Source organism: Kitasatospora sp. NBC_00240, from assembly GCF_026342405.1.
Classification (GTDB): Bacteria; Actinomycetota; Actinomycetes; order Streptomycetales; family Streptomycetaceae; genus Kitasatospora.
In genome coordinates this window covers 7,907,627-8,830,372 of sequence record NZ_JAPEMU010000001.1, presented here as the reverse complement: position 1 = coordinate 8,830,372, position 922,746 = coordinate 7,907,627, and the positions used below count along the sequence as shown (strand labels likewise).

Sequence of the window (922,746 nt, the reverse complement as noted above, 5' to 3'; positions counted from 1 at the left end):
CGGCCGTGTGGCGCACATGCGTCGACGGTGGATCTGGTGGGTCCGGTGGTTCGGGGGCCGGTGGTTCCGGACGGCCGGCCGCGGTCGGGCTCGGTGGGCGGCGCGGCGGCGGTCGTCAGGCAGGACGACCGGCGGGTCCGGCGGTCGGCGGGTCGGGCGGTCGGCCTCGGCGGTCGGTGGGTCGGTCCGGCGGTCGGCAGGTCGGGCGGTCGGCCTCGGCGGTCGGTGGGTCGGTCCGGCGGTCGGCAGGTCGGGCGGTCGGCCTCGGCGGTCGGCGGGTCGGCCTCGGCCGGCCGGCCGGCCGCAGGTCGCGTACGGGTCAGGGCCGCCGGTTGCGCAGCAGCCGGGGGACGATCAGCCCGGCCGCACCGGCCAGCACGCCGGCGATCAGGGCGCCGAGCAGCAGGAACCGGACGTTGCCGACCTCGGTCCTGGCCGTCCTGGCCACGGCCGCGGCCGGAGCGGCGGGGGCCAGCGTGACCGGGGTGTGCGCCGGGGAGGGGCTCGGGGAGTCCGGGGCCGCCGGAGCCGGTTCGGCGGGTGCGGGCATTCCGGCCCCCGACCCGGCATCGGCCGCGCCGCTGCCGGCCCCGGCGCCGGAACCCGACCCGGCCGAGCCGGCGTCCGCCAGCTGCCCGTCACCGGCGGCCGTCACGGTCGTCCGGCTGCCGGACACACTGGTCGGCCGGACGACCGGCGCGGCGGTGCCCGCCGTGGTCGGCGCGGTGCTCGTGGTGGGGCGGCCGGTCACCGTGGGCGTGGCGGTCGGCTCGGGCCTGCCCGCCCCGGCCTCGATCGCGGCGGCGGCCGCCCGGGTCTCGGCCCGCATCGACTCTGGCAGCGGCACGTAACCCTCGGCCAGCTGGCCGGCCGCGACGCCGGGCGACTGGCCGTCGCCCGTCGCGTAGCGCAGCAGCGAGGCGTAGGAGGCGCCGCTCGCCCGGTCGAGGGCGGACGGCACCGTCGCGGCGTAGGTGATGCTGGTCAGCGGGTAGCCGCCGGCGACCTTGACGGACGGCAGCACGACGGGCACGCCGCTGCTGCCGGTGACCTTGCCGGACTGCGCCATGGCGAGCATCGAGGAGTTGTCGGGCGCGACGAACTCGCCCTCGGCATTGCGCAGTCGGGCGGTGCTCAGGCCGTACCTGGCCGCCTGCGCGGTGGTGGTGAGGGCCAGCACCCCGCGCAGGCCCTGCGCCTGGGCGGCGCCCTTCTTGAGCGAGCCGGGGGTGGTCGTGGAGTCCCAGACGGACTTCGACAGGGTGTCCCCGCGGGCGGTCGAACGGGCCGCCTCCAGCATGGAGTTCGCGTACGGGTGGGAGTCGAGGTTGCACCAGGCCGGGCGGTTCGTCGGGTCGTCCGGGAAGGCCTGGCAGTAGCTGTCGGGCTTCGGGTAGTTGGACGTCGGCAGGGCGATCTCGTTGCGCAGGAAGGCCGGGTTGACCGAGTCCCCCCAGGTGGGGCTGACCTCCCCCGCGAGGAACGCCACCGCCTCGGGGTCGGAGAGCAGCCAGAGCCAGACCAGCAGCGCCGCGTCGCTGTCCCCGGTCGGCAGCAGCAGGTCCGGGATCCTGGACGGGAAGTAGAGACTCTTGAACTGCGGGTTGAGCGCCAGGAATTCGGGGTCCGAGGTGAGGTCGAGCGGGTTCTTGGCGGGGATGTCGGGATCACCGGGGTTGACGGCGTAGCGGTAGCTCTGGGTGAGCAGTTTGGCCACCAACCGGGGCGTCAGGTTCAGCTCCTGGATCCGCTGGCCGTCCTTCTGCCGGGTCTCCGGCGGGGTCAGCGAGTAGGACTGGCTCTCGACCACGAAGGAGATGGCGAGACCGGAGAGGGCCAGCGGCGCGTAGACCGGGGTCCGGCCGGGGGCCTGGCTGTCGCGGGCGAGCGGGAACCCGACGTAGACCAGCCCCGGGTCGCCCTGGACCAGCCGGCCGCGGGCCAGCGAGTCGGTGGTCCTGGTGTAGCTGAAGATCCCGCCGGCCTGCCGGCAGAGCACCGGCTGCCAGCGCCAGATCGTCTCGGCGGCCATCTCGCTGCCGGTGGTGGGCCGTTCGGTGCTGCCGATCGGGCAGGACAGGCCGACCGGCTCGAAGTGCAGCGGGACGACCAGGCGCTTGGCCCAGTTGGTGGTGCTGAGCGGGGAGGACTGGAGCTTGGCGGAGTCGCCGATCGGCGGCTGCCCGTCCACCTCGCGGTCGCCGCGCGGCACGATGACCAGCCAGCAGGCGCGACCCTCCAGGAAGGGCCCCGGCTGGTCGGGCGGGGTCTGGCCGCAGCCCAGGCCGGGGGCCTCCATACCGGTCTGGACCTCGAAGTAGAGCTGTCCGGTGCCGTCGGCGCGGGTCGGTGCGAAGGGCACCTCGTTGGTGGACTGCGAGTCGTAGTACTGGCTGGTGCCGTCGGTCTCGGCCGCCGCGCCGCCGACCGGGCGGAACGGCGCGTAGACGTTCTGGTTCTCGGTGGCGGGCCGGATCGTCTCGGCCGGATCGGTCAGTGTCCGGCCGTAGTTGAGCTGCCGGCTGGCGACGTACGCACCGCCGCGACTGTCGCCCTTGGAAGCGCCGTACTGGCACTGCTCGCGGTCGGGTCCGCCGGCCTGGTCACCCCAGCACTGCATCACCTCCAGGTAGTTCTGGCCGAAGGACATCGGGCTCGGCGAGGTGGCCCGGCCGCCCTTCCAGCTCAGGCCGATCACCTGGTCGACCAGGTGACCGGTCTGGGTGACCGTCACTTCGAGGTCGGCGAACTCGCCGGTACCGCGGACGACCACCGGCATCGGGTCGCCGGCGGCCCGCGGCGCCAGGCCCACCTGGCGGGCGGCGAACTGCGAGGAGGACGAGGTCGAGGTGAGCGGCGCCGTCGGGGCGGCCTTCGGCGCCACCCGGCCGGCCTGGCCCGCCGTCCCGGTCCGGGCGGACTGCCCGGCCGGGGCGGGGGTGTCCTCGGCGGGCGTCGCGCCCCGGCCCCCGGCCGCCGCCGGGGGGCCGATCGGGACGGGATCGATCGGGACGGGCCCGGAGGTCATCGGGTCGACCGGGATCTCCGGTGCGGCGGTGGCCGCCACGGGAGCCCGGCCGGGTGCGGCGGCGGGGGTGACGGACAGCGCCGCCCCGGCCGCGGTGGCCAGCAGCAGGGTGAGGACGCCGGTGGTCCGAAGCGCCCTGCGCAGGCCGGTGGTCCTGGTCATCCGCGCTCCTTGGCGGCCCGGGCCGAGCAGCCGGCGACGATCGGCGGCAGCACGACGACCGCGCCGAGCAGCAGGGCGGCGATCGCCATCAGCGAGTACCGCAGGCCGCTGCCCGCGTCCGCCGCGATGGCCATCGAGTCGGCGGTGACCTGCTGGCCGCCTCCTGCGGTTCCCGAGCCGCCGGCGGATCCGCCGTCGCCACCCAGGGCCGGGTCTCCCCCGCCGGCCGCGCCGCCGCTGCCGCCTCCCGACGCGGGGTCGCCGCCGCCGGCGGCCGCGCCGCCCGCAGCCGTACCGGCGCCGCCGGTGCCCGCGGCACCGCCCGAGGCGGCCGCCGCGCCGGCGCCTCCCGCGGCAGCGGTGGCGCCGGTACCCGTACCGCCGGTGCCACTGCCCCTGCCACCCGTACCGGTACCGCCCGCGCTGCCGCCGGTCGCCGCGCCCGAGGAGCCGCCGGTACCGGTCTGGGTGGGTGTCTGCGCGGCGCCGCCCGTCCCGGTGCCGCACTGGGCGCCGGAGCTCTTCCGGTCGCAGTCCTGCGGTTTGGGCGCGCCCTCGGCGTACGGGTTGCTGGTGCCGGCGCCGAAGGTCGGGTTGCTGCATCTGGCCGCGTCGAAGGCGCGGGCCTCGCTGCCGGGCACCTTGGCCAGCTGTTCGAAGGCCGACCGCACCAGCTGCCGGGTGAGCGGCGAGTAGCCGAGCTGGTCGGCCTGCTTCTGGCCCTCGCAGAGGAAGTAGTAGCCGAAGGCGGCCAGTGTCCGGCCCTTCTCGGCGGTGAAGGTGCCGACCTCGGAGGTGTGCACGGCCATGTAGCTGTAGCTGGAGAGCGGGTAGGCGTTGGGCAGGTTGTTGTCGTAGACGGCGTCGAGGTTCTGCGTGAGGTCGGCGTTGATCTGGGCCTTCTCCAGCGCCACCGAGACGTTCCGGCCGTTGGGTTCGGCGTAGTAGCCGGCCGAGTTGAGCATCTTGACCACGGGGAAGCCGCTGTTCAGGGCGTACGAGTACTCGACGTAGGTGATCGCGCCGACGTTGGAGTCGGTGGCGACGGCGTTCGCCACGGCCACCGAGGTGCCCAGGGCCTGCCAGGTGGAGCCCCCGAGCAGCGGGTAGAAGGAGGTCATCCCGCAGGGCGCCCTGCGCGGGGACTTCACGCAGTAGGCGTCCCAGATCGGCTGCTGGCGCTTGCTCAGCCAGGTGGTCAGCTGGGCGGTGGTGCCGGAGCCGTCCGAGCGGACCACCGGGCGCACCGCGACGTCGGGCATCTTCAGTCCGGGGTTGTCGGCCTGCACCGCCGGGTCGTTCCAGCGGGTGATCTGCCCGGTGAAGAGTTTCGCGATCACCTCCCCGGAGAGCCGCAGGTTGGTGACCCGCTTGCCGTTGATCTTCAGGTTGTACATGAAGGCGGTGCCGCCGGCGACGATCGGCAGGTAGGCGGACGGCCACGGCGGCGGGGCGTCGAACTGGCCGCCGTCGGTGAGCCCGTAGGGGATCTCGGAGACCGCGAAGTCGGTGGCGCCGTTCTTGAACTGGTTGCGCCCGTAGCTGGAGCCCTGAGCGTCGAAGTCGATCGTCATGCCGTACTGGCGGACGTTGCTGACCCAGGAGTCCACGGCGTTGCTGCTCCAGGTGGAGCCGGCGCCGCTGATCCGCCGGTAGTCGGCCGCCGCCGCCCGGGGCGCCGCGCCGAGCAGCAGTGAGGTGCTGAACACCGCGAGCGCGGCCAGCAGGGTGACGGTACGGGTGAGCACGGGCGCCTTTCGGGCAGTGGGGACGGCGGCCATCCGCCGCAGATCTTCGGCGGACTTCCTGGCCCGGCGGGCCTGCTGACGCTCGGTCAGGTCACCGGGGCCGCGCCCGCCGAGGGTGCGGGCGACCAGGAAGAGCAGCAGTACCAGGGCGAGCAGCAGCGCCGCCGCTCCGAAGGCCCGGGTGACCTGGAACTGGGAGGGGAACTTGACCAGGGTGAAGGCCATCAGCGGCAGGCTGGCCTGCGGGCCGTCCAGCGGGTCGAGGTTGAGGTTCTTGGTGTAGCCGGAGCAGAGCAGCACCGGCGAGGTCTCGCCGATCCCGCGCGCGGCGCCGAGGATCACGGCCGTGGCCAGGCCGGAGCGTGCGCTCGGCAGCGTCACCGTCCAGACCGTGCGCCAGCGGCTCGCGCCCAGCGCGTAGGACGCCTCCTTGAGCGAGGCCGGGACGAGGCGCAGCACCACGTCGGCGGCCCGGATCAGGATCGGCAGCATCATCACCGACAGGGCCACGCCGGCGGCGAGGCCGGAGCGGTGTTTGTGCAGGCCGAGCACCAGCGCGTAGACGAACAGCCCCGCCAGGATGGACGGCAGTGCGGTCATCGCCTCGACCAGGGTGCGGACCAGCCGGCTGAACCGGCCCGGCACCTCGCTGAGGAAGACGGCGCAGCTGACGCCGAGCGGGATGGTGATCGCCAGCGAGATGCCGATCTGGGTGAGGGTGCCGACCAGCGCGTGCAGGGCGCCGCCCTGGTCGAGCGGCTGGGTGGGGCCGGCCTCGGAGAGGTCCTCGGTGTAGAAGTTGCTGTGCCGCAGCGCGTCGAAGCCGTGCAGGAAGACGTAGCCGACGGTCCACACCAGGACGGCGAGCAGCACGGCGGCGATGCTGTGCACCACCGTGGAGGCGAGCCGGTCGCGCACCGCCAGGGCGCCCTCGTCGCGGGAGACCAGCAGCGCGTAGAGGCCGAGGAAGGCCAGCCAGGTGCAGACCACGAAGCCGATGCCGCCGCTGAACGGGGCGATCCGCTGGAACAGCAGGGCGGAGAGCGCCACCGCGGCGGCCAGGCTGCCCCAGAAGGCGTAGTGGTCGGTGGCCCGGCGCCGGCCGGGCCGGCGGCGTTGCTGCGAGATCGTGGCGGGGGGCTGCACCACGGTGGTGCGGGGTGCGGTGGTGGTCATGTGCTGGCTCCCGAGCGGCTTCGGGCGACCACGGCGGCGGCGGCGAAGTTGACCACCAGGGTCAGCAGGAAGAGCGCCAGGCCCGCGGCCATCAGGGCGGAGATGGAGAACGGGGTGGAGTCGCCGTAGCGCAGCGCGATCATCGGGGCGACGGCGCTGCCGCCGGTCTGCAGGATGTGCGGCTGGATCTCGAAGGTCATCGAGAGGATCAGGTAGACGGTGATGGTCTCGCCGAGGGCCCGGCCGAGGCCCAGCATGGTGCCGCCGATGATGCCGCCGCGGCCGAACGGGAGCACCACCGAGCGGATCATGCCCCAGCGGGTGCTGCCCAGGGCGTAGGCGCCTTCGCGCTCGCCGGCCGGGGCCTGGTCGAAGACCTCGCGCATGATCGAGCACATGATCGGCGTGATCATGAAAGCGACCACGGTGCCGGCCATCAGACTCGACGCGGTGTAGACGAGCGGCGGGGTCAGCGGGTCGTCCACGTCGACGCCGTTGACCTTGAACAGCGGGATCCAGCCGAACCAGGTGGATACCCAGCGGGCCACCCCGGTCAGCTGGTACTGCAGCAGGACGAAGCCCCAGACGCCGTAGACCACGCTGGGTACGGCGGCCATCAGGTCGACCATGCCGATCAGCGTCCGGCGCAGCTTCCGGGGTGCGTACTCGCTGATGTAGAGGGCGCTGCCGAGGGCCAGCGGCACCGCCAGGACCACCGCGATGCCGCCGATCAGCACGGTGCCGACCAGGACCGCCGCGATGCCGAACTGGCCGTGCCCGCCGTCCGGGTTCCAGCTCTCGGTGGTCAGGAAGGACAGTCCGGCGACGTGCAGCGCGCGGGCGGCCCGGACGGCGAGGTACCCGCCGACGCCGAGCATCACGAGCAGGACGAAGGCGCCGCTGCAGCGCGCCCAGAGCAGGAAGAGCTGGTCCGGCAGGCCGGGGTTGGCGGCCGGCGTACGCGGGGTGTCGGGCCGGAGCAGTGCCTGGTCGGCGCTCATCCGGCACCGCCGAGCGGGGCGCCGGGCCGGGCGGCGTCGGCGGCGGCGGCGCGGGCGCCGGCGAGGAAGCGCGCCAGGTTGTACTGGCACTCCCGCTGGCGGCGGTAGCCGCGCGCCGAGGCCGCGACGGTACGACCGTCCAGCTCCAGTTTCCACAGCCAGAGTCCGCCCCGGCCCTGCGAGCAGAGGGTGGCGCGGGCCTCGTCCAGCCGGTGCTGGTATCCCTCGATCGCGGCCTGGCAGGCGGCGGCGTCCCGGAAGGTCTCCTCGCTCTGCCCGAGGTGGCGGTTGTTGGCGCCGAGCAGCCGCCAGACCGTGCCGCCGGCCGAACGGTCGAGGCGGGACGGTCTGCTGACGATCAGGAATCTGGGATTTTTCATGCCGGTATTTCGCCCTTCCGCCGCACTACCTGGCTGAAAGAGGACGGTGTCGGCTCAGCGATACCTCTCAGGTGCAACGGGATGAACGCCGGACACGGGACAGCTGAACGAAAGGAGCGGGCGGCTTTCACCGGTTCCACACTATGTATACGATTTTGACGGTCCGTCAGTACGGTCGCCCGTCCGGGCGCGGGGCCCGGCCGCCCCCGCCGAGCTGCCGGGATGCCCGCCGGGCCCGCGGTCAGCCGGTACGGACGACCAGCTTTCCGATCCGCCGGCCGTGTTCCAGGTCCTCGTGCGCGGCCCGGATCGCGTCCAGCGGGTAGACGTGGGTGGGCCCCGGGGTGAGCTCGCCGGCCGCGATCCGGTCGAGGTGGCGCTGCAGCACCCGGGCGGGCAGGTCGGCGGCCCCGCCGGAGTAGGCGGTCAGCCGGACGCCCCGCGGCAGGTAGTCGATGGGGTAGAAGTCCGGGACCGTCCACCGGTTGGAGAGCATGCCGGTGAAGCAGACCGTGCCGTGGACGCGGGTCGCCGCCAGGGTGTCCGGCAGGGTCGGGGTGCCGACCAGCTCCAGCGCCGCGTCCACCCCGCCGGGCACGATCGCCCGGACCCGGGCGGCGACGTCACCGTCGTCCACCACCGGGTGGTCGACGCCGTGGTCGGCCAGCGCCTGCACCCGCCCGGCGCTGCGGGTGGTGGCCAGCACCGTGGCGCCCAGGTCCCTGGCCAGGGTGGCGGCCACCAGGCCGAGCGCCGAGGTGCCGCCGCGGATCAGCAGGGACTGCCCGGGTCGCAGGTCCAGCCCGACGGTCAGCGACCCGTACGCGGTCTGCAGGGTCTCCGGGACGGCGCCCAGGACCTCCCAGGGCAGCTCGGAGCGGAACGGCACGACCTGCGAGCGGGGCACCGTCGTGTACTCGGCGTAGCCGCCGTCGAAGGTCCGGCCCATGCCGCCCATCAGGGTCGCGACCTGCTGCCCGGGCCGCAGCACGCCGTCCGGGTCGGCGTCCACCGTCCCGGTCGCCTCGATGCCGGGCACCCGGGGGAAGGTCACTCCCTGGGCCAGGCCGAGCCGGGTGTGCAGCTCGGAGCGGTTCAGCCCGAACGCCTCGACCTTGATCCGGACCCAGCCGGACGGCGGCTCCGGGAGGGGCAGCCGGGTCAGCCGCAGCTGCTCCACCGGGCCCGGCGCGTCCAGCACCACCGCCCGCATCGTCCTGTCCATCGCGTTCTCCCCTGGTCGTCCGGTAGGTGCTCGGGTGGTCGGGTGGTCGGGTGGTCGGGTGACGGCACGGGCGCCGTGCGGCCGGGGCCTCGACGGCGACCGCCCCGCACCGACCGCCCCGCACCGGCCGCTCGACACGCCCCGGGAACAGCGGTGCCCGGCCCGGGCGCGCGTCCAGGTGCGCGTCCGGGTGCCTCGAGGTCCGAACACGCGCCGACCTGGGCGCGGACCTCGGCAGGTCCGTCCCGTGCCCGCCGCAACGCTACTCCGCGCGACCGCCGTGATCCGGGGATTCGCGCGCACGGGCCGGCAGGGCGGGGCGGGGCAGCGGGCCGGTGCGTACGGAAGCGGGCCGCACCCCAGCTCCCGACCGGTCCCGCGGGCGAATCCCCCGCCGGCCGGTCCGGTGGCGGCGACGGGCGCGGCGCGAGGCAATGGATGCAGAGGAACTCGCAGTCCAGGACCACGGCCGTCGCTCGCCGAGGGCCGAGGCGGGGCCAGGAGAGGACAGATGACCGCTGCACCGACCCCCCGGGAGGCCGGGGCCGACGCCTCCGCGCTGAACGCCCGGGTGTTCTGGCCGGGCCTGATCACGGTCACCCTGTTGGTCGTACTGCTCGCCGTGACCACCAGCACCGCGGGCCGGCTCTCACCCCTGCTGATCGTGCTGCCGGCGCTGGTCGCGGGGCTGGGCAGCGTCCGCCAGACGGTCATCGCCTCGGCCTGGGCGATGGTCGGCCTCTGGGCCTCGTTCGTCTACGAGCACCCCGCGCACCGCGGCGACGTCGTCGCCGCGACCATCGCCGCCCTGGCCTTCCAGGCCCTGGCCGTCGCGGCCTGCTTCTGGCGGACGTCCCGGCAGCGCGAACTGGACCGGCTGCGGTCCACCCTGGTCACCCTGCAGCGGCAGATTCTGCGCCCGCTGCCGGTGGTCACCCGGCAGGTCATGGTGGACGGCCTGTACTCCCCGGTCGAGGAGGACCGGCTGGTCGGCGGGGACATCTACGAGATCGTCAGCTCGCCCTACGGCACCAGGGTCCTGATCGGCGACGTCCAGGGCAAGGGCCTGGCCGCGATCGGCGCCGGCTTCGCCGTCCTCGGGGCGTTCCGCGAGGCGGCCTTCCGGGAACCCACCCTCACCGCCGTGGTCGACGCCCTGGAGGACGCGGTGGTCCGCCACAACGCCTTCGCCGAGGAGAACGAGGAACCGTCACGGTTCGTCACCGCGCTCGCCCTGAGCATCGACGGTGCGGCCGGTGTCCAGGTGGTCAACTGCGGCCACCTGCAGCCGTACCTGATCGACGAGGACGGCAGCCGGTCCGTCCCGATCGCGGAGACCGCCGTACCCCTCGGCCTGGCCTCCCTCGCCGACAGCCCGCGCACCGTCGGCTGGTTCGACCTCCCGCCACGGACCACCCTGCTGCTGTACACCGACGGCGTGACGGAGGCCCGTGACCCCCAGGGCCGCTTCTACCCGCTCGACCGCCGGCTCCCCCGCCTGGCCCCGCTGCCCCCGGCGGAGCTGCTCACCGCCCTGCGGACCGACATCGACCGGTTCACCGCCGGCGCCCGGCGCGACGACATCGCCGCCCTGTCACTGCGCCGCACCCCCGCCCAGTGGCGTCCCCCGGGCAGTCTCGCCGGACCGGACGAGCCGGGCGGGCACGAGCCGGACGAGCCGGACGAGCGCTAGCCGGGCGAGCACGAGCCGGACGCCGCCGGACGCACCCTGGCGTTTCCAGCGGACGGGGGCGCGGGCCCTCGCCCGGCCCCTCCCTCGGGCCACGCCTGACGCTCACTCAAGAAATTAATTCACATCTTCCACAGAACCCTCACTTCTCTCCCCGGAGAGCCAGGCCCTGACGACCTGTCCGTCGACGCCTTCCTCGCCCGGGCCGCGCGCCGAGCGACGCCCGCACCTTCCCGAATCCGCCGACGGTTGTCGACATACCGCCTCGATGGCGCGGCAGTCAATGGCCAGGACGTCCATATCCCCAGGTCACAGCTTTCTCGGACGCCGCGGTTCATGTGCGGGGAAGATGAAGATCGATAACGATTGACCGACCGAGCGGCCGCTTTTGGCCACTTCGTGCGATTTGGCATGATCACCAACACTTTACCCAAGCCTTACACTCCGCCGTACTGCCGCCAGCATGACGGCAAGTCAAGGAGTGATGATGAGTGGGTACATAGCCGGAAGAGGCGGGCGCAGGTCGCCCGCCGCGTTCCGGATACTGAGCGGGTCGGTGGCGCTGGCCGTCGCCGTCTCGCTGCTCGCCGGGTCGGAGGCCGCGTTCGCCGCCGCGCCGACCGGGGACACCGCGAAGCCGGCACCGGCGTCCGCCGCCGACATCCCGTCGGCACGCGTCGCCGCCCGGCTGTCGGGCCAGCGGGTCGAGGCACTGTCCGAGCGGACGGAAACCTCCACCACCTGGGTGAACAAGGACGGTTCGCTGACGTCCGACCTGTTCGCGGGCCCGGTGCGGTACCGCAAGGACGGCACCTGGGTCGACGTCGACCTCACCCTGCAGGCCGGCGCGGACGGTTCGGTGGCGCCCAAGGCGCACCCCCAGGGCCTTAAGCTGGCCGGCGCGGGCGGCACCCGCTCGAAGTCGCTCGCCGAGGCACAGTCCGGCAAGGGCGAGGACCGCACGCTGGTGACGCTCGGTCAGGGCGAGCAGCAGGTCGAGCTGCAGTGGAAGGGCGGCCTGCCCAAGCCCGTCCTGGACGGCACCAGGGCCACCTACCAGGACGCCGTCGCCGACGGCGCGGCCGACCTGGTCGTCGAGGCGACGCGCACCGGCTTCGAGCAGTACGTGACGCTCAAGCAGCGCCCGGCCGCGGCCGGCTTCACGTACACCATGCCGCTGAAGGCCAAGGGCCTGCTGGCGCAGCCGCAGGCCGACGGCGGAGTGCAGTTCACCGATGCCAGGTCGGGTGAGGTGCGGGCGGTGCTGCCGGCGCCGGTGATGTGGGACGCAAGCGCCGCGGAGGGTTCGAGCGAGCACCCCCACCAGGCCAAGGTGGACCTGAAGGTCGTCCAGCACGGCGCGAACATCGACCTGGTGTTCACCCCCGACGCCGCGTTCATGGCCGACCCCAGGACGCGCTACCCGCTCACCGTGGACCCGTCCACCACCGCTCTGGGCAACGTCTTCGACACCCGGGTGCAGCAGGGCGAGACGGTCGACTGGTCGGCCGACACCGAGATCTACTGGGGCAACTCGGGCACCAAGAACGCCGACGGCTCGTCCCGGCAGGCCCGCTCCTTCATCAACTGGAACACCGGCCCGATCGCCGACGCGCTGATCACCAGCGCGAACCTGTCGCTGTTCAACTTCCACTCCGGCAACAGCGACTGCCTGCCGTACACCTGGGAGGTCTGGGACACCGGCCTGGCCTCCACCGCCTCGCGGTGGACCGCCCAGCCGACCTGGAACACCAAGAAGGCCACCTCCACCGAGACCAAGGGCCGGGACGCCTGCGGCGGCGACGGGTGGATCAACGCGGACGTCACCAACCTGGTGCAGACCTGGACGTCGGCCAAGAAGACCACCTCCGGCATGGGCCTGCGGGCCCCGGACGAGACCAGCACCAAGTACTGGAAGGAGGTGAACTCCGCCAACGCGGCGAGCAACGTGCCCAAGCTGACGGTGAACTACAACTACCGGCCGCGCACGGGCACCGACCAGCAGGCCGGCTCCCCCTTCTACAAGGACACCGCCGGCATCTGGTGGGTCGACTCGACCACGCCGACGCTGCGGGACACCTTCGTCGACCCGAACAACGACAAGGTCGACGGAACCTTCCAGATCTTCGACGCCGCGACCGACACCCAGGTCGGCAACGTCCTGGTCTCGCCGTACGTCCCGTCCGGCGAGCCCGCCACGGTGACCGTGCCGGCCGGCGTCCTCGCCAACGGCAAGACGTACAAGTTCCGTACCTCTCCGTACGACGGCCTGCACTACAACACCGGCTGGTCGGCGTGGGCCTTCTTCACCGTCGACACCTCGGCCCCCTCGGCGCCGGTCTCGGTCACCTCGACCGACTACCCGGCCGGTCAGTGGGTCAAGGGCGCCGGTCAGCCCGGCGTCTTCACCCTGACCCCGCCCACCGGCGACCAGAGCGCCCTCGAGTGGTCCGTGGACGGCGCCACCTGGACCAAGGTCGCCACCGGTGGGACCACCACGCCGGTGAGCATCACCGCGAGCCCGGTGAAGGCCGGCACCAACGTCCTCCAGGTGCGGACCACCGACCGGGCGGACAACAGGTCGGAGACCCTCTCCTACACCTTCCAGGCCGGCGCCGGCGTGACCGCGCCGAACGACGGGACCCGCACCGCGGCCCGGGTGCCGCTGGCCGCCGAGGCCGACGGCAGCAAGTACGACAACGTGACGTTCTCCTGGCGGCGTTCGGACGCCGACGCCTGGGTGCCCGTCCCCGTCGGTGACGTGACCATCGGGGGCACCGCGCTGACGGCCTGGCCGGTGGCACTGACCGCGGGCAGGAGCCCGGCGCTCGCCTGGAACGCCACCTCCACCGTCAACCCGGACGGCACCGTGCAGGTGCGGGCGGACTTCACCGGCCCGAACAGCGCCGCGTTGACGTCCGAGTCGGTCCAGGTGACCGTCGACCGCAAGGCCGACGGCGCCGCCACGACGCAGGCCGGGCCCGGCACGGTCAACCTGCTCACCGGTGACCTCACCACCAGCGCGACCGACGCGTCCTTCTTCGGGATGACCGTCGCCCGCAGCCACTCCTCACGCAACCCGTACGCGGCACGCAACCAGCAGGGCCAGGCGCCGATCTTCGGCCCGGGCTGGCTGTCCGGCGTCAGTGCCGCCTCGATGACCTCCGGGTTCACCGAGATCCGCCAGTCGTCCGCGAACGCGCTGGACCTGGTGGCCGCCGACGGCTCGACCGTCGCGTTCACCGCGAAGGCGACCGGCAACGGCTGGACCCCCGAGACCGGCAGCGAGAACCTGACCCTGACGGGCGCCTTCTCGGCCGGGGACTTCACCCTCACCGACACCGAGGGCGCCGTCCTGACCTTCGGCAAGGCCGACCAGGCCGCCACCACCTGGACCGTCAACTCCAGTCTGCTGGAAGGCCTCTCGGACACCACCCTGAAGGTGCTGTCCGAGAGCGTGACGATGAACGGCAAGGCGCTGGTCCGGCCGAGGCTGGTCGTCGCCCCGACCTCCGCCGTCACCGCCGCCGCCTGCGCTCTCGACCTGAGCGTCAAGGGCTGCCGCGCGCTGCAGTTCGTCTACGCCGGCAGCACGACGGCCACCGGCACCGGAGGCAGCTCGGAGTTCGGTGACTTCACCGGCCAGGTCAGCGCGGTCAAGCTGTGGGCCACCGCCCCCGGCGCCGCGAACGCGACCGCGACCGACGTGGCGGCCTACCGCTACGACAGCACCGGCGCGCTGCGCCAGGAGTGGGACCCGCGACTGGGCACCTCGTCCACCACCCAGTACGACTATGTCGTCGGCACCGCGGCCGAGGGCGCGCTGTCCGCGGTCGTGCCCCCCGGCGCCGCCGGCGGCCACCACATGGCCTACGGGAACGTCCCGAGCAGCCCGGCCGCCGGCGAAGGCATGCTCACCAGGACGTGGACCAACACCCTCGCCCCCGGTACGACGAACACCGTGAACGGCACCGCCACCACGAGCTTCGTCTACGGCGTCCCGCTCTCGGGCGCCAAGGCGCCCGAGGACCTCTCGGCCACCGCCGGGGCCACCTGGGGCCAGACCGACCTGCCGACGGACGCCACCGCCGTCTTCCCGCCCGACCAGGTCCCCGCGTCCGACAACGGCGCGAACCTGACCCAGGGCGCGTACGGCCGCGCGGTCGTCACCTACCTCAACGCCTCGGGCAGCCAGGTGAACTCGGCGGCGCCGGGACACCGGATCACCACCCTCGAGTACGACAAGTGGGGCAACCAGGTCCGCAGCCTGACCGCGGCCAACCGTGAGCTCGCGATCGGTGCCGGCGCCGGCGACCAGGCACGGCTCGCCGACCTGGGCATCAACTCGCTGCCGTCCGGCGACCGGGCCCGGCTGCTCTCCTCCAGCACCCTCTACACCGCCGACGGCCAGCGGGAGACCGAGTCCTTCGGCCCCCTGCACCGCATCACCCTCGGCGCCGACGCGATGTCCGGAGCGACCGTCCTGGCCAAGGCCGACACGCAGGCCGTGGCCCGGACCCGCACGGTGAAGGCCTACGACGAGGGCCGTCCCACCGACGGCACCGCCAAGATCAAGGACCAGGTCACCAGCACCACGACCGGCGGCTGGCTCCGGGCCTGGCCCGACACCTTCGCCGAGACCCGTACCGACACCAACGGCTACGACTGGGCGCTCGGCCTGAGCACCCGGACGGTCAAGGACGCCGGCGGCCTCGCCCTGACCTCCACCACCGGCTACGACAGCCAGGGCCGGGTGGCGTCCACCAGCCTGCCCGCCTCGAACGGTTCGGACGCCGGCAGCACCCGGATCACCTACTACACCGCCGGCGGTACCGGCCCCTGCGCCGGCCGCCCCGAGTGGGCCGACCTGGTCTGCCGCACCGCTCCCGCCGGTGACATCACCGGCGGCGGCTCCAACCCCGCCCAGCTCACCACCAAGACCGTGCAGTACGGCCTGTTCGGCCAGGTCACCCAGACCGACGAGAGCACGGGCGGGGTCACCCGCACCACCACCGTCACCGCGGACGCGGCCGGCCGGCCCGTCACCACCACCGTCTCGGGGGGCGTCGGAGCCACGGTTCCCGCCGTCACCGTCAGCTACGACCCGACGACCGGCGCGGTGACCGGCCAGACCTCCGCCTCCGGAGGCACCATCACCAAGGCGTACGACGCGCTCGGGCGCCTGATCACCTACACCGACGCCAACGGCGGTGTCACGACCACCGAGTACGACGCCCTGAACCGGGCGACCAAGGTCGTCGACAGCGTCCCGTCCACCACCACCTACACCTACGACACCGCGGTGGAGCCCCGCGGAACGGTGACCTCGATGACGGACTCCGTCGCCGGCACCTTCACCCCCCGCTACGACGCCGACGGCACCATCGTGTCCCAGGGCCTTCCCGGCGGTTACACCATGACCACCCGTCAGGACCCGTCGGGCGCGGCCGTCAACCGCACCTACACCCGTGACAGCGACGGCCTCGTCCTGGTGTCGGACGGCATCACCGAGACCGTCCACGGCCAGCAGGCCACCCACATCGGGACGCCGGGCGTCACCGCGGCGCAGTCCTACACCTACGACCGGGCGGGCCGCCTGACCGAGGTGCAGGACACCTCGGTGGACGCCGTCTGCACCACCCGCTCCTACACCTTCGACAAGAACACCAACCGCACCGCCCTGGCCACCGCCACCGCGGCCCGCGGCCTGACCTGCTCCACCTCCGGGGCCAGTGTCCAGACCAACACCTACGACAGTGCCGACCGCCTGACGACTGCGGGCTACGTCTACGACGCGTTCGGTCGCACCACCGCCCTTCCGGGCAGCACGGTCTCCTACTTCGCGAGCGACCTCGTGCAGCAGCAGACCACCGGCGCCGGACGGCAGACCTGGACCCTCGACGCGGCCCAGCGCTTCCGCGCCTGGACCACCGAGACCAACAACGCCGGCACCTGGACCCAGACCGGGGCCAGGACCAACCACTACGCCGGCGACGTCGACAGCCCGCGCTGGATCACCGAGGACGCGGGCGGCGCGGTCACCCGCAACGTCGGCATCCCCGGCGGCGCCCTCGGCGCCACCACGGCCAAGACCGGCGGCACGGTCCTCCAGCTCGCCAACCTGCACGGCGACATCACCCTCCAGTTCCCGCTGGACACCGCCGTCGCCCCGACCGTCCTCGACTACGACGAGTACGGCAACCCGCGGGCCGGTCAGCCGAGCGCCCGCTACGGCTGGATCGGTGCCGAGCAGCGCTCGGCCGAGACCCCGGCCGCCCTCACCCTGATGGGCGTGCGGCTCTACAACCCGGGTACCGGACGCTTCCTGTCCGTCGACCCGGTGGCCGGCGGCAACGCCAACGCCTACGAGTACACCCACGGGGACCCGCTCAACCGCTACGACCTCGACGGCCGCTTCGACTGGCGCCGCCACTACGAGGAGGCAAGGGCCTGCAGTCGGCTCGGCATCTGGGGCTGCTCCCTCGCCACGACCATCTCCGGCATCGCCCTGGCAATGACCGGCAGCGGGGCGAGGAACAACGCCGTACGGCACTTCATGTGGCAGTCGGCGCTCACCTTCTTCTTCGGCTACTACAGCGCGAAGCGCATCGGTGACGCCCACGAGTACGGCGAGACCTGCCCCAGGTCCGGACGGTGCGACACCGCCGTCGACAAGCACAACAACAACATCGCCCGGAACTTCGCCAGCAGCTGGTACGGCTGGCGCTACATGGCCGTCAACTACTTCTGGTACGGCGGCCTCTGGTCGATGATGTACGGCCTGCGGAGCATGGGCCGCTACCTGTACGACCGGGGCATCCTCTGGTGACCCCGCGTCCGTGACGCCCGCGCGCCGCGCGGGTGAACCGCGGACCTGACAGGAGCACCGGCCGGCCGCGGATCCCGCGGCCGGCCGGTGCGACAATCACCCCACCTGGCACCCCAGCACCCGGAGCACCCCTTGCAGACCCGCAGGCCCCAGCTGGTCCGGACGCTGGCCGTCCTGGCGGCCCTCGTTCTCGTCGCCCTCGGAGGCCTGGCCCTCCTCGGCGGCCTCTCCGACGGCTGCGACGGCCAGAGCCACCGGCTCTCCGCCCTCCAGCAGATCGACGCCTTCCGCACCGTCCCCGACGGTTCGCGGCCCACCAGCGCTCCGGAACCCGGCGCCGAGTGCGTGGACGACTCCGGCGACGCCATGCTGTACGCGTCGCAGGACTACCCGTACACCGGCACGCCCGCGCAGGTCACCGACTTCTACCTGGCGGCCCTGCCGAAACTGGGCTGGGGCGCGCAGCCCTCCCCCCGGGCCGGTGAAACCTGCTTCACCCGGGAGACCGACGCCGGCTGGACGGTGCTGCGGATCCGGTTCGCCGACGCGAACCTCCAGGACCAGGCCTACCGGCTGTTCGCCGAGGCCGCCGTCGACGGCAGGACCACCTGCTCCGACTGAGTCCGGCCGGCGCGTGGGCGACGGGACACCGCCGCCCACGCCTGCCCCGGGCCACCGGGCCGGGCCACGGGCCGGCCACCCGCTACGGCAGCTCGTCGGTGATCATGTGCACGAAGGCCGCGAGTTCGGCCCGGGCGACCGGGTCGGGCACCGCGCCGGGCAGCGCGCGGGCGGCCAGCCGGACGTGCTCCCTGATCCGCTCCTCCAGCCAGGCGCGGCCACCGCACTCCTCGATCAGCGCGGCCACCTGCTCCAGCTCCGCCAGGGACGGGTCCGCGGTGTCGTCGTAGAAGGCCGCGAGCCGGTCGCGGGCCGGGCCCTCGCTCCGCAGGGCCACCGCGACGAAGGCCCGGGTCTTGCGCCGGCGAAGGTCGGCCAGCGGATCCTCCAGTCGGTCGCGCGAGCTGCTCCAGACCCCCTCCCAGTCGTCGAAGAACGCCATCGCCATACCGGCGTGGTAGCCGAACAGCTTCGCCGCCTCGACCTCCGCCTCCGGCGCCCCGCGCACCACCGCGCCGACCATCGCGACACCGGCCGTGGGCAGCGCGATCGTGCTCTCCAGCAGATCCAGCGCGCCCTGCAGGTCGGCCCGCGAGCTGCCCTCGGAGTCCAGGTCCCGGATCTGCCCGGAGCAGCACTCGCGGATCGCGAAGGCCGCCTGGCGGCCCAGCTCGCAGGAGGCCGGGGTGGCGTCCGCAGCCAGCAGCTCGAAGGCCAGGCAGTGCAGCGCCACCCCGACCTGGACGGCGGCGGGCACGCCGAAGACCGTCCACAGGGTCGGCCGCCCCTTGCGGATCATCTCCTGGTCACCGATGTCGTCGTGGACGGTGCCGGCCGCGGACATCAGGGTGCCCGCCACGGCGGCGCTGCGCACCGCGTCCCAGGCCTCGCCGGTGCTGCCCGCGCAGAGCAGGGCGACCAGCGCGGGCCGGCGCCGGAAGCCGACGGGCACCGAGGGCTGCCCGTCGGCGTCGATCCACCCGAAGTGGTACTCGGCCATCCGCCTGACCGGCTGGCTGAGCCCGGCCGTGGCCTCGCGCAGGGCGGGTTCCAGGTAGGCGGTCACCGCTTCGGTGATCCGCTCCGAGGTGCGTACGGTCTGCAATTGCGGCCTCCGTCGGTTTGGCGGGACTCGTTCCCGGTCCGGGGCCGGTTCCATGCCTCGACTCACCCGGTAGGGCGAGTGCTCACGGCGCGTCACCGGCCCGCGCGCGGGCAAGCCGGTATGACGGACGGGTAGGACGGGTCCTGCGGCCCGGCCCCGGGTCGGTACGGCCGGTGCCGGACACGGCCGCAGCCGTGCGGCCTGTGCCCGGGCGACCGGCGCCGGGGGGGCGGCCGCTGCCTCGGAGGTGTCATCACGGCACGTCATGTCACCTGAACACCAAGGGAGTCAGCCTTGCCCGCCCCTGCGCCCGCACCCCAGGAATCGCCCACCGGCCCGGGCGGCGCCGCTCCCCCGGCCCGCCGCCGCACCCCTCCCCCGGCAGGCCCCGGACGGCGGACGCTCCACCGCCTGCGCGCCGCCGGCCTGGCCGCCGCGCTCGCGCTGGCCGTCACCCCGGCCGCCACCGCCGTACCGCCCATCGCCGCGAGGCCCGCGGCCGCGGCCGCCGTCCCCCTCCCGGCGGCGGCCACCGGGACGATCACCGTCGACGGCGCCTCCGGCGGCCGGGTCCTCGACGGCATCGGCGCGGCCAGCGGCGGCGGCGGCAACAGCCGGCTGCTGTACGACTACCCGGAGCCGCAGCGCTCCGAGATCCTGGACCTCCTCTTCAAACCCGGTTACGGCGCGAGCCTGCAGATCCTCAAGGTCGAGGTGGGCGGGGACACCAACTCCACCGACGGCGCCGAGCCCAGTGCCGAGCACACCGCCACCGACACCGACTGGAACCGCGGCTACGAGTGGTGGCTGATGGAACAGGCCAAGGCCCGCAACCCCGACATCAGGATCTACGCCCTCGCCTGGGGCGCACCCGGCTGGATCGACTCGTTCTGGTCCACCGCGATGATCGACTACTACATCCGGTGGATCGAGCACGCCCGCAGCGACCACGGCCTGACCATCGACTTCGTCGGCGGCTGGAACGAGCACCAGGACGTCGACCGGGCCTGGTACCGGGAGTTCCACGCCGCCCTCGCCGCACACGGCCTGCCCACCCGGATCGTCGGGGCCGACGACGGCGGCGCCGACTGGACGGTGGCCGACGAGATGGCCGACGACCCCGCCTTCGCCGCGGCCGTCGACGTCATCGGCATCCACTACCCCTGCGGGTACCTGACCGCCCAGACCGACTGCCGGCCGCCGAACGGCCATGCTTTGGACAGCGGGAAGCAGATCTGGGCGAGCGAGAGCGGGTCGCACGACCATCAGGACGGTGTCGCGCTGATCCGCGGGACGAACCGCGCCTACCTCGACGCCCGGATGACCTCGTACATCAACTGGCCGCTGGTCGCCGCCGTCCACCAGAGCCTGCCTTTCTCCACCGACGGGCTCCTGCTGGCCAATCAGCCCTGGTCGGGCAACTACACCGTCGGGCGCAACCTCTGGGCCACCGCGCACACCACCCGCTTCACCCGGGCCGGCTGGCAGTACCTGGACACCGGCAGCGGGTACCTCGGCGGCGACCGGGCGGCCGGCAGCCACGTCTCGTTGAAGTCCCCCGACGGCAGCGCCTGGACGACCGTCGTCGAGACGACCACCGCCACCGCCGCCCGCAGCGCCTCGTTCCGGATCCGCGGCGGCCTGCCCGACGCCACGGTGCACGTCTGGGCCAGCAAGCTCGACTCGACCGATCCCGTGCAGTGGATGACCCGGCAGCCCGACCTGTCCCCCGTCGCCGGAGCCTTCTCCCTGACCCTGCAGCCCGGCCACGCCTACACCCTCACCAACACCGAACCAGGCCCCCTGGGCACGCCCGCCCCCGTACCGGCCAGGCACCCCCTGCCGCTGCCCTACACCGACGACTTCGAGCGCTACCCCGCCGGCCGGGAGGCCCGCTACCTGTCCGACATGCAGGGCGCCTTCGAGACCGCGCCGTGCGCCGGCGGACGCCCGGGCACCTGCCTGCGACAGGCCGCGCCCGTCCGGCCGATCGAGTGGTCCCGGGCCGACTGCGAACCGTTCGCCCTGCTCGGCGACCCCGGCTGGGGCGACTACACCGTCAGCCTGGACGCCCTCCTGCCCCCCGCCGGCGGCGTCGAACTGCTGGGCCGCGCGACCCGGCAGTCCAAGGGTGCCCCGGGACACCAGGCCGGGTACTACCTGCGGCTCTCGGACGGCGGAGCCTGGTCCGTCACCCGCAACAGCGCCACCGACGCCGAGTCGGTGACCACCCTGCTCAGCGGCACCACCACCCCTCCCGGCAGCACGGCCTGGCACACCGTCGGCCTGGGCTTCCGGGGCAGTACGATCACCGCCACCCTGGACGGCGCCGTGCTCGGCACCGTCACCGACGCCACGTACTCCGTCGGTCTGGCGGGCCTCGGCACCACCGGCTACCAGCCGGCGCAGTTCGACAACCTGGCCGTCACGGGCAGCGGGGCCGGGGACACCTCCACGCTGGTCGGGGTCGGATCGGACCGGTGCGTGGACGCCACGGCGCTCGGCAGCGCGGACGGCACCCCGCTCCAGCTGTGGACCTGCAACGGCGGCGCCAACCAGCGGGTCACCCTCGCCCCCGGAGCCGCCCTCACCCTCTACGGCAAGTGCCTGGTACCGGCCGGCCGCGGCACCGCACCCGGTACGCCGATCGTCCTCGGGCCTTGCGACGGCGGCGTCGACCAGCGGTGGGCCCTGAACGGCGACGGCACGATCGTCGGCGCCCGGTCGGGGCTCTGCCTCGGCGTGGCGGGCGCCCGCAGGGACGACGGCGCCCCGCTGGAGCTGGGCGCCTGCACCGGCGACGACAGCCGGCACTGGACCAGGGTCTGACCCCTGCGGCCGGAAGCGGGTGACGGATCGGCACCCCTAGGTTCTGTCCGGCGGATCATGTGATCGCCTCGCGTGGCCCATTGTGTTGGTCGTGGGGCGGGGCGATCTGACGAACGACGAGTGGGTGCAACTGGCACCACATCTGCCGAAGACCGGGCGTCGCGGTGGACGGTGGACTGATCACCGGATGGTGATCAACGGGATCCTGTTCCGGGTCCGCACGGGCGTCCCGTGGCGGGACCTGCCGGAGCGGTTCGGGAGCTGGAAAACCGTGTACGAGCGCCACCGCCGGTGGTCGGCGGACGGCACCTGGGAAAGGATCCTCCAGGGCGTCCAGGCCGAGGCCGACTCCCAGGGGGGCATCGACTGGAGCATGGTGAGCGTGGACTCCACCTCGTGCCGGGCCCACCAGCACGCTGCCGGTGCACCGCGCAGAACACCCCGTATGCCGAAGCGGAGATCAACGCCCCGGCAGCACCGCCCCGACGAGGGAATCGGCCGGTCCCGTGGCGGCCTGACCTCCAAGATCCACCTTGCCGGGGAAGGCGGCCGCCGTCCACTGGCCATGATGATCACGCCCGGGCAGTGGGGCGACAGCCCGCAGCTGATCCCGGTCCTAGAACGCATCAGGGTCAAGCGCCCCGGCGGCGGCCATCCGCGCACCCGCCCCGACCACCTCGGCGGCGATAAGGCGTACAGCTCCCGCCGCAATCGCTGCTACCTGCGTAGACGCCAGATTAAGCACACCATCCCGGAGCCGAAGGACCAGCGGGCCAATCGTCGGCGCCGCGGCAGCAAAGGAGGCCGACCCGTCGGCTTCGACAAGGAGATGTACAAGCGGCGGAACGAGGTCGAGCGGACGATCAACCGACTCAAGCACTCACGGGCCGTTGCGACGCGGTATGACAAGCGCGGCTACGTCTTCCACGGCACCGTCACCGTCGCGTCGATACGTCTCTGGCTCAGAGCCTGATCAGCCCGCGTCCGGAGCGTCAGCCGGCTTCGCCAGCTCGGCAGTGACCTGGCGCAGCAGCACCGTTGGTGACGGCATGACGGCGTACCAGGTGTTCGCGCTCTCCTGCGCGGCTTCGGCCGGGGCCCAGGCGGCCACCACCGGGAGTTCACAGTGGTCGCCTGTCTCCAGCGGGGGGAGCGTCCAGGACATGCCGTGGTTGTGGCCGAAGTCCACGCCCCAAGTGCTGAACGAACGGTCGTACACCTCCCCGCTCAGCGCGGCCCACCACCGGGGTACCTCGCCTTCGGCGGCCGCACAGCAGATCGCCTCCTCGTCGTTACCGCCGACGGTGAGCCGGATGTTGTCGTCCTCCACCGTGATCGCGGCCAGTGCCTGCCCGCCGTCCCAGCCCGCGTCGGCACCCTCCGGAAGCCGCGCCGGCAGCTCCGCCGAGAACCGCACCCGCTCGATCGGCGCCAGGACGTCGATCCGCCAGACCGCCGCACGGCAGTCGATCAGCGGCCCCCAGTGCCCGGGGTCGAGCTCGGGATCGTACGGGGTCAGCAGCAGCTCGACATGGGCCACAGGAAGGACCCAGCGGGCAACCGTGCGCCCCCTCGACAGTTCGAACAGCTCATCGGGCTGCAGGGGAAGGCCGGTGTTCCCGATGGTCGTGGTGAAGGTCAGCGGGCCGAATGGCGTGTCGATAGCCGGCTGATCGGCGGAACGCAGTCGGGTGCGCGGGACGGTGGGGAGCAGCACCGCCACAGCGTACTGCGGTGTGGCCTGTCAAGATCCGCCGGACAGCCCCTAGTAGTACTTCGTTAAGTCTGAAGTGGTTGGGTGCGTCCTGCCTGGCGTGCATGGGGTAACTCGCGGTGGCAGGTGGGGCATTCGCCGGTCCAGGCCCGTATGAGGTCCTGGATGGCGTCGAGGACTCGGTAGAAGGTCAGGCCGGCGTTTCGGCTTTTGGGTCGAGGCGCCGGAGGGTGAGGAAGGCGTGGGCGGCGGTGACGAGGGTGACGTGGTGGTGCCAGCCGCGCCAGGTGCGGCCCTCGAAGTGGTCCAGGCCCAGGCCGTGCTTCATCTCGCGGTAGTCGTGCTCGATCCGCCAGCGGATCTTGGCCAGGCGCACGAGCCTGCGGATCGCGGTGTCGGGTGGGAGATTGGTCAGCCAGTAGTCGGTGGGTGCGGCCTCGCCGGGCGGCCATTCGACCAGCAGGGTCTCGGCGGGCAGGACGCCGTCCCACGCGGCGCTGCCGCCGGCGTCGGCGGCGGCGAGTGTTCGGGGGATCTTGCCCGCGGGCCGCACCTGCAGGACGCGGAAGCGCGAGCGCATCGCCCCGCGGCTGCCCTGGCGCCAGGTGACCTGCCGAAACGCCCGACGTCCTTCGCGGGTCGCGAGTTCACGCAAGGAGTCGGATTCGGTGCGGTAGCGGGGCAGTGTCCTGCGGCCTGCGCCGCTGTAGGCGGGCGCCACCGGCTCCGCGTCGTGGCGGTGCGCGGTCTCGTCCCCGCGCACCGCCACGATGTGGTCCAGGTCCCTGGAACGCAGAGCGTGGCGGAAGGCGGCGGACTGGCCGTAGCCCGCGTCGGCGACCACGACCTGCGGGGCGAGCCCCCATGTGATCAGCTCCTCCAGCGTGTCGATCGCGAGCCGCCACTTCTCGACATGCCCGACCTCGGCGGGCAGGCCGGTCCGCCGCCGACGGGCGTCATCACGGTCGTCCCACTCCGGCGGCACGAACAGTCGCCACGACAACGGGCTGGAGGCCTTGTCGGTGACGGCGTGGACGCTCACCCCGACCTGGCAGAGCGAGCGTTTCCCCAGTGCGCCGCAGTACTGCCGCGAGGTCGCCACGGACTGGTCGCCGGCCTTCGGGAAGGAGGTGTCGTCGATCACCCACGCCTCGGGCGCGAGGGCGGCGGTCATCTTCCCTGCGATCTGTCGCAGCACCGGCGTGTGGTCCCACGGCGACTGGCTGACGAACTGCTGCAAGGCCTGCATGTTCCCGTCCGGCAGCCGATCCGCCATCGGCTGGATCGACTTGCGCCGCCCGTCCAGCATCAGTCCGCGAAGGTAGCAATCTCCCTGCCGGCGCTGGTCCTTACGCGCCAACGAAGCGAAGACCTCGGCCACAAAGTCACCGAGGTCACCGCGAAGCCTCTCCAACTCACCAAGATCCACAGATCGCAGCATGCCCTGCCACGACCACAAGATCAAATCAACCTAACGAAGTACTACTAGGTCCTGTCCGGCGGATCATGTGACGGTCGCCTCGCGGGAGGGTCATTGTTCGGTTTGTGGGGCGGGGCGATCTGACAAATGACGAGTGGGCGCGACTTGCGCCCCATCTGTCGAAGTCCGGAGGCCGGGGCGGGCGTTGGAGTGACCACCGAACAGTGATCAACGGGATCTTGTTCGGGATCCGCACAGGAGTCCCTTGGCGGGATCTGCCGAACCGGTTCGGGAGCTGGGAAACCGCCTATGAGCGTCACCGTCGGTGGTCGGCGGACGGCACCTGGGATCGGATCGTGCAAGCCGTCCAGGCCGATGCCGACGCCCGGGGCAAGATCGACTGGAGCATGGTGAGCGTGGACTCCACCTCGTGCCGAGCCCATCAGCACGCTGCCGGAGCTCCGCGCAGGACACCGCGAGTTCCCAAGCGGAGATCAACACCTCGGCAGCATCGCCCCGACGAAGGACTCGGCCATTCGCGGGGCGGCCTGACCTCCAAGATCCACCTTGCCGGGGAAGGCGGTCTCCGCCCTCTGTCGCTGCTGATCACTCCTGGTCAGTGGGGCGACAGCCCGCAGCTGATCCCAGTCCTCGAACGCATCCGGGTAAGGCGCCTCGGCGGTGGCCATCCACGCACTCGTCCCGACCACTTGGGCGGCGATAAGGCGTACAGCTCCCGCCGTAATCGCCGTTACCTACGCAGACGCCAGATCAAACACACCATCCCGGAACCGAAGGACCAGCGAGCCAACCGCAGGCGCCGAGGAAGCCGAGGAGGCCGGCCAGCGGGCTTTGACAAGGAGAGATACAAGCGCCGCAACGAGGTCGAGCGCATGATCAACCGGCTCAAGCACTTCCGCGCCGTGGCTACGCGCTACGACAAGCGCGCCTACGTCTTCCACGGCACTGTCACCGTGGCGTCCCTCCGCCTGTGGCTCAGCCCGTGATCGGGCGGATAAAACGGTGGCTGCCTGATTCGCTTCCCTGCCACGATCTGGGGGTGACCACGTTGTTCCTGATGGTCGGCCTGCCAGGGGCCGGAAAGACCACACGGGCTCGGCAGCTCGCCGCAGAGCACGGCGCGCTGCGTCTGACGCCCGACGACTGGATGATTCCCCTGTTCGGCGAGGCGGAGACGGACGGGAAGCGCGACGTGCTGGAGGGGCGCATGCTCTGGCTCGCCCTGGAGGCGGTCAAACTGGGCACCAACGTCGTCGTGGACTACGGCTGCTGGTCACGGGACGAACGGTCCGCGATCCGCTGGCTGGTGGAGGCCGAGGAGGCGCGCTTCCGCATGGTCTACCTGCCGGTGGACGACGAGACCCAACGCGTCCGTATCGCCCACCGCTGGGCGACCACCCCCGAGGAGACGTTGCCGATGTCCGAGGCCGACATCCTGCACGGGCGCGCGCATTTCGAGGAGCCCGACGCGGCGGAACTGGAGGGCCGCGGGGACGCCAACCCGCCGCCCGGGTGGGTCGACTGGCGGGAGTGGGCCGCCGACCGGTGGCCGTCGTTCGCGTGACTGCTGCGGCCCACGGCAGCTCAGCCGTACCGGGCGTGCCTGCACCAGCCCAAGATGATCCGCCGGACAGCCCCTAGTAGTACTTCGTTAAGTCTGAAGTGGTTGGGTGCGTCCTGCCTGGCGTGCATGGGGTAACTCGCGGTGGCAGGTGGGGCATTCGCCGGTCCAGGCCCGTATGAGGTCCTGGATGGCGTCGAGGACTCGGTAGAAGGTCAGGCCGGCGTTTCGGCTTTTGGGTCGAGGCGCCGGAGGGTGAGGAAGGCGTGGGCGGCGGTGACGAGGGTGACGTGGTGGTGCCAGCCGCGCCAGGTGCGGCCCTCGAAGTGGTCCAGGCCCAGGCCGTGCTTCATCTCGCGGTAGTCGTGCTCGATCCGCCAGCGGATCTTGGCCAGGCGCACGAGCCTGCGGATCGCGGTGTCGGGTGGGAGATTGGTCAGCCAGTAGTCGGTGGGTGCGGCCTCGCCGGGCGGCCATTCGACCAGCAGGGTCTCGGCGGGCAGGACGCCGTCCCACGCGGCGCTGCCGCCGGCGTCGGCGGCGGCGAGTGTTCGGGGGATCTTGCCCGCGGGCCGCACCTGCAGGACGCGGAAGCGCGAGCGCATCGCCCCGCGGCTGCCCTGGCGCCAGGTGACCTGCCGAAACGCCCGACGTCCTTCGCGGGTCGCGAGTTCACGCAAGGAGTCGGATTCGGTGCGGTAGCGGGGCAGTGTCCTGCGGCCTGCGCCGCTGTAGGCGGGCGCCACCGGCTCCGCGTCGTGGCGGTGCGCGGTCTCGTCCCCGCGCACCGCCACGATGTGGTCCAGGTCCCTGGAACGCAGAGCGTGGCGGAAGGCGGCGGACTGGCCGTAGCCCGCGTCGGCGACCACGACCTGCGGGGCGAGCCCCCATGTGATCAGCTCCTCCAGCGTGTCGATCGCGAGCCGCCACTTCTCGACATGCCCGACCTCGGCGGGCAGGCCGGTCCGCCGCCGACGGGCGTCATCACGGTCGTCCCACTCCGGCGGCACGAACAGTCGCCACGACAACGGGCTGGAGGCCTTGTCGGTGACGGCGTGGACGCTCACCCCGACCTGGCAGAGCGAGCGTTTCCCCAGTGCGCCGCAGTACTGCCGCGAGGTCGCCACGGACTGGTCGCCGGCCTTCGGGAAGGAGGTGTCGTCGATCACCCACGCCTCGGGCGCGAGGGCGGCGGTCATCTTCCCTGCGATCTGTCGCAGCACCGGCGTGTGGTCCCACGGCGACTGGCTGACGAACTGCTGCAAGGCCTGCATGTTCCCGTCCGGCAGCCGATCCGCCATCGGCTGGATCGACTTGCGCCGCCCGTCCAGCATCAGTCCGCGAAGGTAGCAATCTCCCTGCCGGCGCTGGTCCTTACGCGCCAACGAAGCGAAGACCTCGGCCACAAAGTCACCGAGGTCACCGCGAAGCCTCTCCAACTCACCAAGATCCACAGATCGCAGCATGCCCTGCCACGACCACAAGATCAAATCAACCTAACGAAGTACTACTAGGGCTTGGCTCGCCCCGCGATGACCGCCGTCCTGCCGTCGGCCCCGGTCTTTCCACCAGGACGGGCAGTCAGGTGGCGGCCTCGATCAGGGGGTGTCGACGAGCGCCGTCAGGTCGCTCCGGCGGCCGGACCGGTCCGACCGGCCGGCGCGTCACACCACGCCCGCCGCCCGGAGCAGCCACCGGTTGGCGCCGCCGACCAGCCCCGCCCGATCCAGGACGGCCAGGGTCTTCCCCGCCATCTCCCGTTTGGTGCTCCGCCAGTTCGGGTTGGCCCGGGCCGCCCGGCGGCCCTCGGCGGGGCTCACCCCGACGGCGGCGTAGAGGCGGGGGTTGATCAGGCTGGTGGTGGAGAAGTAGATGATCAGCCCGATCAGCAGCTGCTCCCAGCGCCGCCGGACCGGGCCGAGACGCCCCCGCTGCAACTCCTCGCGGGCGTAGCTGATGTGCCGGGACTCCTCGATCACATGGATCCGGGAGACCTGGCGGGTCAGCGGCTGCAGCGACTCGTCGGCCATCACCTCCCGCTGGAAGGCGTCCAGGATCTCCTCCACGTACATCGTGCCGCCGAAGGTCTGGCTGTGCGTCGAGACGGCCTTGAAGATCCGGCCCAGCTCGTGCGCCAGCCGAGCCGGGCGGTAGGCGGGGACACCCATCCAGGTGATCATCCGGGCGAACATCACCGAGTGCCGGCACTCGTCGCCGATCTCGGTGAGGGCGTACTGGACGTGGGCGGTGGTCGGGTCGCGGTCGAAGGCGTGGCGCAGCAGCATCTGCATCAGGATCTCCTCGAACCAGATGCCCACGGCGGCGATGCTGGCGACCTCGTGCTTGCTCAGCTCGATCCGCTGCTCCTCCGTCATGCGCTCCCACTGCGGGGTGCCGTAGAGGGAGAGGCGGCGCGGCGGGCAGTAGTAGCGGCCGGGCTCCGGTCCGGTGGCCCAGTCGATGTCCTTCACGGGGTCGAACGAGAGCTTCGCGGAGGAGGCGAGCAGGCGTTGGGCCGTCCGCTCGCGGGCGGGGGCGTGCTCGGGAGCGTCCGGCCCGTTGCTCGCCCGGCGGGTGGTGGCTGTCATGAGCGGCTCCTCGGCTCCTGGGTGCGCGACCGTCGGGTCGGGGGTGCGGCGGTGGGGCTCGGTTCAGAAGCTAGAAGCTATTAGACTCTTCGTCAATAGAGCGGGCCGCCGCATCGGAGCGGAAGGGCGCCGCGAAGGCGCCCCGACGGCGACGAACCCGGGTCGCACCGGGACCGAATCGGCGCGATTGCGCGCACACCCGGGTCAACCAGCTTTGACGGCAAGGACGTTCTCGGCTCCGACGGGCCACTCGAACGGCGGTCCGACCCGGCCGCCTGACTTCCTGCAGGGACACGGCCGGCACACGGCAGCAGCCCGCCGACCCCGGCCATGGAAGACCGGGGTCGGCGGGCGAAGGGAGCGGAGCGGGCGCGGCCGGGCGGTCAGCGTCCGCTGCCGGACAGCGGCGCCACCACCAGGGTGCCGACGGCATCGGCCAGCGTCGACCGGGCCTGTTCGGGCAGGTTCTCGTCGGTCACGAAGGTGCCGACATCCGTGAGGTCGGCGAAACTGCTCAGCGCCACCACGCCCCACTTGGTGTGGTCCGCGACCACCACCACCCGGCGGGCCGCCGCCACCAGCGCCCGGTTGGTCTCGGCCTCGCCCATGTTCGGCGTGGTGAGCCCGGACTGCTCGGACACGCCGTGGGTGCCGAGGATCAGCAGGTCCACGTGCAGGGACCGGATCGCCTGGTCGGCGAGCGGGCCGACCAGCGCGGCCGAGCGGGTCGGGCTCCCGCCGGTGAGCAGCAGCGCGGGAGCGGTGTCGCCCAGTTCGCGGGCGGCCGTCCGCAGCAGGTCCGCAACCGGGAGCGAGTTGGTCACCACCGTCAGCCGGGGGATCCCGAGCAGGCGCGACGCCACCGCGAAGGCGGTCGTCCCCGCCGAGACCGCCACCACACTGCCGGGCTCCACCAGCGTGGCGGCCGCGGCCGCCACGGCGGCCTTGGCCGCCGACTCGCGGGTGGACTTGGCCTCGAAGCCCGGCTCGTCCGTGCTCGCCCCGACGGCGACGGCCCCGCCGTGCACCTTCTCCACCGCGCCGCCGCGGGCCAGCACGTCGAGATCCCGGCGTACGGTCATGTCCGACACGCCGAACAGGTCCACCAGCTCGGCGACCTTGACGGCGCCGTCCCTGCGTACCTGCTCCAGGATGAGCGACCTGCGCTGCTGCGCCAGCAAGCCCTGATCGGCCACGGCTGTCCCACCATCCCTACGACGTCCGGCGCGCGGTCACGACGACCGTGCGGGGTGTACCGACGGCGCCCAAGGTAGCGCAGCCGGTGTCCGGACGAACAGTGATCCTGAGTGTTCTTGATCGCCGTATTGGGAGGTGCACGCAGCGTGGTGGAAAATGTTGATGCTTCCACCACTTGCCCCGCCTCAGCCGCGCCACCCCCGAACGGCCCGGCGATCCGCCACCCCGGAAGCCGGAGCCGCCCGCCGCCTGGGCGGCAGGCGGAATCCGATCTGGCAAGGCCCCGGCGTATCTGTTGGACGACTGCCGCGTAACGGCCGGGTCTCGATCCGAATTGCGCCATTCACCTGGTTGACTCCCGCACGAAACAACTGTTTTCCTGTGGTTCATCGCGTTTGATCACGTTGGGTTTTGATCGAAGCAGCAAGCGAAGCCGCTTCCGTCCCTCCTCGGACCGGACTCGGCGGCCTCCGCGCAGCCATGCCTCATCGGGTCGGCCACCACCGGCCCGTCCATGCAAGGGGATGCACATGTTCACTGCACGCAACCGCAGGCCGGCCGCAGTCATGGCGCTGGGCCTGGTCGCAGCCCTCGGCCTCGCCGCATGTTCGACGGGCCAGGAGCCGGCCGGCAGCGGCGACGTGGCGAAGGTCGACGGGAAGATCTCCATGACCTACCTGCAGAAGCAGGGGGACCAGGAGTACTTCGTCGGCGAGGCGGCCGGTGCGAAGGCGAAGGCCGCCGAGCTGGGCGTCGACCTCAAGGTCGTCAACCTCGGCACCGACGCGAACAAGACCGTCAGCGAGGCGAAGTCCGCGATCGCGCAGAAGACCAACGGCCTGATCGTGGTCGTGCCGGACCCGGCGGTCGGCCCGCAGGTCGTGCAGACCGCCAAGGACGCCAAGGTCGCGCTGCTGACCTCGGACGACCAGATCTGCACCACCGGTCCCGACCCGGCGGTCTGCACCTCCGACACGCTCGTCCCCCGGATCGGCTTCAGCGGTGAGCAGATGGGCGGCGAGGTCGGCAAGCGGGCGGCCGAGGAGTTCAAGAAGGCCGGCTGGAACCCCGCCGAGACCCGCACCATCTCCGCCTGGAAGCAGGACGTCACCGTCTGCACCGACCGGGTCAAGGCCGCGAAGAACGCCTTTTTCGCCGGAGCCGGCGCGAACGTCCAGAACATCGACGTGGCCACCGACAACACCCCCACCGGCGCCCAGGACAAGATCGCCGCGACGGTGACCGCCAATGCCGGCGTGAAGCACTGGGTGGTCTGGGGCTGCAACGACGAGAACGTCCAGGGCGGTGTCACCGCACTGGAGAACGCCGGCTTCAAGGCCGACGACGTGATCGGCGTGGGCCTCGGTGCCTACCTCGCTTGCAAGAACTGGAACTCCGGCAAGCCCTCGGGCATGCGAGCCGCGCTGTTCATCAACGGCAAGGACGTCGGCGCGCTGGCCGTCCAGACCATGTACGACAAGCTCAAGAACGGCAAGGACTTCCCGAAGGAGGCGTTCGCGCCGACCAAGATGGTCGACGCCTCCAACTGGAAGGCCTCCGGCGTCAGCTGCAGCTGACCCGGCAGGCCCCCGGACGCGCCGGCGCGGCAGTTCCCCCACCCACCGCGCCGGCGCCCCCACCCACCCGTCGCATCGGCTCACGGCGCCGATCGGCCCACCGTCTGCGAGGCCCTCGATGACCAGCTCCGGCACCGAACCGCCGACGAGCCCGCCCCTGTCCGCCGCCGGCTCCGTGATCGCCGTCATGGGGATCGTCAAGCGGTTCGGCGCGGTGCAGGCCCTCGACGGGGTCACCCTGGAGTTCCCGGCCGGGCAGGTCACCGCCCTGATGGGGGAGAACGGCGCCGGCAAGTCGACCCTGCTGAAGATCCTCACCGGTGACCACCAGCCGACCGAGGGCCACGTGGCCCTGGACGGCGCCCGCCTCGCCCTGGGCTCGCCCGCCGAGGCCCGGGCCGCCGGCATCCGGATCATCCCGCAGGAACCCGAGATCATCCCGCACGTCTCGGTCGCCGAGAACGTCTACGCCGGCGCCCTGCCCCGCAAGGCCGGCCGCCGCCTGGACCGCGCCGAACTGCGCCGCCGCGTCACCGCCGACCTCGAGCGCCTCGGCTTCGCCGGCGTCCTCGACCCCGACCTGCTCGGCTCCGAGCTGACCCCCGCCCAGCGCCAGCTGGTGGAGATCATGCGGGCCGTCACCGGCGAGGAGGCCCGGGTGATCGCCTTCGACGAACCCACCTCCTCACTCTCCGAGCACGAGGTCGACGCCCTCTTCTCCCTCATCCGGCGGCCGCGCGACCAGGGCATCGCCATCATCTACGTGTCGCACCGGATGAAGGAGATCTTCCAGCTCGCCGACCGCATCGCGGTCCTGCGCGACGGCGCCCTGGCCGGCGTCCAGGACGCCCACGCCACCACCGAGGGCGCCCTGGTGCGCCTGATGGTCGGCCGCGACCTCTCCGCCATGTTCGTCCGCCAGGACGTCGCCACCGACCGCGTCGTCCTCGACGTCCGAGGCGTCACCACCGACGCCGTCCACGGCATCGACCTGCAGATCCGCGCCGGCGAGGTGGTCGGCCTGGCCGGCCTGATCGGCGCCGGACGCTCCGAACTCGCCCTCGCACTCGCCGGCGACCTCCCCATCCACCACGGCACCGTCACCCTGGACGGCGTGAAACTGCGCTCCGGACGCCCGGGCGAGGTCATCCGCGCCGGTCTGGGCCTGGCCCCCGAGGAGCGCAAGGCGCAGGCCCTGCTGCTGCACCGCACCATCCGCGACAACACCTCCCTGGTCGTCCTGGAGCGGCTGCGCCGGCTGCGGTTCGTGCGCCGCGGCGCCGAGCGCGCCCTCGCGCAGGAGTACACCGACCGGCTGCGGGTGCGCACCCCCTCCATCGAGCACGAGGTCCGCAAGCTCTCCGGCGGCAACCAGCAGAAGGTCGTCCTCGCCCGCTGGCTCGCCCGCAAACCCAAGGTGCTGATCCTCGACGAGCCGACCCGCGGCATCGACGTCGGCGCCAAGGCGGAGATCTACCAGATCATCGCCGACCTCGCCAAGGAGGGCGTCGCGCTGCTGGTGATCTCCTCCGAACTGCCCGAGGTCCTCGGCCTGGCCGACCGCGTCGTCGTCATGCAGAACGGCCGGATCACCGGCGAACTGGGTCGCGCCGAGGCCTCCGAGGAGGCCATCCTCGCCCTCGCCATGGCCGACGACCTCGACCCCGTCACCCCCGCCGCGACCACCACCCACATCACCGCCGACATCACCGCCGACACCGCCCCCGGAGCCTCCACATGACCACAGCGACGGCCGACCGGCGCGCCACCAAGCCGGCCCGCAAGCGTTCCCCGCTCGCCGCCCTGGGCGGTCAGAACCTCAGCCTGATCGGTGCCCTGGTGCTGGTCCTGGGCCTGTTCGGCATCCTGAACGACAACTACCTCAGCGTCTCCAACATGCAGGTCATCGCCGAGGCCGGCACCATCACCGGCCTGCTCGCCGTCGTCCAGACCGCCGTCATCATCTGCGGCGGCCTCGACATCTCCGTGGGCTCCCAGGCCGGCGTCGCCTCCGTCGTCTCCGCCATGGCCTTCACCTCCGCCGGCTCCAACGCCCTCGCCGGCATCGCCGCCGCCGTCGGCGCCGGCCTGCTCGTCGGCATCCTCAACGGCGTCATCATCGTCTACGGCCGCGTCAACCCCACCATCGCCACCCTCGCCGGCCTCGCCGCCTACAAGGGCCTCGCCCAACTCATCTCCGACGGCCGCGCCCAGGGCTACGTCCTCAACAACGACGTCTTCGTCTTCCTCGGCCGCGGCAAGATCGCCGGCCTCCCCGTCATGGTGTGGATCCTCATCGTCGTCGCCCTCGCCGTCCACCTCCTCCTCAAGTACACCGACATCGGCCGCAACGTCTACGCCATCGGCGGCAACGACACCGCAGCCCGCCTCGCCGGCATCAACATCAACAAGTACCTCGTCGCCGTCTACGCCCTCATCGGCGTCGTCGCCGCCGTAGCCGGCATCCTCCTCACCGCCCGCACCGGCTCCGGCCAGCCCACCTCCGGCAGCGAAGGCCTCGAACTCAAGGCCATCACCGCAGCAGCCCTGGGCGGCGCAGCCCTCAAGGGCGGCAAGGGCGGCATCGGCGGCACCCTCCTCGCCGTCGCCCTCCTCGGCTGCCTCGAGAACGGCCTCACCGTCCAGGGCATCAACGCCTTCTGGCAGAACGTCGCCCAGGGCGCCCTCCTCGTCGCCGCCGTCGTCATCCAGCAACGCCGCAACGGCGAACGCCGCATCGGCCTCCCCGCCTGACCCCCCACCCCGCGCTTCCGTGACAGCCCGCCCCCGGCCCCGCCCGGTGGCGGGCTGCCACGTCCGGGCGGCCCGATCCTCCCTCAGGAGCACCGGGCGAGATCCGGAACCAGCTCGGGGAGCTCTCACCGGCGGCGCGGCGGGCACCTGGCGTGACCGGCGGCCTGCGGGTGGTGAAGCAACCGCGCGGGTGGTCGAGCAGCCGCGCGAGCGGCTTCGGCCGCCGGCCGGGGGCGCTGCCCGCTTCGAACGGTTCGGGGCGGCCCGCCAGCGCTGCCCGCCGGCCGGCCGGCCCGGAGGCGCCCATCCCGAGGTTCGAGTACGGGCACGCCGTCGACCTGCGGGCCTTCCGGCGGGCCTTCGTCCACGATGGGCCGTGGCGGCACCGGCGGGCTGCTGCGGTACGGCAGGGTCCGGAAATTCCCTGCGGGAATTCCGGGAAGGGGTGTCGGATCGGGGCGGAGCTGTTCGTTGTACGAGTGAGCGGCCGCCCGCGAGGGGTGCCCCGAAGCACAGGAGATGTTCCGAGATGCAGTACATGGTTTCCGTGATCTTTGAAGAAGCCGGCCTGGCCACCCCGGAGGAGGACGCCGCGATCGACGTGTTCAACGACCGGCTGGTGGCCGAGGGCCACTGGGTCTTCGCCGGCGGCCTCGGTGCGCCCGGCACGGCCACCGTGATCGACAACCGGGGTGGGGAGGCGATGTTCACCGACGGGCCGTTCGTGGAGTCGAAGGAGTTCCTCGCCGGTTTCTGGATCATCGAGGCCGCGGATCTGGACGTGGCGCTCAAGCTGGCCGCCGAGGGGTCGAAGGCCTGCAACCGGAAGGTCGAGGTGCGGCCGTTCCTGTGAGCGGGGTCGACGTACGGGAGGCGATCACCCGGGCCCACCAGGAGGAGTGGGCCCGGGTGGTCGCCTCCCTGGCCAGGCGCTTCGGTGACCTCGACATCGCCGAGGAGGCGGCGGCCGAGGCGTTCGTGACCGCCGTCGAGCACTGGCCGAGCGACGGTGTGCCGCCCAACCCCGGCGCCTGGCTGACCACCACCGCCGCCCGCAAGGCCATCGACCGGATCCGGCGCGAGAACAGGCGCGACGACAAGCAGACGGAGGCTCAGTTGTTGTCCGACGACGGCCCGCCCGAGCCGGTCGGCCCGGTCGGGGACGAGCGGCTCCGGCTGATCTTCACCTGCTGTCACCCGGCGCTGGCGATGCAGAGCCGCGTGGCGCTGACGCTGCGGATGGTCGGTGGTCTGACCGTGCCCGAGATCGCCCGGGCCTTCCTGGTGCAGGAAGCCGCCATGGGGCAGCGGATCACCCGGGCGAAGGCCAAGATCAAGGTGGCCCGCATCCCCTATCGGGTGCCGTCCGAGCAGGACCTCCCGGCACGCGTCGGCGGCGTGCTCGCGGTCCTGTACCTCGTCTTCAACGAGGGCTACCTGGCGACCGGCCCGGACTCCGATCCGGTCCGTCCGGATCTGACCGCCGAGGCCGTCCGGCTCACACGCCTGCTCCGGACCCTCGTGCCGCAGGACGGCGAGGTGGCCGGGTTGCTGGCGCTGATGCTGCTGGCCGAGGCCCGCCGTCCGGCCCGGGTGTCGCCGAGCGGTGAACTGGTCGCCCTCGGCGAGCAGGACCGCGGCTCCTGGGACGGGGCGCTGATCGCCGAGGGCCACCGGCTGGTGCGCGAGCGACTGGCCGCCGGGACGGCCCCGGGGCGTTACCAGATCCTCGCGGCGATCAATGCCGTGCACACCTCCGCCCGCGATGTCCGCGACACCGACTGGTCGCAGGTGCTCGCCCTCTACGACCAGCTCGTCCGCCTCGATCCCTCGCCGGTCGTCGCCCTCAACCGGGCCGTCGCGGTCGCCGAGATCGACGGCCCCCAGGTGGCACTCGCGGCCGTGGACCGGCTGGCGGAGGCCTTGGACGGTTATCACGCCTACCATGCGACCCGCGCCGACCTGCTGCGCCGGCTGGGCCGCAGTCAGGAGTCGCGCGCGGCCTACGACAGGGCCGTCGCCCTGGCGGGCAACACCGCCGAGACCGCCTACCTGACCCGCCGCCGCGACCAACTGGGGTAACGGCCTTCCGGTGGATGCCGGGACGTACGCGACGTGCCCTCCGGTGGATGCCGGGACGTACGCGACGTGCCCTCCGGTGGATGCCGGGACGTACGCGACGCCGGTGCGGCCGGGTAGCCTGCCGCACCGGTGCGGCAGGCTACGGCCTTGCCTCCGCCCACAGGCCCACCGGCACCGTTCCTGCTGTTCCTCTTGTTCCTGCTGTCCCTGCGTCAGGTGCCGTCGGACTTCGGCGGAGCAACGCCGGTGGGCGGCGGGACCGGCCGGCTCGCGCGCCGCCGCGGCCTCGGAGCAGACCGTCGGGCCGTGCCCGCCTCCCGTCCCCGGGGAGAGAACGGCTGCCGGTGCGGGCGTAGCGGGCGCGCGCACCGGCAGCCCGGTGGATGGCAGGATCGCCGCCCCTCAACGGCTCACTGCCGCCGTCCCGGCTCGGATCCCAGCCGCCGCCGTTGTGCGAGGTGCGGCAGCTCATGGGGGGAACCCTCGGCGTGACGGAGTCTCACGACTCCCGCGGGTGCGGTGGATTCGTCCCGGCCCCTGGCCGGGCCCGGCCAGGACGTGGCCAGTTTTGTGAGGAATCATGCCCCGCCGGGTGTTCCAGGGCAGCCCGGCGGGGCGGTCGAGGGTGCCTCCCGGCGCAGGGGTTGAACACCCTCTTCCATAGTCAGCATTTTCCAACATTTATCAACGAAAGGCAATAGTCCACGGGGTCGCCCAGTGGACCCCAAGAGCCGCGCACCGCCTACGTCGAGCCGTCGGACCGGTCTCGCAGGGGCCCCGGCAATCCATCACGACCGACCGGAACCAACGACAGGAGGGCAACGGCGAGCCCCGGGGCAACAGATTCGGACCTCGGCCGCCGCCACCCGCGCCCCCATTCCCCGGACCTACCTACCGGCCGTACTACCTACGGTGCCCGCACGCTCTGCGGGAACCGTGTCGGTTCGGTGTCCTCACCGGTGTCGGAGCCGACCTGCGCGGAGGGCGGAATGGAAGCACCCGCAGGCCCGGTCGCGACCGGGCCCAGGACCCGCCGGACGGACCGGCCGGTCGGATCCGGCGGCACGTCCCCGGGGCCGCCGGGCGTCGTGGAGCCGCCCGCCGCAGGTGATCCAAGCCGAGAGATGGAGCTGACCGATGGACTCCGAAATCCCCGCCGCCCCCTTCGCGCCGGCCCCCCGGGAGGTCGGCGCGCGGTGCTTCGACGCGGTCGCCCGCCTCCGACGTCGGAACCGTCCGCACACTGCGGATTGTCTCTGCAGTACATTCATGCCGACGGACGACACTCTCGACGGCGGGTCTGGGGATCTGGTGGCTGATCAAGGACTTCTCGCGCATCAGCGCCGCGCGCTGATCATGGAAGCGATCCGGCGCGACGGTGCTGTCCGCGTGTCGGAGCTGGTGGAGCAGCTGGGCGTCTCGGACATGACCGTCCGGCGCGACCTGGACGCGCTGGCGCGCAGCGGCGACGTGGAGAAGGTGCACGGCGGCGCCGTCGGGCTCGTCGGCCGCACCGGTGACGAGGTCGGGTTCGCGGCCAAGAGCGGCCTGGAAACGTCTGCCAAGCGGGCCATCGCGGAGGCCGCGGCCCTGCTGGTGACACCCGGCAGCGTGGTCGCGCTGGGCGGCGGCACCACGGTGCACGCGGTGGCCGCCAAGCTGGTCTCCGTACCGGGGCTGACCGTGGTGACCAACTCCCTGCCGATCGCGCAGCTGCTGGAGTCCGAGAGCGTCAAGGGCCCGACCTCGCCGTCGGTCCTGCTCACCGGTGGCGCACCGACCCCCTCGCAGGTGCTGGTCGGACCGCTCGCGGACATGGTGATCGCTTCGTTGCACGTGGACCTGCTGATCCTGGGGACGCACGGCGCCTCCGCCCGGGCCGGTCTGACCACCCCGAACCTGGCCGAGGCGCAGACCAACCGGGCCCTGATCGGGTGCGCCCGGCGGGTCGCCGTGGTCGCCGACCACACCAAGTGGGGCGTCACCGGCCTGAGCAGCTTCGCCGGGCTGCACGAGGTGGACTACTTCGTCACCGACGCCGGCCTGGCGGCGGAGGACCGCTCGGCCCTGGCGGAGGTGGTCGGCGAGCTGGTCGTCGCGGAGGCCTCCGACGCCGGGGGGACGGACGCGCTGCCCGGTTAGGCCGCGGCCTGCCCCGACCGGGCACGCCCCCAACCGGCTCGGGTCGACTCCCGACCTGCGCGGAGCGGCTCGGACCGACTCCCGACCGGCTCGGGCCGACTCCGGACCGACTCCGGACGGGCTCCGGACAGGCGAAAGCCGCCGGCGCCTGCCGACTCGCGGCGCCGGCGGCCCCGGGTCCGCGGTCGGGCCGACCCTCAGCGGCCGTCGGCGGTCCCACCGCCGGCAGGGACCACGGCCCGCGCGACTCTGCGGGGCCGGACAGCTGGTCCGCCGGGACGGTGCCTCGATCCCCGCGGCGTACGCGGGGTCGATGGGGGTCCCCCACCGGCGATGTCAGGGCAACCGGTGGGGGACGTTCGGGGCGGTCAGGACCGGCGTCCGACCTTGACCGCGCTCCCGAATCTACAACATTTTCGAACACTTTTAAACTCAATGCACCACACTGATATCTCGGCGCTCCCCACGAAACGGCCCGGTCGACCAGGTCGGAGGCGAGCCCGCGACGGTCCGGAGGGGACGCCCGCGCCGCGCCCCGAACGGACCTCCGGGACGGACCCGCCAGGACGCCGGGCAGGGACCGGCGAGCACGGCGGGAGATCCCGGCCGTCACCCCGACCGCCCCGCGTCAGGGGCGCGCGCTCCCACCCCCGTTAATCGGCCATTCTCATCCCATCCGGTGCCGCACCATTCGTGTGCGACAGAGTCGCCGCTACGTTGTCAGGACGCCAGTGACGGACGGCCCCCGCCGCCCGCCACCGCCCCACGGAGGTGTTCCGCATGCAGGTGATCCTTGATCAGGACCGTTGCTGCAGCTCGGGCCAGTGCGTCCTGACCGCGCCGGAGGTGTTCGAGCAGAGTGACGAGGACGGTCTGGTGACACTCCGCCAGGAGCACCCGGCGCCGGGCCTGCACGCCGACGTCCGGCTGGCCGCCGTGCTCTGCCCCGGCGGCGCCATCACCGCGAGCGAAGCCGCCGGGGCACCGTGACATCCGCCGCGCCCGCCGACCGCCCGGTCCGGGTGCCCGGCGCCGCGTGGCCGGCAACGGAAGGACTCATCGTGACGACCACACCCACCGCGCCCGCCGCCCTCGCCCTCCCCGCCGCCCACGGCAGCTGCCCCTTCGACCCGCCGCCCGCCTACGACCAGGCCGCCCGCCAGGGGACGGTGACCCCGGCGGAGCTGCCCGACGGCGCATTCTGCTGGCTGGTGACCGGCCACCACGAGGTCCGCACCGTCCTGTCCGACCCGCGCTTCAGCGCCGACGCCCGGCACCCCGGCTTCCCCTTCCTCACCCCCGGCCGCCGGGCGCTGGCGGTGACCAACCCGAGTTTCATCCGGATGGACGACCCCGAGCACGCCCGGCTGCGCCGCATGGTCACCAAGGACTTCCTGGTGCACCGGGTGGACGCGATGCGCCCCGGAATCCAGCGGATCGTCGACGAGACCCTCGACCGGATGACCGCCGCGGGCGCGACTGCCGACCTGGTCACCGACTTCGCGCTGCCCGTCCCCTCCCTCGTGATCTGCCTGCTGCTGGGAGTGCCGTACGAGGACCACGAGCTGTTCCAGGCGCAGAGCAGGACGCTGCTCGACAACCGTGCCACCCAGTCGGAGGTCGAGGCGGCCCAGCGCCGGCTGATCGACTACCTGACCGAGCTGGCCGCCCGCAAGAAGCGGGAACCCGCCGACGACATGCTGAGCCGGCTGGCCGCCCGCGAGGACGTCAGCCCCGCCGAGATCGCCTCCACCGGGCTGCTGCTGCTCGTCGCGGGGCACGAGACCACCGCCAACATGACCGCGCTGTCCACCGTCGCGCTGCTGCGCCGGCCGGAGCAGGCCGCCCGGCTGCGGGCCGATCCGGGGCTGGTCCGGGGCGCGGTGGAGGAGCTGCTGCGCTACCTGACCATCGTCCAGTCCGGGCTGGCGAGGGTGGCCGTCGAGGATGTGGACCTCGGCGGCACGCTGGTCCGGGCCGGCCAGGGTGTGCTCGCGATGCTCTCCACCGCCAACCGGGACGAGGAGCTGTTCGGCGCCGCCGACGAGCTGGAGGTGTCCCGCGACGCACGCCGGCACCTGGCCTTCGGCTTCGGCGTCCACCAGTGCCTCGGCCAGCCGCTGGCCCGGGCCGAACTGCAGATCGCGCTGGAGACCCTGCTGCGCCGGCTCCCGGGGCTGCGGATCACGGTGCCGGAGGAGCAGCTGGTGTTCCGCGGTCACTCGGTGGTGTACGGCGTGGACTCGCTGCCGGTGGCCTGGTGAACCCGGTTGGCCCGGATGCCGGGCCGGAGGCACCCTGGGGAGAGGCACAGACCCGGCCCGGCGACCGCCCGCAGCGACGGCCGGCCTCGGCCGGCCGAGGCGAGGGAGTTCGCGATGTCGGACATGAGCGCACGGTCACAGGCGAGCAGCGACCAGGACGAGGACGTCCGCGCGGCGGACCCGGAGGAGGGCATCACCTCGATGCAGAACATGCACGCGCAGGAGACGTCGCAGGCCGAGGGCGACACCTACGAGGAGCTGGAGGGGCGGTCCTGAGCGCCGTGGCGGGGCCGCCGCCGCGTGCCGGCGGCGGACGGACGACGGGTTCCGGGCGGCCCGCGAACGGCACCGGTCGGCGGACGCGGTGCGGTGGTGGCGTGCGCCGGACCGGGACGAAGGGCCGGGAGTTCCCGCGCGAGCGGGTCACGCGGTGCGAGGTGTGCGGGCAGACGGTACCGGGCGGGCAGGCGGTGCCGGACGGACGGACGGTGCCGGGCGGATCGGCCGGCCGGGGCGGTGAGGTTCGATGAACACCTGGGCGACCTGGACCACGCAGAGCATCATCAGCGGCCCCGGCGGCGTGGAGACGGCCGAGGTCGGCCCGATCTCCGGCGACCTCACCCTGCACACCACTTGGGTGGACGGCGAAGCCCGGCTGACGGTGCAGTACACCGGCGCGCTGGACTGGTACACGGTGGTCGGCAGCCCCGTTCCGGCGGGCGACGAGACCACCGCCCGCGCCATCCACCAGGCGATGGTGGTCGCGTGCAAGGCGGGCCACGGCGCGCACGCCCCGCAGGCCCAGGAGCAGTAGGAGAGGCAGCGACAGCGACCCGGCCGGTACGGGAGCCGGCCGGCCGCGGGCAGCAGCTGCCGGGCGGCCGGCTTCTGCTGCCCGCGGCCGGGCGCGACCCGGCCGAAATGACCGGGCCGGAGGGGGTCCGGCGCGGTGCCGGACGGCGGGTCCGGCCCTTTCCGTTCCGGGTCCGGCCCATTCCGTTCCGGGTCCGGCCCTTTCCGTTCGGGGTCCCGGTGCGACCGGCGTCCCGATGAGTTCGGGGTCCAGGTGCGACCGGCGTCCCGATGAGTTCGGGGTCCAGGTGCGACCGGCGTCCCGGTAGCGGTCAGCCGCGCTTCTTCCGGGCCACCGGCCGGCCGCCGGCGGGGCCCGGGGCGGGGGCCGCGGCCGCCCAGTAGCCGGCGTCGAGCGGCCGGCGGCCACGCAGGTCGGCCCGGACCTGCCGGGCCAGCTTGCCGGTGTCGCGGCGATTGATGTGTGCCCCGATGCCGGCCCCGATCAGCAGCGGGGCCAGCGAGGGCAGCCGGCGCAGCGAACTGCGGGTGAGCCGCTGGCGCAGCCGCCCCCGGACCTCGCTGCCGACCGCCATCGCGGCCAGCCCGGCGGGTTTCACCAGGAGTGAGGAGTCGATGCCCCGCCGGTTCGCCCAGGCGGTGACGTAGGCGGTGGCCCGCTGCGAGCCGTTGCCGGGGGCCGGTACGCCGTAGACCTCGTGCAGTTCGGCGATCAGCTTGATCTCCACGGCGGCCACGGCGAGCGTCTCGGCGGCGATCTCCACCGCCATGGCGGGCGGCACCGGCAGCATCGCGGCGGCGCCGACGCCCGCGCCGAGGGCGGCGGAGGCCTTGCAGGCCCCGGAGGTCAGCAGGTCGGCCAGCTGTTCCGGGTCGGCGACGTCCGGGTGGTGCGTGCGCAGCGTGGCCAGGTTCCGGACGGGGATGCGCGGCGCGGCCACCAGCAGGCGGTCGGCGAGGGCGCGACCGCCGAATCCCGCGCCCTTCGCCGCCACCCGGCCACCCCGGCCGAGCTGTTTGGCGACGGCGCCGACCAGCCGGGCGGCACGCTGCCGGCCGCGCTCCTGGACCAGCGCCGCCCCGACCACGCCCCCGGGGGCCGGGCCCTCCCCGGCGGGCCCGGCGGCCTCGGGCAGCCCTGCCGGTGCGGCGGATCCGTCCGGGGCGGCCTCCGCCGGGCGCCGTTCCATCCCCTCGACCAGCTCGGCCAGGTCCTCGGCCAGCCGGCCGGGCGTCGGTTCGCCGGTGTCGGCCGTACGGCCGTCCGGCTCGCCGGACCGCTTGGGCTTCCAGAAAAGTGCCATGCCCTGCGCCTACCCGAACCGGTGCGCGGGCACGCCTGGGCCGGGGCGACCAATGGGCGTGGCCACCCTTCCGGCCCGGCGAGGAGGCGCCGCGGGGAGGCCGACGGGGTGAACGGGCGGGACGGCGTAGGAGGCACCCCGGCCGGGCCGAGGTCGCGCTCTCAGTCGCTGATCTCCACCCCGCGCCAGAACGCCACCCGGTCCCGGACGTGGGCCGCCGCCGGCGTCGGGTCCGGGTAGAACCAGGCCGCGTCCGGGTTGCTGGCGCCGTCCACGTGGACGGTCCAGTAGCCGGCCGTGCCCTTCCACGGGCAGACCGTGGTGGTGTCGGAGGGCCGCAGGTGCTCCACCCGGACGGACGCGAGCGGGAAGTAGTGGTTGCCCTCGACGACCGTGGTCTCGTCACTCTCGGCAATGATCGTGCCCTGCCAGCGCGCAGTTGTCATGCGCCGATTCTGCCCGAGGGCGGCCTTGCGCGTGGCGGAACGCCGACGGGGCCGCCGCCCGCGGCGCCGGTGGCCCGTCCGGGCCGACCGCCCCGGACGGGCCGTACGTCCCCCGGGCCGGCGACGCTGCCGGCCCGGGGGACGTACGGGTGGGTTCGGGACTGCGGGCGTACGGACGGGGTCAGGACTGGGGCAGCGGCTCGGCGTGCACGGGGAGGTGCGGGGACTGGTGGCCGCCCGAGGCGAGCATCCGGACCTCCCCGGAGTCGCTGATCTCGGCCCGCACGATGCCCGACGCGTCCTCGTAGACGGGGTGGCCGCCGGGGCCGGTGGCGCTGGTCCAGGACACGATCACCACATCCTGGGGGGCCTGGGTGCCAGGCGTACCGGGGAACGTCAGCGCGTACCGCTTCTCGTCGCTCATGAACAACCTCCTCGTGCACCCGACCGGATCCGACCGAGCCGGACAGGACCTAGGCCGACTGTTCCACGCGGCCGGCCGATCCGCGCACCTCCAGTTCCCCGAGCAGGCGGGCGGTGGCCTCGGCCACCGCCTCCACGGCACGGTCGAAGGCCTCACGGTTGTGGGCGGCGGGTGCCCGGAAGCCCGACACCTTGCGAACGTACTGCAGGGCGGCGGCGACGATGTCCTCGTCGTGGACCTCGGGCGTGACAGGTGGCCTCAACGTCTTGATACTGCGACACATGTCCCCAGTCTCGCGCGTGGAAGGCCCGGCGGCCAGCGCCCCGGCCGGATCCCCCCGCGGACCGGGCTCGGCCGTTCGGACTACTGTCGCAGCGGCGGGTACGGCAGTTCGGGGCGTCCGGGCCGGGCGCACCGTTGGCGGCCCGCCGGGGGATCGTCGCCGGGCCTCCACCGGGCCCGTCGACGACCCGGAGGTGTCCGGAGCGCGCTCGCGGCCGTATTAAGATTCTGAACGAACAAACCCCTGCTCCGCACGGCCTGCCGGGCCCGGCGCAGCACCGCGGCCCCAGGCCCGCAGCCGTCCCTTCCGCCCCTGTTCCACTCCCGCCCACCCGCCCGCACACCCGGGCCGGGCAGACCTGCACCAGACCAGCTTCGTCAGTGCTGCCGGAGCCCAACAGCCCGTGACCGGGCGTCACCCGGGAGACCGTCATGCCACTGGCGCTCGTCGCGCTGGCGATCACCGCCTTCGCCATCGGCACCACCGAGTTCGCCGCCATGGGGCTGCTCCCCCAGGTCGCGGACGACCTCCAGGTCTCCATTCCGCAGGCCGGCTGGCTGATCTCCGCCTACGCGATCGGCGTGGTGATCGGCGCGCCGCTGCTGACCGCGGCGGCGGCACGGATGCCCCGCAAGGCCGTCCTGGTGGGCCTGGCGGCCCTGTTCACCGTGGGCAACCTGCTCTGCGCGATCGCCCCGAACTTCTGGCTGCTCGCCGCGGCCCGGCTGGTCACCGGCCTGCCGCACGGCGCGTTCTTCGGGGCCGGCGCGGTGGCGGCCGCCGAACTGGCCGCCCCGCACCTGCGGGCCCGGGCGGTGGCTGTGATGTTCTCCGGGCTGACCATCGCCAACGTGGTCGGCGTGCCGGCCGCCACCCTGCTCGGCCAGCAGTTGGGCTGGCGGGCCACCATGCTGGTGGTGGTCGCCATCGGCGCGGCCGGCACCCTGGCCATCGCCCGGCTGGTGCCGCAGCTGCCCGCCCCCGAGCGGGCCGGGCTGCGCCACGAACTGACGGCGTTCCGCAGCGGGCAGCTCTGGCTGGCGCTGGGCACCGTCGTGTTCGGCTGCGGCGGCTTCTTCGCCTGCTACAGCTACATCACCCCGCTGCTCACCGAGGTCTCCGGGTTCGGCACCGGTTCGGTGACCGGGGTGCTGGCCCTGTTCGGCGTCGGCATGACCGTCGGCAACATCGTCGGCGGCTACGCGGCCGACCGGGCGCTGCGACCGGGCATCTGCGCGTCCTTCGTGCTGCTGGCGCTGACCCTGGCCGCCTTCTCGGTGACGGCCCGGTCCGAATGGTCGGCGGCCCTGACCGTCGTCCTGGTCGGCCTGTTCGGCTTCGCCATCGTGCCCGGGGTGCAGACCCTGGTGCTGCAGAAGGCGCGCAACGCCCCGACCCTCGCCTCGGCCACCGTCCAGGGGGCGTTCAACCTGGCCAACGCGCAGGGGGCGTTCTTCGGCGGGCTGGCGATCGACGCCGGACTGGGCTGGACGGCGCCGCCGCTGGTGGGCGCCGGTCTGGCCGGGATCGGCGCGCTGATCGCCGTGCTCGCCTGGGCCGCCGACCGGCGCCGTCCCGTCGACCCCGCCGGGCCCGGGGCGGCCGACGGGACGGCGGCCACCGCCTCCGCGGCCGTGGCGGTGGCGGTGGCCCACTGACGGCCCTGCACCGGAGCCTCGCGCCGCCGGCCGGCTCGTCGGCACGTCCTACGGCGTCAGCTGCGCCATCCGTTCCATGGCCGACAGGGCGGCGTTGAGCTCGGGGATGTTGGCCCGCAACGCCTGGCGCTGCCGCTCGGGGCTCTCCCGCACGGCCTGCTGCCATTCGGCCTCGGTCGTGCGGAGGGCGTTCTCGACGAGCTCGATCGACGCGTTCAGCACCGCCATGTTCCCCGCGTAGTTGGGGTTCGCCTGCATGGTGTCGCGATACGTGTCTCGCTCGGTCCGATACGTCGCGACACGCTCCCGGATGTTCACCCAGGTTTCGGTGACGTCCTTCACCATGTTCTCCAAGGTGAAGGTACCCAGGCCGCGTTCGCGGTCCAGCGGGGCGTAGTCCACCCCGAAGTTGTGGACCATGTCCATGACTTCATGGAGCGTGTGATAGGCGAGCTTGAAGGTGTGGTCGTAGTCGAGCCGCCAGAAGGAGAAGATCCCCCAGCCCAGTGCCTCCTTCTCCCGCACGCTTCCGCCCGCCCACTGCGCCAGGTTCTCCATCCGGACGGTGGTCATCGAGGCGCCGGCCCAGACGGGGATCTTGTTCTTGCGGGCGAACTTGGTGCTGGCCTCGTTCTCGTCCCGGGTGGAGGGCAGTCTGGGGGCCTGACCGCGGTCCTCGGTCGAGCCGGCGCGCGCTCCCCGGAAGTCCACCGAGGTGGTACTGCGGTTGGTGCCCTGCCCGGGCTCGGGCAGCTGGTTCATACCGGCGCGGTCGTCGATCCAGGCCCGCTGACCGCCGAAGTACTCCATCAGGTCGTGCAGGGCGATGATCTTGTCGCGGAAGCTGTACGCCTGCGGGTCCTTGAGAAGCTCGAGCACGTTGTAGTTGATCGCGCTCCTGGCCATCCTGCTGTTGGTCTTCTCCAGGTCGGAGAAGTACTTCTGGTAGTGCCCCAGGTGCCCGCCGGTGACGCTGCTGATCCCGGTGCGCAGTTCCTCGGCGATCTTCGTGGGCAGGTCGGGGTCGCTCCGCCCCAGCTGGCCGGATTCCGTCATCACGTTGAGCTTGAGGCGGACCTTCGTCAGCAGGCTGTCCAGGTAGATGGAGATCTGCGGGTTGTTCTGGACCGCCTCCGCGGCCAAACGCTCGCGGTGCCGCTCGGGTTTGGCCTCGACCCAGCCGAGCAGGGCACGGGCCAGCTCGGCGTAGTTGGTGTAGGTGCGGTCCTGGCGCTTCGTCCCGAAGACCGCGTGCGGTTGCGAGGGATTGGCCTTGGGCGTGGTGTTCAGGTTGCCCGCGTCGTCGAGGATCCACTTGTCGAGCTGCTTGAGGATGGCCTGGTTGTTGGCGTTGACCCTGGTCAGCGTCTCCGCGTCGAGCGGCGCGTTGCACACCTCCGTGAAGACCCGGTGGACCACGCTCCGGTCCGTCCTGGCCGTCGCCGTCAGGTCGACGTTGGCGACGGTCAGCTGCCGCTGGACCGGCGCCGAGACGGACGGGCCCCGCGACGCCGCCGGCGCCGAAGCCGAAGCCGACGCTGGGGGCCCGCCGGTCGGTACCGGGCCGGCGAGCGCCCGGGTGGCATTGGCCTCCGCGGCGCGTTCGAAGCTGTCGGACGGGTCGCTGACGCTCAGCCCCGAGCCGTTGTCGGTGCCCGACACCGGGCCGGAGCGCTGCTGGACGACATGGGTGAGTTCATGGGCCAGGGTGTGCCGGTCGGAGCCGCCGTCGCCGATGACGACATGGCTCCCGGAGGTGAACGCGCGGGCGCCGATCTCGGCGGCGGAGCGCTGGGCGGCAACACCGGTGTGCAGGCGGACGTCCGAGAAATCGGCCCCGAGCCGGGCCTCCATCTCCTCGCGCACCGGTCCGGCGAGCGGTGTCCCGGCTGAACGCAGCACCTCGGGAACGGCGGAGCGCTGCACGGGCGCCTGATGTCCGCACCCCGCGTCGTGGGTGTGCCGCGCCTGCGCGAGCAACTGGACGACGGCCCCGTTCCCGGCCGCCCGCTGCAGGGCCAGGATCGCGGCGGCGGACCCCGGCGCCTGCGGACCCTGCCGGGTGGCCGCCGGCTGACGGGACCCGGCGGGCTGCCGGGCCGACCGGTCCGGGGCTGGCCTGTCCTCTGCACGCATGTGCCTCTCCGGTCCTTGAATCGAGCACGGGAGGAGCAGCGTGGCATGCGGGACCGGGCCCGTGACAGGGCCGTCGGGGCAGTCTTCAGGGCAGGGTCGGCAGTCCCTTCCCGGTCCGCGGGCCGGGGCGCGGGAGGCGGCGCCAGGTCGGCCGGACCCCGCCCGGGAGCCGGCGTGGCGGATCCTGACGCGGCAGGTCCCGCAGTGGCCATGTCTGGAGTGGCCGTTTCTGCAGTGTCGGGCCCCGGGCATGGCAGGCCCCCGGACATGGCGGGGCCCCGGACATGGCGGGGCCCAGGCGTGGCAGGCCCCGGTGTGGCGGGTCAACCCTGGAGCGGTTCGATCCCCCGGTGGGCCTCGGCCAGCAGCCGGTACCCCGCACCGTTGGCCTTGATACCGGCCAGTTCCTCCTCGCCGACCTCCCGCCGCACCTTGGCAGGCACGCCCGCGACCAGCGAACCGGGCGGCACCACCATGCCCTGCGGTACGACCGCGCCGGCGGCCACCAGCGAACCGGCCCCGATCCGGGCGCCGTTCAGCACCGTCGCCCCCATGCCGACCAGGACGTCGTCCTCCACCGTGCAGCCGTGCAGCACCGCGTTGTGCCCCACCGAGATCCGCTCGCCCAGCCGCAGCGGGAAGCCGGGGTCGGCGTGCAGGGTGCAGTTGTCCTGGATGTTGGTGCCGGCTCCGACCGAGATCGGGCCCGCGTCGCCGCGCAGCACCGCGCCGTACCAGATGCTGACGTCGGCGGCGACGGCCACCGAGCCGACCACCACCGCGTTGGGCGCGACGAACACCGAGGGATCCAGCTGGGGCACCAGCCCCGCGACCGCGGCGATCAGCGGCTCTGCCATGTCTCGTCCTCCTGCTCCGACCGGTGGGGCCATGATCGCACCGGTGGCTGCGGCGGCCGACGGCAGGTCACCCGGCGGCGGGCTGCCCGGGCACGGGAGCGGGACGAGCGACAGGGAGGAGGCCGGGAGGTGAGCTCGGGAGCGGGGCCCGGGCTGTCAGGCGCCGGGGCCCCGCCGTCAAGGTCAGGCCACCGGGGCCTTCACACGGAGCACCTCGACGAACGCCCGGATCCAGGCCGGGTGGTCGGGCCAGGCACGGGCCGAGACGACCACGCCGTCCACCACGGCCTCGCCGTCCACGAACTCGCCGCCGGCCGCCGTGACGTCCGGCTGGAGCGCCGGGTACGCCGCGCTGCGCCGGCCGTTCAGCACACCGGCGGCGGCCGTGATCAGCGGGCCGTGGCAGATCTGCGCGACGGGCTTGTCGGTGTCGAAGAAATGCTTGACGATCCGCTGCAGTTCGGGATTGTTGCGCAGGTACTCCGGGGCGCGGCCGCCCGGGATGACCAGGGCGACGTAGTCGGCCGGGTCCACCTCGTCGAAGGCCAGGTCGGCCGGCCAGGTGTAGCCGGGCTTCTCGGTGTAGGTGTCGAAGTCGTCCACGAAGTCGTGGACGACGAACTGCAGCCGCTTCCGGGCGGGCGCCGCGATGTCGACCTGGTACCCCTCCTCCTGCAGGCGCTGGTAGGGGTAGAACACCTCCAGCGACTCCGCCGCGTCACCGGTGACAAGCAGGATCTTCGATGCCATCGCTGAGCAAACCTCCATGATCGACCGTCGGACGTGCCGGTGCGCGGCCGGTGACGTCGCCGGCCGTGACGGAGATCAACCTTCCCTACCGGGACCGGCGCGCAACAGGGCGCACCGGATCACTCGAAGCACGCGGACCCGCGGACGCGCCGGGGGCGTCGGGCGCGCGCCCCGTAGAATCCCGCGGCATACACCGCTCCCAGGAGGGATCACCCCGATGGCACCGCAGCCCGCCTACCTCGTCCTGCCCGGGTACCAGAACTCCGGCCCCGGGCACTGGCAGAGCATCTGGGAGCGCGAGGACTCCGCCTTCCGCCGGGTGGAGCAGGAGGACTGGGACCATCCGGACCCGGACGCCTGGACCGACACCCTGCAGCGCGCCGTGACCGGCCGGCCTGGCCCGGTGGTACTGGTCGCCCACAGCCTGGGCTGCACCACCGTCGCCCGCTGGGCCGCCCGCACCCCGGCCGCCGGACGCGCCGGGGTGCTGGGGGCCCTGCTGGTGGCACCGCCCGACGTCGACCGCGCGGAAGTCCCCGAGATCAAGGGGTTCCTGCCGGTCGAGCTCCAGCCGCTGCCCTTCCCGAGCATCGTGGTCGCCGGCAGCGACGACCCCTGGTGCGCCCCGGAGCGCTCGCGCCTGTTCGCGGACAGCTGGGGCGCCCGGTACGTCGACCTCGGGCCGGTCGGGCACGTCAACGCCGGCTCGGGGCTCGGTTCCTGGCCCGAGGGCCGGGCCCTGCTCGACGCGCTGACCGCCTGACGGAGCGGCACCCCGAGAGCGGTCTCAGGACGGCCCGAAGGCGTACCCCGCGAGACCGGCCACCAAGGCGTTGGCGGCCGCCCCGGCGGCCGAGGCCGCGAAGAACTGCGCCCCCGCCGTCCGGTCCGGAAGCGGCCACAGCACCGTCGCCACCAGGAACCCCGGCATCGTCCAGAGCACCAGCGTCCCGCGCAACCCGGCCCCGGGCCGGGCACTCCCGCGCGCCGGCTCGCGGCCGGCACCGGCGGTCAGCAGCAGGTAGCCGGCGAGGTAGCCGGTGGCCGGCCCGGCGCCGGCGAGGAGAGCGAGCATGCTGTGCGCCATGCCCGTCATCCTGCCCGGCCCGGCGGCCCGGCGCCTGAGTACGGGTACTCAACATCAGTCACCCACCGGGCCGTCGGGCCCCGCGCCCGGATCGATGGCGGGCGAAGGACCGGTGCGCGCGGCGGCGGCCGATTTTCTCCCGCCGTTCGTCGGGCGGCCACCCGGCGAGCGCCCGGCCCTTCTAGTCTGCGGGCGACACCGACAACAGCGCGGACAGGGAGCATCCATGACGGACCGCCCGATCACTGGCACCGGCAGTCACGACGACGAGACCGGCGGGACGGCGAGGGGCGGCGCCACCCCGGCCGGCGCCTCGCGCCGCGGGTTCCTGCGCGCGGCCGGCGCGGTCGGGCTCGGTACCGTCGCGGTGGCCGCCGCCGGCGCCGGCGAGGCCGCCGCGGCACCCGCCGACCCGTCCGCCGACTCCTCCGGCGGTGAGGGCGGGCGCGCCGCCGGCACCACCCCGCCGGTCCGCACCGGTACCGGCCTCGACCGGCTCCCGCACCCGCTGGTGATCGGCCACCGCGGGGCCAGCGGCTACCGCCCCGAGCACACCCTCGGGTCCTACGAGCTCGCCCTGCAGCTCGGGGCCGACGTGATCGAGCAGGACCTGGTGCCCACCAAGGACGGCCAGCTCGTCGTCCGGCACGAGAACAACATCGCCGAGACCACCGACGTCGCGGACCATCCGGAGTTCGCGGCCCGCCGGACCACGAAGACCATCGACGGCCAGAGCCTGACCGGCTGGTTCACCGAGGACTTCACCCTCGCCGAGCTGCGCACCCTGCGGGCCAAGGAGCGGCTGCCGCAGCAGCGCCAGCGCAACACGCTGTACGACGGCCGGTGGCCGATCCCGACCTTCCGCGAGGTGGTCGACTTCGCCGAGAAGCGCTCGCGCACCCTCGGCCGGGACGTCTGGCTGTACGTCGAGACCAAGCACCCCAGCTACTTCCGCTCGATCGGGCTCCCGCTGGAGGAGCGGCTCGCCACCGAGCTGCGCCGCGCCGGGCTGGCCGGCCGGCGCGGCCGGGCGATCCTGCAGTCCTTCGAGCCGAGCAGCCTGCAGCGGCTGGCCGCACTGGTCGAGAACCCGCGGGTCCAGCTGCTGGGCGACGCCGCCTCCCGGCCGTACGACTTCGTGCTCGCCGGGGACACCCGCAAGGTCGCGGACCTGGTCACCCCGACCGGTCTGCAGTGGATCGCCTCCTTCGCGCACGGCATCGGCCCGACCACGCAGCTGATCGCACCGGTGGACGCCACCGGCAAGCTGCAGCCGCCGACCACGCTGGTGCCCGACGCCCACCGGGCCGGCCTGGTGCTGCACCCCTACACCGTGCGCAACGAGAACGGCTTCCTGCCCGTGGACCACCGGCGCGGCACCGACCCGGCCGCGTACGGGGACGCCCTCAGCTGGTCCAAGTACCTGTACGAGCTGGGCGTGGACGGGTTCTTCACCGACCAGAGCGACACCGCGGTGCTCGCCCGGGCCGACTTCTGGGCCTCGCACGGCGTGCACTGAGCCCCGCTCCGGAGCGGGCCCGGGCGGGCGGTCGTTCGACGACGGCCCGCCCGGGTCAGGTGTCCACAGGCCATGAGGGCCTGTGGACTCCGGTCGCGCGGGGGTGTGGTGCTGTCGCGGGGCTGAGGTCAGGCGGTCGGACTGCCGAACCAGCGGCCGGCGGCGTGCCGGAACGTCTCGGGACCGCCGTCCGAGCCACGGTCCTGGGCCCAGGCGACGACTCCGTCGGGGCGCACGAGTACGGCGCTGTACCCGAGGTCGTCGGCGGCCGGCCCGGCGGCGTGGTGGATGCGGTCCTTCCAGGCCGTGGCCGCGTCCTTCAGGCGGCGGTCGGTGGTGAAGTCGAGGACGACGCCGTGTCCTTGGTGCAGCAGGTCGGCCAGGCGGGTGCCGTCGGCGAGGTGGAAGTCCGGGCCGGTGCAGCCGACCAGGGGCAGGTCGCTGCCCAGGTCGTAGCGGTGGGCCAGTCCCGAGGTGTTGCGGAAGACGTGGGTGGCCCCGTCGCGGGTGTCGAGGAGGCCGGTGAGCAGCTTGCGCAGGGCGGGGGTGTTCGGGCCGGGCTGCATCGTGGCCACCTGCGCGCGGGACCAGTCGAGGACGGCCGCGCCGACGGGGTGGCGTTCGGCGGTATAGGTGTCGAGCAGGCCCTCGGGCGCGGTGCCGTGAACGGTGGCGGCCAGTTTCCAGCCGAGGTTCATCGCGTCGCCGAGCCCGAGATTCAGGCCCTGGCCGCCGAGCGGGGAGTGGATGTGGGCGGCGTCGCCGGCGAGCAGGACGCGGCCCTGGCGGTAGCTCGTGGCCTGCATGGCGCGGTCGGTGAAGCTGGAGGCGAGGTGGACCTCGTTCAAGGTCGCGTCGGTGCCGCTGACGCGGCGCAGCACCGACTGCAGGTGTTCGCGGGTCAGTGGCTGCGAGCGGTCGAAGGCCCCGCCGTCGAAGTCCATCATGCCCAGGTGCCCCTCGAAGGGCGTGCGCAGGTACATGCCGGTGGGCGTGTGCCGGAACCCCATGCCCAGCTGCTCGGGGTCCGCGAAGTCCACGCGGGCGACGTAGCCGGTGAACAGCGGTTCGGTGCCGACGAAGGCGAAGCCGGCCAGCCGGCGCACCGTGCTGCGTCCGCCGTCGCATCCCACGAGCCGGCGCGCCCGGTACTCGTGGCCGCCCGCCCGTACGGCGACGCCGCCCCCGTCCTGGGTCAGGGCGTCCAGCCGGGCACCGCGGACGATCCGGGCGCCGAGCCGGGCCGCGCGCCGCTCCAGGACGCTTCCGACCGCGTCGAGGCTGGTCATGATGCCCTCCATGGCCGGGCCGGGGAGCCTCAAGGAGTGGGCGCCGGGGTCGATGCGGCTCGCGTCGACGGGCAGGCCCGCGAAATGGCTCACGTCGCGCGGGGCCGTCGATCCCTGCGGATCCGCGCCGACACGGGCCGCGTCGACGCCCGAGGCGTCCAGCAGCTCGGGCAGCGTCCCGCGGCGGTGGAACGCCTCGACCGAACCGGCGTTGAGGCCCCGTAGGCCCAGCGGGAGCCGCTTCCAGGCGGTGGCGGGCTCCGGGTCCTGCTCCAGCACCACCACCGAGCAGTCGGCCAGCGCGAGTTCGGCGGCGAGGAACAGGCCCACCGGGCCGGCCCCCACGATCATCACGTCGTACATCTGGAACCTCCTCGAGCTGGAACCCCGCGCATCGTGCGGGGTTCTCCAGGGGGCCGGGGCCGCGAGCGGCGGGCCGACAACCTTCATGGAGCATCGCTCCAATATTGGAACGGTACTCCAATATGGAGCATCACTCCAACCCTGGCATGATGGAGCTATGGGCATGCAGACACAGCAGTCGCAAAGACGCAGGCAGGTGCTCTCCCGCGAGCGCATCGTCGAAGCAGCCGTCGAGCTGCTGGACTCGGCCGGGCAGGACGCCCTGACCGTCCGGGCGGTGACCGAGCGCCTCTCCACCGGGGCCGGAGCGATCTACCACCATGTCGGCAACATGGGTGAGCTGCTGACCGCTGCGACCGAGAGCGTCGTCGTCGGCGCCCTGGCCGCACGCCCCGACCCCGCCGAAGCCCCCAGGGCCGCCCGGGCAGCCGCGGAGGAGATCCGTGGTGTCGCACTGGCCCTGTACGACGCGGTCTGCGCGCACCCGTGGCTCGCGACCCAGCTCGCCGTGCAGCTCACCCGCAGCCCCTGGGGGGCGGTGACACCGCGGGTCTTCGAGAGCATCGGCCGACACGTGCGCACGCTGGGCCTACCAAGACGTGACTGGTTCGCCGCGACCTCGACGCTGGTCCACTACATCCTCGGCGCCACCGCCCAGAACGCCCAGGACCCCGGCGACGCCGGCCGAGGCACCGGCTCCGGGGCCGAGCCGGACCGTGCCGAGTTCCTCGGCTCCGCCTCCCGGGCCTGGCAGGCCCTGGACCCCGAGGAGTACCCGTTCATCCACGACATCGCCGAGCAGATGCGCGAGCACGACGACCGGGAGCAGTTCCTCACCGGCATCGACCTCGTCCTCGCCGGCATCGCCGCCACCCGCCCGGCCGCAGGCCCCGGCCACCACCCCCGGGCCGGATGACCGACCCCGCCCCCGCACCACCTGCCGGCGAAAGCGCCCCGAATCCCCCTGCCGGCCCCGTACGTACGCCCCCTCCCCACCCGGGGCGCGCAGCAGCCGCAGGCCCCCGGGCATCTCGGGCGGCAGGACCCGGGTGCGGAGGTCAGCCGACCCCGGGCGCGAGAGCCGTCGCGACCACCAACTCCTCCATGCCGTAGAGGAACCGCTCCATGTCGGAGCGCGGGAGGACGGCGCTGTCGGCGGTCATCGAGAGCTCCAGCGCGCCCTGCGCCCGGACGGCGTCCAGGGCGTAGCTGACGTTGGCGCGCGGCGCGAACTCCACCGGCCAGCTCAGGGTGGTGCGTGACCTCTCCCGGTCCAGCGGTCCGCCCGACGCGCCCTGCTCCGGCTCCGACTCCGGCGGCATCAGGTCGCGGGTGTCGTTGAAGAAGCACGACCGGTCGGCCACCACGCCGTCCCGCTCCGCGAGGTCGGCGATGTCCTGGTCCAGCAGCCGCTTGTCGTAGTAGGCGCTGCGGTAGGTGGCGATCGACGCGGCGTGGGTACGGCGCAGCACGTCGGTGAACTCCCCGCCGGCGTCCGGCAGTCGGAACAGGCCCTCGGCGGCCACCGTGCTCACGGCGTGCGCGAGGCCGGGCAGGAAGCGGTTGTTGACCACCACCTGGAGCAGGGCGTCCGGCGCCCCGGAGAGTCGCGCCGTCATCGCCGAGGCGGCCGCGAGCAGGACGGAGGAGGGGCTCACCCGGTGCTCGGCCGCGACCATCGGCACGGCTCTGGCCAGCGCCGGGGAGTTGAGCACCGCGTTGGGGAAGAGCGTCGCGGGTGTGCCCGGTGGCGGGGGCGCGGGTGGCGGGAAGAGCCGATCGGGGCCGAGGGCCAGCTTGCGCTGCCAGTGCTGCCGGGCGTTGGCGTCGCGGCGGCGGCCCCGGTCGCCCCTCTGGAAGGCGGCCTCGTCGAGCGGCTGGAGGGCCGGGAACCGTTCGCCGAGCGCCTGCGGGGTGTCGCCCAGCACGATCGCGGTGAGGTCGGTCGCCAGGCGGCGCAGGCCCCAGGCGTCGGCCGCGGTGTGGGACAGCACGAAGGACAGGTGGCGGACCAGGCCGCCGGATTCGACCAGCCCGACCCGGACCGGCCACTCCCGGGCGACGTCGAAGGGCTGCCCGGCCAGCTCGGCGAGCTGCTGCCGGCCGGCGGCGGCGACCTCCTGGCCGTCGGCGCACTCCCGGACCTGGACCGTGAGACGGCCGGCCCCGTCGACGGTCTGGCGCAGCCGCCCGTCGTCGTCCTGGCTGAGCCGGGTGTGCAGGGAGTCGTGCAGTTCGAGCAGCTGCCCGAGGGCGTCGAGCACGGGGGCCAGGGGTACGCCCGGGTCCACCGGGGCGGCCAGGGCGACGTTGTACCTGGGTGCGTCGGCGGGCCCGAGGCCCCGTACGGTGTCCCAGATCGCCTGCTGGCCCCAGGTGGCCGGGCCGGTGCCGGAGCGGCCGGACGGGAGGCCGATCTCCAGCTGTCGAGTCGAGCTCACGGTGGACGTCTCCGATTCGCTGGTCCGGTCGGGTACTTGAGGTGCTGGCGTGCGGACGGCCGTAGCGGCGGGCTCGGTGCCGGGCCTGCTTGCGGGGGCCGGTCCGGCCGCCCGGTACGGGGCCCGCGGTGCCCCCGGCGCTCCGGATCGCGGAGCCGGCGGCGGAGCGGGCGGGACGCGGAGGTGCCCGCGGTGCGCCGGGGCCGGGGCGGTGCCGTACCGCGCCGTACCGCCGTCGGCCTCGCACGAGTGTGACGTACGGTTCGCCGCACGTCGACCCTCGGCGCCGGACGGGGCCGCGGCTCCCGACGGTCCGTCAGGAGGCTTTGCGGGCAAGCTCAGTCGCCGCGGCGCTTCTTCCGTGAGCCCGCGAGCACCACGCCGCCGACGACCAGCGCCAGGACGAGCAGACCGCGGCCGGAGACCTTGTCGTCCCCACCTGTGCCGCCCGAGGCCTCAGCACTCCCGGTGGCGCCGGGAGTTGCGCTGCCGGAGGGGGCCGGGGCGGCGGACGGGGTGCCGGTCGGTCGGACGCTGTCCGGGAGTTGGGCGTCCTTCAGCGGCACCGGGGCGACCGGGCTGTCCTTGCCCTCGCTGCCGAACAGCACCGTGCGGCCGTCGGCGGTGAAGGTGACCGACTCACCCTGTCGCTGGAACGGCAGGTCGACCGGACCGAGCTTCTCGGGCGTGCCCTCCTGCCAGCGGTAGAGGTCGGCCCAGAAGTAGCCGCGCAGCACCAGCCGGGTGCCGTCCGGGGAGAAGGCGCCGTCGGTGACCCACGGGACCTCCGCCACCTTGCGGAAGGTGTTGACCGCCGTCGCCGAGAGCGTCTCGGGCCCCTGGTAGAGGTTGCCGCCCTGCTCGCGCTTGCTGGCGATGTACACCCGCCCGGTGACCGGGTGGACCATCAGCGCCTCGGCGTTGCGCGGGCCGTCCTCGTAGTGGACGCGGTAGCGGACGGCGTCGACGGTCTGGTCCCGCAGGTCCTTCGGCTCGGCGAAGGCGTAGATCCACACCTCGGGCCAGGTGCCGTTCAGGTTGTCGCCGATGTCGGCGACGTAGAGCCGGCCGTCCGGGCCGAGCGAGATCGCCTCGACGTCCCGCGGCTTCACCCCGCGCAGGGTGATCGTGGCGACGGTGCGGCCGGTGGAGTCGACTCCGTAGACGTACGGGCCGTCGTCGCTGTCGTTGTGCGTCCAGTAGACGCCCGGGTGGGCCGTGCTGGCCGCCAGGCCGCTGGACTCGGTGATCCGCGGGTCGGAGATGGTGAACTGGCGCACGCCGTCCGCGGCGAGGGCCGGCGGCGCCGTCGCGCCCAGGGCGACGACGGCGGCCGCCAGCACCGGCGCGCAGGCCCGCAGCGGCCGGCGCCACCCGAAGTCTCCCGTGTTCGATCGCACCACCGGACGATCATCGCACGGCCGGTCCGGCGGCACGGAGCTGTCCGGGAATCCGGGCCCCGGCCTCCGGTGTTCGGCCCCCTGCCGCCCCCTGAGGGCGGTCAGCCGCCGGCGGCCAGGTGGCCTTCCACGGTCGCCACCTTCGAGCGGAGCCCGTCCGTCACCCCGGCCCGGTCGTCGATCTTGATCACGGTGCTGACCCGGCCGCTGTAGGCCTTGACCGCGTCGATCGCCTCCCGGATGACCGGCATCACCTCGTCCCACTCCCCCTCGATGCTGGTGAACATCGCGTCCGTGCGGTTGGGCAGGCCGCTCGCCCGCACCACCTTGACCGCGGCGGCGACGGCCTCACCGACGTCCTCGCCGATGCCCAGCGGGGTGACCGAGAATGCTGCGATCACGCTTCTCCTCCTTCGTCAGGCCCCGCAGCCGGGGCAGCACGAAACTACCCGGACCGGACCGCCCGGCGGAGCCCCCGCACCGGGCGACCGCTTCGGCACACGCGTCCGCCCGCCCGAACGCACCGCGGGGCCCGGCCGAGCGCACCGCGGGACCGGCCGGGGCGGCGTCAGCCGCGCTTGGGCATCAGCGTCCACAGACCCTGGTAGACCGCGGTCTTCTCCGGGTGGACGCCGCAGACCAGCACGGTGAGCTGGGCCAGGATCTCCTCCAGCTCGGCGATCTGTGCCACCGGGACGATCTGCTCGGCGGCCAACTGCTCGGTGATCGTGGCGGCCAGCTTGATCTCCAGGGCCAGGTTCTTGTCCAAGCCGGAAAGCACCTTGAGGTCGGCCAGCGACTGGGCGGCCTGCGCCTTCACGGCGGGGGCGGAGGCCGGCGGCAGCGAGGCGTCCTTGGCACGGGCGGCGTCGGACTTCGACCGGGTCACCAGGTCCCTGGCCTGCACGGTCACCACTCGCCACAGGGCGACGACGTCGTCCAGCCGTGCGATCCGCAGGTCGACGGCCAGGCCCCGCCATTCCGACCGGGTGGGCACGCGGTACCCGGCGGTCTCGAACGTCTTCCTGAGCTCCTTCAGGGCGGCCCGTTCGACCGGCCGGTCGTGGCGCACGAGGAGGTCGACCAGACGCTTCCTCGCGCTGGTGAACGCGGGCGTCTCGGAGCCGGCGGGCTCTCCCAGCCCCTGGATCACGGCATCGATGACGAGTGCGGCCAACGGCACCGGCCCCTGGTCCGTCACGGCGTGCGGAATGCTCAGCTGCCCGGACGCGTGCTGATAGACCACGGTCGTGCCGTCGGCGACCGGCACCGGGACGAGGTCGGTCAGGGCCTTCTTCACCGCGGTGAGGAAGGTGTGGATCTGACCGGCGGTGGCCTTGTCGGCCCCGCTCAGGCCGAAACCGCTGTTGAACATGCCCTGGTAGCGCGGCTTGATCAGGCCCGCCCGCTCCAGCTCGCCCTCGATCTCCACCCGGGCGGCCAGGTCCTCGTCCGCCAGCCAGTCCGCCAGCTGCACGGCCCGCGCGGGCGTGTCCGCGGCATCCATCTCCGCCGTGACCCGGTAGTCGTTGCTGCGGAGCCAGGCCCGGTTGACCGTCAGGTCCGCCCAGGCCAGCGCCGGGCCGAGGGCCGACCGACCGGCGGTCCTGAGCAGTTCCCGGCGGATGGCCGGAGTGCGCCCCGGGGCCCGCAGCTGCCCGGGCCGGTCGAGCAGCCCCTCGGCGAGCAGGGCGGCGGCTTCGGCGTAGGTGTCGGCGTTGCACTCGGCCATCGCCGCCGGGAGGTACTCCAGCGCCCAGCCGGACCGGTACGCGTAGTCCTTGACCGGGAAGCTCGGCGCTTCGTGGAGGGCGTGCGACAGCTCGTGGATCAGGGTCACGATGTTCGGGGGGAGCACCCGGGGCGACGACGAGGCCAGCAGTGACGGGGCGAGTTCGATGTCGAGGAGGTCCGGCTTCATGCCCCAGGTGGTCCGGGTGTTGGCCCCCATCCCGTCCGGCATGTTCTCGTTGACCACCAGTCGGACGCCCTGCTTCACCAGCTCCAGCAGGTCGAGACCGATCTGCTGGAACCGGGCGTGGAAGAGCCCGTAGTCCGCCGGGTCGGTCGATCCGGCCAGCACACCGGTCAGGGCGAGCTCCTGCCGGGTGCAGCCCGCGGTGACGCCGTGCACCTGCTGGCTCAGCACCACCAGGACCTTCTGCTCCTCGGCGGTGGGTGGTCGGCTCAAGGTGTTCTCCTCGGGTCCCGGCCGGAGACCGCTCGACGGTCTCCGGCGGTGATGGGCGGTGGTCGGACACGGACCGCGGGAGGCGAACCGCACGACCGGCAGCGTGGCCCACCGCGATGCACAGCGGATAAACAGGCCGGTCGGAGCCGGTACGCGCCGGAGTCCCGCAGCACGCGCGGCCGCGCGCCGGCCGGCCTATCGCCGGCGCAGCGCGAGCGCCGCCAGCAGGGCCGCCCCTTCGGCGAGCACCGACTCGTCGAAGGCCGCCTCGGGCGAGTGGTTGTAGGGCGCGACGGCCGGGTCACGGCCGGGCAGGGTGGCACCGAGGAAGAAGAACGCGCCGGGCACCCGCTGCAGCACGAAGGAGAAGTCCTCCGAGCCGGCGAAGGGGTGCTCCAGCTCCACCCAGCGGTCCGCGCCGAGCAGTTCCCGGACGGTGTCGGCGACCTCGGCCACGGCCTGCGGTCCGCTGACCGTCACCGGGTAGTCCTGCCGGTACTCCACCTCCGCGGTCAGGCCGTGCGCGGCCGCCACACCCCGGACCACCGCGGGCAGGACCTCGGCGGCCTGCTCCCCGGCCGCCGGGGTGAAGCTGCGCACGGTGGCCTCGAAGCGGGCCTCGTCGGGGATCACGTTGTGGGCGTCGCCCGCGTGGAAGGAGCCGACGGTCACCACCACCGGGTCGAAGACCGAGAAGGTCCGGGTGACGGCGGTCTGCAGCGCCGTCACCATCTCGCAGGCCGCCGGCACCGGATCGAGCGCCGTGTGCGGGGAGGAGCCGTGGCCGCCGCGTCCACGTACCACCACCCGCAGCCGGTCGGACGCCGCGAGGATCGGCCCCGGCCGTCCCGCCGCCACCCCGGCCGGCAGCACGGCCGAGGTCACGTGCAGCCCGTAGGCGGCGCCCACCGGCCGGTCGGCGCCGGCGGCGGTCAGCACCCCCTCGTCCACCATGATCTTCGCGCCGCCCTCACCCTCCTCACCGGGCTGGAACATCAGCACCACGTCCCCGCCGAGCAGCTCGCGCCGCTCGGCCAGCAGCCGGGCCGCGCCGACCAGGATCGCGGTGTGCAGATCGTGGCCGCAGGCGTGCATCCGGCCGGGGATCGCGGAGGCGGGGGCGCCGGCCGGCGCCCGCTCCTGCACCGGCAGGGCGTCCATGTCGGCGCGCAGCAGGACGGTCGGGCCGTCGCCGTCGCCGCGCAGCACGGCCGTCACCGAGTCCAGCCCACTGCCGGTGGAGATCTCCAGCGGCAGCCCGGCCAGGGCGTCGAGCACCTTGCGCCGGGTGCGCGGCAGGCGCAGGCCGACCTCCGGTTCGGCGTGCAACGCGCGGCGCAGCGCGACCAGTTCGGGCTGCAGGGTTCGGGCGGCGTCCAGCAGGTCCACGGTGAGCTCCTCCTCGGGCGGTACGGACGATGGTTGATGCCATCCTCCGCCCGGCGGGCCCGCGCGGACAGGGCGCGGACGCGATCGGGCCGCGGCGGCCGGGGGTGGCTGCGATCGGGCCGGCGGCCGCACCCGCCGGTGGGCGGGTGCGGCCGCCGGCCTTCAGACCGCGGTGGGCAGCGGCGGCTCCACCTCCAGGGTCTCGGTGCTGCGGGCGCGGTGCTGCGCGGCCCAGGTGACCAGCGCCACGGTGCAGGCGTGGTCGAGGTGGCGCAGGCCGGACCAGTCCAGCTCGACGGCGCGGTCGGCCGGCAGCCGCTCCAGGGCGTCGAGCAGCCGGGGCAGCCGCAGGAAGGTGGCCTGTCCGGTCAGCCGGACCCGCAGCGGGCCGTCCTCCGGGTGGGCCGGCTCCTCGACGCCGATGTGCAGGTGCGAGGTCTGCCAGGCCGACTTGACCACGGCCAGGCCGACGCCGGCCAGCACGCCCTCGAACAGGTTGGTGGCGATGATCGCGCCCGCGGTGGCGGCCAGCACCACGGCCTCGCCGCGGTGCTCCCGCCAGAGCGCGCCGATCCGGCGGACGGGGACGAGCTTCGCCCCGGCGTGCACCAGCACGGCGGCGAGCGCCGCGACCGGGATCAGCCCGATCACGGCCGGGAGCAGCGCGGCGAAGAGCAGCAGCCAGAGACCATGCAGCGTCCGGGAGGCCTTGGTGCGGGCGCCCGCCTGGACGTTGGCGGCGCTGCGGACGATCACCGCCGTCATCGGCAGCGCCCCGAGCAGCCCGCAGAGCGCGTTGCCGATTCCCTGGGAGGTGAGTTCGCGGTCGTAGTCGGTCCGTGGGCCGTGGTGCATCCGGTCCACGGCCGCGGCGCTGAACAGCGTCTCCGCCGAGGCGATCAGGGTGAACGCCAGGACGGTGCCCGCGCCGCCGGTACCGGCCAGCGCGGTGAAGGACGAGGCGTCGGGGAGCCGGACGACCTCGAACAGGCCCTCCACCCGGATCCGGGCCACCGGCAGCGCGGCGATCGCGGTGACGGCCGAGGCCAGGCCGACGGCGGCCAGCGGGGCCGGCACCACCCGGATCCGGGCCGGCAGGTACCGCCAGAGCAGCAGCACCAGCAGGGTGGCCGCGCCGAGCAGGACCGGGCTCGCGGCGGCGCGTCCGGTGACGGCGTCGGCCAGCAGGGCGGGCAGGCCGGTGATCTTGCCGAGGCCGGTGCCCGGGGGAGGCCGCCCGGCCATCGCGTAGAGCTGTCCGAAGAGCAGGATCAGGCCGATTCCGGCCAGCATGCCGTGCACGACGGCGGCCGACATCGCCCGGAACCAGCGCCCCAGACGCAGCACGCCCATGACGAGTTGGAGCACTCCGGTGGCCAGCACCAGCGCGCCGAGCGAGTCGGGTCCGTGCTCCCGGACGGCCTCCAGCACCAGCACCGTCAGGCCGGCGGCGGGCCCGCTGACCTGCAGGCTGCTGCCCGGCAGCAGGCCGACCACCACGCCGCCGACGATGCCGGTGACCAGGCCGAGTTCGGCCGGCACGCCGGAGGCCACGGCGACGCCGACGCAGAGCGGCAGGGCCACCAGGAAGACCACCAGCGAGGCCGGCAGGTCCTCCCGCCAGGGCAGCGACCGGGCCCGGGCGACCAGGCCGGGCGGGGGTGCGGTCGTCCTCCGGGGGCGGGGCGGGCCGGTCATCGGACCGCCGCCTCGGCGCGCTGACCCGCGGGACGGCGGGACGGACGGGCGGGGGCGTCAGGGCCGGAGCAGGTCGCGGTGCGGGCGGATCGGGGGGTGCGGGCCTCGGCCGGGCCCACGGCCGGGGCGGGGGCGGGGGCGGGTCTGCGGGGCGGGCTCGTCCGGTGGGGTGCGTCGCATCGGTCGGCGCGGGTGCGCATGGGCGTCTTCCTTCCGCGCGCCCGCAGGGCGGACGCGCCGGGCAGAGGGAGCACGGCTCATGGAGGCAGTGTGAAGACCACCGGACGGGCCCTCGGTGCAACCCGGCGTCGCGGGCCGCCCGATCCGGCGTGACATCGACGCTACGCAGAGCTACAGGTGAGGCCAACCTGATCCATCACTTCCCCACGCTCTCCCCCTATTTCCTCCATTTCTCGGATCATCAGCACTCTTCGCGGGCAAACGGGAGTTCAAGTCGCGCACGAACGTACCGATCACTCCCCGCACCGGCCACGCAGCGTCGGCGCCCGGGCGGCGCGCCCGACCGGCCCCGCCGGACCAGCCCGCACCCTCCGGCTCCGACGCCACGGCGGCGGCACCGGGAGCCACCTCCGGCCCGGTGGCCCCGCCGGCCGCGGATCGTCATGGTTCGACCCGGATCGTCACGGCTCGGATCGGATCGTCACAGCACGGCACGGATCGTCACAGCACGGCACGACGGGAACCGGACACCGGGGGTCGTCGCGTCATCAGCGGCGACGAGCAGGTCATCACGGACAGCAGGGGGATCTGATGGAGCGACGGACGAACCGATCGCGTACCCGTACCACCGCAGCAGCGCTGGCGGCCGCCGCCGCGGCCGCGCTGCTGGCCGGGTGCGGTCCCACCGAGACGGGCAGTGCGGCCGGACCATCGGCCGGCGTGCCCGCGCCGCCCGCCGGCGCGAGCACGGCTCCGAGCGCCGCTCCCGCCACCCCCGCCGGCACCGGGTCCCCGAGCGCCGGCGCGACGGCGACAGCCGGCAAGCCCTCGGCCCCCGCCGCGCCGGGTGTGCTGCCGGCCTGCGCCGACGCCGACCTCAAGGCCTCGGCCGCCCGGGACGTCGAACCGAGCCCGGTCGGCTCCTACGTGGTGACGGTGGAGTTCACCAACGTCGGCGGGCACGCCTGCGGCGTGAAGGGGTTCCCCACGGTGGCGGGCGCCGGCCAGGGCTCGCCGGACAAGTCGCTGCCGCTCCAGGTGCAGCAGGTCGGTCCGGCCGTGGCGGTCCAGCTGCTGCCGGGCGCGAAGATGTTCACCACGCTCGGTCTCAAGCCGGTCCTGGGCGAGGCGGACGGCTACTGCCCGTCCGGTGCCACGCCGTTCGCCCCGCCGTCGCTGGTGCTCGGGGTGCCGGAGGCGGGCAAGTACCAGGTCGGCCGGGAGGGCGGCGGGCTCTTCGCACAGTGCGACAACAAGCTCACGGCGACCGCGTTCCTGCCGTCCGTCGGCAAGAAGTGACCCCCCTGGGGCACCAAGGCGCCGTGCCGGACGCCTCAGGGTTCAGGCCGACTGCCGTACCACCAGGTTCGGTTCGAATATCACCGAGGTGACCGGGCCGGCCGGGTTCTCGACCCGGGCCAGCAGCAGCCGGGTGAGCTCGGCGGCCATCTCCTCCACCGGCTGGTGGATGGTGGTCAGCCGGGGCCGGCTGGCAAGCGCGGCGCTGCTGTCGTCGAAGCCGATCACCGCGACGTCGTCGGGGATCCGGCGGCCCTGCTCGTGCAGGACGAACATGGCGCCCTGGGCCATCAGGTCGTTGCCGGCGAACACCCCGTCCAGGCCGGGGTTCTCGGCGAGCAGCCGCTCCATCGCGAGTTCGCCGCCGCGCTGGGTGAAGTCCCCCTCCACGCAGGGGACGTAGGGGAAGCCGTGGCGGGCCATCGCCTCCCGGAACCCGGTCAGGCGGTCCTGGGCGGCCGGCACCCCGGCCGGGCCACCGATCATCACGACCTGCCGGCAGCCGCGCGCGGCGAGGTGGTCCGCCGCCAGGCGGGCGCCGTCCCGGTTGGCGAGGTCGACGTAGCTGATCGGGATCGGACGGACCGGGCGGGCGAACAGGACGACGGGCAGACCGACTTCGACCAGCCGCGAGGGCAGCGGGTCGTCCGGGTCGGTGGAGACCAGGACCGCGCCGTCGGCGCCGCCCTGCTTGAGGTGCCCGACCACCTGGTCCCTGGCCTCGGCGGTGTCGGCCACCATCAGCAGCGGGTGCAGTCCCCGCGGGCGCAGCGCGCCCACCACGCCGCTGAGGGCGCGGCCGAAGAAGGGGTCGGTGAGGACCCGGTTCCTGGCCCGGTCCTCGTCCTCCACCTCGCCGGCGACCCCGGAGAGGACCAGGGCGATCGAGCCGGCCCGCCGGGTGACCAGCGAGCGGGCCGCGCTGTTGGGCACGTAGCCGGTGGCGGCGATGGCCTCGCGGACGGTCTCCTGGATCTCCAGGTCGACGTTGCGGATCCCGTTGATCACTCGGGAGACGGTCGACCGCGAGACCCCGGCGACCCGGGCCACGTCCTCCAGGGTCGCGGGCCGGGAAACGGCCGTTCGCAGGGCATCACTCATAGCGGCTTTTATAGCATGGCGGAAAGCGCTCCCTGCTGCCCTCGCAGGTGCGCCCGGTGCGGTGCGGACGGCCCGCCGGTGGCCGGCGGGCCGTCCTTCCTGTGTCTCCTTCTCCTACCGGGTGGCCACCGTGGTGGCTCCGGTCGCTACGGTGCCGGTCTCGTTACGGGTACGAGACCAGGTTCGACGGGACGGTGCCGGTGCCCGAGGTCGGGTTGCCGACGTTGTTCACCACGTGGTTGAACTGGCCGTTTCCGCCGAGCGAGTTCACCAGGACGTCGTGCAGCTTGACGCCCGGCTTGTTCGGCACCTCGAACCCGTGGTCCATCACGATGGTCGGGTCGACGTTGAAGTAGCAGTAGCTGCCCAGGCCCCAGCCCTCGTGGGTGTTGACCGAGTCCTCGACCTTGTAGGCGGCGTAGCCCTTGACGGCGCCGTTCTGGATGGCCGCCTGGTTGGGGGCGTCGTAGGCCTTCTCGTTCTGGAAGAAGATGGTCTTGCCGCGGTCACCGAACCACTGCACGTCGTACTTGTTGAAGTGCTCGACGAACAGGCCGGTGGCGAGCACGTCGTTGCCGCGCACCTGCATGCCGTAGTCGGAGCGGTTGCTCTCCCAGCCGACACCCGCGCCGTGGTCGGCGCGCCAGATCCAGGTGTGGTCGACGATGGTGTTGTTGCTGTTGATCAGCATGCCCGCGGTGGCCTTGCCGGCCGTGACGCCGCCGACCCGGACGAAGACGTCCTGGACGGTTGTCGGGTTGGCCGAGTGGTCCGCGCCGGGGCCGCCGTCGCCGACCTGCAGCAGGGCGGGGGAGTTGACCGTACCCGCGTCGAGCAGCAGCCCCGCGAGCTTGACGCCGTCCACGTCGGCGACCTTCAGCGCGGTGACGCCGTTGTCCGGGATGACGGTGGCCATGCCGAGGCCGAGGACCACGGTGTTCGCCCGGGTGATGTTGATCGTCTGGTCGACGTGGTAGACGCCCGGCGTGAAGAGCAGGTTGAGACCCTGCGCCAGCGCCTGGTTGATGGTCGCCGCGGTCGCGCCCGCCTTGACCACGTAGAACTGGCTCAGCGGGATGGACTCGCCCTGCGGCGCGCCGGCGCCCCAGGAGGTGCCGCGCGCGTTGGTGCGCTTGGCCGGGGTGAACACCTTGTACTCGTTGCCGTCCAGGTAGAGGAACGGCTTCTCACGCGAGGTGGGGGTGGTGTCCAGGGTGGTGTACGGCGGGTCCGGGAAGCCCTGGGCGGGGGCGCCCTGGACACCGGAGAAGGTCTGGTTCCAGACGCCGTTGCTGAAGCCGCCGATCGAACTGTCTCGGGTGTACCACTGCTGCTGCGAGTAGTTGCCCACCTGGCCGTCGATCTTGCTGTCGGCGATGTAGCCGCCGCTGGCCCAGCCGTAGCTCGCCGGGGCGAGGTTGAGGCCGCCCTCGACGTGCATCCGGCGGAACGGCGCGGCCTGCGAGACGGCCCAGCGGTCGGTGCCGCTGACCGGCTTGAGGTGCAGGTTCTCGGCCGAGCGCCAGAAGTTCTGGGTGGCGTTGCCGTTGAACCAGCCGGCGTCGACGGTGACGTCGCCGTTGATGGTGGTGTCGTCGGGGTTCAGGCCGAGACCGGCGATCGAGGTGTAGAAGCCGATCTGCGCGTTCAGGTTGCTGTACGTGCCCGGCTTGAACAGCATCGCGTACCGCTCGGAGCCGAACTGGTTGGACTCCTGCTGGCTGAAGATCTGGTCGACCGTGGCCTGGATGTTCGGCGTGGACGGGTCGAAGATCTTGACGTTGGGGCCGAGGTCGCCGCCGCCCTGGACCGGCGGGACGGTCGAGCCGCCGCCGGTGTGCACGGCGAACTCCCAGAGGGAGTAGCCGTATCCGGTGTGGCGGTGGGTGCCGTTGAAGCGGACGTAGCGGCCCGTGCCGCTGACGTTCAGCGTCTCGACACCGCCGGTGCCCGTGGTGGTGCTGTAGACGGTGTTCCAGGTGGTGCCGTCGGGAGAGAGCTGGATCTGGTAGCCGTCGCCGTACGCCGCCTCCCAGTTGAGGTCCACCGAGCAGACCTGCTGGCTGGAGCCGAGGTCGACCTGCAGCCACTGCGGGTCGGCGGCGACGCTGGCCCAGCGGGTGCCGGTGTTGCCGTCGAAGGCGGCCGAGGCGGGGGTGCCGCCGTTCTCCGTGGAGGAGGAGGTGGCCGGCTTGTTCAGCGCCGCGTTGGCGGTGGAGCAGGTCGGGCCGGTGCCGCCGCCGGGGGTGCCGTAGACCTGGAACTCCCAGAGGGAGTAGCCGTATCCGGTGTGGCGGTGGGTGCCGTTGAAGCGGACGTAGCGGCCGGTGCCGCTGACGTTCAGCGTCTCGACACCGCCGGTGCCCGTGGTGGTGGTGTAGATCGTGGTCCAGGAGGCGCCGTCGGCGGAGACCTGGATCTGGTAGCCGTCGCCGTACGCGGCCTCCCAGTTGAGGACGACCTTGTCGATCGAGGCGCTGACGCCGAGGTCGACCTGCAGCCACTGGGCGTCGGTCGCGGCGCTGGACCAGCGGGTGCCGGTGTTGCCGTCGACGGCGGCGGTGGCCGGGGTGCCACCGTTCTCCGAGGAGGAGGCGGTGACGGTCTTGCCCTGGGAGAGCAGCGTGCCGGCCGCGTTGGCGGTGCTGACCGGGACGGCCATGCAGAGGCCGGCGACCACGGCGGCGGCCGTGAGGGCGGCCGGGGCGCGCCGGAGCGGCGGCCGGACTCTGGAGCCTGCTGAGGTGAACCTCACTGGGGCATCTCCTGCTGTGGGTGGGGTGCGGGGGATGGGGACGCTGTCGCGCGGAGCCGGTGCGGGGCCGGTCTGAGCGGGACGCCCGACGGGTGCCGAGGACACCTGCGGAGAGGGCGGAAACCGCCGGAGGATCAACCGGTGCCTGCGCACCGGGACTCGGGAGAGCGCTCCCGGATGGAGTGTTGCGGTGGCGTATCCAGCGTGTCAAGACCGTGGACAGCACTTCTGGTGCGAATCAACTTGCCTGGTCATCAAGGCTTCTGACGCGGGCCGCAGCGCGGCTGAGCCGTGAAGCAGCAGGTCAGCGCCACCGCAGGGAGAGCGCTCCCCCAGCTGATGGCCGAAAGCCCGGCCACCCGTCCGGTCGACCTGACCGAACGACCTGACCGGACAGCCGGGCCGGTTGCGACGGCCGACCTGTCGGACCGCACCCCCGCCCGCGACCGACCGGGCCGGCCCGAACCGCCGTCCGCGAGGACGGCGGCACCGCGCCGGCGCCGCCCTGCGCGCGACCCGGCGACCGTGCACCGGAACCTGACCGGATCCGCGAACCGCAAGCCCCGAACCGCGAGCCGCGGCGCGCACGAACCGGGAGCCGGCCCCGATCCGCCGCGCGCAACGGGCCGCCGACCCGCCCGTACCGACCCGCCCGTACCGGCCCGAACGACCGGCGCGGGCCCGTCCGCCCGTCCTGGCGGTCGGGTCCGGACGGCCGTCCGGGGGCGCTCAGCGCAGCGCCCTGGCCTCCCGCCGCCCGGGCTCCGGCACGTCCCCGCCGGAGTCCAGGAAGCGCGCCAGCGGCAGCGTCGCGGCGCCCACCGTGACGGCGTCCGGGCCGAGTCGGCCGAGCTCGATCGAGGTCTGTTCGCACGGGAAGCGCAGGGCGTACGAGCGGGCCGCGGCCTGGATCGCGGGCAGCAGGCGGGGGCCGAGCAGCAGACCCGCCCAGCCGCCGATCACGATCCGTTCGGGGTTGAACAGGTTGATCAGGTCCGCGATGCTCGCGCCCAGGTACTCGGCGGTCTCGCAGAGCAGCGCGTCGGCCACCGGGTCGTCGGCCTCGGCGGCGGCGAGCAGGGCGGCCAGGCCGGCCTTCTCGCTGGAGTCGGAGGCCTCCCCCCAGCGCTCGACCAGCGCCTCGGCGCCGACGTAGGCCTCCAGGCAGCCGCGGGAGCCGCAGCGGCAGAGCCGCCCGCCCACGTGGACCTTGGTGTGGCCCCACTCCCCCGCGCTGCTGGTGGCGCCGCGGTAGGGGACCCCGTTGGCGATCACGCAGGCACCGACGCCCGAGCCGAACAGCGCGACCACGGCGTTGCCGGCGCCGCGGCCGGCCCCGAACCACATCTCGGCCTGGCCGAGCGTCTTGGCGCCGTTGTCGATGTGCAGCGGCAGGTCGGTGCCGGCCCGCAGGAGGCGGCCGAGCGGGACGGCGTCCCAGTCGATGGTCTGGCCGTGCACCACCGCCCCGATGCCGCCCGGGTCCCCGGGGTCGGCCGCCGGGTCGCCCTGTTCGACGATGCCCGGCACCCCGATCCCGACGCCGAGCACCCGGTCCCGGTCGGTCCCGGTGCCGTCCAGGACTTCGGCCAGGCCGTCCAGGATCAGCTGGACCACGTGGTCCACGTCGTGCCCGTGGTCCGACAGCGGATGGTCGCTGGCGGCCAGCTCGGTCAGGGCCAGGTCGAACAGGGCCACCCTGACCTGCGTCTCTCCGACGTCCACCCCGATCAGGAAGCCCCGATCGGCGGCCACCTGGAGCAGGACGCGTGGTCGTCCGCCGTCGGAGTCGACCGATCCGGCCTCCTCCACCAGGCCGTCGGCGATGAGCTCGCCGACCACGTTGCTGATCGTGCCCCCGCTCAGTCCGGTGTCCCGGCCCAGCTCGTGACGGCTGAGCCGGCCCTCGAAGTACAGGTGCCGCAGCAGCACCGATCTGTTGCCTCTTCGCAGGTCACGTACGGTCTGCTTGCTTCGCTCTACCATTCGGACTCCCTCCTGGTCTGAATCTATCGCTGCGATAAGTCTTGACGCCAGCTTTTCTCACAAGTTAAATCACGGCCTGAAGTAAGCCTCACGGCTGATCACTTCACCAAGGTCGCTCACCCATCCCCTGAGAGGGGAACTCCGCTATGCGCACGAGCCGCGTCATCGCCGCCACAGCTCTGGTAGCCGCCCTCACCGTCACAGCAACCGCCTGCGGAGGCGGCTCCGACACGGGCAGCGGCGGGGGCAACAGCAGCCCCAAGACGCTCACCTACTGGGCCAGCAACCAGGGCACCAGCATCGAGAACGACAAGCAGGTCCTCGAGCCCGAGCTCAGAAAGTTCGAGCAGCAGACCGGCATCAAGGTCAACCTGGAGGTCGTGCCCTGGTCCGACCTGCTCAACCGTATCCTCGCCGCCACCGCCTCCGGCCAGGGCCCCGACGTGCTGAACATCGGCAACACCTGGTCGGCCTCGCTCCAGGCCACCGGCGCGCTGCTGCCCTTCGACGAGGCCACCTTCGCCAAGATCGGCGGCAAGGACCGCTTCCTGCCGTCCACCATCGCCTCCGCCGGCGCGGCCGGCAAGGACCCGGCCGCCGTGCCGCTGTACTCGATGGCCTACGGCCTCTACTACAACAAGAAGATGTTCGCGGCCGCCGGCATCGACAAGGCCCCGGCCACCTGGGACGAGCTCCAGGCCGACGCCGCGAAGCTGACCAAGGACGGCAAGTACGGCCTCGCGATCGAGGGCGGCAACGTCTCGGAGAACGTCCACCACGCCTTCACCTTCGGCAAGCAGAACGGCGCGGACTTCTTCGACGCCGCCGGCAAGCCGACCTTCGACACCCCGAACGCCGTCAAGGCGATCAAGCAGTACGTCGACTTCATCGCCAAGGACAAGATCGCCGCGCCCGGCAACGCCGAGTACTCCAACAACCAGACGCTGAGCGACTTCGCCACCGGCAAGGCCGCGATGATCATGTGGCAGTCCGCGGGCGCCAACCTCAAGAGCCAGGGAATGAACCCGGAGGACTACGGCGTCGCGCCCCTCCCGATCCAGGCCGGCGCCGCCGGTGACAAGGCCGTCAAGTCGATGGTCGCGGGCATCAACCTCGCTGTCTTCAAGAACTCCAAGAACCTCGACGGCTCGCTGTCGTTCGTGAAGTTCATGACCAGCAACGAGGAGCAGAAGATCCTCAACTCCACCTACGGCAACATCCCGCCGGTGAAGGAGGCCGGCAAGGACCCGGTCTTCGCCACCCCGGACCTCACCACCCTGAACGACGTGCTGGCCAACAGCTCCGCGCCGCTTCCCCAGGTCGCCAACGAGAGCCAGTTCGAGACCCTGGTCGGCACCGCGGTGAAGAACCTGCTCGCCGCCGCCGCCGCGGGCAAGCCGGTCACCGACGACAGCGTGAAGGCCGAGCTCACCAAGGCTCAGCAGCAGATGCCGGCATCCTGACGTGAAAGAGCGACTGCGCCGACTGCGCCACCCCCGAGGGGCTCTGCCCTACCTGCTTCTGCTCCCCGCCCTCGCGCTGGAGCTGCTGATCCACCTGATCCCGATGGTGGTCGGCATCGTGATGAGCTTCAAACAGCTCACCCAGTTCTTCATCCGAGACTGGTCGGCCGCACCCTGGACCGGCCTGGGGAACTACCGCATGGCGGTGGACTTCAGTGCTCCGGTCGGCCAGTCGCTCCTCAACTCGTTCTGGACCACCTGTAGTTTCACCATCCTGTCGGTCGGCATCTCCTGGCTGCTCGGCACCGCGGCGGCGATCTACCTGCAGGACGCGTTCCGGGGACGGGGAATCCTGCGGGCCCTGTTCCTCGTCCCGTACGCCCTGCCGGTCTACGCGGCGGTGATCACCTGGTCGTTCATGTTCCAGCGGGACACCGGTCTGATCAACCACGTCCTGGTCGACCAGCTGCACCTGATGTCGGAGAAGCCGTTCTGGCTGATCGGCGACAACAGCTTCACCGCACTCGTCGTCGTCTCGGTGTGGAAGTCCTGGCCGTTCGCGTTCCTCACGCTGATGGCCGGCCTGCAGAACATCCCGAAGGAGCTGTACGAGGCCTCCGCGATGGACGGGGCCGGTGTGTGGCAGCAGATCCGCAAGATCACCCTGCCGTCGCTGCGCCCCGTCACCCAGGTGCTCGTCCTGGTGCTGTTCCTCTGGACGTTCAACGACTTCAACACGCCGTACGTGCTGTTCGGGAAGTCCGCGCCGGAGGCCGCCGACCTGATCTCCATCCACATCTACCAGTCCTCGTTCGTCACCTGGAACTTCGGTGTCGGCTCGGCGATGTCCGTGCTGCTGCTGCTCTTCCTGCTGCTGGTGACGGCCGTCTACCTCTTCCTCACCTCACGACGGAGGGACGCCGATGCCTAAGGCTCCCGTCTCACCGATGGCTCCGCCGGCCTCGTTCAAGTGGTCGCGCCGAGTGTTCCTGCTGCTGCTGTCGACCTTCGTCCTCACCCCGCTGTTCGTGATGATCAGCTCGTCGATGAAGCCGCTGCAGGACGTCCAGGGAGCGTTCTCCTGGATCCCCAGCAGCTTCACCCTGCAGCCGTACATCGACATCTGGACCACCGTCCCGCTCGGCGACTACTTCGTGAACTCGCTGATCGTCTCGGTCAGCGCCACCGCGCTCTCGGTGGCGATCGCGATCTTCGCGGCGTACGCGGTCAGCCGCTACCGCTTCCGCGGCCGCAAGCTGTTCACCGTCACGGTGCTCTCCACCCAGATGTTCCCCGGCATCCTGTTCCTGCTGCCACTGTTCCTGATCTTCGTCAACATCGGCAACAGCACCGGGATCGCGCTGCTCGGCAGCCGCGGCGGGCTGATCCTCACCTACCTCACCTTCTCGCTCCCGTTCTCCATCTGGATGCTGGTCGGGTACTTCGACTCCATCCCGCGCGACCTCGACGAGGCCGCCGCGGTGGACGGCTGCGGGCCGCTGCGCACGCTGCTGAAGATCGTCGTGCCGGCCGCCGTACCGGGCATCGTCGCCGTCTCGGTCTACGCCTTCATGACCGCCTGGGGCGAGGTGCTGTTCGCCTCCGTCATGACCAACCAGACCACCCGGACCCTCGCCGTCGGCCTCCAGGGATACGCCACCCAGAACAACGTGTACTGGAACCAGGTGATGGCCGCCTCCCTCGTGGTGAGCGTGCCCGTCGTCGCCGGCTTCCTCCTCCTGCAGCGCTACCTGGTAGCCGGCCTCACCGCCGGAGCTGTCAAGTGACCATCCCCGAAAGGCATTTCGTGAACGACCTCAGTGCTCTCCCCGGCGACTTCGTCTGGGGCGCGGCCACCGCCGCCTACCAGATCGAAGGAGCCGTGGACGAGGACGGCCGCGCCCCCTCCATCTGGGACACCTTCTCCCACACCCCGGGGAAGGTCGACAACGGTGACACCGGCGACGTGGCGTGCGACCACTACCACCGCTGGCCCGAGGACCTCGGCATAGCCGGGCAGCTCGGCCTGGACGCCTACCGGTTCTCGATCGCCTGGCCGCGGATCGTGCCGCAGGCCGACGGCCGGGTCAACCAGGCCGGCCTCGACTTCTACGACCGGCTCACCGACAGCCTGCTGGAGAAGGGGATCACGCCGTTCCCCACCCTCTACCACTGGGACCTCCCGCAGGCGCAGCAGGACCGCGGCGGGTGGCCCGTCCGCGAGACCGCCGAGCGCTTCGGTGAGTACGCGGAGGTCGTCGCCGGGGCACTGGGCGACCGGATCACCAACTGGGCGACGCTCAACGAGCCGCTCTGCTCGGCCTGGATCGGCCACCTCGACGGCAACATGGCGCCCGGCCTCAAGGACCTCACCGCCGCCGTCCGCGCCTCCTACCACCTGCACCTGGGCCACGGCCTGGCCGTGCAGGCCCTGCGGGCCGCGATCCCGAACGCGAACATCGGCATCGTGAACAACCTCAGCCCGATCCACCCCGCCACCGACAGCGAGAGCGACCGGGCGGCCGCGCTGCGCGCCGACGGCCACATCAACCGCTGGTGGCTGGACCCGGTGCTCGGCCGCGGCTACCCGCAGGACATGGTCGAGCTGTACGGGGTCGAGCTGCCCGTCCAGGACGGCGACCTGGAGCTGATCGGCGCGCCGCTGGACTGGGTGGGCCTGAACTACTACTTCCGGCAGATCGTCACCGGCGACCCCACCGGCTCCGCGCCGTTCTTCCGGCAGGTGCCCGGCCCGAACGTCGAGCACACCGCGATGGACTGGGAGGTGCACGGCCCCGGCCTGGAGCAGCTCCTGATGCGCCTGACCGACGACTACGGCGTGCAGAAGATCTACGTCACCGAGAACGGTTCGGCGTACCAGGATGTGGTCGGCGCCGACGGTTCGGTGCACGACCCGGAGCGCACCGAGTACCTGGAGCAGCACCTGGCCGCCTGCGCCAAGGCCGTCTCCAAGGGCGCGCCGCTGGCCGGCTACTTCGCCTGGTCGCTGCTGGACAACTTCGAGTGGGCCTACGGCTACGACAAGCGCTTCGGCCTCGTCCACGTCGACTACAAGACGCAGCAGCGCACGGTGAAGACCAGCGGACGCCGCTACGCCGAGCTGGCCGCCGCCCACCGCCTGCGCGGGCGCCGCGCGGCCTGATCCACCGCGGCGGCCCCGCCGCCCGCACCGCACGAGCCGGCCCCTCCCCCGTCACGGGTGGAGGGGCCGGCTCGTCGGCGTTCCCGGCCGGGCCGGGGTGGTGCCCCGGGAGGGTGCGGTGCCTGCGGTTCGCCTGCGCACGGTGTCCGGATTGCATCAAACGACGAGGCCGGCGGCCCGGAGGCACCCGTGGGCTGTAGGAAGCCCGCCTATCCGGGTGGCCGGCGAGGTGACAGCCTGGCCCTTCCGCAAACTACAACATTCTGTTGAAGCGGCCTTGACGACCGCGCGGGGCTCACCGTACGTTGTTTCCGCATACCAAAACCGTTCTTCCGTATCGTGGAACTCAGGAGATGAGCCCTCCGACCCACAACGGGCCGACGCAGGAGAAACCCGATGCCTCGAATGACAGCCGCCCGCGCGGCAGTGGAGATCCTCAAGCGCGAAGGCGTCGAGGTCGCGTTCGGCGTGCCCGGCGCGGCGATCAACCCCTTCTACGCCGCGCTCAAGGCCTCCGGCGAGATCCGGCACACGCTCGCGCGCCACGTCGAGGGCGCCTCGCACATGGCCGAGGGGTACACCCGCACCAAGGCCGGCAACATCGGTGTCTGCATCGGTACCTCGGGCCCCGCCGGCACCGACATGATCACCGGTCTGTACTCGGCCATCGCCGACTCGATCCCGATCCTCTGCATCACCGGCCAGGCCCCGGTCGCGAAGCTCCACAAGGAGGACTTCCAGGCCGTCGACATCGCCTCGATCGCCAAGCCGGTCACCAAGGCCGCGACGACCGTCCTGGAGGCCGCGCAGGTCCCCGGCGTGTTCCAGCAGGCCTTCCACCTGATGCGCTCCGGCCGTCCGGGCCCGGTCCTGATCGACCTGCCGATCGACGTCCAGCTGACCGAGATCGAGTTCGACCCCGAGACCTACGCGCCGCTGCCGGTCTACAAGCCGTTCGCGACCCGCGCGCAGATCGAGAAGGCGATCGGCTTCCTGCTGGAGTCCGAGCGCCCGCTGATCGTCGCCGGCGGCGGCGTCATCAACGCCGACGCCTCCGAGCTGCTGGTCGAGTTCGCCGAGCTCACCGGTACCCCCGTCATCCCGACCCTGATGGGCTGGGGCATCCTCGCCGACGACCACGAGCTGAACGCCGGCATGGTCGGCCTGCAGACCTCGCACCGCTACGGCAACGCCAACCTGCTGGAGTCGGACTTCGTCCTCGGCATCGGCAACCGCTGGGCCAACCGCCACACCGGCGACCTCGCCGTCTACACCAAGGACCGCAAGTTCGTCCACGTGGACATCGAGCCGACCCAGCTCGGCAAGATCTTCGCCCCCGACTTCGGCATCGCCTCCGACGCCAAGGCCGCCCTGGAGCTGTTCGTCGAGGTCGCCAAGGAGCTCAAGGCCGCCGGCAAGCTCCCCGACCGCAGCGCGTGGGCCGCCTCCACCCAGGAGCGCAAGGCCACCCTGCAGCGCCGCACGCACTTCGACAACGTGCCGATGAAGCCGCAGCGCGTCTACGAGGAGATGAACAAGGCCTTCGGTCCGGAGACCCGCTACGTCACCACGATCGGCCTGTCCCAGATCGCCGGCGCGCAGATGCTGCACGTCTACAAGCCGCGGCACTGGATCAACTGCGGCCAGGCCGGCCCGCTCGGCTGGACCATCCCGGCCGCGCTCGGCGTCGCCACCGCCGACCCGCAGACCCCGGTCGTCGCCCTCTCCGGCGACTACGACTTCCAGTTCATGCTGGAGGAGCTGGCCGTCGGCGCCCAGCACCGGATCCCCTACGTCCACGTCCTGGTCAACAACGCCTACCTGGGCCTGATCCGCCAGGCGCAGCGCGGCCTGGACATCAACTTCCAGGTCAACCTGGAGTTCGAGAACATCAACTCCCCCGAGCTGGGCGTCTACGGCGTGGACCACGTCAAGGTCGTCGAGGGCCTCGGCTGCAAGGCCATCCGGGTCACCGAGCCGGACCAGCTGCTGCCGGCCTTCGAGGAGGCCAAGAAGCTCGCCGCCGAGTTCCGTGTCCCGGTCGTCGTCGAGGCGATCCTGGAGCGGGTCACCAACATCTCGATGGGTGCCGCCGGCATCGACGCGATCAACGAGTGGGAGGAGCTGGCCACCGAGCCCGGCCACGCCCCGACCGCGATCAAGGCCCTCAAGTCCTGATCAACGTCAGCGCCGCTGCGCAGCAGCGGAGTTGACACCCCTACGGGCCCCCGACGCTGCCACCGGCGGCGCCGGGGGCCCGTTCGGGTCTGCAGGCCCGTCCCGTCCCGTGCATCACGGCGGACGGCACCACGCCGGACGAGGCCTCCGCACCGCCGGCCGCGCCTTCCGGGGCACCGACCATGAAGCGCGTCCAGGGGTCAGCCCCGCAGGGTGGCGATGGCCTTCTCGATGCGCCGCAGGCGCGTCTCGGGCTTCTTCGCGCTCTCGACGGCACGCACATGCTCGCGCTTGTGGCTGTACGCGAGCTTGTCGTACGCGGCGCGGGCGACGGGGTCGTCGTCCAGGGCGCGGGTGAAGTCCTCCGGCTCGACAACGACGCGCGGCTCGGTGTCGAGCTCCAGTTCGACCTCGACCTCGTCGCCGATCGCGACGCCCGCGGCCTGCCGGTTGGCCTTGCTGAGGCCGAGCAGGTGGCGGCCGCGCAGGAGGGCGATGCGGCTCTGCCAGGAATGCCCGTTGACGGTGATCGTCACCGGCGGCCGCGAACCCCCGCCCAGCGCTGCCACCACCTCGGGCGGAACCTCCAGGCCCCGCATGGGCTCGGGCGGCTCGACGTGGGACCAGAACTTCATGATCTTTCTCCTCTTGTTCCACCCGCTCACCGCGGATCCGGCCCGCCCGGCTCCGAGAAGGGACAGGTGCCGGACGTCCGGGCCAGGCCCGGCTGTCACATCGGCGCGCGTTCGCCGGTCGATCGGCAGGACAGGGCCGGGAGTCAGGACACCGTGGGGGCGAGCGACTCGGCGGCCTCCCAGGCGAAGCCGTCCGGGTCGGTGAAGGCGTCGGCGGTGCCGCCGACGACGATGCGGTGCGAGCCCGTGCCGTCGGCGGGGACACCGACCTCCTTGGCCAGGGCGCGGCGCTTGTACAGCGCCAGCGTGACCGGGCTGGACGGACCGGCGGCGAACTCGGCGTACTTGCCGCCGAAGCTCTTGGCCACGGTCAGACCCCGGCCGACGTAGAACTGCTTGGTGGCCTTCACGTCCTCGACGCCGAGCAGCAGGACCACCTCGTCGATCTCGCGGGTGGCGGGGCCGGTGTCCTTCTTCGCCGAGGTCGCGATCTTCCAGATCGTCCCGTCCGGGGCCTGGACGACGCCGCCGTAGCCCCACAACGACTTCGCGGCGGGCTTCAGGACGGTGGCGCCGGCGTCCACGGCGGCGCCGACGAAGCCGTCGACGTTGGCCGGCCCGGACACCGTCAGCGCCAGGGTGAAGCCGCGGAATCCGGTGGACTGCGCTTCCGACGCCCGCAGGCGCAGGTACGTGTCCACACCGAAGGCGCGGTAGAAGCGGCGGGCGGCCTCAAGGTCGGCCACCTCCAGGGTGACGGACGCGAGGGACGTGACAGCTGCGGTGAAAGTGGTGGTTGCCATGACCATCACGCTAGGGGCTGTGCGGCGGGCGGGGCTTCTCGATTCCTGACCGGTCTCGTCCTGACCGGTCTCGCGACCTGCCTCGCCACACACGCCGGCACCCCCACCACCGTGATCGCAGGCCCGGCATCGCGGGCTGCGCACAGATCGGGTCTCGCGCATCATCAGCAGGCCGTTGACCACCATCAGCGTCACGGTCAGGCCGTGGACGCTGAGCGCGGTGGCCGCCGGAGCCGTGGTGCGCACGCGGGATGGTCCGCAGGGCGGAGGGGCGAGTCACACCAGCGAGGGAGCGGGTTACGCCTGAGGGCTGATGCCGAGGGGGTGCGGGCGCCGAAGGATGGGGACCTCCGGCGGAGGGAGACGTGATGGAGCGTTGGGACCGGATCGGGCGGGCGGCGGCCTACGGGGCCGCAGCGGCCCTCGTGCCGTATCTGGTGATCAAGGTGTCGTGGGTGGTCGGTTCGTTACTGGGGCTGCTGCCGGTCGGGCGGGGATTCAGCCTGGGCGGGTGGCTGGTGCTCAACACCCTCACGATCGGAATGGCGGCGGCCGGAATCACCCTGGGGCTGGCGCTGGTGCGGCCGTGGGGAATGCGGATCCCCGGCCCCCTGGTGGGATTCCTCGCCTGGGTCGGGTCGGGATTCCTGGTGTCGATCCTGCCGTTCGTGGTCGTCAGCACGCTCATCAACTCCGAAGCAGGCAGTTCGGCCGGCTCAGGGAACTCCGGGGCTGACGCGGCGATACCCGCCTGGGAGGCGGCGCTGCTCCAGTGCAGCTTCGCGGGAACCGGGATCGCGCTCGCCGTCGCACTTCCCGCCTATCTGTGGCGACGCTGGCCCCACGCGTTGCGCCGGCCGGAGCGAACCGACCCGCACGGCTCCTCGGGGCCGGTGTGGCCCGTCGTCACCGGCGCCGTGACCGGCCTGGCCTGGCTCTACTGGGCGGCCGGTGGCTCGCTGGGTATTGCGCACCGCGACGAGCGGCCGGCCGGTTGGCATGTGCTGGTCGGGGTCAGCGCGTGCTGGGCCCTCGTCGCGTCCGGCGCCGTACTGGCTCTCGTCCGACGCCGGTCGACCAGGCTGCCGTATCCACTCCTGCTCGCGTCGGCATGGCTGGGATCGGGCTCGATGTTCGCGTGGAGCGGCTGGAGGCTACCCGCCACGGTGTACGTGGCGCTGGCGAACCCGAGCGACATCAGCTACCCGGAGAACGTCGCGGTCGCCGTGACACTGCACATCACAGCCGTGCTGACCGGGGTGGGGATCATGCGGACGCTGTTACGCGGAGAACCTGGCCGGGCGAGCGTGACCGACAGCACCCGGCAGCCCGCCGAGCGGGTGGGCCGTCTCCCGTGAACCTGTTCGGGAAGGCCCTTCGGCGGGAGCACCTCGATGCTCCCGTGGCAGGAGCGAGGACGGGACGGCCACCTCCGCCCAGAGCCATTCGTTGGTCGAACCCGCGGCGAGGGCGGGGGGCTCCCGGGCGGCTCGCTGGTCGCCGGTGGCCGTGTCGGTGTCCCGTGCCACTGTGTGGCTCATGATCAACGATCTTGACGGTGTCGACTGGTCGTCCATGGGGCACGCCTACGGCCCGGCCGACGACGTGCCGCTGTGGCTGGAGCAGATGGCCTCGCCCGACTCCGACGTGCGGGAGAAGGCGTTCAGCAGTTTCTACGGCTCGGCCCACCACCAAGGTGGCGTCTACGGGTGTACGACGGCGAGCCTGCCGTTCCTGTTCGCTCTCGCCGACGATCCCGAGACACCCGACCGTGCGTCCGTCCTCCGGCTCCTGCTGAGCATCGGCGGACGACCCCGGCCGGACGGACAGCGGCAGGACGGCGGCCGACCACGCCGGTAGGCCTTCCGTTCCCTTCCGGCCGGGAGGGCTGGGCTGTGCGCGGGTCAGCGGGCGATCGAGATCGCGAAGGGCGCGAACCCGCTGGACCGAATCACGTGGGGTACGAACAGGATCGCGGCCTCCGTGGCGCGGGCGGTCCGGATCCCTCCGAGATCGGTGATCCACTCGTCGCGCCAGCCGAGGTCGGTGAGCAGCTCGCGGACGGTCTGCTTGGCCTGCGGGTCCTCGCCGGAGAGGAAGGCGTCGGGCGCCTGGGTGAGCATGGCCGGCGCGGTCATCACCGGGAAGAGCATGGTGTTGAGCGTCTTGACGACGCGCGTTTCGGGGAGCGCCTCCTGGAGCTGCTCGGCGAGGCTCGAACCGGGGTGGAGCAGCTCGCCGGGCAGTCCGTCCGGTCCGTCGGCGGTGGCGTTGGAGACGTCGACGAGGATCTTGCCCCGCAGTTCCTCGCGCAGGGCGCCGAGCCGCTCCAGCGAGCCGGCGCCCGGGGTGGCGTTGATGACGATCCGGACCGTCCGTGCCGCGTCGGCGGCGGCGCCCGGCGCGCGGTCCGCCACGGTCACCTGATGTCCGGCCCGGGCGAGGGCGGCGGCCAGGTTGCCGCCGACGCGGCCGTTTCCGAGAACTGCGATCGTGGTCATGATGATGTGGTCCTTCCGTGGGTGCAGGTCATGGTGCGGGTGGGGGTTCAGCGCGAGAGCGTGGTGACGGCCTCGGTGTGGACGCCGGGCGCGGCGGCCAGGAAGCTCTCGCTCTGCGGGGTCCAGGGGCGGCCCTCGGCGTCGGAGATCCGTCCGCCGGCCTCGGTGACGAGCAGCGCACCGGGGAGCAGGTCCGCCCGGGCACCGGCGAACTGCCAGAAGGCCTCGATCCGGCCGGCGGCCACGTTCAGCAGGTGCAGGGTCGCGGGAACGGAGACGCGGACGACGAGCGCGTCGAAGAGCATCGCGGTGATCGAGGAGCCGCCGCGCCGTACGACCGCCTCGTCCTCGTCCGGCCGGGCCTGGCTGGTGGCCACAATGCCCAGGCCGAGGTCCGCGGTCGGGGACACGCGCAGCGGCCGACCGTCGAGGTGGGCGCCCGCGCCGCTGAGCGCGGTGCAGGTCTCGCCGGTCATGGGCAGGTGGACCACGGTGAGCACGGGCTGGTTCTCGCGCACGAGGGTGGCGGTCACCGCCCATTCCGGCAGGGCGTGCAGGTGGTTGACGTTGCCTTCGGCCGGGTCCACGACCCACCATTCGCCTGGCGGCAGCGCCCCGCCGTCGAGCTCGTCCTCCACCCAGCCGGCCTCCGGGCGCAGCTGGGTGAGGCGGGGGCGCAGGATGGCGAGGGCCGTGTCGTCGTTGGCGGCCAGCGCGCTCATCAGCTCTTCGCGGGTCCGGTGGCGGACGACGTCGCCGAAGCGCTCGCGCAGTGCCGAACCGGCCGCGCGCACGGCGATCGCCGTCCGGGCGAGCAGGTCGGCGTCGGAAGTGGCGGCGTCCCAGGCGGCGGCGGCGTCGGACATCCCGGTGGTCTGAAGCGTTTCGGACATGGTGGTGCTCCCGTTCCGAGGAGGGTGATGAGGCTGGTCGGGCCGAGCGGTTCGTTCCGTCTCGCGCTCTCATCTCGAAGGTAGACAGCCCCGTCATTAACTTCAACTGCATGCCAAGCACGGCTAGGATTACTCACATGCAATTGGATTTGAACCTGCTCGCCGCGCTCGACGCGCTGCTGGAAGAGGGCAGCGTGGCCGGGGCGGCCGCACGCCTGCACGTCACCGCCCCTGCGATGAGCCGGAGTCTGGGCCGGATCCGGCGTACGACGGGGGATCAGATCCTGGTGCGCACCGGCCGCACGATGACCCCGACGCCGTATGCGATCGCCGTCCGGGAACAGGTGCACGAGCTGCTGCACCAGGTCCAGGGGGTGCTGGCACCGAGCCGTGAACTCGATCTGGCGACGTTGGAGCGCACCTTCACCCTCCGCTGGCACGACTCCTTGGTCGTCTCGAGCGGCCCGGCCCTGCTCGCGGCGGTGCGCGGACAGGCGCCCGGCGTGCGGCTGCGCTTCGTTGCCGAATCGAGCGGTGACACCCCCGAGTTGCGGCGAGGCGAGGTGGACCTGGAGGCGAACGCCAACCGCCCGAGCGCAGGGGACATCCGCGCCGAGAACGTGGGCGAGACCCGCCTCGTCGTCGTCGTACGCCAGGGGCACCCCCTCACCCGCGCCGGGGCCGTCACCGCACAGCAGTACGCCGCCGCCGAGCACGTCACCGTCTCGCGGCGTGGAAACCTCGGCAACGCTCTCGACGACGCCCTCGGACGACTCGGCCTCACCCGCCGCGTGGTGGCGAGCGCGCCCACGGAGGCGGCCGCGCTGGAATTCGCGCGCGGCTCCGACCTCCTGATCAGCCTCCCGGAAGCCACCACGCGCTCCGCGGTCGCCGACCTCGGCCTGGCCGTCCTCCCCCTGCCGCTCGAACTGCCCTCGGCCCCGGTGTACCTGTCGTGGCATCAGCGCTACGACACCGACCACGCCCACGTCTGGCTGCGCGGACTGGCGCGGGCCGCACTGGCCACGTGCGCAGCGTCGTAGCCGGCGCCGCCCCGACCGGAGCCCGGACAGCGATCCGGCAGGCGGTCGTCTCGCGAGGGCTGCCGGATCGGCGGAGTCGTCGGCCTACCGCCTGCCGCTCGCGGTCGCCCGCGGCCCGCGGCGGCGGCGCGCGTACCCCTCCGCCGATCGGGTTCCGGGACGGGTGGCCTCACGGATGTGGCAACCGGGGCAACGGTTGGAGCACCGGTTGGGCTCCGGGAGTACGAGGGGGTGCGGGGTGCTCATGGGAGCTCGGAAGACCGGCCGGGACGACGACTTCACCACGTCCATGACCAGTGCCCGGCCACGGCTGCTACGGACGGCGCACCTGCCGGCGGGTGAGCCGTGCCGGGTCGCCGCAGGACCCGGTACGCGGCGTCAAGCACGTCCCGGTCGGCGTCGTTCGACTCCTGCTTCCCGGCGGGCAAGGGAGTACGGCGGGGACATCGCCGACTTCCAGGATGCGGCAGAAGCCGCCACCGCTGCTCGGGTCCGCCCGCTGGGGCGACCCCGGTGACGGGCGTCGCCCCGCCGGTGGGGCGACGACGGACGGAGGGCCGGGCCGGGGGACGTCAGTGGCGACCGGAGCGGTGCCGTACTGTCCCGTGAGGCCGTGGCGAGCCGTGGGTGCGGGTGCTCTCGCCTTCGGCGGTCAGGATGACTGGACCTGGTCGAAGAGGGCGAGGGCTTGGGCGGGGTCCGGGCTGACGAGGCGTTCCAGACCGGCCGTCGTGATCTTTGCCCACCTGCCGGCCCGTGCCCACATCTGTTCCTCGAAGGCGCGGACGGCCTCGTCCAGATCTCCGGGTCCGGCGGCGATGGCCTCGGCAAGTTCGGCGCCCTCCAGCATGGCGAGGTTCGCGCCCGCCCCCAACGGGGGCATCAGATGGGCGGCGTCGCCCAGCAGCGTCACCCCGGGGAGGTGGGTCCAGGTGTGGGCGACGGGCAGGACGTAAAGGGGGCGGTGGACGAAGGCGGTGCCGTGGCGGAGGAGGTCGAGGACGGGAGCTGCCCAGCCGTCGAACAGGGCCAGCAGGCTGGATCGCACGGCCTCGACATCGGCCGGGTCCAGGTTCGTGTGCCAGTCCAGCGGCGCGCGGAACTGGGCGTACACCTTGACGTGGCCACCGCTGTTGCGTTGGGCGACGAGAGCTCGGTTCACGCCGTAGACGGCCAGGGAACCGTCGCCGATCAACCGGGCGAGGTCGGGGTGGCGGGTGTCGACGTCGTCCAGGGAGGTTTCGAGCGAGGTGATGCCGGTGTAGTGCGGCGTCACCGGCGAGACGGCCGGGCGGGTCCGGGACCAGGCGCCGTCCGCGCCGACCACGAGGTCGAACGTCTCCTGCCGCCCGTCCGCGAAGTGGACCAGTACGCCGTCCCCGGTCCCCGGCACCACCCGCGTCACGCCCCGGCCCCACTGGACGTCGACAGGGCCGAGCAGCAGGTCACGGAGTTGCCCGCGGTCGATCTCGGGATTGGCCCGGTCTTCCGGACGGGGTCGCCAGTCGCGCAGGACTGTCCCGTCCACGTCCAGGATGCGCATGGCCTGCCCCTCGGGGCGGGCCAGCGCCTGGAATTCCGCCAGCAGCCCTGCCTTGTCCAGCGCGAGTTGGCCCAGCCCCTGGTGCAGGTCCAGCGTGCCGCCCGGGGGACGGGCGTCGGGGGCGGGGTCGCGTTCCAGGACGGCGACGGGGTGGCCGTGTCGGTGCAGGACACGGGCGAAGGTAAGGCCGGCGGGGCCGCTCCCGACGACGGCGATACGATGTCTCATGCCGATACACTGTATTTCCTCACTACGACGCATCGCAACAGAACGGTGAGACCATGACTGTCTGGGACCGGCCGGAGCCGCCGACCCGCCCCGTGCCGCTCGACCGGGAGCGGATCGTCGCCGCCGCCGTCGCGCTGGCCGACGAGGGCGGGCCGGAGGCGGTGTCGTTGCGCAAGGTCGCCGCCCGGCTGGACGCCGGCCCCATGCGGCTGTACGGATTCATCTCCACCAAGCAGGAGCTGTTCGACCTCATGGTGGACGAGGTCCAGGCCGAGATCCTCCCCGAGGAGCAGCCCGGTGACTGGCGGGAGGCGCTGCGCATCCTCTCCCACCGCACCAGGCAGGCCGCTCTGCGTCACGAATGGCTGGCCGATCTGCTCGGCGGCCGCCCAACCCTGGGCCCGAACGGCCTCGCCGTGACCGAGGCCAAGCTGGCCGCTCTCGACGGCCTCGCCGACGTCGACACCGTCATGCGCGCCGTGGAAACCGTCAGCGCCTACGTCACCGGCGCGATCAGACGCGAGATCGGGAACCTGCGGGCCGAGCGCGCCACGGGCCTGTCCAAACGCGACTGGCAGCGCGCCTCCGGCCCGCATGTGACGAGAATGCTGGCCACCGGCCGCTTCCCGGCGCTGACCAGGGCCGTGCACGACGGCACGGACGTGGACGCCGGGACATCCTTCGCGACCGGCCTGGACTGGGTCCTCGACGCCGTGGCCGCCAAACTCGACGGACCGCCGGCGTGACGCTCGACTCCTGTCGAACCTGAGACCGGTCTCATCCGATGGAGGCGCCTGCTTCGCCGTGCCCGGTCGCCGGGCCTTCGGTCCCGACGAACCCTGCCGGTGCGGTGAACGTCGGGTCGTTGCCGGTCAGGTCGCGGCTGGCCGCCCAGAGACGTGCCGCGGTCGTGGTGTCGGTCAGGTGGGTCCAGAGGGGTTCGATTCTGGGCGTACCGCGCAGCCCGAACGCCCGCGGGCCCAGCATCTGTCCGCCGCGCACGCTCGGGTCGAGTACGGCCCGGACGGCGGGCCGTGCGGCAGCGTCCTTGCCCTGGACGACCAGGCCGAGCGGCAGGCGGCTCAACCGCTCGCCGGTGGTCCGGAGGTGGACCGGCGGGCGCGACGGGGTGAGGGAGTCGAGTGCGCCGCCGGGGTGGACCAGCACGCTCAGTGTCGTGCTGCCGGCAGCACGAAGGCGGCGGTCGAGTTCGAGGGCGAAGAGCATCTGAGCCAGCTTGGAGCGCGCATAGGCGCGCTTGGGCCGGTAGTCCTGCGTGCTCCGGAGATCGTCGAGGTCCAGACGTTCGGACTTGGCCGCGAAGCTGCCGGTGGTGACGATCCGGCTCCCTGGGGTCGCCGTGAGCAGCGGGGCGAGGTGGTGGATCAGAGCGAAGTGCCCCAGGTGGTTGGTCGCGAACATCAGCTCGTGGCCGTCCCTGGTCTCACGGCGCGGCGGGTGGTCGAGCGCCACCCCGGCGTTGAGGACGACCGCGTCGAGGCGCTCCAGCCCGAGCGCGTCCACCGACGCCGCCGGCGAGGCGGGATCGGCCAGGTCCAGAGGCACGTACTTCACCCTGGCACCGGGCACGCGCGAGCCGATGGAGCCGATCGCGGCCTCGGCCTTCGCCCGGTCGCGACTGCCGAGAACGACCGTGGCCCCGGTGCCGGCGAGCTGCTCGGCCACGAAGTACCCGATGCCCGCGTTGCCGCCGGTGACCAGGAAGCTCTTCCCCCGGGCGCGAGGCAGACGGTGAACGTCCCATCGTGGGGTCCGGTGTACGGAGGGCATGGCGGCTCCCGGGAGCTCGGAGTGGTCTGAAGGAGAGCGCGCCCGCACGGTCACAGTCGGCCACGCCCGGTTCCCACGATCCCGGGGACCACTCACATCCCACCGACAGGTCGCTGTCCCCACCGACAACCGACCCACAACCGACCGACACCGCGCTGGCCCAGCGCGGCAACCAAGGAACGGGCGCCACCGAGGAGACCTACCTCCCGGTGTATCCCTCGGGCAGCACGCGCTCGGCCAGCTCCAGCCTCAACCCGCGGCCCGGCCGGGACAGCTCCAACCAGGTGATCGTGCCGGTGGGCCCGGACGGCCGGATCAACGTCTACAACCACGCCGGCAGCACGCACGCGATCCTCGACGTGTCCGGCTACTACGGCCCCGGCAGCCAGAGCCTGTTCACGCCCGCCGCGCCCAAGCGGCTGCTCGACACCCGCGTCACCCCCGGACCGCTCGGCCCGAACCGCACCCTCCCCCTGACGATCGGCGGCGCGAACGGCGTCCCCGCCGACGCCACGGCCGCAGCGCTGAACGTCACCGTCACCGACCCCACCGCGGACAGCTTCGTGACCGTGTACCCGGGAGGGACCGCGCGCCCGAGCACCAGCAGCGTCAACTTCCAGGCCCGGTCGACCGTCCCGAACCATGTCATCACCCCGCTCGGCGGCGACGGCACCGCCGACATCTACAACCACGTCGGCTCCACCCAGGTCATCGCCGACCTGTTCGGCTACTTCAGCAAGGGCTGACACCCGGACGGGCTCCGGACGGCCCGGCGCAGGCGGACCGCTCGGCCCAGACGACACCGCTCGGCCGGCGGCCGGGGCGCAGGCGGCAGACGGCCGGGCGGTGTGACGGCGGTGTACCTCTTGGCCGCCCGCAGGCCGCCCGCAGACCGCCCGGTGTCGTCGTCGACGGCGCCGGGCGGCATGGGCGGTGTGCGGTGCGCGGCATGGGCGGTGTCCGTTGGGCCCGGCGCCGTAGGTGCGTGACCGCCCGCCCGGCCGGGTACGGCGGGGGTGTCTACCGGGCGGCCACCTTCGGCGCGGCGGCGTGCCGGGCGCGGGCGAGCGTGGGGTAGCGAATCGTGAAGAGCAGCGGGACGGCGAACGTCGCCACGGTGAGCAGGGTGCGGGCGTCGCCCGCGTCCGGCCGGTAGTGGCGCAGCAGTGCGCCGCCGAGGCCGGAGAGGGTGAAGGCGGCGGCCCACACCGTGGTGATGACCCGGTTGATCTGAAGGAACAGCGGGCTGTTCCAGAGGTGTTCGGGTGTCTGGGTGCGGGCGATGCCGAGGGTGAAGGGGTGGCCGAGCACGAGTGAGCCCCAGGCGGTGGCCGCGAGCCAGAGCGAGGACAGCGGGGGTCCGTAGTGGGTGACGGCGGTGGAGTCGGGCGCGGCGAACGCGGCGGCGGTGTAGGCGGCGAGGAAGAGGACGGCGCTGGCCTCGATCACCTGGGCGTCCCACCCGCGGCCCGAGCGGCGCTGGATCGCGACGAGGGCGAGGGCCAGCAGGAGGCCGGTGAGCGCGGCCCAGCGGATGTCGACAGTGCCGGTGAGGACGGCGACGGCGATCCACGGGACGAAGCTGCGGATGTGGCCCATGATGGTGTCTTCCCTTGTGATCTGATCGTGCGGTTGGGTCTCGGTAGGCGTCGTGGGCGTTGTTCCTCCCGACCTTCCTGCCGATGTCCTCCCAGCCTGTCGATCGCCCGCCTGTCGGGGAACGGGAGAGGATGCAAGACTCCGTGCAGGAAGCTGCAGGGGAACGGGGGCGGCGATGAGTTTGCAGAGTCTGGGGCTGACGTACGAGCAGGAGCGTGTCTACCGCTATCTGTTGCGTACCCGGACCACTGATCCGGATACGGCCGAGGCGGAACTGGGCCTGCCCGGCCTGCGCCTGGTCCTTGAGGAGTTGCGGGCTCTGGGGGTGGTCGACGCGGGCCTGGTGCCGCTGCCGCCCGCGGCCGCCGTCGATCTGCTCGTGCGGCTCCGGGTGGAGCGCACCTCGCGTGAACTGGCCCGCCTCGACTCGGCGTTCGACGTGGTGCGGGAGCTGGCGGAGGAGGCCCGCCAGGGGCGTCCGGTCGAACTCGTCGAACGCATCCAGGACAAGGCGCAGGTGAACCACCGGATCCATACGATGCTGGGCCGCTTCGAGACGATGAACGCCAAAGTCCTGGCGCGCACGGAGGCCTCCGACGAGTCGGCCCGCCGTCGGCAGCGCCAGCTCGCCGAAGGGCTGGTCAGCCGCACACTCGTCAGCACGGCGGCCCTCGACCAGTCCGACCAACTGGCCTACGCCCGGCACTGGCACGCGCTGGGCGATGTGCACCGGGTGATGTCCGAGCCGTTCGGCCGGATGCTGATCGTCGACCGGCGGCTCGCCTTCGTGCGCCTCGATCCGGGCCGGCCGGAGTCCGACACGCTGCAGATCGCCCAACCCGGGATCGTGGCCGCCCTGGTCGATCTGTTCGAACAACTGTGGGTGCGCGCCACCGACCTGGACCGGCTCGACCTCAGCGCGACCGAGGCCGCGGTCCTGCGCACGCTGAGCGAGCACGGCAAGGACGAGAGCGCCGCCCGCGAGCTGAACATCTCCCTGCGCAAGTACCGCGCCCATGTGGCCGCCCTGATGACCCGTCTCGGCGCCGCGACCCGCTTCCAGGCGGCCCTGCGCGCCAAGGAACGCGGCTGGCTGTGACCTCACCGGGCCGGACCGCAACGGGCGCAACCGGTGCAACGGGCGCAGCGCGGAGAACCTCGACGGAAGGCACCGGCGCAAGCGCCGGGACGTCCGAACCGACCCGGGGCGCACGGACTCGGACCTGGCAATCAGTCAGAATGCGCCGGGGACGCAACATTTCCGGGGCCTGATCCCGTGTAGAAGTCGACGCGGGACACCACCGTCCCGCGGGCAACTCGGCACGGACGACGGAACAGGGGGCCGGGCACGGATGTCGCCGGAGCGCGAGAGATTGTTCGAACAGTTCGCCGCAGCCCGGTACGGAGCGCTGCGCCGTACCGGGTACCTCTTGTGCGGCGACTGGCACCTGGCCGAGGACCTGGTGCAGTCGACCCTGATCAAGGTGTACGCGCGCTGGCCACGGCTGCGCGACCCGGACACCGCCGGAGGGTACGCGCGCACCACGCTGGTGCGCACCTTCGTGGACGGGCGGCGGCGCCGCTCGGCCGGCGAGGTGGCCAGTGCCGAGCCACCGGAGACGGCCGCGGTGGGCGCCGACCCGGACCGGCGGCTGGCGCTGCTGGCAGCGCTGGCCCGGGTGTCGCCGGGCTACCGGGCGGTGCTGGTGCTGCGCTACTGGGAGGACCAGAGCGTCGAGGAGTGCGCCGCGATCCTCGGCAGGAGCAGCGGCGCGGTGCGGTCGGACGCCCACCGCGGTCTGGCGCAGCTGGGGACGATCCTCGGCGACTCGGTGCACGAGATCGCCGGGTCGTGAGCGGCCTGCGGCAGGGCGGGCGGGTGTACGGGCGGGCGGTCGGGTGTACGGGCGAGGTCGGGTATGCGGAGCGAGAGGGAGGGAGCGGGCATGACGCACGGTGGGGAGGACCCCGGCCGCCTGATGGCGGTGGAGGTGTTCCGGGCGGTGCTGGAGCAGCCGGAGCCGGAGGCGCCCGCGGTGCTGGCGGCGGTGCGGGCCGGTGGGCGGCGACTGCGGACCCGGCGGCGGCTCGCGCTGGGCGCGGCGGTGCTGGCGGCGGTACCGGTGCTGGCGATCACGGCGGCGCTGGTCGTCCCGGAGTCCGCGGCGCGGCCGTCGGGCGCCGGGGCGGACCCTTGGGACGCGATCCACGACCGGCTGCGTTCCGCCCTGGCTGCCCATCTGCCGGCGGGCTACACCGGGGTGCTGGACGGCGGCGGCCCGACCACCTTCCGGCTGGTGCGCGCCGACGGCGGGTTCACGGCGGTGGCGACGGTCATGGGCGACCCGGTGGCACCGGGCAGTCGCCTGCCCTCGCCGTGCGAGCCGCAGGGCGGCCGGCCGGTGTACGCGAGCGACTGCGTGTCACGGACCCTGCCGGACGGTTCGACCGGCTGGCTGTACCGGTCCACCTCCTACCCGGTCACCCAGCTCATCCTGGTCACCCCGCAGGGCCGGATCGCCGGACTGGGGACGATGCCGACGGCCGTCCCACCGCAAGGGGAAGGCGGCGAGCCGCAGGAGTCCAAGTCGATGACGCCCGAGCAGTTGGACGCCTTGGTCTCGGCCCCGGAGGTGCTGGCCGCGTTGGAGGCTGTCGGGACGGACGCGCCCGGGTGACGATGTCGCGGATCGTGTTCCGGGCCCCGCAGGGCCGGCCCGACGGTGGTGGTGACGATCAAGTCCGGTGCACGGGCACATGATGGTCCAGCGACCGGCGGACGACCGACGGCACCGGTCCCGGACGGGGCGTCCCCCGTCCGGGACCGGCCTCGCCGTCGGTCAGCTGTTCGTCGCCCACTGGTGGCTGCCGCCCTGGTGGACGGCGGCGTAGATTCGGTCGCGGAGCAGGTTGGCGTCGTGGTCGGTGAGGGTGCGGCCCAGGTCCCGCAGGACCACCTTGAGGAGGACGTTCTCCTGCTCCGGGCGGGCCCCGAGCCGCTTCTGCGCCTGGGGCGGGAGCTCCGCGCAAAACGTCCGGGTCAGGATCTCGACCGTCTCCACACAGTCCGCGTCCGCCCCCAGGGCGTCCCGGCTCATGGGATGTCCGTCAACCGCACTCCGGTCGAGGCCCGGGCGCCGCCGCCACAGGGCCGGCCGCGCGGAAAGGCCGTGGCGGTACCGTCGGCCGCATGACTGAACCGAGTGACTGGACGTACGTGGTGACCGACATCGAGGTGGACGGTCCGTGGGCGGGCCCGAACTCGATGCGGTCGTTCGCTTCTGTTGCCGCGACGATGGACGGGCGGACGTTCGGTGAATTCGAGGCCGTCCTCGAACCGCTTCCCGGGTCGGCACCGAACCCGCGCACCAAGGAGTGGTTCGACTCCGAGCCGGGCACGTGGGAGGCCGCGACGACGAACCCCGAACCCGTCCTGGATGTGATGAGCAGGTACGTGGAGTGGATCCGGTCACTGCCCGGCCGGCGGGCATTCGCGGCGTCACCGTTGTCCTTCGACGGAACATGGATCGACTACTACCTGCGTCGGTTCACCCCGTACGGGCTGCACCAGGGCCCTTACGAGCGGGATCGTCTCTTCCACGGGCCGGCACTGTGCCTGCGCTCGTACACGGCGGCATTGACCGGGCGGCCCGCCGCGGACCTCCCGGCGCCGAAGCTGCCCCCGCACTGGCTCGGCGACGTGGAGCACACGCACAAGGCGATCGACGACGCCCGTGGCTTCGTCAACCTGCTGCATTTCCTCGCCCGGAACACCGGAACACCGGCGATCACGTTCGATTCCTAGGCCGGGCGTACCGCGGTTGCACGTCGGACCGCGGTTGCACGCTGGTGGGCCGAGGCTCCGCCGGGCCCACTCGTGCGTCCTGGTCCGCTCGGTGTCCGCGCGGTCGGCACTGCGGGTGGCGGGCAGAACGGCTGCGGGCACGGGATCCGAGGCCGCCCGGACCGTACGCGTGTGCGCACGCGTTAAAGTCGTGCCGTCCGGACGGCCCCACCCGCGGAAGGCGGCACCCATGACCCAGGACGGCGTCAGCATCGACAGGCTCTCCCCGGAGGACCGCGCCGACTGGGAGGTGCTGTTCCGGGGGTATCTCGACTTCTACCAGCGCGAGATACCCCCGGAGATGTACGAACGGGCCTGGACGGCGTTCCTCGACGACACCGTCATGCACGCCTTCGGCGCCCGGCTCGACGGCCGACTGGTCGGCCTCACGCACTTCCTCGTGCACGCCAACACCACCGCCCCGGACGTCTGTTACCTCCAGGACCTGTTCACCGCACCGGAGGCCCGCGGCCGCGGTGTCGGCCGGGCACTGATCGCCGCCGTCACCGGCTGGGCCCGCGAACGCGGCTGCAGCCGGGTGTACTGGTCCACCCAGGAGGGGAACGCGACGGCCCGCCGGCTCTACGACCAGGTGGCGGTCAACCGGGGGTTCATCCTCTACCAGATCACCCTGTGAGCCCGGAGGCCCGGGACCCGGGCCTCCGGTGGAACGGGCCCGGGCCTCAGGGGCAGGAGTAGGTGAAGCTCGCGGCCGCGGTGTGCTGCCCGGGGGAGAGGATCTCGACCGTGGCGGTGGCCTGCATGGTGCCGTGGCCGTCGAACGTCCAGCGCAGCACCAGATCGGCCTGCCGGGTGCCCTCCGGAACGGACTGCACCAACTCGCCGGACGAGCTGCCGTCGCTGCGCACCCAGCGGTAACGGACGTTGCCGGCATGGCCGTTGGTCTGCGCGGTGGCCGTGACGACGGCGGCGCCGCCGCACGGCGGGCCGGCCGGGTCGGTGGCGACCGCGACCGAGGTGACGGCCAGCGACGGCGTGTACCAGCGCCAGGCGAGCAACGCCAGCAGGGCCAGCAGCAGCAGGACGGCCAGCAGCCCGCGCCGGCCCTTGCGCCGGACCGGCCGGCCGGGCTCGACCTCGCCGTGCCAGACGGCGGCGGCCGCCGCCGGGACGCCCGGGCCGAAGCGGCGCAACTCCCCCTCGGCGAGCGGGCGTTCGTCCTCCGGGGCGGCGACCGGCGGGGGCACCGGAGCGGGCGGGTGGTGGCCGGCCGGCGGCGGGCCGTCGAGGCGCTGGGTGGCGTCCTCCGCGGCCCCGAAGGTACCGAGCGTCCGGGTACCGCCCACCAGGGGCGGCAGCGCCATCGGCTGCGGCGGGACCGTGGGCTGCAGCGGGACGGCGGGCTGCGGCGGGACGGCGGTGGCCCAGGCGGTCGGGTCCAGGACGGTGGCCGCGTCGTCGGCGGACGCACCGGCAGCCGGCGCCGACGCCCCGGCGGGGGCCGGACCGGCAGGGGACGCCCCGGCGGGGGTTGCGCCGGACACCCGGCCCAGCTTGACGGTCCGCCCGGCGGCGTCCTCGTCGAGCCGGACGGTGAGCGCCTCGTCGGGATCGGTCGGGGGCTTTCCCGGTGTGGTCATGCTGCCCTCCTGGGCGTGTGGTTCCGGCTCAGCGGGGCGGGTTGCAGGTGTAGGCGTACAGCTCCCGGTACCTGAGGGTCCGGCTCGGGTCGGCCGTCGGGCTGGTCGAGATCTGCAGGCCCCAGATCGGGTACGTGTCGGCGGAGCCGAAGGCGTGCGGGTAGGCGACGGCCTTCAGCCCGGTCGACCCCTTCGGGATCACCACCGTCTGGGTGGCCGCCACCACGTTGGGGGCGGTGGTGCTGGCCCGGTGGGTCCAGCTGAGCGTCAGCACGACGTCGGCGGCACCGTCCGTCTGGACGGTCACCGTGCCCACCGTGTCGTAGCGGCCGCCGCAGGTCAACGAGTCCAGGCTGAGCCCGGTCACCCGGGCCTTCACCGGCGGCGGCGCCACGGTGGCGCTCGGCGTGGTGGCGCTCGGGGTCGGCGGGGCCGGGGAGGTGGCGGGGGCGGACGGCTTGCCGCTCGCGGTCGGGGCGACGGTGGGCGGCCGGGTGGTGGCCGTGACCGTACTGCCCGGGCTGGGCGAGGCCGAGGCCGAGGGCGACGGCGAGCCGGACTCCGTCGCGGAGGGCGAGGGCGAGGCCTCGCCGGTGGGGGTCGGCCCGTCCGAGGCGGTGGGCGTCCCGGACGGCGGCAGCCCCGGGCCGATCGTGGTGGTGGCCTCCGGTGACGGGACCGCCAGCACGGTGTGGGCGTCCCGCTCGCTCGCGCCGGCCACCGCCACCCCGGCGAAGGACCCGGCGACCAGCAGACCCACGCCGGCCCCGGCCAGCACCTTGGCGCGCCGGCCGAGCCTGGGCGCCGTCCGCAACCCGCTCGCGCCGGCGCCCGCCCCGGCGGGCGGGGTGCTGCTCTGCGCCAGCGAGGTGTGCGCCAGTGCCGTGCCGCCGTCGCCCGCCGCCGCGCCGCCCCAGGGCAGCAGCATCGCCAGCGCCAGCACCAGGGCGGCGAGCTCCGCGCGACCGCGCTCCTCCCAGTCCGGCCCGTAGCCGGCCACCGCGACGGCCTCCAGCTCGGTGACGAAGCTCGCGGCGCTGTCCGGGCGGGAGGTCGGGGTCTTGGCCAGGCCGGCCCGGATCAGCGGCCGCACCTCGGCGGGCGCCAGCTCGTCCGGGATCGGCGCCTCGGTGTGCTGCACCGCGAGTTCGGCGATGGTCGCGCCGTCGTACGGGCGGGCGCCGGTCAGGCACTCGAAGAAGGTGACCGTCGCCGAGTAGACGTCCGCCGCCGGGGAGGCGGGCCGGCCGGCCCACTGCTCGGGCGCCAGGTAGGCGGGGGTGCCGGAGATGTCCCGGTCGTCGCCGCTGCGCACGGCGATGCCGAAGTCCACCAACTTGGAGCTGCCGTCCGCGGCCACCAGCACGTTGCCGGGCTTGTAGTCGCGGTGCACCACACCCGCCGCGTGGGCGGCGGCCAGGCCGAGCAGCGAGCCCTTGAGCACCACCAGCGCGGCCCGCGGGGTGGTGGCGCCCTCCTCGCGCAGCAGGGTCCGCAGCGCGAGGCCGTCGACCAGCTCCATCACGATGGCGCAGCCCTGCCTGCTCTCCACGTACTCGTACAGCCGGGTGACGTACGGCGAGCGGAGGCCGCCGAGCACCTCGGCCTCGGCCCGCAGGTTGTCGCCGCCGGCCGCGCGGTTGAGGTACTTGACGGCGACGGGCGTGCCGGTGGCGTCGTGGGTGGCCAGCACCACCCGGCCGCTGGCGCCGGTGCCCAGCTCCCGGCCGTGCGTGTAGCCGGGCAGCACCCAGCCGCCGGTGCCGTCCGTCCGCCCCGCGTCCTCGGCGGTTCTGCCCGCAGCGTCGGCGTCCATCGCGTCCGCCCCCCGTTCGTTCCTGCCTCCACCTGCGCCGCACGGTGGTGCGGCCTCTGCAATCGACGCGGCACGGGCCCTGCGGGTTCCCGTTCCGGGGCACCGGTAGGTCACGGTTTGGGCGATTCGCACACCATCTCAGCCATTGCGGTCGGCAAGTACCGGGTGCGGGGCCGCCGCCGGTGGCGCAAAACGGGGCCGCCGGGGCGGAACATGCTGGTCCCGGTCGTGGTTGTGCGCCATGGCACCATCCGTACCGACGGACCCGACCGACCCGACCGAAGGACACCCTCGTGAGCCTGTACGACATCCCGCTGCGCACGCTGTCCGGCGAGGCCGCCTCGCTCGCCGACTACAAGGGCAAGGCGCTGCTGATCGTCAACGTCGCCTCCAAGTGCGGGCTGACCCCGCAGTACGCCGGCCTGGAGAGCCTGCAGGAGCAGTACGGGGCGCGGGGCTTCAGCGTCCTCGGCTTCCCCTCCAACCAGTTCGCCGGGCAGGAGCCGGGCAGCTCGGAGGAGATCCAGACCTTCTGCTCCACCACCTACGGCGTCTCCTTCCCGCTGTTCGAGAAGACGGACGTGAACGGCGACGACCGGCACCCGCTGTACGCCGAGCTGACCAAGGCCGCCGACGCCGAGGGCCAGGCCGGCGACATCAGCTGGAACTTCGAGAAGTTCCTGATCACCCCGGACGGCACGGTGGCCGCCCGGATCCGCCCGCGGACCGAGCCGCTGGCCCCGGAGGTCGTCGAGGCGATCGAGGCGATCCTCCCCGCCTGACCCCGGTACCGGCGAAGGCCCGGGGATGCCCCCGGGCCTTCGTGCGCCGTCGCGCCGCCGACGGGGCCGCCGCCGGCCGGCGGGTGCGACGTCCGGTCCGCGGCCTGCACGGCCTCGGCGACCCGGGTGACCTCGGCGACCCGACCGACCGGGACGGCGACGCCGGTGTCCCGGGTCGCCTCGGCGAGGTCTCTGAGGGCCAGCAGCCGGCGGTCCCAGGCGGCGGCGAGCCCCGCCATCCACCGCGAGGTGGCGTCGAGCGGCTGCGGGCAGAGCCGGTAGTGGACCTCCCGCCCCGAGCGGAGGGCGAGCACCAGGCCCGCACGGCCGAGGACGGCGAGGTGCTTGACGACGGCCTGCCGGCTGACCGGCAGCCCGCCGGCCAGGGTGGTCGCGGTGGCGTCGCCGGTGGCGGCCAGTCCGTCCAGGATGCGGCGGCGCATCGGGTCGGCCAGGGCGACCAGCACCCGGTCCACCGCGTCGGGGGCCGGCGTCATACCACCAGCTGCTCGGTGTGCTGCCGCAGCTCCGCGAGCTTGTGGTGCCAGCCCGCGTTGTTCTGGTCGCGCCGGGCCCGGCGGACGTCCTGCGTGGTGTCGAGGCCGGCGAAGCCGCTCTCCACCATCCGCAGCCGGGTGGCCGCGCCGTCCGGGACCAGGGTGAACTCGACGAGGGTGGAGTTGCCCTCCCCCGGCTCCTCGCCGGGAAGCCCCTGCGACCAGCGGTACGCGAGGCACCGCGGAGGCTCGACCCGCTCGATCCGGGCCGGGACCGTGCCGTGCTCCAGCCGGTCGAAGACCAGCCGGCCGCCGGCCCGCAGGTCGAGCTCGGCCGGCCCTCCGCTGCCGAACCAGGTGCCCAGGAACGCCGGGTCGGTGAGCACCGCCCAGACCCGCTCGGGCGGCGCCGCGATGACGATCTCACGCTCGATTCGGTCAGCGACCATGCTGTTCCCCTCCCCGGACTCTTTGGTCGATGGTCGCACGGCTCTCCACCGAGACGCAACCATAGGGTTGCATATTCTGGCCAGCCGGCGCGGGGCCCAGGCGCCACCCGCCCCGCCCGATCAGACCAGCAGCAGCCGGGTGCCGGGCGGCAGCCCACCCGTGCGGGCCGCCTCCCGCAGGTGCTCCAGCAGGGCGGCCCGCAGCGCACCGGCGGCCCGGCTCAGCGGCACCTCCCGGCCGTGCGCGACCGCGATGGTACGCCCGAGGCCGGCGCCGGCGAAGTGCGTCACGGTCAGCCCCGAGAGCGCGGCCACCATCCCGGGCAGCACGGCCGGCCCCAGCCCCGCCCGGACGAAGCCCAGCACGGCGTCCATCTCCCCGCCCTCGACCGCGAAGACCGGCTCGAAACCCGCCGCCCGGCAGGCCCCGACGGTGGTCTCCCGCAGGTCGTAGCCCTCGCGGAACATCACCAGCGGCCGGTCCCGCAGCTCCTCGACCCGCACCCGTGAGCGGCGGCGCGGACCGCCGCCCGCCGAGACCAGCACCAGCTCCTCGTGCAGCAGCTCGGTGACCGCGAGAGCGGGGCCGAGGGCCTCGCCGGCCGGCGGCGCGATGATCAGCGCGAGGTCCAGCTCGCCGGCGCCGAGGCTGCGCACCAAGTCCCCCGAGCCGCCCTCCCGGACCACCAGCGTGACCTCCGGGTACCGGTCCCGGAACCCGCGCAGCACGTCCGGCACCAGGCTGGTGCACAGGCTCGGCGGCGCCCCGAGCCGGACCCGGCCGCGCCGCAGCCGCACGGTCTCCTGCACGGCCAGCCGGGCGCTCTCGGTGTCGGCCAGGATGCGCCGGGCCAGCGGCAGCAGGGCGTCACCGGCGTCGGTCAGCGCGATGTTCCCCCGCGCCCGGTGGAACAGCTCGGCCCCCAACTCCCTTTCCAGCGAGCGGATCTGCTGGGAGAGCGAGGGCTGGGCGACATGCTCGACCTCGGCCGCCCGGGTGAAGTGCCGGGCGTCGGCGACGGCGACGAAGTAGCGGAGTTGCTGGAGCTGCACACCTCCCACGATAGGCCAGGACTATGGTCACGAGCCGCAACATGTCTTGGACGCACCGTCCGGCGATTCCTACCGTGGTCGGTATGGCACAGGCGACTCGGACGGGCCGTAAACCGTCCACTCTGGAGACCCTCTGGCGGTCGACCGTCGGCAAGAAGGCGGTGATGGCCGTCAGCGGACTGGTCATGCTGCTCTATCTCGTCTTCCACATGCTCGGAAACCTCAAGGTCTTCTTCGGCCCCGACGACATCAACGGGTACGCGGCCTGGCTGCGCACCCTCGGACAGCCCTTCCTCGGGCACGGCTGGTTCCTCTGGATCGCCCGCTTCGGGCTGCTCGCGGCCGTCGGCCTGCACGGCGTCGCCGCCTACCAGCTCAGCCGCCGCGACCTGGCCGCCCGGCCGACCGGGTACGCGCACCGGCGACGGCGGGCGAGCTACGCGACCCGGACGATGCGCTGGGGCGGGATCATCCTGGCCCTGTTCATCGTCTGGCACATCCTCGACCTGACCACCCTCACCGTGAACCCGCGCGCCGAGGAGGGGCACCCGTACCAGAACATCGTGGCCTCGTTCTCGCACTGGTACAGCTGCGTGATCTACATCGTGGCGATGCTGGCCGTCGGCCTGCACATCCGGCACGGCTTCTGGAGCGCCGCCCAGACCCTGGGCGCCAACAACGCCCGCCGGGACCGCGCGCTGAAGGCCACCGCCAACGGCCTGGCCCTGGTGCTGACCGCCGGCTTCCTGTCCGTACCCGTGGCCGTCATGACCGGAGTGGTGAGTTGAACACGCCCGACACCCCCAGCCGCCCCCACGCCCCCGGCGGCCCCACGGCCCCCGAGGCCGCCGGCGCCACCGCCTCGGGCACCCACTACGCGGACTACACCGTCGGCGAGCCGGTCGCCGACAGCAAGGCCCCGACCGGGCCGATCGAACAACGCTGGGACCAGCGGCGGTTCGAGGCGAAGCTGGTCAACCCGGCGAACCGGCGCAAGCACACCGTGATCGTGGTCGGCACCGGCCTGGCGGGCGGCTCCGCCGGCGCCACCCTGGCCGAACAGGGGTACCACGTGGTGCAGTTCTGCTTCCAGGACTCCCCCCGCCGAGCCCACTCGATCGCCGCGCAGGGCGGCATCAACGCCGCGAAGAACTACCGCAACGACGGGGACTCCGTCCGCCGGCTGTTCTACGACACCGTCAAGGGCGGGGACTTCCGGGCCCGCGAGTCCAACGTCCACCGACTGGCCCAGGTCTCGGTGGAGATCATCGACCAGTGCGTGGCCCAGGGCGTCCCGTTCGCCCGTGAGTACGGCGGCCTGCTGGACACCCGGTCCTTCGGCGGCGTCCAGGTCTCCCGCACCTTCTACGCCCGCGGCCAGACCGGGCAGCAGCTCCTGCTCGGCGCCTACCAGGCGCTCTCCCGCCAGATCGCGGCCGGCAACGTCGAGATGCACCCGCGCACCGAGATGCTCGACCTGCTCGTGATCGACGGCCGGGCCCGCGGCATCGTCGCCCGCGACCTGGTCACCGGCGAGATCTCCACCCACCTGGCGGACGCCGTGGTGCTCGCCAGCGGCGGCTACGGCAACGTCTTCTACCTCTCCACCAACGCCAAGAACTCCAACGCGACGGCCGTCTGGCGGGCCCACCGCCGCGGCGCCCACTTCGCCAACCCGTGCTTCACCCAGATCCACCCGACCTGCATCCCGCGCAGCGGCGACCACCAGTCGAAGCTGACCCTGATGAGCGAGTCGCTGCGCAACGACGGCCGGATCTGGGTGCCGAAGGCCGAGGGCGACACCCGCCCGCCGGCCGAGATCCCCGAGCACGAGCGGGACTACTACCTGGAGCGGATCTACCCCTCCTTCGGCAACCTGGTGCCGCGTGACATCGCCTCCCGGGCCGCCAAGAACGTCTGCGACGAGGGGCGCGGCGTCGGGCCCGGCGGCCAGGGCGTCTACCTGGACTTCGCCGACGCGATCGCCCGGCTCGGCCGCGACCAGGTCGAGGCCCGGTACGGGAACCTGTTCGAGATGTACGAACGGATCACCGCCGAGGACCCGTACCGGGTGCCGATGCGGATCTACCCCGCCATCCACTACACCATGGGCGGGCTCTGGGTCGACTACGACCTGCAGACCAGCCTGCCGGGCCTGTTCGCGATCGGCGAGGCCAACTTCTCCGACCACGGCGCCAACCGGCTCGGCGCCAGCGCCCTGATGCAGGGTCTGGCCGACGGCTACTTCGTCCTCCCGGCCACCCTCAACGACTACCTCGCCCGGCACACCGCCGAGCCCGTGCCGGCCGACCACCCCGCGATCGAGGAGGTGACGGCCGAGGTCACCGACCGGCTCCACCTGATCCTCGCGGTGAACGGCGACCGCACCCCCGACTCCTTCCACCGCGAGCTCGGCGAACTCCTCTGGGAGGAGTGCGGGATGGCCCGCGACGAAGCCGGACTGCGCCGGGCGCTGGAGCGGATCCCGCAACTGCGGGAGGAGTTCTGGCGCCGGATCAAGGTGCCGGGCACCGGCCAGGAGCTCAACCAGTCGCTGGAGAAGGCCAACCGGCTGGTCGACTACTTCGAACTCGCCGAGCTGATGTGCCTGGACGCCCTGCACCGCACCGAGTCCTGCGGCGGACACTTCCGCGAGGAGAGCCGCACCCCGGAGGGCGAGGCGGCCCGTAAGGACGAGGAGTTCTCGTACGCCGCCGCCTGGGAGTTCACCGGCACCGGCGCCCCGCCGGTGCTCCACCGCGAGCACCTCGACTTCGAGTACGTCCACCCCACCCAGCGGAGCTACGCATGAACCTCACCCTGCGGATCTGGCGCCAGGCGGGCCCCGACACCGCCGGCTCGATGACCACCTACCAGGTCAGCGGCATCAGCCCCGACATGTCCTTCCTGGAGATGCTGGACACCCTCAACGAGGAGCTGATCCTGCGCGGCGACACGCCCGTCGCCTTCGACCACGACTGCCGCGAGGGCATCTGCGGCGCCTGCGGCATGGTCATCAACGGCCGGGCGCACGGCCCGGAACGGACCACCACCTGCCAGCTGCACATGCGGCACTTCCAGGACGGCGACACCATCGACGTGGAGCCCTGGCGGGCCGCCGCCTTCCCCGTCGTCAAGGACCTGGTGGTGGACCGCTCGGCCTTCGACCGGATCATCGGCTCCGGCGGGTACATCACGGCCCCCACCGGCAGCGCCCCCGAGGCGCACGCCACGCCCGTCCCCAAGGAGGCCGCCGACGCCGCCTTCGAGCACGCCGAGTGCATCGGCTGCGGCGCCTGCGTGGCCGCCTGCCCGAACGGCTCGGCGATGCTCTTCACCTCCGCCAAGGTGGTGCACCTGAACGTGCTCCCGCAGGGCGCACCGGAGCGGAGCAGCCGGGTGCGGTCGATGGTGGAGGCGATGGACAGCGAGGGCTTCGGTGGCTGCACCAACACCGGCGAGTGCGCGACCGCCTGCCCCAAGGGCATCCCGCTGCCGAGCATCGCCGCGATGAACCGCGAGTACCTGCGCAGCCTGCGCTAGCGGGCCGGTACGGGCCGGGTCGGGCCGGGCCGGCACCAAGCGTCGGAGGGCGGACGGCGACGCGGGCCCGGCGGTGCGCCGGGTCCCGTCCCCCGGCGCCTAGGCTGAGCCCGTGAACGTCATCATCTTCGGTGCGACCGGCATGATCGGCCGGGCCGTCCTGCGCGAATGCCTGCGCGACGACTCCGTCGAACGCGTCCTGACGATCGGGCGGACGCCGCTCGGCCTGGCCCACCGCAAACTGCGGGACGTCCTCCAGCCCGACCCGTCGGACCTCACCGCACCGGACCTCGACCTGGCCGGCTACGACGCGTGCTTCTTCTGCCTGGGCGTCTCCTCGGTCGGGATGAAGGAGGACGCCTACCGCCGGATCACCTACGACCTGACGCTCAAGGTGGCCCGCGCGCTGGCCGCCGCGAACCCGTCGCTGACCTTCGTCTACGTCTCGGGCGAAGGCACCGACAGCACCGAGCGCGGCCGCTCGATGTGGGCCAGGGTCAAGGGCCGGACGGAGAACGAGCTGCTGCGGCTGCCCTTCCAGGCGTACATGGTCCGGCCGGGCATCGTGGCGCCGCAGGGCGGGGTGGTCTCCAAGACCCGGCTCTACCGGACGGTCTACGCGGTGACCGGGCCGCTGCTCCACCTGCTCCGCCGGGTGGCGCCGAACCTGGTCAACACCGGCGAGCAGGTCGGCCGGGCCATGATCGCGGTCGCCACCCCGGGCATCGATCCCGGCACCCGGATCCTGCGGCCGAGGGACATCAACCGGCTGGCGCCGGACCCGACCGGCAGCTGAGGTCTGGCCGAGCGGTCCGTGAAGGCTCGCCGGCCGTGCTGCGAGCCGTGATCTGTCTCGTTGATCGGCGACCTCCAGCCGCTATCCCCTGAACGAGCGCCCACGGGCGTGAACTCGCCGGGTACCGCCACTGCTTTCACTCGGTTGCAGGCGGCACCTGGTGGCTCTGTGCTCGTTGTGCCGGCGGACGCTTCTCCAAGACGATGGGCCTGCCACCGATCACCGTCCGTCCCGCCCAATAGGGTGCCAGGGCGTGGCGGGCGATGACCGCCCCGCGCGGTGTCACGATGGACAGGCAGGGCTCGCCGAGGCGCCAGCGCACCTCCACCTGGGCGCCGGACAGGTCGGCCGGCACAGCGTAGGCGTTGCCACGAAAGGAAACCAGGCCCTGGGAGGTGACGCTGCGGACGGCTCGGACCCGCGCAGGAAAGGGCATGGCGGGCAAGTCGAGCAGCCGGTCGGCGGCACGCACGGCCCGGCCCACCCGGCGACAGTCGCCCGTCCTCCGCGCGAGCTGGTCGAGACTGTCCTGTGCGGCCTGGAGACGGGTGTCGCGGCGCACGGTGTGCCACCAGTGCTGGGCAGAAAAGCCAGGGCTTCCGTCACCCCTGGCGTGCCGGCTGCACCGGCACGACGGCCAGCCGATCTCGGCTCTGTAGTACCTGGCTACTTCGGCAAGAGCCGGCGTCACCCGGCCGGTCTCCGGACTGCAGGCAGCCGACGTCCGGTCGAACTGCCAGACGCCGGCGGTACCGCCCAGGCGCCTCAGGACCAGGTCCATCGCTTCCACCAAGTGCGGGAACTCCTCGTTCTCCGCCAGCACCGCTCCCCAGCGGCCCGCATGTGTGAGCGATCCCACCAGCAGGTGCGCCTGACTGTCGCCGCCCCATCGGGCGGGCGGATCGGGAAACCTCAGCCAGGCGAACCGCACTTCCTCAGCTGCCGGGTACCAGGTGACCGTGCCGCCGGTGTTGCCCCGGCAGTCGGCACAGGTGGGCCGCAGTCGGTGTCTGCGCAGCGCACGGGTGAATGTCGAGTAGGCGCCCGGGTAACCCAGCTCGACGACCTCGTCGAAGAGGACGGTCGCCTGCAGGTGCACGTCATCGGCAAGGCGTTGGTGGCAGTAGGGCAGGAACCGCAGAAACTCGTCCCGCGGTGGGCGTCTGACTCCCGCTGTGCGATCCCCCCCGAGATACGACCTCACAGTTTTGCGGTCGCGGCCGAGGTGCCGGGCGATCGCCGCGATGGACCTCCCCTGACAGCGCAATGCTTGCGCCTCCAGATATTCCTCCCTGGTGAGCACCCAAACCTCCTATTAGCCGGTTCCCGTCCCGCGCAGAGTCCGAATGAAGCTTTCCAGCGCGGCGGGAAACATAGCACGACGACCTGAAAGATCACGAGGAGGAATCGTTTCTTTCCGGCCCCACAGGTTGGGGAATTTCACAGAGCACCTGACCGGATCATGCACCCGAACCGCGCGCCGGACGATCTGTCCGACGCACTGCAGGTAATAGGCCAAAAAAGAGGGGGTGGCGCGCGCCACCCAGGGAATTTCAGTGAGCGCCCCGACCCCGAAGGCAGCCGGGTTGCCGAGCGTGCGAGGTCCGCCACGCCAGGAACGAACTCGGAAATCACCGGGGAGTGGCACGCGCCCCCTGGGGAACTTCGTCGAGCACGACATATCTTCAATATAAAAGGACGCCCATACGTCCTACATCCGAGCCCGGAGAGATGTCGTTGGTGAAGCATGACTTCGATGAAGCAATCACCACCGCAGCCTTCGTCCAGACCCGATCCGCTCGGCGATCTCGGAACGTGGCTCTTCGTCCCTGACAGCAGGAATGCCCAGGGCGAGGTGCGGCCCGGTTACCTGTCGCGCGACGACGAGCGGGTCGTCCTGGCCTACTGCTCCGGCATCCTGGGCGACCTGTTGCGGACGATCCGTCAGCTCGAGGACGACGCCGCCGCCCGATGGGATGCCCTCCCCGTTGCGGTCGGAGCGTGAGCGCCACGATGCGCGTCCCCGTGACCGAGGCCTACCTGCGGGCTGCGGAATCCGACTCCTTCGACCCGACGGGCGCGTACTTCCCGTCGTACGGAGCCGATCCGTACAACTCTGCGGGGAGTAATCCGCACGGAGCGCCGTACGGGCAGCACCGGTGGGACGACGTGGGTCCGATGTCCGGCGGGTCCCGGACGCCGAATGCCGAAGCATACGCGGCGTGGGAGGTCGGAGAGGTCTTTGTCCCGCACGCCCGCGCTCCCGTGATCGGCACTGATGCTCCACCGAGCCGCAGCTCTCGGCGACGCCCTGGCCCACCGAAGCTGTCGTGGTCACAGGCCCTCGGCTCGCTGCTCGGGCTACTGACCGCCGTGGCGGTCACCGCCGTGTGCCTGGTGGGGTGGACGCTCTCCTACGATCCCCTGCGGAATCTGGCGTTCGCCCGGGGACCGCAGGGGCTGGCAGAGCTGTGGCCGGTCATCGTCTACGGTCCTTGGTTGGTGGGCTGCCTGTCGGTGCTGCGTGCCGCCCTCGACGGGCGTCGGGTGGCGCACTCCTGGGCCGTGGTGGTCATGTTCTCCATCGTTGCGACGGCGCTGTGCGTGGCCGACGTCTCCCGGGCGCTCCCCGACATGGTGGTCGCCGGCCTGCCCCCGATCACCGGCGCGATCTCGCTGCACCAATTGGTGCGCCAGCTCGGCTGCGTTCGGGGCGCACGGCGGCCGGCTTCCCGCTCCACCTCGCACAAGGCGACCCGCTGAGTGGACGTCGTCGCGCTGGCCGGCCGAGCACCGGCGGGCAAGGGTCTCACACACGGTTCACAAGATCCTGGCGGCGGTCGACGAGGACCGGCGCTTCGAGACGATCCTGGCCCCGCCGCTGTTCGAGCGCACGGGCTCCAGCCGGTGAACGCCGGATTCGGCAAAGCGGGTGCCGGGCCGGCACGGCGAGACTCCGGTGACGGTGCAGGAGAAGATCGAGGCGATCCACGACCTGGTCGCCGACGTCCCCGGAGATCGGCCCCGGGCCACTGCCCCAGCCCTGCACCGCGCTGCACCGCGCAGCCCTGCCTTGCCCTGCCCCTTTGCCCGAAAGGACACCTCCCGCTGCCCGGACGGGCCGTCGCTGCCCGCCGGCCGCAACCGACTGCCGATGATCACGTGTCCTCCGCACCGACATCATCGTTCAGGGCTCGCCGGAGCCCTGCAGTCCTCTCCGGGAGGAGAACTCATGCACGTCCGCCGAGTTCCGTTCGCCGTCGCCGCCGTGCTCACCGCCGGGCTCGCCCTCACCGCGTGCGACAGCGGGAACCAGGGGCCGGCCGCGGCTCCCCCCGCCGCCGGGGCCCCGGCCGGCGGCGCGGCCGCACCCTCGGCGTCCGCCACGTCCGCCGGCGCCGCCGCGGGCAAGCCGGCGGGTGACGCGTCGACGGCCCCGCGGACGTCCGGGTCCGCGGCGCCGGCCGGCACCCGGTGCACCGTCGCCGACCTGGAGCTGAGCGTGCTCGGCCCGGACCTGCTCGCCGACGACAAGCAGCCCGCCTACGCGTCGCTGCACGTGGTGAACGTCTCGACCCGGACCTGCACGCTGACCGGGTTCCCCGGGATCCAGGTCGCCGACGACGCCGGGCGGACCGCCACGCCGCTGACCGCCGACCGCGACACCGGCTTCCCGGCGACCGCGGTGACGCTCAAGCCGAAGCAGATCGCCAACGCCAACCTGCAGTTCAGCAACGTCAACCCCGAGGGCTCGCCGTCCGGGCGCCGGGTCTGCGGGGTGACCGCCGGCAAGGTCCAGGTGATCCTGCCGGACGAGACCCAGGCCAAGCAGGTCAAGGTGACCGGCGGCGTCGACAGCAACACCCTGAACATCTGCGGGAAGCTCTCGGTGCAGCCCTTCCAGGGAGTCCCCGGCGCCAACGGCTAGACCGCCCGGCCGTCGAGTCGCCCGGTCCGCGCCCGGCCCCGCACCGGCGCGGGGCCGTTCCGGTGGTTGCCGACCGCGGGCGGCATGTCCGGGGCGGCCCGGCGCCGGGCCCGTGGTGCGCTGGTGACGTTCACCGCCCCACCGACGTCATCCACCGACGTCATCCACCGACGGCCCCCCGCCGGCGTCCCCCACCGACGCCCCCGCACCGGCCGCACCGCGCCGCGGGAGTCGGCGGGTGAGGGGCGGGCCCGCGACGAGATGAGGAGAGAGCCCGATGAGTGAGGTCGCACTGCTCGCCAGGATCGAAGCCAGGCCCGAGTACGCCGACGCCGTGGCGACGATGCTGCGGGACGCCCTGGAGTTGGCCCGGCAGGAGAGCGGGACGGTCACCTGGTTCGCGTTCCGCGAGAGCGACACCACGTTCGGGATCTTCGACACCTTCGCCGACGACCGGGGCCGCGACGCCCACCTGCGGGGCCGGATCGCCGAGGCGCTGATGTCCGTCGCGGCCACCCACCTGGCCTCGCCCCCGGACATCCGGAAGGTCGACGTGCTGGCGAGCAAGCTCCCCTGACGCGGCGCCGAGGCGCGGGCGGCACACCTGCCGCTCCGACGGGCCCGGCGGGCGTGAGCGCCGCCGGGCCCGTCCGCGTACCCCGTCCCGGAGCCCGCCCACGCGGGCGGCACGACCACCCGGAGCACCCTGCTCCGGACCGTCCCCGACCGCCGCTTGGGTGATCCACCCGTCCACGTTCTATTGTTGCCGCGCGGTCGAACCGCGGCCGGGCGGCCGGACGCGGCGCAGGCGGCCGTGGACCGAAGGGGTGGACGTGGCGGGGCGGCGGAACAACGGAGTGCTGGCGGTCTGGGCGGAGGCGCAGCGGCAGCAGCAGCGCCGTGAGGAGGCCCAGTGGCGGGCGCAGGCCGCCGAGCAGCGCCGGCAGGAACGTGAGGCGCGGGAGTCGCAGCGGTCGGCGGCGCGTGGGGAGCGGGAGGCGCTGCGTGCGTACCAGCAGTCCCGGGAGGCCGAGGCGACCCGACAGACGGCCGAACTGGACTCCCGGGTGGCGGAGTTGCGCGAGGTGCTGCGGACCGGGCTGGCGCAGCCGGCGTTCCGTCCGGCGGCCCTGCTGACGCCGGGCCAGGTGCCGCCGTTCGAGCCGGGCCGGCTGGGGGTGCCGGTGCCGATGCCCGACCAGGCGCAGTACCAGGTGCAGCCGCCGGACGCCGTGCAGTCCCGTGACCCGGCGATCCGCCGGCAGTACGAGGAGTACCTCGCCCAGGCCCGCGCCCGCTTCGAACAGGACTGGTACGCGGCCCAGGCCGCCGAGGCCGACCGGCAGCGCCGGCTCGGCGAGTACCACGGGCAGTATCTGGCGTGGGTCGCCGACCACCGCCGCCAGGACGAGGAACGCGGCTCCCGCACCCGGGAGTTGCTGGAGCGGCTGCGCGGCGGGGAGGCGGAGGCCGTACAGGAGTACTTCACCGCGGTGCTGTACGCCTCGGCGCGCTGGCCGGAGGGGTTCCCGCACAATCTGGTCGCGGCCTGGGAGGCCTCCAGCCGCGAGCTGGTGGTGAACTGGGAGCTGCCGGGCACCGACGTGGTGCCGGGCGCCGCCCGGGTGCGGTACGTGAAGTCGGACGACCGGGAGGCCGAGGTGGCCCGGCCCGCCACCGAACGCAAGGCGCTGTACCGGGAGGTGCTGGCGCAGAGCGGACTGAGGGTGGTCACCGAGCTGTTCCGGGCGGACGCCGACGGGCTGCTCGGCTCGGTGGTGCTGAACGGCTTCGTCCGCGGCATCGACCCGGCGACCGGGCGGGAGGCGGAGCGGTTCCTGCTGACGGTGACGGTGTCACGGGCCGAGTTCTCGGCGCTCTCGCTGGACCGGGTCGCGGCCGTGGAATGCCTGCTGGGCCTGGGCGGCAGGCTCTCGGCCCGGCCGGAACGGCTGGACGAGGTGAAGCCGGACCGGCTCCCGCAGACCGTCGGCGGCAGCCTCGCCGGGCAGGGCGGGGAGGACGAGCCGGACCTCTTCGAGATGGACCCGATCGAGTTCGAGGAACTGATCGCGGAGCTGTTCCGGGCCCGCGGGTACCGGGTGATGACCACCGCCCGCAGCGGCGACGCCGGGGTCGACGTGGTCGCCGAGGACCTCGACCCGGTGACCGGCGGCCGGATCGTCATCCAGGCCAAGCGCTACCGCTCGACGGTCTCGCCCACCGCCGTACGGGACTTGGACAGCACCGTCCGCCACCACGGCGCGATCAAGGGCATCCTGGTCACCACGGCCGGCTTCGGGCCCGGCTCGTACGACTACATCCGCAACAAGCCGCTCAGCCTGGTCACCGGCCCGGAACTGGTGGAATTGCTCGCCGAGCAGGGGTTGCGCGGCCGGCTCGGCCCGGCGCCGCAGGGCCGGCCGGGCACCGGCCCGGCAGCCGCCGCGGCAGCGGCACCGGGTGCGGCGGAATCGGGCGGCTCCTCGGCGGAGCCGGGCGGCGCCGTCCGGCTGGAGATCAGCTGGCAGAGCCGGACGGTCGGCGGGGACCCGGTCGAACTGGACGTGTCGGCGTTCCTCTGCGCCTCCGGCCGGGTGCTCAGCGACGAGCACTTCGTCTTCTTCAACAACCCGCAGGACCCGGACGGCGCGGTGCGCCTGCACCCCACGCACTCGGTGGCGGGCCAGCCGGCCCGGGGCGCGGCCCTCAGCATCGACCTGGCCCGGCTCGCACCGGGTGTGGAGCAGGTGGTGATCGCCGTCTCGACCGAGGAGGAGACGCCGCCCGCGCTCCCGCTCGGCTACGTCCACGGGCTGGCGGTGCAGGCGGCCCTGGGGTCCGCGGCCGACGGCCCGGAGCGCTGGGCGGGCGGCACCGCGGGGATCGCCGACACCGCGATGACGGTGGGTGCGATCCGCCGCACCGCCGCCGGCGGCTGGCATTTCGAGGCCGCGCCGGACCCGGTTCCGGGCGGGCTCGCCGGCCTGGCGGCCCGCTGGGGCGTCTCCGTCGAGTGACGCCTTAGCGGCGGCGGTCCGGCTCCGCCAGGGCGGAGCCGGACCGCGCGGATCGCGGGCAACGGGCAACGGGGAGCGGGCAACGGAGGACAGCGGGCAGCGGGCAGCGGGCAGCGGCCGGGGCCTACGGGATCCGCCACTCCTGGGCCTTGTTGCCAGGGGTGCAGGTGGCCATCGTGAGCTGGTTCCCCGCGCCGTTGTCGGTCAGGCACTTGGAGCCCATGTAGTCCTTGAGCAGGACGGCGCCGCTCGTGGTGGCCGGGTCCACCTTCCAGTTGGCCAGGAAGCTGAACCCGTCGGAGAGCGCCGCCTTCCCGTCCGTGGTCTGCACGAACTCGGGGGCGTTCATGTTGCACGGGTTGAAGTGGTGCCAGCTGCTCGGCACGGAGTGCACCCAGCCGTAGGCGGTGTATCCGCCCATCACCGCGGCGGTGCCGGCGGCCGGTCCGTCCTTGGCCAGGCCGATCTTGAGGCCGTCGCCCACGTTGACGATGGCACCCCAGTCGGTGCCGCCGCAGCCCTGCGGCACGGCGGGGGCCGGCGCCGCGCTGCTGGGAGCCGGCGCGGGCCGGGTGGCGGGGGCGGGCGGCGCCGACGGGCCGGGCGCGGTCGCGGCCGTCCCGCCGTGCGAGGGCGTGCCCTGGCCGCTCGTACCGCCGGCCGCTGCCGCACCGCCCGCCGCGCCGCCGCCGCCGGCCGCACCGCCGGCGGCGTTCGGCGGCTGACCGCCCGGCAGCGCGCCGGTACCCGCTGCGCCGGCCCCGGCGGTGGTCGGGGCGGCGGTGTCCGGTGCGGTGGCCTCCGTGGGTGCCGGTCCGGGCGTCCCGGTGGCGGGCGCCGTGCCCCCTCCCGCCGGACCGGCCGCGGCCGCGGACACCGGGACGGGCTGCTGCGGGCCCGGCGTGGTCGCGTCGGCCCGGTACGAGGGGCGGTCGATGAGCAGGACGGTACCCGTACCGGCGGTGATGATCACCGGGACGATGAAGGGCACCAGCAGCCGGCGCCGCGAACGGCGCGCGGTCGGCTCGGTGGCGGCGCGCGGCCCCGCCTCACCCGGAGGCGCCGCACCCGGCGCGGGCTTGCCCGGAGCCGCCTGGGCCGGTGCATCCCGGACCGGCACATCCCGGGCCGGCCCGGGCTCGTCGGACGCTTCGGCCGCGGGCCCGTCCTTCGCCACCGGCACGTCGTCGACCACCGCAAGTACGGGCCCGGCCGCGGGCGCGGGCACGGCCGGCACCCGGGCCGTCGGTGCCGCGGCCGCCGCACCGTCGGCCACCGCGGCGCGGGCCGCGGCCGCCATCGCCGCGGCGTCCGCGAAGCGGTCCGCCGGGCGCTTCGCCAACGCCGTCGCCACCAGCTCCCGCACCGCCGGCGGGAACTCGGCGGGGAGCTCCGGGGCCGGGTCCCGGATGTGCTTCAGCGCGACCTCCAGCACGCTCTCCCCCAGGAACGGCGGCTCGCCGGTGAGCAGTTCGTAGCAGACCACGCCGATCGAGTACAGGTCCGAGGCCGGCGTGGTCGCCGCGCCCTCCGCCTGCTCCGGCGCCATGTACAACGCCGTCCCCAGCACGGTGTGCGAGGCGGTGATCCGGCTGCTCGCCAGGGCCCGCGCGATACCGAAATCCGTCACCGTCAGCCGGTCGTCCCCCCGCAGCATCAGATTCGAGGGCTTGAGATCCCGGTGCACGATGCCCTGCCGGTGGGCGGCCTCCAGCGCGTCCAGCGCCGAGGCGAGGAGCCCCAGCACCCGCTCCGCCTCCATCGGCCCGGCCTCGGTGAGCACCTCGTTCAGCGGCCGGCCCTCGACCAGCTCCATCACGATGAAGGCCGCCCGCTCGCCGGACTCCCCGGCGCTCTCGCCGTAGTCGTGGACGTCCACGATCCCCGGGTGCCGCAACGCCGCCAGCAGCTGGGCCTCGCGCTTGAAGCGGGCCGCGAACGTCCCCTCCTCGAACAGCGCCTGATGGAGCACCTTCACCGCGACCTGGCGTCCGAGCACCTCGTCCTCGGCCCGCCACACCGAGCCCATGCCCCCGCCGCCGATCCGCTCGACCAGCCGGTAGCGCCCCCCGAGCACGGTCCCCCCACCGCTCATGCCGTTCTCTCCCTCTCGTCCCCGGCCCGTTCCCGGGCCTCCCCCGACCCTCGCCGGGCCCGCCCCGCCAGGACCGCCCTGGGAGCCCACCGCTGCGGCGGCGCCGTCGCGCACGCACGGGACACGGTATCGGGCACCGGGTGACCGTGGACGGGCAAGGTGTCAGTTACGGCGCTGCTCGGACCACTTCGCCGTCGAGGAGCGACCGTCCGCCGAGGGGGGCGTCGGTCGGGGGCGGACCGTACGACCGCCCGGGCATCGGGCCCAAGGCGCGCGTGGGCCCCGGGGTGCGGCCGCCGTCACGAGGACGGGCGGTCGCGCACCCCGGGGCCCATGGACCACACCGGGAGCCCCTCGGAGGGGCCGGGCGCGGCCCCCGGTCAGGCGTGCGGGCTCAGGCGCAGCCGCTGAGCAGCGAGGTGAGGGCGGTCTTCTCGGCGCTGTCGACCGTCAGGCCGTAGTAGTACTTCACCTGGACCCAGGCCCGGGAGTAGACGCAGCGGTAGGAGGTCTGCGGCAGCCAGTGCGCCGGGTCCTGGTCGCCCTTGCTGCGGTTGGAGGAGGCGGAGACGGCGATCAGCTGGGGGCGGGTCAGGTCGTTGGCGAGGGCCTGGCGCTGGGCGGTGGTCCAGGCCCAGGCGCCCGAGCGCCAGGCCTCGGCCAGCGGGATCAGGTGGTCGATGTCGAAGCTGGACGCGCTGGTGGTGGTCACGTTGTCGTAGGCGGAGGTCCAGTTGCCGCTGACGGAGGCACAGGCGGAGTCGGTGACCACGTTGCTGCCGTCCCGCTTGAGGACGGTCTCACGGGTATTGCAGGTGCCGGAGATGGTGATCCAGTGCGGGAACAGCGCCCGGTCGTAGGTGTCGGCGTGGGCCTCGGCGGCGACGGTGAGCGAGGCCAGGTAGCTGCGGGCGGTGGCACCGGAGACCGGGGTGGGGAGGGCGGCCTGGGCGCTGCCCGCGCCGACCAGCAGGGTGGTGACGGCGAGCAGCAGGGCGCCGACGGCGGCGGTCAGGGCACGGCGGAACGAGCGTATCTCGGGCATGCTGATCTCCCAGGGGTGAGGGCAGGCGGAAGCGCCCGGGGCGGCTTCCGCCCGGGTGGACAACCAGCTTGGCGCCCAGGGGGTTTACGCGGGTAGACCTGGGAGGTTAATTTTTGACAGCTGGTCAACAAAGAGCCCCCGTCGGGCCCGCCCCGGACGGGCGCGTGCGAGGATTCCGGCACGGGGAGAGGGCGGTGCGGGGAGAGGGCGGTGCGGCGATGGAGACCAGCAGGATCGACGGCGAGGACGAGGCCGGTCACCGGCACTCGATGCGGGTGACGACCGGGCCGGCGCAGGTCCGCCACCTGGTCTGCGACACCTGCGGGCACCGGCGCCGGGTCCGGGCCTTCGCCCACGACAGTGCCCGGGAGCATCTGGCGGCGGAGCACGGCGCGGGCGGCTTCCGTACGGAGTACAACGGGCTGGGGTGGCTGCTGGGCCTGGTCGCCTTCGTGGTGTTCCTGATCGTGCTGGCGGGCTACCGGCGGTGAACGCGGCGCGCCCCGCGCGGCGTTGGCCGGGCGGGGCGCGAGGATGGTACGGACGGTGGCCGGGTCAGGCGGCCGACCCGGCCTTGCCGGAGCCCTCCGCCGCCGGGGCGGGGGTGGGGGCGAGGGCGGGAGCGCCGGACTTGGCGGAGAGGCGGCTGAACACCCCGAGGAAGATCGCCAGGGTCGGGACGAGGTAGGCGGCCCAGACGGCGAGCTGCAGGACCGTCGGGTCGGGCTGGAAGTTGAACACGCCCTTGAGCAGCGTGCCGTACCAGCTGTCCTTGGGGATGGTGCTGGAGATGTCGAAGGCCTGGCTGTGCAGACCGGGGATCCAGCCGGCCTCCTGCAGGTCGTGCACCCCGTAGGCGAGCACGCCGGCCGCGACGACCACCAGCATGGCGCCCGTCCAGGTGAAGAACTTGGCCAGGTTGATCTTCAGTGCGCCGCGGTAGAACAGCCAGCCGAGCACCACCGAGGTGAGCAGGCCGAGGGCCGCGCCGATCAGCGGGTTCCAGCCGTCGTTGGTGGCCTGGACGGCCGACCAGATGAACAGCGCGGTCTCCAGCCCCTCCCGGCCGACGGCCAGGAAGGCGGTGGTGACCAGGGCGAAGGTGCCCATCGCGATCGCCGCGTCCAGCTTGCCGTGCAGCTCCGTCTTGAGGTGCCGGGCGGTGCGGCGCATCCAGAACACCATCCAGGTGACCAGGCCGACGGCGATCACCGAGAGGCTTCCACCGAGCGCCTCCTGGGCCTCGAAGGTGAGCTGGGTGGAGCCGAACTGCAGGAGCGCCCCGAACGCCATGCTGAGCCCGACGGCGGCGCCGACACCGGTCCAGACGGGGGCCAGCTTGTCCTTGCGGCCGGTCTTGACCAGGTAGGCGATCAGGATGCAGACGACCAGGCTGGCTTCGAGGCCTTCGCGCAGGCCGATCAGGTAGTTGCCGAACACGCGGGGCTCCTGTGGGGTGGGGAGATGGTACGGGTGGGTGATGTCGGACGGGTGGGGTCGGGCGGGTGGTGTCGGACGGGTGGGCCTCAGCCGAAGAGGGCCTGGCCCCACCACTCACCGGGCTTGCGGACGCCCGCCGGGCAGGCGAAATGGGCGGAACCCACATGCTGGATGTACTCGTTCAACGCGTCACTGCCCGCCAACCGCTGCTGCAACGGCACGAACGCCTTACGGGTGTCCCGCTGGTAGGCCAGGAAGAACAACCCCGCCTCCAACCGACCCAGACCGTCCGTACCGTCCGTGAACGAGAACCCCCGACGCAGGATCATCAACCCGTCGTTGCTGTCCGGATGCGCCAACCGCACATGCGAATCCTCCGGCATCGCCTTCAGATCCGGCGCGTCCCGCTCCTTCAGCTTCCCGAACGGCGCACCCTCACCCTTGCTCCGACCGAAGATGTCCTCCTGCTCCTTCAACGGAGTACGGTCCCACGTCTCGATGTGCATCCGGATCCGCCGCGCCACCAGGTACGACCCACCGGTCATCCACTCCGGCCCCTCACCCGGCCCCGCCCACACATGATCCGCCAACGCCGCCGCGTCCGTCCCCGCGATGTTGTGCGTCCCGTCCTTGAACCCCATCAGGTTCCGCGGCGTCTGCGCCTCCGGCGTCGTCGACGACGTCTTCCCGAACCCCAACTGCGACCAACGGACGTTCACCACACCCATCCCGATCCGGGCCAGGTTACGGATCGCGTGCACCGCCACCTGCGGATCGTCCGCACACGCCTGCACACACAGATCACCACCACTGCGCGCCGGGTCCAGGTTGTCGTGCGGGAACTTCGGCAGGTCGATCAACGCCTCCGGACGCCGGGCCTTCAGACCGAACCGGTCCACCCCGTCCTTCTCGAACAACGACGGACCGAACCCGATCGTCAACGTCAACCGCGACGCCGGCAGACCCAACGCCTCACCCGTGTCGTCCGGCGGCGCCTGCGGCAGACCACTCGCCGCACCCGACCCCACCTCACGACCACCCGTCATCGCCGCCGCGGCCTTCGTCCACTCCTTCAACACCCGCACCAACGACTCACGGGTCGCGGTCGCCGACACGTCGAACGCCGCAAAATGCAACCGGTCCTGCACCGGCGTCGCGATACCCGACTGATGCTCACCGTAGAAAGGGACCTCCGCACCCACGACCGGAGCCGACGCCGGAGCACCCTTCCCGTCCATCGTGGCCGCCGCCACCGAACCCACACCCGCCGCACCGATCGCCACCCCGGCACCGGCCCAACCGATCACCGCACGACGACTGAGCGGGGCAGCCTTGACCCCTTCGCCCTGTGCTGCTCCGGCGGGCTGATGCCCGCTCGACTGCTGTCCGGTCGACTGCTCCGACGGCTGCGCGCTCTCGGCGTCCATGACGGGCGGCCCTTCTCTGTGCTGACTCACGGATGCCGTGGCGGCCGCTGGGGCCGCCACGGCGGTGTGGTGGAGGGTGGGGGAACGGGCCTGCCGGAGGTCCGGCCGGCCGGGAGGTCCGGGACTACTTGACGACGACGGCGGCGGCGAGCTTGGAGAGCGGCTCGGCCAGCGCGTTGACGGCGTCCGAGAAGGCCTTGCGCTCGGTCTCGGTGACCTTGTCGTACGAGGTGTAGGTGGCGTCGGCCTGCTTGTACTTCGCCAGCAGGGTCTGCAGCGCGGCGAACTCGCCGTCCAGGGTCTTGGAGAGCTCGGCGTCCTTCTCGGCGGCGACGGGCTTCAACAGCTCGTAGGCGTACTTGGCGCCCTCGACGTTGGCGGCGAAGTCGGACAGGTCGGTGTGGCTGTAGCGGTCCTCCTCGCCCGTCACCTTCCCCGTGGCGACCTCGTCAAGCAGCTCCTTGGCGCCGTTCGCCATGCTGGTCGCGGTGATCTCGGCGGTGGCGACCTTGGTCTGCCAGTCCTTCAGGTCCGCCACCAGCTGGTCGGCGAGCTTCTTGTCGGCGTCGGTGATCGCACCGTCGGCCCAGAGCGACTTCTCCAGCTTGTGCCAGCCGGTCCACTCCTGGCCGGCCTCCAGGCCGTCCTCACGGGTGTCGGTCTTCGGGTCGATGTCGCCGAAGCTCTCGGCCACCGGCTCGGTACGCTCCCAGCCCACCCGCGAGGCCGCGAACAGCGACTTGGCCTTCGCCAGGTCGCCCGCCTTGACGGCATCGGCGAACTGCTGCACCACCGGGATCGTCGCGTCGGCCTGCTCCTGGGCGTACTTGCGGTAGGAGTCGACGGCGGTGGTCAGCCGGGGGTCGGTCGCGCCGGCCGCGGTGGAGGCGTCACCGGTGACGGTGATCTTCTGGCGGATGCCGTCGCCGACCATGCCCGGCTTGCAGGCGACCTCGTACTCGCCGGCCTTGATCTCCGCGGCGATGGTCGCCTTGGTGCCGGGGCCGATGTTCTCGCGCTCGGTGACGATCTTGTCGCCCGCGGCGTAGACGTAGACCTCGGTGGACTTCGAGCCCTTGTTCTGGACCTCGATGCTGACGTGTCCGGCCGGGAACGACGTCCGCGACACCTCGCACGCGCTGTCCGAGGCGGTCACCTGCACGGCGTCGGCGGACGACTTGTCGTCCTTCATCTGCGAGCAACCGGTCAGCACGGCCGCCGCGACGGCGAGGGTGAGCAGCGAGGCTGCGGTCGAACGACGGGCGGACATGAGTGCTCCACGGGAAGACAGGCGTAAGAGGGCAGGGCGAGGCCGAGGAAGCGGAACCGGTGGCACCGGGGCCCCCTCGACTTAGCTGAGGCATACCTTAGGGAACATCGATTTGTCCGTCTACACCAGCCCCCATCTCTCCGACATGCGGACACGCCGGTGAGACGAGCACCGCTGTGCAGGACTCGTGGCGGCAAGGGCCGTCCGGGCCCCACCGCCGGCCCCGCCCGGGCCGCCGCCGCGCTCCACGACCCTCAGCCGACCCGGCGGGCCGCCGCGCGGGCCGTCCACCGGCCGTCGTGGCGGGTGATCCTGATGGGGTGCGCGAAGCAGGCGCTGATCAGCTCCGTGGTGATGACGTCGTCGACCTTGCCGGCGGCGACACACTCGCCGTCCCGCAGCAGCAGGGCGTGCGTGGTGCTCTCCGGCAGCTCCTCCAGGTGGTGGGTCACCAGCACACTGGCCAGTTCGGGGTGCTGCTGGCGCAGCAGGTCGAGGCTGTCGAGGAGTTGCTCCCGGGCCGTCAGGTCCAGCCCGGTGGCGGGCTCGTCGAGCAGCAGCAGGCGCGGGCTGGGCATCAGCGCCCGGGCGATCAGAGTCCGGCCGCGCTCGCCCTGGGAGAGGGTCGGCCAGGTGGCCCCGGCCATCGCGGCGACGCCGAGGGTGTCCATCACCTGGTCGGCCCGGGCCTGCTCGGCGGGGGTCGGCAGCTTCTGCAGGTCCGGCTCGATGCTGTTGCCCAGGCCGGTGAGGACGACCTCCCGAACGGTCAGCGGCGAGCGCAGCGGGTGCCGCGGGTTGACGTGCCCGAGGTAGGCGCGCAGGTCCCGGATGTCCACCCGGCCGAGCCGCCGGCCCAGCACGTCGACCTCGCCCCGGGTGGGGTGCGACACGGCGCCGAGCAGGGCGAGCAGGGTGCTCTTGCCCGCGCCGTTGGCGCCGAGCAGCGCCCAGTGCTCGCCGGGTTCGACGGTCAGCGAGATCCCGCGCAGCAGATGGCGCCCGTCGCGCACCACGTCCACCTCCCGGGTGCGCAGCAGCGGGCCGTCGGACAGCGGGGATGCGGACAGGCTCATCGGGATGCACTCCTGGGCGGGCGGACTTCCGGGACACCGGACGACGGCAGGCCCGCCGGAGCGGCATGGTGACGGTACGTCAGAGCTGTCGCGCGCGGGCGGGCCAGGGTGTGGCGGCCACGCGCGGCTCGGGGCCGGTCGTCCGCGTGCAGACTAGCAAGCCCGCCCGGCCGCGGGGCGGTGGGCCCGCAGCCGGCGGGGGGCGGGCGGGCGGAGGAGCCGCCCGATCCCGGGGGTGCGCCCCGGCGGCCGCGGCCGTCGGCCGAGGCGTTCGCCTGGTGCGGGGCCTTGGCGGCGGGCAGTATCAGGGCAGTCGCGAGGCGGGGCGCGCGGCGCGGGACACGGAGGGGGATCGAACGTGGGCACTGATGGGATCGACGGCGACGGAACACGCGGGACCGGAGCGGGCGAGGCCGGAGCGGGCGGGACGGGCCTCGCGGCATCGGAGGAGGGGAGCGGCCGAGGGACGACCGCGGGACCGGGCGTCGATCCGGGCGTGGGACTTGGCGAGGGCTCGGCCGGGGCCACCGGCGTTCATCACCTCTTCGAGGCGCACGCCCGACGGGCGCCCGACGCGGTGGCCGTCCGCTGCGGCGACCAGTGGCTGACATACGGCGAGTTGGACGCCCGGGCGAACCGGCTCTCCCACCACCTGAGGGCGTCCGGGCTCGCGCCGGGCGGGCTCGCCGCCGTGTCGACGGGACGCGGCCCGGACATCCTGGTGGCGATTCTCGCGGTGCTCAAGGCCGGCGCCGCGTACCTGCCGCTGGAGCCGAGCAGCCCGGACCCGCTGCTGCGGCGGATCCTCACCGAGGCCGCCCCCGCGGTGCTGGTGACGCACGAGAGCCACCGGGTGCGGCTGGCCGACGCCACGGCGGGGGCCGTGGTCTGCCTGGACTCGGCCGCGGGCGCGATCGACACCTGCCCCGCCGAGCCGCTCCCGCCCGTCGCCGGCGCGGGCCTGGCCTGTGTGGTCTTCACCTCCGGCTCGACCGGGGAGTCCAAGGGCGCGATGATCGAGCACCGCTCGCTGATCGCCGCCTGCCGGGCCTGGCAGCAGGTCTACGGGCTCTCCCCCGCCGACCGGATCCTGCAGAGCGCCACCCTGGAGTTCGACGTCTTCACCGGCGACTGGGTACGCGCCCTCTGCTCCGGTGCCACGCTGGTGATGGCCCGGCGCAACTTCACCCTGGACCGCACCGCGGGCATCGCCGAGCTGGCCGCACTGGCGCTCGCCGAGGGCGTCACCGTCCTGGAGCTCAACCTCCACAACGCCCGGCGCCTGCACGCCCACCTGGGCTCGACCCCCGGGAGTCCCGGCCTGCCGGGCGTGCGGCTGCTGACGGTCGGCGCCGACAAGTGGTACCTCGACGAGCAGTTGGCGCTGCAGGCGCTGCTCGGCCCGGAGGTCCGGCTGCTCAACGTGTACGGCACGGCGGAGGCGTGCGTGGACAGCGCGTACTTCGACGCCCGCGGCCTCGACCCGGCCGGCCCGGACGCCGGTGACCTTCACACCCGCGGCACGGACGACGCCGGCGGCGCCCCGCGCCGCCGGTCACTGATCGGCGTACCGTTCCCCGGCACCCGGCTGTACGTGCTCGGGCCGGACGGCAGGCCGCTGCCGCCCGGGCACGGACCGGTGCCCGGCGAGATCGCCGTCGGCGGGCCCGGGGTCGGCCCCGGCTACCTGGGCCGGCCGGGCCCGACCGCCGAGCGCTTCCGCACCGTCGACTTCGACCCGGACGGCCGGATCCACCTCACCGGCGACCTCGGCCGGCTGCGCCCGGACGGCCTGCTCGAATTCGTCGGCCGCGCCGACGGTTTCGCGGACCCGGCCCGCGCCGCGGCGGCAGCCGAGGCCGAAGCGGTCCTCGGCGGTCACCCGGGGGTCGCGCAGTGCGTGGTGGCCGAGGTCGAAACCGCCCCCGGGCGACGGGCCCTGGTGGCGTACGTGGTCGCGTCCGACGAAGGCGCCGACAGCTGGACACTGTCCGCGTACCTGCGCGAGCGGCTGCCCGTCGCCCAGCTGCCGGCGGCGGTCGTGCTGCTGCCGTCCCTGCCCCGGACCCGGGCCGGCAAGCCCGACCGGCGGGCGCTGCCGCTGCCGGCGCCCGCCGACCACGCCGCCGGCCCGCTGCTACCGGGCCCCCGGTCGGTGAAGGGCGGCCGGTCGGCGAAGGGCGCCGGCGGCAAGGCCGGCGGGCGCCCGGGCAGCGGCGAGCTGCCCTCCCCGGGCGGGCAATGGCTGGCCGGGTCCTGCCTGGCGCTGGCCGTCGGCCTCATCGCGACCCTGGCGACCTTCGTCCTGTTCCCCGGTTCGACCGATGTGAGCGGCATCCCGTCCCCCTGGTCGGGCCTGCTCCGGCTGCTCCACTTCTTCGAGTGCCTGTCGTTCGGTGCGGGTGTGGTCGTCCTGCTCGGCGGCCGGCCTGCGGTCCGCCGGCTGGGCCGGCCACGGGCGCTCACGACGGCGGCCCACCTCTCCCTGGTCTGGCTGCTCGCCTCCTGGTGGCCGCAGGACAACCTCTACCGGACGAGCCGGGCGACCGACTGGCCCCGGCAGGTCGCCCTGGTCTACACCTTCAACGTGACGCTGATGCTCGCGGCGCTGGTCCTGGTCCGATTCGTCACCTGGCGCGCTTGGCCGGCGCGCCACCCGAAGGGCTGAGAGCGGCCGGCCGTCCCGCCGGGGCTCGCGCCGGCTACCGGGCCAGGGCATCACGGCCGGCCGCTCGCGCCGGCTACCGGGCCAGGGCGTCGAAGAGGCCGCCGAGGGCCTGGTCGGCGGCCCGGACGAGGGACTCCGCCGCGTCCAGCGAGTCGGTGTCCCGGGCGGCGAGCGCGAGCCCGACCGAGGGCAGCTCCTGGTAGCTCGCGGTCGGCACCAGCGGCAGCAGGGCCACCCCGAGCCGCCCGCAGCGCGCCCGCAGCCCTTCGACGTGGTCGAAGAGCGTCTGCTGGGAGAGCCTGGCGCCGAGCGGCAGCCCGTCCAGGGTCCGCACCAGGTGGCCCGGACCGCGGACGTCGTCCAGCCGCGCCTTCAGGACGAAGGCGACCGCCGGGCCGGTCAGCCGCAGGTTGATCTCGGTCGGGGCCAGCTGCAGGGCGCGGTCGGTGACGAAGTCGACGTCGAACCAGCCCCGGTAGCCCTCGGCCGCGAGCGCGCGGCCCACCTCCAGCCCGAACGCCTCGGCCGCCCGGGCCGGGCCGGCGGGCACCAGACCCGGGCCGACGGTCACGCCCTGGTAGTGCGTCCCGTCGACGGCCATCACCCCGACACCGACCGGGTGGACGGCGCCGTCCGGGCCGATCACAGCGTCGAAGGTGAGGTCGCGCAGTCGGCCGGCGCCGTCGATGTACTCCTCCAGCAGCAGGCCACCACCCGGGGCGAGCACCTCCTCGGCGATGAGCCCGCGCAGCAGCGCGCTGGCCCCGCCGGCCTCGGCCACCTGGCGCGGTGTCACCACGGTGGTGCCGTAACCGCCCACGCCGTGCGGCGACTTCAGCACGGTGGTCGCGCCGCGTGCGGCCCGGGCGGCGATCCGGCGGGCCGCCCGGCGCGGGCCGTCCGGGTGCTCCTGTCGTGGGACGAGGATCCCGGGGTGGGCGGGCGCGATCGCCGTGAACAGCTGGTGCGAGGCCGCCTTGGACTCGTAGCGCCGGGTGACCGCCAGCGCCGCCGCCCCGCCGGGGGCAGCCGGACCGGCGGGGCCTGGGCCCGGGGTGGCGGGGCCCGGGGTGGCGGGGCCGGCTACGGGGTCGAACAGGTCGAGCAAACCGGCCGTCAGGCCCCAGGGCAGCAGCGGATGCCCGGCGGCGGCGATCCGGGCCAGCAGCGCGGGCCGCGCCCGGAGCGCGTCGGCCATGCCGAGGCCGGTGTCGGCGCTGGTGGCCAGCCCGCTGTGGAGCTCGACCCGCCCCCACGCCAACTCCGCCGCCAGCAGGTCGATCCAGGCGCCCTCGACGTGGTGCGGCAGCAGGATCACCGCGGGTTCGGGGCTGTAACCGACCGCCATCGACGCGTAGTGGTGGCCCTGGCTCCGGCGTCGCTCGACCTGGCCGGCGTCCAGGCCGGGCGGGAGGAACTGCGCGTTGAAGTCCGCCACGTTGCCGATGTGCACGGCCGGACGGCCGCCCGCCCAGGCGTCCCGCCAACCGTCCCGCTGCTCCCCCATCCCCCGAGCCTAGAGCCCCGCACCTCGGTCCGGCAGGCGGACCGGCGGAATCAGCGACGGGCAGGCGACCGGGACGGGGTCAGTGGACGGTGTACTCCACCGCGACGGACACCACGGTGAGACCGCCGAAGACCCAGGCCAGCACGGGGTGCCCGGTGGCGGCCAGCGCGAGCGGGGCGGTACCGAGCACCAGCAGCTTGAGCGCGATCGTGGCGGCGGTCGGCAGCGGGAACGTCGGCCCGCCGGCCGCCAGGAACAGCCCCCAGACGGTGGCGGCGAGCGCCGGCGCACCGACCGCGAGCAGGATCTTCACGGGGAGGTTGCCACCCGTCCGGATCCCCCAGTAGCAGAGCGCGGCCAGCAGTCCCATCTCCAGGGCGAAGGCCACCCCCGAGTTGACGACGGTGACCGGCGTCCAGGTCCGTCCACCGACTGGTCCGGGGCTGGCTGTCCGCACGTCCGGTCCGCCTTCCCGAGGGCTCGTCGGGCGGCGGCCCGCCGCCCCAGGCGGGAGTCTGACAGCCGCGGGCCGCCGCCGCAACCGACTTGTCGGCTCAGGGCGTTGCCCTCGGACGGCGGCTCCGGACGGCGGGCCGGGCCGGGCGGATCAGGCCTCACCGGGGCGCCAGGCGGGCCACTCCCAGGGGCGGTCCTCCCAGTGCACCCGGGCCGGGTCGTGCGGGTCGAGGTCGGGGAAGAGCTGGTGCAGACGGGGCTCGAACTCCTCGGGCGCGAGCGGCTCCCAGCCGGCGCCCTCGAAGTGGACCAGCCGGTAGCGGCTGTCGGTCCGGAATCCGGCGATCTCGACCAGCGGTTTCAGGGGGGTGTCGGTGCTCATGGGTCAAGGATGTGGCGGACAGCGGGGCTCCGCACGCGGCCCGCACCCGTTCGGACTCCGCCGGCGTCCCGACCCGCCTCGGGCCCGCCGTCCGCCGCCCCGCCGACACCGGCGCCCGGTCCGTCGTCGACCGGTCATGTCCGGCACGTCCCGCGCTCGTTGAACAGCGCGACGGGCCGCGCGGGCCCGCACGGGAGGACGAACGCGATGGACGACCGGCGGTACGACGGGCAACCCGGCCGGCAGTACGCCCCGGAGTACGGGCGGGGGCAGGACCAGCTGCCCGAGCAGCGCCGGGAGGAACCGCCGGGGTGGCCGGCCGCGGCGGAGCCGGCCCGGGTCCGGCGCCGGTGGCTGGTGGCGCTGCCCACCTCCGGGGTGCTGGCGGTGATGGCAGCCGTCCTGGTGATGTGCGCCCCGGGCGCGCAGGGCGGCGGTGACGGGCCCGCCCGGCTGTCGGGGCCCTCCACCGGCCCGACCGGGTCGAGCCCCGCACCGCTGCCGCCACCGCCCTGGGGCGCGCTGCCGACCCCGGCGCCCGCGCCGGCCCCGGCTCCCGTCGCCGAGCCGGCGGCGGCCCCGACCCCCCAGGACGGCGCCGCTCAGGAGGGCGCGGCCACCGAGCCCGAGGCCGAACCGCCCGCGGCGGACTCCCCCGCCGAGGGCGCCGAAAGCGCTGACAGGTCGGCCGGCGCGGGCGGCACGGGGCCGCACCGCCCGGCCCGGCCCAAGGCCTCCCGGGCACCCGCCCCGCAGCCGGCTCCGGCGCCCGGGCCGGCGCCGCCCGCCGCCCAGTCGCTCTGCGCGAAGGCCGAGCAGCTCGGGCAGTGGCCGCCCGGTTCGCAGCAGGCCGCGATGTGCCGGGGCCTGTACGGCGGTTGACGGACCACCCGACGTACGGCGGCCGGTACACCGACGGCCCGAGGCGCTGCGCCCAGGATTCGGGGCCGGGGCCCGGCGCTCGGGGCCCAGCGCTCGAGGCCCAGCAGCCTGCGGCCCGCCGCCGCCCAGCTCGACCCGGCCCGGCCCGGCCGCCGTACCGTCAGTTCGGCAGCAGACCGCCCAGTCCCCGCTCCAGCCGGGGCGACAGGACCGACGCCAGGGTGTTGGTGATGTGCCCGCTGTCCCGGTAGAGCAGTACGCCCTGGAGGACGGCCGGGCAGTCGGGGCCGGTGCCCGGGCAGAGCACCGGACCGACGTCCAGCACCCGGATGCCGTACCGCGCCGCGAGGCCGCCCGCCAGCAGCGGGTCGGGCTCGAAGGCCGAGCCGCGCGGGAAGAAGCAGGCGTCCGAACGCCCGTCGGAGGCGGCCAGGCAGGTCGGGATCCACGGCGCGCGAGGTGCTCCGACCCCGGTCGGAGCACCACCGCGCGAGGTGCTCCGACCCCGGTCGGAGCACCACTCAGAATCGCTTCACCACCGGGCTGAAGCCCGGCGCACTGCGATTGGATCCGGTAGCAGCAGGTCGTGCGAGTCCCGGGTGTAGCGGCGCTGGCGCTGCCCGTCGCCGAGGGACAGCGTCCAGGTCGCGGCGTTCAGCACGAGCAGCAGCAGGAAGGGCCAGAGCAAGGGGTGGCGCAGGGCGAAGAGGCCGAGCGTCACGGTGGCGCCGGCGTAGGAGAGGGTCGCGAGCAGCGGGACCCAGCGGCGCTGCGGGCCGAAATACCAGTAGAGCTCCTGGTCGTCGGGCGGGGCGGGCAGGCGGACGGCCCCGGGCTGCCGGGTGGGCTCCCGACGGCGGCCGGTCTCGACGCCGGCGCCGGGTGCTCGGCGCTCCGGCGCGCGGTCCTCGGGTACATGGTCCTCGGGTGCGTGTTCCTCGGGTGCGTGTCGCCCGGGTCGGTGGTCCTTCGCGCGGCCGGGATCGGTCGCGGGCATGGCGGTGCCATGGAGTACGGGCATGCGGACGTGCCCCCCTGGGCTTGAACGGAACTGTGCCGTAGGGCCCCACCCTCTCACATTGGCCTAGACCATTCATGAACAAGGCATGAACCGCACCCCCTTGCCCGCCAGCGGGTTTGACGCTGTGTCACCACCTGACCGCTCACCCGGTGCACGTTCGCGCAGACATCCACGGCCACCGGACCAGCCGGCCGCCGCCCGCACAAGGGCCCGACGAACAGACCGGCGGACGGACGGCGGACGGACGGCGGAGGGGCCGGGTGCGGATCGTCCCGCAGCCCTCCCCGGAGCGGCGCAGGGCTCCCGACCGGAAGCCCGCGCGGTCTGGGCTCCCGATCAGGGGATCCGATCCGGAGGCTCCGGTTCAGAGAGTCTTGGTCAGCGTCTCGAACCGTAGATCCGGCCGCCGCGGGATGCCGAAGCGCTCGTCGCCGTACGGGAACGGCGAGTAGATCCCGGTCCGGCTGAAGCCGCGGCGCTCGTACCAGGCGATCAGCTCGGCGCGCTGCTCGATCACCGTCATCTCCAGCGCGGCGACCCCCCAGTCCTCGCGGGCGATCCGCTCGGCCTCGGCGAGCACCGCCCGGCCGATCCCACCGCCCTGCAGGCCCGGCCGGACCGAGAACATGCCGAAGTAGGCGCGGTCGCCTCGGTGTTCGAGCTGGCAGCAGGCCAGGACCTGGCCCGCCCGCTCGGTCACCAGCAGCACGCTGTCCGGCTTGCCGATCACCGCGGCGACGCCGTCCGCGTCGGTCCGCCGGCCGTCCAGCAGGTCGGCCTCGGTGGTCCAGCCGGCCCGGCTGGCGTCGCCGCGGTAGGCCGACTCGACCAGCTCGACCAGCACCGGCACATCGGCCGGGACGGCCGGGCGGAACACGGTTCGGTCGTCGGACTGCTCGGGTGCCACGGTGCACCGTCCTTTCGTCGTGCGCGAAGACCAGCTCGGGCACCGGCCTCCCGGCATCGTGCCACAGGCCCTGACGAGGCCGGACGGGCAGTCGGTCAGTGGCCGGACCGGCGGCCGGCCGGAGCCCGGACGGGCAGTCGGCCGAGGACAGGACGGGCAGCCGGACGGGCCCCGACCCGGGCTCCGACGCGGCCCCGGCGGGTACTGCGCCGGGCGGGGGGAACCTGGCCGCCGTTCAGGTGTGTTCACGGGTACCGCCCGCCGGGGGCGGGTACCCCTCCAGCTCCTTCCGAGCGGGCGCGCGAATCCCGCGCGCCCCGGCACCGAGGAGTGTTCATGCCCCGTACGTCCCGCGCCGCCCGCGCAGTCGCAGCCCGCCCGCCCGGCACCCGGCCGGCCCGCTCGCGGCGCTTACCGCGGGTGGCCGCGGCCGCCCTCGCGGCCGGCGCGCTGCTGGGCGGCGCGACCGCCCCGGCCCAGGCGCAGCCCAGCCGGCCACTGCCGATCATCCTGCACCCCGACCTGGACCACGCCGGCTCGACGGTGGCCGCCCACGAGGGGAGGTCGAACAGTCCGGTGGCCCGTCCGCGGGCCGTCCAGACGCAGGGGATGGACGTCTCCAGCTACCAGGGCGACGTGAACTGGAACGCGGCGGTGTCCAACGGCGCCCAGTTCGCGTACCTGAAGGCCACCGAGGGCACCACCTACCTCAATCCGTACTTCTACGCACAGAGCGGCGGCTCCTTCCTGGCCGGCGTGGTCCGCGGGGCGTACCACTTCGCGCTGCCGAACCTCTCCGGCGCGGCCGCGCAGGCGAACTTCTTCGTCGACCACGGGGGCGGCTGGACGCCCGACGGCCTGACCCTGCCGCCGGCGCTGGACATCGAGTACAACCCGTACGGTGCCGACTGCTACGGCCTCAGCCAGAGCGCGATGGTGGACTGGATCCGGGAGTTCAGCGACACCGTCCACGACCGGACGAGCCGCTACCCGCTGATCTACACGACCACCGCCTGGTGGAGCAGCTGCACCGGCAACAACGCCGGCTTCGGCGCCACCAACCCGCTCTGGGTCGCCCGGTACGCGAGCAGTGTCGGCACGCTGCCGGCCGGCTGGGGCTTCCAGACCATCTGGCAGTACGCCGATTCGGGCTCCCTCCCGGGCGACCAGGACTGGTTCAACGGCCCGTACGACCGCGTGCAGGCGCTCGCCAACGGCTGAAGCCGGTAGCGGAGCGACGGTGGTCGCCCGGCGGGCGGCGACGGCCACGGCGACGACGACGGCCGGTCCCCGGACCGACCGGACCGGCCCTGAGCAGGCCCGCGATCGAGCGGGCGCCCTACGCCCGTAGACCGCCCGCCGCCTCGGTGGACGGCGCGGCAGGCGGAACTCGAGGGAAGCTCCGGCGAACTCTCGGCAGACCTCTCACCACCGTGGCGGGTACATGGCTACTCTCGTAGCGGCAACCGCGCGGACACCGTGCGGTCCGTACACGACCATGCCCAGGACCAGAGGAGTGTTCATGCACAGCACTTCCCGCTCCGCCCGCACCGTCAGCACCGGCACCGCACCGCTCCCCACCGCCCCCGCACCGACCGCACCCACCGGTCCGGCCGACCGCGCGGCAGGCGCCGGCGCCCGTACCCGGCGCCTGCCGCGGCTGGCCGCCGCAGCGCTCGCCGCCGGCGCCCTGCTGGCCGGCGGGGCCGCCCCGGCGCAGGCGGCGCGGCCCGCGCCCGTCCTGCACCCCGACCAGGACTTCGCCGGCTCGACCGTCGCCGCCCACGAGGGGAGAGCCGGCCTGCCCGACGCACAGTCACTGGTCGCCCAGACCAAGGGCATGGACGTCTCCAGCTACCAGGGCAACGTCGCCTGGAGCACGGCGGCGGCGAACGGCGCCCGGTTCGCCTACGTGAAGGCCACCGAGGGCACCACCTACACCAACCCGTACTTCACCCAGCAGTACAACGGCTCCTACAACGCCGGCCTGATCCGCGGCGCGTACCACTTCGCGCTGCCCAACGTCTCCGGCGGAGCCGCCCAGGCGAACTGGTTCGTCGGGCACGGCGGCGGCTGGTCGGGCGACGGGAAGACGCTGCCGCCGGCGCTGGACATCGAGTACAACCCGTACGGCGCGACCTGCTACGGGCTCAGCCAGAGCGCGATGGTGAACTGGATCCGGGACTTCAGCAACACCGTCCGCAGCCGGACGGGCCGCTACCCCACGATCTACACCACCACCAACTGGTGGAGCACCTGCACCGGCAACAACGCCGGCTTCGGCGCCACCAACCCGCTCTGGGTCGCCCGGTACGCGAGCAGTGTCGGCACCCTGCCGGCCGGCTGGAGCTACCAGACGATCTGGCAGTACGCCGACTCCGGCACCGTGCCCGGCGACCAGAACTGGTTCAACGGGGCGTACGACCGGCTGCAGGCGCTCGCCAGGGGCTGAGCCCCGACCGTGACGGAGGGGCGGCCCGGCGCGATCCACCCGCCGGGCCGCCCCTCCCTTGCGCGGACGACGCCTCGCGGACGACGCCTCGGGGGGCCGGTCAGAGCCGGGCGCCCAGCATCCGCAGCACCAGCTCGCCGTAGCGGCGGCCCAGCTCCTGCGGGGACTCGCTGCTGCGCTCGGTGTACCAGCGCGCGACGTCGATGCCGAGCGAGGTGACCGCCCGGGCGGCGGTCTTCACCTCGGCCACCTCGAAGAGGCCGGCCACCCGGCCGGCCTCGATGATCCCGCTGACCTCACGCTCGATGTCCAGGCGCAGGCCGGCGACCACCGCGTAGTCCTCGGCGGGCAGGGCGTGCAGTTCGTAGTTGACCACCCGGCCCACCGTGCGGCCCCGGGCGTGCCAGCTGGTGAAGTCCTCGACGAGCCGGCGCATCCGCTCCACCGGTCCGCCGTCGGCCCCGGCCGCGGCCCGGACCAGCTCCAGGGTGGCGGCGTGGCCGGCCCGGCTGATCTCGGCGAGCAGCGCCGCCTTGGACGGGTAGTGGATGTAGAGCGCGGCGGGGCTCATCCCGGCCGCGGTGGCGATGTCGCGGGTGGTGGTGGCGTGGTACCCGCGCTCGGCGAACGCCTCGACGGCCGCGGCCAGCAGGCGGTACGCGGCCTCGGGGCGGGGCCCGGCTCCGCCGGGGAGCGTGGTCCAGAGGTCGGCGATCGGCGTGCTGGTCATGGCGCCATCCTCCCAGAACTGCGCTGCGGGCCCACGGCCCGGCCCGGAGCCACCGGGGCTGTTGACAGGGTCTCGCACCGACAGCATGCTAAGCAAGCGCTTAGTCACTTCTGTTCCACACCGCTCACCCCCTGCGGACGCCGCACTCCCCCCGGCCCGCCGGACGCGAAAGGACCCTCAGTGGTGCACTCCTTCAAGGGCCAGGTGGCCGTCGTCACCGGAGCCAGCCGTGGGATCGGCCTCGGCATCGCACGCGAGCTGGTCGCCCGCGGCGCCAAGGTCTGCGTCACGGCCCGGGGCGCCGACGCGCTGGCCGAGGCCGTCCAGGACCTCGGCGGACCGGAGGTCGCCATCGGCGTCGCCGGCAAGGCCGACGACCCCGCGCACCAGGAGGAGGCCGTCAGCCGCACCATGGCGGCGTTCGGACGGCTCGACCACCTGGTCAACAACACCGGCATCAACCCGGCCTACGGCCCGGTGCTCGGCACCGACGAAGCCCTCGCCGCGAAGATCCTCGCGGTCAACGTGCTCGCCCCGCTGGCCTGGACCCGCCGGGCCCACGCCGCCTGGATGGGCGAGCACGGCGGCTCGGTGGTCAACGTCGCCTCGATCGCCGGCATCCGCTCCTCCGCGGGCATCGGCATGTACGGCGTCAGCAAGGCCGCCCTGATCCGCCTCACCATGGAGCTGGCCGCCGATCTCGGCCCGCGGATCCGGGTCAACGCCGTCGCCCCGGCCGTGGTCAAGACGAAGTTCGCCGAGGCCCTGTACGAGGGCCGCGAGGAGGAGGCCGCGGCCGCCTACCCGCTCGGCCGGCTCGGGCTGCCGGAGGACGTCGCCGGCGCCGTCGCCTTCCTGCTCTCCACCGACGCCGCCTGGATCACCGGGCAGACCGTGGTCGTCGACGGCGGCGTGACCCTCGGCGGCGGACTGTGAGCCCGGGCACCCCGGAGCGGCCCGCCGGGCAGAATCCCACCAGGCAGAATCTCACCGGGCAGAGCCTCGACGGCCGGGACCTCACCGGGCAGGGCGTGGTGGTGACCGGCGCCGGCCGGGGCATCGGCGCCGCCCTCGCCCGGGCCTTCGCCGCGGCGGGCGCCGAGGTGGTGGTCAACGACCTCGACCCGAAGGCCGCCGAGGCCGTGGCCGAGGAGTGCGGGGGCGTCGCCGTGCCGGGCGACGCCGCGGGCGGACAGGGCCTGGCCGCACTGGTCCGACAGGCCCGCGAGGCGCTCGGCGAGATCGACGTCTGGTGCGCCAACGCCGGGGTCGCCCCCACCGGCGGCGCCGACGCACCGGCCGCCGCCTGGGCCCTGGCCTGGGAGGTCAACGTGCTCGCCCACGTCCGGGCGGCCGACCTGCTGCTCCCCCGCTGGCTGGAGCGCGGCTCCGGCCGCTTCGTCGCCACCGTCTCGGCCGCCGGGCTGCTCACCAGCCTCGGCTCCGCGCCGTACGCCGTCTCCAAGCACGGCGCGCTGGCCTTCGCCGAGTGGCTCGCCGCCACCTACCGCCACCGCGGCCTGCGGGTGCACGCGGTCTGCCCGCAGGGCGTGCGGACCGACATGCTGACCTCCGCCGGCGCGATGGGCGAGATCCTGCTGGCCCCCACCGCCATCGAGGCCGAGGAGGTCGCCGGCGCGGTACTCGCCGGCCTGCGCGAGGAGCGCTTCCTGATCCTCCCGCACCCCGAGGTCGCCGAGTACTACGCCCACCGGGCCACCGAGCCGGACCGCTGGCTCGGCGGGATGAACAAGCTGCAGCGCGCACTGGAGAAGGGTGGGGCCGCATGAGGGCCTGGCAGGTCGACGAACTGGGCGAGCCGAGCGCGGTGATGCGCCTGCGTGACCTGGCCGGCCGGCCCGAGCCCGGCCCGGGTCAGGTACGGGTGCGCGTCCGCGCGGCGGCGGTGAACTTCCCCGACGCCCTGATGGTGCGCGGCCACTACCAGGTGCGCCCGCCGCTGCCGTTCACCCCCGGCGTCGAGCTCTGCGGCGTGGTCGAGGCCCTGGGCGAGGGCGTGAGCGACCTGGCCCCGGGCGACCGGGTGATCGGCAACCCCGTGCTGCCCGGCGGCGCCTTCGCCGAGTACGCCCTGCTGGAGGCCGCCGCGGTGTTCGGCGCCCCGGACGCCCTGGACGACGCCGAGGCGGCCGCCCTGCACATCGGCTACCAGACGGCGTGGTTCGCCCTGCACCGCCGGGCCGCGCTGCGCCCCGGCGAGACCCTGCTGGTGCACGCGGCCGCCGGCGGGGTGGGCAGCGCGGCCGTCCAGCTCGGCAAGGCGGCCGGCGCCCGGGTGATCGGGGTGGTCGGCGGCGCCGACAAGGCGGCGGTGGCCCGGGAGCTCGGCGCCGATCTGGTGGTCGACCGGCGGGCCGAGAACTTCGTCGCGGTGGTCAAGGAGGCCACCGGCGGTCTCGGCGCCGACGTCGTGTTCGACCCGGTGGGCGGCGACGCCTACACCGGCTCCACCAAGTGCGTCGCCTTCGAGGGCCGGATCGTGGTGGTCGGCTTCGCCGCCGGGCAGATCCCCGCCCCCGCCCTCAACCACGCGCTGGTGAAGAACTACTCGATCCTCGGACTCCACTGGGGCCTCTACAACACCCGCGACCCGAGGGCCGTCCGGGCCGCCCACGAGGAGCTCACCAAGCTCGCCGAGCAGGGCGTGGTCCGCCCTCTGGTGAGCGCCCGGCTCCCGCTGGCCAAGGCCGCGGCGGGCGTCCAGCTGGTCGCCGACGGGCGCAGCACCGGCCGGGTCGTCGTCCTCGGGGAATGAGTCGTCGTACTCGCGGACCGGGTCGTCGTACTCGCGGACCGGGTCGTCGTGCTCGCGGACCGGGTCGTCGTTGCTCGGTGACCGACCGGGCAGGCCCGGACGGGCGCCGCGGTGCGCGGGGCCCCGGCCCGGGCACGCCTCGGGGGCCGGCGGTGGTGACCGCCGGCCCCCGTAGGGTGGAACCACCGCCGCGTCAGGCGCGGCCGGCGGCCTTCTGGGTACGCCGGGAGAGCGAGTCGACCACGACCGCGGCGAGCAGCACCGCACCGGTGATCATGAACTGGATGGCGTTGCTCACGCCCATGATGTTCATGCCGGACTGGATCGAGCCGATCACCAGCGCACCGAGCAGTGCGGACCAGGTGCTGCCGCGTCCGCCGAAGAGGCTGGTCCCGCCGATGACGGCGGCCGCGATGCAGTTCATCAGCAGGTTGCCGCCGCCGGAGGTCTGGCTGGCCGACTGGATCTGGGCCGCCAGGAAGAGGCCGCCCACCGCCGCCATGGTGGAACAGATCATGAAGACCGAGATCCGGATCCACGAGACGTTGATACCGGCCCGGCGGGCGCCTTCGATGTTGCCGCCGAGGGCGAAGATCTGCCGGCCGTAGGTGGTGCGGCGGAGCACGAAGTCCAGCACCACGATGAAGATCAGGAAGATCAGCAGCGCCAGCGGCAGGCCCTTGTACTGGTTGAGCGTGTAGGCCACCACGAAGGCGATGACGGCCAGCACCACGGTGCGCAGCGCGATGTCGGCCGGTGGGCGGTAGGGCACCCCGGCCGCCTTCCGCCGTCGGGCGTCGAGCAGGTTGGCCGTCAGGAAGAGCAGCACGCTTGCCGCCGCGAGCAGGTAGGCCGCGATGGTCTGGCTGTAGATCGTGGTGTAGAGCCGGGAGACGATGTCCTTGCCGGAGAGGTTGACCGTGCCGGAGGAGCCCAGGATCTGGAGCATCAGACCGTTCCAGGCGAGGTTACCGGCGAGGGTGACGACGAAGGCGGGGACGCCGACCTTGGCGAAGAACAGGCCCTGGATCAGGCCGACGATCGCGCCGCCGGCGATGGCCGAGATCAGGGCCACCCACTCGTTGACGCCGTGGGTGACGTTCATGACCGCGAAGATGGCCGCGCACAGTCCGCTGACCGAGCCGACCGAGAGGTCGATCTCGCCGAGCAGCAGCACGAAGACGACGCCGATGGCGATCATCCCGGTGCCGACGATCTGCTGGGAGAGGTTGGAGAGGTTCTGGGCGGAGAGGAAGGTGCTGTTCAGGCTGCCGAACACGGCCCAGATGATGATCAGGGCCAGCACCACGGGGAGCGAGCCGAGTTCGCCGCTGCTCAGCCGGCGTTTGAACTCGCCCAGGTAGCCCGCCACGCCTCCTTCCCGCACGATCAGGCGCGGGTCGACCACCGGGGTGGCGTCGGCCGCCACCGGGACGGGTGCGTTGACACCGCCCTTGGGCATGCTGTCCTCGGGCAGCGGCGTGCGGTGGAACTCGCCGTCGCCCGGCTGCGGATTGTTGTCGCTCACAGTTGACCCTCCGAGCCACGCGCCTGACGGCGGGTCACGGCGTTGTCCGTGGCGCCGGTGATGGCGGAGATGATCTCTTCCTTGTTGGTGTAGCGCCGGTCGAAGAACCCGTTGTTGCGCCCGAGGCGCAGCACCGCGATCCGGTCGGCGACGGCCATCACGTCGGCCATGTTGTGGCTGATCAGGATGACGCCCAGGCCCCGGTCGCGCAGTCGCTCGACCAGGTCCAGGACCTGGGCGGTCTGCTCGACGCCGAGGGCCGCGGTGGGTTCGTCGAGGATGACGACCTTGGGGTCGCCGACCAGGGCGCGGGCGATGGCCACGGTCTGGCGCTGGCCGCCGGAGAGCGAGGCGATCGGGATCCGGACGCTGGGGATGCGGATCGACAGGGTGCTGAGCAGTTCGCGGGAGCGCTTCTCCATGCCGACCTCGTCGAGGATGGTGAAGTGCCGCATCTCGCGGCCCAGGAAGAGGTTGCCGACCACGTCGAGGTTGTCGCAGAGCGCGAGGTCCTGGTAGACGGTGGCGATCCCGAGGGTCTGGGCGTCCTGCGGCCGGTGGATGGACACCGTCCGGCCCTCCCACTCGATCACTCCGTCGTCCGGCTGGTTGACCCCGGCGATCGTCTTGACCAGCGTGGACTTGCCGGCGCCGTTGTCGCCCACCAGGGCGACCACCTCGCCCGGGCGCACCTCCAGCTCGACGTCGGTGAGCGCCTGAACGGCGCCGAACCGTTTGGAGACCCCGCGCAGCGCGAGTACGGGCTCAGCTGCCACAGCTATCAACTCCCTTGTTCACGCAGTCCGTCGAACACGACCGGACTGGCCCGGCCACGGTGGGCCGGGCTCCGGTCAGGACAGACCCGCATCCGCGCAGGCGGCGGCGTAGTCCGGCGTGCAGATCTGCGCGACGGTGTAGAGGCCGTCCTTCACCACGGTGTCCTTGATGTTGGCCTTGACCAGCACGATCGGGGTGATCAGGACGGACGGCACCTTGTGCCCGCTGCCGCTGGTGGAGGTCGCCGTCGCCGAGGCGGTCGGCACACCCTTGCCCTGGGCCAGGGCCACCGCCATGGCCGCGGCCGCTTCGGCCTCCGGCTTGTAGGGCTTGTAGATCGACATCGTCTGGGTGTTGACGAGGATCCGCTGCACCGCGTCCAGCTGGGCGTCCTGCCCGGTCAGCGGCACGGAGAGGTTCGCGGCCTTGAGGGCGGTGGCGATACCGGCCGCCATCCCGTCGTTGGCGGAGTAGACGCCGACCACGTTCTGGGCGCCGAGCGCGGTGATCGCGGCGGCGGCCTCCTGGTTGGCGTTGTTCGGGTCCCAGTTCGGGGTGTCGTACTCCTTGCCGATGGTGAGCTTGCCGTCCATCGCGCTGTGCGCGCCGGCCTTGAACTCGGCCGCGTTCGGGTCGGTCGGCGAGCCGTTGATCATGATGATCTTGCCGGCGGAGGCCTTGTCGCCGACCGCCGTCACCAGCGCCTCGCCCTGCAGCACGCCGACCTTGAAGTTGTCGAAGGAGACGTAGCCGTCGATCGGGCCCTGGGCCAGCCGGTCGTAGGCGACCACCTTCACACCCGCGTCGTGCGCCTTCTGCACCGAGGACTGGATCGACTTGGCGTCCACCGCGTCCAGGATCAGGACCTGGTTGCCCTTGGTGAGCGCGGTGTCCACCTGGGTCTGCTGCGTCGTGGCGTCCTGGTTGGCGTTGTAGTAGTCGATCTGCGCGTCCGGCGCGATGGCCTTGATCGCCTGTTCGATCAGGGGCTTGTCGAACTGTTCGTAGCGCGTCGTCTTGGTCTCGGGCAGGAGGAGGCCGATCTTGATCGGCCCGGAGGCGCTGCCCGAGCCGCCACCCGAGGATCCGGTGGACTGCTTCGCGCTCCCGCACGAGGCGAGGGTGAACGCGACGGTGACGGCCGCGGCGGCGGCGACGATGCGGGAAGGACCTGGCTTCACTGGAACGCCTCTCAGAGTGGAGAACACCCCCCGGGATCCGAGTCTCCGACCACCCGCTCCCCGCTGCTATCCAGGACGGCCGAATGTGCTCATCCGGCAGGGCCGGACGGGTGACGGGACCCCGCCGCGGCACCGGCAACGCCCGTTCGGACCGCGACCTCTGGCACCCGCCGGGCGGCGGGAGGAAGATGTGAGACGCCTGCCCACCGGGGCGTCGCGCCCGCCGCCGTCCGCGGCCGGAGCCCGGCGCGGACGCGGCCCGGCACCTCTCCCGGCCGCGGTCCCGCAGGCCGCCAACCAGAACCTGACGAGGAAGAGGGTGGGGCCCAGTGTCCACTCCCCCCGGTCGGCCCACTCCGCCCGCGGCGCCGCTGGTCACCGGCTCCGGAGCCGGCGAGAAGGGGCTCAAGAACGGCGCGCTCGGCCTGGTCTCCTCGGTGGCGATCGGCCTCGCCTCCACCGCCCCCGCGTACAGCCTGGCCGCCACGCTCGGCATCATCGTGGCCGGCGTCGGCCTGCAGGCACCGATCATCACCATCCTCGGCTTCGTCCCGATGCTGCTGATCGCCTACGCCTACAAGGAGCTCAACGCCTCCGACCCGGACTGCGGCACCACCTTCACCTGGGCCGCGCGCGCCTTCGGCCCGCGCACCGGGTGGCTCGGCGGCTGGGGCATCGTCGTCGCGGACATCATCGTGATGGCCAACCTGGCCCAGATCGCGGGCGTCTACGGCTTCCGGCTGTTCGGGCTGGACTCGCTGGCCGAGAACACCACCTGGACCACGATCGCCGGGGTCGTCTGGATCATCGTGATGACGTGGATCTGCTACATCGGCATCGAGATCTCCGCGGCCCTGCAGCGCTGGCTGCTGACCATCGAGATCATCATGCTGGTGCTGCTGTCGGTGACCGCCCTGGTGAAGGTCTACGGATCGAGCCCGCCGGAGACCGCGATCCAGATCTCGGCCTCCTGGTTCAACCCCTTCGAGGTCGCCTCCGCCAGTGCCCTCACCTCCGGCATCCTCGCCGCGGTCTTCATCTACTGGGGCTGGGACACCGCCGTGTCGGTCAACGAGGAGACGGCCGACAGCGCCCGCACCCCGGGCCGGGCCGCGGTGATCTCCACCGTGCTGCTGCTGGGCATCTACGCCCTGGTCGCCACCGCCTCACAGGCCTTCGCCGGCGTCGGCACCGAGGGCATCGGCCTGGGCAACCCGGACAACTCCGAGGACGTGCTCTCCAGCCTCGGTGGCGCGATCTTCGGCGAGACCGGCTTCGGCGGGTTCCTCACCAAGCTGCTGATCTTCATGGTGCTGACCTCCTCGGCGGCCTCCACCCAGACCACCATCCTGCCGACCGCCCGGACCACCTTCTCGATGGCCGCGCACAAGGCCATCCCGACCCAGTTCGCCCGGGTGCACGCCCGCCACCAGACCCCGACCTGGTCGACGGTCGGCATGGGCATCGCCTCGATCGCCTTCTACGTGCTGCTGACCTCGATCAGCGACAACGTGCTTGCCGACTCGATCGCCTCGGTGGGCCTCGGCATCGCCTTCTACTACGGGCTCACCGGGTTCGCCTGCGTCTGGTACTACCGCCGGGTGCTGACCCGCAGCGCCAAGGACTTCATCTTCAAGGGTGTGCTGCCGCTGCTCGGCGGACTGATGCTGCTGTACTTCTTCTGCTACGCGGCCTTCGACGTCTACGCGCAGCCGGACTACGGCAGCACCACCGTCGACCTGCCACTGTTCGGCGAGACCGGCGGGGTGACGGTGATCGGCATCGGGGCGCTGCTGCTCGGCGTCGTACTGATGCTCATCCAGTGGGCCGTGCAGGGCTCCTGGTTCCGGCACCCCGACGTACCGGTGAGCGCCGCCGACCCGGAGACGGCGCCGGAGTCCTGAGCCGGATCCCCGGGCCGGCCGCCGCGAGGCCGCCCCGGGGATCGCCTGATTCTTCGTCACATTCGTTGATCGGCCTGCCGTGCAGATCGCCCTTGCAAACGGCCGCCCAGGGGTGATGATGAGGAAATGACAGCTCAGTACAGGGCAGTGGCGTGGGCGGGTGCGACCCTCGGAGCACTGGCGGCCGTCGGGCTGGCGGTCTACGTGATGGTGGGGGACCTGGGGACGGCGGACCGGGTGGCGTCCGTACTCGGAGCCGTGGTGGGGCTGGCCGCGCTGGCCGCCTCGCTCTACTCGCTGCGGGCGCCGGCCACGCCCCCGGCCCTCGCCGCCGGCGCCGTCACCGTCCGGATCCGGCGCTCCGTCAGCGCCGTCAGCGCCGGCCGGAGCAGCAGGGGCAGCAGGGGCCGCCCGGTGCGGGCGGATGACGAGGAGCCGTCCGCCCCGGCCGGCCGCACGCCATGACGGGGCGCCCCCGCTCGGGGGCGCCGGCCGGAGACCGACCCTGCGGCCCCGGGGCGCCGGCCCGGGTCCGGAGAGCGTTCGGTCCGACGGTCAGGGTACGTATCGCATCTCGGGGAAGCCGGCCGAGGGGCCGTCCAGCAGGTGGTCGTCCCGGCCCCGCAGCCAGCGGTCGAAGAACGAGGCCAGGTAGGCCCGGGTCGCGGCGACCGCGCGCTCGGGGCGGACCGTCCCGATGTCGTCGGTGACGGTGGCGGCCGGGGCGGCGTCCTGCCGGGCCAGCTGGGGCAGCAGCGACTCGGCGTCGGTGTAGGAGCCGTGCCGGGAGCCGGTCAGGGTCACATCGGCGTGCCAGCCCCGGGTGTGCTGCCAGAAGGCCTCCCAGGAGGGCTGCTGCTGGTGGCCGCCGGAGTCCGGGGCGTCCGTGCCCATCAGCAGGAAGGGCGCGTCCAGACCGTCCTGGGCGGCGGTGCCGAAGGGGCTGCCGGTGCTGTCGGGCAGCGGGAACTCCATCGTGCCGTCCAGGTTGGCGCCGGCCTTGATCCGCGGGTCGTCGTGGACGGCCTGGGCCGCGGTGAAGCCCCCGGCGGAGTGGCCGACCATACCGACCCGGTCCAGATCGAGGACGCCCGACAGGCCGGCCGGCAGGGCGCCGCCGCCCCAGCCGCCGGGGCCCTCGACGGCGCGGTCGCCCGTCCGCAGGGCGGTGAGGCGGTCCAGCACCAGGCGGACGTCGTCCACCCGGGATCGCATCGCCTTGCGCAGCACGGCGTCGATCGCCGCCGGGTCCTGCAGGCCGGCCAGGTCGGGGAAGACCGACTCCGCGAGGCGGCCGCCCGGGAACTCCACCTCGGAGGCCTCGTAGGTGTGGTCGACGGTGACCACGACGTAGCCGCGTGAGGCCAGGTCCTCCACCAGGCCGGTGTTCCAGGTGCGCGGGTCGCCCAGGCCGGCGGAGTACAGCAGCACCGGACGCGGGCCGCCGGCGCGCAGGGCCGGCACGCCCTGCCGGGCGTGCGTACGGGTCGCCGACCAGTCCGTCCGGCCGGGCGGCAGGCCGTAGTTGAAGGAGCCGGCGCCGCGTGGGGTGCCGAAATGGGCGGCGGCGAGCGGCGCCATCTGCGGGGCCCGCAGGGCCGGCGCCCCGGTGGCCGGGTACCAGAAGCTGATCATCAGCTCCCGCGTCCGCTCCGGGCGCCAGGGGTCGGGCCGGCCGGGGTCGGCCAGCCGGAGCGAGGCGGTGCCCACCGGAAACGGCCCGGTGGGGGCCGGGAGCACCGCGGTGGCCAGGCCGACGCCGGCCGGTGCGGCGGCGGCCGCCGGGCCGGCCACTGCTCCCAGCAGGGTGGCCGCCGCGGCCAGCGTCAGGGCCACGGCCAGGCCGCGCCGGCGGCCCGTCAGGTACGGCCCTGCGGTCGACGGCGACACGGCGAGCGGCGGCGCCGCGTTCCGCGGTGCGGCGGTCGGTGGTGCGGCGGTCGGTGGTGCGGCGGTCGGTGGTGCGGCGTGCATCGGTCCCGGCTCCTCCCGTCGGCCCGCCTCCGTGCGGCGGGCCACGACGCCGACGGTACGGTCGGGCCGGTCCCCCGCACGTCATACCCCGGAGCCAACTCCGTCTCTCATACCGGCGTATGACGACTGGTAGGCCGATCGGCCGCCGCGGCAGGACGAAGCCCGGTCCGGCCCCGGGTGGTGGGAGCGGGACCGGGCGACGGCCGGACCGGTCAGACGTGCGGGAGCCGCGGCAGCCGGCCGTGGCCCGGAGCCGGCAGCTCGGCCAGGGTGGCCAGCGAGGCCCGGTGCCGACCGGGTGTGCCGAGGGCCAGTTGGTCCGCCTTGGCGCGCTTCAGGTAGAGGTGGACGGGGTGCTCCCAGGTCATCCCGATCCCACCGTGCAGCTGCACGGCCTCCTCCGCCGCGCGGACGGCGACCGCGCCGCAGTGCGAGGCGGCGACCGCCACCAGGACGGCCGCGTCGGCGCTGCCGGTGGACAGCGCGTCGGCCGCGGCCCGGGCGGCGGCGCGGGCGCCCGCGATGTCCAGCCAGAGGTCGGCCAGCCGGTGCTTGAGCGCCTGGAACGAGCCGACCACCCGCCCGAACTGGCGGCGCTCCCGCAGGTACGCCACCGTGGTGGCCAGACACCACTCGGCGAGCCCGAGCTGCTCGGAGGCCAGCAGCCCGGCGCCGGTCAGCAGGGCCTCCCACAGCACGGCCTCAGCCTGGTCCGGCCCCACCAGCAGCCGGCCCGGGGCGCCGTCCAGCCGGACGTCGGCGAGCGGACGGGTGAGATCGAGGGAGCCGCGCGCGGTGACCGTGACGTCGGCCGCGTCCACCGCGTACAGACCCGGCCCGGCCGGGCCGTCGGCGGGGACGATCAGCAGGCCGGCGACCGGAACGTCGGCGACCGAGCCGACCGCACCGGTCAAGGCGCCCGCCGCGTCGGCCCGTACGCCGAGCGGGAAGGGCGCGTCGGGCGCGGTGGACAGCGGTACGGCGAGCGCGGCCGTCCGGCCCCCGGCGCACAGTGCGGGCCACTCGCCGGCCGCCCTGTCACCGGCCGCGAGCAGCACGGTGGTGGCGAGCACGGCGCTGCCGAGGAACGGCACCGGCGCGCAGGCCCGGCCGAGCTCCTCCAGCACCACGGCGGTCTCGCGCAGCGAGGCCCCGGCGCCGCCGAGCGCCTCGGGCACCTGGAGCGCCACCACGCCGAGTTCCTGCGCCAGCGTGCGCCACAGCCCGGTGTCCTGCGGTTCGGGCCCCTCGCAGCGCGCGAGGACCGCCTGCGGCGGGCAGCGGTCGGCGAGCACCGCGCGGACGGCGGAGCGCAGGTCCTCCTCCACCTCCGAGTACAGCAGGTCGAGTTCGGTCATCGGGCCGACTCCTTCCACGGCACGTCCTTGTCCGAGCGGGCCTCGGCGGGCAGGCCGAGGACGCGCTCGGCGATGATGTTGCGCAGGATCTCGGAGCTGCCGCCCTCGATCGAGTTGCCCTTGGCGCGCAGGTAGCGGTAGCCGGCGTCCCGGCCGGTGAAGTCGACCAGTTCGGGCCTGGACATCGTCCAGTCGCCGTAGCCGAGCCCCTGCTCGGCGAGCAACTCGACCTCCAGTCCGGTCAGTTCCTGCGCCAGCCGGGCGAAGGCCAGCTTCGCGGCGGCTCCCTCGGGGCCCGGCTGGCCGACCGCGAGCTGCTGGCGCAGCCGCTCGCCCGTCAGCCGGAGCACCTCGGCGTCGGTCCAGCCCTGGAGCAGTCGCTGGTGCAGCTCGTGGGTGCGCAACTCGGGGTGCCGGCGCCAGGTTTCGGCGAGGATGCCGATCAGGCCGCCCTCGCGCGGGGTGCGCTGGCCGCCGATCGCGACCCGCTCGTTGTTGAGGGTGGTCTGGGCGATCTGCCAGCCCTCGCCGACGGCGCCGAGCCGGTGCGCGTCGGGGATCCGCACGCCGGTCAGGAAGACCTCGTTGAACTCGGCCTCGCCGGTGAGCTGGCGCAGCGGGCGGACGTCCACGCCGGGGTCGGTCATGTCGCAGACGAAGTAGCTGATGCCCTGGTGCTTGGGCACGTCCGGGTCGGTCCGGGCGAGCAGGATGGCCCAGCGGGCGAGGTGGGCGCTGGAGGTCCACACCTTCTGGCCGTCCACCGTCCAGCCGGCGTCGGGGCCGTCGCCGTCGCGGACGGCACGGGTGGCCAGCGCGGCCAGGTCGGAGCCGGCGCCGGGCTCGCTGAAGAGCTGGCACCAGACCTCCTCACCGGTCCACAGCGGGCGCAGGAAGCGGCGCTTCTGCTCCTCGGTGCCGTAGCGCAGGATGGTGGGCGCGGCCATGCCGAGGCCGATGCCGATCCGGCGGGGGTCGTTGTCGGGAGCGCCGGCGGCGGCGAGTTCGGCGTCGACCACGGCCTGCAGGGCGCGCGGCGCGCCGAGGCCGCCGAGGCCGGGCGGGAAGTGCACCCAGGCCAGGCCGGCGTCGAAGCGGGCCCGCAGGAACTCCAGCGGGTCGGTGGCGGCCGGGTCGTGGGCGGCCAGCAACTCGGCGGTAAGGGTGATGAGTTCGTCGGCGGTGGTCATCGCCCGGCCTCCCGGTACCGCTTGAGCTCCCGGCGGGCCAGCGAGCGCTTGTGCACCTCGTCCGGGCCGTCGGCCAGCCGCAGGGTGCGGTTGCCGGCCCAGAGCTGGGCGAGCGGGGTGTCCTGGCTGACGCCGGCCGCGCCGTACGCCTGGACGGCCTTGTCCAGGATCCACTCCACGGTGAGCGGGGTGGCGATCTTGATGGCCTGGATCTCGGTGTGGGCGCCCCGGTTGCCGACGGTGTCCATCAGCCAGGCCGTCTTCAGCACCAGCAGCCGGGCCTGCTCGATCCGCACCCGGGACTCGGCGATCCAGTCCTGCACGACGCCCTGTTCGGCCAGCGGGCGGCCGAAGGCGACCCGCTCCAGGGTGCGGCGGCACATCAGCTCCAGGGCACGCTCGGCGATCCCGATCGCCCGCATGCAGTGGTGGATCCGGCCGGGGCCGAGCCTGGCCTGGGCGATGGCGAAGCCGGAACCCTCCTCGCCGATCAGGTTGCCGGCCGGGACCCGGACGTCCTCGAAGGTGATCTCGGCGTGCCCGCCGTGGTCGGCGTCGTCGTAGCCGAAGACCCGCATGCCGCGCCGGACGGTCACGCCGGGGGTGTCGCGCGGCACCAGGATCATGCTCTGCTGCCGGTGCGGCTCGGCGGACGGGTCGGTCTTGCCCATCACGATGAAGATCTTGCAGGCCGGGTTCATCGCCCCGGTGATGTACCACTTGCGGCCGTTGACCACGTACTCGTCGCCGTCGCGTTCGATCCGGGTGGCGATGTTGGAGGCGTCGGAGGAGGCCACCTCGGGCTCGGTCATCGCGAAGGCGGAGCGGATCTCGGCGTTCAGCAGCGGCTCCAGCCACTGCTTGCGCTGGTCGGCGTCGGCGAACTGGGCCAGCAACTCCATGTTTCCGGTGTCGGGCGCGGCGCAGTTGAGCGCGGCGGGCGCCAGGTGCGGGCTGCGGCCGGTGATCTCGGCGAGCGGCGCGTACTGCAGGTTGGTCAGGCCGGCTCCGCCCTCCCCCGGGAGGAAGAGATTCCACAGGCCCAGCCGGCGGGCCTGGGCCTGCAGTTCGGCGACCACCGGCGGGATGTCCCAGTGATCCCGTGCCGGGTCGGCGAGTTGCTCCTCCAGCACGGCTTCGGCCGGGTGGACGTACTCGTCCATGAAGGCGAGCAGCCGCTCGCGCAGCTCCAGGGTGCGGGCGTCGTACGAGAAGTCCATGTCAGTGCTCCTTGAGGGCCGCGAGGCCGTGGTCGACCAGGATCGGGCCCATCTCGCCGGCGCGTTCGAAGCCGGCGCCGAGGGTCTTGCCCTGCTGGTAGCGGTAGTGGATGCCCTCGGCGACCACGGCGAGCTTGAACGAGGCGAAGGCGACGTACCAGCCGAGTGTGGAGACGTCCCGCCCGGAGAGTTCGGCGTAGCGGGCGACCAGTTCGGGGGCGGCCGGGTAGCCGGGCGCGGTGGCGGCGGCCGGGATGATCCCGCCGCCCGCGCCGGCGAGTTCGGTGTACATCACGAGCAGGCCGAGGTCGGTGAGCGGGTCGCCGAGGGTGGACATCTCCCAGTCCAGTACGGCCGTGATCCGGTCCTCACCGTCCACCAGGACGTTGTCCAGCCGGTAGTCGCCGTGCACCAGGGTGGGCGCCGGGGAGTCGGGGAGCCGCTCGGTGAGCAGCGCGTGCAACTCGTCGACGCCGGGCAGCTCACGGCTCCGCGAGGCGGCCAACTGGGTGCTCCAGCGACGCAGTTGACGGGCGAGATAGCCCTCGGGGCGGCCGAAGTCGGCCAGGCCCACGGCGGCCGGGTCGATGGCGTGCAGCCGGACCAGGGTCTCGGCCAGGCCGAGGCCGAGCGCCCGGACCCGCTCCGGGCCGAGCGCGGTGATCGCGGCGGCGTCCCGGTGGGCGACACCGGGCACGTACGACATCAGGTACCAGGTGGAGCCGATCACCTCGGTGTCCTCGACCAGCAGGTGGGTGTCCGGCACGGGTACCGGCGTGGCCCGCAGGGCAGTCATCACCCGGTACTCGCGGCCCATGTCGTGCGCGGTGGCGAGGACGTGGCCGAGCGGCGGCCGGCGCAGCACCCAGCTGGACGCGCCGTCGGAGAGGACGTACGTCAGGTTGGAGCGGCCGCCCTCGATCAACTCGGCCCGCAGCGGGCCCCGGACCAGGCCCGGCAGCTCGCGGTCCAGGTGGACGCGCAGCCGCGCCAGGTCCAGACCGGGCGGGTCGGCGGGGGTGTCGGACATCGGCTCGCTCCCAAGCGTTTCGGTGGTCCGCCCGGCGGAGGCCCCACCGGGTGACTAAGCGCTTGCTTAGCATTCAGCCGAGGGGGGTGCCCTGTCAACGCCCCCTCCCCGATCGGTGCACCCGATTGCCGGGCGCCACGGGTTGTGCGGCGGGAGTACGCGGGCGACCTCCGGGCCGGCGGGCGGCGCGGATGCGTGCAGGACCGCGACCCGGGCCCCCTGTGCTCTCCGCATGCGAAGTCGTACGGAGACCGTGGCCGTCGGGGCAACCGGCGTCGCCGACCACCTCGTGCTCACCGCCGCCCCCGACGTCCTCACCGCCGCCCCCGACGTGTTCGCCGCCGAGGCCCGGAGCTTTCCCGCCGCCCTCCAGGCCGCCCTGAGTGGCACCGGTCCACCGCCGCTGAGCCTCCCCCGCCCGTTGCCGCGGGCCGGTGACGAGGATGGCGCGGACGCATCACAACTCGGCCTCACTGCAAGTCCGTTGACTGGTGCGGCCGGACGGGAGCGGCGATGCTCGGTGCACCACCGGATTCCGGCGGGCCAGCGAGGGGGGCGTCATGGGGGAACGCACCGGACCGGCCGGGCGGGGGTCTCGGCGTACGTTACGGCGTACGTCCCGGCGCGCGGCCGGTCCGTTCTTCGCGCTGCTGCGACTGCTCGGCGCGGCGGCCGTGTTCGGCCTGCTGCTCGGTGGTGCGGGCACCGTGATGCTGTTCGCCTTCACCGACTGGTTCGACCCGATCGGCCGGTACTACCACGAGTACCGCTTCTGGGGCGGCCGGCGCTGAGGGGCGCGGCACACCCCGCGGGCGGGCGTGCTGCGGGCGGCGTGCGGCGCGGGACGTTGTGCGCACGCCGTCCCGCGCCGGCCGTCGGGGCCGGGCCTCAGGTCAGCCGACGTCCACCGGCCCGCCGGTCTGCAGCGACTGCTCGGCGCCGGCCAGGATCTCCACCACCCGCAGCCCGAAGGCGGCGTCGCAGGGGTGCGGCGTGCCGGTGCGGGCCGAGTCGAGCAGCGCGTCCACCGCGCGGTGCAGCGCCCGGACCGGGCCCTCGCCGCGCTCCGGCAGATGCGCGACGCCGGCGCTGCCGCGCAGCTCCATGCACGTTCCGCCGGCCTCCACCGGTGCGGTCAGGCTCAGCGCGAGGGTGCTGGACGCGCCGCCCTCGTGCCGCAGCACCAGGTGGACGGTGTCCCGCGGGCCGGCGGCCGCCGTCACCCGGGTCGCGTCGCCGAGCACCGGCAGCAGGACGGACAGGGCGTGCGGGCCGACGTCCCAGAGCGCGCCCTTCTCCTCGCGCCAGGGCGAGGCCGCGTACGGGCTGCTGCTGCCGGGCGCGAAGACCGAGCCGAGCCAGTCGGAGCGGCCGGTGAACCAGCCGCCGACCGCCGCCTGCTTCTCCAGCCAGGGGCCCTGCTCGCCGCCGAAGCGGACGGTGAAGAAGACCACCGAGGCCACCTCGTGCCGGGCGACGGCGGCCGCGAGCCGGCGGGCGTCCGGTACGGTCAGCGCGACCGGCTTGTCCAGCAGCAGGTGGCAGCCCGCCTCGGCCGCACGGACCGCGAGGTCCGGCTGGACGCCGGGCGGCAGCGCGATGGAGACCGCGTCCACGTCGGCGAGCAGCGCGTCCACGTCGGGGTAGGCGCGTACGCCGTGGGCCTCGGCGAGGGCCTCGGCCGCCTCCGGCCGCCGCCCCCACACGCCCACGAACTCGATTCCGGGGTGCTCAGCGAGCACGGGAGCGTGTACCCGCTCCGCCCAAGGGCCGGTGCCCAGCAGTCCGATCCGCACGTTCTCGCTCCTCAGGTGGTTCAGCCCTGTACGCGGGCCAGCGTGAATCCGTCGTAGCCCTTCGCCCCGACCGTCTGGACGGAGGTCGCCGACACCCGGGGCTCGGCGGCGATCAGGTCGTGCAGCCGCCGGGTGCCGATGGTGCTGGGGTCGGCGCTGTCCGCGTCGGCGACGGCCCCGCCGCGCACCACGTTGTCGACGATGATCAGCGAGCCGGGCCGGGTCAGCTTGAGCGCCCGGGCGAAGTACTCCGGGTTGCTCGGCTTGTCCGCGTCGATGAAGACCAGGTCGAAGGGCTCCACGCCGTCCGCCTCCAGCGCCGCGAGGGAGTCCGCGGCCGGGCCCAGCCTGACCTCGGCGACCTTGCCGAGGCCGGCCCGCTCCAGGTTGGTGCGGGCCACCTCGGCGTGCTTGGGTTCGATCTCCAGGGTGATCAGGGTGCCGTCGGCGGGGAGCGCGCGGGCCAGCCAGATCGCGCTGTAGCCGCCGAGCGTGCCGACCTCCAGGATCCGGCGGGCGCCCTGGGTGAGCGCGAGCAGGTGCAGCAGCTTGCCCTGGTTCGGCGCCACCGCGATGTGCGGCAGCCCGGCCTCGGTGGCGGCGGCCGTCGCGGCCTCCAGCACCGGATCGTGGCCGATCAGGGTCTCGGCGAAGTAGTCGTCGACCGCGTCCCACTGCTGCTGGCTCACAAGGCCCTCCACATGCTGCGTCGTCACCGCCGGGATTCCCGCCCGATGCTATCGTGCCGCGCCTGCCGGACCGTCAGTCCGTCGCGGGCGCCACGGCCGTCGCGGTGGCCGCCGCGGCACCGGGAGCAGGAGCTCCCGGCACCTTGGCCTCCGACACCACGGCCTCCGACACCACGGCCTCCGACGGCGCCGCCGCCGGCTCGGCCGAGGCGGCGGGCACGGCGTTCGCGGGCACGGCGCCGGGCTTCGGTGCCGCGTCCAGCAGGCCCTGCGCCTCGTCCTCCGCCCTGCTCTTCGCGGCCCGGCGCTTCAGCAACCAGGCGGAGAAGGCCCCGCCGAGCGCGGCAAGCACCAGGCCCACCCAGGAGAAGCCCTTCAGCCACTGCTCGACGACCTTGCCGACGTGGTAGACCAGCAGCGTCGTGCCGCCGGCCCAGACCACGCCGCCGAGCACGTTGGCGATCAGGAACTTCCAGTACGGCATCCGCAGCGCGCCGGCGAGCGGCCCCGCGAAGATCCGCAGCAGGGCGATGAAGCGGCCGAAGAAGACCGCCCACATGCCCCACTTCTGGAAGGACCGCTCCGCGCTCGCCAGGTGGTCCGGCCCGAAGTGCCGTGGGAACCTCCGCCCGAGCTTCTCGAACAGCGGCTTGCCGCCCCGGCGCCCGATCGAGTAGCCGATCGAGTCCCCGATGATGGCGCCGAGGATCGCGCAGATCGCGATCCACCACGGGCTGACCACACCGCGCGAGGAGAGCAGGGCCGCCGAGACCAGCGCGATCTCGCCGGGCAGCGGGATGCCCAGGCTCTCCAGGCCGATGATCAGCGCGATCAGGGCGTACACCCAGCCCGGTGGGACGCTCTCGATCCAGGCGTCGATGTGCAAGGCCGGTTACCTCCGTGGCAGGACGAGACGGTGGTCTCGCCGTTTCAGGATTGCGCGGGTTCGGGGCGCGGGTCCGGGGTGCGGCGGCCGGCGCCCCGAAAGGGCAGCCTAATCCCCCGGAGCCCCACACCCTAAGAGAGCCCGCTGCTGAGGACGCCCCGGCCGGCTTTCCGGTTCCTTGATCCGCTCTTGGGGCTTCCTTGGGAAAACCCGCGCGCGGGCCGGTGGGCGGGCCGGCCGGCCGCCGTACGACGGGGCTGCCCCGAGCGGGACCGGGCCCGCCCCGCAGGGCTCCCCCGGCAGGTGCCGGCGGACGAGCGGGTACGCACGGCAGTCGCGCGGCGCCGCCGACGGGAACGATCCGGACGCCCGGGCCCGGCGGCCCCGAAGGCCCGCACGGGGCGCGGGCCCCGCGCCATGGGTCGGCGCCGGTCGGTCAGCGGTGCTTGCCGGCGAGGAGCTCGTCCAGCGGGACCACGGCGCCGTCGGTCGCCGCGGTACGCCGCCACAGCTGGACACCGTCGGACGGGCGCACCTGGGAGGTGTTCTCCCAGCCGGTGATGATCAGCTCGGCGAGCTGCAGGGCCTTGACCCGGTTGCGGCCCAGAGTGCCGCTGGCGGGATCGGGCAGGGGCTGGCCCTGGCCGTCGTCGGCGTGGAGGTACCAGCGCTCGTAGGGGCTGTAGCGGCCCTGGTCGTCCGGCGGGCTGAGGTGCTTCGACAGGTGCCAGGTGCGGCCCTCGTGGACGGTGGTGGCGTACCCGGCGGTGTGGCCGGTCCAGGTGAGGCGGGACTTCCAGGGCACTGCGGGGTCTCCTTCGGGGGTGCCGTCCGCACTTCGGGCCGGGACGGCGCGGGGCGGACGCTCGGTGAGCGGCGGGACGGCAGCCGGTGTTGCCGGACGGCCGGCCCGCACGCTCAGCCTACGGCCGGCCGCTCGGGCAGGTCCGCGTCGGCCGGGCCCGGCGGGAGGTGGGCCGGGCCGTCAGCGCCCCAGCGCGGCACGGACCGTCAGTCCGTGGTGGCGGCGCAGTCGCCGCATCTCCCACCAGGACAGGGCCGTGACGGTGACGGGGGCGCCGAGGACGAAGGCCGCCCGGGCGCCCGGCGGGACCTGGGGGTAGGCGCCCGTGACGACGTCCAGGAGCGCCATCTCCCACACCAGGACGCCGGCGAGGATCGGCGGCACCACCTCATGGATGTCCGCGGTGCGGAAGACATGCACGAGCGACAGGCCGATGCCGTACAGCGCGAAGCAGACCGACCACAGGCAGAGCACCCCGAGGGCGATCGTTCCCGGCAGCCCGACGGCGTCCCGGAGCCCCGCCGTCTCCGGCGCCATCGCGAGCGCGGCGGTGCCCATGGACGCCATCATGGCCACCACCGCGCCGAGTGACCGCAGGGCCCGTCGCAGGTAGCGGCGCCGCAGCCCGCCCCGCGCCGCCGCCACGAAGGCGCCGACCACCACGGGGAAGGTGCAGACCAGCACCAGGACACTGGTCCAGCTCTGGTCGAGGCGGTCGTCCGCCACGGCCTTGACGTCGTCGGCGCTGACCACCGCGTTGTAGGTGACCGTCAGGCCCACCCAGGCGACGAGCCCCAGCACGGTCCGCCACAGCTGGAGCTTGCGGACCGCCGGATCGTCCACCACGCCTGGGCGCGAAGGCCGGAAGGCCCGCTGCGCGGCGTACAAGGGATTGCGGACGCCGCGCAGGATCTTCCGGCCCCGCGACGGCTCGACGGGTGGCGGCGGACCCGGCAGGTAGGGCTGGGCGTACGGGTACCCCTGCGGAGGAACCGGCCGCGGGAAGGGATACCCCGCCGGCGGACCGTACGGGGAACCCTGCGGCGGCACCGGGGAGCCCAGGCCCGGGGAGCCCGGACCCGGCCACCCAGCCGGCGGCCGACCGCCCGCACCACCCGCCGGCTCCCCGTACCCGCCCCCGCCGTACCCGCTCACGCCACGCACCCCCGCCGTCCTGTCCTGCCGATCTCACGCATCGTAGCGGGCGCGATCACCGGGGCGGGCCGACGACGAACGCGGCCGGAGCACGGTGCGGGTCAGGACGGCGGCCGGACGGCGACCCGGCGCAGCACCCCGAGAGAGGCCGGGGCAAAGTGGCGGGGAGAAGCGGCGGTCTGCCTGCGGAGGACGCCCACCCTGGGGAGGTGGGGTCCCTGGTCGTCACCGGTCAGACGGCTTCGAGTGTCCATTCCTGGCTGGTCGCGCCGGCAGCGGCCAGCTGCACGACCTGGGCCCCGTCGGCACCGGAGGACCCGGCCACGTCGAGGTACAGGCCGCTGGAGACGTTGGCCAGCTTGTAGTACCCGGCGGTCGCGCTGGGGACGAGCTTCCACCACTGGTTGGGGGCCTTGGTGTCCGTCCACTGGTCCAGGGCCTGGCCGGGGGTGGTGGAGGCGCCCGGGTTGTCGAGAATCTTGCCGCTGTTGACGTTGGACAGGCGGAAGGAGCCGTCGTAGCCGGGGACCAGCTGCCACTTCTGGTTGGCGCCTGCGGTCCAGTACCACTGGATGACGGGGGCACCGTCGGACTGCGAGGTTCCCGAGACGTCCAGGACCTTGCCGCTGTTGCGGTTGATCAGGCGGTAGGTCCCGGCCAGCGTCTTCAGGGTGATCGTGGTCCGGGTGCCCGCCGTCAGGGCCACGTTCCTGGCGTGCCCGCCGAGCGGGGAGGGGGTGACGGTCGCCGCGGTGGAGACCGAGGTGATGCCGCGGCGGCAGACCAGCGAGATGTTCTGGGTGATGTCCGAGGTGAGGATGACGGTGGCGGTGCGGGCGGCGGTGTCCCAGGTGAGGCTTTCGACGCGCACGCGGCCCCGGCCCTGCACACCCTTGATGGTGCCCTTGGCGAGTTGGTCGGGCAGCGCCGGCAGGAGTTCCACGACACCCGGCCGGGTGTAGAGGAGGGCTTCGGCGAGGACGGCCGGCAGGGTGTTGGCGGCGTCGCAGTTGTAGATCTCCAGGTTGGGGTTGTGGGAGGTCATCAGCGAGCGCCACACCATGTTGCTGCCGAGGATCTTCCTGACGTTGTCGTAGACCCCGGCGCCGTCCTTCAGCCGGGCCCTCGCGAGTGCCCGGTGCAGGCTGCCGTGCGCCGAGTAGTTCTCGTCGCCGCGCAGGTCCAGGGCCCGGCCGGCGGCGCGGACCAGGTCCGGCCGGTCCTCGGGGTTGATCTCGTGCAGGGGCCAGGCGCCGTACATGTGGTGGGCGTGGCGGTGGTTGTAGCGGTCGGTGAGGCCGGGCCAGGACCACTCCGCGAGTGCGCCGTCGCCGTTCACGGTGTAGTCGGGCAGCTGGGCGAGCAGCGCGGTCCAGCGCGCCACCCCCTGCCCGGCGCCCTGTTCGGTGTTCAGGGTGTCGGCGGCGTCGATCGCGGCCTGCAGGGCGTGCCGGCCGGCCATGATCTCGCCGGTCGCGTTGGTGGAGAGCATCCGGCCGGTGCTGGAGGGCGAGTTCTCCATCGAGAAGGACGGTACGAAGACCTTCTTCCCCGCGGCGTCGGTGCGGGTGAGGAAGTCCTCGTAGAACAGGGCGAGTTCCATCAGGGCCGGGCCGAGCTTGTCCCGCAGGAAGGCGGCGTCGCCGGTGACCTGGTAGTACTCCAGCAGCGGGAACAGCAGCCAGTCGGCGCCGCCGGTCCAGCACTGGCCGGGGAAGTCGCTGTCGTTGAAGTGCAGCATGTGGCCGTGCTCGCCGTCGGTGCGGGTCGGGGCGAGGAAGCCGCGGGTGCCGTAGATCTTGGCGGCGTTGTCGCGCCAGTCGGCGAGCTGGCCGAGGATCAGGTCGAAGTAGCCCTGCATGGCGGTGCCGTGGCTGAGGATGTTGCCGCCGGCGACCTGGAAGTTGACGTTGGCGTCGGTGGTGAAGTCGTCGGCCCAGGCCCCGCCCCAGCTGCCGGTCCAGATCCCCGTCAGGCGCGGCGGGAGCACCCCGCTGGAGCTGACGAACAGGTACCGTCCGGAGTCGTACATCCGCTCCAGCAGCGCGAGGTCGACGACCGATCTGTTGCCGTTCTGGCGTGCCGTCAGCTCGCTGGTGGACAGCCGGCGGTCAGCGGCGGAGACGTTGAGGTCGAGGCTGGAGCCGTCGAACATCGCCTGGTGCAGCGGCTTGTGCCGGCCGAGCAGGGTGGCGTAGTCCGCGCCCAGGGCGCCCAGGGCGCTCTGCAGCGGCTTGGCGTCCCAGCCGCCGGCGGTGTCGTAGCGGGCGAGCTTGGTCAGCAGCACCACTTTGGCGGCCTTGGCGACGACCAGGGTGGAGCCGTTGACGGTGACGGTGGCCTTGGTACCGGTGGCGACGAGCCGGGTGACGCCCTCGTAGCCGTAGGCACCGAGCCCCGCGGGGTAGGTGCCGCGCAGGTTGAGGAAGCCTTCCCGGCCGCTCGCGGTGGCGGTGGTGGTGTAGGAGACGCTGCTCGGCACACCGTCGAGGGCGGTGTTCACGCTGAGCACGGTGTCGACGGTCCGGCCGGTGGCGGGGAGCAGCTCGTGGACGATGACCTTGTCGGCGCGGGAGGTGAAGGCCCGCCGCTTCCAGGTGCCGGCGGCGTCGGTCCAGGTGTGGGTGACCTCCCCGGTACGGAAGTCGGTGATCCGGGCGTAGTTGTCGGCGGTGGTGACGCCCGGGGTGCTCAGCTGCAGTTCGTACCCGGGGTGGAAGGTCTGGGTCCACCGCAGGTCCCAACCGGAGGCGAAGGTGGCCGTCGCCCCGGCGTAGTCGCCGGCGAGGGCCATGCTCTGCACCTGGGACAGTTGGGTGGAGATCCTCGGGGGATCCACGTCGCGGGTGCCGTTCGGCAGCACGAAGCGGTGGTGGTTGACGATCACCTTCTCCAGCGTCGGTGACCCGTGGAGCACCGCGCCGTACTCGCCGTTGCCGGTGAGGAAGCCGTCGGTCCACGCGGACGCGGGGGTGGTGTCGTAGATGCCGCGCGCGGGCAGGGTGACCTGCGGCGGCACGGCGGCCGCGGCCCGGGACGGTACGAGGCAACCGTTCAACACGACAGCACCAGCGGTCAGGGCGGCCCCGCCGAGAAAGTTTCTGCGGCCCAGGGGCAGGTCGGGCAGGGTCATGGCGTTGGCTCCGTTCGCCGGAAGTAAGGGGCAGCTGTCCCAGGCGCGAGGGACGAATGGGCCGTGGACGTGACCCCGGCGTCCCGGCCGGGCGAGCCCACTACTGGCGCATCGTCATTCCCGAAGGTGCATGTTTGCGCTGCCATCGCGGCACAGTGGAGCATTCGCATCAAGTCGTGTCAATATCTGTGGACAAAAGTGCGTATTTGTTTGATGGCTGACTGAATCAGACCGGGGACCCGCTTCGCCACGCCGCACCTCGCCGACGCCCGGTACGCCCCGGTGGGCCCCGGTGGGCCCCAGGCCGGAACCATGAGCAGCAGACACGCCCCCACCACAGGGAGGACACGAACAGATCCGTCCACGAACATGCCACTCGGAGCGCGACCAGGCTCCGGCTCCCCGACCTCGACGCCGCCACGAGCGGCACGCGGTACCCCACGGGCAGCGAGACCGTGGCACCCGGACCACACGGTGCGACCTCGCGGGAGCGAAGGCTCCACCGGACGTCGGCGGAAACGCCCGACGCGTCGGGCACAACTGACCATCCCTCACAGACGGCGGAGTACCACGCGCCGACCGGCACCGCCGCCGGCCGCCTCTCCTGCGGGGGAGGGCCGCCCGGCGGTCCCCCACCCCTCGCGGGGCGTACTACGGTCGAGCTCGTTCGCGGGTCTGGACAGGGCAGCAACCGTCGGCCAGTCTTCACCACCATGACCCTCCCGCTCTCCCAGCACTCCCCCGGCGCCGCGCGCACCGCACTCTTCGAGGCGGTCACCGCGGTCGGCGACGAGGCCGTCGCCCTGCTCGCCGGCTGCCACGGCGATGCCCGGATACCCGGCGCGGAATGGACGGTCACCGAGGCCGCCGCCCACTTGGCGATGGTCAACGAGTTGATGGCCGCACTGGCCGCCGGCGAAGACCGGCCGTACGGGGACGGCACCCCGGGCTCGCTGGCTGCGGCGAACGCCGCGTCGCTGGCGGAGCGGTCGGAGCGGGACCTGGTCGTGCTGGCCGAGGAGATCGCGCGGCAGGCACGGGCGTTCACCGCGGCAGCCGGCCCGCGTGCAGGCACCGAGCCGGTGTCGACCCCGCTGGGCCCGATGGGCCTGGACATCCTCGGCTCCTACCTGCTGACCCACATGCTGGGCCACCTGTATGACGTCGCCGTCGCTCTCGGGCGGCCCCACCCGATCGACCGGCACCGCGTCGAGCTGGCGATGCCGTTCGTACGGACGGCCATGCCGTGGGTGGTGAACGCGCACGCCGCGGCCGGCCACAGCGCCTGCTACCGGCTGCGGGTGCGCGGCCTGGACGGGTTCGCGGTGACCTTCACGGACGGCGCCGCCGTGGTGAGCCAGGAGCCGCCGCGCCGCCCGGACTGCACGATCCTCACCGGGCCGGAGGCGTTCCTCCTGATCGCCCTGGGCCGCTACCGCGCCACCGACGCCCTCCTGCGCGGCAACGTGCTCGCCTGGGGCCGCCGACCGTGGCTGGCCCTGGGCTTCCCCCAACTGTTCAAGGCCCCCTGAGCGCGGGCCACCCGAAGGTGCTCACGCCGGGCGGCAACGGCGCCACCGCTGCCGGAACGACGGTCCGTTCGCCTCGAAGGCCCGGTGCGGCCACCCGTCGCCGGAAGTGAGCGCTGTTCCCGGGAACGGGTGTCGCTCTGCCGCACCGTCGCGGGCGTCGGTGGTTCGGCATGAACCCGGCCGGTCGACGGTCGGCGGAGGCAGCCCGAGCCCCCAGCAGCCCGCGCCCGCCGATCGGCCGGACGCCCCGCAACATGGCCACCGGTCGTCCTCGTCCTCCTCGCCGACCGGGTCCGGAAGAGCGGCTGTCACCCTCACCTCGGCTCAGACGGAGAGGATTTCGCGACGGACGGACATGGCGCGCTGCCCGCGCCGGTCGGCGAGGAGGACGAGAGCGACACCGAAAACCGCCCAGGCGGTCAGTACGAGGGCGGGCAGGCCGGCGCCGGCGCCGCCGAAGAACCCGTTGGCGCGCAGGAGGCTTCCGGAAGCGCCCGGCGGAAGGAGCTGCCCGAATGCGGCCCAGCCCTCGGGGAGCCAGTGGGGGCCTGTCGTCAGGCCCGAGAGCGGGTTGCCCAGAAGCATCATGAGCGCGCTCCCGGCGGCGAAGCCGATGATGCCGATGAAAGCCTGGAGGCCGATCAGGGTGCTGGAGAGTGCGGCCATGCCAAGGATCAGTCCGAGTGCGGTGAGCCAGTAGTCGCCGTTGATCGAGTGGGTGGCGAACCGGAGAACGGCGGCTACGGCGGCGCCCGCGACGACGGAGAACAGGAGACCCCCGGACAGGCGGGTCCGCAGTCCGCGGTGCCCCGGGAAGAGGCTGCTGAGGATGAGGGCGGGGAAGATCCCGCCGAAGATCAGAGGCAGGAGCACGGCGGTCAGCCCGCCACCGCGGGGGTCGTCCTCGGTGAAGGGGACCAAGTCCTGGACGGATGCCCGGGTCCCGTGCTGCGCGGCGACCTTGCTGCCCAGGGTGGTGAGGGCGCCGGTGGCCGAGGGACCGCCGGCGGTGGCGGTGTAGACGTCGACTCCGTGAGCGGTGACCGAGAGGCCCCCCGCGACGTCGCGCTCCTCGATCGCCGACCGGAGTGCGGCAGGGTCGCTGTAGAGGCGGACGTCCCAGGCCTTGCTGTCGGTACTCCTCCGCAGATCCTCGACAACCTGCTGGGACCCGGTGACGCCTACGGGCACACGGTGCGGACCGCCGTGGATGGAGGGGAGGGCGAAAGCACACAGCATCGTGGCGACCAGGGCCGCCAGGCCGAGAACGACCAGGGGCAGCTTGCGGCGGCCCGCATCGGGCTGCGAGGGGTTCATGGACATGGCTCTCCTTCGATGCCTCCTGCCGCACGCGGACAGGGCTTTGCTGGGCGGGCCTGGAGCGGAGCGCTGCCGGCGGGCGGCTCCGGGCGGTCGAGCTCCGTATTGTGGAACCTGATTACAGAGTACATTAAGTCAGGTTCCAGGCTTCACGATGGCGTCGCCCCGTCCCGGCCCCGGGATTCCGGAGGCAACCGCCAGCACCGGCCCTGGAACAGGGAGCCAGCCGTGCGGGCAGAGGGAGAAAGTCAGCCGTGCGGACACTCCGATCGGGCAAGGGTCGGGGGGAGCGACGTCCGAACTCGCGGCGCTTTCGGCTTTGCGCCCCTGTACCCCTGTACCCCTGCATGCGACGCACGCCTGGCAGGTGACAGGCCCGTACGAGTCGAGCCGGGCAGCGGGGCCTCGTCGCCGTTCGAGGTCATCACGACAATTCGAGGTCATCGCCCAAGGCGAGGGGTTCTCCGGCCGGCACAACCGGCGCCCCCGTCGAGGTGCTTCGTCGACGCGAGGGTTCGGCGAAGGCGCGCGCTCGGCACGGCCGGGCCGGACCCACCGACATCCTCAGCACCGGCCGCAGCGGTCGGACGCCGGGTCCGCACCGGCAGATCTCAGGGCAACCGGGCTTCGCGCCCCTCCGGCATCAGTTCCGGACCGGCGTCGGACCCGGACGGAACGGCGTCGCGGTCCGCCAGCGCCGCGTGCGGGACAGGCCGACACGCGTCGGAGCGGCGGACGGGCTCTACCCCCGTGGTGGCACCGCCCGCGCGGCCGCGCCGCAGGCCCCCGGCCGGATGTCTCCGACCTAACCCTTTGACGGCTGCAGACCGCTCTCGTCGGGCGGAGGCAGGGCGACGGCTCGGAGGAAAGCCTGAGTGAAGGTCTCGATGGCTTCGTCCTCCGTGGGCAGGCCGGCCGCGGCGAACCGGCCGGTGACCGGGCGCAGCAGGAAATGCAGGAAGATCGGGCTGGTCATCTGCTGGGTGAGCAGGAGCAGGGGCAGGTCACGGATGCGGCCTGCGGCCGCTTCTCCGGCGAGCCACTCCCCGAGGCCGGCCAGGAGGCGGGGAGTGAGGTTCTGGAAGACGAACTGGACGTTCTCGTCGCCGGGGCGGGCGAACACCTCGGCCAGCAGGGCGGGCAGGACACGCGGCTCGCGCTCCAGGGCGTCGACCAGGAGCCGGTAGACGCGCCGGACCGTGTCCTCCAGGTCCCCGTGCGGCGCGGCCAGGAACCGCTCGACGTCGACCAGCGGGGTGAAGCGCTCGAAGACCGCACGCAGGAGTTCGTCGCGCCCGCCGAAGGCGGCGTAGAGGCTGGGCACGGAGCACCCGGCCGCGGCCGCCACGCGCTCGAACGTCACTGTTCCCAGCCCCTGCTTGCTGATCAGCGCGCCCGTGGCCTCGATCGCGCGTTCCTTGACCGGCTTCCGCCCTCCCGGTTCGACGCCGGCGGCGCGCAGCGCCTCGTCCAGGGTTTGCCGAGTGCCGCCCAGCCGGCGCAGCAGGGTGCTGCGGGAGATCCCGGCCTCCTGGGCGATGTCGCGCAGAGTCACGTCGGCCACGGAAACCCGGCGTGCGTCCGCGGCCCGCAACGTGGCCTCGATGATCGCCTGGGGAACGTGGTGGCCTGACGACTCCTTGGTACCTGACATGATTGTCAATTTACTCTGTGTTGGGGTCTCAGTCCATATGGCCAGGCGCCCGCGGTACCACCACCGGACCCCTTCGCCGGGCCCGGCCACCGCCGTGGTCTCCGACCTGGCACCTCGGGTAGCACCTCCGGCGATGAACCGGCGACGAGCGGGCGACGAGCGGGGGCAGGGCCGGCGGCGATGAACGGGCGCCGGCCGGGCCCGACAGCCGACTTCGGGGCGCGCATCATCTAGACTGAAACTCGACTACAGAGTAAATTAACAAGCATGTCACGCACCGGAGAGACACCCGGGGACCCTTACCCCCAGGAGGTCGCGGAGCCCGGCTCGCGGGTCGCAGGCGCACGCGAGGCCTCCGAGGCCGGCTCGGCCGTGCGACACATCGCTCGACGGCCGGAAGCCCCCGCGATCTTCTGCTGCGCCGGCTGGGCGGCACCCGACGTGTCCTGGCCGAGGCGCTGCGCGCCGCCACGAGGCCACGCCTGCCGGGGCCTCGATATCGCGCAGGAACACCCGATCAAGGATCTGAGAAAGAGAGCGTAGATATGTCTGCGTCCAGGGACGGCGGAAAAGCGGTCGACAGTGGGCCTGCCGTCGGCATCGTGCAGGAGGAGCGGCGGTTCGCCCCGCCCGCGGAGCTCGCCGCCGCGGCCAACGTCACGGCGGCCGCCTACGCGCAGGCCTCCGAGGACCGGCTGGCGTTCTGGGCGGAGCAGGCGCGCCGTCTCGACTGGGCCACCGAGCCCACCGAGACCCTCGACTGGTCGAACCCGCCGTTCGCCAGGTGGTTCGCCGACGGCACCCTCAACGTCGCCCACAACTGCGTGGACCGGCACGTGGACGCCGGCCACGGCGACCGCGTCGCCATCCACTTCGAGGGCGAGCCCGGCGACAGCCGCGCCATCACCTACGCCCAGCTCAAGGACGAGGTCTCCCGCGCCGCCAACGCCCTGATCGAGCTCGGCGTCGCCAAGGGCGACCGCGTCGCCGTCTACCTGCCGATGATCCCCGAGGCCGTCGTCGCGATGCTCGCCTGCGCCCGCATCGGCGCCACCCACTCCGTGGTCTTCGGCGGCTTCTCCGCCGACGCCGTCGCCTCCCGCATCCAGGACGCCGACGCCAAGCTCGTCATCACCGCCGACGGCGGCCACCGCCGCGGCAAGCCCACCGCCCTCAAGCCCGCCATCGACGAGGCCCTGGCGAAGTGCCCGCAGGTCGAGCACGTCCTGGTGGTGCGCCGCACCGGCCAGGACACCGCCTTCACCGAGGGCCGCGACGTGTGGTGGCACGACATCGTCGAGCGCCAGCCGGCCGAGCACACCGCGCAGCCGCACGACGCCGAGCACCCGCTGTTCATCCTCTACACCTCCGGCACCACCGGGAAGCCCAAGGGCATCCTGCACACCACCGGCGGCTACCTCACCCAGGCCGCCTGGACCCACCACGCCGTCTTCGACCTCAAGCCCGAGTCGGACGTCTACTGGTGCACCGCCGACATCGGCTGGGTCACCGGCCACTCCTACATCGTCTACGGGCCGCTCGCCAACGGCGCCACCCAGGTCATCTACGAGGGCACCCCCGACACCCCGCACCAGGGCCGCTTCTGGGAGATCGTCCAGAAGTACGGCGTCACCATCCTCTACACCGCGCCCACCGCGATCCGCACCTTCATGAAGTGGGGCGACGACATCCCCGCCAAGTTCGACCTCTCCACCCTGCGGGTGCTGGGATCGGTCGGGGAGCCGATCAACCCCGAGGCGTGGGTCTGGTACCGCGAGCACATCGGCGCCGGCAAGGCCCCCGTCGTCGACACCTGGTGGCAGACCGAGACCGGCGCCATGATGATCAGCCCGCTGCCGGGCGTCACCACCACCAAACCCGGCTCCGCCCAGCGCGCGCTGCCCGGCATCGCCGCCACCGTCGTCGACGACGAGGCCCGTGAGGTCCCCGACGGCGCCGGCGGCTACCTCGTCCTCACCGAACCCTGGCCGTCCATGCTCCGCACCATCTGGGGCGACGACCAGCGCTACATCGACACCTACTGGTCCCGCTTCGGCCCCGGCGCATCTGCGGCCGACGCCGCGTGGCGCTACTTCGCCGGCGACGGCGCCAAGAAGGACGAGGACGGCGACATCTGGCTGCTCGGCCGCGTCGACGACGTCATGCTCGTCTCCGGCCACAACATCTCCACCACCGAGGTCGAATCCGCGCTCGTCGGCCACCCCGCCGTCGCCGAGTCCGCCGTCGTCGGCGCCACCGACGCCACCACCGGCCAGGCCATCGTCGCGTTCGTCATCCTGCGCGCAACCGCCACCGACAGCCCCGAACTCGTCGAGGAACTGCGCGCCCACGTCGGCCGCACCCTCGGCCCCATCGCCAAACCCAAGCAGGTCAAGGTCGTCGGCGAACTCCCCAAGACCCGCTCCGGCAAGATCATGCGCCGCCTGCTGCGCGACATCGCCGAAGGCCGCGAGGTCGGCGACACCACCACCCTCGCCGACAGCAACGTCATGAACCTCATCCAGTCCCAACTCCCCACCAAGGGCATCGGGAGCTGATCCCCGGTACCGGATCTGCCGAGGCGTCCCCCGGGCGGTGTCGCGTCCCGTCCCGCCCCGGGGGCGTGTCCGACCAGGTCCGTTCGACCCGAAAGCGATCAGGACCGGGAGCGGCTACGAGCTGCAGGCGGCAGCGAGAGCTCTGCGGATGCGGACCGGCTCGTACGTGGGGGATGCGATCGAGAGGACGACGAGGGCGGTGCGGCCGAGGTGGGCCGCCAGGGTGCGCGAGGCAGCACTCGCGTCGCGGGACTTCACCGCCTCGGCGATCGTGCGGTGCTGCTCGCTCGTACCCGCCTGCCATTCGAGGGGGTTCCACGACACGAAGGCCATCCGGTAGCGGGTGGCGTGGTCCGACAGCAGGGCGAGTTCCCGTTCGATGCGCGGGCCGGACGGGTGGACCAGTGCGCGGTGGAATTCCTCGTGCGGGCACTCCCACTGCTCGACGTCCCCGGTGCTGGCCTTGTCGTCCATCTCCTGCAACAACTGGTCGAGTCGTCGGAGGTGCTCCTCGCTCATGCGCGGGACGGCGATCCCGATCGCCAGCGATTCAAGGCTGATACGCATGGCGTAGAGCTCGTCGAGGTCCTCGTCGCTGAATGCCGCCACCCGGGCACGGTGCTGGGACTCCTGCTGGATGAAGCCCTCACGCTGGAGGATTCTGAGCGCCTCCCGCAGAGGACCGCGGCTCACGCCCAGCTGCCGGGCGAGTTCGACCTGCGACAGCGGGTCGCCGGCGCGCAGCTCGCCGTGCATGATGGCGCGTCGCAGCGCATGGTGGGCCCTGCTCACCTCGTCGGGGTGGGCGGGCGTGTTCGCCACCTCGGCTACCCGTGCTGTCATCGCATGCCGGCCTTTCGCGTTTCCCTACGGCGTCCGGGCGGTCACCTGGACCCGCCCGGACGAGCTGCAAGTACCACCGTATCCGACGGCGACCATCAGTCTGCCGACACTTTCGCGGGTGGCTCAGCCCCGTCGGATGCTGCACCCTCGCTCCGATCGCGCATTCCCGGCGCATGGGAGGGGCAGGACTCCGACGGGGCGGCGAAAAATGTTGACACTTCTAGGACTCCCGCGGGCGAGAACCCGCGAACCGACCGCGTCCTCCTCCGCCCCGGCCGACGAAGGCCCAGCGGCCCTCGACAGGCGGCTCGCCGGTCCCGTCGAACGGTCGCCGGCGGAGCTAGGAGACCTGTTCCGACCGACGGTGGTTGCCCACCACGGTGTTGCGCACTATGCCCAGCCGTTCCACCTCGACCTCGACCACGTCCCCGGGCTGCAGCAGCCGAGGGGGCGTGCGCGCATAGCCGACTCCCGCCGGCGTACCGGTCGCGAGGAGATCGCCGGGGCGCAGTGACAGGGTGTGCGAGATGAAGGACAGCGTCTCGCCGACCGGGTAGATCATCTGATCGGTCGAGGCGTCCTGCATGGTCTCGCCGTTGACGCGGGTCTGCAGCCGCAGGCCCTGCTTCAGGTCGCCGACCTCCGCCACGGGAACCATCGGTCCGATCGGCCCGGACCGGTCCCCGTTCTTGCCCAGGATCCACTGGGAAGTCAGCTTCTGCGCCCTGCGGGCGGTCAGATCGTTGAACGCGGAGTACCCGACCACCGACGCCAGCGCCTCCTCCGGAGTGGCGTCGACGAGCGGGGCGCCGACCCAGGCGACGACCTCGCCCTCCCAGTCCAGTCCGTCCTCGTTGGAGGGCACGGGGACCTCGGTCCCGTCCACGCTCAGGGACTGGGGCCAGCGGGCGAACAGGGTGGGGTACGGCGGCAGCTCCTGGTCGCGGAAACTGCCTTCGGCGGCGTGGTCCGAATAGTTGAGCCCGATGCAGAACACGCGCGCGCCGGGGAGTACGGGAGGAACCCGCTCGACCGAGGCGACAGCGAGGGTCGGGCCGGCGGGCTGCCGGGAGAGATGCCCCGCCGGGTCGGCCCAGAAGTCCGCGAGCGAACCGAGGACCGTGACTTCGTCGCCCTGTTCGGACAGGGCCGCGACCTCCACGGCGGAGTCGGTTTGCGATCGCCTGACGCCCACGATTCTCACTGATTTCCCTTTCCGGTCTCCGGGACTCGGCCCAGGACCCCTCTGACGTTGCTGGCTGGTGCGCCGCGAGCGGCGGCGCCGCTGTTCAAACGGCGTGGTCCGCGTGCGGGCCGGTGTGGTCATGGTCGAGGTGATGCTGGATCAGCAGGTCGGCGCCGAAGTCGTTCGAGGGGTCGCGCCAGACGCTGTGCACGTGGTTGGCGTTGTCCTCGGCATTGTCGAACTCGACGAGGGTGACCGGACCCTGGATCCGGAAGTAGTGCGGCTGTTCGATGCTGGTGCCGCCGGCCCAGGCGAAGCGCAGCTCCTCGACCCCGCCGGCGGCCGCGATCCGGTCCATCTCGAAGCCGACCTGACCCGGACGGGAACGCTCGACGAACCTGGCGAGCAGGTCGTCGAAGTGCGCGCGCTGGACGGCCGAGAGGTCACCGGCGCGGATACCACGGGGATGGGCCCGGAAGTAGGCCAGGGCCTTGCGGTCCTCGTCGGTGATCATCGCGTCCCGGCGACCGACACCGTGCAGGGCCGGGTACTCGACCTCGCCGATGGTCGCGACGGTGCGGGTGACGAAGTCCGCCGGCGGCTTGGAGTGGATGATCGCCTGCCGCTGCTGGGGGCCGGTGAGGCTGTCGAGCAGGGCGAAGGCGGTGTCCTCCTCCTCGCCCAGGATCCGGAAGGGCCCGAAGCGGGCGGGTTCGGCGCCGAGCAGGAAGGGGGTGGCACTGAGCAGGTCGCCGTCGACGACGGTGACGTTGATCGACAGGTGGTGGCCGACCAGGCGCCAGCCCCAGGTCGTGTCCGGCTGCGGCTGGCCGAAGAAGGTGAGGAAGTAACCGCGGGCGTCGCGGAAGGCGGCCGCGGTGTGCCCGAACACGGGCAGGTTGAGCTCGCGGAGCACATGCTCGTTGGCCATCACCTGAATGACCCGGGCGTAGGCCGGGATCGACATCGACTCGGCGATCAGCCGGTGCGCCAGCACCTCCTGACGACGGTCCAGGTCCCAGAGCGGGAGGCCGTGCCGGCCGGACTCCGGCAGGAAGTTCCAGTGCGTCCGGCCGGGATCGGTGCGGGGCAGCAGCACCCGCGCGCGCTGATCGGCGCTCAGGGCGTCGAACAGCACCATCGCCGCGAACGTGACCAGCGTCGCGTCGAACGAACCTCCCTCGCGCGGCCGGTGCGCCTCCGGAAGGTCCCCCTCGGGATGCGGCGTTGTCGTCATGACGAACCTCCTTGGTTTCCTCGTGGACGGACCCGGTCCTGTGCGGCCGGCTGGAACGCCTGGCGCAGGAGCGAGACGAAACGGGGGATGTCGGTGTGCTCGCCGGCCGCGAACACGTAGAAATCCGGCCGGGCGAGGAACGCGTCGCACCCGTGCTCGGTGAACCAGCGCTCGTAGGCATTGTCGAGATCCTGGACGGGGCCTTCGCCCGACACGTCGGCGAGCACGCCGCCGATCTCCCGGAACCACCTCAGGTCGGCGTCGCCCAGGAGCCGGGCCGGGTCCCCGGCACGGCTGATCAACTGCCAGCCACCGCCGACGAGATCGTCGAACAGGCCCACCCGGTCGCCGGCGCGGACCCGGCCCTGCGGCGCCAGCCGCCCGTCGGCGCCCCTGCTCGCGAGCGTCAGCGACGGCTCGCCCAGGCGGGGGTGCGGGGGCTCCTGGGCAGCGGCGTCGGGACCGCCGGCCCGTCTCATCGCCGCGTCCCGGGCGGCGGCCCGGTCCACGTCGAGTTCGCAGATGACCCGTCCGGCGGCCACCGCCTCGTCGATGATCTCCCGGACGTGTCCGGTGCGTTCCGGCCCGTACGTGTCGAGCACCGCCGACGGCGCCAGCCCGCGGTGGACCATGCCCATCCGCCAGCTGAGCGCCCGGGCGTCCCGCAGGCCCGCGCAGAGACCCTGCCCGAGGAACGGGGGCATCAGGTGGGCGGCGTCACCCGCGAGGAAGACGTTCCCCTCGCGCCAGCTGTGCGCCCACCGTCCGCGGAAGGTGTAGACGGCGTGCCGCTCCAGCCGGGCCGTCTCCGGCGTCACGCCCCAGGGCGCCATCAGCCGCCAGGCCGTGCTGTCCAGTCCCAGTTCCTCGACGGTGGTGTCCGCGCGGCGCATGAACTCGAACCGCCGCCGGCCCGGACCGCTGTTGACCGCGGTGGCCGGCTGCGCCGGGTCGCAGTACTGGGTGACGAAGGCGCTCCAGTCCTCCTCGACCAGCGGCTGGTAGTCCACCACCAGCCAGTCGGCCTGGAACCCCGAATCCCCGACGTCGATGCCGAGCAGGGTGCGGACCGGGCTGTTGGCCCCGTCCGCGCCGACGAGCCACCGGGAACGGACCTGCACGACGCTGCCCGGCTGCCCGGTGGGGGCGACGCTGACGGTCACTCCCCCGTCGTCCTGCACCAGGTGCTGGAAGGTCCGTCCGCGGTGGACCGTGACACCCGGCGTCGAGACCGCCAGGTCCTCGAGGGCGGTCTCCAGGTCGGGCTGGTAGAAGCCGTTGGTGTTCGCCCACCCCGACTCGGCGGGCCTGTTCCAGTCGATGGCCCGCAGAAGTTCGCCCTCGCCGTTGCGGAACTCGTACCCGCCACGTTCGCCCTGGGACGGTTCGAACAGGCCGGCATGGTCGTCCATGAGTCCTGCGGCCTGCAGGATGCGCAGCGCCTCGTGGTCGATGGTGCACGCCCGCGGCAACGGATACCGCTGCGGCTGGCGCTCCACGACGGACACCCGCAGGCCGGCCTGCCCGAGGAGGACGGCGGTCAGCAGGCCGACCGGGCCGCCGCCGACGATCACGCAGTCGACGACGGGCGACAGGGCTGCGGCATCGGGATCGGGTCGCGTCGTCATGCGGCCGACTCCCCCGCATCCGGGCTGCCCGCGAAGGAAGCCGGTCGGTCGCAGGCCGGTGCGGAGCCGGGGAGTACGGGGGCAGGGGTCACGGTCGTCTGCTCCGGTCGGATCGGGACGGATCGCGGGCGGTCGGCGTTTCCTGGCAGGACCACGCACTTGGCGTGCGGCGAGCCCGCCTGCTCCCGCCACATCGTCGGAAGTTCTTCGAGCGGGAAGGTGCGGACCTCGACCTGGAGCTCGTCGCGGGCGAGGGCGCTCCACAGCCACGTCAGTGCCGGCTGCTTGTCCCGCAACGGGGTGTGCAGGCCGGCGAATCCGGACAGGGTGAGCTGCTTGCCCCGCAGCAGACCGGCCGGCACCTGCGCGGTCGCACCGGCCGGGTTGCCGATGTTGACCACCCGCGCCCGTGGCGCGCACACCTGCAGAGCCGCCTCCAGCGGCAGCCCGTACACGCCGTCGAGGACGACGTCCACCGGCCCGCTCGCCGCCAGCAGGCGAGCCGCCAGCTCTTCGACGCTCTCACCGGTACGCAGCTCGACGACGGCGTCCGCGCCGAGCGGCAGGAGGTGGTCCAGCGCCGCACGGTCGCGGGCGACCCCGACCACGTGGCCCGCTCCGCTGCGGCGCGCCACCTGGATCGCCAGCTTTCCGACCGCGCCGGTGGCTCCCAGTACGAGCACCGTCTCCCCCGGCCGCAGGGCGGCGTTCTCGATCAGTGGCATGAACGCCGCCGTGCCGGAGTTGCCGACCGCCGCGGTCAGCACCGGGTCGAGTCCGTCGGGCAGCGGCAGCAGGTCCTCGTCGGCGACCAGCACCTGGGTGGCGAAGGTACCCGGGGTGGCCGGCGAGGCGTGGCACTCGGCGTAGACCCAGGAGCCGATGGGGTAGCGATCCGAGTCGAGCACCACGCCCACGCATTCGCTGCCCGGGACGTAGGGGGCCTCGTGCCGGGCCGAGTGGAACGTCCCCGAGGCGATGACCAGGTCGAGCGGGTTCAGGGGGGCCGCCACCACGGCCACGAGCGTGCTGCCGGGCGTCCGCGACGGCAGCACGACCGTGCCCAGGCGCGGTTCGGCGCCGGGGGCGTCGACGATCGCCGCCGGGATCCCCTCCTGCGGGTCGGGCCGCACCGGCCCGTGGCCCGATCCGGCGAGGCGGTCCCCTGCCGGCTCATGGGTCCCGGACCTCAGGGTGATGCTGCCGTCGCTGGTCCCGCTCCGGTCGAGCGCCTGCAGGAAGCGGGCGATGTTCGCCGGACCCGGACCCGTGCCGGCCGGCCGGCCGGGATCCCCGTGCACCCCCCCGACGATGTCCGCGACGGTGAGCCGCTCGGCTCCCGGTGCCGTGCCGACCGGCACGGCACCCACCGAGAACGTGACGACTTCGTCGTCCCGGTACTCGAAGCGTCCCTCCCCGTCGGTGAATCCCGAGCAGGTGGGGGTTTGGTACCGCAGACCGACAACGGGTCCGACGAGTCTTCCTTCTCGCAGCATGGATCTCCACTTTCAAGGCCGGGGGAACGACGTCGTCGACCGGCCTGTGTGACGGCTGTGAGCGGCCGCGGCCGCCCTGGAGGGCGGCACGTCGGCTGCTCAGATGGTGGCCAGACTCCGGAAACGGCTGGCGTGGTAGACCAGCGGGGAGGTGTCCGGGGACGCGCTGAGCCCGAGGATCCGCAACAGGACGATGTCGTGGTCCCCGAACGGGACCTCCTCGTGGATCGTGCAGTCGAGCCACAGGGTGGCTCCGTCCAGGAAGACGCTGCCGTTGCCGGAGGAGTACCAGTCCGTCCCCGCGAAGCGGTTGCCCGTCCTGCTGGCCAGCCGTGCGCAGATGTCGTCCTGCCCCTCGGCCAGGACGCTCAGTCCCAGTCGGGGCTGCTCCCGGAGCTTCGGCCAGGTGGTGGAGGTGTGCTGGATGCACACCGACACCAGCGGCGGGTCCATGGAGACGGACGTGAACGAGCTTGCGGCCAGGCCCAGGGGCTCACCGCCACGCCGCGCGCACAGGGCGGTGACCCCGGAGGGGAAGCACCCGAAGGCCCGCCGCAGCTGGTCCGCGGCCGTCACCGGCTCGATACCTCTCATCGAAACTCCTTCCCCGGCCGGCGCCCAGCGCTCGCTTCCGGTTGGCGCGGGCGTGGTCGCCCGGGTGTCATCGGTTGTCATGCCGCCCGGCGTCGGACCACTGGACCCGACCCTCGGACCTCTCGCGGTCTCAGGACCGGGCCGGGGTTTCGCTCAGCCAGTCGCGGATGGCGTCGGCGTGGGCGCCGAGGACGGGGGGCGCGACGTGGTCGACGCGGGTCGTCTCGGTCTCCGCGCCCGTGGAGTCGACACTGAAGGTCCGCAGGGCCGAGCCGGGCAGGGTGATCTTCCCCAGGCTCTGGTGCTCGACATCGACGAGGAGCTGCTGCGAGCGCGTCTGCTCCCACTCGTAGACCTCGTCGAGGGTGCGGACCCGGCCGGCGGGGATGCCGATCTCGGCGAGGCGCCGCAGGAGCGCTTCCGGCTCGTACCCGGCGAACACCAATTCGAGGATCTCGGTGAGCTCGGCCCGGTTCGCCGTGCGGTCGGCGTTCGTCGCGAAGCGCGGGTCGTCGTCGGCGAGGTCGAAGGCGGCGCAGAGGCGGTGCCACATGGCGTCGTTCCCGCAGGCGATCTGCACGCTCCCGCCCGAGCAGCGGAACAGGCCGTACGGGGCGATGGTCGGGTGCTGGTTGCCCTGCGCACGGCCGACCTCGCCCGCCACCGTCCAGCGGGTTCCCTGGAACGCGTGCGCCGCGACGACGGCGGAGAGCAGCGACGTGCGCACGACCTGTCCCAGGCCGGTACGGTCGCGCTCCCGCAGTGCCGCCAGCACGCCGAACGCGCCGTTGATGCCGGCGAGCAGGTCGCCGATGGGAACGCCGACGCGCTGGGGGTCGGTGGGATCCGGTCCGGTGAGGGACATCAGTCCGGCCTCACCCTGGGCGATCTGGTCGTACCCGGCGCGGTGGGACTCGGGGCCGTCGTGCCCGAATCCGCTGATCGACAGCGTCACCAGGCGCGGGTTGAGCTCCATCAGCCGCGCGTTGCCGAATCCGAGCCGCCGCAGCGCGCCCGGCTTGAAGTTCTCCAGCAGGACGTCCGCCCGCTCGATGAGCCGGGCCAGCACCTGTGCGTCCTCGTCCCGTTTCAGGTCGAGGGCGATCGATTCCTTGTTGCGGTTGCAGGAAAGGAAGTACGTCGACTCGGGCGCGTTGTCACCGATGCGGACGAAGGGAGGGCCCCAGGACCGGGTGTCGTCCCCGGCGGGGCTCTCGACCTTGATCACGCGGGCTCCGAGGTCACCGAGCATCATCGCGGCCTGCGGTCCGGCGAGGGCGCGGGTGAGGTCGACGACGAGCAGCCCGTCGAGCGGCCCGCTCATGACCGGGCCTCCGGCGCGTTCGCCTGCGGGCCGTCCGGGTTCGGGCGGATCACCAGCATGCTCGCGGGCAGGTTGGTGCGGTTCTCGACGCCGCGGAGCGTCCCGGTCGTGAGCCGAGCCCCGTCGAGGGCGTTCAGGACGTGGGTCGCGCCGTCGGCGTCGAGAAGGGTCAGGCTGCCCGTCAGCACCAGGTAGAGCGTCTCCACCGGGACGGGTGACATGTCGGCCCGGCCGCCGGGCAGGTAGTGCGAGAGGGCCACCGTCACGGCACCGTCGTAGCGCTCGCCGCCGAAGAGGTGGACGGGTCCGACGCCGCTGTGGCCGACGGGCTCGAAGCGTTGGGCCTGGATGAGTTGGGTGATGTCGATCGGCACGGCGTGGTACTCGATTCTGGCGGGCGGCGGGTCAGGTGCTCGCGGCGGTGGTGGCGGTGGCCCGGTCGGCGACAGGGCGCGGGGCGGGCGGGCAGCAGGCGCATGGGCAGCGGCTGCCCGCTCCTCTCCAGGGCGGTGAGGACGCGGCGGACGATGACGGTGTCGGCCACGCCCTCACCGGGGGTGTAGGTGCGGCCCCTGTCGGGCACCTGCCCCGGGCCGCCTTCGACGGGCTGTCACTGACCCGGCCGAAGAGGGTGGCGGCTGGGACACCACGATACGAGTCACAGCAAAGATGTCAACATTTTGGCGCAGGCTCGCTGAGGCCTGACATCGGGACGACTTCGGCGGACCCGACCGACCGCGAAGCCTCGGAGCACTCCCGGGCCGTCCGCACTGGCGCCGAAGAGCAGGAAATATGCGGTGGCCTCGCCGATGCCGGCGGCGATCCCCCGACCGTGGCCCCGGCGGGCGCCGATCGGGCCCACCCTCCGGCACCGGCGGCCCAGGGAGACCGAATCCCCGGCGGGTCAGCCAGCAAAGTGTTGACATCTTTGCGGTAGCTCCTGTTGAGTAGCCTGACCGCAACACCCCCTGCGGAGCCCGTCACGCCCCCTCCACCCCCGGGCGTGACGGGCCGGGACGCCGTGCGGTGCACACGCTTCGGACTGCGTGGTGGCCGGCCGCGAGGCGGTACGGATTCCGTCCGCTTCCGGCGCCGCCGAACGCACCGCCCACGGCCCGGTCGCCCGCAGATCGACCGGGCCCGGGCGACGGTGCGCAACGCGCCTCCTCGGCCGTACCGGCCGCCCTGCCACCCCAACACGTCGTCCAGCGCCTCTGTGAGGACCTCCATGACAGTCCCGCCCCACGACGGGCCAACTCTCGCCGCCGAGTTCCCCGACAGCACACGTGAGCAGTGGCGGCTCCTCGTGGAGGGCGTCCTGCACAGGTCCGGCAAAGAGCTCTCCGGATTCGCGGCGGAGGACGCCCTCACCACCGGGCTTCAGGACGGGCTTCGCGCCCGCCCGCTGTACACCGCCGACGACACGGCGGCCGATCCCGGGCTGCCGGGCTTCCCGCCGTTCGTGCGCGGGGGCCGGGCCGAGGGATCGGTCCTGTCCGGCTGGGACGTGCGCCAGTGGCACGCCGACCCGGACCCACGCCGGACCAACGAGGCCGTGCTCGCCGACCTGGAGAACGGTGTCACGTCGCTGTGGCTGGCGGTCGACGAAGGCGGAGTGCCCGTCGACGCGCTGGCCGAGGCGCTGAAGGGGGTCCACCTGGACCTCGCCGCAGTGGTGCTCGACGCCGGCGCCGGGGCCCGGACCGCCGCCGAGCGGCTGTTCGCCGTCCTCGCGGAGCGCGGAGTGCCCGCCGAAGTCGCCACCGGCTCCCTGGGTGCCGACCCGCTGGGCCTGCTGGCCCGTACCGGCGTGGACAGCACCACCGACGCGCTGCTCGACGACGCCGCAACACTTTCGGTCCGTAGCGCCGGGCAGTACCCGGGTCTGCGTGCCCTGACGGTGGACGCGCTGCCGTACCACGATGCGGGTGCCTCGGCGGCGCAGGAGCTCGGCTGCTCGCTGGCCACCGGCGTCGCCTACCTGCGGGGGCTGACCGCGGCCGGGCTGACGGTGGACCAGGCCTGCGGGCAGCTGGAGTTCCGTTACGCGGCCACCGCGGACCAGTTCCTCACCATCGCCAAGTTCCGCGCCGCGCGCCGGCTCTGGGCGCGGGTGGCCCAGGTGGCCGGTGCCGCGCCCCAGGCCGCCGCGCAGCGCCAGCACGCGGTCACCTCGAGCGTGATGATGACCGAGCGCGACCCGTGGGTGAACATGCTCCGCACCACGGTGGCCTGCCTGGCGGCGGGTGTGGGCGGGGCGGACGCCGTGACGGTGCTGCCGTTCGACAGCGCGCTGGGCCTGCCGGACGCCTTCGCCCGCCGGATCGCCCGCAACACGCAGTCGATCCTGCTGGAGGAGTCGCACCTGGCTCGGGTGATCGACCCGGCCGGCGGCTCCTGGTACGTGGAGCGCCTGACAGAGGAGCTGGCGGCCGCCGCCTGGGCCTGGTTCCAGGAGATCGAGCGGGCCGGCGGGCAGCGCGCAGCGCTCGTCTCGGGGCTGGTGGGCGAGCGGGTCGCCGCGACCTGGGCCGGGCGTTCCGCGGACCTCGCGCACCGCCGCGAACCCGTCACCGGCGTCAGCGAGTTCCCGAATCTCGGCGAGCAGCTGCCGATCCGCGAGCCGTTGCCGGTGCGACCCGGTGGCGGCCTGCCGCTGGTGCGGAGCGGTCAGGCGTTCGAGGCGCTGCGCGACCGGTCGGACGCGGTCCTGGCCGCGGCCGGTGCACGCCCCCGGTTGTTCCTGGCGGCGATCGGGCCGGCGGCCGTGCACACCGGCCGGTCCTCCTTCGCCGCCAACCTGTTCCAGGCCGGCGGCCTGGCCACCGTGACCGGCGAGGGCACCGAGGCGGCCGCGCTGGCCGAGGCCTTCACCGCCGGCGGAGCGAGCGTGGCCTGCCTGTGCTCCGGCGACAAGCTGTACGCCGAGCACGCCGAGGCCGTCGCCGCGGCACTGAAGGCGGCCGGCGCGCGGCGGGTGCTGCTGGCCGGCAAGCCGGGCGAGCACCGCGAGGCGTACCAAAAGGCCGGGGTGGACGGATACGTCTTCGCGGGCTGCGACGCGGTCGCCGTCCTCACCTCGGTCCTCGACGAGATCGGAGCGGCACGGTGATCCCCGACTTCACCGAGATCGGCCTGGACGACGAGGCCGGCACCCCGGGCAGCACCGGCGGGCAGTGGCGGGAGGCCTGGCAGCAGGCCACCGGCAAGGACGTCGACGACCTGCTCTGGGAGACCCCGGAGGGCATCGGCGTGAAGCCGCTGTACACCGGCGAGGACCTGGCGGGCCTGGACTTCCTGGCCACCTACCCGGGCATCGCGCCGTACCTGCGCGGACCGTACCCCACCATGTACGTCAACCAGCCCTGGACGGTGCGCCAGTACGCCGGCTTCTCCACCGCCGAGGAGTCCAACGCGTTCTACCGCCGCAACCTGGCGGCCGGCCAGAAGGGCCTGTCGGTCGCCTTCGACCTGCCGACCCACCGCGGCTACGACAGCGACCACCCCCGGGTGACCGGCGACGTCGGCATGGCCGGTGTGGCGATCGACTCGATCTACGACATGCGCCAGCTCTTCGACGGCATCCCGCTGGACCGGATGTCGGTGTCGATGACCATGAACGGCGCGGTGCTGCCGATCCTGGCGCTCTACATCGTGGCGGCCGAGGAGCAGGGGGTGGCGCCCGAGAAGCTCGCCGGCACCATCCAGAACGACATCCTCAAAGAGTTCATGGTCCGCAACACCTACATCTACCCGCCGCAGCCCTCCATGCGGATCATCTCCGACATCTTCGCGTACACCTCGCAGAAGATGCCCCGCTACAACTCCATCTCCATCTCCGGCTACCACATCCAGGAGGCCGGGGCCACGGCCGACCTGGAGCTGGCCTACACGCTGGCCGACGGCGTGGAGTACCTGCGCGCGGGCCTTGCGGCCGGCATGGACGTGGACGCCTTCGCGCCCCGACTGTCGTTCTTCTGGGCGATCGGCATGAACTTCTTCATGGAGGTCGCCAAGCTCCGCGCGGCCCGCCTGCTCTGGGCCAAGCTGGTGCAGCAGTTCGAGCCGAAGAACCCCAAGTCGCTGTCGCTGCGCACCCACTCGCAGACCTCCGGCTGGTCGCTGACCGCCCAGGACGTCTTCAACAACGTGACGCGCACCTGCGTGGAGGCGATGGCCGCCACCCAGGGCCACACCCAGTCGCTGCACACCAACGCCCTCGACGAGGCGCTGGCCCTGCCGACCGACTTCTCGGCCCGGATCGCCCGCAACACCCAGCTGCTGCTGCAGCAGGAGTCCGGCACCTGCCGGGTGATCGACCCCTGGGGCGGCTCCGCCTACGTGGAGAAGCTCACCGACGATCTGGCCCGCCGTGCCTGGGAGCACATCCAGGAGGTCGAGGCGGCCGGCGGCATGGCCAAGGCCATCGACGCCGGCATCCCCAAACTGCGCGTCGAGGAGGCCGCGGCCCGCACCCAGGCCCGGATCGACTCCGGCCGCCAGCCCGTCATCGGCGTCAACAAGTACCGGGTCGCCACCGACGAGCAGATCGACGTGCTCAAGGTCGACAACTCCTCCGTGCGCACCCAGCAGATCGACAAGCTCCGCCGGCTGCGCGCCGAACGCGACGAGGCGGCCTGCCAGGCCGCGCTGCGCGCGCTCACCGCCTCCGCCGAGGCCGGCCCGCAGAGCGGCGGCGGCCTGGAGGGCAACCTGCTGGCCCTGGCGGTGGAAGCGGCCCGGGCCAAGGCCACCGTCGGCGAGATCTCCGACGCCCTGGAGGCGGTCTACGGCCGCCACTCCGGCCAGATCCGTACCATCTCCGGTGTGTACCGAGACGAAGCAGGCCCCTCCACCGCCCTCGAGCGCACCCGCGCCCTGGTCGAGGCCTTCGAGCAGGCCGAGGGCCGCCGCCCGCGCATCCTGGTCGCCAAGATGGGCCAGGACGGCCACGACCGCGGCCAGAAGGTCATCGCCACCGCCTTCGCCGACCTCGGCTTCGTGGTCGACGTCGGCCCGCTCTTCCAGACCCCGGAGGAGGTCGCCCGGCAGGCCGTCGAGGCCGACGTCCACATCGTCGGCGTCTCCTCACTGGCCGCCGGCCACCTCACCCTGGTGCCCGCGCTGCGCACCGCGCTGGCCGAGGCCGGCCGCGACGACATCACCATCGTGGTCGGCGGGGTCATCCCCCCGCAGGACTTCGACGCCCTGCACGAGGCCGGCGCCGCCGCCGTCTTCCCGCCGGGCACGGTGATCCCGGACGCCGCCCACGACCTGCTGAAGTCGCTGGCCGCCGAGCTCGGCCACGAGCTGTAGGCCGCTGACGCCGATGGCCCGGACGATCGACCTCGACCAGTACATCCAGGGGGTGCGGGACGGCTCGCGCGCGTACATCGCGCGGGCCATCACCCTGGTGGAGTCCACCCGCCCCGACCACCGCGTCCTCGCCCAGCGCCTGCTGGTCGAGCTGCTCCCGCACAGCGGCAACGCGGTGCGGGTCGGTATCACCGGCGTCCCGGGCGTCGGCAAGTCCACCTTCATCGAGGCCCTGGGCACCATGCTCACCGGCCTCGGCCACCGGGTCGCGGTGCTCGCCGTCGACCCCTCGTCCAGCCGGACGGGCGGCTCCATCCTGGGTGACAAGACCCGGATGGAGAAGCTCGCGGTCGACCCGAACGCGTTCGTGCGTCCCTCGCCGACCTCGGGCACCCTCGGCGGGGTGGCCCGGGCGACCCGCGAGAGCATGGTCGTGATGGAGGCCGCCGGCTACGACGTCGTCCTGGTGGAGACCGTCGGCGTCGGCCAGTCGGAGACCACCGTCGCCGGCATGGTCGACACCTTCCTGCTGCTCACCCTGGCCCGCACCGGCGACCAGCTCCAGGGCATCAAGAAGGGCGTCCTGGAGCTCGCCGACATCGTCGCCGTCAACAAGGCCGACGGCCCGCACGAGCTGGACGCCAAGGCGGCCGCCCGCGAGCTGGCCGGCGCACTGCGGCTGCTCCAGGCCCCGGACGCGGCCTGGACCCCGCCGGTCCTCACCTGCAGCGGCCTGGGCGGCGCCGGACTGGACCAGCTCTGGGAGCGGCTCCAGCAGCACCGGCAGATCCTGGACGCGACCGGGGCGCTGGAGGCCAAGCGACGCGACCAGCAGATCGACTGGACCTGGGCCATGGTCCACGACGAACTCCTGGGCCGGCTGCACAACCACCCGACCGTGCGCGCACTGGCACCCGCCCTGGAACGGCAGGTCAGGAAGGGCGAGTTGGCGGCGGCGCTGGCAGCCGAGCGGATCCTGAGCGCGTTCGGCAGGAGCACCGACTGAGGCGTCGGGCCGCGCGGGCGTCCGTTCGGGCCCGCTCCCGGTGCACCAGCGGTCGTGACCGCCCCCGGAAGCTGTCCTGGCCGCTGCCGGCAGCGTTGGGGACCGTCGGTGATCGGTCGAGTGGTCGTGATCGGTCCACTCCCTGGACTGGAACTCAAGTACAGATTACATTGATAAAGGTGTCGCGCTTCGGGTTGCAGGGCTCCCCACCCCCTTCGGGCCCGCACGCCTACCGAGCCGACCGCCCGTAGGAAGCAGTCCGAGTCGCCCCCGGAGCCGAGCCGGCGCAGCGTACGGCGTGCGGGCCCTCCCGATCGTGGACACCCCCTCCGAGCCCCCGGGCTTCGACCCCCATCCGCTCTGTCCCTCGCCGGCCGTCAGGCAGTGAATGCGGGCCGCCCAGTGATGGGACCGCGCCGGCGGGCACGGACAGAACCGGCCCCGCCCCACCCACAGATAGAGGAAACGGCAATGATCCAGGAAGAGAAGTCGTTCGAGCCGTCGCACTACCAGGCGGGCCCCGTGCACGGACTCATGAACGAGTTCGAGCCCGGCACCCGGACCCTGCCGGCGGGCTCCCGGATCGATCCCCGATTCCGGACCCTGCCGACCGACATCGTGCTCGACAAGGACGTCGCCGTCACCCTGCGCGACGGTGTCACCATTCGCGTCGACGTGTTCCGCCCCGCCGGCACCGAGAAGGTGCCCGTCATCGTCGCCTGGAGCCCGTACGGCAAGAACCACGGCACCGCCCCGAGCGTCCTCGGCCTGTTCACCATGCTCGGCATCGACAACGGGACTCTGTCGGGCCTGCAGAAGTTCGAGGGCCCCGATCCGGCGTACTGGTGCGCGCAGGGCTACGCCGTCTGCAACCCCGACCCCCGCGGCATCGCCAACTCCGAGGGCGACAGCGTCATGTTCGGACGCCAGGAGGGCCAGGACTGCCATGACCTGATCGAGTGGCTGGCGGTTCAGGACTGGTGCACCGGCAAGGTCGCGATGAGCGGGACCTCCTACCTCGCGATCGCCCAGTGGTTCACCGCCGCCGAGCAGCCGCCGCACCTCGCGGCCATCAACCCCTGGGAGGGCCTGAGCGACGTCTACCGCGATCTCGTGCTGCGCGGCGGCATGCCCGACATCGGCTTCGCCGAACGACTCCAGAAGCAGAGCTACGAGGGCAACAACCTCCGCGAGGACATCCTCACCGAGGCGGAACGCCACCCGCTGGTCGACGAACTGTGGGAGGACAAGGTCCCGCGGTTCGAGCGCGTCACCGTCCCGGCCTATGTCGTCGCCAGCTACTCCAACACGCTGCACACGGCGGGCACGTTCCGCGGCTGGCGGCGGATCGCCTCCGAGGACAAGTGGCTGCGCATCCACAACACGCAGGAGTGGCCCGACTACTACGACGAGGAGCACGTCGAGGACCTGCGCCGCTTCTTCGACCACTATCTGAAGGGCGAGGACAACGGCTGGGAGCAGACGCCCCGCGTCCGTTACAGCCTGCTCGACCTCGAAGGCGGCGACCGCGTCGACCTGGCCGCGGACTCCTTCCCGCCGGCGGACGTCACCCGCACGAAGTACTACCTCGATGCCCGCTCGCGCACCCTGACCACCGCGCAGCCCGCCGAGGGGGCGCAGGCGGCCTACAGAGCGGAGTCGAAGTCCGCGCTGGCCTCCTTCGTGGTCGGCTTCGCCGAGGAGACGACGATGGTCGGCTACCCCATGGCCCGACTGTGGGTCGAGGCGGACGGCGCCGACGACATGGACCTGTTCGTCCTGGTCCAGAAGCTGGACCGGCACGGCACGCCCCTCCAGCAGTTCACCGTGCCCGGTCGCAGCGCGATGCTGCACGACCTCACCGAGCACGGCGCCTCGGTCCTGCGCTACAAGGGCTCGAACGGGCGCCTGCGGGTGTCCGCCCGGCACCTGGACAAGGCCTTGGCGACCGAGGACGTGCCCGCCCACAGCTTCGACCGGATCGAGAAGCTGAGCCCCGGCGAGGTCGTCGACGTCGAGATCGACCTCCTGCCGATCGGGCTGGTGTTCCATCCCGGCGAGCAGCTCCGGCTGGTCGTCAGCGCGCAGAACGCGCTGGGCGGGCTGATGCCGATGACGCGCGACTACATCCCCCGCAACAGTGGACAGCACATCATCCACACCGGCGGCGACCGCGCCTCCTACCTGCAGCTCCCCGTCAAGAACGCCTAGCCGATACACCTGGCCGCTCCCACCGGCCCGGTCGCACCGGGTACCGGCCGACCGGCGTTCCGACGGCTCCTCGGGCCCCCCGGGGCGGCGGCCGGCCCGAAGCCGTCCCAGCCCCACGACCTCCGGCCCGAGCGACCGGGCCGGGGCGTGCCCGCCAGGGACAAACTGCCACTATCCAGTCAGAACATCCATAATGAAGATTGCCACGGGTTCCGCCCAGGCCGTGAGCAGCACAGGCGGTGATCAACACGATGAGTGCCTCCACCGGCGACAGCGTCGTCCTCGCCGATGTCGCGGCTGCCCTGGTCGATGCACGTGGCGTGGTGGTGTGGTGGTCCCCGGAAGCGGCGGACCTGCTGGGCCGGCCGGCCACCGAGGTCTGCGGCCGGTCGCTCCTGCGGCTCGTCGCCGACCGGCGCGTACCGACCGGCGACGACTCGACCGGCGGAGACCGTACGAGTGCGGGCACGGCACGGCTGGTCGACGGTTCGGGCGGCACGGTCACGGTGGCGTACCGGGTCCTGCCCGTAGGGCCGCCCACCCGCTACCTGATCCTGGCGGTCGCCGCCGACCGGGCCGCCGACGCGCAGCAGGGGGCGGCCGTGCTGCGCGCCCTGCTGGGCCAGGAGCGAATCGGTTTCGTGCTGCGCGACGCGAGCCTGGCCGTCGTGCGCAGCAATCTCGGCTCCCTCTCCTTCGAGGGCATGTCGTTCCTGGCCGGCAGTCGACTGGGCGACGTGATGCGGGCGCAGGACGCGACCGAGGTCGAGGCCACCCTCCAGGAACTGCTGGAGACCGGTGAGCCGGTGGTCGCCCGCGAGCAGCGGGCCCGCCCGGCCGGCGGACCGGGCGCGGAGTGGGCCCTCTCGGTGTCGGCCGTACGGACCGAGGACGTCCGGGGCAGGCCTGCAGGGGTCGCCGTGCTGTTCACCAATGCCACGGCGCAGTTCGAGGCGGCCCGCCGGCTGGAACTGCGCCATCGGGCCTCCACCGCGATCGGCCGTTCCCTGGACGTGGGACGGAGCGCCCAGGAGATCGCCGACGTGCTCGTCCCCGCCTTCGGCGACCTGGCGTGGGTCGACCTCGCGGAAGCCGTCCTGGTCGGTGACGAGCCGGCCCGCATCCTCGGCGCGGGCGACCTGCACCTTCGCCGGATCGCCGTCCGCCCGGCGCACGGGGAGTGGCCTGCCGCACTCTTCCAGGTGGGAGCGGCCATCCCGGCGTTCCCGGACAGCCCGCTGATCCGCCGGTTCCAGCAGGGACGGGCGATCGTCGTCGACCGGGCCACCCTGGAAAGCAGCCTCGGCGATCCGGCCTTCATCCGCGCAGCGGCCCCCGAGCAGGGCCACTCGCTGCTTCTCGCCCCGCTCTACGCCCGGGGCCTGGTGCTCGGCGCCGCCGCGGTGTGGCGCACCGAGCACCCCGAGCCGTTCGACCGGCGGGACACCGACCTGCTGTCCGAGATCGCCGCGCACGCCGCACTCGCCATCGACAACGCCCGCCGCTACACCCGCGAGCACCGGGCCGCCACCGCCCTCCAGCAGCGCCTGCTCCCGCGCGCCACCACCCGCACCAGCACCCTGGAGACCGCCGGCCACTACCTGCCGGCGGCGGGCGGCGCAGGGATCGGCGGCGACTGGTTCGACGTGATCGCCCTGCCCTCGCTGCGCACGGCCCTGGTCGTCGGCGACGTCACCGGTCACGGACTGCACGCCACCGCCACCATGGGCCGGTTGCGCACCGCCGTCCAGACCCTCGCGGACCTGGAACTCTCCCCGGACGAACTGCTCACCCAGCTCGACGGCCTGGTGGCGCGCCTGACCGCCGAGGCCGACCCCGCGCACCGCGACACCGTCGGCGCGACCTGCCTGGTGATGATCTACGACCCGGTGGCGGGCCGGTGCACCCTGGCCTCCGCGGGGCACCCGCCACCGCTCCTCCTCGCCCCGCACGGCACAGCCGAGCCGGTGCCGATGCGTCCCGGCCCCCCGCTGGGCATCGGCGGCCTGCCCTTCGAGCCCAGCACCGTCGAACTCCGCCCCGACAGCCTCATCGCCCTCTACACCGACGGCCTGACCCAGCGCTACGACGGCGACGTCGACCGCATCGCCGACCGGCTGACCGGTCTCGGCGGCGCCGGTCGCACCCTGAACTCGGTGGGCGGGTCCCTCGTCGCCCAGGGCGCGCACCTGCCGGCCCGTGACGACACCGTCCTGCTGCTCGCGCGCACCCATGCCCTGCCTGCCGACGCGGTCGCACACTGGGAGTTCCCGGCCGACCCGGCGGCCGTCGCGGACGCCCGGCTCGCCGTCGCCGGGAAACTCGCCGAGTGGAAGCTGGACGAGCTGGGCTTCGCCACCGAACTGATCGTCAGCGAGCTCGTCACCAACGCCATCCGCTACGCCGGCGGGCCGGTCGGACTTCGACTCATCCACGACACCACGCTCATCTGCGAAGTGAGCGACCCCAGCAACACCCAGCCCCGGCTGCGCCGTGCCCTCACCACCGACGAGGGCGGCCGCGGTCTGTTCCTGGTGGCCCAGCTCTCCACCCGCTGGGGCAGCCGGTACGGGCTCAGCGGCAAGACCATCTGGGCCGAACAGACGCTCCAGCCCTGAGATCGATCCGGCCCGGAAGCCGTTCGGACGGCGACACCTCGTTGCCGTCACCGCCGCGTCGCCGTCACCGCGAAGTCGCCGTCACCGCCGCGTCGCCGTCGCCACCACAGAGTTGCCGTCACCGCCGCGTCGCCGCCGCCACCACAGAGTTGCCGTCACCACCGCGTCGCCGTCGCCACAGAGCTCCGGGGCGGCCCACGCAAAACGCCCGGCCGGGAGACCCCGGCCGAGCGCCTGCGTGACCTCGCCGCGGCGTGATCGACATGACCACGCGCCGGCTCGCGCCCGGTCCGGCGCCTCGGCCCTGATCAACTCTCCTGCCGTGTCCGCCGGGCTCGGAGCGGATCCGCGCCTACTTCGCCTGGATCGCCTTCAGGAACGCGATCTTCCCGTCCTCGGCGTGCCGTCGCAGCACGTTCGTCTCCATGTCGGGGTGGTGCTCGGCGTTCGGCTCGGGGACCAGCGGGTTGCCGGTCCAGGCCATCAGCCGGCAGACACGGTGCTTGATGCGCCAGCCCTGCTCGGTCCGGACGAGCTCGTCGTCGTACCAGCCCGTCCCCTCCCAGGACGGGCCGCCCTCGGCGGACTCGCGCACGAGCAGCCAGTTGCCGTAGCTGAACGCGTAGGCCTTGTCGCCGTCGACGTGCACCACGTGGCCCATCATCGTGTGCTGGTGCCTGTCGAGACTGTCGTGGAACTCGGCGAAAGAGCGCTTGAATTCGGCGAGACCCTTCCAGGCGGCCCCGGCCGGGCCGAATTCCGCCGTCACGTCCTCGGCGAAAACCCGGTCGAACAGGTCCCACTGGTGCGCGTCCAGCGCCAGACCGTAAAGATTCAGGGCCTCGATAATCGCTGCCTTGTCGTGCTCGACCATGCCGGCTCTCCTTGTTCCTGAAGCTGCCAACGGGCGGGAATACCCGATCGCAGCCTTGTCTGTCTTCGTTTACCACGCCGAATTCGCATCGGAGAATTGGCTCGATGCCGGCGGCGGAAGTGTCGCGCGGGAAGCGCGGCCGAGCGCCGCGCCGGCCTGTCGAGGAGGCACGCTCCCCGACTCCGGGCCGGTAGCTGCGGCGGCACGTCGCGGCTCGCATGCGGCCCCGGTCAGGGGCCGGCCAGCGGCGACGGCACTGCCTTCGCTCGGTCCTGCAGGGCGGCGCCCGGCTCGGCTCCCACCATGACCAGCGACGGCACGGGGCCGACGGAGGTGGCGGACATGGGCACCATCATCAGGAGCTACCGAAAGACTGTCAACACTCTTCGCCGTGCTCGCCGCCCCGGCGCCGCCACGGAGGGCCTGCGACAGCCGCCTGCCGCACTCCCGAGCCGGGGGACTCCTGGCGCCCCCACCACGCAGAATGATCGCCTACCTCGGGCACCCAGGGCCGGCCGCCGGGCAGGCCGGCCTCGGATGCCCCGGGTTCACGGCGAGTCGATCCCAGCGAAACGCGGCAGAAATGTTGACACTTTGCGGTACGCCCTCTTAGCGTACCCATCACGGCATTCGTTTCCGCCGGGCCGGCGGGCTGCCGCTCGCGGCACGGCCACCCGAGAGCGCGCACGCCGAACGGTGCTGCGCGGACCCGGGCCGCACAGCCGCCGTCCGACCCGCGCCCCTCGCCCGGGATCCGTGCGGCAGGTACGTCGACGCCACGTTCGGCGGAATCACCTGCGAGCTGCGCCGGCCGCCGACGAAAGCCGCTGCGAGCATTCGACTCGCCGTCCAGCCAGAATCGAATACCACGACCGTGCGGACATTGTTCACCGGCCCGGCGGTGGCTCCGGACTTCCGGCCGTCGGCTCGGTCGCCCGAGTCGCGTCGGCGACGACGTCCGGTCGGCGACGTCCGGTCGGCGACAGTACCGCCGAGGAGTTCCCGGCCCGGACCGGAGCAACCCTCGATCTGCACGAACACCCTTACAGGAGACAACGACGATGGCTTCGACCCACGACACGTCCGACAGGCTGACAACGATTCTCGAAAAGGTGCGCGCACTCGGGCCCACCCTGCGGGAGCGCGCGGCGGACGCGGAACGCGCGGGCCGCCATTCGGACGAGACCATCGCCGACCTGCACGCCACCGGCGTCTTCGACATCGGCAGCCCCGCCGAGTTCGGCGGCTACGAGCTGACCGTCCGGGAGCAGCTGGACGTCATCGCCGAGGTGTCCAAGTGGGACGGCTCCTGCGGGTGGAGCGTCTGGGCGGGAGCCTCGACGAACTGGATTCCCGCCGGTTCGGGCGCTCGCGTGGTCGAGGAGGTCTACGGCCCCGCATGGGTCGGGCCGCGGGTCGCCGGTTCGAGCCACTTCCCGGCCTCCCGAGGGCGCGCGAAGCGGGTCGAGGGGGGCTGGGTCGTCTCGGGTGGACCCTGGACCTTCGGGAGCGACGCGCTCTGGGCGCCGTTCACGAACCTCGGCTGCCTCGCCGACGACGGCGAGGGCCCCTACCTGGTGGCCCTGCAGGTTCCGCGGGACGAACTCCGGTTCCTCGACGACTGGCAGGTCGCCGGCATGTGCGCCACCGGCAGCGTCTCCATCACCCTCGCCGGCGACGAGCTCTTCGTCCCGGAGCACCGCGGCGTCGACTTCCGCCACATCGTCGACGGGAGCCTCGACAACGGCCTCAAGGGCGATCTCTGGAAGGTGCCCTCGCTCGGCTGGGCGTTCAGCACCATGGCGGGGATGTCGATCGGCCTCGCCCAGGGCGCCCTGGAGCGGTTCCTGGAGCGCTCCGCCGGCCGGCCCGTCCGCGGCACCACCTACAAGAACCAGCTGGAGGCTCCCCTCACCCACCTGCTGCTCGCCGAGGTCCACTCGAAGATCCAGTCGGCCACACTGATGACCCGGGCCAACGCCGAGGAGACCGATCGCCTCGGTGCGCTCGCCGCCGCCGGCACCCCGGCCGATCCGGCGTACATGCAGATGTTCAGCGGCCGGGTCCTCGTCGAGACGGCCTACGCGGCCAAGTGGTGCGCGGAGGCGATCGAGTTGCTCCAGCGCAACTCCGGCTCGACCGCGATCATGCAGAGCGAACCCATCCAGCGGGCCTGGCGTGACGCGCGCGTCATCACCTTGCACGGCGCCCTCAACCTCGAGGCCCTCTCCGAGAACTACGGGCGGCTGATGGCCGGGGCCCAGCCGCACAAGGTCGCGGGGATCACCACCCTGGACCGCTTCGCGCCGGCCGCACCGGACAAGACCGTCTGAGGTCCTCCGGCGCCCCCGGAACGCGGCTGCCCCCTGGGGCCGGGGCGCCGGCGTCCGGCCCCGTCGGCAGTTCAGGAGTGAGCGGCGGGGCTGCGGTCGGGAGTGCGGAGGTAGGCGGTCGCCATGTCGCTGAGTTCGTCCGCGTACCGGCGCAGGGCCACCTCGCCGACGGGGCGGTCGGGGTGGACGGAGGTGTGGAAGCAGGCGCCGAGGACGGCACGGGCCACCGTGTCCAGTGCCGCCTGCGGGTCGGATCGCCGGATCTCGCCCGCACAGGGGGTCGCCGCTTCGACCAGGTAGCGCTGGATCTCGGTGATGGTGCGGGCACCGCGGTCCGGCGCATCGGTTCCCCGTGCCCGCAGCAGCTCGGGAAAGAGACTGCTGCTGTCGGCGAAGGACTGCAGCAGTGCCTGCGCGTAGGCGTCCAGGACGCCGGAGAGCGAGGGCTCGGCCTGGCGCAGCCGCTCGGCCACGTACTGCTCGCGGCGTTCCAGCATCCGCTCCGTCAGGGCGGCGACCAATTGGTCCTTGCCTTCGAAGCGGCGGTAGATCGAGCCGACGGACACGCCGGCGCGGGCCGCGACGCCGGTGATCGTCATCTCCTCCAGGCCGGCCGAGGAGACGATTTCCTCGGCCGCCTGGAGGACGCGAGCCAGGGTCTCGGCGCTGCGGGCCTGCCGGGGTTCCCGGTAGTGCGCCCGATGGTTCGGCTCAGCAGTCATGTTCCGCATGGTAACGGTGGCGGCCCCCGCGGATGCCCTTGACAAGCAATGCACGGGCCCGCCTACTATCGATAATGTAAATTCGCGTTCGCATTTTAGGGAGAGCCGGGATGACCGTGAACGAGACCGCACTGCCCGTGACCGTGGCGTTGGTGTCCGGACCTTCCGGCACCGGCAGCATCGACGACTTCGAACTCTTCTACGCCCGCCGGGCCGTGGCCCGATTCAGGGAGCGACTGGGACGTCAGGGCCTGCTCGACCTCCTGGCCGCGGACATCGAGGAAGGCAACGCCGCCCTGCGGGAGAGCGCCCGCACCTCCGACGGCAGCTTCACCGGACGGACGACGGTGCTCGCCACGCAGGGCCTCACCTCGGGCGAATTCCTGGGCTGGATGGGCAAGGCCTTCAGCGACGAGAGCGTTCTCCTCGCGGCGCACCCGGAGCACTACTCGATCACCGACCAGGAGGACGGATCGGTCCACGTGGTGGAGAACATCGGCCCCCACATCGCCTCCTTCTACCTGGGCAGCTGGGGCGCCGAGGCGATGACCTGGGCCGAGGACGCGGCGGAACGCCTCCCCGAGGCGGAGTTCCCGCACAAGCAGGCCACGAACCTCTTCCTCGCGGACGGCACGATCATCGGGCGGGTGCTGATCCAGTTCGGTGACACCGCGGACGGCTTCACCTCCAGCCTGTCGGTCTACATGCCCACCTCCTGCCCGGACGACGTCCTGGAGCACCACCTCCGGCACTTCGCCATCGAGTTCAGGAACTGGATCACCGCAGCGGCGGCGGCCCGCGCCTGAGAAGCTCCGGGCCCGGACCCGGACCCTCACCGTCGGTCGATGCCCCCTGTTCGACCTGCTCGCCGGCGCGATGGTGGCCCGGATCCGACCCGGCAGCGACCGGGCCGGATCCGGGCCACCGCCATGAACTGCCGCGCCCGCGCCTGCGAGCCCGACCTCGCGGCCACCGGAGCGCGGCCCCTACGACCGCCGCAGGAGCGAAGCCGTACGAACCGGATCACAGCCGGATCGATCGTCCAGGAGCTGTCCGGTCGATCATGTGCGGAGCCAGCCGACGAGGGCAGCCGCGGTGACGGTGCCGAGGTGCCGCTCCCACGTCCCGTCGGCCGACCACAGCCGGTGGCGTTCGCAGACCGTCTTCCCCGGCCCGAACCGCTCGGGCAGGTCACGCCGGTGCACGCCGGTCCGTACCCGGTGAAGGATCCCGTCGATCACCTGCCGGTGGTCCCGGCACCGGCCACCGCCTGTTGCTGACCGGCAGGAACGGCCGCAGCCGTTCCCACTCCGCCTCCGTCAGATCACCCCGCCCCATGACCGGACCAACGACTAAGACCGGTGATAGTCACATGACCGACCGGACAGCCCCGAGGTGCCTTGAGGCTGCGTCGGTACTCTTTGCGGGTGTCGTTGACTCAGTTCGTCTACTTTGCAGTCTCCAGCGTGGGCACCACTGCCGACGAGATCACCCAGCTGCTTGGCGTAGAACCGGACGAGGTCACGGTGCGGGGGAGTCTGACCACCTCACCTCATCCCGTTCTGTCACTGCTGGAAGGTTGTCTGCTGCGAGCCCGGCCTGCCAGACGATGAGCAGATCGACCAGGTCCTCGGCCGGCTCCGGCCCTGCATGGAGGCGCTCACCAATCTGACAACCCGTCTCGCAGCCGAGGAGGGCCCCGGGGGTGCGATTCTGCAGGTCCACCGCTACTTCAACCGGCATGATGCGCAGCCCTCCGGCTCGCCGGACGACACGAACCTCTTCGGCTGGCACCTGGACCGCGCAGTGATGGACTTCCTCGCCGCAACCGGCGCAGATCTGGATGTCGGCGAATACGACATGACGCCCAGCAACGACTGACACCGCCCGCTTCAAAGCGGTGCCACTGCAGACCGGAAGCGGGGCCGCTCCGGGCCGGAACACAAGGGCCCGTCGCACAAGCCGGGGCCAGGTCCGACCGGAAAAGTGAGGCCGTACCAAAGGTTCAGGTACGGATTTCGTGAAGTCGATCGTGCCTCTGTGCGCGAGGTGATACTCCGTCACTTCTAGGTGGATGCTGGTCGCGTGTGAGGAACACGTTGATCGGCTTTCACGAATGCCTGCCCGATGAAGGCTGACCTCTGCCTTCTCGGGTCTGACGGTCCAGGAACTCGACCAGCCGTGTTTCCGAACGTAGAAGCCCCTCCCGTTGTTCAGGGGGAAGGGGGGTGGATGAAGGCGGTACTGGTACGACTGGACCGGCGTTCCGCAGGCAGCGCAGATCCGATGCTCACCACCGGGCACGGACCAGCCGCTCCCGACCTTGCGCCAGTGCTGCCGTCCGGCTGTTGCTCTTCAAGTCGTCATTCAGCGCATTCTCTCTCACCGCGAGTCCCGGCACAGCCGTCGGAGCAACTGTCGGACGAGCAATGCTCAGGACTTGTGGATCGGTTTCGGAAGGGCACGCGGAGGGCGTACCTTCCCGAATGATCCTTTGATGGCCTCCGAGTAGGCCCGCGTTGCAGCGCGGGTCGGGAAGGCACGCCCATGCTCAGCGTAGTCACCGACGACGGCTCCACCCAGTTCGGCTCCCTGATCGACGAGATCGTGCGCGAGGGCGCCCGCCTCATGCTCGCCGCCGCCCTGGAAACAGAAGGCAACCAGTACATGGCCGAGTTGGCGGCCGAGACCGACGAGGTCGGCCGGCGTCCGGTGGTCCGCAACGGCCACCATCGGCCCCGCACCGTGGTCACCGCGGCCGGCCCGGTCGAGGTGAAGGCCCCGCGGGTGAACGACCGACGTGTCGACGAGGCCACTGGTGAACGGCAGCGGTTCTCCTCGAAGATCCTGCCGCCGTGGTGCCGCAAGTCGCCGAAGGTCTCCGAGGTGCTGCCGCTGCTCTACCTGCACGGACTGTCGTCCGGGGACTTCTTCGTGCCCGCGCTGGAGCAGTTCCTCGGCGGCACCGCCGGGCTGTCGGTCGCGGCCGTGACCCGGCTGACCAGGCCGTGGCAGGGCGACCACGCCGCCTTCCAGGACCGCGACCTGTCGGATCGCGACTTCGTCTACGTGTGGGCCGACGGCGTGCACCCGAAGGTCCGGCTCGGCCAGGCCCACTCGTGTGTCCTGGTCCTGCTCGGAGTCCGGTTGGACGGCTCCAAAGAGCTGACCGCGATCGCCGAAGGGCTACGGGAGTCCACCGAGTCGTGGGCCGACCTGCTGCGCGACTGCCGCCGACTCGGCATGCGCGACCCCGAACTCGTGGTCGGCGACGGCGCGATGGGCCTGTGGAAGGCCCTGGCCGAGGTGTTCCCGGCCGCCCGGCATCAAAGGTGCTGGGTTCACAAAGCCCGCAACGTCACCAACGCCTTGCCGAAGTCCGCCCAGCCGGGCGCGACCAAGGCGATGCAGGAGATCTACAACGCGGAGGACCGGACTCACGCCGAGCAGGCGATCGAGGCGTTCGCCAAGACCTACGGTACGAAGTGGCCCAAGGCCGTCACGAAGATCACCGACGACGCCGAGGAACTGCTGGCGTTCTACGACTTCCCGGCCGAGCACTGGATCCACCTGCGGACCACCAACCCGATCGAGTCGACGTTCTCCACGGTCAAGCTCCGCACCAAGGTCACCCGCGGCGCCGGCAGCCCGGCCGCGGCCCTCGCGATGGTCTTCAAGCTTGTCGAGTCCGCCCAGGCCCGCTGGCGCGCGATCACCGGCGCCCATCTGGTCCCCTTGGTCCGCGCCGGCGCCCGGTTCGAGAGCGGCGTCCTGGTCGAGCGGCAGGAGCTGGCCGCATGAACCTTCAGGATGTCCCGCAGGACGAGCCGGCCGAGCACCTCCGCTTCCGGGCCTACCTCAGCGCGCTGGAGCAGGTCACCGACTCCGACGAGTCCGACCTGGTCAGCGAGGTCCTCACCGATTCGGACCAGGCGATGGCCCAGTCAGCCGTCATCCGCCATTTCGACCGCCGAGCCGCCGACCTCCACCCCGAACCCGCCTACGAACCATGGGCCGCCTCGATGGCCCGGGCCACGGTCCGCCATCCGTTCCTGACCCGGCGCCTGCAGGAATTGTCCCTCTTCCGCGCCATCACGCTCAGGCAGCCCTGGCGCCCGGACGCCTTGCTTGAGTCATCCGACTGGCTCCAGCGCAAGGCCGCCTCCATGTCGAGCACCGAGGCCACTGAGCTTCTCGCTGAGCGTGGCCGCACCAAACGGATCCGCAACACCGCCAAGGCCAGCCTCAAACCCTGATCGGCAGGCCAACTCACCCACAACTCTTGACTATTCGTCCTGTCGGACCGGCCGCAGACGGTGCCGGCCTCTCGAGCGACTTATCGAAATTCGTGCCTGATCCGTACCAAACCGTTAACGCCACGGACAGCTACTCCGCGACGAACGGTGCATATCCAACCTGCATCTCGCGCACCTGAAGGTCGGAGAAGAGCAGGGTCAGGTTGTGCGCGTTGGTCTCCATGCGTACCTCATGGAAGTCGATCCCGAGGCTCTCGGACCAGCGCCGGGCCGCCTCCGACTCAGGGAGAAGCGTGGCTCCTGGGTACAGGCAGTGCCACTTCACACCCCAGACGTATCCGTCGAGGTCGACGCCCGTTTCGTAGTCGATGAGCCGGTCGTCCAGAGAGATCCGCCAGGTCTCCGCCGGCACTGACGTCTCACACCGCGCCTCAACGCAGTGCCTGAAGAGGTACCGCAGGTAGGACGGCATGATGTTGGTGCGGGGATCAGCCGTTGCATGGACGATGACCTCGTAGTCACGCATGTAGTTGGCGTATCCGTGGTGCACGACAGCGTGATCGAAGGTCTCGTCCAGCCTCTGTTCAAGTACGGCGTTGTCCATGCCGCCCTTTTGCCTCACTCCGCGAGACCTTCGAAAACCAGATTCACGGATGTCACACGGCGTTGCCCGGAGCGACCGAACAGCTCCTAGGCGGATTCGCGCCGGACGAGCCGGGTGGGCAGGATCAGCGGGCTGGGGGCCCCGCCCGCGATGAGCGCGAGGAGCATCCGTGTCATCTCCCGGCCGAGGGCCTGGATGGGCTGGTGGATCGTCGTGAGCGGCGGGTCGGACACCTCGGCGACCGGCAGGTCGTCGAATCCGACGACCGCGATGCCGCCCGGTACCGCGCGGCCTACGCGGCGGAGCGCCCGCAGCGCGCCCGCCGCCATGTTGTCGTTGGCGGCGAAGACGGCGTCCGTGTCGGGGTGCCGGGCCAGCAGTGAGTCCATGGCGGTGATCCCGCCGAGCTCGGTGAAGTCGCCGGGTTCCTCGCCGTGGGGGGTGAGCCCGGCCAGGGTGAGGGCCTCGCGGTAGCCGCGGTGGCGGGCGCGGCTGACGTCGGTGTCCAGCGGGCCGGTGATCATCGCGATGCGGGTGCGGCCGAGTGAGATCAGGTGCTCGGTCGCGGCCCGGGCGCCGCCGACGTTGTCGACGTCAACGAAGGACGGCACCTCCTGCCCCAGGGGCCGGCCGCCGAAGACGGCGGGGATGTCCGCGTCGAGGGCGAGGCGGGTGAGGGGGTCATCCTCGCGCAGCGCCATCAGCATGACGCCGTCGACGGCGCGGGTGCGAAGCAGGTGCTGTACGCGCAACTGGCCGCGGGTGGAGGTGGCCAGACAGAGCATCAGGTTGAGGTCGGTCTCCTCCAGGACGGTGGTGGCGCCTGCGACGACCTGGCCGAAGAACGGGTCGGCGAAGACCGCGGGGTCGTCCCCGGAGACGATGAGTGCCACCGCTCCCGCCTGCTGGGTCGCCAGGGCCCGGGCGGTGGGGTTGGGTACGTAGCCCAGTTCCCTGATCGCGCGTTGGACGGCCTCGCGTTTGTCGCGACTGACGTGGGGTGCGTTGTTGATCACCCTGGACGCGGCGGTGCGGGAGACGCCCGCGCGCTCGGCCACCTCGTCCAGGGTCGGCCGTCGGCGCGTCGATTCGTCTGTCACGGCTCTTCTCCCCGATCTCGGTACCTCTGGAGGGTAGCTCCCCGGACGGGTTCGATCGATCACCGACCGGAAGCGCTTCCGGTATGGAACCGTACACAGCTTCGGCACCCACGTGAAGGCACGTTGCGGAAGTACTCTTGACACAGTTCCGAGAAGGGATCCACGATGGTCCCGCAGCGACGGGTGGCTGCGACGCAGACTGGAAGCGCTTCCACAATGGCGCTTCCAGTCACCGTCGTACGGACCCCGGCAACGCTTCGGCAGTCAGCCCCCTGGGGCTGAAACCCGACCGCGACGCCGCGCCCGCCCCGCCGTCGTGCACCTCGCTCCGCGCCGCACCGCCGTCCCCATCCGGCCGTCCGGCGCCCCCACCCGAGAAGAGGTTCCACCATGCGCAGATACTCCCGCCGGACCGCAGCGGTCCTGCTCGCCCTCCCGCTGGCGCTCGCGGCCCCCACCGCCGCCCACGCGGACCCGGTGTCCAGCACCAACGGCTTCTACGTCGACCCCAACTCCAGCGCCGCCACGTGGGCGGCCGCCAACCCGGCCGACGGGCGCGCCGCCGCGATCAAGGCCTCCATCGCCGCCGTCCCGATGGCGCGCTGGTTCGGCAACTGGAGCGGCACCATCGGCACCGCCACCGGTGCCTACGTCGGCGCGGCCCAGGCCTCGGGCAAGCTGCCCGTCCTGGTCGCCTACAACATCCCTGACCGCGACATCTGCGGCGGCCAGTCCGCCGGCGGCGCGGGATCCGCCGCCGCCTACGACACCTGGATCGCGGCCTTCGCGAGCGGCATCGGCAGCCGCCCCGCCGTCGTCGTCCTGGAACCCGACGCGCTCGGCGACCAGAGCTGCATGACGTCCGCCCAGATCTCCAGCCGCAACGCCCTGCTCAACAACGCCATCACCCAGTTCAACACCAAGGCCCCCAACACCTGGGTGTACCTCGACGCCGGAAACCCCGGCTGGATCAGCTCGTCCACGATGGCCCAGCATCTGAACGCCGCAGGCCTCAGCCGCACCCACGGCTTCTCGCTGAACGTCTCCAACTTCTACACCACCGCCCAGAACACCGCCTACGCCGACTCGGTCAACTCGACCCTCAAGTCCTCCTACGGCTACACCAAGCCCTTCGCCGTCGACACCAGCCGCAACGGCAACGGCTCGAACGGCGCCTGGTGCAACCCCGCCGGCCGGAAGACCGGCACTCCGACCCAGCTCGGCGGCGGCGCCGAGATGCTGCTGTGGATCAAGACTCCGGGCGAGTCCGACGGCAACTGCGGCGTCGGAGCGGGCTCGGCAGCCGGCCAGTTCCTCCCCGAGGTCGCCTACAAGATGATCTACGGCTACTGAGCCCGCCCGGGGCCCCAGCCGCCCGCCCCGCCCCGCCCGTCCCCCTCCCACCCGGCCCGGCGCGCCGACCCGAAGTCTGGCGCGCCGGGCCACCCGCCACCACCTCCCGAAGCCCGAGGAACCCGATGACACGCCGCCTTCCCAGAACCGTGCTTCCCGCCGCCGCCGTCGCGCTGGTACTCGGCCTCGCCGCCCCCGCGACGGCCGCACCCGCACCGACCGCGACCGCCGTCGGCCACACCCTGCCCGCCGGCACCCGGTTCTACATCGACCCCGCCAGCGACGCCGCCCGCCAGGCCCTGACCGACCTGAAGGGCCACGACCTGGCCGGCGCCGCCACGATGGCCAAGCTGGCGAGCTGGCCGGAGGCCACCTGGTTCACCGGCGGAACCCCCGCCGAGGTGCGGAACCGGGTGGAGAAGCTGATGCGGGACGCCGGACGCGCCGGGACCGTACCGGTGCTCGTGGCCTACAACATCCCGCTGCGCGACTGCTCGCTGTACTCGGCCGGCGGCGCGCAGTCCGACGCCGAGTACCAGGCCTGGATCAAGGCCTTCGCCGGGGGCATCGGCAAGGGCAGAGCCGTCGTCGTGCTGGAACCGGACGGGCTCGCCAACCTGCCCTCCGACTGCGGCCCGGACTCCGATCCCACCGGCGCCCTCACCGCCGGTCGCCTCGCCGACCTCAACGCGGCCGTCGACGCCCTGGAGACGCAGCCGGGCACCTCCGTCTACCTGGACGCGGGCAACAGCCACTGGAGGAGCGTCGGCACCATCGCCCAGCGCCTGCTGCAGGCCGGAGTGGCCCGCACCCAGGGGCTGTCGCTCAACGTCTCCAACAACCTGACCACCGAACAGAACACCCGCTACGGCACCTGGGTCTCCAACTGTCTCTGGTTCGCGACCAAGGGCCCGGCCTGGGCGGAGGGACACGCCGACTGGTGCGCGGACCAGTACTACTCCCCCGTCGCGCCGAACGACGGGCAGCCCGGCAACGCGGTAGACCCGGACGATGTCAACACCTGGCACTGGACCGACCTGTGGTTCCAGCAGAACGTCGGGACCGCGCCCGCCGAACAGCTCACCCACTTCGTCGTCGACACCGGCCGCAACGGCCGCGGCGCGTGGACCCCGCCCAAGGACAAGTACACCGGCGACCCGCAGACCTGGTGCAACGCACCCGGCCGCGGCATCGGCGCCCGGCCCACGGCCGACACCGGCGTCCCCCTGGTGGACGCCTACCTCTGGATCAAGACCGTCGGCCAGTCCGACGGCCAGTGCAACCGCAGTATCCCCGGCGGCACCGTCGATCCCGAGTACGGCATCGTGGACCCGGCCGCCGGTGAGTGGTGGCCCGCTCAGGCACGGGCCCTCGTGCAGAACGCCGCACCGGCCCTCACCTTCAACCTCAACCTGCGCTGAAACCTGCGCTGAGTCCGGCCGGGGGCCGGCGCGGCACCAGCGGTCGCGCCGGCCCCCGATCCGCGGCAGGCGCGACCGTGCCCGCCCGGTGGTTCTCCTCGCATCGTCCCGGCGAACCTCCTGTCGTCCCTGCCAACGTCCCGACGGGACGACGGCCGGCCGCCCGGTGCACCGCCCTCAACCCGTGAAGGCGGCGAACTCCGTCCGGGTGAACTCCTCGAACGTCGTCGGCCGTCGGCCGAGCAGCCAGGTCAGGACATTGGGGTTACCGATGAAGTCGTGACTGCTGTAGCGGCTGGTGATCGCCCGCAGGAGCCGGGCCTGGTAGGGGAACTCGGCCGGACTGTCGGTTCCGAGGGCGGCTCGGAGGAACACCTCCGAGTCGATCTGCTCGGCGACGACATCGCGGCCCGTCACCTCGGCCACGACCTTCGCGAGGTCGTGGGCGGTGTAGCGCCCGGGCGCCACCAGCTCGTACGTGGCGCCCGCATGGCGCTCACTGTCGAGGAGGACGCCGGCGACCACTTCGGCCACGTCGCCCACGTCCACCATCGACTGGCGGCGGTCGAGTGCCCAGGACAGCAGGAAGACGCCCTTCTCGAAGGCGGGGACGAGCCGGTGGCGCAGCATGTAGTTGGCGGGCTGGAGGATGGTGAACTCCAGCCCCGAGGAGAGGAGATGCTCCTCCAGGTCGCGCTTGATCCCGTGTTGCACGAGGTCCGTGATGATCGCGTGGAGCGCCGAGCTGAAGACGAAGTGACGCACGCCGGCCGCCCGGGCGGCGTCGATGGCGGCGAAGCCCATGTCGCGTTCCCGGGGGTGCAGGGCCGGCCCGACGTAGTGGACCTTCTCGACGCCGTCCATGGCCCGGACCAGGACGTCCGGGTCGCTGAGGTCCCCGACCACGATGTCCGTGACGCCGGCCGCGCGGAGAGTCCGAGCCGATTCGTCGGAGCGGACACAGGCGCGAAGAGCGACTCCGGCCGCCAGCAGGCGTGGGATCAGCAGCTTGCCCTGGTTGCCGTTCGCCGCTGTAACGAGTATCACTGTCGTCTCCTTCGTGCGGTGTGCTGTGCTTGTGCCCGCCCCGGCCGGGGCCGGGACGGGACGTCGATCAGGCCGCCCGGGGCGCCGTGGCCCGGGGCGGCCGCGTGGTCATGACGGCCTCAGCGGCCGCGACGACCGGTGTGCGGATGCAGCCGACGCGCTCGATCTCGACCGTCACCTCGTCCCCGGCGTGGAGGAACCGCGGTGGCCGACGGGCGTACCCGACACCCTGGGGAGTGCCGGTGACGATGAGATCTCCCGGGTACAGCGTCATCGCCCTGCTGAGGTAGGAGACGATCTCGCCGACGCTGAAGATCATGTCCGCAGTGCTGCCGTCCTGCACGACCGCGCCGTTGACCCGGGTGACGATGCGCAGGCCGGCCCCGGGGTCGCCCACCTCGTCCGCGGTGACGATTCCGCTCATCGGCCCGCTCCGGTCGGCGTTCTTGCCGACCGTCCACTGGGTGGTGCGGTGCTGGGCGTTGCGGGCGGTGAGATCGTTGAACACGGCGTAGCCGAAGACGGCGTCCAGCGCGTCGTCGGCCGACACGTCCTTCGTCTCCCGGCCGATGACCGCGGCGAGTTCACCCTCCCAGTCCAGGCCCTGCTCGCCGGCGGGGACCGGCGCGGGCGTTTCCGAGACGGTGAGTGACCTGGTCCAGCGGCCGAAGACGGCGGGGTGGGTCGGCCGCTGGAACGTCCCTTCGGCCACGTGGTCGGCGTAGTTCAGCCCGACGCACAGGACGCGCGCGGTGGGCGGCACGGACGGCACCAGCGTGAGCCGGGTGATGTCCAGGGCCGTCCCGGTCGGGCGCAGGACGGCCTGTGCGGGGTCGGCCCAGAACTGCTCCGCGCCGCCGAGCGGCACCAGCCCGGACTCACCGTCGAGCCGACCGATCGCACTGCCTGCCGCCGTGCGGTAGCCAACAAGTCTCATCGCAACGCCTTCCAGCTTCGCTGTTCCCTCGTCCACGGGCGCCGGCGGGGGCTGGTCCGGGTGCCGGCCGCGCGGGGAACGGGCCGAGGTCCGGGCGCCGAGCGATCCCGGAGGAAATGAGCCTAACCATTAGGCTTTGATGACCCAGCATGCGATCCCCGGGCGGTTCCGTCAAGGCGTCGGCCGACGGGATTGCGCTGGTCCGCCGCAGTCGCCCGACCGATCAGGGGGCAGGCCGTCGGAAGTATCCGTTAGGCTCCATCCATGGTCCTTCCCGCACCCCGCTCCCGCGCCGAGGAGGTCGTGGCCTACGTCGAGGACTCGATCGAGAAGCGTGGGCTGCGCCCCGGCGACCACATCGGCACCCGGGCCGACCTGCGTGAGCAGACCGGCGTCGCGAGGGCCACCGTCAACGAGGCGATCAGGCTGCTCCAGGAGCGCCGACGGATCGTGGTCCGACCCGGCCCCGGCGGCGGAATCTTCGTCGCGGCGACCGATCCCGTGGTCCGACTGGGGCGCACGCTTCTCACCGTGCACGGCGAGCCGTCGGCGGTCGCCGGGGCCATCGAGGTCCGCGAGCAGCTCGAACCGCTGGTCGCCGCCCATGCCGCCCAGTACCGCTCGGCCAAGGACGCGCGTGAGCTCAAGTCGCTGATCACCGCGATGAGGAAGAGCCTCGACGACGTGACGCGGTTCGTCTCGCTCAACTGGGACCTGCATCTTCGCATCGCGGCCATCTCGCCGAACACCGTGCTGAGAGGCACCTACGTCGGCCTCTACGAGTTCGTCAACCAGGTGTCGCTGGTGAACTCCCAGTCCCCTGACGGCGACTACCTGGCGCAGCGACTGAAGGTCCACAGCGACCTGGTGGACGCCATCGTCGCGGGCGATGTCACCGCCGCCCGGCACGCCGCCGAGGCGCACCGCCACTCGGGCTGAGCCCGGCAAGCGCAACCCTTCGTAGTCCCTGAAGCCCGGCCCCGAACGGAACCTCGGCGGCCGGGCCAGCGGCATGTCCCGCCGGGCCGAGCCGAGCCCGGACCGATCCGAGCCGAGCCCGGTGGGGGCCGAGCCGTGCCCGGTCGGACCTCCGGACCCCGCGGCGCCGGCCCGGCGGTCGCGTCCCACCTGCGTGTCGACACGGCCGGGCCGGCCGAGGCGCCTGCCTATCAGGCCCAACCATTAGGTTTATAACCGTCCTGAAACGCGGACGTCACGGCCCCGCAAAAGCCTTGACACACCCGGCGCCCCATTGCAGGGTTACGGCCTATTGGTTCGGCTCAATTATCTCGGGAAGACGCCGCGCGGAGCTCGCGGAGGCAGCGCCCGGACGAGCCTGTTCGCCACGTCGAACCCTCCCTCGCGTACCAATCAGGAGCGTAGAAGATGCTCGCAAAGTTCAGTGACGCCAGAACCAGCAGCGCCACCCGCGGACGGCGCTCGAACCGCCGCACCGCCTGGCGGGTGACCGCGGCGTGCATCTCGGCGGTCACCGTCGTATCGGTCGCGGCCTGCAGCTCCTCGGCCGGCTCGGCCACCCCGTCGGGCCCGGCCGCGGCACCGGGGCAGGCGGCGAACGTCGACGCGGCGAAGGCGGCGATCCAGGGCTACACCGTCCCGCCGACCGCCTTTCCGGTGTCCGACCAGCTGGCGCAACAGCTGCCGGCCGGCAAGAAGTTCGTCTATCTGCAGTGCTCGACACCCATCTGCGCCCTGGTGGGCACGTTCGTGCAGCAGGCGGTCAAGGGGCTCGGCGGAACGCTGACGGTCGTGAACGCCGGTGCGACGGCACAGACCGCGCAGGCCGCCGCGTCGAGCGTCGGCTCGATGAATCCGGACGCCGTGCTCCTCGGCGCCATCGACCCGGCCCTGTTCGGCGGTGGCCTGAAGAAGCTCAGCGACGCCGGCACCAAGGTGGTCTCCCTGCAGATCGCCAAGGACGTCAAGCCGTACGGAATCACCTTCAACTACCTCGGTGAGGACCTGAGTCGGCGCAACGGCAAGCTCCTCGCCGACTGGGTGATCGCCAAGAAGGGCGCGGAGACCGAAACGGTGCTCTACACCCTGCCCGCCCTCGACATCTCGACCCCGGTGCAGAAGGCCTTCCAGGACGAGATGAAGGCCAACTGCCCGTCCTGCAAGGTGCGTGTCGTCCCCATCGACGTGAGCACCATCGGCACGACGGCGCCGCGCACCGTGGTGACCGACCTGCAGGCCCACCCCGACACGAAGGCCGCGGTGTTCGTGAGCCTCTCGGCGGCCGGCGGCCTGCCCGCGGCGCTGAAGGCCGCCGGCCTGTCCGTCACGACCGTCGGCTTCGGCCCCACCGCCGGCAACCTGCAGGACATCAAGGACGGCGCGCTGACCGCCGCACTGAACATCGACTTCCCGGTCTCCACCTGGACGGCCGTCGACGCGGCGGCGCGTCTGATCGAGGGTGGCCGGCCGACGGCGAGCGAGGAGGCCGGCGAGGTGCCCGAGCAGTTCCTGGAGCAGCAGGACATCACCTTCGACCCCACCCGTGGCTGGTCGGCGTTCCCCGACTTCGCCCAGCGGTTCGCCACCCTGTGGCGGGCGTCCTGATGACGGACACCGCGGCGCCACTGCTCCGGATCGAGGGCATGTCGAAGACGTTCCCGGGTCTGAAGGCCCTGGACGGCGTGTCGTTGGAGGTCCGTCCGGGGGAAGTCGTCGCGGTGCTCGGACACAACGGCTCGGGCAAGTCGACCCTGGTCAAGGTTCTGGCCGGTGTCCACCAGGCCGATCCCGGGACGGTCATCGAGGTCCGTGACGCCGAGGGCGCGCTGATGGAGGGAGCGGCCGCCCGCGAGGGCCTGCACTTCATCCACCAGGATCTCGGTCTGGCCGACATCCTGACGACGGTGGAGAACCTCGGGCTGGGCAGGTCCGAGCGCGGACGGGCGTTCGCCCCCGTCCGCGGGGCCGCCGAGCGGCGGCACGCCCAGCAGCTCATCGCCCGGTTCGGCGCCACCCTGGACGTGACGGTCCCGGTCGGGAAGCTGTCACCGGCGCAGCGGGCGATCGTCGCGATCGCCCGGGCGATGGACGGCTGGAGCCGTCCGGACAACGTGCTGGTGCTCGACGAGCCCACGGCGGCGCTGCACGGCGACGAGGTGAAGGTGCTGTTCGAGGCGATCCGGCGGGTCGCCTCGTCCGGGGCCGGGGTCGTCTTCATCTCCCACCGGCTCGACGAGGTACTCGAACTCGCCGACCGGGTGGTGGTGCTGCGAGACGGGCGCGTCGTCGCCGAGCAGGCCACCGGTGAACTCGACCACGACACGATGGTGACGCTCATCGCCGGTCGCGAGATCGACGGGACGGCTGTGACGCACCGGGGCGGGACCGGTGAGCCGGTGCTGAGCGTGACCGGCCTCGGCGGCGGGGAGATCAGCGACTTCTCGCTGACCCTGCGGGCCGGCGAGATCGTCGGGATCAGCGGCATCCTGGGTTCGGGGCGGGAGCAGCTCGCGCCGATGCTGTTCGGTGCCCGACACCGGTCCGGCGGCCGGGTGGAGGTGGACGGACGGGAGCTGGTCCCCGACGACACGGGCGCGGCGATCGGCAGCGGGATGGCGTACGTACCCGCCGATCGCCGCCGTAGCGGCGTGGTCATGGACATGAGTGTCCGGGAGAACCTGACGCTGCCGCTGCTGCGTCCGCTGCGACGGTCCTTCTGGCGTCTGGACAGGCGGGCCGAGCGCGCGCAGACCCGCTCCTGGATGCACACCGTCGGGCTTCGCCCGCCCAATCCCGAGCAACCGCTGAAGCTGTTCAGCGGCGGCAACCAGCAGAAGATCGTGCTGGCCAAGTGGCTGCGCGTCCGCCCTCGCGTGCTCCTGCTCGACGAACCCACCCAGGGCGTCGACGTGGGCGCGATAGCGGCCCTCCACGAGTTGGTCCTGAACGCGCGGCGCGACGGGACCGGCGTCCTGGTCTGCTCCTCGGACACGAAGGAACTGGTGTCCCTGTGCGACCGCGTGCTGGTGCTCAAGGACGGCCGGGTGGTGAGCGAGGTTCCGCGTGAGTCCCTGACCGAGGAACGCCTGGTCCGCGACGAGTTGGGCCTCCAGACGGCCGGAAGCAACAGCGGCACGAGCGGAGCGGAGTGAGGATGATGCAGACAACCAAGAGGGATCCGGACCCCACGCGGAGCACGGCGACCGCGACAACGTCCGAGGCGGTTCCAGCGGTGCCCGCCCCGGACGCGTTGTCCCAGCTGCCGAAGGTGCCGGAGCTGCCCTGGTCGGTGCGGGTCCGGCGGGCGGTGGCGTTCCGCAACATCTCCGCGCTGTACCTGCTCGCGTTCATGGTCCTGGTGTTCGCCCTGTGGGTCCCCGACACCTTCCTCACCTCCGGCACCTGGCGCTCCCTGCTCTCCGACCAGGCCGTCACCTGCCTGGTCGCCGTCGGCCTGGTCGTCCCCACCGCGGCCGGCGTCATCGACCTCGCCATCGGCGCCCAGGTCGGACTCGGAGCCATCCTCGCCGCCCGCCTGCTGGTGGGCAACGTACCCGCCCCACTCGCCATCCTGCTGTCACTGGTGGCCGGCGCGGCCGTCGGCCTGTTCTCCTGGCTGATGATCACCCGCGCCCGGATCCCCTCCTTCATCGCCACCCTCGCCGTCAGCTCACTGCTGGCCGCGGCCATCGCCTGGATCTCCAGCAGCCAGCAGATCGTCAACCTCCCCACCGGCTTCGCCGAACTCGGCACCGGCCAACTCCTCGGCATCACCTACCCCGTCTACATCATGCTCGCCGTCGCCGGACTCCTCTGGTACGTCCTCGAACGCACACCGGCCGGCCGCCGCGTCTACGCCACCGGCGGCAACGTCGATGCCATGGGCGGCAACAGCGAGGCCGCCGCGCTGGCCGGTGTCCGGATCTCCCGGATCGTCCTGTCCGCGCTGATGACCTCCGGCGCGGTGGCCGGGCTCGCCGGCGTCCTGCTGACCTCCCAGCTGTCCACCGGAGACCCCACCGTCGGACCGGGCTACCTGCTCCCCGTCATCGCCGCCGTCTTCCTCGGCTCCACCCAGTTCCGCGGCGGCCGCTTCAACATCTGGGGCACCGTCGTCGCCGCCTACACCCTCGCCGTCGGCGTCAAAGGCCTGCAACTCGCCGGCCTGCCCATCTGGATCCCCGACCTCTTCAACGGCACCGCCCTCCTCGCCGCCGTCGGCCTCGCCGCCTGGCGACGCCCGCAGGTGAGCCGCCGGGAGGCCGTCCTCCGGCTGATCCGCAACAACACGACCACCGCCTGGGCCGGCAGGCGGGCCCGACGGAGCGAGCTGCTCGCCCGGGCCGCCACGGCGGACGCCGCCATGTCCTCGGAGCACGCGGCTGACGGCGCCGCCCCGGACGCGGTGTCCGAGCTGCCGGAGCTGCCCTGGTCGGTGCGGGTCCGGCGGGCGGTGGCGTTCCGCAACATCTCCGCGCTGTACCTGCTCGCGTTCATGGTCCTGGTGTTCGCCCTGTGGGTCCCCGACACCTTCCTCACCTCCGGCACCTGGCGCTCCCTGCTCTCCGACCAGGCCGTCACCTGCCTGGTCGCCGTCGGCCTGGTCGTCCCCACCGCGGCCGGCGTCATCGACCTCGCCATCGGCGCCCAGGTCGGACTCGGAGCCATCCTCGCCGCCCGCCTGCTGGTGGGCAACGTACCCGCCCCACTCGCCATCCTGCTGTCACTGGTGGCCGGCGCGGCCGTCGGCCTGTTCTCCTGGCTGATGATCACCCGCGCCCGGATCCCCTCCTTCATCGCCACCCTCGCCGTCAGCTCACTGCTGGCCGCGGCCATCGCCTGGATCTCCAGCAGCCAGCAGATCGTCAACATCCCCACCGGCTTCGCCGAACTCGGCACCGGCCAACTCCTCGGCATCACCTACCCCGTCTACATCATGCTCGCCGTCGCCGGACTCCTCTGGTACGTCCTCGAACGCACACCGGCCGGCCGCCGCGTCTACGCCACCGGCGGGAATCCGCAAGCCGCCGCGCTGGTCGGGGTGCGCCCCGCCCGGGTCATCCTCTTCGCGCTGATGACCTCCGGCGTGGTCGCCGGGCTCGCCGGGCTGCTGCTGACCTCCCAGCTGTCCACCGGAGACCCCACCGTCGGACCGGGCTACCTGCTCCCCGTCATCGCCGCCGTCTTCCTCGGCTCCACCCAGTTCCGCGGCGGCCGCTTCAACATCTGGGGCACCGTCGTCGCCGCCTACACCCTCGCCGTCGGCGTCAAAGGCCTGCAACTCGCCGGCCTGCCCATCTGGATCCCCGACCTCTTCAACGGCACCGCCCTCCTCGCCGCCGTCGGCCTCGCCGCCTGGCGACGGGCCCCCGCCACCCGCAGGATCGGACTGGGTCGCTTCCGGCGTCCGCAGCCCGGCAGCCGGTAGAAGCCCGTGGCGGGCGTCCCGGCTCCCACCGGGCGTCCGCGACGGCACAAGCAACTGAAGGAGCTTTCATGGTCAAGGCCGTCGATTCCGCGCTGTTCCGCGAAACGCTGGGGCACTACCCGACCGGGGTGGCCGTGGTCACGGCGGTGGCCGAGGACGGACGCCCCGCCGGCATGGTCGTCGGAACGTTCTCCTCGGTCTCCCTGGATCCACCGATGGTCGCGTTCTTCCCGGCCGTCGGTTCCAGGAGCTTCGAGCACCTCCGGACCGCCCCGGCGTTCTGCGTGAACGTCCTGGCGGCCGATCAGGAGTCGCTGTGCCGCCGGATGGCGACCGGCGGGGCGGAGAAGTTCGACGGCGTGCGCTGGCGGCCCGGGCCGCTCGGTTCGCCCGTTCTCGAGGGCGCCGTGTCCTGGATCGAGTGCACCTACCAGGACATCCGGGAGGCCGGCGACCACTTCATCGTCCTCGGGCTCGTCCACGAGCTGGCCGTCCAGCGGTCGACGCTCCCGTTGCTGTTCTTCCAGGGCGGCTACGGGCGGTTCTCCCCCGGGTCCTTCATCGCCGGACCGGACCCCGATCTGATCCAGGCGGCGCAGCTGGCCGAGACGATCCGCTCCCAGGTCGAGGACCTCAGCGCCGAGTTCGCGGTCAACTGCGGTGTCCTGGTCAAGATCCGCGGGGACGCCGTGCAGGTGCTCGCCGCGAACCGGGGGTCCGTCGCCGAGCCGTTCCCGCTCGGCCACCGGCAGCCGATCATCCCGCCGCTCGGAGCGGCCTTCCTGGTGGACTCGCCGGCGGCGGAGGTCGACGAGTGGCTGGGACGCGCCCCGGACGACGGCCTCGACCGCCGTGATCTGCACCGTGCCCGGCTCGACAAGGTACGCGAGTGCGGGTACTCCCTGCTCGCCGCCGAGCCGCGACTGCTCCGGCACCAGCAGGCGGCACTGTCCGCGTTCGAGCTCTCCGACCGCCTGCCCCGACACGAGCGCGCGGTCCAGCAGGCCACCTCCGAGCTGGCCGAACTGTTCTGCCCCGACCTCCTGCCGGGCGAGGTGTACGACCTCGCGTCGATCGTCGCTCCCGTCCCCACCGGCCCGGATCTGCCCCCGATGGCGATCCGGATGACCGCTCTGCCCGCCTCCGCACCGGCGGAGCGGATCGAGTCCTGGGTCGACAGGCTCAAGCAGGTCGCGGCCGCCGCCGGGGCGTCGCTGACCGCCCCCCGCGGCTGACCGGCCGGAGCGCCGAGCCTGACGCCCCCGCCGCACCATCGCGACCCGTCACCACCGCCGACCGTGCGGCCCTCCGCGGATCCGCCCCGACGGCGCCGACGGCCCGTTGCCGGGGCCCACGCCGCACGCGGGCGGCCAGGCAGTTCCCCCACACCTCACCCCACCTGGGAGACCACATGAGCCCGTTCGACCTCTCGCCCCCCGGGGCGAGACCTCCGGCGGCCGGCGACGCCGTGCCCCTGCAGCGGCTGCGGCGGGCCGCGACGCGTTCACGACGGCGCTTCCTCGGGTGGAACATCGGCTGTTTCGCGGTGGTCCTGCTGCTGCCCCACGAGATGGGCAGCAGCGTCGCGGCCGGCATCGGCGGCGGACTGACCGTCAGCATCCTGCTGTTCCTGACCCAGGCCGTACTGCTGCTGGTCACCGCCCACCGGTTCGACCGCGACGTCCGCACACACTGCGACCCGCTCACCGAGCCCCCGCACCGCACCGACGGAGCAGGCCGGTGACCCGACTCGCCGACGGGGGCGTGACGACAGCACCCTTCCTGGCATTCCTGCTCACCGTGTTCGCCACCCTGTTCCTCTGCCTGATCTCCGGTTCGGACGGCGAGGACCTCACCGAGTTCTACACCGCGCGCAGCTACCTGACCCCGCTGCGCAACGCGCTCGCGCTCTGCGGCGACTACGTCTCGGTCCTCATCCTGCTGCCCGCCACCGGGTCCGTGGCGCTCGCCGGATTCGACGGCATGACCCTCACCGTGGGCTCGGCCGCCGCCATGGGCGTCCTGCTGCTGCTCGCCCAACCACTGCGCAACATAGGCCACTTCACACTCGGCGACACCTTCCGCGCCCGGTTCTCCAGCCGGGCCGCCCGCATCGCCGGCGCCGTCGCCACCCTGTGCTACTGCCTTCCCCTGGCGATGGTGCAACTGTCCGCCGCCGGCCGGGCCACGGCCGTCATGGTCGGACTGCCCCGCATCGGCGCCGGTCAGTCCTGCACCGTGCTGATCGGCCTGATGATGGTCTGCGCCGCGGCCGTGGGCGGCATGCGCGGCATCAGCATGCTGCAGGCCGTCAAGACCGTCCTGCTCCTCGTCGCCCTGGCCGTGCTCGTCCTCGCCCTGCTGGCCCATCTGGGCTGGAACCCCGGCACGCTGCTGGAGGAGGCGGCCCGTGGCAGCGGACGGCCGGACGACTACTTCGGAGCGGGCCTGCTGCAGGGAACCGGCCTCACCGGCCGGACCGAACAGCTGTCCCTCCTCATGACAGTGATCCTCGGCGCGGCCGTCGCCCCCCACATGCTGATGCGCCTCAACTCCGCCCGCAGCGGCCCCGCCGCCCGGCACTCCGCCACCCGTGCCCTGACCATGGTCGCCGTCCTGCACGTCATGGCCGTCGTGCTCGGCCTCGGAGTCGCCGCGGTGGTCGGCGCTCGCGCCGTGGTCGCGTCCGACGCCAGCGGCGGCAACGCCCTGCTGCTCCTGGCCGACCGGCTGGACTCCGACGGTCTGCTCCAGGCCGCGGTCGTCTCGGCGGTCTTCCTCACCAGCCTCTCCGTGGTCGCCGCGCTCCTGCTGACAGCGGCGTCCTCGCTGGTCCACGACCTGCTCGCGCACACCGGCCGGGACAGCCGGATGACGGCGGTCGCCGAGATCAGGGCGGTGCGCTGGACGACCGTGGCCGTCGGCTGCGCCACGCTGGCCCTCGCGACCGTCTGCTACACCTGGCCCGTGCAGTTCCTCGCCCATGTGTGCGCCGCGATCGGCGGGTCGGCGATCCTTCCCACCCTGGTGTACCAACTGTTCTGGAAGGGCTACACCCGTACCGGCCTCCTGTGGACCGTCTACGGCGGGCTCGGCTGCTGCCTGCTGCTGCAGTTCTTCGGACCCGCCGTCTCCGGCAACCCCGCCGCGCTCTTCCCGGACAGCGACTTCGCCTGGTTCCCGCTCCACACCACCGGCCTGGTCTCCATCCCGGTCGGGTTCCTCCTCGGCTGGGCCGGCAGCAGGATCGGCGCACGCCGGACCGGCGCCCAAGTCCCCTACCCGGAGCTGGAAGCACGGTCCTTGACCGGCTCGCCCGCCTGACCCGGACGCCGGGATCCCGCACCGGCCGGCTGATCCGCTCCAGCCGGCGGACAACTCCCCCGATCTCCGTCGGAACCGGGCCCGCACCGGCCGCCCCCAGGACGCGACGGTCCTGCCCGGCACGTCCGACGGAACGGTGAGCGACCGCTGTGGGGCGGTCGCCTCACCCACTGCTGCCGGTGGGGTCCGTCAGGACAGGACGCCACCGGCAGCCTTGTCCCGGCAGGGAGGGCCCGATCGACGGCAGCACACCTCCTGGGCCGCGGCCCGCAGGGCGGACGCGCAGGGTTCGCGTTCGCCATGGTGCGCAACGGAAAGGACCAGCGCGTTGAACCAGTGTCCGACCTCATCGAGCATGTCGGAGCCGCAGACATGACCGTCCGACGCGATCCGGACGGGTTCGCCCGGATCAGGCGTGCCCGGACGGCCGCCGGGGGCGTCGTGGCCGTCCCCGACGACGAACCCGGCTTCGAAGCCAGGGCCGCCCGGCGGTCCGCGGAGAAGGACGCCGTCGCCGAGGTGGCGGCCTCCCTCGTGGTGCCCGGCACCGTGGTCGCCCTCTCGGCCGGCACCACGACCTACGCGGTGGCCAGGCGCCTGCTGGACGTCCCCGACCTGACCGTGGTCACCAACTCGCTCCCGATCGCCGCCCTTCTGCGAGCCACCGCCGAGGAGCGGGGCCCGCGCACTCCGTCGCTGTTGCTGACCGGCGGCTCGTCCACCCGCTCGGCGGCGCTGGTCGGCCCGATCGCGGACCAGGCCGTCCGCGGTCTCCACGTCGATCTGCTGATCCTCGGCGCCCACGGTGTCTCCAACAGAGCGGGTCTGACCACGCCCGACCTCGCGGAGGCGCAGACCAACCGTGCCCTCATCGCCTCCGCCCGACGTGTCGCGGTCGTCGCCGACCACAGCAAGTGGGGGGTCGTCGGACTCGGCGGTTTCGCCCGGCTCGACGAGATCGGCCTGCTCATCACGGACGACCGGCTCGATCCCCAGGTCCAGAACCTCCTCCGGGCGGCCGTCGGCGAGCTGATCGTGGCCGGTGCCCGTGACTCCTAGAGCCTGTCTGACGAATGCTTTCCGCAGGCCACATCGGGTGTGGGCTTGGCGTCGGCCCCCGCATGGGCAGATCTTACTGACAGCTCTGTCGGGAACTAAGGCCCAGGATGCTGACATCGGTGTCGGCAAATCCTGTCGGTGCCCAGTCCTGCCTTGGAACAGGTGGGTTTCGGATGTACACGGTGATGAACCGGACAGCGGTCTCCGCGGCCGGTGCGGCGGCGTTCGAGGAGCGGTTCACGGGGAGCATGCGCGCGACGCTGCCCGGCGTGCCGGGTCTGCTGGGGGCTCGGTTGCTGCGCCCCTAGGAGGAGGGCGGGGTGTACGTGGCGGTGATGGACTTCGCGGACGCGGAGGCGTTCGGGGCCTCGACGCGCTCGGAGTCCTTCCGGGCCGCGCACGCCCACGGGCCGTCCGACGGCGGTGAGCCCGCCGACGGGGCGGGCGGCGGCGTGGAGATGTTCGAGACCGTCGCCTCCGTCGGCGTCTGAGGCGGAAGGGTCTCCTGTCGTGTTTCTCGCTCTTCGTGATCTGCGTTTCGCCCGCGGGCGCTTCGCCCTGATCGGCGCCGTCGTCGGGATGATCGCCGTCCTCGGGGTGATCCTTTCCGGACTGGCCAGCGGCCTCGCCGATTCCGGCATCTCGGGCCTGCGCGCCCTGCCCGTGACCCACCTCGCCTTCGACAGCTCGGCCACCGGCGAGCTGTTCTCCCGCTCCACCGTCAACACCGACACCGCCGCGAGGTGGGCCGAGCAGCCCGGTGTTCGCAAGGCCGAGCCGCTGGACCAGCAGCTGGTGCACGCCCAGCTCGCCGGCGCCGGCGGCAAGCAGCTCGACCTCGCCGGCCTCGGCGTGCAGCCCGGCGGCTTCCTCGCCCCCGCGCCACTGTCCGGCGCCCCGCTGGCCGACGGCACCCCGAACGGCGTCCTGGTCAGCGAGGAGGTCATCAAGGAGGGCGTCACGGTCGGCGACCGCCTCACTGCCGGACAGACCGGAACCGAACTGACCGTGGTCGGCACGATCGGCCACGCCTCCTTCGGCCACGTCGGCGTCGTCTACGCGCCCCTGCCGCTGTGGCAGCAGCTCCACTACGGCCTGCCCGGCCCGCTCCCCGACGCCGTCGCCCACCAGGCCACCGCCGTCGCCCTGCAACTCGCCCCCAGTACCGACACCGCCACCGCCGACCGGATCCTGGGCACCCAGAGCGTCGACAAGGCCGGCACCTACGGCGCCTCGCCCGGCTACACCGCCGAGTCCAGCACCATGACCCTCATCCCCGGCTTCCTCTACGCCATCTCCGCTCTCGTCGTCGGCTCCTTCTTCACCGTGTGGACCATCCAGCGCCGCCACGAGATCGCCCTGCTGAAGGCGATCGGTGCCTCCACCCGCTACATCCTGCGCGACGCCCTCACCCAGGCCGCCGCCGTCCTGCTCGCCGCCACCGCCGCCGGAACCGCCGCCGGCCTGGCCCTGGGCGGAGCGATGAACGGATCCGCCCCCTTCTCCCTCCAGACCGACCAGGTCACCCTCGCCGCCGCCCTGCTGATCGTCCTGGGACTCGCCGGCGCCGCGGTGGCCATCCGCCGCATCACCAAGGTCCAGGCCCTCGGCGCACTCGAAGCCAACCGATGACCAACCCCACCCCCACCACCCACGACGCCCCCGGTAGCGGTCGGCGAGCTTGTCGAACCTGGCGGCGACCGCACGGAACCGCTTGAGGCGGGCGAAGCACCTCTCCACCACATTGCGGGCCCGGTGGACCTCCTTGCCGAATGCGGGCGGACGGCCGCCGGCAGCCCCACGTCGACGCCGGTCGGCCACCTGGTCACGACGCTCGGGGATCGTGGCCGCGATGCTCCGATGGCGCGGCAGCCGGCGGATCGCCGGCTCGAATGCGCCTTGTCACCCAGCACCGCTGCGGCGTCGTTCGGGGACGGCCCGCCGCGGCGCGCGGAATCCGATCCCGTCGAGGACCCGGGAGTCGAATGGTCCGAGGCCCACCGGGCCGGAAGGCGTCACAGGCGCCCCCGGGCCCGCATGACAGTGCGGCGGCAGCAGGTGGTGGACCTGCGCCGGGCAACGGCGCCGTCCGCGCGGCCGCTGCCGCCTTGGTGCGGGTGGCCATGACCCGCCCCCGGGCCCGAGCCCCGTGCGATGCCGCCGGAGCCGCCGGTCGTACGCCGGGCCGCAGCCGCGACGCCGCGCGGTCCTGGCCCTCGGCCTCCGCCTGCGGGACCACCCCACCGCTCGATCAGCACGGACCTCCCAGCGCCCCGAGCCGTTCAGTATGATGTACGGAATACAGGTCACTGAACTCGCGGATGGCGTCTCCGCGGAACGGAAGGGGTGGCGGGCATGACCGTGCCCAGCACTGCCGCAGCGGGCGGCTCCCAGGTGAAGTCCGCCCTGCGGACGGTCCAGCTGCTGGAGTACTTCGCCGGCAGCCCCGGCATGCACAGCCTGGCCGAGGTGCAGGAGGCCCTGAGCTATCCCAAGAGCAGTCTCCACATGCTGCTGCGCACCCTCGTGGGCCTCGGCTGGGTGGAGACCGACGCCACCGGCACCCGGTACTGCATCGGGGTACGGGCGCTGCTGGTGGGAGCCTCGTACATCGACGGCGACGCGGTCGTCGCGGTGTCCCGCCCGATCCTGGACCGGCTGGCCGACGACACCACCGAGACCATCCACCTCGCCCGGCTCGACGGCACCGACGTGGTCTACCTGGCCACCCGCCAGTCCCAGCACAGCCTGCGGCCCTTCACCCGGGTCGGCCGACGGCTGCCCGCGCACTCCACCTCGCTGGGCAAGGCGCTGCTGGCCACCCACAGCGACGACCAGGTGCGCGCCATGCTGCCGGAGCGGCTGGAGGCCGTCACCGAGTTCACCATCACCGACCGGGAGAAGCTGATCGAGGAACTGGGCCGGATCCGCGAGCGCGGCTACGCCACGGACCGCGAGGAGAACACCGCGGGCCTGCGCTGCTTCGGCATCGCCATTCCCTACCGCACTCCGGCGCGGGACGCCGTGAGCTGTTCCGTCCCGGTCGCGAGGCTCACCCCCGGGCGCGAACAGCTGATGCGCGACGCCCTCTTCGACGCCCGCGACCGGCTCGCGATGGCCACCCGGCACCTGTAGGTCCGACGACGCGGCGCGGCGCCCACCGGCGCCGCGCCGCGTCCTGCCCTGTTCCCGCCCCGGCCGGCCCCGGGGCGACCCCGCTCGGGGCTCGCGCGCGCCGCACGGACCCACGCGAATCCCGGCAACCGTCCGAAGGCCGGGGCACGGCAACGACCGTGCCCCGGCCACTTGGTATCTGCGGCCTGGGCACGGTCGGACGGACGGTCGACCACCGTCGGACGCCGGGGTCAGCGCTGCGCCAGGGACCACTTCTGGGCCGAGCTGCCGTTGCACGTCCACAGCTGGAGCGGAGTGCCGTTCTCGGTCCTCCCGCCCGTCACGTCCAGGCAGAGGCCCGAATTCTGGGCGACGACGGTGCCGTCGCTCTTGATCGTCCACTGCTGGGCCGAGCTGCCGTTGCACTCCCACAGCTCGACCTTGGCGCCCGGACTGGTGGACCCCCCGTACACGTCGAGGCACTCGGTGGCGCCCATGGTGCGCAGTTCACCCGAGGAGGTCGGCGAGAACAGCTGGTTGATGCCGCCGTTGCAGTCCCAGATCTGCTCCTTGGTGCCCGGGAAGTAGACGTTGCCGCCGGCGGTGTCGACGCACTTGCCGGACTGGGCGCTCACCAGCTGGCCGGTGCCGCCCGTCCCGGAGGTGGGGACGGCGGAGATGAGCGCGACGCCGCCGGCTGCCACGCTGGTGGTGTAGGTGCTGACGGTGCCGAGCGGCTTGTCGTTGTTGATCATGTCGGTGATCTTCGCCGTGCCCGAGAGCCCGAGCCGGGCCAGCGGAAGGCTGAAGGTGTGGCTGGCCGAGGTGTCGGTGTTGAACACACCGATGTACCAGGTGCCGTTCTTCTCACGCTTGGCGAAGACCTGCTCGTTGCCGTCCTTGACGAACCGGGAGGCGGGGATGCCGTCCTGGTCGATCGCGATGAGCCTCTTGTTGGCCAGCAGCGCCTTGTCACCCGCGTCGAGGTGGGTCAGGTCGGCGCCCAGCATGTACTGCGAGCTGGCCAGCGCCCACAGCGCCATGTTGGTCTGCCGCTGCGGAGGGGTGATGCCGTCGTCGTCGCCGTTGCCGACGCCGAAGGAGTCGAGGTCGTTCCAGCCGCCCTTCCCGGCGTAGGGCTGGTACTTCGCGGCGTCGTCGAACCGCTTGGAGACGTTGGCCCAGCTGGTGAGCGGGAAGCTGTAGCCCTTCGGGCTGGCGCCGATGTCACCGTCGATGCGCCAGGAGTTGGCCAGCGAGGACCAGGTGGGGCCTTCGGTGGCGGACAGGCTGGCGGACAGGTTGAGCGCGATCGGGCGGCCGGTCTGCTTCACCGCCTTCGACCAGGCCGTCACGTCCGCGGTCTTGGCCGCGCCCACGCCGTCGAGCTTCAGGTAGTCCACCCCCCACGAGGCGAACTGGTCGGCCCAGGAGTCGATGAACTCCTGCGAGCCGGGCTTGCTGAAGTCGATGGTGCGCATGCCCTTGCAGTTGAAGTTGCTCGCACCGCTGGTGGTGGCGATCTCGTCCGCCGTGTGCGAGCTACCGATGATCTTCGTCTTCTTCGCGACCGCCTGGGCGGAGATGCCCGGGGTCACGTAGAGGCCGAACTTCAGCCCCTTGCTGTGCACGTAGTCCGCCAGGACCTGCATGCCGTCGGTGGAGCCGTTGTTCGGGAACAGCGAGGTGTCCGTCACCCAGCGGCCGTTGGCGTCGACGTCCGGGCCCTGGCTGCCCGGGCACTTGTACCAGAAGTCGTCCATGTTGGCGTAGACGTAGCCGAGGTCCTTCAGCCCGCTCGACACCAGGGCGTCCACCTGGGCCTTGAACTTGGCCGCCGACGGGTCCCGCTGCAGGAACCCCCACCCGCTCCAGCCCATCAGCGGGGCGTTCACGGCGATGCCGTTGTCCGAGGCCGAGGCCGTCTGCACCATCGCCTGCGGGCCCGCCAGCCCCACGCCGACGGCGGCCGCCAGCGCCACCGCAACCCGTCGAAGTCTCATCTTTCCTCCACCTTGTGCGAACGCGTCGGTTGTCGACGGCGTACGGGTCACTTGAGAGTCCACAGCTGGTTGTCGCCGCCGTTGCAGGTCCACAGCTCCAGGCCGGCGCCGTTGGGGTTGGTGGCGCCGGTGACGTCCAGGCAGAGGCCCGACTGGACGCCGGTGATGGTGCCGTTGCTGTTCTTGTTCCACTGCTGGTTGGTCCCGCCGTTGCAGTCGTAGATCTCGACGTGCGTGCCGGGGGCGGTCTGCTTGTCGTGCGCGTCGAAGCACTTGCCTTCGAGGCTCAGGGTCTTGCTGGAGGTGTTGTAGGTGACGTTCTGGTTCGGGCTGCCGTTGCTGCCGCAGTTCCAGACCTCCAGCTGCACCCCGTTGTAGGTGGTGCCCTGCGGGGAGTCGGCGCAGCGGCCGGAGCGCTTGCTGACCAGCTGGGTGCCGATGGTTCCGTGTCCGGCGGCCGGGGTGACGCGCAGCACGCGGGAGCCGTGGCTGGGGACCGAGCCGGTGAACTTCCCGTTGGAGGTGCCGAGGTCGGTGTGGCTCCACAGGTCGCGGACGGTGGCGTTCCCGGTGAAGCCCAGGTCCGACCAGTTCGCGGTGACGTTCGCGGTGGAGCCGCCGAGGTTGAACAGGCCTACGGTGTAGGAGCCGTCGGAGTTGTAGGCCCACCAGGTCTGCTGCTGCGCGCCCTGGACCACGGGGTGGGCCGGACGGCCCGCCCGGTCGACGGCGAGGATCTCGTCGTTGGTGAGCAGGGCCAGGTCACCGGCGTCCATGTGGGTCAGGTCGGTGCCGATGAGCAGCGGCGCGGCCGAGACGGCCCACAGGCTGAGCTGGGTGCGGCGTTCGTCGACGGTCAGGCCGGTGCTCGTCCCGTTGCCGACCTCGATGGAGTCGGGGTCGCCGTAGCCGCCGGAGGAGTCGTACTGCACCCAGGCCGGCAGGGTGTTGAACCGCTGGGAGACGGCGTTCCAGTTCGTCAGGGTGCTGCAGTAGCACTCGATGTCACCACCGACCCGCCAGCCGTTGGAGTACTGCTTCCAGAACGGGCCCTGGTTGATGTCGAGGGAGTTGGACAGCTCGAAGTGGATGAGGCGCCCGGACTGGTCCAGGGCCTGCGACCAGTGCTGGACGTCGTCCTTGTCGGAGGTGTGGACGCCGTCCATCTTCAGGTAGTCCGCGCCGTAGGAGGCCAGCAGCTTCGCCCACGAGTTGAGGAAGGCCTGCGCGGCGGCGGGGTTCTTGGCGTAGTCGATGAAGTACATCGAGCCGTCGCGGAAGTTGTAGTTCGTCTCGTAGTGCGTGGTGTCGGAGACGATGTCGCGGGCGTGGAAGGACGTCCCCTCGATCGGGGTGTTCCGGTTGTACGCCGCCACCGGGATACCCGGGGTGAGGTACATGCCGAACTTCTCGCCCTTGCCGTGCACGTAGTCCCCGACGGCCTTCATCCCGTGCGGGAACCGGGCGCTGTCGATCACCCAGCGGCCGTAGGCGTCGACGTCCGTGCCCGGGTCGAGGTAGTAGAAGTCGTCGATGTTGACGTAGTTGTAGCCGTGGTCGAGCAGGCCGGTGGAGGCCAGCGCGGCGGCCTGCGCCTGGATGTTCGCCTCCGTCGGATCCTTCCGGATGAAACTCCAACTGCTCCAGCCCGACAGGGGCTTCAGGCCTGCGCCGTTGGCCGACGCGGCCGCGGGCGGAGCGGCGGACACCGCCGTTCCGTACAGGAAGGAGGCCAGCAGCGCGGCCACCGCGAACAGGCTCCACCAGTTGCGGCGCTGGGCTCCGGCCGCACGGGGAGCTCTGTGCGGTATCGATGACGTCATGGATGGTCCTTCGGTCGTGCTGTCGTGAGTGGGGGTCAGTTGGAGCTGCGGGCGACCAGCTGGGTGGGGTTGACGAAGCGCAGGGCGACCAGGAGGAGGACGGCCATGGAGGCGGTGTAGATGACGGCCATGGCGTCGATCGACTGCGGCGTGCGGATGCCGGCGGAGAAGGCGGCCGAGAACAGCGACACGATCAGCGTCTGGCTGTCGGGGCCGGAGGTGAGGAAGGTCAGTTCGAACATGCCGAAGGTGCGGACCAGCACGAGGATGCCCGCGGCGAGCATTCCCGGCAGGAGCAGCGGGCCCAGCACCTGGAGGAGGACGGACCGGGTCGACGCGCCGCACATCCGGGCCGCGGCTTCGAGGCGGGAGTCGATCTGCTCGATGAAGGGCGTCATGGTGAAGACCACGAACGGGATGGAGGGCACCAGGTTGGCCAGGACGACGCCGGTGAGGGAGCCGGCCAGGTGGAACTTGTACAGCACGGTGGCCAGCGGGATGCCGTAGGCGATCGGCGGTACCAGGATCGGCAGGACGAACAGGGTGGTCAGCAGGCGCTTGCCGGGGAAGTCACGTCGGGCCAGGGCGTACGAGGCGGGTACGGCCAGGAGCAGCGACAGGGCCACAACGAGGAAGGAGACCTCGACGGTCACCCACATCACCTGGCCGAGGCCGAACTCCTTCCAGGCCCGGCTGTACCAGGTACCGGTGTAGCCGTCCGGCGCCCAGCCCGCGAACCAGGTCCTGCCGAAGGAGTTCAGGACGACGGCGCCGATGACGCCGAGGAGGTTGAGGAAGAAGAAGGCGAGGGCGGCCCAGACCAGCCAGTTTCCCGGACGCAGGGCCAGGGAGCGGCGCCGGCCCGCCCGGTGGTGGGTGCCGGAGCCGCCCGGCGGGTCCGTGGCGGGGGTTGTGGCCGTGGGCGTGGTGGTGCTCATCCCTTGCCTCCTGTCGAACCGCGGTAGAGGAGGCTGCGCAGGCCCATGGCGGCGCCGATGACGGCGAGCATGAGGGCGGTCATGACCATGGCGATGGCGCAGCCCTGGGAGTAGTCGAAGTGCTCCAGGGCGACTTCGTAGGCCGCGATGGAGATGACGTGGGTCTTGCCGTCGGGGTCGCCGACCATCATCGCGGAGGGGAAGACGGCGAAGGCCAGCACGAAGGTCAGGCAGAACGTCGTCAGCAGCCCGGGGAGCAGCAGGGGAAAGGTGATGTGGCGGAAGCGTTGCCGACGGTCGGCGCCGAGGGTGGCCGCGGCCTTCTCCAGGGCGGGGTGGATCCCGGAGAGGTAGGAGTGGGTGAGCAGGAAGGCGAAGGGGAAGCCGCTGATGATGAGCGAGAGCAGCACACCCCAGTAGTTGTAGGTGAGTTGTACGGGTTTGTCGGCCAGGCCCAGGGCCTGCAGGGTCTGGTTGAACCAGCCGACCGGGCCGAAGAACTCCACGATGCCCTCGGCGGTCAGGACCGTACCCAGGGTGATCGGGACCACGAGCAGGCCCAGCAGGAGGCGCTTGCCGCGGAAGTCCCGCCGCATGCCGTAGGAGACGGGCACGGCCGCGCCGACGTTGATCAGTGCGGCGGGCAGCGCGAGTTTGAAGGTGATGCCGATGGAGCCGACCGAGAAGGAGTCGCTGAAGAAGGCGCGGTAGGAGCCGAGGAAGCCGCCGGTCTCCGGCTGGAAGGAGATCTGCAGTCCGTAGAGGAACGGGTAGCAGAACAGCGCGACCACGGCGAGCAGCCCGGGCAGCAGCAGGAGCAGGGTGCGGTCGACACCGCGTTCGGCCAGGCGGTGGCGCAGCGCCGCGCGTTGCCTCGCGGGGTCGGGCGCGGCTCCCGACGGTGACAGGGTCATGGTCATGCGGCCGCTCCCAGTGGGTCCTGGGGGAAGACCAGGGCGCGTTCGGCGGGGATGGTCAGCGACAGGGTGTCGTGCGGGCGCACGGAGGCGGCGGTGGTGAAGTGGATGCGGTCGCCCTCACGGGTGAGGGCTTCCACGTGGAACTGCCGCCCGTGGTACTCGACGATCTCGGCGACGGCCTCGACGTCGGTGCGGCCGCCGTCCTCGGCGAGGTGGATGTCCTCCGGACGGATCGCGACGACGACCTTCTCGCCGGCGGCCAGCGGGCGGTCGGCGACCGGTGTGCCCTGCAGCGCCAGTCCCCGCCCGCGGGCCAGCGCGCCGCCGCCGTCGGCGGAGGCCACCTCCAGGCGCAGCAGGTTGCGGTAGCCCATGAACGCCGCCACGTGCGGGTTGGCGGGGTGCTCGTACAGGTCGGCGGGGGTGCCGATCTGGCTGACCCGCCCCTCGTGCAGGACGACCAGGCGGTCGGCCAGCGACAGCGCCTCCTCCTGGTCGTGGGTCACGTACAGGGTCGTCAGGCCGAACTGCTGGTGGATGCGGCGGATCTCGGTGCGCATCTCCAGCCGCAGCGCCGCGTCCAGGTTCGACAACGGCTCGTCCATCAGCACCAGCGGCGGTTCCAGGACGATGGCGCGGGCGATCGCGACCCGCTGCTGCTGGCCGCCCGACAGCTGCCCCGGATGCTTGCCGGCCTGCTCGCTGAGCCTGACCAGCCGCAGCACCTCGTTCACCCGGCGTTCGGTCTCCGCCTTGCCGACCTTGCGCATCTTCAGCCCGAACGCGACATTGGCGCGCACGGTGAGGTGCGGGAAGAGGGCGTAGTTCTGGAAGACCATCCCGAAGTCGCGCTTCTCCGGCGGCAGCGTGTCGATCCGCCGCCCGTCCAGGGTGATCTGACCGCCGGTCAGGGGCAGCAGGCCCGCCAGGCAGTTCAGCGCCGTCGTCTTGCCGCACCCGGAAGGGCCGAGCAGGGCGACGAACTCGCCACCGTGCAGCGTCAGGTCCAGCGGATGCAGCGCGGTGTGCGCGCCGTAGGCGCGGGTGACACCCTGCAGCCGCAGCTCCCGCACCTGCGATCCGGGACGATCGGTGCCCGCCGGCCGGCGCTCGGACGGCGGACCGGGGGCCGGTCCTGACTTCGGGTCGGATGCGATGGGAGTCATCGAGGGCACCCCGCTCATTTCGTGGAGCCGATCTGGCGGTCCCACAGGTCGAAGGCCGTGACCTGGGTCGTGGCCGGCAGTGAGTTCTTGATCGGATACTGCGTGATCCACCCGTCGAAGGCCGGCTCGCCGAACTGCTCGACGACCTTCTGCGAAGCGGCCGGAGCCTTGCTCAACGGCACGTCCTTCACCGCCGGACCGGGGTAGAAGTAGCCCTCGTCGTAGGCGAAGGCCTGCTGCTCCGGGGTGAGCATCCACGCCAGCAGCCGCAGCACCGCGGTCAGCACGTCGGGCTCGACGCCCTTGGGGATCACCCCGAACTGGGCGTCGCTGACCCAGGTGAACGAGGAGAACTTCGCGACCTTCATCCCCGGCGGAACCGTGCCCAGCGCCCGCGGGTTGACGTACCAGCCCGTCGTCGTGGCGACCATCTGCACCGTGCCGGCCGCGAGGTTCTTCATCGTCGCGGTCGTCCCCGCCGGGTACGAGTCGACGTACTTGTTCAACTCGGTCAGATAGGCCCAGGTCTTCGACCACCCGTTGGCCGGGTCCGTGGGGTCGGAGTCTCCCAGCAGGTACGGCAGGCCCATCAGAAAGGTCCGCCCCGGACCGGAGTTGGCCGGCCGGGCGTACTGGAACTTCCCCGGATTCGCCTTCGCCCAGTCCAGCAACGCGTCCACCGTGGCCGGAGGCGCCTGGACCTTCGCCGGGTCGTACTCCAGCAACGGCCCGGACGGGTACCAGACCAGCTCGATCCCCTGGTCCTGCGCCAACGAGGCCATCGCCGCCGCGGCCGGCTGGTAGTTGGCCATCAGGCCCGGGAAGAACGTGTCGTAGTACGGCTTCAGCTCGTACCACAGCCCGTTCTGGATCCCCGCCGCCAGGCCGTCGGTGCCCGTGAGCACCAGGTGGACCTGCACGTTGCCGGCCTGCTGCTGAGCCTGGACCTTCGCGGCCAGCTGGGGCGCGGTGCCGGTGCTGTAGGTCACCCGCGAGACGATCTCGGGATGGGCGTCCTTGAACGCCTCGATCATCGGCTTGGTGAGCGCCAGGTTCCCCGCCACGTCCAGCACGTTCAGGGTGACCGGCTTGGCGGGTGCGCTGGGGAGCGAGGTGGGCGCGGCCGAGGTGCCGCCGCGCTTGGGGCTGCTCGGCGCGGAGCAGGCCGCCAGGACGGGCACCGCGGCGGCGCCCGCGGCGAGCGTGGACAGCACCCGGCGGCGCGAGGGGGCGGGGATGCTCGATCTGCTTCCGGGGAATTCGGGCATGACGGATGACGTCCTTCGCTGTGTGGTGGTGTCCCGTCGGGCGGGTCGCCCGCCCGACGGGACAGGGGTCGTGCGGAACTGCCGGGTCTGTCGCGGTCGGTCCGCTACCGGTGCGGACCGGTCAGGGCAGGTCCCACTTCTGGGCGTTGGTGGTGTTGCGGCTGCCGGCTCCGGGTGCTCCCGACCCGGGAGCACCCGGAGCCGGCTGCCGAGGCGGGCGACGCGGAGGACTGCCCCGCGATGCCCACCACGACGAGGGCGCCTCCCGTCGCGGTGCTCGACCAACGCTTCCCGGGCATCGAGGCCTCTCCGTTCGACACACTGGTGGCGAGGTCGCCCGCGACTCGGACGACGGACCCCGCCGGGATGCCGTCCCGGCAGGCGCGCCGGGGAGACGACGGCGTGATGGCCGGCCACCGCGGCGAGGGCGGTGGCGCACCTGTCTGACGACGAGGCGCAGGGAAGCGCGATGGTGAGTCCGGCCTATGGGTGCTCCTGGTCTCGTTGCGGCACGGCGGCGTCCGGTGCCGCTCCTGCGGCGTCCCGCGCGGGATGACGCGCTGGTGATGCGTCATGCCCCGGCCACGGCGGGGCGACCGCCACCCCGCGCGGAGGGGCGGAAGGCCGGGAAGCCGTGGTGCGGGTCGCGGGACTGCCGACGATCGCCGTCGTCGCCGCGTCCTGGTGATGCCGGCCCACGCCCGGGACGTGCCCTTCGCCCGGCGAGGGACTGCGCCAAAGTGTGCTGTCTTGTTTCTTCAAGGGTCAAGACTCAAGACATAGAAACATTTTCCGACATTCGAGCCCCGACAAGAAGCCGCAGGCCGGAGCGATTGACCCCGCGGAGTCAATCCGCGCAGCCTTCGCCATATTCGCATACGTGAACGACCTGAGAGTCCGGTCATGTCCACGGAATTTCGGATCGCCTCCCCTCTGCAGCAGGGTTGACCCTGACAGTCGCACCCGCCTAGCCTCCTCCCCAGGCAGAGTTCACATAACAGATCAGTGTCCACATACGTGACCGATGATGACGCCCGGCCGACTTGCGCGGCTCGGGCCCCATCCCGTCCGGGACCGCAGCCCCTCACCCCGGGAAGGAACGCCATGCACGAACTCCCCAGCCGCCGGCAGGTGCTCGGCACCCTGGCGGGCGGCGCGCTCGCCACGTTCGCCCTCGGCGGCGGCCCGGCCGCCGCCGCCCCGGCCGCCGCACAGACCTACACCCCGCCCGCGACGCGTACCCGACTCAGCCTCAACTCCGGGTGGCGCTTCCACAAGGGTGACGTCACCGGGGCTCAGGCACCCGCCTTCGACGACAGCGCGTGGAACGCTCTCAGCGTCCCGCACACGTGGAACGCCCAGGACGGGGCGGACGGCGGTGGCAACTACTACCGGGGCGTCGGCTGGTACCGCAGGCGCGTCACCGTGCCCGACGGCCTGGCGGGCCGGATGCTCTTCCTGCAGTTCGCCGGGGCGAACCAGGTGGCCGACGTCTGGATCGACGGCACCCACCTGGGCCAGCACCAAGGCGGCTACTCCCGGTTCCGGTTCGGCGCCACCGCGAACCTCAGGCCGGGCACGGAGAGCGTGCTGGCGGTCAAGGTGACCAACGCCGACAACCCCGACATCGCGCCGCTGAGCGCCGACTACACCTTCCAGGGAGGCCTCTACCGCAACGTCAGCCTCCACGCGGTCGACAAGCTCGCGGTGCGGATGCTCGACTACGCCGGCCCCGGCGTCTACCTCCGCCAGCGGAGCGTCACCGCCGCCTCGGCGACGGTCGACGTGCGGGCGGCCGTCTTCAACAACAACACCAGCAGCCGCTCCCTGGTGGTGCGCGCCGTCATCACCGACGCGAGTGGCACGATCGTGGCGGACCGCAGCAGCGTCCCGCAGACGATCGGGGCCAACGCCGGCGCGGACGTGACACAGACGCTCACCGTCGCCAACCCCCGCCGGTGGGACGGCCCGGCCGATCCGTACCAGTACAGCGCCACCGTCGAGATCCGGGACGCCGCCGCGGGGCGGGTCACGGACGTGGTCACCGAGCCGCTGGGCCTGCGCAGCTTCGGCTTCGACTCCACCGGCGCGTTCTCGCTCAACGGCAAGCGCCTGGGCCTGCACGGCGTCAACCTGCACCAGGACCGCGCCGGCGTCGGCTGGGCCGAGAGCGACACCGACCACGCACAGGACTTCGCCCTCATCCGCGAAGTCGGTGCCAACGCCGTACGGATGGCGCACTACCAGCACGACCAGAAGGACTACGACCTCGCCGACGCCGCCGGCCTGGTGGTGTGGGCCGAGGTACCGCTGGTCAACGGCGTCACCAACTCGGCGGCCTTCACCGCGAGCACCCAGAGCCAGCTGCGCGAGCTGATCCGGCAGAACTACAACCACCCGTCGATCGTCTTCTGGGGCATCGGCAACGAGCAGCGCTCCGACGACACGGCCACCAACAACCTGCTGGCGAGCCTCGCCGCACTGGTCAGGAGCGAGGACCCGGACCGCATCAGCGCCTACGCCAACAACCTCGGCAACGACGCCAAGGTCGCGGGCCACGCCGACACCACCGCGTACAACAAGTACTTCGGCTGGTACGGCGGTTCGTACAACGACCTGGGCGGCTGGGCCGACAACCTGCACAACGCCGAGCCGAAGCGCACCTTCGCCCTCTCCGAGTACGGCGCCGGCGCGAACACCACCCAGCACGCCCTCAACCCGTCCGGCTACTCGGGCGGTTTCCACCCCGAGGAGTACCAGGCGCTCCTCCACGAGGCCTCCTGGAAGCAACTGGCCGCCAGGCCCTTCGTCTGGGGCAGCTTCGTGTGGAACATGTTCGACTTCGCCTCCGACGGACGCAACGAGGGCGGGCAGCCCGGGATCAACGACAAGGGGCTGGTCACCCGCGACCGTTCGACCCGCAAGGACGCCTTCTTCTGGTACCGGGCCAACTGGTCCCCCGAGCCGACCCTCTACATCACCGGTCGCCGCTGGACGGCACGGACCGAAGCCTCCACCGAGGTGAAGGTCTACTCCAACGCCACCGAGGTCACCGCCGTACTCAACGGCACGTCGCTCGGCAGCCGGAGCAGCACGGACCGAATCTTCAAGTGGACCGGCGTGAAGCTCCGCCAGGGGACCAACACCCTCACCGTCACGGCCTCCATCGCCGGTGCCACCCACACCGACACCGTGATCTGGACCCTCGCCGGTTCCTGACGGGCCGGCCGCTCCGTGGACGGAGCCGGGTCCCGGACCGCCCCGCCGGCGCGCCCTCCCCCCACGCCCTGAACGCCCCACTCGGCGGGGCTCCCCCTCCCCGGAGCCCCGCCCCGTCGAATGCACCACCTCACTTCGCGTACCTCCCAGAGGCCCCCACGCCCCCACCCGGAATGAGGCAAGACATGAGACTCCACACAACGAAACGCACCGCGGTAAGGGCCCCCTCGCGCCCGCCCCGTACCGCGGACGGCAGCCCGTCCGAACCCGGCGCCCAGGGTCGCGAAGCGCGGCGTCGACGCCGGCCCGCCGTACTCGGCACGGCCGTGACCGCCGCCGCCCTCGGCCTGTCCACGGTGGTCGGCGCGGCCGGCAGCGCGTCGGCGGCCACCCCCGCCGCGAACGGCGCCGCGGCGCTGATGAAGTCCTACAACGCCGGCACCGGGCAGATCGGCACCGGCTGGTGGAACTCCGCGGTGGCGCTGAGCACGATCGAGACCTATCAGCAGAACACCGGCGACGCCCAGTACTCGTACGCGATCTCCGGGGCCTTCGAGAAGCACAAGGCGTCGAACTTCGTGAACGAGTACCTGGACGACACCGGCTGGTGGGGACTGGTCTGGGTGCAGGCCTACGACCTCACCGGCAACCCCGCCTACCTGCAGATGGCCAGGACCGACGCCGAGTACATCCACGGCTACTGGGATTCGACGTGCGGCGGCGGCGTCTGGTGGAGCACGGCCAAGGGATACAAGAACGCCATCCCCAACGAGCTCTTCCTCCAGTTGACGGCCGCCCTGCACAACCGCGTCCCGGGTGACACCACCTACCTGAACTGGGCCAAGCAGGAGTGGAACTGGTTCAAGGGCACCGGGATGATCAACAGCTCGCACCTGGTCAACGACGGGCTCACCAGCTCCTGCAAGAACAACGGCCAGCAGACCTGGTCCTACAACCAGGGCGTCGTACTCGCCGGCCTGGCCGAGCTGTCCAAGGCCACCGGGGACGCCGGCCTGCTCACCACCGCCCGGCAGATCGCCGACGCCGCGGTCTCCCACCTCTCCAAGAACGGCATCCTCACCGAGCCGTGCGAGCCGGGCTGCAACCAGGACGCCGTCTCGTTCAAGGGCATCTTCGTCCGCGGGCTCCGCCAGCTGGCCACCGCCGCCCGCACCACCGCCTACGACTCGTGGCTCAACACCCAGGCGAGCTCGATCACGGCCCACGACACCAACAGCGGCGGATTCGGCGTCTCCTGGGCCGGACCGATCAGGGACGTCTCCTCCAGCACCACGGCCAGCGCCGAGGACGCACTCGTCGCGGCCCTGCCGGGCACCCCCGCCAACCCCACGGGCCCGGTGAGGTCGGGCCTGGCCGGCAAGTGCCTCGACGACGACAAGGAATCCACCACCCCCGGGGCCAAGGCCCAGATCTGGGACTGCAACGGCGGACCGGCCCAGCAATGGACCGTCGACGGTCAGACGCTGCGCGCCAAGGGCCTGTGCCTCGACATCACCGGCAACGGCACCGCGGGCGGCACCCCGGTGGAGTTGTGGACCTGCAACGGCGCCGCCAACCAGAAGTGGCAGTCCGTGGGCGGCGCCCTGGTCAACCCCGCCACCGGCAAGTGCCTCGACGACCCGCACTCCAGCACCACCAACGGCACCCAGCTCCAGATCTGGGCCTGCAACGGCGCGACCAACCAGAAGTGGACGCTGCCGCAGTCGAACTGACCGGCAGCCGCACTGACCCGTAGTCGCCGCCGCGGACAGGGCCCGCGGCGGCGACCGCTCCCGAACGAAGCACATCGCTCGTGATCGCACACCTCGACCGGTCGACGACGACCGCGGAAACGGCAGGACTCATGCTGAAGGACGCCCCCGGGCTGAACGCACTGCTCCGCCGCACCGTGGCGGTACTGCTGCTGCTCGCCGCGGCCGCCCTCGGGCCGCTGCCCGCCGCCCACGCCGCGGGCGTGAGCACGTTCACCCCCGGCACGGCCTGGAAGGACCAGAACGGCAACCCGCTCCAGATGCACGGCCTGGGGATCGTCAAGTCGGGTGACACCTGGTACGCGTTCGGCGAGGACAAGACCGGTGAGAACTCCTCGGACACCTCGTTCCGCTCGATCCCCTGCTACTCCTCGACCGATCTGCGCACGTGGACGTACCGCAGCAGCGCGCTGTCCCGGCAGCCGAGCGGCGACCTGGGCCCGGGCCGGATCGTGGAGCGGCCCAAGGTGATCTACAACGCCTCGACCCGCACCTACGTGATGTACCTGCACATCGACAGCCCCTCCTACTCCGAGGCCAAGGTCGGTGTGGCCACCAGTGCCACCCCCTGCGGCCCGTACACCTACCGGGGCAGCTCCCGGCCGCTGGGCTTCCAGAGCAAGGACCTGGGCCTCTACCAGGAGCCCGACGGCGCCGCCTACCTGCTCTCCCGGGACCCGCAGCACGGCCTGCGCATCGACCGGCTGTCCGCCGACTACCTCTCGGCGGCCTCCACCGTCGCCCTCCTGCCCGACTACGAGTCCCCGGCGATGATGAAGTCCGGCGGCCGCTACTACCTCCTCGGCTCCCGCCTGACCGGCTGGAACCTCAACGACAACGTGTACGCCAGCGCCACCTCGCTGAGCGGGCCGTGGACGGCACTCACCAACTTCGCACCCGTCGGCACCTCGACGTACAACACCCAGACCGCGAACATCATCCCGGTCAGCGGCTCCTCGGGCACCACGTACGTCTACGCCGGCGACCGCTGGAACCCCTCGAACCTGGGCGACTCCCGGCTCGTCTGGCTGCCGATCACCTTCTCGGGAACGACGCTGAACCTCGGATGGTTCTCGTCCTGGTCGCTGGACGTCTCCGCGGGCACCTGGACCGCCGACGCCTCCGTGCCCAGCACGGCCGGCCACGTCCTCACCAGCGCCGGCGACTCGCAGGTCGTCGACGTCGACAAGGCGTCCACGAGCGACGGCGCCGCCGTCATCCAGTGGCCGGCCACCGGCGGCGCCAACCAGACCTGGAACCTGCGCCGCTCCTACGGCAACGTCTTCAGCCTCGTCAGCGCCAAGAGCGGCAAGTGCCTGGACGTGTCGGGCGCCTCCACCAGCGCCGGCGGGAAGCTCGTCCAGTGGCCGTGCTCCGGCGCGGCCGACCAGCTGTGGGCCTTCGACGCGGTCGGCGACTACGCCTCGGCGTCGAACACCTCCTACATCCTCAAGAACCTCAACAGCGGCTTGGTCATCGACGTACCGAAGAACTCCACCACCGCGGGCACCGCCCTGGACCAGTGGACCGGCAACGGCGGCTCGAACCAGGTCTGGCGCGTCTCCTGAACGGAGCCGAGCACCGTCGGCACTGCTCAACCCCCGCACGGCTCAACCCCCGCACGGCCCACCCCCGTGCTGCTCATCCCCCGCCCCCGCTCGCGGCGCGCCGCAGGTGAACGAACACCGGCCGGCCCCGGCGGCCACACGCATGGGAGACACCATGGAACACGATCGGATCAAGCGCAGGACCCTGCTCTCGGCGGCCGTCGGCGCTCTGGCCGTAGGCGCGGTCAGTACCCTGCCGGCCCGCGCGGCGACCGCCGCACAGGAGAAGCTCGGCGACTACGCCGGCCACACCACCGACAGCCGGAGCGTGACCGTCACCAGCACCTCCGGCCAGCAACTGCGGATCACCGCGTACGGGGACCAGATCCTACGGGTGCACGCGACCCGCGCCGGTGAGGCCTTCTTCGCCGACACCCGCTACGAGATGGTGGTGCCGGCGAACCACACCTCCATGGGCGGCACCCTGACCGTCACCACCACGTCGGACACCGTCGAGGCGCACACCGCCGCAGCGGACGGGCTGCGCGTCGTCCTGCACAAGAAGCCCCTGCGGCTGGAGTTCTACCACCGGTCCACCGGCGCCCTGCTGGCGAAGGAGGACGCCGCGCACGGCGTCTCCTGGAGCGGCACGAACTCCACCATCGCCACCCAGGCGTTCGCCGCCCCGCCCGCCGACGAGCGCTTCCTCAAGGCCGGGCACGGCATACTCGGCCGCGCGCCCAAGATCGACCGCACCGGCGACACGGTCTCCCACAACTACGCCGACGGGGCCGCCGCCAACGACAACCCGAACGACCAGGCGCCGGCGATCGTGCCGTTCTACCTGTCCAACAAGGGCTACGCGGTGTTCTTCAACACCACGTTCGACACCACCTTCAGCTTCGGCGGCAGCAACGGGTACGGCTTCTTCGCCGACGGGCACGACGCCGGGGGCGCGAAGCCCCAGGTGGACTACTTCCTCATCAACGGCCCCCGGTTCGCGCAGCTCCTCGACCGCTACACCCAGCTCACCGGCCGACCGCGGCTGCCCCAGCGGTCCATCTTCGGACTCCAGCTCTCCGACAAGAGCTTCGCCGACGTGAGCGACCAGAACTGGTGGCGCACCAAGATCACCGATCACCGCGCGGCCGGCTTCCCCTTCGACCACCAGGTCAACGACAACCGCTGGCGCAACGGCTCGGGCGGCTGGTCCGGCTCGTGGTTCGAGTTCAGCCCCGACCGCTGGCCCGACCCCGCCGGCTACGCGGCGTGGGCCGCCGCCAACGGCGTGACCGTGACCCTGGACTACAACCGCAACAACACCAACGAGATGGCGGGGTGGAAGGGCGGCCCGCCTCCCGGCTACAGCCTCGCGGCGTCCGACCTCACGAACGTGAAGGAGAACAACGCCGTCCCCGACTGGACCAACCCCGCCACCCGGACGTGGGTGTGGAAGGTCTTCTGGGACAAGGCCCTCAACCCGAGCCTGAAGTACCCGTGCGACGGTCTGTGGATCGACGAGACGGACGACCTCGGCGGGATCCTGTACACGGCGAAGATGGCCGACGGCCGCACCTGGGCCGAGAACCGCAACTCCTACTTCCTGAGCCTGCAGAAGGGGGTCGGACAGGAAGGCTGGGATCCCGACGCCGGCGGCCACATCGGATCCGCCAAGCGCCCGTGGACCTGGAGCCGCGGTGCCACCGCGGGCCAGCAGCGCTACGGGCACTACTGGACGGGTGACATCAGCTCGACCTACGCCGAGATGCAGAACCAGATCCGCGGCATGCAGACGGCCGGTCTGGGCGGCTTCCCCTTCGCCAACATCGACGGCGGCGGCTTCGGCGACGGCAACGCCTCCTCCGACGCCTTCTACCGCAACTGGCCGGTCGCCTGGTCCAGCCTCGCCCCGATCTGGCGACCGCACACCTCCGCCTCGGTCAAGGCGAAGGGCAGGACGGCCTCGCGCTGGCCGCTCGACCAGAGCGCGCAGGCGCAGGCGGACTTCGCGCGCTACGGACAGCTGCGGTACACCCTCATGCCGTACATCTACACGCTGGCCCACCAGGCCGCCGCCACCGGCCTGCCCATGGCGAGGGCCATGGTGATCGACTACCAGGACCGGCCCCAGGCCTACACCCACGACCTGCAGTACATGTGGGGTCCCTCGCTCCTCGTCGCCCCGCTCCTCTCCGACGGCGGCGGCGTCCAGCAGGTCTGGCTGCCGGCCGGAACCACCTGGTACAACTTCTGGGCGGACATCAAGCACGCCGGGTCCGACAGCGGCGACTTCGCCTACACCACCCGTACCGGCGAGACCCCCCTGTTCGTCAAGGCGGGGGCGATCCTGCCCAAGTACCCGTACGCGCAGAGCACCGCCTACCTCGCCGAGCGCCAGCTCGAAATGGACGTCTGGGCGGGGGCCGACGGCGCCTTCGATCTCGTCGAGGACGACGGGGTGACCGAGGCGTACCGGAAGGGCGCCCAGAACACGAGCGTCACCCGACTCACCTACACCGACACCGCGACCCGCGTCGTCGTCGCGCATCCGCGGGGAACGTACCAGGGCGCGCCCGGCAGCCGCCGTTACCTCGTCCGCTTCCACGGTCTGGCCAAGCCGGTGGGAATGCGGGTCAACGGGGGCGCCACCCTGCCCGCCTTCACCAGCGAGGCCGCGGTTCTCGTCAACGGGAGCGGAGCGGGCTGCGTGTGGGACGCGCAGACGAAGGTCCTGACCGTCGTCACGGCGGAGATCCCGGTGAGCGCGAACGGCGGCACCGCCGCCACCGTCGAGCCCAGTGGTGCCTCCTTCCCCGCCGTCGGCGGCGGCACGGTCCACCAGGCCGAGAGCGCACGCTTCGACAGCACCTTCATCCTCGACACCCTCCACCCCGGCTACACCGGCACCGGCTACGCCGACTTCAACGGCACGTCCGCAGGAGCCACCATCGCGTGGACGGTCAGCGTGGCGTCGGCCGGGAAGAGGCAACTCCTCATCCGCTACGCCAACGGAGGCGACACCGACCGTCCCGTGACCATCGACGTCAACGGCACGAAGGGATCCACCCTCGCCCTGGCGCCCACGGGCAGCTGGGACACCTGGGCGACGGCCTCCTGCACCGAAACCCTCCCGCAAGGCTCCGTCACCGTCCGCGCGACCCTCACCAAGGCGACGGGGGCGAACTTCGACAGCTTGACCGTGCTGTAGCCGGATCCACGCGGGCCGCCGGTGCGCACCCGCGCCCCGGCCGGGCGTCCCGGGTCCCGTCACCCGGGGCGCGGGACACAGCCGGTGGAGCAGTGCGCCCGGAACGTCCCACGGGGTGGCCGAAGGCTGCCGTCCTTCGGTGTGAAGGGCGCGGCCTTCGGCCATGACCGTCACTGTCACCAGGCAGGCTCGCGGTGGCCGTCGTGCTCGGGGCCGTCGAGCTGTTCGGCATGCCCCGACGGGCCCGCGGGCCGGCCTCGGCGCCCGTGCGCGCGGCAGCCGCCGGGGCGTTCAACACGCCAGTCATTGCCGGGTTTCGGGTCCGCCGGGTCTGACACCCCGGACACGTGTGGCAGTTGGTCACGAGGCGATATCGGTCCTCCCATTCCCTTGACGCCACTGCGCGACAGGGATGTTATGTGTTGCATAGCGTTTGAACGTGTCAGTTTTTGGTGGGCCGGGATGCCGCTGTCGGCGGAAATCCCCGGAAGTCCCGCCCTTCCCACCGCGGTCAGCCATGTTTCCCGCTGCCGCTGCCTTCCCCCGCACCCCAGCGCCGACACCGGCGCACGCTCAAGGAGCTGTCCCATGTTCCGCACCATCACCAGCCGTGCCGTCGCCGCGACCGGCCTGCTGCTCGCCCTGGGTCTGACCACCGCCTGCTCCACCGGTCAGGAGACGAAGTCCGGTTCGGACGCGTCGGTTGCGCCGGTCTCCGGCAAGATCTCGATCACCTACCTGCAGAAGCAGGGCGACCAGGAGTACTTCGTCGGCGAGGCGGCCGGTGCGAAGGCGAAGGCCGCGGAGCTGGGGGTGGACCTGAAGGTCGTGAACCTCGGCAACGACGCGAACAAGACGATCAGCGAGGTGCAGTCGGCGGTCGCGCAGAAGTCCAACGGCGTGATCATCGTGGTGCCGGACCCGGCCGTCGGCCCGCAGGTCGTGCAGACCGCCAAGGACGCCAAGGTCGCGCTGCTGACCTCCGACGACCAGATCTGTGCGACCGGCCCGGACCCGTCCTCCTGTGCGAAGGAGAGCCTGGTGCCGCGGATCGGCTTCAGCGGTGCCCAGATGGGCGGCGAGGTCGGCAAGCGCGCGGCCGAGGAGTACAAGAAGGCCGGCTGGTCGGCCGCCGACACCCGGATCGTCTCGGCCTGGAAGCAGGACGTGACGGTCTGCGGGGACCGCGTGAAGGCCGCGAAGGACGCCTTCAACGGGGCCGTCCCGGGTGTGCAGAACATCGACGTGGCGACGGACAACACGCCGACCGGTGCGCAGGACAAGATCGCCGCGACGGTGACCGCCAACCAGGGTGTGAAGCACTGGGTGGTGTGGGGCTGCAACGACGAGAACGTCCAGGGCGGTGTGACGGCCCTGCAGAACGCGGGCGTCTCGGCGGACAACGTGATCGGTGTCGGCCTCGGTGCCTACCTGGCGTGCAAGAACTGGAGCGGTGACAAGCCCTCGGGCATGAAGGCCGCGCTGTTCATCAACGGCAAGGACGTCGGCGCGCTGGCCGTCCAGACCATGTACGACAAGCTCAAGAACAGCAAGGACTTCCCGGCCGAGGCCTTCGCGCCCACCACCATGGTCGACGCCACCACCTGGAAGAGCGCCGGAGTCACCTGCAGCTGACCCCGGTCAGGCAAGTGCCCCTGGTGGGCCGGCCGACCGGCGCCGCCCCGGACCCGCTCAGGCGGGTCCGGGGCGGCGCCACAGTGCCCAGGTCACCGGCCCCGCGACGAGTCCCAGGCCCTCCCGCACCACTCGAAGGTAATCACCGTGAGCAGAGCCCACGACACGAACCCCCCGTCCCGGCCGCCCGGCAGCGGGCCCTCCGGCAGCGCCGCCGTGCAGAACGTCACCAAGAGTTTCGGGGCGGTGCAGGCCCTGCGTGGCGTGTCCCTGGAGTTCCCGGCCGGGCAGGTCACCGCCCTGATGGGCGAGAACGGCGCCGGCAAGTCGACCCTGCTGAAGATCCTCACCGGTGACCACCAGCCGACCGAGGGCCACGTCGCCCTGGACGGCGCCCGCCTCGCCCTCGCCTCCCCGGCCGAGGCCCGGGCCGCCGGGATCCGGATCATCCCGCAGGAACCCGAGATCATCCCGCACGTCTCGGTCGCCGAGAACGTCTACGCGGGCGCGCTGCCCCGCAAGGCCGGCCGCCGCCTGGACCGCGCCGAACTGCGCCGCCGCGTCACCGCCGACCTGGAGCGCCTGGGCTTCGCCGGCGTCCTCGACCCGGACCTGCTCGGCTCCGAGCTGACCCCCGCCCAGCGCCAGCTGGTGGAGATCATGCGGGCCGTCACCGGCGAGGCGGCCCGGGTGATCGCCTTCGACGAACCCACCTCCTCACTCTCCGAGCACGAGGTCGACGCCCTCTTCTCCCTCATCCGCCGGCTGCGCGACCAGGGCATCGCCATCATCTACGTCTCCCACCGGATGAAGGAGATCTTCCAGCTCGCCGACCGCATCGCGGTGCTGCGCGACGGCGCCCTGGCCGGCGTCCAGGACGCCCACGCCACCACCGAGGGCGCCCTGGTGCGCCTGATGGTCGGCCGCGACCTCTCCGCGATGTTCGTCCGCCAGGACGTCGCCACCGACCGCGTCGTCCTCGACGTCCGAGGCGTCACCACCGACGCCGTCCACGGCATCGACCTGCAGATCCGCGCCGGCGAGGTCGTCGGCCTGGCCGGCCTGATCGGCGCCGGACGCTCCGAACTCGCCCTCGCACTGGCCGGCGACCTGCCGATCCACCACGGCACCGTCACCCTGGACGGCGTGAAACTGCGCTCCGGACGCCCGGGCGAGGTCATCCGCGCCGGTCTGGGCCTGGCCCCCGAGGAGCGCAAGGCCCAGGCCCTGCTGCTGCACCGCACCATCCGCGACAACACCTCCCTGGTCGTCCTGGAGCGGCTGCGCCGGCTGCGGTTCGTGCGCCGCGGCGCCGAGCGCGCCCTCGCGCAGGAGTACACCGACCGGCTGCGGGTGCGCACCCCCTCCATCGAGCACGAGGTCCGCAAGCTCTCCGGCGGCAACCAGCAGAAGGTCGTCCTCGCCCGCTGGCTGGCCCGCAAGCCCAAGGTGCTGATCCTCGACGAGCCGACCCGCGGCATCGACGTCGGCGCCAAGGCGGAGATCTACCAGATCATCGCCGACCTCGCCAAGGAGGGCGTCGCCCTGCTGGTGATCTCCTCCGAACTGCCCGAGGTCCTCGGCCTGGCCGACCGCGTCGTCGTGATGCAGAACGGCCGGATCACCGGCGAACTGGGCCGCGCCGAGGCCTCCGAGGAGGCCATCCTCGCCCTCGCCATGGCCGACGACCTCGCCGCCACCACCCCTGGAGCCAACCCGTGACCACGACCACCACCCCGTCCGGCGCCGAGGCCGGCGGACAGCGCCGGGCCAAGACCGTCACCAGGCCGCGCATCCTGACATCCCTGGGCGGTCAGAACCTCAGCCTGATCGGTGCCCTGGTGCTGGTCCTGGGCCTGTTCGGCGTGCTGAACGACAACTACCTCAGCGTCTCCAACATGCAGGTCATCGCCGAGGCCGCCACCATCACCGGCCTGCTCGCCGTCGTCCAGACCGCCGTCATCATCTGCGGCGGCCTCGACATCTCCGTGGGCTCCCAGGCCGGCGTCGCCTCCGTCGTCTCCGCCATGGCCTTCACCTCCGCCGGCTCCAACGCCCTCGCCGGCATCGCCGCCGCCGTCGGGGTGGGCCTGCTCGTCGGCATCCTCAACGGCGTGATCATCGTCTACGGCCGCGTCAACCCCACCATCGCCACCCTCGCCGGCCTCGCCGCCTACAAGGGCCTCGCCCAGCTCATCTCCGACGGCCGGGCCCAGGGCTACGTCCTCAACAACGACGTCTTCGTCTTCCTCGGCCGCGGCAAGATCGCCGGCCTCCCGGTCATGGTGTGGATCCTCATCGTGGTCGCCCTCGCCGTCCACCTGCTCCTCAAGTACACCGACATCGGCCGCAACGTCTACGCCATCGGCGGCAACGACACCGCAGCCCGCCTCGCCGGCATCAACATCAACAAGTACCTCGTCGCCGTCTACGCCCTCATCGGCGTCGTCGCCGCCGTAGCCGGCATCCTCCTCACCGCCCGCACCGGCTCCGGCCAGCCCACCTCCGGCAGCGAAGGCCTCGAACTCAAGGCCATCACCGCAGCGGCGCTGGGCGGCGCAGCCCTCAAGGGCGGCAAGGGCGGCATCGGCGGCACCCTCCTCGCCGTCGCCCTCCTCGGCTGCCTCGAGAACGGCCTCACCGTCCAGGGCATCAACGCCTTCTGGCAGAACGTCGCCCAGGGCGCCCTCCTCGTCGTCGCCGTCGTCATCCAGCAGCGCCGCAACGGCGAACGCCGCATCGGCCTCCCCGCCTGACCCCGGACCACCTCACGCCCGGCCGTGACAGCCCGCCCCCGGCCCCGCCCGGTGGCGGGCTGCCACGTCCAGGCAGCCTTCGCCGGGCCGGGGAGTTCCGGGTCAGGTGGGCCGGCCAGGCGTCCGGGCCGGACCGCCGTTCGGCCGCCGCCGGTTCAGCAACCACCACGCGGTCACCAGTTCCTCGGTATGCCGCAGGTCCAGCCCGGTGAGCAGCTGGAAGCGTTTCACCCGGTAGCGCACGGTGTTCGGGTGCACGGCGAGGCGTTGTGACGTCTCCCGGACGTCCTGGTCGCAGTCCAGGTAGACCCGTACGGTGTCCTCGATCTCGCGGCTCGAGCGTCCGCCCTCGTCGAGGGCCGTCAGGTGACGCGCGGAGAGTCGCGCAGCGGTTCGGGCGGCGGAGAGGACCAACGGACGCGGCCCGAGGTCCGGCAGCCGCACCAGTCCGGTCATCGTGAACCGTTCGGCGGTGTCAAGTGCCACTACCGCCTCGTCGAAGCCCCGGTGAAGCAGGTCGAGCGGCAGGAGCGGGCCGGCCGCGACCAGGTGGTGGACGATGTCCTCGGGAGCCTTGGGAACGATGACGCCCAGGCAGGATCCGATCTGGGCCAGCGGGAGACGGTCGGCCGGGACACGGACGGCGGCGGCGATGACGCGACGGACCGCCTCGGCGTCGGTGACGGATGCCGCCCGCGCGGCCAGGGCGACGTACGGGAGTTGGAGGTCGAGCCCGAAGAGCGGGGCGTCCCGGTGGATCCGCTCGGCGGTGAATGCCCCGCCGAGCACGCCGGCGGCGAAGGCGGAGCGGCGCTCGGCGTCGAAGTGCGCCCGCTCCAGGGCCAGGTCGTGCTGGAGCCTGGCGAAGACCGAGGACGCCTCGTTGGCGAACTCCCAGGTGCTGTCGTGCACCGCGAGCAGGAGTCCGGAGGGCAGGCCCACCTCTGCCGAGACCTCGTCGATCAGGGTGAGCATCTCGCGTGAGCCCAGCTGGTATCCGACCGCGAGGGCGTCGAGCGGCACTCCGCGGGCGACGCGTTCGAGGGCGTACGCGCGGAGCACGTCGCGCAGCGCGCCGTCGGGAACCCGGAGGGCGGAGAGCTCACCGACGAGGATGTCCATGAAGCGGTGGGCCGACGCCTGGATCTCGTCGTCGGACAGGGCCGCGTAGCCGGGCACGTCCGACCGGACGAGGGCCAGGACGCGAGCGGCGAAGACCCCGCTCAACGCGCGCAGTCGCTCCACCGCCGCCAGCACCGTGGCGCGGGTCGGGCCGTCGAGTGCGGCGAGGTCGGGCATCCGTCGCCGGACGGGCCAGGCAGGCGGGATCGCGTACTCCATGTGCTCAGCCTCGCTCTACCTTCAGGTTTGTTTGCTGGAACAAGCTTGGCGCTGCGATTTTATAAGAGGAGCCGTATTCATGGTGCCAGAGCGACGCCACACTGTGGCAGAGCCCTTCGCACCTTGTTCCAGTATCCAATTCGAGTGCTCTCACCGGTAGGAGGGACTCCTCGTTGCACGCCCGCTCACCCACTCCCGGGCACTGCTCGGACCCGACGACCCGCGGGTCCGAATCCTCGACTCCACCGTCGTCCGTGTCACCCCCACCGCGGCCGTTCGACCGGGCCGGCTCGCGGTCGCCGGCCGGGGCATCCGCCACCGAGCTCCGCCGACTCTCCGGCCGGCCCCGCGACCCGTACCGGGCCCCCGTCGATCCGCCGTCGGCAGCACACCCGACCGCACCGAAGTAGCACGCCCCGGTCGCCGGTTGCCAGCGGGGCGCAGTCGCCCCCTCGACGGGCGATGCCGTGCACCGGACCGGGCCCGCCTCCCGGCACGGGTGGACCCCGTGCCCCACTTCCCTGCCTTGTGACGAGGAGTTCACCATGCTTTGGCTCGACTGGACCACCCTCGGCGGCTATTTCCTTGTGATGCTGCTCATCGGGCTCTGGTCGCACCGGCGCGTCAGCAGCGTCAGCGACTACTTCACCGGCGGCGGGCGCATGCCCTGGTGGCTCTCCGGGATCTCCCACCACATGTCCGGCTACAGCGCGGCCGTGTTCGTCGCGTACGCCGCCGTCGGATACAACTACGGCATCACGATCTACATCTGGGCCTTCCTTCCGCTGGCCCTGGCCACCGGGGTCGGCGCCTTTCTCTTCGCCCCGCGCTGGAACCGCCTCCGCCTGCGCTACGCCGTCGCCTCACCCCTGGAGTTCCTGGCCAAGCGCTACAACGTCGCGACCCAACAGGCGCTGGCCTGGAGCGGCGCCCTGCTCAAGATCTTCGACGTCGCGGCGAAGTGGGCGTCCGTGGCCATCCTCCTGAACGTCTTCACGGGCCTCCCGATGAACGTGGGAATCCTGACCACCGGTCTGGTCACCCTGCTGTACTGCACGGTCGGCGGCCTGTGGGCCGACGCACTCACCGACTTCGGCCAGTTCGTCATCCAGGGCGTCGCCGCCCTCGCGATGGTGGTCGCGGTCGTCGGCCGCCTCGGCGGCCTGTCCGCACTCGGCACCCTGTGGGGCAGACTGCCCGCCACGCACACCCACCCGCTGGTGGGCCCGTACACCACCGCCTTCCTCGGCACCTACATCATCGTGAAGTTCTTCGAGTACAACGGCGGCATGTGGAACCTCGCCCAGCGCTACATGGCCACCGAGTCGCCGCGAGCCGCCCGCCGCTCCGCCGCGCTCTCGGCGGTCCTCTACCTCGTCTGGCCGGCCGTCCTGCTCTTCCCCTCCGTCGTGGCCCCGCTGGTGATGCCCCACGTGGCCAACCCCCAGCAGGTCTACGCCCTCATGTCCGAGTCGCTCCTGCCCACCGGACTCGTCGGCCTCAGCCTGGCCGGCATGTTCTCGCACACCATGGCCATGGCCTCGTCCGACGCGAACGCCGTCTCCGCCGTCGTCACCCGCGACATCCTGCCCGCCCTCTCACGGCGTGCCAGGACGATGGACGTCCGGGCGGGCCTGTTCACCGCCCGTGCCGCCACGGTGGTCTTCATCACCCTGAGCATGCTCGTCGCGATCGAGGCCGGCCACTTCGGCGGCGTGCTGGGGATCATCGTCGGCCTGGTGGCGGCGGTCATGGGACCGATCTCCATCCCGATGCTGCTCGGCATGCTCCCCGCCTTCCGCCGCTGCGGTCCCCGGGCCGCACTCGCCTCCTGGTCCCTCGGTCTCGCCGCCTACGTCTTCGTCAAGTACGTGCACGGCAGCACCGACCAGACGTCCGTCATCGCCACTCCGCTGCTGACCTCGCTGGTGGTCTTCGTCCTGGTCGGGCTCCTCTCGCCGGAGCCCCAGCGCTCCGCCGACGACCTGGTCGCCGCGATCTCCGGGGACGCCGTAGCCGAACGCCCGGCCCAGGGCCGGCCCGTGACCGCGTCCGCGTAGCGTCACGATGCCGCCCGCCCGACGGCGGCCTGCGGCAGGGATCAGACCTCCGGCCGGGGCCCCGCGCCGCGATCCGCGGGAAGGCCCGCGGCGGCAAGGATGGCGGCCATCAGCCGGAGCCCTTCGTCACCGACCAGACCGAGGTGGTAGAGGTGAAGCTCCTCCATACCCGCCGCACGGTACCGGGCCACGCGGTCCGCCACGCCGTCCGCTCCCCAGGTGCTGTCGGCCTGGAGGTACCCGCCGACGGCGGTACCCGGGCCGGCCAGCGCACGCAGGCCGCGCAGGGCCGTCTCCCCCGCCGGCCCCGGATCCCAGCAGGACGCCACGAGGACGTCCACCGGTGGCAGGGGGACGGAGCCCACGGCGGCGAAGGCTCCGGTCGCCCACGGGTCGGGAGCCGCGTGCAGCACGAGGCGAACGCCGGGGTCGGCGGCGCGCGCCCGCTCGGCGGCCGCGGTACCCAGCCGGCCGACCGTCGTTCCCCGGACCGCTCGGAGCGCGTGGGCCACCTCGAGGCCCAGCACGTCCTCCACGCTGTCGGCCGGTCCGGGGCGCCCGACGGCGCTCCGCACCCGGGCGGCGACGTGCGCGGGATCGAGACCGGCGCCGGTGTACCGGCGCCCGCACGCGTCGCAGAAGCACAGCGACAGCAGTTGCTGGTCCGTGGTGCTCCACCCGGCGAGACCGGCCTTGTCGTGGTGGCTGCCGTGGACGGCCCCGAGCGGGCCGCAGGCCTCCAGGACCAGGCCGTCGGGACGGCCGTTCTCCACGACTTCGCCCACCAGGGTGACGCAGTAGTCGGTGACCTCGTCCCACGAGGGGCACAGGGCGTAGGAGTAGTGCTCTCCGTAGGCGTTGCGGACGGTCAGATCGGGGTGCGACCGGCCGAGGTGGCTGTTGTGGGTGAGAACCGTCCAGGCGTAGACGTCGAGGCCGACCCCGTGCAGGGCGCGGCAGGCGTCACCGAAGGGGTCGGCCGAGGGGAGCCACCCCGCCGGGGCGGGGCGCAGCCGGCGTCCGCGCCAGACGTCCTCCCGTACGGGCACGTACGAGGCGGCGTGGGGTACTTCGGTGAGGCGCCGGGCCGGGTGGAGGGGGCTCGCCGAGCGCACGGAGTGGTAGGCGGCGGCGACGGCGACGGCGTCGAGCCCCAGGGCGCGGGCCCGGTGGGCCGCGGCCGGGTCGCCGTGGAAGTCCCAGGGGTAGGCGTAGCCCACCGCCCGGGTCGAGGGGGCGGTCGGGCGGGAGGGTCCGGCGTGAGCGGTCACCAGCGGGGAATCCTCTTGGTCCAGCCGGGGACCACGCGCTGCATGTACCCGGTGTCGTCACGGTTGCGGATTCCGCAGCGGAGGTACTGCTCGTGCAGGCGCGCGAGGGCGTCCCGGTCGAGTTCGACGCCCAGGCCCGGTCCTTGCGGGGGCCGCACCGCGCCGTTCTCGAAGGCGAGCGCGCCGGGCTCGATGACGTCCTCGGTCTTCCACGGCCAGTGGGTGTCGCAGGCGTAGGTGAGATTCGGTGTCACGGCCGCCAGGTGGACCATGGCGGCGAGGCTGATGCCCAGATGGGAGTTGGAGTGCATGGAGAGTCCCATGCCGAAGGTGTCGCAGATGCCGGCCAGCAGCTTCGAGCGGTGCAGCCCGCCCCAGTAGTGGTGGTCGGAGAGGACGATGCGGACGGAGCCCTGCTCGACGGCGGGGGCCAGGTGTTCGAAGCCGACGACGCACATGTTGGTCGCCAGGGGCATGGGCACTTCGCGGGCCACCCGGGCCATGTCCCCGAGGCCGGGTGTGGGGTCCTCCAGGTACTCCAGCACCCCGTCGAGTTCGCGCCCGACCCTGATCGCGGTCTCGGCGCTCCAGGCGGCGTTCGGGTCCAGGCGCAGCGGGAGGGCCGGGAAGGCCTCGCGCAGGGCCCTGATCGCCTCGATCTCCTGGTCCGGGGGGAAGACGCCGCCCTTGAGCTTGATCGCCGTGAAGCCGTAGGTGTCGACCATGCGGCGGGCCTGGGCGACGATGCCGTCGGGGGTCAGCGCCTCGTCCCAGAGGTCGTCCTCGGCTCCGGGATGTCCGCGCCACTTGTGGAAGAGGTAGGCGCTGAACGGGACGCGGTCACGCACGGCGCCGCCGAGCAGGTCGGAGACCGGGCGGCCGGCGGCCTTGCCCTGGATGTCCAGGCAGGCGACCTCGAAGGGTGAGAAGACCCGGTCGACCGTGCCGCTGGAGGTGATCATGCCGGTGAGTCCGTGCCCGTCGGCGCCGGTCTCCCCGTTCAGGAGGTCGACGAGGCGCCGGTTCATGGCGCCCAGGGCGTAGACGTCCATCCCGGTGAGGGCCTCCGCGGCCTGTCGCAGTCGGCGTAGGTGGCCCTCGTCGGCGTACGTCTCCCCGAGGCCGGTGATGCCCTGGTCGGTGGAGATCTCGACGACGGCGCGCAGGGCGTACGGCTCGTGCACGCCGACGGCGTTGAGCAGCGCGGGATCGCGGAAGGCGACGGGGGTGATCGTGACGTCGGTGATCAGGATCGCGTCGCTCATCGGGCGGCCTTCCCGGCGCAGATGGCGAGCCCGTTGTCGGTGAGGCGCTGGAGGGCCTCCAGGTGCTCCGGGGACGGGTCGACGAGGGGTGCCCGGACTCCTCCCACGTCGAGGCCGCGCCGGCGGACGCCTGCCTTGACGAGGGAGACGGCGTACCCGGGGACGCGATCGCGCAGCGCGACGAGGGGATGGAAGAACTCCTGCTGCAGGCGCTCGGCGAACGCCCGGTCGCCCTTGGTGACGGCCTGGTGGAAGGCCATGGAGATCTCGGGGGCGAAGCAGAACACGGCGGAGGAGTACAGCTCGACACCGATGCCCCGGTAGGCGGGCACGGTCGCCTCGGCGGTGGGGAGCCCGTTGAAGAAGAGGAAGGGCTTGCCGGTTCCTTCGAGCGCGGAGCGGATTCCCAGGACGATGCGGGAGAGCAGTTCGAGGTCGCCGAAGCCGTCCTTCAGTCCGACGACCTGAGGCAGCCGGGCCACCGCGACGGCGGACTCGACGTCGAAGCGCGCGGCTCCACGGTGGTAGACGATCAGAGGCAGCTCGGTGGCCGACGCGACGGCCTCGGTGTAGGCGACGAGGCCGGCCGGGGGCGCCTGGACCAGGTAGGGCGGCAGCAGGAGCAGGCCGTCGGCGCCCGCGACCAGTGCGGCCCGTGCGAACTGCTGCGCCATCGGCAGGGGCCCACCGGTGCCGGCGAAGACCGGGACCCGTCCGTTCGTCACCTCGACCGCGATGTGCACCAGTTGGACGTACTCGTCGAGGGAGAGTGCGTGGAACTCACCCGTTCCGCAGGCCACGAAGACGCCACCGGCTCCGTCGTCGAGGCCGGTCCGCACGTGCTCGGCGAACACCTCCGGGTTGATGGTGCCGGCCGGTGTGAACGGCGTCACCGGAAAGAACTGCAGACCTTCGAGCATCGTGGATGCCACTCCTCGGCGTCCATATATATGGACAATATTCACGGTTGAAAACAGCTGCCATCAATGTAAAACTCGCTTCGAAGTCAGGTCAAGCCCCACAGGAAGGCAACGCGGTATGCCGGAACGCATCGTGCTCACCGGGGCCGCGGGAGGCATGGGCCGTCTCATGCGACCCCGGCTCGCCCGCCCCGGCCGGTCCCTGCGACTGGTCGACATCGCGCCGCTCGCGCCCCCCGACCCCGACGAGGACGTGGACACCGTCCAGGCATCGGTGGCCGACCTCCCCGCCATGGAGAGAGCGTGCGAAGGCGCGGACGCCCTGATCCACCTCGGCGGGCTCAGCACCGAAGGACCGTGGGAACAGATCCTGGAGACCAACATCCACGGCACCTACGTTGTCCTCGAAGCAGCCCGACGATCCGGCGTACCCCGGGTGATCCTGGCAAGCAGCAGCCACGCCGTCGGCTTCCATCCCCGCCAGGCCTCCGAGGTGCCCGACTACCTCTTCCCCAGGCCCGACACCTTCTACGGGGTGAGCAAGGCCGCCGGGGAGGCCCTCGGCAGCCTCTACCACGACCGGTACGGGCTGGACGTGATCTGCCTGCGCATCGGCGCCTGCCGGGAGAAGCCCTCCCTCCCGCGCCAGCTGGCCACCTGGCTCTCGCCCGACGACGGCGCGCGTCTGCTGGAGGCCGCACTCACCGCACCCGCGCCGGGATTCCGCGTCGCATGGGGAGTGTCCGCCAACACCAGGCGCTGGTTCTCCCTCGCCGAGGCCCACGAGCTCGGCTACCGGCCGCGGGACGACGCCGAGCAGTACGCCGCCGGCCTCGACGGTGAACCCGCCGACGGACTCGACAACGTCTACCTGGGCGGCACGTTCTGCTCGCCCGAACTCGATGCGGAGATCACACCGTGACCACCACGATCCAGGGATACGACCCCCGTACCGGCAGCCCGACCGGCCCGGCGTTCCCCACCACGACACCGGAAGCACTGGAACAGGCGGTCCACGCGGCAAGGGACGCGTTCCCGGTGTGGTCCGGCCTGCCGGCACGGCGCCGGGCCGACGTACTCGACGCCGTGGCCGACGCCCTCGACGCGGCCGCCACCGACCTGGTGGACGTCGCGGACGCCGAGACGGCGCTGGGCAGGCCCCGGCTGACCGGCGAAGTGGCCCGGACCACCGGCCAGCTCAGGATGTTCGCACGAGTGCTGCGCCAGGGTGACCACGTCGGGGCGATCCTCACACCCGCGGACGCCTCGACCGGACGGGGCGACATCCGCCGGATGCTGCTGCCCGTCGGCCCGGTCGCCGTGTTCAGCGCCAGCAACTTCCCCTTCGCCTTCTCGGTGGCCGGGGGTGACACCGCATCGGCGCTGGCCGCCGGATGCCCCGTCCTGGTCAAGGCCCACGAAGGTCACCCCGCCACCTCGGCCGCCGTCGCGGCCGTCATCTCCGGCGAGCTGTCCCGGGCCGGGCTTCCGGCCGGCGTCTTCTCCCTCGTCCAGGGCTTCGACGCCGGCCCCGCCCTCGTACGCCACCCGTCCGTCCGTGCCGTGGGATTCACCGGCTCACTGCGCGGCGGGCGGGCACTGTTCGACCTCGCGGCCGGCCGCGAGGACCCGATCCCGTTCTACGGGGAACTCGGCAGCATCAACCCGGTCGTGGTGCTCCCGGCAGCCGCCCGGGACCGCACCGCCGAGATCGCCGGCGGCTACGCCGCCTCGTTGACCCAGGGAACCGGCCAGTTCTGCACCAATCCCGGGCTGCTGTTCCTGCCCGAGGACAGCGACCTGGCCACCGCGATCGCCGACGCCGTCGGGCGGACCAGCGGCGGCCCCGTGCTGACGGGGCGGATCCGGGACTCCTACCGACACCGGGTGGCCGAGCTGGACGCGACGCCAGGGCTCGTCCCGCTCGCCTCGGGCGCAGCGGCCCAGGGCGAGTGGGCGGTGACCCCCAGGATCTGGCAGCTACCGCTGGCCTCCTTCGCCGAACGCCTGGAGGACCTGCGCGAGGAGTGCTTCGGGCCGGCCGGGCTGGTCGTCACCTACCGTGAGGTGCGTGACCTCCTCCCCGTCCTGGAAGCCCTGGGCGGCACCCTCACCGGCAGCATCCACGCCTCCCCCGGTGAGCACGCCGAGGTGGCCCTGCTCGCCACCGTCCTGCGCCGCACGGCCGGTCGCCTCGTCCACAACGGCTGGCCCACCGGGGTCGCGGTGTGCGCGGCGATGCACCACGGAGGCCCCTGGCCCGCCACCACCTCGGCCCGGCACACCTCCGTCGGCGCCACCGCCGTCGACCGATGGCTCACACCCGTCGCCTACGAGAACTGGCCGGCGGAGCTGCTCCCGCCCGAGCTCCAGGACGGGAATCCCCTCGGAATCCCCCGCCTGACGGGGTTCTGAGACCGACCGGCCCCGGGCGGGCAGCGCCTCCCCGCGACCCTCTTGACCGGGGGTCACGGGGTCGCAGGCTCACATCTGTCGTCCCGCAGTGAGTCGGAAGGCCGTCGGCCGGGTCGACGCCCGGGCCGACGGCCTTCCGCATGAGGGGAAGGACCGCGAGGGTGTGCGGTGGCGGGCACGCCGGCTCAGCGCGGATCGGGCACCGCGTTCAGACCCGGCGAGGCGAGGAAGTCGAAGTCGCAGCCCTCGTCGGCCTGGGTGACGTGCCGGCCGTAGAGCGCGCCGTAGCCGCGGGTGGACACCGGCTCCGGCGGGCGCCAGGCCTGCCGACGGCTCTCCAACTCGGCCGGTTCGACGTTCAGTTGCAGAAGCCGACGCCCGACGTCCAGGGTGATCAGGTCGCCGGTGCGGACCAGCGCCAGCGGGCCGCCCGCGTGCGACTCGGGGGCGATGTGCAGGACGCAGGTGCCGTAGCTGGTACCGCTCATCCTGGCGTCCGAGATCCGCACCAGGTCGGTGACGCCCTGCTCCAACAGGTAGGCGGGCACCGGGAGCATCCCGTACTCGGGCATGCCAGGTCCGCCGAGGGGGCCGGCGCCGCGCAGCACCAGCACGGTGTCCCTGGTGACGGCGAAGGCGGGATCGTCGATGCCCTTGCTCAACTCGGCGTAGGAGTCGAAGACCACGGCCGGACCGGTGTGGCTCAGCAGTTCCGGGGTGGCGGCCAGGTGCTTGATCACCGCGCCGCCGGGGGCGAGGTTGCCGTGCAGGACGGCGAGGCCGCCCTCCTCGTGGAGGGGCTTGTCGTGCGTACGGATGGCCGGCCCGTGGATCTCGGCGTCCGCGAAGTAGCCGGCGAAGGGGTGACCGGCGACCGTGATCCGGCCCGGATGCAGTGCTCCCGGGACTTCGTTCAACTGCCTCAGCAGGGCGGGGAGTCCGCCCGCGTAGTAGAAGTCCTCCATCAGGTACCGGCCCACCGGACGGACGTCCGCGAGTACCGGGACCCGGCGGCCGATGGCGTCGAAGTCCTTCAGGGAGAAGGGGACGCCGAGCCGTCCGGCCATGGCTGTCAGGTGGATGAGGGCGTTGGTGGAGCCGCCCAGTGCGAGCACGGTGGCGGCGGCGTCCTCGAACGCCTCCCGGGTCATCACCACGGCCGGGGTGATGTCCTCCTCGACGAGACCGACGATCCGCCGCCCTGCCGCCGCCGCCATCCGGTGATGGGCCGAGTCCACCGCGGGAATGGCGGAGGAGCCGGGCAGCGCCATGCCCAGGGCCTCGGCGGCAGCGGTCATCGTGGAGGCGGTGCCCATGGTCATGCAGTGGCCGGGCGAACGCGCCAGGCCGCACTCGACCTGCGACATCTCGCACTCGCCGATCCGTCCGGCCCGGTACTCGTCCCAGTAGGCCCACAGATCGGTGCCGCTCCCCAGGGTCTTCCCCCGGTGGTGGCCGCGCAGCATGGGTCCGGACGGGACGACCAGGGCCGGCAGTCCGGCACTCGCGGCGCCCATGAGCAGCGCGGGTACGGTCTTGTCGCACCCGCCCATCAGCACCGCGCCGTCCACGGGGTAGGACCGCAGCAGTTCCTCCGTCTCCATGGACAGCAGGTTCCGGTACAGCATGGGCGTGGGCTTCTGGAAGGTCTCCGAGAGGGTCGCGACGGGGAACTCCAGCGGGAACCCGCCGGCCTGCCAGACGCCCCGCTTGACCTGCTCGGCCCGTTCCCGCAGGTGCATGTGACAGGGGTTGATGTCGGACCAGGTGTTGAGGATCGCGACGACCGGCTTGCCCAGGTGCTCCTCGGGAAGGTAGCCGAGCTGCCGCATCCGTGAGCGGTGGCTGAAGGTCCGCAGGCCACCGCCGGTGGCGTCGTCGGCGCTGCCGAACCAGGCCGCACTGCGCAGCGGCCTCCCCGGCCCGCTCCCGTCCTCGACCCCCGGGGCCCGGTGCGCCTTCACAGCCAGCCCTCCGTCCGCCACCGGGTGATCAGTTCGCCGATGTCGTCGCGGACCGCCTTCGGCAGGGTCCGCGACGGCGGCCGCACCGCCCGTCGGCTCAGGCCGAGCTGCTCCAACGCCTCCTTGACCACGCTGACGTTGTCGGCGGACGCGTCGGCGGCGCGCAACTCCTCGAAGAGCCGCGCCGACTCCCACACCAGCATCGCCTTCGGGTAGTCGCCGCCACGCAGGGCTTCCAGCAGGGCGAGCGACAACCGTGGGACCACGTTGACCAGGCCCGAGGTGAAGCCGGTCGCGCCGGTCGCCCAGTAGCCGGGGGCGTGCAGCTCGGCCAGGCCGGCTATCCAGGTGAACCGCTCCAGGCCCGCGTCCCGTGCCACGGAGGCGAAGCGCACCGGATCGGGGACGGCGTACTTCACGCCGACCACGTTCGCGCAGTGGTCGGCGAGTGTCCGGATCTGCTCGCCGCTCACGCGCTCGTCGCGGACGTAGAGGACGACGCCGAGTTCGGGCACGGAATCCGCGATCGCCCGGTGGTAGTCGATCCAGCCCGCCGCGGAGCGGTAGGGGTGGACGGGCTGGTGCACCATGATCGAGCCCGCTCCCGCCTCGCGGGCGTGCCGGGCGGCGGCGATCGCTCCCGCCGTGTCCAGGCCGACGCCCGCCATCACCTCCGCCCGGCCCGCGACCGCCGCGACGGTCGACTCCACGGCCAGCCGGGCCTCCGCCCGGCCGAGTGCGTAGAACTCGCCCGTGTTGCCGTTGGGGGTGACCACCCGCACCCCGTGCTCGACCAGCCGGCGGACCAGCGCCGTGTGGTTGTCCCGGTCCACGTCGCCGTCGGCGGTGAAGGGGGTCACCGGGATCGCGATCACGGTGGCGAGGCGGGTGCGAAGGTCGTCCAAAGGTGAGGCCTCCAGTGTCATGTCGGTCCTAACTCGGTTAGTTCTCAGGGAAGTTGCGCGCAATGAAGGCGCCGATGTGGTCGCGGAGCAGGTCGCCCACCAGCTCGGGGTTCCCGCTCCGCGCGGCCTCCAGGATCGCCCGGTGCTCCTGGGCCTCCGTCTCCCAGGACGGCCGCACCGCCCAGGCGGCGCTGGACACCAGGGCCGTCTGGTCACGCAGTTCGTCCAGCGAACCGACCAGCAGCGGGTTCCCGCAGCCCGCGTACAGGGCCCGGTGGAAGTCCCGGTTGGCCAGTGAGCGTTCGGCGGCGTCGACGGCACGGTCCGCGTGGTCGAGAGCGGCCTCCGCCTCGGCCCAGGACGGGCGGACGACCGCCGCGGTGCGGGCCGCGGCGACCGGCTCCAGCAGCAGCCGCATGTCGTACACACTGCGCGCCATGGCCTCGTCCACCTCGCGCACCGTGGCTCCCCGGTAGGGGCTCATGGTGACCAGGCCCGTCCCGGCCAGCGTCTTCAACGCCTCGCGCACCGGCGTCTTGGACACGCCCAGTCGTGCGGCGAGTTCGGTCTCCACCAGCGGCTGCCCGGGTTTCAACTCCCCGATCAGGATGGAGTGTTTGATCGCGTCGAGGACCGCTTCGGTGCGTGAGGGGAGCGAGCCGGGACGGAAACCGCCGGAGTGGGTGAGTGCATTGGACACAGGACGGGCCCCCGAAAAGATCTCATATATGATGTGCAAGACGCTAGGGCCTCGCCGGAGGCCGGTCAAGAGCGTCCGTCAGTTCCCGAAGTGGAAGTACAGGGTGCGGGTGTACGTCCCCGACGCCGTGTTCGGCTGGCCCGCGGGTCCCACGGAGGCGGCCGGGTGGAACTTGTTCCCGATCGCGGGGATGCCGTCGAGGAACGAGAGGTCCCCACCGGGGAACGGCGCGGCGGCGTTCCCCGAGTCGGCCGGCTGCGCCGGGGTGAACAGCCTCAGGAAGACGTTTTCCTGGGCGGACACCATGGGACCCGGCGGCCGGAGCCGGCCCGTCGGCCAGCGAGACCAAGGTTCCGTTCCTGGTCACCCTGCTCAGCCGCCCGGTGGCCCGGGCGATGCTCACGGTGGTGGTGCCCGCGGTCATGGTGACCGTGTCGTCGGTCCGGGTCGCGGTCACCGACGGGGCACCCGGGACGGGGACGACGATCCGGCGCACGTGGTCGGCGGCCTTCTTGACGGTCCAGACCCAGGTGACGATCTCCACCCCGGACGCGTCGGTCACCGTCAGCCGCACAGCGTCGGAGTCGGCCCAGTTCCCCGGCAGCCCGAGGGTGAGCACACCGGTGGCGCCCGGGGCGATGCTCGGACTGGCACACGTGCCCCGCGCGGTCACCGTGTGGCCGGTGCCGCCCGGCGTGGCGTAGGTGATCAGCTGCCAGCCGAACCTGGCTGTCGAGGTGTTGGTGAAGGCGTAGCGGTTGGTCAGGCGCACCGTTCCGTCGAAGCCCGCGGGGAAGGTGTTCTCGTAGTAGGAGCGGCTGGTCAGCTGGATCGGCGACCAGATGTCCTTGATCGCGTAGTAGCTTCCCTCCTTCTCCCGGAACGGGCCGACGATGCCGTCCGGCCCCCGGTTGCCGTGCGTGTCGATCGCGCCGCCGCCGTCGTCGCGGCGGATGCTCTCGTCGATGAGCGACCAGATGAATCCGCCGGCCGAGCGCGGTGCGGTCGCCATCAGCTGCCAGTAGTCGTCGAGTCCGGCGCCGGCCCCGCCGTCGTAGAGGCCGTGCAGGAACTCGGTGGGCATGTAGACCGTCGAGCCCGCCAGCTTGGACTGGACCTGGGAGTAGGTCGGACCGTGGTTGGTGTCGATCCCGCCGAAGCTCGACCAGGGGTGGAGCACCGCCCGCTTCTGCGGGTCCCAGGAGCCGAAGAGACTGTCGAGGGCGGTGTTCCAGCCGCCTTCGTTGCCGTTGTCCCAGAAGAGGATCGACGGGTGGTTGACGTCCCGGGTGACCATCGCCTGGACCAGCGGGCTGCCGGCCGCGGTGCTGTAGCTGTGCTGCCAGCCGCCGAGTTCGTCCAGGACGTACAGTCCCAGCTCGTCGCAGAGGTCGAGGAAGTAGGTGTCCGGCGGGTAGTGCGACGTCCGGACGGCGTTGACGTTCATCGACTTCATCAGCTCGATGTCCTCGCGCGCCAGGCGGGGGCTGGAGGCACGGCCCAGGGTCGGGTGCAGGGTGTGACGGTTCACGCCCTTCAGGAGCACCCTGACACCGTTGACGTAGACGCCGTCCCCCGCCCGTACCTCCACCGTCCGGAAGCCGAACCGCTCGGTGAGCCCGTGGACCTGGGCGCCCGAGGAGTCGGTCAGCACCACCTCCGCCTGGTGGAGGTTCGGCGTCTCGGTGGTCCACTGCTTCGGGCCGGGGACCTTCGTCGAGACGGTGACACGGGTGGCGCCCGACGCGACCGCGGTCGAGACGCTGCCGCCGACGTTCGTACCGTCGGCCGTCCTGATCCGGACGGACACCCGGCCGCTGCCCACGTTCCCGGCCAGGTGGACGTCGGCGGCGAACGTCCCGTCGGCCTCGGCCCGCACCGCGATCCGGTCGACCCGCGCGGTGGGAAAGGCCTGGAGGTACACCGGCCGGAAGATGCCGCCGAAGTTCCAGTAGTCGCCCTGGCGCTCGGCCTGGTTCACCGTGGTCTCGGAGGAGTCCTTGTCCACGGTGACCTCGAGCAGGTTGGTCCTGCCCGGCAGCAGCGGGGACGTGACGTCGTACCGGAAGCGGTAGAAGGCGCCCTGGTGCCTGGGGCCGGCGGACCTGCCGTTCAGCAGGACCGTGGTGTCGGTCATCGCACCCTCGAAGACCAGGAAGACCTGCCGCCCCGCCCACGAGGCGGGCGGCGTGAAGCTGTGCCGGTACTTCCCGCTCTCACCCGGGGTGAGCGTGCCGCCGTAGTTGTACGTGCCTAGCCGGAGAACTCCCAGTTCGACGGCGTCGGGACGGTGCCCCAGACCCCGCTCCTGCGCCCGGCCGTGCACAGGAACTCCCACGGGACGGTGCTGTCGACGTCCTGGCCGGTCAGGTACATCGTCTGCGTCGCGGCTCCGTCGGCGATGCTCGCCGACGCCGGGAGGGCGGCCCGCGTCGCCGCGACGGCGGACAGCCCCATGGCCGCGCCGAGAGTCAGGAACCTGCGTCGTCGCACATCCATCGGAATCCTCCAGGGACAGGGGCACGGGGGGTGTGACGGGTCACCGGCCGCGAGGTGCGGGCCCGGCGGCGGCGTCAGCAGGTCCGGGTGGAGCCGGTGGCGTTGACGCGCAGGGCGCCGCCGGTGGTGTTGACACCGTTGGTCACGCAGTAGCCGCTGACGCTCTGGAAGCCGACGTCGTAGGCGCTGCCGGTGCCGCGCTGTGCGGTGAACCGGTCGAGGGCGACGGCACTGTCGCCGTCTGCGACGACGGCGGGACGGTTGTCGTTGGCGGCGAACCTCACCGAGGAGTTGCTGAAGCGGATGTTGTCGGCGTTGTGGAGGTACCAGCCGTACGAGGGCCGGGTGCCGACGCTGGTGGGGTTGTAGCTGACCGGGTCGTTGCCGGGCACGGCCGTGGAGATCGCCGCTCCGCCGCCGGGCACCGTGATGTCGACGTTCGTGAAGGTCACCCCGCTGATGCGGTTGCCGCCGGACTCGCCCCACAGGGTGGGGGTGACGCTCGGGCTGTTCCCGGTCGCGGTGACGTTGTCATAGGTGATGTTGCTGATGTGTCCGACGCCGGGGTTGTTTCCGCAGCGCTTCCTGGTGCCGATCTTCTGGAAGATCGGTGAGTGGACGCCTGTCATGGTGATGTCGCGGTAGTGGACGTCGGAGATGTTCGCCCCGTCCATCGAGACCATGCCCAGACCGGACTTGTTCGCACCGGTGATCCTGATGCCCGTGAACTGGTAGTCGGTGAAGTCACCGCAGGTCTCCGAGCCGAACATCAGTGCGTTGCAGCACCGGGCGGACAGCGTGGAGTTGCTCACGGTGACGTGGCCGTTGGGCAGTTTGGCGCCGAGCGCGTAGTCGCTCTTGAAGACCAGGGCGTCGTCGTTGGCGGATATGTCGGCGTTGGTGACCTTGACGTTGGTGGTGGAGATGATGTTCCAGCCGTCGCGGTCGCTCGCCGTGTCGATGGTGAGGTGGTCGGAGACGACCTGGTCGCAGTTGTTGATCAGCGCGGCGAAGTGGCCACCGCGGCGCAGGGTGACGCCGCTGAGGGTCAGGTTCTTGCAGCGCGTCAACGAGATGATCTTGTCGGCCTGTCCTGCGACGGGGTCGTTGCTCGCGGTCAGGTAGCCCATGCCGTCGATGGTCCCGGAGCCGGTGAAGCCGATGTTGGCGACGTTGTCACCGTAGAACATCGCGTCGTGGAAGTGGCTGTGCCCGTAGTCCTGGTAGGCGTCGTACGGGTTCGGTTCGGCGGCGTCGTAGGTGTTGGCTGTCGACCCCATGACGGTGGAGCCGGCGTCCAGTTGGATCGTCACGTTGCTCTTGAGGTGGACGGTGTTCTTCGACTTGTAGTTGCCGGCCGGGAACTCCACGATGCCGCCGCCGGCGGCGTTGGCGGCGTTGACGGCCTGCTGGATCGCGGGGCTGTCGTTGACGTGGCCGTCGCCCACGGCGCCGTAGGCCCTGACGTTGAAGACGGCTGCGGCTGCGGTCGCGGCGCGCGGTGCCGCACTGCCGGCGTACGCGGTGGTCGACCCGAACAGGCCGATCACCAACGCCACGACGGCACCCACCAGGATGCTGGTCCGGTTCATGTCTCTCCGATTCTTCGATGCCGCGTCAGCGGTCGTGACGCCGCTCGTGCGTGAGGAGGGAGGCGCCCGGCCCGAGGGCGTCGCCGAGGACCCCCTCGGGCCGGGTGCCGGTGTCAGCCGAGAGCGACGTGGAAGAGCTTCTCGTTGCTGTTGTTCGGGATGCTGTCCTTGTCGCCGGTGTTGGAGGTGGTCAGCCACAGGCCGCCGTCGGGGGCGGGTTCGACCGTGCGCAGCCGGCCGTAGGTGCCGTTGAAGTAGACCTGCACATCGGTCAGTTCATTGCCGTTGATGACTTCGCGGTACATGCGGGTGCCGCGCTCGCAGGCCACGTAGAGGACGTCGCGGACGACGGCGATGCCGGAGCAGGAGCCGTCGGCGGTGGTGTAGGTGTGCTTCGGGGCGATGTACCCGGCGGTGCCGCAGGTGCCGCTGGTGCCCTCGCAGGCGGGCCAGCCGTAGTTGCCGCCCTTGGTGATCAGGTTCGTCTCGTCCATCACCGAGTTGCCGAACTCCTGCTCCCACAAACGCCCCTGGGAGTCGAAGGCGAGCCCCTGCGGGTTGCGGTGCCCGTAGCTCCAGACATAGGTGCCGAACGGGTTGTCCGAGGGAACGGTGCCGTCGGGGTTCAGGCGCAGGATCTTGCCGTTGAGGCTGCTCCTGTTCTGCGCGTTGTCGCCGTTCTGCGCGTCGCCGGTGCTCGCGTAGAGCTTGCCGTCAGGGCCGAACCGCAGCCGTCCCCCGTCGTGGAACTTGTTGCGCAGGATGCCGGACAGCAGGACCTGCTCGCTGCCGAGGGTGAGCTTGTCGTTCTCCAGCTTGATCCGCACGATCCGGTTGTCGGTCGGCGAGGTGTGCATGATGTACAGCCAGTGGTCCGTGGCGAAGCTGGGCGCGATCGCCAGCCCGGTCAGGCCGCCCTCCCCGTCGGTGTTGTCGACGTTCGGCACGGTGCCCACGGTCGTCTTCGCGCCGGTGGCCGGGTTGAGGTGGACGATGTCGTGGGCGTCGCGGCGGTTGTAGAGGACCGTCCCGTCGGGCAGGGTCACCAGGCCCCAGGGGATGTCGGTGTCGGTGCCGATCTGCGTGACGGTGCACACCGGGCTGCCGCACGCGGCGCCGGTCCTCAGAGTTGCGGTGTTGCTGTGCGCGGAGGTGTTGGCCTGGGCGTCGCGGGCCACCACGTAGTAGGAGTAGTTCGTGTTCGCAGTCAGTCCGCTGTCGATGAAGGTCGTGGCCGGCGGGGTCGTCCCGCTGCCGGTGACCGTGCCGGCCTTGGTGCTGCCGCGGTAGATGTCGTAGTACTTGACGCCGATGTTGTCGGTGGACGCGGACCACTTCAGGGTGACCGTGGTGCCGGAGACCGTCCCGGTGAGCGACCCGGGCGCGGTCGGCGCCTGGGTGTCGGCCTGGCACTGCGGCGCGGTGATCGGCACCGTCGAGCTGGCCTGCGAGACGTTGCCGGCCGCGTCGCGGGCGTTGACGTACAGCCCCCAGGTGACGCCGGGGACCACCGTCAGGCTGGTGGACAGGGTCGACCCGCTGACCGACTTCATCAACTGGCCGTCGTGGTAGACGTCGTAGAACGCCACTGCGGTGTTGTCGGTCGACGCGTTCCAGGCGAACGTCACCGAGTCGCACAGCAGGTTGCTGAACCTCGGGTTGCCCGGCACCGTCGGCGGCTGGGTGTCACCGGCGGTGGTCCGCCACTTCTGGTTGCTCTGGCCGTTGCACGTCCACATCTGCACCAGGGTGCTGTTCGCGGTGTTCGCGCCGACCACGTCCAGGCACAGCCCCGACTGCACGCCGGTGACGGTGCCGTCGCCGTTGATCCTCCACTTCTGGTTGGTGGCGCCGTTGCAGGACCAGATCTGCACCACGGCACCGGCGGTGGTGGAGTTGTGGGCCACGTCCAGACACTTCGGGCTGTCGTAGACCCGCAGCTCACCGGCCGAGGTGAAGGTCCACGCCTGGTTGGCCTTCGAGGAGTCGCAGTCGTAGATGTTGATCCCGGTGCCGTCGGTCGTCTTGTTGCCGACCACGTCCAGGCAGCGGCCCGCCGCGGCGGAGACCACCGGGGAGCCGGTCGCCGCGGACGCGACGGGCGCACTGGTCGTCACAGTGGCCACCAGCGCCGCGACCATGGCCGGCGCGGCGACCACGGACCGCGGCCATCGGCGATGGCGCCGCCTGTGCGGGGCTGTACCGAACACGGAGATCTCCTTGCGGATCGATGAGGAACACGAGCGGATTCACCGGCTCCGTGCGGTGCCCGGGGCAGGCAGGGTGTACGTGGGGCCGTTCGACGAGCTGCGGCCCACCGCGCCCGCGCTGTGGGAGCCGGGCCGGGGACTTCGGCGTCAGCCGGGCTGGAGTGCCGTCCAGCGCTGGTTGGCACCGCCGTTGCAGTCCCACAGCACCAGTCGCGTGCCGTTGGTGGTCGAGGCGGCAGGGTCGTCGAGGCAGCGCCCGGACACCGGGTTGCGGTACCCCCCGTTGTGCGCCTGCCAGACCTGGTTGGCGCCGCCGTTGCAGTCCCAGATCTCGACCGGGGTGCCGTTGGCGGTGCCGTTGGCGCTCGCGTCCAGGCACTTGCCCGTCGACCGCAGGGTGCCGTCGCCGTAGGCGTTCCACCACTGCGCCTGGGTGCCGTTGCAGGACCAGATCTGCACGGCGGTGCCGTTGGCGGTGCTGCCGGCGTTGACATCCATGCACTTGCCGGCGATGCCGGACTGCACCTGGCCGCCGAGGGCGACGGGCGCCTTGACCCAGCCGGCGGCGTCGGCGGCCTGGATGCCGGAGTTGAAGGCGGTGGCCATCTTCTGGAAGCCGTTGTCGTTCGGGTGCAGGGAATCCGACAGGTCGGCGGCGGTCAGGGCTCCCATGTCGACGAGACGGACGTGCTTGCCGGCGGACTGCTTCGCCTGGACGATGCCGGGCAGCTTCTGGTTGAAGGCGGGCCGGTTCGCCTCCTCGGTCCCGCTGGTGGAGACGATCACGGAGCCGACCAGGACAGTGGCGTCCGGGGCGCCCCGGGTGATCTGGTCGATCAGGGCACTGAGGCGGTCGGTGGCCGTGGGCACCTGGTAGTTCTGGCCCAGGTCGTTGGTGCCGATCTCCAGCAGCACCACGTTGGGCCGGTAGCGGGCCACGGTGGCGTCGGTGATGGCGGCGATCTGGTCTATCCGCCAGCCCGAGTGGCCCTCGTTGTCCGGATCGGCCGTCGATCCGTTGCGGCCGGATCCCACGAAGTCCAGCGTGTGGCCCTCCGCGGTCAGCTGGTTGGCGAGAAAGCCCCGGTAGCTGTTGCCGCTGGGGCTTCCGACGCCCCAGGTGATGGAGTCCCCCAGGGGCAGCACCCGTAGCGCCGCGGGTGCGGCGGCAGCGGGCCGGGCGTCCGCGGCCGTGGCGGTCGTGGCCGGCAGCACGGCGGCGAGGCCGGAGGCGACGGTCAGCGCGGCGAGCAGGCCTGCGGTGGATCGCTTGGTCATGGTTCCTCCTCGAATTCGGCGGAGCGCAGGTTCGGTGAGGCCGTACCCGGCGCGGCTCGGGGAGCCGCGGTGGGCACGGTCGGCGGGGTCCGGCCGCCCGGGCGTGCGACGGCCGGGCACCGCCGCTTCTGGCGCACGGGCTCACGGGCCCATGGGCCCATGGGCGTCCGGGCGGGCGATCAGGGGACGTCCGCCCGGACGCCGCGGTCGGTCAGGAGGCGACGGGCACGTTCCACCTCTGGTTGGCGCCGCCGTTGCAGTCCCAGATGTTCAGCTTGGTGCCGTTGGCCGTGTTGGAGGCGGGGATGTCGAGGCAGCGGCCGGAGGCGGGGTTGACCAGGGTGCCGTTGCTGAGGTTCCACTGCTGGTTGCCCTGCCCGTTGCAGGTCCACAGATCAACCGCCGAGCCGTTGGCGGTGGCCGCTCCGACGACGTCCAGGCAGAGGCCGTTGACGGTGACGGCGCTGTTGCCGACGGTCCATTGCTGGGCGGGGGTGCCGTTGCAGTCCCAGATGTCGACGACGGCGCCGGCGGTGGTGGAGCCGGTGTAGTCGTCCAGGCACTTCGCGGCGTTCAGGGCACTGGTGACCGGCCCGGTCACGGTACCGCCCGCGCTGCCCGAACCCGGGGTGATCGAGAGGTTGTCGAACTGGTCGGTGCGGTAGCCCTGGATGCCGAGGCCGGCCTGTCCGGACTGGAAGGAGCTGTCGCTGACCGTGCCGATCTGCTTGCCGTCGACCTTGGCCGTGATCTGCGAGCCCTGGAAGGCGAGGGAGAGGTTGTGCCAGGTACCGGTGCCCAGCGCGGTGGTGGTGCCGGTGGCCAGGGTGTGGTTGGAGCCGTCGGTGTACATCTTCTCGATCCACCACTGCCCGGTGTCCCGGATCCGGAGGTAGTAGGCGTTCATGTGCGACTGCGGGCGCTTCTGGGTGTTGGCGCGGCCGAGCAGTTCGGTGGTGCCCGCGCCGCGCAGCAGGACGTCGGCGCTGACGGTGTAGTTGGACCAGGTCGTGTCGCCGATCAGTGCGTAGGAGTCTGAGTCGTCCTGCCACTCGATCGGCTTGACGGGCGCCATCTGCTGGACGCACTTGCCGGTGCGGCCGGTGCAGGGCTGGACCTCGAAGGAGCCCTGCATGTCGGACAGGTACGTGGCCTCGGTGCCGTTGCCGTAGCCGTCGAAGTTGTCGGTGTAGGGCAGTGCGAGCGGGTGCGCGGCCGGCGCGGTCGCCGTGCCCTTGCCCTGGCCGGTCGTCGTGCTGACCGTGTAGACGTACCCGGGCTGCATGGTCAGCGAGTAGGAACCGTTGCTCGGGGTGATGTCCTGCGTGTGGACGAAGGACGTCGCCGGGCTCGGCGAGTTCACCTTCGTGGCCCACACGTGCACGGTGCCGGTCGACAGGCCGCCCTGGACATGGAAGTTGGCGGTCTGCGTCCCGGTGGAGGTGGTGGTCTCCAGGATGGTGGAGTAGTCCGAGCCGGTGTTCGACTTCAGGGTCACATAGGTGCCGTTGGACTCCGTGCCGCCGAGGTAGCCCGAGGCCGAGTCGATGAACTTCCAGCCGGGCCGGGTGAACTGGGTGACCTGCGCGGTGGCCCAGGTGCTGGCGCCGATGGTGTAGTTGCCCGACCAGGGGGAAGGGGCGGTGGCCAGACCCACGGTGTTGTAGGGAAGATTCGGGTAGATCGCCGCGATCAGCGGCCAGTTGAAGTAGCTGGTCATCCTGGCGTCGGTGTAGCCGCGGGTGATGGCGCGGATCAGCGCCGGGGTCCCGCTGTCCATGTCGTTCGAGCCGCCCTCGCTGGCCCACAGGGGCTTGCCGCTGTTGCGGGCGGTGGTGGTGGTGGAGCAGGTCTTGGCGATGTCGTCGTTGCCGTACCCGCAGGGGTAGTGCGAGCCGATGATCGCGACCGCATCGTTGAAGGCCTTGTTCTTGGCCATGTCGTCGGCCACGTCCCAGCCGCTGTCGGCGGCGACCAGCTTCACACCGGAGTACCCGGCGCTGTCGAGCGCCGAACGCAGCTGGACGTACCAGTTGGCGTCGTGGCCGCGCTCGTTCCAGCCGCCGAGGTAGCTGATGGTCAGGCCGTGCTGCTTGGCGCAGCCGAGCCACGAGATCAGGTAGTTGACGGTGTCGGTGGACCAGAAGCCGCCGTTGATCCAACCGGGCGCGGTCCACGCCAGCCCGTAGAGGCCGATGGCGGGGTTGCGGGCCTTGGCCTGCTCGGCCAGCCAGAACTCGTAGCCGGCGTTGCAGTTGATCACCCCGCGGCTGTGCTCGATCGACGGCTCCGACCCGTCGGTGGAGTTGGCGTCACCGCCGATCTCCACCTTCAGCAGCTGCAGGTTCGCGCCGTACCCGGGCTTGAACAGGTAGTCCAGGATCTGCGCCTGCTGGGCCGCCGGGTAGTCCCTCAGCAGCCGGGAGTTGCCGCCGCCGCCGCTGATCGCGCCGATGCCGTCGAACGTCCGGCCGCCCTGGGCGCCGTCCACAGTGATCGTGGTCGTGGCCGCCTGGGACGGAGTGGCTCCGACCGCGAGCATCGCGGCAAGCAGCCCTAACACCCACAGCGGGAGAAGTTTTCGGGTGTGGTTCACGGAAGGACCTTTCCGTTGGATTCGTTGCACGGCACGCGGTGGTTTCCTGCTTGGGTGGGCGTGCGGTGCTTCGGTGGCAGGACGGTGGCGGGGCCGCGAGGGGATCGGCCGGCGGCGTCGAGCAGGTCCGGTGTGTTCGGCCGGACTCCTGGACCCGCGGGGACGCTCCCTGCCCATGGACAGCGGGTCTGCTCGATCACGGCGGCTTCGCACCCGCTCCGGCCCGGTCGGGCAGGCGGGCGGGTTGGCAGGCAGGCGGTCGGGCAGGCGGGCAGGCGGGCAGGCGGGCAGGCGGAAATGGAACCCCCTAACTGCCGATCAGTACGGTGGGCCCGGGTCGTCGGAGCGCTGATGATCCATACTCGTCCGTGCCGGTCCCCTGCGCGCGGGTGACGCGCACCGGGGACCGGCACATGCCCCGTTCGGCCGGAACCCCGGAGGTGGCCGGCCACCGAATCTAGCTGCGGGACCACTTCTGGTTGGGCAGACCGTTGCAGGTCCACAGCTGTATCGGCGTGCTGTTCGCGGTGCCGCGGGCCTTGGCGTCGAGGCACTTGCCCGAGCCGGCGCCGACGATGCTGCCGTCGGCCTTGAGTGTCCACTTCTGCGCGGGCGTGTTGTTGCAGTCGTAGATCTGGACCGCCGTGCCGTCGGCGGTGCCGCCGGCGGCGACGTCCAGGCACTTGGTGCCGTACACCTTCAGTTCCTGGTTGGCGGTCAGGGTCCAGCTCTGGTTGGCGCCGTTGTTGCAGTCCCAGAGCGCGACCGCGGTGGAGTTGGCCTGGCTCGCGCCGGGCACGTCGATGCAGCGGCCGGACTCGGCACCCTTGATCGGGCCGGTCTGGGTGGCCGGAGTGTTGGTGATCGTCACCGAGCCGTTCAGGCGCAGGTCACGCGAGGAGGAGCCGACGCTGATCGCCTGCGCTCCGGGCGCGGTGGTCCAGGAGCCGTTCCAGAACTGGAAGCTGCGCGCGTCGAGGGTGAGGTTCACCCGCTGGGTCGCTCCGGGGTTGAGGGTGACCCGCTGGAAGCCGCGCAGGTTGTGCGGCGGCTCGCCGCTGCTGGAGGGCTGCCCGACGTAGACCTGGGCGATCTCGGAGCCGGCCTTCGAGCCGGTGTTGGTCACGTCGAACGACACGGCGACGTTGCCGCCGCTGTCGGGGGTTCCGACCGTCAGATTGCCGTACCCGAAAGTGGTGTACGACAGGCCGAAGCCGAACGGATAGGCCGGGGCGATGTTCTGCTTGTCGTACCAGCGGTACCCGACATTGATCCCCTCGGAGTACTGCACCGTGTTGTTCTGGCCGGGGAACTGCGCCGCGGTGTTCGCCGGCACGTCGGCCAGCGACTTCGGGAACGTCACCGGCAGCTTGCCGGAGAAGTTCGAGTCGCCGAACAGCAGTGATGCCAGGGCGTTCCCGTACTCCTGGCCCGGGTACCAGGCCTCGACGATGCCACGCACCGAGTTCGCCCACGGCATGGCCACCGCCGATCCACTGTTCACCACGACCACGGTGTTCGGGTTCACCGCGGCGACGTCGGAGATCAGCTTGTTCTGGTCGGCGGGCAGGTTGATGTCACCGAGATCGCTGCCCTCCGACTCGAACTTGTTCGCGAAGACCACCGCCACGTCGGCACTACGGGCCGCCGTGATCGCCTGGTCGTGCAGGTTCTGGCCGGGCTGCAGCCAGCCGAGGGTGAGGTTGGACGCACCACCGGCCTGGTAGTAGTCCACCTGGATGCTCACCGGCTGGCCCGCGGTCAGCGAGATGGTGCCGGTCCTGGTGGTCGAGGCCTGCGGCTGCCACTGATCGATGATCTTCTGGCCGTTCACGAAGAGCCGGCTGCCGTCGTCGCTGGTCAGCGAGAAGGTGTAGGTGCCGGTGGTCGGCGGGGTCACCTTGCCGCTCCAGCGCCCGGACCAGCTGCCCCCGGAGGTGCCCTGGACCGGGGCGCCGCCGTTCCAGGTGGAGTCCACCGTGGGTTCGACCCGGGACGCCACCGCCGGCGCGGCGAGGGTCTGGTTGTTGAAGTAGTCGGCCGTGAGACCGTGCCCCGAACCGGAGGAGGGGGTGAGCAGGCTGGTGTCGATCGGCGGCAGCGCGCCGTCGGAGCGGGCGCCGCCCTGGGCGTAGGTGACGTTGACGCCGCTGCCGCCACGGGCCTTGAGCCCCTGGTACGGGGTGACGATGCCGGAGGCCGTCACGCCGGCGCTGCCGCCGCCCTGGGTCATCGCGCCGGCCCCGCCGCCGCTGCCGAGGACGGCCACGTTGTGCGTGCTACCGGTGAACGGCAGGACGTTGTTCGCGTTCTTCAGCAGCACGCTGCCCTGGATCGCGACCTGCTTCGCGGTGTTGAGGTGGTCGGCGGTGGTGACGACGGCGTTGATGTCGCCGTTCTGGGTCTTGTCGAACAGGCCCTGCCGGAACATCGAGGTGAGGATGCGCCGGGTGTGGTCGTTCAGGGTGGCCTGCGAAACCTGGCCGTTGTTGACGGCGGTGGTGAGTGCGCTGCCGTAGTACTGGCTGTCCGGCATCTCCATGTCCAGGCCGTTGTTGGCCGAGGCGACGGTGGAGTGGGTGGCGCCCCAGTCGGCGGTGATGAAGCCGGTGAAGCCCATGTCGCCCTTGAGGATGCCGTTCTGCATCGGGCCGTTCTCGCAGGCATGCGGACCGTTGATCAGGTTGTACGAGCACATCACCGAGTCGACGCCGCCCTTGACGGCCGCCTCGAACGCGGGGGTGTAGATCTCCCGGGTCGCCCGGTCGGACACGACGACATTGTCCTCGATACCGAAGCGGTTGGTCTCCTGGTTGTACGCCGCATAGTGCTTGACCTGCGCCATCGGGCCCTGGCTCTGAATGCCCTGGATGTCCGCGACGCCGATCCGGCCGGCCAGGTAGGGGTCCTCGCCGAAGGACTCGAAGGCACGGCCCCACCGCGGATCCCGCACGATGTTCACCGTCGGGCCGAGCTCGACGTTGACGCCCTTGCCCCACTGCTCGGCGCCGAGTACCTCGCCGTACTTGTGCATGAGGCTGGGGTCCCAGGTCGCCGCCCCGGACACCGGAGAGGCCAGCTGGGTGACGCCGCTCAGGCCGTCACCCACTCCGACCGGCCCGTCCTGCAGGTGCAACGGCGGGATCCCGAGGCGGCTGTTGCCGTCGACGCAGCCGACGTAGCCACAGGACTTCCCTCCGTGCAGCATGGTCAGCTTCTCGGCCTGGGTCATCGCGGCCAGCAGGCTGTCGGCCCGCTGGGCCGGCGTCAGGCTGGTGTTCATCCAGGGATTCTGGGCGGCTTCGGCGACCGGACTCTGTGCCGGGAGGGAGAGGACGGCGAGCCCGACTGCGGCCATCACCGCCATCCACCTGGGGACGTGACGCTTGCTCGGCATTGAACGACTCCATGGGGGAGGGGGATCCTTCCCGTTGGCATGGACGGCCACGGGACGGTCTCTGACGTCTCCGCCGGCTGACGGAGGGACGGCCTCCCCCGGGGCGGGGGAGGCGGTCCTGGACGGCAGGTGCTTTCGCGCGGGGAGAGGAGGAGCGGAACAGCCCCTGACGCCGATACAGGTTCACATATCTGAACATTCGTCGACTATGTGAACACTGGCTGGGGTTGAGGCTAGGGTGGAGTCGCCTTCGGGGTCAACCCTCATGTAAGAGTGACGACTTCGCCCTGTCTGCGCATTCGGGACCCAAAACGTGTTCACATAGGAGAACGCGATGAAGTGGCGATCACCTGTCCCCGGCAGCGCGGATGTCGTCCTCACCGGCCGGGGACGATGAGCACCACGGCGAGGACGCCGCGTCGAAGGCCTCCCGGACAGCAGGGCGCATGCCGAACCGCCTCAGGTGATCCGGCGTGCCCGGTGCCACGGCACGGGAGCGTGCAGTGTGGCCCCGGGGGTCGCGCCCCGTCCGGTGACCGGCGGCCCGGGACTCCGGGCCCGGGCCAGGACTCAGGGGGACTGTTCGGTGAGCATGCCCCAGCCGGGGGCGTAGTTGCCGTGCAGGATGAGCGACGCGGCGCCGACCGCGCCCACGGCGTCGCCGATCACGCTCTTCTCGACGGCGACGGTACGGGTGGCGTTCGCCATCCTGTTGACCGCCGTGTCGACCTCTTCGCACATGATGGACTCGATGCCGCGCAGGGCCCCGCCGCCCAGCACCACGCGGCTCACGTCCAGCAGCGAGACCGCGCCCCGGACGGCCTGGCCCACCAGTCGCGCGGCCTTGCGGATCGCGTCGCCGGCGGCAGGATCGTCCCGGCGGACGGCCTGGCGCAGCGCCTTCCAGTCCTCGTGCAGCGCCTCGGGGGCACCGGTCACGCCGATGCGTGTCGCGGCGGCCCGGCCGTGCCGCTCCAGGAGGTCGGCGATGACGGCGGCCGGCGTGACGTAGGGCCCCAGGCAGTTGGTGCCACCGCAGTGGCAGACCAGCGGACCGGGCTCGACGGCCATGTGGCCGAACTCGCCCGCGTTGCCGGAATCCCCGTGCAGGACGGTGTTGTCGAGGACGATGCCGGCGCCGACACCGGTGCCCAGGTAGATGAAGAGGAAGCTGCCGGTGCGGGCCCTGCCGCCGATCCAGCGTTCGCCGATGGCGGCCGCCGTGGCGTCGTTGTCCATGGCCACCGGCATGCCGGTGGCCACGCCGAACATCTGCAGCAGCGGTACCCGGCCCCAGCCGGAGAAGTTCGGCGGGGAGACGACGGCGCCGGCCGGGCCGTCGATCGGGCCGGGGGTGGCGATGCCGGTGCCGAGCAGCCGGGCGGGGTCGACCCCGGATCCGCCGGCGAGCCGTCGCGCCGCGCCCGCCACCCGCGCCACCACGTCCGCCGGGTCGCTGGGGCTGGTCAGGCGCAGCCTCCTGCTCGCGACCACCTCACCGACGAGGTTCACCAGCACGACCACGGCGACGTCCGGGTCCAGCTGCACACCCAGTGCGTAGGCGCCGTCCGCGCGCGGCGACAGCAGGGTCCGCGGCTTGCCGCCGCCGGAGGGGGCCTGCCCGGACTCGGCGACCAGTCCGGCGTCCAGCAACCGCCTGACCACGTTCGAGACGGTCTGGCTGGTCAGCCCGGTGAGCGGGGCGAGTTCGACCCGGCTCACCGGGCCCGCGGTGCGGATCGCGTCCAGGACGACAGCCTGGTTGTAGCCCCCGACCCGGGGAAGATTCGTTCCGCCCTGCGTCACCGCTGCTCTTTTCCTCTGCCCCTGCGCACAGGCCTGATGCGCACCGGTCGCAGCGGAAGTCTACAGGCCCGGAGCGTTGACTTAGTCCATCCATTGGATTTAGTTTCGGCCCCGACAGTAGCGTCCCCACCCCTGGAGGTTCAGCGTGCGGAAAGCACTTCTCGGTGCCATCGGCGTCGCAGTCGCCCTGGTGTCCACCGCGTCGGGCTGCGGCTCCGGGTCGAAGTCCGGCTCGGACTCCGGCCAGGGCGGCTCCGAGAAGACGATCAAGGTCGTCTACCAGCAGCAGCTGAACAACAGCAACAAGGTGCAGGCCAACTACCTGGACCCCATGGTCACCGCGTTCGAGAAGGCGAATCCGGGCACCACGGTCAAGCTCATCCCGGTCACGGCCGCCGAGAACGACTACTACACCAAGATCCAGTTGATGATGCGCTCCCCCGCGACCGCGCCCGACCTGGTCTACGAGGACACCGCGATCATCAACTCGGACGTGGCTGCCGGTTACCTCAGACCGCTGGACGGCTACCTCGGCTCATGGCCCGACTGGAGCCAGTACGCCGATCCGGCCAAGGCCGCGATGAAGTACGCCGCCGACGGCAAGACCTACGGGGTTCCCGACAACACCGACACCCGTGGCATCTGGTACAACAAGGAGATCTTCACCCGGGCCGGCCTGCCCGTGCCCTGGCAGCCGAAGACCTGGGACGACGTGCTCGCCGCGGCCAGGACGATCAAGGCCAAGGCCCCCGGGGTGACCCCGCTCAACCTCTACACCGGCATCGCCGGCGGTGAGCAGTCTTCCATGCAGGGCTTCGAGATGCTCCTGTACGGAACACCCGCCGCCAACAGCGCGCTGTACGACGCCGGGCAGCAGAAGTGGGTCGTCGGCAGCCAGAGCTTCAAGGACGCGCTCGACTTCGTGCACACCGTCTACAGCCAGGGCCTCGCCCCCTCCGCGCAGCAGGCACTGGGCACCGACTTCGCCTCCGCGGTGGCCACCCAGCTCATCCCGCAGGGCAAGCTCGCCATGGACATCGACGGCTCCTGGATGCCCAACAACTGGATCAGGACCGGCCCCCAGCCGTGGCCGGAGTGGGAGTCGACCATGGGCATGGCGGCGATGCCGACGCAGAACGGCCAGGCCCCCGGCAAGGTCAGCATGTCCGGTGGCTGGGCCTGGTCGATCCCGGCCAAGGCCAAGAATCCGGATCTGGCCTGGAAGTTCCTCCAGTCGCTGGAGACCGAGTCCGCCTCCGCCGCGTGGAACAGCGTGAACGCCACCATCGCCGTCCGCAAGGACGTGGCCGCCGACCCCTCCTACCTCAAGGCGCTGCCGACCAACGAGTTCTTCAGCGCGCTGGTCGCCTCCACCTACTACCGTCCGGGCCTCCCCGCCTACACCCAGGTGTCCAGCGCCATCCAGAAGGCCATGGAGGCGGTGACCACCGGTCAGAGTTCCGTCGCCCAGGCCGCCGGCGCCTACGACGACGGGGTCTCGTCGGCCGTCGGCGCGGACAAGACCGTGCACAGCACCCCGTGAGCAGCGTCCCTGCCGCGCCCTCGCGCGCCCCGCTGCGGGGCCTGCTGCGGGGCCTGCCGCTGCTGCCCTCGCTGGTGCTGCTGCTGGTGTTCCTGGCCGGTCCGATCGGGTACTGCGTCTACTACGCCTTCACCGACCTGCAGCTCACCGGGGCCTCCGGTACGAACTTCGTCGGCCTGCGGAACTTCACCCGCGCGTTCGACGATCCGGACTTCCTCAACGCGGTCGAACTGACCCTGGTGTTCGTCGTCGGTTCGGCCGTGATCGGCCAGAACAGCCTGGGGCTGGCCCTGGCCGCGCTGATGGAGAAGGCGTCCAAGCCGGTCCGGTCGATCACCGGCGCCGTCGTCGTCGCGGCCTGGGTCCTGCCCGAAGTGGTGGCCGGCTACCTCATGTACGCCTTCTTCTACCAGCAGGGATCACTCAACGCGATCCTCCGGCTGCTGCACCTGCCGCAGCAGAACTGGCTGTACACCCTGCCGATCCTGGCGGTCTGCATCGCCAACGTCTGGCGGGGCACGGCGTTCTCGATGCTGGTGTTCTCCGCGGCCCTGAGCGAGGTGCCGAAGGAGTTGGTCGAGGCGGCGGAGATGGACGGGGCGGGGCCCTGGCAGCGGCTGTGGCGGGTGACCCTGCCGGTCATCCGGCGTGCGGTGCTGACCAATCTGATGCTGGTCACCCTGCAGACGCTGTCCGTGTTCGGCCTGATCTACACCATGACCCGGGGCGGTCCCGGCAACAGCTCGCAGACGCTGCCGGTCTTCATGTACCAGCAGGCCTTCCAGAACAGCCTGATCGGCTACGGAACGGCCGTGGCACTGGTGCTGCTCGCCGTGGGCGGCGTGTTCTCCGCCGTCTACATCCGCATGCTGAAGGTGGAGGAGGACTGAATGGCCGTCTCCGACAGCCCCCCGCGCACGGACGGGCCCCGGCCCCGGCTCCGGACCCCGCCGGTCGCGCCCCGGCCGCGCGGGCACCGCGGCCGGGGCCGCGGCAGCGCCGGCCGCGCGTCCGTCGACGTCGTGCTGCTGGTCTTCTCGCTGCTCTACCTGGTCCCGCTGCTGTGGATGGTGCTGGCCTCCGTCAGCTCGCGCTCCGGGTTCGAGCTGACGGCGCCGTCCCCGACCACGGCCAACTTCCGTGCCGTCCTCGACGCCGAGACCACCTACCGGCCCATGCTGAACGGGCTGCTGCTGTGCGGCGGGGGCACTCTGGTGTGCGTGCTGTGCTCGGTGCTTGCCGCCTATCCGCTCTCCCGGATGCGGTCCCGACTGCGACGGCCCTTCCTCTACACCGTCCTGTTCAGCACCGGGCTGCCGATCACAGCGGTGATGATCCCGGTCTACAGCATGTTCGTACAGGTCGACCTGATCGACTCGATGCTCGCGACCACGCTCTTCCTGGGCGCCGCGGCGCTGCCGTTCGGGATCTGGCTGATGAAGAGCTTCATGGACGGTGTGCCGATCGTGCTGGAGGAGGCCGCGAGGATCGACGGGGCCACCAGCATGCAGGTGCTGTGGCGGATCGTCCTGCCGTTGATGCGGCCCGGCGTCGTCGTGGTGACGGTGTTCACCTTCATCGGGATGTGGGGCAACTTCTTCGTGCCCTTCGTCCTGCTGCTGTCGCCGGAGAAGCTGCCCGCCTCCGTCAGCGTGTTCACCTTTCTCAGTGCCCACAACCAGACCCAGTACGGGCAGCTCTCGGCCTTCTCGATCATCTACTCCGTCCCGGTGCTGATGCTCTACCTGCTGCTCGCCCGCCGGCTCGGCGGCGGCTTCGCCCTCGGCGGCGCCGTCAAGGGCTGAACCTCTCCCCGGCCCGCCGTACGTCCCCGCACCCCCGCACCACCCGCTCCCCCGCACCCCCGCACCCCCGCTCCACCCGTCCCTCCCAGGAGGCCATCCGTGCACAACGATCCCGCCGTGACCGAGGCAAGGCTCGCCCGGGTGCTGGACCAGCGCATCCGGCCCGCGGTGCACGCGCGTTCGGTCCCGCTCAGCATCGGGATCTGGGAGGTCCCCGGCGAGCCGGTCCCGGTCCCGGTCGCGCTCCGCGCCCGGTACCGCCCGGCCGGGGCCGGCGACCGCTGGGGGCCCGCCTGGACCACCTGCTGGTTCCGGATCAGCGGCACGGTCCCCGAGGAATGGGACGGGCTCACCGTGGAGGCGGTGGTGGACCTGGGCTTCGGCGCCACGGAGCCCGGGTTCTCCGCCGAGGGGCTGGCCTACCGCCCGGACGGCACCGCCGTGAAGGCCCTCAACCCGCGCAACACCCACCTGCCGGTCGGCGCGCCGGCGCGCGGCGGTGCCGGGTTCGAGTACTTCGTCGAGGCCGCCGCCAACCCGGTGGTCATGCACACCGGTCCGGACGGCCTCTCCTTCCGTCCCACGAGGCTGGGCGACCGTGCCCCCTGGCTCCGCGACGCCGACGCACCGCCCGCCGAGCCGCTGTACCGGCTGCACCGGGCGGACCTGGCGGTGTTCGACCGCACCGTGTTCGAGCTGGTCCAGGATCTGGACGTGCTCGGCCAGTTGATGCACGAGTTGCCGTCCGGGTCCACCCGCCGCTGGCAGCTGCTGCAGGACGTCGAACGCGCCCTCGACGCGGTGGACCTGCAGGACGTCAGCGGCACGGCCGCCGCCGCGCGCGCGGCGCTGGCCCCCGCCCTGGCCGCACCCGCGAGCGCCAGGGCCCACCGGATCTCCGCGATCGGCCACGCCCACATCGACTCGGCGTGGCTCTGGCCGCTGCGCGAGAGCGTCCGCAAGGTCGCCCGGACGGTCTCCAACGTCACCCGGTTGATGGACGACCACCCGGGCTTCAAGTTCGCCATGTCCCAGGCGCAGCAACTGGCCTGGCTCAAGCAGCACCGCCCGGAGGTCTACGCCCGGGTCGGGGAGAAGGTGGCGACGGGGCAGTTCCTGCCCACCGGCAGCCTGTGGGTGGAGCCGGACACCAACATCACCGGCGGGGAGTCGCTGGCGCGCCAGTTCGTCCACGGCAAGCGCTTCTACCTCGAGGAGTTCGGTGTGGAGACGGAGGACATGTGGCTGCCGGACACCTTCGGCTACAACGCCGCACTCCCCCAGGTGATGAAACTCGCCGGGGTGCGCTGGTTCCTGACCCAGAAGATCTCCTGGAACACCACCAACAAGTTCCCGCACCACACCTTCTGGTGGGAGGGCATCGACGGCACCCGGATCTTCAGCCACTTCCCGCCGGTCGACACCTACAACAGCGAACTCTCCGGCGCCGAGGTCGCCCACAGCGAGCGCAACTTCCAGGACAAGGCCCGCACCAACCGCTCGATGGTCCCGTTCGGGTACGGTGACGGCGGCGGCGGCCCCACCCGGGAGATGCTGGCCCGCGCCGCCCGGCTGGCCGACCTGGAGGGGTCGGCGAAGGTCGTCGTCGAGTCGCCCGGAGAGTTCTTCGCGGGAGCAGTCGCCGACTACCCGGATGCGCCCGTGTGGGTCGGTGAGCTGTATCTGGAGTTCCATCGCGGCACGCTGACCAGTCAGTTGGCGACCAAGCAGGGCAACCGGCGCAGCGAGCACCTGCTCCGCGAGGCCGAGCTGTGGGCGGCCACCGCCGCCGTGAACCACGGGGTGCCGTACCCCTACGAGGCGCTGGACCGGTTGTGGAAGACCGTGCTGCTGCACCAGTTCCACGACATCCTGCCCGGCACCTCCATCGCCTGGGTGCACCGCGAGGCGCAGGAGACCTACCTGGCGGTGATCGGCGAACTGGAGCAGCTCGTCGGCGACGCCCAGCGCGCCCTGGCCGGACCCCCCGCCCCGGACGGGCCGGCGGTCGTCTTCAACGCCGCCCCGCACGCCCGCGACGGCGTCCCGGCCATGGGCGCCGCGCCCCGGGCGCACCGGCCGGCGGCGACCACCCCGACCCGTGCGGGCGACGACCTCGTCCTGGAGAACGGGCTGGTGCGCATCGTGGTCGACGGCCGCGGGCTGGTCACCTCGGCCTACGACCTGGTCGCCGACCGGGAGGCGCTCGCTCCGGGACGTCCCGGCAACATGCTGCAACTGCACCAGGACTTCCCCAACCAGTGGGACGCCTGGGACATCGACGCCTTCTACCGCAACACCGTGCGGGACCTCACCGAAGCCGAGTCGGTCCGTGCGACCGACAGCGCCATCCACATCGTGCGGACCTTCGGGTCCTCCCGGATCGAGCAGACGCTGAGCCTGGACCGGGGAAGCCGACGGCTCGACATCGACACGGTGATCGACTGGCACGAACGGGAGAAGCTGCTCAAGGCGGCCTTCCCGCTGGACGTACGGGCCGCCCACTCGACCGCGGAGATCCCCTTCGGACACGTGGAACGGCCCACCCACACCAACACCAGCTGGGACGCGGCCAAGTTCGAGGTCTGCGCGCACCGCTTCCTGCACGTCGGCGAGCGCGACTGGGGGGCGGCGCTGGTCAACGACTCCACCTACGGGCATGAGGTCACCCGTGACACCCGCCCGGACGGCGGAACCACCACCACCGTGCGGCTCTCGCTGCTACGCGCGGCCCGCTTCCCCGATCCCGACGCGGATCAGGGCCGGCACCGACTGCGCTACGGGCTGCTGGTCGGGGTCGGGGTCCCCGAGGCGATCGTGGAGGGCTACCGGCTCAACCTCCCCGAACGGCCCGTGCCCGGCACCGCCACCGTCGCGCCACTGGTGTCCGTCGACCACGCCGCCGTCGTGGTGTCGGCCGTCAAACTCGCCGACGACCGCTCCGACGACATCATCGTCCGCCTCTACGAAGCCCACGGCGGAAGGGCCCGGGCAACGCTGACACCGGGCTTCGCACTGGTGGGCGTCGTGGCCACCGATCTGCTGGAGCGCCCCCTGGTCCACGACAGCGGCCACACGGTGGAGGGGTCACAGATCCGCCTGTCGCTGCGGCCGTTCCAGATCCTGACGCTCCGCCTCACCCCGGGCCCCGCCACGCGGTCATGATGTGCCGGGCGCAGCGGCGGTGCGGGTGGGAGCGGCCCGCGCCGACCGGCCCGCTGCCGTTGCCGGCCCCACCGGCTGACCACTGTTCAGCGCAGGCGTGGACCTGAGCTCGTCCCGGACCGACGGGGCCGGGCCTGGCCACGGGGCGCTTGCGGCCGGGGCGCTTCCGGCCAGGGCGGAGACGACCAGGACCGGTCGCCACCGCAGGGTTGCGTACTCCACGCCAGCAGTCCTGCCGCTGTCCGGCCACCTCGTCCGTCGGGCGATGAGCGACCGGGCACGTGACCCGTTTGTTCGCGGAGACCGACGATCTCCGTCGAGGATCGGCCACCGCGGCCGCGGCATCCAGACACGGCGGCCCGGCCCGGCAACGCCCGGCAGGCCGGCGCGAGGCCGCTAAGGGCCGGCTCCCTCAACCATCGGCGGCCGCCCACGTCCCGTCCCCTGCGTGCGTGCCATGCCGCCGCCCCCTCCGGCGTACGCCGCCACGATGCGGCGGCCCCCTCATCCTTCGCCACTCGGCCATGCCGCTCGGCGGCCCGACGAATCGCGCCGCCGGACCGGCAGCCCACAGCCTGCCGCCTCCACAGTCGGCTACTCGTACAGGAGTACTTGTGATGTTCCACCACCGTGCCGGGCACCTCGCCGCCCCCACCCGCCTTCTCCTCGCGGCCGGGCTGCTCACCGGGTGTTCCGTCGGCCAGGGGTCGGCCGACTCCGGTGGCCGGGTGCCTCCCGCCTCCGCGCAGATCTCGATCACCTACCTGCAGAAGCAGGGCGACCAGGAGTACTTCGTCGACGAGGCGGCCGGCGCCAAGGCCGAGGCCGCCGCACTCGGGATCGGTCTGACCGTGGTGGACGTGGGCAGTGACGCCACGAAGGCACTCGGTGCGCTGCACTCCGCGATCGCCGACAGGACGGCGGGGGTGATAGTCGTCGCACCCGATCCGGCGATCGGTCCTGAGTTCGCCATGACCGCCCGGAAGGCCGGGGTGGCGCTTCTCGCCTCCGACGACCAGATCTGCACCGACCTTCCGGACCCGAGTGTCTGCTCGCGTCAGAACCTGGTACCCAGGGTGGGTTTCAGCGGGGAGCAGATGGGCGCCCAGGTCGGTACGCGCGCGGGCGAGGAGTACCGGAAGGCGGGCTGGACACCCGGCGACACCCGGATCGTGTACGCCTGGCAGCAGGACGTGAACGTCTGCCGGGAGCGCATCAACGCAGCGAGCCGCGCCTTCGAGCAAGTAGCCGACAGGGTCCGTTCCTTCGACGTCGGTACGGACAACACCCTGCGGGGCGCTCAGCTCAAGGTCGCGTCGCGAATCGTGGTGGACGGCGTCGGCGTCAAACACTGGGTGGTCTGGGGGTGCAACGACGAGAACGTCCGCGGTGCCATGACCGCCCTCCAGAATGCCGGTCTGAGCTCCGACAACGTCATAGGCGTCGGCCTGGGCGGCTACCTCGCCTGCAAGGACTGGAGCGGCAGCAAGCCCGCCGGGATGAGGGATGCCCTCTTCATCAACGGCAGAGACGTTGGCGCCCTGGCCGTCCGGACGATGTACGACAAGCTCAAGAACGGCAGGCCGTTCCCTGTCGAGGCCCTCGCGACCACCACCATGCTCGACGCCAACACCTGGCGGAGCTCCGGCGCCCCCTGCAGGTGACCTGCCCCCGGGACGCCTGGTCCGACACCGGGGGCCGGGCCGGCATGGTGCTCGACGCCGTCGAGGCGGCCGGCCACGCGGACGGAGGGCGACCTCTCGCTGACCGGGCGCACGGCAGCGGCACCCGGGCGCGGTCGGGTTCGGCTCAGGGTTCGGGACGGGAGAAGGGACCGTGCCGGCGGCGCCGGAAACGCGAGGGGCAGGCGCGCCCCGACGTGAAGTCGAGGTACGCCTGCCCCTGCCCAGAACGGATCGCCGCGTGTCCTGCACGGCACGGCACGGCACGGCCGTCGCGCTCGCGCCGACCGACCGGCCGCCGGACGAGTCAGCAGGCTCTCCGTCCACCGGAGTTCTCGTCGTTCCCGTGGGGTGCCGGCGAAGTGCCCGGCGCCGGTGGACACCACCGCTTGGCCGTCCAGCGGCTCAGGCCGCCCGGTCGCGCCGCGCCTCCGCGTGCCAGCGTCCTCCCGATGACCTGGTGAGAGCGACGGGGCAGCCGAAGCAGTCGCTGACGCTCCGGCTGGTCAGGACCTCGTCGACCGGGCCGGAGTACAGGACACGGCCCGCACGGAGCAGTGCTGCGTGCGTCGTACCGGAGGGCAGTTCCTCCAGGTGGTGCGTGACGATCACCGACGCCAGTTCGGGACGGGCACGCTGAAGTATGTCGATGCTCTCCACGAGTTGTTCCCGGCCGGGGAGGTCCAGGCCGGTAGCGGGCTCGTCGAGGAGGAGCAGGCCAGGGTCCGGCATCAGGGCCCGGGCGATGAGGACCCGTCCGCGCTCGCCCTGGGAGAGCACCGGCCAGAGTGTGTCCGCCCGCTCCGACAGACCGAGCATGGCGATGAGCTTGTCGGCCGTGGCCCCCTGTGCGGGGGTGGGAGTCCAGCGGGGGCTGCTTTCGATGGTGCCGGTGAGGCCGGTGAGCACGACCTCGGAAACCGTGAGCGCGGACCGCAGGGGATGCCGCGGGTTGACGTGCCCGATCAGGCCGCGGAGCTTCTGCAGGTCGACGCGGCCCAGCGTGTGTCCCAGAACCTGGACCGTTCCCCGGGTCGGATGGCTCACGGCACCGAGCAGACTGAACAGCGTGGTCTTCCCGGCCCCGTTGGGTCCGAGAAGCGCCCAGTGCTCGCCGGGGTGGACCGTCAGTGACACTCCGTCCAGCAGAAGCCTTCCGTCACGCACGACGTCCACCTGGTGGGCCTGGAGCGCAGGAGTGTGGGGGGCCATGGTTCCTCACCTGGTCGGTCAGTACCCACCTGAGAGCGGCGGGCGCCACCAACCCTTCACGATCCGCGGTCGCCGCTGCAAGGGGCGGAGCGAAGCACCGTTCCAACCGACGTGTGAACATTGTCACCGGGAGCTGAGCCTCGTCGGCGCCGGCGTACAATGCGTCGGCCGGCCCCGGATGCTGGGCCGGCCACGCCCCCGCTACCCGGTCGGACGTCGCACGTCACCGCAGTGGCGGCAGCGCCCGCGGGCCGCTCCCCGGGGCGGGGACTCCGGTCCGATCTGGTCCCGGGGCGCCTCACGGGCTGATCGACAATGCGTGAACGTGGGAACCATCCACGCTTGTCCTCCCACCCCGGTCGTTTACCAGCCTGAGTGATCGCGCCTGGCCGACGGCGATGTCCAAGACGCTTCCCAGCAGGCCCACTTGTCCAGTGACCCGGCGTCCGCACGGACCAGGAGTCGGTCCGTGCGGACAGCCGGTTCAATCAGGAACGATGGTCACGACTCGGTTCGTCAGGCCACCTGCACGCCGGATCCGAGGGTCCACTTCTGGTTGGCGCCCCCGTTGCAGTTCCACAACTCGAGGCCGGCGCCGTTGGGGTTGGTGGCCCCGGTGACGTCGAGGCAGAGCCCGGACGGAACGCCGGTGATCGTGCCGTTGGAGTTGACGTTCCACTGCTGGTTGGTGCCGCCGTTGCAGTCGTAGATCTCCACGTGCGTACCGGCGGTGGTGGCGCCGCCGTGGGCGTCGAAGCACTTCCCCAGCACCTTCAGCGTCTTGGCCGAGGAGCTGTAGGTGATCTTCTGGTTGCCGCCGCCGTTGCAGTCCCACACGTCCAGCTGAGTGCCGTTCACCAGGGTGCTGCCCGGGTCGTCGGCGCAGCGGCCGGAGAGGCCACTGGTCAGGGAGCCGCCGACCGGGGTCGAGGTACCGGACGGAGTGATCTTGAACAGCGCGGACTCGTGCGGGGCCAGGCTCCGGCTGACGGAGTTGGTGAGCGTCTCGTTCGACTTGCCCCACAGGTTGCGCACCGTGGCGGAACCGCTGAAGCCGAGGTCGGAGAAGTTGGCCGTCACCGTCGCGTTACCGGCCCGGTCGGAACGGTTGAACAGCGCCACCGTGTAGCTGCCGTCCGGGTTCTTCTGCTTCGTGGCCCACACCTGCAGATCGTTGTTGTTCGAGATCTGGCTGGCCACCACGGAGTCGGTCTGGTTGACGGCGGTCACCTCGGCGTTCTTCAGCATGTTGAGGTCGCCCGCGTCCAGGTTGGTCAGGTCGCTCCCCAGCATCATCACCGACCGCGTGATCGCCCACAGGGTGATCACACTCTGCCGCTCGTTCACGGTCAGACCGTTGTGGTCACCGTTGCCGACCTCGATGGAGTCCGGGTCGTTCCAGCCACCCGGACCGGCGTACTGCCCCCACTGAGCCAGGTTCGCCCAACGCGGCCCGACGTTGCTCCAGTTGGTGAGGGTCGAGCAGTAACACTCGATGTCACCCCCGGTCCGCCAGCTGTTGGCGTTCTGCTGCCAGGTCTTGATGTTGTTGATGTCCAGGGTGTTCGACAGGCCGTAGTGGATGGTGCGGCCGGTCTGGTTCAGCGCCTTCGACCAGGCGATGACGTCGTCCTGGTCGCTGGTGTGCACGCCGTCGATCTTGATGTAGTCGACCCCGTAGGAGGCGAACAGGTTCGCCCACGAATTCACGAACGCCTGTGCCGCGGTGGGGTTCTTCTTGTAGTCGATGAAGTACATGACATTGCCCCACCCCCCGTAGTTCGACTCGAAGGTCGTCGTGCTGGAGACGATGTCCCGTGCGTGGTACGAGGTGCCCTCGATCGGGGTGTTCTGGTCGTACGCCGCCTTCGGAATGCCCGGCGTCACATACATGCCGAACTTCTCACCCAGGTTGTGGATGAAGTCGCCCAGGTTCTTCATGCCGCTGGGGAACTTGGCGTTGTCGACGACCCAGCGACCGTCCTGATCGACCGTGGTGCCGGGGTTCTTGATGTAGTAGTCGTCCAGGTTGATGTACTTGTAACCCGCCGCCAGCAGGCCCGAGTCGTGCATCGCCTGAGCCTGGGCCCTGAGCTTGGCCTCGCTCGGGTTGTATCGGAGAGAGCTCCAGCTGCTCCAGCCCATCGGCGGCGTCCGCGACGCTCCGTTGTCCTGGGCCTGCGCGGGCGTCGAGCCAGCCAGGGTGGATATGACCAGCGACGACGCCAGGGCAATCGTCGCGACGAGCGCGCGCTTGTACATGACTCTCCTTCGAGTCGATTCACGTCACGTCAGATGTTTCAGACTGTGCTGCATTGAGCCCTATTGTTCGATCAGGTGTCAATACATCCACACAAGTGGACTCGATCGGACAGATTCATTCAGTGACGGCGTGACAAAGCGGCTGTCCGCTGGAACAAAAACACCGCCACAGCAATCACTTGAGCGGCAATGACGACCCACCGATCAACGAACTGCGGTGGGCTCGGGCCGCCTGGTGTTGGTGCTGGCGGCGCCAGGCGGACCGGTGCAGGACGCGGTCGCGGTCGCGGTCGCGGTCGCGTCGCGGGCGGGACAGGGCGGTGATCCGGAGCAACCGCAGGACCTCGCGGACATCGGGCGGGATGAGCCGGTGGCCCGAGGGTGCCGCGGTGGTGGTGCGGGCGCGCGTGACGGCGAGGACGGTGGTGGCGAGCTGGAAGTCCTCCTCCACACGCCACCTGCGGCACACCCCATCCACGAGAGCGCGAGGGCGTCGTTGGATGGCGGAGTGACAGGGATGGAAGGAGAGTTCACGGGTGTAGCGGTGACGGCGGGCCAGGTGCGGGTCCAGCCAGCGGTGCAACTCGCTCGGCGCGAGTTACCGGCAGGCCGCGTAACGGAAGCTCGCGCGCATCAGCGATGGAGCAGTCGGCGTCCCGGCAAGGGGCATCGGGCCTCTCCTGTCCGTCGGGGAGAGGCAAAGCGTCCCCACCGACGGGGAATTGGCCGGACCGTGATTCTGTGCCTGTCGGCAATTTCGCCGCTGTGGGCTCCCTACGACTGCCCGGGTCGCCCGACGAACTCCAAGGCGGTGACCGAAGGGCGACGGGTGGCCAGCGGCGGCACCCTCAGCGCGAGCGGCAGAAGGGCACCCAGCAGGCCACGCCCACCGACCGGCCACACGTCCCGCACCGCCATCACCGCCGAACTCGCGCTACGGAGCTTGTCCCGCTCACCCGCGTCCATCGCCCATGGCATCGAAGGCGCCTGGTAACCGTGGTGGGTACGCACCTTCCCGCTCAGCGTAAGGCGCCTGAACCAACGAGGAACAGCGTCCAGCACAAGGGTTCCGCCGGGGAACGCCTCGGCGCAACCGGCGATCAGGGAACGCACCTGGGCTGGCTGAAGATACATCAACAGGCCCTGCGCAGTGACCAATACCCCACTGCTGCGGTCCACCTCGTCAGCCCATGCCAGCCCGGTGGCGTCCGCGGCAAGATAGCGCTGCCGTGGCCCGGGCGGCAGCAACTTCTCGCGCAGCGCCAACGACTCGGGCAAGTCAACGGTGAGCCACGAGGCGCGACCGTTGTCGACCCGCCAGAACTGGGTCTCCAGGCCCTCGCCGAGGCAGACCACCGTCCCGCGCGGATGCCGGGTGAGGAAGTCCGCCACCTCCCGGTCGAAGCAGGCCACCCGCAGCGCCTGGAGCTGCGCCTGAACCGCGCTGCTGCCGAAGCGCTCGGCGAAGGGGTAGTCGATCCGGTCGACCAGCTCGACGGCCTTCGGGTCCGGCAGCACGGTGTCGGGGCGGGCCGCCTCGACGGCGCGGTGGTAGAGCGTCCACAGGGCGGTTTCGGGCACCGCCGCGAGGTCGGGGGCGACGGACGCGGTGGCAGCGTCCGCGGGGGCCGCGCCGCCGGTCACCCCGTTCTCCGGTCCGCCGTCGTTCGGGGCGCCCCCCGGCCCGCGGTCGGACGGTACGCGGTCGGACGATGCCGGTCGGCGGGCGGTCATGGTCGCGCTCCTCGGGACGTGGTGACTGGACCTGCCGATTCTGGCACCGGCGGCGCGTGCGGCCCGACCCCGGCTCGCCGGGCGCGCCGGAACGATGATCGGTTCAGGTGGAGCGTACGGGCCGCCGTCCCGGCGGACCGGACGGACGGGCGGACGGACGGACGGGCGGACGGTCCAGGTAGGAGCACCCCCGGGCCTGTCGGCCCGTCCGCCGACGCCCGTCGCCGGCCCGTCGCCGGCCCGCAGCCGCTCAGCCGACGCTGAACGCCCCGGCGGGCGGCGCCGGGGAGGCTTCGGCGTGCTCGTCCAGGACGGGACGGGCCCGGCCGACCAAGGTGGTCAGCTCGTCCTCGTCGCACAGGCGGGCCGGGAAGGGGTCGGCGGCGAGCAGCCGGCTCAGGGCTCGCACCGGCAGCGGCCGGTCCGAGCCGATCAGCAGGATGTTGCCGTAGCGGCGCCCGCGCAGCACCGAGGGCTCGGCGACCAGGCAGGTGTGCGGGAAGACCGCCCGCAGGGTCGCGGCCTGGGCCCGGGCGAAGGCCAGCGGCGGTCCGTCGGCGAGGTTGGCGGCGTAGCAGCCACCGGGCCGCAGCACGGCGGCCGCGTGGCGGAGGAACTCCACCGAGGTCAGGTGGGCGGGGGTGCGCGAGCCGTGGAAGACGTCCGCGACCACCAGGTCGGCCGAGCCGGCCGGCTCGGCGGCCAGGGCCGCGCGGGCGTCCGCGACCGTGGTGGTGATGTCGACGCCCGGGCCCTGCCAGGGCAGCCGCTCCTCGATCAGGGCGAGCAGCGGGCCGTCGATCTCGGCCACCCGCTGGCGGGAGCCGGGCCGGGTCGCGGCGAGGTAGCGCGGCACGGTGAGCGCGCCCCCGCCGAGGTGCAGCACGTCCAGCGGCTCCCCGGCGGGGGCGAGCGCGTCCGCCAGGTGGCCGAGCCGGCGGGTGTACTCGAACTCGAGGTGGGTCGGGTCGCCGAGGTCGACGTAGGACTGCGGGGTGTCGTCGAGGGTGAGCAGCCAGCCGCCGTCCTGGTCGATGTCCGGCATCAGCTTGGCGACCCCCAGGTCGACCTGGCGCTGCACGGGCACGGGGTCGGCCGGCTCGTCCAAGGGCGCGCCCGGCAGCTGGTCCGACGGCGGGCCGGGGGTGGCGTCGGTCGAGCCGGACCGACCGGAGGCGCCGCTCACGATGCCGCCCGCCGCTGCCGGGTGCCGGGTCGGACCTGGTCGGCCGGAACCCTGATCCCGCCGGCCGCACCCTGCTGACCTGGGGTTTTCCGGCGCCCCGACGGGAGGGACGAGCGGGAGGCGACCGGAAGGGCCCGCCCGGTGGCGACATTTCTGAGCATTCCCGCAGCATAGGCGCCCGGCGCGGAGTCGCTGCCACCAGAAAGGCTACCGGCCGGTATCGTCGGTGCTCCCTGAAGCATTGGTACCTGTGACGGCAGGTCGGATCAGAGATCGGGTGGGTCAGACGTGGAGTTCCGCGAAGACATCCTGGGTGCACCGTACGAGGCGGCCGAGCTGCCGCTGCGCGCCGACGAGGAGGGCGCCGTCCACGCGACCCTGGTGAGGCGGCTGGTCCCGGGCTCCCGGCAGGCCGTCCTCTACCTCCACGGCTACACCGACTACTTCTTCCAGACCAACCTCGCCGAGCACTTCACCGCGGCCGGCTTCTCCTTCTACGCCCTGGACCTGCGCAAGTACGGGCGCTCGCTGCGACCGCACCAGTCGCCCAACTTCGTCCGCGACCTGGCCGCCTACGACGAGGAGATCGACGAGGCCGTCCGGGTCATCCGCGATCTGGACGGCCACACCCGGCTGCTCGTCAACGGCCACTCCACCGGGGGTCTGGTGGCCGCGCTCTGGGCCTCCCGGCGGGCCGGCCGCGGCCTGGTGGACGGGCTCTTCCTGAACAGCCCGTTCCTCTCCATGCCCGCCGCCCCGGCGGTCCGCGCGATCGGGGCACCGGCCATCGACGTCCTCGGCCGGCTGGCGGCCACCCGCAAGCTGCCCGCGCCGCTCAACCCGCACTACGTCCACAGCCTGCACCGGGACCACCGGGGCAGCTGGGACTTCGACCTCACCCTGAAGCCCGCCGCGGGCTTCCCGCTCTTCGCCGGCTGGCTCGCCGCCATCCAGCGCGGGCAGCGCGAGGTCCGGCGGGGGCTGCGGATCGACGTCCCGGTCCTGCTGATGGCTTCCACCGCGTCCACCGTCACCACCAAGTGGGACCCGGCCCTGCTGCGGACCGACGCCATCCTGCGGGCCGACGACATCGCCGCCCTCGCCCCCCGCCTCGGCCGCCACGTCACCACCGTCCGGATCGACGGCGGCATGCACGATCTGGTCCTCTCGGGCGACCAGGCGCGTGCCCAGGTCTTCGCAGAGCTGGACCGCTGGTCCGAGGCGTACTTCCCGGCGCCGGTCGCCTGAGCCCGGGGCCGGTCACCGGCGCCGCGGAGGCGTACTTCCCGGCACCGGTCACCGGCGCCGCGGAGGCGTACTTCCCGGCACCGGTCACCGGCGCCGCGGAGGCGTCCGTCGGGGTCCGTCGTCCGGCCGGTCCGACCCTGGGCCCGGACGGAGGCGGGCCGACGGGACAGAAGGAGGTCCGACGGGATGAGCGACCGGCGGGCCCGGGTGACTGGCCGCACCGTTCGCCGTACGGGCCGCCGGCGGCGGACCATGGGCGGGTGGAACCGTGGCCGAGTCCCGACGAGGCCGGGGCGGCCGCCGCCCCGGCCGTGCTCGAGCTCGCACCGACGCCCCGGACGGCGCTGGCCTGGATTCCTCCGCCGGAGCTCTGGCCGGCGGTCCAGGACATCCGCTGGGAGCACGACCCGCAGGTCCGCCGGTGGCCGCCGCACGTCAACCTGCTCTTCGGTTTCGTCCCCGAGTCGGACTTCCGGCGGGCGGCCCCGCTGCTGGCCGAGGTGGCCGCCCGAACGCCGCCCTTCACCGTGCGACTGCAGGGGGTGCACAGCTTCCGGCACCGCCGGTACGCCACGGTCTGGCTCGATCCGGCCGCGGCCGATCGACGGCCTTGGGCCGCGCTGCACGAGGCGCTGGCGGAGCGGTTCCCGCAGTGCGCCGGCCGCCGCCCCGGGTTCACCCCGCACCTGTCGCTCGGCCGCACGGGAGATCCACGGGGGCTCGCCGCCGAGTGCGAGGCGCGACTCGGCGGCCGTCCGGCGCGGGTCGGCGAGCTGACCCTGCTCGCGCGACGGGAGGCGGGGCCGATGCTGGCGCGCGCCACGGTCACGCTGGGGACGGGAGAGTTCCGGCCGGCGGCGAGGCCGGGCGGAGGGGTACGGTCCGACCCCTGACAGGGGGCGCGTCGGCGACGGTCGAGAGCTCCGGGCCCGCGGGCGTACGGACCGACCGCCGCCCAGGCGGATCGTCCCCCGCCCGTTCCTGTCCTTCCCTTCCTGCCCTTCCGTTCCTGGCCGGCCGAACCTTCCGGCCGACCGGCAGGAAGTCCGGCGGGCCGGGCGTTGTTGAGGATGAGAGTGCACCGGCAGCCGGTCGCCGGCCGGTACCCGCGTGCATGCCCACCGGACGAGGGCGGGAGGCGGGCGCAGCACTCCGGTACGGGGTCCCGGGCGTGGCGTGATGCGCCCCGGCCGAGGCGGGCCACGCGCCGGTGGCCGCCGTGTCTGGCCAGGAGGGCCGAGCCGTGTCCGGAACACTCCCCGAGCCCGGACGCTCCCCCGCGGAACGGGCCGGTCTCGACGCCTACTCCCGGGCCGTCACCGCGGTGGCCGCCGAGCTGACGCCGCGGGTGGCGGCGCTGCAGGTGCTCCGGCGAAGCCGGGGCGGTTGGTTCGCGTCCGGGACCGGGTCCGCCGTGGTGTTCACCGAGGACGGCTTCCTGCTCACCAACGCCCACGTGGTCGGGCACGCCGACGCCGGGACCTTGGACTTCGCGGACGGCACGACCGCGCCCTTCCACACCATCGGCACCGATCCGCTGTCGGACCTGGCCGTGCTCCGGGCCGACGCGGCGACCCCGCCGCCGGTGCGGCTCGGCGAGGCCGGCGCCCTGCTGGTCGGCCAGCTGGTGGTCGCGGTGGGGAACCCGCTCGGGCTGGCGGGCACGGTCACCGCGGGCGTGGTCAGCGCCCTGGGCCGGTCGCTGCCGGCCCGTACCGGCACCGCCACCCGGGTGATCGACGACGTGATCCAGACCGACGCGGCCCTGAACCCGGGCAACTCCGGCGGGGCGCTCGCCACCGCCGACGGCCAGGTGGTCGGGATCACCACGGCGGTGGCCGGGAACGGCCTCGGCCTGGCCGTCCCGATCAACGTCACCAGCCGTCTGATCATCAGCACCCTGCTCAGCGACGGGCGCATCCGCCGCGCGTACCTCGGGCTGGCGGGCGTGCCCGCGCCGCTGCCGCCGGCGCTCCGCGCCCGGACCGGCCGGCGCGACGGGATGCGCGTCGTCGAGGTCGTCCCGGGGGCGCCCGCGGCCCGGGCCGGGCTACGGGCCGGCGATCTGCTGCTCACCGCCGAGGGGGAACCCGTCGCGAACGCCCAGGCCCTGCAGCGGCTGATGCTGGCCGACGCGATCGGCCGGCCGATGGCGCTCACCGCTCTGCGCGGCGACGCCCTGGTGGACGTGATCGCCACCCTCGCCGAACTGCCGGCCGACGACTGACGGGCCGGGAACGCCGGGACCATGCGTGGCCCCGGGCCGACCCGGCGGCACCGGCGGCGGATGTCCGAGGACCCGCGTGGGCGGGCAGGGTGCGACCCCCGGGGGTGGCGCGGGGGCTCGGCCTGCGAGCGCCGAAGCCCAGGTCAGGGGCGTGGGAGGACGCTGGTCGGGGCGTGGCGGGGGCACCTGGCGGGGTACGGCGCAGGCCGGCCGGACCCAGGAACGGCAAGGCTAATCCTCTGTCCCCGCACTTTTCTGACCGGCTATGCGTACCCCCTCCCCGCCGGGAGGTCCGTCATCTGTCCGGTCCTGCCAGGAGGACCGACCCGGGCCCGGGATCGGCACCTAGGCTCACTTGCCATGCCCACCACAACTTTCAGGCGCTTCGGCCTGTCCGCGATCCTGTCCCTCGTCCTCGCCCTGGCGTTCATGGCCTCCCCGGCGCACGCGGCCTCCCCCGCCCTGTCGGTCAGCGCGAGTTCGACGACGGTCACGCCCGGCGGCTCGGTGTCGCTCTCCCTGACGTTCACCAACGTCCACGACACCCCGGTGCAGTTCATCTACCAGTCCGTCCTGCCGACCTGGCAGACCACCCAGGCCCCCGGCCTGAAGTTCACGCTCAGCGGCAACACCGTCGACTACTCCGCGCCGATCGCCCCCGGGGCGAGCACCACCGTGACGATCTCCTACCAGGTGGCCGCCGACTCCTCCTGCGGCGGACGGATCGACCTCTACACGTACCTCTACTACGAGTACCAGGCCGGCAGCCTGACCGAGTCCACCATCCAGGACCTGCCCGGCAGCGACGTCCTCTGCGTCTGACACGGCTCCGTCCGGGGCGGGCCGCTCCCACCCCTTGGCAACGTCCGAAGACTGATCCGTCCGACAAGTGACTGCCCACAAGCCGCACCGGCCCCGCACCCCCTGGGCCGGTGCGGCCGTACGTCCGCAGGGCAGCAGCGGGTGGCGGCGGGCCCGGGGGCCGGGGCCGGGGCTCCGGCAGGCAGCCGGTGAGCAACCGGCCGGGGCGGGCGGAGCCCCGGCAAAGCAGGGCCCAGGCAGCAGGACAGCCGTGCGGTCGGGTGGCCTGGACGGCCCTGGTGGCGGCCGGGCGCAGCGGCTCGGGATCACGGGCAGCCACCCGGCTTCCTTGTCCCACGGCGAACCTGACGAGTCTTGCCGACTTTCGACCGTGGCCATGGTGACTCTCTAGAAGGATCGGAAGATTCCCGCCGGATCGATCCGGGCCGCCTCGGCGACGTCCGCGAAGTCCAGGTTGGCGATCAACAGGTTCGCGTGGATGTCGTGAATGCCGGCGGGGACGACGCGGACCGATCCGCCGTAGGCCTCGAACTCCTCGTCGCTCACGCACGCGTCCCTGGTCAGGACCGCCACGGCCAGCAGTGCGTACTCCTGGTGCCGCATGGTGATGTGGTCGGCGAGGAAGACGACGCTCAGCTCCTCGTCCGCGGACACGGCGGCGATCACGTCATCGGCCGCAGCGCCGGCCCAGACCGGGTCGTCGACGAGATGGACGACGGGTTCGTAGTCACCGTCGCCCCACGGCTGCGACGATGCCGTGCACACGGCTCGCCAGGCCGCCTCGTCGCTGAAGTCGGTTCTGATGATCAGCGCGGCAGCGTCATTGCGGTCGGTGACAGCGGGCAGCACCTCGGGCTCCGATCTCCAGGGGTTCGGCCTGCGTACAGGGTGTCAGGCCCTACCGAGTACAGGGTGCCAGGCCCTACCGACAACGGCCGATTCCGACGTGACGGACCAAGCTGTCGAGACCGGACACCCGCAACGCGTCCTCGACAGGCGATCTTGACTGATCGACACATGATCTCGACTGCCCGAACCAGCGTCCGTCGGTCCGGTTGCCGGCCGATCAGGCTCCGCCTACGGCCCGGGGACCGGACCTCCTGACCCAACAGCACCTGCCCACCTGCCCACCTGGGCACCGGGGCACCCGCCTCGAAGGAACCCGCCTTGCGGCGCCGCGGCCGCTTACGAGCCTGTCCGTGTCACTCGACGGCGTTCGCCCGCGCTCCGTACGTCCGCCAGTGCCTTTGCGTGGTCGACCCGCGGTGGCACGAACCGGCCGGGCACCGCCAGGGCCGGACAGCGCCAAAGACGTGGCAGGGCAGGGCAGGGCACCGCATCTTGAGAGGACATGACCGGTCGTGGTCAAGATCCGCCGGGTTACGGGTCCGTCCCGGCGGCAGACGACCGTGAACGGCGACGCCGCAGTGGCGGCAACCGCCGTCCAGCCTGGTCAAGGCAGTACCCGGGCCACGGTGCACCGGTGATGGCGCGCGTCGAGCCCAGCCGTGTGTAACAGGAAGGTGCCGGAAGGTGATCGAGTGCAACGGTTCGCCAGGACCTACGAGTCCTGGTGAGCAGAACCGCCTGCGCGTACCGCCCCGCTCCGAACACCCGGCACCACCGACCGACACCGAGGAAGAACCATGCGCGTCCACCAACTCACCTTCGCCGCTCTGGCCGTCGCCGCCGGTCTCGCACTCACGGCCTGTCAGAACGACGACGGCGGCGAGGCGCAGGGCAGGCCTTCGTCCGCGGCCACGGCGACCTCCGCCGCCACCGCGCCGGCCGCGCCGCCGACATCCGCCGCGTCCACCCCGGGCCGTAGTTCGGGCCCGGGCAGTTCGGGTCAGGGCACCGCTACCGGCTCGGGCGGGTCGGCCACGCCCGCCGGGAGCGGGTCCAGCGGGAGCGGCAAGTCCGGCAAGTGCCGAACCGACGAGCTGGAGATCACGGCCGTGGAACGCACCATCGACGGCGACCTCGACGGCACCGTCGTGGTGGAGCTGAAGAACCGCGGCGGCCGGGACTGCGAGATCTCCGGGTACCCGGGCGCGGACCTGAAGACCACCTCGGGACAGCTGTCCGCCAAGCGGACGGGCGAGCCCGTCGTCACCGGCATCCTCAAGAACGGCAAGTCGACGTTCTTCGGCATCAGCTACCCCCTCAACAAGTCGAACGGCTCCGGCATCCGCATCACCGGGCTGATCGTGACCCCGCCGGACGAGACCAAGCCGGTCACCCTCAACTGGCCGGGCGCCACCACGCTCCCCGTCACCGACGGCACCGGCTCCCCCGTGAAGGTCGGCCCGATCGGAAGCGCCGGCCAGGGCGGCTGACCCCACGCCCGGAAGGGCGTCGGCCGCGGCCGCCGCCCGGGACGACCGACCTGTGGCGCGGATCGCCTCGTGTGCGGCGGGGTCTATCGGAGTGCGGTGTTCCGGGCTTTCGCCGGAGCTGAGCGGGCGCGGTCAGCCGACCGGGGACCGGGCCAGGCCCTCCCTGGTGCGGCGCAGCAGTTCGAGCACCCGTCGCTCGCCGCCGCCGTCCAGGCCCATCAGCCGGTTGAGGTGCATGTGGACGTACGAACGGCACAGCTCGGTGTGGCTCCGCCGGAGCCTGCCCTCCTGCCGCAGGGTACCGAGCTGGTCGGCGGCGGGTGCGAGGGCGGCCCGGCGCTCCGCCAGCAGGAGCCGCAGGACGGCGGTGTCGGGGCAGCCGGGCCGGCCGATCGTCTCCCGGAGCCGGTGCCCGCGTTCCCGGTACTCGTCGCCACCGTCGCGGGAGTTCTCTCCCGCGCCGCGGCAGAATGCCAGCCGTTCGGCCGGCGCCAGGCCCAGCGAGTCGAGCAGGTCGTCGACGCTGCTGACCGCCAGGTCGGTGCGGTCCAGGGTGAGTTCGCGGTCCTCGCCGGCCTGCAGCAGTCGTGCGACCGAGGAGCTGTCGGTACCGAAGAGGGCTTCCGCCGCGCGCATCCCGTCGCTGCCGCCGTAGCGCTCGACCTCCCGCTCGTAGGTGTCGAAGCCGAACCTGGTGCCGAGCCCGGTCGCCACCAGGTCGCCCGCCCAGCGGCAGGCCTGGTCCATCAACGGGCCGAGCAGGACGGACCGCTCGCCGTGGAAGCGGATCCGCAGGTGGCACTCGGGGTCGGTGTAGCGGATGAAGAACCAGGTGTCGGCGAGCCCCGCAGCGGTGACGAACTCCCCGAAGGTCCGCAGCGGCCCGGCGATCAGCTCGTCCTGCTGCCAGGGGCTGCCGTAGAGCTTCAGGTAGAGCCAGTCGCTGCCGGGGGGCCTGAGCCGGGTCTCGGCCCGCACCGCGGCCACGCCGTCGACCCCCGCCGCCTGTGCCACGACCACGCCGTCGACGGCCACCGCCCGCGCCGCACCGTTCGGTGACGCCGCGGCCGCGCCCTCCGCCCGGGGCCGGTCCGCCGGCGTGCCCCCGTCCGGCCGGGTCGGCCGGTCGAGGACCAGCGGGACCACGAGCTCGCAGATGTGGCCACCGCCCGGGCCCGGCAGCCAGGCGTCCGCCGGGCCCGGGAGCGCCTCCTGGAACAGGGCCGACCGCGCGTCGGGCAGGCCCTTCAGCTCCTCCCGCACCACGTGCACCTGGTCGGGGTCGGACAGGTCGAGCAGGAGCCGGTTGTCACCGGAGCTCAGGTACACCTGGCGGGGCACCGCCCACCGCTCCCGCCACGCCGCCAGGGCGTGCGCGAAGGCGTCGGCGGAAGCACCGGCCGGCAGGTCGGTGGCGTCCACGCGCCACTGCGCGAGCGCCAGCACGATCCGGCCGTACTGGACGCGGGGACGGAACGAGAGGCCGTCGGCCGGCCCCCAGGAGAACGGGGTGAACTGGCAGCATCCGTCGGCGGCCACGTCCAGCAGGAAGCGCATCGGAGCGGGCGCGCCCATCGGGTTGAGCATGTGCCCCTGCACGGCGACGACGCGCGCGTCACCGGCCGGCCACTCGACGCTCAGGCGCCCGGCGTGCAGTCCGACCACCAGCTCGTCCAGCGGCACGACCCGCCGGGGTGGCACGCCGGGGGCGGTGCCGAGCACGATCTCGTGGGCGCGGACCGCCGGCCGGACGGCGACGTTGGCCGCGCGGGGCCGCTCCGGCAGGTACACCAGCTCGGCCAGCAGGGTGTCCGGGCTGGCCGCCTGCTCCAGCCGGGTGATCTCGTCGAGGCCCGCGCGGGCGGTCGGGCCGAGCAGGTCGACGAAGCGGCCCAGGTGGCGGCCGGCGGCGGGCGCCCCGAGGTTGGGCCCGACCACCAGCCGGAACTCGCCGGCGTCCACGGCGGCGGGCGAGGCGGCCGGGAGGAACAGCGCGAGATCCAGCGACGGCGGACAGGCCGCCGGGTCGAGCCGGGGCACGGTGAGCTGCTCGACCTGCCGGTCGGTCAGGTCGACCACCTGGCGGCACTCCCGGTTGGCCGCGAGGGCGAGGTCGAGCAGCAACCGGGCGCGCCGTTGGTCGGCCGGCACGGGCGCGCGGTGCGCCAGGGTGTCGGACGGGGGCCCGAGCCCGAGGTCCGGGTCGATCAGCTCCAGCAGCGGCACCCGGCGCTCCAGCCCGTACCTGCTGAGGAACGAGCGCCGGTAGCTCTCCAGCCGGGGCAGGCCGGCCGGGTAGGGGCTGAGCCGGAGCAGCAGCTCCGCGGCGCGGGCGGCCTCGGTGGCGACCCGCGGGTGGAGGCCCTGGCCGCCCAGGGTGAGCGCCAGGTCGGTCTGCAGGACGGGGGTGGCGGGCGCGGCCGGGTGGAGCGCGGTGGCGTGTCCGACCAGCTCCGGCCAGCCGTCGACCCGTGCGCCGGGCGGCAGGCCGTCCCACCGGGCGAGGCCTCGGGAGAGTTCGTCCAGGTCGGTGGCGACGTCCCGCCCGCCGGGGACGGCGGCCAGCCGGCGCACCACATGGCCGGCCGGGTCACCGCCGGTCAGCGGCGGCCGCAGGTCGGACTGCAGGAAGCCCTGGGCCCGCAACCGCTCGACCAGCGCGGCCGCCTTGTCGGGTGTCGCGCCGGCCAGCCCGGCGAGGCCGGCCGCCAGTTCCGCCGGCGGCGTCGGCCGGCGCGCCTGCGCCAGCACCTGGCGGACCGCCGCGGTCAGCCGGATCGAGACGGCCTCCGCTCCGCCACCGGGCCGATCCCCCGTCCCGCTCTCGGGGAGCAACGCATGCCCGCCGCGCAGGACGACGGCGGCGTTGGTGGTCAGCCGCAGGCCCGCGCGGACCTCCGGGTCCTCCTCCAGCCGGCGGACCAGGCCGAGCAGCCAGGCCATGTCGGGCCGGGTACGGGTGCGCGGTGGTCCGGGGGCGAGCGCCAGATCGGTGCGGTCGGCCCAGTGGGCCAGGCCGACCCCGGCGAAGACGCCGAAGGGTGTGGGGCGGGTGCACATCCGGATCAGGTAGCGGGCCAGCTTGCCCCGTACCCGGCGCGCCGCCGGATCCTCGGGGCGGGTACGGGCGAGGGCCGCGGCCAGATCGTGGCTGGCCACCGTGACGGCGAGCCTGACCAGCGGGTCTGCGGGCGTGAGCGTGCCGCCGTCCGCGGCCTTGCCGGCCTCGGCCAGCGCGTTCGCGGGCAGCAGCGGGGCGCGTACCATCGCCCACCCCAGCGGCCGGTAGAGCGGCTGTTCGGCGCGGTGTCCGTGGTCGTGGGCCGTCATGAGAGCAGGAAGAGCCGGTCCCAGCCGGGCTCGGTGTCGGTCGCGGCGGCCAGCAGCACCATGGCGATTCCGGCGGCGCCGTCCAGCAGGCCGGGCCGGTCCACCCGGTTGTCGCCCGGCTCCACCGCGGCGTAGCCGAGCGGGCGGGCCGGATCGAAGTGGCCGAGCAGCTCGTCGACCAGGTGCTCCGCGCCGGCGGTGAACTGCGGCAGGCGGGTGTCGTGGGCGAACCGCAGCACCGTCTGGAGCAGCCCGGCGATCCCGTGGCAGAAGGTCGGCGAGTAGAGCTGGCGGGCGGGGACGGGCCTTCGCAGCACGGCGGTGGCGGCCTCGACGGCCAGCGCGCGCAGCTTCTCGTCGTCCAGTGCCACGCCGGCATGCCACAGGGCGCGGGCCGTGCCCGGGCTGCCGTAGCACCAGGAGCTGCGGGCCGCGGTGGGTGGGGGCGCGGGTGGCCGCCCGTCCGGCGCCGGCAGCGGAAGGGCCGACGGCCAGTTGACGCCCCACCGATCGTCGGTGCGGTGCGCCGTGAGCCAGTCCGCCAGGTAGCGGACGGCCGCCACCTGGCCGGGCACCCGGTGGCCGGCCCGCAGGGCCAGTGCGAGGACCGACAGCGGGCCCGGGATGCCGTGCGCCAGGCCGCAGTTGAGGTTCCCGTACGGGTAGGTGGCGCGCGCCGAGGGGTCGCCGAGCAGCTCCGGCGGGGTGGCCCAGCGGGCGGTCAGGCCGTCCGGCACGGCCAGCCGGACGAGCGCGCCGAGCAGGGCGGAGAGCGCGGCACCGGCCGGCGGGGCGGGCGTGCCGTGCCCGTCGCCCGGCAGCAGGGTGGCTACCAGCCCGCTCGCCCCGGAGACCAGGTCGAAGTCGCTCACCGGTCGGCCGGGGCGGTCGGCGGCGAGCCGGGCGGCCACCGCCCATGCACGCGGGGCCAGTTCGTTGTCGAGGGCGGCGAGCGCGCGCCGGTAGCGGGTGCCGCCGCGACTGAGCGCCGAGACGGCGAACGCGGTGCCGGCCAGTCCGCTGTACAGGCCGGGGTTGAGCTGCTCGGCGCGCTGCCCGACGCCCTCCAGCCCGGTGGTCAGGAAGCCGTGGCCGACCCCGTCCCAGCCCTGGTCCGGAAGCCACCGGTCGAGGTACCCGCAGAGCAGGGCGATGCCCGCGTCGCCCCCGGCGAGCCCGCACGGGAGCCAGCCGATCGCTTCCGGGTACCGCGTCTGCCGGGCGGAGAGGGCGAGTGCCCGGCAGATGATCCTGCGGTCCACGGAGCGCTCGGCGACGTCGGTGGCTACGGCCAGCGCGGTGTCCCGGCGGCTTCCGTCGAGCACGCTGCTCCACGGCCGGGGCACCGGGCCGGGCACTGGTCCCGGATCGGGCGCTGTTCCCGGCCCCGGCTGCGTTCCCGGCTCCGACGACTGCGTTCCCCGGTCCGGCGCCGCGGGGGCCCCGGGGGCCGGGGTGGGGGCCAGGGTGGGGGCCAGGGTGGCGCCCCGGCCTGGCGCCGGGCCGGTGCTGTGGTCTGCGCTCACGCGGCCTCCTTCGGCCAACCGCGCCGACGACGGACGGCAGCGGGGCGCCGGCCGTTCCGGTGCGGGACGGGGACGAGGACGAGGACGAGGGCGGGGACAAGGACGGCGGATCTGTTCAGAATCAGCAGATCCCGCAGGTCTCGCACGCGGTCTCGATCTCGCTCGGGCCGCAGGGCGACTCGCCGGGCAGCGACAGCGGGCAGCACCCGGTGCAGCCGGTGCGCTCGCAGGTGCCGCAGGTCTGACAGGTCCCGCCGCACGAGGGCGGCGAGCAGGTCGCCTCGCAGGTGAACGGGCAGGTGTCCGCACAGGTGACACAGGTGCCGTCGCAGGAGGCGCAGGTGGGCAGCTCCCAGGTCAACAGGCCGCACTCGGCGTTGACCGTCTCGACGGCGGCGAGTGCCCGGAACGGCCGGGCCGCCCGAGGCGCCCGGGGTACCCGAGGTGCCCGGGGTACCTGCGGCCGGGCCCGTGGGACACGGCGGATGTCGAGGTCGAACTCGTCCGGTGTCCGGACCGAACCGGTGTGGGTGTAGGCGATGTCGGCTCCCTTCCGGAGCGTGACCTCGGTGGCTTCGGCGCCGACGAACGGCGGCTGGTCCGGCGGGATCCGGACACTGTCGATGGCGTCCTCGGAATTGAACTCGACGAAGTAGTCGAGTCCCTTGGTGAGGTAGAGCCGTCGGTGGCCTTCGCGCTCGCTGTCGCCGAGAAAGCCCTTGAGTGTGAGCCCGCGCTCGGGCGCGCGGCCCGGCTCCGGGCGGAAACGGTCGACATGCGGATCCTGGGGGCCACGGATGTCCCTCGCCCGGCCCGACTCGTCGGGCGGCGGGTTGCCGGCTCTGCTGTCGTCTCTGCTGTCGTCTCTGCTGTCGTCTCTGCGATCAGTCATTTCAGAACTCCCTCGCTGGAGGGGAGGGGTTCTTCCATGGTTTCATCGGCCCCGCAACCGGGCAACCCCCGACCGCTCCTGACTCGGCGTGACCGACGACGTGGCGTGACCGGTGACCTGGCGTGACCGAGGATGGGACGTGACCGGCAACAGGGCGTCCGCGGGCCCGGACGGTGCTCACCCCGCACCCGATCGGGCGAGGTGAGCACCGAGGGCCGGCCCGTCAGGTACGTCGCTCAGTGGTCCGCGGATCCGCCGCGCACCACGCAGGAGCGGCTGCTCTCCCAACCCCAGCCGTCACCGTCCGGGTCGGAGGAGCCACTCACGCAGTACGGGTAACCGTTCGGGGCGGTGGTCGCCGACGGCGACGGGGTGGTGTCCGCCTTGCCGCCGCGTACGACGCAGGAACGGCTGCTCTCCCAACCCCAGCCGTCACCGTCCGGGTCGGAGGAGCCACTCACGCAGTACGGGTAACCGTTGGGAGCGGTGGTCGCCGACGGCGAGGGCGACGCGCCGGGCGAACTCGTGGCGTTGCCGAAGACGGTGGCCGTCCTCGAGGTGCTGGAGATGCCGTTGCTGCCGTTGAAGAAGCGGTTGCCCCAGCTGGTCAGCGAGTTCTTGTCGAACCCGTTGACCAGGTCGAGGTACTCGACACCGCTGCCGTTGCCGCTCCAGGACCAGCCGAGGTAGCCCACGGCGAGGGACTTCGCGGTGGACATGATCGCGTCCTCGTCGGGGTTGCCGTCGCTGTGCAGGTCACCGAACTCGCCGACGACGATGGGGAGGTGGTTGCCGACGAAGAAGTTCAGGTAGTCCTGCACCTCGGCGGCGGTGTCGTAGACCCCGTACATGTGGATCGAGAAGATGGTGTTGTGGTCGGGGTCCGACGCGAGGACCGAGGCGGCGTTGTTCCGCATCGTGCCGGACCAGTCCTGGCCCCAGTTCGGGGCGTCCGCCATCAGCGCGTGGTTGAATCCGGCGTTGCGGAGCTTGCTGATCGCCCCCTTGGTGGCGTCGGTCCAGGCACTGTAGTTGCTGTTGCCGAACGGCTCGTTGCCGAGGTTGATGACGACGTAGTTCTCCTGGCCCGCCAGCGCGCTCCTGTTGTCGATCCAGAACTGCGCGGCCCGGTCGAGGGTCGTCGCGGCGCCGTCCTCGCCATAGCCGGTCGTGTCGTGCACCTCCAGCACGCAGATGAGCTTGCTCGCCTTGCACCGGCTGATCAGGGACGAGACCTCGGAGGTCGTCGTCCGGGTCCACCGGTCGCCGTTGCTGAGCACGATGCGAACCGTGTTGGCGCCCTTGGCCGCGATGTCGGCGATCGAACCGGTCCGGCTCGGGTACCAGGCGTGCGCATGGTTGACCCCGCGCATGACGAACTCGTTGCCGTTGGCCTCGTACACGCGCCCGTTGCTGACGTGGATGCCGGAGGCGACGGCCTCGGCACTGCCGGCGGTGAACCCGAACACGGAGACCAGCAGGCCGAGGACGGCGGCGACTGCCGCGCCGACGGCCGTGAGCACCCTGCTGCTCGGCGGCTTTTCCATGATTCTCCTCAGGAGGGGGAAGTGGGGGATGCGACCGGTCCGCCCGGCCGCCCGCGGGGTGCCTCGCCTCTGCGACGAGGGGCGACGGCACCGGCGGGCAAGGGGCCTGACGAGTCGGCGGTCGACGTGCCGGCCGTAGGGCGGGCGGTGGGACGGCAGCCGGGTCGGCCGTGGGGCCGGCGGTGGAACGGCAGCCGTGCCGTCCTCCCGCCCATGGGTGGTGGCGAGGGGTGGGCCGGGCAACGTCGTCGTGCGGCGCTCCGGGGCGGCGGATGCCCGTCCGCCCCGGAGCTGAGCGCGATCCTGACATGCCGTCACGGTCCGGTCAATGCCTTTGGTTAACCGATTAATCAGCCCTGGGGGTGGGACGCGCGCCGGAGATGCCCCCTGACCACGACGCCGACCGGCGGGCCCGACGACCACAGGGGCGCGGCCGGCCTGCGGACCGGCGACGGCCGACCGCGCCCGTTCCCCCACCCGTCACGGCGGCGACGACCCGCCAAAACACCATGCCTGCACAGGTGGGTCCCATCATCGCCCGGCCGGACACCAGGCTCGGAGCTGCGCGTCGGCGGGCCCCGCCGCTGCGGGCGGAGGGGCCGACAGGAACCGTTCACCCCGAACGCTCGGGGCGACTCCGGCGGCGAACCGGCCCGGCCATGACGGCGCGACCCATGCGTTTGGTTAACCGATTAGTTAATGGGCGACGGGCACCCCGCCGGATCAAAGGCCGCGGGCCGGTTCATGCCGGTTCGACGCAGAACAGGGCGGCGCGGGCGGCGGCGGCATCGAAGGGGCCCGCCCCGGTGACCCGGATCCGGACCTGCTCGCCCGCCAGCAGCGTCACCAGGCCGCGGTCCGCCACGGCGGCCGGGGTGATGCGGTCGGCCTGCAGCAGGAGGTCGCGCAGCAGGGTGTGGGCGGTCACCACGACGTCCACGGCGTCCTGATCCTCGGCGACCGGCTCCACGCTCACCTCGAACTCGGGCCGCTGGTAGGCGAACACCCGGTCGACGACGGGGAAGTGCAGGGCGCGCAGCCCGTCCGTGTCGGCGACCAGGAACTCCTTGGCGGAGCCCTCGACCGGCCGCAGGGCCTGCGGTACGGCCAGCCGCACCACCGACCGGGCCTCGACGGTGACCGGCACGTCGGACTCGGCCGTGACGGCGCCGTCGGCGGAGACCCTGCGCAGGGTGACGACGGTCCGCCAGGGCCGCGCGGCCTGGTTGACCAGGGCCACCTCGGGCGCCGCACCATCGGCTCCCGGCTGCAGGGTCAGCAGGCGGTCGGCGTAGACCCGGCGCAGCTCGTGGTAGAGCGGCTTGAGGCGGCCGTCGCCGTCGATCGCGGCCCAGGAGGACACCGGCCAGCAGTCGTTGAGCTGCCAGACCACGGTGCCGGCGCAGCGCGGCCAGTGCGAGCGCCAGTGCTCGATGCCGGTGGCGACGGCGCGGGCCTGGACGACCTGGGTGAGGTAGTGCCAGCGGTCGAAGTCCGCGGGCGGGGCGAAGTGGCGCTCGACGCCGCGGTTCAGCTTGCCGTTGCCGTCCTCGGCCTTCTGGTGGTGCAGCATGCCGGGCGAGTCGGCGGCGAATTCCTCGCCGGGCAGGGCGCGCAGCAGGGTGGCGTGGGCGGGCGGTGCCTGCCAGCCGAACTCGGAGACGAAGCGGGGCACGTTGGCGCGGTACTCGGTGTAGTCCTGGCGGTTCCAGACCTCCCAGGAGTGGTAGGTGCCGTGGTCGGGGTCGTTGGGGTGGTGGTCCCAGGAGCCGGACCACGGGCTGCCGGCCGAGTAGGCGCGGGTGGGGTCGAGTTCGGCGACGATGCGCGGCAGGACGCCGAGGTAGTAGCCCTCCCCCCAGGAGTCGCCGGCCAGTTCGGGCTCCCAGCCCCAGTCGCGGAAGCCCCAGAGGTTCTCGTTGTTGCCGTTCCAGAGCACCAGGCTGGGGTGCGGCATCAGGCGGACGACGTTCTCGCGGGCCTCGGCCTCCACCTCGCCGCGCAGCGGCTGCTCCTCGGGGTAGGCGGCGCAGGCGAAGAGGAAGTCCTGCCAGACCAGCAGGCCGAGTTCGTCGCAGGTGTCGTAGAAGGCCTCGTTCTCGTAGATGCCACCGCCCCAGATCCGGATCAGGTCGATGTTGGCCTCGGCGGCCTGGCTGAGGCGGGTGCGGTAGCGCTCGGGGGTGACCCGGGTGATCAGGGTGTCGTCGGGGATCCAGTTGACGCCGCGGACGAAGAGGCGTTCGCCGTTGACGACCAGGGTGAAGCCGGTGCCGTGCTCGTCGGTGGAGCGGTCGAGTTCGACGGTGCGGAAGCCGATCCGGCGGTGCCAGGTGTCGAGGGGGCCGGTGGCGTCGGCGAGGGTGATGTCGAGGTCGTGCAGGGGCTGGTCACCGTGGCCGCGGGGCCACCACAGGGCCGGGTCGGGGACGTCGAGGGTCAGCACGGCCCGGTCGCCGTCCAGGACGGTCTCGGCCTGGGCACCGGCGACGGTGGCCCGGGCGCTGAGGGTGCGTCCGGCGGCGGCGCCGGTGCGCTCGACGGTCAGGTGGATCTCGACCCGGCCGGTGCCGTCCTGGACGGTGACCAGGGGGCGGACCTGGGCGAGCCGGGCGGTGGACCAGTGTTCCAGGCGGGCGGGGCGCCAGATGCCGGCGGTGGGCAGGGTCGGGCCCCAGTCCCAGCCGAAGCTGCTGGCCATCTTGCGGATGTACTGGAACGGCTCCGGGTAGACGTTGGGGCGCTCGCCGGTGATCGCGCGGACCTCGGCGGCCTCCTGGTAGGCGTTGGTGAAGTGGACGGCGAGTTCGCCGTCGAGCCCGGTGACGTCGAAGCGGTAGCTGCGGTGCATGTTGCGGGTGCGGCCCAGTTCGGTGGCGCCCAGGGTGATGCGGGCGGCGGTGTCCAGTCCGTCGAAGACCAGGTCGGTGCGCTCGTGCGCGCTCGTGCTGGCGAGGCGGGTGCTGTAGGTCCAGTCCCGGTGGCCGACCCAGGCGACGTCGTTCTCGTGGGTGCCGAGGTACGGGTCCGGGATGAGGCCGGCGGCCAGCAGGTCGGTGTGGACGCCGCCCGGGACGCGGGCGGGGAGCAGGGCCCCTTCGTGGTGCAGGTGCCAGCCCTGGTCCAGCTGGGTGACGTCCTTCATGGTGCGGCTCCATTCGCGTTGATCGGTCCCGTCGGGGTGTGGGCGGGTGCAACGCTAACCCGCCCGCCGGGGTCTGTCCATAAACCGGTTTTTCTCCGGGGATGAGCAACGGACAGCACGCAAGAGGGCTCCGTACGGGCAGATTTCTCCGATTTGGGCAACGCAGAGTAACAATCTTGCCTGCAGTAAACCTGGATGCTTTACCGGTTAGGCTCCTGCCTGGCATAGTTCCGGCAACCCCCGCGCGCACGCCGGGACGGACCTGGAAGGAGCCGACATCAGTGGACAGACGGTCCCTTGTCGCAGCGATCGCCGTCGTGGCCCTGGCCGCGACCGGCTGCGGCTCGACGAAGAAGCCGGTGGACTTCGCCTACCCGCCGTCCGACCCGGACGCCGTGGCCGGTGACATCACCGTCCTGACGCAGCGCACCGACCTGGTCGCGAGCGGCGTGCTGGACGGCTACGCGGCCGAGTTCGAGCGCCTCCACCCCAGGGCCAGGGTCCACTTCGAGGGCATCACCGACTACGAGGGCGAGGTGAAGCGCCGGCTGGGCACCAAGAACTACGGGGACGTCCTGATGATCCCGGCCGCCCTCCCCCAGTACGACTACCCGGCGTACTTCGCACCGCTGGGTCCGGGCGCGGCCGTGGCCTCCCGGTACCGGTTCACCGACCGGGCCACCGTCGGCGGCAAGGCCTACGGGATAGCCGAATCGGGCTCCGCCAACGGCTTCGTCTACAACAGGGCGGTCTGGGCCGCGGCCGGGATCACCGACTGGCCCGCCACCCCCGCGCAGTTCCTGGCGGACCTCCAGCGGATCAAGGACCGCTCCGGTTCGATCCCCTACTACACCAACTTCAAGGACGCCTGGCCGCTGACCGGCTGGTCGAACAACATCGGCTCGGTCGGCTGCGACCCGCAGGCCACCACCAGGCTGAGCGTCACCGACAAGCCGTGGGCGGCGGGCGGCGACCTGAACGTCATCGACACCCTGCTCTACGACATCGTCGAGCGCGGGCTGGCCGAGCGGGACCCTGCGGGCACCGACTGGGAGCGTTCCAAGGCCCTCCTCGCCAAGGGGGACATCGCCACCATGCAGCTCGGCTCCTGGGCCGTCAGCCAGTTGCAGGAGGCCGCCCGCAAGGCCGGCACCGACCCGGCCGCGATCGGGTTCCTGCCGTTCCCCGTGCAGAAGGACGGCGTCTTCTGCTCGGTCGTGGTCTCCGGCTACCAGCAGGCGATCAGCGTGCGCTCCGGGAACAAGGCGACGGCCCGGGCCTGGATCGACTGGTTCACCGACAGGTCGGGGGCCGCCGCCCGGGAGGGCGCGGTCCCCAGCCTCGCCGCGGCGCCGCTGCCCTCGCTCCTCGAGCCGCTCGCGGACAAGGGCGTCAGGTTCATCGACCGCTCCGAGGCCGACACCGCCCAGGTCGACGCCATCGACGACGTGGCCGGCATCGGCCTCGACCGGCCCGACTACCGCAAGAAGCTGATCGACCTGGCCCGCGGGGCGCAGCCGGGCGGTCCGGCCGAGTTCTTCGCCGACCTCGACCGGCGCTGGGGCGAGGCCGCGCTGCGCGCCAAGTCCTGACCGCTCCCCTTCCCCGGGTCCGGTCGCGTGTGCGACATCCCGTGAGTTCCCTGGATGCCCGGAGAACGTCCAGCCTGCTGGCCAGGGGGTTCCGGTGCCCCATCGGTCCAGGTGTCCCAGTGAAGGAACTTCAGGATTCATGAAGTAGTCTCGGCTTCCACGATGGTTCCACTTTCCTCGTGAAGCTGAGGAGGCTCGGGTTGGCGCTGGCCGCTGTACGGGATCTGCGCGAGCTCCGGGCGCCGGCCTCGGCTGAGGATTTGGAAGCCTTCGAGACCGACGTGCTCGCGGGGTTCGTGCTGGCGCGGGCATCGGCGGGGCTGACGGACGGCACCATCCGGGGCGACGTCGGTCACCTGGACCAGATGCGGACGTGGTTCGGCCGTCCGCTGTGGGACATGGAACCAACCGACGCGGACGCTTACTTCGGGCGGGTGCTTCGGGGCTCGCCCAGCGGCACCCGCCTGGCCCGCTCGCAGGCGCTGAGCACGTATTTCATGTTCCTGGAGCTGCGGCACAAGGTTGAGATCCACCAGCTGACCGGCCGCGTGGTCGAGTGCCCGATCGACGAGATGAACCGGCCACGCGGCGCGAAGGACGCCCGGCTGCGGATTCCGCCGAGCGAGCCGGAGATGGTGCATCTCTTCGCCGGCTGGGGCAGTGACCTGGCGACCTGTCGCAAGTTCGGTCCCACTGCCAGGAACTACACCGCTTCCAAGCTGATGTCGCAGGTCGGGCTGCGGGTGAGCGAGGCGTGCAAGCTCGACTTGGACGACATCAAGTGGGACCTCGGCCGGTTCGGCAAGCTCCACGTCCGCTACGGCAAGGGCGCCCGGGGCTCGGGGCCGCGTGAGCGGATGGTGCCGCTGATCAATGGTGCCGACCGGACCCTTCGGTGGTTCATCGAGGACGTCTGGGGCCAGTTCGACGACGACCACACTCGCCCCGGCGCCCCACTGTTTCCCAGCGAGCGCAAGAACGCCGACGGCTCCTCGCGCCGGGTCGGCGACGACGCACTGCGGAAGGGCCTGGGCGACGCCGCGAAGCTCCATCTTCCGCTCTGGGGTGAGAAGTTGACGCCGCACGTCCTGCGGCACTTCTGCGCGTCGGAGCTCTACAACGGCGGCTTGGACCTGGTTGCAATTCAGGAGGTTTTGGGACATTCCTGGATCGCCACGACGATGCGTTACATACACGTCCAGCAGACCCGGGTAGAGGACGCCTGGGTCGCCGGACAGCAGCGGGCCGCCAAGCGACTGGAAGGACTCCTGGGATGAAGTGGAACCTGCGGCTGACCGCCGCCAACAAGGGCATCTGGAAGGCGTCCGAGCTGCAACGGAGCCTGGCCGAGCACGGCCTGGTGATCTCCGCCGGGAAGATGTCGGGCCTGTGGTCGGGCCAGCCGATCTCGCTGAAGCTGGAGGACCTGGACATCATCTGCGTCGTTCTGGGCTGCGAGATCGGCGACCTGCTGACTCCCGAGCCGGAGAAGGTTGTCCGCCCCGGGCAGCAGGAGAGCCTGCGCGCGGTGGCCGGGGGGACCGTCTCGTCGGCGGCCGTGGTGCCCAAGCGGCGCGACGGCCGTTCGCTGCCGCCGGCATGAGCCGGTATCCCCAGGGCTACCGCAAGCCCACGGACTCCTGTGACGGCTGTCTGGCCTGGGGCGACTTCAGCGGACGTCTCTGCCCTGCCTGTTACATGTTCGGACGCAGTCACGAGTCGGCTCCCTGCGCCGGCTGCCGTCGCGTCCTGGCACTGAAATGGGACCACTGCCGTCTGTGCTGGTGCCAGGCCCGGACCAACGCCAAGGCCGCCACCGGCATGCCGACCGTCAGCCGCGAGGTGATGACCCCCTGGCTGCAAAGTGTCCGCCACCACCAGCTCTTCTTCATGGGAGTGCACTACCGGCGAGGATCGGCGCTCACCGCTCTCCACCACACCAGAGCGCGGGAAGCATCATGCAAGCCGACGCCACCTTCTGCCTGGCGGCCGCGTCCACGCTGGCAGCAACTCACTCTGTTCGAGCAGACCCCGCGGGACTTCGCCCGCCTCGACCCCGCCGACGCCGACCTCGCCAACCCCTGGCTGGCCTGGGCGAAGCACCTCGCCCACCAACTCGCCGAGGCCCGGGGCTGGGGACGCAACATACGCTTCGCCGTCAACCGCGCCCTGGCCCTCGTGCTCACCGGCTATGCCGACGGCGACGTCATCAGGCACAGCGAGATCTTCGCACCGCTCCGCGCACTGGACCTGGGGGTCGGGCACGTCGTGACGGTCCTGCAGGAGATGGGGATCTTTCTGGACGACAGTGAGCCGTCCTTCGAACGCTGGCTCGCCGATCGCCTGGACGGCCTGGCATCCGGGATCCGTGCGGAGGCCGAGCGGTGGACCCGCACTCTGCGCGACGGCAGCCCCCGGAGCCTCCCTCGCCGGGAGGGAACCGTCTGGACCTACCTCAACCGGGTTCGCCCCGTGCTGCTGGACTGGTCCGAACACTACGACCATCTCCGGGAAGTGACCCGCGACGACGTGCTCGCCCACGTCAAAACACTGCACGGCCGCCACCGCCATGACCAGCTCGTCGCCCTGCGGTCGCTGTTCGCCTGGGCCAAGCGATCCGGGCTGGTCTTCCGCAATCCGACCAGCCGCATCAAGGTCGGCCGCTACGAATCCGGACTCCTCCAGCCCCTCGCCGCCGAACAGGTCGACCGCGCCGTCGCCGCGGCCACCACCCCAGCCACCCGGCTCATACTCGCCCTCGCCGCCGTCCACGCCGCTCGCGTGGCCCAGATCGCCACCCTCAAGCTCGACGACGCCGACCCCGGCAACCGCCGCCTGGTCATCGCCGGCCGCGTCCGCCCACTGGACGACCTCACCCTCACGCTGTTGCGGGACTGGCTCGACTATCGCAGGCAGCGATGGCCCAACACGGCCAACCTCCACCTGCTGATCAACCAGCAGACCGCGACGGGCATCAGCCGTGCCAGCAACCACTGGATCAGCGCGGCCATGCGCGGACAGGACGCGACCCTGGAGAGACTGCGCGTCGACCGACAGCTCGAAGAAGCACTCGTCCAGGGTCCCGACCCGCTCCACCTCGCCGAGGTCTTCGGGCTCCACGAGACGACCGCCATGCGTTACGCGGACTCCGCCCGGGCACTTCTGGAACAGGCCGCCGAGAAGTCCCAACCGTGAAACCCGTTCGACCGGACCGCAGCATCAAGCGATCATGGCGGTGTGACTTCGATCGACGCAGCAGCCGATGCCCTGCGGCGCCCCGACGGGATGGACAGGACCTGGTTGATGACGGGAAGCGAAGCGGCGGGGAGTGAACTGCTCGCCGATGACGAGATCAAGCTCCTCCGGCGGGCACTCCTCGAATGGGGCGGGCCTGCCCACTGCAGCGATCACCTTGCCGTGGGCATGGGGTTCGCCGACCAGCACGACCTACTCGACCAGTGCCGAAGACTTCGGAGCGCGCTCGCCGACGACGTCCCGCTAACCCGGGGCGACTGGGCCCGCGTCCTACTGGCCACCGAGATCGTCTTCGCCAGCGACCTCATGGGGTCCGGGATCGACTGGTCCGTCACCACGGGCCTGAGCGACGAGGCGACCATCCGGACCCTCCGGTCAATCCAGCGGAAGCTGGGCAAGACAATCAGGGCCTACTACGGCAAAACGCCGACTGAATGACGCACCGGCTCCGAGCGCCTTGAAACTCGCCGCCTCGACCTGAACTCCGGCCTGCGCGAGTACGGGCACAGCCTGTGTCGACACCGACCGTATCCAGGAGAAGGGGGCCACCGTGGCAGACATCAGAGTCACCTACGACAAGACCGTCAACGCAGCGTACGTATACCTCACCGATCCGCAGGTCCAACCAAGGTCGGCGCGTACATATCCTTGCGACCCCGTGGACATCGACGGCATGATCAACCTCGACTTCGACGAGCAGGGGCACCTCATCGGTATCGAGGTACTGGCAGCCAGCTCCAAGCTGCCTGAGTACATCCTCAAGTCAGCAGAACGCCTGGATGCCGTCGAGTAGCTCGACGCTGACGTCGCGTCCGAGGCCCGCCGCCTGGCACGACAGTCTCGGGGTTCATCTGAACCCACGGACGCTCCAGCCTGAAGCACATCCCCCGACCCGTGGGTTCGCGCTGAAATACCCTCAGTATTGCTGAACTCACGGGGCTTACCGGCCTCGGGGAACATCGGTACCGGGGTCGGCGCCCAGATCGATCATGGTCGACCAGCACACCGACCGGTGGCTCCGCCGGGTTCGAGGAAAGATCGCCGGGCGGGTGCCGGGGCTGGCTGCGGTCCGCACGCCGCTGACACCGTGCCGGGCATCCTCCGCCGACCGCGGCTGCCGCTCACGCGGGCGGCCGGTCGGCTCCGGCCAGCAGCTCCGCCACGTCGGTGACCCGCACCAGCGGCCGGTACAGGTCCATCAGCTCCAGGGCCTTGGCGTGCGAGGCGTCGTCCGCTCCGGCGCAGGCGTCGGCGGCCACCAGGACCTCGACGCCCGCGTCGGCCGCGGCCAGCGCCGTGGACAACACACAGCAGTCGGTGCTGACCCCGGCGAGCACCAACCGGTCCCCCGGGCCCACCCGCTCGGCGAGCCGCGGCCCCCACTTGCCGAAGGTCGGCGCGTCCAGCACGTCCCGGGCCACGTCGGCGAACTCGTCCGTCAGCCGCCACAGGGGCGCGTCCGGCGGGCGCAGTGCGAACGGCCACCGGGCGTAGTAGGCCCGCCAGGCCCCGGTGGGCTCGGCCGGGGCCAGGAAACGGGTGAAGGTGATCCGGTCGGTGAAAGCCGGCAGCAGCCGCCGTACGCCCGCCGCCGCCTCGGCGTAGCGGGGGGCCGCCCAGGGGCTCGCCGGGTCGGCGAAGACCTGCTGCATGTCGATGACGGCCAGGTGGGCGGGCGCGCCGGTCACGCGGGCACTTCCTCCGCGTCCGGCGTCTCCTGTCCGCGCACGCGGTGCCGGCCCAGGACGAGCGTGCCGAGGAAGCCGAGGGCCAGGGCGGCGAGGACGCCGAGGTTGGCGTAGGCCCAGGAGCCGTCCTTGCCGCCGAGGCCGAAGGGGCCGAGCAGATAGCCCTGCCAGCTCAGCCAGTCGGCGGAGGCGTTGGTGACCAGTCCCCAGCCGAGGGCGGTGGTCGCGAGGGTGAGCAGCAGCGGCAGGACGGGGACGTCGCCGTAGCGGCCGCGGGGCCGGTAGAGGTCGGCCTCGTCGTAGTCGCGGCGGCGCAGGAGGAGATCGGCGAGGACGATGCCGCACCAGCCGGCCACGGGCACGCCGAGGGTGGTCAGGAAACCCATGAAGGGGCCGAGGAAGTCGTCGGCGATGAACACGATGTACACGGATCCGGCGATCATCAGCACGCCGTCGACGAGCGCGGCGAGCGGGCGCGGGATGCGCAGCCCCGCGGAGAGCAGGGCGAGGCCCGAGGAGTAGATGTCGAGGACCGCGCCGCCGACCAGACCGAGGACGGCGACCACGGCGAACGGCACCAGGAACCAGGTCGGCAGGATCGTCGTGAGGGCGCCGATCGGATCGGCGGCGACCGCCTCGGAGAGCTGTTTGGAGGAGCCGGCGAGCAGCAGGCCGAAGACCGTCAGCACCAGGGGGGCGACGCTGGCGCCGAAGGTGGTCCAGCCGATCACGCCGGTGCCGGAGGAGGAGCGCGGCAGGTAACGGGAGTAGTCGGCGGCCGCGTTGACCCAGCCGAGGCCGAAGCCGGTCATCATGAACACCAGCGCGCCGATGAACTCCTGGGTGGAGCCGTCGGGGATCGCGGTGACCGCCTCGAGGTGGACGTGGCCGGCGACGAGGGCGACGTAGACAAGCGTCAGCACGCCGGTGGCCACGGTGATGAGGGTCTGCAGGCGCATGATCAGGTCGAAGCCCATCACCCCGCCGACGACGGTGAGCGCACCGACCAGGACCAGGGCGACGACCTTGGTGCCGGTGCCACCGCCCCAGCCGAGCCGGTCGAACACGGTGGCCGTGGCGAGCGAGGCGAGCGCGACGAGGGCGGTCTCCCAGCCGACGGTGAGCATCCAGGAGATCGCCGAGGGCAGCCGGTTGCCGCGCACGCCGTAGGCGGCGCGGCTGAGGACCATCGTCGGCGCCGAGCCGCGCTTGCCGGCGACGGCGACGAAGCCGCAGAGCAGGAACGAGAAGACGATGCCGATCACGGAGGCGATCAGGGCCTGCCGGAAGGATATGCCGAAGCCCAGGGCGAACGCTCCGTAACTCAGCCCGAACACCGAGACGTTCGCCCCGAACCAGGGCCATAACAGGGTGCGCGGGCTGCCCTTGCGCTCGCTCTCGGCGATGACGTCGAGGCCGTGGGTCTCCACCCGGAACGGGCGGTCCTTCGGCGTGGAGCCGGTGCCGGTGCCGGCTGACACCGGGGGACTGTCGTGCGGGTCCGTCATCGTCATGGTCGTCCGCCTGTCGTGTCGGGGGTGGATACCTGGGCGCTCATGGTTACCCAGGGCACCCGGGCCCACTCCTACCCCACCCGTTCCCCGGTGATGCCCTGTGAGGAAGGCACGGCCCACGACGGTCCGCGGCGCCCGGCGGCGCCGCGGACCGCGGGGATCGCGCCGGTCAGTAGGTGGTGCAGGTCCGGCCGTTCAGGGTGAAGGCCTGGGGTGCGCCGTTGGTCCCTGCCACGGAGGTCGCGCTGAAGCCGAAGTTGACGGTGGCTCCGGGGGCGATGGTGGTGTTGTAGCCGGAGGGGTTGGTAGCGGTGACCTGCTTCCCGTTCTGGGTGGGGCGGGCGTTCCACATCTGGGTGACGCTCTGGTTGCCGGGGAAGGCGAAGACCAGTTGCCAGCCGTCGACGGTGGTGCCGCCGGTGTTCCTGACGGTGACGTCGCCGTTGAAGGTGCTGCCCCAGTCCGAGAGCACGTAGTGGACGGCGCAGGCACCGGTGGCGGTCGCGGTTGCGGTGGCCGTCGGGGAGGCCGTCGCGGTCGCGGTCGGGGAGGCGGTGACCGTCGGGGACGCGGTGACCGTCGGGGACGCGGTCGGGGAGGCGGTCGCGGTCGGGGAGGCAGTCGGGACGACCACCCCGCTCTTGGCCCTCATCCGGTCGGAGTGGGCGCGGAACACCGAGAGTTCGGGCGCGCCGGCCTGGACGCCGAACTTGCCGTCGACGTTGTGGTCCTCGTACCACCAGAAGGCGCTGCCGTCGCCGCCGGCGGCCTCGAAGTCGGCGTAGAGGGCCGACCACCAGGCGGAGCGGTCGACGTTGTGGATGTTGAACTCGCCCATGAAGAAGGGCTTTCCGACCACGTTGTGGGAGTCGCTGATCCAGGCGCGGACCAGGGCCTTGGTCTGGTCGAGCGTGAGGTGCGCCCAGTCCTCGGTCGGGTACGGGTGGGCGGAGGTGTAGTCGAGGTACGGGGACTGCTGCACATGGACGAAGGGGTTGCCCTCGTCGCCGCCGAAGCCGTAGCCGGTGCCGTGGCCCTCCAGCCCCGCGCCGAGCAGGTGGTTGGAGTCGATGCCCTTGACGAACGCGCCCATCTCGTCGACCCAGGCCCGCAGGGTGGTGCCGTCGACGTTCTCCGCGGCGCTCTGGTTCTCGTAGCGGGGCTCGTTCATGAGGTCCCAGGCGAAGATGGTCGGGTCGTCCTTGTACTTGACGCCGGTGTAGGTGTTGGTGCGGTTCAGCGCATAGCCCACATAGTTCTGGTAGGACGTGAAGCAGCCGGCGCAGCGGGTCTTGTCGAAGAACGCCGCGCGTCCGGGCTGGCCGCCGGACAGGCCCTCCCACTGGAGGCGGCTGTCGATGCCGCCGTACGCCTCCCAGTAGTTCTCGAAGACCGGCACGAGCTTCAGGCCGTGGACCTTGGCCGAGGCGATGATGTAGTCGAACTCGGCGAACTCGCGCTCGTTGTAGACGCCCTTGGTCTTCTCGAAACCGTGCCAGTCGTCGTGGCTGAACATCCACAGCCGGACGACGTCGACCTTGTCCGCCGCCAGGTTGGCGAAGTGGGCGTCGATGCGGGCCTTGTCCATGTACTCGGCATCCGTCGTGCCGGACCCGGGACCGTAGTTGAACATGTCGTAGGTGTTGGCGCCCGCGAAGTAGTACTCCTTGCCGTCGAGGCAGAAGTGGATGCCGCAGCGGGTGGCGAAGGCGCCGGCGCTGCCGGCGGCGACGGCCGGCGTCCTGCCGACGGCGAGGCCGCTCACGGCGAGTACGGCGGCGAGGAGGATCGCCAGGGGCCAGTATCTGCTGGTGGCGGGCTGGTTCTTGTGATGCACGCGCGTCCCTTTCGTCCCGAAGTGGGGGTGGGTGGTGGGTGACCCTTGACCGGCGGCCGTGGTTCTCGTCCCGTGCGGGAGGCGTGGCGCGCTGTCAGGGGTGGTGCGGGCCCCTGGCCGTGAGGGCGCGGCAGGCCGGCGCCGCGATGCGGCGGCGGCCGGGTGTGGGGCCACGGTGCGGACGGATGTCGTTGGGGCGTCCGTCCGCACCGCGTCGGTGGGCCCGGGCTGTGCCCGGCGGTGCCGGGCTGTGCCGGGCGGTCTGTGCTGGTCCGCGGGGGCCGGCGGGCAGCGACGGACGGGTCTCGTCGTCGAGGTACGGAGCCAACGGTGCGGAGCCGGCGGTGCGGGGCCGGCGGGTGGAGCCCGGTGCGGGGCGGGTGCGGGGCCGGCGGGCGGATCGGCCGGCCGTCGTCGCGCGGCAAGGAGGCCTCGGCCGGCCGGTGTGCCCCGGGGTTGACCGTCGGTGCAATTAACCGCTTAACGAGAAGAACGGTATTTGCGGCACATTAGCTCTGTCAACGCTTGGTTAACCGGTTCTTCTCTGGCCGGCACCTCGGTCGTAACAGGGCGGCCGGACAAGCCGCAGGTCGGCGTAGTAGCTTGAGGGGGCAACGTGTGCCTAACCGGTTCGGAAGGTTTTGTGGATCAGGTGTCCCAGCAGAAGAGTCCCGCCGCGCGGCGGCCCACGATCGCCGACATCGCCAAGATCGTCGGGGTGTCGAAGGTGTCCGTCTCCAACGCCCTGAACGGGCAGCCCGGCGTCTCGGAGGCGACCCGGGCCAAGGTGGTGGCCGCCGCCGAGGAGCTCGGCTTCGTCCGCAACAGCGCGGCTCGGGCGCTCAGCGGGGCCAAGGCGGCGGCGGTCGGCCTGGCACTGTGTCGGCCGGCCCGGATGCTGGGGACCGAGCCCTTCTTCATGGAACTCATCGGCGGGATCGAGAAGGTGCTCTCGGACGCCTCCTACTCGCTGGCGCTGCAGGTGGTGCCGGACCACGACCGGGGCCTGGAGGCCTACCGGCGCTGGTGGGGCGAGCGGCACATCGACGGCGCGATCCTGGTGGACCTGCGCGAGGACGACGCCCGGGTGCCCGCGCTGGAGGAGATGGGACTGCCGACCGTGGTCATCGGCCACCCCTCGGGCGCCGGCGCCCTGACCCCGGTGTGGTCGGACGACGCGGCGGCGGTCCGCGAGACGATGGAATACCTGGCGGCGCTGGGCCACCGGCGGGTCGCCCGGGTGGCGGGCCTGACCGGCCTGGTGCACACCTCGCTGCGCGACCGCGCCTTCGCCGAGGCCTGCGCCGACCTGGGCCTGCGGGCGCAGCCCGTCGTGCACACCGACTACACCGGCGAGGAGGGCGCGCGGGCGACCAGGCGGCTGCTGCTCTCGGCCGAGCGTCCGACCGCCGTCCTGTACGACAACGACATCATGGCGGTCGCCGGGCTGTCCGTGGCCCAGGAGATGGGCCTTCAGGTGCCGCGCGACCTCTCGATCGTGGCCTGGGACGACTCCCCGCTCGCCCAGGTGGTGCGGCCGCCGCTGACCGCCCTGTCCCGTGACATCCACGCCTACGGCGCCCACGCGGCCCGTACGCTGCTGGCCCTGGTCACCGACCGCCGGGCGGAGGGCTACGAGGACCTCGCACCGCGGCTGACCCCGCGGGGCAGCACCGCGCCGCCCGCGGCCTGAGGCCGCCCGGCGGGCTCAACAGCCGGCGGGCTCAAGGGGCCGGCGGGCTCAGGACGTGGGGGCGGGCCCGGTGGTGCCGCGCGGCACCAGCACCGGGATTCCGGCAGTCCGTGACGACGCGTGCCCGGTGTCCAGCAGCTCCAGCAGGCAGCGGGCCACCTGCTCGCCGGTGGCGAACGGGTCGTGGCTGAGGGCCGACAGCGCCGGGCGGGTGATCCGGCACAGGTCGGAGTCGTCCCAGGCGACCAGGGACACGTCCGCCGGCACCCGCAGGCCCATCTCGGCGGCCACCGCGATGCCGGCCACCGCCATCACGTCGTTGTCGTAGAGCACCGCGGTGGGCCGGTCGGCCGGGGCCAGCAGGCTCCGGGTGGCCGCCGCGCCGCCGTGCGCGGACAGATCCGTGCGGACGCTGCGGGCGCCCTCCAGGCGCAGCTCGGCGGCGGTTTCCTCGAACGCCCGGGCCCGCTGGAGGGTGCGGCCGAGCGTCTCGGGGCCGGAGACGTGGGCGATCCGGCGGTGGCCCAGCATCCCCAGGTAGCGCACCGCCTCGGCGGTCGCGGCCGCGTCGTCGCTCCACACGGCGGGGAACGGCCCGGCGAGCGTGGGGTGGGCCAGCGCCACGGCCGGCATGCCCAGTCGGCTCAGCGCGGCGACCCGGGGATCGTCGGCGGACACGGCGATCAGCACCGTGCCGTTCACCCGGCCGGACTGCCACCACTGCCGGTACAACGCGATCTCGGCGTCCAGGTCGGCGGCGATGTGCAGCAGCAGGGAGCAGGGCCGGTCCGCCAGGACGCTCTCGATGCCGCCGATCAGTGCCATGTGGACGGAGTCCAGACCCACCCCCACGGCGTCCCGGACGATCGCCATGCCGACGGTGTGCACCCGCGGGCCGCCGGCCAGGGCGCGGGCCGCGAGGCTGGGCGACCAGCCGAGCTCGCGGGCGGCCTCGGTGATGCGGCGGCGGGTGGCCTCCGACACTCCCGGCCGGTCGTTCAGGGCGAGCGAGACGGCGCCCGCCGAGACACCGGCGCGGGCGGCGACATCACGGATCGTCACCCGGCGTTCCATCGTGGTTCCTCTCCGTCCTGCTGCGGGCCGCGCTGCCTCGGGGCGTGGCGCGGGTCCATCCTGTCAGGTCGTCGGGGTGTCGCCTGTCGGGTGGGTCAGCGCAGGGCCGGCGGTGGGGTCTCGGCGGAGCCGCGGGTGATCAGGCGGGTCGGCAGGACGATCCGGCGCGGCGGGGTGCGGTCGCCCGCCAGGCGTTCGAACAGGGTGCGGGCGGCGGCGGTGCCGAGGGCGGCCGGGTCCTGGGCGACGACGGTGAGGGCGGGGGTGAGCAGGTCGGCGAGTTCGAGGTCGTCGAAGCCGAGCAGGGCCGGCCGGGCGCCGGGGCGGGGCAGGTGGTGCAGGGCGGCGACGGTGACGCGGTTGTTCGCGGTGAACAGCGCGGTGACGGGCTCGGGGCCGCCGGTCAGGCGGGTGACGGCCGCCGCGACCCGGGCCCGGTCGGTGGGGCCCGTGGCGATCCAGCGTTCGTCCACCGGGAGGCCGGCGGCGGCCATCGCCTCGCGGTAGCCGCGCAGCCGCTCTGCGCCGGTGTGGATCCGCGGCAGGTCGCCGACGAAGCCGATCCTGCGGTGGCCGTGCCGGATCAGGTGGCGTACGCCCTCGCGGGCCCCGCCGGCGTTGTCGCTGAGGATCGCGTCGGCGGCGATCCCGTCGGCGGGACGGTCGAGGAAGACCACGGGGGTGCCGGAGGCGGTCTCCGGGAGCAGGTAGGAGTGGTCCTCGCCCGCCGGAACGACAACCAGGCCGTCGACCCGGCGGGCGCAGAAGGCCAGCGCCAGTTCGCGCTCGCGCAGCGGGTCCCCGCCGCTGGAGCCGATGAACACCAGGCAGCCCTGGGCGGCGGCCACCTCCTCCACCGCTCGTGACAGGGCGGAGGAGAACGGGTCGGCGATGTCCTCCAGCAGCAGGGCGACGCTCGCCGTGCGGCCGGTGCGCAGCAGACGGGCACTGTCGTTGCGGCGGAACCCGAGCTCGGCGATCGCGGCGTTCACCCGGACGGTCATCGCCGCGCTGACACCGCTCTCACCGTTGACCACCCGGGAGACGGTCTTCAGGCCCACACCGGCCGCCGCCGCGACGTCGTTCATGGTCGGCCGACTGCCGTGTCTGCTCGTCATGGCAGGGAGCATACGGGGCCGACCGCGGGGTACGGCCGGCCTTGGCGCCGAGGCCGCCGGTCGCCGAGGTCGCCGAGGTCGCGGCGGCCCGGCGCCGGGCCACGGTCACTCATGCGAGGGGGGCGAGGGGCGACAGCACGGCGCAGGAGCAGCCGCCGGGCGGCCGGCTCCCGGCGGCCACCCGGCGGTCCACTCGCGGCAGTCGCCCGCGGCGGTCAGCCCGCGGCGGTCATCGCCTTGGCGTGCGCGCTGAACAGCTGGGCGGCGGCGCGGGAGGGGTTGGCGGGGTCGTTGTTCCACATGATCCGGTGACCGTCGTAGTCGGGATAGAACGAGCCGTCGTCGACCCGCGAGGTGAGCAGCCAGAACTGGTCGCCGGCCCCGCCGCCGGTGCGCACGGCGTCCGTCCAGGCCGCGTAGGCCTGGTCGCGGGCGGCACTGTCCGGGATGTCGCGGCCGGCGTCGATCTGCAGGCCGAACTCCTCCACCACGACGGGCTTGCCGAGGGCCCGGCCGTCCCTGAGGTGGTCGTTGATCCACGTGGTGCCCCAGGTGGTGGCGTCGGTGCCGGGCTTGGCGCCGCTGGTCTCGCCCCAGTTCTGCGGGTAGACGTGGACGGTGGCGTAGTCGACCGAGGGCAGCGCGACGAGCTTCTTCCAGGGCGTGCCCTCGTAGTCGGAGTACGGGTAGTCGCCGTGGCCGGCCTCGCCGTAGAAGCCCTCGTCGCCGACGGCCAGCAGTTGGCGGGGGGCCAGCGCCTTGACGTAGGCGCTCATCTCGGTGGCCCAGGCCAGCAGCGTGGCGCCGCTCTTGTCGCTGCGGCAGCGCGGCTCGTTGGCGAGCTCGAACGCCATCACGGTCGGGTCCTCGCAGTAGCGCAGGCCGGTGTAGGGGTTGCGGCGGCGGACGAGGAACTTCGCGTAGGCCTTGAAGCAGTCCTTGACGGCCTTGTCGGTGTAGAAGCGGTCGTGGTTGACGCCCTCGCCGTAGGAGTCGTCGGGCAGGCCGAGGAACCAGTTGACGTACTGCTGCATCCCGCCGTAGTCGGACCAGTTGTTGACCAGCGGCAGGACCAGGCGCAGGCCCAGCTCGCCGGCCTTGTGGACGGCGTAGTCCAGGGAGTCGAAGGCCGCCTCGTCGTAGCTGTACGGCTTGGGCTGCAGGGGGCGGGCGGAGTGCTCGGTGCCGTCGGCGAAGGCCCAGGCGCGCACGACGGTGAGGCCCATCGCGGCGGCGTCGTCGAGGACGCTGTCGATCATGTAGTGGGACTGCTGATGGAGGTAGTAACAGTTGGTGCCGCCGAAGCGGAAGGTCTCGCCGCCCAGCCGCAGGGTGCCGCGGCGGGCAGTGACGAAGTCGCGGGCGAGGCGCCGGCCGGGCTCGGCCGCGGCGGCGGGCGTGGCGGTCAGGGCGGCGGTGGCCGTGAGCCCGGTGGCGACGGACGCGACGGCGGTGGCCGCGCCGAGCAGTCCGCGGCGTGAAAGCCGGGGGCCGGTGGCGCCGGGGAGCGGTGCGTTCACGGGGGACCTCCTGGGGTCGGGTGGGATGTGGCGGGTGCGGTGCTCGCGGTGGTGCTCTCGCGGTGCTGCTGCCGGCGGGGCCGGCCGGGGCGTGGTCGATGGGCACCGGCCGGTGGCCGTCGGTCAGTCCTCGGTGGCGGGCGTGGGCACGGTGGCGCGGAACAGGGTCGCGGTGCCCCGCAGTACGGCCGGGGCCCCGGTGCCGGGGACGAACACGCTGTCGCCCCGTCCCAGCGCCACCGGCCCGCCCGGGTGCTGGGTGAGTTCGGCGGCGCCGTCGAGGCAGAGGAGGATCTGCGGGGCCCGACCGTCGACGGTGGCGCTGCCGAGCACGTCCAGCCGGGAGAGCGCGAACTCGGCCGCCGGCGCCGGGTAGTGCAGCTCGCCGTCGGCGCCGGCGGTGGCTCGGACGAACGCCGGTGCGGACGGCCGGAAGTCGACGATCTCGGTGAGGGCCTCGACGTCGACGTGCTTGGGGGTCAGCCCGCAGCGCAGCACGTTGTCGGAGTTGGCCATGATCTCCACGCCGGTGCCGCGCAGGTAGGCGTGCGGGACCCGGGCGTCGAGGAAGAGGGCCTGGCCGGGGCGCAGCGTCACATGGTTGAGCAGCAGGGCGGCGACCAGTCCCGGGTCGCCCGGGTAGTCGCGGGCGACGGCGGCGAACGCCGCGTAGGTCGGTGCGTCGGGGCCGTCCTGCCGGGCGGTGTGCGCCAGGGCCGGGGCGAGTTCGACGGCGGCCCGCACGCCCCGGTCGCGGTCGCTGCCCAGCGCCTCGGTGAGGACGGTGCGCAGGGCGGTCACCGGGTCGGTGGTGCGCAGCACGTCCAGCCAGGGGGTCAGCGCAGGGGCGTCCAGCGGGGCGAGCAACGCGGTGGTGGCGGCCGGCTCGCGAAAGCCGCAGAGGGCTTCGAAGTCGTCGAGGGCGCAGATCAGTTCGGGCTTGTGGTGCGGGTCCTTGTAGATCCGGTGCGGGGCGTCCGGCAGGATGCCGGCCGCCTGCTCGGCGGCGTAACCGGCCCGGGCCTGCTCGTTGCTCGGGTGGACCTGGACGGAGAGGGCGTGCCCGGCGGCGAGAATCTTGAGCAGGAAGGGCAGCCGGCCGCCGAACCGACGTCCGACGCCTTCGCCGAGTTCCCGGCCGGGGTCGCGGGCGATGACCTCCGTCAGCGGTTCGGGGCCGTCGCCGCGGTCCAGCGTCGAGGGGGCGCCGGGGTGGGCGCCCATCCACAGTTCGGCCTCGGGCCGCCCGGTCGGGGTGCGTCCGGTGAGTTCCGCGATCGCCGTGGTGGATCCCCAGGCGTAGGGGCGGATCTCGTTGCTGAGCAGGCCCGCGGTCGGCTGGGGCTCGGTCATGTGCTGCTCCGGTGGGAAGGGGCCGGCGAGGGTGGACCGGTCCGTCCCCGTGGCTCCTTACCCTCGGAAGGAGTCGGGGACGGACCGGGGTCGGGGGCGCGGTCAGCGGCCGGGGGGCGCGCTGCTGCCGCGGGGGACGAGCACCGGTGTGGGGGCAGGGCCCGAGGGGACGCTGGTGCGGTTGACGACGTCGAAGAGGGTGCGGGTCACCTGGACGCCGAACCCGTGCACGTCGTGGCTCATGGCGGAGAGCGTCGGGTGGGTGAGCCGGCACAGCTGCGAGTCGTCCCAGGCGATCAGGCTGAGGTCCCTGGGCACCCGGAGGCCGAGTTCCGCCGCGACGGCGATGCCGGCGACGGCCATGATGTCGTTGTCGTAGATGATCGCGGTGGGGCGTTGCCCCGGGGCGGCCAGCAGCACCCGGGTGGCGCGGGCGCCGGCGTGCCCGGAGAAGTCGGTCGGCAGGGTCCGGGCCGGCTCCAGGTCGAGCTCCCTGGTGATCCGCTCCAGGGCTCGGGTGCGGATGGCGGTGTGTCCGAGGGCCGGGTCGCCGCCGACCCGGGCGATCCGCCGGTGGCCGAGGACTGCGAGGTAGCGCACGGCCTCCTCGATCGCGGCCGCGTCGTCCGTCCACACCGCGTCGACGGCCTGGCCGGCCAGGCCGGGGTGACCGGCGGCCACGGTGGGCATGCCGATCCGGGCGAGCGCGGGGATCCGGGGGTCGTCCTCGGTGAGGTCGACCAGGATGGATCCGCTGACCCGGCGGGTGCGCCACCAGTCGCTCTGGACGGCGATCTCCTGGTCGCGGTCGCGCACCAGGCGCAGCAGCAGTGAAGCGGAGCGTTCCTGGAGCACGGCCTCGATGCCGGAGATGAACTCCATGTAGAAGGGTTCGAGGCCCAGTTGGCGGGCGGGGCGGGCGATGACCAGGCCGACGGTCTCGATCCGGCCGGCGGAGCCGGCGAGCCGGCGGGCGGCCTGGCTGGGTGTCCAGCCGAGTTCGGCGGCGGCGGCACGGATCCGCTCGCGGGTGGGGCGGGCGAGACCGGGACGTTCGTTGAAGGCCATCGAGACCGCCCCGGCGGACACCCCGGCCCGGGCCGCGACGTCCCGGATGGTGACGCGCGGGCTCATCCGTCCTCCTCGCCCGGTCCGGGGTACGGCACCGCGGCGCGGGTGCGGTGCCGTACCGGGGCGTGGGTCACTTGGTGGAGCCGGCGGCGAAGCCGCTGTAGATGAAGCGCTGCAGGGTGAGGAAGACCAGGAAGGTCGGCAGGATCACCAGGACGGTGCCGGCGGAGATGGTCTCCCAGTGGGCGCCGAAGGGGCCCTTGAAGCGGAACAGGGCGGTGGAGACGGTGCCGAGTTCGGCGTCGGGCATGTAGAGGAAGGGGATGTAGAAGTCGTTGTAGACGGTGATCCCCTTGATGATGACGACGGTGGCGATCGCCGGCTTGAGCATCGGGAGGATGATCCGCCGGTAGATGGTGAAGCTGTTGGCGCCGTCGAGCCGGGCGGCCTCGTCGAGGGAGACCGGGATGGACCGGATGAACTGCAGGAAGACGTAGATCGAGACGATGTCGGTGCCGAGGTACAGCAGGATCGCCGCCCAGCGGGTGTTGAACGCGCCGAGGTCGTCGACGATCTGGAAGGTGGCGACCTGGGTGGTGACGCCGGGGACCAGGGTGGCGACCAGGAACAGGCCCATGACGAGCTTCTTGAGGCGGAACTCGAAGCGGTCGATGGCATAGGCGGTCATCGAGCCGATCAGGACGGTGCCGGCGGTGGAGATCACCAGGATGATCGTCGTGTTGATCAGGGCCTGGACCAGCCGGCCTTCCTGGAAGGCCGTCAGGTAGTTCCCGAAGTTGAACCAGTTGCCCGGCGGTGTGAGCGGCCCGGTGGTGGAGGCCTCCTTGTCGGTCTTCAGCGAGGTGAGGAGGACCACGAGCAGGGGCACGAGGACGATCGCGCTGGCGACGATCAGCGAGAGGTACTTGGCGGTGCCGCCGACGGTGAAGCGGGCCCGGCGGGGCCTGCGGTCGGCGCCGTGGCGGGTGGCGAGGGCGGTGTCAGGAGTGGTCACGACAGTTCCACCCTCTCCTCCGGCACCAGGCGGCGCTGGATCCAGGTGACGAGCAGGATGAGGGCCAGCAGCACGACGGCGCTCGCGGAGGCCAGGCCGACCTTGTCGAACTTGAAGGCGAGGTTGACGGTCTGGATGACGAAGGTCTGGCTGCCGTTGGCGCCGCCGGTCATGATGTACGGGATCTCGAAGACGGCCAGCGAGCCGGAGATCGCGAGGATCACGCTGAGGCTGATGATCGGCTTGATGCTGGGGGCGATGATGTGCCGGAACTGCTGCCAGCGGTTGGCCCCGTCCAGCGAGGCCGCCTCGTAGAGGTGCCCCGGGATGGACTGGATGGCGCCGAGGAACAGCACCATGTTCAGGCCCGTGTAGCGCCAGACCGAGACGCCGGCCAGTGACTTGTTGACCAGGTCGGGGTCGCCGAGCCACATCAGTCTGCCGTGGTACCCGACCGTGCCGAGCAGTGAGTCGAGGGTGCCGCCGGGCTGGAAGAAGTACAGGAAGACGAAGCCGATCGCGACCCCGTTCATCAGGTACGGGAAGAAGAGGATCCCCTTGAAGAGGTTGCGGAACCTGGTGTTGAAGCTCAGTACCGTGGCGAAGTAGAGGGCCGCCGCGATCTGCACGAAGGACGCCAGCAGGTAGACGCCGCTGACCAGGAAGACCTTGAACAGTTCGGGTCTGGTGAACAGTTCCAGGTAGTTGTCGGCGCCGACGTTTTCACTGGTGGGGCTGATGCCGTCCCAGTCGGTGGCGCTGTAGCCGAACATGTCGATGATCGGCAGGTAGGTGAAGGCCACCAGCAGGGTGAGCGGGACCAGCAGGTAGAGCCAGGGGGTGAACCACCAGTGCCTGCGGGTGGTCCGCCGGTGGAGGGCCGGCTTCGTCGGTGCAGCCGGGGCGGCCGGGGCCGTGGCGGGCCCCTGCTTCCTGTCCTTCTGCAGTGCAGTCATCATCGTTCCTTCGTTGGATCAAGCGCCCGAAGAGCGGCGCGGCGGGGGCCCGCGGGGTGGGGATGTGACGGGCGGCCGCCGCGCCGCTGGTCCGGGGTGCGTCAGCCCGTGACGGTCTTCTGGGAGGCGGCCCACTTCTTGTTGAGGTCCGCGAAGTAGCTGTTCATGTCGCCCTGCGCCGCGCCACGGGCGGTGTCGACGAGCTTCTGCCGGTAGTCCGGGCTGCCCAGGCCGATCTCCGAGCCCTTGTCGATCTTGCTGATGACGGCGGCGTTCTGCTGGTTCTGGCCGAGCAGCAGTGTGACGCCCTGCGCCTCGAAGGGCTTCAGCGAGGCCGGCAGGGGGCTGCCCTTGACCGAGGAGACGGCCTGTTCGGCCTGCGCGCTGCCGGACTTGTTCAGGTACCAGTCGATCCAGGCACGCGCGGCCTCCTTGTTCTTGGAGTGCACGTTGACCGCGTACTTGTAGTCGGGCTGGATGATGGTGCAGAGCTTGCCGGCGGTCGCCTGCGGGAACGGCATGAAGCCGATGTCGTCGGGGTTCTGGCCCGCGGCGGTGGCGGCGGCCTGCATCTGCGGGACGGCCCAGGAGCCGAGCAGCATGGCGCCGATCCTGCCGGTGCCCAGCAGCGTCTTGGACTTCTCCCAGTTGGTGGTGGTCGGGTCGTCCTCGCTGAGCTTCTCGTGGACGGTGGTGTACAGCAGACCGTCGATGGCGTTGAGGTCCTGGCCGGCCGCCCACGGCTCCGCGGTGGTGGAGAGCTTGTCCTTGCCACCCTGGTCGCAGCTCGGGCCGCCGATGTTGTCGGTCCACTTCTGCAGCGGCCAGGCGTCCTTGTAGTTCGTGTAGTACGGCGTCGCCTGACCCTTGGCCTTGATGGCCTTCAGGTCGTCGATGAACTCCTGGGTGGTCTTCGGCCACTGGGTGACGCCGGCCTGCTGCCAGACGGCCTTGTTGTAGACGAGACCGGTGGCGGTGCCGTAGTTGGCGATGCCGTAGACCTTGTCCTTGACGGTGGTGTAGTCCGTCCAGTTGTAGGTCTTGGAGAGCTCGGCCGAGTCGCCCAGGGGCGAGAAGAAGGTCGGGTACTGGTTGATCGACACGTTGTCCGGGATGAGCAGCACGTCACCGTAGTTCTCGGTGTTCATGCGGATCTTGACTTCACCCTCGTAGTCGGTGAGGCCCTCGAACTTGACGTTGACGTTGGGGTAGGTCCGGCTGAACTCGTCGGCGTACTTCTTGAGCGAGCCGTCCTTGATCTGGTCGGTGCGGTTGGTCAGCACCGTGATGTCGCCGGAGACCTTGGCCGGATCCGCTGCGGCCGACGCGGCCGAGGACGATGTCCCGCCACTGCCTCCGCTACAGGCCGTGAGCACAACCATGGTCGCAGCCGCGACGGCCACCCATCCTCTGCGCATCTTCGTTCTTCCTTCGCGCTGATCGTCATTGACATCGGGAAGCGGCGCCCAGGTCGAGGGTTTGAGCTCCCGGGGCCGTTGGACGCTTAACGTAGACGTCACATCCCGGCCATGTCCATAGACCGGTCAATAACGTTATTCAGCGGTTCTGTTAAGGATCAAGGGCAACTTGACTAAAACTTTACCTAACTTGTGTCGATTCAATCTCGCCGCCGGAACGCTGCCGGGAACCGCTGGACAACGTTGTCCATCGGGGGCGAGAATCAGCGAACCCGGACGGGCGGACCCATGCCCGGACGCGGGATCCCACCCAGCCCCGATCGCGGAGACGTCACAATGAGTTACGAACTGGCCGGGGCCGTCGACCGCCGGCACACCCTCGCGCACCCCCTGCTGGCGGCCCTCGACATCGGCGGCACGAAGATCGCCGGGGCCCTGGCCGACCGGGACGGCACCCTGCTGCACCAGGTCCGACTGCCCACCCCCGCCCGCGGCTCCGCCCGCGAAGTACTCGGAGCCGTGACCCGGGTGCTGGACCTCCTCGCCCGGCACCCGACGTGGCCCTCCGTACGCGCCGTCGGCATCGGCAGCGCCGGCCCCGTGGACATCCAGGCCGGCACCGTCAGCCCCGTCAACATCCCCGCCTGGCGCGCCTTCCCGATCCGCACCGAGGTCGCCACCCACCCCGCCGTCCACGGCCTTCCCGTCGCCCTCGGCGGCGACGCCGTCGCGATGACCGCCGCCGAACACTGGCGCGGAGCAGCCCGAAACCACCGCAACGCCCTCTGCCTGGTCGTCTCCACCGGCGTCGGCGCCGGCCTGATCATCGACGGCACCCTGCGCACCGGCCCCACCGGCAACGCCGGCCACCTCGGCCACATCAGCGTCGACCTCGACGGCCGCCCCTGCCCCTGCGGCTCACGCGGCTGCCTCGAAGGACTCGCCAGCGGCACCGCCATCACCCGCACCGCCCTCGAAGCCGGCTGGCGCCCCACCGGCGACGACACCTCCGCCACCGCCGTCGCCACCGCCGCCCGCACCGGCGACCCCGCCGCCCGACACGCCTACGACCGCGCCGCCCGAGCCCTCGCCGCCGGCATCGCCGCCACCGCCACCCTCGTCGAGATCGACACCGCCGTCATCGGCGGCGGCGTCGCCCAGGCCGGCGACATCCTCTTCCACCCCCTACGACGACACCTCACCACCTACGCCGCACTCCCCTACACCACCCACCTCACCGTCACCCCCGCACAACTCGGCACCGACGCCGGCCTGATCGGCGCCGCCGCCCTCGCACTCCCCCTGCTCCTCTCCCCCACCGTGACCGCCCGCGGCTGACCGTACGCCGGCGGCGGGGCAGCGGCCGCCGCGCGACCGCCCCGCCGGCCGGGAGACACCTCCGCAACGGCATCGCCGACATGACGACGATGACCGACGGGGACGGGGACGGGAACGCTTGCACGTCGTCGCCCGGAACCCGTGGGTCGTGCCACGGCACCCAGGTGCGCGGTTACGCGGTTACGCGGCTACGCGGCTACGGGCGGCCCAGCTCGGCCGGAGCGATGGGACTCGCCCCTTGCGTTCAGCCCCAGACCACGTCGGGCGTCGCAGTACCGGGAGGAGCTCGCCCTCCAGCAGATCAGGGGGATCCAACCGGCCCATCCACTCGCCTCGTCCGCCCGTCCGCCCGCCCGTCCGCCCGTCCGCCCGGGAACTCGTCCACTCCGCCGGGGTCGTGGCCGCGATGCGCCACCTACGCGAACAGAACCCGGACCGCACCGACGCCCCTGATCGGACCCGTACCCCGGCCACGTGACAGCGCCCGGCGGAGAGATCGCGCCCGACGCCCGTTCAGGTTCACCTTCGCGTCGGCACCAGTGCGTTGAGGATGTGATCCTTGGCGAAGCTCTTGTCCCACGGTGTGTCCAGGACCACGCTGCCACCGAGTCGCTCGACATCGGCCTTCACCACGTCGGAACACCCCATGGGAGCACTGCTCCGGAATTCAAATCTCCACGGCATCCAGCCCGACACCGTGGAATCCGTGACGTGGCCGGAGACATTCGGCGGCGCCGCCGGGAAAGCGGGGCACGGCGCGAAAGCATAGGTTTTGATTTTGCGCGAAGGGAAGTATCCGTCTTTGGTCCGTCCCCCGCCCTCGACGTACAATTCGCCCCCTGTGGTGATGTAGAACATGGGGGTGACTCCCGGACCTCGGTTGATGATCCAGCCCCCGGGATGGAGGATGAACACGTCCACATAGCCCGGCCCCGTACGCGACTTGTCGCGCCCCCGCCCCACCAGTTCCTTTCCCAGCTGCGACGGGATCCCGTTCTGCGGAGCCAGCGTGGCAAAGTCCCGGCAGTAGGCGAGAAAATCGTTCCACACGCGTGCAGCGGTCCGAAACGCCGCCTCGGCCTGCTGATTGATTTCGGATTCTGAGGATCGGGCAGCCGCCTGTGCCTTGTTCAGATCATCCCTGAGTCCCATGGCCGAATGTTACTCGGCCGTCCGCGCGAGCAGAAGGCTCCGCGTGCCGCAGCGGCGAATCTTGCTGATGTGATCGGTTTTGGCCGCAGTGGGCTCTCTTCGGGGCTCGCGAGCGGATCGGGTGGGAGCGGCCGACGACGGCAGCCGCCCGCACCGCTACGGAGATCCGGCCGAACCGCGTGGCGTCGGCGTCGAGCAGGGGCCCGATCTCGGCCAGCGGCACGCCGGCGGCGGCCAACGTCCGTACCTGCACCAGCTGCAGCAACTCGACTGATCCGTACCGCCGATAGCCGGAGCTGTCCCGTTCCGGCTCCGCGACCACACCGAGCTCGTGGTAGTGCCGCACGGTCTTCACCGTGACGCCGACGAACGCCGCCGCCTGCCCGATCGTCACTCCGTTGCTCATCGGCCCAGCTTGCCGCAGAACACCTCTTCGACGAAACGCTGTTGGGCGGCCTGGGATGCCGGCGCCATCGACAGGTCAGCGTCGTCCACCCAGGTCAGTCCGGCGGCCAGGGGCCTGGTGCCGTCGGGAGCGCTGCACATCAGCGCCGCCGAGCCCATGGTGGCGCCGTTGTGGTGGAGGACGGTGCCGCCCGCCGTCTCCTGCGCGAACACGCCCAGGCCGTGGCCGACGGTCGCCTCCGGGGTGCGCATCTCGGCCAGCAGCCCGGCCGGCAGGAGTTTGCTCTTGGTGCTGCTGCCGATGCGGAAGTGACCGTTCGTCAGCGGCCTGGCGCTCCGACCGAGCCGGCTGGCACCGGCGCTGCCGACCCAGTCGCCCCGCTCGTCGTTCACCCGGAGCTGGACCCCGACGAAGCCGGCTTCGACCGACTCCTCGATCGCCTTCTGCAGCTCCGGACGATCCTGCCCCTGGCCGGAAGGGTTGGTGGACATGGTGCTGCCCCTTCCGGGGCCGTGAGGGGCGCGTCGTAAAAAAGTGTTTCCAATCAGAAACGCTCTGGGAAGGCAACATGCTTCCAGGTCGAAACAAACAATCAAACCGGCACCGACAGCGACCCCGACGCCGTCCGCCGCTCCCGCCGATATGCCCCGGGCGGGGCGCCGAAGTGCCGCTTGAAGGCCTTCGCGAACGCGAATTCCGAGGTGTAGCCACTGTTCCCGGCCACGGTGCCCAGCGAGTCGACCGTCTCACGCAGCATCCGCGCCGCGACGGCCATCCGCCACGTCGTCAGGTAGCTGAGCGGCGGCTCGCCGACCACCGTGGTGAACCGCCGGGCGAACGCGGCGCGCGACAGCCCAGCCCGGCTCCCCAGCGATTCGACGGTCCATGGATGCGCCGGGTCGTCGTGGATCGCTTTCAGCGCCGGGGCGATCAACGGGTCGTTCAGTGCCGAGGCCCAGCCCTGCGTCTGCTCCGTGGGCAACTCGGCGTACCAGGACCGCAGGACATAGAGAAGCAGCAGATCGACGAGGGCCGTGACCACCGAGTCCGACCCCGGCCGAGGCTGGTGGATCTCGGCGCAGAGCTGGTCGACCGCCGAGCGCAGCGCCGGATGGCGACCGGGGCTGGCCGGGAGGTGGATGACCTCCGGGAGGTCGCCGAGCAGCGGATGCGGCCGGTCGATGTCGAGGTGGTAGGCCCCGCATACCAGCACACTGCGAGCGCCGTCGCCCTCGACGGTGAAACGCCCGATCGGCGAGGACGTGTCGACGCGGTCGGGTTCGAAGGCGACCGACTCGCTGGTCACCGAGTCACAGATGGCGTGACCGGTGCCGCGCCGCAGGAACACGACGTCGCCGGGGCCCAGGGCTGTCGGATCGCCGCCGACCGGCAGGAGAACGCAGTGCCCTTCGACGACGACGTGAAATCCGGCTCCCGAGATGGTCCGGAAGCGCACACCCCACGGCGCCCGCGCCTCGGTACGGACAACGGACGGGCGCCCGGTGCGCAGGGCCGCGAGCGTGTCGCTGAGTATGTCCATACGCTCACCATAGTGTGCTGCTATCGAGACGATCGGACAAAGAATCGAGACTTCAGGCCATTCATTGTCTCGGTCGTGGCACCTAGCGTCCTCGCTATGAACAACACAGCAGACACCCAGCGTGTCGTCGTCATAGGTGGCACCTCCGGCATCGGATTCGCCGTTGCGCAGGCCGCAGCGGCTCAGGGATCGAACGTGGTCGTCGCCTCCAGCAGCCAGGGCCGCGTCGACCGGGCGGTGATGGAGCTCGGTGGCCCGGCCGAAGGCAGCGTGCTGGACGTCGCCGACGAAGCCGCGCTCGCCGGCTTCTTCGACCGGATCGGCGCGTTCGACCACCTGGTCTTCACGGCGGGCGAGCCCCTGGTGCTGAAGCCGCTCGCCGACCTGACCGCCGAGGAGTCCCGAGCGTTCTTCGAGCGCCGCTTCTGGGGTGCCCTGCTCGCCGCGAAGTACGCGACGCCGAAGCTCCGCCCCGGTGGCTCGATCACCTTCACCTCCGGCATCTTCGCCACCCGGCCCGTCCCCGGAGTCCCGCTCGGCGCAAGCATCACAGCAGCCGTCGAGGGTCTGACGCGAGCCCTCGCCCTGGAACTCGCCCCACTGCGGGTCAACGCGGTCCGCCTCGGCGCGATCCGCACCGAGCTCTGGGAGAGCACCGTGCCCGAGCCTGAGGCCTTCCTCCAGGCGCAAGGCAGCGGCCTTCCCGTCCAGCGCGTCGGCAGCCCCGAGGAGGCCGCGGCGGCCTACCTCCACCTCCTGGGCAACGGCTACGCGACCGGCACGGTGCTCACCCTCGACGGCGGAGCCGCACTGGCCTGACATCGGCCGCTGTCGGACCGACAAGCCCGGTCCGACAGCCTCGGGCGCCACCCGGCAGGTGCTGCCCGAGAATTGGAGCCGCCGGACAGGGCGGCGATCGGCGTGGAAGCGGACAAGGTGGAGCTGTACCCCCGCCTGCCCCGACCGGTCAGATCTGCGCGTGCTCGAACACGAGTTCGCGCTCTGTCTCCCACGTCCACCCCGGCCGGTCCTGACGGCGGAACGGTGACTCCTCGGCGAGCGTGAAGAACTGCGACGACGGCCTGCCCGTCGTCTTGTTCACGACGATGGCGGCATGGCATCACAGTCGGCCCGACGACGACACGGTTTCCCGGTTTTCGCCCGTTCCCGAAGCGACAGCGGCGACACCGGCCCGAAGCGGCGGGCGGCCCGTCGCCCGGTGGGCGGACGGTGCACCGCCGGAGGTCGTACGGGCCACCGACGACCGGACGGGGGCCGCGGGCGGGACCGGCCTCGGTGGCCTGCTCTGCTCCGGATGCCACCGTGCGGGTGCGGCGGGCCGGTCCGCCGGTCACGGTAGGGGGATGGACATCGTCGTCGTGCTGGAGTTGGACGTGCCGAGCAACGTGCGGGTGCTGGGTCCCGATCGCACACCCGCGGACCCGCAGCACGCGGTACGCCGCGCGCATGCCGTCCTCGTGGGTGGCGCGGGGACCTGTGACCCCGCCACCCTGTGCGGGCTGGACAGCGGCGAGATGACCCTCGCCCCGCACCGGCCCACCGATCCGGACCAACCGTGGTGGCCGCCGCACTGGCACGCGTGCAGCTTCTGCCAGGCCGCCCGGCAGAACACCGCGCCCACCGCCGGGCCGACCGACGCGGAGCTGCCCGAAGCGGCCACCGCGTCGAGCTGAGAACCCCGACCCGGACGCCCCCGAGCAGCTTCACGGCACCGCTCCCGTCCGCACGATCGGACGAATCCGGGCCGGCCGTACCGCGCGGAGCCCCGACGACGGACGCGCGGCCGGCCACCGGCGCACGTCCGATCGGGCGACCTCGCTCCTCCTGCTCCGAGACGGCGACGCCCGGCATCGGCCGTTCTGCCGGTCTCGGTGGCCCGGGCTCGGTTCGGCCGGTCACCGTTGGACATCGGGCTTCGAACAGTGTGCGCGGCCACGGGGCGGTGGCCGAGGCACCGCACGAAACTGGGAGGGGGCGGAGCAATGAGTGTGCCCGCTTCCAGGTCTGACCTTCTGATCGAGCCGACCAACCATCGGGAGTACGGCATGGGCCTCATCCACATCGAGCTGTTCACGACCCTCGACCTCGTCGCGCAGGCGCCCGGCGGGCCGGACGAGGACCCGACGGGGTTCCCCTTCGGGGGTTGGCAGGTGCCGATGCTGGACGATTTCGTCGGGGCGCAGATCGGCGCAGCGTACGAGGGCACCGATGCCCTCCTGCTCGGGCGGCGGACGTACGACATCTTCGCTGCCTACTGGCCGCGCCAGACGGACGGCGAGATCGCCACGTTGTTCAACAGCATTCCGAAGTACGTGGCCTCCCGTGGCAAGCCTGACCTGTCGTGGGCCGGGTCCACACAGCTCGGCCCGGATCTGGCCGGCGCGGTGCGCGAGATCCGCGAGCGGCACGAGCATGTGAAAGTCGTCGGGAGTCTGAATCTGGTGCAGACGCTGCTGCGGGAGAGGCTCTTCGACCGCCTCAGCCTCCTGGTGCACCCGATCGTGCTCGGCGTCGGGAAGAAGGTGTTCGACGGTGGCGCGGTGCCTTCGAACCTCACCCTCCTGGAGTCGCCGGTGGCCAGCCCCAAGGGGGCCGTGTACCTGCGGTACGGGCTGGCGGAGGGCACGCCCGGGACCGGGGACATGGCCGCACGCGATCGGGGTGTCGGACGCGCCGACTGAAGTCGCCCCCGAGCGAGGTGCCGGCGGGGGCGATCAGGCTGCGGGCGTGCCGGAGGTGGCGAGGGCGGTTCGCCCGTAACCTCCGCCGGCCGCCGACAGTCGCGCCGGTGACTACTCGTCACCGACGGGAAGTGGGCCATGAACGAGGTGGCGCCCACTTCGTGCGCTGCGCTATGAAGATCCCTCAGGAGAGCCGCGATCCGTGGCCCGCACAGACGGGGGACGTCCTATGAAGCCCATCGACAGAAGTCACCGCACCATGGTTCTGGCCGGCCTGACCGCGGTCGGCGCGCTCACCCTGGCCGCCTGCAGCGACGGCGGACCCGCACCGAAAACCGCGGCGCCCGCACCCGTCACCACCCCGTCGACCACACCGCCCGGCACACCGACCGGCGCACCCACCGCCACTGCGAGCAGCACGCCCACCTTCACGCCCCCCTCGATCACGGCGGCCGCGCCGACGAGTCCCTCGGCCGCCCCGGCTCCGGCGGTCCCCGCCCCTGCCCCGGGCACCAAGGTCAAGATCGGCGACGCCGTCCGGTTCCCGTTCTCCTACGGGGGCTCCGAGGGCGCCATCGCGCTCACGGTCACCTCGATCGAGAAGGCCGACCCGGCCGACCTCTCCTCGCTGAAGCTCGACGACAACACCAAGGGCCTGGTGCCGTACTACATCCATTACCAGGTCACCAACATCGGCGACACCGACCTCTCGTTCACCAACCTCAGCCATATCTCGGGCCTGCTCGCGAACGGCACCCAGGCACCGGACCTGATGGTCTTCGGCACGTTCGCCAAGTGCTCGGACGGCTCGATGCCCAGCGAATTCACCAACGGCAAGTCCGCCGACTTCTGCATACCGGTGATGTCCCCCACGAACTCCAGGGTCACGGCCGTCGAGTACTGGGCCGACCCGTACACCGTCCACAACGGCGTCATCTGGAAGTGATCCACGACGAGCTCGTCACCGAAGGCGGGCGCCCGGGCGCAGACGTCAGGGCGATGCTTCGGCGGCGGGGCCGGCCAGGCGGCGGGGCACGACTTCGGTGCTCTGCCGTCCTCGGCCGGCGGCATCGGGAGCGTGGTCGGTGACGTCCCGGCGGTGGCGCTCCGGGCGCGGCGCTCCCCGCCGGCCGGCGAGCACGCGACGCGCGCGAGGAGCTGGCCGCCGGGGGCTACGGCTCAGGGGAAGCGCCGCTGCCCCGGGCCCGGACGCCCGCGCCCAGTCGCCACGCCTCGATGTCCCGGTAGCGGATCGGCCCGGGGCCACGGCCGATGTTGCTGCCGACCAGATGGAGATGCTCGGTGCGCCACGGTCGGCCCACGAAGCCGGCGAGAGCGGCCGCGGCCTGCGGCACACTGATGGGATCATCGCGACGGGCCCGCGCCAGCGTCAGATGAGGGCGCAGCGGACGGTCCCTGAACGCGATCCCGCAGGACCTGACCAGCTCCCGGACGTCGGCGGCCAGCCCATGAAGCCCCTCCAGGTCGCCGTCGATCCCGCTCCACAGCAGTCGCTCGTCGAAGTGACCGCCCCCACGCAGGCCAAGCCGGAGGGTGGGCTGCGACGCGGCCCGGACGGCCAGTACGGACCGCAGCAACGGTACTGCCGTGGAGGGAAGTTCACCGAGGAAGGCCAGGGTGATGTGCCAGTCCTCGATCCGGTTCCACCGCAGCTGCGGGTACCTGGCGTACGCGAGCTGCAGGACATGGGCCAGCTCGTCCTTGGCATCGTCGGGCGGAGCCAACGCCACGAAGACGCGCAGCGTCGAGGGCTCGGAGGGAACGTCCACCAGGGATTTCTAGCACCCCGGCGCTCCCGGCCGACAGGAGACCCCCGCCCACGGCACGGCCGCCCCCGACAGACCGGCTCACCCGGGCAGCGACCGGAGGGCGACCCGGTCCTCCGGGCCGCACGCAGCACCGTCGGCGGGCAGCGGGCAGCGGGCAGCGGGCAGGACGGCGGACGGACAGCGCCGGACCGGCGGAGACGGTGGCCGAGGGCGGCGGCGCCCCGATGGGGACACCTCCCGTACGGTAGCCACCCCCGAGGCGGCGCACCGGCAGCCCTCCGCGGGTCAGCCGGCGGTGCGGGCCATGTCGTCCCTGGTCTCCAGGTAGGTACTGAGTTCCGCCCAGGTGGAAACCGTCCGACCGTTGGGGGACGGGGTCAGGGGCGCGACGGGGTGTTCGCCGACCAGGACCAGTCCGGCGTGTTCCCGTTCGACGCGGCCGTCGTCCGTGATCACCACCTCGGTCCTCTTCCACCGCGGGTGGTAGCGCCGCTCGGGGATCTCGGCCAGGTCGGCCGGGTCGGGCAGGCCGGGTCCGGGGTGGTCCAGGAACCGGATCACCGGGCCGGTCGAACAGCCCACATCCCCAAGACCGACGACCCGGAGCAGGTACGGCTGGCCGCTCCGTGCCCGGTACACGTAGACCTGACCCAGGGCCGCCAGCGCGGGCGGCCTGCGGCGGGCGCGAATCGGACGTGGTCCGGGCTGCGGGCCCTCCAGGCGCACCTGGAGTCGTCGCAGGACGGCGGCCCGCCGGCGGACTTCCCCGGGGCCGGCTTCCTGCCAGCGGTCCAGGTCACCGCCCGAGCGCAGCAGAGCCAGGGCTTCCTCCCGCGCGGACGCGGTCAGCCGCCCGAGCCGGGATTGGGTGTCCGCCAGGGCCAGCAGGACCACGGCCCGCTCGTCCGGGTCCGAGAGTTCCTCGGCGAAGGCGCTCAGGACCCGCGCCTCGGCCTCCTCCCCGTCCGCCCCTGATCGCAGGGCATCGCGGTAGGCGTCGCGGACGTCGCACGCCGTGTCGTCCGCGTACAGCCCGGTCCCGTTCGTTCCCACGCTCGCCCGCCCTCCTGCCGCTCCGCAGCCATGTCCGGTGCCCGCGCTCGGGCCCGTGCACCGGCGTTCACCTGCAACGGAGTCTCGCACCTCGCAACGCGCAATCCCACCACGCGACCGGAACCGGCCCCCGTAGGCTGCCCGCGTGAACATGGACGATCTTGTGGATACGGACGATCTTTGGCAGCGGGTGCAGGCCGGAGAGGGCATTCCCCCGCACACGGTGGGTGCTCTTCTCGAACTCGGCGAGATGGACCTGGTGCTGCAGGTGGCACGCGAGCAGGGCGACTGGTTCTGCGCGCAGGCAGCGGCTCACGAACTGTGCGAGGCCGGGGAGTTCGAGTGGGCCTGGACCGTCCTCTTGCCGTTCGCCGAGGCAGGGCTGCCGGACGCTCTTCGTACAGCGGCCGACATCCTGCTCCGGTGGAGGCGGACGGACGAAGAACTGACACCGCTTCATCCGGGTGAGATGGCCCAGGAACTGGACCGGGCCGGCCGTACTCTCGCCCAGCTCCTGGTGCAGGCCGGCTGGGCCCAGGACACGATCGACTCGCTCCTCCCCGACGACAACGACCAGGCCCACCCGTCATGGCGGGGCGGCGCCGGCGTCCCGGCCGTGACGGACGAGGGCGGCAAGGACTTCCACGCGGGCACGGAGGAGGACGTGCGGTTCGTGATGGCCCGTATGCCGGCCGAGGTCAAGGACGGTTTCCGCTACGACGCCGTGCCCTGGAGGCATTTCGACGGCGCCCCCGAGCCCGGTACGGATGTGCCCGGCCTGTTGGAGACCATGCGCTCGGGCGAGCCCGAAGCCGCCGACCGGGCCCTGGGGACGCTGTGGCACAACGTGTGCCACCAGGGCTGCCCCACCGCGCTCGGCGCCCTGACCGTCCCCTTCCTCGCCCGCATCGCCGCCCGCCCCGGCTGCCACCGCCGCGCAGACGTGCTGCACCTGATGGCGGCGCTCGCCCGACGATCGCACTTCGGCGACAGCTCCCGTACCGGGCTGCTGCGCGCGGCCGCCTCCGACACGGTGATCGTCATAGAGGCGTCCGGCTACCTGGCGAACTGGGCGGTGCAGGCGGCCCGCGAGGCACTGGCAGCCGACGTCGACCTGCTGCTGCCTCTGCTCGACGACCCCGACCCCGAGGTCCGCCGAGCCGTCACCCAGGCCCTGGCCGCCGTCCCGGGCGGCGGGACCGGCCACCTGTCCGCCACCCTGCACGCCCGCCTCGCGACCGAGCACGACCCGGCGGCACGCGCCTGCCTGGTCCTCGCGATCGGCCAACTCGCCTGGGAACACCGCGACCTCGCCACCATCGATCTGATGCTGACCTGGTGGCAGGACCCCGCCCGGCCCGCAGAGATCCGCATCAGCGCGGCCCTGGCCTGGCTGTGCCTGGTCGACGACCCCGTCCCCGACGACCTGAACACCCTCTTCGACGAAGCCGTCACCGACGACCTCGTCACCCTCCTCGACTCCATCGCGTGGCTGTACGACGCCGACGGACTTCGCCGCTGCATCGAGGTGATGAGCAACCCCGACGACTGCCCCTGGCCGGCCTCAGCCCCCTGACCGTAGCCCCCTGGCGCAGCCCGCCTGACCACCCCGACAGCACGCCCCCCAGCCCGTCACCGGGCCGAACCGGCGACGGGACGGCCTGGACCGACCCCACGGCCCACGGCCCGACCGAGCTGGCCGAGCGCGGGCGGGCCGCGGGCGGGCGGGGGCGGGCCGGCGGGCTACTTCACGGCCACGTACTGGGTCAGAACCGCCTGCACCTCGTAGATGTCGACGCCCTTGGTGAAGGTCTTCTGGATCGGCAACGGATTGCCGGACACCCAGATCTTCAGCTCGGCGTCGAGGTCGAAGCTGCCGGCCGTCTCGACCGCGAAGTGCGTGATGCTCTTGTAGGGGATCGAGTGGTACTCGGTCTTCTTGCCGGTTATGCCCTGCTTGTCGATCAGGATCAGCCGGCGGTCGGTGAACATGAACGTGTCGCGGATCAGCTGGTACGCCGCGTGCACCTGCTCGCCGTTTCCGAACAGCTTGGCGAACTCCTGCTGAGCCGCCGCCGGGTCCACCTTGTGCGCGTTGCCGAACAGTGCCACGTCTCGTCCTCCCGTCGTGCTCCCGCCCCGAACGGCCGGGAAGCAAGAACCGAAAGTCTGTCACGGGCCCTGTCCTGCCCGTGGCCCGATGAAGGATCACGACGCACCCGGCCCCTGCTCACGACCGCCGACCGCCGACCGCCGACCGCGCAACGCTCACGGGACGGGACGGGACCGGGCCGGCGGCCAGCCGGCAGCGGGACAGCAACCCCCACCACCAGGGCCGGCCGGCCGACCCTCGCCCACAGGCGCTCAGCCGCCCGGCCGGCTGCCCCCGGCCGCGGCGACCACGAACCACTGGGCCGGCAGGGCGACCCGGGTGCCGTCCGGGTGGCGCTGACTCATCGCGAGGCCGGTCTCGCCCTGGTCGAGGATCGCCAACCCGGCGCCGCCCAGCAGCGCGGGCAACTCCCCCGGGGCGACCTCGGCCGGGCGCAGTCGGTGCTTGCGGACCTGGCGGAGCCGCTCCGGCGGGCCGTCGGGCCCGTCGGCGACCTGTTGGAGCACCGCCTTGGCGGCGGCGGTCGGCTCGACCACGAAGCCGCGGCCGCGCCGGCCGAGCACCAGGGCGACGGCGGCCGCGACCGGCGCCCGGTCGGCCGGGTCGCTCTGGTGGAGAACCGCCCGCATGTAAACGTTGGCCTCGCCGAGCCGGTCGCCGAGGCGCCGCACTCCCACCAGGTCGGCGAGGTCGAGCTGTTCGAACTCGGCCACCGCGTCGCGGTCCGCCCGACGGGCGTGCGCCACGGCCGAGGCGGACAGGTCGACGCCCACCGCCCGCGGGAAGTGGCCGGCCAGGTAGCGGGTCTGGGTGCCGTTGCCGCAGCCGAGGTCGACGACCGGCAGCGTGCGGTCTACGTGGGGCGCGAACAGTTCGGTGTGCGGGGCCGCCGTCAGCGTTGCGTCCGCGTCCCAGAACGGCTCGCCGGGCTCGCCCTTGCTCTCGGCCCAGTAGCCCTCCCACGCGCGGGCATAGCGCTCCGAAGCACTCATCAGCAGGTATCTCCCATTGGTCCGTGGCGGCGAATACCATCCCCCCTACCGGCGCCCGCACCGACGGAAACCGCGTAACCGGATCCTTCACACGGCGTTCGACCCCGTGCCCCTGAACCACCGGATCGGTGAGCCCCGGGCGGACCGGCGTTGACGATCGGCCCGGACTGCGGGACGGCCGGGCAGGAAGCCTTCGCCGAGGCCCGGTGGCGATCCGATGACACTCCGGTGACGCTCTGCGAAGCGCAGCGGCGGCGAGGTCCGCAGCGGCGGGGCGAGGGAACACCGGCAGCCCCGGTGGCGGCCGGTGCGAGCCGTCGGGGACCCGAGGCCGCCGCGTGCCGCTCGGTGGTCACGTCCGCGGCCCTGCCATCACGTACGTGACGCGGCAGCAGGGCCGTCCCGGTGTCCGGCTCCCGGTCAGGCCGTGGCGGGACGCTCGGGCTGCGCCTCGGTCGGTACCGGCCCCGCCGGCGCGATCGGTGCGGTCGCCGCGGTCACAGCGGTCACAGCCGTCACCGTGGTCGCCACGGGCCGCCTGCGGAGCACCCGGGCGAGGACGCGCGGCGCGAAGAGGCGCTGCGGGGGCGACTTGAGATTGGCCACCCACAGGAAGGCCCGCCCGACCTCGGTGTCCTCGGCGGCCGCCCGGTGCAACCGGGACACGTACCGGTTGAGGAGCTTCACCCGAAGGGTGCGCCGGCCCTTCACGAACGGGAAGCGCAGGTCGGCGCCGACCGACATGTCCCACGGGACGTCGGCCGCCTCGGTCGCCTGCTGCAGGAACCGCCGGACGGCCTGGTCGCCGCTCCCCTGCGCGAGGCAGTCCCGCAGCGCGATCGCCTCGCAGGCGGCGACCGTCATGCCCTGCCCGTAGGTCGGGTTGAACTGGCAGATCGCGTCGCCGAACACCAGGTAGCCCTGCGGCAGGCGCTCCAGCCGGTCGTAGCGCCGCCGGATCGACACGGGGATGCGCATCAGCCGGGGCTCGGTCAGCGGCTCCAACCGCGACAGCAGCCGATGCAGGTCGGGTACCGGCAGCCGCTCCGCGAAGCGGTGGTAGCCCTCCGGGTCGAGCGGAGGATTGTCACCGTTCATCCCGAACAGGGTCACCAGCCAGCGGTCCCCCTCGCCGCTGAGCGCCACGCCGCCGCGCGGCGCGTCGGCCGAGGCACCCACCACGTAGGCGTCCGCGTCCTCCGCGCCCGGCCGGCGCCGGTACTCACGCGAGACGTACACCAGCTCGGAGTCGACCCGCTCCTCCTGCGGCGGCTCGTAACCCAGTGCCCCGAGCCAGGTCGCACCGCGGTTGCCCCGCCCGGTCGAGTCCACGAAGAGGTCGGCGGGCACCGTCTCCGGCTCGGAGTTGACCCGCAGCAGCCGCACCCCGGTGATGCGGGTGCCGCCGTCGGCCGCGACGGGTTCCAGCACCTCGCAGCGATCGTGGATCTCCACCCCCGGCAGCGCCGCCACCCGTGAGCGCAGGTACCGCTCCAGCGCGGGCCGGCTGACCAGCAGGCAGGGCAGCCCGGAGGGCGCCCGGAGCAGCTCGTGCCCGTCGTTGAACCACCGCACGTCCGCCTGTGCGTCGCAGACCAGCGCGCCCCCGGCCACCAGGTCCTCGCCGAGGCCCGGGAACAGCTCCTCCAGCACGTCGAAGCCCCGGGACAGCATGCCGTGCGAGTGGTGGCTCTGCGGGACTCCCCGGCGCGGGGCGCCGCCCTGCGGCAGCGCGTCCCGCTCCAGCACCGTGACCCGCCCGTACGTCTCCGACAGTGCCCGGGCCGCCAACAGCCCGCCGATCCCCGCTCCCGCGACGACCGCATGACCGTCTCTTCGACCCTCACCCTTCATCGGTGCCCTCCTCGCCGCCCCTGCCGGCCTGTCCGCCGGCAGGGCGAGCATGACCGACGCGACTCAACGACCGATTGTCATCCGATTGACGCGCGGCGGCCGTCACGCCGAAGCGGCCTGAAGCGCCCCCGGCCCGAACTGCCGGACAGGCCCGGACGAACGGGCGACGGGGCTGACGACTCATCGAATGGCGCACGATCACCCGGGAATGGTTCGATCACGACTGGATCCTCGCCGAGGATGGGAGCGAGGCGGAGCGGGTGTCCGAGGAGCGCCCAGGTGGCCGGTTCGACGTCCGTCCGCACCAGTTGGTTCGACTCCTTGGCCGGCCGGCCCGGAGGCACGTACCCAGGAGTCCGGAGGCACGTACCCAGGAGTGAGGAGAGCGCCTGTGGCAGGTTTCGCATGCCCGCACGCCAGGAGGTGGGCTGCTCGGTTCATCGTGGCGGCACCCGGGGCCGCACTGGCCGTGCTGCTGCCGTTCGCCGCGCCGGGCGGTGCCGTCACGCACTCCGGCCCGCCACCCTTCCCGGTGGCGCAGGCCTTGGACGGGGAGGGACCGCTGGCCTCCACCGCGGAGGTCACCGGCCTGTGCGGCAAGGCCTCCGACTGCAGCTTCCGGATGTACGACCTGGTCCCGCGCGAGTTCGTGAGCGGCGTGCTGTCGGTGGGCAACGCCGCCATCAACTGCACCGGCAGCGAACTGGAGATCGACCGTACCGTCACCTTCGTGACCAGCAGTACGGACAACATCGGCGGCGAGATCTCCGGCAGGGCGGCGATCGAGGGCGGGGTGGACACCACGGTGACCGTCTCCGGCTCGGCCAACGTGACGCCGGGCATCGTGAACAGTGTCACCCAGTACGGTCCGAACAAGGACAAGGGCCCGTCCACCAAGGACGACACGAAGAACACGGCCGAGGTCACCGGGACGGTGGCGGGCTCGAACGCGCTGCACCTGGGGGCCAAGGCGAGCTTCGAGTCGGCGTTCCAGGCCTCCTTCTCCCGTCAGGGGCAGGCCGTGACCACCGAATCGACCAGGGTGGTGTTCAAGGTGAGCGCCGGCGACGAGATCCAGTTCGGGATGGTGAACGCCATGTCCCGCGCGGCCGGCGAGCTGAAGGTGAACAGCACCGGCAAGCTGATCAAGAACATCACCGTCGACAGCCCGTCCAGCGTCACAGTCAGCTCGATCGTCGCCCAGACCTTCGCCGTCCCCGACAAATGCCTGTCGATTCGGCCGCCGGGGCGTGCGGGCGGCGGTGGCGTGCATGCAGGTGGCGGCGGCCTGATCGAGCTCACCCCCGGGCAGGCCGAGAGCGCCCGGCGGCTGCCGGACGCCGTGTACGTCCGCGGGACCGAGGGCACCTGGAGGCCGCGATGACCAGCAGGACCAGCAGGACCAGCAGGACCAGCAGGACCAGCAGCAAGGCCTTCCCCCGACCGCTGCCGGCTCTCGGAGCCGCCCTGACCGGTCTGGCGCTGTGTGCCGGGCCGGTGGGACCGGCCTTCGCCGCCGAGGGCGGTACCGCACCCGCGGCCCCGGCGCCGGTTGCGGGGCAGACGGTACAGGCTCCGGGCGGTGACACGCCGTCCGACGAGGCGGCGGGGATCGCGCACCGGTGCGGGCAGGAGTACGACTGCTCGTTCCGGATCCTCCCCGGCATCTCGCGCGAACTCACCTCCGCGGTGCTATGACGTTCTTGATCAGCTTGCCGATGCCGTCCACCCGCAGCTCGCCCACGGTGCGGACCGCTGCCTGTCGATTCGGCCGCCCGGCCGCTCGCTCGGCGACGGGCTGATCGAGGCGGCGCCGCGTACCGACGGGACGCGGCCGGTCGCCCGGTACCGGCAGGGCACGGACGGCGGGTGGGCGCCGATGGACTGAGGCGCCGCTGGACCGAGGCGGCCCGTATGCGTGAGTCGGCCGCGGCGGCCAGGTGTGTCGGCCAGAGGCCCAGCAGATCTAGGGGCCCAGCAGGACCGACCGGCTCTCCCGGCCGGCGGGCGAGCCGTCCAGGGTGATCAGCCGCCGGTCCGTGCCGGCGCCGTTGTCCGGGGTGCCCGCGGTCGGCCGGGCGGCGCCGCAGCGCTGCAACTCCGCCTCGGTGAGCGGGCCGGTCCGCTGGTAGAAGCGGTCCGGGAGCGAGGACGAGGGGACGTCGAAGACGGCGTCCAGCCGGTACTTGTTGCGGGCGTTGGTGAAGCTGCCGACCACCCGCTCGCGGGCCGGCTGCACCTCGATCCAGCTCATCTCGCCGGGCTGGATGGTGGGGTTGAGCGACTTGGTGGTGGTCCGTGACCAGGTGAGCGGGTTGCTGGTGCTCACGGCCGCGGAGTTGCCCCCCGCCATGCTGAAACCGGCGGCCACCTGGGAGGCGAGATTGGGGCGGCTCTGCGAGATGTCGGAGCGGCTGGGGACCAGCGGGGCGCCCTTGAGCGCGTAGTACTGGGTCAGGTTGTCGTACGGGGGCTCCGTCGTCTCCATCGGGTGGTCGTCGACCACCGCGTTGCGGGTGCAGTTGATGTAGACCTCGCCGACGATCCTGGTCCGGCCGTAGTACCGGTAGGAGTACCGGTCGTCCACGGTGAACACGCAGTTCCCGGCGCTGCCCTCGCAGTCGTCCACCGCGACGCCGGGCTCCAGCGGATCGTTGCCCCGGTAGGCCTTCGGGCCGGGGAGCTGCTCCTTGCGGATCTTCTGGTCGACCGGCGCCGGCGTCTGCTTGGCCGCGACGTTGGTGATCAGCGGGCCGCAGGAGAGCGAGTCACGCTTCTCCGCCGAGTCGAAGGACACCATCGGGTTGTCCTCCGGCGCGGTGAACTCGAAGACCCGGCCGGTGGCCCAGTTGGCGGTGCCGACGGGCCCCGGATGGCCAGGACCTTGAGGGAAGACATGCACCCTCCGTCCCGACCGGCCCAAGGTCTGCGGGCCTGCGTCGTCCTGCTCGTCGTCGCCGTCCCCCTGCTGGGCGCGGCCTCCGTACGACCGGCCGTCGCCGGGCGGGGCGGCAGCGCTGCCGCCCCGCCCGGCGACTCCCGCCTACGGCCCGTCCCCCTACCGCCCCACGGTGACCTGAACACCGGCGGCGTGCGCACAGCCTCGCCCTGCTCGCCGACCAGACGGTCGTCGCCTGGGGGCACAACAACTACGGCCAGCTCGGCAACGGCACCATGGTGGGGAACCGTCGTCGTGGCGGCTGCGTCCGAGGTGGCATGAGTGTTCCTGTGGGCGCAAGGGCCGCGCGGGCGCCGGGGGTGCGAGGGCCGGCCCTCGCGCGTGGGGCCGCCGGCGTCGGGGCCGTGGTGTTGGGGCTGGCCGGTGGTTACGGGACCGCCTTCCTGGTGGCGGCGGCGCGCAGTTACTGCGATGCGGCCTGGGAGCCGCAGCACCGGTTCGTGTTCTCGTTCGTCGAGTGGCCCGGCCTGGAACTGCTCTGCCTCGTCGCGGCGGTGGCGGTATGGGCGGGCTCGAGGCGGCTGACGGCCGGCCTGGCCATCGGCTGGCGGGGAGTCGTACCGGTGAGCCTGGTGCTGCTGACCCTCGCCGTGCTGGCGATCGGGTGCTTCGCAGTGCTGGGCACACCGAGCGGGTACCCCGGTGATTCAGGGCTCTGCCCGGCCAGCAACATTCCACCGTGGTGGCCGTCCGGGCTGCCCGCCTGAGCGGACGACGTCCGACGGCCGGGGTACCGGCGGGCAGGTCGCACGACAAGCGCGGCGCGGGGTACAGGGTGCGGGACGGCGCGAGCGCGCTCAGGAGCGGGGGCGTGGCAGCAGGGAGCAGCAGCCCGGCGGCCCGTCCCCCGGGGTTCGACCGCCTCCGCCGTCGGCCGTAGCGCACCCCCGGGCCCGGGCCGCCGTCAACTCCTTCGAGACGTCCGTCGGCGAGGCCCACGCGAGACTGCAGCAGTCGTGGCACACCGTCAGCAGGGTTCCGCCGGCGAGGGGACCGACCGGGTCGTCACCGCGATACCGTCCTGGCAAGAACAGCCAAGGGGGCAGGATGACAGGTCAGATCGCGTTCGATTGGCAGCTCAGCGGTAGCGGCTGGGCAACATGCCGAATCGCTGACGCGGCCGCCGAAGCGAAGTACGTGGTCAGTTACTGCACCGATGCCTTGGCCGACCTGCTCTACGGGCTGGGAGGCATGTACCGTCCGGACCCGGTCGAACGGGTCTCCTTCGACCTTGAACCCGTCGAAATCAGGTGGGTGCTTCGTCGCGTCGGCGCAGGCGTTGACGTCTCGATCTACAGGTTCCCCGACATGTCCGCGAGCTTCGACGCTCCCGACGCCGACGGCACCGTTTCGTGGCGATCAACCCAGCCTCGCAGCAGGCTGGTGCACGCCGTGATCGGAGCCGCCCGGAAGGTGTTGCACGAGTACGGCGAAGCAGGCTACGAGGCCCGGTGGGTTCGGTTCCCGTTCCCAGTCGGTGCCCTCCAGGACCTTCGGCGACTGCACTTGTCGAACGACGAGTGCGACCAGCCGCACGAGTCGCTCGTGCCGTAGCTCGTGGGCGGGAAGACGAAGGCCGTCTCGTACGAGCTGGCCGACGGTCCAGTTCACCGTGCCACCGCCAGCAGCGCGGCTGCCACCCCCAAAGCGAACCGGTGCAGGGCCTGGCCGGCGGCGTACATCCCGTTCGGACCCCCCGAGTTCAACTGAGCGAAAGCAGGCGAGCCGGTGGGTTCCTGCGGTGTCTGCGGGTTCGGATGTTCGGTCGTGCGGACGTCCGGTACTCCTGCGGCAGCTCGGCGCCGATCTGCGCCTCCAGTTCTGCCAGGTCCGCAGGGGACAGGACCGGGTCGAGGCGGAAATCATGACCGTTCGATCCGCACACAGCGGGACACGGTCCCGACCGGACCGGTGCAGACGCCACTGCCTCCACCCGCTCCCGTACGCCCACCCACAACTGATCATCCATGTCGCGGAGCGTAGACCGCCCCTCGGACAGGCGAACCGGGGCCCGGGGTAATCGCGCGGTCCGACTTCGCTGTCACGAAAGACCGCCGGGCCACCCGAAGTGCCAATCGGTCCGACTTCGGTGTCACTGGTCACCCGGTCCCTGGCCCGCCTCAACGGACTTTGATGTCCCGTCTCGGGTGATCTGGTCCAAATCTCAGATGATCCGGGCAGATTCGCCAGGGCGTTTCCGGTGATCTGGCCCGCCGGGACTGCTCGCAGATTTTGGTTGCCGAGAGGTGCAGGGCGACTGACCGTCAGGCCTCTACGGCGACGAGTTCCGACCCACGCCGGACTGCGACCAGACCCACCAGGAGCACCACTTCGTCGAGGAACTGACCTTCGCCGACGCGGACTCGATCATGGCCATGCTGCATGAACTGTGCCCGCCCCCGGTCAACGGCTACCTGCCGGTGTGGGTGCGCAACCTCGCGTACCGGTTGGTGCTCCTGCAGCGACCGGACGAGCCGGAGCTGATGCGGGAGGCCGCCCTGAGCCTTGGACTGTTCGGCCCGGAGTGGGACCACATCGCGGCAGACCTGAGCCGGCGCGCCGACGCGCTGGAAGCAGGCTGAGCAGGTCACGGTCTGAGCCGGAGGCGGATCGGGGTGCGCCCCGGTCCACCCCGTGGCGGACCGGCCCTCCCCCGCCACGCGCCGCCGACCCTCCGTCGGCAGGTGCCGGGGGTTCTCGGGCAAGGGCTTGGCGGCGACCCGGCGCGCCGACGGCGGCGGAACCGGGGACCGGTGCTGCGAGGATTCCGGCTCCGGGTCCGGCCGTGATTCCGTCGGTGATCTCCGGATCTCCACCGGGACGGCCGTTGCGTCTACCGTGGGTCGAAAGGCGGCCGAGGCGGACGTGGAGGCAGCGATGAGGGTCGTGTTCGTGCACGGGGCGTGTGTGCGGGACGGGTCGTGGTGGTGGCACCGCACCGCCGCGCTGTTGCGGGAGCGAGGGGTGACGAGCGTGGCGCCGGAGCTGCCCAGCTGCGGCGAGGCGGGCCTGCCCGCAGGCGCCGACGGTCCGGGGCTGTCCGAGGACGTGGCGGCGGTGCGGCAGACACTGCTGGCGGACGACGAGCCCACCGTTGTGGTCGCCCACAGCTACGGCGGCATCGTCACCGCGGAAGCCGCCGCGGGCGTCGGGTCGGTGCGCCATCTGCTGCTGGTCTCCAGTTACCTGCCCGAGGTCGGGCAGAGCCTGTCGGAGTTCGGGGACGGTGGCCCGGCCCCGTTCCTCGACGTCGACCCCGCCGCCGGCACCTTCGGGGTTCGCCCCGACCTGCTCGTGGACACTTTCCTGCAGGACTGCGACCCCGAGGTCCGGACGCAGGCGGCGGACCGCCTCGCCCGCCAGAGCCTGCGGGTGACCGGGCAGCCGGTCGGGGCGGCCGCATGGCAGCGGGTGCCCTCGACGTACCTCGTCTGCGCCCAGGACCTGGGCACCCCGCCGCGTCTCCAGAGGGAGTTCGCCCGCCGGGCCGGCAGCGTCGTCGAACTCGACGCCGGCCACCACCCGTTCCTGTCCCGGCCCGCCGCCGTCCGGGACCTGCTGCTGAGCCTGTGACGGCGGCGGCAGGACCCGGCACCAAGGTGCGAGCGGGCTCCGACGGCCTCGGGGCGGTCGCACCGGGGCCGGCCAGGACGAACACGCCGGCGTACCCGGTCAGTGACCGGTCTCTGCCTGGCGGGCGCGCCGTGCGTTCTCGCGGTGCTCGGTCGGCGTGGTGCCGTAGGCGTCACGGAAGGAGCGGGTGAAGGCGGTGGCGCTGGCGAATCCCCAGCGTGCCGCGATCGCCTGGACGGGCTCACGCGACGCGGGGCGGGCCAGGTCGGCGTGGCACCGTTCGAGTCGTCGTCTGCGGATGAAGCCCGCGACGCTCTCGGGCCGGCCCTGGAAGAGTGCGTAGAGGGTGCGCAGCGAGATGTGGTGCCGGGAGGCGATCGCCTGGGGTGTGAGGTCCGGGTCCCCGAGGTTGTGCTCGATGAAGCCGTGGACCCGGTGCAGCATCGTCTGTGCGCAGGCCTCTGCCGGCCTCTCCTCCGGGTCTCCGAGCTGCTGGGCCAGGCATGCGGTGACCAGGTCGAGCGTGACGGCCCCCATGCGGGACAGCTCCTCGTCCCCGCAGTGCTGCCTCTGATCGAGGAGCGTGCCGAGAAAGCCGGCGAGGATCGCCCCGGTTCCGTGCCGCGCCGGGATGCGCTGCGCGAGGAGGCGGTCCACCCTGTTCGGGCGCAGCGGCAGGGCGGACCGGGGTATCTGCAGGGTCAGCGTGCGGACCGGCCCGGCGACGCGGAGACAGGCCGTCTCGGACGGGCGTGAGGTGTTCGACAGCACGATGTCTCCGGTGACCAGTGCGTCGCGGCCGAGCTGGTTGACCCAGAGGGTGCCCGCTGAGACGAAGTTCAGCTGGTAGCTCTCGGGATCGCCCTGCCTGATGTGTGCCGCGGAGCGTCGCGCCGACATCGGCGAGAAGGCGAACGCCGACATCCGCACGGTACCCAGGTCCAGGTCCGTCATGGTGGCGTGGAAGTCGGCCGCACGGTCGGTGCTCAAGGAGAAGGGCATCACGTCGCTGGACACCGTCGCGCAGAACCAGTCGAACCTGTCCGCCGGCGACACGGCAGCAGCAGACGCACTCGACCATCCCACGAAGTCCTCCACATACTCACGGCGCGACGGCGGGGCGGACCTTCGTCGGCGGTACCGCGCCGGCGCCGGCGGGAGGACCAGCCCTGAACAGTCCATGATCCACTAGCCATAGGTCGCAGTACAAGGTGACCTGGGCCCCAGCGGGAATTGGCGCCGCGTCATACCGCCCTGGCCGTCCCCTGACGAGTCATCGGCGGGACGGGGGCGGGCGCCGATCTGCAGGCGCACCAGCCACCCTGATTGCACGACAAGTCGAGAATCCCTGCACACCACGCACACCCCCGCACGGCGCGTCGATCTAGATTCAGTGGGCGCCGAAGACGCCGTCCAGGTGTCAGCGCTGTCCACCCCGGCCGCAGGGGCCCGCGGGTGCACAGCGTTTCCTGGACGACAACTCCGGTGCATGTTTCCGATCAAGTAATCATCTTCGGGGGGACTCGTATCATGCGCACTCGCGGCATACGCGCTGCGGCCACGGCCGCCATGCTGCTCGGCTTCACTCTTCCGGCGGCCTCGTCGGCCCACGCCCAGCCCCCCGGCATGCCGATGCTGAACGTCCAGCCGTCCGGGACGAACAAGTGTGCAACGCCGCAGGGGAACAGCACCGCCAACGGCACCCGCATCACCCTGTGGACGTGCACCGGAAGCGATCTCCAGAACTGGATCTGGCGCGGCGACAGGATCGTCCACGAGACCAGCGGAAAGTGCCTGACCCCGGAGGGTGACCGCATCTACTCCAACGGCGCGGTACTGACCCTGTGGCCGTGCACCGGTGCCGAGAGCCAGGACTTCGACCAGTCGGTGTCGGACTTCTTCCGGGAGATCAAGACCTCGCACTCGAACAAATGCCTGACCAACTACGGCGGAAACCTCGGCAACGGCACCTGGGTGACCCTCTGGACCTGCGCAGGCGGAGAGCCCGCCGAACAGAACTGGCACCTGGAGCTGTAACGCCCGCGGCCACCGTCCGACCGACGGCCGCGGCCACCACGGAGCTGTTCCTTCGAACGGCCCGACGTCCGACCGCGGCGGCTGCCCGGGCACCTTCGGGTCTGGTCACCGCGCCCTGCCGGACCTGGCCGGCGGGGGCGCGGTGGGCGCCCCCGCCGGCCGAACCCGACATCCCACGAAATGAGAATCGCCGCATGCGCGTGTTGTTGATGGCCTACGGGTCACGCGGAGACGTCGAACCGCTGGTGGCGGTCGCGGCGCAGCTGCGGGACCTCGGAGCGGACGTACGGATGTGCACGCCTCCGGACTTCGCGGAGCTGTTCGACTCCGTCGGCCTCCCGCTGGTGCCGATCGGCGAGCCGGTGCGCCCGTTCGTGAAGGGGGTGCTCACCGGGAGGACGAAGGCTCCCGCTGAGGGGCTGCCCGCACGCGCGGCCGCGCTGACCGCCACGACCTACGAGGCGGTCGTCACGGCCGCCGAGGGATGCGACGTCATCCTGGCGACCGGTTTGCTCCCGGCCGCGGCCGGCGCGCGGACGGCCGCCGAGCGCCTGGGCATCCCCTATGTGTTCGTCGCCTACTTCCCCGCCTACCTGCCCTCGCCGCACCACCCGCCGTTCGAACGGCCGGGCCGGCCGTTCCCACCCGGTGCGACCGACAACCGAACGCTGTGGGACCTGGACACCGAGACCATGAACGTGCTGTTCGGGACCGGTCTCAACACCCACCGGGCGTCCGTCGGCCTGCCGCCGGTGGCCCACTTCCGCGACCACGTCCTCACCGACCGCCCCTGGCTGGCCACCGACCCCGTGCTCAGCCCGTGGCAGGAGCCGGCCGACCTCGACGTGGTGCAGACCGGCGCGTGGTTCCGGACGGACGACCGCCCGCTGCCGGCCGACGTCGAGGCGTTCCTGCGCGCCGGCGAACCGCCGGTGTACGTGGGGTTCGGCAGCATTCCCATGCGCGACGCCGACGACGTGGCCCGGGCGGCCGTCGAGGCGGTCCGGGCGCAGGGCCGCCGTGTGCTGCTCTCCCGCGGCTGGGCCGACCTGGCCGTGGCCGACGACCAGGACGACTGCCTCACCGTCGGGGAGGTCGACCACCACGCCCTGTTCCCGCGGGTCGCCGCCGTCGTCCACCACGGCGGCGCCGGCACCACGACCACGGCCGCCCGCGCCGGTACGCCCCAGGTGGTCGTACCCCAGCTGGCCGACCAGCCGTACTGGGCAGGCCGCGTGGCCGACCTCGGCATCGGCGCGGCACACGACGGCCCGAACCCGACGTTCGCGTCGCTGTCGGACGCGCTCGCCGTCGCCCTGGCTCCCGGGACCCGAACCCGGGCGGCCGCTGTGGCCGCCACGATCCGCACCGACGGTGCGACGCTGGCCGCGAAGCTGCTGATCGACCGGGCCGGCTGAGCAGAGTGCTCGGCCAGGAGGCCCGCCACCCGGTGGCGGGCCTCGGGCTTTGGGCCCGGACGGCCTCCGGGCCGGGGCCGACTCGACCGCTCACCGGCCGGCTGAAGCACTCCGCCACCCGGCCGCTCGTACCGCTGCCCGCTCGGGCGGGACTCAGCCCCTGGTTCTTGCCGCCCTCTCCTGGGCGCATCCGGGTCAGAGTTTGAACATCCCGGTGCAGGGCGGGGTGATGCGTTCCTGCCGTGATCCGAAGTCGACGAGTACCGCGATGTGGCTGTCACCTTCGACGCCGATGGCCCGGCCGAGGCCGTACGTGTCGTGGGTGACCCGGTCGCCGACGGCGAAGTGCTTGCGCGGTGCCGCCACTCGGGCCTTGAAGGGGCTGGTGGGTAGCGGGAGGGGAACTGCTGCAAATTTCGTCATTTCCTCCGGTATGCGCCGGGAAGCGGGGGCGCCGGTCCTTCCGGGGCATTTGATTTCGGTGGGACCGGAATGTCGCGTTCGCCGCCCGGCGTGCCGCCGGGCGGCGCCGGTGGGCCTGGTGCGTCGCCTTCGCCGGGGCCGTCCGCGGCGCGGGCGGGCGCTCCGCCTGCGGAAATTGCCCGCCTTGGGGGCCACCGGTGCCCCGGCGGCCATCTGAGCACCCAACTCGCTTTGCTCTCCAGTGGGTTGATGGCCTATCGGGCCGGGGTCGGCGGGCAGCGGCGGGAAGGCTCCGGCTGGCGGGGGTGAAAATTCCACCGCGGCGGGCCGTGGCCTGCTAGAGTTGTCCTAGTTGCAGTAGTGGTTCCCATGAACTTTGTGTGCGCCTGCTGATGTGTCGCAGGCGCATTTTTTGTTTCCCGGTTTTTCCCCGGATGGGTGCTCATCGCGGCGACTCGGAGCCCGCACTGTGCGGGCTCCGGACAGCCCCTTGAAGGAGATTTTTTTATGGCTAATGGCACTGTGAAGTGGTTCAACGCGGAAAAGGGCTTCGGCTTCATCGAGCAGGAGGGTGGCGGTCCTGACGTGTTCGCCCACTACTCGAACATCAACGCCAACGGCTTCCGTGAGCTGCTCGAGGGCCAGAAGGTCGAGTTCGACGTCACGCAGGGCCAGAAGGGCCCGCAGGCCGAGAACATTCGTCCGCTGTAGTTTTTCCGCCAGGGCACCCGCCTGGCAGCGAGGGCCCGCACCGCGTACATGCCCGGTGCGGGCCCCCTCGGCGTCGTGCCCCCGGCGCCTCCCTGGGCCGCTCAGGCCCACCGGTTCCGCCACCGGCGACCATCCCCACGTGAGACGCACGGCGTCTCGTCCGGATCGGCGCCCTGCCGTGACAGCTCACGGTTCGAGGTTCTTCGCTCCCGCCCTCCGCGGTGAGCGCCGACCGTAGGTGACGTGCCGCACGGTTCCACCGTCCACGCTCCGCCCGTCGTACTTCCGGCCCGTTGACTTGCGGTCTCCGCCGGCGCCTCGCGCCGCGGAGCCTTCCTCGTGGCGTGCCGACCCGAGGAAGGTCTCCCGCATGAACCGTTCCAGTCGCCCCTCGTACCGCAGCGCCGGCTCCCGCTCGGCCGACAGCTCCCGCTCCTCCGCCGGTTCCCGCTCCGGTTCCCGCTCCGGCGGCAGCTCCTTCTACGGCGACCGGCCGGCCGGCGGCCGGTACTCCGGCGGCCGCGGTGGCCGTCAGGGATCGGCCCCGCAGGGGGAGTTCGCGATGCCGGTGAGCACCACCCCGGCACTGCCGGCCGTCGAGTCCTTCGACGAGCTGGACATGCCGAAGGCCCTGCTCTCGACGCTGACCCGCCAGGGCGTCACCGCGCCGTTCCCGATCCAGGCCGCGACCCTGCCGAACTCGCTGGCCGGCCGTGACGTCCTCGGACGCGGCCGGACCGGCTCCGGCAAGACCATCGCCTTCGGCCTCGCCGTGCTGGCCCGCACCGCCGGGCGCAAGGCCGAACCGCGCCGCCCGCTGGCGCTGGTGCTGGTCCCCACCCGCGAACTGGCGCAGCAGGTCACCGAGGCCCTCACCCCCTACGCCCACGCGGTCCGCCTGCGGATGGCGACGGTGGTGGGCGGGATGTCGATCGGCCGCCAGGCCCAGGCGCTGAACCGCGGGGCGGAGGTCGTGGTCGCCACCCCCGGCCGGCTCAAGGACCTGATCCAGCGCGGCGACTGCCAGCTGGACGGGGTCGGCGTCACGGTGCTGGACGAGGCCGACCAGATGGCCGACATGGGCTTCCTGCCGCAGGTCACCGAGCTGCTGGAGCAGGTCGAGCAGGACGGGCAGACGATGCTCTTCTCCGCCACCCTGGACCGCAACGTCGACCGCCTGGTGCGGCGCTTCCTCAAGGACCCGGTCACGCACTCGGTGGACCCGTCCGCGGGAGCGGTCAGCACCATGGAGCACCACGTGCTGCACGTGCAGAACTTCGACAAGAACGCCACGATCGCCCACATCGCGTCCCGGGACGGCGGGGTGATCATGTTCATCGACACCAAGCACGGCGCGGACCGCCTGGTGGAGGACCTGCTCGCGAACGGGGTGAAGGCCGCGGCCCTGCACGGTGGCAAGTCCCAGCCGCAGCGCACCCGGACCCTGGAGCAGTTCCGCACCGGCCAGGTCACCGCGCTGATCGCGACCAACGTCGCCGCCCGGGGCATCCACGTCGACGGGCTCGACCTGGTCGTCAACCTGGACCCGCCGAACGACCACAAGGACTACCTCCACCGGGGCGGGCGCACCGCCCGGGCCGGCGAGTCCGGCACCGTCGTCACCCTGGTGCTGCCCAACCAGCGCCGCGAGATGGCCCGCATGATGACCACGGCAGCCATCACCCCCGTCACCACCCGGGTCACCGCCGGCGACGAGGAGCTCGCCCGCATCACCGGCGCCCGGGTGCCCACCGGCATCCCCACCGTGATCGCCGACCCCCTCGTCGAGCGGCCCCGCCGCAGCCCGTCCACCGGCCGCGGCCGCCGCGGCCGCCCCGCCGGCGCCACAGGCGAGACCCGGGCCACCGGCAGCCGGGGCAGCCAGGACTCCTCTGCCGGCCGCCGCCGCGCACCCAGGCGTGTGACCGCCTCGGCGTAGCACCGGCCGGGCGCGGAATCCCTGGATGCGGGCCGGGCCCGCATCGGACCGCCGGGCCACCGGACCGCCAGGTCACCGGCACCGGCTTTCCGCAGCCGCCGGGTGCGGAATCCGTCGGCAGCGCCGCGGGCCCGCTCCCACCCCTCGGTGGCGTCCGAAGACCGATCCCGTCCGAGAAGTGCCCGCCCGGAAACCGCACCGGCCCTGTACCCACGGGGCCGGTGCGGCCGTACGTCCGCCCGGCAGCGGCGGACGGCCCTCGGCACCCGTTCGCGGCCCCGCCGGGGACCCGACCTCCGGGATTCTCGCCTGCACACCGTCAAAATCGCTCCCACCGACGATCACGATGCGTCAGGATGACCGGATGGCAGATGAGATGATCACACCCAGCCGGATCGCGGACGAGCACGTCGCCCGGGTCGCCGCCCACGACCCGACGGTCGCCGCCTGGCTCGGCCTGCACCCCGAGGACCAGCGGCAGCCGGACCTCTCCCCCGAGGGCTACCAGGCGGCCGACGCGCTCAACCGGCGTGCCCTCGCCGAACTCGACGCGGCCGAGGCGACCCGCACCGGCGGCCCGGACCGGTGGGACCCGGACGAGGAGGTCTGCGCACGGCTGCTGCGCGAACGCCTCACCGCCGCCCTGGCCGTCCAGGAGGCCGGGGACAACTTCCGCCAGCTGCGCAACGTCGCCGCGCCCGTCCACCAGGTCCGCGAGATCTTCACCCTGATGCCGACCGCCACCGAGCAGGACTGGGCCACCGTGGCCGGCCGGCTGCGCAACCTGCCCGGTGCCCTGGACGGCTACCGCCGCACGCTCGCCGAGGGCATCTCGCGCGGACTGCTCTCCGCGCCCCGCCAGGCGGCCGTGGTCGTCGACCAGCTCACCGCCTGGACCGGCGAGACCGACGGCGGGGCCGGCTGGTTCGCCGGGTTCGCGGCCGGCGGCCCGGAGCCCCTGCGCCCCGAACTCGACGGAGCCGCGTTGTCGGCCACCGCCGCCGTCGCCGAGTTCCGCGACTGGCTGCGCGACACCTACCTGCCCGCGGCCGCCGGCACCCCGGACGCCGTCGGCAGCGAGCGCTACCTGCGGGCCGTACGCTTCGGCACCGGCGCCGACCTCGACGTGGCGGAGGCCTACGACTGGGCCTGGGAGGAGTTCCACCGGCTGCGGGTCGAGATGGCGGCCGAGGCCGAGCGGGTGCTGCCGGGCGCCGGCGCGCTGGCCACCATGCGGCACCTGGAGGAGCACGGGCACGCGATCAAGGGCGAGGACGGCATCCGCGACTGGCTCCAGCAGCTCATGGACGGCGCGATCGACGCCCTCGACGGCACCCACTTCGACATCCAGGGCCCGGTCCGCAAGGTGGAGTCCCGCATCGCACCGCCCGGCAGCTCCGCCGCCGCCTACTACTCCGCCCCCAGCCTGGACTTCAGCCGCCCCGGCCGCACCTATCTGCCGACCCTGGGCCGGGACACCTTCCCCACCTGGCAGCTGGTCAGCACCTGGTACCACGAGGGCGTACCCGGCCACCACCTGCAGCTCGCCCAGTGGAACCACGTCGCCGACCGGCTCTCCACCTACCAGGTCACCCTCGGCAAGGTCAGCGCCAACCTGGAGGGCTGGGCGCTGTACTCCGAGCGCCTGATGGACGACCTCGGCTTCTTCGCCGAACCCGCCCACCGGCTGGGCTTCCTGGACGAGCAGATGCTGCGCACCATCCGGGTGATCATCGACATCGGCATGCACCTGCGCCTGCCCGTCCCGGCCGGCTCGGGGTTCCACCCCGGCGAGACCTGGACCCCGGAACTGGCGACGGAGTTCATGGCCACGTACAACGGCAGCCCGGAACCGGCCCGGATCAGCGAGATCAACCGCTACCTCGGCTGGCCCGGCCAGGCGATCGGCTACAAGCTCGGCGAACGCGCCTGGCTGCGGGGCCGGGAGGCGGCCCGGGCCCGGCACGGCGCCGCCTTCGACCTCAAGGCCTGGCACATGAAGGCGCTCTCCCAGGGCTCGCTCGGCCTGGACGACCTGGAGGGCAACCTGGCCGCGCTGTAGCCGACTTCTCGGCCCTCAGAGACGGTACGCCGGGCCCCTCTACGCCGGCTCGGGGCCGGCCGCGCGCAGCGGTCGGCCCGGGGCGGCCAGGTCCTGGCGGGCGGCTCGTCGCCTCCCTCTCAGGACGAGCCGCACCTGGCCAGGAAGGAGCGGACGGCATCGGCGAACCCGGCCGGCGCGTCGTGGTGCACGACGTGCCCGGTGGGCAGCTCGACCAGCTCGACCAGCTCGGCCCGGCCGGCCACCATGGCACGGGCGTGGTCGGCGGCCAGTTCGTCGCTCCGCCTTCCACGTACGAGCAGGGTCGGGCACCGCACCCCCGTCCAGTCGTCCCAGTGGTCACCGTTGAGCGCCTGCTGGGACCGCACGGTGTCCTCGATGCCGAACGAGTAGCCCCAGCCGTCCCCGGTTCGCCGTACGGAACACTCCAGATAGGGCCCGGCCGCGCCGAGCGCCGCGATCAGCGCTCCGCGGGACGACGCGCCACGGGGAAGCCGCTCGGTGAACGACCAGTCGCAGTCCACGACCGCGCCGATGTCCTCCACGATCAGGGCGGTGACCCGGCCCGGCTGCCTCGCCGCGTACTGGTAGGCGTTCACGCCGCCCAGGGAGTGGCCGAGGACCGCCACCGGGCCGAGGCCCAGATGGCGCTGGAACGCCGCGATGTCGGCCACGTAGTCGTCCCGTTCATAACTCGGCGCCCGGTCGGACTCACCGTGCCCGCGCTGGTCGAGCGCGATCACCCGCCAGCGTGGCGCCAGTGCCCCGGCCAGCGGCTCGAACGCCGAGGCTTCGTTGTAGTGCCCGTGGAGGGCCAGCAGCGGGACGCCCGGACCACCGAAGTCCAGATACGACAGCCGCCGCCCGCCCACCCTGAAGTACTCACGCATGCCGTCATGCTAGGCAACGCCACCGACACCGAGGGACGGCTGCCGCACGGTCCCCTGCCCGCCGCCGGCCGCCCGGCCCGGTGCCGCCACCCGACCCGTCGGCCCGGGCCGGGCAGCTCGGGTTCACGGTCGACCGCTACGGTGTCCCCGCCGTCGTCGTCTCCCCCTGGGTGGCCGAGGGCCAGGTGTTCAACGAGGAACACTGCGACACCTCAGTGATCGCGACCCTGGCTGATCGCGACCCGGCGCGAACAGTGGGACCCGGACGCCCCGTTCACCGCGCGCGACGCCGCCGCCCGGACCATCTCGCACGCCTTCACCCTCACGACCCCGCGAGACCCCCGGCACCTGGCCCACCCCGGCCCCGCGTCCGGTGCCCCGGTACGTCGAGGACGCCCTGCCGCCGGGCCGAACCCTCTCCGCCCTGGGCAGGGCGGGCCTTCGAAGGAATCCGCGGCTTCGCGGAGCATCACCGCATCCGGATCCAGGGACTTCCGGACGATCCCGGGGCCGAAGTCCCCCCGGAGCAGGCCCTGCAGATCATGCGTGACTTCCTCGCCAGCCAGCTTCCCCCTCCCGGTACCGCCCGCCCAGGCAGCGGACATCCCGCGCACCGGACGCGGGCGGGCACATCGGCTCCGGTAGCGCCGCGGGCCGTCCCGTTCGCGGCCGGGCGAGAGCGACGGCGTCGGTGGGCCGTTCACGATCGGGCGGGGCGAAGCGGCGGACCGATGGGTACGGGGCAGCCTTCGGCGCGCGGGTCCGCCGCCGGTCGGACCTGGCTGACAGTCGGTCAACCCTCCGGTGGTGCCGGTGTGTGGATCGCGTGAATTCCGTGCTGGGGAAGCAAGTTCCTGGTGGGACGGGAGTGGTGGGATGCGCCTGGCTTTACTAGGTTGTTGTCAAACCTTAATTTCCGGAAATTCACTCGATCGAGTGAGTCCGCAGGAAGAAGGAGTGGGTCTTTGACCTCCCACCGCCGTCCGAAGCAGCCGAGCCGCGCGCGGGTGACCGTGCTCACCGCTGCCGCGGTGACCACAGTCGCCCTCTCCGCCCAGATGAGCGCGCACGCCGCGCCCACCACGCCCTCCAAGAAGGAGGAGGTGAAGGCGCAGGTCGACCAGCTCAACGCGGAACAGGAGCAGGCCGCCGAACGCTACAACGGCGCCAAGGAGCGGGCCGACCAGCTGCGTAAACAGGCCGACCAACTCCAGGACCAGGTGGCCCGGGGCCAGGAGCAGATGACCCACCTTCAGATCGGCCTGGCCGAGGTGGCCGGCGAGCAGTACCGCACCGGCGGGATCGATCCCTCCGTCCAGCTGATGCTCACCTCCGACCCCTCCGGCTACCTCCAGCAGGCGACCAGCGTCCAGCAGGCCACCTCCAGCCAGGCGGAGGCACTGAAGGGTCTTCAGGACCAGCAGCGCCGGCTCGACCAGCAGAAGACCGAGGCCGCCGCCGTCCTCTCCTCGCTGGACGAGACCACCAAGGAGCTCAACCAGGCCAAGGCGGACGTCAACAAGAAGCTCCAGGAGGCGAACGCGCTGCTGAACTCGCTCAGCGCCGCCGACCGCGCCTCGATCACCCAGGGGGACGGCCGCGCCTCGCGCGACGCCGTCCGGGTGGACCTCGGCTCGCTGCCGCAGGCCGGCGGCTACGCCGGTGTCGCGGTCGCCAAGGCGATGAGCAAGCAGGGCGCGCCGTACCACTGGAGCTCCGTCGGCCCCGACATGTTCGACTGCTCGGGCCTGATGGTGTGGGCCTACCGCCAGGCCAACGTCTCCCTGCCGCGCACCTCCCAGGAGCAGGGCAACGTCGGCACCCGGGTGCCCTCGCTGGCCGAGGCGCAGCCCGGCGACCTGGTGATCTACGGCAGCGACCGGCACCACGTCGGGATGTACATCGGCAACGGGATGGTGGTGCACGCGCCGCACAGCGGTGACGTGGTCAAGGTGATGAAGGCGGACGCCATGCCGATCAACACGATCCGCCGGGTCTGACGCGACGCGCGAGCGGGGCTGCCGCAGCGGGCCGAACGGGGGCATCGGGGTGACGAGAGCAACGAAGGCCACGGGGCGACGGGGGTCGCCCGGTGTCCGGCGCCGGACGCCGAGCGGCGGATTCCGGACATGGAACGGCGACTTGAGGAATCTTTGAGGTTCACAGGACTGCCGCCGGGACCTGACGGTGCGACAGAATTGTCGGTGCCAGGTCAACCGATCACCCGGCGCAGCCCAGCACGGCCGCACCAGGCACCGGGGTCTTCGACCGGCGGGCCGGACCGACGTCCGCCCGCCGGTGCCGGACGCCCACGGGCCGGGCGGCGCACCTGTCCCGCGCCGTCGAGGCGTGTGCGGGTGCGCCGGGTCGGGGACCGCGACCGGGTGACGGACGACCGGACTGCCCGACGGCGCCGGAGTGGGGCCGGCGCCGGGTCCGAACGATCCCCGTACCGGCCGCCGGCCGGACGCCGACCGAGGAGTCCCCGTGTCCTTCGATCCCCGTACCGTGCTCGAACCCGCCAGGCCCCACACGCTGGCACTGTTCCGGATCGTCACCGCCCTGCTGTTCTCGTGCCACGGCGCCGCCTCGCTCTTCGGGGTGCTGGGCGGCACGCGCGGCGGCGGCACCGTCCCGGTCGGGCAGTGGCCCGGATGGTGGGCCGCGCTCATCCAGCTGGCGGGCGGTGTGCTGGTGCTGCTTGGGCTCGGCACCCGGCCGGCCGCCCTGCTGTGCTCGGGTTCGATGGCCTACGCCTACTTCTCGGTGCACCAGGAGAAGGCGCTGTGGCCGATCCAGAACGGCGGTGAACTCGCCGTGCTGTTCTGCTGGGCCTTCCTGGCCCTCGCGGTCACCGGGCCCGGCAGTCTCGCCCTCGACGGGCTGCTGCGCCGCCCGTCGGCCGGCCGGCCGGGGCTGACCCCGGCCAGGACCCGCGCCTAGCTCCGGCCCGGCGATCCCGGGTGCCTCCCGGCCGGGTTCGGGTCGAACGTGCTCGACCCGAACCTGGCCGGGAAGGATCGTGTGTATGCCATCTGCAATCCGACAATCGGACCGGCTGCGGCGAGTGTCGCAGCGCGCGACAGCATCGGGCGCTGTTCTACTGGCTGCATGACCCACATCACGTTCCTTCTCGTGATGGTGATCATCACAGCCCTGGCGTTCGATTTCACCAACGGTTTCCACGACACCGCGAACGCCATGGCCACGTCGATCGCCACCGGCGCGCTGCCCCCGAGGGTGGCCGTGCTGGTGAGCGCCGTCCTCAACGTGGTCGGCGCCTTCCTGTCCACGGCGGTGGCCAAAACGATCTCCGGCGGCATCGTGAACGACGGACTCATCACCCTGGGCATGATCTTCGCGGGGCTGGTCGGCGCGATCCTCTGGAACCTGCTCACCTGGTTGCTCGGACTCCCGTCGAGCTCGTCGCACGCGCTGATCGGCGGGTTGATCGGCGCGGCCTGGGTCGGTGCGGGGCTGAAAGCCGTGAACTTCACCGAGGTGCTCGAAAAGATCATCATCCCGGCGTTCGCCGCACCGGTGGTCGCCGGGATCGCCGCACTGCTGGCCACCCGGCTGGCCTACCGGCTCAGCGGGCGGGCCGGCGAGGCGTCGGTGGACCGGGGCTTCCGGTTCGGGCAGATCGGGTCGGCCTCACTGGTCTCGCTCGCCCACGGCACCAACGACGCGCAGAAGACGATGGGCGTGATCACCCTCAGCCTGATCTCCGCGGGCGCGCTGGCCTCCGGTTCGGGGCCGCCGACCTGGGTGGTCCTCACCGCGGGCCTGGCCATCGGCCTGGGGACCTACCTCGGTGGCTGGCGCATCATCCGGACACTGGGCCGGGGATTGACCGACATCCGCTCGCCGCAGGGCTTCGCCGCCGAGACGGCCTCCGCCACGGTCATCCTCAGCTCCGCCCACCTCGGGTTCGCGCTCTCCACCACGCAGGTCTGCAGCGGCAGCATCATCGGCGCCGGGCTCGGCCGCCGCCGGTCGCAGGTCCGCTGGAACACGGCCGGCCGGATGGCCGTCGCCTGGCTGATCACCCTGCCGGCGGCGGGCCTGATCGGCGGAGCAGCCTCCGCCGTCGTGGTGCACGGCGGAACGATCGGGACGGTGGCGGTGGCGGTGGCCGCCGTGGTCGCGGCGACGGTGATCTACCTGCTGTCCCGGCGCAGCCCGGTCACCGCCGACAACGTCAACGACGCCCGTACCGTGACGGTCAACCCGCAGCCCGCCCCCGCGGGCAACTGAGAGGGAGGAGGCCGCCGTGGCACTGGACTGGAGCGCCCTGGGCGAGGTCACCGCCGTCAGCATCGGCACCACCGTCGCGGTGGCCGTGGTGTTCACCCTGGGGGTGCGGGCGATGCTGAGCCACCAGGCGGCCAGGAGCACCGGCCGGACTTCGGTCGCCGCCCTGGCGGGGGCCTCGTTGTGCTTCCTGGCCTGCGGCGCCGCCGTGCTCTACGGGCTGTATCTGATCATTCCGCAGTTCCACGACTGAGGGCAGCGCGGAGCTGCCCGGACGCGATGCCGTCGACGCCGGGACGTCCCGGCGGGCGAGCCGGCTGCCGAGGAGGATCGCCGGCGCCCGTACCCCGCGCCGCCTCACACCCCCGCCGCGTCCAGAGCGACGCCCAGGCCGTAGGTGACCGCCATCGCCAGCCCGCCGCCGAGCACGTTGCGCAGGACGGCCCGCCGGGGCGGCGCCCCTCCCAGGCGGGCGCTCAGCAGGCCGGTGACCAGCAGCGCGCAGAGCACCGTGGCGGCCGTGCCCGGCGCCCGCACGGCGGCCGGCAGCAGCAGGACGGCGAGCAGGGGGCAGAGCGCCCCGACGGTGAAGGAGACGAAGCTGGCCCAGGCGGCCTGCCAGGCGCTGGTCAGCTCCTCGGGGTCGATCTTCAGTTCGACCTCGGCGTGGGCGGCCAGCGGGTCCTGTTCGGTGAGCCGGACGGCGACCTCGCGGGCCAGCCCGGCCGGCAGGCCCTTGGCCTCGTAGAAGCCGGCGAGTTCGGCGAGTTCGGCCGCCGGGTCCTCGGCGAGCTCGCGCTGCTCCTGGCGCAGCGCGGCCCGTTCGGAGTCGCGCTGGCTGCTGACCGACACGTACTCGCCGACCGCCATCGAGAGCGAGCCGGCCAGCATCCCGGCCAGGCCGGCGGTGAGCAGCGCGCTCTCGGAGGTGGTGGCTCCGGCCACGCCCATCACCAGGCCGGCGGTGGAGACCACCCCGTCGTTGGCGCCGAGGACGGCGGCCCGCAGCCAGTTCAACCGGGGGCCGAGCGCTCCGCCATGGGACTCGGCGTGCCCGCCGTCCTCCTCCGGTCCACCGCCGCTACCGCTGCCGCCACCCGGTGGGCCCGCTTTCCCGGTCTCCGGCACGCTGCCCGCCTCCGTCCGTCCCGCCCCGACGGGCCCGCGGGCCCTGGTCCCGGTCATCCTCCCGGCCCGGCCGGGCGTCCGGGCCCAGCGACACACGGCAGGCCGGCGCGGCACCCGGCGGGCCGGGGCCGATCGCCGGCGGCCAGCCGCCCGAACCGGGGGTCAGACGCCGACGGCCAGGTCGGTGCCCACCGCCAGGTCCGCGCCGGTGGCCGCGCGGACCTCCTCCAGGGTGGTGCCCGGGGCGAGCTCGACCAGCCGCAGGCCGTCCGGGGTGACGTCGACGACGGCGAGGTCGGTGACGATGCGGTCGACCACCCGGCGGCCGGTGGCGGGCAGCGTGAGCTCCCGGACGATCTTGGGTGAGCCGTCGCGGGCGGTGTGCTCCATCACCACGATCAGGCGGCGGGCGCCGTGCACCAGGTCCATCGCGCCGCCCATACCCTTGACCATCTTGCCGGGGATCATCCAGTTGGCCAGGTCGCCCAGGGCGGAGACCTCCATCGCGCCGAGCACCGAGACGTCGATCCGCCCGGCCCGGATCATGCCGAAGGAGAACGCCGAGTCGAAGTACGAGGCGCCGTCGGCGGTGGTGACGGTCTCCTTGCCGGCGTTGATCAGGTCCGGGTGCTCCTCGCCGTCGTACGGGTAGGGGCCCACGCCGAGGATGCCGTTCTCGGAGTGCAGGACGACGTGCACCCCCGGCGGGACGTGGTTGGGGATCAGGGTCGGCAGGCCGATCCCCAGGTTGACGTACTGGCCGTCCCGCAGTTCCCGGGCGGCGCGAGCGGCGAGCTGGTCGCGGTCGAGCGGCATGGTCAGTTCTCCTCGGCTGCGCCGCGGGCGGCGGATCGGACGGTACGGCGTTCGACGCGCTTCTCGGCGGGGCCGGCGGGGACCACCCGGTCGACGTACACACCGGGCAGGTGGACGGCGTCCGGGGGCAGTTCGCCCGGCTCGACGATCCGCTCGGCCTCCACCAGGGTGATCCGGCCGGCCATCGCGCAGAGCGGGTTGAAGTTGCGGGCGGCGGCGTGGAAGACGCAGTTGCCGTGGCGGTCCGCGACAGCCGCGCGCACCAGGGCGAAGTCGGCGGTGACGGCCTCCTCCAGCAGGTACCGGCGGCCGCCGAACTCCCGTACCTCCTTGGGCGGTGAGGCCAGCGCCACCGAGCCGTCGGCCGCGTAGCGCCAGGGCAGGCCGCCCTCCTCGACCTGGGTGCCGACGCCGGCCGGGGTGAAGAAGGCCGGGATGCCCGAGCCGCCCGCGCGCAGCCGCTCGGCGAGCGTGCCCTGCGGGGTGAGCTCCACCTCCAGTTCGCCGCTCAGGTACTGGCGGGCGAACTCCTTGTTCTCCCCCACGTAGGAGGAGGTCATCCGGGCGATCCGGCCGGCCCGGAGCAGCAGGCCCAGACCCCAGTCGTCGACGCCGCAGTTGTTGGAGACCACCCGCAGCCCGGTCGGGCCGGCTTCGGCCAGCGCGTCGATCAGCGTCGAGGGGATGCCGCAGAGGCCGAAGCCTCCGACGGCCAGCGTCGCCCCGTCGGGGATGTCCGCCACCGCGCGCGCCGAGGTCACCACCTTGTCCATGTTCCTGCCTTCCGTCCGGGGAGCCGTGCCTTCGCTGCCTCCCCCGGCGGCGGGAATCCGTGCAGGCCGGGGCGGTGAGGCCCTTTTCACTGTTCCGGCACCGCCCGCGGCTCGGCCATGTGCGCCCACCACACGGCGCCCGGCCCAGGTGTTGCTGCCGCCCACATGTCCGGGCCCGGCCGCCGCTCCTAAGGTCTCACCAACCACCCACCATGACCCCGCCGCCACCCGGAGCGTGACCCTCGGGGAGCGTCCGCACGGACGCTCCCGCACCCCGGGCGGCGGCGGACGGCAACAGACTCCCCGGGAGCCGACCACCATGCGCATGCGCACCGCACACGTCGTCAGCAGCAGACCCCTGCAGGCGCTTTCCCTGCTGACCGCCGGCGCCGTCCTCACCGGGTGCGCCGCCGCCGGCACGGCCGGCTCCGACAAGGCCGCCGCCGGGGACTCCTCGCCCGTCAAGGTCGGCCTGGTGTACTCGCGCAGCGGTCCGCTGGCCGCCTACGGCAAGCAGTACCTGGACGGCTTCACCGCCGGCCTGGCCTACGCCACCAAGGGCACCAACAAGGTCGCCGGCCACCCGATCGAGGTGACCGAGCAGGACGACGCCGGCGATCCGGCGAAGGCCGTGGCCGCCGCCAAGGACCTGGCGGGCAAGGGCTACAAGATCCTGGCCGGCAGCACCGACTCCGGGGTGGCCCTGCAGGTGGCCCCGCTGGCCGCGCAGAACCACCTGCTGTTCATCAGCGGCGCGGCCGCCACCGACGCCCTGACCGGCATCAACAAGTACACCTTCCGCTCCGGGCGGCAGTCCTACCAGGACATCCTCGCGGCCGGGACGCTGCTGCTCGGCGCCAAGGACAAGAAGGTCACCGTCCTCTCGCAGAACTCGGCGTTCGGCCAGGCCAACGTCGCCGCCGTGAAGTCCGCCCTGGAGGGCCAGGGCGCCGTGGTGACCTCGGTGCTGGCGCCGCCCAGCGCCACCGACCTGACGCCGTTCGCGCAGCAGGTCAAGGCCGGCTCCCCCGACCTCGTCTACGTGGCCTGGGCCGGCGCCAGCGCCCCGGCCCTGTGGACGGCGCTGGACCAGCAGGGCGTGCTGGACGCCGGCAAGGTGGTGACCGGACTGGCCGGAACCGCCTCGTACCCGATCTTCGGGCCGGCCGCCGCGAAGATCTCCTTCCTGGCGCACTACTTCCCCGGCGCGGCCGGCGGCAACGAGGTCGAGAAGGCGATGCTGGACGGGGTCGCCAAGGCCGGCGGGACGCCGGACCTGTTCAACCCGGACGGCTTCACCGCCGCCCAGCTGATCGTGCACGCCGTCGAGGCCGGCAGCGCCACCGACACCGCCGCCATGGTCAAGGCCCTGGAGGACTGGCGGTTCGCCGGCCCCAAGGGCGACGAGCAGGTCCGCGCGGAGGACCACGCGCTGCTCCAGCCGATGTTCACCGCCCGGCTGAACGGCCAGGGAGCCGACGCCAAGCCGGAGTTGCTGCACACCCTGCCCATGTCGGCGGCCGCGCCGACGGTCAAGTCGATCGCGGGCTGACCGATGGGATCCCCGAACACCGCACCACGGGGTGGCCCCGGGGGCGCCGGGAGCGGGCGGGCGGCCGCCCTCCCGTCCCCGGTGCTCCGGCTGCGCGGCCTCGGCTGGGGCGTCGGCGGCGCCACCATCGTCGAGGACGTCTCCTTCGACGTCCAGGAGGGCGAGTTCCTCGCCTTCATCGGCCCCAACGGCGCCGGCAAGACCTCCCTCTTCAACCTGATCAGCGGCCTCAACCCGGCCACCGCCGGCAGCATCGAACTGGACGGCGCCGACATCACCGGGCAGGCCGCGCACGCCCGGGCCCGACTCGGCCTCGGCCGGACCTTCCAGACCTCCAGCCTGTGGCCGGCCATGACGGTCGCCGACCACGTCCGGCTGGCCGCGCAGGCCGCCGGCGGCGGCTCGTACCGGATCTGGCGCCGGGCCGGCGCGTACACCCGGCAGGTCGGCAGCGCCCTGGAGCGCACCGGTCTCGGGCACCGCGCCGAGACCCCGGCCCGGGACCTCTCGCACGGCGAGAAACGCAAACTCGAACTGGCCGTCCTGCTGGTCGGCGAGCCCCGCCTGATGCTGCTGGACGAGCCGATGGCCGGGGTGAGCGCCGAGGAGGTCCCGGCGCTGACCGAGCTGATCCGCTCGCTGCACCGCGAACAGGGCCGCACCGTACTCATGGTCGAACACCACATGGACGTCCTGCTGGGCCTGGCCGACCGGCTCGCCGTGATGCACCACGGCACCCTGCTCGCCCTGGACACCCCGCAGGCCGTGATGGCCGACGCGACCGTGCAGCAGGCCTACCTCGGGGAGGAACTGTGAACGGCGAAGCCCTGCTGCGGGTCAGGGACCTACGGGTCGTCATCGGCGGCCGGCACATCCTGCACGGCGTCGACCTGGACGTCCGGGCGCACGGCGTGACCGCCCTGCTCGGCCGCAACGGCGCCGGCAAGACGACCACCGTGCGCGGCATCCTCGGCCTGGTCCCGCGGACCGGCAGCGTACTGTTCGACGGCACCGAGACCGTCCGGCTGGCCACCCACGCCCTGGTCCGGCGCGGGATCGGCTACGCCCCCGAGGACCGGGGCGTGTTCGCCGGGCTCAGCGTCGCCGAGAACCTGCGGCTGGCGGAGCGGCCGGGCGCAGGCGAGCCCGCCTACGCTCTGGTGCACGAGCTGTTCCCGGAGCTGCGGCAGCGCGCCAGGCAGCTCGCCGGGACGCTGTCCGGCGGCCAGCAGCAGATGGTCGCGATCTCCCGCACCCTTCTCAACGGCAACCGCCTGATCATCGCCGACGAGCCGACCAAGGGCCTGGCCCCGAAGGTCGTCACCGAGGTCGCGCAGGTGCTGGAGCGGGCGGCCTCGGCCGTACCCGTGCTGCTGGTCGAGCAGAACCTCGCCATGGTGCGCCGGCTCGCTGAACACTGCGTCGTCCTGGCGGACGGCCGCACCGCGCACCACGGCCCCGCCGACGAGCTGCTCACCGACGCCGAGGCCACCCGCCGGCTGCTCGGCGTCGGACGCCACCAGGGCGCCGCCGACCAGGCCTCCGCCGGCCGGCCGCCGGCCGCCCGCCACCACACCGACAGGGAACACTGATGTCCACCGTCGTCCTGCTCACCCTCACCGGGCTGGGACTGGGAGCGCTGTACTTCCTGGTCGCCTCCGGCCTGTCGCTGATCTTCGGCCTGATGGACGTCCTGAACTTCGCGCACGGCGCCCTGCTGAGCGTCGGCGCGTACGGCACCTGGTGGGCCGCCTCCGGGCACCTGCCGGGCGCCGGCCCCGGCGGCCTCGGCTTCGTACTGGCGGTCGCCTTCGGGACCGCGGCCGGCACCCTCGCCGCCGTCCTGCTCGAACTCGCCGTCATCCGCCCGCTGTACGAACGCCCGCGCGAGCAGGTGCTCGCCACCGTCGGGGTCGGCCTCGCCGTGCCCGCGCTGCTCTCCGCGATCTGGGGGGCCGACGCCCGCCCCTTCCCCGGTCCGGCCGCGCTCACCGGCACCTTCGGCCTGCTCGGCGCCCAGGTGCCGGTCAACCGGCTGGTGCTGATCGCCGCCGCCCTCGCCGTGCTGGCCGTGCTCAAGCTCTTCCTCGGGCGCACCCGGCACGGGCTCGTGGTCCGGGCCGGCGTCGAGGACCGCGCCATGGTCACCGCGCTCGGCATCGACGTCCGCAAGGCCTTCACCCTGGTCTTCGCCATCGGCGGCGCGGCCGCCGCCCTCGGCGGGGCGCTCGGCGGCCTCTACTTCGGCTCCGTCGACCCCGGCCAGGGCACCTCGCTGCTCATCTTCGCCTTCGTGGTCGTGGTGATGGGCGGCATGGGCTCGGTCGGCGGCGCCGCCCTCGCCTCCGTCGCCGTCGGGCTCGTCCAGCAGTTCGCCAACTACTACACCACCGCCGGGCTCGGCGACCTCGCCGTCGTCGTCCTGCTCGCCGCCCTGCTGCTCGTCCGGCCGAGCGGACTCACCGGGAGACTCGCATGACCACCGCCACGCCCGAGCAGACCCAGGCGGGCGCCCCGCCCGCCGCACCGCCGGCCGACCGGCTGCGCCGGCTGGCCCGCTGGTGGCCCGCCGCCCTGCTGCTCGCCCTGCTCACCGCGCCCTGGAGCTCGCTGCCGCTGCCCGGCCTGCTGGACGGCCCGCTCGGTAGCCCGGGCAGCCTCCAACTGATCGCCCTGTGCCTGCTGTTCGGCGCCCTCGCCACCGGCTACGACCTGCTGCTCGGCCGCACCGGACTGCTCTCCTTCGGCCACGCCCTGTACTTCGCCACCGGCACCTACGCGACCAACACCGTGATGCTGCAGGCCGGCCTGCCGTTCCTGCCGTCCGCACTGCTCGGGCTGCTGGCCGGGGTGGCGATGGCGGCGCTGCTGGGCTCGGTCAGCCTGCGGATGAACGGCATCGGATTCTCCATGGTGACGCTGGCGTTCGCCCAGGCCGGCTCGATCCTGGTCGAGCGCGACCCCGGCGGCTTCACCGGCGGTGAGGAGGGCCGGGCCGCCCCGGCCGACCAACTCCCGAGCGCGCTGGTGGGGATCGAGCACACCGCCAATCTGTACTGGATCGCCCTGGCCTACCTGGTGCTGACCCTGGCCGTGGTGCACCGAGCCGTCAACTCCCCCACCGGGCGGGTCTGGGAGGGCATCCGGGAGAACGAACGCCGGGTCGAGGTGCTGGGCCTGCGCCCGTACGGCTTCAAGCTGGTGGCCTTCGTGCTGGCCGGCACCCTGGCCGCGCTCGGCGGCATCGTCTACCTGCTGCTCACCGGCGGCGCCACCCCGCAGACCACCACCTCCGACTTCACCCTCTCGCTGCTGGTGATGGTCGTCCTCGGCGGCTCCGGGACACGCTGGGGGCCGCTGGTCGGCGGCGTCCTCTACACCTGGGCCGACCACCGCCTGGGCGACCTGGCCGGCTCCGGCGCGGTGGCCGGCCTGCCCGCCGTCCTGCGCGTGCCGCTCTCGCAACCGCTGTTCCTGCTCGGCACACTGTTCGTGCTGGTGGTCTACCTGCTGCCGGGCGGCGTGGTGCGCCTGCCCGGCCGGCTGCGGGCCGCCCGGGAACGTTCCCGCCGACTGCCCCGGTGACCCGAGGTGGGGCGGCCGGCCGACCTGAGGAGAACACCTTGACCTACCAGACGCCCGCTGGCGACGCGACGGGCACGCCGGAGGAACTGACGGTGCCCGTCGCCGGCGGCCGGCTGGCCGTGCTGCGCTGGCCGGCCGCCGCCCCCGACGCCCCGGTGGTGCTCGCGGTGCACGGCATCACCGCGAACGCGCTGTCCTGGGGAAGGGTCGCCGCACTGCTGGCCGGCCGGGTCGCCCTCGTCGCTCCCGACCTGCGCGGCCGGGCCGCCAGCGCCACCCTGCCCGGCCCGTACGGGATCCCCGCGCACGCCGAGGACGTCGCGGCCCTCGCCGAGGCGCTGGACCTGCGCGACTCCGTCCTCACCGGCCACTCGATGGGGGCCTTCGTGGCCGCCCTGACCGCCGTCCGGCACCCGGCGCGCTTCGCCTCGGTGCTGCTGGTGGACGGCGGCGTGGGGTTCCCCGCCCCGACCGGGCTCACCCCGGACGAACTGATCACCGCCGTCATCGGGCCGGCCATGCGGCGGCTGTCCATGACCTTCCCCGACCGGGACGCCTACCGGGCGTTCTGGCAGGCCCACCCGGCATTCGCCGGGAGCTGGTCGCCCTCGGTGGAGGCCTACGTCCTGCGGGACCTGGTGGGCGAGGAGCCCGAGCTGCGCTCCTCCTGCCTGATCGACGCCGTCCGGGTGGACGGGGTCGGCCTGTTCGCCCCGGAGGTGCTCGCCGCCGTGCATCGGATTCCGCTCCCGGCGCGCCTGTTGTGGGCCGAGCGGGGTCTGCTGGACGAGCCGCAGGGCCTGTACGACGAGCAGCGCCTGAAGGCCGCCGGGCTCGACCGCGAGCGGGTGCCGGCCGAGTTGGTGCCCGGCACCAACCACTACACCCTGCTGATCGGGGAGGACGGCGCCGAGGTGGTGGCCCGGCACCTGTTGACGGCCGCGGGCCTGCCGGCGGACCGGCTCGGGTAGCGGCGCCGACCCGCTCCGCCCACCTCACACCTCCCCCTTCCACCTCGCGCTGCCGGCTCCAACTGCCCACCGCCTGCCCACCGCCTGCCCGCTGCCTGCCCGCTACCGGGCGGGCGGTGGGCGGCGTTGCCGTGCGCCCGCGCGCCCCGAAGGGACACCGGACAGCGGGGCACCGCCGGCAGGGGCGCGCCAAGAACACCAGCAGGACGGGCGCGGCCGGCCGCTCGGGCAATGGCGCCGCCTGCCATCCGCGAACGGCCGGTGTGTGCGGCTGCCACGTATCGGCCCCGTCCCGCCGGGCCGTACCGTCCGGCATCAGCAACCGAGTGGGCGGCCCCCACCGCCGAGGTCCCCGCGGACCGCGGCGGACGCCGCCTCCCCCACCCCACTCAAGGAGTACCCGTGCGTCCCTCCGTCCTGCGCAGACTCCTGCGCCGCGTCACCTTCGGCGCGGTGCTGGGCCTCGTCGCCACCGGGCTGGTCACCACCGCGTCCACCGGCCCGGCCGCGGCCGCCGGCACCCTCCAGCAGGTCAGCAACTTCGGTACCAATCCCGGGAATCTGGCGATGTACGCGTACACGCCGACCGGCCTGCCCGCCGGCGCACCGCTGGTGGTCGCCCTGCACGGTTGCACGCAGAACGCCAACGACTACTTCACGCACTCGGGTTGGCAGAAGTACGCCGACCTGTGGGGCTTCGCGGTGGTCTTCCCGCAGACCAACTCGGCGAACAACAGCTCCTCCTGCTTCAGCTGGTTCGACGCCACGAAGAACACCCGGGGCAAGGGCGAGGCCGCCTCGGTGGTGCAGATGGTGAACACCGCCACCGCGCAGTACGGTTCGGACACCCACCGGGTGTTCGTGACCGGGCTGTCGGCCGGTGGCGGGATGACCGCCGACCTGCTCGCGGCGTACCCGGACGTGTTCGCCGGCGGCGCCGTCGACTCCGGCCTGCCGGCCCAGTGCGCCACCACGCTGACCGCCGCCTCCGGCTGCCAGCAGAACAACCAGAACCTCACCCCGGCCCAGTGGGGCGACAAGGTCCGGAGCGCCAACCCCGGTTACACCGGCCCGTGGCCGCGGGTCGCGATCTGGCAGGGCACCTCCGACTACACCGTCTACCCCGTGAACGCCACCGAGCTGCGCGACCAGTGGACCAACGTCTGGGGCATCGGGCAGAGCGCCTCCAGCACCCAGTCCCTGCCCGGCAGCACCACGCTGTCCGTCTACAACGACACCGCCGGCAAGCCGGCCGTCGAGCTGTACTCGGTGGCCGGGATGGGCCACGGCCTGCCGATCGCCCCCGGCTCCGGCACCGACCAGTGCGGCAGCACCGGCGCGTACTTCCTCACCACCATCTGCTCCAGCTACTGGACGGCCAAGTTCTGGGGCCTGGACGGTGCCCCCACCGGCGGCGGCACCGGTTCGCTGCCCGCGCCGGCCGGCCTGGGCGTCACCGGCAGCACCGACAGCACCGTCTCGCTGTCCTGGACGGCCGTGTCCGGCGCCGCCTCCTACACCGTCTACCGCGACGGCGCCGCGGCCGGCAGCGCCGGCTCGGCCTCCTTCACCGACAGCGGGCTGACCGCCGCCACCTCCTACGGCTACACGGTCGCCGCGGTCGACTCCGCCGGGAACGCCGGGGCCCGCTCCGCCGCCGTGACGGCCACCACCACCGGCTCCCGGCCCCAGTGCTTCACCGCCAGCAACTACGCCCATGTGGCGGCCGGGCGGGCACACCAGAGCGGCGGCATCGCGTACGCCAACGGCTCCAACCAGAACCTGGGCCTGTGGAACACCTTCGTCACCCACACCCTGGCGCAGACCGCTCCCGGCTGGTTCGTCCTCGCCGACGCGGGCTGCCCGGCCTGATCATCCGGGCAGCCACGACGCCGGTCGGTCCGGCCCCGGTCGTTCGGGGCCGGACCGACCGGCGTCAGGCGCTCCGGTGCCGGCGGGGCGGGGTCAGCGCACCGTGGCGAGGGCCCCGGCGTTGGCGCTCAGGCCGTTGACCCAGAGCGAGTTGACGCGGTTGCGCTCGGTGGTGTTCGGGTACGCGTTGGTGCAGGAGGTGCCGGGGCCGCCGCCGGACATCAGCTCGCTGCACGGGCCCGAGTAGTGGTCCGGCAGGCCGAGCACGTGGCCGGTCTCGTGCGCCGTCACGCGGACGGAGTTGTACTGCTGGTTCTGCCGGTAGTCCAGGAAGATGTAGCCCCGGCCGTGACCGTCGGTGCTGGCGTAGGAGCCGCGCGAGTCGTTGCCCTCGTAGTACCGGAAGTCGGCGTTGGTGCCGGAGCGGAGCTGGACGTTGCGCACCGAGCCGTTCCAGATCTGCGCGCTGCTGGCTATCTGGTTGCGGAACGTCGGCGCGCTGCTGGCGTCGTAGGTCACGGTGACGGTCTGCAGGAAGGGCGCCGCCGCCTGCTTGGCGAGTGCGGACTTCATCACGGCCTCGTAGAAGGCCTGGTTGCCGGCCTCCTCCTCGGCCGTCCCGGCGTAGGAGGACGCGGTGTAGTGCTGGCGGGGAGCACTGTCGGCGGACGCGGCGGACGCGGGCACGGCGGCCAGGCCGGTGCCCAGGGCGAGGCCGATGGTCAGCGACAGGGAGATCATGGAGCGCTTCACGTGGGGGACTCCGTTCGCGTGCTGCACGGCTCTGGGGGTGATCGGTGACCGTGGAGCGGCGGGTGAACTTCTGATGCGCAGAGCTTCGTTCAGCAGAACGGGTGAGCGGATGATGCCAACCGGCGATAGCTCCGGCCCATGGTGCCGAGACCGGGAATCCGGTATTCGACAATTTGACATGTCCTTGTCGTTCGTTTGCCATCCCGATATGCTCCCCCGGTGGAGCTCGACGTGAGACACCTCCGGGTGCTGTGCGCGATCGCGGACACCGGCAGCGTGCGGAAGGCCGCCCAGCAGCTCGGCATGACCCAGCCCTCCCTCACCACCCAGTTGCACAGGATCGAACGCACCATCGGCGGGCCGCTGTTCACCCGCGAGCAGACCGGCAGTCAGCCCACCGCCCTCGGCCACTCGGTGCTCTCCCGGGCCCGCCCGATCATCACCGACCTGGCCGCCCTGGTCACCGCCGCCCGCCAGGAGTCCTCGAGCACCGCGAAGCGGCAGCTGCGGATCGGCAGCGTCGGGAGCCGGGCCGTCGCCGCCTGGCTGCGCCGGGTCCACGACCGGCTACCGGAGACCGACACCACCATCCACATCGACATCTCCGCCATCGCCCTGCTGCGGATGGTCGCCGCCGACCAGCTGGACATCGCCTTCGTGCACGAGAGCGAAGGGTTCCCGCTGCCGGTTCCCGCCGGCGCCGAGCATCGCGTCGTGGTGGCCCGCGAACCGCAGTTCGTCGCCCTCTCGGTCCGCCACCCGGCCGCCGCCCAGCCGGTGGTGCGGCTCGCCGACCTGGCCCACGACACCTGGATGGTGGACCCGACCGCCGACCACGAGTACGCCGCGCTGCGCCGCGTCTTCAGCGAGGCCGGACTCGACCCGCGCGTCCTGCAGATCCGCGACAACACCACAGCAGCGGAACTGGTCGCCTCCGGCGAGGCCGTCCGCCCCTGCCAGCCGACCTCGATCCCAGGCCCGGGCACCGTCGTCCGGCCCGTCCACGGCGACCCCCTCGCCGTCCGCCTGCTGCTCGCCTGGAGACCCCGGGCCCTCAGCGGCGCCGCGCTCGACGCCCTCCACACCGACCTCCGCGCCGCCTACACCGACCTGGCCCGGGTGAACCCCGCCTACCTCACCTGGCTGCTCCAGCACAACCGCTCCCTGCTGAACCTGCTCGGCCCACCCCTCCAGCTCCCGATGGCGCAGCAGCCCGGCGGCTGACCGGGCCCTCGCAGGCCGTCGCGGCCTTCCGGAGCTCCACGGCCGACCGGCAGCCCCGTCCCCGATCTGGGATATTGTCTCCATCATGAGAACCAGCGAGAGTGGCCAAGCACCCGGGGAGCACGACGCCGACCTGCTGGAGGCCCGCCTGGCCGCCCGGATGGCCACCCTGCGGACCGAACAGGGCTGGTCGCTGGACGAACTGGCCCGGCAGACCGGCATCAGCCGCTCGACCCTCTCCCGACTGGAGCGGGCCGAGATCAGCCCGACCGCCGCACTGCTCGGGAAACTCTGCTCGGCCTACCGGCGGACCATGTCCCAGCTGCTGGCCGAGGTCGAGTCCGAGCCACCGCAACTGGTACCCGCCGACCGGCAGACGGTATGGCGGGACGAGGCCTCCGGCTTCACCCGGCGGTCGGTCTCCCCGCCGCACCCGGGCCTGCGCGGCGAGGTCGTCGAGGGCGTCCTCGAGCCCGACGCGGACATCTCCTACGACGGGCCGCCGGTGCCCGGCCTCGAACAGCACATCTGGGTGCTGGACGGCGAGTTGGAGGTCACCGCAGGCGACCGGGCACATCCGCTGCGGGCCGGCGACTGCCTGCGCCTGCGCCTCTGGGGTCGCTCACGGTTCCGTAACCCCGGTACCGGGCCGGTCCGTTACGCGGTCCTGGTGGTGCTGCCGTGAGCGGGCGGCCCGGTACGCCCGGGCCCGCGCCGACCCCACCCGCCGCCGGACCGCACCCGGCGGCCGGCCGCACCTCGGGCGGGACCCCGGCGCCCACCATCACCCGCCTGTCCGCCGACGGCTTCCCGGCCGCCGTACCCGGACTGGCCGGCCTGCTGATCGACGCCGTGGCCGGCGGCGCCTCGCTCGGCTTCCTCGCCCCGCTCGACCGCGACGCCGCCGCACGGTGGTGGCAGGCCCAGCTCCCCTCGGTCGCGGACGGCAGCCGTACGGTCTGGGTCGGCCACGGCCCGGACGGCGTCAGCGGCACCGTCAGCCTCACCCTGGAGCAGAAGGCCAACGGCCGGCACCGGGGCGAGATCGTCAAGCTGATGGTCCACCGCGACGCCCGCGGCCGGGGACTGGCCCGGGCACTGCTCACCGTCGCCGAGGAGGCCGCCGTCCGGGCCGGGGCCACCCTGCTGCTCCTGGACACCGAGACCGGCAGCGCGGCCGACCATCTCTACCGGACCGCCGGCTGGACCAGGTACGGCATCGTCCCGGACTACGCGGCCGACCCGGACGGCACCCTCCAGGACTGCAGCTTCTACTACAAGCGGCTGGGCTGACACCGCACTCCGGAGCCCCCCCCCCCCCGGACGGGACAGGCATCCCGGCTTTTTTGACCTTCCGTCAGATCAGCGACCGGCGCAAGGGGTTGGCCCGCCGTGCCGTCGATGGTTGGGTGAGGGCATGGACGGCTTCACGATCGACGCGGACCTGGTGCGCTCCCTCGTCCGCGAGCAGCACCCGGACCTGGCCGGACTCGACCTGCGCGAGGTGGCAGGCGGGTGGGACAACCACATGTGGCGCCTCGGGGACGAGTTGGCCGTGCGGATGCCGCGGACGGCGCGCGCGGCGTCCCTGCTGCGCAACGAGCTCCGCTGGATGCCCGTACTGGCCCCGCGCCTTCCGCTGCCGGTGCCGACAACCGTCCGGATCGGTGCACCGTCCGCACGCTTCCCGCAGCCGTGGACGATCACTGCCTGGGTCCCAGGCGAACCGGCCGACCGCGCCGAGGTGACCCGCGGCCGGCACGCCGCCCACCGGCTGGCCGCCTTCCTCAGGGCACTCCACCGACCCGCCCCCGCCGCGGCGCCGGCCAGCCCCAACCGCGGGATCCCGCTCCGTACCCTCACCGCCCAGTTCGACCGCCGGTTCGAGGCACTCAACGGCATCGCAGGCCTTGACGGGGGCGAAGTCCGCGACATCTGGCAGGAGGCTGTCTCGGCCCCCGACTGGCCGGGCCCGCGGATGTGGCTGCACGGCGACCTGCACCCGGCGAACGTCGTCACCGCGGACGGCACGCTCGCGGGCGTGCTCGACTTCGGCGACCTCTGCGCCGGTGATCCGGCGACGGATCTCGCGGCGGCGTGGCTGTTGCTGCCCTCGGGGGCGGACCGTGACTTCCTCGACGCGTACGGGTGCGCGGGCAGGGACGGGCACGAGAACACGGACGGGGTCGGGGAAGCGGACGTGGACGTGGACGGGGAAGCGGACGAAGCGATGGTCCGGCGCGCTCGGGGGTGGGCGATCCTGTTGGGCCTGAGCCTCATCGGCGTCGGCCGGGCAGGGGTCCTGGGCCTCCCCGGCGGCAAGGTGACCTGGGGCCCGGCGGGCCGCTCGGCGCTCGCCCGGGTGCTGGAGTCGCGCCAGGGCCGGGCCCGGCCCCTGCCGGCTTCCGCCCCTCCCGCGTGAACCGGACGAGCTGGACGGGTCGGACACGCTGGACGAGCTGGACGGGTCGGACGAGCTGGACGAACCGTGCGCGGCTTCCTGACCAGGGGGCCGCTCCCGTCCGCGCCGATCGCCGCCAACTCCCGCTTCCTGGCGCCCCATCGGGTCGCATCCGAAGGGAATCCCGGTAGGACAACAGGACTTCCCATCCAGGGTGATCATCTGACATCTTGCGTCCATCACATCATGTACATGGCTCATTCGGTGCCACCGCACCACGAGCCGCATGGCTTCCGGAGGACGCATTGATTCCCCACATAGCCGGCCGACTGCGGCGCTCCGCCGTGGCCGTCGCCGCCCTCGGCGCGACGGTCACCCTGGTCGCCCCCACCGGGATCGCCTACGCCACCCCGATGTCCGACTCCCCGGCCCCGGCCGCGTCGTCGGCCCCCGCGGCCCGCGCGGCCGCCCCCGCTGCGACCGCCGCGTCGACCTCCTCGGCCTGGGCCGCCGGCACCCGCGCCTACCTGGTCATCACCGCACCGGGCGCCACCTCCTCCGCACAGGCGGCGGTGACGGCGAACGGCGGTACCGTCTTCGCGAGTTACGACGCGATCGGGGTGATCGTGGCCCACTCGGCGGCCGCCGGCTTCCCCGCCGCGATGCGCGCCGTCAGCGGGGTCCAGCAGGTCGGCGCCACCCGGACCTCCGACGTACCGGCCGACGCGTACAACCCCGCGCTGCCGGCGACCCCGGCGCAGACCGCCACCACGCTGACCGAGACCACCCGCTGGGACATGGCCCAGATCAAGGCCGACCAGGCCTGGACCGTGACCACCGGCTCGCCCAACGTCAAGGTCGGCGTCCTCGACACCGGCGTCGACGACCTCCACCAGGACCTCGCACCGAACTTCGACGCCGCCGACTCGGTGTCCTGCGCCTACGGCAAGGCCGACACCCGGACCGGTGCCTGGCGTGACGTCGACACCCACGGCACCCACGTGGCCGGCACCATCGCCGCCGCCAGGAACGGCAAGGGCGTCGTCGGCGTCGCCCCCGGCGTGAAGATCGCCTCCGTCCGGATCGCCGAGCCGACCAGCACCCTGTTCTTCGCGGAGAACACCGTCTGCGGCTTCGTCTGGGCCGGCGACCACGGCTTCAAGGTCACCAACAACAGCTACTACACGGACCCGTGGCAGTTCAACTGCCCCGACAACATCGACCAGGCCGCCATCATCGAGGGCGTCCGGCGCGCCCAGGCGTACGCGGAGGGCAAGGGCTCGCTGCAGGTCGCGGCCGCCGGGAACTCCGACTACGACCTGGCGCACAAGACCACCGACACCGCCAGTCCCAACGACTCCACCCCCGCCACCCGGACCATCACCAACGCCTGCCTCGACATCCCCACCGAGCTCCCCGGCGTGGTGACCGTCGCGGCCATGGGCAGCGGCAACGTCAAGGCCTCGTACTCCAACTTCGGCACCGGCGTCATCGACGTGGCCGCCCCCGGCGGCGACGGCTCCTCGGGCGTCTACTCCACGCTCCCGGGCGGCAAGTACGGGAGCAAGAACGGCACCTCGATGGCCTCCCCGCACGTGACGGGCGTCGCCGCGCTGCTGGCGAGTGCCGACCCCGCAGCCACCCCGGCCGACCTGCGGGCCAAGCTGGCCTCGCAGGCCACCGACACGGCCTGCCCCTCGGACAGCCGCTGCACCGGCACCGCCGCCGTCAACTCCTTCTTCGGCGAGGGCCAGGTCGACGCGCTGAAGGCGGTCGGCGCCACCCCGCCGGCCGGCAAGTACTTCGAGAACCTCACCGACGTGACCGTCCCCGACAACGCGACGGTGGACAGCCCGATCAGCGTCACCGGCGTGAGCGGCAACGCCCCGGCCACCCTCAAGGTCGGCGTGGACATCAAGCACACCTACCGCGGTGACCTGGTGGTCTCCCTGGTCGCCCCCAGCGGCACGGTCTACCTCCTGGAGGACATCGCCGACGGCGACAGCGCCGACAACGTCATCAAGACGTACACCGTGAACGCCTCCGCCGAGGCCGCCAACGGCACCTGGAAGCTGCGCGTGCGCGACATCGCCAGCCAGGACACCGGCAAGATCGACGCCTGGAACCTCACCTTCTAGCACGCCGGCGGGACGGCCCCGGGGCAGGCCGCAACGGCCACACCCCCGGGCCGTCCCCACCGCCCCGCACCGACGGCCGACGGCCGACGGGCCGCGATTCACTCCTCGGACGGCCAGCGCCCCTCGATGTGCAGCCGGACCAGCGCGGCGTGCGAGAGCGGGGTCGCGACATCGGCGACATCGCCGTTGGTGGTGTGGTCGAGCAGCACCACCTCCGGCTTCGCCCGGATCCGCTCCACCAGGTCCGCCACCCGGTTCTCCAGCACCCACCGGTAGGACGGCAGGTAGATCCGCCACCGGGCCTCCTCGTACCCGAGCAGCCGCGTACCGTCCAGACCCGCGCGGTGGCCCCGGACGGGCCCGTACCGGCGCACCGTCCGCTTCAGGCCCTTCATCGAGGTGATCGCCAGCTTCGACCGGTCCGTGTCGTGCCCCTCGAACACTTTGAGGGCCTGCCAGATCCCCTCCACTGACTGCCCGGTCACACCCTCGGTCCACGGCACCGGAATACCGCCGTGCGGATGGAACGGGCTCAGCCGCACCCACGGGTCACCGGCCCGCGAGGTCACGTCGATGACCTCCGCGCCGGGGAAGTCCGCCGCGAGCGAGGCCGCCCCACGGCGGCGACCGGCCACATGAATCGTCATCGGGTGCCCTTCTGCGTCGACGGTTAACGCCTCAGCATCGCGGACGCCACTGACACAGCGGGCCGGCGCGTCCGGCAAGCCACCGGCGCGCGCGTATCGTCCTCGCTCCGGCCACGTCGGTAAAGGATCCCGCCTTGTGTTCATGACAACACGCCAAAGGTCTGGACCGCGCCCACCCACCCGGCATACGTTCCCCACCAGGGCGGGCGACGTGCTCCACCAAATCCGCTGCCGCACAGCATCTTTGAGCTGCGACGCCGACCCGCGCCCCGGCATGCCGTCGAAACGAACCGGAGGAAACGTGCGAGTCACCCGGAACCTCAGGATCACGGTGGGCGCCCCGCTCGCCACCGCCGCACTGATCGCCCTGGGCGCGGGAACGGCGAGCGCCGCGATACCGATCAACAAGCCGATGACCGGCAAGGCGACCTACTACACCGACAGCGGCTACGGCGCCTGCGGCACGCAGATCAACGCCTCCAGCCAGCTGCTGGTGGCCGTCTCGCACACCTGGTGGACCACCGCCAACCCCAACAACGACCCGCTCTGCCAGGGGATCTCCGTCAAGGTGAGCTACGGCGGCAGGACCCTCACGGTGCCCGTCAGGGACAAATGTCCGTCCTGCGACTCCACCCACATCGACCTCAGCCAGCCCGCCTTCGCCAGGTTCGCCCCGCTCGGCCAGGGCGTGATCAACGGAATCACCTGGCAGTTCGTCAAGACCGGTTCGGCCGGGCAGGCGGTGCCGATCTCGGATCCCGTGTCCGGGTCGACCGTCGGACACTGACGGACGGACCCGCGGGCCCACCGCACTCGCCACAGCCAACCGCGGCCGAGACCTGGCCACCGGGCGGGTTCAGCCGGCGTCCACAGGCCGGGTGACGCCGTGCTCGATGGCCAGGTTCTCGGCCAACGCGTCGAGACCGGCGGGGAAGCCGACCGGACCGGTGAGGTCGAAGAGCACCCCGTAGGCGCTCTCCACCGCGTCCAGCAGCCGAAGTTGGGCCAGTGAACCGACACCCAGCAGGACGAACGGGGTGCCTGCGGCGGCCAGCAGCTCGGCGGCGGACAGCTCACCGTCGCAGGCCTCCGAGGTGAGCGCGGCAAGCGCGGCGCGAAGCTCGGCCGGGACGGTCACGGCGGTGCGGTTGTCGGTCATGTTTGCTCCTTGACGGCCTCGGCGGTGCCGGCCACGGTCGGGAAGTCGAAAACGCAGGGCGGGTGGGGCCAGGGGCGGGTTCCCCGGCCCGCAAGCCCGGGTCCCGGGCCGCCTGACCGGCCGCCCGCAGGGCCGGCCGCCGGTCAGGCGGGTGCGGCCAGCAGGTCGCGCAGCGCCCGCTTGAGCGGCTTTCCGCCCTCGTTGCGCGGCAGTTCGCCGAAAGTGGCGATCCGGGTCGGGATCTCGTGCGCGGCCAGCCGGCCGGCGAGGAAGGCGCGCAGTTCGGCGGCGTCGAAGGGCACGTCGGCGGCCGGGACGACGGCCGCGGCGACGCTCATCCCCAGCACCGGGTGCGGGAGGCCGACCACGGCCACCTCCGCGACGGCCGGATGCTCCAGGGCGGCGGCCTCCACCTGGAGCGTGGAGACCTTGTGGGCACCGGACTTGATGACGTCGGACTCGCGGTCGACGAGGTGCAGGTAGCCGTCCTGGTCCAGGAAGCCGATGTCGCCCATCCGCACCCAGCCGGTGCGGAAGACCTCGGTGCCGGCCTCGGCGTCGCGGTAGTAGTGCCGCTGGGCGCCGGGCGAGCGCAGATGGACGTCGCCGCTCTCGCCGGCCGGCAGCGGGCGACCGTCGGGGCCCGCCACCATCACGGCGCCCTGGGCCGGGCGGCCGAGCGCGGTCGGGCGGGCCGGGTCGTAGATCATCGCCGTCTGGGCCGGCGCCGCCTCGGTGGAGGTGTAGTAGTTGACCACGGTGGCCCGGGGGAAGGCCTCGGTGAGCCCGGTGGCGACCTTGGGCGGCAGTGCGGCGGCGGTGGAGCCGAGCAGCCGGACGCAGGAGAGGTCGAAACGGGTCTGCACCTTGGCGTGCAGCAGCTCGGCGGCCATCGCGGGGACCACGAACACGCTGCCGACGGCCCGCTGTTCGATCAGCCGGGCGAACCGGCCGGGGGTGAAGTGGGTGGCGACCAAGGCGCCGGCGTGCGCGTCGAGGGCGTTGACCAGCATGGTCTGCCCGGCGTTGGTGCCGACCGCGAAGGAGTGCAGGAACTGCTCGGAGTGGGCCAGCGGCCGGTGCCGGGCGGTGGGCCGGGTGCCGTACGTGAGGTTGCCGTGGGTGGCGGCGACGCCCTTGGGCCGTCCGGTGGTTCCGGAGGTGTAGAGCACCTGGGCCAGGTCGGCGGCGGTGACCTCGGGCAGCTCCGTCGGGTCGGCGGGGGCCTCGGCCTCCAGCTCTTCGAGGTGGCAGGTCCACCAGGGCCCGTCGGGCCGGGCGGTCTCCGGCGCGGCGATCAGGCCGGTCGCCCCGCAGTGGTCGAGCAGGTGGCGGACGGCCTCGGCCGGCTGGCGCTCGGAGATGGGTACCGCGACCGCGCCGGCCTTGGTCACCGCGCAGTAGCCGAGCGCGAATTCGGGCCAGCTGCGGAGTCCGAAGAGCAGCCCGACCCGGTCACCGGGGCGGATCCCGCGCCCGATCAGGGCCTGGGCGGCGGCGGTCGAGCGCTCGTGCCAGCCGGCGAAGGTCAGTGACCGGCCGTCGTCGGTGGCGATCGCCACCCGGTCGGGCTGGGTCTGCGATCTGGCCTCCAGCAACCCGTGCATCGTCCCCGCGGACGTCCGCGCCAAGGCGCTCCCGGGGTCGCCGGATCTGGTTCTGTGCATGGAACTTGCCACTCTCCCCGTTGTTCTTCCCGGTCGGCCCCGGCGCCTCGACAAGGAGCACTGGTCCAGACCTGCAGAGAGATTGGCATAGACCATCTGGGGGGTCAAGGATCCGCGGGCCGGAACTGCCCGCGAGCTACTGCGGATTCGCCGGCCCGGCGACGCCGAGCGCCGCCAGCGGCACATCACCGTCGTAGGCCGCGACCAACAGGCGCTCCGCCTCCCGCAGGAACCGCGCCAGATCGGGCAGCGGGAGGTAGCCGGTGTCCGCGGTCAGCCGGATCGACAACGCGCCCGGCGCGTCAGCGAAATGCAGGCAGAACCGGCAGCTCAACTGCTCCAGCGGGGACAGCTCCAGCAGCCGCGTCCGCTCCAGCAGCTCCCCCGGGTGAACGCCCGTGGGCACCCCGTCCGCACCCACCCCCTGGCCCGCGCCGCGCAGGTCGTTGACACAGCAGTACGGGTGCACCGGCTCGCCCCGCCGCGCGCTCTCGGCGGCCACCACCCGGTCCCGGTCGCGCTCGTCGTAGGAGCCGAACCGGTAACCCGCCATCGCCGCCCGCCCGGTGACGCGGACCGCCTCCTCGAAGCCCGTCACACCTTCGAGCGGGAGCACCACCAGCGCCTCCAGCGACATGGTGGAGACGATCTCCCTGGTCGGAGGCGCGACCCGGTTGCCGGCGATCGCCAGCATCGCGCAGGTGTCGTGCCCGGTCCGGTCGCGCAGCACCGCGCCGGCCGCGGCCAGCAGCACGGTCGAGGTACTGACGGCCAGCCGCGCGGCCACCGCCGGGACCGCCACCGCGAGCGCGGGCGAGAGCAACTCCATCCGCTGGTAACGTGGTTCGGCGGGCACGTGGTGCCCCTCGGTGAACATCGAGACCGGGATCCGGCGGTACGAGCGCTCCCAGTGGGCGGCCGCCGCCTCGGCGAACTTCCGCCCCTCTGGCGACTCCTGATACAGCGCCAGCTCGGACGGGCGCGGGGCCGGCGGCAGGCCCGCGGTCCGGCCGGCCAGCGCGGCCCGTACGTCGCGCAGCAGGAACCCGGTGCCCTCGTAGTCGGCCGCCAGGTGGCAGAACGCCAGCACGAGTTCGGCGGGCACCCCGCCCTTGGTGAGCACCGCGATCCGGACCGGCCACTCCCGCTCGTAGTCGAAGCCCCGGGCCGCGTACCGCTCGGCCACCCGGGCGCCCGCCTCCCGGTCGCCGGCCGCGACCTCCAGCACCTCGACCTCCAACACCCCGGCGGCACTGGTGGACTGGCGCGGTTCCCCGTCGGTCGCGACCAGTCTGGTCCGCAGCGACTCGTGCCGCTCCAGCACGAAGCGGATCGCCGCCAGCACCTGCGGCAGGTCGTACCGGCGGGGCAGCAGCATGGTCCGGCAGAAGTTGAAGTACCAGTCCCCCGGCCTGGTCCGGTCGATCGCGGACCAGGTGGCCCGCTGGCCCCAGGTCAGCGGCGCCGTGCCGGACGACTGCCCGCCGAACTCCACCTTCTCCAGGCGGACCTGCTGCCCGATCGCGCGTTCCGTCATGCCCCTGTGCTCCTCTTGTGTGCGAGTGTCCGTCCCGCCGGTGCCACGCGGCTGCGGGCCGGCCCGTGCCCACGCGGGCGGCGGTGGCCCTGCGCCGCGGGCACCGGCCCCTCAGGTCCTGGTCCCGTCCAGGGCGGCGCCGACCACCACCGCCGGACGGGCCGCGCCGGCCGCCGGGGCCACCCGCACTCCCCCGACCGGAAGGACGCCACGGGTGCGCAGGACGCCGTCCGCGCCGAGTCCGACCAGACGGCCCGCCTGCCCGGCCAGCAGCACGCTGCCGCCGGCCGGCCCGAGCCGCTGCCACCCCTCGGCCGCGCCGGGCCGCCGGTGCAGCAGGACGTCGTCGTCCGCCACCGCGTAGAGCCGGCCGTTGGCGGCGGTGAGGGCGAGCAGCCCGGACGGCGGGGCGAGGCAGGTCCAGTCGCGCGCCGCGGCACCCGCCGGCAGTCCCTGCGGCGCGGACCAGAGTGCGCCCCGGCCGTCCAGCGCGTACAGCAGGCCGTCGCAGGCGGCGAGCGCCCTGGTGCCGGCCGGGCAGCGGCCGGCCGGTGTCCAGTCGGCGGCCTCGGGGCGGGCCGGGCGCAGCAGCAGCCGGCCGGTGTCGTCGGCCGCGTACAGGGTGAGCGGTCCGCCGGTGACGGCCTCGCGGGGGGCGGCCAGCGCGACGATGCCGGGGGCCGGCCCGAGCGGGCGCAGCGGCAGGTTCTGCGGTCCTGCCCGGCGCACCCCGAGGGTGCCGTCGGCCTGCACGGCGAAGAGCCAGGACCCGGCGCCGGCAAGCGCGGCGGCGCCGGTGGCCACACCGATCGCGGTCCACCGGCCCGCCCGGGCCGGGGCGGCGAGCCGGGTGAGCACATTGCGGGTGATCCGGTCGACCACCGGATCGTCCAGCGCCGCGCCCCAGTTGACCGTACCGGCGTTGAAGACCGTGCCGGCGCCGGAGTCGAAGACGCCCATCACGGCCCAGCCGCCCTGTCCGTGGGCCTCCCAGTGCCGCAGGTCGGCGGTGGCCAGCACGGTGAAGGAGGCGGGGGTGCCGTCCCGGCCGGTGGCGGCCGGGACGCCGTCGGTGAATTCGAGTTCGGCGGCGTCGGTCTCGTAGCCGAGGCCGCCGAGGGCGAAGGTGTCCCCGTCGGCCAGCCCGGTGCCCTCGAAGACCCAGTGTCCGGCGAACGCCGCGGTGTACGCCTCGCGGTACATCTGCGGCATGCCGGGGCCCCAACAGCCGGCCCCCTGGCGGAAGCTGAGTCCGGTCAGGCTGTTCTCCGGGCGGTTGACCGGGTGGCTGGACCATTCGACGGTGGCCCGCTCCGGCGCAACGGCCGCCATCGGGTCGGCGACGGCGTCCCGGTAGCAGACCATGGTGCGGCCGCCGTCCTCCAGCCGCATCTGCCACCAGGCGGTGTTCGCGCCGAAGACGGCCAGGTTGCCGCCGGCGGTGACGAAGCCCTCGACCCGGTCGCGCATCTCCCAGGTCCAGTACTCGTCGTGCCCGTTGACCACCAGCAACTGGTAGGGCAGGAGGGCCTGCGGGTCGAGGTGGAGGTCGAGGTTGGAGCAGTACTCGACGTCGGGGCCGTACGCGCGGAGCCAGCGCATCAGTCCGGCCTCCCAGCGCTCGGGGGGCGGGCCGCCGCCGGGCCGGTCGAAGGCGACCCGGGCGGCGCGGTCCGGGTCCTCCGTCCAGTAGAGCCCCTCGCCGGGGACACCGGCGCGGTTGTACGCCTGCCAGGTGGCGAAGGGGACGGACAGCAGGATCCGCGAGCGCGCCCCCGGTTCGGCCGGGCGGACCACGAACCAGACCTCGCTCCGCTCCCCGGCACCCGGCGTGAAAACCGCCCGGTAGAGCGAGCTGCGCCAGTGCGGCGGGACGGCCAGCTCCCAGGGCCCGGCGCTCACCTCGGCGCGGTGCACCGGGCGGCCGTCGACCGCGTCCTCGACGCTGACCAGGCCCGGGCCCTGCCCGGTGACCGTGAATCGCAGAGTCCCGCCCTGCCTGCAGGAGGTCGCCGCCGCATGAGCCACCAGGGCCACGTCAAGCCATCCTTCCCCGTGCTGCGGGCTGTGCTGACGGAACGTCAGACTTGGTCGGTGCCGGCTCCGGATCACCCGCAGAGGTCCGGACCTGGTGGGAGATTGGCATAGACCAGTGGGCGCGTCAAGGCGCTTCCCGGCCTGCGGAACGCCCACCTCGAGGCCCCGCGGCGCCCTGTGCAAGGCTGTGAGCAGTGGATTCGGGGCAGGGAGCAGCGGTGCGCGGTGCAAGACGGGCAGGTGTGACGGGAGTGCGGACCGCGTCGCACGACGGGGTCGGCGGACCGGCCGAGGCGGCCGACCCGCCGTACCCGCGCGGGCTGCTGGACCTGCGCGGACACCCGGGCGCGACGCCCGTCCTGCGCTACCCGCCGGACGCCGTGGTGGTGATCTCGGGCCTGCCCGGCAGCGGCAAGAGCACCCTGCTGCGGCGCTGGTCGGCCTCGGCGCCGGTGATCGACCCGCGGGACGTCCACCTGGCCTGCGAATCCGTGATGCCCGCCCGGCTCCCCTACGCGGTCTACCGCCCGTGGGCCCGGCTGGTGCACTTCCGGTGGCTGCGTGCGGCGCTGCGCCGGGGCGGCCCGCTCCTGGTGCACGACTGCGGCAGCCGCCCGTGGCTGCGCCGCTGGCTGGCCGCCGGCGCGGCCCGGCGCGGCCGCGAGCTGCACCTGGTCCTGCTGGACCTGAGCCCCGCCGACGCCCTGGCGGGGCAGCGGGAGCGCGGACGCTGGGCCTCCCGCCGGGTGTTCGCGCGCCACTGCCGGGGCCTGGAACGACTCCTGCGGGACGTGGCGCCCCCGGTCCCGGGCGATCCCGAGGGGGGCGATGCCACGGCGGCCGCGGACCCGGCCGCCGTCGGGCGCACGCCCGCCCGGGGCCCGGTGCCGGCCGCCTTGGTGGAAACCGCCTCGGTGCTTCTGCTCGACCGGACCTCCCGGGAGCACGCCACGGCGGCCTTCGGCCCGGCGGACGTCGGTGCGGGCCAGGACGCGGCGCCGAGCCCGGAGCCGCCGGACGCGCGATCACCGGACACCGACCGCCCGTAACGGCTGCCGGACGCCGGCGGCGACCCGTCGCGGTCGACGGCCGGACCGGGCCCGTCCGGCCGCCCCCGGCCTTCACGGGTACCGGGCAGGCCCCGGCCTTCACGGGGACCGGGCAGGCCCCGGCCCGCGGCGGCCGGTATCGGCGTCCTCCGGCTCAGGTCGCCCCGGAGCACACGAACGGCCGGCATCCCGTCCCCACGGTCTGCCGGCCGTCTCGCGCGACGGAAGGGCCTGTCACCTGAACCGGTGACCGCACCCGCGCGCGCGATGCCGTCCGACCGGGTCCCTCCACGGGTCCACTCCCGACCGGGCGTCCGCCCCCGCGCGGCACGTCCGGGCCGCCCGCTCCGGGAGAGGCCGCCCGTCCGCTGTCCGCGCGGAACGCTCTATCGCTAGAGCCATTTGCATGGTACGCCCCTCCTGTCCCAGGAGACAGCCTCGGCACCAGGGAGTCCGCACCCGTCCGGCGGCGGCGCCCACGGATGGGCCGAGCCGGATCGTCGCACTTCAGACGTAAAATCCGAGCATGAGCACCCGTGACGTTCCCGCCGAACTCACCCGGCTGGTCTGGACGCTCCACCGCGTCCTGAACCAGGCGGGGCGGCCGCCCACCGGCGAAGAGGTCCGTCCCCCCGCCCAGGTGGAACTGCTGCAGCTGGTCCTGGACGAGCCCGGCATCAGCGTCCGCGACGCGGCCGAGGCACTGCACATGCAGCCGCACAACGTCAGCACGCTGGTGACCCTGCTGGTACGGGACGGGCTCCTCGACCGTACGCCGCACCCGGAGGACCGCCGGACGGCGCAGCTCCGGCCGACCCGCGCGTTGCTCGACACCGGCCGGCAGATCGACTCCAACCTGCACCTCGGCGTCGCCACCGCCCTGGCCGCCCTGCCGGCGGACTCCCTGGAACGGATCTCGGCCGCCCTGCCGGACCTCTGGATGCTCGCCGAACACCTGACGCCGCCCCGCCCCTGAGGCCCGGTGAGCCCCGGACGCCCCGGGACCCGGCAGCCCCAGCCGCCGTGTGCCGGGCGCGCTTCACCGAGGGCCGTCGGCGACGCGCGGTGTCACAGGTCCCAGTAGCTGGACCTGACCGAGTGCCGGCCCGCCGCCGGGGCCGGCTGCCGGAGGTGGCCGTAGACCTGGTCCGGGGAGACCTGGAAGGTGAGGACCCGTCCGGCGCCCGTCACGGCGGCCAACTGGACCCGGGTGCCGGCGATGACCGCGCCGGGCAGGGCGCCCACCACCGCCGCGCGGACGGTGAAACCCTCGTCCAGCGCGATCACGTACGGGGTCAGGCGGTGCTGTCCGCGCTGGGCGGCCGGCAGCAGTCGCTGCACGGTGCCGGCGCCGGAGCCGCGCTCGCGCAGCAGGTCGGCCGATCCGCAGACCGGGCAGAGCAGGCAGGTGGGCGCCGTCGCGGCGCGGCACCAGCGGCACCGCAGGTGGATCAACTCGGCCCCGGGGAAGGCCGGTTCGGCCACGGGCAGGTCGGCCAGGGCGGTGCCCGCACCGGTGGCCGGGGCGGTGGGGGTGGCAACGGCGAGTTCCATGGTGACTCCTTGAGGGGTGAGGAGAACAGGAAGACGGGCTCGGTGGGGTGGCCTGGAGCTGCGCCGGGGCTGCCCGCCACGGGCCCGCTCCCGGGTGCCATGTCGCCGGAGTGCCCGGCACGGTGCCGGACCTCTCCGGGTACTGCGGTTCTTGCCGTCCCTACGGCTTCCGGAGTTGCGACGGGGACGGACGGGTCAGCCTGCGGCGCATCCGAGGCGGCCACGACCGTCGCACCGGCCCGCCACCCCCGTGTCCCGCATGCCGCGGCCGGCGTCCCGGTCCGGTGTCCTCGGTCCCATGCCGTACCTCCCAGTACCGACGGACGGCGCGACGGGACGTCACCGCCTACCGGGCCACTCGGCCGCCGCTCGCGCCGAGCCGACGGCCGAGGGGCCCGCTCCTCCGGACGATATGGCACTCGGTGTCGACCTGTAAAGGCACTCAGTGCCCTTTGCCAGGGAACGCAGTGCCATCCCCCCTTCGCCGCGGCCGGGCCGGCACCGGAAAAGCGCAGGCCGCAGCGGGGCACCGGGCGCAACGGGCGCCGGACGCCAGGCCACCGCGCCGCACGACCGCTGGCCGCGGAACGACCGACGGCAGCACGGCGGGCGACGCACCGACGGACGACGGGCCGGCGGGACCGGGGAACGAACGGGTCGCCGGGACCGGGGAACGAACGGGCCGGCGGGACCGGGACGGGACGGCGGACGCCCGCGGCCGGCCGGTCAGGCGTCGAGGGCGGCCTCGACGCCGCGCACCACCCGCCACATCGGCGTGCCCCGCCTGGCGACCACCACCACGACCTCGTCGTCCTGCGACTCCGGCGCGGACGGCGCCTGCGAGCCGCTCCAGGTCTCGGCCACGAAGCTCAGCGCCTGGCCGACCGCCTCGGTCACATCGCCCTCGCCGCCGGAGCGCAGCCAGGTGCGAAGGGTGTGGTTGTGCGCCGCCACGACGGCCGCGGCGATCACGTCGGCCCGCAGGGCGCCGTCGGCGCGGGCCGCGTACCGGGCCCTCAGATGGGCGGCCAGCGCCCGCTCGTAGCGCCAGACCACCGACAGCTCGTGCGCGCGGAGATTGGGGACCTTCTTGGTGAGGAGGTAGCGCTGGACCGAGAAGGCCGGGTTCACCGCGTACGCGCGGAGCACCAGCCGGGCGGCGTCGCAGACCTGTTCGACCGGATCGCCGGCGTCGTCGGCGCCCTGCAGGAAGGCGGTCATCTCGGCGAGGCAGCCGTCGTGGTCCGGAAAGACCACGTCCTCCTTGGAGGGGAAGTGCCGGAAGAAGGACCGGCGCCCGACCCCGGCCTCGGCCACGATGTCGTCGATCGTGGTCTGCTCGAAACCGCGCTCCATGAACAGCCGGAACGCCGCCGTCACCAGCGCGTCCCGCATGGTCGGCTTCTCGACGGCCGCCGCCTGGTCCTGCTTGCGCACCTCGCTCATGCAGGGACGGTAGCACCGAGTACCCTCAGGAGCTGGGCCGAGCGACACTCAGTGTGCATAATTTGGGGTACTGAGTGCCATTGCGAGGGAGCTTTCCATGAACCAGGACTTCGATCTGTTCCGGACCACCGAGGAGCACGACATGCTCCGGGAGGCGGTGCGCTCGCTGGCCGAGGCGAAGATCGCTCCGTTCGCGGCCGAGGTGGACGAGCAGGGCCGGTTCCCGCACGAGGCGTTGGAGGCGCTGCAGGGCAGTGACCTGCACGCGGTGCACGTGCCGGAGGAGTTCGGGGGTGCGGGGGCGGACGCGCTGGCGACGGTGATCGTGATCGAGGAGGTCGCGCGGGTCTGCGCGTCGTCCTCGCTGATCCCGGCGGTGAACAAGCTGGGTTCGCTGCCGGTGCAGCTGTCCGGCTCCGAGGAGCTGAAGGCGAAGTACCTGGGGGCGCTGGCGCGCGGCGAGGGCATGTTCTCGTACTGCCTGTCGGAGCCGGACGCGGGTTCGGACGCGGCGGGGATGAAGACCCGCGCGGTGCGCGACGGCGACTTCTGGGTGCTGAACGGCGTCAAGCGGTGGATCACCAACGCCGGTGTGTCGGAGTTCTACACGGTGATGGCGGTCACCGACCCCGAGAAGCGCTCCAAGGGCATCTCGGCGTTCGTGGTGGAGAAGGGCGACGTGGGCGTGACCTTCGGCGCCCCGGAGAAGAAGCTCGGCATCAAGGGCTCCCCGACCCGCGAGGTCTACCTCGACAACGTCCGGATCCCCGCGGACCGGATGATCGGCGAGGAGGGCACCGGCTTCGCCACCGCGATGAAGACCCTCGACCACACCCGGGTCACCATCGCCGCGCAGGCGATCGGCATCGCCCAGGGCGCCCTCGACCACGCCGCCGGCTACGTCAAGGAGCGCAAGCAGTTCGGCAAGCCGATCGGCGACTTCCAGGGCGTGCAGTTCATGCTCGCCGACATGGCGATGAAGCTGGAGGCCGCCCGCCAGCTCACCTACGCCGCCGCCGCCCGCTCCCAGCGCGTCTCGCACGGCGGCGCCCACGAGGACCTCACCTTCTTCGGCGCCGCCGCCAAGTGCTTCGCCTCCGACGCCGCGATGGAGATCACCACCGACGCCGTCCAGCTCCTCGGCGGCTACGGCTACACCCGCGACTACCCGCTGGAGCGGATGATGCGCGACGCCAAGATCACCCAGATCTACGAGGGCACCAACCAGATCCAGCGCATCGTGATGGCCCGCAACCTCCCGTAACCCCCCGCACGGCCACCGCACCGCAACGCCCGAGGGCGCCCCCACCAGGAGGCGCCCTCAGCCGTTCACCGGGCCGGGCCGAGCGGTCGGGAGTTGGACGTGCCGAACGGCCCCATCCGCGCGATGCTGGTGATCACGCCGCCCACCGGCGGTGCCGTCACGGGCCAAGGACCGGAGGACATCGTGTTCCAACTGCTCTGGATTCTCCTGATCGGGTTCATCCTCGGCGTGCTGGCCAAGCTGTTGCTGCGCGGCCCACAGTCCATCCCGTGGTGGTTGACCATGATCCTCGGCGCCCTCGGGGCCCTGCTCGGCAACGCGGTGGCCGGCTGGATCGGCGTGGCGCACACCTCCGGCATCGACTGGATCCGGCACGCGCTGCAGGTCGGCTTCGCCGTCCTGCTGGTGGCGCTGGTCGCCCCGGCCTACGGCAATCGCAGAGCCGGGCGCTGACGGGGCAGCGAACCCCGGCCTCCCGGTGAGCACCCGCGAGCCCCTTGAGCCGCAGACCACGCGGTCCCCACCGGAACGAGCGGCCCGTCGCGCCCGCAGGCGCGGCGGGCCGCACGCCTCCGCCCCTCCTCCCGACGGCCACGGCTACGGCAGCGCCGGGCTGCAGCGCCGTTCGACGATCTCCCAGACCTCCTCGACGTCCTCGGCGGCCAGAGCCTCGCGGGCCGCCTGGGCGCAGGCCTCGGCGTCGAGCCGGCGGACCCGGGCCCTGACCTCGTCCAGGACGGCCGGCGCGGCGGACAGCACGTCGCAGCCGAGACCGATCAGCAGCGGCATCACCAGGGGGTGCGCGGCGGCGTCCCCGCAGACCGACACCTGCCGGCGGTGCCGGTGGGCGGCCTCGACCACCTGCCCGATCGCGCCCAGCACCTCCGGGTGCGCGGTGTGGGCGGGCCCGGCGGCGGGGTCGAGACGGTCGAGTCCCAGGATCTGGCCGGTCAGGTCGTTGCTGCCGATGGAGAGGAAGGCCGCCTCCCGGGCCAGCTCGTCGGCGCGCTCGACGGCCTCGGGGAGTTCGATCATGGCGCCGAGCGGCGGCACGGGGACGCCGAGGGCCTCGGCGGCCGCCCGCAGAAGCTCCCGGCAGGCCAGCAGTTCCTCGGGAGCGGCCACCATCGGGATCATGATCCGCAGATCGGTGCCGGCGCCGGTGGTGAGGAGCGCGCGGAACTGGGCCGTGAAGGCGTCCGGCCGCGCCAGCATCAGCGGCAGGCCACGTCCGATCCGGCCGTCCGGGCCGGCCCCCGCCAGGAAGGGCGGGACCTTGTCGTCGGCGAAGTCGAGGGTCCGGACGGTGACCGGACGGCCGGCGAGCTCGCGCAGCACGGGCGCCAGCGCGGCCGCGTGCTGCTCCTCGCCGGGCCAGCGACGGGCCTCCAGGAAGGGCAGTTCGGTGCGCAGCAGGCCGACCCCGTCGGCGCCGGCCCGCAGCGCCGCCTCGCTGTCCGCGGCGGTGGCGACGTTGGCGCGCAGGATCACGCTGTGCCGGTCGCGGGTCTCGCAGGGCAGGTGCCGTTCGGCGGCCAGCGCGGCCCGACGGGTGCGGTCCTGGTCCATCGCGGCCAGGGCGCCGGCGCGCTCGGCGGGGGCGGGACGGACGGTGAGGCCGGCCCGGGCGCCGTCGACGATCGCCTCGGCCCCGTCGGGCAGGTCGAGTACGGCCGGGTCCAGGCCGAGCAGCAGCGGGATGCCGAGCGAGCGGGCGACGATCGCGGCGTGCGAGTTGGGCCCGCCGGTCACGGAGGCGGCGGCGACCACCTCGGCGCCGGGTTCCAGCAGGTCGGCCGCGCCGACTTCATGGGCGATCAGAACGAGCGGGCCCGCGGGAAGGGCGAGGCCGGCGCCACCGAGCCAGGCCAGCGCGCGGCGGCCGACCTGGCGGACGTCGGCGGCCCGCTCGGCGAGCGTGGGGTCCGGCAGGGCGCCGATGGCCCGGGCGTACTCCTCGACGGCGGCCTGGACGGCTTCGGCGGCCGACGCGCCCCGGGCGGCCCGGCGGGTGGCGGCCGCGCGCAGGTCGGGGTCCTGGGCGAGGTAGCCGCCGACCTCCATGATGTCGGCCTGCTCGATCCGGCCGCCGGCCCGCAGCGAGGCGGAGAGCCGCGCCAGGTGCTCGGCGACCGCGTCGAAGGCGGCCTCGACGTCGCGGACCACATCGTCCACGAGCGCCGCGCCCGCTCCTGCGGGCACCGTCCCGCTCTCGGCGTCGGGCCCGAAGAGGTGCGGGCCGCCCGGGTCGGCCCGCACCGCGGCCTTCCGCGGCGGTGGGAGGGCCGGCGGACGGTCCGGACGGTGCAGGGTGCCGAGCGCGACGCCGGCCGAGGCGGCCCGGCCGGTGAAGGAGCGCCGGCTCATCGGGCGGCCGCCGCCGTGGCGAGGGCGCCGAAGACCAGCGCGGTGGAGGTGGCGCCCGGGTCCTGGTGGCCGATGCTGCGCGGGCCGAGGTAGGAGGCGCGGCCCTTGCGGGCCTGCAGCGGGACGGTGGCGCGGGCGCCGTCCGCCGCCGCGCGGGCCGCCTGCGCCGCGGCGGCGGCGAGGTCGCCGCCCGCGCGGAGCTCCGCCTCGAAGGCGTCGAGGGCGGGCAGGAAGGCGTCGACCATGGTCTTGTCGCCGGGGGCGGCCGCGCCGAGCTCCCGCACCGCGTCGAGCCCGACCCGGAGCGCGGCGAGCAGTTCGGCGGCGTCCGGGTCGGTGGCGGGCAGGGCCTTGCCGGTGGCCCGGAACGCGGTGCCGTACAGCGGGCCGGACGCGCCGCCGACGCTGGAGATCAGCGTGGTGCCGACCTTGACCAGCAACTGGCCCACTGAATCCGGCCGGTAGGAGACCTGGGTGGCGAGGACGGCGTTGAAACCGCGGTGCATGTTCGCGCCGTGGTCGGCGTCGCCGATGGCGGAGTCCAGCTGGGTGAGCCGGTCCTGGTGCTCGTCCATGGCGACGGCGACGGCCTGCACCCAGTGCCTCGCGAGGGCGATGTCCATCGGGGTTCTCCTTCATGCTGTTCGGGCTCGGGCGGGGCGGCGCGGGGAGCGGTACGGGGCCGGGCGCTACGGCGGTGCATCGGCCCGGTGGGACGCGGTACGGGCGGCCGGACGGCACGCACGCCGGTCCGTACCAGGCCGGCGCCGCGGCGTCCGGGGCACGGATGGCCCCGGCCGTGCACGGGCGGCGGTGCCCGTCCGGGTGCGGCGGGGACGGGTGGGTGCGTCCGGCCGGGGGTGGGGGTCACCGGCCGGACGCACCCGGTCTCAGCCGCCCCAGCGCAGGGCGGGGGTGTCCACGGGCGCGTCCCAGAGCGCGAGCAGCTGCTCGTCGGCCCGGCAGACGGTGATCGAGGCGCCGGCCATGTCCAGGCTGGTCACGTAGTTCCCGACCAGGCTGCGGGCGACGGTGACGCCCTGGGCGGCGAGCTGCGTGCTGACCTCGTGGAACAGGACGTACAGCTCGATCAGCGGGGTGCCGCCGAGGCCGTTCACCAGCACCAGGGCCTGGTCGGTGCCGGTGAGCACGGGCTCGGCGAGGATCGCGGCCAGGGCCTCCGCGACGATCTCGCGGGCCGTGCCCAGCTTCTCCCGGCGCCGGCCGGGCTCGCCGTGGATGCCGACGCCGACCTCCATCTCGTCCTCGGGGAGGTCGAAGCCGGGCTTGCCGGCCGCCGGGGTGGTGCAGGCGGTCAGCGCGACGGCGAAGGAGCGGGACAGCTCGTTGACCCGGCGGCCGACGGCGGCCACCTCGGCGAGGCCGGCACCCTGCTCGGCCAGCGCGCCGGCGATCTTCTCGACGAAGACGGTGGCGCCGGTGCCGCGCCGGCCCGCCGTCCAGGTGGAGTCCGTCACCGCCACGTCGTCGTCGACCAGGACGGTCTGCACCTCGATGCCCTCGTCGGCGGCGAGTTCGGCCGCCATCCGGAAGTTGAGCACGTCGCCGGTGTAGTTCTTGACGATCAGGACCACACCCGCGCCCTGGTCGACCGCGGTCGCGGCCGCCAGCACCTGGTCGGGCACCGGGGAGGTGAAGATCTCGCCGGGACAGGCCGCGTCGAGCATCCCGGTGCCGACGAAGCCGCCGTGCAGCGGTTCGTGGCCGGAGCCACCACCGGAGACGAGTGCCACCTTTCCGGCCCGGACGGCGCCGGCCCGCCGGACGACCCGCGCCGCGACGTCGACGTCGAGCCGCGGATGGGCGGCGGCCATTCCCGCGAGCGCGTCGTCGAGCACGGACTCGGGGGTGTTGAGGAACTTCTTCACGACAGCACTCCTTCGACGTCGGCGGCCGCCCTGGCCGGCTCGGGCGCCCGCGACGCCTCGGCGGGGCGGCGGTTCAGGACGTGGTACGCGAGGGCGGCCAGCACACCGCCGGCCAGCTCGGCGGCCAGGTAGACCGGGAGTTGGCCCCAGTGCACCCTCCCGCCGGCGAGCTCGGCGACCAGCATCGGGCCGAATGCACGGGCCGGGTTGATGGCCGCCCCGGTGGCCGGCGCCACCGGGAGGATGATCGCGAAGACCGCGAAGCCGATCGCGATCCCCGCGAAGCCGCCCGGAGCCCGCGCGTCGATCGCGCCGAACACCACGAACACCAGCAGGAAGGTGCCGATCGCCTCGGCGGCGAAGGCCTGCCCGACGCCCACCTGCGGCCCGTAGGCGGCCACCCCGAGGCCGAGGTCCACCGCCCGGTGGCCGAGCACCGCGATGACGGCGTAGCCGCCGACCACGGCTCCGGCGAGCTGGGCCACCAGATAGCCGGGGACCTCCCGCCACGGCATCCGGCCGGTGACGGCGAGCGCCAGGGTGACCGCCGGGTTGATCTGACAGCCCGAGATGTGCCCGATCGCGTACACCAGGGCCACCACCGCCAGGGCGAACGCCAGGGCGATCATGCCCAGTTGGGCCATGGTGAACGGTGCGTCAGCACCGAGGATCAGCGTCGCGGGCACCGAGCCGACTCCGACGAAGACCAGGGTCGCCGTGCCGAGCAGCTCGGCGAACAGCTTCTGGGGAAGGGAGTTCTCTGTCATGGGTACGCCTGCGGCCCGCTCGGGACACAGGGCGGTCACCTCCTCCGCGTGCGCGGATCAGAAGGGGTCGGGCCCTGGCCGGGGTGGAGAAGTACTCAGGAAACCCGTTCGTCATACCTGAAACGTGTTCGGAACTTAAGCCCGCGTTTCACGGAGTGTCAAGAGCCCTGTCCACACTCTGTCAGCCACTGCTGCACGCACGGTGGCCGACCTCCGTGGGCCCACCGCACCCGGCGCCGGGGATGCCGACGAGGCCGCCGCCCGGGAGGGGGCTGCGACCTCGGACGATCCCCGGCCGGGCGAGCGGTCGGCGCCGCTCAGGCTCCGGCCTGCCAGGGGGTGCCGCGGCCGGCACCGAGTTCCCGCGACAGGTTCCTGGCCACCTCGCGGACGGCCACCGCGTGCTTCTGGCGCACCGCGTCGTCCGCGAGCAGCCGCTCGACCGGGCCGACCACGCCGATCGCGCCGACCGCCTCGCCCGAGCGGTCGAAGACGGCCGAGGCGATGCCGGCGTCGCCGAGCGCGGCCTCCTGGTCCTCGGTCGCGTAGCCGATCCCGCGCACCTCCTCCAACTGCGCGGCCAGCGCGGCCGGGTCGGTCAGGGTCCGGCCGGTCAGCCGGATCAGTTCGCCCGCCAGCAGGGCGGCCCGCTGCGCCGAGGGCTGGAAGGAGACGACCGCCTTGCCGAGCGCGCAGGTGTGCCAGGGGATGCTGGCCCCGACCTCCAGGATCTGCACCGCACCCTCGGGTCGGAACGCGTGGTGCACCACCAGGACGTGGTCACCGGCGAGCACCGCCACCCAGACGGCCTCGCCCGTCCCGGTCGCCAGCGCGTCGGCCCAGGTCACCGAGCGGGTGCGGAGCTCCTGGGTGTCCAGGTAGGAGTTGCCGAGCTGGAGCAGGCCGGGACCCAGCAGGTATTTGCCGGTCTCCCGGTCCTGGCGCACCAGCCCCTCGGCCTCCAGGGTGCGCAGCAGGGCGTGCACGGTCGGCTTGGCGATGCCGATCCGCTCGGCCAGTTCGGTCACGCCCAGCCGGGGGCCGGCGGTGGACAACTCCCGAAGGACACGGACCGCCCGGTGGACCGACTGAACCATGAGGGTTTACCTGCTTTCGGTATTGCAGAACACTGTTCCAAAATCTAGCATCTGGCCCATGAGTCAAACTGTCGGCATCGTACTCGTGTCCCACAGCCCCGGACTGGCCGGCGGACTGCGCGATCTCCTGGCGCAGATCGGCTCCGACAGCGTCCCCGTGATCGCCGCCGGCGGCACCGCCGACGGCGGGATCGGCACCAGTTACGACCTCGTCCTCGAAGCCCTCGACCAGGCGGACCGGGGAGCCGGCGTGGTCCTCCTGCCGGACCTCGGCAGTTCGGTGCTGACGGCCCGTGCCGTTCTGGCGGACCATCCGCGCCCCGGAGTCGTCCTGGTCGACGCCCCCTTCGTCGAGGGTGCGGTCGCCGCCGCCGTCACCGCCTCGGTCGGAGCCGATGTGCACGCCGTCGCCGGCGCAGCCGAGGAGGCCCGTGATGTCCGGAAGTTCTGAACCCGCGCCCGCCGCAGCATCGGCCCCCATCGGCGTCGGCTCCCCCACCGACCCCGCCGACCCCGCCGACCCCGCCGACCCCGCGCGCCCCGCCACCGCTGCGGAACTCCCCCGCCCCGCCCGGGATCCGGCCGACCGGCCGGCGACCGCCGAGGCGACCGTCCGACTCCCCGCGAACCTGCACGCCCGCCCGGCCGGCGCACTGGCCAGGGCGGCCGCCGGGTTCCGCAGCACCATCCGGGTCGAGCACGCGGGCCGGTCGGCCAGCCCGACCGGCATCCTGGCGGTGCTGGGACTGGGCGCCACCCGGGGCGCCGACGTCACCGTACGGGCGGAGGGCGTGGACGCGGCCGCCGCCGTCGCGACCCTGGCACGCGTCCTCGCCGAGGCCGAGTAGCCGCACCGCGGCCGGCGGAGCGACGACCGAGCGACCGAGCGACCCGACAACCGACGATCCGGCCGAGGACCGACCGCACCCCGGACCGACCGCCCCCAGGGGCCGGCTCGGTCAGCGGCCGGCCGCACCGCTCCGCAGCCTCGGGGTGTTCGGCGCGACCGCGTAGGCGGGGCGGGTGGCCTGCTCACCGGCCCAGCGGGCCAGCGCGGTCACGTCGATCCCGTACGGGGCCGTCCGCGCGAAGGGCGCCAGTGCCTCGGCGGCCCGGGCCAGCAGCGCGCCGGAGCCGGCCGAGTTGCCGCGCGCGGCGTGGGTCAGGCCGACGGCGAACTGCGCCAGCCCGCGCCAGAGTTGCCGTTCGGAGGCCGGCGCGGCCTTCCACATGTCCTCCAGCACCTCGTGCGCATGGAAGGGCCGCCCGGCGTCCAGCAGTCGCTGGGCCTCGGCCAGCGCCTCCTCCGGCGAGCGCTGCACCCCCTCCTCCTGCCGGGTCACACCGGCCGCGCCGTACGGCAGCGGCCGCCCGAGGCCGTCCCGCGGCCGCGCGTTGCGGGCCCGGCCCGCCGCGTCCCGATCGCGGTCGGTCCGCTGCCCCAGGTCCCCGCCCTCGCCCACCGATTCGCTCATGCCCCGATTGTCCAACGAAGCGCCCACTACGGGGAGCAAAACGGCGAACACCGACAGCGAACATCGGCCCCTCCCGTCACCGCCCGGGTCGGGACGGAGATCGCCCGAACGGTGCGAGTGGGGCAATTCGCACGATACTGGGGCCATGGCTGAGAAAACCCTGCCTCCGCACGAACCCTCGAAGGTCACGGTCAAGGGCCGGGCGGTACGGCTGCGCACGATCGGGATCGGCATCCTCATCGTTCTCGCGATCTGGTTCATCGCCGCCAACACCGGCTCGGTCTCGATCCGGCTGTGGGTACCCACCGTCACCCTGCCGCTGTGGGTGGTACTGACGGTGACCCTGCTGGTCGGGATGGTCATCGGCTGGGTCGCCGCCCGCCGCCGGGCGAAACGCTGACGGGGCGGCCGGCGGCGGGTGGGCCTAGAATCCGAGTATGGGAGAGCGCGCAGGCGCGCCCACCGCGCCGCCACTGGTCCTCGCCACCGACACCGACTCGCAGCTGATCGCCCCGAGCCGGTCGTACCACGTCGGACGGGACCCCACCAGCGAGATCGTCCTGGACGATCCCCGGGTGTCCTGGCACCACGCCGTGCTGCGGGCGGACGACGGGCACTGGCTGCTGGAGGACGTCGGCAGCACCAACGGCACCTTCGCCGAGGGCCACCAGGTCCGGCAGTGGGGCGTGGAGCCGGGCAGCACGGTGCGGTTCGGCAATGCCACCGACGGGCCCTCGGCCAGCTTCAGCAGTCTGCCCGAGCCGACCGTCTACGAGCGGCCGTCCCTGGTGGCGCCGGAGGCGTCGGGAGTCTTCCGGCAGCCGACCCGGGTCCGTCCGCTGCCCACCCGCACCATCCGGATCGGCCGCGCCGACGACAACGACCTGGTGGTGGACGACCTGCTGGTCTCCCGGCACCACGCCGAGCTGAGCGCGCTGCCGGACGGCCGGTACGAGATCGCCGACCTGGCCAGCCACAACGGGACCTTCCTCAACGGCAGTCCGGTGACGGTGGCCACCGTCGGCCCGGCCGACATCATCGGCATCGGGCACTCGGCCTTCTGCCTGCAGGGCGGCGAACTCGTCGAGTACGCCGACACCGGCCTGGTCTCGCTGAACGTGCAGGGGCTGACGGTGCGGGTCGGCAAGGACCAGCGGGTCCTGCTGGACAACGTCAGCTTCCCGGTGGGCGAGAAGACCCTGGTGGCCGTCGCCGGTCCGAGCGGAGCGGGCAAGTCGACCCTGCTCAACGCCCTCACCGGCCTGCGGCCCGCCGACGACGGGAGTGTCCTCTACGACGGCCGCGACCTCTACCGGGACTACGCGGAACTGCGCCAGCGGATCGGACTCGTCCCGCAGGACGACATCCTGCACACCCAACTCTCGGTGCGCCGCGCCCTGCGCTACGCCGCCGAATTACGCTTCCCCGGCGACACCGCCAAGGCCGAGCGCGAGGCCCGGGTCACCGAGGTGATCCACGAACTCGGCCTGGACAAGCGGGCCGACCAGGTGATCTCGAGTCTCTCCGGCGGGCAGCGCAAGCGGGTCAGCGTCGCCCTGGAGCTGCTCACCAAGCCGTCGCTGCTCTTCCTCGACGAGCCGACCTCCGGCCTGGACCCGGGGATGGACCGCTCGGTGATGCAGATGCTGCGCGGGCTGGCGGACGACGGCCGGACGGTCGTCGTGGTCACCCACAGCGTGCTGAGCCTGGACGTCTGCGACCGCCTGCTGGTGCTCGCCCCGGGCGGGCGCACCGCCTACTACGGACCGCCCGAGGACGCGCTGGCCTTCTTCGGCTTCGACGAGTGGCCGCAGGCCTTCGAGGCCTTCGAGAGCGACGACGACCGGGCCTGGGCGAGCCGGTTCCGGGAGTCCTCCCGGTACGGCGAGTTCATCGCCTCGGCCGTCGAGCGGCCGGCCCCGCAGGCCGCGGCCGCGCAGGCCTACGCCCCGCCGCCCAAGCCGCAGAGCTGGGGCTCCCAGCTCAGCACCCTGGTGCGCCGGTACTTCTCGGTGCTGGCGGCGGACCGGATGTTCCTCATCATCATGGTCGCGCTGCCCTTCATCGTGGGTGCGATGTGCCGGGCGATGGCCGGCTCCCGGCTGACCTCGGAGAACGCCCTCAACTGCCTGCTGACGCTGTGCATCGGCGGAGTGCTGACCGGATCGGCCAACGCCGTCCGTGAAGTCATCAAGGAGACGGCGATCTACCGGCGAGAACGGGTGGTGGGCCTCTCCAGGTCCGCCTACCTGACCTCCAAGGTGGTGGTGCTCGGAGTGATCACCGTGATCCAGGCGACCGTCCTCACCATGGTCGGACTGGTCGGGGTGGACCTGAAGGTCGCCGTGAGCAGCGGCGTGTACTTCGACCCCTTGATCGAGATCACCCTGGCCGTCGCGCTGCTCTCGTTCACCGCGATGATGCTCGGCCTGCTCATCTCCGCCCTGGTCAGCCGGGAGGAGGCCACCATGCCGATGCTGGTGCTGCTGTCGGTGATCCAGATCGTCTTCAGCGGTGCCATGCTCAAACTGCACGGCGTGCCCGGCCTGGAGCAGTTCGGCTGGCTGGTCCCGTCCCGCTGGGGCCTCGGCGCGATGGCCGCCACCATCGACCTGCACCAGATCCTGCCGACCAACCTCACCGCCGACCCGCTGTTCCGCCATGCCTCCTCGGTGTGGCTGACCTGCATGGGGATGCTGGTGGTGCTCTCGCTGGCGCTCGCCGTCGCGATCTCCCTGCTGCTGCGCCGGCACGAGCCCGCCATCATGCGGAAGTAGCGGCGCCCCCGCCGGCCCCGTTCGGCGGCAGGCCCGCCGGGCCGATGCCGAGTGGCGGACGGGCCTCCCGATGGATAGGACCGGTGTATGAACGAGTTCGTGTTCCGTCCCACCCATGTGGCCCCGCAGGACGGAATGCCGACCTGGACGGCGCCGGACCCCACCCACCCCTCGGCCCGGCTCGACCCGCTGCTGCCCGTCCAGCTGCTGGACCGGGAAGGCGACTGGAGCCGGATCGTCTGCTCCAACGGCTGGTCGGCCTGGGTGGACGGCCGGCTGCTGATCACCCTGCCCGCCGAGCCCGGCACCGCCGCCGGGCCGCTCAGCCGCGCGGCGGACCCCCGGCCGATGCTGGCCGAGGCCGAGCGGGCGCTGGGCCTGCACCGGGGGCTGCTGGACGACCTCGCCGAGGGACGGATCGACTTGGAGACCTTCGGCAACCGGGCCCGGGGGCTGCGGGTCGGCGTGCTGGTCGACGGGGAGTCGCTCTGGCTGTACGACCAGGTGCACGACCGCTGGTGCTACTGCGACGGCCTCCAGCTGCAGACCTACGCGGCCGGCCGCCCGGCCGCCCCCGCGGCGCCGGCCACGCCGCCGCCCGACGCGGCCGCCCCGAGCACTCCGCCGCCCCCGGGCGGGCCCGCGCGTCCAAGCAGCCCGCCGCCCGCCCATCCGCCCGCGCCCGGCGGCGGCCGCCCGGCCGGGTACGAACCCACCCGGACGGGTGACCGGTGAACGCCGGACCGGGGCCGCAGCCCGAGCAGCCGACCGAGCGGGTGCCCGAGAAGACCACCGACCCCTCGCCCAGCCTGCCGTCGGGCATGGTGGGCCGCCGGATCGCCGGGTACGAACTGGAGCGGGAGAGCGGCCGAGGCGGCATGGCCGTGGTCTACCGCGCCAAGGACCTGCGGCTGGGCCGGACGGTCGCGGTCAAGCTGCTGGCCCCGGAACTGGCCCGCAACGAGGTGTTCCGGCAGCGCTTCATCCACGAGTCGCAGGTCGCCGCCGCGATCGACCACCCGAACATCATCCCCGTCTTCGAGGCCGGCGAGGCGGACGGGATCCTCTACATCGCCATGCGCTACGTCCCGGGGCGGGATCTGCGCACCCTGCTCAACCGGGACGGGCCGCTGCCGGCCGACCAGACCGTCCGGATGGCGGCCCAGGTGGCGTCGGCGCTGGACGCCGCGCACGAGCACGAGCTGGTCCACCGGGACGTCAAGCCGGGCAACATCCTGGTCGCGGCGGGGACGGACAGCGAGCACCCGGAGCACCTCTACCTGGCGGACTTCGGGCTCACCAAGAAGTCGCTCTCGTTGAGCGGGCTGACCACCGTCGGGCAGATCGTGGGCACCCTCGACTACGCGGCGCCGGAGCAGATCTCCGGGCGGCCGGTGGACGGCCGCTGCGACCTCTACAGCCTCGGCTGCGTGGTGTTCGAGATGCTGGCGGGCGCCCCACCGTTCCGACGCGAGGACGACGTCGCGCTGCTCTGGGCCCATCTCAACGAGCCGCCGCCCCCGATCACCCCGTTCCGGCCCGACCTGCCGCCGGCGGTGGACGCGGTGCTGGCGGGGGCGCTCGCCAAGACGCCCGAGGAGCGGTACGACACCTGTCTGGGCTTCGTCGCGGAGCTGCGGGCCGCCACCACGGGGGGGCCCGCGGACGGCGGCCGCTGGCAGTCGGCCGGCCCGGCGACCGAGGTGGTCCCGGCCCTGGCGGCCGCCCGGCCCGGCGGGATGCCGCCGGAGCCGACCGCCCCGCCCTCGCCGCCCGCCTGGGCGCTGCCCGTCTTCGCCCCCCGCTCGCCCGGCCCCGGGTACGGCGGGCCGGGCCGCTGACCGACCCGCGGGACCCTGCGGGCGCTACCGGAATCTGCGGGATTCTGCGGGATTCTGCGGACCGAACGGCACCGGCCCGGACGGCACCGCTGCGGACGGCGGTGCTCCGGGCCGGTGCCGCCGGTGCGATCAGCCCCGGCCGTCCGGTTCGGCGACCTCGCCGCGGCGGCGGAGGTGGCCCGCCAGCAGACCCCCCAGCGCGCCGGCCAGCAGCCCCCACCCGGCCCCCAGCAGGACCGCCCACCACAGCTCGGGCTGCAGCGACAGCGAGCCGCTGCCGAGGCTCTGCGCGGTGCTGCCGCCCAGCACCGAGCCCAGCAGCCCGCCGAGCCCGCCCTCGTCCGGGTTCACCCCCAGGACGGCCAGGCCGTAAGCGGCGGAGACCCGGGACAGCACCCCGATCAGCAGCATGGTGACCGCCAGCGCCAGGCCCATCCGCACGGCGTGCTGCCAGATCCTTACGCCCTTCGGCGACCGGTGGGCCATCAGGAAGCCGGCCGCCAGCAGCAGGACCCCGGCCAGCACCGGGAGCCACCAGATCCGGCCGTCGTGGTCGGCCAGGGTGCCCAGGCTGACGGTGACCTCCCGGCCGTCCGGCGTCCGCAGCACGTCCGCCAGCACCGGCGGCATCGGCAGGCCGATCGCGCCGGTCAGGTGCCCGTGCCAGTGCACGCCCAGGCCCAGGCCGAAGGCCGGCCAGGCCAGGTTGGGCACCGCCAGCAGCACCACGGCGAGGGTCTCGCGCGCGTTCCCGTGGACCAGCGCGGTGACCACGCCGACGACCACCCCGATCACGGCGTACACCAGCAGCACCATCAGCATCGCGAACGCCGCCGGGCGGACGGCCTGCTGGTACGGCAGCGCCGCGCGCGGCAGCGGCGCCCGGCGCGAAACCGCGAACGCCGCCGCCAGCACCACCAGCAGCCACAGCAGCCCGAAGCCGAGGGTGCGCGGGACGTCCGCGTGGAACCCGACCTCGGGGGTCAGTCCGAGGGCCCCTCCGATCGTCTGGACCAGGTCGCCGCCGATCTCCACCACGAAGGTGTGCCGGGCGACCGAGACGATCACCGCGAGCGCCGCCAGCCAGAGCACCACCACCCGGGCCACCCGCCCGAGCAGTTCGCCGCCCGCGGCCACCGCACGGAACCGCAGCTGGCGCAGGAACACCTCGACCATCACCAGGGCGCCGGCCAGCCCCACCGAGAGCGGCATCACCGTGATGCCGGCGTTCACCTCGGCGAAGAAGCCCGCGCCGCCGTCGATCCGCACGCTGCCGCCGACCGCCAGGGCCAGCGTCGCGGCGAGCACGGAGGGGAAGGAACCCCCCGGGAGCGAGTCAGCCCGGCCGAGCAGCAGGCCGACGGCGGCCAGTGCGGCCATCACCACCAGCCCGGAGAGCACCACCGCGAGCGCGTCCAGCCAGCCGCGCAGCAGGCCCGGCGAGCCGGGCCGGCGGGGCGCGGCCGCCTCGCCGGACGGCCCGTCCGGACTGTGCGGGGGCTGCTGCTGCATACGTGCTCCTGATGTCCGGGAGTGTCGGTGTCCTGTGCCGCGGGGCCGGTGGGAACCGCGCCGCCGTCCGCCCGTGGCTCCAGGGTCGCCCAGGTCCGGCGGGCCCGCCCACCGCCTTGGGCCGAACGCACCCGGTGGCCCGCCGCCGCGGCCCCGCGTGCCCCGTTCGGCCGCCCCGGCTTGCGCCGCCGGCCGGCATCGGCCCCGGGTCGGCACAACTCGCCGTCAACTCCTCCTGCTGTTGCGGGCGGTGAAGATCCGGGGCAGAAAGGACGGGACATCAGCCTGTCGGCAGCGGTCCCCCCGGCTGCCGCCGGAATGGAGACCCGATGAGTTCCCCACCGCAATCCGGCCCCCCGTCCGGTCCACCCTCAGGACCGCTCTCCGGGTCCTCGTCGGGCGCAGGTTCGGGCCCCGGCTCCGGCTCCGGTCCCGGTTCGGGCCCGGGCTCCGGCCCGCCGCCGTCGCCGCCGAGCGGTCCGTCCGGGCAGCCCCCGTCACCGTGGTGGCGGAACTGGCGCCGGGTCGCGCCGATCGTGGGGACGGCGGTACTGGCCCTGGTCGCGGGCCTGCTGATCGTCACTCATCAGAGCGGCGGCAGCAGCAACACCGCCATCAAGGAGGTCGCCCTGCAGACCCCGGTGGACTCGGGTGACGCCCCGTTCACCGAGTCGGTGGCGACCGAGACCGGTCCGGCGGAGTCCGCGCCCGCCTCCGCCGCGTCCAAGGCGTCGTCCGGCGCCACGGGCATCCACAGCGTCCAGGGGACGGCCACCGGCCTGTACGGCGGCGAGATGAAGAAGCCGGCCTGCGACGTCGAACGGCTGATCACCCAGACGGCCTCCGGCGACAAGGGCAAGGCCTGGGCCTCCGCCGAGGGCATCGAGCAGTCGGCGATCCCCGCCTACCTGCGCTCGCTCACCTCGGTCGTGCTGCGGGCCGACACCCGGGTCACCAACCACAACTACCAGAACGGCAGCGCGATCGGTTACCAGGCCGTCCTGCAGGCCGGCACCGCCGTACTGGTCGACTCCCAGGGCGTCCCCCGGGTCCGCTGCGCCTGCGGCAACCCGCTGACCCCGCCGGTGCTGGCCTCGGGCGGGGTCACGTACACCGGCAAGGGGTGGTCGAGCTTCCAGCCGTCGTCGCTGGTCGTGGTGACGCCCGCGCCGGCCCCGGTCACCCAGATCGTGCTGGTCAACGTCACCACCGGCACCTGGTTCGCCCGCGAGACGGGCCACGCGACCACGGCCGACAAGCCCGTGCCCGCCCCGAAGGAGCCGCTGGCCCCGGGCGTCCCCGGGACCTCGCCGACGGCGAGTTCCTCGGCCTCCTCCTCCGCGTCGACCTCCTCCTCGGCCTCCTCGCACCCGCCCACCGGGACGCCGTCCACGGGAACGCCGTCCGCCGGCTCGTCCTCGGCCTCCTCGTCGGCCTCCTCGCACCCGGCCACCGGGACCCCGTCCACGGGGTCGCCGGCCACCGGCTCCACCTCGTCGGCGACGAAATCCTCGCCGCCGGTGACCCTCTCGCCGTCGGCCTCGGAGGCGTCGACCGCCACCACGACGGCCACGGCGGCGGCGACGGCCACCGCGGCGAACTCGGCCACGTCCACCGGTTCCGCCGGCGCGACCTCGACCTCGACCTCGGAGCTGGATTCGGCCGAGCCGCCGGACCCGGCCTCCCCACCGCCGGCCCTGCTGCCCGCCTCCGCGGACGCCTGACCGGGCCCGCCCCCGCCGCTCGCCGCCCCGCTCCCCGGGGCGGCGAGCGGTGGTTCGCCGGCCCAGCAGGTGCCAAGCTGGAGGAAACGGACGAACCGCTCTGAAAGGGATGGATTCCCATGGCCGAGCATCCGCACGTCGCACTGGTCCGCAGGGGGTACGAGGCATTCTCCCGCGGGGACATGCAGGCACTGTCCGAGATCATCGCCAAGGACGCCACGCACCACGTCCCCGGCACCCACACCCTGTCCGGCGACTACAAGGGCCTGGACGCCGTCCTCGGCTACTACCAGCAACTCGGCGTCCAGAGCACGGGCACCTTCCGGGTCGAACTGCAGCGCCTGTTCGTGGACGGCCGGGGACACGTGATGTCGGTGCACCGGGCGACCGCCACCCGCGGCCGGCACAGCCTCGACGCGATGGGCGGGATCATGTTCCGGATCGTCGGCGAGAAGGTCACCGATCTGGACGAGTGCGTGGAGGACCTGGACGTCGTGGACGAGTTCTGGGCCTAGAGCACGTCTTCAAAGGTTGATCCAGAGCAGGGTTGAGGCGAGAGTGACGGCGGCCTGGTAGGACTCGCGGGTCTGGTCGTAGCGGGTTGCTATGCCGCGGTACTGCTTGAGCCGGTTGAAGCAGCGTTCGACTGTGTTCCGGTGGGTGTACTTCTCCCTGTCGAAACCGGGCGGCCGTCCGCCGTGTCGTCCCCTTCGGCGGCGGCCGGCTGCCTGGTCAGCGCGTTCCGGGATGGTGTGGGCGATGCCGCGCCGACGGAGGTAGGTACGGATGGCGCGGGAGCTGTAGCCCTTGTCGCCCAGGACGTGGTCGGGGCGGGTGCGCGGGCGGCCCGCCCCGAGGCGGGGCACGCGGATGTCGGCCATGACCTGTTCGAAGCGCGTGCAGTCGTTGACGTTCCCGCCGGTGACCACCAGGCCCAGTGGGCGTCCCCGCCCGTCGCAGGCGAGGTGGAGCTTCGTGGTCAGTCCGCCCCGGGATCGACCGAGGGCGTGATCATCCGCTTTGTCCCAGTCGGGAGCCCCCTTTGCGGCCGCCGGCCGCGTGCTGGTGGGCACGGGCGATCGTGGAGTCGACCGACACCAGCCAGTCGATGTCTCCGGCCGCGTCCTTCTCCGCCTGGATCGAGCGCAGCATCCGGGTGAAGGTCCCGTCCAAGGCCCACCTGCGGAAACGCGTGTACAGGCTCTGCCACGAGCCGTACCGCTCCGGCACGTCCCGCCACGCCGAGCCGGTCCGCAGCTTCCACACGATCCCGTTCAGCACCATCCGGTCGTCCGCCCGAGGCCGTCCCGTCCCCGCTCGCGGCAGGAGACGGGACAGCACCTCCCACTCCACGTCCGACAGCTCATGACGACGAATCACGACCAACATGATCGCTCATCAGCCCATCGCCTTTGAAGACGCGCTCTAGGCGTCACGGCTCTGAAACCAGGCGGGCACCGTCACCGGTGCGGACCCCGAGCCGCCGGCGGGCGCAGCGGCCGGCCCGGCCCCGGCCCGCGCACCCGTGCCCGCACCCGCACCCGCACCGAGGCCCCGCAGCAGCACGCACCGGCGGGCATGGACGACGCTCCATGATCTTTCGTCTCGCGCAGTTGCCGCCGGCGTTTCAGGACACTCGGCGAACAGTCAGTCATCTCGCCGTCCGGGGAAGCCTTGCCGCGTAGCGTTCCTCGAACCGGCGGACCTGCTCGCCGGACAGGACCGGATTCATTCCCGCCCCGGTACGCTGCGGCCATGGTCCGGCTCCGACCAGCGCCGCGAATCGGGTGCCCCACTTCCCCACCTCGCCCGCTCCCCACCCTGTCGTCGTCCGGCCGCGAGCACAGATCAGCCTTGATCCACGAGGCACCGCACAACCGGCAACCGGGACCCCCGTTCGACGCAGCGTGGCGTGTTGTCGCACGAGCTGAGCTCATCACCATGGACCACGCAAGGGCGGCCTGATCATTTCCCCAGGCGGCCGCGGACATCCGCACCTGCCACGCGTGCCCACCCCAAGCCGGGGCGATCCGGTCAGCGGCGACGGACAAGCCGGCGCCGCGGCATGCGGCCGGGCCCGGACGGGCGGCAGACGGACCGTCGGCCCGGGACGATCCCGACGGCGGACGACGGCCGGGACGGGAACGGGCCGGGCCTCGCGAGTCGCAGGCACCGCGGCCGCGAGGAGGACCAGGCCGACGCGGACGGACGGGGACGGCCGGCCGGCGCCGCCGACCGCGACGGCTGCCCGGCTGGTCGACCACGGGCTCCGCCCTTGACCCGGGCCAACCGCGCACGGAGACTTGAGATACAACGTATGTGTGCGCCGTAGGTGTACCTCGCCGATCCGTCGAGAGCCCGTGGGCTGCGGATCGGGACACGATCGCGTACCCCAAGCGAACCCCCGCCCCGCGGTGGCCGCCCCCGACAGGCGGCGCCGACGGGGTCGACATCCGACCCGGGCCGGTGCGGCCGGTCCTGCCCGCGCGCTCACGCCGGGCGTGGGCACCGTGCGCACCCGGGTCCAGGAAGGGAGGCGCCGAGATGCGTTTCCATCATCGAAGCCCGGTCCGACCGCGCTTCTGGCTCGAGATCGCCCTGGGGAGCTTTTCCGGGCTGCTGTTCCTGGTCACGCTGGTCTGGCCGGACTGGATCGAGCTGCTGCTCGGTCTCGACCCGGACGCCGGCAGCGGCGCGGCCGAATGGCTGATCGTCGCGGTCACGGCCACGGCCACCGTCGTCTGCGCGCTCGGCGCGCGGACCGAGTGGCGCAGAACCCATCCGTCCGCCGTCCGCGCCGCGCGTTGAAGGCCGATGCATGGAGGGAGGACCACCATGCCTGATGTCACATCTGCCGGAACACCCGAGGACGTCATCGGCCTCGTCCGGCAGACCCCGCTGAGTTTCCTCGGCCGGGTCGTCCGGCTGGGCGGCACGCCGCTGTCCGGGGTGGGCGCCGACGAGCGGACGGCGGTCGTGCAGGTCGACGACGTGCTGCACGCGCCCGACGCCTTCCGCCGCCTCGCCGGCAGCGAGGTCACCGTCCAACTGTCGTCCGACCTGGACCCGCCGGCGGTCGGCGACACGGCCGTGTTCTTCACCAAGGGGGCGGTGTACGGCGAGGGCCTCGCCGTCGACGAGGTCGGGCGGCTGCCCGCCGACGCCGTCCGGACCCACCTCACGCACGCGGCCACCACCGCCGACGCGATGCCCTTCACCGCCGTCCAACGCGGTATCAGGGAGGAGGACTTGGCCGCCCACGCCGCCGAGGCGGACGCGGTGGTCGTGGGCGACGTCGTGGGCCTGGAGAAGGTGCCGGGCGCCGAGGGCCCGCTCTCCGAGCACGCCCCCGACTGGTGGCGCGCCCGGCTGGAGGTGAGGCACGTCGAGTCCGGCGACCGCTCCCTGGACCGGATCGACGTCCTCTACCCCAACAGTCGGGACATCCACTGGTACCGGGTCCCCAAGCCGAAGGCCGGTCAGGAGGGGCTCTGGTTCCTGCACGCCACGCAGGCCCCCGAGGGGGTCCTGCGCGAGGCGGCGCCGTTCCAGTTGCTCCATCCCGACGACTACCAGCCCGCGCAGATGCTCGCGGTGCTGCGGGAACGGAGGTGAGCCGGATGCCCACTCTGAAGATCGTCGACATCACTCCGAGGTCGCTGAGCGGCGACACCGGCCAGAAGGGAGAACCCAACCTCGCGGTCAACCCCGAGAACCCCGACGAGATCGTCGCGACCGCCTTCACCCCCGACCCCATGGACGGCCCGTTCGCCCCGATCTACGTCTCGACGGACGGCGGCGACACCTGGGTGCTGAGGAGCGTCGTCCCCGGCGCCGTCCGCGGCACCGGTACCGCCGACATCACGGTCGGCTTCGCGCCCAAGGGCGGCACCCTCTACGCGGGCATCCTCAACGCCAAGGAAAGCAGGCTGCTGCACACCACTCGGATGCAGATCCTGCGGACGCCGAGTGCCCTTTCGACGGCCCCGATGCAGGTCCTCGTCCAGCGCGACGAGGAGGACCAGCCCTGGGTCGTCACCGGGGCAGCCTCACCGAACGGCAACGGGCACGACCGGGTCTACGTCGGCAGCAACGACTTCGGTACAGGCACCGGACGCACCGCCACCGTGGACGTCTCGGACGACGCCCGGACGGCCCCGGCGCCGTCCGGTTTCGCCGCGACCCCGATCGAGCGGCGTGGGACCTCCAACCAGGACGGGCCGCCCGTGCGGGTCGCCGCGCATCCCGACGGCACCGTGTACGCGGCGTTCGCCAGCTGGCAGCGCCGGACCGGGGCCGGGGGATCCGACGTCACCTTCGACGTCGTGGTGACCCGCGACGACAGCGGGGGTGTGGGACCCGCTCCGTTCGCGGACCTCACCGACTCGGACGGGCTCGCCGGCCGGAAGGTGGCGACCCGCTGCTTCGTGGTGTTCGACTCCCGGATGGGCCAGCAGCGACTCGGCGGCGACCTGTCGATCGCGGTCGACCCCACTGACTCGGGCAGCGTCTGGGTCGCCTGGTGCGACCGGGTCGGCGGGCCGGCCGGGGTGGACAACACCCTGCACCTGCGGCACTCGGCCGACCGGGGCCGGACGTGGTCCGACGCCCGCACAGCGCCCGTCAACCCCCCGCTCTCCAGGTCCATGAACCCCGCGTTGGCGGTGAACTCGGACGGCCTCGTGGGGTTGCTCCACCAGGAGTTCGTCCAGGACCAGTGGCGGACGGTACTGGAGTTGACGACCGACGGCTGGACGACGGCACCGGAACGACAGGTGCTGCACCAGGCCGCGCTGAGCGTGCCCGCGAACCCGAACGACACGCCGTTCCTCGGCGACTACATCCGGATGCTCACGGTCGGCCGGGACTTCTACGGCGTGTTCGCCGGCGACAACCTGCCGGACAACGCCAACTTCCCGGTCGGGGTGACCTACCTGCGCAGGGCCAACTTCGTCACCCACCAGCTGTTCGACCTGGACGGTGTCCACCGGGTGCCGCCCTCGATCGACCCGTTCTTCTTCCACCGGGCCGCGTAGGTCCGCACCACGCAGGTCCACGTATGCGGTTGGGGCGCCCGCCGTTCGACGGGCGCCCCGACCGCACTCCGGGCCGACGCGGTTCGGGCCGCGGTGCCCGGAGTTCAGATCGCCGCCAGGCAGAACTGCACGAGCCCGGCGTCGACGTCGAGGATGATCCGCTCCATCTCCGCCCACGGCGGCTGGAACTGCTCGCCCCACTCGATGGTGAAGGCGAGGATCTTCCCCTTGTCCGGGTCGACGAGGTGGCGCGAGAACGCGTAGTCGTCACTCGTCCCACTGGTCGGGTACAGGTGGAACGCGGACATCGGCTTGTAGGTGCGGCCGCGCACACCGTGCAGCCCCTGGCAGAACCGCGCGGCGAGCAGGAGGGCGGTGTCGGCGTCGCCCTTTTCGAGGAACTCCGCGTAGTCGAGGTCGTCGGCCGCGCCGCGCGCGCCGTCGAAGGCGGGGTTGCGGAAGTTCATGTCCGGTTCGACGGACTGGTTCTCGTCGTCGCCCCAGACGTACAGCATGTCCTGGGCGTGGCTGTGCACGTCGACGTACCACCGGGTGCGCGGAAGCGCGTCGAACAGCCAGGCGACGTTGCGGGTCTCCGGTTCGGAGAAGGGCCGGGGGCCCTGGTAGACCTCGTCCAGCGGATCGGTCGAGACCCGGGGGCCGGCGGTCGGTGCGAAGGCGGTGGTGAAGTCGAAGAGGAAATCGAAGTTGCGGTTGATGTCGACGCCGATCCGGGCCGGGTCGCCGCCGGAGGCGGCCGGGTCGCGGTTCTTGCGCCACATCGGTTCGAGGGCCTGACTGTAGCGCCGGCCGTCGGGGTTGACGAGCGGGAAGACCACGAGGTCCAGGCCGTTCAGGAGACGCCGCACCTGGTCGGCGGTGAAGGCGGTGCCGCCGTAGGCGAGACCGCTGTGCCCCTGGTAGGCCTCCAGCAGGTCGGCGGCGAGGTGGACGAGGATCTCGCAGCTACCCCACTCACGGGCGTGCAGGCCTCCGGTCAGCACGCAGCTGTCCTTGGGGGCCACGGACTCCGCGCCGATGAGCAGGGCGTGACTGCGCCGGCCCTCGACGGAGGGTTCGGGCAGCGCGATGAGCCGGGTGAGCGAGGGGAACGCGGTGGCGAGGCTGACCACGGCGGACTCGACCTCGGTGACGTTCAGATACGACATGGCGGGTCAGTCCTTCACCTTTTCGGCCAGTCCGCGGGGACAGGCGTCGTCGGGGGCGAACCGGTCCCCCACGCCGACCTCGGCCTGGGCGCGGCGCCCGGCCTCGGAAGCGTTCTCGATCTCCTCCAGGTGCACGCCCTCGCGTTCGAGTGCCGAGACCTGGTCGGAAGGGACGTAGGCGTCGATGCTGACGCGGCCGTCCTCGCCCTGGGAGGGACGGCCGCCCACGTCGGGACGGGCGTCGCGCAGCAGGGCACGCAGGGTTTCCGCGTCCTCGGCGATGACGCGGACATGGAGGATGTCGTAACGGGTAGTGGACATGGCGACCTCTTTCGGGCGCCGTCGGGCCTGGTATCAGCTTCCGACGGCGCGAAGCCGATGTATGTGTACGCCCGATGTGTACCTCGTATTCTCAGCCTGCGCTTCCGCCGTAGAAGGAGTCAAGAGGCGCCTCGGGAAGTCCGTTCAGCAGACTGTCCAGGCCGGCCAGCAGCTCCCGCTCGTCGTCGTAGTCGGCGAACCGGGGGACGAGCGCGCGCAGCCGGGGGTAGTCGGCGGCGGGCAGCCGGTGCAGGCCCAGGCGCAGCATCGGATCCGGCTCCTCGGGATTGTCGACCACCTGCCTCTTGTCGACGAGGAGGCTGCCGAGACTCCAGGCGACGAAGGCGCGGTAGACCCTGAGCGCGGCGGTGTCGTCGAATCCGGCGCGGCCCAGGACGGCGAGGATGTGCTCGGTGAGTTCCAGCACCGACCCGGGCCGGCGGGCCACCGGCACGGCGAGCGGCCGGGTGGCCACCAGTGGCAGGATCTCGGGGTGCACGTGGGCCACCACGGCGAAGGCGCGCGCGATCCGCCGCAGCTCGGCGCGCCAGGCCGGGAGGGCGGCGCCGGGGCCGGGGCCGGCGTGGGCCGTACTGCTCCGGGCGGTGTCGGCCGCGGTGCGGAGCCGGTCGTTGACCTCGGCGAAGAACGACTCCACCAGGCCGTCGAGCAGTGCCTCCTTGCCGGGGGTGTACCGGTAGATCGCCATCGACTCGACGCCCAGGTCGGCTGCCAGGCGGCGCATGGTCAGTGCCGCCAGCCCTTCGCGGTCGACCAGGGTGACAGCGGCGGCGAGCACCAGCGGGCGGCTCAGACGCCGCCGCTTCTCGGATCCGTCCTGCTCAGCCATGTCCGCACTCCTTGCACGCCGGCCATGCGGTTGGAACGAGACAGGACCAAGGATACAAGGTAAATATCAGACATATAGCCCTGTGTAACCCCCGCCCCGGAGCCGCCCGCCGGGGCCCGGGGCGCCACCCTGCACCGGAGGCCGTCCGCCGGAACAAGACGCGGAGCGCGGATGCCCGGCAGGGCCGCGAAGCACAGCCGGCAGCGGGCAGGCGACCGGACGGGCCGGCGGGGGCGGCCGGCTTCACGGCGGCCGCCCCTGTCGTTCAGTGGTCGTTGTTCACGACGTGCGTGACCTCGCCGACCGGGCCCGAACCGGACTTGGTCAGGTACATCCGGAACCTGATGTTCACCTCGGGCAGGTTGTGGAAGGCGATGCCGTCGCCGGCGTTGGCAGTCTGCACGTCACCGGCGCCCGCCGCCTTCAGCGTGTACAGGAGCTGACCGGTGCCGTCCATGTAGACGTCGAGGACGACGCTGTAGCCGTCGGCGTCGTAATCGGTCAGGTAGACGTAGTCGCCGTGCTCGGCGAAGCACAGGCGTCCGCCCTGGTCGACCGAGCCTATCGAGTCCGACTCGTCGGTGTACCAGACGTGGTCGCAGTCGACGGCCTGTGCGGGGGAGGCCACGACGAGGGTTCCGGCGGTGACGGCGAGCGCCACCGCGCCGGCGGCGAGCAGCTTCTTCATGCGCATGAAGGAGAACCTTTCGAGCGGAGGGGATCCGGATCGTCCGGTGGGCCGGAGACATGAGGATGGACGGCCCGGCCGGTCGACATGTTCTTGCCAGACGCGGTGATCGCTCGTCAAGTTGGCTGCGGACGGCCGGTTGCCGATGAGGGACCCGTGGCGGACCCAGCCTCCAGCGAGACCTTCCACCTCACGGGCCAGCACCAGCCCGGTCCGGCACGCCGCGAGAGTGCTCTCGGAAGCCGTGAGTCCCGCCTCTACGTCGGCGATCCGGCGAGCGCGGTCGACGCCCTGGTGCGCTCCTGCTGGATCCCGCCGCTTCGCACATGTGCTGGCCGGTCGAGCCGCCGACCGGGAGAATCAACTGCTGTGGACATGGGGATCTCTGGTTTCGAACCGTCCTTCCTGGTCGGGATCGAGGCGGCCCGGCAGGCTCACGCATCACGTCTGGCGACGCTCGTCGGTAGGCGGCTGACGGGGTTTGCCCTGGTGCGCTTCGTCGAGAACGGAGACTGGTTCGCCGACTGTCCGGTGCTGCTGGACTTCGACGGCCTCCAGGTGGAGGTCTGTCACTCGAAGCTCGACGAACTCTCGATCGGCTGGAACACGATCGACACCGCAGCGACCATTACCGGGTGGGAGTCGTTCGAGCTCACACCCCAGTGGTCTCACAGCGATGAGCACCTGGAGCCGTTCGTCGGCCAGGAACTGCGCGAGGTCGCGCTGCTCGAGTGGCGGCCGGCAGAGCATGACCTGGCAGCCGGAACGGTGGCGGTGGAGTTCGCCTTCATCGAGGGCTGTCTGCGGATCGTCAACGGCCTCGACGAGAACCGCATCGAGATCGGTGCGGCCCAGCCGGACTACATCCGACACCGGCTGGGCCGCTGATCGCCACTACTCGGTCGGCTTCCGGTTGATCTCAGTGACAGGCAGCAGGGTGGCCTGCGCCGGGATGCCGATCCGCCGGGGAGTCGGCCCAGCCGGCGTTGGGAAGTCGGAGAGCCGCTTCAGTAGCTGGTCGGGGGCAGTCAGCCCTGACCCGTCGGGCGGAAGAGGACGAAGCCTGATCCGGACCGGGCGCCGCGGCCGGGCGGCGGGCCCAGGGGCGGCCGCCGGGGGCGGCCGGGGTACTGGTGCGCGGCCGCCCCCGGCGGGAGGGTGTCCTCCCGCCGGGGGCGGCGTGGTGCGGGGTGGTGCCGGGCCGGGCCCTCCCGGGCGGCGTGGGCCGCCGGGCGTTACGCGGGCTGCTCGGCGGTGTGCAGGGCGCTCACCTCCGCGGCGGTGAGGGCCTTGTCGTACGCGTGGACCTGGTCGATGGAGCCGTTCCAGAAGTCCACGTTGCCGCCGTTCCACTTGGCGCGGCCGAGGCTGAGCGGGCCGGTGGAGACGTCGGCGGACGTGGCGGGGACGGTGGCGGCGAGGGTGCCGTCGACGTACAGGGAGATGGTGCCGGCCGCCACGTCGTGGACGCCGACCAGGTGGTACCAGTGGCCGAGCTGCGGGGTGATCGGCAGCCGGGCCCGGACGCCGCCGGGGACGCTGAAGGCGAAGGCGCCCTGGCCGTACTGCAGGTAGAACGGGTTCTCGGTGCGGCGGCCGTCCTGGCTGGCCACGGTGGCGTAGTTGCCGGGCAGGGCGTCCAGGGTCGCCCAGGCGGAGACCGAGTAGCTGCCGGTGGTGTCGAGGACGGGCCCGGCGGTCTGTGCGTACTGCGCCTGGCCGTCGAACTTCAGGGCGCTGCCGCTGATGCCGGGGGTCCAGGTGGCGCCGGCGGTCAGGGTCAGCGGGGCCTTGTTGGGACCCTGGTCGGCGGCGGTGGTGCCGGTGCCCTCGTCGAGCGACCAGGAGCCGCCGCCCTTGAGCTCGGAGCGGGCGCCGGCCGCGGCGCCGGCGGCGATGACCTTGAGGTTGATCGCGCGGACCTGGGCCGGGTCGACCTTGATCTGGCGGCGGTCGTACGTCCAGAGGCCGTTCAGCTCGTTCTCCAGGTCGGTGACCTGGGTGTAGACGGAGCCGGAGAGTTCGGCGCCGGCGGCGGCGAGGTAGAACGTCTCGGTGTTCTCGACGTACTTCCGGGTGAGGGCGGCCTTGTCGGTCACGCCGCTGTAGATGACGGTCGGGGCGCCGGGCCACATGTGGCCGGGGGCGCGGAGGGTGAAGCCGCCGTGCTCGCCGTCCATGGCGGCGCGCTTGCTGTCCGGGAACGCCGGGTCGTTGTTGCCGTAGTCGTGGTGGTCGATGATGTCGCCCTTGCCGGAGTCACCCTTGGAGGCGCAGCAGTTGACGCCGCTGTGGGCGTTGACGATGCGGGAGGGGTCGGCGGCCTTGACGGCGTCGGTGAGCTTGCCGGTCTCCTCGCGGTTCCACTCGCCCCAGCCCTCGTTGAAGACGATCCAGCCGATGAGGGAGGGCGAGTTGTGGAGGAGCTTCATCTCCGCCATGCCTTCGGCGACGAACTCCTGCTGCCCGGCGGTGGTGCTGAAGTCGCCGGAGACGAAGTCCTGCCAGACGAGCAGGCCCAGCTTGTCGGCCTGGTAGTACCAGCGGGGCGACTCGACCTTGATGTGCTTGCGGACGGCGTTGAAGCCGAGGTCCTTCTGTGCCTTGAGGTCGAAGGTGATCGCCGCGTCGGTGGGTGCGGTGTAGAGGCCGTCCGGCCAGAAGCCCTGGTCGAGTTCGGCGAGTGAGAAGATCGGCTTCCCGTTGAGGACGATCTTCTGGTAGCCGCCGACGTCCTGGATGGCGATCTTCCGCATGCCGAAGTAGCTCTTCACCGTGTCGGTCTGCTTGCCGTTGGTCAGGGTGACCTTGAGGTCGTAGAGGTACGGGTCGTCGGGTGTCCACAGGTGCTGGTTGTTCACCGGCAGGTGGAGCAGGGTGTTGGCGGGGCCGCTGATGGAGCCGACGATGTTGCCCGCGGTGTCCTTGGCGACGGCCTTGACGAGGGTGCCGGCCGGGGCTCCGGGGGAGTTGACGGTGACGGCGAGGGTGCCGGTGTCGATGTCGGGGGTGGTGGTGATGCTGTCGACGGAGGTGGCCGCGACGGGCTCCATCCAGACGGTCTGCCAGATGCCGGACGACTGGGTGTAGACGATGCCACCGGGGTTGGCGGACTGCTTGCCGAGGGGCTGGTTGGCGCCGGCGGTGTCGGTGACCGCGACGACGATCTCCTGCGGGCCGGTGCCCTTGAGGGCGTCGGTGATGTCGGCGGAGAAGCCGGTGTAGCCGCCGGTGTGCTCGGCGACCTCGGTGCCGTTGACCCAGACGGTGGCCTGGTTGTCGACGGCGCCGAAGTTCAGCTTGAGGCGCTGGTCGGAGCCGATCTTCCAGCCCTTGGGGACGGTGACGGTGCGGCGGTAGAACATGTGGTCCTCGTGCCGCTCCAGGCCGGAGAGCATCGACTCGACCGGATACGGCACGATGATCTTCTCGCCGAGGTCCTTGCCGAAGACGGGCTGCTCGCCCGCGGCGGCGCCGGCGAACTCCCAGGGGCCGTTGAGGTTCAGCCAGTCGTCGCGCACCTGCTGCGGGCGGGGGTACTCGGGCAGCGGGTGGTTCTTGTCGACCTTGTCGGTCCACGGGGTTGTGAGGCGGTGCTCGGAGGCGTTGGCGGCGGTGCGTGCGATCTCCGGCACGGCCGTGCCGGCGGAGGTCAGGCCGCCCTTGCCGTCGTAGCGGATCCGGACCTGCTGGCCCTTCTGGATCGGCTCGGAGAGCTTGACGATGACCGACTTCTTGTCGTCGGAGGCGGTGGTGACCGCCTTGACGGGCATCGGTGTGGTGTCGGACTCGACCGTCAGGTGGCCGGCGACGCCCGCCACGCCTGCGACCTTGCCGTCGAAGGTGGCCTGCACCTTGAGGCCGTCCTTGGCGACGGACAGGGCGACGGGGTAGACGCTGAACCCGGCGGGCGGGGTGAAGGCGCTCTCGGGCACCAGCTGCTTGGGCATCGCCGGGCTGGACCAGCGCAGGTACATGTTGGCGCCGCCGACGTCCTGGAACATCTCCAGGCGGAAGTCGTGCCGCTCGCCGGCCTTGAGGTGCAGGACGGCGCTGGTCTGCTCGCGGTCCCAGTCGGGCACCCAGTGGTCGATGACGGGCGCGCCGTCGACGAAGAGCCGGAAGCCGTTGTCGCCGATGGCGTAGAACGTGTAGTCGCCGTCGGCGGGGGCCTCGATCTGGCCGGTCCAGCGGGCGGTGGTGTTCTCCTGGCGGCCGGTCGTCTCCTGGAAGGTCGACGCCAGGCCGGGGAGGTTGATCTGCGGGTCGAGGGCGATGCCGCCGAGCTCGGCGAAGTCACGGGCGCCGGGGGCCGACATCCGGTAGTACTCGCCCTTCAGGCCGTGCGCCTGGGTGGCGGGGTCGGCGGCGGCGAAGGTCGCGGTGCTGTCGGAGGGTTCGGCGGCCGAGGCGGCGGGGACCAGACCGACCAGGGGCAGCGAGAGGGTCGCTGCCAGCAGCAGCGCCCACGTCCTGCCTCGGTGTCGGGTGGCTGACTGTCGTGTCATGCGGTGGCTCCTCACACGGGGGGATGGAGGGTGGCGGGGCACCCCTCGGGCGGCGGTCCGCCCGTCCGGGGGACGTAGGGGTGCGGCCCGGGCCGCGTCGGGGTGTCCGCGGCGGGCTCGGTGCCCGCCGCGCGGCCGCGGCGCCGTGGTGCCGGCGGGGGATGTGCCGGGCGGGCGCCGCGGGGCGGCGCGGCGGGTGACGGCGGCTCGGCCACGGTGGAGGCTGGGCCGGCGGCTCTCTTCCAACGTTGGAAACGTTGCTGCCAACGGCATAAGAGCACGCGTCAGGAGTCGTGTCCAGAGGTCCGGCGCAGTTCGCCCGAAACCGGCACCGCCCCGCCGACGCCCCCTCAACCCCCGTCCCACGGTGCTGGACCAGCGCCTACCCGGCGCCCGGACGGCCCGCGACGGCGGCCTTTCCGCCGGCCTCGGCGAAGCCGCTCAGGTCACGGTGAGGAAATGTTCCAGAAACCGGGAGAGCGATCCCTTGGCGTGCCCGCTTCCGATGTGTATAACGTTGTAAACGCCAGCGACCCAGCCCCCGGGGAATCGCTCGGCGGCGCTCGGAACCACCCGAACCATCGCACTGCCCGCTGGCATCAGCACAGGTCGACCACGTGTCACCCGACGTACCGCAGCCGCCCGGAGCCGCCGGCCGGCGCCGGAGACGACTCCGGACCTTCAGGACCGAACCCCCCGACGGCCCCCACCGCCGCCCTCAAGGAGTGTCGTGAGCATGTCCGTTCGCAGATCCCGTACCCTCACCGCCGCCTGCCTGCTCACCGCGGCGGTCACCCTCGCCGCCTCCGGCTGCGCCAAGCAGGAGGGATCCCCCACCTCCGCCTCCGGCAACTCCACCGCCGGCGCCCAGGTCGTCGCCTCCCCGAGCGCCGCCGCGGGCGACGCGGCCGGCGGCTGCGACCTCAAGACCTACGGCGCGGCCAAACTCGACCTCAAGGACGCCGTGGTCGGCTTCTCCCAGTCGGAGAAGGAGGCCAACCCGTTCCGGATCGCCGAGACCCAGTCGATCAAGGACGAGGCCGCCAAGCTGGGCGTGAAGAAGCTCCTCACCACCAACGCCCAGTCCCAGCTCCCCAAGCAGATCAGCGACATCCAGGACATGCTCAACCAGGGCGCCCAACTCCTCATCGTCGCGCCGCTCAACTCCGACGGCCTGGAGCCCGCCCTGCAGGCCGCCGCCGCCAAGCACGTCCCCGTCATCACCATCGACCGCAAACTCAACGCCACCCCCTGCAAGGACTACCTCACCTTCATCGGCTCCAACTTCGTCGACCAGGGCAAGCGCGCCGCCGACGCCCTCGTCAAGGCCACCGGCGGCACCGGCAAGGTCGCCATCCTGCTGGGCACCTCCGGCAACGGCGTCACCACCGACCGCACCAAGGGCTTCGTCGACCAGATCGCCGCCACCGCCCCCGGCCTCGAGATCGTCGCCCAACAGACCGGCGAATTCGCCCGCGACAAGGGCCAGCAGGTCACCGAACAACTCCTCCAGTCCCACCCGGACATCACGGCCGTCTACGCCGAGAACGACGAAATGGGCCTCGGCGCCGTCACCGCCGTCAAGGGCGCCGGCAAGAAGCCCGGCACCGACATCAAGATCGTCTCCGTCGACGGCACCCGCAACGCCGTCCAGGCCCTCGCCACCGGCGAATACAACGGCGTCGTCGAATCCAACCCCCGCTTCGGCCCCCTCGCCTTCGCCACCGCCCAGAAGTTCTTCGACGGCACCGCCATCCCCGCCAACGTCATCATCACCGACCGCGCCTACGACCCCGACAACGCCAAGACCTCCCTCGACGGCGCCTACTGACACGAACCCACCCCACGACCGACCCCCCGACGGTCGACGAGCAGCCGGGCCGTGCGCATCCGCACGGCGGGCACGGCCCGGCCCCTCATCCCCCGCACCCCCCGCCCAGCCCTGGAAGGCCATCACCATGGCACCACCCCCAGCCGTCCCGGCGAAGCCCGCACCGGCGGCCACCGAAGCGCCGACCGTCCTGGAGGCGATCGGCGTCAGCAAGCGCTTCCCCGGTGTGGTGGCGCTCGACGACGTCTCCTTCACCCTGCGCGCGGGCGAGATCCACGCCCTCGTCGGGGAGAACGGCGCCGGCAAGTCCACCCTGATCAAGGTCCTCACCGGTGTGCACCGCCCCGACGGCGGCGAACTGCGCCTGGGCGGCGAACCGGTGTCCTTCGGCCGCCCTTCCGAGGCCCAGCAGGCCGGGGTGGCCACCATCTACCAGGAGGTCAACCTCGTCCCGCTGATGAGCGTGGCGCGCAACATCTTCCTGGGCCGCGAGCCCAAGACCCGCTTCGGCCTGATCGACTTCCCCCGGATGCACCGGGAGGCCGCCGAGCTGCTCGCCGGCCTCGGCGTCACCGCCGACGTCCGGCGCCCGCTGAACACCCTCGGGGTGGGCACCCAGCAGATGGTCGCGCTGGCCCGGGCCGTCTCGGTCCAGGCCCGGGTGGTGGTGATGGACGAACCCACCTCCTCCCTGGAGCCGCGCGAGGTCGAGACGCTCTTCCGGGTGATCGGCGAACTGCACGGACGCGGGATCGCCGTCGTCTACGTCAGCCACCGGATGGACGAGCTGTACCGGATCTGCGAGCGCGTCACCGTGCTGCGCGACGGGAAGCTGGTGCACACCGGCCCGCTGGCCGAACTGAACCGGATGCAGCTGGTCGCGATGATGCTGGGCCGCGAACTCACCGAGGTCCGCCAGAGCGGCGTCACCGCCTTCGGCGAGGGGCACCACTCCCGGCGCGAGCCCGTCCTGACCGCCACCGGCCTGACCCGCGGCCACGAACTCCACGACATCGACCTGGCGTTGCGCCCCGGCGAGGTGCTGGGCCTCGGCGGCCTGCTCGGCTCCGGGCGCAGCGAGACCGCCAAGGCACTGGCCGGCGCGCTCGCCCTGGACGGCGGGGAGATCCGGGTCGCCGGGCAGCCGCTGCGCCGCCACAGCCCCGCGGCGGCGATCCGGGCGGGCATCAGCCTGCTGCCGGAGGACCGCAAGGCCGAGGGCATCGTGCCCGGCCTGTCGGTGCGCGAGAACATCGTGCTCGCGGCGATGCCCCGGCTCTCCCGGTTCGGCGTCGTCTCGCGCGCCAAGCAGGACAAGATCGTCGAGATCTTCATGAAGCGGCTGCGGATCAAGGCCTCCAGCCCCGAGCAGAAGGTCGGCGAACTGTCCGGCGGCAACCAGCAGAAGGTGCTGCTGGCCCGCTGGCTCTGCCTGGAGCCCAAGGTCCTGCTGCTGGACGAGCCGACCCGCGGCATCGACGTCGGCGCGAAGGCCGAGGTCCAGGCCCTAGTCGACGAACTCGCCCGGGAGGGCCTGGCCGTGCTGCTGATCTCCTCCGACATCGAGGAGCTGATCGAGGGTGCCGACCGCCTCCTGGTGCTGCGCGGCGGCGCGGTCGCCGGCGAACTGACCGGGGAGCAGGTGACGGAGGACGACCTGCTGGCCGTGCTCGCCGCCCACTCCCCCGACGCCCCGGCCCCGGCCGGCGCCCCCCACTCCCCCTCCCGTGACGGCCACGACGCCCCCGACGGCCAGGACGGCCCCCGATGACCCACGCCCCCCTCGCCCTCCCCCGGAAGGCCGCCGCCCGGCCGGACGTCACGAGGCTGCTCCAGCGGTACGGCGTCTACCTCGCCGTCGCGCTGCTCCTGGTGTTCAACGCGCTCTTCACCGAGCACTTCCTGACCGTGGCCAACCTGCGCACCCAACTCGTGCAGGTCGCCCCGGTGGTCATCGTCGCACTCGGCATGGCCCTGGTGATCGGCACCGAGGGCGTCGACCTCTCGGTCGGCTCCACGATGGCACTGGCCAGTTCGCTGCTGCCGCTCTACCTGGGCTACGGCCTGGTGCCGGCGCTGCTGGTGGCCCTGCTCGCCGGGGTGGTGGTCGGCGCGGTCAACGGCTCACTGGTCGCCCTGGTCGGCCTGCAGCCGATCGTCGCCACCCTCGCCCTGTTCGTCGGCGGCCGGGGCCTGGCCCTGGTGATCGCCGACGGACAGCTCAAGCAGATCCAGAACACCGACCTGCTGGGGCTGGGCACCGACAGCCTGCTGGGCGTCCCGCTGGTCGTCCTGATCGCCGGGGTACTGGCGCTGGCCGTCGCGTTCCTCGTCCAGCGCACCACCTTCGGACGCCAGTTGGTGGCCGTCGGCGGCAACCGGGCGGCCGCCGCGCTCGCCGGACTGCCGGTGCGGCGGGTGCTGATCGGCGTCTACGTGCTCTGCGGAATGCTGGCCGCGCTGGCCGGCGTGCTGGCCACCGCCCGGCTCACCGCCAGTGACCCCTCCGCGCTGGGCAACCTGATGGAACTCTCCGCGATCACCGCCGTGGTGGTCGGCGGCACCCCGCTGACCGGCGGCTCGATCCGGGTGCTCGGCACGGTGACCGGCGCCCTGCTGATGCAGCTGCTGCACGCCACCCTGGTCAGCCACAACCTGCACGACTCCACCGCCCAACTCGCCCAGGCCGCCATCATCCTCGTCGCCGTCTACATCGCCCGGGAGCGTCGATCCCGATGAACCTCCTCCCCACCGCCACCGCCACCGCCGTGCCCGTCCGCTCCCGCCCGGGTGCCGCCGGCCCCGGCCGTGCCCTCGAACTGCTGCGCCGCCAGGGCGTGCTGGCCGTCCTGCTGCTGGTCGTCCTCATCTCCTCGTTCGTCTTCCCGGCCTTCGCCAGCGTGGACAACGCCCGCAGCATCACCGTCCAGGTGTCGTTCCTGTCGATCGTCGCCCTCGGGATGACCATGGTGATCATCACCGGCGGCATCGACCTGTCCGTCGGCTCGGTCTTCGCCCTCGGCGGCGTGCTCGCCGCCTGGGCCTCCCAGTGGGGCGCCGCGCCCGCGCTGCTGGTGCCGATCGTCGTCTGCGGCGCGATCGGCCTGGTGAACGGCCTGCTGGTGGCCCGCGCCGGGATGGCACCCTTCATCGTCACGCTCGCCTCGCTGCTGGCCGCCCGCGGCCTGCTGCTGGCGCTGACCCACGAGGGCGCCACCACCTACCTGGTGCCGCGCGGCTCGTTCTTCGCCGAGCTCGGCCAGGGCACCGTCGGCGGCTTCGGGTACCCCGTCCTGATCGCGCTGGCCCTGTTCGCCCTCGGCGGGCTGGTCCTGCAGCGGACCTCGCTCGGCCAGAGCATGTTCGCCGTCGGCGGCAGCAGCGACGCCGCCACCCTGATGGGCCTGCCGGTCGCCCGCACCAAGGTGCTGGTCTACGTGCTCAGCGGCCTGCTCGCCGGCCTGGCCGGCGCCCTCAACGCCGCCCGGCTCTCCTCCGGCGTGACGATCATCGGCGTCGGGATGGAACTGGACGCCATCTCCGCCGTCGTGATCGGCGGCACCCTGCTCGTCGGCGGCGCCGGATCCGTCTCCGGGACCCTGTGGGGCGTCCTGCTGCTGGCCGTCATCCAGAACCTGATCAACCAGATCGGCTCGCTCAACTCCTCCTACCAGTCCGTGGTCAGCGGCGGGTTCCTGATCCTGGTCGTGGTCACCCAGCGCTACCTCTCCAAGGTCCGCCGGACCTGACCCGCCCGGCCCCGGCCCCGGCCCCGAACACGCCCGGCCCCGGCCCCGGATGTCACCCGCGGCCGGGCCGGCGGGCCAGACTGGGGCCGGGCACCGCCGTGCCGAAACGGCCGGCCGAAGGAAGGAAATCCGTGGGCGCCAGCCTCAAAGACGTCGCGCAGCGCGCAGGCGTGTCGGTCAAGACCGTCTCGAACGTGGTGAACAACTACCCGCACGTCACACCCGCGATGCGAGAACGCGTCCAGCAGGCCATCGACGAGCTCGGCTACCGACCGAACCTGATCGCCCGCCACCTGCGCAAGGGACGCACCGGCATCATCGCGCTGGCCGTGCCCGAGCTCGGCAACCCGTACTTCGCCGAACTCGCCGGCGCCGTGATCGACGCCGCCGCCCGCCACGACTACACCGTGCTGCTGGACCACACCGGCGGCCGCCGCGAGAACGAGATCCTGGTCTCCCAGGGGTTCCGCGCCCACGTCATCGACGGCCTGATCCTCAGCCCCATCGAACTGGAGGACGACGACCTGCTCGGCCGCTCCGAGGACGCCCCACTGGTACTGCTCGGCGAGCGCGAGTACCAGGCCCCCTACGACCAGATCGCCATCGACAACGTGGCCGCCGCCAGATCCGCGGTCCGCCACCTGACCGGCCTCGGGCACCGCCGGATCGCCTTCCTCGGCGCCCGCAGGGAGAGCGCCCGCCGCCCCGCGCACCTGCGGCTGCGCGGCTGGCGCGAGGAACTCACCGCCGCCGGCCTGCCCTGCGACGACTCCCTGGTCGCCGCCACCGACGGCTACGGCCGGGTGGACGGCGCCGCCGCCATGAACGCCGTCCTCGACCGCGGCGAGCGACCCGACGCCGTGTTCGCCTACAACGACCTGGTCGCCCTCGGCGCCATGCGGGTACTGACCGAACGCCGACTGCGAGTCCCGCAGGACATCTCGGTGGTCGGCTTCGACGACATCGAGGAAGGCCGCTTCTCGCCCGTCGCCCTCACCACCGTCTCCCCCGACAAACAGGCCATCGCCAGACTCGCCGTGCAGCGGGTCGTCGCCAGACTGGCCGACACCCCCGGACTGGAACCCGAACACATCCAGCCCGGCTACACCCTCACGGTCCGGGAGTCGACCGCCCGGCGCACCTGATCCCCCACCGCAGCCGACCACCCACCGCCGCACGGCGTGGCGCCCCTCCCCGAGGACTGACGATGCCCCAGCCCGTACCCCACCGCGAACCGTTCGGCCACACCCCCGACGGACGTCCCGTGGACCTGTGGAGACTGGAGTCCGCCTCCGGCGTGAGCGCCGAGATCCTCACCTACGGCGGCGTCCTGCACCGCCTGTCGGTACCGGACACGGCCGGGCGCAGCCGCTCGGTCGTACTGTCCCTGCCGGACGTACCCGCGTACGCCGAGCACAGCCCGTACTTCGGCGCCCTGGTCGGCCGCTACGCCAACCGGATCGCGGGCGGGCGGTTCAGCCTCGACGGCCACCCCTACCTGGTCCCGGCCAACGACCACGGCCACGCGCTGCACGGCGGGCCGGACGGCTTCCACGGCCGGCTCTGGCGGGCCCAACCGGCCGGTGACCGGGCGGAGGTGGAGTTCTCGCTGCTCAGCCCGGACGGCGACATGGGGTTCCCCGGCGCGCTGTCAGTGCGCGCCCGGTACGCGCTGGACGAGGCCGGCACCCTGTCGGTGACCTTCGAGGCCGCCTGCGACCGCCCGACGGTGGTGAACCTGACCAACCACGCCTACTTCAACCTGGGCGGCGCCGGCTCCGGCGACGTGCGCGGCCAGCTGCTCGAGGTGGACGCCGACCGGTTCCTGCCGGTCGCGCCGGACGCGATCCCGTTCGGCCCGCTCCAGGCGGTGGCCGGCACGCCGTTCGACCTGACCCGGGCCCGGCCGATCGGCGACGCCCTCGCGGTCGAGGACCAGCAGCTGATGAACGCCGGCGGCTTCGACCACTGCTGGGTGCTGCGGCCGGCGGCCGAGCCCGGCGCCCTGCGCCCGGCGGCCCGGCTGAGCGACCCGGTCGGCGGGCGGGCCCTGGAGGTGTGGACGACCGAGCCGGGACTGCAGGTCTACACCGCCAACCAGCTGGACGGCACGCTGGCGGACGCCGACGGCCACCACCACCCGCGACACGGCGCCGTCTGCCTGGAGACCCAGCACCTGCCCGACTCGCCCAACCGCCCGGAGTACCCGAGCACCGTCCTGCGCCCGGGCGAACGCTTCACCAGCCGCACCGAATTCCGCTTCCCCCACCTGCCGGCCGGCCCGGCCTGAGCCGGCCGGCGGGCCGACCATCGCCACCGGTCCCACGACGCGCAGGCCCGCCCCGGCTGCCATGATCGCGCCAAGAGCCGGGCCCCGGCCGTCGACGGCTCGTGGAGCGGGAGCCTCGCCGGGCGCGCAGGGCAGCTCGGCCTCGTCGCGACACGGCAGATCGACACGGCAGATCGACGCGGCAGATCGACACCGTCACGAGACCCACCGGCGCCGGCCCCACACAGTGGCACCGGCGGGGACCTCGCGCGGGGCTCCGAGGGCCTCCGAGAACCACCGAGGGCCGCCCGGAACCTCCCTGTCCGCCCCCTGCACCGGCCCCACCTGCGGAATCCTGAGCAGGTAGCCGCCGGGCCCGCGGCCGCGAGCGGTGGCGTGCACGCCGAGGTCGGCCGTCCAGGCCATCACCGCCGACGAGTTTGGGCGGAGCGCCGCCGCCGGCCTGCGGAAGACTCCGCCGACGCCTGGCCACCGCAGCTCCAGGAAGCCCCCGCACCCCCCGGCGGCTGACCGGCGGCTGAGCGGCCGAGGCGAGGCCGGTGCGCACCGGGGCCGCACCGACGCCCCCCGGGGGGTGCCCCGGCCCGCCACTTCCACACTCTTCAAGTACCCCAAAGGCCCTGAATAGCTTCAGTAACGGACATATGCCGCCTTCAGGTCTATTTCCCGGAGAAGCCTGGACTCCGGTGCCACCGAAGGGTAGAAAGTCCCAACCCCCATCGGTCGGTGCACTGACTAATCTCCACGGGGGACCCGAGCGGCGCAGATCCGCAGCCGCAGACCGGGCGCATCCGCCCCGGTACGCCCACCCACCACCGCCCCTCCCGCCGTCCCCCGCGCGTCGCACGATCCCCACCCCTGCCCCGCGACGCCGGCATCCGCGCCCTGCCGCTGCCACTGCCACTGCCACTGCCACTGCCACTGCCATCGTCGGCACCGGCACCGGCACCGGCATCACAGCGGCCCGGCCGGCCCGTCGGGACAGCTCGTGCTGCCCGAACCGTGACTCCCGGTTCTCGCCCGGCCCGCGCGCCCGGCACACATGCCCCGGCACACGTCACCCGGGCACGGCCTCGCACCGTAGCCGTAGCCGTCCCCCGTCCCCCCCTCCCCCGTCCCCCCTGAGTACCGGAGCCCGCCATGCCGAAGCACGCCCGTCCCCGCCGGATCCCGACCACTCTCCTGTCCGGGCGGTGGATGACCACCGCGGCGCTGGCCGGTGCGGCCGTCGCGGTCGCCGCCGCAAACGCCACCCCCAGCCATGGCAGCGACCCGAGCCCGGTCACAGCGACCTCCCCTCAGGCCACCCAGCTCGAACCCACCACATGGAGCACTCCCACCTCCGCCCACCACGCCGCCGTGGCCGGTCACAGCAGCTCCGCGCCCCGCGCGCAGCGCACGGCCCTACCCACCCAACGCACCTCCGCGATCCCGGTGCAGCGCACCTCCGCGATCCCCGCGCAGCGCACCTCCGCGATCCCCGCGCAGCGCGCGGCCCTCCCCCCGCAACGCGGTACCGACACCGGTACGGCCCGTGCTGCAGCCGCTACCTCGCCCGCCGCGCACCCTTCCGCCACGCCGTCCCGCACAGCCGGGACGTGGGCGGCCGGCCACCCGGCCACCGCCGCGTCCGGTACCCCCGCCCCCGCTACGGCGCCGGCAGCCGTGACGTCGGCACCCACCGCCGCCGCGTCCGCTCACGCCACCTCCGACAGCGGCGCGGCCACCCACTCCTGGACCGGGGAATCCGGCTCGACCCACACCTGGACCGGGGCATCCGGCTCGACCCACACCTGGACCGGGGCATCCGGCGGCGGCACCTGGCAGGCCACCGGCCAGTACGCGAACGCGGGCGGCAGCACCCGGCCCGCCGCGCAGGCCACCCCGGCGCCGGGCCAGGCGTCGCCCGCCCAGGCAGTGACCACCCAGGCGCCGACCACCCAGGCCACCGGCGACCTGGACACCTGGATCAAGGACGCCCTGGTCGTCATGGCCGACAACCACATCCCGGGCAGCTACGACGGGATCTACCGCAACATCATGCGGGAGTCGTCCGGCAATCCGCAGGCCATCAACCTCACCGACTCCAACGCCGCGGCCGGCCACCCGTCGAAGGGGCTGCTCCAGGTGATCGACCCCACCTTCCAGGCGTACCACGTACCGGGCACCTCCATGGACATCTACGACCCGGTGGCCAACATCACCGCCGCCTGCAACTACGCCGCCGACTTCTACGGCTCCATCGACAACGTCGACGGCCCCTACTGACGGCGGGAACCGCGCGCTGCTCCGGGCGGGGGGCCGGAGCGGGCGGGCAGCCGGTGCCGCCCCGGCGAAGGCGGCTCCGGCCGCCCGCGTCGGCCGCGGGCAGGCAAGCACCGCGGCGTCGAGGCACGGCCCGCCCGGGGACGGGCGGGTTCAGAACGCGGAGCGGATGAGCCCGCCGTCCACGCGGATCGTCGCTCCGCTGACGTACTGGGCGTAGGTGCTGCACAGGTACGCCACCGCGGCCGCGATCTCGTCGGGCTCGCCGAACCGTGGCCGGTCGGGTCGCGGCCGGCCGTCCGGAGCAGGCGGCCCACGCCGGCCCGATGACCGGCGACTTCACGATGGAAACGAGCTCAATACCTGTCAGGGTTCGTGTGGGACGCCCGGCCGGGCCGGTCGCCCGGCTCGGACGGCGCGTAGGCGAGCAGGCGGGCGTGATGCCGTGCGTGGGCGGCAGCCAGTTCCTCGGCGATGTCGGGGTGGGCGTGCGGGGGATGCTCGGGATGGCCCCGGTAGGTGTCGTAGCCGAGGGAGCCGGAATCCGGTTGCAGCTCCCGCAGTACGAGCAACCTGCGGATCTCCTCCAGCTCCGGCCCGTCCTGGCACGCCCAGAGCGCGTCCTCCCGCAGCAGCCGATCGAGTTCCACCCGCAGGCGGCAGTCCCCGCAGGCGGACGCATGCCTCTGCGGGGCCCCGAGCAGCTCGGTCAGCGCCTGGCGTAGCGGCTCCGGGGTGCGGCCCGGCTGCTGCCACGAGCCGCGAAGTACGCCGTCCGCGTCGGACCAGGAGATGAGGAGCGGCTTCTGTTGCTCGAGCGTCTCCGGGCCGTCGGCGTGGATGTGGACGAGTTGCACGCGGAACAGCATCATCTCGTCGCCCTTGGCTCCGATCCTCGGATGGTCCGCCGGGTCGAGCGCCCACTCCAGGTAGTACTCGCGGGACGCGGCCTCGGCGGGCAGGTCCACCAGGTGGTCGGACCGGCGCGGGTCCTCCCCCGGCAGGGCCGCCGCCTCGGACGCCGGACCCAACGGCGAGCCGGCGGCGTCGAGGTCGCGCCGGCGGAAATCGACCAGGCGGGGCAGGAAGCGGCGCAGCCGCAGCACCGTGCGACTCTGCCGGTCCGCGGGGTTCGGCCGGACCCGCACGACGGCCCGGCCGCGTACGGTGCCCGCCAGTTGGAAGCGGTCGAATTCGACGTGGAGTGCTTCGGTCCTGTCGGCCGGTTGCACAGGCGCTCCTTCGGTCCGGTTATGGGCGGGGACGTCCCTGCGCGGCCGCTGGTTCCCGGCTCGGGTCCGGTTCGGCCGGACCGGTACGCGCGGGGGCGTCACACTGAGGATGACAAACTCTTCCGGGGCGACAGAAGGCTATGGCTGTACACCGACGAGGACGCGGCCCTAGCGCAGTTCGCCGCCCGCAACGACGGGCGGCCTCCGATCGTGACGCTCCAGGAGGCCGTCCCTCTGCTCGGCACCACCGACGACGCGCTCCGCGAAGCACTGTCCCGGGCCGACGACGTGGTCCGGCGCACCGCAGGTGTCACCGGCCGAACCCACTGGTACGTCCTGGAGCACCTGGCCGAGTGGGTTGCCGCGCGGCCTTGAGACGACCCGTCACCGGCCGGGGTGCGGTCGAGCGGGTGCTTCCCGGCCGGCAGGCTCACACGAGCAGACGGCTCGCCACAGGTGTGCGGTCCAGTTCCCGATCATTCCGTGAGAGAAAGGCACTCGGCGAGCAGATCGACGATGTCGCGCCAGGCTCGCCGCGCGTGCCGCGGGTGGTGGCCGACGCCGGGGACCACGGGGTGGTCGACCGGCGGTGGTCGAGGGCGTCACCGATGGCCGGGCAGAGCTGGAGGGCGGCCTTCGCCGGCGTCGGATCAGGCAGAGGCGGTCGTTGTGGACCAGGACCGCGAACATCCCGCCCGGCCGGAACTCCCCTTCCGGGTACGCCTTCTGGGCCGGCGCCTCCATGACCGGTACGCTGCCGTGGACGGCCCGTGCCGTCGTCGACGCGGGGGGCGCACATGTCGAGCACCGTTTTCCTGATCCTCGCCCTCGGCCCGCTCGTCCTCGTCCTGGCGGTGATCGCCGTGCAGCGGGCGAACGCGGTCGACGACGCCTACACCGGGGAGGTCACCGCCCGGTGGGTGAGCAGCTCGACCGGCACCTACGGCACGACGACCCGCTGCATGATGCGGATCCGCACCGACGAGGGACAGGAGCTCGCCGTGGCGGTGGACGGCCGGACGTACAACGCGCTCGGCGTCGGCGACCGGGTGGTCAAGACGCCTGGTGCGCGCTGGCCGGTGCGGTCGGGGTGAGTCCTCCGGCGGCTCCGCCCGGCCTGACACGGCCGCGCCGGCTGCTCGCGGGGGCGGCCGACGCCCGCCCGGGGGGTCTGTCAAGGCCGAAGTTCCGGCTCCGGTCGGGTGCGAGCCGACCGGTTCGCATCCTCCGCAGCGCGGGCGCGGTGTCGGTGAGCGGCCGGAGGCCTGGGCGTCCGCGGTACCGGTGGTGGCGGGTGGCGCCGGCGCGCCTGATCAGCGCGGCGTGGTTTCCTCCCCCGCGGTCTCCGCGAGGAGTGCACCTCCCCCGTGTGGCCGGCATGCGCAACCGCTTCAGCGCCGCGCTCAACGCCCTGGCGTCCGGCAGCAGTCGTGCGCGAGTGTGGGACCGCTACGCCCACGACACCCAGGGGGTCATGTGACCGACATGGAGCTGCGACATCATCCACGGCTCACCGAGCCGGTCCGCCGGACCCTCGTCGACGTGTACTCCGACGTCCGGGCGCCGCTGCTCCACCTGCCCAACTACGCGGTCACCGCCTTCGCGGAACGCCTCGACCGGCACGGCTCGGAACCCGGCTTCGAGGCCGTCATCGGCTACGACGCGGGCCTGCCCGTCGGCTACGCCTACGGCAACACGATCGAGTCCGGCGACCCGTGGTGGGCCCGCATGAGCAGACCGATGCCCGGCGAGATCACCGCTCACCCCACGCTGGCACTGAAGGAGATCGGGGTGCGTTCCCGCTGGCGCGGCACCGGTGCGGCCCGCCGCATCCACGACGAACTCCTGGCCGGGCGCAGCGAGGAGCAGGTGGCGCTCATGGTCAACCCGGCGGCCGGCGACGGAAAGGTCGTAGCGCTCTACCGGGCGTGGGGCTACGAGCCGGTCAACGAGGTGCCGCCGACTTCGGAGGCACCCCCGTTGATCGCGATGGTCCGGCCGATTCCCAGGTAGGGCCCCGTCGCGGTGCCGGGTCGTCGGCTCCTCAGGCGGTCGCTTTGAGGATGTCGTCGAGCCAGTCGTAGATGCGGGCCTGGGTCAGGCGCATGGCGCCGGGGTGGCAGTGGGCGCCGGCACCCTCCTCGGCGGTGAACACCATCAGGGTCCTGGGGCAGGTGAGGTGGTCGTAGAGCTGTTCGGGCTGGCCCTTGAAGAACATGTCCTCCTCGGCGTCGCACACCAGGGTGGGGCACTGGATCCGTTCGGCGATGCCGCCGGCGAGGGTGTAGTCGAGGTAGGAGGCGTTGAAGGCGCGGGGGGTGTCGACACCCATGACGTACATGCCGTGGTTGATCGCCCAGCGGGCGATCGGATCCTTGGCCATGATCTGCTCGAGGGCGGCGTCGAGTTCGGGAGCGGACTGTGCGCGCAGGAGCCGCTCGGCCTCCTCGCGGGTGCCGGGGATGTTGCGGACGGAGGTCTCGCCGAGGTCGTAGAGGCCGTCGACGGCGACCAGCGCGGCCAGGCGGTGCTCGAACGCGGCGGCCCTGGGGGCGAGGATCCCGCCCATGCTGATTCCGAGGAGCGCGATGCGGCTGTTGTCGACGTCCGGGAGGGTCTCGGCGAAGTCCACGACCGGGGTGACGACGTTCTCCCAGTCGGGACGGAACACCAGGCCCTCGTGGTGACGCGGACCGGGCATGCCGGGGCCGTCGAAGACCAGCACGGTGTAGCCGCGCTCGACGCCGGCCATCGCCCCGAAGAAGTGCAGTTCCTCCGCGGTGCCGTCGAAGCCGTTGTGCATGATCAGCGTCGGCCGCGGGGTGCCGGAGTCGTCGACGCGGTACAGGTAGCCCGGCAGGGTGGTGCCCTCGTACGGGATCTCGACCGGCTCGATGATCGGGGTGAACAGCGCGGCCGCCGCTCGGAAGCACGCCACGCTGCGGTCGTAGGCGTGGTCGTGCCGCGGGTCGCAGGGGTGGCCGTGCAGGAAGAACTCCGCCGACCGGTAGTAGTTCGAGGCCCGCAGGAAGCCGTCCCGGGCACTCACCCGGTGACCGGCCGCCAGCGCCTTCTCGGCCTGGCCGGACACCTGGTCGGCGGTGGCCGTCCACTCGGTGTACCAGCTGGCGTAGTCGCCCTCGGTGATGCGCTCACCGGTGGCGACGACCTCGCCGAAGTCGGCCCCGCCGTAGGCGATGTGGCTCATCGAGCGCAGGGTCTCGTACCAGAACTGGATGTTGTTCGGGAACAGCAGCTGCTTCATCGGACACGCTCTCCTCGGATGCATTAAGCACTGATCTGTGCTTACGACGAGAACCGTAGCCCCTCCGAGGCACCCAAAGCAAACATCTGTGCTTACGATGGGGAAGTGACTTCGAAACAACCGACCGCACGCATCCGCAAGAGCCCCGAACAGGTCCGCGAGGCCGTCCACCAGGCCGTCATCGACCTGCTCTCCGACCCGGGCGGCGAAGACCTCAACATCCCCGCGATCGCGCAACGCGCCGGCGTCAACCACACCAGCGTCTACCGGCGCTGGGGCAGCCTCGACACGCTCCTGGCCGACATGGTCACCACCCGGCTCGAACGCGACTCACCGCTGAACGACACCGGCACCCTGCGCGGCGACCTCCTCGCCTGGGCGGAAACCAGCGTCGCCAGCATCCGCACCCCCCAAGGACGCGCCCTCGTACGCGCCGTCATCCTCTCCATGCCCAACAGCGCCCAGGCCCAGGACGAGCGAGCCCAGCACTTCCGACGCCGGATGCACTCCATCGAACAGATCCGCCAGCGGGCCACCGCCCGCGGCGAGACCCCACCACCCCTGGAACAGATCCTCGACCAACTCATCGCACCGTTCTACCTGCGGGCGATCTTCGGCATCGACCCACCGGCCACCGGCTACCCCGAACTCCTCGTCGACCGACTGCTCGCCAGCAGGGACGCCGGCCCCGGCGTCGACCGACGCACCGCGGCACGGACGCAGCCGTAGTCGCCGCACCGGCCGGGCATGCGGCATGCGGCAGTACCGGTGCGGCAGGACTGGTGACCGACGAGGCTCCCTCGGCTGGCCGCTCGAGACGTAGGACATCTCGCTCGACCGCCCGGGAGCCTCGTTCGTTCCGCCCGCACGCCGACCCGCCCGGCCATCACCCGATCGGAGCCCGGCCTGAAAGCGCTCCTCACCGTGTTGGCGGGTTGATCCCGGTCCTTCGTACGATCGGGAGACCCAGGGGCCTGGGTGTGGCTGAAAGCTCTCATGCCGTACGTGTGGCTTTGACTGATTGGCCGCCCAGATCACCGCCCGTTTCTGCCCCACGTCGAAGACGTTCTGCGACCGGAAGAGAAGCGAGGGCAAGAGCCTCACGCAGGCGATCCTCGCTTTGGCCCGCCGCCGTCTCGACGTCCTACGGGCTCTCATCCGCGACCACCGCACCCTCACCACCGAGCCGCCCCAACCCGATCTCACCTCGGCACAGCGGTCTTGTGACTGTGCGCTTCATGTGGGCTCTTGGCCGCACCTGGTCGTTCCCAGGCCGGGCGGTCGGGATCAGAGGGCCCAGGGCAGTCGGAGGGCCTCGATTTCCGTGTCGTTCAGGAGGGCCTCAACGAGCGGGGCAGGGCCCGCCACTTTGGTGGCCCAGAGGTCGTAGTCCGTGCAGAGGACCCAGGACCGGTCCTGGGCCCAGAGGTTGGACGGGGTCCAGCCGTCCTCCTCCGGGTGGTCGTACAACGCCTTGGCATCCGCGAGCGTGCCGGCCCGGACGTGCAGGTTGTCGAAGTCCTCGGCCTTCTGCAACAGCGGGTTGTAGTAGGCCAGGCAGCGGGTCTCGGCACCCTGCGGGCTGTGCTCGGTGAGGATGTCGACCAGGCGGTTCCAGTCGGTCCGGTCCAGGCTGCCCTCGGACGGCCCGTCGATGCCGACAGGCCAGCCGCTCGGCTCCCGGAGCGAAGGGAAGGAGCGGTAGCAGGGCAGCCGCCCCTCGGGCGCCACGGGATCACCGGTCCGCCGCGAGAGCTCCGCCCAGCGCAGCCGGCGCCAACGGGGGCCGCGGGGCTCACCCGGCGTCCCCCCGAACACGTCCGCGGGATCGAGGCCCGGGATGATCTCGGGCCCGCCGCCATTCAGCACTGCTCGTTGATACGCGACATAGGACATGTCGGTGGGCCCGAGTTCGTGTTCGTACATGGAGTGGAGCACCCAGGCGGCGTCGGGCAGTGCCGGCGGCATGAAGCCGGTGATCCCGTCATCGTCGGCCAGGTCCCGCAGCCAATCAGTCTCCCCAGCCGCGGTCAGCGGCCACCGAGCGGTCGCCAGAGCAGCGTCTATCTCGTTCATCCGTTCAGGATCCCACCCGCCCCAACGGCGAGCGCCGGAATCACTTCCCGGCCTCCACCACGTACCCGGCGCCCTTGACGGATCAGTGACATCCGCATAGGCCGCCCGACCTGACCGAATGCGGGTCCGCCATTCTCCCCGAGCGGGCCGGATCTGTTCGGCCTACGCTCGGAGATATGACGACAAACACCGCGAACATCACCTACTACACCGTCCGGTCCGGTGACACCCTGACGTCCATCGGGGTCATTTTCGGCACGACGGTCGAGCAGCTCGTCGAGTGGAACAATCTTCCTGATCCCGACCTCATCAGGGTCGGCCAGCGACTGATCGTCACGCGGGCGAGTTCTTCCCACGATTCCTACTACATTGTCAGGTCGGGTGACACGCTCACATCCATTGCGGATATGTTCGGCACGACGATCGATCAGCTGGTCCGGTGGAACGGGATTCCTGATCCCGACCTCATCAAGGTCGACCAGCGGCTCATCGTCGCCAAATCGGTGCCCATGGCCGCCTGAATGGGAGGAGCGACTGGCGATTGCGATCCAACCGCCATTCGCTCCTTGGAGATTCGTTCCCGTGATGGGCAGCGGGCGGCGAAGAGACTCAGCAGGCGAAGCCCGTCGAGTTGGCCCAGAACGTCAGGAACGACCAGGTCTGAGAGCCGATGAGGCCATCGACGGTGATTTTGGCGCACTGCTGGAACCGTCTCGTCGCGGCGTCGGTCACGGGACCGAATTCACCATCCACAACAAGCCCTTCTCCGGTCAGCGAGAAATTGAGGAAGCACTGCGCCTGTTTGACCGCATCCCCCGACGAGCCTTGCTTGAGTGTCGGCCGGGCATTGGTGTAGTTGCAGCGCTGGGTCACCGAGCTGTCTGTCATCGTCACAATTCCTTTACGTTCGCACCCGAACGGGTGAGCTGGCCTGGCGGGACGCTCCCATGGAATCACAGGTCCCCATACCCCGCAGTCCGGCGAAGGCGTCAAAGGCGACCCCTTATGACACCCCGCAAGGCGGAGAAATCGACCACGCGTGGACCAATCCCGGCCAGCAGCCACTCCGGTGAGGGATGATGAGAGTCAATCCTTTGCACACAAACGGAGTATCATGACTGAACGCGAGGAATCCGAGCCCCCTGCGGAGTCCGCGGCACCCGGGTCACCCCCGGAGCCCGATGCGTCGTCGACGGGCTCCCGGGTCGCCAGGTTCTTCGGTGCGGACCGCCGAACGTCTGCGTGGCGCGAGCGCACTCTCGTGCGGGCGCGCTACCTGGCCGTGCAGCTGGACCGTGAACGGCTCCGCCAGCCGGAGGACCCTGTTCGCAAGGCCCTCATCGCGGGGATGGCCACGCTCCTGGCAGAGGCTCAGGCAGGAGCACGCGAGCGGTGTCTCGCCTCTCCCGGGTCCGGGGCGTCCCTGGAGCGGGCGTCCGCGAATCTTCGGGCTGCGGAGTTGATCCTGCTGGAGCTCGTCGCCGACGAGGAGCTGGGCAGCTGGGTCGCCGAGGTGCAGGAGTGCGCTGAATCCAGCCTCCGGAAAGCCGATCCGCACCGCATCGCTCTGGCCGCCGCGATCAAGAAGCAGAATGGGCAGGGGGGTGCGATCCCTGATCGCCGGCTGCTCATCGGAACACTCAGTTCTGCCTACACCGAGCTGGGCAAGGAGTACACCCGGGTCCGCAGTCTGCGGAACATCCTCATCGCGGCCACAGTGGTGGTGTTCCTCGGCGCGGCCGGGCTCGCCCTCTTCGGCTGGTTCGCGCCGCAGACGCTGAGTCTCTGCTTCGAGCCGAAGGACACCACCACCACGATCGTCTGCCCTTCGATTCAGCGCGATGCCACAGAGACGGTGACCGTGGAGACGTTGGCCAACCGGAAGGACGCCCTGCTGGTCGAGGTGGCGGGGGCGGCCGGGGCCACCCTGACGGTCGTCGCCTCGCTGCCTCGCATCCAGGGCACCAGCACCCCCTACATGCTTCCGCTGGCGGCGGCACTGCTGAAGGTGCCCACCGGAGCTCTCTCCGCCTTTCTCGGTGTGCTGCTCATTCGCGGCGAGTTCATCCCGGGGCTCAGCAACCTGGACAGCAGCGGTCAGGTCCTGGCGTGGGGCGTGGTTTTCGGCGCCTCCCAGCATCTGGTGACCCGCTTCGTCGACACGCGTGCCCAGGAGACGCTCACGAACACGGGAAAGCCGACGGCCGGCACAAGCGCCGACAAGAAGGAGTGAGGACGCACCGCCGCCCTCGACGCCGGCGGCCGCCGCCGCACAAGGCCCCTGGCGGGCCGGGGCGTCGGCGGGCGCCGGTCACCGGGGCGGAGAGGCCGCACGGCCCGTACCTGGCGGGGCGGGGCCTCACGCGGCCGGCCCTCGCCCGTGCGGGGAGGGCCGCTGCCGTCGCGGATGCGGCCGCACTTCCCGGCGGGTGCCCCTGCGTGCCGACGGGACCGGCCCTCCACGGACTGTGACGCCGTCTCAGGCAGGACCGCCGGCCGGCCGACCGCGATCCCGACAACGGAGCGGCAGCACGGCCGGGACGGGCAGGCGGCGAGCAGCGGGCGGCGGGCGGCCCTGGGAACGAAGGCGCGACCGGCGGCGGGCCGCAGGGCGGCACCCAGCAGCCGCGGGCCCGGCCCCGACGGCGCGCAGGCCGTGGCGGCCGGACGTGGCGGGGAACCCAGGCCCTCGACGGCATCCGAATCCCCCACGCCGGCATTGTCCCGGCCTCCCTGGTCCTCCGGCTCCGCGAACCGGCCAGGTGATCATTTGTTCAGACGGGCTCTGCGGTGCCGGTCGGATCCCCCGGTTCCCGGCCCGGGGTCACTCCCGCCGGCGGCGGCCGATCGGCGGCGCGCGCCCGGTCGTAGCCCGGGTCCACGGTGCCGAACAGCCGGTCCCAGACGGTGGTGTAGAAGCCCAGGTTGACGCCCGGGTCGGCGTGGTGGCCCGCGTGGAACATCGGCAGCGCCACCCAGTGGAACAGCCGTCGACGCCGGACGGAGGCCGGGAACGGCTCCACCCCGAGGTGGCCGAGCAGCCCGAACACCAGGTTGACCGCCACGTACCCGCCGACCGCCACGATCGACATGCCCCAAAGACAGAGCACCACCAGCCAGGCCCCGCCGAAGCCGAGCACCTCCAGCGGGTGCAGCACGAAGAGCGTCGAGGGCCGCGGGTCCGGGTAGCGGTGGTGCATCTCGTGCGCCAGCTGGTACAGCCGACGGCGGTGGGCCATCCAGTGGCCGGCGTACATCAACGCGTCCATCAGCAGGGTGAAGAGCAGCAGTTCGACCAGCGCACGCAGCCCGGTGTCCGCCGTCAACCGGATCCAGCCGGCCCGCCAGAGCAGCCAACCGGCCACCCCCACAAGAGCGTTGAGCACCACGGCGGTGGCCACCAACGTCCGTTCGGCCCGGCCGACCGGGCCCGGCTCCGGCGTCACCCGGCGCTGCCCGAACCGCCGCACCAGCAGCCCGCCCACCAGCACCGACACCACCAGCATTCCGACGTTCACCGCCAGGGCCCCGGCGACCACCTCGGCCACCCCTCGCCGGGCGCCCCACTCCAGCACCGCGTCCATGTCCACCCCCGGATCGACCCGACCTTCCGGGTGAAGCTTCCCGCATCGGGCCCCGGGCACCCGGAGGCGGCCGGCGTCGGCGAGCTCCTCCACGCCGTCACAGGCAACGACGACAGCGTGTACTGGCGGTCCTTCGACAGGACCACGTAAGCGGGGTCGCCACGTCCCCGACCCACAAATCCCGGGTGGGGCCGTCCCTGGCGTCGGGGTACAAGGGCCGGCTGTGACTGACAGTGGTCAGCACCGACGGCGTCCCGTGGGTGAACGCCCACGACAGCCCGCGGTGGCGCCCGACGTACAGGAACAACATCGACCGGGTGGTGAGGCAGCCGGTGGCCATGTGCGCCTTCAACGACCACCTGTGGCGGATCTCCGGATCCAGGGGCAGCGAGGTACACCTCGGCACCGCCGGCGGCGGGGCCTCCTGGACGCACCACGGCACCGTCCCCGGCACGCTCGTCCCGAACGCCTGCGCCGCATGTACCCCTGGGGCGCCGGTCCCTCCTCCTGTGCCTGAGCGCGCGCCCCGCCTGCTCTGCCTCACTCCGGCCCCGCCGCGACGGTGGTAGACAGTGTCTACCACCACCTGGTAGACACTGTCCATGCCAGAACCCCAGAACCCGCCGGCGCTGCGCGAGCGGCTGATCGACGCCGGTGTCGAACTCGTCCTCACCGGGGGCGCCGCGGCCGTCGGCCTGCGCGAGACCGCCCGCCGCGCCGGGGTCTCGCACGGCGCCCCGCGCCGCTACTTCCCCACCCACGAGGACCTGCTCGCCGCGATCGCCCGTCGCGGCTTCGCCGAGCTGGCTACCCGCTTCGCCGTCGCCACCGAGGGCGTCGACACGCCGCACGGACGGCTCCGCGCGCTCGGCCGGACGTACGTCGGCTACGCGCTGACGCACCGCGGCATGTTCGAGCTGATGTTCCGTCACGAACTGCTCGACAGCGAACGTCATCCCTCGGACCGGACTCCGCTGCGCGAGTCCACCCTGCCGCTGTTCGGCGCCATCGTCGCGCTCCTCGCCGACGCGGGCCACCAGGAGCCCGAGGTCACCGCCGCCGCGCTCTGGGCCAACCTGCACGGGCTCGCCCAGCTCACCGCCTGGGGCAGCCTGCAGCTCGTCCTCGGGTCCGCCGGAGGAGCGACGGAGGCCGCCGGTGAGGAGCGGGACGAGACCCGCCACGACGCCGGAGGCACAGGCACGGGTGCCGGTACCGGTGACGGGATCGACGGGCGGACCGACCGCCTGATCACCGCCGTACTGGACGCCCACCTGGGGGCCACCCCGTGACCGGAACCGTCCGCCGCCGATTCGCCCTGCTGGCCTCCTCGGCCGGAGCGATGCTGGTCGCCCTCGACGGCACCGTGCTGATGATCGCCCAGCCGGCCCTACGCCAGGACCTGTCCGCCACCACCGCCGAGATCCAGTGGACCAGCACCGGCTACCTGCTCGCCGTCGCCTCCCTCCTGGTCGTGGCCGGTCGGCTCGGTGACCGCCACGGCCACGCCCGACTGCTGCTGCTCGGCACCCTCGGCTTCGCCGTGACCTCCGCCGGCATCGTCCTGGCCCCCGGAGTCGACTGGGTGATCGCGCTGCGGATCCTCCAGGGCGTGTTCGGCGCCCTGCTCCAGCCCGCCACCCTCGCCCTGCTGCGCCGGACCTGGCCGGCGGACCGGATCGCCTCCGCGGTAGCCGTCAGGACCAGCGGGATCGGGCTCGCGGCCGCGGCCGGGCCGCTGCTCGGCGGTGTCCTGGTCGACCACCTCGGCTGGCGGGCGGTGTTCGTCCTCAACATCCCGATCGCCCTGGTGGTGGCGGCCGCCGTCCTCGCCCTGCGGATGCCCCGCCGCCGCTCCCACCCCCGCCCCTGCCGCCGTTCCCGCCCCCGCGGCCGATCGCCGCGGCGCGGGGCCGGGCGCCGCCGTCCGACCGGCGTTGGCCGGGGCGGCACTGGTCGCCGGAACGCTCGCCCTGCTGGTGCACACCCTCGCCGGGGTGCCCGGCCACGGCTGGGACGACCCGCGGACCCTGCTCGGGGCGGCCGCCACCGTCGTGCTCGGCGCCCTGCTGGTCGCGCACGAGCGCCGCAGCACCGAGCCGATCGTGCCGGTCCCGGTGCTCCGCTCCCGCCCGGTCACCGCCTCGATGACGATCCTGCTCTGCGCCTCCGCCGGCCTGTTCGGCGGGCTCTTCACCGCCACCTTCCAGCTCCAGGACGTGGCCGGCCTCGGCCCGCTGGAGAGCGCGCTGAGGGTCCTGCCGCTGACCGTGCTGATGGTGCTCGGCTCGCCCCTCGCGGCGGTCGCCGTACGGCGCCACGGACCGAGAGCCACCGCGCTGACCGGGACCGCCCTGCTCGTCCTCGGCACGGCCGGCCTGTCCCGACTCGGCCCGCAGACCGGTTGGGCCGTCACCGGGCTGCTCTTCACCGTGCTCGGCGCGGGATTCGCAACGGTGATGGTCACCGGCACCGTGGTCGGCGAGGCCCCGGTCGGGTACGCCGGGGTGATCGGCGGCCTCAAGCAGACCGCCGTCAACATCGGCCCCACCCTCGGCATCGCGGTCGCGGCCGGGCTCACCACCGCGGGCGGTCCTCCGCCACCGGGCCCCACTCTGCTCGCCCTGTCCGCCCTGACCGCCCTGGCGCTGGTCCCGGCAGCCCTGCTGCCGGCCGGGCCCACCGGACCGGAACAGGGCGCCCGACCGGCTCCCGCCTGACCCCGTCGCCCGCCAGGTGTGGTTGCCGCGTAATCACACCGGATCGAGGCGCAGCTGCGCAGGCCGGGAAGGTGAAGCCGGTGGCAGCCAGGGCCTTCGGGGGGCGGGGAAACAGCACTCCCCGTGGGGAAACAGCACTCCCGTCATGTGCAGGCGCACCCCGGCGTGCCGCCACTGCCGGCAGGCAAGGACGGCGAACCCGACGGCGCTGCTCGACGGCGCTGCTCGACGGCGATGACGTCGGACACCAGGTCACCGAGCGGACGGCGGCGCGCGGTGCGCGCAGAGCAGAGCCGTCGGTTGACGGACGGGAAGGACGCGCGGGAGGCCGTCCTGGCACAGAGCCGGCAGCGTGTGAGGCCGTCGGCCGGACCGCCGGGCCAGGGAGACTGAGCACCCACCCGCGCCTGACCTGGCTTTCACAGCGGGACGGGCGTCAGGACGTGGGCTCGGCGAGGAGTGCCAGCACCTTGGGCCAACCAGCCGACTGCGCGGCCGCGTTGCCCGCGCGGGTGCCACCCAGGTCGTCCAGCCGACCGCTGGTCGGATTGACGGTCCGGGTGCCGGCCGGGAGGTAGGGGAAGGTGCCCACGCCGTGCCCGGCGTTCGGGTAGATCAGTTCCTCGTGCGGGCGGCTGTCGTTCGCGGCGGCGAGTTCCTGGTTGATCTGCCGCGTCCACATCGGGGAGGGCCACAGCAGGTCGTCGGCACCGGCAAGGGCAAGGACGGGGCCGCTGACCTGGCCGAGCGGAATCGTCTCCTGCGCGATGGGTCGGCTGTCCTTGGTCCACGCGTTGCCTCCACCGGGAAGACCGGGGTTGACCTGCGCAGAGGGTGAGTAGACGACCGCTCCGTGAATCAGGGCCGGGTAGTTCTCGCCGAGGAGCAGGGCAGCCTCGCTGCCGCGCGAGTAGCCCATGGCGACCACGTGCGCGGGGTCGGTGCCCGGCTGGGCTGCCAGCAGGCGGGCTGCGGTGGCGAAGTACTCCAGGGGGATGTCGTGCAAGGTCGCGGGCAGCCCCGGGAGCGCGAAGTAGCCCAGGGCGAGGGCGGGGTAGCCGTGTGAGGCCAGGAGCGCCGCCGTGTACTTCTGGCTGTTCCCGCCCTCGGATCCGCCGAACACCAGGACCGCCGGGTGCCCCGGGGCACCCGCCGGAGGGAGGAACAGCTCGCCGATGACCTGGTCCATGGCGAGGGTGAGTGTCCTGGTGCTGACCCCGTCGGCGACGAATTGGCGCGAGAGGGTGCGTGTGGCGAGTCGGCGCCCGTGCGCCGTGACGGTGATCCGTACATCGTAGGAGTGCTTCAGCTCGGGGTAGATCGGCACGAATGCGCTCTGGTCGGGATTGCCCGTGGGCGGGTCCATCGACCAGAAGAGGCCCATCCCGTCGGCCCCCCGGTAGGTACCGGAGAGCGGGACGGCCGAGTCGAGGGCGACAGCACCATCGGCGTCCGCGCGGAACAGGGCGTGCCCCTGCCACTCCTTCCCCGCGTAGTCGGTTGCCGCGGAGGCGACGGTGACCTCGTCGTCCGCCGCCAGCCCGGTGACGCGCAGGTGCACCGGCTGATCCGCCAGCGAGCTCGCGGCATCAACCTCGACCGCGGCACCAGTGCCAACCGTGGGGCTCGAAGCCCCGGAGCACCCCGACGACCCCAGCCCGAGCACCGCCACCACTGCCACAGCGGCGACCCAGCCCCGCCCACCGACCACCAGTTCCCCCCGGCCCGTCAAAGTGACCAACTTCGCCGGACGATTGCCCGCCTGTCAAGCCGCCGATCCCCATCCGTCCACGGGTCTTGACGATCTCTCGCCTTCCGGGCCTGATCAGCCCCTACGCGTGGACACCCCCGGCCTTGTTCCTCCGCACGTGCCGCGAGGTACTCGGCCCGGTCACGTCGGGCGTGGGCGACCCGGCGCAGGACGGTGTGACGGCGCATCCCGGTCGCGTCGGCGAGGATGGGGCCGGGGAGGATCGCGCCGGGGAGCAGCAGCGAGGGCGGCCGACACCGCAGTCGGGGCAGGTGAGGGCCAGGCCTTCAACCCGCTCCTTCCCGCCGGACCGGGCCGCGTCGACGAAGGCGTCGCCGGGGGCCGACGATCAGCTCCGGCAGGCCCGGGTCCTCGTCGGGTGGTCGGTCGTCGAGGTCGGCCACCGACAGCCCGGCCTCCGGTTCCGGGAGCAGCTGTGGCCAGGTGGGCCCGACCGGCCGGCCGCGCTCCTCCCACGCGTCGCTCTCGTCAGGCCGCCGGGCGCCGGCGGCGTCGGAAGTGACAGCTCGACCTCCGCCGGGGCCCCGGCCGCGACCTGGGCCGCGAAGATCAGCGAGTGGTACGGCCGGCCCGGAGGGATCGGGACGGGTGGCACCCCACCGTCGTCGGCCTTCGAAATTCAGGTATCCAGTAAGTAACTGATCGTCATGTCAGCCTGCTGAAAAGCATTTTGGGATGGGAGGTCACCCCTTGTGGACGTTCACGACGGGGTAGGCCCGCCCGGGCCTCCCCGCTCCAGCGACGGAGGAGCCGTTCGGTGTGCACCGGCACTGCGAAGGCGGCCGTGGCCCGCCGGGCCGTCCGATACCTGCACCGGGGCGACACCGGCGGCCTGGGGCCCGATGCCGACGGCGACGTGGTCCGGATGCTGCTGAGCGGGTCCGTCGCGCCGGGTGTGACCGGGGAGCCGGAGGAGCAGTGGCTGGCACTCAGGTTGTACCTGTGCCGCTGCACGGCGCCTGCCCTGCCCGCCGGCCCGAACGGGACCGATCTGCGGGAGAGTTCGCGCAGCGTGCGCAACGGCGGGGGCGGCCGCGGGCTGCTCGACGGCGGGGCCGCCCACGACCGCACTATGCCGGGCTGCGCGGCGGTAGCCGCTGTGTGATCCGGTTGAACAAGTCCGTCAGTGGCTCGCCGACGTCCTGACCGAACTCGGTCAGTCCATAGGTGACCTGGGGCGGCGTCGTCGGCTCCACCTCCCGCCGGACCAAGCCGTCCTTGACCAACGCGCGCAGGGTCTGAGCGAGCATCTTCTCGCTGACGCCTTGGATGCTGTCGCGCAGCTCGTAGAACCGAAGGTCGTTGCTCCGCAAGGAAATCAGTACCCAGATACCCCACCTGCTGGTCAGGTGGTCGACCACGTCACGAGCGGGGCAGTCGGTGTGAAACACCTCATACCGACGGCTCGCCTCAGCCTGCCTCAGCTGCGCACCTTCCCTCATGTCCGGAGCTTACCTCTGGGTATGTTCTTACGAAAAGTAAGCCCTGCTCCTAGCGTCAATTGCCTTAGCGCACAACGGACCAGGAGCTGAACATGATCGTAGTGACCGGGGCCACCGGGAATGTGGGCCGACCTTTGACGCAGGCCCTGGCCGAGGCGGGCGAGCAGGTGACGGCGGTGTCGCGACATGCGGTGGCGCTGCCGGACGGAGTCCGGCATGTGGCGGCCGACCTGGCCGAGCCGGCAAGCCTCGCACCCGCGTTGGACGGGGCGAAGGCGCTGTTCCTCCTGCTGTCCGGCGACCTGCACGCCCCCGAAGCCAGGCCGGCCGACATCATCGGCCTGGCCGCGGCCAGCGGGGTCCGCCGGGTCGTCCTGCTGTCTTCGCAGGGTGTGGCGACCAGGCCGCTCGGCCCGTCGCGGGTCGCGATGCGCACGGTGGAGGACGCGTTGCGGCGGTCCGGCCTGGATCAGGTCGTCCTGCGACCGGGCGGTTTCGCCTCCAACGCCTTGGCCTGGGCGGAGTCCGTCCGCACGCAAGGAACGGTCGCCTCGCCGTTCGGCGATGTGGGGGTGCCGGTCGTCGACCCGGCGGACATCGCCGAGGTCGCGGCGGCCTGCCTGCTGGACGACCGGCACATCGGCGAGGTGTACGAGCTGACCGGGCCGGAGGTGATCACGCCGCGTCAGCAGGCGGAGGCGATCGCCGCCGCGCTCGGCTCGCCCGTACGGTTCCACGAGCTCACCCGCGACGAGGCCAGGGCCACGATGATCCGGTTCGTGCCGAAGGAACTCGCCGACGACACCCTCGACATCATCTCCGCCCCGAACCCGGCCGAGCTGCGGATCAGCCCGGACGTGGAACGAGTCCTCGGCCGCGCACCGCGCTCCTTCAACGGATGGGTCGCCCGCAACATCACCGCCTTCCGCTGAGGCACGACCCAACCGAAGCACCCGGCAGCCTGGTTGGCTGACCGCGGGCGGGCTCGTGGGTGGTGCCGCGCGCGTACGACGCCAGAAAGGATGAGCACCGACCGCCAGTGACACCTATCGCGCCGAGACGGTGGCGGCCACCGCGCCTCGCCGCGCAGATTCACCCAGCTCGCCAGGTGTCTCCGGTGACAACTGCCGTGCTTCGGCACACCTGCAGCGAACGACCTGCTCACGAGGGGGGCGACCCACGAAATCAGGTGGGCACGCCGCCAGTTTCGGCCCGATCACCCGCCGCCGGCAGCATTCGGACATCGGCCGCCGGCTCGACGCGGAAGCGTCCCGGTGGTCGGCTCCGCCGACGGCATGGGCCGCCGGGCGAGGCCGGCCCGGTGGTCGGTCCGGAGCCGCTGGTGTTCGGCGGCCCGCTCCCCGGGCCGGCACCGGCTTGTTTCCCCTGACGGGACGTTGTTCCCCCTCGGACACAACCCCTTGGCGACCATGCTGGAGACGGACGGTTCGGTTCTTGAGCAGTCGCCCGCCGAGCCCGGACCGCCGACCTCCTCCCCCCAGAACGTGGCGGTGCCCCGATCACTAAGGGTGATCGGGGCACCGCCGCATTGCCGTCCGGGTAGTTGCTCCGTCGCGCTACTCGAAGGAGAGGGTGCCCTGGCCGGGCTGGCTGAGGTAGTTCTGCCAACCGGAGGAGAGCGGGAGGTTGGCACCGAAACTGGTCCCGGACCCGAGGTGGGTGGCGACGGTGCCGTCGGTCCCCTGGATGACGAGGTCCGCCTTGCCGTCACCATTGATGTCCGGGAACGTCAACCGCCCCTGGCCGGGCTGGCTGAGGTAGTTCTGCCAACCGGAGGAGAGGGGCAGGTTGGCACCGAAACTGGTCCCGGACCCGAGGTGGGTGGCGACGGTGCCGTCGGTCCCCTGGATGACGAGGTCCGCCTTGCCGTCACCATTGATGTCCGGGAACGTCAACCGCCCCTGGCCCGGCTGGCTGAGGTAGTTCTGCCAACCGGAGGAGAGGGGCAGGTTGGCACCGAAACTGGTCCCGGACCCGAGGTGGGTGGCGACGGTGCCGTCGGTCCCCTGGATGACGAGGTCCGCCTTGCCGTCACCATTGATGTCCGGGAACGTCAACCGCCCCTGGCCCGGCTGGCCGAGGTAGTTCTGCCAACCGGAGGAGAGCGGAACGTTGGCACCGAAACTGGTCCCGGAGCCGTTGTTGAAGCGGACGCCGATGGTGCCGTCGGCGCCCTGGACCAGCAGATCCTTGGTGCCGTCGCCGTTGATGTCGGCGTAGTACAGGCGGCCCTGGCCGGCGCCGCCGAGGTAGTTCTGCCAACCCGCGCTGACCGTCGTGCTGGCACCGAAGCTCGTCCCCGACCCCGGACGGAGCCCGATCGTCCCGTCCGTGCTCAGCACCATCAGATCGGCCTTGCCGTCACCAGTGACGTCCGCACGGGTGTTTGTGTCCTGGATGTTGTCGTAGCGGCGGGGGCTGAAGGTGCCGTGGCCGCTGTAGTAGGGGTAGGGGATGCTGTGGTGGACGGCGCCGCTGCTGCCGGACTCCTCCAGCGCGTCGTACGTGGAGTGGTCGGAGCTGGTCCATCCGTTGAAGATGACCACGTGGCCGCTGGCGCCCGAGTCGGGGTTGAGGAGGACGTCACCCGGCTTGAGGGACTCCTTGGCTATGGAGGATGTGTAGTTCAGCAGAGTGCCGGTGGTCTCGCCCCAGTTGTTCCCGCTCGAGGAGTCCAGATGCCAGGCCATCGAGACGAAGCCGGAGCAGTCGGTGCGGTACTTGCCGTTGGCGTCGGTGCGGTAGCTGGTCATGCTGTACGGCACGCCTGCGTCGACCCATGACTGGGCCCGGGCGATGACCTCCGCCCTGCTGATGCTGCCCCCTGCCGAGGAGTCCGCGGTCAGTGCGGCGAAGGCGTCGGCCGCCCGGGGAGCTGCGGCAAGCTGCGCCGCCGAGGCGGTCGTCGGGTTGGGCACGGTCGGGGTGAAGTGGGTCAGGAAGCCCGGGTTCGCCGCAGTGGACGGGGCTGCGGTGGACGGCGCCGGGGTGTTGGCGACGGCCTGCCCCAGCGTCGTGGCGGTGACCGCGCCGACGACTGCGGCGGACAAGGCAATACGGATGATCATGTTCATGACATTCTCCTGGCGGGATGGAAGTACAGGGGTTCTCCGGGTTCGGAGAACCAGAGGCTGAGCTGCGAAGAGGACAAGCGGGGATCGCTGTCGCACCGGCGCAACGATCTGGGCGGCGCCGGCTCATGGAGATCGGAGAGGGCGGCGAAGCGGACGCCTGCCTTCGTGGAGCGACATCGGGCCGAGGTTCGGTTCGGCTCGCGGCTCCCGCTTCAGGGCCCCCGGCGGGCGCGCGTCCAGCTTGACGGCGTGTCGGAAGTCAGTGGTGGGCCTTGCGCCTGAGCGGAGGCCCGGCAGCCGGGGCCGGGGCCGGGGCCGGGGTTCAGCTTCGCTACGAGGCGATGCTGTGCCGTGCTGTGCCGTGCCGTGCCGTGCCGTGCTGTGCTGTGCTGTGCGAGACCGTGCGATGCGCCGATGTTCCAGCGCGCGGCCCGCGCGCCCTGAAAATGAGGGGCGGTCAGGCGCCCTCACCTTCGACCAGACAGGTGGGGGATGCCGAGCCCGGCCGGTGTGCCTGCGGGCAGTACGCCCGTGAAGCCGCATGGCGGGCCTCGGCCCGCCGCCCCGGCCGGTCTTCCTGAACCGACGGGCAGGGTTCCGGCCGATGGCATGGGCACCGAGAGGCAACGGGGCCCTGCGAAGGCGATGACCGCCGAGGCCGCAAGGAAGACGGCCGAGCCGGTTGCCATGACCGGCGCGTCGAAGCCGACTCCCGTCCGCCACTGCCGGGTGATCACCACAACCGCCGTCGGCAGACCGGCGAGCATCCGCGCTGCCACTGGGCGGACGGGGCCACCGCGAAGACGTTCCATGGAGGGAAGGTGCATACGTACGACATCGAAGACCCCCGGGATTGCTGACGTTCCGTTTCTGACATGTCGAATCTAGAATCTCCAGCATCGACATGTCAAGAGTGGAAGGTAAGGTGGCGGCATGAGCCTTCGCCACGCCCTCCTCGGACTCCTATCGGAGCGCCCCGCCAGCGGCTACGACCTGCTGAAGCGCTTCGAGACCTCTTTGGCCAACTTCTGGCCTGCCACGCAGAGCCAGATGTACACAGAACTGTCCAAGCTCGCCGATAACGGGCTGATCAGCGTCTCGGCCCAGGGCCCGCGCGGCCGCAAGGAGTACACCCTCACCGACGAAGGCCTGGCAGAACTGCGCCACTGGCTGACGGAGACCAAGCCCCAACGCAACACCCGTAACGACACGGTGCTGCGGGTCTTCTTCCTCAACGTGCTCACGCCCGAACAGGCGCGGAGCTACCTCACCGAGCTCGTGGAGCTGTCGGAGCGGGAGCACGAGGCCTTGCGTCGACTGGCCGACTCCATCGACTGGGGCGACGACCCGTTGTCGGTGAACGGCAAGATCGCCCTCGAGTACGGCCTCCGCTTCAACGCGATGCGCCGCGAATGGGCCGCGTGGGCAACGGACCAAATCCGCTGGACGAACGGCGGCCCGGCCGGCCACCGCCAGCAACTGTCCGCGATCCACGAGCAGTTGAAGGCGATCGGCCACCCCGCCCGTCCCGAAACCGAAGCATCTCCCGTCCGGCTCACGGAGCCCCCCGCTCCAACGGGAAAACCCCACCATCGGACCGCCGGCAGCGCCGGGGACGGGCACGGCGGCCGGCGGGACCGGGGCCAGGCCGGAATGGCCGACGGGGCCGACGGCGCCGGGCGGCCGGACCGGCCGGGGCCGCAGGCCGGAGGGCGCGGGCCGGAGGGCGCAGGCCGAAGCGACGGCGCAGGGCGACGGCGCAGCTGCGGGGGTGCACGCCCGCAGCTGCGCCGTCTGCAGAATCTGCGCCGCTACGGGGCCGACACCGCGGTCCGGCGCCGGAGTCTCACGCCAGCCGGCCGAGGCCCACCTCGAACAGCCGGTCGGCGCCGATCCCGAGCTCGGGTGCCAGCGCGTGGTCCTCCATCCGCCCGGCCGCGGCGTGGAACCGGCCGGCCAGTGCCAACAGGGTCGTTGCCCGCAGCCCCTCGTTCTTGAGCGGCACGCGCGACGGCGGCCAGGGCGCCGGAAGCCTGGGCGGCGTTCCGCAGAAGTCGTCGACGACCCGCGCGATCTCGGCGCGGTGGGCCTCCCGTGCGGACCGGGCGGCCCCGTCGCCGGAGGCGTCGGCGATCCGCTGCTGGACGTACACACGCTCGATCGCGGTGTCCGCTGCCCGCATCACCGTGACGGCCTCCAACCAGTGCTGGCAGGACTCCGGATCCGGCTCGATCCACTCCGGCGGCGGGACCTCGCCGGGGAGGAAGGAGCTGCAGGCCGCCCACTGCATGACGGAGTCCAACAGCGTGACGAACTGCGTCTTGGGGATCTCGATCCGGTCGTTCATCGGTGCCTCCTGGCTTCGAAGGGCTCGGCCACCGTCACGCTCTCACGCCCATCCCGCGCACTTTGCTCCGCTGCTCGGGCGTTGGCCTGCCCGGACAGCGCTCGCGGGATCCGGCCCGCCGGTGCCCAAGGGTGGGCAAGACTGACAATTGGTCAGTATACGAGCTTCCAAGGGCCGGATCCCGATCAACACGACGACGATCTGCTCCTCACCCTCCTCGGCAGCCACCACCGACGGTCCGGCCCGGTCCGGACGCGGGGGCGAGGCCGGACAGCCGGACAACACAGGCACACGGCCTGGACGGGCGGCCGGGCCGGGTGCCCGGGCCGAACCGGCAGCAGAACGGACGACAGCCCGGACGACGACCGGCCCGGCCACCCGACGGCGGCGACACCGGGACGGCGCAGGCCTGGCCCCCGGCCGCCGGAACGCGGCGCGGGGACCGACGGGTCGGCGCAGCGCGGGCCAGGGATGGGCGAAGAGCGGCGCGGGCCAGGACAGCGGCGGCAGCACAGCGGGGCTGGGCGAGCCGTGGAAGGCAGAACCGCGCCCCGCGGAAGGCGCCGGTCACAACCGTGACCGGCGCCTTCCGCTGTCCCGGACGGACGGAGGACGGAGGTTTCGCGTCGGCCGGCGGTGGTCAGGCACCGCAGCCTGCGGCCGGTGCCCAGGACCCAGCTGGGCTCGGCGTGGCCCTGCCCGGTACGTGTTTCAGCCGCACAGGGCCCTGTCCACGGCGTCCTTCACGTGCTGTGCGGCCGCCTCGTCCCTCGGGATGCTGGTGACCGCGACGTTGGCGGCGCGGCCGTCGTCGGTGGCACCGCCCCGGGTCTCGTAGCCCGCGATGTCGCCGCCGTGGCCCCAGTGGACGCCGCCGCACGACAGCGGCCTGCTCGTGAGCCCCAGCCCGTAGCGGAGGCCTGAGGTCCCGGCGGGGACGGTCGTGCGCATCTCGGCGAGCTGGTCCGCCGGGAGGAGGCGACCGGCGAGGAGCGCGGTGAAGAAGCGGTTGAGGTCGGAGTTGGTGGAGATCAACTGGCCTGCCGCCCAGCCTGCGGAGGGGTCCATCTCCGTGAAGTCGCGCAGCGGTCCGTCCGCCGGGTTGCGGTGGTAGCCCTGGGGGTGCGGCTCTCGGACGGTCATCTCGCCGGGGGCGGGGAAGTAGGTGTGGCGCAGCCCGATGCGCTTGATGATGCGCCGGTCCATCTCCTCGGCAAGGGGGCGGCCGGTGACCTTCTGGACGATCAGGCCGGCGAGGACGTAGTTGGTGTTGCTGTACCCCCACGTCGTGCCCGGAGCCGCGTCGGCCTTGTGGCGGAGGGCGATGTCGAGCAGCTCGCGGGGCTCGAAGTACCGGTTCCTGATCTCGTCGTCGTCGACGTGGATGCCGTATTCGGGGAGTCCGCTGGTGTGCTGGAGGAGCTGACGGACGGTGATGCGGCGCCCGTCGATCCCCTCTCCGCGGACGAGGCCGGGCAGGTAGGTGTCGACGGTGGCGTCGAGGCCGATCTTCCCTTCGCCGGCCAGTTGCAGGACCACGACCGCCGTGAACGCCTTGGTGTTGCTGCCGATCCGTACCTGGCCGTCCCCGGGCACCTTCGAGCCGGTGGTCAGGTCGCCGACTCCTGCGGTGTAGGTGCGGGTGCGGCCGTCGCGGTCCTGGAAGCTCGCCAGGGCGGCGGGCATCCCGTCGTCGCGCACCAGCGTGTTCAGGGCCTGTTGGACAGCGTCCGGCCTGGCGGCGGCGGCGGGATCGAAGGCGGAGGTGGCGGGCGGGGCGAGGGCGCCCAGCGTCATGACGCCGATGGCCACCGCGGCCGCGATCGGCACGGCCCGTCGCCGTCCACCGCCCTGCCGGCGGGTCGAGGAACGAAAGCACTGCCGGGTCTGAGCACGCATGAGTCAACTCCTGGGGCATCGTTCGGTCGGGGCACGATCCTGGTTTCCAGGGCACTGTGACCGCATCGCGGGAAGGCGGGAGAAATCGCTCCCCCGATCGGGGGAGGCTGCCGGTGGGCTGCCCGGCGATACTGGCGACCATGATCAGGGGAATTCGGCCGCTACTGCGCGGCTCCACGTATTCGGGTGTGCTGTTCGCCTACTGCGGCGCGCTGGCAAGCCTTCCACTGCTGCCTTTCGCCCTGCTGCCGGCGCTGTCGTGGCGATCCGCTCCCGAGGGCGTGCAGATCGTCCTGGTTCTGCTGGTCTGGGCGGTGCTGGTCGGCGTGGTCGGACTGGCGCGCCCCGTACGGCGGGCGCTGGTCGTGTCCGCCCGCCGGCTGCTGCGGGTGCCGCTGCCGAATCCGGTGGCCGGTCGCCGGGCCTCCGGTTCACCCGGCCTCGACCGCTGGCGGACCCCGCTCTGGCTGGTACTGCACGTGGCCGTCGGGTGGACGGGGGCACTGGCGAGCGGGGTGCTGTTCATCATGGGCCTCTCCCTGCCGGGCAATTGGCTCGGCGGCGAGGCACGGGCGAGTCTGTTCGGCACGTCGGTCCGGGTGTCGGGCGGGTGGAGCTGGGTGGTGGCGGCCGGCTGCGTCCTGCTGGCGGTGGCCGTCTGCGTGCTGATGACGAAGGCCCTGCGGTGGTCGGCGCCGCGGCTGTTGGGGCCGTCGGCGGCAGAACGGCTCGCGCTGGCTGCCGAGCGGGAACTGCTGCTGGCCGAACGCAACAGGATTGCCCATGAGTTGCACGACTCGATCGGGCACACGCTGACGGCGGCCACCATCCAGGCGGCAGTGGCGGGCGAGGTGCTCTCCGCCGACCCGGCGGCGGCGCGGGCCGCCATGCGCAGCATCGAGGAGTCGACGCGGGCCGCGCTGGAGGACCTGGACTACGTGCTCGGAGTGCTGCGCGAGGAGCAGTCGGGGACGGCGCCGACCCGGGCCCTGACCGATCTCCCCGAGCTGCTGGACCGGCTGCGGCACGCGGGGGCGGTGGTGGAACCGGAGCTGTCGGGCGAGCTGGCGCAGGTGCAGGGGACGCTCTCCCGGGCGGCGTACCGGATCCTCCAGGAGGGGCTGACGAACGCGCTGCGCCACGGGGCGGGCGGTCCGATCGAGGTCCGGGTGGCGGCCGGGCCGGACGGGCTGGATCTCACGGTGGTCAACCGGATCGGGGCGCGGTCGGCCCCGGGCCCGGGGGCCTTCCCGACCTCGGGTCACGGTCTGCCCGGGCTGGCCGAGCGCGTCCGGCTGCTGCACGGTGAGTTCCTGGCCGGCCCCGACGGGACGCAGCAGTGGCGGCTGGCCGTCCGGCTGCCGGTACGGGTGTCGGCGTGAGTGGATCCGACGCGGGCGAAGGCACGGCCCTGCCCGCCGTCACGAGCAGCCCCGCCGTCACCAGTCCCACCGTCACCAGTCCCACCGTCACCCTCCTGATCGCGGACGACGACGAGGTGACCCGCAGCGGCCTGCGCCTGCTGCTCGCCGCACAGCCGGGGATCGCGGTGGTCGGCGAGGCCGCCGACGGCGTCGAGGCGGTCGAACGGGCGCTGAGCCTGCAGCCGGACGTGGTCCTGATGGACGTCAGGATGCCGCGTCGCAACGGGATCGAGGCCACGCGGCAGCTGCTGGCCGAAGCGGCCGACCCGCCGAAGGTCGTGGTGATCACCACTTTCGAGAACGACGGGTACGTCACCGCCGCGCTCAGCGCGGGCGCCAGCGGCTTCGTCCTCAAGCGCCTGCCGGTCCGCCGGATCGCCGAGGCGGTCCGGGTGGTGGCGGCGGGCGAGGCCGTCCTCTTTCCGGCCGCACTGGGCCGCATGGTCGCCGCCCGCCCGCTGGGCTCCGCCGAGGCCCTGCCGCGGGCCGCCCTGACCGGCCGGGAGGAGGAGGTGCTGCGCCTGATGGCCACCGGCCTCTCCAATCCGGAGATCGCGGAGTCCCTCACGGTGAGCCTGGAGACGGTCAAGACCCACGTCGGAAGCGTGCTGACCAAGCTCGGCGCGCAGAACCGGACCCATGCGGTGGTGATCGCGTACGAGTCGGGCCTGGTGGTCCCGGGCTTCGCCGGCTGACCGTGGCGCACCGAACCCGACGGAGGCAGCCATGGCGCGATCCCAGATGCGTCCTGGTTGCAGTCCTGGTGACTCCTCCCCGGCGTAAACGCCGGGGCTTCTCGTTAAGCCGGTTGGGCTTCGCGGCGGACCAGCCCGGCCCGTAGAACGTTGATGGCTCCCACTGTGTCGGCGTGGGCCTTGTGCCCGCAGGCGACGCAGTGGAAAGTCTCCTGGTTGGGCCGGTTCTCCGCCGCGACGTGCCCGCACGGGGGGCACGTCCGGGAGGTGTTGCGGGGGTTCACGGCGATCACTTCTCGTCCGGCGCTCTCAGCCTTGGCGTGCAGGATCGTCAGGAACACCCCCCATCCGGCATCGGCAATGCCGCGGTTGAGTCCGGTCTTGGCCGCCGCGCCGTTGGGCAGGAATGCCCCTGCCCTCTCGGGGTCGGGCTTTGGCGCGACGGTCTTGACCATGTTGCGGATCGTCAGGTTCTCGTGCGCGATGAAGTCGTGCTCACGGACCAGGGTGACGGCGGTCTTGTGGGCGTGGTCGAGCCGTTGGCGGCGGACCTTGCCGTGCAGCCTGGCGACCTTCTCAACAGCGCGTTGGTGGTTGCTGGTGCGCTTGTCCCGGCGGACGCGCGGGAACTTGGCGAGGGCCTGCTGTGCGGCTTCGAGCTTCGCCGCGTCGGTTCGACCGTGGCGGGGGTTGGGGACGAACCCGCCGGTCGAGTCGGCGAGGAAGTTCGCTATCCCGAGGTCGATGCCGACAGCGGAGCCGGTCGCGGGAAGCGGCTCCGGCTGGTCCTGCTCCGCGGTCAGCACAACGAACCACTTCCGGCCCTCGCGCTTGACGCTGACTGTCTTGACCCTACCGGCCACGGCCCGGTGCTGATGCACCTTGACGTGCCCGACACCTTGCAAGCGCACGCGGGTCACCGGGTCGTGCGGCGTGGAATCCCAGCGGCAGCCGTCCCCGTCCTTCGGGAACTCCACCGTGTCGAACCAGTTCACGCCCCGGAAGCGCGGATAGCCGGGCGTGTCACCGGACTTGGCCCGCCGGAAGAACGCCGCGAACGCCTTGTCGAGACGACGAAGCGTGGCCTGCTGCGAGCTGAACGACCAGCGGCCCTGGCGCTCAGGGTCGAACGCCCGGATCTCCTTGAGCTGCGCGGACTGCATCCCGTACTTGATGCTCGTCCTCGACACGTGCCGGTAGGCGTCCCGGCGTTCCTGCAACGCACCGTTGTAGAGCGAGCAGTGATCCCGCAGCATCTCGGACAGCGCCTGTGTCTGGCCCACGGTGGGCCGCATGAGGAACTTGTATGCACGGATCATCCGGCCCACCCCCTTCCTTGGTCAGCTCGAAGAGCATACTATAATTGGCCCATGTCACCACGCTGGGAACCAAACCCCGACATTCGCCGGGGAAACCACGTCATCTACAACCTGCACGCCCACTTGGTGTTCGTCACCAAATACCGCCGAGAGATCTTCGATGACGCCATGCTGACGCGCTGCGAGGAGATCATGCGGGACGTGTGCGAGAGCTTCGGCGCGGAGCTGCGCGAGTTCAACGGCGAGGGCGATCATGTGCACCTGCTCGTGCACTACCCGCCAAAGGTCGCCCTGTCGAAGCTGGTCAACAGCCTCAAGGGCGTCAGCTCCCGCTACCTGCGGGCTGAATACACCGGACGCATCAACCGCATCGGGATGGGGTCGGTGTTCTGGGCGCCCTCGTACTTCGCCGGTTCATGCGGCGGCGCGCCGCTCAGCATCGTCAAGGACTACATCGAGAACCAGAAGCGGCCCACCTGACCGTCAACCCGGAGCCGCAGAGAACTCCGCCGCTTCGCGACTCCGGGCCAAGGATCGCATTCCCGCCCGGCCTAAAGGCCGGGATTCCCTGCGAAGATCAGGGGATGGAGGTGGAGGCCGGCCGCGCGGGACGAGGACCAGGACGACCAGGACGCCCGGCGGGCGGGCGGCGGTGGCGGAGAGCCGGCGCGACGGCAGTACAGCTGGACGACCGTTGACCAGCCCGGAGTGTGGTGTTGGGCGGTGCTCGGTCGGGATGTCCACTGGTCGCCGCTTGTTGATTGGTGGACGTCTTCGCCTGTGCCGAGGGCCGCGGGGATCCGGTTGCGAGTCGACGGCACCGAGACCCAAGAAGGCGGGGTGGGGTGGCACTGCTGAACCACCAGCGAGTCGCGGGGTTGCTGTGGGCGGGGGCCTACCGGCACAAGGCCGCGTCCACGGCGGCTTCGACCTTCTGCATGGCCGCCCCGTCGTTCGGCTGGACGGTCACCGCGATGTCGACGGCCCGGCCGTCCTCGGTGACTCCGCCGCGGGTCTCGTAGCCCGGGAAGCTGCCGCCGTGGCCCCAGTGGACACCGCCGCACGAGAGCGGGGTGCTCACCAGGCCCAGTCCGTACCGGGTTCCGGCCGGGAAGGTGCCGCCGGTGGTGGGGACGGTGGTGCGCATCGCGTCCAGCTGGGCCTTCTTGAGCAGCCCGCCCTTCAACAGGGCGGTGTAGAAGGTGTTGAGGTCGGAGTTGGTGGAGACCAGCTGGCCTGCTGCCCACGCCCAGGAGGGGTCGGTCCCGGTGACGTCGGTCAGCGGCGCTCCCGGCGTCAGCGGCGCGGCCGGCGACTCCTGGATGTAGCCGTGCGGGTGGGGCCCGCGGATGGTCGCGTCGCCGGGTGCCGGGAAGTAGGTGTGGCGCAGCCCGAGGCGCTTGATCACCCGCTGGTCGATCTCGGCGGCGATGGAACGGCCGGTGACTTCCTCCACGATCAGGCCGGCCAGCACGTAGTTGGTGTTGCTGTACCCCCACTTTCCGGGCCGGAAGTCCTCCTTGTGCTGGAGAGCCAGGTCGACGAGTTCGAGTGGCTGGTAGGTACGGACGTCGTCGCCGAGGTACTTCGAGTAGTTGGGCAGCCCGCTGGTCTGCTGCAGGAGCTGGCCGACTGTGACAGCACCCGCGTCGGTCCCGTCGCTGAAGGCGAGGCTGTGCAGGTGCTCGCCGATCGTGTCGTCGAGGGCGAGCCGGTGCTCGCCGACCAGCTGCAGCACGACCACCGCGGTGAAGGCCTTGGTGTTGCTGCCGATGCGCACCTGGCCGTCGTCGGGCATCTTCGAGCCGGTGGCCAGGTCACCGACTCCGGCGGTGTAGGTCCGGGTGTGTCCGTACCGGTCCCGTTCGGCGGCCAGCGCACCGGGTACGCCGGCCGAGCCCACGAGTTCGTCGAGGCGCTGCTGCAGGACGTCCGGCCGGGTGTGCGTCGCCGGGGTGGCGGCGGCCGGCGAGGTGAGCGCGCCGGTGAGGGCGCTGCTGGCCAGTGCGAGGGCCACGGCGACGGCCGTGGTCCGGCGGCGCGGCGGGCGGGGGCGGTGCTGGGCGGACGAGTTCACGGAGCGTCTCCTGTCGCTGGACCGGTGCGTGATGGGGCCGGGCCCCGGGGTGCCGGGTTCTGGCGCTCCCGCCGGGCCGGTCCGATGACGATGATCGCTACCGCGCGTTCGGCCGCGCATCCCGGAGAACGGGGAGATTGCCCTCCCCCGATCGGGGGAGGTGGCCGCTGACCTGCCAAGGAACCGCGACCGGACGACGGCCGTCCCTGCAGGACCCGGACGGGAGGTAGCCTCCGAGGGGCGGCGGCCGGGCGCCCTGCAACAGGACCTCGGCCTCCTGCGGTGGGGCGAGCATGCCGTCGTCGGAGTTCACCCCCGGGAGTGATTGGTCGTGTCCGTCCGACTGGACGGCGCCCACTTGCCCTAGCGTTCGTTGACGAACCGTCCCCTCGGGGCGGGACCACGCCATCGCCATCGCTGGAGGCAGGCCAGATGTCAGACGAAATCGTCCGCGCAGCCATCCACCCCGCCATCGGGTTCGCCCGGGTCGGCAACTCCCCCGAGGAGTACTACCTCGCACCCGAGGTTCCCGACCCGCTCCCGCAGGAACCCGGCTACTACAAGGACGCCGCGGGCGCGATCAAACGCGAGGCGGCGCGGTTCCGGATCTACGGCTACAACGCGCAGGGTGAGGCCGTCGCCGAACTCACCGCCGACAACGCCGAGATCCGCTGGACGGCGCACCTGGCGAACCAGAAGGCCGCCTGGTACCAGTTCCAGCTCGCCCTGGACATCCCGGACGCCGCGTTCGCCAAGCCGTCCGCGCTGCGCAACGCGGACATCACCGGGGACCGCCGCAAGGACCTGGTCATCGACGGGGGCCCGATCGAGATCACCGGACGCCGCACGGCCGGCCCGGACTACCAGTTCCGCAACGGCACCTTCATGAGCAAGGAGGTCTACCTCGGCGAGCTGCGCACCGACGAGGACGGCCGCCTGCTGGTCCTCGGCGGCTTCGGCGCGTCCGCCTCCTGGGACGGCCGGCCGGTCAACACCTTCGCCAACAACGACGGTTGGCACGACGACACCGGCGACGGCCCGGTCACCGCGACCGTCACCGTCGGCGGCCGCGAGATCCCCGTCGACCCGGCCTGGGTGGCGGTCGCCCCGCCGAACTACGCGCCGGCGCTCAAGGGCATCCGCACCCTCTTCGACCTGCTGTTCGACGTGTTCGTCAGCAACGGCTCGCTGCCCTTCCCCGAGCGGGTCTCCTTCACCCGGGACATCGCCCCGCTGCTGCGCCGCTTCGACGAACACCAGTGGGTGAACCAGGGTTTCGCCGCCCACTTCGGCCACCGCGGCGCGGGCCACTCCTTCACCCCGGAGCTGCTCGCCCGGCTCAGCGACGCCGGCCGGGCCCACCGCCCGCTGCGGCAGGTGGTCTTCGACGCGCTGCGGGACTTCGCCACCGACGGCACCTCGCCGGTCCCCTGGCCGTGGCTGTACGGCGACGGCATGACCGTGCCGCCGCGGACCGAGCTCCAGCACATGGCCCTCTCCCCCACCCAGTACAAGATGTTCCAGCTCTGGGCGCAGGGCGAGTTCGAGGACGACTGGGACGCCCTGGGCTCCGTACCGCCGCCGCGCGAGCTCGACGAGCTGCCGCTCGGCGAGCGGCCCGGCGCGCTGGACCGCGCGGCACTGGACTTCTGTCTCGCCGACGCCTTCCATCCGGGCTGCGAGGTCACCTGGCCGATCCGGCACGCCACGATGTACATGGCGCCGTTCCGGATCCGCCACCGCCCCTCCGACCAGCCGGAGCCCTGCTACGGCACGGTGCTCTCCCCGGAGGAGGCACTGGCGGTGAACGGGCCGCTGTTCGCCCAGCCCCCGGGCGCCCTCACCCGGTGGATGGCCGTGCCCTGGCAGGCCGACACCGCCAGCTGCCGATCCGGCTACGAGCTGGCCCTCAACCCCCGGCACGACCCCTACCTGCCGACCTTCTGGCCCGCCCGGGTGCCCAACCACGTACTCACCGACGACGACTACCGGATCGTCGTGGACCAGGGCCGGCCGTCCTCCGAGCGTGAGGAGGCCTTCGAGCGGCGGGCGGTGTGGCTGCGCGGCCTGCGGGGGCAGAACCAGGAGCAGCTCAACCAGATGATCGACGACTGGTTCCGGCTCGGGATCGTCGAGGTCCGCGAGGGCGCGCCGGGCTTCCCCGAGCGGATCCAGGTCGAGTCCACGCCGTCCATCGACCTGACAGGCGTGCCGCACACCCAGAACCTGGTCACCCTGCACGTCCCGCAGGCCGCCGACCCGGCGCTGGCCACGGCCGCCATCGAGCAGGCGATCGCGGTCAGCGGCTACACCGCCGAAGAGGTCACGGCCGGCTACATCGACAAGGTCGCGCGCCACCGCGACGACGCCTGATGGCGGCCCGCCGAAGCGGCGGGGACGGCCACTACGACGTGGTGGTCGCGGGCGGCGGCCCGGCCGGGGCCACCGCCGCGCTCACCCTGGCCCGGGCCGGGCGGCGCGTCCTGCTCGCCGACGCCGGCAACGGGCCGGCCAAGGTCGGCGAGGCCCTGCCCTCGGTCGCCCGGGTGCTCCTGCGCGACCTCGGCGCCGGTGACCTCCCGCTCGCCACCGGGCACCTGCCCTGCTACGCCAACCTGTCCTCCTGGGGCTCGCCCGCCCTGCACGGCACGGACTTCATCCGTGACCCGAACGGGCCGGGCTGGCACCTGGACCGCGGGCGCTTCGACCACCGGCTGCGCGAGGCGGCCGCGGCGGCCGGCGCCGAGGCCGCCACCTGTACGACGGTCCGCCCGGCCGAGCACCACCGGGACGGCGGTTGGCTGGTCGCCCTGCGCGGGACGGCGGCGGAGCGCACCGTCCGCTGCGACTGGTTGGTGGACGCCACCGGCCGCCGCCGGGCGCTCGTCCGCGCCCTCCGAACCCCCGGAGCCCGGGTCGGTCGCGGGTCGGTCGCGGCCGGTCCGGCGAAAAGACACCCGGACGACCGGCTGTTCGCCACCTGCCTGGAACTCGACCCCGACCCGCGCGGCCGCCCCGGCGAGAGCTCCTCGCTGGTGGAGGCCGCCGAGGACGGCTGGTGGTACACCACGCTGCTGCCGGGCGGACGACGCCTGCTCGCGTACTTCACCGACACCGACCTCGCGCCCTGCGAACTACGCACCCGGGACGGCTTCCTGCGGCTGCTGGACACCACCGGACACATCGCGGCCCGCGCCGGCGCCCATCCGCCGCCCGGTCCGGGCCGCCCCCGCCGGGCGCCCGCCCACTCGGCCCACCTCGACCGGCCCAGCGGCCCGGGCTGGACCGCCGTCGGGGACGCCGTCGCGGCCTTCGACCCGGTCTCCTCGCAGGGCATCCTCACCGCTCTGCACACCGGTGGGACCGGGGCGGCGGCCGTCCACGCCCACCTCGGCGGCGACCCCGGCGCCCTCGACGCCTACCACGCCGAGGTGACCGCGGTGCTCGCCGCATACCGACGCAACCACCACATGGTGTACGCCGCCGAGGGCCGCTGGAGCGAGCGGCCGTTCTGGCGACGGCGCCACCTCCTACCCCCACCCCCGCAGAACCCCTCACGAAAGGATCCGGCATGACGACACGTCACGACCACGACCACGAGGACCCCTCGGTCCACTCCTTCATCCTGGCCGGCAAGGACACCGTTTTCGGGCACCACCTGGCCATGTTCGGGATGGCCGAGCACCGCTACCAGGTGCTCGTGGAGTACGACCTGCCCACCGACATCGTCGACATCTACCTCAAGGACCAGGCCGACCGCCCCGCGAGCTGGCACGCGGTGCGCAACACCGAGAACATGGTGCTGCCGCCGATCGGCGACGGCTCGGTGACCGAGTACCCGGCCCGGCTGGACCGGGTCACCCAGACCGGCAACGGCGAGGACCGCATCTGGGAACCCATCTCGGGCGGCTTCACCGCGCGGATCCGGCGGGTCCTGAACTTCCGCCGCTTCAGCGACGAGCCGTTCCCGACGCACCTCACCTACCTGCTGTTCGGGAAGGGCGAGGAGGCCCACCTGACCCACCGCCTGGTCCAGCGCCCGCACTTCGAGCAGATCATCACCCTGCAGCGGGTGCCGGACGGGGTGACCCAGACCGACCTGGCGAGCGCCCTGGAGCTGAGCATCCCCGCCGTCCCCGACGCCGGCCACGACGGCCTGCCCTGGACCACCCGCCCGCTGCCCGCCCACAGCTACGACGCGCTGCTGCGCCGCACCACGGGCGCACCGGCACCCGTCACCCTCGACCTGGGCGACGAACGCTGGTGGAACATCACCACCCTGAACGCCTGAGACGTCGGGCAACTGGTCAACCGCACGGCGTGCGGCCCCGGCAGCACGGCACCCGTGGGGCGGCCGCCCGGTGCGGCGGGCGGCGCGGTACGGCGGGCGGGGCGGCCGCGCTACTCGCCGATGTCCTCGTGCCAGAGCTCGGGGCGGTCCGCGACGAAGCCGCGCATCAGGGCGGCGCACTCCTCGTCGTCCAGCACCGTCACCCGCACGCCGTGCTCGGCCAGCCAGTCGTGCCCGCCGTGGAAGGTCCTGGCTTCCCCGACCACGATCCGGCCGATGCCGAACTGGCGGACCAGGCCGCTGCAGTACCAGCAGGGCGAGAGCGTGGTCACCATGGTCGTCCGGCCGTAGCCGCGGAGCCGACCGGCCGCGCGGAAGGCCGCCGTCTCGGCGTGCACGGACGGGTCGCCGTCCTGGACGCGGCGGTTGCGGCCCCGGCCCAGCAGCACCCCGTCCGGGCCGAAGAGGGCCGCGCCGACCGGGATCCCGCCCTCGGCGAGGCCGCGGCGGGCCTCCTCCAGCGCCACCGCCAGCATCGCCCGCTCATCGGTCGTCATCCCGCCACTGTCCCGGGGCCGCGCGGCCGGCGCAAGCCGCCGGGCGGCCCCGGGTTCAGCGATCAGGGTTCAGCGATCAGGGTTCAGCGATCAGGGTTCAGGGGGCGACCGGCAGCGGGGGCAGCGGGCCCTGCCAGAGCCAGGCGTCGAGCAGGGCGTCGAGCCGGCGGTCGGTGTAGCGACCGGCGTGCGCGACCAGGTCGGCGGTGCTGACCACGCCGTGCCGGTGTATCGCGGTCCAGTCCTTGACCATCCGGAAGAACGCCTCGTGGCCCAATTCGCAGCGCAGCGCGTGCACGGTGAGCCCGCCGCGCTCGTAGAGCCGGTCGTCGAACATCAGCTTCTTGCCGGGGTCGGCCAGCCGGAGGTCCTGCGGCAGGGCGGCCAGCTTGCCGTGCGCGGTGGCCGCGTGCTGAGCGGCCGTGCGGCCGCCGGAGCGCTCGGCCCAGAGCCACTCGGCGTACTTGGCGAAGCCCTCGTTCAGCCAGATGTGCCGCCAGTCGGCGATCGTCACGCTGTTGCCGAACCACTGGTGGGCCAGCTCGTGGGCGACCAGCCGCTCGGAGCCCCGGATGCCGTCCAGGTGGTTGGCCCCGAAGGTGGACACCCCCTGCGCCTCGAACGGGACGTCCAGCTCCTCGTCCGCGACGACCACCGCGTACTCGCCGAACGGGTACGGCCCGAAGAGCTCCTCGAAGAGGTGCATCATCTGGGGCTGGCGGCCGAAGTCGTGGGTGAACCGCGGCATCAGCGGGGTGGGCAGGTAAGCGGTCTGCGGCACCCGGCGCAGCGGCTCGACCCCGGCGGCCGGGTCGGTGACCCGCAGCGTCTCGTACTGGCCGATCGAGACCGTCACCAGGTAGCTGGAGGTGGGCGCCGCCTGCTCGTAGACCCAGGTGGTGCTGGAGGCACGGGTGGTGCGGGTGAGCAGCCGGCCGCCGACGATCACCGTGTAGGGCGACGGCGTGGTGATCGAGATCTGGTACGAGGCCTTGTCCGCCGGCCGGTCGTTGCACGGGTACCAGGACGGCGCGCCGACGGGCTGGCTGGCGACCAGCGCGCCGTCGGTCAGCTCCTCCCAGCCGAGGCCGCCCCACTGGCTGCGGACCGGCTTCGGGTTGCCGGTGTAGTGCACCTCGACCGTGAAGGCGGCGCCGGCCGCGAGGGCCTTGGCCGGCCGGATCCGCAGCTTGCCGGCCCGGTGGGTGTAGTGCGCGGCCCGCCCGTCCACCAGGATCCGGCCGATCCGGAACTCGGCCAGGTCGAGCGCGAACTCGCGCAGCGGCTCGGCGCCCGCGACGGCGCTGAGCCGCGCGGTGCCGCCGAGCCGGTTGGGGCCGGGCCGGTAGTCCAGTGCCAGTTCGTAGCGGTGGACCCGGTACCGGGCGTCGCCGCGTCCCGGGAAGTAGGTGTCCACGCCGGGGGCGGGCAGCTGCTTGGGACTCACCGGTTCGTACACTCCCTGCGATCTCTGACCTGCGCTGTGCGGCGTGCGGTGTACCGCGTACGGTGTTCTGCGTTTGCGGGTGGGGCGGGTGGGGCGGGTGGGGCGGGTGGGGCGGGTGGAGCGTGTGTGCTGTGCGGGGCGGGTGTGCTCCGGGTTGCGGGCGTGCTGTGTGGGCGGTCGTGCTGTCTGCGGCGGGTGCGGTCGGGCGGCGCCCGTCCCGGCGCGGCGGGCGTGCCGGGGCCGGTGCCGCCGTACGGCCCTGCGGTACCCGAGGGACCGCTACGCCTGCCAGGCCTCGATGGGGTTGCCCAGCCACCGGGAGTCCGGCGGGACGGACTCGGCACGCATCACCAGCGAGGCCGGCCCCAAGGTGCTCCGGGCCCCGACGGTACTGCCCGGCAGGACGATCCCGCCAGGGCCGAGCGTGGCACCCTCACGAAGGATCACAGTATCCATCCGCATGATCCGGTCGTGAAAGAGGTGGGTCTGGACGACGCAGCCGCGGTTGATGGTGACCCCGTCGCCCAGGGTGACCAGGTCCGCCTCCGGGAGCCAGTAGCTCTCGCACCACACGCCCCGGCCGACCTTGGCCCCCAGGCCCCGGAGCCACAGGTTGAGCACCGGCGTGCCCGGCACCGCGCCGATCAGCCACGGCACCGCCAGCACCTCGACGAAGGTGTCGGCCAGCTCGTTGCGCCAGACGAAACCGCTCCAGAGCGGGTGCTCGACCGCGCGGAACCGGCCGACCAGCAGCCACTTCGCGGCGATCGACACCAGGCAGGCCACCGTGCCGGCGGCGATCAGCAGCACGCCGGAGAGCAGCGCTGCCAGCAGCGGGGAGCCCGCCGCGGCCAGCCACGCCAGCCCGGCCAGGGTCAGCACGCCCAGCGCGGCGGAGGCCAGCACCGGCACCAGCCGGCAGACCTCGACCAGCCCACGGGCCCAGAGCAGCCGGGCCGGCGGGTCGTAGGTGAGGATCTGGTCACCGGCTGCGGCGGAGCGCGGCAGCCGCATCGGCGGCATGCCGAGGTAGGAGCTGCCCTTCTTGGCCTTCTTCGGGGTGGCGGACAGCACGCCGACCAGGCCCCGGTCCGGGACGGCCCGCCCGGGCGCGGTCATCCCGGAGTTGCCGAGGAAGGCCCGCTCGCCGATCTCGGCCTCGCCGAGCCGCAGCCAGCCGCCGCCCAGCTCGTACGGCGCGATCAGGGTGTCGTCGGCCAGGAACGCTCCGTCACCGACGGTGGTCAGGCTGGGCAGCGCCAGCACCGTCGACACCTCTGCCCCGCTGCCGACCTTCATGCCGAGCGCCCGCAGCCACAGCGGCGTGACCAGGCCCGCGTACAGCGGGAAGAGCGTCTCCCGGGCGAGGTCCATCAGCTGGCTGACCGTCCAGGCCTGCCAGCCGATCCGGCCGTGCAGCGGGTGGTGGCCGGGGCGCAGTCCCACGCTCAGCAGCCGGACGGCGGCCACCAGCAGCACCGCGTACGTCAGGCCGAAGGCCAGGGTGGCGGGCAGCACCGCGACCAGCGCGCCGCGCAGGGCGTCCGCCAGGCTGTCGCCGGGCCGGACGAACCCGCTGACGACGGCGAGGGCCGCCAGCGAGGAGAGCACCGGCAGCAGACTGAGACCGAGGCCGCTGGCGCCGTAGGCGGCCGCCCAGCGGGCCCGGCGGCGCGGGCGCTGCTTGGGCCAGCTCCGGTCGGCCTTGCCGAGCTTCTTGGCGGGGGCGCCGCCCCAGCGCTGCCCGGTCGGCACCTGGCCGGTGACGCCCGAGCCGGGCGCGACCTCGGCCCGCTTACCGACCCGGGAGCCGGGGAAGAGCGTGCTGCGGGTGCCGACCACGGCGCCGGAGCCGACCCGGACGGTGCCGACCTCCAGGCGGTCGCCGTCCAGCCAGTAGCCGGAGAGGTCGACCTCGGCCTCGACGGCGCAGCCCCGGCCGAGCCGGAGCATGCCGGTGACCGGCGGCAGCGAGTGCAGGTCGGTCTCGGGGGCGATCCGGGCGCCCAGCGCCCGGCCGTAGCGGACCAGCCAGGCGCCGGAGAGCGAGGTCGCCCCGCTCAGCTCGGCGAGCCGCTCGGCGGTCCACAGCCGCAGGTGCGTGCTGCCCCCGCGCGGGTAGCTGCCGGGCCGCAGGCCGCGTAGCAGCAGCCGGGCGCCGCCGGCCGACACGGCCAGCTTGCCCGGCGGGCTGAACAGCAGCACCGCGCCGGCGCCGACCACCCACCAGGAGGCGGTGGGCGCCCACGGGTAGCCGCCGAACCAGGCCAGCACGTTTCCCAGCGCCAGCAGGGCGGTCGTCCAGCGCAGTCCGACCAGGGTGAACAGCGGCAGCATCAGCAGCAGCTGGAGGATCTTGGCGCGGGCCGGCACGGGGGCGATGGTGCGGGTGGCGCCGTCGCCCTGCGCGGAGCGCTCCAGGTGGCGGGCCAGCTTGCGCAGCACGGGCTGCTGGTAGATGTCGAGGACGGCGGCCGAGGGGTAGCGGGCCCGCAGCAGGGTGGTGAGCTGCGCGGCGGCGAGGCTGGAGCCGCCGATCGCGAAGAAGTCGTCCTGGGCGCCGGTGACCTGCACGCCGAGGATCTCGCTCCACTGCTCGGCCAGCCAGGCCTCGGTGCCGTAGAGCCGCTCGGCGGGCCCGCCGGTCTCCAGGCCGGGCAGCGGCCAGGGCAGCGCCGCCCGGTCCACCTTGCCGGAGGTGCGGGTGGGCAGCGAGTCGACCGGGGCGAGCAGCGGCACCAGGGCGGCGGGCAGCTCGGCACGCAGCCGCTCGACGGCCGCCGCGTGGTCCCAGCCCTCCTGGGTGACCAGGTAGCCGACCAGCAGCTGGTTGCCACCCCGGGCGGTCCGGACGGCCGCGGCGGCGCCGGCGACGCCCGGCAGGGCCTGCAGGGCCGCGTCCACCTCGCCCAGCTCGATCCGGCGCCCGCCGAGCTTGATCTGCTCGTCGGCGCGGCCGAGGAAGAGCAGGCCCTCGGGCTCGGCCTGGACGAGGTCGCCGCTGCGGTAGGCGCGCTCCCAGTCGAGCGACTTGAGCGGGGCGTACTTCTCGGCGTCCTTCTCGGCGTCGAGGTAGCGGGCCAGGCCGACCCCGCCGATCACCAGCTGGCCGGTGGCGCCCATCGGGACGGGGTTGCCGGCCTCGTCGACGACGGCCAGCTCCCAGCCGTCCAGCGGCAGGCCGATCCTGACCGGGCCGTCGCCGGTCATCAGGGACGCGCAGGCGACCACGGTGGCCTCGGTCGGGCCGTAGGTGTTCCACACCTCGCGGCCCTCGGTGACCAGCCGCTGCACCAGCTCGGGCGGGCAGGCCTCGCCGCCGAAGATCAGCAGTCGGACCTCGATCAGCGCATCGGCCGGCCAGAGCGCGGCGAGGGTCGGCACCGTGGACACCACGGTGATCTCCTGCTCGGCGAGCCACGGGCCCAGGTCGGCGCCGCTGCGCACCTGGGAGCGCGGCACGGGGACCAGGCAGGCGCCGTGCCGCCAGGCCAGCCACATCTCCTCGCAGGAGGCGTCGAAGGCGACGGAGAGCCCCGCCATCACCCGGTCGCCGGGCCCGATCGGCTCGTCCTGGAGGAAGAGCGCGGCCTCGGCGTCGACGAATGCGGCGGCGTTGCGGTGGGTGACGGCGACGCCCTTGGGCTTGCCGGTGGAGCCGGAGGTGAAGATGATCCAGGCGTCGTCGCCCGGTCCCGGACGGCCGGGCGCGGCGGCCGGGGCGCCCTCCGTGGCGGGGGCGCCGGTACCGGACGGGGTGCCGGTGCCGGTCGGGGTGATGCTGCCGGTCGGGGTGATGCTGCGGCCGGCGCCGAGGACGGCGCTGACGGCGGCCTCGCCGAACACCAGGGCCGCGCGCTCGTCCGGGTCCTCGGCGTCCACCGGGACGTAGGCGGCGCCGGCGGCGAGGACGGCGAGGATGCAGACGTACAGGTCGTTCGTACCCGAGGGGACGCGCACCCCGACCCGGTCGCCGACGGCCACGCCCGCGGCGACCAGCCGCTTGCGCATGGTCTCGACCTCGGCGGCCAGCGCCCGGTAGCTGAGCGCGGTGCGGCCGTCGTCGAGGGCGGGCTCGTTCGGGTGGCTCCGCACCGTGTCGTCCAGCAGGTCCACCAGGGTCCGCGGCGCGGGGGCGGGGCGTCCGGGAAAGAGCGCGAGCCCGCCGGAAGCCGCTTCGGCCCCGGTGGCATCCACCGGCGCCGCGAGGTCCTGAGGTGCCGGGCCGGCCGCCACGGGCTCCAGCGGCGCGAGCTCCAGCGGCGCCAGATCGAGCCGGGCGACGGTGAGCGGCTTCAGGCCCGGCGTGGCCCCGGCGGGCGCGTCGAGGCCCGCAGCGGTCGGGTCGGGCGCGGTCGGCCCCGGCGTGCTCAGGCTCTGCGGTGTGAGACTGTGCGTCATGAAAGCGGTTCGCTCCTCGTCCCTCGTGCCGGCCGACGGACCGGTGCCAGGCCTTCGAGGACTGCGAAAACGAGTCCGGCCGGGCGCTCCGCTCCAGGTCGGAGCAGGGCAACCCGATCGATACTAGCCCGGCCGCGATCGGCACGACCGGCTGGCGATGCAGTCAACTGGCGCACAATCAATCGGATCTGACGATCCATCAGCCCATGTATGCCCTGCCGCACATGTGATATGACTGTGCGTCAGTTGTTTTGACGGTCCGTCAGGCGATTTTCGACGCCGTGACCCATGCCACACCCGAATGCGGCATTCGGGCCACTCGCCCGGACGAACCGAGCCATTCCGACCCTACTCCTGCCCGGCACGACACCCCGGCCGCCACTCTGGGTCGACCCCTGATCACTCCCTTCACCGCCTGGGGGCGGGTTCCCGTCCGCCTCGGGGCCCGCGGGCAGGCGCCCCGGTGCCCCGCCGACCCCGGGGCCGGCGCGATTACGCCGAGTGGCCCAGTCGGCGCTGCGGGTGTCCGCGGCGCGTTCCTACCGTGGTCCATGGGCCGCCCAGGACTCCCCCGCACCCTCCCGCCCCGCACCGCCGTCGCCTTGGGCGCCGGGGTGCTCGCCGTACTACCCGTCGCGACCGCCCGGGCCGAGGTGCAACCGCCGCGCCAGCCCCCGCCGGGCATGTCCGTGGTCGGCGGGGCCCGGCTCGGGCAGCCCGGCGTGCAGGTCGACCCGGCGGGCGCCACCGCCCTGCCCGAGCTGTCGGCACTCGCCTGGATGATCAGCGACATCGACACCGGGGACGTCCTGGCGGCGAAGAACGCGCACTGGCCGCTGCCGCCCGCCAGCACGCTCAAGACCCTGTTCGCCGCCGCCGAGCTGCCCCGCCAGGCGCCGGACACCGTGCACAAGGTGACCGCCGCCGAACTGACCGGCCTCGGGGCCGGCAGCAGCCTGGTCGGCATCCAGGCCGGGCAGTCCTACAAGGTGTCCGACCTGTGGCTGGGGGTGCTGCTGCGCTCGGGCAACGACGCCGTCCGTACCCTCGCCATGATGAACGGCGGGGTGCCGGCGGCGGTCACTGCCATGCAGACCCTGGCCGACACGCTGGGCGCGCAGGACACCCGGGTGGTCTCCCCCGACGGCTACGACGCCCCCGGGCAGGTGTCCTCGGCCTACGACCTGACGCTGATCCTGCGCTCCGCGCTGGCCAATCCGGACTTCACCCGCTACGCCGCCACCAAGGTCGCCCAGTTCCCCGGCGGGCGGGACGCCAAGGGCGCGCCCGTCCCGTCCTTCCAGATCCAGAACGGCAACCGGCTGCTCGCGGGAACCGACGGCGTCACCCGCTACCCGGGCCTGATCGCCGGCAAGAGCGGCTACACCGCGCAGGCCGGGAACACCCTGGTCACGGCGGCCGCCCGGGACGGCCACACGCTGGTCGCGACCGTCCTCAACCCGCAGAGCGGCAAGTCCAACGCCGTCTACGACGAGACCGGGAAACTGCTCGACTGGGGGTTCGCGGCCCGGGCCCGGGCCGCGCCGGTCGGCTCCCTCGTCCACGCCCCGACGACGACACCGGGCCATGACGACCCCGACCCCGACCCCGTGCAACAGGCCCCGGAGCACCCCGCCCTGGCCGGCGCGCGGCTGGCCGCCCGGTGGGGCGCCCTGCTGGCGCTGCCGCTGGCCGGGCTCGTCGTACTGACGCTCCGGCAGTGGCGGCGGCAGCAGGCGCGGCGGCGGCGGCGGGCCCGGGTCGCGGCCTTCCTGCGGCGGGACTGAGGCGGGGGCTCCGGCCGGCCGGCGGGAGCCCCCTGGCGGCGGCGCCCCGCCGGCATCAGCCGACCTGGGCGCCGTACACGCGGTCGACCTTCATCGTCATCAGCACCCGGCGGTCGGCGACCATCGCCGCCCGGTACTCGTCCCAGTCCGGGTGCTCACCGGCGGCGGTGCGGTAGTAGCGCACCAGCGCCTCGACCTCCGGGCCGTCCGGATCCGTCCCCGGCCCGGTGAGCGTCACCTCGCCCTCGGCGGTCGCCCAGGAGAGCCCGCCGGGGCTGGTGACCTCCAGCGCGGCCCGCGGGTCCCGCCTGAGGTTCGCCGTCTTGGCCCGGCCCTCGGTCATCGAAACGTAGAGGACCTCGGCCTCGCGGTCGTAGAACGGCATGACCGGGGACAACTGGGGGCGGCCGTCCGACTTGATGGTGGCGAGGACTCCGAGCCGGCTTTCCCCGAGCAGCGTGCGCGGGTCGAACGAGGTGGCAGTCATGTCACAGGACAAGTCTCCCCGGCCCGCCGCCTATTCCCGGCGCGAGCCGCTGTTCCCGTTGCCCGGTTGCCCGGTCGCGCGGCCTCGCAACCGGGCAACCGGGCAACCGCGCAGACGGGTCGCCGTCAGAACTGCAGGGCCCAGCTGTCGAGGTAGCCGGAGAAGTACTCCGAACCGCCGGTCACCCGCAGCCGCCACACGCCGTCGGCCGTCCGCCCGGAGGCGTCGACGCCGAAGACGGTGTGGACGCCCTCGTCCCAACCACTGGTGAATTCGACGCCCTTGAGCCGGTAGGCCGTGCCGTCGGGGGCGAGCAGGTCGAGCACCAGGTCGTCCGGATACTGGTGGGGCAGGTCGACCGCGATGTCGAGGTCGGCCGGGCCGCGGCCCGGGACACCCGTCACGGTGATCCGCGACTCGATCGGGGCCTCCTCGATCGGGACGTCCACGGCGTTGGTGAAACGCGGGCCGGGTGGGCGGTTCGGGATGCTCCCGGTGTACAGCAGCCGGTCGGGCGTGCCCTCGACCAGGTCACGCAGGGACCCCACGGTGGCGGACGAGGTCAGCGCGGCGGCGACCTGGGCCGGCGTGGCCGTGCGGTGGTCCGCCAGGTAGAGGGCGGCGGCGCCCGCGGCGTGCGGGGAGGCCATCGAGGTCCCCGACATGGTGGTCGAGTCCTCGTCGTGGACGATCCCGGCCGAGGTGATGTCCGTGCCCGGGGCGTAGAGATCCACCAGCGGGCCGTAGTTGGAGAACCGGGAGGCCCGGTCGTCGCTCGCGGTCGCCCCGACGGTGATGGCCGTCGGCACCCGGGCGGGCGAGTGCTGCGAGGCGTCGACCCCGTCGTTGCCCGCCGCGACGGTGTAGGTCAGGCCCGAGGCGATGGAATTGCGGACGGCGGTGTCCAGGACATCGTCCGGATCCCCGCCGAGACTCAGGTTGACCACGGCGGGCTTGACGGCGTGGGCGGTCACCCAGTCGATCCCCGCGACGACCCCCTCCACCGTGCCCGAGCCCCAGTCGTCGAGGACCCGCACCGCCACCACCGAGGCCTTCTTGGCCACGCCGTAGGTCGCACCGGCCACGGTGGCGGCCACGTGGGTGCCGTGCCCGTGGCCGTCGTCGGCCTCGGCGTCCCCGTCCACCGCGTCGAAGCCGTACGAGGCCCGGCCGCCGAAATCCTCGTGGGTGATCCGGACCCCGGTGTCGACGATGTACGCGGTGACGCCCTGCCCGGCGGTGGCCGGGTAGTCGAAGCGGTCGGTCATCGGCGGGCGCTTCTGGTCGATCCGGTCCAACCCCCAGGAGGGCGGCGCCGGCTGGCTCGCGTCGAGGGAGACCTTGCGGTTCTGGACCACCTCGGCGACCGCAGGATCCGCCGCCAGCCGTCGCGCCTGGCGTTCGGTGAGCCCGGCGGAGAATCCGTGCAGCGCCGAGTCGAAGGTCCGCCGGACGGTACCGCCGTAGTGCGCGGTGAGCGCGGTGCCCTGCCCCGCCACCGACTTGGCGGCCTGCGGGTCGAGCAGCACCAGGTAACTGCCGGGCACCGTGCCGGGCACCCCCGCGCCCCGCACCACACCCTCCGGAGCGCCGGCCGCGGCCGGCACTGCGCCGCCCGCGCCGAGCGCCAACGCCGCTGCCACCGCTGCCAGTCCCCGGTACACATGCCGGCCTGCCATCATCGGCCCCCCTCGGTCCGTATGCGAATCCGCCCACTGCCCCATCGGGATTCATTGCTGATTTTCCGTCAAGTGCACATATCAGACGCAAGATTGACGCATCATCAGGCCTCCGGCAAGAGGACGGCGAGCCGATCACCCCGGACCGGGACGGGCGGATGTCGACGCCGAGGGCCGGCGGGACGGACGGTCGACAACGGCCCGTCCGGCGAGTCGCACGGCCGCAGGCCCCCGGCGCGCCGGCCTCTGCCGCAACGCCCAGCCGTATACGAAGCGGCTTTTATGACTACCGCTCATTCGGTTCTCCGGACGATCGGACGGCTCCCGACTCGCATCGACCCCCGGACGGGACGCATGAGAACCATCGCCGTTCGACGGTTATTGAAAATGACAACGCTTTTGGATTAGGTTCTCCCAGGCGCCGCCGCACCGGGCGCCCCCACCGAGAGGGAACACATGGCACATCTACTGGTGATCGAGAGCTGGGTCGGCTCCATGAGCCGGCTCCTGCCGAGGGCCGTCGCCGAGGGCGGGCACCGCTTCAGCTTCCTCACCCGCGACCTGGCCCACTACCTCCGCCACCCACCCGGCGCAGGCCCGCACCCGCTGCTCGCGGCCGAGAACATCCTCACCGCCGAGACCAACGACCCGCAGGCACTGCTCCCCCGCGTCGAACAGCTGCACGGCGTCCTCCGGTTCGACGCCGTGGTCTCCTCCTGCGACTACTACCTCCCCGCGGTGGCCGCCGTCGCCACCCGACTCGGCCTGCCCGGCCCGCACCCGGACGCCGTCCTGGCGGCCTGCCGCAAGGACCTCACCCGCGACCGGCTGACCGCGGCCGGCGTGCCCGGCGCCCGCCACGCGCTCTGCCGGCACTGGCCCGCCACGGCCGCCGCCGCCCGGGAGATCGGCTACCCGCTGGTGCTCAAACCGGTCGACCTCTGCGCCGGCATGTACGTCCGCGAGATCGCGGACGAGGCGCAACTCGCCGACGCGTACCGGGCACTCGCGGCGTTCCCCGTCAACGCACGCGGTCAGCTGCGCGAACCAGCCGTCCTGCTGGAGGAGTTGCTCACCGGGCCCGAGGTCAGCGTCGAGACCGTCACCTCCGGCGGACGCACGCACGTGGTCGGTGTGACCGGGAAGACCGTCGCCGGCGCCCCCGCCTTCATCGAGACCGGGCACCACTTCCCGGCCGACCTCACCCCGGCCGTCGCCGGCGCCGCGGCCGACACCGCCGTCGCGGCCGTCCGAGCCCTCGGACTCGACCAGGTGGTCGCGCACACCGAACTCAAGCTGACCCCGGACGGCCCGCGCGTCATCGAGGTCAACCCGCGCCCGGCCGGCAACCGGATCACCGAGCTGATCCGACGGGTCACCGGGGTCGACCTGGCCGCCGCGTGCGTGGACGTCGCGCTCGGCCGCGAACCCGAGCTGACCGCCCGCCCGACCGGGGTCACCGGCGCCGCCGTCGCCTTCCTGCTGCCGGACCGCGAAGGCGAGCTCAGCCACGTCGAGGGCGCGGAGCACGTCCGGCAGGACCCGTCCGTACTGGAGCTGGAACTCGCCGACCCCGGCCGGGCGGTGCGCCGGGCCACCAGCAACAACGAGTACCTCGGCCATGTGATGACCACCGGCGCCGACGGCGGCCGTGCCGGCCGGCGGGCCGCCCAGCTGGTCGACCGGCTCACGGTCGGCTACCGGGCCCGGGCGGAGGTCCCGGCATGAGCCACCTGGACACCCTGGTCGGCCAGGCGCTCGCCGGCGGCTTCGGCCTCGACCCGGCGCGGCAGCGCGTCGCCGTGGCCTTCACCACCACCCAGGCCGTCCGGCACCGGAGCCGGGCCGGCGGCTACCGCAACGAGGTGCTCGGCCTGCGGCTCGGGCCGGCGGTCGGCTCCTGCGCCGTGGAGCCCGGCACCCTCACCGCGTCGACGCTGGACGACTGCGCGGGCGCCGGCCTCGGCGAGTTGCTCGCCCACCCGCTGCCCGCGGTCCGGGTGGCGGCCCTGGACGCGCTGCTGATGGTGGCCCGGCCGCACTCCCCCGGCAACGGCGCGCGGCCGTACCCGCTGCCGGCCGGGGACTCGCTCGCCAAGTCCCGGGCCCGGGCGCGGGCCGTGGTGGAACTGCTGCCGCTGCGGCGGGTGCGGACCGTCCTGGTGGTCGGCGTGGTCAACTCCCTGCTGGAGCAGCTGCGGGAGCACGGCGTCGGCTACCTGCCCTGCGACCTCAAGGGCGGCACCACCGAGTGGGGCGAGCCCGTGCACACCGACGCCGTCGAACAACTCGGCGCCTGCGACGCGCTGCTGGTCTCCGGGATGACCCTCGGCAACGGCAGCTTCGACACCTTCCTCGACCATGCCCGGCGGACCGGCAAACCGCTGGTGATGTTCGCCCAGAGCGGCAGCGCGGTGCTCCCGCGGTTCCTCGGCCACGGCGTGAGCGCGGTGTGCGCCGAGCCGTACCCCTTCTTCTGGCTCGACGGCGGGCCCGGCGTCGTACACCGCTACGGCGGTCCCGGCCGCGGGCACCGAGCCGACGGCAGGCCGGGCGCCGACCGACGCACCGGCGGCGGGCGGTGAGCGCGCCCACGGCCACCGCCGACCTGGCGTACCCGGCCAATCCTGACCTGCTGCCCCTGCTCGGACGCACACCGATGGCCCGCATCCGCACCGCGCTGCCGTTCCCGCAGCCCGGCTTCTGGGCGAAGCTGGAGTACCTCGGCGCGGGCGGGATGAAGGCCCGCTCGGCCGTGGCCATGCTGCGCGGCGCCCACGTACGCGGCGAACTGCGGCCCGGCGCGACGGTCGTGGAGTCCACCTCGGGCACCCTGGGGATCGGCCTCGCCTTCGCCGGACAGGCCCTCGGGCACCCGGTGGTCCTCGTCGGGGACGCAGAACTCGAGCCCTCGATGCGGCAGTTGCTGCGCTCGTACGGCGCCGCGCTGGAGATCGTCGAACGGCCGGCCCGACAGGGCGGCTGGCAGGCGGCCCGGCTCGCCCGGCTGCGCCAGGTGCTCCGGCGCCACCCCCACGCCTACTGGCCGGACCAGTACAACAACCCCGACAACGCGGCGGGCTACCACTCCATGGCGCAGGAGATCATCGGCCGGATCGACCACCTGGACACCCTGGTCTGCAGCGTCGGCACCGGCGGACACAGCGCCGGCCTGATCGGCCCGCTGCGCCGACGCTGGCCCGGCCTGCGGGTGATCGGCGTCGACGCGGTCGGCTCGGCCATCTTCGGCCAGCCTGCCAGGGCCCGCCTGATGCGCGGACTCGGCAGCAGCATCCACCCCCGCAACGTCGCCCATCGGTCCTTCGACGAGGTGCACTGGGTCGGCCCGGCCGAGGCCGCGGACGCCTGCCGCCGGCTCGCCGCGGACTCCTTCGTCAGCGGCGGCTGGAGCACCGGCGCGGTGGCCCTGGTCGCCGCCTGGGCGGCGCGCGTCGACCCGGGCGCGGCCGTGGCCACCGTCTTCCCCGACGGACCGCACCGCTACCTGGGGACCATCTACGACGACGCCTACTGCCGTACCCACCGCCTCGGCCCCGAGCACGCGGCCGTCCACCCGGTGGAGATCCCGCACCCCGGCGCCGCCGAGGTGGCCGGCTGGGCCCGCTGCCGGACGGTCATCGACCCCCTGGGGGCGCGGCGATGAGGATGGAGACCCGTACCGTACGCCTGCGGCTGGCCGAGCCGCTGCGGATCTCCCGGTCCGTGACGGCCGCCCGGGACGCCGTCGTGGTCACCCTCCGGCAGGACGGGCTGAGCGGCGCGGGCGAGGTGGTCAGCAGCCACTACCTCGGCCTGCCGACCGAGCTGATCCATCGTCAACTCGCATCGGCACGGCCGCTGATCGAAGCCATGGCCGCACCCGAAGCCGCCGTCGAGCAGCTGGGGAACGGCACCGCACTCCTCGCCGGACTCGCCCCCGGCGTGACCGCCGCGCTGGAGGCCGCGCTGCTCGACCTGGCCGGCAGGCGGGCCGGGCGGCCGGCCTACCGGCTGCTCGGCGCGGCCGCCGCCCCGGCCGCCGCCACCGCGCGGACGATCGGCATCACCGCACCGGCCCGGGCCGCCGCCCTGGCCATCCGGCTGGCCGCCGCCGGGTTCACCGTGCTCAAGGTCAAGGCGGGCGCCGCCGACCCGGCCGAGGATCTCGCCAGGGTCGGGGCCGTCCGGGCCGCCGCGCCGTCGGCCCGGCTGCTGCTCGACCCCAACGGTGCCTGGAGCGTTGCCCGGGCCCGGGAGTTGCTGCCACGGTTCGCCGCCCTCGGGGTGTCGGCCGTCGAGCAGCCGATCGCCCCCGGCGATCACGACGCACTGGCGGCCCTGGCCGCGGACTCCCCGCTCCCGGTGATCGCGGACGAGGACGCCGTCAGCCGCCGGGACGCCGTCCGGCTGGCCGGCCGGGTGCACGGCGTCAACGTCAAACTCGCCAAGTGCGGCGGGGTGTTCGCCGCACTGCGGATCTGCGAGGCCCTGCGCGGCAGCGGTACCGAGGTCATGCTCGGCTGCCTGACCGCCAGTTCGCTCGGCATCGCTCCCGCCGTCCACCTCGTCGACCGGGCCCGCTGGGTCGACCTCGACGGCCACCTGCTGCTGGCCCACGACCCCTGGCAGGGCATCGGCGGCGCCGACGGGACCGTCCGGGCCTCCGACCGCGCCGGGCTGGGCGTGCGGCCCACCACACGGGCCCGCGCGTGAGGACGTCCGCACGCTCCCCGGCGTGCACACGGCGGACCGGGGAGGCCCGGCATTCGTCGGCGGTCCGGTGACGGTGCGGCGCCAATTCGGGAGCCGGGCGCGATTGGCTCTTGCGTTGTCGGTCCCAGGGCGAAGAATGGTGCGATGTTGACGTTGCGCCCCGGAGTCGGTGTGGCCCTGCCGAACGCGGCCGGGTTGTTGAGGTTCGGGATGTCCCCCGCCGAGGTCCACGGCCTGTTGACGGCGGGCGGCGAGGTGAGGCGCAGCCGCCCCTGCATACGACTGGCGCTGACGCAGTACGCGGAACTGCGGCACGCGCACGACGCCTGGCTGAGCGGCCTGCTGTTCGAGCCCGACTGGAACCTCAGCGCGGTCGTCGACGGTGTCGTGCTGACCGTCGGCGGCGGCGGCCCCGGCGCCCCGGAGGGCCTGGCCCGGATCGACATCCGGGCGGACGACCCGTCGGCCGGGCCCGAGCCCGGCGTGGTCGCCTGGGACGACATCGACCTGTTCGGCTACCCCGCCGACGAGATAGAGAGCGTCCTGCCCGACCCGGCCGCCGTGCCCGGCACCGCCCCCGTCGATGTGATGGTGGAGCCGCTGGGCCTGCGGCTGTGGCGCGGCGGCCCCTCCGAGTCCGCCGACTGGCGCGGGGTGACCCTGCTCGGCCCCGGCGCCGGCGGCTGGAGAACCTGCTGCCCGGGCGCGCTCGTCTGCGCCCGGGAGGGCGACGCCCTGGTGGGCATCGTCCGCTGACCCGATGCCGCCGGGCGGGCCCACCGTCGCCTGAAGGCCTGGCAGCGGCCCGGCGGCCACTGGCATGCTGGCCGGGTGGAGAAACCCGAGATCTGGCTGAGCTTTGCCCCTGAACTGCACCTCTTCGTCGCCGCGGGACGGCGGGCCGGCCGATCGGCGGTACGGACGGACGGGGTCTCCACGCTCGGGCACGTGGTCGAGTCGCTGGGGGTCCCGCTCACCGAGGCGGGCGCCCTGCTGGTCGGCGGGCGACCGGTGCCCGTCTCGTACGTCCCCCTGGACGGCGAGGAGGTCTCCGTCCTGGCCGTCCCCAGGCCGCAACCGCTCCCGGGCCCGGCCCGGTTCCTGCTCGACGTCCACCTCGGCACGCTGGCCCGGCGGCTGCGGCTGCTGGGCGTCGACGCCGCGTACGAGAGCGTCGACATCGGCGACCCGGCGCTGGCCACCCGCTCGGCCGCCGAGCAGCGGGTGATGCTCTCCCGGGACCGCGGGCTGCTGCGCCGCCGCGAACTCTGGGCCGGCGCGTACGTGTACAGCCACCGCCCGCCCGAGCAACTGCGGGACGTGCTCTCCCGCTTCGCGCCGCCGCTGGCCCCCTGGACCAGGTGCACGGCCTGCAACGGAACCCTCCGCGAGGCCGCGAAGGAGTCCGTGCACGAGCAGTTGCGGGACGGCACCGAGCGCGCCTACGACGCGTTCGCGCAGTGCACCGACTGCGGTCAGGTCTACTGGCGCGGCGCCCACCACGCCAGCCTGAACGCGATCGTCGAGGAGTCGGTGCGCGAGTTCGGCGGCCCGGGCCAGGCCGCGGTGCTCCCCCAGGTTCCGGCGAAGCGCCCCGGGGGGCTCGGGCGCTGACCCGGCCTCGGTGGTGCGGGCCCGGCCTGCCCTGTACGGACCGCCGGAACGCCTCCTGCCCGGCCTGACCGCTCTCGCCCGACTCGGCGCGACGGGGACGGCTGCGCGGAGCGCGTCCGCCCGGTACCTGCTGGACCCACGGCCCCGGCGGCGGGGTGCATCGGGCGCGCCTGCCTGGCGTCGCAGACGGGTCACCTCGCCCTGCGCGGCGCCCTCGCCGCGGCGATCGTCGTCACGGTCGCCGCGACCGGCGCGGGATGTCGACGCGGCGACGGGCACCCGGCTGGTGGCCACCGCGATCGGGCGGACCTGCTCCGGGCCGTCGAGCCACCCGACCGGTTCGAGCGGTCCGGGCGGCCGCAGGAGGCCTGAACCGCTTGCTCACCGGCGGAACGGCCGCGGCCCCGCCCTCGAGATGCCGACTGTTCCGGTGCCTGGAACGGTGTCATGGCGGGGAGTCAGGGCTTCTGCTGCTGCCGGAAGGTGCTCGGGGGGACGCCGATCTGGCGGGTGAAGGCCCTGGTGAAGTACGCGGGGTCCGCGTAGCCGACCTCGCGGGCCACGCCGGCGATCGAGCGGTCGGTGAAGGCGAGGAGCCCCTTCGCCCGGTTGAGGCGGTGCCTGGTGAGGTAGTCGGTGGGCGTCGAGCCGGTGAGGCGGCGCACCTGCGTGGCCAGCGTGTCGCGGGAGACCGACAGCTCCCGGGCGACCGCGCCGATGCTCACCGGGCCGGCCGCGTCGCGGGCGAGGATGGCCAGCGCCCGCCGACCGATGTCGAGCGACGGGGGCAGTGCGGGCGGCGGCGCCGCCCGCGGGGTGCCGACCGCGGCGATCAGCACCTGCATCGTGGCCGCCGCGGCGACGTGGGAGCTCAACGATTCGGGTCGTGAGCCGAGTTCCAGCAGGGTGTCGAGCGCCGCACGGGTGCCCCCGGGGTCGGCCGGCTCGACCAGGGCCGGGCCCGCGGCCAGGTAGCCGAGGTCCTCGTAGCGGCCGGCGGCAGGCCCTTCGAACAGCACCCAGTACTCCGACCAGGTGCCCGGCGTCGGGCCGTAGGTATGCGGCACTCCTGGGGGCAGCCAGAAGAACGACCCCGCCGACACCGCGTACCGGCCGGGTGTCCCCCGCAGGGCGAGCGAGCCGGTGCCCTCGGTGACCAGCACACCCGCGTAGCCGGGCAGCGCACGATCGACGCGGGTGGTGTGCTGACCGAGGATCCGGCCCACCCCTGTGACCGCGACCCCCAGGGCATGGACCTCCGCCGGGGGCGTCAGGTAGTGCGCGGTCGACTGCATGGCGGCTCTCCCGGTCGACAGGAATCCAAGTGAAGCCGGAATCCGTGCATGGCCTGCACATCGTCACCGGCAGGACCATGTACGGCATGGAAGATAATCGATCGCCCGTCCTGACGGGAGTCCTGAGGTCCAACGGGTACGAGCTCGACCGGAGCACCCGACGCCTCGGCCGCCTGCTGCCCGTCCCGGACGCGGAGCGCAAAGACCTCGGCGCGCTGCGGGCTCGCTTCGACCGGGACGGCTACCTGTTCCTGCCCGGCTTCCTCGACCGGGAGAGCGTCCTCGACTTCCGTCGCCACTACTTCGCCACGCTGGCCCCCAGCGGCCTGTCCCTGCCGGGCACCGACCCCGGCGAGGGCGTCGCGGCCCCCCGAGAGGCCTTGGACCCGGCCCGGTTGCGCACCCTCCTCTTCAAGGAACTGGTGCCGGGGCAGCGCTACGAGGCACTGTGCCGTGACCCGAGGCTGGTGGCGTTCTACCGGTGGTTCCTCGGCACCCCTGACCTGCACCTGCACCGCCGGAAGATCATCCGGCACGTCGGCCCCGGCGAGTCCGGGATCGGCACTGCGACCCAGGCCCACTACGACCTGGTCTACCTGCGGGAGGGCAGCAGCAACGTGGTCTCCTGCTGGATTCCGCTGGGCGACGTCCCGGTCGACCGAGGCCCGCTGATCTACCTGGAGGGAAGCCACCGCAAGGTCCTGGCGCAGGAGGCGGCCGGCACCCTGAAGCGCCCGGCCGCGTCGATCACCGCCGACCTGCCGGCCCTGGCGGAGGAGTACGACTCCCGCTGGCTCGTGACCGACTTCTCGGCCGGGGACCTGATGGTCCACAGCGCCCACATCGTTCACGCGTCCCTGGACAACGAGGATCCCGCAGGGCGATTCCGCCTCTCCACCGACATCCGCTACCAGGCGGCCGGCGAGCCGATCGACCGGCGCTGGCAGAACCACTGGCACGACGAGGACGGACTGTGACCGCCCCCGGAAGCGCACTGACCGTGCACTGCAGCCTTCTCTCCACCGAGTTGGCCACGCCGCTCGACGTGGGCCTGCGCCGGATCGCCGAAGCGGGATTCGACGGCGTCCAGACCGAACCACCCCGGGCGGCGGACCTTGCCCGCTTCACCGGACTCGTCGGCGAGGCGGCCCTGGCGGTCTCCGGCTGCTGCGGCATCACCGAGACCCAAGCTGCGGAACCACTGTTCGAGCGGGCCGCCGCGGTCGGGATGATCAGCCTCAACGCGCAGGTCGACGGCTACTGGCGTGACGACGACTGGCAGGACGCCCGGATCCGCGAACTGCTGGACCTCAGCGAGCAGTACCGGGTCCCGTTCTTCCTGGAGACCCATCGGCACCGCCTCACCCAGGACGTCCGCCGCACCCTGGCCCTGGTGGGCCGGCACCCGACGCTCGCGCTGTGCGGCGACTTCAGCCACTACACCGTGATGTCGGAGCTCCGTGCCCCGTGGCCGGACGAATGGCGCGAGGCACTGCGTTCCCTGGCCGTGCGCTGCGGCGAGATCCAGGCGCGCCTCAACGACGGGCAACGCGTCCAGGACCCCGTCGAACTGGTGCCTCCCGCCCAGCAGGACGAGTTCTTCGACCTGTGGCGGACCGCACGCACGCAGTGGCACGGGCCGCGTTTCCTCGCCACCACCGAGCTGCTGCCGCGCTCCTTCGGATACGACACCACAGACCTTCGTGGCAGGCCGGTCGGTGACATCTGGCAGGACAGCCGGCAGCTCCTCGCGGAGCTCCGTCGCCGACTCGCCGGTGCGTGACCCGCCCGTCCGCCGTCCCTCCCTCCGTCCGTCCGTCCGTCCGTCCATCCAACGATGGCCGCGACAAGGGAGTGCGCGCACCGAGGGCTCGCCCTCGGGGCACCGGCCGTGGACGTCGCCGGACCGGGCCAGGGTGAACAGGCCGCCCGCCCCGAGTACTAGATGATCCGCACGGTGAGCCCGAGTCGAGCCGGCCGGCCCGGGCTGCTGACCAGCGGTCGGTTGATCCTGGCGGTCTCCAGGCAGGCGAAGCTGCGGTGACCTCCGTCGGCCAGGTCGCTGCATCCAGCCTTGCCCGGGTTCCACAGCACCACGTCGCTCTGCCCGTGGTGGCGGACCTCGATCCTGCGCCCGCGGCCCGGGTCGTTGATCAGGCTGACGTCATCGGCCTGCGTGTAGACCCGATCCAGGGGAGTCGTGAAGGTCAGGGACCCCTCCTGCCGGCCCTCCGCCCCGAGCAGGTCGTCGGTGTAGGTCTTCCCGAGGCCGGCCACGGTGACGGTGTCGATGTCACCGACCTGGAAGTAGCTGTGCAGAGCCGCGGTGCTCTCGTGGTCGCCGTCGACTTCCAGGTCGATCGCGCACTCCAGGCCGAGCCGGACGGTGACGCGTGCCGTGAACGCGTGCGGCCAGTACCGCCTGGTTTGCGCGCTCTCCCGCAGGGTCATGGTCAGCGTCACCCCCGCACCGTCCTCGCCGGAGTCGGTGAGCTCCCAGGGCAGGAGCCGGGCGAAGCCGTGGGAGGGCTCTGCCGCCGGGCCGAACCACGGCCAGCAGATCGGCACACCACCGCGGATGGCCCGGCCCTGCTCGAACCGTGCCTGTTCGCTCAGCCAGATCGCCGGTCCGGCCCCGGCAGGCTGCCAGGCGAGCACCTGCGCACCCTGCAGACTCACAGCGGCCCGCACCTGCGGATGGTCGATCACCAGGACCGGCAGCTCGTTCAGCCGGCGCTCACCGACCGACGCGCTGATCTTCCGGACGACCGGCAGTCCGAAGAGGCGTTCACTCATGCCCGAGATCCTTTCATGAACGATCCGGCAGGACCGGGCCGCGGCCTGCTCGCCCGCGAGCCGCGCCCGGCACCCGCATCGGTGAGCCCCGCCGGTGACGAAGTGGCCCGCCCGGTCGCGAAGTGGCCCGTTCAGTCGACGGTGGCGACATCCTTCAAGAAGGTGAGCTTGGAGAGGTATCCGCGGGACGCCTTCACCCCCCACTGGTCGAGGAGTCGCTGCGCCTCGTCCGCCAGCCGGTTCAGCTCGGGCTCGATGGTCTCCGCCCCGGCGCCGTAGCAGGCGCGGGTCTTGTGGTACTCGATCTCCAGCTGGCGCAGGACCCGCCCGTTCGCGCGGACCTCGTCCGTCTCCAGACCGAAGAAGTGACCGGTGGCGGCCGACTCGACGTTGACGTCGAACCTCGTCCGGACGAGGTGCGGCAGACGGCGGAGCCGCACGCCGGGCAGGGCCGACCTGATGTAGTCGGCGAACCGGTCCGAGTCGAGTCGGATCCCCTCGTCGAACTTCTCGATGCGGCGGAGGGCGTCCTCGTCGAAGAACTTGTACTTCACCACGAACGTGCCGTCCGGGTCCTTCATGAAGGCCACATAGCCGTTGCGGCCGTCCGCGTCGTGGACCTCGAAGGTGTCCTGCTCGTAGGTCCAGCGCTGCAGTTCGTTGCCGAGGTCGGGGACGAAACGGGCCAGTTGCCGATGCTGCACGGCTTCAGCGAGACCACTGGCGATCTCCCACGGCGAGGTCTCCGTCAGGAGGGTGAGCTTCAGCTCGATCTCCACCTCGCTCTCGAACCGGGTGGTCTGGGCCACCTCGTCCGTGAATCTGTGCAGCAGCACGGGCTGCTCCGCGCAGGCCACCCGGACGGCCTCGACCGGTGAGGCGCCGGCCGCGATCTCCCCCGCCCAGATGCGGGAGAACAGCAGCCCGGACTCCCGGATCCTGGAACAGCTGTACACATGGGTGCGGGTCGCCGCACCGGACACCTGCTCGGTCACCAGGAAGGCGGGCACCAGCCTCGGCCGGGCGTCGGTCCCGTCCCCGCCGGCGGAGTCGAACCTCCGGGCGTCCGCACGCACGTCGAAGGGCAGATGGGTCCAGACGGGCTCGGCGGGCCCGCACGGGAGGCTCTCGACCACCTCGCCGGACCGGCTCAGCACCTGCACACGATCCGCGGTGATCTCGCGGTACCGGAGCCACTCCGTGGTGCCGGCCGAACCCGTGAACGGTGCGAGGCGGACGGCGAGGAGCGAGGATGATGACGGCGAACCGACTCCGGGAAAGGCCGCGCCTGTCTCGTCGAGCAACAGCCAGCTGGTCGAGCGGGTCATGATGGGTTCCTCTCCACAGGAATGCGAGCGGGTTGTGCCCTGGCCGTCCGGTAGGTGTGGCCCGCCCAGACGGCGAGCGAGAGCGCCGAGAGAAGCAGCCCCGGCAGCCAGAAGAGAAAGCCGTCGAACCGCGTCGCCCAGGCGTAGATGAGACCGGACAGCGGGATCGCCCCGGTGATGAACATGCGGATCGCAGCGTTGACCCGGCCCGCGATGTCGACCGGGATGGTGCCCTGACGGTAGGTGATGGACGCGACATTGCCGGCCCCCAGACACAACGCCACCGCGGCGTAGCCGACCACCGTGGCCGCCAGGGCCGGTAGGGCCAGCACCCCCAGGAAGACCAGCAGCGCTCCTTGGAACAGCAGGATTCGCCGTTGCACCGGCCACTGCGGCAGGACGTACGGGGACAGTCGGCTCCCCAAGGCCCCGAGCAGCAGCCCGGCCGCGAGGACGAGTGAGATCAGCCGGGCGTCGAGCCGCCTCTCGCCGAACACCGTGACCAGCACGGTCTCCAGTTCTCCCACGGCGAGGTTGGACACCGAGAGCGTCACGACCAGCCAGAGGATGTCGGGCTTCGCCACCCAGCGCAGTCCCATCAGCAGGTCCTGGCGGATGCCGGTCCGGACTCCGGTCGACGGGATACGCGGCAGGAACAGCGCCACCAGGCCGGCCGCGGCATAGAGACCCGCGATGATCCAGGACGCGAACTCGGGCCCGCGAACAGTGATCGCGAAGCCGCCGAGGAGAAGTCCCACCACCTTCGACAGTTCGATGGCCGAGGACAGCTTCGCCACGGCGACGGCCTGCTTGTCCGCCTCGACCAGTTTGGGGATCAGCACGAACTGGCCGGTGATCGTGACCGCCACCGCTCCGAAACCGGAGAGGAGGAGCAGCACTCCCAGCGCCACCCGGTCGGTGAGCAGCAGTGCCACCAGGACCATGCAGAGAGCCTGGACCACCTGCGCCCAGGCGAAGACCGTCCTCTTGTCGAAGCGGTCGATGACGGAGCCGAGCAGCGGGGAGGCGATGAACGGCAGTGCCCGCAGGGCGAAGGCTGCCAGCGCGATGGCCGGCGAGTCGGTCTCGGACAGCACCGCGAGCGGGACGACGACGCCCAGCTGCCAGTCCGCGATCTTGGACAGGACCGACGCGGCGATGACGATCCGGAGCGACCGGGTGGCTCCGTGCTCGGCCACCGCCCCGGGTGAGCGGTCGTCCTGGTCGGCCGCGGGGCTCATGATTCTTCTCCTTCGGTCACGTCCATGGCCTCAAGTCCGTCGCCGAGGAAGAACTGGAGGGCCTCCCGACTGTCGGGATCCCCGTAGCTGCCGAGGGCGGGGTGTGCTTCGACGTCGTCGTAGTCGGCCAGGCGCCTGCGAATGGTGTCCCGGGCGCGGGGGGTGCCCCGTGCCTGCCGGTCGAAGGACTCCCGGGCCTGGGCGACGACGGTGAAGCGGGATCCCACGTTCCGGCTGCGGCGGGCCTTGTGGCGGGGGGAGCTGAAGTTGAGGAACAGGCCGACCCCGTCGAGCCACAGCTCCCAGTCGTGGTCGCGCGGATCGGGGAACGTGTGGTCCGGGTGGTCGAGGACGTTCTGCCGCATGACCGCGCGCACGATGCTCCGGGCCAGAGCGAGGTCGTCGTCGAGCGAGGGTTCGCCGGGCTGGTCGACGAAGACGACGCCGATCGCGTCCGGCGTGTGCCGGATGATCCCGGTCAGTTCGAGCAGGGCCGCTGTCGTGGCGGTCCCGGCCTCGCCGTCGGAGCGGGGGACGCGGCCGAAGAACAGCTCCGCGGTGTTGAACGGCAGTGTGGAGAAGACGCACGGGAACTCATGGGTGTTCACAATTCCGCTGAACTCGCCCACCAGTTTGAGAAGTTGACTTCCTCCTGGGTCGACGACGCGATGCAGCTCATCGATTCGGTACAGCATGGTCACCTTCCGGCGCATTCGGCCGCGGGGCTCCGCCGGCCCGGACCGCGTCGACCACCAGGGCGAACCGGCGGTCGAGTTCCTCCTCGGTGTCGGCGGTCAGAACGGCCAGATGGGCGTAGTCCGCGGAGTGTCGCACCCGCCCTGGGCTCCGCCGGGGCGAGAAATGGTAGGAGCTCAGGCCCGGCACACACTCCTGGAGCCCCTCGGCAGGCCGGTCCTCGCCGGTGGCGCAGTGGTAGATCCCGATCAGTCCGGTGGCCCGGGACGGCGGGGCGATCACCGCGGGCAGGCTCGGTGCGGTCCCCGACTGGATCTCGACGGCGGCCCGTACGATGTCGATGCCGTACGCGCTGAGGAGCAGGTCCCTGATGCCGCCGCCGCCCGGCCGGGCGGCGGCCTCGCAGAAGACCAACTCACCGCCGGGCCGGCGGAAGAACTCGACGTGGGTGACCGCGGAGCCCGGGGCCAGGACGGCGAGCACCTGTGCGTTCTCGGCACGGAGGGCCTCGTGCACCGCTCCCCCGGTCAGGACCACGCTGCCGCAGACGCCGCCCGGCCGGAATTCGCCGGGGGCCGAGAGGTAGCGGGACACCGCGGTGAAGACGATCCGTCCGTCCACGACGACCGAGTCGCAGTGGTACATGGCGCCGGTGACGAACTCCTCAGCCTCGACCTGCTCCCCGCGCGCCTCCAGCTCCCGTGCCGCGGCGTTCGCCGCGGCGAGGTCGTCGGCGATCCGTACCTGCTCAGAGCCGAGGCCCCAACGGCTCTTGACGACTGTTCGCCCTTTCCAGGGCACGGCGGTGAGCTCCTCGCCGGGCCCGAGCGCCCGGTACTGCGGCAGCCCGGAGTACCCGGCTCCGCGGAGGGCGTCCTTCATCACGATCTTGTCCCGGAAGCGGAGTGTGGTGGCGACGTCGGTTCCGGCGAGCCCGTGGCTTTCCCGTAGGACGGCGGCCAGGAGCAGGTCCTTCTCGTGGAGGGCGACGACCTGTCGGATCCGGTGGGTCTCGACCAGCCAGCGGGCCGCGGCTTCCAGGCGGTCGGCGAAGTAGCTGTCCACCACGGTCAGGTGGGGGAACGCCGTGGCGTCGTAGCCGGCCAGCCCACCTCCGAAGGTACGGGTGAGCAGGAAGCGGTTCTCGGGCGCGGTCGGCAGGTGGCTCCCGCGGTGTCCTGTCGCCCAGGTGAGGTCGTGGCGGTTGATGATCAGGGTTCTCACGAGGCGGCGTCCTCCGTCGTGACGATGGAATCGGGCCGAAGGTCCGCAGCGGCTTGCTGACAGGCCTCCGGCGACGGGCCGGTGACGGTGGCCATGCCCACCCGGTCCCCGGAGCTCCGGAGTTCTCCCACCAGGTCGCCGACCGCCACGTCGACCTCCCAGGCCACCACGTCCGCACCGGGGAGTGCCGCCGGCCGGTCCGCGATCGCGGCGACACGGCCGGGGGACGCGGTGAAGAAGACGTTGGCAGCGGCTGCCACCGCCCCCGCGCCGGGTGCCGGGCGCTGCCCCAGCGGCCACCCGATGCTGACGCGCCGCCAGTCGACGCCTGTGGTGAGGGCCACCAGGTCGGCGATCCCGTCGCCGCCCGGCCTGTTGTGGGTCTCGATGACCTTGATCGAGCCCTCGTGGAGCTTGAGTTCGGTGTGGGCGGGACCGTCCCGCAGGCCGAGTGCGTCGAGGAGCTCGCGGGTCGCCTGTTCGATCCGTGCCCGCGCGGAGGCGTCCAGCGCCGCCGGAGGCATCAGGTGCGCGGTCTCGACGAAGCCTGCGCCGGTGCCCTTCTCCGCGACGGCGACGATCTCGTGCACGCCGTCGGCGGAGAACGACTCGACACTGAACTCGGCCCCCGGAGCGAAGGCCTCGAACAGGTAGTGGCCCTGTGCGGCGAGCGCCTGCGCCTGCGCCGGTGCACGCAGCAGCAGGATTCCGCTGCTCGCGGTGCCGGACACCGGCTTGGCGATGACTCCGTACGGCGACCGGAAGAGCTCCTCCAGAGTGTCCCCGTCCCCGGGAGCGGCGAACGGCACGTTGAGATGGGGCGCGCGTTGCGCGAGAAGACGCCGCATACCGGCCTTGTCACGCATCGCCCTCACCACGGCGAGCGGAACCGCGGGGGTTCCCAGCACTTCGGCCATCACTGCGGCCGGTTCCAGGCCGTGCTCGGTGACGGACACCACCGCGGCCGGCCGCCGAGGCTTCAGGACTCGTTCGGCGAACGAACGTGCGACCGGTTCGTCCTGGTAGTCGAAGCTGAAGAGTTCGTCGACATCATCCCGGAGAACCTCCGGTCTCAACGACCCCGGCTGCTGGACGAACACGATCTCAGAACTCAGTGACTGCGCGACGCGCGCGATGTTTTTGGACGCGCCGACAACGACAAGACTCACGGATCCCCGCCCCCCGAATGGCTGCTCATGTGAGTTATCAAGCCCCGGCCACTATCACCACGCGGGCCGAGCGGTGTCAATCCGTATTCGTCCGATCCGTTTACCGCAACGACCGCCGGGCGCTATGTCGGATTTCTCCGCCATGCCGTGTTCGCACCGGCTTGCGAGACCGGTCCACCACTGTCCGACTTCGACCCGGGTTCATATTCCGGACACATTAAATTAAGTAACTTCGGCAATGACCCCTCTGACCTGTGAGTTGTTCGGACCGACACCCCCGATGCCCCCTGCCGGCGGGTGCCGCACGGTCGATATCCGTTGATCAGTGTTCGCCCGGTTGCTACGGTACGGTCATGTGCCATCGGCTGGGGGGACCCGCCGAGGGCACCGGGTCGGGCGGTCTTGACGCACCTGGGCTTCCGTCAGGGGCTGCCGGGCAGCGACTCGGGGGAATCCAACGGGGGATGGTCATGGCTGGCGAAGTCATCGGCATGTTGCGTGCCGATTTATCCTCGGGGAAGTTTTCGGAACTTCGTACCCGGTACAATGACGGGACAGTTCTTGAGGTCTTCTCCGGCATTCGGCGAAAGACTTTCGAGGGAGGAAGGACAGCTGGGGACAACTGGCCCGGAATCGTTCTGGGGCCGGGCCGTGAGACACACTTCTGCGTGACCGCGGAATCCGGCGGATACGTCGTTGACGTGCAGCGCACGGTTTCCCCGACGGGCCGGGCGGTACGGCAGATCCACACGCTGCACCTGGACGACGGCCGGATCGTCCGCCATGTCGTCCACCCGGCCCGCCCCAGGGAGCCGGCGGACCTGCCGGCCGGTTCGGTCCGGTCCTTGCTTGCCGGTCCGATCAGCGAGTTCCACCACGACGGACTGTCCGGCGCGTCACTGTTCCGGGCCTGGCTGCCCACCGGGGAACCGGTCGTGGTGAAGCACGTCCGGCCCGGACAGGACTGGATGGCACGGGCGACCCACGACCCCGGCCGCGAGGCACTGCTGTTCGAGGACGGAGTCCTCGGCACCCTTCCGCCACCCCTGTCCAGCCCGGTGATCGCCACCGAACGGGTGGCGGACGGCTGGCTCCTGGTCATGCGGGACGTCGGCGAGCAACGCAACCGGCTCCGGTCCACCGCTCCGGTACCGGCCGGCGAAGCGACACTCGCCGCCGTCCACGGCCTGCACGCGAAGTTCACCGGTATCCGGGCCGGGGACTGGCTGTGTTCCACGGAGGACCGGCTGCGGCTCTTCTCGCCGCTGCGGCCCTTCCTGGAACTCGGGTACTCCGACACCCTCCCGAAGACCCTCACCCGGACGTGGGAGACCTTCACGGAGCTCACCGACCCGTCGTTGTCGGCCGCCGTCCTGGAACTCGTCCTCGACCCGAACGGCCTCCTGCGGGCACTCGACCAGGCGGCGCCGGGCACCCTCCTGCACGGCGACTACCGGCCGGCCAACCTCGGCCTGGGCGAGAACGAGGTGTTCGCGCTCGACTGGGGCCTGGCCTGCCACGGCCCGGCCGTGCTCGATTTCGTCTGGTACCTGTCGAACGCGGCCTGGGGCGGCGACGACGACCGGAACCGACTGGGAGCCGTGTGGGAGCGGCTCACCGGTGACAGTCCCACCGGCCGGGCCATGGACCTCGCGGTCGTCTTCCACGCCGTCATGGGCGAGGTCGCCTTCCTGGTGGCGGAGAACCACCACCAGCCCCCCGGATTCCCCAGGCCGTCGGACGAGACCGCGGCTTGGTGGCTGCGCCGGCTCCACGACGCCTTCGAGCGGGTGGGCGACCTCAGCCGGCCGAACTGAACGGACAGACGAACCTCGTCTGCGATTCGAAGGACGGTTCCCGTGAAGATTCAGCGCGGTGTCTACCTGATCATGGTCAGGGACCGGAAGGTCCTGGCCCTGCGGCGGCTGGAGGACGAGGATCCGCTCTTCAAGGGCGTCCTCGACTACCCGGGCGGACGTATGCACGCGGGAGAGGAGCCCGTCGAGGCGGCCCGACGCGAAGGCCTGGAGGAGACCGGCCTGCACGTGGAGCGGGTGGAGTTCCTCCGCGAATGGGAGCACCTCTGGGACAACGGCTCCTCCTTCCACGTCACCACGTTCATCGGCTGGAGCCCGGCCGGCGACGTGAAGTTGAGCGACGAGCACTCGGAACACCACTGGCTCACCCCCTCGGAGGTCCTCGGCCAGGAGATCGCCGAGCACCAGCGGGAGTCGGAGATCTTCCGCTCCTGGCTCGACGGCTTCGAGGAGGACACCCGGCTCGTCGAGCGCCGGATCGCCGCCGGCGACGCCGGCTGAGCGACACCAGTACCGAACCACCCATCAGCCAGCGCACGGAAAGTGGGAGATCGCATGCTTGCGGCAGTCTTCAACGGAGTCGGCGACATCCGCGTGGAACGGGTCGCGGACCCCCGGATCGAGTCCCCGACCGATGCGGTCGTCCGGATCAGCGCGGCCGGAGTCTGCGGATCGGACCTGTGGTACTACCGCGGGAGCGACCCGATCGACCCGGGCGCACGCCTCGGACACGAATTCGTCGGGGTCGTCGAGGAGATCGGCACCGAGGTCACCGGCCTGCGCCCCGGCGACCGCGTGGTCGCACCCTTCAGCTACTCCGACGGCACCTGCCCCACCTGCCGCAACGGCCTGCCGACCTCCTGTTCCCTGGGCGGGTTCTGGGGCGGCGATGCCAGCCCCGGCGGCGCCCAGGCCGAGGCGATCCGGGTGCCGTTCGCCGACGCCAACCTGGTACGGCTGCCGGACACGGGCGGCTCGGCCACGGACCTGGTCCCCTACCTCGCGCTGGCCGACGTCCTCCCGACGGCCCTGCACGCGGTCACCGCCGGCGAGGTGGGCCCCGGTTCCAGCGTGACGATCGTGGGCGACGGCCCGGTGGCCCTGGCCACCGTCGTCTGCGCCCTGCGGCAGGGCGCGGAGCAGGTCCTCGTCCTCGGCCACCACCCTCAACGCCTGGCGCTGGCAGAGAAGTTCGGCGCCACCTCGACGGCGTTGTCCCCGGACGACGCAGAGGCCGTCACCGAACTGGTCCGCCGGGAGCTGGGCGACCGCTCGTCCACGGCCGTCGACTGCGTCGGCACCCAGTCGTCGGTCGATTCGGCGCTCGCGGCCGTCCGCGACGGCGGAGTGTTCGGCTACGTCGGCCTTCCGATCACCGGGGCCCGGGTGACGCTGTTGGACGTGTTCGACCGGAACGTCTCCATCCGCGGCGGCGTCGCACCCGCCCGCAGGTACATCCCGGAGCTGCTCCACGACGTGATCGAGGGCCGGATCGACCCGTCGCCGCTGTTCGAGCGGCTGCTGCCCCTGAGCGAGGTCCAGGCCGCCTACGCCGCGATGGACCAGCGCCTGGCGGTCAAGGCGGCCGTCCTCCCGTAGCCCGCGCCGTCAGGCCCCACCTCCGTTCGCCACGCCGCGCCCGGACGCCCGACGCACGGCGCCAGTCACAACAGACCAGGAGTGCAAGTGAGCACGACCCCTGTGGTTCTCGGCATCAACAACGTCTACCACGAGTCCTCGGCGGTCATCGTCCGTGGCTCCGAGGTGCTCGCCTTCGCCGAGGAGGAACGGCTCAACCGGACGAAGCACGCCAAGCCCGCCGACATCGAGAGCGTGGACGAGATCCCCGCCGCGGCGATCCGCGAAGTGCTCGCACGCTCCGGGATCACCGTCGACGAGATCGACCACGTCGCGGGGTCCTTCGACCCCGGGCTGCGCCGGCCCCCCGCCGACGAGCCGACCACCGCCGCCTCGTGGGGGCACCCCGACGGTGAGAAGCTGCTGATGGAGAAGCTGGCTGCCATCCCGGCCGCCGTCTCCGAGCTGCTGGGCAAGGACATCCGCGACCGTTGGACCTGGGTGGCGCACGAGACGGCCCACGCCGCGAGCGCCTACTTCGCCTCGCCCTTCGAGGACGCCGCCATCCTCAGCATCGACGGCATCGGCGAGCACTCCACCGCCCTGCTGGCCCACGGGCAGGGCCGCTCGGTCACGGCGGTGGACACCATCTCCTACCCGGACTCCCTCGGCTTCGTCTGGGAGAAGTTCGCCAAGTTCACCGGCCTCGACGACTACTCCGCGCCCAAGCTGATGGCGCTCGCCGCCTTCGCGCCGCCGCACAAGTACCGCGAGGCCTTCGCCAAGCTGGTCTCCGTCGGACCGGAGGGCTTCACCGTCGACGCCGACGCCTTCCGGTTCCGGGTCGAGGACTACGGCCCGCTGGAGGACCTGTTCGGCCCGCGGCGCCAGGGCGGGCCCGGTACGCCGTTCGACCACCGCTTCGCCGAAGTCGCGGCCTCCCTGCAGGAGATGACCGAGCAGACGCTGTTCGCGCTCGCCGAACGGCTGAAGCGCGAGACCGGCTCGGCGAACCTCTGCCTTGCCGGAGGTGTCGCACTGAACTGCGTCGGCATGGGCAAACTCCTCAACGAGGGACCGTTCGACGGCGTGTTCGTCCAGCCGCTGGCACACGACGGCGGCACCGCCCTGGGCGCGGCCCTGTGGGTGGCGAACCAGCACGGCGACTTCGACTCGCGGTTCGTCATGACGAACCCGTACTTCGGGTCCGAGGTCAGCACCGAGGCCGAGATCGAGGCCGCCATCGCCGCGGCTCCGGTGGTGGCGACCAAGCTGGACTCCGCGCCGGCCAAGGCGGCCGAACTGGTCGCGCAGGGCCTGGTCATCGGCTGGTTCCAGGGCGCGGCCGAGGTCGGGCCGCGTGCCCTGGGCAACCGCTCGATCGTCGGCGACCCGCGGACGGCGGGCATCAAGGACCTGATCAACGTCCGGGTCAAGCACCGCGAGTACTTCCGGCCCTTCGCCCCCGCCGTACTGGAGGAGGAGGCGGCCGAGTGGTTCGACTTCAAGCGGGAGTCGCTCTCGACCCGCTTCATGTCCTTCGCGGTTCCGGTCCGCGAGGACAAGCGGTCCCACGTGCCCGCCGTCGTCCACGTCGACGGCACCGCCCGGATGCAGACCGTCTCGGCGGACGTCAACCCGCGCTACCACCAGCTGATCAGCGAGTTCCACGCGCTCACCGGCGTTCCCGTCGTGGTCAACACCTCGTTCAACACCTACGACGAGCCGATCGTCCACACCCCGGCCGACGCGATCCGCACATTCCTCAGGACCGGCATGGACGCGCTGGTGCTGCACGACTACCTGATCGAACGCAAGCCGGAGTAGCGCCCTGCACCTGGTCCGGGCGGGCAGTTGCACCGACCCGTCCGCCCGGACCGGGCACCGGCCATGTCCACACACGCCGCGGGCCCGACCGGGTGCCGACCGGCAGTCGCGGGTGACCAGCCCGCAGACGGGGGAAGAACCGTGTCCAACCCAGCGAACGGGGCCGGCCTGGCGCCGCCGCCTCCCGACATCTACGTCGAGGTCATGACCCTCGCCAGGCGCCTCGGTGCCGTCAATCTGGCTCAGGGCTTCCCCGAGGACGACACCGCGGATCTCGTCGCGGCCATGGCACCGGCGGTCCGTACCGGCGACACCCAGTACGAGGCCCTGTCCGGACTGCCGCTGCTGCGCACCGAGTTGGCCCTTCGGGCCGAACGGTGCGGGCTCCGGTACGACCCGGAGGACGAGGTCACCGTGACACTCGGCTGCACCGAGGCGGTCGCCGCCGCGTTGCTGGCCGTCGTTCCGCCCGGCTCCGAGATCGTCACGATGGAGCCGTTCTACGACAACTACCCCGGCCTGGCCAAGATGGTGGGGGCCACCCTGGTCCCCGTCCCGCTCGCGGGACTGGACGGCGCCGGCAGCCTGGGGCTCGACGTGGCGGCGCTGCGGGCCGCGATCACCCCCCGCACCCGCGTGATCCTCCTCAATACGCCCAACAACCCCGCCGGGCACATGATCACCGCAGCCGAGGCGGACGAGATCGCCCGCCTCGCCGTCGCGCACGACCTGGTCGTCGTCACCGACGAGGTCTACGAGGAGCACACCTACGACCGGCCGCACATCCGGCTGGCCGGGTACCCGGGGATGCGCGAACGGACCATCGTCTGTTCCTCGGCATCGAAACTGCTGTCGGTGGGCGGCTGGCGGATCGGCTGGGTGTACGCGCCGCGCGAACTCACCGCGCTCGTCCAGCACCACCACCGCCACCTCACCTTCACCGCGCCGACACCGCTGCAGGCGGGTGTCGCCGCCGGACTGCGCTGGGCGGACGAAACCGGCTACCACGACCGCCTGCGGGCGGAGTACCGCCGACGCCGCGACATCCTGGTCTCGGGCCTGACCTCGCTCGGCCTCACGCCCCGGATTCCCCCGGGCGGGTTCTTCGTCACCGCTGACGTGGCCCCGTGGACCGCCGGCGCCTCCATCGAGGACCTCGCCCGGAGCCTGGTCTCGGACACCGGTGTCGCCGCATTGCCGATGGGTGACTTCTTCCGCGACCCGGGCGCCGCCGGCAGCACCCTGAGGTTCGCCTTCTGCAAGCCCGCGCCCGTGCTGGAGGAGGCCGTCCGGCGCCTCGGTGCCCGCTTCGGAAGCGCCCGGCCGGCCCCCCGCACGACCTGAACGCCGAATCGGACCGACCGGAAGGAGCAGCCATGGCCGACACCGGCCTCTACATCGCGATGCTCGGCATCGACGGCACCGGCAAGACCACGATGACGAAGATGCTGGCCCGGGAACTCGCCGCGCACGGACACGACGTCAAGCAGCTCAGCTGGCGCAAGGAGCTCGACCAGGCCCCGCGGCCCAACACCCGCGAATCGCTCAGGCAGTTGTGGGTCGAATCCCTGCGCCTCGTCCACCTCGGCGTCGACGGACCGGCGGCCCCCGCGTCCTACGACGAGTTCCACGCCGAGGGCTGGGAGAAGAGCTACGGCAGCGCCACCCACACCACCAACGTGCCGGCCGGACCGCTGGCGGCCGCGTGGCTGGAGTGGGTCGGTCAGATCCTGCTCCGGCACGAGATCGTCGAGCCGCACCGTGCCCGCGGCACCCACGTGATCGACGAGAGCTTCAGCCTCAAGATGGCGTTCAAGGAGCTCCTCATCGCCGAACGCCTCAGCACCGGCGCCGCCTTCAGCGCCGAGGTCGGGCGGGCCAGGGAGCTGCTGGTCGAGCTCTTCCGCTCGTGCGACCCCGATGTCGGCGTCCTCGTCACCGGTCCGATCGAGCAGGCGTACCGGTGGCGCATGAACCAGGAAGGCTCCCTGGGCAGCCTGGAGGACATGGGCGCCGCCACGGGTGACCGCGGGCTGGAGGGCTTCCGCGAGCTCCAGTCCGCCTGCGACACCTTCTTCCGCGAGTGCGCCGAGAAGTGGGGCTGGATCGTCCTGGAAATGGAGGACACCGGCGCCGAGGCGAACTTCGCCAAGCTGCGCTCCCAGCTCCTGGAGCACCCCGCGGCCGGCCGCCTGCTGAAGCCCGCATGACCCTCCCGCCGCCGCAGCCCGGTGGACCGCCATCACCACAACCGAAGGAGAGCACCATGAGCCCGAGCCCGGTCAGCGCACACAACGAATGGGACCCGCTGGAGGAGGTCGTCGTCGGATCGGCCGTCGGTGCCCGGATCCCCCGGGCGGAGCGCTCGATCCTCACCCTGGACTACCACGACGGATTCACCGCCGAGACACTCCCCTCCGGCCCTTACCCGGCGGACGTCGTCGAGAAGACGGAGGAGGAGCTGCAGGCGCTGTGCGACGCGCTCACCGGCCTCGGTGTCACCGTCCGCCGGCCGGCGGCCGCCGACCCGCAGGCGGTGCTGCGGACCGGGCTGTGGGAGACGGACGGCTACCTCGACCACGCACCGCGCGACGTAGCCCTCGTCGTCGGCGACCTGCTGATCGACGCGCCGATGGTCGTGCGCGGCCGCGCCCTGAAGCAGGCCCTGTACAAGGACCTGTTCACCGAGTACTTCAACCGCGGCGCCCGCTGGATCTCCGCCCCCCGGCCCAAGCTGCCCGACGAGACCTACCGCCCCGAGCTGCCGGAAGGCCGGCGGCTGGCCGACCTCGAACCGCTCTTCGATGCGGCCAACGTCATCCGGCTCGGCACCGACCTGCTGTACCAGGTGTCCGACGGCGGCAACGAGCTGGGCGCCCGGTGGCTCCAGGAGGCCGTCGGCTCCCGGTACACCGTCCACCCGTGCCGCAACCTCTACACCTCCCTCCACATCGACACCACGATCGTTCCCCTGCGCCCCGGACTGGTGCTGCTGCACCCCGAGCGGGTGAACGAGGAGAACCTGCCGCCGATCCTCTCGTCCTGGGACAAGATCTGGTGCCCCGAACTCAACGACATCGGCCACGCCGGCTCGTTCCCGGTCAACTCGCCGTGGATCGGCATGAACATCCTCAGCGTGCGCCCGGACCTGGTCGTCGCCGACCACCGCCAGCCGGAGCTGATCAAGCTCCTGGAGGCGAAGGGCATCGACGTGCTGCCCCTTTCCCTCAGCCACGCGCGGACCTTCGGCGGCGGCTTCCATTGCGCCACCCTGGACGTCCGCCGCACCGGAACTCTGGAAACCTACCGGTGAGAGGCAGCCGCATTCTCCTCGACGTGCTCCACGACGAGGGTGTCCGGCACGTGTTCGGCAACCCGGGGACCACGGAACTCCCGCTGATCGCCGAGCTGTCGCGCTCCGCGGGACCGGCCTACGTGCTGGGCCTGCAGGAGAGCGTCGTCGTCGCGATGGCCGACGGGTACGCGCAGGCGAGCGGTCGCCCCGCGATGGTGAACCTGCACGCCATGGCGGGCCTCGGCAACGCCATCGGCAACCTGACCAACGCCCGGGTCCAAGGGACGCCGCTCGTCGTCACGGCGGGCCAGGCCGACCAGCGCCACCTCGTCGCCGACCCCCTGCTGGCCGGCGACCTCACCGGGCTTGCCGCCCCGGTCAGCAAATGGACCCACGAGGTACGGCGGACCGAAGACCTGGGCGTGGTCATGCGCCGGGCCTTCCGGGACGCCGCATCGGCCCCGACCGGGCCCGTCTTCGTCTCACTGCCCGTCGACGTCCTGGAGACGGAGATCCCCGACCCGGACGCGACCGCGGTCCGCACCGTCTCCGAACTCGACCGCGCCCCGCACGGGGCACCCGTCACGCGGCTCGCCGACCTGCTCCTGGAGACCGACCCCGCACGGCTGGCGATCGTCGCGTCGGACGACGTCGCGACCGAGCACGCCGTGGAGGAACTCGTCGCCGTCGCCGAGGCCCTGGGCGTGCGGGTGTACGGCTCGTCACTGCACGCCAACACCGTTTTCCCGACCGGGCACCCGCTGTGGGCCGGAGCGTTCGGTCTGAGCGCCGACGAGATCCGGGCCACCCTCACCGGGTACGACCGCGTCCTGGTCCTCGGCGGTCGCGCCTTCATGGCGTACAACTACAGCCCCGGGCCGCTCGTCCCTCCGGAGGTGGAGATCCTCCAGATCGCGCTGGACCCCCACGAGCTCGGCCGGACCGCACCTGTGCGGCTCGGGCTCGCCGGACACCTGCGCACCACCCTGCAGGACCTGCAGCAGGTCCTCGCGAAGCGCGGCGATCCGGCCCGTGCCCGCGAGGCGACGACCGAACTGGGCAAGGCCCACCGGGCCGCCCGCGACGCCGCCGAGGCCCACGCCCTGAGCACCTACTCCCAGGTGCCGACAGCGCCGGCGGCAGCCGTCCACGCCGTGCTGCGCGCGCTGCCGCCGGACATCATCGTCGTCGACGAGTCGATGACCTGCGACGACCACGTCCGCGCGTTCCACCGGGCCGATCGCCCCGGGCGCTACTACACCGCCCGGGGCAGCGGTCTCGGATGGGGCATGCCGGCCGCTCTGGGAGTCTCCCTGGCACGCGGGAACCACCCGGTGCTCTGCCTCGTGGGCGACGGATCCGCGATGTACAGTCCCCAGGCGCTGTGGACCGCTGCCCGGGAACAACTCCCGGTCCTGTTCGTCGTGGTGAACAACAACCAGTACCTGATGCTGAAGAACAGCCTGCGCCACCGCTTTCCGCAGCACCCCGACGGCGGCTTCGTCGGCATGGACATCGACCGCCCCGCGATCGACTTCGTCGCCCTGGCCCGGTCGATGGGCGTCCACGCCGAACGGGTCGAGCGGGCCACCGACATCGCCGAGGCGGCACGGGCCGCCTGGGACTCCCGCGGCCCCCGCCTACTGGAACTGCCCATCGCGGCCCCGTGAACCCATGACGAACCGCCTGCGGCCACCGTGTCCAGGCCACCGTCCCCACCCATGGGCTGTCCGGTCGACGGCCACCGGCCGGACAGCCCACACTCAGGAACGGACCCCATGAGCAGCGGAACGACAAGACCGGACGCCGGTGCCCGGCCGGCACGGAGCGAACCTCCACGATCCCGGGGCAACCGGGTGGAGGAACGCGGAATCGAATCCGTACCCGAGGCGGAGCGGCGCGGCCGACCTCGCGACCTGTTCCTGGTCTGGTTCTCCTCGAACATGTCCTACCTGCCCATCCTCCTCGGCGGGTCCCTCATGGTGCTCGGCCTGAACGTGTGGCAGGCCGTCGCCGTCCTCCTCGCGGGCAACACGTTCTGGGCACTGGTCGGCCTGCTCGCGGTGAGCGGTCCGAGTACGGGCAGTCCCGGCGCGGTCATCATGCGGGTGCTCTTCGGGGTACGCGGCAACCGGCTGATCGGCTGCGGGCTCGGGTGGCTGACCGCCGTCGGTTTCGAGGCGATCAATCTCTCGGTCACCGTCCTGGCCGGACAGGCCCTGCTCGCCGAGACGGGTGTCGACGGCTCCCCCGCCGCCAGAGGGGTGATCCTGGTCCTGGTCGCGGTCGTCACCTTCACCATCAGCGTGTACGGCTACGACGCCATCCTCCGCATGAGCCGGGCCATCACCCTGCTGCTCACGCTGAGCCTGCTCGTGGCCGGAGCCCTCGTCGCGGCCCACGCCCGTCCCGCGGCGGACGGCAGCGCGGGGGCCGCTCTCGGACCGCTCGCCGCCGCTCTGGTCGGACTCACCGTCGTCGCCTCCGGACCGCTGTCCTGGCTCTGCGGGGCGGACTACTCCCGCTACCTCCCACGGACGGCACCGGGACGCGCGGTCGCGGGCTGGACCGCCGCGGGCGGCTGGCTGGCGTCGGTGTTCCTGGGCCTCGTCGGGGTCCTCGCGGGAACCGTGGTCGACATGGCCGATCCCCTGACCTCGATGACAGCTCTGATGCCCACCTGGTTCCACCCGGTCTTCCTGGTCGCCGTCATCGTCGGCACACTCGCCAACAACGTCCTCACGTCCTACTCGTCGGGGCTACTGCTCCAGGGGGCCGGCGTCCGCATCAGGCGGGCCAGGGCCGTCCTGCTCGACGGAGTGCTCGGCGGGGGAATCGCCCTCTACGCGCTGGTCGCCGCGAACTTCCTGACCGCGCTCAACAACCTCCTCGCCCTGTCGGTCGCCTACATGGGCCCGATCATCGCCGTCTACGCCACCGACCTGTTGCTGCGCCGCAACCGCTACGACGCGGCCGAGCTCGCCGACACCCGCCCCGGCGCACTGCCCTCGACCGGCGTCGGCGTCGCCGGAACCGGTGCCTTCCTCACGGGAACAGCCGCCGCGCTGCTCTGCGTCAACACCACCCTGTGGACCGGCCCCGTCAGCACCTGGCTCGGCGGCGCCGACCTCGCCGCGATCGCCGGCCCGCTGGTGGCGGCCCTCGTGTACACCGCTCTGACCCGGGCCGGGCACACCCGCCCCGACCGCCCGCGCCGTTCCATCGACGCGTCCGGCGCGCCCCACGACTGCGCTGCAGCCGACGCAGCCGGAACACGCCTCGTCCCGGTGGTCGACCTGAAGCTGTCAGCCGGAGGTCTGGTGGTGATACGCCCGGCCCGCCGGGAGCCGACCGATCCCCCCGGCTGAGCTCGGAACCCGCGGAAACCGCAGGCGGCGGCCGGCCCGGTGACGACCGGGGCCCGGCCGCCACGCCGATCCCGAGGGCGGCGTTCAGGCGGTCGACCGCCACCACACTGCCGTCAGACGCAGTGCACTTCCGCGCCCTGGGCGACGAGTTGCTCGATGACCTCGTCCGGGGCTTCCTTGTCGGTGATCAGCACCGCGAACTCGTGGACGGCGCAGACCTGGGCGAAGGCGCGTCGGCCGATCTTCGACGCGTCGGCGACGATGATCACCTTGTCGGCCCGCTCCGCCATGGCCCGGTTGGCGCTCGCCTCGCCCTCGTCGTGGGTGGCGGCGCCGTTCTTCGGATCCACCGCGTTGACGCCCAGGATCGCGTAGTCCAGCGAGATCCCCTGCAGCACCATGGTCGCCAGCGGGCCGGTCAGCTCGTAGGAGTTGGGGCGGGCCACCCCGCCGGTGACCACCGTCTTCACGTACGGGCGGACAGCCAGCTCGTTGGCGATGTTGATCGCGTTGGTGACGACGGTCAGGGCGATCCCGTTGTTGTGCTCGGCGAGGTCGGCGCGGGTCGCGAGTTCTCGGGCGACCTCGGAGGTCGTGGTCCCGCCGTTGAGGCCGACCACCGCTCCGGGCGGGATCAGCGCGGCCGCGGCCTTGGCGATCCGGAGTTTCTCGTCGGCACGGCGCGCGGTCTTGTAGCGCAGCGGCAGATCGTAGGCGACACCGCTCAGCACCGCGCCGCCGCGCGTCCGGACCAGCAACTGCTGGCTCGCGAGTTCGTCCATGTCACGACGCACGGTCGCCGCGGAGACGTTCAGCAGCTCGACGGCCTCGCCGACTTCGATCCGCCCCCGGTCGCCCAGGATCTCCAGCAGACGCGTCCACCTCTCGTGCGTCCCCATGACCTCTCCTTACTTCTCGTACCGGCAGGTGAAGCGTATCGCGGGCATCGTGACGAAATGGCCAGCACCATTGCAGTTTTTTGAGCGAAGAAGCTATACATAGCTCAGTTTCGAGCACGATGAGAGCCGAGATCACGCTCCAGGAGGACCTCTTGCCCCACGTCGCCGAGGAGACCGCCCACCGGCCGGACCCCCTGTGCCCGCCGGACCGCGCGCCCGAGGGCCAGGGGGCCGACCAGGTGGGCGAAGGCCCGGTGGTGATCGCCCTGGAGGTGGGCGGCGCGCAGATCGAGGCGGTCGCGATGGCAGCCGACGGATCGCTGCTGCACAGCGGGCGCCGGCCGACCCGGGCGGACCGCGGCCCCGACGCGGTACTGGAGACCGTCCTCGACTACGCCGGCGAGCTGTCCCGCCGCTACGCGCCGTCCGCGGCCGGCATCGCGGTGCCCGGCCTGGTCGGGGAGGCGGCCGGGACCTCCGTCTTCGCCGCGCACCTGGGCTGGCGCCACATACCCGTCCGCCGCTGGCTGGCCGAGGAGTTGGAGATCCCGGTCGCCTTCGGTCACGACGTCCGGGCCGGCGGCCTGGCCGAGGCCCGGCTCGGCGCGGGCCGGGCCTGCCGATCCTTCCTGTTCGTCCCGGTCGGCCACGGCATCGCGGCCTCGATGGTGCTGGACGGACGGACGACGACCGGCGGTGGCGACTTCGCGGGCGAACTGGGCCACCTGGTGATCCGCCCCGGCGGCGATCCCTGCCCCTGTGGAGGGGCCGGCTGCCTGGAGACCGTCGCGTCGACTGCCGCCATCGCCCGCCGTTACCGGCTCGCCACCGGCGAGGAGGACGTGACGGCCGAGGCGGTGCAGCGCAGGGCGAAGGCCGGCGACCCGACCGCGGCCGGCATCTGGCGCGAGGCGGTCGAGGCACTCGCCGACGGTCTGAGCTCCGCGATCAGCCTCGTCGCTCCGGAACGGATCGTCGTCGCAGGCGCCCTGGCCCGGGCCGGGAGGTCCTACTTCGACCCGCTCCAGGCCGAGTTGTCCAAGCGACTGGCCTTCCAGAAGGCCCCGCGCGTCGTCCCCTCCCGCCTCGGCCGGCAGGCCGGCGTGCTGGGCGCCGCGCTGCTGGCCCAACAGCTCCACCTGACCCGGCAGGCGGCGGCGCGGCAACGCCTCGGGCAGCGGACGCCGGTTTCCGCGGGCCCGCTGCGACTCGCCGCCGGGGGGAGACCGAAGACCCATCCGTTCTGACCGGGCGGGCCCGAGGAATCGACCGCGGGCCTCGCGGACCGACCGGGCGCCTGACGGCATCGCGGCCGGTGGAGCCCGCGGCCACGCCCCGGCCGCCGATGCCGCCGGCGGCCCGGGCCCGGGCCCGCGCCCTTCGTCGGGACGGCAGCTCCCGGGCGCCGACCGGCCGTCCCGGCATCAGGATCGGGCCGGCACCCCCCGACGGCGACCACGGCCGGGGTCCGGACATCGTCCGCCGTCCTACGCCTCGGTCCCGGCCCGCCAAGGACCGTCGGGTCGCGAAGTACCGGCCGACCTGAACGTCACGACTCCGGGCGCCGACACTCCGGCATGACCGATCGAGCGCTGGCCGCCCGAGCGCTGGCCGATCGAGTACAGGCCGATCGAGCGCTGGCCGCCCGAGTGCAGGCCGCCCGAGGCGGCCGACGACCGCCGGTCACGGTTCGCGCTTCAGGCGTCCGCAACTCTTGACTTCCCCTCATCAAGCTGCCACGGTTTGCGCAATTCTGCTTTGGCGATAGCCAAATCAATCACTTTCAATCACCACATGCTCCACGTCGCCTCCCCCTACCTCCCCCCGCACACCACCCCACTGCGCCCCCGCGCCACCCCACCCTCCTGCTTGGAGCCCCCATGAGACTGCACCGCCGGCTGATCGGACTCGCGTCCGCCGCCGCCCTGGCCACCACCGGACTCGCCGTGGCCACCGCACCCGCCGCCAACGCCGACACTGTGGCCGCGAACACCGACACCGCGATCGGCGCCAAGCCGATGATGGGCTTCAACAACTGGGCCCGCTTCACCTGCTCCGCCCAGGCCCGCCTCGACGGCACCCGCACCGGCTACTCGTTCCAGCAGTTCATGCAGGACCAGGCCAAGGCCATGAAGGACACCGGCCTCGTCGCCGCCGGCTACACCAACCTCACCGTCGACGACTGCTGGATGCAGCGCACCAGCGCCGGCTACCTGCACGGCGCCGCCAACTGGGGCAGCAGCAGCCAGCCCGGCTACGACTTCGAACTCAACGACTACGCCGACTACGTGCACAGCCAGGGCATGGAGGCCGGCCTCTACAGCACCTCCGGCGTCAACACCTGCCAGGGCGTACCGGGCGGTGTCATGGGCCACGAACAGGTAGACGCCAACTCGCTGGCCTACTGGGGCATCGACTCCCTCAAGGTCGACAACTGCGGCACCAGCATCAGCAACCGCCAGCAGATCTTCACCACCATGGCCAACGCCCTGAAGACCGCCACCGCCAACACCGGCCGCAAGGTCCTCTTCAACGAGTCCGCGCCGGCCGGCTACGGCCCGACCACCGCGGAGAAGTACAACTCGATGGACTGGGTCCGCACCCTCGGCCAGATGTGGCGGGTCAGCCCCGACATCGCCGTCTGGCACGGCGACGGCGCCTCCGCCTGGAACTGGCCGCACGGCGGCGACTACTACGAGGGCGGCGTCTACCAGAACCTCAACGACGCCGTGGCCCTGGCCCGTTACAACGGCCCCGGCAACCACAACGACGCCGACATGCTGCTCATCGGCGACAACAACCAGCTCACCCTGGCCGAGCAGCGCAGCCAGTTCGCCCTCTGGTCGGCGATGGGCTCCCCGCTCATGATCAGCTCCGACGTCCGCAAGATGGCCGCCGACCCGACCACCTACGCGCCGCAGCTCACCATCCTCAAGAACAGCGACATCATCGCCGTCGACCAGGACTCCCTCGGCGCCGGCGGCTACCTCGCCTCCCGCGACAACGCCTCGGCCACCGCCGGCATCGATGTCGTCGTCAAGCCGCTCGCGGGCGGTCGCCGCGCCGTCGCCGTCCTCAACAAGAACGCCACCGCGACCAGTTACACCATCGACCTGGCCCGGGTCGGCTTCGGCAACACCGGCTGCACCCGCACCGCCCGTGACCTGTGGAGCCACACCGACCAGTCGGTGACCGCCGCCATCACCACCACCGTCGCCGCCCACGACACGGCCATGTACACCATCGATCCCGGCAGCTGCGGCGGTGCGCTCCCGGTCGGCCAGATCCAGGCGCCGCAGAGCGCCTTCCAGGCCTCCGCCCTGTGCCTGGACGCCTACAGCGGCGCCGTCCTCGGGCACAAGGTCGCCCTCTACGGCTGCACCGGCAACAGCAACCAGCAGTGGCAGCGTCAGAGCAACGGCCTGATCTCCTCGCTGCAGAACACCTCGCTGTGCATCTCCGGCGCATCCACCGGCCTGACCCTCGCCACCTGCAACACCGGTGACAGCAAGCAGAAGTGGACCTACAACCGCTCCGGGCAGCTCCGCCAGGACAGCGGCGTCTGCGTCGACATCAACGGCTCCGACTTCAGCAACGCCAACTCCACGATCAACACCTACGCCTGCGGGACGCACCAGCCCAACCAGACCTGGAGCGCCCCCTTCGACGCCCCGCCCTCCTCGTAGCGCCGACGCACCGACAAGCCGCGCTCCGGGCCCTTGGCCGCCCCCCTCGGCGGGGGCCCGGAGCGCACTGCCACCCCCGCTGCGGCAGAGCAGTACCTCCCTCGTCCCAAGGAGTCCCCCATGAAGCGTCGAAACCTGCTCCGAGCAGGCGCCCTGGGTACCGGATTCGCCATGCTCCCGCTGAACCTGCGCAACGCGCTGGCCCTCGAAACGCCCGCGGGCGGACTCGGCGCGATCGAGCACGTGGTCATCTTCATGCAGGAGAACCGGTCGTTCGACCACTACTACGGCACCCTGCGCGGGGTGCGCGGGTACAACGACCCGACCGCCATCACCCTGCCGGGCGGCTCGCCGGTCTTCAAGCAGCCGAACGGCTCGGGCTACGTCCTGCCGTACCGGATCGGTGACCAGTTCCTCGCCGGCACCGCCCACGACTGGAGCAGCGGGCACGCGGCCTGGAACAAGGGGCGCTACGACCAGTGGGTCCCGCAGAAGAGCGTCCGGACGATGGCCCACTTCGACCGTGCCGCGCTGCCGTTCTACCACGCGCTCGCCGACGCCTTCACCATCTGCGACGCCTACCACTGTTCGGAGCTCGGCCCCACCAACCCCAACCGCATCTACCTGTGGTCCGGCAAGCTGGGGTACGAACCGGGCAGCACCACCGTGCGGGCCGTGGGCAACGCCGCCTGGCAGAATCCCGGCCACACCGGGTACACCTGGACCACCTACGCGGAACGCCTGGAGAGCGCCGGCCGCAGCTGGAAGACCTACCAGGAGTGGGACAACTACGGCGACAACAGCCTCGACTTCTTCGCCTCGTTCCTGGCCGTGGGCAAGAAGGCCCTGGCCTACGCGAAGGACGACAGCGGCAACCCGTTCCCGAAGCTGGAGTACTTCTACTACGCGCTCCAGGCGGCCTCCGGCGCCCGGCAGACCCAGTTGCTCGCCCAGCTCGACCAGGGCCTGGGCACCCTCACCGCCGCCGAACGCAGCCTGTACGACCGGGGGCTGGCCCGGGTGCGACCCGGCCAGCTGGCCCCGGCCTTCCGTGCCGACGTCGCCGCCGGGCGGCTGCCGGCGGTCTCCTGGATCGTCGCCCCCGAGGCCCAGTGCGAGCACCCCGACTACGGTCCCAACACCGGGGCCGACCTGGTGAAGCAGGTCCTCGACGCCCTCGCCTCCAACACCGAGGTGTGGAACAAGACCGTCTTCCTGCTGAACTACGACGAGAACGACGGCTTCTTCGACCACATCCCGCCGCCGACGCCGCCGGTGACCTCCGCCGACGGCCTCTCCACCACCGCGGTCGACGACGACCTCTACGGGAGCGAGGCGATCGGCCTGGGCCAGCGGGTGCCGCTGCTGGTCGTCTCCCCCTGGAGCCGCGGTGGCAAGGTCTGCTCCCAGGTCTTCGACCACACCTCCGTCCTGCAGCTCCTGGAGAAGTGGACCGGCGTGGCCGAGCCGAACATCTCCCCCTGGCGCCGCGCGGTCTGCGGAGACCTGACCGCCACGCTGGACACCACGGCCGCCACCCCCTCCTACCCGTCGCTGCCCGCTCCCGTGCTCACCAGCGGCCCGTCCGGTACCAACCCCGCCCCGCCCGGCAACCAGGTGATGCCGGTGCAGGAGGCCGGCACCCGCACCGCCCGCCCCCTGCCCTACGACCTCGCCGTCTCCGCCCGGGCCACCGCCGCCGCGCTGAGCATCACCTTCGCCAGCAACGGCGGGGCCGGCGCCCACTTCTACGTCTACGCCAACGCTTTCCGCACCGACGGCCCCTGGCGCTACACCGTCGGCCCGGGAAAGACCGTCACCGACACCTGGACGGCGGGAACACCCACCGGTGCCTACGACCTGAGCGCCGTCGGCCCCAACGGCTTCGTCCGCCGCTTCGCCGGCAACCGGGTCACCGCCACCACGGCCGGGAACGCCAACCCCGAGGTCACCCTGCGCCACGACCCTGCCGACAACCTGGTGTGGCTGCGGATGACGAACAGCGGCAGCGCCGCCTGCACGGTCACCGTCCGCGGCAACAACCGGGGCGGCGGCCCCTGGACGTATCCGCTCGCCGCCGGCGCCACCACCGAGGACTACTTCTCCACCGGCGGCGGCCTGAACGGCTGGTACGACCTGACCGCCACGGCCGACACCCGCGACGGCTTCCTGCGGCGCTTCGCCGGGCACCTGGAGAACGGCGCGGAGAGCACCAGCGACCCCGTGATGGGCTCCGGCCCGCTGGCCGCCACCGTCAAGTACTTCGACAGCCAGGAGATCACCGGCGAGAACGGCGCCGCCGTCAACGCCGTCGACGGCAACCCCGCCACCCTCTGGCACACCAGGTGGTCGCCGACGGCCGACGCGCTCCCGCACGAGATCCAGCTCGACCTCGGCGCCGACCGCACCGTCACCGGCCTGTCCTACCTCCCGCGCCAGGACGGCGGGGTGAACGGCCGCATCGGCCGGTACGAGCTCTACCTCAGCACCGACGGCACCAGCTGGGGAACGGCCCTGACCACCGGAACCCTCGCCGACACCGCCGATCCCAAGGCCATCCGCTGCTCGCCCACCACCGCCCGCTACCTGCGCCTGCGCGTCCTGACCGAGGCCGGCAACCGTGGCCCCTGGGTCTCCGCCGCCGAACTCGGCCCGCTCGGCTGGTAGTCCCTCCGGCGACCGTCACGACCCGGCGACGTCCGGCAGCCCCGGCGGCTGCCGGACGTTCCCGTGTGCGGCTCACACCGCGGGCCCTCACCCAGCTGGCGGGCCCACCGTGGGCGGTCCCACCCGTGGGCCCACCCGCCGGCGGGCGTTCCCACCGGTCGGCTGCCGGCCCTCGCCGACGGCGCCGGCGCCGGAACCGGGTGCACCAGCACTGTCCATTGATGCTCAAAGATGCTTGAATACATGCACCAAGCATCAGCTTCAATCAAATGATCATCATGGAGGCAGTCGTGACGTACGTGGAGACCGAGATCGCCAGCCAGCCCGAGTGCTGGCGCCGCGCGGCCGACCTGGCCGCCACCCACCAGGACGTGCTCCCCCGGGCCGGCGAACGGGTCGCGATCATCGGCTGCGGGACGTCCCTCTACATGGGCCAGGCCTACGCGACGCTGCGGGAGGCAGGCGGGCAGGGCGTGACCGACGCGTTCGCCGCCTCGGAGTTCCTGGGGGTGCGCGCCTACGACCGGGTGATCGCGCTGACCAGGTCGGGCACCACCACCGAGGTGCTGGAGCTGGTCGAGTCGCTGCGCGGGAAGGTCCGGACGGTCGCCGTCACGGCCGACCCGAACACCCCCGTGATGTCGCTCGCCGACGACGCCGTCGTGCTGGACTTCGCCGACGAGCAGTCCGTCGTCCAGACCCGGTTCGCCACCACCGCGCTGACCCTGCTGCGGGCGCAGCTGGGCCTGCACAGCGAGGCGGTGGAGGAGGACGGTCGCCGCGCCCTGGCGGAGCCGCTGCCGGCCGGCCTGGTCGAGTCCACCCAGTTCACCTTCCTCGGGCGCGGCTGGACGGTCGGCCTGGCGGTCGAGGCCGGCCTGAAGATGCGCGAGGCCGCCCTGGCCTGGACCGAGGCGTACCCGGCGATGGAGTACCGGCACGGTCCGATCAGCATCGCGTCGCCCACCACCGCGACCTGGATGATCGGCGAGGCGCCGGCCGGCCTGGCGCAGCAGGTGGAGGCGACCGGCGCCCGCTGGGTGGAGGGCCGGCTCGACCCGCTGGCCGAGCTGGTCCGCGTCCACCGGCTGGCCGTGGCGGTCGCCGCGGCGAAGGGCCTCGACCCGGACCGGCCGCGCAACCTCACCCGCTCCGTGATCCTCGCCGACGCATGACCCGGCCCGCACGGGCCGTCGCCCACCGGGCCGGCCTCACAGCCGTCGAGCGCCGCTCCGCCACCGGCCGGCGGCTCCCCACCCGTACCGGCGGCCGCAGTGCCGGGGCGCCGGGGCGGGACGTGGGCGAGTACGCGGACACCGCCGGGCACGCGGTGGAAGGAAGACCTCAGCCGTGATCGTCACCGTCACCCCCAACCCGGCACTGGACATCACCTACACCGTGGCGGCGCTGCGGCCGCACGCCAGTCACCGGGTGGACACCGTCCACGAGCAGGCCGGCGGCAAGGGCGTCAACGTGGCCAGGGTCCTGCACACCCTGGGCCGTCGGACGGCGGCCGTCCTGCCGCTCGGCGGGGCCTCGGGCGCGGCGGTCAGGGCCGACCTCGACCGGGCCGGCCTGAGCAGCCTGACCATCCCGCTGGCCGGCGGGGTGACCCGGCGGACGGTCGCCGTCGTCGACCGGGACGACGCGACGATGCTGGGCGAACCCGGCCCGGAGCTGTCCGGCAAGGAGTGGAGCGCCCTGGTCGCCGGGGTGGAGAGCCTGCTGCCGACCACCCAGGCGCTGGTGCTGTCCGGCAGCCTGCCCCGCGGTGTCCGGCCGGACGCCTACGGCGAACTCGTCCGCCTCGCCCGCGCACACGGTGTCCCGGTCGTCCTGGACGCCGCCGGTCCGGCGCTCACCGAGGCCCTCGAGGCCGGACCGACCGTGATCAAGCCGAACGCCGCCGAGCTCAGGGAAGCCACCGGAATCGACGACCCCGCCCTCGCCGCCGAGGAGTTGGCGAAGGCCGGCGCCCGGACGGTGGTCGCCTCGCTGGGACCGGACGGGCTGCTGGCCGTGACGCCCGTCGGCTGCTGGCGGGCCCGCCTGTCACCCCCGGCCGACATCCGCGGGAATCCCACGGGGGCCGGCGACGCCGCCGTCGCCGCGCTGGCCATGGGCCTCGCCGACCGCACCCCGCTGCCGCAGGCGCTGAGCCACGCGGTCGCACTGTCGGCCGCCACCGTCCGCGCGCCCTACGCCGGGATGTTCGACCGCCGCTCCTACGAGCGCTGTCTCACCCAGGTCCGGATCGTCCCCGCCTGACCTGCCGTACGCCCCAGGAAGGAATCACCATGCCGCTCAGCACCACCGGCGAACTCGTCGCCGAGGCCGCCTCCTCGGCCGGCGCCGTCGCCGCCTTCAACGTCATCACCCTCGAACACATCGAAGCCGTCATCGCCGCCGCCGAGGCCGCCGGTGAGCCGGTCGTCCTCCAGCTGAGCGAGAACGCCGTGCAGTTCCACGGCGGACGCATGCACCCGACAGCCGCGGCCGCCGTGAGCGCCGCGCACCGAAGCGACGTCCCCGTAGCCCTGCACCTCGACCACGTCAAGAACGAAGCCCTGCTCCAGGACGCCGCCGACTGCGGATTCAGCTCCGTGATGTTCGACGCGGCGCACCTGCCCTACCAGGAGAACGTCGCCGCCACGCGCAAGGCCGTGCGGTGGGCCCACGCCAACGGACTCTGGCTGGAGGCCGAGCTCGGCGAGGTCGGCGGCAAGGACGGCACCGGCCCCCTGGACGCCCATGCCCCGGGAGCCCGCACGGACCCGGACGAGGCCCGGCGGTTCGTCGAGGAGACCGGCGTGGACGCGCTCGCCGTGGCGATCGGCAGCTCGCACGCGATGACCTCGCGCGACGCGCGGATCGACAACGACCTGCTGCACCGGCTGCGCCTCGCGCTGGAGGTCCCCCTCGTCCTGCACGGCTCGTCCGGCCTCTCGGACCAGGAGATCCAACGGGCGGTCCAGGGCGGTATCAACAAGGTCAACATCGGTACCGCACTGAGCATCGCGATGACCACGGCCGTACGAGCCACCCTCGCGGCCGACCCGAGCGCCGTGGACCCGCGCGGCTACCTGGCCGCCGGCCGCCGGGCCGTCACCGGCACCGTCACCGCGCTCCTGGCCACCGTCACCACGGCGGCATCGGCCTCGCTCCCCGTCCGCAGCGCCTGACGCACAGCCGGGCTCCGTGCGGTGGCGTCATCAGCCGGACGGCCCGGTCGCGGTGCACCCGCCCCGCCCCGCCGCCCACACGCCCACACGCACGCACGCCGCGAAACGGCCGGCCGTCGGGGCGCCGTGACCCGCCACGGCCACCGTCGTCCCGGAGCTCCCGCGCCCGCACGGCCGGCGCCGAACCGGGCCCCGTCCGACCCTGCGGCCGGCTCAGCAGTCGGTGATCGATTCTGATTCATTCATCGATCCTTCAAGCAAATGTGCGCAGCGAAATCGGCCCGTCACGGCGCGTGCGGCACTCCGCGCCCAGGATCGGTGGCGAGTGTCGCGTTGACAACAGTCTCGCAACGACGGCTGGACCAGATCGAATGCCTGATGAACACTGAGACATCGGCAAGCGCCAAAAGATGATTGAAAGCTGCTAGATTTGCGCACATTCGCGCAGCACTTGCTGCGAAGTCTCCGCCGGCCGAGCAGGTCGACGGCGGCCCTCCCCACAGCCCGGACGCGCCGTTCCGTGGCCCAGAACAACGTCCGGCACCCGGTACCCCCGGGGCCCGAGGAGGTCATCCCCGTGAAGAACCGCATCCTCACCCTGGTGACGGCTTGTACGATCGGCGCCCTCGCGCTCACCGCCTGCGGCAGCAACGGCGGCGGCACGTCCGCGGACGGCACGGTCACCCTCAAGCTCGTCGCGGCCGACTACGGCGACAAGGCGAGCAACAGCTCCAAGACCTACTGGGACGACGTCGCCCAGCGGTTCCAGGCGGCCAACCCCAAGATCAGGATCGATGTCCAGGTCGTCAACTGGAACGACATCGACAAGCAGGTCAAGACGATGATCCAGAGCGGCAACCAGCCGGACATCCTGCAGACCGGCGGCTACGCCGACAAGGTCGCCGACGACCTCCTCTACAAGGTCGACGACGTGCTCTCCGTCGCCACCCAGGCCAACCTCATCTCCACCTTCGCCACCGCCGGCCAGGTCGACGGCGTCCAGTACGGCATACCCTTCGTCTCCTCCGCCCGGGCCTTCTTCTACAACAAGACCCTCTTCGCCCAGGCCGGCATCACGGACGCCCCCAAGAGCTGGGACGACGTCAAGAAGGACGCCGAACTGCTGAAGGCCAAGGTCCCCGGCACAACCCCCTACGCCCTGCCGCTCGGCCCCGAGGAGGCCCAGGGCGAGAGCGCGATGTGGGAGCTGGGCAACGCCGGCGGCATCACCGACACCACCGGCGGCTACCACCTCGACAGCCCGGCCAACGTCGAGACCTTCAAGTGGCTCAAGGCGAACCTCGTCGACCCCGGCCTCACCTACGCCAACCCGGCCAGCACCGACCGCAAGACCGCGTTCGCCGACTTCGCCGCCGGCAAGGCCGCGATGCTCAACGGCCACCCCTCGCTGATCCAGATGGCCAAGGACGGCAAGGTCGACTACGGCGTCGCCGCCATCCCGGGCAAGGACGGCGCACTCAAGTCCACCCTCGGCGTGGCCGACTGGACCATGGCCTTCAAGAAGAACGGCCACAAGGAGCAGATCAAGCAGTTCCTCGACTTCGCGTACACCAAGGAGAACACGCTGAAGTTCGACGAGCTCTACAACCTGATGCCGGTCACCCAGGACACCCTCAAGGAGATGACCACCAGCGGGAAGCACAAGGACCTGGAGCCGTTCTTCGCGCTGCTCCCGCAGGCCTCCTTCTACCCGCTCGGCAAGACCAGTTGGGACAACGTCTCCGCCGAGATCAAGAAGAGCATCGGCACCGCCGTCAAGGACGACCCGGCCAAGGTGCTCGGCGACCTGCAGAACAAGGCCAAGGCCGCGGCCGCCGACAAGTAGCCGCCCGGCCGGCCCCCGACCGCGGGGCGGCGGAGCGCCCTGACATCTCTCCGCCGCCCCGCACCAGCACCATCCCGCTCCGTGCGGCACCACCGCCGTACACGTACGGAAGGCACCACCGGTGTCCCTCACTCTCTCCCGCTCCAAGGCCGAGCGGCCGGACCGGAGCCCGAAGGCCGTGCGCCGCCCGGGCTTCGAACGGCTCGGTCCGCTGCCCTGGATAGGCCCGGCCGTCCTGCTGATCCTCGCCGTCGTGGTGTGGCCCGTCTACGAGATGATCCACACCTCGTTCCAGCGGATCAGCCCCAGCGGCTTCGTCCGCGGCTCGGCCGGCCTGGACAAGTACCGCAAACTCTTCGGCGAGGCCGACCTCGGCCACGTCCTGACCGTCACGGTGATCTGGACCGTCGTCGTGGTCGCCGTCACCATGATCACCTCGCTGGCCCTGGCCCAGCTCTTCAACCAGGAGTTCCCCGGACGGCGCCTCACCCGCTGGGCCCTGATCGCCCCCTGGGCCGCGTCCGTGCTGATGACCGCCATCGGCTTCAAGTGGATGCTCAACCAGACCGCCGGCGTCCTCAACACCGCCATGGTCGACCTCGGGATCATCGACAGCCCCCGCGACTGGCTGGGCGACCCGTCCACCGCCTGGCCGTGGATGATGTTCGTCGCGATCTTCGTCTCGCTGCCGTTCACCACCTACACCCTGCTCGCCGGCCTGCAGACCGTACCCGCCGAGCTCTACGAGGCCGCCGAGGTCGACGGCGCGGGCACCTGGCGCACCTACCGGCTGATCACCCTGCCGCTGCTGCGCCCCGCCTTCCTGGTCGGCGTGGTGATCAACCTGATCAACGTCTTCAACTCCTTCCCCGTCATCTGGGGCATGACGCGAGGCGGCCCGAGCAGCGACACCGCCACCACCACCGTCTTCATGTACCAGCTGAAGGACACCGACATCGGCGAGAGCGCGGCCATGTCGGTGGTCAACTTCGCGCTGGTCGTCATCATGGTGCTGCTCTTCCTCAAGGTCAGCCGCTGGAACGAGGAGGACAACCGATGAGCCCGCAGACCCTCGACCGGCCCCGCACCCCCCAGGGCCGCCCCCGCACCGCCGAACCGACCGTCACCCCCCGGCCCCGCCGCCGGTTCCGCCCGCGCACCCTGGTCATCGCGGCGGTGGCCTGGCTGCTGGCCGCCGTCTTCCTGCTGCCGTACACCCAGATGGTGGTCACCGCCCTGCGCCCGGCCGACGAGCTGCGCGACGGAACCTACCTGCCCAAGCACTTCGCCTGGTCGAACTTCGTCGACGTCTGGCGCGATTCCACCCTGGGCGGCAACCTGCGGGTCACCCTCCTGGTCGCCGGCGGGTCGACGCTGCTGGTCCTGCTGGTCGCCCTGCCGGCCGCCTACTACACGGCCCGGATCAGCTTCCGCGGACGCAAGCTGTTCCTGCTGCTCGTCCTGGTCACCCAGATGTTCCAGCCGACCTCCCTGCTGGTCGGCCTGTACCGCGAGTTCTACCAGCTGAACATGCTCAACTCGGTCTGGACGCTGATGATCTGCAACGCCGCGTTCAACCTGGCGTTCGCGATCTGGATCCTCACGGCCTACATCTCCTCCATCCCGGTCGCGCTGGAGGAGGCGGCGATGATCGACGGGCTGAGCCGGTTCCAGGCTCTGATCCGCGTCACCCTGCCGCTCGCCCTGCCCGGCGTGGTCACCGCCGTGATCTTCACCTTCATCGCGGCCTGGAACGAGTTCGTGATGGGCCTGACCCTGTCGACCGTCCCGGAGAGCCAGCCGCTCACCGTCGGCATCAACGGCTTCATCGGCAACTACACCGTCCAGTGGAACTACCTCTTCGCCGGGTCCGTCGTCGCGATCGTCCCGGTCGTGGTGCTCTTCGCCTTCATCGAGCGCCAGGTCGTCTCCGGCCTCACCGCCGGATCGGTCAAGTAGCCCGGCGGCCGGGTAACCACCGGCCACGTCCGGGCGGCTGCCGGCTGCCGGGCCTTGTGGCCCTCGGCCGGCAGTCGCCGTCCCCCACCGACCAGAAAGCCGCCCATGTCCGACACATCACCGGTTCGAACGACCGTCGAACACGCCCGCCGGCCGAACCGGGCCGCACTCCCCGCCACCGCGGGGCCGACCCCGCCCGGGAAACCGGCCCGCGCGCACCGACTCGGCCGCGCCACCGCCCTGGAGGGACTGGATGGCTGACCGCCCGCTGCTCGGCGAGTGCGTGATCGCCTTGGACGTCGGCGGCACCGGCATGAAGGGGGCCCTGCTCGACCGCGGGTCGGCCCTCCTGGTCACCGAGCGGTGGCCGACCCCCCGCGCGCACGGACCGGAAGCCGTCGTCGACGCGATCGTGTCGGCCCTGCGCTCCCTCGCGCTCCGGGCCGCGGAGCACGGCCTCGCCGTCCGCCGCGCCGGTGTGGTCGTTCCCGGCATCGTCGACACCGAGCGCTCCCTCGCGGTCTACTCCGCCAACATCGGCTGGCGGGACCTGCCCCTCGCCTCGGTCATCGAGGAGCGCACCGGCCTGCCGGTCACGCTCGGCCACGACGTGCGGGCCGGCGCGCTGGCCGAAGTCCGGCTGGGCGCCGCCCGCGGCGCCCAGGACGCGCTGTTCGTCGCGATCGGCACCGGCATCTCGGCCGCCCTCGTCAGCGACGGCCGGCTGCTGGCGGCCGGCGGCTACGCGGGCGAACTCGGCCACCTCGTCGTCGAGCCGGACGGCCGGCTCTGCCCGTGCGGAAACGCCGGCTGCCTGGAGACCGTGGCGTCCGCGGCGGGGATCGCCATGGCCTACACCGCGCTGTCCGGGCACACCGTCGCCGGCGCCGACGAGGTCGCCGCGCGGCTGACCGAGGGCGACGAGGCCGCCCGGGCCGTCTGGGCGCGCGCCGTCGAGGGTCTCGCCACCGCGCTGACCGCCGCCGTCACCCTGCTCGCCCCCGAGGTCGTCGTCCTCGGCGGAGGCCTCGCGGAGTCCGGCGACCTGCTGCTCGGCCCGCTGCGGGCCCGGCTCGACGAAAAACTGACCTTCCACCGGCGACCCCACCTGGTCGCCGCCGCGTTGGGCGACCGCGCGGGCTGCCTCGGAGCCGGACTGCACGCCTGGGACGCGGCGGACGTGATGAGAGCCGTCCCCTGCGCCCCCGCCGAACGCACCACCCACCGGTGACCGGCGGCATCGTGCCCCGCCCGACACCGCCGGCCCCCCACCGGAGGAATCCTGTGCCGACCGAACCACACCCCGACGCGGCCAACCCCCCGCTGCACCCGGCCGGACCGCGGCCGGACCGCAACCTCGCCCTGGAACTGGTCCGGATCACCGAGGCGGCCGCACTGGCCGCCGGCCGGTTCGTCGGGCGCGGTGACAAGAACGGCGCCGACGGCGCGGCGGTCGCGGCGATGCGCTCGCTGTTCGCCACCGTCGCCGTGCGGGGCGTCGTCGTCATCGGCGAGGGCGAGAAGGACCAGGCCCCGATGCTGTTCAACGGCGAGCACGTCGGCGACGGCAGCGGCCCGCCCTGCGACGTCGCGGTCGACCCGATCGACGGCACCACACTCACCGCCAAGGGCATGGACAACGCGATCGCCGTCCTGGCGGTCGCCGACCGGGGCACCATGTTCGACCCCGGCGCCGTCTTCTACATGGACAAACTCGTCACCGGCCCACAGGCCGCCGAGGTGGTCGACATCACCGCACCGGCCGCCGTGAACATCCGGGCGGTGGCCAGGGCCAAGGGCGTCCCGGTCGGCGACATCACCGTCGTCGTGGTCGACCGCCCCCGGCACGCCGGCCTCGTGAAGGACATCCGCGAGGCCGGCGCCCGCATCAAGCTCATCGCCGACGGGGACGTGGCAGGCGCCGTCATGGCCGCCCGGGCGGACAGCGGCGTCGACCTGCTGCTGGGGATCGGCGGCACCCCGGAGGGCGTCATCGCCGCCTGCGCCGTCCGCTGCACGGGCGGCGTGATCCAGGGCCGCCTCCGGCCCAAGGACGCCGCCGAGCGCCACCGGGCCCGGGAGGCCGGGCACGACCTCACCCGGGTACTCACCACGACCGACCTCGTACGGGGCGACAACGTGTTCTTCGCCGCCACCGGCATCACCAACGGCGACCTCCTCCCCGGGGTCCGCTACCGCAGCGAGAGCGCGACCACCAGCTCCCTGGTCATGCGCTCCCGGACGGGCACGATCCGCCGGATCGACGCCGAGCACAGCCTGCCGCGCTGAGCCGTGCCGGGGCCGGTCCTCGCCGTCCCCTTCGCGGCGCCCGCGTCCGGGCCAGGAGCGACGGGCCCGGGGTCGCGCTCGCCGCCCTTGCCCCGTGGAACTCCCCTGTCATGGCCGAGCGGGCCGTGCCCCCGCCGACCCGGCCGACCGAACCGGAGGCCGCCGTGATCGCGGCAGCCGTCGGACGGCAGGATGGCTCCCGTTCCCGGCAGATCACCGACGACTGCCCGCCGGTGACCGACGACCTCCGAACGGAGACGACATGAGTGCCGCACCGCTCCCTCTGCTGCTGCCGGACGGCCGCCCCGCCGCCCACGCCTGGACCCTGGACCCGGCCCTGCGGCACCTCAACCACGGATCCTTCGGCGCCGTCCCGCAGGCGGCGCAGCAGGAGCAGCAGCGGCTGCGGGCCGAGATGGACCGGGCGCCGGTGGTGTGGTTCCCGGGCCTGCCGCGGCGGGTCGCGGCCGCCCGGGCGGAGATCGCCGAGTTCCTGCGGGTCGAGGTGCGTGACCTGGCCCTCGTACCCAACGCCAGCGGCGGGGCCAGTGTCGTCTACGGCAACCTCCCGGCCCGGCCCGGCGGCGAGGTGCTCGTCACCGACCACGGCTACGGCGCCGTCACCATGGGCGCCCAGCGGCTGGCCCGCCGCTGGGGAGGCAGCGTCCGGACCGCGCGGGTGCCGCTCCACGCCACCGCCGAGGCAGCCTGTGCGGCGGTACTCGACGCCGTCACCGACCGGACGGCGCTGATCGTCCTCGACCACATCACCTCGGCGACCGCCCGCTGGATGCCCGTGGCGCAGGTCGGCGCGGCGGCCCGGGCGGCGGGCATCCCGCTGCTGATCGACGGGGCGCACGTGCCGGGCCTGGCCGAGGACCCGCTGGCCGGGCTGGAGTTCGACGCCTGGGTCGGCAACCTGCACAAGTTCGGCTGCGCCCCGCGCGGTGCCTCGGCGCTGGTGGTCCGCAGCGAACTCCGCGAGCAGCTCCACCCGTTGATCGACTCCTGGGGGGCCGAGGAGCCCTTCCCCGAGCGGTTCGACACCCAGGGCACCATCGATGCCACCAGCTACCTGGCGGCGCCGACCGCCCTGGCCTTCGTCGAGCGGACCTGGGGCTGGAAGACGGTCCGCGGCTACCTGCACGAGCTGGCCGACTACGCCGAGCGGATCATCGGCGAGGCCTTCACCGAGCTGACCGGCGAGAGCGCCGCCGCCGACGTCGGCATGCCGGTGAACGCCCTGCGGTTGGTCCGGCTCCCCGCCGGCCTGGCCACCAACCGCGCCGACGCCGACGCCCTGCGCGACCGGGTCGCGGCCGAGCTGGGCGTCGAGGTGGCGTTCACCAGCTTCGACGGCATCGGCTACTTCCGGCTCTCGACCCACGTCTACAACACGCCCGCCGACTTCGAGGACTTCGCCGAACGCTGCGTACCGGTCCTCGGCGACTGGGCGCGCGACGCCGCACAGCGGTGATGACGGCAACCGGAAGGCGCTGAACAGACATCGCGCCCGTAGCGTGCACGGGTGCCACCCGCGCTGGGTGGCACCCGTGCACGCTGAAGGGTTCGGGAACGTCGGCCCTGCGCTCGGCGTTCGCTGCATCCCGTCGGCGTCCGGCTACACCGGTGCGGGCATGTACCCGAGCGCCGCCGCGTGCGAGAGCGCGGGCAAGGCCTACGTGACGTCGGGTCAGGCCGTCACCTATGACACCGCCCCGAACACGGCCCGGCTCTCCGTCCGGTTCTGCTGATCCTCCACCGATCTGATCACGTAGGGGTGCAGGGTCGGCACCCGGGGCGTGCCGGCCCTGCACCATGCGTCGACAAGGTCTTGCCCGCTCCAGGAAGGCCGCACATCAGCACCACCGTGCCCAATTGCTCCGTCACGGAGCCGGACTTGCCCGGGCGGCAGCGTCCTTCGGCGGCTGGAAGCAGGTCCGTCGGAGTGGAACGGGCGCAGCGGTGCGACGAGTCCGGTGAAGCGTCACCGGGTGGGTGGTCCGCGTCACCCGGCCCTGGCCCCGTGCGACGGATGGGCGCCGGCGGGGCCGCCCCCGGGAGGGGCTTTGACGTACAGTCCGTGGTGGAATCGGCCGGGCCGCCCCGATCGCACCCGCGGGCGAGCGGGTCGGACGGGTGCCGGCGCCCGGTCCTGGGTGGGGTGTCGGCAGGGGACGGGCAGGCCATGGAGGCGTTGGACGCGGCGGATCCCCGTCGGATCGGTCAGTACCGGCTGCTCCGGCGGCTGGGCGCCGGCGGTATGGGGCAGGTCTATCTCGGCCGCACCGCGGGTGGTCGGACGGTCGCGGTGAAGACGGTGCACCGGGAGTACGCGGCGGACCACGAGTTCCGGGTGCGGTTCCGCCAGGAGGTCAGCGCGGCGCGGCGGGTGGGCGGGCGCTGGACGGCTCCGGTGCTGGACGCCGACACCGAGGGTGAGCGGCCCTGGGTCGCCACGGCCTATGTCGCAGGGCCTTCGCTCGCGGCCGCCGTACGGGAGTTCGGCCCGCTGCCCGGCCCGGCCGTCCGGGTGCTGGCGCTGGGACTCGCCGAGGCGCTGGCGGCCGTGCACGCCCTCGGGCTGGTGCACCGGGACGTCAAGCCGTCCAACGTCCTGCTGGCGCTGGACGGTCCGCGCCTGATCGACTTCGGCATCACCCGGTCCCTCGACGCGGCCACCGCGCTCACGCGGTCGGGATTCGTGATCGGCTCCCCCGGCTACCTCTCCCCCGAGCAGGCCCAGGGCCTGCCCTCCAGACCGGCCGGGGACGTGTTCTCGCTCGGGGCCGTCCTCGCCTACGCGGCCACCGGCATCGCCCCGTTCGGCTCGGACACCGGCGCGCCGGTGCTCCTCTACCGGGTGGTGCACGAGGAACCCGACCTCGGGCGACTGCTGCCGCAGGATCCGGAGTTCCGGGAGCTGCTGACCGCCTGCCTGGCCAAGGATCCGGAGCGTCGACCGGCACCGGAGCGGCTGCTGGAGGTGCTGGCCCCGGCGGGCGGGCCCGGAGCCGGACCGGCCCCGCACCGGCTCGGCGGGGACTGGCTGCCCCCGGCGGTCGCCGGCTCGCTCGCGCGCCTGGCCGTCGAGCTGCTGGACCTGGACTCCGAAGCGGAACCCGCCACGGGCGGCCCGGGCGAGGTGCACCCGGACGGCGCGGCCGACCCGTCCGCCGCCGGGGGCACCGGGCCCCTGCCGACCGCCCCGGGCGCCTCCTGGCCCGGCACCCCCGGGGCACCGGGCGCAGCGGGCACACCGAGCGGCCGTTTCGGGCCGGCGGAGCCGTGGGTCTCGCCCCCACCACCCCCCACGGCGGCCCCGGGCCCTTGGCCCGGACGGCCCGGCGCGGGCACCGCGGCCGGCGTCAACCCGCCGGCCGCGCCCAGGACTGCGGCCGCGCGACTGCGGCGCACCCTGCTCGTCGCCGTGCTGCCGGTGGTGGTCGTCGTGGGCCTGGCCGGCTGGCTCGCCAACGGATGGGGCTCCGACACGGGCGGCGGGAGCGGCGTGCCCCCGGCCGCCACCGGCCCTGCCGCGGGCAGCCCGCCCGGATCGGGGTCGAGCAGCGGGTCGGGCGCCGCCTCTCCCGGGCGGAGCACGCCTGCCGCCACCCCGTCCGCGACCGGGTCCGGGGCGGACCCGACGGGGCAGCCGCCGGCCGGCCTGGTCCCGGCCGAGTACCTGGGCACCTGGTCCGGTGTGCTCACCTCCCCGGCGGCGACGCTCCGGGCCGACTTCCGGATCACCATCAGCCAGGGCGGGAAGGACGACCCGGTGGGCAGCATCCACAACAACACGGGCGCCGGGACGCCCTACTGCGACAGCAACGCCCTGCTGATCTCGGTCGGGGCCGACCGCCTGGTGCTGAGGACCGCACCGACCTCCGGCCTCAGCGGCTGCGTGGCGAACCCGGCGCGGCAGATCTACACCCGCAACAGCGAAGGCGGCCTGCACCTGGAGGTCGACGGTTTCAGCGGCGACCTGGCCGCGCAGCACTGAGACCCGCCGCCGGCCCGGCCGTGCTGCGACCGGTTGCCGGACGGCTCGCCCCTCGCCGGGCGGGCCGCCCACGGCCGGCGCGAGGGTGGGCAGCCCCTTGCGGTCCGGCTGTCGCCCCCCCGGCCCATGGCCCGACGACCGGACCGCCCGGGGCCGGTGCGCGGGCTGCGGGCTGCGGGCTGCGGGCTGCAGGACGACGGCCCGTGGCGCCGCCGTTGCTGCGGGGCGCGGCCAGCCTGATGTGCGCGCGTTGGTGGCGATCACCGGGACGCCGTCGGGGCGCGCGGCGTCGAGGTCGGCCGGGGTGTGCTCGTCGCCGCCGGTCAGCGGGGCGCCGTCCGCCGCCCGCTACCGCCGCAGCAGCGCGCCGCGGACGAACGCGGCCTGGCCGATGTGCTGGAGGTCGTCCGACAGCACGCTGACCAGCCGTACGCCCAGGGTCACCGGCGGCGTCCACCGCTCGTCCACCACCCGGTCGAGGGCGGCGCCGGCGAGCGTGCCGACGAAGGCCAGGGTCCGCTCGTGCACGGCGTCGTGGTAGCCGGTGAGCAGCCCGCCCGACGCCACCCGGAGCCGCGCCACCTCGCGGGCGGTGTGGCCGTACCCGGTGGCCCGGGGCGGGAAGGGCAGCGCGAAGCGGTCGGCCCAGCCTTGCGCGGTCCAGACCTGCTCGGTGCCGGCGACGTCGGCGATGTGGTCGTCCTGGATCCGGGTCAGGTGCCAGACCAGCCAGGCGATCGAGTTCGCGCCCTCGTCGAGGCGGACGGCGAGGTCGTCGGCGTCGAGCCCCTCGACCACGTCGTGGACGGCCGTACGGATCCGGCCGAAGGCGTCGGCCAGCAGACCGGCACAGTTCATCAAGGGCTCCTCCCGGCGTGCCCGGCGCGCTCCACGACCGGTGGCCGCCTCGATTGTGCCCCGTCCGGGGCCGTCCGGGGCCGGCGACAGGCCGGGGCCGCGGCCGACCCGCCGTCGAGCGGGTGACGGGCGAGCGGTAACGGGCGAGCGGTGACGGGCGAGCGGTGACGGGCGAGGGGCGACAGGCGAGGGGCGAGTGGTGCCGGGCGAGTGGTGCCGGGCGACAGGGTGACAGGTGACCGGCCCGCGGCGGACGCATCAGGGCATCCGGCCCGCTCCGGGCGCCGGCGCGCTACCGTGCCCGTCATGACCTCCGATCCACCGGCGGCCCCCGGCCCGCCGCCGGACCTCCCCGCCACCCGCGACCGCCACGGCCTGACCGTCTACCCGTACCGGGACCCCCGGCCGCACCCGGCGCTGGGGAATTCGCGGATCAGCTTCGTGTCGGCCGAGCTCTGGCGGGCCCTCGCGGACCTCGCCATCGCCCCGGCCGCGGCCGAGGCGACCGTGCTGGCCCTGCTGCGCACGATCGCCTCGGACGCCACCGACGCGGCGCTCGCCCCGGGCAACGAGCGGGCGCCGCGGCACGACCTGTACGTGAGCGCCCCCGCGTACATCGGGGCGCGGCGGCGGATGGTGTGGTTCCAGCGCGACGGCGCCGGCGGTCCGGTCACCGCGTACTTCCCGCCGGACGACACACTGCCTGCCGGGCCGGCGCCACGGCTCTGAGCTGCCCGGACGCCGGACGGCAGTGCTCGCGGGCGGCCCGCGCGAGTGGCGGGCCCGGGCCCGGCGGGGGCAGGCTGAAGGTGATGCGGTCGTGCATCGCCCCGACGCCGGGAGAGACCATGGGCGACACCGAGGTGCTGGTGGTAGGAGCGGGCCCGGTCGGCCTGACCGCCGCGGCTGAACTGCGACGACGCGGTGTCGACTGCCGGATCGTCGACAAACTCGCCGAACCGCAGCCCTATGCCAAGGCCGTCGGCATCCAGCCCCGGACACTGGAGATCTGGGACGCGATGGGCCTGGCCCGCGAGGCCCTGGACGCTGCCCTCCCGATGCTCGGCCAGCTGACCGTCGTCGACGGGAAGCCCGGCCCGCGGATCGACCTGGACCTGCCGGCGGACATCCCGTACGGCTTCGCTGCGATCCCGCAGTACACGACCGAACGGCTGCTGACCGCCCACCTCGCGGGGTACGGCACCGCCGTCGAGCGCGGGACGGAGCTGATCGACCTCGGCCAGGACGGCGACGGCGTCCGGGCCGTGCTCAGGACGCCGGAGGGCCGCGAGGACGTCCAGGCCCGCTACCTGATCGGATGCGACGGCGCGCACAGTCCGGTCCGCCGGGCGATGGGGATCCGCTTCGACGGCGACGCCTTCCCGGAGCAGTACATGCTCGGGGACGTCGAGGTGGACTGGGACCTGCCGGCCGGCTTCGGTCTGCGCGTCGTCCACCACGACGCCGAGGGCCGCATCGACGACGTGCTGGTCTGCATCCCGCTCCCCGGCCGCAAGCGCTACCGGATGTCCATGCTGGTACCGGCCGAGCTGGAGGCCGTGGCGGCGGTCGGCGGCACCAACGGGGAGGTCGCGCACGGGCTGGAGTCCGGCCGCACCCCGCAGCTGCGACACATCCAGACCGTCCTGGACCGGCTCTCCCCCACCCCGACCACCGCCTCCGAGCTGCGCTGGTCGTCCGTCTTCCGGATCAGCCACCGCCTGGTCGACCGCTATCGCGAGGGCCGGGTCTTCCTCGCCGGGGACGCCGCCCACATCCACCCGCCCACCGGCGCGCAGGGGATGAACACCGGCGTGCAGGACGCCTACAACCTGGCCTGGAAGCTGGCCCTGGTCGTCAGCGGGGCGGCCGAGGACGGCCTGCTCGACACCTACCAGGCGGAACGGCACCCGATCGGCGAGGAGGTCGTCGGCCGTACCGTGCGGCACGCCCGGGCCGGCGTCGAGTCCGATACCGACGACTTCACCACCACCCTGCTGCGCGAGGCCCAGCTGCTGGTGAACTACCGGGGCAGCTCGCTGGTCGACGGCACCGCCGCCGAGGGGGAGGCCGGCCCCGCCCCCGGCGACCGGGCACCCGACTGCGGCGGGCTCCTGCGCGACCTCGCCCGGTACCCGCTGCGCCTGTTCGACCTGCTCCGCGGGCCGCACCACACGCTGCTCCTGCACGCCGGACCGGACACCCCGACGGAGCTGCTGCACCGCTGCGCCGAAGCGGCGACGGCGGCCGCGCACGGCCTGCTGGACGTCTACGTCGTACTCGCGCCGGACGCCCGGCCGGACGGCGTCCGGCTGCCCTGCGTCCAGGACAGCGACGGCGCCTTCGCCGCCGTGTACGCGGCCCGCCCCGGCGAAGCCGTCACCATCCGGCCAGACGGCTACCTCGGCGCCCGCTGCCACCCCGCCGACCCGGACGAACTGGTGGCCCAGCTGCGCCGGACCTTCGCCCCGGCCTGACCCTGGGGCGGCGTGCAGCGGGCACGGGCACCGGCGGGGGGCGCGTCGGGCGGCGGGGGCGCGGGCCCGAGCGGCCGCTCCGCCGCCAGCGCGAGGAGGAGCTCCTCACCGCCCGGCGGCGCGACCAGCTGGACGGAGGCCGGCAGCCCACCGGACGCCGGACCGGGAGCCTGGCTCGGCACGGGCAGGACGAGCGCGGGCCAGCGGGCGAGGTTCCAGGGGTGGCTGAACGGCGCGTAGCGGATGTTGGAGAGTACGTTGGCGGCCCAGCCGCGGGTGTGCCAGCTCACGGCCGGCGGGGGCACCCGGGCCAGCGCGGGCGTGACCAGGACGTCGTGGTGGACGAAGAACCGTTCCATCCGGTCCTGCCAACGGGTGCGTTGGGCGGGGCGGACCAGGCCGGCCCGGGTGACGGCGCGTCCGAGTGCGACATGGCGGCGGGTCCGAGGGGCGAGCAGCGCCGGGTCGAGGCCGCGGGCGTCCGCCGCCGTGCCGGCGAGCCAGCGGGCGACCGAGGCGGCCCCCAGCCAGAACGGATAGGGCGCCTCCGCGGCGGTCACCCGGTGCCCGGCGGCGGCGAGGTGCCGGCCGGTGTCCCGGACCGCGGCGGTGCGGTCCGCGGCCACCCCGATGCCCCGGGTGGGGCAGCGGACGGACAGCGCCACCCGGAGCGGCGAGCCGTCACCAGGGGCCGCGGCCGCCGGGCCGTCCGCGGGGGCCGCGCCGGACCCGGCCGCGGCGCCGCCGAGCACGGCGAGCAGCAGGCGGGCGTCGGCGACGCAGGTGGCGATCGGGCCGTTCTCGGCCATTCGTGACCATCCGTCGACGCCCAGGCCCGCGGGCACGACGCCGTGGCCGGGTTTGAGCCCGAGGACGCCGCAGTTGGCGGCCGGGATGCGGATCGAGCCCATGCCGTCGTTGCCGACCACGATCGGGACCATGGCCGCGGCCACCGCGGCGGCGCTGCCGCCGGAGGAGCCGCCGGCGCTGCGGGCGAGGTCCCAGGGGCTCCGGGTGGTGCCGAAGACGCTGTCGGTGGTGCCGAACACGCAGAGTTCGGGCACCGAGGTCAGGCCGACGACCACGGCGCCGGCCGCGCGTAGCCGCCGGACCGTCTCATGGTCGTCGGCGGCCGGGGCGTCGGAGGTCGCGGCCGATCCGTTGCGGGTCGCCTCGCCCGCCACCGCCAGGTTGTCCTTGACCGCGACGGGCACTCCGGCGAGCGGGAGCGCGGCGAGGTCCGGGTGCCCGGCGAGGGCGTCCGCGTCCCGGAGCGCGCGCTCGCCGAGCACCTTCCGGAAGGCCCCGATCTGCGGGTCGATCCGCTCGATCAGGGCCAGATGCTCGGCCACCACCTCGCGCGGCGTCACCCGCCGGCCCCGGACGGCCTCGGCGATCTCCATGGCCGTCCGGCCGGTCCAGCCTGTCATCGTGCGCCCCTTCGCCGGTGCCGTAGCCGGGGGGCTCCGCCGCGTGGGCAGCCGTCCCCGGTCGGACTCAGGGCGTCAACCTAGCCATCGGCGTCGGGCCGGACAAGGGTGCCGGGCCGGGCAGCGCACCGCCCGGCCCGGGCGCCCTTGTCCGGGCCGGCACCTCCGACGTCCGGGCCGAGGCCGAGACCGAGGACCGAGGACCGAGACCGAGGACCGAGACCGACCGGCAGCGCCTCAATCCGAGGCGGCCCGCCGCTGCGCGGGCACGGACCGGTCCCGCTGGAGGTCGAGGAGCTCCCTGAACAGGCCGGGGGCGGCGGAGAGTTCGTCCCAGCCGCCCTGCTGGATGATCCGGCCCTCCCGCATCACCACGATCCGGTCCGCCACCACCACGTTGCTCAGGTTGTGGGTGACCAGCAGCACCGCCCGGTCCCTCGCCAGCTCGCGCAGGTTCTTGAAGATCCGGTGCTCCGCCCGCGGGTCGAGGGCGGAGGTGGGTTCGTCCAGGATCAGCAGCCCGGGGCTCCGGGTGGAGCGGAAGAAGGACCGGGCGACCGCGAAGCGCTGCCACTGCCCGGCGGACAGCTCCTGGCCGCCCCACCACTGACGGGCGAGCAGGGTGTCGAGCCCGTTGCGGAGCGACCCCAGCACCTCGTCCGCGCCGCAGAGCGCCGCGGCCTCCCGGACGGCCGCGTCACCGCGCTCGGAGGGCCGGCCCAGCTCGATGTTCTCCCGGGCCGTCATCGGCCAGCGGGCGAAGTCCTGCGGGACACGGGCGGTCCAGCGCCAGGCGGCTTGCGCGTCGAGGCTCCCGGTCGGCACGCCGTCCCACTCGACGACGCCCTCGGTGGGCAGGTAGAGCGCCGAGACGAGCTTCAGCAAGGTGGACTTGCCGGACCCGTTCTCCCCGATCAGGGCCACGATCTCGCCGCGGCGGACGGTCAGGCTGATGTCGGCCAGCGCCGGCCGCTCCGCGTCCTGGTACGAGTAGCCGACCCCGCGCAGCTCCACCACCCCCGGCGGCCCGGGCCGGATGTCACCGCGTTCGATCCGGTGGCCGCCGGCCTCGTCCAGGAAGGCGAACAGGTCGTCCAGGTACAGCCCGAGGCGGTAGAGCCGGGCGCCGTGCGAGACCATGCCCTGCAAGCCGTTGGAGGCCGTTCGCAGGGCGAAGACCGCGGTGCCGGCCGAGGCCACGGTGATCATCCCGCCGGACAGCAGGGCCAGCAGGACGGCCCAGAGCAGGGCGGTGGCGAACCCGGCGGTGGCGGAACCGAGCAGGGTGACCCGGGCGGACTTCCAGGAGGCCTGGTCGGTGGTCCGGTCGATCCGGTGGCCGGCCCGGCGGTACTTGTCGAGCAGGTGGGCGGCCACGGTGTCCGAACGCACCTGGTCCGCGGTGTTCTTGTCGACCAGGAACCAGCGGAGCAGCCCGAGCACCCGGCGGTCCTCGACGGTGTCCAGCATCGCCAGGTAGTAGATCCGCGCGCACCGTACGGCCGCCACGCCCTGCGGCAGCGAGGCCAGCAGCAGGAAGGGCAGCAGCAGCGGGTGCAGGGTGGCGAGCACCCCGGCGGCGGCCGCGAGCGAGACCGTGGACGCGATGATGTTCTGCGCGTCGCCGAGCAGGTCCCGGGCGGTCTCGGCGCCCCGGTCCGCCGCGTCCCAGCGGTCGTTGTACCCCGGGTTGTCGTACGCGGCGAGCTCGGCGGCGGTCGCCACGGTCAGCAGTTCCAGCTCCGCCTCCCGTCCGATCCGCGGCGAGAGCCGTTCGGACAGGCCCGCGACGACCGCGCCCAGCAGCGCCCGGACGGCGCTGGAGACGGCGAGCAGGGCCACCGACGGGCCGGCCTGGTGCAGCCGCCCGGTGACCGGACCGGCCGCGATCAGGGCCCCGATGGCCCCGGTGGTGGCGTAGAGGGCGACGGCCCCCAGCACCCCGGAGAGTCCCTGGCAGACCAGCAGCAGGGCGGTGGACCTCCGGTCGACCCGCCAGGCGAGGCCCAGGGTACGGCGGACCAGCCGCGGCAGGCGGCGGAGCATCACACGGGCGGACAGCGTCCGGCCCGCGGCCTCCCGGGCGTCCCCGGGCGGCACGAACCTGAGTTCCTCCCCCGCGTGCCCGACCTCGGCCGCACGGCCGGGGGCGGTGCCCCCGACGCCCGCGTCGGGCGGGCCGCCGGGCTCGCCGTCCGCACCCGGCCGGTCGTCGCCGGGCCGGTCGTCGTCCGTCGGCTGCTGTTGTGGCTGGTGCTGCTGCTGGGGCTGGTGCACGTTCTGCTCGGACACGGGGACTCCTCGGGGTCGGCGGAAGGGTCCGCGGCGGCACGGCCGACGGGGCGGCCACGGCTGCGGCGGAGCCGGGGTTCGATGCGGAGGCGGGACGGCGCGCGGGCAGCCCGGACAGCCGGCGCACCAGGCGTGGTCGGGCCGCGTCCGGAGCCGGTTCAGGGCGTAACGGGGTGCCGGAGGTGCCGGTCGGCACTCTGCTCGCAGAGGTGGGACGGTCGGTGCGGCACGATCCTGTCAGCGGGCCGGCGGACCGCTCGGCGTGTCCCGGTAGGCCTCACTCGATCCAGGTAAATCCGTGTCGGCGTCGGCGCGTTGGTAGCAGCTGATCTTCCGGACGGTCAGCTCGCCCGGGCCCGCCCCACGGGCCGGCCCCCGTCGGATGATCCGACGGGGGCCGTGGTCGCAGGTCCCTGGCTCAGGCCAGGGGGGATTCATTCCGCCGGACGCCGGCTCCGGAGCAGCAGGACGGCCGCGGCCGCCGCCACGGCGCCGGCGGAGAGCACCCCGGCGCTGGACCGCCACGACATCACGGACCAGCGGGAACGCGCGGAGAGCAACGAGCCCGTACTCGCCCAGGAGCCCACCGAGAGCACCGAGAGGGCGGAGCCGACGGACCCGATCGACAACACCGACCCGACCGAGCCGATGGACAGCACCGAGCCCACCGACCCGACGGACAGCAGCGAATCCTTCGACCAGAGGGACAGCGCCGAGCCCTCGGGGAGCGGCCGGACCTGTTCCGTCGATGATCTGCGCACGCGGGGATCTCCTTGCTCAGGGGGACAGTTGGACATCAGGGGCGGCCCCGCCGGGATCGGCGGGCCCACCCCGGGCGGTAGGACGATCGTAGGCCGCTCCGTCTCCGCCGCAGGATCACCGGGCCGCGCGCCGGGGCCCACCGGCGGCTCGCCCGGCTGTCGGTTCGCCGGTCGAGGGCGTCGCGGTCGAGGGCGTCGCGGTTGCGGGCGTCGCGGTTGCGGGCGTCACGATCGAAGGCGTCGCGGTCGACGGGAGTTCCCGCTGGTCCCGACGTCCTGTCATACGTCGTTCATGCTCCGGCCGCCGGACTTCGGATGAATGAAGGCGCCCAGTTGTACAGCCAACTGCGCACCACCCTCCCGACCCGTCCGACCCGGTACACCCGCCCCGCGCCCGGCGCCCCCGCCCGACGCCGGCCCGGCCAGGTCGGCGTCAACCAGCCGTGCTCGCCCGACGCGGCGACCTCACAACGACGGCACGGTGGGCTACCCCTACACCGTGTACCCGAACATCGTCCTCCCGTTCGCCGGCACCCCGTTCACCGTCACGCCCGGAGCGTCCCGCACCTGCACCTGGGACGCCGCGAGGACGAACGGACGCTACGACTTCACCGTGCACGGCCCGGACGGCTTCGTCCGCCGCTTCGCCGGCACGGTGATCCGGGACGGCCAGGAGGGCCACAACGACGTCGGCGTGCCCATCGTGACCGCCGATCCCAGCAACTCCGCCCGTCTGACACTGCAGTTGGCCAACGACGGGATGACGGACATCTGCTTCACCGCCGCGCCGAACGACTTCGACGGCTCGGCGCAGACCGTCTGGGTCAAGCCCGGCAAGCAGAGCAGGCTGGTCCGGCCACCGGACCGCCAGGGCCACTACGACGTCACCGTGACGGCCGGCACCGGCACCCGGTTCACCCAGCGCTACGCGGGCCGGGTGCACTGACCCGCGCCGAGCGGGCCTGCGGGCCCCGGCGTCTCGCCAGGGCCCCGCAGGTGCGCTCGGGGGCCGCGCTCCCCGGAGCCTTCCCGGCCCGGGCACCCAACGCGCCGACCGGCGGCTGCGGCGGGCGCTACGCGTTCGGCACGATGTCGTGGGCGACCGCGAAGCGGGTGAGGTCGGCCCGACGCCGGGAGCCGATCTTGTCCCGCAGCCGGTCCAGGTGCGAGTGCACGGTGTGCTCGCTGATCCCCAGCCGCTCCGCGATCCCGTGGTCCGTCTCGCCGTTCGCGACCAGCTCCAGGATCTGCCGCTCACGGTCGGTGACGCGGCACTCCGGCTCCGCCCAGCGGCGCACCGCGAGGGCGGCCGACACGTACCCGCAGCCCGAGGCGACCAGCCTGATCGCGGCCAGCAGCTCCAGCTCGCCGGCCTGCCTGCTCAGGCAGCCACGGGCACCGGCCTCCATCGGCGGCACGATGTCGTGCTGCGACGGGGAGCAGAGCACCAGCACCTCGGCGCCCCGGCCGGCCAGCCGGTACACCGCCGCGGACAGGTCGGCGGGCCGTAACTGCACGTCGACGAGGACCACGTCGCCGCCCTGCAGCCTGCGCTCCACCTCCTCGACCGACCCCGCGGCCACCACCAGGGCCAGGTCGGTGGCGGACTCGATCACCTGGGCCAGCCCGCGCCGGAACAGCGGGCAGTCACCGACTACGGCGACCCGTCTCACCTCGGCACTCATGGCTGGCCCTCGGTAGCGTGACCGCCCGGCCCTCCGCACGCCGTACCGGCACGGGGCCCCGGACCTTCGCACCTCCCAGTCTTCGCCCTTCACGGCCCTGCGGCCCGTCGGGGCCCGTCCCGACCGGCAAACACTTCGCAAAGAACAGGCAAAGGGGCAGCTGTGCCCCGCGGCCTGTGGGTGTTTCTACCCTTGGGCCGTCCCGCGTCCCGGACCAGACTGGGGCCGAGCCCTCCGCGCTCGCCGAATCTCCGGGAGGGGTTCTGCCATGAGTGCCGTCTTCGGTGAGATCCTCACCTTCACCCGGCAGTACGGCGGTGATGTGGCCCTGGCCAGCATCGGCGACGACGGGTGGTGCGTATGACACCTTCCGGCCGTCGCGCCGTGCTCCACTACCGCGCGGGCGGCAATACCAAGAACCTGCTGCTCAAGCCGGACTCCCGGTCGCCGTCGGCACTCGCGCCGCCGACCGGCGACGGCGCCACCGGCAGCTGGAAGCTCAAGATCACCGACTCGGCCAAGCCCGGCGCAGGCACCCTGCGCCACCGGGAACCGCGGGTGCGGACGCCCACCTGAGCGCCCGGGCGGGGCCCGCTCGCGGCCCGACGGCCGCCCGCGCGGGCGACTCCCCTCCGGAGGCGCGCAGCGCGGGCCGCCGCCCGCACGGGCCGCCGACCTCACGAAGGGAAGATCGCCATGCCCGGCGCCAACGCCTCACCCCCGACCTACGCCGCCCCCGCCTACACCGCCGAGCGGGAGCAACTCATCACCTCGCTACGCCAGTTCGTCCGCACCCGCGGACCGGACTACCTCCAGGACCCGAACATCTCCTCGATCGGCGTGGGCTACCGGACGACCAGCACCCCGGGGACCCAGGAGATCGCGCTGCAGTTCACCGTGGACAAGAAGGTGGGGCCCGACGAACTCGAAGCACTGGGGACCACCGCCGTACCCGAGTCCGTGACCGTGGACGGTGTCGAGGTGCCGACCCAGGTCCTCGAGCGCACCTTCGCCCCCGACTTCCGGGTGGTCGCCGAGAGCGAGAGCCCCGTCCGCAAACAGCGCCTCGACCCGGTCGTCCCGGGCGCCAGCGTCGGCAACACCCACCGGGCGACCGGCACCATCGGCCTCGTGGTGTTCGACCGCGCCGACGGTACCCCCTACGTCCTGAGCAACTGGCATGTGCTGCACGGAGCGGAGGGCGCCCTGGGCGACACCACCGTGCAGCCGGGCACCCGCGACGACAACCGCGTCACCCAGAACCGCCTCGGCCCCCTGGTCCGCTCCCACCTGGGCACGGCCGGCGACTGCGCGGTGGCCGCCGTCAAGGACCGCCGCTTCGACCCCACCATCCTCGAACTCGGCGTCGCACCGACCGCGTTGGGCGACCCGCAGCTCGGCGACAGAGTGGTCAAGAGCGGCCGGACGACCGGCGTGACCCACGGCGTCGTCCGCCGGGTGGACACCATCGCCAAGATCCACTACGACGGCGTCGGCGAACAGCTGATCGGCTGCTTCGAGATCGCCCTCGACCCCGCACACCTCCCGGACGACGGCGAGGTGAGCAGCAGCGGCGACTCCGGCGCGGCCTGGATGTTCACCGGCCCCGACGGCAACGCGACCGGCGTCGTCGCGGGACTGCACTTCAGCGGGGAGACCGCGGGCAACCCCGACGAGCACGCGTTGGCCTGCCTACCGAGCTCGGTCTTCGAGAAGCTCGGAATCAGCCTGGACCGGCCCAGCGCCGAAGCCCTGGAGGCGGCGGTCGGCGGCTACAACCCCGACTTCCTCGGGGCCCAGCTGCGGATCGAAACGCCGGAACTCCACGAGAAGATCAAGCACGACGCCTTCCGGCTCGACGGCTCCGAGGTGATCCCCTACACGCACTACTCGCTCGCCCAGAGCGAGTCCCGGCGGTTCGCCCTCTGGGTCGCCTGGAACGTCGACGGCGGCTCCCTCAAGAACCTCACCCGCAGCGGCATCGACTTCCGCACCGACCCCCGGCTGCCCGGCGACGTCCAGGTGGGCAACGAGCTGTACCGGAACAACCGGCTCGACCGGGGCCACATCGCGCGCCGGGCCGACCTGCTCTGGGGCAGCCCCGACGAGGCCCAGCGGGCCAATGTGGACTCGTTCTTCTACACCAACATCACACCCCAGATGGACGACTTCAACCAGAGCTCCCAGAACGGGCTGTGGGGACGCCTGGAGGACGCCCTGTTCGCCGAGGTCGACGTCGACGACCTGCGGATCAGCGTGTTCGGCGGACCGGTCTACCAGGACGACGACCGGGTCTACCGGGGCATCCGGATCCCCCGGGAGTTCTGGAAGGTGATCGCCTTCGCGGACCAGGGCGCGCTCAGGGCCAAGGCGTTCCTGCTGACCCAGAACCTCGACCAGCTGGAGGCGCTGGACCTGGACGAGTTCCGGGTCTTCCAGATCAACCTGGGCGAGCTGGAGGAGCGGACCCACCTGCGGTTCCCGGTCGCCCTGCGCAAGGCCGACACCCTTGCCGCACCCGAGGCCCTGGCGGACCGGCGGCCGCTCGACACGCCCGCCGACATCCAGTGGCGCTGACTCTCTGACGCTATGTCATGTTCGCCGCTCCCGGCCGCAGGTGCTTGTCCTGCGACCGGGCCCCTTCCGCGGCGTCGCCCCTACTGGTTGCGCCGTGCGAGCGAAAGACCGATCACCCCGACGATCGCCACCGGCCCCGCCACCAGGCCCAGCAGCGGAACCTTGCCGATCAGCCCGATCGCGACCCCGACGGCCCCGATCAGGACAAGTGCCCGCCAGACACCGAGATTTGCCGGCTGTTGCTGCGCCATTTTCCCTACCCCCCAAGCGAATTGTGCGTTGGCATCGCCCCACTCTGTTCGAGCTCAAGACTGGCAGCAGGGCAGCGGGAGAACAAGGGCACGACGGGCGGGCTCCCAGTCGCACGCCACGTCCTTCCGGGTCGCGCTGCTCGGCGACACCGACCGACACCGACCGACACCTGAGCGGGCGGCCCGAACGACCGGGGCGAACGAAAAGCGGAGCGGAGGCGTAAGCACCCGGAGTTCACACCGATGTCCGCCTTGCGAAGGAGGCGCCTCCTCGTGCGGGCATTCGAGTGTCGATCGCAAACCACCGGATCCGGTGAACACCTGACGCCGGGTCTCTGCCTGCGGGCGGACCGCCGGTCCGTCTCCGGAGGGATGCCAGGCCGAAAGGACCCGCCTAGCGTGATCGGCATGTCAAGGATGCCCCTGCGGCGGACCGCCGCGACGATCATGCTGCTGCTCGCCCATGCCGTTCCCCGGATCACCGTCGCCATGATGGCCTTCGCCCACCCCACCGAACCGGCCACCCCGCCGGGCGTACCGCCCGATCCGCACCTCGGCCTGCCGGGCGCCCCACCGGGCGGCGGGCAGGGCAGCGCCCAGGGCGCCGGACCACCCTCCGCGCGGGCCTCGCCACCGACCCGCCCCGTCGTGCCGGCCCGCTCCGGCCGGCCGGCCGTCGGGGCCACCCCGGGGCCCGCGCCACGGCCGTCACCAGGGCTTACGTCGTCGACACCTGGTCGACCGACAGGCGCGTTGCCGGCCCGGCCGAAGCACCCAGGTCCACCGCCGCCGGACCACCGCTGGCCGCGCCTGCGACCGGTGTGCCCGCGGGAAGAGAAGGAGTGAGGGCGTAGGTCGCCCCGAGGGTGCCCACGCCGGCGGCGCGGTCCCACAACGGCACGACCAGCACCATGGTCGAGACCGGCAGACAGTCATTCACCTGAGCCCGACCCGTCCGTCGCGCGGCCGGCGGCAGTGCGCCGATCCGCCTCCAGGGAGCGCTCCAGGCCTGACAGCAGAGTGCGGAAGTTGGCGGCGTCGCGGTCCGACAGGAGGTCTGCCGGCGGGGTCTCGGTCGATGGCTGGCTCATGGCCGGGCGTCTCGATTCTGCGGGGCGGGTCGGACGGCCCGGCCCGCAAGGCGGGCCGGCGCTCCCGAAGCGAGAGCTGACGCGACGTTAGACCGCTGCGATCAACACCCACTAAACAACCGCAGGCCCCTCCCGTCACCCGCCTCGCTGCTCCCCGACCCGAAATCCCGGACCGGGAACCCCGAGAGCCGGAGCACAGAACCAGAAGGCCCGGCCCAGCGGGCGGACCCGCCATCGCCCGTCGACCCCGACACCGCACCCCGGACCCGCCTCCGGGCTCACCACTCCTCGCTCCCCTCCCTCACCTCACAGCCGACGGTCAGGCCATGCCTGCCGCACGAAGGACGGAGGCCCGCCCCAGCACCTTGTCGACGGTGATCTCGATGACGACCCGGTCGGGGTTCACCCGCGGCTGGCGGTAGCGCTCGGCATAGCGGCGGACGGCCTCGGCGACGGCCTCCGGATCCTCGCGCACCACCGCGACGCCCTCCAGCGTGGACCAGCGCGCCCAGTCCACCTGGCAGAGCGCCACCCGCATCCCGTCCGGGCCGGCTTCCTGAACGTTCCGGGCCTTGCGGCTGGCCCGATTGGTGATCACCCGGGCCAGCCCGGCCTCCGGGTCGTAGGTGACACCGACCGGCACCACATGCGGTGTGCCGTCGGGACGCGTGGTGGTCAGGGTGGAGAGGAGGCGCTCACGCCAGAACGCCAGGAAGACATCGTCGGGGTTGCTCAGGTCATGAACCATGCTGGGGATCGTACGACCCCGGCGTCCGGCCCTGCACCACCCACCCGGCGGACCGGCATCGGCGCCGCCGGCGGGCGGCCCACCCCGTCCCGAGCGGCCCGGCGGCCCAGGAACGGCCAGGGCCGGCGGCGACCGGCGGCGGGGTGCCGAGGCCCCTCGGCACCGTCGGAGTGCGCCTGCTCGACAAGGAGGCTGTGCGGAGCTTCGACCACGCATGACGCACAGTCAGATGTCGTATGGTGCAGCGCCATGACAGACACCGCAGGCTGGCACGAGATCGAGCGCCGCAAGGTCTTCAGCAAGTACGGACGCGGCATCGACCGGGTGACCTTCGAACTCCCCGACGCCACCAGGAACGACTTCTACCTCAAGAACGAGCGATCCTCCGCCGCCGTTCTCGCCCTCACCCCCGACCGGCAGGTGATCCTCGCCCGCCAGTTCCGCCCCGGGCCGGCCGCCTTCCTGGACGAACTGCCCGGCGGTTTCGTGGATCCCGGCGACGACCCTGCCGACACCGCCGCCGCCGAACTCCTGCAGGAGACCGGCCACCGGGGCACCGTCCAGGCCGTCACCACCTGCTGGGACGACGCCTACTCCAACGTCCGGCGCCACGTTTTCGCCGCCACCGACTGCGTCAAGGTCGCCGACCCGACCCCCGAGCGCACCGAGTTCATCGAGATCGTCCTGCTGCCCCTCGACACCTTCCGGTCCACCGTACTGCGCAGGGGCCGGATGACCGACGTGGAGGCGGCGTACCTCGCACTGGACCACCTCGGTCTGCTCTGACCTCGGAACCGGCTCGATCGGCCAGCCCGTCAATTGCGGTACACCGCAGGGCGGGTGGGCGCCGGCGAACGTCGCGGCCGCCATGCACTCCGGCGGCCCACGCACCAACCGGGCCGGGGGCGTCGGGTGACGGCGCCCCGGCCTGGTCCGGCCGCAACCGGACCAGGCCGGGAGTTCCTTGATCGATTCTGCCTAGAATGCTTCCACCGGATGTTCGGAAGAAATGTTCGTACGGCATGTCGGCCGCCGCACCGTCGGGGCGGCAGGCACGGACAGGGCCGTACGCAGGGCTGGGAGAGACCTCATGACCGCAGGCCGTACCGCTCTTGTCCTCGTCGACCTCCAGCACTGGATCACCGGGATGCCCTGGGCACCGCGTGACGGCGCCGCGGTGCTCGAAGCCGCGGCCCGGCTGCGGGCGGCCCTCACCGGAGCGGGTGCGGACGCCTCGCCGCAGGGGCCGCTCTACGTGGCCGTCCGCCATCTGCACGCCGACGGCAGCGACGGCGGGGCGGACGCACCCGCCAACGCGCTCCACCCGGAGGCCGCTCCCGGCCCCGACGACCTGCTGGTCACCAAGCACGGGCTCGACGCGTTCGAAGGCACCGGACTGCGGGAGGGCCTCGACCGCCTCGGCGTCACCGACCTGGTCCTGGCCGGACTCTCCACCGCCCACGGGGTCGCCGCCACCGCGCGGTCCGCAGTGGCGGCGGGCTACCGGGTCACCGTCGTCTCCGACGCCACCGCCAGCGTCTCGCACACGGAGCACGACCAAACGCTGGCAGCGCTGGAAACCCTCGGCGCGCGGATCGGCACGGTCGAGAGCGAAACCGCCGGACGCTGACGACCGCCGCGCCCGGCGCCGGTGTGCTCCCGGCCGGGCCGGGAGCACACCGGACACCTCGGCCGGGCGGCGGCTTGCACGGGTCGCTTGATGACGTCGAGTTCCCGGAGGTTGTTCTCGGTGGCCATCACGGCCAGCACCTGCTGTAGCCGCGCATGCTGAGACCGGACTTCAACAGGGTGTGGGCCAGTGTCCGCTGGTGACCGTCGAGCTTGCTCAGTGGCATGCCGGTGCGGTCGGGCTTGGGGATGAAGTCCCAGTCGAGGCGCCGGGGATCGCTCATCCGGGGGATGTGCATCCGGGCCCGCGCCTCCGGGGTGAGCGAGTCCAGGAGCGCCCATGCCGAGAACAGCATCCTCTTGATGGCGCCGGGTGCTTCGTAGTGCGTGGAAGGGTGCTGCGGCATGGGTCCTCCTGCGTCAGGCGGCCGGGTCCGATGGTGGGTACGAGGTGGCTGCCCCCGGCAGCACGGCGAGGAGGTCGCAGTGGATCCTCGCCGCACCGTCGAGTCGTGCGGCGACGGCCTGCCGGGCGGGCCGGCACGCGGGGTCCGGGAACATGGCCAGCCACTCGCGGTTGAGCGCTTCCCGGTCGCGGGGATCGGCCAGGTGGAAGGTCATCTTCAGGATGTCGTCGGTGCCGGCGCCCACTGCCGCCATCAGGGCGCGCACGTGGGTGAACACGTTGGCGCACTGCCGGCGCGGTGGGAAGGACGAACGCGTCCGTCACCCACTGGAGTTCGACGGTGGAGGCGTTGAGGCCCGCTGGATCACCGGCAGCGCGGTCGAGACGCCGACGACCGGCCGGTAGGCGGCGAACACGCCGCCGGACATGCCCCCGGGCCGATCCGGCCCCGGTCAGGTCGTCGCTCCTGTCGTGAACGGCATCGGTGCAGGTGGGGCCGCCCTGCGTCGACCGGGCGGCCCGGTCGGGCGTCTTCGTCGGCGAGCGGGCTCCGAGCGCCGTCCGCTCCCGCGGCGGCCGTTGCCCTCGGCGACCGCCGGCGAAGGCCCGGCCCGGGCCGCCGGTTCGTCCGTCCCGGCACAGGCCCGGGTGCGCCCGGGGGGCTGTGCGGCGAGTGTTACGTTGCGAGCCTCAGTACACGACATGAGGAGTACCAGCCCATGGCAGAGCGTCCGGCCCGTAGGCCCCGGAAGCCGCACACCGCACACGTCGTCCGCACCGAGCGGCTGACGCCCCACATGCAGCGCGTGGTGCTCGGAGGGGACGGTCTCGCCGAATTCACCGCGGGCACCTCCACCGACCACTACGTGAAGATCCTGTTCGGCGCCGAGGGCGTGTCCTACCCCGAGCCCTTCGACCTGGAGCGGATCCGCGAGGAGTTCCCCCGCGAGCAGTGGCCCGTGACACGGACGTACACCGTGCGCGCCTGGAACCCCGAACTGCGTGAGCTCACCCTCGACTTCGTCGTCCACGGCGACGAGGGCCTGGCCGGGCCGTGGGCGGCGCGCGCCCGGCCGGGCGAGACCGTCCGCTTCATGGGCCCCGGCGGCGGCTACGCGCCCGACACCACCGCCGACTGGCACCTGCTGGCCGGCGACGAGAGCGCACTGCCGGCCATCGCGGCCGCCCTGGAGGCCCTGCCCGCCGACACCCTCGTCCGCGCCTTCGTCGAGGTCACCGGCCCCGAGGAGGAGCAGAAGTTCGGCTCCGCCGCCGAGGTCGTCTGGCTGCACCGCGGGGACCGGCCCGTCGGCGAGCTGCTCGTCGAGACCGTCCGCGCGCTGGAGATCCCCGAGGGTCGGGTGCACGCCTTCGTCCACGGCGAGGCCGGCTTCGTCAAGGACTTGCGCGCGTTCCTGCGGGTGGACCTCGGGGTCCCCCGCGAGGACCTCTCCGTCTCCGGCTACTGGCGGCTCGGCCACAACGAGGACGGCTGGCAGTCCTCCAAGCGCGAGTGGAACGCCCAGGTCGAGGCGGAGCAGGAGACCCCCGCCCCCTGACCCCCGACGTCCCGGCCCGCGTGCCGCACGCGCACCCGTCCCCCGTTCCGCAGTCGGGCGGGGCGACCACACACAGCGGCAACGCGACCGGGACCAGGCCGTTCGCCCGCACCCAGGCACTCTTGGGGTCAGCAGCTTCGGCCCGGCTTCCCGCTTCGGAGTGCCTCCCTGGTCAGTGGGCCGTAGCGGAGGTGGTCGCGCTCGTCGCCCCGGATGCCGGCCTCCTGCCGGAAGGCTTGCAGGAGGGTAGCGGCGGCGGCGAACCGACCCGGGGTGAAGGACGCGTGGGCCGGACCGCAGGCCGTCCTGGCCAGCAGTTGGAAATGCATCACCGTGACGTCCAGACCCTCGTCCCCGAGCTGAAGCACCCGGATGCCGGGGAACGTGGCGCTGGGCGAGGCGCTCGGGGGCCGCGGTGCCGGTGGAATTGCGGTGACCCTCGGGCTGGTGGTGGGGCTCGGCGGCGCCGGCGGCCGGGTGGGAACGGGGGGTGCGGGCGTCACAGGCTTGGGTGGCGTGGCCGTTGGTGTCGGCGACACCGTGACTCCCGGCCGCTCCGGGGGTGCCGCCGGTGGGACGGACGGCCCGGTGGGCTGCTGTTCGGGGATGGTCGACGGCACCGGGGCCGGGGCCCTGCCGGTCGGCGCCGGCTGCGGGGCCAGCGCCAGGCCGACGGCCAGGGCGAGCGCCCCGGCGCTCGCGGTTCCGCCGGCGGCCCGGCGGTGCGAGCGCCCGACGGGTCGCCGGTGGTGCTGAGGCCGAGTCCGGCGCCCCGGTTCGGGGACGAGTACGGTGACGGCGGCGAGGGTGCAAGGGTGCGCGCCGTGGGTCGCGTCCGCCGGGAAGGCAGCCCGGTCGGCACCGGCAGGCGAACCGGGCACCTCTCCGAGCCCTTCCGTGGCTGGGGCCCCGCTCCTGTCGAGGCCGCCCACCTCGGGGATATGCGCTCCCGCAGGGCGCCGGCGCTCCAGCTGCGCATGAGCCGTAGGTCGTTCTCGGCCTGGGAACAGACGTCGCAGCCGTTCAGATGCGTCGTCACCTCGGGCGAGGCCGCAGTGCAGTTCTGCACCGCGTCGGCCATCCCGGCGACCAGGTGGCGGCACCTTCGGTCCGGCGCACCGAAGGCGTAGGCCCGCGCGTAGGCGTCGGCCAGGTGCCGCCGGGTCCGTTCCGTGGGGAGCGGGCACTCGACGACCACCGCGCCGACCTCGCCGGCGCCTGGTGCGAGGGCCGACCAGATTTCGGCCGCCGGACCCTTCGGCAGCCCGCGCAGGGCGCGGAGCGGCAAGCAGTCCCGCTCGGCGGCGAGCAGCGCGGAACGGTAGCTCTGGTGCGGCTCGCGTCGCCGGTCCAGCCAGATCAGGAAGCGCGCCGACAGAGTGTCGAACCCCTGTTTGTCGGCCCGATCGGCCGCGACGCGTCGCAGGGTGCCGAGCAGGCCGTCCGTCCAGAGGCGGTTGTGGTCCTCGGGTGCCGAGCAGGCAGTCCGTCCAGAGGCGGTTGTGGTCCTCCCCGTTCCGGAAGAGGTCGAGAGCCCGGTTGGAGGCCTCGATCACCAGATCCTCGGCGTCGTGGCGATGTCGGCACAACGCCCGCGCGTAGGTGAGGGCCGTTCCGCCGTGTCGGCGCATCAGTCCTCCGCAGCCACCTGCCGGGCGGGCGCCACGGGGATGAACCGACCGAGCTCGGAGTCGGTGAGGGTGAGCATGTCCGGTGACAAGGCATCCTCGGTGGAGTCGGGCGTCGACGTCGGTCGAGCCTCACCGGTGTCGGGCGGGCGGATCGGCCCGGGTGGGCAGCGTGGAGCCGGTCAGGTCGGACGGCCCCACGGCGCGGGATCGGGGCGCGGGGTGCGTCATTGGTCCCGCGACACGCGGCTGAAGAACGGCCACCATGACCGGTGGGGCCGTCGAGGGCCGGGGGTGTCGGTGGTGGTCGTCGGGGATCCCTCCTGCGGGCTCGGGCTCCCCTCGGGTGTCGGGCAGCCGTGCCCCGAAGTCGGAACCGCGGTCTGTGAGGGACCACCGTCGGCGGGGGTGCCGCTCCCGAGCACCGGCGTGGAGGGCGGCGCGTCCGACGCGGAGAGGCGGGCGGAGTGCCTTCCGGGACCGGGGCACGGCAGCGGGTGGGGAGCGCCGTCCCGCCGTCCGGTCGCGTGGCCGACCACGGCGTCGAGACAGCGGCAGGCTCCGCCGGCGGCTCGCAGGAAGTGCGCGGTGACGTACGCGTCGAACTGCCGGGCCCCGGCCATGGCCTGGCCCTGACCGGTCTCACCCGGCGGGCATACGGGCACCTCACCCCCGCCCGGTGCGAGCATCCGCTCCAGCACGACGGAGCGGCACGGGCGCGAGACGGACAGCAGGGCGTACACCAGCCCGTCGGTCGACTCCGCGCCGCCCCCGGGCGCATGGTGCGACCGGTACTCCGTCGAGCGAACCACCGCGATCATCAGGAAGGACCACGGGAGACCCGGCTCCTTCTCCGTGCGCGGGGAACTCAGCATCCTCGCCATCACGTCCCGGCGCCCGTCGTCCCCGGCCGGTCTGTCGTCCCCGGCCCGCGTGCCGGGGGCGGTACGCAGCGCGAAGGCCAGTGCGGCCGCCCGGTACAGGTCCAGGACCCGTCTCTCCCGCCAGGACGTCTCCGGACGGCCGTCGACCGCACGGCGCTCCTGACCGGCGCCGACCGTTCGGGCCTCTGACATGGAATCGCCTCTCTCTCGGGACAGCCGCTCGCGCGGCGGGATCACCATCAGGGGGCCGGACTCGTGCGGCTGGCGGAGTCCGCAGCGCGGCCCGGCGAACACGGCGGGGGCCCGGCGGCATCGGCTCGGCGGACGCCGTCGAACACGATCAGCGGTCCCGACGTGGGGCTGCGCGCGTACCCCGCGAAGGCCACCGCCGCGCCGAACGCGCCGGCCGGCACGATCGGCGGCCATGACCGCGACAGCCGGCGCACGCTGCGGGCCACGGCCGGCTCCGCGCCGTCACGACGTGGTGGGACAGGGGGCATCGGCCGGCCTTTCCAGGAAATCTTCCCGACGGAGCGCGCACCGGCGGAACCCCGCCGAACTCGGGCCACGGGCGGTCAAGGGCCCGGAGTACGAGCCCTCATCGAGGAAGAGGGCAAATCGGCCTTGGCATCCCGCGCCGATGTGCAACCGTTATGAACGGCATCGCGAACGATCCGGAGGGCGGCGGCAGCGCGCACGGCTCTCCTGACGCGCGCCCACCTCGCCGGACGCCGCCTCCGGTCCTGACCACCGAACGTCCGCGAGGCGCTGCACCACCCACTGCCATTCGTCTCTGACGGCGCGCCGGGCGAGCTCGTCGCCCTCGGCGGGGCCGCCCGGACACCGACGTCGCCGAGCGCGGAACCTTGCGGCCCCGGCCGATCCGACTGTTACCCGCTGCCTTCGAACTCGCCCCGGCCCAGCTGGACTTCGGCGAGTGGACACGCCGCCGCCCTCGCCCGGGCGGGAGCCGGCGCGAGGGCGGTGTCCGTTCGCCGACATGGCGCCGGACGGAACAGGGGCGTCAGCTGCAGGTGGCGCCCACCGCCTGCCAGGTGGTGGCGTCGACCATGGTGGTGGGGACGAAGGCCTCGGGCGGAAACTCCCTGCTGTTCTTGAGCTTGTCGTACATGGCCTGCACCGCGAAGGCGCCGACATCACGGCCGTTGATGAACAGCGCGGCCTTCATGCCGGAGGGCTTGCCGCCGCTCCAGTCCTTGCAGGCCAGGTAGGCGCCGAGACCGACGCCGATCACGTTGTCCGGGGAGATGCCGGCGTTCTGCATGGCGGTGACGCCGCCCTGGACGTTCTCGTCGTTGCACCCCCAGACCACCCAGTGCCTGACGCCCTGGTTGGCGGTGACCGTCGCGGCGATCTTGTCCTGAGCCCCGGTCGGCGTGTTGTCGGTGGCGACGTCGATGCTCTTCACGTCCGCCCCGCCGCCCGCGGCGAACGCCTCCTTCGCGGCCTTGACCCGGTCGCCGCACACGGTCACGTCCTGCTTCCAGGCCGAGACGATCCGGGTGTCGGCGGCCGACCAGCCGGCCTTCCGGTACTCCTCCAGCGCCCGCTTGCCGACCTCGCCGCCCATCTGGGCACCGCTGAAGCCGATCCGCGGCACCAGGTTCTCCTTCGCACACGCGGCGGGGTCCGGGCCGGTCGCACAGATCTGGTCGTCCGAGGTCAGCAGCGCGACGTTGGCACTCTTGGCGATCTGCACCACCTGCGGACCGACGGCGGGGTCGGGCACGACGATGATGACGCCGTTGGACTTCTGCGCGACCGCCGACTGCACCTCGCCGACGGTCTTGTTCGCGTCGTTGCCGAGGTTCACGACCTTCAGGTCGATGCCCAGGACCTGTGCCCGCGCTTCGGCGCCGGCCGCCTCGCCGACGAAGTACTCCTGGTCGCCCTGCTTCTGCAGGTAGGTGATCGAGATCCTGCCGTTCAGCGGCGCCGCCGGGGCGGGGGTCGCCGTCATCGGCTCCCGCCCGGTGGAACAGGCGGTGGTCAGGCCGAGGGCGAGCAGCAGGCCCCCGGCGGCGGCACGGCTGGTGGTACGGGACATGAACGGCTCCTTCGGGCATGCGTCCGGGCGGCGCATGCGGGAGTGCGGGAGGAAGGACGGCCCTCGGGGTGGCGAAGGCCGAACGGGAAGGGCCGATGGCGGGCTGTCCGGCGGTCGCGTCCGCCGAACAGCTGCCGGAGCCGGTGGGCGCACGGGGCCTTCACCGCTTTCACCGGGAACAGGAACGGGCTCAACTCCTTCGTCCCTGCGTCGATACCGGGCACCGCCCCGACGCGGCGGGCACCGGCGCCGCCCCCGCCCCGGACGGGGCGCGTCCGGAGCGGGGGCGGGCCGTGGCCTGTGGCAGGGCGGTCAGTCGACGGACCAGCGCTGCAGGGTGGAGCCGGTGTCCGGCTGCTGGGTCACCTTGGCACCGTTGGTGGCCGAGGCGGCGGTGAGCAGCAGGCCGCTGCCGGCGGCGGCGATGGTGTACCGGTCGTTGTCGGCGGGGGTGATCCTCCAGCGCTGACCGGTCTGGTTGTCGCACGTCCGCTGGACGACGGCGGCGCCGGCTCCGCCGGTCGCCTCGGCGCACTTGCCGGAGGACTTGTTGAGCATGGTGTAGGTGCCGTCGCCCTGGGGGGTGAAGGTCCAGGTCTGGTTGGCGCCGCGGTTCGGCGACCACAGCACCGGTTCGGTGCCGTCGGAGGTCGAGCCGCCCGGGTTGTCCAGCGCCTTGCCCCCGGTCTCGACGCTGTGCGCGCCCTCCACGGTCTTCACGACGCCGGGCCAGGGAATGCCCGGGGCGGCGTAGTAGCCGATGCCGGCGGCGGTCCAGCGAGGTCCTTGCTGCGCCAGGCGCTGGCGGAAGCTGTTCCAGTCACGGGCGGACTGGGGGCTCCAGCCGACCTCCGCGAGGGCGGGCAGACGCGGGAAGCTCATGTAGTCGGCGTAGTCCTGGGGTTCGGGCCAGCGGGTGGTCGGGGTCGGCAGCGCGTTGCTGCCCTCGTAGGCACGGTCGGCCCAGAGGGCGGCCTCGACGCCGGCGATCTTCTTGGCGGGGACGACGGCGCCGGTGCCGTCCGGCTTGGCGGTGCTGGTCGCCGGGTCCCACTCGTAGGACCTCTGCACCGGCACGTATCCGGACCAGCTCAGGCCGTACGGGGTGGAGACGTCGTACTTCATGTCCAGGTAGGCGTGGTCGGACGGGGACATGACGAACTTGGCGCCCTGGGCGACTCCGTTGCGCACCTCGCGGATGCTGCGGGTCTCCTCGGCGGTGCCGATGCTCTCCCGGTCGTCGTCCTCACCCCAGTACTGCAGGATGCTGTCGGCGGGGATGGCGGACTGGCCGAGTTGGTGCCAGCCCATCACGGTCTTGTTCCGCCCGGTGGCCGCCGAGGTGGCCGCCTTGACGTAGGCGGCGTACTGCTCCGGGGTCGCCTGCGGGGTCTCGTCGCCGCCGAGGTGGATGTAGGGGCCGGGGGTGAGCTTGGCCACCTCCTTGATGACGGCCGCCAGGAAGCGCCTCGTGTTCCCGATGTGGGTCCCGTCCTCCAGACAGTAGAGGCTGATGCCGACGTCGAAGCCCGAGTAGGGCGCCTTCGCCTTGTCGTCGCAGTTCAGGCCCGGCACCGACGCCAGGGCGGCCTCGGTGTGGCCGGGGCCGTCGATCTCGGGCACCACGGTCATGAAGCGGGACGAGGCGTAGGAGACGATCTCCTTGTAGTCCGCCGCCGAGTAGTACCAGTCGCTGCCGCCGGTGAAGCCACTCTGGGTGCTGGCGCCCACCTTGGTCAGGTCCGGGACGGCGTCGATGGCGAGGCGCCACCCCTGGTCGTCGGTCAGGTGCAGATGCAAAGTGTTGATCTTGTATGCGGCCGCCTCGTCGATGTAGCGCTTGACCTGGGCGACGGGGTAGAAGCGGCGGGCGACGTCCAGCATCACGCCGCGGTACTCGTAGCGGGGCGAGTCGGAGATCTTGGCGGGCGGGACGGTCCACGCACGGGTCTGCTCGCTGCGGGACTCGACTGCGGCGGGCAGCAGTTGACGGAGCGTCTGCACACCGCGGAAGAGGCCCTCGGCCCCGTGGGCCCGGACCACGACGCCGTGTTCGTCGGAGGTGAGGGTGTAGCCCTCGGCACCCAGGCTCTTGGGGCCGTCGGGATCCAGCACCACCGCGTTCTTCGGCACCCGGGTGTCCTTGACGACCGCGAGGTCGTAGCCCGTGGCGGGCGCGAGCAGCTTGGCGAGGTAGGTGCCGACCCCCACCGCCGCCGAGTCCCGGGAGAGGACCGCGATACGGGTCTGCGCGGTGAGGGTGAACCCCGCGCCCGCCACCGCCTGCTGCGAGACCGGCTGCGGCACCAGGGCGTAGGGGGCCGGGGCGGGGGCGGGCGGCGCGGCGGCGGCCTGGGAGAGCGTGGCCGTGAGCGGGAGGGCGGCGACGGCTGTGGCAAGTGCGACGAGGCGTCTGCCTCGTCGGTGCGACGAGCGCATGTTGACTCCTTCGGACAGGAAGGGCACGGGACCGGACACCAGGTGGACGGTCGGGAGGGCGCGCGATTCGCGCCGGCACGGGACGGTGGCTCGGGGGTGGGCCCGGCACCTGGTGTCGGACCTCTGAGGGCTCACCCCCGGCACCGCGCCGGAGAGCCTCGCCGCCGATCACGTGCCGCCCTGCCGGCCGCCCGGTAGGGCAGTGGGGCATGTGGCACGTGATGCGAAAGGGGCGATGCTCATGCTCATAGATGCTCTAATCACGCACTTTGCGAGCAACTTCAACCACGACGGTGTCAGGGGGGCTCAGGGGTGTCAAGGCCTACGCAGCCGTAGCTTCTCCGTTCGTGGGCGGCTTTACGGCAGCGCCGCCGAAGCCCCTTCGGGGCGCGGCAAGGCCCGTTGTCGACCGTCGACCGGCGCCCCGCCGCCGTCGTCACGACAGGCCCTCCGGCCGGAGCCACGACAGGCCGGCTCGCGAAGAACCGGCCGCCACCGGGCCGGTCCACCCGGAATCCGCTCTCCCACACCCTCGGCCGCGGCCTTCTCCAGCACCGCCGGCACCTCAGGTTCAACCCTCCCGGGCCGCGCCGTACGCCCGGGCGACGGTGGAGTCCATGCCGACCAGGGACAGGCTCACCCGGTCGCACCGCACGGCCGCGGAGCCCATCGCGTCCCTCGTCGGGCGACGGCCGCGACCGGGAGGACCTGCTCCGGGTCGCCAAGGAGGACCTCGGCGAGACTGCCGTCGACGCTTCGTAGCCGGCCGGCGCCGGGCCCCTCGCAACCCCGACGCCGGGCCCACCGACAACAAGGCCTCCCACCCGGACCTCTCGGTGGATGCCGCCGCCCTCCCCGAACCCGTACAGGCGTACAGGCCTGCACACCGGAGGCGCCACCCGCCCCCGTGCCCCGGTCCGCGGCGCCGCGACCACCTGGAGGACATCACCTCACCAGCGAGCCGGATGCCCGGCTCCGCACCCGCCGACCCTGTCGCCGAAGGGGCAACCACCGACGGCAGGGCCGCGCGCCCGCACGCTGCGCCCCGGTACCCGCCACCTGGCATCGGTGCGGGTCAGCAGCTTCGGCCCAACTGTCTGCTCTGGAGTGCCTCCCTGGTCAGTGGGCCGTAGAGGAGGTGGTCGCGCTCGTCGCCCCGGATGCCGGCCTCCTGCTGGAAGGCCTGCAGGAGGGCAGCGGTGGCGGCGTCGAACCGGCCCCGGACGAAGGGCGCGCGGGTCGGACCGCAGCCCCTCCTCGCGAGCAGCTGGTGCTGCATCATCGCGACGTCCGGGCCCTCGTCCCCACGCTGGAGCACCCGGATGCCGGGAAACGTGGCGCTGGGCGACGCGCCCGGGGACTGCGGCAGCGGTGGAGCGGTGATGCCCGGTTCGGCGGTGGGGCTCGGAGCCGGCGGCGTTGCGGGCGCCGAGGGACCGGGGGTCGCAGGCCTGGGCGGCACAGGCCGGGGCGCCGTGGCGGTGGGCGTCACGGAGGGCGTCAGGGTGGCGGGGGTGGGCGCGTCCGACGCTCCCGGCGGCTGTGGGGGTACCGCCGGTGGGGCGGACGGGCCGGTGGGGTTGAGTTCGGGGGTGGTCGACGGCACCGGGGCATGGGCCGCGCCGGTCGGCGCCGGCTGCGGGGCCAGCGCCAGGCCGACGGCCAGGGCGAGCGCCCCGGCGCTCGCGGCGCCGGCGGCGGCCCGGCGGTGTGAGCGTAGAACGGGCCGCCGCCGGGCGGCGTGCCGCCGCCGGCCGGGCTGAGGCTGTGCCAAGCGCCCGGGTACCGGTGGGGCGGCGAAGGTGGGAGGGTGCGCGCCGTGGGCCCCGCCCGCCGGGTACGGGGCATGGTCGGCGGCGGCCGGCGAGCCGGTCACGTCCGCGGTCCGGGGCTCGCCCCCGTCCAGGCCGTCCACCTCCGGGAACCGGATGAACATGCGCTCCTGAAGGGCGTCGATGTCCCAGCTGTGCACCAGCCGCAGGTCGTTCTCGGCCTGGGAGCAGGCGTCGCAGCCGTTCAGATGCGTCGTCATCTCGGGTGAGGCCGTGGTGGAGTTCTGCACCGCGTGAGCCATCCGGGCGACCAGGTGGCGGCACCTTCGCTCCGGCGCGCTGATGGCGTAGGCCCGCGCGTAGGCGTCGGCCAGGTGCCGCCGGGTCCGCTCCGAGGGCAACGGGCGCTCGACGACCACCGTCCCGACATCGCCGGCGCTCGGTGCGAGGGCCGACCAGATTTCGACTGCCGGACTCTGCGGGAGCCCGCGAAGGGCACGGAGCGGCAAGCAGTCCCGCTCGGCGGCGAGCAGCGCGGAACGGTAACTCCGGTGCGGCTCCCGCCGCAGGTCCAGCCAGGCCAGGAATCCCGCCGACAGAGCGTCGAATCCATGCTCGTCGGCCCGTTCGGCGGCGACACACCTCAGGGTGCCGAGCAGGCCGTCCGTCCAGTGGTGGCTGTGGTCCTCCCCGGTCTGGACGACGTCCAGGGCCCGGTTGAAGACCTCGATCACCAGATCCTCGGCGTCGTGCCGGTGTCGGCACAACGCCCGCGCGTAGGCGAGGGCCGTCCCGCCGTGTCGGCGCATCAGTTGCTCCGCGGCCACCTGCCGGGCGGCCGCCGCAGGGAGGAACTGGCTGAGCTCGGCATCGGTCAGGGTAAGCGTGTCCGTCAACAAGGGCTCCTCGGTGGAGTCGGATTTCGGCGTCGGTCGGGCCTCGGCGGCGTCGGGCGGGCCGAGCGAGGCCGGGCGGGCCGAGTGGGGCCGGGCGGGCCGAGTGGGGCCGGGCGGGCCGAGTGGGGCCGGGCGGGCCGAGCGAGGCCGGGCGAGCCGAGTGGGGCCGGGCGGCTGCAGGAAGCCGGTCGGGCCGGACGGAACCCCCGCGCGGGATCGGGACAAGGCGTCCGCCCGTGGTCCCGCGCCGTGCGGCTGCCGCGGGCCGCCGTACTCGACGGGTCGCGGCAGCGTCGGACATGGTCCCCCCTGGGGTTTGACCGCGTGGCGGGGGCGGCCCGGCAAGCCGGGCGACGTCCACCACCACACCGGCCGACATCGGATGGGTCAGGTGAAACGGGTCGGCAGGTCGTGCGAACGAAGAGGAGCCGAAGACACCGGAGTTCGCCGACATGCCACGCGGAAATAGAGATCGCTGGCCCGGGCCGAACCCGCCCCGTTGCGCGCCTGTGACGCCGCCGCGACCGTCCCGATACGCGCGCACCTCGCCCTGCGAGCCGGCCCCGGGCCCGGTCAGCCGCGCCTTCGGTGAGCCGTCATTCGCGCGGACCGGCGTGACGAAAGACGTCCGCGGGCGGCAGCGCCGACCGGGCGGTGTCGAGGAGCACGGCCAGCTCGAACTCCCGTGCGATGAAAGGGCACCACGGCCCCACCCGCCAACGCTCGCTGCGCGCCACCGACTACTGGAGCTACGAGCTCCGCTCCCCCCGGGAGCGGCACCTGTGGGCACGCCGGTCGGCCTTCGCCGGCGGCTGCGACCTCAGCGCTGTTTGACGGGCACAGGCCTCCGGCTCCGGGGACGGGGTCCCGTGCCGGAGGCCTGTGCCCGTCTCATGCCCCTCTGTTGCCGTCGGCTACGACTTGCAGACCGGGGGCTTGTCGCCACTGTTGATGCTGTAGACGGTGGACAGCCCGCCGGGATCATGGGCGACGGGCAGGGCGACGGTGTCGTCGGCCTTCCACGGGAGGTCGCCGGCCGAGAAGGTCCAGGTTCCGGTGACCTTTCGGGCGACCTTGCTGAGCGTGATCCAGCCGTACTGGCCCGGCTGGACCGGGTACGTCCCCTGGTTGTTCACGCTTGTGGAGCCCGACCGCACGGATGACGGCGTCGAGTCGGGCCAGGCGGAGTCCAGCCCGGGGGTGCGGCCGCCGCGTACCTGCATCGCAGTGCAGTGCCCGTACCCGCCGAGGGCCAGGTACGCGAGGTCGTCCACGGTCGCGGCCAGGCCGTCGACCGCCAGCTTGAGCTGCGGAGCAACAGTCATGACTGTGGGCCTACTTGACGCCCTCGGCAGCCGAACGGGACCACCCCGGCGGCGGCCCGGTGCCGGGCACCGGGCCGCCGTCGGGAGCCGCGGCGGCCGGCGGGGATCAGTGGCCGCGCGCGATCCAGTCGGCCAGGCTCGGCGCCTCCGCGCCGACGGAGGTGGAGTCGCCGTGGCCGGTGCGGACCACCGTCTCGGGCGGCAGCGTGAGCAGGCGGTCCCGGATCGAGTCGATGATGGTGGGGAAGTGCGAGAACGAGCGGCCGGTGGCGCCCGGTCCGCCGTGGAACAGCGTGTCGCCGGTGAAGACCGTGCCCAGGTCCGGCGCGTAGAGGCAGACCGCGCCCGGCGCGTGGCCGGGGGTGTGCAGGACGGTCAGGGTGGTCCCGGCCACCTCGATCGCCTGACCGTCGGCGAGTTCGCCGTCGGGGAGCCGCTCGGGGTGGGTGAGCTTCCACAGCGGCAGGTCGTCGGGGTGCAGCAGGACCGGCGCGCCCGTGCGGGCCGCCAGGGCCGGGGCCGCGTCGATGTGGTCGTTGTGGGCGTGGGTGCTGACGATCGCGACCAGTCGGCGGTCGCCGAGTGCGCCGGCGATGGCCTCGGCGTCGTGGGCCGCGTCGATCACCACCGCCTCGGTGTCGTTGCCGACGATCCAGACGTTGTTGTCCACCTCCCAACTGCCGCCGTCCAGTTCGAAGGTGCCGGAGGTAACCAGGTGCTCGATGCGCGCGGCGGTCACAGGATCACCACCGAACGGAGCACGTCGCCGTGCTGCATGCGCTCGAAGGCCTGCTCCACCGCGTCGAGTTCGATGGTCTCGGTGACAAAGGCGCCGAGGTCCAGGCGCCCCTGCAGGTGGAGGTCGATCAGCATCGGGAAGTCCCGCGTGGGCAGGCAGTCCCCGTACCAGGAGGACTTCAGCGCGCCGCCGCGTCCGAACACGTCCAGCAGCGGCAGTTCCAGCGTCATCTCCGGCGTGGGGACGCCCACCAGGACGACGGTGCCGGCCAGGTCGCGGGCGTAGAAGGCCTGCTTGTAGGTCTCCGGGCGGCCGACCGCCTCGACCACCACGTCGGCGCCGTTGCCGTCGGTCAGCTCGCGGATCGCCTCCACCGGGTCGGTGGTGCGGGAGTTCACGGTGTGGGTGGCGCCGAGCCGGCGGGCCGTCTCCAGCTTGCGGTCGTCGATGTCCACCGCGATGATCTTCGCCGCGCCGGCCAGCCGCGCGCCCATCACCGCCGCGCCACCGACGCCGCCGCAGCCGATCACGGCGACCGAGTCCCCGCGGCCCACGGCGCCGGTGTTGATCGCCGCGCCCAGGCCCGCCATCACCCCGCAGCCCAGCAGTCCGGCCACGGCCGGCGAGGCAGCCGGGTCGACCTTGGTGCACTGGCCGGCCGCGACCAGGGTCTTCTCCGCGAAGGCGCCGATGCCCAGCGCGGGCGACAGCTCGGTGCCGTCCAGCAGGGTCATCTTCTGCTTGGCGTTGTGGGTGGCGAAGCAGTACTGCGGCCGCCCGCGCCGACAGGACCGGCACTGCCCGCACACCGCACGCCAGTTGAGGACCACGAAGTCACCCGGTGCGACCTCGGTGACACCTTCGCCCACCGACTCCACCAGGCCGGCGGCCTCATGGCCGAGCAGGAAGGGAAACTCGTCGTTGATGCCGCCCTCGCGGTAGTGCAGGTCGGTGTGGCAAACCCCGCACGCCTGCACCTTGACCACCGCCTCGCCCGGCCCCGGGTCGGGCACAACGATCGTCGTCACCTCCACGGGCGCACCCTTGGCACGCGCGATGACTGCCTTCACCTGCTGGGACATCCGGTTCCCACCTCCGTCGGCCGGCGCGGTTCTGCGCCGGGACTGCGAATCCGCTTGCCCACGAAGCGTAGCCCCGGCCGGCGGCCGCCTCGCCGAGCGCGGCCGGTCCCTCCCCGCGGCGGGCCGACGGATCCGGGCCGCCGCGGGCCCCGCCCGCCCGCGCGGTCGGTCAAGTCGGCGGGAACCACCGGTCGATGGCCGGATCTACCGCTGTCCGGGGGCATCCGGCACACATACCGTCGTACGCAGCGGCCGCCCCGTGCACCCCATCGCCCTACCCGTACCCCGGACCCCCCGAAACCCCCGCCCGACGACGGGCCGCGCCCGTTCCCCGGCCGCCCCCGGCGCGACTCGCCGGCCCTTCGGACACCAGCGCACCAAGCACGCGCCGGCCCGCCGGCACCCACGCGTACGCCTGCCGGCGCCCGCGAGCACACCCGCCGGCCCATCGGCACCACGAGCACACCCGCCGGCCCCCGAGCCACACCCAGCGGAGCCGGCAGACCGCAGCCGACCTCGCCGACTTCGCAGACCGCCACCCGCGGTCGACCGCCAGGAGGATGGATGTCCGTCGAACAGCGCCCGGCCGAGTCCGCACCGCCGCTCGTCCCGCTGCACTGCCTGCGCCACGCCGAGCCCGGCCCGCCGCGCCTGGCCGCCCTGCCCACCGGCACCCCGGTCTGGCTGGTCAGCCGGCACGCCGACGTCCGCCAGGTGCTCACCGACCCCCGCCTGAACCGGGCCTCGCTGTACGCACCCGACGCACCGTCGGTGTCGGTGGTCCCCAACATCCTGGACGACCCGGACGGCCTGCTGAACCTCGACGGCGCCGAGCACCAGCGCCTGCGCCGCACCGTCCAGCGGGCCTTCACCCCGCGGGCCATCGCCCGGTGGCGTCCCTGGGTCGCCTCGGTGGTCGACGGCCTGCTCGACGACCTGATCGACCAGGGCTCCCCCGCCGACATCGTCGCCGAGTACACCAGGCCGCTCCCGGTGGCCGTGATCAGCCGTCTGATGGGCCTGGACGGGCTGGACCTGAAGCGACTCGGCCACTGGAGCGACCACGCACTGTCCGCCACCGCCCACCCGGCCGAGGCGATCGCGGCCGCCATGGGGGAGTTCGCCCGGTTCGCCGCCGAGCTGATCGCCGAGCGGCGCGCCGCGCCCGGCGAGGACCTGGTGAGCGGCCTGCTCGCCGCCGCGCGGGAGGGCGGCGGCGTCGACGAGCAGCAGTTGGTCTCGCTGGTGGTGGGGTTGGTGGTGGCCGGCCACGAGACCACCATGACGACGCTCGGCAACGCCATGGTGTACCTGCTCGGTGACGGCCGGGCCGCCTGGCAGCGGCTCGCCGCCGACGAGGAGAGCGCGGGCGCCGCCACCGAGCAGCTGCTGCGCGCGATCCCGCTCGGCGACACCGAGGCGCTGCCGGGGCTGCTGCGCCGGGCCACCGAGGAGGTGGAGATCGGTGGCGTGACCATTCCGGCCGGTGCCGTGGTGGCGGCCGACTCCGCCACGGCCAACCACGACCCGGCGGTCTTTCCGCGCACCTTGGCCGAGGACCTGTTCGCGCCGCTCGGCTCCCCGAGCCTGACCTTCGGCGCCGGCCCGCACCACTGTCTGGGTGCCTGGCTGGCCCGGATGGAGGTGGAGCTCGCCCTGCACCGGCTGGCCCGCCGGCTCCCGGGCCTGCGGCTGGCCGGGCCGCAGGACGCCATCGCCTGGCGCGAGGGCCTGCTGACCCGCAGTCCGCTGGCCCTCGAGGTGTCCTGGTGACGGGCGGCCCGGAGGGGACGGACGACCCGGGCGGGACAGGCGGGGCGGGTGGAACGGACGGGACGGACGACCCGGGCGGGACAGGCGGGGCGGGTGGAACGGACGCGATGTTTCAGGCAGGAGGTCCGGTGGCGGCGGGCGCGAGCGGGAAGCCCGGCGATGTGGTGGTGCGGATCGATCCGGACCGCTGCGTCGGTGCCGGCCTCTGCGCGGCCACCGCGCCGGACGATCTCGCCCTCGGGGAGGACGGCCGGGCCCGGACGCGCCGCCCGGTCACCGTCCCCGGGGAGGAGCTGACCGAGGCCGCCGAGATGTGCCCGGTGGAGGCGATCACCGTCCTGTCCGCACGGGACGGGCGGCGGATCGCCCCTGCGCTCTGAGGCCACCGCCGGAACGGACGGAGGAACAGCGCCGCGCCCGGTACCGCCGCGCCGGGCCCCGCCGTGATCGGCGGGGCCCGGCGCGGCGGTACCGGGCGGGAACCGGCGCGGTCGTTGGCGGGCGCCGTCGGGGCAGCCGGCGCCGGGTCAGGCGCGGGCGACCGCGAGGTCCTTGATGTCCTCGAAGCTGAGGCCCAGCTTGTTGTACGTCCGGACCTGCTGCTCGGTCAGCCCACCGCCCTGGGTCAGCTCCTTCACCTGGGCGTCGGTGAGCGGCTCGGCCGTGCGGCCCAGGCCGCCGCCGAGGCCGCCCCGGCCGCCGCCGGACATCTCGCCGAAGAGGCTGTCGAGGTCGGCCCTGGTGATCTCGGTGGCACCCGCGGGTGCCTGGACCGCGGGGACGTCCTTACCGAACGCGATCTTGATCGGCAGACTGGTGCCGGGGGCGATCTTGTCGTCCAGCTGGGCGAGGTCGAAGGTGACCGCGGACAGCGACCCGCCGTCGAGGTAGACGTCCATGGCCAGCTTGCGGTCGGGCAGGTCGCTGGGGACGGCGGTCGGCAGCTTGCCCAGGTTCGGGATGTCCTTGGCCAGCGGCTGGAAGGTCTTCAGCAGGTCCTCGGCGAGCTTGCGGGACGGGACGCTGACCGTGACGCGGTCCTTGCCGTCCTGCTTGCCCTTGTCCTCGAAGGAGACGTCGCGGCTGAAGACGTCCTTCAGGGAGTTGAGGAGGTTCTCCTGCGTCCCGGGGTCCAGGGTGGGCGGTGCGGACGGCTTGGCGCCGGCCGCACCCTGGCCGCCGCGCAGCGACTTGCTGAAGTCCTGCAGCGTCCCGGCGTCGAGCGAGACCCACTTGCCGGCCAGCGCGCCGCGCACCGACGCGGGCAGGTCCGCCGTCATCTCCCGGGCCTGGGACGGGTCCTCGCCGACCAGGGTGGCGAAGCCGGCGAGGTCGGCCTGCGCGAAGGTCTTGCCGCCGACCTGGCGCAGCTCCAGCAGCGACTTGCCGCCCTTGCCGGTGAGCGCGTACGAGAACGAGAGCGCCTTGTCGGCCAGCAGCGTGCCCCGCGTCGGACGGCTTGCCGTCGGTTCCCTTCGGCGACTGCAGGTCCTTGAGCGGCTTGTCGGCGCTGAACGAGACGGCCAGGCTCACGGTGGACAGTGCGGCGGCGCTGTCGGCGCCGATCTTGTCGCCGGTGGCGGCGCCGAAGGCCTCGATCTGCGCCGCGGTGGCGTCCACCGAGAGCTTGGCCGAGAAGGCCTTGCTGTCGCCCAGCTTCCCGAAGGCGTCGGAGACCTTCTGCGCCGCGGACAGCTGCTGGACGGTTCCGCAGGCGGCGAGCCCGGCGGCGATGACGGTGCTGCAGGTGGCGGCGACCAGGGTGGTGCGGACGGTCCTGCGTATCACGGTGTTGATGAAGAACTCCTGCTGGTGCGTCGTCAAGATCAAGGAAGCGACTGGTCCGCTGCCTGCGTTCGGCATGACACAGGCAAGCACAGGAGCCCTGGCCCGGGCATCCGAATTCCGGCGGCCTCCCCCGGGGCGACCACAAACTACCGCACCCGACCGACAGCCCCGGCACCCGCCGCCGGGCCGCCCCGCCCGGCCCGGCCCCCTGGGGGCACCGGTCTTGCACCGTGCCCGTTCTGTGACGCGACCGGCACGGCCTGCGGTCCGCACGACGCTACTGTCGGGCAGGTGATCGTATGGCTCAACGGCACCCATGGCGCAGGCAAGACGACGACGAGTCCGCTCGTGCAGCGGTTGATTCCGGATTCACGGGTGTTCGACGCCGAGAAGGTCGGCGAGACACTCATGGACATCACGCCGGGGCTGCCCGAGACGGACAACTTCCAGCACTGGCCGCCGTGGCGGCAGCTCGTGGTCGAGACCGCCCGCCGCGTACTCGACTACACCGGCGGCGCCCTGGTGGTGCCCATGACGGTCCTGGTCGAACAGTACTGGCGGGAGATCAGCACCGGTCTCGCCCACCATGCCATTCCGGTACGTCACTTCCTCCTCCACGCCGACCAGGACACCCTCCGCGGCCGCATCGAGGGGGACGTTCTCATGGGCCCGTCCCCGTTCCGGCTCAAGTACCTCGATCCCTACGCCGAGGCAGCCCGCACTTGGCTGCTCGGGGAGGCCGAGGTCATCGACACCACGCACCTCACGCCGGCCGAGGCCGCCCTGCAGATCGCGGAGGCCGTCAGGAGTTGAGGTCCGCCCGCCCGGGGAGACGGGCGGCAGACGACGAGGAACGACCTCCCCGGGCCGAAGAGCGCGATCGGTCCGGACGGGGAACCCCGGTCCGTCTATCCGGTTTCCTCCGTGTTGAGGCGCCGGAGCAGGTCGAGCAGGGTCGCCCGGTCCGCTGCGGGCAGGGCGGAGAAGCAGGTGGCGAGAACCTCGTCGGCGATCTTGTCGGCGGCCGCCAGGGTCCGCTCACCGGCAGGGGTGAGGTGGTGTTCGATGCGCCGGCCGTGTCCCGGGCGCCGTTCGACCACGCCCTGGGCCGTCAGGCGGCCGACGAGCGCTCCGAAGGCCTGCTCGCTCTGGAACGTCGCGGCAGCCAATTCGCGGGCCGACGCCCCGGGTGCGCGGCCGATCGCCCGCAGGGCGTCCCATTGGGCCAGTGTGGTGCCGACGGTCGAGAGCGCACTGTCGAGCGCCCGGTGCTGCCGGTACTGCGCCTGCTTGACCGCTCTGCCGAGTTCTTGCAGCTCACCATTCATGGATCCAGTCTACGACTTAACTAAGCTAGCTTATATAAGGATCTTTAGTTACTCTGAGGGCATGCTTCCGGACCACACCTCAGCCGTGTACCCCGACCTGCCCCTCACCCTGTCCGAAGCCGGAACCGGCCGGCCGGTCCTGATCCTGCACGGCGGCGGGGGCCCGGCCACGGTCGCCGGCCTCGCCGGGCACATCTCCCGCACCGCCCACGCCATCACGCCCGTGCACCCCGGCTGGGACGGCACCCACCGCCCCGAATGGCTGACCGGCATCGACGACCTCGCCCTCACCTACCTGCACCACCTGCACGACCGGGCCTTGGACGACGTCCTCGTGGTCGGTTCCTCGCTCGGCGGCTGGATCGCCGCCGAGATGGCCGTACGCGACACCGCGGGAATCATCACCGGCCTCGTCCTGATCGACGCCGTCGGCGTGAACATCGAAGCGGAACCGATCACCGACTTCTTCGCCCTCGACGCGCGCGGCGCGGCGGAGCACTCCTGGCACGACCCGGACCGCTACTTCGTCGACCCCGCCGGCGTCCCCTCCGACGAACTCGCCCGCCGGCAGGCCAACATGGCCACCGTGCACACCCTCGCGGGCGACCCCTACATGCACGACCCCAAGCTCCTGCGCCGACTCGGACGTGTGCAGGTGCCGGCCCTCCTGCTCTGGGGGGAGAGCGACCGCATCGTCACCCCCGCCTACGGCGCGGCGTACGCCGATGCCTTCGCCGACGGCGCTCTCAAGGTCATCCCCAAGGCGGGCCACCTTCCGCAGATCGAACAGCCGGACGCCACCACCGCCCTGATCGACGCCCACCTGCACCGGACGAGCACCCCTCGCATCAGCGCCCGGTGACGTCGGCCCGCAGTCCCGCCCCCGGCGACCAGCCGACCCGGGGACTGCGCCGGGCCCGCGGCGGGCCGGGCCCCTCCGCGGCTACCCGCCTGCCACCCATGCTCGTCGAACTCGCGGCGGCACGCCGGACGAAAGGAGATGGACGTCCCGGAGGGCGGCATGATCACCACCGGCGTGCCCCCACCCCGGGCCCGGCTCGGGCCCGCCCGCTTCCGGCCGGCGTGGCCGGTACTTCGACCTGATCGTTCATCAAGCCGCTGGCGTTGGCGGACGGCGGACCGGCTCAGCCGGCCCGCAGCAGCGCCTCCACCGACCCCCGGAAGGCCTGCGCGAACGCCTCGCGGGTGTCCGCGTCGACGAGGTCCAGCGAGAGGTACGGGTTGAGGTCCTCCAGCTCCACCAGGAGCAGCCCGCCGTCCTCGGTCCGGCAGGCGTCGACGCGCTGGATGCCGAACGGCAGGGTGTTCCAGTCGATGAACCGGGCGGCGAAGGCGAGGTCCTCCGCGGTGGCCTGCCAGGGCTCCAGCTCCCAGCGGCGCTCCGGGTCCGGGGCGTACAGGGCGTACTGGAACTCACGGTCCACGTAGTAGAACGACACCTCGTGGCGCAGCGGTATGTACGGCTGGACGAGGCAGTCGGCCAGGGGCTCGGCGGCGAGCCCGGCGGCGTCCACCACACGCAGGCCGAGCGAGTCGGCGCCGAGGCGGGGCTTGACCACGTACCGGTCGGCCGCCGGGAGGGCGGCCAGGGCGGCGGCGGCGCCGAGGTCGCCGTCGGCGGTGGGGATCACCGGGTGGCCGGCGGTGCTGAGGTCCAGCAGGTACTGCTTGCCGGCCATGTCGCCCCGGCCGGTCAGCGGGTTGTAGACCCGGACGCCCGCGGCGAGCGCGGCCCGCCGGAAGGCCTCGTACTCCTGCTGGTAGTGCAGCACCGGGCCGCTGTTGCGGATCACCACCGCGTCGAAGCGCCCCATCAGGGCGCGGGCGTCCAGCGGGTGGCAGAGCGCGAGGTCGAAGTACTCGCGCAGGCGGGCGGTGAGGCGGATGTCCTCGTCCCCGTAGCTGCGGCCGTTGGCCGGGTAGGCGGGGTCGGAGACGTACAGCAGGGACGGCCGGGCGGACGGCATGGGTGGTGCCTCTCGATCGCGGTGGTGCGGGTTCCGGGGCTCAGCCGCAGGCCAGGGCCGCGCGGATCTCGGACGCCGGATCGCCCTCATGGTAGGGGCGCTCGGTGGTCTCGATGTTGTCCAGGAACTCCTGGTAGCGGACCGCGTACAGCAGGTGCGCGAGGGGCTCGGCCAGAGCGAGGGCGCGGACCGGGTCCGAGCCGGGGGCGTGCACGGCCCAGGCTCGCGCCCAGACGTCGGCCACCTGCTCCCAGCGCTCCGCGGAGACGAAGTCGCGCGGGCGCAGCCCGTCCAGGGCCGGGTGGCCGTAGCAGCTGTCGGCGAAGTCGAGGACGACGGTGTGCCGCCCGTCGGAGCGCCAGTTGCCGGGGTGGAAGTCGCCGTGCACGAGGGTGTCGGGCAGGCCGCAGGACTCCAGGTCGGCGATCAGGGCAGGCAGCCGTTCGAGCAGGCGCAGGGCGGCGGCGAGCTCCTCCGGCGTCAGGTCCTGGGCGGCCTCGCCGTCCAGCACCCGGCGCAGCCGGGCGGGGAGGTGTCCGAGGGTGCGGTCGGGCAGGCCGGCCGCGGCGAGGGCGTCGCTCCCCGCGAGGGCGGCCTGGGCGGCGACCAGGCGCGGCAGGACGTCGGCGACGGTCTCGGCCGAGGGACCCCAGCAGTCCTCGCCGGGTACTTCGGCGAGCAGTAGGCGGCGGCGGTCCCGGTCGGCGGCGATCACTTCGGGGACGAGGTCGGGGTCGACGGCGTGCAGCAGCTCGACGACGCTCGCCTCGCAGGCGTTGAAGGCCGGGGTGGTGGTCTTGAGCCAGGCCGCGCCGCCGGCGGTGGGCAGCCGGTGGAGGCCGGAGAGGTTCCAGGTGCGGATCTGCTCGGCCGGCCCCACGGGCGGCCGGCCGGCGGCGCGCAGGGCCTGGTCGGCCCAGGCGAGGCCGGCGCGCAGGCCCTCGGCGGTGGCCCAGTCGGCCCGGCCGGCGGCGGGGCCGAGCAGCGCGACGTCGTCCTCGTCGGCCGCCCCGGGGAGGCCGCGGACCGGACGCTCCAGTGCCTCCGCGTGGTACGTGACGTGCCCGCCCCGGCCGCCCTCGCCGCCGGTGACGCCGACCAGGCGCAGCACGGCGACGGGTGCGCCGAGCTGCTCCTCCAGCCGGGCGACGGTGCTGCCGACCATCGGCCAGCGGACGCCGTCGACCTCGAACGGGCCGAGCCGCCCCAGCTGGTCCCCGAGGTGGGTGAGGTGGACGGTGACCGTTCGACCGTTCGTTCGCTCCATCCGGGCAGGCTGCCGTACGGCATGACCGGGCGCCACCGAATATTCGGCGGGGCCGGTCCGGCCGGAACGGCTGTGCGACATCCCGCGAGTTCTTGCTCTCCTCGGCGAGGCGGTTCGGCGCCTCCAGCACGGGAGGGTCTCCGCGCGGGGGTTCGGGTGACGGCTCACCGATCCGGATCGGCGCCGCCGCGGCCTCGTCGGGCCCGGCAGGCTACGGGGGGCGCTGCGTCCACGGGCGGCCCGCCCCCGGTCGGCGGGCGCCGGCACCTCTGACGTGTGACAGCGAAGCCGGACGGCATGCCACTGAAGTTGGAGCGACGATCGGCCGTTCCAATCAAGATGGATCACTGCACGGTTCGAGACAGCGGAGTCGGACTGGTGCTGTGGCCTGACCAGGGTGACGTGACCATTTGGCTCAGCCGATCCATGAGGTAGCGCTGTCGGTGGTGCCGGGCACATGCCGCCGTCGGCAGACTGCCTCTCCATCTCGCCGCAGCGAGGATCGACGATCTCGTCGAACTCGACGCGCCACTTCAGGTCCAGGCAGAGGCTGCCGAGGCGGACGAGTAGCTCCGCCAGGGTCACGTAGTGCTTTCCGTGCCAGGCAGGAAACGTGATCCCCTTCATCCCCGCCTCTGCTTCAGCCATATCCGGTGACAAGCGGTTCCCTTCATTCAGCAGCAAAGACCAAGGGTTGTCCCGTAACTGGCCTTTGGCAGCACGGGAGTGGCTGGCCGGGTTCGCATCCCAGATTCCCGGAGGCGCTGACCTCGGTTCACCCCTGCGACCGCACGACACGACAGCGGGGAAGCAGCCCTCCTCCCGATGACGTGCGGACTTCCCGACCTGGGGAGACGAGCAGGTCCCCTGTTATTGTGCGTCGATGTCAACGATCAAACAGTTCCAAGTGACCTTCGACTGCGCGGAGCCCGTGCGCCTCGCCGCCTTCTGGTGCGAGGTGCTGGGGTACGTCATGCCGGCGGTCCCGGAGGGCTTTGCCACGTGGGAGGAGTGCCACCGCTCGCTGCCGCCCGAGGATGAGATCTACTTCGCGTGCACTGATCCCTCGGGCGTGGCTCCGCGCCTGCTCTTCCAGCGAGTTCCCGAAGGCAAGGTCGTCAAGAACCGGGTGCATCTCGATGTGCGGGCCGGCGTCGGGCTCGTGGGTGACGAGCGCCTGGCCACACTCGAGGCCGAATGCGCACGGCTGACGGCGCTCGGCGCAAAACACGTGCTGACGCAGCGCGCTGATGGCGTCAACGAGTCGTGCATCACGATGCAGGACATCGAGGGCAACGAGTTCTGCCTCGCCTGATTTCTCCTCCGAGACTGCGAGGTGGGGAGTCGTCCCTCGGGGACCACTCTGGACCCGCATGCGGCGGGAGTCATCCCGTGAGAGCGAGGTTGTGCAGGCGGGCAACGCCGTGCATCGCGTGGCGCACACCGTCGCCTCTCAGGCGGCAGTCGCGCAGGATCTTCCAGGTCTGCATCCGGGCGAAGGCGTGCTCGACGCGGGCGCGAACCCGTTGGCCGGTTCCGGGGTAGCCGCCGTCGGCGGTCGTGGTTGTCCGGCCGACGGCGGCCTTGGCCCCGGATTCCTCCCATGCCCTGCAGTCGTTGCGGTTGCCGGGCAGGGGCCGGCCGACCACCACAACCAGGCGAGTGTCGGCGTCGAGTCACAACACTCGTCCAACTTCGCTGTCCCGATCCACGCAGCGATCCATCTTGGACGGCACAAGCGGCCATTGGTCCAACTTCAGTGGCATGCCGTCCACCTTCACTGTCACGGGTGTGCGCCACGAGGCGCTATGCAATCGAGTGGAGGTGAAAGGCCTTCTCCGCCGGATCGTCGCAGCGGTCTGGTGAAGCTGGGGGCAGCCTGATCCGGGGAACGCCGGGGAGGGCGGCAAGCAGCCCCGACAACGGCGGGACGTGCCGGGACTACCGGACGGTGCGGGTCCGTCTAGCGAGGTCAGAAGGTGTAGCGAGAGCGAACCAGTGGTTGAAGCTCCGTAAGCAGTGAGCCGGCTCAAACCTGGTGGATACGGGCCGGTGTGCAGTGCGTGACGCGGGCGCCTTCGGGCGGGCAGGTCAACTCCGAAGCCGGATTTCCTGTTCCGGTGGGGAGGCCACGTTGAAAGCCTGCGGCGTAGACGTGGCGATGCTGCCGGAGTAGAGCTGGGCACCTCCCTGACCGATCGATTGTGTGGTGAACGTGGGAACCACCTGCGGTCGCCCGAACCGCCGGACAGCCAGTGCGGCGGTGGGCAGGTCCGTTGCCGACTGATGGCCGTGGGTGGGGCGGAGGCCCCGTAGTAGTCGCGGGAGTAACGACCCGTCAAGGAGGCCGGGAAAGCCGGTCGCAGGGCCAAGGGGGCCAGCAAGTCAGTGGCTGAAGTTACTGGAAGGTCAGGAGGTCATCGCCGGTGAACACCGACGATCTGGAGTCCGCCCTGTTCGGGGCAGAGCTGCGGGTACTGAATATCCAGACCAAGCTGCACCGTTGGGCTCGTGGTGATCCTCATCGCAGGTTCGACGACCTTTTCAATCTCGTCGCCGATCCCGGCTTCCTTCTGGTGGCCTGGGACCGGGTGCGGGGAAACAAGGGTGCACGTACTGCCGGGGTGGACGGACGCACGGCGTCGTCCATCGCGCTGAGGGTCGGAGTCGAGGAGTTCCTCGGCATGCTGCGGTCGCAGATCAAGGACCGCAGTTTCCGTCCCCTGCCGGTGCGGGAGCGGATGATCCCCAAGGCGGGCGGCAAGCTGCGTCGCCTGGGGATCGCGACGATCACCGACCGGGTGGTGCAGGCATCCTTGAAGCTGGTGCTGGAGCCGATCTTCGAGGCGGATTTCCTCCCGTGTTCCTACGGGTTCCGCCCGAACCGCCGGACCCATGACGCGGTGGCCGAGGTGCGTCTGCTCACGTCCAAGAAGTACGAGTGGATCGTGGAAGGCGATATCAAGGCCTGCTTCGACGAGATCTCGCACACGGCCCTGATGGACCGGGTGCGGGCACGAGTCGGGGACAAGCGCGTCCTGGCTCTGGTGAAGGCGTTCCTCAAGGCGGGCATCCTCGGTGAGGACGGCCTGTTGCGGGACAACGACACCGGCACCCCGCAGGGTTCGATCCTCTCGCCGTTGCTCAGCAACGTGGCTCTCTCGGTCCTGGACGAGTTCATCGCCCAGGCTCCCGGAGGGCCCGGAACTGAACTCAACGAGCGCCGGAGGCGTCGACGCCGCAGTCTGCCCAACTTCCGGCTGGTCCGGTACGCGGACGACTGGTGCCTGATGGTTCACGGCACCCAGGCAGACGCCGAAACGCTGCGCGAACAGATCGCAGCGGTCCTCTCCACGATGGGCCTGCGCCTGTCGCAGGAGAAGACCCTGCTCACCCACATCGAGCAGGGCCTGGACTTCCTCGGCTGGCGCATCCAGCGCCACCGAAAACCAGGCACCGATCGGTACTACGTCTACACCTACCCCGCCAAGAAGGCCCTGCGGGCCATCATGGCCAAGGTCAAGACGCTGTGCCGCGAGGTCGGTACGAACCAGCCGCTCGACGCCCTGTTGCTCCGGCTCAACCCGGCGCTGCGGGGCTGGTGCGCCTACTTCAGGCCCGGAGTGTCCTTCGCGACCTTCTCCTACCTGCGCCACTACCTGTGGCACACGGTCTGGCGATGGGCGCGGCGGAAACACCCCAAGACGGCCCTGAGGAAGATCTACCGCCACTACTTCGGCCGTGGATCTTGGTGGGCCAGCGAGAACAGGGAGCTGTTCAACCCCATCTCGGTAGGCACCACGCGCTACCGCTATCGGGGAGCAGCCATCCCCACTCCCTGGCCGATCGCGGGATGAGAACCACCACCACGAGGCCCTTTCGGGGCTTGTGGAGAGCCGGGTGCGATGCCAAGTCGCATGCCCGGTTCGGGAAGCGGCTCCGGGGAAACGGGCCGGTCGAAAGACCGGAACCGCGCCCCGGGCCGACTTCACCAACCTCCACCTCCGTCCGGAGCTTGGGCACGAGCGCGAAGCGCGCGGTGTGGTGCGCGGTGCGGCGCGCGGTGCGGTGCTTCGATGCGCCCTTCCCGCCGGAGCCTCGACCTTCGGGAAATCCACTCGTCGCCGTGGCCGACCGTCGGACGAATCGTCTGTGGAGGGAGAGAACCTGACGAGGTGGGATATCTATTCCGTTGCGCGAAGCAGCATTTGATGGCCTGTTTCAGAGGCCGTTAGGGTCGGATTCATGGAGTGGAGTTTTCGGACAGCCGAAGAGTTGGCGGCCGCAATGCGTGCCGGTGAAGTGACCTCGGTGGAACTGACCGAGGAGGCGATAGCCCGTATCGAGCGGGACGACAAGGTGGTCAACGCGATCTGTGTGCCGGACTTCGACCGCGCGCTGGCTGCCGCGCGCGACGCCGACCGGGCGCGTGCCCGCGGCGAGGACCGTGCGCTGCTGGGCATTCCGGTGACGGTCAAGGAGTCCTACAACATCGCGGGGCTGCCCACGACCTGGGGCATGCCGCAACACCGGGACTACGTGCCGACCGAGGACGCGGTACAGGTGTCGCGGCTCAAGTCCGCCGGCGCGGTGGTGCTAGGCAAGACCAATGTGCCGTTGGGGCTGCAGGACATCCAGAGCTTCAACGAGGTCTACGGCACCACCAACAACCCGTGGGACCACGGCCGCACGTCGGGCGGATCCTCCGGCGGCTCGGCGGCGGCCCTGGCGTGCGGATTCGGCGCGCTGTCCATCGGCTCCGACCTCGCCGGTTCCTTGCGCACGCCCGCGCATTTCTGCGGTGTCTATGCGCACAAGTCGACCCTCGGGCTGGCGGCAACCCGCGGTATGGTCCCGCCGTCCGCGCCGGCGTGGCCGGTCGACCTCGACCCCGCCGTCGTGGGTCCGATGGCGCGCGGCGCCCGCGACCTCACGCTCCTGCTCGACGTCATGGCCGGACCGGATCCGTTGACCCTCGGCGTGGCGCACCACTTGCGGTTGCCGCCCGCGCGGCACGAACGGCTCCGCGACTTCCGGGTCCTGATCATCGACGAGCATCCGCTCATTGCGACCGGGTCGGCGGTGCGGGCGGGTGTGAACCGGGTCGCCGACGCGCTTGTCGACGGCGGCGCCCTCGTCGAACGGCACAGTCCGCTGCTGCCCGATCTGGCCGAGGCCGGCACGCTCTACAGCCAGTTGCTGGTTTCGGGCGCCGTCGCACATTTCCCCGTCGAATCGTACGATCAGCTGCGGATCCGCGCCGCCGGACTCAGCGCGGACGACCGGAGTCTCGACGCGGCACGGCTGCGCGCCATGGTGTTCAGCCACCGCGACTGGCTCCGGACGAACGACCGCCGCGAACTGCACCGCCACGGCTGGCGGCAACTGTTCGCCGAGTTCGATGCCGTGGTGTGCCCGATCACGCCCACTGCCGCGTTCCCGCACGACCACGACCCCAATCCGCTGGAACGCCGGATCGACATCGAGGGCGTCGAGTACCCGTACTTCGACCAGCTCGTCTGGGCCGGCCTGGCCACCTTGCCCGGCCTGCCCGCCACCGCCGTGCCGGCGGGCCGGTCCCCCGAGGGCCTGCCGGTGGGGGTTCAAATCATCGGCCCGATGTTCGAGGACCGCACCCCGCTGCGGCTGGCCGAACTGCTCGAGCAGAGGGTCGGCGGCTTCCAGGCGCCGAAGTAGGGCCTGCCCCCGGGCGTCCGTCGAGGACGGGGTGCGGAGGACGAGCGAGGGGGCTGGGGTCCTGACACTCGCGGCCCGGCACTCGTGACCGGCCGTGCCGACCGTCCGGCCACCCCGACAACCGGATCGGCCCATGCCCGGGTCGACGAACCAGCCCCTGGCCGAGCCGCTGCCCGGTCATGACCGATCTCAGTGCCGACCACGGTTCCGTTGGTCCCCGCGGCCGGCCACGCTCGGGGCTCCGGACGTGGCCGGCCGCGGCCCGGGCCGTCGGTCAGGCCGGGATCACGACCGCTGTGCCGGCGACCCGGACCCGGTCGTCCCCCTCCAGCAGCACCACCCGCAGGATGCCCGGCCTCCCGAGGTCCTCCCCCTGATGGAGGGTCAGCTGCGCCGGGGCCGTGACGGCGCCGATCTCGCGCAGGTAGGCGCCGAGGGCGGCGGCGGCCGCACCGGTGGCCGGGTCCTCGACCACGCCGCCGACCGGGAACGGGTCGCGGACGTGGAAGGTGTCGGCGTCCTCCCGCCAGACCAGTTGCAGCGTGACCAGGTCGCGGGCCGTCATCCAGGCGGCGAGCCCGTCGAAGTCGTAGGCGAGGTCGGCGAGCCGGGCCCGGCTCGCGGCGGCCAGCACCAGGTGCCGGGCACCGGCGTAGGCGAAGCGCGGCGGCAGTTCGGGGTCGAGGTCGGCGGCGGCCCAGCCGAGCAGCGCCAGCGCCTGCTCGGCGTCCGCCGCGGTGACCGGCTCGGTGTGCGGCGCGACGCTGGTCAGGGTGGCCCGCAGCAGGCCGGCGCCGTCCTGGTCGACCTCGACCGGGACTTCGCCGGCGCCGGTGTGGAAGGTGAAGCGCCCCGGCCCGGTGCGTTCGGCCACCGCGACGGCGGCCGCGACGGTGGCGTGGCCGCAGAACGGGACCTCCATCAGGGGGCTGAAGTACCGCGCCACGTGGTGGCCGGGGGCCTCGCCCGGGGTGAGGAAGGCGGTTTCGGAGTAGCCGAGGCGGGCCGCGATCTCCAGCATCGCTCCGGCGTCCAGGCCGGTGGCGTCCAGGACGACCCCGGCGGGGTTGCCGCCGGCCGGGTCGGCGGCGAAGGCCGCGTAGCGCAGGATCTCGGGGGTACGGGGTGCGGCGTCACTGATCATGCCGGTCGAACGCGGGACGCTCCTGCGGTGTTCCCGCGCCGGGGCGCGGCGGCTCGTACTGCCGCGCCCGCGGCCCCGGGTGCGCCGGGCGGGGCGGCGGATGCGCGATGCTGTGCTCTCGGCGGCGCGATGACGCGGTGGTGGTGTGCGGAACGAGGACGGTGTCCGGTGGCAGGCGGCAGGGAGATCTCGACGGCGGCGCAGGCGGCGGGCGACGACAGGGTGCTGGCGTTCGGGCATCTGCTGGGCGCGGCCGGGCGGCTGGAGCACATCCTGGGCCGGGCGATCGAGGAGCAGTGCGGGGTCGGCCACTCGGTGTTCGAGGTGCTCCTGGTGCTCGGTCGGGCCGGTGCGCCCGGGCTGCCGATGCGGGAGATCGGCCGTGAGCGGGTGCTGACCACCGGCGGGGTGACCCGGTTGGTGGACCGGATGGAGGCGGCCGGACTGGTGCGTCGTACCCAGCACCCGGAGGACCGGCGGGTGCAGCTGGTGACGCTGACCGGGCTGGGCGAGGAGACCTGTGTCCGGGCCGCCCGGGTGCACGCCGAGAACGTCCAGCGCCTGTTCCTCGACCGGTTGCCGGCCGACCGCCGGGAGCGGTTCGTGAGTGATCTGCGGATGCTCAGCCTGAGCGCCGGGGCGGCGCTGCCCCGACTGCGCTGACCGCCGGGGCCGCCGGGCCGGGCCGCCGACCGCGCCGCACCGTCCGGGCGGGTGCCCGGCCCGCTCCGCGGGGCTGCCCTGTTCGGCGCAGCCATGGGTGCGGGCGGGCGGCGGACGGCGGAAGCTGGCGGCAGAGTGCGCGACGGCGGCAATGCCTGATCAGTCAGTTACCGTCTGATCAGGTGAAGTGCCCCCGGCGTGCGGGCGCAACTTCCCCGGAGGTCCCCACCCATGCGGCTCATCACCGGCCACGACGCCGACCTCGGCCGGCCCCCCGGCCCCCCGGTCGGGGGACTCCCCCATGCGCTGTCCCCCGGCGGGCCCTCCAGCGGTGCCCGCAAGGTCCCGGCCCCCGGACCCGCCCGCGCCGACCGGCCGGACACCCACCCCGTCGCCGCCGTCCGGGCCGGCTGAGCCTCCCCGCCACCCGAGGAAGGACCCCTCATGAGCACCCTCGACTTCCAGGTCGTCGACAGCCCCGACAGCTCGCTCAACAAGACCGCCGTCCTGGTGACCGGGCCCTACGAAGCCATGCTGGTCGACGCCGGTTTCACCCGCTCCGACGGCCGCCGGCTGGTGGAGGCGGTCCGCGCCACCGGCAAACGGCTGACCACCGTCTTCGTCAGCCACGGCGACCCGGACTTCTACTTCGGTGCCGAGGAGATCCAGGACGCCTTCCCCGACGCCCGGTTCCTCGCCCCCCACCTGGTGGTCGAGCACATCACGGAGACCTACCCGGGCAAGCTCCAGGCCTGGGCGCACCTGGGCGACGAACTCCCCTCCCGACTGGTCCTGCCCGAGATCCTCACGACCGACGAGATCGACTTCGCCGGCCACCGCTTCGACCTGCGCGGCGCGGACTTCCACCTGCCGGACCGGCACTACCTCTGGCAGCACGAACACCGCGCGATGCTCGGCGGCGTACTGCTCTTCCAGGGCCTGCACGTCTGGACGGCCGACACCCCGACCGCCGAGCAGCGCGCCGCCTGGATCGACCTGCTGGACGGCATGGAGGCGCTCAAGCCGGAGTTCGTGGTGGCGGGCCACCGCACGGCGGGCGCGCCCACCGACACCACCGCCATCCGCTACACCCGTGACTACCTGCGCACCTTCGAGACCGAGGTGGGCAAGTCCCCCGACGCCGCCGCCGCCCGGGCCGAGCTGGAGCGCCTCTACCCGGACGCGGGCATGCCCATGGCCGTCGACCTCGGCACCAAGGTCGCCAAGGGCGAGATGACGTGGGGCTGACCGTGACCGGTACACCGCAGCCGTCCGCCGCCCCCGCCGACGTGGTGCGCCGCCAGTACCTCGCCTCCGCCCGCGGCGACCTGGCCGCCCTGCGGGCCACCCTGGCCGACGACGTCGAGTGGACGGAGATGGCCGGGTTCCCACTCGCCGGGACGTACCGGACGCCCGCCGGCGTCACCGCCGCCGTGATGGAGCGGCTGGCCGCCGACTGGGAGGACTGGACCGCCCACGACGACAGCTACGTGGTGGACGGCGAGAACGTGGTGGTGCTGGCCCGGTACACCGCCCGCCACCGGACCACCGGCAAGCCGCTGGCCGTCCGGGTGGCGCACCACTTCGTCGTCCGCGGCGGGCTCATCGTGCGCTTCGAGCAGTTCGTCGACACCGCCCTGGTCCGCGACGCGGCGACCGGCTCCGCGCTCGCCCCGAAGCGCTGAGCCGGCCCGGCCGCGGTCTCCGGCCGGCCCGCCCCGGGCACGCCGTCACCCGAACAGGGGAGCCGGTCGCGCCGCGCGCCCTATGGTCTCGACTCGCCCCCGACTCCCGGGCAGGCTGTCCGGGACACGGCGCCGGCGAACCGACGAGGAGCTGACCATGAGCACAGGCACGGACCAGGCAATCGTGATCGTGGGGGCGAGCCTCGCCGGGGCGAAGGCCGCCGAGGCGCTGCGCGAGGCGGGGCACGACGGGCCGGTCGTGCTGCTCGGCGAGGAGCACGAGCGCCCGTACGAGCGGCCGCCGCTGTCCAAGGGGTACCTGCTCGGCAGCACCGAGCGGGAGAAGATCTACGTCCACCCGCCGCAGTGGTACGCCGACCACGACGTCACCCTGCGGCTCGGCACCGCCGTCACCGCCCTCGACCCCGCATCGCACACCGTGACCCTGGCCGACGACGGCCGGATCGGCTACCGCAAGCTGCTGCTCACCACCGGATCCTCCCCGCGCCGGCTGCCCGTCCCCGGCGCCGACCTGCCCGGCGTGCACTACCTGCGCCGGGTAGAGGACAGCGAGCGGCTGAAGGAGGCACTGCGCCCCGGCGCCAGGATCGTGGTGATCGGCGCCGGCTGGATCGGCCTGGAGACGGCGGCCGCGGCCCGCGCGGCCGGCTCCGAGGTGACCGTGCTGGAGAGCGCCGAGCTGCCGCTGCTGCGGGTGCTCGGCCGGGAGGTCGCCGAGGTCTTCGCCGGCCTGCACCGGGCCCACGGGGTGGACCTGCGCTTCGGCGTCCAGGTCGAGGCCCTGACCGGCGGCCCCGGGGCGGTGACGGGGGTGCGCCTCGGCGACGGCAGCACGGTGGCGGCCGACGCCGTGGTCGTCGGGATCGGCATCACCCCCAACACCGGGCTCGCCGAGGCCGCCGGCCTGGAGATCGACAACGGCGTGCGGACGGACCGGTGGCTGCGCACCTCCGACCCGGACGTGCACGCCGCCGGGGACGTCGCCAACGCCTTCCACCCGCTGTTCGGCAAGCACATCAGGGTCGAGCACTGGGCCAACGCGCTCAACCAGCCGCAGACCGCCGCCCGCGCGATGCTCGGTCAGGACGCCGTGTACGACCGGGTGCCGTACTTCTTCTCCGACCAGTACGACCTCGGGATGGAGTACACCGGGTACGTCGAACCCGGCGGCTACGACCGGGTGGTGTTCCGGGGCGACGTGCCGGGCCGGGAGTTCATCGCCTTCTGGCTCTCCGGCGGCAGGGTGCTGGCCGGCATGAACGTCAACGTCTGGGACGTCACCGACCCGATCCGGGAGCTGGTCCGCTCCGGCCGGCCGGTCGACCCGGACGCCCTGGCCGACCCCGCCCGGCCGCTGACGGAGCTCTGACCGCCCGGCCGGGCAACCCCCGGACAGCCCGGGAACACTCGGCGGTGCGTGGCGCCGGCGGCGGCGAAGGTCGGCAGCGTCTCGAAGCCGACCATGCCCACGCAGGAGGTGTTGCCGGCCTTCACCGCGCTGAGCATCTTGGTGTAGCCGCCCTTGGAGCCGGGCGAGATCTTGCCGTACGTCACCTGGACGCCCGGGTGGGAGGCGTTGAACAACTCCACCGACTTCTCGGCGACCTCGCCACCATCGGCGTCAAGAACTACGGCGGGCCGGAGCTCCGGGACCCGGCGGGGGCGACCACGTACACCTACCGTGCGGTCGAGTTCACCACCGGCCCCGCCGCCTCCCGCGCCACCGTGTACTGCTTCAAGGTGTCCGGCACCGCACCCGCCTACTGCGACGACCTGGCGGTCGTACGGCTGTGAGCCATCCGGCGGCGGGACGCGGTGGGGTCGCGGCCCGGGCTGGGCCGTCGGGTACGGCGGTCACCCGGGCCGCGCGGGGGTCAGTGGGCGCGGCGGCGGGAGCGACGCCTGGTCAGGAGGACGGTGACGGTCGCCCCGGCGACGACCAGGACCCCGCCGATCACAGCGGGCCCGGTGGTGGCGGCGCCGGTGGCGGCAAGGGAGCCGTCCCCGGCCTTGCCTGTGGACGCGGCGGGTTCGGGGGCGACGGTGGATCCGATGACCGCGTGGTCATCAGCCTCCGGGGTGCTCGGGACGGCGGCGTCCACCGGCGGATTCGTGCTCCGGGCGGGGGCGGCCCCCGTCGGAACCGGGATCGGGGTCGTGGTGGCCGTCCCGGGGCCGGAGCCGAGCAGGACCTTGACCTCGGCGCCGGCCGCGGTGGCCTGGGAGACGTCGACGGACACCTTGGCGGAGGTGTCGGAGATCGGGGTTCCGGCGACGAACGAGCCGACGACCGCCTTGCTGTCGTGTCCGACGTTGCTGATCAGGACGGCCTGGTTGTAGCGGCCCTGGGGAATCCGGTAGACGTTGACGCCCTGGGCGACGTCGAGGTCCGGGGTGGCGGAGTCGGGGGTGCGGTACTCGATGACGATGCGGTCGCCGCCGGCGCCCAGTGGCAGGTCGATCGCGCGCACGCCCGAGGTCCCGACGGCGTGCAGCGGAGTGAGGTGGACGCTGCCGGTGGCCGTGGGTGTGGTCACCTGCTGGGTGGTCAGCCACTTCAGGGAGAGCAGCTCGGGCGCGGTCAGGCCCTTCTTCTCCCCGCCCCCGCCCATGGGGGTGCGATTGCTGTAGCCGTCGTCGGTGCAGGCGGTGAAGCTGCCGGCCGTGCACGTCTGGCGCTTCTGGTGGGCGAACCCGAGGTTGTGACCGAACTCGTGGACGATGGCGGCCTTGTCTGCGACGGCGCCCTCGTGGAACCAGCTCACCGGCCCGGGCACGCTGGCCAGGCCCCACCAGTCGCCGCAGTACTTCGTGTTCATGACGATCGAGACGTGGTCGTAGGCCAGGTCGGGAATCGTCTTGCGAGCGAGTTCGGCGATCTTTCCGGTCTCGCAGGCGGCGGAGTCGTCCATGTCGAGGGTGAAGGGTCCGAACACCCCGTCGCCCTTGGCGGGTACGACACTCATCCGGCCACCCGAGTTCTCCTTGTAGTAGGTGGCGAGGGAGTCGGCCGGGCCGAAGAAGTTGCGCACCGCCTGGTCGTGCGCCCGCTGGGGGTCGGCCAGAGCGAGGTTGCGGAAGTTGACGAGGACGACGGCGTGCCGGTCGACCTGGGACGGGGCCGGCTCGGCCGCCGTGGCAGGGGTGAGAACGGTGGTCGCGGAGAGTGTCAGGGCTCCGGCCACGGCAAGCAGCGGGGCTGCCCCGCGGGAGGTCCTGCGCGGCGGACGCGCGGGACCGGCCGAGGGGGCCGCTGTGGCATGCGTGGTGGACGGGACGGGTGTCATGGGGAGTTCTCCTTGCCGGCTCGGACCGGCGTCGCAAGCGAGGGCCGGCCCCTTTCGAGGTACGGGCGGATCCGTCGTCGCCTCACCTCATGACGGCCCGAGGGGCCCGACCGCGGTCGCAGCGGCTCGGTACCCGCGGGCCATCCGACCTGGCCCACCCGTCGGGCGTGAGCCGTCCGTGCAGACGCATGAGGAGATTTGACGGCATTTCCGCCACTTTGTGTCATGGACCGCGCTGTCCGGCTAGGCTCCCGCCGTAGCCGCAGGTGAGCGGTTCCACCTCCTGAAGTCCCCTCGCCCCCGATGGTCCCGGTGCGTGATCGATTCGTTATGAACGGTCCCGCCCCTGCCGGGATCCGGGACCACACGACGGCCCACGCACCGAGACAGGGCACAGCCATGACGACCTCCGCCCCGACCGCGACCGGCGACAGCCGGTCGGACAGCCGACTCACGGCGCTCATACGGGACGATCCGCACGCCACCGGCACCGCCAGAACAGCTGCCATCGAGACCCTCTACGAGCGGCATCACAGCGGGACGCTGCGGTATGCGCGCACCTTCACCCGCGACGCCCACACCGCGCAGGACCTGGCAGCGGAGGCCTTCGTCAACACCGTTCGCGCCGTCGACGCCGGCAAGGGCCCGGCCGATTCGTGGCGCCCGTACCTGCTGGGCGCGGTCCAGAACGCGGCGTTCGCCTGGGGACGCACGGAGCGGCGGATCCACCTGCAGGACGCCGATGCACTGGAGCAGTGGCACCGGTCCTCGCCCGACCACCCCGGCACGGGCACCGACGGTGATCCGGCGGGCATCGTCCTGCGGCACGAGGAGCACAGCCTTGTGGCCCACAGCTTCCGCTCCCTCCCGGACCGATGGCAGTCCGTCCTATGGCTGCGCCTGGTCGACGAGGTGCCGGCCGGCCAGGTCGCCACCGCCCTCGGGATCGCGCCCTCCGGCGTGTCCTCACTCCTGGACCGCGCCCTGGAGGGACTTCGCAAGGCCTACCTGCAGGCCCACGTGCAGCGGCGGGAGGACAGCGAATGCGTCCACTACGGAGGCCAACTGGGAGAGACCGCACGCAGATCCTCCCGGCCCCACGGGGCACTCCGCCGTCACCTGGCCGAATGCACCCACTGCCGTAGCGCCCTCACGCAACTCCGGGGCATCAACTCCCGCCTGGGCGCGATGCTGCCGATCGTGCTCGCCCCTCCCGGCGCCTCCCACCTGTTCGCGGACACCGCCCACGTGGTGCTGCCGGCCAAGGCCCTCAAAGCCACTGCCCTCACCGGCAAATGGGCTGCGGCAACGGTCGGTGGTGTCGGCGTACTGACCGCCGCCGCCCTGGTCGTCGCCGTTCTGCCCGGCCAGGGTGGACCGGCGGGGGACCAGCAGCCGCCGGTCGGAGGGCCGTCCGCCCCGAGCCGGGACAGCACCCCCGAGCCAGTCGTCAGCACGGTCGTTCCCGTGCTCCCCTCCGTCACCCCCTCGCCCTCGCCCTCCACCGCGCGGGCGTCGCGGAGCAGCGCGCCCCCGCCCGCCTCCGTGGACCAGTCGATCGTCGATCCCGACTTCGAGGCGGCCGGCGCGTCCCCGTGGCGACTCACCGCCGGGGCCTCCGTCGTCCCCACCCATCCGCACGCCGGTCAGCACGCGGTGCGGCTGACCTCGCCGGCGTCACGTGTGGAACAGACGGTCGACGTGGTGCCGGGGAGTACGTACAAGCTCTCCGGACATGCGGCGGTGGCGGCCGGTGGCGACAGCGTCGCCCTGGGTGCGCGGAGGGACGGCAGTCCCGACGCACGGGTCGTCCTCAAATCCGTCGACCTGTACGCATGGGGAGTGGTGTCGTTCACCACCGACGCGCGCACGACCCGCCTGACCGTCTACTGCGCGCCGCTGGAGATCAGCGGCCCCGCCTACTGCGACGACTTCGCCCTGAAACGGGTGGGCGAGGGCTGAGTGCCGGGAAGGCTCCGGTGCCGCACAGCGACCAGTGGGTGCCGTCGCGGTGACGGTGCTCGACGCCGGCAGTGCCGGACGCGCGGTCAAGCGGCCGACTACGTGGTCCTCCACCTACCCATCCCGTACGACCGGAGCCTTCCGTTATCCCGCCGTGACCTCTCCGGTGGCCGTTCGATCTTCGTCCGCAGGCCTCATGGAGGGAGAGCAAGGGGGACGGAACAGACATCCCGACCGGGACGTCGGTAGAGGAGACCTTCCCATGGACGCCATCGCCACCAGCCCCACCGGAGCACTCGACGCCCCGGCGGGGGGCATGACGGGCTCCACCACCGTCCCCCTCCTCCCGGAGCCCGGCGTCGAGGCAGGGCCCGTACGGAGCGAAGCCGTCTGGGTGCTCCCCCACCACCCCGCGTCGGCAGGCGACGCCCGACGCATCACCCGCGCCGCCCTGGACGCCTGGGGCGTCGACGAGGACACCACCGACCAGGCCCTGCTCGTCGTCTCCGAACTCGTCACCAACGCCGTCGAACACGCCCGCCCCCCGATCGCCCTCCACCTCGACCGCCCCACCCCCGGCGACGCCCTGCACATCGAGGTCGACGACGGCGGCCCCGCCACCCGGGACGGCGCCTGGACGGCCAGCTGCGCGCCCGACGAACACGGCCGCGGCAACGACATCGTCGCCCGGCTGGCCACCGCACACGGCCGCCGGCCCGGCGATCACGGCATAACCTACTGGGCCGATCTGTGAGCCGCCGGAACGCCACCGCGGTCCGCAACCGTCTGCGGCGACCGGCCTGGCGTCTGTGCAACCTCTCCGGCCCGGTCGTCCCCCGGTGGTCCCGGCCACCCCGCCCCTCGCCGGTACGCCGGCGGCTGCCGTCGGGTCCGTCATACATGTGCGGTCGGCGCCCGTTCCGCCGCCGATCCGCACGGCCGGGCCCGGCAGTCCGGGGACTGCCGGGCCCGGCCCGGAGGCCGCCCGGTCAGAGGCCGGCCAGGAAGTCGATCAGCGCCTCGGAGACCTCCTTGGGCCGCTCCTGCTGGGTCCAGTGGCCGCAGCCGGGCAGCAGGCGGACCTCACGCAGTCCGGGTACGTGGCCGGACAGCGTGGACAGGCTCTCCCGGGCCTGGGGGTTGGCGACCACCAGGTCCTTGTCACCCACGATCAGCAGCGCCGGCGGCTGGATCCTCGCGTCGTGCCAGGGCGCGGTCAGCTCCCAGTTGCGGTCCAGGTTGCGGTACCAGTGCAGCGGCCGGCGGAACCCGTTCTCCTTGAACTCGGCCGCCAGGAAGGCGATGTCGGCCTCGGTGAGCCAGTCGGGCAGCTCCTCGGGATCCCGGAAGACGTCCAGGAACCCGCCGCCCTCCGGCACCATCAGCAGACCGTGCGGGCCGATCTCCGGCGCCCCGGCGAGCAGCCGCCGGAAGGTGGTGTCCAGGTCCCGGCCCAGCTCCGCCTCGGGCGCCCCCTGCTGCTGGAAGTACATCATGTAGTAGGAGAGGTGGGCGGGGTCGCCCAGTTGGCCGCGCAGCGTCTGCGACAGCCCGGCCCGCCCGCGCGGGTACGGCGGCACGGAGAGCCCGACCACCCCGCGGACCAGGTCCGGACGGAACAGCGCGGTGTGCCAGGCCACCGGCGCGCCCCAGTCGTGCCCGACCACCACCGCGCCGTCCGCGCCCAGCGCCCCGATCAGGCCGGCGACGTCACCGGTCAGGTGCAGGATGCTGTACTGGTCCACCTCGTCGGGGCCGCCGGTCCGCCCGTAGCCCCGCTGGTCCGGCGCCACCGCGTGGTAGCCGGCCTCGGCCAGCGCCACCAGCTGCTGGCGCCAGGAGTACCAGCTCTCCGGGAAGCCGTGCAGCAGCAGGACCAGCGGCCCGGTGCCCGCCTCGGCGACATGCATCCGCAGCCCGCTCGACGACTCGACGAAGCGGTGCGAAATCTCGGTCATTGACGCTCCCTCACCCGGTCGGTCCGGGACCGCCACCCCTGCCCGGCGGTCTCCGGCCCCCAGTGTCGGGGGCGGCGACGGTACTCGGTCAAGGGGGCACCGGCGGCAACGGGCCACCCGACGCGCCCAGACGCGCCCCGACCCGACGCGCCCCGCCCTCCCGTCCTCGCACGGTCAGGAGCTGATCACCTCCAGGAAGGGCTGGTGGGCCGTGCTCTCCCGGCTGTCGAGGTTGACGGCCAGCCCCACCGTGCCGAGCGGCTGCCACACCGCGAGGGTCAGCTCGCCGCCGGCCGCCGCGGCCGCCGCGGCAGTGACGTCCAGGCCGACCCAGTCCGCCGTGTCGCAGATCGCGCCCGTACCGAGCCCGGCGCCCGGCGAGGGCGAGCGGTTCCAGGTCACCGCGGTCTCCGTCCAGGCCTCGCCGCCGGTGGCGAAGGCCTGCAGCGAGGTCCGGGTGCCGCCGGAGTCGGCCACCACCCCGTGCACCCACAGCACCGCCCGGCGGACCGTCCCCGGGACGGCCGAGGTGTCGAAACCGAGCAGCGCCCGCCGCCCGAAGCCGCTCCCGACGGTGTTGGTGTTCTTCACCGTGAGCGTGGCCGCCGTACCGTAGTTGGTGTCGCCGTAGCTGCCGTCCCGCAGGTAGCTGTCCCGGGTCGGGGCCAGGGCCGAGGCGACGGCGCCGGCGGGCGTGCCGCTCCTGCGCAGCGTGACGGTGCGGCCGGCGCCCTGCGCCCCGCCGACCTCCACCAGCAGCTTCACCGCGCCGTCCACCGACAGCACGGTGACGCCCGGGCCGGCCTGGGCGTCCAGGTAGCCGGAGCGGGCGACGGTGACGGTGACGGTCGCCGACACCCGTGAAGGGTCGCAGACCGTGATCGCCAGCTCGCCGCCGGATTCCCGCAGCAGCACCGAGGCGGGCGCCGACACGGTGATCGGCCCGGCCGTCCCGGCCGCGAAGAAGTTGGCCGCCGTGACGCCGGAGGCGCTGTCCGAAACCGCCTGCGCCGTAGCGGTGTTCGCGATCACGGTGACCGTGGGCGAAGCGGCCCGGGCGGCGGCGGCCGCGGCGTCCGCGCCTGGCATCAGCAGGTACGCGTAGGCCGCGCCGGCCGGGTCCGTCCCGTGGTCGAACCAGACCGTCAGATAGCGCCGGGTCAGCGCCTGGGTACTCCCGTTGACGTTGATGTCGTGCCAACTGCCGGTCCGCTCCTGGCGGGCGGCGTTCACCGTCGCACCGCCCGGGAAGACGTACCCGCCGAAGCCGGCGATCGCCAGCGACCGGACCCCGGTCAGCCGCCCGGACCAGCCGAGGGTGTCCGGCTGCCGCACCCCGTCCACCGTGAGGGCGTGCGTACCGGCGGCGCCCAGGTTGCGGTTGTCGACGACGGTCTCCACCGGCACGCCGTCCGCGCAACTGATGCCCGCGCCCAGGCAGACCACCGAATCGTCCAGCAGGAACCAGGACTTGCGGCCGCTCAGGCTGGAGGACAGCCCGCGGACGTCCTGGCCGACCGCCGCGTAGCTGCCGTCGGTGGCGCCGCCCGCCCAGACCGCGGCCGGCCGCGCGGCGCCCCACGCACCGCCGGCGGCGTCGGCCAGCGGCTTGCCGGAGACGGTGGTGCCGGGCAGGCGGTACGGGTCCACCGTCGGCCAGAAGGCGTCGGAGTACTGGCCGTTGCCGTAGTCGGCGCCCCACCAGGCCAGCAGTCCGCTGTTGGTGTGCCAGCCGCGCAGGTTCTCGCCGTTGCCGGTCTCGTAGAAGGTCGTACGGGCCGAGCAGAGGCTCAGCGAAGCCGCCCAGCCGGCCCGCCGCACCACCGCGCGGTCCATCGCGAACACCCCGGCGCCGGCCGGCTCGCCGCTCGCCGTCACCGCGCTGTCGGCCAGCAGCCTCTGCGCCCGGGCGAGTTCGGGCAGGTCGACGGCCGCGTTCGTCAGGTAGGGGCGGTAGTGGTCACGAGCGATCCAGCCCTTCACGGCGGCCCGCCAGCCGGCGGACTGCGCGGCCGGAGCGGCACCCGAGTCGGCGAGCCGCAGGATGTGGCCGATGATCGCGTGCCCGCGCCCGTGGTCGTCCTGCTGGAGCTGAAGCAGGTCGGCGCTCTGCAGGCCCCGGCTGGGCGCGCGGCCCGAGACCGAGTCCATCACCAGGCCGTTGTAGAGGAACGGCGCGTAGGCGGCGGTGACCGAGTCGAGGACGGTCTGCCGCTGGGGATCGGTGACCTGCCACGCGGACCCGGCCAGCAGGGCGAACAGCTTGCTCAGCCCGCCGAGCATCACCTCGCCGTACGAGCCGGTGTACGGGACCCAGGTGTGCTGCACGAACGAGCCGTCGGCGTACAGCCCGTCACCGCTGCGCACGTACGGGAAGACCGGGGAGAGGGCGCCGGCGGCGGTGGCCACCTTGGCGGAGCTCTTGCCGAGCACCCCGCGCAGGGCGAGCACCCGGCACAGGTCGACCCGGTTGGCGCCGGTGCTGGTGCCGGTGTAGGAGGCGACCCTCGCGTCCGGCACCTGCCGGTCGACGGAGGCCAGCTGCCCGCTCAACCCGGCGGCGGTGAGCGCCTCGTACGCCAGCACGCAGGTGTCCAGCAGCGCCTTGGGCGCGCCGATCTGCCAGTCCCACCAGTTGCCGTAGGCGGTGGTGGTCGGGCTGTAGGCGCCTGCCTGGAGGTGGGCGAGGCCGGCGGCGATCGCCGTACCGAGGGCCGGGTCCGCGGTGAACCCGGTGCCGGGCTGCGCCCAGGCCAGCGCCATCGTGCGCAGCCGGAGGTAGCTGCCGGTGATGTTGGCGGAGGCGCTGCCGAGCGGCAGGTCCGGCCAGAGCGATCCGGTGCTGGGCGCCATGGTGGCGTACTGCGCCCCGGCCCGGGCCCCGAGGCCGCGCAGGGCGGTGGCGAACGGCTCGGCGGCCGGGTCGAAGCCGGTGCCGGTCAGCAGGTCGCGCCAGCGCAGCCGGAGCACGTCGTAGGCGTCGGCGGCGGCCCGGGCGGGTTGGGCGCAGAGCAGCAGCGAGCCGGCGACGGCCGTTCCGGCGGCGATCCGGAGCACCCCTCGGCGGGACAGGCCGGCCCGGCCGGGCCACGGGGTTTCCGTGGGGGGAGTGAGGGCGTGCGGGTCGGCGCTCATGGGGGCTCCTTGCCGGGGCATCCGGACAGCGGGGGCCGCGGGGCGCTGTTCGGGGGGCGCGCGCCGCGGCGCCCGGCAGGAGTTGCTCCGGTCCGGGCGAGGCCGACGGTAAGCGCTTTCCAAATGGGCGTCAACGGTTTGCGCAGACCCGATGGACCACCGCGGCACCAGGAAAGGGACCGGGGCGACCGCGGCGAAGGAGGTGAGGGCGGACGACGGAACGAATCAGCTACCCGGGCGCGCGGCCGACGGAGAACGGCCGAAGACGTCCGGCGGGCCCTCGCTCCGCCGGACGTCCCGTCGGTCACTGTTCAGGCGTGCTTGGCCGGCCCGCGGCGCCGGTCCGCCCCCGACTTCGACGCATGACCCTGCGCCCGATGGCGGGCGGCCGACGCGTTCAGACTGCCCCAGGCGAGTATCACGGCCAGCAGCAGCGGGGCGAGCATCAGGATCAGGATTCCCATGGGGTGCTTCCTCCTACGCTCGGCGGATCTTGGAACGACCTCCTACCCGCTCACGCCGGAGCGAATCCGGCCGGCCGCCGGGGCCCGCACCCACCGCACCGGCGGACGGCGGCGGCACGCGAACGGCAGTGGACGAAGGGTCAGTCGTCGGCGAGCAGGCCGGCGCGCAGGCCCCCGAGGATCCGGATCAGGATCCGTGAGACGTGCATCTGGGACAGCCCGAGCCGCTCGCCGATCTGCGCCTGGGTCAGCTCCGCCCCGAACCGCAACGCGAGCACGGTCCGGTCGCGCTCCGGCAGCGCGGCCACCAGCGGCTTGAGGGACTCGAGGTCCACCGTGGCCTCGAAGCCCTTCTCCTCCACCGCGAACCGGTCCGCCAGCGTGCCGCCGCCGTCGGCCCCGTCGACCGGCGCGTCCAGCGACCGCGGGCAGTGGGCGTTGGACGCCTTCTGCCCCTCCACGACCTCCCGCTCCGGCAGGTCCAGGTACGCGGCGAGTTCGGCCACGGTCGGCGGACGGTCGGAGCGCTGCTCCAGCACGTCGCCGGCCTTGGCCAGGGCCAGCCTGAGTTCCTGCAGCCGGCGGGGGACGTGCACCATCCACCCGGTGTCGCGGAAGAACCGTTTGAGCTCCCCGCGGATCGTCGGCAGCGCGAAGGTCGGGAACTCCAACCCGGCCGCGAGGTCGAAGCCGTCGATCGCCTTGATCAGGCCCACCGTCCCGGCCTGGACGATGTCCTCCATCGGTTCGCCGCGCCCGCGGTAGCGCGCGGCCGCGAACCGGACCAGGGTCAGGTTCAGCTCGACCAGCGTCCCGCGCACGTACGAGTACTCGCGGGTGCCCCGCTCCAAGCGGCCAAGCCGGACGAAGAGCTCCTTGGACAGGGCCCGCGCGTCGGCCGGTCCGACCGCCCCGAGGTCCTCACCCGGCAGGACCGCCCCGAACGACGGCTCCGGCCGGGCCCGACCGCCGGTGGACCGGCCGGAGGGCGGCACCGCGGGGCCGCCGCCGGGAAGTGGATCCACGTCTCGCAGAGCCGGCATGAGGTGTCCTTCCGCTGGTCGGGCCTGACGTTGTTCTCCCGACCCTTCGTACCCACGCGCACGCGCCGGGCGCAAACCCGATGCCCGGTATGTCCAGTTTTCATAGCTCTTCGCCATGACATGCCCCACATCTCCGCGAGCCCCGCCGAGGCCCCCGGGCACCGATCTCCCGTCCGGACACCCCGCGGAACCGCGACGCCGCCCGGGGCGTGGACCAGGCCCCGGGCGGCGAGCCGTGCGGTGCGGGGGGGTCAGCTGACGCTGACCGCGCTCCAGGCCGCGGCGACCGCGTTGTACTCGGCGCTGCCCGCGCCGTACAGGTCCTTGGCGGCGCTCAGCGAAGCGACCCGCGCGCCCTTGTAGTTGGTGGTGGACGTCATGTAGACGGTCAGCGCGCGGTACCAGATCTTGGCGACCTTGTCGTTGCCGATGCCGGTCACCGTGGAGCCGTTGCAGGTCGGGCTGTTGTAGGCGACGCCCTTGACCGTCTTGGCGCCACTGCCCTCACTCGCCAGGTAGAACCAGTGGTTGCCCACGCCGGAGGAGTTGTGCACGTCGAGCTGGGCGACCTTCTTGCTCCAGCAGTCCGCGGAGGAGCCGTCCAGCGAGGGCTTGTCCATCCGGCGCAGCCACGGCGGCGTGGACTGGTCGCTGAACAGGTAGTCCGGGGTGTCGACGGCGTTGTTGGCGTACCACTCGACCATGGTGCCGAAGATGTCGCTGGTGGCCTCGTTGAGTCCGCCGGACTCGCCGCTGTAACGGAGGTTGGCGGTCGCGCTGGTGACGCCGTGGGTCATCTCGTGGCCCATGGTGTCGAGGTCGACCTGCTCGGGGTCGGTGACCCCGTCGCCGTCGCCGGTCATCATGCAGAAGCAGGCGTCGGACCACTGGGCGTTGTCCCACTTGGTGCCGACGTGCACGAAGACGGTGGCGCCCTTGCCGTCGTTCTTGATGCCGCTCCGGCCGAAGGTGTTCTTGTAGTAGTCGTAGGTCCAGGCCGTGTTCGCGTGGGCGTCCACGGCGGCGGTGGCCCGGTCGGTGGAGAACTTCTCGCCGTCGCCCCAGATGTTGTCCGTGTCGGTGAACAGCACGCCGGAGGTGGCGGTGACGGACCCGGAGGAGGCGTTGCGGGCGTCCCGGGTGCTGTGCCCGCGGACGGCGTCGACCAGGGCGTAGCCGCCGGTCTGGGCCTTGGTCTCGATGCTGACCGTGCCGGTGTACTCGGACTTCCCGGTGCCGGTGGCCTCCTGGTCGGCGTCGTACGCCTCGATCTGGTCGCCGGTGGTGGCGTCGGTGACGACGATCCGGCCGGCGGGCTGGCCGTGCTCGCCGACGCCCGCGACGGTGGTCCGCCAGGCGAGTCGGGGCGTGCCGTCGGCGGCCCAGACGACCAGTTCGGGGCTGCTGGTGGCGGCCGAGATTCCCGGCGCCTGGCCCAGCGCGCGACCGGCGGTGGCCTCGGCGCGAACGGCGGGGACGGTGGACTTCACGGCGGCGTCGTGGGCGGCCGCCCGGGAGGAGTCCTTGAGCCGGCCCTTGGCGTCCTGGTGGACCACCAGGTCACCGCCGACGACGGGCAGCCCGCGGTAGGTGCGGTCGAAACGGACGTGCTGGCTGCCGTCCTGGTCGATGATGACGTCCTTGACCTGGAGGTCCTGGTCCGTCCCGAAGCCGAACACCGAGGCGTTGTGGGTGACATTGGCCTTGGCGTGGGCGATCGCCGTGTCGCGGGTGGTGACGGCGGCGGCCGATCCGGTCTGGACGGTCGCGGCGAGAAGTGCCGCGGTGGCGGCGACCGCTATCGCTGCGGGCAGGGTGCGACGGCGGCGCGCGGAGATGGGGCTCACGCTGACTCCTGTGGGGGTAGCTGCAGGGATTGAGCTGCCCAGAGTTTGACGATGAGCAGACAATTTGCGCTATGCATCGGAGCGAAGCTTGACCAATTCGTAGCCAAAAACGATCAGATTCGGTCATGACCCAGGCCCCCGAACAGGCCTGACGGGCCGCCTCCCCCTCCCCCGGGCCCCCGCCTGCCCCGAGAGCCACCTCGCCCCCGGAGCACACCGGGGCGACGGGGCGCGGCCTGCCGCCCCCGTACGCGAATCCGCTCGGACGTTGGCGCCCGCCGTGTCCGGCCCGAATGCCGAGCCCGAGCCACTGCCCGCACCGGTCGCGGAGCGTGCGCTTCACCCAGGGTCGGGCCCGACCCCTGGAGCCCCGGGCTGCCTGCGCTCCGGAGCGGCGATCACCGGATCCTTGACGCCCGGGGCGCGGCGGTGAAAGTCGGCATCCCCGTGTCCACGCCGGTGCCGTTCTGCACTGATGGTGCGTCATTTACGGTTTTTCAGTGCAATATTCACCACAGCCGGCGGACAGCCGGCCGGCTCCGGGATGCTCCAGGTCGTCCTGGAGGTAGAGCGCGCCGGCCGGACCACGGGGGCGGACGACGGCGGCGAACCAGGCCCGCTGCTCGGGCTGCAGCTGCGGCTGCCAGCCGGCGGGGGTGCGCCAGGCGGCCTGGTCGTGCTCGGCACTGAGGGCGGCCGCTGTACCCGCGGGCAGGACGCCGGTGTCGAAGCAGAAGTCGATCACCGGCGGCCCGCCGCCGGTGGCACCGCGGTGGTCGCCGGCGAGCAGGCGCAGCTCCCGGGCCGGGACGAGTCCGGCTCCTCGGCCAGCTCGCGCAGGGCGGTCTTGTACGGGCGCTCGCCCGGGTCGGCGAGGCCTCCCGGCGGCTGCCACCAGGTGGGATGGCGCGGATACGGGTGGGCCTGGTGCAGCATCAGGACCCGGCCCCGCGGGTCGGCCAGCAGCAGGCTCGCGGAGACCACGTGCTGGGGCAGCCCGGCGGTGAACTCGGCGACGGGCAGGGCATGGTGCTGCCGCTCGGGCGCCGGCGGCCTACCGGTGGCCGTCTCAGCCCTGTTCCGGCCGCAGGTCGCGGGCCGCCAGGCGGCGCAGATGCTCGTCGAAGAGCCGCTGCGGGTCGCCGCCCATCCGGGCCAGCAGCACCATGCCGGTGGTGATCACGTCGCAGGCCTCGGCGCGGACGTCGTCCCAGGAGTGCGAGTAGCCCTTACGGGGGTTCTCGCCCAGGGCGCCGATGGCGGCCTCGGCGACTTCCCCGACCTCCTCCTGCAGTTTGACGATCTGGACCAGCCAACGCTGTTCGCCCTGCAGATGCGATCGCGAATCAAGTTTTCCGGCAAGCGAGTTGATGATGTCCCAGGTGTCGTCCATCCGATCGATGATGGCCCTGTTCGAAGCCTGTCCTCAACCCGGGCGGTTCCGGGAGCGCCCGGGCCGAAGCACCTGTTTTCGATCACCCGGGGCGCCGTCCGGCGGGGCGCCGCTCAGCGGAAGCGCCGCACGTGGCGACGCTGCCACGGGGTCTCCACGGCGTGCGGGGAGTAGTGCTCGCGGACGTAGCCGACCGCCTCGCCGGGCGGTACGCCGTCCAGCACGGCGAGGCAGGCCAGGGCGGTTCCGGTGCGGCCGCGGCCGCCCGCGCAGGCGACCTCGACCCGCTCGTCCGGGGCGCGCTCCCAGAGTTCGCACAGTGCGGCGCGGGCCGCCTCCCGGTCGGCGGGCAGCCGGAAGTCCGGCCAGCGCACCCAGCGGGCCTCCCAGGCGACCGGGGGCGGCGGGTGGCCCAGCAGGTACAGCGCGAACTCGGGTTCCGGCCCCGGCGGGAGCGGCCGGCTCAGCCCCCGCCCACGGACCAGCCGGCCGGAGGGCAGCCGCAGTACGCCGGCTGTCGTAGCGTCCCAGGTCGTGTGCATCCCGCGAGCCTAGCCTTCGACAGGCCGGCCATGGCCGTTCGGGCGGGGCCGCACGGCCGCACCGGCGAAGGCTGCGGGGGCGGCCGTCGTCTGCGGGTCGGGCCCTCCACTGCGCCCTGGTCCCGGGGACGCCGGCTCCCGGCGAGTCGTCATGACCATGTTGACCGGCCGGTAGCACGTCCCTAAGCTCGTCGGCGTCCACGGACCGGCGCCGCCGGCCCCGGCTCCGCGCGAAGGGCCCGGCGATCAGCACCTCCACCCCCGACCGTGCGTCCGTCGGACGCCGCAGGTTCCTCACCTACCTGCTGGCAGCGCCCACCCTGACCGTCGCCGCCCGGCTCGCGGCGCCGCCCGCGACCGCCGTCGCCGCGACCGTCCCGGCGACGGCTCCCGCCCCCGAACCCGCCCCCGGGGCCCTGCCAAGCCTGCCGGGCGTGCCTGACGTCGTCGATCTCGGCGACGCGCTGATCCTGGCCGGCCTGCCCACCGCCCACCTGCTGGTGCTGGAGGTGACCGCCGCCGGCCGGGTGGTGCTGCACCTGCCCCGGGCCGAGGTGGGCCAGGGCCTGACCACCGCCGTCGCGATGCTGGTCGCCGAAGAGCTGGACGCCCGGCTGGACGACGTCGACGTGCCGCTCTCCGACGCCCGGCCGGACCTGCTGTTCAACCAGCTGACGGGCGGCTCCAACTCGGTCCGCTCGCTGTACGACCCGGTCCGCGCGGCGGCGGCCGCCGCCCGGGCCAGGCTGGTCACCGCCGCAGCCGTGCGGTGGGGGCTGCCCGCCGGGTCGCTGCGCACCGAGGACAGCGCCGTGCTCGCCCCCGACGGGCGCCGCGCCGGGTTCGGCTCGCTGGCGGCGGCCGCCGCCGCGGTGACCGTCCCGGCGGTGCCGAGCACGCCCAAGCCCGCCGAGCTGCAGCGACTGGTCGGCACGCCCACCGGGCGGATCGACGCCCGCGACATCGTCACCGGCCGCGCCCGGTACGCCGGTGACCTGGCCGTCCCGGGCGCGGTACCGACCGTGGTGGCGCGGCCGCCGACGATCAACGGCGGTGTGCAGTCCTTCGACGCCTCGGCCGCCCGCGGCCTGCCCGGGGTGCTGGACGTGCTGCCGCTGCCCGGCGGCGGCGGGGTGGCGGTGCTGGCCGAGACCTTCGACCAGGCGCTCAAGGCCCGGGACGCGCTCCAGGTGTCCTGGCGGCCGGGCCCGCTGGCCGGCCTCTCCGACGCGGGCATCCGCAGCCGGCTTCGGGCCGCCAACCTGCCCTTCCTCGTACCGCCGCTGCTCACCCTGCACGTGGACGCGGAGTTCGACTTCGCCTTCGTCAGCCACGCCCCGATGGAGGTGCTGACCGCCGTCGCCGACGTCCGCCCGGACCGCGCCGAGCTGTGGTTCTCCTCGCAGTCGCCGATCGTCGCGCAGCAGAGCGTCGCCGCCGCGATCGGGCTGCCGCAGGACGCGGTCACCGTGCACGTCGTGCGCGGCGGCGGCTCCTTCGGACGGCGGCTGTTCTTCGACGCCGCGCTGGAGGCGGCGCAGATCTCCAAGGCCGCCGGGCGGCCCGTCAAGCTGATGTGGACCCGCAACGACGACATGCGGCACGGCCGGATGCGCCCGGCCGGCCACCACCGGATCCGCGCCACCCACGCACTGGGCCAGGTGCTGACCTACGAGCACCGGGTGGCGACGGTGCGGACGGACTTCCGGCACGGCCTCGGCGAGGCCCTGACCGCCGCCGGGTTCGGCGTCCAGGCGGGCGGGCTGAGCCTGAGCCAGGGCTTCTTCCTGCTCACCGAGAAGAACCCGTACCAGCTCGGGGTGACCACCCAGCTGCTCGCCGAGGTGCCGCTGGATGTGCCCACCGGCAGCTGGCGCTCGGTGTACTCGGGGACGGTCCGGGTGGCGGACGAGATCATGATGGACGAGCTCGCCCGGGCCTTCGGGCAGGACCCGGTCGCCTTCCGCCGCGCCCGGCTGGGCGGTGCGAACGCCCGGGCGGTGCTGGACACCGTCGCCGCCGAAGGCCGCTGGGGCCGGCCGATGCCGGCCGGGCACGCCCAGGGTGTGGGGTTCCACGAGGAGCACCGCTCCTGCGCCGCCTACCTGGTCGAGATCGACGCCACCGACCCGGCGCAGCCGCGGGTCACCAAGGCGGTGATCGCCGCCGACGTCGGCCGGGCGGTCAATCCGCGCGGGCTGGAGGCCCAGCTGACCGGCGCGCTGATCGACGGCATCTCGGTGATCCTGCAGGCGGGCAACCACATCGACCACGGCGCGGTGCGCGAGGGCAGCTACGCGGACTTCCGGTACGCCCGGCAGCGGCACAGCCCGCCGTCCGTCGAGGTGCACCTGATGCCGCCCACCGGGCCGCCCGGCGGCGCGGGCGAACTCGGCGTGCCGGCCGCCTCCGCCGCCGTCGCCAACGCGTACGCCCGGGCCACCGGCCGCAGCCCGCGTTCCTTCCCGATCAGCTTCTGAAGGGCCCGAACCGATGCCCAGTCACACCTTCGTCCTCAACGGGCGGCCGGTCAGCGTGGACGCCCCGGACGACATGCCGCTGCTCTGGGTGCTGCGCGACAAGCTCGGGGTCACCGGCCCCAAGTACGGCTGCGGGGTGGGTGTCTGCCGGGCCTGCACCAGCCACCTGGACGGTGCGGAGTTCCAGCCCTGCACGGTGGCGGTGAAGGACTGCGCCGGGCGGCAGGTGACGACGATCGAGGGCCTCGCGGACGGCGAGGTGCTGCACCCCGTCCAGGAGGCCTGGCTGGAGTGCGACGTCGCACAGTGCGGGTTCTGCCAGCCGGGCCAGATCATGACCGCCGTGGCGCTGCTGCGCCGCAACCCCGCGCCGACCGACGCGGACATCGACGAGATCCAGAACATCTGCCGCTGCGGCACGTACCCGCGGATCCGGGAGGCGATCAAGCGGGCCGCGGCGGCCGGCTGAGCCCGGTCGCGCGGGCGGGTCGACCGGGATCCCGGCGGACGTCGGTCAGTCGTCCGCCGGAGGTCGGCCGAACCACGCGGCCAGCCGGTCGTACACCGGGGCGTCCGGTCCGGCCGGGACTTCGGGGCCGAAGGCTCGCCCCTCGCTCTCCGCGCCCCGGAACTTCGGTTGCAGGGCGCCCCGGCCCCAGTCGAGGGCGGCCCGGCCGACGGTCTCGTCCAGGTCGGTGGGCTGCCCGGTCGCGGTGGCGAGATCCCAGCTGTGGACGGCGAGTTCGGCGGTCTGCTGGTCCACCGGGAACCGGGCCGGCAGCTCGCCCATGCCCGGGACGTCGAGGACACCGGAGAGGTCGCCGGCCCGGCGCCAGGCGGCGAGCAGTTCCTCGGCGCCGGACTCGAAGGCCTGCGCCCAGCCTTGGGTGACGCGCTCCGTGGGCGCCTTCCAGTCCGGGGTGCCGCCGTTCGCCCGGACGGTGAACTGCCGCAGGTCGTCGAGCAGATGGCTGACCAGGTCGGTCACGTCCCAGGACCGGCACGGGGTCGGCAGCGCGCCCTGGTCGGGCCCGGTCGCGGCGACGACCGCGCCAGCCTGGAGGAGCGCGCGGGCGAGCAGCTCCACCGGATCGGTGGTGCCGGTGTCGGCGTCGGTGTCGGACATGGTGATCTCCCGGGACGGATCGGATACCGGCCCGGTCGATGCTGCCACCCCGCCGCCCGCCGGTCGGGGAGCGACAGGCCCGGCCGGCGATCCGCACCGGGCCGGCGTACGGCGGCCCGGTACGTCAGCGCCGCCCGGCCGCTCGGGGCCTCGGCGCCGTGGGCCCCGCAAGCCCGGAGAGCCCGGCAGCGGAGGCCGCGGGCCGGGCCGGGCGGGCGGCGGGTCACCGAGCGGCGCGACGGCGGGCGCGCAGTGCCACGACCCCGGCCGTACCCACCACCAGGGCGGCGATCGTGGCGAGGGCACGGCCGACCGTGGAACCCTCCGCCGGGGACTCCGCCGCGGTGGTCACCGTCGCCAGGGAGGAGGCGGACGTGGTCGGCACGGCGGACGCCGGCACGGTGGGGCCGGGCCGGACCGGAGTGGCGGCCCCGGCGGCAGGCGAGGTCGGGGCCGGCGTCGCGGCCGGGGACGGGTCCTGGATCACGTCCACCGTCAGTTCCGCCTCGCCCCGGCCGAGGGCGGGGAAGGCGGACTCCACGGTCACCTTCCACCGGCCGACCGGCAGCGGCTCACGGGTCCTGAAGGACGCCGGGCTCCCCTGCACCGGCACCAGCCGCCAGGGGCCCACCGAGCGGCCGTCGTCGGACACCGCGCTGAGCGTGGCGGCGACCTCCTCGTCCACCGGGTCGCCGTCGTTCTCCCAGGTGGCGACCGCCCTGGGGTGCCCGTCGGGCGCACCCGCGATCCGGAAGCGGATGGTGTCGCCGTGGGCGTTCGCCGTCCCGGCCGGGCCGAGGGCGGCGAGGGCGGCCAGCAGGAATACCGCCAGCAGGCCGGCGGGGCGCTTGGGGGTCAACACGGTGACTCCTCGTCAGGGTTCAAGGGGTGGCAGGGCCCGCCGGGGGTCGGACCCTGCCGGATCGGAGAACGGCCGTACGGGGGGAGAGGCTCCCCCCGTACGGCCGGCGACCGCGTCGGCCAGGCAGGCCTGGGACGGGTCCGGGACGGTCCCGGGTCGGGACCGTGTCTGGCCTAGGAGGCCTGCTGGACGGTCCAGTTCTGGTAGCCCTGGGTGTCCGGCTGCTGCAGTTCGAGCAGGCGGCCGCCGTAGTACCAGCGGCTGCTGACGCCGAGGGCGAGCGGGCCACCGTCCGCGGTCAGGGTCCAGCCGCTGCCGGCCGCGGTCAGCTTCCATCGCTGGGAGGTGGCCGCGGTGTTGCAGGGCTGCTGCATCACGTACTGGCCGGCCACCAGCCGGCCGCCGACCTGCAGGCACTTGCCGGAGACCGCGGACTTGATCCGCAGGAACCCGTCACCGGCGTCGTCGAAGAGCCAGCGCTGGTTGGCGTACCCGGTGCGCTGGTAACCGATCAGCACGGCACCGTCGTTGGTGGAGCTCCCCCACATGTCGGCCGACTGGCCGGTGAGGCTGTTCAGCAGCAGGTACGACTTGCCCGGCACGGTCGGACCGGTGCTGCCGCCGCCGGCCGCCGGGGTGCGGAAGGCCGCCGGACGGCCGGGCTTGGTGGTGGCGCCGCGCTGGTCACGGACGGCGACGGCGAACGAGTACGCGGTGTCGGGGCGCAGCTGCACGACCCGGACGACGGTGGAGCGGACGGTGGCCAGCGCCTTGCCGTTCAGCTGGATCTCGTAGCCGGCGGCGGAGGCGACGGCCGGCCAGCTCAGGACGGCCGAGTTCTGGGTGATCTGGCTCGCGGTCATGTCCGGGCCGCCGGTCGGCGCGGGCGTGGTGGGGCTGGGCGAGGCGGTCGGCGCCGGCTTGGTCGGCGAGGCGCTCGGGCTCGGCTTCGCGCTGGTGCTCGGGCTGGGCGAGGCACTGGTTGACGGGCCGGTGGTCGGGGTGGGCGAGGGGCTGGTAGTGGGGTCGGGCTTGGTGCCGCCGCCCGCTATCAGGAACTGGTTGTTGGCGATGTTCCAGTGCGTGGTCAGGTAACTACCGGGCTGGGGAGCGGTGTTGTAGTAGTCGTCGTGGTTGCAGTCGAGCCGCTCGTCGTGGCCGCGGTCGGGGCAGATGGTCTGCATCTTCGGGTAGTACGGCGCGTCCGAGTAGCACATGATGTCCCACTCGTCGACGCAGTGGCCGGCCTTGCTGGTGTGCGGGGCGCTGTTGTTCACCGCGCCGAGGTTGTGGCCGAGTTCGTGCGCGGCGGTCGAACCGCCCCAGCAGCCGGAGTCCGTCCGGCCGTACGAGGGACCGAAGTTGCTGCGGTTGTCCTGGCCCGGGCGCTCGTCGCCGTTGAAGGTGCCGATGCCGCAGTAGACCTGAGCGTCCGCGAAGATCATGTACTTGCGGTCGCGGCGGTTGTAGCCCTGGGACGCCAGGGCGTCGTTGGCGGAGCCGAACTCGTGCAGCGCGCCCGCCGAGATCTCGACGTTCAGCACCGACACGGTGCAGTCGGCGGCGGTCACGTACCGGACGTGGCGCACGCCGCCGGTCTCACCGGCGCTCGCGTTGTAGATCGCGTCGGTGTCCGCGGCCCACTTCTTGAAGGAGGGCAGGTACTGGGCGAAGCGGTCCTGGCCGGGGGCGTGCAGGTACAGCACCTGCACCCGGTTGCCGCTGGTGCCGTCGCCGTCGCAGACGACCGCGGCGTCGCCGGCGGCGGCGGTGCCCGCCGGGGCACCGGCGACGGCGCCCGGCTCGGCCGCGGCGGCCGCGGCTGCGGCTGCGGGCTGCCCGGTCGGGGCGGCGCCGAGGACGGCGCCGGTCTGTGCGTCGATCACCGGGGGCTGACCGGCCAGCAGGTCCGAGGCGGACGGCGGCTTGGCGTCACCCTCCCCCGGCACCGCGGGCGCCGGGGTGGTCGCGGCCACCGCGGGCTCGGTGTTCTTGTGGACGTCCACGCCGGCGGGCGGGGCGTCGGGCCCGTGGGTGCAGAGCGCCGCGTCGGAGACCCGGTAGACGCCGACGCAGGGGTCCTCCTTGGGCGCCGGGGTGAGACCCGTGTAGACCAGGCCGTGGGCCGGGTCGTCCTTGGGTATCTCCTTGATCGGCGTGGGCGGCTCCTTGTGCTCCGGCTTCGCCGCCGGCGAGGCGGTGCCGCCGGCGGCCTCGCCCACGACGCCGTCCTGCGCGGGCTGCTCGGCCGAGGCTACTGCCGAACGCTGGCCGTCCGTCACGGTGTTGACGCCGATCACGCTGGCCGCCACGGCGGCGGCCAGCGCCGCCGCCGTGACCAGCATGGTGCGGGGACTGCGTTTCGGAAGGGCGCGCTTTCGTGCCATCTCGATCGTCCTGTCTGCTTGTGCGGGGTCGTCCCAGGGCATGCCTGAGGAGGGATTCGCCAGGAAGGGGCCCGGCGTGGGGAAACGGCCGTGGGGGCCGGAGGTCGAGGGTGCGGTCGGGGGTCGGTCGTTCAGGTGGTCGGTCGTTCAGGTGGTCGGTCGTTCAGGTGGTCAAGGGGGGTTCAGGGATCCGGTGGGGAGCGGGCCCGCGGGTCAGCGGGCCGTCCCGAAGTCCTGCGTCCACCACGGCCCGCCGGGGCCGAAGTGGGCGCCTACGCCGATGTCCTTGAACGCGCAGTTCAGGATGTGCGCCCGGTGGTCGGGGGTGTTCATCAACTCCCCCACCACCACGGTCGCGTCGTCCCGGCCGAAGCCGATGTTCTCGGCGTACGTGGTCCAGTGGTAGCCGGCGGCGACGATCCGCTGGGGTGCGGTGACGCCGTCGGGGTCGGTGTGGCCGAAGTATCCGCGCGCCGCCATGTCGTCCGAGTGCTGCTGTGCGGCCTGGCTCAGCCGCGGGTCCACCCGGAGCGGGGCGCAACCCTGCTTGGTCCGCTCGCTGTTGAGCAGGTCGACGAGCTGCCGCTCGAACGGGTCGAGTGCCACCACCGGGACCACCGAGGGCACCGCCACCGGCACGGGCGGCGGCACGGTGGCCGGCGCGCGCACCGGCTTGGGGCTCGGCTTGGGGCTCGGCGGCGCGGACGGGGACGCGGCAGCGGGCGGCTCCGGGGCCGTCACCGTCACCGACGGCTCGGGCAACGGCGGTGCGGGGGAAGGTGGTTCGGACACGGTCGGCAGGGCGGCGGGCTCGGCGGTCGGGGCGACGACCGCGCGGACGTCGGCCGGCCTGGGGCCCTCCGGCACCACGTACGCGAGGCAGGCGACGGCGGCCACCGCCGCGATGCTGCCGAGCACGGCGGGCGCGCCGGGCCCCTGCCGGAACGGGCGGCGGGCGAGCTGCTGCAGCGTCGTCCCACCAGGGCTCGGCGCCGGGGCGGGCGCGGGTGCAGGGGCGGGCACAGGAACCGGAGCCGGAGGTGCCGCCGGCGTGGCGGCGGCACCGGCACCGGCGCCGGACCCGGCCGACCCGAAGGCCGTCGGCAGCAGGCCGCCCAGATGCTCGGGCACCGGGACGAACGCCAGGCCGGCCAGCAGCCCCTCGGCGGGCACCAGACCGTTGCGGTGACCGCCGCAGGGCACGCAGTCCCGGGCATGACGGGCTATCCGCTTGCGCCAGAGCGAGCCCGGGGCGCCGTCCCAGGCCCCGGTGAGCGAGTCCAGCTCCTCGCAGGGCGGCAGCGCCGAGAGCGCCCGGACCACGACCCGGGCCACCTCCAGCTGGGTCTTCATCCGCTGCACCCGCACCGTCACATGCTGCTGGGACTGGCCCAGCGCGACGGCCACGTCCGCCCGGGTCAGCTCGCCGGCGGCCTCCAGCCACCAGAGGGCCAGCAGTTCACGGTCGGTCTGGTCCAGCCAGCGGGTCGCCTCGGTCACCTCCCGGCGCTGGCCCGACAGGCCCAGCCGGACGATGGTCAGGCCCACGAAGTCGGCGCCCGGGTCGGCCACTTCCTGGGCCTCGTGCAGTCCGTCGCAGAGCGCCTCCGAGCTGTGCGCCCGCTGGCGGCGGCGGACCTCGTTCATCGCGATGGCCACCAGCCAGGAGCGGAAGCAGCTCGCGTCGCGCAGGCTGCCCAGCCCGTCCACGACCCGCAGCATGGTCTCCTGCACGACGTCGTCGACATCCGCATGGCCGCTGAGGGCCCGGCCGACGATGTTGTAGACCAGCGGCAGGTACTCCGCGATCAGTTCGCCCTGCGCCCGCTCGTCCCCGGCCTGCGCTGCCGCGACCGTGGCGGCCCCGTTTGCACTGTTCACCTGCGTCCGCTCTCCCCGTGGCCCTGCCCGAAAATGCCCTGACACCTAGGAGACCTGCGGCGCTCACCCGAATAACAGAAATCCGGAACGAGTTCTTGGGAAGTTCGAATCGGGCCCTCGGGCGGTACCCGAAGCGGCCCGGGGAGTGGGCGGACGAGCCCGGACGGCGGCCGGTGGGCGGGCCCCGGCGGACCTGACGCCGACGAGCCTGACCACCGGCCGCCGGAACGCGAACAGCCGCCCCCTCCGAGGAGGGGGCGGCTGCCGGTGGTGCGGGGTGGGATCAGACGATGATGGTCTGGCCCGGGTAGATCAGGTCGGCGTTGGCGCCGATGACCTGGATGTTCTTGGCGTGCAGGCTGGTCACCGAGGTGCCGAACTTGGCGGCGATCCCGCCCAGGGTGTCACCGCTCTTGACGGTGTAGCTGCCCTTGGCGGAGTTGTGCTGGCCGGCCTGCTTCCACGACTTCACGGCGTCGGTGGAGGTCGACCCGGTGCTCTCGGACTTCGGCGCCTGGGCGGCGGCCGCGTCCGAGGAGGTGGCCGGCTTGGTGTCCTTCTTGGCCGGGGCGGCGGGCGCCTCGGCGGCGGGCTTGGCAGCCGGGGCCGAGGTGTCCACGGCGGCGGCCGCGCCACCGGCGGTCAGGCCGGCCTTGACGGAGCAGACCGGCCAGGCGCCGGGGCCCTGCGAGGCGAGCACCTTCTCGGCGATGGCGATCTGCTGCGCCTTGGTGGCCTGGTTGGCCTGCGGCGCGAACGCGGTACCGCCGAAGGCGGCCCAGGTGGAGGAGGTGAACTGCAGGCCGCCGTAGAAGCCGTTGCCGGAGTTGATGCTCCAGTTGCCGGTGCTCTCGCACTGGGCGACCTTGTCCCAGGTGGACACGGAAGCAGCGGAAGCCGAGTTGGCCGTGACGAGGCCTGCCACCGGAAGGGTCACAACGGCCCCGCCGATCAGGGCCATCCGCACGCGGTTGCGCTTGGTGGCGGTCTTGGTGGCAGCGGTGGTCTCGTTACGGAAGCTCATGTAATTCCTCTCGCGTGTCCCGGGCAGGCATGCGGAACCAGACCCCGGAAGGGCCTGTCCCGATCGCCTTGCTCGATGAGCGGCCGGACACGCGGAAGAGCGTGCCGCGCCGCCCCGGCAACCCTCCGCACGCCTGCGACCTGTTCGAGTTGGTCGCTCCGGCGGGCACGTCCCGCACCGGGTGATCCGGTGGGCCGTGCGACGGGGGTTAACCCGGGTGGTGCTCGTTGCACCGACGAGAACGAACCTACGGTTCCGGGAGGTTTGGTTCAACCATTGACGGGTTCTCGCAGGTCAGTCCACTGTTACCGGCGGTATTGATCAAGGAATCGCGCCTTGAATGCCCCTTTTTATCCGTATTTGCATGATCAAAACGGACATTTCGGTGCCCGCGCTCACACCCGAGGGCCTGTGAGCCCGCCCACACGGACGACGCGGAGCGAGCCCCGGCAGACGTTCCGTGACATCCCGACCACCGCCGCACCCCACACCACCCGCCCCCGGGTGGCGCCCGCCACACCGCGCCGTCCGTCCGACGGTCCCTCAACCCCCGGAAACCACACGACCACCCGGCGCACCCCGCCCGACGGCCCCGCGCCCGGCCCGACCCAGGCACCCGCCGACCGTCTCAGGCCGGCAGCGCCAGCCGCACCGCGTAGTACGCCACCAGCCCGTACCCGGCCCCGTAGGTGACCGTCCGCGCCACCGGGCCGGTGAGCCGGGCCCCGGCCAGCGCCCCCACCACGGCGAGCACCTGCTGCCAGGCCAGCGAGGTCACGAACACCCCGCCCGCGAACGCCGCGCCCGCCAGGGCGCCGGTCACCGGCCCGCCGCCACCACCTCCGCCACCACCTCCGCCCGGGCCGCCCGCCGAGACCAGCGCGACGAAGTAGAGCGCCGTCGCCGGATTGACCAGCGTCAGCAGCAGGAAGCGGACGAAGGCCGGGGCCGCGCCACCCGCACCGACCGCCGCTCCCCCGGCTCCCCCGACACTCCCGGCTCGCTCGGACGCCCCTTCAGCCACCCCTTCGGCCACCCCGGCGGCCGGCGCGGCCGGCTGCGCGCGCGGGCGCCGCAGCGAGAGCAGCCCACGGACCGCGATCGCGCCCAGCAACGTGGCCGACAGGGCCCTGGTCCACACCTCCCATCCGGCGAGGAGCACGGCGACCCGGGAGCCGACGGTCACCGCCAGCGCCGCGTACAGCAGGTCGGCCGACGCGACCGCGGCTGCCGCGGCGGCGGCCGCGCGCCACCCCCGGCGCCCCTCCTCCAGCAGCAGGACGCCCACCGCGCCGAGCGGCAGGGCCACCCCCAGACCCGCCGCGCCGCCCGCCAACAGGGCCCGTGCCAGGGGTGCGTCCACCAGGACGAAGTAGTCGGTCATCGGGCCACCGTCACAGACCCGCGGGTGCTTCCCCGGCCGCATACGCCCCACGACCGCGATAATCGCGGTATGGACGAACTGGACAGCGACATTCTCGGCCTGCTGCGGGCGGACGCGCGGATCTCCTACCGCGACCTGGGGGCCCGGGTCGGCCTGAGCTCCAACGCCGCGGCGGACCGGGTGCGGCGGCTGATCCGGACGGGCGTGATCCGCGGCTTCACCACCCTGGTCGACCCGGCCGCCGACAGCCGCCCCGGCCTGACCGTCTTCATCGACGTGACCCTGCGGCCGGAGACCGACAGCGACACCTTCGAGACGACGGTGCTGCGGTTGCCCGGCGTCACCGAGGCGGTGCACGTCACCGGCGCGCACGACTACCTGCTCCGGGCCCGGGCCGCCGACGCGGCCGCGCTCGACCACCTGCTGCGGCGGCTCAAGCACGAGGCGGGGGTGGCCCACTCCAGTACCCGGCTGGCCCTGCGGATCGCCTCCCGCTGAGCCACCCCGTCCACCGCCGCCGTCCACCACCGCCGTCCAGCGGCGTCCGACGGCGAGGCCGTACGTCGGTCCGCGTCCCCGCGCCGGTCCGGCACCGGTCCGGGCCCGGGTCCGGCGCGGCGGCCGGGCGAGTCCTCAGCCGGCGGCGTCCAGCCCCGCGTCCCTGGCCAGCAGCGCCGCCTGGACCCGGTTGTCGCAGCCCAGCTTGGCGAGGATCCGGCTGACGTACGTCTTCACGGTCGCCTCGCTCATGTGGATCCGAGCGCCCGCGTCCGCGTTGGAGAGGCCCTCGCCCAGCAGCGCCAGCACCTCGCGTTCGCGCGGGGTGAGCGCCTCCAGCCGCCGGCGGGCGGCCTCGGCCCGCGCCGCCGCGGGGCCGGCCGGGCCCGCGGCCAGGCTGTCCACGATGAACCGGGTGGCCACCGGCGAGAGGAAGGCGTTGCCGCCGGCCGCCGCCCGGACGGCCTGGATCAGCTCGGCCGGCGCGGTGTCCTTGAGCAGGAACCCGGCACCGCCGGCCGCCACCGCCCGCAGCACGTTGTCACGCTCGCCGAAGGTGGTCAGGACCAGCGCCCGGGCGCCCGGCGCGGCCCGCGGCAGCTCGGCGAGCGCGGTGAGGCCGTCCATCACGGGCATCTGGATGTCCAGCAGCACCACGTCGACGCCGTGGGCGCGGGCGAGTTCCAGCGCCTCGCGCCCGTCGGCCGCCTCGGCGACCACGTCGATGTCGTCGGCCGAGGAGAGGATCATCCTGATCCCGGCGCGGATGAGTGGCTCGTCGTCGGCGACGAGGACTCGGATCACTGCTGGTCCTCCTGGACGGGCAGGGGTCGGCGCCGCGGCTCTCGCTCCGCCCGGGCCGGCCGCGTGGCACGCGGCACGGTCATACCTTCGCACGGTAGTGCTGCTTGTCGATCAACGTGCCGTCCTTGAAGCAGAACCGGGCCACGTACTCGTCGTCGAAGCCGTCCTTCCCCGGTTCGTCCGAGATGTACCAGGAGCAGGACGCCCCGGCCGGCGGGGTCGGCCCCGTCCCCTGGTAGCCCTGGGTCAGCACGCGGCTGCCGACCGGGAGCCTGGCCCGGACGTCCGCCTCGGCACTGCCGACCGCGATCGACTCGTACGTCTTCTTGCTCACGGTCGCGTCGTCCAGGGCCTGCACGAAGGCCAGCATGCCCCAGACCAGCAGGCCCACCACGGCCAGCACGACCGCGGCGGCGCCGGCCGCGCAGCCGACCGCGGGGTTGCGCGGTCCCGGCCGGCCGAGCCGGGCGGCCCGACCCACCCCCCGACCCGTTGCCCGGGCCGGTACCGCCGGCGCCGCCCCGGCGGGCAGGGCGCCCGGCAGGGTGTCGGCCGCGCCCTCGGCCGGCGCGGCCACCCCGTCGTGGTCGTAGGGCAGGACGGCGGCCAACCGCCAGCCACCCCCGGCGGACGGCCCGGCGTGCACCATCCCGCCGACCAGCCGGGCCCGCTCGCGCAGCCCGGTGAGGCCCTGGCCGCCGCTGACCACCTGGCCGGCCGCCGGCGGCTCGGGCGCCGGCCCGTTGGCGACCTCGACCACCAGCGCGTCCGGTTCGTAGCGCAGCGCGACGCTGAGCGGCGCGCCGGGCGCGTGCTTGTGCGCGTTGGTCAGCGCCTCCTGGACGATCCGGTACGCGGCGTGCTCGGTGGCCGCCGTGAGCGGGCGGCCCTCCCCGGTGCGGCTCAGCACCACCGCGGCGCCGGCCGCCCGGGAGCCCTCGGCCAGCCGCTCGATCCCGTCCAGCCCGCCGCCGGAGCCACCGCCCGCCCGCCCGGCGCCGGGCGGCGCGGACTCCTCGTGCAGCACGCCCACCACCACCCGGAGCTCGCGCATCGCGGCGACCGCGGCCTGCCGCAGCACGCCGACCGCCGCGCGCTGGGGGTCGGTCAGCGAGCGGTCCACCTCCAGCGCGCCGGAGTGCACGGAGATCAGTGCGAGCTGGTGCCCGAGGCTGTCGTGCATGTCCTGGGCGATCCGGTGCCGCTCCCGCAGCCGGGCCTGGTGGGCGATCATGACCCGCTCGCGCTCCAGCTGGTCGTTGCGCTCCTGCAGCGCGACGACCAGCGCGCGGCGCTGGGCGTGGTAGCGGCCGGCCAGCGCGGGCAGCGCGGCGAACAGCAGGAAGCCGCCCAACGCGAACCCGGCGACCCCCTCGGCCGGGACGACGTCGTCCCCGTGCAGAACGGCGGTGGCCGTCATCAACGTGAAGGAGGCCGCCATCACTCCCAGCGTGGGCAGCGCCCGGGTGACCCGGTAACCGGCCGACCAGGCGGCGCAGACCAGCAGCGGGCTGAAGCTGTCGATCGCCCCGGCCCCGGCCGCCGTCACCAGCAGGACGGGAACCGGCAGCCCGCGCCGCATCAGGAACAGCAGAGCCACCGCGGCCACGTACAGCGTCAGCTTCAGCGGCCCACGGTGCGCGACCGCGACGATCAGCGCCGCCAGCCCGGAGAGGACCAGGAGGCCGACGACCTCCCGGACCAGCGCCCACGCACCCCACGGCCCCGGGAAGACCCGGCGGACGGCCCGGCCGGCGACCTGCCCGACCGCCGCCGCCCGCCCCGTGCCTGTACCGGTCCCCTTCCCGGCCGTACCGGGGGTACCGGCCGTACCCGCGCCGGTCGCCGTCGTACGGTCCGCTGTTCCTGGTGTCGCTGCCACCCGGCGAGGCTAACCGGACCGGACGGCGGCCGACCGCCACCCTTGGTCGTCGGGTGCCGCGACGAAAGTCGCGCCCCCGCGCGCCGGGGCGGACCGCGACGGCGGGGCCGCGGACGCCCGCGTGGTCAGTCGGGGGTGTAGGCGGCCAGCAGCAGCGCCACGTCGTCGGCGCGGTGGGTGGAGCGCCGGGCGTCGAGCAGCAGGCGGTCGGCGAGTTCGTCGAGGGTGGCCGCCTCGGCGTGGGCGAGCGTGGTGCGCAACCGGTCGACGCCCTCGTCGATGGCGCTCCCGGGCTCCTCCACCAGGCCGTCGGTGTAGAGGGCGAGGATCGAGCCGGGCGCGAGGTCCAGTTCGGTGACCGGGAACTCGGCCTGGTTGTCGATGCCGAGCAGCGGGCCGCCGGGCAGGTGCAGCGCCTCGGTCTGGCCGTCGGGGTGCCGCAGCAGCGGGGGCAGGTGTCCGGCCCGGGCGGCGCAGGCGTGGCCGGTTTCGGGCTCCAGGTAGATCAGGCAGCAGCTGGCGAGCAGCCCGGGGTCGAGGTCGACCATCAGCCGGTTGGTGCGCCGGAGCACCTCGCCCGGCGGGTCGCCGCCGCTGGCGAAGGCCCGCACGGCGCTGCGGAGCTGGCCCATGGTGGCCGCGGCGCCGACGTTGTGCCCCTCGACGTCGCCGATCACCAGGCAGGCGCCGCAGCTGGTGCTGATCGCGTCGTACCAGTCGCCGCCGATCTCCATGCCCTGGGTGCCGGGCAGGTACCGGGCGACGATCCGGACCGCCTCGATCCGGGGCAGCCGGTGCGGGAGCAGGGCCTGCTGCAGCCCCCGGGCGAGGGCGAACTCGGCGTCGTAGAGCCGGGCGCGTTCCAGGGCCTGGGCGATGAAGCCGCCCAGCGCCGTGAGCAGGCCGCGCTCCTCGCTGCTGAACGACTTGGGTTCGTCGAAGCCGAGGATGCAGCTGCCGACCGGGTGGCCGGAGGCGATCAGCGGGAGGAAGGCCCAGGAGCGCATCTCGTCGAGCGGGATGCCGGGGTAGGCGGCGGAGAGCTGGTGGACGGACTCGAAGAAGATCGGGGTCCCGGTGCTGAGCGCGTCGACACCGGGCAGTCGGGTGCCCATCGGGGTGCCCTCGAAGGGGTCGAGGAAGCCGTCCGGGTAGCCGGTCTGCGAGACCAGGTGGAGCCGTTTCTCGCGCGCCGTGTAGATCGCGAGCTGCTGGCCGCCGAAGGCGGGCAGGATCTGCTCACCGACCGCCTGGCAGACCTCCTTGACGCTGACCGCCTCGGTGAGTGCGCTGGCCAGCTGCAGCAGGTGGTAGGTGGAGCCGATGCCGGGCCGGGTCAGGGTGGGCGTCTCGACGGGCGGCACGGCGACGCCGGGGGGTGCCTCGGCGGCGACCACCCGCCCGGTGACGCCGTGCGCGTCGGGGTAGAGCGAGAAGGCGAGCCAGGTGTCGGGCGGGCGCAGCGCGAGGAAGGCGGTGGGCTGCTGGGAGAGCATCGCGGCCCGGTAGCGGTCCTCGTACACCGGGTCGGCGAGCCAGGGCAGCACGTCCCAGGGGTGGTGGCCGACCAGGTCCTCGCGGCGGGCGGCCAGCAGCAGTTCGCAGCTGCGGTTGACGTAGCCGGTCACCCCGTCGGGGTCGAGGGAGAAGACGCCGTCGCGCAGCCGTTCGACGGCGGCCGCGGCGGCGGTGCCGGTCCGGCTGTCGAGGACGGCGCCGACCAGGTGGGTGCGGCCGGTGGGGCCGGTGTCCGGTACCCTTCCCCAGAGTTCGACGGGGTGGGCGTGGCCCTCGTGGTCGACCACCCGGATCCGGGCGGCCAGCACCCGGCGGTGGTCGAGCGCGGCGCGGGCGGCGGCACGCAGCTCGGGCAGGTCGGCGGGGGCGATCCGGTCGGTGAAGGTGACCGCGCGGCCGTCGTACTCGGCCGGGGGGACGCCGAACAGTTCGCACATCTCCTCGTCGGCGTTGAGCCTACCGGTGGCGAGGTTCCAGTCGAAGAGCCCGACCCGGGTGACGGCGATGGCGGGGGTCGGCAGCTCGATCACGGCCGTGTCCCCGGCGGCCTCCACCGGGTGGCCGCCGCTCTCCAGCCCGGCCAGCGCCCCGCCCAGGCGGTTGGCGATGGTCCGCAGATGGCGCGGGGCGCGGTCCGGCACACCGTGCTGCGAGGCCGGCCAGAACGCGGTCAGGACGCCGAAGGCGTGGCCGTCGGAGGCGATCGGCACGCACGCGGAGGAGAAGTCGTAGGGCATCCCGACGGCAAGCTGGGGGAAGCGCCGCATGGTGTCCTCGGTGTCGGCCAGGGTGACCGTGCGGCCGGTGCGGTAGCTGACGGCGGCGGGCAGCGGGCCGGCCACGGCGATCCGGCGCATCGGGCTGAGCAGCGACAGGGGTACGCCGGCGACGGTGGTGAGGACCAGCGAGCGGCGGTCCCGCGAGTGCAGGTAGACCACGCCCCCGTACGCCTGGGTGCTGCTGAGCGCCTTGCGGACGGCGGCCGCGAGCAGGACGTCGACCTCGTGCCCGGCGGCCGCGGGAACGTGCGCCCGCCGGCGGTGCGCGTCGCCGCGCTCCGCCCTGGTACCGCGGGTCTCGCGCGGGCCGTGCTGGTCCGCCGGTACACCTTGGCGCATCTCTTCTTGCTACGCCGGGGGCCGGGGCCTGTCAAGGCGGGCGCTGGCGGGCCGCGGGCCCCGCCCGGAGGTGCCCGGCCACTCGGACCACCCGGGTTGCGGGGTACGGGCGCTGCGCCAGCATGGCCCTAACCGCCCCGCACCCGGCCGCGACCGCCGGCGCCCCCTCCCGAGATCGGTGGTCCCGATGAGGTTCACGCCCTGGTGGTCCCGTGTGATGTCGTTCCTCGTCGACTACTTCCTGGTGAGCATCCCGTCCGGCGTGGCGAGCCTGGTGGACCCCCGCAGCACCGCCCTGGAGGCCGGGCTCGGCGTGGTCACCTTCGCCCTCCTCGTGTACAACCGCTGGTATCTCGGCGGCCGCGGGCAGAGCTGGGGCAAGAAGCTGCTCGACACCCACCTGCACAAGGAGGCCACCGGCCGGCCGATCGGCACCTGGAAGTCCTTCGTCCGGGACGTCTGCCACCTCCTCGACGCGCTGCCCTGCTTCCTGGGCTTCCTCTGGCCGCTGTGGGACAGCCGGCGGCAGACTTTCGCCGACAAGCTCGTGAAGACCGTGGTGGCCCCGGCCGAGACCCCGCTGCCCGAGCCGCTGGCCCCGAACTGGCAGGCGCCCGGCCGTCCGGAGGGCGCCGCGTGACCGCCGGCCGGACCACCGTGGTCAACCTCAAGGGCCACCGGGACGACCCGGACTACGCGGACGTCGTCTACGTCGGCCGCGCGATGCACCGCGGCGGCTGGCACCTCGCGGGCTCGCCGTTCTCCTCCCCGTTCCGCCCGGGCCGGGACGGCACCCGGGCGGAGGTGGTCGCCCGGTACCGGGCCTGGCTGCTGGAGCAACCGGAGCTGCTGGCCAAGGTGCCGGAGCTGCGTGGGCACCGGCTCGGCTGCTGGTGCGTGCCGGAGCTGTGCCACGCCCAGGTGCTCGCCGAGCTGGCCGACGCGGGGCCCTGACGGTACACGCGGGACGCGCGACGCGCGGCGGTGCCTGACGGCCCGTCCGTCGGCCCGGCGCAGGGCCAGGGTCGAGCCGGGGGCGGGCCCGGCGGCCCGGCCGCGCGGACCGGCAGGGCAGGATGACGGTGTGCAGGTACGCCCCATCTCGCCCGAGCGGCTGGCCGAGCTCCTCGCCGACCGCATCACCGACCTCGCCGCCGCCCTGCCCGAAGGCGGCCGGCTGCGCGTCGCCGTCGACGGCGCGCCCGCCGCCCGGCCGGGCGCGCTCGCGGACGCCCTGGCCGAGCCGCTGCGGCTGCGCGGCCGCCCCACCCTGCGGGTGTCCGCCGCCGACTTCCTGCGGCCTGCCTCGATCCGGCTGGAGTACGGCAAGCAGGACCCGGACGCCTACCACGACCTGCGGCTCGACGAGGGCACCCTGCTGCGCGAGCTGCTCGACCCGCTGGAGCCCGGCGGCAGCGGCCGGGTGCTGCCGACGTTCTGGGACGCGGCCGCCGACCGCGCCACCCGGGCCGGCTACACCCCGCTGCCGCCCGGCGGGGTGCTGCTGCTCGACGGCGAACTGCTGCTCGGCCGCTGGCTCCCGTTCGACCTGACCGTCCACCTGGCGCTCACCCCGGCCGCGCTGGCCCGCCGGACGCCGCCCGAGGAGCACTGGACGCTGCCCGCCTTCGCCCGCTACGAGGCCGAGACCGGACCCGCGGACGCCGCCGACCTCACCGTGCGGGTGGACGACCCCCGCCACCCCGCGCTGGTCGAGCGGCCGTGATCGGGCGCGGCGCGCCGGGCGGGGCCGGGCCGCGCTGGCAGTACGGGCACCAGTAGGCGACCCGGTCCTGCGGCGGGGTGCCCACCCGGGCGGTCAGCACGGCGGTGCCGCAGCGCGGGCAGGGGCGGCCGGCCCGGCCGTACACCCAGTGCTGGTGGCCCGGCCGGGTGTCACCGGTGGTCACATGGCCCGGGCGCAGCTTGTTCGCCTCCAGCAGCTGCCGGGCCCGGTCCACCAGGCGCTCGGGTGCGGGGAGTTCGCCGACCGGCGTCCAGGGGGTGCGGCCGGCCAGGAAGCAGAGTTCGGCCGCGTAGACGTTGCCGATGCCCGCCAGGTTGCGCTGGTCCAGCAGCGCCTCGGCGAGCGGCCGGCCCGGCACGGCGCGGAGCCGGCGGACGGCCTCGGCCGGGTCCCAGCCGGGGCCGAGCAGGTCGGGGCCCAGATGGCCGACGACCCGCTGCTCGTCGGCGGTGCGCAGCAGCTCGACGACGGGCAGGCGGTAGCCGACGGCGGTGGCGTGCGCGGTGCCGAGGACGGCTCTGATCTGCCAGGCGGGGCCGCCGGACCAGCGTTCGCCGGGCCGGTGGACCGCCCACCGGCCGTCCATCCGCAGATGGGTGTGCAGGGTGAGGCCGCCCTCCAGCCGGGTGAGCAGGTGCTTGCCGCGCGGGGTCACGTCCAGGACGGTGCGGCCGGTGAGGTCGGCGGTGGCGTGCGCGGGCACCCGCAGGTCGGCGACGGTCAGGACCGCACCGGCCAGCGCCGTGTGCAGGTCAGCCGCTGTGCGGTAGACGGAGTCCCCTTCTGGCATGGCTCCATCCTGGCGTCTCGGCGGGCGGCTGTCAGGCCCGGACCGCACGGGACGGGACGGGGCCGGCAGGGGCGCCGGGTTGAGGCGCCGGGTCGGAGGTCAGGACCGGGGCAGGGTCAGGGGTCAGGCGCCGGGTGCCTGCTCCTGGCCTTCGCGGAGCACCACGACCGGGCAGGGCGCGTGCTCGGTGAGGTGGCGGCTGACCGAGCCGAGCAGGGCCCCGGAGAACCCGCCGAGACCACGGCTGCCGACCACCAGCAGGGCCGCGCCGGCCGCACGGTCGAGCAGGGCCCGGGCGGCGTTGCCGGGGATCACCAGTTGGGTGATCTTGACCGACGGTTCGGCGCCGGCGGCCTCGGTGACGGCCTCGGTGAGCGTCCGGGTGGCCAGCGCCTCCGGGTCGAAGCCGTCGGCGACAGGCACCGAGCCCACCCAGCCGTAGAAGGCCGGGTACTCCCAGGCCGAAAGCGCCTCGACCGTGCCGCCGGTGATCCTGGCCTGCTCGACCGCCCAGCGCAGCGCGCTGCGCGACGCCGCCGAACCGTCCACGCCGACCACGATCCTGCCGCCGGTGCCGTTGCCCATGCCGTCCTCCTCGCTCGCCTTCGGATACTCCCCTATATATAGATCAACCTGACATTCCTCCGATTACCGCCACACGGTACGGGCCGCCCGCCCCGCGGAACCGCCCCGAGCGTCCGGCCTCCGCGGCCCCGGCCCCGGCCCCGGCCCACCCTTACGGACCGCTGACGGACGGCCACGGAATCCCCCGGGGACCGCCCGACCGCTCTAGCGTCGGCGCCATGGATGTTCTGCTCACCGGCGGTGCCGGTTTCATCGGGTCGGCCGTCGCCGCCCGGCTGCTCCGCGACGGGCACACCGTCCGGGTGCTGGACGCGCTGCTGCCAGCCGTCCATCCCGGCGGCGCCGAGGCGGTCCGGCTCCCCGAGGGCGTGGAGTTCCAGCACGGCGACGTCCGGGACGCGGCGGCCGTGGCCCGCGCCCTGGACGGCGTGGACGCGGTCTGCCACCAGGCCGCGATGGTCGGGCTGGGCCTGGACTTCGACGACGCGCCCGACTACGCGGGCTGCAACGACCTCGGCACGGCCGTGCTGCTCGCCGGGATGAACCGCGCCGGCGTCGGCGACCTGGTGCTCGCCGGCTCGATGGTGGTCTACGGCGAGGGCCGTTACCACTGCGCCGAACACGGCGAGGTCGCCCCCGGGCCACGGGTCGCCTCCGAGCTGGACGCCGGCCGGTTCGAACCCCCGTGCCCGATCTGCGGAGCCGCCTTGGCCCCCGGCCTGACCGGCGAGGACGCCCCCGCCGACCCGCGCAACGTGTACGCGGCGACCAAACTCGCCCAGGAGCACCTCGCCTCGGCCTGGGCCCGGGCCCGCGGCGGCCGGGTGCTGGCCCTGCGCTACCACAACGTCTACGGGCCGGGGATGCCGCGCGACACCCCGTACGCCGGCGTCGCCTCGCTGTTCCGCTCGGCGCTGGCCCGGGGCGAGGCCCCGCAGGTGTTCGAGGACGGCGGCCAGCGCCGGGACTTCGTCCACGTCGGGGATGTCGCGGCGGCCAACTCGGCCGCACTCGAAGCCCTGGCCGACCGCCCGGCCGGCAGCGCCCGGGCGTACAACGTGGGCAGCGGCGAGGTCCGCACCGTCGGCGAGATGGCCACCGCGCTGGCCCGGGCCTTCGGCGGACCGGATCCCGTGGTCACCGGCCGCTACCGTCTCGGCGACGTCCGGCACGTCACCGCCGACTCGTCCCGGCTGCGGACCGAGCTGGCCTGGCGGCCGCGGGTGTCCTTCACGGACGGGATGGCGGAGTTCGCCAAGGCACCGCTGCGGGGTGACGATTGATCCGGCCGGATGGCAGTCTGGGGCGATGCCGAAGAAGCGTTCGCGTGCCGCGGGTCCCGCCGTGGCGGACCAGCCCGTACCCGAGCGCGAGGGCGAGAGCGAGGGCGAGCAGTGGACCAACATGGAACTCCACTCCCCCGTGCGGTACAAGGGGTTCACCGACGCCGAGGGCGTCCGGTGGGCCCTCGCCCGGGGGCCGCTCGACCCGCGGCGGGCCAAGCGGCTGGCCGTCACCGCCGACCTGATGTGGATGGGCTGCGACGTCGGGCACGACTGGGACCGGTACACCTACGTGCCCGAGTACGTCCCGACCGCCGAACGGCCCGCCAGGTGGCTGGAGATCAGGAAGCGGCTCAACGTGCGGGACTGGGACCCGCTGCACGGCCGGGCCTTCCTGGCCTACGAGTTCGTCTCCAACGGCCGGGTCCTGCTCTACATCGACGTGTACTGCTGAACCTGGTGCTCCAACCGCACAGGCTCGCCGGGTGCAGCGGCGCCCCGGGCCGAAGCTGTCGAACTGGCGCTGTCCTACCGCTCCTCGGGGGCGTTCCTCCTCGCCCAACTGCGGAAGAGGGTGAGTGCCACGGTGAGGTTGCCCGATCCGCATGCGGCGTGGAAGGCCAGATCAGCGGTCCGGGCCATGACCCAGTCGTCCTTGCCCCGCTTGATGTCCTGGCGGGGAAATTCGCGCCCTTCGAGGTCGGTCTCCTCCAGGTCCACGCGGACCGACCAACCGGGCTTGTCGAGCGTGTCGATCGTCACGCCCCACTCGTGCTCCCAGTCCTCGTCGCACTGCACGGACTACCACCCCTGCAGCCAGTCCATGACATGCTCGGCTTCGTTCATGGCACCAGATGCTGAGCTAGCCGCCGATCACGCACCGGGCGTACTCCGGGCGGCACAGGGATCGCCCCGTCCGGCCTCTCACCGGCTGCTGCACAATGGCCCCGGACACCCGCCGGGGTGCGGCCAGGACGAGGAAGGCCAGTGACGTGGTGCTGTGGCGCGGGATCGACTTCACCGTGGACGGGCACGAGCCGAACGGAGCCGAGGAGTACTACCGGATCGGCCTGCACTGCTGGAACGGCGCGCAGCACCGTGAGGCGGCCGCCTTCTTCCTGGGAGCGGCGGCGGCCGACGGGCACGGCGCCGCCGTCGAGCTCCTCGGGCACGTCGAGTACACGCAGGGACGGTACGCGAGCGCGCTGCCGTGGCTGCGGCAGAGCACGGGTTCGCCACGGGCGGCCTACTACCTCGCTTCGCTGTACCACCAGGGCTGCGCACAGGCGGGTCTCGGGCAGTCGTTCGACGAAGCCGCCCGCTGGTACCGCGCCGCGGCCGAACTGGGCGAGCCCGAAGCGATGCTCGCCCTGGGCGACCTGTACCTGGAGGGGTTGCTGCCACTGACCCACGCCCCCGTGGCGCACGCCTTGCAGTATTTCCTGGCGGCCGCCGCCCGCGACCACCCGTACGCCCAGTACCGCGCCGCCGAGCTCTACCGCACCTACCACCAGGACACCGGTCGGGCCGCCGCGCTGTACCGGTCCTGCGTGGACAACCCGCTGACCGGACGCCACGCGCTGGGGTCGTTGATGCTCCTGCAGAGTCAGGCGCACCTGCGGGAGATGTCGGCGACCGACACGGCCCGGCTGCTGCAGCAGCGGCGCGAGGCCGTCAACCCCGAGCAGCGCCGCGGCGACTTCTACTGAGGCCAGGGACATGTCCGCCGAGCGGGGGCGGCTGCGGCGGCCCGTCGGCGCGCTCTCCGGCCCGTCAGCCGCACGCGAGGACCCACAGGAAGACGGCGACCGTGCGGAGCAGGTCTTGCGTCTCCTCGGTCTGGGTGCGCAGCGCTCCGGGCACATGCGACGCCTCCCAGGAGTCCGGGTCCACCGGCGGGTGCGGCTCGGCCGCCCAGAGGTGCCCGAGCTCCTCGGTGCTGGTCCGCAGCGCCGTGCAGGCACCGGCCGTGCTGTCGAGGACGTGGGCCAGCGGGCCCGGGCCTGCGTGCCCGTCGCGCGGCAGCGCGTCGGCGGCGGCGGACAGCACGGCTGCGAGGTCGACCAGGCGCGATGCCTGCGTCAGCCAGCTCGACGTCCGGCCCCCTGCGGCGGCGGGTTCGTCGGCCGGGAGCCGGTCCAGGCCCGTCCGTCGGCCGGCGGACCTTTCCTGGGCGGTGGGCAGCCAAGTCCCGCGCTCCCGTTGGTCGTCCGCCTGTCGCATGGCCGCCCTCGCCCGGGCGAGGGCCGCCGGCCAGTCGCCCTGTTCCCAGTCGGGTGTCGCCCGCAGTTCCCGGACGCGGTGGCCGAGCGTAGGCCGTGCAGCGGCGGGGCGGGAAGGCACAGGCTCGGCCGCGACGTGGATCTGCAGGACGTGCCTGATCCTGGCCACCGACTCGGCGCTCCCGAAGCCGATCCACCCGTTGCGGGCGCCGTCGGGCAGGGGGCCGGCCGCCAGGGGTTCGGCCCCCGGGGCGCAGTGCCGCAGGGTGTCGGCGAGTGGGACTTCGTCGATCAGGACCCCGGCGTCGAAGGCGGCCCGCCACAGCACCAGGCCCACGGTGTGCGGGCCGTCTCCCCACGGCCACTTGGCCCGCGGACCGGGATCCGCGGCAACCCGCCGAGGTGCCAGGGCGCCCGGGCCGAGGCTCTGTTCCTGGCACCAGGCGACCAGCACGCCCGCCTGCCGGCAGGCCCGCTCCCAGGCCCCGCAGCCGTAGGCGGCCCGGTGCCCCGCCTCCCAGCCGTCCAGGTCCCGGTCCACGTCTCGGTCCCGGTCCCGGTCCACGTCCACCATGTCCACGTCCACGTCCACGTCCACGGGAGGAACCGTAACGCGGCACCGGTCGCCGGTCCGTAGCTGAGCAGGCCTCGGAGAACCGGCCGGCCCGGTCCCGGCCCCCGACGGGCGTGCGACTATCACCGCATGACTCGTGATCTCCGCATCTGCTTCGTCGGGGACTCCCTGGTGGCCGGGGTCGGCGATCCCGGCTGCCTCGGCTGGCCCGGCCGGCTGGCCGCCCGGGCCTTCGCCGACGGCCTGCCGTCCACCCACTACAACCTCGGGGTCCGTCGCGAGACCTCCGCGGACATCATCGGCCGCTGGGAGGACGAGTGCGCCCGGCGGCTGCGGCACGGCACCGACCTGCGGGTCGTCTTCTGCTTCGGCGTCAACGACGCCGCCCACGAGGGTGATCGCCCCCGCGTCGCGCCCGAGCAGTCGGCAGCGAACCTGGCGGCGATGCTCGACCGGGCCGCGGCCCGGGGCTGGACCGCCCTGGTGGTCTCCCCGCCGCCGGTCTCCGATCCGGCGCACAGTGCCCGTACCGCGCTGCTCGACGAGGACTTCGCCCGCGTCTGCCGGGCGGCCGGCGTCCCGTACGTCTCGGTGCACCGGGCGCTGAGCGGGAACGCCGTGTGGATGCGCGAGGTCGCCCTCGGGGACGGGGCGCACCCGGGCGCCGCAGGGTACGAGGAGTACGCTGCCCTCCTCGCCCCGCACTGGCAGGCCTGGTTGGCCACTTCGGGATGAGGGGCGGGGTATCGGGCGGGGCCGGGCGGCCGGGCCTGACGGTCCGTAGAGGGCCAGGGTGAAGAACTCCCGCTCCGCTGCTGCATCCGGGTGTCCGCGGCGGAAGTGGCCCGGGGCAAGGGAGTTGCGCCGCGAGGATCGCTGTGGGCAGTGCGCCGCCGATGTGCCGGGAGGGCGGGGAGGTCCTCCGTCCGTTCCGGACGGGAGAGGGAAAGAAGGCGAACCCACTCCTTTCCACTCTCAATCTATAGCGCATGGGGGGCCTTGCGGCAAGGCCCCCCATGTACCGCAGAATCGTCCGCCTGGGCCCGGGACCAGGCCGGATTCCCGGGAACAGGAGAGTCACCACCGACGGTGAGTGCCGTCGTGGCTCCGCCCCGACTGCCCGACCCCACTGAGAAATCCTGATCCGATGGAGTTCGTCTTGGTCTTTTCGTCATCGTCCTCGTCCGCGTCCCCCGCAGCGGCCGCCCCCGGCACCGGGCCCGGGGCGCACCCGGGCGAGGCCGGCACCGAGCCCTCCGGCGCCTGGCGGAGCGCGGAGCTGCGGGCGGAGAACGCGTACGTCGGTGCGCTGTACGACCGCCTTGAGGCCCAGCGCGCGCTCGCGGCCGCCCGGCTGCGCGAGACCCACCTCCAGGACCAGGGCGGGACGTACCAGTCCCGGATGGAACGCGACACGCTGGAGCTCCACCACACCCGCCGACTGTCGGAGCTGCACGCCGCCGAGTACGGGCTCTGCTTCGGCCGGATCGAGAACGCCGACGGCGAGCGGCAGTACATCGGCCGGATCGCGCTGGCGGACGAGGAGCACGAGCCGCTGCTCACCGACTGGCGGGCGCCCGCCGCGGAGCCGTTCTACCGGGCGACGCCCGCAGCGCCCGGCCAGGTGGCGGCGCGGCGGCACCTGCGGAGCAAGGGCCGGACGGTCGTCGACTTCGACGACGACGCCTTCGGCGTGAGCGCCCTGGAGGGCCGGGCGGGCTCCGAGCTCAGCGGGGAGGGCGCCCTGCTCGCCTCCCTGACGGCGGCCCGGACGGGCCGGATGGGCGACATCGTCGCCACCATCCAGGCCGAGCAGGACCGGGTGATCCGCTCCGAGCTGGGCGGCGTGCTGGTCGTCCAGGGCGGCCCGGGCACCGGCAAGACCGTGGTCGCCCTGCACCGTGCGGCGTACCTGCTGTACACCCACCGGGACCGGCTGGCCAAGCGCGGCGTGCTGGTCATCGGGCCGAACACCACCTTCCTGCGCTACATCGACCAGGTGCTCCCCGCACTCGGCGAGAGCGAGGTCGTGCTCAGCAGCATCGGCGTGCTCCACCCGGGCGTGACCGCGACCGGACCGGACACGCCCGAGGCGGCCGCCGTGAAGGGCGACGCCCGGATGGTGGGGGTGCTCACCGCCGCGCTGGAGGGCCTGCGGCAGCTGCCCGAGGAGTCGTGGACCATCACGGTGGGCCGCAGGTCGTCCCGCCAGGAGGAGCTCGAGGTGGGCCGGGCCCTGTGCGAGCGGGCGCACGCGGCCGCGCACCGGAGCGGCGAACCGCACAACCTGGCCCGGCCCGACCTGGTCGAGCGGCTCACCTCGGAGCTGGCCCTGCGGATCGCCCGGGAGCGCGGCGGGGACCTGGACCTGGACGCCGTGGCCGACCTCGCGGACGCGCTCGTCGACGAGCCCGACATCCAGGCCCTGGCCGACCGGCTGTGGCCGCTGCTCACCCCGGAACAGCTGCTCACCGCCCTGTACGGCTCCGCGGAGCTGCTGGCGGCGGCGATGCCGGACTTCACCGGGGCCGAACGCGCCGCGCTGCTGCGCGAGCAGGCGGGCCCGGAGCGGCCGGGCCCCGATCAGCCGGTCCCGGCGCAGCCGGCCCAGGAACAGGCGGACGGCCGGTGGACCGTCGCCGACGTCCCGCTGCTCGACGAGGCCGCCGAACTGCTCGGCCCGCTGCCGGGCAACACCACCACCGACCGGGCCGAAGCCGTCGCCAGGGCCCGGGAGCTGGAGTTCGCCAAGCTCGTCCTGGAGGACTTCGGCGCGGGGCTGGTCGAGATCGACGCGGAGATGCTGGCCGGCCAGTACCGCGGTGAGCAGTCGCTGCGTCCCCTCGCCGAGCGCGCGGCCGAGGACCGCACCTGGGCCTACGGGCACGTGATCGTGGACGAGGCGCAGGAGCTGTCCCCGATGGACTGGCGGATGCTGGCCCGCCGCTGCCCCGGCCGTTCCATGACGATCGTGGGCGACCTGGCGCAGACCGGCGCGCCGGCCGGGCCGAGCTCCTGGGGCGAGGCCCTGGACGAGTACACGGCGGGCCGCTGGCGCACGGTGGAACTCTCCGTCAACTACCGGACCCCGGCCGAGATCATGCGGGTCACCGAGGGCGTGCTGCGGGCGCTCGACCCGGCGCTCCGCGCCCCCAGCGCGGTGCGCAGCGGCGGGATCCCGCCGTGGAGCCTGCGGATCGCCGGGGACGACCGGGGGCCGGGGCTGCGCGCCGCCGTGGAGAAGGAGATCGCGGCGCTCGACGGCGGCCGGACGGCGATCATTCATGCCCCGACCTGGTCGGCCGCCCGGGTCGGCGAGCTGGCCGCACTGGACGGCGTCGCCGCCTTCGACGACCGGGCGGCGCTGGACTCGCCCGTCGTGCTGCTGACCGCCGCCCAGGCCAAGGGGCTGGAGTTCGACACCGTGCTGGTGCTGGAACCGGCGGAGATCCTGGCGGCGCACAATCGCGGCGTGAACGACCTCTACGTCGCCCTCACCCGTGCGACGAAGAGCCTCGGGGTGGTCCACAGCGGGGACCTGCCGGAGATGCTGGCGGGGCTGGAGCCGCGCTGACCACGGGGCGGGTACGGGCGCGGACCCGCCCGGGGCGCCCCCCGCCCGGCCCGGGTCGGTGCCGCCGAAAGTGGATGGCCCGGCGCGGCGGCCGGTGGGTGGCGTCGCTGTCCGTGATCCCGAGCCTGCGTACCCGACGCCTGCAGCTGGACCCGTACTTCACCGAGGACGAGGAGGGGTTCGTCGCGCTCTTCCTGGACGCGCGGGTGTCGCGGTGGACGGGTGACGGCCCGTGTCCGGAGGAGGAGATCCGGGCCCTGTTCGGGCGGATCTTCCGGCTCCGCGCCCACCCCCAGGGCTGAGCCGACGCCCCGGGCCGGGGGCGCGGCGGCCGGCCGGGCTCAGCGCAGGGCGGCGGCCGCCGGCAGCGCGATCTCGAAGCAGCAGCCGCCGGTGACGTTGTGCACGCTCGCCCGGCCGGCGTGCGCCTCGACGATCCCGCGGACGATGGCCAGGCCGAGCCCGGCCCCGCTGTCCCCGTGCCGGGCGTCGCTGTGCGCGGCGTCGGCCCCCACCTCGGCGGGCACCCGCGGGGTGCGGGCGGTGACGCCGCGCCAACCGGTCTCGAAGACCCGTGGCAGGTCGGGCTCGGGGATGCCGCCGCAGCCGTCGGTCACCGAGAGCACCACCTCGTCCCGCTCCTGGCGGGCCGCCACGGCCACCACGCCGTCGGCCGGGGTCGAGCGGATCGCATTGACCAGCAGGTTGCCGAGCACCCGGGTGATCTCCCGGCCGTCCACCTCGACCGGCGCCGGCTCCACGCTGCCGCCCAGCAGCCGCACCCCGCGCTGGCGGGCCAGCGGATAGGCGCCCGCGATGGCGTCCCCGACCAGGTCGTACACCGAGACCCGGGAGAGCGAGAGGGTCAGCGCGCCGGCCTGGATCCGGGACAGCTCGAAGAGGTCGTCCACCATGCCGGTGAGCCGGTCGACCTCGGTGCGGATCTGGGCGTGGTAGCGGCGCGGGTCCTCGGCGACGCCGTCCTCCAGGGCCTCCGCCATGGCGCGCAGCCCGGCCAGCGGGGTGCGCAGGTCGTGCGAGATCCAGGCGATCAGCTCGCGCCGGGAGGACTCCAGGGTCTGCTCCCGGCGGCGGGACTCCGCCAGCCGGGCGCTGGTGGCGGACAGCTCGGCGCTGAGTGCGGCCAGCTCGGAGCCGAGCGGCCCGTCCGGCGCCGCGAACCCGTCGTCGCTGCCGACCGTCCGGGCGGCGAGGGCCAGCGCCCGGCTGCCCGCCACCACCTGGCGGCCGAGCAGCGCGGCGGTGGCGAGCGAGACCACGGCGGCCATGCAGAGCACCGTGATGACCACCCCCAGGTCGTGGTGCGAGAGGAACATCGCCTGCGCGACGGCCAGTGTCCCGGTGGTCATCGCGAGGACGGTGACCACGGCGACGCTGAACAGCGAGAGCGCGACCGACCGGCGGCGCAGCAGCCGGACGGCGGGCCAGCCGAGCAGGCCGGAGGCGCCCGCGCCGACGGCGGCGAAGGCGGCGATGAGCAGCAGGTCCTTCACAGGGCGGGGCCTTTCCCGGTGGGGTCGAAGCGGTAGCCGACGCCCCAGACGGTGGTGATCAGGGCGGGCGCGGCCGGGTCGTCCTCGACCTTTTCGCGCAGTCGCCTGACGTGCACGGTGACGGTGGACAGGTCGCCGAACTCCCAGCCCCAGACGCGCTGCATGAGCTCCTCCCGGCCGAAGGCGGCCCCCGGGTTTCGGAGCAGGAAGGCCAGCAGGTCGAACTCGCGCAGGGTGAGGGCCAGCTCGCGGCCGGCCCGGAAGGCGCGGCGGGCCGCCGGGTCGAGGGTGAGGTCGCCGGCGGTGAGCCGGGCGGGCTGGGCCGGCTGGCCGGCGACGGGGCCGGTGCTCGCCGAGCGGCGCAGCACGGACTGCACCCGCAGGACGAGTTCGCGCGGGCTGAAGGGCTTGGTGACGTAGTCGTCCGCGCCGAGTTCCAGCCCGAGGATGCGGTCGGACTCCTCGCCCTTGGCGGTGAGCATCACCACCGGCAGCCGGTCACCGCCCTCGCTGGCGCGCAGCCGGCGGCAGACCTCCAGTCCGTCCAGGCCGGGCAGCATGAGGTCGAGGACGACCAGGTCGGGGCGGGTGGCGGCGGCGCGGGTCAGTGCCTCGCGGCCGTCGGCGGCGCGGTCGACCCGGTAGCCGGCCCGCTGCAGGTAGCCGGTGACCACCTCGGCGACGGTGGGGTCGTCGTCGACGACGAGGATGCGGCCGGCCGGGGCCGGCCCGCCGGGCTCCGCCGGGGACGGCTCGCCCTGGACGGCGCCGGGCCGGGGGTCTTCGGCGTGGGGCGGTTCGGCCCGGAGCGGGCCGGCCGGGGGAGGTACGGCCCGGGGAGGCTGGGGAGTGGTCACAGCTCCGAGGATAGGAAGCCGGGAGGGTCCTGCGCGCCGGCCGAGGCGGCCCGTACGACTTCTGTAAGGTGGCGGTGCGGCTTTTGTCATGATTGTGCTGGGTAGCGTGAGCCGGGTGACTACCACTCCCCCTCCCCCGCCCGTCGACGTGGTGCTGCCCTGTCTGGACGAGGCCGGGGCCCTGCCGTGGGTCCTCGCGCGGATCCCGGACGGCTGGCGCGCGATCGTCGTGGACAACGGTTCGACGGACGGGTCGGCCGAGCTGGCCCGGTCGCTCGGTGCCCTGGTGGTCCACGAGCCGCGGCGCGGTTTCGGCGCCGCCTGCCACGCCGGGCTGCTCGCCGCCAGCGCCGGGACGGTCTGCTTCATGGACTGCGACGGCTCCCTCGATCCGGCCCAGCTGCACCGGGTGGTGGCCCCGCTGGCCGACGGATCGGCCGATCTGGTGCTCGGCCGGCGGCGGCCGACCACCGCGGGGGCCTGGCCGCTGCACGCCCGGCTGGCCAACCGGGTGCTCGCCCGCCGGCTGCGCGCGCACACCGGCGCGCCGCTGCACGACCTGGGCCCGATGCGGGCCGCCCACCGGGAGCGGCTGCTCGCCCTGGGTCTGGGCGACCGCCGGTCGGGCTACCCGCTGGAGATGGTGCTGGCCGCCGCGTCCGCCGGGATGCGGATCGCCGAGCGGGACGTCGCCTACCGTCCGCGGGCCGGCCGCTCCAAGGTGACCGGCACCCTGCGCGGCACCCGGCAGGCCGTCCAGGACATGCGGGCCGTGCTGGCGGCGCCGGCGCCGACCCTGCTGGTGATCGCGAAGGCTCCCGTCCCGGGCCGGGTGAAGACCAGGCTGACGCCGCCGTGCACCCCCGAGCAGGCCGCCTCGCTCGCCGAGGCCGCGCTGAGCGACACCCTGCGGGCACTCGGCTCGGTGCCGGCCGGGCGGCGACTGCTGGTGCTGGACGGCGAGCCCGGCCGGTGGCTGCCGCCCGGCTGGGAGGTGGCGCCGCAGGTGCCGGGCGGACTGGACGTCCGACTGGCCGCCGCCTTCGCGCTGGCCCCGGCGGGCGCACCGGCGCTGCTGGTCGGGATGGACACCCCGCAGCTGAGCGCCGCCGCGCTGGCAGCGCAGCTGTCGCCGGCCGCCCGGGCGGGGGCCGACGCCTGGTTCGGCCCGGCCTGGGACGGCGGCTTCTGGGCGCTCGGGCTGGCCCGGCCCACCCCCGGGCTGGCCCGGCGGCTGCTGGTCGGGGTGCCGATGTCGACCCCGCAGACCGGTGAGGTGCTGCTGGAGCGGCTGGCGCAGGCCGGTCTGACCGTCCGCCGGCTGCCGGTGCTGACCGATGTGGACACCGCCCGGGACGCCGCCGAGGTGGCGACCCTGGCGCCCGGCAGCGCGTTCGCGGCCCGCTGGCGCTCCGTCGAGGCGGTCACCGGGGCGGTCGAGGCCACCGGCGCGACCGAGGCGACCGGATGACGCCCGGCACCGCCGCTCCGGCGGCGCCCCGCCCCTGGATCGACGACCCGTTCAGCGAGGCGATCCGCACCGGGTGCGGCCCGCTCTGGCTCCGTACCGCGGACGGTCGCCGGCACCGCCTGGACGTGGAGCGCTGGTGCGCGCCGCCGGACGCGGCCGACCGCTCCCTGCTGGAGCGCTGCGCGGCGCTCGGGCGGCCGGCGCTGGACGTCGGCTGCGGCCCCGGGCGGCTGGTGGCCGAGCTGCTGGCCCTCGGCCTGCCCGCGCTCGGGGTCGACCTGACCGTCGCCGCGGTGGCCCGCACCCGGCGGCTCGGCGGCCCGGCGCTCTGCCGCTCGGTGTTCGAGCGGCTGCCGGCCGAGGGCCGCTGGGGTTCGGCGCTGCTGGCGGACGGCAACCTCGGCATCGGCGGCGATCCGGCGGCGCTGCTCGGCCGGATCGCCCAGTTGCTGCGGCCGGGCGGCCGGCTGTTCGTGGAGGTCGAACCGCGGGAGGTGGACGAGCGGCTGACCGTCCGGATCGAGAACGCGGCCGGTCACCGGGGCCCGCCGTTCCGCTGGGCCCGGCTCGGCGCCGCGGCGACGGCGGGCTGCGCGGTCGGCGTCGGCCTGGTGGAGACGGAGCGCTGGACCGTCCTCGGCCGCCACTTCCTCGCGCTGACCCGGCTGCCGGGCGCGCCCGCGCGGGCCGCGCGGCCGTGACGCGTGATCCGGGGCCCGCGGTGGACGCGGCCGCCGGGGGCGCGCCCGCGAGCCTGGTACTGACGGGTGCGCGGACGCGCCGCCCACGCACCCGTCAGGGTCGTCAGGCCCGGTAGGCGGCCCAGGAATTGGTCATCCGGGTGACCTGACCCGCGGTGAACTGGGTCATGCAGGAGTCGTAGGTGTAGTCCATGAAGTTCTTGATCGGGTCGAGGCCGGTGGCGGTGCAGGTGTCCCGGCCGGTCGGGCACTGGTAGGCGGCGCTCTTCTCGGCGGGGGTGTCGGAGACGTAGTCGCCGTTGCCGCCGCAGCCGCCCTGGAAGGTGTGGTAGAGGCCGAGCCAGTGGCCGACCTCGTGGGTGGCGGTGTCGCCCTCGTTGTAGTTGGCGGACGAGCCGCCGGGCAGCGAGGTGTCGAGGATGACGACGCCGTCGTCCTTCGGGTTCGAGTTGTACGAGCTGGGGAACGTCGCCCAGCCGAGCAGGCTCTGGCCCAGGCTGGCGGTGTACAGGTTGAGGGCGCCCGCACCGCCCTTGCGCAGGGCGGTCTTCATCGCCTTCTCCGCCGAGGAGCCGGGCGCGATGCCGTTGTACCAGGCGGCCTTGTCGGTGTAGTCGGTGCCGGCCAGCGTGAAGGTGAACGGGGTCGCGGTGTTGCCCGAGCCCTGGCCGCCGTAGGCGGCGTTGAGGACGGACAGCTGCTTGCTGATGTCCGAGGCGGTCAGTTTGCCGGTCGTGCCGGAGTGGATGACGTGCACGTACACCGGGATGGAGGTGGCCGCGATCGCCGGCGAGAGCAGGGCGCTGCCCTGGGCGGACTTGCTCAGCTGCTTGACCTTGGCGTTCAGGTCGGCGTCCATCGCGCCGGCCTGGGCGTCGGTGACGGCGTTGGGCTCGTGCGCCTGACTGCCGGCGGCGCGGCGGGCCGCGGAGTCCTGGCCGTCCTCCCCGACGCACTGGCCGGCGGCCGTGGGGGCCGAGGCGGCGGTCACCGACGCGGGGGCGGCGAACTGGGTGAGGGCCAGGGTGGCGACGAGGGCGGCGGCGCTGAGGAGTCTGCGGGGGACACGCGTGTGGACGTGGGCAGAACGACGCATCTGCTCTCCTGTGGAGAAGTGGGGGGATGGCGGTGGGGAGCCGCCGAGCCGAGGCTACGCAGGAAGGGCGTGTACGCGTCAGGTGGTAACCGGTCGTGCAATTCCTGACGACAAATCGGGCAAACTCCGGAAGTTCACCCGATCAGAGCTGGTCGGAACGGAGAATTTACCGCCCGTCACCATCGCTACCCTGTCCGAAAGTTGATTGGCCATCCCTTCCCCGCCGCAGCCGTACGCATGCCCACTGCCACCCGTACGCCTGTCACCACCCCCAAGTGCGCCCCCGGCCGGCTACGCCGCCACGAAGGCGATCTCCCCCAGCCGGCGGGCCGCCGCCCGGTCCAGCACCACCACCGAGGCGCACTCCGCCGGCGGCGCGCCGGCCCCCGCCAGGCGGCTGCGCAGCCGGGCCGCCGCCCGGCAGTGCCGGGCGAAGGCGTACGCCGACACGGTCTGGCCCCGGGCCAGCTGACCCTCCCTCGCCTCCGCGCTGCTCGCCTCCAGAAGCACCAGGTGCAGCCGCCGCCCCTGCCGGGCGGCCGCCCGCGCCAGCCAGTACCGCACCCACGGCACCGCCCCGCAGTCGTGCACCGCCAGCGGGCCGCCCGCCAGCAGCGCCCGCCGCAGCCGCCGGTAGTGCGACAACCGGACGAACGGCCGGTAGAGCGCGTACGGCAGCCAGTGCGGCAGCCGGGCCGCGTACTCCTCGCGCACCTGCTGGGAGTCGATCACCCGGGCCCGGACGGACCGCCGCAGCAGCGTGCTCTTCCCACTGCCCGGCAGCCCGGACACCACCAGCAGATCCTGCGACGGATAGTGGAGCGCGGCGGCACCCCGGCCGCCCCTCAGGTCGTGCAGCGCGCGCGGGCGCAGCGCCGGGGGGCGCGGCGCCCGTCTCGGCGGTCGCACGCGGACCGGCTGCGCGGACAGCTCGGCCTCGATCGATTCGGACACCAGTACTCCCTCCGGAGCCCGGTGCCTGTCACCCCCCGGGCCTGCTCCGACTTCTCAAAGAGACAGTAAAGAGTAGTGGTCAGGGCCGGTCCCACTGAACCCTTTTCACCGAGAGGGACGGTTTCGGACGGGTGGCCGGTTCCCGACCGTCCGGCGCGGGCCGCCGCCCGGGACCCTGTCACCGGCCCGGCCCGAACACCCGGGCCCGCCCCTTGCCGCGCCCGTTCGTCACCGAAGCACCCGTCGAAGCACCCGGCGAAGCACCTGTCGAAGCGGCCCCCGGGACAGCCCCTGAGGCACCGGCCGGGGTACCGGCCCCGGGCCGTCCTGCCCGCCGGCCGACCGCGCCCGCCAGCACCACGGCCAGCGCCACCGCGTACGCCCAGCGCTGGGCCCCGCCGCCGAGCAGATAGACCACCTGGCCGGCCGCCGGCACCGCCAGCCACTCCCACCGGCCGTCCAGTCCCACCAGCGCGACCACCAGCAGCCCGTACCAGGGGTAGCCCGGCGTGACGGCCAGCAGCGCGCCCCCGGTCACCAGCAGCGCGCCGCGCCAGGGCCGCTCCGGGTCGCCCCGGCGCAGCACGTGGAGCACCAGGGCGAGCAGCACCAGCGCCGCGCCGTACGGGGCGAGGCGGTCCGGGAGCAGCAGCCGGACCAGCGCGAACCGGTCGATCCGGTCCTGGTCGTAGCCCTCCTCCCGCAAGTACCCGGGCAGGTAGCCGAGCACCCCGGCGCCGGAGGCGACCACGTACGGCAGGTAGCCGAGGACGAAGACGCCCAGCGCGGAGAGCGGCAGCACCAGGTCCCGGGGGCGCGGGCGGCGGGCCAGCAGGCCGGACATCGCGCCGGGCAGGGCCAGTGCGGGCAGCAGTTTGGTGGCGGTGGCCGCGCCGAGCAGCGCGCCGCCGGCGCCGGCCCGCCCCCGGCCGGCCAGGACCAGCCCGGCGACCATCAGCAGCGCGCCGAGCACGTCCACGTGGGCGTCGTTCACCGCCCAGACCGCGACCCCCGGGCACCAGCCCCAGAGCGCGGCCCGCCACAGCGCGCGCCCCGGTGCTCCCGGCCGCCGGCGCAGCGCCGCCAGCAGCACCCCGGTGGTGACCACCGCCAGCAGCGCGCCGCCGGCCTGCGCCGCCCGTACGCCCCACCCCCCGGCCACCCGGTGCAGGCCGGCGAACCAGAGCTCGGCGACCGGCGGGTAGATCGTACGGACGTTCGGGCGGTTCAACCGGCTGCAGAACCCGCCGGCCGCGCGCCGCTCGTCCCAGCCGTCGCAGCCGTCGCCGACCGGGAAGAGGCCCGGCGCCCGGGCCCGCAGCCCGGCCAGGGCCGGATCGTCCGGGGCGTAGGCGTAGGGCGAGAGGCCGGCCTGCTGGACCTGACCGTCCCACACGTACCGGTACGCGTCGTCGCTGGTCCTGGGCGGGGCGAGCAGTCCGACGGCGGCGACCAGCACGCTGCCGGCGAGCACCAGCCGTCCGGCCTGCCGCACCGGCACCCGCCGCAGCAGCGCCACGGCCAGCGCGAACAGCAGCGCGTCCACCGCGTACCAGGCGTACAGCGGGCGGCGGGCGCCGAGCGTCCCGCCGCCGGTCACGGTCAGCGCCGAGGACGCGACCAGCGCGGCGAGGGCGAGGCAGCACGCCAGGGTGGCGGCGCGGCGGTGGACGGGCGGGGATCCGGGCATGCCGTCAGCCTGTCACCGCGCGGGCCCCTCCCGGCGGACCGGCGGGCGGCCGTACGACTTCCGTAAGCAGGTCGAAGCGCCTCCGCGGGCCCTGGAGCGGTTCTGATGGCGGGGTGGACGATGACACCGCCGCGCCGCGCCGCCGGCCCTACGACCTCCCGCTGCCGACCCCGCCGGAGGTGCTCCGCCGCGGCCCGCTGCGCGAGGGCACCTTCAGCTCCGCCCTGCACGAACCGCGCACCGCCGTGGTGATCGGCCGCTGGCTCGGCGCCGCCCTGCTCACCTGCTTCCTCACCGGGCTGCTCAGCCATCTGCTCCAGGAGCCGCCGACCTGGCTGCGCGACCACCTTCCCAGCCGGCCGGTGAACGGGTACCGGGTCACCCAGGGGCTGCACGTGATCAGCGGCATCGCGGCGATCCCGCTGCTCGGCGCCAAGCTGTGGACGGTCTACCCGCGGCTCTTCGAGTGGCCGCCCGCGCGCAGCGTGGCGCACGCCCTGGAGCGGCTCGGCATCGCCGTCCTGGTCGGCTCGATGCTGCTGGAGCTGTTCACCGGGCTGCTGAACACCCTGCAGTGGTACCCCTGGCCGTTCCCGTTCCGGCAGACGCACTTCTGGCTCGGCTGGCTCGCCGTCGGCGGCCTGCTGCTGCACATCGCGGTCAAGGCGCCCCTGATCGCCCAGCACTGGCGGCGTGTCAGGCCCGCTCTCGCGCAGCGCCGGGCCTTTCTGGGCGCGGTGACCGCCTCGGTCGCCGCCGTCACCCTCACCACCGCCGGGCAGACCGTCCCCTGGCTGCGCGGCCTCACCCTGCTGGCCCCGCGCCGCCCCGACATCGGCCCGCAGGGGCTGCCCGTCAACCGCACCGCCGCCCAGGCCGGCACCGGCACGGCCCCCGCAGACTGGCGCCTCACGGTCGACGGCCCGCGACCGTACGAGCTGACCATGGGCCAGCTGCTCGCCATGCCCCAGTACGAGGCCGAGCTGCCGATCGCCTGCGTCGAGGGCTGGAGCGCGTCCGCGCGCTGGGGCGGGGTACGCGTCGCGGACCTGCTCGCGCGGGCCGGGGCGCCGGCCTCCGCCCGGCTGCGGGTGACCTCGCTGGAGGCCGACGGGCCGTACCGGGTGACGGACATGCCCGCCGCCCACGCCCGCGACCCGCTCACCCTGCTCGCGCTGCGGGTCAACGGCGAGACGCTGATGCCCGACCACGGCTACCCCGCGCGGATCATCGCGCCGAACCGACCCGGTGTGCTGCAGACCAAGTGGGTCACCCGGATGGAGGCCCTCCGATGACCAGGTTCCTGAGGCTCGGCACGGCGCTGGCCGGCATCGCCCTGATGGGGTACGGGCTGTACGGGCTGCTGAACGACCACTACATCACCGGCCCGTCGGACGTCCTGGTGTGGGCCGTCGGCGGGCTGGTCCTGCACGACGGACTCTGGGTCCCGGCGGTCTGCCTGGCCGGTGCCCGGTTCGCCCGGGGCCGCGTCCTGCGGGCCTGGCTGATCGTCGCCGCCGCGCTCAGCGCCGTCGGACTGCCCGCCGTCCTGCGGGCGGGCACCGACAACGGCAACCCCACCCTGCTGCCCCTCCCGTACCTGCGCAACTACCTGCTCGTACTGGCGGCCACCGCCGCCGTCGCCCTGCTCGGGGTGGCCGCGGCGGCGGTCCGGCGGCGCGGACGGCGCGCCGGACCGGGGTGACGGGGCGGGGTGACGGGGCGGTTCGCGGGCTCGGTGGCGGGCCGGGTGACCGGGGCCGTCACCCGGGGCGCGCAGGAGCGGGGGCGGGCGAAGGATCCGGCCGATGAAATACCCGGTGGGGTATCCTGGAGCAGACCCGCCAGCAATCCCCGGAAAGGGGAACCCCCATGTGCCGACGCGCCACGTGCCGCACCTGCAAGAAGATCACCTACGCCGGCTGCGGCATGCACGTCGACCAGGTCCTGACCGGGGTGCCCGCGGCCGACCGCTGCGGCTGCGAGCGGAACGGGAAGGCCGGCGGATTCAGCCTCCGCAAGCTGTTCGGCCGCGGCTGAACCGCCGGCGGCCGAACCTGCCCCACAAGGGGCCGCCGGAGAGGACCGATGTCGCAACCCCTGCGCTCGCAGCCCATAGCTGACGGGACGTCAAGACCGTGGTCGGCGATCTCCTGGAGTGCGGCGGGGCCGCACTCCAGCGGCGGAGCGCGTCGACGCCCGGGCCCTCCCCGAGGGCCGCGGCGGGATCGGAGTCAGCGGTGCACGATGACGTGGTACGGGAGTCCGCGAGGGCGGGCCGGGTGGTGCTCCGGGTCGAGCTGCACCGGCCCGGCGCGCAGGACCGCCCCCACGGGAGCTCCGAGCACTAGCTCCGCCACCTCCGCCCGGCGTACGGGATTCGGGAGGGGCGGTTGCCCGGGCCGCTGCCGCACTGACACCGGTCCGGGCGGGGCGGCCCGTCCGAAGCCGCGGCCCGGTCCGAAGCGGGGCCCGGTCCAGGGCCGGCCGGGCGCTGCCCGCCCCTCGGGCCCACCTGCCCCTCGGCACCGCCCGCCGGCCGGCGCTGCGGCCACCCGCCGGCCGGGGCCGCGCGCCACCGGGGAAAGCCACGTTTCACTGCCCGCCGGCCACGGCCGGCGGCGCTACGCTCGGGCCGTGGGAGAGCCCGAGCAGCGCGCCGAAGGCGCAGGACCGTTCACCACCCGTCTCACCTGGCGCCTCCCGGCGGGGGAAACGGTGGTCTGGGAGTCGCGGCTCGCGCGAAGGCGTGGCGCCCTGTCCGTCCGTGCCCCGGGCGGCGCCGCCGCCAGCCCCACGACGGCCGACGCGGACGCGCTCGGCCGCCTCCGGAGACTGAACGCCATCGCCTCCGTCGCGTTCGTCATCGGCGGGGCACTGTTCGCCCTCGGCGCCGCCGTCTCCCAGTTCGGCTCCGGTGATCCGACCGTGAGCGCCTCGGTCTACTTCGCCGGGGGCCTGTTCTTCAACACCGGGGGCTACGCCTCCCTGCTGCAGGTGCTGAACGCGCCCCGCCACTCGGTGGCCGACGGATCGCTGGTCACCCAGCGCTGGCGGTGGTGGGCGTACGAGCCGATGCGGGTGGACTGGCTGAGCGCCGTCACGCTGTTCGTCGGCACGCTCGTGTTCGCCGTCAACCTGCTGGACTCCTTCCGCCAGGGGCTCACCGCCCAGCAGGCCAACCGGTCGATCTGGACGCCCGACGTGATCGGCTGCGTGCTGTTCCTGGTGTCGGGGCATCTCGGGTTCGTCGAGATCTGCCACCGGTCCTGGCCCTGCTTCCGCTCGCGCAACCTGGGCTGGTGGGTCGTCGCGGTGAACCAGTTCGGGTCGGTGCTCTTCATGGTCTCGGCGGTGGCCGCCTTCACCCGGCCCGCCACCGGGAGCCTGGTCGACCCGGGCATCGCCAACTGGACGACCTTCGTCGGCGCGCTGAGCTTCTCGGTCGGCGGCGTGCTCCAGGCCTTCGAGCGACCGTAGGCACCCGGCCCCGGGCACACGGGGGTTCGTCCATGAGTGTTCGCGGCTCGGGCCTGCCGTCCGGCCCGGTGCCCCGGCGGCGGTCGGGCGTCCGCGCCCTGGCGGTCTTCACCTCGTCCTCGTGACCGGCGAGCACATTGCCCCCGTCGAAGCCGCGGGTGGCGCGCGGAAGCAAGCGTGGCCACGCGGCGGCGAGCGGGAGTGACGCAGGTCACAGCACAGCGGTCCGGCCGGCTGTCACATCCCGCCCCGCGGGGCCGTCATTGCTGTGGAACCACCGACACGGCAAGGAGATCGCCATGGAAGCCCGTCTCAACCTCTACGGCAACACCGGCGCGGCCAAGTTCGCGAAGTACATCAACTCGGCGGGCAAGGTCGTCTCGGACTCGACCCTGCCGGCCGCGACCCAGGAGCTGGTGAAGATCCGCGCCAGCCAGATCAACGGCTGCGGCTTCTGCACCGACATGCACACCAAGGACGCGGCCCACGCCGGGGAGACCCAGGTGCGCCTCAACCTGGTCGCGGCCTGGCGCGAGGCCCGGGTCTTCACCGACGCCGAGCGGGCCGCCCTGGAACTGACCGAGCAGGGCACCCGGATCGCCGACGCCGCCGGCGGCGTCACCGACGAGGCCTGGGCCGAGGCCGCCAAGTACCACGACGAGGACCAGCTCGCCGCCCTGGTGTCCCTGATCGCCCTGATCAACGCCTACAACCGGATGAACGTGATCATCCAGCAGCCCGCCGGCGACTACCAGCCGGGCCAGTTCGGCTGATCGCGCCCACCGGCGGAGCGCGACAGCAGCGCCCGCCGGGGCGTGACGCGCGGGGCGTCCGACGGGCCGTGGCCCGTCGGACGCCCCGCTCCGCTCCCGGCGGCAGGTGACACCGCGCACACCAGACTCCGGACCGCCCATCGTCTCGGCGTCCACGCATCCCGGCCCGCCCTGCACGGTGATCGTGTCGAGCCGGGGCCGCGTGCCGCCCCGGCTCGCCGCCGCGGGCCGACTGCGGCGCGTACCGAAGTGATCGGCCCGCGTGCCGGCGCCGGGGAAGACCCGGGAACGTCCGCCCGCAACCGAAATGATCTCTGTTGCGTCCTGTCCTCGTGGCATGGCAGGGTCACGCGTCGGCACGGACGGGACCGCAGGCCCGTGCCGTCCGTTCCACCTGTTTCAGCGATCAAGGAGACTTCATGAGCACGGCTGACCCCGGCTTCGTCACCGGTCGGGTCCTCGCGCAGCCCCCCGCGTCCGCCGAACCGACGGCGTCGATGCGGCTGCTGAGCGCCGGCCCGACCCCGAGCCCCTCGCCGGGACCGGCCCCCTCGCTCGCGACCACCCGCCTGGACAACCCTGACGAGCTGTCGGCCTCCGCCGGGATCGCGCAGCAGACCGCCACGGACCTGAACGACGCGGGCAGCAAGGCCGGTCCGTCCCGCCAGGGGTTGACCGACTACGCGGCGACGACCGCGAGCCAGCTGCGCGGCTTCGGCTTCGGCGGAGCGCTCACCGGCGCCACGGACCGCTGGCAGCAGCAGGTGGGCAAGCTCCACGACGCCCTGACCGACGTGGCCCGGAAGTTGGAAGACACCCGGCGCAACTACACCCACACCGAGGCCGCCAACGCCGGCCGGTTCAACCGCCCGAACTGAGCGAGACAGGAGCGGACGACCTGATGGTCTCCTTCCAGGAACTGCACGAAGCGAACTTCTCCGGCATCGTCGACACCGCCGAGGCGTGGTCGGGGCTGGCCAAGGCCCTCGAAGGTCTGGACACCCGGGTGGGCAACGAGCTGACCAACACCCCGCAGCGGGCCGGTTGGGAGGGCGCGTCCGCCGACGACGCCAAGAACACCCTCAACCGCGTCGACCAGGACTTCACCCTGGCCGCCGCCGTGGCGCGCAGCGTCGCGGCGATCGTCGCCGACGCCGCCGACGACCTCAAGGCCGCCCGCCGCACCCTCGACCAGACGCTCGACGACGCGGCCGCGCAGAAGCTGACGGTCGCCGCCAACGGTGACATCAGCTGGCCGCCCATGCAGGGCGTGCCGCACAACGACCCGGACTCCCAGCAGGTCTCCGAGGACTACCGCAAGGAGATGAAGGGCAAGGCCGACGCCGTGTCCGACCGGATCAACCGGGCCGTCGACCAGGCCACCGCCGCCGACCAGCGGGCCGCCGCCGCCCTGCAGACCGATGTCGGCAGCAGCACCACCTCCTTCAACTCCGCGCCCTACGGCGGCGGCGACGCGGCCGACGCCAAGCGCGCCGCCGATCTGATGAGCAAGGGCGGCAGCCTGTCCGACGACGAGCTCAAGCGCCTGCAGAACCTGATGGCCGCCAACGCCGGCTCCAAGGACTTCTCCACCACGCTGCTCAACAGCCTCAACGCGGGAGGCAAGAACGGCCCCGAGGCGCTGCTGGAGTACTCCAAGATCTACGGCGACCTGGGGCGCGGCGACCACAACGGCAAGCAGTACCAGGATGTCTACGGCAATCTCTCCCAGGTGCTCGCCACCGCCACCAAGGACGGCGGCATGGGCAAGGACTGGCAGGACGGCCTGCTCAAGGCCGCCCGCGAGGGCAGCCACGGCTCCTCCAGCCCGTACAACACCAGCTACGACGTGCTGACCGACCTGATGGGCGCCAAGGGGGACTTCGACAAGGAGTTCCTGAACAAGGTCGGGACCGACCTGATCGACTACGAGCGCGGCAGCAAGGCCAAGGGCGAGGACCTCTGGGGGCCCGGCTACACCGCCGTCACCGGCAACCAGGGCGACCCGATGGGCGGCCTGATGCAGGCCATGAGCCGCAACCCCGAGGCCGCCAAGGGGTTCTTCGACCCGGAGGGGAACAAGAACCTCGACTACCTGCTCAAGGACCGCGACTGGCCCAACAAGGGGTACGAGGAGAAGCAGCTCGACTCGATCGCCCGGGGCACCTCGCGCGGCACCTTCGGCGACGCCCTGGAGGCGGCCACCACCGGACGCGACCCGCACGGCAACCAGCCGCCCGTGCACCCCCACGACCCGGCGATGGCCCGGATCATGTCCAACACGGTCGCCACCCTGGGCGGCGAGCGGGCCGGTGACGAGAACAAGCTGCCGGCGGGCCTGCGCCACCCGCTGGGCAACATGATCGCCGACTACGCCCCGGACACCCACGAGATCCTCGGCAAGGAGATGGGCGGCGAGTCCGAGACCAGCAAACTGACCGTCACCCGCGACCAGCTGCTGCGCACGATCCGGGGCGTCTCGGAGGACCCGGAGGCATACAAAACGATCCACTACGCCGAGACCCGGGAGATCGCCCGCCGGATGGACACCTACGGTCCTGAGGCGATGCAGCCGGACGGCACCGGGCGTCCGAACCCCAAGTTCGCGGGCTTCGTGCAGGAGTCCGGCCAGGCCCTCGGCTCCCTCGACGGGGTGCGCTCGGACGTCATCACCGACCACCGCGACGACCAGATCTTCCGCAACAACTGGAACTCGAAGATCAATTACCACATCCTCGGAACCCCCGCGAACATCATCTTCGGCCCCGCCGGCGACCTGGCCCAGCGGCTCGTCGACGTCGGCACCGCCGACTACGCGAACAAGCTCAACGACGAGGCCTCCAGCGTGGCGACCGGCAAGCTCAGTGACACCTTCTCGGCCGGCGACCAGGAACTCGGCGCGATGATCCGTCAGAAGGCCGCCCAGAGCGGGCTCTCCCAGGACCAGATCAAGGCCACCGGCGGCGTCCCGCAGAGCCTCATGGACGAGGCGACCACCAACTACAGCACCGCGATCGACCGGACGTACCGGTCCGCTCTCGGCCGAAGCTAGCGGGCGGCAGTGAACCCTCGACACGACGAAGCGCCCGCACCGCGGACGGCGGGCCCGCCGGCGGGACTCGACCGGTCCCTCACCGCGCGTGGCTTCACCACCCGGCGGCTGCGCCTGCGCGCCGCGGCGGTCGTCCTGCTGCTCGCGACCGCCGGCACCGGCGCCGTCCTTCAGCAGCGGACGAACGTCCTCGGGCCGGGAACGGTCTGCGGCGGCGCCGTCGGCGCGGACGCCGTCCAGGCCGCGCTCGGCCCCGGCCGGGTCAGCCAGACCCGTTTCGACGAGAAGGCCGCCACCGTCTACAACGCCCCCGCCTGGTGTTCGGTGACGGTCGGTCAGGGTCTGTTCGGCGGTACGCGATCGGCCACCTTGCGGGTCCTGCTCGACCCGACGCACCCCGCCGCCGAGGCGGCCCCGGACGCCCGGCTGTTCGCCACGGCCGGCACCGCCCCCACCCCCGGCGGTGGGGGCGGGGGCGTCACGGCCTCGACCGGCTGGGCGCTGCTGCCGGCCGGCTGCACGCCCGGGCTTCGCGTCCATGTGGAGGTCACGGGCGACAAGCCGTCCGGTGACCGGGCGAACGGTCTGGCCCGGCTGGCCACCGAGGCGGCCGGCGGTGTCGCCGCGAAGAACGGCTGCTCGAACGGGCCGACGCCGACGCCGGGAGCACTGTCGGCGCAGGGCGTGCCCCGTCCGGTCGACTTCGGGGCCGTCTGCGGGCTGCCCGCGCTGGCCCCCGCCCGCTCGACGGCGACGGACGGCACCTACCGGGAGCAGGCGACCACCGCTTTCGGCCCGCTCTGGGCCTGCGAGATCCGGGACGGGACCACGAAGGACCGGGTGGCCGCCTTCACCCTCACCACCGAGCCGCAGCTCCTCGGTCGCGCGGACGACCAGCCGGAACCGCACGAGGGCACCGGCGCCTTCGGCCGGGCTCACCCGGCCGAAGGCAGCGACGACGCCATGACGGCCACCTGTCACGGCAAGCCGGTCCGTTTCCAGCTCGAACAGCGGAAACTGCCGACCGCGCAGGGGCTGCTGTTCCCCGACCGGGACGGACTGTGGCGTCAGTTCCTGACCGCCGGCGGCACGGCGATCGGCTGCGAACCGATCCTGCCGTAGCGCGGTCCCGGTCCCCCGCCCGGAGGCCGGCCTGTTCGCTCAGGCCGGCCTCCGGGCCCGCGCGGCACCGGCGACGGCCGCCCGCCGGCCCCGCGCCCGGATCGCCTTCGCCCCGGACGGCGGCCGGTCAGTCCGAGGTCGGACGGCGACCGGACAGCGGGATGCCCAGGTCGGACGGCGGCCGGATCGCGGGATGCCGCGGTCGGACGGCGACCGGTCAGGACGAGTTCTGGTGCCAGGCGCTCTGGAAACTCCGTCGGGCCCGGTGCAGGCGCGATCGGACCGTGCCGACCGGCAGGCCGAGGGCGGCGGCCACCTCCTGTTCGTTCAGACCGTAGACGGCCCGCAGGGTGAGGATCTGGCGGTGGTGGTCGGGCAGCCGCTCCATCACGTCGGAGATGTGCACGGCGTCCAGCGGGTCGGCGTCCTCGGCGAGGTTGGGCAGCAGGTCGCTGGGGGCCTGACTCAGCCGCTTCTTGGTCCGGATCGCCTCCCGCACGGTCACGGCGCGGACCCAGCCGTAGAAGGCGGTCGGATCGCGCAGGCCCCGGACGCCGCGGAAGATCGCCAGCATCGCGTCCTGCGCGGCGTCCGCGCTGTGCTCCCGGGCGATGGGCAGGCAGAGCTGCCGGACGAAGGCGGCGATGTGCCGCAGGAGGTCGTTCGCCGCCCGGTGGTCACCGGCCTGGGCCCGCACCAGCAGTGCCGCGACGTGGAGTTCGCGCAGGTCCGGTGACCTCCTGGGCGGGTGGACGCGCGGGCGGGGGGCGGCGGAGCAGGTGGGCGTCGTCATGGTCGGCACGCTCCTCACCCCACCGCGGCCGCGCCGTGGGCGCGGTCGGCGAAGGCGAGCAGGACGGTCTCGGTGTCCGCTTCGAGGGAGCTCATCTGCTCGTGACTGAAGCACTCGGTGCTGTAGGGGAGTTCGATGGCGAGGCGGCCGCCGAAGGAGGTCACGCAGGCCATCAGCGGTCCCCGCCCGGCGCGCGGGTAGTACTCCTCGCGGACCGGGACGAGGCGCAGGTCGGTGAGCTCCAGACCGGGCGGCGAGGTCGGGCCCGGCTGACTGCCGAGGTTGGTCACGATGAGGCTGGAGGCCAGCAGCGCCGGGTTGCCGACGACCTCGGGGAGGATGTGGGTCTCCGGCACGAAGTCGCCCCGCCCGACGGCCTCCCGCAGATGGGCGACGACCTGCCGGCCCAGCTCCAGCGGGTCGTCGTCGCCGCCCACGTCGAGCACGTCGAGGAAGCCGGTGACGGCCGGAATCATCACCTCCCGGTCGATCGGCGGCGTCACCCGGCTCCGGAGGTCCACGGGCGACAGGCAGCCGAGGGCCAGCGGGGCCGGGCCGACCGCCAGCCGGCGGCGGAGCACGCTGAGCAGCGCGCCGCTGACCAGGCCGTGCACCGACAGTCCGGCCGCTTTCGAGAACCGCACGAGTTGCGCCGTCCGCTCCTGGTCGAGCAGGACCCGCCGGACCTGCACCCGTTGCCCGTCCTCGGCCGCGACCCCGGCCGCGGCTGCGGCCCCCGCTGCCGCCGCGGCCTCGTAGGGCAGGAACGCGATCGGCCCCCGCTTCGACTGCTCGACGCGGCGCCGGAGGTGTTCCGCGATCTCCGCCGGGGCGCAGGGCGGGAGCAGGTCGGTGGCCGCGGGCGGCCAGTCGATCGGCCCCTGCGGCTTCTCCGGCGGCGGGAAGGCGCCGTCGGCGAGGTCGGCGTACGTCCGCCAGAGGGCGTCGAACAGCGCGATGGCGCTGTGGCCGTCGGTGATGGTGTGGTCCACGCTCAGCACGAAGGTGTGCTCGGTGGTACCCCGGAGAAGCACGGCGCGGACGAGCGGGCCGTCCGCGGACAGCGGGGTGTTCATCTCCTCGGCGAAGGCGGTCGGCCCGTCCGGACGTACCGCCAGCACCGGTGACTCGCCGGCCAGCGGGACGAGCGCGAGGGCACCGTCGACCTGGCCGACCCGGCTTCGCAACGACGGGTGTCCGGCGATCTTGGCGTCGAAGGCCGCCGCCAGCACCTTCTCGTCGACGTCTCCGAGCACCCGACAGGTCAGCACGGCCCGGCTCCGGGACGCGCTGACGTACAGGGTCTCCGCCGGGGACAACTTGCGGTGCATACTCCACAGGCCTTTCATCGTCTGCGTTCGCCCGGGCGCCGTGCCGAAGCGCCGGGGCTCACTTCACGGGTGGTGTGCGGGTGCGGTGCCGGTACGGGTGCGGTGCCGGTACGGGTGCGGTGCCGGTACGAGTGCGGTGCCGGTACGGGTGCGGTGCCGGTACGAGTGGTGAACGGGGCGGGCCGACGGCATCCGGCCGGGAGCCCGGAGTCGGCCGGGCACGCTCGGCCCCGGTGGCGCGTTCGGCCACCGGGATGCGGTCAGGTCGGGTCGGTCGGGATTGCGGTCGCTGCCGTGGAAATACGGCGCCTGCGGTCGGACAGGGTCGTACGCCGCCGATTCCGCCCCCGTGCCGGAAGGCGGTTCGGCGACGTGGACACGGGAATTCGTACATCGCGCCAAGGTGGACCGAGGATGACTCTCACCGGATCGCTCAGGTTCACTCCAAATGAACGTGCGGTGACTCGCCGGACGGCGTGACGGCCTCGGCAGTGCGGGTTTCCACCGGTTTCCCCCCGAGTGGCTGGTGCACCTGAAGTGACGCGCGCCGACATGCCTCCCCGATCTGGATGAGGTGAGCATGCCGCGCCAGTCAAGCGGAGTCCCGGCACCTTTTCAAGGGGGCCGCAAGCGACCCCGGCATATCCCGGCGCACCGAAGCCGGCCGAAGGTCCACCTGTTTTCCCAGGCCGGAGTGGGTATGACAGGGGTCGTTCACTGACGGTTCGTCACCGGCGAGATTTCCCGGAGGCGGATCGGCGCACGCCGTGGCACCCGACTGCAGGCGCCCTCCCGTGACCCGCCGGCGCGGACCGGCGCACTCCGGCAAGTTTCCCGATTCCCTTGAAAAGCTCCGGCCACAAAGGTTGAATGTGCCTCCGGGGGCTCCGTCGGTCGCCCCCATGCCCGCCATGCGGTGCCGCGCAACGGCGTTCTCAGCGCACATCTTTCATCGCACTCATGATCGCTCCAGCCATCTTCGGGCACGATCAGGACTGCGCATTCCGCGGATCCGCGGCAATTCCGCGTCCGGATTCGACGAATTCGGAGACCTCCGGATCCGGCGCAGCAACCCCCGGCGACCCGACCGGCGCAGTGTCGCGCCCACCGCGCCGGGGTCCGCCCGAAGACCCGCCCCGAACCTCCCCGCGGCAGCCGCCGTGCAGCCCGGCCGGCTGCCACGACGCCCGTGCCGCGGCCCGCTCCTTCGCCGCCCCGCCGCCACGGCCGGCCCGCTCCCGGCCCGACCCCGGCCCGCCCTCGACCTAGGACGATGCATCGTGTTTCAGGACCGACATGGATCCGCCTCCTCCACGCCGACCGCGCGCACCACCCCCGAGACCTGGGAGCTGACCGGCGCCCAGCGGGGCATCTGGTACGGCCAACTGCTGGACCCGGCGAACCGGGTCTACAACACCGGCGAGTACGCGGAGATCCACGGCCCGGTCGACAGCGCGCTCTTCGAGGAGGCCCTGCGCCGCTCCACGGCGGAGGCGCAGACCTTCGGCCTGCGCTTCACCGACACCCCGGACGGCCCGCGCGCCACCGCGGCGCCCCCGGCCGACCCGGCCCTGCGCCTGGTCGACGTCGCCTCCGAGCCCGATCCTCGAGCGGCGGCCGAGGCGTGGATGCGGGCCGACCTGCTGACCCCCGTCGACCTGATCGAGGGACCGCTCTTCGCCAACGCGCTCGTCCGGGCGGCCGACGACCACTGGTTCTGGTATCTGAGGGCGCATCACATCCTTCTCGACGGCTACGCCTTCACCCTCGTCCTGCGGCGGGTGGCCGAGGTCTACACCGCTCTCGCCGACGGCCGGGAGCCGCCGCCGCACCCGTTCCCGCCGGCCCGGCTGCCGATCGAGGAGGAGCGCGCCTACCGGGGCTCGGCCCGCTTCGAGCGCGATCGCGCCCACTGGGCGGCACGGTTCGCCGACCGGCCCGCCGTGGCCGGTCTCGCGGCGGGCGGCGCAGCGCCCTCGGCGCCGTTCCTGCGGCGCAGGACCGACCTCGACGGACCCGCCGCCGGGCGGTTGTCGGCCGCCGCCGCCCGGCTGGGCGTCGGCCGCACCGAACTGTTCCTCACGGCGGCCGCCGCCTACGTCCACCGGGCGACGGGCACCCCGGACGTGGTGCTCGGCGTGACCACCATGAGCCGCTCCGGCTCGGCGGCCCTGCGGACGCCCGCCACCATGTCCAACATCCTGCCGCTGCGCCTGGCGGTGGCACCCGGCGACACCCTCGCCGACCTCGGCCGCACGGTGGCGGCCGAGCTGCGCGACGTCCGCCGGCACCAGCAGTACCGCGGCGAGGACCTCCGGCGCGACCTCGGGCTGCTCGGCAGCGGGCGCCCGCTGTACGGGCCGGTGCTCAACCTCGTGCCGTTCACCCACGACCTCCGGTTCGGCGCGAGCCCCGCCACCGCCGGGCACCTGACCGGCGGTGTGGTCGAGGACCTGACGATCACCGTCCGGCCGCACCCCGCCGGCTCGGGGCTGCGGATCGACGTCGACGCGAATCCGGCGCTGTACGGCGAAGCCGCGCTGACCGACCACCAGGAGCGGTTCCTGCTGCTGCTGGACCGGCTCGCCGAGGCCCCGCCCGGGCTCGCCGTCTCCCGGGCGGACCTCTTGAAGCCCGGCGAGCGGCCCGAGCCCCACCGCACACCCGGCGCGGCGCCGGCCGCCGACGCCACCCTCCCCGCCCGCTTCCGGGCCCAGGCCGCCCGGACCCCCGACGCGGTCGCCGTCCGCGACGAGCACACCGACCTGACGTTCCGGCAGCTCGACGACCGGGCCGACCGGCTCGCCCGGCTCCTCACCGAGCGCGGCGCCGGCCCCGGCACGCTGGTGGCACTGGCGCTGCCGCGCTCCGCGGAGCTCGTCGTCGCCCTCCTCGCCGTCCTCAAGTCCGGTGCCGGCTATCTGCCGCTGGACCCCGGCTACCCGGCCGAGCGGCTGCGCGCCGTCTGCGCCGACGCGGCGCCCGCCCTGCTCGTGACGGACGCCCGGACGGCGCCCGCCCTGCCGGCCTTCGGGGCCCCCGCGCTCGTCCTCGACGACCCCGCCACCGCGCTGGCCCTTACCGCACCGGCCCTCGCCGCGGACGCCACCACCGCCGCCCCCGCGGTGCCCGCCCCGGGCGACCTCGCCTACGTCATCCACACCTCGGGCTCCACCGGCCGCCCCAAGGGCGTCGAGATCACCCACGCCAACGTGGTCCGCCTCTTCGAGACCTCGGCCGCCCACTTCGGCTTCGGCCCGGACGACGTCTGGACGCTGTTCCACTCGTACGCCTTCGACTTCTCGGTCTGGGAGATCTGGGGCGCCCTGCTGCACGGCGGCAGGCTCGTGGTGGTGCCGCACGCCACCACCCGCTCGCCCGCCGACTTCCTGGAGCTGCTGCGCCGCGAACGCGTCACCGTGCTCAACCAGACCCCCTCCGCCTTCCAGCAGCTGATCCTGGCCGACCGGGAGGCCCCGGCCGACGCCGCCCCGCTCGCCCTCCGCCAGGTGATCTTCGGCGGGGAGGCGCTGGAGCCCGCGCGGCTGCGCCCGTGGGTCGAACGCCACGGGGACGAGACCCCGGCGCTGGTCAACATGTACGGCATCACCGAGACCACGGTGCACGTCACCCACCACCGGGTGACCCGCGCGCTCGTGGCGGAGCCCGGTGGGCGCAGCGTCATCGGCACCCCGCTGCCGGACCTGCGGGTCCACCTGCTCGACCAGTACCTCCAGCCCGTCCCGCCCGGATGGACCGGCGAGATGTACGTGGCCGGGCCCGGCCTCGCCCGCGGCTACCTCGACCGGCCCGAGCTCACCGCCGACCGCTTCCCGCTCGACCCGTTCGGGGCGCCCGGGGAGCGGATGTACCGCACCGGCGACCTGGCCCGCCGCGCGAACGACGGCACCCTCGAGTACCTGGGCCGCGCCGACCAGCAGGTGAAGATCCGCGGCTTCCGGATCGAACCCGGCGAGGTCGAGTCCGCCCTGCTGGAGCATCCCGGCGTCGCCCAGGCCGCCGTGGTCGCCCGCGAGGCGCCCGGCGGCGGCGACCGGATCCTGGTCGGCTACGTCGTCCCGGAGCCCGGACCGGCGCCGGAGCCGGCCGGGCTGCGGGCCCACGTCGCGGGCCTGCTGCCCGAGTACATGGTGCCCGGCGCGTGCGTACTGCTCCCGGCGCTGCCGCTGACCGCGAACGGCAAGCTGGACACCCGGGAACTCCCCGCCCCGGACTTCGGCGCGGCCGGCAGCGGCGGCAGCGCCGGGGCCACCGCCGCCGAGGCACTGGTGTGCCGCCTGTACGAGGAGGTGCTGGGGCTTCCCGCGGGCACCGTCGGCACCGGCGACAGCTTCTTCGACCTGGGCGGGCATTCGCTGCTGGCCGGCCGCCTGGTCGCCCGGCTGCGCGCCGCGACCGGCGCCGCGGTGGCCGTCTCCACGGTCTTCGCCGATCCCACCCCCGCCGGGCTGGCCGCCGGGCTCGCCGACCCGGCCGGCGGCCCGGCCGGCCGCCCCGCCCTCGTCCCGGGGCGGCGCCCGGACCTGATCCCGCTCTCGTCCGCGCAGCGGAGCATGTGGTTCCTGAACCGGCTGGACCCCTCGGCCGCCACCTACAACATCCCCCTGGTCGTCCGGCTCGACGACGCGATCGACCAGGACGCGCTGCGGGCGGCCCTCGCCGACCTGGCCGACCGGCACGAGAGCCTGCGCACCGTGCTGACCGGGAGCGACGGCTCGCCCCGGCAGGAGATCCGGCCGGCCGGCACCGTGCGTCCGGCCCTGCGGGTCGTCGACTGCCCGCCGGAGGAGATCGACCCGTACGTGGCGCGGGCCGGGCGGCACCGCTTCGACCTGACGACCGACACGCCGCTGCGGGCCGGGCTCTACGGGCCCGGTACGGGCGGGCAGGTGCTCGTCCTGGTGCTGCACCACAGCGCCGCCGACGGCTGGTCGCTGCGCCCGCTGGCGGACGATCTGTCGCTCGCCTACGCCGCCCGGGCCGAGGGCCGCGCACCGCGCTGGGAGCCGCTCGCCGTCCAGTACGCCGACTACGCGCTCTGGCAGCGCGCCCTGCTCGACGGCCGGGCCGACCCGGACACGCCGATCGGCCGCGCCGCGGGGTTCTGGCACACCGCGCTGGCCGGGCTGCCGCCGGAGCTGCCGCTGCCGACCGACCGGCCGCGCCCGGCGGTGCCCGGCCGGCGGGGCGGCGGGCTGTCGGTGGCCGTCGACGCCGAGCTGCACCGCGCCCTGCTGCGGCTGGGCGAGGAGAGCGGCGCGAGTCTCTTCATGGTGCTGCAGGCCGCGCTGGCCGCCCTGCTCACCGGGTGGGGCGCCGGCACGGACATCCCCGTCGGCACCCCGGTGGCCGGGCGCTCCGACGAGGCGTTGGACGACCTGATCGGGCTGCTCACCAACACCCTGGTGCTGCGCACCGACACCTCGGGCGACCCTGAGTTCCGTGAACTCCTGTCCCGGGTAAGGGCGTTCGACCTGAACGCGTACGACCACCAGGAGTTGCCGTTCGAGCTGCTGGTGGAGGAGCTCAACCCGGTGCGCTCCCCCGCCCGGCATCCGCTGTTCCAGGTGATGCTGGCCCTGCAGAACAACCGCCCGGCGGTCCTGCGGCTCGGCGCCCAGGAGGCACGGTTGACGCCCACCCCGACCGGGACGGCGAAGTTCGACCTCTTCGTGGACGTGCTGGAGTACCGGGGCGAGGACGGCTCCCCCGGCGGGCTGCACTGCCACGTCGAGTACGCCGCCGACCTCTTCGACGCGGCGACGGTCCGGGAGCTGGCGGACCATCTGCACGCGCTGCTGGCGGCCGTCGCCGCCGACCCGTCCGCCCGGATCTCCGCGCTGCCCGCGCCCGCCGCACGGCCGGCCGCCGCCGGGGCTCCCACGACCGGGCAGCTGTTCGACCCGGCGCCGGTGGAGCGGGCCGTGCTCGCCCTCGGCGGCATCCGGGACTGCCTGGCGCTGCCCCCGGACGGGCGGGAGCCCGGCCGGCCGACCGTGCTGGCCGTGCCCACCAGGGCGGGCGCGGTCGAACAGGCGGCCAGGGCCCTGCACCGGGCCGCGCCGGACCCGGCCCGGGCGCCGCGCCTGGTCGCGGTCACCGACCTGCCTCGGACGGCGGACGGCGCACTCGACCCCGTCGCGCTGGACGCCCTGCCCAGGATCGACGCGGACCTCGCGGCGCGGTGGCAGTCCGCCCTGGCCGCCCTGCCCGGGGTCGCCGGTGCGACGGCGGACCTGGAGGAGCCGGTCGAGCCGCTCGGCCGCCGCCGGACGGCCACCACGCGACGCCCGACCTCCAGCGGGCAGGACAGCACCAGGCAGGACGGCACCGGGCACGACGGCACCGGGCAGGACGGCACCGGGCACGACGCCGGCGGGCACGACGGGCCGCCGCCCGGCGACGCCCCCGCCCCCTCGCTCAGCGAGGGTCCGCCGCTGCCCGAGCCGACCGTCGGGACATGGGCCGAAGCGCTGCGCCGGGCCGCGACCGGCGGCCCGCACGCCGAGGTGGTGCACGTCCGCGCCGACGGCGGCAGCGTGCGCCGCGACTACGCGAGCCTCGCCGAGGAGGCCTCCCGGGTGCTGGGCGGGCTGCGCGAACGCGGCCTGCGGGCCGGCGACCGGGTGATCCTCCAGTGCGACGACACCGAGGACTTCCTGGCGGCCCTGTGGGGCTGCGTCCTCGGCGGCTTCGTGACCGTCCCGCTGACCGTCCCGGCCACCTACCGCACCGCCTCCGCCGCGGTGGCCAAGCTGGAGGGCATCTGGCGGATGCTCGACCGGCCGTGGATCGTCGCCTCCGCCGGGAATGAGCCCGGGCTGCGCGAGCTCTCCGGACGGCCGGGTGAGCCCGCCATGCGGCTGGTCACCGTGGACGCGCTGCGGCAGGGGCCGGCCGACACCGGCTGGCACCCGGCCCGGCCGGACGACGACTTCCTGCTGCTGCTGACCTCCGGCAGCACGGGCCTGCCCAAGGCCGTCCGGCTGAGCCAGCGCAACGTGCTCGCCCGGACGGCGGCGGCCGCCGCGATGAACGGGCTCACCGAGGACGACGTCTCGCTGAACTGGATCCCGCTGGACCACGTCACCGGCGTGGTGATGTTCCACCTGCGGGACGTCTACCTCGGCTGCCGGCAGGTGCACGCACCGACCTCGTGGATCCTGGAGGACCCGCTGCGCTGGATGGACCTGGCGGACCGTCACCGGGTCAGCGTCACCTGGGCGCCCAACTTCGCCTTCGGGCTGCTCGGCGAGCACGCGCACCGGGCGGCCGACCGCCGCTGGGACCTCTCGCCGATGCGCCTGGTGATGAACGCGGGCGAAGTGGTGGTGGCCGCCACCGCGCGGCGGTTCCTCGATGTCCTCGCGCCGTTCGGGATGCCGTCGACGGTGATGCATCCCGGCTGGGGGATGTCGGAGACCTGCTCGGTGGTGACCGACGCCCCGCTGGCGCGCGAACCCGTGCCCGGGGAGGGCGGGTTCGTCAGCTGCGGGCTGCCCTACCCGGGGTTCGCCATGCGGGTGGTGGACGAGCGGGACGCGGTGGTGCCGGAGGGCACCGTCGGCCGGTTCCAGGTCCGCGGCGCGTCGGTGACCTCGGGCTACCACGACAACCCGGAGGCCAACGCCGAGTCCTTCACCGCCGACGGCTGGTTCGAGACCGGGGACCTGGCCCTGCTGCGCGCCCGGGAGCTGTACATCACCGGCCGCGCCAAGGACGTCATCATCGTCAACGGCGTCAACCACTACAGCCACGAGATCGAGGCCTGCGTCGAGGAACTGCCCTTCGTGGTGCGGAGTTTCACCGCGGCCTGCGCGGTCCGCGGCGACCGCGCGGCGGGGACGGACGAACTCGCGCTCTTCGTCCACCTGGAGCCCGGCCAGGACGTCGCACAGGCGCTGCGGGCGATCCGCGGCAAGGTCACCCGGGAGATCGGCGTCAGCCCGGCGTACCTGCTGCCGGTGCCGCAGGACGCCGTCCCCAAGACCGAGATCGGCAAGATCCAGCGGACCCGGCTGCGCGGGCGCTTCGAGGCCGGGGAGTTCGACGAGGCGGTCCGCGAGTCGGAGATCCTGCTCGGCACGGCCGCCGGGGTGCCGGACTGGTTCCTGCGCCCGGTCTGGCAGCGCGCCGAACCACGCCGGCGTCCCCGGCCGGCCGACCGGCACACCCTGCTGCTGGCCGGGACCGACCCGCTGTCCACCGCCACCGCCGACGCGCTGGCCGCGGCGTTGCGCCGGGAGGGCGGACGGGCCACCGTGGCCACCGCCGCCGACGCCTTCGAGCGGCTCGACGCGGCCGGCTACCGCCTGCGCCCGGACGCGCCGGAGGACCACCGGCGGCTGCTGGCCGCGCTCGCCGAAGACGACCGCCCGCTGGACGGCGTCGTCCACCTGGGCGCCCTGACCACCCGGCCGGCGGACCCGGACTCCGTCGAGGGGCTGCTGGCCGCCCAGCGCGAGGGCGCCGACAGCCTGCTCTGCCTGGCCCGGGCCCTGGCCGGCACGCACCCCCCGGAGCACGGCACGACGCTGCACCTGGTGACCGTGCAGAGCCAGGCCGTGCTGCCGCAGGACCGCCCCGGCTACGCCCACGCCGCCGCCGGCGGGCTGCTCAGGAGCCTGCCGGAGGAACTGCCGTGGCTGAGCGCCGCCGGCTTCGACGTGCCGGCCGACACCCCCGAGCGGATCGCCGCGCTGGTCCTCGCCGAGGTGTCGGTGCCGGTGACCGACGCCGAGGTGGCCCACCGGGCGGGGCAGCGCTGGGTCCGACGGCTGGCGCCCCTGCCCGATCCCCTGCCCGAGCAGCCCGCCGACCAGCGCACCGACCCGCGCACCGACCCGCTCGACAACCCGCGCACCGACCCGCGCACCGACCCGCGCACCGACCCGCTCGGCGAACCGCAGGTCGGCCCCGGGCCGGCCGCACCCGACGGGTTCCTGCTGGTCAGCGGCGGCCTCGGCGATGTCGGCAGCCGGATCGCCGCGCACCTGCTCCGCACCCCGGGCACCCGGCTGCTGATGGTCGGCCGGACCGACCTGCCGCCCGAGCAGTCCTGGGACGCCGTCCGCGCCGCCGGCGGACCCGGCGCCCGCCGGATCGAGGCCTACCGGGAGCTCCGCGCGCTGGGCGAGGTGCGGTACGCGTCCGCGGACATCACCGATCCCGCCCAGGTGCGGGCGGCGGTGGAGAAGGCCGCCGCAGCCTGGTCCGTCCCGCTGACGGGCGTCCTGCACCTGGCGGGCGGGTTCGACCAGGGCGCCGCCGCCGACTACGACCTGCCGCGCTGGCGCGCCGCGCTGGCCGCCAAGGTCACCGGCGGCTGGGTGCTGCACCGGCTGGCGACCGAGTACGCGGCCTCCTCGTTCCTGTCCTTCTCCTCCGTCAACGGCTTCTTCGGCGGCTCCATGAACGGCGCCTACGCCGCCGCCAACGCCTTCCTCGACGCCCTGGCGGTCCATCAGCGCGGCGCCGGACTGGATGCCCGGAGCCTGGCCTGGAGCATGTGGGACGAACTCGGCATGAGTCGCGGCTACGCCCTCAAGGCACTGACCGAGGCCCGCGGCTACCGGGTGCTGGACGAGGCCGACGCCCTGCGCTCCTTCGACCTGGCCCGCTCGGTGGACGCGCCGCACCTGCTGGTGGGCGTCGACCGGGGCGCGGCCTGGATACGCGGCCACGTCCTGGACCGGGCGCGCCCGGTGCACCGGGTGGCGGGCCGGGTGGCCCTGCGGGAGGGCGCCGACCTCACCGCCGTCCACCGGGGCGCCACCGACGCCGCCCGCCTCGCCGGCGCCGACGGCCACTGGGTGCTGCGGGCCGCCGGCTCCGCGCCGGCCGGCACCGCCCCGTCGCGGGAGGCGACCGGCGGGGCGGGCGCCGGGAGGCTCCGCGAGCTGGAGGACGCGCTGTCCGCCGTCTGGCGCCGGGTGCTGGGCCGGGACGAGGTGGGGGTCGAGGAGAACTTCTTCGACCTCGGGGGCAACTCGCTCCTGCTGGTCCGGGCCCAGACGACGGTCAACCAGGAGCTGGGCCGCGACCTGAGCGTGCTCGACCTGTTCGACCACCCGACGGTCGCGGCGCTGGCCCGCCACCTGGCGGGTGCCGACCCCGACGGCCGCACCGACGGCCGCACCGGCGCCCCGGCGGACCCGGCCGGGGCACCGGCACCGGCACCGGCACCGGCACCGGGCAGCGCCCTGGAGCGGGCCCGGCAGCAGGCCCAGCGCCGACAGAGCGCACGCAACCGCACCACCCGAGCGAGGACGAGGACCGAGAACGATGGATGAGACCGACGCGAGCCCCGCCGGACCGGACGACGCGATCGCGGTCGTCGCCATGGCGGCGCGCTTCCCGGGCGCCGACACCGTGGAGGAGTTCTGGGAGAACCTGGCGGCCGGGCGGGACTCGGTCCGCCCGATCACCGACGAGGAGTTCCTGGCCGCCGGGGGCGACCCGGCGGACCTGACCGACCCCCAGCTGGTGCGGATGGCCTCGGTGGTCGAGGGCATCGACCGGTTCGACGCGGCCTTCTTCGGCTGGAGCCCGGCCGACGCCGCACTGGTCGACCCCCAGCAACGGCTCCTGCTGGAGTGCGCCTACCACGCACTGGAGCAGGCCGGGCTCGCGTCCGGCGCCGACGAGCGGATCGTCGGCGTCTACGCGGGCGCCGGCGACAGCCGGTACTACCCGGCGCACATCCACCCGCGGTTCGCCGGCCGTCCCGGCTCGGTGTCGCTGGTGCACGCCGCCACCGCCAACTCGCTGGGCACGCTGGCGACCAGGATCTCCTACGAGCTCGGCCTGACCGGCCCGAGCCTGTCCCTGCAGACGGCGTGCTCGACCGGGCTGGTCGCCGTCCACATGGGCTGCCAGGCCCTGCTGGACCATACCTGCGACATCGCGCTGGCGGGGGCCGCCTCGCTGAACCCGTCCGCGATGCTCGGCTACCACCACCTCCCGGACGGCCCGTTCTCCCCCGACGGCCGCTGCCGGCCGTTCGACGCGGACGCCGCCGGCACCTCCTCCGGCGACGGCGTCGGCGTCGTCGTCCTCAAGCGGCTCGCCGACGCGCTGGCGGACGGCGACCGGATCAGGGCCGTGGTCAGGGGCTCGGCGATCAACAACGACGGCCGCCGGAAGGTGGGATTCACCGCGCCCAGCACCGAGGGCCAGCTGGAGGCGATCCTGGCGGCGCAGGTCGCGGCCGACGTGACCGCCGACTCCATCGGCTACCTGGAGGCGCACGGCACGGCGACCCGGATGGGCGACCCGATCGAGGTGGCCGCACTGACCCGGGCGTTCCGGGAGAGCACCGACCGGCGGCAGTTCTGCGCCCTCGGCTCGGTGAAGAGCAACATCGGCCACCTCGGGGTCGCCGCGGGGATGGCCGGCTTCGTCAAGGCCGTCCTGGCACTGGAGCACCGGCAGATCCCGCCGACCCTGCACTTCGCCACGCCCAACCCGCTGATCGACTTCGCGGCGGGCCCGTTCCGGGTCCCGACCGGCCTGGAGGAGTGGCCGGCCGGCGCGCAGCCGCGCCGGGCCGCCGTCAGCGCCTTCGGGGTCGGCGGCACCAACGCGCACGTCGTCCTGGAGGAGGCCCCCGCCCGGCCCGCGCCCCTACCGGCCCCGGTCGCGTCCGGCACCGGGCCGGCCTGGCAGGTCCTGCCGCTGTCCGCGCGGACCCCGGGCGCGCTCCACGGCCAGCGCGAGGGCCTCGCCGCACACCTGGCCGCCCACCCCGGCACCCGACTCGCCGACGTGGCCCGCACCCTGCGCACCGACCGGCCGGCCATGGCGTACCGGACGGCGGTGGCCGCCGGCAGCACCGAGGACGCGGCGGCCCTGCTGCGCCGTCCGCCCGCCGACCTGCCCGCGGTGCAGCCCGGCCGCGCCCCGGCGGTGGCCTTCCTGCTGCCCGGCGGCGGCACCCAGTACGTCGGCATGGGCGCTCAGCTGTACCGGGACTTCCCCGACTACCGCGACGCGGTCGACACCTGCGCCCGCATCCTGCGCCCCGTCCTCGGCCGCGACCTGCGCACGGCGCTCTACGAGCGCACCGACCCGGGCAGTGCGGACGCCTTCCTGTCGCTGGTCGTCACCGAGTACGCGACGGCCACCCTGATGATCGGACGCGGGGTGCGGCCGGACGCGTTCATCGGGCACTCGCTCGGTGAGTACACCGCCGCCTGCCTGGCCGGGGTGATGTCCCTGGAGGAGATGCTGCCCCTGGTGGCCGAGCGGATCCGGCTGATCGCCTCGGCCGGCGGGGCGACGGTGAGCGTCGACCTCGGCGAGGCCGAACTGCGCGGCCACCTCGGGCCGGAGGTGTCACTGGCCGCCGTCAACGGCCCCGCGGCGTGCACCGCCGCGGGCCGGGAGGAGGCGGTGGCGGCGCTGGAGGCCCGGCTGGCCGCCGCCGGTGTGCCGCACCGCCGCCTGCGGATGCCGGCCGCCGCCCACTCGCACGTGCTCGACCCGGTGCTCCCCGGCTTCGCCGCAGCGCTGCGCGGCGTGACGCTGCGCCCGCCCCGGACCGCGTACGTCACCAACGTCACCGGCGACTGGGTGACGGACGCGCAGGCGCTCTCGCCGCAGCACTGGCTCGACCACACCCGGCACACCGTCCGGTTCGCCGACGGCGTGGCCCGGCTCTGGGAGCGGGGCGCGCCCCTGCTGGTGGAGATCGGCCCCGGCGAGGTGCTGTCCAACCTGGCGCGGGCCGCCCTGGCCGGGGTGTCGCCGACCACCGTGCCGACCATGCGCCACGCCCGCGCCGAACGCCCCGACGGCCAGGTGCTGGCCGAGGCACTGGGCCGGCTGTGGACCGCCGGGGTGCCCGTCGACCTGGCCCCCGCCGAGCCGACCCCGGGTGACCGCCCGCCCGGTCGCCGGATCCAGCTGCCCGGCTACGCCTTCGACCGGCGCCGGCACTGGATCGACGCGCCCGCGGCCACCCCGCCGCCTGCCGCCGACCACCGGTCCGGCCCCGACGCCGACACGGACGCGACGGGCTCCGGCCGACCCGCGCCGGCGCCCGGGCTCGCCGCCCGCCCGCACCTGGCGACCCCGTACACCGGCCCGCGCACCGACCGCGAACGGGCGGTGGTCGGGCAGTGGCAGGAGGCGCTGGGGATCGACCCGATCGGCGTCCACGACAACTTCTTCGACCTGGGGGGCGACTCGCTGCGCGCCGTGGTGCTGTCCGCCGCGCTCCGCCGCGCCGACCTGCTGGACCTCCCACCCGCCGCCGTGCTGGCCACCCCCACCGTCGCGGGCCTGCTGGAGCGGGCGGACCGCGGCGGGACCGGCCCGGACGCCTTCGCCCCGCTGCTCACCCTGCGCGCCGGCGACGACCGGCGGCCGCTGTTCTGCGTCCACCCCGGCGGCGGTGTCGGCTGGCGGTACTCCGGGCTGCCGGCCCTCCTCGACCCGCGCCAACCGGTGTACGGCATCCAGGCGTTCGGCCTGGACCAGGCCCGCCCGGTGTCCGCCGACGCCAAGGAGATGGTCGAGTCCTACCTCGCCGTGCTGCGCGAGGTGCAGCCGCAGGGCCCGTACCGGCTGCTCGGCTGGTCCTTCGGCGGCCTGGTCGCGCACGCGATGGCCACCGCGCTGCAGCGCCGGGGCGAGGAGGTCGAGCTGCTGGCGATGCTGGACGCGCCGCCGGCCGACCCGCGCACGCCGAGCCCGGCGGCGATGGAGCACCAGGTGGCGTCCCTGCTGACCCGCATCGCCGGCCTCGACCTCGAGGACGGCGGGCCGGCCCCGGCGGTCTCCCAGGTGCTCGACCGGCTCGAACGCCACGAGCGGGACGGCTCCCCGGCCCCGGTGACCGCGGCCCAGGCCGCCACGATCGCGCGGGTGATGCGGAACAGTCTCACCATCGCCCCGGGGTTCGCCCCCGAGGTGTTCCGGGGCGACGTGCTGTTCTTCAGCGCCGACGACACCGGCGACCCGGCGGACCGGGCGCTCGCCCCGGCCAAGGCGGACGGCTGGCAGCCGTTCGTCGACGGCGTGCTGCGGGACCACCCGGTGCCCGGCGGCCACTACGAGATGACCGAACCCGGGCCGCTGGCGGTCGTCGCCGCCGTGGTGGCCGCGGCCCTGGCGGCGTTGGACGGCTGACCCGCCGTCCCCCCGACCCGGTGAACCCCCGGCCCGGCCCGGCCCGACCCGGCCCGACCCTGCCTGTCCCTGCCCGCACCTCCCCGTCCGTACCCCGCACCCGTCCGTACCCCGCACCCGTCCGTACCCCGTACCGTCAGGAGCACCAGATGACCAAGGACCTCTACGAACTCGGCGACGCCCCGCCCCTGGGCGAGGCCCCCGGCCGGATGTACGCCTCGGTGATCCGGCCGGAACGCTACGGCCGGCCGGCCGACGCCTTCCGGACCGAGGTCGTCGACGTGCCGAAGGTGGGCCCCGGGCAGGTGCTGCTGAAGGTGATGGCAGCGGGCGTCAACTACAACAACGTCTGGGCCGCCCTCGGCGAGCCGCTGGACGTGGTCGCCGCCCGCCGGCGCCAGGGGGCCGAGGAGGACTTCCACATCGGCGGGTCGGACGCCTCCGGCATCGTCTGGGCCGTCGGCGAGGGTGTCACCCAGCTCGCCCTGGGCGACGAGGTGGTGATCCTGGCCAACCAGTGGAACGAGGGCGCGGCGGACATCCGGCTGGGCGCCGACCCGACCACCTCCACCTCCCAGAAGGTCTTCGGCTACGAGGAGAACTACGGCTCCTTCGCCCAGTTCACCGTCGTGGAGGAGTACCAGTGCTTCCCCAAGCCGAAGCGGCTCTCGTGGGAGGCGGCCGCCTGCTACATGGCGACGGCCGCCACCGCCTACCGCCAGCTGTTCGGCTGGGAGCCGCACACCGTCCGGCCCGGTGACCCCGTCCTGGTGTGGGGCGGCGCGGGCGGCGTCGGCTGCATCGCGATCCAGCTCGTCCGCTGGGCGGGCGGCATCCCGGTCGCCGTGGTCTCCAGCGACGAACGGGGCAAGTACTGCATGGAACTCGGCGCCGAGGGCTACATCAACCGGCGGGACTTCGACCACTGGGGCCGGCTGCCCGCCACCTCGGACGAGGAGGCGATGGCCCGGTGGACCAAGGGCGTCCGGGCGTTCGGACGGCGTTTCTGGGAGGTCCTCGGCGAGCGCCGGGCCCCGCGGATCGTCCTGGAGCACTCCGGTGAGGACACCGTCCCCACCTCGATGTACCTGTGCGACAACGCCGGCATGGTGGTGCTCTGCGGCGGCACCACCGGCTACAACGGCGACGTGGACCTGCGCTTCCTGTGGATGCGGCAGAAGCGCCTGCAGGGCTCCCACACCGCCAACTCCCGCCAGGCCCACGAGGTCACCCGGCTGATCGCCCAGGGCGTCGTCGACCCCTGCCTGTCGATGACCCTCGGCTTCGAGGAGATCGGTCGGGCCCACCAGTTGCTCCACGACAACAAGCACCCGGCCGGCAACATGGCCGTCCTGGTGGGCGCCCGCGCCGGGGCCGCCGGCTGAGAGTGTCGCGGGGCGCCCGGCCGGGCGCCCCGCGACGCGTTCACGCCCCCGCCCAGCTGAACACGCCCCGCCGCCCCACCGGATGCACCGCCACCTCCAACAGCGGGCCCGGCAGCCGCCGCGGGCGGCCGTGGAACCCGCCCGGCACCGGGACGACCGCGATGCCCAGCAGGTTGGTGGGAGCCTCGGGCGCCGGGAGCAGCACCGAGAACGCCTTGAACAGCGCCTCCTTGGCCGAGAAGGCCGTCAGCAGCCGGTGCCCGGCCGCCGCCGGGTCGGCCGGCTCCTCCGTCCACTCCTGCTCGTCCGGGGTCAGCACGAAGTGCGCGGCGCCCGCCGGCAGCAGGCGCAGCTCCAGGTCGCAGCCCACGGCGGGGACGCGGTCGGCCCGGGCCGCGAGGGCGACCGCAAGCCCGACGCTGTGGCTGATCGAACCGGCGCTGCCGGCCGGGAACAGGGGCCGCCGGCCCGCCGCCGGGATCTCCGCCGCCGCGAGCCCGGCCGCGACCAGGGCCCGGCGTGCCGCACGGCGCCCGGCGAGGAACTCCCGCCGCCGGTGCGGCGCCAGCGCGGCGGCCAGCCGGCCCTCCGCCGGCCCGCCCGGGAGCGGCGCCGGGTCGCCGGCCGCGGCGAGCCCGAGCCGCAGCCCGCGCGACGCGAGGGCCGGACGCAGGGCGAGCAGGTCCTGCTCGGCCCGCGTCCGGTCCGCCGCGCTCAGGTCCGCTCGCGTAGCTGCCTCTTGAGCGTCTTGCCGGCCGGGTTGCGCGGCACCTGGTCGATGAACTCGATGCGCCGCGGGCGCTTGTACGGGGCGAGCTGTCCGGCCAGGTGGGCCAGCAGGTCGGCGGCCCGGACCTCGTCCTCGGCGACCACGAAGGCGAGCGGCACCTCGCCGTAGTCCGCGTCCGGTACGCCCACCACCGCCGCGTCACGCACGCCCGGGTGCGTACGCAGCGCCCGTTCGACCTCGGTCGGGTACACGTTCTGACCGGCCCGGATGATCAGGTCCTTGCAGCGGTCGACGAGGTGGATCCGCCCTTCGCCGTCGATGAACCCGAGGTCCCCGGTGCGGATCCAGCCGTCCACGGTGACCTCCGCGGCGGTGGCCGCGTCGTTGTCCCAGTACCCGTGCATGACGCCGGGGCCGCGCACACAGACCTCACCGATCGCGCCGGGCTGCGCCTGCCCGTCGCTCGGGTCCAGCACGCGCACCGACATGCCGGGGATCACCCGGCCGGCCGGGATCAGCTCGGGCCCGCTCTCCGGCGCCGGGTGCTCCTCCGGGCCGAGGGTGACGAACGGGCCGCCGACCTCGGTCATCCCGTAGACCTGCCGGAACCCGCACTTGAGCCGCTCGGCGGCCTCCTGGTAGATGTCGACGGGCATCGGGGCGGCGCCGTACAGCACCTCGCGCAGGGTCGACAGGTCGGTGCCGTCCAGTGCCTTGGACCGGAGCATGAAGCGGAGCATCTGCGGCACCAGCCAGACGTGGGTGGCCCGGTTGGCCTCGATCGCGGCCAGCGCCGTCTGCGGCTTGAAGCCGGGGATCAGCACCACCGTGGCGCCCGCCGCCAGGTAAGTCAGCGAGACGACCATGCTGCCGTGGTAGAGCGGGCAGCAGTTGACCAGCGTCAGGTGGTCGGCGGGCCGGGCCACGGCCAGCCAGCCGAGCGCGATGGCGCGGAACGAGCGCTGGTCGACGGTGACGCCCTTGGCCTGGCCGGTGGTCGCCGAGGTGTGCAGGATCGCCACGGGCGCGTCGTCGGGGACCTCCGGCAGGGCCCGGTCGTCCCCGGCGCCCAGCTCCGCGAACTCCTCGCTCTCCATCTCGATCCGCAGCGGGACCGGCAGGTCGCGGTGGCGGGCGAGCAGGGCCGCCTCGCCGATCAGGGCGACCGGGGCGGTCCGCTCGACGATCCCGGCCACCTCGGCGGGCGTCAGGCCGTGGTTGAGCGGCACGAAGAGCGCGCCGATCCGGGCCAGTGCGAAGTAGGCCTCCAGCACCTCGATCCGGTCGACGGCGAGCACCGCGACCCGGTCACCGGGCTCGATGCCGAGGCCGGCCAGCCCGCGGGCGAGCTGCGCCGTACGGTCGTCGAAGGCGCGCCAGGTCACCGAGCGGCGCTCGTCCACCAGGGCGGTACGGTCCGGGAAGCACTGGCGGTTGCGTTCGACGAGTTGGGTCAGCCACATCACGCACCACCGGGGTTCGGGTGGGCGGCGGCCCGGTCGGCCACGAAGCGCTCGTAGTCCGCGAGGGTGACGAGCCCGTCCACGTCCTCGGCGGTGACCTCGGTGCCGGTGCGCTGCTCGATGAGCAGGACCAGGCGCACCAGGTCGCCGGAGTCGATGCCGCTGGCGCTGAGATCGGTGTCGTCGCCGATGCCGTCGGTGAACTCCGGCATCCCGGTCAACTCGACGAGCATCTCCCTGATCGTGCTCATTGCTGATCCTCTCGCTGTGTCGGCGCGACGGGCCCACGCCGCGGGCCCGGGGCCGCCGTACCGGGTGTCGTCCTGCCTGTCGTGAATACAGAGGAGCCGAAAGCGCCCCGCACTCCCTGCCCGGGGTGAGTTCCTCGTCACACGACCGACCCGGGCACCGAGGGATTGCGCGCCCCCACCGGGGACTCCTATCTCTCTGAAGGCGCTGCCCGCCCGGCAGCGGACGACGGAGGAGTGATCGAGGTGCGCGCAGAGCACGTGTCCGCCCCCGCGGCGGATCCGCCCGACGACGGGGGCCCGGCCGGACGCTTCGAGGCGCTGCTGGCCGCCGGCGAGCGGATCGAGCCCCGGGACGAAGTCCCGGACGGCTACCGGCGGATGCTCGTCCGGCAGATCGCCCAGCACGCCCACTCCGAGATCATCGGCATGCAGCCGGAGGCGGCCTGGCTCACCCGGGCCCCCACGCTGGCGCGCAAGGCGGCGCTGCTGGCCAAGGTCCAGGACGAGGCGGGGCACGGCCTCTACCTCTACTCCGCCGCCGAGACCCTGGGGGTGTCCCGCGCGGAGATGCTGGACGCCCTGCACAGCGGGACCCAGCGCTACTCGGCCACCTTCAACCACCCCGCGCTGACCTGGGCCGACACCGGTGCGATCGCCTGGCTGACGGACGGCGCGGCGGTGGTCAACCAGGTACCGCTCTGCCACACCTCCTACGGGCCCTACGCGCGCGCCATGCGGCGGGTCTGCCAGGAGGAGGCGTTCCACGTCCGGCAGGGCTACGACGTGCTGTGGTCCATGTGCCGGGGGACGCCGGAGCAGCGCGAGACGGCGCAGGACGCGGTGAACCGCTGGTGGCTGCCGGCCGTGGCCCTGATGTTCGGCCCGCCGGACACGGTGGCGGGCGGCGCGGACGAGCGGACCGCGGCGATCGGCGGCGCGCTGACCCGCCGCTCGATCGCCTGGGGCGTGAAGCAGCACACCAACGACGAGCTGCGCCAGCGGTTCGTGGACAACTGCGTGCCGCAGGCCGCCCGGCTCGGCGTGACCCTGCCCGATCCGGCGATCCGGTGGAACGAGGAGCGCGGGCACCACGACTTCAGCCCGATCGACTGGCAGCAGTTCCGGGACGTGCTCGCGGACGGTTCGCACTGCGCCCGCCGCCGGCTGGCGCACCGGGTCGCGGCGCACCAGAACGGCGCCTGGGTGCGCGAGGCCGTCGACGCGTTCGCGGCCCGCCCGGACGAGGAGAGGCGGGCGGCATGACGCAGCGGACCGCCGGGGCGCAGACCCCGTGGGAGGTGTTCGTCCGGCCGAGCCGGGGGCTGTCCCACCAGCACGTCGGTTCGGTGCACGGCGCGGACGCGGACATGGCCCTGGCCAACGCCCGCGACCTGTACGTCCGGCGCGGACAGCCGGTCTCGATCTGGGTGGTGCGCTCGGACGCGGTGCGGGCGTCCTCCCCGAGCGAGAAGGACCCGATGTTCAGCAACGCGGCCGACCGGCCCTACCGCTACCCGGAGCACTACATACCCCTGAACGAGCGGGGCGGCCATGACGGTTGACGAACCGGACCGGACGGAGCGGGACCTCGCGGAGTTCGTGCTGCGGCTCGGCGACGACGCCCTCGTCCTCAGCCAGCGGCTCTGCGCCTGGGTGACCAACGCGCCCACCGTCGAGGAGGACCTGGCACTGTCCAACATCGCGCTGGACCTGCTGGGTCACGCCCGGGTCCTGCTCGGCCACGCCGGGGCGCTGGACGGCAGCGGCCGCAGCGAGGACGACCTCGCCTACGGCCGCACCGAACGCGCGTTCCGCAACTGCCTGCTGGTGGAACTCCCGAACGGTGACTTCGCGGTGACCGTGGCCCGGCAACTGGCCTACACCCACTACGCCCGGCTGCTGTACGGCGCGCTGGAGAAGTCGACCGACCCGGTGCTCGCCGCCTTCGCCGTACGGGCGGCCCAGGAGGTGGAGTACCACCGGATGCACGCCGCGCAGTGGACGGTTCGGCTGGGACGCGGCACCGCCGAGAGCCGTCGCCGGATGCAGGCCGGGCTCGACCTGGTCTGGCCGTACGCGGCCGAGCTGTTCGAGAACGACGAGCTGGCGCACCGGCTCGACGGCACGGGCGGCGCCGTCGACCCGGCCCGGCTGCGGGCCGCCTGGGACGAGGAGACGGCCGGTGTGCTGGCGGACGCGCGGCTGACGGCCGGGCCGGTGTCCTGGCGGGCGACGGGCGGGCGGGCCGGCCTGCACACCGAGGAGTTCGGGCCGCTGCTGGCCGAGTTGCAGTCCGTCCACCGCCAGTACCCGGGAGGGACCTGGTGAGCGCCGCGGACCGGCTGCCCGCCGAGCAGGTCCGGGTACGGGTGGGGGACGTGCCCGATCCGGAGCTGCCGGTGGTCACCCTGGCCGACCTGGGGGTGATCCGGTCGGTCGGCTTCGCGGCGGACGGCCGGATGGAGGTCGTCGTCACGCCGACCTTCCTGGGCTGCCCGGCGATGCCCGTGATCGAGGCCGGGATCCGGGAGGCGCTGACGGCGTGCGGCCACCCCGACGGGCGGGTGCGCCAGGTCCTCGCGCCCGCGTGGACCACCGACCGGATCACCCCCGAGGGGCGCCGCAAGCTCGCGGAGCACGGCATCGCACCGCCCGGCGCGGTCGACGGACCGGTGGAGGTCCGGCTCGGCCTCGGCGCCCGCTGCCCGCACTGCGGATCCACGGCGACCCGGCCGCAGAGCACCTTCGGAGCGACCCGGTGCCAGGCGATCGTGCTGTGCACCGCCTGCCGGGAGACCTTCGCCCACCTGAAAGCGATGTGACGGTACGCCATGGCAACTGTTGTGAGGGCCGGCTCGGACGGGAGCTCCGGCACCGCCCGCCGGGCGACCGGCTGGCACCGGCTGCGGGTGGCGCGGCTGGAGTCGCCGACCGAGGACACCGCCGCGATCACGCTCGACGTCCCGCCGGCACTGGCGGTGGCCTTCGCCCATCGGGCCGGTCAGCATGTGACCGTCCGGCACCTGCGGGACGGCGTGGAGCTGCGCCGCAGCTACTCCGTCTGTCCGGCCCCGCGCGAGCCGGGACGGCTGCGCCTGGTGGTCAAGCGACTCGGCCCGGGGGGCTTCGCCGAGTTCGCGACGACCCGATTGTCCGTCGGCGACGAGCTGGAACTCGCGCCACCCGTCGGCGAGTTCGGACTCTCCGGGCAGCGCGGGGCGCACCATGTGATGATCGCGGGCGGCAGCGGCATCACGCCCCTGCTGAGCATGGCGGGCACGGCCCTGAGCGAGGACCCGGAATGCCGGGTCTCGCTGGTGCACGCCGTCCGGGACGCCCGCTCCGCGCTGCTGGCCGACGACCTGGCCGATCTGAAGGACGCCCACCTGAGCCGGTTCTTCGCCGTGCACGTGCTCTCCCGGGAGGTCCGGGAGGCCGAGTTGCTCTCCGGCCGGATCGACGCCGCCCGGCTGGCCGGACTGCTCGTCCTGCTGGACGCCGAGCCGGACGCCCGACGGCACTTCTACGTGTGCGGCCCCCTGGGGCTGGTCGAAACGGTGCGCGACACCCTGGCGCGGCTGGGCGCCGGCCGGGACCGGATCCGCTTCGAGCTCTTCTCGGTCGGTGCGGACGGCACCGGGCCGGCCACCCGGGCTCCTGCCTCCGGCGCCCTGGTGGCCGGCGCCCGGGTCACCGCCCGGCTGGCCGGCCGGACCACGGAGACCGCCATGGCGGCCGGGGACGGCTCGGTCCTGGACGCCGTCCTGCGGGCCCGCCCCGAGACCCCGTACTCCTGCCGCGACGGCCTGTGCGGCACCTGCCGCGCCAGGGTGGTCTCGGGGGACGTCCGGATGGACCGCCAGTACGCCCTGGGAGAGAGCGAGTTGGCGTCCGGATACGTCCTGGCCTGCCGGGCCCGGCCGAACTCGGACCGGGTCGAGCTGGATTTCGACGCCTGACATCGGTGCTCCTCCCCCGGCCCGCGGGCCCGGTTCCCGAAGTCACCGCCACGGCCCCTGCCTCTGCCTCTGCCTCTGCCTCAACACCAGCACCAGCACCAGCACCAGCACCGAACGACAGCCGCGGCCCGTCCGCGGACCACCGACACGAAGGAGATCTGGTCCATGAGCGGACTCACCGGCAGGACGGCACTGGTGACCGGCGGCAGCCGGGGCATCGGCCGCAGCATCGCGCAACGCCTCGCGGCGGACGGCGCCCTGGTCGCCGTCCACTACGGCAGCAACGAGCCGGCCGCCAAGGAGACGGTGGCGGGAATCGAGGCCGCCGGCGGCCGGGCCTTCGCCGTCGGCGCGGAACTGGGCGTGCCGGGAGACGCGGCCGCGCTCTGGGCGGCGTTCGACGAGGGGCTGGAGCGGCACGGCGGCGCCGGGCCCGGCCTGGACATCCTGGTCAACAACGCCGGCATCACCCTGCCCCGGCAGATCGCCGACGTCACCGAGGAGGACTACGACCGGGTGTTCGCCGTCAACGTGCGGGCGCCGTTCTTCCTGATCCAACAGGGCCTGGAGCGCCTCCGGGACGGCGGCCGGATCATCAACGTCTCGTCCGGCGCCACCCGGATCGCCTTCCCCCGGACGATCGCCTACTCGATGACCAAGGGCGCGCTCGACACCCTGACCCTGACCCTGGCGCAGGCCTTGGGCGCCCGCGGGATCACGGTGAACACGGTGGCACCCGGCATCGTCGACACCGAGATCAACCCGACCCTGCGGGACCCGCGGATCCGCGCCGAGCTGGCGTCCTTCTCGGTCTTCGACCGGATCGGCGAGCCTTCGGACATCGCGGACGTCGTGGCCTTCGTCGCGGGCGACGGCGCCCGCTGGATCACCGGGCAGTACCTGGACGCCACCGGCGGCGCCCACCTGGGCGTCTGACCCCTACCGAGGAGACCCATGTCCCAGCACGATCGCGCCGTCGCCGACCCGCAGGACGACGCCGGCCCCACGGACGACGGCCCCACGGACGACGGCCCCACCACGGAGTTCGAGGGCGCCACCCCCTACGACGACTACGTCCACGCCTCGGTACTGACCTCCCTCCAGCAGCCGCTCACCAACGACCCCGGCGAGATGGCCTTCCTGGTCACCACGCAGGTGATGGAGCTCTGGTTCACCCTGATCGTCCACGAGTGGGACGCCGCCCGGGACGCCCTGCTGAAGGACGACTTCGACCGGGCCATGGACGCCCTGCGGCGCAGCCTCGACGCCCACCAGGCACTCAACGACTCCTGGCGGCCGATCGCGGCGCTGACCCCGGGCCAGTTCAACGGGTTCCGGGCGGCGTTCGGCAACGCCTCCGGCTTCCAGTCGGCGATGTACCGGCGGATGGAGTTCCTGCTCGGCGACAAGTCCCGCTCCATGGTGCGGCCGCACCGGGGGCATCCCCGCGTGCACGCCGAGCTGGAGGAGTCGCTGACCCGGCCCTCGCTCTACGACGTGGTGCTCGGCTACCTGCACCGCCGCGGCCTGCCCGTCCCCGAGCAGGTGCTGCACCGCGACGTGACCGTGGCCTACGAGGCGGACACCGCGGTGGAGGAGACCTGGCGGCAGATCTACGCCGGCTCGCCGTACGACCCCCTGGTCGCGCTCGGCGAGGCGCTCACCGACGTGGCGGAGGCCGTCCTGCGCTGGCGCAGCGACCATCTGCTGGTCACCCGGCGGGCGATGGGGTCCAAGACGGGCAGCGGCGGCTCCCCCGGCGTGGCGTGGCTGGAGAAGCGCGCCGTCCGCTCGGTGTTCCCGGAGATCTGGACGGCCCGCAGCCATGTCTGAGACAGCACGGACGATCTCCGACTTCGCGGCCGCCGAGGAGCGGCGGGTGCTCGGCCTCAAGCCGGTGGCCGCACCCGTCCACCGCCGGTACGGCCCGCACCCCAACCAGGTGTACGACCTGTGGCCGGCCGAGGACCCGGACGCACCGCTGGTGGTGCTGCTGCACGGCGGCTACTGGCGCTACGACCGGATGCACCTCACCCCGTTCGCCGCCCACCTGGCGGGGCACGGCTTCACCGTGGCGCTGCCCGGATTCCGCCGGATGGGTGGCGCCGGCGGCTACCCGGCCACCTTCGACGACATCGCCCTCGCCCTGGCGACCGTCCCGCAGGGCCGGCCCTACGTGTTGGCCGGGCACTGCTCCGGCGGCCACCTCGCCCTGTGGGCCGGCGCGCGCGGGCTGCTGCCCGCCGACTCGCCGTGGCACACCACGGACCTGCCGGACGCGATCCTCGCGCTCGCCCCGGTCGCCGACCTGGCCGGTGCGGCCCGGGCCGGTCTGAGCGACGACGCGGCGCTCCAACTGCTCGGCGGCACCGACCTGATGGCCGCCCGGCTGCCCCTGGTGGACCCGCTGACGATGCTCCGCGACCGCGGCACCACCGGGGTGCCGACCGTGCTGCTGCACGGCGCCGCGGACGAGGAGCTGCCGGCGGCCCAGTTCACCGACTACGCTGCCGTACACCCGGACGCCGAACTGGTCACCCTCCCCGGCACCGGCCACTACGTGCTCATAGAGCCCGGCTCGCCGGCCTCCCGGTCGGTGATCGACATCCTGATGCGGCTGTCCTCCCCGGCCGCCGCCCGTCCGGGGAGGAGCACCCGGTGAGCACCGCCGCCCTTCGCCGCGAGGACCTGGCGCCGCAGGCCCGGGCGCTCGACGCCGCCGACCCGCTCGCCGACCTGCGCGGGCGCTTCCTGCTGCCGGACGGCATCGTCTACCTCGACGGCAACTCGCTCGGCGCCCTCCCGGCCGCGGTGCCCGCCGCGGTGGCCGACGCCGTCCACCGGCAGTGGGGCACCGACCTCATCCGGTCCTGGAACGACAACGCCTGGTGGCAGGCGCCGCTGCGGGTGGGCGACGCGATCGGGCGGCTGATCGGCGCGGCCCCCGGGCAGACCGTCGCCGGGGACTCGACCAGCGTCCACCTGTTCAACGCCCTCACCGCCGCCACCCGGCTGCGGCCGGACCGGACCCTGCTGGTGACCGATCCCGTGCACTTCCCCACCGACCAGTACATCGCCGACTCCGTGGCCCGCCTGACCGGCCTCACCGTCCACCGGATCCCGGTCGGCGAGCTGCCGGGATTCCTCGCCGCCCACGGCGACCGGGTGGCGGTCGCCGGCTACTCCCCCGTGGACTACCGCACCGGCGAACTCCACGACATGGCGGCCGCGACCGACGCCGTCCGGCGGGCCGGCGCACTGATGCTCTGGGACCTGTGCCACGCGGCCGGCGCGCTGCCGCTCCAACTGGACCGTACGGGAGTCGACCTGGCCGTCGGCTGCGGCTACAAGTTCCTCTCCGGCGGCCCCGGGGCCCCGGCCTTCCTGTACGTCGCGCAGCGCCATCAGGCGGCCTTCGACCATCCGCTGACCGGCTGGAACGGCCACGCCGACCCGTTCGCGGCCGACAGCGGCTACGCCCCCGCCGCAGGTGTCGGCCGGGCCCGGATCGGCACCCCGCCGATCCTCTCGCTGCTCGCCCTGGAGGCGGCACTCACCGCCTTCGAGGGCGTGGATCTGGAGCTGGTACGGGCCAAGAGCCTCTCCCTGACCGGGTTTCTGCTCGACTGCGCCGACGTCGAGCTGGCCGGCCTCGGCTTCACCGCCGTCACCCCGCGTGAACCGTCCCGGCGCGGCAGCCAGGCGGTCCTGCGGCACCCCGACGCCTACCCGATGGTGCAGGCCCTCGCCGCCCGCGGGGTGATCGCCGACATGCGCGCGCCGGACCTGCTCCGGTTCGGCGTCAACGCGCTGTACACCTCGCACCGGGACGTGCAGCAGGCGATGCGGCAGCTCCACGAGGTGGTCCTCGCCGGGGAGCACCGGCAGGAGCGCTTCCGTCTCCGCAAGCCGGTCACCTGACCGGCCGGGCCCGGCGTCACCGGCTGCCGGCCGGGCGGGCCGGTGACCCCGGGCGCTCCCGTCCGCGCCCGTCCGCGCCCGTCCGCTCCCGGGCCGTACCGGTCCGCTCAGGACCGGCCTGGCAGGGTGCCGCCGCGCCGGCGGCCCCCTGCCTTCGCGGCGCTCGGCCGTGGCTCAGTTCCCGGGCGTCAGCGCCGGGCTGTTGTGATAGGCGGCGATCAGCCAGCGGCCGTCCCGCCTTTCGAGGACCCAGGTCGCGTTCACCTTGCGCTGGTCCGGAACCTCGACCTCGCCGGCGAACAGGATGCCGGACTCGCTCACGACGATCGCGCCGTCCTCGCCGAGGAAGCGGATGCTGAGCTGCTTGTTCCAGGTCGAGCTGCCCTTGAGCGGTCCCTCGAAGCCCAGGGCCATGGACCGGCGGATCACGTCACGGCTGTCGCGGAGCGAGCCGGTCATGATCGCGGTCGCGTCCGCGGTGTAGTCGGCGACCATGGCGTCGGCGTCGCCCGCCTTCCACGCCCGGTAGGAATCGACCAGTACGGCCGTGATCGCGGCCTCGTCCTGCGTACGGCGGTCCGACATCGGATTCTCCCTTGTGACCGGTCCGCCCGGGGTGTTCCGGCGAACTCGCCCATACATACCGGCGGCGGGGCCGGAACTCATCGGCCGTCGGCCAGGAGATTTCGCGACGGCCCGGGCCCGGCGGCAGCGGGGTGACAGCCGGGCGGCTCCGGGGTGACAGCGTCCGGCGGTCCGGGCCCGGCGGCCTTCCCGGGCGTACTCCTCGCACTGAGCCCGCCGGGTCTCTCACCCTGCAGCGGGAGGGCGTCGTTCGGGCGGACGACGCCCTGCCACGGCTGCCGCTGCCACGCTCGGATCATGACCGACGGGATGCGGACGACGAGGATGTTTCGGCTCAACGGGCAGCAGCGGCGAACGCGTCGGGTGAGATGCGCGACGATCTGCTGGGCGGTGGCGTACAGCGCCTTCGGCGTGGCCTGCGCACTGAGCGGGACCCCGCTGGTGGGGCACGGGAGTGTTGCCGGACCCTCCGTGACCGGTTGGACCGTCGCAGCGCTCGGCGGGCTGGCGGCACTGGCCACCGGGGCGGTCGTCCGGTACCGGATGCGGCCGGCGTTGCGGGCCGTGCTCCAGGTCCTCTGCGGACTGGCGGCGATCGCGGCGTTCAGCCTGCTGATGGACGTGGTCACGCTGATGTTCGTTGAGGGGGTGGACAGTTGGCCGGCCGCCGCCAACCACGCGTCGGCAGCGACCGGGGTCGTCCTGCTCGCGGCCACCGCGTGGTCCGACCGCCGCACGTCGGCCACCGTCGCCGCCCGGGAGCCCTCGGCGGCCTCCCGACCGGTGCACATCGCCGCCTGCGCGGGGACGGCGGCGTTCGTGCCGTACGCGGTGATGAAGGTGATCTGGGCGACCGGGGGCACCTTCGCCGGAGTCACCGGGCCGGAGGGAATCGAGATGTCCAGGCGCAACGGCGCCTCGGGGATGTGGCTCACCCTGGAGTCCTGGGGTGTGGACGGCACGACGCTGCTTGCCGCACTCGGGGTCTTCCTGCTCTGGGGGCTGGTCCGCCCCTGGGGCACGGTCTTCCCCCGCTGGACACCGGTCCTGCGCGGCCGACGCGTCCCGCGCTGGCTCCCGCTGACCCCGGCGCTCATCGGCGCCGCCACCCTCGCCCCGTACGGCGTGATCGGCGCCGGATACACGGCGCTCGCCACCGCCGGGGTGGTCACGATGCGCAGCGACGACTTCCACTCCACCCACGACCTCCTGCTCGCGGCCTGGATCGGCATGACCGCCTTCGCCGGGTACGGGATCGCCCTGATCGTCGCGGCCCGCTCGTACTGGCTTCGCACCCGACGGAACCTGCCGGGTGCGTCCCGACCGTGAGCCCGGCGACGCGGTCGCCGGCCGGTCCCGACGGAGCAGCGGCCACCCGTCCGGGTGAATCGGCTCCCTGTCCTGCGGTGCCCCGCCCTGCCGTTCCTGGCGGGCTCCGGGCCGCTGCGCCGCCCCCTCGGCCTGCCACGGGGAACGGCTTTTCGGTCACTCGGAGTGCAAGGATCTCCAGCAGCTGTGCCTGCCTCTCACCCGATGAGGGCGGCATCCCCAGGGAAGGAACCCGACTGTGTCAGCTGTGCTCTCCGAAGAGCTGAGGAAGATCATCGACGACACCCCGGTCTTCGCCGCCGTGGCCACGATCCAGCCCGACGGCAGCCCGCAGGTCTCCGTCACCTGGCTCGCCCGTGACGGCAACGACCTGCTCCTCTCCACCACCGTCGGCCGCCGCAAGGAGACGAACCTGCGCCGCGACCCGCGCATCACCGTGCTGATCAACCCGCACAACGCCCCCTACAGCTACGCCGAGATCCGCGGCTCGGCCGCGCTCAGCACCGAGGGCGGCCAGGAGCTGATCAACCAGCTCTCCCGCAAGTACTCCGGCAAGGAGTACGCCGACTTCAACCCCGCATCGGCCCACGACAGCGAACGCGTCGTCGTCCGCGTCACCCCGCGCAAGGTCGTCGGCTCGCTCTGAGCACCCACCGGAGACCCACCGGAGCGAGCACCCGGCTGCCCCCGGCCCCGGGGTCCGCCGCGCCCGGCGCCCGAACGCGAGCCCGGCCGGGAGCACACCGGACACCTCGGCCGGGCGCCGGCCGCACGGCTCCCACCTGCCGGTGTCCGGTTCGACCGGTGGGCAACTTGCCGAGGCCCTGGTGCGCGGGACGGCGGCCGGGCAGGCTAGTTTGCTCGAATGAGTCTCCTTGATGATGTGGCCGAGCGCGACGGCTGGCGGTGCTGGGTGTGCGACGAGCCCGTCGACCCCGACAAGTCGGTGAACGACCAGCGGGGGCCCAGCGTCGACAGCCGGACCGCCGACCGGAAGGCCAAGGTCACCGAGCGGCTCGCGCACCGCGGGTGCAACAGCCGCAAGGGCGCGGTCAAGGTGGTCATCGCCTGGCCGGACCGCCTGTACGTGGTCGAACCCGCGCCGCTGATCACCGTGGCCGGGAGGCTGGAGCGCAAGGGCGGTCGCGAGATGGTGGGCCGTTGCCCGACCAGGAAGGACGCCCAGGAGGCGGCGGACTGGCTGGTGGACCGGTTCTCCCGCCTGGTGCCGGGGCTGCCGGTGACCGCCGACGTCGAGGCGGGCGGCGGCCAGTTCCTCGTCGTCCTGGCCACCGGCCGCCGCTGACCGGAAGTCACCGGCGCGCACGCGCGGCGAACCGAACCGTCGGCCCGCCGCGATCAGCGAAGACCGCCACCGGCCCGGAGCGGACGCGCACCGGGCCGGTGGGCGGCCGGCCGCCTGCCGGCCACCCGTCACGACCGGCAGGACCGGCAGGACGGCAAGGCCGAACCCCTGCCGTCCTGCCGTCACCCGACCGGCCCGCACCCACGTCCGGGCCGGGGACATGACCGGTGGTTCTCACTCGCAGGCGGTGTCGATCTTTCCCTGCTCGTCGACGTCGATCGGGAATCGGCGGCCGTCGCTGAGCGTCACGCTCCACCCGTGGCGGAGGGTCGCCGAGGAGGGATCGTCCGCGAACCAGAACCCGGGGGCGTCGGTGAAACAGGTGCCGGCGGTGGCGCCCCCTCGGGTTCGCAACGCCGCGCTCAGGAACCGCTCGGCGAGCTGCGGCCGCGCCGAGGCGTCACCGGACCGGGTGGCCGTCACCAGGCCGCCGTAGAAGCCGTTGACGCTCGGATCGTCCCCCCGGCCCGACGTGGTGTCGGCCCTGCAGCTCACCGAGCGCACCGCGCCCGCACCGTCGAATTCGAGCGAGGCGACCTTGCCGAGCGGCCGGGCTCCCTGGTACAGCCGGACTTCGCCGGCCGCCAGGACGCCGTCGACCGTGATTCCACAGGTCACCCCGCGCGCGTCGGTACCCCAGATCCGCCGGTACGTGTCGGCGTCGACGAACAGCGCCGCCACCGTGTCGAGGTCCACGCCGCCACGGGTCGCCGGATCCTGATAGCGCAGGGCGGCGAGGTAGAGCGCGCGCGTCGTCGCCGAGGGATCGGCAGCCGGGGCCGAAGCGGCAGGAGGCCGGGGCGAGGGGGTGCCCGACGGGGAGGACGCCTGCGGCGACGTCGGAGCGGCGGGCACCCGCACCGTGGGCGATCCGCGGTCGTGCCCCAGCTGAGGGACCAGCCCGGCACTCATCACCACCACGGCCAGCGCCGCGGCCGCACCGGCCGCGAGCCGGCGACGGCGCCGCCGCACCGCCGCGACCAGCGTGTCCACCTCGTACGTACGGGGAGGGAACTGCTCCGCGCGGTCGAGCATGGCCGCGGTCAGTTCGCCCTCCAGGTCGAAGTCCTTCATACCGCCCCTCCCGAAGGTGTGTGATGGGTGTTCCGGTCGACGACCGACCGGAGCTTCGCCAGTCCACGGCTGGCCTGGGATCGCACCGTGCTGGCAGAGGTGTTCATCAGGCCGGCGATCTCCACGTCGCTGAGCTCCTCGAAGTACCGCAGCACCAGGACGGTCCGCATGCTGGTCGGCAGGGTCTGGAGCGTGCGCATCAGCTCGTCCCGCACGTCGACGCCCTGGTACGGATCGACCCGTCCGCCACCGGCGTCGTCCGGGAGCGGCGCCTCCGGGTGACTGCGCTGCCTGCGCCAGCGGTCGTTGGCGAGATTCACCAGGATCCTGCGCGCGTACGCCTCGGGCACGTCCGCGGAGCGGACCCGTCGCCAGTTCCGGTAGACCCGCTCCAGCGTGGACTGCACGAGATCGTCGGCCGTGTGGCGCTCCCCGGTGAGCAGCAGCGCCGTCCTGAACAGCGCCGCCGACCGCGCCCGGACGAACGACGTGTAGTCCTCGATGTCACTGCCGCGCATGGGCGACCCTCCGCGCGTGGTTCCTCAGCATGACTGCCCCCGTCCTGGAGCCGCTCCGGCTCCTTCCACCGACCTGACGTGGGGTGCCCCGGCGCTGCTGCACGCGGAGGGCACCCGTGATCCAACCGTTACCCTCGGCCTCCCAGCCGTCCGGCCGGAACCGGTGGCGCACGGTGCACGCTGCCCGCCCGGTGGCCCCGGACCGGGGCGGGGCCCGTTTCGAACGCGGCGCGCCGGTCGGACGAAGCCGGGGCTGCGCGATTTGACGAAGCGTCGACCGGTTCGGTCGAGCAGGTCCGCACGGCAAGGCACCCGGGCGCAGCGGGCGGGCCCGGGCGGACCTGCGGGGGTTCGGACGTACGCGTCGTACCACAGCTACCGACCGCTCGCCCGTCCGGGTGGTATGTCCGGGACAGGCGCCGATGAGGGCGACCGGTGGGGCGATCGCCCGCGAGCATACGGCCATGATCACGCTACGTCGTACCACCGTCGCCGCGGTCGCCGCCTGTGCCGCGCTGCTCGTACCCCTGCTCCCGGCCGCCGCCCAGGCGGCGCCGCTGCCCACCGGCACGGCCCTGCGCGGCTCCGCCGAGCACCGGGTGGACGCCTTCCTGGACACCGTCCGGGACGACCCGCAGGCGCTGCGGAACTTCCTGCACGACCTGCCCAAGGGCGGCGACCTGCACAACCACCTCTCCGGCGCGGTCACCACCGAGCTCCTGATCCAGCTCGCCACCGAGGACGGGCTCTGCATCGACACCGCGACCCTCACCGCGCAGGTGGCGCCCTGCTCGGCGACCGCCCGTCCGGCCGGCGACGCGATCTCCGACCAGGCGTTCCGTCAGGAAGTGATCCGGGCCTGGTCGATGCAGGACTTCGTCCCCGGCGCCGAGTCCGGCCACGACCACTTCTTCGCCACCTTCGGGAAGTTCGGCGAGGCCAGCTGGCGCCACCCCGGCCGGATGCTCGCCGAGGTCACCGACAGCATGGCCGCCCAGCAGCAGAGCTACCTGGAGACCATGCTGACCCCGGCCTCGTCGAGCGGTGCGGCGCTCGCCGCGAAGGTCGGCTTCGACCCCGACCTCGCCGCGATGCGCGAGAAGCTGCTCGCCGACGACGGCATGGCGCAGGTCGTGGCCGACGCCCGGGGCGAGGCCGACCGCCTGTTCGCCGAGTACCAGGCCACCGCGAACTGCGGGAGCGACCGACCGGCCGCGGGCTGCGCCGTTACCGTCCGGCTCATCTCGCAGGCCTCGCGCGCCTCGACGCCGGCCCGGGTGTTCACCCAGCTGATGCTCGGCATGGAACTGGCCAGCCAGGACGACCGGTTCGTCGCGGTCAACCTCGTCCAGCCCGAGGACTACCCGGCCTCGCTGGAGAACTACGACCTGCAGATGCAGATGCTCGACTTCCTCCACCCGCTCTACCCCAAGGCCCACATCACCCTGCACGCCGGCGAGTTGGTACCCGGGCTGGTCAAGCCCGAGGACCTGCGCTTCCACATCCGACAGGCGGTGCTGACCGGCCACGCCGAGCGGATCGGCCACGGCGTGGACGTGGTGCACGAGGACGACTCCGCCGACCTGCTGAGCACCCTGGCCGAGCGGCACACCCTGATCGAGGTGCCGCTGACCAGCAACGAGCAGATCCTCCAGGTCTCCGGCCCGGACCACCCGTTCCCGCTGTACCGGCGGCACGGGGTGCCGACGGCCCTGGCCACCGACGACCCCGGGGTCTCGCGCGGCGACATCACCGAGGAGTACCAGAAGGCCACCACCCGCTACGACCTCGACTACCGGGACCTGAAGGACCTGGCCCGGAACTCGCTGGAGTACGGCTTCCTGTCCGGGCGCAGCCTCTGGCGGGACCGCGACCACTTCGCGCCGGTGCCGGAGTGCGCGTCCGACGAGCTCGGCAGCGCCCACCCGAGCGCGGGCTGCGAGGCCCTGCTGGCGTCCAGCCCGAAGGCCGAGCAGGAGTGGCAGCAGGAGTGCGGCTTCCGGGACTTCGAGGCGGCCGTGCTGCAGCGCGAAGGCTGACCGCAGGGCCCGACGGGGCCGCTGCCGGGGCCCGTCCGACGGGCCCCGGCAGCGGCCTTGACGGTGCGGGGACGCCCCGGCACTCGGGACGGAAGGGAACGGGCCGGACCGGACGGGACCCCTCGAGGCAGGCGGCCGGGGTTCGATCTGGTGCCCCCGACGGGACTGGCTCAGTCGGCGGTCCCGCCCGCCGAGAGGCGGTGGACGCAGATGTCCCGCAGGAGCCGCAGCAGCGGCCGGAGCTTGCGGTCGGCGCGGCGGACGGCCTCCTCCAGGGCCGGCAGGTCCGCCAGGGTGACCGCCGCCGCCGGCCGGTCGAGCCAGGCCAGCGGGTGCCGCAGGTCGTAGTGCACGGTGCGCAGCCCCTCCTCGGCCTCGGGCTGCGGGTGCCAGCCGCCGTGTACGACGAACCGGCCGTCCGTCGAGGGCTTCCAGGTCATGGTCGGCGCCTGGAAACCGGAGGTCGCCGGCGGCTCCGGCACCGGCCGCAGCGTCTGCGAGTCGAAGAAGTGCGGCCGGGCGAACGCCCAGCCGCCCACCACCCTCCAGGCTGGCACCGCGAACAGGTACTCCAGGATCGGCGTGGCCACCTCGCCGGCAGGCACCAGCTCCCCGCCGCGCAGCTCCCACCGGCGCAGCCCGCCGTTCGCGCCGGCGGTGAACAGCCGGTCGGGGCCGAGGAAGACGGGATCCAGCGCGTCGTCCGCCTCGACGGTGGCGATGACCCGCGCCTCGGGCAGTTCCGCGACCACGATCCGGTAGCCGTCGGCCAGGGCGATCCTGGTACCCGTGGGGTCGACGGCCAGGCGGTCGCAGCGCCGCAGCCCGGTGTCGGCCATGGGGATCGACTCGAGGACGTCCAACCCGGTGCCGACCAGGACGGCACGCATCAGGCCCAGGCCCACGACGAACCCGCCGGCGGTTGCCAGCACCCGGGCATTGCGCAGGGCGTCCCCCCAGGCGACCCGCTGTTCGCGGCCGCGCCCGAGCACGACGAGTTCCAGGTCGGGGGGATGCGGCAGGCCGCGCAGGGCGACGGCGTGGCGCGGGCCCAGGCAGGCCACCGACATCCACTCGTTCCGGTCTCCGCGGTGGAGCCGCCGCAGGCGGCCGCTGGTGAGGTCGAGGGCGCTGATCCCCCAGGCACCGTCCGACTGGGTGCCGCGCAAGGTGAGCGCGGGGCGGCCGTGCGCGAAGGAGATGCCCTCCCCGTCCCCGTAGTAGGTCGGCAGTGCGGTGCGCGGCGCGCCGACGGCGTCGGGGGACGGGACGACGGGCGGCTCCGCCGCCGCGAGGCGCTCCGCCAGTGACCGTACGGCGGCGTCCTGCGGGGGCAGGTGGTGGAGGAGCGCGCGGGCGAGCCGGACGCCGTGCGCCGGCGGGACGGACAGGACGAGCGCCCACAGGGCGGCGGGGTCTTCGGCCGCGGTGAGGCGCCGCGCCTCGCGGTCGATGTCCTCGGCCGTCCCCCAGGGGATCCGGGGGGCCTGGCGGCGCCGCTCCTTCTCCTCCTCGACGGTGGCGATCCGGGCCGCCCACCGCTCCGACTCCTCGGCGGTCCGCGCGGCCTCCTCGAGCAGACCCGCGGTGTGCTGCTGGGAGCGGATCAGGGCCAGGGCACTGACCAGGCCAGGGCCGTAGGCCGGGAGGTCCTCGTCCGCGAGCTGCCGCCAGCGAGGGAGGACGGCCTCGCGCTCGGACAGCCCTTCCCGGTCGAACGCCGCGGCTGCCCCGAGCACTTCGAGGGCCTCGGCCAGCCCGTCCCGGTACGTCTGCGGGTCGCTCTCCGCCAGGTACGCGAAGAGGGTGACGCCGGCGCGGATGCCCGCCATCGACAGCGCCCGGTGGTCCGGCGGGTCCGCGTCCTCGGCGGGTTCGTCCGCGACGGGTTCGTCCGCGACGGCCGAGGCCGGGTCGGCGAGACGGGACCGGACGAACATGCTCTCCTCCAGCGCGGCGGCGGCCTCGTCGGGCCGGCCGGCGGTGGCCAGGGTGCTGGACAGCACCCGGAGCCCGTCCGCCAGTTGGAGATCGATCACGGCCGGATTCGTGGCCACCAGGCGACGGTCGATGCCCACCGCCTCCGTGGCGAGGTCCACCGCCCGCTGTCGCCAGCCGGGGGTGACGGGCGGCCGGTCGGTGCTGTCCGGCATCGCCCTGGCGAATGACTCGAGCATCCGGTGATAACTGGCGACCTGCCCGGCCAGCACGGTCAGGGCGTACGCGAGGCCTGCCTCGTGGCGGGACGGGTCGTCGGCCGCGAGGCGGCGGTACAGGACGACAGCCTGCTCGAGGGCCACCAGCGAGCCCCTGCCCCGGAGGTAGTTGATCGGCAGCCGCGAGGCGAGATTGACCAGGCAGGGCGCCAGGTGGATGTCCTCGGTCGGGTCGGTCCTGGACAGCTGCCAGAAGATCTCCAGCGCCCGGTGCACGGTCTCCAGGGCCTCCACCGTGCGGCCGGCCGAGTGCAGCCGGCCGGCGAGATTGACCAGCAGCGCGCCACCGGCCGACACCGGGGCGTCGGCGTCCAGCCAGCCGACCCGCCGGGCGATGTCGACGGCTTCGAGGGAGAGGGCGAGCGACTCCTGCTGCCGGCCGTAGCGCCCCAGGCGGTTGCCGAGGTTGGAGAGCACATTGGCGAACTTCACCTGGAAGGTCTGCGGGTCGGCCTCCGCCAGCGGCCGGTAGAGTCCGGCCGCCTCCTGCAGGGCGGCGAGGTTCTCGCGGTAGCGGCCGGCGCCGACCAGCGCCACCGCGAGGCCGGCATGGATCGCGGCCCGGGTCGCCGGGTCGTCCGTCCGGGCCAGCCGCAGTTCTGCCAGCGCGCAGGCCAGGTCCGCCACTCCGGGGGCCAGGTCGGTGATTTCGTAACCGGGCAGCCGTGACTCCACGGCCTCCAGCAGGTCGAGCGGGGCGCCGGGCAGCGCGGCCAGGGCGCTCAGGGCGGAGCTTCCCGCCTCGACGGCGAGTTCGGGCCGCTCGCGCAGCAGCGGGAAGAGGTGCTCGGCCCCGACGTGCGGCCAGCGCCCGGCGGCCGCGGCCAGCAGGTTGACGGCACGCCGGACCCAGCCGGGGTGCGGCAGCCCCTCGACGAGCGCACGGAGGGTGGCCGGCGCCCACGGCCCGGCCGGGTAGTCGGCGAGGTGGCCGGGGAGGGTGAGGGCGCCGAAGTCCTCGGCGAGGCGGTCCGGGTAGAGCGGTTCGAGGACGGTGGCGCGGGCGGGATCGGCGGGCGGGTAGCAGCTCGCGTGGTCGGCGAGCACCCGGTCGGCGGGCAGGGCGAGATCGAGGCACCCGATCGCCCGCGCACCGTCCGGGGGCGGCTGGGGGCCGGTGAGCGTGGCCGTGAACACCACCCGGTTCATCACCTCGGGCGGGGTGACCCAAGGCGGCCCGGGTGACTCCCGGCCGGCGAGCCGGTGGGTGCCGTCGCCGTGCCGACGGGCCCAGTGGAGGTGCTCGCGGTCCAGCAGGTAGAGGGTCAGCCCGGCCATGTCGGTCGGTGTCCGCCGCCCTGTCGACCGGGCGTCGACGGACACCAGGGCCGCCATGTGGACGGCCAGGGTCAGCCCGAACTCGGGTCCGTCCAGCCAGGGCGGCGGCGCCGTCCCCTCCGGCGCCACCCCGTACTGTGCGGCGAAGCCGTCCCGGGCGGCGAGGAACATCCGGCCGCGCAGGCCCTCGGGGTCGTCCTCCTCGCCGAGCGCGGCGAGCGCCTGGGACGAGGTCCCCGCCCGGTGGTTCGCCAGCGTCGCGCGGACCGCCGGCCAGGGCCCGGTGTCGCGGGCGATCATCAGGACCCGCGCCGGGACCGTCGGCCTGTGCAGCAGCGCGTTGCTGAGCAGCCAGGTCAGGTGCGACAGCGGCCACCGGTCGGCGTACTCGACGAGCAGCAGCAGGCCGGCGGCGCCGTCCAGGCGCAGATCCTGACTGCCCGGCGGCGGCAGGACGGAGCCCGGGCCCTCGACGGCGGTGACGATCTTCCAGCCCTCGGCGGCCATCTCCCGGGCCAGCTGGGCGGCCAGCCGGGTCTTGCCCTGCCCCCCGGGCGCGTGCAGCCACCGGACGGCCAGCCGGGGGCCGTCCGCGCACCAGGAGCGCAACCCGGCGAGCTCGCCGGCCCGCCCGGTGAAACCGACCACCTCCCAGCGGGCGTTGAGCATCCGGCTCGGCAGTTCCCGCAGCCAGCCGCCGTCCGCGGGCTCCTCGGGGCGCCAGTTCTGCAGCAGGTAGACGGGCGTGCCGTCGCCCAGGACGTGGATGTCCGCGCCGACGGCGCCGTAGGCGAACCCGGCTTCCGCGACCACCCGTTGATCCATCCGCCGCGGCGGCTCGTCCGGCGTGCCGGGGTCGCCCGGCGCCATCACGACGACCCCTCGGCCGCCTCCTCGCTGCGGTCGGGTGCCGGCGGTCGGGGCGGGTCGGCCTGCCCCGACTCGTGGACCACCACGTTGCCGCCGAGCGATCCGTAGGCCCGGCCGTGGTCCCGGGCGGTCACGTTCTGGGTCCAGTTCTGCTCGGCCCGGGGAAGGGCGGCGACGGTACGGGTCACGAACGCCTGCAGCTCGGCGGCGAGTTCGGGGCGCTCCGTCAGCAGCGACTCCAACTCGATCTGCCAGGCCGGCGCCAGGGCGCCGCGCACCCGGTCCGGGTCCTGGGCCCGCACGACCAGATCGGCGTCGTGCTCCAGCCGGATCGCGACGGCGTCGTGCCGGCTCTCCCCGTCCCGCCCGAAGAGCCTGGCCGCGCCCGTCCTGACGGACTGCCACGCATCGGTGGCCATCGCCCCGACCAGCGCCGTACCCCCCGCACCGGCCAGTGCCACCATCGACTCGGCGAGCATTGCGTCCTCCTCGGATCCATCGCCCGACTGGGGCTCCTGACATGGTGCCATCATTGCCGCCGAGCGGGAATCGAACGGCCGTGGTCCGACCGGCGCGGGGCCTTCCGCGAGGTGATCAGGAGGGCCGCGATCATTGCCCCGACGTATCGTCGGAAAGCTCGTACGACCGCCGGCAGCCCCGTCCCGGGAGGCGCCTCGGGCCGCCTGGCGAACGCGACGTCCGATTGCCGCCGGTGCGCTCCCGCTCGGGTCGACACCATGGAGCGGTGACCGCAGAGAAGACGACGGACCCCGGCCCGATCACGACAGCCGCGGCGCAGCCGCGGCCGAGCCCGCCCGAGCCGGAACCCGAGCCCCTGCCCGAGCCCGACCCCGGTGGTGCCTTCGCCGTGCTGCAGAGGTTCTACGCAGCCGAGGCCGCGTACATCGCGGCCGGCGGCCGGGGGCACGCCCGCTTCGACGAACTCGCCAGGTGTCTCGACCCCGAGGTGGTGATGCACCAGGCACCGGGGCTGCCCTACGGGGGCACCTGGCGCGGGCCGGACGGCATCGAGGAGTTCATGGCCGCGATGAGCGCGGCGTGGGAGTCGTTGGAGTTCCTGGAACAGCGGTTCGTGGTCGGTGCGGACGCCGTCGTGGTGCTGAACCGGGGCCGCCTGCGCGCCCGGGCCACCGGGCGCGTCCTGGAGACCTCGGTCATGCAGCTGATCACCGTCCGGGACGGGCTCATCACCGAGATGCACCCGTTCTACTGGGACACCCTGGCCGTCGCCGAGGCGCTGCGACCGTGACGGGAGCGGGCATCGGAAGGCCGTCGGCCGCCGGTGCGTGGATCGTCACGGCTGCGGAGCGGGCCGGTGGGTCGGGGCCGCGCCGCAGCCGTGCAGGGTCGACCGGTGGGCGAAGCCCGAGCAACGACTCGGCGGTGCCCCTGCGGACCGACGCCCGGCGGGAGGTCGACTCTCGCCGAGGTCGGTCCGTGCTTCGTTCTCACCGGTCGCGTTCGGTGCCGATGTGGGCGAGCACGGCGGCCGCGCCGTCCTCCGACGCGATGTGGCGGGCGAGTTCGGCCGCGCGACGGCGGTGGGTCGGCTCACTCACACAGGCCGTGATCGCGGCAGCAAGGTTCTCGGCGCCGAGGTCCTGGAAGGGCAGCGGCCGGGGGGCGACCCCGAGCCGGTGCAGCCGGGCCGCCCAGAACGGCTGGTCGGCCATGACGGGCACCGGTACGGCGGGCACCCCGGCCCGCAGGGCGGCTCCGGTGGTACCGGCCCCGGCGTGGTGCACGACGGCGGCCGTACGGGGGAAGAGCCAGTCGTGCGGGACGTCGCCGATCGCCAGCAGGTCGTCGCCCCCACCGCCCAGCTCGGCCCACCCCGCCTGCACCACCGCGCGCACACCCGCCCGCTTCACCGCCGCGGCCACCAGCTCGCTGAGTCGCTCCCCCTCGCCCGGTGCCATGCTGCCGAAGCCGATGAACACCGGTGGCGGGCCGGCCTGGAGGAAGTCGACCAGCTCGGCCGGGGGTTGCCAGCCGTCCGGCCGGGGCGGCCACCAGTAGCCCGTCACCTCGACCTGGGACGGCCAGTCCGCCGGTCGCGGCACCACCAGCGGGCTGAAGCCGGCGAAGACCGGCCCGCCGCCCCCTGCCGGCTCCGCCGGTGCGTCCGCCGGCAGCCCAAGGCGGGCCCGCAGCCGGGCCACGGCACCGGCGAAGAGGTTGTCCCGGCGCCGCACCGTCTCCCGACCCGCCGCCAGGTTGCCCGCCGGTCCCAGACCTTCGGCGTCGAGCGCGCCGGGCAACGGGAACTCCCTGGTGGGGAAGGCGGGTACGAGGTGGGTCTCGATGACGGGGACGCCGAAAGCGTCGCCGGCCGCCCGGCTGAGCGGCGCCGGGGCGAAGGCGGTGAGCACCAGGTCGGTCCCGGCCGCCACGGCGGTCGCCACACCGTCGGCGAGCCCGTCCGCGTACGCCGCCGTCAGCGCCCGGACCTCCGCCCGCGACGCCGCCCGGGCCCAGGCCCGGATCAGCTCCTGCGGGTCGCCCGGCATCGGCCGATGGCCGAGGCCGCACCCCGCGACAAGCGTGGCGAACGACGGATGAGCAGCCACGGCGACTTCGTGCCCGGCGTCCAGCAGGCGCCGCCCAAGCCCGGTGAACGGCGCTACGTCACCCCGTGAACCGGCGGTGATGATGAGGATCCGCATACGGTGATTCTCCCCGACGGACGCCGCGCCGGGCGCCGCCCGCGGCCGCGGAGCCCGCGCGGCCGCGGGCACCGTCCGTCGGCGAGGTCTGCCCGCCCTGGTCCCGCGAGCGAACCAGTGACACGACCAGGCCGTCCCGACCGTGACCGTGGCTTTCTGCGTTGTGCTCCTCGAAGATGTCGGCGACCTGCTCCAGGTCGCCGTCGATGAGACGGAGGGAGTGGGAGGGGTCGGATTCGCTGCCTTCATCCAGCTGGAACGGGGCCAGGACTGATCCGTCGCTCACGCGGCGATGGTGTTGATGGCGGCGTCCCGACGCCTGGTCCAGGTGGTTGGTCCGGCTGAGCGGGGGGCGCGTGCTGCTGGCGGGCATGATGCAGACTCTGAGCTGCCCTCTCGCGATGCCCTTGGCCCTCCCGGGGCGGGAGGGCCAAGGGCTGTTGCTTCAAGGCCTGCCGGCGTTAGGAGGTCGGCTTGTTGCAGTGGAACTGCCGACTGATCTGCTCCGCCGTCATGGGCCCCTTGTCGGTCCAGTACTGGTCGGGCTCCAGGGCCGCTGCCGTGACCTTGTCCATGTCGGCGACATCGCCCGAAGCCTCGCCGTCAGTGTGGCGATAACGGACTGAAAGCAGACGTGGGATGCCGGCCGCAGGATTGAAGACCTGGCGGTCCTCGAAGCCCTCCGGCGCCCAGCCACGGGTGTCATGGATGATGAGGTTGCCGTTGCCCGCCTGGATGGCGGTGGGGTGGGCCGCGGTGAACAGTTCCACACGTTCCCCACTGGCGTCAGCGGCCCGGATGCTTTCCAATCGGTCGTCCGGGCACATCGGTAGGAACACCTCGACCTGCCCCTCCACCACCCGGAATCCGAAGACGAACCCGTCCGGGTCCGACATGACGCACCCCGAGAGGCCCATCAGGCATGCCAGCACGCTGACCGTTGCGTTGATGCCCTTCACCCACACTGCGTGTAGCCGCCCTTCTGCCAACCTGCCTGCTGCTCGTACCTGTTCGTGCATGGGTTGACTCCGGCGGAGAAGTACCTGAACGGGAAGAGGGGACCATACCGCAGCCACTGCAGAGTGTGGATGTGCTCGTGCTCAAGCCGATCCGGTTCGACGTGGCGCGGGTTGTTGTCCGTGAAGTAGGTCGATCCGAGCGTGGTTCCGCCGCGGGAGTGCAGGCCCCAGCCGCCCTTGCAGACCATGATGGACGGGGCCGACGAGCAGCTGTAGCCCAGGAACGGCGCCGCCGTGCGTGTCGCGTAGTTCACCCCGAGCACGGTGAGGCGGTTGGTTACCAGCCTGGTGAACTGGTAGGCCTGCTTCCCCGTCGAGAGCGTCTTGCGTCCGGCGAGTTTGGCGACAGCCGTCCACGAGATGGTCGGCGTCGGCCGGATCAGCCTGCCCAACCAGCTGCTCCTGCCGTCCAGGTCGTACCGGTTGATCGGGTCAGCGTAGTTGTACTCGTAGGCGTTGGCGCTCCCCCCGGTGACCGGGTCGACGGAGAGGAAGCGTCCCGTGCTCGTGCTGTAGAGCCGCACGCCCATGAGGACGATGCCGTCCTGGGCTTCGGCGGAGCGCTGCTGGGCGCCGAGCCAGCCGTAGCGGCTGGTGGTCCGGCCCTGGGCGGGGTTGCCGAATTCGTCGTAGTCGGCGAGGACGGGGGTGGTGAGGGCGGTGTCGGTGGTGAGGACGACGCTGCCGAAGAGGTTGGTGAGTTGGAGTGTGATGCCTCCGGTGTTGGTGCTGGTGGCGGTGAGGTTGCCGTCGGGGCCCGAGGTGTTGCGGGTCCAGGTGCCGGTGGTGGTGTCCTCGACGGTCCAGCGTGGGTTGTCGCCGGTGTCGCCGTAGTGGTTGAGCTTGGCGGTGGCCGGTGCCCAGGAGTTGTCGGGCCGCCTGGTCGCGGTGGTGCAGGCGGCGAGGCGGCCGGCCGGGTCGAGTGTCCAGGTCCGGCGGGTGGTGGCGGTCTCCTGGGAGGCGACCAGGTCGTTGACGCGGTAGGTGACGGTGGCTGCGGTCGCGGTCGTCAGGGTGCGGCCGAACGCGTCGTAGGTGTAGCCGGGGTCGGTGATCCGGTCGGCACTGTCGTAGGTGTGGGTCTCGGTGGTGGCCCCGGCCGTGCTGCAGGCGCCGTCGGCGGCCGCCGGGGACTGGGCCCTGGCGGTGCGGTTGTAGTGGGTGTCGTAGGTGTAGGTGCGGGTGGTGCAGCCGCCGGTGACGGACGTCTGTTCGGCCTTGACGAGGCGGCCGAGGCGGTCGTAGCCGTAGGCCTTGGTGCCGTTGGTGGTGCTGTCCTTGACCAGTTGGCCCTGGGTGGACAGGTCGTTGCTCTGGGACCAGAGGACCGCGTTGTCGGAGGTGCGGGTGTAGGAGCGGGCGACCGGCTTGCCGGAGGCGTTCAGGGTGTCCTTGCGGACGATGCCGCCGGGGTAGGTCTGCTCGGTGAGCTGTCCGTCGGGGCTGTACCTGGCGGTGAACTCGCCCGTGGTGCTGTCCTTGACGGAGGTGACCATGCCGCGGGGTTCCTGGGCGCGGTCGTAGGTGTAGACGGTGTTGCCGGTGGGGTCGGTGACCTTGGTCGGCTTGCCGTAGCGGTCGTACTCGGTGCTGGTGGTGGCGCCGTCCGCGTCGGTGTAGGAGATGACCCGGCCGAGGATGTCCTTCACCGTGGTGACGGACCTGCCCGCGGCGGTGGTCTTCACCGCGGCGCCGGTGGCGGGGTCGTACTCGGTGTCGGCCTTCGGCACGGCCTGGCCCTCGGTGCCGGTGGTCGCGGTGGAGGTGGTCCGTCCGATCGCGTCGTAGGTGGTGACCGTCGTTCGGCTCTTGCCCGCGTTGGTCTCGGTGACCTCCTCGGCCTTGCCGGTGCGGGAGTAGCGGGTGACCTGCTTGACGGGCAGGGTGGTCGGCATCCGGGTGCTGTCCGCGCCGGTCACCGCCGCGCCCGGGCCGGTGGTGCAGGGCTGGCCGGCCCATTCGGGGCGGTCCGCGCAGGCGGCCGCCGGGTTGCTGCCGGCCGTGTAGTAGGCCGTGGTGACGGTGCTGGCGTCTGCGGCGGCGGACCCGGGTACCCGGGTCTCCTCGGTGCGGCCGGAGGCGTCGTAGCGGGTGCTGGTGGTGAGGTTGGCACCGGCCGCGTCGGTGGTGACCGAGGTCGCCTTCTTCAGCGTCCACCCGGGGGTGCCGCCGATCGGGGCGCCGTAGCCGTTCTTGGTGACGCGCTGTTCGACGTCGGCGGCGTAGCCGTCGATGCGGGCGCCGTCGGTGGCGGTGGTGACCAGGTGGTAGGCCTGCCCGTCGGGCTTGTTCTGGTCGTAGGTGTTGGTGTTGTGGTCGCGGACGGTGACCTTGGTGCCGGCCGCGATGGGGGCGTTCAGGGTGCTCTTGGTGAGCGTGACGGTGTCGATGCCGGCGTGGTATCGCTCGCCGGTGGAGGCGGGGTTGGTGCCGGTGAAGGTCAGGGTGAGCTGGTGGTCACCGCGGGTCAGGTACTTGGTGGTGCCGGCGGTGTAGGGCTGCACGCTGACGCCGGTGCCGTAGCCGTCGATCGGCCCGCCCACCGGGGTGGGGTCGCTGTCGATGGTCCACTGGAAGATGCCGTGGTCGGAGGCCTTGGTCAGCAGGCCGCCGAGCTGGTAGGTGCCCTCCTCGGGGACCGAGATGCGCACCGTGTCGCTGTCGCCGACCTTGGTGCCGCGGATGCCGAGCTGGCCGGCGCCGGACCAGGTGACGGAGCAGCAGCCGTTGGTGTCGGTGCGCACGGTGGCGGTGGTGCCGAGCTGGACGAGGTTCTCCGCCTCGTAGAGCTGGCTGGCCGGGGTGCTCTGTCCCGCGATGTTCTCGGTGAGCAGGGCGCTGTAGCGCGGACCCAGGGTCTCGACGACGTCCAGACCGTCCGGGGTGTAGGTGGTACGCGAGTCCAGCAGTTGCGCGCGGGAGGCGGAGTCCGCCGGCAGGTTCAGCTCCGCGGCGAAGCGCGCCGCGTCGGGGTGGGTGCCCAGCGCGATGGTGCGGTTGGTGGCCTGCAGGGTGCGTACGGCGTGGCCGTAGCGGTCGTACTCGGTGGTGTCGATGTCACCGCCTGCGGTGACGGAGGGGGTGGCGGTGTTGACCTCGTTGCCGGAGGCGTTGAGGTAGTGGACGGTGGCGCTTTTGTAGCCGTCCTTGCCGGGTGTGGTGGCACCGGCGGTGTTGGTGCCGGGTTCGTCCTCGGGGCCGAAGACGGCGGTCGCGTCGGTGGGTGAGTCGGTCTGTGCCCAGGTGCGGGTGTCCGCGCCGGACATGGCGTAGGGGCCGCCGGCGCCGGTGGTCAGCGGGACGTCGTAGACGACCTTGGTGCCGATCTCGCCGTTGACCTGGTTCTTACTGCCCGGGGTGAGGGTTGCGCGGCGGACCTTCAGGAGCCGGCCCGGGTCGAGGTCGGAGCCGGCCGGACCGAAGTCGAAGTCCCAGGGGAGTTCGCCCGCGGCCGTGATCCGGGTGACCCGGCCCGCACTGTCGTAGGTGTAGGAGGTCTTCAGCGGGGTGGCCAGGCGCGGGTCCCAGACCTGTGCGAGGCGCCCGGTGCTGTCGTAGGTGTAGTGGGTGACCTCGACGGCCGACTGCTGGGAGGTGTCGGGGTTCCAGGACCAGACCTTGACGGAGCGGATCCGGTCGGTGAAGTCACCGGGCACACTCGCGGTTGCGGTGGTGGCGGTGGCGTAGTCGTAGTCCATCACCTCGCAGCCGCGCGGCAGCGGGTCGAGGGTGCAGTGGTTGGTGTCGTCCACGCCCGGCTCGACGGGGGCGATGACGCGCTTGGGCAGCGCGCGGCCGTCGGTGGTGTCGTAGACGTAGCGGGTCTGCGAGGCGGCCTCGGGGCCGGTCTCGGTGGTCACCTGATAGATGTCGGAGCCGGACGGGGCGGTGAAGACGGTGGACGATCCGTCCAGGTCCGTCAGGGTGTAGGTGCCGGCGCCGGTCGCCTTCAGCGACAGGCTCTCCGCGCCGGGTTCGGGCCAGAGCGTGCCGTCCAGGGCCTTGGCGAAGGTCAGGACGGAGTCGTCGTTGCCCTTGATCTCGGCCAGGTCGGACTGCGGGAACGACAGGGAGCGGTAGTCGGAGCCCGTCCCGGCGTCCGGGCCGCCGGCCCACTGCGGGCCGAACGGGGCGACGATCTCCTTCACCGACAGGTCGTCGAAGTAGACCTCCTTGCCGGAGCCGCCCGCGAAGCCGTTGTAGAGGCGGAACCACGCCTCCGTCGCATCCGCGGGAACCGCCATGTCCACCGACAGCTGCTGCCAGCCGTCCGTGAAACCGGCCTTCGCCGAGCTGACGAACGTGTAACCGGCGGCGGGGGTGCGCTGGAAGCCCAGCAGGCGCAGGCCACGCCCGGCGTCGGTCGGGTTCAGGCCGGTCGCGCCGGGAACGTAGATCCAGCCGGTGAGACGGTAGGTGCGGCCGGGCTTCATGTTCTGGCCCAGCGTGTACTCCGGGCCGAGCGCCGCGTAGCTGTCGTTGCCGGTGGGGACGACGAGCAGGGAGTCGGTGGAGGTGTCGTGACCGCGGGCGGTCGAGCGGGCCAGCGTCGCCTGGCCCGCCGCGATGCCGGTCAGGTCGGTGGTGATCTGGTGCTGGTTGGCGGTCAGGCGCTCGGCCTGCGGCTGCCAGCCGCGTCCGGTGCCGCGGGAGGAGGAGGTGCGGGCCACCGACATGCCGAACTCGTCGGCGTCGGTGACGTCGGTGGAGTAGTCACCGGTGAGCAGGTTCACCGAGCCGGGGCCGACGGTGGTGCCGGCGGCGCCGTCGGCGTTGCGGTCCACCGTCATGGTGTTCCAGCCGGTGGCGTAACCGGTGCCGGAGCCGTCCTCGGGGAACAGCAGGGCGCGGACCTGGACGATGCCGCCGACGGTGCCGAGGGTGTCGACGACCGTCCAGTTCGCCCAACCGCCGAGGTCGGCCAGGCGCGGCTTGGCGTCGGTGACGGGGGTGTTGTCGGCCTTGGTGAGGTTGGCGACGGGGACGTCGTACTCGGTTGCGCCCGGGCCGCGGCGGTACTGGTACTTGATGCGCTTGAAGTCGCTCTGGGCGTCGACGGAGAGCTTGACGCGCTTGGCGACCTGGGAGCCGTCCACGGGCGAGCTGATGCCGCCGCGGCCGACCTGGAAGGCGTAGGTGGTGGGGTCGGAGAGGTTGCCGGCCCGGTCCTTGGTCTGCACCTTGAGGACGCGGTGGCCGTCGGTGGGCGGTGTCCACGAGACCGTGGCGGCGCCCGTGCCCGCGGCCTCGGCCTGGGAGCCGCCGTCCACGGAGTAGACGTAGCCCACCACGTCGGGGCTGTTCTGCGGGGTGGTGAAGGTGAAGGTGCCCGCCTGTCCGGCGGCGCCGTGCCACGCGGTGTCGGACGGGTAGTCGCCCGAGGTGACGAACGGCGCCCCCGGCTTCACCGTGTCCACGCGCACCGTCAGGTCCGGTGACCACGCGGAGTGCAGGTAGTTGTCGTAGATGCGGGAGCGGAAGGCGTACTGGCGTTCCTCGTCCAGGCGTGGCACGCCGAAGTCCGTCGGGGTGACGGCGACGACGGTGCCGTTGGGCACCTGGCGGTTGAACGCTCCGACGCGGCCCTCGGCTGTCCACAGTTCGAAGTCCACCCACACCTGGCCGCCCGGATCGGCGTCGTAGGCGTAGGAGGTGAAGGTCGGATTCGCCGCGGAGGACCACTGCACGCCGCCGGGCACCGAGGGTGTCATGGCGGTCTGCGGGGCGGCCGGCGGGGTGTTGTAGGTGACCGACAGGTACGGCGGGGCGTCGCCCTCGGAGGAGAAGAACCGCTTCCAGCCGTTATTGCTCGTCTCGTTGTCGGCCTTCAGGCCGAGCGCGTTGACGTCCTTGCCGCTGGCGGCCCACTCCGCGACCAGGCCGGTGATGTCGGCCGACACCCAGCCGCTGCCGTCCCCGTTGGTGCACTGCTGGGGGTCGCCGGAGTCGACGTCGCGGGTCTGGGTGCTCCAGGCCCGCTCCCGGCCCCAGTAGGGCTGGGAGTCCCAACGCGTGATGGTCTGGGCGTAGTCCGTGTCCCAGACCTCCCACTCGGCGGCGGTGCACGAGTAGGAGTGGAAGTTGTACAGGTTGAGGCTCGCCCCGAGGATCTGCTTGCCCGCGTACGGACCGGACGGGAAGTGCAGGAACGAGCGGGCCGTCGTGGCGCCGCCGTCGTAGGTGCCCAGCTTCAGATCCGGGGACGACGACTGGTCGCTGGTGACGCCCTTCTGAACGAAGGTGTCGAAGGCGACGCCGAGGTCCACCGACGGGTCGACGGTCACCGGGAACTGCGTAGCCGCATCCGCGAGGAACGCGGCGTCAGGGGTGAACACCAGCTCGGTGTCCGTACCCTGGCCGCGCAGCTCCATCGCCACCGGCGCCCGGTGCAGGTACTCCCCCGAACCCTCGTCCAGCCTGGCGTCCCACATCACCGGCGCCGGGATCTTCACCGCCGGCTTGCCCGCGGAATCCAGCAGCTGGATCGAGCCGTCCGCCTGCGCGGCGACGCTCAGGCCGGTGGTGTCCAACGGCAGCGTCAGCGTCCCCGCCTGGGACACCGCCGAGCGGTCCCTGACGACCAGGAACTGCTCGAAGCCGGTCCGGGTCGCCTGCAGCACCAGGTCCACGCCCGGACGGGCGTCGACGTAGGTGGCCCTGCTGCCCTCCAGCCGCGGCTGGGGCAACTTGCCCAGCCAGCCGAACTTCACCTCCTGCCCACCGGAGCCGACCTTCACCAGCTCACGCTCCGCCGGAACCAGAGCCGTAGACTCGGCGGCGGGCGCCGCGGCCCGGGCGGCGCCGCGCGACGCACGCGCGGCCTCCGCGGGGGCGGACCCCGTCGCCGTCGGCGCGGCCGCGGGGCTCGTGGCGGCCGTCGGCGCGGTGGACGCGGGTGCGGTGGACGTCGGCGTCTTGGAGGCGGGCGCCGTGGCCGGGACACCGCTCGGTGTCGTACCCGGTCCGGTTGTCGACGTACCGGCACTCGCAGTGGGTACGGGCGACACCGGGCTCGGGCTCGGGCTCGGAGTCGCCGGTGCGGTCGCGGTTCCGGGCAGCTTGTCGCCGACCGTCACCCCGGCGTCCCCGCCGCCGAAGACCAGGCCCTCGGGGTGCGCCTTCGGCGCGACCTTCCCGTCCGGGGTCTGCACCAGCGTGGTGTCCACCGGGACCCACGCCTCGCCGACCTTCATCCGGACCGGGCCCGTGGCCTGGATCTGCGTCAGCGTCCCGTCCGGGTTCGCCCACAGGGTGACGGTGGGCGTGCGGGCGCCGGTCACCTCGACCCTGTGCCCCTGCAACCGCGCCGACAACAGCGCGGACGCCTCGTCAGGAGCTTCGGTGGAAGCGGCTGTTACCTGTGGTGCCGGTGCGGCGGTGGCGGTGGGCGCGGTGAGCGCATCCACGACCACGCCGGTCTGTACCAGCAGCACGAGGGCCGCGAGCGACGATATTCGTCGCATCCGGCGCATGGAAAAGGCCCCGCCCGCGAATGCGGGAGAGGCCGACGACCGTCGAGACATCGAACTTCTCTCAAGAGTGGCCGGCCGGACATGGCCACGAAGAACACATAGCCTTCTGCCGCCGCTGAAAGCCATTCGGTCCTGCGTGACCATGTCCGGCATGAGACAGAGGCGGCGTACCGCCTCGTTTGACTCTCATGGAGGATGTCAGCGCGCCGCCCGGCCGTGTTGGCACTGCGTCCACAGTTCCTAGGCTTTGCGTCTACCGACTCACCAGCGCGGCCAGCTCCCGGTGCCGGTGCTCGCTGGGCGAAAGCCCGTACGCGGCCCGGAAGGCGCGGCTGAAGTCGCAGGCCCGGGGGATGCCCCAGCGGACGGCGACGGTGTGGATCGGCATCCCGCGCAGGGTGGGGTCGGCCAGGTCGCGGCGTGCCTTCTCCAGCCGCTGGCCACGGATCCAGGCGGCGAGCGTCTCACCCCGGGACTGCTGGGTGAAGACGCGGTGGAGGTAGCTGACCGAGATGTGGTGCGCGGTGGCGATCAGGGACGGCGTCAGCTCGGGGTCGTGCAGGTTCTGCCGGACGAACGCCCGGACGCGCTCCACCATGGCCCGTTGGCGGGATTCGTCCGGCAGCGCGGCTTCGGCATCCAGTTCCCGGGCCAGCCAGGAGGCCACCAGGTCGACCACGACCGCTCCCAGACGGGGTGCCTCGGCGGGCCCCAGGGCTTCGGCCTGCCGGCCCAGGCCGACCAGGAACTCGGAGAGCAGCGCCCCCGTGCCCTCCCGCCCCGAGAACCCCCGGCCGAACAGGGCCCGCACCTGGTCCCGCGGCAGCGGCAGCGACGACCGGGGGAAGTCGACGCCGAGGGCTTCGACCCGCTGGCCCTCCCAGCTGGTGGCCGCGGCGTCGAAGGCCCTCAGGTCGAACGGATCCGAGCTGTCGATGACGTGCAGGTCCCCCGCCGCGAGACGCTCCTCCCGGCCGGAGTCGCGGACCAGCCCCATGTCGCCGCCGAGCAGCAGCGTCAGGTGGTACACCTCCGGATCCGAGCGCCGCACCATGCCGGCGGTCCGCCGGAACAGCGCGGGCGGGAACGACGATCTGAGGAGGGTCACCGGCCCGAGCTCCAGGCGCCGCATCTCCGCCGTGAAATCGTCGGCGTGGGCACTGGTGGCCACGCTGTCCCGCGACCGCACGACCAGTTCCCGCCAGCTGTCGAAGCGTTCCTCCACGGGCAGGTCCCCGCTCCGGAACACACTCCCCGGCCTCGCCACCACTCTCCACATCCCCCTTCAGGTCCGCTCCTTGCCGGCCGGCAAGGCCGCACGCCCCGGCCTCACCAAGTTCTGTGCACATCAACCGGACGTCAAACCCCGGCCCATGACGGGCCTTTCCACCAGGTCCGGTCGTTCAGGCGGCGGGCCCCGGCCGCGCGCGGGCCCGCCCCGCGGGCTTCAAGCGTCGCCCAGGCGCCGGTAGATGTCCTGCACTGCCGCCACGGCGTCGTCCGCAGCCCTGCCGGTGTCGCCGTGCGGGTCAGGGACGATCGAGAGTGCGACCCAGTCGGCGCCGTGGCAGCCCTGGGCCCTGGCCATCAGCACCGTCCCGTCCCTGATTTCGAGTTCACGGAAGCCGCCGGGGCCGAGGGCGGGCATGTCCTCGAAGGTGAAGGCCGGGCCCAGGGACGGGGTCTCGGCGGAGTCCCGGTCGTGCCGCTCCCTGGCGACCAGGGCGCAGCGGTCCTGCGGCGACCTGGTGGTGTTCGGCCCCGGAAGTTCGCGGGTGAGGGAGACACCGATGCCGGCGCCCAGGCCGTCGACGCTGCTGACCTGGCATCCGCCGGCGGTCAGCTCCGGGCCGGTGCCGCCCTGTCCGGTACTCAGGAGCCGGTACTCGGGACGCAGGAACGGGTGGTTCCGCGGATTTTCCAGTGTGTAGCCGGGCGCGTACCGGGTGAGGAAGTCGGGCCCGAGGAGGGTGCAGAGGTCGGCACCGTCCACCGGGACGATGGCGTCGGCCGGCAACGGGCGCCTGCCGGCGGTGGCGGACGGGCCGGATCCGTCGGGCGCGCCGGTCGTGATCGAGCAGCCGGAGCCGGTGAGGACGGCCGCGCCGAGCAGCGCGGCCAGGGACGCCCGGCGTATGTGGTGGTGTGCGATGAGGTGTTCCCTGAGTTTCCCGTTGTCCCACTGCGTGTCATGGCTGGTGCCACCCGGTCTCCATGATCCCCTGGCTTCGGTTCCGGTGTCGAGTTCAGGCCGGCGCAGGACCCTTCCCGGCCATGCCCGGACGCCGTCCCAGGGAGCACGACGGGAGAACCGGCCCGGCCCCCGGCTTGCAAGACTGGGGCGCGTGCGGGCCGCTCCGGCAGTCCGACGTCGCGGACGCACCGACCGCGACGGCAAGAACGCAACGTCACGGAAGAGACCCGGTCGTCCACCGCTGCGCCCGTACGGATGGGGAGCGCCGTGGACCACTCGAAGATCGTGCACCTGGTGAACGGGGGTTCGTCTTCGCCACCCCGACCGGTGCCTACAAGGTGAAGGCGATCACCGCGCACCCCGAGGTGTCCTTCACCGTCGACACCACCGACTTCACCCCGCTGATCCTGATGGTCCGTGGCAGGGCCTCGGTCGGGGGACGGGGTGCCGTGGCGCCCGTCGCGTGCCCTTCAGGATTCCTCGTCGCCCCGGTCTTCGGGCTGCTGCTCGTCGAGGACCCCGACGAAGGCGGAGGCCACCAGCGCGACAGCGCGATCGCCGTCGTGGGCCAGTCCGCGCAGGACCTCCCGTGCGGCGGGCCCCGACAGCTCGACCAGTGCCTGGGTCAGGCGTAGCCGTGTCGCGGAGTCCGCGGTGGGCGTGGCGAGTTCGTCGACCAGTGCGGTCAGGATCCGGTCCGCGCACCCCGGGTCCCGGGACAGCGTTCCCAGGGCCTCGGCCGCGTCGACGTCGCTGGAGCCCCCGACCACCATCCCGACGAGGGTCGGGACGGCCGCGGTCACACCACGCCGGCCCAACGCGAGGGCGGCGTGCCGGCGGACCGTCGGGTCCTCGTCCCCCAGGGCGTCCGCAAGCACCGCGGTCGCCCCAGGGGCCTCGGACATGGAGGCGATCGCCAGCACCGCGCGCCGCCGGATGTCGACGTCCTCCGAGCGCACGCCGGTGACCAGCATCGCCACGCCGTCGCCGCCCGAACGGGCGAGCGCCCAGCGCAGGGCGCCCGCGACATGGGGGTCGGACTCGGCCAGGACCGCCCCGGCCAGCAGCTCGGCGGGGACCGACACGCCTTCCGGCCGGGCCAGCACGGCCTGCTGCCGGCGCGCGGCGCTGGTCGAGTTCAGCCCCTGCATGAGTTCGACGATGCGCAGGACGCCCTGCCAGCCTTCGGGCGCCGACGCGTCGATGGCGCGGAGCCGCTCCAGCAGCTCCTGTTCCCGGGCCAGGCGGTCCTCGGTCAACCGGACGAGGTCGCCGACCAGGGCGGACGGCGTGAAGGCCGGATCCTCCAGCGCGCGCCCGACCTGCTTGAGCGAGAGCCCGAGCGACCGCAGGCTCTCCACGTGGAAGATCCTGCGGACGTCCTCGGCGGAGTACTCGCGGTAGCCGCCGACGGTGCGACCGGTCGGTCGCACCAGCCCGAGGGCGTCGTAGTGCCGGAGCATCCGGGTGCTCACCCCCGAGCAGCGGGCCACATCGCCGATCAGCAATCCGCGGCCTCCACAGCCTCGGCGGGCTCCGTCGACCCGGTCGTCGCGGCGGCGGCAGCCTGCGTGGTGCCGGCGGCCTCCGAAGCCTCGGTGTCTCCCGACGCGGCCGCGGCGGCGGCAGTGGCGGCGAGCGCGGCGGCCGGTTCCGGGCCCAGCGTGGCCATCCGCTTCGCCTCGTGGACGGCCGCGTCGAATCCGGTTTCCGGGTCCCTCAGGAGCAGCGCGGTGGCAGCGGCGTGGGTGGCCACCGCCGGGTCGGGGTCGGTCGCGGCCTTCTCCAGGGCGGGCTCGATCACGTAGCCGAGGTCGACGAAGGCCCGGCTCAGGCTCAGCTGCACCGTGCGGTCGCCGCGGCCGAGTTGGGTGACCAGGGCGTCGCCCAGTTCCGCCCGCTCGTCCTCCGGCACCAGGACGACCGCGACGCGCCACGCGGTCCGGGCGACCTCGTCGTCCGGGTCCTGCAGCATGTCCCGGGTGATCCAGGCCCACGCACTCCGGTCGCCGATCTTCGAGAGGGTGTGCAGCGCCTGGCTACGGGCCTGGGTGTGCTCGGAGGCCAGTTCCCGGCGGATCCGGGGCAGGGTGAGCTCCGACGGGAGGCGGGTCAGCGCCCAGGACAGCATGTCCCGTACGAAGAAGTCCGTCTCGACCGCGCACCGCCGGACGAGCGGCTCCAGGAAGTCGGGGTCGGCGGTCGAGCCGACCGCCAGGGCCGCCTGAAGCCGGACCGAGGAGTCCTCGGCGCCCAGGGCGCCGGCCACCCGGGTGTTCTGCGGGGTTCCGTCTGTCGTGTTGATGGGGACCACCTCCTGCGCCCAGTGGACACCTTCTCACAGTGTCAAGGTCAAGCCGGACCGACCGGGCCCGGCCCGGGACGTCGGGCGGTACCGCGGCGGGCCGCGCGAGGGCGGGCGCGGTCGCGGGGTGATCTCCACTCATGGGGCGGTGCATGACGTTCCGTCATGCCGGGCCGGGCGGCGCGGCCGGGGGATCCGGGGGTTGACTCCGCTCGACGGCGGACGGAAGACTCCGTGACGGGTCCGTCCCTGACCGGAGGAGAGCGCGGAACCGTCGTGATCGAGGAACTGATACCCCCGCCCGCGGCCACGGCGCACGCGTTCACCGACCACCGGGCCGCCGTCGCCGCGCTGTACCCGCAGGAGGCCGCTGCCGTCGCCCAGGCCGTGGCGAAGCGCCGGCGGGAGTACGCCACCGTCCGGATGTGCGCCCGGCGGGCCCTGAACGGGCTGGGCGTACCGGCGGCGCCGCTGGTGGCGGGCCGGCGCGGCGCGCCGCGGTGGCCGGCGGGCGTCGTCGGCAGCATGACCCACTGCGCCGGCTACCGGGCCGCCGCCGTGGGCCGCTCCGCGGACTTCCTGGGGCTGGGCATCGACGCCGAGCCCAACGAACCGCTGCCGGACGACCTGCTGGAGTTCGTCTCGCTGCCCGGCGAGCGGGCCCGGCTCCGCGACCTGGCGGACGCCGCGCCCGAGGTCCGCTGGGACCGGCTGCTGTTCAGCGCCAAGGAGGCGGTCTTCAAGACCTGGTACCCGCTGACTGAGCGCGAACTCGACTTCACGGAAGCCGAGCTGGACTTCGCACCGGACACCGGAAGCTTCTCCGCGCGGCTGCTCGTCCCGGGGGTGGACGCCGGCGGCCGGCACCTGGACGGGTTCACCGGCCGCTGGCTCTGCCGCGAGGGCCTGGTGGTCACCGCGATCGCCCTGGAGCAGGTCGCCGGGCACTGACGCCTCCGGGCCGCTGCCCGTCGGCAGCGGCCCGGAGGGTCGATCGGGAGGACGGACCGGGTCAGCTCGCGTCCGCGCCCACCACGACCGCCGGCCGGGCGGCCGGGTCGGTGGGCAGGGTCCGCGGGTAGCGCCGGCCGTTGAGCATCTTGCCGATCCAGGTGGAGCGCACCAGGTAGTGGTAGCTCAGGAAGAGGATCGGCAGCGCGACGGCCAGGATGAACGGGTACTTGAGCGCCCAGTGCACCGGCCAGTGCCGCACCACGACCTGGAGGGCCATCACCAGGGGCATGTGGACGATGTAGATCCAGTACGACGCGTCCGCGATGTAGCGCCGGAGCGGGCTGAAGCCCGCGAAGAAGTGCAGCGCGGCGCCGACGAGCCCGAGCGTCCAGAGCCAGCCCGCCAGCCCGTAGCCCAGCGCGCAGAGCGCCTTGGTCCCGCCGGTCAGCGGCTCCAGTGCGAGCTGCCCGTCGATCGTGACCAGCGAGGACTGCGGGTCGAAGCCGCCGAGGGCGGCGGTGGCGACGGTCACCACGACCGCCGCGGCGACGTAGCCGACCCAGCGGCGGCGCCACGACTGGAGGGTGCCGGGGTTCTTCTGCAGGTACCAGCCGAACGAGAACGCGACCGCGTAGCCGACGGTGGTCGGCAGCTGCGGCACCAGGTCCGTGTTGGGCGTGGGGAGGCCCTCCCAGAGGTGCCACTGGTCGAAGAACCAGAGGCACACCGCGACCGGCAGCGCCAGAACGACCGGCTCCAGGCCGAGGGCGCAGACCCGGCCGACCGCCCGCTCCAGCGCACCGCCGCCCTGGGACCCGGCGGCCCCGCCCTTGCGGAACAGGCCGAGCAGCTTGTGCCCGACGAGCACCGCCACGTAGAGCCAGTACAGCACCCAGAGGAACCAGAGGTGCGCCAGCGGGACGGGCACGATCGCGCGGGCCGGCACCAGGCTGTCCACCGGGCCCTTGATACCGAGCACCACGGCGATCAGGATCACGTTCATCGGCAGCACCAGCAGGGTGCCGAAGAGCAGCGGCAGCAGGATGCGCTTGCTGCGCTCCTTGAAGAAGCCGCGCGCCTTCAGCCGCCGGTACTGCATCCGGCCGAAGAAGCCGGCCAGCAGGAAGAAGACCGGCATCCGGAAGAGGTGGATGACGAAGTAGGCGAAGGCCAGCGGCGAACTCGGGGAGTTGTCGACGATCGGCCAGCCGGTGTAGCTGAACCCGGGGATGAAGGCGAGCGTCGCGTGCAGCAGCACGCCGAGCAGCAGCGCGAAGCCGCGGAGCGCGTCCAGGCCGTGATACCGCTCGGCGGGCGCTCCGGCAGGAGCCGCGGCCTGCGCGGGAATGGCCACTGACGGGCTACCACTCTGTTGTTTCATGATTTCCTCGCGGAAGAATCGGTCGCGTCGGACGGGGGGAAGTGCGGTGCATTTCGAACCGGCCCGGCGTTACTTCTCCGGTGCGGCCGACGCGGCCTTCTCCTCCAGGTGCCGGCCGCCGGATCCGGTGCTCCGCCCGAGGTCCTTGAAGTTCTTCGTCGCGATGTTGAGGCAGAACGACGGCGAGATGCGGAAGAGCCACCAGAACAGCTTCCAGAATCCGGGGACGATGATGATGCCCTGGTTCTTGGCGACGGCGTCGAGCGCCTTCTTCGCGAACTCCTCGGGGGAGATCGGCTTCTTCTCCTCCCACATCTCCTTGGACTGCTCGCCGGTCACGCCCTCGACCTCGCGGCCGTAGGTGCCGCCCTCGATGAACGGGGTCCGGATGACGCCCGGGCAGAGCACGCTGACCCGCACACCGAGCTGCGCGGCCTCGGCCCGCAGGTTGTGCGAGAGGCCGACGACGGCGTGCTTGGTCGTCACGTAGGACGTGGTGCCGGGGCTCGGGACCAGGCCCGCCATGGAGGCGGTGTTCACGATGTGGCCGAAGCCCTGGTCGATCATCACGTTGTACGCGGCCTGGACGCCGTTGACGGTGCCGCCGAGATTGACGTCGATGACGCGGCGCCAGTCCTCGATCCGGTAGTGGCGGGCTCCCGCGCCCATGCCGTGACTGATACCGGCGTTGTTGAACAGGTAGTCCAGGCGCCCGGTCCGCGCGACCGTGTCCTTGACCAGCCGGGCGAACTCGGTGTGGTCGGTCACGTCCAGCCGGGCCGCGGTGGCCTTCCCGCCGGCGGCCCTGATCCGGGCGGCCGCCTCCTCGGCCTGCTCCAGCTGGAGGTCCGCGAGGACCACCTCGCAGCCGCGGGCCGCGAGGTCCTCGGCCAGGGCGCGGCCGATGCCCGACGCGCCGCCCGTGATGATCGCGGTCGCGTCCTTGTAGATTCTGATGGCGCTGCTCTGTGGTGCCATGACCGGGTTTCCCTCCAGGACTCCGATGATCGGCCTCGATTCCGAGACCGGTCAGCCTCGTATCGAGGCCGTCTGCTCCTGAAAATCGCTCATCGATTTCAGGTTGTTTCCGAAACGGTTGATGGTGCTGGTCTGCACAGAGCCGCTGCCCGGCGGAAGGAGGTACTTCACAAAGGTCGCGAGCGTGGCGCTGGGTCCGAGGTCGATGAAGGTCGCATCGGTCTCGGCGGTCATCTTTCCGACGGTTCGCGAGAACTCCACCGGATTTCTCATGGCGGCCCAGATCCCGTCGGCCGTCACCGCGTCGACCAGGCCCGCGGCCGTGGCGGAGACGATCGGGATCTGCGGCGGCGCGAAGTCCAGCCCGCCGAGGAGGCCGCGGACCTCCGCCTCGACGGGGTCGATCAGCTCGGTGTGCACGCCCCAGTTCACGGGCAGCCGTTCGCAGAGCACGCCCTCGTGCCGGAGGGCGGCCTGGAGTGCGTCGATCCGCGCGGCGTGCCCGCTGACCACGAAGTTGCCGTCGAAGTTGCGGCCCGTCACCCAGCAGCCGGCGAACAGGCTCTGGTGGGTCAGCAGGAGTTCGGGCGGGCCGACGATCGCCAGCATGCCGGCGCGCGGCGTCCGCTCGGCGAGCAGGCGCGCGAAGTCGACCGCGAAGGAGATGCCGAGCTCCAGCGGGAAGACCTCGGCGACCACGGCCGCGGTGATCTCCCCCAGGCTGTAGCCCAGCAGGGCGTCCGGACGGTACCCCAGCTCCTGGACGACGCGGGTGAGGCTGTACTCGACGCACAGCAGCGCGGCGTTGGAGTCCGCGAGCGAGTCGAACGGGTCGCTCTTCTGCCGGCCCGGGTCGAAGACGGTGTCCAGCAGCGACTTGCCGAGGATGGGCGAGGCGATCTCGTCGCAGTGGTCCAGCCAGAGCCGGTAGCGCGGATGCCGCTCGTACAGTTCGGCGGTCATGTGGAAGTACTGGGAGCCCTGGCCCGAGTACATGAACACGGTGGGTCTGGTCATCTCCGGTGCTTCCGAGGAGTGTCGGACGTGGGCGGGGGTACGGCTGTCGGCGGGGCCGCGGCGGTCAGCATTTCTGCAGGCAGATCGCCGAACTGATGCCGCCGAAGCCCATGCTGAGGCTGACGGCCGTCTCGAACGACCAGGCCTCCGCCTCCTCGCGCACCCAGTGGAAGGCCGGGTCCACCGGGTCGGCCAGGTTGCGGGTGGGGTGCAGCTTCTGCTCGCGCATCTGCAGGAGCGTGGCGACCACCTCGACGGCGCCGGCCGCGCTGAGCCCGTGCCCGGTGATCGACTTGGTGGCGTTGATCCGCGCCCCGGTCAGGCCGCACTCGCGCAGCGCCCGCAGCTCTGTGTCGTCGCCGGTCGGCGATCCGGTGCCGTGCGGGTTGACGTAGTCGATCGCCGAGGCCGGCAGGCCGGCCTCCGCCAACGCCGCCCGGACGACGCCGACTTCGCCGTCGAACGAGGGGTTGGGGTTGCGGTTGCCGTCCATCGCGGTGGCACCGCCGCGGTACCGCGCGTACGGCGCGGGGTGCCGGCGGGCGCCCTCCCGCTCGATCACGACCGCGCCGCAGGCCTCACCGAAGACGAAGCCGTCCCGGCCCCGGTCGAACGGGCGGCAGGCGGCGGCCGGGTCGTCGGCCCAGCGGGTCGAGCCCATCGCTCCCATCGCCCGGAACGCCAGGCACTCCCAGTACGACAGGTCCATCAGCGCACCCATCGCGATGCAGACGTCGACCTGGCCCGACTGCACCGCCCGCACCGCCTGGAGCACCGCGAGCAGACCACTGGCCGAGGCCCCGCCCAGCGTCTGGGCGAAGCCCCGGATCGGGAAGGCCTCGGTGCAGAACCCGCACAGGTCGGTGTCCATGAAGGCCATGCCGTAGGTGGGGCGCAGGAACTCGGGACGGTCCGCGTGCCGGGCGTGCAGCTGCGTCAGTTCCCTCTGCTGGACGTTGGAGCCGCCGACGACCAGGCCGATGCGGCGCGGGTCGGCGTCGTCCAGGCCGGCCTCGCGCCAGGCCTCGTCGAGGGTGGCCAGGGCCGCCCGTGAGGAGAGCGAGGCCGTCCGCAGCACCCGCGCCGGGATGGCCGCGGGCATGGTCAGGTCGGCGATCTCGGCGCCCAGGAAGCCCGGTTCGGCGGCGTCCCGGCCGGCCCCGGCAGGCGGCACCTGCCGGCCGGGACGTCCCATCGTGGCGAAGGCGTGGCGGCCGCCGAGGAGTGCGGCGACAAAGTCGTCCTTGCCCTGGCCCACCGCACTGGTGACGCCGAGGCCGGTGACGACGATATCGCGCGTGTCAGGAGTTCGACTTGGCATGGATGAGCTCCGCCAGATCACCGATGTTCTTGGCGTTCGCCAGCTCGTGCAGCGGGATGCTGACCGCCAGCGACTCGAGCGTCATCATGAGGATCTCGGCCCGGTCGATGGAGTTGGCCCCGAGGTCCCGCAGCGAGTCCGCCGGGTCGAAGGTGTGGTCCTCCAGCTCCGGGACGACCTCGCGGGTGTGCTCGACGATCAGGTTGAAGACGTCCTGGCTCGACATGGTGCTCGGCTCTCCTAGTACTGGGAGGTGATGAGGTCGCGGACCTCGGGCTGGTGGAAGGTCTTGTCGTGCATGGCCACCTCGCGCTCGATGTAGCGCGGGAGCTCCTCGCGCAGTTCGGCCACCAGGTGGTCCTTCAGGGTGATCAGCGAGAGCCTGGGCTTCTCGGCCAGGGTCTCGGCCAGTTCGACGGCGTAGGGCAGCACTTCGGCGCGCGGCAGGACGGGGAAGGGGATCCCCCGCTCCTTCAGGTCGCGGCCGTAGTAGGTCTTCGCGGAGAGCAGCATCTCCTCGCCGAGGCTGAAGCCGAGCTTCTTGGGGAGGATGAGTGTCGCCCCCATGCCCGGCGTGAAGCCGTAGCGCATGAAGTTGGTGGTGTAGATGCTCTCCTGACTGAGGATCACGAAGTCGGAGAAGAGCCCCATCGCGAAGCCGCCGCCGATGCCGTGGCCCTGCATCGCGGAGATGACGGGGACGGGGCAGTCCAGTGCCAGGCCGTAGATGTCGGAGTCGGTGAAGCTGATCTGCCGGTCCTGGATCTGCAGCAGGCTCTCCTTGCGGCCGCCGCTGGCGAAGTAGGTGCCGTAGCCCGTGAGGATGACCACCTTGCACCGCTCGTCTGCCTTGACCCGCTCGAAGGCGTCGCTCAGGCCGACCAGGAGCTGGTCGGAGAAGGTGTTCTTGTGCTCCTTGTCCTGCATGGTGATCCGGACCACGGAGGGCCCGAGCTGGGTGTAGTCGACGGCCGCGTCCGACATGTCTACTCCCCTTCCCAGGGAAACTTCCCTGTGTTCACGTAGCGCGCGATCTTCTGCAGGTTCTCCTGGTCGGAGAACACCTCCCGGTTGGCCTCGACGGCCTTCTCCCGGGAGGGGAGCAGGATGTCGTCGAGGTTGCGCAGGTACTTCTTGTAGCGGGTGACACCGGACTTGGGCAGGTAGCGCAGCCGCAGGATGTGCTTGCGCAGCAGGTTGCCGCTGTTCTCCTCGCTGGCGTCCACCAGTTGCCAGTCCACCGCCTGCCGGGCGGTGAACGGCTGGGTGGTCAGCGTGATGTAGTTGGCCTTCGCCGGGCCGACCTTCCTGATCAGGAAGGGCAGGACGCAGGCCGGCATCAGCCCGAACAGCAGCTCCGAGAGGCTGAACACCGACTTGTCCTCGCACACCACGATGTCGCAGGCGGCCACGAAGCCCAGGCCGCCGGCGTTCACCTTGCCGCGGACGTGCGCGATCGAGACGAACGAGCCGAGGGCCAGCGAGAGCCAGAGGTCGTAGAGGGCCTCGGCGTGCGACTTTTCGTGGCCGCCGCTCTCCTGGGAGCCCAGCTCCCGGAAGTCGGCGCCCCAGCAGAACACCTCGGGCAGGCCCTCCAGGACGAGGACCTTGGCATGCTCCTCGCAGTGCCGCACCACGCTGGTGCACTCCTCGACCAGCCGCCGGTTGATCGCGTTGTCGGCGTCGGGGCGGTTGAGCTGGAGGAAGCAGATCTCGTCCTGGAACCTGACCTTGACGGTCTCGTAGGCCGCCGTGTTCAGGAGAGCCACTCGTACTCCCGGTGGAACTCGTTGATCTGCTTGAGGAAGAGGAGTTCCTTGCCGAGCGTGCCCCGGGCCTCGGGCACGATGCCGGTGTCGAGGACGGCGTTGCGGGTCCCGAACTTCACGGCGTGGTTGGTCCGGAGCAGCATGTCGTACTCGGGCATGCTCAGCTCGTACCGCTTGTCCAGGTGCTTCTCGATCTCGAAGCGGCGGACATGGTCCTGGCTCTCCTGGCGGACGACGCCGCTGAAGAACTCCGAGCAGCAGCCGGAGCCGTAGGAGAAGACGCCGACGCGCTGGGGGCTGGAGAGGTCGGCGTTGTCGATGGTGCTGGCGAGCGAGAGCATCGTGGTCGCGCCCATGACGTTGCCGACCCGCTGGCAGTACGTCAGGCCCGGGTGCATCCGGCGCCGGAAGTCCTCCTCGATCGCCGCCGGGCGTGCCTTGACGAACTTGCGCATCAGGTTGCGGTGCGCGCCCTTGATCATCCCGCCGAAGGGGGTGTGGAACGCCAGGTAGCCGAAACTGTCCACGAAGTCGACGTCGCCGACCCGCCGCTGGTACTCCAGGAAGGCGTTCTCGCAGCAGTCCAGGTAGGTGAGGAGCGACAGTTCCGCGTTGCCCGCCTCGCTGTCGGCGAGCGGACGGCAGGTGTCCATCACCTCGTGGCCGTAGTAGCCGCTGGCGCCGACGTCGATCTGGAAGACGTCGGGGATGTCGCTGATGAGCATCGCCACGGCGCCGGCGCCGCCGCTCGGCTCGGCGAAGGACCAGTCCTCGGACAGCGCGTCGCCGCCCTCGGCCACCATGAACCGGGTGATGTCGGTGGCGATGACCAGGGCCTTCGCGCCCGGGGAGGTCTGCGAGAGAATGAAGTTGGCCGCCATCTGGAGGGCGGCCACGCCCGAGTAGCAGGCGTTCTTGATCTCGAAGAGGCGACAGTTGCGGTTCAGTCCGAGCAGGCTGTGGAAGTAGGTGCTCATCGACTTGCCGAAGTCGAAGGCCGACTCGGTCGCGGTGATGACCAGCTCGATGCGGTCCCGCTCCTCGGGGGACATCGCGTCGATGATGGGCTTGGCGGCGTTGACCCCGAACGTCACCGGGTCCTCGTACGGCAGCGCGACGGTCTTCTCCTTCATGAGGAGGTTGTCGAACCTGGCTGTGTCGAGGCCGCGGTGGATCGCCAGCTTCTCCACGTTGACCTGGCAGGTGCCGGCGAAGACGTTCATCGCTTCGATTCCGACGGTCGTCATCTGTTCTCTCCCTGGGGCGTGCTGGTCTGCTCGGGCCGGTGTTCGCCGGTCTAGTGGACGGGCTCGATCTCGGTGAGGTCGAAGTAGCCCCGGTAGCCGTCCATGTAGACGGCGGGCCGGTGACCGAAGAGGACGGTCGCCTCGGTGGCGGTACGGAGGTCCCCGTAGTCGCCGGTGGTGGACTTCACGAGGGTCCCGACCGGGTGCACCGCGTTCCACTGCCGGACCAGGTCCGCCGCCGGGCGCGGCTTCACGGCGGCGGGGAGCGGCTTCACGGGGGCGGGCGCCGAATGCCGGGCCGGGTTCGGGATCTCGCGGCGGATCTTCCGCACCAGCTTGGTGAGGACGTCGCCGTGACCGATCTCCTCGATCTCCATTCCCTCGTGGCCGAGGAGGTGTTCCACGGTGTCGGTCCAGCGCACCGAACTGACGATCTGCCGCGCCAGGTTGTCCTTGACGGACTCGTTCTCGTACGGCCTTCCGGTGACGTTGGAGATCACCGGAATCCGGAGCTCGGAGAAGGGGATCCCGGCGATGAATGCGGCGAATTCGGCCCGGGCCGGCTCCATGTAGCGGGAGTGGAAGGCACCGCTGGTGTTCAGGGCGACGAAGAGGTGATTGCCGCTCTGGAAGTGCGCCTGGGCGGCCTTGATGTCCTCGGCCAGGCCCGAAATCACTATCTGGGACGGCGTGTTGTAGTTCGCCAGGTCGACGGAGGTGAGGCCGTTCTGCTCCAGGACGGTTCTGATCTCCTTGTCCGTGGCGTTCAGCACGGCCGCCATGGCACCGCCGGTGGCCTGGGCCATCAGCTCGCCGCGCTTCTGCACCAGCCGTAGGCCGGTCTCGAAGTCGAAGCATTCGGCGGCCAGCAGCGCGTTGAACTCGCCGAGGCTGTGACCGGCCACGAAGTCCGGCAGCTGGCCGGTCTCCCGGAGCTTGCGGTAGTAGGAGAGGGCGTTGACCACGTAGAGCGCGGGCTGGGTGTACTCGGTCTGCTTGAGCAGGCCTTCGGGGTCCTCCAGGCAGAGGGCCTTGACCGAGTAGCCCAGGATCGAGTCGGCGGCCCTGGTGAGGTCCTCGAACTCGTCGAACAGCGCACCGCCCATTCCCTTCCGCTGCGATCCCTGGCCGGGGAAGACGTACGTCCGCATGGAGAACCCTTTCTCGTCTTTCGGTGTGTTGGCGATGCTTGCTCGACCGCTCGACCGGTCGTGCTGCGATGAATGTGGTGCCGCCGGGGCACCGGGCGCGCCGGCCCTTACCGGCCCGTCCCGAAAATCCCCGCGGGTTCCCGTGGTTCTCGCCGGCCGGCACGTCGTCTCGCCCCGCTCGACCGCGAACCTCCGGCCGGCAGTTGACGAGACATCAGCCTTTGGGCCCCCCCTTGATCACCGGCCATGACAGATAATCAGATCATAGTGCCTGACTGCACGGAGTGACCAGTGTGACAATCCCCATCGACTGTCGCCCAGGCGCCGCTCCGGCCGTCAGACCAGGGCCTGCAGGCGCTCCGCGAGAATCCCGGCCGCCTCCCGCATGAGCCCGGCCGCCATCCGGTCCACCCGCCGGTTGCGCCAACTCTCCTGCGGCGTCCCCTTCACCCACTGGTTGAAGGAGCCGAGCGCCGGGCCGGTGTGCACCTGCAGGTTCGCCGGATCACGATCCGGGTCGGTGAAGGAGAGCCGGCTGGTGTAGCCGTAGTACCAGCGGAAGATCAGCGCCATCTTCCGCTTCGGGCTCCGCTCGGCCCGCCCGATCTCCGCCACCCGGCCGGTCCGCTCCAGGTGCTCCCTGGTCTCCCGCCAGACCTCGTCCACGCTCCGCTTGAAGTACGTGTCCTGGATCTGCCGCCGGGTGCCCTCCGGAATCGCGTCCCAGGAGTCGTAGGTCCTGTACAGCGAGAAGAGCTTGTTGGCCCGGGCCGGAAAGAGCACCCCCTTCCTCAACACCTGGACCAGCGCGCCGATCTCGAACATGTCACCGGCCGGGCAGTAGCCGGTGTCCTGGACGTCGATGTCCTGCAACCGGTCCTTCACGGCGTCGGTGATCCCGGCCTCCACCGTGCACTGGTTGATCGACCCGGTCATCACGAAGTCCGCGCCCATCGTGAAGGCCGCGGCGACCGCCTGCGGGGTGCCGATCCCGCCCGCCGCCCCGAGCCGGATCGCCTCGGTGTAGCCGTGTTCCCGCGTCAGGTCACGGCGCAGGCCCTGCATCGACGGCAGCAGCACGGTGGGCACGCCACGGTCGGTGTGGCCGCCCGAGTCCGCCTCGATGCAGAGGTCCTGGGCCACCGGGACGCCCCGGGCCAGCTCGGCCTGCTCGGCGGTGACCCGGCCCGCCGCCAGCAGCTGCGCCACCGTCTCCGCGGGCGCGGGCCGCATGAACTCCCTTGCCACCTCGGGCCGGGAGACCTTCGCCAGGATCCGGTGGCCGCGCACGACGCTGCCGTCGGACGCCCGGCGCAGCCCGCGCAGGTGGTACAGCACCAGCGCCGGCGTCACCTTGACGAAGGCCGAGGCCTCCACGAAGCGCACGTCCTCGCCGAGCAGCAGCTCGACGTTGGCCGTCTCCCGCGCCGGGTCCTGGAGGTTGCAGAGCAGGTTGACACCGAACGGCCGGCCGGGCGGCAGGTCCCGGCGGATCCGGGCGATGTCGCCCCGCACCCGGTCCGGGCTCAGGCCCGCCGCGCCGAGGAACCCCATGAAGCCGCCGCGGCCCATGGCGATCACCAGCTCCTTCGAGGCGATGCCCCGGTACATCGACCCCGACAGATACGCGTAGTCGACGCCGAAGTCCCTGCGGAAGGACTCGCTCCCGAGCCTTCGTGCCATCGTGTCCATGCAGCCCCCTGCTCGACGGCCGGGCCGGGCCGCCCCCTTCCGGGGGACGGCCGACCCGCCCACTGTTCCTACCGACACCACGTCCCGCCCGGCCCCTCGGGAGTTCCGAGGGGCCCGCGGGTCACTTCCTGCCGCGCGCCGCCCGCCGGCGCCGGCCGACCCAGCTCTTCGCGGCCGAGATCCGCTTCTCCTCCCGGTCGCCGGAGTAGAACAGCTCGCAGAAGGAGCGGACGGCCGCGAGCGACTTCGGGTCGCTGAGGACCGCGAAGTGGTTCGAGGAGTCCACGTCGGTCTGGTGGAAGTTCGGCAGCTGGCGCTGCCACTCCTCCCAGTAGTTCACCTGGTCCAGCGCCGTGCCGTCCTCCTGGGTGGAGAACACGGCCGCCAGCTCCCCGTAGAAGAGACCGCTCCGGTTGCGGAAGTAGAAGCAGGTGACGGACTCCGGCCGGGCGAGCGGCCGGATGTCGTACTCCAGGACTCCGTAGGCCTCCTGGACCTTGACGTTCTGCTCCACGAGTGCGCGCAGCGCCTGCGCGGAACCGCCCAGGCCGCGCTGCTGCGCGACCGCGATCAGCCCGTCCAGCAGCTGGTCGTCGTCCTGGCTCCAGTCCACCTCGGCGGCGGTGATGAACGCCTCCGCGAGCCGCTCCGGCGACAGCCTGACGGCCGCGAACAACAGCGCGTTGACCTGCTGGAGCACCATGTCCGAACGTGACATGGTCATCTCCTTGATCCGGTCGCCGTACATCGCGTCGACCATCACGATGCTCTCCACCGTCTCGCCCTGCTCCTGCAGTTGACGGGTGACCTCGTAGGCCAGCAGGCCGCCGAGCGAGTAGCCGCCCAGATCGTACGGCCCCTCGGGCTGGACCGTGCGGATGATGTGCGCGTAGTGGGCGGCCATCGCCGTGATGCCGCTCAGCGGGTCGGCGTCGGACATCCAGCCGCGGGCCTGGATGCCGTGGAAGGGCCGCCCGAAGCTGTCGGCGATCGCCCCGTACACCTCCAGACCGCCGAGCCCGCCGTGGAACCAGAAGACCGGCCGGCCCTCGGTGCGGGCGTTGAGGCGGATCACCTCCGGGAAGCGCGCCTCGGCCGGCGCGGCCGCGGTGCGCGGCGGGGTGGCGGAGCCGAAGCGGCGCACCAGGTCGCGCGTGGACCGGCCGTCCAGGGCCTGGAGGTCGGCCGCCGGGTCGACCTCCGTCTGGAGGGCCTTGACCAGCTGCATCGCCAGGATCGAGCTGAACCCGAGGTCCTGGAGCGGCGCGTCGGGGTCGAGCGCGTCCGCGGGCACGCCCAGCAGGTCGGCGACGAGGGCCGTGATCCGCTCCCCGGCGCCCGTCCCCGCCGGGGCGGCCACGCCGGTCGCGGACAGGGGCGCCCGGGCCGACGGGGCCGGCGCCGGGGCCACCGGGGCGGGCGGCCGACCGGGGGTCACCCAGTGCCGCTTCCGGTCGAACGGGTAGGTCGGCAGCGTCCGCAGCATCCGCGGCGCCCGGCCCTCGCGCGGGACGGCCTCCCACGGCACGCTCCCGCCCCGGGCCCAGAACAGGGCCACGTTCTCGGGGCGGTTCTCCGCGAGCAGCTCGCGGACCACCGCGTCCCCGACCCGCCCGCTCAGCAGGGCGCCGAGGTCCGAGTCGTCGCGCCGGGCGTCGCCCGTGAACAGCGGCACCGGGGCCTGCCCGGCGGCGCCGCCGAGGTAGTGGCCGAGGCCTTCGACGAGCTCCGGGACGCTCCCGGCCACCAGCGCCAGCCGGGCGTCCATCGCCTCGCGCCCGCTCTGCAGGGTGTGGGCGAGGTCCGCGAGGGAGAGCTCCGGCTGCGCGCCGACGAACTCCAGCAGGCGCCCGGCGACGGCCTTCAGCCGGTCCTCGTTGCGGGCGGAGAGGACGACCACCTGAGGTGCCCGGTCCTCCTGGTACCCGTCGGCGTCGTCCTGGTACCCGCCGGCGACGATCTGCTCGGGCACGTACTCCTCGACGACCAGGTGGGCGTTGGACCCGCCGGCGCCGAAGGCGCTGATGGTCGCGCGTCGCGGGTACTCGCGCTCCTGCCCGTCGAGGTCCACCACCGGCCGGTGCCAGGGCTGCACCGCCGGCGGGAGGAAGAACGCCGTCCCGGCCGGCTCCACCCCGGGGTTGAGCCGGCCCTCCCCGACGAACGGGAGCAGCTTGCGGTGCTTCAGCTGCAGCGCGACCTTGCTGAGCTGGGCGATCCCCGAGGCCGCCTCGGCGTTGCCGAAGGTGGACTTGACCGTGCCCAGGGCGCAGAACCCCTCGTCCCGGGTGTGCCTGCCGAACACCTTGCGCAGCGCCGCGAACTCGATGGCGTCACCGAGCTGGGAGCCGTTCGCGGACGCCTCCACGTGGCCGACGGTGCGCGGGTGGATGCCCGCCCGCTCCAGGTTCTCCTCGATCAGCTCCGCCTGGCGGTCGGGGCTGGGCACCATCGGGCCGTTGGTGCGGCCCTTGTGGTTGGTGGCGCTGGACCGGATGACGGCGAGGATCTCGTCCCCGTCGGCGACCGCCCGGGAGAGCGGCTTGAGCAGGACGGCGCCGACGCCCTCGGCGGGCAGGAAGCCGTCCCCGTCGAGGAAGGCCCGGCTGTCCGGGCCGCTGCCGGTCAGGCCGGTCAGACTCAGCCCGAGGAACTTCTTCGGGTGCAGGGTGAGGTTGACGCCGCCGGCGATCATCAGCTCGCAGGTGCCCCGGCGGAGTTCCTCGCAGGCCATGTGGATGGCGACCAGCGAGGAGGAGCAGGTGGTGTCGACCGCGAGGCTCGGCCCCTGGAGGTCGAAGAAGTGCGACACCCGGTTGGCGACGGCGCTGTAGGACATCACCGAGGTGATGGACTCGTGGACGATGTCGGACGACAGCAGTTGGTACTGCTGGTACATCGCGCCGACGTAGACCCCCACCCGGCTCCCGTACGCGGTGCGCAGGCGGTCCCGGGTGTAGCCCGTGCCTTCCAGGAGGTTCCAGACGCACTCCAGGAAGAGCCGCGTCTGCGGGTCCATGATCGCCGCCTCGCGGGGCGAGACGTGGAAGAACAGCGGGTCGAAGTCGGCGACGCCGTCGATGAAGCCGCCCCACTTGGTGGCGGTCCGGTCGGGCCGGCTCTGCTCCGGGTCGTAGTAGAGGCTGTGGTCCCAGCGGTCCTCGGGGACTTCGGTGACGCAGTCGCGGCCCGCGAGCAGGTTCTCCCAGAGCTCGTCGAGGTCCTTCGCACCGGGGTAGCGGCCGGCGAGGCCGACCACCGCGATCGCGTCCTCCGGCGGCTCGGGCCGCCGCTGCGACGCGACCTGCGCCGGCGCCACCGGCGCCACGGGCGCCAGGGGCGCCACGGCGAGGAGGGGTGCCGCAGCCAGGACGGGCGCGGCTGACAGGACGGGCGCAGCGGGCTCCGGCGCCGGGGCCCGGAGGCCCAGTACCGACTCCAGTGCGCCCGCGTGGGCGCCCAGGAAGTAGCCGCTCAGGTCGTCGATGCTCCGGTACTCGAAGAAGAGCGTCTTCGAGAGCGAGCCGAAGTCGGCCTCCAGCCGGTTGGTGACGGTGAGTGCCAGCACCGAGTCGATGCCGAAGCGCTCGAACGGGGCCCCCGGGTCGATCCGGTGCGCCGGCACCTGGATCACCTCGGCCAGGGTGTTCCTGAGGTACGTGACCAGTGCGGGGCGGACGGCCTTCCGGTCCGCGCCCACGGCACCCGCCGCCCGCGCGGGCAGGGCCTGCCCGGACGGGGACCCGGCCGGGAGGGCGGGGGCCGGACGGACGGACGCCGGCTCGGGCCGCGGCGCCCGGTGCAGCACGGTCTCCCGGATCTTCCCGGCGTCGCCGGCGACCACCAGGACCTGGGTCCGCGGCGCGTCGAGCGCCGCGTACAGCGCCGCCAGGCCCACCGCCGTCGGCATCGGCACCATGCCGAGCCGCTCGCGCATCACCGTCTCGGTGGCGCTGTCCACGCGCATCCCGCCGTCGGCCCAGAGCGGCCAGTCGACGCAGACGGAGGCGCCGAAGCGCTCCCCGCGGGCCACCAGCTCGCGGCGGTGGTGCGTGTAGGCGTCCTGGAAGGCGTTGGCGGCCGCGTAGTCGGCCTGCCCGGCGTTGCCGAACACCCCGGCCGCGCCGGCGCAGACGGCCAGGAAGTCCAGCGGGACGTCCTTGCTGGCCTCATCCAGGTTGACCAGGCCCGCGACCTTCGGCGCGAGGACCTCGCGGCACTCCTCGGCGGTCTTGCGCCCGATCAGACCGTCCCGCAGGACGCCGGCGCTGTGGATGATGCCGTGCAGGGCGCCGTGCTCCCGCAGGATGCCGTCGACCAGCGCCCGCACCTCGGCCGGACGGGCGACGTCCACCCGCTCGTGACGGACGTCGACCCCCTGGGCGCGCCACCCGTCCAGCAGGGCTTCCTGCGCGGGGCGCAGCGGCGAGCGACCGGCCAGCACGAGGGTGAGGTCGGGTACGCCGGTGGCCATGTCCTGGGCGAACAGGGTTCCGACGCCGCCGAGCCCGCCGGTGACGAGGTAGACCCCGCCGGCCCGCCAGGGCACCCGCACCTCGGGCCGGTCGTCGCCCTCCACCCAGGTCAGCGCCTCGGTGCGGCCGTCGCGAAAGCGCAGGCAGGCCTCACCGGCGTGCCGGCGCCCGGCGGCGACCCGGGCGGCCAGCTGCCCGGCGGGCTCGGCCGGGTCGACCAGGACGGCCTGGGCCAGCAGCCGCGGGTCCTCCGCCTGGGCCGACTTCAGCAGGCCGAGCAGGCCCCGAACGGTCGCCAGGTCCTCCCGGTCCGGGACGACGAGCTGCACCAGCACCTGCTCCTGCGCCCGGTCCCGCAGGAGGGCCCGGACATGGGCGAGGGCCTGCTCGGTGTGGTCGGTGAACCGCTCGGCGATGCCGGTCGCGGTGGAGGTCAGGGGCAGCACCCGCACCGCCGGGTCCTGCGCGGACAGCGCGTCGGCGAGGGCGGGCAGGTCGGGCAGCAGCACGACGTGCCGGGCCGGCTCGACGGCCGCGCCGCCCGGCGCGGCCTCCTGCCAGGCGGGCACGAAGGTGACCGAGGACACCTCCGCGGCCGCCGACGCGGGCGTCTCGGCGGCCGCGCCGACCTCGCCGTCCAGGACGCGGTAGGACATGCCCCTGATCCGGGCGCGCACCCCGCCCTGCTCGTCGCAGAGGTCGATGTCGAGCTTGAAGACCTTGCCGCCCCGCTCGACGCCCGCGCTGTAGCGGATCCAGGCCCACATGGCGTCGGTGCAGGAGCCGAGGACCTCCAGCTCGTCCAGGGCGAACGGCAGCGAGGGCTTCATGCCGGAGACGTCGAGGGTGCCGGCGTCGCCGGCGGCCAGGCCCATGCCGAGCGAGGCCTGCAGCGTCGCGTCGAGGAGGGCGGGGTGCAGCACGTAGTCGTCGCGGGTGTCGCGCACCGAGGTCGGCAGGGTGAGCCGCACCAGGACCTGGTCGCGGCCGATGTGCAGCCGCTCGATGCCCCGGTGCGCGTCGCCGTAGCGGAAGCCGATGGCCTCGTAGGCCGGGTAGAGCCGGCTCGCCTCGACCACCGTCCGGTCGCAGGCGGCCCGGATGCCCGGGAGGTCGAGCACGGCGGGGGCGATCTCCTTGCGGACGACCTGCCCCTGACTGTGCACCACCGGGGCGCCGCCGGCGGTGCCGGAGATCTCGTAGTCGGCCTCGTCGTGGCTCCTGGGCACCAGTGCGGTGGTGAGGGTGACGCGGTCGGCGCCGGCGGTCACCGGGCGCGCCCAGACGACGTTGCGCAGGGCGAGGCCGGGGCCGGCCTGGACCGTCCCGCCGAGGGTGAGCGCGGCGGCGGCGCGGGCCATCTCCAGGCAGGCGACCCCGGGGAGGACCTTCTGGCCCTTCACCACGTGGTCCCGCAGGAAGAACTCCTCGCCGGTGAACTCCGAAAGGTAGCGCCGGGAGCGGAAGTCCGAGACGTCCGCGTGCAGCAGCGGGTGCCTGTCGGCGTGCGCCGCGGTGGACGCGCCGGCCGCGGCCGGGAGCGCCGGGCCCTGCGCGGGCGCCTGCGGCACCCAGTACCGGTCGCGGGCGAACGGGTAGGTCGGCAGCGGGACGCGGGAGTACTGCCCGTCGGCGAACAGCGCGGCGTAGTCCAGGCCGTAGCCCTGGACGTAGAGGTCCGCGACGGTGGCGAGCAGTTCGGCCAGGGAGTCGGGGTCGGTGCCCGCGGCGGCCTGCCGGATGCACTGGTTGCCGAAGTTGCGCAGCGCGGCGCGCTCCTGGTGCCCCTGGGCGGGGACCTCGCCGGCGCAGACCCGGGGGCTCTGCCCCTTGGCCGCCCACAGCCGCAGGCTCTGCACCAGCTCGTCCCGGTCGCGCACGACGCAGGCCAGCCGGTGCGGCAGGTGCTTGCGGCCGACGAGCAGGGTGAAGCCGATGTCGCCGGGGTCGAGCCCGGGCTGCCGCTCGCAGTGCGCGAGCAGCCGTTCGGCCTGCTCCGCCAGCTGCTCGGCGGTGCCCGCGGAGAGGGTGACGAGGTGGGCGGAGGGCCCGCCGGTGCGGTGGGCCCGGTACGGGGCCTCCTCGATCACCAGGTGGGCGTTGGTCCCGCTGACGCCGAAGGAGCTGACGGCGGCGCGGCGGGTCCCGTCGCCCCCGGCCTCCCAGGGGCGGTCCTCGGTGTTCACGTAGAACGGGCTGTCGGTGAAGTCGATGTGCGCGTTGCCGCGCTCGAAGTTGATCGACGGCGGGATGCGCCGGTGCCGGAGCGAGAGCAGCACCTTGATGACGCCGGCGACACCGGCGGCGGTGATGGTGTGGCCCAGGTTGGACTTGATCGAGCCGAGCGCGCAGTAGTCCCGCTGCTGGGTGTACCGGCGGAAGGCCCGCTTGAGCGCGTGGTACTCGATCGGGTCACCGAGCTTGGTGCCGGTGCCGTGGGCCTCCATCAGCTGGATGTGCTCGGGGTTGATCCCGAACGCGTCGTAGACGGACGTCTCCAGCCGCTCCTGGGACTTGGCGCTCGGCGCGGTGATCCCGTTCGACGCGCCGTCCTGGTTGATCCCGGAGCCGCTGATGACGCCGTGGATGTGGTCGCCGTCGGCGAGCGCGTCGGAGAGCCGCTTGAGGACCACCACGGCGGCGCCCTCGCCGGGGACGAAGCCGTCGGCCCGCTCGTCGAAGGTGTGGCAGCGGCCGCTCGGGGAGAGCATGCCGGCCTGGCCCGCGATCACCCAGAACTTGGGCGTGGTCTGGATGGCGACACCGCCGGCGACGGCCATCTCGGTCTCACCGCCCCACAGGCCCTGGCAGGCGAGGTGGATCGCCACCAGCGAGCTGGAGCAGGCCGTGTCGACGGAGATCGCCGGGCCCTGGAGGTCGAGGTGGTAGGAGATCCGCGCCGGCATCGCGGACAGGGCGTTGCCCCACATGGACTGGGGCGGCGCCTCGCCGCCGAAGAGCTGCGCGTAGCCGCTCTCCTGACAACCGACGTACACGCCGACCTGGCGGCCCTGGGTGCCGGAGCCGGCGTACCCGGCGTCCTCCAGGGCCTTCCACGACTCCTCCAGGAACACCCGCTGCTGGGGGTCCATGTAGGTCGCCTCGATGCCCGAGATGTTGAAGAACGTCGGGTCGAAACGGTCGATGTCGTCGATGAAACTGCCGCGGTCGCAGCCCTGGGCGCCCTCGGGGTGGTAGCCCGACATGTCCCAGCGCGAGATCTTCTCGGTCAGGTCGTGGCCCTGGGACAGGTGCTCCCAGAGCTGCTCGACGCCGGGCGAGCCGCCGAACCGTCCGCTCATGCCGACGATGGCGATCGGCTCCTTGCGCAGGACGCCCGCCGGCTCGTGCGGCGCCCGGGGCGCGGCCTGCGGGGCCTGCGGCGCGGCGGCCCGGTGCGGGGCCGCCTGCGCCACGGGCGGGGCGGGTTCGGCGGCCTGGGCCGACAGCCCGGCCGGCAGCGAGGCGGTGGCCTCCGCCCGGTGGGCGCCGGCGATGTACCGGGCCAGCCGGTTCACCGACCCGTGGTCGAACAGGTCGGTGGTGGCCAGGTCGGTACCGATCCTCCGGTTGATCTCCTGGATCAGCTGGACACCGATGATCGAGTCGATGCCGTAGTCCATGAAGGCGTCGTCCGCGGCGATCTGCGTCCGGTCGACCTTCAGGGAGAGCTTCAGCTGATCGAAGATGACGTCCTTGACGTGCTGTTCCAGCACCTCGTCCGTGACCGCCGGCGTCCGCGCCCCGGCCCGCGCGGGACGGTGCCCCGGGGCCTCGGGCCGGGCCGGCGGCTCCTGCGCGCCGGCGGCCTGTGCGGGGGCGGTGCCCCCGGCGGCAGGGGCGTCCGCGAGCTCCTGCCGGATCATCCCGTCACTGTCGGCCGCGATCACCTGGTGGCCCAGGTCGTGCAGCCGCTGCGCGGGGAACGACACCGCGCCGAAGCCCTCCTCGTCGAGCACCTCCTCCCAGGACTCGGGCGACAGTCCCGGGCAGCCCGGGATGCGCAGCTCGGTGTCCTCGTACAGCCACCAGCCCTCGAGCAGGCCGAAGGTCAGGTGGGTGAAGAGCGACTGCGAGGAGAGCTCGTTGGCGAGCAGGACGCCGTTCTCCTTCAGCGCCCCCTTCGCGTTGCGCAGCGTCCGGCGGATGTCCTTGGTGGCGTGCAGCACGTTGGTGGCGAGCACGATGTCGTACGAGCCCGGCTCCACGTCCTGGCCGGCGAGCGGCTCCTCGACGTTGAAGATCCGGTAGTCCAGGTACGGGTGGGCGGGCCCGTACTCCTTCTCCGCGTACATCAGGAAGGACTTGGACAGGTCGGTGTAGCAGTACGTCTCGACGTGGGCGGCGAGCGGTTCGAGCTTCTCGAAGACCTTCACGCTGCCGCCGCCGGTGCCCGCGCCGATCTCCAGGATGCGGATCCGCGCCGACGGGTCGCCGCGCAGGATCTCCTGCGCGATGCCGGCCACGGCGTCGGCCATGACGCCGTTGAAGGTGTCGGTGACGGGGTTGTTCTTGTAGATCCCCTCGACCAGCTCCATCGAGGAGTTGGGGAACATCACGTCGGTGGCGAGCACCTCGCCGGTCAGGATCCGCGGCAGGGCGCGCAGCATGGCGTCGAGCAGCAGGACCTGCGCGCGCAGGTCGGCGTTGCGCGACCACTGCGCGCTGCGCTCCTCCCACTCCGCCCAGACGTCGCGGCTGCTCACCGCGTGCACCGGGCGGGGGTGCGCGGCCGCGCCGTGCAGGTAGCCGCGGTTCAGCAGCTGGCGGACGGACTCGTCCAGCCAGCGCCGCAGTTCCTCGCCGAGCGGCAGCCGGGGGGCGGTGTCCGAGAACAGGCCCACGCTCTGCAGCTGGCCGAGCAGCAGCCGGCTCAGCAGGTCGTCGTCGACCAGGGCGTCCGCGTCGCGGTCGGTGCCGTCGACGGCCGGGGCCGCCGTGGCCTCGGCGATCTCCCGGCAGAGGCGGGCCAGGGGAACCCGAGTGCCCCTGCGGGCGGTGGTGATGGCTTCGCGCCGGATGATGTGCTGCATGTTACGAGTTACCCCCCTGAGCCTTGACCAGGCCGAGCTGGTCGAACGTGCCGGAAAGAAGGACGTCGAGGGCCGCCATGCCGTCTGCGGGCTCGATCGAGGCCGCGCCGGCCCTGCTCATCCGCTCCTGGTACTTCTGCGAGGCGACGATGCCGACGCTGCCCCAGTAGCCCCAGTTCATGGTCTTCACAGGGGCGGAGAGGGCGGAGCCGAGGCGGTGGGCGTAGGCGTCCTCGAACACGGAGCCGGCCACGTAGTTGCACTGCCCGGGCGCCTTGAGGAACGAGTTCATCGAGGAGAAGAACAGGACGAAGTCCAACGGCTCCGTCCGGAAGACCTGGACCAGGCGGACGCTGACGTCGACCTTGGCGGTGACGGCGACCCGGAAGCGCGCCTCGTCCATCCGCTCCAGGCTCTGGTCGAGCAGCACGATCGCCGAATGGATCACGCCGTGGATCACCGGGTGGCTCTGCTTGATGCGCTCGTAGGCGCCCTGCAGTGACTCCCGGTCGGTGGCGTCGGCCTGCACGTAGCGGGGCTCGGGGCCGAGCCGGCCCAGGCGCTCCAGCTTCTCGCGGATCGCCGCGTCCTCGGCCCGGCGGCCGATCCAGACGACCTGCGCGCCGTAGGTGCGGACCATGTGCTCGGTCCACGCCTCGCCGATGCCGCCGGCGCCGCCGATCACCACGTACGTGCCGCCCTGCCGGTACACCGGGTGGTCGCCGGGCGCGGGCGCGTCGCCCTGGGCCGTCTCCTGGATCGGGAGGAGCGCCTGCTGGTACCAGCGCCTGCGGCGGTACGCCCAGACGCTGCCGCGCTCCTCGCAGGGCAGCCCGAACAGCTCCGCGAGCGGCCAGTCGTAGCCCTTGTCGAGGTCGGCCAGGCGGACGTTCCAGCCCGGGTACTCCTTGGCGACCGAGCCCAGCAGGCCGTGCAGGCCCGCGTGGGTCGGGTCCACGGTGTCGCTGCGCCGCACCGGCAGGCTCTGCTCGGTGACGACGGTCAGGTCGAGGGTGCGGCGGCCGTAACCGAGGCTCAGCAGCGCCTTCAGGGTGCGGAAGCAGGCGTACAGGCCTCCCTCCTGGGCCTCGACCAGCGCGTCGTCGGTGACGGCGGGCGGCGCCGTCGGCTGGGGGGCCAACCAGACCAGGTGCGCGAGCGGGTCGCCGGCCGCGTCGAGGCGGGCGGCGATCGTCTCCACGGAGTCCGCGGGGCCGACGGGCAGGCGCTCGGCGGCCGGGTGGACGGTACGGATCAGCTCCCAGTGCTCCGCCGTGCCGCCGGCCACCAGGACGCGGCCGGCCGGGGCCGCGAGGGCCAGCGGGGCGGGCTTCGGGACGACGTCCCAGACCGGCTTCAGCAAGATGTTCGCGGTGGCCGCCGGGGCGGCGGGCGCCGCGGCCGGCACAGGTGCCGGCACGGGTGCGGGCGCCGCGGCCGGCAGGGCGACGGCGGGTACCTCGGACGCGGGTGCGGCGGGCCCGTCGGCGGCACCCTCGGCGGGCGTGAACCAGTAGCTCCCTCGGGCGAACGGGTAGGTGGGCAGCGGGATGCGGCGGGGCAGCCCGTCCACGTACAGCCGCGCCCAGTCGACGGCCGTCCCGGTCACCCAGAGCCCGGCCAACCGCTCGCCCTCGGCCCCCTCCGGCGCACCGTCCGGGGCGGGCCGGGGCGCATGCGCGGCGCCCCTCCCCCGGGCCTTCCGGGCCTGGCCGGTGAGGACACCGTCCGCCCGGCCGTCCTCGGCGAACCGGGTCAGCTTCTGCGCCAGCTCCCCGAGGGTGGTGGCGGTCAGCGCCAGCCGCCACGTCATGGCCTCGCGGCCCAGCTGGAGCGAGTACGCGAGGTCCTTCGGGTCCAGCGACGGGTGCGACCGGACGTGGTCGCCGAGGCGGGCGGCGGCGGTCCTGAGCTGCTCCTCGCTCCTCGCCGACAGGACGAACACCCGGGCGGCGTGCGACGGCTCCGGCGCGGCGCCCTCGGCGGCCTCGTCGTACTCCTCCAGGACGAGGTGGGCGTTGGTGCCGCTGAAGCCGAACGAGCTCACGGCCGCGCGCCGGGCGGCGCCCGCCTCCGTCTTCCACGGCGTCAGTTCGGTGTTGACGTGGAACGGCGAGCCCTCGAAGTCGAAGTGCTCGTTGTGGCGCTCGAAGTTCAGCGTCGGCACCAGGTGCTTCTGCTGCATGCAGAGCACCGCCTTCTGGATCGAGGCGATGCCCGCGGCCGCGGAGGTGTGCCCGAGGTTGCTCTTCACCGAACCGATCGCGCAGTAGCCGACCTTGTCGGTGTGCTCGCGGTAGACGGTGGCCAGCGCCTCCAGCTCGATCGGGTCGCCCAGCTTGGTGCCGGTGCCGTGCATCTCGACGTAGCCGATGCCGGCCGGGTCGATGCCGTGGCGACCGTAGACGTCCCGCTCCAGCTCCATCTGGCTGACCACGCTGGGCGCGGTGATGCCGTTGGTCCGGCCGTCCTGGTTGATGCCCGAGCCGAGGATGACGCCGTGGACGTGGTCCCGGTCGCGCACCGCGTCGTCGAGCCGCTTCAGGACGAGCGCGCCCACGCCCTCACCCGGCACGAAGCCGTCGGCGCCGTTGTCGAAGGTCTTGCACCGGCCGTCCGGCGAGAGCATCCCCGCGCCGCACATGCTGATGTACGCCTCGGGGCTCAGGTAGAGGGTGACACCGCCGACCAGGGCCATGTCGATCTCGCCGCTCTTGAGTGCCTGGGACGCCAGGTGGGTCGCGACGAGCGAGGAGGAGCAGGCGGTGTCCAGGGCGATGGCCGGGCCCTTGAGGTTCAGGAAGTAGGCGATCCGGCCGGCCGTGATGGCGTTGCTGTTGCTGGTGGCCGAGCTCGCGTCGGCGCCCTCCTTCTGCATGAGCATGCTGTACTCGTTGCTCATGATCCCCAGGTAGACGCCGCACTTCTCGCCGCTCAGCGCCCGCGGGTCGTACCCCGCGTCCTCGAAGGCGTGGTAGGCCTCCTGGAGGAAGAGCCGCTGCTGCGGGTCCATCGCCTCGGCCTCGGTCGGCGGGATGTTGAAGAACAGCGGGTCGAAGACGTCGATGTCGTCGAGGACACCCATCGACCGGCAGTAGACCTTGCCCTTCCGGCTCGGCCGCGGGTCGTAGTACGCGTCCACGTCCCAGCGGGACTTGGGGATCTCCCGGACGCAGTCGCGCCCGTTCGCCAGGTTGTCCCAGTACTCGGCCAGGTTCTCCGAGCGCGGGTAGCGGCCGGCCATCCCGACGATCGCGATCGCGTCACCGCGGCGCGGCCCGGTGACGCTCGCCCCGGCCGGGGCGGGGGCGGGTGCGGGCGCCTCGACGGCCACGACCGGCCGGGCGGGGACGGGCGCGGGGGCGGGGGCGGCGACCGGCGCGGGCTGCGGCTCGGGGGTGGGCGGGAGCACGGGTGCGGCCACCGGGGCCGGTGCCGCGGCGACGGGGGCGGCGGCGGTCGGGGCCGTGGCCGCGGGGGCGGTCAGCCCGCGAAAGGGACGCCCCTGAGGGGCGCCTCCCTTCTCCAGCTCCCGGAGGATGCAGGCCGTCAACTCCAGGACGGTCGGGTGGTCGTAGAGCCTGGTGGCCGGCAGGTCCAGCCCGTACTGCTTGTTGATCGCCTTGATCCACTCCACCCCGATGATGGAGTCCAGCCCGAAGTCGGTGAAGCTCCGGTCGAGGTCGAGCTCCTCCTCCGACACGTAGAGGGCGGCGGCCAGGCTGCTCAGCAGGTCCGCCTGGACGTCCTCCTCCGCGAGCACCGGCTGCGGCTCCTCGGCCGGCACCACGGGTGTGGCGACGGCGGGTGTGGCGACGACAGGTGTGGCCGGGGCGGCGACGGGCGCGGCGGGCACGGGCGCCGGGGCGGCGACGGGCAGGGGCGCCGGTGCGGCGGCCGGGGCGGACGCCGCGGTGTGCAGCAGGTTCTTCAGGTAGGCCGCCAACTGGCGGACGGTGGGCGTGTCGTAGAGCCTGGTGGCGGCCAGCTCAAGGCCGTACTGCTTGTTGATCGCCTTGATCCACTCGACCCCGACGATGGAGTCCAACCCGAGGTCGGTGAAGTTGGTGTCGGTGTCGACGTCCTCCTCCGCCATGTACAGGGCCTGGGCGAGGCTCACCGCCAGCTCGTCGACCAGCGTCTCCTCGTCCGGTCCCGCGAACGTCGGGGCCGGGGCGGGCGCCTGGACCGCCGCCGGGGCAGCCACCGGCGCGGGTGCCGGCGCCGGGGCCGGGGTGGCCACCGGCGTCAGGGCCACCGCCGGGGCGGGCCGGCGCACGGGCGCCGGGGCGCCGGGGGCCGCGGACCCGCCGCCGAGCGGGGCGAGGCCGATCCCCCGAGGCTTGGCGACGGCACGCGCGCCGTCCGACGGCGCGGGCAGGGCAGCGGCCCGCGCCGGTGCGACCGGCTTCAGGGCGGCGGGCTTCACGACGGCCGGTTTCGCCGGCGCGACCGGCTTCAGGGCGGCGGGCCTTGGCGGCGCGGCCACCGCGGCAGGGGCGACGGCAGCGGCGGCGGTGACAGCGGCCGGAACGGCCGGCGTGGCCGTCGCCGCCCAGAACCGCTTGCGGGCGAAGGGGTAGGTCGGGAGCGAGACCCGGGCCGGCAGCGGGGCCGGGTAGAAGCTCCGCCAGTCCAGGCCGAGCCCGCTGACCCAGAGTTCGAGCAGCTTGCCGAACTTCCGCTTCCGCACCCACGCCTCGATGGTGTGCGCCATGTCCTCGTCCTCGGCGAGGAACGACACGGCGTCCTTGGCGCGCTTCACCCGGCCCCGGTACACCTCGCCGACGGCCTGCCGGCCGTCCAGGTGGTCGCGCAGCCGGGCGAGCAGCTCCTCGGCGGAGCCGGCCAGGAACGCCAGCCGCTCGTCCAGGTGCTCGCGCCCGGTCTGCAGGGTGAAGGCGATCCCGGGCACGTCGGCGTCGCCGATCCGCTCCTCCAGCGCCCAGTCGAGCAGCCGCTGCGCCTGCTCGCGCAGCTGCTCCTCGGTGCGCGCGGTGAGCACGACGACGGACGCCAGCGGCTGTCCGGCCGGGTCGGCCGCCACCGGGCGCGCGGCCGGGACGTACTCCTCGACGACGACGTGCGCGTTGGACCCGCCCGCGCCGAAGGAGGAGATGCCGGCGATCCGCGGGTACTCGCGGGGGCCGTCGGCGGTGTCGATCACCGGCCGCGCCCAGTCCGCCAGCTCCCGCTGCACCCGGAAGGGCGTCTCCTCGAAGTCGATGTGCGGGTTGAGCACCTCGGAGTGCAGCGAAGGGGCGAGCTTGCCGTGCTTCAGCTGCAGCAGCACCTTGGTCAGCGCCGAGATGCCGGCCGCGCTCTCGGCGTGCCCGATGTTGCTCTTGACCGAGCCGATCGCGCAGAACTGCCGGTCGTCCGTGTGCCGGGCGAACGCCTTGGTGAGGCCGGCGATCTCGATCGGGTCGCCGAGCGAGGTGCCGGTGCCGTGCGCCTCGACGTAGCTGACGGTGCGCGCGTCGACGCCCGCCTTGTCCAGGGCGTGCGCGATCACGCCGCTCTGGGCGTTCGGGTTGGGCACCGTGTAGCCGTTGGTCCGGCCGCCGTGGTTGATCGCGGTGGCCTTGATGACGCCGTGGATCCGGTCGCCGTCGGCGATCGCCCGGTCCAGCGGCTTCAGCAGCACGGCGCCGACGCCCTCGCCGGGCACGTAGCCGTCGCCGCCCTCGCCGAAGCTCTCGCACCGGCCCTTGCTGGACGCGAAGCCGGTCTGCCCCAGCAGCAGGTACTTGTTGGGGTGGAGCGACAGGTTGACGCCGCCGGCGACGGCGACCTCGCAGTCGCCGAGCTGCAGACTCTGACAGGCCAGGTGGAGCGCCGTCAGGGACGAGGAGCACATGGTCTTGAGCGTGATGCTCGGGCCCTGCCAGTTGCAGAAGTAGGAGACGCGGTTGGCGATGTTCGCCGCGTTGCCCGGGATCGGCTGGCCGTCGGCCTGCCCCGGCCCGGACGCGCCGTACAGCTGGTACTCGTCGTACATCGCGCCGACGAACACGCCGACGTTGCCCTCGACGCCGTTCGAGCGGTGTCGCAGAAGGTCCTGCCGGGTGTACCCGGCGTCCTCCAGCGTCTCGTACACAGCCTCCAGGAAGAGGCGCTCCTGCGGATCGGTGAACTCGGCCTCGCGGGGCGACATGTTGAAGAACAGCGGGTCGAACCGGTCGATGTCGTCCAGGAACCCGCCCCACTTGTGCGGGGTCGCGCCGGGCCGGGCGGGGTCCTGGACGGAGTGGGCGCGGTGGTCCCAGCGGTCCGCGGGCACCTCGGTGACGCTGTCCCGGCCCTCGGCCAGGTTGCGCCAGAACTCGCGCAGGTTGCGGGCCTGCGGGTAGCGGCCGCCGATGCCGATGACGGCGATGTCGGCACTGCGCGGTGCGGCCGCCGGACGGGGCTCGGACCCGCCGGCGGGCGCCGGGGTCGTCGTGGCTGCCAGAACCGCCGGGACCGGCGGGACCTCGACCGGGACCGGCGGGACCTCGACCGGGACGGCGGGCGCCGCGGCCGGCGCCGGCACGACGGCCGGCGCCGCGGGGGTGACTCCCAGCAGCTCCGCCAGCCGCGGCCGGTGCGCGTCGACCAGGTAGCCGGTGAGCTGCCCGATGTCGCGGTACTCGAAGAAGAGTGTCTTCGGCAGGCGCCCGAAGACCGCCTCCAGCTTGGCGGTCAGGTTCATCGCCATCACCGAGTCGATGCCGTACCGCTCCAGCGGGACGTCGGTCTCGATGCGGTGCGCGGGCACCTTGAGGGCCCCCGCCAGCAGCGAACTGACGTACCCGACGGCCTTGTCCTCCAGGCCGTCGTCCTGCCGCTCCGGAGCCGCGCCCGAAGTGTCGGTGCTCACTGGTCCTGTGTCCTCACCGGCCTGCTGCATCGTCAGCGCCTGCCTGATTCGGGCCACGTCGCCTGCGGCGACGAGCACTTGGTGGTGGTTCGTCTGAAGGCTGCGGGAGAGGGCCTCGACCCCGGCCGCGCGCTCCAGCAGGGAGATCCCGAAGCGGTCGCGGAGCAGCTCCTCCGTGGCCGCGTCCGGGCGCATGCCGCCGTCCGCCCAGAGCGGCCAGTCGACGGAGAGCGTGCGGCCGCGCCGCAGTCCGGCCGCGACCAGGCTCTGCCGGTACTCGGCGAAGCCGTCCATGAAGGCGTTGGCCGCCGCGTAGTCGGCCTGGCCCGCGTTGCCGGTGACGGCGGCGCCGGAGGAGAACGCGACGAAGAAGTCGAGGTCCGCGTCCCGGGTCGCCTCGTCCAGGTTGACCAGGCCGCCGACCTTCGGCGCCAGGACGGCGCGGAACTCGTCGGCGGACTTCTTCAGGATGAAGTTGTCCTCGATCACCCCGGCGCTGTGGACGACACCGTGGAGGTGCCCGGCCGTGCGCACGATCCGGTCCACCAGGGCCGTGACGGCGTCCCGGTCGGCGACGTCGAGCCGGGCGTAGGAGACGTCGGCGCCGGACGCCCGCAGCCGCTCCACGGCCTGCCGCGTCCGCGCGCTCTCCGGGGAGCGGCCGGCGAGGACGAGCTTGGCGTCCTTCACCTGGCCGGCGATCTCCTCGGCGAAGATCCGCCCGAGGCCGCCGAGACCGCCGGTGACCAGGTAGACCCCGCCGGCCCGCCAGGGCGGCCCGGGGCGGGCCGCGGCCGGCTCCTCAGCCCAGGTCAGCACCTCGCGCCGGCCGTCCCGGTGGCGGACGGCGGCAGGCCCGGCGCCGGTGCCGTCGCCGGTGCCGTCGCCGGTGCCGTCGGTGGTGCCGGCCGGGCTGCGGCGCTCGGCCGCGAGCAGCGTACGCAGGGCGTCCGCCCCGGTGGCGGCGTCCGCGAGAATCACCTGGCCGGTGATCCGCGGGTTCTCCAGCCGGGCCGTCCGCAGCAGCGCGCCGAGGCCGGAGAGGGCGGCCGACTCCGGCCGGTCCGCCAGCAGGATCTGCACGAGCACCTCGGACCGCGTGCCGTCCGCCAGCACCGCCTTCGTCCGCTCGAACACCTGGAGCGCGTAGTCGGTGTAACGGCCGTCCAGGCCGGCCGCCCCGGAGGTGAGCACCTCCAGCTCGCACCCGCGGTCCGCGGCGACGGCGTCCGCGAGGGCGCCCGGCTCGGCGAAGACCACGGTGCGCCGCGCATCGGCGGGCCCCGGCGCGGGCAGCGCGCGTTCGCGCCACTGCGGGAAGGCCAGGATGCCGCCGGCCGCGGGCCCGGCCGGCAGGGCCCGGACGGCGAAGCCGGTCAGGCGCACCAGCACCTCGCCCGCGTCGTCGCACAGGTCGAGGTCGAAGCGGCGGACGGAACTCTCCTGCGGGGCCGCCGCGCTCGGGCGGATCCGGACCCAGAGAGCGGGCGTGAGGGCACCGAACACCTCGACCCGGTCGACGGCGAACGGCAGCAGGGTCTGCTGCCCGGCGGCCGGGTCCGCGGTCAGCATCCCCAGGCAGGCCTGGAGCGCCGCATCCGTCAGCCCGGGGTGCAGCCGGGTGGAGTCCCAGTCCGGCTGCGCGGCCGTGGGGAGCACCAGGCGCGCCAGCACCTGGCCCTCGCCGACCAGCAGGTGGTCGATGCCGCGGAACGACGCGCCGTACTCGATCCCGGCCGCCGCGAACGCCGCGTAGACCTGGTCGGCGTCCAGCCGGCGGGCACCGCGGTCGGCCCGCAGCGGCGCCAGGTCGACCCGGCCGGGCCGCCCGCCGCCGGGCACGACCGTGCCGGTGCTGTGCAGGACCTGGGCCGGGGGCCCGGCCGCCTCCTCGTCGGTGGCGAAGATCTCGAACCGGACGCCCTGCGACTCCTCGGGCCGCAGGGCGACATGGAGGTCGCGCGGGCGGTCGCCCACCCGGAAGGGGCGGGCCCAGACCACGTCGGCGAGGGCCGAGCCGGCCGACGGCGTCCGGCCGCCGGCCGCCGCCGCCAGCGCCATCTCCAGGTGGGCCACGCCCGGCAGGAGCCGCTCGCCGCGGACCAGGTGGTCGGCGAGGAACGCCTCCTCCCCGGTGAAGGTCGAGGTGTAGCGCTGCCGCCCGAACTGGGAGGTGTCGCGGTGCACCAGCGGGTGCGGCGCCGCCAGGGCGGGTGCCCCGGGGCCGGTCTGGGCACCCGGCTGGGCACCAGGCTGGACACCCGGCTGGGCACCGGGCTGCGCCTCCACCCAGTACCGCTCCTTGGCGAAGGGGTAGGTGGGCAGCGGGATCCGGAACGGCCGGCCGGGCGCGTACAGCAGCGGCCAGTCGACGGCGCAGCCGCCGGCCCAGGCCTGCGCGACGGCCGCGTGATCGCCGGCCGCGATCCGGGCACGGACGAGCGCCTTGCGGTCCTCGTCCTCCTCGTCCCAGGTCAGCGGCTCCGGCGCCCGGCCCCGGAACAGGGCGGTGTCGCCGCCCTGCCCCAGGTGGGTCCGCAGGCCCCGCGCCACGGCGTCGGTGGAGTCGGCCACGAAGGCCAGCCGGTGGTCCATCGCCTCCCGGCCGACCTGGAGCGAGAACGCCAGGTCGGTCAGGTCGAGGCCGGGCTCGTCCGCCAGGAAGGCGAGCAGGTTCCCGGCCGCGCTGTCCAGCTGCGCCTCGGTCTTGGCCGACAGGGTGACGACGACGGCCGCCGAAGCGGTCCGCACTCTGCTGTCACGCATTGGGGTACTCCTCCAGCACGACGTGGGCGTTCGTTCCGCTGAATCCGAACGAGCTCACGGCAGCGCGCCTCGGCGCCCGGCCGTCCTGGGGCTCCCAGGGTTCGAGGCGGGTGTTGACACGGAAAGGGGATCGGGCGAAGTCGAAGTGCTCGTTGGGCGTCTCGAAGTGGAGTGACGGCACCAGCCGGCCGTGCCGCATGCTCAGCAGCGCCTTGTGCACCCCGGCGACCCCGGCGGCCGCCGAGGTGTGCCCGATGTTGCTCTTCACCGAGCCGATGGCGCAGGCGTTGGTGGCCACCCCGCGCTCGCGGTAGACGGTGCCCAGCGCGTCCAGCTCGATCGGGTCGCCGAGCTTGGTGCCCGTGCCGTGCATCTCGACGTAGCCGATCGACGCGGCGTCGATGCCGTTCCGGTCGTAGACCGAACGGACAAGCTCCATCTGGCTGTTGGCGCTGGGTGCGGTGATGCCGTTGGTCTTGCCGTCCTGGTTGGTGCCCGAGGCCGCGACGACGCCGTAGACGTGGTCGTGGTCGGCCTCGGCGTCGCCCAGGCGCTTCAGCACCAGGGCGCCGACCCCCTCGCCGGGTACGAAGCCGTCGGCGCCGTTGTCGAAGGACCGGCACTGCCCGTGCGGCGAGAGCATGCCCGCCTCGGACATCCCGACGTAGGTGTCCGGGAGCAGGTAGAGCGAGACGCCGCCGACCAGCGCGATGTCGATCTCGTGGCTCGCCAGCGCCTGCTGGGCGAGGTGCAGCGCCACCAACGAGGACGAGCAGGCGGTGTCGATCGCGATCGCCGGGCCCTTGAGGTTGAGGAAGTAGGCGATGCGCGAGGCGGCGATGGCGTTGCTGCTGCTGGTCGCGGCGTTGGTCTCCGCGCCGTTGCGGAACACCAGGAAGCTGTACTCGTTGCCGCTGATGCCCAGGAAGACACCGCACTTCTTGCGGCTCAGGGACTGCGGGTCGTAGCCCGCGTCCTCGAACGCCCGGTAGGCCTCCTGGAGGAACAGCCGTTGCTGCGGGTCCAGCCCCTCCGCCTCCAGCGGCGAGATGTTGAAGAACAGCGGGTCGAAGCAGTCCGCGTCCTCCAGGTACCCCAGCCACTTGCAGCTGGTCCGGCCCTTCCGGCCCGGGCGCGGGTCGTAGTACTGCGCGACGTCCCAGCGCGACGCGGGCACCTCGCGCACGGAGTTGCGACCGTTGCTGAGGTTGTCCCAGTACTGGCGGAGGTTCTCCGCCCCGGGGTACCGGCCGGACATGCCGATCACGGCGGCCCGGTCCCCGCGGCGGACGGCGCCCGGTGCGGGCTCGGGCCCGGCGGGGGCCGGTGCGGGGAGGTCAGCCGGGACGGCAGCGACGGGGGCGACCGGCGTGACCGGGCGGACGGGTGCGACCGGGGTGACGGGTGCGACCGGGGCAGCTGGCACGGACGCCACGGGAGCCGTGGGAGCCGCGGGAGCCACCGGAACGACAACGGCCACCGGAACGGCGGCCACGGGCGCGACCGGAGCGGGCGCCGGAGCCGGCCCGACCTCGGCGGCGGGCTCGGCCGGGGCCGGGATCTGCGCCTCCAGGTGGCCGGCCAGCTCGCGCAGCGTCGCGTAGTCGTACAGCCGCGTCGCCGTCAGCGACGTGCCGTACATCCGGTTGATCGTCTTCACCCACTCGACGCCGATGATGGAGTCCATGCCGAGCTCCACGAAGTTGCGGCCGGCGTCGATCTCGCCGGACTCCAGGAACAGGGCCTCGGCGAGGCTGCTCCTCAGCTCGTCGACCAGGACGGACCTCGGGCGCGCCGGCCGAACCGCCACCGGCGTGGGTGCCGGGACGGGCTCGGGCACCGGCACGGGCTGCGGCTCGGGCTCGGCCACCGGCACGGGCTGCGGCTCGGGTGCCGAGGCCGCCGCCTCGCTCTGCAGGAAGTCCGCGAACTCCCGTACCGTCGGGTAGTCGTAGAGCCGCGCGGCCGTCAGCGCGGTGCCGTACTTCTTGTTGAGGGTCTTGATCCACTCGACCCCGACGATGGAGTCCAGGCCCAGCTCGATGAAGTTGCGGTTGAGGTCGATGTCGCTCTCCGGCAGGTACAGCGCCTCCGCGAGACCGGCCCGCAGTTCCTGCCGCAGGACGCTGGTGGACCGCACCGGCCCGGCGGGGGGCTGCCCCGCAGGCACCGGGCTCGCGGGCGCCGGGCTCGCGACCGCCGCGGGCTTCGCCGCAGGCGCCGGGTTCACGACCACCGGGTTCACGACCGAGGCGGGCTGCGCGGCCCGGCCGCCCAGCTCACCCAGCCGGACGTTCCGCGGCTTCGCCACCGGCGAGAGGGACGCGGTCACCCCCGCCCCCGGGCTCCGCAGCACGATCTTCGCCCGCCCGACCGCCCCCGGGACCTCCGGGACCACCGGGGCCGGAGCGACCGGAGCGACCGGCGTGCGGGGTGCCACCGGCGGGACCGGGGCGAGCGCAGGCCCCGGGGCCGGGGCCGCCGGCTGCGCCGCGGCGGGCCGCTGCCGCGCGGCCCAGTACCGCTTGCGCGAGAACGGGTAGCCGGGCAGCGCCGTCAGACTCGGCCGACCGTCCGCGAAGAGCTTCTGCCAGTCCGGTGTGGCGCCCTGGCAGTAGAGCGCGGCGAGGGCGGCGAGCACGTCCCGGTACTTGGCCGCCGGAACGCCCGGCACCGCGAGTTCGGCGAGCAGCGCCTGCGCCTGGATGTCGAGCAGCGAGCGGTCCGCACGGTCGCGCGGCACCTCGCCGCGGTGCACCGTCGGCTTCTCCTCGCCGCGCGCCGCCGCGTCCAGCGCGGCGAGGGCGCCGGCCGCGTCGCCGACGACGAGGGCGCAGCGGTGGGCGAAGTGCTGCCGGCCCTCCAGCAGGGTGTAGGCGGCGTCACCGAGGCGGGCCGCGTCGAAGTCCCCCGCCCGCAGGGCCTCCCGCAGCTCGCGGATCCGCTCGTCCAGCGCCTCGGAGGTCTTGGCGGACAGGACGAGCAGCCGGGCCGGGGCCTCGGCGGCCGTCGCGGTGCGCGCGTCCGCCCGGTAGCTCTCCACCACCATGTGGACGTTGGTCCCGCTCATGCCGAACGAGCTCACCGCGCCGAGCCGGGTGCCCTCCGGGCCGGCCGGCCAGGCCTTGGCCGCCTTGTTGACGTAGAAGGGGCTGTCCTTCCAGGCGATGTAGTCGCTGTCCTGCTCGCAGTGGAGGCTGGCGGGGATGACGCCGTGCCGCAGCGACTGGACGAGGGCGATCAGGCTGACCACGCCGGAGGCGGCCAGGGTGTGGCCGACGTTGGGCTTGGTCGAGGTCAGCGCGCAGGTGCCGGCCAGGCCGGTGTGCTCCTTGAAGACCTCGTTGAGGGCGTTGACCTCGACCGGGTCGCCGAGCCGGGTGCCGGTGCCGTGGGCGACGATGTGCCCGATGCGCCCGGCGTCGATCCGGTGCCGGCGGTGGACGCTGCGGTAGAGGTTCGCCTGTGCGGCGCCGTTCGGGGCGGTGATGCCGTTGGTCCGGCCGTCGTAGTTCATGCCGCTGCCACGGATGACGGCCACGATGTTGTCGCCGTCGGCCTCGGCCTGGGAGAGGCGCTTCAGGACGACGACCGCGACGGCCTCACCGAGCACCATGCCGTCCGCCCGGCTGTCGAAGGCGTGGCAGACGCCGCTCTCGGAGAGCATGCCGGCCTTGCTCGTCTCGGCGAACACCCGGGAGGTGGTCGCCAGGTTGACCCCGGCCACCACCGCGGCGTCGCACTCGCCGCTGCGCAGGCTCGCGCACGCCTGGTGGGCGGCGACCAGCCCCGAGGAGCAGGCGGTGTTGATGGCGAGGACGGGGCCGGAGAAGTCGAGCAGGTAGGCCAGCCGGGAGGCCATGATGGCCTCGTGCTGGGCCGTGATGCTGCCCTCGCCCTGGGTCAGGTGCAGGTAGTCGCCCTGCTCCGCGCCGACGAACATGCCGATCTGCCCGTCCCGGAGCCGGCGGTCGCCGTAGCCGGCGTCCTCCAGGGCGCGCCAGGCCTCCTGGAGCAGCAGCCGCTGGCGCGGGTCCATGGTCTGCGCCTCGCGCGGCGAGATCTCGAAGAAGCCGGGGTCGAACTCGGCGATGCCGGGGACGAATCCGACCCTGACCCGGTCGGGGTCCTGGGCCTGCGGGTCGCTCCAGTCGGCGCGGCGGTCCTCGGGAACGGGCGACAGCACGTCCCGGCCCTGTTCCAGGATGCTCCAGAACTCGTCCACCGAGCGGGCGGCGGGGAAGCGGCCGCTCATACCGATGACGGCGATCGCCTCCGGTCCGTCCTGGGCGCTGTGCGCCGGGGCCGGTGCGGGCCGGTCGGCGGGCTCGGCCGCGGCGGCCCCCACGTCCGTGGTGGTCGCGGCGGCCCCCACACCGGCGGTGGTCGCGGCGGGGTCCGCCGCCGCGGCGGCCGGGCGCCGGGACTGCGCCGAGTAGCGGGCGCGCAGGGCATCCTGCTGCTCCGTCACCAGGTGCCCCACGAGCCGCTGCGGGGTGGGGTGCGAGAAGAAGACCGAGGGCAGCACGTCGAAGCCGAAGTGCCGGCTCATCGCCCCGGCGAGCTTCGCCAGGTTGACGGAGTCGAATCCGAGGTGCGAAAGGTTCTCGTCGGCGTGAATCTGCTCGCGGGGTACCCGGAGCGTCTCACCGATCATCGTTTCCAGGTCCGACAGGACAAGGGCGTCGAGGTCCACGTGCTCCGATCCCGGGACAAGCGCGGTGTGCGCGGCGTTCATGGCAGGTGCGGCCTGGGCCGCGGGTGCAGCAGGTGCGGCGGGCGCCCGGTCCACCCCGAGCAACCGCCGGACGCGGTCGGGGTCCCCGGCCAGGACGAGGTGCTGGGTCCGGCCCTGCCCGAGCAGCCGTTCGAAGAGCGCGATGCCCTCCTCCCGGTCGAGCAGGCGCAGCCCGCTGGAGGCGAGGTACAGCTCGGCGCCCTGGGCGTCGGCGAAGCCCATGCCGCCCTCGCGCCACAGCGGCCAGTTGACGGCGACGGTCGCCCCGGAGAGCGCCCCCTGCCGTACCAGCTCGTCGCGGTGCCGGGCGTAGGCCGTCTGGAAGCGGTTGCCGACGGCGTAGTCGCAGCTGCCGAAGTCGCCGAGGACGGCCGAGGTGGACGAGAAGTAGCAGACGAAGTCGAGGGGTTCACCGGCGAGGACGTCGTCCAGAGCGAGGGTGCCGTCCACCTTGGGGGCGAGCCGGCCCAGGAACTCGCCGGCGTCGTTGGTGAGCAGGCTGCCCTGCCCGGCGACGCCGGCCGCGTGGACGACGCCGTCGATCGCCCCGAAGCGTTCGTGCGCCGCGCTCACGACGGCGCTCATGGCCTCCCGGTCGGCGGCGTCGGCCCGGCCGTACAGGACCTCGCCGCCGAGCGCCTCGATCCGGGCGATCAGCTGTTCCCGGCCGGCGTCGAGGGGCGAGCGGCCGGTCAGCACCAGGCGCGCGGAGCGGGTCCGGGCGAGGTGCTCGGCGAGGAGCAGGCCCAGGCCGCCGAGGCCCCCGGTGATCAGGTAGGTGCCGCGCTGCTCGAGCAGGTCCCGGCCGGCGCCGGGCGTGCTCGGCCGGACCCGGCCGACGTGGCGGACGCCGCCGCGGTACAGCACGCTGGTGGGCTCGGCGGTGGCCAGCTCGTCCCGGAGGCGGGCGAACCAGGCCCCGGGGGCCGTCCGGGCGCCGCTGTCCCGGCCGTCGCCGTCCCGGAGGTCCTCCAGGACGGCGGCGAACTCCACCCCGGGCAGGACCCGGCCGAGCGAGCTCCCGAAACCGAGCCACGACTCCAGGTACGCCTGCTCCGTGCCGTCGTGGAACTCCCCGGCCTGCAGGATCCGCCGCACCGTCGGCTTCGACGCCGCGACGGCCTGGAGGAGGCGGACGGTGGTGGTCCAGGCGGCCGGTCCGGCGCCGTCCTCGAGGGTCCACAGGTTGAGCACGGCGGCCGGCGGGCCGTAGCGCGCCCGGATCTCCTCGAAGGCGCGGACGCAGTCGCCCGCCTCCCGGGGGTCGACCTCGTAGGACTGCTCCGAGATCTTCCGGAACCCCTCGCCGCGGGCCACGAACACCAGCGTGGCCGCCGGGTCGAGGCGGTGCGCGGCGCGGGTGAGCTCGTCCTGGTCGCTCCGGTCGGTGCAGAGGCAGACGAGGGTCCGCGGCCCGGCGGGCGGCGGGGTGGGCAGCGCCTCGGGCTCCCAGGACTCCGCGAAGACCAGCACGTCGTCGGCCGGCACCTCGGGGGCCGCGCCGTCGGAGGCCTGGGCGGCGCCCGACCGCGCGGTGTCCGCCCGGGCCGTCCGTGCCCCGCCCGCCGACACCGCCGCGACGGTGCGCGAGGTGTCGATCCAGTGGCGGTCCCGGCCGAACGGGTAGGCGGGCAGCGCGATGCGCGCCGGCGCCTGCCCGTCGTACAGGCCGGCCCAGTCGACGGTGACGCCCCCGGCCCACAGTTCCAGCAGCTTGGCGAGGTGCCGGCCGGCGAGGGCCTCGTCCAGCCGCTCCTCGGCGGCGAGCCGCGCCAGGGCCTCGGAGTCCCCGCCGGCCCGGCCGCGGACCAGGCCCTCGGCCTCCGCGCCGGCGGCGAACGCCTTCAGCCGCGCGACCAGGGCCGGCATCGAGTCCACCACCAGGCCGAGCCGCTCCCGCATCGCCTCGCGCCCCACCTGGAGCGTCCGGGCGAGCGAGGGCAGGTCGGCGTCGGAGAGGCCCTTCGCCTCGATCCAGTCCGTCAGCCCGCGCACCTTCTCGGCCAGGCGGTCGGTGCTCCGGGCCGAGAGCAGCACCAGGACGGGCGCCCCGGGCGCGGCCACCGGCGCCGGCTGCGCCCGGTACTCCTCGACGACCAGGTGGGCGTTGGAGCCGCCGGCCCCGAAGGAGGAGATGCCCGCGATCCGGGGGAGCTCGCGCTCGGTCCCGTCGACCGTCACGACCGGCCGCCGCCAGTCGGCCAGGGTCTGCTGGACGGTGAAGGGCGTGTCGTCGAAGTCGATGTGCGGGTTGAGCTCGGCGGAGTGCAGCGAGGGGGCGAGCTTGCCGTGCCGCATCTGCAGCAGGACCTTGGTCAGGCCGGAGATGCCCGCCGCGCTCTCGCAGTGCCCGATGTTGCTCTTGACCGATCCGATCGCGCAGAACCGCTCGTCCGGGGTGTGCTGCCGGAACGCCTTGGTGAGGCCGGAGATCTCGATCGGGTCCCCGAGGGCGGTGCCGGTGCCGTGCGCCTCGATGTAGCTGACGGTGCGCGGGGCGACCCCGGCCTGCCGCCAGGCGTCGGTGATCGAGCGGGCCTGCGCCACCGGGCTGGGGACGGCGTAGCCGTTGGTGCGCCCGCCGTGGTTGACGGCGACGCCCCGGATCACGCCGTGTATTCGGTCGCCGTCCGCGACGGCCTTGGCCAGGGGCTTCAGCAGGACGGCGCCCACGCCCTCGCCCGGGACGTAGCCGTCGCCGCCCTTGCCGAAGCTCTCGCACCGGCCCTTGCTGGAGACGAACTTCCCCTGGCCGAGCATCAGGTACTTGTTGGGGTGCACCGACAGGTTCACGCCGCCGGCGAGCGCCAGCTCGCAGACGCCCGCCCGGATGCTCTGACAGGCGAGCTGGATGGCACTGAGCGAGGAGGAGCACATCGTGTCCACGCTCATGCTCGGGCCGCGGAAGTCGAAGTAGTAGGAGACCCGGTTGGCCACCGCCGAGGGGTTGCCGGAGACGGCCACCGGGCGGCCGAGGGCCTGCTCCTGGGCACCGTAGAGCTGGTACTCCTCGTACATCACGCCGACGTAGACGCCGATGTCGGGCACCTCGCCGCCGTCCGACGGCGTGTTGAGGCCGGCGGGGGTGTAGCCGGCGTCCTCCACGGTCTCGTAGGCGCACTGCAGGAAGAGCCGCTCCTGCGGGTCCATCAGCTCGGCCTCGGGGGGCGAGATGCGGAAGAACAGCGGGTCGAACTCGGCGACGCCGTCGACGAACCCGCCCCACTTGCTGTACGTCCTGCCCGGGGCGTCCTTGTCCGGGTCGAAGTAGGCGCTGTGGTCCCAGCGGTCGGCCGGGATCTCGGTGACGCTGTCCTTGCCGGCGGCCAGGTTGGCCCAGAACTCGTCCAGCGTACGGGCCTGCGGGTAGCGCCCGGCCAGGCCGATGATCGCGATGTCGAGCCCCCGCGACCCCTGCGGCCCCTGCGGCCCGGCGGGCTTCACCGGCTGCACCGGCTCGGCCGGACGGGCCGGCCCGTCCGCGCCGACCGGTGCCGGCGTCCCGAACCGGGTCGCCCACCGGCTGGACGCCAGCGGCTTGCGCGGCACCGCGCCGCCCGCGGCCCTGCCGGGCACGCCCGGGCGCGGCCGGGCGGACGGGCCCGGTACCGGCACGGGTGTCCCGCCGGCCGGGGTGTCGGCCGCCGTCCCGGCGGTGCCGAGGTGGCTCAGCAACGCCGGCCGGTGGGTGGCGAGGAGGTGCTGCGCCAGCCCGTGGAGGTCGCGGAACTCGAAGAACAGGGTCTTCGGCAGCGACCCGAGGACGGCTTCGAGCTCGGCCGTCATGGTCATCGCCATGACCGAGTCGATGCCGAAGCTCTCGAACGCCCGGTGGGCGTCGACCCGGCCGACCGGCACCTTGGTGACCTGCGCGAGCAGGTCCTTGAGGTACGCGGTCGCCTTCGCTTCGAGCGCGTCGTTGTCGTTGTGCGTCACGGATTCGTCCCGACGGCAGAGGTGACAGGGATGGTCTGGTGCGAGGCGGACGGGGCAGGGCTCTCAGGTGATCCGGACGGGGCAGGGTGCCCAGGTGATCCGGACGGACCGGCCGCGGTGACCATCACCTGACTGTGCGGGGAGTTGAGGATCCGGTGGAACGCCGCGACCCCCTCGGCCGTCCCCAGCGGGACGACGCCGTGGCGCGAGCGCAGCAGGGCCTCGGTCTCCGCCGTGACGCGCATGCCGCCCTCGGCCCAGAGCGGCCAGTTGACGGACTGGCTGCGGCCGGTGCGCACGCCGCGGGCGACGAGGTCCTGGCGGTACCCGGCGTACGCGTCGAGGAAGGCGTTGGCCGCCGCGTAGTCGACCTGCCCGACGTTCCCGGTGGCACCGGAGGTGGACGAGAAGGTGACGAAGAAGTCGAGCGGCAGGTCGCCGGTGGCGGCGTCGAGGTTCACCACGCCCGCCACCTTGGGTGCCAGCACCGCACGGAACTCCCCTTCCTGCTTGCGCAGGATGAAGTTGTCGTGCGTCACGCCGGCGCTGTGGACGACGCCGTCGATCCGGCCGCACCGCTCCAGCGTCCGCGCGACCAGCGCGTCGACGTCGGCGCGGCTCGCCGTGTCGGCCTGCTCGTAGTACGCGGCGCGGGCGCCGAGGGCCACCAGTTCGTCCAAGGCCCGGCGCTTGTCCGGGTCGGACGGGGAACGGCCGGTCAGGACCAGGGTGGCGTGCCCGCTCTGCGCGGCGATCTCCCGGGCGAGCACGAGGCCGAGCGCCCCGGCGCCGCCGGTGACCAGGTACACCCCGTCCTCCTTCCAGGGGAGCGCGGTGGGCGGCGCCGTGCTGTCCTCGGCCCAGACCTGCACCTCGCGCCGTCCGTCCCGGTAGCGCACGAGGACGTCCTCCGGGTGGGCGCGGTTCTCCAGGACCCGGCCGACGGCTGTCGCCGGGGTGTCGGCGGGGTCGAGCAGGAGCAGTTGTCCGCTGACGTTCGGGTTCTCCAGCGCGGCCGTGCGGAGCATCGCGACCAGGCCGGTGAGCGGCAGCGTGTCCGGGCCGCCGGCGAGCACCAGCTGGAGGTGGGCCTTGCCGGCCGTCCCGCGCACCTCGGACTTCAGCCGCTCCAGCAGCTGCACCCCGTAGCCGGCGTACCGGCCGTCGAGGGTGTCGTCCTGGTCGGTCAGGACGACGATCTCGCTGTCGTCGCTGCCGCGGAGCAGGTCCGCGGCCCCGGTCGGGCCGGCCAGCAGGACGGTGCGCCGGGCGCCGTCCACGGTGGAGGGTCCGGCCGACGCCGGCCTCGCCTGCCACCTGGGGTAGGAGAGTGCCGCTACGCCGGCGGGCCCCACGGGGTTGTCCGGTTCATGATGCAACGTCACTTGATGAGACGTTACATGATCACCCGTCGACTCCGGCATGGAAATCGGATCATGAGTTTTCGTCAGATCCAGGACCCTGAACGAGAGCCCCCCGATCCGCACCCGGACGCGACCGTGCTGGTCGGCGAGGTCCACGTCGAGCTTGCGGGTCGACGTGTCGCCGTCCCGGTGGTCCGCGCTCGGACGCACCCACGCCCACATCGCGTCCGTGCAGGCGTCCAGGACGAGGACGTCGTCCACCGCGAACGGCACGGCGAGCCCGGAGCCCTTCCCCGCCGCCCCCTCGGCGCCCGGCCGGCCGAGCACGCCGACGCAGGCCTGGAGGGCCGCGTCGAGCAGGCCCGGGTGCAAGGTGAAGTCGTCCACCGTGCCCCGGACCTCGTCCGGCAGCGCCAGCTCGGCCAGCGCCTCCTCGGGCCCGGTCCAGATGTGCCGGACGCCCCGGTGCGTGGGCCCGTACGCGATGCCGGCCGCCCGGTAGAGCTCGTAGCACTGGTCGGCGGTGAGCCCGGGGAGGTCGCAGGCGTCCCGCAGGGCGCCCAGGTCGAGCACGGTCTCCTCGACACCCTCCAGGAAGTAGACCGCCCCCTCGCTGTGCACCACGGGCTCGTCGCCGTCCGACGCACTGTAGGCGCGGAAGCGGATGTCGCCGTCGGCCTCCGGGTGGAGGCCGACGTGCAGTTCCTGCGGCCGGTCACCGACCCGCAACGGCTGCGCCAGCACGATGTTCCGCAGGCCCACCGGCGCGGACGGCTCGACGGCCGTACGGCAGGTCAGGCAGGCGGCGGCGACGGCCATCTCCAGGAACGCCGCGCCGGGCATCGTCCGGAAGCCCTGCACGACGTGGTCGCGCAGGAAGGACTCCTGGCCGGTGAAGACCGAGCTGAACCGCTGCTCCGCGAAGTCCGAGGTGTTGGCCTGCACCAGCGGGTGCAGCATGCCGGGCCCCTGCGGGGACCGCGACGCCAGCGCCACGACCGGCTCGGCGTCGAACGGGAAGCAGCGCTCACGGGCGAAGGGGTAGGTCGGCAGCGCGATCCGTCGGGGACTGCCGGCGCCGTGCAGCAGCCGCCAGTCCAACGGCACGCCGTTGGCCCACAGTTCGAGCAGCTTCTCGTACTTCCCCTTGTCGGCCCAGGCCGCGATCATCGCGTCGAGGTCGGCGTCGGGGGCGAACAGCGTCAGCACGGTGCTGTCGCGGGTCACCGTACTGCGGACGACCTCCTCGCCGCTCCCGCCGCCGTCGAGGAAGCCCTGCAGCTTCGCCGTCAGGTCGGGCACCGACCCGGCGAGGACGCCGAGCCGCTCCTCCATCGCCTCGCGGCCCACCTGCAAGGTGAACGCGACGTCGGCGAGGGCGGTCCCGGCGTGCTCCGGGCGCTCCAGCCAGTCCAGCAGGTTGCGGACCTGGGCCCGGAGCTGCTCCGCCGTCCTGGCCGAGAGCGGCACGACGGCGGGTGCGTCGGCCGGTGTCCCTGAGGGCAGGGACTCCTCAGGCAGGTGTTCGGCGGGCAGGTACTCCGCGATGACGATGTGGGCGTTGGAGCCCCCGGCGCCGAAGGAGGAGACGCCCGCGATCCGTGGCGCCGCCGCGCCCGTGCCGTCGGCCGGCCCGGGGCTCGGCCAGTCGGCCAGCTCCCGCTGCACGACGAACGGCGTCTGCGCGAAGTCGATGTGCGGGTTGAGCGTCCCCGCGTGCAGCGAGGGCGCGAGCTTGCGGTGCTGGAGCTGGAGCAGGACCTTGGTGATGCCGGCGATGCCGGCCGCGCTCTCGGCGTGCCCGATGTTGCTCTTCACCGAGCCGATCGCGCAGAACTGCCGCTCGTCGGTGTGCTCGCCGAACGCCTTCGCCAGCCCCGCGATCTCGATCGGGTCGCCCAGGGCCGTCCCCGTGCCGTGCGCCTCGATGTAGCCGACGGCGCGCGCGTCCACGCCCGCCGTCGCCAGCGCCCGGCCCACCACGTCGGTCTGGGCCTGCGGGTTCGGCACCGAGTACCCGTTGGTCTTGCCGCCATGGTTGACGGCCGTGCCCTTGATGACGCCGTAGATCCGGTCACCGTCCGCGACGGCCTTCGCCAGCGGCTTGAGCAGGACCGCGCCCACGCCCTCGCCCGGTACGTAGCCGTCGCCGCCCTCGCCGAAGCTCTCGCACCGGCCGTTGGTCGACGCGAACCTGCCCTGGCTGAGCAGCAGGTACTTGTTCGGGTGCAGCGAGAGGTTCACCCCGCCGGCGACCGCCACCTCGCAGTCGCCCCACTTCAGGCTCTGGCAGGCCAGGTGGACGGCCGACAGCGACGACGAGCACATGGTGTCGACGGTCATGCTCGGGCCCTGGAGGTTGAAGTAGTACGAGACCCGGTTCGCGACGGACGCCGGGTTGCCGGCCACCGCCAGCGGGTTGCCGCCGAGCTGTGCCTGGGCGCCGAGGAGCTGGTACTCCTCGTACATGACGCCGACGAAGACGCCCACCCGGCCGCCGAGCACGTTGCCGGTGCGGCGCTTGGCGGTGTCCCGGGTGTAGCCGGCGTCCTCCAGGGTGTCGTGGACGCACTGGAGGAAGAGCCGCTCCTGCGGGTCCATGATCTCCGCCTCGCGGGGGGAGATGTTGAAGAACATCGGGTCGAAGTCGTAGGCGCCGTCGAGGAAACCGCCCCACTTGCTGTACGTCGTGCCGGGCGTGTTCGGGTCGGGGTCGAAGACGGCGCCGACGTCCCAGCGCGAGGCGGGCACCTCGGTGACGCTGTCCCGGCCGGCGGCGAGGTTCTGCCAGAACTCGCGGACGTCGGCGGCCTGCGGGTAGCGCCCGGCCAGGCCGATGATCGCGACGTCGCCGCTGCCCGCGGCGGTGTCCCGGGCCGGGGCGGCCTCGGGCCGGGCTCCGGCGAGGGGGCGCCAGGCGCGCTCGCGGGCCGGAGCCGTCCGCTCCGGGGCCACCGGCCCGGCGGGGCCGGCCGACTGCGGGCGGGTGCCCGCCGCGGGGAGCAGTTCGCGCATCCGCTCCGGGTGGGTCTCCAGGAAATGCCGGGTCAGCGCCGCGATGGTCCGGTGCTCGAAGAACAGCGTCTTCGGCAGCGATCCGAAGACCGTCTCCAGCGTCCGCGTCAGGTCCATCGTCATGACGGAGTCGACGCCGTAGTCCTCCAGCGGCGCCTCGGCGTCGATCCTGGCTGCGGGCAGCTCGATCACCGACGCCAGGAGCTTCCTGAAGTACGCCTCGGCCTTCCGGGCGGTGCCCTCGTCCGGATCGGTCCCGTCCGGAGCCGCCACCGCTGCGGGCGCGGCGCTCACCACGGCGGCGGGGACAACGGCGGCGGTGGCGACGACCCGGTCGGCGAGCAGGTCCGCGAGCAGGGTCTCCCGCAGTCGCGGCCGGTCGCCCTCCAGCACCAGCACCTGGCTGTGGCCGGAGGCCAGCGCCTGGTGGAGGGCACGGACGCCGGTCCCGGTCCGCAGCGGGACGAGGCCGAAGCGCTCGCCCAACGACCGCTCGGTGCCCTCGTCGACGTGCATGCCTCCGTCGGCCCAGAGGGGCCAGCCGAGCGACACCGTCCGGCCCCGCCGCTCCCCCGCCGCCACCAGGGCGTTGCGGTGCAGCGCGTAGGCGTCCATGAAGGCGTTGGCGGCCGCGTAGTCGCACTGGCCGACGTTGCCGAGGGCGCCGGCGACGGAGGAGAAGGCGACCAGGAAGTCGAGGTCGTCCTCCCGGGTGGCCTCGTCCAGGTGGACCAGCCCGGCGACCTTCGGTGCCAGCACCCGGGCGAAGTCGCCCGCGTCCTTGCGCAGGATGAAGGCGTCCTTGATGAACCCGGCGCTGTGCAGGATGCCGTCGATCCGGCCGTGCGCCGCGCGGACCCTGGCGACGAGCGCCTCGACGTCGTCCCGCACGGCCGCGTCGGCCTGCTCGTAGACCGCCCGGGCGCCGAGCCCGGTCAGCTCCGCCAGGAGTGCGTCCTTCTGCGCGTCGCGCGGCGCCCGGCCGGCGAGGACGATCCGGGGCTCGCGCACCCCGGCGGCGATGTCCCGGGCGAAGACGGCGCCCAGCCCGCCGGCGCCACCCGTGATCAGGTAGACGCCGCCGTCCTTCCAGGCCGCCCCGACCGTCGGGCCGGCCGGCTCCTCCTCGCGCCACCGCAGGACCTCACGCGCGCCGCCGAGGTGGCGGACGGCGGTGTCGGCCGGCGCGGCACGGTCGGCGACGACGTACGCCGCCACCTGCTGCGGGCCGTCCTGCGGGTCGACCAGGACGAGCTGGCCCAGCACCTTCGGGTTCTCCAGCCGGGCCGTCTTCAGGACGGCGGCCAGCCCCGCCCACAGCGACGGCTCGCCGGCCGCCGGGGCGACCAGCTGGACGGGGACGCTCTGCTGCTTGCGCTCGCCCAGCACCTCCTGCACGGCGGCGAGGACGGTCAGCGCGTCCTCGGTGTAGCGGGCGCCCACGCCCGGCGCTGCGGAGTCCAGGCGCACCACGCGGGCCGTGCCCTGCGCCTCCAGCGCCGCCGCGACCTCGGGCAGCCCGGCGACCAGCACCAGGCCCGCCCCGCCCGCCCCGGGCGCGCCGGTACGGTCCACGCGCTCCGCGGGGACCCAGCACGGCGCGGCCAGCAACTCGCCGACGGCGGCGGTCCCGACGGGAGCCGGCGGCTCACCGGAGGCCGGCGCCGTGTAGGCGCGCAGGGAGACGCCCCTGAGCCGGACACGTACCCGGCCCTCCTCGTCGCAGAGGTCGATGTCGAGGCGGCGGACGGCGTCGCCCGGCCGGCCGCCGCCCTCGCGTACCCAGGCCCACATGGTGGAACTGCAGGGGCCGGCGATCTCCACCTCGTCGACCGCGAAGGGCAGCAGCAGCGGGCCGCCCTCGTCGGTCAGGGGCAGCAGGCCCGCGCACGCCTGGAGGGCCGAGTCCAGCAGGGCCGGGTGCAGGCCGTAGCTGTCCAAGGTCCCGCTCACCGCGGCCGGCAGCACGAGCCGGGCCAGCACCTGGCCCTCGCCGGTCCAGAGACGGTCGAGGCCGCGGTGGCCGGGGCCGTAGTCGATACCCCGGGCGCGGAACGCCTCGTAGGCCCGCTCCGCGTCCGACTCGGCTCCCCGACAGGCGGCTTGCAGCTTCGTCAGGTCGAGGACGGTGGCCTCGGCCGGGCCGTCCTCCGGCGCCACCCGGACGATCCCCTCACTGTGGATCACCGGTTGGGCCGCCGGGCCGTCCTCGTCGCCGGGGCCGAAGATCTCGAAGCCGACCTCGTCCGGGCCCTTGGGCAGCAGCCGGACCTGGACGGTCCTGGCCCGGCCCGCCACCGTGACAGGCCGCGCCCAGACGACGTTGCGGATCCGCAGGGCGCCGTGCGGCTCGTCCAGCGAGGCCGCCACGGCGGCGCGCGCCAGCTCCAGGCAGGCCGCGCCGGACAGCACCCGCTCGCCCTGGACCTGGTGGTCCTTCAGGAAGAACTCCTCGCCCGTGAAGACCGAGGTGAAGCGCTGCTCGTTGAGGCTGGAGGTGTTGGCGTGCAGCAGCGGGTGCAGCCGCCCCGCGCCGGTGGCCGGCTGCCGGCCGGCCCCGGCGGCCGGGGAGAGCCAGTAGCGCTCGCCCTGGAACGGGTAGGTCGGCATCGACACCCGGCGGGGTGCGGCGCCGTCCCGCAGCTTCTCCCAGTCGAGCACCAGGCCGGTGACCCAGAGCTCCAGCAGCTTGCCGTACGCGCCCTCGGCGGCCCAGGCGTCCAGGGCCGGCGCGAGGCCCTCGTCGGCGGTGAAGACGGCCAGTACCCCCTGCCGGCGCTCGACCCGCCCGCGGTACAGCTCGGCGACACCGGCCGCGCCGGCCAGGAACTCCCTGAGCCGGTCGCCGAGTTCGCCGGTCGTGCCGACCACCAGGCCGAGCCGCTCCTCGTACGCCTCCCGGCCGATCTGGAGGGTGTGCGCGAGGTCGGCGAGCGCGACACCCGCGCCCTCCCCCTCGGTCGTCCAGTGCAGCAGTTGCTCGGCCTGGTCCCGCAGGCCCTTCTCCGTCCGCGCGGAGAGCACGACGACGGCGGGCCGGTCGGCGGCGGGCCCGGCCCCGGCGGCCGGCACCGGGACGTACTCCTCGACGATGACGTGCGCGTTGGAGCCGCCCGCGCCGAAGGAGGAGATACCGGCGATCCGCGGCGTCTCGGCGCCGTCCGCGCCGACCGGGCGCTGCCAGGTCGACAGCTCGCGCTGCACGTAGAACGGGCTGTTCGCGAAGTCGATGTGCGGGTTGAGCACCTCGGAGTGCAGCGAAGGGGCGAGCTTGCCGTGCTTCAGCTGCAGCAGCACCTTGGTCAGCGCCGAGATGCCGGCCGCGCTCTCGGCGTGCCCGATGTTGCTCTTGACCGAGCCGATCGCGCAGAACTGCCGGTCGTCCGAGTACTCCCGGAACGCCTTGGTCAGGCCCGCCACCTCGATCGGGTCGCCCAGCGAGGTGCCGGTGCCGTGCGCCTCGACGTAGCTCACCGAGCGCGCGTCGACACCCGCCTCGCGCAGCGCGTGGCCGATGACGTTGTGCTGAGCGCGGGGGTTGGGGACGGAGTAGCCGTTGGTCCGGCCGCCGTGGTTGAGGGCCGTCCCCCGGATCACGCCATGGACGGTGTCGCCGTCCTCGACCGCCCTGGCGAGCGGCTTCAGCAGCACGGCGCCGACGCCCTCGCCGGGCACGTAGCCGTCGCCGCCCTCGCCGAAGCTCTCGCAGAGCCCCTTGCTGGACGCGTACTTGCCGGCCCCGAGCATCAGGTACTTGTTGGGGTGGAGCGACAGGTTGACGCCGCCCGCGACGGCGAGCTCGCACCCGCCGGTCTGCAGGCTCTGACAGGCCAGGTGCAGGGCGGTCAGCGAGGACGAGCACATGGTGTCGACGGCCAGGCTGGGGCCGTGCAGGTCGAAGACGTAGGAGATCCGGTTCGCGATGGACGAGGCGCTGCCGGAAAGCGTGACGTTGCGTCCCCTGGCCTGCTCCTGGGCGCCGTAGAGCTGGTACTCCTCGTACATCACGCCGACGAACACGCCGACGTTGCCGGCGAGTCCGCGCTCGCCGTAGCGGCTCAGCGCCTCGCGGGTGTAGCCGGCGTCCTCCAGCGTCTCGTGCACGCACTCCAGGAACAGCCGCTCCTGCGGGTCCATGAACGCGGCCTCGCGCGGCGAGATGTTGAAGAACAGCGGGTCGAAGTGGTCCGCCCGGTCCAGGAATCCGCCCCACTTGGTGTAGGTGCGGCCCGGCGCGTTCCGGTCCGGGTCGAAGTAGGCACTGTGGTCCCAGCGGTCGGCCGGGACCTCGGTGACGCAGTCCCTGCCCTCGGCCAGGTTGCGCCAGAACTCCCGGATGTTGCGGGCCTGCGGGTAGCGCCCGGCCAGGCCGACCACGGCGATCTCCAGGCCTCCGGCAGCCGGTTCGGTACGGGCGGCGGCGCGCCGTACGGTCCGCCCGCGGCGCGGGGCGGCGGGCCGGGCCGGGGCGGCGGGCTCCGAGGCGGCGGGGGCGACGGGCTCCGGGCCGGCCGGCCGGGCCGGGGCGGCGGGCTCCGGGTCGTCCGCGCCCAGGAGGGCGGCCAGCCGCTCCCCGTGGGCCTCCAGGAAGTACTCGGTGAGCGCGTGGATGCTCTGGTACTCGAAGAACAGGGTCTTGGGCAGCGAACCGAAGACCTGCTCCAGCTTGTTGGTCAGGTTCATCGTCATGATGGAGTCGATGCCGTAGTGCTCCAGGGCATCGTTCACGTCGATCCGGTCGGCCGGCAGGCGCAGCTGGGAGGCCAGCAGGCCGACCAGGTAGCGGCCGGCCCGCTCGGCCGGTGTGGCGGCGCCGGGCCGGGAGGGCGCCACCTGCCGGGCCGGGACGGTCCCGGTGCGTTCCACCGGGGCCGATGCCGGGGCCGGTGCCGGGGCCGGTGCCGCGTCCGCGTCGTAGGCCCGGGAGGTGAAGCCCCGGAGCCGGCAGCGGACGGCGCCGGCGTCGTCCAGGAGGTCGATGTCCAGCTTGCGGACCCCGAGGCCCGGCCGGTCGTCCGCGCTGTACCGGACCCAGGCCCACAGCTCCGGGCCGAGCGCCCCGAACACCTCCAACTCGTCCAAGGCGAACGGGAGATGGAGCGTCGTGCCGTCGGCCTGGCCGAACAGGCCGACGGAGGCCTGGAAGGCGGCGTCCAGCAGGCCCGGGTGCAGCACGAACGCGTCGAGCGTCCCCCGCGCCCCGGCGGGCAGCACCAGCCGCGCCAGCGCCTGGCCGTCGCCGATCGCGATGCTCTCGATGCTGCGGTGCGCCGGCCCGTAGTCGAGGCCCATCGCCGCGTACGTCCGGTAGCACTCCTCGGCGTCCAGTCGCGCGGCGGTGCAGGCGGCCAGCAGCGCCGCCACGTCCACCGGCCCGGCCGGTGCGCCGGCGGCGGGGACGGCCACGCCCTGGCTGTGCACGACGGGCTCGGCCGCACCGTCACCGGCGGACGCGTCGCCGTCCGGCAGGCTGGAGATCTCGAAGGCGACCGCCCCGCCCTCCTCGGCGTACAGCGTCGCCCGCACGTGCGCGGGCCGCCCGTCCACCGTGATGGGGCGGGCCCAGACCACGTTGCGCAGCGTCACGCCCTGCGGCCGGGCGTCGAGCGAGGCCTCCAGGGCCGCCCGTGCCATCTCCAGGTAGGCGGCGCCGGGCAGGACCTTCCGGCCCTGGACGACGTGGTCCGTCAGGAAGAACTCCTCGCCCGTGAACACCGAGCCGAACCGCTGGGCGTCCAGGCTGGAGGTGTTGGTGTGGACGAGCGGGTGCAGCCGGACGGCGCCGGGGACGGCGGCGCCGGGGGTCGTCAGGTCGCCCACCCAGTACCGCTCGCGGGCGAAGGGGTAGCCCGGCAGCGGGATCATCCGGGGGTGGCGCCCGCGGTGGAGCCGGCTCCAGTCGACGGCCAGGCCCTTGGCCCAGAGGTCGAGCAGCTTGTCGAACTTGCCCTTCTCGATCCACGCGTCGACGGTCGCCGCCATGTCCGGGTCGGTGGTGAGCACGGCCAGGGTGTCCCGGTGCTCCTTGACGCTGCCCAGGTGGAGGTCCTCGACCTCGTCGCCGGCGACGAACGCGGAGAGCTTGGCTGCGAGTTCGGCGGCGGAGGTGACCGGCACCGCGAGCCGCGTCTCCATCGCCTCGCGGCCGGACTGCAGGGTGTGGGCGAGGGCGTCGATGTCCGGGCCGGCCTCGTCCTGGCGGGCGAGCCAGTCCAGCAGGTCCTGGGCCCGCTCGCGCAGCCGCTCGCCGTCCTTGGCCGAGAGCACGATCAGCCGCGGCGTGCTCCCGGCGTCGGAGGAGGCGGCCTCGGGACCGCCGGCCTCGGAGTGGGCAGCCTCGGAGCGGGCGGGCTCGGGGCGGCGGTACTCCTCCACGACGACGTGCGCGTTGGAGCCGCCCGCGCCGAAGGAGGAGACGCCGGCGATCCGGGGCAGCTCCGCCGTCCCGTCGGAGCCGCCGGGGCGCTGCCAGTCGGCCAGCTCCTGCTGCAGGCGGAACGGCGTCCGGGCGAAGTCGATGTTGGGGTTGAGCTCCTGCGCGTGCAGGCTGGGCGCGAGCTGCCCGTGCCGCATCTGAAGGACGATCTTCAGCAGTCCGGCGATGCCGGCCGCCGCCTCCAGATGGCCGATGTTGCTCTTGGCCGAACCGACGGCGCAGTACTGCAGCGCGTCGGTGTCCTTCCCGAACGCCTGGGTGAGACCGTCGAGTTCGATCGGGTCGCCGAGTTCCGTCCCGGTGCCGTGCGCCTCCACGAAGCTGACCTGCCCGGCCGGGACCCCGGCGCGGTCCAGCGCCTCGCGCACCACCTCGGCCTGCGCGGCCGGATTGGGCACGGTGTAGCCGTTGGTCCGGCCGCCGTGGTTGATGCTGCTGCCGCGCAGCACCGCGTGGATGACGTCGCCGTCCCGCTCGGCGTCCGAGAGCCGCTTCAGCAGCACCACGGCCGCGCCCTCGCCGGGCACGAAGCCGTTGCCGCCGGCGCCGAAGCTCCGGCACTTCCCGTCGTGCGACAGCATCCGCTTGCCGGACATCAGGGTGTAGTTCGACGGGTGCAGGTAGAGGTTGACCCCGCCGGCGAACGCCAGGTCGCACTCGCCGCGCCGCAGGTGCTCCATCGCCTCGTGGACGGCGCTCAACGAGGACGAGCACATGGTGTCGACCGGCAGGCTCGGACCGCGGAGGTCGAGCAGGTACGACACCCGGTTGGCGACCGAGGCGAACGAGGTCAGCGGGTGCAGGTTCTCGTTCTGCTCCCGGAGCGCGGGCCCGTACAGGTCGAAGCCGGTCTTGGACACGCCGGCGAAGACACCGACCCGCCCGCCGTGCGCGTCGGCCAGGCGCCGGCGGGTGTAGCCGGCGTCCTCCAGCGCGTTCCAGGACTCCTGGAGGAACAGGCGTTCCTGCGGGTCCATGTTCATGGCTTCCTGCGGCGAGATACCGAAGAAGAGCGGGTCGAAGTCGGCGAAGCCGTCGAGGAAGCCGCCCCACTTGCTGTAGCTGCGGCCCAGCGCGACCGCCTCGTCGCGGTCCGGGTGGTAGAAGCCCTCCAGCTCCCAGCGGTCCGCGGGGATCTCGGTGACGCAGTCCCGCCCGGCGGCGAGGTTCTGCCAGTACTCGTCCAGGGTCCGTGCCTGCGGGAAGCGGCCGCTCATACCGACGACGGCGATGGCGTCGGCGGCGATCGAGCCGGCGGCGATCGAGCCGGCGGCGATCGAGCCGGCGGCGATCGAGCCGGCGGCGATCGAGCCGGCGGCGATCGAGCCGGCGGCGATCGAAGCGGTGGCGGCCGGGGTCTCGGCCGCGACGGCGGGGGCGCGGGTCGCGGCGGGCTGTGCGGCAACGGCGTCCGGGGCTGCCACGACGGCGGGCTTCTCAGCGACCGGGGCGACCGGGGCGGCGAGCCCGGTCCAGGTGAGGCACGTCCCCCGGTGGTCCCGCAGGAAGTAGCCCGCCAGGGCGTCCAGGGAGTTGAACTCGTAGAGGACCGTCTTCGGGAGGCCCGCGAAGGTCTCGGCGAACTTCCGGTTGAGCCGGGTGACCACGATGGAGTCGACCCCGAAACTCTCCAGCGGGGCCTCGGCGTCGATCTTCGCCGCCGGGAGGCCGATGACGCCGCCGAGCACCCGGCGGAGCTGCTGCACGACCCTGTCGCGCAGCAGCCCCTCGTCGACGGCCACCGCCGCCGGAGCGGAGGAGGACGGAGCGGCAGCGGGCCGAGCGGCCGACGGAGCGGCGGGCGTCACGGCCGGGGCGGGTTCCGACGACGGCTGCCCGAGCAGCGCCCGGCGGATGCGCACCCCGTCGCCCTCGACGGCCATCACCTGATGGTGCGCCAGGGCGAGGCTCTCGTGCAGCACACGCACGCCGGACCGGGTGCGCAGCGGGTGCATGCCCACCTGCTCCAGCAGCGCCCGCTCGGTCTCGGCGTCCGGGGCCATGCCGCCCTCGGCCCAGAGCGGCCAGTTGAGCGAGACGGTACGGCCCGAGCGCCGGCCCTCGGCGACCAGGCCGGTGCGGTGGAGGGCGAAGGCGTCCAGGAAGGCGTTGGCGGCCGCGTAGTCGGCCTGGCCGACGTTGCCGGTGACCGCCGCCGCGGAGGAGAACAGGGCGAAGAAGTCGAGCGGGTCGCCCTGGCTGGCGGCGTCGAGGTTGACCGTCCCGGCCACCTTGGGGGCCAGCACGGCGCGCAGGTCGTCCTCGCTCTTGCGCAGGACGAAGCCGTCCCGCAGGACGCCGGCGCTGTGGATGATGCCGTTGATCGCGCCGTGCTCCTGCCGCACCCCGGCCAGGAACGCCTGCACGCCCGCGGCGTCGGCGGCGTCGAGCGGGGTGTAGTGCACCTGCGCCTGCGGGCGCCGCAGCGACTCCAGCAGCCGCTGCCGGCCCGCGTCGAGCGGGGAGCGGCCGGTGAGGTGGACGGTGGCGCTGCGGACGGAGCGCAGCACGTCCCGGGCGAAGATCAGTCCGAGGCCGCCGAGGCCGCCGGTGATGACGTAGCTGCCGCCCTCCTTCCAGGGCAGCGCGGGCTGCTCCGGGGCCGGCAGTTCCTGCCAGGCCAGCACGGAGCGGCCCCCGTCGTGCAGCCGCACCGAGCGCTCGGCCGGGCGGTCCCGGCTCGCCAGGACCCGGGCGGCGGTGGCCGCGGCCGGCGCGGACGCGTCGACCAGGACGAGCTGGGGCACCAGCCGGGGGTTCTCCAGGGCCGCACTTCTCAGCAGGCCGAGCAGGCCGGCGCCGAGGGCGTCCTCGCCGTTCCCCGGACAGACGAGCTGCACGAGCGTCCGGGGCAGGGACGGGAGGGCGAGGAGCCGGCGGAGGGCGTCCAGCACCTGGGCCGCCAGGTCCGTGTAGCGCTCGGCGGTCCCGGTGGCGGAGCTCTCCAGGAGGCGCACCACGACCGTGGTGTCGGACTCCTGGAGGGCCGTCGCCAGTTCACGGGGGCCGGCGAGCAGCACGAGGTGGCCGGGCTCCCGTCCGGTCGCCGGGGTTCCGTCGGCCGGCTGCCAGACCGGGTGGAGTCGGACCAGTTCCGGGCCGTCCTCCACCGGGACGTCCTCCACCGGGCCGTCCTCCACCGGGACGTCCTGCTTCGGGACGTCCTGCTTCGGACCGGTGCCAGCCGGGGCGGCCTGCTCCTGGCGGCGGCGCAGGAACTCCTTGACGTACTCCTTGGAGACGCGCTCGGCCTTGAGGTCCAGCAGCAGCTGTTCGAGTTGCGTATCCATGGTCAGCGACCCCCGTTGTCCGTGGTGCGGCCGGCGTCGTCGAACGACCGGCGGATGTGCTCTGCGGCGGCTTCCAGTCCGAGGGAGTCGCTCAGGTAGCTGTCGATGACGTCGTCGAGCAGCGCGTCCGGCAGCCCGGCCGCCGCTGCGTCCGTCCCGCCCCCGGGACCGGCGGCACCGGGGCCGTCGAACTCGTGGCCGTCGACGCCAGGGCCGTTGACGTCAGAGCAGTCGACCGGATTCTCCGCGATCCAGTACCGCTCGCGGGCGAAGGGGTACGTGGGCAGCGGGACGACCCGGGCCGTGCGCCCCGGGTGGAGGCTGCCCCAGTCGAATTCGAAGCCGTTCACCCAGAGGTCCAGCACCTTGGCGTACTTCCCCTTGGCGATCCAGGCTTCGAGGATCGCGCCCATGTCCTCGTCGGCGGTGAGCGCGGACAGTGCCCGGTCCTGGCGCTTCACCCGGCCGCGGTGCAGCCCCTCGGTCCGCTCCGGGCGGTCCAGGAAGCCCTGCAACCGCTCCCGCAGCTCGCCGAGGGAGCCGACGACCGTGCCCAGCCGCTCGGGCATGGCCTCGCGGCCGGTCTGCAGCGTGTGGGCGACATCGGTGACGGACACCCCGCGCCGTTCCCCGGCCGGCAGCCAGCGCAGCAGTGCGGCGGCCTGCTCCCGCAGCCGCTCCTCGTCCTTGGCGGAGAGGACGACGAGGGCGGGGCCCCCGGCCGGCGCGCCCTCGGCGGCCGGCTCGTTCCGGACGTACTCCTCGATCACCACATGGGCGTTGGCGCCACCCGCCCCGAAGGACGAGACGCCGGCCCGGCGTGGCACCTCGGCGGTGACGCCGTCCAGGGTGACGACCGGACGCTTCCACTCCGCCTGCTCCCGCTGGAGCACGAACGGCGTCGCGTCGAAGTCGATGTGCGGATTGAGCGCCTCGGCGTGCAGGCTCGGGGCCAGCTCGCCGTGCTGGAGCTGGAGCACCACCTTCAGCACGCCCGCGATGCCGGCCGCGGCCTCGGCGTGGCCGATGTTGCTCTTGGCCGAGCCGATCGCGCAGTACTGGACGTCCCGAGTGTCGCCGGAGAACGCCCTGGTCAGGCCGTTGATCTCGATCGGGTCGCCCAGCGCGGTGCCGGTGCCGTGGGCCTCGACGTAGCTGATCGTGCGCGCGTCGACGCCGGCCCGGTCGAGCGCCTGGCGCACGACCTTGCCCTGCGCCACCGGGTTCGGCACGGTGTAGCCGTTGGTGGTCCCGCCGTGGTTGATGCTGGTGCCCCGGATGACGGCGTGGATGTGGTCGCCGTCCCGCTCCGCGTCCTCCAGCCGTTTGAGCACGATCGCGCCGACGCCCTCGCCGGGGACGAAGCCGTTGCCGCCGAGCCCGAAGCTGCGGCACTTCTCCTCGTCCGCCAGCATCTGGAGGTTGCACAGGTTGAGGTAGCTCGACGGGTGCAGGTAGAGGTTCACCCCGCCGGTCACGGCCAGCCGGCAGTCACCGCGGAGCAGGTGCTCGCACGCCTCGTGGAGCGCGGTCAGGGACGAGGAGCAGAGCGTGTCGACCGGCATGCTCGGGCCGTTGAGGTTCAGCTTGAACGAGACGCGGTTGGCCGCCGACCCGAAGGAGGTGTACGGGTACGTGGTGTCGCCGCGGCGCCACCGCTCGGGCCCGTAGAGGTTGTGCCCGGCGCGCGTGATGCCCACGAAGACACCGACCTCGCCGTCGAACTCCTCCTCGATGCGGGCCCGCGTGTAGCCCGCGTCCTCGAAGGCCTTCCAGGTCTCCTGGAGGAACAGCCGCTCCTGCGGGTCGATCTCCAGCGCCTCGTTGGGCGTCATCTCGAAGAACAGCGGGTCGAAGTCGGCGAAGCCGTCGAGGAAGCCGCCCCACTTGCTGTAGCTCTTGCCCTCCGCGGCGGCCTTCTCCTTGTCGGGCTCGAAGAACCCGTCGAGCGGCCAGCGGTCGGCGGGGATCTCGGTGACGGAGTTCCGCCCGGACCGCAGGTTCTCCCAGTACGCGTCCAGCGTCTCGGCCTGCGGGAAGCGGGCGCTCATCCCGACGATCGCGATGTCACCGGTACGGGCCGGCGCGGCGGCGGGGCGTACCGGTGCGGCCGTCACCACCGGGGCAGGCGTCGTCACCGGGACGACCGGGGCGGCCTGCACGGGCGCGGCGACCGGGGCGACCACGGCGACCGGGGCGGGCGCAGCGGCCTGCACGGGCACGGCGACCGGGGTGGCGGCCGGCGCGAGGCCGACCGCCCGCTCCAGGGCCTCGTCCTGACGCTCGGCGAAGTGCTCGGTGAGCCCCTCGACGGTGCGGTACTCGAAGAAGAGCGTGCTGCTCACCTCCCCCAGGTCCTTCTTGAGGTTGTTGAGGAGCTGGAGGATGAGAATCGAGTCGATGCCGTAGGCCGACAGCGCCTCCCGGACGTCGATGGACTCCGCCGGGATCAGCAGGGTCCGCGCGATCAGCTCCCTGAGGTAGGTGCGCATAGCGTCCCTGAACGCCGCCGGGTCCACCCGCACGGGCTGCGGAGCGGTGACCTCCGGCGCCTGCGGAGCGGTGGCCTGCGAAACGGTGATCTGCGGAGCGGTGGCCTCAGGTGCGGTGACCTGCGGTGCGGTGGCCGCCACCGGCCGCGGCGCCGCGGACCGCGCCCCGGCCGGGGCCGGCGGCTCGTTGCCGTCGGCCTGGCGGATCACGCCGTCGCTGAAGGCCACGACGACCTGCTGGCCGAGCGGGTGCGCGTCCCGCGCGGGGAACTCGACGGCCGCGAAGCCCTCCCACTCCAGGACGGACTGCCACATCCGCGGCTCCAGCCCCGGACCGCCGGCGTCCCGCAGCTCCGGGTCGTCGTACAGCCACCAGCCGTCCAGGAGGGCGAAGGTCAGCATGCCGAACACGGTGTAGCCGTCGATCTCGTTCACCACGACGGCGCCGCCGGGCCGCAGCAGGGCCTTGCTGTTGCGCAGCGAGACCCGGATGTCCTTGGTCGCGTGGAGCACGTTGGTCGCGATGACGAGGTCGTACCCGCCCTCCTCGAACCCCTGCCCCGCCACCGGGCGTCCGGCGTCGTACAGCTGGGAGCGCAGGAACGGGTTCTCGGCGCCCCACTGCTGCTCGCCGTGGATGAGGAAGGCCCGGGAGAGGTCGGTGTAGCAGTACTCGCCGATGTGCTCGGCGTACGGGCGCAGCCGGCGCATGACCGTGGCGGTGGTGCCGCCGGTGCCGGCGCCGACCTCCAGGATGCGGAACTTCGCGCCCGGGTTCTCCGCCAGCCGGCGCTCGACCAGGGCGACGGTGCAGTCGCCGACGACGTCGTTGAAGTAGTCGGCGATCATGTTCCGCTTGTAGATGCCCTCCACCAGGTCCAGGGAGGAGCCGGGGAAGATGACGTCGACCGCGGAGGTCGCCCCGGTGAGGATGCCGGTCAGGGCGCGGAGGGTCTTGTCGACCAGGTCGACCGAGGCCCGCAGCTCCGGGTCGGCCAGCCACGCCCGCTTGTTGCGCTCCCACTCGGCCGCGGTGGCGGCCGGGTCGAGCGGGCTCACCGCTGCGGCGCGGTAGCCGGTGCGGGTGTCGGAGCCGGTGCCGGTCCTGACGAGGTGGCCGTGCTGCACGAAGAGCTCGAGGGTCTCCTGGAGCCAGCGGTCGTACTTGCCGATGATCCCGGTGGCCTGCTGGAAGGAGGCGGCGTCGAAGTCCCCGCCGGCGAACCAGCCGCGGCCGTGCAGCTCGCACCAGAGCAGCTTGGCGAGCAGCGCGTCCAGCTCCCGGAGCTTGTCCTTCGCCTGCGTCTCGACGGTCTGCAACGCGGCCTGGCGCGAAGGGAGTTCGGGAGTGATCGGGCCGGCCGGCGCGGCCGCCGGGCTCAACACCCGGACGGACTCGTGGTCCGCGTAGGCCTCGAACCGCTCCGGCTTGCGGGTGTTGACGTAGACCAGCTGCCCGAGCGGGGCGGCCAGCAGCCGCTCGACCGCGTCCATCGCGAGCGCCGGGTCGATGTCGCCCAGGCCCTCCTGCTGGTAGATCCGCTCCCGGACGTGCTGCGGGACGTCGAGGCCGCTGCCGACGGCACCCCAGTAGCCCCAGTTGACCACCTTGACCGCGTAGCCGCGCTCGGCCGACAGGCGCTCGGCGAGGGCGTCCTCGAAGGCGTTGCCGGCCACGTAACTGCAGTAGCCCATCGTCTGGTTGATCGAGGCGATCGAGGAGAAGTAGAGCAGGAAGTCGAGCCCCTCGGCATCGAACACCTCGGCCATCCGCACGCTCGCGTCGACCTTGGCGCTCAGGCCCTGGCGGAACTGCTCCTCGCTGGTGTTGGGCAGGCTCTGGTCCACCAGGCCGAAGACCGACTGGACCACGCCGTGGACGATGCCGAACCGCTCCTTGACCTTCGCGTACGCCGCCCGCAGGGACTCCGGGTCGGCCGCGTCCGCGGGGACGTACCAGGGCGCGGGGCCCAGGGCGGCCAGCCGGTCGATCTTCCGCTGGACGGCGTCGTCCTGCTCCCGGCGGCCGATCCAGACCACCTGGGCGCCGAAACGCCGGACGACGTCCTCGCTCCACAGCTCGCCGATACCGCCGGCTCCGCCGAGGACGACGTAGACGCCGCCCTCCTTGTACGGGGTCCGGGCCGGCGCGGGCAGCTCCGCGGTGGCCAGGCTGCGGCGGAACCACTGCCCGCCCCGCAGGGCCCGTACCGTCCGCGCCGGAGCGCCGAGCAGGTCGGCGATCGGGGCCGGCCCGGCCGCGCCGACGTCGAAGGACTTCACGGCCCAGTCGGGCAGTTCCTTCGCCATCACGCCGGCCAGTCCGAGCACGGCCGCGTCGGCGGGGTGCACCGTCTCGCCCGGGAGCACGGACTGGGTCTGCCGGGTCACCACGGTCCAGCTGAGCTCCTCGCTGCCGTAGCCCAGCGCGAAAAGGGCCTTGGTCAGGCGGAAGAAGGTGACCACGCCGGCGTCGGTGCGCCGGAGCAGCTCGGTGGCACCGGCGCCGTCGCGGGCCGCCGGGACACCGTCCTCGGCGGGCGAGATCCAGACCAGGTGCCGGACGGTGCCGACGCGGCGCAGCGCAGCGGTGAGCGCCTCGACGCTCCGGGTGTCGGCGGCGGTGAGGAAGTGCGGCGCGGCGCAGCGGGCGGCGACGGCCGCGTGCTCGGCGGCGTCTCCCCCGACGACCACCACGTTGCCGTCCAGGGCAGGGCCGGCGGCCTGCGCCGACGTCTGCCCGGGGGCGGGCTCACGGACCCAGAGCGGCACCAGTGACAGGTGGTCGGGGTCCTGCGGCCCGGCGGGGCGCCCGGCGATGGCGGCCGGGGCCGCGGCGGTCAGGGCCGGGGCGGCGGCGGCCGGGCGCTGCGACCGGTCCTCCTCGGGCAGCCAGTAGCGCTGCCGCAGGAAGGGGTAGGTGGGCAGCGGCACGCGCAGGTACCCGCCGGCGGCGAAGAGCCGCGCGTACTCCAGCTCGTAGCCCTGGAGGTACAGGTCGCGCACGGCCTCCAGCTGCTCCGTCCGGGCCGTCCCGGCGGCGCCCTCGGCGCAGCCACGGATGCAGCTGTTGCCGAACTGCTCCAGGGAGGTCTGCGGGCGCGGCGCGTGCTCCGCCAGGTCGGCGACGCGCACGTGCTCCTCGCGGCCGTCCGCGAGCCACTCGCGCAGCCGCGCGGCCAGTTCGACGCTGTCGCGGGCGACACAGGCCAGGCGGACCGGGCAGTGCCGGCGGCCCAGCAGCAGGGTCAGCGCGACATCGCCCAGTTCGACGCCCGGGTTGCCGTCCAGGTGGTCCAGCAACTGGGATGCCTGGGTGTGTAGTTGGTCACGGGAGAGGGCGGAGAGCACCACCAGGTGGCCGGTGACGGCCGGTGCGGCGCGGCGGGGCGCGGGGGCCTCCTCGATCACCAGGTGGGCGTTGGTGCCGCTGAAGCCGAACGAACTGAGGGCGGCCAGCCGCGGGCGGCCCGCCTCGGCCGGCCAGTCGCGGTGGACGGTGTTCACGTAGAACGGGCTGCCGCGGAAGGCGATGTGGGCGTTGCCCTGCTCGAAGTGCAGGGAGCGCGGCAGCTCGCGGTGGCGCATGGCGAGCAGGATCTTGGCGAGGCCGGCGACGCCGGAGGCCGGTGCCGCGTGCCCGATGTTGGTCTTCACCGAGCCGATCGCGCAGTACTCCGCCCTGTCGGTGTAGTGGCGGAAGGCCCGGCTCAGCGCCTGGAACTCGATCGGGTCGCCGAGCTTGGTACCGGTGCCGTGGGCCTCGACCAGCTGGATGTCGGCCGGGTCGATCCCGAAGGTGTCGTAGACCGTACGCTCCAGCCGTTCCTGCGACTTGGCGCTCGGCGCGGTGATGCCGTTGGACGTGCCGTCCTGGTTCAGGCCCGAGGCGCGCACCACACCGTGGATGTGGTCGCCGTCGGCGAGGGCGTCGCTCAGCCGCTTGAGCACCACCATGCCGACGCCCTCGCCCGGGACGAAGCCGTCCGCCCGCTCGTCGAAGGTGTGGCACTGCCCGGTGTCGGAGAGCATGCCCGCCTTGTGCGCGGCCAGGTAGTAGTCGGGGGCGCACTGCACCGAGACCCCGCCGGCCAGCGCCAGCTCCACCTCGCCGGCGCGCAGCGCCTGGCACGCGAGGTGGACGGCGACCAGCGAGCCGGAGCAGGCCGTGTCGACGGCGATGGCGGGGCCCTGGAGGTCGAGGTAGTAGGAGATCCGGGCCGGGATGATCGCCTCGGCGTTGCCCCACATGGCCTGGGCCGGGGCGTCCTCGGCGGGCGCGGTCAGGTAGTCGCTGATCTGGGTGCCGATGTAGACGCCGCAGGCCCGGCCGTGGACCGCCTCACCGGCGTAGCCGGCGTCCTCCAGCGCCTTCCAGGACTCCTCCAGCGTCAGGCGCTGCTGCGGATCCATGTAGGTGGCCTCGAGGCCGGATATCTGGAAGAACATCGGGTCGAAGAGGTCGATGTCGTCCATGAGCGAGGCGTACCGGGGGTGGCCGGCGCCCGGCGACACGTACGTCGAGAGGTCCCAGCGGTCGATCTCGCCGACCAGGCCGCGACCGGCGGCGAGGTGCTGCCAGAGCTGGTGGACGTCCTTCGCGGTGCCGAACCTCCCGCTCAGGCCGATGATCGCGATCGGCTCGGTGGACGGGTCCGCGGCGGGGACGGCCGGCGCGGTGGCTTCCGGTGCGGCGGCGGCCGGGGCGGGAGCTTCGCGAGCGGGGATCACGGTGGTCACCACGACCGGTGCGGGGGCGACGACCGCGGGGAGGACCACGGGGACGGCCGTAGCCGGGACGGCGGGCGCGGGCCCCACGGTGAGGGCGGCGGCCAGCTCGTCGCGGTGGTGCTCCACCACGTACCGGGCCAGCGCCCGCACCGAGCTGTGGTCGAACAGGTCGGTGGCCGCCAGCGTGATGCCGAGGGCGGCGTTCAGATCCTGTGTCAGTCCGACGCCGAGGATGGAGTCGACGCCGTAGTCGGCGAACGCGTCCTCCTCGGAGATCTCGCGGCGGTCCAGGCCGAGGGACTGCTCGATCTGCGTGACGATCGCCGCCCGGACGCGCGCCTCGGCGGCCGCGCCGTCGAGGACGCCGGCCGGGGCCGTGACGTCGGCGGGGGCAGCGGCAGGGGCAGGGGCCGCGACCGTGAGGTCGGCCGGGGCCGCGACCGGGGCCAGCAGCGCGCGCGCCTGCTCCGGGAAGGCGTCGGCCACGTACGCCGCCAGCGCGCGCACCGAGCTGTGGTCGAACAGGTCCGTGGTGACCAGCACACCGCCCAGGACTTCGTTGAGGTCCTGGATCAGCTGCACCCCGAGGATGGAGTCCACGCCGTAGTCGGCGAACGCGTCCTCGTCGTGGATCTCGCTCGCGGACAGCCCCAGCGAGGTCCGGATCCGGGTGACGATCGTGCGCTGCACCTGCGCCCGCACCTCGCCCTCGCTCGCGAGCGGCACGCCGGCGACGGCAGTGACCGCAGTGGCGGTAGTGACGGAAGCGACGGAAGCGACGGCTGCGGCGGCGGCGGGCGCGGTGGCGACCGCGGCCTGCGCGGCCGCTGCGGCGCCGGCCCGGGCCACGACGATCTGGTGCCCCGCCTCGTGCACCGCGGCGGCCGGGAAGGCGACGGGCCCGAAGCCCTCCTCCGCCAGCACCGTCCGCCAGCTCTCGGGCGCCAGGCCCGGGCAGCCCTCGATCCGCAGGTCGGCGTCCCGGTAGAGCCACCAGCCGTCGAGCAGGCCGAAGGTCAGGTGCAGGAACAGCGTGCGCGCGGCCATCTCGTTGAGCAGGAGCTCGCCCTCGGCGCCCAGCAGCGCCTTGGCGTGCCGGACGGCCGCCCGCACGTCGCGGGTGGCGTGCAGGACGTTGGTGGCGAGCACGATGTCGTAGCCGCCCTCGGTCATGCCCTGGGCGGCGGGGGCGCGCTCCACGTCGAAGAGGTCGAACCGCACGTACGGGTGCTCGGCGCCGAACTCCTTCTGCCCCTTGAGCAGGAAGTACTTCGACAGGTCGGTGTAGCGGTACTCGGCGATGCCGTCGCGGTACGGGGCGAGCCGGCGCAGCACCTTCTCGCTGGTGCCGCCGGTGCCGGAGCCGATCTCGAAGATCCGCACCCGGCGGGCCGGGTCCCGGTCGAGCAGGTCCGCGACCCGGGCCGCGACCTGGTCCGCCATGATCTCGTTGAGGGCGTCGGCGCTGTCGCAGTGCCGGTAGACGCCCTCGACCAGGGCCATCGAGGAGGCGGGGAAGATGACGTCGGTCGCCGGCCGGCGGCCGGTGAGGACCTCCGGGAACGCGCGGATCGCCGGATCCAGCAGGTCGAGGTAGGCGCCGGCGCCGGTGCTCCCCTGGCGCAGCGCGTCCCAGCGGCGCCACACGGCGTCACCGTCGGCCGGGGCCTTCGCGGTCGGCGTGTAGGTCCCGGCGCCGTGCTCGCGGTACTCCAGGTAGCCGTGGCCGGCCAGGATGCGCAGGCTCTCGTCGAGCCAGCGGTCGTAGCCGCCACCGGGCTTCAGGGCGGCCCGGAGCTCGGCGACGGAGCCGCCCGCGGCCTTCAGCCCGATCGCCCGCAGCTGGGTGAACAGGAGCTCGCAGAGCAGGTCGTCGTCGAAGCCCCGGGCGCTGCCGGAGTCGGCGAGGACGCGCCGCAGCTGGCGCTCGTCGGCGGCCCGCGGCCGACCTGCGGCGCCGGAGACACCGGCGGCGGAAGCATCGGGGACACCGGCCGCCGGCTGCCCGGCGCGCCTCAGGGTCGTGGTCTTCTCGACGGCGAGCTGGTCGAACGGGCCGGAGAGCAGCGCGTCCAGCGCCGCCATGCCCTCGGCGGGCTCGATGGAGCCGATGCCGTCCAGCTCCATCCGCCGCTGGTAGGCGTCCGCGGCGACGACGCCGACGCTGCCCCAGTAGCCCCAGTTCATCACCTTCACGGTGGCCGGCCAGGTCTGTCCGAGGAGCCGGGCGAAGGCGTCCTTGAAGACGCAGCCGCAGACGTAGTTGCTCTGCCCGGCGGAGCGCTGGAAGGAGTTGAGCGAGGAGAAGAACAGCACGAAGTCCAGCGGCTCGCCGGCGAAGACCTGGGCCATCCGGACGCTGACGTCCACCTTGGCCCGGACGGCGGCCCGGAAGCGCTCCTCGGTCATCCGCGCCACGCTCCGGTCGAGCAGGGCGATGGCGGAGTGCACGACACCGTGGATCTGCGGGAAGCGCGCCTTGACCTGCGCGACGGCGGCCGCCAGCGAGTCCCGGTCGGTGGCGTCGGCCTGGAGGTACCAGGGCGCGGGCCCCAGCAGGGCCAGCTCGGCGATCCGGGCCCGGATCGCCTCGTCCTCGGGGCGGCGGCCGATCCAGACCACCTGCGCCTGGTAGGTGCGCACGACGTGCTCGGTCCAGGCCGCCCCGAGGCCGCCCGCGCCGCCGACGACCACGTAGACGCCGCCGTGCTTGTACGCCGTGGTGTCCTCGCGGACGGCCTCGTCGGCCGGCACGGGCACCAGGGTCTGCCGGTACCAGGCGCCGCCGCGGTGCGCCCAGGTGGCGGCCACCGGCTCGGTCGGGAGGTCGAGTGCCTCCCGCAGGACGGCGTCGCGCAGCTCCTCGACGTCGGCGAGACGCACCCGCCAGCGCGGGTTCTCCTTCGCCAGCGAGCCCAGCAGGCCGTGGACGCCGGCGTGGGTCGGGTCGACCTGGTCGGCGTCGCCGACGAACTGGCTGCGGACCGTCACGGCGGTCCACTCCAGCGCCCGCTTCTCGTAGCCGAGCGCGAGCAGCGCCTTGGCCAGCCGGAAGCCGGCGTACGCGCCCTCCTCCTGCCGCTCCACCAGGGCGTCGCTCTCCGGCCCCACCGGCGCGGCGCCGCCCGCGACCCAGACCACGTGGTCGTAGGCCGCGCCGCCGCGCGCCAGCCGGGCCTGGAGGCCTTCGACGGTGTCGCCCGCCCGCAGCAGCAGGACTTCGACGCCCTCCTGCCCGGCGAGGACCGAGCCCAGGGCCTCGGGCTGGTCGCCGACGAGCAGGATCCGCCCGCCCGGGCCGCGCTGCACGGCCGGCGGGAACGGCTGCTGCGCCTGCTCCCAGACCGGCTTCAGCACGGTCAGCCGCCCGGCGGCGGCCGTCACGGCGGACGGCGCCGGGGCGGGCGGCGTCGCGGCGTCGCGCCGCACCGGGCGGGTACTGAACGCCCTGATCCGCACGCTCACGTTGCCCTGCGCGTCGCACAGGTCGATGTCGAGCTTGTCGCCGCCCTGCGCGGTCGCCCGCTCGCTGCGCCGAAGCCACGCCCACATGGTCGGCGCGCCGGGCCCGAGGATCTCCAACTCCTCCAGCGCGTACGGCAGGTGGGCGCCGTCGGTGGCGTCCAGCAGGCCGATGGAGGCCTGCAGTGCGGCGTCGAGCAGGCTGGGGTGCAGCACGAAGCGGTCGAGTCCGTGCTCCGCCGCAGCCGGCAGCGCCAGCTCGGCGAGCACCTGCCCGTCTCCGGCGAACATCCGCACCAGGCCCTGGAAGGCCGGCCCGTACGCGATCCCCTTGCGCCGGTACGAGGCGTAGGCCTCGGCGGCGGCGATCTCGAAGGAGCCGCACTCGGCCCGCAGTCGGGCCAGGTCCAGCGGGGCCGGCCGCGGGGTGTCGGTGACCACGACGCGGCCCTGGCTGTGCACGGCCGGCTGCGCGCCGACGACCGGGGCGAGGATCCGGTAGCGCACGCCGGTGCTGTCCGGTTCCAGCTCGACCCGGACGTCCGACGGGGTGTCACCGACCTTGACCGGCCGCATCCAGACGACGTCCCGGATCGAGACGGTGCCCGCCGGCCCGCCCCGCTCCGCCCGGTCGGCGGCGTGGGCGGCCCGGGCCAGCTCCAGGTGGGCCACCCCGGGGAGGATCTTCTCCCCGCCGACCACGTGGTCGCGCAGGAAGAACTCCCGGCCGGTGAGGGTCGTACCGGCCGGCCGGCCGGGCTCGGCGGCGCGCTGCAGCAGCGGGTGGCCGGCCGCGCCGGCCGCCGGCCGTGCGACGCCCTGCCACAGCTGCTTCCTGGCGAAGGGGTAGCCGGGCAGCGAGACCGGGGCCGGGCGCCGGCCGCCGAACAGCCGCAGCCAGTCGAGGTCGTTCCCCTGGCAGTAGGCCTTGGCGGCGGCGCGCAGCGCGTCGGTGTGGAGCGCGGCGTCGTGGTGCAGCCGGGCCGCGTGCTCCAGCAGCCGGTTGCCGGCCTCGCGGACCTCCTCCTTGGCCGCGAAGCCCTTCGGCACCCGCGCGGTGAAGACGTCGGGCGCCTGTCCGTCCCGGGCCCACTGCCGCAGCAGGCGGGCGGCCTCGGCGGCGTCGCGGGCCACCACGGCGCAGCGGTGCTGGAAGTGCGGCCGGCCGTCGAGCAGGGTCGCGGCGCTCTCGCGCAGGCCCTGCGGGCGGGTGGCGTCCTCCAGGAAGTCGATCAGGTCGGCGACGCGCTGGCGCAGCGACTCCTCGGACTTGGCCGACAGGGCCAGCAGGTGGGCGGGCGCCGTCGCGGCCTCGTCCTCGTGTCGCACCGGATAACTCTCCACAACCATGTGTGCGTTGGTCCCGCTCATCCCGAACGAGCTGACGGCCGCGAGGCGCTTTCGTCCGGCGCGCTCGGGCCACGCCCGGTTCGCCTTGTTGACGAAGAACGGACTGTTCTTCCAGGTGATGTACTCGCTCTCCTGCTCGCAGTGCAGGCTCGCCGGGATCGTCTCGTGGCGCATGGCCTGGACGAGCGCGATGAGGCTGACGAGGCCGGAGGCGGCGAGGGTGTGCCCGACGTTCGACTTGACGGACGTCAGGGCGCAGTACTGCTGCTTGTCGGTGAGGCCCTTGAAGGCGTCGTTGAGCGCGTTGATCTCGACCGGGTCCCCGAGCCGGGTGCCGGTGCCGTGCGCGACCACGTACTCGATGTCCGCCGGGTCCACCCCGTACTGCCGGTGGACGGAGCGCAGCAGCTCGGTCTGGGCGTCGCCGTTGGGGGCGGTGATGCCGTTGGAACGGCCGTCGTAGTTGATGCCGCTGGCGCGGATGACGGCGTGGATCCGGTCCCCGTCGGCGACGGCGGCGGAGAGCTTCTTCAGGACGACGACGGCGACGGCCTCGCTGAGCACCATCCCGTTGGCGCGCTTGTCGAACGCGTAGCAGACGCCGTCCTCGGAGAGCATGCCGGCCTGCTGGGTGCCGTCCAGCAGCTGCGGGGTGGTGATCAGGCTGACGCCGGCGGCCAGGGCGGTCTCGCACTCGCCGTTGCGGATGCTCGCGCACGCCTGGTGGGCGGCGACGAGCCCGGAGGAGCAGGCCGTGTTGAGGGCCATCACCGGGCCGGTGAGGTCCAGGAAGTAGGAGAGCCGGGCGGCGAGGATGCCGTCGTGGTTGGCGGTGATGCTGCCGGCGCCGCGGGCGAGGTCACCGTAGTCGCCCTGCTCGACGCCCACGAACATGCCGACCTTGCGGGTTTCCGCGGGCTTCCAGCCCGCGTCCTCCAGCGCCCGCCACGACTCCTGGAGGAGCAGCCGCTGGCGCGGGTCGAGGCTCTGCGCCTCCTTGGGGGAGATCTCGAAGAACAGCGGGTCGAACTCGTCCGGGGCGGACAGCTGGCCGACCCGGAACGCGCCGAACCGGCTGTCCTCGGGCTCGCCCCAGAGCGCGAGCCGGTCGCGGCCGATCGGGGTCACGGTGTCGCGGCCCTCGGCGAGGACGGACCACAGCTGGTCGACGTCGTCCGCCCCGGGGAAGCGCCCGCTCATGCCGATGACGGCGATGGCGTCGTCGTCCGCGCCCTGTCCGGCCGGGGACGGGGCCGGGGCCGCGGGCTCCGGCCGGGTGCCGGCCGCGGCGGCCTCGGCGACGGCAACGGCTTCGGCGGCCCGGGCGGGTTCGACGGCCGGGGTGGGTCGGGCGACCGGGGTGGGCTCGGGCGCGGCCCGGTCCACCGCCTCCCGGAACCAGTCCGGCTCCGCCACCTCGGCGGCGGGCGAGGCGGCGGGCGAGGCGGCGGGCTCGGCGGCGTCAGAAGCGCCGCCGCCGTAGAACGCGCCGAGGACGTCCCGGTGCTCGGCCGCGAACCAGCCCCTGAGCTTGCGCAGCGTGGAGTGGCTGTAGAAGAGCGAGGGCGACACCTCGACGCCGTAGTGGGCGCCGAGCCGGGCGGCCAGCTCGGCCAGGCTGACCGAGTCGAAGCCGTAGTCGGCGAGGTTGTCGTCCTCGTAGATCTTCTCGAGGGCGATGTTGACGGCCCCGCTGACGATCTCCCGCAGGTCCCGGTCCAGGCCCTCGTCGAGGCTCACCGCCGAAGCGACCGGCGGCGCCGGGGCGGTTGCCGGCTGCGACTGTGGCTGCGTCAGGCCGAGGAAGCGGACCACCCGGCTCGGCCTCCCGACCAGGATCATGTGCTGGGAGGCTTCCTGGGCGAGCAGCTGCTCGAACAGCGCGATGCCGTCCTGCGTCTCCAGGAAGTCCTGGCCGCTCGACCGCAGGAGCATCGTGGTGGTGTCCTGGTCGAAGCCCATCCCTCCCTCGCGCCACAGCGGCCAGTTGACGACGACCGTCCGGCCGGAGAGCTGCCCGGCCTTCACCCGCGCGTCGCGGTGGGCGGCGTAGGCCATCTGGAACCGGTTGCCGACCGCGTAGTCGCAGGTGCCGAAGTCGCCGATGACGGCCGAGGTGGAGGAGAAGTAGCAGACGAAGTCGAGCTTCTCGCCCGCCAGCGCCTCGTCCAGGGCCAGCGTGCCCCGGATCTTGGGCTCCAGAATCTGCTCGAAGGCGCTGAGCTCCTTCTGCAGGACACTGCCCTCGCCCTGGACACCGGCCGCGTGGACGACGCCGTCCAGCGGCCCGAAACGCTCACGGGCCCGCTCCACGACGCGCTTCATGTCCTGCGCGTCGGCGACGTCCGCCTGCACGTACTCGGCCCGGGCGCCGGCGGCGGTCAGGACGTCGAGCTTCTCCTGCCGCGCCGGGTCCTGCGGGGAGCGCCCGGTCAGGACCAGGTCGGCCCCGTAGTTCTCGGCGAGGTGCCGGGCCACGATCATGCCGAGGCCGCCGGCTCCGCCGGTGATCAGGTAGGTGCCGCCGCGCCGCAGGGCGCCGGGGCGCTCGGCGAGGGCCGCCGGCCGGACCCGGCTGACGAAGCGTCCGCCGGCGCGGTGGAGCACGCTGACGGCCTTGTCGGTGCGCAGCTCGGCGAGCAGCCGCTCGGTCCACGCGGCCGCGGTGGCGGGCCGCTGCGGGTCGGCGGCGTCCTGGAGCACGACCACCACGGACAGCTGCGGCAGGACGAGGCCCAGCGAGCGCTCGAAGCCGATGTTCGCCTCCAGCAGCGCACGCCCGACGCCGTCGCGGTACTCCCCGGCGAGCACGAGACGCCGTGCGGGGAGCTTGGCCGCGGCCACCGCCTGAATGGTCAGGACGACGTCGCCGAAGTCAGCCGGCTCCGAACCAGGCTCCAGTGCACGGAGGTTGACGATCGCGTCGATGCCGGGCCGGTTCGCCGCGAGGTCGCGGAACGCCTCCCGGTAGTCCTGCGGCTCGCCGCGCCGGACTTCATAGCTGTCCGGGGTCACCTTGCGGTAGGCGTCGCCGAAGCCGACGAAGGCCACCGGCAGGGCGGGGTCGAGCGCCCGGACGGACCGGGCGATCTCGGCCTGGCGCTCCGCGCCGGTGCAGAGGAAGACGATCCCGCCGAGCGGCCGGGCCGCCCCGTCCAGGGCCTGCGGCTCCCAGCCCTCCACGAAGGCGAGCGACCGGGTCGGCTCCGCGGGCACGGCGACCGTCACGGTCCCGGCCGGCGCACCGGCCGAAGCGGCGACGACCGCTGCGGCAACCGGCGTTGCGGCGGCCGGTACGACGGCCGGCGACTGCACCGGGGCCCGGCCGAGGGACAGCGGCCTGGGCGCCTCCAGCCAGTGCCGCTCCTGCGCGAACGGGTACGTCGGCAGCGGGACGCGGCCCACCTCGGCGCCTCGGGCCAGGGCGTCCCAGTCGAGGCCCAGGCCCTTGACCCAGAGCTCGGCCAGCTTCTCGCCCCGGCCGCGCGCCAGCCAGCGGGCCACCACCTCCTGCATCTCCTCGTCGGCCTCCAGGAGGGCGACGGTGTCCCTGTGTTGGCGCACACCGGCGTGGAAGACGTCCTCGACGCCCTGCCCGCCGTCCAGGAAGGCCCGGAGCTTCTCGCGCAGCACGTCGTGGCTGTCGACCACCAGGGCGAGCCGTTCCTCCATCGCCTCCCGGCCGACCTGGAGGGTGTACGCGATGTCCGGCAGGGCGGCGTCGCGGCCCTGCTCCGACAGCCAGGCGAGCAGCGCCTGCGCCTTCTCCCGCAGGCGGTCGCCGTCCTTCGCCGACAGCACGACGATCTGCGGCTGCGCGGTGCGGCCGGTGCTCGGGCGAGGCTCCTGCGCCGGGATGTACTCCTCGATGATCACGTGCGCGATGGCGCCGTGCGCGCCGAAGGAGGAGACCCCGGCGATCCGGGGCAGCTCCTGCGTCACGCCGTCGACCGTCCGGGTGGGGCGGGCCCAGGGCTCCAGCTCCTGCTGGACGTAGAACGGCGTGTTCGCGAAGTCGATGTAGGGGTTCAGCTTCTCGGAGTGCAGCGACGGCGCGAGCATCCCGTGCCGCATCTGCAGCAGCACCTTGGTGACGGCGACGACGCCGGCCGCGCCCTCCAGGTGGCCGATGTTCGACTTGACCGACCCGATCGGGCAGTACTGCTTCTTCGCGGTGTGCTTGCGGAAGGCCCGGGTCAGACCGGTGATCTCGATCGGGTCGCCGAGCGAGGTCCCCGTCCCGTGGCCCTCGATGTAGCTGATGTCCTCCGCCGAGAGGCCGGCGTCGGCCAGCGCGGCGGTGACCATCTCCGCCTGGGCCAGCGGGTTGGGCACGGTCATCCCGTTGGTCTTGCCGCCGTGGACGGTGGCGACGCCGCGGATCACGCCGTGGATGTGGTCACCGTCGGCGACGGCCTGGTCGAGCGGCTTGAGCAGGACGCAGCCGACGCCCTCGCCGGGAACGTAGCCGGTGCCGCCGTCGCCGAAGGAGCGGCAGCGCCCGTCCGCGGCGAAGAAGTTCATCTGGCTCAGCGACACGTACTTGTTGGGGTGCAGCGAGAGGTTGGCCCCGCCGGCGAACGCCAGCGTGGCAGTGCCGTTGCGGATGCTCTCGACCGCCATCGCGATCGCGTAGAGCGAGGACGAGCAGGCGGTGTCGACGGTCAGGCTCTGCCCGTGCAGGTTGAAGAAGTACGAGACGGCGTTGGAGGCCGCGGCGCGGTCGGAGAGCACCACCTCCTGGCCGCTGAGCAGCTGGTACTCGTTCCACATCATGCCCAGGTACACGCCGACCTTGCGGGCCTTGTCGGCGCTCAGGGTCTTGCGGGTGTACCCGGCGTCCTCCATCGCCTCCCAGGCGGACTGGAGGAAGAGGCGGCTCTGCGGGTCGGTCAGCGCGGCCTGGTTCGGGGACATGTTGAAGAACAGGGCGTCGAAGTTCTCGGCGCCTTCGATGAATCCGCCCCACTTGCTGCTGCTCTTGCCGGGCGTCTTCTCGGCGGCGTAGTGCTCGTCCTTGTCCCAGCGGTGCGCCGGGATCTCCTCGATGCAGTCGTCGCCGCGCTCCAGGACCTTCCAGAACTCGTCGAGGTTCCAGGCCTTCGGGTAGCGGCCGCTGATGCCGATGACGGCCACGTCACGCGACCGTCCGGTGGTCTGCGGACGCTCCTGCACGGCCGGCACGGCAGTGGCCGCAGGGGCGACGGTGGCGGTGGCGGTGGCCGGGACGGTGGCAGCGGGCCGGGGCGGGACCGACTGCGGGGGGGCGGCCGGGGCCGGGGCGGCGGGCTGCCCCAGGTCCAGCAGCTCACGCAGCCGCTCGGCCTGATTCTCCGCGAAATACCCCGCCAACTCGTCGATCGTCCGGTACTCGAAGAACAACGTCCCCGGAATCGACTCGAAATCCTTCCCCAGAAGCCGCATCAACTCCATGATCTGAATCGACTCGATACCGTACTCACCCAACTCCGCAGCAGCATCGATCCGCCCCTTCGGAATCCGGAACACCTGCGACAAACGGTCCTTCAAATACTCGACCGTCCGCCCCACCAACTCCTCCGAACCACCCACCACCGGCACCGACCCCACCGGGACAACCACCCCGACCGGGGCCGGAGGAACCGCCTCCCCCAGGCCCAGCAGCTCACGCAACCGCTCCGCCTGATTCTCCGCGAAATACCCCGCCAACTCGTCGATCGTCCGGTACTCGAAGAACAACGTCCCCGGAATCGACTCGAAATCCTTCCCCAGAAGCCGCATCAACTCCATGATCTGAATCGACTCGATACCGTACTCACCCAACTCCGCAGCAGCATCGATCCGCCCCTTCGGAATCCGGAACACCTGCGACAAACGGTCCTTCAAATACTCGACCGTCCGCCCCACCAACTCCTCCGAACCACCCACCACCGGCACCGACCCCACCGGGACGGTCACCCGGGCCCGGACCGACGGGCGGGCCGTCGCGGCGGGCACGGCCGCCCGCACCGCCGGGGCCTTACGGGCCGCCTCGGCCCGGTCGGCGCCGGCCACCCGCAGCACCTTCTCGATCTTCGCCCGCTCGCCCTTGGTCACCACCACCTGGGTCTCGCCGGAGACCAGGATCTTCAGCAGCGCCCGGATGCCCTCGGCGGTCCTGAGGCCGCGCATGCCCGAGTAGTCGTAGTACAGCGTTTTGGCCGTGCCGTCCTGCTCGATGTCGCCGAGCATCCCGCCCTCGTCCCAGTAGGGCCAGTTGACCGAGACGCTCCGGCCGTGGCGCAGGCCCTCGGCCCGCTGCGCCTCCCGCTGGTGGGCGTAGGCGTCGAGGAAGCGGTTGGCGGCGGCGTAACTGCCCTGCCCGAAGTCACCGACGTAGGCGGCGATGGACGAGACGAGGACGAAGAAGTCCAGCGGGTCCTGCTGCGTCAGCTCGTCCAGGTGGACGGTGCCGTGCAGCTTGGGCGCCAGGACGGCGTCGAACTCGGCCTGTTCGGCCTCCATGACGCCCGCGCTGCCGACCAGACCGGCGCTGTGGAAGACACCGTCCAGCGTGCCGAAGCGCTCGCGGGCCGCGGCGAGCGCCCGGCCCAGGTCGGCGCGGTCGGCGACGTCGCAGGCGAGGTAGAGCACCTCGGCCCCGGCCGCCTCCAGCGCGGCGAGCTTCGCGCTCCGCTCCGCGTCGGGCTGCCGGCGGCCGAGCAGGACGAGCCTGGCCCGGCACTGCTGGGCGAGGTAGCCGGCGAGGTGCAGCCCCAGCGCCCCGGCGCCGCCGCTGATCAGGTAGACGCCGCCCTCCTTCAGCGGCAGCGCGGGGGCGGCGGGCTGCCCGCCGCCGTTCCACGGCCGCAGGACCCGCTCGGAGCGGGTGCCCCCGGTGTACCGGATCTCGTGCCCGCCACGGGCGGTCGGGCCCTCGGCCAGGCGCATCTCCCGCAGCACGCCGGCGGCGACCGCCTCGGCGCCGGCCTCCGCGTCGAGCTGCAGGGTGTTCATCCGGAACAGGTGGTTGACGGGCGTCATGGCGCGTGCGAACCCGGCGAGCGCCTCGGCCGCCGCCGCACGGGCCGGCTCCTGCCCGCCCGGCAGCACCGCCAGGTACCGGACCTCGTGCTCGACGCCGACCCGGTGGACGGCCCGGAACAGGTGGCGCAGGCTCTCCAGCCCGAGGGTGATCCCGGACCGGCCGGGCGTCAGCGCCCAGAGGTCGGCGATCCGGTGCGGCAGCTGGCCCCGCTCGTCGAGGGTGCGCAGCAGCCGGTCGAAGTCGGCGCCGTTGCCGCGGTCGACGGTGAAGACACCCGGGGACGGCTCCGCGAAGGCCGGACCTGCCGTCACCCGGACCACCCGGCCGAGGTGGCCGGCGGCGAGCCGCGCCGGGCGCGCCTCGTCGTCGTCCAGGACGAGCAGCACGCCCTTCGCGCCGTCGGCCGTGTCCGGCTCCTGCCCGGCGCTCTGCTCGGCGGCCTCGGTCCAGCGCGGGACGTAGAGGTGCAGTTCCTCGTCCTTCTTGGCCGCGAACTCCTTGAAGACGAGGCCGGTGGCCCGTACGCACTCCGCGCCGCTCTCGTCGCAGATCGCGAGGTTGACGCTGACCGCGCCGTCGCGGGCGATCCGGTGGATCGTGGCGTGGCAGTAGGAGACGCTCGGGATGGGGGCGAAGACCACGAGCTCTTCGAGGCTGAACGGGATTCTCAGCACGCCGTCCTGCTCGCCGATCCCGCGCAGGGTGTTGAGCGCGGCGTCGAACAGCGAGGGGTGCATGGTGAACTCGGGGAACTCGTCCGCCAGGCCGTCGCCGAGCACGATCCGGGCCAGGGCCTCGGTCTCGCCGCAGTGCAGCGTCTCGATGGCCTGGAAGGTCTCGCCGTAGCCGAAGCCCAGTTCGCGGAAGCTCGCGAAGATCTCCGCGTTCTCCTGGCGGCCGGTGCAGCGCCCCAGAATGGCGGGGATGTCGATGCTGCCCCGCACCCGCGAGGGCTGCTCGGCGGCGTAGTTCACGCGGCCCTGCGAGAAGACGGTCCGCCGCCCGTCGCTCTCGCTGTGGATGAGGTACTCCAGCGAGTCCTGCTTGAGCGGGCTCAGCTCGATGCTGACCGTCCGGGAGTCGCCCTCCAGGACGATCGGCTGGCCCCAGATGATGTCCTGGAGCGTCACGGCCTCGGAGCCGCTGGAGAGCCGGGCGGCCGTGTAGGCCATCTCCATGTGGGCGACGCCCGGGAGCAGGATCTTGCCGTCCACCACGTGGTCCCGCAGGAAGAACTCGTCCTTCGACAGCTGCTTGCCGAACCGCTGTACATGGAGCGTGGATTCGTTGCCGTCCAGCAGCGGGTGCAGGCGCGGGCGGGCGCCCCGACCGGCCGCCAGCAGGGCGGAACGCGAGACGTTCGGCTTCGCCTCGGCCCAGTAGGTCTCGCGTGCGAAGGGGTAACCGGGCAGTGAGACGCGCAGCGGCGGCCGGTCGCCGAACAGCTGCTCCCAGTCGAGCTCGTAGCCCTGGCTGTAGAGGTCGGCCAGGGCGCGGACGGCGTCCTGGTAGCGTCCCGGGTCCCCGGCCGAGACCGCGGCGCGGGCGATCAGCTCGTTGCCGTACTCGGTGAGGGCGACCTGGGGCCGGAAGTCGCGGCCGGCCACCCCGCGGAACAGCTGGGGGGCCTTCTTGCCGTCGAGGAGCAGCTGGAGCAGCTGCTCGGCCTCGGCCCGGGTGGCGGCGACCAGCGCGCAGCGGTGCGCGAAGTGGTGCCGGCCGCCGAGCAGGGTGGCGCTGATCCGGTCGAGGCCGGTCCCCTCGGCCCCGCCGCCGCGCAGGTGGGCGAGCAGCTCCGCGGCGCGGGTCCGCAGTGCCTCCTCGGTCTTGGCGGAGAGCACGAGCAGGTGGGAGGGCCGGTCACCGGAGCCGGGGCCGGCCGGCTCGGCGCCGTAACTCTCCACCACGACGTGGGCGTTGGTGCCGCTGATGCCGAAGGAGCTGACCGCGCCCAGTCGCTTGCGGCCCGGCTCGTCCTTCCAGGGCCGCGCCTCCCGGTTGACGTAGAAGGGGCTGTCCGCCCAGTAGATGTAGTCGCTCTCCTGCTCGCAGTGCAGGCTGGCGGGCAGCGTCTCGTGCCGCAGCGACTGCACCAGGCCGATCAGGCTGACCACGCCGGAGGCGGCCAGGGTGTGCCCGACGTTGGTCTTGGCCGAGGTCAGGGCGCAGTACTGCTTCTTGTCGGTGTAGCGGCCGAAGACCCCGGCCAGCGCGTTGACCTCGATGGGGTCGCCGAGCCGGGTGCCGGTGCCGTGCGCCACCACGTGGTCGATGCCGGCCGGATCGATGCCGAACCGCTCGTAGACGCTGCCCAGCAGGGCGGCCTGCGCGGGCTCGCTGGGCGCGGTGATGCCGTTGGTCCGGCCGTCGTAGTTGACGCCGCTGGCCCGGATCACCGCGTGGATCCGGTCGCCGTCGGCGACCGCCTTCGACAGGGGCTTCAGCACGACGACGGCGACGGCCTCGGCCATCACCAGGCCGTTGGCCCGCTTGTCGAAGGCGTAGCAGACGCCGTCCTCAGACAGCATGCCGGCCTGGGTGGCGTGCTCGAAGAACTTGGAGGTCGAGAGGAGGTTGACGCCGGCCGCGACCGCGGTGTCGCACTCACCGCTGCGCAGGCTCAGGCAGGCCTGGTGCACCGCCGCCAGGCCGGCCGAGCAGGCGGTGTTGATGCTGAGGACCGGGCCCGAGAAGTTCAGGAAGTAGCCGAGGCGGGCGGCCAGGATGCCGTCGTGGCCGGAGGTGAGAGTCTCCTCGTCCCCGGTGAGTCGCTGGTAGTCGCCCTGTTCGGCGCCGACGAACATGCCCATGGTGTTGTCGCGGAGCTGCTTGGCCCCGTACCCGGCGTCCTCCAGGGCCCGCCAGGACTCCTGCAGCAGCAGACGCTGCCGCGGGTCCATGGTCTCGGCCTCCTTGGGGGAGATCTCGAAGAACAGCGGGTCGAACTCGGCCGCGCCGGGCAGCCATCCGGCCCGGACGCCGGTCACGTCGAGCGGGCTGCGCCAGCTCTCCAGCCGGTCCGCGGGTATCCGCCCGATCGCCTCCCGGCCCTCGGCGAGGAGGTCCCAGAACTCGTCGACCGTCCTGGCCTGCGGGAACCGCCCGCTCATCCCGATGACGGCGACGGCGTCGTCGGCGGCCGCGCCGGCGGCCGAGGGGGCGGGGGCGGTTGCGGCCCGCGCCGCCGGCGGCCCGGCGAGGACGGGACCGGTGTCCTCGGCGACCCCGTAGGTGCGCCGCACCGCGTCGCGGTGGTCCCGGACCAGGTGGTCCCGGACCATCTCCAGCGTGAACCAGGTGTAGAAGAGCTCGGGCGTGACGTCGATCCCGAAGTGCTCGCTCAGCCGCAGGGCCAGCTGCGTGTTGCCGACCGAGTCGAACCCGACGTCGGTCAGCCGGTCCTTCGGGTGGATCTCGTCCGCCGCGAGCTTCAGGACCTGGCCGGCGATCGCCCGGAGATCCGCCTCGACACTCTCTTCGACGCCCAAACCTGCCCACTCCCCGCGGCGGGCGTTTCCGCCCGCGTCCGATGCTGGTGCCTCGTGCCCGACTGCTCGCGGCCCGGCCGCTTCGTTCCCTGCTGCTTCGTGCTCGACCGCTTCGTGTTCGACCGCTTCGTTCCCTGCTGCTTCGTTCCCTGCTGCCTCGTTCTCGGCTGCTTCGTTCTCGGCTGCCCGGTGCCCGGCGACGTGCTGCCCGGCTGCTGCCCGCCCCGCCGGCGCGGGCGCGCCGCCGGCGTCCGGGGTGATCCAGAAGCGCCGCCGGTCGAACGCGTAGGCCGGCAGGCGGAGCCTGCGTGCCCCGGCGCTCCGGAACAGCTCCTCCCAGGGGCCGTCGGCCCCCTCCGCGAAGGCCTCGGCCAGCGCCAGGAGCTGTTCCGTGTACTCGTCCGCGGGAAGATCCGCGCCGAGGTGGAAGGTGTCCGCGGCCTCCTGGACCGGCTGCACCGCGGTCCGTTCCGCGTCGTCCGGGGCCGGCCGCTCGGCGGAGCTCGGGTCGTGGAAGCAGTTGCGGGCCCGGCCGGACTCCAGCAGGCGCCTGAGCTTCACCCGGAGTTCGTCGGCGCTCCGGACCACCAGGGCCGTCCGACGGTCGAGGTGCTCACGCCCGAGGAGCAGCGTGGCGCTGAGGTCCGTCAGGTCGACGCCGGGCCACTCCTGGTCGAGCCAGTCGGCCAGGTCGCGGATCCGCCGGTCCAGCGCCGTGGTGGTCCGGGCCGAGAGGCAGATCACGTAGCCGGGGCGGGGCTGCGGGGTGACCGCGGGGCGCGGCGGCGCCTCCTCCAGCACGACGTGCGCATTGGTGCCGCCGAAGCCGAAGGAGCTCACCCCGGAGCGGAGCGGGAGGGGCTCACCCGCCGCCGAGAGCTGCGGCTTCCAGGGGCGCAGCGATTCGACGATGTGGAACGGCGTGCCCTCCAGCTCGATGCGCGGGTTCAGGGCGCGGAAGTTGTGCAGTCCCGGCAGCTGCCGGTGGCCCATCGCCAGCAGGACCTTGATGAATCCGGCGATCCCCGCGGCGGCTTCCAGGTGGCCGATGTTCGGCTTCACCGAGCCCAGGCCGCAGTGGCCCGGCCCGCCGCCGGCCGCGTCCGCGCCGGGCTTGTCGTCCGCGCCGTTCTCCGTGGCGCCGCGCGCCGCCCGGAAGCCCTTCAGCAGGCCCTGGATCTCGACCGGGTCGCCGGTCGGTGTGCCCGTCCCGTGCGCCTCGACGTAGCCGATGCTGTCCGGGGAGATCCCCGCCCGGCGGATCGCGTCCGCGATGACCTGTGCCTGCGCCTCGTCGTTGGGGTAGGTCAGGGTGCGGGTGCGCCCGCTGTGGTTGGCGGCGCTGCCCTTGACGACGCCGTGGATCGTGTCGCCGTCGCGGACGGCGTCGGCGAGCGGCTTGAGCAGGACCAGGCCCGCGCCCTCCCCGCGGACGTAGCCGTCGGCCCGCTCGTCGAAGGTCTTGCAGGAACCGGTGGGGGAGAGCATCCCGGTCTTGGAGAAGGAGACGTTCCGGCCCGGCGTCAGCACCAGGTTGATCCCGCCGGCGAGCGCGACACCGCACTCGCCCTGGTTCAGCGACCGGACGGCCAGGTGCAGGGCGTGCAGCGAGGCGGACGACGCCGTGTCGACGGCCACGCTCGGGCCGCGGAAGTCGAAGAAGTGGGAGATGCGGTTCGCGATGACCGCACCCGCGGTTCCCGTGGAGTGGTGCGCCGCGACCTCGCGCAGCTCCCTTTCCTGGAGCTCCTTGTAGTCCAGATTATAGGAGCCGAGGAAGACGCCGACGTCGGTGCCCGACAGCGCGTCGGGCCGGACGGCGGCGTCCTCGATGCACGTCCAGGCGAGCTCCAGCATGATTCGCTGCTGCGGGTCCATGCTCTCCGCCTCCAGCGGGGAGAGATGGAAGAACGCCGCGTCGAAGGCATCCACATCGGTGAGGAAGCCACCCCATTTGCTGATGCCCGTACGCACCGCCCCGGCGCCCGGTCTGCCGGCCGGCGAAGCGTATTTTCTCCAGTCCCAACGGCTTCGGGGGACTTCCTCGATGTGCGAGCGACCGTGTTTCAGGTTGTCCCAGAACTCGCGATAGCTCTCCGCCCCGGGAAACCGGCACGCTATGCCGATGACGGCAACGTCGTTCTTCTGCATGGGAAGACCCCTCTTGACATCCCGGTGGCCCGGCCGTGACGGACTGCCGCCGTGGCTGTGCCACGGCAGCGGGCGCGTCTCGGCATCGAGAATCAATTGCACATGTCGGAGCCGGAACGCCGGACAGGGATCAACAGGCACACCGGACCGGCGTCATTGCCGGATCCCGCCGACCGGTGCCAGGACCTCGCCCGACCTCGCCCTTTCGGCGCAGCGCAATCCGCCCCGTCCTTGGATGACGATCAGCCGAATTGCGTGTCGGTTCGTGCCTTGATGCGCTCCCAGCCGCCGCGGTCCTCTTTCGCGCAGGCCCTGACCTGCGCTTGTCGAATGCCCGCACTGGTGGCATTCCGTCCGCCGGCGGCCCGGGACAGCTCGGCACGGGCAGGGGTATTCCATGATGTCCTGCGGGTCAAGGCCCTGAGGTGACCGCTTCCGGCCATGCAGGGACCTCCCCCCTTGTCGACACCCATGGACATGCCCTTCGCGGAACCAGAATCCTGCAAGATCTAACCGATCGTCAAGTAAACGCTTGGCGAGGCATGCTGACGAGGAGTGGACAGGAGGCAACAAAATCGGTCAGTCAGGCCACTCTGCCCACCCTCAACTTGCCTTCCATGCAAGCGATGTGCACCGACCAGCGGTCGCAAGATCGCCCACCCGGCCGGCCCGGAAAAATCCCGCCACCGATCGGTTTCGGTCCGATCGGAGCGCTGATTTCGGGCGATCGTGACGCAGTATCAGCCAGATGTCCCAACAACGCTCGGTCGTGGAAGCGAACTTGATCAACCGTCCGCCATCATGTCTCCTGGTTCAGTAGTGTGCTGAACCGAAGATGTGTTCGCCCAGCGATGCGGATCGCCGGCCTGCGGACTCGGACGGTTCCCTCACCCTTGGAGTGGTTCGAGATGACGGTTGTGCATGAGGCGCCGGTCGGTGACGAGATCCCCGAGATCCCTGCCGACGCCCGCGGGCGGGTCGCCGAGCTGCACGAACTGCGCGAGAAGGTGCGCAGCGGCCCGAGTGAGCAGGCGACCGAGGCGCAGCATGCGAAGGGGAAGTTGACCGCTCGGGAGCGGATCGATCTGCTGCTGGACGAGGGTTCGTTCCGTGAGGTGGAGCCGTTGCGTCGGCACCGGGCGACGGGTTTCGGTCTGGAGGCGAGGAAGCCGCACACCGATGGTGTGGTCGTCGGTTGGGGCACGGTGCACGGGCGGACCGTGTTCACGTACGCGCACGACTTCCGGATCTTCGGCGGCGCGCTGGGTGAGGCCCATGCGCAGAAGATCCACAAGATCATGGACATGGCCATCGCGGCGGGTGCCCCGCTGATCTCGTTGAACGACGGCGCCGGTGCCCGGATCCAGGAGGGTGTCACGGCGCTGGCCGGGTACGGCGGCATCTTCCAGCGCAACACCCGGGCCTCCGGCGTCATCCCGCAGATCTCGGTGATGCTCGGCCCGTGCGCCGGTGGCGCCGCCTACTCCCCCGCGCTGACCGACTTCGTCTTCATGGTCCGCGAGACCTCGCAGATGTTCATCACCGGTCCGGACGTGGTGCAGGCCGTGACCGGCGAGAAGATCAGCCAGAACGGCCTCGGCGGCGCCGACGTCCACTCCGCGGTCTCCGGTGTGTCGCACTTCGCCTACGACGACGAGCAGAGCTGCATCGAGGAGGTCCGCTACCTCCTGTCGCTGCTGCCGCAGAACAACCGTGAGATGCCGCCGGCCAGCGTCAACGACGACCCGGTGGACCGGCGCAACGACTCGCTGCTGGACCTCGTGCCCGCCGACGGCAACCGCCCCTACGACATGCGCAAGGTGATCGAGGAGATCGTCGACCACGGCGAGTTCCTGGAGATCCACGAGCGCTGGGCCACCAACGTGCTGTGCGTGCTGGCCCGGATCGACGGCCATGTGACCGGCATCATCGCCAACCAGCCGCAGTCGCTGGCCGGCGTGCTGGACATCAACGCCTCCGAGAAGGCCGCCCGCTTCGTCCAGATGTGCGACGCCTTCAACATCCCGCTGGTGACCATGCTGGACGTGCCGGGCTTCCTGCCCGGCGTCGACCAGGAGCACGACGGCATCATCCGGCACGGCGCCAAGCTGCTCTACGCGTACTGCAACGCCACCGTGCCGCGGATCCAGCTGATCCTGCGCAAGGCCTACGGCGGCGCGTACATCGTGATGGACTCCCGCTCGATCGGCGCGGACCTGTCCTTCGCCTGGCCCACCAACGAGATCGCCGTGATGGGCGCCGAGGGCGCCGCAGGCGTCATCTTCCGCCGCGACATCAACGGCGCCGACGACCCCGAGGCGATGCGCGCGCAGAAGATCAAGGAGTACAGGAGCGAGCTGATGCACCCGTACTACGCGGCCGAGCGCGGCCTCGTCGACGACGTCATCGACCCGGCCGAGACCCGCGCCGTGCTCGCCTCCTCCCTGGCCATGCTCCGCACCAAGCACGCCGACCTGCCCAGCCGCAAGCACGGCAACCCGCCGATGTGACAGTGCCGTTCCGCGCCCCTCGGTTCGGCGTCACCCCCACACACCACGCATCCGCCCTGGAGAAACCGGATCATGGCCGTTCCCGCCGAACCTCTTGTCCGCATCGTCCGCGGCGCGCTCTCCGACGAGGAACTCGCCGCTCTGGCGGCCGTGCTGATGGCCCGCGCCGCGGCAGCCCGGCAGGCCGCCGCGGCCGAGCAGGCCGAGCCGATCGCCACCTGGCAGCGCCGGGAGCGCCGCCCGCCGTACTTCTCCCCGGTCAGCTGGCAGCAGGCCGCCTGACGGACGACCACCGGCCGGCCACGGCTTCCGGCCCGCGGCACGGACGGGCCGGCGGCGACGGCGCCGGCGCCGGCCAGGAACAACGGGGTGAACGCGAACCCCTCCCCCGTCCCGGTGTCGGTGGTGCCGAGCCGTACCAGGCCGAGCGGGTCGGGAGCGACCTGGTGGGGGCGATCGCCACCACCCCCACCAGGTCGCTCCCGACCCGCTCGGGAGCGTGGTGGGCGGCGAACAACGCGGCCTGCCCGCCCTGCGAGTGCCCGACGATCGCGAACTTCTCGGCGATCGCCCCCCCGGGGCACCGGCGGGCAGGCCCACTGCGAACGGGGCCGGGTCCGACCGCGCCGGGGACGTTCCGGTACGGGTGTCAGCACGGCCGGTCGTGGGTGAGGGCTTCGGCGGTGCTCTTCAGGTCACGCAGCCAGGCTTCGAGGCCCTGTCGGAGGATTTCGGTCGCCGTCGGAACGTCGGCATCGACCTGGGGGCCGGTGTGGGTCTCTTCGGTGGTCACCCGGACGCCGTCCTCGACCTCGGTGAAGTTCCACACGTGGACGCCGTCGATGTGCAGGCCTTCACCGATCGCCGGGCCGGTCCAGCGGATGCAGGACTCGCGCCGGAGCTGCTCGACGGTCGAGGTGATCTCCAGGCCGGTGGCGGGAGTCGCGGGGTTGGGCGGCACCGGGGTCGTCCACCGGAACACCGAGCCGTTGCGGAACGGGCCGCCGTCGAGGCGTTCCGCGGTCTTGACCGGTGCCTGCCAGGTCGGCCAGTGCTCCACGTCGGCCTGCAGGTGCCAGACGGTGCGCAGCGGGGCGTGGACCACGATCTCGGCCCGGTGGCGGACGCGGGCGTCGGGGTCGACTCCCTGCCCCCGGCAGGTCAGGGAGTCGCCGGGGCGGTCGTCGTGGGGTGCGGTGGCGGCGGCGGGCGCGATCGCCGCGCAGAGGAGGCCGGCGGCGAGCGGGACGGCGAGCAGGGTGGCGCGACTGCTGGGCATGGAGGCCTCCCGGATAGCTAGATGATTGCGCGTTCGTTAGAAGTTGTAACTCGAACCCGGGCGGAAGGTCAACAGTCTTCGTGATAGGTTCTAACTAACCAATGAGCATGTAGCTGTGACTGGAGAAGGGCAGGCTGTGGTGACCACGGACGCAACCACCCCGCGCGAGCGCTACCGGATCCAGGTACGCGCCGAGATCGTGCAACAGGCCTGGAAGCAGATCGCCACGGCCGGGGCGTCCGCGCTCTCCCTCAACGCGATCGCCAAGCAGATGGGCCTGAGCGGACCCGCGCTCTACCGCTACTTCGCCAGCCGCGACGACCTGATCACCGAACTCGTCCGGGAGGCGTACCGAAGCCTCGCCGACACCCTCCGCGCGGCTGCCGCCACGGGCGCCGACCTGGCCGGGCTGGCACACGCCCTGCGCGACTGGGCCCTGGCGGATCCCCAGCGGTACTTCCTCATCTACGGCACCCCCGTCCCCAACTACCACGCGCCCGAGGACACCACCGCCGTCTCCTCCGAGATCATGACCATCCTGGTCGACGCCTGCACGGCGCTCGCCCCGGCCGACTCCCGGACCTCGGCCGACTCCCCGGCCTCGTTCGGCAGGCACCTGGCGGACCACCGGGACTGGGCCGGCGGCCACCCGGCCACCCCTGCCGCCCTCCACCGGTTTCTCACCTTCTGGACCCGCCTGCACGGCGTACTGTCCCTCGAACTCGCCGGCCACTTCACCGGCATGGGGTTCGACCCCGCCCTGCTCTTCGCCGCGGAACTGGACGGCCTGCTGACGCTGCCGGAGTGAGCCCGACCCGGTGGCCGGCGGGAGGCGTCCCCCTGCTGTTCCGCAGGCCGGCTGCATCGTCAGGTCAGGCCAGGCCCCGCCCACCGGAGGGCTAGGGCCTGCCCTAGTTGGTCGGGGTGACCGTGATCATGACGGTGGCGTGCGCGGGGACGGTGAAGTGGAAGTAGGAGCCGGTGTAGACGGTGACCTGCTTGGTCCAGAGGTCCTTGACGGTGTAGTTGTCGGCGCCCCGCAGGCCGATCTCGGTGGTGTTGGTGGACATGGCCCGGTCGGTGTCGCCCTCGTTGGTGAGGGTGACGGCGCGGCTGCCGTCGGCCAGCGGCTTGGTCAGCACCGTGGCGAAGCGCTCGTCCAGGCGGTCGCGCACCCTGTTGTTCGGCAGCGGGGGCAGCAGGTCCACCCGGGAGACGACGGTGCCCTGCTTGCCCAGGGGGTCCTGGTCGACGGCGATGACGTCCTTGTTCAGCAGGACGTCGAAGGTGGTCCTGCCGCGCTCGACGCCGGCCGCCTTCTCCTGGAGCTGGGCGGGCAGGTCGGTGCTGATGATCAGCGGGGCCGCCATCTCGGCCCAGAGGCTGAACTGGCTGCGCTCCTCGACCGGGTTCAGACCGGGCCGGGCCGGGTCGTTGTCGGACATGTGGTAGTTGCCCGTGAGCAGCATGTCCGGGTCGTTCCAGGCGCCGGGCTTCGCGTAGGCGGAGAGCTTGCTGTTCTCGTGGAAGTTGGCCGTCATCGAGCCGTACTTGCGGCCGATGTCGCCGGTGGTGCGCCACAGGTTGCCCATCGTGGGCGCCCAGGTCGGGGCGCTGGGTACGGGGTCGCAGATCGAGTACACGATCTGCCGCCCGTAGCGCTGGCCGGCCGCTTTCAGCGCGTCGCCCATGGCCTGGTAACGCGCCTTGTTCTCGGGGTCGTTCGCCGCGGGCGGGGTGGAGTTGCAGGCGTCGTACTTGAGGTAGTCGACCCCCCAGGAGTACCAGGTGTCGGCGTCGACCGCCTCGTGGCCCTGGCCGCCCGGGAAGCCCTTGGTGCCCGGGCCCACACCGGCGCAGGTGGCCGTGCCCGCGCTGGAGTAGACGCCGAACTTCAGCCCCTTGGCGTGGGCGTAGTCGGCCAGCGACTTGATGCCGCTCGGAAAGCGCACCGGGTCGGCCTGCAGCCGGCCGTCGGCGCCACGCTGCTGGGCGGCCCAGCAGTCGTCCAGGTTGACGTACGCGTAACCGGCGGCTTTGAGGCCGCTGGTGACCATGGCGTCGATGTTCGCCTTGACCGTCTTCTCGTTCATCGTGCCCGAACAGCGCAGGTAGGTCCAGGGGTTCCAGCCCATCGGCGGCGTGGCGGCCAGCGGGACGGTGGCGGCGCTCGCGGTCGCCGCCGTGAGCTGGGTGGTGACGGCGGTTCCGCCGCCCGCCAGCAGCATGAGCACGGCGGTCGCCGCGAGCGGTCTGCGGCCGGGGCGGGTCTCTCGGTGGGACATGAGCGCTCCTTGCGTGGGTGGGGGCCGGACGTGCCGGCCCGGCGCATGGTCGGGAACCGGGCGCACCAGGGCACAGGCCGGGAGTGAAGGCGTGGCGCCAGGCCTGACCGGACCAGGCCGGGGAAGCCGGGCGGTGGGTGGACGCCAGGCGCGAAGGTGTGCGGAGTCAGCGAAACAGAAGGAGACGCAATCCAACAGGTTCCGACTCGCAGTGACATGGAAGACCCTGGCGCGCGTGGCGTCAAGGCACCGGACGCACAGATGTTCTTGACGCTCCGTCAGAGTCGTTCCCTCGTAATCGCTCGGACGGCCTCCGACAGGGGAGCCCGCCGGACGGTCTTGACCAGGCAGGACGGGTCGCCTCCGCCCGGAGCGGGCCGGTCGCGGCCGGGAGGGCAGGCCGACGGAACGACAGGCCGACTCGGCAGGTGACGATCCGGGCGGCGATGTCCGATTGTGTTCCATTGCGGTCACGGGACGGCAACAGGGCGGGATGGGGGGACCTCTGCCGCCTCTCTAACGGGTGATCACCTGATCGACCGTCACCGGCCGGCAGGGTCCCGACGTCACCCGTGTGTCCGGGGCCGTCCGCACCGTCCGCCCAGCGCCTTTCGGAGGCACCGTGCCCGACATCGCTCGCAGAACCGTCCTGATCGCCACCGCCGGAGCGGCCGCCCTCCAGGCAGTGGCCGCCTGTGCACCTCCCCGCTCCGGATCGGTCGACGTGGAGGGAAATCCGCTGGACGGCCCGGCCGCCGCCGGCGGCAACGGTCCGAGCGCAAGCGGCGGACCGACCGAGGGCGCGGGCCGGAGCACGCCGATCGGGGACGGCTCCACCGCCGACACCGGCGCCCAGCCGAACCAGCCGAAGCCCGCGAAGATGGTTCCCGGCCAGCCGCCGCCGCAGTTCGTGATCTTCTCCTGGGACGGCGCGGGCGCCACCAGCGACCAGCAGTTCACCCGGTTCCTCAACCTGGCGGCGGAGCTCGAGGTCACGATGACCTTCTTCCTGTCCGGCATCTACACCCTGCCGAAGGAGAAGTCCGCACTCTACCGGCCGCCCGGACACGCCGTCGGCGCCTCCGACATCCCCTACCTCTCCGCCGACGGCGTCCGGAACACCGTCAAGCTGATCAGCCAGGCCTGGCTGGCCGGCCACGAGATCGGCACCCACTTCAACGGGCACTTCTGCTCGACCCGATCGGACGGCAACGGCGTCAACAAGTGGACCTCCGAGGACTGGGAGAGCGAGATCGAGCAGGCGGTCTCCTTCGTCACCCAGTGGCGGACCAACACCGGCTTCACCGACGTCGACCCACTGCCCTTCGACTACCGCAAGGAGCTGATCGGCGGCCGCACCCCCTGCCTGGAGGGGCAGAAGGCACTGCTCCCGACCGCCGCCAAGCTCGGCTGGAAGTACGACGCCAGCTCGCCCGGCGGCCTGCAGATCTGGCCGCAGAAGGTCCAGGACGGCAAGATCTGGGACTTCCCGCTGCAGGGCATGCCGTTCCCCGGGCACACCTTCCAGGTGCTGTCGATGGACTACAACATCCTCGCCAACCAGTCCGCCGCCAGCACCAAGGGCGACCCGGCCAAGTACCCCGAGTGGCGCACCCAGGCCCGGGACTCGTACCTCGCCGCCTTCGACCGCGCCTACAGCACCAACCGGGCGCCCCTGTTCATCGGCAACCACTTCGAGCAGTGGAACGGCGGCATCTACATGGATGCCGTCGAGGAGACGATGCGGACCATCGCGAGCAAGCCGGACGTCCGGCTCGTCTCCTTCCGGCAGTTCGTGGAGTGGCTGGAGGTCCAGGACCAGTCCACCCTGCGCAAGCTGCGCACGCTCACCGTCGGCCAGGCCCCGGCCGGCGGCTGGGCGTCCTTCCTCGGCCCGGCCGGCTGAGCCCGCGGAGACACGGGTCCCGGCGGAGGAGGCACCGTGACCGCCACCGGGACCTGCCACGGCCGAGGAGTGCGAACGACCGGATCGGTTCAAGACCCGCCGTCCAGAGGCCTACTGACGCGACCTCAGGAAGCAATCGCCCGAGCAAACTCTTGACTGCCAGGTACTTTGCATTGCAAAGTTGATCGGGGGCCATCATCGGCACCTGTTCTTCCGCGCCTGACGGTGCGTCAACCAGGGGGTACGTCATGGGAACACCCGTCGTGAGCGGTACGGAGGGGTCGGGGGCGCAGATCGGACCCGCCCAGCTGCTGGCCGGGACCGAAAAGCTGCGGGCCAGGGTCCGTACGCAGCTCGACGGCTCGTGGTCGGCGCTCGTGGGGTTCGGTCTGCTGACCCTGGCGGCCGCCCCGATCGCGCGTCACGCGTTCAACTTCGGCGCGAGCGGACGCAGCGTCGAGTCCTACCCGGCCTTCGCGTACGCCGAACTGACCGGGCTCTGTGTCGTCCACGGCCCCGGCGACCCCTGCCGGTCGGACGAGTTCGACGGGTCCGTCCTGAACTTCGCGGCCTGGGGAGTCTGGTTCGCCGTCCTCCCGCTGGCCTGGGTCGCCTGCGCCCGCTGGTACCGGAGCCGCGGCGAGAGCCGCGGGATCGTTCCCCGCCTCGGCGCCTGGACGCGGATCACCGCCGCCGCGACGGCGCTGGTCCTCGCCGCGCTCTTCGCACTCCTGTGGTTCAGGGAACAGCCTTGGGAGATCATGCTGTTGGAGAACAGGTACGCATCACCGTGGTACCTGGTGGGCGTCGGGCTCGTCGCGCTGGGCCTGCTCGAACGCAGCTGGATCACGGTCGGTGCCGGCCTCGTCCACACGGTCCTCCTCTCCACTTTTCTGGGAGCGTCCTGGGGCAGCAGCTGGCTTCCCTGGGTGCACCCGGAGCGTGCCGGCTGGGCCGACGGCCCACAGCTGAAGGCGCTGCTGCTGGCGGCCGTCCTGCTCCTCGCGGGGCTGGCGCAGCGGACGGTGGCCCGGCGCAGGGCCGCCGGGGTGACCGGTGACGCGACCGCCGGGTCGAGTACGGTCGCTGCATGAGCGTTGAGGGAGCCTCCCGGGAGCGGAGCGACGGGGAAGAGCTGCACCCGACCCACACCCTGGACGACACCGTTCACCAGCGGGTGCGACTCGGCATCCTGGCCATCGCGCGCGAGGCCGGCCAGGTGGAGTTCGGCTTCCTGAAGAGCCAGCTCGGGGTCACCGACGGGAACCTGTCCCGGCACGTCAAGGTGCTGGAGGACTCCGGCCTGATCACCGTGCTCAAGGGGTACGCCGGACGTCGCCCCCGGACCTGGATCGCGCTGACCGGCGGGGGCGCCCGCGCACTGGAGAACGAGCTGCGGGCGCTGCGTCTCCTGGTCCGCCGCCTGGACGCGGGCGGTTCGGAGGACGCGGGCGAGGGCGCAGGCGAGGGTGACGGCGGCTACGCCGGGCCGGCGATCCCTGCTCCGCCCCCCACCGGGTGAGGCCCCTCGGCCCGCACCCCGTGGACGCCCCCGGCGGCCCGGGGACATCCGGCCGGCGCGCGTCGAAGCGGTGCCCGGCTCAGCGGGAGGACGCGATCCGTACGCGGCGCCTCCCGTGCTCGGAGAGGAACGAGGCCAGCGCCTGCCCCTGCTCGGTGACCGCGTCGCGGTCGGCTCGGGTGAAGGGGCGCAGCGGGGTGACGTGCACGGTGTCCGCCTCGGCGGTCCAGGTCGCGGCGACCCGGCCGTCGAGGAGGACGACCCGTGTCCCGGCGACGGACAGGCCGCGGTGGGCGTCGTCGATGATCCGGGTGCGGTCGTGGTAGCCGAGGACGGCGTTGTCGAACGCGGGCAGGAACCGCACGGGGGCGGGTGTGTCGGGGTCGGGGCGCGGTGCGTCGGGGAGGTCGAGCAGCTCCCGGCCCCGCTCGTCCCGGAAGGTGACGAGCTCCCCGCGCAGTGCGGCGACCGCGGCCGGGAGTCCCGCGAGGCCGCACCAGGCGCGCAGGTCGGCGGAGGCGGCGGGGCCGTAGGCGGCGAGGTAGCGCCGTACGAGTGCCTGGCCCACGGGGTCGGCGGGGTCGGCGGAGGGTGGGTCGATCTCACGCCCGAGCCACGAGGAGAGCATGGCGTAGCGGACACCCGCCTTCGTCCGCCACAGTCCACGCGGTGGCAGTTGCGCCGTCGGCAGGAGGGCGGCGACCAGCATTTCGCCCAGTGGTCTCGGCCCCGGCTGCGGCCAGCGCTCCGCGACTGCCCGCGCGAGTTCACCCATCGAGCGGGGTTCCCCGTCGGCCATCACCGCGCGGCCCGCTGCCGCGAGTTCGTCGAGGTCCGTCCCGGCGAGTTCGCGGCGGTAGGTGCCGAGCACCCGTTGGCGCAGCATGGCGTCGTGGCGGGCGCGCCAGGCCAGGACGTCGTCGGCGCCGAGAAGGTGGACGGTGCGGCGCATGAGGTGGGTGCGCACCACGGCCCGCCCGGTCAGCAAGGCCGAGAGGGTCGCCGGGTCGAAGGCCCGCAGCCGGGACCAGAGCCCGACGAACGGCTCCTGCGGTTCCTGCGCCTGCAGACCGCCGAGGTGCGTGACGGCGTCGAGGACCGGCAGGTCGGCGCGGTCGAGCAGCAGTTGGCGGGCGAGGGTGGCGCGGCCCAGCGCCCGGGTGCCGAGAACGGTCATCGGCGCACCGCGGTGTACTCGTCGGCCGATCGGCGCGGCGCGGTGCGGGTGAGCACGGGGTGGGTGCGGGCCGGGTGGGTGAGCACGGGGTGGGTACGGGCCGGTGGGGATTCAGGCCACGGGGGGCCACCTGGATTCCCGCCCGGCATGCGCGTGGTCATCGTCCTCACTGCTCCGTCCTCGCCTTCACATCGTGTATCGGTGGGGTGCGGGGCCCGCGTGCGTAGCGGGGCCCGCCGGTGGCGGGTCGCCCGGCCCGCCACCGGCGCCGGCGTCGCCCGGGCGGCGGCTGCCCACCGCCCGGGCCCGGACGGTCAGGAGCCGTCGGACTCGCCGGCGTACTGGCTGACGTCGTCCACGACCCAGGTGACGCCGAACCGGTCCTTCAGCATTCCGTAGCAGGGCGCCCACGGCGCGGGCGCCAGCGGCTGTACGACCGTCGCGCCGTCGGCGAGCCCCTCCCAGTACCCGGTGACCTCCTCGACGGTTTCGCCGCGGAGCGAGACGAAGAACGCGCTCTCGCCCTGGTTCCACGGCAGGCGCGAGGGCACGTCGTAGCCATCACGGCGAAACCGCTGTCGGCGGCCACCTGGCCCCACATCACCTGGCCCGCCTCGGAAGGGTCCTGGACGTTCCCGGCGTCCTTGTAGGTGACCACGATCTCGTGCCCGCCGAACACGGACCGGTAGAACGCGAGCGCCGCGCGGGCGTCGCCCCGGAAATTCAGGTGGGTCACGGCTTTGACGGACACATGGGCTCCCAGCCTCTCGATTCGTCCTGCCGGGCGGTGTCCTGCGCAGCCGCTCCGACCGCGGGGCCGTGACGGTGGGGCCCACTGCCCGCACCGCCGAGGACGATCACGGGGATCGGATCGGCCTGCCCGCCCTGCTCGGTGACCACACTCGCAGGGGAAGCGGCCAGCTTCTGTCCGCTTCCCCGGCCATCATGGAAGCCATGCAGAAGACCTCGGCGCGACTGCTCTCGCTGCTCTCGCTGCTCCAGGCCCGCCGCGAGTGGCCGGGGCAGGCGCTGGCCGAGCGGCTGGACGTCAGTGCGCGGACCGTACGCCGCGATGTCGACCGCCTGCGCGAACTCGGCTACCCCGTCGTGGCGGTCAAGGGCCCCGACGGCGGGTACCGGCTGGGCGCCGGCGCCGAACTGCCCCCACTGCTGTTCGACGACGAGCAGGCCGTCGCCCTCGCCGTCGCCCTCCGAAGTGCCGTCGCCACCGGCGCCGCCGCGGGCGTCGAGGAAGCTGCGGCCCGCGCCCTGAACACCGTCCGGCAGGTGATGCCGGCCCGGCTGCGCGGAAGGATCGACGCCCTCCAGGTCACCCCCGTCGAGGGCGGGCGTGGCGTGGCGGGGCGGGCGGGGCGGGTGCCGGGCCACCGGCCGCCGGCGCTTCAGGCGGCCCGGCGGTAGACGGGCAGGGGCTCGGTGGCGCGGGCCCGCAGGCGGCTCTCGATCGCCCCGGCGGCGTTCATGAGCGGCAACCGGAGCAGGGTGTCGCGCACGCACCGGCCGCCCTCGGACCTGGGCACCATGAGGCGCACGTTCGGGCCGATCCGCTGCCTGCGCCCGACCAGCGGCCGGTGCGCGGCCTGGTAGCGGGCGAAGGCGGCCCGGTGGTCGCCGCCCGCCGCGGCCAGCTCCCCGGCCAGCCGGTACGCCCCGACCAGGGCCAGTTCGGCGCCGGCGCCCGAGGCCGGGGAGGCGCACCAGGCCGCGTCGCCGACCAGCCCGACGCGGCGGTCGGACCAGGCGTCCATGTGCACCTGGCCCAGGGCGTCGAAGTAGAAGTCGGGGTCGGCCAGGGCCCCTTCCAGCAGGCCCCGGGCGGGCTGCCACGGCTGGTCGGCGAACGCCTCGGTGACCAGTCTCCTGTGCTCGGCGACATCGCGGTGATCGTGGGTCAGCCGCTCGGAGCGGAAGATGAAGTAGGCCTTGGCCTGGGTGTGGTTGCCGGACCGGTAGATCCCGGTCATCCGGCCCGGAGTGTTGAACATCGTCACCCAGCGGTCCTCACCCAGGCCGCCGTCGGCGTTGGCGAAGGCGAAGTAGTGGTCCATGTGCCGGACGAACCGCTTCTCGGGGCCGAAGGCGAGCCGCCGCAGGTCGGAGTGCATGCCGTCGGCGCCGATCACCAGGTCGAAGCGGCGGGCGGGGGCGTGCTCGAAGGTGACCGTCACGCCGTGGTCGTCCTGCTGCAGGGCCTGGATCGCGTCGCCGAACAGGATCTCCACGTCCCCGGCCGCCTCGCGCAGCAGCGCGACCAGGTCGCCCCGCATGACCTCGACGGAAGCGGTGTCGCGGGTGCTGATCCGGGCCACGGCACGGTCGGCGGCATCGACGAACTTGATGCCGTTCACGTCGGTGGCCAGCACGCGGACGCGGTCCATGAGGCCCATCCGCTCGGCCACGGTGACCGCGTCCTCGCGCAGGTCCACCCCGTTGCCGCCGGCGCGCAGCTCGGGGGCGCGCTCGACGACGGTGGGCCGCAAGCCGTACCGGGCCAGCCAATGGGCCAGGGTGAGTCCGGCGATGCCGGCTCCGGAGATCAGGATCCGCTCGTTCATGGAGGCTCCTCCCGCTAGACTCAAGTGAAATACACGTTCCAGATAATTATGTGGAAGGAGCATTTCAGTTGTCAACGCCCTCCGACCGGCCGGGCCCCCCGCCCGCACCGAAACGCCGCGCCGACGCCGTGCGCAACCGGGACCTCGCCCTGGCCGCCGCCACGGCGCTCCTGGCGGAACCGGGTGCGTCCCTGACCGTCGAGGCCATCGCCCAGCGCGCCGGGCTGGGCGCCGCCACCGTCGTCCGCGCCTTCGGCGGCAAGGACGCCCTGCTGGACGCCGCCGTCGCCCAGCTGCTCGAACCCGTCGTCCGACGCGCCCGCGACCTGCTCGCCGCGACCACGCCCTACCAGGCCCTGCGCACCTTCCTGCGCGAGCTGATCGCCTTCCAGAGCGCCCACCACGCCATCAACGACCAGCTCACCGGTCTCGACCTACCCGCCACCACCGCACTGCGCGCCGACCTGGTCGGCGCCGTCGAGGCCATGACCGACGGCGCACGCCGCGACGGCCGGGTCCGCGCCGACCTCGACCCCGCGGTCACCACCGCCCTCATCGGCGCCACCGCCCTGGCCGTCGCCCGCGCCGAGCCGTCCTCGCCCGGCATCGTCGACGCCTACCTCACCGTCCTGCTGGACGGTCTCGACCCACGGCCCTCCGGCTGACGCAGCCGCGGACGGCCGGCCTGCTCGCGGCCCCCGTACGCCACGCGCCGACGGCGTCCGGCGGATAATGACCGGGTCCGCAGGCCGGCCGTGCCGGCGGCACCGATCGACGGAGAGGCAGAGAACGGATGACCCTGGAGGAAGGCCGACGCGTCAGGCTGGCCGAGGACCTCGGGATCGGTGAGGCATTCGCCGGGGAGCCCGGGGCCGTCGTCGGTTTCCTCTCACTGGGAGCCGGGATCGAGGGCACCGTCGAGCGGGTGGACGGGGAACTCCCGCAGAGCGAGGACGTGCGCGAGTACCAGCGGCTCAGGGCGTTGTTCGAGGACTACGCGCACACCATGCCGGTGGCGAGCCGGCAGCGGCTGGAGGCGCAGCTCGCCGGGCTGGAGCCGGAATGGACCGCGTACCGGGAGCGCGGGGCCCGGGTGACGGTCCGGGTCCGGCTGGACAACGGCTTCGTCCTCGACGGGGCGCACCAGGACATCCTGACCGAGCTGTGAGGGGTCCTGGGCTGTGAGGGATCCTGGACGGCGTGCTCCCCGCGGCCGACCTCGTCACCGTCCGAGAACGGCCGACCCCACGCCTGGCGGGGCCGCGGCGGCCGGCCGCGCGTGTATCGCGGGCGTATCGAAAATCGCATACGCCACCGCAACGGCCCGCCGTCTCCAATAGGGGCATGAACCACAAGGCATCCCTGTCGGCGCCGCCCCGCCGCACACGCCGGATCGTGCTCCTGGGCCTGGCGGTCCTCGGCCTGGCGGGCGCCGCGTTCGTGGTGCGGCGGCCGCTCATGATGTCCGCTCCGAGGTGCGCGGCCGGGCAGTGGCACGGCTGCTTCGACACGTTCAACGGCGTGGTGCTGATGACGCTGGTCGCGCTGCCGCTGGCCGCGCTGGTGGCGTGGGCCCTGGCGCGCCGTCGGCGTGCCGCCGGGGTCGCTTCGGCGTGGCGGACGTCCCTGGCCGAGGTGGGCATGGTCCACGGGACGGTGCCGTTCCTCTGGCTGACCATGATGCCGGGCGGCCAGGCAGGTGCCGACGCGCCCGTCCGGGTGAGCCTGGTCCCGCTGCGGGACCTGGTCACGATGGGGCCGCTCGGGATCGTCGGCAACCTGCTGGTCCTCGCCGCGCTGGGGTTCTTCGCCCCGATGCGGTTCACGGCCCTGGCGTCCGTGCCCCGGATCCTGGCGCTCGGGGCGGGCTGCTCGGTCCTGGTCGAAACCGCGCAGTACGTCCTGCGGCTGGACCGGGTGTCCTCCGTGGACGACGTCCTGGTCAACGCCGCCGGCGCCGTGCTGGCCGCGCTGGCGTCGCGCCGCTGGTGGCGCACCACGGCGGAAACACCCGCGGACCGGCCTCGCCCCGTGCCGGCACCCGCACCCGCACCCGCACCCACACCCACATCGGCATCGGCATCGGCATCGGAAGGCTGAGTCGCCTGCCCGGTGTGTCCGCAGGTCCGTGCACACGTCGGCGGCGGACGGTGCTGCTTAGGCTTCGGGCATGCGCGTACTGATCGTGGAGGACGAGCCCTACCTGGCCGAAGCCGTGCGGGACGGTCTGCGGCTGGAGGCGATCGCCGCCGACATCGCCGCCGACGGCCACTCCGCCCTGGAACTGCTCAGCGTCAACTCCTACGACCTCGCGGTCCTCGACCGCGACATCCCCGGGCCCTCCGGCGACGAGGTGGCCCGGCGCATCGTCGCCTCCGGCAGCGGCATCCCGATCCTCATGCTCACCGCCGCCGACCGGATCGACGACAAGGCTTCCGGTTTCGAGCTCGGCGCCGACGACTACCTCACCAAACCGTTCGACCTGCGGGAGCTCGTCCTGCGGCTGCGGGCGCTCGACCGCAGACGCGGGTACGCCCGGCCCCCGGTCCGCGAGATCGCGGGGCTGCGGCTCGACCCCTTCCGCCGGGAGGTCTTCCGCGACGGACGCTACGTCGCCCTCACCCGCAAACAGTTCGCCGTGCTGGACGTCCTGGTCGCCGCCGAGGGCGGGCTCGTCAGCGCCGAAGAGCTGCTGGCACGGGCCTGGGACGAGAACGCCGACCCCCTCACCAACGCCGTGCGCATCACCGTCTCCGCCCTGCGCAAACGGCTCGGCGAGCCATGGGTCATCGCCACGGTGCCCGGCGTCGGCTACCGGATCGACACGCACCCGGGCGCCGGACACGAGGGAGGCGGCCGTGACTAGGGCGCCCGGGTTGAGCGTTCGCTTCAAGCTCACCCTCAGCTACGCCGGATTCCTGATGGTGGCCGGCGTCCTGCTGCTCGCGGCGGTGTGGCTGTTCCTCCTGCGGTACGTCCCCGATCGCGCGCTCATCGTCCCCGGCTCCACCGGCGCCCCCCTGCGTGGTGTCTTTCCCGTCCGGTCGAACCTCCTGCACGTGTTCGCCCCCAGGGCAGCCGCGGTCCTGGCGTTCCTGCTGGTGCTCGGCCTCGTGGGAGGGTGGATCCTCGCCGGCCGGATGCTCTCACCACTCGCACGGATCACGGAGGCGGCACGGATGGCCGAGAACGGGTCACTCTCCCACCGGATCCGTATGCGGGGCCGCCGGGACGAATTCCGGGAACTCTCGGACGCGTTCGACCTGATGCTCGAACAACTGGAGTCCCACGTCGCCGAGCAGCAGCGGTTCGCCGCGAACGCCTCCCACGAACTGCGCACCCCGCTGGCGATCTCGCGGACGCTCCTGGACGTCGCCCGCAAGGACCCCACCCGGGACGGGGACGAACTCATCGAACGCCTCCGGGCCGTCAACACGCGGGCGATCGACCTCACCGAAGCCCTCCTGCTGCTCAGCCGGGGCGACCGCGGTCACTTCACCCGCGCGAGCGTCGACCTCTCCCTCGTCGCCGAGGAAGCCGCCGAGACGCTGCTTCCCCTCGCCGAACAGCGCCGGATCACCCTCGAGGTCACCGGCGGGACGGCCTGGACCAGCGGCTCCGCGGAGCTCCTGCTGAGGATGGTGACGAATCTCGTCCAGAACGCCGTCGTCCACAACCTCCCCGCCGGCGGCGCCGTGACCGTCCACACCGAGGCGCACGGGGAAACGAGCGTGCTGCGGGTCGAGAACACCGGACGTCGGCTCCCCGCGGACCTGGTACCCACCCTCACCGAACCCTTCCGACGGGGAACGGAACGCGTACGCACCGAGGAGCACGCCGGCCTCGGCCTCGGCCTGGCCATCGTGCACAGCATCGTCCGCGCCCACGACGGGACCCTCGACCTCGTCGCCCGCCCCGCCGGCGGCCTCCTCGTCACCGTCCGGCTGCCCGGCACGCCGGCCCCGTCGTCCCCGGGCGGGGCGCGCTGAGCCGGCTGTCCGGCCGTGGTCGACAAGTGCTCCCGCTGCGGCGCGGGTCAGTGCGGCCCCGGTCGGCGCGGCGACGGTCCCTGGTCGTCGAGGCCGGGCGGCAGGCCGAACGCCGCGAAGACCTGCGGATCCTGGAACACCGAGTTCCGGCTGATGCCCTCGGCGGTGACGGTGAAGACCTGGAGCGTGTGCAGCCGGTACCCGCCACCGATGCCCGTGTAGGCGGCGAAACCGGGCTGGCCGTTGGCCGTGACCGCCCGCAGGAGCCAGTCCGTACCGAGTCTCCCGAAGACCCACTCCATGAACAGGCCGTAGTTGGCGCGGCCGCTGAACCAGTTGAGCATCGGCGGCATCTCCATGACCACGTCCTCGGTGAGCAGCCGCTTCAGACCCTCGACGTCGGCGTGCTCGAAAGCCTTCATGTAGCGATCGACCCAGGCCCGCTGCTCGGCCGCGGACGGCTCGCCGAGACCTTCCTGCCGGACCCCGGCCGCCTTCACCCTGGCCCGTGCCCGCTGCAGGGAGCTGTTCACCGACACGGCGGTGGTACCGAGGATCTCGGCCGCCTCGGACGCGGAGAAGCCGAGCACGTCACGCAGGATCAGCGCACCGCGCTGACGCGCCGACAGGTGCTGAAGGGCGGCGGCGAACGCCAGGCGCAGGCTGCTCCGGTCGATCGCGAGCCCGGCCGGATCGCCCGCCTCCAGCAGCGAGTCCGGCAGGGGCTGGAGCCAGGCGGCGTGCTCGCCCTGGACGAACGGCGCGAGCGGATCGGACGCAGCGACCAGCCCCGACGGAAGCGGTCGGCGGCCGCGGGCCTCCAGGGCGGTCAGGCAGACGTTCGTCGCGATCCGGTAGAGCCAGGTGCGCATGGAGCTGCGAGCGGCGTCGTACCGCTCCCGCGCCCGCCACGCCCTCAGGTACGTCTCCTGGACCAGGTCCTCGGCGTCGTGGACCGAGCCGAGCATCCGGTAGCAGTACGCCAGCAGCTCCGTCCGGAACGGTTCGACCAGGCGATCGAAGCCTTCTTCTGCCGCCGTCACGCCGTGCCCCTTCTCCGCTCCTGCCCGGGCCACCCTATCCGGGGCCGGTGACACCCGAGGCGGATTGCCGACGGGGCGAACACCTCGCACCGTTGGACCTCGACGGGATACTGGGGCCGGCGGCGGGCGTGGGCGGGCCCGAGCACCGGCGGGCGGGTGCGAGCAGGCCCGAGCGCGGACGGGCGGGCAGGTGTGCGCGGACGTGGCCCGGCGCCGATGACGGACGGGGCGGGTGCGGGCGGGCGAGGCCGCGAAAAACCGGGTGAGGGCCGGGCGGCCCGCTCGTAGACTGGGTGCCATGAGCCGACGACATTGATCCTCCGCCGGATCCCCCGCCGAGGATCCGGGGGGAAGTGGCTGCCGAGGGCCGCCGGGTGCGACGTGCGACCGCCGCCCGCCCGTCCCCCTCCGCAGAGGAACGTCCATGCCCTTCCCCGCCGTCCGCCTGTCCCCACGGGCCGCCCGGCCCGCCCGGCCCGTCCGCGAGGTACGCCGCCTTGAGCGCGCCCTGCTGTGCTACGCCGGGTTCGAGGACTTCGTCCTGCTGTACCCCGTCTACGCGCTGCTCTTCGCCGACCACGGCCTGAGCACCGCCGAGATCTCCGTCCTGTTCGGCATCTGGTCGCTCACCGGCGTGCTCCTCGAAGTACCGTCCGGGGTCTGGGCCGACGTGGTCTCCCGGCGGCTGCTGCTGGTGGCCGGTCCGCTGCTGTCGGCGGCCGGCTTCGGCCTCTGGGTCGCCTTCCCGTCCTTCCCGGTGTTCGCCGCGGGCTTCGTCCTCTGGGGCGCGGGTAGCGCGCTGCGCTCCGGCGCGCTGGAGGCGCTGGTCTACGAGGAGCTGGCGAGCCACGGCGCCTGCTCCCGCTACCCCCGCCTGATGGGCCGGGCCCGCGCGGTCGGCACGGCCTGCACGGCCACCGCCGGCGCGCTCGCCGCTCCGGTCTTCACGCTGGCCGGCTACTCCGGCCTGGGCGCGGCCAGCGTCGCCGCCTGCCTGCTCTGCGCCTTCGCCGCCACCCGGCTCCCCGAGCACCGGCAGGCCGCGGCCGACCCCGCCCCGGCCGACCGTCCGCCGGCCTGCCCCGCCCCGGCGGACAGCACCCCGGCCTGCCCCGCCCCGGCGGACAACGCCCCGGCCTGCCCCGCCCCGGCGGACAACGCCCCGGCCGACGAAGCCGCCGACCTCGCCGGATCCGCCCGCGGCTACCTGGGCACCCTCCGGGACGGCCTCGCCGAGGCGCACGGGAGCCCCGCCGTACGGAACGCCCTGCTGCTGGCCGTGGCGGTCACCACGGTCTGGGGCTCACTGGACGAGTACGTACCGCTGCTGGCCGCCGAGGCCGGTGCCACGACCGCGGAGGTACCGCTGCTCACCCTCCTGGTATGGGCCGGCGTGACGGCCGGCGGCCTGCTGGCCGGGACGGCCGGACGGCTCTCCGGGCGCTCGCTGGGCGCCGCGGTGGCCCTGGCGTCCGGGGCGCTCGCGGCGGGCGCGCTGTGGGGGATCCCCGGCGGATTCGTGCTGCTGGGGCTGGCCTTCGCGGTCTTCCAGGCCGCCGACGTGGTCACCGACGCCCGGCTGCAGGACGCGGTCACCGGCCCGAGTCGCGCCACCGTGACGTCGTTGGGCGGCCTCGGCACCGGCCTGACCACCCTGCTGGTGTACGCCGCCTACGGCGCGGCCTCCGGCCGCACCTCGCACGCCACGCTGTTCGCCCTGTCGGCCGTCCCCTACCTGGTGATCGCGGCGGCGATGGCCCGGCGGCGCGGCCCGGCCGTGTTCGCAGGCACCCGGCCGGGTGTCGGCGGCCCCACCGCGTCCGATCCCGAACCGGACCTGCCCGCACGGGACTCCGGGCCGGTGACGACCGCCGACGCCTGAGCCTGCCGCCGGCCACCGGGGCGTGTTGCCCAAGGCAGGCGGCCGTCCGTTCCCGGAGGCCCCGGGGGCGGACGGCCGCTTCGCGGAGCACCCGGGAGGCCGGGGCCCCGGCCTCGGACGGGCCCGGCTTCTCCGGCTTTGCCACCGCTTGACGCCAACTCATGTGTTTCAACTAATATCGGTGGTCAGGGCATTGATGTCCTGGTCGGTCGAGCTGGATTCCTTGCCGACACCAAGAGTTCATGTCCTGGCGACGTAGCGGTCACGGAGTACTCCGGATCCGGCGTTAATCTCCGACCGATCACCCGTGATCCGGCCGCAGCGCCGGTCACATGCCCCTGACCGAAAGGCCCGCGGAGCCGATGGCACCCCGACTCTCCGTCGTCGTCCCGATCTACAACGTCGAGCGCTACCTGGAGGAGTGCCTCGACTCGATCGCGGCCCAGACCTTCGACGCGTTCGAGTGCGTGATGGTCGACGACGGCTCGACCGACGGCAGCGCGGTCATCGCCAAGGCGTACGCCGACGCGGACCCCCGGTTCCGGCTGGTCCAGCAGAAGAACAAGGGCCTCGGCGCGGCTCGCAACACCGGTCTGCGGCACCTCGGCGGGAGCACCGAGTACCTGGCCTTCATGGACAGTGACGACACGCTGCCGCCCGGCGCCTACGCGTTGATGGTCGGCACCCTGGACGAGACCGGGTCGGACTTCGCCGCCGGCAACGCCCTGCGCTTCCGGACCGCCGAGCACTACCAGTCCCACGCGCACCGCAAGCCGTTCCGCGAGACCCGGCTGAAGAGCCATGTCACCGAGATCCCGTCGCTGGTCACCGACCGCACCGCCTGGAACAAGGTCTACCGGCGCAGCTTCTTCGACACCGCCGGCATCCTCTACCCCGAGGGCATTCTCTACGAGGACGCCCCGGTCAGCGTGCCGCACCACTTCCTGGCCGGCAGCGTGGACGTGCTCTCCGAGCCGATCTACCACTGGCGGGTGCGCGACGCGGGCGACATGTCCATCACGCAGATGAAGACCGACCCCAAGGGCCTGATCGACCGCGTCCGATCGATCGAGCTGGTCCGTGAGTGGCTGCTCGCCCAGCCGGAGCCCAAGTTCCGTGAGTACCTGCGCTCGTACGACCGGAACACCCTGGTCGAGGAGCTCCCGATGTTCTTCTGGTCGGTGCCGGACGGCGACCGGGGGTACCGCGAGGCCTACCAGCAGCACGTCAGCCGGCTGCTGCGGACGATCGGCGTCGAGCAGATCAACGCGCTGGGTGCCCCGCTGCGGGTCAAGTACCGCCTGACGCTGGCGAACCGGATGAGCGAGTTCGTCACCCTGCAGCGCATGCACCGGCTGTACCGGCGCCGCGCGCAGCTGCTGCGGGTGGGCCGCACACCCGCCCCGAGCGCCTGAGCCCGCTCCCGACCCGGCCCGACCGCTTCACCGGACGCCCGGCGCGGTCGGCCCGTCGGTGGTGAGCGTGTAGTACCAGCCAGGACGCCAGGCGGGCGGAACGACCGCCAGATCCTCCGGCCGCGCCCCGGCGAGCAGGCAGTCCAGGGCCCACCGGTTCGCCGAGTGGGCGATCACCAGGACGCGGGCGCCGTCCCTCCCGGCGGCCAGGTCCCGCAGGAAGTCGGCGGTGGCGATGAGCACTTGGCGGTAGCTCTGCCCGCCGCCGGGGAACGGCTCGTCCAGGTGCCGGGCCCGCCGCGCGGCGACCCGGGCGGCCGGGCCGCCGTCCAGTTCGCCGTAGTGGCACTCGCGCAGCCGGACGTCCTGGTGGACGGGCGGCCGGCCGTCGGGAAAGGCGAGGCGGGCGGTCTCGACCGCCCGACGCAGGTCGGAGACGAACACCGCCGCGAAGCCGCCGTCGCGCCGTCGCTCGCCCAGCTCCACCGCCTGGCGGCGGCCCATCGGCGAGAGCCGGCCCGGTAGCCAGCCGGTGGCGATGCCCGCCTCGTTGTCGGTGGTGGTCGCGTGGGTCTCGTAGACGATCTCCACCGCCATCGGGACTCCCCCTCAAGGTCGGCGGGCGGCGGCGTGCCGCCCCGGGCTGCTACTCAACGGCGCGGCCGGGGTCAGGGCGAGGGAATGCCCGGCAGGCCCGTGCCGAGCCCGTCCAGGGCGTGCGAGCAGACGCAGTCACGGGTGACCGGCAGCCCCTCCAGGGCCTTGAACAGGACGGTGCGCAGCCGGTCGACGTTGCGGGCGAAGACGGCCAGCACCTCGCCGTGGGTGACTCCCTCGCCGCTCCCCACACCCGCGTCCAGGTCGGTCACCAGGGCCAAGGACGTGTAGCAGAGGCCGAGTTCGCGGGCGAGGACGGCCTCCGGGTGCCCGGTCATGCCGACCACCGACCAGCCGTTGGCGGTGAACCAGCGGGATTCGGCGCGGGTGGAGAAGCGCGGGCCCTCGATCACCACCAGGGTGCCGCTGTCCACGGGCTCCCAGGCGACGTCCCGGGCGGCGGCGAGAGCGGTGCGACGGCCGTCCGGGCAGTACGGGTCGGCCATCGACACGTGCACGACCTCGGGGACGGTGCCGTCGGGCAGCGGCCGGCCGTCGTAGTAGGTCTGCACCCGCCCGGAGGTGCGGTCCACGAACTGGTCGGGGACGAGCAGCGTGCCAGGCCCGTACTCGGGGCGCAGCCCGCCGACCGCGCAGGGGGCGAGCATCTGCCGTACGCCGAGTGACTGCAGGGCCCACAGGTTGGCGCGGTAGTTGATGCGGTGCGGCGGCAGCCGGTGGCCGCGGCCGTGGCGGGGCAGGAAGGCGACCCGCCGGCCGGCCGCCTCGCCGACGAACAGCGAGTCGCTGGGCGGCCCGTACGGGGTGTCGACGGCGATCTCGGTCACGTCGTCGAGCAGGGCGTACAGGCCGGAGCCGCCGATCACGCCGAGTTCCGCGCGCGCGGGGCCGGTGGTTCCTGGCATGGCGTCAGCCTTTCGGTCACGTCCGGGTGGCGGGGCCCGGCCGGGCTCCCGGGGGCGGTGGGCGCCCGTCGTCCACCCTAGGGCGGGGCGGGCCGGCACCGCGCCGGTCGCGGTCTTACGAATCGCGGACGGACGGGACCGGCGAGGCCGACGGAACGGCCGGGGCCGGGGCAGGCGGGACGGCGCGGGCAGCGCGGGCGACGCAGGCGGGACGGCCGAGACGAGCGGAGCGGGCGACGCAGGCGGGACGGCCGAGACCGGCAGGGTCGGCGGGACGGCGGGACAGACGGAACGGCCGGGGCAGGCGGGGCCCCCGCGCCGCCCCGGCCTGCCCGCCACCGGGCCGGTCAGTCGAGCTGCGGCGCGACCTTGTCGGCGATCAGCGCGAGGTGGTCCAGGTCCTGGAGGTCGAGGATCTGCAGGTAGCAGCGCTGGGATCCGGCCGCCGCGTAGCGGCCGATGCTCTCCACCACCTCGTCCGGCGTGCCGGCCAGGCCGTGCGCCTTCAGCTCAGCGACGTCGCGACCGATCGCGGCGGCCCGCCGGGCCACCTCGGCGTCGTCCTTGCCGACGCAGGCCACCAGGAGGTTGGAGTACACCAGGTCGTCGCCGCGGCGCCCGGCCTGCTCCACGGCGGTGCGGACCCGGCCGAACTGCTCCCGGCTCTCGCCGGTCGAGACGAAGGGCAGGTTGAACTCGTCGGCGTACCGGGCGGCCAGCGCGGGCGTACGGTGCAGGCCCTTGCCGCCGATCAGGACGGGGATCCGGTCCTGGACGGGCTTGGGCAGCGCCGGGGAGTCCGACAGCTGGTAGTACGTGCCCGCGAAGTCGAAGGTGTCGCCGAGCTTGGTCTCCCAGAGCCCGGTGACGATGGCGAGCTGCTCCTCCAGCCGCCCGAACCGCTCCTTCGGGAAGGGGATGCCGTACGCGGCGTGCTCCTCGGCGTACCAGCCGGCCCCGAGGCCGAGCTCGACCCGGCCGTTGCTCATCGCGTCCACCTGGGCGACCTGGAGGGCCAGCACGCCGGGCAGCCGGAAGGTCGCCGCCGTCATCAGGGTGCCGAGCCGGATGGTGCTGGTCTCGCGGGCGAGCCCGGCCAGCGTGATCCAGGCGTCGGTGGGGCCGGGCAGGCCGTCCACGTCGCCCATCTTGAGGTAGTGGTCGGAGCGGAAGAAGGCGCTGAAGACGCCCAGCTCCTCGGTCGTCCGGGCGATGCGCAGCAGCGTGTCGTAGGAGGCGCCCTGCTGGGGTTCGGTGAAGATGCGGAGATCCATGGCACCCATTCTTGTACAGATCGTAGCGATGGCGAAGCGGACCCGGCCGATCCGGACGAATTCTCGCGCCCCCGTCGCGGCCCCCGTGGCGACCCGCGCCCGGCCTGTGACCGGCCTGTGACCGGCCCGGGCCCCCACCCGCACCCCGGCCCGCCCCGGCCGGGCGTACGCCCCCGGCGGGTGGCCAAGGTCTCACCTTCCGATCGCCGGGGCCCGCCGTGCCGGGCCCTCCGCTCGCCTACCCTCGACGGGTGATCGCCTTTCCCGACGAAGCAGCCGGCTGCCCCCTCACCGGCATCGTGGCTTCCTACACCCCGCGCCTGGCCGCGTTCGCCGCCGAGCCGGGCTTCGTCGCGGCCGTCGACCAGCACGCCGCCGAGATCCGCGAACGCCTGTTCGCCCAAGGCCCGGAGCTGGTGCTCCGACCGCTGCGGCGCGCGGAACTCACCGACTACGCGCTCGGCTTCCTCGACGCCCTGGCCGAGGTCGGCTGGGACCAGCCGGTCGGGTACGACTACGCGGTCGACCGGCTGACGGCGATCTGCTGGCTGGTGCACCAGAACGGGCTGCTCGACGCCTGAGGCGGGCGCGCACGGACCGGCGCACGCCCCGTACCCTCCCCCGGTCGGCCGATCGGCCGGAAACCGGCTGCCGCGACCGGGCCGACGCGTACAGTGGCGGTTCACGAAGCGATCGACGGCGGGAACGGTCAGGGTGAACACGCAGGTGTGCAAGGGCGGGGTGGCGGGCCACCAGGCATTGGTGTGGCGGGTCCTGCCGGAGCAGCCGTCGGCGGCGGTCCTGGTACTGCACGGCGGACAGGAGCACAGCCTCGCCAAGCCCGGCCCGCTGAACCTGCCGGGCCTGCGGATGCAGGGCTTCATCCGGGCGATCAAGCGTGAGACGGCCGCGGCGGACGTCGCGATCGGCGTGGTGCGCTACCGGCACCGGGGCTGGAACGGCGCGCAGGCGGACGCCGCCCGGGACACCGCGGCCGCCCTCAACGACCTCGCCGAGGAACTCGGCCATGTGCCGACCGTGCTGGTCGGGCACTCGATGGGCGGCCGGGCGGCGCTCCGTTCGGCCGGCCACCCCAATGTCACCGGCGTCGTGGCGCTGGCCCCCTGGTGCCCGCAGGACGATCCTTGCGCGCAGCTCGAGGGCCGGGACGTGGTGCTGCTGCACGGCGACCGCGACCGGGTCACCAAGCCCGGCGACACCCGGCTGCTGGCCGCCCGGGCCCGGGCCGCGGGCGCCCAGGTCTGCGGCTACACGGTGACCGGCAGCGGCCACACCCTGCTGAAGCGCGCCGGCGACTGGCACCGGGCCACCGCCCGGCTCACCGCGGGCCTGCTCGGTCTGCGCGACCTGCCCGCCGAGGCGGCCGCCGCTCTGGCCCTGAACGGCGCGGCGCCCGGCGGGCTCGACCTTCCGCTGCTGCCGCTCCCCCGTACCGAGCAGGGAACCCGCCCCCGCCCGCCGGTCCGCACGGAGAGCTGACCCGCGCAGGCCGAGCGGCGGACACCGGACGCCGCGGTCGGACACGTAGGAAGACGCCCCGGGCCGGCCGATGAGACATCGGCCGGCCCGGGGCGTCGGACGGTCAGACCAGGTCGAACCGGTCGAGGTTCATGACCTTGTCCCACGCGGCGACGAAGTCCTTGACGAACTTCTCCTTCGCGTCGTCGCTCGCGTAGACCTCCGCGACGGCGCGCAGCTCCGAGTTCGACCCGAAGACCAGGTCGGCGCGGCTGCCGGTCCACCTGACCTCGCCGGTCGCGGCGTCGCGGCCCTCGAAGGTGTTCTCGTCCCCGGACGCCGCCGTCCACGTGGTGCCCAGGTCGAGCAGGTTGACGAAGAAGTCGTTGGTCAGCGAGCCGGGGGCGGTGGTGAGGACACCGAGCGGCGACTGCTGGTGGTTGGCGCCCAGCACGCGCAGCCCGCCGACCAGGACGGTCAGCTCGGGGGCGCTCAGGTTGAGCAGGTTCGCCCGGTCGATCAGCAGGTACTCGGCCGGCAGCCGGTTGCCCTTGCCGTGGTAGTTGCGGAACCCGTCGGCGGCCGGCTCCAGAGCGGCGAACGACTCCACGTCGGTCTGCTCCTGCGACGCGTCGACGCGGCCCGGCGTGAAGGGTACGACGACGTCGAAGCCGGCGTCCTTGGCGGCCTTCTCGACCGCGGCCGCCCCGGCGATCACGATCAGGTCGGCGAGCGAGACCTGGGTGCCGTCGGTGCGGGCGGCGTTGAAGGACTCCTGGATGCTCTCCAGGCGGCTCAGCACCGTCGCCAGCTGGTCCGGGTCGTTGGCGTCCCACCCGATCTGCGGCTGGAGGCGGATGCGCGCGCCGTTGGCGCCGCCGCGCTTGTCGCTGCCGCGGAAGGAGGAGGCCGAGGCCCAGGCGGTGGAGACCAGCTGGGACACCGACAGGCCCGAGGCGAGGACCTGCTCCTTGAGCGCGGCGACGGCGGCGGCACCGATCAGCCCGTGGGTGACCGCGGGGAGCGGGTCCTGCCACAGCAGCGTCTCGGACGGGACCTCCGGGCCGAGGTAGCGCACGACCGGGCCCATGTCGCGGTGGGTCAGCTTGAACCAGGCGCGGGCGAAGGCGTCCGCGAACGCGGCCGGGTCCTCGTGGAAGCGACGCGAGATCCGCTCGTAGGCCGGGTCGATCCGGAGCGAGAGGTCGGTCGTCAGCATCGTCGGGGCGTGGCTCTTGGTCGCGTCGTGGGCGTCGGGCACGGTGCCGGCACCGGCGCCGTCCTTCGGCCGCCACTGGTTGGCGCCGGCGGGGCTCTGGAAGAGCTCCCACTCGTAGCCGAACAGGATGTCGAAGAAGGTGTTGTCCCAGGTGATCGGGGTGTTGGTCCAGATGCCCTCAAGGCCGCTGGTGATGGTGTCGCCGCCCTTGCCGGTGCCGAAGGAGTTCTTCCACCCCAGGCCCTGCTGCTCGATCGACGCGGCCTCGGGGTCGGCGCCGACGCTCTCCGCCGGGCCCGCGCCGTGGGTCTTGCCGAAGGTGTGGCCGCCCGCGATCAGCGCGACGGTCTCCTCGTCGTTCATCGCCATCCGGCGGAAGGTCTCCCGGATGTCGCGGGCCGCGGCGAGCGGGTCCGGGGTGCCGTTGGGGCCCTCGGGGTTGACGTAGATGAGGCCCATCTGGACGGCGCCGAGGGGGCTCTCCAGCTCCCGGTCACCGGTGTAGCGCTCGTCGCCGAGCCAGGTGGTCTCGGGGCCCCAGTAGACGTCCTCGTCGGGCTCCCAGACGTCCGCGCGGCCGCCGCCGAAGCCGAAGGTGTCGAAGCCCATCGTCTCCAGGGCGACGTTGCCGGCCAGGATCATCAGGTCGGCCCAGGAGAGGGTCCGGCCGTACTTCTTCTTGACCGGCCAGAGCAGGCGGCGGGCCTTGTCCAGGTTGCCGTTGTCCGGCCAGCTGTTGAGGGGGGCGAAGCGCTGCTGTCCGGCTCCGGCGCCGCCGCGGCCGTCGCTGATCCGGTAGGTGCCGGCACTGTGCCAGGCCATCCGGATCATGAACGGGCCGTAGTGGCCGAAGTCGGCCGGCCACCAGTCCTGCGAGGTGGTCAGCACCTCGGCGATGTCCTGCTTCACGGCGGGGAGGTCGAGGCTCTTGAATGCCTCGGCGTAGTCGAACTCCTCACCGAGCGGGTTGGCCACCGCGGGGTTCTTCGCAAGGATCTTCAGGTTGAGCCGCTCCGGCCACCACTGACGGTTGCCACCGCCCTGGGTCGGGTGCGGGGCTCGGCCGTGCGCGACCGGGCAGCCACCTCCCGTCTCCGTCTTGGCGTCTACGACGATCGCGTCATGGTTCTCGGACATGGGAATTCCTCCGGAGCTGGCAAATGACGGTGCAGGGGAACTGAACGGCGGTGCTGGGGAACCGAACGGCGGTGCTGGGGACCGTGAGCGAGGGAAGAACCGGGGTCCGCGCCCCGGTGGCCGCCCCCGCCGTGCCGCTCGGGCCGGGCCTGGGCGCCGGCCGGTGCGGTACGGGGATCGAGCTGGTGGTGGTGAGCGGGCGGGTGCCGCGTCCGGGGCGGCGGCGGACGGGACCGGCGCAACCGCGCGGCCCGGGGCCGATCGTCCTGGGAGCGCGCCGGCCGGGACCGGGAGTCCCCGGGCAGGGGTGGTCACCCTCCCGGGTCGCGTCGGGCCGGCCGGCGCGGGCACCGGCCCTGCGCAGGCCCGGACCGCGTGGCTTCCCGGCGGTGGCCGTCACACCCTGCCTCCTGCCGTAACCGGGGTCGTTCCACCCTCTTGGCTGTCACCAGAACCGATCCTACGATGGACAGGTTCTAAGTCAAGAAGAACATCAGCCTCCTGCCGGATCCGTACCGAAAGCCCACTGATAAAATCCAGCCATCCCATGACCCCGAATAGGCGGACCAATATGAGCGACCTGCTGGAGCGACTGCGAGGACGCGGCTGGCGGATGACTTCCCAGCGGCGGGTCGTTGCGGAGGTCCTCGACGGTGACCACGTGCACTTCACCGCCGACGAGGTGCACACCCGCGCGGCGCAGCGGCTGCCCGAGATCTCCCGGGCGACCGTCTACAACACCCTCGGCGAACTCGTCGCACTCGGCGAGGTCATAGAGGTCGCCACCGACGGCCGGGCGAAGCGCTACGACCCCAACGCGCACCACCCGCACCAGCACCTGGTGTGCTCCGGCTGCGGCACCGTCCGCGACGTCCACCCGGCCCGCGACCCGCTGGCGGACCTCCCGGCGGAGGAGCGGTTCGGCTTCACGGTCTCCCGGGCCGAGGTCACCTACCGGGGGCTCTGCCCGTCCTGCGTCTGACGCACCGACGAGGGTGCCGCCCGACGAGGTGCCGCCCGGCGAAGGTGCGCCCGGTGAAGGTGCCGCCCGGTGAAGGCGCCGCCCGACAACGGGCGGGCCGCCGGCCGGCCCGACGGCTTCCGGACGAAGCCGGCACGACCGTGTCCCGCAGGGTGGCGAAACCCCTGCGGGACACGGTCGTGCCGTCGGCCGCGATCAGCCGACGGCGGCCCCCCGGACGAAGCCGGCGAAGCGGTCGGCGAACTCGGCGCTGACGTAGAGCTTCCCGTCGTTCTGGACGAACAGGTGGAGGTACTTCTCCAGCCAGTCCGTGAAGATCTTGCCCTTCCGGTGGGCCTCGAAGGCCTGGCGGTCGGTCCAGGCGCCGAGGAAGATCACCTCGTTCGGGGTGGGCGGCGGCAGGGAGCCCGTCACGTCGGCGGTGTGCAGGCAGTACATGAGGGTGTCGGGTTCGCCGTCCCGCACCTGCTGCACCAGGTCCGTGAGCGCGGCCACGGCCTCCTGCTCCCGGCCGGGGACGTACCACCACTTCGTCACGATGGAGATCACCGGCCCCGCCCTCCCCCGCCCTCGGCGCGCTGGACGAGTTTGTCCCGGTCCCCGCCGGGCGCCACGTAGGAGAAGCGGGGGCAGAGCGTGTGCCCGGGCTTCGCCGGGTTCGGGGTGCGCATCAGGGCGACGGCGGCGTTCCTCAGCGCGTACATGGCGTGGACGGCCAGGCGCAGCGTGGGCCGGTCCGGCTCGGTGTGGCCGTCGAGCGGGTCGACGACCTCGGTCGGCTCGCCCGCGAAGGCGCGGTAGATGTCGTCGACGAGCCGCGAGTACGCCAGGTCGAAGGCGTCCATGGCGAAGTCCTCGGGGCCGCCGGCCCAGTCGCCGTTGCGCGGGGTGAACAGGGCCGGCCGGACGGCGGAGTAGTCGACCAGCAGCATGGATCCCTCGGGGGTCTCGTCGGCCAGCTGGTGGGTGCGGAAGCGGCGGCCGGTCTGCAGTTCGCGAAAGCGCGCGTAGTGGGAGTACATCTGCCAGCCGGAGCCGAGCCGGTCCTCGTCGGTGACGGTCTTGGCCGGCCGGTGCAGGTACTCCTCGGGGAGCCCCTCGCCCTGGTCGACGATCTTCAGAACGGCCGCTCGCGCGGAGGCGCGGTCCGCGACCTCGATGACGTGGCCGGCGCCGCCGTAGTAGTCGCTGTCGGGGATCTGCCGGACGGGCCGGAAGACGGCGTCCGGGCAGATCGCGGGATCCCCCAGGGCCGTGTCGACGGCGTCGTAGAACTCGCCGATGGTACGGAAGCCGCCCGGGCTGGCGGGGATGCCGGCCAGGGTGGCGGCGCCGTGCAGGGGGTGCTCGATCCGGACGAAGCTGTCCACGGCGGCCGGCGTGAGCGGGAGCAGTTCGAGGGTGCCGATGCCGGAGATCAGCGGGCTGTCCAGGGGGAAGGCGGGGATCGGGCTGAGATGGGCGCGGCCCTGGAACTCGACCGGCTCGGGGCTCGGCACCTCCCCGATGGCGTTGAGGACGTTGGCCGCGAGGGTCATGTGGAGCATCTCCTCCATGACCACGCTGCGGATGGTCTGCGCCGCGTCGGTGTTGGCACCGTCCTCGATGGAGTAGAGGGCGGTCAGGTAGACCGGGACGGTGCTGAGCTCCAGGCCGACGGCCAGCTGGAGGGCGGCCCTCAGGTCCTTGAGGGTGGAGATCCTGGTCGGCTCGGTCATGCGTCCGTCCCCTTCAGCTGCTCGGCGATCCGGTCGCCGGTCCGGATGGCCAGCGCGGTCATGGTGAGCGTCGGGTTGGAGGTGCCCAGGGTGGGCATGCTGCCGCAGCCGACGATGTAGAGGTTCGGCAGGTCGTGGCTGCGCTGGTGGCTGTCGACCACCGAAGTGGCCGGGTCCTCGCCCATCCGGTGGGTGCCGACGACGTGTCCCGCGCCCCGCACCCAGTACGTCACGCCCTCGTACGTCACCGCCGACGGGTCGTTCGGGTCGTAGTGGGTGTAGTCGCCGGGCCGGTACTCCGGGCGGCGGACCTTGTCGGCGATGCCGAGCTGGGCGAACAGCTGCCGGCTCGCCTCCGCCGCCCAGGGCAGTGAGGCGCGCATGTACGGCGAGAGGTCGTAGTGGATGACGGGTCGGTGGTTGCCGAGCGAATCCTTCCAGCGGTCGTCGATGGTGACCCGGTTGGTCGGCTCGGGATCCTGCTCCAGCTCCCAGGCGATCCGGAACTGGCGGGGCAGGATCTCGCCGAGCCGCTTGCGCAGCTCCTTGCCGTAGAGCTTGACCTGCCCGCTCTCCCCGCCGCCGACCAGATCCTGGACGGTGTCGTAGGGGGCGTTCTCCGGGAAGTTCCAGCCCCAGTTGCCGATCTCGACGCGGAAGGCGGTGCGCTCCGAACGGAAGGAGCCGTCCCGGAAGGCGGGGATGCCGGAGGTGGAGCCGGGGCCGCGGAAGGCACCGACGCTGTCCTCGAACATGCCCCAGGTGAGCAGCAGCGGATGGTCCATCAGGTTGCGGCCGACCTGGTCGCTGTTGTTGGCGGCGCCGGAGGCGAGCAGCAGGGTGGCGTTCTCGACGGCGTTGGCCGCCAGGACGTAGCGGTCCGCGGTGACCGTCGTCTCCACGGGCGCGCTGCCGTCGTCGAAGTACGTCGTGAAGGTGAGCCCGGTGACCGTCCCGGTCCTCCCCGGCTGCTGGGTGTGGCGGACCCGGGAGACCACGCACTGGCTGCGGACGGCGAACCTGGCCTTCCGGGGAGCGCCCTCCTCCGGCTCCCGGTCGGGGTACTTGACGATCAGTTCGTACAGCGTCTTCAGGGCGTTGTACTTGGCCTGGACGGGGCAGATCGGGATGCAGCTGGAGTTGCCCTCGCAGCGCTGGCCGTGGTCGGCGTTGCCGACCGCGCCGACCACCTGGTAGCCCTTGGCTGGCTGGGAGTTGCGCCCGACCGGGGTGTTGCTGATCTTGATCGGGAAGGCGTGCTCGACGCCGTTCCGGTCGGTCAGCCCGACCACGAGGCCGGCGGACTTCTTGGCGAGGTACCGGTCGAGGTAGCTGCTGGGGATCCGCTCCATCGGGAAGTGGTAGACCCCGTCGGGGAACCGGTTCCGGTCGGCGCTGCGGAAGTACGCCTCCGGGTCGCCGCCGATGCCGGGGTAGACCTGGTCCTCGACGTTCGCGGAGACGCCGATGATGTCCCATTCGGCCCGCTCGTAGTAGGGCTTGAGGTCCTCGTAGCCGAGCGGCCAGTCCCTGCCGCGGCCGTACTCCGTCTTCATCCGGAAGTCGTTGGGGAGCATCCGCAGGCAGGTGCCGAGCCAGTGCAGCGTGGTGCCGCCCAGCGAGCGGGTGTAGTCGCTGCCGAACGGGAGCGGGCCCATCTGGACGAAGTACCCGTTGTCGCTGGGCACCCTGGTCGTCCCGTCCGGGCCCATGACCGGGCGGCCGATGTCCAGCACGTCCGGCTGCGGCGCAGAACCGCTGGCGGGGTAGGGCGCGTTGGGGACTTTGGCCACCGTCCCCTGGTACGCCTCCACATAGCTGTCGTACTTGTCGGCGCTCATCGCGGTGGCCCGGCCGGCCTCCAGGACGAGGATCCGCGGGTGCCGGGGCGGTACCTGGGCGGCGGCCTGCTCGATGACGGTCTTGGCGACGGTGGCCGCGGAGATGCCGCCGCCGACGATGACGATGTCGTAGTCGTTGGTGCTCATGGCGCTTCCTCGGGCTCAGCGGACGGGCAGGTACGGCGGCTCGGCCCAGGAGCCGAAGCCGGGCTGTTTGGCGCCCATGGGGTGGGCCCCGGCGGCGGTCCAGACCAGGCCTTCGCGGTAGGCCTGGGGGGAGACGACGTGCTCGACGTCGTCGGCGGTCGATCCGTTGACGTCGCGGTAGCCGCCGGACAGCGGGTACCAGCTGCCGAGGTACCAGAGTTTGATCAGGTTGACGACGACCGGTGCGTAGCGCCGGTTCTCGATGACCCGCGTCCTCAGTGCGTCGCCGTCGGGGTCCTCGCGGTCGGCGGCGAGCGCCTCGGCGGCGGCCTGGAACAGGTGTCCGGCCTCGCGTTCGCCGATGATCTGCAGCAGCGTGGTGTAGTACGTCTCGATCAGGCCGGTGCCGGCCAGCTCGGCCCGGTCGAAGCCGGTCAGGGCCACCGAGAAGTCGGTGAAGATCTGTTGCGGGCTGGGGGTGGGGGTGCCGTTGGTCATGGGTCGCTCCCGGGACTGCGATCAGAGGAGGGTGCGGTTGAGGGGGCTCAGGTCCAGCGGGCGGCGGAGGTCCGGCTCGAAGGGCGAGTCGACCGCCTGCTGGAAGCGGAAGAACCCGGTGGGGTCGGCGGCCGCCTTGACGGCCTTCAGCCGGGCCAGGTTGTCGCCGTAGTAGGCGACCGCCCAGTCCTTCTGCAACGGGTCGATGTAGTTGACGTAGGCGCCGTGGAAGTCGGCGCTGAGCGCCTCGCCGAAGTCGAAGGCCCATTCCACGTTGGAGCGGATGCCGGCCGGGTCGTCCCAGATGGCCTTGAGCTCGAAGACGTAGCGCTTGTCGCGGTGCGGGTAGGGCCCGTGGTTGTCGCCGTCCGGGTGGCCGACCTTGCCGCCGCCGTGCGTCCACACGACGAAGCTGTCGGGCGAGGGGGCGCGTCCCATGGCGTCCTGGACGGCCTCGATCATGTCGCCGCGCCAGCCGTCGTCGCCGATCACGCCGGAGCGGATGTAGGCCTGGCGGTCGCCGACCAGGGTGGATCGGCCGATGGTGGCCTCCAGGGTCGGCAGCGGCATCGAGTAGAGGCTCACGTCGAAGGGCTTCAGCCTCAGCATGGGCTGCAGCAGGTCGACGCCGTCGGCGTACTCCCCGTTGAAGACCGGGGTGATCCGGAAGGTGGGGATCTTCCGGGTCGGCTCGGCCGGGTCCGGGTCGCGGCCGACGTAGCCGTAGGCGGCCATCGCCTCGGGGACGCCCCCGGCCCAGGCGTCGTAGGCGGCGATCACCTCCTCGGCGCGCTCCAGCGGATAGGACAGCCCGCCGCCCAGCACGGTCGCGGCGGCGGGTGTGTGCAGTTGGAGGGTCATCTCGACGGCGACGCCGAAGTTGCCGCCACCGCCGCCTCGGCAGGCCCAGAAGAGGTCCCGGTCGGCCTCGTCGGGCGCGTCGGCGGTCAGGGTGCGCAGGCGGCCGGCGGCGTCGACGAGCTTGATCGCGGTGACGCTGTCGCTGCCCAGTCCGTACGAGCGGGAGACGAAGCTGTAGCCGCCGCCCTGGAGGAATCCGGGCAGCCCGACCGTGAGGCAGCCGCCGCCGACCGGGATCAGCGGGGTGGCCTCGCGGGAGACGTACCCGTACACGTCGGCCCAGGTGGCACCCATCTGAACGCTCAGCCGCCTGCTGTCCCGGTCCAGCGCGACGGCCTTCATCAGCCCGAGGTCCAGCACGACGCCGCCCCGGTTGAGGCAGTACCCGGCGGCGCTGTGGCCGCCGCCGCGTACGGTCATCGGCAGTTCGAGCTCCCGGGCGAACGCGATGGTCCGGGCGACGTCGGCGACCGAGTTGGCGCGCACCACGTAGGCCGGGGGCGTCCGGGTACGGCCGTTGTCGATCTCGATCACGCCGGCGTAGTCGGGGCTTCCCGGCTCGCAGACGTATCCGCTGAGGCTCCGGGCGAGGGCGTCGACGGCCCGGTGGTGGTGGCTCACGCGCCGGCCGCCTTCCCGGCCGGCGGCTCGACCACGCCGCCGAACCGCTGCAGGGCGCTCAGGCTCGGCACGAAGAAGTACTCGCCGCCGCGCATGGTCACCCACTGGCCGACCCGCTTCGGGAAGAAGGGGTCGGTGGCCGCCGGCGGACTCTGCGAGAAGTCCAGCTGGTTGTGCGAGCCGTACGCCTTGGGCCAGGGCTGCTCGACCGCGTCGCCCCGCGGGTCCGCGAAGGGCAGCCGGCCGATCACCGCGTCCAGGCCGGTACCGGGGGTGAGGAAGTCCTCGAAGTTCGCCCAGAGCGCCTGGATGAACTCGAACTGGTCCGGGATGCTGCTCTGCGCGCACAGGAACAGCAGCCCCACCCTGTCCTCGGGCCCGGGATCCAGGGTCACCGGGCCGAAGCTGATGCCCCGGCGGGCGATCCGCTGGGTCCGTTCCTGGGTGAGCGGCGTCGCGAACTGGCGCTGCTTGTCGCCGCGCGGGTTGACCTTGCGGACGTGGGACGCGAAGGGACAGCGCACCGCGTCGACGTCGCCGTCGTAGGTGAAGTTGTTCGGCAGCGAGGCCAGCCCCGGCACCTGCTGGTCCACCACCGGGGTCCCGTCCTGGAACCGGCCGACCATGTAGGCCCCGGCCAGGGCGATGTCGGCGGCCGTGGGCTCCTGCGCCTTGGGGTCGGCCTGCTGGGCGATCTCCAGCGCCAGGGCCTTCTCGTCGTCGCGGAAGCCCGGTACGTCCTGCTCCAGCTTGCGGTACACGAAGTACGAGCCGTAGCCGTCCACCCCGCCCGCCGGGTCCTTGACCAGCACCTGGTCCAGCGGGGCACTCGGGTCGTACCTGTCGATGCCGCCGTTGACCGTCCTCGCCTGCTCGATGTCCCGGGCGAAGAAGAGCGGCTGGCTCACCCCGTCCGCGAACCCGAAGTGCTCGTGCACCACCCCGGTCGGGCTCGGGCTGCCGTGGGCGTCGAAGCGCATGGCGGTGCCGGTCTCCTCGAACACCGTGGCGCCGATCGCCGTGAGCCGCTGCCTCAGCTCCGCCACGAGGGGGTCGATCCGCTTGACCGGATCGTCGTCGGCGACCACGACGAGGGCGTGCAGGGTGCCCTGGAAGGCGGGCTCCCAGGCGGTCACCGGCGGGTCGTTGAGGATCGCCGCCCGGTCCTTGGCCCCGAGGGCGAAGGACGGGTCGTCCGGCGTGAGGTCCGCGCCGAGCCGCAGATCCCGGTACGCCGCGGCCGAGACCATCACGCCGACGAAGACCGTGCTGGCGGACAGGACCATGGCCGTCCGGTCGGCCGCCGTGATCGCGCCGTTGCGGCTGATGGTCCGCAGCGTCTCCCGGTAGCTGTTCGCCTCCTCGTACTGCGTCAGGGCCGAGGTGACGTGCCCGGGTCGGACCAGCGAGGCCAGCCATTGCCTGGCCTGGTGCCGGTCGTCGGGGCTCCCGGTGGCGAAGGTGATGAAGAGGTGGCGGCTGTGGTCGCGGCCGTGGCTCTTGAGGATGTTGCCCTGCAGGTCGCCCAGGGCGGCCCGGACGGCCTCCTGGGTGTTGCGGGTCGGCGGGACGGTCGGCTGGTCGGGATCGATCGCGGTCTGCTTCAGGTCGATTGCCATGCCCCCACCATGGAGCCGAGCGTCCACGAACGAAGCATGGCGACACGCGTCCGGACGACCCCGGGAGGAGGCGGGAGAAGGGGTTCGACGTGCGTCTTTGTTCGGATACGGACGGATTGGAAGACCTGACGGAACACCATCCGTCCGGCCCAGTCGGGACGCCGAGGCAGGGGCACCTCGGGGATGCGGGCGCAGCCCCGCGCCACCGCCCCGCGGAGAGCGACGCCGACGAGGAGTCCGCGAGAAGCCCGCGAGCAGCGGGCCCTTAGGATCACGCTCTCCCAGGGGCGGGCCGCGCATCGGCGCCCGCCGGGCCACCGTCCGACCCGGCCGATCGGACCACATTTGGATGATCTTGCAGGTCAGGGCCGCGACCTGAGGTCCCGCACGGATCCGGGGCGGCCCACCGCCGGACGGGCCCGCCCGCACCGCGCGGACATGCGGGGCGACATGATGCCTTGACAGGTCCGGGGAGAGCCACCGAAACTGCGGGAGAGCGCTCTCTCAGGGAGCCACCGCAGCCTCGGCCACCCCGCGACGACCGGTCGGCACACACGTGCCGCGCTCACCCACCGCCGACCCGCCGTACGGCGGGTGCCCGTCGACGCCCACTCCGCCGCGCGACCGGCACCGGCACCCGCACGCCCCCACCCCCTGTGCGGGGCCCGCGGCACGCGCCCCCACCCGAGCCGCGGGTCCTGCGTCACCTCCGCCGTCAGGAGTCCTCGTGCGTCGTCAGAAACCGCGATCCGCCCTCGCAGGGCCACTCGCCGCCCTGCTGGTGGCCGGTGCCCTCGCCACCTTCGGCGGCCCGGTGGCGCGGGCCGCCGACCAGCCGTGGACCAACGCGGCCCAGACTCCCGAGCAGCGGGCCGACGAACTGCTCACCGCGATGACCCAGGCCGAGAAACTCACGATGCTGCACGGCGGCCCGTCCTGCGGCTACGCGGGCTGCATCCCGGCCAACACCCGGCTCGGCATCCCCGCACTGCACTTCCAGGACGGCCCGGTGGGCGCCGGCGACGGCCTGACCGGCGTGACGCAGCTGGCGGCCCCGGTGGCCGGTGCGGCCAGCTGGGATCCGGCGCTGATGCGCGAGTACGGGCAGGTGCTCGGCGGCGAGCAGTGGGGCAAGGGCACCAACGTCGTGCTCGCGCCGACGGTCAACATCGTCCGCGACCCGCGCTGGGGCCGGGCCTTCGAGTCCTTCGGCGAAGACCCGTACCTGGCCGGGCAGATCGGCGCGGCCGACATCGCGGGCATCCAGAGCCAGGGCCCGATGGCGCAGGTGAAGCACTTCGCGGTCTACAACCAGGAGACCAACCGCAACAGCATCGCCGACAACGCCGTGATCTCCGACCGGGCGGAGCGCGAGATCTACCTGCCGGCGTTCGAGGCCGCGGTCAAGCAGGGCGTCGACTCCGCGATGTGCTCGTACTCGGCCGTCAACGGCGCCTTCGCCTGCGAGAACGGCCCGCTCCAGAACGGCGTCCTCAAGGGCGACCTCGGCTTCAAGGGCTTCGTCACCGCGGACTGGGGAGCCACCCACTCCACCGTCGCCTCCGCCGACAACGGCCTCGACGTGGAGATGCCGGGCAGCGACTACTACGGCACCGCACTGACCAACGCGGTCAACTCCGGCCAGGTGTCGCAGGCGACGATCGACGACCACACCCGGCGGGTGCTGGTGTCGATGTTCCGCCGCGGGCTCTTCGACCGCGCCCAGAGCGGCAACCGGGACGCCGTCGTCACCTCCGCCGCGAACGCCGCCGTCTCGCAGAAGGTCGCGCAGGAGGGCAGCGTCCTGCTGAAGAACAGCGCCTCGGTGCTGCCGGTGGCTCCGTCGGTCCGCTCGATCGCGGTGATCGGCGACGACGCCGGGGCCGGTGTGATGACCCAGGGCGGGGGCAGCGCCAACGTCAACGCCCCGCACGTCGTGACGCCCTTCCAGGGCATCAAGTCCCGGGCGGGCGCGGGTACGACGGTCACCTTCGCGCAGGGCGTGCCGTCCGCGGACGGCTCCCTGCCGCCGGTGCCGACCTCCGCGCTCAAGCCGTCCACGGGCACCGGCACCGGCCTTTACGGCGAGTACCACAACAGCACCGACCTGTCGGGCGCCGTGGTGGCGAGCCGGGTCGACGCGGCCGTCGACACCGCGTGGGGCGGGCAGTCACCCGCCGACGGGGTCAACGCCACCAACTGGTCGGTCAAGTGGACCGGCACGCTGACCCCGCCGACCACCGGCAGCTACCAGTTCTCGCTCAACAGCGACGACGGCAGCCGCCTGATCGTGGGCGGCCAGCAGGTCATCAACAACTGGTACAACCAGGGCCCGACGACCCGCACCGGCAGCATCACGCTGACCGCCGGGCAGCCCGTCAGCATCGAGGTGGACTACTACCAGGCCGGCGGGGGCAGCAGCGCCTCCCTCGGCTGGCAGGTCCCCGGTCAGAGCGCCCACGACCAGGCCGTGACGGCCGCCCGCGCCTCCGAGCTCGCCCTGGTCTTCGTCAGCGACTTCCAGTCCGAGGGCTCCGACCTGCGCGACATCGACCTGTCGGCGGAGCAGAACCGGCTCGTCGCCGACGTCGCCGCCGCCAACCCGCGCACCGTCGTGGTCGTCAACAGCGGCTCCGCGGTCACCATGCCGTGGGCCGGCGCGGTGCAGGGCATCGTCGCCAACTGGTACCCGGGGCAGGAGGCCGGCAGCGCGATCGCCTCGCTGCTCTACGGCGACGTCAACTTCTCCGGCAAGCTGCCCGTCACCTTCCCCAAGTCGCTCGCGGACGTGCCCGCCTCGACCACCGCGCAGTGGCCCGGGCAGAACGGCAGCGTGCAGTACTCGGAGGGCGTGAACGTCGGGTACCGCTGGTACGACGCGAAGAACAAGGAGCCGCTCTACCCCTTCGGGTACGGCCTCTCGTACACCACCTTCGGCTACTCCGGCCTCACCGTCTCCGCCCCCGACGCCGCCGGCAACGTCGCCGTCGGGTTCGACGTCAGCAACACCGGCACCCGGGCCGGCGCCGAGGTCGCCCAGGTCTACGTCGGCCAGCCGGCCACCGCCGGTGAACCGCCGAAGAACCTGCGGGGCTTCCAGAAGGTCGCCCTCGACCCCGGGCAGACCAAGCACGTCGCGCTCACCCTCGACGCCCGCAGCTTCCAGTACTGGGCAGGCTCCTGGACGACGGCCGCCGGCGCCCACACCGTCTCGGTCGGCTCCTCCTCCCGGGACATCCGCCTGACCGGCCGGACCACCGTCACCACCGGTGGCGGAACGGGCGGCGGGCTGACCCAGCTGCCGCGGACGGGCTGGTCGGCGTCGGCGTCCTCGACGGGCGGCGCTGACGTCCCGGCCAACATGCTGGACGGGAACGCGGGTTCGCGCTGGTCCTCGGGCGCACCGATGGCTCCGGGGCAGTCCGTGACGGTGGACACCGGTGCGGTGCGGTCGCTGGCCCGGATCACCATGGACTCCGGTGGCAGCGCCAACGACTACGCCCGGGGCTACCAGGTCCTCCTGTCCACGGACGGCGTCTCGTGGGGATCGGCCGTGGCGTCCGGCAACGGCACCGGCGCCGTGGTGACGGTCGACTTCCCCGCACAGAACGCCCGCTACGTGAAGGTCGTGCAGACCGGCACCGCCACCTCCTGGTGGTCGATCACCGAGTTCAACGCGTACACCAACGGCGGTGGTTCGGGTGGCGGCGGGTCGACGGTGCTGCCGCGGACGGGCTGGTCGGCGTCGGCGTCCTCGACGGGCGGCGCTGACGTCCCGGCCAACATGCTGGACGGGAACGCGGGTTCGCGCTGGTCCTCGGGCGCACCGATGGCTCCGGGGCAGTCCGTGACGGTGGACACCGGTGCGGTGCGGTCGCTGGCCCGGATCACCATGGACTCCGGTGGCAGCGCCAACGACTACGCCCGGGGCTACCAGGTCCTCCTGTCCACGGACGGCGTCTCGTGGGGATCGGCCGTGGCGTCCGGCAACGGCACCGGCGCCGTGGTGACGGTCGACTTCCCCGCACAGAACGCCCGCTACGTGAAGGTCGTGCAGACCGGCACCGCCGCCTCCTGGTGGTCGATCACCGAGTTCACCGCCTACGGGTGACACGCACCGGGGCCGCCGCAGCGCCTGCGGCGGCCCCGGGTCGCGCCGGCCGTCGGCCGCCGCGACGGTGCCGTGCCCGCGCGGTGGACCGACAGCCCGACCCGGGCTCCCCGCCGATCCGGCCTCGCGGGCAGCGCGCCTACGCGAGTGCCGGGGCGATCGGTTCTACTGTGCGCCGTATGGGAGAACCCCCGAACCCGACCCGCCTGGAACGCGTCCTCGGTGTCCAGCTCGCCGAGGACGCGGTGCGGCAGTGGCCGCAGAGCGGCGAACTCGTCCGCGGCCGGGCGCGCATCGCCGAGGTGGAGTCGCACTTCGTCGGCCTACGGCTCGCGGTGGGGAGCCGGCACACCTGCGGCGACACCGTCGTCGTCGAGTGGAGCACCGACTACGGCGACGGCCGGGTGTACCGGAACGTCTCGATCGCCGAGCTGAACGACGGGCAGGCGGTCCGGGTGACCGACTACTGGGGCGAGCCGTTCACCCCGCCCGCCTGGCGGCAGCCACTGACCGAGCGCCTGGAGATGCCCCCGGGCGGCAGGTGGCCGGCCGCCGGCGCCCTCGCGCAGGACTGAGCCGGCACCTTCCCTTCGGCAGGTCCGGCCGTCACCGGGCCCCGGCTCCCCGGACCCCCGGCCCCCTGATGCGCTCCCCGGCGGTCCGGCCGTCACCGGGCCGCTCCCCGGCATCGACCGAGCCGGTGCCCCGGGCCGCCGTCCCGAACCGCCGACGAGGCCGTCCCGGCCGCCCGGCGAGGGCACGACGCAGCGGCACGAAGACCGACGATCGGCCGTCACAGGCCCGCTGCGTCCGTACGAGTGAATCTGCCCCTGCGGGACGTTTGCCACTGTCTATGATCTTTTTCTGTGACGGACACTCAGAGCACAAGAGCATTACGTGACAAGGCCGACGTGGTCATCCTCGGCGCCGGGCCCGCCGGACTGGTGCTCGGGAACCTGCTGCAGACGAACGGGGTCGACTGCGTCGTCCTGGAGCGCGCCACCCGCGCACAGGTCCAGTCCCGCTCGCGGGCCGGCTTCCTCGCCGCGAACACCGTACGGATCCTGGAGCGGCACGGCCTGGCCGGAGGCCTCCACCGGCGCGGCCGGCAGCACTCGACCTGCGAGTTCCGCACCGAGGACGGCCGCTTCCGCCTCGACTACGGCAGCCTCGGCCGGGGGGAGCCACACACCGTCTACCCGCAGCACGAACTGGTGACGGACCTGCTGACGCGATACCTGGACACCGGCGGCCGCGTGCGTTTCGGCACCGAGGCGCTCACCGTCCGGGACGCGGACGGCGCCCGCCCGACCGTCACCGTGCGGGAGGCCGACGGCAGCACCGGCAGCTGGCAGGGCAGGTACGTCGCCGGCTGCGACGGCCGGCACGGCGCCGCCCGGCGCTCGCTCCCGCCCGGCGCGGTCCGCCGCCATCACCTCGACCACGGCGTCTCCTGGCTCGGCCTGCTCGCCCAGGCGCCGCCGAGCCTGGACGCGGTGGGTTACGCCGTGCACCCCCGCGGCTTCGCCGGGCACATGGCACGCACGCCCGAGATCACGCGCTACTACCTGCAGTGCGAGCGCGGCACCTCACCCGACGCATGGTCCGAGGACCGGATCTGGGACGAGCTGTCGCTGCGGATGCGGGCCGCGGACTACGGCCCGCTGCGCCGCGGCCCGGTCCTCGAACGTGCCGTGGTGAACCTCGAGTCCGACGTGCTCGAACCCCTGCGGCACGGCTCGCTCTTCCTCGCGGGCGACGCCGCGAGCCTGCTCAGCCCGTCCGCGGCCAAGGGCGCGAACCTCGCGGTGCTGGAGGCCGAGATCCTCGCGCTCGCCCTGATCGACGACCTCGGCCACGGCAACCCCGACGGGCTCGCACGCTACTCGGCGCAGTGCCTGGAGCACATCTGGCGCGCGCAGGAGTTCTCCCGGTGGATGGTCCGGCTGCTGCACCGCGCCCCCGGCCCGGACGGCGGGTCGACGTTCGAGGACTCCCTGCGCCGCTCCCGCCTCGCGTCGCTGAGCACCTCGCGCAGCTCCCAGGACTGGTTCGCCGAACACTACGTCGGCGTCTGAGATCCGCTTTCGTCCGCGCACCGGAACGCGCCCGCGGGCCGGTCTCCAATCGAGTACCGGCCTTCGGGCGAGTACGACCTTCACCGACACCCGAATCGAGAACGCTTCGCCATGCCCACTTCCTTCACGACCGACACCGACCGCCTGGTCGAGACGGTCGACTTCGTCCGCCGGCAGGACACCGCCGCCCTGCTGCCGCTGCTCCTGCCCGGCCTGGACGCCCTGGAACTGCGGGCCCTGGTGGACCGCTGCCGGTTCTCGCACGCCGCGCTCCTGGTCTTCCCGCCGGCCCCCGAAGCGCTGCACACCGTCCTGGCCGACTGCGGGCTGTCCGCCGACGTGCCCCCGCAGCCCAGCGTGGTCGTCCGGGACCGGCTCGCCGCCCGGCACCGGCGCGACGCGGCCGACCTCGACGTGCGGATCCTCCGCCCGCCCGTGGCCGGCCATGACGGGACGCGCCGGACCGTCGAGCTGTTCACCCTGCCCGTGCCGCCGGGCTCCGATCTCACCGGGATCGCCGAGCAGGAACGCGTCCGGGAGCACGAGGCGCACCTCGCCTTCGAGATCGAGCGCCCGGATCCACTGGTCCTGCGCGGCATGTGCGCGATCTTCGCGCGGCACGGCGCGACGGCCGACGGCGGCGGGTACAACCCGCACGAGGACGGCACGGTGTTCTACTTCACCGCGCCCACCGACACCAAGGCCGGCTACCGGCGGGTGGAGCTCTACGCGCCCGGCGACCACCGCGACGTCCTCGCCGCCCACCTGGACGAGCACCGGGCACGGAACTCCGCCGAAACGCTCCTGCGCCTGATGACCGGAGCGTGGACCACCCAGGCCCTGGCCGTCTTCGCCGAGCTGCGGGTGCCCGACGCCATGTGCACCGGGTCGGGATCCGACGCCGGGACGCTGGCGCGGGCGGTCGGCGCCGATCCGGCGAGCATGGCGACGCTGCTGCGCTACCTCGGCATGCTGGGCCTGGTGGCGACCGAGGGGGACGGCTTCCGGCTCACCGAGCTCGGCGCGCTGCTCCGCGCGGACGCCCCGGACTCCATGCGACCGCTGGCCCTGATGTACGGCGGCCCGTTCTACCGGTCCTTCGGCGCACTCGGTCACACCCTACGGACCGGAGAGGCCGCCTTCGACCACCTCTTCGGCGAGAACCACTTCGAGCACTTCGCCCGGGACCCGGAACTCGCCGAACTCTTCGACCTCTCGATGGCCGCCGGTTCACGCATGTTCGCCCCGCTCACCGAGCACCCCGTCGTCACGGCCGCCAGCAACGCGCCCGGCCGCCGGACCGTCGTCGACATCGCGGGCGGGAACGGGGCCCTGCTCGGCCGCATCCTCACCGCCCACCCACGCCTGGACGGTGTCCTGCTCGAACGCCCGCACGTCCTCGAAGCGGCGCGCCGCACCATGGAGGCCGCCGGCCTCGGCGGGCGCTGCGTCCACCGGGCGGGCGACTTCGCGGACGTACCACCGGACGGTGACGTCTACATCCTCTCCCGCATCCTGCACGACTGGGACGACGAGCGGTGCCGCGAGATCCTGCGCCACTGCGCCCGCGCCATGCCCGCCGACGCCGACCTGCTGATCGTCGAACGCCTGCTGCCCGCCGACGACTCGGCCTCGCTGGCCACGGCCTGGGACCTGCACATGCGGTGCAACGTCGGAGGCCGTGAACGGCGCGCCGACCACTACGCCCGGCTCCTCGCCGACGCGGGGCTCGTCCTCGTCGGCCACGCGCCGCTGCCGCTGGACGGCAGCGTGCTGCACGCCCGTCCGGCTGCCGCGCCGCACCCCGTCGGCCGGTAGCGGAGGTCCGAACCCTCCCCCGCCTCGCGTCCCCGTCCGCTCCCTGGCCTCCCCGGCCCGGGAGCGGGCGCCAGCGCCACCGGCCGTCCGGCGGACCCCCGCGCCGGCACCCCACCCGACTAGCCTGGCCGGATGGAGAACACGGAGCAGCTCGACGGGGTCGAGGTCCTGCCCTTCGCCGACGAGCAGGCATTCACCGGCTGGCTGAGCGTCCATCACACCCGCTACGAGGGAGTCTGGTTGAAGCTGGCCAGGAAAGCCTCCGGGATCCCGTCACTGACCAGCGACCAGGCGGTCGACGTGGGCCTGTGCTACGGCTGGATCTCCGGTCAGCGGCGTGGCCTCGACGAGCGGTACTACCTGCAGAAGTACGTCCCCCGGCGGCCGGGCAGCCTCTGGTCGCAGGTCAACGTCGAGAAGGTGGCGGTCCTCACCGCCGAGGGCCGGATGCGCGAACCGGGCTTCGCCGAAGTCCGCCGCGCGCAGGCCGACGGGCGCTGGGCACGCGCCTACCGGTCCCAGCGCAACGCCACCGTCCCCGAGGACCTCGCCGCCGCGCTGGCGGCCGACCCGGCGGCCGACCGCGCCTTCCAGGCCCTCGACCGCACCGGCCGCTACCTCACCGCCCTCCCCCTCCTCCAGACCCCCACACCCCAGGTCCGGCAGACCCGCCTGGAGCGAACGGTGCGACGCCTCGCCGAGGAAGGACGCAGCGGTGGGGAGGACACGACGGTCGACGCGACGACGTAGGGGACGACACAGGGTCGGCGGCGCAAGGTCGGCGGCACAGGGTCGGCGGCACGGCCCGGATGTCGGAGTGCCAGCTGTACAACTCGGGCAGTCTCCGGTCGAGTTCGGCCGGCGCCCGACCAACCGCCCGGTGAGTCGGTCCGGCCGAGGCCTCTGACCTGGGCGGGGACCACCCGTCCGCCGCCTTCGTTCACGCAGTGAGGCTAATCACTGCCTCACGGTATCGGTCCGGGGCCCCGGGTAGGTGTACGTTCCTGCGCCAGCGGGCCAATCTGTCCCCCGCTGTCGCAGATACCCGGTCAGCAGCGCCTCCGACGAGAGAGACACCAGACATGTCTGCACAGGTCCCGACCCACCACCCACCCCAGCGCATCGGCGTGGTCGCCGAGTCGACACCCGGGGAGACCCGCGTCGCCGCGACGCCCGCGACGGTGCGGCAGCTGCTCGACCTCGGCTACCAGGTCGTCGTCGAGTCGCAGGCCGGCACCGCCTCCGGGTTCACCGACGCGGCCTACACCGAGGCCGGCGCGAGCATCGGCGACGCCTGGGCCGCCGAGGTGGTCCTCAAGGTCAACGCGCCGTCGGACGACGAGACGGCCCGGTTGCGCGCCGACACCACCCTCGTCGGCCTGCTCTCGCCGGCGCAGCGCCCCGAGCTGGTGGGCGCACTGTCCTCGCGCGGCGTCACGGCGCTGGCGCTGGACGCCGTCCCGCGGATCTCGCGGGCGCAGTCGATGGACGTGCTCAGCTCGATGGCGAACATCGCGGGGTACCGGGCGGTGATCGAGGCGGCCCACGTGTTCGGGCGCTTCTTCACCGGCCAGGTCACCGCCGCGGGCAAGGTGCCGCCCGCCAAGGTCCTCGTGGCGGGCGTCGGCGTGGCCGGACTCGCCGCCATCGGCGCGGCGTCCAGTCTGGGCGCGATCGTCCGCGCCACCGATCCGCGGCCCGAGGTCGCGGACCAGGTCCGCTCGCTGGGCGGCGAGTACCTGCCCGTCGACGTCGCCCAGGAGGCCGGCACCGACGGCTACGCCAAGGCGACCTCCGCCGACTACGACCGCGCCGCCGCCGCGCTCTACCACGAGCAGGCCAAGGACGTGGACATCATCGTCACGACCGCGCTGATCCCCGGCCGCCCCGCCCCTCGGCTGGTCACGGCCGAGGACGTGGCGGCGATGAAGCCGGGCAGTGTCATCGTCGACATGGCCGCCGCGCAGGGCGGCAACGTCGAGGGCACCGTGGCCGGCCGGGCGGTGGTCACCGGCAACGGTGTCACCATCATCGGCTACACCGACCTGGCCGGACGGCTGGCCACCCAGGCGTCGCAGTTGTTCGCCACCAACCTGGTGAACCTGCTGAAGCTGCTGACGCCCGGCAAGGACGGCCGGCTGGTCATCGACTTCGACGACGTGGTCCAGCGGGCCGTGACGGTGGTCCGGGCGGGCGAGGTCACCTGGCCGCCACCCCCGGTGGCCGTGTCGGCCGCGCCCGACACCGCGCCCGCGGCCCCTGCCGTGCCGGCGGAGCCGAAACAGTCCCGGCTCACCCCGGCGGTACGGTTCGGCCTGCTCGGCCTGGGGATGCTGGCGGTCTTCCTGCTGATCGCCTTCGCGCCGGCCCAACTGGCGGAGAACTTCACGGTGTTCGCGCTGGCGGTGGTGATCGGCTACTACGTCATCGGCAAGGTCCACCACGCGCTGCACACCCCGCTGATGTCGGTGACCAACGCGATCTCCGGGATCGTGGTGATCGGCGCCCTGGTGCAGATCGGCCACGAGAGCTGGATCGTGACCGCGCTGTCGTCGGTGGCGGTGCTGCTGACGAGCGTGAACATCTTCGGCGGCTTCGCCGTCACCCGCCGCATGCTGAACATGTTCTCGACCGCCCCCGAAAGGCGCTGAGCCCGATGACTTCCACCACGGCCTCGCACGCCGCGGACCTGGTCGCCGCCCTGCTGTTCATCCTCAGCCTGGCCGGGCTGTCGCAGCACCGGACCTCGCGTGCCGGCGTCGTCTACGGCATCGCCGGCATGGCCCTCGCGCTGGTCGCCACCGTCGTCCTGGCGGCGCAGAGCATCACCGCCGGCGCGGTCGCCCTGATCGTCCTCGCGATGGTGATCGGCGGTGCGGCGGGCCTCTGGCGGGCGCAGCGCGTCGAGATGACGCAGATGCCCGAACTCATCGCCGTCCTGCACAGCTTCGTCGGCCTCGCCGCCGTCCTGGTCGGCTGGAGCGCCTACCTGGAGGTCGAGGCCCACGGCTCGGCCCAGACGCTGGTCGCCGGCGACCTGCTGGGCATCCACCACGCCGAGGTCTTCATCGGCATCTTCATCGGCGGGGTCACCTTCACCGGCTCCGTCGTGGCCTTCCTGAAGCTGTCCGCCCGGATCGCCTCGCGCCCGCTGACGCTGCCCGGCAAGAACATCCTCAACCTGGGGGCGCTGGCCGCGTTCGCGGGACTGACGGTCTGGTTCACCGTGCGCCCGAACCTGGGCCTGATGATCGCGGTGACCCTCGTGGCACTGACGCTCGGCTGGCATCTGGTCGCCTCGATCGGCGGCGGCGACATGCCCGTCGTGGTGTCGATGCTGAACAGCTACTCGGGTTGGGCCGCCGCCGCCGCGGGCTTCCTGCTCGACAACAACCTGCTGATCGTCACCGGGGCTCTGGTCGGATCCTCCGGCGCCTACCTGTCGTACATCATGTGCCGGGCGATGAACCGCTCCTTCCTCTCGGTCATCGCCGGCGGCTTCGGCGTCGAGGCCCCGTCCGGCGGGGACGAGGAGCAGGGGGAGCACCGCGAGATCCGCGCCGAGGAGACCGCCGAGCTGCTCGCCCGGGCCCGGACCGTGATCATCACGCCCGGTTACGGGATGGCGGTGGCCCAGGCCCAGCACCCGGTGGCGGAGCTGACCCGCCGGCTGCGCGAGCGCGGCGTCGAGGTCCGCTTCGGCGTGCATCCGGTGGCCGGGCGCCTGCCGGGGCACATGAACGTGCTGCTGGCGGAGGCGAAGGTGCCGTACGACATCGTCCTGGAGATGGACGAGATCAACGACGACTTCGCCGACACCTCCGTCGTCCTCGTCATCGGCGCCAACGACACCGTCAACCCGGCCGCCCTCGACGACCCGTCGAGCCCCATCGCCGGCATGCCGGTGCTACGGGTGTGGGAGGCGGAGCAGGTGATCGTCTTCAAACGCTCGATGGCGTCCGGCTACGCGGGAGTCCAGAACCCGCTGTTCTTCCGCGAGAACAGCGGCATGCTCTTCGGTGACGCCAAGCAGAGCGTGGACGCGATCCTCCAGGCCCTCCCCGGCCAGGCCCAGGAGGCTCTCGCCGCCCGTCAGCCGACGGCGGCCGGCTAGGCCTTGCACCACCTTGCACCGCCTTGCACCGCCTTGCACCGCCCCTGAGCGGACCGCCCGGGCCCGACGGCCCGGGCGGTCCGCCCGCTCGGCCTCGGACCCCTGGCGAACCCCTCCGCCCGTCGGTCCGGCGGACCTGGCCGGCGCCGAAGCCGCACGGCATCACCCGGGGCCCGCGCCTGGTCGAAGGCCCACTCACAACTGCCAGCTCTGACCGGTCCGGTTCCCGCAGGTGTTGAGCACCAGCTTGACGTAGTCGGCCGGAGGGCCGGCCGTGTCCAGGCACAGGCCGCTCGGCAGGTTGGTGATCCGGGACGTGACGGCGTCGTACGCCCATTGCTGGCCGGTGAAGTTCCCGCACGGTCTGAGCACCACGTCGAGGCCGGCCACCGGCGGCCCCGCGGTGTCGAGGCAGAGCCCGCTGGGCGGGTTGACGAGGGAGTGCCCGGACTCGCGGTAGCTCCAGATCTGGCCGCTGAAGTATCCGCAGTCGCTGATCCGCAGGGTGACGTCGGCGTGCTGCGGGCCTTCGGTGTCCACGCACAGCCCGCTGGCGGAGTGGGTGACCGGGCCCGGCGCGGACACCGACGGTGCGGCGGGGCTCTTCACCGGAAGGGCCGGCAACGGGGCCGGGCTGCGCGGCGCGGCGGCCGACGGCAGGTCACGGCTGCTCGCGGGAGAAGTCGGCAGGTCACGGCTGCCCGCGGGAGAAGTCGGCAGCGGCGCGGGGCTCTGCGGCCCGGACGGGGCCGCGCCCTGCGCCCGGTCGGCGTGGTGAGCCAGTGCGGTCCGGATGCCGATCGCGCCGCCGGCCGCGAGCGACACGGCGCACAGCGCGATCACGGCCCGCAGGGCCATGCGGCGGGGCGGGCGCGGCGCCGACCACGCGCCCGGCGGGAGGAGAGGGGGGACCTGCCCCAGGGGCGTGGTGCGAGCGGCCGACGGGTCAGCAGCGACGACCGTCATCGAGAGTGTGCCCACCTGGTCGGACAGCTCGCCTTCGCGCTCGGCGATCATGCGGGTGACGGCGGACGGGATCCACCGGCCGGCCGTCGCGGCGGGCCCGGCCAGCAGGTGCAGGACATCGGCCAGGGCGGGCCGTCGGGCCGGGTCCTTGGCCAGGCAGGTACCGACCAGTTCGGCGAGCGGCGCCGGAAGCCCGGTCAGGTCGGGGTCGGCGTGCACGATCCGGTACACGATCGATTCGATCGACCCCGCGCCGAAGGGGCCGCGTCCGGTCGCGGCGAACATCAGTACCGCTCCCAGGGCGAACACGTCGCCGGGCGGCCCGACGTCCAGACCTTTCGCCTGCTCGGGGGACATGAATCCGGGAGTTCCGACGATGGTGGTCGAGATGTGCGTCCCGTCCAGGCCCCGGGAGATGCCGAAGTCGATCACACGGGGGCCGTCGGCGGCGAGGAGGATGTTGCCGGGCTTGAGGTCACGGTGCACCAGGCCCGCGCCGTGGATCGCGGTCAGCGCCTCCGCCAGACCGGCCCCCAGGGCGCCGACGGCACCGGCCGGCAACGGCCCGTGCGCGTCGACCGCCTGCTGCAACGACGGACCGGGCACGTAGGCGGTGACCAGCCAGGGCGGATCGGCACCGGGATCCGCGTCGACCACCTGGGCGGTGTAGAAGCCACCGACCCGTCGCGCGGCGGCGACCTCGTGGGCGAACCGGCGGCGGAACTGCGCGTCGCCGGCGATCTCAGGGTGGACCACCTTCACCGCGACCACCCGCCCGCCGGGCGACCGGCCCACGAACACCTGGCCCATCCCGCCGCGACCGAGGCGCCCCAGCAGGTGGTACGGGCCCACCTGTCGCGGATCGCCGACCTTGAGAGGTTCCATGCGCAAGGGTCCTGCCGAATCACGAGACGCCGATGGCTGCCCGGGTGATTCTTCCAGCTGCCGCCCGCCTGCGACGGCGGGTCGACGAAGCTGACGAACTCTCAAGCTCGTTGTGGCGAAAGCGATGCTGGCGACGCCGAACCGCGCCCCGGTGCGGTCCCGGGCGGAGCCGGCCGTCCTCCCGCACCGGCTCGCGAGGCCCCCGGGGCGCGGAGCGGTCCGGCTCCGCGCCGGGGCCGCCGCTACCTGAACAGGCGGTCACCAGCGGTGGCCAGGCGATGGGTGGCGCTGTGGCGGCTCACCCAGTCCCGGACGAGGCCCACGGCGTTGGCGCACTGCCAGCCGCGGTCGTACTCGCGTACTCCGGTGAAGGCGCCGTATCCCGCGATGATGCCGTCCACCCCCGCGTCGCCCAGCAGCTTGTCGACGTACCAGGGATCGTTGTAGGTCGTAGTCCAGGACAGCGTGGCCGCGAGCTGTCCGGCGGCGCGGTCCCCGGCGCCCTTCCTCAGTTCCGCGCAGGTGTTCCAGGTGGCCTCGGTGCAGTTCCCGAAGCCCTTGGTGATGTCGCTGTCGCCGTAGTCCATCGCCCGGCGCCCGGCCGGGAACCCGGCACCGGAGCGGTCGAAGGCGCCGCGGACCTGGTCGCGGGTGCCGGTCGTGGTGATGCCCTCCAGCGGGCCGAGCCTGCCCTCCAGGCTCTGCCAGCCCCGGCCGCCGACGTCCGGGGTGCTGCCGCCGTGGTACTCGTAGAAGCCGTAGAGGACCTGGATGCCGGCGGCCGTCAGCCGCTGCGCCTTGTCGCGCAGTCCGGCGACGCTGCACCCGCGGTTCGGCTGCTCCCCGCAGTAGTTCGGGTCCTTGATGTCCAGCCAGACCAGTGCGAGCCGGCGCCCCGCGGCGGCCCTGGCGACGATACGGTCGATCATGCTGTCGAAGCTGGGGCCCAGCCGGTTGTCACCGGCCGACGAACAGTCGTGGTACGCCCGCCATTCGTTCGGGTTCCACCAGGCGCACACGTCGATCTCGATGCCGTTGGCGCCGTGGTCGAGCGCGGCGTCCACGCCGTCCAGGGTGTCGACCCGGTGCGCGATCGCGTAGATCGGGTGACGCTGGTCGGCGGCCGCCGCCGGGGTGGCGCCCGCCAGGGTCACCCCGATCATCCCGCACAGCACGGCGATCAGCGCCGGCAGCGACCGCCGGCGCTGATCGCCGTGCCCGAGGTGAGTGGACAAGGGCGTACTCCTTCATGTCGGTTGCCGGCCCGGAGCCGGCGCGCCGACCGTGCAGGGCGCCGGCACGCCACCTCGGTCGTGGCAGCCCCGCCGAGGGCCTCGCCCGGCCCGGTGGGCCCGGGCCGATCGGTCGCACCCACTCTGCCCCGGGCCCACCGGGCCGGGCGAGGCGCCAGGTCGGATCCCGGCCAACCCGCTCGGCGTCCGGCCGGACGCTCACAGGCCGTTCATGCGGGGGCATCGAGCGACCGGACGGCGCCTCCGCCGCCTGCCGCCGTACGGCAAAGTCGACGTGAACATGACCAAGAATTGCCCCACCGACCCTCGCCCTGCCGGCCTCGCCCTGCCGGACGGACGGCCCCACCGACCCTCGCCCTGCCAGCCCTCGCCCTACCGGACGGACGGCCCCGGCAGCCCGCGGGCAGGCCGGCCTCGGGGTGGGCCTGCTGCTGGAGCGTCAGGAAGTTGCTCGGCGCGTACCAGAGCACGGCCGCCCCCGCCCGCCCCCCACGGGGCCACGGCTCACTCGAACTGCCCTACCGCACCGACATGTTCCACCAGCTTCCGCCAGCCCTTCGTCCTCGGTGCCGCCGCCCGGTCCGCCCGCCGGCCGCGTCGTCGGCACGGCCGGCCGGGCCGCGCCCCGGCCGCACTCAGCCGGAGTACACCCGCCCCTGCGCGTGCTCGGCCCAGTCCACGATCTGGATCGCCGCCCCGGCGGCCTCCTTGCCCAGGCAACGGGTGTGGTGGCGGCGCGCGATGCCGTCCAGGTCGAGGTGGCGGCCGAAGGCGGGGTGCCCGGCCAGCCGGCCGGCGTAGGACCACACCCGGGAATGCCCGGCGATGTCCTGCACGGCGGCGGCGTCCAGGTGCCAGCGGTGCACCGTGTCCAGACGGACCAGGGTCACCCAGAGCTCCACGTCCGCCAAGGTCAGGTCCTCGCCCAGCAGGTACGGCAGGTGGTCCAGACGGCGTTCGATCGCGGCCAGCCCGTCGAGCAGGACCCCCAGCGCCCCGGCGCGTTCGACCGGGGTGGCGTCGGAGCGACCCGCGAGCTGGGCCGGGGTGTTGATTGTCCGCTCGCACAACTGCCGGACCGCCGCGACGGCCGCCTCGGCACCGCGCGGGCGGAGGTCCGGGCCGGGGAACCGCCCGGCCAGGTCGGTGAGGATCTCGGCCGGGTCGGTACTGACGATCCGTCCGCTCCAGTCGTCGCTGAGCACCGGCGCCGCGGCCGGTCCGGGGTGCTGGTGCGAGGTCGCCTCGTACAGCGGTCGCAGGGCCAGGTACCCGTCGTCGCCGTCGTCCGGCAGCGCGGGCAGCAGGGTCACCGGCAGGGTGTCGTCGAGGCCGAGCAGGCTGTGGGTGACGGCGATCTGCAGACAGTGCGGACAGGCGAGGGTGAGGTGCAGCCGGTAGCGGTGCGGTACGGGGTAGTAGCCGCTGCGGGCGTCGTGGCCGATGCGGCCGCGGAGGGAGGCTGCGGCGAACGGGGACGAGGCGGACATGGGTCTCCCAGGAGTCGGCGGCACGCGGACACGCGTACGGCGAAGAGGGTGGGGGGAGAGAAGGTCGCAGCTCGGGACGTGCGACTGCCCGCTGCGGGGTCAGCGGAGAACGGCTGCCGGGCTGTGGGGGGCGGACGCCCCTGCCATGCTGCTGCAGACCCGTTGCAGGTCGATGTGGCGACGGCACGTCAGCATCGGGAGCGACCGGACGGCGTGAGCCACGCCATCGATGACCGGCTCCGCGTGCCTCACGGTTCTCCCGCCTGTTCTCGACGATTCCTGCTTGGGAGTCTCGACCCGCGTCCGCGCCGCGTCAAGGGTCTCGGTAAGGGAGACCGGACCGTCCCGCATGGTGGGACGCACCTCGCGGGCCCGTGGTCGGGTGGGCCCCGCATCGTCCGGCGGACGCCGGACGCGGGTGGTCGGCAGAGCGTCGGAGGGGCATCGGAGGGGCATCGAAGGGGCAGAACCCCGTTGCCACAGAACCGGATTCGCGGGCCGAGCCGACGCCCGCTCAGGAGCGGCCGGTGCCCGGCCCCCGGAACACGTCAGGAGCGCCCCGGACTCTGCCGGGGCGCTCCTGCCCGTGGTGACAACGGCTGTGACAACGGCTCAGAGCGCCGGCTGCCATCCGAGTGCGGGCCCGAGACCGGTGGCGATGTCGGTCAGGATCTGCACATAGTCCTCGTGGTCGAAGGAGAACGGCAGCGCGAAGACGACTTCGTCGACCTCCCTGAACCCGGCGTGGGCGTACAGCTGTTCGGCGATCTCGGCGGACGTCCCGACCAGGTCCCGCGCGAACATCGTCCGGGCCGGCCCCTGCGGGGCGGCGGTACGCGCGGTCCGGCTCCGCACGTACTCCTGGTACTTGGCCCGCTGTCGCGCCGACGCGCCGTCGGTGGGGATGACCACCAGCCCCTGGGAGACCCGGGCGCGCGTGCCCTCGGGGTGGCGGGCCCGGAAGGCGGCGATCTGCGAGCGCTGGGTCTCGGCGAAGTCCTCCGACTCCTCCGCCTGCAGCACGTTGCTGGTCAGCAGGCTCAGTCCCTGCTCACCCGCCCACCGGGCCGAGCGCAGGCTCCCGCCGCCGTACCAGATCCGGTCCGCCAGGCCGGGGGCGACCGGCTGGACCCGGTCGGAGTACACCTCGATGCCCTCGACCCCGCTGAAGTCGGTGGCCGGCTTGCCCCGGACGAAGTCCAGCAGGCGCCGTACCCGCTCGTAGCTGAAGTCCTCGGCCTCGGCGGTGTCGGGGTACAGCGCGGAGGCGATCCGGTCGTACTGTCCGGGGCGCCCGACGCTGATGCCCGGATTGAGCCTGCCGCCGGACAGCAGGTCGACGGTCGCCAGGTCCTCGGCCAGCCGCAGCGGGTTCTCCCACCCCAGCGGGATGACCGCGGTGCCCAGGTGGATACGGCTGGTGCGCTGGGTGGCCGCCGCCAGCACCGCGACGGGCGAGGAGATCCCGTACTGCAGGTGCCGGTGACGCACCCAGGCACTGTCGAATCCCAGCTGCTCGCCGAGTTCGATGATCCGGAGCGTCGACTCGTGCCCCTGGCCGGGGTCGGCCGGGTCGAACAGCCCGATGGTCAGGAATCCCAGTCTCCGAAGGGGCTGCGCATGTGCCGGCACCGGTTCCTCCGTCCTCGACAGGCCCGCCGTCGAGCGGCGCGGTTCGACGTGCTCGGTCCGGATTCCGATCACCGGACGCCCCCACACTCACACACCGATCAGCGGCACTCAAGCGCTTCACGGAAACGCAATCCGGGGCAACACTCCCGCCACGTCCCGGCACCGGATGCGGCCGCCGCCCCGCTCCACCGGGTCTCCTCGGCGGCCCGGTGGGCCTGCGCCGCCCCGCGCTGCGCAGGCAACACCTGCCCGGCCGTCCCGTCCCGGGCGGGGCCCGTCAGTCGCGTAGTGCGGCGCTCTCGGCCTCGGCGGACAGCCCCAGGACCGGGCGGTCGGGACGCTGCGGCGAGACTCCCCCCAACTCCTTCAGCCACGCCCAGGTGTCGGCGACGGTCTCGGCGACCGGCCGGCAGCGCAGCCCGTCCGCGAACGCCTTGGACGTCTCGGCGCCGTACAGGAACTCGTGCAGCTCGCCCGGGGGTGCCCAGATCGGCAGCTCCGTCCACGGAGCGATTCCGGCGGCGGCGATCCGCTCGGGATCTGTCCAGCGCAGCTCGGCGTCCGACCCGGTCGCGGCCACACACGATTCCAGCAGCTCACCCATGGTGGCGTGACCGGGCCTGCTCACCAGGTTGTACGGGCCGGACAGCCCGCGCACCGCGGCGTCCAGCGCCCAGATCGCGAGGTCACGCGTGTCGACGTACTGGAGGGGCAGGTCGCGCGGACCGGGAGCGAGTACGGGGCCGCCACGGGCGATCCGGTCCAGCCACCAGGTGAGCCGGCCCACGTCCTCGCCCGGGCCGAGGATCAGGCCGGCGCGCAGCAGCAGCGAACGGTCGTCGCCGAAGGCGCCGGTGACGGCGAGCTCCCCGCCGCGCTTGGCCTGCGGATAGGGGACGTCACCGTCGTCGGGCGAGCCGTCCAGCAGGACGCCGTTCTCGGCGGCACCGTGGTCGACCGGGTCGGCGTACACGGAGCCGCTGGAGACGTACACGTAGCGGCCGGCGCGCTTCGCGAGCGCGTCCGCCGCGTCCCGTACGGCCGAGGGCCGCGCGGACCAGGTGTCCACCACCAGGTCCCACTCGCCGGTACCGAGCGCGGCCAGTCCGTCGGGGGCGGTCCGGTCGCCCTGGAGGACGGTGGCCCCGGCCGGCGGCCGGCGGTTGCCACGATGAAGAAGGGTCACGTCCCAGTCGCGGGACAGGGCCTCGTTGACTATGGCGCGTCCGACGAAACCGGATCCACCGAGCATGAGAAGTCGCATGCCGACCACTCTCCGCAGCGATGGGCCGGTTGGTCCACCCCCATCCGCCATCAGCGGAATCGCCGTCAGCTGAATCCGGACGGCGAGCGATTTCTGCTGCGGGGACAGCGCAACTGACGGCCCGTCGGACGTCGACGGTGCGGGCCCCGGCGAGCCGCTCCTGATCTCGGACAAGGCTTCCCCTGCCATGGGGTACGTGGGCGGCGGGTCGGGCTGCACCGACTGCCCGGCCCTCGACCACCCGGCCCTCGACGAGCCGCCCACCGCGACGGCGCGACGAGGGGCCGGGCCCCTCCTGGACGGGTCCACGTCGCGCCGCCGGTTCTCGACGGAGCTCCGGGCCGCTACCGGCGCCGGACCCGTGGTCGGCCGGTCGAGCCGACCACGGGTCCGGCCGTCGCCCCTGCGGCGGCCGGCCTCCCGCACGGGCACCTGCTCCGGCCGTGTCCGCGATCAGGAGGTCGGCGCCGGCTGTTCCGGGGCGAGGGAGTTCCCGGCGGGGATGCGTCCGCAGTCGGAGGGGGCGGTGCGGCCCGCGAACCGGTCGCCCAGCCAGCCGATGGCGGCGGGCGCCCAGACGACGGGGACACCCACGTGGCTGAGCAGGTCGAACTGCTGGAACCTGATCCGGCCGTTGCCGGTCGCGCAGTACTGCCGGGCAAGGGCCCGGACGTCCCCGGCGACCATGACCCCGTCGCCGGTCCCGACCCCGGCGGGATTGCCGAAGGTTCCCTCCAGCACGCCGCCGTTGCCCTGCGCGATGTGACCGGGGACGGTCGGGGTGGGGGCCGAGCCGAGGTTGATCCTGTTCACCGCCGCGAGGAAGGCCGGCACCGAGTTCGGATCGGCGTACTGCGGCTTCGCCATCTTCTTCCAGGTCAGCCCGGGGAAGTGGCCCAGGGCGTCGACGATCGACCCGTGCTCCAGCTGCTCGTACACGGCCAGGCCGTAGTCGCTCAGGTAGGGCTTGAGGTCGATGCCGAAGGAGCGCGATACCCCGATGACCGCCATCGGGATGACGCCGCTCCACACCAGGGAGCCGTCGACGTACTTGAGGTTGTGGGCCGGGTCCACGAGCAGGCCGCCCTCGGTGAAGCCGACCAGCTTGCGGTTGACGTCCGGCGCGTAGCCCGGTGCGAGCGCGGCCGCCCAGTCGGTCGCGATGGCGCCGCCGGAGTAGCCCATGAGGCCGAAGGCGGTGTCGGCGTTCATGCCGGTGGCCGCGGATCTGGTCGCGGCGCGGACCGAGTCCAGGGTGTTGGTCGCGTACTCCGGGCCGGCCGCGAAGTCGGCGCTCTGCCCCTCGGTGTCCGGGATGACGAGGTTGTAGCCCTGCGACAGGAGCGGCACTAGGAAGAGCGCCTCGACGTTCGGGAGCAGCCCGCCGAGGGTGAGGTCGCCGGCGACGGCTCGGGACGGGCTGTCCTGCGGGTCGAGGGAGTCGTAGAACGACTGGTACGAGACCGCCTTGCTGCCGTCGCCCGTCAGGCTTCGCACCACGGTGGTGACGTTGGCGGACGGGCGGCCCTGGGCGTCGGTGGTGCGGTAGAGCAGTTGGATCGCCTTCACCGGGGTGGGCAGGCCCAGCAGGTGGTACTGCAGGGTCCGGGTCTTCAGTACGGTGCCCGGGGCGAACGAGGCCAGCGGCGCGCTGCCGTCGTAGGTGTAGAACGGGTCGCTCACCGCGGCGGCCGGCGGTGCGGCTGCCGCGGCCGGGCTTGCGAAGGCGGCCGTCGGCGTTGCGGCCAAGGCGGCGGTGACGGCGACGGCAAGCAGCCGAGACGTGGTCTTGCGCATGACTCCCCCGGTTCGTGGGACGGATCCCGGGATCTTCGGGATCTTGGGCTTCTGGTGAGGTACAGGCTGCCGCGGGCGGCGCTGCCGGACGGACGGAGGGCCGTACGTGCGGAGGCGCCGCAGGGTGGCGCGGCGGGCCACGGTCGCGCCCGTCGGACTCGTCCCCTTCCGAGGTCTGACGGGCGGTCGGACACCCGGTCCCTGGACGGGCACGGCACGGCGCTCGTGCGGCGCCGGCCGGATCACCGGGTGTTCAGGGTGTCGCCGAGCGCGTCCGGGCGAAGGGCGGCGCCGGTGTGCGCCCGCAGGACGCGGCCGCGCCGTCCGGCCGGACGACGCCGGTCAGCGCACGGGTACGGCGGCGGCGGGTGGGGGCGCGGCGGCCTTTCGCGCGGGCAAGGCGGTCCTCCGGTACGTGTGGGGGGCTGGCGTGTGAGGCTGTGCGGGTCCGGTGGACGGCGCGGTCGGGGTCCGCGCAGCACTGGTGGTCCACCGGCGGACGTGTTACCAACTGGTAAGTAACTTCCCGGAAACCATCATGACGGCGGTACGGCGCCGTGTCCCCGGGCCGTACAACAGAGATTCGCGAGGTGGATTGTGACCGCATCCAAGGCGGCGGAACGCGACTCCGCACCGCAGCTCGACGGCATACCCGTCCACGAACGGCTCAGGGCCGCCGCGGCGGCCCTGGCACCCGCGGTGATGGCCCGGCTCGTCGAGCAGCTCCCCGCCTACGGCGCGCTCCCCTCCGAACAGCTTCGCGGCGAGATCACCCGGGCGGTGGACCGCGGCATCCGGGCCTTCAGCGCGGTGCTGCGCACCGGTGAGCTGCCCGGCGCGGACGAACTGGCGAGAATCAGCGAATCGTCGGCCCGGCGCGCGGACGAAGGCGTCCCGCTGGAAGCCGTCGTCGGGGCCTACCACTTCGGGGCGCAGGAGTGCGCGGCCCAGGTCCTCTCGGCCGCCGGACCGGGCGACCTGCCGGACGTACTCCTGGTCCAGCAGCAACTGCTCGGCTACCTGAGGCTGGTGAGCTGCGCGGTCGCGGCCGGGTACGTCCAGGAACGGCAGGCGGCGCTGGGGGACGAGCAGGTCGCCCGGCAGTCACTGCTGTCCAGGCTGCTGGAGGGCGGCGACCCGCGGACCGCGGCCGACCGCGCCGGCCTCCCGCTGCCGCCCTGCTACCTGGTCCTGGGCCTCAGCATGGGACCGCACCCCGACGAGCTGCTGCCCGGCGTGAACCACGCCGTCGCCGCCCGCCGCAAACTCCGGCGGCTGCGCAACGAACTGCAGCGCCGGACCGCGGGCGTCCCGCTGACCGTGCTGTCCGGGAACGGCGGACTGGTACTGATCCCCTCCGACACGCCACCGGCCGACTTCGGCGGCACGGACCGGGACCGGCTCTCCCTGCTGGTCGAACACCTCACCCGGACGTGCGGCGCCGACCTGCTGGTGGCCGCGGCCGCCGCCGCACCGGGCGACGTCGCGGCCGCCGCCCGACTGGTCGGCGAGGTACGGGAGGTGGCCCGGGCATCCGGCCGCGGACCCGGGCTGTACCTGCTCGACGACGTCCTGCTGGAGTACCAGCTGAGCCGCCCGAGCCCGGCCAGGGTCGGACTCGCCGCACTGCTCACCCCGCTGGCCCACCGCCCCGAACTGCTCGACACCCTGCGCACCTTCCTCGCCTGCGGCCTCGACCGCCGCCAGGCGGCCGCCCGGCTCCAGGTCCACCCCAACACCGTCGACTACCGCCTGCGCAGAGCCACCGAACTCACCGGCCTGGACGCCGCCCGGGGCGCCGACCAGCTGACCCTGCGCGCCGCCCTGGCCGCCCGTGACACCGCCCGGCACGACGGCCCCGACCTCGACTGACACCGCCCAGGTGAACACTCCGGCAGCCGAGCGGCCCGTTGCGCGAGGCCCTGGCCTCCGGCCCCCGGTAGGTCGAGAGCGGCGATCAGGTCGTCCAGGTCCTTGCCGTGCCGAATGATCCGCCCCCCGCCCCCCCGGGGGGCAGGTCGGTCGGACTGCTCGTGCCGGCGCCGGTCGACGGAGTTCACCCGGTGTCCCGCCGCCATGGCAAGCCGTGCCGGCGGTGGCCGACCCCGCACTCCGCATACGGGACGGCCCGGGCCGCGGAGGTCGCCCACGGCCCGGACCGGCGGGCTCGACGGGTGGGGGCGTGGGTCCGATCAGGCGAGCGAGGCCGCGAAGTCGGTGATCAGCCGGGCGACCGCCTCGGGCTGGTCGATGTGGGTCGGATGGCCGCCGCCGGAGACCACCACCGCGCGGGCGAGGGGGCTCAACGCAGCGGTGGCGGCTGCGTGTTCGGCGGGCCAGAACTGGCTCTCGGCGCCGGCGACGATCAGCGCGGGGACGTCGATGCCGGCCACCACGTCACGCCAGTCCTGGCAGGCATGGTCGAACAGCAGCGGGTAGCTGTCCGGGGAGATGTCGCGGGTCAGGCCCCGGCCACCCGCCCGGCGGACCAGCGCGTCGGTCGCCACCGGATCGGGCCAGGCACGGCCGCGGCCGGTGAAGATCGCCGCCGGGTCGAGTAGGAACGTCCCGAGGTTCTCGGCCGTCAAACCGTAGTAACCAAGCTTCCAGTCGGCAGAGTTGACCATCTTCGGAGTCTGGTCGACGGTGACGATCCCGGCCAGCCGGTCGCAGCCGAACAGGCTCGCGTACGCCCAGATCGTGCTCGCGCCCATCGACTGACCGACCACGAGAGCGTCCCGCAGGTCGAGCTGTTCGAGCAGCTCGCGCAGGTCCTTGCCGTGCCGGGACATCCGGTGGCCGTACGGGGGCCGACCGGACCGGCCGTGCCAGCGGCGGTCCAGCGAGATCACCCGGTGGCTCGCGGCGCGCAGCGCGGCCCACTGCAGTGCCCAGCTGTCGGCCGGGGCACCGTAGCCGGCGATCAGGACCACCGGGCGGCCCTCGCCCCCCGTGTCGTAGTAGTGCAGCGTGGTCTTGTCGCCGGTGACGATGCTGGGCATGACGGACCTCCATGGTCGGATCTCACTGCGGACGGCCACCGCCGTACGGCGGCGACCACGGAACGCGTGGTGCACGGCGAGCGCGATGCCACGGGCGATGAGCGTGTCGGTACGGCGGGCGGTGATCATCATGCCGACCGAGGACGGGCTGGGCACGGCCGGAACCAGGACGATCACGCTCGCCAGGGCGGTACGCAGCACGTATGAGAATCGATGGCGCCGGGGAAGACCGCGCCGACCAGCGCCGCGAGCACCACCGGCGCCCGCCCCGGTCGGTGGTGACCATCGGCCCACAGACCGTCGCGGACGGCCGACCGGACGGACGAGCGGGCTCAGCCGGTCCGCCCGGCAGGGGCGGACCCGACGCCGTTCCGGGTCGCGCCGTTTCTACGCAGACCGGGTCGGCGTGCTCCCGCCGAGCTGTTCCGGGTCTCGTCCATGGCGTCGTGTCTCCTCACCTCTGTGGCGGAACCTGTCTCCACCCTCCCGTCGGCACGGTGGCCCGGCGATGAGGATCGGCACAGCGTCGGACGGACAAAAACTGTGGCTTCGGACAATGCCGCCGAAGCTCCGGACCCGGCCGGGCAGGACGACCGCGAGCGCATCCTCGCCGCTTTGCCGTTCGAGGAGTTGGCGGATCGGGCCGCGGCCGCCGTGGTGCGCGAGATCGCCGGCTACCGGGAACGCGACCCGGAACAGGTCAGGGCGGACCTGCTCGACGTGCCGGGCCCGTGTTCGCCATGTCGATCTGCCCGCCGGTATCGGCGGGCCCAGGCCACCGGCCCGGCTCCGCGGACCGCCGCGCAGGCCGAGCAGGCCGAGCAGGCCGATGAACTGGCCGTCGCCACCGGCTTCTACCCCGCCCGCACCGGTGACGCCCTCAGTCTCCGGCCGGGCCGTACGCCACCCGGCGGCCAGCGCAAACGGCGGCCACTGAGCCCCGGCGCGCCGCCATGCACGGCCGCCACGGGCCGAGTTGCCTACAGCCGCGCCCGCGGACCGTGATGACGCGCAATCAGCTCGCGATACCACGCGTGCGACGCTTTCGGCGTGCGCCGCTGGGTCTCGAAGTCGACGTGGACGAGACCGAAGCGCTGATGGTACCCCTCAGGCTGTCGAACACCCTGTCATCATATTCTCCTGCTCGTCCTGCGAGGGTTCGGTCCCGTGACCGGCCCTGGCCGGCAGGAACTTCGCAGCAACGACCAGGGCGGTAAACAGGGCCCTGGAACCAAACAGGGCCCGTGGAACCGCCGCCGGGCCGCCACCTTCGCGTGGCGGCGACCCGGGCCTTCGACGCACGACCACCTCACGCCCACGGCAGCGCGGCGCGGTTCCTCCAGTAGAGCTCGGCGGGCTCGGCGAGCGCCGCCAGGCGGACGAGCTCGCCTGGCACGAGGTCGAGCCGTGCAGCGGCGAGGTTCGAAGCCAACTGTGCCGGGGTAGCCGCGCCGGAGAGCACGATGTCCGCCCAGGGCTGGGCCACGACCGCGGCCAACGCGATGGCGTCACAGGACTCGCCGGTCCTGGCGGCGAGAGCGCGCAGTACCGTCGTGTCGGGGCCGGTGGCGTTGCGGTCAGCGAGGCGGCCGTTGGCCATGCCCTCCTTCACCACCACCAGCATGCCGGCCGCACGGGCCTCGGCCAGCGCCGGTCCGGCGGACGGCTCCAGCAGGTTCCAGGTCGACTGGACGGCTTCGAACAGCGGACGGCCCGCCACCTCCACATCCAACGCCGCCCGGACGGTCTCGCCCTGCGCCGGGCCGCTGGTGGACAGGCCCACTCGGACGCCCTCTGCGGCCAGCTCGGCCAGCCGCGCGTGCAGCGAGCGGTCGGTCAAGACCGGGCTGTCCGGTGTGACGGAGTGCACCAGATAGACGTCCAGCCGCGGACCCAGCAAGGCTCGGCTCTCCCGGATCTGCCGGTCGAACACCGCCGTCGAGTGCTCCTTGACCTCGTGCACGGGCACGCCCGAGGCCTGCCAGTCGGCGGTGTAGGTGTAACCCCACTTGCTCCCCACCACCACATCGGCCGCCGCCTCAGGCCGGGCGGCCAGCCAGCCGCCGACGAACTCCTCGGCCCGGCCGTACGACCGAGCCGTGTCGAAGTACCGAACCCCAGCGGCATGGGCGGCGTCGAGCAGCGCGTGCGTGCGTGCTCGCAGCGCCTCGACGCTCCGCTCGGACGGCAGGTCGAGGTCACGACCGAGCGTGATGTAGCCGGGCCGGCCGACTGCGGCGGTGCCGAGGCCGAAGCGTGCGAGCGACGGTCCGACGGCAGGGGCGGAGGCGGCTGCGGTCGCCATGGCGGAGCTCCGTTCGATCGTTCTGGCCGACGGGGCAGCGCACCCCGTCCGTGTCCGACCCTATCCGCCGCCCTCGCCACCAGCGACGACCTGATCGCCGCCCCCATGGAGTCACCCGCCACCCGGCTCTCACCGCCCAAAGCCCGCCCGATCCGGCGACGCGCTCCGGTTCACCCCCTGTCGCGCTGGACCCTCTCGCCCCGAGCGGCGGCCCCGAGGCGAGGGACCCCCTTCAGCAGGTGCCGTCGTCGCGCCAGACGGCCCAGGAGCGCGGGTCGTTCGGCACGGCGCCGGTGGAGTAGTACCGGCTGCAAAGATGGGCGTCGTGGTCCGCTTCCGGGCGCCTGCCGGGGCACGTGAACGTGCTGCTGGCCGAGGCGAAGGTGCCGTAGGACATCGTCCTGGAGATCGTCCTGGAGATGGACGAGATCAACGACGACTTCACCGTGACCTCCGTCGTCCTGGTCATCGGCGCCGACGACACCGTCGACCCGGCCGCCACCGACAATCCGTCCGGCCCCATCGCCGGGATGCCGGTCCTGCAGGTCCGGGAGGCGGAGCACGTGATCGTCTTCAAGCGCTCGATGGCGTCCGGCTACGCGGGGGTGCAGAACCCGCTGTTCCTCCGCGAGAACAGCAGCATGCTCTCCGGGGACGCCAAACAGAGCGTGGACGCGATCCTCCAGGCCCTCCCCGGCCGGGCCCAGGACACCCCCGCCGTCCACTGGCCGACCGCGGCCGGCCAGCGCCCGCACCCGGCCCTGAGCGGACCGCCTGAGCACGACGCCCGGGCGGTCCGTTCGGCGTTCACGGCCGTCCGGCCGGCACTGTCGCGACGGATTCCGAGTTTTCCGAGAACTTTCCATTTGACCAGGTCAGATGGCATTCAGGGCAGCCGTTGGGCTCTCGTTACGCGATGGGAGAGGGGGATTCGCTGCGGATTTCGTGCACACTGGGATTCGGGACGCCGACGTCCCACCCCTCCGGCGGAACCGGATCCGGGCGACTGACCCGGCTGGCTCCGCCCGGCAACCGCCCGAGGCACGGTGTGTTCGGTGCCGGTCCGGGAGGAGTCCCCCGTCGCCTGCCGGCGCGGGCCAGGCCCAGGACACCCCCGCCGTCCGCCAGCCGACCGCGGGAAGCCGGATCGGCGCCACCCGGTGCAACCCACCGCACGCCGATCTCCCTCCACATCACGACACGATCGACCCACGTGATACTGCTCTACCGAGGAACATCACCCATGACTCACGGAGCCCACCCGAATACTCCCGCACCTCGTGCGAACATCGATCAGGCCCGCGACTGCGCAGACTGCCGCAGTTGGGGAACCGTGATCACTCCGGACGGCCGCCACGAACTGTGCCCGGCCTGCCAGCTGCCCGACACCGAGTATTCGTCGATCGCCGGGCCCTGACCCGCAGTCAGGGCGATCAACGACTTCGCGACCACCGAGTTCCAGCTGGTGCTGCTCCGCCGGACGGCCGACTTCCACCCGGATCCGGTGGGGCAGGCCGTACGCCGGCTGGGAGCGACCCGCTCCGACCTGTGGGAGGCGAACAAGCGCTGGCGGGCGCTGATCCGTTCGAGCCGCCTCCCGTACGGCGCCCGCCGCTACGCGGCGGCCCTCGGTCCGCCCGAGGCGGTCATCCCCCGCCGCCTCGGCGACCTCGACTGCACGGCCAAGCACCGGGCACTCCCGCTCTGGCCCGGTCTGCGCTTCGACATCCTGCTCGGACCGGCCGGCGGACCGGCCGCGCCGCTGAACGAATGGCTGGTCCGCGCGCCCGGGTTACCGGCGCCGACGCCGCGGGTGCTCGCGGACCTGACCCCGTGGAGCTGCGTCGTCGCGGACGTCGCAGCGGCCTTCCCGCCGGCCATGCCACATGAAGGCAGTGCGCCGACCCGACGGGAACTCGATTTCACCGCTCCCGACGCGACCGGGCGGCCGCGCCCGTGCACCGCGGAGTTCAGCTGGGGCCTCCTCCGGGAAGTCCGCCTCGAGGACCTGGGCGAAGCCGTTCCGTGGAGCAGGTGAGCCGTCTCCCGGCCCCGGCCTGCACGGCAGGCGCACTCCCGACGTCGCGCGCCCGGCGGGACCTGTCCGACGAGCCCTGGCATGGAACGAGATGGTGACCTCGACCGGAGTGAAGTGTCCGGTGAACGAGCAGAGCATGATCGAGACGGCCTCGGAGACCACGTCCACCGTCACGCCGTGGTACGGCGTCCGGCACGGCCTGTGGGCGTGCCGATCTGGTTGCGTTCGAGTGGCGAGCGCGACGTCACGAAGGCCGGGCGGCGGCCGACGCCGAGTCACTGTCGAGCGTGCCAGGACCAGTTCGGCCAGTCCCTCGGCGAATGTTCCCTCCGCCGCGTCGACGAGCCGCGTGCCGTCGTCGGTCAGGGCCGGCAGTGAGGACCGGCGGTTCGGCCGGGTTCGGCTGCCGGATGGCCCATCCCTGCTTCCCCAAGCGGTCGACGCCCTTGCCGGTCGCTCCGATGCCGATGGCGAACTCGGCTGCGAGGTAAAGGGATACTGCTCATCCAGGCACCGGCCCCCAGCTCTCGTGCTGGCCCCGACGCGCCGCAATCATGTCCCGGTACCAGGCGTACGACGCCTTCGGAGTCCGCCGCTGCGTCGCGCGGTCGACGTGGACGAGGCCGAAGCGCTGATGGAACCCCTCGGCCCGTCGGACGGACTGTCATGGTGACGAGGCCGCAGCTGCAGGACGTCACTTTTATTGGATTCGACGGTTCGACCACGGAGTCGAGAAGACCGACCGACCCGGCTACTTCGTGTACAGCTTCCGGTGGATCGCCGCGTTCGGCGGCCGATGGCGTGAAATCGACCGGCCCCCTTGTCAAGGCGTACCGCCTCCGTAGCATGACCGAATATCCGACTCGATCGCGTAAGGAGAATCCCGCTGAAGCTGTACTTCAGCATGCTCGGAGCGCTCAGGGCGCGGCGCGGCGATCGGGAGCTGCGGCTGAACCGGGCCCGGGACCGCGCGGTGCTCGCCGTCCTGCTCGCGAACGCCGGGCGGCCGGTGTCCGTGGCGGAGATCATCGACGGCGCCTGGGGCGAGGAGGTGGACGAGGCGCCGGACCGGGCCAGGGGACTGCCGGCCACCATGTACCGGCTGCGCAACGCCCTTGCCGTCGAGGGCGGTTCCGTCGAGGGCGGCGACGTCCTGCGGCACGTCGGCAAGGCGTATCGGCTGGAGGCGGACCCGGCCGGCATCGACCGCACGGTGTTCCTCGCCGAGCTCGCCGCCGCCACCGCCGCCCGTCGTAACCGGCAGCCCGAGCGGGCCCACGCCCTGCTCACGGCGGCGCTCGGCCGCTGGTCCGCGCCGGTGGCCCTGGACGGCGTGCCGGGCCCGTTCGCCGAGCACGACCGCCGGATGCTGGCCGGGCGCCGCGAGGAGGCCCGGCTGGCCCGGCTCGAACTCGACGTCGAACTCGGGCGGCCGCTCACGGCGGAACCCGCCCCGGAGCAGGCCACCGTCGTCCCCCACGCGCTCGTGCTGGCCCGGGCCGGCCACACCGAGCAGGCCCTCGCCCTGCTCGCCGGCTCCGCCCCCGGCGGCGAGGCGGCGGCTCTGGCGGCACGCCTCGGAGGCCGGGCCACGAACCTGGCGGGCTGGACGCCCTGGGCCTACCGGACCACTCCCCGGCCGGTTCGCCGGCCGTTCCAACTACCGCCCGACATTGCCGACTTCACCGGCCGAGCGGCCTTGCTGGCGGAGCTCGACGCCGCCCTGGCCGCGCCGGGACCACGGTGGGTCACCGTCACCGGGCCGCCCGGCTACGGCAAGAGCGCGCTCGCCGTCCACGCCGCGCACCTGCTCGCCCCCGGCCATCCCGACGGCCAGCTCCACGCCGACCTGGGCGGGAAGGCCCCCGGCGCGGATCCGGCCGCCGTGCTGGCCGCCTTCGTGCGGGCCCTGGGCGTCGAGAAGCACGCCGTCCCGCCGGGCCTCGGCGACCTGCGCGCGCTCTACCTCCGGCTGCTCGCCGGACGGCGTGTCCTGGTGCTGCTCGACGGCGCCGTCGATGCCGAGCAGGTCCGCCCGCTCCTGCCGGCCGAGCCCGGCAGCGCGGCGCTCGTCACCGCCGGCCGACCGCTGCCCGGAGGACACACCGTCACCGTCGGCCGGATGACGCCCGACGAAGGGATGGAGCTGCTGTCCCGTACCCTCGGCACCGGGCGCCTCGCCCGGGAGCCGGACGCGGCGCGGGCCCTGGTCGCCGCGTGCGACCATCAGCCCCGCGCCCTGCGGCTGGCCGCCAGCCGCTTGGTGGGCCGTCCCGCCTGGCCGGTTTCCGCCCTCCTTGCGCACGCACGTACATAACATCCGTCTGCGAATAAACGCCGGCGTTCATCCCCCGTCAAGCGGCCCGGCACAAAATCCCGTCAGCGGCCGCGATCGCCATCCGATCGGGCAAGCCGCCCGGAATCGCCGCGATGGGAAGAGGACGAACTGATGAGTGGGACCGTCATTTGTATCAACCGCGCACCGGCCTGCACCGCCGCCGAGCACGGCGAGGCGCGCCTGATCAGGCAGGGCGACGGTCACCTGCCCGCCCGCCACGCTCCGGATGACCACCGGTCCGCCCGGTACGCGACCCGGGCGGCAGGCGCGGCCGGCCGCGGCACCAGGGCGGTCGGGCGCGCCGCCGGCCGGCTCCACGCCGGGATCGCCGGCCCGGGCTCGACCGAGAGCCCCCATGTCGTCCGGCCGGCGCCGGAGAACCGCTGAGCCCCGCGCGCTCCGCCCCAGCCCCCAGCGCCCGGCGCCCAGCCCCAGCCCCTGCGCCCGGCGCCGTCACCGCCCCCAGCCCGCTGCGAATCCCCCACGCGACACCGCCATCCACCGGCCCCGGCGCGCCGTCCCCCCGGGGCCCGACGAGCCGCCGGGAGAGCCGTCATCGCCACCGAGCCCGTACCCGCCACCGAACGCACACCCGCCAGCACACCGGAGCTGCGCTTCCACCTGCTCGGCCCGCTCACCGCCCGGGTCGGCGACCACCACCTCGACCTGGGCCGCAGCCAGCAGCAGGCCTTTCTCGCCATGCTGCTCGCCCACCCGGGCCGGCCGCTGACCGCCGCCCGCCTCGCCGAGGGCGTCTTCGACGAGGACAACCCGCCGAGCCGACCCAGGTCCGTCCTGGCCACTCACGCCTACCGGCTGCGTCGCGCGCTGCGCGACCACCGCGCCGAACACCTCCTGGTCACCGTCGACGGCGGCTACCGCCTCGACGTCCCCGCCGAGTCGCTGGACTCCGTCGTCTTCGACCGCCTCGTCGCGCAGGCGGAGGACCCCGCCGCCGACCGGCCTCGGGCCCGCGACCTGTTGACCTCGGCGCTGGCCCTGCACGAGGGCGAGCCGCTGGCCGGACTGCCCGGTGCCCATGCCGTCGAGCTGCGCCGCCACCTGGCCGAACGCCGGGTGGCGGCACTGGAGGCGAAGCTCGCCCTCGACGTCGATCTGGGGGACAACCCGTCCTGCCTGGTCGAACTCGACCAGGCCGTGTTCGCCCACCCGTTCCGCGAGCGGTTCCGCGCCCTGCTGATGCTGGAGTACCACCTGGCGGACCGCCCGGCCGAGGCGCTGGCCGTGTACGCCGATGCCCGGCGCGACTACCGCGCCGAGGGGCTGGACTGCCCGGAGCTCGACACGCTGCACACGCGGATTCGGCGCGCCGACCCCGCCCTCGGCACGGCGACCCGCCCCGTGGGCCGGTCGGCCGCTGCTCACGGCCGGCCGGTTCCGGACCGGGGGGCGGACCCCGGCGGCACGCCGGTGCCGGAGCAACTTCCCACTCCCCTGGCTGACTTCACCGGCCGGCAGAGCGCCGTCGCAGAGCTGGCCACCGTGCTCACCCGGCCCCACCCGGGCGCCGTGGTCATCTCGGCGATCAACGGAATCGGCGGTTCCGGAAAGACCGGTCTGGCCGTGCACGTCGCCCACGCCCTGCGCGCGTGGTTTCCCGACGGCCGACTGCACCTGGACCTGCGCGGCACCCGGGCCGACCCGCTCGACCCGGTCGAGGCACTCGGCCTGCTGCTGGCCTCCCTCGGCGTCGCGGACCGGGAGATCCCGGCGGACCCGGCCGAGCGCGCCGCGCTCTACCGCACCACCGTGGCCGGCCGCCGCCTGCTGGTGCTGCTCGACGACGCGGCCTCCGCCGAGCAGATCGCCCCGCTGCTGCCCGGCGCCCGGACCTGCGCCGTCCTGGTCACCAGCCGCGTCTGGCTGACCGGCCTCCCGGGCGCCCACCACCTCCACCTCGACGCGATGCGGCCGGCCGAGGCGCTGGACCTGCTCGCCATCGCCGCCGGCCGCGCCCGGACCGAGGCCGAGCCCGAGGCCGCCACCGCGATCGTCACGGCCTGCGGCCTGCTGCCGTTGGCCGTACGGGTGGCCGGCTCCCGGCTGGCCGCCGACCCTGCGCAGTCCCTGGCCGGCCTGGCCCGCGCCCTGGCCGACGAGCAGACCCGACTCGCCGAACTCGCCTACCACCATGCGGCGGTGGAGCCCGTCCTGGCCCTGTCCTACGCCCGGCTCGACGGCGAACAGGCTCGTGCCCTGCGACTGCTCGCCCTCCCGGACACGGCCGTGCTCGGCCTGGGGCCGGCCGCGGCACTGCTCGACCGCGCCCCGGAGCGCACCCGCGAGCTCCTGGAGACCCTGGCCGACCTGAACCTGCTGAACTCGCCGGCCGCCGACCGGTACCGGCTGCACGGCCTGCTGCGGGTCTTCGCCCGTCGGCGCGGCGCCGGCGAGGAGACCCCGGCCGAGGTCTCGGCCGCGTACGCCCGGCTGCTCGCCTTCTGCCTCGCCACCGCCCGCAACGCCGAGGCGACCGCGCACCGCGTCGAGCACGCCCGCCGCAGCCTGATCACGGCGGAGACCGCCGCGCCCGGCAGGACCTTCGACACGGTGGAGGACGCCACCGCCTGGCTGCGCGACCAGACCGAACTCCACCGGACCGTGATCCGCCGGGCCTGCCAGGACCCGGCCCTGCCGCTCGCCCAGGCCGCCGACCTGACGGACAAGATGGGCTCGATCCTGTTCGGGCGCGACTACGTGACCACGGTCGGCGACCTGGCGGCCCGGGTCGCCGAAGCGGCGCCGGCCCGCGGCGAACGGGACGCCGAGGCGCTCGCCCGCTCGGTCCGCGGCAGCATGCTCTGGCACGCCGGCTCCTACGCGGCGGCGGGCGAGGAGCTCCGCCGCTGCCTGCCCCTGTGCGTGGGGGCGGCGCTGCGCCGGCTGCGCGCCAACGTCCTCCAGCTGCTGGGGGCGAACGCGCGGGCGCTGAGCGACTTCGAGGCGGCGATCGGTCCGCTCGAAGGGGCGTCGTCGCTGTTCCACCAGCTCGACGACGAGACCGCCGAGGGCCTCGCACTCGGTGAGCTCGGCTACAACCACGCCAGGTGCGGCCACCTCACCCGGGCCCGCGCGGCCGGCGAGCGGTGTGCCGAGCTGACCGGTGGTGAGGTGTCCATCTCCTCGTCCGTCGGAAGCTACTACCTGGCCCGGATCCTCCACCTCTGCGGCGACCTCGCGCGGGCCCTGGAACGGGCGGAGAGCGCCCTGGCCCGGTTCCGTTCCTTCGGCATGCCCGCCTTCCAGGCCGCGACCGGCGGCCTGATCGCCCGGATCCACCTCACGGCCGGGCGGCCGACGGCCGCCGTCCGGGCCGCCGAGGAGGCACTTCCGCAGGCCCGCTGCGTCGGCGGAATGCTGGAAGGCACCGTGCTGCGCACTCTCGGCCAGGCCCTCGCCGACCTGGGCCACCGCAGCCGGGCCGGGGCCTGCCTCGGACAGGCGCACGAGCACTTCCGGCGGCTGGGCCTCGACGCCGACGCGGCCGAGACCGAGCGGCTGCTCGGCGTGCTCATCGAATGTCCATCGCCGTGACCGAGCCTTATGTCGTGGCCCGGTCAACCGGACCGGGCCAGCAGGGATGGGAATACACATGTCCGTCAACGGAATCCGCCGGGCCGTCCTCGGCCTGGCCACCACCGCGCTCGCCGGCGGGATCGCACTGACCGGCGCCGGGGCGGCTTCGGCATCGAGCGGCGGCGGCTGCGGCGGCCCGGGCTGGAAGCAGACCTGCATCAGCGCCGGCGGCGGCCAGGTGTCGGCGCAGGTGACCACCAACTTCGCCAGCAACAACTGTACCGAGCAGATCATCATCTGGGACTACACCACCGGCGGCCAGGCGCTCTCCACCTCGTTCCCCTGCCGCTCCGGTCAGTACTCCTACACCTACACCCTCAACAACCCGACCCCGGGCCACGACTACAAGGCCGAGGCCCGCTTCTACTGGCAGCCCGGCAGCGGCTACGACTACCAGCTCAGCCCCGACCTCTGGTACTGAGCCACCGGCCGTGAGGTGACACGGCCCGCTACCCCCGTGGGCCCTGAGCCCGCGCCGCGTCCCGCTCCCGACACCCACGGGGGCGGGACGCCCTCGCACCCGGTCCCGCCTCGACGACCTACCCCGCTCGCCGCGCCCGGTGGGCCGCGATCAGGTCCCGGTACCAGCCGTACGACGCCTTCGGCGTCCGCTTCTGCGTCTCGAAGTCGACGTGGACGAGGCCGAAGCGCTGACTGAACCCCTCGGCCCACTCGAAGTTGTCCAGCAGGGACCAGGTGTAGTAGCCGCGGACGTCGACGCCTTCGGCGACGGCGGCGGCGAGGGCGTCGAGGTGGCCGGCGAGGTAGGCGATCCGGTCCGGGTCGGAGACCGTTCCGTCGGCGGCGGGTTCGTCGGCGACGGAGCAGCCGTTCTCGGTGATGGTGATGGGCGGGAGGGCAGTGCCGTAGCGGTCGCGGAGGCCGGTGAGGAGTTCGCGCAGGCCGTCGGGGACGACGGGCCAGCCGAAGGCGGTGCGGGGGACGCCCTCGATCGGGGCCTCGGCGAAGGGGAGGCCGGGGTCGGTGGGGGCGGCGATACGGGTGGGGTTGTAGTAGTTGACGCCGAGGCCGTCGAGGCCCGGGCCGGCGATGAGCTTGAGGTCGCCGTCCTGGACGCTGCCGCCGAGGTCGGGGCCGACGCCGTAGGCGGAGAGGTCGGGGTAGCGGCCGAGCAGGATCGGGTCGGTGAACAGGCGGTTGTGCAGGGCGTCGTAGGCGGTGGCCGCCGCCAGGTCCGCGGGGTCGTCGGTCGCCGGCCGCACCGGTGTGAGGTTGTTGGCGATCATCACCTCCAGGCCGCGCTCGCGCAGGACGGCGGCGGCCAGGCCGTGCCCGAGCAGCTGGTGGTGGGCGGCCGGGAGGGCGTCGAGCATCAGGGCGCGGCCGGGGGCGTGGATGCCCATCGCGTAGCCGTAGACCATGTGCACGAAGGGCTCGTTGAGGGTGATCCAGGCCGGGACGCGGTCGCCCAGCCGGTCGGCGACCAGGGCCGTGTACTCGGCGAAGCGGTACGCGGTGTCGCGGTTCAGCCAGCCTCCGCCGTCTTCCAGAGCCTGCGGGAGGTCCCAGTGGAAAAGGGTGGGCACCGGGGTGATCCCGGCGGCGAGCAGGGCGTCCACCAGCCGGTCGTAGAAGTCGAGGCCGGCCGGGTTGGCGGGGCCGGCGCCGGTGGGCCGGATGCGGGGCCAGGCGATCGAGAAGCGGTAGCCGTCCAGCCCGAGGCCCTGCATCAGGGCGACGTCCTCGGCGTGGCGGTGGTAGTGGTCGCATGCCACGGCGCCCGTGTGGCCGTCGCGGACGGCGCCGGGGCGGGCGGCGAAGACGTCCCAGACGGACGGGCCGCGGCCGTCCTCGTCCACCGCCCCTTCGATCTGGTAGGCCGCTGTGGACACGCCCCAGCGGAATCCCGACGGCAGTTCAAGTCGATGCTGCATGCCAACCTCCCACAGAAACGCGAGGAGGGCTCATGTTACTGGCGCAGCGCCGAAGCGCCAGAGGGAATCGACCACTGGCGGCCGCAGGACCGTCGGATCGAGCCGGGTCACCAGCTCGTCCAGGGAGGTGCGGAGTTCGTCCGGGACGAGGGCGAGCCCGGCGAAGTGCTGGACGGCGGTGCGCAGCCGCTCGTGGTGGCGGGGCGCGAAGATCATGCCCCTCGGAGCGCACCGGACGGGCGCAGCGGTGGGACAGTGGAGCGGTGAAGTCTCCGCCTGGTGGGTTGGGCCATGGTGGCCAGGCGTGCGTCGGCGTTCTGTCCTGCCGCGATCTCGTACTCGCCGCGCTCGCCGGCGAACAGGGGCCACAGTCGGCCGCGGGTGGCGTGGCTGCCGGGTTGGAGCCGAAGTTTCAGTCGCCGCCGTTGGCCTGGCCGCCGGACTCCTCAGGGCCCCCGCGGTTCTCGTCGACGAGGACCGGATCGGTGCCGCGGGTGCGGCTGGCGGCGGCACAGCCCTTACAGCTGACGGCGGCGCTGCGCCGACCCCGTTCACTCCAGCGTGGCTGCCTTGCGCAGCAGCACCGACCGTTCGCGGGTGTTGCGGCACAGGCGGGCGGCGAGTTCGAGCTCGGCCCGGGCCTCGCGGGTCCGGCCGAGCCGGCGCAGCAGTTCGCCGCGCACGCTGGGGAGCAGGTGCGATCCCGCCAGGCGGTCGGTGGCGACCAGTTCGTCGACGATGGCGAGCCCTTGTCGAGGTCCGGTCGCCATCGCGACGGCAACCGCCCGGTTGAGCTCGACGACCGCGGAGGGGGCCACCTGGCCCAGCGCTTCGTAGAGCAGCACGATGCGCTCCCAGTCGGTCTCCGCCACCGAGGGCGCCGTCGCGTGGCAGGCGCCGATCGCGGCCTGCAGCCCGTACGGTCCAAGGCCCCGTCCGACGGCGGCGGCCCGGCCGATGGCGGCCAGGCCCCGGCGGATCGCCGAGCGGTCCCACCGGCGCCGGTCCTGGTCCTCCAGCAGCACCGGCTCGCCGTCGGGGCCGGTGCGGGCGGGAAAGCGCGCGGCCGTCAGCTCGCACAGCGCCAGCAGCCCGGACACCTCCGGTTCGTCGGGGAGCAGGGCCGCCAGCGTCCGGGTGAGCCGGATCGCCTCGTAGGCGAGGTCGGGGCGCAGCAGGTTGTCGCCTGCGGTCGCCGTCGAGCCCTCGGTGAAGATCACGTAGAGCACGCTCAGCACCCCGCCGACGCGCCTGCGGCGCTCCTCGGCCGGCGGCAGCTCGAAGGGGACGCCCGCCGCGGCGATCGTCTTCTTAGCTCGGGTGATCCGGGCCTGGACGGTCGGCACCGGGACCAGGAAGGCGCGGGCGATCTCCTCGCTGGCCAGTCCGGCGACCGCGCGCAGCGTCAGCGCCACTCGCGCCTCGGGCGAGAGCACGGGGTGGCAGGCGATGAACATCAGTGCGAGGACGTCGTCGTCCAGCTTGTCGGGGTCCCACAGCAGGTCGTCGGCCCGCTCCGGCGGGGCCTGCGCGCCCGAACTGGCCTCTCCCTCGGCGAGTTGACCGGAGAGCACGGCGTACCGCTCGTCGAGGGCCGATCGGCGCCGGAAGCTGTCGATCGCCCGCCGCCGCGCGGTGGCGAGCAGCCAGCCGACCGGGTTCGTCGGCGCGCCCTCGCGCGACCAGCTGACGAGCGCCTCGGCCAGCGCCTCCTGGGCGATGTCCTCGGCGAGCGCGAAGTCCCCGGTGTAGCGGGTCAGCGCCGCGACGATCCGGGCGGACTCGATCCGCCATACGGCCTCCACGGCCCGCCGAGCCGTCTGCCGGCTCGGCGGGCCTTCGGCGTCCGGACCGGTCATCAGAGCTGGCCGGTCCGCTCGCGCCACACGCGCTCCTTGGCGATCCACTCGTTGTCCTGCGGGAACTCGTCGATGCCGGGTACCCGGCGGATCTCGCACTTCGAGCCGGCGATCGCCGGGAGGCGCTTGGCCCACTCGACCGCCTCCTCCTTCGAGGCCACGTCGATCAGGTAGAAGCCGCCGAACAGCTCCTTCGTCTCACCGTAGGGACCGTCGGTGACCACCGGCGTCTCGCCGCCGAAGTCGACCACCACACCCTGGCCCGGGTCGTCCAGGCCCTCGGCGGCGACCAGCACGCCGGCCCGGATCAGCTCCTCGTTGAAGCGGCCCACGGTCTCGAGCATCTCCTCGAAGGGCGTCTCCATCATCTTCGCCATGGACTCGTCCGTGCCACGCATGATCAGCATGTACTTCGCCATCGTCGTCCTCCTCCGTACGGGTCGTCCCTCGACCCTCTCACCCCTAGGTCGAACGGCGCGGCCGCGGATCGACACGACACCACGGCGAGTTTCCTCAGAATCCGCATCGCCCCCCGGAGGACCGCGAGGGGCGACCGCTCAGCCCGTACGACCTCGCGGAGAGAATCCCCTGACCTGCGGCGTCGGCGCCCGCCGGCGGAGGGCCGCAAGCACGCCTGCCGGCACGCCCCGGGGGGGAGCTGGGGCGTGCCGGCAGGAACGGTGCCGCGAGTGGCGGTGACGGGAGAGGCGGTGACGGTAGAGGCGGTGACGGTAGAGGCGGTGCCGGGAGGCCCGGCGACCGCCCCCGTCGTGCGTCAGGAGATCGCGACGCCGTTCGAGTACTTCTTCATGAAGTAGGTGCCGAACCCGTTCTGCACCGGGTCACCGCTGTTGTTGGCGCAGTGCAGGATGCCTCCGCCGCCGGTGCCGTTGAGGCAGACGGTCATCAGGTCGGTGAGGACGACCCCGGGGGTGTCGGGGACCTCGTAGGCCCGGTCGGTGTAGATGTCGGCCTGCAGGTTGAAGAAGCAGTAGCTGCCCAGCCCCCAGGCCTGGTGGTCGCGGACGGAGTCGGCGACCTTGTACGCGGCGTAGCCCCGGGTGCCGCCGTGGCCCCACGCGGACTGGGTGGGGACGTCGTAGGGGTGCTCGTTCTGGAAGAAGTAGGTGCGGCCTTGTTCGCCCTTCCAGTGCACCTCGTACTTCTGGAAGTGCTCGACGAACAGGCCGTACACGGTGACCCGGTCGCCGTTGACGAGGAAGCCGGTGCCGGCGGGGTTGACCGCCCAGCCGACGCTGCCGTCGAGACCGTGGTCGGCGCGCCAGATCCAGACATGGTCGACGATCACGTCGTTGCTGTCGATCCGGATGCCGACCTCGGTGCCGCCGGGCACGAATCCGCCGACGCGGACGAAGACGTCGAAGAGCGCGGTGGGGCGGGCGGCGTGGTTCTTCCGGCTGTGGCCGTCCCCGACGCTGAGCAGGACGCGTGAGCCTGCGGAGGCGGTCTCCAGGAGCACGCCGGCGACGGTGACGTCATCGACGTCGTCGACCTCCACGAGCGAGTTTCCGTCGACGGCCTGGAGGGTGGCCAGGCCCAGGCCGAGCACGACGGTTCCGGGCCGGGACACCCGCAGCGGGTCGGAGAGCCGGTAGACGCCCGGGGTGAGCAGCAGGTGCTGTCCCTGGGAGAGGGCGTGGTTGAGGGTCTTGGCGGAGTCGCCGGGCTTGGCCACGTGGAAGCGGGACAGCGGGATGCTGTGCCCGGCGGCCTTGCCGGAGGCCCAGGTGGTCCCGGTGGAGTTGCGGCGCAGGGCGGGGACGAAGACCTGGTAGGAACCGTGGGCGTCCACGGTGAGGAAGGGCTTCTCCCGTATGACGGGGGTGCGGTCGACCGTCGTCATCGGAGGGGCAGGGAAGCTCTGGGCGGGGGCGCCCTGGGTGCCGACGAAGACCATGTTCCAGTTGGATCCGGTCCAGCTGCCGAAGGTGTCGTTGCGGGACAGCCACTGCTGCTGCGAACCCGACTCGACCTGCCCGTCCACCAGGCTGTCGGCGAGGAACCCGCCGCTGGACCAGCGGTTGCCGGGCGGGCTGGGCCACAGCGTCATGTCGCCCTTGACGTGGGTGCGGCGCATCGGGGCCGCCTGGGAGACCGCCCAGCGCTCCAGGCCGTCCGGCGGGACGATGCAGAGGTTCTCGGCGGCCCGCCAGAAGTTCTGGGTGCCGTTGCCCTCGAACCACTGTGCGTCGGACGTGACGTGACCGTTGATCACGACGTCGTCGGGGCTCTCGCCGAGGCCGAGCACGTGCGTGTAGAAGCCGACGTTGACGTCGACGTTGTAGGTGCCCGGCTTGAACGCCAGGACGTGCCGCTCGCTGCCGAACTGGTTGGACTCCTGGATCTTGAACACGGCGTCGACCTGGGCCTGGATCGCCGCGTCGCCCATGGAGGGGTCGAAGACCAGGAAGTTGGCGCCCAGCCCGGCGGGTTTGCGGGATTCCGGTGCGGCATGGGCCGCGCCGCTCGAAAGGGCGCCGACCACGGGCAGTGCGGCGGCGACCGCTGCGCCGCGGAGCACAGTCCGGCGGGGCGGGGTGACAGACATGACTCTCCCAGGCGTGGTGGATGGACGGGGAGGACTCCGAGGCAGGTTTCCCACGGCTTGAGAGCGCTCTCCCGCGCTGGGAAGTGAATCACCGGGACCGTACGGCGTCAATGACTCCGGATCACCTGTGACGGAGGGGCGCCGGATCCGCCCTGCCGAGCCACCCGCGCAACCAGGCCTCGCTCTGACGGCCCGTCGGCCACAGTGATGACGTTGTCGCAGGTGGAAGGGGCGCCGCCGCAGGCAGGCGAGGCGTAGGGGCCGGGCGGGCTCCGGACGGGTCCGGACGAGGTCCGGACGACGGAGCGCGGCACGCGGCGGACGTCCGGGCTCCGGCGACGGACAGACCGGACGGCCCGGACACCTCGACCCCGGCCGGGCGCGGATCCGGCCGCTGCCCGGGAGCGCTCTCCCCCTCGGTTCGACGTAGTTGTACGACCCACCGAGGAGGCCGGTCCCGGTCGGTGCGAAGTGCTGCACCACGTAGTCGATCCGCCGACCACCCGTCGACCCGGTCCCCGAGCCCGCCGACCGGGCCCGTTCACCTTTCGCGGCACCGTCGAGGGCCACAACGGGTCCGCCATTTGTCGAGGGCCACAACGGGTCCGCCATTTCACAGAGGGCGTTGGCGGATGGCGGATCGCCGCGCGTCAAGGATCAGCGTGGGCCACGCAGCCGGACCGGCCCAAGGCGCGCACCGGCCGTTCTGCTGCCGCTCGCCCTGCCGACGACCGCGATTCGGCAGGCGCTGTCGCGTGCCCCCGCCGGCGGGCGGTTGCCTGTGTCAGCGGGAGTCGGCGGTCCCGAAGGGCGGGTACGGCGGCGGTGGGGGTGACGCTGCCTCCTGACGGCCCGCGATGGCCGCGGCGAGCGCCAGCAGGGCCTCGACCTGGGCGACTTGTGCGCGCAGTTCGCCGGTGGCGTTCATTCCGGTGAGCTTGATCAGCGCCAGGACGTCCCTCGCGGCTTGGGCGTGCACTTCGTAGGTGGCCATACCGGACTCCGACGGGTTGGTCGTGGTAACCGAGCTGGATCGACCGTAAGCCCGAACCTTGGTGCTGGCATCTCGCAGCAGCCGCTGCGGGAGGGCGACCGGGATCGCTGCGCGCGCTCGCCCGGCTCGACCTGCCGGAGGGTGACGCCCCACCCGGATGCCCTTGGTGCAGTCGGCGGCCACGCCCCCCGGTCGTCGCCACGTGGGTCTGCTGCGGGTACGGCACCCGGCGGCTCGGCATCGACCCGCGCTGCGCGGTGGACGATCACGGAACGACGCACCGGCGCCGGCTGGCACATCCGCCCGACGGACGGAACGCCGCCGCCGGGGCGCGCCGGAATCCGGTTGACTGCTCCCATGGCGGAACGATAGATGTTGTATATACAACTTGTCCGTTCGGGGGGATGTCGGTGAGTCCGGAAGCAGTACCGGTGGTGGTCCTGGCCGCAGCTCTGCTGCACGCCGTGTGGAATGCCCTCGCCCACGGAATGACGGACAAGCTGGCGGGCTTCGCCCTGATGAACACGGTCTTCCTCGCGGTCGGCGCGGCGGCGGCCTGCCTGGCACCGCCGCCCGACCGCTCCGCCTGGCCCTGCCTCGCCGCCTCCGCGGCCCTCCAGGTCTGCTACCAGCTGCAGCTCCTGCGGGCCTACCGGCTCGGCGACTTCGGGCAGATGTACCCGCTCGCCCGCGGCACCTCACCGATGGTCGTGGCCCTGCTCGCGGCGACCGTCCTGGGACACCCGCTGCACGGCACCAGACTCCTGGGCATCCTGGTGATCTCGCTCGGGCTGGCCGGCCTCGCCTTCGCCGGCGGGCTCCCCGGCCGCGCACAGCTGCCCGCGCTGGGCGCGGCGCTCACCACCGGCGTGCTGATCGCCGGGTACACCGTGATCGACGGCATCGGGGTCCGGCGGGCCGGCGCCGCGGACGGCTACATCGCGTGGATGTTCCTCTGCCAGGGCGCGGCCATGCTCACGGTGGCCGCGCTGCTGCGCGGCCGCGCCCTGCCCGGCCAGCTCCGGCAGGGCCGGTGGACCGGGCTGACCGGCGGGCTCATCTCACTGACGGCGTACGGCCTGGTCGTCTGGGCACAGACCGCGGGCGACCTGGCCACCATCGCGGCCCTGCGCGAGACCAGCATCGTGCTCGCCGCTCTCATCGGCGTCCTGTTCCTGCGCGAACGCCTCGGCCACGTCCGACTGGCCGCCAGCGCCACCGTACTCACCGGCATCGCCGTCCTGGAACTCGCCCACAGCTGACCCGACGGCCTGCCGCCGCCCCGACCCGACCGTGCCGCACCGTGCCATGCCCGGACTGCACCGTGCCGCGCCGTGCCCGACCCGGCCTTGCTGCGCCGTGTCATGCCATGCCATGCCATGCCGCGAGGCGACGCCGGCCCGGACGGCCGGGGCCACCGTCACCGCACCCACCCGGCGGCCCCGCCCGGGCACCTCGACCGCCCGCAGCGGTCACGGCGTTCGGCACGTGGCCGCTGCGGGAAATCGGAGCCTCAGTGGTCCGGATGATCAGGCGTTGCGGGTGCTCCGCAGCCAGTCCCGGTAGTGGGTGGGGGCCGGGCGGGCGTGCGGGCCGGCGGTCAGGACGTCTCCGTGGACGGCGGCGAACAGGCCGGCCCGGTCGTCGGTGACGACGGGGCGCGCGTCACCCCGGGCGGCCAGGGTGATGCGGCCGAGCTCGTCCAGGGTGAACCGGTCAGGGCCTGCCACCTCGAGGATGCCGTCGAGCGGGGATCCGGTGGCCACGTCGGCGAGGGCGTCGACCACGTCCGCACTGGCGACGGGTTGGACGGGAGTGGCCGGCAGCCGGACGGCGGTGTCGTCCGAGGTCCAGGACATGGTGGGCTCCATGAATTCGAAGAACTGTGTGGCGCGGACGATCGAGTACGGGGTGGGACCGCCCCGCAGCAGCTCCTCCTGAAGCACCTTGGCGCGGTAGTAGTCCAGCTCGGGCACCTGGTCGACCCCGACGATCGACAGGACGACCTGGTGGCGCACCCCGGCCTGCCCGCCCGCGTCGAGCAGATTGCCGACGGTGGTGCGGAAGAAGTCGAGGGACTGGTCGTCGAAGGTCGGGGAGTTGGTCACGTTGACGACCGTGTGGGCGCCCGCGAGGGCCTTGTCGAGGCCGGCGCCGGTGAGCAGGTCGACGCCGGACGACAGGGATGCCGCGGTCACGTCGTGACCCCGCGCCTTGAGCTCGGTGGCGAGCTGGGAGCCGATCAGGCCGGTGCCGATGACGGTGATCTTCATGGTGTGCCTTCTTCCGTGGGCAGGGCTTCCCCGCGCCGGTCACAAACTCGGACACGGGATGTCCGAGACAATACTCGGATAGTATATGTCCGAGTCACCTGGGAGGCGGCATGAAACTGTCCGGCGGCGTCGAATGGGCCCTGCACTGCTGCGTGGTCCTGACGGCGGCCAGCGAGCCGGTGCCGGCGGCCCGACTGGCCGAACTGCACGACGTCTCGCCCAGCTACATGGCCAAGCAGCTGCAGGCGCTCTCGCGAGCCGGTCTGGTGCGCTCGACCCAGGGCAAGACCGGCGGCTACGTGATCACCCGGGACGCGGGCGAGATCACGCTCCTGGACGTGGTGCAGGCCGTCGACGGGGCGAGCCCAGCGTTCGTGTGCACCGAGATACGCCAGCGCGGCCCGTTCGCGACACCGCCGGAACAGTGCACCAAGCCGTGCCCCGTCGCCCGGGCGATGGGAACCGCCGACGCCGCCTGGCGGGCCGCACTGGCCGGGATCACGATCGCCGACCTCGTCGCCTCGGTGGAGAACGACAGCGGACCGCAGGCACTCCCGGGGATCGGCAGCTGGCTGACCGCCGGCACCGGCCCGAACTGACCGGCCACCCCGCGCGCAGCCGCGCCCCCTCGGGACGTACGGGTTCGGCCGGCGCGGGGAGGCATGGGATCGGCGCCGCCCCGGGGAGGCATGGGTTCGGCCGCCCCGGGGAGGCATGGATTCGGCCGGTCCGAAGGGGACGGCCGTCATGTCCGACGACCGCACGAGCAGGGGAAAGCACATGGAATTGCGTCCGGGTCGACGCGGGATTCTTGCCGGGGTCGCCGCGACAGCCCTCGCCGGTGTTCTCCCGAGCGGGGGGACGGCGTCCGCGCAGGGCTCGGCCGCCGCAGGGATCGCAGGGCAGCTGCATGCTCTTGAGCAGGCGCATTCCGCGCGGCTGGGGGTCTTCGCGTACGACACGGTCACCGGCCGGACCGTGCTGCACCGCGCGGACGAACTGTTCCCGATGTGCTCGACGTTCAAGACGATCGCCGTGGCCGCCGTCCTGCGGGACCTCGACCGGGACGGCGAGTTCCTCGCCAGGCGCATCCGGTACACGGGGAAGGACGTCACGGATTCGGGCTACGCGCCGATCACCGGCCTGCCCGAGAACCTGGCCGACGGTATGACCGTCGCCGACCTGTGCGCGGCCGCCGTCGACCACAGCGACAACACCGCGGCGAACCTCCTGCTGCGCGAACTCGGCGGCCCCCGCGCGGTCACCCGCTTCTGCCGTTCCGTCGGGGACGGCGTCACCCGGCTGGACCGCTGGGAGCCCGAGCTGAACTCGGCGGAGCCCGGGCGGGTGACCGACACCTCGACCCCCCGCGCGATCGGCCGGACCTACGCCCGGCTCACGCTCGGAGACGCTCTCCGCCCCCACGACCGCGAGCGGCTGACCGGCTGGCTGCTGGCCAACACCACCGGCGACCACCGCCTCCGGGCGGGACTGCCCGCGGACTGGACCGTCGCGGACAAGACCGGCACCGGCGCCTACGGCACCACCAACGACGTGGCCATCACCTGGCCGCCCGGCCGCGGACCGATCGTGCTGGCCGCCCTGTCCACCAAGCACGACTCCGCCGCGCCCGCGGACGAACCGCTGATCGCCGACACCGCTGCGCTGCTGGCAGCAGCACTGACCTGACGGGACGTGACTCCGCCCCTGACCCCGACCCCGACCCGACCCGACCCCGACCGCCGACCCCGACCACCGACAGAGCCGGACCGGGCTCAGGCCGGCGGACGGCCGAGCCGGGCCGGTCGGGGAGAGCGGGGCGAGCCGACGGCGGCGGGGCGGCAACCTTTCGCGAGACAGAGCGGATGGCGGGCGCCTACTGGGACCTGTACGTCGGAGAGATCGGCTGGAACGTGTACTCCTTCGTCCGGGTCGGCAACACCTCCTCGGCCGACCTCGACCTCCAGGACTTCCTGCGGGCGCTGGCCCGCCGCGGACGCGTGGCGGAAACCGACCACCTCAGCGGCGTCGAGGCCGGCACCGAGGTCTTCACGGGCAAGGTGCGGCTGGACACGTCCTCGTATGCGGTGAGGGTCGGCCGAACCCCACCGACCCGGCCGCCCCCGGCCGTCCACACCTGTACCGGCTCACCCGTGAGCGCGAGGGTCCAGATGCTGGTGGAGGAACGCGAGCTGCGCCTCGACGGCCTGCTCGTGCGACTCCAGGAACGGGGCGTAGTGGCGGCCGGGCAGGTGCACCACCTCGGACCGCGGCGCGTTCCGGGCCCACCGGACGGCAGGGCCGGGGAGAGCGCTCTCGTCCTGGTCGCAGACGACCACCAGCAGCGGGCACCGTATCCGGGCGGCGTGGCGGCCGGGCCGGTACCCGCCGATCTGCAGGGCGATCCGGGCGGCGACCGTCCGCTCCCAGTTCGTGTGGCGGCCGTCGGGGTCGAGGGCCCGGTCGCCGTCCATCGCGTCGGACGTGGTGAGCGAGGCGACGGCGCCGCGCGGTCCGGCGGTGGGGACCAGCAGCGGCGGACGCCCGGCGAGGCCCCCGAGGGTGTCCGCCACGCCCCGGCCGAGGAGCCGCAGCAGCGCGAGCGGCGTCATGGCGCGCAGTGCGTGCGGGGCGACGGCGGGGCCGTCGACCAGTGGGGTCTGGGCGATCGCGCAGGCCAGCCGCGGGTGGTCGGCGGCGACACGGAAGACGTGGCCGCCGGCGAGCGAGAACCCCCAGACCGCGATCCGGTCCGGGTCGACGTCGGGCAGACCGGCCGCGTACTCGATCGCGGCGTGCCAGTCGGCGACCTGCTCGTCCAGGCGGACGATCTGGCGCGGCGTGCCCCCGCTCTCCCCGAACCTTCGGTGGTCGAAGGCGAGGACGGCGAGGCCGGCGTCGTTGAACCGTGCGGCGAACTGGTCCGTGGCCGGTTCCTTGGTCACCGAGGTTCCGCCGGCCATGATCACGCAGCCGCCGTCGGACCCCGGGTAGTGCCAGGCGGCGCAGGTGGTGCGGCCGCTGGCGAAGCGTACTTCTTCTCGTCGGTCGAACGCGGGCACTTGGGCCTCCGTGGTAGGTCTGTCGTTCTCGGGGCGCTGGGAGAACCGCGGGCCTGCGGTGTCGTCGCACCGCAGGCCCCTTGCGCAGGAGGGCCGTTGGCAGTCCTGGCGGTGCCGGCGATCAGCTGGTCAGGCCGGGGAACCAGATACGCGGGTCGAGGATCATCGGTACTCCTTCCATGGCTCGGGTTCGCCGACGGACGTCGGGGACGGGGCGGGGCGGATGACATCCATGCTGGCTCCGGGTTCCCGGGACGGGCCCCGCAGCCCGCCGCGATGAGCGAAACTTGTCCTCATGGCACGCGCATCGGCGGATTCCGTACTGAGCCTCACGGATCAGCGGCTGGTGGCCGCGTTGCAGTGGGACGGCCGCCTCACGGCGGAGCGGGCGGCCCAGGTGCTGGGGCTCAGCCCCGCCACCGTGCGGCGCCGCCTGCAGGTGCTCGGCGCCGACGGCACCGTGCGCGTGGTGATCTCACCCGTGGCGCGACCGCGCAACGGCGGCTCGGCCGGGGCACTGTTCCTGCGCATCCGAGTCCTGCGCGGAAAGCTCGACACGATCGTGGCCGCGCTCGCGGCGCGCGAGGACGTCCCGTTCATCGACGTCACCACCTCGGGTGACGAGATCTTCGCGGTCGCCCGTACCGAGCCGGGCTCCCGCGACCCGTTGGTCTTCCGGCAGTTGCCCTCCACCCAGGCGGTGACGTCGCTGGAGAGCGCCACGATCCTGCATGTCTTCCGGCTCACCTCCGAGTGGCGCCACCAGGTGCTGACCGCGGCCGAACGCGCGGCGCTGATCCCGGCCGCACCCGCCCCCGAGGGGCCGGCCGACGGTGCCGCGGGCCCTTACGGCGTCGACGCCGACGCCCTGGAACAGTCCCTGATCGACGCCCTCACCCTCGACGCCCGACTGAGCGCCGCGGCCCTGGCCGCGCGCACCGGCCACCCGGAGAGCACGGTGCGCCGACGTCTCGCCCAACTCGCCTCCCAGGGACGCCTGATCACCCAGGTCCTGGTCGAGCCACGCCGACTCGGGCTGCCCATCGAGGCCAAACTCCTGCTGCACGTGGCCCCCGACCATCTGGCCACCGCCGGGCAGGCACTGGCCGACCACCCCTCGGTGCACGGGGCGTTCGCGACGTCGGGTCCCTCCAACCTGCACGCGGCCGGGTACTTCCCGGACCTGACGGCCCTTTACGGCTTCCTCTCCCATGACCTGGTGGGCCTGGGCATCTCCCACGTGGAGACGGCCATCGTGAGCCGAGCCGCCAAACGCACGCCCGCACCGGTCCGGCCGGCCCCGGCGAGGTGACGGCACCGCGGGGCGGCGGGCCACGGTCCGGCCGGGGGCTCTTCTCCTGCTCCGGGCACCCGCCGCGGCGGCCGGGGCGGGGCGGGCGGCCACACCGGGCCGGCACGGCCGGCAGGGCCAGCCCCCATGTCGGAAAGGTGAGTTGAGCACAGAGGCCACCCGCGCCTTTCTCGCGCTTCCCCTTGGCGGCCCCGGCGGCGGCTGGTACCGTCCTGGAATTGAGAGCGCTCTCACCGGGCGTCGCCCGCGCGCCCACCGGCACCCCCCACCCCGCACCGCTGAGCGCCATCCCCCCACTCCCCCACCCATCGTTGCCCCGGACCGCGGAGCCGCCGCGGCGCTCCCCCACCGGACCGTCTCCACCCCCACCGGTGCGGGTCCCCGCCAGGGCCGGCGCAGCGATGCCCGCCACTAAGGAGAAGGCCGTGCCTTCTTTCACCGCGACCTCGGCCAGGACCGGACCGCCTCCCGTCCGCCACCACCGGCGACCGCCGGGAGGCCCCCCGACGCCGTAGGCGTCCCACCGACCGGGGCTGCCGCCGCGCCCTCCCGGCCTCGACCGGGCGGATCCGGCGCGCCCGGAGTTCGGCACCTGCCGGAGGCGCCCTCCCTCCGCGCACCTGCCGCCATCTCGCGACCGCACCCATGGCGCAGCGCTCGCCCGTGTGTCCCGGACGCCGACCGGCCCCCGCCAAGGGGCCGGCCGGTGCCGTCCCGTGCCGTCGCACCCACCGCACCGCGATGAAGAGGGAAGGACCACCACCCCATGACGCACCGCAGAACGCTCCCGCGCTCCCCGCGCCCACGGCAGGGCGCCCGCGGCGTCCCGCTGCTGCTCGCCGTCCTGGCGCTCCTGCTCGGCGGGCTCGGCCTGGCCCCGGCGGCCGGCACGGCCGCCGCCGCGTCCCCCGACTACACCCAGAGCGTCGGCGCCACCAGCGCGACCCAGGCGAAGATCTCGTTCACCCCGGCCACGGCGGCGCTCTACGTCGACGTCCACTACCTGGTCAACGCGGCCAACCAGCAGAACGTCCGGATGGTCAACGGCGCCGGCACCTGGACGCACACCGTCAGCGGCCTCGCCACCGGCAACGTCCTGGACTACTGGTTCACCTACGAGAAGAGCGGCCCGCAGTACGACACCCCGCACTTCACCTACACGCAGGGCGGCAGCACCGGCGGCCAGGTGGCGCAGCCGACCTTCAGCCCGGCCGGCGGGCAGTACGCCACGGCCCAGACGGTGACGATCTCGGACGCCACCGCCGGCGCGACCATCCGCTACACCCGCGACGGCTCCACGCCGAACGGCAGCTCCCCGGTGTACAGCGGGCCGATCAGCGTCACCGCCAGCGGCACCGTCAAGGCCTTCGCCCAGGCGTCGGGCCTCACCGACTCCTCGGTGGCCACGGCGACTTACACCATCGGCGGCACCCAGACCAGCTGCCCGGTGCAGTCGGACACGCCCGACTTCGGGCCCAACGTGCACATCTACGACCCCAGCATGCCGGCCGCCACCGTCCAGGCGCAGCTGGACGCCCACTTCAACCAGATGAAGGACACCCTGTCGGCGCAGTTCAGCTCCAACCGGGTGGCCGACCTGTTCAAGCCGGGCACGTACAACGTCAACGACAACGTCGGCTTCTACACCTCGGTGGCGGGCCTGGGCCAGGAGCCCGGCCAGGTGACCATCAACGGCAACATCACGGTCGACGCCTTCAACGCCTCGGACGCGGGCAACGCCACCCAGAACTTCTGGCGCAGCGCCGAGAACCTCACCATCAACCCCGGCGGCGGCACCAACCGCTGGGCGGTGGCTCAGGCCGCCCCGTTCCGCCGGATCGACGTGCACGGCAACCTCGCTCTCTACCCGGCCAGTTACGGCTGGGCGAGCGGCGGGTACGTCGCCGACAGCCGGGTCACCGGCCAGATGGCGTCGATCTCCCAGCAGCAGTGGTACACCCGGGACAGCGGCCTCGGCAGCTGGGACGGCGGCGTGTGGAACATGGTCTTCTCCGGCGTCCAGGGCGCCCCGGCCAACACCTTCCCCACCCCGCCCGAGACGGTGCTCGCCACCACCCCGGTCTCCCGCGACGTCCCGTACCTGTACGTCGACAGCTCCAACCGCTACCGCGTCTTCCTGCCGAGCCTGCGCACCAACGCGTCCGGCCCGAGCTGGGCCGGCGGCAGCACCCCGGGCAGTTCCCTGCCGATGAGCCAGTTCTACGTCGTCAAGGCCGGTGACACCGCCGCCACCATCAACAACGCCCTCGCCCAGGGCTGCAACCTGTTCGTCACCCCGGGTGTCTACCACCTCAACCAGACGCTCAACGTCAACCGCGCCAACACGGTGGTCCTCGGCATCGGCTACCCGACCTTCGTCCCCGACAACGGCGTCGACGCCATGCAGGTCGCCGACGTGGACGGGGTCCGGATCAAGGGTCTGCTCCTCGACGCCGGCACCACCAACTCCCAGGCGCTGCTGACCGTCGGCCCGTCCGGCTCCGGCGCGAGCCACGCCGCCAACCCGACCACCGTCCAGGACGTGTTCTTCCGGATCGGCGGCCAGCTCGCCGGCAAGGCCACCAACAGCCTGGTCGTCAACAGCGGCAACACCATCATCGACCACATCTGGGCCTGGCGCGCCGACCACGGCAACGCCGGGACCATCGGCTGGACCACCAACACCGCCGACACCGGCCTGATCGTCAACGGCGACAACGTGCTCGCCACCGGCCTGTTCGTCGAGCACTACCAGAAGTACGAAGTCATCTGGAACGGCCAGGGCGGGCGCACCATCTTCTTCCAGAACGAGAACCCGTACGACGTGCCGAACCAGGCGGCCTGGAAGAGTTCCGCCTCGGTCAACGGCTACGCCGCCTACAAGGTCGGCACCAACGTCACCAGCCACGAGGCCTGGGGGCTCGGCAGTTACTGCTACTTCAACGTCAATCCCTCGGTGGCCAACTACCACGCCTTCGAGGTGCCCGACAACAGCGGCGTCCGCTTCCACTCGCTGCTCACGGTGTCCCTGAACTACCAGGGCACCATCACCCACATCATCAACAACACGGGGGCGGTGACGCCCACCGGCACGAGCCCGGTCAACCTGGTCTCGTACCCGTGACCGGACCGGACCTGATGTGACCTGGCCTGATGTGACCTGACCGACCCGGTCCGGACCCACCCGGTCCGACCTGGTCCGGTCCGACCGGTGGGGGAACCGGCCGTGCCGCCGGAACGGATCGCGTTCCGGCGGCACGGCTTCGATCCCGGCGGGCGGGTCAGCCCGCCAGGACCCCACTGCCCTCGCCGTTGAACGAACCGACCGTGTTGTCGCCACCGACGTTGAAGATGTCGTCCCCGGCCAGCTGGTTGCCGTCCCCGAGGACGATCGCCCAAGGGGCGGTCGTGGCATCGAAGTTGACGTCGGCGACGGCTACGCCCGGCAGGCCGGCCAGGCCTGCCGCGGCGGCCAGGACCAGCAGCAGCTTGGAGGTGCGGTTCATGGTGTTCCCTTCCTCGACGGTGTCACCGTGACAGTAGGGTTCGACGCCGCCGCCCTCGGGGACATACCGCCGAGCGGGTGTGTCGGGCGACCAGTCCCGCCGGACCGGCGAACGCTCCCCCACCGCGCCGGGGAACCGCGCGGCGGCGGCGAGCGACGCCCGAACGGCCGAGGCCCCGGCGGCGGGCGGCGCGAGGACGGCCGACACCGCAGCGGCGGCGAGCGGCGCGAGGACGACAAGCCGCTGGTCGTCGACAGGTTCTGCGACTCGGGCAACGTCAGCCACCACCGGGACGCCGGCTCGGCATCACCGTGCAGGCTGCCGGCTCGGCATCGCCGTGCAGGCCGCCGAGCTCGACCTCGACGTCCACCGGGCCACCCGGCCGGAGTTCCACCGGCACCAGCCGGCTCGTGTCGGTGATTAGCCCAGGAACACCGGATGCGGCACAGTGGGGGCCCATGAAGGCGCAGGCTGAGCAGCGGAACGAGGCCGGACCGGCGGACGGGGCCCGTCGGCGCCCGGTCCAGCAGCGCAGCCAGCAGCGGTACGAGCGCCTGGTGGACGCCTGCGCCGCCCTGCTGGACGAGGCCGGCGCCGGGGCCCTGACCACCAAGGCGGTCGCCCTGCGCGCCGGGGTGCCGATCGGCACCCTCTACCAGTTCTTCTCCGGCAAGGAGAGCCTGCTGGGCGCCCTCGCGGCCCGGAACCTCGAGCGCTACCTCGACCGCCTGGCCCGGCGGCTGGAAAGCTCGGCGCCCCAGGGCGTGCCGGGCTTCGTCGACCTCGCGGTGGAGGAGTTCGTCGCGATGCGGCGGGCGGTGCCCGGCTTCGGACAGGTCGACTTCGGCCTGGTCGACCGGACCCCGCCCGGCGTCCGTGACGGGGAGCACCTGCTCGACCGCACCCTGGACAACAACACCGCCGTCGCCCTGCGCCTGCAGGCCCTCGGCGGCACCCTGCTCGGCGCCGCCGCCGACGCGTCCGACCGGCCGGACGCCGGACGCTCCGGCGGCACACTCGCCCTGCGGGTCGCCCTGGAGGCCGCCGACGCCGTCCTCAAGCTGGCCTTCCGCACCGACCCCGACGGCGACCCGGTGCTGATCGCCGAGTGCAAGCGCCTGCTCAGCCGCTATCTCGCCGAGGATCCGCCCGGCCCGCCCCGGCCGGCCGCCGACACGCCCGGCTGAACCGTTGCGGCCCCACCCGCACGGCAGCACAGTGGAAGCAGGACAGCTGCCCGGAGCACGGCAGCCGGCCTGTCGGCACCACGACAGCCGTCACTAGCTAAGGAGCAGATCGTGCATGCAGCGGTAGGTGACCAGCTCCATATCCACAGCAGGTCCGTGGGCATGGCGGACCGCACGGGCGAGATCACCGAAGTACACGGCGTGAACGGCGAGCCGCCGTACCTGGTGCGCTTCGACGACGGCCACGAAGGGCTGGTCTACCCGGGCCCCGACAGCATCGTCGAGCACAGCAAGAAGAACAGCTGACGCGTACCGTCCGTCCCGTGGCCGCCCGGCGCGGGGCGGGCCTCTGACGTGTCCGCCACCCCGCTGCCCGGCCCGCTGGCCGGGCTGGCCCCGATCCTGGACGACTACGGCTACCTGGCGGTGGCCGTCCTGGTACTGCTCGACAACTGCGGCATCCCCGTGCCGGGCCAGACCATCCTGGTGCTGGCCGCCGTGTACGCGGGCACCGGACACCTCAGCCTCGCCGCCGTGATCATCATCGCGACGGCCGCCGCCGTCCTCGGCAACACCCTCGGCTACCTGATCGGCCGAACCGGCGGCCGCGCCTTCGTGCACCGCTGGGGCCGCTACGTCATGCTCACCCCGGCCCGGATGGAGCGCGCGGACGGCTTCTTCGAGCGGCACGGCGGCAAGGTCGTCATGGTGGCCCGCTTCGTCGACGGGCTGCGTCAGACCAGCGGCATCATCGCCGGCACCATCGGGATGGACCTGCGGCGCTTCACGGTCTTCAACATCCTGGGCGCGGCGCTCTGGGTCGGCGTCTGGTCCCTCGCCGGCTACCTGGCCGGCGCCAACATCGGCACGGTGTACGAGCAGGTGGTCCGCTACCAGCTGTGGCTGCTGTTCGGGCTGGGCGCGGCGCTCCTCGCCGCCCTCGTCCACCAGTTGCTGCGCCACCGGCGCAGGGCGCGGCACTGAACGGGGCGCCGCCGCCCACCGGCGGCCCCCACGCCCGGCCCACGCCCCGACCGGTCAGGCCCAGCCCACGCCCCGCACCGGTCACGTGCTGCGCCGCACCGTCCGCGGTGCGGCGCCCCGCGGCTCAGCCGAAGGTCAGCCGCAGCACCTCGAACGAGGAGGCGTACCGGACGCCCAGCCGGCTGCCGGAGGCCCGGGCGAAGCCCTCCAGGAATTCGGCGGCGTTGGCCATGTCGCCGCCGAGCCCGGCCAGGTAGGCCCGGTGGGCCTCCAGCGAGGCGACGCCCGCCGCGAAGGAGTCGGTGGTGTCCACGGCGTGCCGGGCGTCGGGCGAGCCGGCCGCCCAGAGCTCCTTGACGCCGCCCCACGGCTGGTGGCCCTCGTCCAGGAGGTCGGGGAACACCCAGCGGTTGGCGGCGTCGCGCACCGCGTCCAGGGTGGACCGGCCGGTGGCGATGTGGTCCGCCTGGTTGGGCATGACACCGCCGTAGGTCTCCCGGAAGTTGGTGGTGATGACGATGTCCGGGCGGTGCCGCCGGACGGCTCGGGCGATGTCGCGGCGCAGCGTCAGGCCGTACTCCAGGACGCCGTCGGCGTGTCCGAGGAACTCCACCACGTCGACGCCGACCAGAGCGGCCGAGGCCACCTGCTCGGCCTCCCGGACGGGGCGGCACTCCTCGGGGCTCATCGAGTCGATGCCGGCCTCGCCGCTGGTGACCATCACGTAGACGACGCGCTTGCCCTGGGAGGTCCAGCGGGCGACGGCGGCGGCGGCGCCGTACTCCATGTCGTCGGGGTGCGCGACGACCGCGAGGGCGGTCTGCCAGTCCTCGCGGAGCGGCTCGAACGGTTCTGGCTGCTGGTCGTTCATCGGCACGGCTCCTCTGTCGGATCCCCCTGCGGGACCGCTCGGTCCGATCTTCTCCCGGGGCCCCGCCCTGGTCACCCGGGATTCCGGGCCAGGCGCGGCCGGGCCCGCCGGTCGCCGTACCGGCCCGGGCAGGCCCCCAGCTCAGGCTATGCCGGGTTCAGCCGGCCGACCGGAGGGAGTAGTTGAAGTCGGTACTGCCGAAGTGGCCCATCAGCCGGAGCCAGAACGGCATCAGCATCTCCATGCCCCGGGCGCCCTTGATGTCGCCGAGGTCCAGCACCGAGCCGACCGGCCAGCCGAACTGCTCCAGCAGGGCCACGACCTCGGCCTTGGCGTCCGGGTCGTCGCCCGCGACGAAGGCGTTGTGCTCGCCGGGGACGCGCCCCGGCTCGACCATCACCGGGGCGCTCATCGTGTTCAGCGCCTTGACCACCCGGGCCTGCGGGAACTCACGCTGGATCCGCTCGCCGACACTGTCCGTGCTCACCGGGTCGAGCCCGACCTCGCCCTCGGGCGAGAAGACCAGCGGGTTGGAGACATCGATCAGGATCTTGCCGGCCAGCGCGTCGGCGCCGGCCGCCTGAAGGGCCTTGAGGGAGACCGTCCCCGCGGTGGCGTTGACGATCAGCTCGCCGAAGGCGGCGGCGTCGGCGAAGGTGCCGCCGTGGCCGCGCGGCCCGGCCTGCTCGGCCCAGGTGGTGGCGGCCGTGTTGTCCTTGGTCCGCGAGCCGATCGTCACCTCGTGCCCGAGCGAGACCAGCTTGCCCGCCAGGGTGCGCCCGACCGTGCCCGTACCGATGATCCCGATCCTCATCGTGTTTCTCCTGTCCGTAGGTCGCCCCCTGCCAGCAGGGTGACGATACGTCAGGGCCGGCTGTCGGGGCGGCAGGACCGGCGGGGCGGCCGCGAGTCCCGACGGGGAGCCGGACAGGCGGCGGGGCGGACGGGCGGAGCGGCGGGAGCGGGAGCGGGAGCGGGAGCGCCGGACCGACGAAGGCCGGCCGCGGCCCCCGGACGGCTCCGGGGCCCGCGGCCGGCCCGACGGCCCGGCGCCCGACGGCTACTCCACCGTGACGCTCTTGGCCAGGTTGCGCGGCTTGTCGACGTCCCGCCCCAGGGCGACCGCCGCGTGGTACGCGAACAGCTGCAGCGGGATGTTCAGGAGCAGCGGGTCCAGCTCCGGCTCGCTCTTGGGGACGAGCACGCAGTGGTCGGCCAGCTTGGTCTCCGGCGTGCGGTGGGCCACGGCCAGCACCCGGCCCGAGCGGGCCTTGATCTCGCCGAGCGTGGTGAGGTTCTTGTCCAGCAGCTCGTCGTCGGGGACGAGGGCGACGGTCGGCAGCTCCGGGTTGATCAGCGCGAGCGGGCCGTGCTTGAGCTCACTGGCGGGGTACGCCTCGGCGTGGACGTAGCTGATCTCCTTGAGCTTCTGCGCGCCCTCCCGGGCGACCGGGAAGCCGCGGACCCGGCCGATGAACATCATCCCCTCGCACTGGGCGTACTCGGCGGCCAGCTCGGCGATCTGCTTGTCGTTCTCCAGGATCTCCCGGATCTGGCCCGGCAGCGCCTTGAGGCCGGCCACGATCCGGCGGCCGTCGGCGGGCGAGAGGTCGTGGATGCGCCCGAAGTGCAGGGCGAGCAGGGCGAAGGCGACCACGGTGGAGGTGAAGGCCTTGGTGGAGGCGACCGAGATCTCCGGCCCGGCGTGCAGGTAGATGCCGCCGTCGCACTCCCGCGCGATGGCACTGCCCACGGTGTTGACGACGCCGAGCACCCGGCCGCCCTTGCGCTTGATCTCCTGGACGGCCGCCAGCGTGTCGTAGGTCTCGCCGGACTGGCTGACCGCGACGTACAGGGTGTCGGCCTCGATCACCGGGTTGCGGTAGCGGAACTCGGAGGCCGGCTCGCTGTGCGCGGGGATCCGGGACAGCTCCTCGATCAGCTGGGCGCCCATCTCGCCGGCGTAGTAGGCGGACCCGCAGCCGAGGATCTTCACCCGGCGGATCTCGCGCAGCTCGCGGGCGTCCAGGTTGAGCCCGCCCAGGTGCGCGGTGGCGAAACGCTCGTCGAGCCGGCCGCTGAGGGTGCGCTCGACCGAGCCGGGCTGCTCGTGGATCTCCTTGAGCAGGAAGTGCTCGTAGCCGGCCGTGTCGTAGGAGTCGATCTCCCAGTCGACGGTGGACGGCTGACGGTGCGTGGTGCGGGCGTCCTCGGTGAAGGTACGGAACCCGTCGGCGCGCACGGTGGCGAGCTCACCGTCCTCCAGGTGGACGACCTGGCGGGTGTAGCGGACCAGGGCGGAGACGTCCGAGGCGACGAACATCTCCTTCTCGCCGATGCCCAGCACGATCGGGCTGCCGTTGCGGGCGACCACGATCCGGTCGGGCTGCTCGGCGTCCAGGACGGCGATGCCGTAGGTGCCGACGACCTTGCCGAGGGCGGCGCGGACGGCGTCCTCCAGGTCGATGCCCTCGGTGGCGTGCGCGGCGATCAGGTGGGCCAGCACCTCGGTGTCGGTCTCGGACAGGAACACGGCGCCGTCGGCGGCCAGCTTGGCGCGCAGCTCGTCGGCGTTCTCGATGATCCCGTTGTGGACGACGGCGATGCGCTCGGCGTTGTCCAGGTGCGGGTGCGCGTTGGCGTCACTGGGGACGCCGTGGGTGGCCCAGCGGGTGTGGCCGATGCCGGTGGTGCCCTTGAAGCGGGCCGGTACGGCGGCCGCGAGGTCGGCGACCCGGCCCTTGACCTTGCGGGTCTTCAGGCCGCCGGAGCGGCCGCTCACGGCGACGCCGGCCGAGTCGTAGCCGCGGTACTCCAGCCGCTGCAGGCCCTCCAGGAGGAAGGGGGTCGCGTCCTTGGGTCCGATGTAGGCAACGATTCCGCACATGGGTCGCCGGCTCCTTCAGTGTGATTGCGTGGCGGGAGGTCTGCGCGAGGGCAGACGGGTCGGGCGGGCCCGGCTCAGCCGTAGACGATCCGGCGCAGCTGGCGGGCCGACAGCTGTGGGGCTGCGACCCGGCGCGCGGGCAGTTCGTCGGCCAGTCGGGCGAAGATCTTCTCGTTGGTGAGTCCGCGTGCCTGGAGTTCGCCGTGGCGGCGGCGGACGTACTCCTCGGTGCTCTCCGAGAAGTACGCCAGCACTTCCGCGACGACCCGCGCGGCCTCCCGCGGCCCCAGGGGGCTGATGCGGGTGAGGTGGGCGAGCAGGTCCTCGTGAGGGTGTGGCGAGCTGGGCACGAGTGAGGAGCCTAGGCGGCCTCCGCGCCGGGATCAAAGATCCTGCCCGAATTCGGGCAGATCTTCAGACATTCAGCTCAGAGACCAGGCCCGGGGCCGCTGCCCAGGCCCGCCGGGGCCGCCACGGAAGCCCGCCGCGACCGCAGGCCGGGCTCGCGCGGCCCAACCGGACCGCCGGCCGCCCGGCCCGCGCGACGCCGGGATGCGGCCGTTCGGAGCAGTGCCCGCCGACCGGCCGCCCCGGTCGGCGCAAGGGGTCGCAGGCCGTGCGGTGACCGGGCCGGAGCCGCGTCGTTGACCCGGTGCGATGTGCGGTAGCGTCGCCGACATCTCCCGAATGATGGTCAGAAACCACGATCAGCGGCCTGGTGCCCTCAGGATGGAGAGCGAAAGCCGTCCGTCTCGATCCACCGGGGGATCTTCGTCATGCAACCGCGGGTCTTCGCGATTCTCACCGCCTTCCTGCTGGGGGTGCTGGGCCTGGGGTCGGTGGCCGTCACCGACTGGACGCCCGCCCCGGCCACCGCCGCGACCGGCGCCCCCGGGGCGCCCGCGCCCGGCAGCGCCGCGCCGCCCGCCGGCACCCCGGCCGCCGCGGCCACCCCGACCGGGGACCCGGCGGTGTGGACCCGCAGCACGCTGCGCAACAAGGTGATGGCGGAGATGGAGCAGAGCGACCCCGGTGTCGCCCTGGCGGACCTCGACAAGATCACCAAGGAGAAGCCGTACACGGTGCGGTTCTGCCACCCGATCGCGCACGAGCTGGGCCACGCGGCGGTCAAGCGCTACAACGAGGACTTCCAGAAGGTCATCTCCTTCCCGCACGAGACCTGCGCGGCCGGCTACCTGCACGGCGCGGTCGAGGAGATGCTGAACGCCTCCAAGCAGCCCGAGGTGGACCTGCTCAAGCTGTGCGCGCCGGCCAACAAGGGCGCCTGCATCCACGGCGTCGGCCACGGCACCATGTTCGTCGCCAAGCAGGACGTCGCCGCGGCCCGCGCACTGTGCAACAAGTTCCCCGGCGACACCAACAAGATCCGCTGCTCCGAGGGCCTCTTCATGCAGCTCTTCGGACCGGACGAGGAGGACGAGAAGGCCAAGGCGAACCTGCCCGCCGACAAGATCGCCGCCGATCCGCTCTACCCCTGCCCCGAGCAGCCGGCGCTCTTCCAGTCCGCGTGCTTCTTCTACGCGCCGACCTTCTACCTCTCCTCGCACGACTACGCCAACCACCCCGAGGCCTTCGCCGACGCCCTCAAGTGGTGCCTCAACGGCAAGGCCAGCGGCGGGGTGACGGACTGCAGCCGCGGAGTCGGCTCGCGCACCATGAAGTACAACCTGGACCGCGAGGACTGGGCCGCCCAGCAGTGCGCGACGGCCACCGACGCCTCCCAGCGCAAGGCCTGCGCGGAGGGCCTGGTCAGCTACTACACGGTGAACTACACCGACGGCGGCGCCGCCGGCCGGCTCTGCGCCAAGATCACCAACAAGGAGATCCAGGGCTACTGCCGCTCCGCCGCCGGGCTCTCCGCCACGCTGGACTGACCGCCCCGCCCGTCCCGAGGGGCCCGGCCACCCGTACCGAGGGGCCCGTGCCGTCCGCACGCCGGGCGGCGCGGGCCCCTCGGCGTACGCACCGTAGGATCTGCTCATCCAGGTGCGCCGAGGACGCCGCGCCGTCAGGCCCCCACCTGCTGGAGCCGCACCATGAGCCCCGCCTCCCCCGCCGTGCCGGACTCGTCCCCCACCCGTCCGGACGACTTCCGCGCCGCCGCGCACACCGCGGCCGACCTGGTCGCCGACTACCTCGACGGGCTGCCCGGCCGCCCGGTCTGGCAGCCGATGGACCCCGCCGACCGGACGTCGCTGCTGGCGGCCCCGCTGCCGAAGGACGGCCGCCCCCTCGCCGAGCTGCTCGACTTCGTCGGCACCCGGGTGATGCCCGCGCCGATGGGCAACGGCAACCCGCGCTTCTTCGGCTGGGTGAACTCCGCCCCCGCACCCGCCGGCGTGCTCGCCACCCTGGCCGCCTCCGCGATGAACCCCAGCTCGGCCGGCGGCGATCACGCGGACGTCCACCTGGAGCGGGCCGTGGTGCGCTGGATCGCCGAACTGGTCGGGTTCCCGCACCCGGCCGGCGGCGGCCTGCTGACCTCCGGCACCTCGATGGCGACCATCGTCTGCCTGGCCGCCGCCCGCAACCGCGCCGCCCGCCGGGCCGGCCGGGACGTCCGCGAGGACGGCCTGGCCGGCATGCCCCCGCTGGTCGCGTACGCCACCGGGGAGACCCACTCCTGCGTCCGCAAGGCCGCCGAACTGCTGGGCCTCGGCAGCAAGCACCTGCGGACCGTCCCCAGCGGCCCCGAGGGACAGCTCGACACCGACGCCCTGCGCGCCGCCGTGGCCCGCGACCGCGCCGACGGGCTGCTGCCCTTCCTGGTGGTCGCCTCCGCCGGGACGGTCGGCACCGGCGCCGTGGACGCCTTCGACCCGATCGCCGACCTCTGCGCCGAGCAGGAGCTCTGGCTGCACGTGGACGGCGCGTACGGCGCCTTCGGCGTGCTCGACCCCGCCATCGCGCACCGCTACGCCGGCCTGGACCGCGCCGACTCGCTGGCCCTGGACCCGCACAAGTGGCTGGGCGTGCCGGTGGACTGCGGGTGCGCGCTGGTCCGCGACACCGACGAGCTGCGCGGCACCTTCAGCCTCGTCCCCTCCTACCTGCGCGACGAGGCGGCCGGCGAACTCGGCTGGTTCTCGGAGTACGGCATGGAGCAGACCCGGCCGTTCCGCTCGCTGAAGGTCTGGGCGACCATCGCGCACCGCGGCCGGCAGGGCATCTCGGACGACGTGGCCCGCTGCACCGCGCTGGCCCGCCGGCTCGGCGAGCTGGTCGAGGCCGACCCCGAGCTGGAGCTGCTCGCGCCCGTGCAGACCTCGATCGTGGCCTTCCGGCACCGCGCCGCGGGCCTGGACGAGGCCGCGGTGAACGCCGTCAACCGGGAGCTGCCGGTGGCGGTGCAGCTGCGCGGGCGGGTCTTCGTCACCGGGGCGCTGCTGGAGGGCCGCGAGATGCTGCGGGCCTGTCTGCTGAACGCGGCCACCACCGAGGCCGATCTCGAACTGCTGCTCGCCGAAGTCCGGGCCGCCGCGACCGGGCTGACGGAGCGTACGGCGGGGCGCTGAATCCGGGCGGCGCCGGGGGAATGCGCGTACGAATGGTTCGACGAGACATTAACCCACAGGTCACGGGGGATTCGTGATCGTGAAACACCGGCGCGGCAGCATCATGGCATGGACCACCTGACGAACGGCCGCTCCCTCACCCCGACGACCTCCCGCGCGCAGCGTCGCGGCGCCCGAATCCATCGCTGGCGCCGCGACACCGTCGAGCTCGCGGCGATCTTCCTCTCGGTCACCGCCGCCGACCTGGTGGCCAAGATCGTCGTGCACGGCCCGGACGGACCGCTGGTGCTCGCCGCCTCGGCGAGCGCCCTGCTCGCCACGGCGCTGTTCCACACCTGGTGGGCCCACCGCCACCTGCACGGACCTCCGTCGCCGGACACCCCCGCGCCGCCCGGCCCCGAGGCGTCCGGGGGGAGCGGCCCGATGGACGACTTCGAGCCGACCACGCTCTGGCGGGTGCGCACCACGGTCGAGGACTCCCCCGGCAGCCTGGCCCGGGTGTGCACGGCCCTCGCCGACCAGCGGGTCAACATCATCTCCATGCAGTCCCACCCGCTGCCCGCCGGGACGGTCGACGAGTTCTTCGTCCGCGCCCCGCTCTCCCTCACCCGCGCCGAGCTGACCCGGACGGTCGCCTCGGCCGGCGGCCACGACATCTGGACCGACCCGGCCGACGCGCACGACCTGGTCGACGTCCCCACCCATGTACTGGCCCTGGCGACCCGCACCGCGCTGGACGCCGCCGAGCTGCCGGTCGCCCTGCGGCAGCTGTTCGGCCGGTGCACCATCCGGCAGTTCCCCGGCGCCGGCAAGCGCGCCACCGCCGGGGTCGACGGGCACGTGATGCGCCTGCCCGCCCCCTCGGGGGACCTGATCGAGCTGACCCGCCCGCACCTGCCCTTCACCCCGACCGAGTTCGCCCGGGCCCAGGCCCTGGTGGAGCTGGACACCCTGCTCGGGCCCCGGGTGCCCCGGGTCAAGGCCCACCTCACCCTGCCCGCCGGGGCCGACCTGACCGTGCGCCGGGCCGACGCCGGCGACAAGGAAGCCGCGCTGGCCATGCACGGGCGCTGCTCCCCGGACACCCTGCGCAAGCGCTACCACGGGCCGGTGCGGGACGCCGAGCGCTACCTGGACCACCTGCTCGACGCCCGGCACGGCCAGACCCTCGCCGTGGAGGCCGCCGACGGCCGGATCGTCGCGCTCGGCCACCTGATGTGGGACGACGACAGTGCCGAGGTCGCCGTCCTGGTCGAGGACGGCTGGCAGCGCCGCGGGCTCGGGCTCGACCTGCTGCGCCGGATGTCCGCGCTGGCCCTGGAGGCCGGTGTCGACACCGTCTACGCGATCACCCAGGCCTCCAACACCGGGCTGATCGCCACCATGCGCAAGCTGGCCGCCCCGCTCGACTACCAGGTCGAGGAGGGCACCCTGGTGATCACCGCCCACCTGGCCGAGGCCACCGCCGAGCTCCCCGTGCCCTGGCCCGGCCGCCCCGGCCGCTGACACCTGGCCGGCCCGGCCCCGAGCGGTCCCGACCCGACCCCCGATCCAACCCCGACCCGGCACCGGTCCGCCCCCACCCGACCCCCGGCCCCGACCCCGCGGCACCGGTCGCACCCGGACGATCCGCCCGCCGCCCCGCACCCGCCCAGGGAGCGGGGCGGCGGCGGCGCATCGGGCCGGGCCGACCGCCGCCGTACGGTGACGCAGATCACCGGCGGGCGGTCCGGCCTCCCCGGCACCCACGGAGCCCGCCGGGGAACCGGGCGCCCGGCATCCACCGTCCTGCGATAGGACAAGAACTCCGCGTGCCGTCCGTGCACGGCTCGTCCGGGAGGCCGCTCCGCGGGCCCCGCCGAGGGCCCGTCAGAGCTCCGTCCCGGCAATCCCGGCAGGCAGCGCGGGGTGCGGGACTCGGTGCCGGGGCGCGGAGTCGGTAGGCTGGCCCCGTCCCCGCCGCCCGACGGTCCGTTATCCGGCCCCCGGGTGGTGCCGCAGCAAGGAGGAACCACTGAGCATGGCAGGCACCGAAACGGAGGCCACAGGCGCGCGCGACGGCTCGCTGCCCGCCCGCGCCAAGATCGCCGTCACCGCCGGCCGAGTGGCCGCCGCCGTCTCGCGCAAGGCCGGCCGCGGCAGCGGTTCGGTGATCGGCGGCAAGATCGCCCTCAGGCTCGACCCCGATCTGCTCGCCACTCTCGCCGACCACCTCGACGTCATCCTGGTCAGCGCGACCAACGGCAAGACCACCACCACCCGCCTGATCGCCGAGGCACTGCGGGCCGCCGGCCCGGTGGTGTCCAACGCGCTCGGCGCCAACATGCCCGCCGGCATCACCTCCGCGCTGGCGGGCGGCTCGGACGCCAGGTTCGGCGTGATCGAGGTCGACGAGAAGTACCTGGCCGGCGTCGCCCGCGACACCCGCCCGAAGGCGATCGCGCTGCTCAACCTCTCCCGCGACCAGCTCGACCGCGCGGCCGAGACCCGGATGATGGCCGAGAAGTGGCGCGAGGGCCTCAAGGACTCCGAGGCCGTGATCATCGCCAACGCGGACGACCCGCTGGTGACCTGGGCCGCGTCCTCCTGCAAGAAGGTGGTCTGGGTGGCCGCCGGACAGGCCTGGAAGGAGGACGCCTGGTCCTGCCCCGCCTGCGGCGGCGTGATGCAGCGCCCCGGGGACGACTGGTTCTGCCAGGACTGCGGCTTCCGCCGGCCCAACCCGCACTGGGCGCTGCAGGGCACCCACGTGGTGGACCCGCAGCGCGGCGCCTGGCCGATCCAGCTGCAGCTGCCCGGCCGGGCCAACCTGGCCAACGCCACCAGCTCGGCCGCCGTGGCCGCCGTCTTCGGTGTGGCCCCGCAGGTCGCGCTGGAGCGGATGCAGGCGGTGACGGCGGTGGCCGGCCGCTACGACGTGGTCCAGTACCAGGGCCGTGACATCCGGCTGCTGCTGGCGAAGAACCCGGCCGGCTGGCTGGAGACCTTCTCGCTGATCGACGGTCCGCCCACGCCGGTGATCCTCTCGGTCAACGCGATGGACGCGGACGGCACCGACACCTCGTGGCTGTGGGACGTGGACTACGAGCGGCTCTCCGGGCACCCGGTGTTCGTGATGGGCCAGCGCAAGCTGGACCTCGCGGTGCGGCTGGAGGTGGCCGGGCTGCAGTTCCACGTGGTGGACTCGCTGGAGCAGGCCGTCCGGATGGCACCCCCCGGGCGGATCGAGGCGATCGCCAACTACACCGCTTTCCAGCAGCTCAGGAAGGTCGTGGCGGGCTGATGACGACTCCAGGAACGCCCAACGGAAGGTCTTCGAGGATGAGTGAGAGCAGCCTGCGGCTGGTCTGGGTCTACCCGGACCTCCTCAGCACCTACGGCGACCGGGGCAACGCCCTGGTCGTGGAGCGCCGGGCCCGCCAGCGCGGCCTGAACGTGACCCGGATCGACGTCCGGTCCGACCAGTCGGTGCCCACCAGTGGTGACATCTATCTCATCGGCGGCGGCGAGGACCGCCCGCAGCGCCTCGCCGCCGAGCGGCTGCGCCAGGACACCGGGCTGGTCCGGGCCTCCGAGAACGGCGCGATCATCTTCTCGGTCTGCGCCGGGTACCAGATCCTCGGCCACGAGTTCATCAACGACCTCGGCGAGCGCGAGCCGGGCCTCGGTCTGCTCGACGTCTGGAGCACCCGCGGTGAGGGCGCCCGCAACGTCGGCGACGTGCTCGCCGACGTGGACCCGCGGCTCGGCCTGCCCCAGCTGACCGGTTTCGAGAACCACCAGGGCATCACCCACCTCGGCCAGGGCGTCTCACCGCTCGCGACGGTGACCGTCGGCGGCGGCAACGGGACCGGCGACGGCACCGAGGGCGCTTGGCGGGACACCGTCTTCGGCACCTACCTGCACGGCCCGGTGATGGCCCGCAACCCCGCGGTGGCGGACATGCTGATCAAGCTGGCGCTGGACGTGAACGCCCTGCCGCCGGCCGACACCACCTGGTACGACGCGCTGCGCGCGGAGCGGATCGCCGCCTCCCGCCAGCCCGCCTGAGGCCCTCGGCGCGGACCGGGTGCCCGCATCGCGGGCACCCGGTCCACAGATAATCGAATACGTACGACAATAGGAACGCTGGCCGCACACCCTCCTCGGCAGCCGGCTGCATTCCACGGCAGCGCCGACGGCGCCGCTGCCGTGTCGGTTCCTGTCCGGCCGGACACAGGGGCCCGCTATATGCTCGACCTCATGGTCGGATCCGAGCAGAAATGTTCGATCCGATCAGCGCTTCACCCCACGGTCATCTCCACGCCACCCCGGCGCGGGAGCGGGCCGCTACGGTGTCGGCGTGGTCCCAGCCTGGTGGTCCGGCCGTTCCTCGGTTCTGCTCGGGAGTTGCAAAGCAATGCGTATTGGTGTGCTGACCAGCGGCGGTGACTGCCCCGGCCTGAACGCTGTGATCCGCTCAGTGGTCCACCGGGGGGTGGTCGACCACGGCGACGAGATCATCGGTTTCCAGGACGGCTGGCGCGGACTTCTGGAGGGCGTCCACCGCCCCCTGACGCTCGACTCGGTGAGCGGCATCCTCGCCCAGGGCGGGACGATCCTCGGCTCCTCGCGGGTCCAGCCCAGCCACCTGCGCGACGGCGTGGAGCGCGCCAAGAAGTACTGCGAGGACCTCGGGATCGACGCGGTCATCCCGATCGGCGGCGAGGGCACCCTCAAGGCCGCCAAGCTGATGAGCGACGGCGGGCTGCCGGTGGTCGGCGTGCCGAAGACCATCGACAACGACATCGCCTGCACCGACGTCACCTTCGGCTTCGACACGGCCGTCTCGGTCGCCACCGACGCCCTCGACCGGCTGAAGACCACCGCCGAGTCGCACCAGCGCGTCATGGTGGTCGAGCTCATGGGCCGGCACACCGGCTGGATCGCCCTGCACGCGGGCATGGCCGCCGGCGCCCACGCCATCGTGGTGCCCGAGCGCCCCTTCCACATCGACCGGCTGACCGAGGTCGTCCGCGAGCGCTTCGACCGCAACAAGAAGTTCGCGATCGTGGTCTGCGCCGAGGGCGCCAAGCCCGAGCCCGGCACCATGCACTGGGAGGAGGGCGTCAAGGACATCTACGGTCACGAGCGCTTCACCGGTGTCGCCAACCAGCTCTCCCGCGAGCTTGAGCACCGCCTCGGCAAGGAGGCCAAGCCGGTCATCCTCGGCCACACCCAGCGCGGCGGCACCCCCACCGCCTACGACCGGGTGCTCGCCACCCGCTTCGGCTGGCACGCCGTCGAGGCCGTCCACAAGGGCGCCTTCGGCCACATCACCGCCCTCCAGGGCACCGCGATCAACCTGGTGCCGCTGGCCGAGGCGGTCGCCGAGCTGAAGACCGTCCCGGCCGAGCGCTACCTGGAGGCCGAGACCGTCATCTGACGGCAGGCACGTCCACGTCCACACGGCTGCGGCCCCGGGTGCTCACCCGGGGCCGCAGCCGTTCCCCGGGCGCGCGCCCCGGGAGTCCGGCCTCAGAAGCCGGTGTCGTACGTGTAGTGGCGGGTGTGGTCGAGCATGTCCGCGGGGGTGGTGTCGTTCCACGGCTTCATGGTCTCGCCGAGGTCGACCACGTTCGCGGTGCCGGCCGCGGGCAGGTACCCCTGCCCGGGGTGGCGGCGCTGCCACTCGGCCCACAGCTTGTCGATGAAGCAGTGGTGCAGCCAGAACACCGGGTCGTTGGGCGACATGCCGGTGGTCATGTGACCGCCCACCCACACGTGCACCCGGTTGTGCAGGTTGACCCCGCGCCAGCCCTCCAGATTGTTGCGGAAGCCCTCCGAGGAGCTGTTCCAGGGCGCGGCGTCGTAGGTCTGGATCGCCAGCACGGACTCCGCCTCCGCCCGGGTCGGCAGCGCGGCGACCGCGCTGCCCAGTGCACGCCGCAGGTAGGTCCGGCTGTCCGGGCGCACGTTCAGCGTCCACCCGCCGGCGCCGAAGGCGAACGGGCCGGTGGTCACCTGGCCGTCGCTGCTGCGGCCGTTGCCGCCCAGGAACGCGGCGTCCCAGATCGAGGCGGTGGCGGTGCGGTCGGCCGTCCAGTCCCAGTAGGGCAGGGTGACGTTCGGGTCCACGCTCTGCAGGGCCTGCTCGAACTGCAGCAGGAACCTGCGGTGCCAGGGCAGGAAGGACGGCGACCGGTGGCCGACCCGCTCCCCGTTGTCGGTGTCGCTGATGATGAACGCGTTGTGCGTGCTGACGAAGGCGTCGTAGCGCCCGGCCCGCTTGAGCGCGAGCACGGCGCCCACGAAGTCCCGCTTCTCCTTGGCCGTCAGGCTCGCCTGGTTCTTACGGACTGCCATGAGTCCCCCTCGGTACGAATCGATACGTTGACATGCGGAGCTGCGGACGTCAGGCGAGCGGGACGAGCGTGGCGCCCTGGAGCTCCTGCACGGCGGCGCGGGCGAGCGAGCGCGGCGTGGGGTACGTCTGATAGTGGTTGACGACGCTGATCCAGGTGCCGTCGGCGTTGCGCATCATGTGCAGCTCCTCGCCGTCCACCAGCACGGTGTAGCCGGCGGTGTGGTGGTGACCGCCGCCCTGCACCGGCCGGCCCTGGATCCGGCGGCCCTTGAAGACCTCGTCGAACTCGTCGGACGCCTCCGGGCCGGCGGCGGTGGCCTGCCCCCCGGCAGGTCCGGTGACGCCGAGCACCACCGTGCCGGCCGCCGCCGTCAGGGCGACGGCCGCGCCCTGCAGCATGCGTCGTCGTGTCAGTTCCGAGGCATGGGTGACCTGGGACATGGATGGACCCCCTCCTACGCGCTCCCAGGGGTGGCGGGACACGCGCGGTGAAACGTGCTTGATCGATGGGCCGACGGAGTGTCAGATCCCGTCGGCGGCAGCCAGGCTGACGGGCCGCTCCCGGCGGAGTTCATGATCACTCCGCCTGTCCACATCCTCACAGGCCGTCCAGGGGCCGGGGAACGGCCGATCGGCGGGGTACCCGGGGTTGCCCTGATTTCCGGACAATCGGCACCGGAGGGCCGAATGCCGACCTGGGGGAAAATCTTCGGACTTTCCGGCATATCGGCCGATCGATGTGAGGATCTTGCACCGAAACGATCACCTGGTGAAGATCTTCCGGCCGGGCCGCGAAGCAGTGACGGCCCTCACCCGCCACGGATGGCGCGATGCCGCGGCCCGGGCCCGCGCGCCGCACGGCGACCCGTCCACCGCGGGCCGTTAGCGTGGCCGGTGGCACCAGACCACGACCGGAAGGTACCGACCCCATGGAGATCCTCGCCTACGGCGTGCAGGCCGACGAGCGGCCGCTGCTGGCCGCAGCCTTCGAGGGCCGCCACGCCCTGCGCAGCCTGGACGTGTTCCTCAACCACGACACCGCCCCGCTCGCCGTCGGCCACCCGGTGGTCAGCAGCAGCGTCAACGACGTCCTGGACGCCGAGACCCTCGCGGTCCTCGCCGCCGGCGGCACCAAGCTGATCGCCCAGCGCTCCACCGGCTTCAACAACATCGACCTGGACGCCGCTGCCGAGCTGGGCCTCACGGTGGCCCGGGTCTCCTACTACAGCCCTTTCGCCGTTGCTGAACACGCGTGGACCCTCGCGCTGGCCGTCAACCGCCGGCTGGTCCGGGCCGCCGGCCGCTCCCGCGAGTTCGACTTCCGCCTCGACGGGCTGATGGGGCGCGACATCCACGGCATGACCGTCGGCGTGGTCGGCACCGGCAAGATCGGCGAATGCTTCACCCGGATCGCGCACGGCTTCGGCACCCAGCTGCTGGGCTGGGACATCGCACCCAACCCGCACTGCCTGGACCTCGGCATGGAGTACGTCGAGCGTGAGGAACTGCTCGCCCGCAGCGACCTGATCAGCCTGCACGTGCCGCTGCTCCCCGCCACCCACCACCTGATCGACGCCGACGCCCTCGCCGTCATGAAGGACGACGCCATCCTGGTCAACTCCAGCCGGGGCGGCCTGGTCGACACCGCCGCCCTGGTCGAGACCCTGCGCTCCGGCCGGCTCTCCGGGGTCGGCCTGGACGTCTACGAGGAGGAGACCGGCGTCTTCTTCTTCGACCGCTCGGTGGAGGGGATCGACGACGACGTGCTGGCCCGGCTGATGACCTTCCCCCAGGTGCTGGTCACCTCGCACCAGGCGTACTTCACCCGGACGGCGGTCGGCCAGATCATCGAGGCCACCCGGCAGAACGTCGAGGACTTCGCCGCGGGACGCGCCGGCGAGAACACCCTGGTGCCGGCGCCCGGGAAGGCCTGAGACCGGCGGGAGCGCAGAGCCGACCGTCCACGGCCGCGAAGTCCCGTCGCACACGCGAGGTCTCCGCAATCACGACGGTGCCGGCCAGGCACCCCGACGTCCTCGCAGCCCAGCGCCGCGAACCCGCCCGCATCCGCAGCGAGAAGGGCATCCGCCGGGGCGGACACCCCCTCGCTGCCGCAGCCTGACCAAGTGAGGGATCCCGCCGTGCCCGGATGTGGAGATCAGACAGCGGCCAGCCTCTTCGCCATGACCCGCTCCCGGCCGACGCCATCGGGCAGAAGATCGCCGGGCTCACCCGTGTCCGTGAAACCGCGCCGCTCATAGAGCGCGGTTGCCTTGCGGTTGTCCGGCATGACGGACAACCGCAGCGTCGTGGCACCGCGCTCCACCGCCCACCGCTCGACCGCCTGGATCAGGCAGTCACCCACACCCTTGCCCCGAGCCGTGGGGTTGACCCACATCGAGATCAACTCCACCTTCTCCGCTCCCTCGCCGGGCACTCCGCTGGCCATGCCCACCGGAAGGCCGTCGAGGAGCGCGACGAGATCGTGCGCGCCGGGAACGGACAGGCGGGCACGCCAGCGTTCCTCCCGGTCGCCGGATCCCTGCCACTGGGCCAGTGTCGATCCGAACGCGTAGGGCGCCTCAGCAAGCGCAGCCAGTCGCAACTCCCGCCAAAGGGGCCAGTCGTCCGATTCCAAGGTGCGTAGTTCAAGCATGATCCAGACCCTGCCCGCCCGCCGGGGCGGGCAGCAAGTCGATTACCACCATGCAAACGAGGTCGTTCAGCCCTGCGCCCAACCGAAACCGGGGAGCAACGGTGACTCGCGCACCCGCAGACCACGAGACCCCGGTGAACCTGTCCGGCCACGGCACCAGCGGATTATTCGTCAGCCGACCCGCCGAGGTGCCCAGTTGGCATCGAGCGGCATCGCGTCGAGGCTCTCGTTGTGCACCCGAGTCGGTATGCAGACGTTGTGCGGTCCGGGCGGACAGAGAGGGCCCGCGTAGGTGCTCCGGTTAGGGGCCGTAGTCCCGACCGCGGAGACAGCCGAATCAACTCCATCTCACCGGGCTTGAGTTCACGTCGCGCCACGCCGGCGTTCGGTCGGCCCGGAGGCCACACCGACGCCGAACCGACTGCATTGATCACGCTCCGGACTGGGCCTGGTGGAGTCAAGGCCGTCACTGGGCGGCGAGCGGACGCCAAGAGCTTCGCGCTGAAACCGCTGACTCAATACCCACGCGCGAATGTGTGACTTTGCCTGGATTCGCGAGGTTCACGGCTGACAAGTCCGTGCCATGGCAAGGACTTGCCTTCGTCAGGCATTCACGTCGGCGTTACCGGCCGATAGACCCATGGCATGTTCTCCCCTTCACTATCTTCCGCCTTCCGCCGCAGGCGCCGGCAACTGATCTCGGCCGCCACCGCGGTGCCGCTGCTGGCGTCGGGACTCGCGGTTCTGCCAACGCCCGCACACGCCGCTCCGAGCAGGCCCGCCGTTCCCGCCAAGCCATCGGCGACCCACAAGGTCACCCTGGTCACCGGCGACGTCGTCACCGTCACCGCGATGGCCGACGGCAAGCAGACCGCCCAGGTCGACCGGCCGGACAGCGCCGTCGGCGGCGTAAAGATCCAGGAGGTCAAGGGTGACCTGTTCGTCATCCCGGACGAGGCGGCGCCGCTGCTGGGAGCGGACAAGCTGGACCGGCGGCTGTTCAACGTCAGCGACCTGATCGAGATGGGCTACGACGACGCGAAGTCGGCCGCGGTACCGCTGATCGCGACGTACACCCAGCCGACGTCCCGCTCGGCCGTCGAGCCTGCGGCCCCCCGCGGCAGCAAGCTGACCCGCGACCTCAAGGGCATCCGCGGTGCCGCGCTCAGCACCGAGAAGCGCGAGGCCCGCGCCTTCTGGAACACCGTCGCGCCGCAGGGCAGCGCGACGTTGGGCGCGGGTGTGGCGAAGCTGTGGCTCGACGGGCGGGTGAAGGCCAGCCTGAAGGAGAGCGTGCCGCTGATCGGCGCGCCCGAGGCCTGGGCGGCCGGGTACACCGGCAAGGGTGTCAAGGTCGCGCTGCTCGACACCGGCATCGACGTCAACCACCCCGACTTCGCCGGCCGGATCGACGGCACGGTCAGCTTCGTGCCGGGTGAGGCCTTCTCCGACCTCAACGGGCACGGCACGCATGTGGCGAGCACGATCGTCGGCTCGGGCGCGGCCTCCGGCGGCGACTACAAGGGCGTCGCCCCCGGCGCCGACCTGATCGTCGGCAAGGTGCTCGGCGGCGCGGAGGGCTACGGCCAGGACTCCTGGGTCATGGCCGGTATGCAGTGGGCCGCCGAGTCCGGTGCGGACGTCGTCAACATGAGCCTCGGCGACTCCTACCCGACGGACGGCAGCGACCCGATGTCGCAGACGGTCGACGCGCTGTCCGCGCAGTACGGCACGCTGTTCGTCATCGCCGCCGGTAACGCGGGTCCGGAGAGCATCTCCTCTCCGGGCGCGGCCGCCTCGGCGCTGACCGTGGCCGCCACGGACAAGCAGGACCGGCTCGCGTCCTTCTCCAGCACCGGCCCGCTGGCCTACTCCGGCGGCATGAAGCCGGACATCGCGGCGCCCGGCGTGGACATCACCGCGGCCCGCTCACAGGAGATGACCGACGGCGGCCAGGGCCTCTACCGCACCATCAGCGGCACCTCGATGGCCACCCCGCACGTGGTCGGCGCGGCAGCGATCCTGGCCCAGCAGCACCCGGACTGGACCGGCGCGCAGCTCAAGGAACACCTGATGAGCACCGCGAAGGGTCTGGACGGCGGGTACTCGCCGTACGACGTCGGCACCGGCCGTCTCGACGTGGCCGCCGCGGTGCGCACCACGGTCCGCGGGACCGGATCCCTCTTCTTCGGCAACTACACGTGGCCGCACGAGCCGAGCGACGTCGCCGTCACGAAGGACCTGACCTTCACCAACTCCGGTTCCGCCGACGTCACGCTGACCCTGACCCTGACCAACGACGACGGCTCGTTCACGCTGGGAGCCACCACCGTGACCGTCCCGGCGGGCGGCGCCACCGCCGTCCCGGTGACCGGTGACCCGCGAACCACCTCGGCAGGCCGGCACGTCGGCTACGTCATAGCCGCCGACGCGGCCACGGGGAAGCCGGTGACCCGCACCTCCGTGGCGCTCGTCAAGGAGGAGGAGCGCTACGACCTGAACATCAAGCTGGTCGGCCGCGACGGCAAGCCCGCCGCCGGGCAGGTAGCGATCAACCTGGCCGGCGACCTCTGGCCGTGGTCGGTCTACGTCGACGGCTCGACCACCATGCGCATGGCACCGGGCCGGTACACCGTCGCGGCGTACCTCGACGTGGCCGGCGAGCAGGCGGACCGCTCGGGTCTGGCCGTGCTGGTCGACCCGGAGACCGTGCTCAAGGAAGGCTCCGCCGACGTGGTGCTCGACGCGAGCAAGGCGCGCTTGCTGCAGACCGAGGCGCCGCAGCGCACCGAGGACCGCCAGCGCAAGGTCGACTTCAACGTCCACTACAAGGGCCTCGACCCGTTCATGGACTATCGCAGCGCATACGTGCTGCCGGCGTCGTACGACGACGTCTACGTCGCGCCGACGGAGCCGATGACACAGGGCGAGTTCATGCTGATCACCCGCTGGCGCAAGGGTGAGCCGCTACTCGGTCTGAGCACGCCGGGAGACCGGCTCCGCTTCGAGACGCTGGTGCAGGCAGGCAGCGCCCTGGGCACCGCCACGGACACGCTGAAGGCCGTCTACGCGGGCAGCGGCGCGGCTGCCGATTACGAGAAGGTCAAGGCAAAGGGCAAGGTCGTCGTCATCGAGCGCAGCGACGCGGTCCCGCCGCAGGAGCGCACCGAGGCCGCGGTCGCGGCCGGTGCGAAGGCGCTGATCGTGGTCAACGACGGGGTGGGCGCCCTGATGGAGTACGTCGGCGAGTCGACCATCCCGGTCGCCACCGTGCACCGCGACGCGGGCAAGAGCCTCATCGCCATGGCCAGGGCCGGCCACCTCATGCTGACCGCGAAGCAGACCGAGTACACGTCCTTCGTCTACGACCTGACCCGGGACTACCCCGGCCAGGTGCCGGACCGGGCCCTGGTCTACAAGCCGGCCGAGGGTGACCTCGCCCGGATCGATGCCCGCTACTACTCGGCCACGGACGGCGGGTCGGCGGAAGGCTACCGGTCCGACTTCACCCTCAGCCCGTCGTTCAACTTCCCCGATCGTGAGTGGCATCCGGGCACCCGCACCGAATGGGTGACCCCGGGCCAGGTATGGAGGGAGTTCCACGCGCAGGGCGTCGACGGGAACTCGCCGTGGGTGATGGTGTCGGGCGACAACACGTACGCCAAGGGCAGCGCCACCCGTCTGGCCTGGTTCGCTCCGGCGATCAGGCCCGGCCAGGGCGAGGCCTTCGGCGTGTACAACTCCCGCTGGCAGAACTACATGACCTGGAACGTGCAGGCATGGGCCTCCGCCAGCGACAACATGCGGCTGGGCGGATTCCTGCAATGGGGTGAGACGCCGACCCACCTGCAGGTCTTCCAGGGCGACACGCTGATCCACGACAACCCGAACAGCACGGACATGCAGTGGGTCGAGGTCCCTGCGGGCAACCTGCCCTACCGGGCCGTCCTCGACGCGGAACGGCCCGGTGAAGCCTTCCGGTTGTCGACGCGCACCCACACCGAGTGGACGTTCATGTCCGACACCGTCGACTCGGACGACTTCAAGCCGTTCTCGGTCCTGAACCTGGACTACAAGCTGGAGTCGGACCTGCACGGCGACGTCAAGGCCAACGCGACCCAGCAGATCGCACTCAAGCCGGTGTCAATGGACCTCGGCACCGTGCCGGGCACCGTCACCACGGTGAAGCTGGACGTCTCGTACGACGACGGCGCCACCTGGCAGAAGGTGACCCTGGCCAAGGGCGCCGACGGCTACTGGACGGGTTCGTTCAGGACGGCCAAGAAGCCCGGCGGCTTCATCTCGGTCCGCGCGAGCGCCGAGACGAACAGCGGTTTCAGCGTCAAGAACGAGATCATCCGGGCGTACGGCCTGCGATGACCCACACTGTCGAGCCCCGGGGAGGCAACTCCCCGGGGCTCTTCCCCTCCCGCCTGCCCCCAGTAGGGACTGTTCAGGGCCTGCCACCATGGCGCATACTCTTCCCGCTGCAAGCAGAAGAGAGTCGGTCGCCGATGCTGGATGTTCTGGGCCTCGAAGCCGATGACGAGCGCGTCTACCGAGCGCTGCTCGGACGGCCGCACTCCACCGCGACGTCACTGTCGGATCTGCTCGTTCTCTCACCGGCCGACGTGGACCAGGCACTGTCCCGCCTGGTCGGATGGGGACTGGTGACCAGGTCGACGGATGAACGGTTCACCGCCGCGCCGCCGGCGATGGCGCTCGGCGCCCTCATCGGCCAGCGCCGAGACGGACTGCGCATGGCCGAGCATGCCCTGGTGACCTTCGCCGAGGAACACCGGGCGGCGATGACCGGGAACAGCATCAGCGATCTGATCGAGGTGGTCACGGGCGTCGACGCCATCCGCCATCGCTTCCTCCAGGTGCAGCAGGCAGCCCGCACGCAGGTCCGCAGCTTCATCACCGCACCCTTCGTCGCCCTGCCGCCCGACGAGAACACGGCCGAGCCCGTGGCCATCGGCCGCGGCGTGCAGTTCCGGGCGGTACTGGACCGGGCCGTGCTCGCGGAGCCGGGCATCATCGACGATGCGATCGATTCACTGCGCAACGGCGTGCAGTTGCGAGTTGCCGACCAGCTGCCGATGAAGCTCGTACTGGCCGACGCCGACCTCGGCCTGGTCCCGTTCGCGGTCACACCGGACGGCGAGCCGGGCGCCGTGCTGTTGCACCGCAGCGGCCTGTTGGACGCGTTGGACGCGCTGTTCGAGACGGTATGGCACACCGCCCACCCGCTGGAGCTGTCGGTCACCGGCGGAGAGGCCGAAACCACCGTCGAACTCGGTGCGCAAGGCCCGACCGACCTGGACCGAAAGATCCTCGCGCTCCTGCTGGCCGGCCTGACCGACCCGACGGCCGCGACACAGCTCGGTCTTTCACCGCGCACGCTGCACCGACGCCTGCGCCACCTCATGGACATAGCCGGAGTTCGGACCCGGATGCAGCTCGGCGGTTACGCCGTCCGACACGGGTGGGTGCATCCACACTACTTCGACACCGGCACCGTGCGGCAGCCGGCCGACCACGCACAACTGTAGGACGGCGCGGCCACCCTGCCGAAGCGACAGCACAGGCTCCGGCAGGAAGCCTCGCACGGGAAACGATCCTGCCCCCTGGGAAGAGGTCTTCAGTGACCTTCGCCGCTCCGCACCGCCCTGACCCCGGCGCAGCTGCGTGAGGCGCTCGCCGACGACGGGAACCCGCGTCCCCGCGACCGTCCGGTAGCCCTTGTCGCCCGGACCAGCGGCCCGGCCCGCGCGTAGTCCCGACCGCTGCGCGCGGCCGGGCCGCTAGGACGGGTCGGCGGGGTCGTCCGGCCGCAGGAGACCGGCGACCGACAGGGCGCCCCAGCCGACCGAGAGCACGACGGCCATCGCCCGGTGCCGGCGCCGGGGCAGGGCGGTGGCGAGCAGCGCCGCGTCACCGAAGTCGGAGGCGATCCGGATCAGCGTCGCGGTGCGCAGGCTGTGGTCGTCCGGGGCCAGCAGCATCGCGAGGCCGCAGGCTGCGTCCCGGAACGCGAGCGGCCGGACGCAGGCGGCCACCGCCGGCGGCACCTCGCCGTCCGGGCCGGTCAGCCCGGACGGCCTCGCCAGCAGGGCGGGCCGGCGGGTCACGGCGAGGCCGTAGAGGGCGGTGGCGGCGCCGGTCAGTCGCAGCAGCGGACGGTTCATGGGGCCTCCCTGGCTCGGGCTGGTCGGCCGCGGACCGGCCGCCGTCTGTTCGGAGCGGCTCCCCGGCGTGGATGGGGCCGTCGGCCCCGGTGGGCGCCGGCCGCCCCGACCGAGCCTCGCACCCCACTGCCCGGGGCCGCATCCGGACGGCCGCGCCCGCGTCCGGGGTGGCGGGCGCGTCCAAGATGGCGGGCGCGTCCAAGATGGCGGGCGCGTCCAAGATGGCGGGCGCGTCCAAGATGGCGGGCGCGTCCGGGGTGGCGGGCCCGGCAGCAGCCGGGCGGCACGCCCGATGTCCGGCGGCGGGCCCGACTGTCGGACCCCGACCGTACGATCGGCGCCATGAGAGCCTCAGGAACGTTCAGCGTGAAGAGCTTCGTCCCGACCGAGCTGGTGCCCTCCCCCGCCGTGCCCACCGGCGTGCCGGTGGGGGTCGCGACGATGGAGAAGCAGTTCGAGGGCGAGGTCGACGGCCGTTCGGCGACGCTGTTCACCGCCGCCTTCGACCAGACGACCGGGGTCGGCACCTACCTGGCCATGGAGTCCTTCGAGGGCTCGCTGAACGGCCGGCACGGCGCCTTCAACTTCGCCCACTCGGCCACCACCGGCGGCACCGACCGCAACAACGAGTTCTTCGTCCTGGTGCCCTCCAGCGGTACCGGGGAGCTGGCCGGGATCACCGGCGGCGGCGGGCTCACGGTCGAGGCGGACGGCACCCACCGGATCTGGTTCGACTACGAGATCGGCTGAGCCGGCCGCGGGCGGTCCGCAGGGCGTGCGGCCCGGTCGTCCACCGGCCGTCCACCGGCCGCCTGCCCGGTCCGTCCACCCGGTCCGCCCGTCGCCCGGCACGCCGTGCCGGGGGCGGGTGCGGGCCGGGTGTAAGCCACGCCTAGGCTGTATGCCGAAGCAAAACGGACGAACCGGACCCGTGCGGGCCGCGTCGAAGGAAAGCAGGACCCGCCGATGGGCGACGACGGAATGGCAGGGATGCACCACGGGGGCATGGGGGTGCTGGACCCCTTCTCCCTCTCCTCGGCGCTCACCTGGTCCCCCGACTGGGTGTTCCTGATCGCCGCGCTGACCGGCGTCGCCCTGTACGCCGCGGGTGTGGTCCGGCTGCTTCGGCGCGGCGACCGCTGGCCGGTCGGCCGGAGCGTCGGCTGGCTGGCCGGGGTCGGCGGGGTCGTCCTGGTGACCTGCACCGGCCTGAACGACTACGGCATGGTGCTGTTCAGCGCCCACATGATCCAGCACATGGTGCTCTCCATGCTGGTCCCGATCCTGCTGCTGCTCGGCGCCCCGATCACGCTCGCCCTGCGCGCTCTGCGCCCGGCCGGCAAGGGCCGCCCGCGCGGCCCGCGCGAGCTGCTGGTCGCACTGCTGCACAGCCGGTACGTCAAGGTGATCTCGCACCCGGCGTTCACCATCCCGCTGTTCATCGCCAGCCTCTACGGCCTCTACTTCACCTCGCTGTTCGACTTCCTGATGCAGTACCGCCTCGGGCACATCGGGATGATGGTGCACTTCCTGGCGGCCGGCCTGCTCTTCTTCTGGCCGATCATGGGCGTGGACCCGGGGCCGCACCGGCCGGGCCATGTCCTGCGGATCATCGAGCTGTTCATGGGCATGCCGTTCCACGCCTTCTTCGGCGTGGCGGTGATGATGGCGGGCCACCCGCTGGTGACCACCTTCACCACGGCGGGCGCCCCGGCCGGCACCGACCTGCTGGAGGACCAGAAGCTCGCCGGCGGGATCACCTGGGCGTTCGGCGAGATCCCGACCGCGATCGTGCTGATCGCGCTGGTCTTCCAGTGGATGAAGTCCGAGGAGCGCCAGGCACGCCGGCGCGACCGGGCCGAGGAGCGCAACGGCGACGCCGAGCTGAACGCCTACAACGACTATCTCGCCTCGCTGGACCGCCGCGGCCGCGGGCCCGCGGCCGGCAGCACCCAGGCGACCTCCCCGGCGACCTCACCGGCCGGGCCGGTGGCCCCGGCGCCGGTCACCGAGTAACCGCGACCCGTGATTCGCGCGAGAGCCCCCGCCGCCCGGCGGGGGCTCTCGCGCGTCCGGGCACCCGAATATTCGCTGGGCCGGGCGGCGCCGGATGTGTAGCGTCCGGGGGATGAGCTGGCTACCCGAAGATTTCGTCCATCCCGTCCACGTCGAGGTCCTCGCCGGGTTCCACCTGCGTCCGATCAAGGAGTCGGACGTCGACCTCGACCTCCCGGCCGTGATGGGCTCGCGCGAGCGGCTCTGGTCGCTGTACGGCGAGGCCTGGGGGTGGCCGCCCGTCGGCATGACCCACGAGCAGGACCGCGTGGACCTGGCCCGGCACGAGCGGGAGATCGAGGCCCACCAGTCCTTCAACTACGCGCTGTTCGACACTGCCGAGTCCGCCCTGCTGGGCTGCGTCTACATCGACCCGCCGGAGAAGCCCGGTGCCGACGCCGAGATCTGCTGGTGGGTGGTGGACGAGCTGGCCGGAGGCGAGGTCGAGGCGGCCCTGGACGCGCTGGTGCCGGCCTGGATCTCGGCCGACTGGCCGCTGAAGAGTCCCCGGTACATCGGCCGCGACATCACCTGGGCGGACTGGATCGCCCTGCCCGCACTCGGCTGAACCGGCCGAACGCCGGCGCCGAACGGACGGGCAGGACGGGCGGGGCCGGACGGACGGGCAGGACGGGCGGGGCTCGGGCGGGGCCGGACGGACGGAGCGGCCGGGCAGGTCCGGCCCGGTGGCCGGGTCCGCGCAGACGCCGACCCGGCGCCGCCCCCGGCACTACGCTCCCGACCATGAGTGCATCCCCCTGGCCCGTCCTCGACCAGGCCCATCAGGCTCTGCGCACCGCCGTCGCGGGAGTCCCCTCCGACGGCTGGCAGCGGCCGACGCCCGCCGGGCGTTGGACGGTCGCGCAAGTCCTGCAGCACGTCGCCGCCGACCAACTGGCGTACGCCGCCAGGCTCACCGGCGGCCCCGGGCCGGACCACGACCCGTTCGACCTGTCCGGCATCATCGAGGGGAGCCCGGCCGAGTTGCTCGAGGCGGCGCTGGCCGCCTCGGCCGCGGCCTTCGCCGCCGTCGACCCCGCCGATGACCAGGTCCCCGTCCCGCTCCCGCCGTACACCCTGCCCGCAGCCCGCGCGGTGGCGGCGGCGGCGCTGGACGCCGCGGTACACGCCTGGGACATCGCCGTCGCGACCGGCCGGCCCTCCCCCTTGACGCCCGCGCTGGCGAAGGCCCTGCGCCCGGTCACCGACGACGTGGTCGAGCCGCTCCGTGGCTACGTCTACGCCTCGCCGATCGAACCGGCCGCCGGCGCGGACGAGGCCGACGCGCTGCTCAACCACCTCGGCCGCCGGGCCGACTGGAGCGGCTGAGCCGAGCCCGACCCGCCCGGTGACGGCGGCCCGGGCGGCCCCGCCGTCCGGCCCCCTGCCGGCCGGCCCGACCGCCACCGCGCCCGGGGCCTGCGCCCGCCCCCGACCGACCTCGCCCACGACCCCGACCCCGACCCCGCCTGACCGCGTCGGCGCCGCACCATCACCGGGCTGCCCGCCTCCGGCCACCTGTGCCCGCGTCGGCGCCCCGGATGTGTTCACCCCTGCGCGGGTACGACCGTTCACCAGTCCGTCGACGGTGACCGCCACCGCTCACCCGGCCGGGTGAACCCGCAGGTCGACGCGTGCCCCTGATCAACTCGCTCCAGTTGGCGTTGGGTCCGACGTATGCGAATTCCGATTCAGGAGCATTGATGCCCGACCCGCGTGACAATTCGACCGCTTCCGCACGGACCAACCCCTCAGGGCTCTTCCGTCGTACCTTCCTCGGGTCCGCCGCCGCGGCGGCCGCCGTCGCCGGCGGCGTCGCCCTCACCGGCAGCCCCGCCGTCGGCGCACCGCGCACGGCGCCCAAGGGCCGCGGCATCGACCCGGAGCTGAGCCGCGACCTCGCCCGCAAGATGCTGCTGGTCGGGGAGAACGGCGAGGACCTCACCCTGCAGTACCTGCGGATCCTCATCGACGGCCAACTCCCCGCGCGCGCCCGGCAGAAGAAGATCCTGATCGTCGGCGCCGGGGTGGCCGGGCTGGCCGCCGCGACGCTGCTCAAGCAGGCCGGGCACGAGGTGGTGATCATCGAGGCCAACGCCAGCCGGGTCGGCGGCCGGGTCAAGACCTTCCGGACCTTCCAGGACAAGGCGCTGTACGCGGAGGCCGGTGCGATGCGGCTGCCGGACTTCCACCCCCTGGTCCGCGCCTTGGCCGACAAGCTCGGGCTCAAGCGCCGGCTGTTCTACAACGCCGACGTCGCGCCCGGCGCCGAGCCCACCGGCTCGGTGCCGCCGGTGGTGTACCGCTCCTTCACCGGGGAGACCTGGTCGAACCGCCCGGACGACTTCAGCTTCAAGGCGCCGAAGCTGGACGGCAAGCGCCTGATCCGGGTCAACGGGACGACCACCAGCCGGAACGCCTACGCCGACGCACCGGACAAGCTGCACAAGACCTTCGGTGTGAACTCGGGCGGCCGGACCATGTCGGACGCCGTCACCGAGGCGCTGAAGCCTGTGACGGTGTCCCCCGACGCCGACATCAACGACCAGATCGACGCCTGGGCCACGATCTTCCAGAAGTACGACGACCACTCCACCCACCGGTACCTGGTCGAGGAGGCGGGCTGGGACCTGGCGCAGATCCAGGCGGCCGGCACCCTGGAGAACCTCACCTCCCGGCTGCACTACTCGCTCATCCCGACCCTCATCGACCACGCGGCGATCAAGCCCACCAACCGCTACTGGGAGCTGGAGGGCGGCACCGACCAGCTGACCGAGGCGATGGCCGCGCCGCTGCGCAACGACATCCGGATGGGCCGGCGGATGACCCGGCTCGTCCAGACCGACACCGGGGTGCGGATCGACACCACCGCCGAGAGCGGCGACGAGGAGTCCTTCGACGGGGCGCCGATCGCACCCACCGAGTCCTTCGAGGGCGACTACGCGATCGTCACCGTCCCGTTCAGCGCGCTGCGCTTCTGCTCGGTCGAGCCGCTGATGTCGTACCCGAAGCGCCGGGCTGTCAACGAGCTGCACTACGACTCGGCGACCAAGGTGCTGCTGGAGTTCAAGACCCGATTCTGGGAGCAGGGGCCGAACGGCTTCACCGGTGGCGGCTGCGTCTCCGACAGCGCGAGCCGGTTCACCTACTTCCCGTCGCACTCCCCCGAGGGGTCGGCGGGCGGTGTGGTGCTGGCCTCCTACAGCTGGTCGGACGACGCGATGCGCTGGGACTCGCTCACCCCGGGCGAGCGGTACGCCTTCGCGCTCGACGACATGGAGCGGATGTTCGGCCCGGTCGTCCGCAGCGAGTTCACCGGGGTCGGCGCCACCCAGTCCTGGGCGCGGGCCCGCTACGCCCTCGGCGAGGCGGTCATCTTCACGCCCGGCCAGCTGCACGAACTGCACCCCGCCAGCCGCACGGTGGAGGGTCGGGTGCACTTCGCGGGTGAGCACACCAGCCTGAAGCCGGCCTGGATCGAGGGCGCGCTGGAGTCCGCCGTCCGGACCTTCCTGGAGGTCCACCCGCGCTGACCCGCGCCACCCTCCCGGGCCGGGCCGCCGGGCCGCCGCCCCCGCCGGGGCGGCGGCCCGCTTCGGCACCCACCGCTCCCGAGCGCCCGCGTTTCCTCCCGGGAGGGAGCGGGACCCGCGGGAGGCGCCCGGCCGGCCCGGCCGGAAGAGTCTCTCCGGTGCCGGGCAGGGCGCCCGGGGCCAGCGGGAGGCTCACTCATGACGGTCTCTCAGAACCTTTTCTCCGCAGGCCGGACGGGCCTGCGACCGGCCACCGGGGTCCTGGCGGGAGCACTGCCGGCCGCCACCGCGCCGACGGCCGCCGCGGCGACGGTGGCGACCGCGGCGGAGCCGGCCCCCGGGGCAGCTCCGGGGGCCGCCGGGCTCAGGCCGCCGGTGTGATCCGGCCGAGCCGGCGCACCAGTTGCTCCACGGTGTCGGTGTGCGGCCATGGGAAGTTCGGCAGACCCGCCCGCAGGGTGACCTGGCCGTGCAGGGCCGTCCAGAGCGCGACGGCGTCACCGAAGGGGTCGTCGCCGGCCGAACGTCCGGCACGGGCGCAGGCCTCCAGGCCTTCGACCAGAGTCTGGAACGCGAGCAGTCCGTGCGAGGCGCCGGGGCTCGCGGCGTCCGCACCAACCGCACCTTCCGCGGCGGGAGCACCGACGGCGGCGAAGCCGTCCGGGTCGCAGGGGGACTCCTTCTGCTTGGCCCGCGGGGAGTCGAACAGGAGGCGGTAGCGGGCGGGTTCACGGGTGCCGAACTCGACGTAGGCGGCGCAGCCGGCGAGCAGAGCCTCGACCGGGTCCTGGTACCCGCCGGAGGCGCCCAGGACGCTCTCGCGCAGCTGGGTGAGCGATTCGACGACGACGGCGTCGACGATGGCGTCCCGGTCGGCGAAGTGGGCGTAGATCGAGGGGGCCGCGATGCCGACCTCGCGGGCCACCGAGCGCAGGGTGACGGCCTGGTCCGAGCCGCTGCGGACGATGAGCGTGGTCGCCGCCCGGACGATCTCCTCGCGGAGCCGTGGGCCTTCGCCGCGCCGGTTGCGGTGCCGCGTCGGAGCCTGTTCGCCCTGGTCGGCGACGGGGGCGGGAGCCGCGGGCTGCTTGGACATGGCCGCAACTTTACACCTGTTAGGCGAATGGACTAGCTTTCCCTCTGCAAGCTTACGTTCGTAAGGTTACAGGGGTGAGGAAAGCATGGGCTCTGCCGGCACCACCGACCCGGACCAGGGCCACCCGCGACGCTGGGCCGCCTTGGCGGCCCTCTGTACGTCACTCGTGGTGGTCACCATCGACAACACGGTGCTCAACACCGCACTGCCCGCGCTCGCCACCGGGCTCCCGGCCTCCACGGCCGACCTCCAGTGGATCAACAACGCCTACACCCTGGTCTTCGCGGCGATGCTGATCACCGCCGGCAGCCTCGGCGCGCGGATGGGCCAACGCCTGGCCCTGACCGGCGGACTGACGGTCTTCGCGCTGGGGTCAGCGGTCGCCGCGATGGCCGACTCGCCCGGCCAACTGATCGGACTGCGTGCGGTGATGGGCCTGGGAGCGGCCTTCGTCATGCCGGCCACGCTGTCCACCATCGTGACGCTGTTCGGCGCCCGGGAGCGGCCCAAGGCGATCGCCCTCTGGTCCGCGACGGCGGGGCTGGGCATCGTGATCGGCCCGATCGCCGGCGGCCTGCTGCTGGAGCACTTCTCCTGGAGCAGCGTCTTCTGGATCAACGTGCCGCTGGTCGCGATCGCGCTGGGCGCCGTCCTGATCCTGCTCCCCCCGATGCCCGGCCGGCCGGGGGGCCGGCTGGACATCCCCGGCCTGCTGCTCTCGGCGAGCGGGCTGGCCGCCCTGGTCGACGTGATCGTCCAGGGCCCGGAACGCGGCTGGCTCTCCGCCTGGTCGCTGGCCGAGGCCGGGGCGGCCGTCCTCCTGCTGGCCGCCTTCGCCGGCTGGGAGCTGCGCACCGCCGAGCCGATGGTCGACGTCAGGGTCTTCGCGATCCGGACCTTCAGCCTGGCCGGGGTGCTCCTCGCGGTCACCTTCTTCGCCCTGTTCGGACTGCTCTTCGTCTTCACCCAGTACCTGCAACTGGTGCACGGATACAGTCCGTTGAAGGCGGGTCTCGGCGCGGTGCCGTTCGCCCTGGCGATGGCTGCCACCGCGGCGACCAGCGCCCGCACCGCCGCCCGGCTGGGCACCCGCCACACCATCGCCGGCGGGCTCGCCCTGATGTCGCTCGGCCTCGCCGGGGTGTCCCTGGTGAGCACCGGCACGCCGTACCTGGTGATCTCCGTGGCGATGGCCGTGGTGGGCGCCGGGATGGGCCTGATCATGGCTCCGGCCAGCGCCGCGACGGTCAACTCGCTGCCTCGGCAGAAGGCGCCGACGGCCGGTTCGATCAACAGCGTGGTACGCGAACTCGGCGGCGTGCTGGGCATCGCGGTGGTCGGCACGGTCGTCTCGGCCTCCTACCGGGACCACCTGGAGGCCGCCCTGCCGGGCGCGCCGGCGCCCGCCACGGACGACCTGACCTCCGCGCACATCGTCGCGGCCCACCTGCCCGCGCAGGCGGGCGGCCGGTTGCTGGCCGCCGCCGACCAGGCGTTCACCACCGCGATGCACAGCGGCACCTGGATCTGCGCCGCGATCACCCTGGTCGGGGCCGCCACCGCCCTGCTCGGGTTCGCCCGGCAGGACCGCCCGGACCGCCCGGACCAGCCGGACCTGTCCGCCGAGGAGCAGCAAGCGACGGAGCAGTCGGCGACGGAGCAGCCGGCAGCCGTCGGGGCGGCCAAGGCCCCGGCCGGCGCCCGGGGGTGAACCGCCCGCGGCCCGGTCACCGGACCGTTAGGGGCACCGGACGAGCAGGGGCACCCGGGCGGCAGTGGCATCCGGACCGGCAGGGCATCGGCGCGGTCAGCCGATGCCCTGCCGGTCCGGCACCCGGGCGAAGGCCCGGTTCTCCGGATCGACCACGTGTTCGTCGACGGCCCGCTCCAACAGGCTTCGATGGGAAAGCAGTTGAGGCCGTCGATCGGCCGGGGTGATCCGCAGCAGATCGTCCAGTGCGGCCGTCAGCCGGCGCGTCACCTGGGGCTGGCCGGCCCCGCAGATCCGGATCTCGGTGAACGCGAGGTCCACCACACACTCCCAGTCGGGCACCGGCGCGACCAGCCGGACCACCCCGTACCGGTCGCGGAACTGCAGGTCGCCGAAGCTCTCCCTCACGAGCATGCCGAGCAGTTGGTGGATCCGGTCGATGGCCTGGACGGCTGTGGTCGGGTCGTTGACGGCCGGCGACAGCGCCCGGATCGCGATGTCCACCAACTGCCGGAACCCGAAGGCGAGATCCTGGTGCATCGTCCGCTCGACGCCGACGTTCAGCGCCGAGGCGATCCGCCAGGGGCGGGGTGGTGAGCCGCCGGACACCCGGACGATCGGAGTGCCGGGCGTGATGAAGTCCCCGATCCTCGGCACCATGTGGAACACCAGGTCGTGCCGGCGCGCGAGGCGGACCAGCCGGCGGATGTTGATGTCGCGCAGCGCGCCCGAGCGGCCCTCGTGCAGCAGCGTCAGCGAGTTCACGGCCTCGGCCGGCGGCTGCCCGTCCGGTGGCACCAGCCGGTACTGCCCGATGACGGCCACCGACTCGGTCGCCACCCGGTCGATCACGTGCGGCACCCTCAGCAACCGCATCGTCGACTGCACGTACAGCACGAACATCGCCAGGCTGAGGACGACCAGCACCATCGCCATCAGCCCGGAGAATACCGGCACCGAGGCGACCTCGGCCGGATCGGTCTCGTCGTCGTAGCTCAGCTGGACCAGCAGCGAGTACAGGAAGGTGGCCAGGCAGACCGAGAAGGTCGCCTTGGTCAGCCGGCTGCGGACGTACAGCCGCAGCACCCGCGGACTGAACTGGCTGGCGGCCATCTGGAGCGCGACCAGCGAGATCGAGAAGACCACGCCGATGAACGTGAGCATCGCCGAACTGACGCTGGAGACGACGCTCTTGGAGGCGGTGTTGAACCGCATCAGCTCGCTCGCGGAGCCGGTCTCGGCAATGGCGGCGGTGACGACCGCCTCGTCCGCCCAGGCGGTCAGCCCGGCCAGCAGGGCGGCGCCGATGCAGGTCAGCAGCGGGGCGAACCAGAAGGACTCGCGCAGGTGGTCGCGCAGCGGCGACAGCGGCCGGTAGCGGGGCCCGGCCCGGCGCAGCCGGAGCCGACCGGACCGGCGCCCGCCCGGTCGGGAATTGCCCGGTCGGGGGTCGGCCTTGCGGGGGTCGGCCTTGCGGGGGTCGGCCTTGCGGGGGTCGGCCGGACCCGGACTGCCCGGGGCCGGGACGCCGGGGTTGCGGTCGGCGGGTCTCCGGGCGCTCGGGTCGCCGTCGCCCCGGGCACCGTCACCCGGGTCACGCTCGCTGGGCTGGCGGTCGCTCATCGGCCCAGGCTAGGAGCCCGGACGGCGTTCGCCCGGCGCGGCACGCGGGCATCACGCAGGCGGGACGTCCTTCGTCCGGGACGGCACTCACCGAGCGCCGCGCCCACCCGGGACGGCACTCACCCGGAACGGCGTCCACCCAGGGCCGCGCTCGCCCAGGGCCGCGCCGAGTCATCAGGCAGGCCCGGCGCGAGGGCCGAACGCCCGCTACCGGCATACCGGCCACGGCGGCACCGGACGGCGGCCGTCCCTGCCCCCGGGACAATGGGGACCGGCGGCAGGCAGCCGCCGATCACCACCCGTCGGGCCGCAGGTGCTCGCGCGGGGAGCGAGGAGTGGGCATGGCCAGGGAATTCGAGATCCGGCGCGAGGTCCTGCTGCCGGCGACGCCGGAGCAGGTCTTCGAGGCGGTCACGACCGGCACCGGCGGCTGGCTGTTCCCCGTGGCGGAGGAGGCCGGTGCGGTCCCGGGGCCGCAGGCTCCCGGGGTGACGGCCTGGGAGCCGCCGGTCCGCTTCGCGGTCCGTACCGAGGGCGAGGCCGGCCGGTTCGACGCCCGGGAGTACCTGATCGAGCCGCGCGGCGAGGGCAGCTCCCGGCTGCGGTACACCCTCGGCGGTGTCTTCGCCGAGGACTACGACGCCCAGTACGAGAGCTGCGACAAGCACACCGACTTCCACCTGCACACCCTCGGGCAGTACCTGCGTCACTTCGTTGGGCGCCCGGCCGCGTTCGTCGACGTCCAGGGGCCGCCGGCCTCGGCCGGCGCCGACGGGTTCGAGCTGCTGCTGGACGAGCTGCACCTCGACCAGGAGGTCCGGGTCGGCGATCGACTGAGCCTGGACCTGCCGGAGATCGGCGAGCTGGACGCCGAGGTGGACTACCGCACCCCGCAGTTCCTGGGACTGCGGGCCCGCGACGGGCTCTACCGCTTCTTCGGCCGCAACGCCTTCGGCCTCCCGGTCGGCGTGACCCTGCACCTGTTCGGCGAGGACGCCGACCGGGCGAAGGCCGGGCAGGCCTGGCAGTCCTGGCTGGACGGCCTGTACGCCGGGTAGTCCCCGCACCCGGGCCGTCCACCCGGACGGCCGAGCGCCCGGCGGACGGACCCGCGCCGCCACCGGGCGGCGCCCGCCCACTCGCCCTCGCGACCACCCACCTACCCGTCCACCCGTCCACCCGTCCACCCGCCGGCCCACCGGCCCGCCGGCCCACCTACCCGGCTACCCGGCTACCCGGCTACCCGCCCAGTGCCCGGCGCAGCGTCAGCGCGTCCGGGGCCACGGCCGTGAGCAGCGTCGCGTCCTCCCCCGGGAGCGCGAGCAGTGCGGTGCCGTCCGTCGGGGCGGGCGCCGGTGCAGGCGCGCTCCCGGGTCCGATCAGCAGCAGCTGCCCGGCCGTCCGGTGCCCGGCGAGGACGGCGGGGCCGTCCCAGCCGGGGGCGCCGGGGCCGAGGTCGGTCTGCTGGTCGAGCAGCAGCCGGCCGGCCCGGCGGACGGTCAGCCGGGAGGTGAGCCGGCCGGGCGGCCGGCCGCGGGCCCAGTCGTGGTGCCGGCCGAGGACCTGCTCCTCGCGCAGGCGCAGCCGGGCGCCGGCCGCCAGGGTGATCCGGGTGTGCAGGACGAGGTGGCTCCCGGTGGCGGCGACGACCTGTTCGGGCAGCCAGTCCAGCCGGGCCCCCTCCCCCACCGTAAGGTCGACCTGGTAGAGCGCGGGGCCCGGCCCCGGCAAGCTGATGGTGGCCGCCGCGCTGGTGACCCGCAGGGCGGCGCCGGCCCGGACGTCCACCGTGACCGCGAGCCGGTCCCCGCCGAGCGGGGCGGCCATCGAGCCGACCAGCACCACGTGTGCGGCCGGGCCGGTACCCCGGGTGCGGCGCGGGGCGAGCGGGCCGGCGCCGGCCAGCACGGGCAGGTCGGTGCCGCCGCGCCCGTCCGGCGCGGCGGTGATCCGGGCGCGCGCGGTGAGGGCGCCGGCGGCGGACGGGGCGGTGACTGCCGGCGCGGTGGCGGGCACGGCGGTGACGGTCACCTGGGGGCGGCCCACTCGGCCAGCCGGTCCCGCACCCACCGGGCGACCGGCGCGACCCCGTCGGGGGAGGTCAGCGCGCAGAAGACGGTGGGCAGTTCGCCGCGTTGGGCCTTGGCGTCCCGGGCCATCACCCCGAGGTCGGCGCCGACCAGCGGCGCGAGGTCGGTCTTGTTGACCACCAGCAGGTCGGAGGTGGAGACGCCGGGCCCGCCCTTGCGGGGGATCTTGTCGCCGCCGGAGACGTCGATCACGAAGATCTGGTGGTCGACCAGGCCCCGGCTGAAGGTGGCGGTGAGGTTGTCGCCGCCGGATTCGACCAGCACCAGGTCGAGCGGGCCGAGGGCCTCCTCCAGTTCCTCGACGGCCTCCAGGTTGGCGGAGATGTCGTCCCGGATGGCGGTGTGCGGGCAGCAGCCGGTCTCGACCGCGCTGATCCGCTCGGGCGGCAGGACGGCGTTGCGGAGCAGGAACTCGGCGTCCTCGGTGGTGTAGATGTCGTTGGTGACGACGGCCAGCGAGAACTCCTCGCGCAGGGCCCGGCAGAGCGCGGCGACGGTGGCGGTCTTGCCGGAGCCGACCGGGCCGCCGAGGCCGATCCGCAGCGCGCGCCGGGTGCCCGGGCGCGGGGCGGTGCCCGGGCGCGGGGCGGTGCCCGGGCGCGGGGCGGTGGCGGGGCCGCGCGGCGGGTGGACGACGCCGGCGCCGTCCGGCTCGGTGAAGGTGTGCCGGGTGGGGGCGTCGACGTGGTCGACGTGGTCACGATGCAAAGAGCCGGACCTTCCAGGAGTGGTGCTGCTCGGCGTAGAGGTCGAGCAGGGGGGCTGAGGCGGCGGGCAGCCGGTCGACGTCGTGGTGGCTCGCGGCTTCGAGGGCCGCCTCGGCGACGGCGTCGAGCTGCGGGCCGAGCCGGGCGAGGGCGGCGGCGACCTCGTACGGGTCGAGGCCGAGCAGCCGGACGCAGGCGGTGGCGGGGCCGTTGACGCTTTCGTAGGCGGCGACGGCCGCCGCGTCGGCGGGGGTGAGGCCGGCGGCGCGGGCGGCGACGCCGAGGACGACGGGCTGGTGGGCGCCGCGCGGGTGCGCGGCGGCCAGCCGGTCGAGGTCGGGGTGCGGCCAGGCGGCCCGGGCGGCCCGCAGGAGTTGGCGGCCCAGGCGCCGACTGGTGGCCCGCAGGGCGGGTGCCGGGGTGCGGGCGTCGGCGGCCTCGTCGAGTTCGGCGTGGCCCTGCCCGCCGGCGGCCGCCGCGGCCAGGCCGGCCGCGGTGAGGCCGCTGGTGTGCAGGCGGCCGGTGAGGAAGGCCGCCATGCTGGCGCTGTCGTGGATCCGGCCGGCCTTGACCGCGGCCTCGGCCCCGCCGGAGTGCGCGTGGCCGCCGGCCGGGAAGCGGCCGTCCGACAGCAGCAGCAGCGCTGCGAGGCTCATCGGAGGGGGCCCTTCAGAACAGGAAGTACCGCTGGGCCAGCGGCAGTTCGGTGGCGGGTGCGGGGGTGATGACCTCGCCGTCCACGGTGACCGTGAAGGTGTCGGGGTCGACTCTGACCTCCGGACGGGCGGTGTTGTTGACCATGTGGTCCTTGGTGACCCCGCGGGTGTTCCGGATCGCGGTGAACTCCTTGCCGAGCCCCAGGCGTTCGGGGAGTCCGTCGTCGAGGGCGGCCTGTGCGGTGAAGTTGACGGAGTTGAGCGCCGGGGCCCGGCCCTTGGCGCCGAACATCGGCCTGGGCAGCACCGGCTGGGGGGTGGGGATGGAGGCGTTGGCATCGCCCATCTGGGCCCAGGCGATCTGTCCGCCCTTCACCACCAGGTCGGGTTTGACCCCGAAGAAGGCGGGTGTCCAGAGCACCAGGTCGGCGAGCTTGCCGGGCTCGACCGAGCCGATCAGGTGGTCCAGCCCTTGGGCGACCGCCGGGTTGACGGTGTACTTGGCGACGTAGCGCCGGGCCCGCAGGTTGTCGGCCCGCCCGTCGCCGGGCAGGGCACCACGACGGGCCTTCATCACGTGGGCGGTCTGCCAGGTGCGCATCACCACCTCGCCGATCCGGCCCATCGCCTGCGAGTCGGAGCTGATGATGGAGATCGCGCCGAGGTCGTGCAGCACGTCCTCGGCGGCGATGGTGGAGGGGCGGATCCGGGACTCGGCGAAAGCCAGGTCCTCGGGGACGTGCGGGTTGAGGTGGTGGCAGACCATCAGCATGTCGAGGTGCTCGTCGACGGTGTTGACGGTGTGCGGCCGGGTCGGGTTGGTGGAGCTGGGCAGGACGTTGAGCTCGGAGACCACGGTGATGATGTCGGGCGCGTGGCCGCCGCCGGCGCCTTCGGTGTGGTAGGCGTGGATGCCCCGGCCGGCGATCGCGGCGAGGGTGTCGGCGACGAACCCGGCCTCGTTCAAGGTGTCGGTGTGGATGGCGAGTTGGGCGCCGCTCTGCTCGCAGACCCGCAGGCAGGCGTCGATCGCGGCGGGGGTGGCGCCCCAGTCCTCGTGGATCTTGAATCCGAGAGCGCCGGCGCGCAGCTGGTCGTGCATGGAGACGGTGTTGACGGTGTTGCCCTTGCCGAGCAGCCCGATGTTGAGCGGCAGGTCGTCCATCGAGGCGAACATCCGGGCCAGGTGCCAGCCGCCGGGGGTGATGGTGGTCGCCTTGGTGCCCTCGGCCGGGCCGGTGCCCCCACCGATCAGCGTGGTGATGCCCGAGGAGAGTGCCTCGTCGGCGAGTTGGGGGCAGATGAAGTGGACGTGGGCGTCGATGGCGCCGGCCGTCAGGATCCGGCCGTTGCCGGAGATCACCTCGGTCTCCGGGCCGATCACCAGCTCGGGGTGGACGCCGTCCATGGTCTCCGGGTTGCCGGCCTTGCCGAGCGCCGTGATCCGGCCGTCCCGGATGCCGATGTCGGCCTTGACGACGCCCCAGTGGTCGAGCACCACGGCGCCGGTGATCACGGTGTCGGGGGCGCCTTCGGCCCGGCTGGTGCGGGCCTGGCCCATCGACTCGCGGATCACCTTGCCACCGCCGAAGACCGCTTCGTCGCCCCCGCAGCTGCGGTCCTCCTCGACCTCGATCAGCAGGTTGGTGTCGCCGAGCCGGATCCGGTCGCCGGTGGTGGGCCCGTAGAGGTCGGCGTAGCGGGCCCGGCCGACGTGCAACGCGTACGGCTCAGGCATCGAGGGGCCCTCCGGTCTCGCCGCGCAGTCCGGCGACCTCGCGCCGTCCGCCGAGGGGGACGAGTTCGATCTCGACCGGGATGCCCGGCTCGAAGCGGACGGCGGTGCCGGCCGGGATGTTCAGCCGCCGGCCGTACGCGGCCCGGCGGTCGAACTCCAACCCGGGGTTGGCCTCGGCGAAGTGGTAGTGCGAGCCGACCTGGACGGGCCGGTCGGCGGTGTTCACGGCGATCAGCCGGGTCACGGGCAGGCCGGCGTTGAGGCCGATGTCGCCCTCGCCGTACAGCACTTCACCGGGGATCGGGGCGGGGCCGGCCGTCACCGGATCGGCCCGTGGACGGTGACCAGCTTGGTGCCGTCGGGGAAGGTCGCCTCGACCTGGACGTCCGGGATCATCTCCGGGATGCCGTCCATCACGTCGGCCCGGGCCAGCACCTGCCGGCCGGACTCCATCAGCTCGGCGACGGTCCGGCCGTCCCGGGCCCCCTCCAGCACGTGCGAGGTGATCAGTGCGACCGCCTCGGGGTGGTTGAGCCGCAGGCCGCGGGCGCGCCGGGAGCGGGCCACGTCGGCGGCGACATGGATGAGCAGGCGCTCCTGCTCGTGCGGGGTGAGTCTCATCTGCGCGCACCTCGGGGGGAGTTCAGAGGGCGCGGACACAGCTCTGTGCCGCGGTGGCCTCGGGCGCGCGGGCAGGGTTGCGGAGGGTGGGTGGGGTGCGCGGGCAGCGGTGCCCGGCGCGACCGCCCTCCGGCCCGCACGCGGGAGGTTGATCTGTGTCGGACACCGTAGCGGACGAACGGCCCCCGGGTCAGGGGGCTGGCCGTACACGTCTGGCATCGGTATACGGGCGGCGCAATTTCTATAACCCGTCCGGACATCCACAATGCCATGCCTCCAAATGAAAGCTCAATTCCCGCTCAAATCGTGGAACTACTGGCGAGTCACGTAATGAGCCCTCTTGCCGACAGCCACCTACCTGGGGAAATGTCCCTCCTGAAAGGTAAATATTCAGTAATGAAATCTGTGCATAGTCCTATGAATACACCTAGGGTGTGGCCACTCTCCGACTTCCCACCCAACAGAGAGACGACGCATGGCATCCCTCGATCAGCTCTCCCCGCCGAGTACCGGCACCCCCACCCCCACCGGGTCCTCCCTCCGCCGCGAGGTGGGCCTGATCGGCCTCCTGTGGGCCTCGGTCGGCTCGATCATCGGCTCCGGCTGGCTGTTCGGCGCCAAGAACGCGGTGGTGGTCGCCGGCCCGGCGGCGCTCATCTCCTGGGGCATCGGGGCGGTCGCGATCGTGCTCCTCGCCCTGGTGCACGCCGAGCTCGGTGGCCTCTTCCCGGTGGCGGGCGGCACCGCGCGTTACCCGCACTACGCCTTCGGCGGCCTGGCGGGCATGTCGTTCGGCTGGTTCTCCTGGCTGCAGGCGGCCACCGTGGCGCCGATCGAGGTCGAGGCCATGATCGGCTACGCCGGCCACTGGGAATTCGCCAAGAGCTTCCTGAACGAGAACGGCACCCTCACCACCAGCGGTTTCATCGTCGCGGTGCTGCTGATGGGCGTCTTCGTCGCGGTCAACTTCCTCGGTGTGCGAGTGCTGGCCCACACCAACAGCGTCGCCACCTGGCTGAAGATCTTCGTACCGCTGCTGACGATCTTCGTGCTCGCCGTCACCAACTTCCACGGCAGCAACTTCACCTCGCACGGCTTCGCCCCGTTCGGCATGAAGGGCGTGCTCGGCGCGATCAGCTCCAGCGGCATCATCTTCGCGCTGCTCGGCTTCGAGCAGGCCATCCAGATCTCCGGCGAGAGCCGCAACCCCAAGCGGGACATCCCGCGGGCCGTGCTCGGCTCGGTCGCCATCGGCACCCTGATCTACGTCCTGCTGCAGGTCGTCTTCATCGGGTCGCTGCCGGTCAGCTCCTTCGCCGCCGGCTGGGACAAGCTGGACTTCCCCGGCATCGAGGGGCCGTTCGCCGGACTCGCCACCGTGGTCGGCCTCGGCTGGCTCGCCTGGGTCCTCTACTTCGACGCCATCGTCTCCCCCGGCGGCACCGGCCTGATCTACACCACCTCCACCTCGCGGATCTCCTACGGCCTGAGCAAGAACGGCTACGCGCCGCAGGCCTTCGAGCGCCTCGACAAGCGCGGCGTGCCGTGGTTCGGCCTGATCCTGTCGTTCGTCACCGGCGTGGTCTGCTTCCTGCCGTTCCCCAGCTGGCAGGAGCTGGTCGGCTTCATCACCTCCGCCAGCGTGCTGATGTACGCCGGCGCCCCGCTCGCCTTCGGCGCGCTGCGCCGCCGGCTGCCCGCCCGTGAGCGCTCCTACCGGCTGCCCGCCGGCGGCGTGATCTCCCCGCTCGCCTTCGTGGTGGCCAGCCTGATCATCTACTGGGCCGGCTGGCACACCCTGTCGCGGCTCGGCATCGCGATCGTGCTCGGCTATGCGCTGCTCGGCAGCTACGCCGCGTACGCGATCCGCAAGGGCCTGCCGAACGCGCCGCGCCTGGACTGGCGGGCCGCGCAGTGGCTGCCGGTCTACCTGGTCGGCCTGGGCCTGATCTCCTGGCAGGGCGGCTTCGGCGACGGCCGGGGCAACCTGCCGATGTGGTGGGACATGGCCGTGGTCAGCGCCTTCGCCCTCGCCGTCTACTTCTGGGCGATCCGGGTGGCGCTGCCTGCCGAGGAGATCGAGCGGAACGTCGAGGACATCGAGGTGGTCGACGCGGGCGGGCACTGACGCACCGTCGTACCAGCGGTCGGGCCTGCCGGATCACTCCGGTGGGCCCGCGCCGCTCGCGGGCCCCGGCGGGCCGGCGCGAGCGGGTTCAGACGGCGGCCGAACGGCGCCGGGCCGCCCGCCGCTTCAGGGCGCGGCGGTCGTCCTCGCCGGTGCCGCCCCAGACGCCGGCCTCCTGGCCGGTCTCCAGGGCCCAGGCCAGGCAGCGCTCCCTGACCGGGCAGCGGTGGCAGACGGCCTTCGCCTCCTCGGCCTGGCGCAGCGCCGGGCCGGTGTTGCCGAGCGGGAAGAACAGCTCGGGGTCCAGATCGCGGCAGCGCGCGCGGTCTCGCCAGTCCATCGGATTGCTCCCTTCCGGAGGTGGATGCCTTCGGGCCGGTGGGCCTCGCGGGGCCGGCCCCGCGGGGCGTTGCGTACCCGGCCCTCCCCTCCCGCCTTGCCGCCCCCGGCCGGACCATGCCTGATCGGGCCCGGAGTTTGCGGGCCGATTGCCCGGGCCGCCCACGCGGGGCGCACCGGACGGGCCGAACCGGACGTCCGCGGGGGCCGGCCCCGCTCGGGACAGCGGGGCCGGCCGGGTCGTGCCGAGGGCAGGTCAGCCCACGTTGGCGCAGGCGTTGCCGAAGGCCGGGTTCAGGATGCTGACGACGCCGATGCTGTTGCCGCACAGGTTGACCGGGACGTGCACCGGCACCTGGATGAGGTTCCCGGACAGCACGCCGGGCGAGCCGGCGGCGACGCCCTGCGCACCGGCGCTGGCACCGGCCACGCCGGCCCCGGCGAGCACGAGGGCGCCCGCGGCGGCGGTCAGGGCGAGAGTCCTACGAAGAGCGGTCATGAGCTTCTCCTGATACTGGTGCTGGTACTGGGTGGATACGGATCGAAGCGTCCCGGGCCGCAACGCCGCGGCCCGCCGACACCAGTTCTTCGGCCGCCGGGAGGCCCTGGACTGCTCTACGGGGGCCTGGTTCACCCGATGCAGTGAACGCCTGGGCCGGACGGCCGATCACCGAAGGCCGATCACCGACGGGCGATCACCGACGGGCGCCGGCGGGGGCCACCGGCGCGGGCGGGGCGCCCGGCCCGGTTTCGGCGCGGGCGACGTGGGCAGGCGACCGCTCGTGCGACCCCGCCGACCGCTCGTACGGCCCCGCCTGCGCCCACCTGGTCCGTGGCCGGCGGTGCCGCCGTCGCCGTGGCCGTACCACCGCACGGCCCCGCCGGATCGGCGGCGCCGACGCACCGAAAGGATGCCCGTGACCCGTCCCAAGATCCTCGTCGTCGGTGGCGGATTCGCCGGAGTGGAGTGCCTGCACCGGCTGGAGCGGGCACTGCGGCCCGCCGAGGCCGAGCTGACCCTCGTCACCCCGACGGACTATCAGCTCTACCTGCCGCTGCTGCCGCACGTCGCCGCCGGAGTGCTGACACCCCAGTCGGTGGCGGTGTCGCTGCGCCGCCGGCTGCGCCGCACCAGGATCGTGCCGGGCGGTGCGACCGGCGTGGACACGGCGGCCCGCAGCGTCGAGGTCCGGACCTCGACCGGCGCCGTCACCCGACTGCCGTACGACTACCTGGTGCTCGCCGCCGGCAGCACCACCCGGACCTTCGACATCCCGGGCCTGGCCGAACACGCGCTCGGCATGAAGACCCTGGCCCAGGCCGCCTACCTGCGCGACCACGTGATCTCCCAGCTCGACCTGGCGGCCGTCGCCACCGACGAGGCGGAGCGCGCCGCCCGGATGCGCTTCGTGGTGGTCGGCGGCGGCTACGCGGGGGTGGAGACCGCCGCCTGCCTGCAGCGGCTCACCGCGGCGGCCACCGCCCGGTTCCCCCGGCTCGATCCGGCGCTGCTGGAGTGGCACCTGGTCGACGTCGCCCCGAAGCTGCTGCCGGAGCTCGGCGACCGGCTCGGCGCCAAGGCGATGGAGACGCTGCGCCGGCGCGGTGTCCGGTTCTCCCTCACCACCTCGGTCCGGGCGGTGTCCCCGGAGTCGGTGACGCTGACGGACGGCCGGGTGCTGCCGACCCGGACCCTGGTCTGGACGGCCGGGGTGGCGGCCAGCCCGCTGGTGGGCACCCTGGACGGGCCGACCGTACGCGGCCGGCTGCGGACCACGGCCGAGCTGACCGTCCCCGGCTCCCCCGGGGTCTTCGCGGTCGGCGACGCCGCCGCGGTGCCGGACCTCGCGGTCGGCGGCGACGCGATCACCCCACCGACCGCCCAGCACTCGCAGCGCCAGGGCAAGGCGGTGGCCCGGAACCTGGTCGCCACCCTGCGCGGCACCCCGCTGCGGCCCTACCGCCACCGCGATCTGGGGCTGGTCGTCGACCTCGGCGGCACCGACGCCGTCTCCAAACCGCTCGGCGTGGAGCTCTCCGGGGTGCCCGCCCAGCTGGTGGCCCGCGGCTACCACGTGATGGCGCTGCCCACCGTCACCGCCCGCGCCCGGGTGCTGACCAACTGGGCGCTGAACGCCACCACCGGGGACGACTTCGTCCGGACGGGGTTCCAGGAGGGCCGTCCGGCGACGCTGCAGGACTTCGAGCGCATCGGCGCGCGGCCGCCCGGCCCGGACGCCGACGGGCCCGGGCGCCACCCCGCCTGACCTGAACGTCGTTCGAATCCCCGATGGCCCGCACACCTGAGGTGTGCGGGCCATCGGGGATTCGAACGGACAGCGGCCGGGGATCCGGACGGACGGACAGGGTTCGCGGGAGCCCTACCGGGGGTCGTCCTCCTCGGGGGTCTCCACCAAGCGCGCCTGCTCGGCCGCGTCGGCCTCGGGAACGTCCGGGGCCAGACCTCCGGCCAGGTCGTCGTCGCCGTGCGGCAGGAGCTCACGCGCCTGCTCGGCCGCGTCGGCCGTGGGCACCTCGGGGTCGATCTCGCGGAGCAGGTGGTAGTCCCCGATCTCCTCCCGGTCCGCCGGGTCGGTCGTCATACCGGGCTCCTCCCTGACGTCGTATCGAGCGGTACCGACCCGCCGTGCGCGGGCGGCGGCCGTACGGGTCAGCCGCGCCGGCGGCGCAGCACCACCACCGCGGCCAGGCCGCCCGCGGCGAGGCCGGCGACCAGCAGGTACGGCACCCGGGCCGGGGCAGTAGCCCCGTCGTGCTCCGGGAGCAGTACCGCGGCGGCCTCCGGATGGTACGGGCGGGAGCCGCGCAGCCGTCCGGCGGCCCCGCCGAGCTTCGCCAGTGCGGCCGTTCGGGCCCGGCCCGCCGAGCCGGTGACCCGGCTCCACCGGCCCGCCGGCTCGTCCGTCCCGTCCTGCTGGTCCACACTCTCGTGGTTGTCGTGCTGGTCCACGCCGTCGTGGCTGTCGTGCTGGTCCACGCCGTCGTGGCTGTCGTGCTCGACCACGCCGTCGTGGCTGTCGTGAAGGGCCGCCGGGTGCGGCCCGTCCGGCCCGGCGGGCAGGCCGAGCGCGCTCCGGGCCGCCTCGGCGTCGCCGAGCAGCAGTTCCGGGTCGTCCGGTACGGGCGTGCCGACGGCGAGGTGCGAGTCGGCGGCGCTCGGCGGGTCGGCGAGTGGTTCGGTGCTGCGCTCGTGGCTCTCTCGGGATTTCAAGGGGCACCAGCCTTCCGGGTGTTCGGAGGTGACGGTGCCTGTCGCCTTGCCGCTCAGCGCGAGGGCAAACCCGCCCGGGCGGGAATGCCCCGGCGGGGCCGCTCAGCGCTCCTCCTCGCTGTGGTCCCCGCCCCAGAGGGTGTGGAAGGTCCCGACCCGGTCGGTCCGCCGGTAGGTGTGCGCCCCGAAGTAGTCACGCTGCCCCTGCACCAGCGAGGCGGGCAGCCGCTCCGCGCGCAGGCTGTCGTAGTAGGCCAGCGCGGTGGCGAAGCCGGGTGCTGGTACGCCCAGTTGGGCCGCCGTGGTGACCACCCGGCGCCAGCTGGACTGGGCGCCGGCCAGTGCCTGGCGGAAGTACTCGTCGGTCAGCAGGGTCGGCAGCCGGCCGTCGGATCCGTAGGCGGCGGTGATCCGGTCCAGGAAGCGGGCCCGGATGATGCAGCCGCCGCGCCAGATGGCGGCGGTCGCGCCGAGATCGATGTCCCACGCGTACTCGGCGCTGCCGGCCTGGATCTGGTTGAAGCCCTGCGCGTAGGCGACCATCTTCGAGGCGTACAGGGCCTGTTCGACGTCCTCGGCGAAGCGGTCGGAGGCCGCGCTGTCCAGCCAGGTCTCGGTCGGCCCGGGCAGGTCGCGGGCCGCGGCGCGCAGCTCGGCGCTGCCGGACAGCGAGCGGGCGAAGACCGCCTCGGCGATGCCGCTGACCGGGATGCCGAGTTCGAGGGCGGTCTGCACCGTCCAGCGACCGGTGCCCTTCTGCTCGGCCTGGTCGAGGACGACGTCGACGAAGGGTCTGCCGGTCGCCGCGTCGGTGTGGGCGAGGACCTTGGCGGTGATGTCGATCAGGTAGGACTCCAGCCGGCCGCCGTTCCAGCCGCGGAAGATCTCGGCGATCTCGCCGGGCTGCCGGCCGGCGCCGTGCCGCAGCAGGTCGTAGGCCTCGGCGATCAGCTGCATGTCGGCGTACTCGATGCCGTTGTGCACCATCTTGACGAAGTGGCCGGCCCCGTCGGGGCCGATGTGGGTGCAGCAGGGCGTGCCGTCCACCTTGGCGGCGATGTCCTCCAGCAGCGGTCCGAGCACCCGGTAGGACTCCGCGGTGCCGCCCGGCATGATGCTGGGGCCTTCGAGGGCGCCCTGCTCGCCGCCGGAGATGCCGCTGCCGACGAAGTGCAGCCCGTGGACGCGCAGGGCCTGCTCGCGGCGGCGGGTGTCCAGGAAGTGCGCGTTGCCGCCGTCCACCAGCACGTCGCCGGCGTCCAGCAGGGGCACCAGTTCGTCGATGACGGCGTCGGTGGGGCCGCCGGCCTTGACCATGATCACGATGCGCCGCGGGCGCTCCAGCGAGGTGACGAACTCCTGCGCCGTCCGGGCGGGCAGGAATTCACCCTCGTGGCCGAACTCCTCGACCAGCGCGGTGGTCCGGGCCCCGGTGCGGTTGTGCACGGCGACCCGGTAGCCGTGCCGGGCGAAGTTCCGGGCCAGGTTGCGGCCCATGACGGCCAGTCCGGTGACGCCGACCTGAGCCTGGGACTGCACTGCCATGACGGGTACTCCAAGCGGTCCGGGGAGGGGCGGGCGATCGGCCGGCCGGGACAGGACGTACGGGAACGGCCTACCAGGTCCGACTCTGCCCGGGAAGCCGCCGCCGCGCACCCGGACGGGCGGACGGACCCGCACCCGGACGGGCGGCGGCCCGGGGCCCGGCGGGTGCGGATCGGCACCCGCCGGGCCCCGGGGGCCGGTCAGCCCAGCCCGAGCACCGTCCGCAGGGCCTCGGCGACGGCGGTCTCCTGGTCGGCCGGGGCGGAGGCCGAGCGCCAGGCCACGAACCCGTCGGGGCGGATCAGCACGGCGCCGTCCGGGCCGACCCCGTGCAGCTCGGCCCAGTCGGTGCCGGGCTCGGGCGCCAGGTCGTCCTCGGCGCCGGTGCCGATCCGGTAGGCGTCCAGCGGCACCGCCAGCCGGTCGGCGGCCCGCCGGGCGGCCTCGTGCCAGGACCCGCCCTGCGCCCCGGTGAGCAGCACCATCGCCTGCTCGTAGAGGTCCAGCGAGGAGAGCCGGACGCCGGCCCGGAGCAGCCACAGGTGCGGCGCCCGGCTGCCCGGCTCGCCGGTCGGGCGGAAGCTCTCCGGCACCACCGGCTGGTCCGGGTCGCCGCCGGCCACCGCGCCGTCGGGGTAGCGGTAGCCGAGCGCCACCGCGAGCACGCCGGCCTGCCGGCCGGTGCCGGGCACCGCGTCGTACCCGGGGTGGCGGTGCTCGGCCGAGCGGGCGGAGGCCCGCTCGCCGGTGACCTGGGCGACCGGGCGGCGCTCCGTGGTGTAGGTGTCCAGCAGGCCGGGCCCGGCCCAGCCGCCGAGCACGGCCGCCAGCTTCCAGGCCAGGTTGTGGGCGTCCTGGATACCGGTGTTGGAGCCGAACGCGCCGGTCGGGGACATCTCGTGGGCCGAGTCCCCGGCGAGGAACACCCGTCCGGCGGAGTACCGGTCGGCGACCCGTTCGGCCGCGTGCCAGGGCGCCTTCCCGGTGATCTCGACCTCCAGGCCGGGAACACCGGTCGCGGTCCGGATGTGCGCCACGCAGCGCTCGTCGGTGAACGCCTCCAGCGGCTCACCGTGCTCGGGGTGCCACGGCGCATGGAAGACCCACTGCTCGTGGTTGTCCACCGGCAGCAGCGCACCGGGGCCCTGAGGGTTGGTCAGGTAGCAGGCGATGAAGTGCCGGTCGCCCACCGCCTCGGCGAGCCGCTTCGCGCGGAAGGTGATGCTGACGTTGTGGAACAGCTCGCCCTTGCCGGACTGGCCGATCCCCAGCCGCTCGCGTACCGGGCTGCGCGGCCCGTCGGCGGCGATCAGGTACTCGGCCCGGACGGTCCGCTCCTCCCCGGTCTCCCGGCTGCGCAGCAGCGCGCTCACCCCGTCGGCGTCCTGCTCGAAGGAGACCAGCTCGGTGCTGAAGCGCAGGTCGCCGCCCAGCTCGCGGGCCTGGCGCAGCAGGACGGGCTCCAGGTCGTTCTGGCTGCACAGGCACCAGGAGGAGGGGCTGAACCTGGCGAGCGCGCCGCCGGGGTCGATCTCCCGGAAGAGCCACTCCTGCTCGGTGCCGGTGAGGGTGTCGGCCTGCAGGATGCCGTGGTTCTCGGCCAGCACGGAGGCCGCCTCGCGGATGCCGGCCTCGGCGCCGGCGACCCGCAGCAGTTCCATCGTCCGGACGTTGTTGCCGCGTCCACGCGGGTGATGCGAGGTGCCCGAGTGCTTCTCGACCAGGAGGTGTCTGACACCCAGTCGGCCCAGGAAGAGCGAGGCCGACAGCCCCACCAGTGACCCGCCCACGATCAGGACCGGCACCCGGTCGTCCACCTTTGGATTCATCAATTGCTCCAGCCTGTACGGGAGATGAGCGGCCGGCGAGAGTTCGCCGACGGCCGTCGGCAGGGCCCCGGACGCGGGTGCCCCGCTCTACCGTCCCCCGCCGACGACGGGTTGTCCGCGCTCGTCGCTCGGATGGACCGCATATCTCGCGCCGCCCGTGGCCGCGCCCCACGATCGAGATCAGGCCTGGACCCCTGACCTCGGCGGCAACCCCTACCGAGGGGGACCGCCGAGGGGGAGACCGTCCCTCCCGCCGGACCGGGCCCCGCCGCCCGGACCTCCCCGGCCCGTCGCCCCCTCCCCGCACCGGCCGAGCCGATCGGCCGCCCGCCGCAGCCGCGGCCCCGACGCAGAAAGTGGATCATGACGACTCTGTCCGAACCGCAGGTGCAGCAGCACGCCGAGCTCGACGAATCCCGGCTCCGGGTGGTGCTGATGCTGGAGATCCAGGACGGCGCCCAGCAGCGCTTCCTGGACGTGTACGAGAAGCTCCGCCACAAGGTCGCCTCGGTGCCCGGGCACGTCAGCGACCAGCTCTGCCAGTCGATCGACGACCCGCGCCAGTGGCTGATCACCAGCGAGTGGAACGACCCCGACTCGTTCCTGGCCTGGGTGGACAGCCCGGCGCACCGCGAGATGGTCAAGCCGATGCACGGCTGCGTCAGCGACCGGTTCCGCTCGCTGCGCTACAACATCCTGCGCGAGACCTCGGCGAAGGGGGCCACCGGCACCCGCAAGCCCGAGGAGGTGCGGGCCGGCTCGCCCCGCGCGGCCGGCGGCCCCGGCATGCCGCAGGTCACGCCCGGGCCGGACGGTGTCACCCGGCACGCGCTGACCTTCACGGTCAAGCCCGGCAGCGAGCGCAAGGTGGCGCAGATCCTGGCCGGCTACACCTCCCCGCAGGCCGTAGTGGACGACACCACCCGGCTCCGCCGCACCTCGCTGTTCATGCACGGCAACCGGGTGGTGCGGGCCGTCGAGGTGGTCGGCGACCTCGGCGCTGCGCTGCGCCACGTGGCGATGCAGCCGGAGATCCGTGCCGTCGAGGAGGCCATCAACCCGTACCTGGAGGAGGACCGCGAGCTGGGCAACCCGGAGGCCGCCCGCGCCTTCTTCGCCCGCGCCGCACTGCCGGCCGTCCACCACACCGCCCCGGCCGCGCCGGTGCGCGGCGAGGTGGAGCGCCAGGCCGTGGTGTACCCGGTCAAGAAGGGCAACGGCCCGGCCGTCGCCAAGCTGCTGGCGGAGCAGGACGGCCTCGCGGCGGCCGACCCGGGCAACCCGGTGATCGGCAGCACGGTCTTCCAGCGCGAGGACATCGTCGTCCGCGTGGTCGACCTGCGGGCCGACGCCGGCGCGCAGCCGGCCGCGGCGCTCGGGGTCGGCGGCGAGCGCGAGGCGACCGTGCTCGGCAGCCTGCTCGACCTCGGCGCGGAGGGTGACCTGCGCAGCGCCGCCGGTGTGGCCCGGTTCCTCGCCGCCTGCGACATGGGCCTGGTGACGGACCGCCGCTCGCAGGACGCCTGACCCCCCTTCCGGGGCCCCCACCGTAGAACCCACTTGGAGGAACTGCCATGACCACGCATTACCCACGTATCGTGCACGTCGACGATGCCGCGCCCAACCGCCGGCGGGGCGGGGACATCCGCGCCATGCTCACCCCGACCGTCTCGGGTGCCACCAGCGGGTTCATGGGCCTGGCGATCATCCAGCCGGGGGACCGGATCGGTGAGCACTACCACCCGTACTCCGAGGAGTTCGTATACGTCGTTTCAGGTGACCTGGAGGTCGACCTGGACGGCGTGACGCACCCGCTCAAGCCCGACCAGGGCCTGATGATCCCGATCAACATGCGCCACCGGTTCCGCAACGTCGGCGACACCGAGGCCCGGATGGTCTTCCACTGCGGTCCGCTGGCCCCGCGTCCCGAACTCGGCCACGTCGACACCGAGGAAACCCTGGAGGCCGGCCCGCCGGAACACGCCAAGGTGGCCTCATGACCCGGCGGGTGGCGATCACCGGTATCGGCGTGGTCGCCCCCGGCGGCGTCGGCGTACCGGCCTTCTGGGACCTCCTCACCTCCGGGCGCACGGCCACCAGGGGCATCACCCTCTTCAACCCGGAGGGCTTCCGCTCCCGGATCGCCGCCGAGTGCGACTTCGACCCCGCCGAGCACGGGCTGGGGCCGGAGCAGGTCGAACGCGCCGACCGGTACGTACAGTTCGCGCTGGTCGCGACCGCCGAGGCGGTCCGCGACTCGGGCCTCGACCTGCAGGCCGAGGACCCGTGGCGGGTCGGCGTCTCGCTCGGCACCGCGGTCGGCGGCACCACCCGGCTGGAGCACGACTACGCCCTGGTGAGCGCCTCCGGCGCCCGCTGGGACGTGGACCACCAGAAGGCCGAACGGCACCTGCACCGGGCCTTCGCCCCGAGCACGCTGGCCTCCGCGGTGGCCGAGCAGACCGGCGCGATGGGGCCCGTGCAGACGGTCTCCACCGGCTGCACCTCCGGCCTGGACGCGATCGGCTACGCCTTCCACGCGGTCGAGGACGGGCGCGCCGACATCTGCATCGCCGGCGCCTCGGACTCGCCCATCTCGCCGATCACCGTCGCCTGCTTCGACGCCATCAAGGCCACCTCGGAGCGCAACGACGACCCGGCGCACGCCTCCCGCCCCTTCGACGCCCACCGGGACGGCTTCGTGCTCGGCGAGGGCGGCGCCGTCCTGGTGCTGGAGGAGCTGGAGCACGCCCGCCGGCGCGGCGCCCGGATCTACGGCGAGCTCGGCGGGTTCGCGACCTTCGGCAACGCGTACCACATGACCGGGCTCACCCAGGAGGGCCTGGAGATGTCGCACGCGATCGACGAGGCCCTCGCCCACGCCCGGGTCGAGCGCACCGACGTCGACTACGTCAACGCGCACGGCTCGGGCACCAAGCAGAACGACCGGCACGAGACGGCGGCGGTGAAGCGCTCGCTCGGCGAGCACGCCTACCGCACGCCGATGAGCTCGATCAAGTCGATGGTCGGCCACTCGCTCGGCGCGATCGGGGCGATCGAGGTCGTCGCCTGCACCCTCGCGCTGGCCCACGGCGTGGTGCCGCCGACAGCCAACTACGAGACGCCGGACCCGGAGTGCGACCTCGACTACGTGCCGCGCACCGCGCGCGAGCTGCCGCTGCGCAACATCCTGTCGGTCGGCAGCGGGTTCGGCGGGTTCCAGTCCGCCGTAGTGCTGAGCAGGACGGGGTGAGAATATGACGGCACGTCAGCAGGAGCGCCGGGCGGTGATCACCGGCCTCGGTGTGGTGGCCCCCAGCGGCGTCGGCGCCGACGCCTTCTGGAAGGCCACCCGGCAGGGTGCCAGCGTCGTGGACCGGATCTCCCGCGAGGGCTGCGGGCACCTCCCGCTCCGGGTCGCCGGCGAGGTCCGCGACTTCGACGCGAACATCGCGATCGACGGCCGCTTCCTCGTCCAGACCGACCGCTTCACCCACTACGCGATGGCCGCGGCCGACCTCGCGGTGGCCGACGCCGGGTTCACCCCCGACGAGAACTCGCCGTTCGGCGTGGGCGTGGTCACCGCGGCCGGCTCCGGCGGCGGTGAGTTCGGACAGCGCGAACTGCAGCAACTCTGGGGCGAGGGGCCGAGGTTCGTCGGCCCCTACCAGTCGATCGCCTGGTTCTACGCAGCCAGCACCGGCCAGATCTCGATCCGCGGCGGGTTCCGCGGGCCCTGCGGCGTCGTCGCCAGCGACGAGGCCGGCGGGCTGGACGCGCTCGCGCACGCCGCCCGAGCCGTGCGGCGCGGCACGGACGCGGTGGTGGTCGGCGCCGCCGAGGCACCGCTCGCCCCCTACTCGATGGTCTGCCAGCTCGGCTACCCCGAGCTCAGCCTCGGCGAGGACCCGACGCGGGCCTATCTGCCGTTCTCGCCCGAGGCCTGCGGCTTCGTCCCCGCCGAGGGCGGGGCGATGCTGATGGTCGAGGACGAGTCCGCGGCCCTGCGCCGCGGGGCCAAGGTCCGGGCCGTGCTGGCCGGCCACGGCGCCACCTTCACCGGCGCCTCCCGCTGGGAGGAGTCCCGCGAGGGGCTGGTGCGGGCCATCCGCACCGCCCTCGACGAGGCGCGCTGCTCGCCCGAGGAGGTCGACGTGGTCTTCGCCGACGCCCTCGGCGTCCCGGCGGCCGACCGCGCCGAGGCCCTCGCCCTGGCCGACGCGCTCGGCACCTACGCCGAACGCGTGCCCGTCACGGCCCCCAAGGCCGGCATCGGCCGCGCCTACTGCGGCGCGCCGCCGCTGGACGTGGCGGCCGCCGTACTGGCCATGGAGGACGGCATCCTGCCGCCCACCCCCAACGTCACCGAGGTCTGCCACGACCTCGCCCTGGTGACCGGCCACGCCCGGCCGGCCGAGTTGCGGACCGCGCTCGTGCTGAGCCGCGGGCTGATGGGCTCGAACGCCGCCCTGGTGCTGCGCCGCGGCGACGGCGAGCGGCGCTGAACCGGCCGCCCGACCGGCCGGCCCCGCAGCAGTCCGGCGGCGCCGGCCCGGCACCAACTGCCATACACCGATTGTGAGCAGGAGAACCGACTCATGAGCAATGCCCTCACCCACACCGAACTCGCCTCACTGATCAAGAACCGGGCCGGCATCACCGTCGACCCCCAGGACATGGAGATGCGCCCCGAAGCGACTTTCGAGGAATTCGGCATCGACTCCCTCGGCCTGCTCGGCATCGTCGGTGAGCTGGAGAACCGCCACGCCACCCGGATCACCGCCGGGGCCGAGATGTCCCGCACCCCCGCCGAGTTCATCGACGTCGTCAACTCCTCCCTCGCCGCGAAGGCTGGTGCCTGAGATGCCCGGACACACGGACAACGAGATCGTCATCGCCGCCCCCGTCGACCTGGTCTGGGAGATCACCAACGACCTGGAGAACTGGCCGCAGCTGTTCAGCGAGTACGCCTCGGTCGAGGTGCTGAACCGTGAGGGCGAGAGCACGACCTTCCGCCTCACCATGCACCCCGACGAGAACGGCCAGATCTGGAGCTGGGTCTCCGAGCGCACCACCGACCGGCCCTCGCTCGCCGTGAAGGCCCGCCGGATCGAGCCCGGGCCGTTCGAGTTCATGGACATCCGCTGGGAGTACGCCGAGGACCCGGGCGGCACCCGGATGCGCTGGATCCAGGACTTCGCGATGAAGCCGACCGCGCCGGTCGACGACAACGGGATGACCAACCACATCAACCGCAACTCGCGCATCCAGATGCAGCTGATCCGCGAGAAGGTCGAGAAGCAGGCGGCCGACCTGTGAACCAGACCTACCGCACCCTGATCGTGGCCCGGATGAAGCCCGACGGCGCCGACGGCATCGCCGACGTCTTCGCCCGGTCCGACGCCGGCGAGCTGCCCGATCTGATCGGGGTCACCGGTCGCAGCCTGTTCCAGTTCGGCGACGTGTACATCCACCTGGTGGAGGCGGACCGGCCGCCCGGCCCGGCGGTCGCCCAGTACACCAAGCACCCGGCCTTCCGGGACGTCAGCGAGAAGCTGCTGCCGTACGTCCAGGCGTACGACCCGCAGACCTGGCGCGGGCCCCAGGACGCGATGGCGCGCGAGTTCTACCGCTGGGAGCGCGGCTCGGCGAACTGAGCCCCGCGGGGCCCCGCGCCCCGCGGCGCACGCCCCTTACCGCCGCCGCACGAACCGCCGAGGGCGCCGACCGGTCTCACCCGAGACCCGGTCGGCGCCCTCGGCATGTCCGGGTCCGGGCCGCGAGGACGGCGGCCCGGACCCGCGGGCACAGCCTGTCGGGCCGGCCGGGCACAACGGTTCGGGCCGGCCGGCCGCCGTCCACCGGACGGGCCGCGGCATTGGTCCGATCAGCTGACACTTATTCAGACCGTATGGCGTGGCAGCCGGGTGAAGAATCCCGATAGTCCACCCGAAGGGCCCACGCCGTAACCGTGTCGTGACATTCAGCGCTGGCAGCGGGCCCGGATCTGACTGACCGTAAAAGCGACGCCCCGTGCGATCCCCTTGCCCGACGACCTGTCGGCTGTCGCACCTCGCGCCGGAAGGACCACCCCCATGCGTTCTGCACGCACCCTGCTGACCGGAGCGGCCATCGCCGCCACCCTCACCCTGGGCGGCCCGGTCGCCGCCGCCTTCGCCGCCGACTCTCCCGACGCGGGCACGACGCTGACCTGGGAGGAGAAGCAGGCCAAGGCAGCGAGCCCGGAGGGCCAGAAGACCTGGGAGGAGAAGCAGGCCACGGGCAAGCCCGAGGCCGCCGCCGAGGAGGAGAAGGCTCCGCACGGCGGCGTGCACACCGGCGGCGGCGGCATGGCCGTCTCCGGCAACGGCGTGGCCTCCGGCGCGGTCCTGCTGCTCGGCGGCCTCGGCATCGGCGCGTACGCGCTGCGCCGCCGCAAGCCCACCGGTGCGGCGATCTGACCCGTAGCACCGCCTGTACGTCTCCCTGCCGTGGCCGCCGCTCAGCGTCGGCCACGGCAGGGCGTACGAGGGGCCCCGGCCCCGGCCGGGCGCGGGCACGGCCCACAGGTCCGCGCGGGGCGCCAGGAGTGCCCGCCGTCCCCGGACCGCCCGCCGCATGGCCACCTCGATGCTCCGAGGACCCCAGCGCGGTCCAGGCCCGGTCCAGGACTGCGGGGCGCTTCGGACGATCGAACTGCTCAGACTGCTCGACCTGCTCGGAATGCGAGGTCCCCCGATGAGTGATCAGGCCGCGGGAAAGAGCGGCGTTCCCACCCTGCTGCGCGTGGGCATGGCGGCCGCCGCCGTGGGCGCGCTGCTCATCTACAACTCGGTGGACGCGTCGCCCGTCCAGGCCCCGGCGCCGCCCGCGCCCCCGGCCGTCACCGCCGTGGCCGCGCCGCCGGCGCCCGCGCAGCCCGCCGCCCCCGTGGAGGAGGCCAAGCCCTCCCCCGCCATGGCGCGTTCGGCACCCACCAAGCTGAAGATCCCTCAGATCGCTGTGAACGCGCCGTTCACCGAACTGACCCTGGACGCCTCCGGCATGCTCAACGCGCCGGCCCCGGACAACAAGAACCTGGTCGGCTGGTACAGCGGCGGCCCCACCCCCGGCGAGCGCGGCAGCGCGGTCGTGGCGGGCCACGTGGACACCAGGACCGGCCCGGCGGTCTTCCTGCTGCTGCGGATGCTGCTGCCCGGCAACAAGGTCGAGGTGACCCGCGCGGACGGCACCGTGGCGGTCTTCTCGGTCGACTCCGTCCAGACCTTCCCCAAGGACGCCTTCCCCGACGCCAAGGTCTACGGCAACACCGGCAACGCCGAACTGCGCCTGATCACCTGCGGCGGCACCTACGACAAGAAGCGCAAGGACTACCTGGACAACGTGGTGGTCTTCGCGCACCTGGAGTCCTCGCACAAGGCCTGACCGGGCCCGCGGCCGCACCGGGTTCGACCGACGCAGCGGCCCCGGGGACGTACGAGAGAGCCGGCACCCACGGGGTGCCGGCTCTCTCGTACGTCCGGGGGGATCAGGCCGGGACGACGCTCTCGAAGGCGTGCAGGTACGGGTTGACCGGGTGGACCTCGCCCACCGCCAGGCCGGCCGCCGACATCAGGGTGACCATGCTCTGCTTGGAGTGCTTGGCGCCGCCGACGTTGAGCAGCAGCAGCAGGTCCATCGCCGTGGTGAACCGCATCGAGGGGCTGTCGTCGACCAGGTTCTCCACCACCACGACCCGGGCGCCGGGGGCGGCCGCCGCGACCACGTTCGCCAGCGTGCGGCGGGTGCTCTCGTCGTCCCATTCCAGGATGTTCTTGATGATGTAGAGGTCGGCCTTGACCGGGATGTCCTCCCGGCAGTCCCCGGGCACCAGCCGGGCCCGGGAGGCCAGCGCGCCGCCGTCGCGCAGCCGGGGATCGGCGTTGGCGACCACCTTGGGGAGGTCCATCAGGGTGCCGTGCAGGCCGGGGTGCTTCTCCAGCAGGCTGGCCAGCACGTGGCCCTGGCCGCCGCCGATGTCGACCACGGAGTTGACGCCGGTGAGGTCCAGGTACTCGGCGAAGTCGGCGGCGGACTGGCGGCTGGAGGTGGTCATGGCCTTGTCGAAGACCTTGGCCGACTCGCGCCCGTCGGTGTGCAGGTAGTCGAAGAACTCCTTGCCGAACACCTCCGGGAAGACGTTCTTGCCCGAGCGGACCGCCTCGTCCAGCCGCGGCCAGGCCTCCCAGGTCCACGGCTCGGTGCACCACAGCGAGATGTAGCGCAGGCTGTTCGGCGCGTCCTCGCGCAGCAGCCGGGACATCTCGGTGTGGACGAAGCGGTCCCCGTCCGTCTCGGCGAAGATGCCGTAGCAGGAGAGCGCGCGCAGCAGCCGGCGCAGCGGCTTGGGCTCGGTGTCGAGGGCCGACGCGAGGTCGTCCACGGCGGTCGGCTGCTCGCCCAGCGCGTCGGCGACGCCCAGGCGGGCGGCCGCCCGAACGGCGGCGGCGCAGGCTGCGCCGAAGACGAGTTCGCGCAGGCGCATGGCGGCCTGCGGGTCGGTGGTGGGTGCGGTGGTCATGGGGCCGTCCTTCTGATGGTCGGAGGGGAGCAGCGGCGTCGGGCAGGGGGCCGGGGGCGGATCAGCAGTGGCCGGCCGGTTCGGAGACCCCGCAGTGGTTGCGGGTGAAGACGTTGGCCGTGCCGGTGTCCCGGTCGGCGAGGTCGGCGGGGCTGTTGCCGTCCACGTGGTTGTCGCTGACCGTGATCCGGGCGTTGGGGACGCCGACGACGCTGTGGAACAGCACGATGCCGCCGGACATCGACGAGGCGCCGACGTTGTCCCGGACGGTGTTGCCCGTCACCAGGGTGTCCTCGGCGCCGGTGAGCAGGATGCCGGTGCCCTGGATCGCGTCCAGGCGGGGGTTGGGCGGGCAGTACTTGTTGTTCCCGGTGACGGTGTTGCGGCTGATGGTCAGCGCGCCGGCCCGGGGGACGCCTTCGTCGCCGACGATGAACACCCCGCCGCAGTTCCCGTTGACGATGTTGCGGTCGATGCTGAGGCTGCGGGCGCGCCGGATGGTGACGCCGATCCGGTTGCCGCTCAGCCGGTTGCGGCTGATCACGGCGCCCTCGGTGTCGATGGCGCCGCCCTCGTTGTCCACGGTGTTGGCCAGGAAGATGCCGGACTGGCCGTTGTCCATCGACTCGTTGGCGGTGAAGGTGCCCCGGACGGACTTCTCCTGGCTGATGCCCTGCTGCCCGTTGCCCAGCGCGCGGACGCCCCGGACGGTCATCCCGTCGGTCTCGCTGGCGTTGAGGCCGTTCTTGCGGAACCCGGAGACGGTGAGCAGTTCGACCCGTACGCCGGTCAGCCGGGCGCCCTCGGCGCCCTCGACGCAGATGCCGTGGCCGGCCGTGGCGCAGGCGCCGGTGTCGGCCGGGTCCGGCGTGATCACGGTGTTCGGGCCCGCCCCGCGGAGGGTCAGGCCGGAGGTGGTGACCCGCACACTCCCCTGGTAGGTGCCGGGCAGCAGCTGGACGGTGTCGCCGGGGGCGGCCGCGTCCACCGCCTGCTGGATCGACTCGCCCGGCTGGACGAGGTGGAGGTCGGAGGCGTGCGCCGGGGGTGCGGCGCCCAGGGTGATCAGGGCCGTGGCGGTGGCGGTGGCCGCCGCGAGCTGGGGGACCCGTCGCGTGGGCATGATTCGGAACCTGCTTTCCTTGCACGGTCTCTGAGGCGCGGTGCGGTGGGTGACAGCCGGTCGGACCGACGTCCGCGGGCGCTGCTCCGCCGGGGCGCGCGGGCGGCATGCGTGTCCGCCGGTTCGACGCTATGGGCGATGGTGCGGGCCCGCCACCGGGTGCGTCCGGCGGACTGACGGAGCGTCGGCCGGTTGTCGTAACGGAACGTCAGACGCACCGGCCGGGGTGCGGCGGCGGGGCGGCCGGGCCGGCTGCGCCCGGCGGCCGCGCCCGGTGGCGGCCCGGCCCGCGGGGGCGTCGTCGCGGGGCCTGGTGCCCGCCGCCCGGCGGCCGCGTGGAGTCGGTCGTGGCGCGGTCGGCCCCGCCCCGGCAAGGGCCGGCCGGCCCGCGGCTGGCCGGGGCCGGGGCCGGTGACCGGCGGCGCCGACCCGCGTGACAGGCTCTCGGCATGAACGCCGCACCACTGTCGCCCGCAGCCCGCAACCCGATCGGGGCCCACGTACCGGTCGCCGCGAAGGGCCTGGCCGGGACGGGACTGGCGTTCGCCCGGCGGGTGGGCGCCGAGGCGGTGCAGGTGTTCGTGGCGAACCCGCGCGGGTGGGCCACTCCCCCGGGTAACCCGGTGCAGGACGAGGCCTTCCGGACGGCCTGCGCCGAGGAGGGCATCGCCGCGTACGTGCACGCGCCCTACCTGATCAACTTCGGCTCGGACACCGCCGCGACCCGGGAGCACTCGGCCGAGTCGCTGCGGCACTCGCTGCTGCGCGGGCACGCGATCGGGGCGCTCGGCGTCGTCCTGCACACCGGCTCGGCGGTCGGCACCGCGGCGGACGGCGGCTCGCGGCGGGCCGAGGCGATGGCCCAGGTCCGCACGGACCTGCTGCCGCTGCTCGACGAGCTGGACGGGCTCGGCGAGGACCCGCCCTGGCTGCTGCTGGAGCCGACGGCCGGCCAGGGGCGCTCGCTCTGCTCCCGGATGGAGGACCTGGCGGAGTACCTGGACGCGCTGGACGGGCACCCGCGGGTCGGCGTCTGCCTGGACACCTGCCACGCCTTCGCCGCCGGGCACGACCTGGCCGCCGAGGGCGGGGTCGGCGCGACGCTGGACGCGCTGGTCGCCGCGGCCGGGCCGGGCCGGCTGCGGCTGATCCACGCCAACGACTCCGAGGACGAGGTCGGCGCCCGCAAGGACCGGCACGCCAACATCGGGGCCGGCCGGATCGGCGCGGCGCCGTTCCGGCAGCTCTTCGAGCACCCCGCGACCCTGGGCGTCCCGCTGGTGATCGAGACGCCGGACCGCAAGCACGGCGGCGACGGCACCGGGCACGCGGCGGACATCGCCCGGCTGAAGGAGCTGCGGGCGGCGGCCGCCGCCGGCTGACCCGGGCCCACGGGCCGACGGCTCCGGGCGGACGGGCCGACGGCTCCGGGGGACGGGCCGACGGCTCCGGGCGGGCGGGCCGACGGCTCCGGGCCGCCCCGCACGGCCCGAGCTGCCGCCCCCGACGCTCGGTGGCAGGGTGGTACGAGGGATTTTTTGCCCGCACCAGCCGCACCCGCGAGGGGGCACCGATGAGTCCGACCCGCAGACTGGCCGCGCTGCCCTGTGGACGACGCAGCAAATGGGTCGTCCTGGTGCTCTGGATCGTCCTGATCGCCGCCGCCGGTCCACTCGCCGGAAAGCTGATGAGCGCCGAGGACAACGAGGCGTCCAGCTGGCTGCCGGGCAACGCCGAGTCGACCCAGGTCCTGGTGGAGCAGCGGGCCTTCCAGCCGGTGGACACCGCCCAGGCGGTGGTGGTCTACGAGCGGACCAGCGGCATCACCGAGGCCGACCAGGCCAAGGCCGCCCAGGACGCCCAGGCCTTCGCCACCGCGCCGCACGTGCTCGGCGCCGTGACGGGGCCGCAGCTGTCCAAGGACGGGCAGGCGATGCAGACCGTGGTGCCCGTGGACATCGGCACCAACGGCTGGAACGACCTCAAACCGGCCGTCGACAGCATGCGGGCCACCGCGGCCGCCGGCAGCAACGGGATGGCCACCCACGTCACCGGCCCGGCCGGCATCGGGGCCGACCAGGCGGAGGCCTTCGCCGGGATCGACGGCACCCTGCTGTACGCCACCGTGTCCGTGGTGATCATCCTGCTGCTGCTGACCTACCGCAGTCCGGTGCTGTGGCTGTTGCCGCTGCTCTCGGCCGGCGTGTCGCTGATCGCCTCGCAGGCCCTGATCTACCTGCTCGCCGAGCACGCCGGGCTGACCGTCAACGCGCAGAGCGCGGGCATCCTGATCGTCCTGGTCCTCGGTGCGGGAACGGACTACGCACTGCTGATCACCGCCCGTTACCGGGAGGAACTGCGGCGTCACGAGGACCGGCACGAGGCGATGGCGTTCGCCCTGCACCGGGCCGGTCCGGCGATCCTGGCCAGCTCGGCCACCGTGATCGCCTCCATGCTGTGCCTGCTGGTCGCGGAGATGAACTCCACCCGGGGGCTCGGCCCGGTCTGCGCGATCGGCGTGGCGGTCGCGCTGCTGGCGATGCTGACGCTGCTGCCCGCGCTGCTGGTGATCTGCGGCCGGTGGGTGTTCTGGCCGGTCCGCCCGGCCTACGGCACGGCGGAGCCGACGAAGACGGGCAACTGGGCGCATGTCGGCGGCTGGATCGGGCAGCGGCCGCGCAAGGTCTGGGTGGGCACGGCGCTGGCGCTGGCGGCCTGCTGCGTCGGGCTGGTGTCGCTCAACGCCAACGGCCTGAGCACCGCGGGGACGTTCACCGGTACGCCCGACTCGGTGGTCGGCCAGGAGGTGCTCGTCGAGCACTTCCCCGGCGGCACCGGCGCGCCGCTCACCGTGATCAGCGCGGCCGGTCCGGCCGGCACCGTCCAGGCGGCGGCCGCGGCCACCCCGGGCGTCGCCTCGACCACGCCACCGGTGACGCACGGGGACGTGGCGGTGTTCCAGGCCACCCTGACCGACCCGCCGGACAGCCAGGCCGCCGAGGACACCGTGGACCGGGTCCGGGACGCCGTCCACGCGGTGCCGGGCGCCGACGCCAAGGTGGGCGGCAGCACCGCGGTGATCCTGGACGCCGGACGGGCCGCCACCGCCGACAACCGGACGATCATCCCGCTGGTGCTCGGCGTGGTGCTGGTGATCCTCGCCCTGCTGCTCCGGGCGGTGACCGCGCCACTGGTGCTGATCGCCACGGTGGTGCTGAGCTACGCGGCGGCGATGGGGATCAGTGCGTTCTTCTTCGCGCACGTCTTCCACTTCGAGGGCCAGGACAACGCGTTCCCGCTGTTCGTGTTCGTCTTCCTGGTGGCGCTCGGCATCGACTACAACATCTTCCTGATGACCCGGGTCCGGGAGGAGGCCGTCCATCGCGGCACCCGGGCGGGGGCGGTCGCCGGGCTGGCCGCGACCGGGGGCGTGATCACCTCGGCCGGCCTGATCCTGGCGAGCACCTTCGCCGTCCTGGGCACCCTGCCGGTGGTGGGGTTCGCCGAGATCGGCTTCGCGGTGGCGCTCGGCGTGCTGCTGGACACTCTCGTGGTGCGGTCGGTGCTGGTCACGGCACTCACCATGGACATCGACCGGCACATGTGGTGGCCGAGCCCGCTGGCCCGTCCACGCCAGGAACTGGCGGACCATCAGCGATCGAAGGTCCTCTGAACCCGGCCGCCGCGCGCTTCTTCCGATCAGGTTGGCCAGACAAGTTTCGGACGAGTTCACACAACGATCGTCCGATGTCTTGCCGGGCGTGACCCGCGGGGCGAAGACTGCCCGACAGCCCGCCGCTTGACGGGTTCAGGACACTTCTTCGCGGAGCACTGATGCCGTTCCCCACCCTCCGTCGTACCCCGCGCCTCGCCGCCGCCTGCGCGGTCGCCGCCGCCCTGATCGCCCCGCTGAGCGCCGCCCCGGCGCAGGCGGCGGCGCCCGCGCCGGTCCCCGCGCTCAACGTGCTGACGTACAACGTCTTCCTGATGAGCAAGAACCTGTACCCGAACTGGGGCCAGGACCACCGGGCGCAGGCCATCGCCTCGGCCGACTTCTTCCAGGGCCACGACGTGGTGGTGCTCCAGGAGGCCTTCGACAACGCCGCCTCCGACGCGCTGACCGCCCAGGCCTCGACGGCCTACCCGTACCACACGCCCGTGGTCGGCCGCTCGACCTCCGGCTGGGACGCCACCTCCGGCAGCTACAGCTCCACCACGCCCGAGGACGGCGGGGTCACCCTGCTCAGCAAGTGGCCGATCCTGCACAAGGAGCAGTACGTCTTCAAGGACGCGTGCGGCTCGGACTGGTGGTCGAACAAGGGCTTCGTCTACGCCGTGCTGAACGTCAACGGCCTGCGCACCCACGTGATCGGCACCCACCTGCAGTCCACCGACACCGGCTGCTCGGCCGGCCAGCCGGCCACCGTCCGGGCGGCGCAGCTGCGTGCGATGCGCTCCTTCGTCGACGGCAAGAACATCCCGGCGGCCGAGCCGGTGCTGATCGCCGGCGACCTCAACATCGACTCGCACGGCACCGAGTACCCCTCGCTGCTGACCAACGCCAACCTGGCGCCCGCCGACAGCCGCACCGGCTGGGCCAACTCCTTCGACACCGTCGACAACTCGATCGCGGCCTACCGCTACCCCGGCGAGCCGAAGGAAGACCTCGACTACGTCCTCTACCGCGCCGACCACGCCCGGCCGGCCGGCTGGCACAACGAAGTCCTGCACACGCACAGCTCGCCCTGGACGGTCAGCAGCTGGGGCACCAGCTACACCTACACCGACCTCTCCGACCACTACCCGCTCAGCGCCGGCTGACCGGCCGGGGCACCTCTCGGCGGGCGGCGCCCGCCGCACCGGCGACCGCAGCCGTCCGGGCACCCGTCCGACCGAACCCGGGATGCGGCGCACCGGAGCCCGGCCTAGGTTTCGCTGGGGGGCTACCGACGAGAGGTGAACACTCCCATGGCAGGAAAGTTCGAGGTCTACACCGACGAGAGCGGCATGCACCGGTTCCGGCTCAAGGCGAGCAACGGATCGGTCGTCGTGACGGGTGAGGCGTACGAGACGCGGGACGACTGCATGAAGAGCATCGAGTCGATCCGCAAGCTCGCGCCGTACGCGGAGCTCAAGGAAGGCGCCGCCAGCTCGGCCTGACCCCGCGCCCACCCGGGCCGGCCACCGTACGCGGTGGCCGGCCCGGGTGTTTCACGTTCGCCGACATGCGTTCGTCTGTTCGACATATCCCTTTGGCCGCCCGCACGCCGGGCGCGGAGAGAACGATGGCATGCGTGTCGCCATCGTCACCGAATCCTTCCCGCCCGAGGTCAACGGCGTTGCCCACAGCGTGCTGCGGACGGCCGAACACCTTGTCCGGCGCGGCCACCAACCCCTGGTCATCACTCCGGCCCCGGCCCGTGGCGCGCACTGCCCGCCACACTCCTTCGGCCCGGACGCCACCCCCATCCCCGTCGTCCGGATCCCCTCCCTCCCGCTGCCCGGATACCCGCAGGTGCGGATCGCGCTGCCCAGCCGGCAGCTCGCCGCCGCGATCTCCGGGCACCGGCCCGACCTCGTCCACCTGGCCGGCCCCTTCGTGCTCGGGGCGCGCGGCATGGAGGTGGCCACCTCGCTCGGACTGCCGGCCGTCGCCGTCTACCAGACCGACCTCGCCGGGTACGCGCACGCCTACCGGGCCGGCCGCGGGCTCGGCGAGGCGGCCGCCTGGCACCGGATCAGGACGATCCACCGGGCCGCCACCCGCACCCTGGCGCCGTCCACCCCCGCCGCCCAGGACCTCACCGCGCACGGCGTGCCCCGGGTGCAGCTCTGGCCGCGCGGCGTCGACTCGGTGCGCTTCCACCCCCGGCACCGGGACGAGACCCTGCACCGGGCACTGGCCCCCGGCGGGGAGGTGCTCGTCGGGTACGTCGGGCGGCTCGCGCCCGAGAAGCGGGTGGACCTGCTGGCCGGCGCATCCGCGCTGCCGGGCGTGCGGGTGGTGGTGATCGGCGACGGCCCGTCCGGCCCGGCGCTGCGCGCCGCCATGCCGGGTGCGGTGTTCCTGGGCCGCAAGACCGGCGCCGAGCTGGCCCGTTGCTTCGCCAGCCTCGACCTGTTCGTGCACACCGGCCCGCTGGAGACCTTCTGCCAGACCATCCAGGAGGCGATGGCCAGCGGCCTCCCGGTGGTCGGCCCGGCCGCCGGCGGTCCGCTGGACCTGGTCGGGCACCACCGCACCGGGCTGCTGGTCCCGCCCCGGGACGGCCGGGCCGTCACGGCCGCGGTGGCCGCGCTGGCCGCCGACCCGGAGCTGCGCGCCGCGTACGGGCGGGCCGGGCGGGCCGACGTGACGGCGCGCACCTGGGAGTCGGTCGGGGACCTGCTGCTCCGGCACTACGAGGAGGTGCTCGCCGAGCACCGCGGCGCGAGCGGGAGCACGGGCGGCGGCCTGGGCACGGGCTTGGACACGGGCCTGGGCGTGGGCACGGTCGACGTCGGATCCGCGCCCGTCCCGGCCGCCGGGTTGCCGGACCGGCCGTCCGCGGTGGTGGGCGAGGACGCGGCCGCCCCGGTGCCCGTGGTCGTCGAGGGGCAGCCGGCATGAACGCCCCGCTGCGGATCGTCCGGCTGGCCAACTTCGTCACGCCGGTCTCCGGCGGCCTGCGCACCGCACTGCGCCACCTCGGCGCCGGCTACCTGGCCGCCGGCCACGAGCCGGTGCTGATCGTGCCCGGCCCCCGGCGGCGGGAGGAACACACCGGGCAGGGCCTGGTGATCACCCTGCCCGGCCCGGTCCTCCCCGGCAGCGGCGGGTACCGGGTGCTGACCGACCGACGGGCCGTCACCCGGGCCCTGGAGTCACTGGCGCCCGACCGGCTGGAGGTGTCGGACCGCACCACGCTGCGCTGGACCGGCGCCTGGGCGCGGCGCGCCGGGATCCGCTCGGCGATGGTCTCGCACGAGAGCGCGACCGGTCTGCTGGGGACGTGGGGCCTCCCGGCGCCGGTCGCGCGGACCCTCGCCGACCGGCTCAACTCCCGTACGGTGCGGGGCTACGACACGGTGATCTGCACCACCGACTGGGCGGCGGGCGAGTTCCGCCGGATCGGCGCCGCCCGGGTGGTCCGGGCGCCGCTGGGGGTGGACCTGGCCCGGCTCCGCCCGGACCGCTTCACCCTGTCGCGGGAGCAGACCAGGGCCCGGTACGCCGGGCGCGGACAGGTTCTGCTGGTGCTCTGCTCCCGGCTGTCGGCGGAGAAGCGGCCGGAGCGCGCCCTGGACGCGCTGGCGGAGCTGCGGCGGCGCGGCACGCCCGCCGTGCTGACGGTGGCCGGCACCGGACCGCTGCTGCCGCGGCTGGCCGCACGCGCCCGCAAGCAGCGGCTGCCGGTGCGCTTCCTCGGGCACCTCGACGGGCGGGAGGCCGTCGCGGAGCTGCTGGCCTGTGCCGATGTGGTGCTCGCCCCCGGCCCGGTGGAGACCTTCGGGCTGGCCGCGCTGGAGGCCCTCGCCTGCGGGACCCCGGTCGCGGTGAGCCGGCACTCGGCGCTGCCCTCGATCGTCGGCCCGGCGGGCACCTTCGCCGACGACACCGGCACGGCTTTCGCGGACGCCGTCCGGGAGTTGCTCGACCGGCCGGAGCAGGAACGGCGGGCCGTCGCCCGGGCCGTGGCCGAGGAGTACGGCTGGCCGGCCGCCGTCGCCGGGTTCCTGGCCGCGCACGGCACCGGCACGGTCGGGGCGGCGCCCGCCGGCGGGACGGCGGTCGGGGTCCCGGGGGGAACGCGATGAACCCCGGCGGGGCGGCCGCCGTGCGGGAGCCGGAGCCGCGGGGGCCGGGCCTGACGGTGGTACCGCCGGGGCCCGTCCCGGCCGCGGCGCCGCAGACCGCGCCGCTGCGGTTCGCCGCCCTCGGGGACTCCCTCACCGAGGGCGTCGGCGACCCGGTCCCGGGCGGCTGGCGGGGCTGGGCCGCCCTGCTGGCGGGCGCGCTCAGCGAGGACGCGGCCGGCGTCGACTTCCACAACCTGGCCCGCAGCGGCGCGCTCAGCCACGACCTGACGGCGGCGCAGCTGCCCGCCGCGCTGGCGCTGCGCCCGCGGCTGGCCGCCGTCGTGGTCGGCGGGAACGACACCCTGCGGAGCGGTTTCGACATCCGGCACACCGCCCGGGAGCTGGACACCGCGCTGGGCGCCCTGGCCGGGGAGGGTACGCAGCTGCTGACCGCCTGCCTGCCCGATCCGGGGCTGCTGCTGCGACTGCCGGGGCCGCTGGCCCGCCCGCTGGCTCGGCGGATGCGGGCGGTGAACACCGTGGTGCACGCGCTGTCGCTACGCCACCGGACCGTTCACCTGCACCTCACCGAGCTGCCCTGGACGGCCGACCGCGACCTGCTCAGCGTGGACCGCCTGCACCCGAGCGCGACCGGCCACCACCTGATCGCGCGCGGCTTCCACGCCCGGCTCGCCGAGGCCGGCCACCGGCTCGGTCCGGCGCCGGCCGCCGCGCCCGCCGCAGCCGGGCCGGGCCGGGCGGCGGACCTCTGGTGGATGGCCACCCGGGGCACCAGCTGGGTCGCCGAGCGCAGCACCGATCTGCTTCCCGGACTGGTCGCCCTGGCCGTCACCGAGGCACGGGGGCGGCTGCGGGGCGCGACGGCGAGGCTGGACGAGCAGATGGCCGGGGCGGCCTCGGCGGCGCTGGCGGGACTGCCGTAGCGGGCGGGTGGAGGGTCCGTCCAGGGGCGGCGGGCGGTTCGCGGGCCTGCGGGCCGGTCCCGGCGGACGGTGTGGGTGCGGCGGTGAACCGGCCCGGCCCGCGCCGGTCGGACCCGGGTGTTCGGAGGTTGGCCGGTCTGCGCCCGCCGGGCGGGGCGTACGGGCGCGGCTGGTCCACACTGGGGTCATGCAGAACTTGATCGCGAACGTCCTGGCCGGCCACCGGGTGGAATCGGTCAAGGGCGGGTTCCAGCTGGACATCGCGCTCGACGGGCCGGTCACCGTGCGGGTGGAGAACGAGTTCCGCCTCGCCGGTCCCTCGGAGGTCGAGCACTTCTACCCGGATCTCACCTTCGAGCCCTCCGAGGCGCTGCTGGAGCTGGTCGGGCGGACGGTCGGCACGGCACGGGTGACCATGGCGGGCGGCCTGGAGCTGGCCTTCGACTCCGGCCACACGCTGTCCGTCCCGCCGGATGCCCGCCGGGCGCCGTGGAACGTGTTCACGCCGCACGGTGCGGTCTGCACCGCGTTGGAGGGCGGCGAGGTGGTGTGGGCTCAGGCCGGTCCGACGCCCTGACGGCGCGGTCCGCGTGCGCGGAGCGCCCCCACCCCGGTTCGACGGCCCGGGCGGGCTGACGGCCGGTCGGGGACGAGTCACCGACCCGGGTGCCCTGTTCGGCCGACGGCCGGTCGGGTGACGGCGGGATTGGCCGGGCCGCGGCCTGGGGGATCAGTGGATCCATGCGGCATTCTTCACATTATCGGTCCGGTCAGAGCTTGGGATCCTCGTCCCGTACGGCTGTCCTGCTCTGCCTGTCGACGGTCATAGCCGGGTGCACCGGCCAGATCACTCCCCCGCGTGCGGCTGCCCCGCGCTCCCCCGCCGGGCCGCAGTCGCCCGGCGGCACCGCCGACCGGGTCGCCATGCCGCCCGCCGCACCCGTCGTCCTGCCCGGTGCCGCGCGCAGCCAGGAACACAACAGCGCCGACGCGGCGGCCCTGCGCGAGGCGACCGCCCGGCAGGCCTTGGCGACCGCCCGCGCCTGGGGGCTCGACGCCCCGCCGATCCCCGCGCCGGAACCGCCCGCCGACGCCCCGGAACTGCGGGCCGTCCAGGGCGTGACCCTCCGCCCCGGGCTGCCGCCGGTGGTGGCCCGGGTCCCGACGGGCGAGAAGGTCGTCTTCCTGACCGTGGACGACGGCGCCGAGAAGGACCCGGAGTTCGCCCGGATGACCCGCGAACTCGAGGTCCCCTTCACCGCCTTCGTCAGCGGGTACCTGGCCCGCCCGGACTACGGCTACTTCCGCGGCCTGGCCGAGCAGGGCGACAGCATCCAGAACCACACGATCAACCACCGGGACCTGCGGAAACTGACGTACGACCAGCAGCGCCAGGAGATCTGCGGGCAGCAGGACGAGACCGAGCGCGAGATCGGCGTCCGCCCCCGGCTCTTCCGGCCGCCGTACGGCGAGTACAACGAGGACACCCTGAAGGCCGCGGCCTCCTGCGGCATCGAGGCCGCCGCGCTGTGGAACGAGGAGGCGTTCGCCGACCACATGGAGTGGCGCTACGCCGACCAGCGGCTGCATCCGGGCGACATCATCCTGACCCACTTCCGCGGCCCCACCCTCTGGAAGGGCACCATGCCCGACATGCTCCGCCAGGTGCTCAACACGGTGACCGCCCAGGGCTACGCGCTGGGCCGGCTGGAGGACTACCTCTGAAACCGCCCCGGCCGGCCATCCTCCGCGGGAGCCCGGGCTTCAGGCCGCCGGGCAGCGGTTGCCGCGCGGCAGCCCGTACCGGCCGGCCACCCGGTAGGTGCCCGGGCCCGGCGCGTACAGCATGGTCCACTCGCCGGCCTCGGCCAGGCATCCGCGGCCGCCGCCCGCCGGGCCCACCACGCCCAGCCAGGGCGACCAGGGGACGCGCAGCAGCACCGGGCCGGCGCCGGCCACGTCCACCGTGAGAGCGGCGGGCCCGGCCTTCCGCACCGTCGCGGGCGGATCGGCCAGCGGCGGGCTGCCGGCGACCCGGAACAGCCGCCACCGGGCGTCCTGCCAGACCGGGCTGAGCCAGGGGTGCCCGGCCGCCACGATCCGGGCCTCGTCGACGGCCGCGTCGTCCGGCGGGTCGACGGGCAGCACCACGTAGCCGACGCCCCAGTGCCGGAGCCAGTCGCGGTAGGCGTCCGCGGTCAGGGTGCCGGTGTAGAAGAGCGGGTTGCGGGAGACGTCGGCCTGCCGGTTCCAGCCCCGGGCGAGGTTGACGTACGGCGCGAACCCCGAGGCCTCCAGGTGGGTGCGGAGCGGCACCACCTCCACCCTGCCCCGGTCGGCGCCGATCCGGCGCAGTTCGGCGATCAGCGGCGCCGTGTCCCGGGCCGTCGCCGACACCGGCACCGAGGTGACGAGGTCGCCGGCGGGCTTGCCGAGCTGCCAGCCCGCCACCGCAAGGAAGGCGGCGCCCGCCGCGAGGCCCCGGCGGGGCGCACCGGCCGGACCGACCGGACCCGCCGGACCGGGGCGTTGACGAGGGCCACGCCGGCCGCGTACACCGGCACGCCGCCCGCCCGTGCGCCCCGCACCGGCCGGGCCGGGGCGCCCCGCGGTGCACCCGAGGGCGGCGGCCAGCAGCACCGTCCCCCCGAAGAGCAGCGTCAACCGCTCCACGTTGCTGCCGACCGGCGAGGGCACCGCCCAGGTGAGGGCCACTCCGGCCGCGTACACCGGCGCGCCCGCCCGGACGGTCCGCCAGTGCGGCGGGGCGCACAGCCGCACCGCCGCCGCCGAGGCGACCAGCACCACCGCGACGTACCAGTCGAAGGGCTGCTCGCCCTCGAAGGGGAAGAGCAACGCGCTCACCACGAGCACCGTGGCCGGGCCGGCGGCGAGCAGGCAGGCGTCCCGGCCGCGGCCGGTGAGGAGCAGCGCGGTGGCGACCACCCCGAGGAACAGGCCCGCCAGCGGGCTTCCTATCGTGGCGGCCGCCGCCAGCGCGAGCACGGACCCCGCCCGGACCCGGCGCGCGGCCGGCCCGGCGCCCGGCGCCGTCGCGGCGCCGAGGTCGGCGGCCGGGAAGAGCGGCACCAGGGCCGCCAGTCCGAAGGCCACGCCGATCGCGAAGGTGACCCGGCCCGACGCGACGTTGCACCAGAGCGCCACCGCCGTCCAGAGCGCGGGGAGCAGCGGCCGGGCGACCCGCGCGTGGATCAGCAGCCGGGCGGTGATCGCCGCCGCCGCCGTGCCGGCGACCACGCCCGCCGTGCGGACGCCGAGCCAGCCCATCAGGTACGGCGAGATCATGCTGTACGAGGCGGTGTGCATCCCGCCGTACCAGGACAGGTTGTACGCGGCGGCCGGGTGCTGCCGGGCGAAGTCCGTCCAGGCGTACTGGGCCGCCAGGTCACCGGCGTCGTGCGCCAGGAAGAGCGCCCAGATCCCGTGCAGGAGGAGGGCGAGCGCGGTGGCCGCGGTCACCGGGTGGCGCCACGCCCGCACGAGGGGGAGGGGCCGGGAACGCCCGAGGACGGCGGGACGGACCGGGCCCGTGACGCTCATCGGGGTCCTTTCCGTGCTGACCGGGACCACCAGGGATAGCAGACCGCGGGCCCCGCGCCGCCGGGGCGCACCGGCCGGCGGCGGGCCGGGCGCCGGATGCCCCCGGATGCGCGCGGGCCGCCCGCCCGCAGCGGGACGCGCGAGCTGCGGGCCCGCCGGCGGCGTGCCAGGCTGGACGGGCCGGGGGTCACTCGCCTGAAGGTGACGCGATGAGCGTCAAGCCGGTCCCGGACGGATATCCGCGCGTCTCGCCCTACCTCTACGTGGACGGGGCGGCCGCCGCCGTCGACTTCTACCGCACCGTTCTCGGTGCGACCGAGCGGATGCGGCTGCCCGGGCCCGACGGCAAACTGGGCCACTGCGAACTGCAGCTCGGCGACTCGGTGCTGATGCTCGCGGACGAGTTCCCGGAGATGGGCGCCCTCGGGCCGCGGACGGTGGGCGGCAGCCCGGTCACCCTCAGCGTGTACGTCGACGACGTGGACGCCGTGCACGCCCGGGCACTGGCCGCCGGGGCGACCGCGCTCGGCCCCGTCCAGGACCGCTTCCACGGTGACCGGGTGGGCGGCTTCGAGGACCCGTTCGGCCACCGCTGGAGCGTGGCCACCCACATCGAGGACGTGGGGCCGCAGGAGATGGCCCGCCGCGCCGCCGAGGCGATGGGCGGCTCCTGACCGTCCCCGCGGGGTCCACCGCAGCGTGTGCTCAGGAGCGTCTGCTCAGCGTGTCTGCTCAGCGGTGTCTGCTCAACGGCGTGCCGTCGGCGGCTCCCCCGCCGGCCGCTCCCCTGCCCGGTGCTCCCCGGCCCGGTGCTCCCCGGCCCGGTGCTCCTCGCCCTGCTGCTCCCCCGCCCGGTGCTCCCCGGCCGGCAGGCGCAGTTCGGCCACCGCCCCGCCGTCCGGATGGTTGCTCAGCAGCAGTTCGACGCCGATCGCCTCGGCATGGCCCTGGGCGATGGTGAGGCCCAGACCGTGGCCGTTGCCGCGCTCCCGCGCCCCGGTACGGAAGCGCTGCGGGCCGTCCCGCAGCACGTCGTCGGGGTAGCCCGGGCCGTGGTCGCGGATCCTGAGGGTCGTCCCCTCCACCCGGACGTCGACCGGCGGGAGGCCGTGCCGATGGGCGTTGGCCAGCAGATTGGAGACGATCCGGTCGAGCCGGCGGGGGTCGGTGGTGACCAAGGCCCCGGTGCCGATCCGCAGCCGCACCGCGGGGCCCGCCGAGGTGATCCCGGTGAGCAGCGGCCCCAGCGGCAGGACGGACAGGTCGGCCGGTTCCGCCCGGGCGTCCAGCCGGGAGACCTCCAGCAGATCCTCCGTCAGACCGCACAGGAAGCGGACCCGGTCCCGGACCAGTTCGGTGGGACGGCCCGGGGGCAGCAGTTCGGCCGCGGTCAGCAACCCGGTCAGCGGGGTGCGCAGCTCGTGCGCCACGTCGGCGGTGAAGCGCTGCTCCCCGGCCAGTCGGCTGCGCAGCACCGCCGACATCGAGTCGACGGCGGCTGCCAGGTCGGCGACCTCGTCACGCGGGCCGCCGAGCGGGCCGATCCGGGCCGCCAGGTCGCCCCGGGCGATGGTCCGGGCGGTCCGGGCCGCAGTGCGCAGCCGGCTGCTGATCCGGTCCGCGGCGAACACGCCGGCGAGCACCGTGACGGCGACCGCCAGGGCGGCGGAGAGCAGGATCGTCCGGTCCAGTTCGGCGACGGCGCGCTCGTCCTCCCGGTAGTCGACGCGGACGGAGAACACCTTCCCGCCGCTGCCGGCGGCCGCCCACATGGCGGTGCCGTGCGGCCCCGGCCCGAACATCGAGCCCTCGTGGCCCTGCGCGGCCAGCCGGCGCAGTTCCTCCGGGAGGCCGGGGGCGGCGGGGACGGCCGGGGACGGGGCGGCGGAAGCGGCGGTCGGGGCCGGGGCGGGGGCCTCCTCGACGGCGGCGGTCGGCCCCAGCACCACTCCGGTCCCGGAGTAGGCGGTGAGCAGCGAGTCCAGGGCCGCCTCGGCGGACCTCCGGGCCTGCTCGGTGTGCTGGCGGACGGAGGCCTGATGGACCAGCAGCCCGAGGGTGAGCGCGACCAGGAACGACACCACGGCGACGGTGACGGCGATCTGCCGGCGGAGGTTCACCGCAGGCGCCGCAGCTTGTAGCCGAAACCGCGGATGGTTTCGATCCGCTCGGCGCCGATCTTGGCGCGCAGGCGCTGGACGTGGACGTCCACCACCCGGGTGTCGGCGCCCCAGGAGTAGTCCCAGACCCGTTCGAGCAGGGTCTGGCGCTCCAGCACCACGCCGGGGGCGGCGGTGAACTCCAGCAGCAGCCGGAGTTCGGTCGGGGTGAGCGGCACCTGGCGCCCGCCCACCCGCACCTCCATCGCGTCGGTGTCGACCTCCAGGCCGTCGATCTCCCGCAGCGAGCGGGCCGGCCCGGGCTGCGGACCGGGCCCGGGGGTGGGGTGGTGCGCCGGGGCCGGGTGGTGGGCCGGGCCGGGCGGCGCCAGCGGCTGGGAGCCCAGGCCGGTGCGGCGCAGCACGGTGCGGATCCGGGCGACCAGGACGGCCGTCTCGAAGGGCTTCACGATGTAGTCGTCGGCGCCCGCCTCCAGGCCCGAGATGACGTCGATCGGCTCGGTGCGGGCGGACATCATCAGGATCGGCAGCAGGCTCTCCTCGCGGATCCGCCGGCAGAGGCCGACGCCGTCGAGCAGCGGCAGCATGACGTCGAGCAGCAGCAGGTCCGGCGGCTGGGCGCGGAAGCGCTCCAGGCCCTCCAGGCCGTCGCCGGCCGTGTCGACGGGGAACCCGTAGCGTTCCAGCGCCATCCGGGTCGCCTCGCGGATCACCTCGTCGTCCTCGACCAGCAGGATCCGCGGCGCGGTGGGCGCGGCGGCGGTCATCGGCGCCCGGCCGGTCATGAGCGCCTCATCGGGGACGCTGTCGGGACCTGCGGTGCGGGGCTGGGCGAGGCCGTGGGCCGGGCGCCGGCGGCGACCGACGGCCGGGCGGGGGCCGGGCCGGAGTCCCCGCCGCCGGAACCGCCGCCCGGGGCGGGCGGGACCGCCGGCTGCGCACTGCGGCCGGGTTCCCTGAGTTCGGGGGCGGGTGCGGTGGGCAGGCAGAAGGGGACGTCGGCGGCCGGGCCGGTCGCCCGGATCTGCCGGTTGTCGAAGGCCAGCCGGACGCCGTTCCAGCGGTACGTGCTGTTGGTCTCGGTGACCTCGTTGGTCGGCTCGTGCACCAGGAGGTCCGGACCCACGGTGTCCGCGCTGAACCCGGTCAGCACCTGGAGGGCGAGCACCGGCAGGACCTGACGCTCGTGCAGGGTGTAGACGTGCAGGTAAGCCCGCTGCGCGCCGGTGACCACGGCGGTGAGCAGCTCCTCGCGGCCGTCGCCGGTGAGGTCCCGGTACTGGGCCGGCCGGACGGCGCAGCCCGCGCAGCCGGTCAGCGCGGTCCGCTCCTCGGACTGGACGGACGGGTCCTTGTCCAGCAGCACGCGGACGTCCACGGTGCGGATGCTCCCGCCGTCCGCGACGACGCCGGGCACCGGTGCGGGGGACGGCTGGCCGGTGGGGGACGTGGAGGGGAGCGGCGAGACGTCGGCGGCCGGCCAGAGCTGCTGGGGGCTCGGCCGGACGGTGACCGGACGGGTCTTCCCCGCGTCGTGGAGCTGTCCGGCCGAGCTGCAGCCGGCCGAGGCCGCGACGGCCAGGGCCGCGAGGAGTACGCCCGCCCCCGGTGCCACGCGGCCGAGCCATGTCCTCACAGTCCTCACGCGGGGTGCCTTTCGGGTCGGGGGCGGCGGTCGGGGCGCCGGTCGGATGGTCCATCTGCATTACGCGCGACGGCGTGCGCCGGTTGCACCCGGGCGGGCGCACAAGCCCGGCGGCCCGGTTTCGGCAGCACCCCTGAGCAGCGCCTTTCGGGGGCGGCCGCCGGACGGGCCGCCCCTGGGGGCCGACCGGGCCGGGGAGTGACGGGCCGACCGGCCGGGGCCGGTCAGCCCGTGGGAGCGGTCGTGCCGACGTAGTCCGCCAGCACGATGATGTTGTCGGAGTAGTGGCCGTCGGCCCCGACCCGGCCGCCGCAGGTGATCAACCGCAGCTGCGGGCCGGCGGTGTCGCCGTAGACCGTCGCGGTCGGGAACCCGCTCTTGGGGAACTGCTGCAGTTCGCGCACCTTGAAGGTGACGGTGCCGCCGCTCCGGCCGCGGACGTCGATCCGGTCGCCCGGCCGCAGTTGCGGCAGGCGGTGGAAGACCGCCGGCCCCTTGCGGGTGTCGTAGTGGCCGAGGATGACGGCCGGCCCGGTCTGGCCGGGGACCGGCCCCTCGCGGTACCAGTCGACCTGTCCCGGCCGGTCGGCCGGCGGCACCTCGACGGTGCCGTCGGGGTTGAGGCCGCCGCTCTCCACCGGGGCGTCCACACCGATCCGGGGGATCAGCAGTCGGGTGGGCGGGGACGGCGCCCCGGCGGCCGGGGCGGCGGGCCCGGGGTCTCCCCCGGGTGTGCCCGCCGGGACGGGCGCGCCGGCCGGCGCGCCCGTGGTCGGCCCGGCCGCGGGTGCCGGACCGGTGGCGCCGGCCGCCTCGGGGGCCCGGCCGGCGAACTCGATCCGCACCGGGTCGTGCCTCGGCGCCGGGACGAGGACCAGTGCGGCGAGCACCAGGGACAGGCTGCCGGCCGCCGCGGCCGGCGCCCACGAGGGGCGCCGGCCACGACGGCTGCGGTCAGCCCTGTGCGCCGGCACGACGGCGGGCGACGGCGAAGCCGATGCCCGCCACGCCCGCGACGGCCAGGCCGGAGCCGGCCACCACGGTGACGGTCGAGCGGCCGGTCTCGGCCTCACCGGTCTGGGCACCGCCCTTGGGGACGGTGGCGACCTGCGGCGCGCCGGCGCCGCGGTCCCCGGTGGGCGGGGCGGGGGTGGGAGACGCGGTGGGGACCGCGCCGCCGGTCACCCGAGGGGACACCGAGGGGACGGCTGTCGGGGTCGCGCCCGAGCCGGAGCCGGAGCCGGCCGGAGCGGGCGCGGGGACGGACACCGACGGCGTCGGGGTGCCGTCGGCGAAGGCCGCGGTGGTGGGGCCGGCCAGGGCGACGGCTGCTCCGGCGCAGACCAGGGCAAGCCGGACCGCGCGGCGGGACAGGCCGGCGGGACGGCCGGGGATGCGGCCGGTCAGGTGTCCTGACATGGGAAAACCTCCAGGTTTGGCCGCTCCCGACCCTGCTGGCCGGGGGCTGACACCGCACACGCTAGGAAGCCCTCCGCACGGACCTCCGCCGGATCTGTAACAGCCTCCGGGCGGATGTGTAACAGCCGACCACACCCTTTCTCGTCTCCTTGACGATAAACGACCGCACCGATTATCGTCATGGAGACGAGAAAGGGGGCCTCCGATGGCCGACATCACCAGGCGGTTCGGGCTGCGCCACCTCCGCGCGGCACCGACCTCGCACATTCGCCACCTGCGCAGCGGCACCCTCGCCCACGACGGCACCGGCCTCGCCTTCTGGTTCCGGCCGCTCACCGCCGCACTCTCCGAAGTCCCGGTCGACGACCGCGAACTGGGCATGCTCTTCCACGCCCGCACCGCCGACTACCAGGACCTCACCGTGCAGGCCACGGTCACCTACCGGATCACCGACCCGGCGCTGGCCGCCACCCGGATCGACTTCGGCATCGACGCCGGCACCGGCACCTGGCGCAGCGCGCCGCTGGACCAGCTCGGCAACCTGCTCACCGAGACCGCCCAGCAGCACGCGCTCGACCTGATCGCCCGCACCCCGCTCGCCGAAGCTCTGGCCGACGGCGTCGGCGCCGTCCGCCGGCGCGTCACCGAGGGCCTCGCCGACGAACCCCGGCTGACCGAGACCGGACTCGCCGTGATCGCCGTCCGGGTCATCGCCCTGCGGCCCGAGGCCGAGATGGAGCGCGCCCTGCGCACCCCCGCCCGTGAGCTGGTCCAGCAGGAGGCCGACCGGGCCACCTACGAGCGGCGCGCGGTCGCCGTCGAGCGGGAGCGGGCCATCTCCGAGAACGAGCTCGCCAGCCGGATCGAACTCGCCCGCCGGGAGAAGGAGCTGGTCGAGCAACAGGGCGCCAACGCGCACCGCGAGGCCGAGCAGGCCGCCGCGGCCGACGGCGTACGGGCCGAGGCGGAGGCCGCCCGCCGGACCAGACTCGCCGAGGCGGAGGCAGCGGCCGCCAGGGTCCTCGCCGGCGCGCAGGCGGATGCCCAGCGAGCCCTCGGCGAGGCGAAGGCCGCCGCCGAGCAGGCCTGGCTGGCGGCCCACCAGCAGGCCGGCCCCGACGTCCTGCACGCCTTGGCGCTGATGCGGCTCGCCGAGCACCTGCCGAGCATCGGCAGCCTCACCCTGACCCCGGACGTCCTCACCGGCCTGCTGGCCAGGCTCGGCCTGCCCCCGGCCGGGGACGGTACGCCGGCCGGCGGCGGCACTACGGGCGGCACCAGCGGCGCGGGCGGCGCCCGATGACGCTCGCCCCGCGCGTGGTGATCGTGCACCGCCGCTCCGAGTACGAGGAGTTGCTCGCCCGGCACGGCTCGGCCGGGCAGGCCGCGTTCTTCCTCTCCACCCGCGGCCGCTCGCTCGACGACACCGAGCGGCCGCACCGGCGCACACTCGCCGCGCTCGCCGAGGTCGCCGCCGCCGTCCCGCTGGACTGGCGCCGCACCCGGGTCGAACGCGCCGACCTGGACCGCTTCCTGTTCGCCCCGGACGACATCGTGGTGGTGGTCGGGCAGGACGGCCTGGTGGCCAACGCCGCGAAGTACCTCGGCGGCCAGCCCGTCATCGGCATCGACACCGACCCCGGCCGCAACCCCGGTGTGCTGGTGCGCCATCAGGCCGGGGACGCCGCGCGGCTGCTGCGCGCCGCCACCGGACCAGGGGCGGACGCCCGGCTGGAGGGGCGCACCATGGTCGAGGCGGTCGCCGACGACACCCAGCGGCTGCTCGCCCTGAACGAGATCTACCTCGGCCGGAGCACCCACCAGACGGCCCGCTACCGGATCTCGGCGCCACCCGCCACCGACCCGGGGACGGGCACGCACGGGGATGTCGGCGCGAACCCCGGCGCCGAGACCCAGGCGTCCTCCGGGGTGCTGATCGGCACCGGCACCGGCGCCACCGGCTGGTGCCGGTCCGCCTGGCTGGAACGGCGCAGCAGCCTCCCGCTCCCGGGCCCCACCGCACCGGCGCTCGCCTGGTTCGTCCGGGAGGCCTGGCCGTCGCCCACCACCGGCACCCGGCTCGGGCAGGGGCTGCTGACCGGTGCCGAACACCTCTCGCTGACCGTCGAGTCCGACCGGCTGGTCGCCTTCGGCGACGGCGTGGAGTCGGACGCGCTCCAGCTGAGCTGGGGCCAGACCGTCCGGGTGGGTGTCGCGGCCGAACAGCTGCGCCTGCTGACCTGACGGCCCGCGGCCCCCGCAGGCCGCGATCGACGGGCCACGGGGGGCGGGGGCGGGGGCCCACGGGGGCGGGGGCGGGGGCGGGGCCCGCCAGGACGTTCCGGCCGGAGCGGCTCAGAAGCCCTGGACGGCCTCGTCCTCGTTGTCGTAGACGTTGAACACCGAGATCAGCTGCGTGATGTAGAGGATGTCCTGAACCTTGGGGGGAAGGTTGAGCAGCGCGAGCTTGGCGCCCCGATGGTTCGTCGTGGTGTAGCAGCTGACCAGCTCGCCCACCCCCGAGGAGTCGATCGCGGTCACGTCGGCGAGATTGAGCAGGATCTTGGTGGCGCCGCTCTCGAGCGCCTCGCGGACGGCGCTCCGCAGGGCCACGTCGCCCACCCCGATGGTGATCCTGCCCTTGAAATCGAGGACGGTGACGTCACCGGACTTGCGGGTCGAGATCTGCATCAGCGGTTCTCCTTCCGAGGTCCCGCCATCGCTTCCGTGGGTGGCGAGGATGGATTTGCGCAGCGTGACCCGGGTTCCGCCGTCGGGCGGGAAGGCGAAGTCGACGCCGTCCATGAGGTGGTGCATCAGGAACACGCCCCGGCCGCCGGGCAGCAGGAGCCGCTCGGGCGTACGGGGGTCGGGACAGGCGCCGGGATCGAAGCCGGGGCCGTCGTCCGTCACCGTCACCACCACGTGTCCGTCCGCCACCTCGGCCTCAAGCAGCACCGATCCGAGCCCGCCGGACCGCCGGCCGTGCCGGACGGCGTTGGACACCGCCTCCAGGACGGCCGTGATGACCTGGTGGTGGGCGTCGGGGGCGAGCGGCAGGGTGGACAGCAGGCCGCCGATCTCCTCCTCCACCCGGCCGAGGTCGGGGTCGTCACGACTGATCGTCAGTTGCATGGGCCGGCCCCGTCGGGCACCCGCGGCGGGCGGCGGCTCGCCGGCGCCCCGCGATCGGCGCGACCGGGCCGGGCGGCGCCGGGACGGACGGTCGCGGCGGGCGCGCTGGTGACGGGCATGTCGGGACCCTCCCGTGAGAGGTGAGCCGGCGTGAGGGAGGTGAGCCGGATCGGGCGGACGCGACACATCGTGCCCGACCGATCGCCGGATCGGGGCGGCACCACCACGTGCTCCACCCGAAGGAGCGAACCCGTCCCCCGGCCGGTTTGGCCGCGCCGGGCCGGGCGCGCCCGGGTGGTGACGGGGGCTTTCAGCGGGCGGGACACGCGGCGCCGGAGCGCGCCGGACGGTGCCCCGGGGGCGCTCCGGACGCGTCCGGGGGCGCACTCAGGGACGTCCCGCCGGACGTCAGCGCGTCCGCCGGGCCTCGGCCCGGGCCGCACGGCGGGCCGCCGTGCGGGGGAACGCCGGAGGGCGGGCCGCGAAGGCCCGCCCCCGGTGCTGCGGCACCCGCCCCCTTCACGGGCACGGTGGAGGCCGGTGCGTGCGCGGCCGCCCTCCCCGGACGGCTCGTCGCACACGCCCTGGGAATCGCGGCAGGGCCGGCGGGCGGGCAGGAGCCCGAACCGTGGTCCCGGCCGCGCGCCAGGACCGCTCCCCGCCGTGCCACCGCCCGCCCCCACCGGGGCGGCGCGGCCGCTCGCCCGTCCCCGGTCAGACCTCCAGATCGGCCTCGATCTTGGTGAGCTGGTGGCGGGCCATCGCCAGGTTGGCGCGGCCGCGGTCCAGCGCCAGGTAGAGGAAGAGGCCCTTGCCGGTCCGCCCGCCGAGCGGCCGGATCAGGTGGTACTGGGTGGACAGCGTGATGAGGATGTCCTCGATGCCGTCCTTGAGGCCCAGCATGTCCATCGTGCGCATCTTGGCCCGCACCACGTCGGTGTTGCCGGCCGCGGCCACGTTGAGGTCGAGCCCGCCCGCGCCGTCCAGGATGCCCAGGGCCATGCCGCTGTTGTAGTCGACCAGTGCGGCCCCGATGGCCCCCTCGATCGTGGTCATGGCCGCCTTGAGGGTGCCGTCTACGTCAGTCATGTCGTTCTCCGATTCGTGGTGTCAGTGCTCTTGCGTCTTGCGGTACGGGGGAAGTTCGGGGATGGGAGGCTCGGGCGGGTCGTCGTCACCCCACCTCCTTCGGGCCGAGGGAGTCCTCCAGGAGGACGCCGACGCGCTCCGCGGACCGGCGCGCCTCCAGGTGCAGGCGCCCCACGTTGACGTCCGGGTGGGCCAGCACGGTGAGCACGCAGGCGGAACCCGCCGCGTACGTGGCCACGTAGCCGTGCTCGCCGCGGACCAGCGACTCCCGGAAGTCGCCCTGCCCCGTGGTGTCGGCCAGGCGCTGGGCCAGGCCCAGCGCCGCCGCGGTGAGGGCGGCCAGACCGGTCGGCTCGGTCCCGTGCGTGTCATGGGCGATCAGCAGACCGTCCACGCTGGCCACCAGGCCGCCCGCCAGATGCGGCACCCGGTGTCTCAGGGCACGGAGTTCGGCCAACAGGTCCGTCTCCAAGGCGATCAGTTGTCTCCTTCCGGCGCGCTGCTTGAGCGCTCGCCTCATGGACACGGGTGGCGGGTGACGGGCGGAGCGGGGGTCACAGTCGGGCCTCCAGGGCGGTTCGGACCCGGTGCAGCAGGGCGATGTCCGGGTCGTTGACGGACAGCGGCTGGGCCGCTGCGTGCGTGGGTCGGCGGGACGGCCGGGGCTCGGACCGGCGGTGGGCGGCGGCCGTGCCGCCCGGGACGGCCGCCAGGGCCGCCCCCGGGACCCGGCGCTCCAGGCCGGCCAGGGTGAGCTCCACCGTGTCGGTGTCCAGCGGGGAGACCGGCCGCGGGTCGGCCGGGGCGGGCCGGGCCGAGGCGTAACCCTCCGCCCCGTTCGGACCCGCCCCCGGACCGGCCACCAGGCTGGCCACCCGGCCGGGCGCCGGGGCGGCCCCGAACGGGGTCGCCACCAGGCCGGCCGCGGCGAGCCGCCGGATGTCGACCGTGGTGCTGAAGGCCGAGCGGCCCAGCAGCCGGGCGAGGTCCCCCGGGGTGCGCCGGCCGTCGGCGTGCGACAGCAGCTCCCGCTGGCGCCGGTTCGGCGCCGGCACCCGGGTGTGCGGACCGCTGGCGCGGTGCCCGGCCGGCACCGGCACCACCGGTGAGCTGTCGAGCTGCGGCCAGGGCCAGATCCGCTCCAGCACGTCCCGCCGCCGCACGCTCTCGCGGCGCAGAGTACGGGCACTCACCCGGCGCACCGGCCCGAGCCAGTGGCGGGCACCGGGCTCGAACCAGGTCATCGTGGAACGGGCGCAGAGCACGAAGAACGCCGCGTCGTACAGCGCTCCCAGGTGGCAGATCTCCAGCTCGCCGCGGGTCAGCCGGCCCTGTTCGAGCAGGGCCCGGCCGACCCGGCAGTCGGGGCCGGAGGTGCGGACGGTCTCCTGCCAGACCTCGGCCGGGACTCTCCCGCAGGCCGCCAGGAGGCCGGCCAGGCCCGGGGTCCGGTCGCTCTCGACGTGGACCACCCAGCCCTCGGAGAGGTGGACGGTGCCGGCCTCCCCGTGCAGGGCGCCGGTGGCCTGGCTCTCGGCCAGCCGCTCGACCGTCTCGCCGGGCGGCTGCCAGTAGCGCATCGGCGGCCTGCTCATGCCGGCCTCCGGCGGCCGAGGGGGTGGCGCAGTGCGGTGCGACGAGCGGAGCCGCGGTGGACGGCGACGGGGCGGGCGGTCGTGGGGTGGGCGGCCCGGACCGGGGCGTGTGGCCGAAAGGTGTCGGATTCGGCCCGGCGGGGGGAGCCCGGAGCGACGCCGGACGATCCGGTGTCCGGCCGTCCGGCCGGCTCTTCGACGGGGGTCATGCGAGGACCAGCTCCTCGGCGAGCGCCTGCAGGCGGTAGCGGGCGCCGGCCAGATTGCCGTCGGCGCGGTCCAGCCAGAGGTGCAGGGCCAGTCTGCTGTCGAACACCGTGCTCACGAAGCAGAACAGGTGATAGCTTCGGCCACCTGTGACGATGATGTCCTGAAGGGGGATCCTGACGTCGTTCTCGTCGGCGAATGTCGGACTGTCAGCAGCCGCGCGCAGCAGGTCAGTTGCCTCCGCCGCCACCGCCTCGTGGTCCCCGTTCGGACTGTCCCCCACGGCGCCGAGGGCCAGCCCGCTGCTCCAGTCGATCAGGCTCGCGCCGCGCGCTCCCGCTATCTCCATCGCCTGGGACAGGCATTCGTCGATACCCGGCACACGGGCTCCTTCTGAGGGTTTTTCGGCAGCAGGTCGCCGCTGAGCAGGCGCAACCTGGACCGCCATGTCGAGTCGCTGTTCCGACACGGAAGGCTACTCAGGGTTTCCGTATGACGAACATTCCATTGGCATATTCGATTGTGGGACGAATCTTTTCGGCCAGTCTGGCGCGAGCCCGCACCCCCGCCAGGATTCGGAACCGGCAGGTAGGCCTACCCTAGGTAGACGCACCGTCACCTTCCGTCCCAGGTGAGGACCTTGGCCGATTCCGCCACCCGCATGGAGGTTTTGGCGAGTCCGCATCGGTCGAATGGGGTAGGAGAGACCTTCGCCCGGACGTGGGTTCGACCGTCGACCAGGCACCGGAGCATCGGCGGCACACCCGTCGGCAGGCACCGGGCGGACCCGTGGCAGGCTTCGCACCAGCGCTCGGAAGCGACGCGGGCGCGGGCGCGCGGACGGACGCCGGCACCTGAACGGAAGCCGGCGCCGGATCACCGACGGACCCCGGCCCGCCCCCGGTCAGTGCGGGGCCGAACCCAGGACCCAGGCGGCGCCGGAGAGCGTGACCATCGAGAGCAGGGTCGAGTACAGCACCGAGTCGCGGGCCAGGACGGTGCTCAACTCGTACTGGCGGGCGTAGATGAACACGTTCTGGGCCGTCGGCAGCGCGGAGCAGACCACCACCGCCAGGAGTTGGTGCGCGGGCAGCCCGAGCACCAGGCTGCCCACCGCGAAGGCCACCAGCGGCTGCACCAGCGTCTTGATCAGCACGGACGCACCGACCTCGGCCGGCAGTCCGGCCCCGACGGCGGCCGGGCGGCCGTGCAACGACATGCCGAGGACGACCAGGGCGGTCGGCACGCCCGCACCGCCGAGCAGTTCGCAGGAGTGGGCCAGGGTCTGCGGCAGGTGCCAGCCGGCGGCCGAGACCGCACTCCCGAGCCCCGAGGCCAGGATCACCGGGTTCCGCAGCGGGAGCAGCAGCATCCGGCGGGCCCGGTCGGCGCCGGGCCGGGCCGCCGACCGGGTGCCACCCGCAGCCGCGTAACCGTCCGCCCGTCCGGCCCGCTCCGCACCGGCGCCGCCCGCCTCCAGGGTGGTCAGGATGACCGGCGTGACCAGCAGGACCTGGAAGAGCAGCACCGGCGCGATGAAGGTCGCGTCACCGAGCACCTGGACCGCGACCGGGATGCCCAGGTTGGCGGAGTTGACGTAGCCGGAGGCCATCGCGCTGATCGCCTGGTCGGCCGGCCGGCGGCCGAAGACCCAGCGGCTGACCGCGACGCCGAGGAGTGAGGCCAGCACCGTACCGGCCGCGAAAGCGAGCATCGAGGCGTTGGCGAAGGAGCCGAGCGGAGTCCGCGCCAGCATGCCGAACAGCGCGGCGGGCATGGCCACATGGAAGACGAAGCGGCCGAGGACGTCCTCGGCGTGCTCCCCCAGCAGTCCGGTCCGGGCCAGCAGGTAGCCGACGGCGGTGAGCACCCAGATCGGGACGAAGGCGGAGAGCAGCGGGTACAGGGAGGGCATCGGTCCTCAGACGGTCGGGGAGCCGGCCGGGCACCGGGCGCCCGGCACCTCGCGGCCCGCACCCGCCGTCCGCCACGCCCGCACCGCCGCGTCCGCCACCCTGCCGACCGGGCGGTTCACCGCCGCAGCATCGCAGACGTCCGCATTCCGGTCCATCCTGTTTCACCTCCGGCCCGCGGATCACCCCGGGCCGGACGGTGGCGCCCGGGCCGGACGGTGGCGCCCGGGACGGTCAGAGGACGAGCGGCCGGTGGGTGGCGCTGATCGGGGCGGGCAGCGCGGTCGAGCCGACGAGGTAGCGGTCGACGGCCGCGGCCGCCGAGCGGCCCTCGGCGATCGCCCAGACGATCAGCGACTGGCCCCGGCCCGCGTCACCGGCGACGAAGACGCCGTCCCGGCCGGTGGCGAAGTCGGCGTCGCGGGCGAAGGTGCCCTGGGGGGCGAGATCCAGGCCGAGCTGGCCGATCAGCGGACTGTCCCGCTCCGGACCGGCGAACCCCAGTGCGAGCAGCACCAGTTGAGCCGGAACGGCCTGTTCGGCCGCCGCCCCCGGCGGGCCGCCCGACGGCCCGGACGAGGCCAGGAAGGTGACACCGCGGACCCGGCCGTCCGGGTCACCGTCGAAGCGCACCGTACGGGCCGCGTACGTCCGGATGTCCGGGCCGGCCGACCCCCCGGCACCATCGGCGGCCGCGTCCGTGGCCGCACCGGGGCCGAACCCGCGCTCGCCGCCCCCCTCCCCGCACCGATCGCCGGACGTCTCGCCGGACCGACCGCCGTCCGACCGCCCCGGCGGGAAACCGTGCTGCTTCCCGTAGAGGTGGCCGGCCTCCTCGTGCGAGGCGGTCAGCCGGTGGACCTTCGGGTGGATCGGCCAGGGCTGCTCCGGGGAGCGGGTGTCCGGCGGCTGCGGGTGGATGTCCAACTGGGTGACCCGCCGGGCGTGCTGGCGCAGGGCCGTGCCCAGACAGTCGGCCGCGGTGTCGCCGCCGCCGATGATGACCACATCCTTGCCCTCGGCGCTGACGGTCGGGGCGTCGAGGTCGCCCACGCAGACCCGGTTGGCGATCGGGAGGTACTCCATCGCCTGGTGGATCCCCGCCAGTTCGCGCCCTGGCAGGGCCAGTTCGCGCCAGGCGGTGGCGCCGACGGCGAGCAGCAGGGCGTCGTGGCGGGCCCGGAGGTCGGCGGCGTCGACGGCGGTGCCCACGGCGGTGCCGGTGACGAACCGGGTGCCCTCGGCCCGCATCTGGGCGATCCGGCGGTCGAGGTAGCGCTTGGCCATCCGGAAGTCGGGGATCCCGTAGCGGAGCAGGCCGCCGACCCGGTCGGCCCGCTCGAAGACGGTCACCGCGTGCCCGGCCCGGGTGAGTTGCTGAGCACCGGCGAGGCCGGCCGGGCCCGATCCGACCACCGCGACGGTGCGGCCGGTCGCCCTCGGCACCGGCTCCGGACGGACCTCCCCCCGGGACCACGCCCGGTCGGCGATCGCGACCTCCACCTCCTTGATGGTGACCGGGTCCGCGTTGATGGCCAGGACGCAGGAGCTCTCGCAGGGCGCCGGGCAGAGCCGGCCGGTGAACTCGGGGAAGTTGTTGGTGGCGTGCAGCCGTTCGGCGGCCGCCTCCCAGTCCTGGTGGAAGACCAGGTCGTTCCATTCGGGTATGAGGTTCCCGAGCGGGCAGGCGTTGTGGCAGAACGGGAGTCCGCAGTCCATGCAGCGTCCGGCCTGCAGGGAGACGACGGGCAGCAGCGGGTGCCCCGCGTAGACCTCTCCCCAGTCCTGGGCCCGCTCGGAGACCGGGCGTCGGCTGCGGGTCTGACGCCCGGTGGTGAGAAAGCCCTTCGGGTCGGGCATCGCAGACCTCCTCGCAGGGGTCGCGCCGGACATCGCCACCGTACGCCCGGTATGCCCGGTTTATCCGAACCTGGAACCCCTTGGGAACATCCGACCCCGGCATCCCCGGAGCCCCCTTCCGCCATGGTCGGCATCGGTGGATACATACGGTAGTCGGTTCATCACTTCGCGTGTGACGCAGCACACAGTCATGACATGTACACGTTGTGCAATACTCGCCGGAGCACATCCAGTGCCTTCATTTACAAGGGAGTTGATGAAATGCGCGCTCGGATCGCAGCTCTGACGGCCATTTCGGCAGGACTGACCCTGGCCATGGCCGGCCCTTCGTGGGCCACCCCGACCCCGTCGGCCGGCACGGCGGCGGGCACCTCGACCTCGGCCGCCGCCTCCGCGGCCCCCGGCATCACGTGTCCGGCCCAGGTGAACCGGCCCTGCGCCTGGCAGGAGCGGGGTGAGCGCGGCGTCCTCGGCAGCGCCCAGGTCACCGCCGAGCACCCGGGGCAGCTGACCCTGGTCCGCGTCGACGTCAAGATCCAGCGGGCCTGGGGCAGCCCGTGGGAGACGGTGGCCTCCTCGACCCTGCTGCAGTACGGGTCCGTGCGGGTCAGCACCCCGCCGGTCAGCGCCCTCGGCCCGATCGTCGTCTGCGCGACCGGCGGCCCGGCGCTGCAGCCCGCCTTGCAGTCGACCACCTGTACCACCCCGCACTGACCTGGCGGCGAAGCCGCCCGAGCCGTGGACGGATG

The 922,746-nt window shown here is 73.1% G+C and carries 701 protein-coding genes and 21 pseudogenes; 367 read left to right on the top strand and 355 right to left on the bottom strand.

The window, feature by feature from the left end; all coding sequences use genetic code 11:
* Positions 1-319: 319 nt before the first annotated feature.
* The 5 genes from OG689_RS37535 to OG689_RS37515 all read right to left on the bottom strand — a co-directional run bounded on the left by OG689_RS37535 (position 320) and on the right by OG689_RS37515 (position 8,720).
* Positions 320-3,190 carry a hypothetical protein gene (locus OG689_RS37535; RefSeq protein ID WP_266325942.1) on the bottom strand — a complete coding sequence of 957 codons (2,871 nt, stop codon included), beginning with the start codon at positions 3,188-3,190 and terminating at the stop codon, positions 320-322.
* Positions 3,187-6,114 carry a phosphate ABC transporter permease PstA gene (gene pstA, locus OG689_RS37530; protein WP_266325940.1) on the bottom strand — a complete coding sequence of 976 codons (2,928 nt, stop codon included), beginning with the start codon at positions 6,112-6,114 and terminating at the stop codon, positions 3,187-3,189. The genes OG689_RS37535 and pstA overlap by 4 nt, the downstream gene beginning before the upstream one ends.
* On the bottom strand, positions 6,111-7,115 hold the full coding sequence (pstC, locus tag OG689_RS37525; protein ID WP_266325938.1) for a phosphate ABC transporter permease subunit PstC: 1,005 nt from the start codon (positions 7,113-7,115) through the stop codon (positions 6,111-6,113). Before pstC ends, pstA begins: the two co-directional genes overlap by 4 nt.
* A complete protein-coding gene (locus tag OG689_RS37520; RefSeq protein WP_266325936.1) occupies positions 7,112-7,495 on the bottom strand; it encodes a hypothetical protein in 384 nt (127 codons plus the stop codon). The genes pstC and OG689_RS37520 overlap by 4 nt, the downstream gene beginning before the upstream one ends.
* Before the next feature lie 241 nt (positions 7,496-7,736).
* Complete coding sequence (locus OG689_RS37515) at positions 7,737-8,720, bottom strand: zinc-binding dehydrogenase (RefSeq protein ID WP_266325934.1); 984 nt, start codon at positions 8,718-8,720, stop codon at positions 7,737-7,739.
* A gap of 511 nt (positions 8,721-9,231) precedes the next feature.
* On the opposite strand from OG689_RS37515, the gene OG689_RS37510 reads away from it, so the two are divergent.
* The 3 genes from OG689_RS37510 to OG689_RS37500 all read left to right on the top strand — a co-directional run bounded on the left by OG689_RS37510 (position 9,232) and on the right by OG689_RS37500 (position 17,860).
* The gene (locus OG689_RS37510) at positions 9,232-10,413 is read left to right on the top strand and encodes a PP2C family protein-serine/threonine phosphatase (protein ID WP_266325932.1); all 1,182 of its coding nucleotides are present in this window, start codon (positions 9,232-9,234) and stop codon (positions 10,411-10,413) included.
* A gap of 484 nt (positions 10,414-10,897) precedes the next feature.
* The gene (locus tag OG689_RS37505; protein WP_266325930.1) at positions 10,898-17,239 is read left to right on the top strand and encodes a DNRLRE domain-containing protein; all 6,342 of its coding nucleotides are present in this window, start codon (positions 10,898-10,900) and stop codon (positions 17,237-17,239) included.
* Positions 17,240-17,371: 132 nt separating this feature from the next.
* Positions 17,372-17,860, top strand: a complete 489-nt coding sequence (locus OG689_RS37500; RefSeq protein WP_266325928.1) for a hypothetical protein — start codon at positions 17,372-17,374, stop codon at positions 17,858-17,860.
* Positions 17,861-17,942: 82 nt separating this feature from the next.
* Here OG689_RS37500 and OG689_RS37495 read toward each other — a convergent pair whose 3' ends face one another.
* Entirely contained in the window at positions 17,943-18,965 is a 1,023-nt protein-coding gene (locus OG689_RS37495) for a polyprenyl synthetase family protein (RefSeq protein ID WP_266325926.1), read from the bottom strand.
* Between the two features lie 294 nt (positions 18,966-19,259).
* Between OG689_RS37495 and OG689_RS37490 the strand changes: the two genes are divergently transcribed.
* Together OG689_RS37490 and OG689_RS37485 are read left to right on the top strand one after the other, a co-directional pair.
* Positions 19,260-21,794, top strand: coding sequence for a ricin-type beta-trefoil lectin domain protein (locus tag OG689_RS37490; protein WP_266325924.1), 2,535 nt, complete (start codon positions 19,260-19,262; stop codon positions 21,792-21,794).
* A gap of 91 nt (positions 21,795-21,885) precedes the next feature.
* Entirely contained in the window at positions 21,886-22,767 is an 882-nt protein-coding gene (locus OG689_RS37485) for an IS5 family transposase (RefSeq protein ID WP_266325922.1), read from the top strand.
* On the opposite strand, the gene OG689_RS37480 is transcribed toward OG689_RS37485, so the two are convergent.
* Complete coding sequence (locus OG689_RS37480; protein ID WP_266325920.1) at positions 22,768-23,511, bottom strand: hypothetical protein; 744 nt, start codon at positions 23,509-23,511, stop codon at positions 22,768-22,770. It abuts the gene before it with no gap.
* Positions 23,512-23,698: 187 nt separating this feature from the next.
* Complete coding sequence (locus OG689_RS37475) at positions 23,699-24,949, bottom strand: IS701 family transposase (protein WP_266325914.1); 1,251 nt, start codon at positions 24,947-24,949, stop codon at positions 23,699-23,701.
* Between the two features lie 104 nt (positions 24,950-25,053).
* On the opposite strand from OG689_RS37475, the gene OG689_RS37470 reads away from it, so the two are divergent.
* A complete protein-coding gene (locus OG689_RS37470) occupies positions 25,054-25,935 on the top strand; it encodes an IS5 family transposase (RefSeq protein ID WP_266325918.1) in 882 nt (293 codons plus the stop codon).
* Between the two features lie 53 nt (positions 25,936-25,988).
* Positions 25,989-26,513, top strand: coding sequence for an ATP-binding protein (locus tag OG689_RS37465; protein ID WP_266325916.1), 525 nt, complete (start codon positions 25,989-25,991; stop codon positions 26,511-26,513).
* 212 nt (positions 26,514-26,725) lie between these two features.
* Here the strand turns inward: OG689_RS37465 and OG689_RS37460 are convergent, their stop codons facing one another.
* The 3 genes from OG689_RS37460 to OG689_RS37450 all read right to left on the bottom strand — a co-directional run bounded on the left by OG689_RS37460 (position 26,726) and on the right by OG689_RS37450 (position 30,294).
* A complete protein-coding gene (locus OG689_RS37460) occupies positions 26,726-27,976 on the bottom strand; it encodes an IS701 family transposase (RefSeq protein ID WP_266325914.1) in 1,251 nt (416 codons plus the stop codon).
* 198 nt (positions 27,977-28,174) lie between these two features.
* A complete protein-coding gene (locus tag OG689_RS37455) occupies positions 28,175-29,098 on the bottom strand; it encodes a diiron oxygenase (protein WP_266325912.1) in 924 nt (307 codons plus the stop codon).
* A gap of 383 nt (positions 29,099-29,481) precedes the next feature.
* Positions 29,482-30,294 carry a DeoR/GlpR family DNA-binding transcription regulator gene (locus OG689_RS37450; protein WP_266325910.1) on the bottom strand — a complete coding sequence of 271 codons (813 nt, stop codon included), beginning with the start codon at positions 30,292-30,294 and terminating at the stop codon, positions 29,482-29,484.
* A 531-nt stretch (positions 30,295-30,825) separates the two neighbouring features.
* Here OG689_RS37450 and OG689_RS37445 point away from each other — a divergent pair.
* The 10 genes from OG689_RS37445 to OG689_RS37400 all read left to right on the top strand — a co-directional run bounded on the left by OG689_RS37445 (position 30,826) and on the right by OG689_RS37400 (position 41,928).
* Complete coding sequence (locus tag OG689_RS37445; protein WP_266325908.1) at positions 30,826-31,872, top strand: substrate-binding domain-containing protein; 1,047 nt, start codon at positions 30,826-30,828, stop codon at positions 31,870-31,872.
* Positions 31,873-31,990: 118 nt separating this feature from the next.
* The gene (locus OG689_RS37440; RefSeq protein ID WP_266325906.1) at positions 31,991-33,613 is read left to right on the top strand and encodes a sugar ABC transporter ATP-binding protein; all 1,623 of its coding nucleotides are present in this window, start codon (positions 31,991-31,993) and stop codon (positions 33,611-33,613) included.
* A complete protein-coding gene (locus OG689_RS37435) occupies positions 33,610-34,626 on the top strand; it encodes an ABC transporter permease (protein ID WP_266325904.1) in 1,017 nt (338 codons plus the stop codon). Before OG689_RS37440 ends, OG689_RS37435 begins: the two co-directional genes overlap by 4 nt.
* Positions 34,627-35,155: 529 nt before the next feature.
* Positions 35,156-35,479 (top strand): YciI family protein, encoded by a 324-nt coding sequence (locus OG689_RS37430; protein WP_266325902.1) that lies wholly within the window; start codon positions 35,156-35,158, stop codon positions 35,477-35,479.
* Positions 35,476-36,708 carry a DUF6596 domain-containing protein gene (locus tag OG689_RS37425; protein WP_266325900.1) on the top strand — a complete coding sequence of 411 codons (1,233 nt, stop codon included), beginning with the start codon at positions 35,476-35,478 and terminating at the stop codon, positions 36,706-36,708. Before OG689_RS37430 ends, OG689_RS37425 begins: the two co-directional genes overlap by 4 nt.
* Positions 36,709-38,016: 1,308 nt before the next feature.
* Positions 38,017-38,850 (top strand): DeoR/GlpR family DNA-binding transcription regulator, encoded by an 834-nt coding sequence (locus OG689_RS37420; protein ID WP_266327721.1) that lies wholly within the window; start codon positions 38,017-38,019, stop codon positions 38,848-38,850.
* Between the two features lie 780 nt (positions 38,851-39,630).
* A complete protein-coding gene (locus OG689_RS37415; protein ID WP_266325898.1) occupies positions 39,631-39,840 on the top strand; it encodes a ferredoxin in 210 nt (69 codons plus the stop codon).
* 71 nt (positions 39,841-39,911) lie between these two features.
* On the top strand, positions 39,912-41,114 hold the full coding sequence (locus tag OG689_RS37410; RefSeq protein ID WP_266325896.1) for a cytochrome P450: 1,203 nt from the start codon (positions 39,912-39,914) through the stop codon (positions 41,112-41,114).
* A 123-nt stretch (positions 41,115-41,237) separates the two neighbouring features.
* Positions 41,238-41,390 carry a hypothetical protein gene (locus OG689_RS37405; RefSeq protein ID WP_266325894.1) on the top strand — a complete coding sequence of 51 codons (153 nt, stop codon included), beginning with the start codon at positions 41,238-41,240 and terminating at the stop codon, positions 41,388-41,390.
* Between the two features lie 250 nt (positions 41,391-41,640).
* Positions 41,641-41,928 carry a hypothetical protein gene (locus OG689_RS37400; protein ID WP_266325892.1) on the top strand — a complete coding sequence of 96 codons (288 nt, stop codon included), beginning with the start codon at positions 41,641-41,643 and terminating at the stop codon, positions 41,926-41,928.
* A gap of 310 nt (positions 41,929-42,238) precedes the next feature.
* Here the strand turns inward: OG689_RS37400 and OG689_RS37395 are convergent, their stop codons facing one another.
* The 4 genes from OG689_RS37395 to OG689_RS37380 form a co-directional block, all read right to left on the bottom strand.
* A complete protein-coding gene (locus OG689_RS37395; protein ID WP_266325890.1) occupies positions 42,239-43,231 on the bottom strand; it encodes a hypothetical protein in 993 nt (330 codons plus the stop codon).
* A 161-nt stretch (positions 43,232-43,392) separates the two neighbouring features.
* Positions 43,393-43,677 carry a DUF427 domain-containing protein gene (locus OG689_RS37390; protein ID WP_266325888.1) on the bottom strand — a complete coding sequence of 95 codons (285 nt, stop codon included), beginning with the start codon at positions 43,675-43,677 and terminating at the stop codon, positions 43,393-43,395.
* A 181-nt stretch (positions 43,678-43,858) separates the two neighbouring features.
* Positions 43,859-44,101 (bottom strand): DUF6296 family protein, encoded by a 243-nt coding sequence (locus tag OG689_RS37385; protein ID WP_266325886.1) that lies wholly within the window; start codon positions 44,099-44,101, stop codon positions 43,859-43,861.
* Between the two features lie 49 nt (positions 44,102-44,150).
* Positions 44,151-44,384 (bottom strand): DUF2277 domain-containing protein, encoded by a 234-nt coding sequence (locus tag OG689_RS37380; protein WP_073923665.1) that lies wholly within the window; start codon positions 44,382-44,384, stop codon positions 44,151-44,153.
* A gap of 431 nt (positions 44,385-44,815) precedes the next feature.
* On the opposite strand from OG689_RS37380, the gene OG689_RS37375 reads away from it, so the two are divergent.
* Positions 44,816-46,042 carry an MFS transporter gene (locus OG689_RS37375; protein ID WP_266325883.1) on the top strand — a complete coding sequence of 409 codons (1,227 nt, stop codon included), beginning with the start codon at positions 44,816-44,818 and terminating at the stop codon, positions 46,040-46,042.
* A 1,575-nt stretch (positions 46,043-47,617) separates the two neighbouring features.
* Here the strand turns inward: OG689_RS37375 and OG689_RS37370 are convergent.
* From OG689_RS37370 to OG689_RS37360, 3 genes and pseudogenes are all read right to left on the bottom strand, one after another.
* Positions 47,618-48,178: pseudogene (locus OG689_RS37370) on the bottom strand (DUF4157 domain-containing protein); the annotation flags it as partial.
* A 323-nt stretch (positions 48,179-48,501) separates the two neighbouring features.
* Positions 48,502-49,035: a gamma carbonic anhydrase family protein gene (locus tag OG689_RS37365; RefSeq protein WP_266325881.1), complete on the bottom strand. Its 534-nt coding sequence runs from the start codon at positions 49,033-49,035 to the stop codon at positions 48,502-48,504.
* A gap of 183 nt (positions 49,036-49,218) precedes the next feature.
* Positions 49,219-49,785, bottom strand: coding sequence for a DJ-1/PfpI family protein (locus OG689_RS37360; RefSeq protein ID WP_266325879.1), 567 nt, complete (start codon positions 49,783-49,785; stop codon positions 49,219-49,221).
* A 217-nt stretch (positions 49,786-50,002) separates the two neighbouring features.
* Here OG689_RS37360 and OG689_RS37355 point away from each other — a divergent pair, with 217 nt between their 5' ends.
* Positions 50,003-50,548: an alpha/beta hydrolase gene (locus OG689_RS37355; protein WP_266325877.1), complete on the top strand. Its 546-nt coding sequence runs from the start codon at positions 50,003-50,005 to the stop codon at positions 50,546-50,548.
* Between the two features lie 24 nt (positions 50,549-50,572).
* Here the strand turns inward: OG689_RS37355 and OG689_RS37350 are convergent, their stop codons facing one another.
* The gene (locus OG689_RS37350) at positions 50,573-50,872 is read right to left on the bottom strand and encodes a hypothetical protein (protein ID WP_266325875.1); all 300 of its coding nucleotides are present in this window, start codon (positions 50,870-50,872) and stop codon (positions 50,573-50,575) included.
* A 226-nt stretch (positions 50,873-51,098) separates the two neighbouring features.
* On the opposite strand from OG689_RS37350, the gene OG689_RS37345 reads away from it, so the two are divergent.
* Positions 51,099-52,391 carry a glycerophosphodiester phosphodiesterase gene (locus tag OG689_RS37345; protein WP_266325873.1) on the top strand — a complete coding sequence of 431 codons (1,293 nt, stop codon included), beginning with the start codon at positions 51,099-51,101 and terminating at the stop codon, positions 52,389-52,391.
* A gap of 128 nt (positions 52,392-52,519) precedes the next feature.
* On the opposite strand, the gene OG689_RS37340 is transcribed toward OG689_RS37345, so the two are convergent.
* Positions 52,520-54,043, bottom strand: coding sequence for an FAD-dependent monooxygenase (locus OG689_RS37340; RefSeq protein WP_266325871.1), 1,524 nt, complete (start codon positions 54,041-54,043; stop codon positions 52,520-52,522).
* Positions 54,044-54,200: 157 nt separating this feature from the next.
* On the opposite strand from OG689_RS37340, the gene OG689_RS37335 reads away from it, so the two are divergent.
* On the top strand, positions 54,201-54,959 hold the full coding sequence (locus OG689_RS37335; protein WP_266325869.1) for a TetR/AcrR family transcriptional regulator: 759 nt from the start codon (positions 54,201-54,203) through the stop codon (positions 54,957-54,959).
* A gap of 142 nt (positions 54,960-55,101) precedes the next feature.
* Here the strand turns inward: OG689_RS37335 and OG689_RS37330 are convergent, their stop codons facing one another.
* The 6 genes from OG689_RS37330 to OG689_RS37305 all read right to left on the bottom strand — a co-directional run bounded on the left by OG689_RS37330 (position 55,102) and on the right by OG689_RS37305 (position 63,162).
* The gene (locus OG689_RS37330; RefSeq protein WP_266325867.1) at positions 55,102-56,484 is read right to left on the bottom strand and encodes a condensation domain-containing protein; all 1,383 of its coding nucleotides are present in this window, start codon (positions 56,482-56,484) and stop codon (positions 55,102-55,104) included.
* Positions 56,485-56,822: 338 nt separating this feature from the next.
* The gene (locus tag OG689_RS37325; RefSeq protein ID WP_266327719.1) at positions 56,823-57,803 is read right to left on the bottom strand and encodes a hypothetical protein; all 981 of its coding nucleotides are present in this window, start codon (positions 57,801-57,803) and stop codon (positions 56,823-56,825) included.
* 182 nt (positions 57,804-57,985) lie between these two features.
* Positions 57,986-58,285, bottom strand: coding sequence for an MTH1187 family thiamine-binding protein (locus OG689_RS37320; RefSeq protein ID WP_266325865.1), 300 nt, complete (start codon positions 58,283-58,285; stop codon positions 57,986-57,988).
* A 167-nt stretch (positions 58,286-58,452) separates the two neighbouring features.
* Positions 58,453-60,075, bottom strand: a complete 1,623-nt coding sequence (locus tag OG689_RS37315; protein ID WP_266325863.1) for a hypothetical protein — start codon at positions 60,073-60,075, stop codon at positions 58,453-58,455.
* Positions 60,076-60,270: 195 nt separating this feature from the next.
* Positions 60,271-61,464 carry a M20 family metallopeptidase gene (locus tag OG689_RS37310; protein ID WP_266325861.1) on the bottom strand — a complete coding sequence of 398 codons (1,194 nt, stop codon included), beginning with the start codon at positions 61,462-61,464 and terminating at the stop codon, positions 60,271-60,273.
* A gap of 162 nt (positions 61,465-61,626) precedes the next feature.
* The gene (locus tag OG689_RS37305) at positions 61,627-63,162 is read right to left on the bottom strand and encodes a SulP family inorganic anion transporter (RefSeq protein WP_266325859.1); all 1,536 of its coding nucleotides are present in this window, start codon (positions 63,160-63,162) and stop codon (positions 61,627-61,629) included.
* Between the two features lie 771 nt (positions 63,163-63,933).
* On the opposite strand from OG689_RS37305, the gene OG689_RS37300 reads away from it, so the two are divergent.
* Positions 63,934-64,641 (top strand): DUF4232 domain-containing protein, encoded by a 708-nt coding sequence (locus OG689_RS37300; RefSeq protein ID WP_266325857.1) that lies wholly within the window; start codon positions 63,934-63,936, stop codon positions 64,639-64,641.
* A 42-nt stretch (positions 64,642-64,683) separates the two neighbouring features.
* On the opposite strand, the gene OG689_RS37295 is transcribed toward OG689_RS37300, so the two are convergent.
* The 3 genes from OG689_RS37295 to OG689_RS37285 form a co-directional block, all read right to left on the bottom strand.
* A complete protein-coding gene (locus OG689_RS37295; RefSeq protein ID WP_266325855.1) occupies positions 64,684-65,742 on the bottom strand; it encodes a LacI family DNA-binding transcriptional regulator in 1,059 nt (352 codons plus the stop codon).
* A gap of 163 nt (positions 65,743-65,905) precedes the next feature.
* Positions 65,906-68,404, bottom strand: a complete 2,499-nt coding sequence (locus tag OG689_RS37290) for a discoidin domain-containing protein (RefSeq protein ID WP_266327717.1) — start codon at positions 68,402-68,404, stop codon at positions 65,906-65,908.
* An 822-nt stretch (positions 68,405-69,226) separates the two neighbouring features.
* A complete protein-coding gene (locus OG689_RS37285) occupies positions 69,227-70,483 on the bottom strand; it encodes an ROK family transcriptional regulator (RefSeq protein ID WP_266325853.1) in 1,257 nt (418 codons plus the stop codon).
* 146 nt (positions 70,484-70,629) lie between these two features.
* Here OG689_RS37285 and OG689_RS37280 point away from each other — a divergent pair, with 146 nt between their 5' ends.
* From OG689_RS37280 to gcl, 5 genes are all read left to right on the top strand, one after another.
* Entirely contained in the window at positions 70,630-71,946 is a 1,317-nt protein-coding gene (locus OG689_RS37280) for a sugar ABC transporter substrate-binding protein (RefSeq protein WP_266325851.1), read from the top strand.
* A 1-nt stretch (position 71,947) separates the two neighbouring features.
* Positions 71,948-72,877 carry a carbohydrate ABC transporter permease gene (locus OG689_RS37275; RefSeq protein WP_266325849.1) on the top strand — a complete coding sequence of 310 codons (930 nt, stop codon included), beginning with the start codon at positions 71,948-71,950 and terminating at the stop codon, positions 72,875-72,877.
* Entirely contained in the window at positions 72,870-73,733 is an 864-nt protein-coding gene (locus tag OG689_RS37270; RefSeq protein ID WP_266325847.1) for a carbohydrate ABC transporter permease, read from the top strand. Before OG689_RS37275 ends, OG689_RS37270 begins: the two co-directional genes overlap by 8 nt.
* Positions 73,734-73,753: 20 nt before the next feature.
* Positions 73,754-75,109 carry a GH1 family beta-glucosidase gene (locus OG689_RS37265; protein ID WP_266327715.1) on the top strand — a complete coding sequence of 452 codons (1,356 nt, stop codon included), beginning with the start codon at positions 73,754-73,756 and terminating at the stop codon, positions 75,107-75,109.
* Between the two features lie 396 nt (positions 75,110-75,505).
* Positions 75,506-77,287: a glyoxylate carboligase gene (gcl, locus tag OG689_RS37260; protein WP_266325845.1), complete on the top strand. Its 1,782-nt coding sequence runs from the start codon at positions 75,506-75,508 to the stop codon at positions 77,285-77,287.
* Between the two features lie 200 nt (positions 77,288-77,487).
* Here the strand turns inward: gcl and OG689_RS37255 are convergent, their stop codons facing one another.
* On the bottom strand, positions 77,488-77,922 hold the full coding sequence (locus OG689_RS37255; protein WP_266325843.1) for a YdeI/OmpD-associated family protein: 435 nt from the start codon (positions 77,920-77,922) through the stop codon (positions 77,488-77,490).
* 143 nt (positions 77,923-78,065) lie between these two features.
* Positions 78,066-78,731 (bottom strand): glyoxalase, encoded by a 666-nt coding sequence (locus tag OG689_RS37250; RefSeq protein ID WP_266327713.1) that lies wholly within the window; start codon positions 78,729-78,731, stop codon positions 78,066-78,068.
* A gap of 362 nt (positions 78,732-79,093) precedes the next feature.
* On the opposite strand from OG689_RS37250, the gene OG689_RS37245 reads away from it, so the two are divergent.
* Both OG689_RS37245 and OG689_RS37240 read left to right on the top strand, forming a co-directional pair.
* On the top strand, positions 79,094-80,083 hold the full coding sequence (locus OG689_RS37245; RefSeq protein ID WP_266325841.1) for a hypothetical protein: 990 nt from the start codon (positions 79,094-79,096) through the stop codon (positions 80,081-80,083).
* A gap of 181 nt (positions 80,084-80,264) precedes the next feature.
* The gene (locus OG689_RS37240; RefSeq protein WP_266325839.1) at positions 80,265-80,585 is read left to right on the top strand and encodes a hypothetical protein; all 321 of its coding nucleotides are present in this window, start codon (positions 80,265-80,267) and stop codon (positions 80,583-80,585) included.
* 44 nt (positions 80,586-80,629) lie between these two features.
* Here OG689_RS37240 and OG689_RS37235 read toward each other — a convergent pair whose 3' ends face one another.
* On the bottom strand, positions 80,630-81,226 hold the full coding sequence (locus OG689_RS37235) for an NAD(P)-binding domain-containing protein (protein WP_266325837.1): 597 nt from the start codon (positions 81,224-81,226) through the stop codon (positions 80,630-80,632).
* A 47-nt stretch (positions 81,227-81,273) separates the two neighbouring features.
* Positions 81,274-82,119: a 3'(2'),5'-bisphosphate nucleotidase CysQ gene (locus OG689_RS37230; RefSeq protein WP_266325835.1), complete on the bottom strand. Its 846-nt coding sequence runs from the start codon at positions 82,117-82,119 to the stop codon at positions 81,274-81,276.
* Between the two features lie 137 nt (positions 82,120-82,256).
* On the opposite strand from OG689_RS37230, the gene OG689_RS37225 reads away from it, so the two are divergent.
* Positions 82,257-83,162 carry a LysR family transcriptional regulator gene (locus OG689_RS37225; protein WP_266325833.1) on the top strand — a complete coding sequence of 302 codons (906 nt, stop codon included), beginning with the start codon at positions 82,257-82,259 and terminating at the stop codon, positions 83,160-83,162.
* 652 nt (positions 83,163-83,814) lie between these two features.
* On the opposite strand, the gene OG689_RS37220 is transcribed toward OG689_RS37225, so the two are convergent.
* Positions 83,815-84,933 (bottom strand): NAD(P)/FAD-dependent oxidoreductase, encoded by a 1,119-nt coding sequence (locus OG689_RS37220; RefSeq protein ID WP_266325831.1) that lies wholly within the window; start codon positions 84,931-84,933, stop codon positions 83,815-83,817.
* A 53-nt stretch (positions 84,934-84,986) separates the two neighbouring features.
* Between OG689_RS37220 and OG689_RS37215 the strand changes: the two genes are divergently transcribed.
* Positions 84,987-85,679, top strand: coding sequence for a TetR/AcrR family transcriptional regulator C-terminal domain-containing protein (locus OG689_RS37215; protein WP_266325829.1), 693 nt, complete (start codon positions 84,987-84,989; stop codon positions 85,677-85,679).
* Positions 85,680-85,710: 31 nt separating this feature from the next.
* Here OG689_RS37215 and OG689_RS37210 read toward each other — a convergent pair whose 3' ends face one another.
* On the bottom strand, positions 85,711-86,724 hold the full coding sequence (locus OG689_RS37210; RefSeq protein ID WP_266325827.1) for an SDR family NAD(P)-dependent oxidoreductase: 1,014 nt from the start codon (positions 86,722-86,724) through the stop codon (positions 85,711-85,713).
* Positions 86,725-86,933: 209 nt separating this feature from the next.
* Here OG689_RS37210 and OG689_RS37205 point away from each other — a divergent pair, with 209 nt between their 5' ends.
* Complete coding sequence (locus OG689_RS37205) at positions 86,934-87,470, top strand: hypothetical protein (RefSeq protein WP_266325826.1); 537 nt, start codon at positions 86,934-86,936, stop codon at positions 87,468-87,470.
* Between the two features lie 274 nt (positions 87,471-87,744).
* Here the strand turns inward: OG689_RS37205 and OG689_RS37200 are convergent, their stop codons facing one another.
* Positions 87,745-88,323 (bottom strand): hypothetical protein, encoded by a 579-nt coding sequence (locus OG689_RS37200; RefSeq protein ID WP_266325824.1) that lies wholly within the window; start codon positions 88,321-88,323, stop codon positions 87,745-87,747.
* A gap of 175 nt (positions 88,324-88,498) precedes the next feature.
* On the opposite strand from OG689_RS37200, the gene OG689_RS37195 reads away from it, so the two are divergent.
* From OG689_RS37195 to OG689_RS37185, 3 genes are all read left to right on the top strand, one after another.
* Positions 88,499-89,422, top strand: coding sequence for a hypothetical protein (locus OG689_RS37195; RefSeq protein ID WP_266325822.1), 924 nt, complete (start codon positions 88,499-88,501; stop codon positions 89,420-89,422).
* A gap of 274 nt (positions 89,423-89,696) precedes the next feature.
* Entirely contained in the window at positions 89,697-90,179 is a 483-nt protein-coding gene (locus OG689_RS37190; RefSeq protein ID WP_323189363.1) for a SigE family RNA polymerase sigma factor, read from the top strand.
* Between the two features lie 90 nt (positions 90,180-90,269).
* Positions 90,270-91,001 carry a hypothetical protein gene (locus OG689_RS37185; RefSeq protein WP_266325818.1) on the top strand — a complete coding sequence of 244 codons (732 nt, stop codon included), beginning with the start codon at positions 90,270-90,272 and terminating at the stop codon, positions 90,999-91,001.
* A gap of 162 nt (positions 91,002-91,163) precedes the next feature.
* Here the strand turns inward: OG689_RS37185 and OG689_RS37180 are convergent, their stop codons facing one another.
* Positions 91,164-91,421, bottom strand: coding sequence for a hypothetical protein (locus OG689_RS37180; RefSeq protein WP_266325816.1), 258 nt, complete (start codon positions 91,419-91,421; stop codon positions 91,164-91,166).
* 92 nt (positions 91,422-91,513) lie between these two features.
* Between OG689_RS37180 and OG689_RS37175 the strand changes: the two genes are divergently transcribed.
* Together OG689_RS37175 and OG689_RS37170 are read left to right on the top strand one after the other, a co-directional pair.
* A complete protein-coding gene (locus tag OG689_RS37175) occupies positions 91,514-92,128 on the top strand; it encodes a hypothetical protein (RefSeq protein ID WP_266325815.1) in 615 nt (204 codons plus the stop codon).
* A 229-nt stretch (positions 92,129-92,357) separates the two neighbouring features.
* Complete coding sequence (locus tag OG689_RS37170; protein WP_266325814.1) at positions 92,358-92,804, top strand: GNAT family N-acetyltransferase; 447 nt, start codon at positions 92,358-92,360, stop codon at positions 92,802-92,804.
* A 46-nt stretch (positions 92,805-92,850) separates the two neighbouring features.
* Here OG689_RS37170 and OG689_RS37165 read toward each other — a convergent pair whose 3' ends face one another.
* Complete coding sequence (locus tag OG689_RS37165; RefSeq protein ID WP_266325812.1) at positions 92,851-93,768, bottom strand: hypothetical protein; 918 nt, start codon at positions 93,766-93,768, stop codon at positions 92,851-92,853.
* A gap of 28 nt (positions 93,769-93,796) precedes the next feature.
* Complete coding sequence (locus tag OG689_RS37160; protein ID WP_266325810.1) at positions 93,797-95,584, bottom strand: serine/threonine-protein kinase; 1,788 nt, start codon at positions 95,582-95,584, stop codon at positions 93,797-93,799.
* A 293-nt stretch (positions 95,585-95,877) separates the two neighbouring features.
* On the opposite strand from OG689_RS37160, the gene OG689_RS37155 reads away from it, so the two are divergent.
* Complete coding sequence (locus OG689_RS37155) at positions 95,878-96,366, top strand: glutathione peroxidase (RefSeq protein WP_266325808.1); 489 nt, start codon at positions 95,878-95,880, stop codon at positions 96,364-96,366.
* Positions 96,367-96,542: 176 nt separating this feature from the next.
* Here the strand turns inward: OG689_RS37155 and OG689_RS37150 are convergent.
* From OG689_RS37150 to OG689_RS37140, 3 genes and pseudogenes are all read right to left on the bottom strand, one after another.
* A pseudogene (locus tag OG689_RS37150) lies at positions 96,543-96,863 on the bottom strand (ArsR/SmtB family transcription factor); the annotation flags it as partial.
* The gene (locus OG689_RS37145) at positions 96,860-97,312 is read right to left on the bottom strand and encodes an SRPBCC family protein (RefSeq protein WP_266325806.1); all 453 of its coding nucleotides are present in this window, start codon (positions 97,310-97,312) and stop codon (positions 96,860-96,862) included. The gene OG689_RS37145 and the pseudogene OG689_RS37150, both read right to left, overlap by 4 nt.
* Before the next feature lie 120 nt (positions 97,313-97,432).
* Positions 97,433-98,365 (bottom strand): LysR substrate-binding domain-containing protein, encoded by a 933-nt coding sequence (locus OG689_RS37140; protein WP_266325804.1) that lies wholly within the window; start codon positions 98,363-98,365, stop codon positions 97,433-97,435.
* Positions 98,366-98,448: 83 nt separating this feature from the next.
* Here OG689_RS37140 and OG689_RS37135 point away from each other — a divergent pair, with 83 nt between their 5' ends.
* The 4 genes from OG689_RS37135 (at position 98,449) to OG689_RS37120 (ending at position 102,704) form a co-directional block, all read left to right on the top strand.
* On the top strand, positions 98,449-99,153 hold the full coding sequence (locus OG689_RS37135) for a succinate dehydrogenase cytochrome b subunit (protein WP_266325802.1): 705 nt from the start codon (positions 98,449-98,451) through the stop codon (positions 99,151-99,153).
* On the top strand, positions 99,150-101,177 hold the full coding sequence (locus tag OG689_RS37130) for a fumarate reductase/succinate dehydrogenase flavoprotein subunit (RefSeq protein WP_266325800.1): 2,028 nt from the start codon (positions 99,150-99,152) through the stop codon (positions 101,175-101,177). The genes OG689_RS37135 and OG689_RS37130 overlap by 4 nt, the downstream gene beginning before the upstream one ends.
* Positions 101,174-101,908 (top strand): succinate dehydrogenase/fumarate reductase iron-sulfur subunit, encoded by a 735-nt coding sequence (locus OG689_RS37125; protein ID WP_266325798.1) that lies wholly within the window; start codon positions 101,174-101,176, stop codon positions 101,906-101,908. Before OG689_RS37130 ends, OG689_RS37125 begins: the two co-directional genes overlap by 4 nt.
* A 112-nt stretch (positions 101,909-102,020) precedes the next feature.
* Positions 102,021-102,704: an NAD-dependent epimerase/dehydratase family protein gene (locus tag OG689_RS37120; RefSeq protein WP_266325796.1), complete on the top strand. Its 684-nt coding sequence runs from the start codon at positions 102,021-102,023 to the stop codon at positions 102,702-102,704.
* A gap of 136 nt (positions 102,705-102,840) precedes the next feature.
* Here the strand turns inward: OG689_RS37120 and OG689_RS37115 are convergent, their stop codons facing one another.
* Positions 102,841-104,007, bottom strand: coding sequence for a helix-turn-helix domain-containing protein (locus OG689_RS37115; RefSeq protein ID WP_266325794.1), 1,167 nt, complete (start codon positions 104,005-104,007; stop codon positions 102,841-102,843).
* Positions 104,008-104,460: 453 nt separating this feature from the next.
* Here OG689_RS37115 and OG689_RS37110 point away from each other — a divergent pair, with 453 nt between their 5' ends.
* The 6 genes and pseudogenes from OG689_RS37110 to OG689_RS37090 all read left to right on the top strand — a co-directional run bounded on the left by OG689_RS37110 (position 104,461) and on the right by OG689_RS37090 (position 109,652).
* Positions 104,461-104,709 carry a hypothetical protein gene (locus OG689_RS37110; protein WP_266325792.1) on the top strand — a complete coding sequence of 83 codons (249 nt, stop codon included), beginning with the start codon at positions 104,461-104,463 and terminating at the stop codon, positions 104,707-104,709.
* Positions 104,706-105,467, top strand: coding sequence for a DUF2637 domain-containing protein (locus tag OG689_RS37105; RefSeq protein ID WP_266325790.1), 762 nt, complete (start codon positions 104,706-104,708; stop codon positions 105,465-105,467). The genes OG689_RS37110 and OG689_RS37105 overlap by 4 nt, the downstream gene beginning before the upstream one ends.
* 64 nt (positions 105,468-105,531) lie before the next feature.
* Positions 105,532-105,651, top strand: a pseudogene (locus OG689_RS45070) (DUF6192 family protein); the annotation flags it as partial.
* Positions 105,652-105,936: 285 nt separating this feature from the next.
* Positions 105,937-106,632, top strand: coding sequence for a DUF4232 domain-containing protein (locus tag OG689_RS37100; protein ID WP_266325788.1), 696 nt, complete (start codon positions 105,937-105,939; stop codon positions 106,630-106,632).
* Positions 106,633-106,909: 277 nt separating this feature from the next.
* Positions 106,910-107,209: an antibiotic biosynthesis monooxygenase gene (locus tag OG689_RS37095; RefSeq protein ID WP_266325787.1), complete on the top strand. Its 300-nt coding sequence runs from the start codon at positions 106,910-106,912 to the stop codon at positions 107,207-107,209.
* A 256-nt stretch (positions 107,210-107,465) separates the two neighbouring features.
* Positions 107,466-109,652: a restriction endonuclease gene (locus OG689_RS37090; RefSeq protein ID WP_266325785.1), complete on the top strand. Its 2,187-nt coding sequence runs from the start codon at positions 107,466-107,468 to the stop codon at positions 109,650-109,652.
* 124 nt (positions 109,653-109,776) lie between these two features.
* On the opposite strand, the gene OG689_RS37085 is transcribed toward OG689_RS37090, so the two are convergent.
* Both OG689_RS37085 and OG689_RS37080 read right to left on the bottom strand, forming a co-directional pair.
* Entirely contained in the window at positions 109,777-111,747 is a 1,971-nt protein-coding gene (locus OG689_RS37085) for a serine/threonine-protein kinase (protein ID WP_266325783.1), read from the bottom strand.
* 394 nt (positions 111,748-112,141) lie between these two features.
* Positions 112,142-112,792, bottom strand: coding sequence for an HNH endonuclease family protein (locus OG689_RS37080; protein ID WP_266325781.1), 651 nt, complete (start codon positions 112,790-112,792; stop codon positions 112,142-112,144).
* 218 nt (positions 112,793-113,010) lie between these two features.
* Between OG689_RS37080 and OG689_RS37075 the strand changes: the two genes are divergently transcribed.
* Positions 113,011-113,283 carry a hypothetical protein gene (locus tag OG689_RS37075; RefSeq protein ID WP_266325779.1) on the top strand — a complete coding sequence of 91 codons (273 nt, stop codon included), beginning with the start codon at positions 113,011-113,013 and terminating at the stop codon, positions 113,281-113,283.
* A gap of 64 nt (positions 113,284-113,347) precedes the next feature.
* Here the strand turns inward: OG689_RS37075 and efeU are convergent, their stop codons facing one another.
* The 4 genes from efeU to OG689_RS37055 form a co-directional block, all read right to left on the bottom strand.
* Positions 113,348-114,232: an iron uptake transporter permease EfeU gene (gene efeU / locus OG689_RS37070; RefSeq protein ID WP_266325777.1), complete on the bottom strand. Its 885-nt coding sequence runs from the start codon at positions 114,230-114,232 to the stop codon at positions 113,348-113,350.
* Between the two features lie 86 nt (positions 114,233-114,318).
* The gene (efeB, locus tag OG689_RS37065) at positions 114,319-115,659 is read right to left on the bottom strand and encodes an iron uptake transporter deferrochelatase/peroxidase subunit (RefSeq protein WP_266325775.1); all 1,341 of its coding nucleotides are present in this window, start codon (positions 115,657-115,659) and stop codon (positions 114,319-114,321) included.
* 124 nt (positions 115,660-115,783) lie between these two features.
* Positions 115,784-116,929 (bottom strand): iron uptake system protein EfeO, encoded by a 1,146-nt coding sequence (efeO, locus tag OG689_RS37060; protein WP_266325773.1) that lies wholly within the window; start codon positions 116,927-116,929, stop codon positions 115,784-115,786.
* A gap of 254 nt (positions 116,930-117,183) precedes the next feature.
* Positions 117,184-118,005 (bottom strand): ATP-binding cassette domain-containing protein, encoded by an 822-nt coding sequence (locus tag OG689_RS37055; RefSeq protein ID WP_266325771.1) that lies wholly within the window; start codon positions 118,003-118,005, stop codon positions 117,184-117,186.
* 496 nt (positions 118,006-118,501) lie between these two features.
* Between OG689_RS37055 and OG689_RS37050 the strand changes: the two genes are divergently transcribed.
* Positions 118,502-120,673, top strand: a complete 2,172-nt coding sequence (locus OG689_RS37050; RefSeq protein WP_266325769.1) for an AMP-binding protein — start codon at positions 118,502-118,504, stop codon at positions 120,671-120,673.
* Between the two features lie 73 nt (positions 120,674-120,746).
* On the opposite strand, the gene OG689_RS37045 is transcribed toward OG689_RS37050, so the two are convergent.
* The 3 genes from OG689_RS37045 to OG689_RS37035 all read right to left on the bottom strand — a co-directional run bounded on the left by OG689_RS37045 (position 120,747) and on the right by OG689_RS37035 (position 123,018).
* Positions 120,747-122,180 carry a hypothetical protein gene (locus tag OG689_RS37045; RefSeq protein WP_266325767.1) on the bottom strand — a complete coding sequence of 478 codons (1,434 nt, stop codon included), beginning with the start codon at positions 122,178-122,180 and terminating at the stop codon, positions 120,747-120,749.
* A 79-nt stretch (positions 122,181-122,259) separates the two neighbouring features.
* Positions 122,260-122,637, bottom strand: a complete 378-nt coding sequence (locus tag OG689_RS37040; RefSeq protein ID WP_266325766.1) for a YrdB family protein — start codon at positions 122,635-122,637, stop codon at positions 122,260-122,262.
* Between the two features lie 150 nt (positions 122,638-122,787).
* The gene (locus OG689_RS37035) at positions 122,788-123,018 is read right to left on the bottom strand and encodes a hypothetical protein (RefSeq protein ID WP_073926835.1); all 231 of its coding nucleotides are present in this window, start codon (positions 123,016-123,018) and stop codon (positions 122,788-122,790) included.
* Positions 123,019-123,225: 207 nt separating this feature from the next.
* Here OG689_RS37035 and OG689_RS37030 point away from each other — a divergent pair, with 207 nt between their 5' ends.
* On the top strand, positions 123,226-123,900 hold the full coding sequence (locus OG689_RS37030) for a hypothetical protein (protein ID WP_266325763.1): 675 nt from the start codon (positions 123,226-123,228) through the stop codon (positions 123,898-123,900).
* A gap of 160 nt (positions 123,901-124,060) precedes the next feature.
* Here OG689_RS37030 and OG689_RS37025 read toward each other — a convergent pair whose 3' ends face one another.
* From OG689_RS37025 to OG689_RS37015, 3 genes are all read right to left on the bottom strand, one after another.
* The gene (locus tag OG689_RS37025; protein ID WP_323189395.1) at positions 124,061-124,333 is read right to left on the bottom strand and encodes an SGNH hydrolase domain-containing protein; all 273 of its coding nucleotides are present in this window, start codon (positions 124,331-124,333) and stop codon (positions 124,061-124,063) included.
* A 99-nt stretch (positions 124,334-124,432) separates the two neighbouring features.
* Positions 124,433-124,921, bottom strand: coding sequence for a hypothetical protein (locus OG689_RS37020; RefSeq protein ID WP_266325761.1), 489 nt, complete (start codon positions 124,919-124,921; stop codon positions 124,433-124,435).
* 364 nt (positions 124,922-125,285) lie between these two features.
* A complete protein-coding gene (locus tag OG689_RS37015; RefSeq protein WP_266325759.1) occupies positions 125,286-125,828 on the bottom strand; it encodes an N-acetyltransferase in 543 nt (180 codons plus the stop codon).
* A gap of 336 nt (positions 125,829-126,164) precedes the next feature.
* Here OG689_RS37015 and OG689_RS37010 point away from each other — a divergent pair, with 336 nt between their 5' ends.
* Positions 126,165-127,049 (top strand): lysozyme, encoded by an 885-nt coding sequence (locus tag OG689_RS37010; protein WP_266325757.1) that lies wholly within the window; start codon positions 126,165-126,167, stop codon positions 127,047-127,049.
* A 301-nt stretch (positions 127,050-127,350) separates the two neighbouring features.
* Positions 127,351-128,280, top strand: a complete 930-nt coding sequence (locus OG689_RS37005; protein WP_266325755.1) for a lysozyme — start codon at positions 127,351-127,353, stop codon at positions 128,278-128,280.
* A 100-nt stretch (positions 128,281-128,380) separates the two neighbouring features.
* Here the strand turns inward: OG689_RS37005 and OG689_RS37000 are convergent, their stop codons facing one another.
* On the bottom strand, positions 128,381-129,010 hold the full coding sequence (locus OG689_RS37000) for a TetR/AcrR family transcriptional regulator (RefSeq protein ID WP_266325753.1): 630 nt from the start codon (positions 129,008-129,010) through the stop codon (positions 128,381-128,383).
* 180 nt (positions 129,011-129,190) lie between these two features.
* Here OG689_RS37000 and OG689_RS36995 point away from each other — a divergent pair, with 180 nt between their 5' ends.
* The 3 genes from OG689_RS36995 to OG689_RS36985 all read left to right on the top strand — a co-directional run bounded on the left by OG689_RS36995 (position 129,191) and on the right by OG689_RS36985 (position 131,786).
* Positions 129,191-129,946 (top strand): SDR family oxidoreductase, encoded by a 756-nt coding sequence (locus tag OG689_RS36995; RefSeq protein ID WP_266325752.1) that lies wholly within the window; start codon positions 129,191-129,193, stop codon positions 129,944-129,946.
* A 95-nt stretch (positions 129,947-130,041) separates the two neighbouring features.
* Positions 130,042-130,800: an SDR family oxidoreductase gene (locus OG689_RS36990; RefSeq protein WP_323189394.1), complete on the top strand. Its 759-nt coding sequence runs from the start codon at positions 130,042-130,044 to the stop codon at positions 130,798-130,800.
* Positions 130,797-131,786: an NADPH:quinone oxidoreductase family protein gene (locus OG689_RS36985; RefSeq protein WP_266325750.1), complete on the top strand. Its 990-nt coding sequence runs from the start codon at positions 130,797-130,799 to the stop codon at positions 131,784-131,786. Before OG689_RS36990 ends, OG689_RS36985 begins: the two co-directional genes overlap by 4 nt.
* A 193-nt stretch (positions 131,787-131,979) precedes the next feature.
* On the opposite strand, the gene OG689_RS36980 is transcribed toward OG689_RS36985, so the two are convergent.
* From OG689_RS36980 to OG689_RS36970, 3 genes are all read right to left on the bottom strand, one after another.
* A complete protein-coding gene (locus tag OG689_RS36980; protein WP_266327709.1) occupies positions 131,980-133,248 on the bottom strand; it encodes a sugar ABC transporter permease in 1,269 nt (422 codons plus the stop codon).
* A gap of 62 nt (positions 133,249-133,310) precedes the next feature.
* Positions 133,311-134,099, bottom strand: a complete 789-nt coding sequence (locus tag OG689_RS36975) for an ATP-binding cassette domain-containing protein (RefSeq protein ID WP_266325748.1) — start codon at positions 134,097-134,099, stop codon at positions 133,311-133,313.
* 66 nt (positions 134,100-134,165) lie between these two features.
* A complete protein-coding gene (locus tag OG689_RS36970; protein WP_266325746.1) occupies positions 134,166-135,272 on the bottom strand; it encodes a substrate-binding domain-containing protein in 1,107 nt (368 codons plus the stop codon).
* A 329-nt stretch (positions 135,273-135,601) separates the two neighbouring features.
* Between OG689_RS36970 and OG689_RS36965 the strand changes: the two genes are divergently transcribed.
* Both OG689_RS36965 and OG689_RS36960 read left to right on the top strand, forming a co-directional pair.
* Entirely contained in the window at positions 135,602-137,176 is a 1,575-nt protein-coding gene (locus OG689_RS36965) for an APC family permease (RefSeq protein WP_266325744.1), read from the top strand.
* Between the two features lie 126 nt (positions 137,177-137,302).
* Positions 137,303-137,641, top strand: a complete 339-nt coding sequence (locus tag OG689_RS36960; protein ID WP_266325742.1) for a hypothetical protein — start codon at positions 137,303-137,305, stop codon at positions 137,639-137,641.
* Between the two features lie 90 nt (positions 137,642-137,731).
* On the opposite strand, the gene OG689_RS36955 is transcribed toward OG689_RS36960, so the two are convergent.
* The 11 genes from OG689_RS36955 to OG689_RS36905 form a co-directional block, all read right to left on the bottom strand.
* Positions 137,732-139,150, bottom strand: coding sequence for an esterase (locus tag OG689_RS36955; protein ID WP_266325740.1), 1,419 nt, complete (start codon positions 139,148-139,150; stop codon positions 137,732-137,734).
* A 212-nt stretch (positions 139,151-139,362) separates the two neighbouring features.
* Positions 139,363-140,508 (bottom strand): acyl-CoA dehydrogenase family protein, encoded by a 1,146-nt coding sequence (locus OG689_RS36950; RefSeq protein WP_266325738.1) that lies wholly within the window; start codon positions 140,506-140,508, stop codon positions 139,363-139,365.
* Positions 140,505-141,698 (bottom strand): acyl-CoA dehydrogenase family protein, encoded by a 1,194-nt coding sequence (locus OG689_RS36945; protein WP_266325736.1) that lies wholly within the window; start codon positions 141,696-141,698, stop codon positions 140,505-140,507. Before OG689_RS36945 ends, OG689_RS36950 begins: the two co-directional genes overlap by 4 nt.
* Complete coding sequence (locus tag OG689_RS36940) at positions 141,695-142,918, bottom strand: acyl-CoA dehydrogenase family protein (protein WP_266325734.1); 1,224 nt, start codon at positions 142,916-142,918, stop codon at positions 141,695-141,697. Before OG689_RS36940 ends, OG689_RS36945 begins: the two co-directional genes overlap by 4 nt.
* Position 142,919: 1 nt before the next feature.
* Entirely contained in the window at positions 142,920-143,948 is a 1,029-nt protein-coding gene (locus OG689_RS36935) for a phosphotransferase family protein (protein ID WP_266325732.1), read from the bottom strand.
* 893 nt (positions 143,949-144,841) lie between these two features.
* Positions 144,842-145,744, bottom strand: coding sequence for a Gfo/Idh/MocA family protein (locus tag OG689_RS36930; protein WP_266325730.1), 903 nt, complete (start codon positions 145,742-145,744; stop codon positions 144,842-144,844).
* Positions 145,745-145,764: 20 nt separating this feature from the next.
* Positions 145,765-146,433 carry an O-methyltransferase gene (locus tag OG689_RS36925; RefSeq protein WP_266327707.1) on the bottom strand — a complete coding sequence of 223 codons (669 nt, stop codon included), beginning with the start codon at positions 146,431-146,433 and terminating at the stop codon, positions 145,765-145,767.
* A 73-nt stretch (positions 146,434-146,506) separates the two neighbouring features.
* The gene (locus tag OG689_RS36920; RefSeq protein ID WP_266325728.1) at positions 146,507-147,319 is read right to left on the bottom strand and encodes a DedA family protein; all 813 of its coding nucleotides are present in this window, start codon (positions 147,317-147,319) and stop codon (positions 146,507-146,509) included.
* Positions 147,320-147,755: 436 nt separating this feature from the next.
* Complete coding sequence (locus OG689_RS36915) at positions 147,756-148,124, bottom strand: hypothetical protein (protein ID WP_266325726.1); 369 nt, start codon at positions 148,122-148,124, stop codon at positions 147,756-147,758.
* 180 nt (positions 148,125-148,304) lie between these two features.
* Positions 148,305-148,970 carry a hypothetical protein gene (locus OG689_RS36910; protein ID WP_266325724.1) on the bottom strand — a complete coding sequence of 222 codons (666 nt, stop codon included), beginning with the start codon at positions 148,968-148,970 and terminating at the stop codon, positions 148,305-148,307.
* Positions 148,971-149,511: 541 nt separating this feature from the next.
* On the bottom strand, positions 149,512-152,412 hold the full coding sequence (locus OG689_RS36905; protein WP_266325722.1) for an RICIN domain-containing protein: 2,901 nt from the start codon (positions 152,410-152,412) through the stop codon (positions 149,512-149,514).
* Positions 152,413-153,125: 713 nt separating this feature from the next.
* Between OG689_RS36905 and OG689_RS36900 the strand changes: the two genes are divergently transcribed.
* A complete protein-coding gene (locus OG689_RS36900) occupies positions 153,126-153,944 on the top strand; it encodes a maleylpyruvate isomerase family mycothiol-dependent enzyme (RefSeq protein WP_266325720.1) in 819 nt (272 codons plus the stop codon).
* 324 nt (positions 153,945-154,268) lie between these two features.
* Here OG689_RS36900 and OG689_RS36895 read toward each other — a convergent pair whose 3' ends face one another.
* Both OG689_RS36895 and OG689_RS36890 read right to left on the bottom strand, forming a co-directional pair.
* Positions 154,269-155,267, bottom strand: coding sequence for a hypothetical protein (locus OG689_RS36895; protein ID WP_266325718.1), 999 nt, complete (start codon positions 155,265-155,267; stop codon positions 154,269-154,271).
* An 802-nt stretch (positions 155,268-156,069) separates the two neighbouring features.
* On the bottom strand, positions 156,070-156,918 hold the full coding sequence (locus tag OG689_RS36890; protein ID WP_266325716.1) for a TetR/AcrR family transcriptional regulator: 849 nt from the start codon (positions 156,916-156,918) through the stop codon (positions 156,070-156,072).
* A 545-nt stretch (positions 156,919-157,463) separates the two neighbouring features.
* On the opposite strand from OG689_RS36890, the gene acs reads away from it, so the two are divergent.
* Positions 157,464-159,476, top strand: a complete 2,013-nt coding sequence (gene acs / locus OG689_RS36885) for an acetate--CoA ligase (protein ID WP_266325714.1) — start codon at positions 157,464-157,466, stop codon at positions 159,474-159,476.
* Between the two features lie 114 nt (positions 159,477-159,590).
* Here the strand turns inward: acs and OG689_RS36880 are convergent, their stop codons facing one another.
* The 8 genes from OG689_RS36880 to OG689_RS36845 all read right to left on the bottom strand — a co-directional run bounded on the left by OG689_RS36880 (position 159,591) and on the right by OG689_RS36845 (position 168,158).
* Positions 159,591-160,319 (bottom strand): GntR family transcriptional regulator, encoded by a 729-nt coding sequence (locus OG689_RS36880; protein WP_266325712.1) that lies wholly within the window; start codon positions 160,317-160,319, stop codon positions 159,591-159,593.
* A gap of 340 nt (positions 160,320-160,659) precedes the next feature.
* Positions 160,660-161,514: a fumarylacetoacetate hydrolase family protein gene (locus tag OG689_RS36875; RefSeq protein WP_266325710.1), complete on the bottom strand. Its 855-nt coding sequence runs from the start codon at positions 161,512-161,514 to the stop codon at positions 160,660-160,662.
* A gap of 94 nt (positions 161,515-161,608) precedes the next feature.
* Positions 161,609-162,742, bottom strand: a complete 1,134-nt coding sequence (locus OG689_RS36870) for a DUF3500 domain-containing protein (RefSeq protein WP_266325708.1) — start codon at positions 162,740-162,742, stop codon at positions 161,609-161,611.
* On the bottom strand, positions 162,739-164,370 hold the full coding sequence (locus OG689_RS36865) for a bifunctional 3-(3-hydroxy-phenyl)propionate/3-hydroxycinnamic acid hydroxylase (protein WP_266325706.1): 1,632 nt from the start codon (positions 164,368-164,370) through the stop codon (positions 162,739-162,741). The genes OG689_RS36870 and OG689_RS36865 overlap by 4 nt, the downstream gene beginning before the upstream one ends.
* Positions 164,367-165,866, bottom strand: a complete 1,500-nt coding sequence (locus tag OG689_RS36860; protein ID WP_266325704.1) for a zinc-binding alcohol dehydrogenase family protein — start codon at positions 165,864-165,866, stop codon at positions 164,367-164,369. Before OG689_RS36860 ends, OG689_RS36865 begins: the two co-directional genes overlap by 4 nt.
* Before the next feature lie 99 nt (positions 165,867-165,965).
* Entirely contained in the window at positions 165,966-166,460 is a 495-nt protein-coding gene (locus tag OG689_RS36855) for a flavin reductase family protein (RefSeq protein WP_266325702.1), read from the bottom strand.
* A gap of 130 nt (positions 166,461-166,590) precedes the next feature.
* Complete coding sequence (locus tag OG689_RS36850) at positions 166,591-167,784, bottom strand: CoA transferase (RefSeq protein WP_266325699.1); 1,194 nt, start codon at positions 167,782-167,784, stop codon at positions 166,591-166,593.
* On the bottom strand, positions 167,781-168,158 hold the full coding sequence (locus tag OG689_RS36845) for a cupin domain-containing protein (protein WP_266325697.1): 378 nt from the start codon (positions 168,156-168,158) through the stop codon (positions 167,781-167,783). Before OG689_RS36845 ends, OG689_RS36850 begins: the two co-directional genes overlap by 4 nt.
* Before the next feature lie 854 nt (positions 168,159-169,012).
* Here OG689_RS36845 and mutA point away from each other — a divergent pair.
* The 5 genes from mutA (at position 169,013) to OG689_RS36820 (ending at position 178,935) form a co-directional block, all read left to right on the top strand.
* A complete protein-coding gene (mutA, locus tag OG689_RS36840; RefSeq protein ID WP_266325695.1) occupies positions 169,013-170,896 on the top strand; it encodes a methylmalonyl-CoA mutase small subunit in 1,884 nt (627 codons plus the stop codon).
* Positions 170,897-170,919: 23 nt separating this feature from the next.
* A complete protein-coding gene (gene scpA / locus OG689_RS36835; RefSeq protein WP_266327036.1) occupies positions 170,920-173,100 on the top strand; it encodes a methylmalonyl-CoA mutase in 2,181 nt (726 codons plus the stop codon).
* A 13-nt stretch (positions 173,101-173,113) separates the two neighbouring features.
* Positions 173,114-174,106, top strand: a complete 993-nt coding sequence (gene meaB / locus OG689_RS36830; RefSeq protein WP_266325693.1) for a methylmalonyl Co-A mutase-associated GTPase MeaB — start codon at positions 173,114-173,116, stop codon at positions 174,104-174,106.
* 471 nt (positions 174,107-174,577) lie between these two features.
* Positions 174,578-176,317, top strand: a complete 1,740-nt coding sequence (locus OG689_RS36825; protein ID WP_266325691.1) for a CocE/NonD family hydrolase — start codon at positions 174,578-174,580, stop codon at positions 176,315-176,317.
* Positions 176,318-176,568: 251 nt separating this feature from the next.
* On the top strand, positions 176,569-178,935 hold the full coding sequence (locus OG689_RS36820) for a SpoIIE family protein phosphatase (protein ID WP_266325689.1): 2,367 nt from the start codon (positions 176,569-176,571) through the stop codon (positions 178,933-178,935).
* Between the two features lie 352 nt (positions 178,936-179,287).
* Here the strand turns inward: OG689_RS36820 and OG689_RS36815 are convergent, their stop codons facing one another.
* The gene (locus OG689_RS36815) at positions 179,288-179,809 is read right to left on the bottom strand and encodes a nuclear transport factor 2 family protein (protein ID WP_266325688.1); all 522 of its coding nucleotides are present in this window, start codon (positions 179,807-179,809) and stop codon (positions 179,288-179,290) included.
* Positions 179,810-180,870: 1,061 nt separating this feature from the next.
* On the opposite strand from OG689_RS36815, the gene OG689_RS36810 reads away from it, so the two are divergent.
* Positions 180,871-182,142: an acyl-CoA dehydrogenase family protein gene (locus OG689_RS36810; protein ID WP_266325687.1), complete on the top strand. Its 1,272-nt coding sequence runs from the start codon at positions 180,871-180,873 to the stop codon at positions 182,140-182,142.
* A 71-nt stretch (positions 182,143-182,213) separates the two neighbouring features.
* Here the strand turns inward: OG689_RS36810 and OG689_RS36805 are convergent, their stop codons facing one another.
* Complete coding sequence (locus OG689_RS36805) at positions 182,214-182,864, bottom strand: TetR/AcrR family transcriptional regulator (RefSeq protein WP_266325686.1); 651 nt, start codon at positions 182,862-182,864, stop codon at positions 182,214-182,216.
* A gap of 110 nt (positions 182,865-182,974) precedes the next feature.
* On the opposite strand from OG689_RS36805, the gene OG689_RS36800 reads away from it, so the two are divergent.
* Entirely contained in the window at positions 182,975-183,670 is a 696-nt protein-coding gene (locus OG689_RS36800) for a hypothetical protein (RefSeq protein WP_266325685.1), read from the top strand.
* 300 nt (positions 183,671-183,970) lie between these two features.
* On the opposite strand, the pseudogene OG689_RS36795 reads toward OG689_RS36800, so the two are convergent.
* Positions 183,971-184,202, bottom strand: a pseudogene (locus OG689_RS36795) (transposase); the annotation flags it as partial.
* A 216-nt stretch (positions 184,203-184,418) separates the two neighbouring features.
* Between OG689_RS36795 and OG689_RS36790 the strand changes: the two are divergent.
* From OG689_RS36790 to OG689_RS36780, 3 genes are all read left to right on the top strand, one after another.
* Positions 184,419-184,745, top strand: coding sequence for a DUF4279 domain-containing protein (locus OG689_RS36790; protein WP_323189393.1), 327 nt, complete (start codon positions 184,419-184,421; stop codon positions 184,743-184,745).
* Positions 184,746-185,411: 666 nt separating this feature from the next.
* Positions 185,412-186,665, top strand: coding sequence for an IS256 family transposase (locus OG689_RS36785; RefSeq protein ID WP_266325684.1), 1,254 nt, complete (start codon positions 185,412-185,414; stop codon positions 186,663-186,665).
* Entirely contained in the window at positions 186,662-187,120 is a 459-nt protein-coding gene (locus OG689_RS36780) for a hypothetical protein (protein WP_266325683.1), read from the top strand. The genes OG689_RS36785 and OG689_RS36780 overlap by 4 nt, the downstream gene beginning before the upstream one ends.
* Before the next feature lie 130 nt (positions 187,121-187,250).
* On the opposite strand, the gene OG689_RS36775 is transcribed toward OG689_RS36780, so the two are convergent.
* Together OG689_RS36775 and OG689_RS36770 are read right to left on the bottom strand one after the other, a co-directional pair.
* Entirely contained in the window at positions 187,251-187,724 is a 474-nt protein-coding gene (locus OG689_RS36775; RefSeq protein ID WP_266325682.1) for a hypothetical protein, read from the bottom strand.
* Between the two features lie 86 nt (positions 187,725-187,810).
* A complete protein-coding gene (locus tag OG689_RS36770; RefSeq protein WP_266325681.1) occupies positions 187,811-188,824 on the bottom strand; it encodes a LacI family DNA-binding transcriptional regulator in 1,014 nt (337 codons plus the stop codon).
* A 390-nt stretch (positions 188,825-189,214) separates the two neighbouring features.
* On the opposite strand from OG689_RS36770, the gene OG689_RS36765 reads away from it, so the two are divergent.
* Both OG689_RS36765 and OG689_RS36760 read left to right on the top strand, forming a co-directional pair.
* Complete coding sequence (locus OG689_RS36765; protein ID WP_266325680.1) at positions 189,215-190,177, top strand: glycoside hydrolase family 6 protein; 963 nt, start codon at positions 189,215-189,217, stop codon at positions 190,175-190,177.
* A gap of 125 nt (positions 190,178-190,302) precedes the next feature.
* Positions 190,303-191,598 carry a glycoside hydrolase family 6 protein gene (locus OG689_RS36760; protein WP_266325679.1) on the top strand — a complete coding sequence of 432 codons (1,296 nt, stop codon included), beginning with the start codon at positions 190,303-190,305 and terminating at the stop codon, positions 191,596-191,598.
* Positions 191,599-191,775: 177 nt separating this feature from the next.
* Here OG689_RS36760 and OG689_RS36755 read toward each other — a convergent pair whose 3' ends face one another.
* Together OG689_RS36755 and OG689_RS36750 are read right to left on the bottom strand one after the other, a co-directional pair.
* Positions 191,776-192,645, bottom strand: a complete 870-nt coding sequence (locus OG689_RS36755; protein WP_266325678.1) for an NmrA family NAD(P)-binding protein — start codon at positions 192,643-192,645, stop codon at positions 191,776-191,778.
* A gap of 67 nt (positions 192,646-192,712) precedes the next feature.
* Positions 192,713-193,582 carry a fumarylacetoacetate hydrolase family protein gene (locus tag OG689_RS36750; RefSeq protein ID WP_266325677.1) on the bottom strand — a complete coding sequence of 290 codons (870 nt, stop codon included), beginning with the start codon at positions 193,580-193,582 and terminating at the stop codon, positions 192,713-192,715.
* A gap of 264 nt (positions 193,583-193,846) precedes the next feature.
* On the opposite strand from OG689_RS36750, the gene OG689_RS36745 reads away from it, so the two are divergent.
* The 11 genes from OG689_RS36745 to OG689_RS36695 all read left to right on the top strand — a co-directional run bounded on the left by OG689_RS36745 (position 193,847) and on the right by OG689_RS36695 (position 206,003).
* A complete protein-coding gene (locus OG689_RS36745; protein ID WP_266325676.1) occupies positions 193,847-194,521 on the top strand; it encodes an FCD domain-containing protein in 675 nt (224 codons plus the stop codon).
* Between the two features lie 447 nt (positions 194,522-194,968).
* Complete coding sequence (locus OG689_RS36740) at positions 194,969-196,165, top strand: substrate-binding domain-containing protein (protein WP_266325675.1); 1,197 nt, start codon at positions 194,969-194,971, stop codon at positions 196,163-196,165.
* Positions 196,165-197,712 carry a sugar ABC transporter ATP-binding protein gene (locus OG689_RS36735; RefSeq protein WP_266325674.1) on the top strand — a complete coding sequence of 516 codons (1,548 nt, stop codon included), beginning with the start codon at positions 196,165-196,167 and terminating at the stop codon, positions 197,710-197,712. Before OG689_RS36740 ends, OG689_RS36735 begins: the two co-directional genes overlap by 1 nt.
* An 80-nt stretch (positions 197,713-197,792) precedes the next feature.
* Complete coding sequence (locus OG689_RS36730; protein WP_266325673.1) at positions 197,793-199,988, top strand: ABC transporter permease; 2,196 nt, start codon at positions 197,793-197,795, stop codon at positions 199,986-199,988.
* Positions 199,989-200,056: 68 nt separating this feature from the next.
* Positions 200,057-201,223, top strand: a complete 1,167-nt coding sequence (locus OG689_RS36725) for a flavin reductase family protein (RefSeq protein ID WP_266325672.1) — start codon at positions 200,057-200,059, stop codon at positions 201,221-201,223.
* 176 nt (positions 201,224-201,399) lie between these two features.
* Positions 201,400-201,732 (top strand): hypothetical protein, encoded by a 333-nt coding sequence (locus OG689_RS36720; RefSeq protein WP_266325671.1) that lies wholly within the window; start codon positions 201,400-201,402, stop codon positions 201,730-201,732.
* Complete coding sequence (locus OG689_RS36715) at positions 201,729-203,312, top strand: cation acetate symporter (protein ID WP_266325670.1); 1,584 nt, start codon at positions 201,729-201,731, stop codon at positions 203,310-203,312. Before OG689_RS36720 ends, OG689_RS36715 begins: the two co-directional genes overlap by 4 nt.
* Before the next feature lie 372 nt (positions 203,313-203,684).
* On the top strand, positions 203,685-204,371 hold the full coding sequence (locus OG689_RS36710; RefSeq protein WP_266325668.1) for a DeoR/GlpR family DNA-binding transcription regulator: 687 nt from the start codon (positions 203,685-203,687) through the stop codon (positions 204,369-204,371).
* 173 nt (positions 204,372-204,544) lie between these two features.
* Positions 204,545-204,679 carry an antibiotic biosynthesis monooxygenase gene (locus OG689_RS36705; protein ID WP_266325666.1) on the top strand — a complete coding sequence of 45 codons (135 nt, stop codon included), beginning with the start codon at positions 204,545-204,547 and terminating at the stop codon, positions 204,677-204,679.
* A gap of 12 nt (positions 204,680-204,691) precedes the next feature.
* Positions 204,692-204,862, top strand: coding sequence for a hypothetical protein (locus tag OG689_RS36700; RefSeq protein WP_266325664.1), 171 nt, complete (start codon positions 204,692-204,694; stop codon positions 204,860-204,862).
* A 19-nt stretch (positions 204,863-204,881) separates the two neighbouring features.
* Positions 204,882-206,003 carry an ABC transporter permease gene (locus OG689_RS36695; RefSeq protein ID WP_266325662.1) on the top strand — a complete coding sequence of 374 codons (1,122 nt, stop codon included), beginning with the start codon at positions 204,882-204,884 and terminating at the stop codon, positions 206,001-206,003.
* 30 nt (positions 206,004-206,033) lie between these two features.
* Here the strand turns inward: OG689_RS36695 and OG689_RS36690 are convergent.
* Positions 206,034-206,331: pseudogene (locus tag OG689_RS36690) on the bottom strand (transposase); the annotation flags it as partial.
* Positions 206,332-206,726: 395 nt separating this feature from the next.
* On the opposite strand from OG689_RS36690, the gene OG689_RS36685 reads away from it, so the two are divergent.
* A complete protein-coding gene (locus tag OG689_RS36685; protein ID WP_266325660.1) occupies positions 206,727-207,506 on the top strand; it encodes an IclR family transcriptional regulator in 780 nt (259 codons plus the stop codon).
* A gap of 230 nt (positions 207,507-207,736) precedes the next feature.
* Here the strand turns inward: OG689_RS36685 and OG689_RS36680 are convergent, their stop codons facing one another.
* From OG689_RS36680 to OG689_RS36655, 6 genes are read right to left on the bottom strand one after another with little or no spacing between them, the layout of a single operon-like run.
* Positions 207,737-209,488: a lectin gene (locus OG689_RS36680; protein WP_266325658.1), complete on the bottom strand. Its 1,752-nt coding sequence runs from the start codon at positions 209,486-209,488 to the stop codon at positions 207,737-207,739.
* Between the two features lie 47 nt (positions 209,489-209,535).
* Positions 209,536-211,311 carry a ricin-type beta-trefoil lectin domain protein gene (locus OG689_RS36675; protein WP_266325656.1) on the bottom strand — a complete coding sequence of 592 codons (1,776 nt, stop codon included), beginning with the start codon at positions 211,309-211,311 and terminating at the stop codon, positions 209,536-209,538.
* A 35-nt stretch (positions 211,312-211,346) separates the two neighbouring features.
* Positions 211,347-212,249, bottom strand: a complete 903-nt coding sequence (locus OG689_RS36670) for an ABC transporter permease subunit (protein WP_266325654.1) — start codon at positions 212,247-212,249, stop codon at positions 211,347-211,349.
* Positions 212,246-213,169 carry an ABC transporter permease subunit gene (locus tag OG689_RS36665; RefSeq protein ID WP_266325652.1) on the bottom strand — a complete coding sequence of 308 codons (924 nt, stop codon included), beginning with the start codon at positions 213,167-213,169 and terminating at the stop codon, positions 212,246-212,248. Before OG689_RS36665 ends, OG689_RS36670 begins: the two co-directional genes overlap by 4 nt.
* Positions 213,166-214,335: an ABC transporter ATP-binding protein gene (locus tag OG689_RS36660; RefSeq protein ID WP_266325650.1), complete on the bottom strand. Its 1,170-nt coding sequence runs from the start codon at positions 214,333-214,335 to the stop codon at positions 213,166-213,168. Before OG689_RS36660 ends, OG689_RS36665 begins: the two co-directional genes overlap by 4 nt.
* A 14-nt stretch (positions 214,336-214,349) precedes the next feature.
* Positions 214,350-215,603 carry an extracellular solute-binding protein gene (locus OG689_RS36655; RefSeq protein WP_266325648.1) on the bottom strand — a complete coding sequence of 418 codons (1,254 nt, stop codon included), beginning with the start codon at positions 215,601-215,603 and terminating at the stop codon, positions 214,350-214,352.
* Positions 215,604-216,707: 1,104 nt separating this feature from the next.
* Between OG689_RS36655 and OG689_RS36650 the strand changes: the two genes are divergently transcribed.
* The 7 genes from OG689_RS36650 (at position 216,708) to OG689_RS36620 (ending at position 229,740) form a co-directional block, all read left to right on the top strand.
* Positions 216,708-218,822: a glycoside hydrolase family 2 TIM barrel-domain containing protein gene (locus tag OG689_RS36650; protein WP_266325646.1), complete on the top strand. Its 2,115-nt coding sequence runs from the start codon at positions 216,708-216,710 to the stop codon at positions 218,820-218,822.
* 185 nt (positions 218,823-219,007) lie between these two features.
* A complete protein-coding gene (locus OG689_RS36645) occupies positions 219,008-220,555 on the top strand; it encodes a glycoside hydrolase family 76 protein (protein ID WP_266325644.1) in 1,548 nt (515 codons plus the stop codon).
* Positions 220,556-220,686: 131 nt separating this feature from the next.
* Entirely contained in the window at positions 220,687-222,162 is a 1,476-nt protein-coding gene (locus tag OG689_RS36640) for an RICIN domain-containing protein (RefSeq protein WP_266325642.1), read from the top strand.
* Positions 222,163-222,316: 154 nt separating this feature from the next.
* On the top strand, positions 222,317-225,349 hold the full coding sequence (locus tag OG689_RS36635) for a TIM-barrel domain-containing protein (RefSeq protein WP_266325640.1): 3,033 nt from the start codon (positions 222,317-222,319) through the stop codon (positions 225,347-225,349).
* A 588-nt stretch (positions 225,350-225,937) separates the two neighbouring features.
* The gene (locus OG689_RS36630; protein ID WP_266325638.1) at positions 225,938-226,984 is read left to right on the top strand and encodes a substrate-binding domain-containing protein; all 1,047 of its coding nucleotides are present in this window, start codon (positions 225,938-225,940) and stop codon (positions 226,982-226,984) included.
* Between the two features lie 147 nt (positions 226,985-227,131).
* Positions 227,132-228,706 (top strand): sugar ABC transporter ATP-binding protein, encoded by a 1,575-nt coding sequence (locus OG689_RS36625; protein WP_266325636.1) that lies wholly within the window; start codon positions 227,132-227,134, stop codon positions 228,704-228,706.
* The gene (locus OG689_RS36620; RefSeq protein WP_266325634.1) at positions 228,703-229,740 is read left to right on the top strand and encodes an ABC transporter permease; all 1,038 of its coding nucleotides are present in this window, start codon (positions 228,703-228,705) and stop codon (positions 229,738-229,740) included. Before OG689_RS36625 ends, OG689_RS36620 begins: the two co-directional genes overlap by 4 nt.
* Positions 229,741-229,842: 102 nt before the next feature.
* Here OG689_RS36620 and OG689_RS36615 read toward each other — a convergent pair whose 3' ends face one another.
* Positions 229,843-231,081, bottom strand: coding sequence for a helix-turn-helix domain-containing protein (locus OG689_RS36615; protein WP_266325632.1), 1,239 nt, complete (start codon positions 231,079-231,081; stop codon positions 229,843-229,845).
* 545 nt (positions 231,082-231,626) lie between these two features.
* On the opposite strand from OG689_RS36615, the gene OG689_RS36610 reads away from it, so the two are divergent.
* Positions 231,627-233,141: a sodium:solute symporter family protein gene (locus OG689_RS36610; protein WP_266325630.1), complete on the top strand. Its 1,515-nt coding sequence runs from the start codon at positions 231,627-231,629 to the stop codon at positions 233,139-233,141.
* A gap of 41 nt (positions 233,142-233,182) precedes the next feature.
* Here OG689_RS36610 and OG689_RS36605 read toward each other — a convergent pair whose 3' ends face one another.
* The 3 genes from OG689_RS36605 to OG689_RS36595 are packed head-to-tail and all read right to left on the bottom strand — an operon-like array spanning position 233,183 to position 236,597.
* Positions 233,183-234,412 carry a hypothetical protein gene (locus tag OG689_RS36605; RefSeq protein WP_266325628.1) on the bottom strand — a complete coding sequence of 410 codons (1,230 nt, stop codon included), beginning with the start codon at positions 234,410-234,412 and terminating at the stop codon, positions 233,183-233,185.
* Entirely contained in the window at positions 234,409-235,677 is a 1,269-nt protein-coding gene (locus tag OG689_RS36600) for a glucarate dehydratase family protein (RefSeq protein WP_266325626.1), read from the bottom strand. The genes OG689_RS36605 and OG689_RS36600 overlap by 4 nt, the downstream gene beginning before the upstream one ends.
* Complete coding sequence (locus OG689_RS36595; protein WP_266325624.1) at positions 235,674-236,597, bottom strand: 5-dehydro-4-deoxyglucarate dehydratase; 924 nt, start codon at positions 236,595-236,597, stop codon at positions 235,674-235,676. Before OG689_RS36595 ends, OG689_RS36600 begins: the two co-directional genes overlap by 4 nt.
* A gap of 118 nt (positions 236,598-236,715) precedes the next feature.
* Here OG689_RS36595 and OG689_RS36590 point away from each other — a divergent pair, with 118 nt between their 5' ends.
* Together OG689_RS36590 and OG689_RS36585 are read left to right on the top strand one after the other, a co-directional pair.
* On the top strand, positions 236,716-237,519 hold the full coding sequence (locus tag OG689_RS36590; protein ID WP_266325622.1) for an NAD(P)-dependent oxidoreductase: 804 nt from the start codon (positions 236,716-236,718) through the stop codon (positions 237,517-237,519).
* Complete coding sequence (locus OG689_RS36585; protein WP_266325620.1) at positions 237,516-239,012, top strand: aldehyde dehydrogenase (NADP(+)); 1,497 nt, start codon at positions 237,516-237,518, stop codon at positions 239,010-239,012. Before OG689_RS36590 ends, OG689_RS36585 begins: the two co-directional genes overlap by 4 nt.
* A gap of 185 nt (positions 239,013-239,197) precedes the next feature.
* On the opposite strand, the gene OG689_RS36580 is transcribed toward OG689_RS36585, so the two are convergent.
* The 11 genes from OG689_RS36580 to OG689_RS36530 form a co-directional block, all read right to left on the bottom strand.
* Positions 239,198-240,922: an IlvD/Edd family dehydratase gene (locus OG689_RS36580; protein ID WP_266327705.1), complete on the bottom strand. Its 1,725-nt coding sequence runs from the start codon at positions 240,920-240,922 to the stop codon at positions 239,198-239,200.
* A gap of 50 nt (positions 240,923-240,972) precedes the next feature.
* Positions 240,973-241,902, bottom strand: coding sequence for a dihydrodipicolinate synthase family protein (locus tag OG689_RS36575; RefSeq protein WP_266325618.1), 930 nt, complete (start codon positions 241,900-241,902; stop codon positions 240,973-240,975).
* A 16-nt stretch (positions 241,903-241,918) separates the two neighbouring features.
* The gene (locus OG689_RS36570) at positions 241,919-242,581 is read right to left on the bottom strand and encodes a GntR family transcriptional regulator (RefSeq protein WP_266325616.1); all 663 of its coding nucleotides are present in this window, start codon (positions 242,579-242,581) and stop codon (positions 241,919-241,921) included.
* A gap of 43 nt (positions 242,582-242,624) precedes the next feature.
* The gene (locus OG689_RS36565; protein ID WP_266325614.1) at positions 242,625-244,919 is read right to left on the bottom strand and encodes a glycoside hydrolase family 2 TIM barrel-domain containing protein; all 2,295 of its coding nucleotides are present in this window, start codon (positions 244,917-244,919) and stop codon (positions 242,625-242,627) included.
* Positions 244,835-245,080, bottom strand: a complete 246-nt coding sequence (locus tag OG689_RS36560; protein ID WP_266325612.1) for a hypothetical protein — start codon at positions 245,078-245,080, stop codon at positions 244,835-244,837. The genes OG689_RS36565 and OG689_RS36560 overlap by 85 nt, the downstream gene beginning before the upstream one ends.
* A 74-nt stretch (positions 245,081-245,154) precedes the next feature.
* Positions 245,155-246,672, bottom strand: coding sequence for a glycosyl hydrolase family 28 protein (locus OG689_RS36555; RefSeq protein WP_266325610.1), 1,518 nt, complete (start codon positions 246,670-246,672; stop codon positions 245,155-245,157).
* 113 nt (positions 246,673-246,785) lie between these two features.
* Positions 246,786-248,831 (bottom strand): PQQ-dependent sugar dehydrogenase, encoded by a 2,046-nt coding sequence (locus OG689_RS36550; RefSeq protein ID WP_266325608.1) that lies wholly within the window; start codon positions 248,829-248,831, stop codon positions 246,786-246,788.
* Between the two features lie 198 nt (positions 248,832-249,029).
* On the bottom strand, positions 249,030-250,160 hold the full coding sequence (locus OG689_RS36545; RefSeq protein WP_266325606.1) for a ricin-type beta-trefoil lectin domain protein: 1,131 nt from the start codon (positions 250,158-250,160) through the stop codon (positions 249,030-249,032).
* A 211-nt stretch (positions 250,161-250,371) separates the two neighbouring features.
* Positions 250,372-252,702, bottom strand: a complete 2,331-nt coding sequence (locus tag OG689_RS36540) for a ricin-type beta-trefoil lectin domain protein (protein ID WP_266325604.1) — start codon at positions 252,700-252,702, stop codon at positions 250,372-250,374.
* Between the two features lie 511 nt (positions 252,703-253,213).
* A complete protein-coding gene (locus tag OG689_RS36535) occupies positions 253,214-256,153 on the bottom strand; it encodes a glycoside hydrolase family 3 C-terminal domain-containing protein (protein WP_266325602.1) in 2,940 nt (979 codons plus the stop codon).
* A 570-nt stretch (positions 256,154-256,723) separates the two neighbouring features.
* Complete coding sequence (locus tag OG689_RS36530) at positions 256,724-257,959, bottom strand: ROK family transcriptional regulator (RefSeq protein WP_266325600.1); 1,236 nt, start codon at positions 257,957-257,959, stop codon at positions 256,724-256,726.
* A 145-nt stretch (positions 257,960-258,104) separates the two neighbouring features.
* On the opposite strand from OG689_RS36530, the gene OG689_RS36525 reads away from it, so the two are divergent.
* From OG689_RS36525 to OG689_RS36505, 5 genes are all read left to right on the top strand, one after another.
* Positions 258,105-259,502, top strand: a complete 1,398-nt coding sequence (locus OG689_RS36525) for an extracellular solute-binding protein (RefSeq protein ID WP_266325598.1) — start codon at positions 258,105-258,107, stop codon at positions 259,500-259,502.
* On the top strand, positions 259,499-260,392 hold the full coding sequence (locus tag OG689_RS36520) for a carbohydrate ABC transporter permease (protein WP_266325596.1): 894 nt from the start codon (positions 259,499-259,501) through the stop codon (positions 260,390-260,392). Before OG689_RS36525 ends, OG689_RS36520 begins: the two co-directional genes overlap by 4 nt.
* Positions 260,393-261,307 carry a carbohydrate ABC transporter permease gene (locus tag OG689_RS36515; RefSeq protein WP_266325594.1) on the top strand — a complete coding sequence of 305 codons (915 nt, stop codon included), beginning with the start codon at positions 260,393-260,395 and terminating at the stop codon, positions 261,305-261,307. It abuts the gene before it with no gap.
* A gap of 99 nt (positions 261,308-261,406) precedes the next feature.
* Positions 261,407-264,472, top strand: a complete 3,066-nt coding sequence (locus OG689_RS36510) for a glycoside hydrolase family 38 C-terminal domain-containing protein (protein ID WP_266325592.1) — start codon at positions 261,407-261,409, stop codon at positions 264,470-264,472.
* 617 nt (positions 264,473-265,089) lie between these two features.
* A complete protein-coding gene (locus OG689_RS36505) occupies positions 265,090-266,136 on the top strand; it encodes a substrate-binding domain-containing protein (protein WP_266325590.1) in 1,047 nt (348 codons plus the stop codon).
* 423 nt (positions 266,137-266,559) lie between these two features.
* Here the strand turns inward: OG689_RS36505 and OG689_RS36500 are convergent, their stop codons facing one another.
* The 5 genes from OG689_RS36500 to OG689_RS36480 all read right to left on the bottom strand — a co-directional run bounded on the left by OG689_RS36500 (position 266,560) and on the right by OG689_RS36480 (position 272,407).
* Positions 266,560-267,366: an ATP-binding cassette domain-containing protein gene (locus OG689_RS36500; RefSeq protein ID WP_266325589.1), complete on the bottom strand. Its 807-nt coding sequence runs from the start codon at positions 267,364-267,366 to the stop codon at positions 266,560-266,562.
* A gap of 516 nt (positions 267,367-267,882) precedes the next feature.
* Entirely contained in the window at positions 267,883-269,628 is a 1,746-nt protein-coding gene (locus OG689_RS36495; protein WP_266325588.1) for a ricin-type beta-trefoil lectin domain protein, read from the bottom strand.
* A gap of 175 nt (positions 269,629-269,803) precedes the next feature.
* Positions 269,804-270,079: a hypothetical protein gene (locus tag OG689_RS36490; protein ID WP_266325586.1), complete on the bottom strand. Its 276-nt coding sequence runs from the start codon at positions 270,077-270,079 to the stop codon at positions 269,804-269,806.
* Between the two features lie 323 nt (positions 270,080-270,402).
* The gene (locus tag OG689_RS36485) at positions 270,403-271,362 is read right to left on the bottom strand and encodes a class I SAM-dependent methyltransferase (protein WP_266325584.1); all 960 of its coding nucleotides are present in this window, start codon (positions 271,360-271,362) and stop codon (positions 270,403-270,405) included.
* Positions 271,363-271,612: 250 nt separating this feature from the next.
* On the bottom strand, positions 271,613-272,407 hold the full coding sequence (locus OG689_RS36480) for a fused MFS/spermidine synthase (RefSeq protein ID WP_266327703.1): 795 nt from the start codon (positions 272,405-272,407) through the stop codon (positions 271,613-271,615).
* A gap of 429 nt (positions 272,408-272,836) precedes the next feature.
* Between OG689_RS36480 and OG689_RS36475 the strand changes: the two genes are divergently transcribed.
* The 4 genes from OG689_RS36475 to OG689_RS36460 all read left to right on the top strand — a co-directional run bounded on the left by OG689_RS36475 (position 272,837) and on the right by OG689_RS36460 (position 276,845).
* On the top strand, positions 272,837-273,796 hold the full coding sequence (locus OG689_RS36475) for an alpha/beta hydrolase (protein ID WP_266325582.1): 960 nt from the start codon (positions 272,837-272,839) through the stop codon (positions 273,794-273,796).
* 260 nt (positions 273,797-274,056) lie between these two features.
* On the top strand, positions 274,057-274,689 hold the full coding sequence (locus OG689_RS36470; protein ID WP_266325580.1) for a 2'-5' RNA ligase family protein: 633 nt from the start codon (positions 274,057-274,059) through the stop codon (positions 274,687-274,689).
* Between the two features lie 350 nt (positions 274,690-275,039).
* Entirely contained in the window at positions 275,040-276,023 is a 984-nt protein-coding gene (locus tag OG689_RS36465; RefSeq protein ID WP_266325578.1) for a trypsin-like peptidase domain-containing protein, read from the top strand.
* 360 nt (positions 276,024-276,383) lie between these two features.
* Positions 276,384-276,845, top strand: coding sequence for a hypothetical protein (locus OG689_RS36460; RefSeq protein WP_266325576.1), 462 nt, complete (start codon positions 276,384-276,386; stop codon positions 276,843-276,845).
* Positions 276,846-277,232: 387 nt separating this feature from the next.
* Here the strand turns inward: OG689_RS36460 and OG689_RS36455 are convergent, their stop codons facing one another.
* Complete coding sequence (locus OG689_RS36455) at positions 277,233-277,694, bottom strand: hypothetical protein (RefSeq protein ID WP_266325574.1); 462 nt, start codon at positions 277,692-277,694, stop codon at positions 277,233-277,235.
* A 797-nt stretch (positions 277,695-278,491) separates the two neighbouring features.
* On the opposite strand from OG689_RS36455, the gene OG689_RS36450 reads away from it, so the two are divergent.
* Entirely contained in the window at positions 278,492-279,184 is a 693-nt protein-coding gene (locus OG689_RS36450) for a DUF4232 domain-containing protein (RefSeq protein WP_266325572.1), read from the top strand.
* A 132-nt stretch (positions 279,185-279,316) separates the two neighbouring features.
* On the opposite strand, the gene OG689_RS36445 is transcribed toward OG689_RS36450, so the two are convergent.
* The 5 genes from OG689_RS36445 to OG689_RS36425 all read right to left on the bottom strand — a co-directional run bounded on the left by OG689_RS36445 (position 279,317) and on the right by OG689_RS36425 (position 289,624).
* Positions 279,317-282,514, bottom strand: coding sequence for a lantibiotic dehydratase (locus OG689_RS36445; RefSeq protein ID WP_266325570.1), 3,198 nt, complete (start codon positions 282,512-282,514; stop codon positions 279,317-279,319).
* Positions 282,511-283,839 (bottom strand): lanthionine synthetase C family protein, encoded by a 1,329-nt coding sequence (locus OG689_RS36440; RefSeq protein ID WP_266325568.1) that lies wholly within the window; start codon positions 283,837-283,839, stop codon positions 282,511-282,513. Before OG689_RS36440 ends, OG689_RS36445 begins: the two co-directional genes overlap by 4 nt.
* Positions 283,840-284,161: 322 nt before the next feature.
* On the bottom strand, positions 284,162-284,932 hold the full coding sequence (locus OG689_RS36435; protein WP_266325566.1) for a hypothetical protein: 771 nt from the start codon (positions 284,930-284,932) through the stop codon (positions 284,162-284,164).
* Positions 284,933-285,168: 236 nt separating this feature from the next.
* Positions 285,169-286,479 (bottom strand): cellulase family glycosylhydrolase, encoded by a 1,311-nt coding sequence (locus tag OG689_RS36430; RefSeq protein ID WP_266325564.1) that lies wholly within the window; start codon positions 286,477-286,479, stop codon positions 285,169-285,171.
* Positions 286,480-287,221: 742 nt separating this feature from the next.
* On the bottom strand, positions 287,222-289,624 hold the full coding sequence (locus OG689_RS36425) for a glycoside hydrolase family 2 protein (RefSeq protein ID WP_266325562.1): 2,403 nt from the start codon (positions 289,622-289,624) through the stop codon (positions 287,222-287,224).
* Positions 289,625-289,905: 281 nt separating this feature from the next.
* Between OG689_RS36425 and OG689_RS36420 the strand changes: the two genes are divergently transcribed.
* The 6 genes from OG689_RS36420 (at position 289,906) to OG689_RS36395 (ending at position 295,264) form a co-directional block, all read left to right on the top strand.
* On the top strand, positions 289,906-291,216 hold the full coding sequence (locus OG689_RS36420; protein WP_266325560.1) for an extracellular solute-binding protein: 1,311 nt from the start codon (positions 289,906-289,908) through the stop codon (positions 291,214-291,216).
* A 179-nt stretch (positions 291,217-291,395) separates the two neighbouring features.
* Positions 291,396-292,493, top strand: a complete 1,098-nt coding sequence (locus OG689_RS36415) for a site-specific integrase (RefSeq protein ID WP_266325558.1) — start codon at positions 291,396-291,398, stop codon at positions 292,491-292,493.
* On the top strand, positions 292,490-292,819 hold the full coding sequence (locus OG689_RS36410) for a helix-turn-helix transcriptional regulator (RefSeq protein ID WP_266325556.1): 330 nt from the start codon (positions 292,490-292,492) through the stop codon (positions 292,817-292,819). The genes OG689_RS36415 and OG689_RS36410 overlap by 4 nt, the downstream gene beginning before the upstream one ends.
* Positions 292,816-294,411, top strand: a complete 1,596-nt coding sequence (locus OG689_RS36405) for a hypothetical protein (protein WP_266325554.1) — start codon at positions 292,816-292,818, stop codon at positions 294,409-294,411. The genes OG689_RS36410 and OG689_RS36405 overlap by 4 nt, the downstream gene beginning before the upstream one ends.
* A gap of 42 nt (positions 294,412-294,453) precedes the next feature.
* A complete protein-coding gene (locus OG689_RS36400; RefSeq protein ID WP_266325552.1) occupies positions 294,454-294,909 on the top strand; it encodes a hypothetical protein in 456 nt (151 codons plus the stop codon).
* A 112-nt stretch (positions 294,910-295,021) separates the two neighbouring features.
* Positions 295,022-295,264 (top strand): DUF2283 domain-containing protein, encoded by a 243-nt coding sequence (locus OG689_RS36395; protein ID WP_266325550.1) that lies wholly within the window; start codon positions 295,022-295,024, stop codon positions 295,262-295,264.
* A gap of 328 nt (positions 295,265-295,592) precedes the next feature.
* On the opposite strand, the gene OG689_RS36390 is transcribed toward OG689_RS36395, so the two are convergent.
* The 3 genes from OG689_RS36390 to OG689_RS36380 form a co-directional block, all read right to left on the bottom strand.
* Positions 295,593-296,159, bottom strand: a complete 567-nt coding sequence (locus OG689_RS36390; RefSeq protein WP_323189362.1) for an isochorismatase family protein — start codon at positions 296,157-296,159, stop codon at positions 295,593-295,595.
* On the bottom strand, positions 296,156-297,667 hold the full coding sequence (locus OG689_RS36385; RefSeq protein ID WP_266327699.1) for a cytosine permease: 1,512 nt from the start codon (positions 297,665-297,667) through the stop codon (positions 296,156-296,158). The genes OG689_RS36390 and OG689_RS36385 overlap by 4 nt, the downstream gene beginning before the upstream one ends.
* Positions 297,668-297,842: 175 nt before the next feature.
* The gene (locus OG689_RS36380) at positions 297,843-299,510 is read right to left on the bottom strand and encodes a cellulose binding domain-containing protein (RefSeq protein WP_266325548.1); all 1,668 of its coding nucleotides are present in this window, start codon (positions 299,508-299,510) and stop codon (positions 297,843-297,845) included.
* Positions 299,511-300,162: 652 nt separating this feature from the next.
* On the opposite strand from OG689_RS36380, the gene OG689_RS36375 reads away from it, so the two are divergent.
* Complete coding sequence (locus tag OG689_RS36375; protein WP_266325546.1) at positions 300,163-301,203, top strand: LacI family DNA-binding transcriptional regulator; 1,041 nt, start codon at positions 300,163-300,165, stop codon at positions 301,201-301,203.
* A gap of 48 nt (positions 301,204-301,251) precedes the next feature.
* Here the strand turns inward: OG689_RS36375 and OG689_RS36370 are convergent, their stop codons facing one another.
* From OG689_RS36370 to OG689_RS36335, 8 genes are all read right to left on the bottom strand, one after another.
* Positions 301,252-302,277, bottom strand: a complete 1,026-nt coding sequence (locus OG689_RS36370) for a LacI family DNA-binding transcriptional regulator (protein WP_266325544.1) — start codon at positions 302,275-302,277, stop codon at positions 301,252-301,254.
* Positions 302,278-302,372: 95 nt separating this feature from the next.
* Positions 302,373-303,395, bottom strand: a complete 1,023-nt coding sequence (locus OG689_RS36365) for a LacI family DNA-binding transcriptional regulator (protein WP_266325542.1) — start codon at positions 303,393-303,395, stop codon at positions 302,373-302,375.
* Positions 303,396-303,610: 215 nt separating this feature from the next.
* Positions 303,611-304,915: a cellulase family glycosylhydrolase gene (locus OG689_RS36360; RefSeq protein WP_266325540.1), complete on the bottom strand. Its 1,305-nt coding sequence runs from the start codon at positions 304,913-304,915 to the stop codon at positions 303,611-303,613.
* 123 nt (positions 304,916-305,038) lie between these two features.
* Positions 305,039-306,268, bottom strand: a complete 1,230-nt coding sequence (manA, locus tag OG689_RS36355) for a mannose-6-phosphate isomerase, class I (protein ID WP_266325538.1) — start codon at positions 306,266-306,268, stop codon at positions 305,039-305,041.
* A gap of 102 nt (positions 306,269-306,370) precedes the next feature.
* Positions 306,371-307,402 carry a LacI family DNA-binding transcriptional regulator gene (locus OG689_RS36350; protein ID WP_266325536.1) on the bottom strand — a complete coding sequence of 344 codons (1,032 nt, stop codon included), beginning with the start codon at positions 307,400-307,402 and terminating at the stop codon, positions 306,371-306,373.
* A gap of 67 nt (positions 307,403-307,469) precedes the next feature.
* Positions 307,470-308,255, bottom strand: a complete 786-nt coding sequence (locus OG689_RS36345; RefSeq protein WP_266327697.1) for a carbohydrate ABC transporter permease — start codon at positions 308,253-308,255, stop codon at positions 307,470-307,472.
* A gap of 95 nt (positions 308,256-308,350) precedes the next feature.
* Entirely contained in the window at positions 308,351-309,310 is a 960-nt protein-coding gene (locus OG689_RS36340) for a carbohydrate ABC transporter permease (RefSeq protein ID WP_266325534.1), read from the bottom strand.
* A gap of 101 nt (positions 309,311-309,411) precedes the next feature.
* Complete coding sequence (locus tag OG689_RS36335) at positions 309,412-310,728, bottom strand: extracellular solute-binding protein (RefSeq protein WP_266325532.1); 1,317 nt, start codon at positions 310,726-310,728, stop codon at positions 309,412-309,414.
* Between the two features lie 336 nt (positions 310,729-311,064).
* On the opposite strand from OG689_RS36335, the gene OG689_RS36330 reads away from it, so the two are divergent.
* Complete coding sequence (locus OG689_RS36330; protein ID WP_266325530.1) at positions 311,065-312,066, top strand: ROK family protein; 1,002 nt, start codon at positions 311,065-311,067, stop codon at positions 312,064-312,066.
* A 519-nt stretch (positions 312,067-312,585) separates the two neighbouring features.
* On the opposite strand, the gene OG689_RS36325 is transcribed toward OG689_RS36330, so the two are convergent.
* The 4 genes from OG689_RS36325 to OG689_RS36310 form a co-directional block, all read right to left on the bottom strand.
* On the bottom strand, positions 312,586-313,218 hold the full coding sequence (locus OG689_RS36325) for a hypothetical protein (RefSeq protein WP_266325528.1): 633 nt from the start codon (positions 313,216-313,218) through the stop codon (positions 312,586-312,588).
* A complete protein-coding gene (locus OG689_RS44940; RefSeq protein WP_323189361.1) occupies positions 313,202-313,624 on the bottom strand; it encodes a MerR family transcriptional regulator in 423 nt (140 codons plus the stop codon). Before OG689_RS44940 ends, OG689_RS36325 begins: the two co-directional genes overlap by 17 nt.
* Positions 313,621-314,115 (bottom strand): hypothetical protein, encoded by a 495-nt coding sequence (locus OG689_RS36315; protein ID WP_266325526.1) that lies wholly within the window; start codon positions 314,113-314,115, stop codon positions 313,621-313,623. Before OG689_RS36315 ends, OG689_RS44940 begins: the two co-directional genes overlap by 4 nt.
* A 101-nt stretch (positions 314,116-314,216) precedes the next feature.
* Complete coding sequence (locus OG689_RS36310) at positions 314,217-315,164, bottom strand: AraC family transcriptional regulator (protein WP_266325524.1); 948 nt, start codon at positions 315,162-315,164, stop codon at positions 314,217-314,219.
* Between the two features lie 96 nt (positions 315,165-315,260).
* Here OG689_RS36310 and OG689_RS36305 point away from each other — a divergent pair, with 96 nt between their 5' ends.
* Complete coding sequence (locus tag OG689_RS36305; RefSeq protein ID WP_266325522.1) at positions 315,261-315,983, top strand: SDR family oxidoreductase; 723 nt, start codon at positions 315,261-315,263, stop codon at positions 315,981-315,983.
* A 148-nt stretch (positions 315,984-316,131) separates the two neighbouring features.
* Here OG689_RS36305 and OG689_RS36300 read toward each other — a convergent pair whose 3' ends face one another.
* The gene (locus OG689_RS36300; protein ID WP_266325520.1) at positions 316,132-316,266 is read right to left on the bottom strand and encodes a hypothetical protein; all 135 of its coding nucleotides are present in this window, start codon (positions 316,264-316,266) and stop codon (positions 316,132-316,134) included.
* Between the two features lie 262 nt (positions 316,267-316,528).
* On the opposite strand from OG689_RS36300, the gene OG689_RS36295 reads away from it, so the two are divergent.
* The 3 genes from OG689_RS36295 (at position 316,529) to OG689_RS36285 (ending at position 318,812) form a co-directional block, all read left to right on the top strand.
* Entirely contained in the window at positions 316,529-316,858 is a 330-nt protein-coding gene (locus tag OG689_RS36295) for a hypothetical protein (RefSeq protein WP_266325518.1), read from the top strand.
* 372 nt (positions 316,859-317,230) lie between these two features.
* A complete protein-coding gene (locus tag OG689_RS36290; RefSeq protein ID WP_266327695.1) occupies positions 317,231-317,866 on the top strand; it encodes a dihydrofolate reductase family protein in 636 nt (211 codons plus the stop codon).
* Positions 317,867-318,095: 229 nt separating this feature from the next.
* Positions 318,096-318,812, top strand: coding sequence for a hypothetical protein (locus OG689_RS36285; protein WP_266325516.1), 717 nt, complete (start codon positions 318,096-318,098; stop codon positions 318,810-318,812).
* 226 nt (positions 318,813-319,038) lie between these two features.
* Here OG689_RS36285 and thpR read toward each other — a convergent pair whose 3' ends face one another.
* The gene (thpR, locus tag OG689_RS36280) at positions 319,039-319,656 is read right to left on the bottom strand and encodes an RNA 2',3'-cyclic phosphodiesterase (protein WP_266325514.1); all 618 of its coding nucleotides are present in this window, start codon (positions 319,654-319,656) and stop codon (positions 319,039-319,041) included.
* Between the two features lie 285 nt (positions 319,657-319,941).
* Positions 319,942-320,709 carry a hypothetical protein gene (locus OG689_RS36275; RefSeq protein WP_266325512.1) on the bottom strand — a complete coding sequence of 256 codons (768 nt, stop codon included), beginning with the start codon at positions 320,707-320,709 and terminating at the stop codon, positions 319,942-319,944.
* A 145-nt stretch (positions 320,710-320,854) separates the two neighbouring features.
* Here OG689_RS36275 and OG689_RS36270 point away from each other — a divergent pair, with 145 nt between their 5' ends.
* Positions 320,855-322,285, top strand: a complete 1,431-nt coding sequence (locus OG689_RS36270) for a hypothetical protein (RefSeq protein ID WP_323189360.1) — start codon at positions 320,855-320,857, stop codon at positions 322,283-322,285.
* A 167-nt stretch (positions 322,286-322,452) separates the two neighbouring features.
* Here the strand turns inward: OG689_RS36270 and OG689_RS36265 are convergent, their stop codons facing one another.
* The 3 genes from OG689_RS36265 to OG689_RS36255 form a co-directional block, all read right to left on the bottom strand.
* Entirely contained in the window at positions 322,453-322,821 is a 369-nt protein-coding gene (locus OG689_RS36265) for a PH domain-containing protein (protein ID WP_266325510.1), read from the bottom strand.
* Positions 322,822-323,073: 252 nt separating this feature from the next.
* On the bottom strand, positions 323,074-323,814 hold the full coding sequence (locus OG689_RS36260; protein WP_266325508.1) for a class I SAM-dependent methyltransferase: 741 nt from the start codon (positions 323,812-323,814) through the stop codon (positions 323,074-323,076).
* Positions 323,815-324,234: 420 nt separating this feature from the next.
* Entirely contained in the window at positions 324,235-325,668 is a 1,434-nt protein-coding gene (locus OG689_RS36255) for an FAD-dependent monooxygenase (RefSeq protein WP_266325506.1), read from the bottom strand.
* Positions 325,669-326,059: 391 nt separating this feature from the next.
* On the opposite strand from OG689_RS36255, the gene OG689_RS36250 reads away from it, so the two are divergent.
* Together OG689_RS36250 and OG689_RS36245 are read left to right on the top strand one after the other, a co-directional pair.
* Positions 326,060-327,052 carry a hypothetical protein gene (locus OG689_RS36250; protein WP_266325504.1) on the top strand — a complete coding sequence of 331 codons (993 nt, stop codon included), beginning with the start codon at positions 326,060-326,062 and terminating at the stop codon, positions 327,050-327,052.
* On the top strand, positions 327,049-327,366 hold the full coding sequence (locus OG689_RS36245; protein WP_266325502.1) for a hypothetical protein: 318 nt from the start codon (positions 327,049-327,051) through the stop codon (positions 327,364-327,366). Before OG689_RS36250 ends, OG689_RS36245 begins: the two co-directional genes overlap by 4 nt.
* Before the next feature lie 268 nt (positions 327,367-327,634).
* Here OG689_RS36245 and OG689_RS36240 read toward each other — a convergent pair whose 3' ends face one another.
* Positions 327,635-328,570, bottom strand: coding sequence for a hypothetical protein (locus OG689_RS36240; RefSeq protein WP_266325500.1), 936 nt, complete (start codon positions 328,568-328,570; stop codon positions 327,635-327,637).
* Positions 328,571-328,884: 314 nt separating this feature from the next.
* Here OG689_RS36240 and OG689_RS36235 point away from each other — a divergent pair, with 314 nt between their 5' ends.
* From OG689_RS36235 to OG689_RS36220, 4 genes are all read left to right on the top strand, one after another.
* Complete coding sequence (locus OG689_RS36235) at positions 328,885-329,334, top strand: hypothetical protein (protein ID WP_266325497.1); 450 nt, start codon at positions 328,885-328,887, stop codon at positions 329,332-329,334.
* Between the two features lie 340 nt (positions 329,335-329,674).
* Entirely contained in the window at positions 329,675-330,181 is a 507-nt protein-coding gene (locus OG689_RS36230; protein WP_266325495.1) for a hypothetical protein, read from the top strand.
* Between the two features lie 815 nt (positions 330,182-330,996).
* Positions 330,997-331,209 carry a hypothetical protein gene (locus OG689_RS36225; protein ID WP_266325493.1) on the top strand — a complete coding sequence of 71 codons (213 nt, stop codon included), beginning with the start codon at positions 330,997-330,999 and terminating at the stop codon, positions 331,207-331,209.
* 295 nt (positions 331,210-331,504) lie between these two features.
* A complete protein-coding gene (locus OG689_RS36220; RefSeq protein WP_266325491.1) occupies positions 331,505-332,200 on the top strand; it encodes an alpha/beta fold hydrolase in 696 nt (231 codons plus the stop codon).
* A gap of 99 nt (positions 332,201-332,299) precedes the next feature.
* On the opposite strand, the gene OG689_RS36215 is transcribed toward OG689_RS36220, so the two are convergent.
* Positions 332,300-333,256, bottom strand: coding sequence for a helix-turn-helix domain-containing protein (locus OG689_RS36215; RefSeq protein WP_266325489.1), 957 nt, complete (start codon positions 333,254-333,256; stop codon positions 332,300-332,302).
* Between the two features lie 474 nt (positions 333,257-333,730).
* Here OG689_RS36215 and OG689_RS36210 point away from each other — a divergent pair, with 474 nt between their 5' ends.
* Both OG689_RS36210 and OG689_RS36205 read left to right on the top strand, forming a co-directional pair.
* Entirely contained in the window at positions 333,731-334,237 is a 507-nt protein-coding gene (locus tag OG689_RS36210) for an RICIN domain-containing protein (RefSeq protein WP_266325487.1), read from the top strand.
* 194 nt (positions 334,238-334,431) lie between these two features.
* Positions 334,432-335,655 carry a glycosyltransferase gene (locus OG689_RS36205; protein WP_266325485.1) on the top strand — a complete coding sequence of 408 codons (1,224 nt, stop codon included), beginning with the start codon at positions 334,432-334,434 and terminating at the stop codon, positions 335,653-335,655.
* Between the two features lie 195 nt (positions 335,656-335,850).
* Here the strand turns inward: OG689_RS36205 and OG689_RS36200 are convergent, their stop codons facing one another.
* Entirely contained in the window at positions 335,851-336,078 is a 228-nt protein-coding gene (locus OG689_RS36200; RefSeq protein WP_266325483.1) for a hypothetical protein, read from the bottom strand.
* A 507-nt stretch (positions 336,079-336,585) separates the two neighbouring features.
* On the opposite strand from OG689_RS36200, the gene OG689_RS36195 reads away from it, so the two are divergent.
* From OG689_RS36195 to OG689_RS36185, 3 genes are all read left to right on the top strand, one after another.
* Positions 336,586-336,789 (top strand): cold-shock protein, encoded by a 204-nt coding sequence (locus OG689_RS36195; protein ID WP_030918248.1) that lies wholly within the window; start codon positions 336,586-336,588, stop codon positions 336,787-336,789.
* A 370-nt stretch (positions 336,790-337,159) separates the two neighbouring features.
* The gene (locus OG689_RS36190) at positions 337,160-338,728 is read left to right on the top strand and encodes a DEAD/DEAH box helicase (protein ID WP_266325481.1); all 1,569 of its coding nucleotides are present in this window, start codon (positions 337,160-337,162) and stop codon (positions 338,726-338,728) included.
* A 364-nt stretch (positions 338,729-339,092) separates the two neighbouring features.
* Positions 339,093-340,790 carry a DUF885 domain-containing protein gene (locus tag OG689_RS36185; RefSeq protein WP_266325479.1) on the top strand — a complete coding sequence of 566 codons (1,698 nt, stop codon included), beginning with the start codon at positions 339,093-339,095 and terminating at the stop codon, positions 340,788-340,790.
* A 119-nt stretch (positions 340,791-340,909) separates the two neighbouring features.
* Here OG689_RS36185 and OG689_RS36180 read toward each other — a convergent pair whose 3' ends face one another.
* Positions 340,910-341,680, bottom strand: a complete 771-nt coding sequence (locus tag OG689_RS36180; RefSeq protein WP_266325477.1) for an alpha/beta fold hydrolase — start codon at positions 341,678-341,680, stop codon at positions 340,910-340,912.
* A 965-nt stretch (positions 341,681-342,645) separates the two neighbouring features.
* Here OG689_RS36180 and OG689_RS36175 point away from each other — a divergent pair.
* From OG689_RS36175 to OG689_RS36160, 4 genes are all read left to right on the top strand, one after another.
* The gene (locus tag OG689_RS36175) at positions 342,646-343,680 is read left to right on the top strand and encodes an NlpC/P60 family protein (protein WP_266325475.1); all 1,035 of its coding nucleotides are present in this window, start codon (positions 342,646-342,648) and stop codon (positions 343,678-343,680) included.
* A gap of 487 nt (positions 343,681-344,167) precedes the next feature.
* Positions 344,168-344,623: a DoxX family protein gene (locus tag OG689_RS36170; RefSeq protein WP_266325473.1), complete on the top strand. Its 456-nt coding sequence runs from the start codon at positions 344,168-344,170 to the stop codon at positions 344,621-344,623.
* 168 nt (positions 344,624-344,791) lie between these two features.
* The gene (locus OG689_RS36165) at positions 344,792-345,937 is read left to right on the top strand and encodes an inorganic phosphate transporter (protein ID WP_266325471.1); all 1,146 of its coding nucleotides are present in this window, start codon (positions 344,792-344,794) and stop codon (positions 345,935-345,937) included.
* 16 nt (positions 345,938-345,953) lie between these two features.
* Positions 345,954-346,187, top strand: coding sequence for a hypothetical protein (locus tag OG689_RS36160; protein WP_266325469.1), 234 nt, complete (start codon positions 345,954-345,956; stop codon positions 346,185-346,187).
* A gap of 104 nt (positions 346,188-346,291) precedes the next feature.
* Here the strand turns inward: OG689_RS36160 and OG689_RS36155 are convergent, their stop codons facing one another.
* The 3 genes from OG689_RS36155 to OG689_RS36145 all read right to left on the bottom strand — a co-directional run bounded on the left by OG689_RS36155 (position 346,292) and on the right by OG689_RS36145 (position 348,651).
* Positions 346,292-346,951, bottom strand: coding sequence for a VIT family protein (locus OG689_RS36155; protein WP_266327691.1), 660 nt, complete (start codon positions 346,949-346,951; stop codon positions 346,292-346,294).
* A gap of 273 nt (positions 346,952-347,224) precedes the next feature.
* On the bottom strand, positions 347,225-347,878 hold the full coding sequence (locus tag OG689_RS36150; RefSeq protein WP_266325467.1) for a CoA transferase subunit B: 654 nt from the start codon (positions 347,876-347,878) through the stop codon (positions 347,225-347,227).
* 2 nt (positions 347,879-347,880) lie between these two features.
* Positions 347,881-348,651, bottom strand: a complete 771-nt coding sequence (locus OG689_RS36145; RefSeq protein ID WP_266325465.1) for a CoA transferase subunit A — start codon at positions 348,649-348,651, stop codon at positions 347,881-347,883.
* Between the two features lie 325 nt (positions 348,652-348,976).
* On the opposite strand from OG689_RS36145, the gene OG689_RS36140 reads away from it, so the two are divergent.
* The 7 genes from OG689_RS36140 to OG689_RS36110 all read left to right on the top strand — a co-directional run bounded on the left by OG689_RS36140 (position 348,977) and on the right by OG689_RS36110 (position 356,631).
* Positions 348,977-350,203, top strand: a complete 1,227-nt coding sequence (locus tag OG689_RS36140) for a substrate-binding domain-containing protein (protein WP_266325463.1) — start codon at positions 348,977-348,979, stop codon at positions 350,201-350,203.
* A gap of 3 nt (positions 350,204-350,206) precedes the next feature.
* Complete coding sequence (locus OG689_RS36135; protein WP_266325461.1) at positions 350,207-351,019, top strand: ABC transporter ATP-binding protein; 813 nt, start codon at positions 350,207-350,209, stop codon at positions 351,017-351,019.
* Positions 351,016-351,795, top strand: a complete 780-nt coding sequence (locus OG689_RS36130; protein ID WP_266325459.1) for an ABC transporter ATP-binding protein — start codon at positions 351,016-351,018, stop codon at positions 351,793-351,795. Before OG689_RS36135 ends, OG689_RS36130 begins: the two co-directional genes overlap by 4 nt.
* On the top strand, positions 351,795-352,682 hold the full coding sequence (locus tag OG689_RS36125; RefSeq protein WP_266325457.1) for a branched-chain amino acid ABC transporter permease: 888 nt from the start codon (positions 351,795-351,797) through the stop codon (positions 352,680-352,682). Before OG689_RS36130 ends, OG689_RS36125 begins: the two co-directional genes overlap by 1 nt.
* The gene (locus tag OG689_RS36120) at positions 352,679-353,788 is read left to right on the top strand and encodes a branched-chain amino acid ABC transporter permease (RefSeq protein WP_266325455.1); all 1,110 of its coding nucleotides are present in this window, start codon (positions 352,679-352,681) and stop codon (positions 353,786-353,788) included. The genes OG689_RS36125 and OG689_RS36120 overlap by 4 nt, the downstream gene beginning before the upstream one ends.
* 38 nt (positions 353,789-353,826) lie before the next feature.
* The gene (locus tag OG689_RS36115; protein WP_266325453.1) at positions 353,827-354,759 is read left to right on the top strand and encodes an alpha/beta fold hydrolase; all 933 of its coding nucleotides are present in this window, start codon (positions 353,827-353,829) and stop codon (positions 354,757-354,759) included.
* 402 nt (positions 354,760-355,161) lie between these two features.
* Positions 355,162-356,631 carry a PHB depolymerase family esterase gene (locus OG689_RS36110; protein ID WP_266325451.1) on the top strand — a complete coding sequence of 490 codons (1,470 nt, stop codon included), beginning with the start codon at positions 355,162-355,164 and terminating at the stop codon, positions 356,629-356,631.
* A 93-nt stretch (positions 356,632-356,724) separates the two neighbouring features.
* Here the strand turns inward: OG689_RS36110 and snpA are convergent, their stop codons facing one another.
* Entirely contained in the window at positions 356,725-357,372 is a 648-nt protein-coding gene (gene snpA / locus OG689_RS36105) for a snapalysin (RefSeq protein ID WP_266327689.1), read from the bottom strand.
* Positions 357,373-357,603: 231 nt separating this feature from the next.
* Here snpA and OG689_RS36100 point away from each other — a divergent pair, with 231 nt between their 5' ends.
* The 5 genes from OG689_RS36100 to OG689_RS36080 all read left to right on the top strand — a co-directional run bounded on the left by OG689_RS36100 (position 357,604) and on the right by OG689_RS36080 (position 363,147).
* Positions 357,604-358,608 carry a LysR family transcriptional regulator gene (locus tag OG689_RS36100; RefSeq protein ID WP_266325449.1) on the top strand — a complete coding sequence of 335 codons (1,005 nt, stop codon included), beginning with the start codon at positions 357,604-357,606 and terminating at the stop codon, positions 358,606-358,608.
* Positions 358,609-358,693: 85 nt separating this feature from the next.
* Positions 358,694-359,293 (top strand): XRE family transcriptional regulator, encoded by a 600-nt coding sequence (locus tag OG689_RS36095; protein ID WP_266325447.1) that lies wholly within the window; start codon positions 358,694-358,696, stop codon positions 359,291-359,293.
* A 98-nt stretch (positions 359,294-359,391) separates the two neighbouring features.
* Positions 359,392-359,901 (top strand): GNAT family N-acetyltransferase, encoded by a 510-nt coding sequence (locus OG689_RS36090; protein WP_266327687.1) that lies wholly within the window; start codon positions 359,392-359,394, stop codon positions 359,899-359,901.
* A 124-nt stretch (positions 359,902-360,025) separates the two neighbouring features.
* Positions 360,026-361,030, top strand: coding sequence for an aminoglycoside phosphotransferase family protein (locus OG689_RS36085; protein WP_266325445.1), 1,005 nt, complete (start codon positions 360,026-360,028; stop codon positions 361,028-361,030).
* A 323-nt stretch (positions 361,031-361,353) separates the two neighbouring features.
* Entirely contained in the window at positions 361,354-363,147 is a 1,794-nt protein-coding gene (locus tag OG689_RS36080; RefSeq protein ID WP_266327685.1) for a S8 family serine peptidase, read from the top strand.
* A 98-nt stretch (positions 363,148-363,245) separates the two neighbouring features.
* On the opposite strand, the gene OG689_RS36075 is transcribed toward OG689_RS36080, so the two are convergent.
* Positions 363,246-363,794, bottom strand: coding sequence for a hypothetical protein (locus tag OG689_RS36075; protein ID WP_266325443.1), 549 nt, complete (start codon positions 363,792-363,794; stop codon positions 363,246-363,248).
* 301 nt (positions 363,795-364,095) lie between these two features.
* Between OG689_RS36075 and OG689_RS36070 the strand changes: the two genes are divergently transcribed.
* Positions 364,096-364,581: a cysteine/serine endopeptidase inhibitor gene (locus OG689_RS36070; RefSeq protein WP_266325441.1), complete on the top strand. Its 486-nt coding sequence runs from the start codon at positions 364,096-364,098 to the stop codon at positions 364,579-364,581.
* 69 nt (positions 364,582-364,650) lie between these two features.
* Here OG689_RS36070 and OG689_RS36065 read toward each other — a convergent pair whose 3' ends face one another.
* From OG689_RS36065 to OG689_RS36050, 4 genes are all read right to left on the bottom strand, one after another.
* Positions 364,651-364,953, bottom strand: a complete 303-nt coding sequence (locus tag OG689_RS36065; RefSeq protein WP_266325439.1) for an acyl carrier protein — start codon at positions 364,951-364,953, stop codon at positions 364,651-364,653.
* A gap of 143 nt (positions 364,954-365,096) precedes the next feature.
* Entirely contained in the window at positions 365,097-366,620 is a 1,524-nt protein-coding gene (locus OG689_RS36060; protein ID WP_266325437.1) for a class I adenylate-forming enzyme family protein, read from the bottom strand.
* A 136-nt stretch (positions 366,621-366,756) separates the two neighbouring features.
* Positions 366,757-368,157, bottom strand: coding sequence for a condensation domain-containing protein (locus OG689_RS36055; RefSeq protein ID WP_266325435.1), 1,401 nt, complete (start codon positions 368,155-368,157; stop codon positions 366,757-366,759).
* Positions 368,158-368,268: 111 nt separating this feature from the next.
* The gene (locus tag OG689_RS36050; RefSeq protein WP_266325433.1) at positions 368,269-370,194 is read right to left on the bottom strand and encodes a N,N-dimethylformamidase beta subunit family domain-containing protein; all 1,926 of its coding nucleotides are present in this window, start codon (positions 370,192-370,194) and stop codon (positions 368,269-368,271) included.
* Positions 370,195-370,445: 251 nt separating this feature from the next.
* Between OG689_RS36050 and OG689_RS36045 the strand changes: the two genes are divergently transcribed.
* Entirely contained in the window at positions 370,446-371,243 is a 798-nt protein-coding gene (locus OG689_RS36045; RefSeq protein ID WP_266325431.1) for an AAA family ATPase, read from the top strand.
* A gap of 526 nt (positions 371,244-371,769) precedes the next feature.
* Positions 371,770-372,219 carry a MarR family transcriptional regulator gene (locus tag OG689_RS36040; RefSeq protein WP_266325429.1) on the top strand — a complete coding sequence of 150 codons (450 nt, stop codon included), beginning with the start codon at positions 371,770-371,772 and terminating at the stop codon, positions 372,217-372,219.
* A 92-nt stretch (positions 372,220-372,311) separates the two neighbouring features.
* On the opposite strand, the gene OG689_RS36035 is transcribed toward OG689_RS36040, so the two are convergent.
* Complete coding sequence (locus tag OG689_RS36035; RefSeq protein ID WP_266325427.1) at positions 372,312-372,797, bottom strand: hypothetical protein; 486 nt, start codon at positions 372,795-372,797, stop codon at positions 372,312-372,314.
* Positions 372,798-373,523: 726 nt separating this feature from the next.
* Positions 373,524-374,243 carry a TetR family transcriptional regulator gene (locus tag OG689_RS36030; protein ID WP_266325425.1) on the bottom strand — a complete coding sequence of 240 codons (720 nt, stop codon included), beginning with the start codon at positions 374,241-374,243 and terminating at the stop codon, positions 373,524-373,526.
* A 97-nt stretch (positions 374,244-374,340) separates the two neighbouring features.
* On the opposite strand from OG689_RS36030, the gene OG689_RS36025 reads away from it, so the two are divergent.
* Positions 374,341-375,507, top strand: a complete 1,167-nt coding sequence (locus tag OG689_RS36025; protein ID WP_266325423.1) for an acyl-CoA dehydrogenase family protein — start codon at positions 374,341-374,343, stop codon at positions 375,505-375,507.
* Positions 375,508-375,690: 183 nt separating this feature from the next.
* Positions 375,691-375,960, top strand: a complete 270-nt coding sequence (locus OG689_RS36020; protein WP_266327683.1) for a GlsB/YeaQ/YmgE family stress response membrane protein — start codon at positions 375,691-375,693, stop codon at positions 375,958-375,960.
* A gap of 144 nt (positions 375,961-376,104) precedes the next feature.
* Here the strand turns inward: OG689_RS36020 and OG689_RS36015 are convergent, their stop codons facing one another.
* The 5 genes from OG689_RS36015 to OG689_RS35995 all read right to left on the bottom strand — a co-directional run bounded on the left by OG689_RS36015 (position 376,105) and on the right by OG689_RS35995 (position 381,627).
* Positions 376,105-377,874: a putative PEP-binding protein gene (locus tag OG689_RS36015; RefSeq protein WP_266325421.1), complete on the bottom strand. Its 1,770-nt coding sequence runs from the start codon at positions 377,872-377,874 to the stop codon at positions 376,105-376,107.
* Entirely contained in the window at positions 377,871-378,497 is a 627-nt protein-coding gene (gene dhaL, locus OG689_RS36010) for a dihydroxyacetone kinase subunit DhaL (RefSeq protein ID WP_266325419.1), read from the bottom strand. Before dhaL ends, OG689_RS36015 begins: the two co-directional genes overlap by 4 nt.
* A 267-nt stretch (positions 378,498-378,764) precedes the next feature.
* A complete protein-coding gene (gene dhaK / locus OG689_RS36005) occupies positions 378,765-379,763 on the bottom strand; it encodes a dihydroxyacetone kinase subunit DhaK (RefSeq protein ID WP_266325417.1) in 999 nt (332 codons plus the stop codon).
* The gene (locus tag OG689_RS36000) at positions 379,760-380,530 is read right to left on the bottom strand and encodes an MIP/aquaporin family protein (protein WP_266325415.1); all 771 of its coding nucleotides are present in this window, start codon (positions 380,528-380,530) and stop codon (positions 379,760-379,762) included. The genes dhaK and OG689_RS36000 overlap by 4 nt, the downstream gene beginning before the upstream one ends.
* A gap of 317 nt (positions 380,531-380,847) precedes the next feature.
* A complete protein-coding gene (locus OG689_RS35995; RefSeq protein WP_266325413.1) occupies positions 380,848-381,627 on the bottom strand; it encodes an IclR family transcriptional regulator in 780 nt (259 codons plus the stop codon).
* Positions 381,628-381,685: 58 nt separating this feature from the next.
* Between OG689_RS35995 and dhaM the strand changes: the two genes are divergently transcribed.
* The gene (dhaM, locus tag OG689_RS35990; protein ID WP_266325411.1) at positions 381,686-382,078 is read left to right on the top strand and encodes a dihydroxyacetone kinase phosphoryl donor subunit DhaM; all 393 of its coding nucleotides are present in this window, start codon (positions 381,686-381,688) and stop codon (positions 382,076-382,078) included.
* Positions 382,062-382,475: an HPr family phosphocarrier protein gene (locus tag OG689_RS35985; RefSeq protein ID WP_266325409.1), complete on the top strand. Its 414-nt coding sequence runs from the start codon at positions 382,062-382,064 to the stop codon at positions 382,473-382,475. Before dhaM ends, OG689_RS35985 begins: the two co-directional genes overlap by 17 nt.
* A gap of 111 nt (positions 382,476-382,586) precedes the next feature.
* On the opposite strand, the gene OG689_RS35980 is transcribed toward OG689_RS35985, so the two are convergent.
* On the bottom strand, positions 382,587-383,102 hold the full coding sequence (locus OG689_RS35980; protein ID WP_266325408.1) for a DUF309 domain-containing protein: 516 nt from the start codon (positions 383,100-383,102) through the stop codon (positions 382,587-382,589).
* Positions 383,103-383,247: 145 nt separating this feature from the next.
* Between OG689_RS35980 and OG689_RS35975 the strand changes: the two genes are divergently transcribed.
* The 4 genes from OG689_RS35975 (at position 383,248) to OG689_RS35960 (ending at position 387,720) form a co-directional block, all read left to right on the top strand.
* Positions 383,248-383,502 (top strand): LapA family protein, encoded by a 255-nt coding sequence (locus OG689_RS35975; RefSeq protein ID WP_266325407.1) that lies wholly within the window; start codon positions 383,248-383,250, stop codon positions 383,500-383,502.
* 37 nt (positions 383,503-383,539) lie between these two features.
* Positions 383,540-385,879: an FHA domain-containing protein gene (locus OG689_RS35970; RefSeq protein WP_266325405.1), complete on the top strand. Its 2,340-nt coding sequence runs from the start codon at positions 383,540-383,542 to the stop codon at positions 385,877-385,879.
* 87 nt (positions 385,880-385,966) lie between these two features.
* Positions 385,967-386,614: a hypothetical protein gene (locus OG689_RS35965; protein WP_266325403.1), complete on the top strand. Its 648-nt coding sequence runs from the start codon at positions 385,967-385,969 to the stop codon at positions 386,612-386,614.
* Positions 386,615-386,700: 86 nt separating this feature from the next.
* Positions 386,701-387,720, top strand: a complete 1,020-nt coding sequence (locus OG689_RS35960; protein ID WP_266327681.1) for a serine/threonine-protein kinase — start codon at positions 386,701-386,703, stop codon at positions 387,718-387,720.
* 129 nt (positions 387,721-387,849) lie between these two features.
* Here OG689_RS35960 and OG689_RS35955 read toward each other — a convergent pair whose 3' ends face one another.
* Positions 387,850-389,232 (bottom strand): streptophobe family protein, encoded by a 1,383-nt coding sequence (locus tag OG689_RS35955; RefSeq protein ID WP_266325401.1) that lies wholly within the window; start codon positions 389,230-389,232, stop codon positions 387,850-387,852.
* Positions 389,233-389,768: 536 nt separating this feature from the next.
* On the opposite strand from OG689_RS35955, the gene OG689_RS35950 reads away from it, so the two are divergent.
* The gene (locus OG689_RS35950; RefSeq protein ID WP_266325399.1) at positions 389,769-390,956 is read left to right on the top strand and encodes a DUF6777 domain-containing protein; all 1,188 of its coding nucleotides are present in this window, start codon (positions 389,769-389,771) and stop codon (positions 390,954-390,956) included.
* A 119-nt stretch (positions 390,957-391,075) separates the two neighbouring features.
* Entirely contained in the window at positions 391,076-391,471 is a 396-nt protein-coding gene (locus OG689_RS35945) for a nuclear transport factor 2 family protein (protein ID WP_266325397.1), read from the top strand.
* A gap of 9 nt (positions 391,472-391,480) precedes the next feature.
* Here OG689_RS35945 and OG689_RS35940 read toward each other — a convergent pair.
* Positions 391,481-392,333 (bottom strand): annotated as a pseudogene (locus tag OG689_RS35940) (IS5 family transposase).
* Between the two features lie 1,167 nt (positions 392,334-393,500).
* Between OG689_RS35940 and OG689_RS35935 the strand changes: the two are divergent.
* From OG689_RS35935 to OG689_RS35925, 3 genes are read left to right on the top strand one after another with little or no spacing between them, the layout of a single operon-like run.
* Complete coding sequence (locus tag OG689_RS35935) at positions 393,501-393,764, top strand: ABC transporter permease (protein ID WP_266325394.1); 264 nt, start codon at positions 393,501-393,503, stop codon at positions 393,762-393,764.
* 27 nt (positions 393,765-393,791) lie between these two features.
* Positions 393,792-394,571, top strand: coding sequence for a hypothetical protein (locus tag OG689_RS35930; protein ID WP_266325392.1), 780 nt, complete (start codon positions 393,792-393,794; stop codon positions 394,569-394,571).
* A 5-nt stretch (positions 394,572-394,576) separates the two neighbouring features.
* Positions 394,577-395,992: a hypothetical protein gene (locus OG689_RS35925; protein WP_266325390.1), complete on the top strand. Its 1,416-nt coding sequence runs from the start codon at positions 394,577-394,579 to the stop codon at positions 395,990-395,992.
* 104 nt (positions 395,993-396,096) lie between these two features.
* Here the strand turns inward: OG689_RS35925 and OG689_RS35920 are convergent, their stop codons facing one another.
* The 4 genes from OG689_RS35920 to OG689_RS35905 form a co-directional block, all read right to left on the bottom strand.
* Positions 396,097-397,161: a M14 family metallopeptidase gene (locus OG689_RS35920; RefSeq protein WP_266325388.1), complete on the bottom strand. Its 1,065-nt coding sequence runs from the start codon at positions 397,159-397,161 to the stop codon at positions 396,097-396,099.
* 6 nt (positions 397,162-397,167) lie between these two features.
* Positions 397,168-397,482, bottom strand: coding sequence for a hypothetical protein (locus OG689_RS35915; protein ID WP_266325386.1), 315 nt, complete (start codon positions 397,480-397,482; stop codon positions 397,168-397,170).
* A 91-nt stretch (positions 397,483-397,573) separates the two neighbouring features.
* Positions 397,574-398,332 (bottom strand): TetR/AcrR family transcriptional regulator C-terminal domain-containing protein, encoded by a 759-nt coding sequence (locus OG689_RS35910; RefSeq protein WP_266325384.1) that lies wholly within the window; start codon positions 398,330-398,332, stop codon positions 397,574-397,576.
* A 265-nt stretch (positions 398,333-398,597) separates the two neighbouring features.
* A complete protein-coding gene (locus OG689_RS35905) occupies positions 398,598-399,026 on the bottom strand; it encodes a hypothetical protein (protein ID WP_266325382.1) in 429 nt (142 codons plus the stop codon).
* Positions 399,027-399,395: 369 nt separating this feature from the next.
* Between OG689_RS35905 and OG689_RS35900 the strand changes: the two genes are divergently transcribed.
* Entirely contained in the window at positions 399,396-399,908 is a 513-nt protein-coding gene (locus tag OG689_RS35900) for a hypothetical protein (protein ID WP_266327679.1), read from the top strand.
* Positions 399,909-400,255: 347 nt separating this feature from the next.
* Here the strand turns inward: OG689_RS35900 and OG689_RS35895 are convergent, their stop codons facing one another.
* Positions 400,256-403,528, bottom strand: a complete 3,273-nt coding sequence (locus OG689_RS35895) for a LamG-like jellyroll fold domain-containing protein (RefSeq protein WP_266325380.1) — start codon at positions 403,526-403,528, stop codon at positions 400,256-400,258.
* A gap of 736 nt (positions 403,529-404,264) precedes the next feature.
* Here OG689_RS35895 and OG689_RS35890 point away from each other — a divergent pair.
* From OG689_RS35890 to OG689_RS44935, 7 genes are all read left to right on the top strand, one after another.
* On the top strand, positions 404,265-405,359 hold the full coding sequence (locus tag OG689_RS35890; RefSeq protein WP_266325378.1) for an ABC transporter substrate-binding protein: 1,095 nt from the start codon (positions 404,265-404,267) through the stop codon (positions 405,357-405,359).
* Between the two features lie 127 nt (positions 405,360-405,486).
* Positions 405,487-407,130, top strand: coding sequence for a sugar ABC transporter ATP-binding protein (locus OG689_RS35885; RefSeq protein ID WP_266325376.1), 1,644 nt, complete (start codon positions 405,487-405,489; stop codon positions 407,128-407,130).
* Positions 407,127-408,098, top strand: coding sequence for an ABC transporter permease (locus OG689_RS35880; RefSeq protein WP_191294842.1), 972 nt, complete (start codon positions 407,127-407,129; stop codon positions 408,096-408,098). The genes OG689_RS35885 and OG689_RS35880 overlap by 4 nt, the downstream gene beginning before the upstream one ends.
* A complete protein-coding gene (locus tag OG689_RS35875) occupies positions 408,095-409,108 on the top strand; it encodes an ABC transporter permease (RefSeq protein WP_266325373.1) in 1,014 nt (337 codons plus the stop codon). The genes OG689_RS35880 and OG689_RS35875 overlap by 4 nt, the downstream gene beginning before the upstream one ends.
* 131 nt (positions 409,109-409,239) lie before the next feature.
* On the top strand, positions 409,240-410,253 hold the full coding sequence (locus OG689_RS35870) for a LacI family DNA-binding transcriptional regulator (protein WP_266325371.1): 1,014 nt from the start codon (positions 409,240-409,242) through the stop codon (positions 410,251-410,253).
* 62 nt (positions 410,254-410,315) lie between these two features.
* Positions 410,316-411,398, top strand: coding sequence for an aldose epimerase family protein (locus OG689_RS35865; protein ID WP_266325369.1), 1,083 nt, complete (start codon positions 410,316-410,318; stop codon positions 411,396-411,398).
* A gap of 1,140 nt (positions 411,399-412,538) precedes the next feature.
* Entirely contained in the window at positions 412,539-413,666 is a 1,128-nt protein-coding gene (locus tag OG689_RS44935; protein ID WP_323189359.1) for a transglycosylase SLT domain-containing protein, read from the top strand.
* 150 nt (positions 413,667-413,816) lie between these two features.
* On the opposite strand, the pseudogene OG689_RS35855 reads toward OG689_RS44935, so the two are convergent.
* Positions 413,817-413,945: pseudogene (locus OG689_RS35855) on the bottom strand (SDR family oxidoreductase); the annotation flags it as partial.
* 74 nt (positions 413,946-414,019) lie between these two features.
* Complete coding sequence (locus OG689_RS35850) at positions 414,020-414,895, bottom strand: hypothetical protein (RefSeq protein WP_266325368.1); 876 nt, start codon at positions 414,893-414,895, stop codon at positions 414,020-414,022.
* Between the two features lie 210 nt (positions 414,896-415,105).
* On the opposite strand from OG689_RS35850, the gene OG689_RS35845 reads away from it, so the two are divergent.
* Positions 415,106-415,270: a hypothetical protein gene (locus tag OG689_RS35845; RefSeq protein ID WP_266325366.1), complete on the top strand. Its 165-nt coding sequence runs from the start codon at positions 415,106-415,108 to the stop codon at positions 415,268-415,270.
* A gap of 101 nt (positions 415,271-415,371) precedes the next feature.
* On the opposite strand, the pseudogene OG689_RS35840 reads toward OG689_RS35845, so the two are convergent.
* Positions 415,372-415,485, bottom strand: a pseudogene (locus OG689_RS35840) (dienelactone hydrolase family protein); the annotation flags it as partial.
* A gap of 207 nt (positions 415,486-415,692) precedes the next feature.
* Here OG689_RS35840 and OG689_RS35835 point away from each other — a divergent pair.
* Positions 415,693-415,989: a hypothetical protein gene (locus OG689_RS35835; RefSeq protein ID WP_266325364.1), complete on the top strand. Its 297-nt coding sequence runs from the start codon at positions 415,693-415,695 to the stop codon at positions 415,987-415,989.
* Positions 415,990-416,380: 391 nt separating this feature from the next.
* Entirely contained in the window at positions 416,381-416,908 is a 528-nt protein-coding gene (locus OG689_RS35830; RefSeq protein WP_266327677.1) for a GNAT family N-acetyltransferase, read from the top strand.
* A gap of 31 nt (positions 416,909-416,939) precedes the next feature.
* On the opposite strand, the gene OG689_RS35825 is transcribed toward OG689_RS35830, so the two are convergent.
* The gene (locus OG689_RS35825; RefSeq protein ID WP_266325362.1) at positions 416,940-418,160 is read right to left on the bottom strand and encodes an alpha/beta fold hydrolase; all 1,221 of its coding nucleotides are present in this window, start codon (positions 418,158-418,160) and stop codon (positions 416,940-416,942) included.
* A gap of 105 nt (positions 418,161-418,265) precedes the next feature.
* On the opposite strand from OG689_RS35825, the gene OG689_RS35820 reads away from it, so the two are divergent.
* Positions 418,266-418,889 (top strand): TetR/AcrR family transcriptional regulator, encoded by a 624-nt coding sequence (locus OG689_RS35820; protein ID WP_266325360.1) that lies wholly within the window; start codon positions 418,266-418,268, stop codon positions 418,887-418,889.
* Between the two features lie 292 nt (positions 418,890-419,181).
* A pseudogene (locus OG689_RS35815) lies at positions 419,182-419,328 on the top strand (IS110 family transposase); the annotation flags it as partial.
* 119 nt (positions 419,329-419,447) lie between these two features.
* Here OG689_RS35815 and OG689_RS35810 read toward each other — a convergent pair.
* A complete protein-coding gene (locus OG689_RS35810; protein WP_266325358.1) occupies positions 419,448-420,236 on the bottom strand; it encodes a hypothetical protein in 789 nt (262 codons plus the stop codon).
* 176 nt (positions 420,237-420,412) lie between these two features.
* Between OG689_RS35810 and OG689_RS35805 the strand changes: the two genes are divergently transcribed.
* Positions 420,413-420,757: a LysM peptidoglycan-binding domain-containing protein gene (locus OG689_RS35805; RefSeq protein ID WP_266325356.1), complete on the top strand. Its 345-nt coding sequence runs from the start codon at positions 420,413-420,415 to the stop codon at positions 420,755-420,757.
* Between the two features lie 88 nt (positions 420,758-420,845).
* Here the strand turns inward: OG689_RS35805 and OG689_RS35800 are convergent, their stop codons facing one another.
* A complete protein-coding gene (locus OG689_RS35800; protein ID WP_266325354.1) occupies positions 420,846-421,124 on the bottom strand; it encodes a peptidoglycan-binding protein in 279 nt (92 codons plus the stop codon).
* Positions 421,125-421,350: 226 nt separating this feature from the next.
* Here OG689_RS35800 and OG689_RS35795 point away from each other — a divergent pair, with 226 nt between their 5' ends.
* Complete coding sequence (locus tag OG689_RS35795; protein ID WP_266325352.1) at positions 421,351-422,469, top strand: hypothetical protein; 1,119 nt, start codon at positions 421,351-421,353, stop codon at positions 422,467-422,469.
* A 541-nt stretch (positions 422,470-423,010) separates the two neighbouring features.
* On the opposite strand, the gene OG689_RS35790 is transcribed toward OG689_RS35795, so the two are convergent.
* Positions 423,011-423,820 carry a sterol desaturase family protein gene (locus tag OG689_RS35790; protein ID WP_266327675.1) on the bottom strand — a complete coding sequence of 270 codons (810 nt, stop codon included), beginning with the start codon at positions 423,818-423,820 and terminating at the stop codon, positions 423,011-423,013.
* A gap of 602 nt (positions 423,821-424,422) precedes the next feature.
* Between OG689_RS35790 and OG689_RS35785 the strand changes: the two genes are divergently transcribed.
* The 3 genes and pseudogenes from OG689_RS35785 (at position 424,423) to OG689_RS44925 (ending at position 426,540) form a co-directional block, all read left to right on the top strand.
* Complete coding sequence (locus OG689_RS35785; RefSeq protein ID WP_266325350.1) at positions 424,423-425,112, top strand: TetR/AcrR family transcriptional regulator; 690 nt, start codon at positions 424,423-424,425, stop codon at positions 425,110-425,112.
* 50 nt (positions 425,113-425,162) lie between these two features.
* A pseudogene (locus OG689_RS44930) lies at positions 425,163-425,630 on the top strand (MFS transporter); the annotation flags it as partial.
* Between the two features lie 127 nt (positions 425,631-425,757).
* A complete protein-coding gene (locus OG689_RS44925; RefSeq protein WP_323189358.1) occupies positions 425,758-426,540 on the top strand; it encodes an MFS transporter in 783 nt (260 codons plus the stop codon).
* Between the two features lie 436 nt (positions 426,541-426,976).
* On the opposite strand, the gene OG689_RS35775 is transcribed toward OG689_RS44925, so the two are convergent.
* Positions 426,977-428,101 (bottom strand): acyl-CoA thioesterase/BAAT N-terminal domain-containing protein, encoded by a 1,125-nt coding sequence (locus tag OG689_RS35775; RefSeq protein WP_266325348.1) that lies wholly within the window; start codon positions 428,099-428,101, stop codon positions 426,977-426,979.
* A 967-nt stretch (positions 428,102-429,068) separates the two neighbouring features.
* Here OG689_RS35775 and OG689_RS35770 point away from each other — a divergent pair.
* Positions 429,069-429,416: a hypothetical protein gene (locus OG689_RS35770; RefSeq protein WP_266325346.1), complete on the top strand. Its 348-nt coding sequence runs from the start codon at positions 429,069-429,071 to the stop codon at positions 429,414-429,416.
* On the opposite strand, the gene OG689_RS35765 is transcribed toward OG689_RS35770, so the two are convergent.
* Positions 429,382-429,753: a helix-turn-helix domain-containing protein gene (locus tag OG689_RS35765; RefSeq protein ID WP_266325344.1), complete on the bottom strand. Its 372-nt coding sequence runs from the start codon at positions 429,751-429,753 to the stop codon at positions 429,382-429,384. The two genes, OG689_RS35770 and OG689_RS35765, sit on opposite strands and share 35 nt — an antisense overlap.
* Before the next feature lie 92 nt (positions 429,754-429,845).
* On the opposite strand from OG689_RS35765, the gene OG689_RS35760 reads away from it, so the two are divergent.
* Positions 429,846-430,685 carry an NAD(P)H-binding protein gene (locus tag OG689_RS35760; RefSeq protein WP_266325342.1) on the top strand — a complete coding sequence of 280 codons (840 nt, stop codon included), beginning with the start codon at positions 429,846-429,848 and terminating at the stop codon, positions 430,683-430,685.
* 645 nt (positions 430,686-431,330) lie between these two features.
* Here the strand turns inward: OG689_RS35760 and OG689_RS35755 are convergent.
* The gene (locus OG689_RS35755; RefSeq protein ID WP_266325340.1) at positions 431,331-432,848 is read right to left on the bottom strand and encodes an FG-GAP-like repeat-containing protein; all 1,518 of its coding nucleotides are present in this window, start codon (positions 432,846-432,848) and stop codon (positions 431,331-431,333) included.
* Positions 432,849-433,781: 933 nt separating this feature from the next.
* Between OG689_RS35755 and OG689_RS35750 the strand changes: the two are divergent.
* Positions 433,782-434,276 (top strand): annotated as a pseudogene (locus OG689_RS35750) (PadR family transcriptional regulator); the annotation flags it as partial.
* Between the two features lie 418 nt (positions 434,277-434,694).
* Here the strand turns inward: OG689_RS35750 and OG689_RS35745 are convergent.
* Both OG689_RS35745 and OG689_RS35740 read right to left on the bottom strand, forming a co-directional pair.
* Entirely contained in the window at positions 434,695-435,195 is a 501-nt protein-coding gene (locus tag OG689_RS35745) for a hypothetical protein (RefSeq protein WP_266325338.1), read from the bottom strand.
* A 711-nt stretch (positions 435,196-435,906) separates the two neighbouring features.
* Positions 435,907-437,094: a serine hydrolase domain-containing protein gene (locus OG689_RS35740; RefSeq protein ID WP_266325336.1), complete on the bottom strand. Its 1,188-nt coding sequence runs from the start codon at positions 437,092-437,094 to the stop codon at positions 435,907-435,909.
* 140 nt (positions 437,095-437,234) lie between these two features.
* Here OG689_RS35740 and OG689_RS35735 point away from each other — a divergent pair, with 140 nt between their 5' ends.
* Both OG689_RS35735 and OG689_RS35730 read left to right on the top strand, forming a co-directional pair.
* Positions 437,235-438,476: a histidine kinase gene (locus OG689_RS35735; protein WP_266325334.1), complete on the top strand. Its 1,242-nt coding sequence runs from the start codon at positions 437,235-437,237 to the stop codon at positions 438,474-438,476.
* Between the two features lie 29 nt (positions 438,477-438,505).
* Positions 438,506-439,213: a response regulator transcription factor gene (locus OG689_RS35730; RefSeq protein WP_266327673.1), complete on the top strand. Its 708-nt coding sequence runs from the start codon at positions 438,506-438,508 to the stop codon at positions 439,211-439,213.
* 104 nt (positions 439,214-439,317) lie between these two features.
* Here OG689_RS35730 and OG689_RS35725 read toward each other — a convergent pair whose 3' ends face one another.
* A complete protein-coding gene (locus tag OG689_RS35725) occupies positions 439,318-440,532 on the bottom strand; it encodes a transposase (protein WP_266325332.1) in 1,215 nt (404 codons plus the stop codon).
* A gap of 51 nt (positions 440,533-440,583) precedes the next feature.
* On the opposite strand from OG689_RS35725, the gene tnpA reads away from it, so the two are divergent.
* Positions 440,584-441,012: an IS200/IS605 family transposase gene (tnpA, locus tag OG689_RS35720; RefSeq protein ID WP_266320553.1), complete on the top strand. Its 429-nt coding sequence runs from the start codon at positions 440,584-440,586 to the stop codon at positions 441,010-441,012.
* A gap of 415 nt (positions 441,013-441,427) precedes the next feature.
* On the opposite strand, the gene OG689_RS35715 is transcribed toward tnpA, so the two are convergent.
* A complete protein-coding gene (locus OG689_RS35715) occupies positions 441,428-442,609 on the bottom strand; it encodes a serine hydrolase domain-containing protein (protein ID WP_266325330.1) in 1,182 nt (393 codons plus the stop codon).
* Between the two features lie 432 nt (positions 442,610-443,041).
* Here OG689_RS35715 and OG689_RS35710 point away from each other — a divergent pair, with 432 nt between their 5' ends.
* From OG689_RS35710 to OG689_RS35700, 3 genes are read left to right on the top strand one after another with little or no spacing between them, the layout of a single operon-like run.
* Positions 443,042-444,982 (top strand): LodA/GoxA family CTQ-dependent oxidase, encoded by a 1,941-nt coding sequence (locus OG689_RS35710; protein WP_266325328.1) that lies wholly within the window; start codon positions 443,042-443,044, stop codon positions 444,980-444,982.
* Complete coding sequence (locus tag OG689_RS35705) at positions 444,982-446,184, top strand: tryptophan 7-halogenase (protein WP_266325326.1); 1,203 nt, start codon at positions 444,982-444,984, stop codon at positions 446,182-446,184. The genes OG689_RS35710 and OG689_RS35705 overlap by 1 nt, the downstream gene beginning before the upstream one ends.
* Complete coding sequence (locus OG689_RS35700; protein WP_266325324.1) at positions 446,181-446,900, top strand: hypothetical protein; 720 nt, start codon at positions 446,181-446,183, stop codon at positions 446,898-446,900. The genes OG689_RS35705 and OG689_RS35700 overlap by 4 nt, the downstream gene beginning before the upstream one ends.
* A gap of 110 nt (positions 446,901-447,010) precedes the next feature.
* Here the strand turns inward: OG689_RS35700 and OG689_RS35695 are convergent, their stop codons facing one another.
* From OG689_RS35695 to OG689_RS35685, 3 genes are all read right to left on the bottom strand, one after another.
* Complete coding sequence (locus tag OG689_RS35695) at positions 447,011-447,457, bottom strand: nucleoside deaminase (protein WP_266325322.1); 447 nt, start codon at positions 447,455-447,457, stop codon at positions 447,011-447,013.
* Positions 447,458-447,554: 97 nt separating this feature from the next.
* Entirely contained in the window at positions 447,555-448,904 is a 1,350-nt protein-coding gene (locus tag OG689_RS35690; protein WP_266325320.1) for a M1 family metallopeptidase, read from the bottom strand.
* Between the two features lie 279 nt (positions 448,905-449,183).
* Positions 449,184-453,305, bottom strand: coding sequence for a Pls/PosA family non-ribosomal peptide synthetase (locus tag OG689_RS35685; protein ID WP_266325318.1), 4,122 nt, complete (start codon positions 453,303-453,305; stop codon positions 449,184-449,186).
* A gap of 614 nt (positions 453,306-453,919) precedes the next feature.
* Here OG689_RS35685 and OG689_RS35680 point away from each other — a divergent pair.
* Positions 453,920-455,092: a serine hydrolase gene (locus tag OG689_RS35680; protein WP_266325316.1), complete on the top strand. Its 1,173-nt coding sequence runs from the start codon at positions 453,920-453,922 to the stop codon at positions 455,090-455,092.
* A gap of 55 nt (positions 455,093-455,147) precedes the next feature.
* On the opposite strand, the gene OG689_RS35675 is transcribed toward OG689_RS35680, so the two are convergent.
* Positions 455,148-455,579, bottom strand: coding sequence for a PPOX class F420-dependent oxidoreductase (locus tag OG689_RS35675; RefSeq protein WP_266325314.1), 432 nt, complete (start codon positions 455,577-455,579; stop codon positions 455,148-455,150).
* Between the two features lie 125 nt (positions 455,580-455,704).
* Positions 455,705-457,222: a S8 family serine peptidase gene (locus OG689_RS35670; RefSeq protein ID WP_323189357.1), complete on the bottom strand. Its 1,518-nt coding sequence runs from the start codon at positions 457,220-457,222 to the stop codon at positions 455,705-455,707.
* Positions 457,223-457,714: 492 nt separating this feature from the next.
* Between OG689_RS35670 and OG689_RS35665 the strand changes: the two genes are divergently transcribed.
* The 6 genes from OG689_RS35665 to OG689_RS35640 all read left to right on the top strand — a co-directional run bounded on the left by OG689_RS35665 (position 457,715) and on the right by OG689_RS35640 (position 463,585).
* Positions 457,715-458,986, top strand: a complete 1,272-nt coding sequence (locus tag OG689_RS35665) for an ATP-grasp domain-containing protein (protein ID WP_266325310.1) — start codon at positions 457,715-457,717, stop codon at positions 458,984-458,986.
* Positions 458,983-459,843 (top strand): DUF364 domain-containing protein, encoded by an 861-nt coding sequence (locus tag OG689_RS35660; protein WP_266325308.1) that lies wholly within the window; start codon positions 458,983-458,985, stop codon positions 459,841-459,843. Before OG689_RS35665 ends, OG689_RS35660 begins: the two co-directional genes overlap by 4 nt.
* The gene (locus OG689_RS35655) at positions 459,840-460,922 is read left to right on the top strand and encodes a pyridoxal-phosphate dependent enzyme (RefSeq protein ID WP_266325306.1); all 1,083 of its coding nucleotides are present in this window, start codon (positions 459,840-459,842) and stop codon (positions 460,920-460,922) included. Before OG689_RS35660 ends, OG689_RS35655 begins: the two co-directional genes overlap by 4 nt.
* Entirely contained in the window at positions 460,919-461,971 is a 1,053-nt protein-coding gene (locus tag OG689_RS35650) for an enolase C-terminal domain-like protein (RefSeq protein WP_266325304.1), read from the top strand. The genes OG689_RS35655 and OG689_RS35650 overlap by 4 nt, the downstream gene beginning before the upstream one ends.
* A gap of 144 nt (positions 461,972-462,115) precedes the next feature.
* A complete protein-coding gene (locus OG689_RS35645; protein ID WP_266325302.1) occupies positions 462,116-462,727 on the top strand; it encodes a hypothetical protein in 612 nt (203 codons plus the stop codon).
* 75 nt (positions 462,728-462,802) lie between these two features.
* Positions 462,803-463,585, top strand: a complete 783-nt coding sequence (locus OG689_RS35640; RefSeq protein ID WP_266325300.1) for a Mut7-C RNAse domain-containing protein — start codon at positions 462,803-462,805, stop codon at positions 463,583-463,585.
* A gap of 458 nt (positions 463,586-464,043) precedes the next feature.
* Here the strand turns inward: OG689_RS35640 and OG689_RS35635 are convergent, their stop codons facing one another.
* A complete protein-coding gene (locus OG689_RS35635; protein ID WP_266325298.1) occupies positions 464,044-464,880 on the bottom strand; it encodes an AraC family transcriptional regulator in 837 nt (278 codons plus the stop codon).
* A gap of 29 nt (positions 464,881-464,909) precedes the next feature.
* On the opposite strand from OG689_RS35635, the gene OG689_RS35630 reads away from it, so the two are divergent.
* Together OG689_RS35630 and OG689_RS35625 are read left to right on the top strand one after the other, a co-directional pair.
* Positions 464,910-465,857, top strand: coding sequence for a phytanoyl-CoA dioxygenase family protein (locus OG689_RS35630; RefSeq protein ID WP_266325296.1), 948 nt, complete (start codon positions 464,910-464,912; stop codon positions 465,855-465,857).
* A complete protein-coding gene (locus OG689_RS35625) occupies positions 465,854-466,663 on the top strand; it encodes a hypothetical protein (protein ID WP_266325294.1) in 810 nt (269 codons plus the stop codon). The genes OG689_RS35630 and OG689_RS35625 overlap by 4 nt, the downstream gene beginning before the upstream one ends.
* A 158-nt stretch (positions 466,664-466,821) precedes the next feature.
* On the opposite strand, the gene OG689_RS35620 is transcribed toward OG689_RS35625, so the two are convergent.
* From OG689_RS35620 to OG689_RS35595, 6 genes are all read right to left on the bottom strand, one after another.
* Positions 466,822-467,676 (bottom strand): D-hexose-6-phosphate mutarotase, encoded by an 855-nt coding sequence (locus OG689_RS35620; RefSeq protein ID WP_266325292.1) that lies wholly within the window; start codon positions 467,674-467,676, stop codon positions 466,822-466,824.
* 131 nt (positions 467,677-467,807) lie between these two features.
* Positions 467,808-469,004 carry a hypothetical protein gene (locus tag OG689_RS35615; protein WP_266325290.1) on the bottom strand — a complete coding sequence of 399 codons (1,197 nt, stop codon included), beginning with the start codon at positions 469,002-469,004 and terminating at the stop codon, positions 467,808-467,810.
* On the bottom strand, positions 469,001-470,245 hold the full coding sequence (locus tag OG689_RS35610; RefSeq protein WP_266325288.1) for an MFS transporter: 1,245 nt from the start codon (positions 470,243-470,245) through the stop codon (positions 469,001-469,003). Before OG689_RS35610 ends, OG689_RS35615 begins: the two co-directional genes overlap by 4 nt.
* On the bottom strand, positions 470,242-470,940 hold the full coding sequence (locus OG689_RS35605) for a YqcI/YcgG family protein (RefSeq protein ID WP_266325286.1): 699 nt from the start codon (positions 470,938-470,940) through the stop codon (positions 470,242-470,244). The genes OG689_RS35610 and OG689_RS35605 overlap by 4 nt, the downstream gene beginning before the upstream one ends.
* A complete protein-coding gene (locus OG689_RS35600; protein ID WP_266325284.1) occupies positions 470,921-472,165 on the bottom strand; it encodes a hypothetical protein in 1,245 nt (414 codons plus the stop codon). The genes OG689_RS35605 and OG689_RS35600 overlap by 20 nt, the downstream gene beginning before the upstream one ends.
* A complete protein-coding gene (locus tag OG689_RS35595; RefSeq protein WP_266325282.1) occupies positions 472,162-473,334 on the bottom strand; it encodes an ATP-grasp domain-containing protein in 1,173 nt (390 codons plus the stop codon). The genes OG689_RS35600 and OG689_RS35595 overlap by 4 nt, the downstream gene beginning before the upstream one ends.
* A 668-nt stretch (positions 473,335-474,002) precedes the next feature.
* Between OG689_RS35595 and OG689_RS35590 the strand changes: the two genes are divergently transcribed.
* The 9 genes from OG689_RS35590 (at position 474,003) to OG689_RS35550 (ending at position 485,219) form a co-directional block, all read left to right on the top strand.
* The gene (locus tag OG689_RS35590) at positions 474,003-475,151 is read left to right on the top strand and encodes a phosphotransferase (protein ID WP_266325280.1); all 1,149 of its coding nucleotides are present in this window, start codon (positions 474,003-474,005) and stop codon (positions 475,149-475,151) included.
* A gap of 42 nt (positions 475,152-475,193) precedes the next feature.
* A complete protein-coding gene (locus tag OG689_RS35585; protein WP_266325278.1) occupies positions 475,194-475,652 on the top strand; it encodes an NUDIX domain-containing protein in 459 nt (152 codons plus the stop codon).
* A gap of 54 nt (positions 475,653-475,706) precedes the next feature.
* Complete coding sequence (locus tag OG689_RS35580) at positions 475,707-476,750, top strand: alcohol dehydrogenase catalytic domain-containing protein (protein ID WP_266325276.1); 1,044 nt, start codon at positions 475,707-475,709, stop codon at positions 476,748-476,750.
* A gap of 87 nt (positions 476,751-476,837) precedes the next feature.
* On the top strand, positions 476,838-478,556 hold the full coding sequence (locus OG689_RS35575; protein ID WP_266325274.1) for a carbamoyltransferase C-terminal domain-containing protein: 1,719 nt from the start codon (positions 476,838-476,840) through the stop codon (positions 478,554-478,556).
* A gap of 141 nt (positions 478,557-478,697) precedes the next feature.
* Entirely contained in the window at positions 478,698-479,900 is a 1,203-nt protein-coding gene (locus OG689_RS35570) for an aminotransferase class I/II-fold pyridoxal phosphate-dependent enzyme (RefSeq protein WP_266325272.1), read from the top strand.
* Positions 479,901-479,932: 32 nt separating this feature from the next.
* A complete protein-coding gene (locus OG689_RS35565; RefSeq protein WP_266325270.1) occupies positions 479,933-480,766 on the top strand; it encodes a hypothetical protein in 834 nt (277 codons plus the stop codon).
* A 56-nt stretch (positions 480,767-480,822) separates the two neighbouring features.
* Positions 480,823-481,869 (top strand): inosamine-phosphate amidinotransferase 1, encoded by a 1,047-nt coding sequence (locus OG689_RS35560; RefSeq protein ID WP_266325268.1) that lies wholly within the window; start codon positions 480,823-480,825, stop codon positions 481,867-481,869.
* A complete protein-coding gene (locus OG689_RS35555; RefSeq protein ID WP_266325266.1) occupies positions 481,866-483,521 on the top strand; it encodes a thiamine pyrophosphate-binding protein in 1,656 nt (551 codons plus the stop codon). The genes OG689_RS35560 and OG689_RS35555 overlap by 4 nt, the downstream gene beginning before the upstream one ends.
* 186 nt (positions 483,522-483,707) lie before the next feature.
* Positions 483,708-485,219, top strand: a complete 1,512-nt coding sequence (locus OG689_RS35550; RefSeq protein WP_266325264.1) for a cytosine permease — start codon at positions 483,708-483,710, stop codon at positions 485,217-485,219.
* Between the two features lie 113 nt (positions 485,220-485,332).
* Here the strand turns inward: OG689_RS35550 and OG689_RS35545 are convergent, their stop codons facing one another.
* On the bottom strand, positions 485,333-486,118 hold the full coding sequence (locus tag OG689_RS35545) for a DeoR/GlpR family DNA-binding transcription regulator (RefSeq protein ID WP_266325262.1): 786 nt from the start codon (positions 486,116-486,118) through the stop codon (positions 485,333-485,335).
* Positions 486,119-486,237: 119 nt separating this feature from the next.
* On the opposite strand from OG689_RS35545, the gene OG689_RS35540 reads away from it, so the two are divergent.
* The 15 genes from OG689_RS35540 (at position 486,238) to OG689_RS35470 (ending at position 505,750) form a co-directional block, all read left to right on the top strand.
* Positions 486,238-487,365, top strand: a complete 1,128-nt coding sequence (locus OG689_RS35540; protein WP_266325260.1) for an ROK family protein — start codon at positions 486,238-486,240, stop codon at positions 487,363-487,365.
* A 633-nt stretch (positions 487,366-487,998) separates the two neighbouring features.
* On the top strand, positions 487,999-489,804 hold the full coding sequence (locus tag OG689_RS35535) for a ricin-type beta-trefoil lectin domain protein (protein ID WP_266325258.1): 1,806 nt from the start codon (positions 487,999-488,001) through the stop codon (positions 489,802-489,804).
* Positions 489,805-489,924: 120 nt separating this feature from the next.
* Complete coding sequence (locus OG689_RS35530; RefSeq protein ID WP_266325256.1) at positions 489,925-492,471, top strand: phosphocholine-specific phospholipase C; 2,547 nt, start codon at positions 489,925-489,927, stop codon at positions 492,469-492,471.
* A 290-nt stretch (positions 492,472-492,761) separates the two neighbouring features.
* Complete coding sequence (locus OG689_RS35525) at positions 492,762-493,646, top strand: SIS domain-containing protein (RefSeq protein WP_266327671.1); 885 nt, start codon at positions 492,762-492,764, stop codon at positions 493,644-493,646.
* Positions 493,643-493,825, top strand: coding sequence for a hypothetical protein (locus OG689_RS35520; RefSeq protein WP_266325254.1), 183 nt, complete (start codon positions 493,643-493,645; stop codon positions 493,823-493,825). Before OG689_RS35525 ends, OG689_RS35520 begins: the two co-directional genes overlap by 4 nt.
* Positions 493,822-494,739: a hexose kinase gene (locus tag OG689_RS35515; RefSeq protein WP_266325252.1), complete on the top strand. Its 918-nt coding sequence runs from the start codon at positions 493,822-493,824 to the stop codon at positions 494,737-494,739. Before OG689_RS35520 ends, OG689_RS35515 begins: the two co-directional genes overlap by 4 nt.
* 29 nt (positions 494,740-494,768) lie before the next feature.
* A complete protein-coding gene (locus OG689_RS35510) occupies positions 494,769-495,653 on the top strand; it encodes a class II fructose-bisphosphate aldolase (protein WP_266325250.1) in 885 nt (294 codons plus the stop codon).
* 577 nt (positions 495,654-496,230) lie between these two features.
* On the top strand, positions 496,231-497,499 hold the full coding sequence (locus tag OG689_RS35505; RefSeq protein ID WP_266325248.1) for an extracellular solute-binding protein: 1,269 nt from the start codon (positions 496,231-496,233) through the stop codon (positions 497,497-497,499).
* A 178-nt stretch (positions 497,500-497,677) separates the two neighbouring features.
* Positions 497,678-498,559, top strand: a complete 882-nt coding sequence (locus OG689_RS35500) for a carbohydrate ABC transporter permease (RefSeq protein ID WP_266327669.1) — start codon at positions 497,678-497,680, stop codon at positions 498,557-498,559.
* Positions 498,556-499,458 carry a carbohydrate ABC transporter permease gene (locus tag OG689_RS35495; protein ID WP_266325246.1) on the top strand — a complete coding sequence of 301 codons (903 nt, stop codon included), beginning with the start codon at positions 498,556-498,558 and terminating at the stop codon, positions 499,456-499,458. The genes OG689_RS35500 and OG689_RS35495 overlap by 4 nt, the downstream gene beginning before the upstream one ends.
* 253 nt (positions 499,459-499,711) lie before the next feature.
* Positions 499,712-500,689, top strand: a complete 978-nt coding sequence (locus OG689_RS35490; protein ID WP_266325244.1) for an ROK family protein — start codon at positions 499,712-499,714, stop codon at positions 500,687-500,689.
* Between the two features lie 92 nt (positions 500,690-500,781).
* Positions 500,782-501,747, top strand: coding sequence for a class II fructose-bisphosphatase (gene glpX, locus OG689_RS35485; RefSeq protein ID WP_266327667.1), 966 nt, complete (start codon positions 500,782-500,784; stop codon positions 501,745-501,747).
* A gap of 262 nt (positions 501,748-502,009) precedes the next feature.
* Complete coding sequence (locus OG689_RS35480; protein WP_266325242.1) at positions 502,010-503,224, top strand: aminotransferase class V-fold PLP-dependent enzyme; 1,215 nt, start codon at positions 502,010-502,012, stop codon at positions 503,222-503,224.
* 76 nt (positions 503,225-503,300) lie between these two features.
* The gene (locus OG689_RS35475; RefSeq protein WP_266325240.1) at positions 503,301-503,501 is read left to right on the top strand and encodes a hypothetical protein; all 201 of its coding nucleotides are present in this window, start codon (positions 503,301-503,303) and stop codon (positions 503,499-503,501) included.
* A 434-nt stretch (positions 503,502-503,935) separates the two neighbouring features.
* Entirely contained in the window at positions 503,936-505,750 is a 1,815-nt protein-coding gene (locus OG689_RS35470; protein WP_266325238.1) for a serine/threonine-protein kinase, read from the top strand.
* A gap of 348 nt (positions 505,751-506,098) precedes the next feature.
* Here the strand turns inward: OG689_RS35470 and OG689_RS35465 are convergent, their stop codons facing one another.
* A complete protein-coding gene (locus OG689_RS35465) occupies positions 506,099-506,608 on the bottom strand; it encodes a DUF664 domain-containing protein (RefSeq protein ID WP_266325236.1) in 510 nt (169 codons plus the stop codon).
* 306 nt (positions 506,609-506,914) lie between these two features.
* On the opposite strand from OG689_RS35465, the gene OG689_RS35460 reads away from it, so the two are divergent.
* A complete protein-coding gene (locus OG689_RS35460; protein WP_266325234.1) occupies positions 506,915-507,337 on the top strand; it encodes a hypothetical protein in 423 nt (140 codons plus the stop codon).
* Positions 507,338-507,456: 119 nt separating this feature from the next.
* A complete protein-coding gene (locus OG689_RS35455; protein WP_266325232.1) occupies positions 507,457-509,085 on the top strand; it encodes an FAD-dependent monooxygenase in 1,629 nt (542 codons plus the stop codon).
* On the opposite strand, the gene OG689_RS35450 is transcribed toward OG689_RS35455, so the two are convergent.
* From OG689_RS35450 to OG689_RS35440, 3 genes are all read right to left on the bottom strand, one after another.
* Entirely contained in the window at positions 509,007-510,515 is a 1,509-nt protein-coding gene (locus OG689_RS35450; RefSeq protein ID WP_266325230.1) for an amidase, read from the bottom strand. The two genes, OG689_RS35455 and OG689_RS35450, sit on opposite strands and share 79 nt — an antisense overlap.
* 237 nt (positions 510,516-510,752) lie before the next feature.
* Positions 510,753-512,807, bottom strand: a complete 2,055-nt coding sequence (locus tag OG689_RS35445; protein ID WP_266325228.1) for an ABC transporter ATP-binding protein — start codon at positions 512,805-512,807, stop codon at positions 510,753-510,755.
* A 434-nt stretch (positions 512,808-513,241) separates the two neighbouring features.
* Positions 513,242-513,568 carry a hypothetical protein gene (locus OG689_RS35440; RefSeq protein ID WP_266325226.1) on the bottom strand — a complete coding sequence of 109 codons (327 nt, stop codon included), beginning with the start codon at positions 513,566-513,568 and terminating at the stop codon, positions 513,242-513,244.
* Positions 513,569-513,887: 319 nt separating this feature from the next.
* Here OG689_RS35440 and OG689_RS35435 point away from each other — a divergent pair, with 319 nt between their 5' ends.
* The gene (locus OG689_RS35435) at positions 513,888-514,514 is read left to right on the top strand and encodes a phospholipase domain-containing protein (RefSeq protein WP_266325224.1); all 627 of its coding nucleotides are present in this window, start codon (positions 513,888-513,890) and stop codon (positions 514,512-514,514) included.
* Between the two features lie 127 nt (positions 514,515-514,641).
* On the opposite strand, the gene OG689_RS35430 is transcribed toward OG689_RS35435, so the two are convergent.
* Positions 514,642-515,253: a response regulator transcription factor gene (locus tag OG689_RS35430; RefSeq protein WP_266325223.1), complete on the bottom strand. Its 612-nt coding sequence runs from the start codon at positions 515,251-515,253 to the stop codon at positions 514,642-514,644.
* Positions 515,254-515,613: 360 nt separating this feature from the next.
* Here OG689_RS35430 and OG689_RS35425 point away from each other — a divergent pair, with 360 nt between their 5' ends.
* Together OG689_RS35425 and OG689_RS35420 are read left to right on the top strand one after the other, a co-directional pair.
* Positions 515,614-515,829 carry a proprotein convertase P-domain-containing protein gene (locus OG689_RS35425; RefSeq protein ID WP_266325222.1) on the top strand — a complete coding sequence of 72 codons (216 nt, stop codon included), beginning with the start codon at positions 515,614-515,616 and terminating at the stop codon, positions 515,827-515,829.
* Positions 515,830-515,949: 120 nt separating this feature from the next.
* The gene (locus OG689_RS35420; RefSeq protein ID WP_266325220.1) at positions 515,950-517,830 is read left to right on the top strand and encodes a DNA/RNA non-specific endonuclease; all 1,881 of its coding nucleotides are present in this window, start codon (positions 515,950-515,952) and stop codon (positions 517,828-517,830) included.
* A gap of 80 nt (positions 517,831-517,910) precedes the next feature.
* Here the strand turns inward: OG689_RS35420 and OG689_RS35415 are convergent, their stop codons facing one another.
* The 3 genes from OG689_RS35415 to OG689_RS35405 all read right to left on the bottom strand — a co-directional run bounded on the left by OG689_RS35415 (position 517,911) and on the right by OG689_RS35405 (position 519,920).
* The gene (locus tag OG689_RS35415; protein ID WP_266325218.1) at positions 517,911-518,081 is read right to left on the bottom strand and encodes a hypothetical protein; all 171 of its coding nucleotides are present in this window, start codon (positions 518,079-518,081) and stop codon (positions 517,911-517,913) included.
* Between the two features lie 718 nt (positions 518,082-518,799).
* Complete coding sequence (locus OG689_RS35410) at positions 518,800-518,994, bottom strand: hypothetical protein (RefSeq protein ID WP_266325215.1); 195 nt, start codon at positions 518,992-518,994, stop codon at positions 518,800-518,802.
* A 497-nt stretch (positions 518,995-519,491) separates the two neighbouring features.
* A complete protein-coding gene (locus OG689_RS35405) occupies positions 519,492-519,920 on the bottom strand; it encodes a PPOX class F420-dependent oxidoreductase (protein WP_266325213.1) in 429 nt (142 codons plus the stop codon).
* Between the two features lie 249 nt (positions 519,921-520,169).
* Between OG689_RS35405 and OG689_RS35400 the strand changes: the two genes are divergently transcribed.
* Both OG689_RS35400 and OG689_RS35395 read left to right on the top strand, forming a co-directional pair.
* A complete protein-coding gene (locus OG689_RS35400) occupies positions 520,170-520,706 on the top strand; it encodes an NUDIX hydrolase (protein ID WP_266325211.1) in 537 nt (178 codons plus the stop codon).
* A gap of 304 nt (positions 520,707-521,010) precedes the next feature.
* Positions 521,011-521,550 (top strand): cysteine hydrolase, encoded by a 540-nt coding sequence (locus tag OG689_RS35395; RefSeq protein WP_266325209.1) that lies wholly within the window; start codon positions 521,011-521,013, stop codon positions 521,548-521,550.
* A 127-nt stretch (positions 521,551-521,677) separates the two neighbouring features.
* Here the strand turns inward: OG689_RS35395 and OG689_RS35390 are convergent, their stop codons facing one another.
* Both OG689_RS35390 and OG689_RS35385 read right to left on the bottom strand, forming a co-directional pair.
* On the bottom strand, positions 521,678-521,956 hold the full coding sequence (locus tag OG689_RS35390) for a DUF3500 domain-containing protein (RefSeq protein WP_266325207.1): 279 nt from the start codon (positions 521,954-521,956) through the stop codon (positions 521,678-521,680).
* A gap of 13 nt (positions 521,957-521,969) precedes the next feature.
* Positions 521,970-522,233 (bottom strand): Rid family hydrolase, encoded by a 264-nt coding sequence (locus tag OG689_RS35385; RefSeq protein WP_266325205.1) that lies wholly within the window; start codon positions 522,231-522,233, stop codon positions 521,970-521,972.
* 441 nt (positions 522,234-522,674) lie between these two features.
* On the opposite strand from OG689_RS35385, the gene OG689_RS35380 reads away from it, so the two are divergent.
* Entirely contained in the window at positions 522,675-523,514 is an 840-nt protein-coding gene (locus OG689_RS35380) for a siderophore-interacting protein (protein WP_266325203.1), read from the top strand.
* A gap of 128 nt (positions 523,515-523,642) precedes the next feature.
* Here OG689_RS35380 and OG689_RS35375 read toward each other — a convergent pair whose 3' ends face one another.
* From OG689_RS35375 to OG689_RS35355, 5 genes are all read right to left on the bottom strand, one after another.
* A complete protein-coding gene (locus OG689_RS35375; RefSeq protein ID WP_266325201.1) occupies positions 523,643-523,882 on the bottom strand; it encodes a hypothetical protein in 240 nt (79 codons plus the stop codon).
* A 1,487-nt stretch (positions 523,883-525,369) separates the two neighbouring features.
* Positions 525,370-526,218 (bottom strand): hypothetical protein, encoded by an 849-nt coding sequence (locus OG689_RS35370; protein WP_266325199.1) that lies wholly within the window; start codon positions 526,216-526,218, stop codon positions 525,370-525,372.
* A gap of 832 nt (positions 526,219-527,050) precedes the next feature.
* The gene (locus OG689_RS35365; protein ID WP_266325197.1) at positions 527,051-528,094 is read right to left on the bottom strand and encodes a substrate-binding domain-containing protein; all 1,044 of its coding nucleotides are present in this window, start codon (positions 528,092-528,094) and stop codon (positions 527,051-527,053) included.
* Positions 528,095-528,406: 312 nt separating this feature from the next.
* Positions 528,407-530,533, bottom strand: coding sequence for a family 20 glycosylhydrolase (locus OG689_RS35360; RefSeq protein ID WP_266325195.1), 2,127 nt, complete (start codon positions 530,531-530,533; stop codon positions 528,407-528,409).
* A gap of 1,075 nt (positions 530,534-531,608) precedes the next feature.
* Positions 531,609-533,201, bottom strand: a complete 1,593-nt coding sequence (locus tag OG689_RS35355; protein ID WP_266325193.1) for a hypothetical protein — start codon at positions 533,199-533,201, stop codon at positions 531,609-531,611.
* Between the two features lie 690 nt (positions 533,202-533,891).
* Between OG689_RS35355 and OG689_RS35350 the strand changes: the two genes are divergently transcribed.
* Positions 533,892-534,035, top strand: a complete 144-nt coding sequence (locus OG689_RS35350; protein WP_266325191.1) for a hypothetical protein — start codon at positions 533,892-533,894, stop codon at positions 534,033-534,035.
* An 80-nt stretch (positions 534,036-534,115) separates the two neighbouring features.
* Here the strand turns inward: OG689_RS35350 and OG689_RS35345 are convergent, their stop codons facing one another.
* From OG689_RS35345 to OG689_RS35335, 3 genes are all read right to left on the bottom strand, one after another.
* On the bottom strand, positions 534,116-534,526 hold the full coding sequence (locus OG689_RS35345; protein ID WP_266325189.1) for a hypothetical protein: 411 nt from the start codon (positions 534,524-534,526) through the stop codon (positions 534,116-534,118).
* A 106-nt stretch (positions 534,527-534,632) separates the two neighbouring features.
* Positions 534,633-535,265 carry an MBL fold metallo-hydrolase gene (locus tag OG689_RS35340; protein WP_266325187.1) on the bottom strand — a complete coding sequence of 211 codons (633 nt, stop codon included), beginning with the start codon at positions 535,263-535,265 and terminating at the stop codon, positions 534,633-534,635.
* The gene (locus OG689_RS35335; RefSeq protein WP_266325185.1) at positions 535,262-536,347 is read right to left on the bottom strand and encodes an S-(hydroxymethyl)mycothiol dehydrogenase; all 1,086 of its coding nucleotides are present in this window, start codon (positions 536,345-536,347) and stop codon (positions 535,262-535,264) included. Before OG689_RS35335 ends, OG689_RS35340 begins: the two co-directional genes overlap by 4 nt.
* A 564-nt stretch (positions 536,348-536,911) precedes the next feature.
* Here OG689_RS35335 and OG689_RS35330 point away from each other — a divergent pair.
* Together OG689_RS35330 and OG689_RS35325 are read left to right on the top strand one after the other, a co-directional pair.
* Complete coding sequence (locus OG689_RS35330; protein WP_266325183.1) at positions 536,912-538,120, top strand: cytochrome P450; 1,209 nt, start codon at positions 536,912-536,914, stop codon at positions 538,118-538,120.
* Positions 538,121-538,227: 107 nt separating this feature from the next.
* Positions 538,228-538,500 (top strand): ferredoxin, encoded by a 273-nt coding sequence (locus OG689_RS35325; protein ID WP_266325181.1) that lies wholly within the window; start codon positions 538,228-538,230, stop codon positions 538,498-538,500.
* A gap of 147 nt (positions 538,501-538,647) precedes the next feature.
* On the opposite strand, the gene OG689_RS35320 is transcribed toward OG689_RS35325, so the two are convergent.
* The gene (locus OG689_RS35320; protein ID WP_266325179.1) at positions 538,648-539,400 is read right to left on the bottom strand and encodes a hypothetical protein; all 753 of its coding nucleotides are present in this window, start codon (positions 539,398-539,400) and stop codon (positions 538,648-538,650) included.
* Positions 539,401-539,621: 221 nt separating this feature from the next.
* On the opposite strand from OG689_RS35320, the gene OG689_RS35315 reads away from it, so the two are divergent.
* Both OG689_RS35315 and OG689_RS35310 read left to right on the top strand, forming a co-directional pair.
* Complete coding sequence (locus OG689_RS35315) at positions 539,622-540,203, top strand: hypothetical protein (protein ID WP_266325177.1); 582 nt, start codon at positions 539,622-539,624, stop codon at positions 540,201-540,203.
* Complete coding sequence (locus OG689_RS35310) at positions 540,200-540,721, top strand: ATP-binding protein (RefSeq protein ID WP_266325175.1); 522 nt, start codon at positions 540,200-540,202, stop codon at positions 540,719-540,721. Before OG689_RS35315 ends, OG689_RS35310 begins: the two co-directional genes overlap by 4 nt.
* A gap of 95 nt (positions 540,722-540,816) precedes the next feature.
* Here the strand turns inward: OG689_RS35310 and OG689_RS35305 are convergent, their stop codons facing one another.
* Positions 540,817-541,236: a MarR family winged helix-turn-helix transcriptional regulator gene (locus tag OG689_RS35305; protein WP_266325173.1), complete on the bottom strand. Its 420-nt coding sequence runs from the start codon at positions 541,234-541,236 to the stop codon at positions 540,817-540,819.
* A gap of 61 nt (positions 541,237-541,297) precedes the next feature.
* Between OG689_RS35305 and OG689_RS35300 the strand changes: the two genes are divergently transcribed.
* Entirely contained in the window at positions 541,298-542,098 is an 801-nt protein-coding gene (locus tag OG689_RS35300) for an alpha/beta fold hydrolase (RefSeq protein ID WP_266325171.1), read from the top strand.
* A 283-nt stretch (positions 542,099-542,381) separates the two neighbouring features.
* Here OG689_RS35300 and OG689_RS35295 read toward each other — a convergent pair whose 3' ends face one another.
* Both OG689_RS35295 and OG689_RS35290 read right to left on the bottom strand, forming a co-directional pair.
* The gene (locus OG689_RS35295) at positions 542,382-543,224 is read right to left on the bottom strand and encodes a hypothetical protein (protein WP_266325169.1); all 843 of its coding nucleotides are present in this window, start codon (positions 543,222-543,224) and stop codon (positions 542,382-542,384) included.
* Positions 543,225-543,264: 40 nt separating this feature from the next.
* Positions 543,265-544,491: an aminoglycoside phosphotransferase family protein gene (locus OG689_RS35290; protein ID WP_266325167.1), complete on the bottom strand. Its 1,227-nt coding sequence runs from the start codon at positions 544,489-544,491 to the stop codon at positions 543,265-543,267.
* Between the two features lie 883 nt (positions 544,492-545,374).
* Between OG689_RS35290 and OG689_RS35285 the strand changes: the two genes are divergently transcribed.
* On the top strand, positions 545,375-545,806 hold the full coding sequence (locus OG689_RS35285; protein WP_266325165.1) for a VOC family protein: 432 nt from the start codon (positions 545,375-545,377) through the stop codon (positions 545,804-545,806).
* A gap of 70 nt (positions 545,807-545,876) precedes the next feature.
* On the opposite strand, the pseudogene OG689_RS35280 reads toward OG689_RS35285, so the two are convergent.
* Positions 545,877-546,173 (bottom strand): annotated as a pseudogene (locus OG689_RS35280) (IS5/IS1182 family transposase); the annotation flags it as partial.
* A 744-nt stretch (positions 546,174-546,917) separates the two neighbouring features.
* Between OG689_RS35280 and ltrA the strand changes: the two are divergent.
* A complete protein-coding gene (gene ltrA / locus OG689_RS35275; protein WP_266325163.1) occupies positions 546,918-548,348 on the top strand; it encodes a group II intron reverse transcriptase/maturase in 1,431 nt (476 codons plus the stop codon).
* A 388-nt stretch (positions 548,349-548,736) separates the two neighbouring features.
* On the top strand, positions 548,737-550,188 hold the full coding sequence (locus OG689_RS35270; RefSeq protein WP_266325161.1) for an amidase: 1,452 nt from the start codon (positions 548,737-548,739) through the stop codon (positions 550,186-550,188).
* A 274-nt stretch (positions 550,189-550,462) separates the two neighbouring features.
* On the opposite strand, the gene OG689_RS35265 is transcribed toward OG689_RS35270, so the two are convergent.
* Positions 550,463-551,332 (bottom strand): PhzF family phenazine biosynthesis isomerase, encoded by an 870-nt coding sequence (locus OG689_RS35265; RefSeq protein ID WP_266325159.1) that lies wholly within the window; start codon positions 551,330-551,332, stop codon positions 550,463-550,465.
* Between the two features lie 168 nt (positions 551,333-551,500).
* On the opposite strand from OG689_RS35265, the gene OG689_RS35260 reads away from it, so the two are divergent.
* The 6 genes from OG689_RS35260 (at position 551,501) to OG689_RS35235 (ending at position 555,495) form a co-directional block, all read left to right on the top strand.
* Positions 551,501-551,995 (top strand): MarR family transcriptional regulator, encoded by a 495-nt coding sequence (locus OG689_RS35260; protein WP_266325157.1) that lies wholly within the window; start codon positions 551,501-551,503, stop codon positions 551,993-551,995.
* 231 nt (positions 551,996-552,226) lie between these two features.
* Complete coding sequence (locus tag OG689_RS35255) at positions 552,227-552,409, top strand: hypothetical protein (RefSeq protein ID WP_266325155.1); 183 nt, start codon at positions 552,227-552,229, stop codon at positions 552,407-552,409.
* Positions 552,410-552,439: 30 nt separating this feature from the next.
* The gene (locus OG689_RS35250) at positions 552,440-553,243 is read left to right on the top strand and encodes an MBL fold metallo-hydrolase (RefSeq protein ID WP_266325153.1); all 804 of its coding nucleotides are present in this window, start codon (positions 552,440-552,442) and stop codon (positions 553,241-553,243) included.
* 2 nt (positions 553,244-553,245) lie between these two features.
* Complete coding sequence (locus OG689_RS35245) at positions 553,246-553,680, top strand: nuclear transport factor 2 family protein (RefSeq protein WP_266325151.1); 435 nt, start codon at positions 553,246-553,248, stop codon at positions 553,678-553,680.
* Positions 553,681-553,837: 157 nt separating this feature from the next.
* A complete protein-coding gene (locus OG689_RS35240) occupies positions 553,838-555,070 on the top strand; it encodes an FAD-dependent oxidoreductase (RefSeq protein WP_266325149.1) in 1,233 nt (410 codons plus the stop codon).
* Positions 555,071-555,267: 197 nt separating this feature from the next.
* The gene (locus tag OG689_RS35235) at positions 555,268-555,495 is read left to right on the top strand and encodes a hypothetical protein (protein ID WP_266325147.1); all 228 of its coding nucleotides are present in this window, start codon (positions 555,268-555,270) and stop codon (positions 555,493-555,495) included.
* Positions 555,496-555,575: 80 nt separating this feature from the next.
* Here the strand turns inward: OG689_RS35235 and OG689_RS35230 are convergent, their stop codons facing one another.
* Positions 555,576-556,988 carry a hypothetical protein gene (locus OG689_RS35230; protein WP_266325145.1) on the bottom strand — a complete coding sequence of 471 codons (1,413 nt, stop codon included), beginning with the start codon at positions 556,986-556,988 and terminating at the stop codon, positions 555,576-555,578.
* 399 nt (positions 556,989-557,387) lie between these two features.
* Here OG689_RS35230 and OG689_RS35225 point away from each other — a divergent pair, with 399 nt between their 5' ends.
* Positions 557,388-558,950, top strand: coding sequence for a sigma-70 family RNA polymerase sigma factor (locus OG689_RS35225; RefSeq protein WP_266325144.1), 1,563 nt, complete (start codon positions 557,388-557,390; stop codon positions 558,948-558,950).
* A gap of 262 nt (positions 558,951-559,212) precedes the next feature.
* On the top strand, positions 559,213-559,704 hold the full coding sequence (locus OG689_RS35220; RefSeq protein ID WP_266325143.1) for an ATP-binding protein: 492 nt from the start codon (positions 559,213-559,215) through the stop codon (positions 559,702-559,704).
* Positions 559,705-559,939: 235 nt separating this feature from the next.
* Here OG689_RS35220 and OG689_RS35215 read toward each other — a convergent pair whose 3' ends face one another.
* The 9 genes from OG689_RS35215 to OG689_RS35175 form a co-directional block, all read right to left on the bottom strand.
* Positions 559,940-560,908: an alpha/beta fold hydrolase gene (locus OG689_RS35215; protein ID WP_266325142.1), complete on the bottom strand. Its 969-nt coding sequence runs from the start codon at positions 560,906-560,908 to the stop codon at positions 559,940-559,942.
* A gap of 174 nt (positions 560,909-561,082) precedes the next feature.
* Complete coding sequence (locus tag OG689_RS35210; protein WP_266325141.1) at positions 561,083-564,043, bottom strand: polysaccharide lyase family 8 super-sandwich domain-containing protein; 2,961 nt, start codon at positions 564,041-564,043, stop codon at positions 561,083-561,085.
* A gap of 311 nt (positions 564,044-564,354) precedes the next feature.
* Positions 564,355-564,507 carry a hypothetical protein gene (locus tag OG689_RS35205; protein ID WP_266325139.1) on the bottom strand — a complete coding sequence of 51 codons (153 nt, stop codon included), beginning with the start codon at positions 564,505-564,507 and terminating at the stop codon, positions 564,355-564,357.
* A gap of 140 nt (positions 564,508-564,647) precedes the next feature.
* A complete protein-coding gene (locus OG689_RS35200; RefSeq protein WP_266325137.1) occupies positions 564,648-565,550 on the bottom strand; it encodes a SigB/SigF/SigG family RNA polymerase sigma factor in 903 nt (300 codons plus the stop codon).
* 251 nt (positions 565,551-565,801) lie between these two features.
* Positions 565,802-567,397 carry a M4 family metallopeptidase gene (locus tag OG689_RS35195; protein ID WP_266325135.1) on the bottom strand — a complete coding sequence of 532 codons (1,596 nt, stop codon included), beginning with the start codon at positions 567,395-567,397 and terminating at the stop codon, positions 565,802-565,804.
* A 487-nt stretch (positions 567,398-567,884) separates the two neighbouring features.
* The gene (locus OG689_RS35190; protein WP_266325133.1) at positions 567,885-568,142 is read right to left on the bottom strand and encodes a hypothetical protein; all 258 of its coding nucleotides are present in this window, start codon (positions 568,140-568,142) and stop codon (positions 567,885-567,887) included.
* Positions 568,139-568,381, bottom strand: a complete 243-nt coding sequence (locus tag OG689_RS35185; protein ID WP_266325131.1) for an NUDIX hydrolase — start codon at positions 568,379-568,381, stop codon at positions 568,139-568,141. Before OG689_RS35185 ends, OG689_RS35190 begins: the two co-directional genes overlap by 4 nt.
* A gap of 85 nt (positions 568,382-568,466) precedes the next feature.
* Positions 568,467-568,790: a MazG-like family protein gene (locus OG689_RS35180; protein ID WP_266325129.1), complete on the bottom strand. Its 324-nt coding sequence runs from the start codon at positions 568,788-568,790 to the stop codon at positions 568,467-568,469.
* A 113-nt stretch (positions 568,791-568,903) separates the two neighbouring features.
* A complete protein-coding gene (locus OG689_RS35175) occupies positions 568,904-569,332 on the bottom strand; it encodes a protein phosphatase (protein WP_266325127.1) in 429 nt (142 codons plus the stop codon).
* A 434-nt stretch (positions 569,333-569,766) separates the two neighbouring features.
* Between OG689_RS35175 and OG689_RS35170 the strand changes: the two genes are divergently transcribed.
* Positions 569,767-571,812 (top strand): molybdopterin cofactor-binding domain-containing protein, encoded by a 2,046-nt coding sequence (locus OG689_RS35170; RefSeq protein ID WP_323189356.1) that lies wholly within the window; start codon positions 569,767-569,769, stop codon positions 571,810-571,812.
* 13 nt (positions 571,813-571,825) lie between these two features.
* Positions 571,826-572,281 (top strand): (2Fe-2S)-binding protein, encoded by a 456-nt coding sequence (locus OG689_RS35165; RefSeq protein WP_266325125.1) that lies wholly within the window; start codon positions 571,826-571,828, stop codon positions 572,279-572,281.
* Between the two features lie 45 nt (positions 572,282-572,326).
* Here the strand turns inward: OG689_RS35165 and OG689_RS35160 are convergent, their stop codons facing one another.
* From OG689_RS35160 to OG689_RS35130, 6 genes are all read right to left on the bottom strand, one after another.
* Positions 572,327-572,938: a TIGR03086 family metal-binding protein gene (locus tag OG689_RS35160; protein ID WP_266325123.1), complete on the bottom strand. Its 612-nt coding sequence runs from the start codon at positions 572,936-572,938 to the stop codon at positions 572,327-572,329.
* 223 nt (positions 572,939-573,161) lie between these two features.
* Positions 573,162-573,800, bottom strand: coding sequence for a hypothetical protein (locus OG689_RS35155; RefSeq protein WP_266325121.1), 639 nt, complete (start codon positions 573,798-573,800; stop codon positions 573,162-573,164).
* A gap of 173 nt (positions 573,801-573,973) precedes the next feature.
* On the bottom strand, positions 573,974-576,187 hold the full coding sequence (locus tag OG689_RS35150) for an RICIN domain-containing protein (protein WP_266325119.1): 2,214 nt from the start codon (positions 576,185-576,187) through the stop codon (positions 573,974-573,976).
* Positions 576,188-576,400: 213 nt separating this feature from the next.
* Positions 576,401-578,068 (bottom strand): sigma-70 family RNA polymerase sigma factor, encoded by a 1,668-nt coding sequence (locus OG689_RS35145; protein ID WP_266325117.1) that lies wholly within the window; start codon positions 578,066-578,068, stop codon positions 576,401-576,403.
* 283 nt (positions 578,069-578,351) lie between these two features.
* Positions 578,352-579,092, bottom strand: coding sequence for a transglycosylase family protein (locus OG689_RS44920; protein WP_323189355.1), 741 nt, complete (start codon positions 579,090-579,092; stop codon positions 578,352-578,354).
* A gap of 628 nt (positions 579,093-579,720) precedes the next feature.
* Positions 579,721-580,476 carry a hypothetical protein gene (locus OG689_RS35130; protein WP_266325115.1) on the bottom strand — a complete coding sequence of 252 codons (756 nt, stop codon included), beginning with the start codon at positions 580,474-580,476 and terminating at the stop codon, positions 579,721-579,723.
* A gap of 69 nt (positions 580,477-580,545) precedes the next feature.
* Here OG689_RS35130 and OG689_RS35125 point away from each other — a divergent pair, with 69 nt between their 5' ends.
* On the top strand, positions 580,546-580,974 hold the full coding sequence (locus tag OG689_RS35125) for an Lrp/AsnC ligand binding domain-containing protein (protein WP_266325113.1): 429 nt from the start codon (positions 580,546-580,548) through the stop codon (positions 580,972-580,974).
* 135 nt (positions 580,975-581,109) lie between these two features.
* On the opposite strand, the gene OG689_RS35120 is transcribed toward OG689_RS35125, so the two are convergent.
* From OG689_RS35120 to OG689_RS35110, 3 genes are all read right to left on the bottom strand, one after another.
* Positions 581,110-581,778: a response regulator transcription factor gene (locus OG689_RS35120; protein WP_266325111.1), complete on the bottom strand. Its 669-nt coding sequence runs from the start codon at positions 581,776-581,778 to the stop codon at positions 581,110-581,112.
* 79 nt (positions 581,779-581,857) lie between these two features.
* The gene (locus OG689_RS35115; RefSeq protein WP_266325109.1) at positions 581,858-583,660 is read right to left on the bottom strand and encodes a histidine kinase; all 1,803 of its coding nucleotides are present in this window, start codon (positions 583,658-583,660) and stop codon (positions 581,858-581,860) included.
* 125 nt (positions 583,661-583,785) lie between these two features.
* Complete coding sequence (locus OG689_RS35110) at positions 583,786-586,296, bottom strand: SpoIIE family protein phosphatase (protein WP_266325107.1); 2,511 nt, start codon at positions 586,294-586,296, stop codon at positions 583,786-583,788.
* Positions 586,297-586,483: 187 nt separating this feature from the next.
* Here OG689_RS35110 and OG689_RS35105 point away from each other — a divergent pair, with 187 nt between their 5' ends.
* From OG689_RS35105 to OG689_RS35095, 3 genes are all read left to right on the top strand, one after another.
* Entirely contained in the window at positions 586,484-586,936 is a 453-nt protein-coding gene (locus OG689_RS35105; protein WP_266325105.1) for an RDD family protein, read from the top strand.
* Positions 586,933-587,250, top strand: a complete 318-nt coding sequence (locus OG689_RS35100; protein ID WP_266325103.1) for a DUF4326 domain-containing protein — start codon at positions 586,933-586,935, stop codon at positions 587,248-587,250. Before OG689_RS35105 ends, OG689_RS35100 begins: the two co-directional genes overlap by 4 nt.
* 130 nt (positions 587,251-587,380) lie before the next feature.
* Positions 587,381-588,022, top strand: coding sequence for a uridine kinase (locus OG689_RS35095; RefSeq protein WP_266325101.1), 642 nt, complete (start codon positions 587,381-587,383; stop codon positions 588,020-588,022).
* On the opposite strand, the gene OG689_RS35090 is transcribed toward OG689_RS35095, so the two are convergent.
* Positions 587,970-588,833 (bottom strand): DNA-formamidopyrimidine glycosylase family protein, encoded by an 864-nt coding sequence (locus tag OG689_RS35090; protein WP_266325099.1) that lies wholly within the window; start codon positions 588,831-588,833, stop codon positions 587,970-587,972. The genes OG689_RS35095 and OG689_RS35090 overlap by 53 nt on opposite strands.
* A 123-nt stretch (positions 588,834-588,956) precedes the next feature.
* A complete protein-coding gene (locus tag OG689_RS35085) occupies positions 588,957-589,418 on the bottom strand; it encodes a universal stress protein (RefSeq protein ID WP_266325097.1) in 462 nt (153 codons plus the stop codon).
* Between the two features lie 218 nt (positions 589,419-589,636).
* On the opposite strand from OG689_RS35085, the gene OG689_RS35080 reads away from it, so the two are divergent.
* Both OG689_RS35080 and OG689_RS35075 read left to right on the top strand, forming a co-directional pair.
* Complete coding sequence (locus OG689_RS35080) at positions 589,637-590,701, top strand: NAD-dependent epimerase/dehydratase family protein (protein WP_266325095.1); 1,065 nt, start codon at positions 589,637-589,639, stop codon at positions 590,699-590,701.
* Positions 590,702-590,726: 25 nt separating this feature from the next.
* A complete protein-coding gene (locus tag OG689_RS35075) occupies positions 590,727-591,155 on the top strand; it encodes a hypothetical protein (RefSeq protein WP_266325093.1) in 429 nt (142 codons plus the stop codon).
* 74 nt (positions 591,156-591,229) lie between these two features.
* Here the strand turns inward: OG689_RS35075 and OG689_RS35070 are convergent, their stop codons facing one another.
* A complete protein-coding gene (locus tag OG689_RS35070) occupies positions 591,230-591,499 on the bottom strand; it encodes an immunity 53 family protein (protein ID WP_266325091.1) in 270 nt (89 codons plus the stop codon).
* Between the two features lie 194 nt (positions 591,500-591,693).
* Between OG689_RS35070 and OG689_RS35065 the strand changes: the two genes are divergently transcribed.
* On the top strand, positions 591,694-592,410 hold the full coding sequence (locus tag OG689_RS35065; protein WP_266325089.1) for a hypothetical protein: 717 nt from the start codon (positions 591,694-591,696) through the stop codon (positions 592,408-592,410).
* A gap of 64 nt (positions 592,411-592,474) precedes the next feature.
* Here the strand turns inward: OG689_RS35065 and OG689_RS35060 are convergent, their stop codons facing one another.
* Entirely contained in the window at positions 592,475-593,521 is a 1,047-nt protein-coding gene (locus tag OG689_RS35060; protein ID WP_266325087.1) for a hypothetical protein, read from the bottom strand.
* A gap of 105 nt (positions 593,522-593,626) precedes the next feature.
* Here OG689_RS35060 and OG689_RS35055 point away from each other — a divergent pair, with 105 nt between their 5' ends.
* The 3 genes and pseudogenes from OG689_RS35055 to OG689_RS35045 all read left to right on the top strand — a co-directional run.
* Positions 593,627-594,232 (top strand): GDSL-type esterase/lipase family protein, encoded by a 606-nt coding sequence (locus OG689_RS35055; protein WP_266325085.1) that lies wholly within the window; start codon positions 593,627-593,629, stop codon positions 594,230-594,232.
* 412 nt (positions 594,233-594,644) lie between these two features.
* Positions 594,645-597,071 (top strand): ATP-binding domain-containing protein, encoded by a 2,427-nt coding sequence (locus OG689_RS35050; RefSeq protein ID WP_266325083.1) that lies wholly within the window; start codon positions 594,645-594,647, stop codon positions 597,069-597,071.
* A 113-nt stretch (positions 597,072-597,184) separates the two neighbouring features.
* Positions 597,185-597,346 (top strand): annotated as a pseudogene (locus OG689_RS35045) (GNAT family N-acetyltransferase); the annotation flags it as partial.
* A 66-nt stretch (positions 597,347-597,412) separates the two neighbouring features.
* Here the strand turns inward: OG689_RS35045 and OG689_RS35040 are convergent.
* Positions 597,413-598,585 (bottom strand): HAMP domain-containing sensor histidine kinase, encoded by a 1,173-nt coding sequence (locus OG689_RS35040; RefSeq protein WP_266325081.1) that lies wholly within the window; start codon positions 598,583-598,585, stop codon positions 597,413-597,415.
* A complete protein-coding gene (locus OG689_RS35035) occupies positions 598,582-599,295 on the bottom strand; it encodes a response regulator transcription factor (protein WP_266327663.1) in 714 nt (237 codons plus the stop codon). Before OG689_RS35035 ends, OG689_RS35040 begins: the two co-directional genes overlap by 4 nt.
* Before the next feature lie 235 nt (positions 599,296-599,530).
* Here OG689_RS35035 and OG689_RS35030 point away from each other — a divergent pair.
* The 3 genes and pseudogenes from OG689_RS35030 to OG689_RS35020 all read left to right on the top strand — a co-directional run.
* Positions 599,531-600,220 (top strand): annotated as a pseudogene (locus tag OG689_RS35030) (glycosyltransferase family 2 protein); the annotation flags it as partial.
* On the top strand, positions 600,206-600,913 hold the full coding sequence (locus OG689_RS35025; RefSeq protein WP_266327661.1) for a DUF2064 domain-containing protein: 708 nt from the start codon (positions 600,206-600,208) through the stop codon (positions 600,911-600,913). The pseudogene OG689_RS35030 and the gene OG689_RS35025, both read left to right, overlap by 15 nt.
* Positions 600,910-601,614, top strand: coding sequence for a methyltransferase domain-containing protein (locus OG689_RS35020; protein ID WP_266325079.1), 705 nt, complete (start codon positions 600,910-600,912; stop codon positions 601,612-601,614). Before OG689_RS35025 ends, OG689_RS35020 begins: the two co-directional genes overlap by 4 nt.
* 103 nt (positions 601,615-601,717) lie before the next feature.
* Here OG689_RS35020 and OG689_RS35015 read toward each other — a convergent pair whose 3' ends face one another.
* The 3 genes from OG689_RS35015 to OG689_RS35005 all read right to left on the bottom strand — a co-directional run bounded on the left by OG689_RS35015 (position 601,718) and on the right by OG689_RS35005 (position 605,354).
* Positions 601,718-602,710 (bottom strand): zinc metalloprotease, encoded by a 993-nt coding sequence (locus OG689_RS35015; RefSeq protein ID WP_266325077.1) that lies wholly within the window; start codon positions 602,708-602,710, stop codon positions 601,718-601,720.
* A 291-nt stretch (positions 602,711-603,001) separates the two neighbouring features.
* Positions 603,002-603,664, bottom strand: a complete 663-nt coding sequence (locus OG689_RS35010) for an AAA family ATPase (RefSeq protein WP_266325075.1) — start codon at positions 603,662-603,664, stop codon at positions 603,002-603,004.
* 178 nt (positions 603,665-603,842) lie between these two features.
* Positions 603,843-605,354 carry a glycosyltransferase 87 family protein gene (locus OG689_RS35005; RefSeq protein ID WP_266325073.1) on the bottom strand — a complete coding sequence of 504 codons (1,512 nt, stop codon included), beginning with the start codon at positions 605,352-605,354 and terminating at the stop codon, positions 603,843-603,845.
* Positions 605,355-605,551: 197 nt separating this feature from the next.
* Between OG689_RS35005 and OG689_RS35000 the strand changes: the two genes are divergently transcribed.
* The 8 genes from OG689_RS35000 to OG689_RS34965 all read left to right on the top strand — a co-directional run bounded on the left by OG689_RS35000 (position 605,552) and on the right by OG689_RS34965 (position 613,781).
* Positions 605,552-606,649: a molybdopterin-dependent oxidoreductase gene (locus OG689_RS35000; protein ID WP_266327659.1), complete on the top strand. Its 1,098-nt coding sequence runs from the start codon at positions 605,552-605,554 to the stop codon at positions 606,647-606,649.
* Positions 606,646-607,059, top strand: coding sequence for a hypothetical protein (locus tag OG689_RS34995; protein ID WP_266325072.1), 414 nt, complete (start codon positions 606,646-606,648; stop codon positions 607,057-607,059). The genes OG689_RS35000 and OG689_RS34995 overlap by 4 nt, the downstream gene beginning before the upstream one ends.
* Positions 607,060-607,226: 167 nt before the next feature.
* Entirely contained in the window at positions 607,227-607,394 is a 168-nt protein-coding gene (locus tag OG689_RS34990) for a hypothetical protein (protein WP_266325070.1), read from the top strand.
* Between the two features lie 597 nt (positions 607,395-607,991).
* The gene (locus OG689_RS34985) at positions 607,992-608,834 is read left to right on the top strand and encodes a hypothetical protein (RefSeq protein WP_266325068.1); all 843 of its coding nucleotides are present in this window, start codon (positions 607,992-607,994) and stop codon (positions 608,832-608,834) included.
* A gap of 299 nt (positions 608,835-609,133) precedes the next feature.
* On the top strand, positions 609,134-609,607 hold the full coding sequence (locus OG689_RS34980) for a carboxymuconolactone decarboxylase family protein (RefSeq protein ID WP_266325066.1): 474 nt from the start codon (positions 609,134-609,136) through the stop codon (positions 609,605-609,607).
* A gap of 419 nt (positions 609,608-610,026) precedes the next feature.
* On the top strand, positions 610,027-610,485 hold the full coding sequence (locus OG689_RS34975; protein ID WP_266325064.1) for a hypothetical protein: 459 nt from the start codon (positions 610,027-610,029) through the stop codon (positions 610,483-610,485).
* Positions 610,486-610,508: 23 nt separating this feature from the next.
* Entirely contained in the window at positions 610,509-612,659 is a 2,151-nt protein-coding gene (locus OG689_RS34970) for a DUF6571 family protein (RefSeq protein WP_266325062.1), read from the top strand.
* Positions 612,660-612,668: 9 nt separating this feature from the next.
* Positions 612,669-613,781: a hypothetical protein gene (locus tag OG689_RS34965; RefSeq protein ID WP_266325060.1), complete on the top strand. Its 1,113-nt coding sequence runs from the start codon at positions 612,669-612,671 to the stop codon at positions 613,779-613,781.
* A 217-nt stretch (positions 613,782-613,998) separates the two neighbouring features.
* Here OG689_RS34965 and OG689_RS34960 read toward each other — a convergent pair whose 3' ends face one another.
* Together OG689_RS34960 and OG689_RS34955 are read right to left on the bottom strand one after the other, a co-directional pair.
* Positions 613,999-614,574, bottom strand: a complete 576-nt coding sequence (locus OG689_RS34960; RefSeq protein WP_266325058.1) for an RNA polymerase sigma factor — start codon at positions 614,572-614,574, stop codon at positions 613,999-614,001.
* Positions 614,575-614,588: 14 nt separating this feature from the next.
* Complete coding sequence (locus OG689_RS34955; RefSeq protein ID WP_266325056.1) at positions 614,589-615,905, bottom strand: protein kinase; 1,317 nt, start codon at positions 615,903-615,905, stop codon at positions 614,589-614,591.
* A 1,349-nt stretch (positions 615,906-617,254) separates the two neighbouring features.
* Between OG689_RS34955 and OG689_RS34950 the strand changes: the two genes are divergently transcribed.
* From OG689_RS34950 to ccrA, 3 genes are all read left to right on the top strand, one after another.
* Entirely contained in the window at positions 617,255-626,218 is an 8,964-nt protein-coding gene (locus OG689_RS34950; RefSeq protein ID WP_266327657.1) for a non-ribosomal peptide synthetase, read from the top strand.
* Complete coding sequence (locus OG689_RS34945; protein ID WP_266325054.1) at positions 626,211-630,059, top strand: beta-ketoacyl synthase N-terminal-like domain-containing protein; 3,849 nt, start codon at positions 626,211-626,213, stop codon at positions 630,057-630,059. The genes OG689_RS34950 and OG689_RS34945 overlap by 8 nt, the downstream gene beginning before the upstream one ends.
* A gap of 149 nt (positions 630,060-630,208) precedes the next feature.
* Entirely contained in the window at positions 630,209-631,444 is a 1,236-nt protein-coding gene (gene ccrA, locus OG689_RS34940) for a crotonyl-CoA carboxylase/reductase (RefSeq protein WP_266325052.1), read from the top strand.
* A gap of 40 nt (positions 631,445-631,484) precedes the next feature.
* Here ccrA and OG689_RS34935 read toward each other — a convergent pair whose 3' ends face one another.
* The 4 genes and pseudogenes from OG689_RS34935 to OG689_RS34920 all read right to left on the bottom strand — a co-directional run bounded on the left by OG689_RS34935 (position 631,485) and on the right by OG689_RS34920 (position 633,888).
* Positions 631,485-631,814, bottom strand: coding sequence for a 4'-phosphopantetheinyl transferase superfamily protein (locus OG689_RS34935; protein ID WP_266325050.1), 330 nt, complete (start codon positions 631,812-631,814; stop codon positions 631,485-631,487).
* Positions 631,815-631,847: 33 nt separating this feature from the next.
* A pseudogene (locus OG689_RS34930) lies at positions 631,848-632,024 on the bottom strand (enterobactin synthetase); the annotation flags it as partial.
* A 134-nt stretch (positions 632,025-632,158) separates the two neighbouring features.
* Positions 632,159-633,637, bottom strand: a complete 1,479-nt coding sequence (locus OG689_RS34925) for an AMP-binding protein (RefSeq protein ID WP_266325048.1) — start codon at positions 633,635-633,637, stop codon at positions 632,159-632,161.
* Positions 633,637-633,888 carry an acyl carrier protein gene (locus OG689_RS34920; RefSeq protein ID WP_266325046.1) on the bottom strand — a complete coding sequence of 84 codons (252 nt, stop codon included), beginning with the start codon at positions 633,886-633,888 and terminating at the stop codon, positions 633,637-633,639. The genes OG689_RS34925 and OG689_RS34920 overlap by 1 nt, the downstream gene beginning before the upstream one ends.
* Before the next feature lie 258 nt (positions 633,889-634,146).
* Between OG689_RS34920 and paaA the strand changes: the two genes are divergently transcribed.
* The 9 genes from paaA (at position 634,147) to kynU (ending at position 641,768) form a co-directional block, all read left to right on the top strand.
* Positions 634,147-635,151: a 1,2-phenylacetyl-CoA epoxidase subunit PaaA gene (paaA, locus tag OG689_RS34915; protein WP_266327655.1), complete on the top strand. Its 1,005-nt coding sequence runs from the start codon at positions 634,147-634,149 to the stop codon at positions 635,149-635,151.
* The gene (gene paaB / locus OG689_RS34910) at positions 635,148-635,450 is read left to right on the top strand and encodes a 1,2-phenylacetyl-CoA epoxidase subunit PaaB (RefSeq protein ID WP_266325044.1); all 303 of its coding nucleotides are present in this window, start codon (positions 635,148-635,150) and stop codon (positions 635,448-635,450) included. The genes paaA and paaB overlap by 4 nt, the downstream gene beginning before the upstream one ends.
* Positions 635,440-636,216, top strand: a complete 777-nt coding sequence (paaC, locus tag OG689_RS34905; protein ID WP_266325042.1) for a 1,2-phenylacetyl-CoA epoxidase subunit PaaC — start codon at positions 635,440-635,442, stop codon at positions 636,214-636,216. The genes paaB and paaC overlap by 11 nt, the downstream gene beginning before the upstream one ends.
* The gene (gene paaD, locus OG689_RS34900; protein ID WP_266325040.1) at positions 636,213-636,710 is read left to right on the top strand and encodes a 1,2-phenylacetyl-CoA epoxidase subunit PaaD; all 498 of its coding nucleotides are present in this window, start codon (positions 636,213-636,215) and stop codon (positions 636,708-636,710) included. Before paaC ends, paaD begins: the two co-directional genes overlap by 4 nt.
* 9 nt (positions 636,711-636,719) lie before the next feature.
* Positions 636,720-637,847 carry a 2Fe-2S iron-sulfur cluster-binding protein gene (locus tag OG689_RS34895; protein ID WP_266325038.1) on the top strand — a complete coding sequence of 376 codons (1,128 nt, stop codon included), beginning with the start codon at positions 636,720-636,722 and terminating at the stop codon, positions 637,845-637,847.
* Positions 637,848-638,012: 165 nt separating this feature from the next.
* Positions 638,013-638,783 carry an SDR family oxidoreductase gene (locus OG689_RS34890; RefSeq protein ID WP_266325036.1) on the top strand — a complete coding sequence of 257 codons (771 nt, stop codon included), beginning with the start codon at positions 638,013-638,015 and terminating at the stop codon, positions 638,781-638,783.
* An 18-nt stretch (positions 638,784-638,801) separates the two neighbouring features.
* A complete protein-coding gene (locus tag OG689_RS34885; RefSeq protein WP_266325034.1) occupies positions 638,802-639,680 on the top strand; it encodes a tryptophan 2,3-dioxygenase family protein in 879 nt (292 codons plus the stop codon).
* Positions 639,673-640,509, top strand: a complete 837-nt coding sequence (locus OG689_RS34880) for an alpha/beta hydrolase (RefSeq protein ID WP_266325032.1) — start codon at positions 639,673-639,675, stop codon at positions 640,507-640,509. Before OG689_RS34885 ends, OG689_RS34880 begins: the two co-directional genes overlap by 8 nt.
* Positions 640,506-641,768: a kynureninase gene (gene kynU / locus OG689_RS34875; RefSeq protein ID WP_266325030.1), complete on the top strand. Its 1,263-nt coding sequence runs from the start codon at positions 640,506-640,508 to the stop codon at positions 641,766-641,768. Before OG689_RS34880 ends, kynU begins: the two co-directional genes overlap by 4 nt.
* 174 nt (positions 641,769-641,942) lie before the next feature.
* On the opposite strand, the gene OG689_RS34870 is transcribed toward kynU, so the two are convergent.
* Complete coding sequence (locus OG689_RS34870) at positions 641,943-642,353, bottom strand: SgcJ/EcaC family oxidoreductase (RefSeq protein WP_266325028.1); 411 nt, start codon at positions 642,351-642,353, stop codon at positions 641,943-641,945.
* Between the two features lie 471 nt (positions 642,354-642,824).
* Here OG689_RS34870 and OG689_RS34865 point away from each other — a divergent pair, with 471 nt between their 5' ends.
* From OG689_RS34865 to OG689_RS34855, 3 genes are all read left to right on the top strand, one after another.
* Positions 642,825-643,682, top strand: coding sequence for a hypothetical protein (locus OG689_RS34865; protein WP_266325026.1), 858 nt, complete (start codon positions 642,825-642,827; stop codon positions 643,680-643,682).
* A 238-nt stretch (positions 643,683-643,920) separates the two neighbouring features.
* Entirely contained in the window at positions 643,921-644,328 is a 408-nt protein-coding gene (locus OG689_RS34860; protein ID WP_266325024.1) for a PPOX class F420-dependent oxidoreductase, read from the top strand.
* Positions 644,329-644,547: 219 nt separating this feature from the next.
* The gene (locus OG689_RS34855; protein WP_266325023.1) at positions 644,548-644,988 is read left to right on the top strand and encodes a hypothetical protein; all 441 of its coding nucleotides are present in this window, start codon (positions 644,548-644,550) and stop codon (positions 644,986-644,988) included.
* Between the two features lie 234 nt (positions 644,989-645,222).
* On the opposite strand, the gene OG689_RS34850 is transcribed toward OG689_RS34855, so the two are convergent.
* Both OG689_RS34850 and OG689_RS34845 read right to left on the bottom strand, forming a co-directional pair.
* Positions 645,223-646,122, bottom strand: a complete 900-nt coding sequence (locus OG689_RS34850) for a hypothetical protein (protein WP_266325022.1) — start codon at positions 646,120-646,122, stop codon at positions 645,223-645,225.
* Positions 646,119-646,640: a SigE family RNA polymerase sigma factor gene (locus OG689_RS34845; RefSeq protein WP_266325020.1), complete on the bottom strand. Its 522-nt coding sequence runs from the start codon at positions 646,638-646,640 to the stop codon at positions 646,119-646,121. Before OG689_RS34845 ends, OG689_RS34850 begins: the two co-directional genes overlap by 4 nt.
* Before the next feature lie 464 nt (positions 646,641-647,104).
* On the opposite strand from OG689_RS34845, the gene OG689_RS34840 reads away from it, so the two are divergent.
* A complete protein-coding gene (locus OG689_RS34840; RefSeq protein ID WP_266325018.1) occupies positions 647,105-648,679 on the top strand; it encodes an adenosine deaminase in 1,575 nt (524 codons plus the stop codon).
* A 170-nt stretch (positions 648,680-648,849) separates the two neighbouring features.
* Here OG689_RS34840 and OG689_RS34835 read toward each other — a convergent pair whose 3' ends face one another.
* A complete protein-coding gene (locus OG689_RS34835; protein ID WP_266325015.1) occupies positions 648,850-652,986 on the bottom strand; it encodes a hypothetical protein in 4,137 nt (1,378 codons plus the stop codon).
* 56 nt (positions 652,987-653,042) lie between these two features.
* Positions 653,043-653,522 (bottom strand): hypothetical protein, encoded by a 480-nt coding sequence (locus OG689_RS34830; protein ID WP_266325013.1) that lies wholly within the window; start codon positions 653,520-653,522, stop codon positions 653,043-653,045.
* A 266-nt stretch (positions 653,523-653,788) separates the two neighbouring features.
* On the opposite strand from OG689_RS34830, the gene OG689_RS34825 reads away from it, so the two are divergent.
* Entirely contained in the window at positions 653,789-654,313 is a 525-nt protein-coding gene (locus OG689_RS34825) for a nuclear transport factor 2 family protein (RefSeq protein WP_323189354.1), read from the top strand.
* 199 nt (positions 654,314-654,512) lie between these two features.
* Here OG689_RS34825 and OG689_RS34820 read toward each other — a convergent pair whose 3' ends face one another.
* From OG689_RS34820 to OG689_RS34785, 8 genes are all read right to left on the bottom strand, one after another.
* Positions 654,513-655,730 (bottom strand): glycosyltransferase, encoded by a 1,218-nt coding sequence (locus OG689_RS34820; protein ID WP_266325011.1) that lies wholly within the window; start codon positions 655,728-655,730, stop codon positions 654,513-654,515.
* Positions 655,693-656,103 carry a hypothetical protein gene (locus OG689_RS34815; RefSeq protein ID WP_266325009.1) on the bottom strand — a complete coding sequence of 137 codons (411 nt, stop codon included), beginning with the start codon at positions 656,101-656,103 and terminating at the stop codon, positions 655,693-655,695. Before OG689_RS34815 ends, OG689_RS34820 begins: the two co-directional genes overlap by 38 nt.
* 88 nt (positions 656,104-656,191) lie before the next feature.
* Positions 656,192-656,689, bottom strand: coding sequence for a hypothetical protein (locus tag OG689_RS34810; protein WP_266325007.1), 498 nt, complete (start codon positions 656,687-656,689; stop codon positions 656,192-656,194).
* Positions 656,686-664,212, bottom strand: a complete 7,527-nt coding sequence (locus tag OG689_RS34805; protein ID WP_266325005.1) for a DNRLRE domain-containing protein — start codon at positions 664,210-664,212, stop codon at positions 656,686-656,688. The genes OG689_RS34810 and OG689_RS34805 overlap by 4 nt, the downstream gene beginning before the upstream one ends.
* 262 nt (positions 664,213-664,474) lie before the next feature.
* Positions 664,475-665,446, bottom strand: a complete 972-nt coding sequence (locus OG689_RS34800) for a helix-turn-helix domain-containing protein (RefSeq protein WP_323189353.1) — start codon at positions 665,444-665,446, stop codon at positions 664,475-664,477.
* Between the two features lie 222 nt (positions 665,447-665,668).
* Entirely contained in the window at positions 665,669-666,238 is a 570-nt protein-coding gene (locus OG689_RS34795; RefSeq protein WP_266325001.1) for a hypothetical protein, read from the bottom strand.
* A 647-nt stretch (positions 666,239-666,885) separates the two neighbouring features.
* Positions 666,886-667,923, bottom strand: coding sequence for a HEAT repeat domain-containing protein (locus OG689_RS34790; RefSeq protein WP_266324999.1), 1,038 nt, complete (start codon positions 667,921-667,923; stop codon positions 666,886-666,888).
* Positions 667,917-668,729: a HEAT repeat domain-containing protein gene (locus OG689_RS34785; RefSeq protein WP_323189352.1), complete on the bottom strand. Its 813-nt coding sequence runs from the start codon at positions 668,727-668,729 to the stop codon at positions 667,917-667,919. Before OG689_RS34785 ends, OG689_RS34790 begins: the two co-directional genes overlap by 7 nt.
* Positions 668,730-668,996: 267 nt before the next feature.
* On the opposite strand from OG689_RS34785, the gene OG689_RS34780 reads away from it, so the two are divergent.
* The gene (locus tag OG689_RS34780; RefSeq protein WP_266324997.1) at positions 668,997-669,671 is read left to right on the top strand and encodes a 4'-phosphopantetheinyl transferase superfamily protein; all 675 of its coding nucleotides are present in this window, start codon (positions 668,997-668,999) and stop codon (positions 669,669-669,671) included.
* A 61-nt stretch (positions 669,672-669,732) separates the two neighbouring features.
* Here OG689_RS34780 and OG689_RS34775 read toward each other — a convergent pair whose 3' ends face one another.
* The 15 genes from OG689_RS34775 to OG689_RS34695 all read right to left on the bottom strand — a co-directional run bounded on the left by OG689_RS34775 (position 669,733) and on the right by OG689_RS34695 (position 746,825).
* Positions 669,733-671,028, bottom strand: coding sequence for an acyltransferase family protein (locus OG689_RS34775; protein ID WP_266324995.1), 1,296 nt, complete (start codon positions 671,026-671,028; stop codon positions 669,733-669,735).
* 96 nt (positions 671,029-671,124) lie between these two features.
* Positions 671,125-672,033 (bottom strand): SDR family oxidoreductase, encoded by a 909-nt coding sequence (locus tag OG689_RS34770; RefSeq protein WP_266324993.1) that lies wholly within the window; start codon positions 672,031-672,033, stop codon positions 671,125-671,127.
* A gap of 51 nt (positions 672,034-672,084) precedes the next feature.
* Positions 672,085-673,050 (bottom strand): acyltransferase domain-containing protein, encoded by a 966-nt coding sequence (locus OG689_RS34765; protein WP_266324991.1) that lies wholly within the window; start codon positions 673,048-673,050, stop codon positions 672,085-672,087.
* A 64-nt stretch (positions 673,051-673,114) separates the two neighbouring features.
* A complete protein-coding gene (locus OG689_RS34760) occupies positions 673,115-674,371 on the bottom strand; it encodes a beta-ketoacyl synthase N-terminal-like domain-containing protein (RefSeq protein ID WP_266324989.1) in 1,257 nt (418 codons plus the stop codon).
* Positions 674,352-674,597 carry an acyl carrier protein gene (locus OG689_RS34755; RefSeq protein ID WP_266324986.1) on the bottom strand — a complete coding sequence of 82 codons (246 nt, stop codon included), beginning with the start codon at positions 674,595-674,597 and terminating at the stop codon, positions 674,352-674,354. The genes OG689_RS34760 and OG689_RS34755 overlap by 20 nt, the downstream gene beginning before the upstream one ends.
* 14 nt (positions 674,598-674,611) lie before the next feature.
* Complete coding sequence (locus tag OG689_RS34750) at positions 674,612-675,355, bottom strand: polyketide synthase (protein WP_266324984.1); 744 nt, start codon at positions 675,353-675,355, stop codon at positions 674,612-674,614.
* Positions 675,356-675,357: 2 nt separating this feature from the next.
* Positions 675,358-676,140 carry an enoyl-CoA hydratase/isomerase gene (locus tag OG689_RS34745; protein ID WP_266324982.1) on the bottom strand — a complete coding sequence of 261 codons (783 nt, stop codon included), beginning with the start codon at positions 676,138-676,140 and terminating at the stop codon, positions 675,358-675,360.
* On the bottom strand, positions 676,128-677,387 hold the full coding sequence (locus OG689_RS34740; RefSeq protein WP_266324980.1) for a hydroxymethylglutaryl-CoA synthase family protein: 1,260 nt from the start codon (positions 677,385-677,387) through the stop codon (positions 676,128-676,130). Before OG689_RS34740 ends, OG689_RS34745 begins: the two co-directional genes overlap by 13 nt.
* Before the next feature lie 50 nt (positions 677,388-677,437).
* Positions 677,438-678,538, bottom strand: a complete 1,101-nt coding sequence (fabD, locus tag OG689_RS34735; RefSeq protein WP_266324978.1) for an ACP S-malonyltransferase — start codon at positions 678,536-678,538, stop codon at positions 677,438-677,440.
* 336 nt (positions 678,539-678,874) lie between these two features.
* Positions 678,875-680,230 carry a PfaD family polyunsaturated fatty acid/polyketide biosynthesis protein gene (locus OG689_RS34730; protein ID WP_266324976.1) on the bottom strand — a complete coding sequence of 452 codons (1,356 nt, stop codon included), beginning with the start codon at positions 680,228-680,230 and terminating at the stop codon, positions 678,875-678,877.
* A 121-nt stretch (positions 680,231-680,351) separates the two neighbouring features.
* Entirely contained in the window at positions 680,352-689,738 is a 9,387-nt protein-coding gene (locus tag OG689_RS34725) for an SDR family NAD(P)-dependent oxidoreductase (RefSeq protein ID WP_266324974.1), read from the bottom strand.
* A gap of 1 nt (position 689,739) precedes the next feature.
* Positions 689,740-699,366 carry an SDR family NAD(P)-dependent oxidoreductase gene (locus OG689_RS34720; protein ID WP_266324972.1) on the bottom strand — a complete coding sequence of 3,209 codons (9,627 nt, stop codon included), beginning with the start codon at positions 699,364-699,366 and terminating at the stop codon, positions 689,740-689,742.
* Positions 699,359-708,040, bottom strand: coding sequence for an SDR family NAD(P)-dependent oxidoreductase (locus tag OG689_RS44915; protein WP_323189351.1), 8,682 nt, complete (start codon positions 708,038-708,040; stop codon positions 699,359-699,361). The genes OG689_RS34720 and OG689_RS44915 overlap by 8 nt, the downstream gene beginning before the upstream one ends.
* Positions 708,037-722,145 (bottom strand): SDR family NAD(P)-dependent oxidoreductase, encoded by a 14,109-nt coding sequence (locus tag OG689_RS34700; protein ID WP_266324970.1) that lies wholly within the window; start codon positions 722,143-722,145, stop codon positions 708,037-708,039. Before OG689_RS34700 ends, OG689_RS44915 begins: the two co-directional genes overlap by 4 nt.
* Positions 722,146-722,147: 2 nt before the next feature.
* A complete protein-coding gene (locus OG689_RS34695) occupies positions 722,148-746,825 on the bottom strand; it encodes an SDR family NAD(P)-dependent oxidoreductase (RefSeq protein ID WP_266324968.1) in 24,678 nt (8,225 codons plus the stop codon).
* Between the two features lie 908 nt (positions 746,826-747,733).
* On the opposite strand from OG689_RS34695, the gene OG689_RS34690 reads away from it, so the two are divergent.
* Together OG689_RS34690 and OG689_RS34685 are read left to right on the top strand one after the other, a co-directional pair.
* Positions 747,734-749,335: an acyl-CoA carboxylase subunit beta gene (locus OG689_RS34690; RefSeq protein WP_266322927.1), complete on the top strand. Its 1,602-nt coding sequence runs from the start codon at positions 747,734-747,736 to the stop codon at positions 749,333-749,335.
* Between the two features lie 72 nt (positions 749,336-749,407).
* On the top strand, positions 749,408-749,617 hold the full coding sequence (locus OG689_RS34685; protein WP_266324966.1) for an acyl-CoA carboxylase epsilon subunit: 210 nt from the start codon (positions 749,408-749,410) through the stop codon (positions 749,615-749,617).
* Positions 749,618-749,984: 367 nt separating this feature from the next.
* On the opposite strand, the gene OG689_RS34675 is transcribed toward OG689_RS34685, so the two are convergent.
* Positions 749,985-750,614 carry an SRPBCC family protein gene (locus OG689_RS34675; protein ID WP_266324962.1) on the bottom strand — a complete coding sequence of 210 codons (630 nt, stop codon included), beginning with the start codon at positions 750,612-750,614 and terminating at the stop codon, positions 749,985-749,987.
* Between the two features lie 136 nt (positions 750,615-750,750).
* On the opposite strand from OG689_RS34675, the gene OG689_RS34670 reads away from it, so the two are divergent.
* On the top strand, positions 750,751-751,422 hold the full coding sequence (locus OG689_RS34670) for a TetR/AcrR family transcriptional regulator (RefSeq protein WP_266324960.1): 672 nt from the start codon (positions 750,751-750,753) through the stop codon (positions 751,420-751,422).
* Between the two features lie 103 nt (positions 751,423-751,525).
* Here OG689_RS34670 and OG689_RS34665 read toward each other — a convergent pair whose 3' ends face one another.
* Positions 751,526-752,899, bottom strand: a complete 1,374-nt coding sequence (locus OG689_RS34665) for a glycoside hydrolase family 27 protein (RefSeq protein WP_266324958.1) — start codon at positions 752,897-752,899, stop codon at positions 751,526-751,528.
* A gap of 622 nt (positions 752,900-753,521) precedes the next feature.
* On the opposite strand from OG689_RS34665, the gene OG689_RS34660 reads away from it, so the two are divergent.
* The 3 genes from OG689_RS34660 to OG689_RS34650 all read left to right on the top strand — a co-directional run bounded on the left by OG689_RS34660 (position 753,522) and on the right by OG689_RS34650 (position 756,327).
* The gene (locus OG689_RS34660; protein ID WP_266324956.1) at positions 753,522-754,805 is read left to right on the top strand and encodes a hypothetical protein; all 1,284 of its coding nucleotides are present in this window, start codon (positions 753,522-753,524) and stop codon (positions 754,803-754,805) included.
* Between the two features lie 248 nt (positions 754,806-755,053).
* Positions 755,054-755,899, top strand: a complete 846-nt coding sequence (locus OG689_RS34655) for a hypothetical protein (RefSeq protein ID WP_266324954.1) — start codon at positions 755,054-755,056, stop codon at positions 755,897-755,899.
* Positions 755,896-756,327 (top strand): transcriptional regulator, encoded by a 432-nt coding sequence (locus tag OG689_RS34650; RefSeq protein WP_266324952.1) that lies wholly within the window; start codon positions 755,896-755,898, stop codon positions 756,325-756,327. Before OG689_RS34655 ends, OG689_RS34650 begins: the two co-directional genes overlap by 4 nt.
* A gap of 79 nt (positions 756,328-756,406) precedes the next feature.
* Here the strand turns inward: OG689_RS34650 and OG689_RS34645 are convergent, their stop codons facing one another.
* Both OG689_RS34645 and OG689_RS34640 read right to left on the bottom strand, forming a co-directional pair.
* Positions 756,407-757,504: a winged helix DNA-binding domain-containing protein gene (locus OG689_RS34645; RefSeq protein WP_266324950.1), complete on the bottom strand. Its 1,098-nt coding sequence runs from the start codon at positions 757,502-757,504 to the stop codon at positions 756,407-756,409.
* 314 nt (positions 757,505-757,818) lie between these two features.
* A pseudogene (locus tag OG689_RS34640) lies at positions 757,819-758,255 on the bottom strand (VOC family protein).
* Positions 758,256-758,458: 203 nt separating this feature from the next.
* Between OG689_RS34640 and OG689_RS34635 the strand changes: the two are divergent.
* A pseudogene (locus OG689_RS34635) lies at positions 758,459-758,845 on the top strand (helix-turn-helix transcriptional regulator); the annotation flags it as partial.
* A gap of 62 nt (positions 758,846-758,907) precedes the next feature.
* Here the strand turns inward: OG689_RS34635 and OG689_RS34630 are convergent.
* A complete protein-coding gene (locus tag OG689_RS34630) occupies positions 758,908-760,080 on the bottom strand; it encodes an FAD-dependent monooxygenase (RefSeq protein ID WP_266324948.1) in 1,173 nt (390 codons plus the stop codon).
* A 68-nt stretch (positions 760,081-760,148) separates the two neighbouring features.
* On the opposite strand from OG689_RS34630, the gene OG689_RS34625 reads away from it, so the two are divergent.
* From OG689_RS34625 to OG689_RS34605, 5 genes are all read left to right on the top strand, one after another.
* Positions 760,149-760,745, top strand: coding sequence for a TetR/AcrR family transcriptional regulator (locus OG689_RS34625; protein ID WP_266324947.1), 597 nt, complete (start codon positions 760,149-760,151; stop codon positions 760,743-760,745).
* 128 nt (positions 760,746-760,873) lie between these two features.
* Entirely contained in the window at positions 760,874-761,248 is a 375-nt protein-coding gene (locus OG689_RS34620) for a hypothetical protein (protein ID WP_266324946.1), read from the top strand.
* A 176-nt stretch (positions 761,249-761,424) separates the two neighbouring features.
* A complete protein-coding gene (locus tag OG689_RS34615; RefSeq protein ID WP_266324945.1) occupies positions 761,425-762,180 on the top strand; it encodes a VanZ family protein in 756 nt (251 codons plus the stop codon).
* Positions 762,181-762,250: 70 nt separating this feature from the next.
* Complete coding sequence (locus OG689_RS34610; protein ID WP_266324944.1) at positions 762,251-762,946, top strand: response regulator transcription factor; 696 nt, start codon at positions 762,251-762,253, stop codon at positions 762,944-762,946.
* Positions 762,939-764,069, top strand: coding sequence for a HAMP domain-containing sensor histidine kinase (locus OG689_RS34605; protein ID WP_266324943.1), 1,131 nt, complete (start codon positions 762,939-762,941; stop codon positions 764,067-764,069). The genes OG689_RS34610 and OG689_RS34605 overlap by 8 nt, the downstream gene beginning before the upstream one ends.
* A 47-nt stretch (positions 764,070-764,116) precedes the next feature.
* Here the strand turns inward: OG689_RS34605 and OG689_RS34600 are convergent, their stop codons facing one another.
* Positions 764,117-765,112, bottom strand: a complete 996-nt coding sequence (locus OG689_RS34600; RefSeq protein ID WP_266324942.1) for a sigma-70 family RNA polymerase sigma factor — start codon at positions 765,110-765,112, stop codon at positions 764,117-764,119.
* A 424-nt stretch (positions 765,113-765,536) separates the two neighbouring features.
* On the opposite strand from OG689_RS34600, the gene OG689_RS34595 reads away from it, so the two are divergent.
* Both OG689_RS34595 and OG689_RS34590 read left to right on the top strand, forming a co-directional pair.
* Positions 765,537-766,994, top strand: a complete 1,458-nt coding sequence (locus OG689_RS34595; RefSeq protein WP_266324940.1) for an MFS transporter — start codon at positions 765,537-765,539, stop codon at positions 766,992-766,994.
* Positions 766,995-767,356: 362 nt separating this feature from the next.
* Positions 767,357-768,409: a glycosyltransferase family 2 protein gene (locus OG689_RS34590; RefSeq protein ID WP_266324938.1), complete on the top strand. Its 1,053-nt coding sequence runs from the start codon at positions 767,357-767,359 to the stop codon at positions 768,407-768,409.
* A 27-nt stretch (positions 768,410-768,436) separates the two neighbouring features.
* Here OG689_RS34590 and OG689_RS34585 read toward each other — a convergent pair whose 3' ends face one another.
* The 3 genes from OG689_RS34585 to OG689_RS34575 form a co-directional block, all read right to left on the bottom strand.
* Positions 768,437-769,006, bottom strand: coding sequence for a histidine phosphatase family protein (locus tag OG689_RS34585; RefSeq protein WP_266324936.1), 570 nt, complete (start codon positions 769,004-769,006; stop codon positions 768,437-768,439).
* Between the two features lie 71 nt (positions 769,007-769,077).
* Positions 769,078-769,932, bottom strand: a complete 855-nt coding sequence (locus OG689_RS34580) for an S-methyl-5'-thioadenosine phosphorylase (RefSeq protein WP_266324934.1) — start codon at positions 769,930-769,932, stop codon at positions 769,078-769,080.
* 347 nt (positions 769,933-770,279) lie between these two features.
* Positions 770,280-771,206 (bottom strand): LLM class F420-dependent oxidoreductase, encoded by a 927-nt coding sequence (locus tag OG689_RS34575; protein ID WP_266324932.1) that lies wholly within the window; start codon positions 771,204-771,206, stop codon positions 770,280-770,282.
* A gap of 251 nt (positions 771,207-771,457) precedes the next feature.
* On the opposite strand from OG689_RS34575, the gene OG689_RS34570 reads away from it, so the two are divergent.
* The gene (locus OG689_RS34570) at positions 771,458-771,787 is read left to right on the top strand and encodes a DUF6401 family natural product biosynthesis protein (protein ID WP_266324930.1); all 330 of its coding nucleotides are present in this window, start codon (positions 771,458-771,460) and stop codon (positions 771,785-771,787) included.
* A gap of 160 nt (positions 771,788-771,947) precedes the next feature.
* Entirely contained in the window at positions 771,948-772,706 is a 759-nt protein-coding gene (locus tag OG689_RS34565) for an alpha/beta hydrolase (RefSeq protein WP_266327647.1), read from the top strand.
* 103 nt (positions 772,707-772,809) lie between these two features.
* Here the strand turns inward: OG689_RS34565 and katG are convergent, their stop codons facing one another.
* Positions 772,810-775,041, bottom strand: a complete 2,232-nt coding sequence (katG, locus tag OG689_RS34560) for a catalase/peroxidase HPI (protein ID WP_266324928.1) — start codon at positions 775,039-775,041, stop codon at positions 772,810-772,812.
* 571 nt (positions 775,042-775,612) lie between these two features.
* Between katG and OG689_RS34555 the strand changes: the two genes are divergently transcribed.
* Positions 775,613-776,023, top strand: a complete 411-nt coding sequence (locus OG689_RS34555) for a Fur family transcriptional regulator (RefSeq protein WP_266324926.1) — start codon at positions 775,613-775,615, stop codon at positions 776,021-776,023.
* A 195-nt stretch (positions 776,024-776,218) separates the two neighbouring features.
* Here the strand turns inward: OG689_RS34555 and OG689_RS34550 are convergent, their stop codons facing one another.
* The 6 genes from OG689_RS34550 to OG689_RS34525 are packed head-to-tail and all read right to left on the bottom strand — an operon-like array spanning position 776,219 to position 783,328.
* Positions 776,219-776,572 carry an antibiotic biosynthesis monooxygenase gene (locus OG689_RS34550; RefSeq protein WP_266324924.1) on the bottom strand — a complete coding sequence of 118 codons (354 nt, stop codon included), beginning with the start codon at positions 776,570-776,572 and terminating at the stop codon, positions 776,219-776,221.
* Entirely contained in the window at positions 776,569-777,741 is a 1,173-nt protein-coding gene (locus tag OG689_RS34545; protein WP_266324922.1) for a ferritin-like protein, read from the bottom strand. The genes OG689_RS34550 and OG689_RS34545 overlap by 4 nt, the downstream gene beginning before the upstream one ends.
* On the bottom strand, positions 777,738-779,729 hold the full coding sequence (locus OG689_RS34540; protein WP_266324920.1) for a GMC family oxidoreductase: 1,992 nt from the start codon (positions 779,727-779,729) through the stop codon (positions 777,738-777,740). The genes OG689_RS34545 and OG689_RS34540 overlap by 4 nt, the downstream gene beginning before the upstream one ends.
* A 15-nt stretch (positions 779,730-779,744) precedes the next feature.
* Complete coding sequence (locus tag OG689_RS34535) at positions 779,745-780,227, bottom strand: hypothetical protein (protein ID WP_266324918.1); 483 nt, start codon at positions 780,225-780,227, stop codon at positions 779,745-779,747.
* A 21-nt stretch (positions 780,228-780,248) separates the two neighbouring features.
* Entirely contained in the window at positions 780,249-781,709 is a 1,461-nt protein-coding gene (locus OG689_RS34530) for an FAD-binding oxidoreductase (RefSeq protein ID WP_266324916.1), read from the bottom strand.
* On the bottom strand, positions 781,706-783,328 hold the full coding sequence (locus OG689_RS34525; RefSeq protein WP_266324914.1) for a hypothetical protein: 1,623 nt from the start codon (positions 783,326-783,328) through the stop codon (positions 781,706-781,708). Before OG689_RS34525 ends, OG689_RS34530 begins: the two co-directional genes overlap by 4 nt.
* A gap of 727 nt (positions 783,329-784,055) precedes the next feature.
* Here OG689_RS34525 and OG689_RS34520 point away from each other — a divergent pair.
* From OG689_RS34520 to pntB, 7 genes are all read left to right on the top strand, one after another.
* Positions 784,056-787,439 carry a beta-glucosidase gene (locus tag OG689_RS34520; protein WP_266324912.1) on the top strand — a complete coding sequence of 1,128 codons (3,384 nt, stop codon included), beginning with the start codon at positions 784,056-784,058 and terminating at the stop codon, positions 787,437-787,439.
* Between the two features lie 179 nt (positions 787,440-787,618).
* A complete protein-coding gene (locus tag OG689_RS34515; protein ID WP_266324910.1) occupies positions 787,619-788,014 on the top strand; it encodes a nuclear transport factor 2 family protein in 396 nt (131 codons plus the stop codon).
* Positions 788,015-788,305: 291 nt separating this feature from the next.
* Entirely contained in the window at positions 788,306-789,517 is a 1,212-nt protein-coding gene (locus OG689_RS34510) for a 4-hydroxybenzoate 3-monooxygenase (protein ID WP_266324908.1), read from the top strand.
* A 111-nt stretch (positions 789,518-789,628) separates the two neighbouring features.
* A complete protein-coding gene (locus OG689_RS34505; protein WP_266324906.1) occupies positions 789,629-791,335 on the top strand; it encodes a methyltransferase in 1,707 nt (568 codons plus the stop codon).
* A gap of 132 nt (positions 791,336-791,467) precedes the next feature.
* Positions 791,468-792,085, top strand: a complete 618-nt coding sequence (locus OG689_RS34500) for a YdeI/OmpD-associated family protein (protein ID WP_266324904.1) — start codon at positions 791,468-791,470, stop codon at positions 792,083-792,085.
* A gap of 332 nt (positions 792,086-792,417) precedes the next feature.
* A complete protein-coding gene (locus OG689_RS34495) occupies positions 792,418-793,986 on the top strand; it encodes a Re/Si-specific NAD(P)(+) transhydrogenase subunit alpha (RefSeq protein ID WP_266324902.1) in 1,569 nt (522 codons plus the stop codon).
* 5 nt (positions 793,987-793,991) lie between these two features.
* Positions 793,992-795,449: a Re/Si-specific NAD(P)(+) transhydrogenase subunit beta gene (gene pntB / locus OG689_RS34490; protein WP_266324900.1), complete on the top strand. Its 1,458-nt coding sequence runs from the start codon at positions 793,992-793,994 to the stop codon at positions 795,447-795,449.
* A 195-nt stretch (positions 795,450-795,644) separates the two neighbouring features.
* On the opposite strand, the gene OG689_RS34485 is transcribed toward pntB, so the two are convergent.
* The 6 genes from OG689_RS34485 to OG689_RS34460 form a co-directional block, all read right to left on the bottom strand.
* Complete coding sequence (locus OG689_RS34485) at positions 795,645-797,300, bottom strand: ricin-type beta-trefoil lectin domain protein (RefSeq protein ID WP_266324898.1); 1,656 nt, start codon at positions 797,298-797,300, stop codon at positions 795,645-795,647.
* A 242-nt stretch (positions 797,301-797,542) separates the two neighbouring features.
* Complete coding sequence (locus tag OG689_RS34480) at positions 797,543-798,535, bottom strand: phospholipase (protein ID WP_266324896.1); 993 nt, start codon at positions 798,533-798,535, stop codon at positions 797,543-797,545.
* Between the two features lie 653 nt (positions 798,536-799,188).
* Positions 799,189-800,043 carry a glutathione S-transferase C-terminal domain-containing protein gene (locus OG689_RS34475; protein WP_266324894.1) on the bottom strand — a complete coding sequence of 285 codons (855 nt, stop codon included), beginning with the start codon at positions 800,041-800,043 and terminating at the stop codon, positions 799,189-799,191.
* A gap of 612 nt (positions 800,044-800,655) precedes the next feature.
* The gene (locus OG689_RS34470; protein ID WP_266324892.1) at positions 800,656-801,675 is read right to left on the bottom strand and encodes an LLM class flavin-dependent oxidoreductase; all 1,020 of its coding nucleotides are present in this window, start codon (positions 801,673-801,675) and stop codon (positions 800,656-800,658) included.
* 277 nt (positions 801,676-801,952) lie between these two features.
* Complete coding sequence (locus tag OG689_RS34465) at positions 801,953-802,939, bottom strand: NAD-dependent epimerase/dehydratase family protein (RefSeq protein ID WP_266324890.1); 987 nt, start codon at positions 802,937-802,939, stop codon at positions 801,953-801,955.
* 453 nt (positions 802,940-803,392) lie between these two features.
* The gene (locus OG689_RS34460) at positions 803,393-804,736 is read right to left on the bottom strand and encodes a lipase family protein (RefSeq protein ID WP_266324888.1); all 1,344 of its coding nucleotides are present in this window, start codon (positions 804,734-804,736) and stop codon (positions 803,393-803,395) included.
* Between the two features lie 597 nt (positions 804,737-805,333).
* Between OG689_RS34460 and OG689_RS34455 the strand changes: the two genes are divergently transcribed.
* Positions 805,334-806,608 carry a helix-turn-helix domain-containing protein gene (locus OG689_RS34455; protein ID WP_266324886.1) on the top strand — a complete coding sequence of 425 codons (1,275 nt, stop codon included), beginning with the start codon at positions 805,334-805,336 and terminating at the stop codon, positions 806,606-806,608.
* Between the two features lie 320 nt (positions 806,609-806,928).
* Here the strand turns inward: OG689_RS34455 and OG689_RS34450 are convergent, their stop codons facing one another.
* Positions 806,929-807,939, bottom strand: coding sequence for an alpha/beta fold hydrolase (locus OG689_RS34450; protein ID WP_266324884.1), 1,011 nt, complete (start codon positions 807,937-807,939; stop codon positions 806,929-806,931).
* A 342-nt stretch (positions 807,940-808,281) separates the two neighbouring features.
* Here OG689_RS34450 and OG689_RS34445 point away from each other — a divergent pair, with 342 nt between their 5' ends.
* On the top strand, positions 808,282-808,743 hold the full coding sequence (locus OG689_RS34445; protein ID WP_266324882.1) for a hypothetical protein: 462 nt from the start codon (positions 808,282-808,284) through the stop codon (positions 808,741-808,743).
* Here the strand turns inward: OG689_RS34445 and OG689_RS34440 are convergent.
* From OG689_RS34440 to OG689_RS34430, 3 genes and pseudogenes are all read right to left on the bottom strand, one after another.
* A pseudogene (locus tag OG689_RS34440) lies at positions 808,719-808,838 on the bottom strand (family 1 glycosylhydrolase); the annotation flags it as partial. The gene OG689_RS34445 and the pseudogene OG689_RS34440 sit on opposite strands and share 25 nt — an antisense overlap.
* Before the next feature lie 209 nt (positions 808,839-809,047).
* On the bottom strand, positions 809,048-810,043 hold the full coding sequence (locus OG689_RS34435; protein WP_266324880.1) for an aldo/keto reductase: 996 nt from the start codon (positions 810,041-810,043) through the stop codon (positions 809,048-809,050).
* 232 nt (positions 810,044-810,275) lie between these two features.
* Positions 810,276-810,476: a hypothetical protein gene (locus OG689_RS34430; RefSeq protein WP_266327793.1), complete on the bottom strand. Its 201-nt coding sequence runs from the start codon at positions 810,474-810,476 to the stop codon at positions 810,276-810,278.
* Here OG689_RS34430 and OG689_RS34425 point away from each other — a divergent pair.
* Positions 810,379-810,735, top strand: a pseudogene (locus tag OG689_RS34425) (NAD(P)(+) transhydrogenase (Re/Si-specific) subunit beta); the annotation flags it as partial. The gene OG689_RS34430 and the pseudogene OG689_RS34425 overlap by 98 nt on opposite strands.
* 773 nt (positions 810,736-811,508) lie before the next feature.
* Complete coding sequence (locus OG689_RS34420) at positions 811,509-812,081, top strand: hypothetical protein (protein WP_323189350.1); 573 nt, start codon at positions 811,509-811,511, stop codon at positions 812,079-812,081.
* A 502-nt stretch (positions 812,082-812,583) separates the two neighbouring features.
* On the opposite strand, the pseudogene OG689_RS34415 reads toward OG689_RS34420, so the two are convergent.
* Positions 812,584-812,721: pseudogene (locus OG689_RS34415) on the bottom strand (family 1 glycosylhydrolase); the annotation flags it as partial.
* 264 nt (positions 812,722-812,985) lie between these two features.
* On the opposite strand from OG689_RS34415, the gene OG689_RS34410 reads away from it, so the two are divergent.
* The 4 genes from OG689_RS34410 to OG689_RS34395 all read left to right on the top strand — a co-directional run bounded on the left by OG689_RS34410 (position 812,986) and on the right by OG689_RS34395 (position 818,437).
* The gene (locus OG689_RS34410; protein WP_266324878.1) at positions 812,986-814,398 is read left to right on the top strand and encodes a BTAD domain-containing putative transcriptional regulator; all 1,413 of its coding nucleotides are present in this window, start codon (positions 812,986-812,988) and stop codon (positions 814,396-814,398) included.
* 132 nt (positions 814,399-814,530) lie between these two features.
* Positions 814,531-814,806 carry a hypothetical protein gene (locus OG689_RS34405; protein WP_266324876.1) on the top strand — a complete coding sequence of 92 codons (276 nt, stop codon included), beginning with the start codon at positions 814,531-814,533 and terminating at the stop codon, positions 814,804-814,806.
* Between the two features lie 51 nt (positions 814,807-814,857).
* Complete coding sequence (locus OG689_RS34400) at positions 814,858-817,974, top strand: BTAD domain-containing putative transcriptional regulator (RefSeq protein WP_323189392.1); 3,117 nt, start codon at positions 814,858-814,860, stop codon at positions 817,972-817,974.
* A gap of 58 nt (positions 817,975-818,032) precedes the next feature.
* The gene (locus tag OG689_RS34395; protein ID WP_266324874.1) at positions 818,033-818,437 is read left to right on the top strand and encodes a hypothetical protein; all 405 of its coding nucleotides are present in this window, start codon (positions 818,033-818,035) and stop codon (positions 818,435-818,437) included.
* A 118-nt stretch (positions 818,438-818,555) separates the two neighbouring features.
* Here the strand turns inward: OG689_RS34395 and OG689_RS34390 are convergent, their stop codons facing one another.
* The 6 genes from OG689_RS34390 to OG689_RS34365 all read right to left on the bottom strand — a co-directional run bounded on the left by OG689_RS34390 (position 818,556) and on the right by OG689_RS34365 (position 825,333).
* Entirely contained in the window at positions 818,556-819,911 is a 1,356-nt protein-coding gene (locus OG689_RS34390; protein ID WP_266324872.1) for a GH1 family beta-glucosidase, read from the bottom strand.
* A gap of 30 nt (positions 819,912-819,941) precedes the next feature.
* Positions 819,942-820,127, bottom strand: coding sequence for a hypothetical protein (locus tag OG689_RS34385; protein ID WP_266324870.1), 186 nt, complete (start codon positions 820,125-820,127; stop codon positions 819,942-819,944).
* A gap of 335 nt (positions 820,128-820,462) precedes the next feature.
* A complete protein-coding gene (locus OG689_RS34380) occupies positions 820,463-821,797 on the bottom strand; it encodes an RNA polymerase sigma factor (RefSeq protein ID WP_266324868.1) in 1,335 nt (444 codons plus the stop codon).
* Positions 821,770-822,189, bottom strand: a complete 420-nt coding sequence (locus OG689_RS34375) for a YciI family protein (RefSeq protein ID WP_266324866.1) — start codon at positions 822,187-822,189, stop codon at positions 821,770-821,772. The genes OG689_RS34380 and OG689_RS34375 overlap by 28 nt, the downstream gene beginning before the upstream one ends.
* Positions 822,190-822,545: 356 nt before the next feature.
* Positions 822,546-824,339 (bottom strand): adenylyl cyclase, encoded by a 1,794-nt coding sequence (locus OG689_RS34370; RefSeq protein WP_266324864.1) that lies wholly within the window; start codon positions 824,337-824,339, stop codon positions 822,546-822,548.
* A 784-nt stretch (positions 824,340-825,123) separates the two neighbouring features.
* Positions 825,124-825,333 (bottom strand): hypothetical protein, encoded by a 210-nt coding sequence (locus tag OG689_RS34365; protein ID WP_266324862.1) that lies wholly within the window; start codon positions 825,331-825,333, stop codon positions 825,124-825,126.
* 404 nt (positions 825,334-825,737) lie between these two features.
* On the opposite strand from OG689_RS34365, the gene OG689_RS34360 reads away from it, so the two are divergent.
* On the top strand, positions 825,738-826,595 hold the full coding sequence (locus OG689_RS34360) for a DMT family transporter (protein ID WP_266324860.1): 858 nt from the start codon (positions 825,738-825,740) through the stop codon (positions 826,593-826,595).
* Between the two features lie 267 nt (positions 826,596-826,862).
* Here OG689_RS34360 and OG689_RS34355 read toward each other — a convergent pair whose 3' ends face one another.
* Positions 826,863-827,606 carry an SDR family oxidoreductase gene (locus tag OG689_RS34355; RefSeq protein ID WP_266324858.1) on the bottom strand — a complete coding sequence of 248 codons (744 nt, stop codon included), beginning with the start codon at positions 827,604-827,606 and terminating at the stop codon, positions 826,863-826,865.
* A gap of 110 nt (positions 827,607-827,716) precedes the next feature.
* Between OG689_RS34355 and OG689_RS34350 the strand changes: the two genes are divergently transcribed.
* From OG689_RS34350 to OG689_RS45065, 3 genes and pseudogenes are all read left to right on the top strand, one after another.
* Complete coding sequence (locus OG689_RS34350; RefSeq protein ID WP_266324856.1) at positions 827,717-828,205, top strand: Rrf2 family transcriptional regulator; 489 nt, start codon at positions 827,717-827,719, stop codon at positions 828,203-828,205.
* Between the two features lie 181 nt (positions 828,206-828,386).
* Entirely contained in the window at positions 828,387-829,295 is a 909-nt protein-coding gene (gene bla / locus OG689_RS34345; RefSeq protein WP_266324854.1) for a class A beta-lactamase, read from the top strand.
* 176 nt (positions 829,296-829,471) lie between these two features.
* Positions 829,472-829,684 (top strand): annotated as a pseudogene (locus OG689_RS45065) (endo-1,4-beta-glucanase); the annotation flags it as partial.
* Positions 829,685-829,753: 69 nt separating this feature from the next.
* On the opposite strand, the gene OG689_RS34340 reads toward OG689_RS45065, so the two are convergent.
* Positions 829,754-830,668: an alpha/beta fold hydrolase gene (locus OG689_RS34340; protein ID WP_266324852.1), complete on the bottom strand. Its 915-nt coding sequence runs from the start codon at positions 830,666-830,668 to the stop codon at positions 829,754-829,756.
* A gap of 295 nt (positions 830,669-830,963) precedes the next feature.
* Between OG689_RS34340 and OG689_RS34335 the strand changes: the two genes are divergently transcribed.
* Both OG689_RS34335 and OG689_RS34330 read left to right on the top strand, forming a co-directional pair.
* Complete coding sequence (locus OG689_RS34335; protein ID WP_266324850.1) at positions 830,964-831,980, top strand: Lrp/AsnC family transcriptional regulator; 1,017 nt, start codon at positions 830,964-830,966, stop codon at positions 831,978-831,980.
* A 766-nt stretch (positions 831,981-832,746) separates the two neighbouring features.
* Positions 832,747-835,104 (top strand): chitobiase/beta-hexosaminidase C-terminal domain-containing protein, encoded by a 2,358-nt coding sequence (locus OG689_RS34330; RefSeq protein WP_266324848.1) that lies wholly within the window; start codon positions 832,747-832,749, stop codon positions 835,102-835,104.
* A gap of 157 nt (positions 835,105-835,261) precedes the next feature.
* Here OG689_RS34330 and OG689_RS34325 read toward each other — a convergent pair whose 3' ends face one another.
* On the bottom strand, positions 835,262-835,486 hold the full coding sequence (locus OG689_RS34325; RefSeq protein WP_266324846.1) for a hypothetical protein: 225 nt from the start codon (positions 835,484-835,486) through the stop codon (positions 835,262-835,264).
* 458 nt (positions 835,487-835,944) lie between these two features.
* On the opposite strand from OG689_RS34325, the gene OG689_RS34320 reads away from it, so the two are divergent.
* The 3 genes from OG689_RS34320 (at position 835,945) to OG689_RS34310 (ending at position 837,657) form a co-directional block, all read left to right on the top strand.
* Complete coding sequence (locus OG689_RS34320) at positions 835,945-836,673, top strand: TetR family transcriptional regulator (protein ID WP_266324845.1); 729 nt, start codon at positions 835,945-835,947, stop codon at positions 836,671-836,673.
* Positions 836,674-836,784: 111 nt separating this feature from the next.
* On the top strand, positions 836,785-836,979 hold the full coding sequence (locus OG689_RS34315; protein ID WP_266324844.1) for a DUF1918 domain-containing protein: 195 nt from the start codon (positions 836,785-836,787) through the stop codon (positions 836,977-836,979).
* Between the two features lie 48 nt (positions 836,980-837,027).
* Positions 837,028-837,657, top strand: coding sequence for a DedA family protein (locus OG689_RS34310; RefSeq protein ID WP_266324843.1), 630 nt, complete (start codon positions 837,028-837,030; stop codon positions 837,655-837,657).
* Between the two features lie 124 nt (positions 837,658-837,781).
* Here the strand turns inward: OG689_RS34310 and OG689_RS34305 are convergent, their stop codons facing one another.
* From OG689_RS34305 to OG689_RS34290, 4 genes are all read right to left on the bottom strand, one after another.
* Complete coding sequence (locus OG689_RS34305) at positions 837,782-838,528, bottom strand: PIG-L deacetylase family protein (RefSeq protein WP_266324842.1); 747 nt, start codon at positions 838,526-838,528, stop codon at positions 837,782-837,784.
* Between the two features lie 157 nt (positions 838,529-838,685).
* Positions 838,686-839,342: an NAD(P)-binding domain-containing protein gene (locus OG689_RS34300; protein WP_266324841.1), complete on the bottom strand. Its 657-nt coding sequence runs from the start codon at positions 839,340-839,342 to the stop codon at positions 838,686-838,688.
* A gap of 246 nt (positions 839,343-839,588) precedes the next feature.
* Complete coding sequence (glmS, locus tag OG689_RS34295) at positions 839,589-841,415, bottom strand: glutamine--fructose-6-phosphate transaminase (isomerizing) (protein ID WP_266324840.1); 1,827 nt, start codon at positions 841,413-841,415, stop codon at positions 839,589-839,591.
* Positions 841,416-841,489: 74 nt separating this feature from the next.
* Positions 841,490-841,765, bottom strand: a complete 276-nt coding sequence (locus OG689_RS34290) for a hypothetical protein (RefSeq protein WP_266324839.1) — start codon at positions 841,763-841,765, stop codon at positions 841,490-841,492.
* A gap of 426 nt (positions 841,766-842,191) precedes the next feature.
* Here OG689_RS34290 and OG689_RS34285 point away from each other — a divergent pair, with 426 nt between their 5' ends.
* The 6 genes from OG689_RS34285 (at position 842,192) to OG689_RS34260 (ending at position 850,376) form a co-directional block, all read left to right on the top strand.
* The gene (locus OG689_RS34285) at positions 842,192-843,310 is read left to right on the top strand and encodes a hypothetical protein (protein ID WP_266324838.1); all 1,119 of its coding nucleotides are present in this window, start codon (positions 842,192-842,194) and stop codon (positions 843,308-843,310) included.
* A 162-nt stretch (positions 843,311-843,472) separates the two neighbouring features.
* On the top strand, positions 843,473-844,951 hold the full coding sequence (locus OG689_RS34280; protein WP_266324837.1) for a pyridoxal-dependent decarboxylase: 1,479 nt from the start codon (positions 843,473-843,475) through the stop codon (positions 844,949-844,951).
* A 108-nt stretch (positions 844,952-845,059) separates the two neighbouring features.
* Entirely contained in the window at positions 845,060-846,457 is a 1,398-nt protein-coding gene (locus tag OG689_RS34275; RefSeq protein ID WP_266324836.1) for a GNAT family N-acetyltransferase, read from the top strand.
* Between the two features lie 514 nt (positions 846,458-846,971).
* Positions 846,972-848,234 carry a MurT ligase domain-containing protein gene (locus tag OG689_RS34270; protein WP_073927005.1) on the top strand — a complete coding sequence of 421 codons (1,263 nt, stop codon included), beginning with the start codon at positions 846,972-846,974 and terminating at the stop codon, positions 848,232-848,234.
* A gap of 38 nt (positions 848,235-848,272) precedes the next feature.
* Entirely contained in the window at positions 848,273-849,001 is a 729-nt protein-coding gene (locus OG689_RS34265; protein WP_073927006.1) for a type 1 glutamine amidotransferase, read from the top strand.
* Positions 849,002-849,350: 349 nt separating this feature from the next.
* Complete coding sequence (locus OG689_RS34260; protein ID WP_191290804.1) at positions 849,351-850,376, top strand: 6-phosphofructokinase; 1,026 nt, start codon at positions 849,351-849,353, stop codon at positions 850,374-850,376.
* Between the two features lie 92 nt (positions 850,377-850,468).
* Here OG689_RS34260 and OG689_RS34255 read toward each other — a convergent pair whose 3' ends face one another.
* Positions 850,469-851,296 carry a tyrosinase family protein gene (locus tag OG689_RS34255; RefSeq protein WP_266324833.1) on the bottom strand — a complete coding sequence of 276 codons (828 nt, stop codon included), beginning with the start codon at positions 851,294-851,296 and terminating at the stop codon, positions 850,469-850,471.
* Between the two features lie 49 nt (positions 851,297-851,345).
* Positions 851,346-851,738 carry a tyrosinase cofactor gene (locus tag OG689_RS34250; RefSeq protein WP_266324831.1) on the bottom strand — a complete coding sequence of 131 codons (393 nt, stop codon included), beginning with the start codon at positions 851,736-851,738 and terminating at the stop codon, positions 851,346-851,348.
* Between the two features lie 488 nt (positions 851,739-852,226).
* On the opposite strand from OG689_RS34250, the gene OG689_RS34245 reads away from it, so the two are divergent.
* Complete coding sequence (locus OG689_RS34245; protein ID WP_266324829.1) at positions 852,227-853,231, top strand: 2-hydroxyacid dehydrogenase; 1,005 nt, start codon at positions 852,227-852,229, stop codon at positions 853,229-853,231.
* 224 nt (positions 853,232-853,455) lie between these two features.
* Here the strand turns inward: OG689_RS34245 and OG689_RS34240 are convergent, their stop codons facing one another.
* Positions 853,456-853,953: a GNAT family N-acetyltransferase gene (locus OG689_RS34240; RefSeq protein WP_266324827.1), complete on the bottom strand. Its 498-nt coding sequence runs from the start codon at positions 853,951-853,953 to the stop codon at positions 853,456-853,458.
* A gap of 645 nt (positions 853,954-854,598) precedes the next feature.
* Between OG689_RS34240 and OG689_RS34235 the strand changes: the two genes are divergently transcribed.
* Together OG689_RS34235 and OG689_RS34230 are read left to right on the top strand one after the other, a co-directional pair.
* The gene (locus OG689_RS34235) at positions 854,599-858,333 is read left to right on the top strand and encodes a S8 family serine peptidase (RefSeq protein ID WP_266324825.1); all 3,735 of its coding nucleotides are present in this window, start codon (positions 854,599-854,601) and stop codon (positions 858,331-858,333) included.
* A complete protein-coding gene (locus tag OG689_RS34230) occupies positions 858,330-859,508 on the top strand; it encodes a helix-turn-helix domain-containing protein (protein ID WP_266324823.1) in 1,179 nt (392 codons plus the stop codon). Before OG689_RS34235 ends, OG689_RS34230 begins: the two co-directional genes overlap by 4 nt.
* Before the next feature lie 252 nt (positions 859,509-859,760).
* Here the strand turns inward: OG689_RS34230 and OG689_RS34225 are convergent, their stop codons facing one another.
* Entirely contained in the window at positions 859,761-860,144 is a 384-nt protein-coding gene (locus OG689_RS34225; RefSeq protein WP_266324821.1) for a hypothetical protein, read from the bottom strand.
* A gap of 342 nt (positions 860,145-860,486) precedes the next feature.
* On the opposite strand from OG689_RS34225, the gene OG689_RS34220 reads away from it, so the two are divergent.
* The 5 genes from OG689_RS34220 to OG689_RS34200 all read left to right on the top strand — a co-directional run bounded on the left by OG689_RS34220 (position 860,487) and on the right by OG689_RS34200 (position 865,732).
* Complete coding sequence (locus tag OG689_RS34220; protein WP_266324819.1) at positions 860,487-860,894, top strand: DUF3224 domain-containing protein; 408 nt, start codon at positions 860,487-860,489, stop codon at positions 860,892-860,894.
* Positions 860,895-861,134: 240 nt separating this feature from the next.
* A complete protein-coding gene (locus OG689_RS34215; protein WP_266327642.1) occupies positions 861,135-862,160 on the top strand; it encodes a cytochrome c oxidase assembly protein in 1,026 nt (341 codons plus the stop codon).
* A 112-nt stretch (positions 862,161-862,272) separates the two neighbouring features.
* Positions 862,273-862,767: an N-acetyltransferase gene (locus tag OG689_RS34210; RefSeq protein ID WP_266324817.1), complete on the top strand. Its 495-nt coding sequence runs from the start codon at positions 862,273-862,275 to the stop codon at positions 862,765-862,767.
* Positions 862,768-862,943: 176 nt separating this feature from the next.
* Positions 862,944-863,528: a TIGR03086 family metal-binding protein gene (locus OG689_RS34205; protein ID WP_266324815.1), complete on the top strand. Its 585-nt coding sequence runs from the start codon at positions 862,944-862,946 to the stop codon at positions 863,526-863,528.
* 374 nt (positions 863,529-863,902) lie between these two features.
* On the top strand, positions 863,903-865,732 hold the full coding sequence (locus tag OG689_RS34200; protein ID WP_266324814.1) for an FAD-dependent oxidoreductase: 1,830 nt from the start codon (positions 863,903-863,905) through the stop codon (positions 865,730-865,732).
* A 364-nt stretch (positions 865,733-866,096) separates the two neighbouring features.
* On the opposite strand, the gene OG689_RS34195 is transcribed toward OG689_RS34200, so the two are convergent.
* Positions 866,097-866,828 (bottom strand): TetR/AcrR family transcriptional regulator, encoded by a 732-nt coding sequence (locus OG689_RS34195; protein ID WP_266324813.1) that lies wholly within the window; start codon positions 866,826-866,828, stop codon positions 866,097-866,099.
* 85 nt (positions 866,829-866,913) lie between these two features.
* On the opposite strand from OG689_RS34195, the gene OG689_RS34190 reads away from it, so the two are divergent.
* Positions 866,914-868,539: an MFS transporter gene (locus tag OG689_RS34190; protein ID WP_266324811.1), complete on the top strand. Its 1,626-nt coding sequence runs from the start codon at positions 866,914-866,916 to the stop codon at positions 868,537-868,539.
* A 96-nt stretch (positions 868,540-868,635) separates the two neighbouring features.
* On the opposite strand, the gene OG689_RS34185 is transcribed toward OG689_RS34190, so the two are convergent.
* Positions 868,636-870,162 carry a DUF2254 domain-containing protein gene (locus tag OG689_RS34185; protein ID WP_266324809.1) on the bottom strand — a complete coding sequence of 509 codons (1,527 nt, stop codon included), beginning with the start codon at positions 870,160-870,162 and terminating at the stop codon, positions 868,636-868,638.
* A gap of 341 nt (positions 870,163-870,503) precedes the next feature.
* On the opposite strand from OG689_RS34185, the gene OG689_RS34180 reads away from it, so the two are divergent.
* Positions 870,504-871,220: an SRPBCC family protein gene (locus OG689_RS34180; RefSeq protein WP_266324807.1), complete on the top strand. Its 717-nt coding sequence runs from the start codon at positions 870,504-870,506 to the stop codon at positions 871,218-871,220.
* Positions 871,221-871,401: 181 nt separating this feature from the next.
* Here the strand turns inward: OG689_RS34180 and OG689_RS34175 are convergent, their stop codons facing one another.
* Genes OG689_RS34175 through OG689_RS34150 form a run of 6 tightly spaced genes read right to left on the bottom strand, consistent with a single transcriptional unit; the run spans position 871,402 to position 875,974 of the window.
* On the bottom strand, positions 871,402-872,178 hold the full coding sequence (locus OG689_RS34175; protein ID WP_266327640.1) for an urease accessory protein UreD: 777 nt from the start codon (positions 872,176-872,178) through the stop codon (positions 871,402-871,404).
* Between the two features lie 11 nt (positions 872,179-872,189).
* Complete coding sequence (gene ureG / locus OG689_RS34170) at positions 872,190-872,960, bottom strand: urease accessory protein UreG (RefSeq protein WP_266324804.1); 771 nt, start codon at positions 872,958-872,960, stop codon at positions 872,190-872,192.
* Entirely contained in the window at positions 872,950-873,615 is a 666-nt protein-coding gene (locus OG689_RS34165) for an urease accessory UreF family protein (RefSeq protein WP_266324802.1), read from the bottom strand. Before OG689_RS34165 ends, ureG begins: the two co-directional genes overlap by 11 nt.
* 13 nt (positions 873,616-873,628) lie before the next feature.
* Positions 873,629-875,353, bottom strand: a complete 1,725-nt coding sequence (locus tag OG689_RS34160; protein ID WP_266324800.1) for an urease subunit alpha — start codon at positions 875,351-875,353, stop codon at positions 873,629-873,631.
* A complete protein-coding gene (locus OG689_RS34155) occupies positions 875,346-875,675 on the bottom strand; it encodes an urease subunit beta (protein WP_266324798.1) in 330 nt (109 codons plus the stop codon). Before OG689_RS34155 ends, OG689_RS34160 begins: the two co-directional genes overlap by 8 nt.
* Positions 875,672-875,974: an urease subunit gamma gene (locus tag OG689_RS34150; RefSeq protein ID WP_073927023.1), complete on the bottom strand. Its 303-nt coding sequence runs from the start codon at positions 875,972-875,974 to the stop codon at positions 875,672-875,674. Before OG689_RS34150 ends, OG689_RS34155 begins: the two co-directional genes overlap by 4 nt.
* 475 nt (positions 875,975-876,449) lie before the next feature.
* Here OG689_RS34150 and OG689_RS34145 point away from each other — a divergent pair, with 475 nt between their 5' ends.
* Positions 876,450-878,102 (top strand): APC family permease, encoded by a 1,653-nt coding sequence (locus tag OG689_RS34145; RefSeq protein ID WP_266324796.1) that lies wholly within the window; start codon positions 876,450-876,452, stop codon positions 878,100-878,102.
* Positions 878,103-878,190: 88 nt separating this feature from the next.
* Here the strand turns inward: OG689_RS34145 and OG689_RS34140 are convergent, their stop codons facing one another.
* Positions 878,191-878,442, bottom strand: coding sequence for a WhiB family transcriptional regulator (locus OG689_RS34140; protein WP_266324794.1), 252 nt, complete (start codon positions 878,440-878,442; stop codon positions 878,191-878,193).
* 255 nt (positions 878,443-878,697) lie between these two features.
* Positions 878,698-878,940 carry a chaplin gene (locus OG689_RS34135; RefSeq protein ID WP_266324792.1) on the bottom strand — a complete coding sequence of 81 codons (243 nt, stop codon included), beginning with the start codon at positions 878,938-878,940 and terminating at the stop codon, positions 878,698-878,700.
* A 418-nt stretch (positions 878,941-879,358) separates the two neighbouring features.
* Here OG689_RS34135 and OG689_RS34130 point away from each other — a divergent pair, with 418 nt between their 5' ends.
* Positions 879,359-880,708, top strand: coding sequence for an FAD-dependent oxidoreductase (locus OG689_RS34130; protein WP_266324790.1), 1,350 nt, complete (start codon positions 879,359-879,361; stop codon positions 880,706-880,708).
* Between the two features lie 114 nt (positions 880,709-880,822).
* Here OG689_RS34130 and OG689_RS34125 read toward each other — a convergent pair whose 3' ends face one another.
* From OG689_RS34125 to OG689_RS34110, 4 genes are all read right to left on the bottom strand, one after another.
* Positions 880,823-881,044 (bottom strand): hypothetical protein, encoded by a 222-nt coding sequence (locus OG689_RS34125; protein ID WP_266324788.1) that lies wholly within the window; start codon positions 881,042-881,044, stop codon positions 880,823-880,825.
* A 68-nt stretch (positions 881,045-881,112) separates the two neighbouring features.
* Entirely contained in the window at positions 881,113-881,673 is a 561-nt protein-coding gene (locus OG689_RS34120; RefSeq protein WP_266324786.1) for a hypothetical protein, read from the bottom strand.
* A gap of 102 nt (positions 881,674-881,775) precedes the next feature.
* Complete coding sequence (gene gndA, locus OG689_RS34115; RefSeq protein ID WP_266327638.1) at positions 881,776-883,212, bottom strand: NADP-dependent phosphogluconate dehydrogenase; 1,437 nt, start codon at positions 883,210-883,212, stop codon at positions 881,776-881,778.
* 206 nt (positions 883,213-883,418) lie between these two features.
* Complete coding sequence (locus OG689_RS34110) at positions 883,419-885,047, bottom strand: FAD-dependent monooxygenase (protein WP_266324784.1); 1,629 nt, start codon at positions 885,045-885,047, stop codon at positions 883,419-883,421.
* Between the two features lie 363 nt (positions 885,048-885,410).
* Between OG689_RS34110 and OG689_RS34105 the strand changes: the two genes are divergently transcribed.
* The 9 genes from OG689_RS34105 to OG689_RS34065 all read left to right on the top strand — a co-directional run bounded on the left by OG689_RS34105 (position 885,411) and on the right by OG689_RS34065 (position 892,472).
* Positions 885,411-886,574 carry a SchA/CurD-like domain-containing protein gene (locus OG689_RS34105; protein WP_266324782.1) on the top strand — a complete coding sequence of 388 codons (1,164 nt, stop codon included), beginning with the start codon at positions 885,411-885,413 and terminating at the stop codon, positions 886,572-886,574.
* Between the two features lie 47 nt (positions 886,575-886,621).
* Positions 886,622-887,047 carry a cupin domain-containing protein gene (locus OG689_RS34100; RefSeq protein WP_266324781.1) on the top strand — a complete coding sequence of 142 codons (426 nt, stop codon included), beginning with the start codon at positions 886,622-886,624 and terminating at the stop codon, positions 887,045-887,047.
* A complete protein-coding gene (locus OG689_RS34095) occupies positions 887,044-888,300 on the top strand; it encodes a beta-ketoacyl-[acyl-carrier-protein] synthase family protein (protein WP_266324780.1) in 1,257 nt (418 codons plus the stop codon). The genes OG689_RS34100 and OG689_RS34095 overlap by 4 nt, the downstream gene beginning before the upstream one ends.
* A 4-nt stretch (positions 888,301-888,304) precedes the next feature.
* Positions 888,305-889,552, top strand: coding sequence for a beta-ketoacyl synthase N-terminal-like domain-containing protein (locus tag OG689_RS34090; protein WP_266324779.1), 1,248 nt, complete (start codon positions 888,305-888,307; stop codon positions 889,550-889,552).
* A gap of 93 nt (positions 889,553-889,645) precedes the next feature.
* Positions 889,646-889,909 carry an acyl carrier protein gene (locus OG689_RS34085; protein ID WP_266324778.1) on the top strand — a complete coding sequence of 88 codons (264 nt, stop codon included), beginning with the start codon at positions 889,646-889,648 and terminating at the stop codon, positions 889,907-889,909.
* Between the two features lies 1 nt (position 889,910).
* Positions 889,911-890,366 (top strand): SRPBCC family protein, encoded by a 456-nt coding sequence (locus OG689_RS34080; protein ID WP_266324777.1) that lies wholly within the window; start codon positions 889,911-889,913, stop codon positions 890,364-890,366.
* On the top strand, positions 890,363-890,704 hold the full coding sequence (locus tag OG689_RS34075; protein ID WP_266324776.1) for a TcmI family type II polyketide cyclase: 342 nt from the start codon (positions 890,363-890,365) through the stop codon (positions 890,702-890,704). Before OG689_RS34080 ends, OG689_RS34075 begins: the two co-directional genes overlap by 4 nt.
* A gap of 438 nt (positions 890,705-891,142) precedes the next feature.
* On the top strand, positions 891,143-891,508 hold the full coding sequence (locus OG689_RS34070) for a hypothetical protein (RefSeq protein WP_266324775.1): 366 nt from the start codon (positions 891,143-891,145) through the stop codon (positions 891,506-891,508).
* A 277-nt stretch (positions 891,509-891,785) separates the two neighbouring features.
* Entirely contained in the window at positions 891,786-892,472 is a 687-nt protein-coding gene (locus tag OG689_RS34065) for a class F sortase (protein WP_266324774.1), read from the top strand.
* 103 nt (positions 892,473-892,575) lie between these two features.
* Here the strand turns inward: OG689_RS34065 and OG689_RS34060 are convergent, their stop codons facing one another.
* Positions 892,576-893,607 carry a methyltransferase gene (locus OG689_RS34060; RefSeq protein ID WP_266324773.1) on the bottom strand — a complete coding sequence of 344 codons (1,032 nt, stop codon included), beginning with the start codon at positions 893,605-893,607 and terminating at the stop codon, positions 892,576-892,578.
* Between the two features lie 61 nt (positions 893,608-893,668).
* A complete protein-coding gene (locus OG689_RS34055; RefSeq protein ID WP_266324772.1) occupies positions 893,669-894,730 on the bottom strand; it encodes a right-handed parallel beta-helix repeat-containing protein in 1,062 nt (353 codons plus the stop codon).
* A 449-nt stretch (positions 894,731-895,179) separates the two neighbouring features.
* On the opposite strand from OG689_RS34055, the gene OG689_RS34050 reads away from it, so the two are divergent.
* The 9 genes from OG689_RS34050 to OG689_RS34010 all read left to right on the top strand — a co-directional run bounded on the left by OG689_RS34050 (position 895,180) and on the right by OG689_RS34010 (position 905,178).
* Positions 895,180-896,112 carry a deoxyribonuclease IV gene (locus OG689_RS34050; RefSeq protein WP_266324771.1) on the top strand — a complete coding sequence of 311 codons (933 nt, stop codon included), beginning with the start codon at positions 895,180-895,182 and terminating at the stop codon, positions 896,110-896,112.
* Positions 896,113-896,303: 191 nt separating this feature from the next.
* Positions 896,304-898,403: an MMPL family transporter gene (locus OG689_RS34045; RefSeq protein ID WP_266324770.1), complete on the top strand. Its 2,100-nt coding sequence runs from the start codon at positions 896,304-896,306 to the stop codon at positions 898,401-898,403.
* A gap of 161 nt (positions 898,404-898,564) precedes the next feature.
* A complete protein-coding gene (gene sph / locus OG689_RS34040) occupies positions 898,565-899,551 on the top strand; it encodes a sphingomyelin phosphodiesterase (protein ID WP_266324769.1) in 987 nt (328 codons plus the stop codon).
* A gap of 147 nt (positions 899,552-899,698) precedes the next feature.
* On the top strand, positions 899,699-899,890 hold the full coding sequence (locus OG689_RS34035; RefSeq protein ID WP_266324768.1) for a DUF1508 domain-containing protein: 192 nt from the start codon (positions 899,699-899,701) through the stop codon (positions 899,888-899,890).
* A 130-nt stretch (positions 899,891-900,020) separates the two neighbouring features.
* A complete protein-coding gene (locus OG689_RS34030) occupies positions 900,021-901,340 on the top strand; it encodes a glycosyltransferase family 1 protein (RefSeq protein ID WP_266324766.1) in 1,320 nt (439 codons plus the stop codon).
* A complete protein-coding gene (locus tag OG689_RS34025; protein WP_266324764.1) occupies positions 901,337-902,527 on the top strand; it encodes a glycosyltransferase in 1,191 nt (396 codons plus the stop codon). Before OG689_RS34030 ends, OG689_RS34025 begins: the two co-directional genes overlap by 4 nt.
* A complete protein-coding gene (locus tag OG689_RS34020) occupies positions 902,524-903,453 on the top strand; it encodes an SGNH/GDSL hydrolase family protein (protein ID WP_266324762.1) in 930 nt (309 codons plus the stop codon). Before OG689_RS34025 ends, OG689_RS34020 begins: the two co-directional genes overlap by 4 nt.
* A gap of 187 nt (positions 903,454-903,640) precedes the next feature.
* Positions 903,641-904,030 carry a DUF6188 family protein gene (locus OG689_RS34015; RefSeq protein ID WP_266324760.1) on the top strand — a complete coding sequence of 130 codons (390 nt, stop codon included), beginning with the start codon at positions 903,641-903,643 and terminating at the stop codon, positions 904,028-904,030.
* A gap of 200 nt (positions 904,031-904,230) precedes the next feature.
* A complete protein-coding gene (locus tag OG689_RS34010) occupies positions 904,231-905,178 on the top strand; it encodes a polysaccharide deacetylase family protein (protein WP_266324758.1) in 948 nt (315 codons plus the stop codon).
* 39 nt (positions 905,179-905,217) lie between these two features.
* Here OG689_RS34010 and OG689_RS34005 read toward each other — a convergent pair whose 3' ends face one another.
* Complete coding sequence (locus OG689_RS34005) at positions 905,218-906,933, bottom strand: MFS transporter (RefSeq protein ID WP_266324756.1); 1,716 nt, start codon at positions 906,931-906,933, stop codon at positions 905,218-905,220.
* A 290-nt stretch (positions 906,934-907,223) separates the two neighbouring features.
* On the opposite strand from OG689_RS34005, the gene OG689_RS34000 reads away from it, so the two are divergent.
* Positions 907,224-907,688 carry a VOC family protein gene (locus OG689_RS34000; RefSeq protein ID WP_266324754.1) on the top strand — a complete coding sequence of 155 codons (465 nt, stop codon included), beginning with the start codon at positions 907,224-907,226 and terminating at the stop codon, positions 907,686-907,688.
* 72 nt (positions 907,689-907,760) lie between these two features.
* On the opposite strand, the gene OG689_RS33995 is transcribed toward OG689_RS34000, so the two are convergent.
* The 5 genes from OG689_RS33995 to OG689_RS33975 form a co-directional block, all read right to left on the bottom strand.
* Positions 907,761-909,134 (bottom strand): HAMP domain-containing sensor histidine kinase, encoded by a 1,374-nt coding sequence (locus OG689_RS33995; protein ID WP_266324752.1) that lies wholly within the window; start codon positions 909,132-909,134, stop codon positions 907,761-907,763.
* Positions 909,131-909,919, bottom strand: coding sequence for a two-component system response regulator CseB (cseB, locus tag OG689_RS33990; RefSeq protein ID WP_266324750.1), 789 nt, complete (start codon positions 909,917-909,919; stop codon positions 909,131-909,133). The genes OG689_RS33995 and cseB overlap by 4 nt, the downstream gene beginning before the upstream one ends.
* Positions 909,916-910,779 (bottom strand): hypothetical protein, encoded by an 864-nt coding sequence (locus tag OG689_RS33985; protein ID WP_266324748.1) that lies wholly within the window; start codon positions 910,777-910,779, stop codon positions 909,916-909,918. Before OG689_RS33985 ends, cseB begins: the two co-directional genes overlap by 4 nt.
* Positions 910,780-911,003: 224 nt before the next feature.
* On the bottom strand, positions 911,004-911,669 hold the full coding sequence (locus tag OG689_RS33980) for a class F sortase (RefSeq protein WP_266324746.1): 666 nt from the start codon (positions 911,667-911,669) through the stop codon (positions 911,004-911,006).
* A gap of 64 nt (positions 911,670-911,733) precedes the next feature.
* Complete coding sequence (locus tag OG689_RS33975) at positions 911,734-912,198, bottom strand: hypothetical protein (protein WP_266324744.1); 465 nt, start codon at positions 912,196-912,198, stop codon at positions 911,734-911,736.
* 205 nt (positions 912,199-912,403) lie between these two features.
* Here OG689_RS33975 and OG689_RS33970 point away from each other — a divergent pair, with 205 nt between their 5' ends.
* Positions 912,404-913,501 (top strand): SPFH domain-containing protein, encoded by a 1,098-nt coding sequence (locus tag OG689_RS33970; RefSeq protein WP_266324742.1) that lies wholly within the window; start codon positions 912,404-912,406, stop codon positions 913,499-913,501.
* A complete protein-coding gene (locus OG689_RS33965; RefSeq protein WP_266324740.1) occupies positions 913,498-914,442 on the top strand; it encodes a hypothetical protein in 945 nt (314 codons plus the stop codon). The genes OG689_RS33970 and OG689_RS33965 overlap by 4 nt, the downstream gene beginning before the upstream one ends.
* Positions 914,443-914,553: 111 nt before the next feature.
* On the opposite strand, the gene OG689_RS33960 is transcribed toward OG689_RS33965, so the two are convergent.
* The 7 genes from OG689_RS33960 to OG689_RS33930 form a co-directional block, all read right to left on the bottom strand.
* Entirely contained in the window at positions 914,554-915,333 is a 780-nt protein-coding gene (locus OG689_RS33960) for an anti-sigma factor antagonist (protein ID WP_266324738.1), read from the bottom strand.
* A gap of 714 nt (positions 915,334-916,047) precedes the next feature.
* Positions 916,048-916,422: a hypothetical protein gene (locus OG689_RS33955; RefSeq protein WP_073927057.1), complete on the bottom strand. Its 375-nt coding sequence runs from the start codon at positions 916,420-916,422 to the stop codon at positions 916,048-916,050.
* An 85-nt stretch (positions 916,423-916,507) separates the two neighbouring features.
* Positions 916,508-916,942, bottom strand: a complete 435-nt coding sequence (locus tag OG689_RS33950; RefSeq protein ID WP_073927058.1) for a roadblock/LC7 domain-containing protein — start codon at positions 916,940-916,942, stop codon at positions 916,508-916,510.
* A 34-nt stretch (positions 916,943-916,976) separates the two neighbouring features.
* Positions 916,977-918,017, bottom strand: coding sequence for a hypothetical protein (locus OG689_RS33945; RefSeq protein WP_266324736.1), 1,041 nt, complete (start codon positions 918,015-918,017; stop codon positions 916,977-916,979).
* A 205-nt stretch (positions 918,018-918,222) separates the two neighbouring features.
* On the bottom strand, positions 918,223-918,606 hold the full coding sequence (locus OG689_RS33940) for a hypothetical protein (protein WP_266324734.1): 384 nt from the start codon (positions 918,604-918,606) through the stop codon (positions 918,223-918,225).
* 522 nt (positions 918,607-919,128) lie between these two features.
* Positions 919,129-920,139 (bottom strand): AEC family transporter, encoded by a 1,011-nt coding sequence (locus OG689_RS33935; RefSeq protein ID WP_266324732.1) that lies wholly within the window; start codon positions 920,137-920,139, stop codon positions 919,129-919,131.
* A gap of 232 nt (positions 920,140-920,371) precedes the next feature.
* Complete coding sequence (locus tag OG689_RS33930) at positions 920,372-921,997, bottom strand: glutamate synthase subunit beta (RefSeq protein ID WP_266324730.1); 1,626 nt, start codon at positions 921,995-921,997, stop codon at positions 920,372-920,374.
* Positions 921,998-922,258: 261 nt separating this feature from the next.
* Here OG689_RS33930 and OG689_RS33925 point away from each other — a divergent pair, with 261 nt between their 5' ends.
* On the top strand, positions 922,259-922,711 hold the full coding sequence (locus OG689_RS33925; RefSeq protein WP_266324728.1) for a hypothetical protein: 453 nt from the start codon (positions 922,259-922,261) through the stop codon (positions 922,709-922,711).
* The last annotated feature ends 35 nt before the right edge of the window (positions 922,712-922,746 follow it).

Excerpts from the sequence above, each read along its gene's own strand:
- OG689_RS35085 (WP_266325097.1), bottom strand. The coding sequence starts at position 589,418 with ATGGGCAACGGCACCGGCGGCAGGATCGTGGTCGGCGTGGACGGTTCG.
- OG689_RS35025 (WP_266327661.1), top strand. The coding sequence starts at position 600,206 with ATGCGGGCCGTGCTGGCGGCGCCGGCGCCGACCCTGCTGGTGATCGCG.
- OG689_RS34505 (WP_266324906.1), top strand. The coding sequence starts at position 789,629 with ATGCCCACTTCCTTCACGACCGACACCGACCGCCTGGTCGAGACGGTC.
- OG689_RS37235 (WP_266325837.1), bottom strand. The coding sequence starts at position 81,226 with ATGACCACGATCGCAGTTCTCGGAAACGGCCGCGTCGGCGGCAACCTG.
- OG689_RS35520 (WP_266325254.1), top strand. The coding sequence starts at position 493,643 with ATGACCCGGCCCGCACGGGCCGTCGCCCACCGGGCCGGCCTCACAGCC.
- OG689_RS34180 (WP_266324807.1), top strand. The coding sequence starts at position 870,504 with ATGGCCAGGGAATTCGAGATCCGGCGCGAGGTCCTGCTGCCGGCGACG.
- OG689_RS36085 (WP_266325445.1), top strand. The coding sequence starts at position 360,026 with ATGGACGGCTTCACGATCGACGCGGACCTGGTGCGCTCCCTCGTCCGC.
- OG689_RS35810 (WP_266325358.1), bottom strand. The coding sequence starts at position 420,236 with ATGAACGAGATAGACGCTGCTCTGGCGACCGCTCGGTGGCCGCTGACC.
- OG689_RS34200 (WP_266324814.1), top strand. The coding sequence starts at position 863,903 with ATGCCCGACCCGCGTGACAATTCGACCGCTTCCGCACGGACCAACCCC.
- OG689_RS35105 (WP_266325105.1), top strand. The coding sequence starts at position 586,484 with ATGAGGTTCACGCCCTGGTGGTCCCGTGTGATGTCGTTCCTCGTCGAC.
- OG689_RS37225 (WP_266325833.1), top strand. The coding sequence starts at position 82,257 with ATGCAATTGGATTTGAACCTGCTCGCCGCGCTCGACGCGCTGCTGGAA.
- OG689_RS34390 (WP_266324872.1), bottom strand. The coding sequence starts at position 819,911 with ATGCAGCATCGACTTGAACTGCCGTCGGGATTCCGCTGGGGCGTGTCC.
- OG689_RS34190 (WP_266324811.1), top strand. The coding sequence starts at position 866,914 with ATGGGCTCTGCCGGCACCACCGACCCGGACCAGGGCCACCCGCGACGC.
- OG689_RS34265 (WP_073927006.1), top strand. The coding sequence starts at position 848,273 with ATGAGTGAGAGCAGCCTGCGGCTGGTCTGGGTCTACCCGGACCTCCTC.
- OG689_RS37270 (WP_266325847.1), top strand. The coding sequence starts at position 72,870 with ATGCCTAAGGCTCCCGTCTCACCGATGGCTCCGCCGGCCTCGTTCAAG.
- OG689_RS34850 (WP_266325022.1), bottom strand. The coding sequence starts at position 646,122 with ATGAAGGACTTCGACCTGGAGGGCGAACTGACCGCGGCCATGCTCGAC.
- OG689_RS37055 (WP_266325771.1), bottom strand. The coding sequence starts at position 118,005 with ATGAGCCTGTCCGCATCCCCGCTGTCCGACGGCCCGCTGCTGCGCACC.
- katG (WP_266324928.1), bottom strand. The coding sequence starts at position 775,041 with ATGTCCGAGAACCATGACGCGATCGTCGTAGACGCCAAGACGGAGACG.
- OG689_RS34370 (WP_266324864.1), bottom strand. The coding sequence starts at position 824,339 with ATGTCTGTCACCCCGCCCCGCCGGACTGTGCTCCGCGGCGCAGCGGTC.
- OG689_RS37505 (WP_266325930.1), top strand. The coding sequence starts at position 10,898 with ATGAGTGGGTACATAGCCGGAAGAGGCGGGCGCAGGTCGCCCGCCGCG.
- OG689_RS37200 (WP_266325824.1), bottom strand. The coding sequence starts at position 88,323 with ATGGGCCACATCCGCAGCTTCGTCCCGTGGATCGCCGTCGCCGTCCTC.
- OG689_RS35220 (WP_266325143.1), top strand. The coding sequence starts at position 559,213 with ATGGACGCCATCGCCACCAGCCCCACCGGAGCACTCGACGCCCCGGCG.
- OG689_RS34880 (WP_266325032.1), top strand. The coding sequence starts at position 639,673 with ATGTCTGAGACAGCACGGACGATCTCCGACTTCGCGGCCGCCGAGGAG.
- OG689_RS33975 (WP_266324744.1), bottom strand. The coding sequence starts at position 912,198 with ATGTCAGGACACCTGACCGGCCGCATCCCCGGCCGTCCCGCCGGCCTG.
- OG689_RS35565 (WP_266325270.1), top strand. The coding sequence starts at position 479,933 with ATGGCCGACACCGGCCTCTACATCGCGATGCTCGGCATCGACGGCACC.
- OG689_RS36945 (WP_266325736.1), bottom strand. The coding sequence starts at position 141,698 with ATGACCACCGCCGACGAACTCATCACCCTTACCGCCGAGTTGCTGGCC.
- OG689_RS37375 (WP_266325883.1), top strand. The coding sequence starts at position 44,816 with ATGCCACTGGCGCTCGTCGCGCTGGCGATCACCGCCTTCGCCATCGGC.
- OG689_RS34740 (WP_266324980.1), bottom strand. The coding sequence starts at position 677,387 with ATGACGACCGTCGGAATCGAAGCGATGAACGTCTTCGCCGGCACCTGC.
- OG689_RS35660 (WP_266325308.1), top strand. The coding sequence starts at position 458,983 with ATGAGCCACCTGGACACCCTGGTCGGCCAGGCGCTCGCCGGCGGCTTC.
- OG689_RS34165 (WP_266324802.1), bottom strand. The coding sequence starts at position 873,615 with ATGAGCCTCGCAGCGCTGCTGCTGCTGTCGGACGGCCGCTTCCCGGCC.
- OG689_RS36800 (WP_266325685.1), top strand. The coding sequence starts at position 182,975 with ATGACCGTGAACGAGACCGCACTGCCCGTGACCGTGGCGTTGGTGTCC.
- OG689_RS34085 (WP_266324778.1), top strand. The coding sequence starts at position 889,646 with ATGAGCAATGCCCTCACCCACACCGAACTCGCCTCACTGATCAAGAAC.
- OG689_RS35055 (WP_266325085.1), top strand. The coding sequence starts at position 593,627 with ATGACTCGTGATCTCCGCATCTGCTTCGTCGGGGACTCCCTGGTGGCC.
- OG689_RS36000 (WP_266325415.1), bottom strand. The coding sequence starts at position 380,530 with ATGACAGAGAACTCCCTTCCCCAGAAGCTGTTCGCCGAGCTGCTCGGC.
- OG689_RS36865 (WP_266325706.1), bottom strand. The coding sequence starts at position 164,370 with ATGACGACGCGACCCGATCCCGATGCCGCAGCCCTGTCGCCCGTCGTC.
- OG689_RS34585 (WP_266324936.1), bottom strand. The coding sequence starts at position 769,006 with ATGGCGGTGGAGATCGTCTACGAGACCCACGCGACCACCACCGACAAC.
- OG689_RS35935 (WP_266325394.1), top strand. The coding sequence starts at position 393,501 with ATGCGTTTCCATCATCGAAGCCCGGTCCGACCGCGCTTCTGGCTCGAG.
- OG689_RS34990 (WP_266325070.1), top strand. The coding sequence starts at position 607,227 with ATGTGCCGACGCGCCACGTGCCGCACCTGCAAGAAGATCACCTACGCC.
- OG689_RS34595 (WP_266324940.1), top strand. The coding sequence starts at position 765,537 with ATGCCCTTCCCCGCCGTCCGCCTGTCCCCACGGGCCGCCCGGCCCGCC.
- OG689_RS37080 (WP_266325781.1), bottom strand. The coding sequence starts at position 112,792 with ATGCCCGAGATACGCTCGTTCCGCCGTGCCCTGACCGCCGCCGTCGGC.
- OG689_RS33965 (WP_266324740.1), top strand. The coding sequence starts at position 913,498 with ATGACGCTCGCCCCGCGCGTGGTGATCGTGCACCGCCGCTCCGAGTAC.
- pntB (WP_266324900.1), top strand. The coding sequence starts at position 793,992 with ATGACTTCCACCACGGCCTCGCACGCCGCGGACCTGGTCGCCGCCCTG.
- OG689_RS35740 (WP_266325336.1), bottom strand. The coding sequence starts at position 437,094 with ATGCGTGCTCAGACCCGGCAGTGCTTTCGTTCCTCGACCCGCCGGCAG.
- OG689_RS35305 (WP_266325173.1), bottom strand. The coding sequence starts at position 541,236 with ATGAATGGTGAGCTGCAAGAACTCGGCAGAGCGGTCAAGCAGGCGCAG.
- OG689_RS36235 (WP_266325497.1), top strand. The coding sequence starts at position 328,885 with ATGAGTGTTCCTGTGGGCGCAAGGGCCGCGCGGGCGCCGGGGGTGCGA.
- OG689_RS36590 (WP_266325622.1), top strand. The coding sequence starts at position 236,716 with ATGCCGGAACGCATCGTGCTCACCGGGGCCGCGGGAGGCATGGGCCGT.
- OG689_RS36505 (WP_266325590.1), top strand. The coding sequence starts at position 265,090 with ATGTTCCACCACCGTGCCGGGCACCTCGCCGCCCCCACCCGCCTTCTC.
- OG689_RS35410 (WP_266325215.1), bottom strand. The coding sequence starts at position 518,994 with ATGGTGCTGGTCGTGCCGTTGTGGGACCGCGCCGCCGGCGTGGGCACC.
- OG689_RS36660 (WP_266325650.1), bottom strand. The coding sequence starts at position 214,335 with ATGACTCCCATCGCATCCGACCCGAAGTCAGGACCGGCCCCCGGTCCG.
- OG689_RS34245 (WP_266324829.1), top strand. The coding sequence starts at position 852,227 with ATGGAGATCCTCGCCTACGGCGTGCAGGCCGACGAGCGGCCGCTGCTG.
- OG689_RS36595 (WP_266325624.1), bottom strand. The coding sequence starts at position 236,597 with ATGCTCGAAGGTCTGCAGTTCTTTCCGGTGACGCCGTTCACACCGGCC.
- OG689_RS35490 (WP_266325244.1), top strand. The coding sequence starts at position 499,712 with ATGGCTGACCGCCCGCTGCTCGGCGAGTGCGTGATCGCCTTGGACGTC.
- OG689_RS34575 (WP_266324932.1), bottom strand. The coding sequence starts at position 771,206 with ATGGATCTCCGCATCTTCACCGAACCCCAGCAGGGCGCCTCCTACGAC.
- OG689_RS36025 (WP_266325423.1), top strand. The coding sequence starts at position 374,341 with ATGAACCAGGACTTCGATCTGTTCCGGACCACCGAGGAGCACGACATG.
- OG689_RS35005 (WP_266325073.1), bottom strand. The coding sequence starts at position 605,354 with ATGCCCGGATCCCCGCCCGTCCACCGCCGCGCCGCCACCCTGGCGTGC.
- OG689_RS35285 (WP_266325165.1), top strand. The coding sequence starts at position 545,375 with ATGTCAACGATCAAACAGTTCCAAGTGACCTTCGACTGCGCGGAGCCC.
- OG689_RS35370 (WP_266325199.1), bottom strand. The coding sequence starts at position 526,218 with ATGTCAGAGGCCCGAACGGTCGGCGCCGGTCAGGAGCGCCGTGCGGTC.
- OG689_RS34405 (WP_266324876.1), top strand. The coding sequence starts at position 814,531 with ATGAGTGGGACCGTCATTTGTATCAACCGCGCACCGGCCTGCACCGCC.
- OG689_RS35795 (WP_266325352.1), top strand. The coding sequence starts at position 421,351 with ATGACTGAACGCGAGGAATCCGAGCCCCCTGCGGAGTCCGCGGCACCC.
- OG689_RS34515 (WP_266324910.1), top strand. The coding sequence starts at position 787,619 with ATGGGAGAACCCCCGAACCCGACCCGCCTGGAACGCGTCCTCGGTGTC.
- OG689_RS36125 (WP_266325457.1), top strand. The coding sequence starts at position 351,795 with ATGTCCACCGTCGTCCTGCTCACCCTCACCGGGCTGGGACTGGGAGCG.
- OG689_RS34185 (WP_266324809.1), bottom strand. The coding sequence starts at position 870,162 with ATGAGCGACCGCCAGCCCAGCGAGCGTGACCCGGGTGACGGTGCCCGG.
- OG689_RS36955 (WP_266325740.1), bottom strand. The coding sequence starts at position 139,150 with ATGCACGCCGCACCACCGACCGCCGCACCACCGACCGCCGCACCACCG.
- OG689_RS34095 (WP_266324780.1), top strand. The coding sequence starts at position 887,044 with ATGACCCGGCGGGTGGCGATCACCGGTATCGGCGTGGTCGCCCCCGGC.
- OG689_RS34110 (WP_266324784.1), bottom strand. The coding sequence starts at position 885,047 with ATGAATCCAAAGGTGGACGACCGGGTGCCGGTCCTGATCGTGGGCGGG.
- OG689_RS35240 (WP_266325149.1), top strand. The coding sequence starts at position 553,838 with ATGAGCACAGGCACGGACCAGGCAATCGTGATCGTGGGGGCGAGCCTC.
- OG689_RS34485 (WP_266324898.1), bottom strand. The coding sequence starts at position 797,300 with ATGGAACCTCTCAAGGTCGGCGATCCGCGACAGGTGGGCCCGTACCAC.
- OG689_RS35890 (WP_266325378.1), top strand. The coding sequence starts at position 404,265 with ATGTCCGTTCGCAGATCCCGTACCCTCACCGCCGCCTGCCTGCTCACC.
- OG689_RS35915 (WP_266325386.1), bottom strand. The coding sequence starts at position 397,482 with ATGTCCACTACCCGTTACGACATCCTCCATGTCCGCGTCATCGCCGAG.
- ccrA (WP_266325052.1), top strand. The coding sequence starts at position 630,209 with ATGACCAAGGACCTCTACGAACTCGGCGACGCCCCGCCCCTGGGCGAG.
- OG689_RS34090 (WP_266324779.1), top strand. The coding sequence starts at position 888,305 with ATGACGGCACGTCAGCAGGAGCGCCGGGCGGTGATCACCGGCCTCGGT.
- OG689_RS34225 (WP_266324821.1), bottom strand. The coding sequence starts at position 860,144 with ATGAACCGTCCGCTGCTGCGACTGACCGGCGCCGCCACCGCCCTCTAC.
- manA (WP_266325538.1), bottom strand. The coding sequence starts at position 306,268 with ATGACCGAGCCCCAGCCGACCGCGGGCCTGCTCAGCAACGAGATCCGC.
- OG689_RS36445 (WP_266325570.1), bottom strand. The coding sequence starts at position 282,514 with ATGACGGCCCACGACCACGGACACCGCGCCGAACAGCCGCTCTACCGG.
- OG689_RS34890 (WP_266325036.1), top strand. The coding sequence starts at position 638,013 with ATGAGCGGACTCACCGGCAGGACGGCACTGGTGACCGGCGGCAGCCGG.
- OG689_RS34435 (WP_266324880.1), bottom strand. The coding sequence starts at position 810,043 with ATGGCGACCGCAGCCGCCTCCGCCCCTGCCGTCGGACCGTCGCTCGCA.
- OG689_RS34030 (WP_266324766.1), top strand. The coding sequence starts at position 900,021 with ATGCGTGTCGCCATCGTCACCGAATCCTTCCCGCCCGAGGTCAACGGC.
- OG689_RS36850 (WP_266325699.1), bottom strand. The coding sequence starts at position 167,784 with ATGAGCGGGCCGCTCGACGGGCTGCTCGTCGTCGACCTCACCCGCGCC.
- OG689_RS33945 (WP_266324736.1), bottom strand. The coding sequence starts at position 918,017 with ATGAGCAGGCCGCCGATGCGCTACTGGCAGCCGCCCGGCGAGACGGTC.
- OG689_RS35930 (WP_266325392.1), top strand. The coding sequence starts at position 393,792 with ATGCCTGATGTCACATCTGCCGGAACACCCGAGGACGTCATCGGCCTC.
- OG689_RS37085 (WP_266325783.1), bottom strand. The coding sequence starts at position 111,747 with ATGAGCGGTGGGGGGACCGTGCTCGGGGGGCGCTACCGGCTGGTCGAG.
- OG689_RS34525 (WP_266324914.1), bottom strand. The coding sequence starts at position 783,328 with ATGGCAATCGACCTGAAGCAGACCGCGATCGATCCCGACCAGCCGACC.
- OG689_RS36725 (WP_266325672.1), top strand. The coding sequence starts at position 200,057 with ATGGTCAAGGCCGTCGATTCCGCGCTGTTCCGCGAAACGCTGGGGCAC.
- OG689_RS35540 (WP_266325260.1), top strand. The coding sequence starts at position 486,238 with ATGAGAGCCGAGATCACGCTCCAGGAGGACCTCTTGCCCCACGTCGCC.
- OG689_RS36035 (WP_266325427.1), bottom strand. The coding sequence starts at position 372,797 with ATGGAACTCGCCGTTGCCACCCCCACCGCCCCGGCCACCGGTGCGGGC.
- OG689_RS35805 (WP_266325356.1), top strand. The coding sequence starts at position 420,413 with ATGACGACAAACACCGCGAACATCACCTACTACACCGTCCGGTCCGGT.
- OG689_RS34320 (WP_266324845.1), top strand. The coding sequence starts at position 835,945 with ATGAAGGCGCAGGCTGAGCAGCGGAACGAGGCCGGACCGGCGGACGGG.
- OG689_RS34995 (WP_266325072.1), top strand. The coding sequence starts at position 606,646 with ATGACCAGGTTCCTGAGGCTCGGCACGGCGCTGGCCGGCATCGCCCTG.
- OG689_RS34205 (WP_266324815.1), top strand. The coding sequence starts at position 862,944 with ATGAGTGCATCCCCCTGGCCCGTCCTCGACCAGGCCCATCAGGCTCTG.
- OG689_RS36435 (WP_266325566.1), bottom strand. The coding sequence starts at position 284,932 with ATGACTGATCGCAGAGACGACAGCAGAGACGACAGCAGAGACGACAGC.
- OG689_RS34325 (WP_266324846.1), bottom strand. The coding sequence starts at position 835,486 with ATGAACCGCACCTCCAAGCTGCTGCTGGTCCTGGCCGCCGCGGCAGGC.
- OG689_RS36200 (WP_266325483.1), bottom strand. The coding sequence starts at position 336,078 with ATGACGAAATTTGCAGCAGTTCCCCTCCCGCTACCCACCAGCCCCTTC.
- OG689_RS37295 (WP_266325855.1), bottom strand. The coding sequence starts at position 65,742 with ATGAGTGATGCCCTGCGAACGGCCGTTTCCCGGCCCGCGACCCTGGAG.
- OG689_RS35350 (WP_266325191.1), top strand. The coding sequence starts at position 533,892 with ATGAAAGGGCACCACGGCCCCACCCGCCAACGCTCGCTGCGCGCCACC.
- OG689_RS34840 (WP_266325018.1), top strand. The coding sequence starts at position 647,105 with ATGATCACGCTACGTCGTACCACCGTCGCCGCGGTCGCCGCCTGTGCC.
- OG689_RS34260 (WP_191290804.1), top strand. The coding sequence starts at position 849,351 with ATGCGTATTGGTGTGCTGACCAGCGGCGGTGACTGCCCCGGCCTGAAC.
- OG689_RS36705 (WP_266325666.1), top strand. The coding sequence starts at position 204,545 with ATGTACACGGTGATGAACCGGACAGCGGTCTCCGCGGCCGGTGCGGCG.
- OG689_RS36260 (WP_266325508.1), bottom strand. The coding sequence starts at position 323,814 with ATGAGTGCTTCGGAGCGCTATGCCCGCGCGTGGGAGGGCTACTGGGCC.
- OG689_RS34630 (WP_266324948.1), bottom strand. The coding sequence starts at position 760,080 with ATGAACGAGCGGATCCTGATCTCCGGAGCCGGCATCGCCGGACTCACC.
- OG689_RS37475 (WP_266325914.1), bottom strand. The coding sequence starts at position 24,949 with ATGCTGCGATCTGTGGATCTTGGTGAGTTGGAGAGGCTTCGCGGTGAC.
- OG689_RS34140 (WP_266324794.1), bottom strand. The coding sequence starts at position 878,442 with ATGGACTGGCGAGACCGCGCGCGCTGCCGCGATCTGGACCCCGAGCTG.
- OG689_RS35865 (WP_266325369.1), top strand. The coding sequence starts at position 410,316 with ATGCCCCAGCCCGTACCCCACCGCGAACCGTTCGGCCACACCCCCGAC.
- OG689_RS37240 (WP_266325839.1), top strand. The coding sequence starts at position 80,265 with ATGATCAACGATCTTGACGGTGTCGACTGGTCGTCCATGGGGCACGCC.
- OG689_RS37350 (WP_266325875.1), bottom strand. The coding sequence starts at position 50,872 with ATGGCGCACAGCATGCTCGCTCTCCTCGCCGGCGCCGGGCCGGCCACC.
- cseB (WP_266324750.1), bottom strand. The coding sequence starts at position 909,919 with ATGACCGGCCGGGCGCCGATGACCGCCGCCGCGCCCACCGCGCCGCGG.
- OG689_RS34460 (WP_266324888.1), bottom strand. The coding sequence starts at position 804,736 with ATGCGCAAGACCACGTCTCGGCTGCTTGCCGTCGCCGTCACCGCCGCC.
- OG689_RS35400 (WP_266325211.1), top strand. The coding sequence starts at position 520,170 with ATGACAGACACCGCAGGCTGGCACGAGATCGAGCGCCGCAAGGTCTTC.
- OG689_RS35455 (WP_266325232.1), top strand. The coding sequence starts at position 507,457 with ATGGGCGACACCGAGGTGCTGGTGGTAGGAGCGGGCCCGGTCGGCCTG.
- OG689_RS36600 (WP_266325626.1), bottom strand. The coding sequence starts at position 235,677 with ATGAGCGACGCGATCCTGATCACCGACGTCACGATCACCCCCGTCGCC.
- OG689_RS36515 (WP_266325594.1), top strand. The coding sequence starts at position 260,393 with ATGGCCGTCTCCGACAGCCCCCCGCGCACGGACGGGCCCCGGCCCCGG.
- OG689_RS34215 (WP_266327642.1), top strand. The coding sequence starts at position 861,135 with ATGCACCACGGGGGCATGGGGGTGCTGGACCCCTTCTCCCTCTCCTCG.
- OG689_RS36410 (WP_266325556.1), top strand. The coding sequence starts at position 292,490 with ATGAAGTGGAACCTGCGGCTGACCGCCGCCAACAAGGGCATCTGGAAG.
- OG689_RS37415 (WP_266325898.1), top strand. The coding sequence starts at position 39,631 with ATGCAGGTGATCCTTGATCAGGACCGTTGCTGCAGCTCGGGCCAGTGC.
- OG689_RS34235 (WP_266324825.1), top strand. The coding sequence starts at position 854,599 with ATGTTCTCCCCTTCACTATCTTCCGCCTTCCGCCGCAGGCGCCGGCAA.
- OG689_RS34355 (WP_266324858.1), bottom strand. The coding sequence starts at position 827,606 with ATGAAGATCACCGTCATCGGCACCGGCCTGATCGGCTCCCAGCTCGCC.
- OG689_RS35215 (WP_266325142.1), bottom strand. The coding sequence starts at position 560,908 with ATGACCGAGATTTCGCACCGCTTCGTCGAGTCGTCGAGCGGGCTGCGG.
- OG689_RS34255 (WP_266324833.1), bottom strand. The coding sequence starts at position 851,296 with ATGGCAGTCCGTAAGAACCAGGCGAGCCTGACGGCCAAGGAGAAGCGG.
- OG689_RS36150 (WP_266325467.1), bottom strand. The coding sequence starts at position 347,878 with ATGCCGCTCGACCGCGACCAGCTCGCCGCTCGCGCCGCCCGGGAACTG.
- OG689_RS35710 (WP_266325328.1), top strand. The coding sequence starts at position 443,042 with ATGTCAGACGAAATCGTCCGCGCAGCCATCCACCCCGCCATCGGGTTC.
- OG689_RS37510 (WP_266325932.1), top strand. The coding sequence starts at position 9,232 with ATGACCGCTGCACCGACCCCCCGGGAGGCCGGGGCCGACGCCTCCGCG.
- OG689_RS35635 (WP_266325298.1), bottom strand. The coding sequence starts at position 464,880 with ATGCAGTCGACCGCGCACTACCTGACGCCCCCGGCGGAGGTCCATGCC.
- OG689_RS35760 (WP_266325342.1), top strand. The coding sequence starts at position 429,846 with ATGATCGTAGTGACCGGGGCCACCGGGAATGTGGGCCGACCTTTGACG.
- OG689_RS34210 (WP_266324817.1), top strand. The coding sequence starts at position 862,273 with ATGAGCTGGCTACCCGAAGATTTCGTCCATCCCGTCCACGTCGAGGTC.
- OG689_RS36655 (WP_266325648.1), bottom strand. The coding sequence starts at position 215,603 with ATGCCCGAATTCCCCGGAAGCAGATCGAGCATCCCCGCCCCCTCGCGC.
- OG689_RS36365 (WP_266325542.1), bottom strand. The coding sequence starts at position 303,395 with ATGACGAGCAGACACGGCAGTCGGCCGACCATGAACGACGTCGCGGCG.
- OG689_RS35825 (WP_266325362.1), bottom strand. The coding sequence starts at position 418,160 with ATGAAGCAGCTGCTGTTCCCGAACAACATCCAGTTCTGGTACGAGACC.
- dhaM (WP_266325411.1), top strand. The coding sequence starts at position 381,686 with ATGAGTCAAACTGTCGGCATCGTACTCGTGTCCCACAGCCCCGGACTG.
- OG689_RS36735 (WP_266325674.1), top strand. The coding sequence starts at position 196,165 with ATGACGGACACCGCGGCGCCACTGCTCCGGATCGAGGGCATGTCGAAG.
- OG689_RS35290 (WP_266325167.1), bottom strand. The coding sequence starts at position 544,491 with ATGGAGCGAACGAACGGTCGAACGGTCACCGTCCACCTCACCCACCTC.
- OG689_RS34645 (WP_266324950.1), bottom strand. The coding sequence starts at position 757,504 with ATGACCGTTCTCGGCACCCGGGCGCTGGGCCGCGCCACCCTCGCCCGC.
- OG689_RS37195 (WP_266325822.1), top strand. The coding sequence starts at position 88,499 with ATGAGTTTGCAGAGTCTGGGGCTGACGTACGAGCAGGAGCGTGTCTAC.
- OG689_RS34385 (WP_266324870.1), bottom strand. The coding sequence starts at position 820,127 with ATGATCTTCGCGCCCCGCCACCACGAGCGGCTGCGCACCGCCGTCCAG.
- OG689_RS34675 (WP_266324962.1), bottom strand. The coding sequence starts at position 750,614 with ATGCCCAGCAGTCGCGCCACCCTGCTCGCCGTCCCGCTCGCCGCCGGC.
- OG689_RS36205 (WP_266325485.1), top strand. The coding sequence starts at position 334,432 with ATGCGCGTGTTGTTGATGGCCTACGGGTCACGCGGAGACGTCGAACCG.
- OG689_RS35835 (WP_266325364.1), top strand. The coding sequence starts at position 415,693 with ATGTCGAGCACCGTTTTCCTGATCCTCGCCCTCGGCCCGCTCGTCCTC.
- OG689_RS35910 (WP_266325384.1), bottom strand. The coding sequence starts at position 398,332 with ATGGCTGAGCAGGACGGATCCGAGAAGCGGCGGCGTCTGAGCCGCCCG.
- OG689_RS36180 (WP_266325477.1), bottom strand. The coding sequence starts at position 341,680 with ATGCGTGAGTACTTCAGGGTGGGCGGGCGGCGGCTGTCGTATCTGGAC.
- OG689_RS35130 (WP_266325115.1), bottom strand. The coding sequence starts at position 580,476 with ATGACCGACTACTTCGTCCTGGTGGACGCACCCCTGGCACGGGCCCTG.
- efeO (WP_266325773.1), bottom strand. The coding sequence starts at position 116,929 with ATGTCCGCCCGTCGTTCGACCGCAGCCTCGCTGCTCACCCTCGCCGTC.
- OG689_RS37345 (WP_266325873.1), top strand. The coding sequence starts at position 51,099 with ATGACGGACCGCCCGATCACTGGCACCGGCAGTCACGACGACGAGACC.
- OG689_RS35300 (WP_266325171.1), top strand. The coding sequence starts at position 541,298 with ATGCTTCCGGACCACACCTCAGCCGTGTACCCCGACCTGCCCCTCACC.
- OG689_RS35405 (WP_266325213.1), bottom strand. The coding sequence starts at position 519,920 with ATGGTTCATGACCTGAGCAACCCCGACGATGTCTTCCTGGCGTTCTGG.
- OG689_RS37380 (WP_073923665.1), bottom strand. The coding sequence starts at position 44,384 with ATGTGTCGCAGTATCAAGACGTTGAGGCCACCTGTCACGCCCGAGGTC.
- OG689_RS36775 (WP_266325682.1), bottom strand. The coding sequence starts at position 187,724 with ATGGACAACGCCGTACTTGAACAGAGGCTGGACGAGACCTTCGATCAC.
- OG689_RS37535 (WP_266325942.1), bottom strand. The coding sequence starts at position 3,190 with ATGACCAGGACCACCGGCCTGCGCAGGGCGCTTCGGACCACCGGCGTC.
- OG689_RS34960 (WP_266325058.1), bottom strand. The coding sequence starts at position 614,574 with ATGACGACGCCCACCTGCTCCGCCGCCCCCCGCCCGCGCGTCCACCCG.
- OG689_RS36820 (WP_266325689.1), top strand. The coding sequence starts at position 176,569 with ATGAGTGCCTCCACCGGCGACAGCGTCGTCCTCGCCGATGTCGCGGCT.
- OG689_RS37255 (WP_266325843.1), bottom strand. The coding sequence starts at position 77,922 with ATGAAGTTCTGGTCCCACGTCGAGCCGCCCGAGCCCATGCGGGGCCTG.
- OG689_RS37400 (WP_266325892.1), top strand. The coding sequence starts at position 41,641 with ATGAACACCTGGGCGACCTGGACCACGCAGAGCATCATCAGCGGCCCC.
- OG689_RS37020 (WP_266325761.1), bottom strand. The coding sequence starts at position 124,921 with ATGCCCGTACTCCATGGCACCGCCATGCCCGCGACCGATCCCGGCCGC.
- OG689_RS34270 (WP_073927005.1), top strand. The coding sequence starts at position 846,972 with ATGGCAGGCACCGAAACGGAGGCCACAGGCGCGCGCGACGGCTCGCTG.
- OG689_RS35020 (WP_266325079.1), top strand. The coding sequence starts at position 600,910 with ATGACGCCCGGCACCGCCGCTCCGGCGGCGCCCCGCCCCTGGATCGAC.
- OG689_RS34305 (WP_266324842.1), bottom strand. The coding sequence starts at position 838,528 with ATGAACGACCAGCAGCCAGAACCGTTCGAGCCGCTCCGCGAGGACTGG.
- OG689_RS37365 (WP_266325881.1), bottom strand. The coding sequence starts at position 49,035 with ATGGCAGAGCCGCTGATCGCCGCGGTCGCGGGGCTGGTGCCCCAGCTG.
- OG689_RS36535 (WP_266325602.1), bottom strand. The coding sequence starts at position 256,153 with ATGCCGAGCAAGCGTCACGTCCCCAGGTGGATGGCGGTGATGGCCGCA.
- OG689_RS35685 (WP_266325318.1), bottom strand. The coding sequence starts at position 453,305 with ATGACGCACAGTCTCACACCGCAGAGCCTGAGCACGCCGGGGCCGACC.
- OG689_RS33950 (WP_073927058.1), bottom strand. The coding sequence starts at position 916,942 with ATGAGGCGAGCGCTCAAGCAGCGCGCCGGAAGGAGACAACTGATCGCC.
- OG689_RS35650 (WP_266325304.1), top strand. The coding sequence starts at position 460,919 with ATGAGGATGGAGACCCGTACCGTACGCCTGCGGCTGGCCGAGCCGCTG.
- OG689_RS35830 (WP_266327677.1), top strand. The coding sequence starts at position 416,381 with ATGGAGCTGCGACATCATCCACGGCTCACCGAGCCGGTCCGCCGGACC.
- OG689_RS36640 (WP_266325642.1), top strand. The coding sequence starts at position 220,687 with ATGCTGAAGGACGCCCCCGGGCTGAACGCACTGCTCCGCCGCACCGTG.
- OG689_RS37285 (WP_266325853.1), bottom strand. The coding sequence starts at position 70,483 with ATGGTAGAGCGAAGCAAGCAGACCGTACGTGACCTGCGAAGAGGCAAC.
- OG689_RS36040 (WP_266325429.1), top strand. The coding sequence starts at position 371,770 with ATGAGCACCCGTGACGTTCCCGCCGAACTCACCCGGCTGGTCTGGACG.
- acs (WP_266325714.1), top strand. The coding sequence starts at position 157,464 with ATGTCTGCGTCCAGGGACGGCGGAAAAGCGGTCGACAGTGGGCCTGCC.
- OG689_RS34540 (WP_266324920.1), bottom strand. The coding sequence starts at position 779,729 with ATGAGCACCAACGACTACGACATCGTCATCGTCGGCGGCGGCATCTCC.
- OG689_RS34020 (WP_266324762.1), top strand. The coding sequence starts at position 902,524 with ATGAACCCCGGCGGGGCGGCCGCCGTGCGGGAGCCGGAGCCGCGGGGG.
- OG689_RS35620 (WP_266325292.1), bottom strand. The coding sequence starts at position 467,676 with ATGAGTGAACGCCTCTTCGGACTGCCGGTCGTCCGGAAGATCAGCGCG.
- OG689_RS35580 (WP_266325276.1), top strand. The coding sequence starts at position 475,707 with ATGCTTGCGGCAGTCTTCAACGGAGTCGGCGACATCCGCGTGGAACGG.
- OG689_RS36460 (WP_266325576.1), top strand. The coding sequence starts at position 276,384 with ATGCCCACCACAACTTTCAGGCGCTTCGGCCTGTCCGCGATCCTGTCC.
- OG689_RS35360 (WP_266325195.1), bottom strand. The coding sequence starts at position 530,533 with ATGCGCTCGTCGCACCGACGAGGCAGACGCCTCGTCGCACTTGCCACA.
- OG689_RS35605 (WP_266325286.1), bottom strand. The coding sequence starts at position 470,940 with ATGCTGTACCGAATCGATGAGCTGCATCGCGTCGTCGACCCAGGAGGA.
- OG689_RS34070 (WP_266324775.1), top strand. The coding sequence starts at position 891,143 with ATGCGTTCTGCACGCACCCTGCTGACCGGAGCGGCCATCGCCGCCACC.
- OG689_RS34855 (WP_266325023.1), top strand. The coding sequence starts at position 644,548 with ATGAGTCTCCTTGATGATGTGGCCGAGCGCGACGGCTGGCGGTGCTGG.
- OG689_RS37440 (WP_266325906.1), top strand. The coding sequence starts at position 31,991 with ATGACCAGCTCCGGCACCGAACCGCCGACGAGCCCGCCCCTGTCCGCC.
- OG689_RS33960 (WP_266324738.1), bottom strand. The coding sequence starts at position 915,333 with ATGCAACTGACGATCAGTCGTGACGACCCCGACCTCGGCCGGGTGGAG.
- OG689_RS36450 (WP_266325572.1), top strand. The coding sequence starts at position 278,492 with ATGCGCGTCCACCAACTCACCTTCGCCGCTCTGGCCGTCGCCGCCGGT.
- OG689_RS36500 (WP_266325589.1), bottom strand. The coding sequence starts at position 267,366 with ATGGCCCCCCACACTCCTGCGCTCCAGGCCCACCAGGTGGACGTCGTG.
- OG689_RS36765 (WP_266325680.1), top strand. The coding sequence starts at position 189,215 with ATGCGCAGATACTCCCGCCGGACCGCAGCGGTCCTGCTCGCCCTCCCG.
- OG689_RS34665 (WP_266324958.1), bottom strand. The coding sequence starts at position 752,899 with ATGTCCCACCGAGAGACCCGCCCCGGCCGCAGACCGCTCGCGGCGACC.
- OG689_RS37335 (WP_266325869.1), top strand. The coding sequence starts at position 54,201 with ATGGGCATGCAGACACAGCAGTCGCAAAGACGCAGGCAGGTGCTCTCC.
- OG689_RS35345 (WP_266325189.1), bottom strand. The coding sequence starts at position 534,526 with ATGACTGTTGCTCCGCAGCTCAAGCTGGCGGTCGACGGCCTGGCCGCG.
- OG689_RS37455 (WP_266325912.1), bottom strand. The coding sequence starts at position 29,098 with ATGACAGCCACCACCCGCCGGGCGAGCAACGGGCCGGACGCTCCCGAG.
- pstC (WP_266325938.1), bottom strand. The coding sequence starts at position 7,115 with ATGAGCGCCGACCAGGCACTGCTCCGGCCCGACACCCCGCGTACGCCG.
- OG689_RS34535 (WP_266324918.1), bottom strand. The coding sequence starts at position 780,227 with ATGACCAACGGCACCCCCACCCCCAGCCCGCAACAGATCTTCACCGAC.
- OG689_RS35430 (WP_266325223.1), bottom strand. The coding sequence starts at position 515,253 with ATGAGTGCCGAGGTGAGACGGGTCGCCGTAGTCGGTGACTGCCCGCTG.
- OG689_RS35015 (WP_266325077.1), bottom strand. The coding sequence starts at position 602,710 with ATGCGTCGTTCTGCCCACGTCCACACGCGTGTCCCCCGCAGACTCCTC.
- OG689_RS35450 (WP_266325230.1), bottom strand. The coding sequence starts at position 510,515 with ATGACAGGCTGGACCGGCCGGACGGCCATGGAGATCGCCGAGGCCGTC.
- OG689_RS36825 (WP_266325691.1), top strand. The coding sequence starts at position 174,578 with ATGATCCAGGAAGAGAAGTCGTTCGAGCCGTCGCACTACCAGGCGGGC.
- OG689_RS36030 (WP_266325425.1), bottom strand. The coding sequence starts at position 374,243 with ATGAGCGAGGTGCGCAAGCAGGACCAGGCGGCGGCCGTCGAGAAGCCG.
- OG689_RS34050 (WP_266324771.1), top strand. The coding sequence starts at position 895,180 with ATGAACGCCGCACCACTGTCGCCCGCAGCCCGCAACCCGATCGGGGCC.
- OG689_RS35125 (WP_266325113.1), top strand. The coding sequence starts at position 580,546 with ATGGACGAACTGGACAGCGACATTCTCGGCCTGCTGCGGGCGGACGCG.
- OG689_RS37165 (WP_266325812.1), bottom strand. The coding sequence starts at position 93,768 with ATGACCACACCGGGAAAGCCCCCGACCGATCCCGACGAGGCGCTCACC.
- OG689_RS33970 (WP_266324742.1), top strand. The coding sequence starts at position 912,404 with ATGGCCGACATCACCAGGCGGTTCGGGCTGCGCCACCTCCGCGCGGCA.
- OG689_RS34410 (WP_266324878.1), top strand. The coding sequence starts at position 812,986 with ATGCTCGGAGCGCTCAGGGCGCGGCGCGGCGATCGGGAGCTGCGGCTG.
- OG689_RS35510 (WP_266325250.1), top strand. The coding sequence starts at position 494,769 with ATGCCGCTCAGCACCACCGGCGAACTCGTCGCCGAGGCCGCCTCCTCG.
- OG689_RS35335 (WP_266325185.1), bottom strand. The coding sequence starts at position 536,347 with ATGTCCCAGCAGGTGAAGGCAGTCATCGCGCGTGCCAAGGGTGCGCCC.
- OG689_RS35645 (WP_266325302.1), top strand. The coding sequence starts at position 462,116 with ATGTTGACGTTGCGCCCCGGAGTCGGTGTGGCCCTGCCGAACGCGGCC.
- OG689_RS37395 (WP_266325890.1), bottom strand. The coding sequence starts at position 43,231 with ATGGCACTTTTCTGGAAGCCCAAGCGGTCCGGCGAGCCGGACGGCCGT.
- OG689_RS33955 (WP_073927057.1), bottom strand. The coding sequence starts at position 916,422 with ATGACTGACGTAGACGGCACCCTCAAGGCGGCCATGACCACGATCGAG.
- OG689_RS35150 (WP_266325119.1), bottom strand. The coding sequence starts at position 576,187 with ATGGCACGAAAGCGCGCCCTTCCGAAACGCAGTCCCCGCACCATGCTG.
- OG689_RS37280 (WP_266325851.1), top strand. The coding sequence starts at position 70,630 with ATGCGCACGAGCCGCGTCATCGCCGCCACAGCTCTGGTAGCCGCCCTC.
- OG689_RS35175 (WP_266325127.1), bottom strand. The coding sequence starts at position 569,332 with ATGCACACGACCTGGGACGCTACGACAGCCGGCGTACTGCGGCTGCCC.
- OG689_RS36710 (WP_266325668.1), top strand. The coding sequence starts at position 203,685 with ATGACCGTCCGACGCGATCCGGACGGGTTCGCCCGGATCAGGCGTGCC.
- paaB (WP_266325044.1), top strand. The coding sequence starts at position 635,148 with ATGACGCAGCGGACCGCCGGGGCGCAGACCCCGTGGGAGGTGTTCGTC.
- OG689_RS37125 (WP_266325798.1), top strand. The coding sequence starts at position 101,174 with ATGAACCTCACCCTGCGGATCTGGCGCCAGGCGGGCCCCGACACCGCC.
- OG689_RS34045 (WP_266324770.1), top strand. The coding sequence starts at position 896,304 with ATGAGTCCGACCCGCAGACTGGCCGCGCTGCCCTGTGGACGACGCAGC.
- OG689_RS37010 (WP_266325757.1), top strand. The coding sequence starts at position 126,165 with ATGCCCCGTACGTCCCGCGCCGCCCGCGCAGTCGCAGCCCGCCCGCCC.
- OG689_RS36685 (WP_266325660.1), top strand. The coding sequence starts at position 206,727 with ATGACCGTGCCCAGCACTGCCGCAGCGGGCGGCTCCCAGGTGAAGTCC.
- bla (WP_266324854.1), top strand. The coding sequence starts at position 828,387 with ATGGAATTGCGTCCGGGTCGACGCGGGATTCTTGCCGGGGTCGCCGCG.
- OG689_RS37075 (WP_266325779.1), top strand. The coding sequence starts at position 113,011 with ATGGAGACCAGCAGGATCGACGGCGAGGACGAGGCCGGTCACCGGCAC.
- OG689_RS35725 (WP_266325332.1), bottom strand. The coding sequence starts at position 440,532 with ATGATCCGTGCATACAAGTTCCTCATGCGGCCCACCGTGGGCCAGACA.
- OG689_RS34700 (WP_266324970.1), bottom strand. The coding sequence starts at position 722,145 with ATGGATACGCAACTCGAACAGCTGCTGCTGGACCTCAAGGCCGAGCGC.
- OG689_RS36095 (WP_266325447.1), top strand. The coding sequence starts at position 358,694 with ATGAGAACCAGCGAGAGTGGCCAAGCACCCGGGGAGCACGACGCCGAC.
- OG689_RS34750 (WP_266324984.1), bottom strand. The coding sequence starts at position 675,355 with ATGTCGGACGCGGCCGTCGACTACACCCAGCTCGGGCCCTCCGTGGTC.
- OG689_RS35765 (WP_266325344.1), bottom strand. The coding sequence starts at position 429,753 with ATGAGGGAAGGTGCGCAGCTGAGGCAGGCTGAGGCGAGCCGTCGGTAT.
- OG689_RS37340 (WP_266325871.1), bottom strand. The coding sequence starts at position 54,043 with ATGTACGACGTGATGATCGTGGGGGCCGGCCCGGTGGGCCTGTTCCTC.
- OG689_RS35110 (WP_266325107.1), bottom strand. The coding sequence starts at position 586,296 with ATGCGCCAAGGTGTACCGGCGGACCAGCACGGCCCGCGCGAGACCCGC.
- OG689_RS36545 (WP_266325606.1), bottom strand. The coding sequence starts at position 250,160 with ATGACCAAGCGATCCACCGCAGGCCTGCTCGCCGCGCTGACCGTCGCC.
- tnpA (WP_266320553.1), top strand. The coding sequence starts at position 440,584 with ATGTCACCACGCTGGGAACCAAACCCCGACATTCGCCGGGGAAACCAC.
- OG689_RS36890 (WP_266325716.1), bottom strand. The coding sequence starts at position 156,918 with ATGTCAGGTACCAAGGAGTCGTCAGGCCACCACGTTCCCCAGGCGATC.
- OG689_RS36140 (WP_266325463.1), top strand. The coding sequence starts at position 348,977 with ATGCGCACCGCACACGTCGTCAGCAGCAGACCCCTGCAGGCGCTTTCC.
- OG689_RS34500 (WP_266324904.1), top strand. The coding sequence starts at position 791,468 with ATGGAGAACACGGAGCAGCTCGACGGGGTCGAGGTCCTGCCCTTCGCC.
- OG689_RS35210 (WP_266325141.1), bottom strand. The coding sequence starts at position 564,043 with ATGAGCGCCGACCCGCACGCCCTCACTCCCCCCACGGAAACCCCGTGG.
- OG689_RS34620 (WP_266324946.1), top strand. The coding sequence starts at position 760,874 with ATGACCCTGGAGGAAGGCCGACGCGTCAGGCTGGCCGAGGACCTCGGG.
- OG689_RS34365 (WP_266324862.1), bottom strand. The coding sequence starts at position 825,333 with ATGGCCACCTACGAAGTGCACGCCCAAGCCGCGAGGGACGTCCTGGCG.
- OG689_RS37250 (WP_266327713.1), bottom strand. The coding sequence starts at position 78,731 with ATGGTCATGGCAACCACCACTTTCACCGCAGCTGTCACGTCCCTCGCG.
- OG689_RS37100 (WP_266325788.1), top strand. The coding sequence starts at position 105,937 with ATGCACGTCCGCCGAGTTCCGTTCGCCGTCGCCGCCGTGCTCACCGCC.
- OG689_RS36285 (WP_266325516.1), top strand. The coding sequence starts at position 318,096 with ATGAAGCCCATCGACAGAAGTCACCGCACCATGGTTCTGGCCGGCCTG.
- OG689_RS35925 (WP_266325390.1), top strand. The coding sequence starts at position 394,577 with ATGCCCACTCTGAAGATCGTCGACATCACTCCGAGGTCGCTGAGCGGC.
- OG689_RS37170 (WP_266325814.1), top strand. The coding sequence starts at position 92,358 with ATGACCCAGGACGGCGTCAGCATCGACAGGCTCTCCCCGGAGGACCGC.
- OG689_RS36785 (WP_266325684.1), top strand. The coding sequence starts at position 185,412 with ATGCTCAGCGTAGTCACCGACGACGGCTCCACCCAGTTCGGCTCCCTG.
- OG689_RS36195 (WP_030918248.1), top strand. The coding sequence starts at position 336,586 with ATGGCTAATGGCACTGTGAAGTGGTTCAACGCGGAAAAGGGCTTCGGC.
- OG689_RS37000 (WP_266325753.1), bottom strand. The coding sequence starts at position 129,010 with ATGACCAGCACGCCGATCGCCGACCTCTGGACCACGCTCCCCGGCGGA.
- OG689_RS34925 (WP_266325048.1), bottom strand. The coding sequence starts at position 633,637 with ATGTGGCTGACCCAACTCGTCGAACGCAACCGCCAGTGCTTCCCGGAC.
- OG689_RS35495 (WP_266325246.1), top strand. The coding sequence starts at position 498,556 with ATGAGCCCGCAGACCCTCGACCGGCCCCGCACCCCCCAGGGCCGCCCC.
- OG689_RS34885 (WP_266325034.1), top strand. The coding sequence starts at position 638,802 with ATGTCCCAGCACGATCGCGCCGTCGCCGACCCGCAGGACGACGCCGGC.
- OG689_RS37305 (WP_266325859.1), bottom strand. The coding sequence starts at position 63,162 with ATGACCGGCCCGCCCCGCCCCCGGAGGACGACCGCACCCCCGCCCGGC.
- OG689_RS35895 (WP_266325380.1), bottom strand. The coding sequence starts at position 403,528 with ATGACACGACAGTCAGCCACCCGACACCGAGGCAGGACGTGGGCGCTG.
- OG689_RS37445 (WP_266325908.1), top strand. The coding sequence starts at position 30,826 with ATGTTCACTGCACGCAACCGCAGGCCGGCCGCAGTCATGGCGCTGGGC.
- gcl (WP_266325845.1), top strand. The coding sequence starts at position 75,506 with ATGCCTCGAATGACAGCCGCCCGCGCGGCAGTGGAGATCCTCAAGCGC.
- OG689_RS35975 (WP_266325407.1), top strand. The coding sequence starts at position 383,248 with ATGGCTGAGAAAACCCTGCCTCCGCACGAACCCTCGAAGGTCACGGTC.
- OG689_RS36055 (WP_266325435.1), bottom strand. The coding sequence starts at position 368,157 with ATGACGGAACGCGCGATCGGGCAGCAGGTCCGCCTGGAGAAGGTGGAG.
- OG689_RS36220 (WP_266325491.1), top strand. The coding sequence starts at position 331,505 with ATGAGGGTCGTGTTCGTGCACGGGGCGTGTGTGCGGGACGGGTCGTGG.
- OG689_RS35755 (WP_266325340.1), bottom strand. The coding sequence starts at position 432,848 with ATGAACATGATCATCCGTATTGCCTTGTCCGCCGCAGTCGTCGGCGCG.
- pstA (WP_266325940.1), bottom strand. The coding sequence starts at position 6,114 with ATGACCACCACCGCACCCCGCACCACCGTGGTGCAGCCCCCCGCCACG.
- OG689_RS36575 (WP_266325618.1), bottom strand. The coding sequence starts at position 241,902 with ATGACACTGGAGGCCTCACCTTTGGACGACCTTCGCACCCGCCTCGCC.
- dhaL (WP_266325419.1), bottom strand. The coding sequence starts at position 378,497 with ATGGACATCGCCCTCGCGAGGCACTGGGTGCAGGCCGTCGCCGTCGCC.
- OG689_RS34035 (WP_266324768.1), top strand. The coding sequence starts at position 899,699 with ATGGCAGGAAAGTTCGAGGTCTACACCGACGAGAGCGGCATGCACCGG.
- OG689_RS35160 (WP_266325123.1), bottom strand. The coding sequence starts at position 572,938 with ATGTCCGACACCGACGCCGACACCGGCACCACCGATCCGGTGGAGCTG.
- OG689_RS34815 (WP_266325009.1), bottom strand. The coding sequence starts at position 656,103 with ATGCCCGCCAGCAGCACGCGCCCCCCGCTCAGCCGGACCAACCACCTG.
- OG689_RS36940 (WP_266325734.1), bottom strand. The coding sequence starts at position 142,918 with ATGGACTTCTCGTACGACGCCCGCACCCTGGAGCTGCGCGAGCGGCTG.
- OG689_RS35665 (WP_266325310.1), top strand. The coding sequence starts at position 457,715 with ATGGCACATCTACTGGTGATCGAGAGCTGGGTCGGCTCCATGAGCCGG.
- OG689_RS34650 (WP_266324952.1), top strand. The coding sequence starts at position 755,896 with ATGAGCGTTGAGGGAGCCTCCCGGGAGCGGAGCGACGGGGAAGAGCTG.
- OG689_RS35420 (WP_266325220.1), top strand. The coding sequence starts at position 515,950 with ATGCCCGGCGCCAACGCCTCACCCCCGACCTACGCCGCCCCCGCCTAC.
- OG689_RS34685 (WP_266324966.1), top strand. The coding sequence starts at position 749,408 with ATGGCCGTTCCCGCCGAACCTCTTGTCCGCATCGTCCGCGGCGCGCTC.
- OG689_RS37045 (WP_266325767.1), bottom strand. The coding sequence starts at position 122,180 with ATGGGGGAGCAGCGGGACGGTTGGCGGGACGCCTGGGCGGGCGGCCGT.
- OG689_RS34760 (WP_266324989.1), bottom strand. The coding sequence starts at position 674,371 with ATGCCAAGTCGAACTCCTGACACGCGCGATATCGTCGTCACCGGCCTC.
- OG689_RS36870 (WP_266325708.1), bottom strand. The coding sequence starts at position 162,742 with ATGACGACAACGCCGCATCCCGAGGGGGACCTTCCGGAGGCGCACCGG.
- OG689_RS36900 (WP_266325720.1), top strand. The coding sequence starts at position 153,126 with ATGACCCTCCCGCTCTCCCAGCACTCCCCCGGCGCCGCGCGCACCGCA.
- OG689_RS35995 (WP_266325413.1), bottom strand. The coding sequence starts at position 381,627 with ATGGTTCAGTCGGTCCACCGGGCGGTCCGTGTCCTTCGGGAGTTGTCC.
- OG689_RS34335 (WP_266324850.1), top strand. The coding sequence starts at position 830,964 with ATGGCACGCGCATCGGCGGATTCCGTACTGAGCCTCACGGATCAGCGG.
- OG689_RS33935 (WP_266324732.1), bottom strand. The coding sequence starts at position 920,139 with ATGCCCTCCCTGTACCCGCTGCTCTCCGCCTTCGTCCCGATCTGGGTG.
- OG689_RS34720 (WP_266324972.1), bottom strand. The coding sequence starts at position 699,366 with ATGCGTGACAGCAGAGTGCGGACCGCTTCGGCGGCCGTCGTCGTCACC.
- OG689_RS36740 (WP_266325675.1), top strand. The coding sequence starts at position 194,969 with ATGCTCGCAAAGTTCAGTGACGCCAGAACCAGCAGCGCCACCCGCGGA.
- OG689_RS34495 (WP_266324902.1), top strand. The coding sequence starts at position 792,418 with ATGTCTGCACAGGTCCCGACCCACCACCCACCCCAGCGCATCGGCGTG.
- OG689_RS36630 (WP_266325638.1), top strand. The coding sequence starts at position 225,938 with ATGTTCCGCACCATCACCAGCCGTGCCGTCGCCGCGACCGGCCTGCTG.
- OG689_RS36385 (WP_266327699.1), bottom strand. The coding sequence starts at position 297,667 with ATGACGGACCCGCACGACAGTCCCCCGGTGTCAGCCGGCACCGGCACC.
- OG689_RS36480 (WP_266327703.1), bottom strand. The coding sequence starts at position 272,407 with ATGCCGGACATCGACCAGGACGGCGGCTGGCTGCTCACCCTCGACGAC.
- OG689_RS35480 (WP_266325242.1), top strand. The coding sequence starts at position 502,010 with ATGAGTGCCGCACCGCTCCCTCTGCTGCTGCCGGACGGCCGCCCCGCC.
- OG689_RS34980 (WP_266325066.1), top strand. The coding sequence starts at position 609,134 with ATGGAAGCCCGTCTCAACCTCTACGGCAACACCGGCGCGGCCAAGTTC.
- OG689_RS36135 (WP_266325461.1), top strand. The coding sequence starts at position 350,207 with ATGGGATCCCCGAACACCGCACCACGGGGTGGCCCCGGGGGCGCCGGG.
- OG689_RS44935 (WP_323189359.1), top strand. The coding sequence starts at position 412,539 with ATGCCGAAGCACGCCCGTCCCCGCCGGATCCCGACCACTCTCCTGTCC.
- OG689_RS35970 (WP_266325405.1), top strand. The coding sequence starts at position 383,540 with ATGGGAGAGCGCGCAGGCGCGCCCACCGCGCCGCCACTGGTCCTCGCC.
- OG689_RS36950 (WP_266325738.1), bottom strand. The coding sequence starts at position 140,508 with ATGACCGAACTCGACCTGCTGTACTCGGAGGTGGAGGAGGACCTGCGC.
- OG689_RS34580 (WP_266324934.1), bottom strand. The coding sequence starts at position 769,932 with ATGCCAGGAACCACCGGCCCCGCGCGCGCGGAACTCGGCGTGATCGGC.
- efeB (WP_266325775.1), bottom strand. The coding sequence starts at position 115,659 with ATGGACGCCGAGAGCGCGCAGCCGTCGGAGCAGTCGACCGGACAGCAG.
- OG689_RS35295 (WP_266325169.1), bottom strand. The coding sequence starts at position 543,224 with ATGCCGTCCGCCCGGCCGTCCCTGCTGTACGTCTCCGACCCCGCCTAC.
- OG689_RS34280 (WP_266324837.1), top strand. The coding sequence starts at position 843,473 with ATGAGCCCCGCCTCCCCCGCCGTGCCGGACTCGTCCCCCACCCGTCCG.
- OG689_RS34545 (WP_266324922.1), bottom strand. The coding sequence starts at position 777,741 with ATGACCGAGCCGACCAGGATCTCCACCCTCAAGGACCTGAGGGCCGCC.
- OG689_RS35700 (WP_266325324.1), top strand. The coding sequence starts at position 446,181 with ATGACGACACGTCACGACCACGACCACGAGGACCCCTCGGTCCACTCC.
- OG689_RS34150 (WP_073927023.1), bottom strand. The coding sequence starts at position 875,974 with ATGAGACTCACCCCGCACGAGCAGGAGCGCCTGCTCATCCATGTCGCC.
- OG689_RS36335 (WP_266325532.1), bottom strand. The coding sequence starts at position 310,728 with ATGCGCAGAGGATGGGTGGCCGTCGCGGCTGCGACCATGGTTGTGCTC.
- OG689_RS37215 (WP_266325829.1), top strand. The coding sequence starts at position 84,987 with ATGACTGTCTGGGACCGGCCGGAGCCGCCGACCCGCCCCGTGCCGCTC.
- OG689_RS37520 (WP_266325936.1), bottom strand. The coding sequence starts at position 7,495 with ATGAAAAATCCCAGATTCCTGATCGTCAGCAGACCGTCCCGCCTCGAC.
- OG689_RS36065 (WP_266325439.1), bottom strand. The coding sequence starts at position 364,953 with ATGACCGACAACCGCACCGCCGTGACCGTCCCGGCCGAGCTTCGCGCC.
- OG689_RS36370 (WP_266325544.1), bottom strand. The coding sequence starts at position 302,277 with ATGGAACGCCGGGTGACGATCCGTGATGTCGCCGCCCGCGCCGGTGTC.
- OG689_RS35745 (WP_266325338.1), bottom strand. The coding sequence starts at position 435,195 with ATGAACGACCGGATCGAGATCCCCAAGACGCAGTTCGTCACGCTGTTG.
- OG689_RS36805 (WP_266325686.1), bottom strand. The coding sequence starts at position 182,864 with ATGACTGCTGAGCCGAACCATCGGGCGCACTACCGGGAACCCCGGCAG.
- OG689_RS37005 (WP_266325755.1), top strand. The coding sequence starts at position 127,351 with ATGCACAGCACTTCCCGCTCCGCCCGCACCGTCAGCACCGGCACCGCA.
- OG689_RS35080 (WP_266325095.1), top strand. The coding sequence starts at position 589,637 with ATGGATGTTCTGCTCACCGGCGGTGCCGGTTTCATCGGGTCGGCCGTC.
- OG689_RS37245 (WP_266325841.1), top strand. The coding sequence starts at position 79,094 with ATGGAGCGTTGGGACCGGATCGGGCGGGCGGCGGCCTACGGGGCCGCA.
- OG689_RS36635 (WP_266325640.1), top strand. The coding sequence starts at position 222,317 with ATGGAACACGATCGGATCAAGCGCAGGACCCTGCTCTCGGCGGCCGTC.
- OG689_RS34590 (WP_266324938.1), top strand. The coding sequence starts at position 767,357 with ATGGCACCCCGACTCTCCGTCGTCGTCCCGATCTACAACGTCGAGCGC.
- OG689_RS36255 (WP_266325506.1), bottom strand. The coding sequence starts at position 325,668 with ATGAAGGGTGAGGGTCGAAGAGACGGTCATGCGGTCGTCGCGGGAGCG.
- OG689_RS34145 (WP_266324796.1), top strand. The coding sequence starts at position 876,450 with ATGGCATCCCTCGATCAGCTCTCCCCGCCGAGTACCGGCACCCCCACC.
- OG689_RS34820 (WP_266325011.1), bottom strand. The coding sequence starts at position 655,730 with ATGCGGATCCTCATCATCACCGCCGGTTCACGGGGTGACGTAGCGCCG.
- OG689_RS34350 (WP_266324856.1), top strand. The coding sequence starts at position 827,717 with ATGAAACTGTCCGGCGGCGTCGAATGGGCCCTGCACTGCTGCGTGGTC.
- OG689_RS35615 (WP_266325290.1), bottom strand. The coding sequence starts at position 469,004 with ATGACCCGCTCGACCAGCTGGCTGTTGCTCGACGAGACAGGCGCGGCC.
- OG689_RS35050 (WP_266325083.1), top strand. The coding sequence starts at position 594,645 with ATGGAGTTCGTCTTGGTCTTTTCGTCATCGTCCTCGTCCGCGTCCCCC.
- OG689_RS36430 (WP_266325564.1), bottom strand. The coding sequence starts at position 286,479 with ATGGAAAAGCCGCCGAGCAGCAGGGTGCTCACGGCCGTCGGCGCGGCA.
- OG689_RS36670 (WP_266325654.1), bottom strand. The coding sequence starts at position 212,249 with ATGAGCACCACCACGCCCACGGCCACAACCCCCGCCACGGACCCGCCG.
- OG689_RS33925 (WP_266324728.1), top strand. The coding sequence starts at position 922,259 with ATGCGCGCTCGGATCGCAGCTCTGACGGCCATTTCGGCAGGACTGACC.
- OG689_RS37095 (WP_266325787.1), top strand. The coding sequence starts at position 106,910 with ATGAGTGAGGTCGCACTGCTCGCCAGGATCGAAGCCAGGCCCGAGTAC.
- OG689_RS34105 (WP_266324782.1), top strand. The coding sequence starts at position 885,411 with ATGACGACTCTGTCCGAACCGCAGGTGCAGCAGCACGCCGAGCTCGAC.
- OG689_RS35800 (WP_266325354.1), bottom strand. The coding sequence starts at position 421,124 with ATGACAGACAGCTCGGTGACCCAGCGCTGCAACTACACCAATGCCCGG.
- OG689_RS36120 (WP_266325455.1), top strand. The coding sequence starts at position 352,679 with ATGACCACCGCCACGCCCGAGCAGACCCAGGCGGGCGCCCCGCCCGCC.
- OG689_RS36810 (WP_266325687.1), top strand. The coding sequence starts at position 180,871 with ATGGCTTCGACCCACGACACGTCCGACAGGCTGACAACGATTCTCGAA.
- OG689_RS35225 (WP_266325144.1), top strand. The coding sequence starts at position 557,388 with ATGACGACCTCCGCCCCGACCGCGACCGGCGACAGCCGGTCGGACAGC.
- OG689_RS36245 (WP_266325502.1), top strand. The coding sequence starts at position 327,049 with ATGACCAGCAGGACCAGCAGGACCAGCAGGACCAGCAGGACCAGCAGC.
- OG689_RS35165 (WP_266325125.1), top strand. The coding sequence starts at position 571,826 with ATGCCCAGTCACACCTTCGTCCTCAACGGGCGGCCGGTCAGCGTGGAC.
- OG689_RS34220 (WP_266324819.1), top strand. The coding sequence starts at position 860,487 with ATGAGAGCCTCAGGAACGTTCAGCGTGAAGAGCTTCGTCCCGACCGAG.
- OG689_RS34250 (WP_266324831.1), bottom strand. The coding sequence starts at position 851,738 with ATGTCCCAGGTCACCCATGCCTCGGAACTGACACGACGACGCATGCTG.
- OG689_RS34240 (WP_266324827.1), bottom strand. The coding sequence starts at position 853,953 with ATGCTTGAACTACGCACCTTGGAATCGGACGACTGGCCCCTTTGGCGG.
- OG689_RS34730 (WP_266324976.1), bottom strand. The coding sequence starts at position 680,230 with ATGGACACGATGGCACGAAGGCTCGGGAGCGAGTCCTTCCGCAGGGAC.
- OG689_RS36815 (WP_266325688.1), bottom strand. The coding sequence starts at position 179,809 with ATGGTCGAGCACGACAAGGCAGCGATTATCGAGGCCCTGAATCTTTAC.
- OG689_RS34770 (WP_266324993.1), bottom strand. The coding sequence starts at position 672,033 with ATGGCACCACAGAGCAGCGCCATCAGAATCTACAAGGACGCGACCGCG.
- OG689_RS36540 (WP_266325604.1), bottom strand. The coding sequence starts at position 252,702 with ATGCTCGCGGTCGGAGCCACTCCGTCCCAGGCGGCCACGACCACGATC.
- OG689_RS37030 (WP_266325763.1), top strand. The coding sequence starts at position 123,226 with ATGGACGACCGGCGGTACGACGGGCAACCCGGCCGGCAGTACGCCCCG.
- OG689_RS36745 (WP_266325676.1), top strand. The coding sequence starts at position 193,847 with ATGGTCCTTCCCGCACCCCGCTCCCGCGCCGAGGAGGTCGTGGCCTAC.
- OG689_RS35530 (WP_266325256.1), top strand. The coding sequence starts at position 489,925 with ATGAAGCGTCGAAACCTGCTCCGAGCAGGCGCCCTGGGTACCGGATTC.
- OG689_RS36295 (WP_266325518.1), top strand. The coding sequence starts at position 316,529 with ATGGACATCGTCGTCGTGCTGGAGTTGGACGTGCCGAGCAACGTGCGG.
- OG689_RS34615 (WP_266324945.1), top strand. The coding sequence starts at position 761,425 with ATGAACCACAAGGCATCCCTGTCGGCGCCGCCCCGCCGCACACGCCGG.
- OG689_RS35900 (WP_266327679.1), top strand. The coding sequence starts at position 399,396 with ATGGGGATCTCTGGTTTCGAACCGTCCTTCCTGGTCGGGATCGAGGCG.
- OG689_RS36185 (WP_266325479.1), top strand. The coding sequence starts at position 339,093 with ATGGCAGATGAGATGATCACACCCAGCCGGATCGCGGACGAGCACGTC.
- OG689_RS35610 (WP_266325288.1), bottom strand. The coding sequence starts at position 470,245 with ATGAGCCCCGCGGCCGACCAGGACGACCGCTCACCCGGGGCGGTGGCC.
- OG689_RS33930 (WP_266324730.1), bottom strand. The coding sequence starts at position 921,997 with ATGCCCGACCCGAAGGGCTTTCTCACCACCGGGCGTCAGACCCGCAGC.
- OG689_RS36165 (WP_266325471.1), top strand. The coding sequence starts at position 344,792 with ATGACCCACATCACGTTCCTTCTCGTGATGGTGATCATCACAGCCCTG.
- OG689_RS34065 (WP_266324774.1), top strand. The coding sequence starts at position 891,786 with ATGAGTGATCAGGCCGCGGGAAAGAGCGGCGTTCCCACCCTGCTGCGC.
- OG689_RS36880 (WP_266325712.1), bottom strand. The coding sequence starts at position 160,319 with ATGACAGCACGGGTAGCCGAGGTGGCGAACACGCCCGCCCACCCCGAC.
- OG689_RS36495 (WP_266325588.1), bottom strand. The coding sequence starts at position 269,628 with ATGTACAAGCGCGCGCTCGTCGCGACGATTGCCCTGGCGTCGTCGCTG.
- OG689_RS36145 (WP_266325465.1), bottom strand. The coding sequence starts at position 348,651 with ATGGACAAGGTGGTGACCTCGGCGCGCGCGGTGGCGGACATCCCCGAC.
- OG689_RS37435 (WP_266325904.1), top strand. The coding sequence starts at position 33,610 with ATGACCACAGCGACGGCCGACCGGCGCGCCACCAAGCCGGCCCGCAAG.
- OG689_RS36305 (WP_266325522.1), top strand. The coding sequence starts at position 315,261 with ATGAACAACACAGCAGACACCCAGCGTGTCGTCGTCATAGGTGGCACC.
- OG689_RS34300 (WP_266324841.1), bottom strand. The coding sequence starts at position 839,342 with ATGAGGATCGGGATCATCGGTACGGGCACGGTCGGGCGCACCCTGGCG.
- OG689_RS36665 (WP_266325652.1), bottom strand. The coding sequence starts at position 213,169 with ATGACCATGACCCTGTCACCGTCGGGAGCCGCGCCCGACCCCGCGAGG.
- OG689_RS35785 (WP_266325350.1), top strand. The coding sequence starts at position 424,423 with ATGCCAGAACCCCAGAACCCGCCGGCGCTGCGCGAGCGGCTGATCGAC.
- OG689_RS34475 (WP_266324894.1), bottom strand. The coding sequence starts at position 800,043 with ATGTCCGCCTCGTCCCCGTTCGCCGCAGCCTCCCTCCGCGGCCGCATC.
- OG689_RS37175 (WP_266325815.1), top strand. The coding sequence starts at position 91,514 with ATGACTGAACCGAGTGACTGGACGTACGTGGTGACCGACATCGAGGTG.
- OG689_RS34135 (WP_266324792.1), bottom strand. The coding sequence starts at position 878,940 with ATGACCGCTCTTCGTAGGACTCTCGCCCTGACCGCCGCCGCGGGCGCC.
- OG689_RS35965 (WP_266325403.1), top strand. The coding sequence starts at position 385,967 with ATGAACGAGTTCGTGTTCCGTCCCACCCATGTGGCCCCGCAGGACGGA.
- OG689_RS35465 (WP_266325236.1), bottom strand. The coding sequence starts at position 506,608 with ATGAACTGTGCCGGTCTGCTGGCCGACGCCTTCGGCCGGATCCGTACG.
- OG689_RS37035 (WP_073926835.1), bottom strand. The coding sequence starts at position 123,018 with ATGAGCACCGACACCCCCCTGAAACCGCTGGTCGAGATCGCCGGATTC.
- OG689_RS35875 (WP_266325373.1), top strand. The coding sequence starts at position 408,095 with ATGAACCTCCTCCCCACCGCCACCGCCACCGCCGTGCCCGTCCGCTCC.
- OG689_RS34755 (WP_266324986.1), bottom strand. The coding sequence starts at position 674,597 with ATGTCGAGCCAGGACGTCTTCAACCTGATCGTCGAGCACACCCGCGAG.
- OG689_RS35545 (WP_266325262.1), bottom strand. The coding sequence starts at position 486,118 with ATGGGGACGCACGAGAGGTGGACGCGTCTGCTGGAGATCCTGGGCGAC.
- OG689_RS36425 (WP_266325562.1), bottom strand. The coding sequence starts at position 289,624 with ATGAAGGACGTCACCCAGCTGGACCAGGGCTGGCACCTGCACCACGAA.
- OG689_RS36675 (WP_266325656.1), bottom strand. The coding sequence starts at position 211,311 with ATGACGTCATCGATACCGCACAGAGCTCCCCGTGCGGCCGGAGCCCAG.
- OG689_RS36060 (WP_266325437.1), bottom strand. The coding sequence starts at position 366,620 with ATGCACAGAACCAGATCCGGCGACCCCGGGAGCGCCTTGGCGCGGACG.
- OG689_RS35695 (WP_266325322.1), bottom strand. The coding sequence starts at position 447,457 with ATGACGACCGATGAGCGGGCGATGCTGGCGGTGGCGCTGGAGGAGGCC.
- OG689_RS35255 (WP_266325155.1), top strand. The coding sequence starts at position 552,227 with ATGCGGCTCATCACCGGCCACGACGCCGACCTCGGCCGGCCCCCCGGC.
- OG689_RS34895 (WP_266325038.1), top strand. The coding sequence starts at position 636,720 with ATGGCAACTGTTGTGAGGGCCGGCTCGGACGGGAGCTCCGGCACCGCC.
- OG689_RS34285 (WP_266324838.1), top strand. The coding sequence starts at position 842,192 with ATGCAACCGCGGGTCTTCGCGATTCTCACCGCCTTCCTGCTGGGGGTG.
- OG689_RS37110 (WP_266325792.1), top strand. The coding sequence starts at position 104,461 with ATGAAGCAATCACCACCGCAGCCTTCGTCCAGACCCGATCCGCTCGGC.
- OG689_RS35460 (WP_266325234.1), top strand. The coding sequence starts at position 506,915 with ATGACCTCCGATCCACCGGCGGCCCCCGGCCCGCCGCCGGACCTCCCC.
- OG689_RS36960 (WP_266325742.1), top strand. The coding sequence starts at position 137,303 with ATGACAGCTCAGTACAGGGCAGTGGCGTGGGCGGGTGCGACCCTCGGA.
- OG689_RS37160 (WP_266325810.1), bottom strand. The coding sequence starts at position 95,584 with ATGGACGCCGACGCTGCGGGCAGAACCGCCGAGGACGCGGGGCGGACG.
- OG689_RS34845 (WP_266325020.1), bottom strand. The coding sequence starts at position 646,640 with ATGCGCGGCAGTGACATCGAGGACTACACGTCGTTCGTCCGGGCGCGG.
- OG689_RS34870 (WP_266325028.1), bottom strand. The coding sequence starts at position 642,353 with ATGTCGGACCGCCGTACGCAGGACGAGGCCGCGATCACGGCCGTACTG.
- OG689_RS35790 (WP_266327675.1), bottom strand. The coding sequence starts at position 423,820 with ATGGACGCGGTGCTGGAGTGGGGCGCCCGGCGAGGGGTGGCCGAGGTG.
- OG689_RS36555 (WP_266325610.1), bottom strand. The coding sequence starts at position 246,672 with ATGAACCGGACCAGCATCCTGGTGGGTGCCGTCGTGGCGTTGGTGATC.
- OG689_RS35320 (WP_266325179.1), bottom strand. The coding sequence starts at position 539,400 with ATGACGGCGGACCTGCCCGCGTCGGTGCGCGGCGCGCTGGCCGGCAAG.
- OG689_RS35415 (WP_266325218.1), bottom strand. The coding sequence starts at position 518,081 with ATGGCGCAGCAACAGCCGGCAAATCTCGGTGTCTGGCGGGCACTTGTC.
- OG689_RS35960 (WP_266327681.1), top strand. The coding sequence starts at position 386,701 with ATGGTGGGCCGCCGGATCGCCGGGTACGAACTGGAGCGGGAGAGCGGC.
- OG689_RS34975 (WP_266325064.1), top strand. The coding sequence starts at position 610,027 with ATGAGCACGGCTGACCCCGGCTTCGTCACCGGTCGGGTCCTCGCGCAG.
- OG689_RS34805 (WP_266325005.1), bottom strand. The coding sequence starts at position 664,212 with ATGCGACGAATATCGTCGCTCGCGGCCCTCGTGCTGCTGGTACAGACC.
- OG689_RS34765 (WP_266324991.1), bottom strand. The coding sequence starts at position 673,050 with ATGACCAGACCCACCGTGTTCATGTACTCGGGCCAGGGCTCCCAGTAC.
- OG689_RS36290 (WP_266327695.1), top strand. The coding sequence starts at position 317,231 with ATGGGCCTCATCCACATCGAGCTGTTCACGACCCTCGACCTCGTCGCG.
- sph (WP_266324769.1), top strand. The coding sequence starts at position 898,565 with ATGCCGTTCCCCACCCTCCGTCGTACCCCGCGCCTCGCCGCCGCCTGC.
- OG689_RS36760 (WP_266325679.1), top strand. The coding sequence starts at position 190,303 with ATGACACGCCGCCTTCCCAGAACCGTGCTTCCCGCCGCCGCCGTCGCG.
- OG689_RS36225 (WP_266325493.1), top strand. The coding sequence starts at position 330,997 with ATGGCCATGCTGCATGAACTGTGCCCGCCCCCGGTCAACGGCTACCTG.
- OG689_RS35920 (WP_266325388.1), bottom strand. The coding sequence starts at position 397,161 with ATGTCGTATCTGAACGTCACCGAGGTCGAGTCCGCCGTGGTCAGCCTC.
- mutA (WP_266325695.1), top strand. The coding sequence starts at position 169,013 with ATGACAGTCCCGCCCCACGACGGGCCAACTCTCGCCGCCGAGTTCCCC.
- glmS (WP_266324840.1), bottom strand. The coding sequence starts at position 841,415 with ATGTGCGGAATCGTTGCCTACATCGGACCCAAGGACGCGACCCCCTTC.
- OG689_RS35905 (WP_266325382.1), bottom strand. The coding sequence starts at position 399,026 with ATGCGCATGAAGAAGCTGCTCGCCGCCGGCGCGGTGGCGCTCGCCGTC.
- OG689_RS36230 (WP_266325495.1), top strand. The coding sequence starts at position 329,675 with ATGACAGGTCAGATCGCGTTCGATTGGCAGCTCAGCGGTAGCGGCTGG.
- OG689_RS37145 (WP_266325806.1), bottom strand. The coding sequence starts at position 97,312 with ATGGTCGCTGACCGAATCGAGCGTGAGATCGTCATCGCGGCGCCGCCC.
- OG689_RS36750 (WP_266325677.1), bottom strand. The coding sequence starts at position 193,582 with ATGAGACTTGTTGGCTACCGCACGGCGGCAGGCAGTGCGATCGGTCGG.
- OG689_RS35945 (WP_266325397.1), top strand. The coding sequence starts at position 391,076 with ATGGCCGAGCATCCGCACGTCGCACTGGTCCGCAGGGGGTACGAGGCA.
- OG689_RS35265 (WP_266325159.1), bottom strand. The coding sequence starts at position 551,332 with ATGATCAGTGACGCCGCACCCCGTACCCCCGAGATCCTGCGCTACGCG.
- OG689_RS35435 (WP_266325224.1), top strand. The coding sequence starts at position 513,888 with ATGAAGGCGCCCAGTTGTACAGCCAACTGCGCACCACCCTCCCGACCC.
- OG689_RS36340 (WP_266325534.1), bottom strand. The coding sequence starts at position 309,310 with ATGACTGCACTGCAGAAGGACAGGAAGCAGGGGCCCGCCACGGCCCCG.
- OG689_RS34195 (WP_266324813.1), bottom strand. The coding sequence starts at position 866,828 with ATGTCCAAGCAGCCCGCGGCTCCCGCCCCCGTCGCCGACCAGGGCGAA.
- OG689_RS35880 (WP_191294842.1), top strand. The coding sequence starts at position 407,127 with ATGACCCACGCCCCCCTCGCCCTCCCCCGGAAGGCCGCCGCCCGGCCG.
- OG689_RS34655 (WP_266324954.1), top strand. The coding sequence starts at position 755,054 with ATGGGAACACCCGTCGTGAGCGGTACGGAGGGGTCGGGGGCGCAGATC.
- OG689_RS36610 (WP_266325630.1), top strand. The coding sequence starts at position 231,627 with ATGCTTTGGCTCGACTGGACCACCCTCGGCGGCTATTTCCTTGTGATG.
- OG689_RS36780 (WP_266325683.1), top strand. The coding sequence starts at position 186,662 with ATGAACCTTCAGGATGTCCCGCAGGACGAGCCGGCCGAGCACCTCCGC.
- snpA (WP_266327689.1), bottom strand. The coding sequence starts at position 357,372 with ATGATCTCCCTGTCGCTGACCATCGGCCTCGCCCTGGGCACCGGCCTG.
- OG689_RS35675 (WP_266325314.1), bottom strand. The coding sequence starts at position 455,579 with ATGACTGCCACCTCGTTCGACCCGCGCACGCTGCTCGGGGAAAGCCGG.
- OG689_RS34610 (WP_266324944.1), top strand. The coding sequence starts at position 762,251 with ATGCGCGTACTGATCGTGGAGGACGAGCCCTACCTGGCCGAAGCCGTG.
- OG689_RS36895 (WP_266325718.1), bottom strand. The coding sequence starts at position 155,267 with ATGTCCATGAACCCCTCGCAGCCCGATGCGGGCCGCCGCAAGCTGCCC.
- OG689_RS35365 (WP_266325197.1), bottom strand. The coding sequence starts at position 528,094 with ATGTCCCGTACCACCAGCCGTGCCGCCGCCGGGGGCCTGCTGCTCGCC.
- OG689_RS37430 (WP_266325902.1), top strand. The coding sequence starts at position 35,156 with ATGCAGTACATGGTTTCCGTGATCTTTGAAGAAGCCGGCCTGGCCACC.
- OG689_RS36210 (WP_266325487.1), top strand. The coding sequence starts at position 333,731 with ATGCGCACTCGCGGCATACGCGCTGCGGCCACGGCCGCCATGCTGCTC.
- OG689_RS36560 (WP_266325612.1), bottom strand. The coding sequence starts at position 245,080 with ATGGATGTGCGACGACGCAGGTTCCTGACTCTCGGCGCGGCCATGGGG.
- OG689_RS36485 (WP_266325584.1), bottom strand. The coding sequence starts at position 271,362 with ATGACCGCCCGCCGACCGGCATCGTCCGACCGCGTACCGTCCGACCGC.
- OG689_RS44920 (WP_323189355.1), bottom strand. The coding sequence starts at position 579,092 with ATGAGCTTCCGTAACGAGACCACCGCTGCCACCAAGACCGCCACCAAG.
- OG689_RS35250 (WP_266325153.1), top strand. The coding sequence starts at position 552,440 with ATGAGCACCCTCGACTTCCAGGTCGTCGACAGCCCCGACAGCTCGCTC.
- OG689_RS35180 (WP_266325129.1), bottom strand. The coding sequence starts at position 568,790 with ATGGACGACACCTGGGACATCATCAACTCGCTTGCCGGAAAACTTGAT.
- OG689_RS36330 (WP_266325530.1), top strand. The coding sequence starts at position 311,065 with ATGAGTTACGAACTGGCCGGGGCCGTCGACCGCCGGCACACCCTCGCG.
- OG689_RS37135 (WP_266325802.1), top strand. The coding sequence starts at position 98,449 with ATGGCACAGGCGACTCGGACGGGCCGTAAACCGTCCACTCTGGAGACC.
- OG689_RS37180 (WP_266325816.1), bottom strand. The coding sequence starts at position 91,421 with ATGAGCCGGGACGCCCTGGGGGCGGACGCGGACTGTGTGGAGACGGTC.
- meaB (WP_266325693.1), top strand. The coding sequence starts at position 173,114 with ATGGCCCGGACGATCGACCTCGACCAGTACATCCAGGGGGTGCGGGAC.
- OG689_RS35205 (WP_266325139.1), bottom strand. The coding sequence starts at position 564,507 with ATGGGAATCCTGATCCTGATGCTCGCCCCGCTGCTGCTGGCCGTGATA.
- OG689_RS35735 (WP_266325334.1), top strand. The coding sequence starts at position 437,235 with ATGATCAGGGGAATTCGGCCGCTACTGCGCGGCTCCACGTATTCGGGT.
- OG689_RS35885 (WP_266325376.1), top strand. The coding sequence starts at position 405,487 with ATGGCACCACCCCCAGCCGTCCCGGCGAAGCCCGCACCGGCGGCCACC.
- OG689_RS35390 (WP_266325207.1), bottom strand. The coding sequence starts at position 521,956 with ATGCCGCAGCACCCTTCCACGCACTACGAAGCACCCGGCGCCATCAAG.
- OG689_RS36680 (WP_266325658.1), bottom strand. The coding sequence starts at position 209,488 with ATGAGACTTCGACGGGTTGCGGTGGCGCTGGCGGCCGCCGTCGGCGTG.
- OG689_RS34690 (WP_266322927.1), top strand. The coding sequence starts at position 747,734 with ATGACGGTTGTGCATGAGGCGCCGGTCGGTGACGAGATCCCCGAGATC.
- OG689_RS34100 (WP_266324781.1), top strand. The coding sequence starts at position 886,622 with ATGACCACGCATTACCCACGTATCGTGCACGTCGACGATGCCGCGCCC.
- OG689_RS44940 (WP_323189361.1), bottom strand. The coding sequence starts at position 313,624 with ATGAGCAACGGAGTGACGATCGGGCAGGCGGCGGCGTTCGTCGGCGTC.
- OG689_RS35395 (WP_266325209.1), top strand. The coding sequence starts at position 521,011 with ATGACCGCAGGCCGTACCGCTCTTGTCCTCGTCGACCTCCAGCACTGG.
- OG689_RS34395 (WP_266324874.1), top strand. The coding sequence starts at position 818,033 with ATGTCCGTCAACGGAATCCGCCGGGCCGTCCTCGGCCTGGCCACCACC.
- OG689_RS34015 (WP_266324760.1), top strand. The coding sequence starts at position 903,641 with ATGCAGAACTTGATCGCGAACGTCCTGGCCGGCCACCGGGTGGAATCG.
- OG689_RS35535 (WP_266325258.1), top strand. The coding sequence starts at position 487,999 with ATGAGACTGCACCGCCGGCTGATCGGACTCGCGTCCGCCGCCGCCCTG.
- OG689_RS34160 (WP_266324800.1), bottom strand. The coding sequence starts at position 875,353 with ATGCCTGAGCCGTACGCGTTGCACGTCGGCCGGGCCCGCTACGCCGAC.
- OG689_RS35705 (WP_266325326.1), top strand. The coding sequence starts at position 444,982 with ATGGCGGCCCGCCGAAGCGGCGGGGACGGCCACTACGACGTGGTGGTC.
- OG689_RS37460 (WP_266325914.1), bottom strand. The coding sequence starts at position 27,976 with ATGCTGCGATCTGTGGATCTTGGTGAGTTGGAGAGGCTTCGCGGTGAC.
- OG689_RS34025 (WP_266324764.1), top strand. The coding sequence starts at position 901,337 with ATGAACGCCCCGCTGCGGATCGTCCGGCTGGCCAACTTCGTCACGCCG.
- OG689_RS36645 (WP_266325644.1), top strand. The coding sequence starts at position 219,008 with ATGAGACTCCACACAACGAAACGCACCGCGGTAAGGGCCCCCTCGCGC.
- OG689_RS34830 (WP_266325013.1), bottom strand. The coding sequence starts at position 653,522 with ATGCTCGCCGAGTCGATGGTGGCACTGGCCGGTGCGGGGGGTACGGCG.
- OG689_RS36905 (WP_266325722.1), bottom strand. The coding sequence starts at position 152,412 with ATGACCCTGCCCGACCTGCCCCTGGGCCGCAGAAACTTTCTCGGCGGG.
- OG689_RS36860 (WP_266325704.1), bottom strand. The coding sequence starts at position 165,866 with ATGCTGCGAGAAGGAAGACTCGTCGGACCCGTTGTCGGTCTGCGGTAC.
- OG689_RS37385 (WP_266325886.1), bottom strand. The coding sequence starts at position 44,101 with ATGAGCGACGAGAAGCGGTACGCGCTGACGTTCCCCGGTACGCCTGGC.
- OG689_RS34920 (WP_266325046.1), bottom strand. The coding sequence starts at position 633,888 with ATGAGCACGATCAGGGAGATGCTCGTCGAGTTGACCGGGATGCCGGAG.
- OG689_RS34555 (WP_266324926.1), top strand. The coding sequence starts at position 775,613 with ATGAGCGACCTGCTGGAGCGACTGCGAGGACGCGGCTGGCGGATGACT.
- OG689_RS36980 (WP_266327709.1), bottom strand. The coding sequence starts at position 133,248 with ATGCCCAAGGGCGGTGTCAACGCACCCGTCCCGGTGGCGGCCGACGCC.
- OG689_RS37360 (WP_266325879.1), bottom strand. The coding sequence starts at position 49,785 with ATGGCATCGAAGATCCTGCTTGTCACCGGTGACGCGGCGGAGTCGCTG.
- OG689_RS34955 (WP_266325056.1), bottom strand. The coding sequence starts at position 615,905 with ATGCACCGCAAGTTGTCCCCGGCGGAGACCCTGTACGTCAGCGCGTCC.
- OG689_RS36015 (WP_266325421.1), bottom strand. The coding sequence starts at position 377,874 with ATGAGCCGGCGCTCCTTCACCGGCCGGGCCGCCTCGGCCGGCGTCGCG.
- OG689_RS35330 (WP_266325183.1), top strand. The coding sequence starts at position 536,912 with ATGTCCGTCGAACAGCGCCCGGCCGAGTCCGCACCGCCGCTCGTCCCG.
- OG689_RS36985 (WP_266325750.1), top strand. The coding sequence starts at position 130,797 with ATGAGGGCCTGGCAGGTCGACGAACTGGGCGAGCCGAGCGCGGTGATG.
- OG689_RS34000 (WP_266324754.1), top strand. The coding sequence starts at position 907,224 with ATGAGCGTCAAGCCGGTCCCGGACGGATATCCGCGCGTCTCGCCCTAC.
- OG689_RS36190 (WP_266325481.1), top strand. The coding sequence starts at position 337,160 with ATGAACCGTTCCAGTCGCCCCTCGTACCGCAGCGCCGGCTCCCGCTCG.
- OG689_RS37220 (WP_266325831.1), bottom strand. The coding sequence starts at position 84,933 with ATGAGACATCGTATCGCCGTCGTCGGGAGCGGCCCCGCCGGCCTTACC.
- OG689_RS37355 (WP_266325877.1), top strand. The coding sequence starts at position 50,003 with ATGGCACCGCAGCCCGCCTACCTCGTCCTGCCCGGGTACCAGAACTCC.
- OG689_RS34230 (WP_266324823.1), top strand. The coding sequence starts at position 858,330 with ATGACCCACACTGTCGAGCCCCGGGGAGGCAACTCCCCGGGGCTCTTC.
- OG689_RS34945 (WP_266325054.1), top strand. The coding sequence starts at position 626,211 with ATGGATGAGACCGACGCGAGCCCCGCCGGACCGGACGACGCGATCGCG.
- OG689_RS36935 (WP_266325732.1), bottom strand. The coding sequence starts at position 143,948 with ATGTCCGACACCCCCGCCGACCCGCCCGGTCTGGACCTGGCGCGGCTG.
- OG689_RS35270 (WP_266325161.1), top strand. The coding sequence starts at position 548,737 with ATGGAGTGGAGTTTTCGGACAGCCGAAGAGTTGGCGGCCGCAATGCGT.
- OG689_RS35200 (WP_266325137.1), bottom strand. The coding sequence starts at position 565,550 with ATGCCGGCTCTGCGAGACGTGGATCCACTTCCCGGCGGCGGCCCCGCG.
- OG689_RS34465 (WP_266324890.1), bottom strand. The coding sequence starts at position 802,939 with ATGCGACTTCTCATGCTCGGTGGATCCGGTTTCGTCGGACGCGCCATA.
- fabD (WP_266324978.1), bottom strand. The coding sequence starts at position 678,538 with ATGCGGACGTACGTCTTCCCCGGCCAGGGATCGCAGCGGAAGGGAATG.
- OG689_RS36075 (WP_266325443.1), bottom strand. The coding sequence starts at position 363,794 with ATGACGATTCATGTGGCCGGTCGCCGCCGTGGGGCGGCCTCGCTCGCG.
- OG689_RS37210 (WP_266325827.1), bottom strand. The coding sequence starts at position 86,724 with ATGCCCTCCGTACACCGGACCCCACGATGGGACGTTCACCGTCTGCCT.
- OG689_RS36315 (WP_266325526.1), bottom strand. The coding sequence starts at position 314,115 with ATGTCCACCAACCCTTCCGGCCAGGGGCAGGATCGTCCGGAGCTGCAG.
- OG689_RS36615 (WP_266325632.1), bottom strand. The coding sequence starts at position 231,081 with ATGGAGTACGCGATCCCGCCTGCCTGGCCCGTCCGGCGACGGATGCCC.
- OG689_RS37405 (WP_266325894.1), top strand. The coding sequence starts at position 41,238 with ATGAGCGCACGGTCACAGGCGAGCAGCGACCAGGACGAGGACGTCCGC.
- OG689_RS34275 (WP_266324836.1), top strand. The coding sequence starts at position 845,060 with ATGGACCACCTGACGAACGGCCGCTCCCTCACCCCGACGACCTCCCGC.
- OG689_RS37290 (WP_266327717.1), bottom strand. The coding sequence starts at position 68,404 with ATGGCCGTCCCGGTCAGCACCGCCAACGCGGCCGGCACGCTGCTCTCC.
- OG689_RS35560 (WP_266325268.1), top strand. The coding sequence starts at position 480,823 with ATGAGCCCGAGCCCGGTCAGCGCACACAACGAATGGGACCCGCTGGAG.
- paaC (WP_266325042.1), top strand. The coding sequence starts at position 635,440 with ATGACGGTTGACGAACCGGACCGGACGGAGCGGGACCTCGCGGAGTTC.
- OG689_RS35380 (WP_266325203.1), top strand. The coding sequence starts at position 522,675 with ATGGCAGAGCGTCCGGCCCGTAGGCCCCGGAAGCCGCACACCGCACAC.
- OG689_RS34330 (WP_266324848.1), top strand. The coding sequence starts at position 832,747 with ATGACGCACCGCAGAACGCTCCCGCGCTCCCCGCGCCCACGGCAGGGC.
- OG689_RS36650 (WP_266325646.1), top strand. The coding sequence starts at position 216,708 with ATGCACGAACTCCCCAGCCGCCGGCAGGTGCTCGGCACCCTGGCGGGC.
- OG689_RS35230 (WP_266325145.1), bottom strand. The coding sequence starts at position 556,988 with ATGACACCCGTCCCGTCCACCACGCATGCCACAGCGGCCCCCTCGGCC.
- OG689_RS34970 (WP_266325062.1), top strand. The coding sequence starts at position 610,509 with ATGGTCTCCTTCCAGGAACTGCACGAAGCGAACTTCTCCGGCATCGTC.
- OG689_RS34055 (WP_266324772.1), bottom strand. The coding sequence starts at position 894,730 with ATGCCCACGCGACGGGTCCCCCAGCTCGCGGCGGCCACCGCCACCGCC.
- OG689_RS35980 (WP_266325408.1), bottom strand. The coding sequence starts at position 383,102 with ATGAGCGAATCGGTGGGCGAGGGCGGGGACCTGGGGCAGCGGACCGAC.
- OG689_RS34375 (WP_266324866.1), bottom strand. The coding sequence starts at position 822,189 with ATGGCGAAGTACATGCTGATCATGCGTGGCACGGACGAGTCCATGGCG.
- OG689_RS37515 (WP_266325934.1), bottom strand. The coding sequence starts at position 8,720 with ATGGACAGGACGATGCGGGCGGTGGTGCTGGACGCGCCGGGCCCGGTG.
- OG689_RS34360 (WP_266324860.1), top strand. The coding sequence starts at position 825,738 with ATGTCGGTGAGTCCGGAAGCAGTACCGGTGGTGGTCCTGGCCGCAGCT.
- OG689_RS34125 (WP_266324788.1), bottom strand. The coding sequence starts at position 881,044 with ATGACGACCGACCCGGCGGACCGGGAGGAGATCGGGGACTACCACCTG.
- OG689_RS36405 (WP_266325554.1), top strand. The coding sequence starts at position 292,816 with ATGAGCCGGTATCCCCAGGGCTACCGCAAGCCCACGGACTCCTGTGAC.
- OG689_RS37230 (WP_266325835.1), bottom strand. The coding sequence starts at position 82,119 with ATGTCCGAAACGCTTCAGACCACCGGGATGTCCGACGCCGCCGCCGCC.
- OG689_RS34725 (WP_266324974.1), bottom strand. The coding sequence starts at position 689,738 with ATGCAGCACATCATCCGGCGCGAAGCCATCACCACCGCCCGCAGGGGC.
- OG689_RS34695 (WP_266324968.1), bottom strand. The coding sequence starts at position 746,825 with ATGCAGAAGAACGACGTTGCCGTCATCGGCATAGCGTGCCGGTTTCCC.
- OG689_RS35090 (WP_266325099.1), bottom strand. The coding sequence starts at position 588,833 with ATGCCAGAAGGGGACTCCGTCTACCGCACAGCGGCTGACCTGCACACG.
- OG689_RS35985 (WP_266325409.1), top strand. The coding sequence starts at position 382,062 with ATGTCCGGAAGTTCTGAACCCGCGCCCGCCGCAGCATCGGCCCCCATC.
- OG689_RS35075 (WP_266325093.1), top strand. The coding sequence starts at position 590,727 with ATGCCGAAGAAGCGTTCGCGTGCCGCGGGTCCCGCCGTGGCGGACCAG.
- OG689_RS37390 (WP_266325888.1), bottom strand. The coding sequence starts at position 43,677 with ATGACAACTGCGCGCTGGCAGGGCACGATCATTGCCGAGAGTGACGAG.
- OG689_RS36855 (WP_266325702.1), bottom strand. The coding sequence starts at position 166,460 with ATGAGAGGTATCGAGCCGGTGACGGCCGCGGACCAGCTGCGGCGGGCC.
- OG689_RS36720 (WP_266325671.1), top strand. The coding sequence starts at position 201,400 with ATGAGCCCGTTCGACCTCTCGCCCCCCGGGGCGAGACCTCCGGCGGCC.
- OG689_RS36325 (WP_266325528.1), bottom strand. The coding sequence starts at position 313,218 with ATGGGACTCAGGGATGATCTGAACAAGGCACAGGCGGCTGCCCGATCC.
- OG689_RS36310 (WP_266325524.1), bottom strand. The coding sequence starts at position 315,164 with ATGGACATACTCAGCGACACGCTCGCGGCCCTGCGCACCGGGCGCCCG.
- OG689_RS36350 (WP_266325536.1), bottom strand. The coding sequence starts at position 307,402 with ATGAGCCCGCGCGTCACCATCCGGGACGTCGCGGCCCGGGCCGGGGTG.
- OG689_RS34080 (WP_266324777.1), top strand. The coding sequence starts at position 889,911 with ATGCCCGGACACACGGACAACGAGATCGTCATCGCCGCCCCCGTCGAC.
- OG689_RS34060 (WP_266324773.1), bottom strand. The coding sequence starts at position 893,607 with ATGACCACCGCACCCACCACCGACCCGCAGGCCGCCATGCGCCTGCGC.
- OG689_RS35325 (WP_266325181.1), top strand. The coding sequence starts at position 538,228 with ATGTTTCAGGCAGGAGGTCCGGTGGCGGCGGGCGCGAGCGGGAAGCCC.
- OG689_RS37300 (WP_266325857.1), top strand. The coding sequence starts at position 63,934 with ATGGAGCGACGGACGAACCGATCGCGTACCCGTACCACCGCAGCAGCG.
- OG689_RS37185 (WP_266325818.1), top strand. The coding sequence starts at position 90,270 with ATGACGCACGGTGGGGAGGACCCCGGCCGCCTGATGGCGGTGGAGGTG.
- OG689_RS35470 (WP_266325238.1), top strand. The coding sequence starts at position 503,936 with ATGGAGGCGTTGGACGCGGCGGATCCCCGTCGGATCGGTCAGTACCGG.
- OG689_RS35955 (WP_266325401.1), bottom strand. The coding sequence starts at position 389,232 with ATGCAGCAGCAGCCCCCGCACAGTCCGGACGGGCCGTCCGGCGAGGCG.
- OG689_RS35425 (WP_266325222.1), top strand. The coding sequence starts at position 515,614 with ATGACACCTTCCGGCCGTCGCGCCGTGCTCCACTACCGCGCGGGCGGC.